We start from the raw sequence: 906097 nt of genomic DNA, 5'->3' as shown, positions 1-906097 counted from the left end.
CTGGCGCATGCCCAAGCGCGAATTGTGGCGTCTGCGCGGGCCGATCCTGACGCTGGCGGTAGGGTTGGTGTTGTTCACCGTGGTCGGCGCCGGCTACTTCATCCACTGGATATTGCCGACGATTCCGCTGCCGGTGGCCTTCGCCCTGGCGGCAGTTTTATCACCGACGGATGCCGTGGCGGTGTCGGCCATTTCCCAGAACCGTTTACCCAAGCCGCTGATGCACATGCTTCAGGGCGAGGCGTTGATGAATGACGCGTCGGGCCTGGTGACCTTCAAGTTCGCCCTGGCGGCGGCGTTAACCGGGGTATTTTCCCTGGCGGATGCCAGCCTGACCTTTGTCCTGGTCGCCGTGGGCGGCCTTGCGGTCGGCGTGGCGTTGAGCTGGCTGGTCGGCCGCCTGCGTGCCTGGATGATTGCGCGGGGCTGGGATGACCCCGCGACCCATGTGGTGTTCATGCTGTTGCTGCCCTTTGCTGCCTATGTGTTGGCCGAGCGCCTGGGCGCGTCGGGCATTTTGTCGGCGGTGGCGGCGGGCATGATGCAGAGCTGGCTCGACCTGTTGCCACGCCAGACCAGTACGCGATTGCTCAATCGCAGTGTCTGGTCGTTGCTGGAATTCGCCTTCAACGGCCTGATCTTCCTGCTGCTCGGCTTGCAATTGCCGGACATCATCAAGGCGGTGGTGAGTCATGAAACCACGCTGTGGCCCACCCTGTTGTACCGCTGCCTGGATGTGGTGGCGATCTTCCTGGTGCTGGTGGTGTTACGTTTTATCTGGGTGCAGAGCATCTGGCGGCTGTCGGGTTTGCTCCGCAGGCTACGTGGGAAAAGTGCGCTCACACTGGTGCCGACTGCCCGTTCCTGCTGGTTGTTGACCGTCGGCGGTGTCCGCGGAGCGGTGACCTTGGCCGGTGTCATGTCAGTGCCGCTGCTGTTGGCACCGGGGCAGGATTTTCCTGAGCGCGACCTGCTGATCTTCATTGCGGCCGGGGTGATCCTGCTGTCGCTGGTCGCCGCCTGTATTGCGCTGCCGCTGCTGTTGCGCGGCGTGGAAAAGAGCCCGGATGAAAAGCGTCATAACGAGGTGCGCGAGGCGTGGAAAAAGACCGCCGTGGCCGCGATTCATGCTCTGGAGGCTGAGGAACCTGCTGAAGCCGAAACCCCCGACGCCGCCCAGGCGGCATTGGCTACGGAACTGAAGGCGCGGCTGATGTCGGAATATCGCCATCAACTGGAGGTGTTCAACGATTCGGCTGAGGCCCAGGCACTGGCGCAGCAGATGGACCTGCTGGAACGCAGGCTGCGACTCAAGGCTCTGCGGGCGCAACGCCTGGAGTTGTACAGCTTGAGCCGTCATCACCAGATTGGTGACGACGTCTTGAGGGAAGTGCTGGCGGAGTTGGATATGAGTGAGGCGAACCTGGGTCACATGAAGTGACCCGTGGTGCTTATCGGCGACGCTGGATAAAGTCGCGAATCCGCTCGGCTGCTTCCACGCATTCGGCCAGCGGCGCAACCAGCGCCATGCGCACGCGGCCAGCACCCGGGTTGACGCCATCCACTGCCCGCGACAGGTAGGAACCCGGCACCACGGTCACGTGCTCTTGCACGAAGAGGTCACGGCAGAACTCGGCGTCGTCGCCATTTACATTCGGCCATAGATAAAAGCCGCCGTCCGGGCTTTGTACGTCCAGCACCGGCTTGAGGATCGCCAGCACCGCGTCGAACTTCTCGCGATATAGGTCACGGTTGGCTTGCACGTGGGCTTCGTCCTGCCAGGCGGCAATGCTGGCCAGCTGGGTTTGCACCGGCATCGCGCAGCCGTGGTAAGTGCGGTACAGCAGGAACGCCTTGAGGATATCGGCGTCGCCGGCCACGAACCCGGAACGCAGGCCCGGAAGATTGGAACGCTTGGACAGGCTGTGGAATACCACGCAACGCTTGAAGTCCTGGCGCCCCAGCTCGACGCAGGCACTGAGCAGGCCCGGCGGCGGAGTTTGTTCGTCGAAGTACAGCTCGCTGTAGCACTCGTCGGCGGCGATCACGAAGTCGTATTCGTCGGCCAGGACGATGAGTTTTTTCAGGGTGTCCACCGGGATCAGCGCGCCGGTCGGGTTGCCTGGCGAGCACAGGAACAGGATCTGGCAGCGTTTCCAGATATCCGGCGAAACCGCCTCGAAATCCGGGTTGAAGCCATTGGCATCCAGGCACGGCAGGTAGTGCGGCTTGGCGCCGGCGAGAAACGCAGCGCCTTCGTAGATTTGGTAGAACGGGTTCGGGCTGACCACCAGCGCATCATCGCCGCGGTTGACCACGGTCTGGGTAAAGGCGAACAGGGCTTCACGGGTGCCGTTGACTGGCAGGATGTTACGCGCCGGGTCCAACCAGCCTTTGGGCACGTTGAAGCGGCGTTCGCACCAGGCGCCGATGGCTTCGCGCAGTGCCGGGATACCGAGGGTGGTGGGGTACACCGCCATCTGGTCGAGATTGTTGCTCAATGCCTCGGCAACGAATGCTGGCGACGTGTGCTTGGGCTCGCCGATGGACAGTGCGATCGGGCGTTTGTCCGGGTTCGGCGTGACACTGCCGAGCAGAGCGCGCAATTTCTCGAAGGGGTAGGGCTGCAACTGGTTAAGGGCGTTGTTCATCGAAGATCTCGTTTAATTCAGTTGTAATGCGATGTGCCGGACAAAGCAGATCTAAAGGTGGGAGGGGGCTTGCTCCCGATAGCGGCCTGTCAGTTGATCTCTTTGTTGCTGACCCACCGCTATCGGGAGCAAGCCCCCTCCCACAATAAGCCGGGTGTTCAAATAGTCAGGCGCGTCAGCTCAACACCGGGTTCCTGGGTCACGCTCAATTGCTGGACGATGGCGTCCTGCAAGCGTCGGCACAGCTCCGGGTCGGACAGCGGCTGGTTGTCGGCATCGGTAATAAAGAACACGTCTTCCACCCGCTCGCCAAGGGTCGCAATCTTGGCGTTCTGCAATGACAGGTCGAATTCCAGGAAGATCCCGCCGATGCGTGCCAGCAGGCCTGGGCGGTCCGGTGCGCTGAGCTCCAGCACCGTTACCGGGCGCTGGGCATCGTTGGAAATGGTCACCTGGGGCGCAAAGGCAAAATGCTTGAGCTGGCGCGGCACCCGGCGCTGGATGATGGTCGGGTAATCGTCCGGGTTGCGCAGGGCTTCGGTCAGGCCCTCGCGGATCTTTTTCACCCGCGCCGGGTTGTCGCCAATCGAGTCGCCGTCGGTGTCGAGCACGATGTAGGTGTCGAGGGTGAACTGGCTGCTGGAGGTGATGACCCGGGCGTCATGGATGTTCAGGTTGAGCTGGTCCATGGCGGCCACGGTCACGGCAAAGAAATCGTGCTGGTCCGGCGCGTAGATGAAGATCTGCGTGCCGCCTTCGAATTCGCGCTGGGTGGTTTCCTTGATCAGCACCAAAGGGCCGCCATCGGCCGGTTGCTGCAGGATCGCGTCGCTGTGCCAGGCCACGTCGCCGGCGGTGTGACGCAGGAAATAATCGTCACCCAGTTGCGACCAGAGTTGCTCGACGTCGTCCGGGTCGTTGCCACCGCGTACGAGGATATCCAGGGCCGCGCTCTGGGTGCGGCGGATCTGTTCTTCGCGATCCACCGGGTTTTCCAGGCCGCGGCGCAGGGCGCGCTTGGTCTCGGTGTACAACTGGCGCAACAGGCTGGCACGCCAGGAGTTCCACAGCGTGGGGTTGGTGGCGTTGATGTCGGAGACCGTCAGCACATACAGGTAGTCGAGGCGGGTTTCATCGCCGACGACTCCCGCGAAATCGTGGATCACCTGCGGGTCGGACAAATCCTTGCGCTGGGCAGTAGTCGACATCACCAGGTGGTTTTGCACCAGCCAGACAATCAGGCGGCTGTCCCACAGGGGCAACTGGTGGCGCTGGCAGAAGGCTTCGGCGTCCACCGCGCCGATTTCCGAGTGGTCGCCATGCCGGCCCTTGCCGATGTCGTGATACAGGCCGGCCAGATAGATCAGCTCGGGCTTGGGCAGCTTGGCCATCAGCTTACTGGCCAACGGGAATTTCTCTGAGACCTGGGTGTACTGCAACTTACGTAGATGCTTGATCAGGTTCAGGGTGTGGGCGTCGACGGTATAGATGTGGAACAGATCATGTTGCATTTGCCCGACGATAAAGCCGAACTCCGGCAGATAGCGCCCGAGGATGCCGTAGCGGTTCATGCGCCGCAGGTTGCGGTGGATGCCGATGCGGCACTTGAACAGCTCGATGAACAGGCTGGTGTTGCGGATGTCGTTGCGAAATTCGTCGTCGATCAGGTGGCGGTTTTCCCGCAGCAGGCGAATGGTATCGGCACGCACGCCTTTGATATCCGGCTGCTGGGCCATCAGTACGAAGATTTCCAGCATGGCGAACGGGGTGCGGCGGAACACGTTGTCGTTGCGTGCCTCGATATAGCCATCGTGCAGCTGGAAGCGCGCATTGATCGGCTGCGGCGGCGCTTCGTCTTCGGGAGCCAGGATCACCTCTTCGAAGTGCTGGATGATCAGGTCACTGAGCTGGGCAATGCTCATGACCACCCGGTAATACTGCTGCATGAAGCTTTCGATGCTGGTCTTCGCGTCTTCGCCTTCAAACCCCAGCAGGGTGGCGATGGAGCGCTGGTGATCGAACAGCAGGCGGTCTTCGGAACGTCCGGCAAGCATGTGCAGGGCGTAGCGCACCTTCCACAGGAACTCCTGGGACGAGGCCAGCAGGGTGTTTTCGCTTTCCACCAGGAAGCCCTCGCCGGCCAGGGCGCGCAGGTTCAGCGTGCCATATTGGCGGCGCGCCACCCACAAAATCGTCTGGATATCCCGCAGCCCGCCCGGGGAGCCTTTGACGTTGGGTTCCAGGTTGTATTCGGTGTCGTTGTACTTGTGGTGCCGCGCCTTCTGTTCGGCGCGCTTGGCCAGGAAGAAATCCTTGCTCGGCCACATGTGTGCAGTGCTGGTGACTTCGAGCATGCGTTGGCGCAGGCGTTCGGGGCCGGCGATGGTGCGGCTTTCCATCAGGTTGGTGATCACCGTCAGGTCAGCGCGGGCTTCTTCGGCGCACTCGGCCACCGACCGCACGCTCTGGCCGACCTCCAGGCCGATGTCCCACAGCAACGTCAGAAAACGCTCGATAGAATCGCGAAAGATCTCATGGTCGGCGCTGTCCAGCAGGATCAACAGGTCGATGTCGGAGTAGGGGTGCAGTTCGCCACGACCGTAGCCGCCGACCGCCACCAGGGCGATATCGGCGTTTGCACTCCAGCTGAACTGTTCCCAGGCCTTTTGCAGGATGTTATCGACGAACCAGGCGCGGTCCTCGATCAGGCGACGGATGTCCCGACCGCTGCGAAAGCGCGCGTCGAGCACCTCGCGGGCTTGACGGATAGCCTTCTTGAAGGCGGCGATGGGGCTCGCCTTCAGTGCCAGCTCTGCCTGGAACTGGCCGCGGTCGAAGAGTTCGGGATCCACCTGGGGCATCGATCGGCTTTCCTTTCTATCTAATAGTCAGTCACAGCACAGCGTGGGAAAACCAACACAGCTTTTTACGCAGAGACGCGAGGGATTGTGTCGTCGGCGCGCAGGGTGAAGATCTCGTAGCCGGTCTCGGTGACCAGCAGGGTGTGTTCCCACTGGGCCGAGAGCTTGCGGTCCTTGGTGATGGCGGTCCAGCCGTCGCCCAGCACCTTGGTGTCGGCCTTGCCTTGGTTGATCATCGGCTCGATGGTGAAGGTCATGCCGGCCTTGAGTTCCATGCCGGTGCCGGCCTTGCCGTAATGCAGGATCTGCGGTTCTTCGTGGAACACCTTGCCGATGCCGTGGCCGCAGAATTCACGCACGACCGAGAAGCCGTTCTTTTCCGCGTGCTTCTGGATCACTTCGCCGATGTCACCCAGGCGGCAGCCAGGCTTGACGATCTCGATAGCCTTGTACATGCATTCCTGGGTGACCTGGGACAGGCGCTCGGCCCACACCGGCACGTTGCCGACGTGGAACATACGGCTGGTGTCGCCGTGGTAGCCATCCTTGATCACGGTGACGTCGATGTTCAGGGTGTCGCCATCCTTCAGCGGCTTGTCACCGGGAATCCCGTGGCAGACCACGTGGTTGATCGAGGTGCAGATCGACTTGGGGAAGCCTTTGTAGTTCAGTGGGGCAGGGATGGCTTTTTGCACGTTGACTATATAGTCGTGGCAGATTCGGTCCAGCGCTTCGGTGGTGACACCGGGCTTGACGTGTTCGGCAATCATTTCCAGCACGTCGGCAGCCAGTTTGCCGGCAACGCGCATGCCTGCGATGTCTTCGGCGGTTTTCAAGGTAACGGTCATACAGGCTCTCTCTAGCGCGACGCGCTGAAATCAATACGGTTCACGGGGGGCGCGACAAAGGGGTGAAGCATTCGCGCAAGTCCCAAAAAACGCAATTCTAACAGACGATGGTGTCAAATCATGAGCGTCTGGTGATCGCTTCTCTCTATTAAGGTAGCGCCAGGGTCGCTCTATCCAAGGGTTTGGCTAAAGGCGGCGGGGCAAATGTGATTGCGGGTTTCGTTTTTGTCGATGCTGTGGTATAAAATGCGCCGCTTTCCGGGGATACCCCGCGAAGCTTAAATCCACACACGTGTCGACACGATGACCTGGGTGCCGGAGGCCTTGATGCCGCTGGTTGGTCATTGGGATACGTGGAGGCCAAACCCGACTTATTAAGGAACTATCATGTCCCAAGTCAACATGCGCGATATGCTGAAGGCCGGTGTGCACTTCGGTCACCAGACCCGTTACTGGAACCCGAAAATGGGTAAGTACATTTTCGGCGCGCGTAACAAGATCCACATTATCAACCTTGAAAAAACCCTGCCAATGTTCAACGAAGCACTGACTTTCGTAGAGCGCCTGGCCCAGGGTAAAAACAAGATCCTGTTCGTCGGCACCAAGCGTTCCGCTGGCAAGATCGTTGCTGAAGAAGCAGCACGTTGCGGTTCGCCGTACGTCGATCACCGCTGGTTGGGCGGCATGCTGACCAACTTCAAAACCATCCGTGCTTCCATCAAGCGTCTGCGTGACCTTGAAGTGCAAGCCGAAGACGGTACTTTCGCCAAGCTGACCAAGAAAGAAGCGCTGATGCGCACTCGTGACCTGGAAAAGCTCGATCGTTCCCTGGGTGGTATCAAGGACATGGGCGGTCTGCCTGACGCACTGTTCGTTATCGACGTTGATCACGAGCGCATCGCGATCACCGAAGCCAACAAGCTGGGCATCCCGGTTATCGGCGTAGTCGATACAAACAGCAGCCCGGAAGGCGTTGACTACATCATCCCAGGCAACGATGACGCAATCCGCGCTATCCAGCTGTACATGGGTTCGATGGCTGACGCTGTAATCCGTGGCCGCAACCACGTTGCTGGTGGTACCGAGCAGTTCGTTGAAGAAGCTCCGGTAGCTGCCGCTGAGTAACTGACGCCCTGGCGTTGACTCAGTAAGCAAAAAGGGGGCTTGGCCCCCTTTTTGCCACCTCGAAAACCATTTGTCGGCAGCGCAGCTACATTCTTTGTAACGTGCAGCGGCCTACAACGGAGATTCGGGAAGAATTGATCGCCCGTTTGATCGGGTGGAATGGTTGAAAACCTATCCAAGAGGATTTTGAAATGGCAGAGATTACTGCAGCGTTGGTTAAAGAACTGCGTGAGCGTACCGGCGAAGGCATGATGGATTGCAAAAAGGCCTTGACCAAGGCCGGCGGCGACATCGAAAAAGCCATTGATGACATGCGTGCTTCCGGCGCCATCAAGGCTGCCAAGAAAGCAGGCAACGTCGCTGCTGAAGGCGCCATCGCCCTGAAGGAAGACGGTAAATCCGCCGTTCTGCTGGAAGTGAACTCGCAGACCGACTTCCTGGCCCTGCAGGATGACTTCAAGGCATTCGTTGCTGCCAGCGTTGAAAAAGCGTTCGCCGAGAAAATGACTGACGCCGCTCCGCTGATCGAAGCTCAAGAAGCTGATCGCCTGGTACTGGTCGGCAAGGTTGGCGAAAACGTCAACATCCGTCGCCTGGTTCGCGTTGAGGGTGATGTGGTTGGTGGTTACCTGCACGGCAACAAGATCGGTGTTGCAGTTGTTCTGAAAGGCGGCGACGTTGAGCTGGCTAAAGACATCGCAATGCACGTTGCTGCAAGCAACCCTGAGTTCCTGCTGCCTTCGGAAGTGTCTGCCGACGCAATCGAGCGTGAAAAAGCTGTGTTCCTGAGCCTCAACGCCGACAAGATCGCCGGCAAGCCAGAGAACATCGTTGAAAACATGATCAAAGGCCGTATCAGCAAGTTCCTGGCTGAAGCAAGCCTGGTTGAGCAGGCGTTCGTCAAGAACCCTGAAATCAAGGTTGGCGAACTGGCTAAGAAAGCCGGTGCTGAAATCGTTTCCTTCACTTACTTCAAAGTAGGCGAAGGCATCGAGAAGCCGGTCGACAACTTCGCTGAAGAAGTTGCTGCCCAGCTGGCTGCCGCCAAGCAATAAGACAGTTCCAGACTGTCGCCGAAAGAGGCTGCCCGCTCACGCGCGCAGCCTCTTTTCAAATGGGAAGGCCAATTTTATTTGGTTTCCTCTCGGAACTGGCTTACAAAGCCGTGTTCCGATGGCGCTGTGATAGCGTCCAGCTAGAGTGAACGCAAGCCGTAAACGGCTCGCCAAGAATTTTTTAAAAAAATACGCCGCAGGAGAGATTCGCAATGGCTCAGCAGGGCAGTGGTTATCAGGCTCGCTATAAACGCATTCTACTCAAGCTCAGCGGCGAGGCCCTGATGGGCTCGGAAGAGTTCGGGATCGACCCCAAGGTGCTTGACCGCATGGCGCTGGAAGTCGGCCAGCTGGTCGGTATCGGCGTGCAGGTCGGCCTGGTGATTGGTGGTGGCAACCTGTTCCGTGGTGCGGCACTGAGTGCGGCTGGCATGGATCGGGTCACCGGCGACCACATGGGCATGCTGGCCACTGTGATGAACGCCCTGGCCATGCGCGACGCCCTGGAGCGCGCCAACATTTCGGCCATCGTGATGTCGGCTATTTCCATGGTTGGCGTGACTGATCACTATGATCGACGCAAAGCCATGCGCCACCTGAATTCCAAGGAAGTGGTGATCTTTGCTGCCGGCACTGGTAACCCATTCTTTACCACCGACTCGGCTGCGTGCCTGCGCGCGATCGAAATCGATGCCGACGTGGTGCTCAAGGCGACCAAGGTAGACGGCGTATACACTGCAGACCCATTCAAAGACCCGCATGCCGAGAAGTTCGATCATCTGACCTACGATGAAGTGCTGGATCGCAAGCTGGGCGTGATGGACCTGACGGCTATCTGCCTGTGCCGCGACCACAAGATGCCGTTGCGCGTATTTAACATGAACAAGCCCGGCGCCCTGCTGAATATCGTACACGGCGGCGCAGAAGGGACTCTGATCGAGGAAGGCCAACAATGATCAATGAAATCAAGAAAGACGCCCAGGCGCGTATGCAAAAATCCCTGGAATCCCTGAGCCACGCATTTGGCCAGATCCGTACCGGCAAGGCGCACCCGAGCATCCTGGGCAGCGTGATGGTGCCTTACTACGGCGCTGACACTCCTCTGAGCAGCGTGGCCAACGTCACCGTCAAGGACTCGCGTACCCTGCAAGTCGTGGCCTTCGAGCGCAACATGCTTGCTGCTGTGGACAAAGCGATCCAGAGCGCCGGCCTGAACCTCAACCCGACCAACCTGGGCGAGTTGTTGCTGATCTCCATGCCTGCCCTGACCGAGGAAACCCGTAAAGGCTTCACCAAGCAGGCACGCAGTGCTGCTGAAGATGCGCGCGTTGCCGTGCGCAACATCCGCCGTGATGCATTGGGTGACCTGAAGAAGCTGGTCAAGGACAAGGAAATCAGCGAAGACGAAGAGCGTCGTGCCGTCGCTGATATCGACAAGCTGACCAAGGACGCCGAAGCGCAGATCACCAAGGCGACCGAAGAAAAAGAAAAGGACCTGATGGCCGTATAAGGGGTCAGGACGCCTTCATGGAAAAGACCAAGCAGACTGTGCCCTCCGTGGTGCCGCGCCATGTCGCGATCATCATGGATGGGAATAATCGCTGGGCGAAAAAACGCTTTATGCCGGGTGTTGCCGGGCATAAAGCGGGTGTTGACGCGGTAAGGGCAGTGATTGAGGTGTGCGCTGAGGCCAAGGTCGAAGTGTTGACCTTGTTCGCCTTCTCCAGTGAAAACTGGCAGCGGCCCGCCGATGAAGTCAGCGCCTTGATGGACCTGTTCTTCAAGGCGTTGCGTCGTGAGGCCAAGCGCCTCAATGACAACAACATCAGTCTGCGCATCATTGGTGATCGCTCGCGGTTCCACCCGGAACTGCAAGCCGCCATGCGCGAAGCCGAGGCTATTACCGCAGGCAGTAACCGCTTTGTGCTGCAGATCGCAGCCAACTACGGTGGTCAGTGGGATATCGCCCAGGCAGCGCAGCGGCTGGCCCGCGAAGTGCAGGCCGGTCACCTGCGACCGGACGACATCACGCCTGAACTGTTGCAAACCTGCCTGGTGACTGGCGACCTGCCGTTGCCGGACTTGTGCATTCGTACCGGTGGCGAGCATCGCATCAGCAATTTCCTGCTGTGGCAGTTGGCATACACCGAGTTGTACTTCTCCGACCTGTTCTGGCCGGACTTCAAACACGATGCCATGCGCAATGCGCTGGCTGATTTCGCTTCCCGTCAGCGTCGCTTCGGTAAAACGAGCGAGCAGATCGAAGCTGGAGCCCGGGTTTAAATGTTAAAACAACGAATCATCACGGCGCTGATCCTGCTGCCGATTGCCTTGTGCGGTTTTTTCCTGCTTGAAGGCTCAGGCTTTGCGCTGTTTATCGGCCTGGTCGTGACCCTGGGGGCCTGGGAGTGGGCGCGCCTGGCGGGTTTCAGCAACCAATTGCCGCGTGTGGCGTATGCGGCAGTGGTCGCAGTGCTGTTGTTCCTGATGTACATCCTGCCGGACATTGCGCCTTGGGTGCTGGGTGCGGCAGTGCTGTGGTGGGCGTTGGCGACATTCCTGGTGCTGACTTACCCGCGCACCAGTAGTCAATGGTCGAGCGTGGCCTGCAAGCTGGTGATTGGCCTGCTGATCCTGCTGCCGGCCTGGCAAGGGCTGGTGGAAATCAAGCGTTACCCCCTCGGTAACGAATTGATCCTGGCGGTGATGGTGCTGGTGTGGGGCGCAGATATTGGCGCTTACTTCTCCGGCCGTGCCTTCGGCAAGCGCAAGCTGGCCCCGGCCGTCAGCCCCGGCAAAAGCTGGGAAGGCGTATACGGAGGCTTGGCATTGACGCTGCTGATCACGCTGGTAGTCGGTGTGGTACGCGGCTGGTCGGTAAAGGAGATTTTCCTGGCCTTGCTGGGCGCGGCTATCGTCGTGTTCATCTCGGTGGTGGGCGACCTCACCGAAAGCATGTTCAAGCGCCAGGCCGGAATCAAGGACAGCAGTAACCTGCTGCCGGGGCATGGTGGTGTGCTGGATCGTATCGACAGCCTGACTGCCGCGCTGCCGATCTTCGCCGTGCTGCTGTGGATGATCGCTTCGTGAGCCGCCTGCAACAGGTCACCGTGCTGGGGGCGACCGGCTCGGTCGGGCTGAGTACCCTGGACGTCATTGCCCGTCATCCTGATCGCTATCAGGTTTTCGCCCTGACCGGCTTCACGCGCTTGAGCGAGTTGCTGGCCTTGTGTGTACGCCATGCGCCGCGCTTTGCCGTGGTACCAGAGGCGGCGGCAGCCCGTAGCTTGCAGGATGATCTGCGGGCTGCCGGGCTGGACACGCAGGTCCTGGTGGGTGAGGCGGGGCTGTGCCAGGTGTCAGCCGATGCGCAGGTGGATACCGTCGTGGCGGCGATTGTCGGTGCGGCGGGTTTACGCCCGACCCTCGCTGCAGTCGATGCCGGCAAGAAGATTCTGTTGGCCAATAAGGAAGCCCTGGTCATGTCCGGGGCGCTCTTCATGCAGGCGGTGCGCAAGAGCGGTGCGGTGCTGCTGCCACTCGACAGCGAGCACAACGCAATTTTCCAGTGCATGCCCGGGGATTTTGCCCGCGGCTTGAACCAGGTCGGCGTGCGCCGGATTCTATTGACGGCGTCTGGTGGTCCATTCCGGCAGACTCCGTTGGCCGAGCTGGAACATGTGTCTCCCGATCAGGCCTGCGCTCACCCGAACTGGTCCATGGGGCGCAAAATCTCCGTGGATTCGGCAAGCATGATGAACAAGGGCCTGGAGTTGATCGAGGCGTGCTGGTTGTTCGATGCGCGGCCTGACCAGGTCGAGGTGGTGATTCACCCGCAAAGCGTGATCCATTCCCTGGTCGATTACGTGGACGGTTCGGTGTTGGCGCAGCTGGGTAATCCGGATATGCGTACACCGATCGCCAACGCCTTGGCCTGGCCGCAGCGGATTGATTCCGGCGTAGCGCCATTGGATCTGTTTGCGGTGGCGCGCCTGGACTTCGAAGCGCCGGACGAGCAGCGCTTTCCCTGCCTGCGCCTGGCGCGGCAGGCGGCCGAGGCGGGCGGCACCGCGCCGGCGATGCTGAATGCGGCCAATGAAGTGGCCGTGGCGGCGTTTCTCGAACGGCGCATCCGCTTTCCGCAGATCGCGAGTATCATCGAGGACGTCCTGGGCCTTGAGCCTGTCGTGGCGGTGAATGACCTGGGGGCCGTGTTTGAGGCGGATACCAAGGCGCGAGCCCTGGCCGGACAATGGCTGGGCCGCAATACGCGTTAGGCTGTGGGTGGGTTCGAGCCTTCAGGCATTGAATTGAAATGCGGAGAAATTAGATGAGTGCGCTCTACATGATTGTCGGCACCCTGGTTGCTCTGGGTGTGCTGGTTACCTTCCACGAATTTGGCCACTTCTGGGTGGCGCGTCGTTGCGGCGTCAAGGTATTGCGCTTTTCCGTCGGTTTCGGCATGCCGTTGTTGCGCTGGCATGATCGCCGTGGCACCGAGTTTGTAATCGCCGCTATCCCGCTGGGTGGCTACGTCAAGATGCTCGATGAGCGTGAAGGCGAAGTGCCCGCCGATCAGTTGGACCAATCGTTCAATCGCAAGACCGTTCGTCAGCGTATCGCGATTGTTGCTGCGGGCCCGATTGCCAACTTCCTGTTGGCGATGGTGTTCTTCTGGGTGCTGGCCATGATGGGCAGCCAGCAGGTGCGTCCGGTCATCGGCGCGGTCGAGGCGGACAGCATCGCGGCCAAGGCCGGCCTCATCGCAGGGCAGGAAATTGTTTCCATTGATGGCGAGCCAACCACGGGTTGGGGCGCGGTCAATTTGCAGTTGGTGCGTCGCCTGGGTGAAAGCGGCACCGTCAATGTGGTGGTGCGTGACCAGGATTCCAGCGCCGAAACCCCGCGGGCATTGGCGCTGGATCATTGGCTCAAAGGGGCCGACGAGCCGGATCCGATCAAATCCCTGGGGATTCGCCCTTGGCGCCCGGCATTGCCGCCGGTGCTGGCTGAGCTCGATCCGAAAGGCCCGGCCCAGGCCGCGGGCCTGAAAACCGGTGATCGTCTGTTGGCCCTCGATGGCCAGGCGCTGGGTGACTGGCAGCAAGTGGTCGACCTGGTGCGTGTACGCCCTGATACCAGGATCGTGCTGAAAGTTGAGCGAGACGGTGCTCAAATCGATGTGCCTGTGACCTTGTCGGTTCGTGGCGAGGCCAAGGCGGCCGGGGGGTACCTGGGGGCCGGCGTCAAAGGTGTCGAGTGGCCGCCATCGATGGTTCGAGAGGTCAGCTTCGGGCCTTTGGCCGCGATTGGCGAGGGCGCGAAACGCACCTGGACCATGAGCGTGCTGACCCTCGAATCCCTCAAGAAAATGTTGTTCGGTGAGCTCTCGGTAAAAAACTTGAGTGGACCGATAACCATTGCTAAAGTGGCGGGCGCTTCTGCCCAGTCGGGTGTCGCGGATTTCCTGAATTTCCTGGCTTATCTGAGTATTAGCCTGGGGGTTCTGAATTTGCTGCCCATTCCAGTATTGGATGGGGGGCATCTGTTGTTTTATCTGGTCGAGTGGGTGCGTGGTCGCCCCTTGTCGGATCGGGTGCAGGGTTGGGGGATACAGATCGGTATCAGTTTGGTGGTCGGAGTGATGTTGTTAGCTCTGGTCAACGATCTGGGACGACTGTAACGCTTCGCTGAATTGCGAATCTGCCGCATTTTGCGGCAGTTTGTTTATTGCCAGTTGGAATAAGAAAGGACTTCATGAAACGTCTGCTGCTAACTGCGGTTCTCACCGTATTGATGATCGCCGAAGTTCACGCCGAGTCCTTCACTATCTCCGATATTCGTGTCAACGGCCTCCAGCGGGTATCCGCCGGTAGCGTCTTTGGTGCCTTGCCGTTGAACGTCGGGGAACAGGCGGATGATCGTCGCCTGGTGGAATCCACTCGTGCGCTGTTCAAAACCGGGTTCTTTCAAGATATCCAGCTGGGTCGCGAAGGCAACGTCCTGGTTATCACGGTCGTCGAGCGACCTTCCGTCGCCAGTATCGCGATCGAGGGTAACAAGGCCATCTCCACTGAAGACCTGATGAAGGGCCTCAAGCAATCCGGCCTGGCCGAGGGCGAGATCTTCCAGCGCGCTACCCTTGAAGGTGTGCGTAACGAGCTGCAACGCCAGTACGTTGCCCAGGGCCGCTACTCCGCGACCGTGGAAACCGAAGTGATCCCGCAGCCTCGTAACCGTGTGGGCCTGAAGGTCAACATCAACGAAGGCACCGTGGCGGCCATCCAGCACATCAACGTGGTGGGCAACACCAAGTTCGCTGATGACGACCTGGTCGACCTGTTCGAACTCAAGACCACCAACTGGCTGTCGTTCTTCAAAAACGATGACAAGTACGCCCGTGAAAAACTCTCCGGTGACCTGGAACGCCTGCGCTCCTACTACCTGGACCGTGGCTACATCAACATGGACATCGCTTCGACCCAGGTGTCCATCACCCCGGACAAAAAGCACGTCTATATCACCGTCAACGTCAACGAAGGCGAGAAGTACAAGGTTCGTGACGTCAAGCTCAGCGGCGATCTGAAAGTTCCTGAAGACCAGGTCAAGTCCCTGTTGCTGGTGCAGAAGGACCAGGTGTTCTCGCGCAAGCTGATGACCACTACTTCCGAACTGATCACCCGCCGCCTGGGTAACGAAGGCTATACCTTCGCCAACGTCAACGGTGTACCGACCCCGAATGATGAAGACCACACCGTGGACATCACCTTCGTTGTTGATCCGGGCAAGCGCGCCTACGTAAACCGCATCAACTTCCGTGGCAACACCAAGTCTGCGGACGAAGTGTTGCGTCGTGAAATGCGCCAGATGGAAGGTGGCTGGGCTTCGACCTACCTGATCGACCAGTCCAAGACCCGTCTTGAGCGCCTGGGCTTCTTCAAGGAAGTCAACGTCGAAACCCCGGCCGTACCGGGTGTGGATGACCAGGTTGACGTGAATTACGCCGTTGAAGAACAAGCCTCGGGTTCGATCACCGCCAGCGTCGGTTTCGCACAGAGTGCCGGCCTGATCCTCGGTGGCTCGATCACCCAGAACAACTTCCTCGGTACCGGTAACAAGGTGTCCATCGGCCTGACCCGCAGCGAATACCAGAGCCGCTATAACTTCGGTTATGTCGACCCCTACTGGACTGCTGACGGTGTGAGCCTGGGCTACAACGCCTTCTACCGCACCACCGACTACAAAGACCTCGACGTTGACGTTGCAAGCTATGCGATCGACAGCCTGGGTGTGGGCGCCAACATCGGTTACCCGATCAGCGAGACCTCGCGCCTGACCTTCGGTATCACTGCGCAACAGGATGAGATCAAGACCGGTGTGTACACCGTGGATGAGATCTTTGACTTCACCCGTCGTGAAGGCGACAAGTTCCTGAACTTCAAGGCGTCTGCCGGCTGGTCCGAGTCGACCCTGAACAAAGGTGTGCTGGCAACCCGTGGTCATTCCCAAAGCCTGACTGCAGAAGTCACCACGCCGGGCAGCGACCTGTCGTTCTTCAAGCTCGACTACCGCGGCCAGCTGTTCCAGCCGTTGAGCGATAACTACACCATGCGCCTGCACACTGAGCTGGGTTATGGCGACGGTTACGGTTCCACTGATGGCTTGCCGTTCTATGAAAACTACTATGCAGGTGGTTTCAACTCGGTGCGTGGCTTCAAGGACAGTACTTTGGGCCCGCGTGGTACGCCAAGCCGTGGTTTTGCTGACACCGGTAACGTCGGAACTCGACGTGACGACGACAACGACCCGCTGCCATTCGGTGGTAACGTGCTGATCCAGGGTGGTGCAGAGATCCTGTTCCCGCTGCCATTCGTCAAGGACCAGCGTTCGCTGCGCACCTCAGTCTTCTGGGACGTGGGTAACGTGTTCGACTCCAAGTGTGAACAAGTCACCAACCCGAACGGTTCGCGGTCCAACACCCAATGCAACGACGTGAGCCTCAGCAACCTGGCGAGCTCCGTGGGCGTGGGTGTGACCTGGGTGACTGCGCTGGGCCCGTTGAGCTTTGCGCTGGCCATGCCGATCAAGAAACCGGATAACGCTGAAACCCAGATTTTCCAATTCTCCCTCGGCCAGACGTTCTAAGCGTCTGACCTAAGATAACGACAACGGATTCTGTAGGAGTACATCGTGCGTAAGTTGACTCAATTGGTCCTGCTGGCCACTGTGCTGGTAACCACCCCGGCCTTCGCCGAAATGAAAATCGCCGTCCTGAACTATCAGATGGCCCTGTTGGAATCCGACGCGGCCAAGCGTTACGCCGTGGACGCCGAGAAGAAATTCGGTCCGCAACTGACCAAGCTCAAGACCCTGGAAAGCAGCGCCAAGGGCATCCAGGATCGCCTGGTAGCCGGTGGCGACAAGATGCAGCAAGGCGAGCGCGAGCGTCTGGAGCTTGAATTCAAGCAAAAGGCCCGTGACTACCAGTTCCAGTCCAAGGAACTGAACGAAGCCAAGGCCGTGGCTGACCGTGAGATGCTCAAGCAGCTCAAGCCCAAGCTCGACAGCGCCGTGGAAGAAGTCATCAAGAAGGGTGCCTTCGACCTGGTGTTCGAGCGCGGCGCCGTGATTGACGTCAAGCCTCAATACGACATCACCCGCCAGGTGATCGAGCGCATGAACCAGCTGAAGTAACCCATGACCGCGACTATCAGGCTCGGCGAGTTGGCCGAGTTCCTGGGGGCCACCTTGCGTGGCTCCCCGGAGAAAGAAATTACTGGGCTAGCCACCTTGCAGGAGGCTGGCCCAGCTCAGTTGAGCTTCCTCGCAAATCCCCAATACCGTAAGTACCTGGTCGATTGCCAGGCCGCAGCCGTGTTGCTGAAGGCCGCTGACGCCGAAGGGTTTATCGGGGATGCGCTGGTGGTGGCCGACCCGTACCTGTCGTACGCCAAGGCGTCACACCTGTTCGATCCAAAGCCTAAGGCGGCCGGTGGTATTCATCCTTCGGCCGTGATCGCCACGGATGCTCAGGTTGACCCTTCGGCCAGCATTGGTGCGTTTGCCGTGATCGAGAGTGGCGCGCGTATCGGTGCAGGCGTGACCGTGGGCGCCCACTGCTTTATCGGTGCGCGCTGTGAAATCGGCGCCGATGGCTGGCTGGCTCCCCGTGTGACTCTCTACCACGATGTGCGTATTGGTCAGCGTGTGGTCATTCAGTCGGGTGCGGTGATCGGCGGTGAAGGGTTCGGTTTTGCCAACTCCAAGGGTGTCTGGCACAAGATCGCCCAGGTCGGCGGCGTATTGATCGGCGACGATGTGGAGATCGGCGTGAACACCGCTGTTGATCGCGGGGCCCTGGCCGATACCGTGATCGGCAACGGCGTGAAGCTCGATAACCAGATCCAGATCGCCCACAACGTACAGATTGGCGATCACACCGCCATGGCTGCCTGCGTGGGCATCTCCGGCAGCACCAGGATCGGCAAGCATTGCATGCTCGCCGGTGGTGTCGGGCTGGTCGGGCATATCGACATTTGCGACAACGTCTTCATCACCGGCATGACCATGGTGACCCACTCGATTACCGAGCCTGGTGCCTATTCTTCCGGTACCGCCATGCAACCTGCGGCTGAATGGCGCAAGAGTGCGGCGCGGTTGAGGAAGATCGACGACATGGCACGACGCATCAAACAGCTGGAAAAGCGTGTTGGGGACGTGACCCCTGGCGGTAATGCTTCATCAGAAGGCTGATACCATTTCCATATCAAGTGTGCACAGCCGCTAGACTGCCCCCTTGATTTGCTAGCGGGGCGTGCGCTTAGTCCGCCCGCCCCCAATCTTTATTACAGGCTTCCCCCCGAAATGATGGACATCAACGAGATTCGCGAATACCTGCCTCACCGTTACCCGTTCCTGCTGGTGGATCGTGTAGTGGACCTCAACGTCGAGGAAAAGCGCATTCGTGCCTACAAGAATGTCAGCATCAACGAACCATTCTTCAACGGTCACTTTCCTGCGCATCCAATCATGCCGGGTGTGTTGATCATCGAGGCGATGGCCCAGGCTGCCGGTATCCTTGGTTTTAAAATGCTCGACCTCAAGCCTGCCGACGGCACGCTCTACTATTTCGTGGGTTCCGACAAACTGCGTTTTCGCAGCCCGGTCACCCCGGGTGACCAGTTGATCCTGGAAGCCAAGTTCATCAGCTGCAAGCGCCAGATCTGGAAGTTCGAATGCCAGGCCTCGGTCGATGGCAAGCCAGTGTGCTCTGCCGAGATCATCTGTGCGGAACGCAAACTATGAGTTTGATTGACCCTCGCGCAATCATCGATCCGTCGGCCGTACTGGCCGCCGACGTTGAGGTCGGCCCTTGGTCGATCGTCGGCGCAGGTGTGGAAATCGGCGAGGGGACTGTCATCGGGCCGCACGTGATCCTCAAGGGTCCGACCCGCATTGGCAAACACAATCGTATCTACCAGTTTTCCTCGGTAGGCGAAGACACCCCGGACATGAAGTACAAGGGTGAAGAAACACGCCTGGTAATCGGTGACCACAACATCATCCGTGAAGGCGTCACCATTCACCGCGGGACTGTGCAGGATCGTGCCGAAACCACCTTGGGTGATCACAACCTCGTCATGGCCTATGCGCATATCGGCCATGACAGCGTGATCGGCAACCATTGCATCCTAGTCAATAACACCGCGCTGGCAGGCCACGTGCACGTTGACGACTGGGCGATCCTGTCGGGATTCACCCTTGTGCATCAGTATTGCCATATCGGCGCCCACAGCTTCTCCGGCATGGGCACTGCTATCGGCAAGGATGTCCCGGCATTCGTTACGGTGTTCGGCAATCCTGCCGAAGCCCGTAGCATGAACTTCGAAGGCATGCGCCGCCGGGGTTTCAGCGAGGATGCGATCCACGCCCTGCGCCGCGCCTACAAGACCGTTTACCGCCAAGGGTTGACGGTTGAGCAGGCCCTGACCGAACTGACCGAGCCGGCTACGCTGTTCCCGGAAGTCGCGGTGTTCCGTGACTCGATCCAGGCGTCGACTCGCGGCATCACCCGCTGATCATGGCCAACCTGCGTATTGCGCTAGTGGCCGGCGAAGCTTCCGGCGATATCCTGGGTGCTGGCCTGATGCGTGCCCTCAAGGCCCAGCATCCCGCGGTGGAATTTATCGGGGTGGGTGGCCCCTTGATGCAGGCCGAAGGTCTTGCCTCCTATTTTCCCATGGAGCGTCTGTCGGTCATGGGCCTGGTGGAGGTATTGGGACGCCTGCGCGAGCTTCTCGCTCGTCGCAAACTGCTGGTCAAGACGCTCGTCGAAGAAAAGCCCGATGTGTTTATCGGTATCGATGCGCCGGATTTCACCCTCAATATTGAACTCAAGCTGCGTCAGGCTGGAATCAAGACCGTGCACTACGTCAGCCCGTCCGTATGGGCGTGGCGGCAGAAGCGCGTGTTGAAGATCCGCGAAGGCTGCGACCTGATGTTGACCCTGTTGCCATTCGAGGCGCAGTTCTACGAAGAGCAGGGCGTGCCGGTGCGGTTTGTCGGCCATACCTTGGCAGATGCCATCCCCCTGCACGCTGACCGTGCTGCGGCGCGTGCCGCATTGGGCTTGCCCGATGGCCCATTGGTGGCGTTGATGCCGGGCAGTCGTGGCGGTGAGGTCGGGCGCTTGGGTGCGCTGTTTTTTGACGCCGCCGAACGTCTGCAAGCGCAAAAACCGGGCGTTCGTTTTGTATTGCCATGCGCCAGCCCGCAACGTCGCGCGCAGATCGAAACCTTGCTGGAAGGCCGCGACCTGCCGCTGACCCTGCTCGACGGCCAGTCCCACCTGGCCCTGGCAGCCTGCGATGCCGTGCTGATCGCGTCGGGTACTGCCACCCTTGAGGCCTTGCTGTACAAGCGCCCCATGGTCGTAGCCTATCGCCTGGCGCCGCTGACCTTCTGGATCCTCAAGCGCATGGTCAAGAGCCCCTACATCTCTCTGCCCAACCTGCTGGCCCAGCGCCTGCTGGTGCCGGAGTTATTGCAGGACGATGCAACGCCCGAAGCGCTCGCGCAAACTCTACTACCCTTGATCGACGGCGGCGAAGAGCAGACCCGTGGTTTCGATGACATTCACCGTACCCTGCGTCGTGATGCCTCGAACCAGGCGGCCGACGCCGTGTTGACCTTGATCGGCCAAAAACAGGGAGCCTTATGATCACGCAAATGGGCCTGGATTTCAGCCTGGTTGCCCAAGCTCATGAGCTGGTGGCCGGCGTTGACGAAGTAGGGCGCGGTCCGTTGTGCGGTGCAGTGGTCACGGCAGCGGTGATCCTTGACCCGAACCGTCCGATCCTGGGCCTCAACGATTCGAAAAAACTCACCGAAGCCCGTCGTGAAAAACTCTTCGACGAGATCTGTGAGAAAGCCCTGAGCTGGCATATTGCCCGGGCAGAAGTAGAAGAAATCGACGAATTGAACATCCTGCACGCTACTATGCTGGCCATGCAGCGTGCGGTGGAAGGCCTGCATATCACCCCGAAATTGGCGATGATCGACGGCAACCGTTGCCCGAAACTGGCGATGCGCGCTGAAGCCGTGGTTCAGGGCGATGGCAAGGTTCCGGCCATTGCTGCGGCGTCGATCCTGGCCAAGGTCAGTCGTGACCGCGAAATGGCTGCGTTCGATTTGATCTACCCCGGCTATGGCATGGGTGGGCATAAGGGCTATCCGACGCCCGTTCATCTGGAAGCCCTGGCCCGCCTCGGCCCAACGCCTATTCATCGTCGTTCCTTTGCCCCGGTGCGCCAGGCTTATGAGGCGCGTGAGAGCCTGATCGAGGTTTAGCGGCAAGGCTGATGTTTTTACCAAGGCCCGGTACAATCCGGGCCTTGTTGTTTTCATGTATCAAGACAGGATCACTATGCCGGCTTCATTCGTTCACCTGCGCCTGCACACTGAATACTCCCTGGTCGACGGCCTGGTACGGATCAAGCCACTGGTCAAAACCCTGGTGGGCATGAACATGCCTGCGGTGGCGGTTACCGATCAGAACAACATGTGCTCCCTGGTCAAGTTCTACAAGAATGCCATGGGCGCCGGCATCAAGCCGATCTGCGGTGTCGACCTGTGGCTGTCCAACAAAGACCCGGATAACCCCCTTAGCCGCATCAGCCTGCTGGCGATGAACGGCGTGGGTTATCGCAACCTTACCGAGCTGATTTCCCGTGGTTTTATCGACGGCCAGCGCAACGGCTCGATCATCATCGAGCGCGAGTGGGTGGCCGAAGCCAGCGAAGGCGTGATCATGCTCTCGGCGGCCAAGGAAGGTGAAATCGGTATCGCGCTGCTGGGCGGTAATCCCCAGGAAGCCGAAGTGCTGGCTCGCGAATGGATGCAGGTTTTTCCGGACCGCTTCTACCTGGAAGTCCAACGTACCAACCGCCCCAATGATGAAGAGCATCTGCACGCCGCCGTGGCCCTGGCCGACAAGCTGGGCGCGCCGCTGGTGGCGACCAACGATGTGCGCTTTATCAAGAAAGAAGATTTCGAGGCCCACGAAACCCGCGTGTGCATCGGCGAAGGCCGGGCCCTGGATGACCCGCGCCGCTCGAAAAACTACAGCGAAGAGCAGTACCTCAAAAGCGCCGAAGAAATGGCGGAGTTGTTCAGCGATTTGCCCGAGGCCCTGGAAAACTCCGTCGAGATCGCCAAGCGCTGCAACATTGAAGTGAAGCTGGGCAAGCACTTCCTGCCCAACTTCCCGATTCCCGATGGCATGACCATCGATGAGTACTTTCGCAAGGTGTCGTTCGATGGCCTGGAGGAGCGCCTCAGCGTCCTGCTGCCCAAGGACACCACCGAAGACTATGAAGCCAAGCGCCAGGTATATGTCGACCGGTTGAATTTCGAGCTGGATATCATCATCCAGATGGGGTTCCCCGGTTACTTCCTGATCGTGATGGACTTTATCCAGTGGGCCAAGAACAACGGCGTGCCGGTCGGTCCGGGCCGGGGGTCAGGCGCTGGCTCGCTGGTGGCCTATGTGCAGAAGATTACCGACCTTGACCCGCTGGAATATGACCTGCTGTTCGAACGGTTCCTGAACCCGGAACGGGTATCCATGCCCGACTTCGACGTTGACTTCTGCATGGATGGCCGCGACCGGGTCATTGAGTACGTGGCCGAGAAATACGGCCGCAACGCGGTAAGCCAGATCATCACCTTCGGTTCCATGGCCGCCAAGGCGGTAATCCGTGACGTGGCACGGGTGCAAGGCAAGTCCTACGGTTTGGCGGATCGCCTGTCGAAGATGATCCCGTTCGAAGTCGGCATGACCCTGGAAAAAGCCTACGAGCAGGAAGAGATCCTGCGCGACTTCATCAAGGTCGACGAAGAAGCCGCGGAAATCTGGGAGATGGCGCGCAAGCTTGAAGGCGTAGTGCGTAACGTCGGTAAGCACGCCGGTGGCGTGGTGATCGCGCCGACCAAGCTGACCGACTTTTCGCCGATCTATTGCGATGAAGAAGGCGACGGCCTGGTGACCCAGTTCGACAAGGATGACGTGGAGGCGGCCGGCCTGGTGAAGTTCGACTTCCTTGGCCTGCGCACCTTGACCATCATCGACTGGGCGCTCAAGACCATCAACCGCGACCGTGCCAAGGTGGGCGAAGAACCGCTGGATATCGCGTTTATCCCGCTGGATGACAAACCGACCTACAGCCTGTTGCAAAAAGCCGAAACCACGGCGGTGTTCCAGCTTGAATCCCGGGGCATGAAGGAGCTGATCAAAAAGCTCAAGCCCGACTGCCTGGAAGACTTGATCGCACTGGTGGCCCTGTTCCGTCCGGGCCCGCTGCAATCAGGCATGGTGGATGACTTCATCAACCGTAAGCACGGCCGCGCCGAACTGGCGTACCCGCACTCCGACTACCAGTACGAGGGCCTCAAGCCCGTATTGGCGCCGACCTACGGCATTATTCTGTATCAGGAACAGGTGATGCAGATCGCCCAGGTGATGGCTGGCTATACCCTTGGTGGTGCAGACATGCTGCGTCGCGCCATGGGTAAGAAAAAGCCCGAGGAAATGGCCAAGCAGCGTGGCGGTTTCATTGAGGGCTGCGCAACTAACAATATCGACGCCGACCTGGCGGGTAACATCTTCGACCTGGTGGAGAAATTCGCCGGTTATGGCTTCAACAAATCCCACTCCGCCGCCTACGGCCTGGTGTCGTACCAGACCGCCTGGCTAAAAGCCCACTACCCGGCGCCGTTCATGGCGGCGGTACTCTCGGCGGATATGCATAACACCGACAAGGTCGTGACCTTGATCGAGGAAGTGCGCACCATGAAACTGCGCCTCGACGCGCCGGACGTGAACGCCTCGGAGTTCAAGTTCACGGTGAATGACGAAGGCCGCATCATCTATGGCCTCGGCGCGATCAAGGGCGTGGGCGAAGGCCCGGTGGAAGCCATCACCGAGGCGCGCCAGGACGGGCCGTTCAAGGACCTGTTCGATTTTTGCGCACGGGTTGACCTCAAGCGCATCAACAAACGTACTCTCGATGGCTTGATCCGCAGCGGCGCACTCGACCGGCTCGGCCCGTATTTCCATGATGAGCCCAAGGCTTACCAGGCCAATATCGACCGCAACCGCGCAGTGCTGCTCACCGCCATGGAAGAGGCAATCAAGGCCGCCGAACAGACCGCCCGCACCCATGACAGCGGCCACGCCGACCTGTTTGGCGGGCTTTTTGTCGAAGAAGATGCCGATGTCTACGCCAACCATCGCAAGGCCAAGGAACTCACGCTCAAGGAACGTCTCAAGGGGGAAAAAGACACCCTGGGCCTGTACCTGACCGGCCATCCGATTGACGAATACGAAGGCGAGATCCGGCGTTTTGCCCGCCAGCGCATCATCGACCTGAAACCGGCGCGCGATACCCAGACCGTCGCCGGCATGATTATCGCCCTGCGAGTGATGAAAAATAAGAAGGGCGACAAGATGGGCTTTATCACCCTGGACGACCGCTCGGGCCGTATCGAGGCGTCGCTGTTTGCCGATGCCTTCCACTCCGCCCAGTCGCTGCTGCAGACCGACGCCATGGTGGTGGTGGAAGGGGAGGTCAGCAACGACGACTTCTCCGGCGGCCTGCGCCTGCGTATCAAGCGGGTGATGAGCATGGAAGATGCCCGTACCAACCTCGCCGAGAGCCTGCGCCTGAAAGTCAAGACTGAAGCGCTCAAGGGCGATCAGCTACGCTGGTTGGGTGACCTGCTCAAACGCCACCGCGGCGCGTGCCCGGTGACCATGGAGTACACCGGCAGCGACGCCAAGGCCATGTTGCAGTTTGGCGAGACGTGGCGAATCGATCCCGCCGATGGCTTGATTCAAGCTTTGCGTGACCAGTTCGGGCGAGACAACGTCTTCCTCCAATACCGTTGACGGTCAGCACCCCTGACCTCGGCTGAACATTTAATCTCGACCTAAACGCGCCTCTCCCTTAAGGTAGGGCGCGAATAGACAACCGGCTGGCCAGGCACTCCTTGGCCGTCGACCCAAGACGGACGCTTATGAACCCGAATTTTCTTGATTTCGAACAGCCGATCGCTGACCTGCAAGCCAAGATCGAAGAGCTGCGCCTGGTCGGCAATGACAATTCGCTGAATATCGGCGATGAGATCGCTCGCCTGCAAGACAAGAGCAGCACGCTCACCGAAGATATTTTCGGCAAGCTGACCAGCTGGCAGATCGCGCGCCTGGCTCGCCACCCGCGCCGTCCGTACACCCTGGACTACATCGAGCACATCTTCACCGAGTTCGACGAGCTGCACGGCGATCGCCATTTTTCCGATGACGCAGCCATCGTGGGCGGTATTGCTCGCCTGGACGACCAGCCGGTGATGGTGATCGGTCACCAGAAAGGCCGTGAAGTGCGCGAGAAGGTGCGCCGTAACTTCGGCATGCCGCGTCCGGAAGGCTACCGCAAGGCGTGCCGCCTGATGGAAATGGCCGAGCGCTTCAAGATGCCGATCCTGACCTTCATCGACACCCCGGGCGCCTACCCAGGCATCGACGCCGAGGAGCGTAACCAGAGCGAGGCGATTGCCTGGAACCTGCGTGTCATGGCGCGCCTGAAAACCCCGATCATCGCCACCGTCATCGGTGAGGGTGGGTCCGGCGGTGCACTGGCCATCGGCGTCTGCGACCAGCTGAACATGCTGCAATACTCGACCTACGCGGTGATCTCACCGGAAGGTTGCGCCTCGATCCTGTGGAAAACCGCAGAGAAGGCACCGGATGCGGCTGAAGCCATGGGCATCACCGCCGATCGCCTCAAGGGCCTGGGGATTGTGGATAAAGTCATTGCCGAGCCACTGGGCGGCGCTCACCGCGACCCGGCTGCGGCCGCCGCGACCATCCGTGCTGAATTGGGCTCGCAATTGGCGATGCTCAAGAAGCTGGATAACGAAGCGCTGCTGGCCCGTCGTTACGAGCGCCTGATGAGCTACGGTCTCTAAAGTCGACGCCGTAACTCAATGTGGGAGGGGGCTTGCTCCCGATAGCGGTGGATCAGTCACCAGATGCAGTGACTGACACTCAGCAATCGGGAGCAAGCCCCCTCCCACATTTGCTTTGTGTATGCTCAGCCTACGTATTCCAGATTTGTGGCGGTGACATCTGATGAAACCGGCTCTACCCGCCAGGCTCCTGAGAACCCTGGCCCCCTGGCGCAATGCCCCCGCCTGGCACATCGCATTCTCCGGTGGCCTTGATTCCACCGTCCTGCTGCACCTTCTGGCCTCCCTGGCAAACACCGAAAGCCTGCCGCCCCTCAGCGCTGTGCATGTCCATCATGGCCTGCAAGCGGCCGCTGACGCCTGGCCCAGTCATTGCCAAGCGTTATGTGACAGCCTGGGCATACCTTTGCAGGTATTACGTGTACAGGTGCAACCTGGTGCCAGCCTGGAGCGGGCCGCGCGTAACGCACGTTACCAGGCGTTTACCAAGGTGATCGGGGCAGGGGAGGTGCTGCTCACCGCCCAGCATCGCGACGATCAGGCCGAAACGCTGCTGTTGCGCCTGTTGCGCGGCGCCGGAGTGCGTGGGTTGGCGGCAATGCCCGAGTGTCGCCCGTTGGCGACGGGGCATTTGGTGCGGCCACTGCTGGCAGTCTCCCGGGAGGCGCTGGAAGGCTACGCCCACGAACACCAATTGAAGTGGATTGAAGACCCTTCGAACGCCGATCCACGGTTCTCGCGCAATTACCTGCGCCATCAGGTCTTTCCAGCGCTGACGCAACGCTGGCCACAGGCAGTCTCGAGCCTGGCCCGCACTGCCGAGCACCTGAGTGAAGCCCAGGGCCTGCTCGATGAGCTGGCGCACATGGATCTGACCGTCGCCGATCAGCCTTCAGCGTTTCCCTGGTTGCCTTTGCCCTCCCTGGCCCTTGCTCCGTTGCGCAATCTTTCCGATGCGCGCCAGCGCAATGCCTTGCGTCATTGGTTGAATCCGCTGACTCGACTGCCCGACAGTGATCACTGGGCCAGCTGGTACGCCCTGCGCGATGCCAAGGTGGACGCACAGCCGTTATGGCGCCTGGCGGACGGTCAGCTTCATCGTTGCGGCGAACGCATTTGGTGGCTGCCTTCCATTTGGTCGGAATTTTCCGACGTGTCGGTGAGCTGGCCCGATCCGCGAAATCCACTAGAGTTACCCGGGAACGGCCAATTGATGTTTGCCGGCAAGGCTCCCGAGGGACCCTTGTCGATTCGTTATCGCCAGGGTGGCGAAATCGTCGAAGTGCCAGGTCGAGGCCGGCGTGATCTTAAGCGCCTGCTGAATGAAAGTGGTCTGCCGGGCTTTGTGCGTGGCAGATTGCCGCTGGTCTATCGGGGCGAGCAATTGCTGGCTGTGCCGACGCTTGCTGGGCTTTGGGCCAGCCCGCTGGATGACTGGCAATTACATTGGTTGCCACAGACCTGCGATCAAGGTTTGAGCTGATAGAGCCTTTCCGGTAGACTACGCTCCCTTCTTGATACAACTTCTGTGGATTCGACTGAATCGCAGCAGTTGCCGATTACCAAGCAGTCTTTGCTGGGCGATTCCAAAAAATGTGTAGCGATCAACGTACCGGTGTTCCATTGCTGGTCTGTCACAACGCGGCGGTTTTTTTGAAAGGTGCACTGTGATTAATGCAGGTGATCGGGGGCTTCGGCCTTCCTTCGCTTTCCCCGGCGGCTCGGACCGCTTTAACGCAGACTTCTAGGGTTTTTCATGACGCGCTACATATTCGTCACGGGCGGTGTTGTTTCTTCATTGGGGAAAGGCATTGCCTCCGCTTCATTGGCGGCCATCCTGGAGGCGCGGGGACTTAAGGTCACCATGCTCAAGCTGGACCCGTACATCAACGTTGACCCGGGCACCATGAGCCCGTTCCAGCACGGTGAGGTGTTCGTCACCCACGACGGCGCCGAGACCGACCTGGACCTGGGCCACTATGAGCGGTTCATCCGCACGACCATGACCCAGAACAACAACTTCACCACCGGCCGTGTCTACGAGCACGTGCTGCGCAAGGAGCGCCGTGGTGACTACCTGGGTGCAACCATCCAGGTGATCCCGCACATCACCGACGAAATCAAGCGCCGCATCATCAAGGGTGCAGGCGATGCCGACGTGGCGATGGTCGAGATCGGTGGCACCGTGGGTGACATCGAATCCCAACCGTTCCTTGAAGCCATCCGCCAGTTGCGCTTCGAAGTCGGCGCCAAGCGCGCGATGCTGATGCACCTGACACTGGTGCCCTACATCGCCACCGCCGGCGAAACCAAGACCAAGCCCACCCAGCACTCGGTCAAGGAACTGCGTTCCATCGGCCTGCAGCCTGACGTGCTGGTGTGCCGCTCCGATCACCCGATCGACATTTCCTCGCGCCGCAAGATCGCGCAATTCACCAACGTTGAAGAACGTGCGGTGATCGCCCTCGAAGACGCCGACACCATCTACAAGATCCCGGGCATCCTGCATTCCCAGGGCCTGGATGATTTCGTGGTCGAGCGTTTCGGCCTGCAGTGCAATGGCGCGGACCTGTCCGAGTGGGAAGCCGTGGTCGACGCCAAGCTCAACCCTGAGCATGAAGTCACCATCGCCATGGTCGGCAAGTACATGGAGCTGCTGGATGCGTACAAGTCGCTGATCGAAGCGATGAGCCACGCCGGTATCAGCAACCGTACCAAGGTCAACCTGCGCTACATCGATTCCGAAGACATCGAGAATCAGGGCACCGCGCTGCTTGAAGGCGTTGATGCGATCCTGGTTCCCGGCGGTTTCGGCCTGCGTGGCGTGGAAGGCAAGATCACCGCGGTGCAATACGCCCGTGAAAACAAGGTGCCGTACCTGGGCATCTGCCTGGGCATGCAAGTGGCCGTCATCGAGTTCGCCCGTAACGTGCTGGGCTGGAAAGACGCCAACTCCACCGAGTTCGATCACAGCAGCGGCCACCCGGTCGTGGGCCTGATCACCGAGTGGGAAGACGCCACCGGCGCGGTTGAAACCCGCACCGAAAGCTCCGACCTGGGCGGCACCATGCGCCTTGGCGCACAGGATTGCCTGCTGGAAGCAGGTTCCCTGGTGCACGACTGCTACGGCAAGGACGTGATCGTCGAGCGTCACCGTCACCGCTATGAAGTGAACAACAACCTGCTGCCGCAGATCAAAGAGGCTGGCCTGAAAATTTCCGGTCGCTCCGGTGATGGCAAGCTGGTTGAAGTGGTCGAGGCGCCGGATCATCCGTGGTTCGTGGCCTGCCAGTTCCACCCTGAGTTCACCTCGACGCCGCGCGACGGTCACCCGTTGTTCAGCGGTTTCGTCAAAGCAGCACTGACGCAACATCAGAAGAAGGCGTAAACCTGATGGCCCAGAAGATCATTCGCGTAGGCGACATCGAGATTGCCAACGACAAGCCCATGGTGCTGTTCGGCGGCATGAACGTGCTGGAAAGCCGCGACATGGCGATGCAGGTCTGTGAAGAGTACGTGCGGGTTACCCAGAAACTGGGTATCCCTTATGTGTTCAAGGCCAGCTTCGACAAGGCCAACCGTTCGTCCGTGACCTCCTATCGCGGCCCCGGCCTTGAAGAAGGCATGCGGATCTTCCAGGACATCAAGCAAGCCTTCGGCGTGCCGATCATCACCGACGTCCACGAGCCTGAACAGGCTGCGGTGGTCGCCGAGGTGTGCGACATCATCCAGTTGCCGGCCTTCCTGTCGCGCCAGACCGACCTTGTGGTCGCTATGGCCAAGACCGGCGCTGTGATCAATATCAAAAAAGCCCAGTTCCTCGCGCCCCAGGAAATGAAACATATCCTGAGCAAGTGCGTGGAAGCGGGTAACGACCAGTTGATCCTGTGCGAGCGTGGTTCGAGCTTCGGCTACAACAACCTCGTGGTGGACATGCTCGGTTTCGGCATCATGAAGCAGTTCGAATACCCGGTATTCTTCGACGTGACCCACGCGCTGCAAATGCCCGGTGGTCGCTCGGACTCAGCTGGCGGGCGGCGTGCCCAGGTCACCGACCTGGCCAAGGCGGGCATGAGCCAGTCCCTGGCCGGCCTGTTCCTTGAAGCCCACCCGGACCCGGACAACGCCAAATGCGACGGCCCATGCGCCCTGCGCCTGGACAAGCTGGAGCCATTCCTGGCCCAGCTCAAGCAGTTGGACGAGCTGGTCAAGAGTTTTCCGACGGTAGAGACCGCGTAACTGCCATTTCTCCGGTAGAATTTCCCACGCTTTAAGCTCAGGCCCACGGGCCTGGGCCTTGCCCTCTGCAAGCCTGCCCCGTTGTTCCGCCCTTGCGGTCGGTCAAAGATTTCCTTCAGCTGCGTCGTTTTCGTCAACTTTGGAGTGTTTACAACAATGGCAAAAATCGTCGACATCAAAGGTCGTGAAGTTCTCGACTCCCGTGGCAACCCCACCGTCGAAGCCGACGTGCTTCTCGATAACGGCATCATCGGCAGCGCCTGCGCACCGTCCGGTGCCTCCACCGGTTCGCGCGAAGCGCTGGAACTGCGTGATGGCGACAAGAGCCGTTACCTGGGCAAGGGTGTACTCAAGGCTGTAGCCAACATCAACGGTCCGATTCGTGACCTGTTGCTGGGCAAGGACCCGCTGGACCAGAAAGCCCTGGACCACGCGATGATCAAGCTCGATGGCACCGAAAACAAAGGCAGCCTGGGCGCCAATGCCATCCTCGCCGTGTCCCTGGCCGCTGCCAAGGCCGCAGCCCAGGACCAGGACCTGCCGTTGTACGCGCACATCGCCAACCTGAACGGTACCCCAGGCGTCTACTCGATGCCGGTGCCGATGATGAACATCATCAACGGTGGCGAGCACGCTGATAACAACGTCGACATCCAGGAGTTCATGGTGCAGCCGGTGGGCGCCAAGTCCTTCTCCGAAGGCCTGCGCATGGGCACCGAGATTTTCCATCACCTCAAGGCTGTACTGAAGGCCCGTGGCCTGAGCACCGCCGTGGGCGACGAAGGCGGTTTTGCACCGAACCTGGCCTCCAACGAAGACGCACTGAAAGTCATTTCCGAAGCGGTGGCCAACGCTGGCTACAAGCTGGGCACCGACGTGACCCTGGCCCTGGACTGCGCTGCCAGCGAGTTCTTTGAGGATGGCAAATACAACCTGTCCGGCGAAGGCCAGGTGTTCAACTCCGAAGGTTTCGCTGAATACCTCAAGGGCCTGACCCAGCGCTACCCGATCATCTCGATCGAGGACGGCCTGGACGAGTCCGATTGGGACGGCTGGAAAATCCTCACCGACAAGATCGGCGAGAAAATCCAACTGGTGGGCGACGACCTGTTCGTGACCAACACCAAGATCCTGAAAGAGGGCATCGACAAGAAGATCGCCAACTCGATCCTGATCAAGTTCAACCAGATCGGCACCTTGACCGAAACCCTGGAAGCCATCCAGATGGCCAAGGCCGCCGGTTACACCGCGGTGATCTCCCACCGCTCCGGCGAAACTGAAGACTCCACCATTGCCGACCTGGCCGTGGGCACTTCGGCAGGCCAGATCAAGACCGGCTCCCTGTGCCGTTCCGATCGCGTTTCCAAGTACAACCAATTGCTGCGCATCGAAGAGCAATTGGCAGGTAAAGCCAAGTACAACGGTCGCGGCGAGTTTCGCGGCTAAGCAGTAAATGGTAAAAAGTCGGCGGATTGCGTCAGAAATTTCACGAAAGTGTGAATTTCGGCGCTAATCTGCTGACTGACAAGCGCAAGCCTGGTTTTTCCAGGCTTTGTGCTATCAGTTGCTGCAAAAGGTTTGCATGACTGTTTTTTTTCACTGGATATCCGGATTTCGATGCGCAGTCCCAATTGGTTGTTCCTCGTCTTGCTCTTGTTGCTGGCTGGCCTGCAGTACCGCCTATGGGTCGGTAATGGCAGCTTTGCGCAGGTGGAAGAGCTGACCCAGCAAATTGCCGACCAGCGTGCCGAAAACGAACGCCTGCTGGAGCGCAACCGCGTCCTCGACGCCGAAGTGCTTGAGCTGAAGAAAGGTACCGAGACCGTTGAAGAGCGGGCTCGCCATGAGTTGGGCATGGTCAAGGAGGGCGAGACCCTCTACCAGTTGGCCCAATGAACCGTGATATACCGGCCTTCTGGGCCGTGATTCCTGCCGCGGGCGTTGGTGCCCGTATGGCTGCGGACCGTCCCAAGCAATACCTGCAATTGGGCGGGCGCACTATTCTCGAACACAGCCTTGGCTGTTTCCTCGACCATCCATCGCTCAAGGGCCTGGTAGTCAGCCTTGCTGTGGATGACCCTTATTGGCCGACCCTGGCGTGTGCCACGGACCCGCGTATCCAGCGTGCGGACGGTGGCTCGGAGCGCTCGGGCTCGGTGCTTAATGCGCTGCTGCACCTCAATGCCCTGGGCGCCAGCGATGACGACTGGGTACTGGTGCACGACGCTGCGCGTCCCAACCTGAGCCGTGATGACCTTGACAAGCTCTTGGCTGAACTGGCGGACGACCCGGTGGGCGGTCTGCTGGCGGTGCCGGCTCGCGACACGCTCAAGCGCGTCGACAAGCATGGCCGCGTGGTGGAAACCATCGACCGCAGCCTGATCTGGCAGGCTTATACGCCGCAGATGTTCCGCCTGGGGGCCTTGCACCGCGCCTTGGCCGACAGCCTGGTAGCAGACGCCGTGATCACCGACGAAGCATCGGCCATGGAATGGTCCGGCCAGGCGCCGCGGCTGGTCGAAGGACGTGCGGACAACATCAAGGTCACCCGCCCCGAAGACCTTGAATGGCTGCGTCAGCGCCGGGCTTATCAGGCCTCCTGACCCTCAGCCGTAGACTTGCTCCAACCCGGGCAGGGTTTTCAGCTCGCTCACCAATGCCTCAATGCTGTCGAATGGCTTCTCATCAATAGGCCAGCCGGCAACGTTGATGAAGTACCGACCCTCCTGGTTGTTGATCCTGAAACTGCGCAGGTCCCCACGTCGGGACCTATAGTCAATGTGGGTGGTCTCGGTGAGCATGAATTGGCCTGGCCGTGTCAGCAGTGTCTGGGCCGACTTCACCACTCGACTATGGGAAGGGCCGGGCTGTGGTTCCATTGAATGCTGCAAGACGGCAGGGTCGACGCGCAAGACCAGGTTGGCTTTGACCGTAGCTTCCCCTTTGTTGAGGCCCAGGCTGGCAGTGCGCCCCGGATCGACTTCGATGCCCAAGGGGTGGGCGCCCACTCTATCTTCTATCCGCAAGCCGATGCTGCTGGTGAGTTCGGCCACCCCAGGGATGTCCTTGAAGGTATTGGTATGGGTATCGCCCACCAGTGCGACCCATTTGCCTGGTTGGCGCTTGGAGGTCTGGATCCACTGGATCACCTCGGTGGCGTAATAATTCATCATTCGCTGGCGCAGGGTTCCCGCGCTGTCGCGCATATCGCGAAGTACGTAGCTCACGGTACAGTCGATCGGCTGGATCTTGATCCCGGCGTCGCGGGCTTTGGTCACGACATTTGTGAATGAGTAATAGTGGTTTCGGGGCAGTGGGTAGATCCCGTTCAGAAAGTTTGTCAGCTCCTCGGCCATGGGGGCGCTCTTGGACCGGTAAAATGCCTTCAGCATTGGAATATGCACATCTGTCAGCAGATGTTCGAAGTAAATGCGTTTGACACCCTGGCTGGCGAGTAGCTGCATGTTGTCGATCAGAAAGGCTTTGCTCGATTCGGCGCTGTGGCTTTCGCCGACCACTAGGCCGTCACTGGCACGTAGCAATTTCTCGATAATGCTCTGCTGTGATTCGTTCAAGCTCAAGCGGGGGAGTACCGGCTGCAGGGGCGAATAGGGCAGGTGGTTAAAGAAGATCGCTGAATCCTGGTTTAATTGGTTTCTTTTCTCAAAGAATAGTTGGCGAGCGTTGGTGATCGATTGTGCATCCATGCCGAAGGGCTCGAAGTCTTCCGAAAATGAGCTGGTGTCGGTAAGCATCTGCACGAGGATCTCGCGCACCGGCGCCGGCATCTGGTAGGTGCTGAACAAACTCGACTGCTCAGTGCCGCCGAACAGTTTGTAAACCCGTTGCCAGGCATTGCGAAATGCCCCACCTCCGGCCAGGCCGGCACGCCGCCATTGTCGGTCGGTGCTCTGGATAGCGTAGAGACCTGTGGATTGGAGTGTCTCCGGGGCTTCTGGGTTGTTCACGAAGAGTTCAAAAAAGCCCCAGGAATTTGGGGTTTTGTAGGTCAGGAAGGTCTCCCCCTGAATCTTGACGGTCTGCAAACCGCTGGGTGCTGTTGCAGCGACCAAGGGGCGGGTCTCAGTTTGGATCGACGCGGGGGGCTCAGTGATAACCCTGGCACTGATCTGACCCTCCTCTGCACGCGTGGCCGGGCCAAGCACAGGGCGCAACGCCTCAAGACTGCTCACGCCTTTTCTGATGCCATGGATAACCACCGGGAGGGCGTTCAAGGCGCCGAACACAATGCGCTCAACGGCGTGGGGTTTGTCTTTAATCACGTCATCGGCGCCGATAGCCATTCCAGTCAAGCCCGATGTCACGAAGCAAAACTCCGCCAGCAGCGCCGTGCCCATGGTCAGTGCCACCGGGATCGCCAGCAGACAAGCCTTTTCCAGCGCGTCAAGGGTGTCGGTCTTGAGTGTGTCCAAGGGCGAGACAATGGTTTTTGCCGCCAGCTTTGCAATGCGAGTGCGGATCTGCCGCGCGATATAGGCAAATGGATTGCTTCTGAGCGCCGGATACATCGGATTATTGATGTATTGCTCGGGGTCCCAGTAGCCGTTGTGCAACAAACTATTGAAAAAACCGGGAGGGCTGGAAGATTCCGGGTACATCGCCATGCCGATCAATGCTTCCTCGACACCGCTGTAGAGCAGGCCGGAGTCAATCGAGTCGGGTTCAAAGTGGTTGGTCAGGGCTTTGCGCTGGGTCGGGTCCCTGGCCAGTCTCACCAGCACATTGCGCATGTCCGTCGGGGTGTTGAAACCATGGATGGGCGAGGAGTTTCCCGGTATGTACAGCAGGGTGATCTGGCTCTGGTTGTCGGTAATCGTGAGGATGTCGGTGGCTTCGGATTGATGAATACGCAACATGCGCACGGACAGGTTTGCATCGGGCGGATAGGGCGCCTGGAAGTCTTCGAGGGTCAGGTTGCTGGCGTCCCTGTCGATGCCGATACCTGCCGCTCGGGCGGCCAATTGCCGTTCTGCTTGGGTAAGTGTGAATTCTTCGTACTGATGGAGGTAAGCCTTGGTGAATGCGATGCGCATCAGGGTGGTGTAATTGTCCCGATGTTCGCCCCAGAACAATGTCACGGCCTTGTCGTAAGTTTGTTCGAAGTTGCTTGAGTCAATGACCTTCCTGAGAACGGCAGGCGCCATCTCCAATTGGGTGGTCGGGTCGTAGACCTGAGGCTCGCTTTGCCGGTAGAGCGCCTCATACCGTCTGGGCGGGATCCAGCCGGACGTAATGAACTCTTCGTTGAACATCTGCGGAATGCGGTTATCCATCAGGCGCGGTAATTCATCAACGATATTGAAATACGGCGCGGTGGTGGAAAAGCCCGTAGTGTTGATCATGCCGCCAGGGGCGGGGGGCGCATTGCAGATCATGGCCTCGGTCAGGCTCATGGATTGGACGATCTGTGCGCTGTAGGCCGTGTTGGGGTTGTCGATGTTGTATTCAAGGGTGGTCAGGAGCGTGGTGTCCGGGTCCAATGGCTCCTGGCTGAACGGTTGCAGATGCTCGTAAAGCAATTGGGCGGCGATGGCGCTCGGCACCGGAAAGTCGGCCAGGACCTTACGGACAAAATGATTGATATGCTGGAGTTGTTCGGCGTTGGACGTCATGGGCTTGCCTGGTTTTGCAGTGGAAGCGGCTATTTACCGGTAGCCAGGCAATGCACGGGCGGTAGTTGTTTATGCTCGATAGACCGCGTTGTCACCCAGGCCTTCTTTGAGAAAGTCCACCAGTTTCCTGACCTTCGGCGACAAATGCCGCTGCTGCGGATACAGCGCCCACACCGCGGTATTTGGCGGTTGGTGGGCCTCCAGCAAAGACACCAACGTCCCGTGTTGCAAATGTTCCAGTACGTAGTAATCAGGCAACTGGCATAACCCCACGCCTTGCAAAGCCGCGTCGAGTACCGCTTGCCCGCTGTTGCAGCGCCAATTGCCCTGCACACGCTGGGAAAATTCCCGCCCGTCCTGGGCCAGTTGCCAGATATCCGAACTGCCAATCAGGCAATTATGTCGACTCAGTTCCGACAGGCTATGTGGCCGACCATAGCGTTCAAGGTAGGAAGGCGAGGCGCATAGGTACATGCGCCGCGGCGCCAGGCGGCTGGCAACCATGCGCGAGTCTTGCAGTCGCCCCAGGCGGATAGCCAGGTCGAGGCCTTCATGGACCAGGTCCAGCGCACGATTGGTCAGCTCGATATCCACGCGCAATTGCGGATAGAGCGCCATGAACCGCGTGACCAAGGGCACGATAAAGCGTTCGCCGTACGCCACGGCACAGGTCATGCGCAACATGCCCTTGGGCTCACTGGTGAGGTCGCCGACCGCGCGCAACGCTTCTTCGCGACCGTCCTGCAAGCGTTGGCAGTGCTGCAGGAAGGTCTGGCCGGCTTCGGTCAACGTCACCCTGCGTGTGCTGCGGTACAGCAGTCGGGTTTGCAGGCGTTCTTCCAGGCGCGCTACTTGCCGGCTGATGTGGGAGGACGATACCCCCAGCCGCTCCGCTGCTGCCGTGAACTGGCTGCATTCGGCCACCGCAACGAACTCATCGATGCCTTCCCAGCGGTTCTCCAGCATTGTCATTGTCCCCGTACAGCAATAATGTTTTGCTTTTGCCTGGATTATTAATCAGTGGGTGATGTTTTACACTCCCTCTCTCAGTTTTTAACCCGATGGAGAAACCCCGGATGATCAAGTCCCGTGCCGCCGTAGCCTTCGAAGCCAAAAAGCCCCTTGAGATTGTTGAAGTGGATGTCGCCATGCCCAAGGCCGGCGAAGTGCTGCTGCGGGTGGTGGCGTCCGGCGTGTGCCATACCGATGCCTATACGTTGTCGGGCGCAGACCCGGAAGGCATTTTCCCGTCGATCCTCGGCCATGAAGGCGGTGCAGTGGTGGAAGCCATCGGCGAAGGCGTGACCTCCGTCGCAGTCGGCGATCATGTGATCCCGCTGTACACCCCGGAATGCGGCAAGTGCAAATTCTGCCTGTCGGGCAAGACCAACCTGTGCCAGGCCATCCGTTCTACCCAAGGCAAAGGCCTGATGCCGGATGGCACCACGCGTTTCTCCTACAAAGGCCAGCCGATTTTCCACTACATGGGCACCTCGACCTTCTCTGAGTACACCGTGCTGCCGGAAATCTCCGTGGCCAAGATTTCTAAAGAAGCACCACTGGAAAAAGTCTGCCTGCTCGGTTGCGGCGTCACCACCGGCATCGGCGCGGTGCTCAACACCGCCAAGGTCAAGCCGGGCGATACCGTGGCTATCTTCGGTCTCGGCGGTATCGGCCTGTCGGCTGTGATTGGTGCGGTCAAGGCCAAGGCCGGGCGCATCATCGCCATCGATATCAACCCGGCCAAGTTCGAAATTGCCAAGCAGCTGGGCGCTACCGATTGCATCAACCCGAAAGACTACGACCGCCCGATCCAGGACGTGATTGTCGACCTGACCGACGGTGGCGTGGATTTTTCCTTCGAGTGCATTGGCAATGTGCAGCTGATGCGTGCGGCCCTCGAGTGCTGCCACAAGGGCTGGGGTGAATCGGTGATCATCGGTGTGGCCGGTGCTGGCCAGGAGATCGCCACGCGTCCGTTCCAGCTGGTCACCGGGCGCGTCTGGCGCGGTTCGGCGTTCGGTGGCGTGCGGGGGCGTACTGAATTGCCAAGCTATGTGGAAATGGCCCAGACCGGAGAAATTCCGCTGGATACCTTTATTACCCACACCATGGGCCTGGAAGACATCAACAAAGCGTTTGACCTGATGCACGAAGGCAAGAGCATTCGTACCGTCATCCACTTCTGAGGTCGGCCATGAATCTGGAAAACCTTTCATGCCAGAAGAGCTTCGGCGGCTGGCATAAACGCTACAAGCATCATTCCGATGTACTCGGTTGCGACATGACCTTCGCCGTCTACCTGCCGCCGCAAGCGGAGCAGGGCGGCAAGCTGCCGGTGTTGTACTGGCTGTCCGGCTTGACCTGCACAGATGAAAATTTCATGCAGAAGGCCGGCGCCCAGCGCATGGCTGCCGAGCTGGGCCTGATCATCGTCGCACCGGACACCAGCCCTCGTGGCCCGGGTGTACCGGACGATCCGGACAACGCCTGGGACTTCGGCCTCGGTGCCGGCTTCTATCTGAATGCCACCCAGGAACCCTGGGCCAAGCACTATCGGATGCATGATTATGTGGTGCAGGAATTGCCGGCACTGGTGGAGGCGCATTTCCCTGCGTCGGAAAAACGCGGCATCAGCGGTCATTCCATGGGTGGGCACGGTGCGCTGGTGTGTGCGCTGCGTAACCCAGGGCGATACCAATCGGTATCGGCGTTTTCGCCGATCACTAATCCGATGGACTGTCCGTGGGGCCAGAAAGCCTTTTCCCGTTACCTTGGCGAAGAGCGTTCGAAGTGGCGTGAATGGGACGCCTGTGTGTTGATCAGCGAAGCCTCGGAAAAGCTGGCACTGCTGGTGGACCAGGGCGATCGTGACGACTTCCTCGAGGTTCAGCTCAAGCCGCAGGCACTGATGCAAGCGGCCAAGGCGGCCAACCATCCGCTGGAATTGCGCCTGCAACCCGGCTACGACCACAGCTACTTCTTTATCGCCAGCTTCATCGAAGACCATTTGCGACATCATGGTCGCGCTTTGCTCGGTTAATGTGAGGCAAAAGTAGGTAGAATCACGCCCTGAATTAAATCGGGGCGTTTTTTTATGCGTATTGGCCACGGCTACGATGTGCACCGTTTCGCTGAAGGCGATTTCATCACCTTGGGCGGCGTGCGCATTGCTCACCATCATGGGTTGCTGGCCCATTCCGACGGCGACGTTGTCTTGCATGCCTTGAGCGATGCCTTGCTCGGCGCGGCGGCGTTGGGCGATATCGGCAAGCACTTTCCGGACACCGACCCCAGCTTCAAGGGCGCGGACAGCCGAGTATTGCTGCGCCATGTGGTCGGCTTGATCCACGCCAAGGGCTGGAAGGTCGGCAATGTGGATAACACCATCGTGGCCCAGGCACCGAAAATGGCCCCGCATATCGAGGCGATGCGCGCACTGATTGCCGCGGACCTGCAAATTGAATTGGATCAAGTCAACGTGAAAGCCACCACTACCGAAAAGCTCGGGTTTGCCGGTCGCGAAGAGGGCATCGCGGTGCACTCCGTCGCCTTGTTGCTGCGCGCATGAACGACCTGCAACTGCTGGGCCCACGGGCCTACGGCGAGGCCTTGGGCAGCGCGGTACTGAAGGCGACGGCTGAAGACTTCCAGGTGGATGAGGTGCTGGACATCCCGCTGACCGGCGAGGGCGAGCACCTGTGGCTGTGGGTGGAAAAACGCGGCTTGAATACCGAAGAGGCCGCACGGCGTATCGCCAAGGCTGCCGGCGTGCCGTTGCGCACCGTCAGCTATGCCGGTCTCAAGGATCGTCAGGCCCTGACCCGCCAGTGGTTCAGCGTACAGTTGCCCGGCAGGGCCGACCCGGACCTGAGCGGCGCGGAAAACGACACCCTCAAGATCCTCAAAACCACCCGACATAAGCGCAAGTTGCAGCGTGGCGCGCATTCGGCCAATGGCTTTACCTTGCGCCTGACCCAACTGGCCGGCGACACCGCCGCCATCGACGCACGTTTGCAGTTGATTGCCCAGCACGGCATACCCAATTATTTCGGTGCCCAGCGTTTCGGCCACAACGGCGGCAATGTGGTGGATGCCCGCGAATGGGCAGCGCGCAAGGCCCTGCCGGAGCAACGCAATGTGCGCTCGCGGCTGCTGTCCACTGCCCGTAGCTACTTGTTCAACAAAGTCTTGGCGGCGCGTGTCGCCGACGGCTCCTGGCAGCGCGCCCAGGTGGGTGACCTGCTGGCGTTTACCGACAGTCGCAGTTTTTTTCCGGCCGGGGAGGCTGAATGCAGCGACCCGCGCCTGGCGATCCTGGACCTGCATCCAACTGGTCCGCAATGGGGCGAAGGTGATTCGCCAGCGACAGGTCTTACACATGAACTGGAACAATCTGTCGCCGCCAGCGAAGCCGACCTGCGTGATTGGCTGGTGAATGCGGGCATGAGCCAGGAACGTCGCATTCTGCGACTGCCCATTGGCGGGTTGACGTGGCATTATCCCGGGCCTGACATTCTGCAATTGGAATTCGTCCTGCCGGCCGGATGCTTCGCCACTGTCTTGGTGCGCGAGCTTGTTGATCTGGTGCCGGTGGGGCAGACGGACAGCCCATGCGTATTCTGATATCAAACGATGACGGTGCCACCGCACCCGGTCTTGCCGCGCTCTATGCTGCGCTGCAAGATTATGCCGAGTGCGTGGTGGTTGCCCCCGACCAGGACAAGAGCGGCGCCAGCAGTTCGCTGACGCTCCACCGTCCGCTGCACCCGCAGGTCCTGGCCAATGGCTTTATCAGCGTGAACGGTACTCCCACCGACTGCGTGCACCTGGCGATCAACAGCTTGCTGGAGCATCAGCCGGACCTGGTGGTCTCGGGCATCAACCTGGGCGCCAACCTGGGCGATGACGTGCTGTATTCCGGCACCGTGGCGGCGGCCCTTGAGGGGCGCTTTCTCGGGCGCACCGCGTTCGCTTTTTCCTTTGCCTCGCGGCAGTTGGATAACCTGCCGACGGCGGCCTATTTCGCACGCAAGCTGGTGGAGGCCCATGGTTCCCTGGACCTGCCGCCGCGTACCGTGCTCAACGTCAATATCCCCAACTTGCCCCTCGACCATATCCGCGGTATCCAGTTGACGCGCCTGGGCCATCGCGCCCGTGCGAAGGCGCCCTTGAAGGTGGTCGATCCGCGGGGTAAGGAAGGCTATTGGATCGCCGCGGCCGGGGATGCCGAGGATGGGGGTGAGGGGACGGACTTTCATGCGGTGATGCAAGGTTATGTATCCATTACCCCGTTGCAGTTTGATCGCACCTTTAGTGATGCCTTCAGTGGTCTCGATGGCTGGCTGGAGGGACTGCGTTGATGGCTCGTGAACAAGACGACCTGCTGCGCCGTGGCATCGGCATGACTTCCCAGCGCACCCGGGAGCGATTGATCCAGCGTCTTTATGAAGAAGGCCTGTCCAACGCCCAGGTGCTGGAAGTCATCCGGCGTACGCCGCGGCATCTGTTTGTCGATGAGGCCTTGGCGCACCGCGCCTATGAAGATACGGCGTTGCCCATCGGCCACAACCAGACCATTTCCCAGCCCTACATGGTTGCGCGCATGAGCGAGCTGCTGCTGGCGGCGGGGCCGCTGGATAAGGTGTTGGAGATCGGTACCGGCTCCGGCTACCAGACGGCCGTGCTGTCGCAACTGGTGGAGCGGGTGTTTTCGGTGGAGCGCATCAAGGTGCTGCAGGACCGGGCCAAGGAACGTCTGGTCGAGCTGAACCTGCGCAACGTGGTGTTCCGGTGGGGCGACGGTTGGGAAGGCTGGCCGGCATTGGCGCCGTACAACGGTATCATCGTCACTGCAGTGGCTACAGATGTGCCGCAAGCCTTGCTGGATCAATTGGCACCCGGCGGGCGGCTGGTCATCCCAGTGGGCTCCGGCGAAGTGCAACAGTTGATGCTTATCATCCGTGAAGAAGAAGGTTTTTCCCGGCATGTGCTGGGTGCGGTGCGCTTCGTGCCGTTGCTCAATGGTCCGCTGGCCTGATCATTTATTCGCAAACAGTGAATTCTGTTGGCGGGTATGTGTCTTACGGCGGGGTCTATTGAATCAACATGCTTGGCGATCGGTATTAAACATGATGAATTTTTCGTTTCAGTCATGTGCCAGTAGAAGGCCAATGCCCAGTTATACTTGCGTCATATTTCAAGCCTGATACAGGCGTTAATGTTCAGCCACCACAAAGGGAGCGGCGGGTGAGTCTCACAGGTCCTGCGCAGCGAATGAGTAAAACAAGCTTTCAGCGACTGGTGCTTGGCCTTGTCTTGAGTTCCTTATTGGCGGCTTGTTCGAGCACGCCATCCGGCGGTGCGCGTGTCGTTGACCGCACCAACGCCGCACCGCAAAGACCGACGGTGACCACCGGCCAATACGTGGTGCGCAAAGGTGACACCCTGTTTTCGATTGCCTTCCGCTACGGCTGGGACTACAAGGCACTGGCCGCCCGTAACAACATTCCTGTGCCCTATACCATACACCCAGGGCAAACCATCCGTTTCGATGGTCGCAGCGGGTCGGCACCCACGGCAGTTGTGACAAAGTCCGGTTCCTCGCCATCGTCTTCGAGCAAAACCACCGTCATAACCCGGCCGGCCGGCAGCGCTGCGCCTACGGTTGCGAGCAAGTCGCCCCCCGCGCCGTTGCCCCCTGCAGGGCCTGCGCCGACGGGTTGGGGGTGGCCTTCAAACGGCGTGTTGATTGGAAAATTCTCTTCAAACGGTAGTTTGAATAAAGGCATTGATATCGCCGGGGATTTGGGACAGCCTGTTTTAGCTGCGTCTGATGGGACAGTTGTATACGCCGGGAGTGGTTTGCGGGGCTACGGCGAGCTGGTCATCATCAAACACAGTGATACCTACGTCAGTGCCTACGGTCATAACCGCAGGCTGTTGGTTCGGGAGGGGCAGCAGGTCAAGGTCGGACAGACAATTGCCGAAATGGGTTCAACGGGTACAGACCGGGTGAAACTGCACTTTGAGATTCGCCGCCAAGGGAAACCTGTAGATCCGCTGCAATTCCTGCCCCGTCGTTGATAGGTTGCACAGCCTGTTCCTAGCGTAGAAGGAACAGGCTCCAGCGTTGCCAAGGATAAAGGCGTCGCTTGAGCTTGAGGTCGAACTCACCAAAGGACTATAACAATGGCTCTCAGTAAAGAAGCGCCGGAGTTTGACATCGACGATGAGGTTCTCCTTGAAATGGAGAATTTCACCGATAAGGAATCGATGTCGAATGATGAAGGGTCTGCACCGCCTTCAGTTCGCACCAAATCCAGGAACTCCACTGCGTTAAAGCAACACAAGTACATTGATTACACGCGGGCGCTTGATGCTACCCAGCTGTACCTCAATGAAATCGGTTTTTCCCCTCTGCTGACCCCCGAAGAAGAAGTCCATTTTGCGCGCCTGTCGCAAAAGGGCGATCCGGCCGGGCGTAAACGCATGATTGAAAGCAACCTGCGTCTGGTGGTGAAAATCGCCCGCCGCTATGTCAATCGTGGGCTGTCGCTGCTGGACCTGATCGAGGAAGGCAACCTGGGCTTGATCCGGGCGGTGGAGAAGTTCGACCCTGAGCGGGGCTTCCGCTTTTCAACCTATGCCACCTGGTGGATTCGCCAGACCATCGAACGGGCGATCATGAATCAGACCCGCACGATCCGGTTGCCGATCCACGTGGTCAAGGAGCTCAACGTCTACCTGCGGGCAGCCCGTGAGCTGACGCAAAAACTCGATCATGAACCTTCACCCGAAGAGATCGCCAATCTGCTGGAAAAACCGGTAGGGGAGGTCAAGCGCATGCTGGGCCTCAATGAGCGCGTGTCTTCGGTTGATGTCTCGCTGGGGCCGGATTCGGATAAAACCCTGCTGGACACCCTGACAGATGATCGTCCGACAGATCCTTGCGAGCTGTTGCAGGACGATGATCTTTCCCAAAGTATTGATCAGTGGCTGTCGGAGCTCACGGACAAGCAGCGTGAGGTGGTGATTCGCCGCTTCGGCCTGCGCGGCCATGAGAGCAGCACCCTGGAGGATGTGGGCCTGGAGATTGGCCTGACCCGTGAGCGGGTGCGGCAGATCCAGGTGGAGGGCCTCAAGCGCTTGCGTGAGATCCTCGAGAAGAATGGCTTGTCGAGTGAGTCGTTGTTCCAATAACGATCCTGCTTGAACGCTTGAACGCTTGAACGCTTGAACGCTTGAATGTGGGAGGGGGCTTGCCCCCGATTGCAGTGGAACAGTCGCCAGATGCATCGACTGGGCTGCCGCAATCGGGAGCAAGCCCCCTCCCACATTTTTTTGTGCCTGGCAGTGGATGGGTGCTAACGCCAAATCCCAGGCATAAAAAAACCCCGCTTTTGAGGGCGGGGTTTTTTCGACTAAGTCAGTACAAGTTAGATAACTTGAACTTCTTCAGCTTGCATGCCTTTCTGACCGCGGGTAGCGATGAAAGAAACCTGTTGGCCTTCTTTCAGGCTTTTGAAGCCGTCGGATTGGATAGCTTTGAAGTGAACGAACAGGTCGTCACCGGATTGTGGAGTGATGAAGCCGAAGCCTTTTTCATCGTTGAACCACTTAACGGTACCAGTTTGGCGATTAGACATGGTGTATCTCCTTGGACAAAGTTAACTGCGACTCAGGAAAAGCCCTGGCCGAGACTGAGTGCAAAGAGCAGGAAAAATTCTTGGAGATGGTTGGATCGAAATTCAACATATCGTGTAGAGATTCTCAGTGACACAAGCAGCACAGTGGCGCCACCTTAACCCTTTTTCCGGAACGTGCCAATGGTATTTCCGAAGGTTTCTCTATTTTCGTGACTGGCGGTGGTATTTACCGTCACCCTTGGCAGCGATCCGGGTCCCGGCCCCGCTGGCTGCGGCATATAGACGGCAGTACATTCAGCAAGAAAACCCCTGCGGCCTTTGAACCCCAACGCCGGCCCCGGTAAGATGGCCCACAGTTTTTTCTACCTCGCTATTCAGGACACCGCCATGAGCATCAAATCGGACAAGTGGATTCGCCGCATGGCGCAGGAATACGGCATGATCGAGCCGTTCGTCGAGCGCCAGATTCGTGGCGAAGGCGACGAGCGGGTTATTTCGTACGGGGTTTCCAGCTATGGCTACGACGTGCGGTGCGCCGATGAATTCAAGGTGTTCACCAACATCAATTCGGCCATCGTCGACCCGAAGAACTTCGATGAAAAGAGCTTCGTCGACGTCAAGAGCGACGTGTGCATCATCCCGCCAAACTCCTTCGCCCTGGCGCGCACCGTGGAGTTCTTCCGTATTCCCCGTGACGTGTTGACCATTTGCCTGGGTAAAAGCACCTACGCGCGCTGCGGCATTATCGTCAACGTGACGCCGCTTGAGCCGGAATGGGAAGGCCATGTGACCTTGGAGTTCTCCAACACCACGACGTTGCCGGCGAAAATCTACGCCAACGAAGGTGTGGCGCAGATGCTGTTCCTGCAGTCCGATGAAGCTTGCGAAGTGTCCTACAAAGACCGCGCCGGCAAGTATCAGGGCCAGCGTGGCGTTACGCTTCCGCGCGCTTGATCGAAAGCTCCTACCGGTAAAGGGAATTAGTCTGCGCAAAGTGACTCTATCTAGGTGTACTGCCTCGGCGCGTGCAAAACGCGCCGGGCCACGCTTGAGGAGTACCTTATGAAGATCGATCCGCGAATCAGCGCAGAACTTGCCCGGCTTGAACCCAACCAGATTGGCGTTCTGGCCTGGTCCCTGATGGCCAATCCCGCCCATGCAGGCGGCATTCCGGGCCAGCCCGAACCCGATTATCCACAGCCTACCGAACCCGGTGAGCCGACCCTGCCAGACGAGCCACCACCGGCACCTGTCGCCTGATACCCGGATGGCCGGTCAGCACTTCACTGAATCGGCCAGACCGCCTGATCGCCGATCACAAAGATTTGGCGGTCATCGTCCTGCTCCACGGCATAACCGCCCGTAAATGCGCCAAACGCTGGCAGCAGGCTGACCCGTCGGCCGATCTGGAAGCACGGTAGGCGCAGACGCTGGCGCCCTTTGCCGCGCAGGTGGTACACGGGGTGCACATGCCCCGCCAGTACATAATGAGTGGGATGGTCGGTCGGTTCATGTTGCAGGGCGAAAGGGCCCATCAGCAGCGGCTCAGGCACCACCTCAATCCTCAAGTCCATAGGCGGGTCGCCCGCACGTTTATCGTGATTGCCGCGAATCAGGGTCATGATTAGGGTCGGATTGCGTTCACGCCAGGCTCGGATCGCGCTGAGGGTGCCGCTGGCGTGGGAGCCAGGTCCGTGGAGGAAGTCACCGAGAAAGATCAACTGTGTGCAAGGCAGGGCCGCTAACAGTTTGTCCAGACGTTCCAGATTGGCCGTGGTGGTGCCCTGGGGCACAGGTTGCCCGAGGCTGCGGTAGGCCGATGCCTTGCCAAAATGCGCATCGGCAACCAGCAGGCACTGACGGTCGGGCCAGTACACGGCCTTGTCCGCCAATAACCACAGCTCTTGGCCTTCCAATGTCAGTGCACGATGCATCAACCTGTTCCTTTGTCTGCGACTTTTTCCAGGTCCTTGACCATCCGTGCAATGCGCTCCGAGAGTTTTTCCGAACTCATGCTCTCGCGCATGCGTTCCACCAGCAGCGGGAAGGCCAGGGGCGTAGGCCGCTGGATCAGGTGCAGATCCAGCTTCAGCGCCGATAAATGGCTTAAGGTCTGCTCCAGCCGACGAATATCCAACTCATCGCGCAGCACTTCTTCCCCGGCCTGGGCCAGCAGCAGGTTCTGCGGGTCATATTGCTTGAACACTTCAAAGAACAGACCGCTGGACGCTTGCACCTGCCGCGTACTCTTCGGTGCGCCAGGATGACCGGCAAATACCAGCCCGGCGATCCGCGCAATCTCGCGAAAGCGGCGCAATGCCAGCTCGCCGGCATTGAGGCTGGCGGCCACGTCGTTGAGCAAGTGCTCGGGGCTCAGCAACGCTGCATTCAGCAACTTTGGCCAGTGCACCTCGGTAGCGCTCAATAGCTCCAGGCCATAATCATTCACGGCAATCGAAAAGGTCAGCGGCTGCTGTTGGCTGACGCGCCACGCCAGCAAGCTCGCCAGCCCCAAGTGCACCTGGCGCCCGGCGAAGGGATAGAGAAATAGATGCCAGCCCTCCCGCGATTGCAGCCTTTCAGCCAGCAAATTCTCGCGTGTGGGCAGGCCGGACCAGCGCAGCTGGGTTTGCAGCAACGGTTGTACCGCCTGCATCTCCGGGCCTTCGAAGTGCCCCTGCGCCGCGGCGTCAAAACGCTCGATCACCGCCTGGGCCAGCTCGTTTGAAAGCGGCATGCGCCCGCCATTCCAGCGGGGCACGGCGGCTTTTTTGGCGTTACTGCGGCGCACATAGGCGGTCATGTTTTCCACCCGTACCAACTCCAGCAAGCGCCCGGCGAACAAGAAGCCATCCCCAGGCTTGAGCCGGGCAATAAAGCCCTCTTCGACACTGCCCAGGTGCTTGCCACCGCCGCCTTTGCTCCAGAATTTCAGCTGGATACTGGCATCGCTGACGATGGTCCCCACGCTCATGCGATGGCGACGCGCCAGGCGTGCGTCGGGGACACGCCAAATACCCTGTTCGTCGGGCTCCACGCGCCGGTAATCCGGATAAGCCGTCAGCGACAGGCCGCCATGGCGTACAAAACCCAAGGCCCAGGTCCAGTCGGCCTCGCTGAGATCACGATAGGCCCAGGCGCCGCGCACTTCCGCCAGCAATGCATCCGGGGTAAATCCGCCGCCCAGGGCCATGCTGACCAGGTGTTGTACAAGCACATCCAGCGGCTTGTGCGGCGATTCCCGCGCTTCGATACGCCGTTGGGCAATCGCCTCCTGGGCCGCGGCGGCTTCCACCAGCTCCAGGCTGTGGGTCGGCACCAGCGTCACCCGTGATGGCCGCCCGGGCGCATGGCCGGAGCGCCCGGCGCGTTGCATCAGTCGCGCCACACCTTTGGCAGAGCCGATCTGCAATACCCGCTCCACTGGCAGGAAGTCTACCCCCAGGTCCAGGCTTGAGGTACACACCACCGCCTTGAGCTGGCCGTCTTTCAAGGCGCGCTCCACCCAGTCCCGGGTCTCCCGGGATAACGAGCCGTGGTGCAGGGCAATCAATCCCGCCCAGTCCGGGCGGGCGTCGAGTATCGCCTGATACCAGATCTCCGATTGCGCCCGGGTATTGGTAAACACCAGGCAACTGCTGCTGGCCTCCACCTCGGCGACCACCTGCGGCAACATCTTCAAGCCAATGTGCCCGGCCCAGGGAAAACGCTCGGTGACGGGCGGCAGTAAGGTGTCGACCCTCAATTCCTTGGCAGTTTGCCCCTGTAGATTGACCCCGCCACCCTGTGGCACCAGCACTTCCAACGCGTGGGCCTGATTACCCAAGGTCGCCGAAATGCCCCACACCATCAGCTCAGGATGCCAGTGCCGCAAGCGTGCCAGGGCCAGTTGCAACTGCACGCCGCGCTTATTGCCGATCAATTCGTGCCATTCGTCCACGATCACCATGCGCAGGTGCGCCAGGCTCGTTTCACTGTCGGCCCGTGCGAGCATCAGCGTCAGGCTTTCCGGGGTGGTGACCAGTGCCGTGGGTTGGCGGCGGGCCTGGCGCGCGCGTTCGCTGCTGCTGGTGTCGCCGGTACGCAGGCCCACGCTCCAGGGAATTTGCAGGGCGTCCAGCGGTGCCTGCAGTGCGCGTGCAGAGTCGGCGGCCAAGGCGCGCATCGGCGTGATCCACAGCACCGTCAGCGGCTCAGCGGGTGGCTTGCGCTTTCCCGTTGCGGGCGGGCGGGTGATGGCGAAACGGTTGAGGGCGGCAAACCACAAGGCATAGGTTTTACCTGCGCCGGTGCTGGCATGCAGCAGCCCCGACTGGCCAGCCTTGACCGCTGCCCATACGTGTTTCTGAAAGGCGAACGGTTTCCAACCTTTGGCGGCAAACCATTGTTTGGCGAAATCGGGGTTTTTTGCCATGCGGCAACGGACGCTCTGGAGGCTCTATTGCAGAGACCCTCCAGGCGTCACAAAGGTTTACTTCAAATTGCCACTTAGAAACTGCTGCAGGCGCTCGCTTTTCGGATTGCCCAGCACATCCTCGGGGGTGCCTTGCTCTTCCACCAGGCCCTTGTGCAGGAACAGCACTTGGCTTGAGACCTTGCGCGCAAAGCTCATCTCGTGGGTCACCATAATCATGGTGCGGCCTTCCTCGGCCAGGCCCTGGATCACCTTCAACACTTCACCCACCAGTTCCGGGTCGAGGGCCGAGGTGGGCTCATCGAACAGCATCACCTCCGGCTCCATGGCCAGTGCGCGAGCGATGGCTACCCGCTGTTGCTGACCACCGGACAGGAACGCCGGGTACTGATCGGCTACACGTGCCGGCAACCCGACCTTGTCCAGGTAGCGACGGGCACGGTCTTCGGCGTCTTTCTTGCTGCACCCCAGCACGCGGCGCGGGGCCATGGTGATGTTTTCCAGCACGCTCATATGGCTCCACAGGTTGAAGTGCTGGAATACCATCGCCAACCGTGTGCGCAGGCGTTGCAGCTCGGCATCGTCGGCCACGCGCATACCGTGGCGATCGCTGACCATGCGGATCGTTTGGCCGTCCAGGGTCATGGCGCCATCGTTGGGGGTTTCCAGGAAGTTGATACAGCGCAGGAAGGTACTCTTGCCCGAGCCACTGGCGCCGATCAGGCTGATCACATCACCGGTCCTGGCCTTGAGCGACACGCCTTTGAGCACTTCATTGTCGCCATAGCTTTTATGCAGGCCTTCAACGGTCAGTTTGTACATGGGGCGTGCATCCTCAAGGCGAAAGTAGATAGCCGCTGCGGTAGGCCTGCGTGCCGGCGACATGGCCGATCACCATTCCGGCAGTGGCCATGCGGCGTAGTGAGCGGGCGTAAAGCAGGCCCGCGTGCTGACAGTGCACGGGCGTCACACGGTCGGTAATGGGGTCGATGATGTCGGCGACCAGTTGCCCGGCCTCCAGGTAGTCACCCGGCAAGGCACTGAACACCAGCAAGCCGCCCACCGGGGAGGTGACTGGTTCCACAGCTGCCAATGGAGTCGCCGGGTAGGCCAGGGCGGGCAATGGCGCTACGTCGCCGCTGATGGCGCCGAAATGGATCAGGTAATCGATGATGGCCTGGCAGTCCGACGCAGCGAGGCCATGAGTGACATCGCCTTGGCCGCGCAACTCGACAGTCACTGACAAGCTGCCCATGGGGATCGGGAAGCGCTCGCCGAAGCGTTGCTGCAACTGCCACCACACCAGGGTGAAACACTCATCAAAGGATTGCCCGCCAGAGTCGGTGGCCAGCAAGCTGGCCTGCGAGCCGAGGTAGCGCGCCAAGGGTTCCACTCGCGGCCAGCCCTGGGGCGTGGTGTACAGGTGCGCTACGGCTTCGAAGTCGCAATGCAGGTCCAGCACCAAGTCGGCATCACAGGCCAGGCGTTGCAGCACCAGGCGTTGGGATTGCAGCTGGGTCTGGGGCGTCTGCGCGGCCAGGGCGTTGGACAAGGCTGTGCGGATCAATTGGATATTGTGTTGGGGATCATCGCCCAGGCGCTCTTCGATTTGGTCGCCGACCGCTTCGCTGAGGTCGACAAACAAACGATTGAAGTTCTGCCCGCTTTCCAGTTCGTAGCGGCCCAAGGGGATGTCCATCAACACTTGTTCGAGGCCCACGGGATTGGCGACAGGCACCAGCACGATTTCGCTGCGCAAGCGTCCGGCTGCCGCCAGCTCTGCCAGGCGCGCCTTGAGGTGCCAGGCCACCAGCATGCCCGGCAGTTCATCGGCATGCAGGGAGGACTGGATGTAGACCTTGCCCGCGGCCTGTTCCGGGCCGAAGTGAAAACTGTGCAATTGCCGCGCCGTGCCCGGCACCGGCGCGATCAGGTCATGTTGCTGATGTCGCATGCAGGTTCCTTAGTGGCTCGGCCCGAGGAAGGCCAGCCAGCGGCGCTCCGCCAGGCGAAACAGGCCGACCAGGGCAAAGGTCACCGCGAGGTAGATCAGCGCGGCGATGCCGAACGATTGAAAGGTCATGAAGGTGGCGGAGTTGGCGTCCCGTGCCACCTTGAGAATGTCCGGGATGGTCGCGGTAAACGCCACCGTGGTCGAGTGCAGCATCAGGATCACTTCATTGCTGTAATAGGGCAACGAGCGGCGCAGTGCCGAAGGCATGATCACGTAGGCGTACAGCTTCCAGCCGCTGAGGCCGTAGGCCTTGGCCGCCTCGACTTCGCCGTGGGCCATGCTGCGGATCGCCCCGGCGAAAATCTCCGTGGTGTAGGCGCAGGTGTTGAGGGCGAAGGCCAGAAGGGTGCAATTCATTGCATCGCGAAAGAACGCATCCAGCACCGGCTGAGCACGCACTGCCGCGATGCTGTAGATGCCGGTGTAGCAGATCAACAACTGGATATAGAGCGGCGTGCCGCGAAACAGGTAGGTGTAGAACTGCACCGGCCAACGCACCAGGCGCTTGCGCGAGACGCGGGCGATGGACAGCGGGATCGACACCAGGAAACCGATGACGAGGGCGGCGCTGAGCAACCACATCGTCATGGCCAGGCCGGTGATGTGCTGGCCGTCGCTGTAAAGGAAGGGGCGCCAGTATTCCTGCAACAGTTCGATCATCGCACTGCCTCCCGGGCGCCTGCGGAGTAGCGACGTTCAAGCCGGCGCAAGACAAAATTGGAGGCGCTGGTAATCAACAAGTAGATCAGGGCGGCGAGTACCAGGAAATAGAACAGTTGATAGGTGCTCTTGCCCGCGTCCTGGGCTGCTTTCACCAAGTCTGCCAGACCGATGATCGACACCAGCGCGGTGGCCTTGAGCATCACCATCCAGTTATTGCCGATGCCCGGCAGGGCAAAGCGCATCATCTGCGGGAAGGTCACGTAGCGAAACCGCTGACCGCGCTTGAGCCCGTAGGCAGTGGCGGCTTCCAGCTGGCCGCGGGGCACCGCGAGGATCGCGCCGCGGAACGTTTCGGTAAAATAGGCGCCGTAGATAAATCCCAGGGTAATCACCCCGGCGCTGAACGGATCAATCTCGATGTATTCCCATTCCATGAAGTCGGTAAAGCCGCTGAGCCAGGTTTGCAGGCTGTAGAAAATCAATAGCATCAGCACCAGGTCCGGCACCCCACGAATCAACGTAGTGTAGAGCTGGGCGGGAATGCGCAGGAAGGGCAGGCTGGATAGTTTGGCGCTGGCGCCGAGCAGGCCCAGCAAGACGCTCACGGCCAGGGACAGCACCGATAACTTGATGGTCATCCAGGTGCCTTGCAGCAACAGCGGGCCGAAACCCTTCAAGCTGAACGCGCCCAGCCCGAGGGTTTGCAACAGATCTTCGAACATAAATCAGGACCTATGGCGATAGAAAAGCGCCCCTACCGAGGAGGGGCGCCCCAGGCATTATTTGCCGCTGTACAGGTTCAGATCGCCAAAGTGTTTTTTCTGGATGGTGGCGTAGGTGCCATCATCGTGTAACGCTTTGATACCTTTATCCAAAAGGGCCTTCAGCTCAGTGTTACCTTTTTTGATACCGATGGCAGTTTTCGATGGCAGCAGCGGGTCGTCAATGGCTGCGCTGACTTCGTAGCCGGCACCTGCTGGCGACTTGAGGAAACCCAATTCAGCTTGCAGCATGTCCTGCACGGAAGCATCAAGGCGCCCGGAGGTCAGGTCGGCGTAAACCTGGTCCTGGTTGGCGTAGGCCTTGGTGGTCACACCGGCTTTATCCAGCACGGCCTTGGCGTAGGCTTCCTGGATGGTGCCTTGCTCATAGCCTACGGATTTGCCCTTGAGGGATTCAGGTGTCGAATACCCAGCGCCTTTCTTGAACACCAGCGAGGTGGGGCCGGAGAACAGTTCATTGGAGAAGTCGATCGCCTTCTCGCGCACTGGCGTCACGGTCATGGAGGAAATCACGCCGTCGAACTTGTTAGCTTTCAGACCCGGAATCATGCCGTCGAAGTCGCTTTCGACCCACTTGCACTTGACCTTCAACTCCGCACAGATCGCATTGCCCAGGTCGATATCGAAGCCCACCAGGCTGCCGTCGGCGGCTTTGGATTCGAACGGTGCGTAGGAGGGGTCGACACCAAAACGCAATTCCTTGTATTCCTTGGCGCTAGCAACACCAGCAGCCATGCACAGAGCCAGTGCAGAAAGGGTCAGCAATGCTTTTTTCATTAGGTAATCCCTGGAAACCAAGATAAGCGCTTTTGGCGCGTTTAGGACTGTTACTGAGCGGTGTCAGACGGATCACAAGTAGCAATTTCTGCACCATAGTTCCGGATGGGCTTTTTAAAAGGTGGGATAAGGCAAATCGGAGTGTAGGAGATGCCCGAAAATGAGCATCAGAAAATGGGTGCACTGTTTCAGGTCGTGTGGGGATTCCAATGTGGGGCTTGCTCCCGATAGCAGTGTGTCAGTCAATACATGCTTGGCTGACAGCCTGCATCGGGAGCAAGCCCCCTCCCACAGGGAATTTATGTCAAGTCAGTAGGTCTTGCAGAGTGGCGAGGTTGTCAGCCTCTTCCACAGTCTTATCCTGCCGCCAGCGCAACATCCGCGGAAACCGCACCGCGATCCCGCTCTTATGCCGCTTGGACAGGGCGATACCCTCAAAGCCCAGTTCAAACACCATGCTTGGCGTCACGCTGCTGACCGGGCCGAATTTTTCCACCGTGGTTTTGCGCACGATGGCGTCCACCCTGCGCATTTCCTCGTCGGTCAACCCGGAGTACGCCTTGGCGAACGGCACCAGGGTGCGCTCGCTGCCCGGCGGGCCATCCCACACCGCGAAGGTGTAGTCGCTGTACAGGCTGGCGCGCCGGCCATGGCCGCGCTGGGCGTAGATCAATACGGCGTCGACGCTGAAGGGGTCGACTTTCCACTTCCACCACAGGCCCATGTCCTTGGTGCGGCCCACGCCATAGAGGCCTTGGCGATCCTTGAGCATCATGCCTTCGACACCAAGGCTGCGGGAGGCTTCGCGCTGCTCGGCCAACGCTGCCCAGGTTGGCCCCTCGAGCAGCGGTGAGGGCAGCAATACGGGTTGGTTGCACTCAGCGATCACGCGTTCCAGCTGTGTACGACGCTCTGCCTGGATATGGTTGCGCCAGTCATCGCCCTGAAATTCCAGCAGGTCGTAGGCCAGTACCGCGACCGGCGCGTCCTCCAGAACTTTTTTGCTCAGGGTCTTGCGGCCAATCCTCTGTTGCAGCAACGCAAAGGGTTGCACCGAGTCTTTCCACACCACGATTTCGCCATCGATCACCGTGCCGTCGGGCAGGCCACTCACCAGGCTGTGCAGCTCGGGGAAACGCTCAGTCACCAACTCCTCACCGCGGGACCAGATCCAAAGGCGGCCCTCACGCCTGACCAGTTGCGCGCGAATGCCGTCAAACTTCCATTCCACCTGCCAGTCGGCGGGCGAACCCAGCAGCGTGTCGAATTGCGCCACCGGTTGGGCCAACCCATGGGCAAGAAAAAACGGATACGGCTGCCCACCTCGTTGCGCATGCTCATCGGACGATTCGGCAGCGATCAGCTTGAGATAGCCCGCAGCCGTCGGGCGATTCGACAAGTCGGTATAGCCCACCAACCGCTGGACCACGCGCTTGCTATCGAGGTTGGCCATGGCGGCGAGGGCGCGGGTGACCAGCAGTTTGGACACACCCACGCGAAAGCTGCCGGTGATCAGTTTGATACACACCATCAGGCTCGGCTGGTCTAACTGCGCCCAGAGTGCCGGCAGCCGTTCGGCCAGGTCCGTGGGCGAAAGCCCGCGCAGGGGCAGCAGTTTCTCTTCCAGCCACACCGCCAGGCCGTCCTCGGAGCTGTAGGTGGATTCGGGTAGGAGAAGGGAAATCGTCTCGGCCAAGTCACCCACCGACTGATAGCTCTCTTCGAACAGCCAGGGTTCGATGCCGGCCGCTTCGGTGGCCATGTCCCGTAGCAGGCGCGTGGGCACCAGTTGCCGCGGCCGCCCACCGGAGAGGAAGTACACCGCCCATGCAGCATCTGCTGGCGGCGCTTGCAGGAAGTAGGCTTGCAGCGCAGCGAGCTTGGCATTGCTGGAGGTGGTGGCGTCAAGGTTGGCGTACAACTCGGCGAAGGCTTTCATGCCGTAGCCTCTTCTTCGTCATCACCGTACTCGGTGCTGAAACCCTGGGCATCCAAGCCCTTTTCACGCAGGTGGCGCACCAGTACGCCGACCGAGCCATGGGTCACCATCACCCGTTCGGCACCGGTTTGTTCGATGGCCCACAACAGCCCGGGCCAATCGGCGTGGTCCGACAGCACAAAGCCACGGTCCACGCCACGCCGCCGACGGGTACCACGCAGACGCATCCAGCCACTGGCGAAGGCGTCGCTGTAGTCGCCGAAACGGCGCATCCAGGTGCTTCCGCCGGCGGAGGGCGGGGCGATGATCAGTGCTTGGCGCAACAACGGGTCGGTCTTCTTGAAATCGCCGGCATACAGCGTCTCGGGAATGTAGACACCGGCTTCGCGATAGACTCGGTTTAACGGTTCGACTGCGCCGTGGCTGAGGATCGGGCCGATGCTGGCGTCGAGACCATGGAGAATGCGCTGGGCCTTGCCGAAGGAATAACAGAACAACACGCTCGCCTTGCCGTTGGCGATATTGGCCCGCCACCAGTCGTTGATCCCCGCGAAAATCTGCGCCTGGGGCTGCCAGCGGTAGATCGGCAGGCCAAACGTAGATTCGGTGATAAAGGTATGGCAACGCACCGGTTCGAAGGGCGCGCAGGTGCCATCGGGTTCGACTTTGTAGTCGCCGGACGCCACCCAGACTTCGCCCTGGTATTCCAGGCGGACCTGGGCCGAACCGAGCACATGCCCGGCCGGATGAAAGCTCAAGGTCACGCCGTGATGCTCCAAACGTTCGCCGTAGGCCAGGGTTTGCAGGTTGATGTCCTGGCCCAGGCGCCAGCGCAGGATACCTTCGCCGGGCGCGGCGGCCAGATAATGCTGGTTGCCGGTGCGCGCATGGTCGCCGTGGGCGTGGGTGATCACGGCGCGCTCCACCGGGCGCCAGGGGTCGATATAGAAATCACCGGCAGGGCAATAGAGGCCTTCGGGGCGGGCGATGACAAGGTCCATGGAGTTGCCGTGGGCGATGGGCTTGTTAGTTATGAGGCGGGGCTGGGTGTAGAAGTTCTATCTGAATGCATGGGATCCAAATGTGGGAGGGGGCTTGCTCCCGATAGCGGTGTGACAGTCAACACATTCATTGACTGAACTACTGCTATCGGGAGCAAGCCCCCTCCCACATTTGGATTCGGTTTCTGCTGGGGAAAACCGGGTTACTTGCCCGGCGTCAGGGTCAGCCTTGTCTTGCCATACACCTTTTCAAAGTTCTGCGGCTGCATCGGGAAGCTCAGGTATTGAGCCTTGAGCGACGGGTCAATGCCGTTGGCATAGTTCGGGCTGGCCGGGTTGCCGGATTGGCCGATGCCACCCTGGCCCAGCATCGGTTCTGCCAGGCCGAAGTCGATGATCATGCGCAGCGCCGGCACTTGGGTGGTGTTGAAATCCTGGCCCCAGCTGTACGGTGCCGGGTTCAGGGTGTTGTGGTCGCCACCGCTGGCAAGGGGGCCGCGAATAACCTGGCCGCTAGTGTTTTTCCAGCTGGTGCTGTGCAGCTTGCCCCACTGCCAGGCCTTGTGATCGGCGCCCAGTTGGCTGTCGCCGGAGCCGATGGCGGCGGCGAGGGTGCGGGCCAGGATCGCGGGTTTGTCTTCTTTTTGCGGCGTGCGGGTGTCGTCCCAGAATGGGCTGTCTTCACGCCCCAGCAAATGATCGGCGATGGCCGAGTAGGACAGGCTGGCATTGCTGACGAAGGCGGTCCAGCTGGGGCTGTTCTGCGGGCCGAGCTTGTCGAGGAAGATCTGTTTGGCACTTTCCTGCAGGAACAGTTCGTAGATCGCTGCGTCAGCCGAAGCAGGCGCAAGACGGCCATCGAAGGCCAGCAGGCGGTCCAGTGCTTCGCGAGCCTTGGCGCGATCCGCCGCCGGGAGGGCGTCGATGGCCTGCTTGAGCGGCTGGGCCATGCCTGGCGCCTGGAACATGCCCTTGAGCTTGGCGGCGAAAGTCGTGGTCTGGTCGTATTGCATGGCGATCAGGCTGCGGCTGTCATGCTTGCCGGCATTGGCCAGTTGCGCCAGGCGCTCGCTACGTTCCGGTGCGTCCCAGGAGTTGGACAACTGCATGCCGTAGCCACGTGGCGCAGTACGCTGGTTGGCGGTGCCGATCCAGCCTTGGGCCGGGTCCTGGTCGTAGGGATGCAGCATCGCATCGGCGTAGCCGTCCCAGTCAAAGCGCGTATCCCAGCCCGGCGACGGCAACAGGCCTTCGCCTTCGCGGCGGTTGGGGAAGCGGCCGGTGACCTGCCAGCCGATATTGCTGGCGTCGGCGAAGATCATGTTCAACGCGATGGCGCGGATCTCACGGGTGGCATCCGACGCCTTGCCGGCGTTCTGCGCACGGGACAGGTCGAAGAACGCATCCAGGCTCTTGTCGTCCTTGAAATCGGCGGTTTGCAAGGCCAGGCCAAGCCCGCTGGTGAGCGCCTGGCTGCTGTTGAGCAGTACGCCGTGGCGTGTTTCGTACACCACTTCGCGAATCGAGCGCTGACCCTTGATGAAGAAGGTTTCGTTGCGCACCCCAGCCGGTAGCCATTTGCCGTTGTTCTCGTAGTACAACGCGCTGCCCTGGCGCTTGACCTTCTCCAGGAACAGGTCCTGGGTGTCGCCCTTGACCGCGCTCATGCTCCACGCAACCTTGCCGTTGAAGCCGGACAGCAGGGTCGGCAGGCCGGCGATCGAAGCCCCGACGGCCTGGTATTTCGGCGCACGAATCTGCACGTAGCTCCACGGTGACGGTGCTTGCGGCTGGGCGGCGATATCATTGGCCAACAGGCTCTTGCCGCTGCGGCTGCGTTGCGGGCCGATGGCCCAGTTGCTTGACGTGGTGACCGCCAGCGCGTTGAGGCTGTTCAATTGCTGGCTGACTGTGTCCAGCGCCGCGAGGCCGGTGATCTGACCCAGGTTCACGCCCTTGAGCTTGTCGGCTTCGGCCTGCGGGATCGCTTCGTCCGGCGCACTTGGAGTGAGCCAGGCGAGTTTGTCGATGCCGACTTTCTGCGCCAGCACCAGGGACGAAATTTCTTCCTGCAAGTTGCCCGACTGACTGAAACTCAGCAGACAGAACAGCAGCGCCGAATCTTCCGGCTTCCAGTACTCCGGTTTGTAGCCGCTCTGGGCCAGGTCCGCCGGCAGTTTGTCGCGATAGCGGAACAGGTAGGCATTGACGCCCCGGGCATACACCTCAAAGAAGCGCTTGAGGCGCGGCGACGAGGCGTTGTACAGCTCGCCGGCGCTTTTCTTGAGGTTGACCGCGCGCATGAAACGGTCGACATCCAACACTTGCGGCCCGGACATTTCCGCCAGGCGACCCTGGGCCAGCAGGCGCAGGGTGACCATCTGGGTGATGCGATCGCTGGCGTGGACGTAACCGAGGCTGAACAGTGCGTCATGGAAGGTGTTGCTTTCGATCAGCGGCATGCCCTGGGCATTGCGGCGCACCGACACATTTTGTGCCAGGCCTTTGATCGGCTGTACGCCTGCAACGGGGGGAAGGGTGTCCTGGGTGCTCTGGAGCTGGCAACCGGCCAGGCCCAAGGCACTGGCCACTGCCGCGGCAACGCCGAACCGGGGAATAAAGTGAAAGAGGGCTGGCGAGGCCATGGCAAAGCTCCTGCGGGGGTAGCGTCAGTAAAGGCGCTACGTTAGTGAGCGCGGCGATACGACGCAAGCAGGAGTTGTGTAATTGCGTGAGCGCTCAAGCTATGTGCAAATCAATGTGGGAGGGGGCTTGCTCCCACATTTTGGTCTTCAGTGTGGCTTATGCACCATGGCACTTTTTGAATTTCTTCGCGCTGCCGCACGGGCAAGGATCGTTGCGCCCCACATCCTTCAAGGCATTGCGCACGGGCTCCTGGTGAGCGTGGCCGCAGTTCGGGCCGTGGACATGGCCGTGGTCGTGATCATGGTGCTCATGATCGTGGTTGCAGTCAGGACCATGGACATGGGGTTGTTGAGTCATCGATGTTGCTCCGGAATAAAATCGCCGGGGATTATCTCGCCATTGTGCGCGACCTGCACGTCATTACCGATGAATAATCCGGTTTTCAGTTCGCCTTCCAGGCGATAATGCACGGGCTGGTCAGGGTTTTTCAGCATCTGTACCACGTCACGTACCTGCGGCCAGAGGTTGGTGCGTACCGAAATCCGGAAGAACTTATGACTGCGCGGCGGTACGGTCAGCCATTCGTTGGACTCGCCCTCGGTCAGCAGCAGGTTGCCCAGGCTGATCTTATAGACCAGGCCACGCACCGTCAGGTCGGCGTCGTCGCGGTTGTCCACGCGAAAGTACAGCTTGAACTTCTGCTCCAGCAGCTTGGCCCGCACCACTTCGACCTTGACCAGGGACACGTGGGGCGCAGGCGAATCGTCTTCGAACCAGGACGCGCAGCCGGTGAGGCCCAGGGTCAACGCCAGCATCAAGCTGTATATCCGAAGCATGGCGTTATCCCTTTCGAGTGATTAGAGGTAGCTGGAGCAACACTTCTTGAATTTCTGCCCACTGCCACACAAACATACATCATTACGTCCGATCGTCACGTCCACCGTCGGGTCGATGAAGTACCAGCGCCCATCATTCTGTACGAAAGATGATTGCTCACGGTGGCTGTGTTCGCCGCTGCTGTCATGCCAGCGTGCGGTAAATGTGACGAAGGCGTGTTCCGGCTGGCCGCCGAACACTTCTGAGCTTTCCACCTCAAGGCCCAGCCAGGTGCTCTGGGCACTCCAGGCGGCGATGGCGTCGCGGTCCAGCCCGGCCTGTTGCGCGGGCAGGGTAGTGGCTACCAGGTAATCGACCAGGCCCAGCACATAGGCGCTGTAGCGCGAGCGCATCAACGCGCTCGCGCAGGGTGCCGGGTGGCCGGCGTGATAGTGGCCGCAGCAGGCATCCAGCAGATTGCCGCTGCCGCACGGGCAAATGGATGTACTCATCGGGTTACCACCAATACTTTCCGAAGTTTTCCGGGTTGGCCCAGAAGCGGGCGTTGAGCCAGTCCGGCACCTGTTTATAGTCAAGCAGATCATAGGTAAACAGCGTCAGGACCTGCTCATCGCGCTGGAAGCGCTCGCCGGCTTGCAAGGCCAGGGAGAAAAAATCGGTTTCCTTCCAGTCGCAGGCGCCCAGATCGACCAGCACGGCAATGCGGCTGGCATTGAGGTTGCGAATGCCGCCGAGCAAGGTCAGGCCCTGCGCTTTTGACAGGTGCTCCAGGCAGTCGACCACCACCGCCAGGTCAAAACGCTGCGCCGCCAGTTCTGGCGGTAACGGCCCTGGGGCTGCCCGGAAAACCCGGGTGTCAGGATGGGCCTGCTCAAAGGCATCCAGCGCCGGGAATTGGCTGGCACCCACTAGCAGCAAGCGCTTTGGCCGTTGAAGATCAAGCAAGGCAGCCAAGGCTTGCTGGGGCGTACGGGAAGAAATTCCAGCGGTCATTGCAAATCCTCACATCAAGACCGTAGAGACTAGCGCGGCTGAGCGCGTGGGCCTAGCGCGGCGGTCGATACCTATCTGCCAGTAACCGTCTCATCGGAAGTTTTTTGATCCTTCACTGGCAAATCGCCTGTAGAAGTCGTTACTGTGCATCCAAAGAAAAATTTGAAAACACTCAGGAGCCCCATGATGCGTAAGGTTTTTTTGCTGGCCCTGTTGGTCAGCCCCGTTGCCCTGGCCCAGAGCGTCAGTGTCGAAACCAACTCGTTGATGCGCCTGCCCAGCAGCACCAGCGTGCTGCAACTGGAGCGCCTGGAGGTAGCGGACTACGGCACTTTGCTGATTCCGTCCACTATCAGCCAGGTCACGGTGGAGGAGCTGCACCTGGGGCGCGACGCACGCATCGCCATTGTCCCCGGCAATACTGCGCTGCAAATGCAAGTGCGCCAGGCGCAACTGGAGCACGGTAGCCAGATCACTTCACGCGGGGCCCCTGGCACCCATGAAAAACCAGCCAAGGCTGGCCGTGACCTGATCTTGCGGATCAACGACCTTAGCGCTGAAGAATTGTCTGTGGACGCCCGCGGCGGTGCCGGTGCCCAGGGGTATGCGGGGCTCGATGGTGCCAACGGCGAGGACCCGGGGTGTACGTGGGGTTCGGCTGGGCGCGGGGCCAACGGTGACAACGGCGGCGACGGCCTGCCGGGTGCTTCGGGGGCGAGTGTAAGGCTGGAGTTGCCGCAAGACTTTCCTGGCGACAAAATCAAGGTCTGGGTTGATGGTGGCGCCGGCGGTTTGGCAGGTATAGCGGGCAAACCCGGGAAGGGTGGGCAGTCGAAGGGGTGCCTGGTGTACCGTGCTGATGGCGGCGACAAGGGCCGGGCCGGGTTGGAAGGGCAGCCGGGGCCGGCTGGGCCTGCAGGGTCTGTGACCATTCAGCGGCTCTGAGTCGCCTGGTCTGACGCTATCGGGGCATGTATCTACATAACTTTGGTTATGCCGCTGAACCTGTGGGAGGGGGCTTGCTCCCGATGGCGGCCTGACAGCCGACCAGAATGTTGGATCAGACCGAGTACATATCCGTTATTTGGGCAACGGCCACTATTGGTTCCGCTCTTACAGCGGGTCACTTTTGAAAAGCGCAAAAGTAACCCAAACGCTCTTGCCCCACCACTCGGCACCTCGCCCAGGCTCGGTGTGCCCGTAATCCGACAGGGATTTGGGGGGCCGCCGCCACGCGCCATCCATGGCGCGGGGCGGCTAAACCGGCATCCCTCCCGGTTTACCCCCCAAATCCCTGTCGAATTCCGGCCAGCGTGGTTTGACGGGGCGCCTGAGATCAAAAGCAGATCAAGATCAAGATCAAGAGCGGCTCGCTGCGCATCGTGGTTACCGTTGACTGCTATAAAGTGGTGTAGGTGCCTAAGCCAGATAGGGATATAAGCGCGCCTCAGAACATCGGCCGAGCCGAAGCGATCGCCACCACTACCAACCCCACGATGAGATTAATCCCCACCAACCTGCGAATCTGCCCCAGCGCAGCCGCGCCCGCTGGCCAATCCTCGGCCGCCACCGCCTTGCGAAGCTCCGGGAACTTCAACGCCTGGATGCGGATAAACAGCGCCGTCATTACCAGATACAAACCCATCATCACCTGCACATAGCGCGGTGCAGTCTCAAAACCGTTGAAGCGCAGGTGCAAAAGGCCTATGCCGCTGATCGGCAAAACCAGCACCGTCACCCACACCCATACAAAAAAACGTTGAAACACATTCGCCCACAGCTTGAGCCGGGCAGGGCCCTCAAGGGCCGCCATGGCGGCGGGGCGCAGGATCATCCAGGCGAAAAACATACCGCCGACCCAGATCAGGGCAGCCAGTACATGCAGGGTGTAAGCGAAGCTAAACGCGGTCATTGTGGTACTCCGTTCTGCGCGGGATTAATTAGCGGGGTATGATAGCGGCCGATCCGAACCACTGAAAATTTATCCAGCGTTTTTTGCGCCCGACTATCCATGATCAGCACTGAACTCAAAACCACGATCCAGGGCGCCTATTCGCGTTTTCTCGAAGCCAAGAGCTTGAAACCGCGCTACGGCCAACGCCTGATGATCGCCGAAGTGGCGAAAGTCCTCGGGGATATCGACACCGACGACGAAGGTCGCCGCGAAGGCGAACCCGCGGTCGTGGCCGTCGAGGCCGGTACCGGTACCGGCAAGACCGTGGCCTACAGCCTTGCCGCGATCCCCACCGCCAAGGCCGCCGGCAAGCGCCTGGTGATCGCCACCGCCACCGTCGCCCTGCAAGAGCAGATTGTCTACAAAGACTTGCCTGACCTGATGCGTAACAGCGGCTTGAGCTTTACTTTTGCCCTGGCCAAGGGCCGTGGCCGCTACATGTGCCTGTCCAAGCTCGACGTCCTGCTGCAGGAAGGCCACGCGCAAACCGCCACCGCCTCATTGTTCGAAGAAGAAGGCTTCAAGATCGAGGTCGATGAGGCCAGCCAGAAGCTGTTTACCAGCATGATCGAGAAGCTGGCCGGGAATAAATGGGACGGCGACCGCGACAGCTGGCCCACCGCCCTGGAAGATGCCGACTGGGCGCGCCTGACCACCGACCACAGCCAGTGCACCAATCGCCATTGCCCCAACTTTGGCCAGTGCGCCTTCTACAAGGCCCGCGAAGGCATGGGCAAGGTTGACGTCATCGTCACCAACCACGACATGGTGCTGGCCGACCTGGCCTTGGGCGGCGGCGCCGTGTTGCCCGATCCGCGCGACACCCTCTACGTATTCGATGAAGGTCACCACTTGCCGGACAAGGCCATCGGCCACTTCGCCCATTACACACGCCTGCGTTCCACCGCCGACTGGCTGGAAACCACCGCCAAGAACCTTACCAAGTTGCTGGCCCAGCATCCGCTGCCCGGTGACCTGGGCAAGCTGATCGAGCAGGTGCCGGAACTGGCGCGCGAGATCAAGACCCAGCAGCAGTTCATGTTCAGCGCCTGCGAACAGGTCGCAGACTTCAAGCCCGGTGAAGACGTCGAGGGCCGTGAGCGCCCGCGCCACCGCTTTGTCGGTGGGATGATTCCCGAGCACATGCGCGAAATGGGCATCGAGTTGAAGAAGGGCTTTTCACGCCTGACCGACCTGTTCACCCGCCTGACCGACTTGCTCAAGGAAGGCATGGATGGCGAGGTTAATATCGGCATCGCCAGCAACCAGGCTGAAGAATGGTACCCGCTGTTCGGCAGCCTGCTGTCCCGCTCCCAGGGCAACTGGGAGCTGTGGACCGCTTTCACCGTCGAAGACCCGGAAGACAACCCGCCGATGGCCCGTTGGCTGACGCTGTCGGAAAGCGGTGCGCTGTTTGATATCGAGGTCAACGCCAGCCCGATCCTCGCCGCCGAAATGCTGCGCCGCAACCTGTGGAACGTGGCCTACGGCTGCCTGGTGACCTCGGCCACGCTGACCGCCCTGGGCACCTTCGACCGTTTCCGCATGCGCGCCGGCCTGCCGAAAAAGGCCGTAACCGCCGTGGTGCCCAGCCCCTTTCATCACGCCGACGCCGGTGTGCTGCGGGTTCCGGACCTCAAGGCCGATCCTCGGGATGCGGCGGCGCACACCGCGGCGATCATTCGCGACCTGCCATCGTTGGTCGAAGGCTCCCGCGGCACCCTGGTGCTGTTCTCGTCGCGCAAACAGATGCAGGACGTGTTCGATGGCCTTGATCGCGACTGGCGCAAGCAGGTGTTTATCCAGGGCAACCTGTCCAAGCAGGAAACCCTGAACAAGCACAAGGCGCGGGTCGATGGCGGTGATTCCAGCGTGCTGTTTGGCCTGGCGAGTTTTGCCGAAGGCGTGGACTTGCCCGGGGCCTACTGCGAACACGTGGTAATCGCCAAGATCCCGTTCTCGGTGCCTGATGACCCGGTCGAGGCCGCGTTGGCCGAATGGATCGAAGCCCGGGGCGGCAACCCGTTCATGGAAATCTCGGTGCCGGATGCTTCACTGAAGCTGGTGCAGGCCTGCGGGCGCTTGCTGCGTACCGAGGAAGACCGGGGCACCATCACCTTGCTCGACCGCCGCCTGGTCACCCAGCGCTATGGCAAGGCTATCCTCAATGCCTTGCCGCCGTTCAGGCGCGAAATTTCTTAAGCCACCGTGGGCGAATTCGCCCACTTCGTGGTCTATCTCATCACTATCATCAGGCCATTCATCGGCCGTCTGGGAGAACCTTGTTCGTATGATTCGCACGCTGCCCGCCCTGTTTGCCTTGCTGTTCGCTGCGCCATTGATGGCCGCACCAGCGGGGCAACAAACGCTGTTCAACTTTGTCCGGCCTGCCGATGTGGTCAAGGTGGCGACCCAGGACGCCAGCCTGCCGCAATACAACGCCGAACAAACGCCCGAAGGCGAGGTGCTGCGCCGCATCACCTTCAACCCGGCGGCCGAGCCGAGCCTGGTGCTCAGCCCGCAAACCGGCGTGTGGGACTGGTCGCAATCCAGCGCCATGAGCCTGCGTATCCAAAGCGCCATGAACTGGGCGCTGACTCTCTACATCAAGGTGCAGAGCGCCGACGGCAAGACCCTGGTCAGCCGCGTCGACCTGCCGGCCGGCCCAGCCCAGACCCTGCTGGTGCCGCTGCAAGCCAACTCGCCACTGAGCCAGGGCATGAAGGCCGGCCCGCCTATGCCTATCACCGTGGAGGGCCAGCGGGTGTTGCTGGCCGGTAGTGCCGGGGAAATCGACCGCAGCCAAGTGGTCTCGGTGACCCTGTCGATGATCAAGCCCAACGCCGCCCAAAGCATCCTGCTGGAGCGCTTCGGCGTGCAGGACAGCGAGCCGGTGTTGAAAGCCGCCTACAGCGAATTGGTCGACGCCTATGGGCAGTCCACACGCGCGCGCTGGCCGGAAAAGGTCAGCAGCGATGACCAGCTCAAGGCGTCGGCTACCAAGGAGCAGCAGCAGCTCAAGACCTGGCTGGCCGAGCGAGATAAATCCTCCCTGGACCCATACGGCGGCTGGAACAAAGGCCCGGCATTCGACGCCAGCGGCTTTTTTCGCACCGAGAAGCGCGATGGCCGCTGGTACCTGGTGACCCCGGACGGCCATCCGTTCTATTCCCTGGGCGTCAATACCGTGACGCCGGACAACAGCCAGACCTACGTGGCGGGGCGTGAATGGATGTTCGCGGCGCTGCCCAAGGCCGGCGAACCTTTCGACAAGTATTACGGCAGCGGCGACAACCGCACCGGCAACGGTGCCGGCGAAGGACGTGGCTTTGGCTCGGGCCGCTGGTACGATTTCTATGGCGCCAACCTGCAACGCACTTATGGCGGTGAAGGTCTGGACCAGAAGCGCTGGGTCACCCATACCCTCGACCGCCTGCAAGCCTGGGGTTTCAACACCGTAGGCAACTGGAGCGATGCGGACCTGGCCACGGCCGACCGCGTGCCGTACACCTTGCCGCTGTCGATTGTGGGTGACTACGCCAGCATCAGCACCGGCACCGACTGGTGGGGCGGCATGCCCGACCCGTTCGACCCACGCTTTGCCATGGCCACCGAACGCGCCGTGGCTATCGCCGCGCGCGATCACCGCGATGACCCGTGGTTGGTCGGCTTCTTTGCCGACAACGAACTGGCCTGGGCAGGCCCCGGTGACGATCCGAAGTCCCGCTACGCCCTGGCCTATGGCACCTTGCGCATGACCACCGATGTGCCGGCCAAACGCGCCTTCCTCAAGCAACTGCGCGACAAATACCGTAACGAAGAAGGCCTGTCCAAAGCTTGGGGCATTCATTTGGCGGGCTGGGAGCTGATGGAAGACCCTGGCTTCGAGCCACCGATGCCCAACCCGGAACACCCGGAAATCGAAGCCGACTTCAAGTATTTCCAGAAGACGTTTGCCGATGCCTACTTCAAGACCATCTCTGACTCGCTGAAGTGGCACGCGCCCAACCAACTCTTGCTGGGTGGCCGTTTTGCAGTGAGCACCCCGGAAGCGGTGGCGTCGTGCGCACAGTATTGCGACGTGTTGAGCTTCAACATGTACACCCTCAAACCCCAGGACGGTTATGACTTCGCCGCCCTGCGCGCATTGGACAAACCGGTACTGATCACCGAATTCAACTTTGGCTCTGCCGACCGTGGCCCGTTTTGGGGCGGCGTGACGCAACTGGCCCGCGAAGAAGACCGCGGCGCGGCGTACAGCGCCTTTCTCAAGCAGGCCATGGCCGAGCCGTCGATTGTCGGCGTGCATTGGTTCCAGTACCTCGACCAGCCGGTGACCGGGCGCCTGCTGGATGGTGAAAACGGCCACTTCGGCCTTGTCGGTATCACCGATGTGCCGTTCCAGGGTTTCGTCGACAGCGTACGTAAAAGTAATCTTGCGGCAGTCGACCAATTGGGCAAGGAGGCCGAGAAAGCCAAGGCGGCCGGTGCCGTGCGAGAGCACGAAGGTGGCCGATCAGCCCAAGCGGGCAAAGGCGCGGGGCAGGGCGCCGGTCAGGCCGGTGGGCACTCTGGAAATGGTCATTGATTCATCGTTGACGGGTTCACAAAACCGACAATGACTGGAACAATGTCGACCATTTCCTACAGTATTTTCAAGGCGGCTTAGGTGCAGATTCAGGGTCATTACGAGCTCCAGTTCGAAGCGGTACGCGAAGCCTTCGCCGCACTGTTCGATGACCCCCAGGAACGTGGTGCCGGGTTGTGCATCCAGATCGGCGGGCAAACCGTCGTCGACCTGTGGGCCGGTACTGCCGACAAGGACGGGGCCGAAGCCTGGCATAGCGACACTATCGTCAACCTGTTCTCCTGCACCAAGACCTTCACGGCCGTTACCGCCCTGCAACTGGTGGCCGAAGGCAAGCTCAAGCTCGATGCGCCTGTGGCCGATTACTGGCCGGCATTTGCCGCGGCGGGCAAAGAAGCGATTACCCTGCGCCAGTTGCTCTGTCACCAGGCCGGGCTGCCGGCCATCCGCGAAATGCTGCCTACCGAGGCCCTCTACGACTGGCAATTGATGGTCGATACCCTGGCGGCCGAGGCTCCCTGGTGGACACCGGGCGAGGGGCATGGCTATGAGGCGATTACCTATGGTTGGCTGGTCGGCGAATTGCTGCGCCGTGCCGATGGGCGCGGGCCGGGGGAGTCCATCGTGGCGCGGGTCGCACGGCCCTTGGGGCTGGATTTTCATGTGGGCCTTGCGGACGAAGAGTTTTATCGTGTTGCCCATGTAGCCCGCAGTAAAGGCAATATGGGCGATGAAGCGGCACAGCGGTTACTTCAAGTAATGATGCGCGAACCCGCAGCAATGACCACACGCGCATTTGCCAATCCACCGTCTATTCTGACCAGCACTAACAAGCCCGAATGGCGACGCATGCAGCAGCCCGCGGCTAATGGTCACGGTAATGCACGTAGCCTGGCCGGGTTTTATAGTGGGTTGTTGGACGGTAGTTTGCTGGAAAGCGACATGCTCGAACAATTGACTCGTGAACACAGTATCGGGCTGGACAAAACCTTATTGACCCAAACCCGCTTCGGCCTGGGTTGCATGTTGGATCAACCGCAGTTGCCCAATGCCACGTTCGGCCTGGGGCCACGCGCATTCGGGCATCCCGGGGCAGGCGGCTCAGTCGGGTTTGCCGACCCTGAACATGATGTCGCATTCGGTTTTGTGACTAATACCCTGGGGCCTTACGTACTTATGGACCCGCGTGCGCAGAAGTTGGTCGGAATATTGGCCGGTTGTCTATAAACCTCTTGCTGTTTCACAATTTTTTGTTACAAAGGCAAGTATAAGAAAGATGCTGAACGACACGTTGTAACTTAAATGTTCTTTAAGCGTCGGTTTAACGGGTCACGAGACCCCCTGGTTTTTTCTCATTTTGTGGATATCTCATGTTATCGAACAAGTCCTTGGCACTGGCGCTGTGCCTCACTATTACGGGTTGCGCACAAACTCCACAAAATGATGCCGAAGGTGGGCATTGGTGGTCATTCGGATCGGACAAGGCTGCGACCAAGGACGCAGTGACCCAAACCGACGCCAAGCCCGATGCCAAGCCTGCTGCAGGCGCCAAGCCTGTTGAGCCCGTCGCCGCTGCTGCTGCACCGGCTCCGGCCGCCAAGGCTGACACCGGTTACAGCTGGTGGCCGTTCTCCACCAAGAGTGCTGAAGAAAAGGCCGCTGATGCCAAGGCTGACCTGAAAGCCGACCTCAAGGCCGCCACCCCGACGTCGGACGCGGCACCTGTGGTCGCCAAGACCGACACCGAGCCCCACTGGTGGTGGCCGTTCGAAAGCAAGCCAAAGCCCTTGGCCAAGGTCGACGTGACCAACGTGCAGATGCCTGACCCGAAAATCACCCAGGCCTGGCTGGACGACTACGAGCCACGCCTGCGCGAGGCCATCAAGGGCAGCAACCTGCAACTGGAGCGTCGCGACAACGTGCTGGTGGTGATTGCCCCGGTCGACGGTTCCTACAACCCGAAGCGCCCGGCGATGTTGCTGCCGGTGACCCTGGGCCCGTTCACCCGTGTGGCCAAGGCCGTCGAAGCTGATCCAAAGACTGCCGTACTGGTCCTGGGCCACGTCGACGCCACCGGCAGCGCGCCGGCGAGCCAGGCGTTGAGCAAGGAACGTGCGCAGTCGATTGCGTCGATTTTCAGCCTCAGTGGTTTGAAGCAGGACCGCCTGATGCTGCGTGGCATGGGTGACCTTATGCCACGCGCCGCCAACGACAGCAATCAAGGCCGTGCGCTGAATCGCCGCATGGAAATCATGTTCACTCAGCGTACAACGATGTTGGCACTGCTGAGCAAGTACAACTCGGGCAAGACCCCGCCTGTTGCTGAAATGGTGGCCGTGCAGGACGTTCCAGCCCCGGCACCGGCGGCAAAAGCGCCAGCCAAAAAGGCCCCGGCCAAGAAAGCTGCCGCCAAGCCCGCGGCTAAAAAGGCTGCGGCCAAACCGGCAGCGAAGAAACCCGCTGCCGCCAAAGCCAAGGCTGCGGCACCCGCTTCGAACGACCAGGCGAAAAACTGAGCCGTTGAACCACAAGGATAAAGCCGCATGACCCAGGCACTGGCTGATATGCGCCGTGACTATACACGGGACGGTTTGAGCGAGGCCCAGGCCCCGGATGAACCGTTTGCATTGTTCCACCAATGGTTTGCCGACGCGGTGAAAACCGAGCAGCCGCCGGTGGAGGCCAATGCCATGACCCTGGCGACGGTCGACCAGGACGGTCGCCCGCATTGTCGCATCCTGTTGCTCAAGGGCCTGGATGCACAGGGCTTTACCTTCTTCACCAACTATCAAAGCGCCAAGGGTGAACAGCTCGCGGCGCGGCCGTTCGCGGCCATGACCTTCTTCTGGCCGACCCTGGAACGCCAGGTGCGCATTGAAGGGCGCGTGGTCAAGGTCACCCCAGAAGAGTCGGACGCTTATTACCAGGTGCGTCCTTTGGGCAGCCGCCTGGGGGCTTGGGCTTCCCCGCAGAGCAAGGTCATCCGTGACCGCGAAGAACTGCAGGAACTGCTCAAGGCCACTGAACAGCGTTTCAGCGATACCCAGCCCGACTGCCCTGAGCATTGGGGTGGGTACCGTTTGCTGCCCGAGCGCATCGAGTTCTGGCAAGGCCGCGCCAGCCGCCTGCATGACCGCCTCAACTATCGCCTGCAAGGGGCTCAATGGTCCCGCGAGCGCCTGGCGCCCTGAGCGTCGCCTTTCGTCATCCCGCCTGAATCAAAGCTATCGCGCTGGAGTCCCTGATCAAGAGACCTCGGCGCGTTCGGCTGCGCGGCTACACTGGTCAAACAGGTTATGGCATCGTTCGGCGCCATACCCGTGGTTACCGTTCGTCGAGTTTTCTGGTGCTGGCAGTCTGTACTCAGGCTGAATGAAAACAATTTTTTGCCTGGCTTGCCGTGACAGGCGCCAAGCCAGAGCGTTTAATGAATACCTGTCCTTTGGAGTTGATGCTATGCGTAAGTCCGTTTTACTAGTTGCCTGCTTTACCACCCTGTCGTTGCTCTTGGGTGGCTGCGCCTCGAGTCTGACCGGCGACTCGTACTCTCGCGATGAGGCGCGTCGTGTACAGACCGTGCGCATGGGCACCATCGAATCCCTGCGTCCGGTGAAAATCGAAGGTACCAAGACCCCAATCGGCGGCGCTGCAGGCGCAGTCATCGGCGGCGTTGGCGGCAGCGCCATCGGTGGCGGCCGTGGCAGCATCGTCACCGCGGTGATCGGCGCGGTCGCTGGTGGCCTGTTGGGCTCCGCCACCGAAGAAGGCCTGACCCGTACCCAGGGCGTGGAAATCACCGTTCGCGAAGACGACGGCAGCATGCGTGCCTACGTACAAGCCGTGCAGGAAAATGAAATCTTCCGCATCGGCGACCGCGTACGCATCATGACCGTTGACGGTACCAGCCGCGTTACCCGCTAAGCGCTAGCGAGCAGGCAAAGAAAAACCCCAGCCGGGTGACCGGTTGGGGTTTTTTTATGCTGTTTTCCCAGAGGGTCAGGCTTTCTTGCGACTCGCCATTGCCGTCACCGCGTACCCGATAAAGGCCGCCAGGATCGACCCGGTCAGAATGCCCATGCGGTCTTCACCGGCAAACTCACTGGCGCCCGGCACAAACGCCAGTGAGCCGACAAACAGACTCATGGTAAAGCCGATGCCGCACAGGATCGCCACGCCAAGCACCTGGCCCCAGTTGGCGCCGCTGGGCAGTGAGGCGATACCGGTCTTGATCGCCAGCCAGGTCAGGCCGAACACACCGACGGTCTTGCCGATCAACAGGCCGGCCGCGATGCCCATGGGCACGTGGTGGGTGAAGCTTTCCAGGCTGACGCCGGTTAAGGAAACCCCGGCATTGGCGAATGCGAAGAGCGGCAGGATGGCGTAGGCCACCCACGGGTGCAGGGCGTGTTCCAGGGTCAGCAGCGGTGAGGTTTCGGCATTTTTGGTACGCAGTGGAATGCAGAACGCCAGGGTCACGCCGGCCAGCGTGGCATGCACACCGCTCTTGAGTACGCACACCCACAGGATCAAGCCAACGATGAGGTACGGCCCAAGCTTGATCACGCCCAGACGGTTCATCGCAATCAAGGCAATCAAGCAAGCCCCCGCGCCCGCCAGGGACGCGCCGGACAAGTCGGCGGAGTAAAACAACGCAATGACGATGATGGCACCGAGGTCGTCAATGATTGCCAGGGTCATCAGGAACAGCTTCAGCGACACCGGTACGCGCTTGCCCAGCAGGGCCAGCACGCCCAGGGCGAACGCAATATCCGTGGCCATGGGGATCGCCCAGCCGGCGAGGGCGGCGGGGTTGTCCTTGTTCAGCGCCCAGTAGATCAGTGCCGGCACCACCATGCCGCCGATGGCTGCTGCGCCGGGCAGTACCACTTGGGAGGGCTTGGACAGATGGCCATCGAGGAGTTCGCGCTTGACCTCCAGGCCGATCAACAGGAAGAACAGGGCCATCAGGCCGTCGTTGATCCACAGCAGCGCCGGCTTGGCGATGCTCAGCGCTCCCACCTGTGTGACCACCGGGGTCTCGAGGAAGGCGTTGTACAGATGCGACAACGGCGAGTTGTTAATGATCAGCGCCAAGGCGGCAGCGGCGATCAACAACAGGCCACTGGCAGCTTCCAGCTGGAAAAAACGGGTGAAAGTGCTACGCAGAGGCAAGGGATGCTCTCCATTCCAGGTTCAATAGGTGGGTACCCTAACCCGTACTGTTAGTTGTTAAAACAAAAGTTATATTCTTATTTGTTATAAGAAACTGGCCGGGTTGTCGACGCGCCAAAGACTAGCAATTGTGTGTCCAATTGAGTCGTTACTGTATCTGTGTGGAGTGTAGGAAACATCCTAAGATCGAGACTGAAAACCTTTAGAGAACCCATCATGAGCGACCACCGTACCTGGGCCCGCGAAGCCATTCGCATCATTGAAGCGGACTTCCAGCGGAGCGCCGACACCCACCTGATTCCGTTGCCGCTGCCGGGGTTGCCAGGCATCGAGTTGTACTTCAAGGACGAGTCCAGCCACCCCACCGGCAGCCTGAAACATCGCCTGGCCCGTTCACTGTTCCTGTACGCACTGTGCAATGGCTGGCTCAAGCCGGGCGCCCCGGTGGTTGAAGCATCGAGTGGTTCCACGGCGATTTCCGAGGCCTACTTCGCCCGCCTGCTGGGCTTGCCGTTTATTGCGGTCATGCCTGCTTCCACGTCCCAGGAGAAAATCGCCCAGATCGCCTTTTATGGTGGCAAGAGTCATCTGGTCCAGGATCCGACGCAGATCTACGCGGAATCCGAGCGCCTGGCCAAGGAGGGTGGTGGTCATTTCATGGACCAGTTCACCTATGCCGAACGTGCTACCGACTGGCGGGCGAACAACAACATCGCCGAGTCGATCTTCCAGCAGATGCGCTTTGAACAGCACCCGGAGCCCAGCTGGTTGATTTCCAGCCCCGGCACCGGCGGTACCACCGCCACGCTGGGCCGTTATGTGCGTTATCGCCAGCATTGCACCCGCGTGCTGTGTGCCGATGCCGAACGTTCGGTGTTCTTCGACTTCTACCAGAGCGGCGACGCCAACCTGCGCCTGGAGTGTGGCTCACGGATCGAAGGGATTGGTCGCCCGCGGGTCGAGGCATCGTTTCTGCCGGCGGTGATTGATGCGATGATCAAGGTGCCAGACGCCTTGTCATTGGCGGCCATGCATTACCTGGCTGGGCGTTTGGGACGACGGGTCGGCGGTTCCAGCGGGACCAACCTGATCGGCGCCTTGATAGCCGCGCAACAGATGAAAGCGGCGGGGGAGTCGGGGTCGATCGTGGCGATCTTGTGTGATGGCGGCGAGCGCTATGCCACGACCTATTATGATCAGGAGTGGTTGGCGGGGCAGGGCTATGAGTTGGATGGGTTGGTTACGGCAGTGGCTGCGAGCGTAGAGCAGGGCGAGTCTCTACCGACCAGCATCCTGCGCGCCAATATCTGACCGGGCGCAAATCAAAATGTGGGAGGGGGCTTGCCCCCGATAGCCATAGGTATCTACACAACTGTGTAGCAGCCGACGGTAACCACGATGCGTAGCGAGCCGCTCTTGATCTTGCTCTTGATCTGGCTTTTGATCTTAGGCGCCCCGTTAAACCACGCTGGCCGGAATTCGACAGGTATTTGGGGGGTAAACCGGCAGGGATGCCGGTTTAGCCGCCCCGCGCCATCGATGGCGCGGGGCGGCGGCCCCCCAAATCCCTGTCGGATTACGGGCACACCGAGCCTAAGCGAGGTGCCGAGTGGTGGGGCAAGAGCCTTTTGGTTACTTTTGGGCTCTTTTCAAAAGTGACCCGCTGTAAAAGCGGAACCAATAGTGGCCGTAACCTAAATAACGGATATGTACTCAATCAAAGTCCAACATGCTGGTCGGCTGTGAGGCCGCCATCGGGGGCAAGCCCCCTCCCACATTTGACCGAGGTGTGTCACGTAGATATCTATGGATTATGAGGCCGTCAGGGGGAAGCAAGCCCCTCCCACCATCGTATTGCTGTGTGCTCAGGCCTTGATGCCGAGCATATCCCGCGCCAACGCCTCGGCAATCCGAATCCCGTCAACACCCGCCGACAGGATTCCGCCGGCATAACCCGCACCTTCCCCGGCCGGAAACAGGCCTTTTACGTTCAGGCTCTGCATCGACTCATCGCGGGTAATGCGCAACGGTGATGACGTGCGGGTCTCGATCCCCGTCAACACTGCATCGTGCAGCGAATAACCTTTGATCTGCTTCTCGAACGCCGGCAAGGCTTCGCGGATGGCCTCGATGGCGAAGTCCGGCAAGGCCAGGGCCAGGTCGCCCAGGGATACGCCGGGCTTGTAGGAAGGTTCCACACTGCCTAAGGCGGTGGACGGTTTGCCGGCGATAAAGTCGCCCACCAACTGCGCCGGTGCCTCGTAGTTGCTGCCGCCGAGGATGTAGGCGTGGGACTCCAGGCGTTCCTGCAACTCGATACCGGCCAACGGGCCACCCGGGTAATCCACTTCGGGCGTGATGCCGACCACAATGCCGGAGTTGGCGTTGCGCTCGTTGCGCGAGTACTGGCTCATGCCGTTGGTCACGACGCGATTGGGTTCCGAGGTCGCGGCCACCACAGTGCCGCCCGGGCACATGCAGAAGCTATAGACCGAACGGCCGTTCTTGGCGTGGTGCACCAGCTTGTAGTCGGCCGCGCCCAGTTTCGGGTGGCCGGCGTACTTGCCCAGGCGTGCGGCGTCGATCAGCGACTGCGGGTGTTCGATACGGAAACCCACCGAGAACGGCTTGGCCTCCATGTAAACGCCGCGGCCATGGAGCATGCGGAAGGTGTCGCGGGCGCTGTGGCCCAGGGCAAGAATCACATGCCTGGAGAGAATCTGCTCGCCGCCGTCGACGACCACACCGTTCAACTGCCCCTCTTCGATCAATACGTCGGTGACGCGTTGCTCGAAGCGCACTTCACCGCCGAGGGCGATGATCTGCTCGCGCATGTTTTCCACCACGCCGGTCAGGCGGAAGGTGCCGATATGGGGCTTGCTGACGTAGAGGATCTCTTCCGGCGCGCCGGCCTTGACGAACTCGTGCAGCACCTTGCGGCCGTGGAATTTCGGGTCCTTGATCTGGCTGTACAGCTTGCCGTCGGAGAAGGTGCCGGCGCCGCCTTCACCGAATTGCACGTTGGATTCGGGGTTAAGCACGCTTTTACGCCACAGGCCCCAGGTGTCCTTGGTGCGTTGGCGCACTTCCTTGCCGCGCTCGAGGATGATCGGCTTGAAGCCCATCTGTGCCAGCAGCAGCCCGGCGAAGATCCCGCAGGGCCCAAAACCGACCACGATCGGCCGCTCGACCAGGTCTGCCGGCGCCTGGCCCACCACCTTGTAGCTGACGTCGGGGGCCGGGTTGACGTTGCGGTCGTCGGCAAACTTGAGCAGCAGGGCGGCTTCGCCCTTCACGTTCAAGTCGATGGTGTAGATGAAGCACAGCTCCGACGATTTTTTACGTGCATCGTAGCTGCGTTTGAACAGGGTGAAATCGAGCAGGTCATCACTGGCGATGCCCAGGCGCTGCACGATGGCTGGCCGCAGGTCTTCTTCGGGATGGTCGATGGGCAGCTTGAGTTCGGTGATTCGTAACATGACAGGATCCGGTAGGCGGCGGGCGAGAAGGCCGGCTGTTTTGCAAACCGGCGATTATAAGCCCCAATGGCGACTTTCCGTCAGGTTAAAACAGCGCAGGGTCGAATCAGTCGTCCCGCGAGCCGCCAAAGGCTGCGCAACCACGCTGCACCTGGCCGTTAACCCGCAACTCGGCGCTCATGTGTTGCAGGCTGCCGCTCACACTGTCGACGCAGCGCTGGGGCGCCACCCACAGTTCGATGTGCTGGTTATTGGCTTCGGTCATCAGGTTGAAGCGGCCGTCGCCCAGCTGTTCTTCGACGTACGGCACTGCCAACGGCGGTTGGCCCTCGCGTTCCAGCACCATGCCCTTGGCCGTGACGTTCATCGCCCAGGCCGGTTTATGGCCGTTGGCGCGCAGGATCATGCGCTTGAAGTCCGGGTCGGTACAGGCGGAGGTCGAGCGTTCGACGCGGTACAGCTGTTGCAGCTCCACTTCGCCCTGGGTACCGGTGGCAACCCCGGAAAACTTGCCGCGCAGGTCGGCAAACAGTGCGCCTTGCTGGCCGGCCAGGGAGGCCGCTTCCTGCAGGATGCTGGTGCCGCCGGTATCCTTGACCACGTAGTTACGCTGGTCGCCGCACGGCTGGAACAACAGCTTGCCGTCCGCCGCGGTCAATTCACCCTGCATCCGGGTCAGCCCGACGGTAGACGGCTTGGCCGGCTCGCTTTCGAACAGCTGGCAAGCGGCGAACAGGGGAAGCAAGGCAAACAGGGCGAGGGTACGGGCGGCGCGCATATTGGGTCTCCAAACAAGTGCCGCCACGTTACGCAGGCTGGCGCCGCATCACAAGCCCGCTCGCCGGCTTCAGGTGTTTCTGACAGACATCAAATTCAGCCTACGATAAAGGTCTGACCGGTTTGTAGGCCCTCGACGCTTTTTGCGTAAGCCAGCGCCACATCGGCAGCTGGAGCTGGTTTGTAGCCACGGAAATACGGTGCATAGCTGCCCATGGCTTCCAGTAGAACGGTCGGGCTCACAGCATTGATACGCAGGCCGCGTGGCAATTCAATGGCCGCCGCTTTGACGAATGCGTCCAGTGCACCGTTGACCAACGCTGCCGAGGCGCCGGTGCGGATCGGATCACGGTTCAGGATGCCGCTGGTGAAGGTGAACGAAGCGCCGTCGTTGGCATACTCCCGACCGATCAGCAGTAGGTTGACCTGGCCCATCAGCTTGTCACGCAGGCCCAGTTCAAAGTCGCCTTCGCTCATCTCGCCCAAGGCTACGAAATTGACGTTGCCCGCTGCGCAGACCAGTGCGTCGAACTGGCCGGTTTGTTCAAACAATTTACGAATCGAAGCGCTGTCGCTGATGTCCACCTGGAAATCGCCGCTGGTGCGACCGATGCTGATCACGTCGTGACGCTGGCTCAGCTGCGCCTTCACTGCCGAACCGACTGTGCCGCTGGCACCAATCAATAGGATTTTCATCGTGCTGTTCCTCCAGAGATAGTGAAGGTTCAGTCTAGTGTGGCTTTTTCAGCGGATAAACGCGCTAATAGGCAACCTTTGGTTTTCAAATGGAAACAATCCATGAGCGAAATGGATGACCTGGCGGCCTTCGCGGTGCTGATCGAAGCTGGCAGCTTTACCCTGGCGGCCGAGCAACTGGGGTGCAGCAAAGGGCAGCTGTCCAAGCGCATCAGCCAGTTGGAAGCGCAGTTTGCCGTGGTGCTGTTGCACCGTACGACGCGCAAACTGAGCCTCACCGCTGCCGGCGCGGCGTTGCTGCCCCAGGCACAAGCGCTGGTGGTGCAGGTGGAGCGCGCGCGCCAGGCATTGGCGCGGCTCAAAGATGATTTGACCGGCCCTGTGCGCATGACCGTTCCGGTCTCGTTGGGTGAGACCTTCTTTGATGGCTTATTGCTGGAGTTCTCCAAGCAATACCCGCAGGTGCAGGTCGAACTGGAGCTTAACAACAGCTACCGCGACTTGGCCCGGGATGGTTTTGACTTGGGCGTACGCTCGGGCGCCATCGAACAGGCACGCCTGGTGGCCAAGCCTTTGCTGGCGTGGCGCGAGATGACCTGCGCCAGCCCGGCCTATCTGGAACAGCACGGCGAACCACTGACCCCGGCGGACCTGGCGACACACATCTGTTTGCTCAACAGTCACTACAGCGGCCGCGAGGAATGGTTGTATCACCAGCAACACGAATTGCTGCGGGTGCGGGTAAGCGGCACGTTTGCCTCCAACCATTACAACTTGCTGAAAAAAGCCGCCTTGGTGGGCGCCGGTATCGCACGTCTACCATCCTATGTGTTACCGACGGAACTGGCTGACGGCCGTTTACGCTGGCTGCTGCGCGACTATCAGACACGCAGCATGCCGATGTACCTGGTGCATCCTTACCAGGGTGGCCTGCCGCGGCGTACTCAGGTATTGGCCGATTACCTGGTGGATTGGTTCAGGCGCAGCGGCGAGGCGTTGGATCGGCTTTAACGCAAGCGACGGGCAATCCAGTGGTCGATGGACAGTCTGCCCGGCCCCTTGGCGAGCAACAGCAACAGCAGCGCAATCCAGGTGCCGTGGGTCGGATAGGCATCAGGGTAGACGAACAACTGGATGGTCAAGGTCATGCCGATCAGGGCCAGGGCTGAGAAGCGCGTGGCCAATCCCAGCAGGATCAGCACCGGGAAAAAATGCTCGGCAAAGGTTGCCAGATGCGCGGCAACTTCCGGCGGCAGCAACGGCACGTGGTACTCGCTGCGAAACAGCCACAACGCCGACGCAGCAAGTTTGGGCTCGCCCCATTGGAATGTGCCGCTGACCAAGTCGATGGCAAAACCTTCGACTTTGGTTTGCCCGGATTTCCAGAACACTGCCGCAATGGAGAAGCGCGCAATAAACGCGATCAGGCTGTAGGGGATGTTTTCGAACAGGGCGATGGCCCGTTTTACCAGGCAGGGAGCGGGCGCGTTCATGGCGATACCTTTCTTTCCAGATGCAAATGAGTGATGGCGTCGTGGCTGATCAGCAGCTTGAGACATTGGTGCAGGTCGAATTCGGCCGAGGCTTCAAGCGCATTGGCAACGGCCGCCTCCAGCCCGGCGCCTTGCTTGAGGCGGTTGATAAAGATGACCGAGCCACTGTCGATGGCAAATACTTTGACCGCCAACCCTTGGCGCAAGACCAGAGCGCCCTGGGCATGCCAGGGGTTCAACGTGGCGATAGCGTCCTCGGTCTGGTGCGCGGCCCATACCGCGACGATTGCGTAGGGGGAGTTCAGCGTGGCGAGCGATGGGTGCAGTTGCACACGCAGGTGTCCGAGTTGCTCTGCGCCTTGCAGTTGTTGAAGAACGCTGGGCTGGTCCAGCGCCTGGCGATCCGCCGCGTGATAGGCGCGAACCCGCAGGCGTTCCAATCGCGCTATATCTGCCAGGTAAGGCACGCTCGAAGCCGGCTCAAACCCTTGGATAAAGTCAGCCAAAGAGCTGCCGTATTCGCTGATCAACGGGGTAGTGGGCGGATAAGCCTGGACGTACAGGCCGGCCATGGCATGGAAAAACTCATCGCCTACCAATCGCCGCACCACCGGATAAGCGGCCGCCAGCCCATCGTTCAACGAGCTGTGAACGTTATTGCGATACACCGCGAAGCGGCTTGCCGGGTCGGCACCATTGCTGCTGAACACACCCTCGGGACAGACTGCGTCGGGCGCCAGCAAAGCCTGGGCAAATTCGTGTTGAATACTCATCTGGCCACCTGCGACAAATACCATTGGGCTTGCCGGGCCTCGGCCTGCAGCACGCTGAATGCCGGCACCTGATTATCCCGTTCGATCAAGGTGGCTACCGGGCCGGTCCGTGTCAGTACCTGTTCGTACAATTGCCACACAGCGTTATCGATAGGCGCGCCGTGGTCATCGATCAGCAGGCGGTCGCCCAGGCTGTCTGTGTCTTCGGCAAAGCCGGCCAGATGAATCTCCCCCACAGCGTGCAAGGGCAGGGCGTCGATGTAGGCCGATGGATCGCGCTGGTGGTTGATGCAGGATACGTAGACGTTGTTGACGTCGAGCAGCAGGCCGCAACCGGTACGGCGGATGACCTCGCTGATGAAGTCGGTTTCATCCAGGGTAGAGCGCTGGAACTGCAAGTAGGTCGAGGGATTCTCCAGCAGCATCGGCCGCTTGAGTGTGCTTTGTACCTGATCGACGTGGTCGCATACCCGGCTCAGGTTGCTGGCGTCGAAGGCCAGGGGCAGCAAGTCGTTGAGAAACACCGGGCCGTGGCTGGACCAGGCCAGGTGTTCGGAAAAAGACTGGGGTTGATAGCGTTCGATCAGCGTGACCAGGCGTGCCAGGTGCTCAAGGTCCAGTGGACCTTCGCCGCCGATGGACAGGCCCACGCCGTGCAGTGACAGTGGGTACTGTGCGCGGATCAAGCCCAGGTAGTGATGAAACGGGCCGCCGGCCACCATGTAGTTTTCGGCGTGCACTTCGAAAAAACCGATGTCGGGGCGGGTCTCAAGCACCTGGGTAAAGTGCTCGGCCTTCAGCCCCAGCCCGGCCCGCAAGGGCAGGCCAGGCGCCTGAGCCAGTGAGACCGTGTAGTCGGGTGTTGGCGTCATCATCAGTACTCAGGCTTGCGGGGGATCAGGACTTGGCGGTGAAGGCGGCTTCCTGGCCGAAGCCGGTCGGCGATGTGGTGCTTGGGGTCTTGGTGCAGGTGCCGGCGGGCACCAGTTTCCAGGCGTTGGCCTGGTCTTTAGTTTTGGAGGTGCCAGCGCAGGAAGTGCCAGCACCCGCGGCGCAGTCGTTCTTGCCGGCTTCAGCCACGCCGAAGCATTTCTGCATCTCGTCGGCCGCGTGGGCGGTGGTACTCAGGGCGGACAGGCTCAGGGCTGAGCCCAGGGCCAGGATGAGGGAGGCGGCGGACAGTTTGGTGGTCATGGGTATAACTCCAGCAGTGGGTTGAGTGAGCGGGCTTGATTGCCTGCTTGCACCACTAGAGAGAGGAGGGGGTGAGTTCGTTACAAAGAGTTCGAAAATAATTCGAGAATCTCTTGGTTCACACAAAAAATGTGGGAGGGGGCTTGCCCCCGATAGCGGTGGTTCAGTCACCAGATGCAGTGACTGTCAGCCTGCCATCGGGGGCAAGCCCCCTCCCACATTTAGATCCGGTTTACTCAGTTTCCGGGTCTTAGCCGCCGAGGTACGCCTCCCGCACCTTCGGGTCCGTCAGCAGTTGCTCGCCAGTCCCCTGCATGACCACCCGGCCGTTTTCCAGCACATAGGCACGGTCAGCAATTTTCAGCGCCTGGTTGGCGTTCTGCTCCACCAGGAACACCGTTACACCGTCCTTGCGCAGCTGTTCGATGATGTCGAAGATCTGCTGGATGATGATCGGTGCCAGGCCCAGGGATGGTTCGTCCAACAGAAGCAGCTTGGGCTTGCTCATCAGCGCCCGGCCGATGGCGAGCATTTGCTGCTCGCCGCCGGACATGGTGCCGCCGCGCTGGCTGAAGCGTTCCTTGAGGCGCGGGAACAGGTGCAGCACCTTGTCCATTTGCTCCTGGTAGTCGCCCTTGTCGGTGAAGAACCCACCCATGGCCAGGTTCTCTTCCACGGTCAGGCGCGAGAACACCCGACGACCCTCCGGTACCACGGCAATGCTCTTGCGCATGATCTCGGCGGAGTGCTTGCCCACCAGTTCCTCACCCATGTAGCGGATGCTGCCGCCGTGGGCCTGGGGCGAACCGCACAGGGTCATCAGCAGGGTCGATTTGCCGGCGCCGTTGGCGCCGATCAGGGTGACGATCTCACCCTGGCGTACTTCCACATTGACGTCGTGCAAGGCCTGGATCTTGCCGTAGAAAGTGGAAACGTTTTCGAATTGCAGCATTTTACGCTTCCCCCAAGTAGGCTTTGATCACTTCAGGATTGTCGCGGATCTGCTCCGGCGTCCCGTCGGCCAGTGGCGTACCCTGGTTGATCACGACGATGTGGTCGGAAATGCTCATGACCAGTTTCATGTCGTGTTCAATCAACAGCACCGTGGCGTCGTTCTCCTCACGCAGCACGCTGATCAGCGCCTTGAGGTCTTCGGTTTCCTTGGGGTTCAGGCCGGCGGCGGGTTCGTCGAGCATGAGGATCCGCGGGCGCGTCATCATGCAACGAGCGATTTCCAGGCGACGCTGCTGACCATAGGCCAGGGTGCCGGCCGGGCGGTTGGCAAATTCCGTCAGGTTGACCTTGTCCAGCCAGTACGCCGCGTACTCCATGGCCTCGCGCTCGCTCTTGCGGAACGCCGGGGTCTTGAACAGGCCTGCGAAGAAGTTGGTGTTCAAATGGCGGTGCTGGGCGATCAACAGGTTCTCGACCGCGGTCATGTCTTTGAACAGGCGCACGTTCTGGAAGGTACGCACCACGCCCTTGCGGGCGATTTCGTGGCCGGCCAGGCCTTGTATCGGCTGGCCGTCCAGCAGGATGCTGCCACCGCTTGGCTTGTAGAAGCCGGTAAGGCAGTTGAACACTGTGGTCTTGCCGGCGCCGTTGGGGCCGATCAGTGCTACAACCTGTTTCTCTTTCACGGTCAGGGCTACGCCGTTGACCGCCAGCAAGCCGCCGAAGCGCATGCTCAAGTTTTCGACTTTCAGGATCTCGCGGCTCATTTGCGCAGCTCCATGTGTGGACGTTGCATGGGCAGCAGGCCTTGAGGGCGCCAGATCATCATCAGCACCATCAAGGCGCCGAACATCAACATGCGGTATTCGCTGAACTCACGCATCATTTCCGGCAGCAGGATCATCACGATCGCCGCCAGGATCACGCCCAATTGCGAGCCCATGCCACCGAGCACCACGATGGCGAGAATGATCGCCGACTCGATGAAGGTGAACGACTCGGGGGTCACCAGGCCTTGGCGGGCGGCGAAGAAACTACCGGCAAAACCAGCGAACGCGGCACCCAGGGTGAACGCTGAGAGCTTGATGATGGTCGGGTTCAGGCCCAGGGCACGGCAGGCGATTTCATCTTCGCGCAACGCTTCCCAGGCGCGGCCGATGGGCATGCGCAGCAAGCGGTTGATCACGAACAGTGCCGCCAGCGCCAGCAACAGCGCCACCAGGTACAGGAACACCACTTTGCTTACCGGGTTGTAGGCAATCCCGAAGTATTCGTGGAAGGTCTGCATGCCTTCGGCTGCGGTACGGTCGAACGACAGCCCGAAGAACGTCGGTTTGGGGATGCTGCTGATGCCATTGGGGCCACCGGTGATGTCGGTGAGGTTACGCAGGAACAGACGGATGATTTCACCAAAGCCCAGGGTCACGATCGCCAGGTAGTCACCGCGCAGGCGCAGCACCGGGAAGCCCAGCAGGAAGCCGAACGTCGCCGCCGCCATACCGGCCAATGGCAGGCAGATCCAGAAGCTCCAGCCCAGGTAGTGTGAGAGCAGCGCGTAGGTATAGGCACCCACGGCGTAGAAACCCACATAACCAAGGTCAAGCAGGCCGGCCAGGCCCACCACGATGTTCAGGCCCAGGCCCAGCAACACGTAGATCAGGATCAGGGTGGCAATGTCGACCGCACCGCGGGAGCCGAAGAACGGCCAGATCAGCGCGGCGATAATCAGGCCGATGATGATGTAGCGCTGGGTACGCGGCAGGGTCAGGAATTGGCTGACCTTGGGCGACACCAACGGGCCACGATTGCCCTTGAACAAGGCACCGACCTGCTGGGTGAACAGCACGCGCAGGAACATCAGCACCGAGCACAGGGCGATGACTGCCAGGGTCACGGGACCGGTGCCATGCACTTCCAGGTTGATGCCGACAATGCTCAGCTTGAGGCCGAGTACCGGAAAGGCCACGGCCCATACCAGCAAGGCGCTGAAAAACGCCGATTTAAGATATCTGCTCATACTTTCTCAACCTCCGGACGGCCCAGGATGCCGGTCGGACGGAACAACAGCACCAGAACCAACAGGCCGAACGCCACGACGTCCTTGTACTGGTCACCGAAGATATCGGCGCCAAAGGCTTCGGCCACACCCAGCACCAGCCCGCCGAGCATCGCGCCCGGAATGCTGCCGATGCCGCCCAATACCGCTGCGGTAAAGGCCTTCAGGCCCACCAGGAAACCGGCGTTGGGGTTGATCACGCCGTATTGCATGCTCAGCAACACGGCCGCCACGGCCGCCAGTGCGGCACCAATGACGAAGGTCAAGGCGATGATGTTGTTGGTGTTGATGCCCAGCAGGTTGGCCATCTTGATGTCTTCGGCGCAGGCCCGGCAGGCGCGCCCCAGACGGGAGCGGGAGATGAACAGGGTCAGGCCCAGCATGGCCACCAGGGTGACGACGAAGACCAGGATCTGCATGTACGAAATCAGCACTTCTTGTGCGCCACCCGGGCCGAAGGAGATGCTCCCCGGGATCAGGTTGGGAATGGACTTGTCCTTGGAGTCCTGGGACAGCAATACGGTGTTCTGCAGGAAAATCGACATGCCGATGGCGGAAATCAGCGGGATCAAACGGTTGCTGCCCCGCAAGGGACGGTAGGCAACCCGCTCGATACTGTAGCCATAGGCACTGGTCACGATGATCGACGCCAGGAACGCAGCGGTCATCAACAGCGGCAGGGAGTGGATCCCCATCATGGCCAGCCCGGCGAGGGCGATGAAGGCCACGTAGGAACCAATCATGTACACCTCGCCATGGGCGAAGTTGATCATTCCAATGATGCCGTAAACCATTGTGTAGCCAATGGCTATCAAGGCATAGGTGCTGCCAATGGTCAGGCCATTAACCAGCTGTTGGAAAAAATGATAGATCTCAGGCATTACAGCGCTCCTAAAAACCCGATACGCATTTCACTGGTGGAGTCATTTCCGGCTGGGTGCCCTGTTCTGTGAGCAGGTTGCACAAAGCGTTTGCCAGCGAACCGCTGGTGACGGTTTTAAGATTTTCAGGTGAGCCAGCGCCCGGATCGCGGGTGACATGGCCCATAAACCTCGTAAAACAAAGCCCACTGCTTGCACAGTGGGCTTGTTGACCAGTAACGCCTGGCTTACTGAGGGGAAACTTCGGTTTTTGGTTTACCGAAGTGCCATTCGTAGACCACGAATTTGAAGTCTTTCAGGTCGCCCTTGGCGTCAAAGCTCAGATCGCCGGTAGGGGTCTTGAAGGTGCCCGCGTGGATGGCCTCGGCCACCTTGGCGGTGTCTTCGCTCTTGGCCGCCTTGATGCCGCCAGCGATGACTTCAATGGCCGAGTAGGCCGGGAACACGAACGGACCGGTTGGGTCCTGCTTGTTCTTGGCGAACTCTTCGACGATGGCTTTGTTGGCAGGGTCGGTGTCGAAGGACTTCGGCAGGGTCACCAGCAGGCCTTCTGAAGCGCCCTGGGCGATTTGCGAGATGGAGTCGTTGCCGACGCCTTCCGGGCCCATGAACTTGGCGTTCAGGCCTTTTTCCTTGGCTTGGCGCAGGATCAGGCCCAGCTCAGGGTGGTAGCCGCCGTAGTAGACGAAGTCGACGTTGGCTTGCTTGAGTTTCTGGATGATCGAGGAGAAGTCCTTGTCACCGGCGTTCAGGCCTTCGAAGACGGCAACCTTGGTGCCTTTCTCTTCGAGGGTTTTCTTCACGGCACTGGCGATGCCTTCACCGTATTGCTGTTTGTCGTGCAGCACGGCAACGATCTTCGGCTTCACGTGGTCGGCGATGTAGTTGCCGGCCGCTGGGCCTTGCGCGCTGTCGAGGCCGATGGTGCGGAAGATCAGCTTGTAGCCACGGGAGGTGATTTCCGGGCTGGTGGCGGCTGGGGTAATCATGATGACGCCTTCGTCTTCATAAATGTCCGACGCTGGCTGAGTGGAGCTGGAGCAGAGGTGACCGACTACGAACTTGACGCCGTCGTTGACCACTTTGTTGGCGACGGCCACGGCTTGTTTCGGATCGCAGGCGTCGTCGTATTCCTTGGCTTCAAGCATTTTGCCATCGACGCCGCCCTTGGCGTTGATGTCGGCGATTGCCTGCTTGGCACCCATGAATTGCATGTCACCGTATTGCGTCACCGGACCAGTCTTGGGACCGGCGATGCCGATCTTGATGGTGTCGGCTGCGAACGAATGGCCGGCAACCCCAGCCAGGACCATAGCGGCAAACAGTTTGGAAATCTGCTTAGTAGCCTTATTCATAGTGCTCCACTCTTACTGTTGTATTTTTTATAGTTCTAGCGGCCTTGTGAGCTGCAGAACCGGATCAGATATCGCGGATATCCCCCCGGCATTGCCCTGGCAACTGTACCGGTACAGTGTAGAGCGCCGGTTGATCGCTTGAAAAGCTGGCAGCTGGGGGCATACCACTGCTATGTCGCTTAAATGAAAGAAAAAGACAGAATTGCGGCGGGTTCTTATCAGCCTTCAAGGCATTCCTTGGCTTTCCTGGCACTTTCAATCGCTACCTCATTTGCTACTGGGTTTTTCTACCTGGGTTACGAGGCTATGATTGCGCCGATTTTTTATTCAGGTGAACTCCCATGACGCAAGAACCTAGCACCCTCTATGCCAAGCTGCTCGGTGAAACCGCCGAAATTTCCTGGAAGGAGCTCGAGCCGTTCTTTGCCAAGGGTGCCCTATTGTGGGTCGACGCCGGCCTGGATCTGATCGAAGCGGCCGAGGGAATGGCCGAGGACAACCGTGAGAAAGTCGCCGCCTGGCTGGCTGCAGGGAGCCTTGGCGAAGTGTCTGCAATGCGGGCGTTGGACTTGGTGGAGCGAGACCCGAGCCTGTGGGCGGTGGTGGTATCGCCTTGGATCCTGATCCAGGAAAGGGCAGCTTAAGAATTACCTGCACGAAAAAGGTGCGTCTTTTTATCCTCTGCAAGTGTGTAGCGGAGTAACCGCCCGGCCGGTGATGGCACCTTGCCGTAGAGAAAGGTCACAGCCGAGGGTGACGTAAACGTCACGGGAACAGTTGATACCGAGAGGAAATCGAGGATGAATTGTTTCCGGGTGTGCCAGGGCGCTGGAGTTCAGCGACTGGACTGTCCATTCGAACGCTCGATCTCAGCGAATTGGCCTGACGATTGAAGGCGGGCCGATGCGCGCCGGCGCAGGGTCGTTCGGCGGTGAGGTGTCCGTGGCGCCTTCCACGCTGAATGGGTAAAGCGGGTTGCGCAGCGCAATGCCTTGGATCACGCCGATGATCTCGTTGAAGGGCACCGCCGGGCTGAGCAGGTAGCCCTGGATATAGTCGCAGCCATGTTTGAGTAGCAGCTCGAATTGCTCCTGGGTTTCCACGCCTTCTGTGACCACCTGCAAGTGCAGGGTGTGGGCCATGCCGATAATCGCCTGGACGATTTCGCTGTCGGCTCTGGACCTTGGTGTGTCCTGGATAAACGAGCGGTCGATTTTCAAGGTGTTCAGCGGCAAGCGCTTGAGGTAGGCCAGGGATGAATAGCCAGTGCCGAAATCATCGATCGCCAGGGAGACGCCCAACGCACGGATTTGCCGCAACAGCGCCAGGGTGCTGCTGATATTGCCCATCAGTGCATTTTCGGTGACTTCCAGTTCCAGGCGGTTGGCAGCCACAGCAGCGAAGCGCAGGGCGGCTTCGATTTCATCGGCCAACTCGTCCCGGGCCAGGTTCAGCGCCGAGCAGTTCACCGCCATGGTCAGTTCGGTGTAGCCTCGGTCAGACAGCAGGCTCAGATCATGACAGGCCTGGCGCAGTACCCAGTGGTCGAGCTCCGCGATCAGCCCGTTATTCTCGGCGATGCCGATAAAGCGGTCCGGTGCCAGCAGCCCGTGCTGCGGATGCTGCCAGCGCACCAGGGCTTCCAGGCGCGTGACCTTGGCAAGCTTCATGTCGAAGATCGGTTGATAGAACAGCACCAACCCACTGCGTGCGCGCAGGGCAGCGCGCAGCTCTTCTTCCAGCTGCAGTTCGAGGAACGCGCGGGTTTTCAGGTTGGAGCTGAAGAAGTGCAGGCTGTTGCGCCCGGCATCCTTGGATTGATAAAGCGCCAGGTCGGCGGTTTTCAACAGTTCTTCGCAGGTCTGGCCGTCGTCGGGGAACAGGCTGATGCCGATGCTGGTGGTCATCACCATGCGTCGGCCGGCCAGTTCGATGGGTTCTTTCATTTTCTGCATGATGCGCAGGGCCATATGCCGTGCTTCGTCGCGGTGATGAATATTGATCAGGATGCAGAACTCATCGCCACCAAATCGTGCGACGACATCCTCATGGCTGCGTACCGAGCTTTTGATATACCCGGCCAATACGGTGAGCAACTGGTCGCCAGCATCGTGCCCAAGGCTGTCATTAATGCGCTTGAAGTGATCTATATCGAGGAAGATCACCGCCATCATCCCTTTGTTTCGCGTTTTTTCTACGACTTTTTCCGCGAAAATCTGATTGAACCCGCGGCGGTTGAGCAGATTGGTCAATGCATCGAAGTGGGCCACCTGTTGCAGCGAGGCGCGAGCCTGGTCCAGTTCGCTGAGCAGCGCGTTGACCCGGCGCAGGTCATGCTCCTTGTGTTGCAGTTTTTTATCCGCCAGGGCTGCGCTGATACTGCTGCCGATCACCAGCAAAGTAATCACCGCCACCGACAGGCCCAGTTGAATCGGGTTGTTATCTACCGGCAGCGACAGGTCCGCATCATTGAGTACCAGCATTTGCATGGCGGCCATGCCTGTGAAATGCATGCTCAGGATTCCGGCGCCCAGCACCAGGCTGGCGGCGTATTTGAGCAATTGATGAAAGACCCCGGCACCGTTACGCAGGTAACTGGACAGCAGCAACGCCGCCAGGCTGGCACCGATGGCAATCGCCACCGACGCCATGAACAGTCGCGATTCAACGTACACCTGGGCCTGGGAGCGCATGGCCGCCATGCCCACGTAGTGCATCAGTGCGATGCCCAGGCCCATCCACACTGAGGCCAGCAGGTATTGGTGGGGCCGCACGTGGGCATGACTGAGGGTTTGCATGGCCAATAGCGCAGCGATCAGGGCGATCAGCAGGGAAGCGAAGGTCGTGAGAAGTTCGTAGTGAATGGCGACAGGGGCCTGGAAGGCCAGCATGCTGATGAAGTGGGTCGACCAGATCCCGCCCGCCAGGCAACCCGCTCCCAGCCAGCACCAATGACGGCGGGCGGTGGGGTTTTCGACATGGCCGACGCGTTCGGCCATGTCTAGCGTACCGAAACCCGCTGCGCAGGCGACCAGGTAGGCGAGCAGCACCAGAAAGGGGTTATGACTGCAATTGAGTAATAAATGCCCGCTGTCTGGAAGGTCGGTAAAAAAATGCTGACCCAGCCATTCCATAGCTTATCCCATCTTGGAGCCACGTCACTGCCAGAGGCGATGACCTATGACGTCGAGTATAGAAGCCTCGTGGCATTTGCGATGAATAATGGCACTTTGATTTCAATGATTTTGGCATGCGACACATAACGTTTGGTGCTAAGCACTGATGGGCAATTCCAGTTCGAAGTGTTGCTCCTCAAGGGGGGCCAGGCCGAACGCGGCGCGCGCCGCATCGCAGTCGACATTTTGCACCCCCTGGCTCCAGGAAGAATCGAACTCGCGGCATACGCTGGAACGCTGTTCATAGATCGAGCAACTGGTTGCCTGCCCAACCTCACCTTCAAGGCTGCAACACCGCGCGGGCTTCTGGTCGGTACCGATCATCGCCACTCGGCTGGGGTTGATCTGCACCACCAGGTCATCGGGCACCGTACCCCCGGATGAGGCGCACTCGCCCCAAAAGAAAGACACACGAAAGTGTGAACAGCAGGCACCGCAATTCAGACACGGACTGGCTTCGGACATGGGCGTCATCGATAAGAAGGTAAGAGGAGGGTGCAACGGAAGGCTCGCCATTCTATCCGTGCCAAGGCCATTGGGAAGGGGGGCAAGCACTTATATTTTTGTGGGTGAAATCCCGCGTTATCGGGTGAAATCATGCCCTATCAGCTTTACGAATCATTACAGACAACCGCTGCCAGCCTGATTATGTTGCAGGTACCGGGCAGGATGCGTCGGGCATCGCAGCTCTCATAACAATAAAAGAGACGGACCCATGCAGAACTCGACCCAAGCGGCGAATGCCTGGCGCATTCTGTTCCTGCTGTTCCTCGCCAACCTGTTCAATTTCTTTGATCGCACCATCCCCGCGATCATCATCGAGCCCATTCGCATGGAATGGCACCTGAGCGACTTCCAGCTCGGGATCATCGGCACCGCCTTTACCATTGTCTACGCCATCGCCGGGCTGCCGCTCGGGCGCCTGGCCGATACTGGCTCACGCAGCAAATTGATGGGCTGGGGCCTGTTCGCCTGGAGCGGGCTGACGGCAGTCAACGGCTTGGTCGGCAGTTTCTGGAGCTTCCTGCTGGTGCGCATGGGCATTGGTATTGGCGAGGCCAGCTATGCGCCGGCTGCCAACTCGCTGATTGGCGACCTGTTTCCCGCCCACCGCCGTGCGCGAGCCATGGGCATTTTTATGCTCGGTCTGCCGTTGGGCCTGTTGCTGGCGTTCTTTACCATCGGCTGGATGGTCAAGGCTTTCGACAGCTGGCGTGCGCCGTTCTTTATCGCGGCGGTGCCGGGGCTGATCCTGGCGGTGTTCATGTTCTATATAAAAGAACCCAAGCGCGGCGCGGCGGAAACCGTGCAAGTCTCCCAGGAGCGCGTCGACCGCCCGATCCGTCGCGTGCTGGCAGTGCCGACCTTTCTCTGGCTGGTGCTCGCCGGGCTGTGCTTTAACTTTGCTACGTATGCGTGCAACTCGTTCCTGGTGCCGATGCTGCAACGGTATTTTCTGATGCCATTGCAGGATGCGGCTGTCGCGACGGGTGTGATTGTCGGTTTGACCGGCCTGGTGGGCTTGACCCTGGGCGGCTGGATTGCCGACAAGATTCATCAGCGGATCGCCAATGGCCGTCTGCTGTTTGCCGCGTGCAGCTTGATTATCTCCACGGTGACTACCGCCTGGGCCCTGCATGCCGGGCGTATCGAGATTGGCGTGTTTGTCTCGCTGTTCAGTGTGGGCTGGTTGTTTGCCTACAACTTCTACACCTGCGTTTATACGGCGATCCAGGATGTGGTCGAACCGCGCCTGCGCGCTACGGCAATGGCGCTGTTCTTTGCCGGTTTGTATTTGCTCGGCGGCGGGATGGGACCGATTGTGGTGGGCGGGCTGTCTGATCACTTTGCCCATTCGGCAATGTACGCGGCGGGAGCGGAGCAGATGACTGAGGCTTATAAAGCCGTGGGGTTGCATGACGCCATGTACCTGATTCCGGTGGCGCTGTTCTTGACCATGCTGTTTTTGTTCCAGGCGTCACGTAGTTTTGTGCGCGATGCCAAGCGCATGAAGGATGGGCTGAGTGGGGTTCAAGTGCCGGCTTCTGCGGTAACGGCATGAGACCGAGGTGACCCTATCGGGGGCAAGCCCCCTCCCACATTTGACCGAGTTGTCTGAACTCTACTCGGTCAGTGTGGGAGGGGGCTTGCCCGCGATGAGGCCCTCAAGACCAATAAAAAAGGCCCGCACTAAGCGGGCCTCCTAATTGGCAGCGAATGATCAGCCGGCCACCAACACCCGAATCGCTTCCAATCGCAGCGCCGCCTTATCGAGCATGGCCAAGCCTTGCTCGCGTTGATTGCGCAAGGCAACCAGCTCGCTGTCACGCACGGTGGGGTTGACCGCTTGCAGTGCGGTCAGGCGCGCCAGTTCTTCGTCGGTGTCCGCCGCCAGGCGGCGCTTGGCCTCGGCCACACGCTCGGCGTGGCGCGGGGCGATCTTCTCTTCACCGGCGTTGATGCGCGGTGTGAGCTGGTCGCGCTGGGCCTGTACGAACTTGTTGGCGCTGGCCCGTGGCACGCTTTCCAGTTGGTCGTTCAAGGTCACAAACGACACGCGACCCGACAGGTCGTTGCCATTGGCATCCAGCAGGCAGCGCAGGGCGGCCGGTGGCAGGTAGCGACCCAGTTGCAGCGAGCGCGGCGCTACCACTTCGCTGACGTAGAGCAGCTCCAGCAACACAGTGCCCGGCTTGAGCGCCTTGTTCTTGATCAATGCTACGGCGGTGTTGCCCATGGAGCCGGACAGTACCAGGTCCATGCCGCCTTGCACCATCGGGTGTTCCCAGGTGATGAACTGCATGTCTTCGCGCGACAGTGCCTGGTTGCGGTCGTAGGTGATGGTCACACCCTCGTCGTCACCCAGGGGGAAGCTGGCGTCGAGCATTTTTTCGCTGGGCTTCAAGATCAGCGCGTTTTCCGAATGGTCCTCGCTGTCGATGCCGAAGGCGTCGAACAGGGTTTCCATATAGATCGGCAGGGCGAACTGGTCGTCTTGCTCGAGGATGTCTTCGACCAGCGCATCGCCTTCACCGGCGCCGCCGGAGTTGAGTTCCAGCAAGCGGTCACGACCGGTGTGCAGCTCCTGCTCCAGGCGTTCGCGCTCGGCACGGGCTTCGTCGATCAGCGCTTGCCACTCGCCGTCGTCGGCAGCTTCCAGCAATGGCAGCAGGCGTGGGCCGAATTGATGCTGCAAGGCGTTGCCGGTCGGGCAGGTGTTGAGGAAGGCGTTCAGTGCTTCGTGATACCACTGGAACAGGCGCTGTTGCGGGCTGGTTTCCAGGTACGGTACGTGCAGCTCGATCACATGTTTCTGGCCGATCCGGTCCAGACGGCCGATGCGCTGTTCCAACAGGTCAGGGTGGGACGGCAGGTCGAAGAGCACCAGGTGATGGGAGAACTGGAAGTTGCGGCCTTCACTGCCGATTTCTGAACAGATCAGCACCTGGGCACCGAACTCTTCATCGGCGAAGTAGGCGGCGGCGCGGTCACGCTCCAGGATGTTCATGCCCTCGTGGAATACCGTGGCCGGGATGCCGGAGCGCACGCGCAGGGCGTCTTCCAGGTCCATGGCGGTTTCGGCGTGGGCGCAGATCACCAGGACCTTGGTGCGCTTGAGCATTTTCAGTTGGTCGATCAGCCACTCGACCCGTGGGTCGAAGCGCCACCAGCGGTTTTCTTCCTCGATGTCCGGTTGCGCCTGAAAGCTGACTTCCGGGTACAGCTCGGCGTGCTCGCCCAAAGGCAATTCGAGGTATTCATCCGGGTTCGGCAGCGGGTAGGCGTGCAGCTTGCGCTCGGGGAAGCCTTGCACGGCGGCACGGGTATTGCGGAACAGCACGCGGCCGGTGCCGTGGCGGTCGAGCAGTTCACGCACCAGGCGGGCGCTGGCTTCGCTGTCGCCATCGTTGACGGCGGTGAGCAGGGCTTCGCCTTCGTTACCCAGGAAACCCTGGATAGTCTTGTGCGCGGCTGGTGACAGGCGGCCCTTGTCCAGCAATTCCTGCACGGCCTCGGCCACCGGGCGATAGTTCTCGCTCTCGGCGCGGAAAGCTTGCAGGTCGTGGAAACGGTTTGGGTCGAGCAGGCGCAGCCGCGCAAAGTGGCTGTCCTGGCCGAGTTGTTCCGGGGTGGCGGTCAGCAGCAGGACACCGGGAATGACCTCGGCAAGCTGCTCGACCAGGCTGTATTCGGCACTGGCCTTGTCTTCATGCCACACCAGGTGGTGGGCTTCGTCGACTACCAGCAAGTCCCAGCCGGCCGCGAACAGCGCGTCCTGGGCCTTCTCGTCATCCACCAGCCACTCCAGCGCAACGAGTGCGAGCTGGGTGTCTTCGAACGGGTTGGTGGCATCGCTTTCGATAAAGCGCTCTTCATCGAACAGCGCGACCTGCAGGTTGAAGCGGCGGCGCATTTCCACCAGCCACTGGTGCTGCAGGTTTTCCGGGACCAGGATCAGCACGCGGTTGGCACGGCCCGAGAGCAGTTGGCGATGGATCACCAGGCCCGCTTCGATGGTCTTGCCCAGGCCCACTTCGTCAGCCAGCAAGACCCGAGGCGCGATACGGTCAGCGACTTCACGGGCGATGTGCAGTTGGTGCGCAATGGGTTGCGCGCGTACGCCACCCAGGCCCCACAATGACGATTGCAGTTGGCGGCTGGTGTGTTCCAGGGTGTGATAGCGCAGCGAGAACCAGGCCAGCGGGTCGATCTGCCCGGCGAACAGACGGTCGCTGGCCAGGCGGAACTGGATGAAGTTGGACAGTTGGGTTTCCGGCAGGGTGACCTGCTCGTTCTGCCCGTTGAGGCCGTGGTAGACCAGCAGGCCATCGACGTCGTCGACTTCCTGTACGGTCATTTTCCAGCCTTCGAAATGGGTGATGGTGTCACCCGGCGAAAACCTCACGCGAGTGAGGGGCGCATTCCGTAGCGCATACTGGCGGGTGTCGCCAGTGGCCGGATAGAGCACGGTCAACAAGCGCCCGTCCTGTGCCAGAACGGTGCCTAACCCCAGCTCTGCTTCGCTGTCACTAATCCAGCGTTGCCCCGGTTGATACTGCTGCGCCATGCTGCCTGACTCCCGCCGTGAAAAAGCCGACTATCTTAACGGAACAAGCCCCTGCGCCCAAGGACTCTGACAAAAACTACGCTGTTTGTGAGATGCGCCGGGAGTTGAATCGACGGGTGGCGGGCACTTGCGAGTGTCGACTGGGTCACAGCTTGGCACGCCGGTGCTCAAGTCGCCTTGCCACCCGCCGACAGCCTGTTGATCAGGAGAATAACTATCATGCTTCCACCCATGCTGCCCGTCAGTGTTGTGCCGGTCACGTCGCAACTCGATCCGGCACGCCAGAAGCCGGATATTCCGCCGGTGGTACCCGTTCAACCGGGCTCCAATGAGAGCACCATCGACCTGAAGAAGGGCGATGCCGAGCAATCGACCTTTTTGCTGCGCGAAGAGCAACGCCGCCAGCAGGAACAGCAGAAACGCCGGCGCGAAGCCGACGATGAGGCGCAGCAGCACTTGCCCATTCCCGGCGACCTGCTCAACGCTGACAACACCGTTCCCGTGGCGCCGCTGATCGAAGACGCGCCGCGCCAGGGCTTGTGGGTGGATATCGAGGTTTAGTCGCTCAGTTCACCCAGGGCCGTCATCAGCCGCTCGATGTCGTCATCGGTGTTGAGCGGGCTGACGGATATCCGTGCAATGCTTGCCAGTCCGCGTGCTTGCATATCCAGCGGCGTATAAGCGATGCCATTGGCGCCGATGTTGATGCGCTTCAATCCCAGGCGTCGCTTGAGTTCAAAGCTATCCCAGCCAGCCAGGTTGAAAGCGATCAAACCTGAATGCGTGGTGCCCAAGTCGTGCAGGGTAATCTGCGGTAGCTGACGCAGTGCTTCGCGGATACGTGTGCTGGTCTGCGAGACCCTCTCCCACACCCGCTCGATCCCCCATCGATTGATCTCTTGCAACGCATTGCCCAAGCCTGCCAGCAAGGCGAAGGACACTTCGCTGGTTTCGAAACGCCGGGCGTCGTTGCGCAAGTCGAAGCCCTCGGCAGTCCAGGGCGCTGAAAACACGTCGCGCTGGACGGGGTTCAGGTGCTGGAGAAAATCAGGCCGTATATAGAGCAATGCGGTACCGCGAGGCCCGCGCAGGTGTTTGCGACCAGCGGACTTGAGCACGTCGCACTGCAACGCTTGCACATCCACTGGCACCTGGCCGACGGCTTGGCCGGCGTCGATAAAGTAGGGGATGGCATGCCGTCGGGCTACCGCGCCGATGGCCTGGGCTGGGTTGATCAGGCCACTGTTGGCCGGTAGCCAGGTAAGGTCGATCAGCTTCACATGGGCGTCGAGCATTGCCTCAAGTGCCACCGGGCAGACCGCGCCGGCGGCGTCACAGGGGATCACCTCCACCTGTGCACCCGCTTGCACGGCCAGCGCCATGCTCGCCAGGTTGCCGCCCCATTCATGGCGGCCCACCAGGATGCGGTCGCCCGGCTGCCAAGGCCCCAACGCCTGGAACGCCATGCTCCAGGCCGTGGAGCCACTGCTGGTGAAGGCAATCGACGACGCCGGCGCATTGAGCAACTGTCCGGCGGCGCGGCGGGCTTTTTCCACCAGCACGGCGCCCCGTTCGCCAGCCTCCATCGGGCCGTCGCGGGCCTCACAATGCAACTGCTCGATGATGGCGTCCAGTGTCGCCTGGCTGGGCAAGGACGCTCCTGCGTGGTTGAAATGCACGATGCCCGACTGACAGCCGGGCGTGGTGTCGCGCAATTGCTGGATGTCCAGCGCGCTCACGGTTGCAGCTCGAAAATGGCATCCACCTCGACGGCGACGCCGGCAGGCAAACTGCAGACGCCTATGGCGGTGCGCACATGTCGGCCCTTATCGCCCAGGGCATTGACCAGCAGGTTCGAGGCGCCATTGGCGACCACGCTCTGGTGCTGGAATTCGGCAGTGCTGGCGATGAATACGCCCAGGCGCAGGGTACGCGTTACACGCGACAGGTCGTCCCCCAGCGCATCGCTCAATTGCCCCAGCAGGCCCAGCGCCGCCAGTTCCGCCGCGTGGGTGCCTTGTTCATCGCTGAGGGAATCGCCCAGGCGCCCGATGTAGGCCGGTTTACCATCGACCAGGGGAATTTGTCCGGAGATAAACAGTTGGTGTTGGCTGATGACATGGCTGATGACATGGCTGATGTAGTTGGCCGCCGGCTGGCTGGGCGTTGGCAGTATCAGGCCGAGGGCGTGTACGCGTTGGCGGATGGAATCGGTCATGGTGAAGCCTCCAGGTTCAGGAGGTTTGAGCATGTCGATTGACGCGATGGCCGACAAACGGATAGATCTCAATCGACGTATCGAAAAAACTCACGCGTTTGCGCAGGTTTGCTTGAGCCACTGGCTGAAACACTCGGCCGCTTGGCTGAGCGGGCCTTGGGGTGCGATCAGCCAATAGCCGATTTCACTGTGATAGGGCGGCCAGTCAAACGCCTGGACCAGGCTGCCTTCCTGGAGTCTGCGCTCGATCAGGCGATGGCGGCCCATGGCGATACCCTGGCCGGCCACGGTGGCTTCGACCACAATGTTGTAGTCATGCAGCATGACGCGGGGGTAGGGACTGAGGTCGACCCGGTAATGGGCAGACCAGTCCGTCCATTCGAAAGGGCGGTGCGAAGTTGCCATCAACAAGGCGCCATGGGGCATCTGCCTGGCCTTGAAACCCGGGCTGCACACCGGGGACAGGATTTCGGGCATCAGGCGTGTGGCTTGCACGTCGGGCCAGTCGCCCTTGCCGTAACGGATGGCGAGGTCAACCTCGGCCGTGGCGACGTTGGCCAGTTGGATCGCGGGCAGCAACTCTACCTGGATGTGCGGGTAGCGCTGCAGAAAGTCGGCCAGGCGCGGCGCCAGCCATAGTGTGGCGAACGACGCCAGCACGCCGATGCGCAGTACGCCGGCGCTGGGGGCCACCCGTTGGCTGCGAGTTGCCGCGCCGATGGCTTCCAGGGCCGGGCGGATTTGATCGTAGTAGTGTTGCCCGTCCAATGTCAGATCAATCGCACGGGTACGCCGGATAAACAGCGGCTTGCCCAAATGCTGTTCGAGCTTGTGCACCTGATGGCTCAGCGCGCTTTGGGTCACCGACAACTCGTCCGCCGCCTTGATAAAGCTCAAGTGCCGCGCCACGGCTTCGAAGGCGCGCAGGGCCAGCAGCGGTGGAAGGTCGTTGTGCAAGGCCACCTGGATGCGTCTCCTGGGTCGAGTGGAAGGTGCCGATTTTGGTCGATGCCCTGCATTTTGTCGCCCGCTGATTTGCCGTGGGGCGGGGCAGGCCGCATTATTGGGGTATTCCCGCCACGACGTAAGCCAAGCCATGAGTGATGACGATAAGCTGATTGACCTGAATGCCGAACGCGCCAAGCGTGTACACGACCTCAATGACAAACGCTTGAATGAAGTGCGCCAAGCCTTTGAACAAGCCATGCCCTTGGGAAAAACCAAGAAGAAGTCGAAAAACAAACCGAAAAAGCGTTGAAACAGCCTGCATCCATTGATGCAGGTCAGTTATTACCCTTCTTTACGCCCCGTTGCGGGCGACATTGATCCTGATCAATTTCCCACTGCGCCTTCTCCATTAACTTAGCCCTATCGCAACAGGGCAAGTGCAGGAGGCCGGTCATGTTTATCGATAATGTGGTTTTTGCCGGAGTGCTGACTGTAAGCCTCATGGTGCTGTTTTTTGTAGGGTTTGGATTTTTTATCTGGAAAGACGCGAACAAGCGTAAAAAACCTTAGGTTTTTCCGGATTACATGGGCACGCAAGGCATTTTGGGCGACTTCGGTCGCCCTTTTTTTTGCTCTGTTTTTGGATCGCCAGTGGGGCGCGGAGCGTCCGTGGCGGCATTCCCTCGCGGAGCGTGGGAACGATCATAAAAAAAGGTGCGACCCTCGCGGATCGCACCTTTTTTATGGCCGGCTGGCTATCAGTTGCCCAATGCCTTGGACGCCAGCCAGAACAACCCGGCCGAGAGGCCAACGGTCGCCGGCAGGGTCAATATCCAGGCCATCAGGATGGTCTTGACGGTGCCGCCTTGCAGGCCGCTCTTGTTGGCGACCATGGTGCCCGCGACGCCTGAAGACAGCACGTGGGTGGTGGACACCGGCAGGGCGAAGATATTGGCGAAGCCGATCATGGTGGCGGTGGTGATCTGGGCCGACATGCCCTGGGCATAGGTCATGCCCTGCTTGCCGATCTTCTCGCCGATGGTCAGTACCACGCGCTTCCAACCCACCATGGTGCCCAGGCCCAGGGCCAGTGCGACCGCGAGGATCACCCAGAATGGGGCGTACTCGGTAGTGGCGGTCAGGTCTTTGCGCAGCTTGTCGAGGTCGGACTTCTCACGGGAATCCAGGCCTGGCAGCTTGCCGACTTTCTTCGCGGTGTCGTCCAGGCAGAGCAGGTAGCGACGTACTTCAATGCGGTGGTCGGCAGTCAGCGAGTGGTAGTCCGAAACGCCTTTCAAGGTGCCCAGCAGCGCGTTGATCGTCGGTTCGGTCTGCTGCGGGTTGCAGCGGAACTTGCCCGGCAGGTCATCCTTCACGCTTTTGCCCAGGGCCAGGAACTCGCCCAGGGTTTCGTGGTTACGCTGGTAGAACTGGTTCAGGTGCAGGGTCGCGTCGCGGGTACGCTCGATCTGGTAGGTAGTGCTGCCCAGGTCAAGGACGAACTGCGCCGGCACGATACCGATCAGCACCAGCATGATCAGGCCGATACCTTTCTGGCCGTCGTTGGAGCCGTGTACGAAGCTGACAGCCATGGCCGAAATCACCAGGACCAGGCGGTTCCAGAACGGCGGGTGTTTCTTGTCGTCGAGCTTGCGGCGCTGGTCCGGAGTCTTGTGCATCTTCGACAGCGGGCGCCACCACTTCAGGCCGATCAGCACCAGGGCTGCGACCAGGAAGCCGGCCATCGGCGAGAACACCAGGGACGCGCCGATATCCACGGCTTTTTGCCAGTTCACGCCGTCAGCCAGGGGGATGTCGTTGATCAGGGCATTGGCCAGGCCGACACCGAGGATCGAGCCGATCAGGGTATGAGAGCTGGAGGCGGGGATACCGAAGTACCAAGTGCCCAGGTTCCAGGTGATCGCCGCAGCCAATAAAGAGAAGACCATCGCCAAGCCGTGGCCGGTATTCACATTGATCAGCAACTCCACCGGCAGCAAATGCACGATGGCGTAGGCGACTCCGACACCCCCGAGCAATACGCCGAGGAAATTGAACACCCCGGAGAAGAACACGGCCAGGTGTGGCGGCATGGCTTTGGTATAGATGACTGTGGCCACCGCGTTAGCGGTGTCATGAAAGCCATTGATGAACTCGAAGGCGAGGACAAAGGCCAGGGCGAGCAACAGGCTCACTAGAACCCAAGCATCCAGTCCGCTGAATAAATCGATCATGAAGGTTTTCTGACCCGGTCGTAAGGGGGCGCGATTATGCCAGAAAACATCGGTAATCGATGCATTAGCTGCTCATCGGTAACAATCTTCATTGAAAAAACCGCGCCAGGATGGACGCATCCCAGGGTTTTCGGGGCTTTGGCAAGTCTTTGATTTATAAAGCTCAGGCCGGAAAAGACCGGCGTTGGTCATGAAAATGTCATGCCTGAAACATTTGTATGAAATTTCGTTGGCGGCTGTAGGTTACTGACCGACGGACATTGCCCCATGGAGCCCTCTGCCAGTGGTGGACCGGCAGAGACAGCAGACCCTGGAAGCTCGAACGCAAGTGCTTATGGCTCTTCAGTCTTGAGTTCCTGTTCTATCTTTTGGATTTCCTGGGCAAAGGCTTGGTCGAGCAGGCTGGCTCGCTTGCGCCATGGCTTGCGTTCTGGCTCAGGTTGCGCGGCGTAGGTGGTGACTTCCCCGCCGTAGACGTCCTTGTAACGTTGCTCCTGGCGCTCAAGTTCCGCGCGCAGTTCATCTTTCGTCACAGTGTTACCTAATTGAGTTAAGTTTATTGATCGCACAGTGTCATGCCTGAAAGTCGTCCTCGGATGGTTTCAGGTTGAACAGTCGAACTGTTCAACTTGGAATGCAGACCTGAGGGCAGTTCTTTTAAGCGGGTATTGTGACCGTCGCTGCATACATGCCGCAGCGCCTGGCGAGCTCCAATTCCGATAGTGATACCGGGCTGACCTCTGCACAGGTTGCATTATAGCGGCGTATTTGAATAACACTATCACTACGAAGTTAAAAAGCGTCAACGCTGTGTGAGGGTTTTATTACATGCGGGTGCCAGTATGTGTGAACCCCGTCATGCTGATTTCTACGTTCATTCTAAATGGCAGGGTAAACGCCCACATTTTTCAGCTTTATCAGGCAAATCTGAAACGTTGGCCACAGGGTTCGCGCCAGTGCTGACCAAATTGCGATAATCGCATGATCGTCCGATAATCGCCCAATGTTGCCGGCGCTGTCTTGTGCATCTCGACCGGCAAGGCTTGTAATGGCGGCCAACCCTCCCGTGGTGAAAACAAGAGAAAGGACCCCTGAAATGAACGATCAATTGCGCAACTCCTTTGCATCAGTGGCGCCGCCGATCGTGGCATCACCGGCCAAGCGCATCCAGGCTTTCACGGGTGATCCAGATTTCATGACCTCCCTGGCCCGTGGCCTGGCCGTGGTGCAGGCGTTCCAGGAGCGCAAGCGGCACCTGACCATCGCCCAGATCAGCCATCGCACCGAAATCCCTCGGGCCGCCGTGCGTCGCTGCCTGCATACCTTGATCAAGCTTGGCTACGCCACCACGGATGGGCGCACTTACTCGTTACTGCCCAAGGTCCTGACCCTCGGTCATGCCTATCTGTCGTCCACACCGTTGGCCGTGTCGGCCCAACCCTATCTGGACCGCATGAGCGAGCAGCTGCATGAAGCCTGCAACATGGCCACTCTCGAAGGCGACGACATCCTCTATATCGCCCGCTCGGCCACTACCCAGCGGCTGATTTCGGTTGATTTGTCGGTGGGTGGGCGCTTGCCGGCGTATTGCACGTCCATGGGCCGCATCCTGTTGGCTGCCCTCGACGATGCTTCGTTGCAGGACTATCTCCAGCATGCCGACCTGCAAACCAAGACCAGCCGTACCTTGACCACGCCTGAGGCCCTGTTCGAATGCCTGCAGCAGGTGCGTCAGCAAGGCTGGTGCGTGGTCGATCAGGAACTGGAGCAAGGCCTGCGTTCTATTGCGGTACCTGTGTATGACGCATCTGGCCAGGTACTGGCCGCGCTCAATGTCAGCACCCATGCCGGGCGGGTCAGCCGCAGTGAGTTGGAACAGCGCTTTTTGCCGAGCATGCTCAGCGCCAGCCGCGAGTTGAGTGCGCAGTTGTTTGCCTAAGCTGTTCGGTGACCGCACAGATCCCGGTTGGCTCGATTGACGGTGTTTCCCCTGGCTTATTAATGTGCGGCAGCGCTCTGAGGAGCTGCCCAATATTAATGATGACCTGAGGTCGTCAGCCCGCCATCGGTGTGGAATAAAAATAATGAATCAGCCTTCTGTCGGTACCACTCTGGACGTGCAGTCCTTCATCAATACCCAGCCACTGTCACGCTATCAGTGGCGCGTGGTCATTCTATGTTTCCTGATTGTCTTTCTTGACGGCCTCGATACGGCGGCCATGGGCTTTATCGCACCGGCACTGTCCCAGGACTGGGGCATCGATCGCGCCAGCCTCGGCCCGGTGATGAGCGCCGCGTTGATCGGCATGGTGTTCGGCGCACTGGGTTCCGGCCCGCTGGCCGACCGCTTTGGCCGTAAAGTCGTGTTGGTGGGCGCGGTGGTGGTGTTTGGAGCGTTCAGCTTGGCGTCGGCCTACAGCAGTAATGTCGATCAGTTGCTGGTGCTGCGCTTTCTCACCGGGCTGGGTCTGGGCGCCGGCATGCCGAATGCCACTACCTTGCTCTCCGAATATACCCCCGAGCGTAATAAGTCGTTGCTGGTGACCAGCATGTTCTGCGGCTTCAACCTGGGCATGGCTGGCGGTGGGTTTATTTCGGCCAAACTGATTCCTGCGTTCGGCTGGCACAGCCTGTTGCTGATTGGCGGCATCCTGCCATTGATCCTGGCGCTGGTGCTGTTGGTGTGGTTGCCGGAATCGGCGCGTTACCTGGTGGTACGCAATCGCGGCACCGACAAGGTGCGCAAAACCCTTGCACCCATCGAGCCCGGTATCGTGGCCCAAGCCAGCGCTTTCAGCGTGCCGGAGCAAAAAACCGTCAAGGCCCGCAATGTGTTCGCGGTGATCTTCTCGGGCACCTACAGCGCCGGCACCTTGCTGTTGTGGCTCACTTACTTCATGGGCCTGGTGATTGTGTACCTGCTGACCAGTTGGCTGCCCACGTTGATGCGCGACAGCGGCGCCAGCATGGAACAGGCCGCGTTTATCGGCGCGTTGTTCCAGTTTGGCGGGGTGTTGAGTGCAGTGGGCGTGGGCTGGGCGATGGACCGGTTCAACCCTCACAAAGTGATCGGTACCTTCTATCTGTTGGCCGGAGTGTTTGCCTACGCGGTCGGGCAGAGCCTGGGCAATATCACGCTACTGGCGACCCTCGTGCTGATCGCCGGAATGTGTGTCAACGGTGCGCAATCGGCGATGCCGTCCCTGGCCGCACGGTTCTACCCAACCCAGGGGCGTGCCACCGGTGTGTCGTGGATGCTTGGCATTGGCCGCTTCGGCGCAATTCTGGGTGCATGGATGGGCGCCACCTTGCTGGGCCTGGGTTGGAATTTCGAGCAGGTGCTGACGGCACTGGTGATCCCGGCGGCGTTGGCCACGGCTGCGGTGGTGATCAAGGGCATGGTCAGCCATGCCGACGCCACCTAAGCCTGGCGGGGATCAAATGTGGGGGGCTTGCCCCTCCCACATTTGAAGGTTAGCTAGGTAACAATCTGTTCGTTTATCGAACACTGAGTCGATTATCGGATTGTTTGGCCCCTATCCCCGGCTTAACCTTCAAGCACTTCGGCGCCCCCTCAGCGCCTTTTTTGATCAACAGCGGGAGCCCAACCCCATGGCTGAAATCCTCACCCTGCGTGATGCGGTCAAGCGCTTCGTGAACGACGGCGATACCGTCGCCCTCGAAGGCTTTACCCACCTGATCCCCACGGCCGCAGGTCATGAAATCATTCGTCAGGGCAAGAAAGACCTGACACTGGTACGTATGACCCCTGACCTGATCTACGACCAGTTGATCGGTGCCGGCTGTGCGCGCAAGTTGATTTTTTCCTGGGGTGGCAACCCGGGTGTGGGCTCCCTGCATCGCCTGCGCGACGCGGTCGAGAAGCAATGGCCGCAGCCTCTGGAGATTGAAGAACACAGCCACGCCGACCTGGCCAATGCCTACGTCGCCGGGGCATCGGGCCTACCGTTCGCGGTGCTGCGTGCCTACGCCGGTTCTGACTTGCCCAAGGTCAACCCACTGATCAAGACCGTCACCTGCCCGTTTACTGGTGAAGTGCTGGCGGCGGTACCGTCGGTACGTCCGGACATCACCGTGATCCACGCACAGAAAGCCGATCGCAAGGGCAACGTGCTGCTCTGGGGCATTCTCGGCGTGCAGAAGGAAGCGGCCCTGGCGGCCAAGCGCTGCATCGTCACCGTCGAAGAAATCGTCGATGACCTGAATGCACCGATGAACAGCTGCGTGTTGCCGACCTGGGCGCTGACGGCGGTATGCCTCGTACCCGGAGGTGCACATCCCTCCTACGCCCACGGCTACAACGAGCGCGATAACCGTTTCTACCAGGCGTGGGACCCGATTGCCCGCGACCGTGAAACCTTTACTGCCTGGATCGACGAATACATCCACGGCACCGCCGATTTCAATGAATTCCGGGCCAAGCTGGCCACCGCGCAGGAGGCCAAGTAATGGCTTACTCCACCAATGAAATGATGACCGTCGCCGCTGCACGCCGCTTGCAGAACGGCTCGGTGTGCTTCGTCGGCATCGGTCTGCCGTCCAAGGCCGCCAACCTGGCGCGCCTGACTTCATCGCCCGACGTGGTGCTGATCTACGAGTCCGGCCCGATTGGGGCCAAGCCCAGCGTGCTGCCGCTGTCCATCGGCGATGGCGAGTTGGCGGAGACCGCCGACACCGTGGTGCCCACCGGTGAGATCTTTCGCTATTGGCTGCAGGGCGGGCGCATTGATGTGGGCTTTCTCGGCGCGGCCCAGGTTGATCGGTTCGGCAATATCAACACCACCGTGGTCGGTGACTATCACCAGCCCAAGGTGCGTTTGCCCGGTGCCGGTGGCGCGCCGGAGATCGCAGGTTCGGCCAAGAGCGTGCTGATCATCCTTAAGCAGTCGTCCCGTTCGTTTGTCGACAAGCTGGACTTCATCACCTCTGTCGGACACGGCGAAGGCGGCGACTCACGCAAGCGTCTTGGCCTGCCCGGCGCAGGACCCGTAGGCATCATTACCGACCTGTGCATCATGGAGCCGGAGGAGGGCAGCCATGAATTCGTGGTTACCGCGCTGCATCCCGGCGTGACCCGTGAACAGGTAGTGGCCGCCACCGGCTGGGCGATTCGCTTTGCCGATCAGGTCAGCGTCACTGCTGAGCCCACCGAGACAGAACTGACCGCCCTGCGTGATCTCGAAGCACGCACCGCCGCGGCCCACGGTCAAGCGCCGGGAGAAGCCTGATGCGCGACGTATTTATCTGCGATGCCATTCGCACACCTATCGGCCGTTTTGGTGGCGGCTTGTCGACTGTACGCGCCGATGACCTGGCGGCGCTGCCGATCAAGGCGCTGATCGAGCGCAACCCCTCGGTGGACTGGAACGCAGTGGACGAGGTGTTCCTCGGCTGCGCCAACCAGGCCGGCGAAGACAACCGCAACGTGGCGCGCATGGCACTGTTGCTGGCGGGGCTGCCGGAAAGCGTTCCGGGCGTGACCCTCAACCGTCTGTGCGCCTCGGGCATGGATGCCATCGGCACGGCCTTTCGCGCCATCGCCAGCGGCGAAATGGAGCTGGCGATTGCTGGTGGCGTCGAGTCGATGTCCCGTGCTCCATTCGTGATGGGCAAGGCTGATGCGGCGTTTTCGCGCAACATGAAGCTGGAGGACACCACCATCGGCTGGCGCTTTATCAACCCGCTGATGAAGGCCCAGTACGGTGTGGATGCCATGCCGCAGACCGCCGACAATGTCGCCGACGATTATCAGGTTTCCCGCGCCGACCAGGACGCTTTCGCCCTGCGCAGCCAGCAGCGCACCGTCGCCGCACAAGCCGCCGGCTTTTTCGCCGAGGAGATCGTGCCGGTGCGGGTCGCCCATAAAAAAGGTGAAACTGTGGTGGAGCACGATGAGCACCCACGGGACACCAGCCTGGAAGCCCTGGCCAAGCTCAAGCCAGTCAACGGTCCGGACAAGACCGTCACTGCCGGCAACGCTTCGGGCGTGAACGACGGCGCTGCGGCATTGATCCTCGCGTCTGCCGAAGCGGTAAAGAAACACGGTCTCACTGCCCGCGCCCGCGTACTGGGCATGGCCAGTGCCGGTGTCGCCCCGCGCGTGATGGGCATCGGCCCGGTGCCGGCGGTGCGCAAGCTGGTGGAACGCCTGGGGTTGGCGGTCACTGACTTTGACGTGATCGAACTCAACGAAGCCTTCGCCAGCCAAGGTCTGGCGGTGCTGCGCGAACTGGGGCTTGCCGACGATGCCCCCCAGGTCAACCCGAACGGTGGCGCGATCGCCCTCGGCCACCCCCTGGGCATGAGCGGTGCGCGACTGGTCCTGACGGCCCTGCACCAATTGGAAAAAACCGGCGGCAGCAAAGGCCTGGCGACCATGTGCGTGGGTGTCGGCCAAGGGCTGGCCCTGGCGATTGAACGCGTCCAATAAGAGAGGATTGCTCCATGAGTGACAAGCCCGGTTACCGGCGCCCGCACGCGGGTACCCAACCTGATTACCTGCACCCGGCCTACCAGTCGACGAACCTGCGTTCGCCGTCCCAGCCATTGGTGTTCCTGCCCCATTCCTTGTCGGAAATCACCGGCCCGACCATCGGCGCCGAGCGTATCAATGACAAGGACAACGACCTGACGGCCCAGCATGAAGGCGAGCCCCAAGGCGAGCGCATCATCATTCATGGCCGGGTACTCGATGAGAACGGTTTGCCGGTGCCGGGCATCCTTGTGGAGATCTGGCAGGCCAACGCCGCCGGTCGCTACAACCACAAGCGCGACCTGCACGACGCGCCGCTGGACCCGAACTTCACCGGTACCGGGCGTACTGTCACCGACGCCGATGGCTGGTACCAATTCCAGACCATCAAGCCCGGTGCCTACCCGTGGGGCAACCACCACAACGCCTGGCGCCCGGCGCATATCCACTTTTCGCTGTTCGGCCCCAGTGTGCTGACGCGGTTGGTGACGCAAATGTATTTCCCCGGTGACCCGTTGCTGGAATACGACCCAATCTACAACTGTGTACCGGATACCAGTGCCAAGGAGCGCTTGATCGCGCGATTCGACCTGGAAAAAACCGTTCCGTCCTACGCCCTCGGTTACCGCTGGGACATCGTCCTGCGCGGCCGCGACGCCACGCCGATGGAGAAATGAGATGACACTCTACGCAACCACGTCCCACACCGTCGGGCCGTATTACCACATCGGCCTGACCTGGCTGAATCGCGAAGACCTGACCGTCGCCGAGACCCTCGGCGAACGCGTGGCGATCAGCGGGCAAGTGCTGGACGGCAACGGCGATGTCGTCAACGACGCCATGCTGGAAGTCTGGCAGGCCAATGCCGCCGGCAAATACGACCACCCTGAGGATGAGCAGGACAAGGCGCTTGACCCCAACTTCGAAGGCTTCGGCCGGGTGCCGGTGGATGCCGAAGGGCGCTTTCGCTTTACCACCATCAAGCCAGGCAGCGTGCCGGGATTGAAAGGCACGACCCAGGCGCCGCATCTGGTGGTACTGGTGTTTGCCCGGGGGCTGGTAAAGCACTTGCTGACGCGGATTTATTTTGACGGCGAGGCGCTCAATGGCGATGACCCGCTGTTGGCATGTGTGCCAGCAGAGCGTCGCGGTACCTTGATTGCCAAGGCGGACGCGCAGGGTGTGCATCAGTGGAATGTGATTTTGCAGGGGACAGACAAGGAAACGGTGTTCTTCGATTACTGAGTTGGCTGTAGGGCCCCATCGGGGGCAAGCCCCCTCCCACATTTGACCGAGTTGTCTGAACTCTACTCGGTCAGTGTGGGAGGGGGCTTGCCCCCGATGAGGCCCTCACACTCACTACATACCCAAAAGTCTGCTTGCGGAACATGGTTGTTGCAAAGTATGTCTAGGCTATAACCGTTCCCACTGAGTGAAAAAACATGACAACAACAACCAGCCACTACACCGGAGAAGAACGCAGCAAACGGATTTTTGCGATTGTCGGTGCCTCATCCGGCAACCTTGTCGAATGGTTCGACTTCTACGTCTATGCCTTCTGCGCGATTTATTTCGCCCCGGCGTTTTTCCCCTCGGACGACCCCACGGTGCAACTGCTCAACACCGCCGGTGTGTTCGCCGCCGGGTTCCTGATGCGGCCCATTGGCGGCTGGCTGTTTGGCCGGGTGGCCGACAAGCACGGGCGCAAGAACTCGATGATGATCTCGGTGCTGATGATGTGCGCCGGTTCCCTGGTCATCGCCTTCCTGCCCACCTATAACGACATCGGTGCCTGGGCTCCTGCGTTGCTGTTGGTGGCGCGGCTGTTCCAGGGTTTGTCGGTGGGGGGCGAATACGGCACCACGGCGACTTACATGAGTGAAGTCGCGCTCAAGGGCCAGCGCGGTTTCTTTGCCTCGTTCCAATACGTGACCCTGATCGGCGGCCAGTTGCTGGCGGTATTGGTGGTGGTGATCCTGCAACAAATCCTCACCGAAGAAGAACTGCGCGCCTGGGGCTGGCGCATTCCGTTCGTGATCGGCGCTATTGCTGCGGTGATCTCCCTGCTGTTGCGGCGCACCCTGAAGGAAACCACCAGCAAGGAAATGCGCGAAGACAAGGACGCCGGCAGTATCGTCGCGCTGTTTCGCGATCACGGCAAAGCCTTCATCACCGTGCTTGGCTACACCGCCGGTGGCTCGCTGATTTTCTATACGTTCACCACCTACATGCAGAAGTACCTGGTGAACACCGTGGGTATGCACGCCAAGACGTCCAGCTACATCATGACCGGTGCGCTGTTCCTGTATATGTGCATGCAGCCACTGTTCGGCATGCTGGCCGACAAGATCGGCCGGCGTAATTCCATGCTCTGGTTCGCCGGCCTTGGCACCCTGTTCACCGTGCCGATCCTGCTGACCCTGAAAACCGTGACCAGCCCGTTCCTGGCCTTTGTGCTGATTACCTTGGCGTTGGCGATTGTCAGCTTCTACACCTCCATCAGCGGCCTGGTCAAAGCCGAGATGTTCCCGCCCCAGGTACGTGCCTTGGGTGTGGGCCTGGCCTATGCCGTGGCGAACGCGGTGTTTGGTGGTTCCGCGGAAGTGGTCGCGCTGAGCTTGAAATCCATCGGCATGGAAAACACCTTTTATTGGTACGTCACTGCGATGATGGCGGTGGCCTTCCTGTTCAGCTTGCGCTTGCCGAAACAGGCGGCTTACCTGCATCACGATCTATAAGGGACGAGTTATGACGCTGCGCACGAGCAATCAACTGTTCGACGCTTACTTCACCGCCGGCAGCATGGCCGAAGTGTTCTGCGACCAGGGACGCCTGCAGGGCATGCTGAATTTCGAGGCCGCGCTGGCCAGGGCTGAGGCCCGGGTCGGGTTGATTCCGCAGGCCGCCGTGGCGCCGATTGCCCAGGCCTGCCTGGCTTCGCTCTACGATGTGGACGCCCTCGGCGTGGCGATTGCCACGGCAGGCAACTCGGCGATCCCATTGATCAAGGCACTGGGCAAGTTGATCGCCAGTGAAGATCCCGGCGCCGAGCGCTACGTGCATCTGGGCGCGACCAGCCAGGACGTGATGGACACTGGCCTGGTGCTGCAGTTGCGCCAGGCACTGGGGTTGATCGAAGCGGACCTGGCGCGCCTGGGCGATATGCTGGCTGCCCAGGCCCAGCGTTACGCCGCCGTGCCATTGGCCGGGCGAACCTGGTTGCAGCACGCAACGCCGGTCACCCTGGGAATGAAAATCGCCGGTTGGCTGGGCGCCGTGACGCGCAGTCGCCAGCGCCTTGCCGAGTTGAAACCGCGCCTGTTGGTGCTGCAATTTGGCGGTGCGTCCGGCACCTTGGCTGCGCTCGGCGAAGACGCCATGCCTATCGCTGAAGCCTTGGCCGCTGAATTGCAGCTGGGCTTGCCCGAACAACCCTGGCATACCCAACGTGATCGCCTGGTGGAATTTGCCAGCGTGCTCGGCCTGATCGCCGGCAGCCTCGGCAAGCTGGGTCGCGATATCAGCCTGTTGATGCAAACGGAAGCGGCGGAGGTGTTTGAACCTGCGGCGCCGGGCAAGGGTGGGTCGTCGACCATGCCCCACAAGCGCAACCCGGTGGGCGCCGCGGTATTGATCAGCGCCGCCACCCGCGTACCGGGCCTGGTGGCAACGATGTACAGCGCCATGCCCCAGGAGCACGAACGCAGCCTGGGCCTGTGGCATGCCGAATGGGAAACCCTGCCCGAGATTTGCCGGTTGGTGTCCGGCGCCTTGCAACAGGCACTGCTGGTCTGCGAAGGGCTGGAGGTCGACCCCGAGCGCATGGCGCAGAACCTCGGCTTGACCCAAGGCCTGCTGCTAGCCGAAGCCGTCAGCATCGTGCTTGCCCAGCGCCTGGGCCGCGACACCGCCCACCATCTGCTGGAGCAGTGCTGCAAACGCGCCGTGACCGAGCGGCGCCACTTGCGTGAAGTATTGGCGGATGAACCGCAAGTGACCGCCGAGCTATCCGCGGCTGAACTGGATCGCTTGCTCGACCCGGCCCATTACCTGGGCCAGGCGCACACTTGGGTCACCCGTGCAGTGACCGAACACTTTGCCTTGACCGCCTGAGGAGACCGCTGTGGCTTTCGTACAACTCGCCGAGGGCGAACTGCATTACCAATTGGAGGGGCCGCCGGGCTCACCGGTGCTGGTGCTGTCCAACTCCCTGGGCACCGACTTGCATATGTGGGACATCCAGGTCCCGGCGTTCACCGAGCATTTTCGCGTGTTGCGCTACGACACCCGTGGCCATGGCAAATCACTGGTGACCGAAGGACCGTACAGCATCGAGCAACTGGGCCGAGATGTTATCGCCCTGCTGGATGCGCTGGGTATCCAGCGTGCGCATTTTTGTGGCCTGTCCATGGGCGGGTTGATCGGCCAATGGCTGGGCATTCACGCCGGCGAACGCCTGCAACGCCTGGTGGTATGCAATACCGCCGCCAAGATCGGCACGCCGGACACCTGGAACCCACGCATTGAAATGGTCCTGCGCGATGGCGCAGCCGCGATGGTCGCCTTGCGTGATGCCTCGATTGCGCGCTGGTTCACAGCGGATTTTGCTGCCGCCAATCCGCACCAGGCCAAGCAGATCACCGATATGCTCGCGGCTACTTCGCCCAAGGGGTATGCCGCTAACTGCGGTGCGGTGCGCGATGCAGATTTTCGTGAGCAATTGTCGTCGATCAAGGTGCCGACCCTGGTGATTGCCGGCACTGAAGACGCCGTGACGCCGCCCGCCGGCGGCCACTTTATCCAGAGCCATGTGCGCGGCGCCGAATACGCCGAGTTCTATGCGGCGCACCTGTCCAATGTGCAAGCCGGCGCTGCATTCAGCGACCGGGTGATTGAATTCCTGCTGGCCCGCTGAGGTGCTTTTTGTGGACGAGAAACAACGTTACGCCGACGGCCTGCAAGTGCGCCGCGAAGTACTGGGCGATTCCCATGTCGATCGCAGTCTCGATGCCCTGACCGAGTTCAACAGCGAGTTCCAGGAAATGATCACCCGCCACGCCTGGGGTGATATCTGGACGCGCCCCGGACTGCCTCGGCATACCCGCAGCCTGATCACTATTGCGATGCTGATCGGCATGAACCGCAGTGAAGAACTGAAATTGCACCTGCGCGCCGCTGCCAGCAATGGGGTGACCCGCGCCGAGATCAAGGAAGTGCTGATGCAGAGTGCGATTTACTGCGGGATTCCGGCGGCGAATGCAACCTTTCACCTGGCTGAGTCGGTGTGGGATGAATTGGGCGTTGAGTCCCGAGAAACCTGAATTGAAATAGGGTCAACCTGTGGGAGTCGCCACCACATCTTCGATGTGACGCTGTCGCGCAGCAAACCAGGGAGCTTGCTCCCGTGGCGGCCTGACAGCCGAGGATGTTGGTTTTCGTCCTGGGTACATATCCGTTGTTTAGGTAACGGCCACTATAGGTTCCGCTCTTACAGCGGCTCACTTTTGAAAAGCGCAAAAGTGAGCAAAACGCTCTTGCCGGTATGACTCACCCACATGGGTTACAAATCAGTTCACGCACATAGGTAACAGTTATTAACTAGCACGGTTGACTTCGAGAGGATCTGACCGTGCCCTGGAATGAGCTGAAACCAATGGATCTTAAAGTGATGTTCATAGCCTCTTATCTGGAGGGGAAACACACCTTTAGCAAACTGTGCAGCGACTATGAGATCAGTCGAAAGACTGGTTACAAATGGGTCGAGCGATACGAATCTGAGGGGCCAGGCGGGCTAGAGGAGCGCAGTCGTCGTCGACACAATCAGAGTTATGTAGTGCCTGTTGCCGTCAGGCAGGCAATCATTGAGCTTCGCTCTATCGGAGAAACGACTCCAGGGCCGAAGAAAATCCAGAATGACTTGCTCAAGCGTTTTCCGGATCAGGATCCACCGTCAAAAACGACCATCTACAACATCCTCAAAGCAGCTGACCTGATTACGCCCCAACGCATTCGGCGGCGTGTAGCGGTCTACCCCAAACCCTTGAGCAAGGCGGAAACGCCTAATCAGCTATTCAGCGCTGATTATAAGGGCCAGTTTCTGACAGGCGCGGGGGTTTGGTGCTATCCGCTGACGATCATGGATCACGCCAGCCGTTTCCTACTGGCCTGTCAGAGCATGCCCAGCACTAACTTCAAGGAAACTCAACAGACCTTTGAACGGGTTTTTCGCGAGTACGGTTTACCGGAACGCATCAGGACAGACAACGGCGTGCCATTTGCTAGTACGGGCCAGGCCGGCTTATCGCAGCTGTCGATCTGGTGGCTGCGGTTAGGGATTATTCCTGAGCGAATTGAACCCGGCAGACCAGATCAGAATGGGCGTCACGAACGCATGCACCGAACGCTGAAAAGCACCCTGCCACAACCGCCAGCGACTCCTTGGGAAGCTCAGCAGAAACACTTTAACCGCTTTATGCAGCACTACAATTATGAGCGAGGGCACGAGGCGCTTGATCAAAAAACGCCTGCTTCCTGCTATTCGCCCTCGACCCGGCCTTACCCAGAAAAGCTACCTGAAATGAGTTATCCAAGCCACGTAGAGTGTTACCTGACTGACAGCAATGGAATTATCAATCGATCAGGTCTGCGAATTTACATCGCTAATGTGCTTAAGCATCAGACCATTGGAATGGAGATGATTGGTGATGATATATGGGAGGTGATCTTCGGTCCGGTGATCCTAGGCCGGGTCTATGCTAGAGAGGCAAAGAACGGGTACGTTTCGATAAAAGTGTCACCTATGTAGAGATACTTTTTTGTAACCCATGTGGTTGTCCCGTACATGCCCCACCACTCGGCACCTCGCCCAGGCTCGGTGTGCCCGTAATCCGACATTGATTTGGGGGGCCGCCGCCACGCGCCCTCCATGGCGCGGGGCGGCTAAACCGGCATCCCTGCCGGTTTACCCCCCAAATCCCTGTCGAATTCCGGCCAGCATGGTTTAACGGGGCGCCTAAGATCAAAATCAAAAGCACAGCGAGGCGGCCTTAGAGCCGACCTGATCGTTGAAGCTTGCGCGTACCCCTGTGGGAGCGGGCTTGCCCGCGATGGTCGTTAACGATGGCGCAGGAAATCAGGATGAACGCGGCGCCCTCCAGTTTTTCGCGGGCAAGCCCGCTCCCACAGAAAAGCAGAAGCGCCGCCAACGTATCTACGATGCGTAGCGAGTCGCTTTTGATCTCGATCTCAAGCGCCCCGTTAAACCACGCTGGCCGAAAGCAGGCTTGAAGCCGTGGGTAACCCGGCAGGACGCCGGGTTAGCCGTCCTGGGCCAAGGATGGCCCATGACGGCGCCCCACGGTTTCAAGCCGGAGAGAGGGCACACCGAGCCTGGGCGAGGTGCCGAGTGGTGGGGCAAGATGCAGAGATCAGCGTGAATCGGCATCCCACACCCAATTCCATACGCCTGGCAAGTGCACGGGGTCGCTTACGACCTTCACCGTACGTGCCAGCGCCGCCTGTTGAAGCTGGGTAGTGTCGGTGTAGAAAGGCTCGACAGCGGTGTTCAAACCGTTGATTTGCGCGCTGTCCATGAGGATCTGCAAGTACTCCTGCATATGTCGCGCGGTGTAGCGGTTGATATCGTGGAAGGTCACCACCACGGGGATCACGCCGTCCACCGTCGGTAATTCGCCCAAGGCAATGCGTTCACGTACCAGTGACAACTGCCGGTACAAATTGGCCCGTCGGCGCGGACTGCCATTAAAACCCCAGATCTTGCCGTCGTTGGCGCTCAGGTCCGTCAGCAACACCTGCATGCCATGCCGCTGGTAGGCGGCGAAGGTGCGTTTGTCGTAGTTCCAGAAGGGCGGGCGTACCAGCACCGGAGGCGTGCCGGTGATGTTGGCGATATCGGCGGCACCTTCGGTCAGGGTGCGTTCCAGTTCGGCATCGTTCAGCCAGCGGTGGTTGGTGTGAAACGCCGTTGCCGTATGGAATGCCAGGATATGGCCGGCGGCGTATTCGCGCTCCATGGTCTTGCGCCCCCGGGAACTGCCGCCGGAGCGGGCTGCTTCGGTCTGCAGGAAGAACACCGCCTTGATGCCCGGCAGCACTGGGTTGTGCGCCAGGTCGGCAACCACTGAGCGGCTCGGGTTGTTGTAGCCCGAGGCGCTGGGGCCGTCATCGAAGGTCAGCAGGAAGCGGATCGGTGCCTGGGTTTGCAAGCGTTGCTGGCTTGCCGGCGTCAGGGCAACAGGTGCGCCGATGCAGCCGCTCAGGCTCAGGGCCATGGCCAACAATGCGCTTGCTGTGGCAAGGGATCTCATGAGGGGCGCAGGCTCGATAGGGGCCGCTGTCAAAGGGGATCAGCAGCGGCAGGCGCGCACCATACCTTAAGTCTGGCGCCGGTTTACAGCAGACTTATCGGGTAGCTGACGATCAACCGGTTTTCGTCGAACTCATTGTTGCTGTAGTCCCGGCGCATGCTCGAATTGCGCCAGCGCACATTGAAATTCTTCAGTGCGCCGCTCTGCACCGTATAGCCGACTTCACTTTCACGGCCCCATTCCTTGCCGTCGCTGATGGTGCCGGTGTGCACGTTGCTGCCGCTGATATAACGGTTCATCAGCGTCAAGCCGGGTATGCCGAGAGCGGCGAAGTTGTAGTCGTGGCGCACTTGCCAGGATTTTTCCTCGGCGTTGTCGTAACTCGAGTTATAGCTGTCATTGGCGAGGGTGCCGCCACTGGTGCCATTGACGCGCATCCAGGCGCTGTTGCCGGTGAGTGTTTGCAGGCCGACGTAGAAGGTGTTGCCGCCGTACCTGGCGGAGAACAGGCCGGACCAGGTTTTGTTGTCCAGGCTGCCTGCGCGGGCGCTGCCGTCGTCCTTGCCGTAGAAGAACCCGAGGTTGGCGCCGAGGGTCCAGTTGCCGACGGGCTGGCTGTGGATCAGGTTGATGAATTGCTGACTGTAGATGTCCTTGAGCTGGGCGTTCCATACGCCGACCTGGGTGCGCTTGTCGTTGAACGCATATTCGGCACCCTGGAAGTTGAAACGGTCGGAAGTAAATGCAGCTTTACCGAACATCGACATGTCGCTCATGCTGCCGTCATCACGCGGGCTGTTGGCGCGGAACTGGCCGCCATACAGGGTCAGGCCGTCGATTTCCTTCGAGGTGATCTGCCCACCGCGCAGGGTCTGCGGCAGGGAGCGGCCGTCATCCGAACGCAGGATCGGCAACACTGGCATCCATTCGCCTACCTTGAGTTCGGTCTTGGAAAACCGCGCCTTGAAGGCCACGCCCAGGCGTCCGAATTCGTCCGCCGGCCGGCCATCATGGTCCAGCGGCAGCAACTGGGTGCCGCCCGTGCCGCGTCCGCCATCGAGCTTGAGCGAGTACAAGCCGAGTACATCCACACCAAAACCCACGGTGCCCTGGGTGAAGCCCGACTTGGCGTCGAGGATGAAACTCTGCGTCCACTCCTGCGCACCGCCCTGGGCCTTGGTCGGGTTGGTGTAATTGCGGTTGAAGAAGAAATTACGCAGGTTGAGATTGGCGCTGGCGTCTTCGAGAAAACCGTGTTCTTCGGCGATAGCGGGAAGGGCAAGGCTGGCGACAGCGGTCGCCAGCAACAGCTGACGCGGTTGGAAAGTGCTCATGGTGTCGGACCTGTTGTTATTGGGGTTATGCAGGTGGCGGCCATGGTGCGCGGCGGTGTGGGGGCGATTCAATCGGGGCAGGGTAGGTTGTGGGCGATGATCGAACGCAAGTTGGCGGGGTAATAATCCAGGCATAAAAAAACCGCTTCCGGTGAGGGAAGCGGTTTTTTTACACCTGCACTATCAGAACAGCTTCAAGGGCGGTGCTTCTTCTTTCAATGGCTCGTTCTGCGCGGTCTGTTCGTTCCAGCCACCGCCGAGGGCCTTGTACAGGTTGACCTCGCTGGTCAGCTGCGCAAGGCGGTCGGTGATCAGCGATTGCTGGGCACTGAACAGCTGGCGCTGGGCGTCGAGGAAGGTCAGGTTGCTGTCGACACCAATGCGGTAGCGACGCTCGGCCAGGCGGTAGTAGTCCTGGTTAGCCTCGACGAAGCCACGTTGGGCGTCCAGTTGCTGCTTGTAGGTCGCCCGTGCGGCAAGGCCGTCGGAAACTTCCTGGAAGCCGGTCTGGATCGCCTTCTCGTAGTTGGCCACGTTGATCTCTTTCTGGATCTTCGAGTAGTCCAGGCTTGCGCGCAGGCTACCGGCATTGAAGATCGGGATGTTGATCTGCGGGGCGAACGCCCAGGTGCCCGAGCCGCCTTTGAACAGGCCGCCCAGGGTAGGGCTGGCGGTGCCGGCGCTGGCGGTCAGGCTGATGCTCGGGAAAAATGCAGCACGGGCCGCGCCGATATTGGCGTTGGCCGCCTTGAGGTTGTACTCGGCCTGCACAATGTCGGGACGACGTTGCAGCAGGTCCGATGGCAACCCGGCAGGCACTTCGCTGAGCAGGTTATCCGACAGCGGCTTGCTGGCGATATTCGCCGGCAGGCCGGTGCCCAGCAGCAGGGTCAGGTTGTTTTCGTCCTGAGCCACTTGGCGGGTATACCGGGCCAGTTGGACCCGGGCGTTTTCCACCGAGGTGCGTGCCTGGCTGAGGTCCAGCGCCGAGGCCACGCCGACTTCGTTGCTGCGCGAGGTGAGCTTGAAGCTCTGCTCGAAAGCACCGAGGGTGTCCTGGGTCAGCTTGAGCAGTTCCTTGTCGGCCTGCCAGGTCAGGTAGGCATTCGCCACGCTGGCCACCAGGCTGATCTGGGTGCTGCGCCGCGCCTCCTCAGTGGCGAAGTATTTTTGCAGCGCTTCTTCACTCAGGCTGCGTACGCGACCGAACAGGTCCAGCTCGTAGGAGCTGATCCCGAGGCCGGCAGAGTATTGGCTGCTGATGCCTGCTTCGCCGGTCTGCGACAGCTTGGCCGGGGTGCGCTGGCGGCTGCCGCTGCCGGTGGCCGACACGGCCGGGAACAGGTCGGCACGCTGGATCTGGTACTGCGCCGCATAAGCGTCGATGTTCAAGGCCGCGACACGCAGGTCACGGTTGTTCACCAACGCGGTCTGGATCAGCTGTTGCAGGGCAGGGTCATGGAAAAACTGCTTCCAGCCTTGCTCGGCAGCGGCCTGGCCCGGCGCCTGGGCCGACGAATACGCCGGCCCCTGCGGGAACTGCGCGGCCACCGGCGCATCGGGGCGCTGATAGTCGGGTATCAGCGAGCAGCCACTGAGCACGAATGCCGTGACGGCTAGGGAAAGTAGCGACTTGCTCATTGGCCAGCCTCTTTAGGAGTTTCAGTAATGACTTTCTTTTTGCGTTCGCCAGCCGAGGACACGGTTGCATAGAACAGTGGCACCCAGAAGATCGCCAGCACGGTGGCGGTGATCATACCGCCGATTACGCCGGTACCGATTGCATGTTGGCTCCCTGAGCCTGCGCCACTGGAAATCGCCAGCGGCAGTACGCCGAGCACGAACGCCATGGACGTCATGATGATCGGGCGCAGACGCATCCGCGAAGCTTCGATCGCCGCCTCGACGATGCCTTTGCCTTGCTCATGCAGCTCCTTGGCGAATTCCACGATCAGGATGGCGTTTTTCGCCGCCAGGCCCACCGTCACCAACAAGCCCACTTGGAAGAACACGTCGTTGGACAAGCCACGCATACTGGTAGCGATCAGCGCACCGATCACACCCAGTGGCACTACCAGAATCACCGCAATCGGGATCGACCAGCTTTCGTACAGTGCCGCCAGGCAAAGGAATACAACCAGCAGCGACAGTGCGTACAGCGCAGGTGCCTGGGAGCCGGACAGGCGTTCTTCATACGACAGGCCTGTCCAGGAGTAGCCGATGCCGGCCGGCAGTTCCTTGGCAATGCGTTCGACTTCCGCCATCGCGTCACCGGTACTGTAGCCCGGCGCCGGGGTACCGAGGATTTCCATCGCCGCTACACCGTTGTATCGCGAGAGCTTCGGCGAACCGAAGATCCACTTGCCCGACGAGATGGCCGACAACGGCACCATCTTCCCGGAGTCGCTGCGCACGTACCATTTGTCCAGGTCTTCCGGTGCCATACGGCTGGCAGCGTCACCTTGCACATACACCTTCTTCACACGACCACGGTCGATGAAGTCGTTGATGTAGCTGCCACCCAGGGCAATGGCCAGGGTCTGCTGGATATCGGCGAGGCTGATGCCCTGGGCGCTGGCTTTCTCGTCGTCGACGGTCAGCTCGTACTGTGGTTCATCGTTCACGCCGTTTGGACGTACGCCTGCCAGTACCTTGCTTTGCGCCGCCGCACCGAGGAACTGGTTACGTGCAGCCATCAGCTTGTCGTGGCCGACGCCACCCTGGTCTTGCAGGAACACGTCGAAACCAGTGGCGTTACCCAATTCAAGAACCGAAGGTGGCACGATGGCGAATACCATTGCGTCCTTGAAGGCTCCGAAGAAATAACCCTGGGCCCGCTTGGCGACTTCGAATACCGATTGGGTCGAGTCACGTTCATCCCACGGCTTGAGCATCACAAACGCGAGGCCCGAGCTCTGGCCACGGCCGGCGAAGTTGAAGCCGTTTACGGTAAACACCGAGTTCACAGACTTGCCTTCGCCTGGCTCGCCTTCCTTGTCATGCAGCAGGAAGGCCCGCATGTCATCGATGACTTTCTGCGTACGTTCAGCCGAAGAACCGACCGGTGTCTGCACCTGGGCAAAGATCACGCCCTGGTCTTCCTCAGGCAGGAACGCGCTCGGAATACGGGTGAACATCCAGATCATGCCGGCCAGGATCAGCACATACACCAGGAATGCCGGGATCTTGTGCTTGATCATGCCGCCCACGCCGCGCTCGTACTTGAGTACGCCGCTGTCGAAGGTGCGGTTGAACCAGCCGAAGAAGCCGCGCTTGGGTTGGCCGTGCTTTTCCGGATCGATCGGCTTGAGCATAGTGGCGCACAAGGCCGGGGTGAAGATCAGGGCAACCATGACCGACAACGCCATCGCCGAAACAATGGTGATGGAGAACTGGCGGTAGATCACCCCGGTGGAACCACCGAAGAACGCCATCGGCAGCAGTACCGCCGACAGTACCAAAGCAATGCCCACCAGGGCGCCCTGGATCTGGCCCATGGACTTGATCGTCGCTTCTTTGGGCGACAGATGTTCCTCGGCCATTACCCGTTCGACGTTTTCCACGACCACGATGGCATCGTCCACCAGCAAGCCGATGGCCAGGATCATGCCGAACATGGTCAAGGTGTTGATGGTGAAGCCGCACGCGGCCAGGATCCCGAAGGTACCCAGCAATACCACCGGTACGGTCATGGTGGTGATGATGGTGGCGCGGAAGTTCTGCAGGAACAGGAACATCACCAGGAACACCAGCACGATCGCTTCGACCAGGGTGTGAACCACACCGGAGATCGATTCGGTCACCACCGGGGTGGTGTCATACGGCACCACCGCCTTCATGCCCGGCGGGAAGAACGGTTCCAGGGACTTTACTGTTTCGCGGATGGCCTTGCCGGTGTCCAGTGCGTTGGCACCCGCCGCCAGCTTGATGGCCATACCCGAAGCCGGCTTGCCGTTGAACTGCGCACTGATGCTGTAGTTCTGGCCGCCCAGCTCGATACGCGCGACGTCACCCAGGCGAACCTGGGAGCCGTCGGTATTCACCTTCATCAGGATCTTGGCGAACTCTTCAGCGCTTTGCAGGCGCGTCTTGCCGATGATGGTAGCGTTCAGCTGGGTACCGGGCAGGGCAGGCAGGCCGCCCAGTTGGCCGGTGGCCACCTGCACGTTCTGCGCCTTGATGGCGTTGCTGACATCCACCGGGGTGAGCTGGTAGTTGTTCAGCTTGGCCGGGTCGAGCCAGATACGCATGGCGTACTGCGAACCGAAGACCTGGAAGTCACCCACGCCCGAGGTACGGGAAATCGGGTCCTGGATGTTGGACACGATGTAGTTGGACAAGTCGTCCTTGGTCATGCTGCCGTCTTCCGACACCAGACCGATCACCATCAGGAAGTTCTTCACCGACTTGGTCACGCGGATACCCTGTTGCTGCACTTCTTGCGGCAGCAGCGGGGTGGCCAGGTTCAGCTTGTTCTGCACCTGGACCTGGGCGATATCCGGGTTGGTACCCTGGTTGAACGTCGCGGTGATGGTCATGCTGCCGTCGGAGTTACTGTCCGAGGCGACATAACGCAGGTTGTCGATACCGTTGAGCTGTTGCTCGATGACCTGAACCACGGTGTCTTGCACGGTTTGTGCGGACGCGCCTGGGTAGGTCACCTGGATATCAATGGCCGTTGGCGCAATGGCCGGGTATTGGTTGATGGGCAACTTCAGGATCGACAGTGCCCCGACCAGCATGATCACCAGGGCAATTACCCAGGCAAAAATGGGACGGTCGATAAAAAATTTCGACATGGATTACTCCCCTTGACCAGCAGCGGCAGCAGGCGCTGCAGCAGTACCGGCGGGTTTGGCGTTGTCGGCGTCCTTGACCTTGACTTCGATACCCGGCTTGATGAATTGCAGGCCCTCGGTGATCACGCGGTCACCGGCGTCAAGGCCTTTTTCCACCAGCCAGTACGCACCGGCAGTGCGGTTGGCAACCAGCTCGCGTTGCTCGACCTTGTTGTCCTTGTTCACGATCAGCGCCGTCGGAATGCCCCTGAGGTCACGGGTCACGCCTTGTTGCGGAGCGAGAATGGCCTTGCTGTTCACACCCGCTTGCAGCTGGGCGTGCACGAACATGCCCGGCAGCAGCACATGGTCAGGGTTGGGGAACACGGCACGCAGGGTCACGGAACCGGTGGTCTGGTCGACCGACACTTCGGAGAATTCGAGCTTGCCGTCCTGGGCGTAAGGCGTGCCGTCTTCCAGGGTCAGCTTGACCTTGGCCGCGTTGTCGCCGGCTTTCTCCAGTTGGCCACTGGCAAGGTCGCGACGCAGCTTCAGCATTTCAGCCGAGGACTGCGTAACGTCGACGTAGATCGGGTCCAGTTGCTGGATCACGGCCATGGCATCGGCCTGACCATTGCTGACCAGTGCGCCTTCGGTGACCGAAGAACGGCCGATACGCCCGGAGATCGGTGCGAACACCTTGGTGTAGCGCACGTTGATCTGGGCGCTCTGCAGGTCGGCTTCGGCGGTCATGCGGTCGGCGACGGCGGTGTCGTATTCCTGGCGGCTGACGGCCTGTTCATCGACCAGTTGCTTGTAGCGGTCGGTGATCGACTTGGTCTGGGTCAGCTTGGCCTGGGCGCTCTTGAGTGTCGCCTCATAGACCGACGGGTCGATCTGGTACAACTGCTGGCCTTCCTTCACATCCGCGCCTTCCTTGAACAAGCGCTTGAGAATGATGCCGTTGACCTGAGGCCGGACTTCCGCGATGCGATAGGCCGTGGTGCGGCCTGGCAACTCGGTGGTCAGGGTAAAGGCTTGCGGTTGAATGGTGACCACGCCGACCTGAGGGGTTTGAGCGGGCGGTGCCGCTTCTTCCTTTTTACATCCGCTGAGCAGCGATGCCAGGGCGACGGCAGTGACCAGAGCGGTAACAGCTGGCTTAAGTTGCATGAAGATCCTCGGGTCAGGCGCGCAGGGTGCGCACAAGAAGTGTGGAAGGGTAAAAAACAGGCTGTGAGTAGATAAGTAGCTTGCTACGCAATATACTTACGTTCATGGTTGTTTGTAAACTCTTGACAGGCCGTGCGCAATGTTGACAAAGCAGCGCCCCAAGCCTCGATTCTAGTACGTTCGGCGCCCATGACGGCGTCGTCCCACAATTATTCAGATGATGGTCAAGCACCATCCACAGTGTCCCGATTGAGGTTTTACTGCCATGGTTCGTCGCACCAAAGAGGAAGCTCAGGAAACGCGCAGCCAGATTCTCCAAGCCGCTGAGCAAGCCTTCTATGAGCGTGGCGTGGCGCGCACCACCCTGGCGGACATCGCCGCGCTGGCGGGAGTGACGCGCGGTGCTATCTACTGGCATTTCAGCAATAAGTCCGACTTGCTTCAGGCATTGCTCGACACGCTGCACGAGCCCCTGGACGAATTGGCCCGCGCCAGTGAAAGCGAGGACGAAGTCGACCCGCTGGGCTGTATGCGCAAGTTGCTGATTCATCTCTATCATGAAGTGGCCCTGGACCCGAAAACCCGGCGCATCAACGAAATCCTGTTTCATAAGTGCGAGTTCACCGATGAAATGTGTGACATGCGCCGCCAACGCCAGACCCACACTCTTGAATGCAACCTGCGTATCGGCTTGACGTTGCGTAACGCGGTCCATCGCGGGCAACTTCCAGAAACGCTCGATACCACCCGCGGGGCCATATGCATCCATGCGTTTATCCACGGTCTGATCGGACAGTGGCTGTTGGTGCCTGACAGTTTTCAACTGCATCAAGACGCCGAGCGCTGGGCTGACATAGGGCTGGACATGCTGCGCCTGAGCCCCAGCCTGCGCAATTGAGACAAAATGCGTAATTGCGTCCAGTTGTGTCAATAGTAAAGACCAGAGACAGTCAATCGTCCCTTTGCCTGAATGGCGGGGTGACTTTATATACGGGCTGGCCTGCGGTTGATAGGTAGCCGGCTAAGTATTTTGTAGCGATATTGTTGCGGTTCTGTGAAGCAATGTTTCCAAGAGCCTACATACAGTCAAAATGTGGGAGGGGGCTTGCCCCCGATAGCGGTGTGTCAGTCAATGATGTGTTGACTGAGCCACCGCTATCGGGGGCAAGCCCCCTCCCACTTTGTTTTTTGTTTCAGTCAGTTAGATCGGCAGTGTCGGGTAATCGATATAACCCACCGGGCCTTTGCCATAGAAGGTTTCCGGGTGCGGCTCGTTCAACGCTGCATCCGCCTTCAAGCGCGCCGGCAGGTCTGGGTTGGCAATGAAGGGAATACCGAAGGCCACGGCATCGGCTTTACCTTCGGCCAGCCAGGCGTTGGCGCTGTCCTTGGTGAAGCGTTCGTTGGCGATGTACACGCCGCCGAAGGCCTTTTTCAGTTGTGGGCCGAGGCTGTCCGCGCCTTCTTTTTCACGGGAGCAGATGAAGGCGATGCCACGTTTACCCAGTTCGCTGGCGACGTAGGTGAAGGTTTCGGCCAGGTTGGCGTCGCCCATGTCATGGGCATCGGCACGCGGTGCCAGGTGCACGCCCACGCGGCCGGCGCCCCAGACTTCGATGGCGGCGTCGGTCACTTCCAGCAACAGGCGCGCACGGTTTTCCAGGGAGCCGCCGTATTGGTCGGTGCGCTGGTTGGTGCTGCTTTGCAGGAACTGGTCGAGCAGGTAGCCGTTGGCGCCGTGGATTTCCACGCCGTCAAAGCCTGCAGCCTTGGCGTTCTCGGCACCTACGCGGTAAGCGTCGACGATGTCGGCGATTTCAGCGGTTTCCAGGGCGCGTGGGGTCGGATAGTCGGCCAGTGGGCGAACCAGGCTGACATGACCTTTGGCCTGGACTGCGCTTGGGGCCACCGGGGTTTCGCCGTTCAGGTAGGACTCGTGGGAGATGCGACCCACATGCCACAGTTGCAGGAAGATCTTGCCGCCCGCGCCGTGCACGGCCTTGGTGATGTTGGCCCAGCCGCGCACCTGGTCGTTGGACCAGATGCCCGGGGTGTCCGGGTAGCCCACGCCCATGGGTGTCACGGAGGTGGCTTCGCTGAGGATCAGCCCAGCGGAGGCACGCTGCACGTAGTACTCGGCCATCAGCGCGTTGGGCACACGACCGGCGTCGGCGCGGCAGCGGGTCAGCGGCGCCATGATGATGCGGTTCGACAGTTCCAGGTCGCCCAGTGTGATCGGATCGAAAATAGTCGTCATGGGATAACACCCTTCTCTTTAAGTGGATTGATCAGTTGGTCGCAGGGGCCAGGTCGGCGTCGCCGCTCTGACGGAAAGTGATCAGGGTCACCAGCAGGGCCAGGATCGCCAGTGCTGCGGCGGCCAGCGGCACGCTGGTCAGGCCGAAACCATGGGCGATCACGCTGCCACCGACCCAGGCGCCAAGAGCGTTGCCGATATTGAAAGCGCCGATGTTCAAGGTGGACACCAGGTTCGGTGCTGCTTTGCCGAAGGTCACTACGTTGATTTGCAGCGCCGGTACGGCGGCAAACGAAGCGGTGGCCCACAGGAACAGGGTGATTTCGGTGGGGATCAGCGCGACGCTGGTCCAGGACAGGACAGTTGAGACCACCGCCATGCTGATGAACACGCCGATCAGGGTGGCCGCCAGGCGTTTGTCCGCCAGCTTGCCGCCGATAATGTTGCCCACGGTCAGGCCCAGGCCGATCAACAGCAGGGTCCAGGTCACGCCCTTGGGTGACACGCCGGTGACATCGCCAAGCAGCGGTGCGACGTAGGTAAAAAGGGTGAACATGGAGGCGGCGAACAACGCTGTCATGCTCAGCGACAACCAGATTCCGGCACCTTTGAGGGCTGCCAGTTCGGCGCGCATGTCGAGTTTTTCTTCGTCACGCTTTGCCGGCAAGAAGCGGATCAAGCCGATCAAGGCGATCACGCCAATCACGGTCACCGCCCAGAAGGTTGAGCGCCATCCAGCTTGCTGGCCCAGGGCGGTGCCCAGCGGTACGCCGAGCACGTTGGCCAGGGTCAGGCCGGTGAACATCAAGGCCACGGCCGAAGCGCGCTTGTTGGCTGGTACCAGGTTGGCCGCCACCACAGAACCAATCCCAAAGAAGGCACCGTGGCACAGCGCCGTGATGACGCGGGCAAACATCAGCACGTTGTAGTCACTGGCCAGGGCGCAGAGCAGGTTGCCGACAATGAAGATACCCATCAACGCTACCAGGGCGGCCTTGCGTGGCAACTTGGCGGTGGCCAGTGCCATGAACGGCGCACCGATGGCTACGCCCAGGGCGTAGCCAGTAACCAGCCAGCCGGCGCCGGGAATCGACACGCCCAAGTCCGCCGCCACATCGGGCAGCAGCCCCATGATGACGAATTCGGTGGTGCCGATGGCAAAGGCGCTGAGGGCCAGTATGAGTAGCGAGAGGGGCATCTACGTTTCCTTTATTACAGCGGTGCGCTCATATCGGCGCTGAGTTCGGTGGTGAGCGCCGCGAGAAAGGCCTGGATCACTGTCTCGTTGCGTTTGAAAAAGTGCCATTGCCCGGCCTTCTGGCTGCTGATCAACCCGGCCCGTTGCAAGGTGGCCAGGTGGGCCGACACGGTCGACTGGGACAGGCCGCAGCGCTGGTCGATCTGCCCGGCGCAGATGCCGTATTCGTGGTTGTGCAGTTGCTCGGGGAATTGCACCTTCGGGTCTTTCAGCCAGGTGAGGATGTCTCGTCGTACTGGGTGCGCCAGGGCTTTTATTATTTCGTCGAGGTCAATGGACATGGCAGGTGCTCGGTGTCGTAAAGCGTTATATCGCGATGAGGCGAACTTTAAATCGGTCTATCCCGATATACCAATATGAATTTGATCTGAGGTCAGACTGAATCGGTATATCGGGTTATAACGATACGTTGAAGGCAGTGGTAGACTGCGCGCCATGAATTATCTCGCACATCTGCACCTGGGCGGCCAACTTCCTGCGCAACTGCTGGGCAGCCTCTATGGCGACTTCGTCAAAGGTCGCTTGCAGGGCCAGTTCAGCCCGCAAATCGAAGCGGCGATCCAGCTGCATCGCTCCATTGACCGTTTTACCGATAGCCATGCGCTGGTGGGCGAGGCGTTGTCGCGTTTCAGCCTGACCCGCAGGCGCTATGCCGGGATCGTCCTCGATGTGTTTTTCGACCATTGCCTGGCGCGGGATTGGGCACTGTATGCCGACCAGCCCCTGGAGCGTTTTACCTCGCAGGTGTATCGCGTGCTGGCGACCGAACCCGCTTTGCCGGGGCGGCTGGCGCAGATTGCGCCCTACATGGCGGCGGATGATTGGCTGGGCTCGTATCGCGAGTTTGCGGTGATGGAGCAGGTGCTGCGTGGGATTTCGCGGCGGCTGACTGACCCAGACGCGTTGGGGTTTGCGATGCAGGAGTTGCGGGTGTTGTATGAACCACTGAGCAGAGACTTCAGTGAGTTCTACCCAGAGTTACAGGCATTCGCACAAACCCAGCAGGCTACACAGAATTAAATGTGGGAGGGGCTTGCTCCCTCCCACATTTAACCGTGCCCGCTTTAGGCCGCAAACGCAGGCCGAGTATTTACTGGCTCAACCTCCGGCACCGGCCCAAACAACGCTTTCTGCACCGCCTGCTGCGCCTGGAACGCCAATGCCGCACGCTCCTGTCCGGCGCAGGCAATCGGTTTGAGCACATGAATCTCCACATCGCCCTGGTCATTGGAGAACAAGCGCATCAAGTGCGAGAGCAAATCATCCTCGCCAATAAACGGTGCCAGCGGGTCGACCTGGCCGTCGCGCATATAACGGATCGCTACCGGTTGCAGCGACACATCCGCCTCAATCGCGCTGGCCAGTAAACGCCCGTGGAAGGTACGCAGGCTGCGCCCGTCGGTGGTGGTGCCTTCGGGAAACATCAGCAACGGGTGCTGTTGCTCCAGATGACGGGTCATCTGCTTGCGGATCAACTGGCTGTCGCCCGCGCCGCGGCGGATAAACAGGCTGCCAGCCTTGGCCGCCAACCAGCCTGCCACCGGCCAGGTGCGCACTTCGGCCTTGGACAGGAAAGACATCGGCGTGACCATGCCCAGCAGCGGGATATCCGTCCAGGACACGTGATTGCTCACCCACAGCATCGGTGTTTGCGGCACCTCACCGTGCACCGTCACGCGAAAGGGCAGGGCGTTGCTCAGGCGCGCCATAAAGAACCGCGACCAACGCTGGCGCCGCACCATCGAGTTGGCCACACCCAAGCGCTCGAACAGGCCAAACACACTGGCCATGCTCAAGCCCAGCGCCACCACCAGCAGCACCCGGGCGATGCGCCCGTACACACGCAGGCGGCTCATCACATGGCCGCCTTGAAGTGCCGCGCATAACGCGGGCACAACTCATCGCGCTTGAGCAGGATGAACACGTCGGCGACCTGGAAGTCTTCATCCCAGCACGGCTCGCCGCAGATCTTTGCGCCCAGGCGCATATAGGCCTTGAGCAGCGGTGGCATTTCCGCGATGACGTTGGAGGGCAGGTCCAGGGCCGGCAACGGTTTTTTCGGTTCGGCGCGCAGGTGTTCGTTGCATAGGTAACGCTCGCGCAGGCGCTGCATGATCGCGTGGGCCTGGATACCGCCGTCGTGCATCGGGATGCTCGCGCAGCCCATCAGGTAGCTGTAGCCACCCTGGTTGAGCACCTCGGCCAACTCGCCCCACAATACCGCGATGGTACCGCCGTTGCGGTAGGCCGGGTCGACGCAGGTGCGGCCGATTTCGAGGATCGGGCCCTGCAAGTGCAGCAGGCCATGCAGGCTGAATTCTTCTTCGCTGTAGAACCGGCCCAGGGTGCTCGCGGCCTGGTGGTCGAGCAGACGGGTGGTGGCGACGAGTCGACCGCTGTTCAAATCCCGCACGCCGATGTGGCTGCAGTGAACATCATAGTCATCCATGTCCAGGCCCAGTTCCGCGCCTTTCAGCTTGGCGTTGAACTCGCCGCTGAACACGTTGAACCGCAGGGCCTGGGCTTCCTGCAAAGCCTGTGCGCCCACCAGGCGTTCGGCTTGCAGACGGCGTTCATTGCCTTTGTCGCTGATGCGGGCGATCTGAGTCATAGCGAGTCTCCGAGTGCCGGCCAGGTTGTACGGCCAGTCGACTTTGTTGTCCAAAGTCAGGCTATGTAGCCTCGGTGTCATCTCCATGAAGTTACGGTGACGGTTGGATGACAGACCCCGTGTAGCAAATCTGTCATTGGCCTGCGCTAGGCTCGCGGGCTTGAATGCCCCCCCCTTGAGTTTGCGTCCATGGTCCGAGGCCTGTTGTGCGTTGCCCTACTGTTTGTCACCGTTACCGCCCGCGCCGAAACCTGGCCTGTAAAGGATTGGGCCATGGGCACACCCCTCAATGGCCCCGCTGTCGATGCACTGGACGCCTACGCTTTCCCGCCCCGTGACGACACCAGCCGCGAAGGCATTCGTACCGATGCGCTGCTGGTCATTCGTGACGGCGAAATCATCTACGAACGCTACGCCGCGCCCACCACCGCCAGCACGCCGCACCTGACCTGGTCGGTGAGCAAAAGCCTGATGGCCACCGTGCTCGGCGTGGCCTACGGTGAAAACCGCTTCAAGCTGAGCGACCCCGTTGCGCGTTTCTACTCGCCGATGAATCAGCATCCCAAGGTGACCATGGCCGACCTGCTGCACTGGGCCTCGGGCCTGGACTGGCAGGAAGACTATGAATACGCGCCGCTGAAATCCTCGGTGGTGGCGATGCTCTACACCCGAGGCCGTGGCGATATGGCCGAGTTTGCCGCCAGTACCGACGCTGCTGCTGCCCCGGGCCAGGCGTTTCGTTATTCCAGTGGCGACAGCAACATCTTGTCTGCGGCCCTCAAAGGCATGCTCGGCCACAAGGCGTATATGAGCTATCCGTGGGATGCGTTGTTCAAGCCGTTGGGCATTCGCAATGCGACATGGGAAACCGATGCCGATGAAACCTTCGTCGCTTCGTCCTATGCGTACCTCACTGCCCGGAATTTGGCGAGGGTTGGACTGCTGATGGCGCGGGAGGGGCGTTGGGGTGAGCAACAGTTGCTGCCTAAAGAATGGGTGGCCTTCAATCGCCAGCCGTTCGACAAATACAAAAGCGGCCAGGACGAAGCCGTCCCCGGCGGCCAGTGGTGGCTTAACACGGGCGCGTCCAGACCATGGCCCGATGCACCTGCCGACACCTACGCCGCATTGGGACACTGGGGCCAGGCGCTGTTTGTGCTGCCGGACGAACACTTGGTGATCGTACGTTACGGCGATGACCGCGACGGTAGCTACCGCCATAACGAACTGCTCAAGCGCGTACTGGCGGCGGTGCAGCCATGATTCGTCGTCGGCCGTTTACCAGTCTGTTTCTGCTGCTGTTGCTCGCCCTGTTGGGCTGGGTGTGGCATGAGCGCGTCAACCTGCAAGCCTTCCCCGACATCATCGCGGCGTACACCGCCAAGGAGTATTGCTCGTGCCGGTATGTGGAAAACAACCCGGCGCAGTATTGCCGTGGGTATGTGAAGCAGTACGTGCCGACCAGTGCGTTGATCGACACGCCTGAGCGCAGTGAAGTGACGGCGAGTGGGTTGGGGCGTACGCATACGGCAAGGTGGTTGGGGGAGCGGCAGGGGTGTCGCCTGAGCCCCTGACACACTGCATAAACTCCTGTAGGAGCGGGCAGTTACACATACAGGAACGGCACTTGGTTGCTGGTGTCGGACCTCGGCTGAGGCCCGTTTGAGCTACCTGAACTTCACAAGCATGGCGGCAACTACCCCCCAAGTGAATGACGTGAACATCAGCGTCATATTGACGATTAGACGTCGTTTCAGACGAGCTGGAAATGTTTCGATATCAGCAGGATTTACATCACCGGTAAGAATATAAGCCCTCGGCCACACAACCATCCCGGCGATTTTTGATATTTCCAAGAGTGACCAAATCAAGCCCCGTTTTCCCAGGCTATCTCCCCAGAGGTAAATATACCGACTGTTTTTCAAAGCCTCCTTTAATGCGTTCAGGTGACGGCGGCTCAGGTGCAAACTATGAGCAATACCGGCAACTGCGAGCAGACCTGGGGCCCCTAAAACAAAGATTGCAATCCAGGGAGGCCAACTGTCGATACTGGTCATGGTTGAGTCATTTCGTAAATTTTTTCTCCAATAGCTTCGCCAGTCATACTACCAACAGTCGTACCCATCCATGCGCCCGTCCCTACTATAGCTGCGATACATACAACACCTCCGATACCTCCAGTGGCTACGCCAATCGCAAGGCAGATCGGACCACTGGCAGAACTAGCCATCGCACCACCTGCAACGCCGAGGGCAGTAGAAAGCCCAAATTTTCCGCCTTCAGTAAACTTGACCTTCTCACAAGCTGGCCCAGATTCGCCGTTACATACCTGCTCAATAGCCATCAGCGAAGACACTCCGCTAATCCCAATCCCGATGTAACCGCCCGCCTTCATGTATTGGGTAGCACGACTCGTTGCTTCCACGTGAGCGGCATATCCCGGAATCTGCCCCGGCGCACCGGCCTTGTCCCAATGGTGCACCAAGCTGCGACTGGAAATGCCGAGCGCCGTTTTCAACTTGGGGTGATCGCCCAGGGTGGTTTGGCCACGCAGCCGAGTGGAATTCAACAGATGAGCATCCAGCTGGCTCATAAGACGCTGGCGATCCGTGAAGAACTGCGACGACTTAAGGTGGCCGTGCTGACGATAAGTTTGTTGGTGTAGACGCTCGATGGCCTGGAGGGTGTTGCGCAAGTTATTCAGGTGCGTTTCCATCACCACCGCGCTTACGCCGAGCCAGGTTGAGGTATGGCCTATGAAGCTGGCGATTTCGGCACCGTGTCGATACAGAAAGTCGGCCTCGTCCGGCGTAAGGGAATCCAGGGAGGCATCGACTTGTTGAGCGGCCTGCATCAACTGCGCTTCCTGATAAGTGCAGGAGGTGTTGTTCGGATCGCTGAGCACGACCATTGAGCCGGCTTTGAAGTGACCTGTATTGGGATTCAGCGTTTGAAACTTGCGCATTACAGCCGGGTCAAGAACTGGAAAAAGCGTGGCCTCCAAAGCCTCGCGCGTAGTGCTTTTGGGCACGATATAAAAACCTGGTTCCTGGCCCGATAGGCCGTTAAATGCAGACGGGACTGAATGGCTTGGCGGCGTGTAAGCGCTTTGAGAAGGCGCCGCCCAACTGGTAGCGGCTCGGACCGGTTCGGCTGCTTGCCTGTTGGCGCTCACAACCGAGCTACCTCTGCTGTGGTACTTGGCTGAAAACACCGAAGGCACCAATTCGGCTTTGCACGGACAGTCGCTGTAACTATCCAACGTACCGGCCATAAGCCGGCCGTGGCTGTTCATGAAGGAAATGCCACCGACGATCCTATAAGTTTGCCCATCCTTGCCACAGGTGACTCGGTCACCTTCGCACGCATGAAGAAGGCCATGGATGTTGATTCTTTTATCTCCGTCCAGCACTTCCCCGCCGCAGGTGGTCTTGTCACCCAGGCCAATGAAATAACCTACGCTCATTGTTTTTCCCTTTATCCATTAAGTTTTTTTGGCCGTACTTTCCTCCTCGTCTCGACAAGAAAACTAACGCGTGACGCATTTCAATCGAGGTAAACGAGCAAGGGAGAGTCAGTGGCAAGCCAAACTTTGGAGAGGGATTTACTTAGGGTAAAGTCGGACGTTTCCGGGTATTTAGTCGTATAAGTCTGATAGCTCAGCGACGCCCGGCGTAGTGCACTCAATGGCGCGGTGAGATCCAGCGGATGTATGAAGATCATAATGTGGGAGGGGGCTTGCTCCCGATTGCGGCGTGTCATTCACAACATCAGTGACTGAAGCAACGCGTTCGGGAGCAAGCCCCCTCCCACATTTTGATCTCCAGAGATTTTAAGAAAATGGTTGGCCTCAGGTTCCACAGGGTGGAACCACCTTTGGTTGTCCTCACGCCCACATCGCGGTTAGCTGGCGGTGTGTCGCCAACAAGAACGGGAACACCCGCCTGTGAGGAGAATCACCATGCGCCCACACCAGCACATCCTGGATTGGCTCAGCGACGTCGCCAGCGACTTGCACGCTGTGCGTCACGACATCCACGCCCATCCTGAGCTTGGCTTTGAAGAGAACCGCACCTCAGCGCTGGTCGCGCACTCCTTGCGGGAATGGGGGTATGAGGTGCATACCGGCATCGGCAAGACCGGTGTGGTCGGCGTGCTGCGTAACGGCAGCAGCTCGCGCACGCTGGGCATTCGTGCCGATATGGACGCCTTGCCCATCATCGAAAACACCGGCGCGGCCTACACCAGCCAGCACGCCGGTTGCATGCACGCCTGCGGGCATGACGGTCATACCACCATGTTGCTCGGCGCTGCCCGCTACCTGGCGGCGACGCGGCAATTCGACGGAACGCTGAATCTGATTTTCCAACCCGCCGAAGAAGGCCAGGGCGGTGCCGAGGCGATGCTGGCGGAGGGTTTGCTGGAGCGTTTTCCCTGTGATGGGTTGTTTGGCATGCACAATATGCCGGGCCTGCCGGCGGGGCATTTGGGATTAAGAGTTGGCCCGATGATGGCGTCCCAAGACTTGCTTACCGTTACCCTCGAAGGCGTCGGCGGCCATGGTTCCATGCCGCACCTCACAGTCGATCCACTGGTGGCTGCCGCCAGCATGGTCATGGCCCTGCAGACGGTAGTGGCGCGCAATATCGATACCCAGGAAGCCGCCGTGGTTACGGTCGGCGCCTTGCAGGCCGGCCAGGCAGCGAATGTGATTCCCCAGCAAGCGTTATTGCGCCTGAGCCTGCGCGCACTCAACCCCAAGGTGCGCGAGCAGATGCTCGAGCGGGTCAACGCGATCATCCAGACCCAGGCCGCCAGCTTCGGCTGCACGGTGCAGATCGAACACCGCCCGGCCTATCCGGTGCTGGTCAACCACGCCGAAGAAACCGAGTTTGCCCGCCAGGTCGGCGTGGCCTTGCTCGGCGCCGATGCCGTGGACGGCAACACCCGCACGCTGATGGGCAGCGAAGACTTCGCTTGGATGCTGCAACGCTGCCCCGGCAGCTACCTGTTTATCGGCAATGGCGTATCGCGGCCGATGGTGCATAACCCCGCCTATGACTTCAACGACGACATCCTGCTGACCGGCGCCGCCTATTGGGGCGCACTGGCCGAGAGCTGGCTCAAGCCTGCCTGACAACCGCACTTTTTCTGCCGCTGGACCCTTTCCCTTATCGGTTGAATGGAGTGTTCCTCATGCAGACTTCAAAACCTGGCGTCTCCCGCACCCGCCAAGTGGTGGCGGCCGTGATCGGCAACGCGTTGGAGTGGTACGACTTTATCGTCTATGGCTTTCTGGCCAGCATTATCGCCCGGCAATTCTTCCCCTCCGAGGATGAATACGCTTCGCTGCTGATGGCCTTGGCCACCTTTGGTGTGGGCTTTTTCATGCGCCCGGTGGGCGGCATCCTGTTGGGCATCTACTCCGACCGCAAAGGCCGCAAGGCGGCGATGCAGTTGATTATCCGGCTGATGACCGTGTCCATCGCAATGATCGCCTTTGCGCCAAACTATGCCGCCATCGGCATGGGCGCGCCGCTGCTGATCGTGGTGGCGCGCATGCTCCAGGGCTTTGCCACCGGCGGGGAATACGCCAGTGCCACCGCGTTCCTGGTGGAAAGTGCGCCGGCCCATCGCAAGGGCTTGTACGGCTCGTGGCAGTTGGTGGGGCAGTGCCTGGCGGTGTTTGGTGGGGCGGCGATGGTGGCGCTGGCGACGCACCTCTTTTCGCCTGAAACCCTCGACCTGTGGGGCTGGCGCCTGCCCTTCGTGCTGGGTTTGCTGATCGGCCCGGTGGGGTTGTGGATTCGTCGGCACATGGAAGACCCGGAAGAATTCATTGAGGCGCGCAGAAACGCCACCGGCCCGGCGCCGAGCCTGATGAATGTGTTGCGTGATCATCGTCGCAGCATCCTGGTGTCCATGGGCCTGGCCTGTGGGGCGACGGTGTCGTTCTATGTGGTGCTGGTGAACATGCCGACCTTCGCTCACAAGAACCTCGGCCTGCCGTTGGACCAGGTGCTGATGGTGCAGATGTTTGCGGTGGCGCTGATGACTGTGGTGATTCCGTTGTCCGGCCTGCTCTCGGATCGCCTGGGGCGGCGGCCGGTGCTGATGGCGTTCACGCTGGCCTTCTTCGTGATGGTCTACCCGCTGTATGTGTGGGTGGCTGCCGCGCCGTCCATCGAGCGCTTGCTGGTGATGCAGGTGATGCTGTGCACGGCCATTGGCGGGTTCTTCGGCCCGGCGCCGACGGCGTTGGCCGAGCAGTTTCCCATCGAGGTGCGCTCGACCGGCGTGTCAGTGGCCTATAACGTAGCGGTGATGGTGTTCGGTGGTTTCGCACCGCTGATCGTGACCTGGTTGAGCAAAGTGTTGGGCACACCGGTGGCACCGTCGTTCTATGTGTTGTTCGCTTGCGTGCTGACGCTGCTGGGCACTTACTGCATGCAGGAGGCACCGCGGGCGAAGAAACCGCTGGCGTTTTCAAGTGAGGTGAAGCCTTGAGTATTGTTGATTGGGATGCCACCGAACTGTCGCGGGCGATCCATGGGCGGCAGGTGTCGTGTGAAGAGGTGATGCAAGCGTACCTGGCACAGATCCAGCGTTTTAACCCCAGGGTGAATGCGCTGGTGTCGTTGCGCGACAGCGATGCCGTGCTGGCCGAGGCGAGAGCCTGTGATCGTGAGCTGGACCAGGGCCAGTCCCGCGGCTGGATGCATGGCATGCCCCAGGCGATCAAGGACCTGGCGGCGACCCAAGGCTTGCGCACCACCCTGGGCTCACCGTTGTTTGCCGAGCATGTGCCGAGTGAAGACGCCATCAGCGTGGCGCGGGTGCGGGCCAGTGGCGCGATCATCATCGGCAAGACCAACGTGCCGGAGTTCGGCCTGGGCTCCCATACCTACAACACGCTGTTCGGCACCACCGGCAATGCTTATGACCCGCGCCTGTCGGCCGGCGGCAGCAGCGGCGGGGCGGCGGTGGCCCTGGCGCTACGCATGCTGCCGGTGGCCGATGGCAGCGACATGATGGGCTCGCTGCGCAACCCGGCGGCGTTCAACAATGTGTTCGGCTTGCGCCCGTCCCAGGGGCGCGTGCCCCACGGGCCGATGCCGGAAGTGTTCGTGCAGCAGTTGGGCACCGAAGGCCCGATGGGCCGCAGCGTGACGGATGTGGCGCGGTTGTTGAGCATTCAGGCCGGTTACGACCCACGGGTGCCGTTGTCTTCCAAGGACGATCCCGCTGTGCTGGGCCAGCCGCTGCAGCGCGACTTCAAAGGCGCACGCCTGGGATGGCTGGGGGACTACAACGGTTATTTGCCGATGGAAGACGGCCTGATGAGCCTGTGCGAAACGGCCCTGGGTGACTTCGCCGAGCTTGGCTGCGAAGTAGAAAGCTGCCAGCCGGACTTTTCAATGGCGCGACTGTGGCGCTGCTGGCTGGTACACCGCCATTGGCTGGTGCACGGCAACCTCGGTGCGGCCTATGCCAACCCAAAAAAACGTGCACTGCTCAAGCCCGAAGCGCAATGGGAAGTGGAGGGCGGCCTCGGCTTGAGCGCCCAGCAGGTGTACCAGGCCTCGGTGGATCGTAGCGAGTGGTACAGAGCCCTGACCAAATTGTTCGAGCGTTACGATTTCCTGCTGCTGCCCACCGCCCAAGTGTTCCCTTTCGATGCACAACAAGCGTGGCCGTACCATGTGGCCGGGCGCGAAATGGATACCTATCACCGCTGGATGGAAGTGGTGATCGGCCCAACCCTGGCCGGCTTGCCGAGCATGAGCATCCCCGTGGGCTTCAACCCCCAAGGCCTGCCCATGGGCCTGCAAATCATCGGCCCGGCCCAGGCGGACCGCGCCGTGCTGCAATTGGCCTATGCCCATGAACAGCTGACCCAATGGGTACGACGCCGGCCGCCGGAATGTCTTGCAGCGACCGGCTGAGCCGCGACCGGGCCTGCATCTTGCTGTGAAAATGATCATCCACCGGCAACAGGGAGATCGAACATGGACACAGGCACCGTACGCTCGGTTGAGCGTGCACTGGCAATCGTCGAGTTGCTGGGTGAGCACCAGGCCCTGGGGCTGGAGGAACTGCACTACCTCACGCGCCTGCCCAAGGCCACGGTGTCGCGCATGTTGCTGACCTTGCAGGAACAGGGCTGGGTCTATCGCGGCCTGAGCGATCGGCGCTACCGCCTGCGTGCCCGGCGTTTGTTCGGCGATACCCAGCAACGCTTCAGGCGCCAGGTGGTGGAAAGCGCGGCGCCGTGGTTGGTGGAGTTGAGCGAGCGCACCGGCTTGGTGGTGGACTTGTCCTGCTTCGACGGCGAGCGCCTGGAAGTCATGGAGAGCGCGATTCCCAGTGTGTTGCGCAAGCTGTACCCGAACAACTGCCAGATCGTCGGCCAGTACGCCAGCCTGTTTCACTCGGCGATGGGAAAGGCCTGCCTGACGCAACTGCCCCGTGATGAAGTGCAACGCCTGGCGGGCCGCGACCGGGTGGCCGCCGATGAGCAATACCATGCGTGCGAGCACACCCAGCACCAGGGTTTCGGCCAGCGTACCGAGGGCTATTGGGAATACCCGGTGCGTCTGCCGTTCCTGATCCGGGCGGTAGCGTTGCCGGTGCGGGCCAATGGCCGGTTGGTGGGCAGCATGGCCTTGCATTGGCCGATGCATCAAGCGCCGGTGGAGCGGGTGTTGAACCTGCATATGGCCAGCCTTGAAGAAACGATCTGCGAAGTTCAACGGGCATTGGCCTGAACAGTCGCCGCCGGACCCATGTGGGAGGGGGCTTGCTCCCGATAGCAGGGTGTCAGCCACTGGATGAGTTGCTGATCCACCGCCATCGGGAGCAAGCCCCCCACATTGGATTTGCGCCGTTCGTGAGATTGCGCTTAATGTTCGCCCAGGTTTTTTGCCCCATGAGTCTTTATGTTCAATGTCAAACCCCTGGTCTTCGCCCTGCTGACCTGTGCCAGCGTGCCTGCCCACGCCGACTGGTACCTGGATAACGAATCCTCGCGCCTGTCTTTCGTCACCACCAAAAACACCGAGATTGCCGAGGTGCATCGCTTCCTGGTGTTGCATGGCAAGGTCGACGCCAAGGGCGCGGCGCAGTTGCAAGTGGAGATGGAGTCGATCAACAGTGGCATCCCACTGCGCGACGAGCGCATGCGCAAAGAGCTGTTCCAGATCAAGACCTTCCCCGAAGCGCAGATCAGCGCGCAGATCAATCTGCAGCCGATCAACGACCTGGCGCCCGGCGCGCAGTTGGAATTGCGCCTGCCGCTGAGCGTTACCCTGCACGGCAAGACCCAGACCTACAGCGCCGAATTGCTCGCCACGCGCCTGGATGAGCGGCGCTTCCAGGTGGTGACCCTGGAGCCGGTGGTGTTGCATGCCGAGGATTTCGACCTGGCGCCGGGCGTAGCGGCGTTGCGCAAGGCTGCCGGGCTTAAGTCGATCAGCCTGTCGGTGCCGGTGGGTGCGGTACTGATTTTCACGGCGCGCTGACATGAGCGGCGCAGTGTTCCCGTGGCGCAGCGCCAATCAGTTTGAATTGCTGATCGACGGGCCGAGTTTCTTCCCGCAGATGCTGGTGGGCATTGCTCGGGCCGAGCAGCAGGTTGACCTTGAGCTGTATCTGGTCGAAGCCGGGGCCTGTGCCGACGCCATGGTGCAGGCGCTGGTGCTGGCCGCCGAGCGCGGCGTGCAGGTGCGCTGCCTGTTTGATGATTACGGCAGCCTGGCGTTTACCCTCGGGCTGCGCAAGCGCTTGATCGATGCTGGCGTGGAGCTGCGCTTCTACAATCGCCTGAACTGGCGGCGCTGGATGCGCAACCTGTACCGCGATCACCGCAAGCTGTTGCTGATCGACCAGGGTGTCGCCGTGGTCGGCGGCACGGGCGTCACCGATGAGTTCTGGACGCCAGGGCAAGACAGCGCCGACTGGCATGAAGTGATGGTGCAGATCAGCGGCCCGCTGGTGCTGGACTGGCAGGCGCTGTTCGACCGTCAATGGCACGCCAACGCGGCGCGCCGTGAATGGAAACTGGCGACCCATTTCGGTTTGCCGCGCCTGCCCAAGGTGCCTGCGATGGGCCCCGGCCTGGGTCGTGTGGCCTATGCCGACGCCCGTCAACACCGGGATATCCTGCAATCGCTGATCCGCGCCTTGAACAGCAGCAAGGGGCGGATCTGGCTGGCGACGCCTTACTTCCTGCCGACCTGGAGCGTGCGTCGTGCCTTGCGCAAGGCGGCAGGGCGGGGCGTGGATGTGCGTTTGCTGCTCACCGGGCCACGTACCGATCACCCGTCAGTACGCTACGCCGGCCATCGTTATTACCCGCGTCTGCTGCGGGCAGGCGTGCAGATCTTTGAATACCAGCCGTGCTTTTTGCACCTGAAAATGGTGCTGGTGGATGATTGGGTGAGCATTGGTTCATGCAATTTCGATCACTGGAATTTGCGCTTCAACCTGGAAGCCAACCTCGAAGCGCTGGACCCGGGATTGACGGCGGCGGTGGTGGCCAGTTTCGAAACCGATTTTGCCCAGAGCCAGGCGGTGAGCCTGGAGGCATGGAAAGCGCGGCCGTTGTGGCGGCGGGTGAAGCAGAGGGTGTGGGGGTGGATTGATCGGTTGGTGGTCAACCTGCTCGACCGGCGCGGCTAACAAGAACAATGAGGTCAAGTGTGGGAGGGGGCTTGCTCCCGATGGCGGTGTTTCAGTTAACAGATTATTGACTGACCCACTGCTATCGGGAGCAAGCCCCCTCCCACATTTTTACTGCATTTGAGGTTTAGAGCAGTTCAAAGGTCTGTTGCTGCACATCCTGGGAATCCAGCCCGATCTGTACATTGAACTCACCCGGTTCCGCCGCGAACTTGAGCTGGGTGTTGTAGAACTTCAAGTCCTCCTCGGTGATGGTGAAGTGCAGCGTGCGTTCTTCGCCGGCCTTGAGCATGACCTTCTGGAAGTTCTTCAGCTCCTTGATCGGGCGAATCATCGAGCCGGCCACGTCCTGGATATACAACTGCACCACGGTTTCGCCATCGACCTTGCCGGTGTTCTTCACGGTGACGCTGGCGTCGAGCTTGCCGGTCTTGTTCAGGGTGGTGGACGACAGCGCCATGTCCGCCAGGCTGAACGTGGTATAGCTCAGGCCATAACCAAACGGAAACAGCGGGCCGGTGGTGTCATCGAAGTACTGCGAGGTGTAGTTGCCCGGCTTGCCTGGGGTGAATGGTCGGCCGATGGTCAGGTGGTTGTAGTAGGTGGGAATCTGCCCCACCGAACGTGGGAAGGTGATCGGCAGCTTGCCCGACGGGTTGTAGTCACCGAACAGCACGTCGGCGATGGCGTTGCCGCCTTCGGTGCCGGCGAACCAGGTTTCCAGGATCGCGTCGGCCTGCTGGCTCTCATCGAGGATCGACAGCGGACGGCCGTTCATCAGCACCAAAACCAACGGTTTGCCGGTAGCTTTCAGGGCCTTGATCAGGTCGCGCTGGCTTTGCGGGATATTCAGGTCGGTGCGGCTCGACGACTCGTGGGACATGCCACGGGACTCGCCCACCGCTGCGACGATAACGTCGGCGTTCTTCGCGGCCTTGACCGCTTCGTCAATCAGCACTTGGGCAGGGCGCGGGTCATCCACCACTTCCGGGGCATCAAAGTTGAGGAAGTTGAGGTAGTCGAGCACTGCCTTGTCGCCGGTGATATTGGCACCACGGGCATAGATCACTTTGCCTTTCTCGCCGATCAGCGCGTTCAGGCCGTCGAGCAGGGTCACCGATTGCGCAGGCCGGCCGGCAGCGGCCCAACTGCCCATCATGTCGATAGGGGCCTTGGCCAGCGGGCCGACCAGAGCGATGGTCGCGGATTTTTTCAGCGGCAGGGTTTCGTTGTGGTTTTTCAGCAACACCAGGCTACGGCGTGCGATATCCCGGGCCTCGGCGCGGTGCAGGCGGCTGTCGGCGTAGGTGTCGACCGGGTCATCCTCGGCCTTGCCGATGCGCAGGTACGGGTCCTTGAACAGGCCCATGTCGTACTTGGCGCCGAGCACTTCGCGCACGGCATTGTCGATGTCGCTCTGCTCGATCTCGCCGGACTTGAGCAGCCCGGGCAATTCCTTGCCGTACAGCGAGTCGTTCATGCTCATGTCGATGCCGGCCTTGATCGCCAGCTTGGCGGCTTCGCGCCCGTCCTTGGCCACGCCGTGCTTGATCAGCTCGAAGATCGCGCCGTGGTCGCTGACGGTCAGGCCCTTGAAGCCCCAGTCTCTGCGCAGCAGGTCGTTCATCAGCCAGGTGTTGGCGGTGGCGGGCACGCCGTTGATCGAGTTCAACGCCACCATCACGCCGCCGGAACCGGCCTTGATTGCCGCGTGGTAGGGCGGCAGGTAGTCCTGGTACATCTTGACCGGGCTCATGTCGACCACGTTGTAGTCGCGCCCGCCTTCTACCGCGCCATACAGGGCGAAGTGCTTGACGCTGGCCATCAGGCTGTCGGCATTCGCGGGGCTGGTGCCCTGGAACGCCTTGACCATGACTTCGGCAATGCGCGAGACCAGGTAGGTGTCTTCCCCGAACCCTTCGGAGGTGCGGCCCCAGCGCGGGTCGCGGGAGATATCGACCATTGGCGCAAAGGTGATGTCGAGGCTGTCGGCAGCGGCTTCCTGGGCGGCGATGCGCCCGGAGCGGCCGATGGCGTCCATGTCCCAGCTGGAAGCCAGGGCCAGGCTGATCGGGAAAATCGTGCGGTGGCCGTGGATCACGTCGTAGGCGAAGAACATCGGGATCTTCAAGCGGCTGCGCATGGCCGCGTCCTGCATCGGGCGGTTTTCCGGGCGGGTGATGGAGTTGAACGTGCCACCGATGCGGCCGGCGGCGATTTCCTGGCGGATCAGTTCCCGGGGCATTTCCGGGCCGATGCTGATCAGCCGCAATTGGCCGATCTTTTCATCCAGGGTCATTTGCTTGAGCAGGTCGCTGACGAAGGCGTCCTTGTCTTTAAGCGCAGCAGGCTTTGTTTCTGCCCATACGGGGTGGGTGGCCAGAGTGGCAACAAGGCCGAGCAAACACAGCTTCTTCATGAATATCCTTTTTCGGCTCACTGCACAGCGATAACGCTGGTCGGCCAAAATGTGGGGAGCGTCTATTGTTGTTCGGGTGTTGTTCAGATAAATGCAGCACACTCTGAACTCTTTTTCGCGCTGGGCATCTTTGTAGCTGATTGGCTCGATGCATGCCAGTGGTGGCGGATTATGCCCCAAGCGCGTCGTTTGTAGGGTTAGTCATCAAATTCCATCGAGATCGGCCAGGAGAAACATCATGCAAGCAGCACAAACTTACCGCTGGGGCTTCAAGGCTGCGGCGTTGTTACTGATCAGCACCGTGCTGAGCGGTTGCGGCATCAACAATATCCCGACCCTGGACGAACAGGCCAAGGCGGCCTGGGGTCAGGTGCAGAACCAGTACCAGCGCCGTGCCGACCTGATCCCCAACCTGGTGGAAGTGGTCAAGGGCTACGCCGCCCATGAGCAAGACACCCTGACCGCGGTGATTGAAGCGCGGGCCAAGGCCACTTCGATCCAGGTGGATGCCAGCACCCTCGACAACCCGGAAAAACTCAAGCAGTTCCAGCAAGCCCAGGATGGCCTGAGCGGTGCACTCAGCCGTTTGATGGTGGTGTCCGAGCGTTACCCGGACCTCAAGGCCAACCAGAACTTCCTGGCCCTGCAGTCCCAGCTTGAAGGCACCGAGAACCGGATCGCCGTGGCTCGTCGTGATTTCATCCAGGCCGTGCAAGCCTACAACACCGAAATCCGTACTTTCCCGGGCCGCCTGTGGCACACCGTGATGTACAGCGACCTGCCGATTCGCGCCACGTTTGAAGCCACCAGTGCCGACGCCGATAAAGCGCCGCAAGTGAAGTTCAAATAAGCCCGCGCTGAGGTGTCGATGCGTTTATTACGGATAGGCCTGGCGTTGTGGTTGTTGGCCTGCGTGGGCATGGCCCAGGCAGCGTTGACCTTCCCGGCGCTGAGCGGGCGTGTGGTGGACAGCGCGCAGATGATCGATCCGGCGGTGCGCGAGCAACTGACCCAGCAGTTGCAGGCGCTGGAGCAAACCTCGGGCGACCAGCTCGTGGTGGTCACCGTGCCTGACCTGCAGGGCGTGCCCATTGAAGACTACGGTTATCAACTGGGTCGCCAGTGGGGCATTGGCCAGAAGGGTAAGGACAACGGCGCGTTGCTGATCGTCTCCCGTGATGACCGCAAAGTGCGCATCGAAGTCGGTTACGGCCTGGAAGGTGTGCTGACGGATGCGCAATCCTGGGTGATCATCAATCAGGTGATCCTGCCCAAGTTCAAGACCGGCAACTTCAGCCAGGGCATCAGCGATGGCGTGGCCGCGATGCTGCAGGTGGTGGGCGGCGAACCCTTGGCAGTGCCGGCCCATGTGGCGGATGCGAATTTCGCCAAGGATAATCCAGGGTTCTCCATCGGTTTGTTTATCCTGCTGATCGGCGTGTTATGGCTGTGCAATCGCATGGGCCTGCCGGTGGGCGCCATCCTGCTGGCCATTCTCAGCAGCAGTGGCCGCGGCGGCGGTGGGGGAGGCGGTGGCGGCGGTTTCCGGGGCGGCGGCGGTGGCTTCGGCGGCGGCGGGGCTTCGGGGGGCTGGTAATGACAATAACGAGAAAAGAGCATCTACAACCATGGCATTACTGACTGAACACGAGCAACGCCAAGTCGCCGAAGCCATCGCCCGGGTCGAGAAAACCACCGACGCAGAGTTGGTGACCGTGCTGGCGGCGCGTGCCGATGACTACGCCTACATCCCGTTATTGTGGGCGAGCTTGATCGCGTTGGTGGTGCCGGGCGTGGTGCATTACCTGTCGGGCTACCTGACGATGTACACCCTCCTGTTGGCGCAATGGGCGACGTTCATTGTGTTGTGCCTGGTGTTCCGCTTGCCCAAGGTCACCACCCGGCTGATCCCGCGTTCGGTTCGCCATTGGCGCGCCTCGAACCTGGCGCGCCGGCAGTTCCTGGAGCAGAACCTGCACCACACCGTGGGCAGTACCGGTGTGCTGATTTTTGTCAGCGAGGCGGAGCGTTATGTGGAGATCCTGGTGGATGACGGGATTTCCCAGCGCCTGGATGACAGCAACTGGGATGCCATCGTCCAGGCGTTTACCCAGCAGGTGAAGCAGGGCCAGACCCTGGCCGGGTTTATCGCCTGTGTTGAGGCCTGTGGCGAGTTGCTCAAGGTGCATGTGCCGGTGACGCAGACGCGCAATGAGCTGCCTAATCGCCTGGTTGTACTTGAATAGCCCATCCAACTCAGTTCCAAATGTGGGAGGGGGCTTGCTCCCGATGGCAGTGCACCAGTCAATGAATCTGTTGGCTGACACACTGCAATCGGGGGCAAGCCCCCTCCCACATTTGGATCTACTGTGGCTGCTGGAACTGACCATTGGTCAAATAACTCCGTGCCGTTGAGGGTTATCCCCCCTAAAATGCCCGGCATTCTTTGCCCGAGGCGTTTTTGTTCATGTCCGTCACCGCTCAACCCGCCAACCCTGCGCCGGATCATCACGCCCAGTTCATCCAATTGCTGAGCGCAAGCCTTGCGCAAAACGCCTTTATCAAGCTGGTGCTGGCCAAGTACGTCGGTGAGGAAGCCGAGCTGCAACGGCTGATCATCAAGCCGGTCACCGTCAAAGACCAGCCGTGCCTGTCCTTCGTGTACCGCTACAAGACCCGCGACATCACCAAGAACTTCCCCGTGGCCGAGGGTGTGGCGGCGATTGCCGCACTGTTGCCGACGACATTCAAGAACGCGCACTTGCTCTCGCTGACTGACGAAGCCCAGCTGGAATACAGCAAGAAGAACAAAAGCTCGCTGTTCAAAAGCAAACCGCAACAATTGCGCGAAGCACCGTCGGCCGAGCATAACCGTGAAAAGAACCGCTTCCTCGACCTGAGCCGGCCGTTCCTCGCCGACCTCGGTGTGACCGACGCCAAGCAGGCGCTGATCCCATCGATGTCGCGTAAGTGGAAGCAGATCAACAAGTTCATTGAAGTGTTCAGCCATGCGCTGACGTCGTCGCCGTTGAAGCTTGATCAACCGGTGCGCGTTGCCGATTTCGGCTCGGGCAAGGGTTACCTGACCTTCGCCATCCATGACTATCTGCGCAATACCCTCAAGGCCGAGGGCGAGGTCACCGGCGTTGAATTGCGCGAAGACATGGTCACTCTGTGCAACGCCGCCGCCGCGCGGCTTGAGCACCCGGGGCTGGTGTTCAAATGCGGGGATGTGCGCAGCGTGGCGCCGAGTGAGCTGGACGTAATGATCGCCCTGCATGCCTGTGACATTGCCACTGATTATGCGATTCACACCGGCATCCGTTCCGGCGCGTCGATCATCATGTGCTCGCCCTGCTGCCACAAGCAGATTCGCCTGCAGATCCAGAGCCCGGCGCTGCTCAAGCCGATGCTGCAATATGGCCTGCACCTGGGCCAGCAGGCGGAGATGGTCACCGACAGCTTGCGCGCGTTGTTTCTGGAAGCCTGTGGCTATGAGACCAAGGTGTTTGAGTTCATCTCGCTGGAGCACACCAACAAGAACAAGATGATTCTTGCGGTCAAGCGTGCGCAGCCGGTGGACAACGCGCAGTTGCTGGTGAAAATCCAGGAGCTCAAGGCGTTCTACCACATCACGGAACACTGCCTGGAAACCCTGCTGCGCGGGGATGGCTACCTGGCCTGAAGTGAGCGCGGTGCCCTGTGGGAGCTGGCTTGCCTGCGATGACGATGGTGGCTGTGCCACCGCTATCGCAGGCAAGCCAGCTCCCACATTTGGAATGCGTGTGTGGTCAGAAGAACCGCGTCACGCTGATCTTCGCATCGCGGCCCTTGGTGTAGGCGCGGTCGCCGCTCAAGGCCGGGCGGAAGTTTTCGTTGAACAGGTTGTCCACGGTGAAGTTGACCTCGGTGCCTTTGAGGTACGCCTGCTGCGGGGCCCATTTGGCGAACAGGCCCTGGGTGTTGTAGCGCTTGTTGCCGTACTGGTCGAAGAACAAGTCACCCACACCGGAGCCCGGGCCACCGGAGTATTTATCACTGGGCAGGCGGTCGGTGGCACCGATGAACTGGCCCATCCAGCCCACCTGGGCATCCCAGGCGGGAATGTGGGTGCCCAAGACCAGCACCCATTTGGTCGGCGGGATATCCCGTGCTGCCACATCAGGGCCCCACGGGTTGGTGTAGGCGCCTTGGTGCTGGCCCTTGGCATAGGCGAACGACACCGAGCCAAACAGGTAGGTGGAGTTATAGATCGACTCCAGCTCGACGCCCTTGATGGTCATGCCACCGATATTGCGGTAGTTGGACATCGGCCCCGGTGGGCAAGCCGAGGAAATACTGCCGCCGTTGATGGCCTGGTTCTGGCAACCCACGCCGGTGGCCTTGAAGATTTCGTCTTCGACTTTGTTGTGGAACAGGGTGGTACGCAGTTGCAGGTTGTCGTCCTGGGCGATCAGGTTGTCGAAGCTGGTGATGTTGCCCAGGGTGATCGAGGTGATGCGTTCCGGGTCCAGGTCCACGCTGGTGGCGGTACGGCTGCCCAGGCCCTGGACTTCATATTGTTCGTCGATCACCGGCGCACGCCAGGTCTGGCTCCAGTTGGCGAACAGCCCGACGTTCGGCGTCACGGTCCAGAACAGCGCCAGGCGTGGCGACCAGCCTGTGTAGGTGCGGTCGCTGTAGTCGTGGCCAACGGCCGGGTCGGGGTTGTTGTAATAGGGCGCATCGTTGCCTTCGCCGCGGTTGCGCACATGGTCGTAGCGCAGGGACGGCGTGATCGTCACGTCGCCGATAGTCACCGCGTCCTGGATAAAGAAGCTGTTGGTGTCGACCTTGCCGTGGGGCATGAAGCCCGGCTGGAAGTGCCCGTAGTTGTAGCGCGCTGTGTTGTAGGTGGTGCCGGGCATCCACATTTCGGTTTCGCGGATGTGTTTGCGGATCTGCCCGCCGACCGTCACCGCATGCTGCAAGGGGCCGGTATCGAACAGGCTGACGTTACGGATATCGAGGTTCTTGTCGGTATAGGACGTGTCCATCTTGCGCCCGCCGGTGGCCAGCTGGAAAAACGCGGTGGCGTCACGCTCGTCGGTCTGCTCGGTGTCGGACTGGGAATACTTGATGGTCAAGTCCACCAGCGGGTTGTCCAGGGGCTGGTATTCGTACTTGCCCGACCAAGTGGTGTCGACCGTGTCACGGTGGGCCAGGAAACGCTTCAACGCACCTTCGTAGCCGTAGCGGTCGATGTTGAACTGGGTGGGCGGCGTCGGATAGCTCGCTGCGGAAAACGGCGTCCAGCGGTTGCTATGGGAGCGTGAGTACGACAGGCCGACACTGTGCTCATCGGTGAAATGCGCGTTGACCTTGAACAGCTTGCCGTCCACATCCTGGGCGCTGTTGGGCAGGCGCTGGGGGTTGATGGGGTACTGGTTGTTCTCGTTGGGCAACTTGGCGGCCACCTTCATATCGCCGCCGTCCCGTTGGGTCAGGTAGGCCAGCGCGTCGAAGCGACCATCGTCGGTACGACCATACACCGCACCGCTGTAGACCTGTTCATGGTCATTGCTGGAGTAGCCGTATTTGAGCATCGCGCCGCTGTTGCGGCCGTCCTTGAGCAGGTCCGGGGCGTCCTTGGTAATCATGTTGACCGTGCCGCCGAAGCCGCCATTGCCGGTGAACGGCGAGTTGGGGCCTTTTTCCACTTCGATGCGCTTGATCAGCTCAGGCTCGATAAATACTGTGCCTTGCTGGTAGCGCTCGAAGCCAGTCTTGGTGGCGCCGTCCACGGTCAGCGGTACGTCTTCGGCATCACCGAAACCACGGATGTTGATGGTCTGGCCGCCGGGTTTCAGCGAGCCGCCCTGGCTGACGCCGGGCAGGGTCTGCAACAGGCTCGGGATGTTATTGGACTGGTAGCGGTCGATATCGGCCTGGGTCAGGGTGGAGCGGTTGACCGTGCTGGAGTTCACTTCGTTGCCGGTGCCGATCACGCTCAACGTGTCCAGCTGGATCGCGCCGCTCTGGGTGGTCTTACCCTCATCCGGGCGCACGACATAGGTGCTGCCGACCTTGATCAGGGTGAAGTCGCCATTCTTGAGCAGGGAGCGAATTGCCGCTTCCGCTGTGTAGTGACCGTTGAGTGCCGGCGCTTGCAGGTTCTTGAGCAGGCTTTCATCGAACAGCAGCTGGATTTGCGCCTGTTGCGCCACCTGGCTCAGGGACGTGGCCAGCGGCTGGGCCGGCAGTTGCAGCTTGAACGACGCGGCCTGGGCGCTGAGGCTGAAGGCCAGGCAGGTAGCAATGAGCGTCGGTCGAAGAAACAGGTGCGAAGCGTGGCGAGGCGCGCGAAACATGAAATCCCCCGGTGCGGCTAAATAGCCAGAAAGGTGTGCGTATCAAACGCAGACAGGAGGGAGACGGGGCAGGCAAAAAAATCCACACATGCGAATGCAAGATATTCTCATGTGTGGATTGTGCAGGCTATTTGCTTGGCTCGATTCTCATAATGCCATCGGCCGACACTACGGTTTTCACCGGCAACAATGCGGGCAGGGCGTTGAGCAGGGCGTCCGGGTCATTCACGTCAAGGTTGCCCGACACCTTGAGTTGGGCGACGGCCTTATTGACCCGCATTGGTTGTTGGGGCCGATACAAACTCAATTCGTCGACCAGACCGGCGAGCTCGCGATTGCGAAACGACAAGTGCCCGCTGCGCCAATCGGCCACTTCTTCGGCGCTGAGGGTTTGCTGTTGCAAGGTGCCCTTGGCGTAGTCGTAAGCAGCGCGTTGCCGGGCGCCGAGCAGGGTGACCGGGCTTTTGCCATCCGGTTCGAACGCCACTTGGCCATGGGCAACACTGACCACCAGTTGCTGCTGGCCGCGACGCACATCAAAACGGGTGCCCACCACCCGTACGTTCGACTCGCCGGCCTGTACGTAGAGTGGGCGCTCCTTGTCGGCGGCCACTTCGATATACAGCTGGCCCTTGTCCAGGTGCAGGATGCGTTGGTGGGCGTTGAAGTCCACACGGATGCGGGTGTTGGCATTCACAAACAAGCTGCTGCCATCGGGCAGGTTTAACATGCGCATGCCCTTGGGCTGGGTGGCGATCTGGGTGTGATACAGCTCGCGGGGCGCGCCGAGAGGCGCCGCCAGCACGGCGCAGAGCAGGGCAGCGGCCACCGCCAGGGCAGGGCGCCAGAGGCTGGGCTTGCGCTGGGGCAATGGCACGGGTTTGTTCAGTTGCTGCAATTGGGCCAGGTCGGCCCACAGCTGTTCGAATTCGGCATAGGCGCGCGCGTGCGCAGGCACAGCCTGCCAAGTGGCAAAGGCTTTGCGGTCGGCGCGGCTCGCCTCGTTGCCGTTGCGTGCAAACCAGCTGGCGGCCTGGGCGTCGATGGAGTCGCTCGCTTCGATGTCCAGGGCGTCGATGTCGCTCAGGCGGTTCATTCTGGCTGCTCCGTGCCGAGGTCGGGTTGAAGGCGTCGCTTGCAATGCAGCAGGGCAAAGGCGATGTGCTTTTCTACCATGCTGGTCGAAATGCCCATACGCTCGGCGATCTGCGCCTGACTCAGGCCTTCGAAGCGGTGCAGCATAAGGGCTTCTCGCCGGCGGGGCGAGAGTTCGGCAAGGACTTCTTTCAACTGTACCAGGCGTTGCAGGCGCAGGGCGGCGGCCATGGGGTCGTGCTGCTCATCAGTGGCCGGCTCGGCATCCATTTCGGCGGGGTCAGAGTGGACGGTCTGCCGTACCTTCTGTTTGCGCCAGTGATCGCGCAGCAGGTTGCGCGCCATCTGGAACAAAAACGCCCGTGGCTGCTCGACCTTGGCCCGGTCGCGGTAGCCCAGCCATTGGGTAAAGACATCCTGGGTCATGTCCGCCGCGTCGCTGGCGTTGTCCGTGCGTTTACGCAGGAAATACAGAATATCTGCATAAAACCCACGACAGGCATCGGCCGACGACGGGTCGGGCTTGGGACGAGACATGGATATCCTTCTTGACGAAGCACGACGTGGAAAAGTCGCGAATGATATCGAGAATTATTGTCATTTGTCTCTATTTAAAGAGTTTGCTCGGCTAAATGTGGAAGAGGGCTTGCTCCCGATAGCAGAGTGTCAGCCACCACATTTATGGCTGATACACCGCTAACGGGGGCAAGCCCCCTCCCACATTTGCTTAGTGTCAGCGCAGCAATGTCTTCAACTGCTCGATCCCGGCTTCACCCAGCGGGAATACCGGCAGGCGTGGATTACCCACCTCCAACCCGGTCAAGCGCAAGCCGGCCTTGATCGTCGCCGGCAACCCACCCTTGAGAATAAATTGCAGCAGCGGCAACTGGCGGTAGAACAGCTCCCGCGCCTGGTTCAAGTCATTGGCCAGCACTGCCTGGTACAAATCCAGATTGAGTTGCGGGATCAGGTTCGGCGCTGCGGTGCACCAGCCTTTGGCACCGGCGGCGAAAGCCTCCAGGGCCAGCGGGTTGCAACCGTTGTAGAACGGCACGTCACTCTGCAGTTTCAGCTGGTGCATGCGCTGGATATCGCCGGTGCTCTCCTTGACCATGGTCACGTTGTCGACCTGCTTGAGGATGCGCAGGATCAGCTCCACCGACATGTCGGTGCCGCTGGTGGCCGGGTTGTTGTAGAGCATGATCGGTACGCCGATGCTGTCGCCAATCGCGGCGTAGTGGGCGAGGATTTCTGCTTCGCTGAGTTTCCAGTACGAGGCGGGCAGTACCATCACCACATCGGCGCCGTGGGCTTCGGCATAGCGTGCCCGGCGCACGGCCTTGGCGGTGGTCAGGTCGGACACGCTGACAATGGTCGGCACACGCTTGGCGACTTTCTTGATGCTGTAGACGCTGACTTCGTCCCACTCGGCATCGCTCAGGTAAGCGCCTTCGCCGGTGCTGCCCAAGGGCGCGATGGCGTGGACGCCGCTGTCGATCAAGCGGTCGATGGAGCGCCCGAGGGCGTCGAGGTCAATACGCTGGCCGTCGGCGCTGAACGGGGTGATGGTATAGCCGATGATGCCGTGAATAGTTGGGGTGGACATGGGGGAAACTCCGGTCAGAAAGGGGCAATCAGTTCAGGCAATCGGCATGCTTGCGCAGGTTCTGCCGGGCGTAATAGTTAAACGCGGCGCCGTGGCGCTTGGGCTTGGAGATCCAGTCATGGGCCTCGCGCCCCAACTCCGGCAGGATCGGCTTGATGGTGCCTGCGGCCATCGCCAGCAACTGCAACTTGGCCGCACGTTCGATCAACTGTGCGATGACGCAAGCCTCTTCGATGCTGGCGCCCGTGGACAACTGGCCGTGGTGCGAGAGCAAAATGGCGCGCTTGTCGCCCAGGGCCGTGGTGATGATTTCTCCTTCTTCATTGCCCACGGGCACGCCGGGCCAGGCTTGCAGGAAGGCGCAGTCTTCGTACAGTGGGCAGAGGTCCATGTGTGACACCTGCAGCGGCACTTCCAGCATCGACAGCGCGGCAATGTGCGTCGGGTGCGTATGGATGATGCAGTTTACATCCGGGCGGCCGCGGTACACCCAGGTATGAAAACGGTTGGCCGGGTTGGGAATGCCATGGCCTTCCAACACTTCAAGGTCTTCGTTGACCAGCAGCAGGTTGCTGGCGGTGATTTCGTCAAAACCCAGGCCCAGCTGCTGGGTGTAGTAGGTGCCAGGGGTGGGCCCGCGCGCGGTGATCTGCCCCGCCAGGCCGGAATCGTGACCGTGCTCGAACAGGATTCGGCAGGTCAGCGCCAGCTTTTGCCGGTCGGTCCACGTATTATCCGCCAGACTGTTTTGCATCTGGCTCAGGGCTTGCTTGACCAGTTGTTCTTTTGGGAGTGCTAATGTCTTGGCCATATCGGTGTCCTTTGGGTGGTTCAATGGACGTCGGATTTGCTGCTCGCCCGCTGCTCGCAAGGTCGTTGGGTAAATGCAAATGACACGAATGATGCTATATGACACTTTGTGTCATTGGCAAGCACGGCTCATCGCTTTCTGCAGGGATTACCGCAGCAAATGTCTATCCGTTTGAAATTATTGAGAAAAAAACTTGGCGTGACCCTGGAAGCCCTGGCTGAAAAATCCGGGATGACCAAGAGTTATCTGTCGAAAGTGGAGCGCGGGCTCAACACGCCCTCCATTGCCGCTGCGTTGAAATTGGCCAAGGCGTTGAACGTGAAGGTCGAAGAGCTGTTCAGCGAAGACAAGGTCAGCCTCGACAGCTACAGCCTGGTGCGCAGCCACGAACGGCCCGACACCTCGCCGGGTTATGCGGTGCTGGCCCATCAAGTCAGCGAGCGCAGCCTGCTGCCGTTCATCATCTACCCTCCGGCCCAGTTCACCGACAAGACCTTCAAGGAGCATTTGGGGGAGGAGTTTCTGTTCGTGCATGAAGGCCAGGTGGAAGTGGATTTCATGAACGAGCGGGTGATCCTGGAGCGTGGTGATGCCCTGCATTTCAATGCGCAGAAGCCCCACCGCCTTCGTTCGGTGGGAGAGGTGCAGGCGCAGTTGCTGGTGGTGGTGCACAGTTCGCAGGAGTAACGCTTGCCGCAACCTGAAATGCAGTCAGTGTGGGAGGGGGGCTTGCTCCCGATGGCGGTGGATCAGTCAGCTCATCTGTAGCTGACGCTCTGCCATCGGGAGCAAGCCCCCTCCCACATTTGATTTTCTTTGTTTACTGGATCAGCGTTCGACCGGGACTGAAAGCGCCGGGTTACCCAGCGGATGCGTACGCGCCGCGAAGAATTTCAGCGCCACCCCAGTGCCCTCGAACAACTCCGAATACCGCCGCTTCTGCTGACGAATAAACCCATCGCTGCGCCCCGAAACCGAGATCGCCAGGGTGCTGATGCTGGCTTGGCGAATTGCATCCACCAGGTGTTTATCCTGCGGTCCCAAGTCATGGCCGAAGATGCACAACGCGCCTTCATGGTTCAGCAATTGCTCATAACAGAACGACAGGTAATCCGAGCTGCGGATGCTCTTGAGCTTCTCTTCTACCTTGCCTTCACTGACGAACAGCGGCACATCGTCCAGGGTCTTGATCGTGTTGTTGATCGCAAAGCTGCTGAGCAAGGTGCTGTCGGTGGACGGCAGTTTGCGTGCCGTGCCATCGAGGTTGCGCACCAGGTGCAGGCCACCGTGCAGATAGAGGATGCGCGTGGTATCGGTATGGGTATTGCGCAGGTCGAAGCTTGAGTCGGCGCTGCGGAACAGGTCATCAATGCCCGGCGTGTGCAGGATCGCCCAGTAGTTGAGCAAGTCGTAGTTGCTGGTGAAGACGGTGGCATAGTTGGCCAATTCCGCGTTGATCGTCGTCAGCGTCGACGGTTGCACCAGGCGCCAGGGAATGTGCACAGCATGAATGGTGTTGATCAGCGCTTCCTTGATCGCGTAGTAACGGTTACGCGGCGCCGCCGAACTCACCGCCAGGGCCTTGTTGACCCGACTGGTGGTTTTCAAGGCGCCCAGGGCTTGTTCGAAGCTGCGGGTTTGCAGGGCATCGAATACGCTGAGTTCGGATTGGCTGAGGGGCTTTTCTTCAACGGTGCGGGCGTTTTCGAACAGCGAGTCGTAGGCGAAGTCTTCCCAAATCGTACGACTGGCGCCGTTGCCGATCAGAATCCCGCTGAAGTCGAGGGCCGCGCGCAGGGCGCTCCAGTCTTCAAGGTGGGCGTCAATATCCTGGAAATCCTTCATTGCGGCGGGTCTACTCGAAATCGGCTGGGTGGTGACTTTATCACGAGCCGACGTTGATCCTGATCAAGATGCGCCATGCGGTACAGGTTGATTCTGTAGGTATAAAGCCTCTGAGGATTGACCATGAGCAGCACATTCTTTATCCCCGCCGTCAACATCATGGGCAGCGACTGCCTCGACGAAGCCATGATCGCCATTCGCAATTATGGCTTTCGTAAAGCCTTGATCGTCACCGATGCCGGCCTGGTCAAAGCCGGCATGGCCAGCATGATCGCCGAGAAGCTGGCGATGCAGGATATCGATTCGGCGATCTATGACGGCGCCAGGCCCAACCCCACCGTGGATAATGTCGAGAAAGGCCTGGCACTGCTGCAACAGAGTGCCTGTGACTTCGTAGTGTCCCTGGGCGGCGGCTCGCCCCATGACTGCGCCAAGGGCATCGCGCTGTGCGCCACCAACGGCGGGCGTATCGGCGATTACGAGGGGGTCGACCAATCGAGCAAGCCGCAACTGCCGCTCGTAGCTATCAACACCACCGCCGGCACTGCCAGCGAGATGACACGGTTCTGCATCATCACCGACGAAACCCGCCACGTGAAAATGGCCATCGTTGATCGCAACGTCACGCCGCTGCTGTCGGTCAATGACCCGGCGCTGATGGTCGGCATGCCCAAGGGGCTCACCGCTGCCACTGGCATGGATGCGCTGACCCATGCCATCGAAGCCTATGTGTCCATCGCTGCTACGCCGATCACCGACGCCTGCTCCATCAAGGCCATCGAGCTGATCAGCGCCAACCTGCGTCTGGCGGTGCGCGATGGCAGTGACATGGCGGCACGGGAAAACATGGCCTACGCGCAGTTTCTCGCCGGCATGGCCTTCAATAACGCGTCCCTGGGTTTTGTGCATGCCATGGCTCACCAGTTGGGCGGTTTGTACGACTTGCCCCATGGCGTGTGCAACGCGGTGTTATTGCCCCATGTGCAGAGCTTCAATGCCAGTGTCAGTGCCAAACGCTTGAGCGACGTGGCCCGTGCCCTTGGCGCGGATATCAAGGGCATTACCGTGGAAGAGGGGGCCCAGGCGGCCATCGCAGCGATTCGCCACTTGTCCCAGGACGTGGATATTCCCGCTGGCCTGCGCGAGCTTGGCGCCAAATTGCAGGATATCCCGCTACTGGCTGCCAATGCGTTGAAGGATGCGTGCGGGCTGACCAACCCACGGCGAGCGGATCAGCGGCAGATCGAAGAGATTTTCCGTAGCGCGTTTTGATAGGGGGCAGCCTTTAGCCGCAAGCGTTAAGCTACACGCTGAATGCGTTTAACTTGAGCAAGCTTGCGGCTTGCCGCTGAGGTCCCCTGATGAGAGTTCTGTTATTCGGCGCCACCGGCATGGTCGGGCAGGGCGTACTGCGCGAATGCTTGCTGGCGGCTGATGTGCAGGAAGTCGTCGCCGTCGGCCGTACGCCCCTGACCCAGGAACACGGCAAGCTGCACCAGGTGTTGCACAGCGACATGCTGGATTTCCAACCCCTGGAAAACCTGTTGCAAGGCTTTGACGCGTGTTTCTTCTGCCTCGGCGTTTCCTCGGCGGGCATGAACGAAGCGCGTTACACCCACCTCACCTATGACCTGACTCTGGTCGCCGCCAGCACCCTGGCGCGGCTTAATCCGCAGATGACGTTTATCTATGTGTCCGGTGCCGGCACGGACAGTTCCGAGGCGGGCAAGTCGATGTGGGCGCGGGTCAAGGGCAAGACCGAGAATGCCTTGCTGCGATTGCCGTTCAAGGCGGTGTACCTGTTCCGTCCGGGGGTTATCCAGCCGTTGCATGGTGTGCGTTCGAAAACGCCGCTGTACCAGTCTTTCTACAGCGTGCTCGGGCCTGTGCTCTCGTTTGTGCGTCGGGTAAAACCGGCTTGGGTGGTAAGCACCGAGACCGTCGGCCGGGCGATGTTGCAAGCCGCCAGCCATGGCGCGCCGCAGCCGGTGGTGGAGCAGGCCGAGATCAATCGCCTGGCTGCGGAGCGCCATTGAGGTTGCACAAGCGCTCGATCTGATCAGCCGGCAGTTGCCAGCGCTCGGGCGGGTGCGGCGCTGAACTGAATCAATGCCACGCCGCCGATCAACAACACCGCCCCCAGCACCCGCGGCGTATTCAGTTGGCGTTCCACCAGGCCGAACAGACCAAAATGGTCGAGCAGCAACGACGCAAGAATCTGCCCGGCCATGGCCAACGCAATAAACCCCGATGCGCCCAGCTTGGGCAGCAGCATCAGCGCCAACGAAATAAAACACACGCCGAACGCACCGCCGGCCCACATCCACAAGGGTGCCTTACTGATAAAAGCCAGGCTCGGCAGCGGTAAACGCAGCGCCACCATCACCGGCAGCAGCACGATGATGCTTACCAGCAATGAAGCCAGGGTGGCCCACAACGGGTGCCCGAGCCCGCGCCCGAGGTTGGCGTTGATCGCACTTTGAAACGGCACCACCGCCCCTGCAATCACCGCCAGCGCTAACAAACCCAGCCAATGCAACGTAGTCATTTCAAATCTCCCAGAGGTTTTGCTGGACTCTAGGTTATTCGTCGCGCAAATTTAAATTCCAAATTCTTATGCCGAGCATGCAGCTGATGAATGATCTGCGCCGCATCGACCTGAACCTGCTGGTGATCCTCGATGCCTTGCTCAGCGAGCAACATGTCACCCGCGCTGCCGAGCGCCTGCACCTAAGTCAGCCGGCAGTCAGCCATGCGTTGGCGCGCTTGCGCGATATGCTCGGTGACCCGTTGCTGGTGCGCCAGGGCAGGACGCTGATCCCAACGGCCCGTGCCCTGGAGCTGGCGGCGCCATTAGCTGAAGCCCTGGCCCAGGTGCAGGCGTTATTGGCACCGAATCGGTTTGAGCCTGACTCGGCCAAGCGCCGGTTTCGTGTGGCGATGTCGGACTACAGCGCGGCGATTTTCCTGCCCAGCTTGGTCCGTGTCCTACGCCATGAAGCGCCTGGCATCGATCTGCAGATCATCCAGGCCAGCCGTGAAGGTATGGTCGATGGCGTGCTCAATGGCGATCTCGACCTGGCGGCTGGCGTATTCCCTGATATGCCCGCCGAACTGCGTACTACGCTTCTGTTCGAAGAGCATTACACCTGTTTGATCGACCGCCACAGCCTTGCCCCCAGCGGCGTGCTCGACCTGCCGACTTACCTGGCACGCCCCCATGTGCTGTTGGAGATGCGCGGCAGCGGCACACCGGAAATCGAACGGGCACTGAGCGCGATACGTGAACGGCGGCATGTGGCGATCAGCCTGCCGCATTGGGGCGTGGCACCGCAGTTGATCGAGGGCACGGACCTGATTTTGACGGTGTCGTCCCGCGGTTTACTGGATATCGATCATGCACGCCTGTTGACCGTGCCGCCGCCGTTTCATATTCCGTCCTTTGCCTTTGAGCTGGCCTGGCATGCGCGGCGGGGTGGGGATTCGGGGTTGCAGTGGTTGATTGGGCGGGTGCGGGGTGTATTGAGTGAATAGACGCGTATCACCAGGATTTAGGTGGTTGCCGACGAGTATGAAAAATCCTCATTACCTGAAGTCGCCCCTCCCGAATGCGATACGGAACGATGTAGGGCCATCGAGGTACAACCCACTCGCGTGTTCCAGGCACTCGGCCCTCTTTCCCCATCGCAGGGAACCGGGCCACATGTTCAAGGCCACTCAAAATTGCCTGGACAAACTCATGGGCAGCTTTGGGGTTTTCTTCGGCAATATAGGCTGCTTCATCGTCAAGATTCCTCAGGGCTGTCCGTAGCCACTCAATCTGCATTGGCGCGCCATTTAGCAGCGACAGCGTTTACCTCGGCAACCGTGGCGAATTCACCTGCATCCGCTTCCTTCAGTGCTTTTTGTATTTCTTCGATTTGCCAGGCTTCACGCGCCAAGTATTCACGTAACGCATCAACGGCGAGAAAGGATTTGCTGCGACCGGTAGCCTTGGCAAGATTGGTAAGTGTCTCGGCGACGTCTTCCGGTATACGCAGGGACATAACAGACATATGAACCTCAACGTAGTGATGTGTAATACAACATACTACATCGTTACTGCGTTAACGATTTGCCCCGTTCGTCAGGGGTATCCTGATCAGGAAATAATGATGCTTTCTGGACTCAACCACCTGACCCTGGCTGTGACCGATGTGCCGCGCAGCGTCAGTTTTTATCATGAGTTGTTGCACCTCCAACTCGACGCCACCTGGGACAACGGTGCCTACCTGTCATTACCCGGCCTGTGGGTTTGCCTGTCACTGGACCCGATACGCCCGAGCGTGCCGGCGGCGGACTATACCCACTATGCCTTCACCGTCGAGTCCGCGCATTTCGCCGCGCTGGTCGAGCGCCTGCGGGCGGCTGGCGTGCAGGAGTGGCGCGACAACCGCAGCGAAGGCGCGTCGTTTTATTTCCTCGATCCCGACGGCCATAAGCTGGAGGCCCATGTCGGCGACTTGGCCTCGCGCCTGCAAGCCTGTCGCGCCAAGCCTTATGCGGGAATGAAGTTTTACCCGCCGCGCTGAAACATGCAGAATCAATCACCTTCACACGTCTGTCAGAGCGCCTGCCTATGACCTCCTCCTTGCTGCTCGCCGTCCTTGCATCGGGTTTTATCTACGGTATTACCCCCGGGCCGGGTGTCTTGGCTGTGTTCGGCATCGGCGCTGCCCGTGGTCGACGTGCCGGGGCGGGTTTCCTGTGTGGGCATTTGCTCGGCGATGTGGTGTGGTGCAGCACGGCGCTGATTGCCATCGTCGGTGCGCGGGAAGTCGGCAGCGGCGCGTTCGATGTACTGGGGGTGCTCAGCGGTGTGTATCTGTTCTGGCTCGGCTGGCGGGCGATCCGCACCCAGCGCCGCAGCGGCGATGCGCCCCAGGGCGCGGCGCGGCATCCGTTCTGGCATGGCATTCTGTTCGGCCTGACCAACCCCAAGGCGTATCCGGTTGCCGTGGCGACCTTCACGGCGTTGCTGTCCAGCCGTGCCGAATTGCTGACCTGGTCGATGCTGCCGTCGCTGATTTTCCTGAGCTTTATCGGTGGCCTGTTGGCCTACGCGATCCTGATCGGCGTGGTCGGCGCCCAGCGGGTGCGTACGGTGTATCAGCGTCATGAAATCCTGATCACCCGGCTCTGTGGCGTGATGTTTATCGGCTTTGCCATCAATGCCTTGGCGCACGCGTTGCCGGGCTTGTTCGGCAATAAACCGGCCTGACGCATCCACGACCGTTCGTCGCACTGGCAGGTTTTTTCTAAACCTTTGCCGCGCAAAAAATTCGAACTCAGAGCGGGGCGTGTTTTCCCCGCACTTATTTTTGCCCTGGAGGAACCCATCATGAGCCGCATGGCTATCCGGTTACGCACCGCCAGTTTCGCGATGCTGCTGGGCCTCGGCGCCAGCAATGCTTTCGCCCAGTCGCCTGCCGAATTCATCGAGCAAGCTTCGGCCAAAGGGATGGCCGATATCGAAACCAGTCGCATGGCCCACGCCAAGACCTCATCCCAAGAGATCAAGGACTACACCATCGAGGTCATCAACGAACGTACCCTGGCCAACCAGCACTTGGCAGCCATCGCCAAGAAGCTCGACTTGCCGGTAGCACCTCGGGAAAAGATCGTTGATAAAGCCGAAACCCTGATGCCCGAACTCAAGGACGGCGATTCCTTTGACGCGGCCTACACCGCCCAACAGGTCAAGGAAAACGAGGACGCCATCGCCCTGTTCAAGAAAGAAGGTGCCGCGTCGGATGTGCCGGAAATAAAAGCACTCGTGGATGAAACGCTGCCCAAGCTCGAAGAGCGTCTGCAAAAAGCCCGAGCCCTGGCATCGACCTATGGCAAGGGGCATCAAGGTGATGGCTGAGGTTATTGCGTGAAATAAAAAAACGGCGATTGGATTACTCCAACCGCCGTTTTTTTCAGGCCTGGTTCAGGTCAGTCTTGGTCTGCGCTGCATCGTCGGCCGTGGCCCCGCAACTGCTGTTCAAACTCACCTTGTCGCTGCTGCCAATGCTGCGGTACTCCTTGCGCAGTCTTTCGAGTTCCTTGCGGTCCAGGCCATCCAGGCTGAGCACGGCATTCTGTGCGTCTTTGGACGCGCGCAAGAGTTCATCGATTTTGATATGCAGGATGTCGTTATCCCGGTTTTGCGTGTTCTGGATCAGGAACACCATCAGGAAGGTGATGATGGTAGTCGAGGTGTTGATGATCAGTTGCCAGGTGTCGTTGTAGTGAAAGTACGGCCCGCTCAGACTCCATAGGAGAATCAGCGCGACTGCCGCGTAGAAGGTCCTGGGGCTGCCTGCCCAACGTGACAGGGCTTGGGAGACTGCAGAGAATTTCATGACCGTTTTTCCTCAAAAAGGGTGATGAAAATACTGACCGCGGGCAGCCGCTGAAATTTCTTTTTACAACTTAGCATTTGAACAAAATTGTGCGTTTTTCTTCCAGATATTTAGGCAGGAACCTACGGCGACCCAAGGCGGCCAAGGCAAGACTGGGTTTTTATCTGGATATCGCCTCATGGATGCCAATCCCGCCTTTGACCTAGCCACGCTTTATCATCTGACCGAGGACCACTATTTTGCCGCCACCTGCCTGACGCATCGACGCTACTGCGCAGCCATCAATGCCTATTTTATCGACGAGCATGATTTCCCGTGGAATTTGCTGTTCATTCGCCTGGGCAGCGCCCCATTGGGTGAGGAAATGGCTGCGGCCCTTGAGCTGATCCGACGCACCCTGATCGAAGTACGCCTAGTGATTCATGAGCAAAAGGTCGAGGGCTTGCGCGAAGTGCTCACGGGGCTCGATTTTCACTCTGCTGAAAAGACCACGGCAATGGTCCTCCAATTGTCAGCGCTTATTCCATCAGAGGGTGAGGGCGATGTGCAGGTCCGCCTGACACGGGATTTGAATGAGTGGGCCGTTCCGCTTGGCAATGCGTACGCGATGCTACCCGAGGTGGTTGCGAATTATCAGGCCCGGCACCAGAGGGCCCTGGACGCTGATGAAAGCCTTTATCACTTCACCCTGTCCGCCGAAGGGCAGGTGAGCTGCTCGTTGACCTTGTCTCTATGCAACGGTGAGGCCCGGCTTAATGATGTCGGCACGCTTATTAACTTGCGTGGAAGAGGCTATGCCACGCGTTTGATTCGAGAGGCCCTGCATCATGCGTCGAGCCTGGGCGCCCAGCGTTGCTTTCTCGAGGCATCGGAGGGCGCCGTCCCGCTGTATCGCAAGTTGGGTTTCGAACGTTTATTCGACTATCGGGCTTTTGTTCGCGTGGCTTTACCAGGCCTATGATCAGAAAGCCATTTTGATTTGGCCGCGATCTTCGAGGGTCAATAGATACTGTTTGGCCTCAAGCCCTCCTGCAAACCCGGTCAGCCCGCCCGATGCACCCACTACGCGGTGGCACGGCGCGATGATCGAGATCGGATTGCGCCCGTTGGCGGCGCCTACTGCGCGCACGGCCTTCGGGTTGCCGATCTGCTGGGCGATCTGGCTGTAGCTGCGGGTTTCGCCGAACGGAATGGTCAATAGCGCCTGCCAGACTTGCTTTTGAAAGTCGGTGCCGATGAAGTCCAGTTCCAGCTCGAACCGGTTGCGCGTTCCATCAAAGTACTCCCTCAATTGACGCTCGGTTTCCAACAGCACCGGGTTGTCGTTGGCCTCGATCAATTCGCCCAGGCGCACGCGGTTGGCACGTTCCACTTCCCACAGGATGGCGCTGAGCCTGCCATTGCGCGTCACCAGGGTCAGTTCACCGACGGGGGAAGGCATGAGCTTGTATTGGTAAGTCATGAGCAGGCTCCTCGAAAGGGCGTTAATGGGGACAACGCTACTGTAGTGCCAGAAGCCGGCGAGGAAACTGCGTTTCTTGCGGTCAAATTCTTCGCCAGCCTAGAAGTTCCAGTAGACCCAATTGGAGTAGTACGGGTACCAATAGAGCCATGAGATCCAATAGAGCGCCACGAGCACTGATGCATGACCCATCGCCAACGAAATCACATTGAGCACGGTCATGGTCAGCGCGAAAAACGTCACGCGTCGGCTGGCATGGCGCGAGGCGAACCTTACGCCGTAAATCGATGCTGCAATCGATCCAAGTATCAGGAACCAGCCAAGGGGAAATGGCAGCCTTAAAAACGAGACCAGCAGCGGCACCACCACCACCCAGCCGACCACTTGACGCAGGATAGGTTTTTCAAGCATGCAGCGCTCCGGATCTCTGACTCGACGAGCTGACATCATCACGATGTGTATTTGTCACCACCGTAAGATTTTACTTAGGTAATTACCGGTCCTGCTGCAATACCTTGAGCGCTGCCGACGCCAGGAACCCCGAGCGGCTTTTTTCTTCCGGATGATTCAACACATATTCATCGATGCGATTCAACAGGTAACCCGGCAGCGTGATGTTGAGTTTTTGCGCCTTGCCCAGGTACTTGGTGACATCGATGTCCACCACTGCCCACGTGCAGCCAGCGTACTGTGGGTTGGCGGCATGCAGGGTGACTTTCTGGGCGCTGGGGATCGGCGCGCCATCCTCTGCCAGGATCTCGAAGTGCCCTTCGATGGCTTCGCGGGCCATGGCCATGGCGTCGTCCAGGTCATCGCCGGCGGAGTAGCAGCCTGGAATATCCGGGACCTCCACGCCCCACGCGTGGTCCTTGTCGCCGGTTGAAATTGCGATGGGGTAAAGCATGTGTGTTGCCCTCCAGGGACGGTTAACTCAACAGAGCCTGTCTCAAGATGCTCTTGGCGGTCTTATCCAGCAGGTCCTTTTTTGGATGAGGGATCGTTACCAACCCTGGCTTCGTCGGGTGCTTGAAATGGTGATGACTGCCCCTGATGCGTACAAGATACCAACCGTCTGCAACGATATGACCGATCAAATAGCGACTGTCCACATCACCTCCTTGTGGTGTGTGTTGGTGGTGACTATAACCACTGAAAGAAAATAATCAACACGCTACCTACCAGCGGTAGCTGTGCGGTTTTTCAGCAGGCGTTGAATGAAGTGTATGGGCGCGCAGCCAAGGCGCCGTGGAGAGGTATTGCAAGGATTTTCCGGGGTTAACGGGTAGGCAGTGATTGCTCAAGTACGCCAAGAAATGCATCCGCCAATACACTTCTTGCTGATGCCGGGGTCAGTACCAGCAACTGTGCACACGCATCCACTTCCTGCATTGGCCTATAGGTCACGCCCCTGTTCATCAGACTCTGCGTACAGTCCGGCACCAGCGCCACGCCCTGTCCGGCCGCCACCAGGGCGATGATCGAAGTGATCTGCCGCCCGGTCGGCCCAGGCCGCAACGGATGGCCGTGGTGGCGGTAAAGTTGCTCGATGGACTGGTTCAAGCCTGACCCATAGTCAGCCGGAAACAGAATCAGCGGGTAAGTGCTCAGTTGCGCCAGGCTGACCGTCGCCTGGCTCGCCAACGGGCTGTCGCTGGAGACCGCTGCCACCAGCCGTTCTTCACCCAGTGACAATACCTGGACATCAGTGCTTTTTGGCAACAGCCGGCTCAAGCCGATATCCAGGCGCCCATCTGCCACCTGGGCGCCCAGACCGCCGGAGGCGCACTCCACCAAGGTCAGTTGCACATCGGGAAAGCGCTGGGCGAAGGCCTGGATGGCGCGGCTGAACAGGTCTGACAGGGCGATTGAGCTGACGTAGCCCAATGTCAGCTGGCCCGCCGTGCCGGCAGCCAATTTACCGGCGATCACCTGCGCCAACTCCACCTGTTCCAACACGCTCCTGGCGTAGGGCAGAAACGCTCGTCCCTGGGCGGTGAGGGTGACCGTACGGCTGGTGCGATCAAACAGCTTGAACCCCAATTCGGTTTCCAGGGCGGAAATCTGCCGGGTCAGCGGCGGCTGGGCCAGATGCAGGCGAAGTGCTGCGCGGCCGAAGTGCAATTCTTCGGCGACCGTCAGAAAGTAACGCAGCTTGCGTAGGTCGAGCATCCTGGTCCTTGGGTATCAATCGGTCGGAATTCGGTATTGGTTTTAAGCCCTCTGGCCATTCTATAAAGACCGCACAAAATAAAACGAGAAGTTTCATGAAACCGCGCCTGCATTGTGCCCGTCTTGCCCTGTTCCTGTGTGGTTGCGCGGCGTTTCTCAATCTCTATGCCACCCAGAGCATCCTGCAAGTGTTCGCCGCGCAATTTCATATCAGCGCCAAGACTGCGGGATGGAGTATTACCGTGACCACACTGGCCGTGGCGATGACTGCGCCATTTGTCAGCCGCCTGACCCGGCACTTCGAACAGCGCACTGTGATCTCGACTGCGGCGTTGCTGCTGGCCGGGCCGGTGCTGATGACGGCTTATGCTGACAGCTTCGCGCAAGTACTGGTGTGGCGCTTTGTCGAGGGCATGTTGATCCCGTTTGTGTTTGCCTCCAGCGTGGCCTACATCGGCGATCGCTGGCGCGGCGGCACGGTGACCGAAGTCACCAGCCTTTACGTGGCGGGCACCGTGTTGGGAGGGCTTGGCGGGCGCTTCATCACTGGGGTGGTGACCGAATATGTGGGCTGGCGTGAAGCGTTTGAGTGGCTGGCGGTGCTGAGCTTGATGGTGGGTGGTTTTATTCAGTTCCTGCTGCCGGCCAACCGCCCGCGGGTGCAGCAAGTCCAGACGGCTTCGTCAGGCGTTTGGCGCAGGCCGTTGCTGGCCGCTTACGCCGTAGGCTTTTGCGTATTGTTCTCGCAAGTCGCTACTTTTACATACGTAGGTTTATACCTTGGCTTACCGCCATTCAACCTCGGGCCTGCCGCTTTGGGGGCGCTGTACATGGTGTTTCTATTGGCATTGATCGTGATCCCCATCGCTGGCCGCCTCAGCAAAGCCCGCCCGCATGTCGAATTGCTGAGCGTTGCCGCCATCTTGGGCGTCTGTGGTTCGGCCCTGACCCTGATGCCTTCCCTCTGGTGCATTGTGGTGGGCCTGGCACTCAGTTCTACCGGCGTGTTCCTCGCCCAAGCCACTGCCAATGCCTTCACCACCGCCACCGCCACCGCCACCGCTGGCGCCGACAAGGCAGGGGCGGTGGGGGTCTATCTCACCTGTTATTACCTGGGGGGTAGCTGCGGCGCTATCGTCCCGGCACTGATCTGGGAGCGTTGGGGTTGGGCCGGTTGTGTGGGGCTGATCATGGGTTTCCAGGTGCTGACCCTGTTGATCGCGTCGGCCGGCTGGAAGCCCCTAAAACCTGAGCTGATCCGTGTACCGTGACCCATAAAAAAACCGGCCACCAAGGGCCGGTTCTTATGCATTCGCGCCGGAACCATCCCGACGCAAGCGCAAAATCTGAGTGGAGCGGGTAGAGGGAATCGAACCCTCAACTAAAGCTTGGGAAGCTTTCGTTTTGCCACTAAACTATACCCGCTCAGAGCGGCTGACTTTGTACCAGAAGTCAGCCAGGATTTGAAGTTTTTCTTCGAAAAATGTGCGGGTTGCATGTGGCGAGGGCGCTCGCTCACGCTGGAGTGCGAAACGCTCCTAAAGACAGTGGATCTGCTTCGCACTCCAAGCCGCTCCCGTCAGCCTTCATTTCAGATGGCAAACGCCTGCTGGGCGTGACCCTGCTGATACCGCAACCTGCTCACCTGCCGCTCCGGTTTCAAGAAGCCCACCACCGCCTCACGGCTGTCCCGACACGCCGCTTTATGCTCCATATCCAGGAAATGCCCCGTCGCCTGGATGGTGCTGAAGCTGCTCTTGGCCACATGCTGGCCAAACAGCTTGGCATCTCCGGCGCTGGTGTATTCGTCCCATTCACCGTTCAGGAACAGCACCGGAATGTCGATCTGCCTCGCCGCCTTGAGGTAGCACAGCCGGTCGCTGTTGAGCACGTGGCTGATATGGAAGTGCATCTGCCCGTATTCGTGCTCGGCCAGGCTGCTGACGTGGCGGTAGTTGAAGCGTTTGAACAGCGACGGCAGGTGTTTGCCGAGGGTGCTGTTGACCAACTGGCCGACGCGGTCACGGTCGAGGTTGCCGAGATAGTCGACGCCGCGTTCGAGGTAGTCACGCATGGGGGCGTTGATCACTGGCGAGAATGAGCTGATCACGGCTTTCTCCACGCGGCGAGGCCGGTGCGCGAGGGCGACCAGAGTGGCAGCACCGCCCCAGGAGAAAGACAGCACGTGCTCGGCGGCGAAGTGGGCGAGCAGCTCCAAGAGAATCTGGCCTTCGACTTCCTTCGTCAGCATCTGCTCATGACGGTTATGGATTTTTGAGCGGCCAGCGTAGGGCTGGTCGTACAAAACCACATTGAATTGCGGGTACAGGCTTTTCACGGTTTGAGCGAAGGACGCCGTGGTCGCCATGGAGCCATTGACCAGGACGATGGTCTTTTCAGCTGCGTCCGCGCGATAGAACTCCGTATACACCCGATACTGCCCCTGTATATCCAGCACAGCGATTTCTGGCCTCATGTCGTAAGACTCCTGGCAAGCGGGTAGTGCGCGCAGATCACTCTGCACGAGCTTTGTGACAGGTAGGCATACGCCTGGAAAGGAGGGCCCATGTCCGTCCGATGACGGCTGGTGCACGGGTGTAGTCATGGCGGCTGTTTGCCGGAAAGGCCCGTCAATCAAGCGCGGGCGAGGCAAAGTCTTTCTTGGAGATTATGGAGGTTCATCAGCCTGAAACTGGCTCAGACCCTGATTCAAGCAGTCCACACGGCAGGTCGCAAGGCGACAGCGCTGTTTCTTGTCATCACCGGCCGAACGGTCGTCAGACTTGTCGGATCTCTTCGTCAGTCAATGGCCGATATTGGCCCGGCGCCAGCGCCGCATCCAGCACCAAAGGTCCCATTCGCTCACGATGCAGGCCGATCACCTTGTTATCAAAATACCCGAACATGCGCTTCACCTGATGGTAGCGCCCTTCGATGATGCTCAACCGCGCCGTTCTTGAGCTCAGTAGTTCAAGCTCGGCGGGTTGGGTGGTGAGGTCTTCGAAGGCGAAATAGACACCCTTGGCAAACATCGCCGCGTATTCCGGGCCGATGTCCTGCTCGGTTTGCACGTAGTAAACCTTGGGCAACTTGGTCTGTGGTTGCGTCAGGCGTCGTGACCACTGGCCGTCGTTAGTGATCAGCATCAGGCCGGTGGTATTGAAATCCAGGCGACCGGCGATATGCAGTTCGACCTTGTCCGGTTCATCCAGCAAGTCCAGGACCGTGGGGTGTTGTGGGTCCGAAGTGGCGCTGACGCAACCCTGGGGTTTGTGCAGCATGAAATAGCGCGCCGGTTTACCCGCCTGCAGTACGGCGTCATCAACGCAGACCAGGCTGAATTCACGCACGTCATGATGGGGGTCGCTGACCGCCACGCCATCGACGGTCACCCGGCGCTCCGCAAGCAGCAGGCGCACTTGCTGGCGATTGAACTGCGGCAGGTTGCTGAGGAAGCGGTCAACGCGCATTGCGCTGACGCAACCGGGCGTCCACCTGGGCACAGCGCGGGCACAAGCAGGCTTGATTGCGCACTTCATCAGGCAAGGCTTCAAGCACCGCCGGGTCGATGGTGACGCTGTAGCACCAGCAGGCTTGGTCGGCGGTACGCGGGTCGGCCAGTGTGCAGTCGTTGCGGGCACCGCAAGCGGGGCAGAGGGTTGGCGTGGTCATCGGTCGGTTCAGGCAGGCATCGGGCAGGGTTGCGCAAGTTCCTGCACGATACAGTGCTGCTCAGTCGCGTTCCATCTCCCTGTCCTGAAGACTGGTATTCAATTCGTCTGAAACAGATGTTTCTACTTGTGTCGTCAGCGCACCAGATTCTGTTTTTGATGTCAGATATTTCGTCATTCAGTGAAAGCTGAATGCCGCTTCCCAGCGTCGCTGGAGGGGCTCTTCCGCGGTCCAGGAGGCCGCCATGTATCGACGACTGCTACTTATCGCTTTGCTCGGCCTGACCCTTTGTGCCTGCGTGCCCTACTACGATGGAGGCTCTACTTACTACCGTTCGCAGGTCTACACCGCACCTGCGCCGGCCTATTACTACGGTGGCCCGCGTTACTCCCCATATGGGCGCAGTTACTACGCTCCAGCGCCTCGCTACTATGCGCCACCGCCTCGTTATTATTCCGCGCCGCGTTACTACCAGCCCGCGCCGCGTTATTACCCGAGGGCCGGTTACAGGCCCTATCAGAACCAGGGATGGGACAATCGCTGGGGCAACGGTGGGTATGGGCGGGGTTCCGATCACGGACGTGGCCGCGGCGGTCACCGTTAAATGTTTTGAAAAACAAGCGGCGCCTGATGCGCCGCTTTTTTTAACCGTTTGTCGGTACTGTCAGATTTAACAGCTATCTTTGGGTTTCTAGATGCATTTCACTACGTGAGGCTGTGTATGCCCCGGTAGAGAATTGGGTGAATGGAACCTGCTATGTTCAAACAACTGATGTGTCTTCTCTTATTGATGATCAGCGTCGCTGCCCAAGCCAGAGCGGAACAAGGTTGCCCTTATCCCTTGATGATCAAGCAAGTCGATGGCCATTTTGAAGTCGTGGATAAAAATGTGCTGTGGCAAAGCCAGAAAGTCGAGAGCCGTGATTTTATCGACCTGTTTATCGGCGCCGTATTTACCCCAAGTAAAGGCCAGGAACGGCAAAGCGGCTATATGGACAGGTGTGTCTATCGATCTGGAAAGGGGGATGTGGTCACCTTGAGGCCGAGCCCGCTTGGCATGCCGACCAGCATGTCCTTGACCGATACGTTGTACTGGCGGCTCGACACCGATCTATTCGGCCTACCGGTTTATCTGTGCGAAGAAAGGCAGCCGGACAACTGCGCATTCAAAGTAACCGGCAAAAAACCTTGACCTGTCAAAAGTCGGATAAATCCGCCAGAGGGTTCCTACCTTCCCACGCCTTGTTGAAGTGCGCTTGCACCACTGCTTCCGGAAGCGTGTTGATGTCCGGCCAGTGCCAATGGGGCGTCTGGTCTTTATCGATCAGGCGCGCCCGGACCCCTTCGGCGAATTCCGGATGACGGCAGCAGTTGAGACTGATGGTGTATTCCATCTGGAACACCTGGGCCAGGGACAGATGGCGAGCGCGCTGGATCTGCTCCCATACCAGATGCGCCGTCAAAGGGCAGCCTTCACTGAGGGTTTTGCCGGCGCGGCTCAATAGCGGGTCGCTGTGATCACGCAGCAGGCTCAAAGCACGCCAGGCACAGCGGACATCCCCCACATCCAGCCACTCGTCGATCTGCCCGCGGCGTGGCAGCCACTGCGCTTCGGGTTGCTGGCTCACCGCTTCCTGGGCCAGGGCCTTGAGCAAGCTGTTGAGCTGCATGACGGTCTGTTCCTGCCAGTTCAGTTGCAGCAGGCCATTGAGCAATTCGTCTTGCTGGTCATCGCGCAGGAAGCGGTCGGCCAGACCCAGGTCCAGCGCATCACGACCGTTGATATGGGCACCGGTGAGGCCCAGGAATAAACCGAGCTTGCCCGGCAGGCGAGACAGAAACCAGCTGGCCCCTACATCCGGATAGAGGCCGATGCTGATTTCGGGCATGGCCAAGCGGCTGCTTGGCGTGACGATGCGCACGGAAGCGCTTTGCAACAGGCCCATGCCGCCGCCGAGCACATAGCCGTGGCCCCAGCAAATCAGCGGCTTGGGGTAGGTGTGCAGGCGGTAATCGAGGCGATATTCGGCAGCAAAAAACTGCGCAGCCAGGGCCGGGACTTCGCCAGGTTGTTCACGGCATTCCTGGGCCAGGCTGCGCACCTCGCCACCGGCGCAAAAGGCTTTGGACCCATTGCCGCGCAACAGCACGCAGACGATTTGCGGGTCTTTGGCCCAGGCATCCAGGCGGTCGCCCAGCGCGAGGATCATCGGCAGGGACAGGGCGTTGAGGGTCTTTTCCGCGTCCAGGCTGGCGATGCCAATGCGGGCACCGCCACTGCCGGTCAATTCTTCGAAGTGCAGGTTCATCGTGACCTCAATCGAGAAGGTGAAGGATGAGTATGATCCCTTCGTGGGAAAGTGCCGGTGGTCTGTCAGATCAATTGACAAGCGGGGTCGGCTTTCCTAGGGTTCGCCTCATTCTTTTTTACAAGACAATTCAACTATGACCGATGGCGACCGTATCAAACTCGAACCCAGCTGGAAACACGCCTTGCGCGATGAGTTCGAGAAGCCCTACATGGCCCAGTTACGCGAGTTCCTGCGCCAGGAACATGCTGCCGGCAAAGAGATCTACCCACCTGGCCCGCTGATTTTCAACGCCCTTAACTCCACCCCCCTGGACAAGGTCAAGGTGGTGATCCTCGGTCAAGACCCCTACCACGGGCCCGGCCAAGCCCACGGCCTGTGCTTCTCGGTACAACCTGGCGTGCCGGCGCCGCCATCACTGGTCAATATCTATAAAGAACTCAAGCGCGACCTGAACATCGACATCCCCAATCACGGCTACCTGCAAAGCTGGGCCGACCAGGGCGTGTTGATGCTCAACACCACCATGACCGTGGAGCGCGCCAATGCCAACGCCCATGCGGGCAAGGGTTGGCAGTTCTTTACCGATCGGATTATTGAGGTGGTCAGTGAGCACCAGCCCCATCTGGTGTTCCTGCTGTGGGGCGCCCATGCCCAGAGCAAGCAGAAGCTGATCGACGCCACCAAGCATCTGGTGCTGACGTCGGTGCATCCGTCGCCGTTGTCCGCGTATCGCGGGTTTCTGGGATGTGGGCATTTCAGCCGGGCCAACAAGTTTCTTGAGCAAAGCGGTGAGACACCGATTGATTGGGTGTTGCCGCCTGTCTGATACGTGCGAGGCGTGCTATGCCGTCTCACATCTGCAATTCGATGATTCGAAAGAATTTTATCGTTCTGGCCAGGCTGAACAAAACTGCAGGGGACGCAGCACCTGTTAGTTCTGACAGTATCCGCTTGGGGGCAAATTGCCTTAACTACTCTCCGTGATCTTTGGATGGGGTCAGTACCCTTTAGGTGGTCAAGGGCCTCAACCTGATAGTCGTCTAGGAGAGTCGATATGTCTGAGTACGATCCGCTTAACCCACCTTCCAGTCGTGGCACAAAAGCAGGTGTGCTGGTCCTGGATGCACCTGTTGCACCTGATGCATTACCCCTTGAGGCAGATGACCGCGGTCATAAAATACCGGTATTTTTTCAAAGCACAGGGCTGAGGGTTGAAGTGCCTACGTTGTGGCCCGGCAGTAATGTGCTTGATCCTGGGGATGTCACTCTTGTCAAGTGGTTTTTTGGAGTCGAGATGTTTGATGAGAAGAGGCTGACGGCGCCTTATGACGCTAGCGACCTGCCTGACGTGGACGCTCTGGTACCTCCCCATCTCATGGACGTACCCGGCCTGCATAAATTGTACTACGAGGTGATATTAAGAGAGTCAAGTGGTAACCCAGGGGAGCTTTCGTTTTCGACAAATCTGGACAGTGACAAGGTCGGGCCAAATAACGGCTTGCGTGGTCCGCGTTTCCAGTTCCCGCAGGTCATCGAAGATGACGGCGTAACGGATGAATATCTGGATAATCCCGCCAACCTGGACAGAGTGACCGCTACCATTAATTTGATATGGCCGGACATACGTCTGGGGGATGTGGTGGAGGCTTCTTTAATACCACTGCCTTTTCTCAAGCCTTTGCGCAAACGTCCACGCCATTTGGACATCGTTGCCACCACCACCATTGTTCAAGCGCACAAGGATGGGGTTCGGCCCATCGAGGTGCATTTCCCGGGCGCTTTTCTTCGCGGTTTGCCCAATCGGGAGTTCAACGCTCAGTACTTTTTGAAAGACCGCTCGGGTCGTGAGTCGGGCCCATCACGTACCGCTCCCCTGTTAATTAATCTGACGCCTACGCCCACCGACCTGCGTCCTGTTGAAATTCCGCAGCTGAATGATGGGCGTATAGCCCTCAATGATGCCCGTGCTGAAGGCGGGGTATATATGAATATCCTCGAAGTATTCGGCTCAACAGAGGGGGATCGTCTCCTACCGTCATGGGATCTTATACCGCTCGACCCCATCGTTATTTCAGCTTTCCAGGTTTGGCCTATCAGGGTGCCGATTCCGTATTCGGTGTTGGCCAGCGGCGGTTACGAGTTCGTTTCCGGGACTGTGAGGGCAGAATACCGTTGGCAGAGAGGCATTGCCCCCTCCAGGCCATCGATCACCCGCTTTGCTGCTGTGGATCTGACGGTTGCCGGACCGGTGAGCCCTAATAACCCAGACCCTATCAACCTATTGCTGGACGTGGTGACAGTGAAGGGAGTAGATGGTGACAACCAATTGACTATCAACGACGAGGGTAAGCCGGTACGCGTGATTACCTCGTTGTATGACGCGCCCGATGTTGGTCAAACGTTGGAACTGATGGCAGGGAGCTTTCCCGGGCCCATCGCGACCTACACCGTACAAGCGGGAGATAGCGCGGGTCGGGAAATTGAGTGGTTCGTCGACTGGAACATCATCGAGCTTTTAGATACAGGTTGGGTTCCTTTCTTTTACTGGACCTTCAACGGGGTCAACCGGCAACGCGCGCCAGACACACCGGTAATGATCAATACGGTGCCTATCGTTGGGCTCAAACCCCTTGAGTATGTCGGAGTCAACTACGGACCTGGCCCGGACGCTGGGTTTATCAACTGCGCTCTGCGACCTTGGGTCAACGGCGCCGGCGTTAAAATACCCGGGGATCCAACGCTGTTGGACGGCGGTGATGAGGTGATTTTGCACTGGGCCAGTTATGCGCACCCTAATGGTTTCGCCGGCGCTGTCATTCCTGACACTATCAAGTCCTTCAGCCATACGCTGACGGCACAAGAAGCCCGTGAGGGATATGTCTTTCAGGTTCCGTTTGACCCATACATCTTGCTTCCGGGGCTGATCAAGCCACCAGAAGGGCAAACCAACCCTCGGCATGGCTCTGCGGTTGCGCGCTACCAGATCATCAAGCCGGCAGGTGCAGGCATGGGGTATTCCGAGCGTAGGTTGGTGTTTATCTCATTGATCCGGCTCAACTTACCGCCTTGCGTGTCGGACGATTAGGCGTAGTGGAGAAGGGTGCAATGTGCTTGTAGTGGAGGAGGTGCTCGTGGTTGCGAGCATCACAGTCGAGCCGCAAGGGGTACTGTCAAGTTTGACAGTTACGCGTTAAAGGGAAATGCCATTAAATGAATGAGACGCCAGCAGGTTTGCCAATTCAGACCTCTGCAGGGTCGGCATACGTTTAGAAAATGACACCCGGGTGTTTAGTCTTACCGTCGTTTTATGCCCGGACAGATACTTATTCTTTTGAGGAGTTTGAATCATGTCCAACACATCCAGTAAACCTGTTAGTCAAGACCCTGTAGGCCCCATGGAAGAGTGGGAAGAACCCGTTCTCGATCCCACATATTTACCTGCTCCGACGATCCCTGGTTTATTGCCGGCCATTGCTGGCGACAACCACCGGAATGTGGTGCCAAGGGCGCTTCAATTGAGCGGACTCAGTCTAAGGGTTGACCTGTGGGACCGTACCGGCTTTTTTAATGACTTCGATATACTCACCGTCTCTGTGAATGGCCGGCCGGTACATATTGAGACCTACGACGCAACTGTCACTTTACCTGATCCGGTAATTGTGGATTTGGGCCCCAAGTCGGCCTTGCAAACCAACGGTGTCAAAGACATTAGCGTTCATGTGCTCAACCTCAGCGACAATGACGTTAATTACAACATCAATCGGGTTTACGTAGATGCTCAGGACCCTAACTATGGCAGTCAACCTTCGAGGGTCATGATAGAAGATTACGGCACCGAACTGACCCCAGCCTTTCTCGTGGGTAAAGCGGGTTTGGAATTCACCATTCCCACGCCGGCAGACCGGCGTGGCGGTGATACTTATCGAGTACTTGTGGGAAGTAATATCGTTGCGATCGAGGATGACGTGCCGGTGACAGGCGACATTACTGGTCATATTCCAACTGCAACGATTCTTGAGCGGTCAGGTTCGATAGACGTGAGATATAACCTGGCTGATCGGTCTGGCAACACGACTACGTTGTCTATTCCAAACTACGTACAAGTGAGTCTGAACGAAGCGCCCGTGTTTGGTCCCGTCAGTGTGTTGGAAGCGCCATTGGTTGATAAAGCAGAGGCCCGTAACGGCGCAACGGTGCAGTTGGAAAGCTTGACCGGCCATTTGCAGAACGACACCCTGGTCGTGTTATGGGGGACTATTGAGATCTATCGTCAATCTATTGGCATGCCCGTTTTCCCAATTGACATCCCTGCACATTTTGCAGCTATTGCGGCAGGCGGGAATTTCTATACGGCGGATATCAAAGTCATGATTGAGCGCCAAGGCAGCCCCACTTACAACGCAGCTGTGGTGCAAGTGGATGTCGACCTGCGTGAGCCCGGTGGGCAAAACCCTGGTGAAGGCCCTGTAGACACAAACTTGGCACAGCCCGTTCTGCTCGGTGGGGGCCCCGACCCCAAACCCGATAACCGCCTCTCCGAGAAAGATCGCAACTTCGATGCCACCGTCACTTTCACCCTACCACCGGGGCTGGAAGTGGGTGATTTCATTGACTATGTCTATGGGGGGGATGTCGTTGGGACTTACCCGGTAACCGGGGCGGAAGCGGCCGATTTTCCGGTGCCTTTTACCGTGCCGTGGGCCACTATCGATGCCAAGGGCAATGGCACCATTGAAACCCACTGCGTTATTCGGGATGCCATCAACTATAAGCATTCTCCGAATCAAGATGTTGTCGTGGATATCTTCAACATCGGTAGCCTGACGCCTGTGACCTTTGAAAATGCCACGGTTATTACAGGCAACCCGAACTTCACCTATGCCATTAACTGTGCTCGGCAGCCTTGGCTAGGTGTGCCTGTCAAGATTCTGGATCCCGGGCTCCTCTTGGTTGGCGACAAAGTGATCATCGAGGCTGTCAGATACGCGTTCAACGCTCCTGGCGCGCCTATCGGTACGCCCATAGAGACCTCTGAATTCGAGCTCAACAGTGAGCATGTCAATCTTGGCTTGACCGTCCCGCTGGATTTGAAGGTCTGGCTTCAAGACGTCACAGGCAATAATGGCCGAGGCATCGTCGGTGTGCGTTGGAGGCTTCTGCGCCCCTCCACGGGAGACCGGGGCAGGTCCGACGAGGTGAGGGCAGCCTGGGATCTGGTTGGTTCGGGAGGCAACATTCCTGGCTATTGTGTTCCGGGTGCGTCGCGCGTCAAAGGTACGCTTTGATTGATTGCCGTGGCCCCACCCTCTCGCTTGAGAGGGTGGGTTTTTTTATTGAGTTTGTACCTTAAGGAAAGTCCTACGCTCTTTGGGAACTCACGTTATTAGTCTCTGCACCGTGGAAAACGGAAACCTCTTCGATACGGGTTCCGGGTTCGAACTGGTACTTAATTCTGAGGCTACACAACATGATTTCTCCTGCTTCCCAGCGTTTTCGTTATTCGCGTTTATCATCGATCATCAAGCTCGTAGCCGCCGCACCGTTATGCCTGTTGAGTCAACAGGCAATGTCGACAATTGTGGTGGACGGAACGGTGGGCAGCGGCAAATATGACGTCCGCCCGGGGGCCGCAGCCAGCGACTATCTGGCCCAAAAAGGTGCGACGCTTACTGTTCACAAGAACGCCAACGTTAAAGAAATACGTGCGACGAGCGGGTCGACCTTGACGTTGACAGGCGCCAACGTGAGTTCTGTCCATGGCTCCCAGGCGGCCATTGCGCTCAGCAATTCAAGCGCCACTATTTCCGACGCGCGCATTACCAGCCACACCAGTGGCGGCTTGAACGTGGCTCGCCAGGTGGGCACGCCCACGGGGTCCTACGCACAAGTCGACAATAGTGAAATCACTGGAGCGACCTATGGGGCCAACGTCACGTCCCATAGCCTTCTGGAGTTGAACAACTCTGTGCTGGTGGGCCAACGCCAGCAAGGGTTGTGAACTGGCCTAATGATCCCGGACACCTCTTAAGGGCGATATGATTCGCCCAATCAGGAGGTTCCATGCAAGAACGAAAGACCTATACCCGCGAGTTCAAGCAACGTGCTGCAAGCATGGTTCTTGATGATAACTGCTCAGTTCCCGACGTATGTGCATCGATGGAAGTTGGCCCTACGGCTCTGCGCCGCTGGGTTGATCAGGTTCGTAAAGAACGTCTGAAAGGGCAGCCAGTGGCCGGTACCAAGGCAATCAGCGAAGAACAGCGAGAGCTGCAGCAGCTGCGAGCCAAGATCAAGCGCCTGGAGACCGAGGCTGAAATCTTAAAAAAGGCTACGGCTCTCTTGATGTCGGATCCCGATCGTTTTTCCTGATCGAGGAGCTGAGAGAGTCGAGCTCATATCCGACCCGCCTGCTTTGTAGTGCGCTTGGTGTTTCCCGCAGCGCGTTTTATGAGTGGCTTAAGCGTCGCTCAGCGCCGAATACCAAGCGTGACGCGCTCAGAGCAAAAGTCGTGCAACTGCATGACGAAAGCCGGGGAAGTGCAGGCGCGCGGATGATCTCTCAGCACTTAAAGGCCCAGCAGATCAAAGTGGGACGGCATCTGGCCGGAAAACTCATGGCGGAGGCAAATCTGGCCAGCAGGCAGCGCCGCCGCCATCAATATCGCTCTAGAGGCGTCGAAGCATTTGTGGCCAAGAACCTGCTCGAGCGTAATTTCGAGCCAACCGCAATCAATCAGGTCTGGTGCGGCGACGTTACCAGCCTGATGGTTGGTAAACGCTGGTATCACTTGGCAGCGGTCATTGATTTGTTCGCCCGCCGAATCGTTGGCTGGGCGTTTTCTCTGATCAATGACGCCGACCTGGTTAGCAAGGCGCTGAGAATGGCGGTGGAGGTTCGAGGCAAACATGCAGGCTTGATGTTTCATTCGGATCAAGGCTGCCAATACACCAGCCAGCGCTTTCAGTCAGAGCTGCTGGAGCATGAGATAACGCAAAGCATGAGCCGCAGAGGGCAGTGCTGGGACAACGCACCAACAGAACGTTTCTTCGGGACGCTCAAATCAGAGTGGGTGCCCACCAAGGGCTACACGACAGTTGAAGAAGCGAGGCAGGATATGACCAGCTTCTTCATGCGGTATAACCGAATCAGGCTCCACAGCCACAACAACTACCTGTCGCCAATAGCCATGGAGCAGCAGGCGGCTTGATCACCGTAATCGGTGTCCGGAAAAACTTGACCAGAACATTGAGGCTCCTGGGAGGGGCCGCAATCGCCACTGACAGCGAAATTACCGGTGGTACCACGGGCGTTGTGATGTCCCTTGAAAGTGCAACTGCCCTTGAGTCGCCTCACCTGATACTCGACGGTTCGCGTGTGACGGGCCTCGATGGCCCCGCGATTAATGTGCTGGGGCCGATCACGGCTGAAATCGACGTGACCAATGGTTCGTCCCTGCAGGGTCAGAACGGTAACATGCTCGAGCTGACCCAGGGCGGCTCGGCCAACATGCGCGTGCGCTTCAGCGAGTTGGCTGGCAATATTCAGGTGGGTGCCGACAGCGCGTTGGATCTTAACCTGGACCACGCAATTCTGACGGGTGATGTCATCAACAACGGCGGCAGCGCCAGCGTCGGCCTGAATAATGGCTCGGTGCTCACCGGCCGCCTGGAAAACGTCGACACACTGGCGATCAACAGCGACGCCACCTGGGTCATGGTCGACGACCAGCATGTGGGCGATCTGCTCCTGGCCGGCGGTAACGTCAAGTTCGGCGACACCGGCACGTTCTACAAATTGGACGTGGACAACCTGTCGGGTAATGGCACGTTCGTCATGAGCGCGGATTTCGCTACCTTGACCGGCGACTTCCTGAATGTCACCGGCACGTCCTCGGGTGACCATCAGTTGTTGATCGCCAGCACCGGTGCAGACCCGTTGTCGGAAGATCGCTTGCATGTCGTGCACACCGAAGACGGCGGCGCCAAGTTCAGCCTGGTGGGTGAACGGGTGGACGTGGGTACATACTCCTACAGCCTGGTCGACGACAACGAAGGCAAGGATTGGTTGCTCGATCCGGGCAGCAAGGTGATCAGCCCGAGCACCAACTCCGTGCTGGCCCTGGCCAACGCGGCGCCGAGTGTGTTGTACGGTGAAATGACCAACCTGCGCACCCGCATGGGTGAGCTGCGCCACAGCGATGGTCAATCGACCGGGTTGTGGAGCCGCGCCTATGGCAACAAATTTGAAGTGAACAACAGCGATAAAGGCATGCAGTACAACCAGACCCAGCGTGGTTTCACCCTGGGTGCCGATGTGCCGTTGACCGGCGGTGATGGCCAATGGCTGGCGGGCTTCATGGCCGGTCACAGCACCTCGGACCTGGACCTGAGCCGCGGCAGCAAGGCCACCGTCGACAGCTACTACGTGGGTGGCTATGCAACCTGGCTGGATGCAGAGAGCGGCTTGTACTTTGACGGTGTTCTCAAGTTCAACCGCTTGCACAACGAGTCAGACGTTGCCATGAGCGACGGCAAGAAAGCCAAGGGCAACTACACGCAAAATGCGGTCACGGCTTCGGCTGAAGTGGGGCGTAATATCAAGCTGGATGACGGTTACTTCGTCGAGCCTTACGGCCAGTTGGCCACGGCGATCATCCAGCGCCAGAGCTATGAGCTGGACAACGGCCTGCAAGCCGAAGGCGCACGTACGGCCTCGGTGGTGGGTAAGCTGGGTGTGACCGCCGGGCGTGATATCCAGTTGGACAGCGGCAGCGTGTTGCAGCCGTACCTGCGTACGGCGGTGGCCCATGAGTTCAACCAGAGCAACAAGGTGTCCGTCAATGGCAACAGCTTCAACAACGACCTGTCGGGTTCGCGGGTTGAGATGGCGGCCGGTATCGCCATGGCGGTGTCGAAGAATTGGAAGGTGCATGCCGATGTGGAACGTAGCATGGGCAAGAGTATTGACCAGCCTTGGGGGGTGAATGTGGGGTTGCGTTACGACTTTTAAGGATGTGGACGTCTCACGTAGCTCAATAAAAAGCCCCGGATCGCAAGATCCGGGGCTTTTTATTGAGTTCGCACCGGGGGCGAGCTAAAACACCACCAAACACACGGAATCGTACCGTACCGTCTGGCAGGCGGGACGCACATATGTGCAGGGGGATTGGTTTTTCCTCGCGCGCTTCCTGTTCGGTAACGGTGTGGAAGTCGACCGGGACCAGCAGATCGGTGCAGAACAGCTCAATGAAATCACCTTCAAGCTGGCCTGCATAGGCGCGCAAGATGCAAATCAAGCCTGCGCTACCGTTGGCCCTCCAGTAATTGTTGGTACACGCCATCGGAGAACCCTACCGCCGGCGTGGTCAAACCGGCAATGTAAGGTGCTAGCTGCGAGACAGGAGGGAGGTTGCTCAGGGCGTGTTCCATGATCAGGACCTCGTAGTAGGACGCGGCACCGCGACGGGAGGGAGCATCAGGGATTGAACGCAGGGTGGAGGGCGGATGAATAGCTGTGAGAATGGACAGTGCCGACGAGTGGTATGGTGCACTGAGGCTGCCTGAATTGGTGCCCCCAAACTTGCGTCGAGCAGATATATTCGCGCTTTCCTACGAGTCGATGCGGCCGCGTAACTCTTCTGCCGGGCTGGCTGCAAGCACTGAAAATGCGAATAAGCGCTGATTAGTAGCGAATAAAGCGCAAACAGGTTCATCGGAGAGATAAACCTGTTTGCGTTACTTCTGGCTCAAGTTGCCCTGGGTCGTCAAAGTTGAACGATAAACACCGTATTGGCATTGTAGTTGCTGACTAACGCATATGACCCATCGGGGGCAATGGCGATGCTTGTTGGGTAGACGAACCCCGTCATGGTTCTGATGACTTCCTCTTTGTCGATGTCAATGATTGCCACTGAGTTGGAGGTGCGCATCGTTACATAAGCCAGCCGGCGTGTGGGATGAAAGGCTATACCGAATGCGCCGGTTAGGTTGGGTATGGTGTTGCTGATTAAGTTGGTGCGCGCGTCGACGATTTTCACGTTGGCCGCACTTTGGTCTGTCACATAGATTTTTTGCGCATAAGGGCTGTATGCCAGTCGCCAGGCATAACTGAAACCTGCAAGTGTCGACAGCTGAGTATTGGTAGCCGTGTCGATAATACCCATTGCACCCAACCCTGCGCAGTAAAGGCGTGTGCCCTGTGGCGCCAGCGCCAAGTCTACTGGGTAATAGGCGTAGCCTGTGTAAATTAGAGTGTCGTTCGATGTGTCAATAACCTGAAGTCGGGCTTGATAATAAGCACCATAGTAAAGGCGTGAACCGTCCAAGTTAAAAGCGAAGCCGCCATATCCATAAACGTGAATGCCCGTAATCTTGTTGCTGATTGTATTGTCGCTGGTATCGATTACTTGAATTTCGCTAGAGTGGTATCCACTGACATACAGTCGTGACCCATCCGGATGAAGCGCCAATCCATTTGTGTAAGTGTTAGCTGGCATAATAATCGTATCCGAAAGGCTGAACGTCGTCAGATCAATCACGGATACCGTGGCGCTATTGTAGTTGGCAACATAAGCCACGGTCCCCTCTGCATTAATGACGATGCGATCCGGGCCGCCGCCTACGTTGATGCTGTCTACAACACCCGGTTGCTTCCTGATTCTGTAACTTGCAGGCACCAACGGTTGCGCTGTCGCCCGCCCGCCGCCATCCAGCGATACATACGCCTTGAGGTCCAGCGGGCTGCCATCGGCGAGTCTTCTAAGGTAACTGGCTGGAATAGGCGTAAGGATGCGCTCGGCAGCAAACTCGGCGGGCGTCAGCGGGGTACCGTTGCGCAACACTTGATTCACTGTGCCCTCGGCGTCAATCCACACCGCTTGCGGGTTCTCAGGGTCGTAGCGCAAAAATGGCCAGGCATCAATCCGAACATCATGTGCCTTGGTGACGTCAATCACCCCACTATTGGCCTCGGCCTGGGGCACGCTCACCAAGTCCCAATACTGCGCCTCCAGCGCCTCGATCTCGAGCGTCAGTTCCCTGGACGGTTCACGCTTGTGGTCACGGATCACCTCGAAGAACACCCGGCAACTTTGCGCCAGGTTGGCGCCCACAAACACGTTGGGCACGGTGAAATCGACATAGTCTCCACCGGGCGCAGGTATGCCAGGCTTGATGCCGATATCCGGTGTGCCGAGTCCCGGTTTGCCGATGATGTGCACCTTTATGTCATCGCTTGGCAGCATCGGGCGATAACGTACGCGCACGGTCACCACGCCCGACTGCAGCACATGCGCAGGGTTCAGGCGGCTCAGGGTCGGCTTGATCTGCGTGCTTTCGAGCACTTCGGGGACGGGCAGGTCGAGGGCCGCGCCGACGCGGATCGTCAGGGCCTCGGAAAGCATGTCACGCTGCCCCGGTTTTACCACGGTGTAGTACAAACTTTGGGTGCCATTGAGGTTGGCGGTGACGTAGAGCCGAGCAACCACGAAGGGCAGGTCGACACCGAGCCAGTTTTCGTCGATCTCGAATTCCATCCGCGGGGCGCTACCGCCAGGGGCACTGCCTTCGGCGTACAGGTACACCGTGGCGCCCAAGGTGAAGGCGGGATGAGCCTTGACCGTGACATTCAGGTTGCCGCGGTTCTTGTCCGGGTCGAACACATGGTCCGGTGGCACTGCTTCGCGTGTGATGGGCGCTGGCAGGATGGCTCGCAGGGCTCCCACGTACAGGTTCAGCCGACGTGACGGTGGCCCGCCGTTGACGGTGTAGTGCAGCGAGAGCGCGCCGCCTTCCAACTGGGCGATTTCGCCATTGGGCCCGTTGGGCAGTTCTAGGACTATATCGTTCTGGCCGGCGCGGGCCGTGTGCTCGGCATAGTAGGACCGACCATTGGCGTAGGTGCCGTTGAGCACCAGCAAAACGCGAGCGTTGGCAGGGTAGCCGGTAAGGGCCCTGATGAACACCGTCACTGGGTCGGTGGCTGCGGGCAGGTTTCCACCTACGGCCTCGAGCACGATAGGTGGCGCCAGGCCGGCCTCGACGGGGGTACCGGCGATATCCACCGACCTGTCGAGGGAGTTGCGTGGTAATGCGTTGAGGCGAAGCCGTTGATAGGTCAATTGGACGCGCCCATCGATCAACGGCACGATATCGGTGTAGGGCCAGCGGATGCGCTGGGCGCGAGTGGTGGAGTCAATAGGGTGGTCGTAAAAGGTGGTAATCAACTGGCTGCCTTCAGTGCGCCCGGAGACTTTCAGGCGTAGTACGTCACCGAGTTCATAGCCCAGGCGGTTCACCTCAACCACAATGGTTGCATCGTTGCCGTCAAGGTCATCAGCATCGAGCAGATCGTTTTGGCCTGGCCGCTCGATGGATTCTGCGATGTAAGGGGCCGGCAAAAGCGGTTCTGCACCCGTGTTGCGTCGTACCTCGATGACTTGGGGTGGGGAAAATCCTCGGGAGTGGTTGCCGACCTCGTCCACCACTTCGTACTCGCACACGTGCACGCCGTCACCCACATCATCCCAAGTACCGGTGTTGACGTTGATGATGATCGGGGCTTCGCCCGCCGCCTCGAATTCAGTCACTGGGTGTTTGACAACGACTCCCCCGAGGCTCAGGCGAATTTCATCACGCACCTTGCGATGATTGACCCTGGGGAGGTTTGTGTTCACCGGGTAATAGCCGATGGATACGGGGATGGGGTTTATGGAGTTTTCCGGCGTGACGCCGAAGTCGATTACATCCTGAGGAAATACGGGCTTGGGCAGGTTCTCGTTTTGCGGGGTGCTGGCCACCGGGTTACGCCCACCTGGGAACTCGATATCGACCTTGATATTGAAGGGTTTGGTTTGGTCGCTGCTTCCACCGACGCGGGTCACAAAGGCCTGCAGTGTATTGCCGGCCTCACGGATAAAGCGTTCGCTGGCCACATGCAGGACAATTTGCAGGCCCTGGCGGGCCTCATCATCGGTGACGGTATGAAAGTCAACGCGAACACCATTTAACTTCAGCTCGATGAAGTCCCTGTCAACCTGCCCAAGATAAGGCAGCAGGATACAGGTCACGCCTTTGGCACTGACCTCCAGCGCCGCTCGGTTAAAGCCACCATCGAAGCCGACCACCGGATTGCTCAGGGTGGGCAGGTACAGGGGCAAGTCCGCGAAGGGAGTATTGCGAAAGGACTGTGGCGTCAAGATGGCGTCGTCGGGTTGGGCAATGGTGAAGCCTTCCGAGCGCAAAGAGGCGGGCTGAACGGAAATGGGTGAGCGATCGGGGTGCTGGGTATCCAGGTCGATAGTCATGAAGAAGGTCCTGTCAGAGCCGTTGAGGAGCGTGCCCGAACTGGTTGGGCTGAGCATCACTCGGTTGATTCAACGCTGTGACGAGGGCGAGAGATAGCTGTGAGAATTGACAGTGCCGACGAATGGTAGGGACCTGGGCGACCCTACTCAGAGCAAGATCAGGATTGCCGATTCCAATGCCTGAACAACGGCTCGGCCAGAAACAACACAAACAACAAGCGCATCACCTGCATCGCTGTCACCAACGGCACCGACAATTGCAGGGTCTCTGCCGTCAGGCTCATCTCGGCGATGCCACCGGGCATCATGCCCAGCGTCAGTGAGCGCAGGTCCAGGTGGGTCAGCGCACTCAACCCTACCGCTGCCAACGTGGCGAGCGCCATGGTCAAGGCCGTGCCAATCAAGGTGCGGCCCATGAACGCCGGTGCGCTGCGGAAGAACTGCCGATTGAAGTGGCAGCCCAAACCGCTGCCGATCAGCCATTGGCCGATCTGGCTGCCGCCGTCGGGCAGGCCAATGTGTAAATCCCAGGTCACGCTGGCGATGGCACTCACCAGCAATGGCCCGAATAACCAGGGATTGGGTTGGCGCAAACGCTGCCAGCCCCAGGCAACCAGCGCACCTACCGGAAACAGCATGGCCAGCCAGGCCCAGTCGACCGGTGCGGGATGAAACTGCGGTGCACCGCCGCCCAGCAAATACTTGAAGATCGCCGGCACACACAACACCACCACCAACACCCGCAAACTCTGCCCTGCTGCAACCCGGCTAAGCACTGCGCCATTGCGGGCGCCGAGGTTGACCATCTCGCCGGAGCCGCCCGGCATGCTGGAGAAAAACGCCGTGGCGCGATCTTCCCCACTGCGGCGCATCAACCACACACCCACTACGCTCGACAAACTCGTCACCAGCGCCCCGAAGAAGATCAGGCCGAAGTGGCTCATGACCTGCTCGATCACCACCGGCGTGAAGTGCAGGCCGATGCCGATGCCCACCACCCATTGCCCGCATTTGCGTCCGCCGGGAATCTCCGCCAATTGCCAGGGCGTGAGGCAGCGCACCAGGATGATCGCCAGCAACGAGCCGACCATATACGGCAACGGCCAGCCGACGAGGCTGGCCAGGTAACCGCCGGCCAGGCCGACCAGCGGTGTTCCCCACCAATGTTTGAAGGTGACCTCAGGCATCGGCTACGGCACGACGCTGCAAGGAGCGCTTGCGCCAGATACGCAGCAACGGCACGAGCAGCATGATGGCGGTCATTACCCACACACCGAAGGTGATCGGGCTTGACCACAGGATCTCCAGCGCGCCATTGGAAATCGACAGCGCACGACGCAGGTTCTGCTCCATCAGGCCACCGAGGATAAAGCCCAGCAGCAACGGCGACAGTGGGAAGTCCAGCTTGCGCAGGATGTAGCCGAAGATGCCGATGGCGATCATCAGGAACAGGTCGAAAGTGGTGGCATGTACGGCGTACACACCAATCGCAGTGATGATGGCGATCACTGGCACCAGCGCCCAGTTCGGCACGGCAAGGATGCGCGTGAAGATGCGAATCATCGGGATGTTGAGGACCACCAGCATGATGTTGGCGATAAACAACGAGGCGATCAGGCCCCAGACGATGTCCGGTTGCTGTTGGAACAGCAGCGGGCCAGGGGTGATGTTGTAGAGCGACAGCGCGCCGATCATCACGGCCGTGGTGCCTGAGCCAGGAACACCGAGGGTCAGCATCGGCACCATGGCGCCGCAGACCGAAGCGCCGATGGCGGTTTCCGGTGCTGCCAGGCCACGCATGTCGCCTTGGCCGAACTTGCCGCTGGCGCCGGCGATACGTTTCTCGGTCATGTAGGCCACGGCCGAGGCCATAGTCGCGCCAGCACCTGGCAAGACACCGATGATAAAGCCTGACACCCCGCAACGCAGGTTTACAGCCAACACCGACAAGGCTTCCTTGACGTTGAACATCATGCGCCCGGTGGCTTTCACCGCTTCCTGGCCACGGTGGGTTTTTTCCAGGAGCAGCAGGATCTCACTGATGGAGAACAGGCCCAGCACCAACACCACGAACTGGATGCCGTCGGTCAGGTGGATATTGTCGCCGGTAAAGCGATACACACCGCTGTTGGCATCGATGCCCACGCAGGCAAGGAACAGGCCGATCAACGCCGAGACGAAGGTTTTCAGCGGTTTGTCACCGGCCATGCCGCCCAGGCAGACAATCGCAAATACCATCAACACGAAATATTCCGCAGGCCCAAAGGCAATCGCCCATTTGGCCAGCAGCGGGGCGAACAGCACCATGCCGCAGGTGGCGATAAACGCACCGATGAACGAGCTCCAGGCAGACAGCGACAACGCCACGCCGGCCATGCCTTTACGGGCCATTGGGTAGCCGTCGAGGGTGGTCATCACGGTGGAAGCTTCGCCCGGGATGTTGAGCAGGATCGAGCTGATCCGGCCGCCGTATTCACAACCCAGGTATACGGCTGCCAGCAGGATCAGCGCTGATTCGGGCGGCAGGCCCAGGGCAAACGCGATGGGGATCAACAGTGCCACGCCGTTGATCGGGCCCAGCCCCGGCAGCAGGCCGACCACGGTGCCGATCAGGGTGCCGCACAGGGCGGTCACCAGGTTGTAGGGGCTCAGCGCGACGCCGAAACCCTGGCCCAAATAGCCAAAAGTATCCATATCAGTTCTCCAGAACGTCGAGCAGACCGAGGGGCAGTGGCACGTCCATGGTTTTATCGAACAGCAGATAAAGACCGATGCTCATCAAGGTGATGATGACCACGCTAGGCAACCAGCGGCCGCCGTACAGCCGCGCCATCGGAATGCCAATGAGCATGCTGCTGAGAATGAAACCCAGGGATTCGAAAGTGCCGGCAAACACCAGCAGCAAGGCCACGCAAATCCCGATCTTGACCAGGGTCGGGCGGTCCAGCGCCGGCTCATCGTCGGTGTGCTTGGTCGGTTGCGGACGAATCAGCATGTAGATCAGCGCCAGGCCCATCAGCCCGATCAGCAGCAGGGGGAACGCCCGAGGCCCTACCGGTTCGTAGGAAAAGGCCGCCTGATACGGCCAGGCCATGAGTGCCAGGCCGATACAGGCCAGTAACATCGCGGCAGCGAAAATGCGTTGAAAGAGCATGGAGAACTCCTGGGCCACGCCTTCGATGCACGAAGGCGTGGCCGTGCGAACAGGGGCGATTACTGGATCAGGCCGAACTCTTTGGCCAGCACTTTGTAGTCGGCCACCTGTTTCTTCACGTAGGTGTCCAGCTCCTGGCCAGTCATGGCGAACGGGAACAGCTCGCGCTGGTCACGCAGCTTGGCGAAGTCCTCGGAGGCCAGCAGTTTGTCGAACGCATCTTTCCACCAGGCATAGTCGGCATCGCTGACTTTTGGCCCAAGGTAGAAACCGCGCACCACCGGCCAGACGATGTCGTAGCCTTGCTCCTTGGCCGTCGGGATGTCTTTCATTTCCGGTTCGTCCAGGCGCTTTTCAGCGAACACGGCCAGCAAGCGCATATCGCCGCTCTGGATGTGTGGCATGGAGTCGGAGATGTCGGTACTGCCCACCTGGATATGGCCGCCCAGCAGCGCCGTGGCGATTTCGCCGCCACCTTCGAGCGCCACATAACGCAGGTCACGGGGGTTGATGCCGGCCGCCTTGGCGATCAGTGCTGTTTGCATCCAGTCCTGGCTGCCGACGGTACCGCCGGAACCAATCACGACCTTGCTCGGGTCCTTCTTCAACGCCTGGACCAGGTCGTCGAGGGTCTTGTAGGGCGAGTCGCTTTTCACCGCGATGGCGCCGTAGCTGGTGCCTACGGCAGCCAGCCAGCGCACGTTGGTTTCATCGAAACGGCCGAACTTGCCTTGGGCCAGGTTCAGCAGTGAACCGCTGGACCAGGCCACCAGGGTGCCGGCGTCCGCAGGGCGCTGGGCGACCACGGCGTTGTAGGCCACCGCGCCCACGCCGCCGGGCATGTAGGTCACACGCATTGGCTTGCTCAGCAGCTTTTCATTGACCAACGCGCTTTGCGCCAGCTTGCAGGTCAGGTCGAAACCACCGCCTGGGGAGGCCGGGGCGATGCATTCAGGACGCTTGGGTTCGTCGGCGGCCAGCAGTTGGCCGGCGAACAGCATGCAGCCGGCGGCGAGGGCAACTTTACGTAGTGAAGAGGTCATGGGATTTCTCCGTTATTGTTCTTATTTTGACGAAAACGCTTCGAGGCGTTTTTCGGGTGCTACGAATCAGGTAGCTCGGCAGGCATAGACCACCGTGGCTGGATGCTAAAGGGCGAAGCTTTCACTAACCTTTCAATTGTCTTTCAATGTTTTCGGGCTTCACAGGGCAGGTTGCGCCTGTAAACTCGCCGGCCAGCGGGTCGATAAAAAGCCGCGCCGATCACTCCTCATGAGGTAGAAGTCCATGCGTGTCCTCCTGGTTGAAGACCATTTGCAACTCGCCGAAAGTGTCGCCCAGGCGCTCAAGGGCATGGGTTTGACGGTCGACGTGCTGCACGATGGCGTGGCCGCGGACCTGGCCTTGGGCAGTGAGGAGTACGCGGCGGTAATCCTCGACGTGGGCCTGCCGCGCATGGATGGTTTCGAGGTACTGGCGCGCCTGCGGGCCCGTGGCAAAAACCTGCCGGTGCTGATGCTGACGGCGCGCAGCGATGTGAAAGATCGCGTGCACGGCCTGAACCTGGGCGCCGACGACTACCTCGCCAAGCCGTTTGAGCTGACGGAGCTGGAAGCACGGGTCAAGGCGCTGCTGCGACGCAGTGTGCTGGGCGGGGAGCGCCAGCAGGCGTGCGGGGTACTGGTGTATGACCTCGACACCCGGCGCTTCACGGTTGGGGGCGAGTTGATGACCTTGACCTCCCGCGAGCAAGCCGTGCTCGAAGCCCTTATCGCCCGGCCAGGCCGCGTAATGAGCAAGGAGCAGTTGGCCTCCCAGGTATTCGGCCTCGATGAGGAAGCCAGCCCCGACGCCATCGAAATCTACGTGCACCGCCTGCGCAAGAAGCTAGACGGCCAGCCTATCGCCATCGTGACGTTCCGCGGCCTTGGCTACTTGTTGGAAGCCCGCGATGCATAAGCCCAGCAGCCTGCGCTGGCGCCTGCTGTGCAACCTGGCGCTGCTGCTGGTGTTGTTGATGCTCGCCAGCGGCATGAGTGCCTACTGGAATGGCCGCGAAGCCGCCGACACCGCCTATGACCGCACCTTGCTGGCCTCGGCGCGCACCATTGCCGCCGGCTTGACCCAGGTCGACGGCACCCTTAGCGCGAATGTGCCATACGTGGCCTTGGACACCTTCGCCTACGACAGCGCAGGGCGTATTTATTACCAGGTCAATGACATCGACCAGAAGCTGATTTCCGGCTACGAAAATTTGCCCGGCCCGCCCCCCGGCACGCCGCGCACCGACGATTACCCGGCCCTGGCGCGCTTCTACGATGCCAAGTATCAAGGCCAACCTGTACGGGTGGTGAGCCTGCTCAAGGCCGTCTCCGAACCGAACATGAATGGCATGGCGGAAATCCGCGTCGCCGAAACCGACGAAGCACGGGTCGCCATGGCCCGCAGCTTGATGGCCGACACGCTGTTGCGCTTGGGCATGCTCGCCATCGGTGCACTGCTGCTGGTGTGGTTCGCCGTGAGCGCGGCATTGCGCCCGTTGGAACGCCTGCGCACCGCGGTGGAAGAGCGCCAGCCCGATGACCTGCGGCCGCTGCCGCTGGTGGAAGTCCAGGATGAATTCGGCCCGTTGGTGCGTTCCCTCAACCACTTTACCGAACGCCTGCGCGGGCAGTTCGAGCGCCAGGCGCAGTTTATCGCCGATGCAGCCCATGAGCTGCGCACGCCGCTGGCGGCACTCAAGGCCCGGCTGGAGTTGGGCCTGCGCGCCGAAGAACCGGCCAGCTGGCGCAGCACCCTGGAAAGTGCCGCCCAAGGCACCGACCGCCTGACGCACTTGGCTAACCAGTTGTTGTCCCTGGCCCGCGTTGAAAACGGTGCCCGGGCCATTGCCGAGGGCGGTGCGCAATTGCTCGACCTCAGCCAGCTGGCCCGCGAGCTGGGCATGGCCATGGCGCCACTGGCTCATGCGCGGGGAGTGGCCTTGGCACTGGAGGCGGACGAGCCCATATGGCTGCGCGGCGAACCGACGCTGTTGAACGAGTTGCTGAGCAACCTGGTGGATAACGCCCTGGCCCACACACCGCCTGGCGGCAATGTGATTCTGCGGGTGACGGCACCGGCGGTGCTGGAGGTCGAAGATGATGGCCCGGGCATCCCGCTGGATGAGCGGGATCGGGTATTCGAGCGTTTTTACCGACGCAGCCAGCAGGGCATGGGGTCTGGCTTGGGACTGGCGATTGTCGGGGAGATCTGCCGCGCACACCTGGCGCAGATCAGCCTGCATGATGGTGAGTTGGCTGGGCTGAAAGTGCGCGTGAGTTTTATTGCGGGTTGATCAGTAAAACATTGAGCGCGCTTCATCCAGTTCGGCGCGTGACTTTTCGCTGTAGAGATCAACCTGCAGCTTTTGCATCGCCGGCACGCTGGTAATGTCGACTTTCGCCAGCGGATGGTCAGTGTTGTGGTGGCAGTAGAGTACGGCGATCTGCACCAGATCGACATAGTCGAGCCTGGCAGAGTCGCGTTCCAGGTTCAGGTACTGCCCTGGCAGTTTTGCCAGCATTTCCGGAAAGTCCCAGCCGCCCAACAGTTTGTCGCCCAGTAACGGGTGAATGCTCTCGATGACGTGGTTGAGGCTGACCGGGTCCGAGAGCAGTTCGTAATGGTCTTCGGCGTAGGTGAGGATCGGCAGCACGCCGATCTGGTGCACCAAACCACCAAGGGCCGCCTGGTCCGCCTTGAGGTGGCTATGCCGGCGGCACAAGGCATAGCTGACGCCGGCTACTTCCAGGCTGCGACACCACACATCGCGCATTTTCTGTGCAACCACTTCGGAGCGGGCGTGAAAGATCTGCTCCATCACCAGGCCGATGGCCAAGTTGCTGCTGTAGTTGGTGCCGAGCCGCGTGATGGCGGTGTGCAGGTCGGTGACTTCCTGGCTGGCCCGCAACAGCGGGCTATTGACCACTTTGATCAGGCGCGCCGACAGAGCGGTGTCGCGACTGATCACCTTGCTCAAGTGGCTGATGCTGATCTCCGGGTCTTCGGCGGCCTGGCGAATCCTCAGGGCCACCTCCGGCAGTGTCGGCAGAACCAGGTCATCGTTGTCGATGGCCATCACCAAAGCCTGTTGGACTTTTTCCGCCAGCTTGTTCATTCATGCTCTCTAGGGTGCTGCAAAAAGGTACGGCGATTAACGCTGGATCTCGCGATCACGGTCCAGTTGGTAGGGCAGGTCGAGCAGGTGCAAGCCAGGGCCTTCCAAGGTGCCCAAGCGCACGTCGCCATTGTCGGCAGCTTCGGCTTGCAGCACGGCGAGAAGTTCAATCGACTGGTCCGCTTTTGCCGCGATGACGACTTCGCCGATCGCGCTGTTGTGGCTGGGTGAAAACAATGGCGTGCCTGGCTCGGGTAGATCGACCGTCTCCAGGCTCAGGCGATACAGGCGCCGCTTGAGTTTGCCCAGGTACTGCATGCGCGCGACGATTTCCTGGCCGGTGTAGCAGCCTTTCTTGAAGCTCACGCCACCCACGGCCTGCAGGTTGAGCATTTGTGGGATGAACAGCTCGCGAGTCTGCGGCATCACCTGGCCGATACCGGCACGGATCTGGCCGAGCAGCCAGGCATTCAAGTCAGCCTGTGGCAGCTGCGCGACCAGTTGGCTGCGCACGGCGTCGGCTTGCTCTGCGGGCACCCAGAGTTCGGCACGGTTAGGGGAGACACGTATGGCGATGAGCGAATCGGTGCGTACTACGCTGTCGGTCTCGGCCGGCAGTGCCAGGCCAAGGGCGGCCAGGGAAGCGTCTGCGTTTGCCAGGCCGAAGCGCGCCCAGGCGGCGCTTTCGTCGGTGAGTTTGGATTTGGAGAACACCGCGTATTTCTTCAGGTCCGCCAGCTGTGGTTCGAGCAGCTCGGTGGCCATGGCCATCAGCACGCCGTCGCCTTGCAACAGGATGCGAAAGCTGGACTGCATACGGCCTTTTTGCGTACAGCGCGCGCCCAGGCTGGCCTGGGTTTCACTCAGGTAATTGAGGTTGCAGGTCAGTTGTCCCTGCAGGAACTTGGCAGCATCGGAGCCGCGGACGGCAAGCACGCCTTCGTGGGTCAGTGAACAGAAAAACGCAGAGTCAGCCATGGGTCATCGCACATCAAAAAGTCATGGGTGCATCATAGAGGGGCGCCCGGCAAATGGATAGTTTCCGTATGGGCGACCAAAGCCGAGTGTCCCGGTCTCGCCGGGGCTGTATACTGGCGCTCTATTTGAGGAGGGCTCCATGGTCGAAGATGTAGAAATCAATCGTCTCTTCTGGCACAGCCGTCGTGGCATGCTTGAGCTGGATGTGTTGTTGGTGCCGTTCACCAAGGAAGTGTACGCGACGCTCGATAAAGTCGATCGCGATCTCTACGTCAGGCTGCTTGAATGCGAAGACCAGGATATGTTCGGCTGGTTCATGGAGCGCTCCGAATCTGAAGATCCGGAACTGCAGCGCATGGTTCGCAAGATTCTGGACCGTGTCCAGCCCAAGTAATCGCTTCGAATGCCGCTGGCAGGCCTCACGCCTGTTGCTGGCGGCGTATCTGCTTGCCCAGCTGATTGCGCTGGGCAGCTTGCTTGTGCTGAACCTGCCTTATTCAAGCCTTGGCATCCTGCTATGCCTGGCTCACTGCACCTGGGTGCTGCCGCGCCATATCCTGCTCACTCACCGTTCGTCGATTCGTGGCCTGCGCCGTGACGACGATGGCTGGCAGTTATGGAACGCCGCGTGCGGCTGGCACGCGGTGCAATTGCGTCCCGACAGCCTCGCGTTGCCTCTGATCGTTGTGTTGCGCTACCGGGTGCAGGGTGAGCGGCGAGTGCGTTCGATCTGTGTGCCGCAGGACGCACAGGCCGCCGATGTACACCGGCGCCTGCGGGTGCGCCTGAAGTTCAGCCGCCGTAGGTGGTTGGCACCAGGATAGTGTCGCGGGCTTCGGGCAGCATCTGCGGGTAGTCGAGGGTGTAATGCAGGCCCCGGCTTTCCTTGCGCTCCATGGCCGAGCGAATCATCAGCTCTGCCACTTGCGCCAGGTTGCGTAATTCGATCAGGTCACGGCTGACCTTGTAGTTGCTGTAGAACTCGTCAATTTCATCCAGCAGCAAGCGCACCCGGTGCTGGGCGCGTTGCAGGCGCTTGTTGGTGCGCACGATCCCCACGTAGTCCCACATGAAGCGCCGCAGCTCGTCCCAGTTGTGGGCGATGATCACGTCCTCGTCCGAATCGGTCACCTGGCTGGCATCCCAGCGGGGCAGGGCGGCCGGTACCGGGATGCGCGGCAGTTGTTCAAGGATGTCGGCTGCGGCTGAGCGTGCATACACAAAACATTCGAGCAGTGAATTGCTGGCCATGCGGTTGGCGCCGTGCAGGCCGGTGAAACTGGTTTCGCCGATGGCGTACAGGCCAGGCACATCGGTGCGGCCATGCTGGTCGACCATTACGCCGCCGCAGGTGTAGTGCGCAGCGGGTACCACCGGGATCGGGCCTTTGGTGATGTCGATATTGAAGGTCAGGCAACGTTCATAGACCGTCGGGAAGTGGGTCTTGATGAAGGCTTCGGGCTTGTGGCTGATGTCCAGGTATACGCAGTCGATACCCAGGCGCTTCATTTCATGGTCGATGGCGCGGGCAACAATATCGCGCGGTGCCAGCTCGGCGCGAGGGTCGAAGCGCTGCATGAAGCGTTCGCCATTGGGCAGCTTCAGGTGCGCGCCTTCGCCACGCAGGGCTTCGGTGATCAGGAAGCTCTTGGCCTGGGGGTGGTACAGGCAGGTGGGGTGGAACTGGTTGAACTCCAGGTTGGCCACCCGGCAGCCCGAACGCCAGGCCATGGCAATGCCATCGCCACAGGCGCCGTCGGGGTTGCTGGTATAGAGGTAGACCTTGGCCGCGCCGCCCGAGGCAAGAATAGTGAAACGTGCGCCGTAGGTATCGACTTCGCCACTGGCACGGTTGAGCACGTAGGCACCGAGGCAGCGTTCGCCCGTCAGGCCCAGGCGTTTTTCGGTGATCAGGTCGACGGCGACGCGTTGTTCAAGCAATTGGATATTGGGGCGTTGGCGGGCCTGCTCGAGCAGAGTCTTGAAAATGGCCGCGCCGGTGGCGTCGGCAGCATGAATGATTCGACGATGACTGTGGCCGCCTTCCCGGGTCAGGTGGAACTCAAAGCCACCGTCGTCGCTGCCGGCATGTTCATCGCGTGTGAACGGCACACCCTGGTCGATCAGCCATTGGATGGCTTCCCGGCTGTGCTCGACGGTGAAGCGCACCGCCTCTTCATGGCACAGGCCGCCGCCGGCATTGAGGGTATCCTCAACATGGGATTGCACCGTGTCGGTGTCATCCAGCACCGCGGCGACGCCGCCTTGGGCCCAGAATGTCGAGCCGTTGGCCAGGTCGCCTTTGCTCAAGACGGCGATACGCAGGTGGCTGGGCAGGGTCAGCGCAAGGCTCAAGCCGGCCGCGCCGCTGCCGATTACCAGGACATCGTGTTGGAACTGTTGGCTCATTGAATGGATTCCGCAAAAAGCGATCCGAAGGAGCGGCGCAAACAGGACGCCTGGATCGGCGAATCAAAGGGGCACACGGGCCACTAGTATATAGAGGGGGGGAGCGGCACAATAGCCACGCATTCGTGGCATTGTGAGATTATGCTGCGCAGCTTTGGGAAATGGCCGGTTGGCGAGGCGGGAACTTTTTGCATGGGTCCCGACTCAATAGCAGGTTGCCCGAAAGCTGGGAAAACGTTGAGTTTATTGGCCCGTCGGGAGCATTGGACGCGTCACGAAACCGGCGACAAGATTATTCGCGCAGCCGGCGCCGCCCGGGCTGCGTTTTTCGTGTGTGCCAAATCAGTGCATGCCGGAAACTTGCTTGAAGGGGGAGAACTTTTGCGAAAAGCCCGAGTCTATGTTTGCAAGCCTGATCGTTTAGTTATGCAAGCCTCCTTCGAGTACAACGAGGAGTGTTCATGCTAACCCAGGAAGAGGATCAGCAGCTGGTCGAGCGCGTACAACGCGGCGACAAGCGAGCATTTGATCTGCTAGTGCTGAAATACCAGCACAAAATTCTCGGGTTGATCGTGCGGTTTGTGCACGACACCCATGAAGCGCAGGACGTTGCACAGGAAGCCTTTATCAAGGCGTACCGTGCACTGGGAAATTTCCGCGGTGATAGTGCGTTTTATACGTGGCTCTACCGCATCGCCATTAATACGGCGAAGAACTATCTGGTGTCTCGCGGCCGCCGCCCACCAGACAGTGATGTCAGTTCAGAAGATGCAGAATTTTACGATGGTGATCACGGCCTCAAAGATCTCGAGTCGCCGGAGCGTGCATTGCTGCGCGACGAGATCGAAGGCACCGTCCATCGCACAATTCAGCAACTGCCAGAAGATTTGCGTACGGCGTTAACTTTACGTGAATTTGATGGTCTGAGTTACGAAGACATTGCGAGCGTCATGCAATGTCCGGTGGGGACTGTAAGGTCACGGATTTTCCGGGCCCGGGAAGCCATCGACAAAGCCTTGCAACCTTTGTTGCAGGAAAACTAAAGACAGCGGCGACAGCCAAGAGAGGAACCGCCATGAGTCGTGATGCCCTGCAGGAATCGCTGTCCGCAGTGATGGATAACGAAGCGGATGAACTGGAACTTCGTCGGGTGCTCAATGCATTTGATGATGCCGAAACCCGTGATACCTGGTCTCGTTACCAAGTCGCTCGGGCGGTGATGCACAAGGATCTTCTAATCCCTCGTCTGGATATTGCTGCGGCCGTTTCTGCTGCGCTTGCTGATGAAGCCGTTCCGGCAAAAGCTGCACGGGGTCCATGGCGTAGCCTGGGTCGCCTGGCAGTAGCTGCTTCGGTCACCGTCGCTGTGCTCGCTGGTGTTCGCCTGTACAACCAGGACGAGATTGCTGGCAACGAGTTGGCCCAACAGACTCAGCAACCGGTCATGGCCGGTCCGCAAGTCAAAGGTCCGGCTGTACTGGCAGGCTACAAGGAAAGCTCCGATACCACCGGCCCTATGGCTAATGGTGTGCTTCAAGGGCAATCCGGTTGGCAGGACCAGCGTCTTCCAGGCTACCTGCGTCAACATGCGCAGGAATCGGCTTCGAAAGGCACTGATAGCGCTCTGCCATACGCTCGCGCAGCAAGCCAGGAAAACCGTTGATCTGCTAAGGAGCCCTATGCGCGCCATACCGCTCCTTACGCTTTGGCTCAGTAGTTGGTTTGCACTATCCGCCCATGCCGATGAAGCCCAAGACTGGCTGACTCGACTTGGGCGTGCAGAGCAGCAGCAAAGCTTTGAAGGCACGTTTGTCTACGAACGTAATGGTAGTTTTTCTACCCATGACATCTGGCATCGCGTCCAAGATGGTCATGTACGTGAGCGCTTGTTGCAGCTCGATGGCGCTCCCCAGGAAGCCCTTAGGGTAGACGGTCGCACACAATGCGTCAGCGGTGCGCTGGTTTCCGGCCTGGCGAGTTCCTCTGATGCACCTTCGCGTGCACTCGAACCACAAAAACTCACTCAATTCTACGAATTGGCCGTTATCGGTAAATCTCGCGTGGCCGGTCGTAATGCGGTGATCGTGTCGATCAGCCCGCGTGATCAATATCGCTATGGTGTTGAATTACACCTGGATCGTGAAACCGCGCTGCCGCTCAAATCCTTGCTGCTCAATGATCAGGGGCAGTTGTTGGAGCGCTTTCAGTATACGCGCCTGGATACCCGCGCCGTTCCGTCCGACCAGGACTTGCAGCCTGGCCGCGAGTGCTCGCCTGTCGCTGTTTCCTCTCCTAAAGGCTCCGACATGCCTGCCACCCAGGTGTGGCATCTGGATTGGCTGCCGCCTGGCTTCCAACAGATCAGTGCTGTCACGCGCAAAGATACCCAAACCAAATCCACGGTCGATAGCGTGATGTATGGCGATGGGCTCGCGCGTTTCTCCGTGTTTCTGGAGTCAGCAAAAGGTGCGGATCTGAACGAAACCCGTGCCCAGCTTGGGCCAACCGTAGCCGTATCCCGACGTTTGAATACGGTGGAAGGTGAAATGATGGTAACGGTGGTAGGCGAAATCCCTATCGGCACTGCTGAGCGTATCGCCTTATCGGTGCGTAGTGGAAAGGCCGCTGCCAAGCCATGAAATTGTTAATCCTGCGTTCATGCTGATCTTTCAATCTGTGCCCATCTTTGGTTGGGTGCTGAGCGTATGAAATCTCTGGATCAGCATTTTCACTTGCAAAAACTCCCTATGTTTTTTATAGGTCAGGGTTTGATGGCCCTGGCCTTGTTTTGTTCGCGGGACAAAAGTGCCGGTCGCAGTCTTCGGCATTTATTGAACCCTGTCGCTTAACCCTGCTCGTCGTAACGGGAGCTGTATGTCGATACCACGTTTGAAGTCTTACCTATCCATAGTCGCCACAGTGCTGGTGCTGGGTCAGGCCTTGCCTGCGCAAGCAGTCGAACTGCCTGACTTCACCCAATTGGTGGAGCAGGCCTCGCCTGCGGTGGTGAACATCAGTACCACGCAAAAACTGCCGGATCGCAAAGTATCGAACCAGCAGATGCCGGATCTGGAAGGCTTGCCGCCCATGCTGCGCGAGTTCTTCGAGCGCGGCATGCCGCAACCACGCGCCCCTCGTGGCGGCGGTGGTCAGCGCGAAGCCCAGTCGCTGGGTTCCGGCTTCATCATCTCGCCCGACGGCTATATCCTCACCAACAATCACGTGATTGCCGATGCCGACGAGATTCTCGTACGCCTGGCTGATCGCAGTGAACTCAAGGCCAAGCTGATCGGTACCGACCCACGCTCCGACGTGGCGCTGCTGAAAATCGATGGCAAGGACTTGCCGGTCCTCAAGCTCGGTAAATCCCAGGACTTGAAAGCCGGCCAATGGGTGGTAGCCATCGGTTCACCGTTCGGCTTCGACCATACTGTGACCCAGGGCATTGTCAGTGCCATCGGTCGCAGCCTGCCGAATGAAAACTATGTACCGTTCATCCAGACCGACGTGCCGATCAACCCGGGCAATTCCGGTGGTCCGTTGTTCAACCTGGCTGGCGAAGTCGTGGGGATCAACTCGCAGATCTACACGCGCTCCGGTGGTTTCATGGGCGTTTCCTTCGCGATCCCGATCGACGTGGCCATGGACGTTTCCAACCAGTTGAAGAGCGGTGGCAAGGTCAGCCGAGGTTGGTTGGGTGTGGTCATCCAGGAAGTGAACAAGGATCTGGCTGAGTCCTTCGGCCTCGACAAGCCGGCCGGTGCGCTGGTTGCACAGATTCAGGACGATGGCCCTGCAGCCAAGGGGGGGCTGAAAGTCGGCGACGTGATCCTGAGCATGAACGGTCAGCCAATCATCATGTCGGCCGACCTGCCTCATCTGGTCGGCGCGCTCAAGGCTGGCGGCAAAGCCAAGCTGGAAGTGATCCGTGATGGCAAGCGCCAGAACGTTGAGCTGACCGTCGGCGCCATCCCGGAAGAAGGTGCGACCCTGGATGCCCTGGGCAATGCCAAGCCAGGTGCCGAGCGCAGCAGCAACCGCCTGGGTATTGCCGTGGTTGAGCTGACCGCCGAGCAGAAGAAAACCTTCGACCTGCAGAGCGGTGTCGTGATCAAGGAAGTCCAGGACGGCCCGGCCGCCTTGATCGGCCTGCAGCCTGGCGACGTCATCACCCATCTGAACAACCAGGCGATCGACTCCACCAAGGAATTCACCGACATCGCCAAGGCGTTGCCGAAGAATCGTTCGGTGTCGATGCGCGTCCTGCGTCAAGGTCGAGCCAGCTTCATCACCTTCAAGCTGGCGGAGTAATCTACTAGCCCAAAAAAAGCCCCGCTGTCGGTTAACGACAGCGGGGCTTTTTTTTTGGCTGATGGGTTTAGCTCATCATGCCTTTGACCAAGCGCTCCTGTTCGATCAGCTCACGCTGGCGGGCATCGATGCGCGAGGACAGTGGGAAATTATTGCCGGCGCGCCGCTTGGCAAAGTCCAACTGCTGGATGGCTTGCTGGAAATCACCCACCAGGGCGAAGTATTCGGCACGAGCCTGGTGCAGGCCGATGATGTTGCCGGACAAGCCGCGGGTCTCGGCGACCTGATACCACACGTCCGGATCGTCCGGCCGGGACTTGAGCAGCCCATCCAGCGCTTTCTCCGCATCAGCGGTGCGGTTCTGCTTGAGCAACAAGTCCACTCGCACCTGATTCAGCGGATAGTTGCTGGGGTACTGGGTGAGCATGCGGTCGGTACGTTGCTGTGCGTCCGGCATGCGGTTGCTGGTGATGTCCAGCTCGATCTGCGCCAGGTTGTAAGTGATGTCGTTGGGCGCCTTGGCCAGCAGCGGTGCCAGGCTCTCCCGTGCTTCCTTGAGTTGGGTGCCCTTGATCTGTGCGATGGCCAGCCCATATCGCGCCACATCGTTCTTGGGGTTCTCGTCCAACTGTGCCTGGAAGCGCTTGGCGGCAAGACCTGGCGTGTCTTCGTACTTCAATTGCACCCGTGCGCGAATCAACTGATAGCGCAGGCTGTCTTCCTTGCCGCCGGGTTTGGCCTGCTCGGCGCGGTTGCGGGTATCGGCGATCCGCGATTCAGTCACCGGGTGAGTCAGCAGGAATTCAGGTGGCTTGGCATCGAAGCGGTATTGGCGCATCAGGCGTTCGAACATGGTCGGCATGGAGCGTGGGTCGTAGCCGGCTTTCTCCAGGTTGAGGATGCCAATACGGTCGGCTTCTTGTTCGTTCTGCCGGGAGAATCGGCGTTGTTCCTGGATCGCTGCGGCTTGTGAGCCGGCAATCGCGGCGATACCTGCGTCGCCTGCACCCGCGGCGGCGGCGATGATACCGCCGAGCAGGGCGGCCATCATCGGCAGCTGCATGCGCGACTGCGCCTCCACGCCCCGGGCGAAGTGGCGCTGGGACAAGTGCGCCAGTTCGTGGGCCAGTACCGACGCGTATTCACCTTCGGTCTGGGCATTGAGGAACAAGCCGCCGTTGACCCCGACGATCCCGCCAGGTGCCGCAAAGGCATTGAGTTGCGGGCTGTTGATCAGGATGAATTCCAGGCGCCGGTCATTGACCTGGCTGGTCTCCACCAGCTTGTACACGCTGGTTTCGACGTAATCCTTGAGTTGCGGGTCATTGAGCTGCGAGACCTGGCCGCGCAGGTAGGCCAGCCAGGCGCGGCCCAGTTGGTATTCCTGTTGGGGCGAGACAATGGCAGAACTGGCGTCGCCGAGTGACGGCAGCTCGTCAGCGAAGGCCGGGGAGGCCAGCAGGCAGGCCAGCGTCAGCAGGGTAGGGCGCAAAAAAGTCATGCACAAAGCCTTTCGACAAAGAGCTTACTGTAGCCGGACACTGAGCTTGGGACCAGATATTCTAAGCAGCCCAAATGTTTGCCTGGAGTAACACCATGACCGACGCTGTAGCCTTTGACGCCGAACTCGATGCCTGCGGCCTCAATTGCCCGTTGCCCTTGCTCAAGGCCAAGCTGGAACTCAATCGTATGGCCAGCGGCGCCGTGCTCAAGGTGACCGCTACGGATGCAGGCTCACAGCGTGATTTCAGGACCTTCGCCAGGCTGGCGGGCCATACGCTGCTCCACGAAGAAGAGGCCGCCGGTGTGTACCATTATTGGTTGCGCAAGGCCTGATAGCCTTGCAGGCGCAAGATCAGGCCTTGTTCAGTGCCTGCGCCGCGGCCAGGACCGCATCCACATGTCCCGGTACCTTCACGCCCCGCCATTCCTGACGCAGCACGCCTTCGCTGTCGATCAGGAAGGTGCTGCGATCCACGCCCAGGTATTCCTTGCCGTACAGCTTCTTCAGCTTGATCACATCGAACAGCTGGCAAACCGCCTCGTCTTTATCGCTGATCAGCTCGAAGGGGAATTCCTGCTTGCCCTTGAAGTTTTCGTGGGACTTCACGCTGTCACGCGACACACCAAACACCTCGGTGTTGGCGGCCCTGAACGCTGCGTACTGGTCACGAAAACCCTGGCCTTCGGTGGTGCAGCCTGGGGTGCTGTCCTTCGGGTAGAAGTAGATCACCACTTGCTTGCCCTTGAGGGCCGCGAGGCTGAAAGTCTGGCCGCTGGTGGCCTGGGCTTCGAAATCGGCCACGGGTTTGTCGATGGCTACCGGCATGGGTGTTTCCTTACATTGGGTTCTGTGGGCGCCATGGCTCGATCAAGGCGTCGAGGTTCAGGGCATCGGCGAAGTCCAGAAACTGGTCGCGCAACCAGCTGATCTGCACGCCGGCCGGCAGGGTCACGGTGAACGTGGCGTTGAGCATGGTGCCGCCGGTCTGTGGCGCCTGGTAGGTATCGCAGGTCAGGTTTTCCAGCTCGACGTTGTGGTCGATGAAGAACTGGCACAACTCGTTGACAATGTCCGAGCGGTAGGCCGAGCTGACGTACGCCACATAAGGCAGGGCCTGCGGGCGATTTTCCAGGGCGGCGCTGCGCACCACATTGACGGTGAAGTCGTGTTTCTTGGCCAGGCCCGGCAGGCCGGTTTCCAGACGCGCCAAGGCGTCCCAGGAGCCGGAGATCTGCAATACCAGCGCACTGCACTCGCCGTGGCGGGTCAGGCGCGAGGTCACGACGGCGCAGCGGTTCTCATGGCTGGCGCGGCACAGGACGTTGGTCAGCTCCATGGGGTTGGCGCCGAGGGCACTGATAACAAGGAATTGTTCGCGAACTGTGGGGGTGGACATGCAGCCTTCCTAAAGCGATGAGCGGTCGATACCGTGTGGCCGTATCGATCAAAGGATGAAGGGTAGCGAAAACCGTCGCCAAGGGCTAGGAGGTGGCGTTTTCATTGTGTGATCGGTCGGCTTGCGGCAGTGCTTTGGCCCAATGATGGCATTGCCCGACGTTTAGTTGGTCCAGAACGCATCCTCACGCGGTACTTCGCTTGTACAAGCATCTTGGCGCCAGTACCATTACGGCTCTCTTTTTCCGGCAGGAGCGGTTGCATGATTGCGGGCAGTATGGTGGCACTGGTCACACCCATGGATGCACAAGGTCGTCTCGACTGGGATAGCCTGGGCAAACTGGTGGACTTCCACCTGCAAGAGGGCACCAACGCTATCGTGGCGGTCGGCACCACAGGTGAATCGGCCACCCTTGATGTGGAAGAGCACATCCAGGTGATCGAGTTCGTGGTCAAGCGCGTCGCGGGCCGTATCCACGTGATTGCGGGAACGGGCGCCAACTCCACGCGTGAAGCGATCGAGCTGACCCGCAACGCCAAGAAAGCCGGCGCCGACGCTTGCCTGCTGGTCACGCCGTATTACAACAAGCCGACCCAGGAAGGCCTGTACCAGCACTTCAAGACCATCGCCGAAGCGGTCGACATCCCGCAGATCCTCTATAACGTACCGGGTCGCACCGCGTGCGATATGAAGGCCGAGACCGTGATCCGCCTGTCCACCGTGCCGAACATCATCGGCATCAAGGAAGCCACCGGCGACCTGCAGCGTGCCAAGGACATCCTGGCCGGCGTGAGCAGCGACTTCCTGGTGTATTCCGGTGACGACGCCACCGCTGTCGAGCTGATCCTGCTGGGCGGCAAGGGCAACATTTCCGTGACCGCCAACGTGGCCCCGCGTGCCATGAGCGACATGTGCGCCGCCGCCATCGCCGGCGATGCCGCGACGGCCCGTGCGATCCACGAGAAGCTGATGCCGCTCAACAAGACACTGTTTATCGAATCCAATCCTATTCCCGTGAAATGGGCGCTGACTGAGATGGGCCTGATGCCGGACGGTATCCGTCTGCCGCTCACCCGGCTCAGCGAAGCCTGTCACGAACCGCTGCGACAGGCCCTGCGCCAGTCCGGCGTCCTGGTTTAATTGAGGAAGCACTACGCATGAAGCGATTGGCCGGACTTTCCGCACTTGCCTTGATTATCTCCAGCACCAGTGGCTGCGGTTGGGTATGGGGCCCGGAAGGCTACTTCCGTGACCGCGGCAGCGATTACCTGGAAGCGCAAGCAACCAAACCGATGCAACTGCCGCCTGACGTCAATGTCGCCAAGCGCCTTGACCCGTTGCTGCCGATTCCGCGCAACGTAGCCGACGACACCGTCAAGGGCGAGTACGTGGTACCGCGTCCACAGCCGATTACCGCAGTGGCGGATGCCAGCGACTACAGCCTGCAGAAAAGCGGCGACAACCGCTGGATCGTGGCCCAGCGCCCACCCGCCGAAGTCTGGCCGGTGGCGGTGCAGTTCTTCCAGGACAACGGTTTTCGCATCGACCAGCAACGCCCGCAGACCGGTGAGTTCACCACGGCGTGGCAGCAAGGTCGCGAGCTGTCCGCGAACATGGCCCAGCGCCTGTTGGCTGGCGGTGTAGCCGCCGACAGCGAAGCCCGTGTGCGGGTACGCATCGAGCCAGGCGTGCAGCGCAATACCAGTGAAGTCTATGTGGTCAGCGCCGAGCGTCCTGCCGGCAGCACTGCCAATGTTGATTTCACCCCGCGTTCGGTCAACACCGGCGTCGATGCCGCGCTGGTCGACGAGATGCTCGCCAGCATGAGCCGTATCTCCGAGAAGGGCGGTTCCGTTTCCCTGCTCGCCGCCCGTGACTACGACACGCCTAACCGCGTCAGCCTCACCGAAGACGGCAGCGGTAACGTGGTGCTGAACCTGGGTGAAGACCTCGACCGTGCCTGGGCCAGTGTTGGCCGTGCATTGGAGCAGGGCCCTTGGCGCGTTGAAGACATCAACCGCAGCCTGGGCCTGTACTACATCAACGTGGCTGAAAAGGCCGAGAAGAAAGACGACGAGCCAGGTTTCTTCGGCAAACTGTTCGGCAGCACGCCGACCAAGGAAGAGGTCGAAACCCGCGCCGAGCGTTACCAGGTTCGTTTGAGCAAGGTTGGCGAAAGCGTGCAAGTCACCGTCGAGAAGAACATCAACACCGTCGCGCCGGCTGAAACAGCGCGCAAAGTGTTGGGCGTGATTCAAGACAACCTGGGCTGATCCGGTGCGTTTTGCCGTTCTCGGCAGCGGTAGCCAAGGGAACGGTACGCTGGTCGCCCATGACGACACGTATGTGCTGGTCGATTGTGGTTTCTCCCTGCGGGAAACCGAGCGGCGCCTGCTGCGCCTGGGGGTTCACCCCGCGCAGCTGAGCGCAATTGTGGTGACCCACGAACATGCCGACCATGTGCATGGCGTGGGTTTGCTGTCTCGGCGCTACAATCTTCCGGTGTACTTGAGTCGTGGCACGCTGCGCGGGATGCGCAAACCCATTGAACCCGCAGGCTTCCTGGCTGGTGGCGAGCAACTGCAAGTCGGTGCCCTGAGCATCGATGTCATTGCGGTCGCTCACGATGCCCTGGAGCCGACGCAGTACGTATTCAGTGGCGGTCAGCGGCGTTTCGGCGTGCTGACCGACCTGGGTTCCTACTGCGCCAAGGTGCTGGACGGTTACCGGGACCTCGATGCCTTGATGATCGAATCCAATCACTGCCGAGACCTGCTGGCGCGCGGTCATTACCCCTACTTCCTCAAGCAGCGGGTGGGTGGCGAGCTGGGACATCTGAACAACCACCAGGCGGCGTACCTGGTGTATGAGTTGGGCTGGCAAGACCTGCAACACCTGGTCCTGGCCCATCTGAGCAGCAAGAACAACCTGCCGACGCTTGCCCGGCAATGCTTTGTCGACACCCTTGGGTGCGACCCGGACTGGCTGCAACTGGCCGATCAAGATTCAGGGCTCGACTGGCGACACATCGCCTAGCCCACCTTACTCAAAGCGGAGCCCATCATGGAAAAACGTGAAGAACTCTACCGCGGCAAAGCCAAGTCGGTGTACAAGACCGACGACGCCAACCGCCTGATCCTGCTGTTTCGCAACGACACCTCGGCGTTCGACGGCAAGCGCATCGAACAGCTTGATCGCAAAGGCATGGTGAACAACAAGTTCAACGCCTTCATCATGCAGAAACTCGAAGCGGCCGGCATCCCGACCCAATTCGACAAACTGCTGGGCGACAACGAGTGCCTGGTCAAGAAGCTCGACATGATCCCGGTGGAATGCGTCGTGCGTAACTACGCCGCCGGCAGCCTGGTCAAGCGCCTGGGTGTGGAAGAGGGCCTTAAGCTCAACCCCTACACCTTCGAACTGTTCCTGAAGGACGACGCCAAGGGCGACCCGTTCATCAACGAATCCCACGTCGTGGCCTTCGGCTGGGGTACCGCTGAACAACTGGCGCGCATGAAGGAGTTGTCCCTTAAGGTCAACGATGTGCTGACCAAGCTGTTCGACGACGCAGGCCTGTTGCTGGTGGATTTCAAGCTGGAATTCGGCGTGTTCCACGACGGCTCCATCGTCCTGGGCGACGAATTCAGCCCGGACGGTTGCCGCCTGTGGGACAAGGACACCAAGAAGAAGATGGACAAAGACCGCTTCCGCCAGGGCCTCGGTGATGTGATCGAAGCCTACGAAGAAGTCGCCAATCGTCTCGGCGTACCGCTGTAACCGACGCAAGCATCTGATAGCACGGAAAAAAATCACCTTTGGGGTTTGCTTCCGCGAAACACACTGTTATGATGCGCGCCGTTGGAGAGATGCCAGAGTGGCCGAATGGGACGGATTCGAAATCCGTTGTACCTTCACCGGTACCTAGGGTTCGAATCCCTATCTCTCCGCCATTACATAGAGAAAGCCCCGTAGCTGAATAAGCTGCGGGGCTTTTTCGTTTCCAGCCTTTATCTACGACTGCTTCAGTGATTTTTTCCAGTCCTGCCTAGCGCTGATCAAGGCGCTCAGACGCTTTGCGATAAGCCTGATCTCGTTCACGTTTATCAATAGCGACCACGAACACGGTAACTTCCTGATCTATCACTTGATAGACCAGCCTGTACCCGCTACTACGCAGTTTGATCTTGTAGCAGTCAGGCAGACCATGTAGGCGGTTAGCCTCAATACGTGGGTTGTTCAGGATTTCCATCAGCTTCTTCTTGAGTTGCTGACGGAGGGTGTCGCCGAGTTTCTGCCATTCCTTCAATGCACGCGCATCAAAATCAAGGCTATAGGTCATCCAAAGAAACCCTCACGCGTTGAGGCGACGCAAGGCGCTCACGTACGGTCGCCATCAAGGCTTCATCCTCTTCAGTCATGAGGACAGGCTTAAATGGCAACTGGCCGCGTTCGGCAACATATTGCAACGCCTGACGTATCAGTTCGGAAGGGGTGACACCGAGTTTCTCCAACTCAAGGTAGGCGCGAGCTTTCAGGTCGTCATCGATACGGATGTTGATAGATGCCAAGGGATAGCTCCTTGTGTAATGACGTTGGTCATTACATTGGGGCAATCGGGTTTCATTGGCAAGTCTGTCTGGACATACGGCAGTCGCTCTCATCTGTTGATCCTACTTCTTGGCCGTCGGCTTTGCCGGGCGCTTTTTATCGGTTTCCTTCACTGTTTCCCTTGGTCTTTTCTTCGCCTCTTGCTCGGTTACGTATTCACCTGTGACCGCATCGCGATATCTCGTTGGCATTTCAGAACCTTTGACAGTATGTCGCCACGGCGGCGAGCTTTTTGAGACTAACTCGCAGGCTTATGCACACAAGGTTCCCGGTGGGGATTCTGGTTACCAAGCTTTTCCGAAACAGGTGCTTACGTTGTGCCGGTTCGACAGTTTTCCAGCAGGGTTGCGTTGGCTGGGGCAGGGCGCTAACCTTTCGCCGTCGCCCTCATGGCGACCGGTTTTGACAGACTGATTTACAGGTGTACGACCTCCATGCGATTACAGGCTTTTCTGCTGTGACGTCGTTTTATGGCGGCTGTGCGTGGGGCATCTTCGGGTGCGCCGGGTCCTGTATACCGGTCTGTCAACCCGCGCATAGCTGCCACCTGATTCTGTTTGACAGCGGGATGTGGCAGCTCCCATTGCATGCAGGAGCTACACAATGAGCAATCTCGATTCTGATTCCGAATTTTCCCCTCGCAAAATATTCCATGTAGGTGCAGATGTCGGCACCGAAGAAGCCCTCACCAACGCCACCGAAATCCTCTCATCCGCCCTTCAAACCGCCTACCAATGCGCCGAAGATCCAGACAGCACGCAGTCGCCCGTGATCATGGCCCTGGCTCAATTGATCGAAAACGCGCAAATGCTGGTGGACGCCGTCCTCGAGCGTGATTTCCCCACGGCCAAATAAGTACCTGCTCCCTGAAACGAAAAAAGCCTGCTGAACTCAGCGCTCAGCAGGCTTTTTTGCGAAATGCAGTCTGGTCAGGCGGGCTGTGCCACCAGGTTATTACTGACCTTGCGCCCCAACACCAGCACCGTCACAAACCCACACCCCACCAGTACCGTGGCCAGGCTCAACAACACCGAGCTGCCCAGTTGGTCGACAATACGCCCGCCAAAGAACGAGCCCAAGGCAATGATCACCTGAAACAGCGCCACGAACAGTGGCATGCCGCGCTCTACATCCTTGGGCGCCACCACAAACATCCAGATACTGGCGCAGGCTGGGAAGGCGCCGAAGGCGAAACCCCAGAGTGCGATCAACATCGAGGCGCCGGAAAGGCCGGTGGCGAAGTAGGGGAACAGTGCGGTGCTGGTACCAATCATCAGAGCAACCAGCAGCAGGGTGTGACGTACACTGCGGTTAGCGGCGAAACCGGCAAAAACATTGCCCATTACCCCGGCTACGCCATAAAGCAGCAGCAACGAGCCAATCGTCGGGCCGTCAAAGCCGGAGCTGTTTTTGAAGAAGGGCGCGACATAGGTATACGCAGCAAAGTGCGCCAGGCCGATCAGCAATACAGCGATCAAGCCGACTCGCGCCTGTGGGTTGATAAACAACGCTGGCAAGTCACGAATCTCAATGGCCTTTTCCGGGGTCAGTCGTGGCAGCAGGAAAATCTGCGCCAACAGCACCGGAATACCCACCAGCGCAGTAACCAGGAAGGTCATGCGCCAGCCCATCAGGCCGCTGAGCCATGTACCCACCGGCACGCCCAAGACGGTGGCCAGGGTCACGCCCATCATGATGATCGACGTTGCTTTCGCAACCCCAACGCCCTTGGGCGCCAGCCGCCCGCTGAGGGCAATGGCTGTGGCCCAGAAGCCGCCGATACTGATGCCGAGCAATACGCGGCCGAACAGTAGCAGGCTGAAATCGGTGGCAAAGGCCACCACCGAGTTGGCGATGATCATCACCAGTGTCAGGCCGATCAGCAGGTAGCGACGGTCCATGGCACCAATGCTGACCGACAGAAACGGCGCGGCGAGGGCGGCCATGATGCCGGGCAATGTGACCATCAACCCGGCGTGACCGGCACTGATGCCCAGGTCGCTGGCGACGTCGTTGAGCACGCCCACCGGCAGGAATTCACTGGTCACCAGGGCGAAGGCACCCACGGCGACCGAAAGAATCGCCAGCCACTGCTGTTTGACGCTTTGTTGATTATGTTCGGGAAGCCCGCTAGGGGCCTGGCTCGCGCTTGGCATGGGATTGGGTTCCGGGAGGAATGTCGCCTGAAGCCAGGCGAGGAGGGAATTTGGAGCGATTATAGGAATCAGTGGCGGCAATCGTTCAGGCGCTCGTTTCGATAGTAATCATCAGTGCTATCGATGTGAGATTTTAAAGAGCCTTGAATCTGCCGCACAAACGAAAAAGCCCGTCGCTGAGTCAAATCCGGGCTTTTCTGGGTATGACGATGTTTAAGGCGCAGCGGTGGAGTCTTATTTTAGCTAGCCAACGCATTCAGTACATGGACTGGGTCATTATGGATAGCTTTCAACAATGCCTTTGCTGGTCCGGTAGGCTCACGACGACCCTGCTCCCAGTTCCGTAACGTGCCAAGTTGCACATCAATCAGCGCTGCGAATTTAGCCTGGGTTAGCCCTGTCGCCTTACGGATCTCTTTGACTCGCATAGAATCAACATGGAACTCACGAGAAGGTTCGCGTTCTCCGCGCAGGATCTCGTTCATCTCTTGAACGCTTTCCATCAGTTCATCAAAAAATCTGCTCATAGCTATCTCCAGTGCTCAATCGCAGCCTTCAGTGACTTGCGCTCTACGGCAGTCAAGTCCTGCTGTTCATTTTTGGGATAGATCATCAGTAAAACAATCTGTGATGCCGAGACGAAATGGTAATAGATCACCCGCGCCCCGCCTCGTTTGCCATGGCCTTTGGCTGCTACTCGTATCTTGCGAACTCCGCCCGTACCCTCAATCACATCGCCAGCAGAAGGGTTGACTACCAGCACGTTCTGAAGAGCCATGTAGGCATCCTCGTCGATCAATTCTTTAACGCGACGGGTGAAGACTGACGTCTCTATGAAAATCATCGCTAATGTACGCCATTGGCTTAGTTGGCTGCAATCCTAGCCGTGTGTGCTTCGACGTGCATTCAGTGAGTTGTAACTGCTTTTTGACACGCAGGATGTGGTCAATTATACGTCGGCCAACCGCCCCAAAAGACACTCAATAAACACCCCCTCCGCCCGGCTCATCTTCTGCTCGCGATTCCACAACAGGTGAATATCCACATCCGCAATCCCCTCATCCGGCGGCAACCGCCACAGCAGCCCGTTTTTCACATCGTCCGCCACCACATGAGTCGGTAAGCAACCCAAACCAAACCCGGCAATCACCAAACGCCGCACTTCTTCCAGGCTGGAGGATGACGCCACGATCCGCCCACCGAAGCCTTGCTGATCACGGAAAATCGTCAGCGGCGAGAGCATCCCGCCAATCTGGTCGCTGGTAAAACTCACGAAGTTTTCCGACTGCAAATCCCCCTCGGCCAGGTTTGTGCGCCCGAACAATGGGTGATGTTTTCCGCAAAAGAACGCGTAGCGCTGACGCAGAAACAGGTGCTGTTCCAGGCGCGGCTGAGGCCGACGATTGAGGCTCAACCCCAGGGTCGCGGTTTTTTCCAGCAAGGCGGCGACGATGTCGGAGCTGCGCATTACTTCGACTTCCAGATCGACCCGCGGATGTTCACGATGAAAGCCTGCGAGAAAGTCATCGAAGGTGTCGGAATTAATCCGGCTGATCATCAGCAAGCGCACCTTGCCGATCACTTCATCACCGGGCTTTTGCACGGCGTTGCTCATCTGCGACACCTGGCCGTACATCTCGCCGGCGATCGCGAAGATCTGTTCACCGGCCTCGGTGAGCACGAAGCGCGGGCCACGGCGCACGATGAGCTGGCAGTCGAGTTGCTCTTCCAGACGCTTGAGCGCCTGGCTGATGGCGGGTTGCGTCAGGTGCAGGCGCGCGGCGGCGCGGCTGATGCTCAGTTCCTGGCCGATCACGCGAAAGGTGCGCAGCAGGTTCCAGTCCAGGCGGTCGTTGAGCAGCGGATGAATATCGCGACGGGATTCGGGCATGGCATCGCTCGATAATAAGCAGGATTTATAATCAAGATAATAAATAGAAAATTGACTAATCATAGCCTGGAGCCGAAAAATCAGGCTTAACAAGCGCCACCAGAGCGCACCGGTTCGACCTTCTCCTGCCAAAAAAACAACCAAAGGAGCCAGCCCCATGAAGCCTTCCGCTTCGCCGCAGCCTCGCCGTGCCGCGGCCGCCGCTTTTATCGGCACGATGATCGAGTGGTATGACTTTTACATCTATGCCACCGCTGCGGCGCTGGTGTTCGGTCAGCTGTTTTTCCCCTCCGACGATAAGCTGTTCAGCACCATGGCTGCGTTCGGCACTTTCGCCGTAGGCTTTTTCGCCCGGCCATTGGGCGGCATCGTGTTCGGCCATATCGGTGACCGTATCGGCCGCAAGAAATCCCTGGTGATCACCCTGGTCATGATGGGCGTGGTCACGGTGTGCATTGGCCTGTTGCCGACCTACGCACAGATCGGTGCTGCCGCGCCGGTGCTGCTGATTCTGTTGCGAGTGGTGCAGGGTATTGCGGTCGGTGGCGAGTGGGGCGGGGCGGTGTTGATGGCCGGGGAACATGCGCCAAAGGGGCGGCGTAACTTCTTTGCGTCCTTCGCGCAGTTGGGTAGCCCGGCGGGTTTGATCCTTTCCCTGCTGGCGTTCAGTGCGGTGACCCGTTTGCCCGAAGACGACCTGCTCAGTTGGGGCTGGCGTCTGCCATTTCTGGCCAGCGCCTTGTTGTTGGTCGTTGGCCTGGCGATTCGCTTGGGTGTGAACGAGTCGCCGGAGTTCCTCGAAGACAAAGCCCTGGCGGAAAAAGCGCGGGCGATCAAGAAGGACCAGGCCCCCGTGCTGGAAGTGCTGAAGACTGCTTGGCGTCCACTGTTGTTGTGCATTGGCGCCAACACGTTGGGGATTGCCGGCGTGTATTTCACCAACACCTTTATGATTGCCTACAGCACTCAGCAACTGAACCTGCCGCGCTCGCTGATTCTGGAATGCCTGTTCTTTGTTGCCATTATCCAGTTCTGCGTTCAGCCACTGGCCGCCTGGGTGGCGGAGAAGGTTGGTGCTACGCGGTTTCTGTGCGCCATGTGTGTGCTGGCAATAGCCTCGCCGTACCCGATGTTCGTATTGGTCAGCAGCGGCCAGGCGCCTTTGATCATCTTCGGCATTGCCCTGGCGGTGGTGTGCATGGCGTCGTTCTACGCCGTCATCGCAGGTTTTGTCAGCGGCCTGTTTGAAACCCGCGTGCGCTACACCGCGATCTCCCTGGCTTATCAGGTATGCGGCGCATTGGCCGGTGGCCTGACACCGTTGATCGGCACCTGGCTGGCCCATCAGTACCAAGGTCAATGGTGGCCGATGGCAGTGTTTTACAGCGTGATCGCGGCGGTCTCGTTGGTGTGCGTGCTGGCCTTGTCCCGCCGCCATGCCACGGCCCACCGCCTGGAAATGGCACACAGTTGAGGAAGTCAGCAATGTTGAAGATTAATGGCGAGCGCCTGTGGGCCAGCCTGATGGCCATGGCCGAGATCGGCGCGACCGCACGCGGTGGCAGCTGCCGCCTGGCGTTGAGCGCCGAAGACAAGGCCGGTCGCGAGCTGTTCAGTCACTGGTGTAAAGCCGCTGGCCTGACGTTGAGCGTGGATGCCATCGGCAACCTGTTCGCCCGTCGCGCGGGTACCGACAATGACGCCGCTGCGGTGATGATCGGCAGCCATCTCGATACCCAGCCCGAAGGCGGGCGCTTCGATGGCGTGTACGGCGTATTGGCCGGCCTGGAGGTGATCCGCAGCCTCGACGACCACGGCATCCAGACGCGCAAGCCCCTGGAAATTGCGGTGTGGACCAACGAAGAAGGCGCGCGTTTCACCCCGGCGATGCTGGGCTCGGCGGTCTTCACTGGCGCCCTTGCGCTGGACAAGGCGCTGGCGACCACCGACGGTGATGGCGTCAGCGTGGCCGAGGCGTTGCGCACCACCGGCTATAACGGTGAGCGTGCATTGGGTGGGGCGGTGGACGCGTATTTCGAAGCGCATATCGAGCAAGGCCCGATCCTGGAAGACAACGCCAAAACCATCGGCGTGGTGACCGGCGGCCAGGCGATTCGTTGGCTCGATGTACGGGTCGAAGGCATGGCAGCCCATGCGGGCACCACGCCGATGGCGTTGCGCAAAGACGCGTTGTACGGCGCCGCAAAAATGATCCAGGCCCTGGAAAACCTCGCTGCTGATTTTGCCCCGCAAGGCCTGACCACCGTGGGTGAGCTGAACATTGTCAAGTCGTCGCGCAACACCATTCCTGGTGTGCTCGACTTCACTGTGGATCTGCGCCATCACCGCGACGCCGATATCGACGCCATGGAGCAGCAAGTGCGCGCGCGCCTGCAGGCGATAGCCGACAACCGTGGCCTGAGCGTGACCATCACACCGCACTGGATCAGCCTGGCCACGCCGTTCGATGCTGAGTGCGTGGCCTGTGTGCAAGCGTCGGTGGACGCTCTGGGCTACAGCCAGCAGAGCATTGTCAGTGGCGCCGGCCACGACGCCATTCACCTGGCGCGCTATTGCCCGACTGCGATGATCTTCATCCCCTGTGTCGGTGGCCTGAGCCACAACGAAGCCGAAGACGTCTTGCCTGAAGACGTGCGCCAGGGCACCGATGTATTGCTCAACGCCGTGTTGAAACGCGCCGGCCAGGTTCAGTAAGGAATATTCTTATGCGTACATTCTTTCACCCCGAACAACTGCTGCATCACCCACGCAGCTACTATTCTCGTGGCCAGATGCGCACGCCACAGGAGGTCCCCGAGCGTGCGCGCAACCTGCTGCTGGCTGCGCGAACGCTGGGCTTTGATATCCAGCAACCGGTCGACTACGGCATGGCGCCGCTGCTCGCCGTACACGGCGCGGCCTACCTGGATTTTCTCCAGGAGGCTCACCAGCGCTGGAAGGAAATCCCCGAAGACTGGGGCGATGAAGTCATGTCCAACATCTTTGTACGCGAGCCCAACGCCCTGCGCGGCATTCTTGCCCAGGCGGCACGTTACCTGGCCGATGGCAGTTGCCCGATCGGTGAGCTGACCTGGCGCTCGGCGTATTGGTCAGCCCAGAGCGCGGTTGCCGCTGCCCAGGCGATCCTCGATGGCGCACCTGCCGCCTACGCCTTGTGCCGCCCACCGGGTCATCACGCCCGCTTCGATGCGGCAGGTGGCTTCTGTTACATCAATAACGCGGCGGTGGCTGCGCAAGCGTTGCGCCAAGGCTTTCAGCGCGTCGCGGTGCTCGACACCGACATGCACCACGGCCAAGGCATCCAGGAGATTTTCTACCAGCGTGATGACGTGCTTTACGCATCGATCCATGGCGATCCGACTAACTTCTATCCAGGGGTGGCCGGCTTTGCCGAGGAAAAAGGCGATCGCGCAGGCTTAGGATTCAATCTCAACCTGCCCATGCCCCATGGTGCCAGCGAAGCGCTGTTTTTCGAAAAGCTGGAACTGGCCCTGGCAGCGGTGAAGGACTTTTCGGCGGATGTGCTGGTGTTGTCACTGGGTTTCGATATTTATGAGCTGGACCCGCAAAGCAAGGTCGCGGTGACGCGGGAAGGCTTTGCGCGGCTGGGACAGTGCATTCGAGGGCTGGGGCTGCCGTGCCTGATCGTGCAGGAGGGGGGTTATCACCTGGAGACGCTGGACAGTAATGCGCAGGCGTTTTTCAGTGCGCCAGCGGCTTGGGAGAAACTATCAGGCGATTAAGCGCTAAAAGCCTGCCGATCAGTTTTCAGCAGGCTTTTCATCTATCAATGAGCAGTCGTTCCCCTCACCCTGGAACAGCGCCGTGTAGTTTTGCCCGCCATAAAATACCCCCACTATCGACACCGTTTCGCAATCAGGCCTCACCCTGAACGCGATGATGGTGCTGCGACGATAGTGCGTGATGCGCAAGTCGGTAAGCAGGTCGTCACGGCGTGTGCCACGCAAGGGGAACAGGGCGAGGCTGTCACAGTAGCTGACGAGATTGTCGATAAACCGCGTCGCTACCAAGGGGGAGCCGGCATCGCAGATATAATCCTCAAGGGCATCGAGTTGCGTCAGGACTTCAGGCGAAAAAACCACCGAGTAGCTCACGCGTTCCCGATGCCTTTGCGCTGACGCCTGGCTGCCATATGTTCGCGAACCTGTTCTGCAGATAACCCGAGCTCAGGCTGTGCCTCAAGAGCGGTCGCTGCCGGGATGACTTCGTCCCTCAGCCAATCTTCCATGGCACGGTCACGTGCCAGCAGCACCCGCAATCCGTCGCGAATCACTTCGCTTTCGCTGGCATATTCACCGGCAGCCACCTTGGCTTTGACCAGGGCCGCCATTTCAAGGGGCAAAGTGATGCTCATTTGCTGGGTTGAGCGCATTGGGATGTCCGCCAGAAGTGAGTAGGATTCAATCCTACTTGACCATTGGCGCGATGCAAGAAGCAACTGATCAATGCCGATCTCCGGCGTCTCGTCGTCCATCCAGAAGGGGTAGGTTTGCATGGGGTGCCGCGTCTCCAGTTGTGTGGGTCAGGCCGCAAGTATTGACCCGTTTTGGCGATCGCGTGACCGTGGATGGCCGATAAGCTGCTGAAATGTATGACTTGATATCTGTAACAGGATTAGCTCGTTAAAGCCGCCCCGGCTTGCATGGCATCCCATCGGCTCCCATACGATAATACTCGCCACCCCGACCACTTTGGCCTGCCTTCCGTGATCATCAACTTCGACCTCAACGACCTCCAAGCCTTCCGCGCCGTGGTAGACAAGGGCAGTTTTCGTGGCGCCGCCGAGGCCATCCGTATCTCGCAGCCGGCCCTCAGCCGGCGTATCGAGAAGCTTGAATCCGCCCTCGATGTAAAGCTGTTCGAGCGCACCACGCGCCGTGTCAGCCTGACTATGGTCGGCCGTGCCTTCTTGCCCCAGGTGGAGCGCATGCTCGATGACCTCGACATCGCTCTGATGGGCATCAGTAATGTCGCGTCGACGCGCATGGGCAATGTCACCATCGCCTGTGTGCCATCCACCGCGTATTACTTCATGCCCCACGTCATCTCCGAATTCCACAAGCTGTATCCGAAGATTCGCCTGCGGGTGCTCGATGCCAGTGCTGGCGAAGTGAGCAATGCGGTGGCCAGTGGCGAAGCGGATTTTGGTGTGAGTTTCAGCGGCAGTCTGGCCGATGAAGTGGAGTTCGAGCTATTACTGCAGGAGCGTTATGTGCTCGCTTGTCGTCGTGACCATCCGCTGGCCGCACGTGAGAGCGTGACGTGGACCGAAGCCTACGAACACGACTACATCACCGTGGACAAAACCTCGGGCAACCGTTTCCTGCTCGACCAGGCCCTGCGTGGCGTGCGCGTGAAAAAGCCGAGTATCTGCGAGACTCACCACGTGACCACGATGATCGGGCTGGTGGAAGCGGGGTTGGGCGTGGCGATGGTGCCGTCGATTGCGATGCCGGCGTGCGAACACCCGATTCTAGTGAGTGTGCCCCTGGTAGAGCCGCAGGTGATGCGCAATGTAGGCTTGATCAAGCGCCGCGGGCGGACATTGCCGCCAGCGGCGTTGGAGTTGGAGCGCTTGGTGCGGGAGATGCCGTTTCGGTCAGCGTGAGACCGAGTCCAGGCCGGTGGATTGCACCACCGGTTGAGCTTGCGGCGAGGCCATGAACTGCAGCAGCGCCTTGGCCTCGTCGGGGTGTTCGGCGTTGACCGGAATGCCCGCCGCAAAGCGTGTCACCGACTGCACGTTTTCCGGGATCTTGCCGACAAACGTCACACCCTTGACCGGCAACAATTCAGCCACCTGTTGCAAGCCGACTTCGTAGTCACCCTTGGCCACCTGTTCGCCCACCGGTACGCGCTCGATCATGGTGCCCTTGGCCGGCATGCCGAGTTTCTTGAACAGCTCCTTCTCGACATACACACCGCTGGCACTGTCCGAATACGCCACGGATTTAGCCTTGCTCAGCACAGCCTTGAGTTCGGCATCGGTATTGATTGCAGGTTTCGCCGCGCCTTCTTTCACCACCAGCCCAATCCGCGAATCCGCCAGTTCCACGCGGGACGCGGGGTCGACCTTGCCCTGTTTGATCAGCTCGTCCAGTGCGTAGCCGACCATGATCACCACATCGGCATGTTCGCCACGAGCCAGGCGGTTGGGAATCGCTTCAGGCGCCTTGCCCATGGAGGGGCCGAGGATGGTGTCGAGGGTGTCACCGCTTTGCTTGGCGTATTGCGGGCCGAGCAACTTGTAGGCAGCGGTGAAGCCACCAGAGGTCATTACCTTGAGTTCTTCGGCCTGGGCCGCCAGCGCCAGGGTACCGAGGGCCAGTGCGGCCAGGGTATTGAAAAGCTTCATTGCACAGCCTCCTGCATGACTTGACCACGGGTATTGGCGCGGCGATACAACGCCAGGGTGGAGCACAGGGCGCACAGCGCGGCGAACATCATCCAGTAAGCCGGCGATGCCTTGTCTTCGGTGATGTGGATAAACCAGGTGGAGATCGCCGGCGTGAACCCACCGAAGATCGCCGTTGCCAGGCTATAGGCCAGGGAGAAGCCTGCCACGCGCACTTCCACTGGCATGATTTCGGTCAGCGCAGGGATCATGGCGCCGTTGTACATGCCGTACAGGAACGAGAACCACAACAGGGTTTCGAGCATGTGCACAAAGCTCGGTGCATTGACCACGTACGACAATGCCGGGTAGGCGGTGATCAAGGTCAGTGCGGTCATCGCCACCAGTACTGGCTTGCGGCCGAAGCGGTCGCTCAGGGTGCCCCCGATCGGTAGCCAGACAAAGTTCGACACAGCCACCAATAACGTCACCAGCAGGGCATCGGAGGTGCTCAGGTGCAGGACGGTCTTGCCGAAGGTCGGCGCGTACACCGTGATCAAGTAGAAAGCTGTAGTGGTCATGGCCACCATCAGCATGCCGCCAATCACCATCGTCCAGTTCGACGCCAGGGTCGCCAGCACTTCGCGCATGGTTGGGCGATGCTTGCGGTTGGCGAATTCCTCAGTTTCCTGCAGGTTGCGGCGCAGCACGAAGATGAACGGGATGATCACGCAGCCGAGGGCAAACGGAATGCGCCAGCCCCAATCGGCTACTACCGCCGGCTCCATCCACACGTTCAGGCCGTAGCCCAGAGCGGCGGCCACCACGATGGAGATCTGTTGGCTACCCGACTGCCAGCTGGTGTAGAAGCCTTTGCGGCCCGGCGTGGCCATTTCGGAAAGGTAAACCGACACACCGCCCAATTCCGCACCGGCGGAGAAGCCTTGCAGCAGGCGGCCTACCAGCACCAGCGCAGGGGCCCACAGGCCGATGGTTTGGTAACCCGGCACCAGCACGATCAGCAGGGTGCCGCTGGCCATGATCGCCAAGGTCACAATCAGGCCCTTGCGACGGCCCACGTCATCGATATAGGCACCCAGAATGATTGCACCCAGTGGTCGCATCAGGAAACCCGCGCCGAACACGGCAAAGGTCATCATTAATGACGCAAACTCATTAGCGGCCGGGAAGAACGCGGCAGCGATATAGGTGGCGTAGAAACCGAACAGGAAGAAGTCGAATTGTTCGAGGAAGTTGCCCGAAGTAACGCGCAATACCGCGCCCACTTTCGAACTGGCAGCGTCGGGCCGGGAAGGGCTAGTCATGGTTTTGTGTCTCCAGCGTTCTTTTTAAAGTGCTTGTTTCGCTTAAGACTTGGGATAGTGGCTGACACATTTAGAAATGATAAGTGACAAATTTGGATGGATTAATGTGTGTGGACTATCAATACGAAGGGCCGTCCGATTTGTCAGCGCTGTTCTATGCTTGAGCCTGTGTCCAATTTTTACGAGGAACTGGCTATGGGGAACGAACACAAGCAGCACAACGAGTCAGAGCGTGAACAACCTCGGCAGCGGCCAGAGGAAGAAAAACCGCAGACCTGGAAGCACCCCGATGATGGAACGGAGCTTTCAGAGCGTGATCGGGAGCGTCCGCTCAAACCCTGAACCCATTAACAACGCGGACAAAAAATGTGGGAGGGGGCTCGCTCCCGATGACGGTGTATCAGTCAATACATAGGCTGACTGATATACCGTCATCGGGAGCAAGCCCCCTCCCACATTTTTGGGTATGCGTACCTCAAAGCGGGAAACTATTTGACATATTTGATTTGTGATCACATATTGAGGCCATAAGAACCACAACACAGGTTTTGCCTCATGACTGATGGTCCGCTCCTCCTGCCCACTCTGCGCCAGGTGTCTCGCGATACCTTGCAAGATCAGGTTTACCGCCAGATCCGCGAAGCGCTGATGAGTGGCCGCTTCCAACCCGGCCAGAAACTCACCATCCGCGGTCTCGCCGAAGCCCTGGGTTCCAGCCCCATGCCGGTACGCGAAGCGCTGCAACGCCTGAGCGCCGAAAACGCCTTTGAAGTCACCGAAACCTCCCGTCTGCGGGTACGCCTGATGACGGTCGAACGCTTGCGTGAAATTCGTGATACGCGGGTGGCGCTTGAAGGTTTGCTGGCTGAAAAGGCCGTGCTGCTCCTGCAGAAACACGATCTGGAAGAAATCACCGACCTGTGCCGCCAGATGCAACATGCCGCCGATGAGGTCGACGTGTCCCGCTACCTGTGGACCAACTTCGCCTTTCACCGGCGCATTTATGCGGTGGCCCAGGCCGAATTGACCATGGCCGCAGTGGAGAATTTCTGGCTGCACATGGGCCCGTGTTTTGCCCTGGTCGCCCCGGATAAAGCGCACCTGCAACGCTCGATGGAGGCGCATACGCGCATCGTCGACGCCCTGGCCGCCCGCGATGGCGCCGGCGCACGGGCAGCGGTGACCGATGACATCATGCAGGCCGCCGATTCTCTGGCGCGCCTGCTCGTCAAGAACGACCGCGCGCGGTCGTCTGTTTCAGGAGGTAAACGTGCATGAGTGTCCTACAACGGCTGCAGCCTTATCCCGGGTTACGTGTGTTGATTTCCGGCGGGGCTGCCGGCATTGGTGAAGTATTGGCCGCGGCGTATCTGGAAGCCGGCGCCCAGGTGCATGTGTGTGATGTGAGTGAGCCGGCCCTGGCAGTGTTTCGCGATAAATACCCGGGCACTGTCGCTACCCGCGCCGATGTCAGCGATGCCGCGCAGATCGAGGCGGTGTTCAAGGTGCAACGCGAGCATTTTGGTGGTCTGGATGTGTTGGTCAACAATGCCGGTATCGCCGGGCCTACCGGCGGCATCGACGCGATCAGCGACGCCGAATGGCAAGCCACCATCAACATCAATCTCACTGCACAATACCGTTTTGCCCACCACGCGGTGCCGATGCTCAAGGAATCGTCCCACGGCCATTTGCTGCATATCGCCTCGGTGGCCGGGCGCCTTGGCTATGCATGGCGTACCCCTTATGCGGCGACCAAATGGGCCATTGTCGGCCTGATGAAATCCCTGGCCTCGGAGCTGGGCGAAAGCGACATCCGCGTCAACGCCTTGCTGCCCGGGATTGTCGAAGGCCCGCGCATGGACGGCGTGATCCGCGCCCGCGCTGAACAGGTTGGCGTGCCCGAGGCCGAAATGCGCCAGCAATACCTCAACAAAATCTCCCTCAAGCGCATGGTTACCGCCGAAGACGTGGCAGCCATGGCCTTGTTCCTCTGTTCGCCCGCCGCACGCAACGTGACCGGCCAGGCGATCAGTGTCGACGGTAACGTCGAGTACCTGTAGGCCAAGGAAGAACACATCGCGCTGTACCCAGGATTTTTTTCATAAGAATAAAAGTCGGAGAATCGTCATGTCCAAAAATCGTCCTGTCATCATCACTTGCGCCGTGACCGGTGCCATTCATACGCCGTCGATGTCACCGCACTTGCCCATTACCGCGCAGCAAATTGCCGACGCCGCCATCGGTGCCGCACAAGCCGGCGCAGCGATTGTCCACCTGCATGCCCGTGACCCGCTTGACGGTCGCCCCAGCCAGGACCCGGCGCTGTTTGCCGAATTCCTGCCACAGATCAAGGCGGCCAGCGACGTGGTGATCAACATCACCACCGGCGGCGCACCGACCATGGGCGTGGAAGAACGCCTGCAACCGGTGATGCAGTTCAAGCCGGAACTGGCCTCGTTGAATATGGGCTCGATGAACTTCGGCCTGTACGAAATGCTTAACCGCTTTACTGAATTCCAGCACGACTGGGAGCGGCCTTACCTGGAGGAGAGTGACGACCGGATCTTTCGCAACACCTTCCGCGACATTACCCACATCCTCAATGCCTGCGCCGAGAACCGCACCCGCTTTGAAATCGAGTGCTACGACATCGGCCATCTCTACACCGCCGCCCACTTCCTGGAGCGCGGCCTGCTCAAGCCGCCGCTGTTTATCCAGTCGGTGTTCGGCCTGCGCGGCGGCATCGGCGCGCACCCGGAAGACCTGGCGCATATGCGGCGTACCGCCGACCGCCTGTTTGGCGACGACTACGTGTGGTCGATCCTCGGTGCCGGGCGTGGGCAGATTCCGCTGGCGACCATGGGCCTGTCCATGGGCAGCAACGCGCGAGTGGGCCTGGAGGATTCATTGTGGGACGGCCCGGGCAAGTTGGCAGCGTCGAATGCCGACCAGGTACGGCGCATCCGCACGGTGATCGAAGCCCTTGGTCATCGGGTCGCCACCCCCGATGAGGCGCGGGAAATCCTCGGGCTCAAGGGGCGCGACCAGGTCAATTTTTAGCCTCGTGTTTATCAACACCAAAGGCCGCGTCAAGGCGTGGCCGGCATCCCGCACAACAACAATAAGGGGATAACACCATGCGTATCGAAGTGCTTGTGGACGTCAAGACCACCCTGGGCGAAGGCCCGGTGTGGGACGTCGAGCAACAACGCTTGTACTGGATCGACAGCGCCGACGGCCGCATTCTGCGCTGCACCGATGACGGTCGTGAACTGCGCGCCTGGGACGTTGGCCAGAAGATCGGCTCCATGGCGCTGCGCAGAGATGGCAGGGCGGCCATCGTCGCCCTGCAAAATGGCGTACACACCCTCGACTTGAGCAGCGGCGACCTCACGCTGGTCATCGACCCGGAACCCCATCTACCGAACAACCGCCTCAACGACGGCAAGGTCGATCGCCAGGGCCGTTTCATTTTCGGCTCCATGGACACCCTGGAGGATAACGCCAGCGCCAAGCTCTACCGCCTGGATGCCGACTTGAGCCTGCACACCCTGGACGAAGGCATCATCGTCTCCAACGGCCCGTGCTGGAGCCCATCCGGGGAAACCCTGTACTTCTGCGATACCTGGTCCGGCGAAATCTGGGCCTATGACTACGACTGCACCAGCGGCAGCGTGAGCAACCGTCGCACGTTCGCCAAGGTCGACACCAGCAGCGGTGGCGCCGCCGACGGGTGCACCGTGGATGCCGAGGGCTGCCTATGGCAGGCATTGGTCTATGCCGGGAAACTGGTGCGCTATACCCCCGATGGCCACGTCGACCGCATCATCCAGATGCCGGTGAAAAAGGTCACCAGCCTGACCTTCGGCGGGCCCAACCTCGACACCCTGTTTGTGACTTCAATGGCCAAGCCACCGCTGTCGCGCTTCCCGGGCGACGGCCAGCAGCGCGGTGCTTTATTCGCCATCAGCGGTCTGGGCGTGCAAGGAATAGCCGAGCGACGGTTCGCCAGCTAGCGCGTTTTTTTCAACAAGGCACATTCCTTTCGCAACCTGTATCAGTGCGCGCCCTCGCGCGCCTGGAGAGGCCCATGGCAAGTTTAAAGAAAGCGTCGCTGCGCAATATCCACCGGCATTCCTGGGTATCGCTGCTGGTCTGCTGGATGATCTGGATCCTCAACGCCTACGACCGCGAGATCGTCTTGCGCCTGGGGCCGACCATCTCCAAGCATTTCGATTTATCCGCCGATCAATGGGGCAGCGTGGCTACGGTGGTGATGCTCGCCCTGGCCCTGCTGGATATTCCCGGTTCGATGTGGAGCGACCGCTACGGCGGCGGCTGGAAGCGTGCGCGCTTCCAGGTGCCGCTGGTGCTGGGCTACACCGCTATCTCGTTCCTGTCCGGCTTCAAGGTATTGAGCGGTAACCTCGCCACCTTTGTCGCTTTGCGGGTTGGCGTCAACCTGGGTGCGGGTTGGGGCGAACCGGTGGGCGTGAGCAACACCGCCGAATGGTGGCCGGTGGAGCGTCGTGGCTTTGCCCTGGGCGCGCACCATACCGGCTACCCGATTGGCGCGATGCTCAGCGGCATCGTCGCCAGTTTTGTCATCACGATATTCGGCGAGGACAACTGGCGCTACGTGTTCTTCTTTGCCTTTGTGGTGGCCTTGCCGCTGATGATCTTCTGGGCGCGGTACTCCACCGCCGAGCGCATCACCGCGCTGTATGTCGATATCGCCGCCAAGGGCATGACCCCGCCGAGCAATGCCGCGGCCAGCACGGTCAAGGGCGAAGCCTGGCGCACCTTTGTCGCCACCTTGCGCAACCGCAATATCGCGCTGACGGCGGGCAATACCCTGCTCACCCAGGTGGTGTACATGGGCGTCAATATCGTGCTGCCGGCCTACCTCTACAACATTGTCGGGTTGTCGCTGGCGGAGTCGGCGGGGATGAGTGTGGTGTTCACCCTCACCGGCATTCTCGGGCAACTCGTGTGGCCGTCGCTGTCGGACATCATTGGCCGGCGCACCACGCTGATCATTTGCGGCCTGTGGATGGCGGCGAGTGTCGGTGCGTTCTATTTCGCCAATACCCTGGCCCTGATCATCGTCGTGCAATTGCTGTTCGGCCTGGTGGCCAATGCGGTATGGCCGATCTACTACGCCGTGGCCTGCGATTCGGCCGAGCCCTCGGCCACCTCCACCGCCAACGGCATCATCACCACCGCGATGTTTATCGGCGGCGGTCTGGCGCCCGTGTTGATGGGCAGCCTGATCGCCATGGGCGGGGGGTGGAGCACCTTGCACGGCTACACCGTGTGTTTCTTCGTGATGGCCGGTTGCGCCCTGGGCGGCGCGTTGCTGCAACTGTTTTCCCATCGTTCCCAGGCCATGGCCGTACAACTGGAACCCTAGAACAACATTGATGCGCCCCCCAGCCAGGCTGGCGGGTCGCCAAGAGGAAGTGCCCGATGAATACCACTACCCCGGCCCGCGAACCGCAGGCCCTGAACAAACTGATGTTCGCCAAGCTGATGCCGCTGCTGATCATCGCCTACATCCTGAGCTTCCTGGACCGCACCAACATCGCCCTGGCCAAGCATCATCTGGACGTCGATCTGGGGATTTCCGCCGCCGCGTACGGGTTGGGCGCCGGGCTGTTTTTCCTGACCTATGCACTGTCGGAAATCCCCAGCAACCTGATCATGCACAAAGTCGGAGCGCGCTTCTGGATCGCCCGCATCATGGTGACCTGGGGCCTGATTTCGGCGGCGATGGCGTTTGTGCAGGGCGAAACCTCGTTCTATGTCTTGCGCTTGTTGCTGGGCATCGCCGAAGCCGGGCTGTTTCCCGGGGTGATGCTGTACCTGACCTACTGGTTCAACCGTGAACAGCGGGCGCGAGCCACGGGTTATTTCCTGCTCGGCGTGTGTTTTGCCAACATCATCGGCGGCCCGGTGGGCGCGGCCTTGATGCGCATGGATGGCCTGCTCGGCTGGCACGGCTGGCAGTGGATGTTCCTGCTCGAAGGTTTGCCTGCCGTGGCGTTTGCCTGGGTGGTGTGGCGCAAGCTGCCGGATCGCCCGAGCAAGGCGCCGTGGTTGTCGGTCGAAGAAGCCCGCGGTATCGAACAGCGGATCGCCGTGGAAACCGAGGAAGGTGCCGGGGAGGGTGGTCATTCGTTGAAAAACTGGCTGACGCCGCAAATCCTCCTGGCGATCTTCGTGTACTTCTGCCATCAGATAACCATCTATACCGTGATCTTTTTCCTGCCGAGCATCATCAGCCGATACGGTGAACTGAGCACCATGAGCGTCGGCCTGCTGACTTCGTTGCCGTGGATAGCGGCGGCACTCGGTGCGGTACTGATCCCACGCTTTGCCACCACCCCCGGGCGTTGCCGTCGATTGCTGGTCACGGGGCTGCTGACCATGGCGCTGGGACTGGGCATTGCGTCGGTGTCGGGGCCGGTGTTCAGTCTGCTGGGCTTTTGCTTGTCGGCGGTGATGTTCTTCGTGGTGCAGTCGATCGTGTTCCTGTACCCGGCCTCGCGCCTCAAGGGCGTGGCGTTGGCGGGCGGGTTGGGCTTCGTCAACGCGTGTGGGTTGTTGGGCGGCTTTGTCGGGCCGTCGGTGATGGGCGCCATTGAGATGAGCACCGGTAATGCCATGAACGGCTTGAAAGTGATTGCCGTGGTGTTGGTGGTGGCCGCAGTGTCGGCATTACGCCTGCGCCAGGGCCAGGAGGCCCTTCACACCAGCAACGAGGTCGGAAACCCGGAAGCCAGCACCAGGTAAGCCACCACCGCCGCCAGGCATAAACCGACAAAAACGCGCAGCAAAGTCCTGGCGGTGGGGTTGACGATGAATTTGATGGCCCAGAGCAAAACCCCGCTGAGCAGGATGCTTAAGGCGAAAATGACCAGCACGGCGGTGTACCTGTGACCTTCAAGAGCTGATTTATAGTCCCAAAGCCTGCGGATGAACAGTGCGCACATAGACGCAGCCCCGCTGCCTTTCTAAACTGCGGCTTGTCTTGGGGAAAGGGGCAGGCGCCGATGAATCGCAATGAATTACGCAAGGCCGATATCAACCTGATGGTGGTCTTCGAAGCACTGATGCTCGAGCGCAATGTGACGCGGGTGGCCGAGAAGCTGTTTCTTGGCCAGCCGACTATCAGCTCGGCCCTCAACCGCCTGCGTACCTTGTTCAATGACCCACTGTTTATTCGCGTCGGCCATCGCATGGAGCCCACGGCCCGCGCCGAGGAAATTATCCAGCACCTGTCGCCGGCCCTCGATTCGCTGTCATCGGCCCTGAGCCTGACCCACGATTTTGACCCCTCCATCAGCACCATGACCTTTCGCATCGGCCTGTCCGATGACGTTGAGTTCGGCCTGCTGCCGCCGTTGCTGCGGGCCTTGCGCCAGGAAGCGCCCCAGGTGGTGTTCGTGGTGCAGCATGTGGATTACTGGCGTATTCCCGACCTGCTGGCTTCCGGCGATATCACCGTCGGCATCACCCAGACCCGCGGCCTGCCGGCGAATGCCAAGCGTAAGCTGTTGCGGCATATCCGCCCGTGCCTGCTGCGCGCCGATGCCTCGGACACGCCGCTGACCCTCGACGAATATTGCGCACGGCCCCATGTGCTGGTGTCCCACACTGCCAACGTGGCCGGGTTTGCCGATGAGTGGCTGGCGGAGGTGGGCCGCAAGCGCCATGTGGTGCTCTCGGTGCCGCAATACAGCTCGCTGCCGGCGTTGCTTGCCGGCACCGACATGATCGCCAGCCTGCCGGACTACACTGCCCAGGCCATGGCCGCCAGCGGAAACCTGTTCTGCGAGCCGTTTCCGTTCCAAACCCCGACCCTGGACTTGTCGATGGTCTGGCTCAGCCATGTCGACACTGACCCGGCGGAGCGCTGGATGCGCTCGCGGCTGGAGGCATTCATGAGCGACAAACTCCCAGCTCCGAGCTCAAAGCAACAGTAGAGACTGCTGGGCGCTTTCAACTTGCAGCTTGCAGCTGTTCCTCACACGCCCTCACCACTTGCTCACGAAACCAGGTGTTGGCGCTGTCCTGCCCATTGGTTTCGTTCCACTGCATATCCAGGGTGAACCCCGGCAGACCGTTGGGGGCTTCGCAAACACCGAACCCCGGCGCCGCTGCCAACAGTTGCTGTACGCGGCGGGGCAGGGTGACGATGAAATCCGTGCCGGTAATCATCTTCAACGCGGCGCTGTAGCTGTTGGCCCGTGCGATCACCTGGCGCTTGTGGGCCTGGCGCGCGAGCCAGCCGTCGATCATGTTGGTGTCGGAGGTCCAAGGCGTGGGGAATACATGCCGCCGCTCAACGAAGGACTGCAAGCTGAATGCCTGCTCCCTGGGCGCCGAGCGTTGGTCAAATACGCAGACCAGGTCGTCCTCCAGCAGCATCTGGGTCTTGAAGTCTTTATGGGCGCGGTGAAAGTGCGGGCCGAAGCAGATCACCAGGTCCAGGCGGCCTTCGCGCAGGTCGTCGGCGGGAATATCGGTTTCCAGCTTCTGCACATTGACGATCACCGGCAGGTCGGCGCGGTCGAAGTGCTTGAGCAGGCGCGGCAGGATCAGTTGTTCGAAATATTCCGGGGCGCACACATTGAAGGTCACCGCCTGTTGGGTCGGGTCGAAAGCCTGGCCACCGGCGTGACACAGGTTGATGCTTTCCAGAATCTTCTGCACATGCCCGTACATGGTGGTGGCCTTGTACGTAGGGCGCATGCCCGCCCGCGTGTTGATAAACAGCTCATCCTCAAAGCTGGTACGCAGCTTCTTCAGGCTATAGCTCACGGTGGACTGGCTGACGAACAGCGTCTCGGATACATCGGTAACGCTGCTCTGGTCGTAGACGGCGATGAACACCATCAGGTCCTGCATGTCGAGTTTTCTGAGCAAGTTACTGTTTAGCATCGGTTTCGTCCGTAAACCCTTTGTACCGAACTCAGTACAAGACTGGGCAAAATGTTAACGGAACGCTCGTACCAATAGAAAGCTCTGTAGGACCCTTCAATGTTATGTGTGGGACAAATAATGTTTGCAATACGACGTCAGCGGATATGTTGCGCGTAATGCTTCGGATCGAAGCGGATAACGATCAGCAGCATCACTACGATCACCGCCGTCAATGACCACCAGGCCCATTCAAAACTGCCCAGTTGGTCGCGAATCATGCCGGCGATCAGTGGCGACAGGCCGGCGATCAGGTAGCCGATGCCCTGCACAAACGCGGTAAGGCTACCGGCGCGTCGCGGGTTGTCGAGGTGGTCAAGAGACAGGATCAGGCTCATTGGAAACAGGCCGCCAATTCCCAGTCCGAGCAGGCATGGCCACAGCAGGCTCCAGTGCCCGGGGCTCAGGATAAGGCCGCAGAACCCCAGGATGATCAGCACCAGCAGCACCGCGACTACCGCGCGTTTATCCTGGCGGCGGTTGGCGATGGCCGGCGTGACCAGGCCCGAGATCACTTCCATGGCGGTCAAGAAGCCTAGCAGCAAGCCGGCATTCTGTTCACTCCAGCCCTGTTCAACGTAATACGGCGCCAGCCACGCCAACACACAGGTGTAGGACGCCGTGCCGAGGCCGAAAAAGATCGCCAGTAACCAGGCGCGGCGGTTGCCGAAAAAGGAGGCCTGCGCGCTTGAACCGGCTTGGGGTAAAGGCGGCAAGACTGCGCGCTGGGCATACCAGAACACCAGAGCCAGCAACGCCAGTGCTGCCCAGATTGCCAGGCCAATGCGCCAACTGCCGGTCTGCATTTGTACAAACGGTGAGAACGAGGCGGCCAGCGCGGCGCCACCCATGATCGCGGTGACATACAGGCCCATGAATAACGAGACATTCGCGCTGAACCGCGACTTGATCAGCGCCGGCATCAGCGCCTGGATCAGCGCAATGCCGACACCCGCTGCGATGGCGCTGACGATCAGCTCCAATGCCGAATCCAGGAACAACCGCGACAAGGTTGCCAGCCCAATCACCAGCAACGACAGCACAATGCTGCGATGTTCGCCCAGGCGCTTGGCCAGGCCCATGCCAAAGAACATTGCCAGGCCCATGGCCATGACCGGCAACATGGTCAGTAAGGCTGCGCTGCTGAAACTCAACGGCACATCCAAGCGGATCGACGACAATAATGGCCCCACGGCTGCCATCGACGGGCGCAGGTTAAGGGCGACCAGCACCACGCTGATCATCAGCCAGACGGCGGTGGTGGGTTTTGCCTGAACGTTTTCCATGGGCCTGCCTTGAGTGAACAAGGGCGAATCAGGCCATGGATGGGAGGAGCGGGGCAAATCAGAAAGTCGCTGGGGCTATTGAAAAAATGCAGGCGCCTGACGTTGCGCACTTCAGATGCGGGAGGCGGATCTGCAGCGTTAGATAGAGCGGATTACAGGCTTGGTCAACGCCCACCGCCCCTGGTCGATTTCAATCAGCGTCGGCCCTGGGCGAGCAGCAGCTGCATGCAATGCCGCACGCAGCGGTTCGACGCCATCGATGCTTTCTGCCGCGCAACCCATTGCCCTGGCGATGCCGATGAAATCCGGGGTGTAGATGTCCACGCCCACCGGCTCGATGGCGCGGTTGACCATGTACTTCTTGATCTCTTCATAACCTTGGTTATTCCACAACAGCACGATCATCGGTATGCGGGCTTCCACGGCGCTGGCCAGTTCCGGCAGGGTGAATTGCAGGCCGCCATCGCCGATCAGGCACACCACCGGTTGCCCGTCGCCGCGCCCCAGCCAGGCACCGATAGCGGCGGGCAGGGCATATCCCAGGGTGCCGTAGCCGGTGGATGAGTTGAACCAACGGCGTGGGTGGTCGAGGTTCAGGGTCAGGTTGCCGCTGTACACCGGTTGGGTAGAGTCGCCCACCAGTACGGCGCCGGGCAGTGCTTCCAGGATGGTGTGGAGTAACAGCGTTTGTGCGCGGGTGGCGGCATCCCAGGTGGGCGCCAGTTCGGCCCACAAACGGGCGACGCGTGCTGCGCCCCACTCGGCGTGGCGCGGTGGCAGTGGCTGGCGGTTCAGCTCGGTGAGCAAGGCCTCGGCGGCGATTGTCGCGTCGGCCACCAGCGCCACCTGGGGCGGGTAGTTGCGTACGGTCTGGTCCGGGTCGATATCGACCCGCAGCAGCGCGCCGGGAATCTCGAAACCGCCGGCGAAGGTCACGTCATAGTCGGTCTCCGCCAGTTCCGTGCCGATGGCCAGCACCACATCGGCCTCGGCGACCAAGGCGCGGGTGGCTGCCAGGCTTTGGGTCGAGCCGAGCAACAAAGGATGTGCGGCAGGCAGCAGGCCTTTGGCATTGATAGTCAGGGCTATGGGGGCGCCGAGGGTTTCGGCCAGGCGGGTCAGTTCTGGCGCTGCATCGATAGCACCGCCACCGGCCAGGATCAGCGGGCGCTTGGCGGCGGCGAGCAAGCGGCTCATCTGCCTGACCGCCGCCGGTGCCGTCCCGGCGCGGGCCACGTTGACCGGTGCACTGCCCATCAGGGCGTCGGCGTTCTCCACCAACACATCCAGCGGGATCTCGATATGCACCGGGCGCGGCCGACCGGCCTGGAACAGCGCAAACGCCCGCGCCAGCACACCGGGCAATTCTGCCGCCGACATCAGGGTATGGGAGAACGCCGCCACGCCTGCCACCAGCGCGCTCTGGCTGGGCAGCTCATGCAACTTGCCGCGCCCGCCACCCAACTGGCTGCGCGCCTGCACACTGGAAATCACCAGCATCGGGATCGAGTCGGCATAGGCCTGACCCATGGCCGTGGTGATGTTGGTCATGCCGGGGCCCGTGATGATGAAGCACACGCCGGGCTTGCCACTGGTGCGCGCATAACCGTCGGCCATGAAACCGGCGCCCTGTTCATGGCGCGGGGTGACGTGACGGATGCTGGAACGCGCCAGGCCACGGTACAGCTCCACGGTGTGCACGCCGGGAATGCCGAACACCTGGTCCACGCCGTAGTTTTCCAGGAGGTTGACCAATACTTCGCCGCAGGTCGCCATAGAGGTCGCTCTTGTGATGGATTCGAGACGCTATTGGAGCGGCTGGCCGGTAGCGGCAACAATCGATAAAAAGTCATACTAGCCATGTCCTCACGTCATGGCTGCGCCCCGATGAAACGTCTTCCGCCCTTGCCCGCGTTGCATACTTTCTGGGTCACGGCCCAGTGCTGCAACTTCACTCGTGCCGCCGAGCAGCTGCACATTACCCAGGGGGCGGTGAGCCGGCAGATCGCCGGGTTGGAACGCCAGTTGGGCTATGCCTTGTTCCTGCGCCAGGCGCGGGGCTTGAGCTTGACCGAGGAAGGCCGCGAGTGGGCGTTACGGGCGCAGCAGGTGTTCGGCTTGATCAACGAGGCGGTGGAGCAGATCGGCGGGCGCCGCGAGGTCCTGCAACTCAAGGCGCCCACCTGCGTCATACGCTGGCTGCTGCCGCGCGTGTTGCAATGGCAGAAGGAGCGCCCGGATGTGCCGGTGGAACTCACCACCACCGTGGCCTTTACCGTAGACTTTCGCCGCGAACGATTCGACGCGGCGGTGATCTACGCACCCATCGCCGAGCAGGCCGCCGAGGCACGGCATTTGTTCGACGAACAACTGACCCCGGTGTGCGCGCCGGCGTTGCTGGCAGGCTTGCACACGCCGGCTGATCTGCAGCAACAAGTGCTGTTGCATCCCACGCGGGACGAGCGGGATTGGGCGTTGTGGTTGAAGGCGGCGGGTACGCACTTGAGTCACCTGAACCAGGGGCCTCATTTCGAAACCCTGGACTTGGCGATGACGGTGGCGTCACAGGGAAATGGCGTGGCGATCGGTGATCGTGCGTTGATTGGCGAGGACTTGAAGGCCGGACGCCTGGCGATGCCGTTTGAGTTGCGGGTGCCGACGGGGATGGGCTATTACTTGGTGTATCCGCCGGGGAAAGTGCCTTCTGCCGGGTTGTTGGCCCTGATGGACTGGCTAGTGAGCCAGGCACAGCAGTCACAGCACTGAAGATTCAAATGTGGGAGGGGGCTTGCCCCCGATGGGCATGGGTATCTACACAACTCTGACATGCGACCGTCAGTAACCACGATGCGAAGCGAGCCGCTCTTGATCTTGCTCTGCTTTTGGTCTCAGGCCCCCCAAATCCCTGTCGGATTACGGGCACACCGAGCCTGGGCGAGGTGCCGAGTGGTGGGGCAAGAGCGCTGGTTACTTTCGCGCTTTTCGAAAGTGACCCGCCATAAGGGCGGAACCAATAGCGGTCGTCACCTAAACAATGGATATGTACTCGATCCAACCGAACATCCTGGTCGGCTGTGAGGCCGCCATCGGGGGCAAGCCCCCTCCCACAGGGGCCGGCGGCGTACCAGAAGTTGTGTAGATACCCATGCCCCGATAGCGGTGTGTCAGTCACAAATAATCTGCCTGATCCACTGCTATCGGGGGCAAGCCCCCTCCCACATTTTTTACCGCGTGGTGTCAGTAGCCAACGGTGAAGCGCTGACGCGAGTGTCTAGGTGTTTCAACCTCATCAATCATGGCGATGGCGTAGTCGGCAAAGCTGATCGAGCTGTTACCGTCACTGCTCACCAGCAGATCATCCTGGCCCAGACGGAACTTACCGGTGCGCTCGGTTCCATCGAACAGAGCAGAAGGCGACAGGAACGTCCAATCCAACTCTTTTTCCTGACGCAACGTTTCCAGGAATTCAGCCCCGGCACTGGCTTCGGCCTTGTACTCTGCCGGGAAGCCCGGGCTGTCGATCACCCGGCTGCCGTCCGGTAGCAGCAGCGAACCCGCACCGCCCACCACCAGCAAGCGCTTGACCCCGGCCTTTTTCACCGGGCCGATCACGGCGCTGGCGGGCAAGGTGGCAAAGTGTGCGGCGCTGATCACCACGTCGCTGCCGCTGATGGCGTGTTGCAGGGCGTCGGCGTCCAGGGCATCGACCTGCTTGACCGTGACGCCTGGGCGTACACCCAGCTTGTCGGTGTTGCGGGCGATGGCGGTGACGCTATGCCCACGGCGCAGCGCTTCTTCCAGCAGTTGGCTGCCGGCACGGCCGGTGGCCCCAATGATTGCGATCTTGCTCATGACGTTCTCCAACAGGGTTAAGGGTTTAAACCAATCACCACTTCATTTCGCCCTTGGCGACTTTGGCGCTCAGTTCCAGCGAGCTTTCGTCGGCGAGGGTGGGGTAACGCTGTTTCATGGCCGCGATCAAGGCGGCAGCATCCTTGGCCTCGGCGGTCTCGATGTCGAAGGCCTTGATGTAGTCAGCAGTGAATTTCACCGAAGCCAAGGAGGGCGTGCCCAGGTAATGGCCCGGAATCACCGTCTGCGGCTTCAGGTCTTCAATACGTTTGAGGGTTGCCAACCAGTCTTTATGGGATTGCGCGCCCTGGGTATCGGCCATCCACAGGTGGATGTTTTCTGCGACCACCACGCCACCGACCACGGCCTTGATCGACGGAATCCACACAAAGCTGCGATCCGGCTGCGGGCCGTCGAGGCCGATCACCTCAAGCTGTTGCCCTTCAAGGGTCAGGCTGTGGCCTTGCAGTGCCTGCGGCACGATGGTCTTGGCGGGTTTGTCGGCGCCCATTTTCGGGCCCCAGAATTCCAGCTTGCCGGCGACGGTGGCGTTGATATGGTCGACCACCGGTTGCGGCGCCAGCACCTTGGCGTCGGGGAATGCGCTGGTGAGCGTGTCGAGGCCGAAGTAGTAGTCCGGGTCGCCATGGCTGATGTAGATGGTGGTCAAGTGCTTGCCGCTGGCGCGGATCTTTTGCACCAGTTGCTCGGCTTGGCCCTTGCCGAATTGCGCATCCACCAGGATCGCGTCTTTGGCGCCGCTGACCAGCACCGAGCTGACCGGGAAGATCGCGGCTTCGCCGGGGTTGTAGACGTCGAGTTTCAGCTCTGCGGCGGCGGCGTGAGCGGCGAAGGCCAGGGCGGCAGTGGCCAGGGTCAAGCGTTTGAACATCGAGAACATCGGGCAGCTCCTGCCATGGATAAGGGATGTACAGAGCTTAGTTGCATAAAACATCACAAAAAATGCGATGCTGGAACATAGTTTGTTTCTGAAATCGGGCAAATCATGGATCGTCTTCAAGCAATGCGCGTGTTTGTCACCGTGGTGGACCTGGGCAGCCAGTCTGCCGCCGCCGATCATCTGGACCTGTCGCGCCCGGTAGTGTCGCGCTACCTGGCCGAACTGGAGGACTGGGTCGGCGCGCGGCTGCTGCACCGCACCACGCGCAAGCTCAGCCTCACCGCCGCCGGCAGTGAAACCCTGCCGCGCTGTCGGCAATTGCTGGAACTGTGTGGTGATATGCAGGCCGCCGTCAGCGAGCCCGATGACGCGCCCCGAGGCTTGCTGCGCCTGAGTGTGAGCACCTCGTTCGGCCAGGCGCAGTTGGGCGCGGCCATTGCCGAGTACGTCAAACGCTACCCGTTGGTGACGGTTGATCTGCAGATGCTCGACCGCACGGTGAACCTGGTGGATGAGCGCATTGACCTGGCGATCCGCACCAGCAATGACCTGGACCCGAACCTGATCGCCCGACGCTTGACCGTATGCCGCTCGGTGGTCTGCGCCACACCGGCCTATCTGCGCGAGCATCCAGCCCCGCAGAAAGTCGAAGACCTGGCCCGGCACAATTGCCTGACCCACTCTTATTTCGGCAAGAGCCTTTGGCATTTCGAAGAACAGGGCGAACACGTGTCGGTGCCGGTGCAGGGCAATATCACGGCCAACGAGGCCAGCACGTTATTGCGTATCACCCTGGCCGGGGCAGGGGTGGCGATGCTCCCCAGTTATCAGGCCGGTGACTTGATCCGCAGTGGTGAACTGGTGCGCTTGCTGCCAGAAGCTGAGCCGCGGCAGATGAACATCTACGCGGTGTATGCCTCGCGCAAGCACATGCCTTCAGCGCTGCGCAGCCTGCTGGATTTCCTGGTGCTGCGGTTTCCCGAGGCGCCCGCATGGGACATCGGGCTCTGAGACGCTATAAGCGCGCTGAATGGCAGCCAATCATGGCAACTTGCCCTAGCTGACCTATGCTTTAAACAGCACCCTGTAGATCGGGTCCGGAGGTCAGTGCCATGAGTATTAAAACCCGCAAATACCTGACGATTTTCTCCCTCTGCGCATTGGCGACGGCGCTGTATGGCACTGCCGCCTATCGCGTCGAGCAAACGCGCATGCAACCGGCGGCGTTCGCCATCAGCTGCCATCAGGGCCAATGCGTGCCGCGCACCGGCAGTTTCAGTGCACTCAGGTAAGCTGCTCGGCCTTTAACTGCTCGCGAAAGGCCTTGGGTGAAAACCCGACTCGGCGGCGAAACAGCCGCGAGAAGTTGGTCGGGTCGGAAAAACCCAGCACCTCGGACATCTCATTGATGGTCATGCTGGTGTAGGTCAACAAACGCTTGGCTTCCAGCAACTGGCGGTCATGCATGATCTGCAGCGCCGGTTGCCCGCCCAACTCCCGACACGTCCCATTCAAGTGTGAGACCGAGATGCCCAGCTTGTGGGCCAAGTCTTCAATCTTGGGGTGCTCGCGGTAATGCTGCTCGACCAGTTGGGTGAAGCGGCGAAAATACTCACGACCCCGCGGCGCCCGGGGATGGCGGCGCTGGATCGCCTGGCGGCTGACCCACACCAGCAGCACGCTCACCAAGGCATGCAGCATCATGTCCCGGGCCGGTTGATCATCGGCGTATTCGTCCTGCAAACGGGCAAAGAGGTTGTTCAAATAGTCGCTGTCCTTGCCCGCCGGGTAACTGCCAAGGGTTTGCAAACCATCGATGGTGTCGCCCAGTTGCGCCTGCAAGTGGCTGACCAGCGGCGCCGAGAGGGTCACGACGTAACCTTGCACCTCTTCGGAAAAACGAAAGCCATGCACACAGAGCGGCGGCAGCACTTGCAGGCTCGACTCGTTGAGGGTGGTGCGCTGGCCTTCGATTTCCAGTTGTGCCTGGCCTTTGTGCACATACAGCAACTGGCACAGGTCCGCGTGCCGGTGGGGCTGGATTTCCCACTGGTATTCCCGACTGCGCCGGGAAATGGTTTCGCAGTGCAACAAATCGGGCGTCGGCCACTGCTGGCTTTCCCCGTAAAGCTTGAAGACCGGAATCGCGGTTTTGGTCATGGTTTCAATCCGATACTCAGGATAGTGGTTCGGTAATCGCCCCGATTGGCGAAAAGTGCAGGCTTTGAGGCAGTTTTCACCTTCTTATGCTGCTCACTCAAGTGAAAAATGTCAGCCACAAGTCCACTGACAACTCTTTCACTCGATCCGTTCGAATGAAGGGTGAAGGCGATAAAAATAATGAAAACCCTGAAAACCCAAGTCGCCATTATCGGTGCCGGTCCGTCTGGATTGCTGCTCGGCCAACTGCTGCATAACGCTGGCATTCAAACCCTTGTCCTAGAGCGTCAGAGCGCCGAGTACGTGCAAGGTCGCATCCGTGCCGGCGTGTTGGAACAAGGCATGGTCGACCTGCTGCGCGAGGCAGGCGTCAGCCAACGCATGGACACCGAAGGGCTGGTACACGACGGCTTTGACATAGCGCTCAATGGCCGACTCATCCCTATCGACCTAAAGACCTTGACCTGCGGCCAGTCGGTGATGATCTACGGCCAGACCGAAGTCACCCGCGACCTGATGGCTGCTCGTGCAGCCGCCGGCGCCGCCACCCTGTACGAAGCGTCCAATGTGCAGCCCCATGACCTCAAGGGTGAGCAGCCCTGGCTGACGTTCGAGCATGAAGGCCAAGCCTGGCGCCTGGAGTGTGACTACATTGCCGGTTGCGATGGCTTCCATGGCGTTGCCCGCCAGTCGATTCCGGCCGATGCGTTGAAGGTGTTCGAACGGGTCTACCCCTTCGGTTGGCTGGGCGTGCTCGCCGACACGCCGCCGGTACACGCCGAGCTGGTGTACGCCAAACACGCACGAGGATTTGCCTTGTGCAGCATGCGCTCACCGACACGCAGCCGTTATTACCTGCAAGTGCCGCAGGACGAGGTCGTGGAGCAATGGTCGGATGCACGTTTCTGGAATGAGCTCAAAGCGCGGCTGCCCAGCGCATTGGCGGAGCAGTTGGTCACCGGCCCGTCGCTTGAAAAGAGCATCGCGCCGCTGCGCAGCTTCGTGGTGGAGCCCATGCAATACGGGCGCCTGTTCCTGCTCGGCGATGCCGCGCATATCGTCCCGCCCACCGGCGCCAAGGGCCTGAACCTGGCGGCCAGCGATGTGAGCACCTTGTTCCGGATCCTGCTCAAGGTGTATCGCGAAGGGCGCCTGGACTTGCTGGAAAAATACTCGGCAGTCTGCCTGCGCCGGGTGTGGAAAGCCGAGCGGTTTTCCTGGTGGATGACCTCGATGCTGCATCAGTTTCCCCAGGCGGACGCTTTCAGCCAGCGCATTGCCGAAAGCGAACTGGACTATTTCATCCACTCCGACGCCGGGCGCAAAACCATCGCAGAAAATTACGTCGGGCTTGCTTACGAGCCTATCGAATAGCCTGCTATCGTATCGAGCATTCCTGCGGGCGACCTTTTCCTGCGGGCCTTGCTCGAAGGTTCTGCCGTGACTCACCTCAATCAGCCCGCTCCAACCGTTCCCGCCGTGCGCAGTATCCTTGCTGCGTTGATGATGGCGATCTTCCTTGGTGCCCTGGACCAGACCATTGTCGCGGTGTCCATGCCAGCCATTTCCGCGCAGTTCCACGACGTCAACCTGTTGGCCTGGGTGATCTCCGGCTACATGGTGGCGATGACCGTCGCAGTGCCAATCTACGGCAAACTCGGCGACCTGTATGGGCGCCGGCCGATGATGCTGATCGGCATGGGCGTGTTCACCCTGGCGTCGCTGTTCTGCGGCATGGCGCAGAGCATGGAACAATTGGTGCTGGCGCGGATTCTCCAGGGCATCGGTGCCGGCGGGATGATCTCGGTCAGCCAGGCAATCATCGGCGACATCATCCCCCCACGCGAACGCGGCCGTTACCAGGGCTACTTCAGCAGCATGTACGCGGTAGCCAGTGTGGCCGGGCCGGTGCTGGGCGGCTATATGACCGAGTACCTGTCGTGGCGCTGGGTGTTTTTGATCAACCTGCCCCTGGGCGCAGGCGCGTGGTACGTGGCCCATCGCACCCTGGTGGGGCTGCCGGTGCCGCAGCGCAAGCCGATCATTGATTATCTCGGCACGGTGCTGATGATCATCGGCCTCACCGCCTTGTTGCTGGGTATCACTGAAATCGGCCAGGGCCATCATTGGCGTGACGCTCAAGTGCTGGGGTTGCTGGCCTGCGCGCTGCTGGCGTTGAGCGTATTTGTGTGGCACGAACGCCGCGCCCTTGAGCCATTGCTGCCCATGCATCTGTTCGCCAACCGCAGCGCGGTGTTGTGCTGGTGCACGATTTTTATCACCAGCTTCCAGGCGATTTCCCTGAGCGTGCTGACGCCCCTGCGTTACCAGACCGTGACCGGTTCCGGTGCCGACAGCGCGGCCCTGCACCTGCTGCCACTGGCGATGGGTTTGCCGATGGGGGCGTATTTCGCCGGGCGCATGACCTCGGTGACCGGCCGCTATAAACCCATGATCCTCAGTGGCGCATTGTTGAGCCCCTTGGCCATCCTCGGCATGGCCTACAGCGCACCCCAGGCGGTGGTGATCACCGCCGTATTCATGTTGCTGTGCGGGATCGCTGCGGGCATGCAGTTCCCCACCTCATTGGTAGGCACGCAGAATTCAGTGGAACAACGGGACATCGGCGTCGCCACCAGCACCACCAACCTGTTCCGCTCCCTGGGCGGGGCCGTCGGGGTGGCGTGCATGTCGGCGTTGCTGCTGGCGCTGTTGCACGATTCCAGTTTTGCCCACTTGGCCAGCGGCGCGCTGGTGGCCGAAGGCAGCTCCGGCAACGTCTTGCTCGACGGCCTTAAGGCCGCCCCAGGCCCAGCCCAGGATGCGTTGCGTGGGGAGTTGGCGGTGACGTTCCGGCATTTGCTGATGGTGAGTGCGGCGGTGTCGTTGTTCGGGTTGGCGGCGGCGATAGCGATGCCGAACCGGGTGCTGCGCGGTCGTGAAGACAAAGCCCGCTAGGTCCAAATGAATGTAGGAGATCAAAATGTGGGAGGAGCAAGCCCCCTCCCACATTTTTATTGCATTCCAAGCCAGGTCAGGGGCTGTAGTAACCCACCGCCACCATGAAGTGCCCGGTCTTGCGCACATAAGCGTGCTTGTTCTCGACCTTGCCGGTCACCGGGTTCTTCCAGCGGTACTTGTATTCCCCCTGGTCCTGCTCGGCCATCAGCTTGAGGATCGGCTCACCCACCGGCTTGCCGTCCGGGTCCTTGATCTTGCCGAAGTCGGTATTGACCAGGCGCAGGTTGGTGCCGTGGGCCACATAACGATGGGTATCCAGGTCGACCACAAATACATACAGGTCATCCTGCAGGAAACCGCCCTGCAAGGAGTTGATCGCCTTGAGTGTACCGGTTTCGTCCTTCACCAGCGCATTCACCGCCTTGTTGCGCAGCGCTCGCGCCTGTTCCGGCGTGGCCCGGGGCAGGTAATAGCCCACCGCGAGGATGCGTTCGCCCACCCGCTGATAAAACACGTGCTTGTGTTCGACCTTGCCGTCATTCCAGTTCTGCCAACGATAGTCAGCCTGTTGGATGCCCTGGCCTTCGGGCACCTTGAGCGTGTCCTTGAATGACTGACGCAAATCTGGCCCGAGTACCTCGGACACGTCGCGACCGATCAAGGCAGAGGAGGGGCCGCCACTGGCGAGCAACACGCCCTGGGTATCGACCACAAATACATAGCGGTCCTGGTCGATGAATTCGCCTTGACGGCTGAAGGCGGCAAAGGCCTTGTCGCCTTGCTGGTGGTAGTACGCCAAGGCTTTTTCCAGCAGGGCCTTGGCGGCCTGGGCGTCCGCTTCCTGAGCCGGGTCGGCATGCACCTGGCTGCAACACAACAGCAGCAGCCAGGTGAATCGAAGCAGTGTGTTCATTTACCCGTCCCTCGTTCTTGTTGATGTGCCAAGAGCGTAGACGGTTGCCGGGAAATCAGAAGGGTTTGGTCGGCAGGTATTTGCCGTCCAGGGTGATGACCGCACGGGAACCGCCGTCCGGGTCTTCGACTTTCTTGATATCCAGCTTGAAATTGATGGCGCTGATGATGCCGTCGCCAAACTGTTCATGCACCAAGGCTTTTAGGGTAGAGCCGTAGACCTGCAGCATTTCGTAGAAACGGTACATGGTCGGATCGGTCGGCACGCCGCCTGGGAAACTGCCGCGCAGGGGCACGCTTTGCAGCAGGCGGCTGGCGTCTTGGTCGAGGTCGAGTTTGTCGCACACAATGTCGGCGGCGTCCTTGGGCAACGGATGCTGGCCGAGCAGGGCGGCCGTGACGAAGGCCAGGCTCAGGCCGGTGCCGTCGGTGAGGTCCTGCCAGGACAGGTTCTTGCGCGCCTTGAGGTCGATAATGGTGTCGGCCAGGGCCAGGCGTGGGGTTTGGGCGAATTGGGATTGCAACATGGTGACGTCCTCTTGGTTTAAGTCAGGTTCAGGCGGCGTGGGCACAGGTGGCTGGATGGTCGAGCAGGGAGACGAAGCGCCCGGTGCGCCCGTCCAAAGCGTCAATGCCGCCGGTTTCGATGTCGTAGACCCAGCCATGCAGGTTCATCCGGCTTTGTTCCAGGGCCAGGGCGACGCTGGGGTGAGTCTTGAGATTAGCCAATTGGGCGACTACGTTTTCGCGCACCAATGCATCCAGGCGTGCAGCGTCCGAGACGTGCTGGCGTGAAGCGTTGATCACCTTGGCCGACTCGGCATGGCGCAACCAGTTGGCCACGGCCGGCAGGTGGTCCAGGCATGTACAGGTGGAAATCGCGGTCATTGCGCCGCAGTCCGAATGCCCGCAAATCACAATGTCGCTGACCCCGAGTACCGCCACGGCATATTCGACCGTGGCCGACACGCCGCCCGGCTCCGGCCCGTAGGACGGCACTATATTGCCGGCATTGCGGATGACGAACAGATCGCCGGGTTCCTGTTGGGTCAAAAGCTCCGGGACTACGCGGCTGTCAGAGCAGGACACAAACAAGGTGCCTGGGTTTTGCGTGGTCGCCAGGTGTTTGAACAGGTCGCTGCGCTGGGTAAAGGCTTCACCCTGGAATTTGCGAAAGCCGTCGATGAGATGCTGCATGGTGGTTCTCCTTGCGTCGCTGATGGGGCAAGGATGGAAGTTTTCAGCTATAGCGTCCAAGACCGGTTTATTATGCTTTCTATAAGTTATGCCTATAGTTGGAGTGTTGTCGATGCTGTTGCGCCATATCCGTTATTTGCTGGCCGTCGCCGAGCACCGTAATTTCACCCGCGCCGCCGAAGCGTTGCATGTGTCGCAGCCGACCTTGTCGCAGCAGATCAAGCAACTTGAAGAAAGCCTGGGTGCGCCGCTGCTTGACCGCTCCGGGCGCAGCATCAGCTTGACCGATGCAGGGCAGGCCTATGTGCGTTTTGCGCGGCTGGCGTTGCAGGACCTGCAGGCCGGCACCCGCGCCATTCACGATGTGCAAGACCTTAGCCGCGGGCATTTGCGCCTGGCGATGACGCCGACCTTTACCGCCTACCTGATCGGCCCGCTGCTGGCGCGGTTCAACCGGCTGTATCCGGGCATTACTTTGAGCATCGAAGAACTGACCCAGGACCGCATCGAAGCCGCCCTGGGCGAGGATCTGCTGGATATCGGCATCGGATTTACCGGCGAGCATGGGCCGGACATCGAGTGTGAGGCGGTGTTTGTCGAAGAACTGAGTGTGGTCGTGGGTGCCACTCATCCCCAACTGAACCGCCTGGACTGGCTCGAGCAGCCGCTGGTGCTACTCAATACGGGGTTCGCCACCCGCCGCTACATCGATGATTACTGCCGTCAGCAAGGGGTTAAACCGTGCATCGCCATGGAGGCCAACTCCATCAGTGCCATTATCGAGATCGTGCTCAGCACGCCGCTGGCAACCATCCTGCCGCGAGCACTGGCCCAGGCGCAGGCAGGCTTGCATGACGTGGCCGTCGACCCACCGCTGCCGCGGCGTACTGCCGCGCTTTTGAGCCGCAAAGGCGCCTACCGCAGCGCCGCGTGCAGGGCGTTCGTTGAGTTGATAATGGCGCCAAGTGGCGGGGCAAGCGCGATTGCCCTGGTGTAAGACAACCAAAATGTGGGAGGGGGCTTGCTCCCGATAGCGGTGTGTCAGTCAAAAATATTCTGACTGATCCACCGCAATCGGGAGCAAGCCCCCTCCCACACTTTGACCGCGGTGTACCGGTTGGGTCGCCATCAAGGCGCGGCCAGCCACTGGCTGACAATGCCCGCATACGCGCCAGTCGCCACACTCAGATGCAACCACTGATCCACATAACTCTTCCAGGCCACATCATCCCGAGGCAGCAGGAAGGCTTTTTCACTGTATTGCATTGGCTGCTCCGGGTTGACCGCACACAAACCAGGCTTGAGCTTCTGCTGGTAGCGCGCCTCGCTGGCGTCGGTGATCATCACGTCGGCCTTGCCTGCCAGCAATTGGTCAAAAATCGTCACATTGTCATGCAGGCGAATCTGCGTTTTGGCCAGGTGGGCGCGGGCAAACACTTCGTTAGTGCCGCCTGCCGGCTCGATCACTCGCACCTGGGGCTGATTGATCTGTTCGACTGTCTGGTAGCGCTGCACGTCGGCGCAGCGCACCAGCGGGATCTTGCCGTCGACTCCGAGGGACTGGCTGAAGAAGGCCTTTTTCTGGCGCTCCAGCGACACGGAAATACCGCCCACGGCGATGTCGCAACGTTGGGCAAGGAAGTCCGGCATCAGGGTTTTCCAGGTCGTAGGCACCCAGTTGACCTTGGCGTTGAGGCTCTTGGCCAGGGATTCGGCCATGGCAATGTCAATGCCTTCATAGCGGCCGTCGGTACGCAACGAGGTGTAGGGCTTGTAGTCGCCGGTGGTGCAGACGGTGAGGGTGCCGCGCTGAAGTACTTCATCCAGGCGCGAGGCGGCGGTGTCGGCCTGGGCGGTGCTTGCCAGGGTCGCCAGTACACAGAGGGCTAGAGGCACTTTCATGGGAGTCGAATCCTTGGAGGCCATGCGGGGGGGCGGCCATTATTTCCAGCAGAGCGCCAAGGTAGCAAGGGGCGGCGAATGTTTGGCCGCATTGCAACAAAACGTTATAGAACCTGGATCTAACTCGCGATCAACGCGTGCTAAGGTGCCGGGCATCTACCTCAATGTGATTTGCGCATGGACGGTTCTTCCCCTCATCCCGTGACATTGCCCGTGCCCGGCCGGGCCGATATTGAGGCGCTACCCTCCGAACTGGCCTTTTGGGCCTTGTTTCACTGCCGACACGCACGCCCACCCGATACCTTTTTCCTACGTTGATCTACCCCCATGGATGACGCGCTCCTGTGCGCATCTGCCTGACCCAAACGTATGAGAAGCCCCCATGAGTGTTTTTGCCAGCCTGCACGAAGCCCAGGCGTTCCTTGAACAGAACCCGGACATCGAGCTGTTCGAGCTGTTTATCCTCGACAACAACGGCGTACCACGCGGCAAGCTGCTGCACCGCGACGAGCTGCTGGCGGTGTACGAAACCGGCCGGCCACTGCCCAGCACCATCCTCGGCTTGACCATCAATGGCGACGACGTAGATGACTCCGGGCTGGTATGGGACGTGGGCGATATCGACTGTCGCGCCTACCCAGTCAGCGGCAGTCTGCAGCGCATGCCCTGGCGCTTGATCCCAACCGCTGCGGTGCAAGTCAGCATGCACCCCACCGAAGGCTTACCCGCCACCGTCGCCGACCCCCGGCACTTGCTGGCCAAGGTCATCGATGCGCTCAAGGCCGACGGTTATTACCCAGTGATGGCCGCGGAACTGGAGTTCTACCTGCTCGACCAGAAGCCCGACAGCAACGGTCGCCCGCAACCGGCGCGGGACTCGGACGGCAAGCGTCCACGTTCGACCCAGGTCTACGGCCTGCGCGAACTGGAGCAGATCGAGCCGTTTCTCGCCGACCTCTATAGCGCCTGCAAACTGCAAGGTATCCCGGCGCGCACGGCCATCTCCGAATACGCTCCGGGCCAGGTTGAAATCACCCTCGAGCATCGCACTGACGCATTGCAGGCGATGGACGAGGCGGTGCGCTACAAACGCCTGGTCAAGGGCGTGGCCCACAAGCACGGGATGACGGCGTGTTTCATGGCCAAGCCATTCGATGACCTGGCCGGCACCGGCATGCATATGCATGTCAGCCTGGCCGATGCCCAGGGCCATAACCTGTTCGCCAGCGAGGCGGCTGATGGCACGCCGCTGTTGCGCCAGGCGGTGGGCGGCATGCTCGACACCTTGCTTGATTCGTTGCTGATGTTCTGCCCTAACGCCAACTCTTATCGGCGCTTCCAGACCAACAGCTACGCGCCCCTGGCCGCCACCTGGGGCGTGGACAACCGCACCGTCAGCCTGCGCGTGCCCGGCGGCCCGGCCCATTCCCGGCATATCGAGCATCGCATTTGCGGGGCTGACGCCAATCCTTACCTGGCGGCCGCTGCGATTCTTGCCGGCATCCACCGCGGCATCCGCGAACAGCGCGACCCCGGTGCCCCGGTGGAAGGCAACGGCTACGCCCAGGCCAAGGAGTTGCTGCCTACCGATTGGCTGACCACCCTGCGCGCCCTTGAGGGGTCAAGTTGGGCACGGGATGCGTTCGGCAGTGAATTTCTCGGCGTCTATCTGGCGGTTAAACGCGAGGAATACCGCCAGTTCATGGGCGAGGTGGGTGAGCAGGATTGGCGTTGGTACCTGCACCAGGCGTGACCGATTCACGGTAGTGAGGCTTTCGACCTTTTTTTCACGTTGCGGTGGTTAAGCTGCGGATCAAGGTCGTTCACTACCGTTCTATCCACATGAGCCCGCGATGTCGCCACAACCTCCATCCTCCATTGAGATCGAATTCGCTGAGCGCTGTGGCCGTGAGCACGCCAGGGTCTGCGGTGACCCGCGCCCACCCCGGCTGCTGCAGCGCCTGGCGGCGTGGCGGGATACGCGGCTGGTACGCCATGCATTGAAGGTGGCCGGCGAGCCGGGGCTTATCCTTGACCTGGCGTGTGGTTCGGGGCGTTTCTGGCCGGTGTTGGCTGAGCACGTCAACCGGGTGATTCTGGCCTCGGACCACTCCCAGGCCATGCTCGATCATGCTCGTACCCATCATCCTGGGGCGCTACTCAAGCGCGTCAAGACATTCCAGGGCTCGGCGTTTTCCATTGGCCTATCGGCGAATGCGGTGGACTGTATTTTCTGCCTGGAATTGTTTCGTCATGTGCCCGGCAGCGATGGGCGATTAATGTTGTTACGCGAGTTTCACCGCGTCAGCCGCGATACGGTCATTGTCGCGGTGAGCGTAGGAACACCGGTGGAAGACGAGTTTCGTCAGGCAGGCTTCAAGATTCTGAATTATCAGGAGTTCCTCCCGGGCTCCAGGCTGTGGTGCGTCTACGTTCTGCGTAAGAGAGGATAACTTCCATTCGTCGGACTATTCTTCATCTCCTGTCGGAGTTTTCATGATGCTGTGTGCACAGCGGATGCTCGCAAGTCCCTTTAGCGATATATACTGCGCGCCATTCTTCAAGGGAGAGCCGTGTGGCCATCGATATTCACTGGATCTGCGACAACGATAGCCTCGGCCAGCATTGCGCCGAATGGCAGCAGTTGCCATTCGTCGCCCTCGACACCGAATTCATGCGGGTCGACACCTTTTATCCTATTGCCGGGCTGATCCAGATCGGTGATGGCATCCGCGCTTACCTGATCGATCCGCTGACCATCGATAATTGGCAACCCTTGGCCGCCTTGCTGGAAAACTCAGGCGTGATCAAGGTGGTGCACGCCTGCAGCGAAGACCTGGAAGTGCTGCTACGCCTGACCGGCAGCCTGCCGGTGCCGTTGTTCGACACCCAGTTGGCGGCGGCTTATCTCAATCTTGGTTTCTCCATGGGCTACTCACGCCTGGTACAAGCCGTGCTGGACATCGAGCTGCCCAAGGGCGAAACCCGCTCCGACTGGCTGCAGCGCCCATTGTCCGAGACGCAGGTCAGCTACGCCGCCGAAGACGCGGTGCACCTGGCCGAGGTGTATATCCGCCTGCGCCCGCAGCTATCGGATGACAAGTACGCCTGGGTACTGGAAGACGGTGCCGAACTGGTGGCCAACCTGCGTCGTGAGATCGACCCCTACGAGGTCTACCGCGATGCCAAGCTGGCATGGAAACTCTCCCGTGCCCAACTCGCCGTGCTGCGTGAGCTATGCGCCTGGCGCGAGCAGCAAGCCCGTGCCCGCGACCTGCCGCGCAACCGTATCATTCGCGAACACTCGTTGTGGCCGCTGGCCAAATCCCAGCCGGATAACCTGGCGGCGCTGGGCAAGATCGAAGACATGCACCCGCGCACCGTGCGCCAGGACGGCCAGTTCCTGCTGGACCTGATCAAGCGAGCCGGCAGCGTGCCGATGGACCAATGGCCTCCCGCCGTCGCCGAGCCTTTGCCGGTGGACGCAGCCACGCTGATCAAGCAACTGCGCGCCCTGGGCCAGACGTTCGCCGAACGCCTGGACATGGCGCCGGAACTGATGCTGCGCAAGAAAACCCTCGAAGCCCTGGTTAAAAGCGGCTACCCCGATGGGCCTTATCAATTGCCAGACTCGCTGCGTGGCTGGCGTCGCGAGCTGATGGGCCAAGCGCTGCTCGACAGCCTGGCCACTGCCGGAGAACAGCCTTGAAACGTATTTGCTCCATCTATCGCAGCAAGAAAAAAGACGGCATGTACCTCTATGTGCTCAAAAGCGACGCTTTGGAACGCGTGCCAGAACCCTTGATGGAAGCTTTCGGCAAGGCGCACCACGCCTTCGACATGGTGCTGACGCCGGAGCGCAAGCTGTCCCGCGAAGACATCACGGTGGTGCTGGAAAACCTCGACAAGCAGGGTTACCACCTGCAAATGCCGCCGGCCGAGGATGAGTACATCGAGCACTTGCCCGAAGAGCTGCTGCGCCGCAACGACCCGATGTGATCGATCAGTGCCCGCATCAGGGCACAGGCTTTAATGGAATCGTATTAGAGGACGGTGGCCGTAAGGATGCGGGCGGCCGTCTGCACTGTTTTTGAAAGGTTTGAACCATGCGTGTTCTGATTGCTGAACAGGATCACCCGCTCTACGCCCAATTGCTCAAGGAAGCGGCCCCAGACCTTGAAGTGCTGACCAGCGGCGATTCTGCCGAACTCTCGCGGCTGGCCGCCGATTGCCCGGTATGGCTGGGCCAGCCCGATCTGCTGGCGACCCTGTTGCGCCAGGGCCATCACCCGCAGTGGCTGCAATCGACCTGGGCCGGTATTACGCCGCTGCTGGCCGATGGCTTGCCCCGCGACTATCGCCTGACCCGTGCGGTGGGGATTTATGGCCAGGTCATGGCCGAGTTCGTCCTCACCTACATGCTGGGCCACGAGCGCGAAGTGCTGGCGCGCCTGGTCAGCCAGGTCGAGCGCAAGTGGGACAACCGCATGGGCCAGAGCCTGGCGGGGCGCAAGGTGCTGATTGTCGGCACCGGCGATATTGGCCAGAGCGTCGCCGATTTCCTCGTGCCGTTTGGCGTCACGCTGTATGGCATCGCCAGTACGGCGCGGGAACAGGCACCGTTTATCGAAGTGGCCGGGCTCGACCAGTTGGGCCGCTTGGTGGGAGAGGTCGATTACGTGATCAACCTGCTGCCCAATACGCCCGAAACCCATGACCTGTACGACTGCGCACTGTTCAAGCAATTCAAGTCCACTGCGCTGTTTATCAACGTCGGGCGCGGCGTGGCGGTGGTGGATGCCGATCTGGTTGAAGCCCTGAAAGAAGGGCACCTGGCCGGCGCGGTGATCGACGTGTGCCGTCAGGAGCCGCTGCCGCAGCGCCACCCGTTTTGGACAGCGTGGGGTCTGCTGTTGACCGGGCACAGCTCGGCACCGACCTCGCCGTCGATGATGGTGGCGTTGTTTGTGCAAAACGTGCGCGCCTACCAGGCCAAGCAAGTGCTGCGCGGGGAAGTGGACTTCGACCGGGGCTACTGATCCTTGGCCATGCATCAATCTAAAATGTGGGAGGGGGCTTGCTCCCGATAGCAGTATGTCTGTCAGCACATTTCTAACTGACCCACCGCTATCGGGAGCAAGCCCCCTCCCACATTGGAGTTGCACTAGGCTTACAGGCTGAAGTCGCCCTCAGACACCAGTTCAGTCAACGGCTTGCGCGGGCTCGGCGCTTCACGGCCCTGCAGATACTCCGGCAAGCTCGACTTGTCACCCAGCTTGCCCACGGCCACGGCCGCATGCAACGCGTACCCTTGTGGGATCTTCAGCTCCTTGCGGGTCAGCTCCTGATCGAAACCGGCCATGCCATGGGTATGCCAGCCGCTTAGGCTGGCTTGCAGCGCCAGATGGCCCCAGGCCGAGCCAGTGTCGAAGGTGTGCCATAGCGCCGGGGTTTCTTCGGTGGCACCTGGTGCCATGAAGTCGGTTTTCGAGGCGATGATCACCAGGGCCGACGCGTGCTGCGCCCAGTTGCGGTTGAATTCATTCAGCAGGCCCAGGAAACGCTCCCAGTCCGGGGTGTCCCGACGCGCATAGAGAAACCGCCACGGCTGCGAGTTGTAGGCCGACGGTGCCCAGCGTGCGGCTTCGAAGAAACTCAGCAGGGTCTCTTTCGGGATGCTTTCCCCGGTAAAGGCGCGGGGCGACCAGCGTTCAGTGAATTGGGTGTGGATCGGGTAATCGGCAACGCGTGTCATGGGCTGTTCCTGATCGTCAATTCGGTGCTCAAAACTACTGCGGGCTCAGTAGTCTGACAAGTGTTGCTACACCGTCAGTCGTAAGCGCTTGGCCCCAGCGGGCTTGGGCACTAGACTGGCGGCCTTTTCAGCTTCCGATACTGATGTAGAGCCATGGCCGCCAAAGTCGAACCTTTCTGGATACGCAAAACCCTTGAGCAGCTCGATCAGCAGGAGTGGGAGTCATTGTGCGATGGCTGTGGCCTGTGCTGCCTGCAAAAGCTTGAAGATGAAGACGACAACAGCGTCTATTACACGCGTATCGCCTGCAAGCTGCTCGACCTGAAAACCTGCCAGTGCACCGATTACCCCAACCGCCGCGCATCGGTGCCGGACTGTATCCAGCTCACCCCGGGCCAGGCCGACCAATTCAAATGGTTGCCCCCGACCTGTGGCTACCGCTTGGTCAGCGAGCGCAAGGATCTGCCGCTCTGGCACCATCTGGTCTGCGGCGACCGTGACGCGGTGCACCACGAACGCATTTCCCAGTCCGGGCGCATGCTCAGCGAAGGCAGCGTGCCCGAGGACGACTGGGAGGACTACCTGATCTTCCGCGCAGGCTGAACAAAGGAGTGTGTATGAAGGTGGCAGCCAAGTTAGCCGCGGGCCTGGTATTACTGGCGCTGAGCGGGCCGGGCTGGTGCGCGAAGAAAGTCGACCTGGACTATCACGTCAAGCTGCTGCCCCAAAGCGATCAGGCGCAGGTGCGCGTCAGCCTGTCTCAAGGCTCGGCGGTGCGTAGCCTGGACTTCGACTTGGGCCGCGAGGGCGACTACAGCGACTTCAAGGCCGACGGCCAATGGCAGGTCACGGGCAGCCGTGGCCTGTGGCAACCCAGCGCCGACAAAGCCAGCCTGACCTACAAAGTGCGCCTGAGCCATACGCGCAAGCCGGGCATCTATGACACACGGGTCACGCCGGGTTGGGCGTTACTGCGCGGTGAAGACCTGGTGCCGGCTGCGCGTCTCGATCAGCAAGATGGCATTGAGTTGGTCTCGCGCCTGGCGTTCGAGTTGCCCACGGGCTGGAAGAGTGTCGAAACCGCCTGGCCGCGCATTGGCAAGCATAAATTCCGTATCGATAACGTGTCCCGCCTGTTCGACCGGCCCACCGGCTGGATGCTCGCCGGTAACCTCGGCAGCCGCCGCCTGCGCCTGGGCGAAACCGAAATCACCGTGGCCTCGCCCAAAGGGCAGGGCATGCGCCGTATGGACGTGCTGACCTTGTTGACGTTCGTCTGGCCCCAGGTGGAAGCCGCATTCCCGCGCCATCCCGGCAAATTGTTGATCGTGGGCGCCAGTGACCCGATGCGCCGTGGCGCCTATTCATTGCGCGATTCGATCTACCTCAACAGCCGTGCCCCGTTGGTCAGCGAAACCGGCAGCAGCCCTTTGCTGCGCGAAGTGGTGCAGGCTATCGGACGCTTTAACGACCATGACAGCAGTGACTGGATCAGTGAAGGGTTGGGGGAGTATTACGCGGTTGAATTGATGAGGCGTGCCGGAGGCATCACCGATGAGCGTTATGCGGCGATCCAGGCGCGGCTGGCCAAAGAGAGCAAGGCGGTCACTACCCTGAGGGGCGAGCAGATCGGCAGCGCTGGTGTAGCGCGGGCAGTGCTGGTGTTGCAGGACCTCGACCGGGAGATTCGTGTCAAAACCCACAACAAGCGGTCCCTGGATGATCTGGCGCAGGCAGTGATGCGGGTGAACAGCATTGATACCAAGGAGTTTGTGCAACTGGCTGAAAGTGTAATCGGCGAGTCTTCGGTGGTTCTGGACAGCAAACTATTGCGCTGATTCCAAGCCCTGTGCAATTCAAAATGTCGGAGGGGGCAAGCCCCCTCCCACATTTGGATCTCCAGCATGTCCAATACTCAGGTCAGGCTTTGGGTTTTACTGCCTTCTCAGCCTCCACTTCGGCCTGGGTCTTCAAGTTCTTCAGCTCTTCCCCAGCCCGCTCGATCTTGGTGCGCACGCTGTTCATTTCCTGACGGCCATGTTCCAGCCTGTCCTTGAGCGAACAATGGCCGGTGAAACCACGGGCCAGGGCCATGCCGCCAATCGCCACCTGGATCAATCCAAAAATCCCACCCCGGCGCAGGCCTTTGCCGACCATCATCACGCCGCCTGCCACCGAACCGATGCGTTCCCAGCCATGCACATTCTGGGCGGGCTGAGCCCTCAAAGGCGTGGCGTCGATGATAGGTTGCAAGATTTTGCTGTCGCTCATGATCTGTCTCCAACAAGGGCAAGTGTTACCAGCTGACTGCGCGCGGCTGCCGGATGTTCCCGGAAAATCAGTACTTGGGGCCCGAGCGGGTGTTGTTGCCCTTGGCCAGGCGGTCGTAGAGCACCACGTTGACCGTGGCCGCCAGGTTCATGCAGCCGGTGGTGGGGATATAGATCACGTCTTCGCACCAGTCGCGGATCTCCTTGTCCAGGGAGCCGTCTTCGGGGCCGAAGATATACAGCGCGCGGTCGGGGTGGGTGTATTCAGGCAGCGGGCGGGCGCCTTCCACCAGTTCCACGGCGACTGGGATGCAGCCCAGGGGCAGGATCTTTTTCAGGTCGTCGATGCCGATCAGCGGAATGTCGTGGTGGACCTTCTTGGTGTCGGTGATGAAATCCCGGGCGCGCTCGTAACGCACGCCGGTGTAGAACACCGAGGCCACGCCGTAGCAGCCGGCGGCACGCATTACCGAGCCGACGTTTTCGGGGGATTTGGGGTTATACAGACCGATGCAGCTGTAGCGTTTATTGCCCACGGGGAAGGGTGCCTTGGAGAAAAACGGCGATTATACGGCCTGGGGGTATGCAGTGCTTGGGCGATCGTCATCGCGGGCAAGCCCGGCTCCCACAGGGGAATGCATTCCAAATGTGGGAGCTGGCTTGCCTGCGATGAGCATGGGTATCTACACAACCTCTGGTACGCCGTCGGACACTGTGGGAGGGGGCTTGCCCCCGATGGCGGCCTGACAGCCGACCAGGATGTTGGATCAGGCCGGGTACATATCCATTGCTGCGGTAACGGCGGCTATTGGTTCCGCTTTTACAGCGGGTCACTTTTGAAAAGAGCCCAAAAGTAACCAAAAGGCTCTTGCCCCACCACTCGGCACCTCGCTCAGGCTCGGTGTGCCCGTAATCCGCCATGGATTTGGGAGGCCGCCGCCACGCGCCCTCCATGGCGCGGGGCGGCTAAACCGGCATCCCTGCCGGTTTACCCCCCAAATCCCTGTCGAATTCCGGCCAGCGTGGTTTAACGGGGCGCCTGAGATCAAAAGCAGATCAAGAGCAAGATCAAGAGCGGCTCGCTTCGCATCGTAGTTACTGTTGGCGACTGCAAAGTTGTGTAGATACCTATGCTGCGATGAGGCCAGTACAGACAAGGACGATCTTCAGTCGTCTTTCTTCATCAACCCCGCCAACGCCGCAAACGGATTATGCGTCGCCTTGGCAATGCTCGGGCTGCTGGTGGAGCCTTCGCCGAAGTACTGCTGGTCGGTGTAGCGCGAATGTTCGTTGTCGTGGCAATACAGGCACAGCAACTCCCAGTTGGAGCCGTCCTGGGGATTGTCATCATGGTTGTGGTTACGGTGGTGTACGGTCAGCTCACTCAGGCGCTTGCCGGCGAATTCACGGGCGCAACGGCCGCAGACGTGGGGGTACATCTTCAAGGCTTTGTCGCGATAGCCCATTTCGCGGTCGCGCTGGGCATCGGCGAGGATGCGGTCCAGCTTGGCGGTGTGTGAGGGCGGGTTAGTCGAGCTCATCATGGCTCCTGGCTATTTGGTGGGTCACGGATAAGGTGGATTCTAGCCGCTTGCGCGGTAAATGACCGCTAGGATTGCTTCACTGACTGATAAGGAATGGAAATTCATGCGTCTGCATTCATGGACTATCGGGCTTGTGCTCTGTGCCCTTACCGCGCAAGTCCAGGCGTTTTCGACGCCACAACCGGGGCAGGTGATCGAGGTCGCCCTGGAACAATTGCATCCGACCCAGGCTGTGGTTGGTTTCGACCAGATCTACTACAGCCTGGGGCTGTTCGCCGACAAGCCCGCCAAGGCTTTCGATGAATACTGCGAAACCAATGGCCAGGGCGAGGCCGATCAGGTGCCCAAGAACGCCGAACTGCTGCGGCCCGCCAGCTTCACCTGCAAGCGTGCGGTGGGTACCTATCCCGATGAGATGAAAACCGTGGTGGTCGGTCCCGGCGGCCAACTGTACCTGACTGATGGTCATCACAGTTTCACCACCCTGTGGGAGACCCCCGGCGCCGGCCCGCGCTTGAAGATGTGGGTCAAGGTCACCGACGACTTCAGCCGCAGCCCGAACCTTGCCACCTTCTGGCAACGCATGGAGGCTGCGCGCAAGGTCTGGCTCAAGGACAACCAGGGCCAGACGCTGCTACCTGCGCAATTGCCAGCGCACCTGGGCTTCAAGAACCTGCAGGACGACACTTTCCGCAGCCTGGTGTATTTCACCCGCAAGGCCGCCTATGGCAAGCCAACCGACGGTGCGATTGCGCCGGAATTCCTCGAGTTCTACTGGGGCAACTGGCTGCGCACGCAAATTGATCTGGGCAGCTACAACCTGAATAAGAAAGGCGGATACAAGGACGCCATTGAGGCTGTGGCTCAACGCATGGTCAGCCTGGCGCCGGGGTCAAAGGTGGGCGACAGCGGTTTCACGGCCCGGCAATTGGGTGGTATGACCCAGCTGGATCACAGTGAGCTGGAAAAGACTTTCGATAAAAAACTGCCGTATGTAATCGATTACCGCAAAACCAGAGACTGAAGCAGTACCAAATGTGGGAGGGAGCAAGCCCCTCCACATTTGATCGATGGTGATTCAGCCCTTCAGCTTTTCTGCAATCCAGATGGTATGCCGCGTGCCCTTGTTGCCATGGGCAAACACCTGGACTTCCTCAGCCTTGAAGCCTGCCTTGCGCAGTTTGTCGCTGAACAGCTTATCGGCGCTCGCCGACCACACGGCCAGCACGCCCTTGGGCCGCAGGGCCTTGGCGCACGCGGCCAGGCCACCGGCGGAATACAACCAGCTATTGGCCTTTTGCGTCAGACCCTCGGGGCCGTTGTCGACGTCGAGCATGATTGCGTCGAAGCCCTGGGGCTCGGCCTGCAGCACTTTGGCCACGTCTTCCAGACGGATCACCGTGCGTGGATCCAGCAGCGGGCGCCCGGACTTTTCCCCCAGCGGCCCACGGTTCCACTCCACAACCCCGGGCACCAACTCCGCCACCACCACTTCGGCGCTCTTGCCCAAATGCTTGAGCGCTGCGGCCAAGGTAAAACCCATGCCCAAGCCGCCGATCAGCACCCGTGAACCCGGGCGGCCGGCCACCTTGCGGCAGGGGATCTCGGCCAGGGCGTCTTCGGAGCCGTGCATGCGCGTGTTCATCAGCTGGCCGCCGTCACCGCCCTGGATCTTGATGACAAAGTCCTCGCCGTATTCGAACAGGCACAAGGCACCGCCATTGTCGGGGATCGGAGTGGTGTCCAGCAGAACGAAACGTTTCATGGAAATCTCATTGGGAAGGGCATTCTTGCGCAGTTGGGAGTAGCCTTACGATATTCCGGTCAGGCCATGGAGCCATCGATGAAGTGCAGCATTCTAACGGTCATTGTATTGAGCGCGCTCATATCTGCTGTGGCGCAGGCTCAGGAGTTGCAAACCGTTCCGGTCGCGCCCGCTCCAACCCCAGGCGCGCCGGGCACGCCAACGCCGACCTTGTACCCGCAAGTCACGCCACCGGCCGTGCCCAAGACCAACGGCTCGCCGCCCCTGGTGCCCATCGTATTGCCCGCGCCGCCCAAGGACCAGACCGTCCCCGGCCTGCAGCAGAACGACAGCAAGCCCAAGCCCCCCGGCGGTTAAAACTGTTGAGATAACAGTTGCCCGTCGGCCATGCGCAGGCGCTTGGACAGGGCCACGGCAATGGCGCGGATGATCTTGGCCGCCACCCTGGGCGCTTCATTGAGCATTTTTTCCAGGGCATCCTTGCCCAGGTTCAACAGCACGCAATCACTGGCCGCGACGCAACTGGCCGAGCGCCGCTCGCCGTCGAGCACCGCCATTTCGCCAAACGCCCGGCCACTGCGCAGGGTGGCGATGGTCAGGCGCTGGCCGGTGTGGTTGGTTTTCTGCACGGCCACCTGGCCAGTGTGGAGGATGCACATGAAGGTGCCCGCATCGCCCTCGAGGAAAATCACCTCGCCCTGGGCAATGCTGCTGATATTGAAGTAGCCCGCGGCGATATGAAAATCTTCCGGCAGCAGCGGGTCAAACAGCCCGCAGTCCATCAGCATGTCGCGGATTTCGTCGTTGAGTAAGGTGGCTTGTGGCATGGCAGCAGTATTGGTCCGTCAATATGTAGGGCGGTCCCCTGTTCAGACAGGGCCGCCCCGGTAAGTTCCTAAATCAGCCCGAGCGCCTTGAACACAAACGCATATTCGAGCGCTACGTCACGTAATCCCTGGTAGCGACCGCTCATGCCGCCATGGCCGGCGCCCAGCTCGGTCTTGAGCAGCAGCAGGTTGTCGGAGGTGGCGGTGTCGCGCAGCTTGGCCACCCATTTGGCCGCTTCCCAGTACTGCACGCGGCTGTCGTTGTAGCCGGCGATCACCAGCGTGGCCGGGTAGGCCTGGGCGCTGACGTTTTCGTATGGCGCGTAGGCCTTGATGCGCGCATACACCTCGGGGTCCTCGGGGTTGCCCCATTCGTCGTACTCGGTGATGGTCAGCGGCAGTTCCGGGTCGAGCATGGTGTTGAGCACATCGACGAACGGCACTTCGGCAATCGCTGCCTGGAACAGTTCCGGACGCTGGTTGAGTACGGCGCCGATCAACAGGCCACCGGCACTGCCGCCGCTGATCGCCAGTTGCCTGGAGGTGGTTACGCCCTGGGCGATCAGGTGTTCGGCGCAGGCGATAAAGTCGCTGAAAGTGTTCTGCTTGTGTTCCTGCTTGCCGTTGCGATACCAGGCTTCGCCCAACTCACCGCCGCCACGCACATGGGCGATGGCAAACGCTACCCCGCGATCGAGCAAGCTCAGGCGCGCATGGGAGAACCACGGATCAAGGCTTTGGCCGTAGGCACCATAGCCATACAGGTACAGCGGCGTCGCTTGGCCGAGCTGGTCCCGCTTGACCACCAGGCTGATGGGCACCTGGGTGCCGTCAGCGGAGGTGGCCCATAGGCGTTGGCTGACGTAGTCGTCAGCATTAAACACGCCAAGTACCGGGGTTTCCTTGAGCACCACTTGGGCGCCTGTCGCCAGTTCGAGCTGACGTACCTGGGCCGGACGGTTCAAGGCCTCATAGCGCAAGCGGATCCTGTCGCTGTGAAATTCCAGGCTGTTTTGTACGTAGAGGCTGTAGGCCGCATCGGGCAACTCCACGCGATAGGCCGGTACGTCTTCGGGGTGCACCTCGATGACCGGCAGGCCACCGATGCGCAGGCTCAAGGTCATGGCGCTGGCGTTCAGGCTCACACCGTCGAGCATGACCTCGTCACTGTGAGGGATCAGGTTTTGCCATTGATCTTCGCTCGGCACGCCACCGGTATCGGCGGCGATGAACAGCGCGTAGTTGATCCCATCGCGGTTGCTGCGAATAAACCATGTCCATTCGCCATTGCGCTTGCCATGGTCGACATCGTATTCATGGTCTTCGACACGTGGTGCCAGGCAGGTAAAGCCCAGGTGCGGCTGGTTGGCGTCCAGCGCCCAGATTTCGCTGGTGGTCTTGCTGCCCAGGGCCAACAGCAGTTGGCGCTCGGAGCTGGAACGGTAGCAGTGCAGGAAGAAACGGCCGTCGGGCTCGTGGAACACTTCCTGCGCCGCCGTGCCATCCAGGCGATAGCGATACAGCTTGTGCGGGCGATGGGTGTCGTCCAGCTCGCCGAAGAACAGGGTCAGGCTGTCATTGGCCCAGGTCATGCTGCCGTCGCAGTTCTCGAACGCCAGTTCGCTGACTTTGCCTGTGGCCAATTCCTTCACGAACAGGGTGTAGATCTCTTCGCCGCTGGTGTCGAGGCTGTAGGCCAGGCGCTGGTGGTCGGGGCTGATGCTGAACGCGCCGAGGGAGAAAAAGCCGCCGTTGGCCAATACGTTCGGGTCCAGCAGCAGCTCTTCGCTGCTCTCATCCACCTGGTTGCTGTCGTCGGCCGGGCGGCGGCAGCGGTAATGGCGCGCATATTCGTCACCGGCGGTGGTGCGCGTGTAGTACAGGTACGGACCCCAAGGGGAGGGCAGGGACAGGTCGGTTTCAAGGATACGGCCCTTGATCTCTTCGAACAGGGTCTCGCGCAGCGCCTGCTGGTCGGCCAACTGGGTCTCCTGCCAGGCGTTTTCGGCCTTGAGGTAGTCGAGCACTTCTGGGGTGTCCCGCGCTTGCAGCCAGGCGTACGGGTCTGGGCCTGGGGCCTTGCGGGCAATCGGGGCGGTCGATGACGTCATGGATCACTCTCTGTCTGGCGGAAGGTGGCAGGCATTGCAGCCGCGACACGCAAAAGCCGTTATCATAGCCGCCTGTTTGCCAACCTTGCCATGGACACCATGACCGAGAACGACTATCTGACCGCTTGGGGCCTCTACGCCTTCGCCGCTTTGGGCTGCCTGTTGGTGTGGTGGCGCATGACCCGCTGGATGTGGCGCTGGCTGCGCGAGCCGTTGCAATTGCTGATGGCGGTGTTGTTGCTGAGCCCGACCATCGTCGACCCGGTCAAGACCCAGTTCGCGCCGGCCGTGGCGATTACCGCCCTGGACCTGGTGCTCAAGGTCGGCAACAACGCCTGGCGGGCGATTTCCGATCTGTTCATGTACACCATGATCGTGTTCGCCCTATACATCGTGTTTGTGCTGATCCGCTGGCCCATCGAGCGTGCGGCCAACGCCCGGCGTGAGCGCAAGGCCGCTACCGATGCTGCCCTGGCCGCCGAGCCGGAAGACGACGAACCGTTCCGTCGCCCGGCGCCGGTGAGTGGCATGCGGGTCGAACCGCGCCTTTAACGTTGTCCGCCCTGCAGCGAGAGCCCTGGCATGTGTGAATTATTGGGCATGAGTGCCAACGTCCCCACCGATATCGTGTTCAGCTTTACCGGGCTGATGCAGCGCGGTGGGCGTACCGGCCCGCACCGCGACGGTTGGGGTATCGCCTTCTACGAAGGGCGTGGCCTGCGGTTGTTCCAGGACCCGGCCGCCAGCAGTGAGTCGGAAGTCGCGTTGCTGGTGCAGCGTTACCCGATCAAGAGCGAAGTGGTGATCGGCCATATCCGCCAGGCCAATGTGGGCAAGGTGAGCCTGGCCAATACCCACCCGTTCGTGCGTGAGCTGTGGGGCCGCAACTGGTGTTTTGCCCACAACGGCCAACTGGCGGACTTCAACCCCCGCGCCACCTTCTACCGTCCGGTGGGCGATACCGACAGCGAAGCGGCCTTCTGCGACCTGCTCAACCGCGTGCGCGAAGCCTTCCCCGAGCCGGTAGACATCGAGCAAGTGCTACCGGACCTGATCGCCGCCTGCGCCGAATACCGCAGCAAGGGCGTGTTCAACTGCCTGCTCAGCGATGGCGACTGGCTGTTCTGCTACTGCTCGACCAAACTGGCGCAGATTACCCGGCGCGCGCCCTTTGGCCCGGCGCGCTTGAAAGATGTCGATGTGATCGTCGATTTTCAGGCCGAAACCACCCCCAATGACGTGGTAACGGTGATCGCCACCGAGCCCCTGACCGACAACGAAAACTGGACCCGCTACGAACCGGGCCAATGGAGCCTATGGCGACGCGGTGAATGCGTCAGCCAGGGCGTTACCGAGTAAGGATATCGACCATGTTGCTTAGCTATCTGCGGTTGGTGCTGTTTGCCATTGGCTTGTTGGTCGGCGTGCAGGTGCCGGGGTTTATCAGCGACTACGCCAAGCGCGTCGAGGCCCACCTGATCGAGGCCCAGACCGGCCTGCGCGGCTTTGAATCCACGGCGCAACAGTTCTTCAACGGGGACTTGCAGGCCTTGGTGGCCCATTACCGCGCCAGTGACGACCCGGTGTTCCAGAGCGACGCCAGCAGCCTGGGCGCGATGCTCGATCGCCAGCTTGAGTTGGACAAGCAATTCCAGGCCATGCAGGGCCCGTGGTACATCCGCGTGCTGCAAGTGGCGGTGGCCGCCGACCCGGATATCCGCCAGGAAACCTGGAATGGCTACAGCTACCAGATCTTGCTCACACCCGAAGCCATGGGCTGGGGCCTGGGCGGGGCGATGCTGTTGTCGTTCGGCATCGAATGCCTGTACCGCCTGATTGATTGGGTGGTGTTGGGCGGCAGGCGCTTGCGTCAGAGCCGACCCATCGAAGAGCGGGACCTCAAGGGCCTCTAACGCCCAACTCGGCCAAATGTGGGAGGGGGCTTGCTCCCGATGGCGGCAGGTCAGTCAACATCTTCATCGACTGACACTCTGCTATCGGGAGCAAGCCCCCTCCCACATTTGGATCCGGTTTAGTCAGTGGCTTAGCACCATCCGTTCTTCACCGACTTCCTCGGCGTAGCGGGCCACCACCTTCTGGCACAACCCCACAATCTCCTCCACCAACTCCACGCCCACGCGCCATGACACCACTACCTGCAAGTTCGGCAGGCGCTGGGCCATCGGCAGCATCACCAATTCGCCCCGCGCCAGTTCTTCGCTGACCAGTACCGGCGGCAGTGCGCCAATGCCGAAGCCATCGCGCAGCAACCGGGTAATCGCCGACACCGAGTTCACACAGTTCATCCGTGGCGCGGCCACGCCGTTGGCCTGCATCAGGCTGATTACGTCCTGGTGCGGGTGGGAGTTTTTCGAGTAGGTGATGATGCGCTCCTGGGCCAGTTCGGCCAGGGAGGCGTAGTCGCGGTGATAGATCGATTGGCTGGCGACGATCCAGGCCATGGGGTGACTGGCCAGTTCCAGGCTGCGTACTGTTTCCAGGCGCAGCAGGTCGGTTTGCAGGATCAGGTCGAGGAAACCTTTTTGTAGCTGATCGCTGAGGTTAAGCGCCGTATCGGCGACCAACTCGATTTCTACCAGGGGGAAATGATCCATCAACTCCGCGACCAGCGGGCTCAGCCAAGTGTGGATCACGGTGTCCATCGCACCGATGCGAATGCGCCCGACCTTGCTGCTGCTGGTTTCCAGAGACTGCTTCAAGCCCTGCATGGTCACCATCATCTGTTCGGCGTAATCGAGCACCTTCAACCCTTCCGGGGTCAGGCTCACGCCGCGAGAGTCACGCAGGAACAGCTTCACGCCCAACTCGCTTTCCAACACCGCGATGCGGCTGGAAATCGAGGCCTGGGTGGTGAATAGCTTCTCGGCGGTCAGGCGAAAACTCTTGAGCTTGGCCACCCAGACGAAGGTTTCGAGGAACTTCAAATTCATGGGATCAACTTTTTCTTATGCATGGATCGGTTTTTATTAGTTGGACGTCACACCGGGCAAACGCCAAAAATCGAGCTGTTCCACGATAAGCGTCGTAGGGGTGCCAGGACAAGTTGCCAGTTCTGTGTAATAAATCCCACACTACAAAAAAACAAAGCCTACAGGAGCGACCACCGTGAGCCGCCTGCTTTTGAACTGCGACATCGGCGAAAGCTTTGGTAACTGGACCATGGGTCTGGACGCCGAAGTCATGCCGTTCATCGACTGCGCCAACGTGGCCTGCGGCTTTCATGCCGGCGACCCGAGCATCATGCGCAAGACCGTCAGCCTGGCGTTCAAGCATGGCGTGCAAGTCGGCGCGCACCCGGCCTATCAAGACTTGCAGGGCTTTGGCCGGCGTTCCATGCACTACACGCCCCAGGAAATTCAGGATCTGTTGCACTACCAGATCGGCGCGCTGGACGGCATCTGCCGGGCCCAGGGCGGTCGCGTCAGCTATGTGAAGCCCCACGGCGCGATGTACAACGACATGATGGCGAACCCGGCGCAGTTGCGTGCGGTGATCCAGGCCGTGGCCGCCTACGGTGACCTGCCACTGATGCTGCTGGCCACCCGCGACAACAGCGCGGCCCAGGCGTTGGGCGACGAATATGGCGTGATCCTGTGGTTCGAAGCCTTCGCCGACCGCGCCTATGACAGCAACGGCCATCTGGTCTCCCGCCAGCTGCCCGGCGCTGTGCATCACGATCCCGGCACTATCTTGCAGCAGGCCCTGACCATTTCCCGTGGTGCTCCGCTGGTCGCCAGCGACGGCAGTGCGCTGGTGTTGCAGGCCAATACCTTGTGCGTGCATGGCGACAACGCCAGCTCGGTGGCTGCGGTGCAGCGAATCCGTGAAGCGTTGAAGACAGCATGAAGCCACGCATTGAAGTGGTGGCCATCGACTGCCTGATGGTGCGTCTGTTTGAGGTGATTGCCGAAGCCAATATGCCGTGGATGCTCGCCGCCACCCAGCGCCTGCGCGCTGGGTTCGGCCCGGCGTTGGTGGACCTGGTGCCGTCCTATACCACCTTGATGGTGCATTACGATCTCACGACGCTGACCCCGGCCCAGGCCCGGGAGCTGATCGACCAGGCCCTTACCGATCTGCAACCCCAGGCCCAGGGTAGCGGCCAGTGCCATGTGCTGCCGGTGTGGTACGACCTGAGTGTCGGTCCGGAACTGACCCTGCTGGCCCAGCGTAGCGGGTTGGCGGTGGATGAAGTGATCCGCCGCCACAGCGCCCACGAATACCAGGTGTTCGCCCTCGGCTTCGCCCCAGGTTTTGCCTTTATGGGGCTGGTGGACGAAACCCTCGCCACGCCGCGCCTCAACACCCCGCGCAAACGCGTGGCCGCTGGCAGCGTCGGCATTGCCGAACGGCAAACCGCCGCCTACCCGGTGGTGTCCCCGGGCGGCTGGAACCTGATCGGCCGCACTGCGGCCAAGCTGTTCGACCGCGACCGCGACGGCTACAGCCTGATGCAACCCGGCGACACGGTACGCTTCGAAGCGGTCGACCATGCCGAATTCATCCACCTGGGAGGCGATGACACGCCGTTGGAGGCGCAGGCATGAGCCGCTTGACCATCGAGGCCAGCACGCCGCTGTGCCTGTTGCAGGACGCCGGGCGTTTTGGCGTGCGCCACCTCGGCGTGACCCAGGGCGGCGCGCTGGATTGGGTATCCATGTCCTGGGCCAATTGGCTGCTGGACAACGCCCTGGATGCGCCGGTGGTGGAAGTCACCCTCGGCGGCTTTACCGTGCAGGCCGAGGACTATTGCCTGCTGGCCCTGGCCGGTGCGGACCTGGGCGCCTACATCGATGATCGCGCCATCAGCCCTGGGCGTAGTTTTATCCTGCAAAAGGGCCAGCGTTTGCGCTTTACCCAGCCGTTCAAGGGGGCGCGGGCTTACCTGGCGGCGCCGGGCGGCTTCGACGCGCCGCCCGTGCTCGGCAGTTGTGCCACGGTGGTACGCGAGGCATTGGGTGGGGTGGACGGTTTCGGCAAAGCCTTGGCTGAAGGCGCTCAGTTAACTTATTCCGGGACCGGGGGCGCGATGAAAGTGCTGGCCAACCCGGATTTGCCATCCGCTGCATCCCTGGACGTTATCATCGGTGCGCAGATTGGCCAGTTCAGTGGGCAGAGCCTGTTCGATGCGTTCAACACCGAATGGGCCCTCGACAGCCGCGCTGATCGCATGGGCATGCGCTTGCTCGGTACACCGCTGCAATACCAGGGGCCGTCGTTGATTTCCGAAGGTATCCCGCTGGGAGCGATCCAAGTGCCGCCGGATGGGCAGCCGATCGTGTTGCTCAATGATCGCCAGACCATTGGTGGCTATCCGCGCCTGGGAGCGTTGACGCCGTTGTCGCTGGCACGTTTGGCGCAGTGCCTGCCCGGTGCAACGTTGAAACTGGCGCCTATGGTGCAGCCTGGCGCCCACGCGCAGCATCTGAGGTTTCTGGCGCAATACGCCAACCCGTAATCGAGCTCATGGGTCAGCGAAGGCACTGCCCTGGCCGGACAGGGACGCCAGAATTGCCTGACTTGCCCTGAAGGCTTGAGGCTGTCGACCTCGAGGCGCAGCAATGGGAGCCTGTCGGTTCTTCTTGTTACGAGTTTGTATTATGCGATTCTTGATTCTGCGTGCTTACGATATTACCGACAACGCCAGGCCCGACGTGGTTTACCTGGATTTTTACGACGACACACTCGCGCAGCCCCTTGCCATGGCGGCTGCAGCGGTGGATATGAAGGGCGATGGCAGGCTTGATTGGAGGCTGGCTGACGACATCAACCATAACGGTGTCACTGACACGCTGGATGCAGCCATGGCGCTGGAGTTCGCCCAGCAATTCCTCGAGTTCAACTGGTTCAGCCAGGATGGCTCCGCCGATAAATACCTGATGGTGTTTGCCGTAGACTTCGATGCCAATGGCATACCAGACACCGTGCGCCTGCATTTTCACCAAGGCGAGGGGCAGCTCGATGATGAGTCACTGGCCTACACAGCGGCTTATTTTACCAACGAGGTGGGCACCGCCGATGGCGCCCATATCAGCCAGGACGTGAACAACGACGGTCGCGTCAATGGCGTCGATGCAGAGCTGGTGCGGCGGTTCGCCAGTAACTTCCTGTTGTTCGGCTGGCATGATGCGCACAGCCCCAGCCCATCGATACCCCCTTGCAAACCGGTGCTGGGGCACCCGCACAGGGCCTGCTGAGGCGGCTTATTTAGCCAGGAAACGCATGCCTTCCTCCAGGCCGCGCAAGGTCAGCGGATACATCTGATCCTCCACCAGCTCCCGCACGATTGCGGTCGATGCCGTATAACCCCAGGTGTCCTTGGGGTACGGGTTGATCCAGATCAGCTTCTTGTACTTGGCCATGAAGCGCTGCATCCACACATACCCAGGCTCCTCGTTCCAATGCTCGACGCTGCCGCCGGCCTGGGTGATCTCATAGGGCGCCATGGCTGCATCGCCGATGAAGATCACCTTGTAGTCGGCGCCGTACTTGTGCAGCAGGTCCTGGGTGGAGGTGCGCTCCGAGGTGCGGCGCTGGTTGTTCTTCCATACCGACTCGTACACGAAGTTGTGGAAGTAGAAGTACTCCAGGTGCTTGAACTCGGTCTTGCAGGCGGAGAACAGCTCTTCGCAGGTCTTCACATGGGCGTCCATCGAACCGCCGATATCGAACAGCAACAACAGCTTGATGGTGTTGCGACGCTCGGGGCGCATCTGGATATTCAGCAACCCGGCGTCGCGGGCGGTGTGGTCGATGGTGCCGTCGATATCCAGCTCTTCGGCCGCACCCTGGCGTGCGAACTTGCGCAGCCGGCGCAGGGCGATCTTGATGTTGCGCGTGCCCAGCTCCACCTGGTCGTCGAGGTTCTTGTACTCGCGCTGGTCCCAGACTTTCACCGCCTTGCCCTGGCGCTTGCCGGCGTCACCCACGCGAATGCCTTCCGGGTTGTAGCCACCGGAACCAAACGGGCTGGTGCCGCCGGTGCCGATCCACTTGTTGCCGCCGGCATGCCGTTCTTTCTGTTCTTCCAGGCGCTTCTTGAATTCCTCGATCAACTTGTCCAGGCCGCCGAGGGACTGGATCTGCGCGCGTTCTTCATCGCTCAGGGAGCGTTCGAACTCCTTGCGCAGCCAGTCCTCGGGAATCAGTGCCTGCAAGTGGTCATCGAGCTTTTCCAGGCCGTTGAAGTAAGCCCCGAAGGCGCGGTCGAACTTGTCGAAATGCCGCTCGTCCTTGACCAGGATCGTCCGGGCCAAGTAGTAGAACTCGTCCATGTCGGCGAAGGTCACGCGCTGTTTCAGCGCGTTGATCAGGTCGAGCAGCTCGCGTACCGACACCGGCACCTTGGCTGCGCGCATTTCATTGAACAGGTTGAGCAACATTATCGATTACCGCGACGGCTCATGAACGCCAGACGTTCCAGCAGCTGCACGTCTTGCTCGTTCTTCACCAGGGCACCGGCAAGCGGCGGGATGGCTTTGGTCGGGTCGCGTTCGCGCAGCACTGCTTCACCGATATTGTCGGCCATCAGCAGCTTGAGCCAGTCCACCAGTTCGGAGGTGGACGGTTTTTTCTTCAGGCCCGGCACCTTGCGTACATCGAAGAACACATCGAGGGCTTCGCTGACCAGCTCCTTCTTGATGTCCGGGTAGTGCACATCCACGATCTTCTGCAGAGTGGGGCGGTCAGGGAAGGCGATATAGTGGAAGAAGCAGCGGCGCAGGAAGGCGTCCGGCAGCTCTTTCTCGTTGTTGGAGGTAATGATGATGATCGGGCGCTTCTTGGCCTTGATGGTCTCGTCGATCTCGTAGACGTAGAATTCCATCTTGTCGAGTTCCTGCAACAGGTCGTTGGGGAACTCGATATCGGCCTTGTCGATTTCATCGATCAGCAGGATCACCCGCTCTTCGGACTCGAAGGCTTCCCAGAGCTTGCCCTTCTTCAAGTAGTTGCGCACGTCGTGGACCTTGTCCACACCCAGTTGCGAATCGCGCAGGCGGCTGACCGCGTCATACTCGTACAGGCCCTGATGGGCCTTGGTGGTTGACTTGATGTGCCAGGTGATCAGTCGGGCACCGAAGGATTCGGCCAGTTGCTCGGCGAGCATGGTCTTGCCGGTGCCCGGTTCGCCCTTGACCAGCAACGGCCGCTCCAGGGTGATGGCGGCGTTGACGGCCAGTTTCAGGTCATCGGTAGCCACATAGGCCTGGGTGCCTTCGAACTTCATCGGTCATTCCTCGAATTCATCAATGTCCGGACTATACCGCGCAGCCCTGGCGACTGTGAACGCAGACGGGTTATTCAGTCTCTGAATGGCCGGTCACTTCCCATTGACCCGTGCGGTACATGTGGGAGGGGCAAGCCCCTCCCCACATTTTTTAGTCCGCGCTGGGCTTGGGTTGTTCGTACCTTGCATTGAAAGCCTGGACGAAACCATTACGTAAAATCTGCAAAAACGCGGAGAACGCGCTGATATCTTGCTGATGGACGCTGCCACTGAGTTCTACCCGGGTAGCAAATTGGTTCTTGTTCTGGTTCTTCAGCACGGTCTCGCCGGTACCGACCACGGCTTCCCATATCGAGCGGAAAATACCTTTGTCTTTGTTTTCCACGTCCTGCTGCCAATTGAACACTTCCACATCTCGCAGCAACGGCTTGATATAACCGCTCAACTGGCCTTTTTCGGCCTGGGCCTCGACCACCACCGCGCCGCTACCGGCATTGAAGTCGAACTTGCCATAGGCCGCGGCGAAGTCATTCAGGCGCTTGAGCTGGATTTCCTTGGCGCGAAAGCGGAACTCGAAGTCTTCAAAGTTGCTCAGCGGGTCGAAGGTCGCGCTGGCTTCCAGCGGGGCTTGGCCCAGCAGCATGCCCTTGCCCTCGAAAGTGGCGTCGCGCTTGCCTTTGACGTCGACCACGTTGGTCAGGTTAAAGAAGCTGGCGTCGACCTGGGTGGCGTAGAGGTTCACTGCGGGCTTGGAGTTGAAGTTATGGAAGGCGATCTTGCCGTCCCGGATGCGTACTTCGTTAAGGGTGATCGGTAACAATTTGCCCAGTTGGGCACGCCAGTCGGTGCCCTTACCCGTCTGGGATGCCTGTTTATTGGCCCCACCATCGACGAAGTTCAGCTCAGGCTTGAGAAACTCCACCTCGGCCACCACCGCATGGTCATACCATAGCGAATGCCAGCTCACCGACAGATCAATCAGCGGCGCCTTGACGAACGGCACCGGCACCTTGCCGTCGACCTTGACGATCTGCAGGCCGTTGATCTTGTAGGCGCCACGCCACAGCGCCAGGTCCACGTCAGTGATCTGGCCGCGGTAATCGCCCATGTCGGCGAGCTTGTCATTCAGGTAGTTACGCACCAGGTACGGCAGGGCCAGGTCCAGGGCAACCAGCAGCACCAGCAGCGCGGCGATTGTCCATAACGGCCAACTGTAGCGACGTTTCATGGGGAGGTTCTCCTTGCTTGTAGGAGATTGACTGTTCTGATGAACGCAACGTTCCACCGTCTGGACGCGTTGAAGTACGAGGCATACCCTTGGGGCCTTCTTCAAAGTCGCCAATAGGACCCGTCATGAGCCGTATCTTTGCAGACAACGCGCACTCCATCGGTAATACGCCGCTGGTCCAGATCAACCGCATCGCACCGCGTGGCGTGACCATCCTGGCCAAGATCGAAGGGCGCAACCCCGGTTATTCGGTGAAGTGCCGCATTGGCGCGAGCATGATCTGGGACGCGGAAAGCAGCGGCAAGCTCAAGCCTGGCATGACCATTGTCGAGCCGACTTCCGGCAACACCGGTATCGGCCTGGCGTTTGTCGCTGCCGCCCGTGGCTACAAACTGCTACTGACCATGCCAGCGTCCATGAGCCTTGAGCGCCGTAAAGTGCTCAAGGCCCTCGGAGCCGAGCTGGTGCTGACCGAGCCGGCCAAAGGCATGAAAGGAGCCATCGACAAGGCCGGCGACATCGTCGCCAGCGATCCGACCACCTACTTCATGCCGGCCCAGTTCGATAACCCGGCAAACCCTGCGATCCACGAGAAAACCACCGGCCCGGAAATCTGGAACGACACCGACGGCGCCGTGGACGTGCTGGTGGCAGGGGTGGGGACCGGCGGCACCATCACCGGTGTGTCGCGCTATATCAAGAACACGGCGGGCAAGCCGATCCTGTCGGTGGCCGTCGAGCCGATGGTGTCGCCGGTGATCACCCAGGCGTTGGCGGGTGAAGAGATCAAGCCCAGCCCGCACAAGATCCAGGGCATCGGCGCCGGTTTTGTGCCAAAGAACCTCGACCTGTCGATGGTTGACCGCGTGGAACTGGCGACCGACGAAGAATCCAAGGCCATGGCCCTGCGCCTGATGCAGGAAGAGGGCATTTTGTGCGGCATCTCCTGCGGCGCCGCCATGGCCGTGGCGGTACGCCTGGCCGAGAAGCCGGAAATGCAGGGCAAGACCATTGTGGTGATCCTGCCGGACTCCGGTGAGCGCTACCTGTCGAGCATGTTGTTCAGCGACTTGTTTACCGACCAGGAAAACCAGGCCTGATCAACGGCTGCCGCTGATCGTTCCCACGTTCTGCGTGGGAATGCCGCCCAAGACGCTCTGCGTCGGCCCCTGATCGGCCACTCATCATCGAGGTTGATTCAGGTCAGCTCATTGGCCTGGGCCTTCTGCATAATGCTCCAAGTGTTTATCATGGCCAGCTATTACGTCTGGTTTCCCGTTGACGAAAGTTTGCTGGCCAGGCGCTTATTTCCAGGAGTTGCTGCATGACCTTTTCCTTGGCCACCAAACTGTCGGTGTTGCTGCTGTTTATTGGCAGCACGCTGTATGTCCACCTGCGCGGCAAGGCCCGTTTGCCGATGTTGCGCCAGTTCGTCAACCATTCGGCGCTGTTCGCCCCGTATAACGCCCTGATGTACCTGTTCTCCGCAGTGCCGTCCAAGCCCTACCTGGACCGCAGCAAGTTCCCCGAACTGGACGTGCTCAAGGACAACTGGGAAGTGATCCGCGAAGAGGCCATGCACCTGTTCGACGAGGGCTACATCCGCGCTGCCGAAAAGAACAACGACGCCGGCTTCGGTTCCTTCTTCAAGAAGGGCTGGAAGCGCTTCTACCTCAAGTGGTACGACAAACCCCTGCCATCGGCCGAGGCCCTGTGCCCGAAGACCGTGGCTCTGGTGAGCAGCATTCCCAACGTCAAGGGCGCGATGTTCGCGCTGTTGCCGGGCGGCAGTCACCTCAACCCGCACCGCGACCCGTTCGCTGGTTCCCTACGCTATCACCTCGGGTTGTCCACGCCGAACTCCGACGACTGCCGCATCTTCGTCGATGGCCAGGTCTACGCCTGGCGCGACGGTGAAGACGTGATGTTCGACGAAACCTACGTGCATTGGGTCAAGAACGAAACCGAGCAGACCCGCGTGATCCTGTTCTGCGACATCGAACGTCCGTTGAGCAACCGCCTGATGACCCGTATCAACCGCTGGGTCAGCAAGCAGCTGGGCCGTGCTACCGCTCCGCAGAACCTCGATGACGAACGCGTGGGTGGCATCAACCAGGCCTATGCCTGGAGCAAGACGTTCAGCGACAAGTTCAGTGGCCAGGTCAAACAGTGGAAGCGCAAGCATCCCAAGGCCTACCGCATTGCGCGGCCAGTGCTGGCAGTAGTGGTGCTGGTGCTGCTGTGGAAATGGTTGTTCGGCTGATTTGAAATGCGGTCAAAACTGTGGGAGGGGGCTTGCTCCCGATAGCGGTGTGTCAGGTTGAATATCTGTACCTGATCCACCGCCATCGGGGGCAAGCCCCCTCCCACATTTGATCTCCAGCGATCTTTAGCTGGCAATCAACTGACGCAGCACATAGTGCAAGATCCCGCCCGCCTTGAAGTATTCCACTTCATTCAAGGTATCAATCCGGCACAGCACCTCAACCTTCTCGCTGCTGCCATCTTCCCGGGTAATCACCAGCGTCAGGTTCATCCGCGGTTCGATCTCGGCATCGGTCAGCCCGAGGATGTCGATCTTCTCCTTACCGGTGAGCTTGAGCGTCTTGCGGTTCTGGTCCAGCTTGAACTGCAACGGCAATACACCCATGCCCACCAGGTTGGAGCGGTGGATGCGCTCGAAACTCTCGGCGATCACCGCCTTGACCCCCAGCAGGTTGGTACCCTTGGCCGCCCAGTCACGGCTGGAGCCGGTGCCGTATTCCTGGCCGGCAATCACCACCAGCGGCGTACCTGAGGCCTGGTACTTCATCGACGCATCATAGATCGCCATCTTCTCGCCGGTGGGGATATACAGCGTGTTGCCGCCTTCCTCACCGCCGAGCATTTCATTGCGGATACGGATATTGGCGAAGGTGCCGCGCATCATCACTTCATGGTTGCCCCGGCGTGAGCCGTAGGAGTTGAAGTCACGTGGCTCCACGCCTTGCTCGCGCAGGTAGCGACCGGCCGGGCTGTCGGTCTTGATATTGCCGGCAGGGGAGATGTGGTCGGTGGTCACCGAATCCCCCAGCAGGGCCAGCACATTGGCGCCCTTGACGTCCTTGATCACCGGCAGCGGGCCGGCAATGTCGTCGAAGAACGGCGGATGCTGGATGTAGGTGGAATCCTTCTGCCACACATAAGTTGCAGCCTGCGGCACTTCAATCGCCTGCCATTGCTCGTCACCGGCAAACACCTCCGCGTATTCCTTGTGGAACATGCTGGTACTGACCTGGGCCACTGCGTCGGCGATCTCCTGACTGCTGGGCCAGATATCCTTCAGGTACACCGGGTTTCCGTTCTGGTCGTTACCCAGTGGCTCGCTGCTGATGTCGATGCGCACGGTGCCGGCCAACGCATAGGCGACTACCAGGGGCGGCGAGGCCAGCCAGTTGGTTTTCACCAGCGGGTGTACGCGGCCTTCGAAGTTGCGGTTACCCGACAGCACCGAGGCCACGGCAAGGTCAGCCTTCTGAATGGCCTTTTCGATAGGCTCGGGCAATGGCCCGGAGTTACCGATACAGGTGGTGCAGCCGTAGCCCACCAAGTCGAAGCCGAGCTTGTCGAGGTACTGGGTGAGGCCCGCGGCTTTGTAATAATCGGTGACCACCTTGGAACCTGGGGCCAGCGAGGTCTTGACCCAAGGTTTGCGGGTCAGGCCTTTTTCCACGGCTTTTTTAGCCACCAGCCCGGCCGCCATCATTACGCTGGGGTTGGAGGTGTTGGTGCATGAGGTAATCGCAGCGATCACTACGGCACCGTTTTTCAGGCGATAGGTCTGGCCGTCGTACTCATAGTCCGTTTCGCCGATCAGGTCGGCATTGCCCACGGCCACACCGCCACCGCCTTCACTTTCCAGGCGGCCTTCTTCCTTGCTGGTGGGTTTGAATTGCAGGTCGAGGAAATCGCTGAACGCTTGGCCGACATTCGGCAGGGACACACGGTCCTGCGGGCGCTTGGGCCCTGCGAGGCTGGCTTCGACGCTGCCCATGTCCAGGGCCAGGGTGTCGGTGAACACCGGCTCCTGGCCGGCGTTGCGCCACAGGCCCTGAGCCTTGGTGTAGGCCTCCACCAGTTTGACCGTTTCTACCGGGCGGCCGGACAGGCGCAGGTAGTCCAGAGTCACTTCGTCGACCGGGAAAAAACCGCAGGTGGCGCCGTATTCCGGAGCCATGTTGGCGATGGTGGCGCGGTCGGCCAGGGGCAGGTCGGCCAGGCCGTCGCCATAGAACTCGACGAATTTACCCACCACGCCTTTCTTGCGCAGCATCTGCGTGACGGTCAGCACCAGGTCGGTGGCGGTGATGCCTTCCCTGAGCTTGCCGGTGAGCTTGAAGCCGATCACTTCCGGGATCAGCATCGATACCGGTTGGCCGAGCATCGCCGCTTCGGCTTCGATCCCGCCCACGCCCCAGCCGAGTACGCCGAGGCCGTTGATCATGGTGGTGTGGGAGTCGGTGCCGACCAGGGTGTCAGGGAAGGCGTAGGTACGGCCGTCTTCCTCCTTGGTCCACACAGTACGGCCCAGGTATTCGAGATTGACTTGGTGGCAGATGCCGGTGCCCGGCGGGACTACGCTGAAGTTGTCGAAGGCGCTCTGGCCCCAGCGCAGGAAGGCGTAGCGTTCGCCGTTGCGCTGCATTTCGATATCGACGTTTTGTTCGAAGGCGCTGGTAGTGCCGAACTTGTCGACCATCACCGAGTGGTCGATCACCAGGTCCACCGGCGACAGCGGGTTGATACGCTGCGGGTCGCCACCGGCCTTGGCCACGGCGGCGCGCATGGCAGCCAGGTCGACCACCGCGGGCACGCCGGTAAAGTCCTGCATCAGCACACGGGCGGGGCGGTACTGGATCTCGCGGTCAGACTGGCGCTCTTTAAGCCAGGCGGCGATGGCCTTGAGGTCGGTGCCGGTGACGGTCTTGGCATCTTCCCAGCGCAGCAGGTTTTCCAGCAGCACCTTGAGGGACATCGGCAGCTTATCCAGGTCACCCAGGCTCTTGGCGGCTTCGGGCAGGCTGAAGTAATGGTAAGTCTTGCTGTCTATTTCCAGGGTTTTAAGGGTTCTCAGGCTATCAAGGGATGACATTACATGACTCCTTATGGTCCGCACGGCTACGGACCTGACGGGACGAACAGAGCTATCACGTTAGCGCTGTTTTCAATAGCAAGCTAATAACTGGACTCTATCGCCGAGCCCAAGGTTCCGAACTCGGCTATCATGCGCGCGTTTTCATGACAGGCATTGCGATAGCGCAAGGTCAGTTGATTCACCAGGAGAGTTGATGAACACCCTTTTTATGCACTGCCGCCCGGGGTTTGAAGGCGAAGTCTGTTCCGAGATCGCGGAACACGCCGCGCGCCTGAACGTTTCCGGCTACGCCAAGGCCAAGACCGGCAGCGCCTGCGCCGAATTTGTCTGCACCGAGGAAGACGGCGCCCAGCGCCTGATGCACGGCCAGCGCTTTGCCGAGCTGATTTTCCCCAGGCAGTGGGCGCGCGGGGTGTTTATCGACCTGCCGGAAACCGACCGCATCAGCGTGATCCTTACCCACCTGCGCGATTTCCCGGTGTGCGGCAGCCTGTGGTTGGAGATGGTCGATACCAATGACGGCAAGGAACTCTCAAACTTCTGCAAGAAATTCGAAGTGCACCTGCGCAAAGCCCTGCTGGGCGCCGGGCGCCTGGTGGACGACCCGAGCAAGCCGCGTCTGCTGCTGACCTTCAAGAGCGGCCGCGAAGCGTTCATGGGCCTGGCCGAGTCGAACAACTCGGCGATGTGGCCCATGGGCATCCCGCGCCTCAAGTTTCCACGTGACGCGCCCAGCCGTTCGACCCTGAAACTGGAGGAGGCCTGGCATCACTTTATCCCCCGTGACCAATGGGACGAGCGCTTGCACGGCGACATGACCGGCGTTGATCTCGGCGCAGCACCGGGTGGCTGGACCTGGCAACTGGTCAACCGCGGCATGCTGGTGACCGCCATCGACAACGGCCCTATGGCCGAAAGCCTGATGGACACCGGCCTGGTGCAACACCTGATGGCCGACGGTTTCACCTTCGTGCCCAAGCAACCGGTGGACTGGATGGTGTGCGATATCGTTGAAAAGCCGGCGCGTAATGCGGCGCTGCTGGAAACCTGGATCGGCGAGGGGCATTGCCGTGAGGCGGTGGTCAACCTCAAGCTGCCGATGAAGCAGCGTTACGCCGAAGTAAAGCGCCTGTTGGAGCGCATCGAAGAGGGCTTCAAGGCGCGTGGCATACGGGTGGAAATCGGTTGCAAGCAGCTGTATCACGACCGGGAAGAAGTGACGTGCCACTTGCGCCGTTTGGTGGATGTGAAGAAATCCAAAAGCCGCTGAAATCAAATGTGGGAGCGGGCTTGCCCGCGATAGCGGTATAACAGTCGAAATCTATGTTGAATGTGCCCACGTCATCGCGGGCAAGCCCACTCCCACATAAGAGCGGGCCTGTTTCAGGAGTAAAGTATGAGTGTTGATTTACCCGTAGACGGCACCCTCGACGCCACCGGGCTCAACTGCCCGGAGCCGGTGATGATGCTGCACCAGCATATCCGCGACCTGCCGGCGGGCGGCTTGCTCAAGGTGATCGCCACCGACCCGTCGACCCGCCGTGATATCCCCAAGTTCTGTGTGTTTCTTGACCACGAACTGGTGGACCAGCAGGAGCAGGCCGGGACCTATCTGTACTGGATCCGCAAGAAGCTCGATTAACCCCTCGCCTTGTCTGCGTGAATGCGTCGGCGTGCACTGCGCGCCAGGCGCACCAGCAACATCCCCGCCGCACAGCTCAAGCCGACGATCAGCCCTTGCCACAAGCCGCTTGGGCCGCTGGGCTCGCCGAGCCAGTCGGTCAGCCCCAGGGCGTAACCCACCGGTAACCCTACGCCCCAGTAGGCGAACAAGGTCAGCACCATGGTCACCCGGGTGTCCTGGTAGCCGCGCAGTGCGCCGGCCGCGGTGACCTGGATCGAGTCGGAGAACTGGAACAGCGCCGAGAATACGATCAGCATTGATGCCAGGTGGATCACCACCGGGTCCGGCGTATAGATCGCTGCGATCTGCTCGCGAAACACCAGCATCAGGCTGCACGACAGGCACGCATAGGCCAGTGCGGTGCCCATGCCGACCCCGGCAGCGAAGCGCGCTTCGCGGGGTTCGCCACGGCCCAGGGCCTGGCCGACCCGCACGGTCACGGCCATGCTCAGGGAGTAGGGGATCATGAACACCAGGGAGCTGACGTTGAGCGCGATCTGATGGCCGGACACCACGGTAGCGCCCAGGCTGCCAAGCAACAGGGCAATCACCGCGAAGATGCTCGACTCGGCGAAGATCGCCACACCAATCGGCAGGCCGATGCTCAATATGCGCTTGATCACCGTCCATTGCGGCCAGTCGAAACGCTTGAACAATTCGCTGCTCTGGTAAACCGGGCCCCAGCGCGTCCAGCCGGCCAGGCCAAGCATCATCACCCACATCGCAATCGCCGTGGCCCAGCCGCAACCCACGCCGCCCATCGCCGGCACGCCGAAGTGGCCGTAGATGAAGATGTAGTTCAACGGAATATTCAACGCCAGGCCGCACAGGCCCATGACCATGCTTGGCCGTGTACGGCCCAGCCCGTCACTGAAACAGCGCAGCACGTAATACAGCGCAATCGCCGGCATGCCCGCAGCGATGCCATGCAGGTAACCCATGGACGGCTCGATCAGGTCAGGCTCGACCTTCATCGCATGCAGGATCGGCTCGGCGCATAGCAGCAACAGCGCGCCGCAGAGGCCGACCACCACGGCCAACCACAACGATTGGCGCACCAACGGCCCGATCTCGGTGAGTTTACCCGCGCCATAACGCTCGGCAACTTTCGGCGTGGTAGCCAGCAAAGTGCCGGTCATCAGCAGGTACACCGGGATCCAGATCGAATTGCCCAGGCCGACTGCCGCCAGGTCCTGGGGGCTGACACGCCCGGCCATCACTGCATCGACAAAGCTCATCGCGGTGGTTGCCAGTTGACCGATCATTATCGGCAAGGCCAGCGTCAGCAGGCCGCGCACTTCCCGGCTGATGCGCGCGGGGCGGGAGAGGGTAGCGGTGGCAGTGTTCACGTACAGGTGTCCAATCAAAAGGCAGTCGCAAGGACGGCGGATTCTACGCTTTGACGCAGCGGTCAGGAAAAAACCTGTGTTGTTGATTTGTAATGCAACCACGCAGGTACCCCCCTCCCACATTGGATCCTCACAAGCCTGTACACTGTTGATCCGCCAAAGGAGCCTGCCATGCTGATTGTTGCCGACGAAAATATCCCGCTGCTCGATGCATTCTTCGAAGGGTTTGGCGAGATTCGCCGCGTGCCCGGCCGGTCCATCGACCGCGCCACCGTCGCGCAGGCCGACGTGCTGCTGGTGCGCTCGGTGACCAACGTCAACCGTGCCTTGCTCGAAGGCAGCAACGTACGCTTCGTCGGCACCTGCACCATCGGCACCGACCACCTGGACCTCGATTACTTCAAGCAGGCGAGTATCCAGTGGTCCAGCGCGCCGGGCTGCAATGCCCGTGGCGTCGTGGACTACGTGCTCGGCAGCTTGCAGACCCTGGCCGAAATCGAAGGGGTTGAGCTTGGCCAGCGCACCTATGGCGTGGTCGGGGCCGGTGAAGTCGGCGGGCGGCTGGTCAAGGTGCTCAAGGGCCTGGGCTGGAACGTGCTGGTCTGCGATCCTCCGCGACAGATCGCCGAAGACGGTGACTACGTCAGCCTGCAGCAGATCATCGAGCAGTGCGACGTGATCAGCTTGCACACACCGCTGACCAAATCGGGCAATGGCTCCACCTGGCACTTGTTGGATCGCCAGCGCCTGGAGCAGCTCAAGCCCGGTACCTGGCTGATCAATGCCAGCCGTGGTGCGGTGGTGGACAACGCCGCCCTGCGTGAGGTGCTGCTGGCCCGTGACGACCTGCAAGCCGTGTTGGACGTGTGGGAAGGTGAGCCCGAGGTGGATGTCGACCTGGCTGACCTGTGCGTGCTGGCTACGCCGCATATCGCCGGCTACAGCCTTGACGGCAAGCAGCGCGGCACGGCGCAGATCTACCAGGCGTTCTGCGCGCACCTGGGCCAGGAGCCGAGTGTTCAGCTGAGTGATTTGTTGCCGGCACCGTGGCTGGCCGAAGTGCACCTGAACGCTGCAACTGATCCTGCCTGGGCACTGGCGACCCTGTGCCGCAGTGTGTACGACCCGCGCCGTGACGATGCGGATTTCCGCCGCAGCCTGGTCGGCACGGTGGAGGAACAGCGCAAGGCATTCGACCTGCTGCGCAAGCACTATCCGCTACGGCGAGAGATTGACGGCTTGAAGGTGCGGATCAATGGTGAGTCGACGGCGTTGTCCGCTATCGTCTCGGCCTTGGGCGCCGAAGCCCTGTAGACCCCCATAAAAAACCCGGCCACCTGGGCCGGGTCTCAAAGAGCGCGGGCGTATCAGCCTTGCTGGGCAGGTTTGACCAGACGCTGTTCCAGCTCACTGCACGCTTGCTGGATCATCTCTTCGGTAATCTGCACTTCGCGGCCCTTGGCATCGATGTACGAGCATGGCAGTTGCTGCGGCTGGCGGATCACTTCAATCTTGGCGTTGCTGCTATCTTGCAAGGTCATGGCCTGTCTCCTCATCAGGTTGTATACCTACTTTAAATCCCCCGCGTGAACGCGCTGTTACAACTCCCTACGCGATCATCGGTTCGAACACCCAGTCCACCAGAAACCGGTACATATTTCCAGATGAGTCTTAGACCGATAGTCTCTATGGGCTTGCGTCGGCGGGCATAATTAACCTGACTCATTGTTATTCACGCAAGTTCCCCCAATGTTGAGGTACAGACTCCTCATTGGTGATGTCCCATGCTCTCGACCCGTCAACGCCGTGCGATCCGCCTGGCCAGCCGCTTTATTGCGCCCTACCGCTGGCAGGCGCTGGGCGCCCTGTTGGCGCTCATCGTCACTGCCGGTATCACCCTGTCCATGGGGCAGGGCATACGCCTGCTGGTGGACCAGGGTTTCATGACCCAGTCACCGCACTTGCTCAACCAGTCCATCGGCCTGTTCATGGTGCTGGTGCTGGGCCTGGCCGTGGGCACCTTCACGCGGTTTTATTTGGTGTCCTGGATTGGCGAGCGGGTGGTGGCGGACATTCGCCGGCAGGTATTCAATCACCTGATCTACCTGCACCCCGGCTTCTACGAGAACAACCGCAGCTCGGAAATCCAGTCGCGGCTGACCACCGACACCACTTTGTTGCAATCGGTGATTGGCTCATCGCTGTCGCTGTTTCTGCGCAATGCCTTGATGGTCATCGGTGGCATCGTGTTGCTGTTCATCACTAACCCCAAACTCACCAGTATCGTGGTGGTGGCACTGCCCCTGGTGCTGGCACCGATCCTGATTTTCGGTCGCCGCGTGCGCAGCCTGTCGCGTCAGAGCCAGGACCGAATCGCCGATGTCGGTAGCTACGTCTCTGAAACCCTTGGCCAGATCAAGACAGTGCAGGCCTACAACCATCAGGTGCAGGACGAACAGCGTTTCGCCGTCACCGTGGAAGAGGCCTTCACTACCGCTCGTAAACGCATCTTGCAGCGCTCCTGGCTGATTACCCTGGTGATCATGTTGGTGCTTGGCGCTGTGGGCGTGATGCTGTGGGTAGGCGGCATGGACGTGATCAGCGGGCGCATTTCCGGCGGTGAGCTGGCCGCGTTTGTGTTCTACAGCCTGATCGTCGGTAGCGCCGTCGGCACCCTGAGCGAAGTGCTCGGCGAGTTGCAGCGTGCCGCCGGCGCGGCCGAGCGCATTGGTGAACTGTTGCAGTCGAGCAACGATATCCAGGCGCCGGCCAATGGCAGCGTACGTTTGCCGGAGCGGGTCAGTGGCCGCATGGAGCTGCAAGATCTGCGCTTTTCCTACTCCTCACGGCCGGACAGCTACGCCATCGATGGCTTGAACCTGACCATCAATCCCGGTGAAACCCTGGCGCTGGTAGGTCCCTCCGGCGCGGGCAAGTCGACAATTTTCGACCTGCTGCTGCGCTTCTACGATCCCCAGCAAGGTCGCATTCTGCTCGAAGGCCGCCCGCTGACCGAGCTGGACCCTCTGGACCTGCGTCGCCATTTCGCCCTGGTGTCCCAGAGCCCGGCGCTGTTTTTCGGCAGCGTCGAGGAAAACATCCGCTACGGCAACCCGTCCGCCACCATGGCCCAGGTCGAAGCCGCTGCGCGTATCGCCCATGCCCACGACTTCATCCTGCAAATGCCCGATGGCTACCAGACCCATCTTGGCGATGGCGGCATGGGCCTCTCCGGCGGCCAGCGCCAACGCCTTGCCATCGCACGCGCCTTGCTGGTAGATGCGCCGATCCTGTTGCTGGACGAGGCCACCAGCGCTCTCGATGCCCAGAGTGAGCACCTGATCCAGCAAGCGCTGCCGCAACTGATGCAGGGACGAACCACTTTAGTGATCGCTCACCGCCTGGCGACCGTCAAGAATGCCGATCGAATAGCGGTGATGGATCAAGGCAAGCTTGTGGCGGTGGGTACGCATAGGCAATTGATTGCGAGCAATCCGCTGTATGCGCGGTTGGCGGCGTTGCAGTTCAGTGAAGGGGGGGAGACGGAATGAAGCTGCGATACCCCTGCTCAATGAGGCATCATGTGATCTTTCGTTATTGATCTGGATGAGGACATGAGCCGTTATCAACCTCCGTTGACGCTGACTCCAAAAATGCTGGCCCTTGTGGCAGATATCAGTGAGCAGATTGGTCAGCTTTCAGTCGGTGACGATGGCCGCCAGACGCCTCAGTTAAGGCGCGGCAATCGAATTCGCACCATTCAGGCTTCACTGGCGATCGAAAACAACACGCTCAGCGTCGAGCAGGTGACGGCTGTTCTGGAAGGTAAGCGGGTGCTGGGCTTGCCCCGGGAAATTCAGGAAGTGCGTAATGCATTTGCTGCTTACGAGGCCATGCCGCAGTGGAATCCAGGTGATCGTGTCGACCTGCTCAAGGCTCACGAACTGCTCATGTTTGGATTGATCGACGATGTCGGTCGGTTTCGACAGACAGGTGTCGGCATCTATCGCGGCGAGCAACTTGTCCATATGGCGCCGCCTGCGAGCCGTGTAACTCACTTGGTGAACGATTTGCTGCAATGGCTGGCGGTTTCCGACTGGCATCCGTTGATAGCCAGTTGCGTCTTCCATTATGAGTTCGAATTCATTCATCCATTTGCTGACGGTAATGGGCGGATGGGGCGGCTCTGGCAAACCTTGATACTCAGCCAGTGGCGCTCGGTGCTGGCATACCTGCCGGTGGAAGCGGTGATTCGAGAGCAGCAAGAGGCTTACTACGCCGCACTGTCCGCAGCAGACCAGCAAGCGCAGGCAACGCCCTTTGTAGAGTTCATGCTACAGGCGTTGAACTTGGCGCTGGCCGAAGCTGGGCAAAGTGGGCTTCCAGCAGCACCATAAAAAATGCCCGCATTTATCAATGCGGGCATTTTCTCACAGCTTCAAACTTATCGCTTGAAGCTGCTCTTATCACTGATCGTCAAAATACCGCTCATGCCAATCCACCAGCGGCTGCGGCGAATTGAGCTTCTGCCCGTAGATTACCGAATAAGACAGCACGTTCTGCACATACTGGCGGGTTTCGTCGAAGGGGATGCTTTCCACCCAGACATCGAAACTCAGGTGGTCTGCGCCGCGCAGCCACTGGCGCACGCGGCCGGGGCCGGCATTGTAGGCGGCGGAGGCGAGCACGCGGTTGCCATTGAACTGGCTGTGCACTTGGCTCAGGTACGCGGCGCCGAGCTGGATGTTTTTATCCGGGTCCAGCACCTGGGCCGGGGAGGCCAGGGGGATGCTGAACTTGCGCGCCGTTTCCTTGGCGGTGCCGGGCATCAGTTGCATTAGGCCGCTGGCGCCGACGCCGGAGCGGGCGTCATCCATAAAAGCACTTTCCTGGCGCGTTATAGCGAATACCCAGCTCGAATGCAGGCCTCGTACCTTGGCTTCGCGCACCAGGGTGTCGCGGTGGGCCATCGGGAAGCGGATATCCAGGTCGTCCCAGTACTGCGCCTGGCTGATGGTGCGGATCGCCGGGAAGTACCACTTCATGTCGTAGGCCAGCTTGGCCTGGGCAACCATCTCGTCGCGGTTGAAGTGGCGGCTGACGTGATACCACTCGCGGCGGCCGTCGACGATCTGGCCGCGGGCATAGAATTCCAGGGCACGGCGTACACCTGGGGTATTGCGGACCTTGTTGATCAGCGCCTGGCTCATCACCAGCGGTTTATTGTTCAACTGGTAGGGGGATTTGGAGCGATCAGCGGCGAGAAAGCCGTAGAAGTCCCGCTCCTTGGCCACGTTCCTGTAGAGCACCAGCGCCTGCGGGTTTTGCGGCTCGGCCAGCTCCAGGCTGCGCGCCTGCCAGTAGCGCCAGCGGTTGCTTGTGGCCAGGTCTTGTGGAAGCTTGCGGGTCAACTGGTAGGCATCTTCCCAACGTGCCAGGCGCAACAGCAGGCGCAGGCGCCATTCGGACACGGTGTTGTCGCGCAGTTCCGGGTCGTACTTGGTCATCACTTCCAGCGCACGCGGGTCGAAGCGCTTGGCCAGGGTCAGGCCAATCTCGCGGGCAATCGACACTTTTTCGTCACGGGAGAAGTGCATGCTGCTGGCGTAACCGTCGAGCAGGGCCATGGCCTTGTCCGGATCCTGGCGCGCAAGGCGACGCAGGCCCAGGCCCACGGCGTCCGACATCGCTTCGGTGGCCGGCAGGAAGCGTGACGGGTCACTGAGCATGTCGGGCTTCTGCGCCACATCCACCATCAGCCGGCCTTGGGCGCCGAGGGTTGGCAGGGTTTTCACCAGGCTGTTGGCCAGCGCGTAGTTACGGGCTTCGGCGGCGAGTTTGGCGCGGTCCCAGATCTTCTGTTCGGTCAACTGGCCGGCAGCGGCCCATTGGCCGAACGTAGCGTCACAAGCGGTCGGCTGGGTTTTGCCGGTCATCCACAGTTTTTCGGCGGTCTTGTAGCCTTCGGCTTTGAGATTGTGGCTGAGCTGGTACTGGCCGTGCAGGCAGTCGAGTTCGACGAAATTGAGCTTGGCGTCGTAGTACTTTTCAAAGGTCTGCCAATCGCCACGCTCGGCCAGCCAGCGCAGCCAACGCAGTTTCATCCAGTTGGCCTGGGGCAGGTCGCCGTGTTTGGCGAGGAACTGTTCGATTTCCTCGTTGCTCGCGGTTTTCAGGCGTGCGGTCAGCTCGTCATACGCCAGGTACGGCGTGAGCGGGTAGTCGGCCAGGGCCTGGCTGTATTGCATGTAGGGGCCGCTGTCACCCTTGGCCAGGGCGCGTTTGGCTTGATCGTAATACTGACGTTGGGTAGTGAGGTCCACCGCCTGGGCGGATTGAACGGCAGTGGCGGTAAGAAGCAGGCAAGATAAAAAGTTGAAAAGGCGACTGCGCATGAGACGTCCGTGCAGAGAAATCACGACTAGCACCGGCACTGCCGACACTGATTGCCCCTAGCTTAGCCTTTTGCCAGCGGCCCGCGAAAGCTTTGCCGGCCGGTTGGTTGAAGATCGCCAGAAATGTCCTACAGAACGTGTCGATAGAGAAAATCCCGACCGCATCCCACCCTCAAGTCAGGTAGAATGCGCGCCCAGTTTTTGGAGAAGCGTATGACCCTGCTCAAATTCAGCGATGTGTCCCTTGCTTTCGGCGCCATGCCGTTGTTGGACAAGGTGTCCTGGCAGATCGCCCGTGGTGAGCGGGTGTGCATCATCGGCCGCAACGGCACCGGCAAGTCCAGCATGATGAAGCTGGTAAAAGGCGACCAGAAGCCCGATGACGGCTCTGTGTGGCGTGCCCCGGGCCTCAAGATCGGCGAATTGCCGCAAGAATTGCCGGTTGCCGACGGACGGACAGTGTTCGACGTGGTTGCCGAAGGCCTGGACGGCGTCGGCGAGTTGCTTGCGCAATACCATCACCTGGCGCAGAACTGCGTCACCGAGGAAGACCTGGACAAGCTGATGCACGTCCAGCAAGACCTCGAAGCCCGTGACGGCTGGCGCTTGCAGCAACTGGTGGACAGCACCCTGAGCCGCCTGCAACTGCCGGCCGACAAGACCCTCGCCGAATTGTCCGGCGGCTGGCGTCGCCGTGTGCTGCTGGCCCAGGCGCTGGTGTCCGAGCCGGACCTGCTGCTGCTCGACGAACCGACCAACCACCTGGACATCGGCGCCATCGCCTGGCTTGAAGAAGCCATCAAGGACTTCCAGGGCGCCGTGCTGTTTATCACGCACGACCGTGCATTCCTGCAGAGCCTGGCTACGCGCATCCTCGAGCTGGACCGTGGCGGCCTGATCGACTGGAACGGCGATTACGCCAGCTTCCTGGTGCACAAGGAAGCCGCCCTGGCTGCCGAAGAAACTGCCAACGCGCTGTTTGACAAAAAGCTGGCTCAGGAAGAAGTCTGGATCCGCCAGGGCATCAAGGCCCGTCGCACCCGTAACGAAGGCCGCGTACGTGCCTTGAAAGCCTTGCGCGTCGAGCGTAGCGAACGCCGCGAGCGTACCGGCAAAGCCAATATCCAGCTGGATACCGCCGACAAGTCGGGCAAACAAGTCATGGTGCTGGAGAACGTCAGCTTCCATCACCCGGACGGGCCGTTCCTGATCAAGGACTTTTCCATGGTCCTGCAGCGCGGCGACCGTATTGGTCTGCTTGGCGCCAACGGCACCGGCAAGACCACCCTGCTGAAGCTGATGCTCAGCGGTCTGCAACCGACCAGCGGCAAGGTGGAAGAGGGCACGCGCATCGACGTGGCCTACTTTGACCAGTTGCGCCATCAGTTGGACCTGGAAAAGACCGTGATCGACAACGTCGCCGAAGGCCGCGACTTTATCGACATCGACGGCCAGAGCCGCCATGTGCTCAGCTACCTGGGCGACTTCCTGTTCAGCCCGCAACGTGCGCGTACGCCGGTCAAGGCTCTGTCCGGTGGTGAGCGTGCGCGTTTGCTGCTGGCCAAGCTGTTCAGCAAGCCGGCCAACCTGCTGGTGCTCGACGAACCGACCAACGACCTCGATGTGGAAACCCTCGAGTTGCTCGAAGAAGTGCTGTTGACGTTCAACGGCACTGTGCTGATGGTCAGCCACGACCGGGAATTCCTCGACAACGTGGTCACCAGCACCCTGGTCTTTGAAGGTGAAGGCAAGGTGCGCGAATACGTCGGTGGTTACCAGGACTGGCTGCGCCAGGGCGGCTCGCCGCGCCTGCTGGGGGTAACCGAGAGCAAGTCCGGCAAGGCCGACCTGACCTCGGCGGTGGTGACTCCTGTGCAAGAGGCTGCACCGGCCCAGGAAGCTGCACCCGCGGCCAAGAAGAAACTCAGCTACAAGCTGCAGCGTGAGCTGGAAGCCTTGCCGGGTGAGATCGACGCCAAGGAACAGCAGATTGCCGCGGTAGAAGCGCAAATGGCTGACGCCGGTTTCTACCTGCGCCCGGCGGCAGAAACCGCTGCGGTCATCGCTTCCCTGGAGACGTTGAACCAGGAGCTGGAAGCGCTGGTTGAGCGTTGGGCCGAACTGGATGCCTGAGTGATTGCACCGCGATAAAAAAGCCCGGCACTCTTCTATGAGCGCCGGGCTTTTTAATATGAAATGCGATTCAACTGTGGGAGCTGGCTTGCCTGCGATAGCGGTGTAACAGCCACCTGATGCATCAACTGACAGGCTGCTATCGCAGGCAAGCCAGCTCCCACATTAGACCTTCATCGGTCTTACGAACTCTTTGCCAGTTTGACGGCCAGTACATCGCAAGGCGCGCCGTGCAATACATCATTAGCGGTGGAGCCCAGCAACAGTGCCAGGCCATGACGGCCGTGGCTGCCGACCACGATCAGGTCACAGGCCTTTTCCTTGGCCAAGTGGTGGATTTCCTGCCGCGGTTGGCCGTATGTCAGGTGGCAGTCTTCCTTTTTCAGGTGCGGGTATTTGAGAATCAAACGGTCCAGGCGCTCCTTGGCCTGGTCAAATTGTTGTTGCTGCAACTGGGAAAGGTCCATCGGTACGTCACCGCCAAAGGCCATGGCCATGGGCTCGACGATATGCACCAGCGACAGGATGGCGCCATTGGCTAATGCAGATTCCTGCGCGCGCTTGATCACCGGATCGCACTCTTCGGTCAGATCGACAGCGACCAGAATATGTTTGTAGGGCATGAGGCGTTCCTCCAAGGGACTGCAATAAGTTCAGTATGGCTGCTTTCAAGCGGATGGGGTTGCGTCAGGTCAAATCCGCTCATCTAGAAATTCGGGAGTACACATATGACGGTGTGGATAGTGGTGTCAATCCTTGCGGTGGTTTTAAGCCCCCTGGCCTGGCTGCGCCCGTCGCGTGGGCAGAGTGGGCGCATGGCCCTGCGCATGGAGGCACGCCGCATCGGCCTGGCCATGCAGCTCGCGCCCCAGGAGTGGCCGCACTGGCTCAAGCAGGAGCCGCCGAGCCCCTGTGCGCAATACTGTCGGCCACGTCGCGGCAGCACCCCGGCCCTCTGGAGTTACTGGCAGCTGGAGCCGGGGGTGTGGGTCAATCAATGGCGTGAAGTGTGTGTGGATGAAAAGTTGTTGCCGCATTTTGCAACGCTGCCGGCGAACGTTTACAAGGTCGAAGCCGACAAGCAGATGATTGCTTTGTACTGGGGCGAGAAGGGCGAAACGAGTGTCTTGAAGGATATTGATGCGTTGCTCAAGGCTTTGGCCTGAGTCCCTACAGAAAATCCTGAATGTCAGGCAATAAAAAGCCCGACATCATCACCGGGCTGGAGGTGGCCAGGCAGGCCGGTAAATCTGCAAGTTGCCGCTAGCCTAGCCGTATATCCCTTTCTGTACAGCCGTTTCCCACATCTTTCCTATTATTGATCCTGTGAATATTTAAATATTGACGGGTTGCCCCCCCTTGGTCCGGGTTCTGAAATGACTGGAAAGTCGCGTTTTTCCTAGCCTTTGGAGCGATTGACAATTGCTCGGAATTGGATGAAGGTGGCGTACCCAAATCAAACGGGCGTATGAATTGAGCGTTTGCCTGTCAGACGACTCGTACAGAATCCCGACTATCGCACTGGCGGGTGTGCCTGGCTGATTGGCGTGAGCATTGATGCAACTGTCAATGTCAAACCAGAAACCAGCGTCCAGTGTGTACTGTTCAGCTTCCATATCGTGGAGATCAGTTGATGATTTACGAAGGTAAAGCCATCACGGTTAAGGCTCTTGAAAGTGGCATCGTCGAACTCAAATTCGACCTCAAGGGTGAGTCCGTCAACAAGTTCAACCGTCTAACCCTGAACGAACTGCGTCAGGCCGTAGACACCATCAAAGCAGATGCTTCGGTCAAGGGCGTGATCGTTTCCAGCGGCAAGGACGTGTTTATCGTCGGCGCTGACATCACCGAATTCGTCGACAACTTCAAGCTGCCCGATGCCGAGCTGGTGGCTGGCAACCTCGAAGCCAACAAGATCTTCAGCGATTTCGAAGACCTCAACGTGCCGACCGTTGCCGCGATCAATGGCATCGCGCTGGGCGGGGGCCTTGAAATGTGCCTGGCGGCGGATTTCCGCGTCATGTCCGCCACCGCCAAGATCGGCCTGCCGGAAGTCAAGCTGGGCATCTACCCAGGCTTTGGCGGTACCGTGCGCCTGCCGCGCCTGATCGGTGCCGACAATGCTATCGAGTGGATCGCAGCCGGTAAGGAAATCAAGGCCGAAGACGCACTGAAAGTCGGTGCTGTCGACGCTGTAGTTGCCCCGGACAAACTGGCCGAAGCTGCGCTGAACCTGATCAAGGGCGCTATCAGCGGCGAATTTGACTACAAGGCCAAGCGTCAGCCAAAGCTGGAAAAACTCAAGCTCAACGCCATCGAACAAATGATGTCGTTCGAAACCGCCAAGGGTTTCGTGGCTGGCCAGGCTGGCCCGAACTACCCGGCGCCGGTTGAAGCGATCAAGACCATCCAGAAGGCTGCGAACTTCGGTCGCGACAAGGCCCTGGAAGTGGAAGCGGCCGGCTTCGTCAAACTGGCGAAGACCTCGGCGGCCCAGAGCCTGATCGGCCTGTTCCTGAACGATCAGGAGCTGAAGAAAAAGGCCAAGGCCTACGACGAAATCGCCAAGGACGTGAAGCAGGCCGCCGTACTCGGTGCCGGTATCATGGGTGGCGGCATCGCCTATCAGTCGGCGTCCAAAGGCACGCCGATCCTGATGAAAGACATCAATGAGCACGGTATCGAGCAGGGCCTGGCCGAAGCCGCCAAGCTGCTGGTTGGCCGTGTTGATAAAGGTCGCATGACCGCGGCGAAGATGGCCGAGGTGCTTAACGGCATTCGTCCTACGTTGTCCTACGGCGATTTCGGCCACGTCGACCTGGTGGTCGAAGCGGTTGTCGAGAACCCGAAGGTCAAGCAAGCGGTCTTGGCTGAGGTTGAAGCCCAGGTCAAGGACGACACCATCCTGGCGTCCAACACCTCGACCATTTCCATCTCGCTGCTGGCCAAGGCCCTCAAGCGCCCGGAAAACTTCGTCGGCATGCACTTCTTCAACCCGGTGCACATGATGCCCCTGGTGGAAGTGATCCGTGGCGAGAAGTCCAGCGAGGAGGCAATTGCCACCACCGTTGCCTACGCCAAGAAAATGGGCAAGAACCCGATCGTGGTCAATGACTGCCCGGGCTTCCTGGTCAACCGCGTACTGTTCCCGTACTTCGGCGGTTTCGCCAAGCTGGTCAGCGCCGGTGTGGACTTCGTGCGCATCGACAAGGTCATGGAAAAATTCGGCTGGCCCATGGGCCCGGCGTACCTGATGGACGTGGTCGGCATCGATACCGGCCACCACGGTCGCGACGTGATGGCTGAAGGCTTCCCGGACCGCATGAAAGACGACCGTCGCTCGGCGATCGATGCGCTGTACGAGGCCAAGCGCCTGGGCCAGAAGAACGGCAAGGGTTTCTACGCTTACGAGGCCGACAAGAAGGGCAAGCAGAAGAAAGTGGCCGACCCGTCGGTGCATGAAGTGCTGGCGCCGGTCATCTACGAACAGCGTGAGGTGTCCGACGAGGACATCATCAACTGGATGATGATCGCCCTGTGCCTGGAAACCGTGCGTTGCCTGGAAGACGGCATTGTCGAGACCGCCGCCGAAGCCGATATGGGCCTGGTGTACGGTATCGGTTTCCCTCCATTCCGTGGTGGTGCGCTGCGTTACATCGATTCGATCGGTGTGGCTGAGTTCGTTGCCCTGGCTGACAAATACGCTGCTTTGGGCCCGCTGTACCACCCGACCGCGAAGCTGCGTGAAATGGCCAAGAACGGCCAGAGCTTCTTCGGTTAAGTGCCCAGACGACTAGAGCGAGAATATTTATGAGCTTGAATCCAAGAGACGTCGTGATTGTCGACTTCGGTCGTACTCCGATGGGCCGCTCCAAGGGCGGCATGCACCGCAACACCCGTGCCGAAGACATGTCGGCACACCTGATCAGCAAGCTGCTGGAACGCAACGTCAAGGTTGATCCCAACGAAGTCGAAGACGTGATCTGGGGCTGCGTCAACCAGACCCTGGAGCAGGGCTGGAACATCGCGCGCATGGCTTCCTTGATGACCCAGATCCCGCACACCGCAGCTGGCCAGACTGTCAGCCGCCTGTGTGGCTCATCGATGAGTGCACTGCACACCGCTGCCCAGGCGATCATGACCGGCAACGGCGATGTATTCGTGGTCGGTGGCGTGGAACACATGGGCCACGTCAGCATGATGCACGGTGTCGATCCTAACCCGCACATGTCGCTGTACGCGGCGAAAGCCTCGGGCATGATGGGCCTGACCGCAGAAATGCTCGGCAAGATGCACGGCATCACCCGTGAAGCCCAGGACGCGTTCGGCGTGCGCTCCCACCAGCTCGCCCACAAGGCGACCGTGGAAGGCAAGTTCAAGGATGAAATCATCCCGATGAACGGCTACGACGAGAACGGCTTCCTGAAACTGTTCGATTACGACGAAACCATTCGTCCGGACACCACCCTGGAAAGCCTGGCGGCCCTCAAGCCGGCTTTCAACCCAAAGGGCGGCACCGTGACCGCCGGTACGTCGTCGCAAATCACCGACGGTGCCTCGTGCATGATCGTGATGTCGGCGCAGCGTGCCCAGGACCTGGGCATCCAGCCGCTGGCCGTGATCCGTTCGATGGCAGTGGCGGGTGTGGACCCGGCAATCATGGGCTATGGTCCAGTACCGGCCACACAAAAAGCCTTGAAGCGCGCAGGCCTGACCATCAACGACATCGACTTCTTCGAGCTCAACGAAGCTTTCGCCGCACAGGCCCTGCCAGTGCTGAAAGATTTGAAAGTGCTCGACAAGATGAACGAGAAGGTTAACCTGCACGGCGGTGCGATTGCCCTGGGCCACCCATTCGGTTGCTCCGGTGCACGTATCTCCGGCACTTTGCTTAATGTGATGAAGCAAAATGGCGGCAACCTTGGGGTTGCAACCATGTGCATTGGTCTCGGCCAAGGCATTTCCACCGTCTTCGAACGCGTCTAAGCGTTTCGTTGACGGAAGCCGGGGCCCAGTGCCCCGGTTTTTGTTTTTTGAAACTTTTTAATATTTTTTTTCAACAAATTTTGTAAGGGGGCCAGAGCATGAAAGTCGAACCAGGGCTCTACCAACATTATAAGGGGCCGCAGTACCGCGTTTTCAGCGTGGCACGCCACTCCGAAACCGAAGAAGAAGTGGTGTTCTACCAAGCACTGTATGGCGAATACGGCTTTTGGGTACGCCCCTTGAGCATGTTCCTTCAGACCGTCGAAGTTGACGGCGAGCACGTCCCGCGCTTTGCTTTGGTCCAGGCCGAACCCAGTCTTTTTAAAGGGCAATAACGGCAGGTCGCGCAGAATGCTGCGCTTGACCTCACCTTGTTGCCACTATATATAGCGTTGCCGCGTCAGGCGCCAACTGCCTTTCACTTCTCGAATTCAGGAACTTTCCGATCCATGGGCAAATCGCTGGTCATTGTGGAATCCCCGGCTAAGGCCAAGACCATCAACAAGTACTTGGGCAACGAGTACGTGGTGAAGTCGAGTATCGGCCATATCCGAGACCTGCCCACCAGCGGTTCGGCTAGCGCCAGCAAGGAGCCTGCCGCCAAGCGCGGCAAGGCGGCTGCGGGCGCAGGTCCGGTGCTCAGCCCTAAAGAGAAAGCGCGCAAGCAGCTGGTCTCGCGCATGGGGGTGGACCCGGACCATGGCTGGAAGGCCAAGTACGAAATCCTTCCGGGCAAGGAAAAGGTCATCGAAGAGCTGCGCCGGCTCGCCAAGGATGCTGACACCATCTATCTCGCGACGGACTTGGACCGCGAAGGGGAAGCCATTGCCTGGCACCTGCGCGAAGCCATCGGCGGTGATGACAGCCGCTATAAGCGTGTGGTGTTCAACGAAATCACCAAAAAAGCCATCCAGGAAGCCTTCTCCAAGCCGGGGGAGCTGGATATTGATCGCGTCAACGCCCAGCAGGCCCGTCGTTTCCTCGATCGCGTGGTGGGCTATATGGTCTCGCCACTGCTATGGGCGAAGATCGCCCGTGGCCTGTCCGCCGGCCGTGTGCAATCGGTCGCGGTGAAGCTGGTGGTGGAGCGTGAGCGTGAGATCCGTGCGTTCAACCCCGAAGAATACTGGGAAGTCCACGCCGATCTCGGCACCGCCAAGGGCGCCAACGTGCGCTTCGAAGTGGCCCGTGAGAAAGGCGAGGCCTTCAAGCCGCTGAACGAAGCCCAGGCCATGGCCGCGCTGGAAAAGCTCAAGGCTTCCAGCTACAGCATCGTCAAGCGTGAAGACAAACCGACCAGCAGCAAGCCGTCGGCGCCGTTCATCACCTCCACCCTGCAACAGGCCGCGAGCAACCGCCTGGGTTTCGGGGTGAAGAAAACCATGATGATGGCCCAGCGTCTGTACGAAGCCGGCTACATCACTTATATGCGTACCGACTCCACCAACCTGTCGCAAGACGCGGTGGCGATGGCGCGGACCTATATTGAAAGCGAATTCGGCAAGAAGTACCTGCCGGAGAAGCCCAACGTCTACAGCAGCAAAGAGGGCGCCCAGGAGGCTCACGAAGCGATTCGTCCTTCCGATGCCAACACCGAGCCCTCCAAGCTGAGCGGCATGGAGCGCGACGCTGAGCGCCTCTACGAGCTGATTTGGCGCCAGTTCCTGGCCTGCCAGATGCTGCCGGCGCAATACCTGTCTACCACTGTCAGTGTGGGCGCTGGCGACTTCGAGCTGCGTGCCAAGGGCCGTATCCTCAAGTTCGACGGCTACACCCGCGTCATGCCGCAAATCGCCAAGCCAGGCGATGACGACGTGCTGCCGGACATGGCCCAGGGCGATACGTTGAAGCTGATCAAGCTCGACCCGTCCCAGCACTTCACCAAGCCGCCAGCGCGCTATTCGGAAGCCAGCCTGGTGAAGGAGATGGAAAAACGCGGTATCGGTCGCCCGTCGACCTATGCGGCAATCATCTCCACCATCCAGGATCGTGGCTACGTCGCGCTGCACAACCGTCGTTTCTATTCGGAAAAGATGGGCGACATCGTTACCGAGCGCCTGTCCGAGAGCTTCTCCAACCTGATGGACTACGGCTTCACCGCCGGTATGGAAGAGAATCTCGATGACGTAGCCCAGGGCGAGCGCGACTGGAAAAACGTGCTCGACGAGTTCTACGGCGACTTCAAGAAAAAACTTGAAGTGGCTGAAAGCCCTGAGAGCGGCATGCGTGCCAACCAGCCGGTGATGACCGACATCCCGTGCCTGACCTGTGGCCGTCCGATGCAGATTCGTACTGCGTCAACCGGCGTGTTCCTCGGTTGCTCGGGTTACAGCCTGCCGCCGAAAGAGCGCTGCAAGGCGACCGTCAACCTGGTTCCGGGTGATGAGATCGCGGCCGATGACGAGGGCGAATCCGAGTCGCTGGTATTGCGTGGCAAGCACCGCTGCCCGATCTGCAGCACGGCGATGGACGCCTACCTGCTGGACGAAAAGCACAAGCTGCACATCTGCGGTAACAACCCGGACTGCAATGGCTACGAGATTGAAGAGGGCACTTACCGCATCAAGGGCTACGAAGGACCGAGCCTGGAATGCGACAAATGCGGCAGCGAGATGCAGCTCAAGACCGGCCGTTTCGGCAAGTTCTTCGGCTGCACCAACCCCACGTGCAAAAACACCCGCAAACTGCTGAAAAGCGGTGACGCGGCACCGCCGAAGATGGACCCGGTGAAGATGCCCGAGCTCAAGTGCGAGAAGGTCAACGACACGTACATCCTGCGTGACGGTGCTTCGGGCCTGTTCCTGGCGGCCAGCCAGTTCCCGAAAAACCGCGAGACCCGTGCACCGCTGGTGATGGAAATCGTGCCGCACAAGGACGAGATTGATCCCAAGTACCACTTCCTGTGTGAAGCGCCGAAGAAGGACCCGGATGGTCGTCCAGCCGTGATCCGCTACAGCCGCAAGACCAAGGAGCAGTACGTGCAGACCGAAGTGGACGGCAAGCCTACCGGCTGGAAAGCGTTCTACGACGGCGGCAAGTGGAAGGTCGAGGACAAGCGCCAGGGCGCTTGATCCATCGCATGTGCTGAAGTTCCAAATGTGGGAGGGGGCTTGCCCCCGATGACAGTGTATGAGTCGCCATGTGTATGACTGATGCACCGCTATCGGGGGCAAGCCCCCTCCCACATTTGCACTTGCAGTACGCCCGGCCGTTCCGTGACACTGTTCAGCCAGCATCACGCCTATTCGTTGTGGAGATTGCCGTCATGGCCAACGAACTCTATACCCGTACCAATCAGAAAATTTACTTCGCGGGTTTGTCCCTGGAGGCCCTTGGTCGGGCCGAGGAAGGGAAGGAGATGAACGCCATCGCGCTGGTCCAGGCGGGGCGCGAGGCGGCCTTGTTCCATCTGTATGGCGCTTTGCTGGGTTTGTGTCATGAAATCGCCGGGTTCTACCGCTTGCCCCAGGCCGGCTCGCCCAGAGCGGAAATGATCGTGAATCGTGAAGTGCTGGATTCCATGGTCATCCCTGAGTTAGCCGAGTTGGTGGAAATGGCCCAGAGCCCTGACAGTTGGGTGGCGCGGTTGCTCAAGGCGCATGCAGATATGTTTCAGCCGCCGCGTATTCCTCATGTGCCCAAAGGCGATGTCACCCAGCCGCTGATCGTCGCCGTGGCGTTGGAACAGGATGAGCCCAAGCCCCTGAGCCGCGAAGAGTTGGAAAGCTGGCGCCAGGAGCTGAAAAAGATGGCGCTGCGGTTTCGTGAGGGTTTGAACGAGTGCTGAAAGTGGGCACTTGCCCGGCACCATTCATCACGCGGTAAAGAAACCTGCCCAGTTACCCTGCGAGGCTGGGTGGATGACTGATATAATCCCGGCCTTTCGTGGAGAACAGACTTTTATGCCAACGTCCTTTCTGGAAATTGTTGAACTGCCTGATGGCCGAATCGAACTGCGCCGAGCTGAGGACGAAGGTTCTCTAGTCATTCTGGATTTCTCCGAAGATGCCAAAGTGTTCCTGCAAGGTCAGCATGTGGAAGTGGCCAAGGCCATGTTGAGCGTGGGCGTGCAGATGGCAGGTCGCCTGGCGGAAGGCGAGCCTGAGAAAGACGATGGCCCGCGGGTTCTTCACTGAGCCCCGATAACAAGCTCGCTCGCCACCACAAGCCCCCTCTATCCCAAGCGAATATTCAAGCTCTGTGCATCACCCGTGCGTGCGGCACTGATCAGCTGTTGCTTGGTGCTGGCATTCAGCGGATTCAGCCAACTCACTACCGTATGACTACGACCCAGGCGCAAGGCTTCGCAGGTCAGCTGTTGGGGGCTCTGCGTTCCGCGTGGTTGCAGCAACAGGATGCGCTCGCGGTTGAGGCCGGCCTCCCGCAGCCAAGCCTGTGTCAGGCTGGCGGGCGGGGCGATCAGCGTCAGCCAGCGTGCGTCCTTGTCTTCGCTCAATTCGCGCAAGATGGGAGCCAGCAGGTTCAGGCAGCTCCCAGCCGCACCGCGCAACGACAATTCACTGAACGCCTCAGGTTCGCCGCCCCAGGGGGCCTCGACCGTTTCGTTGAGGATGGGCGCAAGGGGTTGGGCCATGAAGGCCTCGAAGAGCGACAGTTGGGTGTGTTGTGGGGTGTGCACGAGCTGCATGATGCCTCCTTTAGCGGCGAATGACGCCGACACTCAAGCCTTCGATCACCAGGTCCTGGTCTTTCAGGTTGACTTCGATCGGGGCAAACTCAGGGTTCTCGGCCAGCAGCCAGACCTTGCTGCCTTCACGCTTGAAGCGCTTGACGGTGACTTCATCGCCGATACGGGCCACGACGATCTGGCCATTGCGGGCTTCGCGGGTGGTGTGGACGGCCAGCAGGTCGCCATCGAAAATGCCCACGTCCTTCATGCTCATGCCGTGCACGCGCAACAGGTAGTCGGCGCGAGGATGGAAGAAGGTCGGGTTGATATTGCAGGATTCCTCGACGTGCTGCTGCGCCAGGATCGGCGCACCGGCGGCGACGCGACCGATGATCGGCAATGTCGATTCGTCGGCCTTGGCTTCGAAGCCAGGGATTCGAATACCCCGCGAGGCACCCGGGGTCATCTCGATCGCGCCTTTGCGGGCGAGAGCCTTGAGGTGCTCCTCTGCGGCGTTCGGGGACTTGAATCCCAATTCCAGGGCAATCTCCGCACGGGTCGGCGGGTAACCATTGTCATCAAGGCAGCGCTTGATAAAAGCCAGAATCTCAGCTTGGCGTGGCGTCAGTTTTAGCATGTTGATCGCTCTGTCTTTTTATACAGTGACTGGGATTATATACAGTGGACTGCGCTTGGCAATCATCCTTTTCATCGGCTCCGCTGGACGGTCGTGCGTCATCCTTCCTACGGCCCAGAAATAGTGCTCCCTACAGAGCGAGAGGGATGTGGTTAAATAGCCATGCGCGTGATGACTATCCGGCCGGAAAACGAACCCGCAGGCTTGACAAGACATACTCTGAAACGTATGTTTCAAACAAGTGTTTGTCAGGCGGAGTAGCCATGGCCCAGTCGGAAACCGTTGAACGCATTCTCGATGCTGCCGAGCAGTTGTTCGCGGAAAAAGGATTTGCTGAAACCTCACTACGGCTGATCACTAGCAAGGCTGGGGTCAACCTTGCCGCGGTGAACTACCATTTCGGCTCAAAAAAGGCCCTGATCCAGGCAGTGTTTTCGCGCTTTCTGGGGCCATTCTGCGCCAGTCTTGACCGTGAGCTGGAGCGTCGTCAGGCCAAGGCCGATCACAAGCCGAGCCTGGAAGACCTGCTGGAAATCCTCGTTGAGCAAGCGTTGGTCGTGCAGCCACGCAGCGGCAACGACCTGTCAATCTTCATGCGTTTGCTGGGCCTGGCGTTCAGCCAGAGCCAGGGCCACCTGCGGCGTTACCTGGAAGACATGTACGGCAAGGTGTTCCGCCGCTATATGTTGCTGGTCAACGAAGCCGCCCCGCGTATTCCGCCTATCGAACTGTTCTGGCGCGTGCATTTCATGCTCGGCGCCGCGGCTTTCAGCATGTCCGGTATCAAGGCATTGCGAGCAATTGCCGAGACCGATTTCGGGGTGAACACCTCCATCGAGCAGGTGATGCGGCTGATGGTGCCATTCCTCGCTGCCGGCATGCGCGCCGAAACCGGCGTCACCGACCCGGCCATGGCCGCTGCCCAGTTGCGCCCACGCAGCAAGAGCGCACCGACCGCCGCCAAGGTTTGACTGCCCCCGGGTGTGCGTGGCCGCTTGCATCCGCTAAGCTAGCCGCCATGCCGATTTCAGCTATCTATTCGCAACCCGTCGTGCTTGCCGTGTCTGGTAAGGGCGACGGGTTGTGTGCGTTATTTAAGGAAGGTTTATGACTGCTGCCCTGCAAGGTTCTTTGATGGTCGACGTGGCCGGCACCTGGCTGACGGCCGAGGATCGCCATCTGTTGCGCCAACCGGAGGTGGGCGGCCTGATCATTTTTGCACGCAATATCGAGCACCCACGCCAGGTTCGCGAGTTGAGCGCGGCGATTCGTGCAGTGCGCCCGGACCTGCTGCTGGCGGTCGACCAGGAAGGTGGCCGCGTACAGCGCCTGCGCCAAGGCTTCGTGCGCTTGCCGGCCATGCGTGCGCTGGCCGATAACCCCAACGCTGAATACCTGGCAGAACAGTGCGGCTGGATCATGGCCACCGAAGTACTGGCTGTGGGTCTCGACTTGAGTTTCGCCCCGGTACTGGACCTCGACTACCAACGCAGCGCCGTGGTCGGCACTCGCTCCTTCGAAGGCGACCCCGAGCGTGCCGCCGTCCTCGCTGGCGCCTTTATCCGTGGCATGAACGGCGCCGGTATGGCCGCCACGGGCAAGCACTTCCCCGGGCACGGTTGGGCCGAGGCCGATTCTCACGTCGCCATTCCCAATGACGAGCGCAGCCTGGAACAAATTCGCGCCAATGACCTGGTGCCCTTCGCACGCTTGAGCAAGAAATTGGCCGCAGTGATGCCCGCGCACGTGATCTACCCGCAGGTGGACAGCCAGCCCGCCGGCTTCTCGCGCCGCTGGTTGCAGGACATCCTGCGCGGCGAGTTGCAGTTCGACGGGGTTATTTTCAGTGATGACCTGTCCATGGCGGGCGCCCATGTGGTCGGCGATGCGGCCAGTCGGATCGAGGCGGCGCTGACGGCGGGTTGTGATATGGGGCTGGTATGCAATGACCGCGCGGCTGCCGAGCTGGCACTCACCGCCGCGCAGCGGATGAAGGTCACGCCGTCGGCACGGATTGCGCGTATGCGTGGGCAGGCGGTTGCGTCAACTGATTACAAACAGGATCCGCGCTGGTTGACGGCTCTCACAGCGTTGCGGGACGCTCAGCTGATTGAGTAAACGGTGCCTGTGCTGTTAGAAGCTTGGTGTAAGAAGTATCTGAATGTAGCTGTAGCTATCTCTTACCGCTTAGTAGGAGTCGCCCTGCTTTAAATCTCGCTGCTGACCGCTATAGAGTTCTGTTCCATGAATGACCTGATTGCACGTATCGTCGAGTTGGATTGGCAGGAATACTTTGACCCTCGTTCGTTGGAGCGTGGGTTTGAGTATGCTGGCGAACATCGTCTTGAAATAAAAGAATTCGGACATGACAGGCTGATTGCACAGTGCAAGGGGTCTGGCCGTAATGTCTATACCCTGGCGATTACCCTGGAGGGTGCAGCATCCCGTTGGACGGGTATCAGGTGTGTGTGTTCCTGCCCGGTGGCGATCAATTGCAAGCACGCCGCTGCGACCTTGTTTACGTTGACCGTGCTGTATGACGAGCTGAACGCCCCGAAAAAGCAGGTGGCTGACCGTCTGAGCCCGCAGCTCGAAAACTGGCTTGAGAGTATCCCCAAGCCCACACCTGCCGATGATGTACAACACAAGAACACCGGTACCTGTTTGCTGTACCAACTCGCCCCCGATGCTTATTCAATGAGGTGGTCACTGGAGGTATATCGGGCACGCGTGACGAAGAAAGGTGACTACAGCGATATCAAGCCGCTGCACTCGATGGATGAAATATTGCGGCGTACTCCCGCTTATATGCATGAGCTGGATATAAGCCTTGGTCGCTTGCTCATGTTGAGCCGTCCTTACCTGAGCTACGGCAGCACTTTTCAGTTAGCGGGTGAGGCGGGCGCCGAAATACTCCAGCTGGCGTTGACAACCCAGCGTCTGTTCTTTGATTTGGATGCTGGGTTAGCGCTTAACCCGGGGCCTGTCCGTGCCGCTCGTTTCAATTGGGCCGTGATGCCTGACGGCAATTATTGTCCTGAATGGCTCAGCAATGGTCGTGAACTGGACGAAGTATTGCCTCTCAAGCCGCTCCATTATCTGGACTTGGACAACATGCAGTTGGGCGTGCTTGAGCCTGGGGTGGATGAGAACCTGGCGATACATTTATGTGGCCTGCCCGTGATTCCAGCTGATCAGGTGGCGATGTTCAGTCATCGGCTAAGTGTGGTGTCCCAAGCCATTCCTCCGCCACGTGAGCTGACCGAGCGCGTCGTGGATACGCTGGAACCACAAGGCTGCCTCACCTTGGGAAGCGACGAATCCTACGTCTACAGCCAGACCGACTATCGACGAATGCCCATCCTGGAACACCGCGCTGCCTTGGCTTTCCGTTACGACACCAGCCTGGTCAGCGGCAAGGGCACTGAAGACATCCTGTTTCTCAACGGCACCGAAACCCAGCGCATTCAACGCAAGCCGGCGGCTGAAAAAGCCCTGCGCAAGACGCTCACAAAAATCGGCTTCAAAACGGTCAATCGTAAAACCCGTGCGCTGCCTGCCAGTGCAGGAGAGATGTTCGATCTACCCAATGATGAAGCCTGGCTGGCGTTTGTTGAGAGCGGGCTGTCGGTTTTGCGTGAGGCAGGATGGGACGTCGTCATCCATCCGGGGTTTTATTACGATGTGGAGGCTGTAGACGGCTGGTACGCGGACATCGATGAGTCGCCCGGCCACGAGTGGTTTGACCTTGAGCTGGGCATTGAGGTCAACGGCGAGCGTCACAGCCTGCTGCCAATAGTACTTGACTTGATGCGTCGTCAACCCAAGCTGCTTGACGCCGCCTACATGGCCGAGCGTGATGATCAGGAGCGCGTATTGGTCAGTCTGGGCGCCCGCACTCAAACCAAAGTCGCGCTGCCCTACGGTCGTATCAAACCCCTGATGGCGACCCTCGGCGAACTCTACCTGCGTGCACCGGAAGGCGATGCACTGCGGCTGAGTGCGCCGGATGCGGCACGGCTCAGTAACCTGGATGCACTACCCTTGGTCTGGCAGGGGGGCGAGCGACTGCGTGATTTTGCCAAGCGCCTTAAAGACTCCATTCACGTTCATGTGCCGGCACCTCGGGGCCTGAACGCGGAACTACGCGGCTATCAGCTCGAAGGGCTGAACTGGATGCAAACCCTGCGCGAGCTGGAAGTCGGCGGGATCCTGGGCGACGACATGGGGCTTGGCAAAACCCTGCAGGCGCTCGCCCATCTACTCTGCGAAAAGCAGTCTGGCCGTTTACAGGCGCCTGCACTGGCGGTAATGCCCACCAGCTTGATCCCGAACTGGATGGACGAAGCTGCGCGTTTTACGCCACAGCTCAAAGTCCTGGCACTGCACGGTGCGCAGCGTCAGGCTGACTTCATGCGCTTGACCGATTACGACCTGGTACTCACCACCTATGCACTGTTGCCGCGGGACCTTGAAGTCCTGCAGCCTCAGCGCTGGAGCGTGCTGATCCTGGACGAAGCGCAAAACATCAAGAACCCCAACAGCAAAGCGGCCCAGGCTGCTCGTCAGTTGGAGGCCGGTCAGCGTTTATGCTTGAGCGGTACGCCTCTGGAAAACCATCTGGGCGAGTTGTGGTCGCTGTTTCATTTCTTGTTGCCGGGCTGGTTGGGCGATAGCAAGACCTTTAACCGCGATTACCGCACGCCCATCGAGAAGCACGGTAATGCCCAGCGGATGCAACATCTCACGGCGCGTATCAAACCGTTCTTGTTGCGAAGGAAAAAGGAGCAGGTCGCGACGGAATTACCGCCCAAGTCCGAAATCGTCCACTGGGTCGAGCTGAGCGACGCACAGCGGGATGTTTACGAAACGGTGCGCGTGGCAATGGATAAAAAGGTGCGCGACGAAATCAGTCGGCATGGCGTGGCCCGCAGCCAGATCATCATTCTTGAAGCCCTGCTCAAACTGCGCCAGGTGTGCTGTGACTTGCGGCTGGTCAAGTCTGCACCGGTGACTAAGGCTGCCAAGGCCGGCGCCGGCAAGTTGGGCAACTTGATGGAGATGCTGGAAGAGTTACTCAGCGAGGGGCGGCGGATTTTGTTGTTCTCGCAATTCACCTCGATGCTGGCGTTGATTGAAGAAGAGCTCAAGCAGCGTGGGCTTGAGTATTCGATCCTGACTGGAGACACCCTTGACCGACGTACTCCAGTGAAGAACTTCCAGGACGGCAAGACACCGTTGTTCTTGATCAGCCTGAAAGCGGGCGGTACGGGCTTGAACCTGACGGCGGCCGATACGGTGATTCATTACGACCCGTGGTGGAACCCGGCAGTGGAGAACCAGGCTACTGACCGAGCTTATCGTATAGGCCAGGAAAAGCCGGTGTTTGTGTACAAGATGATTGCGCGGGGCACGGTCGAGGAGAAGATTCAGGCGTTGCAGTTGGAGAAGGCCGCGTTGGCCGATGGGGTGCTGGAAGGTGGCGCCAGTGCGGGTTGGAAGCTGGAGCAGCGGGATATTGAGGCGCTGTTTGCACCTTTACCTGGCTGAAAATCGCGGCGCGCCCTTCGCGAGCAAGCCCGCTCCCACACTTGAATCTATTCACAAATCAAAATGTGGGAGGGGGCTTGCCCCCGATGGCGATGGAGCAGTCAGCGCTTTTCTTGCTTGTTGGGCAGTGGCGCAAACAACGCCTCAATCTCTTCATTACCCAACTGCCAATCCCCAGTCGTACGCCCATCCAGCACGCCCGCCGCCAGGTCGGATTTCTCCTTTTGCAGGTGCTGGATTTTCTCCTCCACCGTGCCCCGCGCAATCATCTTGTACACAAACACCGGCTTTTCCTGCCCGATACGGTACGCACGGTCAGTGGCCTGGTTTTCCGTGGCCGGGTTCCACCACGGGTCGTAATGAATCACGGTGTCGGCTTCGGTCAGGTTCAAGCCCACGCCACCGGCTTTCAAGCTGATCAGAAAGATCTGCAGCTTGCCGCTCTGGAAATCCTTTACCGGTGTGCGCCGGTCACGGGTCTGACCGGTCAGCAGTGCATAGGCAATCCCGCGTTTATTCAGCTCGATCTCGATCAGGCTCAGCATTGAGGTGAACTGGGAAAACAGCAGTATTCGCCGGCCCTCGGCAAACAGCTCGTCGAGCATTTCCATCAGGCTGTCGAGCTTACCCGAGCTGCTGCCACGCACCGCCAGGCTGGCATCGTTGACCAGGCGCAGGTCGCAGCACACCTGGCGCAGCTTGAGCAGGGCTTCAAGAATGATGATCTGGCTACGCGCCACGCCCTTGCGGGTGATCTCATCGCGGACCTTTTTATCCATGGCCAGCCGCATGGTTTCGTACACGTCGCGCTGGGCCTCGTTGAGGTCGACCCAGTGGATGATTTCGGTCTTGGGTGGCAATTCGGTCGCCACCTGTTCCTTGGTGCGGCGCAGCAGGAACGGTTTGATTCGACCGTTGAGGTGCTGCAAGCGCACGTCACTGGCGCGTTTTTCAATCGGCACGCGGTAATCACGGTTGAAGCTCTTCACGTCGCCCAGCCAACCCGGTAACAGGAAGTGGAACAGCGACCACAGTTCACCCAAGTGGTTTTCCAATGGCGTGCCGCTCAGGCACAGGCGCTGGCGGGCATTCAGCTCGCGTGCGGCCTGGGCGGCCTTGCTGGACGGGTTCTTGATGTACTGCGCTTCATCCAGGATCAATACATGCAAGGGCAGGGCGGCGAGCGTGTCGATGTCCTTGGGCAGCAGGGCATAGGTGGTCAGCAGCAGGTCGTAGTCGTGCAGGTTGGCGAAGTGTTTCTTGCGCCCTGCGCCGTACAGTGCCTGCACCCGCAGTTGCGGGGTGAAGTGCGCAGCTTCGTCGAGCCAGTTCGGAATCAGGCTGGTGGGCATCACGACCATGCAGGGCCGATCAAGGCGCCCGGCGATTTTCTCGGTGAGAATATGCGCCAGGGTTTGCAGGGTTTTGCCCAGGCCCATGTCGTCCGCGAGAATCCCACCCACTTCCAACTGGCGCAGTGACTGCATCCAGCTCAAGCCTTCCAGTTGATAGGGGCGCAAGGTTGCGTTCAGGCCCTCGGGCGCGACGCAGGTGAAGTCCTTGATGTCCCGCAGGCGTTGGGCGAAGTTGCGGATCTTCTCGCCGCCTTCCCATTGCAACGGCAGGTCTTCCAGCGGGTTGAGCCTGATCGCGTCGGCCTTGGCCAGGCGCAACGTCGTGGTGCCGGTTTCCTGCAGGTAGAACTCGCCGAGAGTCGCCAGCACCGGCTTCAAGCGCCCGTAGGGCAGCGCCACTTGCAGCGGGCCGTGGCCGTTGGGCAGCCCGGGAATATTCACCAGGATCAGTTCATCATCGCGGCGCCTTGCGAGTTTTTCCGGGTTGAGGATCTCGGTGTGGGAGCGCATCAGGTTCAACAGGATCGGCAGCAGGCTCAACCGCTCGCCATTGACGATGATGCCCAGCTCCAGGTCGAACCAGTCACGCTCGGGTGCTTCATCGACGCTGGCGTACCAGTCGTCCACCGGGCTCAGGTCGAAACCGAAGTCTTCATCAATTTGCAGCTCCCAGCCCTCGGCCCGCAGCGTTGGCGATGAGTTGAGCGTGAAGTTCAGCCAGGCGCTGTCGTTGACCATCTCGAACAGCTCGCCGGCACTTTCCGGCAGGGCCTTGCTCTGGCGCGTGGCGATCTTGAAGCCGAGCAGGCGCAGTTGCTCGCGATAGGATTGCTCCAGCTCGGGATGGCGCCTGATGCGCAGGCTCTGAGTTTCCTGGCGCACGATAATGTCGGCATTTTTTTGCCCGCTGACATAGTTGCCCAGGTAGTTGAATGACAGCGCCGCACGATGCTGGATATAGCGCTGCATCTTGCCGTTGCGCGGCTCGAACGCGCTGAACTCCACACTGGCCAGCCACAAGCGTGGCACCGGATGTACATCGTCCATCACCACCTGTGGCAACACCACGCGGTTATCCAGTACGGCCTGGAGCTTCTCCAACAGTTCGGCATCCTGGGCCGCCGCCGGGTAGGCCAGGGTTTCCTGGACCTTGAGCAGCACCGCTGCGATATGTTTGCAGTTGGTATGCACCGGGCACGTACAACGGCTGTCCACCAGGATCAGCATGCCCTTGGCCGACTCGCGCAGCGAGATGGTCTGGCGGTACACATTGCCACCCGAGCCTTCGCAGCTGGCGATGATGGTGCTGTCGCCGCACTCGACGATGCGTACGCGGTTTTCCAGGGCGTAGCGCCGCCCGCGCTCAAGGCTTTGCTCTTTAAAGCGATTGGCCCACGAAGGGGCCAGGGGTTTGGTCAGTGACGACGTCAGGGGCATGGCGCTGGATCAGTCCTGAAGGTCGGGCGGTGGAGCGCTGGGTGGCTTGGCGGTCAGCGAGGTGATCTTGATCAGCAGCGCCAGGTGACCGCCGTCCAGGTAGTTGAGCTGGTTGTTCTTGGTGCGCACGTCTTTCTGGCTCAGGTGTTCGCTGGTAATCACGCTGCCGTTATTGTCGAACTGGTTGATCCAGAAATCCGCGTCGATATCGGTAAAGCGCCCCAATTGCAGGCTCAACACACCTTCGATGGGGAACTGGCCGAATTGCTCCTGGCCGTCGGTGATCGCGACTTTGACCGGCTGCTCGCCCAGGTTCTGTTCCCAGGCCTTGTGGGCGAGCACCGTGTAGTTGGCATCGGCACGCAGCTTGTCGACGATATTGCCCAGGCGCGGCGGGCTCATCCGTTCGCCCAGGCGCGGTGCACCTTCATCCCAGTTTTCCGGTGCGGCGCGACTGTTGATCACCGGCTCGGCATTCTGGCGTACCAGGATCATTTCCACCTGGTACAGGCTGTCGGCAAATGCCGACGGCGCAAGTACCAGCAACAACAGGCTCAGAATGCGGAACAGGCGCATGGCGGCGTCCTTCAAGCGGATTTCGGAAGGAGGCGCTCAAACAGCGCCTCCAGGGTATTGAAGCGTTCTTCGGCACGTTCCATCGGCACCATGAACTTGAACAGCGTAGCCCCTTCGAACTTGTAGCGATTAGGCTGGCCCTGGATCAGCTTGATCAGCACCAATGGGTCTACCGGCGTCTGCGCTTCGAATTCGATGCGTCCGCCTTGCGGTCCGGCGTCGACCTTCTTGATACCCAACTGCTCGGCCTGCAACTTGAGCAGGGTCAGGCGCACCAGGTTCTTGGTCGGTTCCGGCAGCAGGCCGAAGCGGTCGATCATTTCCACTTGCAGGTCCTTGAGACCTTCTTCGTCAGTCGCCGAGGCAATGCGCTTGTACAGGATCAGCCGTGCATGCACATCCGGCAGGTAGTCTTCGGGAATCAACGCCGGCAGGCGCAGGTTGATCTCCGGGCCGCCGCCCAGGGGTTGGTCGAGGTTCGGTTGCTCGCCCTTGCGGATGGCTTTCACTGCGCGTTCGAGCATCTCCATATACAGGGTGAAGCCGACCGCCTGGATCTGGCCGCTCTGGCCGTCACCGAGCAGTTCGCCGGCGCCACGGATTTCCAGATCGTTGGTCGCCAGTACAAAGCCGGCACCCAAGTCCTGTGTATTGGCAATCGCTTCCAGGCGCTTTTCCGCGTCGCCGGTAATCTGCTGGCGCGGCGGCGTGAGCAGGTAGGCATACGCCTGGTGGTGACTGCGCCCGACGCGCCCGCGCAGCTGGTGCAGCTGGGCCAGGCCGAACTTGTCGGCGCGCTCGATGATGATGGTGTTGGCGCTCGGCACGTCGATGCCGGTCTCGATGATGGTCGAGGCGATCAGCACGTTGAAGCGCTTGTGATAGAAGTCGCTCATCACCTGTTCGAGTTCGCGCTCGCGCATCTGCCCGTGGCCGATGGCGATGCGTGCTTCGGGCACCAGCTCGGCGAGGTCGGCGGCACATTTCTCGATGGTCTTCACATCGTTGTGCAGGTAGTACACCTGGCCGCCACGCAGCAGTTCGCGCAGCAGTGCTTCCTTGACCGTGCTCTTGTTCTGTTCCATTACAAAGGTGCGCACCGACAGGCGACGCGCCGGCGGCGTAGCGATGATCGACAGGTCGCGCATGCCCGAAACCGCCATGTTCAGCGTGCGCGGAATCGGCGTGGCGGTCAGGGTAAGAATGTCGACTTCACTGCGCAGGGCCTTGAGCTGTTCTTTCTGGCGCACACCGAAGCGGTGTTCTTCGTCGATGATCACCAGGCCCAGGTTCTTGATCTTCACATCGTCCGACAGCAGCTTGTGGGTGCCGATGACGATATCGATCTTGCCTTCGGCCAGGTCGGCGATGGCGGCGTTCACCTCCTTGGCGGACTTGAAACGGCTCATCACCTCAACGGTCACCGGCCAGTCGGCAAAGCGGTCGCGGAAGCTGTTGTAATGTTGCTGGGCGAGCAGGGTGGTCGGCACCAGGATCGCCACTTGCTTGCCGCCGTGTACCGCAATGAAGGCTGCGCGCATCGCCACTTCGGTTTTGCCGAAGCCCACGTCGCCACATACCAGGCGGTCCATCGGCTTGGGCGCGAGCATGTCGGCGCGCACCGCTTCGATGGTGGTCTGCTGGTCCGGGGTTTCTTCGAAGGCGAAGCCGGCGCTGAAGGTGGCGTAGTCGGCTTTCGGGTCGGCGAAGGCATAGCCTTCGCGGGCCGCACGGCGGGCATAGATGTCGAGCAATTCGGCAGCTACGTCGCGCACCTGTTCGGCAGCCTTGCGCTTGGCTTTCTGCCAGGTCTCGGAGCCCAGGCGGTGCAACGGCGCCAGGGCATCGTCGCTGCCGGTATAGCGGGCGATCAGGTGCAGGCTGGCCACCGGCACGTAGAGCTTGGCGCCTTCGGCGTATTCCATGGTGAGGAATTCGGCGGCCTGGTTGTCGATCTCCAGGGTCTGCAAGCCCAGGTAGCGACCGACGCCGTGGTCGATATGCACCACCGGCGCGCCTTCGCGCAGTTCGGTGAGGTTCTTGATCACCGCATCATTGTTGGCGTCTGCGCGCTTCTCACGGCGACGGCGCTGCATCACACGCTGGCCGAACAGCGGGCTTTCGGCGATCAGGGCGAGGGCGGGGTCGTCCAGCAGCAGTCCTTCGTCCAACGGCGCGATGGTGATCGCCAGGCGTTCTTTACTGGCGACAAAGTCAGGCCAACTGTCGACGGTCTTCGGCCGCAGTTTCAGGCGTTCCAACAGCTCCAGCAGTACTTCGCGACGCCCGGCGGATTCGGCGGTAAACAGCACGCGGCCGGGAAAGTCACCGAGGAAGTTGGACAGGGCTTCCAGCGGTTGGGTGGCCTTGGCCTGGATCGCCAGGTCCGGCAGCATCCCCGCCGGGAAGCGCTCACGGCCACTGCCGGCGTCCACATCCTGCTGGCTGGCAACTACACGCGGCCAGTTTTTCAGGCGGGCGAAGCAGTCTTCCACCGGCAGGAACAGTTCGGCGGGCGGCAATAAAGGCCGGGACGGATCGACGCGGCGTTCCTCATAGCGGTTGCGCACATCGTTCCAGAAATTTTCCGCCGCCTGTTCGATGCCTGGCAGCGAGAACACTTGGGTGTCCTGGGGCAGGTAGTCGAAGAGGGTGGAGGTTTCGTCGAAAAACAGCGGCAGGTAGTACTCGATACCCGCCGGGGTAATCCCGCTGCTTAAGTCCTGGAAGATTGGGCAGCGACGGAAATCCACGTCAAAGCGCTCACGAAAGCGCGCCTTGAAGCGCGTCACCGCATCTTTTTGCAGCGGGAATTCCCGCGCCGGCAGCAGCTTGATCGAGTCGACCTTGTCGATGGAGCGCTGGTTTTCCGGATCGAAGGTGCGCAAGGTCTCGATTTCGTCATCGAACAGGTCGATGCGATACGGCAACTTGCTGCCCATCGGGAACAGGTCGATCAGGGCGCCGCGCACTGCGAACTCACCGTGCTCGTACACCGTGTCGACGCAGCGGTAGCCGCTGGCTTCCAGGCGCGTGCGCATCTGTTCTACGTCAAGCTTCTGGCCGATATCCAGCACCAGGCTGCTGCCCAGCAGGAACTTGGTCGGCGCCAGGCGATGCAGGGCGGTGGTGATCGGCACCACCAGCACGCCGTGGGCCAGTTCCGGCAGGCGGTACAGGCTGGCGATGCGCTGGGAGATGATGTCCTGGTGCGGCGAGAACAGGTCGTAGGGCAGGGTTTCCCAGTCGGGAAAATGCAGCACCGGCAAATCCGGGGCGAAGAAGCTCAGCTCCTGCTCCAGCCGTTCGGCACTTTGGCTGTCGGCGGTGAGCAGCAGGGTAAAGCGCTTGGCTGCGCTGGCAGCCTCGGCAATGGCCAGGCTCAGGGCGGCACCGGGCAGGTTGCCCCAGTGCTGTTTACCTGCCGCGGCAGGGAGAAGCGGTAGACGCAGAACGGGCACGGAAGGTTGAGCTCCAAGCGTTGCGACAAAGTCGGTAATTGTAACGGCCCGAGGTGCCGCCTGTCAGTTGCTGACTGTGCCTATTACGGTTTGTAGGAAATGTAGTGGCTAAGACAAACAATGCCGGGTTTTGACTCAATATGTAGTGCCAAAAAGCGCGAATGTTTAGGAGGGTTACGGACAAGTCGACCCGTCTGCTCAACTAGTGGCCTTCTGGAACCCGCGTATTTCCTGGGCTGTAGCGCGGTGGTAATTTTTTGCAAGGGCTTTTTGTTGCCCCTCGCGCATTGCTCATCGTGCAGCCGGGCGACATAATGTAGCCCCTTTTTTCAGCCCCTACATGTGGAAGGTTCCCGTGACTCAGAAGCCCGACCAGTGTCTTGGTGAATGGATCGACCGTGAAGCACTCGCAGAAGCGATGATTCCGCTTATCGGCCAGCTGTACCGCAATAACAATGTGGTGAGCTCGATCTATGGCCGCAGCCTGATCAACCAGTCTGTCATCGCGATTCTCAAGGCGCACCGCTTTGCGCGCCATCGCTCCGCCGACGACAGCGAACTCTCCGTCCACGAAACATTCCCACTGCTCAAGGCCATGAGCGAGCTCAAGCTCGGCGCGGCCTCGGTAGACTTGGGCAAGCTGGCCTACAAGTTCCGCAAGGAAGGCGCCGGCCGTAGCGCCGAGCAGTTCGTGCGTGAAGAAATGGCCGATGTGGTTGGCCAGCAAAACGCCGCCCCTCGCAAAGGTACCGACGTAGTGCTGTACGGCTTCGGGCGTATCGGCCGCCTGCTGGCGCGCATCCTGATCGAGAAAACCGGTGGCGGCGACGGCCTGCGCCTGCGTGCCATCGTGGTGCGCAAAGGCGCCGAGAATGACCTGACCAAACGCGCCAGCCTGCTGCGTCGCGATTCGGTACACGGTTCGTTCAACGGCACCATCACCATCGATGAAGAAAACAACACCATCACCGCCAACGGTAACCTGATCCAGGTGATCTACGCGAAGAACCCGACTGAGGTGGATTACACCCAGTACGGCATCCAGGACGCTCTGCTGGTGGACAACACCGGCGTATGGCGTGATGCCGAGGGCCTGGGCCAGCACCTGGCTTGCCCGGGTATCGACCGCGTTGTGCTGACCGCGCCTGGCAAAGGCAAGCTCAAGAACATCGTGCACGGTATCAACCACGCTGAAATCACCGCTGACGACAAGATAGTGTCCGCCGCTTCCTGCACCACCAACGCCATCGTGCCGGTGCTCAAAGCTGTGAATGACAAGTTCGGTATCGTTAACGGCCACGTTGAAACCGTTCACTCCTACACCAACGACCAGAACCTGATCGACAACTTCCACAAGGGCGATCGCCGTGGTCGCAGCGCCGCGTTGAACATGGTGATCACCGAGACCGGAGCTGCTACCGCTGCCGCCAAGGCCCTGCCTGAGCTGGCCGGCAAGCTGACCGGTAACGCGATCCGCGTGCCGACGCCGAACGTGTCGATGGCCATTCTCAACCTCAACCTTGAGAAAGCCGCCACCCGTGAAGAGATGAACGAGTACCTGCGCTACATGGCGCTGCACTCCGATCTGCACAAGCAAATCGACTTCGTCAATTCCCAGGAAGTGGTCTCCACCGACTTCGTCGGCTCGCGCCACGCCGGTGTGGTGGATGCCGAAGCGACCATCACCCAGGACAACCGCGTTGTGCTGTACGTGTGGTACGACAACGAGTTCGGCTACAGCTGCCAGGTGGTTCGCGTGATGGAAGACATGGCTGGGGTCAACCCGCCTGCGTTCCCGCGCTAAGCCTTTGGGCTGAATGAGAAAGCCCCGACTGGTTCGGGGCTTTTTTATGGCTGTGGATTTTGTGTTGCCTGGAGGGCCTCCACAGTGTGATTTGCGTACACATGACAATGTGGGAGGGGGCTTGCCCCCGATAGCGATGGCTCAGTCGACACATTAAACAGATAAGAGTTGTCGCATAATGCTCATTCCGAAATCGGCGCTGATTTGCGTCCTGTAGTATGGCAACACTGGCCTACGACGCGACCAAGGGTTAATGTTCGCGGCGCTCGGCCTTCTATAGACTGTGCCCCGGTTCACACACTTGAGCCAAATTGTCCTTCATGCCCGCTGGCCGCGGCATGATTTAGCCCGGCGTCCAACCGTACGCCTGGCCTGTTCTGAGGAGTACGCATGGCTGTCTACAACTACGACGTGGTGGTACTGGGTTCCGGCCCAGCTGGAGAAGGTGCGGCGATGAACGCTGCCAAAGCAGGGCGCAAGGTGGCGATGGTCGATAGCCGTCGCCAGGTCGGCGGCAACTGCACCCACCTGGGTACCATCCCGTCCAAGGCGTTGCGTCACTCGGTGCGCCAGATCATGCAATTCAATACCAACCCGATGTTCCGGGCCATTGGCGAGCCACGTTGGTTCTCGTTCCCGGATGTATTGAAGAGCGCCGAAAAAGTCATCTCCAAGCAAGTCGCCTCGCGCACCGGCTATTACGCCCGTAACCGCGTCGACCTGTTCTTCGGCACCGGCAGCTTCGCCGATGAGCAAACCGTCGAAGTGGTCTGCGCCAACGGTGTGGTCGAGAAGCTGGTGGCCAAGCACATCATCATTGCCACCGGCTCGCGCCCGTATCGTCCGGCGGACATCGATTTCCACCACCCGCGTATCTACGATAGCGACACCATCCTCAGCCTGGGCCACACCCCGCGCAAACTGATCATCTATGGCGCCGGCGTGATTGGCTGTGAGTACGCCTCGATCTTCAGCGGCCTGGGTGTGCTGGTGGAACTGGTGGACAACCGTGACCAGTTGCTCAGCTTCCTCGACTCGGAAATCTCCCAGGCGTTGAGCTACCACTTCAGCAACAACAACATCACCGTGCGTCACAACGAAGAGTACGAGCGGGTCGAAGGCCTGGACAACGGGGTGATCCTGCACCTCAAGTCCGGCAAGAAGATCAAGGCCGACGCCTTGCTGTGGTGCAACGGCCGTACCGGCAACACCGACAAGCTGGGCATGGAAAACATCGGGGTCAAGGTCAACAGCCGTGGCCAGATCGAAGTGGACGAGAACTATCGCACCTGTGTGACCAATATCTACGGTGCCGGTGACGTGATCGGCTGGCCCAGCCTGGCCAGCGCCGCCCATGACCAGGGCCGTTCGGCCGCCGGCAGCATCGTCGACAATGGCAGCTGGCGCTACGTGAACGATGTGCCGACCGGGATCTACACGATTCCCGAGATCAGCTCCATCGGCAAGAACGAGCACGAGCTGACCAAGGCCAAGGTGCCTTACGAAGTGGGCAAGGCGTTCTTCAAGAGCATGGCGCGTGCGCAGATCGCCGGTGAGCCGCAAGGCATGCTGAAGATCCTGTTCCACCGGGAAACCCTGGAAGTCCTCGGCGTGCATTGCTTCGGCTACCAGGCGTCGGAGATCGTGCACATCGGCCAGGCGATCATGAGCCAGCCGGGTGATCTCAACACCCTCAAGTATTTCGTCAACACCACCTTCAACTACCCGACGATGGCCGAAGCCTATCGGGTGGCCGCCTACGACGGCCTCAACCGGCTTTTTTGAGCGGCTCCGGCCGGTGGCCTGAGCCGGCCGGGGAGACCGATTTCAGTAATTCCCGAGGGTGGCAGTGGCCAAACCGGGAAAGTCTGTAATCAGGCTATCTACGCCGAAGTCGGCGAGCCTGCGCATCAGCGCGGGTTCGTTGACTGTCCACACGGACACGTGCAGGCCCTGGCGCTGGGCTTTTTCCAGCCGCTCAGGGGTGCACAGCGTCCAGTTCAACGCCAAGTATTCACAGCCATAGTTCTGCGCGACCTTCAACGGGTCGAGCCAGGCATATTCGGCGACCAGGCCGCGTGACAGGTCCGGGGTGAGTTCGACCGCCGCCTTGAGCACTTCCCGCGAGCTTGACGTCACGGTGACCTTGTCCATCAGGCCAAAACGCACGGCCATTTCACGGATTGCCAGCACGGTGGTCGCAGCACGGGTACGCGAGGCGCTTTTGACTTCCAGTTGCCAGTGATCGAAGTCGCACTTTTCGAACAGCTCCTCCAGCCGCGGGATCGGGCACGGGGTGACCCAGCCTGGGCCGCCTTTGCGCGCGTCCATTTTCACCAGGTCGGCTGCCGAGTACTCGACGACTTTGCCGCGCCGGTCGGCGGTGCGCTTGAGGGTCGGGTCGTGGATGACCATCAGCTCGCCGTCCATGGACAGGTGCAAATCCAGTTCGCAACGGCGCACGCCGTGCTTGAGGCACTCCTGAAAGCTGGTCAGGGTGTTTTCCGGTGCTTCGCCTTTGGCACCGCGGTGGCCGTAGATCAGGGTCACAGTTGCTCCTTTGCGCCAGGTGATCTGGCGGGGTCATACGAATTCAGGTGTCCTGGGCGTCACTTTGTTCTCGCGCCAGGCGCCGTTCCTGCGCCTGTTTCTGCAGGATGTAGCGCGCCAGCAACTGGCGTTGGGCATCGGTCATGGATTCGAATTCCGTGCCCACAGCAAAGCCGTCGCCCTTGGGATCGCAATGGGTCACCCGCGCGCGCAGCAACAGGCCGAGCGCCTGGGGCATCAGCACCAGCTTGACCGCCAGGTGAGTATCGGGTGCCAGCGGGGTAGGGTGCTGGAAGTCGATGCCGCCCTCGGAAAGAATCACCGGTTGCGGCGCGCCTACTTCATTCAGCAGGCCGCGGGCCATGACCTGGCTGAGCAGGTCCAGGCGTTTGTTCTGCACTTTGAGGAACGCTGCCAGGCTGCGGTCTTTCTCGCTGATCTGGCGCAGCAGGTGCTGGGCTTCGAATTCGCTCAGGTGCAGTTCGCTCAGCAGGTTGAACAGCGGCGAATCATCCAGCAACACTTCCTTGCTCGCCGCTTCGGGGCCAGACAATGTGCTGATTTGAAGTGCGATCATGTCGTCGATACGGTAGTATTCGCGGCGCTCTTCTTCATCTAATGTCGACATGGCGAACCCCAGGTTACGGTAATGGTCTGAGTGTAAAGCTGCTTACCAGACCCCGCCACCGGGACGTCTTCTTTTCCTCCGAACAAGCCCCGACATGTTCAGACCTCTCTTCGTATTTATTGGCACGCGTTATACCCGTGCAAAGCGTCGCAATCATTTTGTGTCGTTCATTTCCTTGACCTCGATGATCGGTCTCGCCCTGGGCGTGGTCGTGATGATCGTGGTGCTGTCGGTGATGAACGGCTTCGATCATGAGATGCGTACCCGCGTGCTGGGCATGGTGCCCCACGCGACCATCGAGGGCGACGCGCCCATCGATGACTGGCAAAGCCTGGCCGCCAAGGTCAAGCAGAACCCCAAGGTGGTGGCCGTTGCGCCGTTTACCCAGATGCAGGGGTTGCTGACCAACGACGGCAAGGTGCAGAAGATCCTGCTCAATGCCATCGACCCGGCCCAGGAGCGCAACGTCTCGATCATCGACCGGTTCATGTTGCAGGGTAAGCTCGACGACCTGGCGCCCGGCAGCTTTGGCATCGTCATCGGCGACAAGGCCGCGGCCAAGCTCGGCGTGGGCGTCGGTGACAAGCTGACCTTCGTCGCTCCGGAAGTCACCGTGACCCCGGCCGGCATGTTCCCGCGCATGAAGCGCTTTACCGTGGTTGGCACCTTCCATGTCGGCGCCGGCGAGATCGACGGTTACATCGGCGTGACCAACCTCACCGACCTGGCCCGCCTGCATCGCTGGCAGCCGGACCAGGTGCAGGGTCTGCGCCTGAAATTCAATGACCTGTTCGATGCGCCGCGCGGCGCCTGGGAAATCGCCCAGCACCTGGGCGAGTCGCAGTACTACGCCCGCGATTGGACCCGCACCCACGGCAACCTGTACCAGGCCATCCGCATGGAAAAAGCCATGATCGGCCTGCTGTTGCTGCTGATCGTGGCGGTTGCCGCCTTCAACATCATTTCCACGCTGGTGATGGTGGTGAACGACAAGAAGGGCGATATCGCCATCCTGCGCACCCTGGGCGCCACGCCGGGGCAGATCATGGCGATCTTCATGGTGCAGGGCACCGTGATCGGCGTGGTCGGCACCTTGATCGGCACGGCGGTGGGCATCCTCGCCGCGTTGAACGTCAGCGCCGCCATCGCCCTGCTTGAAAAAGTGATCGGCCACAAGTTTCTCAACGCTGACGTCTACTTCATCGATTACTTGCCGTCCCAGGTGCAAACCCAGGACGTGCTGATGGTGGGCGGCGCCGCGTTGGTCCTGAGCTTCCTTGCCACCCTGTATCCAGCCTGGCGCGCGGCACGTACCCAGCCAGCACAGGCATTACGTTATGAGTGAATCGGGCATGAGTGAAAAAGCAATCCTGAGCTGCCGCAACCTGGGCAAATCCTACGAGGAAGGCCCGGAATCTGTGGTGGTGCTGTCCAACCTGCAACTTGAACTGCACCCGGGCGAGCGCGTGGCAATCGTCGGCAGTTCAGGTTCCGGCAAAAGTACCTTGCTCAACCTGTTGGGCGGCCTCGATACGCCGTCCCAGGGCAGCGTATGGCTGGCCGGTGAAGAGCTGTCGGCGTTGAATGAAAAGGCCCGTGGGCAACTGCGCAACCGTTCGTTGGGCTTTGTGTACCAGTTCCACCACCTGTTGCCGGAATTCACCGCCCTGGAAAACGTGTGCATGCCGCTGTTGATCGGCAAGACCGCGATCCCCGAAGCGCGCCAGCGTGCCACAGCCTTGCTGGAGCGCGTCGGCCTCGGCCACCGCCTGGAGCACAAGCCGGCCGAACTGTCCGGCGGCGAGCGCCAGCGTGTGGCGATTGCCCGCGCCCTGGTGAACAACCCGGGCCTGGTGATGCTCGACGAGCCCACCGGCAACCTCGACTCCCACACCGCCCAGGGCATCAAGGACTTGATGCTGGAGCTGAGCACCCAGATGCGCACCGCGTTCCTGGTGGTGACCCATGACATGAGCATGGCCCGGCAGATGGACCGCGTGTTGCACTTGCAGGAAGGTCACCTGGTCGCCATCTGACCTGTTTCAAGCCTGGCGCCTGGCGTCGGGCTTTTTCATTTTTTCAGGCGGTGTACGCGAATGTTCAGACCGTTATCCATTTTCATCGGCACGCGCTATACCCGCGCCAAGCGCCGCAACCGTTTTGTCTCGTTTATCTCGATGACCTCGATGATCGGCCTCGCCCTGGGCGTATTGGCGATGATCGTGGTGCTCTCGGTGATGAACGGCTTCCAGCGCGAAATGAGCTCGCGCATCCTCGGCATGGTGCCCCACGCCACCATCGTCGGCGTAAAGCCGATTGATGACTGGCAACCGGTGGCCGCCGCGGCGATGAAGAATCCGCAAGTCACCGCCGCCGTACCCTTCACGCAGATGGACGGCATGTTCTCCTACAAGGGCGCCATGCAGCCGATCGAGATCAGCGGCGTCGACCCGGCCCAGGAAGGCAAGGTGTCGATCGTGACCCAGCACATTGTGCGCGGCAAGCTGGACGACCTGAAACCCGGTGAGTTCGGCGTGGTGGTCGGCGATATCACCGCACGCCGCTTCCGCCTGAATGTGGGCGACAAGCTGACCCTGATCGTGCCGGAACTCAGCAGCGCCCCAGGTGGCATCACACCGCGCATGCAACGGCTGAACGTGGTGGGCATCTTCAAGGTGGGCGCCGAGCTGGATGGCTCCATGGCGCTGATCCACATGGCCGACGCGGCAGAAATCCAGCATTGGCAGCCCAACCAGGTGCAAAGCGTGCGCCTGGCGGTAAAAGACCTGTACGCGGCACCCAAGGTCTCGGCGGATATCGCCACCAGCCTGGGCGCAGCCTACAAGCCCGATGACTGGACCCACACCCAGGGCAGCCTGTTCAGCGCGATGAAAATGGAAAAGACCATGATCGGCCTGCTGTTGCTGATGATCGTCGCCGTGGCCGCGTTCAATATCATCGCCACCTTGATCATGGTGGTGAACGACAAGGGCGCGGACATCGCGATCCTGCGCACCATCGGCGCCACGCCCCGGCAGATCATGGCGATCTTCATGGTGCAGGGCACGGTGATTGGTGTGGTCGGTACCCTGATTGGCGGGGTGCTGGGGGTGATCGCAGCGCTGAATGTCAGTGAGCTGGTGGGCTGGCTGGAGCGGGTCAGCGGGCAGCATATCTTCAGCTCGGACGTGTACTTCGTCAGCAACCTGCCTTCGGAGTTGCAAGGTGGGGACGTATTGCTGATTTGTTCGGCGGGGTTTGTATTGAGCTTTTTGGCGACGATTTACCCGGCGTATCGGGCGGCGAAGATTGAGCCGGCGCATGCGCTGAGGTACTCGTAAGGCCTCAGACCGCTATCGGGGGCAAGCCCCCTCCCACACTGGACCGCGTTTATTCAGGAACAATGAGGTCAAAATGTGGGAGGGGGCTTGCCCCCGATGGGGCCGGCCCAGCCTGCATCAATCTCCCTTGGGCAACTCGATCACAAACCTTGTCCATCCCGCCTGCGACTCACAATAAATCCTCCCCCCATGGGCCCGCACAATCGATTGGGTAATCGCCAACCCCAGCCCTGCATGCTCACTACTGCCTGCACGCCTTGACGGGTCGGCCCGGTAGAAACGGTCAAACAACCGCGGCAATAACTGCGCTGGAATGCCATCCCCGGTGTTCTCAACCGCAAGTGTCACGCCTTCGTCCATCCGCACCCGTATTTCACCGCCTGGTGGGGTAAACCGCAGCGCGTTATCCAGCAAGTTCGACAAGGCCCGGCGCAACATGCCGCGATCGCCCAGCGTATGGGCGGTGCCTTCGCGTACCAGGCTGACCTGTGCTTCATCTGCCAGTAACGCAAAGAACTCCAGCAACGCGTCGACTTCATCGGCCAGGGCCAAAGGTTCACGTGTCGGTACCAGCAAGCCGTGGTCGGCCTTGGCCAGGTACAGCATGTCGTTGACCAGTTGCGCCATCCATTGCAATTCCTCCAGATTGCTGTGCAGCGCTTCGCGGTAATCCTCCAATGGGCGCGGCTGGGTGAGGATCACCTGGGTCTGGGTCAGCAGATTGGAGAGCGGTGTGCGCAGTTCGTGGGCGATATCGGCGGAGAACGCCGACAGGCGCTGGAACGCGTCGTCCAGGCGCTCCAGCATGGCATTGAAGGCCTGGGCCAATTCCGCCAGCTCCACCGGCATTTGCGCCTGGGGCAGGCGTTGGGTCAGGGAATGGGCGGATACGCTGGCGGCCACCTCGCCCATGCGCCGCAACGGTCGCAACCCACTGCGCGCAGCCCAGGCGCCTAGCAGGGCAGTGGCCAGGGCCGAGAGGCCGACGGTCAGCCAGATCAAACGCTGCATACGCTCCAGAAAGTGCTGATGGTGGGTGATATCGAGGATCAGGCTCAGCTGTGGCGAGCCGGGTTGGCCGGGCGTCAACGGCGCGTTGTACACACGGTAGTCGGTGCCGGCATTTTGCAGGCTGTGCAGGCCGGGTGCTGCGGGCACGCTGAGGTACGGCGCACCGTCCACCCAGCGCTGGTCGGCCGCTGTGATGCGCAAGGTGAAGTCGGGCTGGTGATCAAGTTCTGCGCGTAATTGTGGGCCTCGCAGCGCAAAGGCTTCCCGCGAGTCGACACCCTGCAAGGCGCTGCGCAGGGCCACCAGCTTGCTGTCGAGCAGTTGCCGGTCCAGTTCGATAAAGTGTGCCTCGCTGGCGCGGTTGAACAGCACCCCGGCAATCAACGAGACCACCGCCGTGCAGGCGGCAAACAGCAGCGCCAGGCGGCTGGCCAGGGACAGGCGCTTGATCACGTGAACCGCTCCTCCAGCACATAACCCATGCCGCGCACGGTGTGGATCAGCTTGTTGGGGAAGTTGTCATCGACTTTAAGGCGCAGGCGACGGATCGCCACTTCGATGATGTTGGTGTCGCTGTCGAAGTTCATGTCCCAGACCTGGGAAGCGATCAGGGTCTTGGGCAGCACTTCGCCCTGGCGGCGTAGCAGCATTTCCAGCAGGGCAAATTCCTTGGCGGTGAGGTCAATGCGCTGGCCGTCGCGCTCGACCCGGCGGCGGATCAGGTCCAGGCTCAGGTCGGCCAGTTGCAGGGTGGTTTCCTGCGGTGTGCTGCTGCCACGGCGCAACAAGGTGCGCACCCGCGCCAGCAGTTCGGAAAAGGCGAAGGGCTTGACCAGGTAATCGTCGGCGCCCAGTTCCAGGCCATGCACACGGTCTTCCACGGCATCGCGGGCGGTGAGGAACAGCACCGGCATATCCAGGCCGGCACTGCGCACCGCCTGCAGGATCTGCCAGCCGTCGCGGCCCGGCAGCATCACATCGAGGATCAACAAGTCATAGTCACCGGTCAGCGCCAGGTGCTGGCCGGTCGTGCCGTCGGCCACCAGTTCGGTGGTAAAGCCAGCCTCGGCCAGGCCCTGACGCAGGTAGTGGCCGGTTTTGGGTTGGTCTTCGACGATCAGCAGTTTCATATCGGGCTCTTGGTAAAGGATGGCAGCCGGCCTTTATACCCTGGGCGCAAGGCGATGGGCGCAAGCTGACAAAGTTGTAATCTAGCAGTCAGCTGGCTGGCAGCGAGGCTATCTTAAAGTGCGCCCCAAGCGGGTCACCTATTTTTTGGAGAGTGAAAGATGGCGTTGCGCACACCCCTGTTATTGGCGAGTTGTTTGTTGGCGATGAGCTTCAATGCGCTGGCGGACGCTGCTCACACCTACGCGTTCGGCCAGCCGGCACCGGCGGATAAAGCCACGCGTACTGTGCAAGTCACGCTGCAGGACATTGCCTTCGAGCCCAAGGCCCTGGACGTAAAGGCCGGTGAAACCGTGCGGTTTGTACTGGTCAACAAAGGCCAGCTGCTTCACGAATTCAACCTGGGCGACGCGGCGATGCATGCCGCCCACCAGAAGGAGATGTTGCAGATGCAAGCCAGCGGCATGCTCACCGCCACCGGCATGGGCAAGATGGACCACAGCGCCATGGGCCACGGCGATATGGGTGGCATGAAGCACGACGATCCCAACAGCGTGTTGGTGGAGCCGGGCAAGACTGCCGAACTGACGTGGACCTTCACCAAAGCCACGGGCCTGGAGTTCGCCTGCAACCTGCCGGGGCATTATCAGGCGGGCATGGTCGGCAAACTGACCGTTGAGTGAGGCGTTTGTTAAGGGCGGGGGCAAAGGCTGGTAGACTGGCGCGGTTTATTTAGCCAGGTTTCCGCCATGCATCCCGCAGCCGAACATTCGCCGCTGGGCAAGTCCAGTGAATACATCTCTACCTATACGCCTTCGTTGCTGTTCCCGATCCCGCGTGCCGCCAAGTGGGCCGAACTGGGCCTGAGCGCCGAGACCCTGCCGTACAAGGGCGTGGATTTCTGGAATTGCTTCGAACTGTCCTGGTTGCTGCCGTCGGGCAAGCCGGTGGTGGCCATCGGTGAGTTCAGCATTCCGGCGGACTCGCCGAACATCATCGAGTCCAAGTCGTTCAAGCTGTACCTCAACTCGCTGAACCAGACTGCGTTTGCCGATACGCCAAGCCTTGAAGCTACCTTGCGCACCGACCTCAGCGCTGCTGCCGGCAAGCCGGTGACTGTGCGCATCCGCAGCCTGGCCGACATCGAGGCCGAAGGTGTGATGGCGTTGCCGGGTGCGTGCATTGACGGCCTGGATATCAATGTCAGCAGCTACGAGCACCCGCGCCCGGAGCTGCTGCGCTGTGATGACTCGCGTGTTGTTGAGGAGAGCGTGCACAGCCACTTGCTCAAATCCAACTGCCCGGTGACCAGCCAGCCCGATTGGGGCAGCGTGGTGGTGGAGTACCGTGGCGCGGCATTGGATCACGCCAGCCTGCTGGAATATATCGTGAGTTTTCGCCAGCACTCGGACTTTCATGAGCAGTGCGTGGAGCGGATCTTCCTGGACCTGCAGCGCTTGCTCAAGCCGCAGAAGTTGACTGTGTATGCGCGCTATGTGCGCCGGGGTGGGTTGGATATCAACCCGTACCGCAGCACTGAAAATACCCAGTTCCTGAACGTGCGCCTGGCGCGCCAGTAAGCCTGCATAAACAAGCAAATGTGGGAGGGGGCTTGCTCCCGATAGCGGAGTGTCAGTCACAGCATCTGTGTCTGAACTTCTGCTATCGGGAGCAAGCCCCCTCCCACATTTTGGTTCTTTATTTGGCTTAGGGGCGGGTTAGATCCCGATATTGCCCAAGGTGATCATGATGTTGCGCAATGTCCCGGAAATGACCGGGTGCTCAGCGTCGAACTCTATGGCCGCTTGATTCACATCGTCGGAAATACTGGGTGTCTGAGTCGCCGGTTCAAGTTCAAGTTGTAATTCAAACTTGGCAATCAAGGCGTTTAGCGCTTCACGTTTTTCGTCCGACAGCGGTGGCTCCTGTTCCAACTGCCCGCGCAGGATCTCGACCTGTTCTTCCAGTTTTTTGCGATCAGGCATGACGTTCTTTCCTTTTATCGATAGTCACTGGCATAGACCACGGCACGCCGCGAAAGGTCTACGGGCTGACCTGTAGATTAATCCACTGGGGCCAACCGTGCATGATCTTGATCAGGGCTTCTCGCCTTTGAGCCGGCGCAGGCTGATGTCTGCCAGGCAGCTGCCGAGCTCGCCGAGGTGGTCGATCACAGAGTGCACGCCCAGGCCATAGAGCGCCACCGTCGCCTTGCCGCGTTTGTATTCGCGTTGCTGCGCGGTCAGCGCCTGCCATTGCTCGGGTGACAGGCCGCAGAGCGAGCCACAGGAGGCCAGGCCGATGGTCCACAACCCGGCATTGAGGCCCGATTGCAGCAGGCGCGGCTCGCCACTGACTAGCACGCAACCTTCCAGGCGTTCGATGTTCAACTCCATCAAGGCTTGCCAGCAGGCGTGGGGCGCGGGCCAGCGGATGGAGGAGGGTGAGGCGGCCTTGACCCAGTCCGGCAGGCTGGTGGACAGGGGCGTGGTAACCGAGGGCGGCAGTTCATCCAGCCAGGCGCAGGGCACGCCTAGTTCTTTCAGGCTACGCAGGCTTTTTAAAGCACCGGGTGTGGCCACGGACCCGGGGCAGGGCGAATCGGTACGCGCCAGGGAACCAAAATCCACCAGGCAGCCACTCAGGCCAAATAACACGGCGGTCAAAGAGGGGGCTGTGGCGATGGCAATCTCGGCGTGTGGCATCTGAACGTCCCTGAAATAGCAGCAACACTATCGGGGCGGGATGACAAGGGCATGACACTGGCGGTAATTGTAGGAATTTTGTGCATTTTCAGTAAGACCGATCCTAGTAGCTGCCTAAACACGCACTTCCGTCATATACTGACGGCCTTATTCAGGGCATAGCGCCCATGACAGACCATTCAAGGAGCAAAAGCTATGCGCTGGAGCCATTACTTCGCTCAGCTGTCGGTGTGTGCCACCGTGCTGTTGGCACCTTTCGCCGTACAAGCCGCGTCGGAAGATGACCCATGGGAAAGCGTCAACCGCCCGATCTTCACCTTCAACGACACCGTTGATACTTACGCCCTCAAGCCAATCGCCCAGGGCTATCAGTTCGTGACCCCGCAATTTGTGCAGGACGGCGTTCACAACTTCTTCCGCAACATCGGCGATGTCGGCAACCTGGCCAACAACGTGCTGCAACTCAAGCCCTACAATGCTGGCGTCGACACGGCTCGCCTGCTGGTCAACACCACGTTTGGCGTGCTGGGCTTTATCGACGTCGGCACCAAAATGGGGCTGCATCGCAGCGATGAAGACTTCGGCCAGACCCTTGGCTACTGGGGCGTCGGCAGCGGTCCATACGTGATGATCCCGTTGCTCGGCCCAAGCACCTTGCGTGATGCGCCGTCCAAATACGTCGACAGCTACACCCAACCCTACCGCTACATGAACGACATCGGCTGGCGTAACAGCACCTTCGGCCTGAACGTCGTCGACGTGCGCGCCAGTTTGCTCGACAGCGAAAAGCTGATCAGCGGCGACAAGTACACCTTCATTCGTAACGCCTACCTGCAGAACCGTGAGTTCAAGGTCAAGGATGGCAAGGTCGTTGACGACTTCTAGGCCGTGACGTTTTGAAATGAAAAAGGCGACCTTTTGAAAGGTCGCCTTTTTTGTGCGCGCATTTCAGCGCATCTTCAAGATCCTGAGACCCAAGTGCTGTTCATCGCCCGCAGCCTTGGTCCACACGACTTCAGTGTCTGCCTCCAGGCCCTTGAGTGCTGCGTGCTCTGAATCGATGCGTACGGTCAGTGGGTCGCCCACGTTGAACTGGCGCGGCGCCTGCACCTGCATGCCGGAGCTGGAAAGGTCCAGGCATACACCTTCAATCTCCTGCCCGGCGTGGATCAGGGACACATTGGCGTCCACCCGCATGCGGATGAAATCGCGTTTTTCGGCGTAGTCGCGCTCGTGTTCGCTCACAGCATCCATCCTTACTTTACGTTGGGGTAGTGGCAGTTCTTATAACTCCCGGTGATTTGCGATGTAAAGACGCCCGGCGACCATCGGCATGAGCTTGAAACCCCTCACGGATGGGAGTACCGTCTGCGCCTTAGAAGGGCACCTCTGCTTTACCGTTGTGCATGGGCGAAATCCCAATGCTTTGTAGGACAGAGAGGCTAGAAAGCGAATCCAGTACGCGAGTCCGGCCATTGCCGAGCCGCCTACGCCAACCTAATTCTGGCGCCGTTTGCCCACATGCAAAAAACCAGTGCCACGCTGCTGATAATCGATGACGACGAAGTAGTGCGCGCGAGCCTCGCGGCCTATTTGGAAGACAGTGGCTTCAGCGTCCTGCAGGCCAGTAATGGCCAACAGGGTCTCCAGGTATTCGAGCGCGACAAGCCCGACCTTGTGATCTGCGACCTGCGCATGCCCCAGATGGGCGGCCTGGAGCTGATTCGCCAGGTGACCGAGCTTGCCCCGCAGACGCCGGTGATTGTCGTGTCCGGTGCCGGCGTCATGAACGATGCCGTGGAAGCCCTGCGCCTGGGCGCTGCCGATTACCTGATCAAGCCCCTGGAAGACCTGGCCGTGCTGGAGCACTCGGTGCGCCGCGCCCTGGACCGTGCCCGCCTGCTCCTGGAAAACCAGCGCTACCGCGAAAAGCTCGAGACCGCCAACCGCGAGCTCGAAGCCAGCCTGAATCTGCTCCAGGAAGACCAGAACGCCGGTCGCCAGGTACAGATGAACATGCTGCCGGTGAGCCCCTGGAGCATCGACGAGTTCAAGTTTGCCCACCAGATCATCCCGTCGTTGTACCTGTCGGGTGATTTTGTCGACTACTTCCGCGTCGATGAGCGACGCGTGGCGTTCTACCTGGCCGACGTTTCCGGCCATGGCGCCTCTTCTGCCTTTGTGACCGTGTTGTTGAAGTTCATGACCACACGGCTGTTGTTCGAGTCCAAGCGCAATGGCACCTTGCCGGAGTTCACCCCCTCCGAGGTGCTGGGCCACATCAACCGGGGCCTGATCAGCTGTAAGCTGGGCAAGCACGTGACGATGGTTGGCGGCGTGATCGATGAAGAGACCGGTCTTTTGACCTACAGCATTGGCGGCCACCTGCCGATGCCTGTTTTGTACACTCCTGACAGTGTGCGCTACCTGGAAGGGCGTGGCCTGCCCGTAGGCTTGTTCAATGAAGCCACCTACGAAGACCACATCCTGGAACTGCCGCCGACCTTCAGCCTGACGCTGATGTCCGACGGCATCCTGGACCTTTTGCCAGAGCCTACACTCAAAGAGAAAGAAGCCGCCTTGCCCCAAAAGGTCAAGTCGGCGGGCGGCAGCCTGGATGGCCTGCGGCAGGTTTTTGGATTGGCCACGCTAGGGGAGATGCCGGATGATATCGCCCTATTGGTGTTGAGCAGGAATCTTTGATGAGTACCGGAAGAATCCAATTCGCCGAGCAAGACGGGACCTTCGTCCTCAAGTTTGTCGGCGAAGTGCGCCTGACCTTGTGTTCGGCGCTGGATGCGACGATTGAGCGGATCTTCACAGCGCTGAACTTCTCGGCGATCGTGATCGATCTGACCGAAACCCGCAGCATCGACAGCACCACCCTGGGGCTGTTGGCCAAGCTGTCCATTCTGTCGCGACAGAAGGTCGGCCTGTTGCCGACGGTCGTCACCACCCACGAAGACATCACCCGTCTGTTGCAGTCCATGGGCTTCGACCAGGTGTTCAACATCGTTGACCGCCCAATCCCCTGCCCGGAATGCCTCACCGACCTGCCGTCGCAAGACCAGTCCGAAGAGATCGTACGGGTCAAGGTGCTGGAAGCGCACAAGATCCTCATGGGCCTCAACGAGTCCAACCGCGAAGCCTTCCACGACCTGGTCAACGCCCTGGAACGCCACTGATCCCCATTCAAATGTGATCCAAATGTGGGAGGGGGCTTGCTCCCGATTTCGGTATGTCAGTCATAAATGTGCTGACTGACCCACCGCCATCGGGAGCAACCCCCCTCCCACATTGGATTTGTGGCTGGCTTGAAATTGGCGCACACAAAAAAGGGCGGCACCCTCACAGGTGCCGCCCTTTTTGCTGCTATCTGCCCTTACAGCTTGGCCGACAACAACGCCTCCAGCTTCTCCTGATCGCGAGCAAACTGGCGAATGCCCTCTGCCAGCTTCTCAGTCGCCATCGCATCCTCGTTGGACTCCCAACGGAACTGCGCTTCAGTCATATGCACACGGGCCTCACCGGCATGGCCTGGCGCCAGCTTGCGCTCCAGCTTGCCTTCATCCGCCGCCAGCTTCTCCAGCAGGTCCGGGCTGATGGTCAGGCGATCACACCCGGCCAGCTTTTCAATCTGGCTCAGGTTACGGAAGCTCGCACCCATCACCACAGTCTTGTAGCCATTGGCCTTGTAGTAGTTGTAGATGCGCGTCACCGACTGCACGCCCGGGTCATCGGAACCGGTGTAGTCGTTGCCGTTGGCCTTCTTGTACCAGTCGTAGATACGGCCCACGAACGGCGAAATCAGGAACACACCGGCTTCAGCGCAGGCCACGGCCTGGGCGAAAGAGAACAGCAGCGTCAGGTTGGTCTGGATGCCTTCTTTTTCCAGCTTCTCCGCGGCGCGGATGCCTTCCCAGGTGGAGGCGATTTTGATCAGCACGCGATCGCGGCTAACCCCGGCTTTGTCGTACAGGTCGATCAGACGGTGCGCACGCTTGAGAATGGCCGCCTCGTCGAACGACAGGCGCGCATCCACCTCAGTGGAAATACGGCCCGGCACTACTTTAAGGATCTCCTGGCCGACCGCCACGGCAAAACGGTCACTGGCCAGGCCCACATCGCCGTTGCAGTCCTGTACACACTCATCCAGCAGCTTGGCATAGCCAGGGATCGACGAAGCCTTGAGCAGCAGGGACGGGTTGGTGGTCGCGTCTTGTGGCTTGAGCTTGGCGAGGGTAGAAAAATCGCCGGTATCGGCTACGACGGTGGTGAATTGCTTGAGTTGTTCCAGCTTGGAAGTCATGGGCGTGCTCTGTCCTGTGGGTCTGATGACATTACCCGAGCGCTGGCAGCCGCTCAAGGGCGCAAATGCGTTAGGTCGTTTGCGGGGGCAATAACCTGGAAACGGCCGTTTGAATTACCGGCAGTGGTGTTCAATAGGAGGGCAAAATCGCTGGCAGGTTCAACCCAACTGCCCGATAGCGCCTTCATCGCCACACGCCGCACCAAATGTGGGAGGGGGCTTGCCCCCGATTGCAGTATGTCAGTCAACCCATAACGAACTGACCCGCTGCAAGCTACCCAGTCACCGCCCTTCCAACAATTCCCCAGCCTGATCCAGCAACGCCAACGGATCCGCCGCCTTATGAATATCCACCGACAACAACTGCCTGAACCTGCGCGCCCCCGGGAAACCAGTGCCCAACCCCAACACATGCCGAGTAATATGGTGCATCGTCCCACCACTGGCCAAATGCTCAGCAATATAAGGCCGCAACTGCACCAACGCCTGCGCCCGACTAATCACCGGCGCCTCACTGCCAAACAACCGCTGATCCACCTCCGCCAACAGATACGGATTGTGATAAGCCTCCCGCCCCAGCATCACCCCATCGAACGTCTGCAAATGCTCCTGGCACTGCTCCAACGTCTTGATCCCACCGTTCAGATTAATCTCCAACGCCGGAAAGTCCCGCTTCAACTGCGCCGCCACGTCATAACGCAACGGCGGAATGTCCCGGTTCTCCTTGGGCGACAGCCCCTCCAGAATCGCAATCCGCGCATGCACGGTAAAACTGGTGCAACCGGCATCCTTCACTGTCCCGACGAAATCACACAGCTCGGCATAACTGTCCCGGCCATTGATGCCGATACGGTGCTTTACCGTCACCGGAATCGACACCGCATCGCGCATGGCCTTCACACAGTCCGCCACCAGGGCAGGGTGCGCCATGAGGATCGCGCCGATCATGTTGTTCTGCACCCGGTCGCTGGGGCAGCCGACGTTCAGGTTCACTTCGTCGTAGCCTGCGGCCTCGGCCATACGGGCACAGGCGGCCAGATCAGCCGGAACACTGCCGCCCAACTGGAGCGCCAGCGGGTGCTCGGCTTCGTTGTGGCGCAGGAAGCGCTCGTGATCGCCGTGGAGGATTGCGCCGGTGGTGACCATCTCGGTGTAGAGCAGGGCGTGTTTGGAGAGCAGGCGTAGGAAGAACCGGCAGTGACGGTCAGTCCAGTCCATCATGGGGGCGACGGAGAAGCGACGGGAGAGTGGGGCGGTTTGTAGGGACATGGGGGATCTGAGTCAGCGAGGCGAATGGGCGCAGTTTATCAGGAACGGATCTTGGGTGCCGGAGAGGCAAGTTTTGCGCGCATTACCACTTCGAACGAGGACGTTGCCGTGTGTGGAATACGCCAAGGATCTGCAGTCGATCGCCCCGCACTCTATACGGGATCAGATAGGACCAATTGGGAACTGCCCATTCGCGGGTATGTTTCACCCGACCTTCGCGTCCCATGGAAGGAAACTGAGCCAGCCTGTCGACGCTGGCGAAAATGGCATCCGAGAAGCCGTCGGCGGCTTTTGGATTTTCGAGAGCGATATAATTCGCTTCGTCTTCCAGATTTTTGAGTGCTTTTTCAAGCCACTCAACCCGCATTCCTGCTCCAGCGCCTAGCGCGCATGGCCGCCACTTGGTCATCAGTGGCGAATTTGCCTTCGTCGGCGTCTTTTACCGCCAGCTCGATCTGAGCAGTCAGCGTTTTTTCGTGCTCGATGTAGTCTCGAAGAACGTCCATCGCCAGGTAGCTTGCTGTTTGGCCGTTGGTTTTGGCCAGGTCGGCGAGAGAGTTGGACAGGTCTTCCGGCAGGTTTAGGGATATCCCAGTCATGGCGGCCTCGATGGTGGACGGTTGTGAGGCATCTTACACCGTGAAGCGTCGGGTTGAAGCAGCACGCCGTCGCGAGGTGTGTCTGGGAGTGAATCGTTTGCTTTTCCTCTGCCAACTCATAGCCGGGTGTCGTGGTCTGATCCCGGTATCCGCGGTATCCGTGACCCCGGTATCCGAGGCGGTTTTTCACTGCCTGCTCTCTTTATCTCCGCGCCTTCAAAAACCGCCCTTCGTAATCCGCCACCGGAAGACGGGTGGAATCGTACTTCCCAAATAATCTATAACGATTTATAGCGATTTTGTCGTACATCCAATCTCGCAGGGTCGCTGGGACGATGCGGGCAGCTGTTAGCCAACGCCACGGGGCATTCAGGCGTGCCAAGATTTCGAACATTGCCTCGGAACGCATGGACACCTTGTCATTCGAGATGAGAACAATGGTGTTGAATTTGTCCTGCGGTAGCCCCGCCCACTGTAATAGCGCTTGACCTTCCGGCGATTGAACCGCAGCAAGCTGAATTTGATGTGCATGGTCATAGTGGATAATGAACCGCGCCCAGCCGTTGCAGAGCTTGCAGGTGCCGTCGAAAAGTACTGCTGTTTCGCCTGGTTGAAGGAGCGGGGCAGGAGATCGGGGTTGGATGGTCATCGGGTCTGCCGTATCTGAAGATAAACCATTTTAGAGGCTTTCATTTACGATCGTTTTTATAACTTAACGATCTTTAAATTCTCGTTGCCTCTACGCCTGTTCAACAAATCTCTCGCTCAGGCTTGGCAGGATATGACATGGAACGTCACAAGGGCATCCCCCCTGTCGTTGGCGTTGCTCCACCCTGGAGCGCATACGACGTTGTTTTAAGCAACTTACAGCTCGCAGACGTAACGAAGTTGGTAATGGTGCTGACCGGGAGTTTAGATCCAGTCCTTGATACGCCTTTAGGGTATTTCCTACACACATTTCTCGGCTTGCCCCTCAGACCACCCCTAGCTAACCTCCTCAAGCCGCTGCAAAAAATTCTTCTATTGATCACGGTACATCGTCCGCCGATCCCAAGCTTCAAGCCGCAGCCCAGCGAGCAGTCCATCATCACTTGCCCCCATCCGACGACGCTGCGCCCGCCGAACGCCCAAGCAACAACCTATTCCTCGTCAACCCAACCATCGACCCCGAAACCCTCCTGGCCAACGCCGCCGAAAACCTGGCATCCGCCAACGAAATGGCCGCCACCTTGGCGTTCGATCTCGACGACTCCCAACGGGCCATAGCCTTGGGCATTCAGCAGTTAATCGAGTTGAGCTCTCTGCTTGTTGACCGAGCCCAGGAGCAAGTTGCGCCTGTAACCGCCTCAGGCAAAGCCTGATAACCAACCCAGCCGCCTTACCCAAGGCGGCAACCTGAACTCATGCTGTCCCCCAGCAAAGTTTCATAATTCCCTGCGCCGTTGAGGTCTACGATTGCCTGCAAGAGAGGACCCCAGCGCCTCCAGCCCACAGGGAACTGAAACCATGATCTCGAACCTCGTCAAAGTTGTGGTGATCACCGGCACGTTGATGTTGAGTGCTTGTTCATCTTCACCAGCCGTGAGCAGTGACCCGTGCTTTTCAGGCGGATGCCAAGCGTTTGGCGATCACAGCCCCAGCAAAGCCACCAAGATGAATTTTGGTGGCAGTGGGTTGGGGAGTAGTTATGGGGAGTATGGGGCGGGGTTGTTGCATGATGATTGATGGGTGGTGGGTCAGTCATTGAGGTGGTGACTGAGCTATTGCTATCGGGGGCAAGCCCCCTCCCACATTGGGTCTATGATCGGCGCAAAACTTGTGGCGTTAGTGGCCGCCTTTCATGCGCCGGGCTATCAAGTAAAGGCCCAGGCCGACCAGGGCTGTTGCGGCGCCGATGTAGCCGGTGCTGGTCCAGCCGAGGCCGGCCGTAATCGCCATGCCGCCAAACCACGGGCCCAGCGCATTTGCCAGGTTAAACGCCGCATGGTTCGATGCCGCCGCCAAGCTCGGCGCTTCGTGTGCGATGTCCATCAAGCGAATCTGCAACGGTGCCGCCAATGCGACCATGGTGCCAACCAACCCCATGCTCAGCAGCACGCCCCACAGCGACGAGGCGGCGAAGGGGAAGAACAGCAGCACGGCCATCGACCACACCAATATCAAGCCCACCGCCCGGAACTGCATGCGATCAAACAGCTTGCCACCGGCAATGTTGCCGATAATCCCGCCGACGCCAAAGGCGGCGAGGCCGAAGGGAATCCACTGGGGCGAGACTTTGGTCACTTCGAGCATGGTCGGCGCCAGGTAGCTGAATACGCAGAACATCCCGGCAAAGCCAATTGCGCCGATGGACAGGGCCATCCATACCTGGGGTTTGGTGAAGGCGCGCAGTTCCTTGCGCGGGTCGCTGCGTTGTTCGTCGTGGCGGTGGGGCACGAATTGCCAAACCAGGGCGATGGTGAGCAGGGCGATCACGCTGACCAGGGCGAACGCCGAGCGCCAGCCCAGGTGTTGGCCGAGGAAGGTAGCGATGGGGTTGCCGAGCAGCATGGCCAGGGTCAGGCCCATCATCACGCGGGCTACGGCGCCGGCGCGTTTGTCGGTGGGCACCATGCTGGAGGCAACCACGGCGGCGATGCCGAAGTAGGCGCCGTGGGGCAGGCCGCTGATAAAGCGGAAGGCCACCAGCGAGCCGAAGGTGGGGGTGAAGGCGGTGGCGAAGTTGCCCAGGGCGTACAGGCCCATCAGCAACAGCAGCATGTGTTTGCGCAGCAGCTTGGCGCCGAGGATGGCCAGCAGTGGGGCGCCGACCATCACGCCGAGGGCATAGGCGCTGATGGCGTGGCCGACCTGGGGTTCGCTTAACCCCAGGTTCTGGGCGATGTCGGGCATCAGGCCCATGATGGCGAATTCGCCGGTGCCGATCGCGAAGGCGCCTACGGCCATGGCCGCTTCCATTTTCGCGGCGCTGCGCGCGGGCAGTACGTGCCCGGGTGTTTGCTGGGTAGTCATGGGTAACTCTATGTGGAAGGTGTGCACGAAGGACAGCCGCCGATGCTACGCAGGCAACGGCGAAGGTGTCTAGAACCGCCATTTGCGCCAGAGTTCCAGGCCTGTGACCGCAGGTCGCGGCTGTCAGGCTTGACACCGGCGCATTAAAAGCCGCGATTTGGGCCTGTCAATTGGCCAAACGGCGCATAAACGCTGTTTAGCGTGATATTCTGCGCGCCGTCTTGGTCTAGGCTTTCCCTGGTGCGTACACCCGTATACGTCCCAGCGGTTGGCTGTTGCCCAGGTAGCTGAGCCAATAATGATAAGAAGTCAGCGCAGAAGGGACATAACAGTGAGGTCGCTCAACCGGCCTTGTGTGCCCACTCTGCAGTCCTCATGTGCATGTGCAGACCCCGCGCGACGTTGCCTGACGTAGCGTGATCGAGGGTCGCCCATGACGGGGGGCGGCAGGGCGGATGGCGTTTTATCATAGGTGCTACTGATGTTTAAAAAAGTAAACACTGCCCTGCTGGGGCTGGCTTTGTCGATGGGGATCACGTCCGCGCAAGCGGAAGAGGCAAAGAAAGTCGATGTGCTGCTGATCGGCGGCGGCATCATGAGTGCAACCCTGGGTGTCTGGCTCAATGAGCTGGAACCGGATTGGTCGATGGAAATGGTCGAGCGCCTCGATGGCGTGGCCGAAGAAAGCTCCAACGGCTGGAACAACGCCGGTACCGGTCACTCGGCCCTGGCTGAGCTGAACTATACCCCGGAAGACAAGAACGGCAACGTTGAGATCCCGAAAGCGGTCGAGATCAACGAAGCGTTCCAGATCTCCCGTCAGTTCTGGTCCTGGCAGGTCCAGCAGGGCGTGTTGAAGAACCCGCGTTCGTTCATCAACTCCACGCCGCACATGAGCTTTGTGTGGGGCGATGACAACATCAAGTTCCTGAAAAAACGCTACGAAGCCCTGCAAGCCAGCCCGCTGTTCGCCGGTATGCAGTACTCCGAAGACCCGGCGCAGATCGCCAAGTGGGTTCCGCTGATGATGGAAGGGCGTGATCCGAAGCAGAAGATCGCGGCCACCTGGAGCCCAATCGGCACCGACGTGAACTTCGGCGAGATCACCCGCCAGTTCGTCGCTCACCTGCAAACCACGCCGAAGTTCGATCTGAAACTGTCGAGCGAAGTGCAGGACATCACCCGCAACGACGACGGTTCGTGGCGTGTGAGCTACAAAAACCTGAAAGACGGCACCAAGACTGAAACCGACGCCAAGTTCGTGTTCATCGGCGCCGGCGGCGGTGCCCTGCACCTGCTGCAGAAGTCGGGCATTCCTGAAGCCAAGGAATACGCCGGTTTCCCTGTAGGCGGTTCGTTCCTGGTAACCGATAATCCAACTATCGCCGAGCAGCACCTGGCCAAGGCCTACGGTAAAGCCTCGGTCGGTTCGCCACCGATGTCGGTTCCGCACCTGGACACCCGCGTGCTGGATGGCAAGCGCGTGATCCTGTTTGGCCCATTCGCGACCTTCTCGACCAAGTTCCTGAAAGAAGGCTCGTACCTGGACCTGCTGACCAGCACCACCACCCACAACATCTGGCCCATGACCAAAGTCGGTATTCGTGAATACCCACTGGTCGAGTACCTTGCCGGCCAACTGATGCTGTCGGATGACGACCGCTTCAAGGCGCTGCAAGAGTACTTCCCGAACGCCAAGCAATCCGACTGGCGCCTGTGGCAAGCCGGCCAGCGCGTGCAGATCATCAAGCGTGATGAAGAGCAGGGCGGCGTGCTGAAACTCGGTACCGAAGTGGTCAGCTCTGCCGACAACTCCATTGCCGGCCTGTTGGGTGCATCGCCAGGCGCGTCCACCGCGGCTCCGATCATGCTGACCGTGCTGCAAAAGGTCTTCAAGGACAAGGTAGCCAGCCCGGCCTGGCAGGAAAAACTGCACCAGATCGTGCCAAGCTACGGTACCAAGCTGAACGACAGCCCTGAGGCTGTTGCCAAGGAATGGGCCTATACCGCCGGTGTGCTGCAACTGACCCCACCGCCAGCGATCCCGCAACTGGCTGCTCCACAGGCTACCGAGGCTGCCAAGCCTGCGGCTGAGCCGAGCAAGCCGGCGTCTGACCTGGCGCTGTAAGCGACATCTACAAAAAGCCCGCTGAACCGGTGACGGTCAGCGGGCTTTTTTGTGGGCGCAGTTCAGACCTTGAAGTGGCGGATTTGCTCATGCACATGCAGCGCCAGCGCATTGCTGGTATCGCACATCAGGTACAGATGCTGCGCGGGTAGAGGTGGCAGTTCTGACAGGTGGATCAGCCCTTCGCCCATACGGCTTTGTTCCATCAAGCCAACCGCCACGCCACTGCGTACACAGGCTTCGACCGCCGATGAGTTGGGGCTTTCCAGCAGTAGCCGGTGGTAGATCCCATGATCTTTCAACGACTGCAGCGCTGCGGCGCGATAGGGGCAGCCAGTGATGGGCACAGTGATGGGTAACGGCACGTTCGGCGGCGAGTTGAAGCCTTCGGTCGCTACCCACAGCGGCTGCACGGCCCCCAGGCGTTCACCTTGTGCGAGTGGGTGCGCGCTGACGGTGATCGCCAGGTCCAGTTGGTTGGCCATGAATAAGTCCAGTAACTCACCGCTGGTGCGCGCTTCGATCTCCAGTTCCAGCAGGGGGTTGTCAGCGATCAGTCGCGGTAAAAATTCCTGGATGAAGGCGGGCGCGTAGGTATCCGGCACCCCCAGGCGGATCTTGCCCTGCATGCGCTGGGGCATCAGCGAAATCAGCAGGCGGTCATGACTCTTGAGAAACTCGGTGGTTTCGCCCAGCAATTTCTGGCCGTACAGGGTCAACTCCACGCCTTGGTTACTGCGGCTGAACAGACGCTGACCGACCTGATCCTCCAGCTTCTGGATTTGCGTGGTGACGGTGGACGCGCTGCGGTGCACATGCTCGGCCGCCTCGTTAAAGCGCCTAAAGCGCGCTACGGCGTGAAAGGTGCGCAACAGCTCGATATTCAGTTGTTTAGTCATGATTCGGTTTTTTCGGATTTATTGTTCGTGTAATTCAAATATACGCAAGCATGTGCAGCCTTTAGCCTTTGAGTCAAATCACAGCGATGGGAGGCGATATGAAGCGATCTACCTCGGGGCTGCTGCTGTTGCAGGCGGTTTTCGTTTTGTCGTGGAGTTCAGGCTTTATCGGCGCCAAGCTCGGCACCCAGGGTGGTGGAGCGTTCAATCTGCTGTTCTGGCGTTTCCTGCTGGTCTCGCTGTGCCTGGCGCTGTTCCTGAACAGGCGGTTGCTGGAGGTGACCTGGCAGCAACTCCGCCATCACGCGGTTGTCGGGTTCCTGTCGCAGTTTCTCTATTTGAGCTGCGTCTACGTCGCCATCCAGAACGGCCTACCACCCGGGATCGCGGCGATTATTGCGGCGTTGCAGCCATTGATGACGGCGGCATTGTCGACGGGCATGGCGTCCGAGCGCAGTGGCGGCTGGCAATGGGTGGGGTTGGTGATCGGCTTTGTCGGTGTGTCGATTGTGATTGCCGGGCAGTACGGTGGTAGCGGGCAGGATGTCGGGCTGGTCATGTACCTGTTGCCCCTGGTATCGGCACTGGGACTGACACTGGCGACCTTGTACGAGCGTCGCTCGGTGCAGGCCCAGGACTGCGGGTTGGTGTTGCCTCTGTTTATCCAGTCGCTGTTGACCTTGATAGGTTTTACCGCGGCCGTGATCTACACCGACACCCTGAGTATTCCCCATGACACCAACGTACTGATCTCGATTGTCTGGTTGACTCTGTTCTCCACCTTCGTCGCCTATTTGAGCCTGTGGATGCTGCTGCGGGTGATGACCGCCACCCATGTGGCGACGCTGGTGTATCTGGAACCGCCGGTGACATTGGTGTGGGCGGCGTTGATGTTTGGCGACGTGATCCATGCATCGACCTACGCGGGCATAGCCGTGGTCGTGGCCGGGTTGGTGCTGGTGCGTCTGAAGCGACCGACTGTCGCCTGTACTTCCTGAGGCTGGCGGGTTCAGCAAGCTGACAGACACCACCTGTTAAAAAGTACCCATGCCTAAGCAGGAGCGCGGCTGAAACAAGGGGGGACTTTTACCAGTGCAGGTATTGGGCGTTCGCGCCCGAGGGTTTTGTATGTTGCTACGTTATGCAGCATTGGCCGCCATGGTGGTCGCCGCTTCCGGGTGTGTGCAAGAGCGTGTTGTGCATGAGCGCAGGCCGGTACAACACGAGTACGTTGATGTGGTGGCGCCGCAACCGCCGCCGGTGCAGGTGATCGAAGTCGAGCCGGCGGTGCGCGAAGGTTATATCTGGTCACGCGGTTACTGGCGTTGGGAAGGCGGGCGTTATGTAGCAGTGCACGGCCATTGGGAACCGGTGCGTCAGGGTTATCGTTACGTACACCCGCACTGGGTGCAGCGCAATGATGGCTACCATTGGCAGATCGGTGGCTGGGTCCGCTGACCCAACGCCATCTTCCATTGTAGGAGCGAGCTTGCTCGCGAAAAAACCACAGGCACCGCGTGCTCCCTGAGTGCTCGCGTAATCGTTGGCGTTTTTCGCGAGCAAGCTCGCTCCTACAAAAAAGCCGGCCTAGCCGATCCGTTTCATCCCCGCTGCCTTGGCCGCGTTCAGATCAAACGTTGCGGTGTACTCGCAACCGGCCGCGTGGCCACAGCGTTCGATCAGGCAGTCGGCAAAGTCCGCTTTGCTTGCGGTGAACTTGCGCAGGGCCTGCCAGATGATATCGGCGTGTTCGACGGTCAGTTCCCGTGTGTACAGCAAGGTTTCCAGCACCGTCACCACGTCGCTTTTGGTCGATTGGTAGCAGGACTGCAACACCCACACCAGCTCCGTAAGCGTCACCAGGCTGACAAAACCGGGTGAGGCGGCGGTGAGCGATTCGATCAGTTGGGACGCCTTGGCCGATTGCGCAGGATCATCCTGGGTCACATAACGCACCAGCACGTTGGTATCCAGGCCAATCATCCAGCGGTTGCTCCCTGGGCCGCGATGGCTCGGTTCATGTCCTCGATAGACACGGTGTGAGCGGGTTTGCGGATCAACCCCTTGAGGTCCTTGACGGTTTTGCTGGCGGCGATCATGGAAAACTTGCCGTCTTCCATCTCGACGAATTCCACCCGGTCGCCTGTTTCCAGGCCCAAGGCTGTCCTGACCTGGACAGGGATGGTGATTTGCCCTTTTGAAGTGAGTGTGGCGGTAGCCATAGTGAAGATCTCCATCGTGATATTCCTTACCTTAGGGTAAGGAATGACAGAGGACAATATCCGTTGGTCCATAGGTCGCTCGCAGGTGTGAGTCAGTCGGTAGTAAAACCCTAGTCCGAATGCTCGATCCTCACACCGTTGGCTACGCCCCAAACAGATACAAACTATGACCGACCGCCGCTACCTCACTGCACCACGCGATAACACGGCACATACGCCGCGCCGCCCGGCAGTTTCATGCGGTGCTGGGCCACGAATGCCTTCAATAGCTCATCCAGCGGTTTCATGATCGCCGGGTCGCCGTGGATCTCATACGGGCCGTTCTCTTCGATCAGGCGAATGCCCTTGTCCTTGACGTTACCCGCCACGATCCCCGAAAACGCCCGGCGCAGGTTGGCCGCCAGTTCGTGGGGGGGCAAGCTGTGGTTCAGCTGCAGGCTGGCCATGTTTTCGTGGGTGGGGTCGAACGGGCGCTGGAAGCCTTCGTCGATCTTCAGCAGCCAGTTGAAGTGAAACGCGTCGTTACGCTCGCGGCGGAATTGCTTCACGTCCTTGAGCCCGGTGGTCATCTGGCGAGCCACTTCGGCCGGGTCGTCGATGATGATCTGGTAGTGCTGCTGCGCCGCTTCGCCCAGGGTGGCGCCGACGAACGCATGCAATTGTTCCAGGTAGGGTGCGGCGTGTTTCGGCCCGGTGAGAACCACCGGAAACGGCAGGTCGCGATTGTCCGGGTGCATCAGGATGCCCAGCAGGTACAGGAACTCTTCGGCGGTGCCGGCGCCGCCCGGGAAGATGATGATGCCGTGGCCGACGCGTACGAAGGCTTCCAGGCGTTTCTCGATGTCCGGCAGGATCACCAGCTCATTGACGATGGGGTTCGGCGCTTCGGCGGCGATGATGCCCGGCTCGGTCAAGCCCAGGTAACGGCCATTGGTGATGCGTTGTTTGGCGTGGGAAATGGTCGCGCCCTTCATCGGGCCTTTCATCACGCCGGGGCCGCAGCCGGTGCACACGTCAAGGCTGCGCAGGCCCAGTTCGTGCCCGACTTTCTTGGTGTATTTGTATTCTTCGGTGTTGATCGAGTGCCCGCCCCAGCACACCACGATCTTAGGCTCCACACCCGGGCGCAGCGTGCGGGCGTTGCGCAGCAGGTGGAACACGTAGTCGGTGATGCCCTGGGAGTTGCTCAGGTCGATGCGCTGGCTGTCCAGCTCATTCTCGGTGTAGACGATGTCGCGCAGGGCGCTGAACAACATCTCTCGGGTGCTGGCGATCATTTCGCCATCGACGAAGGCATCGGCCGGGGCGTTGAGCAACTCCAGGCGCACGCCGCGGTCCTGCTGGTGAATACGCACTTCGAAGTCTTTGTAGGCGTCGAGGATGGTCTTGGCGTTATCGATGTGGGCGCCGGTGTTGAGAATGGCCAGGGCGCACTGGCGGAACAGGGTGTAGATGCTGCCGCTGCCGGCTTCACTCAGTTGCTGGACTTCACGTTGTGACAGGGTTTCGAGGCTGCCCTTGGGGCTGACGGAGGCGTTGATGACTTGACGTTGGGGCATTCTGATTCCTTGAAAGCATAGCCACCGCGCTCACTGAGTTGCGATGGCCTGAGAATGGTGGGCGCCGTTTACGGTCGCACGAGACGGTTATTTACCTCAGGCCAGAGGCCAAGCGCAAACACCGTCCAGCACCATCATGCCGCAGAACTTACTCAATCAGCTTCCAGTTTTTGTAGAAAACCCGACGCAGGGTAAAGACCAGGCCGGCAAAGCCCGCGATCACGGCGTTGAGCACCGAGGGCAGCGGGGTCGGCCGCACGATGTCGATGAACAGGCAGTAGCGTTTGGCGTCGTTCTTGTTGAAGGATGCGTGCATCAAGGTGTCATCGAAGATAAACAAAGGGTCGTCGTGCCAGTAGTGCTTGTGCTCGCCCACCTGGATATACACCCCCTCGTGATGCGGCGCCGGCGCCATGTTGTAGAGCACGCGGAACATCATGCGCAGGGGGCCGAAGTGGAAGGAGGTGGACCGGTTTTCGTTGAACACCGAGACACCGATTGTCTTCACGAAGGGCAATTTCTTGCGCAACTGCGGAATATCCAGGGTGGTCTCGATCGGGCGGCCGTACCACTGGAAAAACAACATGCCGCGTTTCTTCTCGGCCATGCGCTCGTCCAGGTAGCCGATGATTTCATCCTTGTGAGCCATGGCATCGTCGATCACGTGTTGCAGGTCTTCGCGCCAGGCGGGTGGCAGGTCGTGCATCGTGTAGACATGGCGGTTGCGGCTGCTCAGCAGGTCGAGCAGGGTGTTGAAGGGGGCGAGCACCCAGGTATTGCGGCCGTTGCCGATGAAGTATTTCTTGAGGGTGGCGCGGTCATAGAGGCCGTTGCGCAGGAAATCATAAATACCGCACAGCACCACCAGCAGCAGGAATACCAGGCAGGTACGCGGGAAACAGTCGATCAACAGCAGCACGCCGACTACCCAGGCCAGGGACACCAGCTTTTTGCCGACAGCACTTTTGCTCATGGAACACGGCTCCAATATTGAAACATAATGAAACAATATCGTCATGATAAGGGTTTATAGAGCCGCGAGGGGTTATTAAATAGGGCGAAATTGTGAAGCCCTTGCACAATTTGTAACCGTTGCCGCGCCCCCTCTGAGGGTTTGTGGATTGAATTTTGAGAACAGAAGATTTGCGACTATCGTGACGCTTCGGTTTTTTGGACGTCATAGACCGGTACGATTGAAGTTGAATGGCCACCATTGGCCTTCGGCACCTTGGAAGAGGCAGAAATTTTTATGATCATCAAACCGCGGGTTCGTGGCTTTATCTGTGTGACCGCCCACCCTGTTGGCTGTGAAGCGAACGTCAAAGAGCAGATCGACTACGTAACCAAGAATGGCGTAATCGAAGGCGGCCCCAAGAAGGTGTTGGTCCTCGGTGCCTCCACCGGTTACGGCCTGGCCGCGCGCATCAGCGCCGCGTTTGGCTGCGGCGCCGATACCCTGGGCGTGTTTTTTGAGAAAGAAGGCGAAGAAGGCAAGCTGAGCTCCGCCGGCTGGTACAACAGCGCGGCGTTCGAGAAGTTTGCCGTGGAAAAAGGCCTGTACGCCAAGAGCATCAACGGCGACGCGTTCTCGGACGAGATCAAGCGCCTGACCATCGACACCATCAAGAAAGACCTGGGCAAGATCGACCTGGTGGTCTACAGCCTGGCCGCGCCACGCCGTACCGACCCGCAAGGCGTGGTGCACAACTCCACCCTCAAGCCAATCGGCAAGGCCGTGACCCTGCGCGGTATCAACACCGACAAGGGCGTAGTGGTAGACACCACTCTTGAGCCTGCAACCCAGGAAGAAATCGACGGCACCGTGAAGGTCATGGGCGGCGAAGACTGGCAGCTGTGGATTGACGCCCTGCGTGACGCCGACGTACTGGCCGAAGGCGCCAAGACCACTGCGTTCACCTACCTCGGTGAGAAGCTGACCCAGGATATCTACTGGAACGGTTCCATCGGCGAAGCCAAGAAAGACCTGGACAAGAAAGTCCTGACCCTGCGCGAAAACCTTGCTGCGCTCAAGGGCGATGCCCGCGTCTCGGTGCTCAAGGCCGTGGTCACCCAGGCCAGCTCGGCGATCCCGATCATGCCGCTGTACCTGTCGCTGCTGTTCAAGGTGATGAAAGAGCAGGGCACCCACGAAGGCTGCATCGAGCAGGTCTACGGCCTGTTCAAGGACAGCCTGTACGGTAAAGAGCCTAAGCTCGACGCCGATGGCCGCCTGCGCGCCGACCTCGCTGAGCTGGAACCGAAGGTGCAGGACGCCGTGGCTGCGCTGTGGAACCAGGTTACCGACGACAACGTCAACGAGATCAGCGATTTTGCTGGGTACAAGGCTGAGTTCCTGCGCTTGTTCGGCTTTGAAGTCGATGGTGTGGATTACGATGCGGACGTGAACCCGACCGTCAAGATCAACGGCCTGATCCAAGCCTAAGGCCTAATGCAGACCTAAAATGTGGGAGGGGGCTTGCTCCCGATAGCGGTGTACCAGTCCATATCTTCAGTGACTGACACATTGCAATCGGGGGCAAGCCCCCTCCCACATTTGATTTGTGTTACGCATTCTTTTTGGGAACCGTCCTACCTACCATTGCGTTCCCACGACCGCCCTCAATCTGCCAGACTCCTTCGGCTATCAAGTCACGCTAACGGAGGATCTGATGACGATTCGTGCAGTAGTTTTTGATTTCGGCGGTGTCCTGTTCGACTGGAGCCCGCAGCACCTGTACCGCAAGCTGATTGCCGACGATGCAGAACGGCAGTGGTTCCTCGATAACATCTGCACCCAGGCCTGGAACACCGAGCAAGATGCTGGTCGTACCCTGGCTGAAGCCACCCGCATCCTGATTGACCAACACCCCGATCACCACACCTTGATCCAGGCTTATTACGAGCGCTGGCACGAGATGCTGCGCGGTGAGTTGCCCGAAGGCGTGGCGATGCTCGAGGCGTTGCACCAAGCCAATGTGCCGTTGTTCGGCCTCACCAACTGGTCGGCTGAAACTTTCCCTTATGCCCGGGCCAATTACCCGTTCCTGCAGCGTTTTCGCAACATCGTCGTGTCCGGCGAATTGAAGTTGATCAAGCCTGACCCGGCGATCTACCACGCCAGCCTTGAGCAGGTTCGTGCCCATCTGCCGGATATCCAGCCGAGTGAAGTGGTGTTTATCGACGATGTCGAAGGCAATATCGACGCGGCTGTCGCCTTGGGCTGGCAGGGTATCCACCATGTGTCGGCCGATCGTACCGCTGCGCGTTTGCGCGAGTTGGGCGTGGCCTTCTAGGGCGCCCATTTCTCCATGGCGAAGTCGACGAACGCCCGCAGCTTGGGCAGGCGATAGCGGTCCTGGCGATACAGCAGGTGCATGGGGCGGCTGGGTAGTTTATAGGTGGTTAGCAAGGCCACCAGCTTGCCGTTCTCCAGGTCCGGTTGCACCAGGGCATCGGCCAGCATGATGATGCCCATGCCGTTGATGGCCGCCTGGCGCAAGCCTTGCGAGCTGTTGATGGTCAATGAGCCGCCAACCGGGACTTCCACTTGGCCTTCATCCCCGGTCATGCGCCAGAGTTTATCGGTGTCGCGCCAGTTGTCATTCGCGGGGTAGGCGAACGCGAGGCAATCGTGCTGCTGCAGGTCATCTGGCGTCTGCGGCGTACCCCGTCGCGCCAGGTACGCAGGTGACGCGCACAGCGTGAGGGTGTAGGGCTGCATGGGCCTGGCGATCACGCTGGATGTTGCCAGTTCGCCCAGGCGGATCGCCACGTCGAAGCCGCTGTCTACGAGGTCCATCCGCTCATTGCTCAGCACCACGTACAGGTCGATAAGCGGGTAGCGCTGGGAAAACTCGCTTAGGGCCGGCACCAGGCGTTCGGTGCCGAACACGGGCGGCGCAGTGATACGCAGGCTGCCTTTGGGGGTGTCGCTGTGGATCTGTTCGGCCATTAGCTCGGAGTCGGCCACCAGCCCCAATACCTCCAGACAGCGCTGATAATACTGCGCGCCAAATTCCGTAAGGTTCTGTTTGCGCGTAGTGCGTTTGAGCAGGCTGACGCCCAGCCGTTGCTCCAGGGCACGCAAATGGTTGCCCACCATGGTGGTCGACATCCCGCATTCGTGGGCGGCGGCGGTCATGCTGCCAGTCTCGACGACTTTCACGTACACCGACATTGCCTGGAACAAGTCCATTATCAACCCCTGGTTTAAAGTCATTGCAGGAATTCAGAGTTTATCCAGCAAGGGTGGTTAACGATACTGAAACCATCCCAACGATGCACTGGAGCCACCCCCATGACCGCCGCCTGCCTGATGAGCACCTATCAACCCTTGGCCCTGAGCTTCAGTCGTGGCCTGGGCACGCGCTTGTGGGACCAGCAAGGCCGTGAATACCTGGATGCAGTTGCCGGCGTGGCAGTGACCAATGTCGGTCATTCCCATCCCAGGCTGGTAGCGGCCATCAGTGAACAGGCCGGCCTGCTGCTGCACACGTCCAACCTCTACAGCATCGACTGGCAACAGCGGCTTGCCCTGCGCCTGGCCCAACTGTCCGGGCTGGACCGTGCGTTTTTCAACAACTCCGGCGCCGAGGCCAACGAGACGGCGCTGAAGCTGGCGCGCTTGCATGGCTGGAAAAAAGGCATTGAACAGCCGCTGGTGGTGGTGATGGAGAACGCCTTTCACGGCCGCACGCTTGGCACCATGGCCGCCAGCGACGGGCCGTCGGTGCGCCTGGGGTTTCAGCGCCTGCCCGGAGACTTCATTAAGGTTGGCTTTGGCGATATGGCCGCCTTGGAGGCGGTTACCCGGCAATACGGCACGCGCATCGCGGCGGTGCTGCTCGAGCCGATCCAGGGTGAAAGTGGTGTGCTGGTGGCCCCACCGGGTTACCTCAAAGCCCTGCGCGACCACTGCACGCGCAACGGCTGGTTGATGATGCTCGACGAAATCCCACGGGAAAGCCTCGCTGCCCTGCCGAGGCCACGCATCGGCGTGCCCATCGGCGCCTGCCTGGCTCGGGCCGCCGTTGCCGAGCTGTTCACGCCAGGCAGCCATGGCAGCACCTTTGGCGGCAACCCACTGGCCTGTCGCGTGGGCTGTACCGTGCTGGAGATTATTGAACAGCAAGGTTTGCTACAGAACGCGGCACACCAGGGTGAATACCTGCTGGCGCGGTTGCACATGGAATTGGACGAGCACCCGCAGGTACGGGCGATTCGCGGCAAGGGCTTGATGATCGGGATCGAACTGGCCGGCCCTTACCGCGACCTGGCGCAACGTGCCGCCCAGGAGCATGGGTTGTTGATTAACGTCACGCGGGGCAAGATTATTCGCCTGTTGCCGCCGCTGACTTTGCAGCGCCAGGAAGTAGAAATGATTGTGCGGGCCATCACCCGCTTATTGGGTTGAAATACGATCAAAGTGTGGGAGGGGGCTTGCTCCCGATAGCAGTGGTTCAGCCACTGGAGATATCGACTGATACACCGCTATCGGGAGCAAGCCCCCTCCCACAGTGGTTCTGTGTAGGGTTCAGAGGGTGGGGCCATTCAGCCATTCCTGATTCATGGTCTGTGTATCCCCCAGATACTCCAGCAACCACGCCATGGCCGGCGAAAGCTTGCTCTGCGCCCAGGCGACACATGATGGGCTGGCCGGGAACGGTCGACTTAATTGCAGCGCCACCAACTCGCCCTTTTCGATCCACGGCAACACCTGATGGGCCGGGGCCATGCCCACACACAGGCCATCGCGCAGGCAATCGAGCGCCGAAGCCCAATTGGGCACCACCAGGCGGCGCTGGTTATCCAGGGTCCAGGTGTCGCGCTTGGGCAGGTTGCGCGAGGTGTCGGTCATGCACAGTGAGGCGAAGGGGCGCAGTTGGTCATCACTGAGCAAACCTTCCACCGTCGCCAACGGGTGCCGCGTACTGACCACGCACAACCAGTTCAACAGGCCCATGTCGCGGAAGCTAAAGTGGCTGGACACCGGTACCGCGCTGGTGGCGCCGATCACGATGTCGGTGCGCTCATCGGCCAGTGCATCCCACACGCCGTTGTACACTTCGTATTCGAGCAGCAGTTCCACTTCGGGAAATTGCCGATAGAAATCCAGCACCAGTTGGCGGCAACGCTGGGGTTTGACGATGGAGTCCACGGCCACCTTCAACTGGCCACTCCAGCCATTGGCCACCTGTTGGCACAAGCGCCGGGTGCCAAGCATTTTTTTCATCACGCCGCGGGCTTCGTCGATAAACAGGCGGCCGGCGGGCGTCAGCTCTACGTCGCGATGCCTGCGCACAAACAAAGGCACGGCCAGCCATTCCTCAAGCTGACGTACCGTGTAGCTGATGGCCGACGGCACGCGGTGCAGTTCCTGGGCAGCGGCGCTGAAGCTGCCGTGGCGGGCCACCGCATCGACCACATCCAGAGAATATTCAGACCACATGGCGATTGCCTTCAAAATTATTGATAAGAGCATCCAATTATTATCGCTTCACACACACATTGTCAGCTTCATAATAGGCGCCAGTCAGCAAATAGTTTGATGGCAGTATCTACAAGGCTTCGATGAAAAATTCTTTTGGTTTTACCTGGTACCTGGCGGGGCTGAGCATGCTTGGCTATCTCGCCATGGACATGTACTTGCCGGCGTTTGGCGCCATGGGCGAGCAGTTACAGATTGGCGCCGGCGCGGTGGGTGCCAGCTTGAGCATTTTTCTCGCCGGCTTTGCGGTGGGGCAGTTGGTGTGGGGGCCGTTGTCGGACCGCCTTGGGCGCAAGCCGATCCTGCTCACCGGCCTGAGCCTGTTTGTGCTCGGGTGCCTGGGTATGTTCTGGGTCGAGACCGCGCCGCAACTGCTGGCCCTGCGCTTTATCCAGGCGATTGGCGTATGTGCTGCCGCCGTAAGCTGGCAGGCCTTGGTGATCGATCGCTACCCGGCCGACAAGGCCCACCGCGTATTCGCCAGCATCATGCCGTTGATGTCGCTTTCACCCGCCCTGGCGCCCCTGTTAGGCGCCTTGGTGTTGAATCACTTTGGCTGGCAGGCGATCTTCGGCGTGTTGCTGGTGGTGTCGCTGTTGCTGCTGTTGCCGACGCTGTTCCTGCGCAGCCTGCCCAAGCGTCTTGAGCAGGAGGGTGCTCCCACGCGCCTCGGTTATGGGCAGTTGCTCACCTCTAAAGTGTTTACCGGCAACGTGATGATCTTCGCTGCCTGCTCAGCTAGCTTCTTCGCCTGGCTTACGGCCTCGCCGTTCATCCTGGGGGGCATGGGCTACAGCCCGAATGACATCGGCCTCAGCTATGTGTTGCCGACCCTGGCGTTTCTCGTTGGTGGCTATAGTTGTCGCAGCGCCCTGCAACACCTGTCGGGCAAAGCCCTGTTGCCGTGGCTGCTGGCTGCGTATTGCTTGAGCATGGTGGCGTTGTACCTGGTAGCCACCCTGAGCGTGCCGACCCTGACCACCTTGCTGATTCCGTTCTGTCTGATGGCGCTGTGCAACGGCGCCAGCTACCCGATTGTGGTGGCGAATGCGCTGATGCCGTTTGCAGAAAACTCCGGCAAGGCAGCGGCACTGCAAAACACCCTGCAACTGGGACTGTGCTTCCTGGCCAGCTTGTTGGTGTCGTCGATGATCGAGCAACCGCTGATGATTACGGTGATTGTGATGTTGGCGACGGCGCCGTTGGCGGTGTTGGGGTATTGGCTGGCGCGGCCGAAAGCAGATTGCTCCGAGCTGGCAACTGATCTGAAGTGACAATGTGGTCAAATGTGGGAGGGAGCAAGCCCCCTCCCACATTGGTCCTGAGTTTACTCAGTTAGAACGTCACTTCCATGTTCAGGGTGGGTGTTGAGGTGCGGGTTCCCCGCCCCCCGTCCACACCGAATTTGTTATGCCAGTATTCATAGCCCACCCCCAGGTACAGGTTCGGCTTGACGCTTTTCCCCGGCCGTACCGCCATCATCAGAGCCGTACGCATCAGCGCTTCTGGCGCGGTATCGCGGCCATGGTAGTCCTCGCCTTTCTCCCCGACATAATTGATAAACCCCTGGAACTTCGCCGCATGGTTGCCGACCTCGAAAGGGCGCATCCAGGTCAGGTTGAGCATGTAGCTGTCGTCGAACGTATGGTTTGACTCGCGCGCGCCGGGGATGCCGGTGTGGTTCCTTTCCTTGTAGTACATCAGGCTCAGGTCCAGTACGCCGACGGTGTTGAACTTCAAGGTCGGGCCGATCACCAGGGCGCGCTTTTTGGCTGACGCGAAGTTGTTGTTGCGGTTGGCGTCAAAACCCAGGGTCAGCGCGTAATCCTTGACCAGGCCAGTGCCCGGCGGCAGATCGAACACCCGCGAGGCATACAGTTGGTGCCGGTACACGGCGTACACCTCACTGCCGCCGTGGTCGGTGCCCTTGCGTGGGTCGCGGCTGTCGGACAGGAACACATCCAGGTTGAGGAAGTTACTGCCATAGCGGTAGCCGCTGGCGTGGGTAAAGCTGTAGATGCGCTTGCTGAAATCGTCGGGGTTGTTTGGGTTGGTGAAGTGCTGGCCGTAGCGAAAACCTACGCTGTTGTTCATCCATTCCACCGCGACAGCCTCGCCGCCGCCGAGAAGGGTCAATGCAACGGTGGCGCCCTGTAGTGCCTTTTTCATTATTGTTGGTCCTTTGGCGTTCTGGCTCATGACGGCCGGATTATTTTTGTAACGCCGCGGGAGGGTATCTTGTTCGATTGATTGTATACAACTCTATGGACATACAGTCTTAATATTGCATACAGTGAGCGCACAACAAAAACAGAGAACCTCTCACCATGACTATCCCGAAGGCGTCACCGCAGCGGCCCGAAGACGAGAATCTGGGCGTCGCCGCCAACATGGCTTACGGCCTGCAGCATGTGCTCACCATGTACGGCGGCATCGTCGCCGTACCGTTGATCGTCGGCCAGGCAGCCGGGCTGTCGCCTGCGGATATCGGCCTGTTGATCGCGGCATCGCTGTTTGCCGGTGGCCTGGCCACCTTGTTGCAAACCCTTGGCCTGCCGTTCTTCGGCTGTCAGTTGCCGCTGGTGCAGGGCGTGTCGTTCGCGGGCGTGGCCACCATGGTGGCGATTGTCGGCAGTGACGGTGCGGGAGGGATCCCGGCGATTCTTGGCGCAGTCATGGCCGCTTCGTTGATCGGCCTGTTGATCACCCCGGTGTTCTCGCGAATTACCAAGTTTTTCCCGCCGCTGGTGACCGGCATTGTGATCACCACCATCGGCCTGACCCTGATGCCCGTGGCGGCGCGTTGGGCCATGGGTGGCAATAGCCGCGCGGCGGATTTCGGCAGCATGTCGAATATCGGCCTGGCCGCATTGACCCTGGTGTTGGTGCTGTTGTTGAGCAAAATCGGCAGCGCAACCATCTCGCGCTTGTCGATCCTGCTGGCGATGGTGATTGGCACGGTGATCGCGGTGCTGCTCGGCATGGCTGACTTCTCCGGCGTGACCCAGGGGCCGATGTTCGGCTTCCCCACACCTTTCCATTTCGGCATGCCGACCTTTCATGTGGCAGCGATCATTTCCATGTGCATCGTGGTGATGGTGACCCTGGTGGAAACCTCGGCGGATATCCTGGCGGTGGGTGAAATCATCGACACCAAGGTGGATTCCAAGCGCCTGGGCAATGGCCTGCGTGCGGATATGTTGTCGAGTATGTTTGCACCGATCTTCGGTTCCTTCACCCAAAGCGCGTTCGCCCAGAACGTTGGCCTGGTGGCGGTGACTGGAGTGAAGAGCCGATTTGTGGTGGCTACCGGCGGGGTGTTCCTGGTGGTGCTTGGCCTGTTGCCGTTCATGGGCCGGGTGATCGCCGCAGTGCCAACCTCGGTGCTGGGCGGTGCAGGCATTGTGTTGTTTGGCACGGTGGCGGCCAGTGGTATTCGCACGCTGTCCAAGGTGGATTACCGCAACAACATGAACCTGATCATCGTGGCCACGTCCATTGGCTTCGGCATGATCCCAATTGCCGCGCCGAGCTTCTATGATCACTTTCCAAGCTGGTTCGCGACCATCTTCCATTCGGGCATCAGTTCGTCGGCGATCATGGCGATCCTGCTGAACCTGGCCTTCAACCACTTCACCGCCGGTAACTCGGACCAGCAGTCAGTGTTTGTGGCAGGGACTGAGCGCAGTTTGTGCTTCCGCGATGTGGCCGCGTTGCGTGACGGGGATTACTACAGGGGCGGGAAGTTGTTTGATGCAGAGGGCAAGGAGATTCCCCTGGTAGCGGATACCTCAAAGAAAACCGCAAAACCCGAAACCACAGAGGTCTAAAAATGTGGGAGGGGGCTTGCTCCCGATAGCAGTGTGTCAGCCACTGAAGATATTGACTGATACACCGTCATCGGGAGCAAGCCCCCTCCCACATTGGAATCTAGCCAGCCTTGCGGGCTGTGTGCGGGACTGAACACACCTCATCCAGAAACTTCACCACCGTCCCCATGCACGCCTGGCGTTCTTCCACATGGGGCATGTGGCTGGAGTCTTCAAACAATGCCCAGCGCACGTCTGCGATTTCATCCAGGAACGGCTTGACCACCAACGGCGTGGCCTCGTCATGTCGGCCGGAAATCACCAGGGTCGGCACCTTGATTGCCGCGAGGCGACCGTTCACGTTCCAGTCCTTCAAGCTACCGATTACGTGGAATTCGGTCGGACCGCTCATGGCGTGGTACACCGTCGGGTCTGCATCGACCTGGGCGAAGGTGCGCGCCACTTCTTCCGGCCAGGGTTTGACGCGGCACACGTGCTGATCATAGAAAACCCGCGAGGCGGCCAGGTATTCCGGATCTTGATAGGTGCCGGCCTGTTCGTGCTTGAGCAGGGTTTCATGCACGCCCTCAGGCAACAACTTGCGCAGGCGGTTGGCTTCGCTGACCCAGGTGCGCATGCAGGTCGGTGAGTTGGCGGGAATAAACGCGCGCAGGCCCTTGGGCTGCAGGATCGCGTGTTCGCTGCCCAGCATGCCGCCCCAGGATTGGCCGAGGATCGCGTAGTTATCGCTGATCTGCAGGTGGTCCAGCAGGTTATTCAACTCGTCGAGGAACAGGCTGATGGTCCAGAACGATGGGTCTTTATCCGGCAAGTGCGTGGAGCGGCCATTGCCCAACTGATCGTAGTGAATCACCGCGTGGCCGCTGGCGGCGACGTCCTTGAAGGCATCGACGTAATCGTGGGTGCAGCCCGGGCCGCCATGGATGATCACCAACGGCGTACGGCCTGTGGTCAGGTCGCCCGTGACGCGGTACCAGGTCTGATAGGCGCCAAAGGGCGCGTAGCCTTCGCGAACTTTTTCGATGAATTCCATTTCGTGCCCCGCTCTGAAAAAAGGATCAGGGCTACGATAGTCTGAACAAAAAGTTTAGGTAACTAGCAAAACAGCTAGGTTTTTCCGGTGGGTCAACCTTCCAGCAGACGGTAATGGGTGGCTCGCACCACCGCCTGTACGCGGTTCTTGGCCCCCAGTTTGTGCATGGCCGAGGCCAGGTGCAGGGTGACCACCGCCAGGGAACGACTCAATTGCGTGGCAATTTCGGCAGCGGTCAGGCCGTCGGCGGCCCATTTGAGGCATTCGCGTTCGCGCTTGGTCAGGTGGATATGCGGGTAGGCCCTTAGCTCCTTGCTGAACAACGGGTAGGCCGCTTCCTGCAAGGCATGGGTAATCAGGCTGAAATCGGCCAACGTATGTTGTGCGTCCTTCAATACCGTGCGCGCCTTGCCGGTGCGCAACCCGGTCAGCGACGCGAAGCCGCCCCGGGGCAGGTGAATAGGGACGCTGACGCCACAGGTCAACTCACGTTCGTGCAAGTAAGAGGATACGGGCGCGTGGCACGGGTCGATGATCTTCTGCAGCGCCGTCTCTGTCTTCTCCTCATAGGACCAGACAAATGGCGATACCGTGCTCAACGCCAGGTGCTGCACCGGGTCGATCTGGTAGAACCCTTCGCTGCACCACAAGGCATGCCAGTCCGGCGGTGTGTTGCGCAGCTGCAACACCGAGGGCGTGATGAGCGTGCCATTGAGGTCGATGGGCACCGGCGTGTAGTCATACACCAATGCATCGAAGCCCAGTTGTTGGGCCAGGATAAACGTATTGTCCATTTGTTCATCCAGGCTCCTGCCTGGCATGAGGCGATTATTGAAGGCGGTCAGCTTGGCCAGCATCCGTTCTGCTCCCGAATTCATTTGAATCTCGACTTGCGGCAAGTAGAATGCCACGCCCCGGCGAAGGACTGCCAGGCCAAACCTATAAGAAATACTAGGTTATGGACGCACGGCATCCTCGGTAGTGTTTACCTGATAAACGGCCGCTACCCGCCAGGCCGATACAACACAAGGAATGTATGCATGTGGCGTGAAATTGCCCCCGACCAGCAGTACAACGTGCAAGTCGACGGCCACAACCTCGTGGTCTACAGCTTCGGCGAAGGCGATGAGGTGCTGCTGTGTCTCAACGGCGGGCCGGGCCTGCCGTGTGACTATCTGCGCGACGCCCATGGCTGGCTCAAAGCGCATAACCTGCGAGTGGTTGCATTCGACCAGCTTGGCACGGGCGCATCAGCCAGACCGACCGATGCCGCCCTGTGGGAAATCCGCCGTTATGTCGAAGAAGTCGAGACCGTGCGCCAAGCCCTGGATCTGGGCCGCGTGCATTTGCTCGGGCACTCCTGGGGCGGTTGGCTGGGTATCGAATATGCCATCCATTACCCCGATGCCCTGAAAAGCCTGATCCTGGAAAACACCGTCGGCGACATCCCGCATTTGTCCCAGGAACTTGAACGCCTGCGCGGCGCCCTGGGCAGCGAAACCGTGGCCATGATGCAACGCCACGAAGCCATGGGCACCCTCGATCACCCGCAATACCAGGCTGCCATCACCTTGCTCAACTATCGTCACGTGTGCCGCCTCGACCAATGGCCGGAGCCGCTCAAGCGCTCCCTGGACGACTGGAACATGGGCCCCTACGAAACCATGCAAGGCCCCAACGAGTTCCTCTATATCGGCAACCTCAAGGACTGGAACCGCCTCGAGGAAATGGCCGGGTTCAAGATGCCGATCCTGATCACCACCGGCCAGCACGACGAACTCACTCCCGCCTGTGCCATGCGCATGAAGCTGGCGGCCCGACATGCCCAATTGCATGTATTCCCCAACAGCAGTCATATGCCGTTTTACGAGGAGCCCCAGGCGTACTTTCCGGTGCTGCTGGACTTTCTCGCTCGCCACCGAGGCTGAAGAATGAACCTGGCGCGTTACCGTTTTGTCCTGTCCCGGCCGCTGCAACTGCTGCCGGTGCTGTTTGGCATCAGCCTGATTACCTTTGTGCTGGTGCGCTCGATTCCTGGCGACCCGGCGCGGGCGCTGCTGGGCTCACGCAGCACGCCGGATGCCCTGCTGAAAATCCGCGCCCAGTTCGGCCTCGACCAGCCCTTGTGGCTGCAATATTTCTACTTCCTGAAAAACTTGCTCAAGGGCGATCTCGGCCAATCGCTGCTGTACAAGGTCGATGCCTTGAAACTGATTGTGACCCGCATCGAGCCGACGCTGGTGCTGGTGCTGGGCAGCGTGGTCTTGGCGTTGCTGATCGCGGTACCGTTGGCGACAGTGGCGGCACGCAACAAAGGCGGTTGGGCGGATAACCTGATCCGCGTCTTTACCACGGTCGGCCTGGGCATGCCGGCGTTCTGGCTGGGGCTGATGCTGATCCTGCTGCTCAGCGTGCAATGGGGTTTGTTCCCGGTGTCCGGCTACGGTCGCACCTGGCTGGACAAGGCGCACCATATGGTTTTGCCCTGCCTGACCATCGCCCTGGCGTTGGCGGCGGTGCTGGTGCGCAACCTGCGCGCGAGCATGCTGATGGAGTTGCAGGCCGATCCTGTTACCGCCGCCCGAGCGCGGGGCCTGTCGGAGGCTGCGGTGTTTCGTCGACATGTGCTGCCCAACTCCCTGGTGCCGGCGGTCAACCTGCTGGCGGTCAACATTGGCTGGCTGATCAGCGGCACGGTGGTCATCGAAAGTCTGTTCGCTATCCCGGGCATCGGCCAGTTGCTGGTGCGCGGCATCTTCACCCGTGACTACATGGTGGTGCAGGGCGTGGCGATGGTGCTGGCGTGTGCCACGGTGGTGGTCAATTTCATCGCCGACGTGGTGACGGTGGCCCTCGACCCGCGGGTGAAGATGCAATGAGCAGCCGCCCTCTGATTGCCCCATGGCGCTTGCGCCTGCGCTTTGGCTTTCGCAACGGGCGACTGACCGCCGCGTGGGGCCTATTGATCCTGTTCGCATGGCTGGCCCTGGCGCTGTTTGCGCCGTGGATCGCACCTTTTGATCCTATCGCGCAGAACACCGACATGAGTTTGCTGGCCCCCAGCCTTGCACATCCGTTTGGCACCGATAACTACGGCAGGGATATCCTTTCGAGGGTGATCTGGGGCGCACGCATCGATCTGCAACTGGCGGTTGTCGGGGTGATCTTCCCGTTCATCATTGGCACCTTCATCGGTGCGGTGTCCGGTTATGTCGGCGGGCGTTTCGACAGCATCTGCATGCGTGTGATCGATGTGGTCCTGGCGTTTCCGTTCCTGGTGCTGATGCTGGCGATCATGGCCATCCTCGGGCCGGGCTTGAAGAGTTTCTATATCGCCATGGCGTTGGTGGGCTGGGTGTCGTATGCACGGCTGATTCGCTCGCAGATCCTGGTGCTCAAGGAAAGCGAGTTTGCCTTGGCCGCCAAGAGCTGGGCTTTGGCCATGGGCGCATTCTGTTCCGGCATTTGCTGCCCAACGCGCTGTTTGGCTCCATCGTATTTTCCATGTCCGACGCAGTGTTGGTGCTGCTCAACGGTGCCGCCGTGAGTTACCTGGGCCTGGGCGTGCAACCGCCTACCGCCGAGTGGGGGACGATGGTGGCCGAGGGGCAAGCCTTTATCACCACCGCCTGGTGGATCTGTACGTTCCCGGGCCTGGCCATCGTGACCCTGGCCATGGGTTTCAGCCTGTTGGCTGATGGCGTCGCCCAAGTGTTGGGGGATCGCTCATGAGCCTGCTGCAAGTACGCGACCTCAGCGTGATCGCTAATAACGCCGGGCGCGATGTCACCCTGGTGGATCGTGTGTCCTTCGACCTGGCCGAAGGTGAAATCCTCGGCTTGGTGGGCGAGAGCGGGTCCGGCAAGACCATGGCCTGTCGTGCCCTGATACGCCTGCTGCCATCGCCTGACCTGCGCGTGCAAGGCACCGCCGTGAGCTTGGCCGGCCAGGACCTGTTGCAGCTCGACGATGCTGGCATGCGCGCCGTGCGAGGCGGACAACTGGGTATGATCTTCCAGAACCCCGGCAGCCACCTGGACCCGCTGATGCGCATCGGCGAGCAGATCGCCGAGGGCATCCGCCTGCATCAAGGCGCATCGAAAAAAGACGCACGCTTGCAGGCCATTGAGGTGCTGCGCCAGGTTGGGATCCCTGACCCGCAGGCGCGGGTCGACAACTACCCCCATGAGTTTTCCGGTGGCATGCGCCAGCGCGCGATGATTGCCGTGGCCCTGGGCTGCAACCCCAAAGTGCTGATCGCCGATGAGCCGACCACGGCCCTGGATGTCACGGTGCAGGCGCAAATCCTGCGCCTGTTGCTCGACCTGCGTGACCAGCGTGGCCTGTCGATCATCATGATCACCCATGACCTTGGCGTAGTGGCGCAGACTTGCGACTCCATCGCGGTGATGTACGCCGGGCGCCTGTGCGAGCATGGCAGCAAATACGAGCTGCTGGCGCACCCGCAACATCCGTATACCGCTGGCCTGATCGATTGCCAGCCGGCCCACAGCAGCGGCCATGCCTTGTTGCGCACTATCCCCGGCCAGCCGCCGTTGCTGGATGCATTGCCCGATGGTTGCCGCTTCAACCCGCGCTGCCCCCAGGCCGGTGCCTTGTGTGCCGAGGTGTTGCCCCAGGGCGCACGCGTGGCCTGTCACTATCCGTTGGGAGGGCGACCATGAGCCTGTTGCAGATCAAGGACCTGGAGGTGCGCTTTGCCGCGTCCGGCACTGGCCTGTTCGGCCTCAACAAGCAATGGGTGAGGGCGGTGAATGGCGTCTCGCTGAATCTGGCCGCCGGTGAAACCCTGGGTTTGGTGGGCGAATCCGGCAGTGGCAAGAGCACCCTGGGCCGGGCGATTCTGCACCTCAACCCGATCAGCGCCGGGCAGGTGCTGTTTGACGGTGTCGACATGGCCCATGGCAGCGCCATCGACATCGCCCGCCTGCGCCATGAAACCGCGATGATTTTCCAAGACCCCTACGCTGCGCTGAACCCACGCCAGAGCATCGGCGAGATCATTGCCGAGGTGCTACGCGTGCAGCGCAAGGTGGCGGTGGCGCAGATCCCGGCGCGGGTCAATGAGCTACTGGAACTGGTTGGCCTGCGCCCCGAGTTGGCCACGCGCAAACCTGGCTCACTCAGTGGCGGCCAGTGCCAGCGCGTCGGCATCGCCCGGGCGCTGGCGGTGGAGCCACGCCTGATCATCGCCGATGAGTGCGTAGCCGCGCTGGATGTGTCGATCCAGGGCCAGATCATCAACCTGCTGCTGGAACTGCAACAGCGCATGAACCTGGCGATCCTGTTTATCGCCCATGACCTGGCCATCGTACGGCGACTGTGTGACCGCGTGGCGGTGATGTACCTGGGCAAGATCGTCGAGGAAGGGCCGGTGGAGGCGGTGTTCACCGCACCGCGTCATCCGTATACAGCGGCATTGATCGAGGCGATTCCCGAGATCGATCCGCATCGGCCGTTGCCCGCGCAGCCGTTGCCCGGCGAGCCGCCGAGCCCGCTGGATTTGCCTGCAGGTTGCGCCTTTCATCCACGTTGCCGGCATGCCCGAGCGATGTGTTCGGTGGTGTTGCCGCCGACCCATTTCCTGCACGAGCATCGGTACAGTTGCGTGCTTGAAGAACCTTTGCTTTGACCCTCTGCCATTCATTAACAAGGAGTTGTGATATGCAATCGCGCCACTTGAAATTGCTCGCCGCCGCTACGCTCACCGCTTGGTCGCTCACCGCTGGCCTGGCCCAGGCCGCCGGCGTCCTCACCATCGGCTGTCGTGAAGACAGCACCACCTTTGACCCGATCAAAAGCGCGCAAAACCGCGACACCTGGGTGTTTGCCAATGTCTACGACACCCTGGTGCGCGTGGATAACCTGGGCACCAAGATGGAACCGGGCCTGGCCGAAAGCTGGGAGATTTCCAAGGACGGCCTGACCTACACCTTCAAACTGCGCGAGGCGAAGTTCTCCGATGGATCAAAGATCACCGCCGCCGATGCGGCGTTCAGCCTGCTGCGCATCCGCGACAACAAGGCGTCGTTGTGGAGCGACCCGTTCAGCCTGATCAACACCGCCAAGGCCAGCGATCCGAAGACCCTGGTGGTGACCCTGAAAACCCCTGCGGTGGCTTTCCTCTCGCAATTGGCGTCGCCGACGGTGTCGATCCTGTCGGAAAAAGCCATGACCACCCTGGGCGAAGACGCCTACTCGGAAAACCCGGTGACTTCCGGTGCGTTTACCGTGGAAGAGTGGCGCAAGGGCGACCGGGTCATCCTCAAGAAAAACCCGAATTTCTGGCAGGCCAGCAACGTCAGCCTCGACGGCGTGGAGTGGGTGTCGGTAACCGATGACAACACGCGCATGCGCATGGTGCAGAACAACGAACTCGACACGGCGATCTTCGTGCCGTTCTCGCGGGTTGAAGAGCTGAAGAAAGATAAAAATGTGGTGATCCACTCCGACCCGTCCACACGTGAAGATCACCTGTTGATCAACCACGAGCACGGCCTGCTGGCCAAGCCGCAAGTGCGCGAAGCCCTGGACATGGCCATCGACAAGCAATCGCTGGTGAAGACCGCCACATACGGTCAAGGCACTGTGGCCTATTCCTACATTCCAAAGGGCTCGCTGTATCACTACGCCAACAACCTGCAACGCCCGTATGACCCTGCTGCGGCCAAAAAGCTGCTGGAAGAGGCCGGCGCCAAGGACTTGAAGCTCAACTACGTGGTCAACGCCGGCAACGAGGCTGACGAGCAGATTGCGGTGATCATCAAGGACCAGCTGGCCAAGGTCGGCGTGACCGCCAACCTGCAAAAGGTCGACCCGACCCAAAGTTGGCAGATGCTGGTGGACGGTGAGTACGATATTTCGGTGATGTACTGGACCAACGACATCCTCGACCCGGACCAGAAGACCACCTTCGTCCTGGGCCACGACACCAACCAGAACTACATGACCCGCTACAAGAACGACAAGGTCAAGGCGTTGGTCGCGGCTGCACGGGTGGAGGCTGACCCGGCCAAGCGCGAGCAGATGTATGTGGAGTTGCAGAAGCTGGCGAAACAGGATGTGAACTGGATTGACCTGTACTACAGCCCGTATATCAACATCTCACGCAAGAATGTGAGCAACTTCCTGCAGAATCCGTTGGGCCGTTTCACCCTTGAAGAGGTCGTGAAAAACTGAGTTCCAGAGAACACCACAATACAAATGTGGGAGGGGGCTTGCTCCCGATAGCTGAGTGTCAGTCAATGCATTTATTGGCTGACCCACCGCTATCGGGAGCAAGCCCCCTCCCACATTTAATACTTATGTATGTCTATTATTGCGCGTCAAACGCCTGCCCATTGATGCCGGCACTGTCCGGCCCCATCAGGTACAGGTACACCGGCATGATCTCTTCCGGCGCCGGCCGTTCCATCGGGTTCTCCCCCGGATACGCCTGGGCCCGCATGCTGGTGCGTGTGCCGCCGGGGTTGATGCTGTTCGAGCGTACTGCCGCCACATCCTCAAGCTCATCGGCCAGGGTCTGCATCAGCCCTTCGGTGGCGAATTTCGACACACCATAGGCGCCCCAATAGGCGCGGCCCTTGCGCCCGACGCTGCTGGAAGTGAACACCACCGATGCATCCTGGGACAGCTTGAGCAACGGCAGCAAGGTGGCGGTCAGCATGAACATCGCGTTGACGTTCACATGCATCACCCGCATGAAATTCTCGCCGGACAACTGCTCGATGGGCGTGCGCGGGCCAATGATCGAGGCGTTGTGCAGCAGGCCGTCGAGGTGGCCGAATTCCTTTTCGATCATCGCCGCCAACTCATCGTACTGATGGGGCAGGGCGGTCTCCAGGTTGAACGGGATCACCACCGGTTGCGGGTGACCGGCGGCTTCGATCTCGTCATAGACCTGGGCCAGGTTGGCTTCGGTCTTGCCCAGCAACAGCACGGTAGCGCCATGGGCGGCATAGGTCTTGGCGGCTGCCGCGCCAATCCCGCGACCGGCGCCGGTGACCAGGATGACTCGGCCGTTGAGCAGTTCTGGAGGTGCGGAGTAATCAAACATAAATAGCCTCGACAGAGTTTAGCGGGTGATCAACACTTGGCTGGAAAACACTGAAAATCCCCTGTGGGAGGGGGCTTGCTCCCGATTGCGGTGGTTCAGCAATAAATGTGTTGAATGACACACTGCAATCGGGAGCAAGCCCCCTCCCACATTGGATCTACATGGATCAGTAAGATCGGCAAGCCATCAGCAACTGCACAGCGCGTTATCCAGCACTTTACGCAGCTCCAGCGGGTGGTCCACCACCACATCCGCACCCCAGTGACGTGGGTTGTCATCCGGGTGGATATAGCCGTAGGTCACCGCCGCCGTGCGGGTACCGGCGCCGCGACCAGACTCGATATCGCGCAGGTCATCACCTACGAACAACACACTGGCCGGGTCCAGGCCGAGCCTTTCGCACGCAAGGATCATCGGCTCGGGGTCCGGCTTGCTGTTTTTCACGTGGTCTGGGCAGATCAGCACAGCCGAGCGCTCGGCCAGACCCAGTCGCTGCATGATCGGTTCGGCAAAGCGCACGGGCTTGTTGGTGACCACGCCCCAGATCAGCTTGGCTTTCTCGATGTCTTCCAGCAGCTCAGCCATGCCGTCGAACAGTTTGCTGTGAACTGCACAGTCCTTGAGGTAGCGCTCGAGGAATTCCAGGCGCAGTGCTTCAAAGCCGGGTGATTCCGGGTCCATCGAGAAAGTCACCGCGACCATTGCCCGCGCACCGCCAGAAATCTCATCGCGGATATGCTGCGGGTTTATCGGTTCCAGGCCCCGGTCGGCGCGCATGGCCTGGCAGATGGCGATAAAGTCCGGCGCGGTATCCAGCAGGGTACCGTCCATGTCAAAGAGAACCGCTCGCAACTTCACAGGCTTACTCCTCGCGCAGGGTCTGGATCATGTAGTTGACGTCAACGTCGCTGGCCAGTTTGTAGTGCTTGGTCAGCGGGTTGTAGGTCAGGCCGATGATGTCCTTGACGGTCAGGCCAGCCTGGCGGCTCCACGCGCCCAGTTCGGAGGGACGGATGAATTTCTTGAAGTCATGGGTGCCGCGGGGCAGCAGCTTCATGATGTATTCGGCGCCGATGATCGCGAACAGGTAAGCCTTGGGGTTGCGGTTGATGGTGGAGAAAAACACCTGGCCGCCGGGCTTGACCATGCGGAAACACGCACGAATCACCGAGGACGGATCGGGTACGTGCTCCAGCATCTCCAGGCAGGTGACCACGTCGAACTGCTCGGGCATTTCCTCGGCCAAAGCTTCGGCGGTGATCTGGCGGTATTCCACGCTCACCCCGGATTCCAGCTGGTGCAACTGGGCCACGGCCAGGGGCGCTTCGCCCATGTCGATGCCCATCACCGTGGCGCCGCGCTGGGCCATGGCTTCGCTGAGGATGCCGCCGCCGCAACCGACGTCCAGCACTTTTTTGCCGGCCAGGTTGACGCGTTCGTCAATCCAGTTGACCCGCAACGGGTTGATGTCGTGCAGGGGCTTGAACTCGCTCTCGCGGTCCCACCAGCGGTGGGCCAGGGCTTCGAATTTGGCGATTTCGGCGTGGTCGACGTTGCTCATGGTCAATCCTCTAAATCTGATAAATCGGTGGGTCGGTGCTGAGCGCATGGGCTCAGTACCTTCGTTATTCGCTGTGCCCGCTGATGCGTTGGCCCCAGGCAATGGCCGTGGCGGTCAACTGTTGTTCATCCATGCGGGTCAGTTGCCGATCGACGAGCAATGGCTTGCCGGCGACCCAAAGGTGTTTCACGCAATCGCGCCCGGTGGCATATATAAGCTGTGAGACCGGATCGTAGATCGGTTGTTGCGCCAGCCCCGACAAATCAAAGGCGACCATGTCTGCTGCCTTGCCCAACTCCAGCGAGCCAATCTGGCTTTCCAGGCCCATGGCCCGCGCACCGTTGAGGGTCGCCATACGCAGGGCGCGGTGCGCATCCAGGGCGGTGGCCGAACCGGCGACGGCCTTGGCCAACATCGCGGCGGTGCGGGTTTCGCCCAGCAGGTCCAGGTCATTGTTGCTGGCGGCGCCGTCGGTGCCGATGGCCACATTGACCCCTGCCTGCCACAAGCGCTCCACCGGGCAAAAGCCGCTGGCCAGTTTCAGGTTCGATTCCGGGCAATGGATAACACTGGTGTTGCTTTCTACCAGTAAAGCCAGGTCATCCTCGCTGATTTGGGTCATATGAACGGCCTGGAAGCGCGGCCCCAGCAAACCGAGGCGACCCAGGCGCGCCAATGGCCGCTCGCCGGTCTGCTCCACGGCTTGCTGCACTTCGAAGGCGGTTTCATGCACATGCATATGGATCGTGGCGTCCAGCTCCTCGGCGACCACGCGGATTTTCTCCAAATTGGCATCGCTCACGGTGTAGGGCGCGTGAGGGCCAAAGGCGATCTTGATGCGCGGGTGATGCTTGAGGTCGCCGAACAGCTCGATAGCCTGGCGAAGCGCCTCGTCGGCGCTGCTGGCGCCGGGAATCGGGAAATCGAGGATCGGCATCGCGATCTGTGCACGCATGCCGCTGTTGTGCACGCAGTCGCTGGCGACCTTGGGGTAGAAGTACATGTCGCAAAAGCAGGTGATGCCGCCCTTGAGCTGCTCGGCGATGGCCAGGTTGGTACCGTCGCGCACGAAGGCTTCATCGACCCACTTGGCTTCAGCGGGCCAGATGTGTTTTTCCAGCCAGGTCATCAGCGGCAGGTCGTCGGCCAGGCCACGGAACAGGCTCATTGCTGCATGGCCGTGGGCGTTGATCAAGCCGGGGCTGAGCAGCATGCCGGGCAGCTCGCGCACTTCCTTGGCCGCAAGCTTCAACGCCGCCGCCCGCGGGCCGATAAAGGCAATGCACCCATCGCGGATGCCCAGGCCATGCTCCTTGAGCACCACGCCAGCAGGTTCGACGGGTACCAGCCAGGTCGGCAGCAGCAGCAAGTCGAGCGGGGCGGCAGAGGTGGTCATCGCAGGCTTCTTCCCAGGCAGCTATAAAAGAAGGGCGAAGTATACCCGAGCGTCCTGGCTGGCGGATCGCTATAATCCGCGGCTTTTGTTCATGAGTGCGGGGTAAGGGATGCGCGACCGACTGTTGGCTGCAGAGAACGTGAAGGCCATCGATTGGCGTGATGGCGCGCTGTATCTGCTCGATCAACGTGTTTTGCCGTCCCAGGAAAGCTGGGTAGCCTGCCGTACCGTAGAGGCAGTGGCCGATGCCATCCGCTCGATGCTGGTACGGGGCGCGCCGGCCATTGGCATCTGCGCCGCGTATGGTTTGGTGCTGGCTGCCCGTGAGCGCATCGCTCAAGGCGGTGACTGGCAGGCTGCCTGGGAAGAAGACTACGCATTGTTAGCCGATACCCGACCTACTGCGTCGAACCTGTTCTGGGCCTTGCAACGCATGCGCGACCGCCTGGACCGCCTCAAGAAGCACGCCGATCCGCTGGCGGTGCTGGAAGCCGAAGCCATTGCGATCCATGAAAGCGACCGGGAGGCCAATTTCGTTATGGCCCAGCTAGGCGTGGAGCGGATTCGCAAGCACCAGGGCAACGCCCAGGCGATCCTGACTCATGGCAATACCGGCGCTTTGGCCACGGGCGGCGTCGGCACGGCCCTCGGGGTCATTCGCGCAGCGTTCCTTGAAGGGTTGGTCGAGCAAGTCTATGTCAACGAGACCCGGCCCTGGCTGCAAGGCTCGCGGCTGACTGCCTGGGAACTGGCGGGCGACGGCATCCCGGTGACGGTGAATGCCGACTCGGCGGGGGCGCATATCCTCAAGACCAAGGGCGTGACCTGGGTAATTGTCGGCGCCGACTGCATTGCCGCCAATGGCGATGTGGTCAGCAAGATTGGCACTTATCAGCTGGCCGTCTGCGCCATGCACCACGGCGTGCGCTTCATGGTGGTGGCTCCGAGCTCGACCCTCGACCTGATGATGGCTACTGGCGATGACGTTGCGCTGGAGGCGCGTGATCCCGGCGAGTTGCTGGAGGTGATGGGGCAACGCTTGAAGGTAGATGCCATTAATCCGGTGTTTGATGTCACCCCGGCTGACCTGATTGACGTGATCGTGACTGAGAAGGGCGTGGTCGAGCGGCCGGATACTGCCAAATTGGCCAGGTTGATGTGCCGTAAGCGGCTGCATTGAGGGCTGTGGTGCCTGTGAAATAGCTATCGGGGGCAATCCCCCTTCCACACTTGGATTGTGAACACAGTCAAAATGTGGAAGGGGGCTTGCCCCCGATTGGCCCTTAAAGTCAACAAAGCCTCCGATCCAGCCTCAAAAAAAAGCACCACCCCATCTCTGAGCCCCTCTCGTCGCCCTCAAGCCTGTCATCCGTCAAATTACTAGTCTCCATGCGCATCAGGGGGATAGGTGCGTGGCGGCGATTGTGATAACATCCGGCGGTTTCCAGGGCCACCTCGAGGGGTTGCCCATAACGTGCAGATCCGTGTCATAACTCGTTGATTTGTCGTAAGTCGTTGTCAGGCACTGTGCCGGCAGCGGCGAGCTTCGTTCGTCCCATATGGATGCGACGAAGTTTCACCCGAAAAAGGAATCAGGCTTCTCATGGGCGAACTGGCCAAAGAAATCCTCCCGGTCAATATCGAAGACGAGCTGAAACAGTCCTACCTCGACTACGCGATGAGCGTAATTGTCGGTCGGGCACTGCCTGATGCGCGCGATGGCTTGAAGCCCGTGCACCGGCGTGTGCTGTTCGCGATGAGCGAGCTGGGTAACGACTGGAACAAGCCGTACAAGAAATCTGCCCGTGTTGTCGGTGACGTGATCGGTAAGTATCACCCTCACGGCGACACTGCGGTGTACGACACCATCGTTCGGATGGCCCAGCCGTTTTCCCTGCGCTACCTGCTGGTAGACGGCCAGGGCAACTTCGGTTCGGTGGACGGCGACAACGCCGCGGCCATGCGATACACCGAAGTGCGCATGACCAAGCTGGCGCACGAGCTGCTGGCCGACCTGCATAAAGAAACCGTGGACTGGGTGCCGAACTACGACGGCACCGAAATGATCCCGGCCGTCATGCCCACCCGCATCCCCAACCTGCTGGTCAACGGTTCCAGCGGTATTGCTGTGGGCATGGCCACCAACATCCCGCCGCACAACCTCGGTGAAGTCATCGACGGTTGCCTGGCCCTTATCGACAATCCGGAGCTGACCGTCGATGAGCTGATGCAATACATCCCGGGCCCGGACTTCCCGACCGCCGCGATCATCAACGGTCGCGCCGGCATCATCGAAGCCTACCGCACCGGTCGCGGGCGCATTTACATGCGTGCCCGCTCGATGATCGAAGACATCGACAAGGTCGGTGGCCGCCAACAGATCGTCATCACCGAACTCCCGTACCAGCTGAACAAGGCGCGCCTGATCGAGAAGATCGCCGAGCTGGTTAAAGAGAAGAAGCTCGAAGGCATCACCGAGCTGCGCGACGAGTCCGACAAGGACGGCATGCGCGTAGTGATCGAGCTGCGTCGTGGCGAAGTGCCTGAGGTGATCCTCAACAACCTCTACGCCCAGACCCAGCTGCAAAGCGTGTTTGGTATCAACGTGGTTGCACTGATCGACGGCCGCCCACGCATCCTGAACCTCAAGGACCTGCTGGAAGCCTTCGTACGTCACCGCCGCGAAGTGGTGACCCGTCGTACCGTGTTCGAACTGCGCAAGGCTCGCGAACGCGGGCACATCCTGGAAGGCCAGGCCGTTGCGCTGTCGAACATCGATCCGGTCATCGCCTTGATCAAGGCCTCGCCAACCCCGTCGGAAGCCAAGGAAGCGCTGATCAGCACGCCTTGGGAATCCAGCGCCGTGGTGGCCATGGTTGAACGTGCCGGCGCCGACTCGTGCCGTCCAGAGACCCTGGACCCACAGTACGGCCTGCGCGAAGGCAAGTACTTCCTGTCGCCGGAACAGGCCCAGGCCATCCTGGAACTGCGTCTGCACCGTCTCACGGGCCTTGAGCACGAGAAGCTGCTGGCCGAGTACCAGGAGATTCTCAACCAGATCGGCGAGCTGATCCGCATCCTCAGCAGCGCCGTGCGCCTGATGGAAGTAATCCGCGAAGAACTGGAAGTGATCCGCGCCGAATACGGCGACGTGCGCCGCACCGAAATCCTCGATGCACGCCTCGACCTGACCCTGGGTGACATGATCCCGGAAGAAGAGCGTGTGGTGACCATCTCCCACGGCGGCTATGCCAAGACTCAGCCGCTGGCTGCGTACCAGGCCCAGCGCCGTGGCGGTAAAGGCAAATCGGCTACCGGCGTCAAGGATGAGGACTACATCGCTCACCTGCTGGTCGCCAACAGCCACACTACGCTGCTGCTGTTCTCCAGCAAGGGCAAGGTGTACTGGCTGAAAACCTACGAGATCCCGGAAGCCTCCCGCGCCGCCCGTGGTCGCCCACTGGTCAACCTGCTGCCGCTGGACAGTGATGAATACATCACCACCATGCTGCCGGTCGAGGAGTACACCGAAGGTCACTTCATCTTCATGGCGACCGCCAAGGGCACCGTGAAGAAGACCCCGCTGGAATCCTTCAGCCGTCAACGCAGCGTGGGCCTGATCGCCCTGGAGCTGGACGAAGGCGACGTACTGATTTCCGCCGCCATTACCGATGGCGAGCGCGAAGTCATGCTGTTCTCCGACGGCGGCAAGGTCACCCGCTTCAAGGAGTCCGACGTGCGTGCCATGGGTCGTACCGCCCGCGGTGTGCGTGGTATGCGCCTGCCAGAAGGGCAGAAGCTGATTTCGATGCTGATCCCGGAAGAAGGCAGCCAGATCCTCACCGCTTCCGAGCGTGGTTATGGCAAGCGCACCGCCATCAGCGAGTTCCCGGAGTACAAGCGTGGCGGCCAAGGTGTGATCGCCATGGTCAGCAACGACCGCAACGGCCGTCTGGTCGGCGCGGTGCAGGTGCTCGATGGCGAAGAGATCATGCTGATTTCCGACCAGGGCACCCTGGTGCGTACCCGCGTGGCTGAAGTCTCGAGCCTGGGCCGTAACACCCAGGGCGTGACGCTGATCAAGCTGGCCAAAGATGAAAAACTGGTCGGTCTTGAGCGTGTGCAGGAGCCTTCGGAAGTTGAAGGTGAAGAGCTGGAAGGCGAGGAATTCGACGGCGAGGTAATCGCAGCCGGCGATGACAACGTCGACGAGCCAACCCTCGATGCTGCCGCAGACGAAGAAGAACCGCAGGAATAAGCGGACACACAGGGGGCGGATGAAGATTCGCCCCCTTGTTGTTTGTCCGGATGGAAATATCGACAGCGATGAAAATCCAACTGTGGGAGGGGGCTTGCTCCCGATTGCGGAGTGTCAGCGGCGCATCAGCTGACTGACCCACCGCTTTCGCGAGCAAGCCTGCTCCCACATTGGATCGGGTGTCGCCTGATATGTTTGCGTGACTACCACCAGATCAGAGTGAGATTGGATGTGAGCAAGAGAGCCTATAACTTCTGTGCCGGTCCCGCGGCGCTTCCTGAAGCAGTCCTGCAGCGTGCGCAGGGTGAACTCCTCGACTGGCATGGAAAAGGCCTCTCCGTGATGGAAATGAGCCATCGCAGCGATGAGTTCGTGTCCATCGCCACCAAGGCCGAGCAGGACTTGCGCGACTTGCTGGACATCCCATCCGACTACAAAGTGCTGTTCCTGCAAGGCGGTGCGAGCCAGCAGTTCGCCCAGTTGCCGCTGAACCTGCTGCCGGAAGACGGCACTGCCGACTATATCGACACCGGTATCTGGGGGCAGAAGGCCATTGAAGAGGCTTCGCGCTACGGTCACGTCAATGTGGCAGGCACCGCCAAGCCCTACGACTACTTCGCCATTCCAGGTCAGAACGAGTGGAAGCTGTCCAAGGATGCGGCCTACGTCCACTACGTAGCGAACGAAACCATTGGCGGCCTGGAATTCGACTGGGTGCCGGAAGTGGGTGACGTGCCGCTGGTGTGCGACATGTCTTCGGACATCCTTTCTCGCCCGATCGACGTATCCAAATACGGCATGATCTATGCCGGCGCACAGAAGAACATCGGCCCGAGTGGCATCCTGGTCAATATCATCCGTGAAGACCTGCTCGGTCGCGCGCGCTCGCTGTGCCCGACCATGCTCAATTACAAGGTCGCGGCCGATAACGGCTCGATGTACAACACCCCACCAGCGTTCGCCTGGTACCTGTCGGGCCTGGTGTTCGAATGGCTGAAAGAGCAGGGCGGTGTGGCTGCCATGGGCAAGCGCAACGAAGAGAAGAAGCGCACCCTGTACGACTTCATCGACGCCAGCGGCCTGTACAGCAACCCGATCAACCTCACTGACCGCTCGTGGATGAACGTGCCGTTCCGCCTGGCCGATGATCGCCTGGACAAGCCGTTCCTGGCCGGTGCCGACGCGCGCGGCCTACTGAACCTCAAGGGCCACCGTTCGGTCGGCGGTATGCGCGCCTCCATCTACAACGCTGTCGACATCCACGCGATCAACGCGTTGGTGGCCTACATGGCAGAGTTCGAAAAGGAACACGGCTAATGTCTGAGCAAGAACTCAAGGCCCTGCGTGTACGCATTGATAGCCTGGACGAGAAAGTCCTCGAGCTGATCAGTGAGCGTGCGCGCTGCGCCCAGGAAGTGGCACGGGTGAAAATGGCGTCCCTGGCGGAAGGTGAAGTGCCGGTGTTCTACCGGCCTGAGCGTGAAGCCCAGGTGCTCAAGCGCGTGATGGAGCGCAACAGGGGCCCGTTGGGCAACGAAGAGATGGCGCGGTTGTTCCGCGAAATCATGTCATCGTGCCTGGCGCTGGAGCAGCCGCTGAAAGTGGCTTACCTCGGCCCGGAAGGCACCTTCACCCAGGCCGCAGCCATGAAGCACTTCGGCCACGCGGTGATCAGCAAGCCGATGGCGGCCATCGACGAAGTGTTCCGCGAAGTGGCGGCCGGGGCGGTGAATTTTGGCGTGGTGCCGGTGGAAAACTCCACCGAAGGCGCGGTCAACCACACCCTGGACAGCTTCCTCGAGCACGATATGGTGATCTGCGGCGAAGTCGAGCTGCGTATCCACCATCACCTGCTGGTGGGTGAGAACACCAAGACCGACAGCATCAGCCGCATCTACTCCCACGCCCAGTCCCTGGCCCAGTGCCGCAAGTGGCTGGATGCGCATTACCCGAATGTGGAGCGTGTGGCGGTGTCCAGCAACGCCGAAGCGGCCAAGCGGGTCAAGGGTGAGTGGAATTCGGCGGCGATTGCCGGCGATATGGCTGCGGGCCTGTACGGCCTGACGCGCCTGGCCGAGAAGATCGAGGACCGCCCGGACAACTCCACGCGCTTCTTGATGATCGGCAGCCAGGAAGTGCCGCCGACCGGCGACGACAAAACCTCCATCATCGTCTCCATGAGCAACAAGCCCGGCGCGCTGCATGAGCTGTTGGTGCCATTCCACGATAACGGGATTGACCTGACGCGCATCGAAACGCGTCCTTCGCGCAGCGGTAAATGGACTTATGTGTTCTTTATCGACTTCATCGGCCATCACCGCGACCCACTGGTCAAGGGCGTGCTGGAGAAAATCAGTCAGGAAGCTGTAGCACTCAAGGTGCTGGGCTCGTACCCGAAAGCGGTTTTGTGAGGCTTTGACATGAGTGGCAACTTCCTCGCCCTGGCTCAGCCGGGCGTGCAACAACTCTCGCCTTATGTTCCAGGCAAGCCTGTGGACGAGTTGGCCCGTGAGTTGAATCTGGACCCCTCCAGAATCGTCAAGCTGGCGAGCAACGAAAACCCGCTGGGCCCGAGCCCTAAAGTGCTTGCGGCGATTCGGGAAGAGCTCGCCGAGCTGACCCGTTACCCCGATGGCAACGGCTTTGCGCTCAAATCCCTGCTGGCGGACAAGTGCCGGGTCGAGCTGAATCAGGTGACCTTGGGCAATGGCTCCAATGACATCCTTGAATTGGTCGGCCGTGCCTACCTGGCGCCGGGTTTGAATGCGGTGTTCAGCGAGCACGCGTTTGCGGTCTACCCGATTGTGACCCAGGCAGTGGGGGCTGATGCCCGCGTTATTCCTGCCAAGGACTGGGGCCACGACCTGCCGGCGATGTTGGCGGCCATCGACGCGCAAACCCGCGTGGTATTTATCGCCAACCCGAACAATCCGACCGGCACCTGGTTCGACGAGCAGGCATTGAACGAATTCCTGCAGGATGTGCCGGAGCACGTGCTGGTGGTGCTGGACGAAGCCTACATCGAGTACGCCGAAGGCAGCGACCTGCCGGACGGCCTCGACTTCCTGGCGACCTACCCGAACCTGCTGGTATCGCGCACGTTCTCCAAGGCTTATGGTCTGGCGTCGCTGCGGGTCGGCTACGGCTTGTCCACGGCGGTGGTTGCCGACGTGCTGAACCGTGTGCGCCAGCCGTTCAACGTCAACAGCCTAGCCCTGGCGGCTGCGTGTGCGGCGGTAAAGGATGCCGAGTACCTGGAAGAAGGACGTCGCATCAACGAAAGCGGCATGCTGCAGTTGCAGCAAGGCTTTCGCGAGTTGGGCCTGGGTTGGATTCCGTCCAAGGGCAACTTCATCTGCGTCGATCTCGGCCAGGTGGCTGCCCCGGTGTTCCAGGGCCTGTTGCGCGAAGGCGTGATCGTGCGTCCGGTGGCCAACTACGGCATGCCGAACCACCTGCGTATCACCATCGGTTTGCCGGCTGAGAACAGCCGCTTCCTTGAGGCGCTGGCCAAGGTTCTGGCCCGTGGTTGATGTCACTGCATTGCAACCTGCTGTGCCTATGATCGGTCGCCTGGTGGTGGTCGGCCTGGGGTTGATCGGTGGCTCCTTCGCCAAGGGCCTGCGCGAAAGCGGATTATGCGGCGAAGTGGTGGGCGTGGACCTGGACCCGCAGTCGCGCAAGCTGGCGGTGGAATTGGGCGTAGTGGACCGCTGTGAGGCGGACCTGGCAATTGCCTGCCAGGGCGCGGATGTGATCCAGCTCGCCGTGCCGATCCTGGCCATGGAGAAGCTGCTGGTGGTGTTGGCTGGCATGGATCTGGGGCAGGCAATCCTCACGGACGTCGGTAGCGCCAAAGGTAATGTGGTGCGTGCTGCGCAGCTGGCATTTGGCGAAATGCCGCCGCGCTTTGTGCCGGGCCATCCGATTGCCGGCTCCGAGCAGAGCGGGGTGGAAGCCTCCAATGCACAGTTGTTCCGTCGGCATAAGGTGATCCTCACGCCGCTTGCGCAAACCGATCCGGCGGCGCTGGCCGTCGTGGATCGTCTCTGGCGCGAGCTGGGGGCGGATGTGGAGCACATGCAGGTCGAGCGCCACGATGAAGTGCTGGCGGCGACCAGCCATTTGCCCCATTTGCTGGCTTTTGGCTTGGTGGATTCCCTGGCCAAGCGCAATGAAAACCTGGAGATTTTCCGCTATGCCGCCGGTGGCTTCCGCGATTTTACGCGGATTGCCGGCAGCGATCCGGTGATGTGGCACGACATCTTCCTCGCCAATCGCGAAGCGGTGTTGCGTACCCTGGACACCTTCCGCAGCGACCTCGACGCCCTGCGTGACGCGGTCGACGCGGGTGACGGCCATCAACTGTTGGGCGTGTTCACCCGTGCGCGGGTGGCGCGTGAACATTTCAGCAAGATCCTGGCACGCCGGGCTTATATGGAAACCGCAGTGAGTGCCGATGAGCTGACTTTCATCGCCAGCCCAGGAGGCCGCTTGAGCGGGCGTATTCGGGTGCCGGGTGATAAGTCGATCTCTCATCGGTCGATCATGCTCGGTTCGTTGGCCGAGGGCGTGACAGAAGTCGAAGGTTTCCTTGAGGGCGAAGACGCCCTGGCGACTTTGCAGGCATTTCGCGACATGGGCGTGGTGATTGAAGGGCCGCACCATGGGCGCGTGACTATCCATGGCGTTGGCCTGCATGGGTTGAAGGCTGCGCCGGGGCCGATCTACCTGGGTAATTCCGGTACGTCCATGCGTCTGCTGGCCGGTTTACTGGCGGGGCAGAGCTTCGATAGCGTGTTGACCGGCGATGCGTCGCTGTCCAAACGCCCAATGGATCGCGTGGCCAAGCCGCTGCGGGAAATGGGTGCAGTGATCGAGACTGGGCCGGAAGGCCGCCCACCACTGACCATACGTGGCGGTCAAGCGCTCAAAGGTCTGACTTACGCATTGCCGATGGCCAGTGCGCAGGTTAAGTCCTGCCTGTTGCTGGCTGGCCTGTATGCACGGGGTAAAACCGCGGTCACCGAGCCTGCGCCGACCCGCGACCATACCGAGCGCATGTTGCGTGGTTTTGGATGCTCGGTGGCGGTGGAGGGCTCAACGGCGTCGGTGGAACCGGGCCAAAAGTTGGCCGCGACTCATATTGAAGTGCCTGGGGATATTTCGTCTGCGGCGTTTTTCCTGGTGGCGGCGTCGATTGCCGAGGGCTCCGAGTTGCTGTTGGAGCATGTTGGTGTCAACCCGACCCGCACCGGGGTGATCGATATCCTGCGGCTGATGGGCGCAGATATCACCTTGGAAAATCCGCGTGAAGTGGGTGGCGAGCCGGTTGCTGACTTGCGTGTACGTGCTGCCAAGCTCAAAGGTATCGAGATTCCAGCGGCGCTGGTGCCGTTGGCAATCGATGAGTTTCCCGTGCTGTTTGTCGCCGCTGCCTGCGCCGAAGGTCGAACCGTACTACGCGGTGCCGAGGAGCTGCGCCTCAAGGAGTCCGACCGTATCCAGGTCATGGCCGATGGTCTGTTGGTCCTGGGTGTGAAGTGTGAAGCCACGGCCGATGGGATTATCATTGACGGTGGCCCGATGGGTGGGGGTGAAGTGCAGGCCCATGGTGATCACCGGGTGGCCATGGCGTTCAGCGTGGCTTCCCTGCGGGCCGAGGCGCCGATTCGTATCCGTGACTGCGCCAACGTTGCTACATCTTTTCCGAATTTTCTTACACTGTGTGCCCAAGTCGGCATCCGTGTTGCCCAAGAGGCTCAATTGTGAATATCAAAGCACCGGTGATTACCATCGACGGGCCAAGCGGCTCGGGCAAAGGCACCATCGCCGGCATCCTGGCCAAGCGCCTGGGCTGGTGCTTGCTCGATTCCGGCGCGCTGTACCGCCTGCTGGCGTTCGCGGCGCGCAACCATGGCGTCGACCTGACCAACGAAGAATCCCTCAAGCTGCTGGCGGCGCATCTGGATGTGCAGTTCGTCGGCGCGACGGAAGGTCATCCCCAGCGCATTATCCTCGAAGGCGATGATGTGACCGATGACCTGCGTAACGAGCAAGTCGGTTCCTGGGCGTCCCAGGTTGCCGCATTGCCGGCCGTGCGCGATGCCCTGCTGCAGCGCCAGCGCGCTTTTCAGGAGCCGCCGGGCCTGGTGGCCGATGGCCGCGACATGGGCACAGTGGTGTTTCCGGAGGCGCCGCTGAAGATTTTCCTGACCGCCAGCGCCGAGGAGCGAGCGCGCCGTCGCTACTTGCAGTTGAAGGGCAAAGTCGATGGTGTTAGTCTGTCGAGTCTGCTAGATGAGATCCGTGCACGCGATGAGCGTGATACCCAGCGCGCAGTAGCCCCGCTTAAGCCGGCGGCTGATGCCATACAGCTGGATTCCACGGAGTTGTCCATCGAGCAGGTGCTGGAACGCATCATGAGCGAGATCGCCATTCGCGATATCGCCGGGTGACCAAGAAGGCTGCAGGGGACCAGTCATAGTCCTGCGGTGCTTCTTCTAATTGAAACTGACCCATACCGTCTGGGGTGTGGAGATGGGCGTATTCTTCGCCCTTATCAACAGGAATTAAAATGAGCGAAAGCTTTGCGGAACTCTTTGAAGAAAGCCTAAAAACCCTGAACCTTCAGGCAGGCTCCATCATCACCGGTGTTATCGTTGATATCGATTACCAAGCTCGCTGGGTAACCGTTCACGCTGGTCTGAAGTCTGAAGCTCTGATCCCGCTGGAACAGTTCTACAACGATGCTGGTGATCTGACAATCAATGTCGGTGACGAAGTTCACGTTGCTCTGGACTCGGTTGAAGACGGTTTCGGTGAAACCAAGCTGTCCCGTGAAAAAGCCAAGCGCGCTGAATGCTGGATTGTTCTCGAAGCAGCCTTCGCAGCTGAAGAAGTGGTCAAGGGCGTTATCAACGGTAAGGTTAAGGGCGGCTTCACTGTCGACGTTAACGGCATCCGTGCGTTCCTGCCAGGTTCTTTGGTCGACGTTCGTCCAGTGCGCGACACCACGCACCTGGAAGGCAAGGAACTCGAATTCAAGGTCATCAAGCTCGATCAGAAGCGCAACAACGTTGTCGTTTCCCGTCGCAGCGTCCTGGAAGCAGAGAACTCCGCCGAGCGTGAAGCTCTGCTGGAATCCCTGCAGGAAGGCCAACAAGTCAAAGGTATCGTCAAGAACCTCACCGATTACGGCGCATTCGTCGATCTGGGTGGCGTCGATGGCCTGCTGCACATTACCGACATGGCTTGGAAGCGTATCAAGCATCCTTCCGAAATCGTCAATGTTGGCGACGAGATCGATGTCAAGGTTCTGAAGTACGATCGTGAGCGTAACCGCGTTTCCCTGGGCTTGAAGCAGCTGGGCGAAGATCCATGGGTTGCTATCAAGGCTCGTTACCCAGAAAGCACTCGCGTAACCGCGCGTGTTACCAACCTGACCGACTACGGCTGCTTCGCAGAGCTGGAAGAAGGCGTGGAAGGCCTGGTACACGTTTCCGAAATGGACTGGACCAACAAGAACATCCACCCTTCGAAAGTCGTACAAGTCGGCGACGAAGTGGAAGTTATGGTTCTGGACATCGACGAAGAGCGTCGTCGTATCTCCCTGGGCATCAAGCAGTGCAAATCTAACCCATGGGAAGATTTCTCTGGCCAGTTCAACAAGGGCGATAAAATCTCCGGCACCATCAAGTCGATCACCGATTTCGGTATCTTCATTGGTCTGGACGGCGGCATCGACGGCCTGGTTCACCTGTCCGACATCTCCTGGAACGAAGTTGGCGAAGAAGCTGTTCGTCGTTTCAAGAAGGGCGACGAGCTGGACACCGTTATCCTGTCGGTTGACCCAGAGCGTGAGCGTATCTCCCTGGGTATCAAGCAACTGGAAAGCGATCCGTTCTCCGAGTACGTTCAAGAGAACGACAAAGGCGCAATCGTTAAGGGCACTGTGAAAGAAGTTGACGCTAAAGGCGCCATCATCACTCTGGCCGACGATATCGAAGCGACTCTGAAAGCCTCCGAAATCAGCCGTGACCGCGTTGAAGACGCGCGCAACGTTCTGAAAGAAGGCCAGGAAGTAGAAGCCAAGATCATCAGCGTTGACCGCAAGAGCCGCGTAATCCAACTCTCCATCAAGTCGAAAGACGAAGTTGAAGAGAAAGAAGCCATCCAGAGCCTGAAAGCCGCTCCGGAAGCTGAAAAAGGCGAGACCACCATGGCCTCCCTGCTGCGCGAAGCAATGGCTAAGCAGAACTAAGTTCTGTAAAGCTGTAGAAAAAGGGCGACTTCGGTCGCCCTTTTTTGTGCCTGAAATTTGATGAATCAACAACATAGAACCAAGGCGTTCAGCTCAATGTCAGAACTGACTATAGTCTTCACGAAGGCTATTCGTATTGCTGACCTATAAGGGCTTGAATGAACAGGATTATTGTAATACTCGCGTTGATGGTGCTTGCAGGTTGTTCCTCCACCAGTGCCAAGACCTACGCCAAGCGCGGCGCCAGCGGTATCGAAATCGACTGCTCTGGCCTGGGGAATAAGTGGGAGAAGTGCGAGAGGCGTGCTGCCCGTGAGTGCAAGATGCAGGGCTACAAGGTTGTCACACGCTCCAGTGATGCCAAGGATGAAGAGGGTGACTACTTGTTCGGTTGGAACCCCGCAGGTGCCGTGACTCGGAAGATGTTGGTGATCTGCAAATGAGGGTGCCCGCGCTTGTAGCAGGTGTTTATTTTGCCCGCAGATTAGTTGACGCATGGGCTGTTCAAATTCATCAAGTCATGCTAAAACCTTCGAAGCGCTTTTCCTAGCTGCTTGAAAAAGAAGGGAAAAATATGACGAAGTCGGAGTTGATCGAACGAATTGTCACCCATCAAGGGCTGCTCTCATCCAAGGATGTGGAGCTGGCTATCAAGACCATGCTTGAGCAAATGTCCCAATGCCTGGCCACCGGAGATCGTATCGAGATCCGCGGCTTCGGCAGCTTCTCACTGCACTACCGTGCACCGCGCGTAGGCCGTAACCCAAAAACCGGCCAATCCGTCAGCCTCGACGGCAAATTCGTACCCCACTTCAAACCGGGCAAGGAATTGCGCGATCGGGTGAACGAAGAAGAGGAAGAAGGCGTCTGAGTGTTTTTGGGGAAGGAGAAGGTTATGCGTGGGGTTAAGCGCGTTATTGCGGTATTGATTGCAGTGCTGGCGGCTTTGGTGGTTTTGGCGTTTGTGCTGGAGAACCAACAGGGTGTTGCGCTGACGTTCCTGGGCTGGAGTACTGCGCAGATGCCGGTGGCGGTGTTTGTGGTGGTGGCTTTGATTGTGGGGATGTTGATTGGGCCGGTGTTGGGGGTGGTTGTGCGTAGGCGTCGGAATAAGGCGATTGTCTAGAGGTCTTGGGAATAGAGGATTGATAAACGGTTTATGACCGTCTGTCAGAAAATTCTTTGTATTGGATCTGTTTGAGTTTTTCCTGACTGCCCGCATGCTTGGCCTGGCTGGTTCAGACGGTTCAACTGGAGGGTCAGAATTTTCTTACATACATGTCAAGACTTGTAATATACCAAAGAGATGGCAGAATGGAATCTGTTCTCGATAACAGGCATTTTGTGCGCTCAAAATTTGGCAGAGAAGCTGGGTTTTGGCGGTCAACCAATTAGAATAAAAAATACGCAATTTTGCCTGCATAACGAGCCCGCAGTTTCTCTTTGAAGGCAGGTTTTTGTTGTGAGTAGTAGCTTCCGCGTTCCCCCATTAAGATCTTCCGACGAAATAGACTTAATAGCGCTATTAAGAAACGTCTTCCTTCAAAAAAAGCTCCTGTTCTTAGTGACCTTAGCTGTCACATTGATTGCAGTGTGCTATGCGTTTCTGGTAACGCCACAATACAAGATCAATGTGGTGTTGCGCCCCGCGGCCATCAACGAGTTGGATGCACTGAATCGCTCTGAGATTTACCAGTTGCCACCAGCGGATGCATTAATCAAGGTTGGCGAGGCACTCGAATCCTACGATACTCGCTTAGCTTTCTTCAAAGCCAATCAGAAGCTATTCGCAAGGTTCGTTCGCCCAGGAGAAACGCTGGAGCAGAGTTTTGAGGCATTCAACCGTAATTCCATTCAGTTAACGCTGCCGGACCCAAATAAAAAAGACGTTTTGAGTAATTATATTAAGCTTGAAATGACTTATCCTAAAGGTATTGACGGCGTTGCGATTCTGAATGGTTTAGTCGATCACGCTATTGGGACTGAACGTGAGCAGATCAGCGCGGATGTGAATGTAATCGTTCAAAATCGGTTAAGGGAAATCCAGGGGAAATTCGATTCAGCCCGTTCGAATTACAATGTTGAGAAAGAGGCCAAAATAGCCCGGTTTCGTGAAGCTGATTCATTGAAACGTGCCCAGTTGCAGGACGAGTTGAAAGCCTTGCGGGCTCAATTGAAAGCGTTACGCAGCGATCGTATCTTTCAACTGAATGAAGCTATCGGAATTGCCAAAGCCTTGGGTATTCAAAAACCGGCTACGCCTTCATCGTTAGGTGAATCTGATAAGGGGGGCGCTGGCAGTGTGATTCGTACCGAAGTAAATAATCAGCAAATCCCACTTTATTTTATGGGAGTTGAGGCGCTTAAAGCTGAGATCACCGCATTGGGGCAGCGTAGATCGGATGATTTCACCGATCCGCGCGTGGCCCAGATCGCAAAGGAGCTTCAGTTGCTAGAGACCAATCGCGAAATTGAAGTGCTGAACGCGCGGAAAAATGAGGATGTTTTTCTCGCTGGTGTCGAGTCATTACGTGCAGAGATGACTCGTTTGAGTAACTTGAGTACCGATATGTCGACCCTCAAGCTAGTCACTATCGATCAACAAGCCCTTGAGCCGTTAGCGCCCTCTAAGCCAAACCGTTTTTTGATAATGGCTCTTGGTTTGTTTGGCGGGGCTGTCTTAGCATTTTTTATTGCGCTTGCTAGGATTATGATAGTTACCGGCAGCGCCCCCAGGGCCGATGAAGATATAAGCTTAAGTAGTCGTGTGCGGGGCGATGTTATATCGACCAGTAGCGCTAAACCCAGCTTGTCCAAAATTAGTTGAGCATTATGGGATGATTGATGTTCAATGGGCTCCCCTTTTTATAGCGTCACTATATGGTGCGTCTTCGTTTTAAGGCTCGGGGAAGGGGCAGTTTTGAAAAGCGTTTCCGAGCTGAACGTTTCGATCTTGAATTTGTTGTTGGCGCAAAAATGGTAGGCCACGGGGAAACTTTTGTAGGAAATGACAGGTCGGGGGCTGTGCTGAGATCGCTTAGGATATATAGCTTGGTGACCGAGCCCGCTGCGGGTTGTGATAGCCGTAACGTAGTTACGGGTCAGATTGTCGCTCTCAAGCGCTCGGATCCTATATGTTGGCCTATTCCAGTTGCTATCCGGCGGGCGCTGATAGGTCCACTGGTAGCTGCGGTTTATCAGCTTTACGCCGTGGGCTCTAGGTACGAGCCCTCCAGTTGATCATCAATTGCAGCAAATTTATGGCGCTGCTGATTCTTCTGGAACAGGTTTTAAACCTAATTTCAACGTTGCAGTTCCCCTCACCTAACCTCGACCATTGAATTCTTGGCTCAATACCGAGAAACTGCGTCAGAGTTTTTGCATTCACCTGGCAGAATGGCGCGGTGGTGTAATTCCTATGCTAAAGGAAGTTTTAGAGAATGACGGTTATTAAACGCAAAGGCATTATTCTGGCAGGCGGTTCTGGTACGCGCTTGTACCCGTTGACATTGGGCGTGTCCAAGCAGATGCTGCCCATCTTTGACAAACCGATGATCTTTTATCCGCTATCCGTGCTCATGCTAGCCGGTATGCGCGAGATCCTGATCATCTCTACGCCAGAAGACCTGCCATGCTTCAAAAAATTGCTCGGCGATGGCAGCCAATACGGCATTGAACTCACCTACGCAGAACAGCCAAGCCCCGACGGATTAGCGCAAGCCTTCATCATAGGCGAAGAGTTTATTGCTGATGATCCTTGCTGCCTGATTTTGGGTGACAATATTTTTTATGGCCAGCACTTCTCGGACAACCTTAGCTCTGCGATGTCTCAAAACTCTGGCGCAACCGTATTCGGATATCATGTTTCGGATCCGGAGCGTTTTGGTGTGGTTGAATTTGACCACGACGGCCGTGCGCTTAGCATTGAAGAGAAGCCAGCAGTTCCGAAGTCAAATTACGCAGTTACAGGTTTGTACTTCTACGATAATCGTGTTGTAGATATTGCAAAAAACATTAAGCCTTCACCGCGTGGTGAGCTTGAAATTACGGATGTTAACAAGGCCTATTTGGACGACAAATCACTAACTGTAGAGATGCTAGGTCGAGGCTTTGCCTGGCTGGATACAGGCACCCACGAATCGTTACTTGAAGCGAGCCACTTTGTTCATACCATTGAACATCGTCAGGGACTCAAAGTCGCTTGCCTCGAAGAAATAGCATTCAACAACGGTTGGATCTCACCAAAGCAACTAAGCGAGCAAGCAGAGAAGCTCAAGAAAACAGGTTACGGACAATACCTGCAGAAACTTCTTAAAGAGGCTTCTGAAAAATGAAATTGATTCAAACATTCATTCCAGATGTTGTGATAATTGAACCTGCTGTTTACACGGATGCGCGTGGCTGGTTTATGGAAAGTTTTAATCAAGCGAAATTTCAGGTGGCACTGAAGGAGCTGGGGCTATCCGTCCCGAGTGCATTTATCCAAGATAATCATTCTTACTCCTCGAAAGGAGTATTACGTGGACTGCATTTTCAGCGTGCACCTCACGCCCAAGGAAAATTAGTCCGGGTTGTAAGAGGTTCTGTATTCGATGTTGCAGTCGATATCCGCCCCTCTTCTCCTACCTATCTCCAATGGGTCGGCGCGGAGCTAAGCGGCGATAACAACCGTATGATGTGGATTCCGGAGGGCTTTGCTCACGGCTTTGTTGCGTTGGAAGATCATACGCACTTTTTGTACAAAACTACTGGTTACTATAATAAGGAGTCCGAAGGTGCGCTCCATTGGAACGACCCTAAACTATCCATCAAGTGGCCTGGGTCTATTGATTATAATGTCAGCGATAAAGATGATGAGGCCCCCGGGGTCGAAAGCTTATCGGTAATTGTAGAATGAGCTTAATTAAACTTTTGGATATCAAGAAGTTAGGTGATCATCGCGGTCACCTCGTTGTTCTTGAGAATAACAAAAGTATTCCGTTCGCTATAAAGCGCGTCTATTACCTAACTGGCACGCAAGCGGGTGTACCTCGTGGGTTTCACGCTCACAAGGAGCTCACTCAAGCTGCCGTTTGTGTTTCAGGGCGTTGCCTCATGAAAATGGATGACGGAATAAACAAAGATGAAATTTGGTTGGACTCATCTGATAAAGCTATTGTCATTGATAAAATGATTTGGCACGAAATGCATGAGTTCAGCGCAGATTGTGTGCTTTTAGTGTTAGCCGATGATTATTATGATGAAGAAGACTATATTCGAAATTATGATGTGTTTTTGGAGTTGACAAAACATGCCTAAAATTCATCCACTTGCTGACGTAAAAAGCAAAAATATCGGAAAAGACACCCGGGTGTGGCAGTTTGCGGTGATTTTTGATGGAGCGGTCATTGGCGAAAATTGCAACGTTTGTGCACATACACTAATAGAAAACGGTGTCTCGGTGGGAAATAATGTAACGATTAAGTCGGGCGTATTTCTCTGGGAAGGGACAGTGATTGCTGATGACGTTTTCATCGGACCTAACGCCACATTTACTAACGATGCTATGCCCCGATCCAAAGTTTATCCGAAGAGTTTTTCTGGTATTACCATTAAACGAGGTGCCAGCATTGGTGCCAACGCGACGATCTTGCCGGGAGTAACTGTAGGCGAGGATGCGATGGTAGGCGCTGGCGCTGTAGTGGTTTCTGATATTCCAGAGGGTGCAGTCGTTGTGGGTAATCCAGCTAAAATTATTAGGTATTTAAAAAAATGATAAGTTTTCTAGATTTGAAATCAATCAATCAATTGTGTCGTCAGGAGCTGATCGACGCTTGCACCCGAGTCATAGATTCTGGATGGTATATAGGCGGTAAGGAACTGCAGCAGTTTGAACAGAGCTATGCTGACTATTGCGGGGCGAAGTATTGTATTGGTGTTGCTAACGGGCTTGACGCTCTGGTGCTGGTCATCCGAGCCTGGAAGGAACTTGGTTGCTTGAGTGAAGGTGATGAAGTTCTTGTTCCTTCAAATACCTATATCGCTAGCATTCTTGCTATATCAGAGAATGGACTGATACCTGTTTTAGTAGAACCGGATCCTACCACCTTTAATATGTGTCCCCTTAAAGCAGAAGCTGCTATTTCTAGCAGAACCAAATGTGTTCTGCCCGTACATTTATATGGTCGTCTTGCGGATATGCCTGCCATCTTGGATGTCGCTGAAAGATTTGGTCTACTCGTTCTAGAGGACTCAGCCCAATCCCACGGGGCTCACTTGAATGGAAGGAAAGCAGGTAATTGGGGAGATGCCTCCGGTTTCAGTTTCTACCCTGGAAAAAATCTTGGTGCGCTTGGAGATGCAGGCGCAGTCACTACAAATGATGAAGCGCTTGCGACGACGCTGAGGGCTTTACGTAATTACGGTTCTCACGAAAAATACAAAAATTTATACCGTGGGGTGAATAGCCGATTGGATGAAGTTCAGGCAGCTTGTTTGTCTGTAAAACTTAAATATCTGGACGAGCAAACGACTCATCGCCGCCAAATTGCTGATCTGTACACCCGATCCATTGAAAACCCAGCAATTTTTTTGCCTGCGTCGGAAAGTTTCGAAGTTTTGCAGAATACGAGTCACGTGTGGCATGTATATACTGTGCTTTGCGAGCAAAGAGAAGCGCTCCAAGAACACCTTGTTGAGTGTGGAATTCAAACTTTGATTCATTATCCGATTCCTCCTCATCATCAGAAAGCCTATACTGAGTTGGCGGGCTGCTCTTTCCCTATTTCTGAAAAAGTACATAATCAGATCTTGAGCTTACCAATCGGTCCAACTTTGTCGCTGAAGGACGCTGAAGTAGTGGTAAAAGCATGTAATAGCTTCATGGTTAAAAATTAAATGAACCTTGTTAAAACCAGCTTTTTTAATGGAATAGCTGTTGTTGTTAAAATGTTGACCCTTTTGGGAATTAACAAAATCTTGGCGCTGTATGTTGGGCCGTCAGGCTACGCTGCGCTGGGCCAATTACAGAATGCCCTTACGATGATCATAACGCTCTCCAGCGGTGCTGTTAATACGGGTGTTACTAAATATACCGCTGAATATGTCGACGAACCGAGTAAGCAACATGCAGTTTGGAAGACCTCAACAGCTTTGGCTGTGGTAGGCTCTCTTTCTGTCGGTATCATGGTTGCGGCATTTAGCAATAGATTGTCAGTGTATTTTTTCAAAAAGGATGAATATGCGAGTGTCTTTTTGTGGGTCGCTTTATCCCTGATATTCTTTACCTTTAATGCTTTGTTGATGGCCGTTATTAACGGAAAAAAAGATGTAAAAACATTAGTCGTCGCTAATATTTGCGGTAGTTTTTTATCACTAATAGTGACTGGTTTGCTTACTTGGTTTCTAGGGCTTTATGGCGCTTTAGTCTCTCTTGGGATATACCAGGCGCTGGCTTTCGTTACGACTGTTTTTTTATGTAGGCATGCAGAATGGTTTAGAGTTAAATATTTTTTTGGACGGTTTGATAAAGGTGTAGCTGTTAATCTAGCTAAGTACGCGGCAATGGCGTTGACCACTGCAGTTTGTCTTCCTATCGCTCAGATATTGATTCGAGACCATTTAACAAGTGAGTTTGGAGTAGAATACGCTGGTTATTGGGAGGCAATGTGGAGGCTAAGCAGTGCATATCTCTTGTTGGTAACTACTACTCTAGGTGTTTATTATCTTCCCCGCCTTTCTGAGCTTTTCGGCTACGCGGCTATTTTGAAAGAAGTCGTAGAAGGTTATAAAGTTGTGCTCCCTGTTGTCATCGCAGGCTGCGTGGCTGTATATTTTCTACGCGATTTTGTTATATATATATTGTTTAGCAATCAGTTTCTACCGATGAGAGATTTATTTGCGTTTCAGCTTATTGGTGATGTCATGAAAGTTGGAAGTTGGATACTTGCTTACGTCATGCTGGGTAAAGCGATGTATAAACTGTACATAGTTACAGAGATACTTTTTTCTATGTCATGGTATTTCCTCGTTTTGCTCTTCACTCGATGGCATGGTTTTGACGGAGTGGTTGAAGCTTATGCACTCAATTATTTTCTGTATTGGATTGTCATGGCTATTTGCGTAATGTGGGCGCTGAGCACCCACTCTAAAGGTAAGATCGCCACATCGATGAAGAGTTCTCAATGAAAATTTTAATTCCAATGCTTGCATTTTCAAGTGCTGGTGGGATGAGGGTGTTATCAAGGCTGTCAAGTGAGTTGATAGAAGGCGGCCACGAAGTTGATTTTTTAGGTCCGCACTTTATCAATAGTCCTTATTATCCGACGCTGGCTAAAGTGAGAGTGTTTTCGAATATTTTTCATCGTGTGCCGGTAGTGCGCGGGATTTTTAACCTCTTAGGAATGTTTTTGTTTATTCTAAAACATCGGAAAGAATATGATGTTTTTTTGGCAAACTATAATTTGACTGCATTCCCGGTGGCGTTCGGTGCTTTAGGTACGGGTAAAGGTTTTTATTATATTCAAGCCTATGAGCCCGACTTTTATGATAAGAAAAGTTTTATAGGGTTTTTTGGCTATATTATGGCTTCAGCTTCTTATTTCTTACCGCTTCGACGAATTGTTAATGGTGAAATATATAAAAGTTATAAGCTGCTAAAAGCAAAGTGTGTTGTTGAACCGGGCATTGATCTTGAGATTTTCAAATTTTCTCCTAGGCCGGTTCCTTCTGAACAAATAGTATTAGGCTGCATAGGTAGAGAGCTCGCATGGAAAGGAACATACGAGATTGTGGAGGCAGTAAAAATAGTTAGGGCAACCACAGGTAAGAACTTGATTTTAAAATTAGCGTTCGAGCTTCCAAAAAACGTAGCTTTGAAAAGCTATGACTTTATCGAGATGAGTGTGCCTCATGGAGATGAGAACCTGGCAGCATTTTATAGCGGTGTTGATTTGTTTATAGCCATAGGACTCCTTCAAGATAACGCCTTTCACTATCCGTGTTTAGAGTCGCTGGCGTCGGGGTGTATAGTTATTTCAAATTATGGGCCGGCCAGCAAAAGTAATTCGTTAATTGTTGAGCAGGTAACGGTTGAAAAAATAGTTTCTCAGATAATGCATTATCTTCAATTGGATCAGCACGCTTTGGCCACCATGCGGGCTCATGCAGAGCATGACGTGAAAGCATATGATTGGTCAGCGATAGCGAAAAAAATGCTCGATTCATTCGCTTTTTTACGTTAATTAAGTTTAAGAAAATAAATATGAATACTTCCGTTGCCGCAGTAATAGTGCTTTTTAAACCTGATCTGATCGTGCTTGATAGGTTGCTGCTCAGCATCTATGAGCAAGTGCAGCTTGTGTACATTATTGATAATACCCCCGGGTCAAGTATTGAGGATTACGCGGGCAGGTTTGATGATCGGAAATTGTTTTATAAATCCCTCCACGATAATTATGGTATCGCCCGTGCACATAATGTTGGTGCTCAGTTGGCTGAAAGTGAAGGCTATTCACACGTTTTGCTGCTCGACCAAGATAGTGAGTTATTACCTGGCACCGTTCAAACATTGTTAGCTGAAGAAAAGAAGCTGCTCGATAAGGGCGTTAAAGTTGGTGCAATAGGGCCCGTGTTCGTCGATGAAAAAACAGGCGATGCTGCCCCTATACTTAGGCCATCATTTTTTGGCACTAAGAAAATTGATATTGATTTAAGTTCTACGTTACCTGTGCTCAGTAACTATATTATCGCTTCAGGGTCATTGATCCGCGTTAGTGTTTTTAAGGTGGTCGGGTTGATGCAGGAAGATTTATTTATTGATTGGGTCGATATAGAATGGGGAGAGAGAGCTTCTTCAGTAGGTTATGGTTCATATTTGACTCCGTTTGTGACAATGCGCCACAGCATTGGTGACGAGTTTGTAACTTTGATGGGTAAGCGAATTACGCTACACAGCGACTTTAGGAATTACTTTATTGTCCGAAATGCCGCTTATCTTGCCATATGGAGTAAGGCACGTATTCAAACACGCCTCGAGTTTGCGCGAAAGGTTCCTTATTATATTATTTGTTATACCCTGTGTTCAAAGAGGAAATTTTACTCTGCGAAGTTGTTGTGCCAAGCTTTCTATGATGGCGTAGCGAGAAATATGTTTAAAGGCAGATTTTGATGTTGTACTTGTTGGTTTTTTTGACTGCTTTAATGTGTAGCTTTTTTTCTTTGGTTCGCAGCCAGGAAAATTTAATAGTGATTTCACGCGCTTTGTTTGCGCTTTTGTTTTTATTTTTGGTTCTCTTTGCGGGGCTGCGTGCGCCAGATGTGGCACCCGATTATTCAAATTACATTGACTGGTTATATCGAGTCGGCAGCTCATCCGAGTCCATTTTTGAAGAATTTAAGGATCCCGGGTTCTTACTTGCTTTCGGTTTTATACATTGGCTTGGTTTTCCGGATTATATATTTTTCTGTTTCGTTGCATTTATTTCCTTGTATGCTAAGTCAGCATTTTCAAAGATAGTCTTGCGTGGATTTTTCTCTTACTTGCTTTTTTTTATGATCTTGTCTCGATTCTACATCGTTCACGACATGGTTCAAGTTCGTGTTGGCGTCGCGATAGCGTTCGCTTCTTGCGGCATAATATTTTTTTATATAGGGCAGACAACCAAGGGTCTAGTTTTATATATTTTAGCGCTTAGTTTTCATCTTTCGGTCATAGTATTTGTCCCCTGTTTTGCTCTGGTAGTGTTGGGGTTTAGATACATTGGACGAGTCGGTATTGCTATTTTATTAGGTTCGGCTTTCGCGTTGAGCACTTTGATTTCTGGTTTTGCTGATCGTCTAGCTGGGTTTAGCCGTCTGGCACCTTATATTAATGGCGAATATCATACGAGTGCACTGTCTTTATTGTCCTTCTACTTTATTTCTCGCATGACGCTAATTTCGGCGATTTTGATTATGCTTTATCAACGACTTACAGATGTCGAGCGCTTTATTTTAAGTCTGTCTGCCGTCGGTTTGGTTTTGCAGATTTCTCTTTCGTGGAATGATTCATTTTCATTGAGGTCTGCCGAAATTTTCGGTTTTTTCGATATGGCGTGTTTTGTCATGCTGATGCGATTATTTGACTATAGAAGTAGAGTTTTCTATTGGTTAGCTCTTGTGGGGATGTCTGCCGTTTTCTATTTCTCATCGTTGAAAACGGTTGAAGATTATCATTGGATATTTTCTTGAATTTTACGAAGGTATATTGTGAGTCCTAATTTTCTTGTTCTTCTCGCTGCTTATAACGGCATGAAATGGATATCTGATCAGGTTCATTCCATACTCAATCAGAATGGGGTTTCGGTAACGCTGATCATCAGCATTGATAGCTCAAATGACGGAACGGAGGAGTGGGCTATTGCGTTGTCGGAGCGCAATCCGCGAGTCTTCATCCTTGAAACGGGCAAAAAATTTGGTGGCGCAGCCCCTAATTTTTTCCGGCTAATCAATGAAGCCTCGCTCAAGGGATTTGATTATTTTTCTTTTGCTGATCAAGATGATATTTGGTTGCCTAATAAGTTAATTGAGGCTGTTGAAGCTATGTCTTCCGCAGGTGCTGAGGGCTATTCAAGTAATGTCACCGCATTTTGGCCTGATGGCAAAGAAAAACTCATCGTCAAGTCGCAGCCACAAGTGCAATTTGACCATCTGTTCGAGGCCGCTGGGCCTGGTTGTACCTATGTCTTTTCAAAAGAATTGTTTCGTGATTTGCAGAAACATGTTTCTAATCAGTTTTGGGAAGTTCAAAGCGTTACCCTTCATGATTGGTACTGCTATGCGTTCAGTCGTACTCATGGGTACAAGTGGATCATAGATAGTCGCTCTCACATGCTTTATCGGCAGCATAGTAACAATCAGGTTGGAGTGAATACAGGCCTAAAAGCCTTTAAAGCTCGCCTATCGCAGGTTTTCAACGGTTGGTGGCTAAATCAAGCCGCTTTGATTTCCAAGTTAGTCGGTGTTGAAAATACTCCTTTCGTGCAACGTTGGATAAGCTTGCGCCGGGTCGCCCTCATTCGCCTAGCCTTCTCTGGTTATAAATGCCGTAGGCGCGTACGCGATAAGATCGTATTTACAGTGTTGTGCGTTATACTGGCAATTTTGAGACAAAAGAAATGACCAGAATAGTGGTTACCGGTGGTAGCGGATTTGTGGGAAAGCGCTTAATTGAAAAACTCGTAAGCGTTGCTGATTATCAGGTAGGCGCGATTGTCCGTCAGGTCCCCGCGCAACCTCTCAGCGCTGTGATTTATCATCTTGTGCCCGATTTTGCCACTATCGATACGCATCACAATGCGTTAGAAGGCGCTGAAGTCGTGATCCATCTAGCGTCACGTGTCCACGTCATGAACGACACTGAGCTTGATCCTCTGGGTGCTTTTCGATTGGTGAACGTCGGATATACACTGAAATTGGCGCGCAGTGCGGCGGCGGCTGGTGCTAAGCGGTTTATCTTCATAAGCTCGGTAAAGGTCAATGGAGAGGGCTCCGGGCCTGGGTGTCCATACCGTGAAAATGACGTTCCTGCCCCTGTTGACCCGTATGGTATCTCCAAGATGGAAGCCGAAGCAGGCTTGCGCCTGATCGCTGTCGAAACAGGCCTGGAAGTTGTAATTATTCGTCCAGTACTCGTGTATGGTCCTGGTGTGGCCGCCAATTTCGAAAGCATGATGAAATGGTTACGAAGAGGTATACCGTTGCCATTCGGTGCGATACATAATCAGCGCAGTCTGATCGCTTTGGATAATCTGGTCGATTTTATTATGACGTGCGTCAGTCATCCTGCGGCTCGCAACCAAACCTTTTTAGTGAGTGACGGCGAAGATGTTTCCACTACGCAACTACTACAAAAATTGGCAAATGTGTTAAACAGTCCAGCACGACTACTGTCTGTGCCTGAGTGGGTGCTGAAAGCTGGCGCTAAGTTTTTGGGTAAGAAAGCTCTTTCTCAACGGCTCTGTGGTTCTCTTCAAGTAGATATTACTAAAGCTCGCTGCATGTTGGAGTGGAACCCAGTGATCAGTGTAGATCAGGGATTACGCAAGACTGCAGAGCATTTTCTGAACGAGCGAAATAAATGAAGTATTGGTATGTTTTTCCTGTAGTTGCGCTGGCAGCTTTGCTTTTGACGTCGGTTTTAAGACGATACGCGTTGCGGCGCAGTATTATGGACGTCCCCAACGAACGAAGCTCCCACTCAGTTCCAACTCCTCGGGGTGGGGGAGTTGCGATTGTTATGACGTTTTTGGTTTCCTTAGTCTTGCTAGGATATCTCCAAGTACAACCTTATGTCTGGCTAACTGGGTTACTAGGCTCTGGCGGCTTAGTCGCAGTGATCGGTTTCATGGACGACCATGGGCATATTGCTGCACGCTGGCGCCTGTTGGGGCATTTTGTTGCGGCGCTATGGGCGCTATTTTGGCTCAATGGATTACCAACGTTCAGTATTCTAGGATTTTCTATTGATTTGGGTTGGATAGGTCATGCGCTTGCAGCATTTTATCTAGTATGGATGCTCAACCTTTACAACTTTATGGATGGTATAGACGGCCTAGCCAGTGTTGAGGCAATCAGTGCCTGCTTAGGGATGTGCGCCATTTACCTTTTTTTCGGTTTTGATAATTTGATTTGGGCTCCAGCAATACTTGCGATGGCAGTAGCCGGCTTTCTTTTTTGGAACTTTCCCCCGGCTAAAATATTCATGGGCGACGCAGGTAGCGGTTTCCTGGGGATTACGTTGGGTATCCTGTCGCTCCAAGCGGCATGGGCTGAGCCAGGCTTTATCTGGGCTTGGCTGATTATGCTCGGCATATTCATTTGCGATTCGACCTTTACCTTGGTTCGCAGATTGCTGCGAGGGGAGAAGGTATATGAGGCCCACCGAAGTCATGCTTACCAGTTTGCATCGCGTAATTTTGGTAGACATTTACCTGTTACAATGGCCGTGCTTTGTATAAACATTTTTTGGTTATTGCCGATTGCTTTTTTAGTCATGGAGTTTCGATTCACAGGTTTTGTTGGATTGGTTTTTGCCTACGCTCCGCTCATTTATTTGGCGGTTAGATTTAACGCGGGCGCAGTTGAGCATTCTAACGTAAAGTGAGTTGAAAGTTTTGGTCTTAATAGTGTGCCCAAGGCACGCGGTAAGCGTCTCTGTACGCTCAGAGGCAGATAATAAAGAACGGCGGGTAACTTATGGATAAAGTCAGATTATTTCTATTGGGCCTTTCGCGCCGACAAAAGCGTTTCATCCAGGTTGGGACGGACGTAGTGCTGGTCTGGCTGTCCTTGTGGATGGCTTTTCTTGTTCGCCTAGGCATTGACGAAATGATAAATCCCGTCAGCCGCCACCTCTGGCTGTTTCTCGTTGCCCCAGTGGTATCCGTCCCTCTGTTCATTCGCTTCGGCATGTATCGTGCGGTAATGCGTTATTTTGGTAATGACGCATTAATAGCAATCATCAAAGCCGTTAGCTTGTCAGCCCTTATCCTTGGTGTAGTTGTTTATTGGTACAGCAATCATCAAAACGTGGTTCCACGGTCGATCATTTTTAACTATTGGTGGCTTAGCCTAATCATGATTGGTGGGCTGCGCCTAGCGATGCGTCAGTATTTTCTGGGCGACTGGTTTGCCGCATCGCAACACGTGCCGTTCACCAATCGTGACAATGGTCTACCACGTGTTGCGATTTATGGGGCAGGTGCTGCGGGTAACCAATTAGTCGCTGCTTTGCGCATGGGTAGAGTGATGCGGCCGGTAGCGTTTATTGATGATGACACCAGTATCGCGGAGCGTGTCATTTCAGGCCTGCAGGTCTACAAACCCAAGCACATCCAACGCATGATCGATGCCACTGGCGCGCAGGAGATCCTACTTGCTATACCGTCTACCAATCGTGTTCGCCGGCGTGAAATCCTTGGTTTTCTCGAAGGCTTTCCACTACATGTTCGCAGTGTCCCGGGGTTTATGGACTTGGCCAGCGGTCGGGTTAAGGTGGATGACATTCAGGAAGTTGACATCGCTGACTTACTTGGACGTGATGCTGTACCTGCGCAGAACGAGTTGCTGGAACACTGTATTAATGGGCAAAGCGTACTGGTGACAGGGGCCGGTGGGTCGATCGGTTCAGAGCTCTGCCGGCAGATTCTTACCTTGCGCCCGACCATATTGCTGCTGCTTGATCACGGCGAGTTCAACCTATACAGCATCCTTTCGGAGCTGGAGCAACGTATCACTCGCGAGTCGCTGCCAGTGAAGTTGTTGCCGATTTTGGGATCTGTGCGCGATCATTCCAAATTGCTGGATGTGATGAGCACATGGCACGTAGACACTGTTTACCATGCTGCGGCTTACAAGCATGTCCCGATGGTTGAACACAATATCGCCGAAGGTGTGTTGAATAATGTAATCGGCACTCTTAATACAGCACAGGCAGCGTTGCAGGCTGGCGTATCGAACTTTGTGCTGATCTCCACTGACAAAGCGGTGCGCCCGACCAATGTAATGGGTAGTACGAAGCGCCTAGCAGAGCTGACCTTGCAAGCTCTCAGTCGTGAATTGACGCCGGTATTGTTCGGCGACGAGTTGAACATCTCAAGAAATAACAAGACCCGCTTTACCATGGTGCGTTTCGGCAATGTCTTGGGCTCTTCGGGCTCTGTAATTCCGCTTTTTCACAAGCAGATCAAGTCTGGCGGCCCGCTCACGGTGACCCACCCCAAAATTACTCGCTATTTTATGACGATTCCCGAAGCTGCACAGTTGGTGATTCAGGCTGGGTCGATGGGGTTGGGCGGTGATGTGTTCGTTTTGGACATGGGCGAGCCAGTTAAAATTGTCGAACTCGCAGAGAAAATGATTCATTTGTCTGGCTTGAGTATTCGCTCTGAGAAGAATCCTCATGGAGACATTTCAATTGAGTTCTCGGGGTTGCGCCCAGGCGAAAAGCTTTATGAGGAGTTGCTTATTGGTGACAACGTAGTCGCAACGCAACATCCTATGATCATGAGTGCTAACGAAGATCACTTGGTTTGGGATGCTCTTAAACTCAAACTGAAGGAGCTGCTGGTAGCGGTGGAGCAAGATGACTATCCACGCGTTCGCCAGATATTGCGCGAAACTGTAAGCGGCTACGCCCCAGACGGCGAAATCGTCGACTGGATCTACCAGCAAAGACGTCTGGAACCGTGAGGGTATTCGAACCACTCCGTTTTGATCATATTATTTAATGACTTAGCCGCTTCCGAGCGGCTTTGTTGTTTCGTAAGCGCTTCATGAACCTCACCTAGTTAAAAGTGGATGGCGCGTTTAACTGTAAGCGATCCATCACCTACACATTCAAAGCCTCAAGTTGAAATCTGATGCTGTGCTCCCGATCCTTTTCTGGAGCCAGCCTCTCGTGATGCGACCCGACGCCAAAGTCGAAAAAGCCTACCTCTACCCCAAGCCCGTGGATTTTCGAAAATCCATTGATGGCCTCGCCGCTCTGGTCGAGCTGGACATCAAAGTGGCGATGTTCGACCCTGTGCTTTTCGTCTTCCTCAACAAGCCACGCAACCGAGTGAAGATATTGTATTGGGAGCGCAACGGCTTCTGCCTCTGGCTCAAGCGCCTCGAATCCGAGCGTTTTAAAACTTCGCCCGATGCCAGCGACGAGGCGATCGTTCTGACGGTCCAGGAACTCAACTGGTTACTCGATGGTTTTGACCTTTGGCGCAACCGCCCTCATCAGGTTTTGACCCCGCGCTACGTAGCCTGACCCGGTATAATCCGGGCCATTATTTCCCTGCCCGACGACCTTCCTGATGATCCTGTTTTGCTCAATCAACTGCTGCTTGAGGCACTCAGTCGCCAGGAAGACGTGGCCCAGGCTTATCAAACCCACATCGTCGACCTGAAAGAACAGATCAAGTTGCTGCGCGATCGCTTGTTCGGGCGCAAGTCCGAACAGACTGTCGAGCCCAACACGCCGCAACTGGCGCTGTTCAACGAGCTCAAAAGCGAGCCGATGCCGCTCGTTGATGACCCTGACGAAGAAGCCGTTGCGCCGACGCCGCGCCGTGGCAAACGCAATCCGTTGTCGGCCGATCTGCCGCGTGTCGAAGTCAGCCACGAACTGCCCGAACACGAACTGACCTGTGCATGCGGTTGCCGCAAACACGCCATCGGCGAAGAGACCAGCGAGCAACTGGACATCGTGCCGATGCAGATTCGGGTGATCAAACACATCCGCAAGGTCTACGGCTGCCGGAGTTGTGAAACTGCACCGGTCACGGCTGATAAGCCTGCCCAACTGATCGAAAAGAGTATGGCCAGCCCAAGCGTGCTGGCGATGGTGCTGACTACCAAGTACGTCGATGGCTTGCCGTTGCATCGCTTTGAAACCGTGCTTAGCCGACATGGCGTCGAGATTGCGCGCCAGACTCTGGCTCGCTGGGTGATTCAGTGCAGCGAACACTTCCAGCCACTGCTGAATTTGATGCGCGACCGGTTGTTGGAAAGTCCGGTGATCCACTGCGATGAAACTCGCGTCCAGGTGTTGAAGGAGCCGGATCGCGATCCGACTAGTCAATCCTGGATGTGGGTGCAGGCCAGCGGCCCGGCCAATCGAAAAGTGGTGTTGTTCGACTACACCTCCGGCCGCGCGCAGGACGTGCCGTTGTGCTTGCTGGACAGTTACGCGGCTACGTGATGACCGATGATTACGCCGGCTATAACGCCTTGGCGTTGCAGCCTGGCGTGAAACGTCTAGCATGCATGGCCCATGTGCGACGCAAGTTCGTGGATGCGCAAAAAGTGCAGCCCAAGGGAAAAACCGGGAGGGCAGATATCGCGCTGACGATGATCAACAAGCTGTACGGCGTCGAACGCGAATGCAAAGACACCAGCGATGAACAACGGTTTATCGCTCGTCAGTAAAAGAGCTTGCCGATCCTGGGCCAACTGAAAAGCTGGCTGGACAAGACCCAACCGCAAGTCACGGCGCAAAGTGCACTGGACAAGGCGGTACATTATCTGGCGAACAACTGGAGCCGGCTGGAGCGTTACGTCGAAGCCGGTTTTTTACCCATCGACAACAACGCCGCTGAAAGAGCGATTAAGCCGTTTGTCATAGGGCGTAAGGCCTGGCTGTTCAGCGATACGCCCAAGGGCGCCACGGCCAGCGCCCGGATCTACAGCCTGGTCGAGACCGCCAAGCTCAACGGCTAGGAGCCCTATACGTGGCTGCGCCACGTACTGGAGCGGTTGCCGTATGCCTCGACGGTCGAAGACTACGAAGCTTTGCTGCTGTGGAACTGCAAGCCTGGATCCCACAGCTAAACGCGCCGCCCACTTTTGACTAGGTGGGGTTTATGGAGCGCTTACTCCAATTCGGCTAGCGCGGCCAGGCCATCAATGGACTTTCGGAAGTCCACGGGCTTGGGGTAGAGATAGACTTTTTCGACTTTTGCGTCGGGCACATGAGTTGGTGGTTCCAGAGGGAATCGGGAGCACAGCATCCGGGATCATCTGGCCGCTTCGAATGTGGGGTTCATGGAGCGGTTGCGATTGTTTTCTCCACGAAAGGTGTGTCCTCCGTGTTCAGGCTGGTCCTGAATCTACAAGGATCAACAAAAACTGCAAGCACAGGGAATGCGTCAGTTACCATTAACGGTACTCCGGTGGCAACAATACCTGTCGCCCAGCTTGGAACCGGGTTGGTGAAACTAGATATACAGCTGCAGACCATTGCCCCTGCGGACACCTACACCATCAACCCCGCTGACACCTGCGGCGACATGGGGTTTGCGTCGGCGGTGTTTGAGTTGCAAACGGTAGAGTCATGACGCAGGATCTAGCAAAATAGCCGATGTCGCAGACGGCAACCGATGATGGTTGCCGTCCACCCTAATTCGAGGCTCAGTCCGGAATGAGCGGGTGACTACGATCGCGGACATCCCTTAGTGTATTGTTTGGCTCCACTGGAAAACTCATAAATCATGCAAGTTACGATTTCGCCCGACTCCAGCTCAGTCTGCCAAATACTCACGCCTCCACCAGATTCAGCACGAATCATCCCGGAGGAGTAGGGTTGATTATCAAGCTTGAAGGTCCTGTATTGATTGTCTTCTAGAGACGAAACGTCTAAATCTAAGCCTGTCTCCTTACCATCCTTCGTTGTGAATGTGACCTTGGCCGCCCCTTTGTTTTTGCGTACGTGTGTTGCAAACAGAACGCTAACAGAACGTAGGGGTGCGTCGCTTTTCAGGTGCTGTGTGTCGAAGCGTAAAATTATTGGATCGGCTGTCGACAATTGCGCGCTGGGTGTAATTTTTGCTGGAATGACTGGTTGTTGCTCGGCCCCAATGAAATATCTGGATATTAAAAGCGAGCTAGTAACGTACGTTGAAAAGAGGAATAGGATGGCTAGCATTCCTGCGTTCAAATATCGGATTGCGACGTATTTTTTGTTTTGGTCGTTTCCTATTGAATATGCGAATAAAAGCGCCGGTATGAGTAGATACCTACCTTGGACCCCCTGGATTAGCGTAGCTGGGTGTTGTAATGCGTTCCACTGTATTAGGAGCGCTACAAAGGTTAATCCAATAGATGCAATGCCACACGCAATCAAAAGCGCTATGTAAATGCCTACGTTCTTTACCCTGGCTGTCAGAATGGATAGCGCGAGAATTATAATTATCAGGGTATATATAGTTTCGTATGTTGTTAATGAAAACTTGGTATCAAGCCAACCTAGAATACCCACAAAGGATTGCAAATAGAACGTTCGGAGCGTGTCATCCATAATCGTGTGGAATATTACTCGGGCGAGCGCTATAGGGTCCTTTATGTAATAGGCAGCTATTGTAGCCGCAGATGGCGCCCCCTGGAATGTAATGTTGGTAGTTAGCTTTATCGAAACTAACATCCAAGATATCACGAATACCAAACAAGCCAAGCTTGCCGCAAGAACTTTTCTATCTCGTGTATAGAAGTAAGATGCGAATATTAAAGCGAAAAGTGGCAATGCATGCGCTCGACTTGACGTTACTATTAATACGCAAAATATCAAAGTGTAGCTTAAATATTTCTTTGATCTCTGCCGGTCTATTGTTATTCGTGAAAAACATGAAATGGCAAGTATAAATATTGCTGTGGATATTCCATCTATTGTCGCTGTGGAAAATTGAAATAGGCTCATTGGCAGCACCAAAAGCGCTACAGCTATGATTGGTGGGCGATGAATTGAAAATGCCCATGCCAGCACTAATGCTGTGCTGACAAGCACGAAGAACCTTGCCATTCTATAAGATGTATCGACAGTGAACCCGAATGCCTCTCCAGCGGCTAACCCTATCGCCTGCGGCGTATAAATCAAGGGGAAGTAATATCCTGTTCCTGACGGAGCGTCGAATTCTTTATGTCCAGTCCATCGCAAATTGTTAGCCTCATCTATCTCCACTTGTGACATTTTGGTATCAGGTCTGGAAATAAATTTGCTGTAAGCTTGCAAGTAGGCACGCAGGCCTGAATCAATCATCCCCCCCGAGGAGCTACCCTCGGGTGTTTCAAGCATTAATTGGCCTTTGCCAAGCAGGTAAATTCTTTCCAGATGCGCTCCTTCGTCGGGCGACTGAAGAGGGGGTATTAGCATTGATAAAATAAAACACGTCATGAAGATTGCGGCGGTTAGCGGCGCCCATGGCACGTGCCGCTTCATCGTGGTTTGAGGTGAACCCGTCATGGTTATTGTATTCTCCATCATGATCTAAACGTCCTTAAGCTTTTACAGTAACTACAATGCCCACAATTATAAGCGCGACGCCAACCATATATTGTGGCTGAAAGCGCTCGCCGAAAACGAAATGGCTACCAATCGGGACTATTACAAATGCCAAAGCCATGAGGGGATATATCTTTCCAAGGTCCGCTCGCTGCAACACGTAGACCCATAGAATAGTTGTCAGTCCATATAGTGCGAACGCAGAGAAAAGAACTGTCAGAGTTTGCATGTCAAACCATGATCCCGACTTACTAAGAGATGATGAACTCATCTTGAATAAGATCTGGCCGGCGGCAATTCCAATTACACAGACTATAGCTAACAGATAAGTCACTTCAAGCTCCTTTTCTTGTGAAATGGTCGTTTAGGTATTGATGCAATATCATATCCGATAAATGCAAGCAATAACTGTACTCCGAGTATAAGAGGGAGCGATGAAATCATTACCTTACCTGCTGTAGCTGGCGTTCCTTGCTGTATGGATTCAATCCATCCAGAGATACCGTACGAAAGGCCAAACAATATCAATAGAAGGCCGATAGGTAGCTCAAGCGAAGCCAGCGACATGTCGCGTAAGTAATAGTTGTAGAAAATTCTCTTGCCAAAGTTTCTAACGTGTTTTACGAAGAACTCACCCACTATCTTTGAGATTTTGAGGTTTGATTCCTCGTCCTCGTATTTTGCTTCCATTGGCATATCTACGACTACTGCACGGACAGTGTTTAATCTGAATAGTATGTCAGTCTCGAAAAAGTACCGCTTACTGATTTTTTCAAATGGAAGATGTTTGGCTACGTCGGCATGTATAGCGGTATAGCCATTGGTTGGGTCGAATAAATCCCAGTAGCCAGACGACATTTTTGTCATGAAAGAAAGCACAGCATTGCCAAAGAGTCGAATTCTTGGCATCGCTCGGACGCTTTCCAAATCGAAAAATCGGTTACCCTTCGTATAGTCAGCGTGACCTGAGATGATTGGCTCAACGAAATATGGAATTAGACTAGGGTCCATTTGCCCATCACCGTCCACTTTGACGATGATATCAACGCCTTCTTCAATGGCAGCTCTGTAACCAGACATAACTGCGCCACCCACACCCTGGTTTACCTCATGGCGAATTATTCTGACGCGAGGATCATCACAGTGCGCCTCCACAAAGTCTCCTGATTGCTCAGGACATAGATCATCTACGACGTAGATTCTTTCTACCTCATTTCCTATCCCGGAAATCACTTCAAGTATGTGTTTCTTGACCCTGTAGCTAGGGATGACAACCGCAATGCGTTTATCGGCTTCCATTAAATAAGTCTCGCTTAGTTGGTAGAACGGGTGCTGGTTAGCAAGGTCGATGGAGAGCCCTTCGAATTCCGTTTGCTGGTCATAACCGCTCCATAAAATGCTCAATTTCGTAGGGTGAACACGTTGGGGCGGAGGGCAATGATCGCTTTTTTTTTACCAAAAGTCCCGTATCAGATACTTATGGCTATTGGGCCGAACGTGTGTGATGACGGTTAGGAGCTGCCTCGCTCGGTCGGGCGGTTTCATTGTGACTTTACGACTGCCTTCGTGAATCGCGGTTGCGCACTGTTTGGGCATCGTTGCAGTGAGTGTCAGGCGCATTTAGCGAACGGTACAAATTCCCGCTCGCATGAGGTGCTAGGAACCGTGAGTTAACACTCTGTTACTCACCCATTTTTGACACCCTCCACCCATCGCCTAACGTAGAAAAGCAGCTTCGGAAAGCTGCTTTTTCTCACACCGATGTCATGGAGCGTCACCAATGCAAAACTTCTATATCTCGTCTCTCGTCTTCGCCTTCCTCACCTCCCTCTCCGTCGCCACCATCGCTGCGCCTTCCATCGAGCCGGAAGCCCCCACCCCGATCGCCGCCCAAATGACCAAGGCCGGGCAGTCCTCCAAGGTCAACCTCAACGCCGCCAATGCCGAAACTCTGCGCCGCGACCTGTTGGGTATCGGCGCTTCCAAGGCGAAGGCAATCGTTGCGTATCGCGAAAGCAACGGTCCGTTCACGGCGGTGGATGAGTTACTGGAAGTAAAAGGCATCGGCAAAGCATTGCTAGAGAAGAATCGCGACAGATTGGTTATTAATTGAAGATGCGAAAATAGTCCTGAAGGCCGGTCATTGACCGGCCTTTCCTTTATCGGGCTTGCGTCTATTTCTTTTCAATCATGCATTGGCATGAAACGTGATTACATCCAACTCAACGGTTGTTCAACAATCTTGAGATAAACATGACGCTCAGCTTGTCTTTAGCCGACCAAATCGCCCTGGAACTACGCGCCGACATAATCGGCGGCCGGCTGTTGCCAGGCATGCCGCTGGTCGAGGTGGAGTTGGTCAAGGCCTACAACGCCTCGCGCAACACTATCCGTGAGGCGCTGCATCGTCTGGGCCAAGAGGGCCTTGCTCGCTACGTCCGCAATAAGGGCGTAATGGTTCGGCGCCTGGAGCGGGCAGAAGTACGTGACCTCTTCGTAGTCCGCCGCACCCTGGAATTGCAGGCCATAGCCCAAAGCGGCCCGCTGACGGACGCTCAATCAGGGCGTATGCAAAGCGCTATTGAGGCCACCACCCTGGCTCGTGAGCGTGAAGATTGGCGAGCAGTGGCCACCCACAGTCTGATGTTCCATCAACAGATTGTTGCGTTGATGGCCAGCCCGCTGTTCGATGAGTTTTTCGCCCAGGTGATTGCCCAGTTACGCCTGGTGTTCTGCGCAGCACCTGACGAGCAACGTTTCCAGTCGCCTTGGTTGGAGCGCGATCGAGAGATATACGGCTTATTAGCCGAGCACAACAGACCAGCAGCCAGCGAGGCAATGAGCCTTTACCTGGACGATTCCGAACACCTTTCCCTCGCCCTGTTTGATCACCCTTGATGGAGGAGTGCCCCATGTACAAAGACTATCCCGCCGCGTACCAGGTCAGCAAAGGTTCGGCATTGCAGGTGGATACGGCGTTCTATGAGCGTATTCGTGATCAGAAAACCCAGCGCACGTTGATCGAACAGTTCGAGGTACCGATCCGTACGGGCAGGGCATGGAAAGTACCGGCCGGGCACGTGTTCCGTGTGACCACACCAGTTGGACCGCAGGTAGGCGACTTCAACGTATGGAACGCCAATGACCCACGGGAGCGTTTGTGGGCTGCGCGCACGAGGCAATTGCAAGGCGCCCATGTCAGCACTCACGACCGTCTATGGTCGAACCTGCCCTTTCTAAGACCCTTGGTCACCATCACCGACGACAGCCTCGCCAACTACGGCATCGATGAGCACGGCGGCCGCCTGCACGATTTGCTTGGCACGCGTTGCGACCCTTATGTGAACCGTATGCTGACCGGTGAGGACTTCCATCACCACTGCCACTCGAACCTGACCCGTGCGGTATTGCCTCATGGCCTGACTGAGTTCGACGTGCATGACGTGCTGAATATTTTCCAGTGCACGGGCCTCAATCACGATGACATGTACTTTATGAAAGCCTGTCCGGCGCAGAAGGGCGATTACCTGGAGTTCTTTGCCGAGATTGATTTGCTGTGCGCGTTGTCGACCTGCCCGGGTGGGGATTTGTCGCTGCCGATGTGGGGGCCGGATGCGCAGGACCCGCTGACGGTGTGTCGTCCGTTGGGGGTGGAAATCTACAGATTGGAGGATGAGTTGCTGAGCGGCTGGAGCCAACCGGAACGTGCTGCCTACAAGGGGCAGCACGGGTTGCATATTGCCAAGGCGGATTGGGAGTAACTTAAGGTTCAGCGATCCTGCGCATCCTTGGCATCCGCCTGCGCATTACGCTCGGCCACGCGTTTGCGTTGTTCGTCGGTGAGTTCCACTTTGTTGGCGCTGTCACGCAGCATCATCAGCCCACCGACGATCGACCCGATCGCTACCACCATAATCAACCACGCATACCACGGCATAAGGGCTCTCCTTGAGGCAGATGACCGTCGAAGAATTCTCCTACGGTGATAACTGCTTTGAGTAACGGGCGTTCTGAGTAGTTCATTGTAGGCCCGTTCTGCCTCGCAGGCCCTATAGTCCTGTCAACATCGCATCCGCGGGGGCATCGGCGCGGTCTTGTGCGGTGAGTTGGAAGTGGACGAAGCCCACCAGCATGAAGCCCAGGAAGATCAACCCGATCAGCGTATTGAACCAGGCCATTGCCACCAGGCACACCACCGCCAGTACCAATGCGATACCCGGCACGATGGGGTAGCCCGGTGCGCGGAAGGTGCGTTCCAGCAGCGGCTCGGTCTTACGCAGCTTGAACAGGCTGAGCATGCTCATGATGTACATGACAATAGCGCCGAACACGGCCATGGTGATCATGGCGGCGGTCAGGGTCATGCCGCCCAGGTTGATCAGGCCATCGCTGTAGATGGCGGCGATGCCGACCACGCCGCCTGCGATGATGGCGCGGTGGGGTGTCCGAAAGCGCGACAGTTTGGCCAGGAAAGATGGCAGGTAGCCGGCGCGGGCGAGGGCAAAGAACTGCCGCGAGTAACCGAGGATGATCCCGTGGAAGCTCGCCACCAACCCGAACAGGCCAATCCAGACCAGCATGTGCAGCCAGCCGGAGCTTTCGCCGACTACGGTTTTCATCGCCTGGGGCAGTGGGTCGTTGATGTTCGACAAGGTGCGCCAGTCGCCCACGCCACCGGCGAAGAACATCACGCCCATGGCCAGGATCACCAGGGTCAGGATGCCGCTGATGTAGGCTTTTGGAATCGTGCGCTTGGGATCTTTGGCTTCTTCGGCCGCCATGGCCGCGCCTTCGATGGCGAGGAAGAACCAGATGGCGAAGGGGATAGCGGCAAACATCCCGGCAATTGCCGGCGCGCCGAAGGTGTCGGAACCGGCCCAGCCATTGAGGGCGAAATTGCTGAAGCTGAACGCCGGGGCGACCACGCCCATGAATACCAGCAGTTCGGCGACGGCGAGTACGCACACCACCAGCTCAAAGGTAGCGGCAAGTTTTACACCAAGGATATTCAGGCCCATGAACACAATATAGGCGCCAACGGCCGCGTGTTTCGGGTCCAGAGCCGGGAATTGCACGTTCAAATAGGCGCCAATGGCTAAGGCAATCGCCGGCGGAGCGAACACGAATTCGATCAGGGTCGCCAACCCGGCAATCAGGCCGCCTTTCTCACCAAAGGCACGACGACTGTAGGCAAACGGCCCACCGGCATGGGGAATGGCGGTAGTCAGCTCGGTGAAACTGAAGATAAAGCAGGTGTACATCGCGGCGACCATCAATGAGGTCACCAGGAAGCCCAAGGTGCCGGCCACGCCCCAGCCATAGCTCCAGCCGAAGTACTCACCGGAGATCACCAGCCCGACGGCGATACCCCATAAATGCAGGGTGCCCAAGGTGGGTTTGAGGTGTGTGGTCATGGTGGGGTGCTCCCTGAAGGGGTTGGAATGATTCAGGGTGTTGCAGTGGACATGCCACTTTCCAAAGTGCTGTCGTAAAGCGGTGCGAGTGTCGCTGGCGGGATGGTTTGGCGTTTGAAACTGTATGGCGATGCACCAGGTGAGGGCGGTGGTGGCTGGGCTGACGCCATCGGGAGCAAGCCCCCTCCCACATTTTGATCGCGTTGCCAACGCGTGCCTGCAGGTGTGCCTGGCCCAGTGTAAACCCAGCATAAAGCCATTCTTTACGCCATCTTTACGGCCCTCCCACCCCCTCGCTCTCGTTCCTTTACACCTCTCCTGCGGACAATGGCTCACACGCGGCACTCGGCCGTTAAACGGAGAAACTTCCATGAGCGTTCTGGACGGGGTGTCACTGCTATTGGCCGTGGCGCTGTTCATTTATCTGCTGGTTGCGCTGTTACGCGCGGATCGGAACTAGGAGCAGGGCTATGCACAGTTATGACTATTGGCTGATCATCGCCTTCTTTGCCGTGGTACTGGTGCCGGCACCGTTCCTGGGGCGGTTCTATTACAAGGTGATGGAAGGCCAGCGTACCTGGCTCAGCCCGGTACTGGGGCCGGTGGAAAACGCCTGTTATCGCCTGTCGGGTGTGGATGCACAGCAGGAACAAAGCTGGCAGAAGTACATGCTGGCCTTGCTCGCATTCAACCTCGCGGGCTTCTTGCTGTTGTTCTCGATCCTGTTGTTCCAAGGCTCCCTCCCGCTCAACCCGCAAAAACTGCCGGGCCAGGAATGGACCCTGGCGTTCAACACTGCCGTCAGTTTCATGACCAACACCAACTGGCAGAACTACAGCGGTGAGGCGTCCCTGAGCTACCTCAGCCAGATGGTCGGCCTGACGGTGCAGAACTTCGTCAGTGCGGCGACTGGTCTCGCAGTCCTGGTCGCCTTATGTCGTGGGATTGGTCGCAAATCTGCCCAGACGCTGGGCAATTTCTGGGTCGACATGACCCGCGCCACCCTCTACGGCCTGCTGCCGTTGTGCCTGGTGCTGGCGCTGTTCCTGGTGTGGCAGGGCGTGCCACAGACCTTCGCTCACTATGTTGACGCGATAACGATGCAGGGTGTGGATCAAGTGATTCCCCTGGGCCCGGCAGCCAGCCAGATTGCGATCAAGCAGTTGGGTACCAACGGCGGCGGCTTCTTCGGCGTGAACTCGGCGCATCCGTTCGAAGACCCTACGGCCTGGTCAAACTTGTTCGAAGTTGCCTCGATCATCCTGATCCCAGTGGCGTTGGTGTTCACCTTCGGCCATTACGTCAAGGACCTTCGTCAGAGCCGTGCCATCCTCGGTTGCATGCTGGCGCTGTTCCTGATCGGCGGCGCGACGTCGCTGTGGTCCGAATACCAGCCCAATCCAACCCTGAGCCACCCGGCCGTGGAGCAAACCGCGCCGCTGGAAGGCAAGGAAACACGCTTCGGCACCACCGGCACCGTGCTGTGGTCGGTGACCACCACCGCGGCGTCCAACGGTTCGGTCAACGGCATGCAGGACAGTCTCAGCCCCCTGAGTGGGATGGTGGCGCTGGTTAACATGATGGTCGGCGAAGTGATCTTCGGCGGCGTGGGTGCCGGCATGTACGGCATGTTGCTCAACGTGTTGATCGCCGTGTTCCTCGCCGGCCTGATGATTGGCCGCACCCCGGAATATCTGGGCAAGAAGCTCCAGGCCAAGGAAGTGCAATTGCTGGTGGTGACCCTGCTGGTGATGCCGGTCGGTGTGCTGGTGCTGAGTTCCATCGCCGCCAGCCTGCCAGGCCCGGCAGGGGCCATCAGTAACCCTGGCCCCCACGGGTTCAGCCAGTTGCTGTACGCCTACACCTCGGCCAGTGCCAACAACGGTTCGGCGTTTGCCGGCCTCGGCGCCAATACCGCGCTCCATAACCTGATGCTTGGCCTGGGCATGTTGATCGGCCGCTTTGGCTACATCCTCCCGGTACTGGCCCTGGCCGGCAGCCTGGCGATGAAGAAGGCAGCACCGATTGGCCAGAACAGCTTCCCCACCCATGGCCCGCTGTTCGTCACTTTGTTGACCGTGACCATTTTGCTGGTGGGCGGCCTGACTTTCCTGCCGACGCTGGCACTTGGGCCTATCGCTGAACACTTGAGCATGGCTGTTGCTAAATGAAGAGCCTAGGGGACATGAAAATGAATATGCCTGCAAAAAACGCGGCACCGGTCAAAACCCAGGAGCCTGCCAAAACCGCCATCTCGGCCCTCTGGCGCCCGGCACTGGTCCAGGCGTTCGTCAAGCTCGACCCACGCCAACTGCAACGCTCGCCGGTGATGCTGGTGGTCGAACTGACCGCCATCCTCACCACCGTATTGTGCTTTGTGCCCGATACCACCGTGCCGACCTTTGTTGCGGTGCAAATCGCGGTGTGGCTGTGGTTCACCGTGCTGTTCGCCAACTTCGCCGAAGCCCTGGCTGAAGGCCGTGGCAAGGCCCGCGCCGACAGCCTCAAGGCCGGCAGCGAAGGCTTGAGCGCTCGGCGCCAGGAGGCCGATGGCAGCTTCAAGGTGGTGCCGGCCACCAGCCTGCGCAAAGGCGATGTGGTGCGTGTCGCCGCCGGCGAAATGATCCCCGGTGACGGTGAGGTCGTCGAAGGTATCGCCGCGGTCAATGAAGCGGCGATCACCGGCGAATCCGCCCCGGTGATTCGCGAGTCCGGAGGCGACCGCTCGGCGGTTACCGGCAACACACGACTGGTCTCGGACTGGCTGCTGATTCGCATCACCGCCAACCCGGGTGAGTCCACACTGGATCGCATGATCGCGCTGGTAGAAGGTGCCAAACGCCAGAAAACCCCCAACGAAGTTGCGCTGGATATCCTGCTGATCGGCCTGACCCTGATCTTCCTGCTGGTGGTGGTGACCCTGCAGCCGTTCGCCCACTTCGCCAATGGCAGCTTGCCCCTGGTGTTCCTGGTCGCACTGCTGGTGACGCTGATTCCGACCACCATTGGTGGCTTGCTGTCGGCCATCGGCATTGCCGGCATGGACCGCCTGGTGCGTCTCAACGTGATCGCCAAGTCCGGTCGCGCCGTGGAAGCGGCGGGGGACGTGCACGTATTGCTGCTGGACAAGACCGGCACCATCACCTTCGGTAACCGCCGCTGCTCGGCGGTGGTCGCCGCGCCTGGCGTCAGTGGTCGGGAATTGGCAGAAGGCGCGCTGCTGGCGTCACTGGCCGATGATACGGCGGAGGGCAAATCCATCGTCGAATACCTGCGTGCCTTGCACCCGCAGGCCGAGCCGAGCCTGGATGAATTGACCGCTGTACCGTTCAGTGCTGAAACCCGTTTGTCTGGCGTTGACTACCAGGGCCGCGTATTCCGCAAAGGCGCGGTGGATTCGCTGCTGGCGTTTATCGGTCAGCAACGCAGCGAGCTTTTACCGCCACTGTCGCGGGAAATCGACAAGATCGCCCAAAGCGGCGGTACGCCTTTGCTGGTGTGTGCCGATGGCAAGTTGCTCGGTGCAATTCATCTCAAGGACGTGGTCAAGCCCGGCATCCGCGAGCGGTTTGCCGAGCTGCGCAAGCTGGGGATCCGCACCGTGATGGTTACCGGCGACAACCCGCTGACCGCCGCCGCAATCGCCGCTGAAGCCGGTGTGGACGACGTGCTGGCCGAAGCCACGCCGGAGAAGAAACTCGCGCGTATTCGTCATGAACAGAACGATGGCCGCCTGGTTGCCATGTGCGGCGACGGCGCCAACGACGCTCCGGCGCTGGCCCAGGCCGACGTCGGCATGGCTATGAACGATGGCACTCAGGCGGCGCGCGAAGCCGCCAACATGGTCGACCTCGACAGCGACCCGACCAAGCTGTTGGACGTGGTGCAGATCGGCAAGGAATTGCTGGTGACCCGTGGCGCGCTGACAACATTCTCCATCGCCAACGATGTGGCCAAGTACTTCGCGATCCTGCCGGCGCTGTTCGCCTCGATCTATCCGCAATTGGGCGTGCTCAACATCATGCACTTGCAGAGCCCGCAAAGCGCGATCCTGTCGGCCATCGTGTTCAACGCGCTGATTATCGTGGTGCTGATTCCCCTGGCCCTGCGCGGCGTGCGGGTGCAGGCGGCGAGTGCGGCGGCCTTGCTGCGACGCAACCTGCTGATCTACGGCCTGGGTGGGCTGTTGGTGCCGTTCGTGGGTATCAAGGCTATCGACATGCTGCTGACCGCGCTGCACCTGGTTTGAACTGGCCCCGTTGGTTTGCCGAATTATTGAGGATTTGACGATGACTAAGATGATCCGCCCGGCCCTGAGCCTGCTGGTGCTCATGAGCCTGATCACTGGTGTGGCCTACCCGCTGGTGGTCACTGGCGTGGCGCAAGTGGCCTCCCCCGACCAGGCCAATGGCAGCCTGGTGCGCGATGCCAGTGGCAAAGTGCGCGGCTCCAGCCTGATCGCCCAGGACTTTACCGGCGACAACTGGTTTCACCCACGCCCGTCAGCGGGGGCTTTTGCGACGGTGTCCAGCAGTGCCAGTAACCTGGGGCCAAGCAACCCGGCCTTGGCGACCCGCATATTCGAGGATGCCAGCAAGCAATCGGTGCCCGGCCAGGGGCCGGTGCCATTGGCTTCGCTGACTACCTCTGGCAGTGGTCTTGATCCACACTTGCCACCACAGGCGATTGCCTATCAACTGGCGCGGGTAGCGGCGGCGCGGAATGTGCCGGTGGCGACGTTGCAGCGGTTGTTGGATGAGCACATCGAAAGCCCGTTGGTAGGGCCGCCGGTGATAAACGTCCTGGCCCTGAACATGGCCCTGGAAAAACTCTGAACCACTGTGGGAGGGGGCTTGCTCCCGATAGCGGTGGTTCAGTCGAAATATCTGTCGCTGATACACCGCTATCGGAAGCAAGCCCCCTCCCACAGTTGATCTTCATTGACCTGAAAATACCTGCCTGAAGGAACCCGTATGAGCGACTCCGGCCGCGCCGACGCCCTGTTAGCCGATCTGCCCCGTAACGGCCGTGGCCGGCTCAAAGTCTTCCTCGGCGCCGCGCCCGGCGTGGGCAAGACCTACGCCATGCTCCAGGCGGCCCACACCCAGCTGCGCCAAGGCGTAAGCCTGATTGCCGGTGTGGTCGAAACCCACGGCCGCGCCGAGACCGAAGCCTTGCTCAGCGGCCTGCCGCAGCAACCGCTGTTACGCAGCGAGTACCGTGGCGTAATGCTTGAAGAAATGGACCTCGACGGCCTGCTCGCCGCCAAGCCCAAACTGGTGCTGGTGGACGAACTGGCCCACAGCAATGCCCCCGGCAGCCGTCATGAAAAGCGCTGGCAAGACATTCAGGAACTGCTCGCCGCCGGCATCAACGTGTTCACTACGGTCAACGTCCAGCACCTGGAAAGCCTCAATGACCAGGTGCGTGGCATCACCGGCGTGCAAGTACGTGAAACCCTGCCTGACTGGGTGCTGCAAGAGGCTGACGAACTGCTGCTGATCGACCTGCCATCCCGCGAGTTGCTGGAGCGCCTGCGTGACGGCAAGGTGTACGTACCGGAGCAGGCGCGCGCGGCCATCGATGCGTTTTTTACCCAGACCAACCTCATGGCCCTGCGCGAGCTGGCCATGCAAACCGCCGCCGCCCACGTCGATGACGACCTGGCCCAGGGCTACCGTCAACTTGGCCAGGCCGCGCCGGCAGTCCGCGGGCGTTTGCTGGTCGGTGTAGATGGCGATGCACAAGCCGAACGCCTGGTGCGTCATGCCAGCCGGGTGGCCCAGCGTCGGCATTTGCCCTGGAGTCTGGTGCATGTCGATAACGGCCGGGCGCGGGACGAGCAATCGCGCCTGCGCCTGCAGAACGCCCAGCAACTGGCGGAGCGGTTGGGCGGGGAAGTGGTATTGCTGCGTGCCGGGGAAGTGGCCAAGACGCTGATTCAGCATGCTGCCGAACGCCGCGCCAGCTTGTTGCTGGTGGGGCAGTCGCGCATGCGCTGGCGGCGGCGCTTGTTCGGTGGCGGTTTGGCGGCGCGCCTGTTGCGCAATGCCCGAGGCTTGGAAATCAACGTCCTCGACAGCGATGACATGCCTGCACCACCGCGCCTGCCGGATGTACGCGGGTTGGTGTGGTTCGATTACGCCTCGGCCGTGGTTGCCACGGTGGTCGCTACTGCCGTGGCCTGGGCCGTATCCAGCCTACTACCGCTGCCGAATATCTCACTGGTGTTTCTCGCTGCCGTGCTGCTGGTGGCGGTGCGCAGCAGCCTGGGGCCGTCCCTGGTGTGCGCGGCACTGTCGTTCATGACTTACGACTTTCTGTTTATCCCGCCAAACTTTTCCTTCGCCATCCAGCGCGAAGAGGATGTGCTGACCCTGTTGTTCTTCCTGCTGATGGCGGCCTTGACCGGTAACCTTGCGGCACGTCAGCGGCGCCAGTTGCAGGCGTTGCGCGATACTCAGGAGGAAACCAGCGAGCTGCTCGACCTGTCGCGCAAGCTCACCGCCGCCACCGATCGCCAGGCGGTGATCAGTGCCGCTGCCCATCATCTGCAAGGCTGGAGCGATCTCGACCTGTGCCTGGTCAATCGCGACGGCCAAGGCGGCTGGAAGGTCGAGACCGGCGGCCCGTTGACCCTCACCGAAGCCGAGCGCGCTGCCGCCGATTGGGCCTGGCAGCATGACCAGCCCGCGGGCATGGGCACCGGCACCTTGCCGTTTGGGCGTTGGTGGTGGTGGCCGCTGTCGGGTGAAGAGGGGCCGTTGGGCTTGCTCGGTGTCAGTGCCAAACCGGGCCTGGAGTTGAGCGGTCAGCGTCGGCGTTTGCTTACCGCATTGAGCCAGCCGCTGGCCCAGGCGCTGGCGCGGGCGCAGTTGGGGCAGGAGTTGGAATCGGCGCGCCTGCACGGGGAAACCGAACAACTGCGCAGCGCTTTGCTTGCTTCGGTGTCCCATGATTTGCGCACGCCGTTAACCTCCATGCGCGGCAGCATCGACAGCCTGCTGGCCCTCGGTGAGGCCATTCCCCTGGAGGATCGCCGCGAGTTGCTCGAGGGTACCCGTGACGAAGCCGAGCGTCTGGACCGTTATATCCAGAACCTGCTGGACATGACGCGCCTGGGCCACGGTGCGCTGAAGCTGGCGCGCGATTGGGTGTCGCCCGGCGATATTGTCGGCAGCGCCCTCGCACGCCTGCGCGCGGTGCTGGCACCCTTGCAGGTGCATACCGATGTGCCGCCGGAACTGCCGTTGTTGTATGTGCATGCAGCGTTGATCGAACAGGCATTGGTCAATGTGCTGGAGAACGCCGCACGTTTTTCGCCACCCCAAGGCCGCTTGCAGTTGAGCGCGGGCGTGGCCGACCACCAGCTGTTTTTTGCCGTTGCCGATGAGGGCCCGGGGATTCCCGAGGATGAGCGTACGAAGATCTTCGACATGTTCTACACCGCTGCCCGCGGCGACCGGGGCGGGCAGGGCACCGGCCTCGGCCTGGCGATCTGCCAGGGCATGGTCGGCGCGCATGGCGGGCATATCAGCGTGGCCGATGGCATTGAAGGGCGGGGTACCTGCATTACCCTGTTTCTGCCATTGCCGACACAGCCTGCCCTGGAATAAACCTTGTAGGAGCGAGCTTGCTCGCGAAGGTCGTTAACGATAATGATGGCGTCCTGAGTTTACGCGGTGCCTATGGGTTTTTCGCGAGCAAGCTCGCTCCTACAGAGGGGTGATTTTTTAACGGATTTTGACGGACACCATGAGCCAGACCGCGACGATTCTCGTCATTGATGACGAACCGCAGATCCGCAAATTCCTGCGTATCAGCCTGGCCTCCCAGGGCTATAAGGTGATCGAGGCCGGCACTGGCAGCGAAGGCCTGGCCCAGGCGGCCCTGGGCAAACCGGACTTGCTGGTGCTCGACCTGGGCTTGCCAGACATGGACGGCCAGCAAGTGCTGCGCGAGTTTCGCGAGTGGTCGACAGTGCCGGTGCTGGTGCTGTCGGTACGCGCCAGCGAAGGTCAGAAGGTCGAGGCCCTTGACGGTGGCGCCAATGACTATGTGACCAAGCCCTTCGGCATCCAGGAATTTCTCGCCCGTGTGCGTGCGTTGTTGCGCCAGGCGCCGGCGGGAGATGCCCAGGAAGCCGCCTTGAATTTTGGCCCGCTGACGGTGGACCTGGCCTATCGCCGCGTGCTGCTGGACGGTGCCGAAGTGGCGCTGACCCGCAAGGAATATGCGGTGCTCGCGCAACTGGCACGTCATCCTGGGCGAGTGATTACCCAACAGCAGTTGCTCAAGGACATCTGGGGGCCGACCCATACCGAGGACAGCCACTACCTGCGTATCGTGGTGGGGCACCTGCGCCAGAAACTCGCGGATGACCCGACCCAGCCACGGTTTATCGTGACTGAGGCGGGGGTGGGGTATCGACTGCTGGGTACTTGAGTTCACCGCTGCCTGAACAGGCCTCATCGGGGGCAAGTCGAATCGTCGCACCGCCCCTCCCACATTTCGATCTGTGAATACATTCAAAGTGTGGGAGGGGCTTGCCCCCGATGAGGCCATCAACAACACCCAGAATTTCAGGGCTGCTCACTCTCATACCGATCCAGCGTATCCCTGGCAATCTCCCGCCCCAGGGCGATCAGCTCCGGCGCCTTGTAGAACTCGAAAAATCGACACACCCGCTTCGGCACGTTGATCAGGATATCGGGCGGATACCCGGCGATCTTGTATTGCGCCAATGACGTCTGCATCACCTCGAAACTCTGGTTGATCAGGTCCAGCAGCGACGCAGGCCCGACGTTATCGATGATGAACGAACCCGTCGCCGACTTCGGTGCGCCGGCTTTCTCCGGCGCGGCGGCGGGTTGCTGGGATTCGGGTTCGGCTGACTCCAACCATGGGTTGATCTCCGCTGCCTGGGCCTGCAAGGCCTCCTGCTCGAGCTTCATCAACTGCTCGGCCTGCTTGCGGCGAAACGGCAGGTGCGAACCCAGCGATTGCGCCAGGCTGTTGAAGCGGCTCTTGAACGCTGGCGGACGTGGGATCACCGGTAGCTGGTAATGCTTCTGGTTGGTGGCATTGAGGTTGACCGCGATGATCAAGTCGCAGTGGCTCGACACCACCGGCACGATGGGCAACGGGTTGAGCAGGCCACCGTCCACCAGCATGCGGTTGCCTTGCATCACCGGGGTGAACAGGCTGGGGATCGCTGCCGATGCGCGCATGGCCTGGTGCAGGCAGCCCTCCTGGAACCAGATTTCCTGCTGGTTGGTAAGGTCGGTGGCAACGGCGGTGTAGGGGATGCGCAGTTCTTCGATATTGATCTCGCCGACGATTTTGCGGATTTGCCCGAATACCTTCTCACCGCGTATTGCGCCCAGGCGAAAGCTCACATCCACCAGGCGCAGCACGTCGAGGTAGTCCAGGCTTTCGATCCAGTTGCGGTACTCGTCGAGCTTGCCGGCGGCGTAGATTCCACCTACCACGGCGCCCATGGAACAGCCGGCGATACAGGCGATGTCATAGCCGCGTCGTTCGATTTCTTCGATCACCCCGATATGGGCGTAGCCCCTGGCTCCCCCGGAGCCCAGCACTAAGGCAACACGTTTTTTCATGACCAGATCCTTCGAAAACAGGTGCCCACAATGCACCCATCGGGGGGGCGCCTTCAATCTTCGGTTGGGCCTGCGATATTTTTCGAGGATAACCCTTGTGCTCGGGTATGCTCTGGCAATAGGTACTACCGATTTCAGGCTAGGGACAAGGCACTTTTTCCTGTGGGCAACGTCTACAGGCTACGAATGATTTTGCTTATTTTGAGGTGTCATCAATGAAAGCCTGGATGTGTGTGCCTGTGATCGTGCTGGCTTTGGCCGGTTGTGCCGGCAAAACTGCCTACCGCGACAGCTGCGGCTCGCAATTGGACGCCGCCTGGAAAGAACTCGACCTGGCCAAGGCTGAAGGTTTCGCCGGCACCGTCAGTTATTCCAAGGCCCTGTCGCTGTTGACCGGCGCCAAGACCCAGCAGCAATTCGAAGCGTTTGAAGGCTGCTCCAACAAAGCCGAAAAGGCGCGGTTCTATATTCGAGAGTCTCGCGCCGGGCGTTGACCTGTAGCGAGTAGGATTATTCATCGCAAAGTGAGGGCAGGATGTCAGCCTTGGTCAATCAGTTAGTCGCTCAGGTCATTGGCTTGGAAGTAGGGTTACTGAGCTGCCAGGCTCGCCTCGCCGCCGTCACCGACGATGAAGCCCTGCATGATTTGCGCACCACCGTGCGCCGCCTGCGCAGCCTGTTGCGTCCGTTGCGCGGCCTGCCAGGTGTCGAGCAACTCGAGTTGGCCGCCAAGACGGTGGGTCAACTGACCACGCCGCTACGCGACCGAGAGGTCCTGGCGGCGTATTTGCATCAGCACGGATATCACGACGCGGCTGATCGGCGCCTGCGCCTGCAACCTGAGACCTATCGCCAGGTGGCGCAGAGCCCGGAGCTGGCGCATCTGTTGCTGATTCTGGATGCCTTCCCCCGATTTATCCGCGCGGCCCAGCACCAGAAACTGCTCAAGGGCCTGCGCCCGCGCATCGAGAAGCGCCTGGCCAAGCAATGGCAGAAACTCGATGAAGCGCTGAAGGATCCCGAGCATGATCGCCATCGCCTGCGGTTGCTGATCAAGCGCGTGCGTTACGCCGCCGAGGCGTATCCCGAGTTGGACAAGTTGCCCGCCAACGCCATGTCGCGGTTGAAGAAGGCCCAGGGTGCACTGGGTGACTGGCATGACTGCTGGCAATGGCTGGCCCAGGCCGGGCACCAGCCGGACTTGCAACCCTGTGTAGCGGTGTGGCAGCGCACCATGCTCAAGGCGCAAGATCGCGCTGATCGTGTGCTGGACAAACTCAGCGCTGATTGTTTTTGAAGTGGTCCGGTTTTTGGCCGGAATAGGCGCTGTGCCTGCCGGATTCGATGGTTAAGATCCCTCCATCGATTTACTTGATGTGAGGTCGCCATGCGCTTTACTGATTTGCTCGATGCTGCCCGTAGCAACCCGCTGGATGTCACCATCCCGGCCGAATGGGCCCAGGGCCGTGCCACCTTTGGCGGCCTGGTCGCCGCCCTGCAATATGAGGCCTTGCGCGCCCAAGTGCCGGCGGATCGCCCCCTGCGCTCCCTGGCCATCACCTTTGTCGGCCCGGTAGCGCCGGATGTGCCCGCCAGTTATCAAGTCGAAGTGTTGCGCGAAGGCAAGGCCGTCAGCCAGTTGCTCGGCCGCGTGGTGCAGAACGGCGAAGTGGCGACCCTGGTCCAGGCTAGCTTTGGCGCGTCTCGAGCGTCGGAAATTGACGTGGCGAGCGAAGCGCCGCCGGTATTCAAACATTGGGATGAGTGTCAGGAGTTGCCCTACATTAAGGGCGTCACCCCCGAATTCATGCGCCATCTGGCGATGCGCTGGAGTGTCGGCGGCCTGCCGTTCACCGGTAACAAATCCCGCGACATGGGCGGTTGGGTGCGGTTGCGCGGGGATGTGAAAGAAGAGCCACTGACCGAGGCGCACATCCTCGCCCTGGTCGACGCCTGGCCGCCGGCCCTGCTGCCACACCTGAAAAAGCCTGCGCCAGGCAGCACCCTGACCTGGACCATCGAGTTCATCCAGCCGCTGCAAGACCTGACCACCCTCGATTGGTGCCAATACCACGTCAACATAGAACATGCCCGCGACGGCTACGGCCATGCGGCCGCTGCGCTGTGGAGCCCGACCGGCGAGTTGATCGCCCTCAGTCGCCAGACCGTGGTGGTATTCGCCTGAGCCTCAGTGCCGGTGGCGCTGCCGCCAGGCGCGCCACCAGCCACCGCTCAACACAAAGCGCGGGAAGGTCACGAACTGCTCGACCACCAGGCGTTGCACCGCATCTTTACGGTCGCTGAACGGCTCACTGGCCTGGGCTTCCAGGCTGTGGCCGTGACGCTGCAACGCCAGGCCCGCCACGATGCCGACCACACCGATAGCCAAGCTGGCCAAGCTCAGGCTGAACACCCCTGAAACGATCAGCAGGAAACCGACGATAAACAGCGGCACGGCAATCAGGTGCAACGCCAGGTTGGTCGGGTGCTGATGGTTTTGTGGGTAATGACGCCATTGCCAGGCGGGGAGATTGGGGTGACGTTTGCCCATGATGGTGAATCCTCTGTCCGTTGAAACAACTTGGAAGGAGTGTAGGCTGGGCTGGATAGTGGAGCGAATTAGCCTTTGCTATCGCCCTCATAGTTGCGGTCCCGTAAATAAACTCATCATTTTTATAGGTTATCGTCTGACCAGTTGACATCTCCTGGTTCAGGGCAATTTATATAGACTGACGGTCCAGATAGGGATAGCCATTTAGCCTTGAATTCAACAAGTGCATTTTTCGATTTTGCTGTGAAAAAGAAGTGCTCGCTCGCTTTCATTATTTCTATGGTGAAAATTTCCCTGAGAGGAAGGTTTGTTATTTTTAAGTCGGTGATGTTGGAACAAGACAATCCAATTCTGCATGTGTTGTATCCTTTGTCTTTCCATTTTTCCGGCAGCCGGTCAGGAAAATCTGGTATGTCAAAGCCGATACCAAAATCATTCTGATCATTTTCTATATTTAACGAGTGGATGTAGGCTTTTCCGATTTCAATAGGCTGACTGAACACTTTGTTGAAAAAGATAGAGCCATCAAGGTCATTCCAGTTTTTCATTTTTTATCCTTGAACAAATAATGGTCTTTTGCTCCTGGTACTTTACCAGTTCGAGGTGTATCAATAGGGCGCAAATTAAAGTGAGGTCCTTGGTCTCCTGCCCCGTTTTCACCCCCGAATTTATGCCCCGCCGAATGATCTTGGATTAATACTACAGAACCGTCTGCTCTCGTGTATTGATATACCCTGGTATTGATAGGTTTTCCTGAGCTGTTTAAAATGTTCCGGCCATTTATATCTGACATTTTTACTATGCCATATTGCTTGGAAAGCCCGGAGTTCGAATCTATTAGAACATCAGGCTGTTGGGATATTGGTATGTTGGCATCTCTTTTAGCTTCCCTAAATGCTCCTGTACGAGAGATATTCGGGACATTGGGTTCAGTGCGTTTCGCGCAGGTTTGGTTGTTCTTTCCTTGACCAGGGCAATTAGCGTTCAGCCCCAACGGATCCACCCACCCCGTGGGATTGGGCACATACCGGTATCCGTTGACTCCACCCGCCAACTTCACCGGATCCGGCGTCAGGTAGCGACCAATATCCGGATTGTAGTAGCGATGGCGGTTGTAGTGCAGTCCGCTTTCCTGATCGAAGTACTGCCCCTGAAAACGCAGTGGATTGTCGATCTTGCCTACGTCGAGCCGGGCGATCTGGCCGTAGGCTCGATAGTGGGCGGACCAGACGATTTCGCCTTCGGGCGTGGTGAGTTCCTGCGGCGTGCCAAGGTGGTCGAGCTGGTAGTGGTAGGGGGTTGTGGCTTGTGGTCCGAAGCCTTCCAGCAGTGCCAGTGGACGGAAGCTGCCGGGCTCGTAGATGTAGCTGCGATGACAGTCCCCATGGTGCTCGGCAATCAACTTGTCGCCTTGCCAGAAAAACTCAGTGGTCTTGCCCTCCACGGTCTTGCTGATGCGCCGCCCAAACGGGTCATAGCGGTAACTGGCGGTTTCGCCGTTCGGCTTTTTGATCTCGATCAGCCGATGCTGGCAGTCGTAGCGGTATTCAGTGACGAGTTGCTGGCCTTTGCCGCGCCGCTCGCGGATGAGGTTGCCGAAGGCGTCGTAGTCGTAGTGGCGGTCGCCCTGGATCACCAGGCGGTTCGCCGCGACGATGTCCGGCCCCGGACGGTCTTGCATGAGCAGGTTGCCCGCCGGGTTGTGGGCGAAGCGTTCCTGCACGTCTTGGGAATGGTCGGCGCGGGTCAGGCGGGCGAGGGGGTCGTAGTGGTAGCGGTGTTCGCCTTTGCGGGTGTCGAGCAGGCGGGTGAGGTTGCCGCTTTTGTCGTAGTCGTATTGGCGCTGGTAGCGGTGGTTTTGTTGTTGGGTGATGGCGTGGGCGTGCAGGCGGTGCTGGTCGTCGTAGTGGTAGTGGCTGAGCAGCTGGCCTTGTTGGCGTTGGTGTTCACGACCGGCACGGAAGAGGTGTGAGGTGAGCACTTCGCCGTTGAGCTCGACGGTGGCGAGGTGACCGCCTTTGTCGTGGTTGAAGGTGAGGCGGTTATTGTCCGGCAGGCGCAGGTTTTGTAGCTGGCCGCAGGCGTCGTAGCCGTAGCGCAAGGTGCCCCAGCCTTGGTGCTCGGCGACGAGGCGGTTTTGCTGGTCGTATTCGTAGGCCAGGGCCCAGTGGCCGTCTTCGACGCTGAGGAGGTTGCCTTGGCGGTCGTAGGCATAATCGACCACGCTGCCATCGGGCAGAGCTTTTCGGACAAGACGCCCGGCGTGGTCGCGCTCGTAGCGGGTAATGAGCTGACTGCCGTCGTCGCCGTATTCGGTCTTTTCCTGCAGGTTGCCGTTGAGGTCGTAGGCGTAGGCGGTGCGCTGGCCGTCGAAGCCGGTTTCCTGCTGGAGCAGGCCGTTGGGGTGATAGGTGAGCTGGTAGGTTTCGCCGACTTCGTTTTCGATTTCGGTGAGCAGTAAGCGAACGTTGTCGTAGCGATACTTGACCTGGGTGCCGTCGGCATTGATGCGGCGGCTGATCAGGTGCAGGCCGTCGGCGTATTCGTAGTGGGTGACGTGGCCGAGTTCATCGCGTTCGGCGATGATTTTGCCGTAGGGGTTGTAGCTGAATTCTCGTGTGGCGCCGCCTGGCAAGACGAGGCGAATCAACCTACCGACGCTGTCCCATTCATAAACGGTCTGCGCGCCGTGTTCATCCTCACAGCCAATCTGGCGCCCTAAATCGTCATAGCGATAGCGCTTGATCCCGCCATTGGGCAATTGCTCCTCAAGCAACTGCCCACGTTCGTTCCACACCAGCCGATGGCAACTGTGATCCGGGTACCAAACCCCAGTCAGTTGCCCGTATTTGTTGTAGCTGTAGTCAGTCGAATTACCATCCGGATCAGTTTTGCGGATGACATCGCCTTGCTCATTACGCTCGTATTTCCAGACCGCTTCACCACGCCTTACAACCCGTACGAAGCCGTTGTCATGTTCGTAGGAGGTCGGCTCATCATTCCCCGGAAACAACCCCACCAAGCGTCCGGCTTCGTCGTACTGATACGCCGTCACCGCGCCCAACGGATCCTGTTCGACGGTCAGCCGCCCCTCGGCATCGTAGGATTTAAAATGCTGCGCGCCGTCCGGATCGATGCGCTGTACCAAGCGCGCCCGATCATCGTGGACATAAACTTCCTGGCTACCATCAGCGTTAAGCACCGTGACACGGCCGTCATCCCCCCAGGCATAACGCGTGTCCATCTGCAAAAAACTCGCCCAATGCCGGACACAGCGTGCCGCCTTGCCGGCGCCTTCCCACGCCCAAAAGAAACTCGCCCCACCGGCCAACTGCCGCTCGACAATGACGTGCTGCTCGTCGTACCGATAACGTTCGCTTTCACCGACGGCATTGGTCGCGCAAACCAGTCGTCCGTCTTCGTCATAGTCGTAGGAAACAACGTTCTGCTCGGTCTCCCAGACGTAGGGCTCGCGCCCTGTGGCGCGATGCACCTGGTAGTCCACTGCGACGATGCGGTCCAGCTCATAGCGCAACAGCAGCGAGCGACCAGAACCGTTATCCAGCCGCTCAATCCGCCCGGAAGGATCACGGCAAATGCGCAGCCGGTTGTCATACGCATCGCTGATCGAGACCAGCACACCGTCGCGAAAGTGATAGAACCGCGACGCCTGGGCCAGTACTAACTCATCAGGAGCCGAGCCCAAGTAGATCGCCGCTTCCGCCAGGCTATTGGTGATCGCGGGTCGGGCAGATGTGGGCAAGGGCAGGGTGGTCGAGCGGTTCTCATGATCAGTCCACACCACCGAATCGCCCGACACACAAAGCCTGTGCGCCAGCGCATGACTCCAGCCAAACCCCAAACCGCAATCCACATCCACCGCACTGGTGCGATACAGCCGCGCCCACTCAAACGGCAAGATCCCGTCCAGCGCACCATCGGTAAGGGTAAGCAATTCCTCCCCGGTGACCATCGACACCGGGCAGCCGTTGGTGACCGTCTTGTCCGCTGGCGCCGCCGCATCTCCCTTCGGATTGGAAGCCACGGCAGGCGCATCATCCACATGCTCCTGCCGGACCAATACCGTCTGCCGAGTCTTGTTGCGAACCACCGGCACCGAGTTCGAAACCAGCGTGTCGCCGGCCTTCAACGGCACCACCGGCACGGCCTTGACCGGTGTCGCCGAACTGCTAAGCAACACAGGCTTGGCGGCCTCAACATGCGTGTCCAACCGCGGCCCCGCCACCTGCTTGGCCAGCAACTCCAACAGCGCCCGCACCCGCCCGGACTTGACGCCACTCAGCACCTGCGCACCCAGCCGCAGCTGTACGCCAATACCCCGCGTCGCCCAGATCAGCAGCAAATTGATCAACACTTCGCCGGTGATTTCACCCAGCAGCTCGTACATTTCGGGCGGCGGCAGCATCCGTATCCAGGCCACCACCGCTGCCACGTAGATAAACAACAGCGGCTCATCGCTGAGCACCAGCAATCCCTTGGCCAACGTGTCTTTGCCCAGCGCGAGCAGCGCATCCAGCTCGGCCTGGGAGAGGTACTTCAGCAACTTTTCGCTGTTGGATTTGAGGTTCGCGAGCAGGTCATACAGCTCGGTGATGTTGTCCCACAGGTTGTAGAGCGCCTTGCCGAGCCCGGTAGCAAAGGCCATGCCCTGCATACCACTGCGTTGATAGGCTGGCGCTTTGACAAAGTCGGCCCATTGAAGCTGGAAATGCTCGTCCCACTGTTTACGCAGATCAGCTTCCAACCCGGCAATCACTGACGTGTAGGAGGCATACAGCGCCTTGACGTGATCCTTGGAGACATTGGGGTAAAAGGTAATTTGGTATTGCTGGTCGCGGGTACAGTCGTTGACTTCGAGGATGCCGCTGGGGCCGATGGTCCGATGAAGCGGCGCGCCGACTGGGCTGCCATCTCGAGCCAGGGCTTGCAGTTCCACTTGGGTGTTGCCGATGGGTACAAACCGGGTACTTTCAAACAGATGCACCAGGGTCAACCCACCCTGGGCTTTACATTGAGCGACGGTACGGCTGGGTTTATCGGAAGAAGCCGGCGCGACCAGTGCGACTTCTTCCCCAACCTTGAACACCTGCTCCACGGCAAGTGCCGAACCACTCAACAGGCTCTCGGCCCATGCGTCGAACGTGTTTAGGCAGGTACGAAAATCCGCTAAAACGCGAGTGACATCCGGCGCCTTGGGATCCATGGGGGCCAGCACAAAGCCAGCGATCACCGGAATCAAGAGCCAGCCCCGTCAACCAGAGCTCTACCGAAAAAAACCATCTGCAATCCCTCGCACTGTTTGATCAGGCGAGGGACTTTGCAGGGGTTCTTAGGTAAAAGAAGTCGGCGTTATTCGCGGGGGTGGCGAGGAAGTTTCGCCTTAACTTCAGGTAAACCGAGACTTGGCGGTAGGAATCGGATTACAGGTGAAAAAGGCTTACAGCTTCAGTTGCCCAATCGCCTTGCTCAACTCCCCAGCCAATGTCGCCAGTTCGTTGCTGGTAGTCGCCGACGCCACGGTCTGCTGGACGGTGTTTTCGGTCACATCGCGAATGCTTACCACGGCGCGGTTCATCTCTTCGGCGACGTGGCTTTGCTGCTCGGCGGCCACGGCAATCTGGGTGTTGCTCTCGCGCATCTGTGCCACGGCACCGGTGATTTCAGCCAGTGCGGCGCCGGCTTCCAGGGCTTGTTGCACACAGTCGTCAGCCTTGAATGAGCTTTCCTGCATGAAGTCCACCGCATCGCGGGTGCCGGCCTGCAGCGCCGAGACCATGCGGGTGATTTCGTCGGTGGAGTTTTGCACGCGCTTGGCCAGGCTACGCACTTCGTCGGCGACCACCGCAAACCCTCGGCCCATGTCCCCGGCGCGGGCGGCTTCGATAGCGGCGTTGAGGGCGAGCAGGTTGGTCTGTTCGGCGATGCTGTGGATCACCCCGACCACGCCGTTGATTTTCTGGCTGTCTTCGGCGAGTTTCTGGATCATCTCGGCGGTTTGTTGCACGCCAGTGGACAGCCCGGCAATTGAACGCTGTACCCGGGTGACCACGTCCTGGCCGCTGCCGGCTAGGGTATCGGCGGTCTGGGACAAGTCGCGGGTGGCGCCAGCGTGCTGGGCGATATGGTGGACAGTGGCGGTCATCTCATTGATGGCGGTGGCGGCCTGGTCGGTTTCGCTCTGCTGGCCGAGCATGCCGTGCTGTACCTCGTTCATGCTGCTGGCCAAGCGGGCGGCGCCGTCATCCAGTTGCCGGGCGGTGCGTGCCACGGTATTGACCACGCGCTGGTAGCCGGCTTGCATGGCGTTGAACGCACTGGCCATCTGGCCGACTTCATCCTTGCAGGCCAACGGCACGCGAGCCGACAGGTCACCGGTTTTTTCAACGTGCAGCATTACGTCCTTGAGGGTGTTGAGTTGGCTGAGCAGGAAACGAATCAACAGCTGCGAGGCTCCGAGCATGGCCAGCATGAGGATGGCCACGGCGACGGCGTAGTTGGCGAAGCGTTCACTGAACACTTGGCTCAGGCTCGGCGCGTAAGCCAGCACGGCGACGTGTTGACCGTCGGCGCGGCTGATCACCTCGGCGCCTATCAGTGGGTTTTTGCCGAACAACGGCATGTGATTGAGCTCGACCCAACCGCTGGCAGTGCTCAAGTCTGACAGATCAAAGTCGGCCAATTGTGGGCTCTGCCCATGGGCATAGGTTAGCCAATGCTCGCCGGTGGGCAGGACTTTGTCGGCTGGCCACGCGCTGAGCAATCGCCCCTGGGCCTGGGCCGATGCCTGGGACGCATGGCTGCGCGCCTGTTGTTCAAGCTGCACGGCGTACAGCACCAACAGCAGAGTGGTAACGAAGGCGACCGCATTGACGGCCCAGAACTTGTACTTGAGCGAGATATTGCTAATCCAGGCACCCATGAAGGTTTTCTCTGATAGCGGAAACAGCATTGGCAAGGTGCCATTATTGTGCCGCTACTCAGGAGATGAGTTTTGACGTGGGTCAATGGGCCGCATCACTCCACGGCAGGCAAGCCGAAAAAGGCGCGGGCGCAAGCGGTGCTATGGGCTGCCAGGTCTTGCATGGTTTCGTTGCGGTGCAGGGCAACCTCGCGCAATACCTCAGGCAAGTACGCCGGTTCATTGCGGCCATTCTTTGGTTTGGGGCGCAGAGTGCGTGGTAGCAGGTACGGAGCGTCGCTTTCCAACATCAGACGGCCGCGGGGAATTTCCCTGACCAGTGGATGCAGGTGCGTCCCACGGCGCTCATCGCAGATCCAGCCGGTAATGCCAATATGCAGGTCGAGGTCTAGGTAACTGAACAGCGCCGCTTGTTCGCCGGTGAAGCAATGCACCACTGCGGCGGGCAGGTGGTCGCGGTAATCCTTGAGGATCTCCAGCAGGCGTTGGTTGGCGTCGCGTTCGTGGAGAAATACCGGCAGTTTCAGCTCGCTGGCCAGGGCCAGGTGTTCTTCTAGAACTTTTTCCTGCTGTGGGCGAGGGGAGAAATCCCGGTTGAAATCCAGCCCGCATTCACCCACCGCCCGCACCCGGCTTTCACCGAGCAAGCCACGCAGGCGTTGGGCGCTGTCGCCATTCCAATCGCTGGCGGAGTGAGGGTGGATACCGGCAGTACTGAACAGGCGTTGGCCGCTTTCATCGAGCTTTACACACAGCTCCAGCGCCTGTTCGCTGCCCTCGATGCTGGTGCCGGTCAGCACCAATTGCTGCACGTCGGCGGCGTAGGCGCGCTCGAGAACGGCCTGGTGCCTCTCGTCGAAACTGGGGTTGGTCAGGTTGACGCCAATATCAATGAGTTGCATGGTGCTATCTCCGCCTGCGGCCGGAAAGCATATCAGAGCTGTAGATTTATAAGAAAAACCAAGAACTACAACGCGTTATCGCTGTCTTTGAACGTCACAAGCGACATTGTGGTTGGGCTGTTGCCCGTCACTGTGCCGCCGTTGCGCGCCTTGCCAGCGCTTAAAGCGCTCTGTTTCTGACCTCCAGCACTTCGTTATTCGCGAAGACGCTGGCCAGTATTCTTTCCGGAGAGCGGATGATCCGACCCTCGGCGTTGCTTGTGTTGTGCCTGACGTTGCTGCTGCCCATGGCGGCGGTCGCGCGTCTGGACGGGCCGCTGGAAGTGACCAAGCCCGGCAAGGTGCGTGACCTGGCGCAAATTCGTTCCAGTCGCACCCTGCGGGTGTTGGTCAACCAGAGCCGCAACAGTTCCGGTGAAGTGCAGGGCCAGTCCATCGGTGTCGAATACCATCGATTGCGCGCCTTCGAGCAATACCTCAACGGCCATGCTCGCGATGGGCAAGAAATCAACCTCAAGATCATCCCCAAGGCCAAGGACCAATTACTCGGCGCGTTGGCCCGTGGCGAAGGCGACTTGGTGGCTCCCGGTGAGTTGCTGGATGTGAAGGCCGTACACAAGATCAGTGCCAGCGAGCCGATTGCCAGTGGCGTGCCGTTGTGGCTGGTCGGCGTCAAGGGAGAGCGACGGTTCACCCGCTTGGAGCAGTTGTCTGGTCGTACACTGACGCTGACCACTGGCAGTGCGGCGGCGGATGCCATCAGCCAGGTCAATCAGAAACTGGCCCTGCACAAGCGCCCGCCCGTGAAGGTGGAATGGGTCGATCCGAGCCTGGCGGTAGAGGATGTGCTGGAGATGGTCCAGGCCGGGATCTTTCACCTGACTATCGTTGAAAAGCCGATTGCCGAGCGCTGGTCGAAAATCCTGCCCAAGTTGCGCTTTGACAAGCAGGTCGTGATCAGCGAACCGGGCGACGAGTTCTGGTTCGTGCGCCAGGACGCGTCGATGCTGCGTGCCAGCATTGATCGGTTTCTCAAGACCTATCGAACGCCTTCCGACCAGGACGTGGCGTTCCAGCGTATCTATCGACGCCTCTATCAGGTGCGCAATCCGCTTGCGCGCGCCGACCGCCAACGCCTGGAAAAACTGCGCCCGGTCCTGCAAAAACATGCGCGTGAGCAAGGCATGGACTGGTTGAACCTGGCGGCACTGGCGTACAAGGAATCGTCCCTGGACCCGGGCGCCCGCAACAGTGGCGGCCCGACCGGCCTGATGCAGATCACACCTTCGGCGGCGCAGCGGGTAGGGGTGAACAATATCGAGAGTCTCGACAGCAACGTGCAGGCCGGGGCGCGTTACCTGGCGATGATCCGCCGCAAGTTTTTCTCCAGCCCCAAGCTCAACGAGCGCGAGCGCATGGCCTTTGTGCTGGCGGCGTACAATATGGGGCCGGAGCGCGTACAGGGCATGCGCACCGAGGCCAAGCGCCGCGGGCTCAACCCCAACCAGTGGTTCTTCCAGGTTGAACGCATTGCCATGGAGCAGGTTGGAATGGGCGGCGTCAGCTATGTTAATAGCGTCAATAAGTATTACTTGGCGTTCGATCGGGAGCGAGAGTCCCTTGAACCGCCAGCGCCGAAAATTGCCTCGCGCAAATAATCGAATTTATTGATATTGATTAGGCAATTTTTCGGCTTTTATCATTGCTTAAACTGATTAATATAGCGGCCAACCAAACCCCTACCTGGAAAAGGATTTATTACATGAGCCCTATGATTACCCGTCTTCTGTCCACCCGCGCCGGTTACGGCCTGACTATTCTGCGCATTTTCGTCGGCATCATTTTTGCCGCCCACGGTTCGCAAAAGCTGTTCGGCTGGTTTGGCGGCGGTGGCCTGGCCGGTACTGCACAGTGGATGGAAAGCATCGGTCTGGCGCCGGGCACCCTGATGGCGGTGTTGTCGGGCGGTACCGAGTTCTTCGCCGGGCTGGCGTTGATCATCGGCTTGCTTGCGCGTCCTGCGGCACTGGGCTTGACCTTCCTGACCCTGGTGGCGATCTTTTCTGTCCACATCCATAACGGTTTATTTATGGCTAACAACGGTTATGAGTTCGCACTGGCCCTGCTCGGCGGCTCGCTGGCTGTGTTGCTGGAAGGCGCCGGTAAGCTCTCGGTCGACCGCGCAATCGCTAACTGATCGCTTCACAAGCTACGGAAAAGGCCCGCATGTGCGGGCCTTTTCGTTGCGCAGGATTCTTGACACTGCCCCACCGGCTTCTCTAGGATGCTGCTCATGCGCCGATTTAAACAGCTAATTGCGGGGCGCCACTGGGACTCAATGCAGCCCGACAGAAGTATGATTCCTTATATAGGGAACACTTCGAAATACCGCTAAAGCGCTGGTTCGGTGTTGCCTCTCACCTGCCCGCAGACTTTTGAGGCAGAGACACGACACGATGAATGCACTACGCCCTCTCATACGCCTGGCTCCGATCACCGCAGCCCTGACTCAGCGCAACCCGAAAATACTCCTGGGTGGTAAACACCAGCCAACGCTGCTGCGTTACCTGGACGGCTGGCCACGTCGTAGCGGCCGGCCTTCGGCATTCCTGATTCAGTTTGTCGAAGACGGCGATTCCTTGGCTCGTTTTGCCAATAACAGCTTCGATCTGGCGGTCATCCAGGCGCCCAACGCCGGCGAAGCCGACGAGGTGATCCGTCAGTTGACGCGCATTGCCCGGCAAGGGCTGATCGCTCGTCGCTGAGCGCTCAGCAGGCGGCCGTCATCGCGGCTGTTTGCCGTCGCCGTTGGTATAGAAAAAGCACCCAGGCAGTCAGGCACAACAAGAGTGGCATCGGGGCGACCATCAGCCATTTCAATGTGTGTTCGAATCGATGCAGCGACGCATAGGCCTGGACCTTCAGCGTATGCAACTCAATGGGCAGGCGCAGGCGTTCCTTGTTGAGAGCCTGCAACTGGGTATTGGTGTCCACCGCCTGGGTGCCAAGACTTGTTGCTGGTGGATTCAGCCGTTGCCAGGCGTGTTCGGTGTGCTCAAGTCGTCGCTCCAACTCACCTGCGCTTTGCCGATAAGCCTGTGCGGCGGCTTCGCGCATAGGCTCCAGCCTGTGCAGGGGTTGCGTCATGACGCGGGCTCGAATGCGCCGGAGCGCTTCGGGAGCCGCCAGGTTATCCAATGTGTTCAATACAAACAGCGCGTTGTTGTTGGGGTGGGCATTGCTGACAGTGTTCGACAGCAAGTCGGTGTCGGCTACGACCACTACCTGGATGTGTTCCGACTTTTGCAAGCCGGGCGGCTGCCCCTTGAGGCCGTCAGGAAATGCCGAATAGGCGGGCCCTTCAAGGCGAGCGGCGATCACATGGCGCTGCCCCGACGTGGAGGCTTCCTCAACGAGGGCGTCGAACGCCGTCGACGATGCAAACCGCGCCGCGTCCAATAATGAGGACTGTGGTGAACTTTGTAGCAGCGGGGTGAAGACGGTATTGCTCTTTGCGGCACGGGAGAGTGCGCCGCTGCTCGACACGGTCACGGAGTTCAATTTCCAGGTGCTGACATCGTCTGCGGCCATTGCCTGACGTGGAAGTTGGAGCCTCGCCGGGTGCAATACCGTGGGCATCCCAGGGCCAGGCTTGGCCGACGAAGCATACAGCTTGTCCACCAGCAGCTTGTCTGCGGGCATCTGTATGCCCCAAGCGGTGAGCAGTGCATTCAACCGGACATTTGCCGAGCCGGCGTTGGCCCCGATCTCGCTCACAGGGTCGATAAAAACCATCAGTTTGGTGCCCCTCAATACAGATTGTTCAATCGCATACAGGGCCTTCTCCGGTAAGGCATACGGCTGTACCACCATCAATGTGCCTAGCGACGCCGGCACTTGAGTGAGGGTCGGTGCCAGCTCTACCAGATTGAAGTGCGTGCGCATTTGCTCCAATAAGTTTGCGGCAGGTGCAGCCAAGGGCAACCCCGACAACAGGCCGACAGTGGGACGTTCGGGGTACATTAACTTATAGATCAGATGGCTGATTTCATACTCGAGCAACGACTCAGTGTCGGGGTTGAACGTTTCAATGCGTTGTGCGCCTTGGCCGGCACGTGTGCCGATGAGGCCAATGAACCCGCGGGTGTCGTCGAGGCCAAACAAGCTGGCTTTATAGGCATCTTCAGAAAACGGGGCGGGGTTAATGATGTGCAGGCTGATCTTGTTATTGGCCGCTTTTTCGAACGCCTTGAGCAGGTCTTCCACACGCTGGCTATAACGTTTCAATGCATGGCTTTTTTGAGGGACCTTCGAATTGAAATAATATAAGTCCACCGGGCTTTCAAGTGTTGTGAGCAGTTGCCTTGTCGCTGGCGATAAAGTATGGATTTTTTGTTGTGAGAAGTCCCAGCGAATATCCGGTAACTTGGGTAGCCAGACCAAATTGAAGGCCAGGAAAAGCAACAATGTGATGATCAATGTCATGCCGGCACGCAGAGCGGAACGCATCAGTGGCTTTCCTTCTCAGCTGTGTTTGTAATTGAGTGTGATGGTTGTCGCAGAAAGAAAAGCAAGGATCATGCTTATAAAATACAGGCTGTCATGCAGTGTCAGCTTACCGCTGTCCATTGTGCTGAAGCGGAAAATAGGATCAAGGGATATCAAACTGTCGACGACCCAAAGCGGTGCCTGATGTTCAAGTGCGTCCAGTATTGAGGAAAGTCCACTGACGGTCAGCAGCATGCCCAGCGTCAGTAGGAGAATGGCAAGGCGTTGGTGTGCAAGTGCACACACGAAGCAGCCAACGGAAAGATAACTGCCTGCCAATAACCAACTGGCCAGAAATTGTGACGTTATCGCTATGTTATCGGCCATGCCCAAGTAGTTGACGGCGATCACCAATGGGAAATTCAGTAGCAAGGCAATGCCGCATACGACCCAGGCAGCCATGAACTTACCGATCACCCGTTCCACCGTGGTGACGGGTAAAGTGTTCATGGTGTTGGCAAAACTGGTGTCGCGTTCATCTGCCCACAGTTGTGTCGACAAAATGGGTATCAATAGTAGATAGAGCCACGGGTGCAACTCGAAGAAAGCCTGCAAGTCGCTACTGTTACGCTCCATCCAATGGTTGGCATGCAGCCCCAGTGCGGCACACAGCACCAGGAAAACCGCCACACTCAGGTAGGTACTGGGTGAAGAGGCATAGCTGGCGAGTTGGCGTTTGAATACGATGGGCAGCTGTCTCAAGATGAAGCCTCCTGGCTCAGATGATGAACGACATCGTCTAGTCGACCTGGCTCCAGATTCAGTGACGTTATGTTCCAGCCGCGGTGAGCGATGAGCGCGTTGATCGAGGGGAAAATAGAGTGTCCAGGCATGGCCAGGACGGTCACCGTACCCGGTGTATCCCGATCCTCTTCTATTCCCGCAACGCCAGGTATTACCGCCATGGCCAGCAGGTCGAGCGGCGAATCTGCGGCCAGGGTTACGGCCCGGAAATGCCGGGAGCTACGTTGCAATTCCGATAGCGATGCGTCAGCCATCAGCCTGCCATTGGCGATGACCAATGCTCGGGTGCAGATGTCTGCAAGCTCGCCATAATGGCGAGAGGCAATGATGACCGTCATGTCTTCGGTCAGCGACTGGATCAGCCCCCTGAACTTGAGTCGTTGAGCTGGACATAGTCCCTCCGTGGGCTCGTCGAGCAGAAGCACGCTGGGGGAGTGCAGGATGGCCTGGGCAATCGCAACTCTGCGCTTGACGCCAAGAGACAGTAGGTCGACGGGACAATTGAGCACCGGCAGCAGCTCCAGCCGCGCGGCTGCCATACCCACCTGGCTGCGTTTTTCCGCCCCCCTGAAGCCTCGAATGGCAGCAATGAAATTGAGCAGGTTCTTGACGGTCATCTGAGGGTGGCTCAGGCCACCCTGAGGTTGGTAGCCGATCGCCTTTCTTGCTTGAAGTGAGTGGGTCTGGGTATTGAAACCTTGGATATTTATTTGCCCGGAGGTCGGTTTGATCGCACCGGCGATCAAACTCAAGAGTGTTGTCTTGCCCGCGCCGCTCTCGCCAAATACGCCCACACATTCCTGAACCTGGGCGCTGAATGAGAAGTTGCTGATTATTTGTTTTCTGCCCAGGTATCTTGTCAGGTTGCTTATCTCGATCATCTGTTTACCGAATAAGTTTGGCAGGGCGTATGAGGGGGCGCCGGCGGTGTGTAAGTGAGCTTTAAAAAGGGTACGTTCAATGGCTGTGCTTGGGAACGCGATAGAGTATTAATAAGAAGAATCCTACGTTCGGCCCGTTCATGCACTGAAACAATTGTTTTCGTGATGAAGACTTATTAATGCTCGGATGTTTATCTGATGTTTATATAAAGTTTTCTTTTTTGTAATGAGGCCTGATGACCATGATGCTTCTACGTACCCTTGTTCTTGAACGTAATGATGAAGACAAGCCTGTTAACGGCGCGCTGCTGTGTGCGTTTGCTGTCGCCCAAACAGAATCAAACTTTCTTGTGTATAGCCTGGATGAAGAGGCCGAGCCTGGCCACTCCAGGGTCTATATTGCGGAGTTGCGTAAAAAGCTTGAACGCTATTTTCTGGGGGGGGTTGATTCGAAAGAAGACCTGCAGGCAGCGATGCAGGTCTTCAAACAGATCCTGATGCTGGCAGCTGCGACAGGCTCGAAGACCAGCCCGATTGCAGACGCCAAGGTTCCCTTTCATTTCATCGATCTGAAAGGCTGTCGGTTGCCGCCTGCCAGGCCAGAAGATCATCACTCGGTGATCATCAAGAAGGCACTGGTGATGAAGGTGATCACTTTGGGTATGTCGGCCCCGGCGTTGCCTGCGATCGAAAGCAATACGGTGATCGTGCCGTCGATTCGCTTTTCATCGCAAATGGTTGCCCCCCCTCGGAACCCGCGCTCACCGAAGGCCGCGTCGCAGTCTGTGGATGAAGAACCCATTGAAGCGTCGGCCCAAGAGGAATTGGCCCGGGCGGAATTGGCCCAGGAGGAGTTCGCTCTAGAAGAGCCGGCCCAGTCATTGGTGGCCATACCGGAGGTACAGGAAGAGATCAGCATATCGCCTGTCCCATTTGAACAAAACGACACTTCGTTCGAGGCGTACGAACCCGAGCCACCCCAACCGCCTGCTCAACTGGAACACACCTCTTTGCTCGAGATGGACAGCGCGTTGAGCAATCTGGCCAAGGTCGCTCAGGAGCTGACGCAAAAAAAATGTGCAGTCCTCGAGAAGGAAGCGATGCTCGAACAGTGGCAGGCACGTCTTCAGCAGCAGCAAAGCCAATTGGACGAAAAGAGCCGTGAGTTGGAGCTGCGCCATACACAGCTGCAGGACCAAGGGCTTGAGGTCAGCAAGAAGGCCGAAAAACTGGCGATGATGATGTTGCAGCTTTCGGGCATGCGCCAGCGGATGCAGGGTACGCTGCTTGAACTGGACCAGGTCCTGGAGGGGCAGGGGTGAACCAATGAGCCCGTCGGCCTGGATACTTTCCAGGGTTCATTTATCATCACGCCCAGCCAGCCGGCGCCAGGTCATGAGGTCCTGGCGTGTCGGCACCAGTGGACACTGTTTGGGGATGCAAGCGTTTGAGTACCAAGCTGATTACCAAAGAAGGTCATGAAGCGCTTAAAAAAGAGTTGGATTACCTATGGCGTGAAAAGCGTCCGGACACCACTCGCAAAGTGACGTGGGCGGCTTCCCTGGGAGATCGCAGCGAAAACGCGGATTACCAGTACAACAAGAAACTGCTGCGTGAGATCGATCGACGGGTGCGCTACCTGCGTAAACGCCTGGAAGATATGCGCGTAGTGGAGTACATGCCCGAGCAGGAGGGAAAGGTGTTTTTCGGCGCCTGGGTCGAAATCGAAAACGACCAGGGTGAGACCAAGCGCTTTCGCATCGTCGGTTATGACGAAATTTACGAGCGGATGGATTACATCTCCATTGATTCACCCATGGCGCGGGCCCTGTTGCGCAAGGAAGTCGACGACGAGGCAATCGTACAGACACCCGGCGGCGAGGTGTGTTGGTGGATCACCAAGATTGAGTACGTGAAACCAGCATGAAGGCCCGCGCTCCGGGCAGAGTACGAGCCCTCATGCCTCAACCTTCGCGCAATACCGTCAGCGGGCTGGCATTCAGGGCCCTGCGTGTCCCGAATACCCCGGCAGCGCCAATCAGCGCCGCCCCGATCACGGGGAGCAGTAACAACCACGGGTGGGGATGCCAGGCCAGGTCAAAGGCGTAGCGGTACAGCACCCAGGTCACCAGTTCCGTCCCCAGTGCTGCCAGCAGGCCGCTGACGGCGCCCAGCAGGCCGAATTCAATACGCCGGGCCTTGACCAGCAACTTACGCTCGGCACCCAGTGCTCGTAGCAGTGCGCCTTGGCGGATGCGTTCGTCCAGGGTGGCCTGCAGGCCGGAGAACAACACCGCCATGCCTGCCGCCAGCACAAACAGCAGCACGTATTCCACTGCCAGGGTCACTTGGGCCAGGATACTGCGTAACTGCTCCAGCAGGGCCTCTACCTGCAGGATGGTCACGGCCGGGAAAGCCCGTGACAGATCGACGATCTGTTGGTCATGGCCGGGCGCCAAGTAGAAGCTGGTCAGGTAGGTCGCGGGTAAATCCTTCAAGGTGCCCGGTTGGAAGATCATGAAGAAGTTAGGCTGGAAGTTATCCCAGTTGATGGTTCTCAGGCTGGTGACCCGTGCCTCGCGATTTTCCCCGCCGATGGTGAACAACAGATGGTCGTTGAGCTTGAGTTTCAGGCTCTCGGCTACCTTGGCTTCCACCGACACGCCTGGAATCTCATCGCTCGGTTGCGCCGACCACCAGGCGCCTGCCGTCAGGGCATTGCCCGGCGGTAAGTCGGCAGCCCAGGTCAGGCTCAGGTCGCGCTGGATGGCACGGTCGCCGCTGGAGTCCTTGCTGACGATCTCCTGCACAGGTTCGCCGTTGATGCTGATCAAGCGCCCTGGTACCACCGGATACAGTGGCGCCGCTTGCGCCTGTACGTCCAGCAGGCGGGCACCAAAGGCCTCCTTGTCGGCGGGCAGGATATTCAGTGCGAAGTAGTTGGGCGCATCCTTGGGCAGCTGGTTTTGCCAGGTGTCGAGCAGCTCGCCGCGCAACAGTGCGATCAACCCCATGGACAACAGGATCAGGCCAAACGCCAGGGACTGGCCTGCCGCCGCCAGCGGGTGACGCAGCAATTGGCCCAGGCCCAGGCGCCAAGGCAAGGAGGCGCGGGCCAACAACCGTCGCAGGCTTTTGAGCAGCAACAGCAGCAAGCCGCCCAGGATCAATGCAGCCACTACGCCGCCGCCCAGCAGGGCGAAGGTCAATACCAGGTCCAGGCTCAGGCGCCACATGATCAGGCCCAGCGCGAACAGTGCCGCGCCGTAAACCATCCAGGTGCTCGACGGGATCGGCAGCAGATCGCGACGCAATACCCGCAGCGGCGGTACGCGACCCAGTGCGGCCAAGGGGGGGAGGGCGAAGCCGGCGAGGGCGACCAGCCCGGTGCCGATCCCGGCGACGGCTGGCAGCAACCCACCTGGTGGCACGTCGGCTGGCAGCAGGTCATGGAGGAAATAGAACAGGCCGAATTGCGCCAGCCAGCCAAGCAGGGCGCCGACCAGGCTCGCCAGCAGGCCCAGTACGCTCAGCTGCAGGCTGAACAGCACCATGGCTTCACGTCGCGATAACCCCAGGCAGCGCAACAACGCACTGGCATCGAAACGTCGACTGGCGAAACGGTTGGCCGACAGCGCCACGGCCACACCGGCCAGCAGCACCGCCACCAGGCTGGCCATGTTCAGGTAGCGCTCGGCCTTGCCCAAGGCGCCGCCGATCTGCTGGTTGCCGTCACGGGAGTCCTGCAGGCGCTGGTTGGCAGCGAGGCCCGGCTTGACCAGGTCGCGATAGGTTTGCAGTGCGGCGCTGCCTTGTGGGGCGCGCCACAGTTCGCGGTAGCTCACGCGGCTGCCCGGCTGGACCACGCCGGTGGCGTCCAGGTCTGCCAGGTTGATCATCACCCTGGGCGTGAGGCTGTAGAAGTTGCCGGCACGGTCGGGTTCATAGGTCAGGATGCGTGCCAGGCGCAGGGTCTTCATGCCGACATCGATGCTGTCGCCGACCTTGAGGTCCAGCGCCGTCAACAGCCTTGCCTCCACCCAGGCTTCGCCAGGCTTGGGGCCGCCGCCAGGGCTTTCAGTGCCAAAGGGCTCGGCGCTGCTTTTCAGCTCCCCGCGCAATGGGTACTGCTCGTTGACCGCCTTGATGCTGGAGAGCTGGATGCCGTTGTCCGTGGCGATAACACTGGAGAACTCGACGATGCGGGCGTGATCCAGGCCCAATTCGGTCCCGGACCTGATTTGCTCGGGGCGGGCCGGCGAGCTGCCTTCGAGTACCAGGTCGGCGCCGAGAAACTCGGTGGCGCGCAGCAGCATGGCGCCGTTGAGACGAGCGCCGAAATAGCCGATGGCGGTGCTGGCAGCCACGGCCACCAGCAGGGCAAAGAACAACACGCGCAGTTCGCCTGCGCGGGCATCGCGCAGTAATTGGCGCATGGCAAGGCTGAACAGGCGCAACAGCGGCAAGCGTGCCATCAAGGCTCCAGGGGCGCGACCATCTGGCCGGCTTCAAGACGGATCAGGCGTCGGCAACGGTGGGCCAGGCGCTCGTCATGGGTGACGAGTACCAGGGTCGTGCCGCTCTCTTTATTGAGTTCGAACAGCAGGTCGCTGATGCGCTCGCCGGTATGGCTGTCGAGGTTGCCGGTGGGTTCGTCGGCAAACAGCACGTCCGGTTCGGCGGCAAACGCGCGGGCAATGGCGACCCGTTGCTGCTCGCCACCGGACAGTTGGCGTGGCGAGTGGGTCAGACGCTGGCCAAGGCCCACGCGCTCCAGCAGATGCCTGGCACGCTCGCGGGCGTCCTTGCGCCCGTCGAGTTCCAGCGGCAGCATCACGTTTTCCAGCGCGTTGAGGCTGTCGAGCAATTGGAAGGATTGGAATACGAACCCCACATGCTCGGCACGGATGCGCGCACGCTGGTCTTCGTCGAGGGTGCTCAGGGCTTGCCCGGCCAGGGTGACTTCGCCGCTGCTGGGCAGGTCGAGGCCGGCCAGCAGGCCCAGCAGGGTGGATTTACCGGAACCGGAGCTGCCGACGATAGCCAGGCTATCGCCCTTGTTCAGTTCCAGGCTCAGTTCGTGCAGGATAGTCAGTTCACCTTCCGCGCTGGGAACCACTTTGCTAAGGTTCCGCGCGGTGAGAATGCTTGCGCCCATGGAGAATCCGATGCGAATGTGGTTTTTGAGTGCTGGCCTGGCCTTGATGTGCATGGCCCAGAACGCAGCGGCGGGTACAGTCCTGATCGTTGGCGATAGTATCAGTGCCGGTTTCGGCCTGGATACCCGCAAAGGGTGGGTCGCACTGCTGGAGCAACGCCTCAAGAAGGAGGGTTTCGACGATAAGGTCGTCAATGCGTCCATCAGCGGCGACACCAGTGCAGGAGGCCTGGCGCGGCTGCCCGCGGCGCTTGCAGAGCATAAGCCCGACGTGGTGGTTATCGAGCTTGGGGGGAATGACGGCTTGCGTGGGCAACCGCCAGCGCAATTGAAACAAAATCTTGCGTCGATGATTGATCAGTCCAAGGCCGGCGGCGCCAAGGTGCTGCTGTTGGGCATGCAGTTACCACCCAATTACGGGCCGCGATACACCACCGCATTTGCCGAAGTCTATGGTGCGCTGGCCAAGGAAAAAAACATTCCACTGGTACCGTTTTTCCTCGAAGGCGTGGGTGGCCATCCGGAACTGATGCAGGCGGATCAACTGCACCCGGCAGTCGCCGCCCAGGACAAGCTACTGGAAAATGTCTGGCCGACGCTAAAACCGCTGCTATGACGCTTTTCTACCGGCAGGCTTTCGGCTAAGGTGGCGCCCCCCTGATCTGGAGCCCTCGATGTCGCGCCCTGCCTGGTCCCTGTTTAACTACCAACTGATCGAGCCGGACGAGCAGCTGGATTTGTTCGCCTGTCAGGAAGTGCGGGTGCATCTGGTGGCGCGTCAATTGGAGTTGGGCGGTTCGATCGATCGCACGCTGTGCGGCACTTTATTGCCGGCGCAACCACGCTGGTCCTCGGTGAATCGCTCGATTTTCCAGGACCAACGCCTGTGCCCCTTGTGCCGGGCGATCCTCGAATCGCAAAAGCGTGGTACGCCGCCGATCTGGCCGGAGCTGCGTTTCGAGCTATAAAAACAGCTTGAAGCTTGCTGCCGCGAAGCCGTATACAATCATTTTTTACCTACCCGTCGTCTTGCGAAGGATTTTCCGGATGTTGTCGCGCCTTTCCGTCGTCACCTGCTGCCTGTCTCTCGCTGCGCTCTGTGCGGCCGGTTCGGCGGCAGCCTTGCAGTTGCCTTTGCCGCCTCCAGGCGAGGACATTGTCGGCCAGGTCCAGGTGATCAAGGCCAAGTACGAAGACACCTTCGCCGACCTGGGCACCACCTATGACCTGGGCTATTCGGAAATGGTCGCGGCCAACCCGGGCGTCGATGCCTGGTTGCCGGGCGCGGGGACCGAGATTGTGCTGCCGACACGCTTTATCCTGCCGCCCGGGCCACGGGAAGGCATCGTGATCAACCTGGCGGAATACCGACTCTACTACTACCCAAAGGGCCAGGACGTCGTTTACACCTTCCCGCTGGGCATTGGCCGGGAAGGCTGGGGCTCGCCGATCGCCCATACCAGTATCATCGCCAAGACGCCAAACCCGACCTGGACGCCACCGGCCTCGATCAAGGCCGAGCACGCGGCCAATGGTGACCCGTTGCCCAACGTGGTGCCTGCCGGCCCGGATAACCCGCTGGGGCCGTTCAAGTTCACCCTCGGCACGCCGGGTTATCTGATCCACGGCTCCAACATGAAGTTTGGCATCGGCACGCGCACCAGTCACGGTTGCTTCCGCATGTTCAATAACAATGTATTGGAGATGGCCGGCATGGTGCCGGTGGGCACGTCGGTGCGCATCATCAACGATGCCTACAAGTTCGGCAGCAGTGGCGGCAAGGTCTACCTTGAGGCCCATACACCGTTGAACGATGACGGCACCCCTTCCGTGGTCGACAAGCACACGGCAGTCATCAACGCCTTGCTCAAGCGTGAGGACCTGGCCAATAACCTGCGGGTGAACTGGGACCAGGTGCGTGACGTGGTTGCGGCGGAGGATGGTTTGCCGACCGAGATTGGCGTGCCGGGCGCAGCATCGGTAGCCGCCAGCGCTCCGGTTGACCTTCAACAATAAGCCTGAGCGAACATCCCACATTTCGAGGCAATAAAAAAGCCGATCCAAACATGGATCGGCTTGATAACAATCCCGAAGGATTATTACTTGCGGCTTGCTTTTTCAAGCATGCGCAGGGCGCGCTCGTTAGCTTCGTCAGCAGTCTGTTGTGCTTTTTGGGCAGCAGCCAGAGCTTCATCAGCTTTACGGTAGGCTTCGTCTGCACGAGCCTGGGAGCGAGCTGCTGCGTCTTCCGTTGCAGTCAGACGAGCTTCGGTTTCTTTGGAGACGCTGCTGCAACCGGTAGCCAGAACTGCGGCCAGAGCCAGAGCAGAGAATTTCAGAACGTTGTTCATCGTGTTCCCCTTCAAGGACTTTCAATTAGATGGCTACTGTCTCAGGGTGAGATAATAGCCGGCGTACATACTACCCATTACTTGTAGTAAGTAAACTGACGTAGCGCAAGAAGCAAAAAAAATTCCTGCGCTGAATCTATTTTGGCCAATCTTTTGGAGGTCTGTATAAAAACTGTCCAATTTTTTCCTTCTCGACAGGCACTGAATCCAGGCTGAAAGGGCCGGCCCGCATGTGTGAAGCCTTGTAAATAGATGAAATTTTATATAACGAAGCGGGCACTTCCGTTCTGTGTGGCTTTACTGCGGCTGGCATCTTTTACCCATCTAGAGGTGACTTTAAGAGCGGCAGTTCGTCTCAAGGTTCAACTGCCGGCAATGTTCAGGCTATCGATCACCGGTTGATCGATGCCCTTTCTATAACCACCCAGGGCAGGGAATGATGAGTGCGCCTTGAGCAATTGCGGGTTTGGTGCCTACTATTCCCTACGTGCTGGTTGTGAGCGCTCACGGTTTTCTCGTTGTCGAAACCGGCACGGGGTGGCGTAGATGTTCCTTCGCCGGAAAAACATCGGTAAGGTAGGGGTCGCAATCTTAGACCCGCGAGGAGTAGTGATGAGCGAGGCGTTGTCCATCCACCATGACCAGGCTGGTCATCAGTTCGAGACCAATGTGGACGGTCATCGTGCCTATCTGACCTATATGGACCTCGGGAAGCAGACCCTGGATATCTATCGCACCTTCGTGCCCAACGCGCTGCGAGGGCGAGGCATTGCGGCCGCGTTGACCGAGGAAGCCCTGAGGTTTGCCGAAGAGGCCGGCTACACGGTGATCCCGTCGTGCTCCTATGTCGAACGCTATATGGAGCGTCACCAGCGCCATGCCGCGAAGCTGTAGCTGATCCGTTGCCAAAAAAACGCCGGGCTTAGCCCGGCGTTTTTGTGTATGCCTGATTCAGGAAAAGTGCGTGGTTCAGCTGCGTTTGCGCTTGGGCAGTACGTCCTTGAGTTTGGCGTGCATGCTGCGCAGGGTGGTTTCTGTTGCAGCCCAGTCGATGCAGGCATCGGTGATCGACACGCCGTATTGCAAGTCGGCCAGATCCTTTGGAATTGCCTGGCAACCCCAGTTCAAATGGCTCTCGACCATCAAGCCGATGATCGACTGGTTGCCTTCGAGGATCTGGTTGGCGACGTTTTCCATCACCAGCGGCTGCAACGCCGGATCTTTGTTGGAGTTGGCGTGGCTGCAGTCGACCATGATGTTCGGCTTGATCCTGGCCTTGTTCAACGCCTGCTCGCACAGGGCGACGCTGACCGAATCATAGTTGGGCTTGCCATTGCCGCCACGTAACACCACATGACCATAGGCATTACCTTTGGTGGTGACGATGGAGACGCCACCTTCCTGGTTGATACCCAGGAAGCGGTGAGGGCTGGAGACCGATTGCAGGGCATTGATCGCCACGGTCAGGCCGCCATCGGTGCCGTTCTTGAAGCCTACGGCCGAGGACAGCCCGGACGCCATTTCGCGGTGGGTCTGGGATTCGGTGGTGCGTGCGCCGATGGCCGACCAGCTGATCAGGTCCTGCAGGTACTGCGGGGAGATCGGGTCGAGGGCTTCGGTGGCAGTGGGCAGGCCCATTTCGGCCAGGTCCAGCAGCAATTTACGACCGATATGCAAACCGTCCTGGATCTTGAACGAGTCGTCCAGGTAGGGGTCGTTGATCAAGCCTTTCCAGCCGACGGTGGTACGCGGCTTTTCGAAGTAAACGCGCATCACCAGGTATAGGGTGTCGGACACTTCCGCCGCCAGCACCTTGAGGCGCTCGGCGTATTCGTGGGCGGCCTTGAGGTCGTGGATCGAGCAGGGCCCGATCACGACGAAAAGGCGGTGGTCGGTGCCGTCGAGAATGTCACGGATGACCTCGCGGCCCTTGGTCACGGTCTGCAGGGCAGCGTCGCTCAGGGGGATTTCGCGCTTGAGCTGATCAGGTGTGATCAGGGTCTCATTGGATTCGACGTTAAGGTCATTGATCGGTAAATCAGCCATCGTGTTACTCGCCAGGGTCACGGGTGCCGGCCGCCAGCCATCCCCGTGCGGCGGGCACAGCATGATTTGAATGCAGGGGGGAGGAACCTTAGCGCGTTACACGGGCCCGCGACAATGGGCAAAACCCGGTTTAATCCAGTGCTGGCTGCATAACCGTCTCATGGGAGAACTCGCTGGCGTGGCGCGACACCCAATCGCGGGCCATGGCTTCAAGTTGCTGTGGCGTGGGTTCGGCGTCTTCGTGCAGGCGGCAATGACGTTCGATCTGGCACACTTGCTCACCCATTCGCGCGCCGAACAAGGCGTGTTCATCGGCAAAGCAAATGCCGATGCGATAACCATCTTCGACTTTGCGGCACCAGGCCACGTAGCCTGGATAACGGGCGCTGGGCCCCAGGGAGGGGATATGCAGGTCAACTGCCGTGCCCGGGCGCCAGGCCCGCGGCCAATTGCAGGCGACGCCGCCGCGGCCGATAGTGTGCAGGCGTTGGCGGGGCAGGGCAGGAGAGGGACGTTGGATCAACTCGACAGCGACATCATCAGGGTGAGGTAAAAAACGACCCATGTACACGGACTCCGAGCGCCGTCCAATTGACGGCAGTGGCAGCAGTATAGTGAAGGAACTGGAATTGACCGACCTGGATATTGACCAGCAATTGCTGGGATTGCCAGGTATTTCGCTGTTAGTGTTCACCAGTGTTGGTTGTTCCAGTTGCCGCTGGGCACGCCAGCAGTTGCCGGGCTGGCGCCTGCCGGTGGACCGTGTGTGCTGGGTCGATGCCGGGCACAACGGCGGTGCGGTCGAACGCTACCAGATCTTTCATTTGCCGGCGTTGTTCCTGGTGTGCGAGGGTCAATTCCTTGGGCAATTACAGACACGTCTTACGGCATCCGACCTCGTCGAATGCGTAACCCAAGCGCTTACCCGCCTACCAGAGGATTTGCCATGACAGCAGTTGCATCCCCGTCGCCACGTATTGGCATCATCGGCACCGGTGCCATTGGTGGTTACTACGGATTGATGCTGGCGCGCGCCGGGTTCGATGTGCATTTCCTGTTGCGCAGCGAATATGCAGCGGTCAGTGAACATGGCCTGCACCTCAACAGCACGGTACACGGCCACCTGCATCTGCACCCGGTACAAGCCTATGCCCGCGCCGCCGACATGCCACCGTGCGACTGGTTGTTGGTCGGTACCAAATCCACCGGCAACGTTGACTTGGCCCCGACCATCGTCCAGGTCGCGGCACCGGATGCCAAGGTGGTGCTGCTGCAAAACGGCCTCGACGTGGAGGACAGCCTGCGTGAGCACCTGCCTTCGTCGCTGCACTTGCTGGGCGGCCTGTGCTACATCGGTGTACACCGCTCTGCACCCGGAGTGGTCGAGCATCAGGCGCTGGGCCGGGTCAACCTGGGTTATCACAGCGGTATGGCCGCCAATGATGAGGCGCAGCAAAAGGCAATTGTCGAAGCCGGTGCCGGGCTGTTCCACCACGCCGGGATCGAGTCGCAGGCCATGGCCAATGTGCATCAGGCGCGCTGGCATAAACTGGTGTGGAACGTGCCGTATAACGGCCTCTCGGTCTTGCTGGGCACGGGCACCACGGCCATGATGGCTGACGAGTCCAGCCGTGAATTGATCCAGGCGCTGATGGCCGAAGTGGTGCAGGGCGCCCGTGCCTGCGGCCATGAGATTCCCGCTAGCTACGCGGGGCAGATGTTCGCCATGACCGAGACCATGGACGATTATCTGCCCAGCATGTACCACGACTATATGCACAAGCGCCCGTTGGAGTTGGCGGCTATCTATGCTCGCCCCTTGGCCGCTGCCAGGGCGGCCGGTTGCGAACTGCCGCGTATGCAGGCGCTGTACCAGGCCTTGAGTTTTATGGATCGGCACAACCGCTGATTGGGGAGACACCATGGCAAAGGGATTGGGTGACAAGCTGGTGCTGGCGATTTCTTCGCGGGCGCTGTTCGACCTGAGCGACAGCCACAAGGTGTACCTGGCCGAAGGGGTGGAGGCTTATCGCAAGTACCAGATCGAGCACGAGGAAGAAACCCTTGAGCCGGGTGACGCCTTCCCCTTGGTCAAGAAACTGCTGAGCCTTAATGCCAGCCTGGGGCGTGCCCGGGTCGAGGTGGTGCTGGTGTCGCGCAACAGTGCCGATACCGGTCTGCGGGTGTTCAACTCGATCCAGCATTACGACCTGGATATTTCCCGCGCCGCCTTCGTAGGAGGGCGTAGTCCCTATCCGTACCTGGCCGCCTTTGGTTGTCATCTGTTTCTTTCGACCCATGCTGAAGATGTGCGCAGCGCCCTCGACGCCGGCTTCGCGGCGGCAACGATTCTGTCGGGCGGTGCACGTCGGGCATCGAGTGAAGAACTGCGCATCGCATTCGACGGCGATGCGGTGTTGTTTTCCGACGAGTCCGAACGCGTTTATCAGGCCGGTGGGTTGGTCGCTTTTCAGGCCAGTGAGCGCGAGTCGGCGCGCCAGCCTTTGCACGGTGGCCCGTTCAAGGGCTTCCTGGCAGCGCTTAACTTGTTGCAGCGTGAGTTTGCCGATGACGCTTGTCCGATCCGCACGGCGCTGGTCACCGCCCGTTCGGCACCGTCCCATGAACGGGTGATTCGTACGTTGCGCGAATGGGATATTCGCCTGGACGAGTCGCTGTTCCTCGGTGGCCTGGAAAAATCCGCGTTCCTGGAAGCCTTCGCCGCCGATGTATTTTTCGATGACCAGGCCGGACATTGTGAGAAAGCCAGGGAGGTGGTCGCCACCGGGCATGTGCCCCATGGCATCAGTAATGAGTTGAAAATCCAGACCGAGAGCTAGCTGCTAAGCTCATTCAATCGCCGCCATCCTGGCAGTCCAGGAGGTTCTATGATTCGTTCGATGCTGTACGCCACGGACCTGGGTCTGTATGCACCGTATGTAATGCAACATGCCCTGGCGCTGGCGCGGACGTTCAAGGCCGACCTCTACGTGATCCACGTGGTCGAGCCCATCGGGCTGTTCGCCGAATCGGTGCTACAGAGCTACCTTGATGAGAAGGCCCTGAGTGAATGGCAGAGCCAGGGGTTGAGCACGGTCATGGCGACGATTGAACAACGTGTGCTGGACAGCTTTCGCGAGGAGTTGGGGGAGGGCGAGCAGGACTTGCAATTGATTCGCTCGGTCAGGGTGATCCAGGGGGACCCCTGCGAGGTGATTCTCGACCAGATGCGAAAACTTTCCGTCGACTTGCTGATCGTAGGTAGTCACAGCCAGGCAACCAGGGTGACCGTGCCCCTTGGGCGCACCGCTGCACGGGTGTTGCAGCTGTCCCCGGTACCGGTCTATCTGGTGCCGTCGCTGCAACATCGGCGCAGCGAGGAGCGTTGATCGGTAGAGAAGGATAAAAAGTTCTAGATTTATCCGTCTAACCTTTAATATAGTTATATAGCGTCGCTGATACCCGTGGCGTCTATTTGCTTTGAGGGATTCATATGAAGCTTCAACAACTGCGCTACATCTGGGAAGTGGCGCACCACGACCTCAACGTTTCCGCTACCGCTCAAAGCCTCTACACCTCGCAACCCGGTATCAGCAAGCAGATCCGCCTGCTCGAAGACGAGCTGGGCGTCGAAGTGTTCGCACGCAGCGGCAAGCACCTGACCCGTGTCACCCCGGCTGGCGAGCGCATCATCACTACCGCCGGCGAAATCCTGCGTAAAGTCGAGAGCATCAAGCAGATTGCCCAGGAATTCTCCAACGAGAAGAAGGGCACCCTGTCGATCGCCACCACCCACACCCAGGCGCGCTATGCATTGCCGCCGGTAATCCGTGATTTCATCAAGCAATACCCTGATGTCGCCCTGCACATGCACCAGGGGTCGCCGATGCAGATCGCCGAGATGGCCGCCGACGGCACTGTCGATTTCGCCATCGCCACCGAAGCCCTGGAACTGTTCGGCGACCTGGTAATGATGCCGTGCTACCGCTGGAACCGCTGCGTGGTCGTGCCTCAAGGTCACCCTTTGGCGAAGCTGCCGAAGCTGACCCTGGAAGCCCTGGCTGAATACCCGATCGTGACCTATGTGTTCGGCTTTACCGGCCGTTCCAAGCTTGATGAAGCCTTCAGTCACCGTGGCCTTACGCCAAAGGTTGTGTTCACTGCCGCCGATGCCGACGTGATCAAGACCTATGTACGCCTGGGCCTGGGTGTGGGCATCGTCGCCAAGATGGCGGTCGACACCAACCTCGACAAAGACCTGGTGGTGCTGGATGCCAGCGAACTGTTCGAGTCCAGCGTGACCAAGATCGGTTTCCGCCGTGGCACCTTCCTGCGCGGATTCATGTGCGATTTCATCGAGAAATTCGCACCCCACCTGACCCGCGAAGTCATGGCCAAGGCGATCCAGTGCCACAACAAGCAAGAGTTGGAAGAGCTGTTTGACGGCGTCGAGCTGCCGGTTCACTGATCACGCTTGCCCCTGTAGGAGCGAGCTTGCTCGCGAAAATCGCCAACGATAATGCGGGGCGCCAGGGTTGACGTGGTGCCCATGCGTTCTTCGCGAGCAAGCTCGCTCCTACAGGCGTTATTTGGCCTCGGTAACCGTAAAAAGTTGCCGGGCGCCTGCCACCAGAATCTCTACCTCATCCCCTTCAAATTTGCCCAGCAGGCTTTTACCCAGGGGCGAGCGCGGGGTGATGACGGTCACCGGTTGCCCGACCACAGCGACTTTCAAGCCTGCGGCGTCCGGCGCCAGGAACAGCCATTGCTGGCGACCATCCTCGTCTTCCAGGCCCAGCAGTGTGCCAATCTCTATACCTCGCTGATCATCGAAAGCACGTAGCTGCAGGTTCTGGCACAGCGCCAGCGACTGCTTGATTTCCTCGACCCGCTTGGCCTGCCCGGCCGCCAGGTAAGACGCCTCCAGCCCCAGGGTGTCGTATTTGTTTTCGGCGATGTTTTCTTCGTGAGTCGCGGTTTCGTAGGCAGTCTGCGCGGCACGTTGGGCGATATCGAGGTCGACGGCGAGTTTTTCCAGGATCAGCTGGAGGACGGCGTGTTTATTCATGGTCTTCAATCGCAGAATTGCAGGACATTGGCCCGAGACTTTTCATTAGGGGCGTTCTGGTCCTGTTGCAGCCAGAACTGGCATTTGGGGTTGGACAGGTTGCGTGCATTGTTCCGGGCCTGGTCCAGGGCCTGCTGCTGCTCCTGCTTTTGCAGGTTCTGCTGGTATTGCTCGAACATGCGGTTCGGCGGCTCCGGCACAGCGGCGGCCGGCTTGCCCAGCTGCTCAACCGCCTGGGCCACGGGTGCCAGGCTTTGGGGGAACAGGTAGCGAGACGCCAGCCAAGTGGTCAGCGCAATGGCGATAAACCCCAGCCACAGGCCTGCTGCAATGGCGAGACAGAGCTTGAACAGCGAAAACGGACGGGCAGACATGATGGCCTCCTGGCGAGGGGTAACGGCGTGATGGCGATTGTCGCACAGCCGCTATGCAGAAAATCGCGAACAAGCCTTCTGCATCGGTGCATTTATGCGGACAATTGAGTCTTTGATCGATGGAGCCCGGAATGAAAGCCCGCTGGGATATTTTTTGCAGCGTCGTCGACAACTACGGCGACATCGGCGTGACCTGGCGCCTGGCCCGGCAGTTGGTAGTGGAACATGGCTGTGAAGTACGCTTGTGGGTCGATGACCTGCGGGCTTTCGAGCGCATGTGTCCGCAGATTGATGTGCAGGTGAGCCAGCAGTGGCAGGAAGGTGTCGAAGTGCGCCACTGGCCGGCGCAATGGCCAGGTGCGCAATCAGCCGATGTGGTGATTGCCGCGTTCGCCTGCCAGCTGCCGGCGGAGTACATGGAGCGCATGGCCGAGCGTGAGCAACCGCCATTGTGGATGAACCTGGATTATCTCAGCGCTGAAGACTGGGTAGTGGGCTGTCACCGTTTACCCTCGGTGAAGTTCAAGGGCGTGCAGAAGTACTTTTTCTTTCCCGGCTTTCGCCCGGGTACCGGTGGCCTGTTGCGTGAAGCCGGGTTATTGGAGCGGCGCCAGGCTTTTCAGCTAGATGACGTCGCGCAGCGACAATTCCTGCAAACCCTAGGGGTAGCTCCGGCGGTCGATGCACGACTGATGTCGCTGTTCGCTTATGAAAACCCCGGGCTGGCCGGCTGGCTGGATGTGCTGGCGGCAGACGGGCGCGCGACTCATTTGCTGGTGCCGGAAGGGCGCATCCTGGGGGATGTGCAACGCTGGCTGGGAGTGAGCAGCTTGTCGGCGGGTGACATCCAGGTGCGTGGCGCGCTGACGGTGCAGGTCATTGCCTTCGTACGGCAGGAGCAATACGACCGGTTGCTCTGGTGTTGCGCGTTCAACGCGGTGCGCGGCGAGGACTCCTTTGTGCGCGCTCAGTGGGCGGGGAGGCCGTTGCTATGGCATATCTATCGCCAGGACGAAGACATCCACCTCGACAAGCTCGATGCCTTTCTGGAACTTTACACCGTCGCACTGTCGCCGGCCGCCAAAGCGGCTGTCATCGCGCTTTGGCAAGCCTGGAACACCGACGGCGATATGGCGCAGGCATGGAAAATGCTCCTGGAACACTGGACCGAGGTGAACGAGCACGCTCAGAAGTGGTGTCTGGAACAAGGCTTGCAGGCCGATCTTGCGACGGCGCTGGTACAGTTTTATGAAAGTTGGATATGATACGCCACCTTGATTTTTGTAAATCCCATCCAAATTTCGGATATATGCAATGAAAACTGGTAAAGAACTGAAACCCGGTACAGTGATCCGTCTCGAAAACGACCCTTGGCTGGTTCAGAAAGCTGAGTTCACCAAGTCTGGTCGTAACAGCGCAATCATGAAGACCAAGCTGAAGAACCTGCTGACCGGTTACAAGACCGAGATCGTCTACAGCGCCGATGACAAACTGGACGACGTGATCCTCGACCGCAAGGAAGCGACCCTGTCCTTCATCAGCGGCGACACCTACACGTTCATGGACACCACTGACTACACCATGTACGAGCTGAACGCTGAAGATATCGAAGCCGTTCTGCCGTTCATCGAAGAAGGCATGGAAGACGTCTGCGAAGCTATTTTCTTCGAAGAGCGCCTGGTTTCCGTGGAGCTGCCGACCACTATCGTGCGTAAGGTTGCCTACACTGAAGGTTCCGCTCGCGGCGACACTTCGGGCAAGGTGATGAAGCCTGCCAAGCTGAGCAACGGTACCGAACTGCAAGTAGCCGATTTCATCGAAATCGACGACCTGATCGAGATCGACACCCGTGAAGGTGGTTCGTACAAAGGTCGCGCCAAGAAGTAATCCTGGCCCCACCGATACGAAAAAAAGCCCGACCTTGAGTCGGGCTTTTTTTTGGCCGCCGGTTTATCAGACCGTTACATGCAGGCGCACATCCACATTGCCACGAGTGGCGTTGGAATACGGGCAGACTTGGTGGGCGGCGTCGACCAGGCTCTGTGCGTCATCCTGGGCCAGGCCCGGCAGGCTGACGTGCAGGTCGATGTCCAGGCCAAAACCGCCGGGGATCTGGCCGATGCCCACATGAGCGGTGATCGAGGCATCGTCGGGGATCTTACGTTTTGTCTGGCTGGCAACAAATTTCAGCGCGCCGATAAAGCAGGCGGAGTAGCCGGCCGCGAACAGTTGCTCCGGGTTGGTGGCCTGACCACCGGCACCGCCCAATTCCTTGGGGGTAGAGAGTTTGACGTCGAGGATGTTGTCGCTGGAAACAGCGCGACCATCACGGCCGCCAGTGGCGGTGGCTACTGCGGTATAGAGCGTTTGCATGGGGCGTTCCTCTTGTGTGGTCGTGCTAAATGTTTGCGCGCTAATTAGTTGGTGAAGCCAATGTATAGCGCTAATGTTTAGCGCGCAATATAAATTTATAAATGTTTTCGAGGCTGGCGAGAAACAATGTGAGAGGAGGCAAGCCGGTTAAGCGAACGAAATGCTCAAAGCGGCGAAGATCAAATGTGGGAGGGGGCTTGCCCGCGAAGACGTCGGCTCAGCAAACATTGATGTGGGCTGACCCACCGCTATCGGGGGCAAGTCGAATCGTCGCACCGCCCCTCCCACTTTAGATCGCGCTCTGCAGGTTGCCGCGTAGCGCGATCAAGTCGGCCTGCAGCTTGCGCAATTGCGCAAGCTGCATCCCGCTCGCGCCCAGGATGCATTGGGGCACATCCTTGGCCTTGCCCTGCAAGACGCGGCCGGCGTCGGTCAGTTCCACAACCACCACCCGCTCATCTTCGCGGCTGCGGGTGCGGCTGAGCAGGCCTTCGGCTTCCAGGCGCTTGAGCAGCGGCGTCAGTGAGCCAGGATCCGTCAGCAGGCGGCTGCTGATTTCGCCGACAGTCAATCCGTCCTCTTCCCACAGCACCATCATGGCCAGGTATTGCGGGTAGGTCAGCCCGAGGGCTTGGAGCAGGGGCTTGTAGACCTTGGTCATCAACAGCGAAGTGGAGTGCAGGGCGAAGCACAGCTGGTTATCCAGTAGCAGCGATTCGCAGGGGGCTGGGTTTTTGCTCATGGTGGTGCCTCGAAAAAGCATGTCTGCACTTGAATCTAGCGGGCGAATCTTTAATGCGCCAGGTAATTCTGCCCGGATGGTCAGACTAGCCCGCTTTGCAACGCCAGATCCCAGGGCGGCACCGGGCTGAAACGGGATTTAAGGTATTCGAGCAATAACCGGCTACGTGCGTTGGGCTGCTGTTCGAGGCGCAGCGCGTAAATGCCGGCGGTTTCCGGGCTGGGCAAGCCGTTTTCACAAAACAGCGGCAACAGCTCGCCACGCACCAGGTATTCACTGGCCAGCCAGGTCGGCAGGTGTGCAATGCCCAGCCCGGCCAGTGCGCCCGAAAGCAGCGCCTCGGCGTTATTGGCGCTCATGCGGATGCGCCGGGGGCGATAGGTCGTGCGGCGCCCGTCCAGTTCAAAACGCCAGGCGAACATCGGCGCCAGGCCATCCCAATCGAGGCCGTCATGCTCGTTCAGTTCCCGAGGATGGGTGGGTGTGCCGCGGTGTTTCAGGTAGGCCGGGCTGGCGCAGGCAATGCGCACGATGCTCGCCAGAGGTGTAGCGATCCGGCGAGTGTCGACGATATGCCCGGCGCGCAGCACCAGGTCGACCTTGCCCAGGTGTGCGCCTTGCATATCGACAAAACTGTCGATCAAGTGCAGGTGCACATCCAGCCCTGGATACACGTTCAAGAAGTCCGCGATCACCGGCGCCAGGTGGCGGCGACCAAACGCTGCCGGTGCATCCAGCCGGATCAAGCCTTCCGGCGCATGGCTCAGAGACACCGCTTCGGCCCGCGCCAATTGCAATTCACTGACAATCCGCCGCGCGCGTTCGGCAAAGGCCAGGCCGGCAGGTGTAGGCACCACTGCGTGGGTGCTGCGCTGGAACAGGCGGCTACCCACTGAACTTTCCAGGCTGTCGATTCGACGGGCGACTGCGGAGGGCGTCAGTGGATGACGCCGTGCGGCAGCGGAAAAGCTACCGGTTTCCATCACATCGAGAAACAGGCTCAGTTGATCGGTCAGAGTATTAGGGTTCATAGACAAGCGCTTGTGCGGGATCGGCATAGCCATTGTGCGTTGCTGTGCGTTTCCGCGCCAGGGCCGACTGCGTAGCATGTCAGCCTTAGGATTGCGGAGTAGCGAGCGGTGTTGGATTTAGTGATGTACCTGATATTGGGTGCGGCTTTGGGCACCGTGGGTGGGCTGTTTGGCATTGGTGGCGGGCTGATAGCCATTCCGGTGCTCGGCGTGTTGTTCGGCCTGGACCAGCAAATAGCCCAGGGCACCGCGTTGGTCATGGTGGTACCCAATGTAATGCTCGCCCTGTGGCGTTATCACCAGCGTAATCGCATCGAGCTGCGCCACGCCTTGCCGCTTGGCGTGATGGGCTTTTGCTTTGCCTGGCTGGGATCGATCTGGGCGGTGGGGCTGGATGCCGGGGCAATGCGCATCGGCTTTATTGTTTTCCTGGTGGCGTTGTCGGCCTACAACCTGCTGCGCATGTTTACCCGCAACGCGCCGCCAACTGCGCAGATGCGATACTCCTGGCCCTGGCTGGGTGTGTTGGGTGCAGCGTCCGGGTCCATGGGCGGATTATTTGGGGTAGGGGGCGCGGTAGTCGCCACGCCAGTGCTCACCAGTGTGTTCGGCACCACTCAGGTGGTGGCCCAAGGTTTGTCGCTGGCCTTGGCACTGCCCAGCACCGGCGTGACTCTGGTCACCTACGCCTGGCACCACGAGGTGGACTGGATGATCGGCCTGCCGCTGGCGGTGGGGGGCCTGCTCAGTATCAGCTGGGGCGTGAAAGTGGCCCATGCATTGCCGGAGCGGCTGTTGCGCGGGCTGTTTTGTGGCTTCCTGGTGGTGTGTGCGGTGATGCTGACGTTTAAAGTTTGAAGCCTTCGACGATGTACTCGGCCAGGCATTCGGTGATCGGTGACGTCATCTGTGGATTGCGCAGCAAGCGCAGGTTCATTGACGGCAACGGTGGAAAGCCTTCGTCGCTGCCGAGCACCCGCAGGTCGTCGGTGACCAGGCTTTCCATGCTGACCATCGCCGCCAGGCCAGCACTGACTACCGCCTGGATCGCCGCTCCGTTGGAGCTGTGGTAGGCCAGGCGGTACTCGCGTCCAGCTGCGTCCAGTGCGGCTCGCGCCCAATGGGTGTACAGGCAGTCATCGCCGGAAATCGCCAGGGGCAGCGCGTCATGCTCATCCACGCAGAAGCAGGGTGATGCTGCCCAGACCATGCGTTCAGTGCGCAGTAACTCGCCAATATCATTGCCAGGCTCGCGGCTGATCACGGTCAGCGCCAGGTCTCGCCGCTGCATCAGTACGGAGGACGCCTCACAGTGCATCTCAATCTGAATCAGTGGGTAGGCTTTGGAAAACTGCTTCAGGATCCCCGGCAGGAAACGCATCACATAGTCATCTGGCGTACCGATGCGTACGAGCCCCACCATATGGGGCTCGCGCAGGGTGTTGAACACTTCGCTGTGCAGTTTCAGGATGCGCCGCGCATATCCCAGCAGCACCTGGCCTTCGGGCGTAAGCCGTACCTGCCTTCCATCGCGCTCGAACAGCTTGCGCTGCAGTACATCTTCCTCCAGGCGCTTCATCTGCATGCTCACCGCCGATTGGGTGCGATTGACCAGCTCGCCGGCGCGGGTAAAACCACCTTGGTCGGCGATGGCCACGAAGGTGCGTAGCACTTCTGTGTCGATGCTCGGGTAGCCAGCCAATTGATCAATCTCCGAGATGTATTGCATAAGAAACATTCGTTGGATTGATCATAGCGCCAGGTCCACACTTTCGTCATCCCCACTGGAGGGCGAGAAGATGAAAGGTCAAAGAGGTTTTGTGTTGTTGCAAAAAGGGCCGTTTGCCGGCCTGTTTCATACGGTCGCACGTTGGCAGCTGTTGCATCAGGAGCGCCAGATGCTGGCGACCTTGAGCGATGACGCGCTCAAGGACATTGGGCTCAACCGTGCCGACGTAGTGCAGGAAACCCATCGGCATTTCTGGGAAGACCCGCTGCGCAAATAAGCCAGGATGCAGTAGGGTAGAGGGCGAGTTTCCATGGAGAGCCCCATGCCCGCCGACCTGTCTTTTTCACTCAAGCAAGCTCGACGCATGGCGCTGGTCGCCCAGGGTTTTTCCGGGCGCCAGGCGCCTGGCCAGATAAAAGCCGCGCACCTCAATCGACTCATCGACCGTCTGGGTGTCGTGCAGATCGACTCGGTCAACGCGCTGGTGCGTTCCCATTACCTGCCATTGTTTTCCCGCCTGGGCCATTATTCCCCGTTGATCCTTGAGCAAGCGGCCTGGAGCCTGGGCAGGCGGCGTTCGCTGTTCGAGTATTGGGGGCATGAGGCCTCGCTGCTGCCCATGTCGCTCTACCCGCTGATGCGCTGGCGCATGGAGCGGGCCAGGCAGGGGCAGGGGATCTATGCGCAGATGGCGCGTTTCGGCCGTGAACAGCAGGCGACTATCCAGCGCGTGCTGAACACTGTCGAGCAGCAGGGGGCCCTGGGCGCGGGCAGTTTGTCGACCCGCGAGGAGCGCGCCGGGCCCTGGTGGGATTGGAGTGATGAAAAGCACGCGCTGGAATGGTTGTTCGCCGCCGGTTTGGTCACCGTCGCAGGGCGGCGGGGGTTTGAGCGACTGTATGATTTGCCGGAGCGTGTTATCCCCGGCGAGATTCTCCAAACCGTCATCACCGAGGCCGACGCTCAACGCGGCTTACTGCTGCATAGCGCAACGGCGTTGGGCGTCGCCACCGAGAAGGACCTGCGCGATTACTTCCGCCTCGACCCCGCCGACAGCCGCAAGCGCGTGGCCGAGTTGGTCGAGGATGGGCGGCTGCTGGCGTGCCAGGTGCAGGGCTGGAAACAACCGGCGTACTGCCTGCCGGTGCCGAAGGTGCCACGCAAAGTCGCGGCCAGCGCCTTGCTGTCACCGTTCGATTCGTTGATCTGGGAGCGCAGTCGTACGGAGCGTTTGTTTGATTTTCGCTATCGACTGGAGATCTACACCCCGCAAGACAAGCGGGTGTACGGTTACTACGTACTGCCGTTTTTGCATAATGAGCGGATCGCCGCCCGCGTTGACCTGCGGGCCGAGCGTGCCCATGGGCGCCTGGCGGTGCATGCGGTGCACGAGGAAGAGCCGGGCCTGGATGACGATGGCATGTCGGCGCTGGCCTTGAACCTGCGCCAGATGGCCAATTGGCTGGGGCTGGAGCAGGTGCAGCTCAATTGCCAGCGCCCCAGTGCCGCCCGGTTAAGGGCGGCACTAGTGTAGGAGCGAGCTGGCTCGCGAAAAACTCAAGGGCGCCTCGTTAATCCGACGTTTCGCGTCATCGTTAACGGCCTTCGCGAGCAAGCTTGCTCCTACCTTTTGACCTGCTTCAAGGTCTCGGCAATCAGGAACGCCAGCTCCAGCGACTGATCGGCGTTCATCCGCGGGTCGCAATGGGTGTGATAACGGTCCGACAGGCCATCTTCGGTGATCGGCCGTGCGCCGCCGATGCATTCGGTGACGTTCTGTCCGGTCATCTCGATATGAATCCCGCCGGCATAGCTGCCTTCGGCCTGGTGCACCTGGAAGAACTCTTTCACCTCGCCGAGAATCTGCGCAAAGTCGCGAGTCTTGTAGCCGCTGCTGGCCTTGATGGTGTTGCCATGCATCGGGTCGGAGCTCCACAGCACCTGCTTGCCCTCGCGCTGCACGGCGCGGATCAGGTTTGGCAAGTGGTCGCCGACCTTGCCTGCGCCCATGCGGGCGATCAGGTTGAGGCGGCCAGGGTCGTTGTCCGGGTTCAGGATGTCAATCAGGCGGATCAGGTCATCCGGGTTCATGCTCGGCCCGACCTTCACGCCGATCGGGTTGTTCACACCACGCAGGAACTCGACATGGGCGCCGTCCAGTTGGCGAGTGCGGTCGCCGATCCAGAGCATATGGGCCGAGCAATCGTAGTAGTCGTTGGTCAGGCTGTCGCGGCGCACGAAGGCTTGTTCAAAGTTGAGCAGCAATGCTTCGTGGGCAGTGAAGAAGCTGGTTTCGCGCAATTGTGGCGAGCTGTCCATGCCGCAGGCGCGCATGAAGGCCAGGGTCTCGTCGATGCGGTCGGCCAGTTGGCTGTACTTCTCGGCCAGGGCGGAGTTGGCGATAAAGTCCAGGTTCCACTTGTGCACCTGGTGCAGGTCGGCAAAACCGCCCTGGGCAAACGCGCGCAGCAGGTTGAGGGTGGCGGTGGACTGGTGGTAGGACTGCAACAGGCGGTCCGGGTCCGGCACGCGGCTTTTTTCGTCGAAACCGATGCCGTTGACGATGTCGCCGCGGTAGGCGGGCAGGGTGATACCGTCAATGGTTTCATCGTTGGCCGAGCGTGGCTTGGCGAATTGGCCGGCCATGCGTCCGACTTTCACCACCGGGCAGCCGGCGGCGAAGGTCATGACAATGGCCATCTGCAGCAGCACCTTGAAGGTGTCGCGGATTTTCGCGGCGGAAAACTCGGCAAAGCTTTCGGCGCAATCGCCGCCTTGCAGCAGGAATGCGCGCCCCTGGGTCACCTCGGCAAACTGACGCCGCAGCTCACGGGCCTCCCCGGCGAATACCAGCGGCGGATAGCTGGCCAGGCTCTGCTCCACTTGCAGCAAGTGCGCAGCGTCCGGGTACTGGGGTTGTTGCTGGATCGGCAAGGCACGCCAGCTGTCGGGGCTCCAGGGTTGGCTCATCGTGAACTCGTGTGGTGGGTGGATGTTCGGGCGCCAATGTTAGCAGCAATTAGTGCGTGACCTGCTGCGGCCGCTGGCCGACAATCGCGCCTTTGCCGTGCGGTAAACCCTTTAGGAGTAGTGATGACCGAGGAGCGTGTCGAGCGCGTGCTGGCCGAAGTCCATGATGATTTCGGCATGATCCGTGTGCTTGAAGTGGCCGATTACCGGTTTCTCGAATTTGGCGACGCCATCGAGCAAAGCTGCGTGTTCACTGCCGACCCGAGCTGGCTGGAGTACGACTACACCCGCGCCATGTTGATCGGTGCGTTGGGCCATGAGCAACCTGAGAGCGCGTTGTTCCTTGGCCTGGGGGCCGGCACGCTGACCCAGGCGTGCCTCAAGTTCCTGGCATTGGAAGATGTCGAGGCCATTGAGCTGCGTCCTGACGTACCGCGCCTGGCGATTGAATATCTGGGGCTGGACGACGACCCGCGCCTGTACATTCGCATCGGTGACGCGCTGCAGTTGCTCGACACCGCCGAGCCGGCCGACCTGATTTTCGTCGACCTGTATACCGATGTCGGTCCGGGTGTGGGCCACTTGGCCTGGACCTTCCTGGAAAACTGCCAGAAGAAACTCAACCCCGGCGGCTGGTTGGTGATCAACCAGTGGGCCACCGATGATGGCAAGCCGTTGGGCGCGGCGTTGCTGCGTGGGTTGTATCACCGGCACTATTGGGAGCTGCCCGTGAAGGAGGGCAATGTGATTCTGTTGGTGCCTTCGGAGTTGGATCAGGAGTTGAACCTGGAGGCGCTTTCGGCTCGTGCCGAAGCCTTGGCGCCGCGGTTGGGTTACTCGTTGCAGCCATTGATCAAGGTTATTCGGCCGGCAACCTAGTTGTCTGCTCTGGCGCCATCGGGGCATGGGTATCTACACAACTGCTTGCTCTTGCGCTGTTGCTGTTGCTCTGGTTTTTGATCTTGATCTCAGGCGCCCCGTCAAACACGCTGGCCGAACGCAGGCTTGAATCCGTGGGTAACCCGGCAGGACGCCGGGTTAGCCGCCCCGCGCCATGGATGGCGCGTGGCGGCGGCCCACGGATTCAAGCCTGCGTTCGGGCACACCGAGCCTAAGCGAGGTGCCGAGTGTTGGGGCGAAGGCCTTTTGGTTACTTTTGTGCCTTTACAAAAGTGACACGCCGTAAGGGCGTAACCCTAAGTGGCCGTTACCGCAGCAACGGATATGTACTCGGTCTGATCCAGCATCCTGGTTGGCTGTCAGGCCGCCATCGGGAGCAAGCCCCCTCCCACATTCGACCGCATTCCAAGTGTGGGAGGGGCGGTGCGGCGATTCGACTTGCCCCCGATGGCGTTGGTATTGCCAACTCAAATGCCCTTGAACACCCCCGGCCGCTTCTCCACCATTGCTCGCACACCTTCCCTGGCGTCTTCGCTGTTAAGCAGTTTATCCACCAGCGGCGGCAACGCGGCGGCGGCAATGGCTTCGCCCTCCAGGCGTGCCTGGCGGGCCGACATCAATGTCGCTTGCACGCCGAGCGGCGCCTGGCGGGCGATTCGGTTGGCCAGCTCGATGGCGCGGGGCAGCAGGTCTTCGCTGGCCATCACCTCCTGCACCAAACCCAGGCGCAAGGCTTCATGGGCGTCGAACTCGTCGCCAGTGAGCAGCCAGCGCATTGCATTGCCCCAGCCGGCGATCTGATGAAAGCGCAATGTCGCGCCGCCAAACGGAAAAATCCCACGTTGCACTTCCATCTGCGCAAAGCGGGTATTACTCGCGCACAGATTGATATCCGCAGCGAGCATCAACTCGATACCGATGGTCAGGCAGTAACCCTGGGCGGCGACGATCACTGGTTTACTGACCCTGGGGCCTGCAAAAACGCCCCACGGATCGCAACCTCCCAGCGGCGGTTGCCAGCCTCCTGCCATCACGCCGCTGACGTTGGCCAGATCCAGGCCGGCGGTGAAATGGTCGCCGTGGGCAAATACTACGGCGACCCGTGCTTCGTTATGTCGATCAAATTCGCCATAAGCCAGGCTCAGTTCATTGAGCAAGTCCAGGTCAAAGGCATTGCGCTTGGCGACTCGGTCCAAGCCTAAAAGCAGGACGTGGCCCTGCAGTTCACGGCTGACACGGCTGCTGCTGGCTTGATTCATCGGGTTTGCCCTCGGGCGGGGAAAGGTTTCAGACCAATGGAAGGTGAACCGTTTAAGCGTCATCACCAACAGGGCCGGGCTTTTGAAAAATAGACCCTGGCACCGATATCTGCAAAAACCGTGACGCAGCGCGGTTTATCGGTGCCTGGCGATAAAAAAAGCTCCCTTTTTCAGGTATTTCCGGTATAGTGCGCGCCGGCCTTTAACCGGGCCGCGTTTAGGTAGCGCAATTCCCCGAAGTCAGCTTCGGCTGCACGTCCGCACAGCGGACTCTTCCTTGACGAATCTTTTTCATTCATTCGTTTTCGCAAATCCCCGCCGACAAAGCAGCCAGGGCGACTCTTGAGTCTCAACACGGCATGCGCAGCTTTGGAGCATGGGTCTTTGCGGATGCACTTAGAGGCAGACCCATGACCCAGGAAACCGGCGGCTTCGCCGCTTTTAATCTTAACCCGAACATTCTTGCTGCCGTCATCGCGACTGGCTACGAAGAACCTTCGGCTATTCAGCAGCAATCGATCCCGATCATCATGGCCGGCCAAGACATGATTGGCCAGGCGCAAACCGGTACCGGTAAAACCGCCGCGTTCGCCCTGCCTATCCTGCACTGCATCGATCCTGCCAAGCGCGAGCCGCAAGCCCTGATCCTGGCGCCAACCCGTGAGTTGGCGCTGCAAGTAGCAACCGCTTTCGAAACCTACGCCAAGCAAATGCCGGGCGTTACCGTTGTGGCCGTTTACGGCGGCGCGCCTATGGGCCCACAACTGAAAGCCATCCGCAATGGCGCACAGATCGTTGTCGCCACCCCTGGTCGCCTGTGCGACCACCTGCGTCGTGACGAGAAAGTGCTGTCGACCGTGAACCACCTGGTTCTGGACGAAGCCGACGAAATGTTGAAGCTGGGCTTCATGGATGACCTGGAAGTCATCTTCAAGGCGCTGCCTCCAACCCGTCAGACCGTACTGTTCTCGGCCACCCTGCCGCAGTCGATCCGTGCCATTGCAGAGCGCCATCTGCGCGATCCGCAACACGTGAAGATCCAGACCAAGACCCAGACCGTTACCGCGATCGAACAGGCTCACCTGTTGGTTCACGCTGACCAGAAGACCTCGGCTGTATTGAGCCTGCTGGAAGTCGAAGACTTCGACGCCCTGATCATGTTCGTGCGCACCAAGCAAGCGACCCTGGACCTGGCCAGTGCCCTGGAAGCCAAAGGCTACAAGGCCGCTGCGCTGAACGGTGACATTGCCCAGAACCAGCGTGAGCGTGTGATCGACTCTCTCAAGGATGGCCGCCTGGACATCGTTGTGGCTACCGACGTTGCTGCCCGTGGCCTCGACGTTCCACGTATCACCCACGTGTTCAACGTTGACATGCCGTACGATCCAGAGTCCTACGTTCACCGTATCGGCCGTACCGGCCGTGCGGGTCGCGAAGGTCGTGCTCTGTTGCTGGTGACTCCACGTGAGCGCCGCATGCTGCAAGTGATCGAGCGTGTAACCGGTCAGAAAGTTGCCGAGGTCCGCCTGCCGGATGCCCAGGCCGTTCTCGATGCCCGCATCAAGAAACTGACCAACAGCCTGGCACCTCTGGTGGCTGACGCTGAATCGACCCACGGCGACCTGCTGGACCGCCTGACCGCCGATATCGGTTGCACCCCGCGTGCCCTGGCTGCAGCCCTGCTGCGCAAAGCCACCAACGGTCAAGCCCTGACCCTGGCCGCCATCGAGAAAGAGCGCCCACTGGTGCCGAACAGCGCGCCACGCGGTGATCGTCCAGAGCGTTCCGGCGACCGTCCGGACCGTGGTGATCGTGAGCGTCGTGCTCCGGTGCCATTGGCTGAAGGCCGTGCACGTTGCCGTACCGCGCTGGGTGCGCGTGATGGTATCGCTGCCAAAAACCTGCTGGGCGCTATCCTCAATGAGGGTGGCCTGGCGCGTGAAGCCATCGGTCGCATCCAGGTGCGTGACAGCTTCTCCCTGGTGGAGCTGCCGGAAGACGGCCTGGAAAAATTGCTGACCAAGTTGAAAGACACTCGCGTTGCCGGTAAGCAGCTCAAGCTGCGTCGCTACCGCGAAGATTGATCCGCCCTTTGGCTGATTGATCGCAAATAAAAAATCCCCGACTGGTTCGGGGATTTTTTTTGCCTTGAATTACCGGTCTCATTCAGCCGAAGCGATAGATGTCCATGCCTAATGCCCCCATCGTGAACCCCTGATGCGCCAAACCAAACTGCCCGCCTGCCGCCCGGGCAAAATACAGCGGCAATAAATGCTCATCGCTGGGATGGCTGCGTACGGCATGGGGCGCCTGGCGCCGATAGTCATGCAGGGCGGCTTCGTCATCGGCCGTAAGTTTGTCCACTACCCAATCGCGAAACTCTCGCGCCCACGGTGTGATCGTCTCCGGCCCGGCGCGCCAGTCCAGCTCACCGAGGTTATGGGTGATGCTGCCGGAACCGATCAACAGCACCCCTTGCTCGCGCAAGCTGCAAAGAGCGCGTCCGACCCGGGTTTGCAGGGCAGGGCCCATGCGGCTGGGCAACGAGACTTGCACCACCGGAATGTCGGCCGCTGGATACATCAGCGACAGGGGCACCCAGGTGCCGTGGTCGAAGGGGCGTTGGTTATCGATGCGTGCGTCCAGGCCGTCTGCTTGCAGCAGCTCGACAATGTCGCTCGCCAATCGTGGGTCACCCGGCGCAGGGTATTGCACGGCAAACAGTTCGCGAGGAAAGCCGCCAAAGTCATGCCAGGTTTCGGGCGCGGCGCCGCCACTGACCAGCAGTTCCTGGCTTTCCCAGTGCGCCGATACCACCACGATCGCCTGCGGTCGTGGCAGCTCGGCCGCCAGGCGCTGCAATGCAGGGCCGCTGGCACCGGGTTGCAGCGCCAGCATGGGTGAGCCGTGGGAGATGAACAGGCTGGGGAGCATAGGAAGCGTCCTGGAGGTTAATATCGAGCTATCTTTAATCAGAATGTTTATCTAGATCTAATATAAGTTTTAGTGTCTTTTGATCGATTTATCAGGAGGGTGCATGGACGCAAAATTTTGGCAGGAACGCTGGGCCACCAATCAGATCGGTTTTCATCAGGTGGAGGTTAATCCCTGCTTGCAGCAGCATTGGTCAACGTTGGCCTTGGCCGGGGGCTCGAAAGTCTTCGTGCCATTGTGCGGCAAAAGCCTGGACATGATGTGGCTGGCGGGGCGTGGGCATCGTGTGATGGGTGTGGAGGTGTCGGAGCAGGCGGTTGAGGCGTTTTTCAGCGAACAGGCACTCACGCCGCAGATCGATCAAAGAGGCGTGTTCAAGGTCTATCACAAGGGCCTGATCGAAGTGTGGTGTGGCGATTATTTTGCCCTTGACGCAGAGGCCGTGGCCGACTGCAAGGCGCTGTATGATCGCGCGGCACTGATTGCCTTGCCACAGCAGATGCGGCCGCAATACACCGAGCATCTCAACACCCTGCTGGCCCGTGGCTGTGAGGGCCTGCTGATCGCGGTCGACTACGACCAAGCACAAAGAGCTGGTCCGCCTTTTTCTGTCCCGGACGAGGAAGTGCGGTCGCTGCTGGGCTCGCACTGGAGTGTGGTCACGCTGCAAGAGCGGGACATACTGGGTGAGAGCCGCAAATTCATGGCGGACGGCGTCACCCGTCTTGAGGAGCGCGTTTATCGGCTGACCAAGAGGTAAATCGCGGCCACGAAAAAGGGGCGATCAATCGCCCCTTTTCGTATCACCGGGTTATCAGCCCCGACGACGCAGTGCGTCGATCCGCTCTTCCAGCGGCGGGTGGCTCATGAACAGGCGAGCCATGCCCTGCTTGATACCACCGTTGATGCCAAAGGCGGTCAGGCTGTCCGGCATGTGCACCGGTAGCCCCTGTTCGGAGCGCAAGTGTTGCAGCGCTGCGATCATCGCCCCGGTGCCGGCCAGGCGGGCACCAGCTTCGTCTGCGCGGAACTCGCGTTTGCGCGAGAACCACATGGTGATTGCGCTGGCCAGGAAGCCCAGTACCAGTTCAGCGAAGATAGTCGCCACGAAGTAGGCGATGCCACGGCCTTCTTCGTTCTTGAAAATTACCTTGTCGACAAAGTTGCCGATGATGCGCGCGAAGAACATCACGAAGGTGTTCACCACGCCTTGAACCAGTGCCAGTGTCACCATGTCGCCGTTGGCCACGTGGCCGATCTCGTGGGCCAGTACGGCTTTCACCTCGTCATACGAGAAGCGTTCGAGCATGCCCTGGCTGACGGCAACGAGCGCGTCGTTCTTGTTCCAGCCAGTGGCAAAGGCGTTGGCTTCATAGGCCGGGAAGATCCCGACCTCGGGCATCTTGATACCCGCTTCGCGGGATAGCTGCTCGACGGTCTGCAGCAACCATTGCTCATGCCGGGTGCGTGGCTGGGTGATGACCTGGGTGCTGGTACTCATCTTCGCCATCCATTTGGAGATGAACAGCGAAAACAGTGAGCCGGCGAAACCAAAGACCGCACAGAAGACCAGCAGCTGATTGAGGTTCAGGTCAACCCCGTTGGCCGCCATGAACCCGTTGAAGCCGAAAAGGCTCAGGGTGATGCTGGCAATCAGCACGACCGCCAGGTTAGTGGCCAAGAACAGCAGGATGCGCATCATGGTTGTAGGGTTCTCCTCATGCTTAATATGTCGCGTACTGCGGGGTATATAAGGTGCGGCATGGGGTGATTCAACCGAGCGACTATTTCAAACTGTGTCCTACAGCTTGAATGTAGAGGCTTGAAGGGATTTTCCGACCTGTATTGTCAGCCATGGCCGACACTAGTTTGCCTTGCCGCCCCGTGATTATAGGGGTTACGCCTTGGGCGGGGGGCAAGTGAAATACCACAACACGTAAGCGACAAAGAAGTGTTGCAGATAATCGCTGTACGACCCGAAGCGGGCCGCACAGCGTCAATTCCCTTACTGGCGATAGGACTTCAGGAAGTTGCCGATGCGACCAATCGCCATCTCCAGGTCATCCACTCGAGGCAACGTCACTACGCGGAAGTGATCCGGCCACGGCCAGTTGAACGCGGTGCCCTGGACCACCAGCAGCTTTTCCGACAGCAGCAGGTCGAGCACGAACTTTTCGTCGTTGAGGATCGGGCACACTTTCGGGTCGATCCGCGGAAACGCATACAACGCGCCCATGGGCTTTACGCAGCTGACGCCCGGGATTGCGTTGAGCAGCTCCCAGGTGCGATTGCGCTGCTCCAGCAGGCGCCCCTGGGGCAGGATCAGGTCGTTGATGCTCTGGTAGCCACCGAGGGCGGTCTGGATGGCGTGTTGGCTCGGTACGTTGGCGCACAGACGCATGTTGGCCAGCATGTCTATGCCTTCGATATAGCTCTGGGCGTTGTGCTTGGGGCCGGAGATGGCGATCCAGCCGGAGCGGAAACCCGCCACGCGGTAGGACTTGGACAGGCCATTGAAGGTCAGGCACAACAGGTCCGGGGCCAGGGACGCGGTGCATATATGTACGGCGTCATCGTAGAGGATCTTGTCGTAGATCTCGTCTGAGAACACCACCAGGTTGTGCTGGCGTGCGAGTTCGAGCATGCCCAGCAGCACTTCCCTGGAGTACACCGCGCCGGTTGGGTTGTTCGGGTTGATGATCACCAGGGCCTTGGTGTTCGGGGTGATCTTGGCCTTGATGTCGGCCAGGTCCGGAAACCAGTCGGCACCCTCGTCACACAGGTAGTGCACCGGGTGGCCGCCAGCCAGGGTCACGGCGGCGGTCCACAGTGGGTAATCCGGTGCCGGCACCAGGACTTCGTCGCCATTGTTGAGCAGCGCCTGCATCGACATCACGATCAGCTCGGACACGCCATTGCCCAGGTAGATGTCCTCGATACCGACACCTTCAACCTGCTTTTGCTGGTAGTACTGCATCACCGCCTTGCGCGCACTGAACAGGCCCTTGGAATCACTGTAGCCCTGGGCAGTCGGCAGGTTGCGAATCACATCCTGGAGGATTTCGTCCGGCGCTTCGAAACCAAACGGCGCCGGGTTGCCAATGTTCAGCTTGAGGATGCGATGACCTTCCTCTTCCAGGCGCTTGGCGTGCTTGAGCACCGGGCCGCGAATGTCGTAGCAGACGTTGGCGAGCTTGTTCGATTTGCTGACCTGCATGGCGATGTGATCCTGAAAATGAACGATCCAGACGGCGCGGGCACCACCCTGGGGTGAATCCTGCGCGGTTCGCACCCATAAATACGTTTGAATGCCGCAGGCGCGGGTGCCAGACTGGCGTTTTGAAGAGGCGCAATCATACGTGCCGCCTGATCCCTGGAAAAGACACAGATCAGGGTTTTTCAGTTGCCGAGGTGTACCAATGGAAAAGTTGCAGAAAACCGTTGATGAATGGAAAGCCATGCTTGATCCCGAACAGTACAACGTGTGCCGCCTCAAGGGCACCGAGCGACCGTTCAGTGGCAAGTACAACGCCACCAAGACCGATGGCGTTTACCACTGCATCTGTTGCAACGAGCCGCTGTTCGATTCCAGGGCCAAGTTTGACTCCGGCTGCGGCTGGCCCAGCTTCTACGAGCCGATTGCCGACAGCGCGATGATTGAGATCCGCGACGTCAGCCACGGCATGATCCGTACCGAGGTCACCTGCGCCAAGTGCGACGCGCACCTGGGGCATGTGTTCCCGGACGGCCCGCCGCCGACCGGGCTGCGCTATTGCATCAACTCGGTGTGCCTGGACCTGGTGCCGCGCCAGGCTTGAAGCTGTAAACAGGCCTACACGGATCACTGTAGGAGCGAACAAGCTCGCTCCTACAACTTCTTCCCCTGACTTGAGGCTCTGCCATGAGCGAATCCCTGCTGAGCATCCCTTGCACCACCATCAAGGGCGAGCAAAAGACCTTGGCCGATTTTGCCGGCAAGGCCATTCTGGTGGTCAACACCGCCAGCAAATGCGGCTTCACGCCACAATACAAGGGCCTGGAGCAGCTCTGGCAGCACTATAAGGATCAAGGCCTGGTGGTGCTCGGCTTTCCCTGCAATCAGTTTGGCAAGCAGGAACCGGGCAGCGAAGACGCGATATCCGAGTTCTGTGAGCTGAACTTCGGTGTCAGTTTTCCGCTGTTCAAGAAGATCGATGTCAATGGCAGCGATGCCCACCCTCTGTTCGTGCAGTTGAAAAAACAGGCCCCGGGGCTGCTGGGTTCCAAGAACATCAAGTGGAACTTCACCAAGTTTCTCATCGGCCGTGATGGCAAGCAGGTCAAGCGTTTTGCGCCAACGACCAAGCCCCATGACTTGACCCAGGCGATCGAAGCCCTGCTCAAGTGAGATGCAGTGCGGGGGCTGATCAGAGACTTGTGATCGTCGGTACCCATAGCTCCAGCAGAGCATGGAGTTCTTCGCGGCGAAACGGCTTGGCCAGGTAGTCGTTCATGCCCGCCGCCCGGCAGCGCTCGCGCTCTTCGGACAGGGCGTTGGCGGTCAAGGCGACGATGGGCAGGTCCGGCCAGCGCCCGCTGCGGCGAATCTGCCGGCTGGCCTCGTAGCCATCCATCACCGGCATGTTGCAGTCCATCAGCACCATGTCGAAGTGTTGGTCCTCAAGCATCGTCAGGGCTTCGCCCCCATGGGCGGCCACGATGACCTCACATCCCAACTTGCTGAGCATGCCCTTGGCCACCAGTTGATTGACCGGGTTGTCCTCCACCAACAGGATACGTGCCCGGTGAGCAAGCGGTGCGGATTCCATCTGGACCGGGTCGAGGATCAGTTCTACGTCGCTGCGCAGGTTGCGTTGCAGGATCTGGTAAAGCGCGTTGCGGCTCAATGGGCGTGCTTGTTGCTGCAGCGGTGCCAGGGCCGCTACCTCTTCGCCAGGCATGAAGTTGCCGTAGGCAGTGACCAGCAAAATCGGGGCGCGGATCCCTGGGCGCAAGCGAAACAGGCACTCCGGACAATCGGTGATCAACAGGTCGGGGGCCAGTGCGCTCAAGTCATCGTCCTGGGAATAACAGCGTGGCGTCAGCCCCCAGGAAGGCAGCAGGGTGGTGAGCAACTCCGTCAAGCCGCCGCCGGCGTGCGTGATGGCAATCACGTCACCTGTGAGTGGGGTGTAGCGGGTAGCAGGCAAATGCGTGGGCAGCGGAAGATCGGCGCAGAACTGGCTGCCAAAGCCCACCTCCGAGCTGATGCTCAAGCGTCCTTGCATGGCTTCGCACAGGTTACGGGTCAACGCCAGCCCCAACCCTGTGCCGCCAAATTGGCGAGTGATGCCGGCACCGGCCTGGGTGAACGGCTGGAAGATCTTCGCCTGGGCATCCTGGGCGATGCCGATGCCGGTGTCACACACTTCAATGTTGACCCGGCCCTCCACGGCACGCAGGCGTACATCGACGCGTCCGAAGCGGGTGAACTTCAGGGCATTGGACAGCAGGTTACTGACGATTTGCCGCACCCGGGTCGGGTCGCCGATGACCTGGGCGGGAAACTGTGGATCGATCAGGCAGGTCAGCTCCACGCTCGGCGCCGCGTTTTGGGACAGCAGGTTGGCGGTGTCTTCCACCAGCGAGCCCAGGTCGAACGGGATATGCTCCAGTTCCAGCTGGCCGGCATCGAATTTGGACAGGTCGAGGATATCGTTGAGTAATTCGACCAGTACTTTGCCTGAATCATGGGCGATGGACAGTTGCTGTCGTTGTTCGGCGTTCAGCGGGCTATCCAGTGACAACGCAATCATCCCCAGCAGTCCGTTGAGCGGTGTGCGGATTTCATGGCTCATATTGGCCAGGAAGGCCGCCCTTGCCTGGGCCATGGCCAGTGCAGTTGTCTTCGCCGCTTCCAGTTCATCGTTGGATCGGCTCAAGCGTTGGTTGCTGGCCTTGAGTTCAAGGGTGCGCGCAGAAACAATATTTTCCAGCTGGCCCAGGTATTCCGTCAGGCGGTCCTCGGCGTGGCGCCGTTGCTGGATTTCGGTCTCCATGTTTTCGAATTGCAGGTTGGCGACATTGACCAGCACACCGATCTCGTCATGCTCGTGCCCCGGTGGGCAATCCAGGCGCGCCTGTTTGCGTGTACTCAGCTCTCGGATGATGCGCACCAGCGGCTGGGTCAGCATCACGTAGAACAAGCCCAGCAGAATCCCGGTCAGCAGCAGGCTGCGGACAAATCCGTTAAGCAGGGTAATCTCGGCACGGTGCAGGAAACGGCTGCCGAAGGCGTAGGTGTCGACGTCAAGGCGCAGCACGCCAAGTGATTCGTCCGGCATATGGCCGAGGTACAGTCGGTCCTCGAATTGACGGTTGGCGCTGAACAAAAAATCACTGAGGGGCCGGTAGTTGCTTTCCTTGCGCGGACGATCGACGTCGGCCAGGACCACGCCATTATTGTCGATCAACTGCGCCCGAGTGATGGCAGGGGAGTGCAGCAGGCCCAGGGCCAGTTCCTGGGCGAGTTCGGCATCGATGTTGTAGGCGATGCGGGAGGCGGGGTTATGACTGATTTCGATCAGTGAGCGTATTTCACGGTTGATGGATGCGTCTTCACTGGCATAATCAATGCCGATTTGGATCAGGCTGAGCAAGGTTCCCAAGACGAAACCGACCAGCACAGTCAATCTGGCTTGTTTATAAGACAAGCGGTGGGCGAACTTGATATCCATCGAGTGTTGAACCACTTCACGTTTCCCTTCGCCCGGCAAGCATAGCTGAACATCCACAAGCTCTGGCTCGCCCGGCATGAATCGTTGTTTTGATGCAGCCTCATGCGGTGTGTCGCAGGGTTGCTAATACGCCATCTTTTACAAGAACTTGCCAGAGGAATAGTCATGGATTCTCGATTGAATGCCTTCCTTGAGCGGGCCGATGCGGTACTCGCGCGCCTGGAACCCTTGTTGCCCGCCCTGCGCGAGGCCATCGACTGGGACCAGTGCCTGGCCGCCCGTTGGCAGCGCGAAGGGCGCAGTGGCTTTCTGTTGCCGCTGCAAGTGAGCCTGGACATGCGCCTGTCGGACCTGATCGGCGTCGACAAGCAACGTGAACAACTGGCGCGTAATACCCAGCAGTTCCTCGATGGCTTGCCTGCCAATCATGCGCTGCTGTGGGGGTCGCGCGGCACCGGAAAATCCTCCATGGTCCGCGCCTTGCTCGCCCAGCATGCCAAGGCGGGCTTGCGTTTGATCGAAATCGAGCGCGACCACCTGGCCGACCTGCCACGGGTGGTCGAGCAACTGGTCAAACTACCACAGCGCTTCATTTTGTTTTGCGATGACCTGTCGTTCGAAGCCGGTGAAGGCGACTACCGTGTGCTCAAGAGCGTGTTGGACGGTTCCCTCGAACAGGCGCCGGAAAACGTGCTGCTGTACGCCACGTCCAACCGTCGCCACCTGGTGCCGGAAAACCAGAGCGACAATGACAATTGGAAACGCGTGGATGGCGAGCTGCACCCGAGTGAGGCGGTAGAAGACAAGATTGCCTTGTCGGACCGTTTTGGCTTGTGGCTATCGTTCTACCCCTTCACCCAGGAGCACTTCCTGGATGTGGTGGAACATTGGATCGGCGAGTTGGCCGGCAAGGCTGGCTTGCAGTGGCAGCGCGACGAACAACTCGATGTGCTGGCGGTGCGCTGGGCTACCGGCCGCGGCAACCGCAATGGCCGCTGTGCCTATCAGTTCGCCCGTTACTGGGTGGGTCTTAAATTGCTGGAGTGTCAACCATGATCGATTTACAACAGGCCGGTACCGGCCTTGATGGTTATGCCATGCTGTGCGCGCAGCTTGAGTCGTTGCTCGCCGATGAGCGGGACTTTATTGCCAACAGTGCGCAGTTTTCCGCGTTTCTGTTCAATCAGTTGGATGACTTGAATTGGGCAGGCTTCTACCTCAATCGCAATGACGAACTGGTGCTTGGGCCATTCCAGGGGCAGATCGCCTGTGTGCGGATTCCCTTCGGACGCGGGGTGTGTGGCGCGGCGGCGGCATCACGGCAAACCCAGCGCGTGGAGGATGTGCATGCTTTCCCGGGGCATATCGCCTGTGACAGCGCTTCCAACAGCGAATTGGTGGTGCCGTTGGTCAAGGACGGTCAACTGGTCGGCGTCCTCGATCTCGACAGCCCGTTGCTGGGCCGTTTTACACCTCAGGACCAAGTGGGGATTGAACAACTGGCAGCCATCTTCCTGCGGTTGACCGATTGCTGAGACAAGCGGGCTGATGCCGTCTTCTGTAGGCGCGAGAGTTTGCTCGCTCCTACAGCGTTCAGGCGCTTACAGACTATCCAGGTCATCCAGTTGAATTTGCAGGTTCCTCTCCAGTTCCAGCATGAGTTTTTCCAGGGCCTTGATACCGGTTTCGATCGCGGCCCAATGCTCATTGCGCGAGCAGGCTTGTTCCAGTGCTTCGCATTGCCCGGCCAGCGAAGTGGCTTGAACGATACGAGCAGCTCCCTTGATTTTGTGGGCCTGCTCAATGATGTCCGCCAGCGAGGCTTTACCGCTCAGCAGGTCCATGAGTGCCTGGCGGTCTTGACGGCTGCTGCTCAACAGCTCTTCCAGCAAGCGTCGACTCAGTTGCGGGTCGCCGCCGGTCAGGGCCTCCAGGCACCCCAGGTCCAGTCGTGTGCTTGCCGGTTGAGGGGCGATCTGCGCCAACTGCCGCTCCAGCACGGTCAGGCTGATGGGTTTGAACAGGCAGTCATCCATGCCGGCCTGCACGCACCGTAGCCTTTCCTCCGGCTGGGCATTGGCAGTAAAGCCCAGCACCACACAGGCAGGTAATTGTTCCCGTTGCTCGTATTCGCGGATTGAACGGCTCAGCTCATAGCCATTCATGATGGGCATGTTGCAGTCGGCGATCACCAGGTCGAAACGTTCCTGGCGCCAGGCCTGGAATCCGGCTGCGCCGTGCTCGGCGGCGGTGAATTGATGGCCCAGGTAGCCCAGTTGCTGGCACATCAGCAGGCGGTTCGCCGGATGGTCGTCGACCACCAGCACGTTCAGCACGGGTGTGCGGGCCGGCGTCTCAGGCGTGTGCTCTCCCAGCGCCTGGACCGGGCTCAGGCGCGGCATCCTGAGGTTGACGTGCACTTGGGTGCCTACCAGGGGCACGCTACTGAGGCTTAATTGACCGCCCATCATTTCGCACAGGCTGCGGCAGATGACCAATCCCAACCCCGCACCGCTCCTGGCCAGGTGCCCAGAGTTGTCGGCTTGGGCAAAGGGTTCGAACAGGCGCAACTGGTCTTCCCTGTTGATGCCGATGCCGGTGTCCTCCACGACGAGCTTCAACTCGATCTGCTCCGGCGCCTGGGTAGGCTGTATCTCTACTTTGATTTTCACCTGCCCGTGTTCGGTAAACTTGATCGCGTTGCTCACGAGGTTCGAGAGCACTTGCTTGAAGCGCAGGGGGTCTATCAGCACCTCGATGTCATTGAGGTCGGGCTTGAACTCCAGCAACAGGCTCAGGGTTTTCTGACGCGCAAGGCCGTCGAAGACGCGCACGACCGACTCGATCACCTCTCGCAGGTTGACGCGTTCCGGGGCCAGGCTGAGACGGCCGGACTCAATACGCGCGATATCGAGGATATCGCCGATCAATTCCAGCAGGTCCTTGGCCGAGTTGTATGCCACTTCAATCGCCGGGCGATCAAGGTGCCCTTGGTCGGCGCGCTTGAGTGTCAGTTCGAGCATGCCGATCACCGCATTCATTGGCGTGCGGATCTCGTGGCTCATGGTGGCAAGGAACGTACTTTTGGCGCGATTGGCCTCGTCGGCGCGTTCCTTGGCGGCGCGTAGCTCATCGAATAACTGGCGCCGGTCACTGATATCGATCCAGCCGCCGATGATGCCCTGGACCTCGCCGGTGGAGTCCCGGTAGGGCAGGATCCAGTGGTAGATGGTCAGTTTCTTCTGATGGATATGCAGGCTGCGGTCCAGGATCAGCGGGTTCCCCTCGGCCACCACGCGCTGATAGTCCGCATGGTATTGGGCCGCCTCCGACTCCAGGGCCATGCTCATCTGGGTCACGCTTTTGCCGATCACGTCTTCGCGCTTGACATCGAACACCTGCAGGTAGCTGTCGTTGCAGGTCTGCAGCAGGCCATTGCGGTCGCGCACGTAGATCGGGTGTGGCGTCTCATTGACCAGTGCGCGCATGAATTCGAACTGATCATTGAGTGCGCGCTCGGCCATTTTGCGGTGCTTGATCTGGCGGCGCATGTAGGCGTTCCAGGTCAAGGAGATCAACAGCAGAAGCCCGGTGCCGATGATGATCCGCGCTATCAGTTGGTGGTAGTTGCGCCAGTAGCTGTCGGATGCGGCGGTGTAGCCACGCCAGCGGCTGTTGATCACGCCCATTTCATCCGGGGCGATGCTGAGCAGCGCCTTGTCGAGGATTGAACTCAATTCCGTGGCTTGGCGCGATGTGGCCAGGGTGAATGTGGCGGGGACCGTGCCGATGCTGGCGCTGATTTGCAGCCTGTCCTGGAAAACCTGGGAAGACAGGAAGTAGTTGGCGATGACCAGAGTGTTCACGGCACCGTCCACTTGCCCCTGGGCGAGTAATTCCGACGCACGGAACGTATCGCTGGTTTCCACCAGGTGAATCTGCGGGAAGTCCGTGCTCAAGCTCGCGGCCAAGGGATTGCCTTGGGTTATCGCCAGGCGCTTGCCGGCCATTTGCTCCATATTCGAGGGGGCCCCTGGCTCTTTGCGTGTCAGCAATACGTAGGAATTTTCCAGGTAATTAGATGGACTCGCCCACGCCGAGGCGTCAATGCGCCGCGGTGGCAGTCTAAGAAGCCAACGACAGCGAGGGCAAGTCCATGAAAAAGAATACGACGCTTAAACAGTCCCTGTCTTCAACCGATCTGTCGACCTGTACGACAGTGGCAGTCGATCTAGCCAAGCAGGTATTTCAGGTCGTAGGCGAAGATGCTCTTGGCCAGGTGCTTTATGAAGAACGCATCAAGTCGCGTGAGTCCTTCCACGCATTCTTGCGCAAGCTACCGGCAAACATCGTTGTACTGATGGAAACCGGCCCCGGCGCTCAAGCATGGGCACGACAGCTGCAGGCGCAGGGTAATCTGGCGCGAGTTCTTCCCGCGCAGCTGGTGGCCGACCACCGCAGCGGCGCAAAAAATGATCGTAACGATGCGCTGGCCATTTTACGGGCGGGACGGGACACCAAAATCACAGCGGTGCCCATCAAAAGTGCTGCAGCACTGGCCATGCAGGCATTGCACCGTGCCCGGCAGGGTTATGTGCGTCGGCGTACAGCTACGAGTAACCAGATGCGCGGTCTATTGATGGAACACGGTGTTGCCTTGGCACAAGGCGATGTTGCTATCAGTCAAACCCTACCTCGCATACTGGAGGATGCCACCCAACCACTGCCAGACATATTGCGCGAACTCATCGACGAGTTGCTGGGCGAATGGCGCCAGTTAGGCGAGCGGATCAACGTATTGACCGGTCGCCTGGAGATCGCTGCGAACCAGGATCAAACCGCCAGACGGTTAATGACGGTACGCGGTGTCGGTCCGATCATCGCCACAGCGATGCTAGCCAAGCAGACCGAACCCGAACGTTTCGCCGATGCACGCCAGTTCGCCGCCTACTTTGGCATGGTGCCCGATCAGAACAGCAGTGGGCAGAAGGTTCGCCTGGGCAAGATGAGCAAACGAGGCGATGGTTACATACGCAGCCTGATGGTTCAGGGTGCTCACGCCGTATTGAGGCACCTACGTCCTGATTCTGAGCAGCCCGACGATCGTCGCTTGCAACGTTGGCTGAGTCGGCTAGGACGTAAGGAAGCGGCGGTACGACTGGCGAATCGCAACCTACGAATCATCTGGGTGCTGCTACAGAATGACCAGACTTATCACAGCCAACCAGCCTAAGGCCGGCCGGCTGCGACAAGTTACAGATCACCAGAGTTCTGCCACCGGGGCGTAAAGCGCTCCAGCCCCTGCTAGAAAACATTGACCCCAGGTCAGACCGTCGCGGATCGATGCCTGCGCCCTTACCGGCCTTCGAGGCCTGAACGTAATCGGCATACCGCGAGCTCAACCAATGTTGGCCAGAAGCCAAAGATGGGCTTCCTCGAATAGGCCTTATACATAGATGCAACCGGGTAGCAGTGTTGAAAAGCGGGTAGACAGTGGAGGCGAGTCCATACATAAGGGCGGCTGAAATTGAGCTGCGAGTCTCTTTCGTTGCTCGGGACGATAGCGCCGATCATATCGACTTTCTGGCTGGTGACTTGCTCGATCATTGCATTGACGTCACGTCCGCGCTCGATCGAGAAGCGCAGGCCGGTTCGCAGGCGTATCAGCTCCAGGAGGTCAGCGGTAATCCCGCGAAAATTGCCGTCCGCGTCAAAGAAGGTGAGTGGCGCGAAGGTTTCGTTCACGATTACCTTCACCACAGGATGCTCTTTGAGCCAGCGCTCTTCACGCTGGGTCAGTTGCAGTTTCTTATCGGTCAGCAGGATATCGCTGCCGGCGCTCCAGCGTTTGGCGATGCTATCCCGTTCGTTGACGGGCACGGCTGCCAGGACTGAGTCGACAATGCTCAGGAGGATCCGATTGTCTTGGCGCGTAGCAAAGCTGAAACCATAAGCTTCATGCTTGCCGAAGTTGGCCATGCGGATATTTTTGAGATAGCCCTTGTTGATCATGTAATGGGTGGAAATGGTGTCGCCGAGAAACACATCCGCCTGGTCGAACGCCACTGCATTCAAGGCATTCTGATAAGACGGATAGGCGCGGATGACCGCATTGGGGTACAGCTTTTCTACTTCGTTGAGGGGCAGGTAATGGTAGACAAGGCTCAAGCGGAGCCCTTCCAGGCCTTCGTTCAGACTTCTGGTTTCTCCCTCGCGGGTGACCAGTACAGGCTGGTCCACGGCGTAGGGTTCAGACAGGATGAGATTGGGGGTCGCGGCCTCAAAGCCGTTGGAGGAGCCCAACAAATCTATTTCCCCGGCCTCCAGGGCTCGAATGGCATCCTTGCGGGACGGGTAGCGCATGACCTTGATTGGCAAGGAGAGCGCCTTGGCCAGCAATCCGGCGTAATCAGCGGTGAGGCCTTCGTAATCATGACCGCTGGACGTGAGGTCGAAGGGCGGGTAGTCAGGTGCGGATGTACCCAGCACCAGTTCACGTTTGTTCTGCAGCCACTGGCGCTGAGCCTTGTCAAAATGAGTGTCTAGTTGAATGGCTCCGGCACGACTCAGGAGGGTGAAGTGTTCCGGGCTGGTTTGGTGCTCCGCAAGCACAGTGGTGCTGAAGCACAAACCGGCACTCAATATAATCAGATAGTCCTTTATACGGCTGGGCATCCGCTTTCTCACACTAGCGCGTTTCGTTTTGCCATCTCGATGAGTTCTACCAAGGATTTGGCCTTGAGTTTCTGCATTAACCTCTTTTTATAAGTACTGACAGTTTTATTGCTCAGAAACATACCCTTGGCTATTTCCTTGTTGGTACGGCCTTGTGCAAACAGTTGCAGCACCATCAGTTCGCGGTCGTTGACTGTTTTGAACAGTTCCAGCTCCTGAGCGTCCATACCTTCGGCGCCGGGACTATTCAGCGCCTGGCTGGGAAAGTAGTTATAGCCCGACAGCACTGCACGAATGGCGCTGAGCAACTCGCTCAGGTCCCCCTCCTTGCACACATACCCCTCGGCGCCCGAACGCATGCATCGCGTCGCAAAGAGCGTGGGGCACTGGGCCGTCAGCACCAGCGTCTTCATCGATGTGTTCATCGCGTTGAAGCGGCAGAGGACTTCAAGGCCATCAAGCTTGGGAATGCTGATGTCGAGAATCACCAGGTCTGGAAGGCATTCACGCACCATCTGTATGGCATCGCACCCGTTATCTGTTTCGCCAACGACTTTGTAACCCTCGTGTTCCAGCAACATTCGAATGGCGAGTCGTATAACCGGGTGGTCATCGATAATAAAGACAGAGTTCATAATCACATTCCATGCAGGTGCAAATAAAGCGGGCACATTAGCTCAGAAGGTGAGGTTGCAGCATGAAGCCTTAGGGCGGTAGAAGCAAAACAGGAAAGTTCCTACGCTAGAAAAGGCATGCACCTACAAGTTGCTAGGTGTGATGGAGGTGTATGTAAGTATTTTGGGCATGATTGCGTCATGTAATGGCGCCTTGGTATTTGCGACTAGCCTCACGTCGATTTTCTCTAGCGGAAATGTTTAATTTCCTACATTCGTTAAGTGAAAATCGAGGCAATCAACTGTTCAAGTTGATCTTTGTTCAATGGTTTTGATAAGTAACCAAGGAGTGGCAGATTTCGTTGCAAGGCTTGTTTCTTCAGATTAATCAGTTCCGCCGGGGGTAACCCGCTCAACAGAATCGCACTGGTTATAAAGCGCTGGCGGCTGGCGATTTCTACCAGTTCAAGCCCGGGCAAGTCAGGCAGGCATTGGTCACATAGCATCAGATCGAAGGGGTATTCGGACTGGCTCATCAAACGTATGGCCTGCTCGGCATTTTCCACGGGCGTCAGTTGGTCGAAACCGAAGCTTTTGAGCAGGCATTGGGTGGCCAGGAGCTGAAAGGGGTGATCCTCCACCAAAAGAATACGAAGAGGGTATCTGGGCATAGAGAACACACAGTGAGTCAAGCGTCGATGGGGGGAGGAATTGCTCGGCTGGTCCGTTAAGAGCGTGCGTGATTATTCTTCGGGTGTATGTACGAATTCGATCAGGCCGCTCTGTTCCCGTCGTAGGGCGATTCTCTTCAGGGAACAGGATGCGTGGTCGAGTTGTTACTGAGGGCTGGAGCGCCCGGTCATTTCCCGCGCCATCTCTGTGGCGTAGCTGTCGGTCATGCCGGCGATGAAATCGATCATCCGCAGGAACGAGGCATGTAATGGCCAGGCCGGGTCCGGCGCGCTATTGCCCAGTAAATCGAGAATGCGCCTGTTCTTGAACGATGGGGTGCGTCCGCCATGTTGTTCCAGGGCCGCACCGCAGAATGCGTTCAGCAGGATTTCCAGGGTAGTGTAGGCGCCGATTTCATGCAGCGTCTTGCGTTTATCCTGGAAGATTTTCTTGCGCGCCATGTCCTTGGCATCCAGTACGCAGCGTTTTGCCGGGCCGTGCATGTGCTCGACCAGGTCGCCAGGCAGTGTGCCAGCGAGCAGAGCGTCCTGCTGTTCGACAAACGCCCTTGCTGCCGCGTTGGTCAGGTGTTCGATGGCCTTGCCACGCAGGATCGCCAGTTTGCGGCGCCGCGAGTCAAGCGGGCCCAACTGCCGATAGGTTTGTGGCAGGTCATCGCCGACCAGGTCCAGCAGTAGCGACTCGACCTCGGCGTACTGCAGCAGCTCCATTTCCAGGCCGTCTTCCAGGTCAATCAGCGCGTAGCAGATGTCGTCGGCGGCCTCCATCAGGTAAACGAGGGGGTGACGGGCCCAGCGTTGCTCCTCCAGTTGGGGCAGGCCGAGCTTGTGGGCGATCTGTTCAAGAATCGGCAGCTCGCTCTGGTAACAGCCGAACTTGTGTTTCTTGTAACCCAGTGAGTCGGCGTGGCGGGCAGTCCAGGGGTATTTGAGATAAGTCCCCAAGGTGGCATAGGTCAGCCGCGTGCCGCCGTCGAACTGATGGTATTCAAGCTGGGTCAGCACCCGAAACCCCTGGGCATTGCCCTCGAAGTTGAGGAAGTCATTGCGTTCGGCGCTGGTCATGTCATCCAGCCAGCCGCGCCCGGCGGCCTGCTGGAACCAGTGGCGAATGGCGTCTTCGCCGGAGTGTCCGAACGGCGGGTTGCCGATGTCATGGGCCAGGCAGGCCGATTGCACCACCATGCCCAAGTCGCTCGGGTCGCACCAGTCGGGCAGGGCGCTGCGCAGGGTTTCGCCCACGCGCATGCCGAGGGAGCGCCCGACGCAACTGACTTCCAGCGAGTGAGTCAGGCGCGTGTGGATATGGTCGTTGCTCGATACCGGGTGCACTTGTGTCTTGCGCCCCAGGCGCCGGAATGCACCGGAAAAGATGATGCGATCATGGTCTTTGTGAAAGGGGCTGCGTCCCAGTTCTTCCGGGCTGTGCAGGGGTTTTCCAAGGCGTTCGCGGGTCAGCAGGGTGGGCCAATCCAAGGCGGGTACTCTCCGTACGGTGAATGACAGGTCCAGCTTCCCGGTTCGGCCTCGCTGGGGCAAGCGAATCCAACGGTCGGCAGTGTCGATATCAATTAACAGGCAGCGCAAAGAACCGCAATGACCAGGACATATCCGGTCATTACGGTCTTTGACTCACATAGGTCAGTTTTTGCGCGAAGCGCCTTGCATGGCCAGTTTGATCAGCGGGATCAACCCGGCACCTAGCCGTATCAGGCGCGTCACGCTGCTGATGCTGCCACCTTTGGCGCCCTTGCCGGTAAAGAAGCCCATCAGCGTCACCGCCGCTACGCCCCACAGTGGCGCGTGCTTGATGCCCAGGCTGTCCTGCCAGTTGTGGCGCATATTGCGCATTTTTTGCAGGGGCGCCATCAGTTGCTGGGACTCATGGCGGATTTCCTGGCGGTGCATTTCCATGCGCAGGCGGATCAGCGCCTTGCGCATTTCCCGGCGGGAGGTGTTTTGCGGGATCTCAGTCATGCTCATGGCAGCAGGCGCTCCCGGTCATTGGCCAGTTCTTCAAGAGTGGCGTGGAAGGGCGTGGACTCATCGAACACCGCCGCTTTCAAACGCACCCCGCAGAACGCGGCGGCCAGGCTGTAGAACACGCAGAGACAAATGATCCCGGTCAGTCGGTAGCCGGTGTCCCATACAAGGATCATTACCAGCGTCGATAGCCCCACCAGCAAGAGCAGGGCAAACACCAGCGCCAGCCCGGCAAACAGCAACAGGCTGACGGTGCGGGCCTTTTGCTCCTGCAATTCGATGCCGAACAATTCCACATGGCTGTGCAGCAAGCCCAGCACAGCAGCGCCCAGGCGTCGGGAGGTGGAACTGGTTCCTGAAGAGTGTGCGCTCGTTGATGAGCTGGATTCGCCGATAGACATGATATTTAGCGCCTTGTAGCCAACAAACCGATCAAAAAGCCCACGCCGGCAGCAATACCGACGGACTGCCATGGGTTGGCTTGTACGTAGTCTTCAGTGGCAGTGATCGCCGCCTGGCCGCGCTCACGCAGCGAATCTTCGGTCAACTGCAGGGTCTCGCGGGCCTTGAGGAGGCTCTCATGGATCTTGGTGCGCAGCTCATCGGCCTGGTCACCGGCCAGCACAGCGGTGTCGTCCAGCAACCTTTCGGTATCACTGACCAGGGTTTGAAAATCCGCCATCAGTATCTCTTGAGCAGTCTTTGCTGTTTTACCGGCCATGGTTGTCTCCGTGTGTGGCTGATCTGTACGTGTGGTTTCGAGTCGCGGGGTTCGCCGAAGGTTCAGTGCAATTGTGTGGTACAGCTTTTGCTTTGCCTTGGTGCGCAGGCTCTGGGGCCTGCGCTGAATCCGGGCGGTCGTGGCGCAAGCCTTGAAAAACCTTACCCTAAATCACTCAACCCCGCGGAAAAACCCTGTCGGCAACGGCCTGTGTGTTGATCGCTGCGCTAAAGCGGTTCACGCCCTCTTAACAAGGGCGGGGTCGCCGGTGCCAATTTAGTGCGCAAAACCCTGGCTTGAACCGCTTTGGTGCTTTTTGCCTTGATGCAGGCCTGCCAACCTCCATGGAAAATTTGCAAAGTGCGGTGGACACCCTTGTCCATAGCTCCAACACCCTGTTCATCCTGATTGGTGCGGTCATGGTATTGGCCATGCACGCCGGTTTTGCCTTCCTGGAAGTCGGCACGGTGCGTCAGAAGAACCAGGTCAATGCCTTGTCGAAAATTCTCAGCGACTTCGCGATCTCAACCCTGGCCTATTTCTTTATAGGCTATTGGATCTCCTATGGCGTGAACTTCATGCATCCAGCAGCCGTGATCAGTGCCGATCATGGCTACGGCCTGGTGAAGTTTTTCTTCCTGCTGACCTTCGCTGCGGCCATCCCGGCCATCATTTCCGGCGGCATTGCCGAGCGAGCAAAGTTTGCTCCGCAGCTGTGCGCCACCGCGCTGATCGTGGCGTTTGTCTACCCCTTTTTCGAAGGCATGGTGTGGAACGGCAACTTCGGCCTGCAAGCCTGGCTGCTCGTAACCTTTGGTGCTGGCTTCCATGACTTTGCCGGTTCCGTGGTGGTACACGCCATGGGCGGTTGGCTGGCGCTGGCAGCCGTGTTGCTGCTGGGCCCGCGCAACGGGCGTTATCGCGAAGGACGCCTGGTGGCGTTTGCGCCGTCGAGCATCCCCTTCCTGGCGCTGGGGTCGTGGATCCTGATCGTGGGTTGGTTTGGCTTTAACGTGATGAGTGCGCAAACCCTGGATGGGGTCAGTGGCCTGGTGGCGGTCAATTCGTTGATGGCCATGGTCGGCGGCACCGTTGCCGCGCTGGTGATTGGGCGTAACGATCCGGGCTTCCTGCACAACGGCCCATTGGCCGGGCTGGTGGCGATCTGCGCCGGTTCCGACCTGATGCACCCGGTGGGCGCGCTGGTCACGGGGGCCATTGCCGGAGGGTTGTTTGTGTGGTGTTTTATCGCTGCCCAGGATCGTTGGAAGATCGATGACGTGCTGGGTGTATGGCCCTTGCACGGCTTATGTGGGGTGTGGGGCGGTATCGCCTGCGGCGTATTCGGGCAGACCGCCCTGGGTGGGCTGGGCGGCGTGAGCCTGATCAGCCAGTTGATTGGCACCGGCCTTGGCGTGGTGGTGGCCTTTGGCGGCGGCTTGCTCGTATACGGCGCGATCAAGCGCATGCACGGCCTGCGCCTGAGCCAGGAAGAAGAGTATTACGGTGCCGACCTGTCGATCCACAAGATTGGCGCAGTCAGTCAGGATTGATTGGCGCCTCTTCGTCCGTGCGGGGCTGCGGATCGAATCCGTGCAACAGGCGATAGTGGTTGTGCCGCACCTCATCGACCCGCGCCTGTACCTGTTGGTCCGGCAGGCCCAGCAGGATCAGCGCGTGGGAGGCGAGCATCAGGCTTGATTCCAGCAGCTCAGGCACCACCTCACTGGCACCGGCGGCCTTGAGCTCAGCCAACTGGCTGTCATCGCGAGTGCGCACCAGGATCGGCACCTCAGGGTTGATCCGCCGCGCTTCCTTGAGCACCAGCAGGGCGACATCGCTGTTGTCTACGGCGATCACCACCAACCGCGCCCGCTCCAGGCCGACGGCACTGAGCAAGGCGCCACGGCGGCAGTCGCCGTAATGCACGCTGCTGTCCTCGGTGGCGGCTTCGTGTACGCGTGCGGGGTCGTCATCCAGGGCGATAAACGCCTGGTGTTCGCGGCGCAAAAATCGCGCGATGGATTGGCCCACCCGACCATACCCACAAATCACCACATGCCCGTGCAGTTGCGCATTGAGCGCGGTGATCTGCTCCAGTTGCACCTGCTGGTTGGGCTTGCGGTGCAGGCGCAGGGCAATGGCCGGCGCGGCGCGCAACAGCAATGGCGTCAACAGCATCGAACAGAACGTGGCGGCCAGCAGCAGCCCGTTGAATTGATCTGGAATCAGCCGGCTCTGTTGCATCTGCGCCATCAACGCAAAACAGAACTCGCCACCCTGGGCCAGGGCCAGGCCGCTGCGCCAGGCGGTCTCAGTGTCGCTGCCGCGCAGCTTGACCAGTGTGGCGACTACGCAACCTTTGACCAGCATCAGCGTGAGGGTCAGGCCGAGGATCAACAGGCTATGGCTGATGAACAACTGCAGGTCGATCAACATGCCGATGCTGACAAAAAACAGCCCCAGCAGAATGTCTCTGAACGGTCGGATATCCGCTTCGATCTGGTGACGATAATGACTTTCACCCAGCAACATGCCGGCCAGGAAAGCCCCAAGGGCAGGGGACAGGCCGAGCAGATGGGTGAGCCAGGCCGTGAGCAACACAATCACCAGCGCCAGCAATACAAACAACTCCGCCGAATGGGACGCCGCGACTTCACGAAACAACCGCGGCAGCAACCAGCGGCTGGCGAATAACAGGCCCACGAACAACACCACAGTCTTGCCCAGGGTCAGCGGCAGCGCCCAGTACCAGGCTTGGTCACTGCTGCCGGCAAACACTGGCACCAGCGTCAGCAGCAATACCGCCACCACGTCCTGGAACAGCAGCACGCCAATCGCATTCTGGCCATGGCTGCTGAAGATCTCACCGAGGCTGGTCAATTCCTTGCTGACGATGGCCGTGGACGACAACGCCAACCCTGCCCCCAGCAACAGCGCGATGCCCGGCGCCAGGCCAAAGCCCATCAGTAGGCCACCCAGCAGCGCCCCGCAGCCCAGCACCTGCAAACTGCCCAGGCCAAACACCACGCGGCGCAGCGCAAACATTTTCGACAGGGAAAACTCCAGCCCCAGGGAAAACAGCAGGAACACCACGCCCATCTCGGCCAGATCCGGCAGGTCCTCGTTGTCGTTCACCCAGTCCAAAGCAGTCGGACCCACCGCCAGGCCCACGCACAGGTAGCCCAGCACGGGCGGCAGTTGCAGCCGGCGAAACAGCGCAATCACCACCAGGGATGAGGCCAGAATGATCAGCAGGTTGGCAAACACAAGCATCTCCGTTGCAGGTGAGCGGGCAAAAAAGCCGCGAGAATCGCTGAATCAGTTATAGGCCATGGTGACCTGGGTCAGGTGTTTTGTCGGCAATGGGATTTCATGGGGCGAGCGGGTTTAGAATGATCACTTGTTTTTCTGACCGGGTTCTTTCGTCATGCCTCCTGAATGCCAGCTGTTCGGCACCCTGGGTTGCCACCTTTGTGAACTTGCGGAAGAGGTCCTCATGCCGTTGGTCGACCACGGTCTGATGGTTGAATTGATCGATATCACCGATCCAGAAGACCTGACCGAAGCCTACGGCCTAAGGATCCCGGTACTGCGGCGGATCGACACCGGGGCGGAACTGGATTGGCCATTCGACGCTGACCAAGTGGTCGCCTTCCTGCGCTGAAATTTATGCGATGGCGGGTTTCCCAATATTACGTTACTGTATATTCGTACAGCGATTGAATAGAGGGAACGCCCGTGGTGAATGTTGAACAACTGAAAAGCAGCGTCAATCGCATGTCTGCCGATGTCGTGCGTGACGCGGTAAAGGAGCTGCGCCTCGATGGCCTGGTCACGGAAGGCAAGACGCCGTTTAACAAAGTGCATTTCAACACCTGTTTTGCGGAAATCGAGGCACTGTTCCAGCGAGCCGGTTATCACAAGCAGCTGGATGTGGTGGGTTACCAGGGCTTGCTTTACGCGCTGTATGATCCAGGCCGTTGGGAAGCAGTGGACGTATTGCGCTGGCTCAAGGAGTTCACCGAGGCCGCGAGCGCGTCGCCGGTCCTGCGGGCGCAATTGGCCAAGGCCTGAGATAGGCCCTAGGCAATCGTGCGCCATGCGGGATAATGCCCGCCTGTTTCCCAGGCTTCGAGCATCTGCATGTCCACTTCCGGTTTTTCCCCTTCCCAGCACCAAGCCAGTACGTTGTACCTGCCACCTGGTCCTTGGGCGACGGTGCTCGATTGCCTGTGCGAGCACTTCCCGGCCATCGGCCGCGAGCAATGGCTGGACCGGATTGCGCGGGGCAGGGTACTGGATATCAATGGCAGCCCTATCAGGCTGGACCTGGCCTACAAGGAAGGCCTGTGCATCTATTATTTTCGCGAAGTGCCCAACGAGAAAGTGATCCCGGTACAGGAGAGCATCCTATACGCCGATGAACACCTGGTGGTGGCGGACAAACCGCATTTCCTGCCGGTTACGCCTGCTGGCGAGTACGTTGAGCAGACGCTGCTGCGTCGCCTGATCCGGCGCCTGGACAACCCCGCGCTGGTGCCCCTGCACCGTATCGACCGGCATACGGCGGGGCTGGTGCTGTTCTCGGCCAACCCGCAAAGCCGCTCGGCGTATCAGCAACTGTTTCCCACGCGGCGTATCGATAAATTCTACGAAGCCATCGCCCCAGCCTTGCCGAACCTCAGCTTTCCGTTGGTGCACAAAAGCCGGCTGGTGGATGGCGAGCCGTTCTTTCGTATGCAGGAAGGGCTGGGCGCCAGTAACACCGAAACGGCTGTGCAAGTGCGAGAGAAAAACGGCCACTTATGGCGCTACGGCCTGTTCCCGGTGACTGGCAAGAAGCACCAGCTGCGCGTGCACATGACCGCGCTCGGCGCGAGTATCTGCAATGACCCGTTCTACCCCGAGGTGATCAAGGATGCCGAGGATGACTACGCCAACCCCCTGAAACTGCTGGCCCAAGGCGTGCGCTTTATCGATCCGTTAAGCGGTGAAGAACGCAGTTTCCGCAGCCAGATCATCCTCGACTGGTAACCCCAGGAACAACAAGGCCCGCGCGAGGCGGGCCTTGTGTGCAAGCGTTGTGGCTTACAGGTCTTTAACGGTGCGAACCTGATCTTTGTTGATGCGGGTGCGCTTGCCGTCAAGCTGTTGGAATTCGTAGAAGCCCGAATCTTCGTCAAATTTCGGGGTGTCGACGGCCTGGATTTCGCGACCGTCATTCAGGGTGATCACTGTTGGCGAAGCGCAACCGGCGAGGGTGGCGAGGCCCAGTGCAAGCATGAGAGCGGCGATGGTCCGTTGAGTCATGAGTTTGTCTCCGAGAGAATACTTTTAAATTGCTGACCTTGTGACGTATGGGACGTCGGCAAAGTTCCTTGTGCAAGGCTCATTCTGACACGCCAGCCCGTGGGTGCAACAGCTCGGGCGTATTAAGGTTGGCAAGGCGCGGGTCATCGGCCGGGCATTGCAGGGCCACGCCACCCAGTTCCAGCAAGATCTTGCGCGGGCTGCGCTCACCCGCTTGCCAGGCCTGTTCCACTTGGTTTTTCAGGCTGGTCGGGATGATGCACAGCAAGGGTTCCCAGAACTCGCCCTGGCGCACCATCACCGGCAGCTGCCGATTGCGTTGGGCGATCTCACGCAAGTCGGCGAGCAGTCGCTCATCGATCTGCGGTACATCGCACGGCAGGATCAGCAGATGCTCATGGCGTGCCGCGAGCAGTCCGGCGCGGATACCGGCAAGGGGGCCGGGAAAGTCCGGGTTTTCATCGCTCACCAATTGATCGGCATAAGGCGCATAGCGTTCATGGTTGCGATTGCACGAGATGATCAGGTCATCGGTGAGCGGCCGGGCCAGCCGTTGCAGGTGGGCAATCAAGGGTTCGCCCAGCCATTGCAGCAGCCCTTTGTCCTGGCCGCCCATGCGTTGGCCGCGACCACCGGCCAACAGCAGGATCGAACAGGGCAGGGGTGAAGATTCAACAGACATGGTGGTTCCGCAGCGGCACGTAAATGGGGGCCTGTGATATAACATCGGGCTGTTCCTTCGACAACCGGACCGTGCCATGAAAGCCAAGGCCGATGCGCCCTTCGTACCCCTGAATATTGCTGTATTGACCGTCAGCGACACCCGCACCCTGGACACCGACACCTCCGGCCAGGTGTTCGTCGACCGCCTGACTGCCGCCGGCCACCACCTGGCCGAGCGCGTACTGCTCAAGGACGACCTCTACAAGATCCGCGCCCAGGTTGCCCACTGGATCGCCGAAGATGTTGTGCAAGTGGTGCTGATTACCGGCGGTACCGGTTTTACCGGCCGCGACAGCACCCCCGAAGCCGTGAGTTGCCTGCTCGACAAACAGGTCGACGGCTTTGGCGAGCTGTTCCGCCAGATATCCGTGGCCGATATCGGCACTTCCACCGTGCAATCCCGTGCGCTGGCCGGCCTGGCCAATGGCACCCTGGTGTGCTGCCTGCCGGGTTCCACCAACGCCGTGCGCACCGGTTGGGACGGCATCCTCGCCGAGCAACTGGATAGCCGTCACCGCCCGTGCAACTTCGTCCCGCATCTGAAACAGGCTGAACCCTGTGAATCCCGTGGGTAAGCCGGGCAAGGTCGGCGCACTGATGCCGGTGGAAGACGCCTTGCAGCGTCTGCTGGCCATGGCCGAAGCCGCACCGATTCGCGAGCAGCAAGCCCTGCCCCTGGCTGAGTGCGACGGCCGGGTCTTGGCCCAGGACCTGATCTCCACACTTGACCTGCCGCCCTGGCCCAACAGCGCCATGGACGGCTACGCCGTGCGCCTGGCGGATTGGACCGGCGAACCGCTGGTGGTGAGCCAACGCATTTTCGCCGGCAATGCGCCCGAGCCGTTGGCGCCCGGCACCTGCGCCCGCATCTTTACCGGCGCGCCGGTACCCCAGGGCGCGGACTGTGTGCAAATGCAGGAAAACGCCGTGGTGCATGCCGACCAGCGCGTCAGTTTTACCGAGCCGCTGCAAGTGGGCGACAACATCCGCCCCCAAGGCCAGGAAACCACGGTCGGTGAATGCGTGCTCAGCGCCGGTACCCGACTGGGGCCCATCGAGCTGGGCCTGGCCGCGTCCCTGGGGTGCGATTGTCTCGACGTGGTGCGCCGCGTGCGCGTGGCCGTACTGTCGACCGGCGATGAGCTGATCGAGCCGGGGTTGCCGCTGGGCCCGGGGCAGATCTACAACAGCAACCGCCGCGTCCTGTGCAGTTGGCTGACACGCATGGGCTGTGAAGTGATCGATGCCGGGATCCTGCCGGATGATCTGGAACAGACCCGCACGCGCCTGGCGGGCCTGGGCGGCGTCGACCTGATCCTGTCCACCGGCGGTGTGTCGGTAGGCGAAGCAGACTTCCTCGGTATTGCCCTGCGTGAAGACGGCGAGCTTGCACTGTGGAAGCTGGCGATCAAGCCAGGCAAGCCGCTGACCTTCGGGCATTTTCGTGGCGTGCCGGTGATCGGCCTGCCGGGCAATCCGGCCTCGACCCTGGTGACCTTTGCGCTGTTGGCGCGCCCCTATCTGCTACGCCGCCAAGGTGTGGCGCAGGTGCAGCCGCTGCGTTTCGAAGTACCGGCAGGGTTCGCCTGGCCCAAGCCGGGTAACCGTCGTGAATACCTGCGTGGGCGTATCGAGCAGGGCAAGGCGGTCATCTACCACAACCAGAGTTCCGGCGTGCTGCGCAGTGCGGCGTGGGCTGAAGGGTTTGTGGAGGTGATGGAAGGCACGACGCTGGATATCGGTGACCAAGTCAATTTCATCCCCCTGAACGAAGTCCTGAACTGACCACAGATCAAAAAATGTGGCCGGCTCCAAATGTGGGAGGGGGCTTGCTCCCGATAGCGGTCTATCAGTTGAAATAATGTGACTGACACACCGCAATCGGGAGCAAGCCCCCTCCCACACTTGGATTTGTATATGCCTGTGGCTCCTCAGTAATCGTCGCCACGCTCAGTGATATCCCGTTCCACCGGCCCCGCATCCGGGTCGTATCCAGCCGGGAACTTGCCCTTCAATGTCCACGCAAACGCAATGATCTCGGCAATCGTGCGGTACAGCTCTTCTGGAATGCTGTCCCCCAGTTCCATGCGCGCCAGCAGCTTCACCAGCTCGGCGTTTTCATAGATGGGTACTTCGTTTTCCCGGGCCAGCTTGAGGATGGCTTCGGCCAGGGCGTCATCGCCCTTGGCGGTCAGCGTGGGGGCCTGTTGGCCGTCGTACTTGAGGGCAATGGCCTGGCGGGGCGGGGCGGCGTTCTTCATGCGGTTTCATCCACCCAGCGTTGTTCCAGTCCGGTTTTGGGGCCGCGTGGCGGGGTGCCCAGGTGGCAATCCAGGTCGCCGACGTTGAGCCCCGAGGACACCAGGCGTTCGCGCAGGCTGCCCAAGTGGCTTTCGATCAGGCTGGCCGTGAACGGGCGGCTGGCCCACAACTGGCTGGACAGTTTGCCCTGGGTCAATTGCGCCTGGACTTGCAGCGGCCCCAGCGGCTCCATGTCGAAGGCCAGTTCGACGCGCCAGAGCATCTGTTTCGGGTCCTTCTTGTCCTTGCGCTCAGGTTGGTCCTTGTCCGACGCCGGCTCCTCGCGCTGAAACTTGACCTGCAACGGCACGATGTCTTGCAAGGTACGCATGGGAATTTCCAGCTGCCAGGTGGTTTGCAGGCGACCGTCGGCGGTAGTGCCGGTCTGTTCCAGGCTCGACAGCTGATGGCTCTGCAAGCGGGAGATCGCGCCGGCGGCCAGGCGCAGCAGGTTCTCCAGGTCGCCTTCACCTTCGAGTTTGGCCATGAGCCGCTCGGGCAGCGGGAAGCTTGCCGGTATCTGCCGGGCACCGACCTGGCCGAGGGTGTTCAACGGGCTGCGGACAAAATGTGGCAGCACCTGGGCCAGGGTATTGGCGGCGAGGATGGCATTCAGGTTGGTGCTGGCGGGCAGGGTGGGCAGCAGGTCCGCGACCAGGCGCAACAGCGCGCCTTTCATATCCAGCGGGGGGATTTGCGGGTTTTGCCCGGCGAGCAGCCTGGCTTCCAGGAAAGCACCGCTGTTCTGGATCACCTGCGCCAGCACCTTGGGGTTGCTGACTTGCGCCAGGTCGGGCAACGCCGCCAATAAACGCTCGGCAGCGGCTCGCAGGTCGGCGGAGGTGCTGTCGCCACGGGGCAGGTTTTGCAAGGCGGTGAACACGGCATCCAGCGAGCCTTGGCGACTTTGCTGGGTGGCAAGCTGTTGCGCCACGGCCAGTTGGTCCTTCAAGCCGCTCAATGGCACGAAGCTCAGGGTTTGCGCGTTCTGCACCACGGCGCTGAGCAAGCTGCCAACCCGTAGGGGTTGAGGACTTTCCAGCGTCAGGGTGGCACCGGCCAGGGCGTTATTGAGCACGCTCACCAGCGAGCGATAGATCGCCGGCTGCGCCGTGCCCTGAGGCAGCATCTGCGTGGTCAGCACTTTGGCTTGCAGCAACGTGCCCACCGGCATTTGCGAGGTATCGAGGCGGGTCAGGGCGGCGACATTGGCGCTCATGGCTTGCTGCAAGGTGATGGCCAGGTTGCCCGCAGGCGTCTGGCTCACCGCGACATTGCTGCCCAACGGCAAGGGCTGGGCGCTGCTGGCCTGGACCAGAGTCTGGCGACCGCCTTCTAGGGTCAACTTAAGCAACAACTGAAAGGCTTCGCTGCCTTGCTTCAGCGCTATGACCTCGGCGTTCACGGTTTTCCCTGGGCCGATCAAGCCGGACTGTGGCTCCAGCAGCCTGAGCAGCTCGCCAGCCGCAGGCAGGGGGGCAGGCTTGGGCGCTGGGGCTGGAGGCAGTGGAGGTAGGTTGATCTCGCCGGTCATCGTGCACGTCGTCTCTGGGGAAATTGCCCTCTTTAGAGTAGGGCATCGCATGTATAATGCCGCCCGTCTGCAATAGAGAGCGGTAAAACCTCACAACTATTTGATCCAGCTCTCTAAAATCGGTCGCCAAAGCCGTTATTGTGCATTTCTCTATAACGGCCGCTGCACCGCCGACTTGAACCGTAAAGGCCCGCGATCTCTTGACCAGCCCTCTTCTTGAAGCCGTAGCGCTTGCCTGTGAACGCGACCTGCGCCTGTTGTTCGAGCAACTCGAGCTGCGGCTGGCGGGGGGCGACATGGTGCAAATCAGTGGGCCTAATGGCAGCGGCAAGACCAGCCTGCTGCGCCTGCTGGCCGGTTTGATGCAGCCCACGGCAGGTGATATACGACTCAACGGCAAGCCCTTGCACGAACAACGTACCGAACTGGCGCGCAACCTGATCTGGATCGGCCACGCCGCCGGTATCAAGGACGTGCTCACCGCTGAAGAAAATCTCAGTTGGCTCAGCGCCCTGCATCACCCTGCTTCCCGCGACGCGATCTGGCAGGCCCTGGCCTCGGTGGGCCTCAAGGGTTTCGAAGACGTTCCCTGCCACACCCTCTCCGCCGGCCAGCAGCGCCGCGTGGCCCTGGCGCGTTTGTACCTGGCCGGTCCGCCGCTGTGGATTCTCGATGAACCCTTTACCGCCCTCGACAAACAGGGCGTGGCCCAACTCGAAGAGCACCTGGCCCAGCACTGCGAGAAAGGCGGCCTGGTGGTACTGACCACCCACCACACCCTGACGCGCCTGCCCGCGGGTTTTCGCGAGTTGGACCTCGGGCGGTGGTCGGCATGAGTGTGTTTGCCCTGTTGGTCGCGCGTGAAGCGCGGCTGCTGTGTCGTCGCCCGGCCGAGCTGGCCAACCCGTTGGTGTTCTTTGCGATTGTGATCGCGCTGTTCCCGCTGGCGGTCGGCCCGGAGACTAAACTGTTGCAAACCTTGTCCCCAGGACTGGTGTGGGTAGCGGCGCTTTTATCGGTCCTGCTCTCGCTGGACGGGCTGTTTCGCAGTGATTTCGAAGATGGTTCCCTGGAGCAGTGGGTCCTTTCGTCGCACCCCTTGCCACTTCTGGTACTGGCCAAGGTACTGGCACACTGGGCTTTTTCCGGCCTGGCGCTGGTGCTGCTCTCACCCTTGCTGGCGATGATGCTAGGGTTGCCCAGCGAGTGCCTGCCAGTGTTGCTTCTATCCTTGTTGCTTGGCACGCCGGCCCTGAGCCTGTTGGGAGCCGTAGGGGCAGCGCTGACCGTTGGCTTGAAGCGCGGTGGTCTGTTGCTGGCCCTGCTGATTCTGCCTTTGTACATCCCGGTATTGATCCTCGGCAGCGGCGCTTTGCAAGCCGCGCTGATGGGCATGCCGGCGACCGGTTACCTCTTATGGCTCGGTAGCCTGACTGCCCTGGCGGTAACCCTGACACCCTTTGCTATAGCTGCCGGCCTGAAAATCAGCGTCGGTGAATAATGAGGTCTGACCCGGCGTTGATGACGTTGAGTCAGTAAAGACCCTGAGCTTCTCGCCACGACGAAAAGCATCCGTGATGGAAACTGCAATGAACTGGACCTGGTTTCACAAGCTCGGCTCGCCCAAATGGTTTTATGGCATCAGTGGCAAGCTGCTGCCGTGGTTGAGCGTCGCCGCCGTGTTGCTGATCGGCATCGGCCTGGTCTGGGGCCTGGCCTTCGCGCCGCCCGACTACCAGCAAGGAAACAGCTTTCGCATCATCTATATCCATGTTCCTGCCGCGATGCTGGCCCAGTCCTGCTACGTGATGCTGGCGGTGTGCGGCATCGTCGGCCTGGTCTGGAAGATGAAGCTGGCCGACGTGGCCCTGCAATGCGCCGCGCCGATTGGCGCGTGGATGACCGCCGTGGCGCTGGTCACGGGTGCAATCTGGGGCAAGCCCACCTGGGGTTCATGGTGGGTGTGGGACGCACGCCTGACCTCGATGCTGATCCTGCTGTTCCTGTACTTCGGCCTGATTGCCCTGGGCAATGCCATCAGCAACCGCGACAGCGCCGCCAAGGCCTGCGCGGTGCTGGCAATTGTCGGCGTGATCAACATCCCGATCATCAAGTACTCGGTGGAGTGGTGGAACACCCTGCACCAGGGCGCCACCTTCACCCTCACCGAAAAACCGGCGATGCCCGTGGAAATGTGGGCGCCACTGCTGCTGATGGTGCTGGGGTTCTACTGCTTCTTCGGTGCCGTACTGTTGCTGCGCATGCGCCTTGAAGTGCTCAAGCGTGAAGCCCGCACCAGTTGGGTAAAAGCCGAAGTGCAAACCAGCCTGGGAGTGCGTGGATGAGTTTTGCTTCTTTCAGTGATTTTCTCGCCATGGGCCACCATGGCCTGTATGTCTGGACGGCCTATGGCATTTGCCTGGCGGTGCTGGCCCTCAACGTCGCCGCGCCGATCCTGGCCCGCAAGCGTTACCTGCAACAAGAGGCGCGACGTCTGCGCCGGGAGACCGAAAAGTGAATCCGCTGCGTAGAAAGCGTCTGTTGATCATCCTTGCCATCCTGGCCGGGGTGGGTATTGCCGTGGGCCTGGCGATGAGCGCCCTGCGGGAGAACATCAACCTGTTCTACACCCCGACCCAGATCGCCAATGGCGAAGCCCCGCTGGACACGCGCATCCGCGCCGGTGGCATGGTGGAGCAGGGCTCGTTGAAGCGTTCCGGCGATTCCCTGGACGTGACCTTCGTGGTCACCGATTTCAACAAGGCCGTGACCATCACTTACCGCGGCATCCTCCCCGACCTGTTCCGCGAAGGCCAGGGCATCGTCGCCCTGGGCAAGCTCAATGCCGATGGCGTGGTGGTGGCTGACGAAGTACTGGCCAAGCACGATGAAAAGTACATGCCGCCGGAGGTCACAAAGGCGTTGAAAGATAGCGGCCAATCCGCGCCTGGCGCGAATCCGCAGCCTGCCAAGGAGGGCTAACCGATGACGTCCGCACTGTTTATTCCGGAGCTGGGCCAGTTGGCGATGATCCTCGCCCTGTGCTTTGCCGTGGTCCAGGCCGTGGTGCCATTGCTCGGCGCCTGGCGCGGTGACCGCCTGTGGATGAGCCTGGCGCAGCCGGCCGCCTGGGGCCAGTTTGCCTTCCTGTTGTTCGCCTTCGGTTGCCTGACCTACGCCTTCATGACCGACGACTTTTCCGTCGCCTATGTCGCAAACAACTCCAACAGCGCCTTGCCCTGGTATTACAAGTTCAGCGCCGTGTGGGGCGCCCACGAAGGTTCGTTGCTGCTGTGGGCATTGATCCTCGGTGGCTGGACCTTCGCCGTATCGGTGTTTTCGCGCCAACTGCCGCAAGTCATGCTGGCACGGGTGCTGGCGGTGATGGGCATGATCAGCATTGGCTTTTTGCTGTTCCTGATCATGACCTCCAACCCGTTCAGCCGCATGCTGCCGCAGATCCCGGCGGACGGGCATGACCTCAACCCGCTGTTGCAGGACATCGGCCTGATTGTGCATCCGCCAATGCTCTACATGGGCTACGTCGGCTTCTCCGTGGCCTTTGCCTTCGCCATCGCCGCCTTGCTCGGCGGGCGCCTGGATGCGGCGTGGGCGCGTTGGTCGCGGCCATGGACCATCGTTGCCTGGGCCTTCCTCGGTATTGGTATCACCTTGGGCTCATGGTGGGCCTACTACGAACTCGGCTGGGGCGGTTGGTGGTTCTGGGATCCGGTGGAAAACGCCTCGTTCATGCCCTGGCTGGTGGGCACGGCGCTGATTCATTCCCTGGCGGTCACCGAAAAACGCGGCGTGTTCAAGAGCTGGACCGTGCTGCTCGCCATCGCTGCGTTTTCCCTCAGCCTGCTCGGCACCTTCCTGGTGCGTTCGGGCGTGCTGACCTCTGTGCATGCGTTCGCCTCCGACCCGGAGCGCGGCGTGTTCATCCTGATCTTCCTGCTGTTTGTGGTCGGCGGCTCGCTGACCCTGTTCGCCCTGCGCGCACCGGTGGTCAAGAGCCAGGTCGGCTTTAACCTGTGGTCGCGGGAAACCCTGCTGCTGGGCAATAACCTGGTGCTGGTGGTGGCCGCGTCGATGATCCTGCTCGGCACCCTGTACCCGCTGGTGCTGGATGCCCTCAGCGGCGCCAAGCTGTCCGTGGGCCCGCCGTACTTCAATGCCTTGTTCATCCCGCTGATGGGCTTGTTGATGGTGGTGATGGCGGTGGGCGTGCTGGTGCGCTGGAAAGACACTCCGGTGAAATGGCTGGTGGGCATGCTCGCTCCGGTGCTACTCGGCAGCGTTGCGCTGGCCGTGGTCGCCGGTATTGCCTACGGCGACTTCAACTGGGCAGTGCTCGCCACCTTCCTGCTCGCCGCCTGGGTATTACTGGCTGGTGTGCGTGACATCGTCGACAAGACCCGTCACAAAGGTTTGCTCAAAGGTCTGCCGACCCTGACCCGCAGCTACTGGGGCATGCAGATCGCCCACATCGGCATCGCGGTGTGCGCCCTCGGTGTGGTGCTGTCCAGCCAGAACAGCGCCGAGCGCGACCTGCGCCTGGCGCCGGGCGAATCCATGGACCTGGCCGGTTACCACTTCATCTTCGAAGGTGCCAAGCACTTCGAAGGGCCGAACTTCACCTCAGACAAAGGCACGGTGCGCGTGGTGCGCAATGGCAAGGAAATCACCGTGCTGCACCCGGAAAAACGCCTGTACACCGTGCAGAGCTCGATGATGACCGAAGCGGGCATCGACGCCGGTTTCACCCGTGACCTGTATGTGGCCCTCGGAGAACCTCTGGGCGACGGCGCCTGGGCCGTGCGGGTGCATGTCAAACCCTTCGTGCGCTGGATCTGGTTCGGCGGTCTGCTCACCGGTTTTGGCGGTTTGCTCGCAGCGCTGGACCGGCGTTATCGGGTCAAGGTCAAGAGCCGGGTGCGTGAAGCACTGGGTATGGGAGCTGCGGTATGAAGCGTTGGTTGATGGTGGTGCCACTGGCGTTGTTCCTGCTGGTGGCGGTGTTCCTGTATCGCGGTTTGTACCTGGACCCGGCCGAGCTGCCTTCGGCGATGATCGGCAAGCCGTTCCCGGCATTCAACCTGCCGACAGTGCAGGGCGACAAGATCCTGACCCAGGCCGACTTGCAGGGCAAGCCGGCGCTGGTCAATGTGTGGGCGACATGGTGCATTTCCTGCCGCGTCGAGCATCCGGTGCTGAACAAGCTGGCCGAGAAGGGCGTGGTGATCTACGGCATCAACTACAAGGACGACAATGCGGCGGCCCTTAAATGGCTGGCCGAGTTCCATAACCCCTACCAGCTGGATATCCGCGATGAAGACGGCAACCTCGGTTTGAACCTTGGCGTGTACGGCGCGCCGGAGACCTTCTTTATCGACGCCAAGGGCGTGATCCGCGACAAGTATGTCGGCGTGATCGACGAGGTAGTGTGGCGCGAGCAACTGGCCGCCAAGTACCAGGCCCTGGTCGATGAGGCCAAGCCATGAAGCGTCTGTTAGCCGCCGCTGTTTTGGCCTTGGGCCTGGCCGGTGTGGCCCACGCTGCCATCGACACCTACGAATTCGCCAACGACGCCGAGCGCGAGCGTTTCCGCGACCTGACCAAGGAACTGCGCTGCCCCAAGTGCCAGAACCAGGACATCGCCGACTCCAACGCACCCATCGCCACCGACCTGCGCAGAGAGATCTTCCGCATGCTGGGTGAGGGCAAGGACGACCAGCAGATCATCGATTTCATGGTCGACCGCTACGGTGATTTCGTGCGCTACAAACCGGCCCTCACCGGCAAGACCGCGCTGCTCTGGTTCGGCCCTGCCGGCCTGCTGCTGGCCGGCGTCGTGGTGATGGCGGTGATCGTGCGTCGTCGCCGCGCCGCGCCGACCGATGGTTCCGATGCGCTTTCCCCTGAAGAGCGCAAACGTCTCGACCAATTGCTGGACACCAAGACTGATGATTGATTTCTGGCTCGCAGCCGGCTTGCTGCTTCTGATTGCCCTGAGTTTTCTGCTCATCCCGGTACTGCGCGGCCGCCGTGCCCAGCGTGAGGAGGATCGCACCGCGCTGAACGTTGCGCTGTATCAGGAGCGCGTCGCCGAGCTGCAAGTGCAGCAGGACGAAGGTGTATTGAACGCCGCGCAACTGGACACCGGCCGCGCCGAAGCCGCCCGTGAGCTGCTGGCCGATACCGAAGGCGTGGAAAAGCCCCGTGAATCGCGCTTGGGTAAACCCTTGCCGTTTTTGGCGGCGTTTCTGGTGCCCGTCCTCGGCGTTGTGCTGTACCTGCATTATGGGGCGAGCGACAAGGTCGAACTGACCCGTGAGTTCTCCCAGCCGCCGGTATCCATGGCCGACATGACCCAGCGCCTGGAGCGTGCCGCGGCAGCCCAGCCGGACTCGGCCGAGGGCCTGTACTTCCTGGGCCGCGCCTACATGGCCCAGGACCGTTCCGCCGATGCCGCCAAAGTCTTCGAGCGTACCGTGGCATTGGCCGGGCGCCAGCCGGAATTGCTCGGCCAGTGGGCCCAGGCGCAATACTTCGCCGACAACAAACAGTGGTCGCCCAAGGTGCAGGCGCTGACCAACGAGGCGTTGAAGCTCGACCCCAAGGAAGTCACCAGCCTTGGCCTGTTGGGTATCGCCGCCTTTGAAGGCCAGCGTTACCAGGAGGCGATCGACTACTGGAACCGCCTGCTGGCGCAACTGCCGGCGCAAGACAATTCTCGTGTGGCGCTGCAAGGCGGTATCGATCGCGCTGCCGAGAAGCTCAAGGAAAGCGGCGGTACGGTCGCGCACAAGGCGGTCATGACAGTGCGTGTGGACCTGTCCGCCGAGGCGAAAGCCAAAACCTTGCCGACCGACAGCGTGTTCATCTTCGCCCGCGCCGTCTCCGGCCCACCGGCACCGTTGGCGGCCAAGCGCATCACCGTCGCCGAACTGCCCATCACCGTTGAACTGGGCGATGCCGATGCAATGATGCCGCAGTTGAAACTGTCCAACTTCCCCGAAGTCCAACTGGTTGCGCGCATATCCCGGGCAGGTGTTCCGACCACTGGCGAATGGATCGGCCGCAGCCAACCCCTGGCCAGCAGCACCACTGCGCCGCAGCAGCTGACCATCGACAGTCCGGATAAATAACTCGAGGAAACGCCCATGACCGCATTTGCACGCATCACCCTGCTTAGCCTGGTACTTGGCTTGAGCGCTTGTGCGGTCCACCGCCCACCGCCGTCCCCCACTGGCCCGACCATCCCGCCGTCGGGTCCGTCGACCCAGCCGACCATCCCGCCGTCGGGTCCGTCGACCCAGCCGAGCACCAAGCCGTCTGGCCCGGTGACCCCGCCGCCGAAGCCATTGCCAACCAAATCGCCCACCTTCGCTCCACCACCGGGCGCCGCCAGCCACTGGGACGGCAAGATGCAGGTGTACGTACTCGACGACCAGACCGACACCTTCTACCGCCAGCGCACCTACTATCGCTGGAGCAACGGCTGGAGCCGCTCCATCAGCCCCAACGGGCCCTGGGAAGAAACCAACGTACAAGGCGTGCCGCCGGGGTTGAGCAAGCAGTACGCACAATGACAAAAGGCGACTCTCGGGTCGCCTTTTTCATGGCCTTGAAATGCACTTTGGCAATCACCGCCGGGCAAATGTGGGAGGGGGCTTGCTCCCGATAGCGTAGGTCAGTCAATGATCAGCTGAATATTACACCGCCATCGGGAGCAAGCCCCCTCCCACAGTAGATCTGTGCGCCATAAAGCAGCTGGGCGGCGAAGTCGGGATTGGGTGGGGCCATCCTGAAAGCGCAGGGGATTACATCGTCGTGGGCTGAAAAAACGGTCTGCCAGCCCCGATTGCAGTGGTTCAGTCACTGATGGGGTGGGTCAAACAGGGCGAGCTGTGCGCAGGCGGTCGACCAGGGATGGAAACCTGGTTGGGGCACGGCCTCCTGCGTACAGCTCGCTCGGCATAATGGCGGCATTCCGGATGGTTGGCCGTAGGTAAAGTCCTTTATTGCGTAACGTATACGTGGTGCGCGTTGGGTCGCACTCGGGTAAGGTGGCCGCCGCCGGCCTGGCCGTTGCACGATTGCTGGATATACTTTCCTGTGACTAACGAAGAGGGTGTGTTGATGGCAGGCAGGTTGATCTATCTCATCGGGCCATCGGGTTCGGGCAAGGACAGCCTGCTGGATGCCGCGCGCCCGCGCTTGGTCGAACGCGGCTGCCGCCTGGTACGCCGAGTGATCACGCGCTCGGCGGAGGCAGTGGGCGAAGCGGCGCAAGGGGTGAGCCCGGAGCAGTTTGCGGCGATGGATGCCCAGGGCGCGTTTGCCTTGAGCTGGCAGGCCAATGGCTTGTCCTATGGAATTCCTCGTGAGATCGACGACTGGCTGGCAGCCGGCGACGATGTGCTGGTCAATGGTTCCCGCGCCCACCTGGCGCAAACCCGCGAGCGTTATCCGACGTTGCTGGTGCTGCTGCTGACGGTTGATCAGGCCGTATTGCGCCAGCGCTTGATCGCACGGGGGAGAGAGTCCCTGGAGGACATCGAAGAACGCCTGGCGCGCAATGCGCGGTTCACTGCCGAGCTGATCGCTGGTAATGGCGCGGGCTTGTTTATACTGGATAACTCCGGCCCATTGGAACATACCGTCGCCCGCCTGCTGTGCTGCCTGGATCACGGGCACTCAATATGAGGAGCTTGCGGTACTGGGTCGTGACCTCGGAGCTCGCCGTATTCAATGGTAATCGCCAAGTGCGGTAAAAAGTCAGTCGTGTTCGATTTTACTTTTGTTGGGCAATGAGGCGTGTGGGTGTTTACCCGTATTGCGTCATTCTGAAGATTTCAAGGTTATGTGTTGCAAGGTTTAAGGATTGTGCGCGTTACATGAGGTTTGTTAGTTGTGCGTAAATATATTTTGGTGGTGTCGTGAAGTCGGCCTGGCGTACATGATGTGACGTTTTAAGTTGAAATAGATGAGGTGTTGTCTGGTGTTTTTGGTTGTGGGAATTTAACGCCGCTTTGATCGCGTGCTCGTATATTTCCACAGCGGATTTCGCCCTCGGCAAACTACATTGATTTTATTTATTTCAACTTGGATAGGCGGGTTAAAAAATGCAGGTAAATGTTTCCAGTTTGGGGTCTCGAAGTGATGGCTTTTCCAGTGTTCCAAAACAATTCACGGCTCTGAACAGACCGGGTGAAACGAATAAATCTAATATGCACAGTGGCCGTCACAGTGCCTATATTCCAGTCTTTCGTAATACCCCTGCATACAATCGGTACTACAGCCCGTTGGAGAATGAGGACTATCGTGTAGGTAGGCAGCCCTTTAGAAGTATTAATAAGAGTGTTTTCAACGGCTTTCAATTGCGAAGTAGCGTCTTCAACAGGCTGGCGGAAAGTTTCAACGGATCCAGGCAGGTAATGAGTCGTTGTGGGGGCGGGATCACCCCCAATCCGTGTCCACCTCCGAGGCCGTGGCCTGAACCGTGTCCGGAACCACAGCCCAGACCTCATCCGTGCCCACCGCCAAGGCCTGAACCTTGTCCGCAGCCGCGCCCCGTTCCATGCCCAGCGCCGTGGCCGAGACCTGAGCGCTATCCACAGCCAAGGCCCGAGCCGCGTCCGGCGCCGTGGCCGAGGCCTGAGCGCTATCCACAGCCAAGGCCCGAGCCGCGTCCGGCGCCGTGGCCGAGGCCTGAGCCGTACCCACAGCCAAGGCCCGAGCCGCGTCCGGCGCCGCAACCGCGGCCTGAGCCGTATCCTGAGCCAAGGCCCGAGCCGCGTCCGGCACCGCAACCGCGGCCTGAGCCGTACCCACAGCCAAGGCCTGAGCCGCGTCCGGCGCCGCAACCGCGGCCTGAGCCGTATCCTGAGCCAAGGCCCGAGCCGCGTCCGGCGCCGCAACCGAGGCCTGAGCCGTATCCTGAGCCAAGGCCCGAGCCGCGTCCGGCACCGCAACCGCGGCCTGAGCCGTATCCTGAGCCAAGGCCCGAGCCGCGTCCGGTACCGCAACCGCGGCCTGAGCCGCATCCTGAGCCAAGGCCCGAGCCGCGTCCGGCACCGCAACCGCGGCCTGAGCCGCATCCTGAGCCAAGGCCCGAGCCGCGGCCGGCGCCGCATCCACAGCCAAGGCCCGAGCCGCGACCAGAGCCGCAACCCCGGCCAAGGCCCGAGCCGCGTCCAGAGCCGCATCCACAGCCAAGGCCCGAGCCGCGACCAGAGCCGCAACCCCGGCCAAGGCCCGAGCCGCGTCCAGAGTCGCAGCCCCAGCCAAGGCCGCAGCCACGGCCAGAGCCACAGCCCCAGCCAAGGCCAGCGCCAACGCCGTGCCCGGAACCGTGCCCGACACCTGAGCCCTGCCCGCAGCCGCAGCCGAGCCCAGCGCCGTGCCCGGAACCGTGCCCGACACCTGAGCCCTGCCCGCAGCCGCAACCGAGGCCAGCGCCGTGCCCGGAACCGTGCCCGACACCTGAGCCCTGCCCGCAGCCGCAACCGAGGCCAGCGCCGTGTCCGGAACCCTGCCCGATACCTGAGCCTTGTCCCGAACCCGAGCCAACGCAATGTTTACCGATGGACACCGTTTACGGCTTTAGTTCAAACACCGGAAATGTCCGTACGTCCTTGGTAGCCACCCATGACCTACCGCAATTCGAAGTTGACGACAGGCAAGGTAATGACACATTAGATTTTTCCGGGTTCAGGCATAACCAAGTCATTAACCTGGGGGCGGGTACTTACTCAAGTGTCGGCGGAAAATACAATAATGTTTACGTCAGCCCGGCGTCGGTTATCGAAAACGCTATCGGCGGTTCCGGCAATGACCGGATGATTGGCAACGAAGCCGATAACGTACTGGTTGGGGGCGAAGGCGCGGATACGCTGAGAGGCGCAGGGGGGCGCAATGTTTTCAAATACAATTCGGTAGCGGACTCTGCCTACGCAGCAGCTGATCTGCTCACTGACTTCAAGACCGGCTGGGACAAGATTGATTTATGTACCATGGCTAACGCTGCGGGGGTCAGTCTGAACTTAGTTCCCGACTTTACGGGCAAACCCGGTGATACGGTCATTAAATACAACATGTACAGCGGACGTTATTTTTTGGCGATCGACCTGTCGGGCAACGGCAGAAGTGACTTTCTTATAAAAAGTACGCGACCGATCAGCCCTGATGATGTCCTGGGCCTGGCTTGAATAGGACGCTCGCAGGATGAAAAGCGTGAGTTGACGCTTTGCGTCAACTTCATGCCTGTAAACGTTCGGTTCAGGCAATGCCACGGCCTATCTTGCTACGCCGATAAAATCACTGTCTCGTTACCTTGATGACAGGCTGGTTACTCGCTTGATACCGCGTACAAGCCTGTCAACCTGATGTGTGCTGCTGCTTTGGCGGCATCGTGCATGCGCTTCTATCGTTGACCTCGATCGAGTCCCCATGGCTTGGTCATGTCTTCTGCGTTGACTCCAACCCAAACCCAGTACTGTTCTGTCGCCCTGTTGCGCTACGGCAGGCGCTTGCACGCCTGTTTCATATAGGTCTGCATTTCCTGAATCAGAACCGTGCAAGCCTGGTGATTAGGTCTTTACGCCAGTTGTTCATATGCCCGGAGTCGGCCTTGTCAGAATGATCGGTTGTAGCAGTGTATTAATTTACGGTGTTGCGAAGGCGTGGATTTAATCAGTTCGAGGAGGTAGCTGTTTTCGTTCGGTTCTTACTCTGTATTCTCTTGATTAGTCGCAGTGGGGTGTAGGTAGGCAGCTTGGACTGGAGTGCCGACTCGAAGCAGCATTTTGGAGTGTTATCTGTTTGTGAGTAATGGGTTGCAATCGAATTTGATTGCTAGTGTATGAGATCTTGTTTTTTTAATGTAAATCAGTAGGTTGGAGTGGTTGTAGTGGCGTATGGGCTGCAAGTGTTGTTTCGGAACGTTGCGCCTTTGTCACCAAAGTATTTTGAGATTTTAGAGTGTGTCGGAGTGCATTAATTAGTGTCTGGCGGACAGCGTGTCTCTGTGCGAACTTAAGGAGGTGCCGATAAGTGCTGTTGCTCGTATGGAGTGGGAGTGCGATGTCTCGGGTTATTGCATGAGGACTTAGGTTGTATGAAATTATCAGGACCACCCGCTACTAATATCTCGCAAGAAAAGGAGTTTTCTGCTCGGGGGGGCATGAGTTCTGAGCAGTTGAGGCCGCCCTACACCCTTAATAATAAGAAAACGGTATTCACGACTGAGCAGGCAGGTAAACATATCACTCGCCGTGACTTCCGATTTCATGACCGTAATGGCGATCAGAAAATTGACCTGTCATTCCGGATTTCCAAGGGGTTCACATCGCAGCAGGCAGAACTGGCCAGGCAAGCATTGAAATCCTGGCAGGATGTCGCCAACGTGACGTTCACCGAAAATGCCAAGAATCTCGACGGTCACGTTGATATTGGTGATATGCCAGGAACCAATAACGGCGTGGCATCACTGCCTAACAAGTACTTGAGAAATACATTCGCTAACATCGGCACGGCAGATGCGGGCACACACCCTAAGCAGGGTGGTTATTTTCGCCAAGTACTGATTCATGAAACAGGTCATGCGATCGGGTTGGAGCATCCGGGTAAATACGATGGGTCTGGCACCTATGCAACGCACGCAGAATACGCCGGGGACACTCGAGCCCGCAGTGTGATGAGCTATTTCTCGGAAAGGAATCAGCCAGGTCATGATTTTAATTCGTTGCATCCCTCTGCACCGATGATGGATGACATTGCTGCGGCCCAGCGACTGTACGGAGCAAATACCAACACCCGTAATACCGATACGACCTATGGGTTCAACTCCAATACGAACCGTGACGCCCTGAGCTTGAAAACGGCCAATGACAATCCTGTCTTTTGTGTGTGGGACGGTGGCGGTAACGACACGCTGGATTTCTCCGGGTATTCGCAGAATCAGAAGATCAACCTCAATGCCGAGTCGTTTTCTGATGTGGGGGCATTGAAAGGCAATGTCTCCATTGCCAAGGGCGTTACCCTGGAGAACGCCGTGGGGGGCGCCGGGAACGACGCCTTGATAGGCAACCACGTTGCCAATCGCTTGACCGGTGGAGGCGGAGCCGACAGGTTGCAAGGCGGCGGGGGGGCAGACACGTTTGTATATGACCTTACCAGCGATTCCACCCCGGATAACCCTGACGTTATCCTGGACTTCGAGAGCGGCGTGGACCGCTTGGATGTCTCTGCGCTTTTGAAAACTGCGAATATCAAGGCGCTGTTATTCGGTGAGCGTCTAACCGGCCAACCTGGCCAAGCCGTGCTGAGCTACGACGAGGGCAGTGGAGAAGGTAGTTTGGCTTTGGACCTGACCGGAAATGGTAAAGCTGATGTATTGATAAAGAGTATTGGCCGGATGAATGCAGGTGATGTGTACCACGGCGTCAGCCCCTCGGTAGATCCTGAACCGGAAAAGCCGCAGCCGGATATGCGGCCTGAACCGGAAAAGCCAAAGCCAAAGCCAAAACCAAAACCTAATTCACGTCCAGACTCATGTAAGCCAAAGCCTGAGCCACGCCCAGTCTCGTGTGATCCGAAACCTATTTCATGTGCGCCGACGCCAGCCTCATGCTCGATAGGCACTACCAGCGCACTGGGGTCGCAAGCTAATACATTTTCCATGAGGCCGGCATATGGCTTCAAGGCCGATGCTGATCAGCGTCGAGGAACATTGGTGTCCGCGTCTGATCAAGGGGCTTTTACAGCGCGTGCATGGGGCGGGTCAGTTCACGGGTAACAGAGAGCGAAATATATCTAAATGAGGCGCCCTCTTTGGCAGGTGTTTGTTGTCCTGTACATTTTGAAATGTAGCGCTGGAATGTGTCGGTCACCATTGGCTATAGGCAGTTTATTATTCTTGTGCATTCGTTAGTTGGGTGAATGTAGGCAGTACTGTCGATTTATTTGAATCAGTCTTGATTTGGTTGCTGGCTGAAAGGCGTTCGCTCGCTCGATAGTTGGCGATTTAATAGTTCGTAAGTGTTGCGCTTGCGGAGCGTTGGGTTGTTGTTTTGTATAACTAACTAAGAAGGTGTGATGTATGGTTAATGTAAATCTACCTGGTTTGAACTCCTATGTACCTACAATGGATACGGCCCCTAAGCCATCACCCACGGCACCGTCGGGGGGGTATGGCGATAATGAGCCAGTGGGTACTTCCAACAACACCCATCAAGGAAATGATCAACTGCTTTCGAAAGGGTCCAGATTGCTGAGTCTTTCTGCGCACTCGGCAGGTGGGCTTTCCAGTCTGCAACGGCTATATGGATCGAATATGAATTCGAACACATCTGGTTTGCTGCAGCCTGGTGAAACAAAAATCAGCAATAGGCTTTTCCTGAATATGGGGGGCGTGGATGGCAACGTTCTGACTGCTAATTGCCTGTCTATGCCAAAGGGGGAGGAGACCAAGCCGAAAGGGGAGCAGCCCAAGCCGGCTAGTGAGCAGACCAGGCCAACCGGCGATCGGCCTCAGCCATTCTGTGAGGAGACAGTGCCAAAAAGCGATCAGTGCGAGCCAGCCGGTGGTAAGCCCAAACCTGTCGGCTTTGACGCCAAAACAAAAGGGGACAAGACCAAGCCAACCGGAGTGGACACCAGCCCAACGGGCGGTAAGCCCAAGGCCGCTGGTGAGGAGACCCGACCACAAGGGGACAAGACCAAGCCGACCGGAGTGGACACCAGCCCAACGGGCGGTAAGCCCAAGGCCGCTGGTGAGGAGACCCGACCACAAGGGGACAAGACCAAGCCAACCGGAGTGGACACCAGCCCAACGGGCGGTAAGCCCAAGGTCGCTGGTGAGGAGACCCGACCACAAGGGGACAAGACCAAGCCAACCGGAGTGGACACCAGCCCAACGGGTGCTAAGCCCAAGGTCGCTGGTGAGGAGACCCGACCACAAGGGGACAAAACCAAGCCAACCGGAGTGGACACCAGCCCAACGGGTGCTAAGCCCAAGGTCGCTGGTGAGGAGACCCGACCACAAGGGGACAAGACCAAGCCAACCGGAGTGGACACCAGCCCAACGGGTGCTAAGCCCAAGGTCGCTGGTGAGGAGACCCGACCACAAGGGGACAAGACCAAGCCAACCGGAGTGGACACCAGCCCAACGGGTGCTAAGCCCAAGGCCGCTGGTGAGGAGACCCGACCACAAGGGGACAAGACCAAGCCGACCGGAGTGGACACCAGCCCAACGGGCGGTAAGCCCAAGGTCGCTGGTGAGGAAACCCGACCACAAGGGGACAAGACCAAGCCGACCGGAGTGGACACCAGTCCAACGGGTGCTAAGCCCAAGGCCGCTGGTGAGGAAACCCGACCACAAGGGGACAAGACCAAGCCAACCGGAGTGGACACCAGCCCAACAGGCGGTAAGCCCAAGGTCGCTGGTGGAGAGACCAATCCCAAAGGTGATCCTGCTAAGCCGCAGGGCGATCAGCCCCGTCCCTCAGTGGGGTTCAGGCCCATAGGTCCGGATTTGCCGGTCGACAAAACCAATGCCAAGCCCAAAGGTCCGGATTTGTCTGCTGACACGACCTATGTCAAGCCAAAAGCTCCCGAAGCACCGGTTGACACTATCTATGGGTTTAACTCCAACACCGGCAGGCCGGAAACGACCCTGACATCTGCTACGGATAAACCACAGTTCAATATCTGGGATAAGGAAGGGGTCGATACCTTTGATTTTTCCGGCTTCAAGCAAGACCAGATCATCGACCTGCGCAGTGGTGCGCTTTCCAGTGTGGGCGGCTTGAGGGAGAACGTCAGGATCGGTACCTCGACTGTGATCGAAAACGCAGTGGGTGGTAGTGGCAACGACCGAATCATTGGCAACAGTGCCGATAACGTGCTGATTGGTGGTGCAGGCGCCGATAATCTGGTTGGGGGCGGTGGTTGGAACACGTTCAAGTTCAACGCTTTTGCCGACTCTACCCGCACGCAAGCCGATTTGCTGTTGGACTTCAACACGGGTCAGGACAAGATTGATCTGTCGCAAATGGCCATTGATGGCAAGGTTGCATTTAACTTCGTTGAGGAATACACCGGGAAGACCGGCGATACCATTATCAAGTTTAACCCGCAAACAGGGCGTTACTTGTTGGCGATAGACTTGGATGGTGACGGCAAGACGGACTTCCTGATCAAGAGCACCCGCATGATCAGCCCGGAAGATGTCATCGGGTTGAACATAAGGGATGCTGGTTATCTGTAACGCTGTAATGGCGAGCTAGCAACTATCGCCTTTGGAGTAAGACAGGGCAGGACTTTTTCATATGATCAAGTCCTGCTTTTTTGTGCCTGTGAATACGTGATTACGTGTGCCCAACATTTCCTGATCTTGGTCACACCGCTCTCAGGCGGTGGCCGCCACGACCCCACGGGACGCCCCCAGGAATCGCAGCAATGCGATCAATGGAAAGGCGCTGCCCACCAGCATCACGCCCAGCCAACCGCCATGTTCATACACACTGCTGGCAATCGCCGAGCCGAACGCGCCGCCAATGAAGATGCTGGTCATGTACAACGCGTTGAGACGGCTGCGGCTATTGGCGTCAAGGGCATAGATGGCACGCTGGCCAAGCACCATGTTCATCTGCACGCAGAAGTCCAGGACCACGCCGGTGACCGCAAGACCGATCACGCTGTACAGCGGGTGCACAAACGCCGGCAGGAAGCTCAATGCCCCGAACAGCATTGCCAGCAACGAGGCGCGATGGGTGTGGCCGGCATCGGCCAGGCGACCGGCGATGGGCGCGGCAATGGCGCCCAGTGCGCCGACCAGGGCGAACAACGCGATTTCGCTTTGGCTAAGGCCATGGTTACGCGCCAGTTCCAGCGGCGCGGCGGTCCAGAACAGGCTGAAGGCAGCAAACATGCAGCCCTGGTAGAACGCCCGTTGGCGCAGCAGCGGCTGCCCACGCAGCAAGGTAGCCAGGGAGCGCAGCAATTGGCCGTAGCTGGCGCGGTGATCGGGTTGGCGCTTGGGAATGGTCAGCAGCAGGACCACGCTGATAAGCGCCATCAACGCAGCGGCGGCCATGAACATCGCGCGCCAGCCGAAGTGGTCGGCGACGACGCTGGACACCGGTCGCGCCAGCAAAATGCCCAGCAGCAGGCCACCCATGATGCTGCCTACCACCCGACCGCGAGATTCGGCCGGGGCCAGGTGCGCGGCCAGCGGGATCAGGATTTGCACGGACACCGAGCTGAAACCGATCAGCAGCGACACCAGCAGGAACAGATTGGGTTGCTCGGTAAACGCAGCACCCAGCAGGCTGGCGATGGCCACCACCGTGGTGAAGATCATCAGCTTGCGGTTTTCCAACAAGTCGCCCAAAGGCACCAGGAAGAAGAGGCCGAGGGCGTAGCCGATTTGCGTCAGGGACACGATCAGGCTGGCCATTGCCGGTGTCAGGCCGATATCCGGGGCGATCAGTTCAATGATTGGTTGCGCGTAGTAGATGTTGGCAACGATGGCACCGCAGCAAAACGCAAACAGCATGACCATGCCCCGGGTCATGGTGCCTGTAGCGTGAGAGGTTGGGTTCATGGTGTTCTCATAAGGCGAAGGACGATGGGGTGAGAGAATAAAGACATGGGCCGGCAGTGAGTAGGCCGCTTGGCGTGATAACTGTCATGCCGCGAAATAATGACTCAATGCAAAACCCAATGTGGGAGGGGGCTTGCTCCCGATGGCGGTGTGTCAGTCAGCCTATGTCTTGGCTGACACACCGCCATCGGGAGCAAGCCCCCTCCCACATTTGTTACCGCATTTCTTCAGTTATTGACCACTGTAGATCTGGTCAAACACCCCGCCATCATTGAAGTGGGTCTTCTGCACCGTGCGCCAGTCGCCAAAGGTCTTCTCCACCGACAGGAAGTCCACCTTCGGGAAGCGGTCGGTGTACTTGGCCAACACCTTCGGGTCCCGTGGGCGCAGGTAATTGTTGGCCGCAATTTCCTGGCCTTCCGGCGACCACAGGTACTTCAGGTAGTCTTCCGCCGCGGTACGGGTGCCTTTCTTCTCGACCACTTTATCCACCACCGACACAGGCGGCTCGGCTTCGGCGGACACACTTGGGTAGACCACTTCGAACTGATCCCGTCCAAACTCACGGGCGATCATTTCTGCTTCGTTTTCGAAGGTCACCAGCACGTCGCCGATCTGGTTTGTCATGAACGTGGTGGTGGCGGCACGGCCACCGGTGTCCAGCACCGGCGCTTGTTTGAACAGCTTGCCGACGAAGGTCTTGGCTTTCTCTTCGTCGCCGCCGTTCTTGAGCACATAGCCCCAGGCCGACAGGTAGGTGTAGCGGCCGTTACCCGAGGTCTTCGGGTTGGGAACGATCACCTGCACGCCGTCCTTGAGCAAATCCGGCCAGTCTTTCAACGCCTTGGGGTTGTCCTTGCGCACGATGAACACGGTGGCGGAGGTGAAGGGTGCACTGTTGTTCGGCAGGCGCGTCACCCAGTTGTCCGGCACCAATTTGCCATTGTCGACCAGAGCATTGATGTCGGTGGCCATGTTCATGGTAATCACGTCAGCCGGCAGGCCGTCGATCACCGAGCGTGCCTGTTTGCTGGAACCGCCGAAGGACATCTGCAACGTCAGCTTGTCGTCAGGGTGCTCGGCTTCCCAATGCTTCTGGAAGGCAGCGTTGTAGTCCTTGTAGAAATCGCGCATCACGTCGTAGGAGACGTTGAGCAGGGTGGTCGCGGCCTGGGCGGAGCCCGCCAAGGCCAGGCTGGCGGCCAGAAGAGAGGCGCTGAGGATCTTTTTCACTGCTCATTCCTTGTTGTTGGAGAAGAGGGGAGGCAATTTGCCAGCGACTATAGCCGGGCCTGCATAGACCTATAAAGATTAAAACGACCTTTGGTTATTCCAGTTTATGAAAAAGGTTACTGCCACATCGCGAGCAAAAAGCCGCATTGGGCTCATGGCTGTTCTTCTTGCACGCCGGGCAGTCGGTTTGCAACTGTTCACCGCGCATGGCACTGGCCAGCTCTGCAGTAAAAATGCCCGTCGGCACCGCGATGATCGAATAACCGGTGATCATCACCAGCGACGAAATTACCTGGCCCAGCGGCGTCTTGGGCACGATATCGCCGAAGCCCACGGTGGTCAGGGTGACGATGGCCCAATAGATGCCCTTGGGAATACTGGTGAACCCATGTTCCGGGCCTTCGATCACGTACATCAGGGTGCCGAACACCGTCACCAGCGTGCACACGCTGACCAGGAACACCACGATCTTCTGCTTGCTGCCGCGCAGCGCCGCCATCAGGTAGTTGGCCTGCTTGAGGTACGGGCTGAGCTTGAGTACGCGGAAGATGCGCAGCATGCGAATGATGCGGATGATCAGCAGGTACTGCGCATCGCTGTAGTACAGGGCGAGGATGCCGGGGACGATGGCCAGCAAGTCCACCAGGCCGTAAAAGCTGAAGGCATAGCGCAGCGGCTTGGGCGAGCAATACAGGCGCAGGCCGTATTCGATGGCGAAGATCAGCGTGAAGCCCCACTCGATATAGGCCAGCACATCCGCGTAGTTCTGGTGGATTTCATCGATGCTGTCGAGCATCACGATCACCAGGCTGGCGAGGATGATCAGCAGCAGGATGCCGTCAAAGCGCCGCCCGGCGACGGTGTCGCTTTGGAAAACCATGATGTAGAGCCGCTGGCGCCAGTCGTTGTTACTGTCCATAAGTCCTGCCTGAAGCGAATATCGAGCAAGCCTAGGGGGATTCGAACGGACTGTCCATGTGGGGTTTGCGCAGCATTCGCTGGCCGGCGCGCACCAGCCAGCAGGCGAGGATAAACGGTGCGGTCAGCGCAGGCAGGTGCAGGGCGGCGAAACCTGGGGTGAGGATGATTGCCAGCAGGATGCCCAGCAGCGGCAACCACGGCTGGCGACATGACAAGCCCAGGACCAGGGCGACCAACGCTGGGTTATAGCTGTGCAGGCCGAGCAGGGCGCCAGTGGGGTCGTTCAGCCAAAGGCCGGCCAGCACGCCGAGGCTGGCACCGCTCAGTGCCCACAACGCGGCGCGGCGGTCGGCCAGCAGCAAGCCCGCGGCGATCAACACGCCTGCCATGGGTTGCTCCAACAGCATGATTTGTCCAAGACCGATAAATGGAGCGGCGAGAATAGAGAAGGTGCCGTGCTCGGTCAGCGCAAGGGCGCTTCCAGGTACGCACCCGAGCAGCAACCAGCCGAGGCCAACAAAGGGCGCGGTATAGGCGGGCAAGTCCTGGGGCTGGTTCGCGTGTGTCAACCATTGCCGGGTAAGGATCGCGCTCAAGCCCCCGCATGCCAGGATCAACGGTGGCACCAGCGCCGACCAGGCAAAGTGCTGGCTGATCAACAAGCCCAGCAGTACGCCGTTGTAGCTGTACAGTCCAGCCTGGCGCTCAGCCTTGGGATAGCCACGGCGCTGGGCCGTAAGCAACCCCGCGACCCCGCCCAGCAGCGCACCGCCGAGCAAGGCCGGGGCGCCGATCAGGATCGCCAGCAGGCACAGCAGGCCACACAGCGGGTGGCGTTGCAGGAAAATCTGGCTGAAGCCATTGAGCAGAGCTTCGGCCCAGTCAGGGCAGGTGTGGTTGTGCATTTTCGGTGAGTCAGTGGGACTTCAGTTGTGCCCATCGGGGGCAAGCCCCTCCCACAGGTTCAAATGCAGTCCAATGTGGGAGGGGGCTTGCCCCCGATGGGCCCTTACAGACGCTAAATCAATGTCTCGATGCGCAACGAATTGGTCGACCCCGGCTGCCCAAACGGCACCCCCGCGGTAATCACCAAGGTATCCCCGCGTTGCGCCATACCCTGAGCCTGGGCGATTTCCAACGCGGTGGAACACACCTCATCCACCTGGCGCAGACGGTCATTGACCACCGAGTGCACGCCCCACGCCACGCTCAAGCGCCGCGCCGTGGACAGGTTCGGCGTGAGGTTGAGGATCGGTGCCACCGGCCGTTCCCGTGCGGCGCGCAAGCTGGAACTGCCCGACTCGCTGTAGTTCACCAGCACCGCCACCGGCAGGATGCTGCTGATGCGCCGGATCGCACAGCTGATGGCGTCCGACACCGTGGCATCCGCCTTGGGCCGGCTGACGTCCAGTTGCGCCTGGCAGTCCGGGCCGTTTTCCACCTGGCGGATGATCTTGCTCATCATCTGCACGGCTTCCAGCGGATAATCGCCCGACGCGGTTTCCGCCGACAGCATCACCGCGTCCGCACCCTCGGCCACGGCGTTGGCGACATCGGTGACTTCGGCACGGGTCGGCGCCGGGGAGAAACGCATGGACTCAAGCATCTGCGTGGCCACCACCACCGGCTTGCCCAATTGACGACACGTGCTGATGATGTCTTTCTGGATCTGCGGCACGCTTTCGGCCGGTACTTCCACGCCCAGGTCGCCTCTGGCTACCATGATCGCATCGCTCAGCTCGGCAATTTCCTGCAGGCGCTGCACGGCCGAGGGCTTCTCGATCTTGGCCATCAGGAACGCCTTGTCGCCAATCAGCTCGCGGGCCTCGCGGATGTCTTCCGGGCGCTGTACAAACGACAGTGCCACCCAGTCCACGCCCAGTTCCAGGCCGAAGCTCAAGTCGCGGCGATCTTTGGCGGTGAGCGGGCTGAGTTCCAACAAAGCTTGTGGGACGTTTACGCCTTTGCGGTCGGACAGCTCGCCGCCATTGAGCACCGTGGTGTCGATGGCGTCGGCATGCTTGGTAATCACGCGCAGGCGCAGCTTGCCGTCATCGAGCAGCAAGTCCATGCCCGGTTCAAGGGCTGCGATGATTTCCGGATGGGGCAGGTTGACGCGGCGCTGGTCACCGGGCGTCGGGTCCAGGTCCAGGCGCAGGGCCTGGCCGCGAATCAACTGCACCTTGCCCTCGGCAAAACGCCCGACCCGCAGCTTTGGTCCTTGCAGGTCCATGAGGATGCCCAGTGGGTAGTTCAACTGGCGCTCTACCTGGCGAATCCACTGGTAGCGCTGGGCATGGTCGGCGTGTTCGCCGTGACTGAAGTTGAGACGGAAGATATTCACCCCGGCCTGCACCAGCTCAAGGATGTCATCGATACTGTCGGTGGCCGGGCCCAGGGTGGCGAGGATCTTGACCTTCTTATCAGGCGTCATGTTTGGCAGTCTCAAGGATCAGGATGGCACGGAAGTCGTTGACGTTGGTACGGGTCGGCTCGGTGACGATCAAGTCGCCCAGGGCGGCGAAATAGCCGTAGCCGTTGTTGTTGTCCAACTCGTCGCTGGCCGACAGGCCCAAGGCCTCTGCGCGGGCGTAGCTGCTGGGGGTCATGATGGCGCCCGCGTTGTCTTCCGAGCCGTCGATGCCATCGGTGTCGCCGGCCAGGGCGTACACGCCGGGCAGGCCCTTGAGGCTGTCGGTGAGGCTGAGCAGGAATTCCGCATTGCGCCCGCCTCGGCCATCGCCGCGCACGGTGACGGTGGTCTCGCCGCCGGACAGGATCACACAGGGCGCCGCCAATGGCTGGCCGTGCTGGACGATCTGCCGGGCGATACCGGCATGTACCTTGGCCACCTCCCGCGCTTCACCTTCCAGGTCGCCGAGGATCAGCGGGCTGAACCCTGCCTGGCGTACTTTCACGGCTACCGCTTCCAGGGATTGCTGGGGGCGGGCGATCAATTGGAAGTGGCTGCGGGCAAGTACCGGGTCGCCGGGCTTGACCGTTTCCGAGCCGGAGTTTTGCAGCCAGCTGCGCACCGAGGCGGGGGCGTCGATGCCGTAGCGCTTGAGAATCCCCAGGGCCTGCTGCGAGGTGCTGGGGTCGCCGACGGTAGGGCCGGAGGCGATCACCGTTGCCTGGTCGCCCGGCACATCGGAAATCGCGTAGGTGTATACGGTGGCTGGCCATGCCGCCTTGGCCAAGCGCCCGCCCTTGATCGCCGAGAGGTGTTTGCGCACGCAATTCATCTCGCCGATGGTGGCGCCGGATTTGAGCAGGGCTTTATTGATGGCTTGCTTGTCGGCCAGGCTGATGCCTTCGGCCGGCAGGGCCAGCAATGCGGAGCCACCGCCGGAAAGCAGGAAGATCACGCGGTCGTCTTCGCTCAGGTGGCTGATCAACTCCAGCACGCGCTGGGCCACGGCCAGGCCGGCAGCGTCGGGGACCGGGTGGGCCGCTTCGACCACCTCGATTTTCTGGCACGGCGCGCCGTGGCCGTAGCGGGTGACCACCAGGCCCGACACTTCGCCCTGCCAGCAATTTTCCACGACCAGGGCCATGGCGGCCGCGGCCTTGCCGGCGCCGATCACGATTACCCGGCCACTGCGGTCGGCGGGGAGGTAAGGTTCAAGGGCTTGCCGGGGATGGGCGGCGTCGATGGCTGTGGCAAACAGCTCGCGAAGCAGGTGTTGCGGATCGACCGACATAAGCGGGCTCCCGGATTCTTGTTATTAGCATTGGGACTTGGAACGCAATCAAAATGTGGGAGGGGGCTTGCTCCCGATAGCGGTGCATCAGTCGACATAGTGGTTGAATGACAGATTGCTATCGGGAGCAAGCCCCCTCCCACACTGGATTACATTCCAAGATGGGTTATTTATCGCGAATCGAGAAATTGGCCATATGCTCCAGACCCTTGATCAGCGCCGAGTGGTCCCAGTTACCGCCGCCAATGGCCGTGCAGGTGCTGAACACTTGCTGGGTGCCGGCGGTATTCGGCAGGTTGATCCCCAGTTCCTTGGCGCCGGCCAAGGCCAGGTTCAGGTCCTTCTGGTGCAGGTTGATGCGAAAGCCCGGGTCGAAAGTCCCCTTGATCATGCGTTCGCCATGCACTTCCAGGATCTTCGACGACGCAAAGCCGCCCATCAGCGCTTCCCGCACCTTGGCCGGGTCGGCGCCGTTCTTGGAGGCGAAAAGCAGCGCTTCGGCCACCGCCTGGATGTTCAGTGCAACGATGATCTGGTTGGCGACCTTGGCGGTCTGGCCATCGCCGTTACCGCCCACGAGGGTGATGTTCTTGCCCATGGCCTGGAACAGCGGCAATGCACGTTCGAAGGTCTGCGGTTCGCCACCGATCATGATGCTCAAGGTGCCGGCCTTGGCGCCGACTTCACCGCCGGACACCGGTGCGTCCAGATACTGCGCGCCGGTCTCGTTGATCTTCGCCGCGAACGCCTTGGTGGCGGTGGGGGAGATCGAACTCATGTCGATCACCACTTTGTTCGGCGACAGGCCGGCGACCACGCCGTCGGCGCGCAACAGCACGTCTTCGACCTGTGGGGTGTCCGGCACCATGACGATGATGAATTCGGCTTCTTGCGCGACTTGCTGCGGGTTGGCCAGGGCGATGGCGCCAGCGTCGATCAGCGCTTGCGGGGCCTTGCCGTGATGCTCGGAGAGAAACAGTTGGTGCCCTGCTTTCTGCAGGTTGGCGGCCATAGGCTGGCCCATGATGCCGGTGCCGATAAATCCGATTTTAGCCATGATCAAAATCCTCTTTTTTATTCGGTAGGCAGACTTGTTGAGGTCTGCCAGACACATCAGGTCCAATGTGGGAGGGGGTGTGTGTTAGAGCGCGTTATGGGTCTTGAGCCAGCCCAAACCCGCTTCGGTAGTGGTCAACGGCTTGTATTCACAGCCAACCCAACCCGTGTAGCCAATGCGGTCCAGATGCTCGAACAGGAAGCGATAGTTGATCTCCCCAGTCCCCGGCTCATTGCGCCCCGGGTTGTCCGCCAGCTGGATATGGTTGATCTGCCCCAGGTGCGCCGCCATGGTCCGTGCCAGGTCGCCTTCCATGATTTGCATGTGATAGATGTCGTATTGCAGGAACAGGTTGTCACTGCCCACCTGCTCGCGAATCGACAGGGCCTGGGCCGTGTTATTCAGGTAGAAGCCCGGGATGTCACGGGTGTTGATCATCTCCATCACCAGCTTGATGCCCGCTGCTTGCAGCTTGTCGGCGGCGTACTTGAGATTGGCGACAAAGGTCTTTTCCAGGGTTTCGTCGTCCACGCCCTGTGGACGGATACCCGCCAGGCAGTTGATCTGGGTGTTACCCAGTACCTGGGCGTAGGCGATAGCCAGCTTGACCCCGGCACGGAACTCCTCGACCCGGTCCGGGTGGCAGGCCAGGCCACGCTCGCCCTTGGCCCAGTCGCCGGCCGGCAAGTTGAACAGCACTTGGCTCAGGCCGTTGGCATCGAGCTGCGCCTTGATCTCGGCGGAGCTGAACTCATACGGGAACAGGTATTCCACACCTTCGAAGCCGGCGTCGGCGGCTGCCTTGAAGCGAGCAAGGAAGTCCTGTTCGGTGAACAGCATGGACAGGTTGGCGGCAAAGCGCGGCATAGGGTTCTCCTTAATCGAGCAGGGAAATGGCGGTCGGCGCATCGTTGCCGACCAGGGCCAGGTCTTCGAATTCATTGACGGCGTTGATTTCGGTGCCCATGGAAATATTGGTCACCCGTTCCAGAATAATCTCAACGATCACCGGCACCTTGAATTCTTCGATCATTTCCTGGGCGCGGCGCAGGGCCGGCTGGATCTGCCCTGGCTCGAACACGCGCAGGGCCTTGCAGCCCAAGCCCTCGGCGACGGCCACATGGTCGACGCCATAGCCGTTGAGCTCCGGGGCATTGAGGTTGTCGAACGACAGCTGCACGCAGTAATCCATTTCAAAGCCGCGCTGGGCCTGGCGGATCAGCCCCAGGTACGAGTTGTTCACCACCACATGGATGTACGGCAGCTTGAACTGTGCACCCACCGCCAGTTCTTCGATCATGAACTGGAAGTCATAGTCGCCCGACAGCGCCACCACCTTGCGGTTCGGGTCGGCCTTGACCACGCCCAGCGCCGCGGGAATGGTCCAGCCCAACGGGCCGGCCTGGCCGCAGTTGATCCAGTGGCGTGGCTTGTAGACATGCAGGAATTGCGCGCCGGCAATCTGCGACAGGCCGATGGTGCTGACGTAGCAGGTGTCTTTGCCGAACACCTGGTTCATCTCTTCGTACACCCGTTGCGGCTTGACCGGCACGTTGTCGAAGTGGGTCTTGCGGTGCAGGGTGGCTTTGCGCTGCTGGCAGTCATGCAACCAGGCGCTGCGGTCCTTGAGCTTGCCGGCGGCTTTCCATTCGCGGGCCACTTCGATAAACATCGTCAGTGCGCTGCCGGCATCGGAAACGATGCCCAGGTCCGGGGTGAACACGCGGCCAATCTGCGTCGGCTCGATGTCGACGTGGATGAATTTGCGCCCTTCGGTGTAGACCTCCACCGAACCGGTGTGGCGGTTGGCCCAGCGGTTGCCGATACCCAGCACCACGTCCGACTTGAGCATCGTCGCGTTGCCATAACGGTGGGAAGTTTGCAGGCCGACCATACCCACCATCAGCGGGTGATCGTCGGGGATGGTACCCCAGCCCATCAGGGTCGGGATCACCGGGATGCCAGTCAATTCAGCGAACTCCACCAACAACTCGCTGGCGTCGGCGTTGATTACGCCGCCACCGCTCACCAGCAGTGGGCGTTCAGCCTGGTCCAGCAGCGCCAGGGCTTTCTCGACCTGGATGCGCGTGGCCAACGGCTTGGCCAAAGGCAGGGGCTGGTAGGCGTCGATGTCGAATTCGATTTCGGCCATCTGCACATCGAAGGGCAGGTCGATCAGCACCGGGCCCGGTCGACCGGAGCGCATTTCATAGAAGGCCTTCTGGAAGGCGTACGGCACTTGGCCGGGCTCCAGCACAGTGGTCGCCCACTTGGTCACCGGCTTGACGATGCTGGTGATATCCACGGCCTGGAAGTCTTCCTTGTGCATCCGGGCGCGGGGGGCCTGGCCGGTGATGCACAGGATCGGGATCGAATCGGCAGAGGCGCTGTACAAGCCGGTGACCATGTCGGTGCCCGCCGGGCCTGATGTGCCGATGCACACGCCGATATTGCCGGCCTTGGTGCGGGTATAGCCCTCGGCCATGTGCGAGGCGCCTTCAACGTGGCGAGCAAGGACGTGATCGATGCCACCCACCTTCTGCAAGGCCGAATACAGCGGGTTGATCGCAGCGCCTGGGATACCGAAGGCGGTATCCACACCTTCACGGCGCATCACCAGGACGGCGGCTTCGATTGCTCTCATTTTGCTCATGATTTTGGTGCCTCTTGCGTTTTGTAATTGTATACAAGTGGTGTCGGTACGAAGTGTATTCACGGCGGGCTGCGCAGGTCAATGCATTTTATGAACGGGCCTATGCGTCTATCGGAATGGCTTTTTTCGACGTACGGAGACTTTGTTTGAAAATATTGTATACAAAAATAAACATCATTGTGTTCTATTTGTTTGATCGAGCATCTGATCAAACAGAACTCCACCGCTTTCCAATAACAAAAGAAGGACGGCACCATGAGCGCTTTAACCTTGAAACTCGCCACCCAATTGGCCGGCCAGGCCATCGCCGCGGGCCGCACGATTTCTGCAGCGCCGCTGACCATTGCAGTACTCGACAGCGGAGGGCACTTGATCACCTTGCAACGCGAAGACGGCGCTAGCCTGCTGCGCCCGCAAATCGCCATCGGCAAGGCCTGGGGGGCCATAGCCCTGGGTAAGGGTTCACGTTTGCTGGCGCTGGACGCGCAGCAGCGCCCGGCATTTATCGCGGCGTTGAACAGCCTGGGGCAGGGCAGCGTGGTGCCGGCGCCGGGTGGGGTGTTGATACGGGATCAGTCGGGATTGGTGTTGGGAGCGATTGGAATCACCGGGGATACGTCGGATATTGATGAGCAGTGTGCGATCACGGCGATTGAGGGATTGGGGTTAATGGCGGATGCGGGGGTGTCTGCCTGATCCTGTGTGACTGTTAGGGCCAATCGGGGGCAAGCCCCCTCCCACAATTTGACAGCGTTCACATCAAAAAATGTGGGAGGGGGCTTGCCCCCGATTGGTACAGACACTGCGGTCTATCAGTCCGGTTCACACCCCTTGAGCACCAACCGGATAATCGTCTGCGCCGCCGCCTCATAATCGGCTTCATCCAACTTGGCTTTGCCGGTCACGGCCGAGATCTGCCAGTCAAAGTCCGCATAGGTCTGGGTCGCCGCCCAGATGCTGAACATCAGGTGATTAGGGTCGATAGCCGCAATCAACCCACGATCCACCCAGTTCTGGATGCAATCGATATTGTGCTTGGCCTGGGCGTTGAGCTGTTCAACCTGCTCGGTGCTCAAGTGCGGGGCGCCGTGCATGATTTCGCTGGCAAACACCTTGGAGGCAAATGGCAGGTCACGGGAAATGCGGATTTTCGAGCGGATGTAGTTGCTCAGCACTTCCTTGGGCTCGCCGTCGGGGTTGAACGGCGTGGATGCGGCCAGGATCGGCTCGATAATGCTCTCGAGCACCTCGCGGTAGAGGTTGTCCTTGGACTTGAAGTAGTAATAGACGTTGGGCTTGGGTAGCCCGGCCTTGGCGGCGATGTCGCTGGTCTTGGTCGCGGCGAAGCCCTTGTCGGCAAACTCCTCGCTTGCCGCCCGCAGGATTTTTTCTTTGTTGCGCTCGCGAATGCTGCTCATAAACCAGAGGTTTCCTTGCCATGACAGGCGGTTGCGCATGGTAGCACCGGCCATCCGCGGGCCTCAACAATCTGCCCATAACGCCTTGCGCCGCGCTATGCTCGCCCGATCTCCCCCTTACGGATACTTGATTCATGGCAGGAAGCAGCTTGTTGGTGTTGATCGACGATATCGCCGCGGTACTCGATGACGTCGCCCTGATGACAAAAATGGCGGCGAAGAAGACCGCCGGTGTGCTGGGTGACGACCTGGCGCTCAATGCCCAGCAGGTCTCCGGGGTGCGCGCCGAGCGGGAAATCCCGGTGGTGTGGGCGGTGGCCAAGGGCTCGTTCATCAACAAGTTGATCCTGGTGCCTACCGCGCTGTTGATCAGCGCCTTCGCGCCCTGGGCGGTGACGCCATTGTTGATGCTCGGTGGTGCCTACCTGTGTTTCGAAGGCTTCGAGAAACTGGCGCATAAATTCCTGCACAGCAACGCCGAGGACCAGGCCGAGCACGCGCAATTGGTCGAAGCCGTGGCCGACCCGGCCACCGACCTGGTGGCCTTTGAAAAGGACAAGATCAAAGGCGCGATCCGCACCGACTTTATCCTCTCTGCAGAAATCATCGCCATCACCCTGGGCACCGTGGCCGACGCACCGTTGATGCAGCAGGTGGTAGTGTTGTCGGGCATCGCGATCGTCATGACCGTGGGTGTGTATGGGCTGGTGGCGGGTATCGTCAAGCTTGACGACCTGGGGCTGTGGTTGACCCAGAAGCCGGGCCAGGTGGCACGCCGTATCGGCGGTGCCATTTTGCGCGCCGCGCCGTACATGATGAAAAGCCTGTCGGTGATCGGTACGGCGGCTATGTTCATGGTTGGTGGCGGCATCCTCACCCATGGTGTGCCGGTGGTGCATCACTGGATTGACTCAGTTAGCCAGAGCACCGGGGCGCTGGCGTGGTTGATGCCGACGTTGCTGAATGCGGTGGCGGGGATTATTGCCGGGGCCGCTGTGTTGGCGGTGGTCAGTGTGGTTGGCAAAAGTTGGAAAGCAATCAGGGCTTAACCTTGCGGACACAAAAAAGGCCATTCAATCGAATGGCCTTTTTCATGGCGCTTGGCTTACTCGGCAATCTGCAACTTGCGCGATTCGGTATAGATATACCGCACCTTCTCATATTCAAACGGCGAGTTCATCTGCCCATAGCGGAAGCTGGTCTGATAGCGCTTATCTACCGCGCGCAGGGCCCAGATTTCCGGGTGGTTGGAGCTGACTTCTGACACGTTGAGGAAGTTGATCTGGGTCTCGGCGCTGTAGTCAACGATCAGGCCGGTGGTGTCGCGCAGGTTCGACGGGCCAAAGATCGGCAGGACCACGTAGGCGCCGCCGGGTACGCCGTAGAAGCCCAGGGTCTGGCCGAAGTCTTCACTCTGGCGCGGCAGGCCCATGGCGGTGGCCGGGTCCCATAGGCCGGCGACGCCTATGGTGGTGTTGACCAGCAAGCGCCCGGTGGTTTCCAGGGAGCGGTGGCCCTTGAGCTGCAGCAGGCTGTTCAACAGGTTGGGTACATCGCCCAGGTTGTTGAAGAAGTTGCTCACGCCGGTACGCAGGAAGCTTGGCGTGACATAGCGGTAGCCATTGACCACCGGCAGGAACACCCACTGGTCGAAGCGATAGTTGAAGTGGTACACGCGGCGGTTCCACGACTCCAGCGGGTCATACACGTTAAGGGCGGTCAGCGATGAGCGTTCGAACTCGCGCTGGTCCAGGCCGGGGTTGAACTTGAGCTTGGTCAGCGGCTCCTTGAAGCCGTCGGCACCGACCTTGACCGGTTCATGGGCCTTGCTGTTGTCGGCATTGGCCACGCCTGTGCACATCAGTGCGGCAAGCAGCAGAAGATATTTAGCCACGGAAGAACTCCAGCATGGCGTCGGCGTTGACGCGGTAATTGAGGTTGCCGCAGTGGCCGCCCAGCGGGTAGACGGTCAAGCGATTGCCGAAGGTTTTACGCAGGAAACCCAGGTCGCCAGGGCCGAGGATCACGTCGTCGGCGTTGTGCATCACGGCGATTTTCGGGCTGTCGCGCAGATAGTCCTCCAGCGCGTACAGGCTCACCTGGTCGACCAACTGCAGCAGGCTGCCGCCATCGGAACGGGCGCGCCACATCGGGATCACTTGTTCGGTGAGGTAGCAATCGAAGTCGCATTGCAGGGCACGCTTGAGGAACGGCGTGAGGCTGGTGCCTTCGGTAATCGGGTATTTAGGCGGGATGATCAGGCCGCGGCGGTTGATCAGGTCCGAGGTAAAGGCGATGTCGGCCGCCGAGAAGCGGAACGAGGTGCCGATCAACATGGCCATCTGTTCGTTGCTCAGGTGCTGTTTGGACTGTTGGAAGTCATACAGCAGCGCGTCGTTGAGGTCGATGTAGCCTTTTTGCTGGAAGTAGCGGGTCAGCTTGCTTAACACCAGTTCATAGAAGGTGGTGGTGTTGTTGATGCCCTTGACCTCGGTCTGTACCAGCTTGTCGAGGTTGGTGATCGAGGTGTAGAGATTGACCGGCGGGTTGAGCAGCAGCACTTTCTTGAAGTTGAAGGTGCGGCGTGTCTCGTCGAGCTTGCTGACGAACGCTGCATCCAGCGCGCCCAGGCTATAGCCGGTGAGGTAGAAGTCGGTGACCGGCAGCGAGGCGTTCTGCGCGCGCACGGCTTGCATCACGCGGTACATGTCTTCGGCGTCTTCCTGGGTGATACCCGGGGTGGCGAAGCGCGAGGCGGCGCTGATGAAGTCGAAGCTGGTGGGCGATGACAACTGCACCACATGGTAGCCGGCCTGGTAATACAGCTTCTTCAGGTATTCGTTGATGCTGCTGTCAAACCGCGCACCGGTGCCGGCGATCAGGAAGATCAGCGGTGCGGCGCGGTCCTGCTTGGCGATGCGGTAGGTGAGTTTCTTCACCGCCCAGAAGTTGTCGGGCAGGCTGAACTCGCGCTCGGGGCGCATATTCAGGGTGTAGTCGGATTGATTGATCTCGTCATCGGTCGGCAAGGTTGGCCGAAGACCGGGAGGCGTGGTGGCGATGGTCGCTTCGAACGGGTTGGTCAAAGGGTAGCCATAGCTGGCCTGGTCGATATCGACGGCCAGTGCTGACGCACTCAAAAATAGGCTGCCCAGCAAGGCAGCGCAGCGCAAGGAACGGAGCATGACTTAATCCCTAAGAGGAAACGTGCTGAATGAAGTTCGCAGGCTATGACCACCGCGTTGCCACCGAAGTGCCAGCCTGCGGCACGAAAAGTCGGAAAAAGCGTCGGAATCGGGGGTAATAGTTGGCAGACGATACACTTTGCCAGGCTATGTTGAACAGATATCTGCGCGAACACCTTGCTAACGGCCGCGGTGGGATTAAGCTGAGCGCCGTTTTTGCCTATCGGAGTGCCCCATGTCCCGCCGCTTGCCGTTGATTTTGCTGCTTATTGCCCTGCCGTTGTGGCTGGGCGCCAGTTATGCCGCACGTTACGGGTTTATGGAAGATGGGCAGTGGGTCGGCATCTGCGCTGATGAGGCCAGCCGCTGGGAGTGCCAGGTGCGTGCCAACCTGGGGTTGATGATTCACTTCAAGGTGCTGGGCTGGGCGGCGTTGATCACGTCGGTGCTGGCGTTTTTCGTGCCGGGGCGTGCGGGGTGGGCTTTGGCGGTGCTGGGGATGGTGTTCGGGTTGCCGGCGCTGGCGTTGTACAACACCACGTTTGCGGTGTTCGCGGTGATGATTGCGGGGTTGCGGTTGGTCAGGAAGCCTCGGGGCGCCTGATAGGGCCAATCGGGAGCAGGCCCCCTCCCACAATTGATTGGGTTCACATATTTCTATTTGTGAATACGGTCAAGTGTGGGAGGGGGCTTGCTCCCGATGCCAGTGTTAAGCCTTGCGCACCCGCAAGCAACGCCACAAAGCTGCAACCATCAGCACGCTGACCACTGCCCAACCCCAGGCCTGCTGATTCAATAGCCCTTCGCGGTACAACTGCGGCGCAACGCCGGTACCGATAATGAAGGCCAGCAACGCAATCTCCCGACGCGGCCCGGTTACCGGGCGCACCAGGTACACCAGGGCCGGCAGCACCAGCGCCGCGCTCGGGAAGCTGCGGTAACGCGGGTCAAACACCAGCGCCAGCATCATTACCGCCCCCGCAAACCCGGCAATCGCCACCAGCCAACCGGCGCGTTGCTCCAGCCAGTCGAACACTCGCGCGCGCCAGCCGTCACGGGCGCTGAGGGCCAGGGCGGCGTGGGCCAGCACCAGCAGGTTCAATACCACCAGCAAACCGGCCCATACCCACTCATCGTTGAAGCGTGCGGTGACACGGGTCAGTTCGGCCCAGGTGCCAATGGAGCAGGCTGCAACGGCGCCCAGCAAGGGCAGCATCAGCGCCGAGCGCGGGCTGCGCACACGGCCACCGAGCACCAGGGTGCCGAGCAGGATGAGCCCGCCGATGCCCAGCCACAGCGGCCAGTACGGCACATTGGTCACGGGGCCGGCGAGGATGGCTTTGTCCTGCCGGTCTGCATCGAACAGTCCCCAGTAACCGCCGACGGCACCTTCACTCGCACGTTTCCACGGTTGGTCAAAGGCTTCGATCAGGTTGTAGCGCCAGCCATTGGCTTCGGCCATGGCCACGAAGCCACGCATGAACTTGGCCTCATTGACCCGGCTTGGCACGGCGGTTTCGCGCTGGCGGCCTTCGCTGGGCCAGCCGGTCTCGCCGATCACGATGTCCTTGGGCGCGAACTTGTGGCCGAAGGTCTGGCGCACATCGCCCACGTGCTTGAGCGCCTGGTCGATTCCGGACGGGTCATCTTCCCAGTACGGCAGCAGGTGAATGGTGAGGAAATCCACCGCCGGGGCGATTTCCGGGTGTTGCAGCCAGAACTCCCAGACATCGGCATAGGTGACCGGCTGTTTGATCTGGCTTTTGACTGTTTGAATCAGCGCCACCAATTGCTTGGCGGTCACTTCCTTGCGCAACAGGGCTTCGTTGCCGACGATCACTGAGGTGACGATGTCAGGATTGGCGTTGGCAGCAGCGATCAGCTCGTTGATTTCTTTCTCGGTCGCCACTGGATCGCTGCTGACCCAGGCCCCGGCCATCACCTTCAACCCATGCTTGCGCGCCAGGTCCGGCAAGGACTCCAGGCCCGTCATTGAGTAGGTGCGAATGCATTCAAAGCGTGTGGCAAGCAGCGCCAGGTCGGCGTCCATACGCTCGGGGCGCAGCTTGAAAGGCTGGTCGAAGGGCGATTGGTCCTTGTCGAACGGCGTATAGGAGGCACATTGCATCTTGTGGCTGGCGCTGGCGACGTCCGGCAACACCACCGGCCGGCCGAGGCCGTACCAATAGCCGACAAGAGCAAGCAGGCCGAGGGTCAAAGCAAGGAAATAGGGCAGGGCAGGGAAGCGGGCAGTCGCGGGCATGGTCAGCTTATCTGGGGGAGCAAAGGCGCGCATCTTACCCGCAATTGACTCCTTTCAGTGGAGCTGCATGATTTTGACATGCAAAGTTCGGGCGGGATTCTGGCGTCAATTTGTAGGAAGTCTCCTGCTGGCTATGTGATGTCGTTTCTTGCTCAGCCGAGGTCGCTGGCAGAGCAGGTCCATGGACCCGGCAGGTTGATTATCGAAGGGTCAGAACTCCACTGATGTCTTGGGCAACCGGATCGATGCGCGTGAAGGAGGCGCGGTGCACCCTATAACAACAGTTTGACGTCGCTCGGCATCCGTCGGGCGCAGCACTTTCGGGGAAGTACTATGAAGATGCGACGACTCTTGGGCGCAGCTGCCACGTTGGTAGTTGCGATGGGCTCCACACTGGCCAGCGCCGACAGCAAGACCCTGAGCCTCGGCTACGTGGACGGTTGGTCCGACAGCGTGGCTACCACCCATGTGGCGGCAGAAGTTATCAGGGAAAAACTTGGCTACGACGTGAAGCTGCAAGCCGTCGCCACCGGGATCATGTGGCAGGGCGTCGCCACCGGCAAACTCGATGCCATGCTCTCCGCCTGGCTACCCGTGACCCACGGCGAATACTGGGCCAAGAACAAAGACAAGGTGGTCGACTACGGCCCCAACTTCAAGGATGCGAAGATCGGCCTGATCGTACCGGAGTACGTCAAGGCCAAATCCATTGAAGACCTCAAGACCGATACCACCTTCAAGAACAAGATCGTCGGCATCGACGCCGGTTCAGGCGTAATGCTCAAGACCGACGAAGCTATCAAGCAATATGGCCTGGACTACAAGCTGCAAGCCAGCTCGGGCGCGGCGATGATCGCCGAACTGACCCGTGCCGAAGACAAGCAGGACTCCATTGCCGTGACCGGTTGGGTGCCGCACTGGATGTTTGCCAAGTGGAAACTGCGTTTCCTGGACGACCCTAAAGGGATTTATGGTGCTGCTGAAACCGTCAACAGCATCGGCAGCAAGGGCCTGGAGAAAAAAGCACCGGAAGTGGCGGCTTTCCTGAAGAAATTCCAGTGGGCCTCCAAGGATGAGATTGGCGAAGTCATGCTCGCGATCCAGGAAGGCGCCAAGCCTGATGCGGCGGCCAAGGATTGGGTGGCCAAGCACCCTGAGCGCGTCGCTGAGTGGACCGCTAAATAACCCTCACTTTTGATGCAATACCCTGTGGGAGGGGGCTTGCTCCCGATTGCGATTGTTCAGTCAGAGCACTGTTGACTGACCCGCCGCCATCGGGAGCAAGCCCCCTCCCACATTGATTTCATCCTCCCTCAAATGTTTCTGTGTCCCCGCAAACTCTCGCTACACTCGATCTACTACTAAGGTCGTCTGGAACCCTTTCCACAGCCGCATACAGTGGATACGTTCCAATAATAAAAAAGCTGTGCTGCGAGGATAAAAACAATGAACGACAGCATTTACCTCTCGATTCAAAACAGCCCGCGTTTCAAGGAGCTGGTCAGGAAAAGGGAAAGGTTCGCCTGGATTCTCTCGGCGATCATGCTAGGGCTTTACTCCGGTTTCATCCTGTTGATCGCCTACGGGCCGCAAGTACTGGGGGCCAAGCTCAGCCCCGGTTCATCCATCACCTGGGGCATCCCTATCGGGGTCGGGCTGATTGTTTCGGCCTTCATCCTCACCGCTATCTATGTGCGACGCGCCAACGGCGAATTCGACGACCTGAACAATGCGATTCTCAAGGAGGCTGCGCAATGATCCGTCGTCTATTGGCTGTATTCGGCGCTTGCGTCTTTGCGCCCGCCGTTTGGGCGGCAGATGCGTTGACCGGTGAAGTGCATAAGCAACCGCTGAATATCGCAGCGATCCTGATGTTCGTGGCCTTTGTCGGCGCGACGTTGTGCATCACCTACTGGGCGTCCAAGCGCAACAAGTCGGCGGCCGACTACTATGCGGCAGGCGGCAAGATCACCGGCTTCCAGAACGGCCTGGCGATTGCCGGCGACTACATGTCGGCGGCGTCCTTTTTGGGTATTTCCGCGCTGGTATTTACCTCTGGCTACGACGGCCTGATCTACTCGATCGGCTTCCTGGTGGGCTGGCCGATCATTCTGTTCCTGATCGCCGAGCGCCTGCGTAACCTGGGCAAGTACACCTTTGCCGACGTGGCGTCCTATCGCCTCGGGCAAACCCAGATCCGCAGCCTCTCGGCCTGTGGTTCGTTGGTGGTGGTGGCGTTCTACCTGATCGCGCAGATGGTCGGCGCGGGCAAGCTGATCCAGCTGCTCTTCGGCCTGGACTACCATGTGGCGGTGATCCTGGTCGGCATCCTGATGTGCCTGTACGTGTTGTTCGGCGGCATGCTGGCGACCACCTGGGTGCAGATCATCAAGGCGGTGCTGTTGCTGTCCGGTGCCTCGTTCATGGCACTGATGGTAATGAAGCATGTCAACTTCGACTTCAACATGCTTTTCTCCGAGGCGATCAAGGTTCACCCTAAAGGTGAAGCGATCATGAGCCCGGGCGGCCTGGTGAAAGACCCGATCTCGGCATTCTCCCTGGGCCTGGCCCTGATGTTCGGTACTGCCGGCCTGCCGCACATCCTGATGCGTTTCTTTACTGTGAGCGACGCCAAGGAAGCGCGTAAGAGCGTGCTGTACGCTACGGGCTTCATCGGCTACTTCTATATCCTGACCTTTATCATCGGCTTCGGCGCTATCCTGCTGGTCAGCACCAATCCGGCGTTCAAGGATGCGGCAGGCGCCTTGCTCGGCGGTAACAACATGGCGGCGGTGCACCTGGCCAACGCGGTGGGTGGCAGCATCTTCCTGGGCTTTATCTCGGCCGTGGCCTTCGCCACCATCCTCGCGGTGGTCGCCGGCTTGACCCTGGCCGGTGCCTCGGCGGTATCCCATGACCTGTACGCCAGCGTGATCAAGAAGGGCAAGGCTAACGAGAAGGATGAGATTCGCGTGTCGAAGATCACCACCATCGCCCTGGCGGTGCTGGCTATCGGCCTGGGTATCCTGTTCGAAAGCCAGAACATTGCGTTCATGGTCGGCCTGGCGTTCTCGATTGCCGCCAGCTGTAACTTCCCGGTGCTGCTGCTTTCCATGTACTGGAAAAATCTCACCACCCGTGGCGCCATGATCGGCGGCTGGCTGGGCTTGATCAGTGCTGTGGGCCTGATGATCCTCGGCCCGACCATCTGGGTCTCGATCCTGCACCATGAAAAAGCCATCTTCCCGTACGAGTACCCGGCGCTGTTCTCGATGATCATTGCGTTCATCGGCATCTGGTTCTTCTCCATCACCGACAAGTCGGCGGCGGCAGAGAAAGAGCGTGCGCTGTACTTCCCGCAGTTTGTGCGTTCGCAGACTGGCCTGGGGGCGAGCGGGGCGGTTAATCACTAAGGTTATAGCTGGATAGAAAAATGCCCCGGTCGAAAGGCTGGGGTATTTTTTTGCCTGAAGATTTGTGTTGGGTGGGTTGGCCTCATCGGGAGCAAGTCGAATCGTCGCACCGCCCCTCCCACACTGGATTGGGTTCGCAGATTTCAACTTGTGAACACAGTCAAATGTGGGAGTCCCCACCACATCTTCGATGTGACGCTGTCGCGCAACAAACCAGGGAGCTTGCTCCCGTGGCGGCCTGACAGCCGAGGATGTTGGTTTTTGTCCTGGGTACATATCCGTTATTTGGGCAACGGCCACTTATGGTTCCGCGTTTACAGCGGCTCACTTTTGAACAAAAAGCGCAAAAGTAAGCAAAACGCTCTTATCCCACCACTCGGCACCTCGCCCAATCCATGGCGCGGGGCGGCTAAACCGGCATCCCTGCCGGTTTACCCCCCAAATCCCTGTCGAATTCCGGCCAGCGTGGTTTAACGGGGCGCCTAAGATCAAAAACACAGCGAGGCGGCCTTATAGCCGACCTGATCGTTGAATCGTGCGCGTACCCCTGTGGGAGCGGGCTTGCCCGCGATGGTCGTTAACGATGACGCGGGAAACCAGAAAGAACGTGGCGTTCTCAGGTTTTCGCGAGCAAGCTCGCTCCTACAGAAAAGCACAAGCGCCGCCAGCGTATCTGCGATGCGCAGCGAGTCGCTCTTGATCTTGCTTTTGATCTTAAGCGCCCCGTTAAACCACGCTGGCCGAACGCAGGCTTGAAGCCGTGGGCAACCCGGCAGGACGCCGGGTTAGCCGTCCTGGGCCAAGGATGGCCCATGACGGCGGCCCACGGATTCAAGCCGGAGAGAAGGCACACCGAGCCTGGGCGAGGTGCCGAGTGGTGGGGCAAGAGCGTTTTGCTTACTTTGCCGCTTTTGCAAAGTGAGCCGCCGTAATTAGATGGACTCGCCCACGCCGAGGCGTCAATGCGCCGCGGTGGCAGTCTAAGAAGCCAACGACAGCGAGGGCAAGTCCATGAAAAAGAATACGACGCTTAAACAGTCCCTGTCTTCAACCGATCTGTCGACCTGTACGACAGTGGCAGTCGATCTAGCCAAGCAGGTATTTCAGGTCGTAGGCGAAGATGCTCTTGGCCAGGTGCTTTATGAAGAACGCATCAAGTCGCGTGAGTCCTTCCACGCATTCTTGCGCAAGCTACCGGCAAACATCGTTGTACTGATGGAAACCGGCCCCGGCGCTCAAGCATGGGCACGACAGCTGCAGGCGCAGGGTAATCTGGCGCGAGTTCTTCCCGCGCAGCTGGTGGCCGACCACCGCAGCGGCGCAAAAAATGATCGTAACGATGCGCTGGCCATTTTACGGGCGGGACGGGACACCAAAATCACAGCGGTGCCCATCAAAAGTGCTGCAGCACTGGCCATGCAGGCATTGCACCGTGCCCGGCAGGGTTATGTGCGTCGGCGTACAGCTACGAGTAACCAGATGCGCGGTCTATTGATGGAACACGGTGTTGCCTTGGCACAAGGCGATGTTGCTATCAGTCAAACCCTACCTCGCATACTGGAGGATGCCACCCAACCACTGCCAGACATATTGCGCGAACTCATCGACGAGTTGCTGGGCGAATGGCGCCAGTTAGGCGAGCGGATCAACGTATTGACCGGTCGCCTGGAGATCGCTGCGAACCAGGATCAAACCGCCAGACGGTTAATGACGGTACGCGGTGTCGGTCCGATCATCGCCACAGCGATGCTAGCCAAGCAGACCGAACCCGAACGTTTCGCCGATGCACGCCAGTTCGCCGCCTACTTTGGCATGGTGCCCGATCAGAACAGCAGTGGGCAGAAGGTTCGCCTGGGCAAGATGAGCAAACGAGGCGATGGTTACATACGCAGCCTGATGGTTCAGGGTGCTCACGCCGTATTGAGGCACCTACGTCCTGATTCTGAGCAGCCCGACGATCGTCGCTTGCAACGTTGGCTGAGTCGGCTAGGACGTAAGGAAGCGGCGGTACGACTGGCGAATCGCAACCTACGAATCATCTGGGTGCTGCTACAGAATGACCAGACTTATCACAGCCAACCAGCCTAAGGCCGGCCGGCTGCGACAAGTTACAGATCACCAGAGTTCTGCCACCGGGGCGTAAAGCGCTCCAGCCCCTGCTAGAAAACATTGACCCCAGGTCAGACCGTCGCGGATCGATGCCTGCGCCCTTACCGGCCTTCGAGGCCTGAACGTAATCGGCATACCGCGAGCTCAACCAATGTTGGCCAGAAGCCAAAGATGGGCTTCCTCGAATAGGCCTTATACATAGATGCAACCGGGTAGCAGTGTTGAAAAGCGGGTAGACAGTGGAGGCGAGTCCATACATAAGGGCGGAACCTATAGTAGCCGTTACCTAAGCAACGGATATGTACTCGCCCCAACAATCCAACAACCCGGTCACATCGTCGACGTGGCGCCGTCGCGCAGCAACCTGGGCCGCCTCCGAAATATCCGGCGTTAAGACTAAATTTTAACTATTTAAAATCAGTAGCTCACTTGAAGTTTGATAAGAGGGGGCTTGCTCCCGATGGCGGCAGGTCAGGCAACACAAACAAAAACGGCCTCCACAAGGGAGGCCGTTTTCAGTGCAGCTAAGCGTTTGAATGCTTACTTGCGATCTTCCAGCTTGGTAATGTCACGCGACTCGTAGCCGGTGTACAACTGGCGCGGGCGGCCAATCTTGTACGGACTGGAGAGCATTTCCTTCCAGTGGGAGATCCAGCCCACGGTCCGCGCCAGGGCGAAGATCACGGTGAACATGCTGGTTGGAATGCCGATCGCCTTGAGGATGATCCCCGAGTAGAAGTCGACGTTCGGGTACAGCGAGCGTTCGATGAAGTACGGGTCGGTCAGGGCGATCTCTTCCAGGCGCATGGCCAGTTCGAGTTGCGGATCGTTCTTGATGCCCAGTTCCTTCAACACTTCGTCGCAGGTCTGCTTCATCACGGTGGCACGTGGGTCGCGGTTCTTGTAGACCCGGTGACCGAAGCCCATCAGCTTGAACGGATCGTTCTTGTCCTTGGCCTTGGCGATGAACTTGTCGATGTTCGACACATCGCCGATTTCATCGAGCATGGTCAATACGGCTTCGTTCGCACCGCCGTGGGCAGGGCCCCACAGTGCGGCGATGCCGGCGGCGATACAGGCGAACGGGTTGGCACCCGAAGAGCCGGCCAGGCGTACGGTGGAGGTGGAGGCGTTTTGCTCGTGGTCGGCATGGAGGATGAAGATCCGGTCCATGGCCTTGGCCAGCACAGGGCTGATCGGTTTGATCTCGCACGGGGTGTTGAACATCATGTGCAGGAAGTTTTCCGCGTACGTCAGGTCGTTGCGCGGGTACATCATAGGCTGGCCCATGGAGTACTTGTAGACCATGGCGGCCAGGGTCGGCATCTTGGCAACCAGGCGGATCGCGGAAATTTCGCGATGCTGCGGGTTATTGATGTCCAGGGAGTCGTGATAGAAGGCCGACAGGGCGCCGACCACACCGCACATGACGGCCATCGGGTGGGCGTCGCGACGAAAGCCATTGAAGAAGGTCTTCAACTGCTCGTGAACCATGGTGTGGTTCTTCACAGTGCTGACGAACTGGGCTTTCTGCTCGGCTGTTGGCAATTCACCATTTAGCAGCAGGTAGCAGGTTTCCAGGTAGTCCGATTGTTCAGCCAGTTGCTCGATCGGGTAACCGCGATGAAGCAGAATGCCATTGTCACCATCGATATAGGTGATCTTCGACTCGCAGGACGCGGTCGACATGAAACCTGGGTCGAAAGTAAAACGGCCCGTGGCCGTCAGGCCCCGTACGTCGATAACATCGGGACCAACGGTGCCGGTTAAAATGGGCAGCTCGACGGGGGCTGCGCCCTCGATGATCAACTGCGCTTTTTTGTCAGCCATGTGGCCTCCTATTTATGCTTCAAATCATCAGACAGACCCCCCACGCAGGGCCCGCACCACTATATTGATATAAATCCAGATGTCAATTTGCCTAAAGTCTTGCGCCAGAAGGCTTTAACCGTACTTTTTCGTCGAAAATGACTGCCATTTACGCCTTTTATCCCGTCAGCGCAATCAGCTATTAGGGTGAGGTGTGCGCGTTGTCATTAGTAACCTAACTGTCTATACTCGGCCACCGACCGCCAAGGGCTTTTGGGCTTGCTTTCATTGGGGGTCGCACTCCCTGGGTGGTGCTTACCTGACCAGTCGCACTCCCCAACAACTTTGCCCTGATTGTTAGGGGCTCTTCAGTGTGAAAAAAAGCCGTGAATAGCCAACGACCTGTAAACCTAGACCTAAGGACCATCAAACTCCCCATCACCGGCGTTACGTCGTTCCTGCACCGTGTTTCCGGCATCATCCTGTTCCTGGGCTTGGGCATCATGCTTTATGCATTGAGCAAATCCCTGGGTTCCGAGGAAGGATACGCCGAGGTGAAGGCATGCTTGACCAGCCCGCTGGCCAAGTTCGTAGCATGGGGCCTCTTGTCCTCTCTCCTTTATCACCTGGTAGCCGGTGTGCGCCACTTGATCATGGACATGGGCATCGGTGAGACGCTGGAAGGCGGCCGCCTGGGCTCGAAAATCATCATCGCCATTTCCGTGGTGCTGATCGTTCTGGCAGGAGTTTGGATATGGTAACCAGCGTTACGAATCTGTCGCGTTCGGGCCTCTATGACTGGATGGCACAGCGTGTGTCTGCGGTCGTTCTCGCGGCTTATTTCATTTTCCTGATCGGATACCTCGTCGCAAACCCGGGCATTGGCTATGAGCAATGGCATGGCCTGTTCTCCCATAATGCGATGCGAATCTTCAGTCTGCTGGCACTTGTAGCCCTGGGCGCTCACGCCTGGGTTGGCATGTGGACCATCGCGACTGACTACCTGACGCCGATGGCGCTGGGCAAGTCCGCGACTGCAGTACGTTTCCTCTTCCAGGCAGTATGCGGCGTCGCGATGTTCGCTTACTTCGTCTGGGGTGTGCAGATTCTTTGGGGTATCTGATTCATGGCTAACATTCCAACTATTTCATTCGACGCCATCATCATTGGTGGCGGCGGTGCTGGCATGCGCGCTGCGCTGCAGCTGGCCCAGGGTGGTCACAAGACTGCCGTGATCACCAAGGTGTTCCCGACGCGCTCCCACACCGTATCGGCCCAGGGTGGCATCACCTGCGCCATCGCGTCCGCCGACCCGAACGATGACTGGCGCTGGCACATGTACGATACCGTCAAGGGTTCCGACTACATCGGTGACCAGGACGCTATCGAATACATGTGTCAGGAAGGCCCGGCCGCGGTGTTCGAGCTGGACCACATGGGCCTGCCGTTCTCCCGTACCGAGCAAGGTCGTATCTACCAGCGCCCATTCGGCGGCCAGTCGAAAGACTACGGTAAAGGTGGCCAGGCTGCCCGTACCTGCGCCGCGTCCGACCGTACCGGTCACGCGCTGCTGCACACGCTTTACCAGGGCAACCTGAAAGCCGGCACCACGTTCCTGAACGAGTACTACGCGGTTGACCTGGTCAAGAACGCACAAGGCGAGTTCGTCGGTGTGATCGCAATCTGCATCGAAACCGGTGAAACCACCTACATCCGCGCCAAGGCTACCGTTCTGGCGACCGGCGGTGCAGGTCGTATCTACGCTTCGACCACCAATGCCCTGATCAACACCGGTGACGGCGTCGGCATGGCACTGCGTGCCGGTGTACCGGTACAAGACATCGAAATGTGGCAGTTCCACCCGACCGGCATCGCCGGCGCCGGTGTACTGGTGACCGAAGGTTGCCGTGGTGAAGGTGGCTACCTGATCAACAAGCATGGCGAGCGTTTCATGGAGCGTTATGCCCCGAACGCCAAAGACCTTGCTGGTCGTGACGTAGTAGCCCGTTCGATGGTTAAAGAGATCATCGCCGGTAACGGCTGTGGCCCGAATGGCGATCACGTACTGCTCAAACTCGACCATCTCGGTGAGGAAGTGCTGCACAGCCGCCTGCCAGGTATCTGCGAGCTGTCCAAGACCTTTGCCCACGTTGACCCTGTGGTTGCTCCGGTGCCGGTTGTTCCGACTTGCCACTACATGATGGGCGGCGTGCCGACCAACATTCATGGCCAGGCGATCACCCAGAACGCCGATGGCCAGGACGAGATCATTCATGGTCTGTTCGCGGTAGGCGAAGTGGCCTGCGTATCGGTTCACGGTGCCAACCGCCTGGGCGGCAACTCGCTGCTCGACCTGGTGGTATTCGGCCGCGCTGCCGGCCTGCACCTGGAAAAAGCGCTGACCGACGGCATCGAATACGATGACGCCACCGACGCCAACATCGAAGCTGCCCTGGCGCGCCTGAACGCTCTGAACGAGCGCACTGATGGCGAAGACGTGGCAACCCTGCGTCGCGAACTGCAAAACTGCATGCAGAACTACTTCGGTGTGTTCCGTACCGGCGAATACATGCAGAAGGGCATTGCCCAGCTGGCCGATCTGCGCAAGCGTATCGCCAACGTCAAGATCAACGATAAGAGCCAGGCGTTCAATACCGCTCGTATCGAAGCCCTTGAGCTGCAAAACCTGCTGGAAGTGGCTGAAGCGACGGCGATCGCCGCCGAGGTTCGTAAAGAATCCCGTGGTGCTCACGCCCGTGAAGACTTTGAAGATCGCGATGACGAAAACTGGTTGTGCCACACCCTGTACTTCCCGGGTGACAAGCGCGTGACCAAGCGTGCCGTGAACTTCTCGCCGAAGACGGTTCCGACGTTTGAACCGAAGATTCGGACTTACTAAGGGTGGCTGCCATGTTGAAAGTCAGTGTTTATCGCTACAACCCTGATCAGGACGCCGCGCCGTTCATGCAGGAATTCTCGGTCGATACCGGTGGTAAAGACCTGATGGTGCTGGACGTGCTGGCCCTGATCAAGGAGCAGGACGAGGGTTTCTCCTATCGTCGCTCTTGCCGTGAAGGTGTCTGCGGCTCCGACGGCATGAACATCAATGGCAAGAACGGTCTGGCGTGCATCACGCCGCTGTCCGCTGTTGTCAAAGGTAACAAGCTGATCGTTCGTCCTCTGCCAGGTTTGCCGGTTATCCGTGACCTGGTCGTCGATATGAGCATCTTCTACAAGCAATACGAGAAAGTTAAGCCGTTCCTGCAGAACGACACGCCGGCTCCGGCCATCGAGCGTCTGCAGTCCCCGGAAGAGCGTGAAAAGCTCGATGGCCTGTACGAGTGCATCCTGTGCGCTTGCTGCTCGACTTCGTGCCCATCCTTCTGGTGGAACCCGGACAAGTTCCTGGGCCCTGCTGCCCTGCTGCAAGCGTACCGCTTCCTGGCAGACAGCCGTGATACCAAGACGTCCGAGCGCCTGGCTTCGCTGGATGACCCGTTCAGCGTATTCCGCTGCCGCGGGATCATGAACTGCGTCAACGTATGTCCCAAGGGCCTGAACCCGACTAAGGCTATTGGTCACATCCGTAACATGCTGCTGCAGAGCGGTGTGTAACTGACGTTGTAGTAATAGCAGGACCGTTGTGCCCGTAAATGCTGCGGCGCAGGCTTCAACCGGCGCCGTAGTTTTAACTTGAGCAGCGACTTACAAAGCCGCGGCTCTTATTTTGAAGAAATGAGACAAGCAGGGGCATTCGGGTTGGTACCCGAACTATCAGCGTGATCCTAGGTGGCTTGTTTTGGTCGCTGCACTTGGCCTTTTGCAAGCAGACTCGGTGTTTTCGCCGGTGGTGTCCCCAAATCGAGGGTGACCAAGCATGCAAGAAAGCGTGATGCAGCGCATGTGGAACAGCGGCTATCTTTCAGGTGGTAACGCTGCCTATGTGGAAGAGCTTTATGAGCTCTACCTGCACGACCCTAACGCTGTGCCAGAAGAATGGCGCACCAAATTTCAGACGTTGTCTTCAGACGGCAACGCTGCCACCGATGTATCGCACGCAACAATTCGCGATCAGTTCGTGCTGCTGGCAAAGAACCAGCGCCGCGCCCAGCCGGTTTCCGCCGGCAGCGTGAGCAGCGAGCATGAGAAGAAGCAAGTTGAAGTACTGCGACTGATCCAGGCCTACCGTATGCGTGGCCACCAGGCAGCCCAGCTTGACCCGCTGGGGCTGTGGCAGCGTCCTGCACCTGCAGACCTGTCGATCAATCATTACGGCTTGACCAATGCCGATCTTGATACGACCTTCCGTGCCGGCGACCTGTTCATCGGCAAAGAGGAAGCGAGCCTACGCGAAATTCACGAAGCGTTGCAGCAGACATATTGCCGCACCATTGGCGCTGAATTTACGCACATCACCGATTCCGAGCAGCGCCACTGGTTCCAGCACCGCCTGGAAGGCGTGCGTGGCCGTCCGGTATTGTCCGCCGATGTGCGCAGCCACTTGCTGGAGCGCGTGACCGCAGCCGAAGGCCTGGAGAAATACCTGGGCACCAAATACCCAGGCACCAAGCGTTTCGGCCTGGAAGGCGGCGAGAGCCTGATTCCGATGCTCGACGAACTGATCCAGCGTTCCGGTTCCTACGGCACCAAGGAGGTCGTGATCGGCATGGCTCACCGTGGTCGCCTGAACGTGTTGGTCAACACCTTCGGCAAGAACCCGCGTGAGCTGTTCGACGAGTTCGAAGGCAAGAAGAAGGTCGAGCTGGGTTCCGGTGACGTTAAGTACCACCAGGGCTTCTCGTCCAACGTGATGACCACCGGCGGTGAAGTTCACCTGGCCATGGCGTTCAACCCATCCCACCTGGAAATCGTTTCGCCAGTGGTCGAGGGTTCGGTACGTGCTCGCCAGGATCGTCGTAACGACGCCACCGGTGAGAAGGTCCTGCCGATTTCCATCCACGGTGACGCGGCATTCGCCGGTCAGGGCGTGGTCCTGGAAACGTTCCAGATGTCGCAGACTCGCGGCTTCAAGACCGGTGGTACCGTTCACATCGTCATTAACAACCAGGTCGGCTTTACCATCAGCAACCCGCTGGATGCGCGCTCCACTGAGTACGCCACCGACGTTGCCAAGATGATCCAGGCGCCGATCCTGCACGTGAATGGGGATGACCCGGAAGCCGTGCTGTTCGTGACCCAGCTGGCTGTCGACTACCGCATGCAGTTCAAGCGTGATGTGGTGATCGACCTGGTTTGCTACCGCCGTCGCGGTCACAACGAAGCGGACGAGCCAAGCGGCACCCAGCCATTGATGTATCAGCAGATCACCAAGCAGCGCACCACTCGTGAGCTGTACGCCGAAAGCCTGACCAAGGCCGGCGTGGTAGATGATGAGCGTGTCCAGGCGAAAGTCGACGAATACCGCAACGCCCTGGACAATGGCCTGCATGTAGTAAAAAGCCTGGTCAAGGAGCCAAACAAAGAGCTGTTCGTTGACTGGCGTCCGTACCTGGGCCACACCTGGACTGCGCGTCACGATACGTCCTTCGACCTGAAGACCTTGCAGGAGCTGTCTGCCAAGCTGCTGGAAATTCCCGAAGGTTTCGTCGTTCAGCGCCAGGTGGCGAAGATCTACGAAGATCGTCAGAAGATGCAAGCCGGCGGCCTGCCGATCAACTGGGGTTACGCTGAAACCATGGCGTACGCGACCCTGGCGTTCGAAGGTCACCCGATCCGCATGACCGGCCAGGACATCGGCCGTGGTACGTTCTCGCACCGTCACGCGGTTCTGCACAACCAGAAAGACGCTTCCACCTACATTCCGTTGCAACACCTGTACGAAGGCCAGCCACGTTTCGACCTGTACGATTCGTTCCTGTCCGAAGAAGCCGTACTGGCGTTCGAATACGGCTACTCGACCACCACGCCGAACGCGTTGGTGATCTGGGAAGCCCAGTTCGGCGACTTCGCCAACGGTGCCCAGGTGGTGATCGACCAGTTCATCACCAGCGGCGAGCACAAGTGGGGCCGTCTGTGCGGTCTGACCATGCTGCTGCCACACGGTTATGAAGGTCAGGGCCCTGAGCACTCCTCGGCCCGTCTGGAGCGTTACCTGCAGCTGTGTGCCGAGCACAACATCCAGGTGTGCGTGCCGACCACCCCGGCGCAGATCTACCACTTGCTGCGTCGCCAGGTGATCCGCCCGCTGCGCAAGCCGCTGGTGGTACTCACGCCGAAATCGCTGTTGCGCCACAAACTGGCCGTCTCGACCCTGGAAGACCTGGCCGAAGGTTCGTTCCAGACCGTGATTCCAGAGATCGACACACTGGACGCCGCCAAGGTCACTCGCCTGATCCTGTGCAGCGGCAAGGTCTACTACGATCTGCTGGAAAAACGCCGTGCCGAAGGCCGCGAAGACATTGCTATCGTGCGTATCGAGCAGCTTTATCCGTTCCCGGAAGATGACCTCATGGAGATCATCGCGCCTTACACCAACCTCACGAACGTGGTGTGGTGTCAGGAGGAACCGATGAACCAGGGCGCCTGGTACAGCAGCCAGCATCATCTGCGTCGCAGCATCGGCAACCACAACAAGGCCCTGGGCCTGGAGTACGCCGGTCGTGATGCGTCTGCTGCACCTGCCTGTGGTTATGCGTCGATGCACGCCGAGCAGCAGGAAAAACTGCTGCAAGATGCTTTCACTGTTTAACGCCTTCGCGCTGACTGAAACCGAATTTTAAGGACCTACAGATAATGGCTATCGAAATCAAAGCCCCGTCATTCCCGGAATCGGTTGCCGATGGCACCGTTGCCACCTGGCACAAGAAACCAGGCGACGCCGTCAAGCGTGACGAGCTGATCGTTGACATCGAGACTGACAAAGTCGTACTCGAAGTGTTGGCTGAAGCTGACGGCGTGCTGGGCAAAATCGCTGATGGTGCCAATGAGGGCGACACCGTACTGTCCAACCAACTGCTGGGCTCGATCGAAGAGGGCGGCGCTGCCGCCGCGCCGGCCGCTGCTGCTCCGGCTGCTGCGCCGGCCGCTGCTGCTCCGGCTGCTGCGCCTGCCGCTTCGGCGCCTGCCGCCGCACCGGCTACCGGTGGCGAAGATCCAATCGCTGCACCGGCTGCACGTCAACTGGCTGATGAAAACGGCATCAACCTGGCTTCCATCAAGGGCACCGGCAAAGACGGCCGCGTGACCAAGGAAGATGTGGTTGCTGCCGTTGAAGCCAAGAAAAACGCCCCGGCTGCCGCACCTGCCAAGGCTGCTGCTCCGGCTGCCGCTGCTCCTGTGTTCGCTGCCGGCGACCGCACCGAGAAGCGTGTACCGATGACCCGTGTACGTGCCACCGTCGCCAAGCGTCTGGTTGAAGCCCAGTCGAACATGGCGATGCTGACCACTTTCAACGAAGTCGACATGACCGAAGTCATGGCCCTGCGTTCGAAGTACAAGGATCTGTTCGAGAAGTCTCACAACGGCGTGCGCCTGGGCTTCATGTCGTTCTTCGTCAAAGCGGCCACCGAAGCGCTGAAGCGCTTCCCGGCAGTCAACGCCTCCATCGACGGCAGCGACATCGTCTACCACGGCTATGCAGACATCGGCGTTGCCGTGTCCAGCGACCGTGGCCTGGTGGTTCCGGTACTGCGTAACGCCGAGCTGATGAGCCTGGCTGAAATCGAAGGCGGCATCGCCGGCTTCGGCAAGAAAGCCCGTGACGGCAAGCTGACCATCGACGAGATGACCGGTGGTACCTTCACCATCACCAACGGTGGTACCTTCGGTTCGATGATGTCGACGCCGATCGTCAACCCACCGCAAGCCGCGATCCTGGGCATGCACAACATTATCCAGCGTCCGATGGCCATCAATGGCCAGGTCGTGATCCGCCCAATGATGTACCTGGCACTGTCTTACGATCACCGCCTGATCGACGGTAAAGAAGCCGTGACGTTCCTGGTGACCATCAAGAACCTGCTGGAAGACCCGGCTCGCCTGCTCCTGGACATCTGATAGAAGCAGCCGCAAGTTGCGAGCTACAAGCTGTAGGAAAAAGCAGCTTGGCTTGCGGCTTGTGGCTAAAAGCTTGTCGCAAATAGAGGATCTATTTTCATGACACAGAAATTTGACGTTGTAGTGATTGGTGCAGGCCCTGGCGGCTATGTTGCCGCCATCAAGGCCGCGCAACTGGGCCTCTCGACTGCCTGCATCGAAAAATACACCGACAAGGAAGGTAAGCTGGCGCTGGGCGGTACCTGCCTGAACGTTGGCTGCATTCCTTCCAAGGCGCTGCTGGACAGCTCCTGGAAATTCCACGAAGCCCAAGACGGCCTGGCCATTCACGGTATCCAAGGGATCAGCCGTGAGACCCTGCGCATGGACGTTCCTGCCATGGTTGGTCGCAAAGCCAACATCGTCAAGGGCCTGACTTCCGGCGTTGCCACCTTGTTCAAGGCCAACGGCGTGACGTCCATCCAAGGCCACGGCAAGCTGCTGGCCGGCAAGAAAGTCGAAGTCACCAAGCCGGACGGTTCGGTTGAAGTCATCGAAGCCGAAAACGTGATCCTGGCCCCAGGCTCGCGCCCAATCGACATTCCACCGGCTCCGGTTGACCAAAACGTAATCGTTGATTCGACCGGCGCCCTGGAATTCCAAGCCGTGCCTGCGCGCCTGGGCGTGATCGGCGCCGGCGTGATCGGCCTGGAGCTGGGTTCGGTCTGGTCCCGCCTGGGTTCCAAGGTCACCGTGCTGGAAGCCCTGGACACGTTCCTGCTGGCTGCCGACACCGCCGTGTCCAAAGAAGCGCTGAAAACCCTGACCAAGCAAGGTCTGGACATCAAGCTCGGCGCTCGCGTGACTGGCTCCAAGGTCAACGGCGAAGAAGTCGTGGTGACCTACACCGACAAGGATGGCGAGCAGACCATCACCTTCGACAAGCTGATCGTGGCTGTTGGCCGCCGTCCGGTGACCAACGACCTGCTGGCTTCCGACAGCGGTGTAGAGATCGACGAACGTGGCTTCATCCATGTCGATGATCATTGCTCTACCGCTGTTCCAGGTGTTTACGCCATCGGTGACGTGGTTCGCGGCATGATGCTGGCGCACAAGGCTTCCGAAGAAGGCATCATGGTTGTCGAGCGCATCAAGGGCCACAAGACCCAGATGAACTACGACCTGATCCCATCGGTTATCTACACCCACCCGGAAATTGCATGGGTCGGCAAGAACGAACAGCAGTTGAAAAACGAAGGTGTTGAAGTTAACGTCGGCACCTTCCCGTTCGCTGCTTCTGGCCGTGCCATGGCAGCCAACGACACCGGTGGTTTTGTCAAGGTCATCGCTGATGCCAAGACTGACCGCGTATTGGGCGTTCACGTGATTGGCCCAAGCGCTGCAGAACTGGTTCAGCAGGGCGCGATCGGCATGGAATTCGGCACCAGTGCCGAGGACATCGGCATGATGGTCTTCTCCCATCCGACCCTGTCCGAAGCGCTGCATGAAGCCGCGTTGGCAGTGAATGGCGGCGCCATCCACATCGCCAACAAGAAGAAGCGCTAAGCGAGATAATAAGAAACCACGGCGGAGTTGCCCGTCGTGAGCCTTGCGCGCAAGACTCACCGCGGAATATCCGCTGGACGCAGCCTTGCGCAGCTTTACGGGCCTTGAGCCCAGCAAGTTGCGCAAGCAGCAGTCACAGGTGGCGCGGCACTCATAATGAGCGCAGCGCCGAATGCGCAGTACCTAACGAAGACGGTAAAAAGCATGAATCTTCACGAGTATCAGGGTAAGCAGCTGTTCGCTGAATACGGCCTGCCAGTTTCCAAGGGCTACGCAGTAGACACCCCGGAAGCAGCAGCAGAAGCTTGCGACAAAATCGGCGGCAGTGAGTGGGTGGTCAAAGCCCAGGTCCACGCCGGTGGTCGCGGTAAAGCGGGCGGCGTCAAGCTGGTTCGCAGCAAAGAAGACGCCAAGGCCTTCGCACAGCAGTGGCTGGGCAAGCGTCTGGTGACTTACCAGACTGATGCCAATGGCCAGCCAGTCACCAAGATCCTGGTTGAATCGTGCACTGATATCGCTAAAGAGCTGTACCTGGGCGCTGTCGTTGACCGTTCGAGCCGTCGCATCGTATTCATGGCTTCCACCGAAGGTGGCGTGGACATCGAGAAGATCGCTCACGAAACCCCAGAAAAAATTCTGAAGGCCACTATCGATCCACTGGTTGGCGCCCAGCCATTCCAGGGTCGTGAACTGGCGTTCCAACTGGGTCTGGAAGGAAAGCAAGTTGCCCAGTTCGCCAAGATCTTCGTAGGTCTGGCCAAACTGTTCCAGGATCACGATCTGGCCCTGCTGGAAGTGAACCCGCTGGTGATCAAGGCTGACGGCGATCTGCACTGCCTCGACGCCAAGATCAACATCGACGCCAACGCCATGTACCGTCAGCCTAAGCTGAAGACTTTCCACGATCCGTCCCAGGACGATCCGCGCGAAGCGCACGCTGCCAAGTTCGAACTGAACTACGTAGCCCTGGAAGGTAACATCGGTTGCATGGTCAACGGTGCTGGCCTGGCCATGGGTACCATGGACATCGTCAACCTGCATGGCGGCAAGCCAGCCAACTTCCTCGACGTAGGTGGTGGCGCTACCAAAGAACGAGTTACCGAAGCGTTCAAGATCATCCTGTCCGACTCCAACGTCGCTGCAGTACTGGTCAACATCTTCGGCGGCATCGTTCGTTGCGACATGATTGCCGAAGGCATCATCGGTGCAGTGAAAGAAGTCGGCGTCAAAATCCCGGTTGTTGTGCGCCTTGAAGGTAACAACGCTGAACTGGGCGCTAAAGTACTGGCAGAAAGCGGTTTGAACATCATCGCGGCTACCAGCCTGACCGACGCTGCTCAACAAGTTGTCAAAGCTGCGGAGGGCAAGTAATGAGCGTCCTGATCAATAAAGACACCAAAGTTATCTGCCAGGGTATTACCGGTTCGCAAGGTAGTTTCCACACCCAGCAAGCCATCGAGTACGGCACCCAGATGGTTGGCGGCGTAACACCGGGCAAAGGCGGCACCGAGCACCTGGGCCTGCCAGTGTTCAACACCGTGAAAGAAGCGGTAGAAGCCACTGGCGCCACCGCCAGCGTAATCTACGTTCCAGCTCCTTTCTGCAAGGACTCGATCCTGGAAGCGGCATTCGGCGGCATCAAGCTGATCGTGTGCATCACCGAAGGCATTCCTACCCTGGACATGCTGGACGCTAAAGTTAAGTGCGACGAGCTGGGCGTAGTCCTGATCGGCCCTAACTGCCCAGGTGTGATCACCCCAGGCGAATGCAAGATCGGCATCATGCCCGGTCACATTCACTTGCCAGGTAAAGTCGGTATCGTTTCCCGTTCCGGCACCCTGACCTACGAAGCTGTGAAGCAGACCACTGACGCCGGTTTCGGTCAGTCGACTTGCGTCGGCATCGGCGGTGACCCGATCCCAGGCTCGAACTTCATCGACATCCTGAAGCTGTTCCAGGAAGACCCGAAGACCGAAGCGATCGTGATGATCGGTGAGATCGGCGGTTCGGCTGAAGAAGAAGCGGCTGCCTACATCAAGGCACACGTGACCAAGCCGGTTGTTTCCTACATCGCTGGTGTGACTGCCCCTGCGGGCAAGCGCATGGGCCATGCTGGCGCAATCATCTCTGGCGGCAAAGGCACTGCAGACGAGAAATTCGCTGCTCTGCAAGACGCAGGTGTTAAAACCGTGCGTTCGCTGGCAGACATCGGCAAGGCCCTGGCCGAGCTGACTGGTTGGGCTGTCAAGTAAGCCTCGCGCTTAGCTGACGCTTCACCACACAAAGGCCACCTTCGGGTGGCCTTTGTGCATTCTGGAGGTTGGTGAAAATTAAATGTGGGAGGGGCGCACCGCCCCTCGCACATTTTTTGTTTGTATTGCCAAGTTAAGTATGAAAACGCGACATTTGAATGTCGCTTATCGGACAGAGCGCCCCGCAACAGTGCGTTTGTCAGCCTAATTCTGTACCCTAGCCGCCTCTTTATGCGTCCGCATCCCAAAAGGAAGCTGCGCGCTGGTTACGGTCAGCCCCCATCAGGGCCGGCAGCATTTCCCTCATCCATAGGGAAGCCCTCTCTAAATTCCGATTCAGTAGTGTGGTATTTCCTCAAATGAAAGTGTTGAAAAGCCAGGATATCCTGGCGTTGGGCTTTATGACCTTTGCCCTGTTCGTGGGCGCCGGCAACATCATCTTCCCGCCTATCGTTGGCTTGCAGTCCGGGCCCCATGTCTGGATGGCGGCGCTGGGCTTTTTGATCACTGCGGTCGGTTTGCCGGTGGTCACCGTGATTGCCCTGGCCAAGGTCGGTGGTGGCATGGATGCGCTGAGCAGCCCGATCGGCAAGATCGCCGGTGGCCTGCTGGCGGCAGCGGCGTACCTGGCGGTAGGGCCGCTGTTCGCGACCCCGCGTACGGCGACGGTATCCTTTGAAGTGGGGCTTGCGCCGTTGACCGGTGAAAGTCCGTTGGCGCTGTTTCTCTACAGCTCGCTGTATTTCCTGGTGGTGTTCTTCGTCTCGCTGTATCCAGGCCGGTTGCTGGACACCGTAGGTCGTTTCCTCGCACCGCTGAAGATCGTTGCCCTGGCCATCCTCGGTATCGCCGCGTTTGCCTTGCCGGCCGGTGAAGTAGGGGTTGCCACTACGGAATACGTCGCCGCGCCGTTCTCCCAAGGGTTTATCAATGGCTACCTGACCATGGATACCCTGGGCGCCCTGGTGTTCGGCATCGTGATCGTCAACGCGATCCGCTCCCGGGGTGTCGAGTCGCCCAAGCTGATCACCCGCTACGCGATCATTGCCGGGCTGATTGCCGGCGTGGGCCTGGCGCTGGTGTACGTCAGCCTGTTCCGCCTGGGCTCGGGCAGTCATGCCGTGGCAGCTGGCGCCAGCAACGGCGCAGCGGTACTGCACGCCTATGTGCAACATACGTTCGGCTCCCTGGGCAGCGGCTTCCTCGCCGTATTGATCTCCCTGGCGTGCCTGGTCACCGCCGTGGGCCTGACCTGCGCCTGCGCCGAGTACTTCAGCAAGATCCTGCCGCTGTCCTATAAGACCCTGGTGGTGATCCTGGCGTTGTTCTCGCTGTTCGTGTCCAACCTGGGCCTGACCAAGCTGATCGCCTTCTCGATTCCGGTACTCACCGCCATTTATCCACCGTGCATCGTGCTAGTGGCGCTGAGCTTCTGTAAGGATTTCTGGCAGGAGCAGGGGCGTATCGTCGGGCCGGTGATGCTGGTGTCATTTATCTTTGGCTGCATCGACGCACTCAAGGGGGCGGGCCTGGCGGATTGGATGCCGGCGCAACTGACACACTTACCGCTGAGCGAGCAAGGCCTGGCCTGGCTGGTGCCCTCGGTGATGACCCTGGTCGTGGCAGTGGTGGTTGACCGCCTGCTCGGCAAGCGTAGCGAAGCCATCGCATAACAGTTGTTTGAGGCTGTATTGAAATGCCCCGTATCAATCGATACGGGGCATTTTTTATGAGTATGAGGTTACATATTTCTAAAGTTGTAACCCGGTAAGAGTGAAAGAGGGCTTACCCCACCTCCCGCATTTGACCGCGTTCGCCACACCCTCTCATGTAATAGGACCTGCATGTCGTTCGTTGAAACCAATCAAGCTCACCTTCTCGCCGCCCTCTGGTTTGTTCTCTGCTGGGGCGGCTATACCCGTTACGCCACCTGGAAAGCCCGTGACACCGCGTGTCTGGCCAGCGTGCTGCATCTGTACCGCGAAGACTGGATGCGCCGCATGCTATTGCGCGATAACCGCATCGCCGACGCCAGCGTGATCGGCAACCTGGAACGCAATGCCTCGTTCTTTGCCTCCAGCACCTTGATCATCCTCGCCGGTATTCTCACTGTGCTCGGCGCTTCCGAACGGGCGGTGTCGTTGCTGGCGGACATTCCCATGGTGCAGCAGGCGTCCCGCGGGATGTCGGAGATCAAATTGCTTTGCCTGGCATTGGTATTTGTCTATGCGTTTTTTACCTTCAGCTGGTGTATGCGCCAGTACAACTTTGCGGCGGTGCTGGTGGGTTCGGCGCCGATGATCGGTGAGCGACAAGTCTCGGAACAGGAGCGCAAGGCGTTCGCGTCCCGGGCGGCACGGGTGATTTCCATGGCGGCCAACCAATTCAACCTTGGGCTGCGTTCATATTATTTCGGCATGACCATGCTGGCCTGGTTTGTCAGCCCTTGGCTGTTCATGTTGATGAGCAGCGGGGTGGTCCTGGTGCTCTATCACCGAGAGTTTCATTCCGCGGTGCTGCAAGTGATGGTCTATACCCCGACCGATATGTCTGCGCCGGAGTCGGTCAAAGAGGCCGCGCTCTGATCACGCCTATGCCCGGCGCAAAATAAGCAGACAAAAAAAACCCGCTATCTAAGCGGGCTTTTTTTTGCGGAATCAGACCAGCCTATTAAGGCTTGGCAGGCTCTGCTGGTGCGGCAGGTGCAGCTTCTTTTGCGGCAGCTTCGTTAGCTTCAGCCTGAGCTTTGGCAGCATCGGCGTTTTCTTTCGCAGCGTCGTTCACTTTATCCTGTGCTTTAGTCATGTCTTGCTGAGCTTGCTCTTTATGAGCAGCAGCGTCTTGGGCTTTGTCTTCGGATTTCTTGTCGCAGGCAGCCAGGCCGAGGGCAGCGGCCAGCATCATGGAAATAGCTAATGTCTTGCGCATGGGGTGTTTCTCCTTATTGAAGATATCTACTGGCCTTTCGAGCCTAATGGGCCAGCATTAGTTCCTTTTATCCCACAGATATATATACCTTTTCGCACAGAAACTTTTTTCGGCGTTTTTAGTCCGCCGGATTCACACTAATAAGAGTCTAAAACCAATGACCGAAAACCCCTTGTTAGAGCGTGCCGCTCGCTTTGTTTCGGCGCTGCGTCACTGCCAGGTGCTGGGTGTTGCCGTGCATGCTGCCAGTGAGGAGGGCATGACCCTCGTGCTGCCTTACGGCCCGCATATCGTCGGTGATCCCCTGACCGGGGTGATCCATGGTGGCGCGCTGACTTCTTTAATGGATACGGCCTGTGGCATGGCCACCCTGTGCGTATTAGCCGAATTCGAAGTGTGCCCGACGCTGGACCTGCGCATCGACTACATGCACCCGGCCCAGCCCCATAAACCGGTCTATGGCTTTGCCCAATGCTACCGGGTCACCACTGATGTGATCTTTACCCGGGGGGTGGCCTACCAGGACGACCCGCAACAGCCCATCGCCCACGTCGTGGGCACGTTCATGCGCATGGGCAAGCGTCTCAAAGGCACGCAGGGGCTAGGCAGCACGGTCAGGGGAGAGCAGGCATGACCCATCGGTTCAAGACCCGCCTGGAGCAGGCCCTCGCTCGCGGCAATTACGACGCACTTCTGGACTTGGTGCCCTATGCCAAGCTTATCGGTGTCGAATGCACTTGGTTGGGGGATGAGCTGTTGTTTCGCCTGCCGGCCAACAAAGACAATATTGGTAACCCGATATTGCCGGCGTTGCATGGCGGGGTGATCGCCGGCTTTATGGAGCTGTCGGCGGCGATGCATCTGCTGGTGTCTACCGGCGCTCCGAGCCTGCCGAAGATTATCGACTTCTCCCTGGATTACCTGCGCGCCGGCCAGTTTCGCGACACTTATGCCAAATGCCAGGTATGGCGCCAGGGCCGCCGTGTGGCGAATGTGGCGATCACCGCCTGGCAGAGCACCCCGGCCGAACCGATTGCCACCGCCCGTGCACATTTCAAGATTGAGGATCTGGCCCGCCCTTGAAATCCTGGTCTTAGCCCCCAACTTTGATGACAACCCGCCGCCAACCCTCAAGGGCGCGGCCATTGCCATCCAATTGGAGTTTGATGACCATGAGTGTGGAAACTCAAAAGGAAACCCTGGGCTTCCAGACCGAGGTGAAGCAGCTGCTGCACCTCATGATCCATTCGCTGTATTCCAACAAGGAAATCTTCCTTCGCGAATTGATCTCGAACGCCTCTGACGCTGTCGACAAATTACGTTTCGAAGCCCTGTCCAAGCCGGAGTTGCTGGAAGGTGGCGCGGAACTGAAAATTCGCGTGAGCTACGACAAAGACGCCAAGACCGTCACCCTCGAAGACAACGGTATCGGCATGAGCCGTGAAGAGGCGGTTACCCATCTGGGTACTATCGCCAAATCCGGCACTGCGGATTTCATGAAGAACCTCTCGGGAGACCAGAAAAAAGATTCGCATCTGATCGGCCAGTTCGGCGTGGGCTTCTACTCGGCCTTCATCGTTGCCGACAAGGTCGAAGTGTTCAGCCGCCGTGCCGGGCTCGACGCCAGCGAAGGCGTGCACTGGGCTTCCAAGGGTGAGGGTGAGTTCGAAATCGCCACCATTGATAAGGCAGACCGCGGTACCCGCATCGTGCTGCACCTGAAATCCGGCGAAGACGAATTCGCCGATGGCTGGCGCCTGCGCAACATCATCAAGAAATACTCCGACCATATCGCATTGCCGATCGAATTGCCCAAGGAGCAAACCGCTGCCGAAGGCGAAGAGAAGCCGGCCGAGGAATGGGAAACCGTTAACCGTGCCAGCGCCCTGTGGACCCGTCCGCGTACCGAAATCAAGGACGAGGAATACCAGGAGTTCTACAAGCACATTGGTCACGACTACGAAAACCCGCTGAGCTGGAGCCACAACAAGGTCGAAGGCAAGCTGGAATACAGCTCGTTGCTCTACGTGCCGGCTCGTGCTCCGTTCGACCTGTACCAGCGTGAAGCACCTAAAGGCTTGAAGCTGTATGTGCAGCGCGTGTTCGTGATGGACCAGGCCGAATCCTTCCTGCCGCTGTACCTGCGCTTTATCAAAGGTGTGGTCGACTCCAACGACTTGTCGTTGAACGTGTCGCGGGAAATCCTGCAGAAAGACCCGATCATCGATTCCATGAAGTCGGCGCTGACCAAGCGTGTGCTCGACATGCTGGAAAAACTGGCGAAGAACGAACCTGAGCAATACAAGAGCTTCTGGAAGAACTTCGGCCAAGTAATGAAGGAAGGCCCGGCGGAAGACTTCGCCAACAAGGAAAAAATCGCCGGCTTGCTGCGTTTTGCTTCGACTCAAGGCAGCGATGCAGAGCAGGTCGTGTCTCTGGCCGAGTACCTGGCCCGGGCCAAGGAAGGTCAGGACAAGATCTACTACCTGACCGGCGAGAAGTACGAAGCCGTCAAGGATAGCCCGCACCTGGAGGTCTTCCGCAAGAAAGGCATCGAAGTGCTGCTGCTGACCGACCGTATCGATGAGTGGCTGATGAGCTACCTCACCGAGTTCGACGGCAAATCCTTCGTCGACGTCGCCCGTGGTGACCTGGACCTGGGTAACCTGGACTCCGAGGAAGAGAAGAAAGAAGCCGAGGAAGTCGCCAAGTCCAAAGAAGGCCTGGTTGAGCGGATCAAGGCGTCCCTGGGGGATGCGGTCAGTGAAGTACGGGTTTCCCATCGCCTGACCGACTCCCCGGCGATCCTGGCCATCGGCGAGCAGGACCTGGGCATGCAGATGCGCCAGATCCTCGAGGCCAGCGGCCAGAAAGTGCCGGATTCGAAGCCGATCTTCGAATTCAACCCGGCTCACCCGCTGATCGAGAAACTTGATGGCGAGCAGAACGAAGAGCGTTTTGGCGATCTATCGCACATTCTCTTCGACCAAGCCGCCCTGGCAGCCGGCGACAGCCTGAAAGATCCAGCCGCCTATGTGCGCCGTCTGAACAAGCTGTTGGTTGAACTGTCGGTTTAATACCCGCGTAGAAAAACCCGCTTCGGCGGGTTTTTTCGTTTTACCGCACCTCAACTGGAGAAAATGATGAGCCAAGTCACTGTACGTTCCGTGGTCTATCAGATTGATGGTCAGTCTTATGAAAGCCGCCTGGCGTTCGATGCCAGTCACAAGGCCCCCCTGCCGGGGCTGTTGATGGCGCCGAACTGGATGGGGGTGAGTGTGGGCGCCGAGGAGATCGCCAAGCGTGTCGCCAGCAAAGGCTACGTGGTGCTGATTGCCGACCTCTACGGGCAAACCGTGCGTCCGAGCAATGGCGATGAAGCCGGCGCGGCGATGATGCCACTGAAAAATGACCGCCCGCTGCTGAACAAGCGCATGCAAGCGGCCTTTGAGCAGCTGCAAGGCCAGACCGATGCGGCCGTCGATACGTCGAAGCTGGCGACCTTCGGTTTTTGCTTCGGCGGTTGCTGCTCCCTGGAGTTGGCGCGTACTGGGGCGCCGCTCAAGGCGGCGATCTCGTTCCACGGCACCCTCGACACGCCAAATCCGGCGGATGCGAATAACATCAAGGGCTCGGTGCTGGTCTTGCACGGTGCTTCCGATCCGTTGGTGCCCAAAGAACAACTGCCGGCGTTCGAAGATGAAATGAACGCGGCGGGTGTGGATTGGCAGTTGCTGAGCTACGGTGGCGCGGTGCATTCCTTCACCGACCCTGAGGCCAATGTGCCGGGCAAGATGATGTACGACGCCAAGACCGCTGCACGGGCGTTCCAGTCGATGCATAACTTGTTGGATGAAGTGTTCAAGGGCTGATTGCTCAGCCCTATCGGGGCATGGGTATCTACACATTGTGTAGCTCCCCGGTAACCACGATGCGCAGCGAGCCGCTCTTGATCTTGCTCTTGATCTGGCTTTTGATCTTAGGCGCCCCGTTAAACCACGCTGGCCGGAATTCGACATGGATTTGGGGGGTAAACCGGCAGGGATGCCGGTTTAGCCGCCCCGCGCCATGGATGGCGCGTGGCGGCGGCCTCCCAAATCCATGGCGGATTACGGGCACACCGAGCCTGGGCGAGGTGCCGAGTGGTGGGGCAAGAGCGTTTGGTTACTTTGCGCTTTTCAAAGTGACCCGCTGTAAAAGCGGAACCAATAGTGGCCGTTGCCCAAATAACGGATATGTACTCGGTCTGATCCAACATTCTGGTCGGCTGTCAGGCCGCCATCGGGGGCAAGCCCCCTCCCACACTTGAACTGTGAATACAGTCAAAAATGTGGGGGGGCGGTGCGACGATTCGACTTGCTCCCGATGACTATCTAACAGGCAATTCAATTCTTTCTGACTCCCCCGGCACCGTCGGCCAATCCCCAGCCGCCCACCGCTGCCGTGCCTGCTCGATCATCGCCGGATCGCTCGCCACGAAATTCCAGTTGATCCGCCGCGGCCCATCCAGTGGCGCGCCGCCAAACACCATCACATGGCAATCTGTTTCGGCAAACAGTGTCATCTCTTGCCCTGACGGCAATACCACCAGGCTATGCACTGCCAGCGGCTCGCCGTCGAGCTGCGCATCACCTTCCAGCACATACACCGCGCGTTGCTCATGCTCATCGGGAACCAGCAAGGTGGTAGCCACCTGCATCTGCACCTCGGCATACAGTGTCGGCGAGAGCACCGGCACCGGAGACTTGAGACAGAAGCCATCACCGGCGATCAGGCGCACCTGCACACCGAGGTTATCGCTCACCGGCAAGCTCGCCGCAGGGTGATGGCTGTAGTGGCCAGGCCCGGTCTCGTGGTCCTTGGGTGAGGCCAGCCACACTTGCAGGCCATGCAGGCTGAAACCACTGGTCTTGAGCGCTTCGGGGGTACGCTCGACATGGGCAATTGCGCTACCCGCGGTCATCCAGCTGACATCACCGGCCTGCACCACCTGGTCCGAGCCGAGGCTATCCTTGTGCTGCAAGGCGCCTTCAAACAGGTAGGTGAGGGTGGACAGGCCGATATGCGGGTGCTGGCGGATATTCATGCCCGTGCCTGGTGCATAGCGGGTCGGCAGCATATGGTCGAAAAACACAAAGGGCCCGACGCTGCGGCATTCACGGGAGGGCAGCGGGCGCAGGATCGGCTGGCCTTCGACATCTTCGGCGCGGGGGCGGATCACGGTGAGGGTGGTCATGGAGCATCCCTGTTTGAGCGGGTTGGATGCGGCTGAGCATAACCCGCTCGATGGGAAGTTGGCGCTATGCGCTGAAGGCACCTTCCGATAATTTCGTCTCGATGCTGATTTCGGCGGTGGTCATCAGCTTGTGCACCGGGCACTTGTCTGCAACGCGATGCAACTCCTCGCGCTGCTCATCGCTCAATACACCCTTGAGGGTCAATTTGACGCTGAGTTTGTATTTGCCTTTTTGCTCTTCGGCGGCGTCGTGAGTTACTTCAACGGTCACGCCGGTGAGCGGGATATCTTTCTTCTGCGCGTAGAGCCTGACCGTCAAGGCTTTGCATGACGCCAGCGCAGCATCGAAATAATCGTGGGGGGAGGGCGCCGAGTCGTCGCCACCCAGGCTCTTGGGCAGGTCGGTAAACAGCTCGTGGTTGTTGATATTGACGCTGTGACGGAAGTTTTCAGCGTTCAGTGTATTGACGGTAACAGGCATGGCGAACCTCACAAGAGGGCAGGATGAAGGTCATGCAGTTATAGAGCATGCTGGCGCCCGAGTGTTCCCGTTTTTCCGTGCTGAACCGGGATGACTGGCGCAAGGTCTACCCGTATTAGCCTAATTGAGGTGTTACCGTGCTTCGGACCCGCCTGAGTCTTGCCTTGTTGCTCGTTGCCGCCAGCCTTGCCGCGCAGGCCCGCGACTATGCCTACAGTGACGCGCACCTGCACTACGTGGATTTTTTCCAGGAAACGGCAGGCATGGACAAACTGCTCAAGGCGATGGCCGAAAACCGCATCGAGCATGTGATGATTTCCGGTATCCCCGTGGCCAAGAAATGGCACGAAGATGAGCCCAAGCGCCCGCGCTACTACGCCGGTGATGACGCCGATGCCTATTGGTACAGTGCCACTGATGTGATTGTCGCGGCAGCGGTCAATAAGCTGGCCCCCGAGCAACGCCAACACTTTCATCCGTTCCTGGCCGGCTTCAATCCCAACGACAAGAACTCCGCTGCCCATATCCAGCGAATGCTCGACCTCAACCCCGGATTGTGGCAGGGCATCGGTGAAGTGTTCACCCGCCACGACGACCTCACCGCCCTGACTTCCGGTGATACGCCCCGCGCCAACAACGAAGCGATGACGCGTATCTATCATCTGGCCGCCGAAAACGACCTGCCGGTGATGCTGCATTCCAACATTACCTCCAAGCGCGAGCGTAATCCGCTGTATCTCGCGGAAGTCGAGGAGTCGTTGCGCAACCACCCACACACACGCTTTATCTGGGCCCATGCCGGCACGAGCAAGGAAATCCACCGGCATCAGGTGCAGATGGACTTTTTGCTGCCCACCTTGAACCGCATGCTCGAGGCGTACCCCAACCTGTATATCGACCTGTCCTGGAGCATGCTCACGCCTTATCTGCTGGATGAGGCGGGTCAGCCTCGGCCGGAGTGGGTAAAACTGGTGGAGCGCTTTCCAGAGCGCTTTATGCTGGGGTCTGATGTGGTCGGGCGTTTCAATAAGCTGGGCAAGGAAATGCGCCGCTTCGACCCGTTTCTCGATGCGTTGCCCGAGGACGTGGCCCGCAAGGTGGCGCGGGATAATTTCCTGGCGATACTGCCCAAGTCGCCTCGCAATGGCGTCACACCCTGATAGTGCGTTTGTTGCCTTGACCGGTGCGAAGCAGGCGCCTCGGTCTTTGCGTTCACCCATAAAAAAGCCCCGAACCAGTCGGGGCTTTTTCAGGTGACTTGGCCTGCGGGGCTTACTTGCCCTGCCAGCGTTTCAGTACCAGGGTGGCGTTGGTGCCACCGAAGCCGAAGCTGTTGCTCATCACAGTGTCGATCTTAGCGTTTTCTACGGTCTTGGTCAGGATCGGCATGTCGGCAACGACCGGGTCGATCTCTTCGATGTTGGCCGAGCCGGCCATGAAGTTGCCTTCCATCATCAGCAGGCAGTAGATCGCTTCGTGAACGCCGGCAGCGCCCAGGGAGTGACCGGACAGGCTCTTGGTGGAGCTGATGGCCGGCGCCTTGTCGCCGAATACCGCACGTACGCCTTCCATTTCCTTGGCGTCACCGACCGGAGTCGAGGTGCCGTGGGTATTCAGGTAGTCGATTGGGGTATCCACGGTGGCCATGGCCATCTGCATGCAGCGGATGGCACCTTCGCCGCTTGGTGCAACCATGTCGTAGCCGTCGGACGTTGCGCCGTAGCCAACGATTTCCGCATAGATCTTTGCGCCACGGGCCAGGGCGTGTTCCAGCTCCTCGACCACCACCATGCCGCCACCGCCGGCGATGACGAAACCGTCACGCTTGGCGTCGTAGGCACGGGAGGCTTTTTCCGGGGTTTCGTTGTACTGGGTGGACAGTGCGCCCATGGCGTCGAACAGGAACGACTGGCTCCAATGTTCTTCTTCACCGCCGCCAGCGAATACGATGTCCTGCTTGCCCAGCTGGATCTGCTCAACGGCAGTACCAATGCAGTGGGCACTGGTGGCGCACGCGGAGGAGATCGAGTAGTTCACGCCCTTGATCTGGAATGGCGTGGCCAGGCAGGCGGAAACGGTGCTGCCCATGGTCCGCGTGACACGGTAAGGGCCAACGCGTTTCACGCCTTTTTCGCGCAGGATGTCCAGCGCTTCCATCTGGTTGAGGGTCGATGCGCCGCCGGAGCCGGCGATCAGGCCGGTACGTACGTTCGACACCTGGTCTTCGCTCAGGCCGGAATCGGCGATCGCGTCTTTCATGGCCAGGTAGGCGTAGGCGGCAGCGTGGCCGACGAAGCGATAGATCTTGCGATCGATCAGCTCTTCGAGGGGCAGGTCGATGGAGCCGGAAACCTGGCTACGCAGACCCATTTCGGCATATTCCGGGTTGAAGCGGATGCCAGGGCGACTTGCACGCAGGTTAGCGGTGACGGTCTCTTTGTCATTGCCCAGGCAAGAAACGATGCCCAGACCAGTGATAACGACGCGGCGCATGCGGATAACCCTTAAAAGTTGTCAGTGGAAGTGAATACGCCGACCCGAAGGCCTTCGGCAGTATAGATCTCGCGTCCGTCGACAGTCACCGAACCGTCGGCGATGGCCAGGTTCAGCTTGCCCTTGAGGACGCGCTTGATTTGAATGTTGTAGGTGACTTTCTTGGCGCTCGGCAGGACCTGGCCAAAGAACTTCACTTCGCCCGAACCCAGGGCGCGGCCGCGGCCCGGCAGGCCTTGCCAGCCCAGGTAGAAGCCGACCAGTTGCCACATGGCATCGAGGCCCAGGCAGCCTGGCATCACAGGGTCGCCTTCGAAGTGACAGGCGAAGAACCAGAGGTCCGGGGTGATATCCAGCTCGGCGACCAATTCACCTTTGCCGTACTTGCCACCCTCTTCGCTGATATGGGTGATGCGATCCACCATCAGCATGTTCGGGGCGGGCAGTTGCGCGTTACCTGGGCCGAACAGCTCACCGCGACTGCAGCGCAGCAGGTCTTCCCGAGTAAAGGCGTTTTGTTTGGTCATGCGAGCTCCTCAATAATCCCATGCGGCAGGGTAGGGTAAATCTTCCCGAACCGAATGAAGCGTTCATGCCTCATAGCGGCAGCCTACACATAGACTATTGCGTTGTAGTGAAAGTCACAGCGGCAAGGTACTGAATGTACACTTGTTCACTGAAATTTTAAACCGGGCCTGTTTATCGGCCCGTTCGGGTGCCTAAGACTGCCGCACTTTCGTCTTTCACGCCAGTCAGAGTTGGCTGATGGCGCGGCGCTATTGCACCCAGCGCTGCAGGATTTCCTGCAAATCCGTGCGTTTGAACGGCTTGGCCAGGTAATCGTTCATTCCGGCTGCCAGGCACGCTTCGCGGTCACCCTGCAATGCGTTGGCCGTCAGGGCGATAATCGGCAGATCGGCGCAGCCGGGCAGTTGGCGAATCTGTCGAGTGGCTTCGTAGCCGTCGATCAACGGCAAGCGGCAATCCATCAGGATGGCGGTGAAAATCAGGCTCTCGGCGCTGCGGATCGCCTCGGCGCCATCGGTGGCCAGGCTGACTTCAAAACCCAGGCTGCGCAACATTGCTTCGACCACTGTGCGATTGACCGGGTTGTCTTCCACCAGCAACACGTGGCGTCCGTCACCGGCACTGGTTTTGCCAACGGCGTCTGGAGCAATGGCCTGCACCTGTTGCTGGTCGATAGCCAGCGGGATTTCCAGGGTAAACACCGAGCCCCGGCCTTCTTCGCTCCGGGCCCGCAAGGTGCCGCCCATGCGCTCGGCCAGGGTGCGCGCAATTGGCAGCCCCAGGCCGGTGCCGCCGTAACGTCTTGAAATGGAACTGTCGGCCTGCTGGAACGCATCGAACATCAGCTCCAGGCGTTCGGCAGAAATGCCAATTCCGCTGTCGCGCACCGTGCAGGTGAACCAGACCAGTTCGTGGTCCAGGGTTTGCCAATGGGGCTCGACGGTCACGCTGCCATGTTCGGTAAATTTCAACGCGTTGCCGATCAGGTTGACCAGTACCTGCCGGATACGTGTCGGGTCGCCCCGCACTTGCAGGGCTTCCATGCCCGCAGGAATCGGTAACTCCAGGGTCAGCCCGCGCTGCTGGGCGCTGTGCTGGAAGGCCTGGGCGCAGCTGTTGATCAGGTCCGCCAGGTTGAAGGAAATATGTTCCAGTTCCAGTGCGGCGCGCTCAATGCGTGAGAAGTCGAGGATGTCGTTGATCACCTTGAGCAAGTGCTCGGTGGACTCGGAAGCCAGCGCCGCGTACTCGGTCTGTTCTTCGGTCATCTCGGTGGTTTCCAGCAGTTGCAGCATACCCAGCACACCGTTCATGGGCGTGCGCAGTTCGTGGCTCATCATCGCCAGGAATTCCGATTTGGCGTTGTTCGCACGCTCGGCTTCCTCGCGGGTCTGGATCAACTGGGCGATGGCTTGTTGCTGTTCGCGACTGGCTTGGTTGAGGCCCTCGGCCAGGTTGTTGATATGCCGCGACAGGTCGCCCAGCTCCGAGTCATCGACAATCGGCAGTGGGGTCTTGTAGTCGCCCTGCTGGATCGCCTTGACCGCGTTGCCCATGGCGCTGATCGGCTGCGACAGGCTCGCCGCCAGGCGTCGCGCCAGCAGGAAAGTGAACAGCAGGGCGAACAGCGCCAGGATCCCGGCCTTGAACAGGATCTGTTGCTGGCGCTGGCTGAACGCGTCGTTGGACATGCCGACGATCACCCGGCCCAGGTAATCCGCGCGGGGTGCCATGGGGCCCTTGAGGTTGTCCTGGAAGAAGTCATTGCCCAGCTCGATATGTTGCAGGCGGATCGGCGCCTGGAACACTTTCACCGACAGAGAGCGGTCATGCTTCTCCGACGGTTGCTCGACATACACCAGGATGTTTTCGGCGCTGTCCTGAATCTCCAGGAAGCGTACGTGAGGCGTGGCCAAGGTCGCGCGCAGCAGGGATTCGAGCACATCGTTGTTGCCGGAAATCACCCCGTACTCGGTAGCGGGCGCCAGCTGGTTGGCGATCAGTTGACCGGTGTGATCCAGTTCCTGGCGCAAATCCTGGATACGCACGAAGGTAAAGAAACTGATCAACAGCAGGGTCAGCAATAACGCGGGGCCCAGGGTAATGAGCTGGGTGCGGGTGTTGATATCCCAACGACGACGCAAGGTCATGGGCGTTTTTCTCCTTCGGCCAAGCGGGCGGCGACGGCGGCTTCATCGACCTGTTCGATGCCCAGTGAGCGCGCGACTTGCGGGTTGCCCACGACTTTGAAGTGTTCCGGGTACAAGGTGTGCGGCCAATTGGCCGGCGCATGGTCCAGCAGGCGGTCCAGCACGGCGAGCCAGTCGGGCTGATCACTGTAGGTGCTGGCCAGGCTACCGGCCCTGACAAACCCGGCGTTGGGGCCCACCAGTGGCAGTTGTTGGGCGTAGCTGCTCAGCAACAGGTTTTTTGCAGTTTTGGGGTTGTACAGTTTTGGGTCGTCGAGGCCGAGCAGCACGTCGCTGTTCTTGAACAGGGTCTGCAGCGCACGGCTGTCATTGGTGTTATTCCATCGTTGCGGCACGATTTCCAGGCCCATGGGTTTGGCGAACTGCATCAGTTCGCGAAGCAGGAACTCGCTGTCGGCACCGTAAAGCACGCCGATGCGGTGGGCCTGGGGCAGGATGCTGGCGATCAGGTGCAACTGACGTTCCAGCGGCGGGTCACTCCACAGCAGGCTGATCTTCGCCGGATGCGTGTCGCCCAGGCGTTGTCGGGCCTGCAGGCGGCTGATGCGCAGCACCAGGGTCGGCGGGCCTTGAGCGTCCTGCAGACGCCAATCCAGGCCGGGCAAGTCGAGGAGGATCAAGCGGGTGCTGGCGGGCAAACGGCTCGGCGCTGGCAAGTCCTTGAGCGGGGTGAAGGTGATCTGGTCTTCGGGGCGCTGTTGCGCAAGGGCCTGGGTAAAGGCTTGTACGCCGGCACTGTCTTGGACTGCTGTCAGCAGGATGTCGGCGCTCCACGCCGGGGTCGCCAGCAGCAGGGCTGCCAGCAGCACGCCGCGGCACCAGCGCAGTGGAATCAAGAAGAGGGTCATCCGTGACTGATCGCCCATGTCAGAAGTCCAGCTCCGCGCTGAAGTAGAGGACGTGACGATGATCGTAGTTATTGTCGGCCCAGTTGGTGGGCTGGTTATCAAGGCGTTGTTGCAGCATGCCGGCCAGTTCCACATTGGTCTTGGCCACTGCAATGCGCTTGGCCACCCGCAGGTCGACCCGTTGGAAGCGATATTGGTTGAGTGCGTCGTCGCCATAGTAGAACACTGCGCTGGACCAACCCTGGCCCCATTCACGCAGCCATCCGGCCGAGCCGCTGTTGCGGGCGGTTTGCGCCTTGTCCAGCGGGTTGCTGGAGGAGGCGTCGACATAAGCATAGGTCAGGCGCAGGCGGTCGGCGTTGCTCACGCGCCAGTCCAGCTGTGATTCTGCCCCGGTAAACCGCGAGCTGTTGGCGTTGCTGGCGATGTATTGGTTGTTGCGCAGTGGCGAGCTGATCATGTCGGTGATTTCGTCATAGAACAGCTTCACATCGACATTCAGCCCCAGGTCGGCAAAGAAACCGTTGTAGCCCAGCTCTCGTGAGCGCATCAATTCTTTGTCGAGGTTGCCGGGGCCGCGCGTCACGACAAAATACTGCCCGGAGTCTTGCCCATAGGCCGGGGAGCTGAGATTGGTGACGCGGTAGCTCCAGTTGACGTTGTTCTCGAACATGTCCGGCGAGCGGACCGCCTCGGAGTAAACCGCCCGCAAGCCATGGCGTGGGTTGATCAGGTAATTGACCGCCACCCGCGGGGTCAGGGAATTGCCGCTCAGGTGGGTGTCTTCGTACATGGCGCCGCCCTGCAGCAGCCAGTGTTCGCTGGGCCGCCATTCCAGCTGGCCGAACAGGCGCCAGGTGGTGTCGTCGAGCGTTCCGTTGAAGTAGGTGTCCGAGTCGGCGCGGTCGTAGCGGTAATTAAGGCCGCTGACCAGGCGCAGGCTATCGGACAGGCTGAGGGTGTCCTGCAGTTCCAGGTCGTAGCGGCTTTCCCGGGTACTTTGGTCGATATCGCCGCAGACGGGGTCCTTGCCACCCTGGTGTTTCCACTGATCGAGCACCTGATTGGCCAGAGCCTGTTCGGCGGCGCTGCCGGGTGGGGCGGAGCCTTGGCTGTAGGTCTCCATGTTGCGAGCCAGCCGTTCGGCGTAGTTGGGGTTGAGCTGCCATAACTGGGTCAGCTGCGGGCTGAATGAGACCTTGGCGTCACAGGCTTTCCAGATTTGCCGGCGATCCCACTGCTGCGCCGATCCCTGGATGTACAGGCTGTGGTCGGGGTTGAAATCGAAGTTCCAGCGCAGTGAGCCTGCGTAGTCCTTGGCGGTAATGTCGGAATTGTTGCCACCTTCGGTAATGCCATCAAATACCGGCGTGTAGGTATAAGGGCGCTGGTTGGTGCCTTCCTTGACGTTCAGCTGCCAGTCGAGGCTCTGTTGCGCGTTCAGGGTCTGGCTTACCGCCAGGCTGAAACGGTTGAGGCGCCGTCCATCACGGCGGTCGGCGCCGACGGCGTTACTGTCAAAGCCATCGTCCTGTTGCCCGGACAGGGACAGGCGCAAATCGCCGGTCTCCCACCCCACACCCTGGCTGGCATAGAAGTCGTTGATCCCGCGTTCGCCACGGGTGACCTTCATGCGCGAACCGTGGCTGTTGGCCGGCGAGCGGGTGAGGATATTCACCACCGCCATCAGCGCGTTGGCGCCATAGCTGACGGTGTTGGGACCGCGAAATACCTCGATGCGCTCGATATCCTCCATGGCTACCGGGATATCGCTCCAGTCCACCGTGGCCAGGCCGGCGCGATACACCGAGCGACCGTCGATCAACACCTGCATGCGCCGTGCATCACTGGCGCTGGTGCCGTGGTAGTTCACCGACGCCTGGTTGCCAGTGGTGTAGCCGACCATCATCCCGGGCACCAGCCGCAGCAGTTCCGAAATGTCCCGGGCGCCGCTGGCCTTGATCAGCTCGCTGTCGATCACCGTCATGCTGCCGGGCACGGCGGCGGCCGATTGCTTGAGGCGCGTGGCGGTCAAGACCTGCGGCAGCGGTTGGCCGTCGAGAAACAGATCGTCAGCCAGTGCAGGCAGGCTGCACAACAGCATCAACATTAGAGATGAGCGAGGAGGAGGGCCCAGATACACGGCACGGCCTTGTTAATGACGGATAGCCGCCCATGTTAACTGAGGCGGGGCTATTTGCCAGTCGTCGGATTTGCAATTACCTAGCACAGGCGTGGCATTTTCCGACAGGCGTGCGAATTGATACGGGGGCTGGCCGCAAGCGGGGCGCCCCGTATAATGCCGCCATCGCCACTGGTATGGATTAACGGATTGCATATGACAGAACAGCGCCCTATCGCGGTCCTGGGAGGCGGAAGTTTTGGTACCGCCGTGGCTAACCTGCTGGCCGAGAACGGCCAGACGGTGCGTCAGTGGATGCGCGACCCCGAGCAGGCCGAAGCGATTCGCGTGCATCGTGAAAACCCCCGTTACCTTAAAGGCATCAAGATTCATCCGGCGGTCGAGCCGGTCACCGACCTGCTGGACACCCTCACGGCCTGCGACCTGTGCTTTGTCGCGCTGCCCTCCAGCGCCTTGCGCTCGGTGCTGGCCCCCCATGCCGAACGCCTGGCAGGCAAGCTGCTGGTCAGCCTGACCAAGGGTATCGAGGCCCATACCTTCAAGCTGATGAGTGAAATCCTCACAGAGATCGCACCTCAGGCGCGCATTGGCGTGCTATCCGGGCCGAACCTGGCGCGGGAAGTCGCCGAGCACGCCCTGACGGCCACGGTGGTCGCCAGCGAAGACGAAGCCTTGTGCGAGCGTGTGCAGGCGGTGTTGCATGGCCGTACTTTCCGGGTCTATGCCAGCGCCGACCGTTTTGGCGTCGAATTGGGCGGGGCACTGAAAAACGTCTACGCGATCATTGCCGGCATGGCCGTGGCCCTGGGCATGGGGGAAAACACCAAGAGTATGTTGATCACCCGCGCCCTGGCCGAGATGACTCGCTTTGCGGTGAACCAGGGCGCCAACCCGATGACGTTCCTCGGCCTGGCAGGCGTGGGCGACTTGATCGTCACCTGTTCATCGCCCAAGAGCCGTAACTATCAGGTCGGGTTTGCCCTGGGCCAGGGCCTGAGCCTGGAGGAGGCGGTGACGCGCCTGGGCGAAGTGGCCGAAGGGGTCAACACCCTCAAGGTACTCAAAGCCAAGGCCCAGGAGGTCGGCGTGTATATGCCGCTGGTCGCCGGCCTGCACGCGATCCTGTTCGAAGGGCGCACCTTGGACCAGGTCATCGAGCTGTTAATGCGGGCCGAGCCCAAGACCGATGTCGACTTTATTTCCACCAGTGGTTTCAACTGAGGAACGCATCATGAACGATCCGAAAGCCGCCCCCAAATACGAGTCGATTGCCTTGCGCGTCCTGTGGATGCTGGTATTCGCGCTGGTGTGGCAGGTGGCGCAATTGCTGCTCGGCGCACTGGTGGTGGTGCAGCTGGTTTACCGTGTGATCTACGGCGCACCTAACCTGGGCCTGATGAACTTTGGTGACAGCCTCAGCCAGTTCCTCGCGCAGATCGGTCGCTTCGGCAGCTTCCACACCGAGCAAAAGCCCTGGCCGTTCGCCGATTGGCCAGCCCCGCGTGCCCCGGAAGGCGAAGCCGCTCACAGTGTGCCGCCGGCTCCGCACCCCGTGCGTGATGAAGAGCCAAAGCTATGAAGTTGTGGATTCTGCGCCACGGTGAAGCCCAAGGGCATGCCCGGACCGACGCCGAACGCAACCTCACCGAGCATGGGCGCGCCGAAGTATTGCGCAGCGCTGCGCACCTGATTGGCCAGCCCCTCAGCGCCATCATCGCGAGCCCCTATGTGCGGGCGCAGCAGACGGCGCAATTGGTGCAGGAAGCGTTGGCGTTCAAGCCGGAGATCCGTACGGTGCCGTGGCTGACGCCCGATGGTAACCCGCAGCAGGTGCTGGAAAAACTCGACACCAACGACAACGTGCTGCTGGTCAGCCACCAACCCCTGGTGGGTAACCTGATCAGCTATCTGCTGCACGGGCATCAGCGCCAGCCGCAGCCGATGTACACGGCGAGCCTTGCAGAGCTTGAGGGCGATTTTCCGCTGGCCGGCTTGATGAGCCTGGTCGATGTGAAGAATCCGTAGATAGGTATTTACACAGCGTTGGTGCGACGCTGGACCTGTGGCCTGACGACGATCTAAATGTGGGAGGGGGCTTGCCCCCGATGGCGGTGTCAGCTCCAGATGAATTTGCTGACACTCCCTCATCGGGAGCAAGCCCCTCAAACTTCAATTAAGCTACTGATTTTAAATAGTTAAAATTTAGTCTTAACGCCGGATATTTTGGAGGCGGCCCAGATTGCTGCGCGACGGCGCCACGTCGTCGATGTGACCGGGTTGTTGGGTTGATGGGGCGAGTACATATCCGTTGCTTAGGTAACGGCCACTATAGGTTCCGCTCTTACAGCGGCTCACTTTTGAACAGCGTGCAAAAGTAAGCAAAACGCTCTTGCCCCACCACTCGGCACCTCGCCCAGGCTCGGTGTGCCCTCTCTCCGGCTTGAAACCGTGGGCCGCCGTCATGGGCCATCCTTGGCCCAGGACGGCTAACCCGGCGTCCTGCCGGGTTGCCCACGGCTTCAAGCCTGCGTTCGGCCAGCGTGGTTTAACGGGGCGCCTGAGATCAAGATCAAATGCGACTCGCTGCGCATCGCAGATACGCTGGCGGCGCTTCTGTTTTTTCTGCAGGAGCGAGCTTGCTCGCGAAAAACCTGAGAACGCCGCGTTCTTTCTGGTTTCCCGCGTCATCGTTAACGACCTTCGCGGGCAAGCCCGCTCCCACAGGGGGACGCGCACGCTTCAACGATCAGGTCGGCTATAAGGCCGCCTCGCTGTGCTTTTGATCTTAGGCGCCCCGTTAAACCACGCTGGCCGGAATTCGATGTTGATTTGGGGGGTAAACCGGCAGGGATGCCGGTTTAGCCGCCCCGCGCCATGGATGGCGCGTGGCGGCGGCCCCCCAAATCAATGTCGGATTACGGGCACACCGAGCCTGGGCGAGGTGCCGAGTGGTGGGGCAAGAGCCTTTTGGTTACTTTTGGGCTCTTCGGTACGTGTCAATGTATCTGTCGCCTTACTACTGTTTTAGCAACCCATTGCGGCCTTAGCATCCGGTCGCTCCGGGTTCAGATAAACAGCTTCTGCAAGCTGCCAGTTACGTGTGTCCCCGCTCCAGCGGCTGGGATTAGCCGCTTTAGCGGACTTGTACAGATCATTGCGGGCTAGCAGCAAAGCCGGCGCCTTACCCTCGTGGCGCTCGTTCGGCGTCACGTACTTCAAGGCGCTGTGGCGGTGTTCTTCGTTGTACCACTCAACAAATTTCTGCACCCAGAGCCTCGCTTGAGTCAGGTCGTCGAACGGCTGGTCTGGCCACAGCGGGCAATATTTGGCTGTGCGGAAAAGCGCTTCGGCGTATGCGTTATCGTTGCTAACCCGAGGGCGGCTGAAGGACGGTTCAACACCCAGCGAGATCATGCTTTCACGCAGCAGCGAGCCCTTCATCACATGCCCGTTGTCCGAGTGCAGAATCAACGGCCGACCCGCGGTATGCTCCCGTAAACATCCCTTTTCAAGTAGTGCACAAGCATGTTCTGAACATTCGGACTCATGTACTTCGTTGGTCACCAACTTGCGGCTGTAGATGTCCTTGACCATGTACCAGTAGTAAAAACGGCCCTTGATGGTGGTGGGTAACCAAGTGATATCCCAACACCACACCTGATTAGGGCCGTCGGCACGATGTGTGGTCAAAACTCTGCGCTTGGGCGCCTTCGCTCGACCACGGCGTGTGTTCTGATTCGCTTCTCTCATCACCCGATAAAACGTGGACTCCGATGCCAAATAAATGCCTTCGTCCGCTAGTTTTGGGACGATTTGATGCGGTGTCAGGCTCGCATAACCAGGTTGATTGGCGGCATCCAAAACAGCCTGACGCTCTAGAGCGCTAAGTTTGTTTGGCGGCGCTTCGCGCTGGACTGTCTGGCGTCTGTCTACTGCGCAGGTTCGCCAGCGCTGGACTGTCCGCAGACAAAGCCCAAGTTCATTACACGCCCGAAATCGGCGCGCCCCACTGGCTACTGCTTCGGCGATCAGCCCTAAAACCTGTATACGATCGGAGGCGCTGATCAGTCTTCCTCGTCCTTGCCCCAAATCGCATTGGCTTTTTTTCTGAGCTCCAGCAAAGCCACCGCCTCCTTGCGATTAGCGTCGGAGCGAAGCAGTTGCCGCTCAAGCTCCTTAATTGTTGTTTGCTCGACGGATTGCTTCTTAGAGGGCTGAGGATCAAGTGTGTCGTTGGCGTTCTGGCACGCTAGGCGCCATTGTTGAATCTGCTCAGGATAAATGCCTTTGATTCGGCAGTATTGAGAAAGCTCAACCTCGCTCAACGGTGCGGTTTCCATAACGGCATTAAACTTATCGGTACTGGACCACTGATCACTTGTCTTGTTATTGCCTGGAACGACCAAACCTTTATCTCTAGCCATTTGTCTCCAATCTCGTAGTGACTGTGGGGTGACGCCGATTGCAACGGCGAGTTCTGCCACCGCTCGATTAAGGGGCGGCATCATTTGCAGAACCGCCCAATCTTTGAAGTCATTGTCATAACATTTCGGCATTGCCAAACACCTTCGCCCCCTTGAATGATTGAGTCAAACATCAGAGGTGACAGATAGGCTGACACGGGGGGTCTTTTCAAAAGTGACCCGCTGTAAAAGCGGAACCAATAGTGGCCGTAACCTAAATAACGGATATGTACTCGGTCTGATCCAACATCCCGGTCGGCTGTCAGGCCGCCACGGGAGCAAGCTCCCTAGTTTGCTGCGCGACAGCGTCACATCGAAGATGTGGTGGGGACTCCCACATTGGATCCTCGCTGTCTTGAGCACTTCGTTCGCTTGACTGACCGGGGCCGCGCCAAAATCATGTAGCCACCTATGCCTCGATAGCGGCCTTATAGCCTATCGCTCCAGCAGGCCGTTGCCTTTGTATGTGCTATACAGTCAACCAAGCAAGTGCTTGGTTGACTGTTTGGCGGATCACAAAGGAGCGCGTCCCATGCCTGTCGCTTTTCGTTTGCCGTTACAGGTTTTCTTCGAGCGTGAAGCGCGGCACCCACGCAAGGTTTTCCTGGTACAGCCCCTCGATGGCGGCGAGGTGCAGACCCTGACCTGGGGCGATGTCGGCCACCAGGCCCGGTGCGCCGCCCATTGGCTGCGTGGCCGGGAGTTGCCCCAGGGCTCGCACATCGCCCTGATCTCAAAAAACTGTGCGCACTGGATCATTGCCGACCTGGCCATCTGGATGGCCGGGCATGTCTCGGTGCCGCTCTATCCCAACCTCACCGCCGACTCCGTTGCCCACGTGCTGACCCATTCCGAGGCGGCGTTGGCGTTGATCGGCAAGCTGGATGATTGGCCGGCAATGGCGCCGGGTATTCCAGCGGGTGTGCCAACCATCAGCCTGCCGCTGTGCCCGGCGGGGACGTTCGATTTCAGCTGGGCGGACCTGCAAGCCTGCTCACCGATCCAGGACAACCCAGAGCCCCTTGCCTCGACACTGGCCACCATTGTTTATACCTCCGGGACTACCGGGCTGCCCAAAGGCGTGATGCACACGTTCGGTGCCCTGGGCTTTGCCGCTACTCGCGGCACCGAGTTGTTTGGCCTGGGGGAAGCAGACCGGCTGCTGTCCTACCTGCCGCTGTGTCATGTGGCCGAACGCATGTTTGTGGAAATGGCCTCGATCTACACCGGGCAAACCGTGTTTTTTGCGCAAAGCCTGGAGACCTTCCTCACCGATTTGCGCAGGGCACGCCCGACGGCCTTGTTTGGCGTGCCTCGCATCTGGACCAGATTCCAACTGGGGGTCTACGCCAAGCTCCCGGAAAAGCGCCTCGAAACCCTGTTGCGCCTGCCATTCATCGGCAAGCGTGTCGGCCATAAAGTGCTGGCGGGCCTGGGGCTGGATGCGCTGCGCATCGCCCTGTCCGGCGCGGCACCGGTGCCCGAGGCGCTGTTGCGCTGGTATCAGCGCCTGGGCCTGGACGTGCTGGAGGTGTATGGCATGAGCGAAAACTGTGGCTATTCCCATGTGTGTACCCCGGGTGCACAGAAGCCAGGCTGGATCGGCCTGCCGTGCCCTGGCGTGGAAGTGCGCATCGATCCGGCGGGCGAGGTGCAGGTGCGCAGCGGCGCGACCATGCAGGGCTATTTCAAGGACCCGCAGAAAACCGCTGAAACGCTCACCGAGGACGGCTTCCTGCGTACCGGTGACAAGGGCGAGCAGGACGCTGACGGCCGCCTGCGCCTGACCGGGCGCCTCAAGGAGATCTTCAAGACCAGCAAAGGCAAATACGTCGCCCCGGCACCGATTGAAAATCGCCTGGCCGAACATGCGCGCATCGAACAAGTCTGTGTGGTCGGGGAGGGGCTCGGCGCGCCGATCGGGCTTTGTGTGTTGTCGGCGCCGCATGAGGACCATCGAACCCTTGGCGCCGGTCTTGAACGCTGGCTGGAACAGGTCAACGCTGTCCTGGATAAACATGAGCGCCTGCGCCAACTGGTGGTGGTGAAAGACAGTTGGGCGGTGGAAAACGGCTTCCTGACCCCGACCTTGAAGATCAAGCGCAACGTGATCGAGTCGACGTACGGGCCACAATTGCAGGCATGGAGCGCGCGTACCGAAACCGTTCTGTGGCAGGATTAGGCACGTAATAAAATCAACAAGGACAACCCCATGAGCCTGTGGCGCACCCAACCGAATATCGAACAACTCAATGCGATGCAGAAAAACACCATCGGCGAGTTGCTGGATATTCGTTTCGAAAGCTTCGACGACGACTCCCTCACCGCCAGCATGGTGGTCGATCACCGCACCCATCAGCCTTACGGGCTATTGCACGGCGGCGCCTCAGTGGTGCTGGCCGAGAGTGTCGGCTCCATGGCGGCCTACCTGTGCATCGACGCGAGCAAGTTCTATTGCGTGGGCCTGGAGGTCAATGCCAACCACCTGCGTGGCGTGCGTAGCGGGCGGGTGACGGCGGTGGCCAAGGCTATTCATATCGGGCGCACGACCCAGGTGTGGGACATCCGCCTGAGCAGCGACGACGGCAAGGCCAGCTGTATCTCGCGGCTGACCATGGCCGTGGTGCCGCTGGGCGAAAAACCACCGGCGCGATAGGCGTGGCGTGAGTGTCATCATTCCTGGCAGTTACAGTCATTGCCGCAGGGCGCCGGCATGGTGACAATCCACCTCTGTTTTCGTCGATGGAACCTGTATGCCGCAGCACGTGTTTTTTACCCACGCCAATGGCTTCCCATCGGCCACTTACGGCAAGCTGTTTGCCGCCCTGGCCCCGGAATATGCGGTGGCGCACCTGCCGCAGCACGGTCACGACCCCAGGTTCCCGGTGGACGATAACTGGCAGAATCTGGTGGATGAGTTGATCCACCATCTGCAACAGCAGCCAGAGCCGGTGTGGGGCGTGGGCCATTCCCTCGGGGGCGTGCTGCACTTGCACGCAGCCATGCGTTGCCCGCAGTTGTACCGGGGCGTGGTAATGCTGGATTCGCCGGTGCTGACCCGGGCGGACCGCTGGGTGATCCGTGCCGCCAAGCGTTTTGGCTTTATCGACCGCCTGACGCCGGCTGGGCGCACCCTCGGCCGCCGTGAAGAGTTCACCGACCTTGAAGCCGCACGCAGCTATTTTGCCGGCAAGACCCTGTTTCGTGGCTTCGATCCCGATTGTTTTGACGCGTACCTGCAACATGGCCTGCAGCAAGTGGGCGACCGCCTGCGCTTGCGTTTCGATCCGGCCACCGAAATCAGCATCTATCGCGGCGTACCCCACACCAGCCCGGGCCAGGTGCGCCAATTGAAGGTGCCGCTGGCGGTGGTGCGTGGGCGCCAGAGCCGTGTGGTGATGCGCCACCATGCCAGCGGCGTCGACCGCCTGCCCATGGGCGAAATGCTCACCATGCCGGGCGGCCATATGTTCCCCCTGGAACGCCCCCAGGACACCGCCACCTTGATCAAGAACCTGTTCGCCCGTTGGCAAGCCCGCGAGCGCAGTTGCGCATGAGCACACCTGTCGAAGAAGTTCGCCTGAGCCTGCCGCACATTGAGTTGGCGGCTCATCTGTTCGGCCCCGAGGATGGCCTGCCGGTGATCGCCCTGCATGGCTGGCTGGACAACGCCAACAGCTTTGCGCGCCTGGCGCCCAAGCTGCACGGCTTGCGTATTGTCGCGCTGGATCTGGCGGGGCACGGGCACTCGGACCATCGTCCGGCAGGGGCCGGTTATGCCTTGTGGGACTATGTCTATGACGTGCTGCAGGTCGCCGAGCAATTGGGCTGGCAACGTTTTGCATTACTTGGCCATTCCCTGGGTGCCATCGTCTCCCTGTTGTTGGCCGGGGCCTTGCCGGAGCGTGTGACGCACTTGGGTTTGATCGATGGCGTGATCCCTCCGACCGCCAGCGCCGAGAACGCGGCCGAACGCCTGGGCATGGCCTTGCAGGCGCAAATGAGCCTGCAAGACAAGCGCAAGCCTGTCTACGGCACGCTCGATCGAGCGGTGGAGGCGCGGATGAAGGGCGTGGTAGCGGTCAGTCGTGAAGCCGCGCAACTGCTGGCCCAGCGCGGCCTGATGCCAGTACCGGGCGGTTACACCTGGCGCAGCGACAGCCGCCTGACCTTGGCATCGCCGACGCGCCTGACCGATGAGCAGGCCATGGCTTTCGTAAGGCGCTTAGGTTGCCCTACGCAGTTGGTGGTCGCGGCTGACGGCATGCTGGCGAAACATGCTGAATTGCTTTCCCAGCTGCCCTTCACCGTCACCACGCTGCCAGGCGGCCATCATTTACACTTGAATGACGAGCCCGGCGCCGTTCTTGTTGCAGACTGTTTCAATCGGTTCTTCTCCGCGCCTTGACTTGGCGAGGTCAACTGCCGAGGCTGGGCGGATTGAAAGGGAGTCAACCATGTACACACTCAATACCGCTGTCACCCCCGTTGGCCAGGGCTCATTGATCCGATGAGCCTGGGTAAAGGATGTCTCCGTGCCCTTGGCCTTTGCTGTTTCAGCCCCCTGGTGTTCGCCGCTGACGTGCCGGGCAGCCAGGATCTACCTGCCGTGGCCCGCCAGGTTGACGCGCAGATCGTCGATTATCGTCCTGCCGAAGAAAAGGAACGCATCTACCCCATGGGCGCGATCCGCAAGATCAGCGGCCAGTTGCGCTCCGAGGGCCAGGCCACCGCGCGGGGCCAAGCCACTGCAATCACCTATGAACTGCCCGCCGAGCACAGTTCCAGCGCGGCCTTCACGGCAACGCGCGAAGCCTTGCAGGCCAACGGCGCGCAATTGCTGTTCTGGTGCCAGGCCCGCGATTGCGGCGAAAGCAGCCTGTGGGCCAATGAAGTGTTCGGCAACGCCAAGCTGGTGGGGGCCGATGGCCAGCAGGAATACCTGCTGCTGCGCCTGGCCGCCCCGCAGGACAATTCCCTGGTCGCGCTGTACGGCATCACCCGCGGTAACCGTCGCGCTTACCTGCATGTCGAGCAACTCGACGCCAGCGCGCCTTTGAGTAACCTGCTGCCGACCTCTGCCACGCTGTTGCGTGAACTGAAAAGCACCGGCGAGCTGGACTTCCCGGCGCTGGGTGCCGAACCTGACGCCACGTGGCTGACCTTGATTTCCCGCGGCCTGAACCTCGACGCCACCTTGCGCATCAGCCTGACCGGGCCCACCGCCGAAGCCTGGCGCCAGGGGCTGATTGATGCCGGCGTGCGCGCTGCCCGCCTGGAAACCGGCACCGGTGACGCTAAGGGATTGCACCTGCATCTGATACGCTGACCGTCATCAGGCGAACGGACCCGCGCCGTTCGCCTAAGCTCTCTTCCAATAGCCTTATTCTCGAGATACCCGATGCTCAATAACGATCGCCTGCTGGTGCAAATCCTGCTGCTGGTGCTGTTCGGTGCCAGCTTCTGGGTCATGGCGCCGTTCTGGTCGGCGCTGTTCTGGGGCGCGGTGCTGGCGTTTGCCAGTTGGCCGCTGATGCGTTTGCTCACGCGCTGGCTGGGTGGCCGGGAGTCCCTGGCTGCCGGCATCCTGACCCTGGGCTGGATGTTGCTGGTGGCAGTGCCGCTGGTATGGCTGGGGTTCAACCTCGCCGACCATGTGCGCGATGCAGTGGCGCTGATCAAGGATATCCAGGTCGACGGCTTGCCCGAGGCGCCGTCCTGGCTGGGTTCGATTCCGTTGGTTGGCGAGCGCCTGGCGGGAATGTGGGACAGTATCGATCAACAAGGCGCGGCGCTGATGGTCACCATCAAGCCGTACCTCGGCCAGGTCGGCAATTGGCTGCTGGCGCGCAGTGCGCAAATTGGCGGCGGCATTCTCGAGCTGACCCTGAGCCTGGTCTTCGTGTTCTTTTTCTACCGTGACGGTCCGCGCCTGGCGATGTTCGTGCACCGCTTGCTGGAGCGCCTGATCGGCGAGCGCGCCGGCTATTACATCGAACTGGTGGCCGGCACTGTGCAACGGGTGGTCAATGGTGTGATCGGTACCGCAGCGGCCCAGGCCCTGCTGGCCCTGATCGGCTTCCTGATCGCCGGCGTGCCGGGTGCGCTGGTGCTGGGTATCGTCACTTTCCTGCTCAGCCTGATCCCCATGGGCCCGCCGCTGGTGTGGATTCCGGCCACGGCTTGGCTGGCGTGGAAGGGCGACTACACCTATGCCGTGTTCCTGGGTGTATGGGGCACGTTCGTGATCAGTGGCGTGGATAACGTACTCAAGCCGTACCTGATCAGCCGTGGCGGCAACCTGCCGCTGGTGATTGTGCTGCTGGGCGTGTTTGGCGGCTTGATAGCGTTCGGCTTTATCGGCCTGTTTATCGGCCCGACCTTACTGGCGGTGGCCTACAGCCTGCTGACAGACTGGAGCGCCACTCAGGCGCAAGTCCGCCGCGAGGACAAACCCTGTAACTGAGGCGTTCAGGCGCGGGGCAGCCACATGACGGCGGTCAGCCCGCCACCAGGTGTCTCTTCCAGGCTCAAGCGGCCGCCCAAGCGCTCCGCCGCTTCCCTGGAAATCGTCATGCCCAGGCCGACGCCGCCGGAGTTGCGGTTGCGTGACCCTTCGAGTCGGTAAAACGGCTCGAACACCGCCTCACGCTTGTCGGCCGCAATGCCCGGGCCGTGGTCAATCACACGGATGACCAGCGCGTCGCGGCTGTCCGTCAGGACGATATGTGCCGTGCCGGCATAGCGCAGGGCATTGTCGATCAGGTTGTTAAGGCATGAGCGCAAGGCCATCGGCTGTACTTGCAACGGTGCACAGGTACCGGAAAATTGCACATCGCTGCCTTGGTCCTGGGCGTTTTCGCTGAGGGACTCCACCAGCGCCTGCACGTCGAGCCAGTGCCGTGTCTCGCTGGTGCGTTGTTCGTGCAGGTAGCTCAGGGTGGCATCGAGCATGCCGATCATGTCGTCCAGGTCCTGGCGCATCTGGCCTTGCAGCTGGGTGTCCTCGATCTGTTCCAGGCGCAGCTTGAGGCGCGACAGCGGGGTGCGCAGGTCGTGGGAGACCGCACCGAGCATGCGTGCACGCTGGCTGACTTGCTCGCGGATACGCTTTTGCATGAGATTGAAGGTCGACGCGGCCTGCCGTGCTTCGCGCGGGCCGGACTCCACCAGGGGCGGGCTGTCGAGGTCGATGCTCAACCGCTCGGCCGCTGCGCTCAGGCGCTGGATCGGCCGACTCAACAGCTTGGCACCGTACCAGGCGGCGATGATCAACGAGATAAATTGAAACGTCAGCGGTACCAACGGCCCACCAAACCAAGGGCGAGGTTCCTTGTGCAGTGGCTTGAGGGTGCCATCCGGTTGTTCGACGAACACCTCGGGAGGCGGGGGCGGTGGCCGGCCATAGTGGTGGAACCAGAAGATCGCCAGCACGTGGGCCAGCACAATGGCCACCAGCAATAGGCCGAACAATCGCCCGAACAGCGTATTGAGGGTGGCACGCATCAGCCGATATCCCGGGCATCGAACAGGTAGCCTTCGCCGCGCACGGTCTTGATCAGTTGTGGCGCCCTGGGATCATCTCCCAGTTTCTGGCGCAGGCGCGACACCAGCAAGTCGATGCTGCGATCAAAGGCTTCGATGGAGCGGCCGCGGGCGGCATCCAGCAATTGTTCGCGACTCAGCACACGGCGCGGGCGTTCGATGAAGACCCACAGCAAGCGAAACTCGGCGTTGGACAGCGGCACCACCAGGCCGTCATCGGCCACCAACTGGCGCAGCACACTGTTGAGGCGCCAATTGTCGAAGCGGATGTTGCTGCGTTGCTCGCTGCGGTCATCGCGCACCCGGCGCAGGATGGTCTGGATACGCGCGACCAGCTCCCGGGGCTCGAACGGTTTGGACATGTAGTCATCGGCGCCCAGTTCCAGGCCGATGATGCGGTCGGTGGGTTCGCAACGGGCGGTGAGCATCAGGATCGGGATATCCGACTCGGCGCGCAACCAGCGGCACAGCGACAGCCCGTCCTCGCCCGGCAGCATCAGGTCGAGCACCACCACATCGAAGGTCTCGGCTTGCATGGCTTGGCGCATGGCGGTGCCGTCGGTGACACCCGAGGCGAGGATATTGAAGCGCGCCAGGTAGTCGATCAGCAGTTCGCGGATCGGCACGTCGTCGTCGACAATCAGCGCACGGGTATTCCAGCGCTTGTCTTCGGCGATCACCGCGTCTTTTGGCTCTTCGGTTACGGGGGCGGAGGGGGTATGCATAGTGCGATCATCTGCCTGGGTTGTTGCGGTCAGCATAGGCGCCCGGTTCCAAGCCTGGAAGTACCGGGCGGGCGGTCACGTGCGCGAGGCTAGGCCCACGGCGTGTTGAGGGCGTGTCGAGTCTGTACCAGCTTTGAAACAATTGCCCGAAATGGCGTCTCCCGGGCGTTTGATCAGTATTTACCGATCATCGGATCCCGCAACCGCGCTGCTTGCGCTACAATCCGCGCCGATTTCGACTTGCCTGAGAGCCCATTCCAATGTCCGTCTGCCAGACTCCTATCATCGTCGCCCTGGATTACCCCACCCGTGACGCCGCACTGAAGCTGGCTGACCAGTTGGACCCCAAGCTTTGCCGGGTCAAGGTCGGCAAGGAACTGTTCACCAGTTGCGCGGCTGAAATTGTCGGCACCTTGCGCGACAAAGGCTTCGAAGTGTTCCTCGACCTGAAATTCCACGACATTCCCAACACCACGGCGATGGCGGTGAAAGCTGCGGCCGAGATGGGCGTGTGGATGGTCAATGTGCACTGCTCCGGTGGCCTGCGCATGATGAGTGCGTGCCGCGAAGTGCTGGAACAGCGCAGCGGCCCGAAACCGCTGTTGATCGGCGTAACCGTGCTGACCAGCATGGAGCGCGAGGACCTGGCCGACATCGGCCTGGATATCGAGCCCCAGGAGCAGGTCTTGCGGTTGGCGGCCCTGGCGCAGAAAGCCGGCCTGGACGGCCTGGTGTGCTCGGCCCTGGAAGCCCAGGCCCTGAAGAGCGCCCACCCGTCGTTGCAACTGGTGACGCCGGGTATTCGTCCGGCGGGCAGTGCCCAAGATGACCAGCGCCGTATCCTGACCCCGCGCCAGGCGTTGGATGCGGGCTCCGATTACCTGGTGATTGGCCGTCCGATCAGCCAGGCGGCGGATCCTGCCAAGGCGTTGGCTGCAGTGGTTGCCGAGATCGCCTGATACTCAAGTGAGCACTGTAAAAAATGTGGGAGGGGGCTTGCCCCCGATGACCATGGGTATCTACACAACTGTGTAGCAACCGACGGTAACCATGATGCGCAGCGAGTCGCTCTTGATGTCGATCTGCTTTTGATCTTGATCTTAGGCGCCCCGTCAAACCACGCTGGCCGGAATTCGACGGGGATTTGGGGGGTACCGGCAGGGATGCCGGTTTAGCCGCCCCGCGCCATGGATGACGCGTGGCGGCGGCCCCCCAAATCCCTGTCGGATTACGGGCACACCGAGCCTAGGCGAGGTGCCGATTGGTGGGGCAAGAGCCCTTTGGCTACTTTGGGGCTCTTTTCCAAAGTGACCCGCTGTAAAAGCGGAACCCTAAGTGGCCGTTGCCCAAATAACGGATATGTACTCGGTCTGATCCAACATTCTGGTCGGCTGTCAGGCCGCCATCGGGAGCAAGCCCCCTCCCACATTTGGATCGTAGAGTATCAGTTAGATAGCGGTCGGCTGTCAGGCTCCAGGGAGAGCAAGCTTACTTCCCAGGGGGGCAAATCCCCTCCCACATTTCGATCTGCAGTGTGTCAGCTGACTTTTAGAACCAACTTGCCAAAGTTCTCGCCGTTGAACAGCTTCATCAGCGTTTCCGGGAATGTCTCCAGCCCTTCGACAATATCTTCCTTGCTCTTGAGCTTACCCTGGGCCATCCAGCCGGCCATTTCCTGGCCGGCCGCCGCGAAGTTTGCCGCATGGTCCATCACTACGAAGCCTTCCATGCGCGCGCGATTGACCAGCAATGACAAATAGTTGGCCGGCCCTTTGACGGCTTCCTTGTTGTTGTACTGGCTGATGGCACCGCAAATCACTACGCGGGCTTTCAGCGCCAGGCGGCTGAGCACGGCGTCGAGAATGTCGCCGCCGACGTTATCGAAATACACGTCCACCCCTTTGGGGCATTCGCGCTTGAGAGCCGTGGGCACGTCTTCGCTTTTGTAGTCGATGGCGGCGTCAAAGCCCAGTTCATCCACCAGGAACTTGCACTTGTCGGTGCCACCGGCAATCCCCACCACGTGGCAACCTTTGATCTTGGCAATCTGCCCGGCGATGCTGCCCACGGCGCCCGCGGCGCCGGAGATCACCACGGTGTCGCCGGCTTTCGGCGCACCGGTCTCCAGCAACGCGAAGTACGCGGTCATGCCGGTCATGCCCAGGGCCGACAGGTAGCGGGGCAGGGGCGCAAGCTTGGGGTCAACCTTATAGAAGCCACGGGGTTCGCCGAGGAAATAATCCTGCACGCCGAGGGCGCCGTTTACGTAGTCACCCACGGCAAACTTCGGGTTGTTGGAGGCGATCACTTTGCCGACGCCCAGGGCACGCATCACTTCACCGATGCCGACCGGTGGGATGTAGGACTTGCCCTCATTCATCCAGCCACGCATCGCCGGGTCGAGGGACAGGTATTCATTGCGCACCAGCACCTGGCCATCGGCGGGCGTACCCACCGGCACTTCCTGATAGGTGAAGGTTTCCCGCGTGGCCGCGCCGACAGGGCGTTTGGCGAGAAGAAATTGGCGGTTGGTCTGGGCGGTCATGGCAAGGACTCTTTAGAAATGGAACCAAGAGTGATAGACCTTCAGTGGCTGGAGGGCAAGATATCCGTGGGAGACGAATGCCCGTCGATAGGCCTCACTGATAATCAGCCGGGTGACGTTATCACTGCGATCCATGCAGCGCCAACCGGCCTTCTGATAGTGCTGACGCGTTGCTCCCGGTGTTGGCTAGACTCGCTCCATCGCTACTCCTCCCATAGGACGCTTCCCATGAGCATGACGTTTTCCGGCCAGGTCGCCCTGGTGACCGGCGCCGCCGCTGGTATTGGCCGTGCCACCGCGCTGGCGTTCGCCGCCGAAGGCTTGAAGGTGGTGGTCGCCGACCTTGATGTGGCGGGCGGCGAGGGCACGGTCGCACTGATTCGAGAGGCCGGTGGCGAAGCGCTTTTTGTGCGTTGCGATGTCACGCTTGAAGCCGACGTGCAGCAACTGATGGCGCAGACCGTCGCCACCTACGGGAGGCTCGACTACGCTTTTAACAACGCTGGGATCGAGATCGAGAAGGGCAAGCTGGCCGATGGCAGCCTGGACGAGTTCGACGCCATCATGGGGGTTAACGTCAAGGGCGTGTGGTTGTGCATGAAGTATCAATTGCCGTTGCTGCTGGCCCAGGGCGGCGGGGCAATCGTCAACACGGCGTCAGTAGCGGGGTTGGGGGCGGCGCCGAAGATGAGCATCTATGCCGCGTCCAAGCATGCGGTGATCGGCCTGACCAAGTCGGCGGCCATTGAGTACGCGAAAAAGAAGATTCGCGTCAACGCGGTCTGCCCGGCAGTCATTGATACCGACATGTTTCGTCGTGCCTACGAGGCTGACCCGCGCAAGGCCGAATTTGCTGCGGCGATGCACCCGGTCGGCCGCATTGGCAAGGTCGAGGAAATCGCCAGCGCGGTATTGTACCTGTGCAGTGATGGTGCGGCGTTTACCACCGGCCAGGCGCTGGCGGTGGACGGTGGTGCCACGGCGATCTAGGACTTCATCTCATGGACTATTCGAAAAGTGAGTGGGCTGCTGTGAGGGGTTTCCAGAGCTGGCAAAGTGCCTTGTCCGAATATGTATCGGAAGGTAAATAATTCAATAAAATCAATACTTTAATAAATTTTGGCGACGGGCTTTAACCGGCTTCTGTGCTTAACTGTTTTAGGTTTACAGACAGTTGAAGTGAGTGGCTCATGGATTTAGGGATCGATCGACAAGCCCTGGTACCGGTGGTTCAGCAAATCGTCAGCGCAGTGGCGGAATGGATTCGCAAGAATGGGGTGAGCCCCGGAACACGCTTGCCGTCCATTCGGCAATTGGCCCTCGACAACCTGTTGAGCCAGTCCAGCGTGATGGAGGCATTCGAACGGTTGGTGTCCCAAGGCCTGCTGGCCTCGCGGCACGGTTCGGGGTTTGTGGTGGCGCAGCCGCCGGCTGCCGACGAAAATCACTGGTACGAAGGTGCAGAACAGGTCTGGGGCGCCTTTACCGATAGCCCGTTGGGCGAGCTGAAGCTGGGGTGCGGCTGGTTGCCCGATGCTTGGCGTGAAAGCGATGACATCAGCTATGCGATCCGCGAAGTCAGCCGTACCGACACCGCTGCCCTGTTCAACTACAGCACGCCTTTGGGCCTGCCGGCGCTGCGCGAGCAACTGCTCAAGCGCCTGACTCAGATCCATGTGCCCACCAGCCTGGACCGTATCCTCACCACCCATGGCGCCAGTCATGCCCAGGATCTGTTGATACGCACGCTGCTCAAGGCCGGTGATGAGGTGGTGGTCGAGACGCCGGGATACGGCAATCTCTATCGTCAATTGGCCTTTCAGGGTGTCAGGCTACTAGAGGTGCCACGCACCAGAGGCGGCCCGGATATCACAGCGTTGGAAGTGCTGCTGCAAACCCATCGCCCCAAGTGCCTGTTTATCAGCAGCCTGTACCACAACCCCACCGGCACCAGTCTGTGCCGCCGGGTCGCGGAGCGTTTGCTGGAGCTGGCCCGGGATCACGACTTTCTGATCATCGAGGAGGACGTCTACGGCGACCTGCAACATGCCAGCTGCACGCGCTTGTCGGCGTTGCCCCATGGCGACCGGGTAATCTATGTCTCGAGTTTTTCCAAGACCCTGAGCAGCGCCTTGCGCGTGGGCTACCTCTGTGCCAGTGCCACGACCATTACCCAATTGACCCATCTCAAGACCCTGACGGGAATCGGCACCTCGCGCTTTGCCGAAGCCATGGTGGCGACGTTGTTGAGCAACGGCACTTACCGCAAGTGGGTGCAGCGCCTGCGCAAGCGGTTGAACGCGCAGATGGCCGCGACGTTGCAAGTGTTGGAAGATGAGGAGTGGCAGGTATTTTCCGTGCCCGCTGGCGGTATGTTCCTGTGGGCGCGACCTGGCTTGGCGGACCCCTCACGCTTGCAGGCGTGCGCCCGACGCCTGGGGGTGTTGCTGTCGCCGGGAGGGTTGTTCAGCCCGACGGGTGAGCGCAGCGAGTGGCTGCGTATTAATGTGGCCTATGCGGCTGATCAGCGGGCATTGGCATTATTCCGTGCCATGGGCGCAACCAGATCGACCTCGACCATTCTGAAAACGACGAGCATGTAGCTTTTTGCCATTATTCCGGCGTCAGCCGCTTGTGCTCAGTACCCATGGGTTGCCAATCTCACTGCTTGTAAACCTGGCTTATGGCATCGGCCATCGCAAGAGGATTCAAGGCAATGATTTCGGGCGTGCAACGACGTTTCGCCAACCTTGGTATGGCAAAAAAACTGGGCTTGGGCTTCACCTTGGTACTCCTGCTCACGGCGCTGGTGGCGGCGATAGGTGTGTGGTCGCTGCAAACCGTCGGCCAGCGTTTTGACGGGCTCACGAGCATGTCTTCGCTCAACAGCGGCTTGCTCAAGGTGCGCTTGATCGAGCAGGACTACGCACTGCACGCCGACTCCAAGGCCGTTGACGACCTGCATGCCGGTGTCGAGGCGCTGGCGGCGCAGGCCGCCAGTCTCAAGGCCCGGTCTGCAGCCAACGAGCAGGTGATGAGTGACGTTGAGCAGGCCTTGGCGGCGTACCGCAAGGCGTTCGATGAGTTCGTCGAACTGAACCAGACCAAGGACCTGGCGCTGGAAATGGCCAGTTGGTCAGTGTCCAGCGTGGCGAACAACCTGGATGTGTTGCAAGCCGGCCTGGCGGACGACGGTGCCTATGCTCTCAAGGAAAGCCAAGGCAAGGAGGGTGCCGAATTTATCGAGCAGGCGGGGCAGGTCAGCCAGGTGTCGCGCTTGATGCTGCAAGCCATGGACGAGGCGCGGGTGCGCCTGGACCAGAGCCGCAAGGCTGACGCCGATGCCGCTGAGCAGGGCAAGATCGAGCAGGCCGACCAGGCGCTGGTTGAAGTCGAGAAGCTCAAGAGCAGCGTCAAGGACCCCGGCTACCAGACCGTCCTGAACGAAGTCTCCGGGCACATCGCGTCATTCAGTGAAAAACTCGGCGAGTACACCGGGCTGCTGGCCCAGGAGAAAGTCGTCTATACGCAACTGCACGACCGCGCCGAGCACGTGGTCAGTCGCGTCAACCAAGCGTATGCCGCCGAAGACCAGTCCATGCAGGCACAGTTGCAACACAGCGCGATGCTGATTATCGGCTCATCCGCCCTTGCGTTGCTGGTGGGCTTGATCGCTGCATGGGTGATAACCCGGTTGATCGTGGCGCCGCTGCGCAGCGTGATCGCCGTGGCCCAACAGATTGCCGCGGGTGACCTGAGTGGACGCATGGAGGTCAGCCGCCGTGATGAAATCGGCCAATTGATGCAGGCGATGCAGCAGATGGGCAGTGGTTTGAGCCAGATCGTGCGCGGGTTGCAGGCCGGTATCGAACAACTCGCCAGTTCCGCGCATTCGTTGTCCAGTGTCACCGAGCAGACCAACCTCGAGGTCAGCAGCCAGAAGGAAGAAACCGAGCAGGTCGCCACCGCGATGAATCAGATGACCGCCACCGTGCATGATGTGGCGCGCAACGCCGAGCAGGCCGCCCAAGCGGCGCAGACGGCGGATGACAAGGTCGACAGCGGCCAGCAGGTGGTGCGTATGAGTTTGCAGCGTATCGAATTACTGGCGGCGTCGAGCAGCAGCGCCAGCGCCAGCATCGAGGGCCTCAGTGCAGAGATCCAGAATATCGGCACTGTATTGAGCGTCATCAACAGCGTGGCCGAACAGACCAACCTGCTGGCCTTGAACGCCGCCATTGAAGCGGCGCGTGCCGGTGAACAGGGCCGTGGCTTTGCCGTGGTGGCCGATGAGGTGCGGGCACTGGCCAAGCGCACCCAGCAATCGACCGAGGAAATCGAGCGGCTGGTCAACACCTTGCGCAGTGCGGCGCAGGCGTCGGTGCAGCAGATCCAGCACAGTGGCGAACTGGTGAAGCAGGCGGTCGGTGATGCCCTGGAAACTGAAAGCGCCTTGGGTAGCATTGCCGCTGCCGTGTCACTGATCCAGCAGATGAACCAACAGATCGCGGCCGCCGCCGAGGAGCAAAGCTCGGTGGCCGAAGAGATCAACCGCAGCGTCACCTGTATTCGTGCCAGTGCCGACCACTCGGCGTTGAGCATGCAAGGCAACGCGGCATCAAGCCTCCAGCTGGCGCAGTTGGGGGTAGAGCTCAAGGGGATGGTGGGGCATTTCCGCCTTTGATCGCAGCGACGGCGCTGCGATCAATAGACAGGGTGATCAGGCGTGATTGGCGAGGAAGGTCAGTAGGGCTTCATTGACGAATTCCGGGTTCTCGCGGCTGGAAATATGCCCGGCCTCGGGGATCAGGATCAGGTCGCAGCCAATCAGGTCGGCCATTTCCCTGGACTCTTCGGGCGGCCGGGGTTTGTCCTGCTCGCCGCACATCACCAGGGTGGTGTCGGAATCCAGGCGTGGCAGTTGCGCCAGGATGTCTTCGCGACTAAAGATCAAGCGGCCCAGGGGTACGATGCTTTGCAGCAGTTGCTCCTTGGAATAGCTTTGCAGGGACTTGCGAAAATCCTGGTACAGCGCCGATTCGCGGTCTATGCCCGGGCGGAAGAAGATCGGTGCGATCACATCCAGCAACGGTTCAGGGATCACGCCAGCGTCTTCAATCATCTTGAACAGCGAGAAATAGTACTGGCGCGTCGCTTCGGGTTCGGCGCCGAGGTAGGTGTCCATCAGCACCACGCTGTTGATGCGCTCGGGAGCCTGCAATGCCAGGCGTGCGCCCCACATGCCACCGACCGACAGGCCCACCAGGTTGATCTGCTCGATGTCCAGATGGTCGAGCAGTGCCAGGGCCTGGCGAGCCAGGCCATCGAGGGACTCGGTTTGCGTCGGCAGCGTGCCCGACTCGCCATGGCCCCACAGCTCGGGGACGATCACCCGGTATTGCTGCGACAGCGCTTCAATCTGCGGCGCCCACATGTCGCTGGCCCACAGGTAGCTTGAACCTAACAGGACGACCGGGCCGGTGCCCTGGTCAAGATAGTGCAGCGGTTGTCCATCAATCACGGCAACAGGCATAACAGGCCTCTAACTTCACGGAGTGAGGGGCACTTTTTTACGCTAGTTGTGGGTGGGGGGATAGGTGCAAAGTGATGGCCTGTGGGGTGAGGGCGCTATCCAACTGATGCGCCGCGATCCAAATGTGGGAGGGAGCAAGCCCCCTCCCACATTTGGATCGTCTTACACCAGGTAAATCGCCCTTGCTCCATGTTATTACCTGGGCTGTCAGTCGTAGATAGCTTTCTTCTTCCACTCGGCATCGGCGTCGACGACCTTCAGCCCCTCGGTCAACTCGTTGACTTCGTCCTCGGCGGGCTGGCTGTTGGTCAGTACCGTGGAGTTGGCGCGCGCCAGTTGTGATTCCAGCAGCTGCAACTGCGCGCTGTAGAGCACCGGCTCCGGTTGTTTGCGCAAGTACTGCACACCACGCTCGAACGCCAGGCGCGCCTGGCCCGGTTGGCCTTGCTGCAGGGCATGCTGGCCGAGGTTGTTGAAGAACTCGATATGCAGCAGCACCAGGATATGACGGATTTCCTTGATCCAGTGCTTGGCCTCGTTGGTCGGCAGGAAGCCATCCTGGGCTGCACGGGTGACTTGGCCGTGCAAGGCTTCCAGCAAAAAGCGTACGTCCTTGGCCTTGGCTTCGGTCTGGATCGGTGCCGGTGGGTTCGCTACCGGAATGGATTCGCCCTGGGCGATCAGCGCATTCAGCTCGGCGATACGTGCCTTGAGTGGCGCGCTGGATTTGTTGAGGTTCAACAGGCGCTGGTTGACGTTCAGTTCCAGGCGGGCCAGCAACAGTTTGAGCGCCGGGGTCATCAGTTGGCCAGGAAAAGTCTCGGTGATTTCACCGCAGCGGCGCAGCCGATCGTTAAGCTCGATCTCGGTGCGCTTCTTTTCCAGCTTATTGTTTTCCACCACATGGTTCATGTAGCCAATGGCGATCAGTATTGCGATCCCGGCTATTACCAGCAGGGTGATCATGAGTGGTGTCACCGGTGTGACCTCTTTATAGGGTTTGCTGTTGAGTGTAGTGACTGGGTCAGCCGGCGGATAGGATTGATCGACCAATTACCAGGTACTTTCTTCTATATAGGTAGGCGTGTCCCGTATGGGTGCACATTGCCATCACTTGCCTGGGTGAACTATAACGTCTTGGTGGGCGCCAGAATATAGGCGCCAGGGCTCGGACGCCGACAAAGCCCGTGAAGGTCGGTAAACGACGGCGAAGTCATTGATTTAAATAAATTTATCCATGGGGGTTGACGACCTTTCAATCCATCCATAGAATGCGCGCCACTTACAGCGTAAAGCACACAGCGAAACGCGGTAGGGAGTGAATGTTGTACGTGTGTCCCCTTCGTCTAGTGGCCTAGGACACCGCCCTTTCACGGCGGTAACAGGGGTTCGAGTCCCCTAGGGGACGCCATATGCGGGAATAGCTCAGTTGGTAGAGCACGACCTTGCCAAGGTCGGGGTCGCGAGTTCGAGTCTCGTTTCCCGCTCCAATTTTTAAGCAGTGTTGCCCTCGGGCGGCATTGAGTGAAACCAGGACCAAGTCTTCGGATGAGGCCTCTGGGCACTGAAATACACACCATGTGTTTCAGTAGCGTGTCCCCTTCGTCTAGTGGCCTAGGACACCGCCCTTTCACGGCGGTAACAGGGGTTCGAGTCCCCTAGGGGACGCCATTTGCGGGAATAGCTCAGTTGGTAGAGCACGACCTTGCCAAGGTCGGGGTCGCGAGTTCGAGTCTCGTTTCCCGCTCCATATTTAACAAAAACGCCGATCAGTAATGATCGGCGTTTTTGTGTGTGCTGATTTTACCTCACCCGTGCACTGCCAGCACTCAAGTGGCCGCAGGCGCGTCTTGCCTTGGCATAAAAAACCGCGCAAACAGTTCGGACTGCGACTTTATATTCAACTTGCTATAGATGTTGCGGCGGTGGACTTTGATGGTTTCCGTCGACAGCGACAGCTTCCCGGCAATCTCCTTGTTGGAAAAACCGCTGAGCAGCAACTTGAGTACATCTTTTTCGCGAGTGGTTATCTGAGCCTCCAACTGGGCTATGGCTTCAGCCCATGGCGCTGGCTCGGCGATGTTCTTTTCCTGGTCGATTTCAAAGCACATGCGTTGGTGCATCATCGCCGTCACCCACGGCTTGATCATGTCGAGCATGGTAACTTGCGCCTGTGTGAACCGCATGTTGCTGCCAAACGACATGCACAAGGTTCTGTCGGCATCGAGGCGTACGTTGTATTGCGCCTCATCGACCGAGATGAATTGCGCGAAATACTGATGGTAGTACTCGGTCTCAAGAAAGTGTTCCGGCGCAATATCGAGCAGATGGAAGAAGCCGCTCTGCGGGTTTTCTCGATCAGCGATATAAAACGGGTCCAGTAGATAAAGACCTTTCACATAGCGATGAATAAAGGCGTCAACCTCTTCGCTGTCAGCTACCTCAGGCAGGCTGATCACGCGCACAGAGTGATCGCCGAAAACCAGTACAACCCAATTGTCTATCTGCACGTATTCATTCAATACACGAATCAATGAGCTCCAGAATTCTGGCCGATTGAGCTGCATGATCAGTTTCCCAACGGATCGATGCCAGGCCAGGCTGTGAAGGTCAAGCGACATGTTCTACCCCTTTAGGGTTAGGGATTGGCAGGCCAGGGCTAAGTACTTCTAGGTATTTACTATTCAACCATGCCCGGTATATTCACCCCGAACTAACGATAGCCATGAAGGCATGTCGGGTGGACAAGGATAGTCATATGAGTCGATCACACTTGCGAGCTATTTTTTTAGCCTCGCTGCTGGGAGCCGTAATCAGTACACCGGCAGGCGCCGCCCAATCTTCGTTGTATCTGTATAACTGGTTCGGGTTTCTCGAGCCGCAGACCCCGAGGGAATTCCAGCAGGAAACCGGCATCAAGTTGCACATGGACGCCTTCGACAGCGCAGAAATCATGCAGAGCAAGGTCATGGCCGGACGCACCGGGTATGACCTGGTGGTGGCCACCTCCAATGTGCTGCCCGGGCTGATCAAGGCCGGCGTGTTGCAGCCGCTGGATCGCTCGCAATTGAGCAATCTGCCGCACATCGATCCCGATATCCTCGCTCTGCTGGCGGTCAATGATCCCGGTAATCGCTATGCCATACCCTACGTATGGGGCACCACCGGCATTGGCTACGACGTGGATAAGGTCAAGGCGGCACTGGGTGAGGATGCCCCGGTGGACAGCTGGGACCTGATCTTCAAGGAAGAGAACATCAGCAAGCTCAAGGCGTGTGGCGTGGCCATGCTCGACTCGCCCAGCGAGATCATTTCGATTGCCTTGCACTACCTCGGGCTCCCGAGCAACAGCACCAACCCCGAGGATTATCAGAAGGCCCAGGCCCTGCTGTTGAAAATCCGCCCCTACGTTCTCTATTTCGACTCATCTCGCATCGACACCGACTTGGCCGACGGCAATATCTGCGCCGTCGTAGGCTGGGCCAACGGTGCCCTGGCGGCGCAGGCGATCAATGAAAAGTCCAACAGCGGACGCAAGATAGCCTACAGCCTGCCCCGGGAAGGGGCATTGGTCTGGTCTGAGAACTGGGTGCTGCTCAAAGATGCCCGGCACCCCAAGGCCGCCCTGGAATTTATCAATTACATGCTGCGGCCGCAGGTAATCGCCAAGACGTCCAACTACATGCTCTATCCCAACGCCAATAAAGATGCCACGCAGTTCGTCGAGCAGAAGTTGCGGGATAACCCGTGGATTTATCCCGATAAAAAGACCATGGCCACGTTGGTCCCGCTCGAACCCTTGCCGCTGAAGGCCGAGCGCATCCGCACCCGCGTGTGGACCAAGGTCAAGAGTGGTACGTGAGGGTAGAACTATTGGCCGGCTGACCACAGGGCGGTGGCCGGGGGAGGGAGACAGCATGCGCCAAGGTGTTGATCAGGGCTATCTGGAGTCAGACGACTATAAGGCATACAAAGAGATTGAAGAGCAGATCGGCCTTTGTACGCCCGAACAAGCCTGGGCCATGTATTACGTCTCGACGGGCATGGTGCGCGAGAACATTACCCTGGCAGTGATGGAGCACATCGGCAGGGGTAACCGTGCATTGCTGCTTGAGTTCCCTGACCTTGTGCGGGTCGAGGGGCGCGACTATGAGCCCGGAGCCCTCGCCTCCAACTGGCCCTTGTTGCGACGGTATCGTGGATAGCCTCATGTGCCGTCTTTCCTATCAAAAGCGCAGCTCGTCGTAGGGCATTCTTGTCAAACATGTAGGGATAGTCTGTACTTTTTGTGGGGGAGGTGCGTTTCTCTGTCGTGCTCTCTACTCTGGCCACCCATTCTCCTTGCTCACTTCAGAGAACTGCCCAGATGCTTCAACTCGATTTTTATTCAACACTGGTAGCCGCTTCGCTGGTGCTATTGCTGGGGCGATGGATGGTGGCGCGGATCGGCTTCTTGCGCACCTACAATATTCCCGAACCGGTCGCCGGTGGTTTGTTGGTCGCCCTGCTGCTCCTGGCATTGCGCGGCCTGGCTGATATCGAGGTACGCTTCGACCCCTCTTTGCAAACCCCCTTGATGTTGGCGTTTTTCGCCACTATCGGCCTTAACGCAGACTTCGCCAGCCTGAAGAAGGGCGGGCGCATAGTGGCCATATTCCTGCTGGTGGTAACCGCGCTGCTGGTGTTGCAAAACGCCATGGGTATCGCACTGGCCACGGCGCTTGGCCTGGATCCGCTGATGGGCTTGCTGGCCGGCTCGGTGACATTATCCGGCGGACATGGCACTGGCGCGGCCTGGGGCGCGGTGTTCAGTGAGCAATATGGCGTAGCTTCTGCATCTGAATTGGCAATTGCATCGGCGACGTTTGGCTTGGTACTCGGTGGCCTGATTGGCGGCCCCGTGGCGCGCTTGCTGATCAAGCGGGTCGAAGTGCCAGGTGTCGGGCAACCGCAGCCGCGCTTGCCAAAGGGCTTCGAACAGCCCAACCAGGAGCGTCTGATCACGGCGTTTTCGTTTATCGAGACCCTGGCGTTGGTGGCGATCAGCCTGAAGGCCGGCACCTTGCTCAACAGTGCCATCCAAGGCACTGCCTTCGAATTGCCGACCTTCGTCTGCGTATTGTTCGTCGGTGTAGTGCTGCGCAATGGGCTGTCGATCCTCGGCTGGCACCAGGTGTTCGAGCGCGAAGTGTCGGTACTGGGCAATGTCAGTTTGTCGTTGTTCCTGGCGATTGCGCTGATGTCTCTCAAACTCTGGGACCTGGCGGCGCTGGCCTTGCCGATTGTCATCCTTTTGGCTGCGCAGGCGCTGTTGATGGCGTTGTTTGCGATTTTCGTGACGTTTCGGGTAATGGGCCGTAATTACGACGCGGCGGTATTGGCGGCCGGTCATTGCGGGTTCGGGCTTGGCGCCACCCCCACTGCGATTGCCAATATGCAGGCCGTGACCCAGCGCTTCGGGCCGTCACAGATTGCGTTCCTGGTGGTGCCGATGGTCGGGGCATTCTTCATCGATATCACCAATGCTGTGGTGATCAAGCTGTACTTGGCACTGCCGTTCCTGGGGGCCGCGGGGTAAGTCGCTTCACCCCGTGGCCAGCGCTCTCATCGCCTGGGCCAAGCGCTGCGTGGCTTGCGCGATTTCATCCCGGTCCAGGGATGCAAAGCCCAGGCGCAGCGCATTTTCCGGACGGTCGTTGGGTGAAAACTGACGACCGCTGCGCACCACCAGCCCATGGTCCAGGGCGGTGGTTACCAAGCGATCCACGTCTATTCCTTCCTCGAAGCGTACCCAGAGCGCCAAGCCACCCTCAGGCTCGCGCACCTGTATGCGATCGCCGAATGCCTGGTCCAGGCAATCGCGCAGCACAGTTCGGCGCGCCAGGTATTCTTTCGAGACGCGGCGCAGATGCTTTTTCAACTCACCGTCATTGATCAAGTCCGCCAGCATGGCCTGCGCCACCCCATCGGCATCGCCCACCATCAATGCGGCATTGCGCTGTAAAACCTCAATCACCTGGGTGGGCGCCACGATGTAGCTGCAACGAAACGTTGAGCCCAGCACCTTGGATAACGAACCGATGTAGATCACATGGCGCTGGGCGCGGTCACTGGCCAGCGGCAGGTAAGGGCGGCCGCTGAAATGATATTCGTGATCGTAGTCTTCCTCGATCACGCAAAAGTCATGTTGCGCCGCCAGTGCCAGCAAGTGTTGCCGGCGTGCTGCATGCAAGCTCACGGTAGTGGGGAACTGGTGGTGGGGCGTGAGGTAGATCATGCGCACGTCATGCTCGCGGCATAAACGGTCTATCTGGTCGGTGCGGCAACCTTCATCATCGATGTCGACCGTGACCAGCTGTGCGCCGAGTTTTCGGAAAATCTCCCACGCCGGTGGGTAACTCAAACGCTCTACCAGCACCACGTCGCCGGGCTTGAGCAGCAGGCTTGCGCTCAGGTACAGCGACATCTGGGTGCCCTGGGTCAGGCAGATATTCTCGGCATTCACCGTCAACCCGCGATTATTTCGCAGCATGTCGGCCAGGGCGCAACGCAAATGGTAGCCGGTGCCCTCACTGCCGTAGCGCAAGGTGTTGGAGGCAAAACTGTTGCGCAATGCATGACGATAGTAGCGATGCAAAACGGCCTGGGGCAGCAAACGGTGATCGCTGGTGCCATTGTCGAAAAACAGCGCGCCATGTCGATGCTGGAGAGCGACCACTTGGGCGTTGTGGGTGAAATACGGCACCACCGGCTGCTCCAGCAGCGGCGGCGCGAAGGACGGTTGCGCAGCACTGGGCATGGGCTTGGGCGTCAATCGCGCATTGACGAAGGTGCCACGGCGCGGCTCGCTGATCAGCCAGCCTTTGGTCATGGCTTCTTCGTAGGCCAGGATCACGGTCTTGCGGTTGACGTTGAGCAACTGCGCCATTTCCCGTGTGCCCGGCAGCAAGGCTCCAGGCGCCAGGCGGCCTTCGAGGATCGCGCTGACCAGGCCCTCGGCAATCTTGCGGTAGGACGCCTGGTGGGTATCTTCGTCGAGCTTGAGCAAGGGGCGCCATTTGCGCATCTGGACCATCTGAATTATCCAAATCTGGAGGTTCTAATGGGCCTAGTCTAGCGCAACAATCAGATCTCACTCACCCGAGGTCCTTATGAACACACGCCATGTCATCGAACTCGCCCCCTCGGGGAAAACCTTTGAAGCCGGTGATGAACTGTTGCTTGATGCAATGCTCGCCAGCGGCTTGACCGTGCCGTTTTCGTGCCGGCGTGGCGCGTGCGGGTCGTGCAAGGTGGTAGTGGCCGACGGTGCGTACCGTGCAAAGCCACTGGACCCGGGAGTCCCGGCACCGTCCTATCCGCTGGCCGCCAATGAAATGCTGCTGTGCCAGAGCCATGCCTGCTCCGATATGCGTCTGGAAATTCCCGGCTGGTCGCTGGACACACCCGTGCTCGTGGTCGAGGCAACGGTGCTGGGCAAGCGCGCGCTCAGCCCCGATGTCATCGAGTTGGTCGTGATGCCGGACATGCCGCTGGCGGTGCGAGCGGGACAGTACGCCAAGTTCCGCCTGGTCGACGGTGACTCGCGTTGTTTCTCAATCGCCAACTTGCCGGCCGAAAGCAATGGGCGCCTGGAGTTCCAGATTCGTCGGGTGAGCGGCGGGCTGTTTTCCGAGACCTTCCTGGGCGCCCTTGAAGCCGGCGACCTGTTGCAACTGGAAGGGCCTTTTGGTGCCTGCACCTGGCAGGACGATGACAGTGCGCCGGTCGTGCTGTTCGCCACGGGCACGGGTTACGCAGGCATCAAGCCGATTCTGCTGACCGCCTTGAAACGCGATGTGGAGGTGACGTTGTACTGGGGCGGTGCGCAGCCGGCAGATTTTTATGACAGCCTGTTCTTGGCCAGGATGGTCATGGACCACCCACGTTTTCACTGGCATCCGGTACTGGCCTCAGAGGGCCGGGTGCAGGAAGTTGCGCTGAGTCATGGGCATCACTGGCAGGCGGCCCAGGTCTATGCCTGCGGTAACGGCGCGATGATCAGCCAGACACGTGCGGTTTGTCTTGAAGCGGGCTTGCCCAGCCACCGGTTTGTCGCGGAAGCCTTTGTGCCCAGTGGCCGTTCGAGTGCGGGAGCGCCCTCCAAGCCATTGGACCCGATCTGGGAAAAAGTCGGCCCACGTTACTCGCTGGACGGCATGCTCGCCGCACGCGAGCAGTCCATCCGCGCCCTGGCGGCGATCGCCAGCCAACTGAAGGTGGGTATGACCACCGGCGAAGCCCTCGATATGGCGGCCGAGCAACTGCACGCCATGGGCGCGTCCCATACCTGGCATCCAACCTACATCCGCTTTGGCGCCGACACGGTGCGCCCACCCCGTGAAGGCATTGACCGTCAACGCAGGCTGCGCGCCACGGACATCGCCGTGGTTGACCTGGGACCGGTCTGGGATGGCTACGAAGGCGACTACGGCGACACCTTTGTGTTCGGTGATTTGCCGTTGCACCTGGCCTGTACAAAAGCCCTGCATGAAGTATTTGATGAAACCCGTGAAGCCTGGCTGCGCGGGCTGACCGGGCGTGAACTCTATGACTTCGCCGAGCAGAGCGCCGAGTCCAAGGGCTGGAGGCTGGCGCGCAACCTCGCAGGGCACCGCCTTGCGGATTTTCCCCATGCGCTGTTCGAAAGCAAGGTGCTGGCGGAGCTGGAAATCCCACCGAGTGAGATGGCCTGGGTGCTGGAAATCCAGCTATGCCATCCCACGGAGCCGGTCGGTGGTTTTTTTGAGGATATGCTGATGCTGCAAGCCTGAAGAGCCCGCCATTGCGGCGGGCTCCCACTGCGCTCAGAGCTTGGGCAGTTGGCCAACCCGGCCCATCATTTCAGTGACAATCTGCAGGTCCAGCAAAAACTGTTCGACGGTCTTGAACTCACCGTCGGTGTGCCCGGTGTACTTCTCTTCAGGTCGCGCCAGGCCAAATTGCACGCCATTGGGCAGGTCATGCACAGAGGTCGCGCCGGCCGAAGTGCCGAACTTGTGCGCCATGCCGAGGTTTTCCGTGGCGACCGCCAGCAAGGCCTTGACCCATTCACCTTCAGGGTTACGGTACATCGGCGTATCCAGCGAGTAGGTGAAGTCCACCTTGACCTGGGTGCGTTTGTCCCAGGCGCTCAACTTATCGGCGATTTCGGCTTTGAGTTTTTCCGGCGATTTGCCCTTCGGCGCACGCAGGTTGACCGCCAGCTTGAAGGCTTTGTCATCCAGGCCGACAAAGGTCGGCGAGGCGGTCAGTGGCCCCATGAAGTCATCGGCGAAGCCCACGCCCAGTTTGCCGCCCAGGTAGTCCAGGCCCCAGTTGTCCGCCGCATAGTGGGCGGCGTCGGTGATGTGGTTGTGCTTGAGGGCAATCTTGCCGTCCAGGCTGTGGATCAACTCCAGCATGCGTGCCACCGGGTTGACCCCGGATTCAGGTTCGGAAGAGTGGGCAGACACGCCAGTGACGGTGAGCTTGACGTCCTTGCCGTCGACCTGGGCGGTCACCTTGAAATTGCCGCCATTTCGTTTCGCATAGTCAGCCCCGGCCTGTTGCAGGCTGGCGGCCAACTCAGCGGGTTTATCGCTGACCAGCGTGACAACCGAGGCCGAAGGAATCTGGTTGGTGGCCTTGCCGCCAGTCATCGCAATGATTTCTGCGCCTTGGCCTTCGCCCTTGCGCACCGGGAAGGTGGCCATGACAGTGCCCGAGCCTTTTTCGGCGATCACTACCGGGTAGCCGCCATCCAGCGCCAGGTTGTATTGCGGCACGGGATTGCGTTCGAAATAGTAAGGAATGGCGTCACCGGAGGTTTCCTCGGTGGTGTCCACCAGCAGCTTGAACGTGCGCGCCAGCGGCAACTTTTCTTCCTTGATCACCTTCATGGCGTACATCGCCACGACGATGCCGTTCTTGTCATCCTCGGTACCACGGCCATACATGCGGTCGCCGATCAGCGTGACCTTGAACGGGTCGAGCTTGGTGCCGTCTTGCAGTACCCAATTCTCCGGGGTCACCGGCACCACATCGGCGTGGGCATGTACACCGACGACTTCATCGCCGCTGCCTTCCAGGGATATTTCGTACACACGGTTATCGACGTTGCGGAAGTTCAGGTTGAAGGACTTGGCCAGGGCTTGGATCTTGTCGGCGATCTTGAGGAATTCCGGGTTTTTGTACTGTGGCAGGCCGTCTACGTTGAACGTCGGGATCTCCACCAGTTCGCGCAGGGTTTCCAGGGCCGCCTTGCCGTACTTCGCCCGGGTGTAGATGCCGAGCAGGCGGTTTATTTCGTTCTGCTGCTCGGCGCTCAGGGTCTTGTTGTCGAGAAAGGTGCTGATGGCCGGGCCGACGTCACTGCTCTTGCCCAGGTCGCCCTTGGCCAGGGTGCCGAGGAAACTGCGGAAATCGGTGACCGACGTGTCGCTGAAGCTCTTCAGGATCGCCGCGCTTTGTTCGGCGCTTATGTTGGCGAGCGCAGGGGTGGTGACAACTGAAAGGCTAGCAGCGAACAGGGTGGCAGCTACCAGTTTTTTGAGTGGGAAGTGCATGGTTGATGGCATTCCTTTGCAGGTAGTGAGTAGGAGGTTTCTGACGGATATGCCAGAAACATTTCCACACACTACCATTACTCAGGTGCCCAAGGTCAAGGCTGGCCAGGATGGGGCGCAGGGTATTCATCAGTCACGTTCAAGGCTCTAGCGTAGGGCCCTTCCCACAGTTGCGCATGCAATTGCCCTACGCGTTTGGCCATCGCTTCACTGCGCATCACCACCTCCAGGTTGCGCGAGTTATCCAGATAACCACCCAGCCAGTTGCTGGTGCCGATCCACGCCACTTGCCCGTCGATCTCCATGGTCTTGCTGTGGATCACCCGCGCGTAGGGGATAAAGCCTTGCTTGGCCTCGGGCAGCGTGACGATCTTGATCTCGACGTTGGGCAGCACCGCCAGGCTCTTGAGGTAGGGCAATTCCAGCTTGTCGGTGTTCCAGTTGGACACCATCAGTTTGATCGACACCCCGCGGGCGGCTGCGGCGCGCACGGCGTTGTCGATCACCGCGTAGTACGGCCGGGTCCGATCCGGGCCGTAGGACAGTGGCGCATAGTCGAGCAATTGCACGCGGACTTGTTTTTTTGCTTCGCCCAGCAGGCGTGGCAGTTCCAGCTGTGAGTCGCCTACGCCAGGCGGGTTGTAGCGTTGCGGGCTGGCCACCAGGTAATTGCCGACACGGGTAGGTTCCTGGCCGGTGGCCGGCAGCGGCACCGGTTGCTTATCGGCGAGGGCGGCCTGGGCCTGCCAGTCCTGATCGAAGATCGCCTGGACCTGGCCCACCACCGCCTCGTCCGTAATCCGCAGCCCGGTTTCGTGGATATGTTCCAGAGAGCGCCAGTCGAAATTCTGGCTGCCGATAAATGCCTGCTTGCCATCCACTACAAGGTATTTGGCGTGGATGATGCCGCCGCTCAGTTGCCCGTAGGGCAACACACGGAAGGTCAGGTTGGGAATCGCACGCAGGCGTTCCAGGGTGGCTGCTTCCGATAACTTGATGCCTTTTTCTTCCAGCAGGAAACGGATTTTCACACCGCGCTTGCCGGCAGCCTCAAGGTGCTCGATGACCTTGTCCATTACCGAGCCTGGATGATCGGCGGCGTAGAACTGGCCGATATCAATGCGGCTTTTCGCGCCGTCGAACAACTCGATCCATACCGCGCCGGTCTGGCGCAGATCGGCAGCGTCCAGGGTGGTGTCCACCGGCACGGTATGCACCAATTCAAACCCTGGAATGGAAAAGTCCGCCTGGGCCAGCGGACTGAGGAGCAAGCCGGCGAGGCTTGCAATACGCAACTTCATCGAAAGGGACATAAGCGTCTCATCGGACAAAAAGAAGGGGCGGGTGCATGATGCGCCCGCCCGGCGGGTCATGCCGTGCGGCTGTGAAGCGGGGTCGGCACGCGGTGTGGTGCTTCGGCCTGCTCGCGGGCGCCGCTGGCTGCGCGGATCAGCAGGATCTTCAACTGATCATTGATGCGTTCCAGGCTGTCCTGGAAGAAGTTGTGGAACACCACGCAGAACAGCGCGATGGCGATGCCCAGGCCGGTGGCGAACAAGGCCGTGCCGATACCACCGGATATCTGCCCTGGGTCGGAAACACCCGCCGTCGCCAATGCCTTGAAGGTATCGATGATGCCCAGAATGGTACCCAGCAAGCCGAGCAGCGGGGCGGCAGTGGTGATGGTTTCGATGATCCACAGGCTACGGGCCAAGGGCGCGCGGGTCTTCAGGTATTGGGTTTCGATTTCGTCGTCGAGGTCTTTGCGCGAGCCATTCGATGCCTTCTGCGCCAGCACCGGCAACACCATGTTCAGCGGCAGGCTGTGACGGCGGGTCAGGCTGTCCGGCAAGTCGCGTTCGCTGTGCACCTGGGGGCCCAGGGCGTCGGTGAGGGCACGGGCCTGGCGGCGCACATAGGCGAAGTAGATGCCACGTTCGATAGCGATGAAGATCGCGATGGCCATCGCCGCATACATCACATAGAAGGTGACGTCGTGGAGCAGGTTCATATCCATGATGGTGTTCCTCTTGGGTCAGTCTTAGAAATTCGCTTCCAGCGAAACCGTTACGGTGCGGTCCAGACCGACGATGTACGCCGGGTCGCCATCGCGGAAGCCGCTGTAGCTGGCCGCATTGGTCTTGGTGGTGTACACGCCGTCCAGGTACTTCTTGTCGAACAGGTTGTCGACGTTCAGGCGCAGGGTTGCGTCCTTGACCACCTTCTTGTCCACCGGCAGGTAGATACCGGCACCGAGGTTGAATACGGTGCGGCCGGAAATGGCTTCGTCGTTGGTCAGGTCGCCGTAGAGCTTGCTGGTGTACTTGCCGCCGAAGGTGCCGTAGAAGCGCCCGTCGTCATAACCGATGTTGGCCGCCAGCATGTTCTTGGGCACGTTGGCGAACTGCTTGCCGCTGGTGGGCAAGACGATGGCTTTGCCGGCGTTGTAGACGGTCATGTCGTCTTGCTGCTCGGCCTTGGTGTAGGTGTAGGAGGTGTAGTAGTTGAAGTGGTGAGGCAACTGGCCGCTCCATTCCAGCTCCAGCCCTTTGTTGGTGACCGCGCCGACGTTGATGTCGGCAGCGTCACCATTGATGTCTTTGGACGACACCTGGCGGTTCTTGAAGTCCATGTAGAAAAGGGTAGCGGCCAGGCTCATGTCGTCGCCGCTGTAGCGCCAGCCCAGTTCATGGTTCCAGCTGGTTTCCGGCTCGAGGTTGATAGAGTCGGCGCCCTTGTCGTAGAGCGCGTAGTTCTGAGGTACGCGCATGTTGCGCGAGAGGCTGTAGAACAGCTGGTCACGCTCGTCCAGCTGGTATTTGAGACCGACGTTGGGCAGCAGTTTGTTATAGGTCTGGTTACGTTTTTCCGGCTGCTCGGTGAGGCTGCCGTGGTTGGTGCCGTCACGCTCGACGTTCATGTACGCAAGGCCGGCGATGAAGGTCCAGTCCGGGTTGATGTACCAGGTGTCCTGGGCCCAGACTTTTTGCGCCGGGGTGACAGTGAAGCGGTCCCGTCCCTGGATCTGCTTGCCATTGGCATCGACAATGGCGCTGTTGGAGTCGGGCCAGGTGTCTACCGGCTTGCCGTTGCTCTTGAGCGGAATGAACGGCTGGGTCTGGCTCTGGCGTGCGCGCTCGTACCAGTAGCCGAACTGCAGGCTGTGGTCGCCCAGGTCCCAGGTCAGCTTGGTGGTGATGCCCGGACGCCAGGTCTGGGTGCGCGAAGGGCGGTAGTACACGCCGCTGTTCGGCGTGCCATCGGCGTTGTATTGCGCGGCGGTGGGCAGGTTGCCGAGGTCGAACACACCGCCCTGGTTCGAGCCGCGGTTGAGCGCATAGGCGGACGCGCCGACGCCGCTGCCGTTGCCCCAGTAGTAATACGGGATCACCGACAGGGCCAGGTTGTCGGCCAGTTTGAACTGGGTGTTGAGCACGGCGGTAAAGGTCTGGAACGGGTTCTGCGCCAGGGCGTAGTAGCTGTTGTACTTGCCGTTGCTGCCCTCGCTCGGCGTCGCCGGGTAGGGATCGTACTTGCGGCCGTTCTGCTGGAACTGCGCCTTGGTCAACTGGCTGTAACTGTTGTTGTCCTGCTCGTGGTACTTGAGGATCAGGTTGGCAGTGTTGCCGTTGCCGGCGTCGAAGAAGCTGTTCCACTCCACCTTGTCAGCGCGCACCGCGCCTGAGCCACGCCACATTTCCCCTTCGGTATGGGACACCGACAGCCAGTTGCTCAGGCCATTGATCTCGCCGGTATTGAGACGGGCGAAGGTCTTGCGCGTGGCGTTGCTGCCGACGACTTGCTTGACGAAGGCGCCGGTTTCCTTGGTCGGGCGAATGGTCACGATGCCGATGTTGCCGCCGCTGGAACCGATGTGCGGGCCGTCGGCTTCCGATGCGCCCTGGGTGACGAAGATCTGGTCGATATTCTCCGGGTCGCCCAGCAGGTTGGAGTACAGCGCATAGTTGCCGGAGTCGTTGATCGGCATGCCGTCCACCGACATGCCCACCTGGTCGGAGTTCATGCCGCGCATGGTGAAGCGAAAACCCGAGAGACCGGTGTTGTCTTCACTGGAGATGTTCAAGCCCGGGGTGTACTTGAGCTTGTCGATGGCGTTGCCCGTCGCGGCCTGTTTGTCCAGGGCTTCCTTGGTTACCGTGGAGCGGCCCTTGATGCTCTCCTCCGGGACCATATAGCCGCCGCCGGCGGTCGCCTTGCCTTGTACGCCAATGGTGCCGACGTCACTGTCGCTGGTCTCTGCCATGACCATTCCCTGGGTCATGCTGGTCGCGGCAACGAGTGCCAGATGAATACGGGTGAACTTCATCACTGTCGTCCTGGGTCGGGTGCTTATTGCACGCTGTAGTTGAAGGTGGCGGTGAAGCGTTGCTCGTTGCGCCCCCCGAAGGCTTGCTCGGGGAACGGCTTGACTTGCTTGATGCGACGCAAGCTGTTGGTGGCGGCCCGGTTGAGCAGCATGCTTGAGGCCGGGCTTTGTACGCCGGAGTCGAGAACGCGACCCTGGCGATCTACCAGCAACCACACCACCACCTCGCCACTCGGGCGTTCGAGGGACGCCTGGCGCCCGGTGGGGTACTGCTTGTAGGTGTCCAGCTCGTTGCGCAAGCCTTTGAGATAACCGCCTTCCAGGGCCTGGCCATCGACTTTCGGCGGGGCTGGCGGGGCTGGCGGCGCTACAGGCGCTGTCGGGGCTGCCACGGGCGCAACGGGTTTGGCTGCGGCCACCGGCGCAGGCGCTGGCGCGGCCTTGGCAACCACCGGCTTGGGCACCGGTTTTGGCTTGGGCTTGGGTTCGGGTTTGGGCAGTGGCTTGGGTGGCGGTGGCGGTGGCGCCGGCTCGGCCTCCTCATCTTCGATCACCGGCGGTGGCGGCTCTTGCTCCACCACCGGTTCCGGGACAACTTCCGGCTCCGGTTCGACCAAGGCCAACTCGACCGCCGACTCGTCATACACCGGCTCGACCTTCAAGGTCTGGGATTGGATACCCAGTGCAATCAGCACCAGGGCGATCACGGCCGGTACACTGCCCAGCAGCTGACGCGCACGAAACAGCACGTACATGATCAGGACTTACGCGTAGCGATGGAAACGGAAGTGAAGCCACCCAGGCGCAGGGTGTCCATCACTTCCACCAGGCGCGAAACCTCAACGCCTTTGTCGCTGTTGACGATGATCGTCGACTTGGTATCGGGCTTTTCGGCGGCCTTCAGCGCCGGCACCAAGGCAGCCACCGTCAGGTCCTTGCCGTCGAGTTGCAACTGGCCTCCCAGGCCCAGGGTGAGGATGAATTTGTTTTGCGGTTTGAGCTGCTGTGAACTGCTGGCACTGGGCAATTGCGTCTTCATGCCGAGCGCGGGAATCACGTTCAAGCTCACCAGTACGAAAAACACCAGCAGGAACATCATCACGTCGATCATCGGGATCAGCTCGATGTGCGCCTTGCGTTTCTTGGGTTCGTCCCAGGTTCTCATTCCGTTACCCCGTCAGTGAATTAGGGGCAAGACGCTAACAGGCAAAAATGACCGAACGGTTAACTTTAATTGACGGTTTAAAGGCTCTAGGACGCGTCTTTCAGAAAACTTACCGGTCACTTTTGCGACGTAATGAAACTGACATGCAGGGGGTACATCCTCGAGGAATTTATCTCGGGAGCCGCCCCGTATGCCCACTGAGTTGCCTCATTTGTCCACCCCGCGGCTACTATTGCGAGCCTTGGAAATGCACCAGGCCGAGGTGCTTTTTTCGCTCGCCAACGGGCCGAAAATTGCCGACAACACGGCCAATATTCCCTCGCCCTATACGCTGGAAACAGCGCAGGATTTTATTGCCGGTGCGGCGCAGAAATACCGCACAGGTGAGTTGCTGACCCTGGGGATGCATGTGCGTGACTCCGGCGAATTGATCGGCATGGTCAGCCTGCGGCTCAATGCTCGCCATCACTATGGGCACCTGGGTGGCTGGGTCGCGGCGCACTGCCGTAACCAGGGGTATGCCGCCGAAGCGGCGAGCGCGGTGATGGATTTCGGCTTCTCTGAACTGGGGTTGCAGCGCGTAGGCAGCCAATGTTTTGGCCGCAATAAGGAGTCGGCGCGGGTCATGGAGAAGATCGGCCTGCGTTATGAAGGCTGCATGCGCCAGGCGTTTCTGAAAAATGGTGTGTACGAGGACCTGCTCGGGTTTGCCATCGTGCGTGACGATTGGGAGCAACGGCTATGAGCGGTGTCGTAGACCACGACCGGCGTCGGGTACTCAGCGGGCTGGCGGTCGCTACGGCGTTTTCCATCCTCAGCCCGTTTGCGCGCAGTGCCGGGGTGGATTATCCGTTCACCCTCGGCGTGGCGTCTGGCGACCCGTTGCCGGATGGCTTTGTGATCTGGACGCGCTTGGCGCCGTTGTTCAACGCCGCAGACGGGTGTGGTGGCTTGAGTCGCGCGGTGCCGGTGCGTTGGCGGGTGGCCAGCGATGCGGCGATGACGCGCATTGTGAAACAGGGCGAGGTGCTGGCGACTGAGCGTTTCGCCCATTCGGTGCATGTGGAGGTGGCGGGGCTGGCGGCGGGCAGGCCGTACTGGTACCAATTTGAAGGGCTTGGTGCGCAAAGCCCGGTGGGCCAGTCGCGCACCGCACCGCCGCTGCATGCCATGGCCTCGGCCCGGCTGGGGTTTGTCTCCTGCTCGCACTGGGAGCGCGGGTATTTCAGCGCCTACCGGCACCTCGCCGCCGAGCAACCCGACCTGGTGTTTTTCCTCGGCGACTATATCTACGACAGTTCCTACGCGGCGGATTCCGGCAAGGTTTTTCGCTCCCATGGCAGCGGCAATGCGCAGACCCTGAGTGACTACCGCAACCGCTACGCGCTGTACAAGACCGATCCGGACCTGCAGGCCCTGCACGCTGCCGCACCCAGTGTGGCGACCTGGGACGACCACGAAGTGCAGAACGACTATGCCAACCGTTGGTCCCAGGACCCCAAGGTCGGCGTGACGCAATTTCTGCAGCAACGGGCGGCGGCTTACCAGGCGTATTACGAACACATGCCCCTGCGCGCCAGCAGCGTGCCGAAAGGCGCGGACATGCGCATCTACCGGCGCCTGGACTATGGCCGGCTCGCCCGTTTCCATGTGCTCGATGGTCGCCAATACCGCTCCGGGCAACCCTGTACCCAGGCCAATGGCAGTCGCCAAGGGCACATTGAGACCAGCCCATGCCGTGACTTGCGTGACCCTGCCCGCACGTTGCTTGGCTGGCAGCAAGAAGCCTGGCTGGACCAGGGGTTTGCCCAGTCGAAGGCGCAGTGGAACGTGATCGCCCAGGACCTGCTGGTGGCGCCGCTGATCCAGCGTGATCTCACTAACCACAAGCCGGGACGCTGGACCGATGGCTGGGATGGCTACATGGCCAATCGTTCACGCATGCTGGCATCCATCACGCGCCATCGGCTCAGCAACCCGGTGTTCTGGGGCGGCGACATACATTCGTTCTGGGCCACGGACCTGCATGCAAAAGCCGACAATCCGGACTCGGCGGTGGTCGCCACCGAGTTCGTCGGCTCGTCGGTGACGTCAGACGGGCCGCCCTATGACGCCTTCATGAAGATCATGCCGCTCAACCCCCATGTGAAGTTTTTCGACAGCCGCCAGCGCGGGTACGTGTCGGTGGAGTTGACGGCCCAGCGGATGCTGACGAAATTTCGCGCGATCAGTGACCCGCGTGACCCGGTGGCGACGGTGTCGACGTTGAAGTCTTTTGTGCTAGAGCCGGGGAGGGCGGGGGCGATTGCCGTGTAGCCTATTTCTCTGTGGCGCATCGGTCACTGTGGGTGGGGGCTTGCTCACGATAGCGGTGGGTCAGTCACTCATGCTGTGATTGAACCTCCGCCATCGGGAGCAAGCCCACTCCCACATTGATTTCGTAGCGCACCGACAGGGCGCCTTTTTTCTCCGACAATGCCAAAATCGTCACCTGGCCCAGTTCGCTCAACGTTTGCACATGGGTGCCACCGCAAGCGTATGACGGCAACTCGCCGAAGCCGACTTCCCGGATGCCTTCTTCCAGCCTCATATGCCGTGGGTAGTCGGCGGCGATCCATTGGTTGACCTGCAGTTGAAGCATTTGGGCATCCATGTCCTGTGCAGCTTCGCCACGGATAAACGTGATCTTGCCTTCACCCGGCCAATGGTGGGCCTTGATCGGCATCCAGCCCAGGCGTTCGCCGGCATTGCCAATCAAATGCCCCGCCGAATGCAGGCGGGTGTGCAGCGCGCGGCGCTGTGCATCGACCCGCGCAATGATCGGGCCGGGTTGCAACGGCTGATCAACGTAATGCACCACATGCTCGGCTTCCTGCATGACGCGCAGTACCTGGCTGTTGCCGAGCCAGCCAGTGTCGAACGGCTGGCCGCCGCCTTGGGGATGGAAGATCGTCGACTGCAGGATCACGGCAAATTGCTCTTCGTGCGCAGTGCAACTGAGCACTTCCAGCTCGGCTGTAAGGTGGTCGTGGGTAAAAAACAGGCGCTCGGTCATCATCTACATCCGCATCGGGGTTCTGCGGACAGTATAAATAGTGCGTGGATGGGTGATAATCTACTCAATTATCAATGGACCTGTGCGTCATGAGCATCAATCTTCCCTTGTCGCTGCTGGGCGAAATGGCAATTTTCGTCAGAGTCGTGGAAACCGGCAGCTTCTCCGAAGCGGCGCGGCAACTGAGCGTTTCACCCTCGGCTGTAAGCCGCAGCATCTCACGCCTGGAGCAGGCCCTGGCCACGCGCTTGCTGCAACGCACCACGCGCAAGCTGCGCCTGAGCGAGGGTGGCGAAGAGGTGTTCAAGCGTTGCCAGGAGATGGTCAACGCGGCCCGCTCGGTGATGGAAATCAGTGGCCAGTTCAACCATGAAGCCGAGGGCCTGGTGCGGGTCAGCGTGCCCAAGGCGGTGGGGCGCTTTGTGGTGCATCCGCATATGCCTGAATTTCTGCGGCGCTATCCCAAGGTGGATGTGCAATTGATTCTCGAGGATCGGCACGTGGACCTGATCGACGATAACGTCGACCTGAGCATTCGCATCACTGACAGCCCGCCGCCTGGCTTGGTCGGGCGCCAGTTATTGCCCATCGAACACTTGCTGTGCGCGACGCCGCAGTACCTGGCCGAGCATGGCACCCCGTGCCATCCCCACGATTTGCTCGAACACAGTTGCATCTACCTGGGGGAAACCCCGGGCGACTCGCGCTGGAAATTCCGCCAGGCCGGCAAGGCGGTGACGGTTGGCGTACGCGGGCGTTATGCGGCGAACCACACTGGGGTGCGGTTGGATGCGGTATTGCAGCATGTGGGGATTGGCAGCTTGCCGTATTTCACGGCGCGGCATGCGTTGGCGGCGGGCCAGTTGGTGCAAGTGTTGCCGGCGTGGGACTTTATTGCGTCTTACCATGGCCAGGCGTGGTTGCTGCACTCGCCGACGCGGTACTTGCCGCCGAAGTTGCGGGTATTTATTGATTATCTGGTGGAGTGCATGGCGAAAGAGCCAAAGCTAAATGTGGGAGGGGGCTTGCCCCGATAGCGGTCTGTCAGTCACCTTTGCATTGATTGACCCACTGCTATCGGGGGCAAGCCCCCTCCCACATTTGAATCTCAGTGTTTGAAAAGTCAGTGCTTGCTCTGGTCTTGGGGCATGGCCAGCAGTTGCTTTTCCTGGTTCCAGTCGAACGGTTCGTCGTTCTGTTCGGCTTCATAGCGACGCTCTTCCAGGGCCTGGTACAGGTCCAGTTCCTCGTCGGGCATGAAGTGCAGGCAGTCACCGCCAAAGAACCACAGCAGATCGCGGGGGACCAAATGGGCGATCTGCGGGTAGCGCAGGATGACCTGGCTCATCAGGTCCTGGCCCAGGTACTGGCTTTCGATCGGGTCGATTGGCAGCAGGGCGCGCAGTTCGTCAAAACGCTCCAGGAACAGCGAGTGGCTTTCCTCGGGCACCTGTTCGGCTTCGCCGACGGCAACCAGGATGCTGCGCAGGTGGTCGAGCAAGACGAGATGATCGGCAACGACGTTGGACACGAGATAAAGTCCTCTAAAGCAAAAACGGGCGCGAGAGTATATGCCTCTCGCGCCCGTATTTATATGACCGCTTGACTCAGCGGACTTTACCTTCGGCCTGGATCAGCTCTTCCTTGCTGAAATCATCCACGTCGATCACCTTGCGCCGCGCCGCTTCGGCGTCGCGCAGGGTTTGCGCTTCGGCCGGTTGCAGTACGCCGGCGTGCAGGGCTGCGTCGATGGCAGACTCACCGGCCGTCGGTTTGACTTGCCCGCTTTTAAGTGCGGCATGCAGTTTTTTCTGCAACGGATGGCTGGCGCCGAGCAGGTCGTAGGCATGCTGCAGCGCGCCCACGGGATCTTCTGCCGATTGCGGGCGATAACAGCCGGCCAGCAATTCTTCCAGGGTCGGGTCGCCCTTGGCGCGACCGATCACCGCGGCCACTTCGGCATCCAGCGCGTCGGACGGCCCGGTGTGACGACGCCCGAATGGGAACACGATCACCCGCAGCAGGCAGCCCAACACTTTGTTCGGGAAGTTGCTCAGTAGTTCATCCAGTGCGCGTTCCGATTCACCCAGGCTTTCTTCCATGGCCCAGGCAAACAGCGGTTCCAGGTGATCCGGCGAGTCCAGGTCGTGATAACGCTTGAGCGCCGCCGATGCCAGGTACATATGGCTGAGCACGTCGCCCAGGCGCGCCGACAAGCGTTCGCGGCGTTTGAGCTCACCGCCCAGCAGCATCATGCTCAGGTCGGCCAGCAGTGCAAACGCCGCCGCCTGGCGGTTCAGGGCGCGGAAGTAGCCCTGGCTCAAACGGTTGCCGGGGGCTTTCTCGAAATGCCCGAAGCCCAGGTTCAGCACCAGGGTGCTGGCCGCGTTGCTCACGGCAAAGCCGATGTGCTGCATCAGCAGGCCGTCGAACTCCTTCAACGCCTGGTCACGGTCTTCGCGACCGGCCAGGGCCATCTCCTTGAGGACGAACGGATGGCAGCGAATCGCGCCCTGGCCGAAGATCATCAGGTTGCGCGAAAGGATATTCGCGCCTTCCACCGTGATGAAGATCGGCGCCCCTTGCCAGCTACGTCCCAGATAGTTGTTCGGACCCATGATGATGCCCTTGCCGCCGTGCACGTCCATGGCGTGGGTGATGCACTCACGGCCGCGCTCGGTCAGGTGGTACTTGAGGATCGCCGACAACACCGAGGGCTTCTCGCCCAAATCCACGGCATTGGCGGTGAGCATGCGGGCGCTGTCCATCAGCCAGGCATTTCCGCCGATGCGCGCCAGGGCTTCCTGGATACCTTCGAAGGCCGACAGCGGTACGTTGAACTGCTCGCGCACCTGGGCGTATTGCCCGGTCACCAGGCTGGTGAACTTGGCCGCGCCGGTACCGACCGCAGGCAGGGAGATGGAGCGGCCCACCGACAGGCAGTTCATCAGCATCATCCAGCCCTTGCCGAGCATTTCCTGGCCACCGATCAGGTATTCCAGGGGGATGAACACGTCCTTGCCGGAGTTGGGGCCGTTCATGAACGCGGCACCAAGTGGCAGGTGACGACGACCGATTTCTACGCCGGGAGTATCGGTTGGTATCAGCGCAAGGCTGATGCCCAGGTCTTCTTCTTCGCCCAGCAGATGGTCCGGGTCATGGGCCTTGAAGGCCAGGCCGAGCAGGGTCGCGACCGGGCCGAGGGTGATGTAGCGCTTTTCCCAGTTCAGGCGCAGGCCGAGGGTTTCCTTGCCTTCCCATTCGCCTTTGCAGATCACCCCGGTGTCGGGCATGGCGCCCGCATCAGAGCCGGCCAGCGGGCCGGTGAGGGCGAAGCATGGAATGTCGTCGCCACGGGCCAGGCGCGGCAGGTAGTGGTTGCGTTGTTCCTCGGTGCCGTAGTGCAGCAGCAGTTCGGCCGGGCCGAGGGAGTTGGGCACCATCACGGTCGAGGCGAGGTCACCGCTGCGGGTCGCGAGCTTCATGGCGACCTGGGAGTGGGCATAGGCAGAGAAGCCTTTGCCACCGTACTCCTTGGGAATGATCAGGGCGAAAAAGCCGTGGGTCTTGATGTGTTCCCAGGCCTCCGGCGGCAGGTCCATGGCCTGGCCGATTTCCCAGTCGCTGACCATGGCACAGAGTTCTTCGGTAGGGCCGTCGATAAACGCCTGTTCTTCTTCGGTCAATTGCGCCTTGGGGTAAGCCAGCAATTTATCCCAGTCGGGGCGCCCGCTGAACAGTTCCCCGTCCCACCAGACGGTGCCGGCATCGATGGCATCGCGTTCGGTCTCGGACATCGGCGGCAAGACTTTCTGGAACCAGCTGAACAGCGGCTTGGTGAAGTATTGGCGGCGCAGGTCGGGCAACAGCAACGGCACGGCGACCACGGCGATGAGCACCCAGAAGATCAGCAGCAGCCAACCCGGTGCGTGGCTCCAGGCGCCCATCGCCAGCAGGTAGACGGCGACCACGCCCAGGGCGGGCAGGGGGGCGGTACGGCGGTGTGCCAGGTAGGCAATGCCGACCACCAGCACCAGTATCCACAACAACAGCATATGCAATCCTCCGTGAAACCAGGGGCGAAACCACCAGGGAGCTTAGTCGGCATCCGATCAAGCCGGGTGATCAGGGTGTTACAAGTTGTACTCGACTACCCATCCGCAGGCGCCGACATTTGGCCGAATCGTCGTTATCTCTTGTGGCAAGCCTGTCGTTAGACTCGAGGCTTCCTTTGGAGATCAAGCTTATGAACGCATACTTGAGTCCCAGCCGCTTCATCGATAGTGACCACCCTGCAGTGGTGGAGTTCGCCGAAAAACATCGCGGAACCCGTGCGGATTTAAGTGACCAGGCAGTCAGTCTCTACTACGCCGTGCGTGAGACGATTCGCTACAACCCCTACACCTTCAGCCGTGACCCCAGCACCTTGAACGCCAGCTTCGCCCTGGCTGCCGGCCAAAGCTACTGCGTGCCCAAGGCCACCTTGCTCGCTGCCTGCGCCCGCCACTGCGGTATCCCGGCCCGAATCGGCTTGGCGGATGTGCGCAATCACCTGTCCACCCCACGCCTGCTCGCCCTGCTCAAGAGCGACGTGTTCGCCATGCACGGTTATACCGAGCTTTACCTGAACGGCCGCTGGGTCAAGGCGACCCCTGCGTTCAACCAGCAACTGTGCGACCTGTTCGATGTGCCGCCGCTGGCGTTCGATGGCCGCCATGACAGCGTCTTTCACGCGTTCAATCGCCAGGGCCAGCGCTCAATGGAGTACGTGGTGGACCACGGGCAATTTCCTGACGTGCCTGAAGCATTTTTCTTCGCCCATATCCAAAAGTGTTACCCGCACCTGTTCGCCGACGATGCACCGACCTTGCTGGGCGACATGCAGAGCGATTCAAGCCGCGCCTGAACCGGCGTATGCTGCTGCCTTCATCCTGCCAAGTTCATCAACAAGAAGGCGCGGTCATGCTGAAAATCTGGGGTCGTAAAAATTCGTCCAACGTCAGGAAAGCACTGTGGTGCGCCGAGGAGCTCGGCCTGGACTATGAGGCGATTGATGCGGGCGGGGCTTTCGGTGTGGTCGACACCCCTCAGTACCGGGCCCTGAACCCAAATGGCCGGGTGCCGATGATCGAAGATGGCGACTTTGTGTTGTGGGAGTCCAACACCATCGTGCGTTATTTGTGCGCCAAGCACGCTTCTAACTGGTACCCAAGCGATCTGAAGGCCCGCGCCAACGCCGAAAAGTGGATGGACTGGACCACCTCTACGTTCGCCGAACCGTTCAAAACCGTGTTCTGGGGCGTGCTGCGCACCCCGGCGGAAAAACAGAACTGGGACAACATCCATGCCGGGCGCCAAGCCTGCATCGAGGTGCTCAAGACTGTCGACCAGGCCCTTGCCGAACAACCTTACCTGTCGGGCAATGAGATCGGCATGGGGGATATCCCCCTGGGCAGCTTTATCTACGCCTGGTTCGAGATGCCTATCGAACGCCCTGCAATGCCCCATCTAGAGACCTGGTACCAACGCCTTCAACAGCGACCGGCCTATCGCAAAGCGGTGATGACCGCGTTGACTTAATACACACTATTAATACGGGTGACTGTACTTGTGCGGCATGGGCACGCACCATGCTCGCACTGCACCGCGGTTGAACTACCGGCGGTGTGCCCTCATCTATTGTTTCTATTCCCTTCTTTGGTGCGTATCCAGATATGAGTTCCGCTCTGTCCATCCGGCAGCTAACCAAAACCTACGGCAACGGTTTCCAGGCCCTGAGTGGTATCGATCTGGATGTCGCCGAAGGTGATTTCTTCGCCTTGCTCGGCCCCAACGGTGCCGGCAAATCCACCACCATCGGCATTCTCTCGACCCTGGTCAACAAGACCAGCGGCACGGTGAATATCTTCGGGCATGACCTGGATAAATCCCCGGCGGCGCTCAAGCGTTCCATTGGCGTGGTGCCCCAGGAATTCAACTTCAACCAGTTCGAAAAGACCTTCGATATTGTCGTGACCCAGGCTGGCTACTACGGCATCCCGGCAAAAATCGCCAAGGAGCGCGCCGAGCAGTACCTGACCCAACTGGGCCTGTGGGACAAGCGCGATGTACCTTCACGTTCGCTGTCCGGTGGTATGAAGCGCCGCCTGATGATTGCCCGCGCCCTGGTGCATGAGCCGCGCCTGTTGATCCTCGACGAACCTACCGCGGGCGTGGACATTGAGCTGCGCCGTTCGATGTGGGCCTTCCTTACCGAGCTGAACGAGAAGGGCATCACCATCATCCTCACCACCCATTACCTGGAGGAGGCTGAGCAGCTGTGCCGCAACATCGGCATCATCGACCACGGCACCATTGTCGAGAACACCAGCATGCGCAACCTGCTGGGCCAGTTGCATGTGGAAACCTTCCTGCTCGACCTGAAGAACAACCTGACGGTGGCACCGCAACTGGTGGGTTACCCAAGCCGCCTGGTCGACAGCCACACCCTGGAAGTGCAGGTGGACAAAGCCATGGGCATCACCGCGCTGTTCACCCAGCTGGCGACCCAGAACATCGAAGTGTTGAGCCTGCGTAATAAAACCAATCGCCTTGAGGAGTTGTTCGTGTCCCTGGTGGAGAAAAATCTGGCGAAGGTGGCAGTATGAGTTCGGAACTGCAACCCAACCTCGTCGCGCTGCAAACCATTGTCTATCGCGAAGTGAAGCGCTTTACCCGGATTTGGCCGCAGACCCTGCTGCCGCCGGCAATCACCATGGTCCTGTACTTCGTGATCTTCGGTAACCTGATCGGCCGGCAGATCGGTGACATGGGTGGCTTCACCTACATGGAGTACATCGTACCGGGCCTGATTATGATGTCAGTGATCACCAACTCCTACGGCAACGTGGTCTCCAGTTTCTTCGGCAGCAAGTTCCAGCGCTCCATCGAGGAACTGATGGTTTCGCCGGTTTCGCCGCACACAATCCTGATCGGCTATACGCTCGGCGGTGTGCTGCGTGGTTTGATGGTTGGGGTGATCGTGACGCTGCTGTCGTTGTTCTTCACCCACCTGCAGGTGCATCACCTTGGCGTCACCATCCTGGTGGTGGTGCTCACGGCGACGATCTTCTCGCTGCTGGGGTTCATCAACGCCGTTTTCGCACGCAACTTCGATGATATCTCGATCATTCCGACCTTCGTGCTGACGCCGCTGACCTACCTGGGCGGGGTGTTCTACTCCATCACCTTGCTGCCGCCGTTCTGGCAGACCGTGTCCCTGGCCAACCCCGTGCTGCATATGGTCAACGCCTTCCGCTACGGCATTCTGGGCGTGTCGGACATCAAGATCAGCGTGGCGATCACCTTCATGATCGTGGCGACCGTGGTGCTGTATGTCGGCTGTGCGCGGTTGCTGGTGAGCGGGCGTGGGATGCGTACTTAAATAGCGATTCAACGCGGTAAAAAATGTGGGAGGGGGCTCGCTCCCGATAGCGGTCTGTCAGACCCCTTGTACTGACTGATCCACAGCTATCGGGAGCAAGCCCCCTCCCACATTTGGTTTGGTGTATGGCCTTCAGTTTTTCAGGGCCAGCTCTATCAGGGCATGCAGTTCTTCAACCGCCAAAGGCTGCGCCGAAAACAGAATACGGAACACCGTCGGCGCCGCGAGCAGGTTGATCAAGCGGTCCACACTCGGCGCCGTCTCTTGCGGATAACGATCGACGATCGCCTGCAATTGCCCGCCCAGAATGCTCACGCAATACCCCGGCGTTACGCTGCTTTGCACGTCGCGCATCATATTGCGCCCTACGTCCGTACTCATTTCATCCAGGTATTGCTCAGCCCAGGCCTGCAGGTCGCCGCGCAGGCTGCCGGTGTCTGCCGGCTCGCTGTCCGGGCGCAGGCGCGCCAGGGCCACATCGGCGAGCAACACGGAAAGGTCGCCCCAGCGCCGGTAGATGGTCGAGGGCGTAACGCCTGCGTGTGCCGCAATCATCGGCACAGTAATACTGGATCGCTCATGGGCTTCGAGCAATTCGCGCACTGCCGAATGAACGGATTCTTGTACCCGGGCACTACGGCCCCCCGGGCGGAGGCCTTCTTTAATCGCCATGCTTAAAACCTTAACACAAAGAATTTGCTTTAAGCGCCGGCGGGTAGCACACTCTACAAAAGCAAAATATTAGCTTTAGCGGAGCGTGCCCATGTCCAGCAACATTTCTCACCGGTCCAGCCTGGCGTTCCTGGTGATCACCGTGTTGACCTTCCTCGCCGCGTCCAGTGCGCCGACACCGTTGTATCAGGTGTACCAGGAAAACCTGCATTTTTCGGCCGCGATGCTCACGGCCATTTTCGGCGTTTATGCCGTGAGCCTGTTGGCGGCGTTGCTGACCGTGGGGTCGCTCTCGGATTACCTGGGGCGCAAGCCGGTGATCTTCGCCGCGCTGCTGCTGAATATCATGGCGATGCTGCTGTTTATCAACGCTGACAGCACCGCCTGCCTGCTTGCCGCTCGCGCATTGCAGGGCTTTGCGACCGGGACTGCCACAGCGGTGTTGAGCGCGACATTGCTCGATACCGACCGCGTGCGTGGCCCGATGCTCAACAGCCTCGCGCCGATGCTCGGCATGGCCTGTGGTGGCCTGGGCAGCGGCTTGCTGGTGGAGTACGCGCCGCGGCCGACCCAATTGGTCTATTTCACCCTGCTGGGCTTGATGGTGCTGCAGGCCGTGTACCTGTGGCGTCTGCCTGAAACCGTCAGCCGGATACCGGGGGCCTTGAAGTCCCTGGCGCCAACCCTGCACGTGCCGCCCCAAGCGCGCCGGGCCTTGTGGTTGGCGATGCCGCTGAATGTGGCGGTGTGGGCGCTGGGTGGGTTCGTGTCTTCCCTGGCGCCGTCGCTGGTGCGGGCTGCGACGGGGTCGAGCTCGCATTTGATCGGCGGTGGCCTGGTGGCGGTAGTGACCCTGAGTGGCGCGGTGATGATCTACAGCCTGCGCAACCGTGCGGCCGACAAGGTCATGCGCCTGTCGGCGGTGCTGCTGGCGGTGGGTGTAGGGCTGCTGCTGGTTGCCGTGCAGACCGCCAGCCTGTGGCTGTTCTTTGTCGCCAGTGTGATTGCCGGCTTTGGTTTCGGCGGCGGCTTCATGGGCAGTGTGCGCAGTATTGTCGGCTTGGCGTTGCCTCATGAGCGGGCCGGCCTGATGTCAGCGTTCTATGTATTGAGCTACCTGGCGTTCTGCGTGCCGGCGTTATTGGCGGGTAATCTGAGCCGCGTGTTTGGCCTTGTCGCTACCACGGATGGCTATGGTGTAATGCTTATCCTGCTGGCCCTCGGCGCACTCGCCGGGCTGCTGTTGCAGGATGCTTCAAGAGGCAGAGCCGCCGCATAAGATGTATATCTGCAAAATAGATAATAGTTAGAGATATTACCCGTTATATAGATATTCGAACAGGTTCTATCATGGCTTCAACCTCATGCGAGGAAGAGGATTAGCGCCATGACCTGCTCGACTATCAACAGCTACAAACCTTTAAGTCACCTGGCCCGTCCCCGGGAAGTGATTCGTCAGTTCACTCCGAACTGGTTCGCCGCCACCATGGGCACCGGGGTGCTGGCGCTGGCCTTGGCCCAACTGCCGGTCAGCCTGCCAGGCTTGCACGCTGTGGCAGAGGGTCTTTGGGTGTTCACCATCGGGCTGTTCATGCTGTTCAGCGTGTTGTATGCCGCCCGTTGGGTGATGTTTTTCCACGAGGCACGGCGGATTTTCGGGCACTCCACAGTCTCGATGTTCTTCGGCACCATCCCTATGGGCCTGGCGACCATTCTTAACGGTTTGCTGCTGTTCGGCCTGCCACGCTGGGGCGGTGATGTGATCCCGTTGGCTGAGGCCCTGTGGTGGTTGGACGTCGCCATGTCCCTGGCCTGTGGCGTGCTGATCCCGTTCATGATGTTCACTCGCCAGGAGCACAGCATCGACCAGATGACCGCGGTCTGGTTGTTGCCCGTAGTGGCTGCCGAAGTAGCGGCGGCCAGCGGTGGCTTACTGGCCCCGCACCTGGTCGACGCCCATGCTCAACTGGTGATGCTGGTGACCAGCTACGTGCTGTGGGCGTTCTCGCTGCCAGTGGCGTTCAGCATCCTGACCATCCTGATGTTGCGCATGGCCTTGCATAAATTGCCTCACGCCAATATGGCGGCGTCGAGCTGGCTGGCACTGGGCCCTATCGGTACAGGCGCCCTGGGCATGTTGCTGCTCGGTAGCGATGCGCCGGCGATCTTCGCTGCCAATGGCCTGGCGAGTGTCGGTGAAATGGCCCATGGCCTGGGCCTGATCGCAGGCGTCACCTTGTGGGGCTTTGGCCTGTGGTGGATGTTGATCGCGGTGCTGATCACCCTGCGTTACCTGCGCGCAGGTATCCCGTTCAACCTGGGTTGGTGGGGTTTTACCTTTCCGCTGGGGGTATATGCCCTGGCCACGTTGAAATTGGCGAACGTGCTGCAACTGGGGTTCTTCAGCGTATTGGGCAGTGTGCTGGTGGCGGCGCTGGCGCTGATGTGGATGATCGTGGCAAAGCGCACGGTGCAGGGCGCGTATAAAGGCGAGCTTTTTGTTTCGCCATGCATTGCAGGGTTAGGGAATAAGTAAGCGGGATTAGGTAAAGTCGTGGCCTGATCAATAACAGGCCACGCAGGAACACGGACGATGAGCCACCCCTCGCAATTCACCTTGCTGCGCACACGGCGTTTCTTGCCGTTTTTCATCACCCAGCTGCTGGGCGCGTTCAACGACAACATCTTCAAGCAATCGCTGATCCTGGCCATTCTCTATAAGCTCAGCATCGAGGGCGACCGCTCTATCTGGGTCAACCTGTGCGCTTTATTGTTTATCCTGCCGTTCTTCCTGTTCTCGGCATTGGCCGGGCAATTTGGCGAGAAATTCAACAAGGACGCCTTGATCCGTGCGATCAAGATCGGTGAGATCGTGATCATGGCCGTCGGCGCGACGGGCTTTTTGACCAATCATCTGGAGCTGATGCTGCTGGCACTGTTTGCCATGGGCACCCATTCGGCGCTGTTCGGGCCGGTGAAGTACTCGATCATGCCCCAGGCCCTGCACGACGATGAGTTGGTCGGCGGCAACGGCCTGGTGGAAATGGGCACGTTCCTGGCGATCCTGGCCGGCACCATTGGCGCCGGGATCATGATGTCCTCCACCCATTACGCCCCGGTAGTGGCGGTGGCGATAGTCGGCGTGGCGGTGTTGGGCTACCTGGCCAGCCGCAGCATTCCGCGCGCGGCGGCTTCCACGCCGCAACTGCGCCTGAACTGGAATATCTTCACCCAGTCCTGGGCGACGTTGCGCATGGGCCTGGGGCAGACGCCAGCGGTGTCGCGCTCGATCGTCGGCAACTCTTGGTTCTGGTTTGTCGGCGCGATCTACCTCACGCAGATCCCGGCCTACGCCAAGGAATGGTTGTACGGCGACGAAACCGTGGTGACCTTGATCCTCACCGTGTTCTCCGTGGGCATCGCCCTGGGTTCGATGCTCTGCGAAAAGCTCTCCGGGCGTAAGGTGGAGATCGGCCTGGTGCCGTTCGGCTCCTTCGGCCTGACGGTGTTCGGCCTGTTGCTGTGGTGGCACTCGGGGGGCTTCCCGCAGAACGTCCAGGCCAATGACTGGCTTGCGGTACTCAGTTACGGCCAGGCCTGGTGGGTGTTGTTCGATATCCTTGGGCTCGGCGTGTTCGGTGGTTTCTATATCGTGCCGCTGTATGCGCTGATCCAGTCGCGCACCGCCGAGAACGAGCGGGCGCGGGTGATCGCGGCCAACAATATCCTCAACGCGCTGTTCATGGTGGTTTCGGCCATCGTCTCGATCCTGCTGCTGAGCGTGGCCAAGCTGTCGATCCCCGAGCTGTTTCTGGTGGTGTCGTTGCTCAACATCGCGGTCAACACCTACATCTTCAAGATCGTCCCTGAGTTCACCATGCGCTTCATGATCTGGCTGCTCAGCCACTCCATGTATCGCGTGGAGCATCGCAACCTGGAGCAGATTCCAGATGAGGGTGCAGCTCTGCTGGTGTGCAACCACGTATCGTTTGTCGATGCGCTGTTGATTGGTGGCGCGGTGCGTCGGCCGATTCGCTTTGTCATGTACTACAGGATTTACCGCTTGCCGGTGCTCAACTTTATCTTCCGCACCGCCGGAGCGATTCCGATTGCCGGGCGGCATGAAGATATCCAGATCTATGAAAAGGCGTTTTCGCGGATTGCCCAGTACCTGCAGGATGGCGAGTTGGTGTGCATCTTCCCGGAAGGCAAGTTGACGGCCGATGGCGAGATGAATGAGTTTCGCGGTGGCGTGACGCGCATTCTGGAGGAGACGCCGGTGCCGGTGATCCCGATGGCATTGCAGGGGTTGTGGGGGAGTTTTTTCAGTCGCGATCCGCACAAGGGCTTTTTCCATCGGATCTGGTCGCGGGTGGTGTTGGTGGCGGGTGAGCCGCTTGCCGTGGAGGCGGCAACGCCGGTGCAGTTGCAGGCTGTGGTGGGTGGTTTGCGGGGGAGTGTCAGGTAGTTTGTCGTTGTTTGTCAGGGCCTCATCGCAGGCAAGCCAGCTCCCACATTTGACTGTATTCACAATTCAAAAGGTGGGAGCTGGCTAGCCTGCGATAGCGGTAGTGGCTTAAGTGGAAATCTTGAGCCCTATCAGCCCGCAAATAATCAACGCCACACTGGCCAACCGAAACAGCGCCATGGATTCGCCAAACAGGATAATCCCGGCGATCACGGTACCTACGGCACCTACGCCGGTCCAGATGGCATAGGCGGTGCCCAGCGGCAGCTCCTTCATGGCCAGCCCCAATAGCCCCAGGCTGACCGCCATGGCGGCAATTGTCAGGGCGGTGGGCAGTGGCTTGCTGAAACCGTCGGTGTACTTCAAGCCGACGGCCCAGCCGACTTCGAATAACCCGGCAAAAAACAGAATGATCCAGGACATGCTGACCTCGCTTCTACAAAGTGGGGTCGTCCCCAGGTAGGCGCTTGATAGCGTCGCGAGGTCGTCCCCGCGAAGCTTGGTAGAGTGCCGAAATCGGATCAGACGATCAAGTTACGGCGCGCTTTCCAGTGCGCGGCGGTCTTCCTTTTCGCTCATGCGGCGGAAGTAGGTCGACAGCAGTGCTCCGGAAATATTGTGCCAGACACTGAACAACGCACTGGGCACTGCCGCCAGCGGCGAAAAGTGCGCACTGGCCAGCGCGGCACCCAGCCCGGAGTTCTGCATGCCCACTTCCAGAGCCAATGACTTGCGTTGCGCCAAGGGCAACTTGAACAAGCGCCCGGTGAAATAGCCCAGCAGGTAGCCGAAGCTGTTGTGCAGCATCACCACCGCCATGATCAGCAGGCCCGATTCGGCGATCTTCTGTTGGCTTGCTGCAACCACCGCGGCAACGATGATCACGATGCTCACCACCGACACCAGCGGCAGCACGTCCACCGCATGGCGCACGTGCTCACCCAACAAGCGTTGCGCGACCACGCCAAGCACGATCGGCAACAGCACCACTTGCAGGATCGACCAGAACAGCTCCATGAACGACACCGGTAGCCAGGCCGAGGCCAGCAGCCAGATCAATGCCGGGGTGAGCAGCGGGGCGAGGAGGGTGGTGACAGCGGCAATGGCCACCGACAATGCCAGATCGCCCCGGGCCAGCCACGTCATGACGTTGGACGAGGTGCCGCTTGGGCAACAGCCCACCAGGATCACGCCGACGGCAATTTCCGGCGGCAGATGGAAAACCTGGCACAGCAACCACGCCACGCCTGGCATGATCACGAAATGCGCGACCACGCCCAAGGCCACGCGCCAGGGATGGCGAGCGACTTCGGCGAAGTCTTCGAGTTTCAAGGTCAACCCCATGCCGAACATCACTAGGCCCAGCAGGGGGACGATGGCGCCTTTGAGGCCGATGAACCAACCGGGTTCCAGGAAGGCCAGTACGGCAAATATCAACACCCAGTAGGCGAAGGTATTGCCGACGAAGCGGCTCAAGGCGGCGAGTGCACGCATGGGGGCATCCTTTTTGTTAGTTTTTTTAGTTGGCAATGCGATCAAATGTGGGAGGGGGCTTGCTCCCGATAGCGGAGGGTCAGCTACACATCTATTGGCTGACATACCGCCATCGGGAGCAAGCCCCCTCCCACATTTTGATCTTCACATGGCTTAGATGCCCTGTGGTGTCTCTTCACCGCCCAGTGCCTCAACCAGCGCCGGCAGGAACTCACCGAAAGTCAGCATCATCAAGGTAAAGCTGGCATCCAGTTGCCCCAGGGCTTCGTCGCCGCCGTCCTGTTCCGCCTGGTCTTGCAGCAGGTCTTCGAATTTCAGGCGCTTGACGGTCATCTTGTCGTCGAGCATGAAGGACAGTTTGTCCTGCCATGCCAGGGACAATTGAGTCACGACCTTGCCGGTGGTCAGGTGCAGCTGGATCTCTTCGCCGGTCAGGTCCTGGCGTTTGCAGCGCACGATACCGCCGTCTTCGTGGGTGTCGCGCAGTTCGCATTCGTCGAGGACAAAGAAGTCGTCGGCCGGTTTCTGGGTGGTGACCCAGTCGGTCATGATGGCAGTCGGTGCAGTTTTCACTGTCAGCGGACGTACCGGCAGGGTGCCGATCACTTCACGCAGGGTCGACAGCAAGTCTTCGGCGCGCTTGGGGCTGGCCGAGTTGACCAGGATCAGGCCCTGTTTCGGCGCGATGGCAGCAAAGGTCGACGAACGACGAATGAAGGCACGCGGCAGGAAGGCCTGGATGATCTCATCCTTGATCTGGTCGCGCTCCTTCTTGTAGACCTTGCGCATCTGTTCGGCTTCGATCTCTTCGACTTTCTCTTTAAGTGCGTCACGCACCACGCTGCCCGGCAGGATGCGTTCTTCCTTGCGCGCGGCGATCAGCAGGAAGTCGCCGCTGACGTGAACCAGGGGAGCATCTTCACCTTTACCGAAAGGTGCGACGAAACCATAAGTGGTCAACTCCTGGCTTGCACAAGGGCGCGCCAGCTTGGTGGCCATGGCCGCTTCCAACGCCTCGGCATCAACAGGCAGATCTTGGGTCAGGCGATAGATAAGCAGGTTCTTGAACCACATGGGGTGAGTCTCTCCTCTATACAAAGGGGGGCATTATTCTCTTGATCACGCCCCAGGCCAACCCTGCCTAAGCCATTGGAAGGGCTGAAAAAAAAGATTTAAGAAAGTGCTTGCCAGACTTAGGGTCGCTCCGTAGAATGCGCGCCACACCGAAACGAAGGGTGATTAGCTCAGCTGGGAGAGCATCTGCCTTACAAGCAGAGGGTCGGCGGTTCGATCCCGTCATCACCCACCATTCGCTTCATGTGTTACGCGCAGCGGTAGTTCAGTCGGTTAGAATACCGGCCTGTCACGCCGGGGGTCGCGGGTTCGAGTCCCGTCCGCTGCGCCATATTCGGTAACCTGGAACACTGAACGTCAGGTCGCCACAAGAAGCCCGCTCATTGAGCGGGCTTTTTTTCGTCTTCTGAATACACCGGAGCTCATCTCCAGCCACGGTTTTTCAAGTACACATCAGTTCACCGCTGGCACAGCCTTTTACCATTCCCTGCACATCAATTTTCGTATTGGTTCGTCTACCGCTGGGTTGTACTCCCGGAAAAATTTTGGAACAACTGCACAAATCACCCAGTCATTTTTCATGTGCGACACGCCCTGTGTCGTTGAATTGCGTCCTGGCAAGGGGCGATCTTTGATTCAGTGAGGGCATTAAAATGGCTAGGAAAACAGTGCAAGACCTTTTTATTCACGAGCTTTCCGATATCTACAGTGCTGAAAAGCAGATCACTCGTGCCTTACCTCGTATGGCCCGAGCGGCAACCAACCCGTTATTGGCAGAAGCATTCAATGCTCATCTTGAAGAAACCCAGGGCCAGATTGAACGGATAGATCGGCTCGTGGAACTGACCGGTTTAAAACTCAAAAGAATGAAATGCGTAGCAATGGAAGGGCTGGTCGAGGAGTCAAAAGAATTAATTGACGAGATCGAGAAAGGCGCTGTTCTGGATGCTGGCTTGATTGGGGCAGCGCAAAAGGTGGAACACTACGAGATCGCTGGCTATGGAACGCTCATTGCCATGGCAAAGCACTTGAACCTTCCTGATGCTGCGAAACTGCTCGCAGAAACTCTCGCTGAAGAAAAAGCGACCGATGAAAAACTATCCAAGATTGCAGAGCAGGGCGGTAATCAAGCTGCAACATTAGAGTCCAAATGACGCTAGGGGTGGTAGTCAGACGGCGCTGCAATGGCGCCGTTTGTTATTCACGTGAGTATTTACTGGCCGAATGGCAGTTCAATGATCGCCAGCGCTTCGGTTTACATTGGCCTTCCTGTTTCTAATACTGGTTTCTGTACATGACGTTTTTCCTACGGTAGTGAGCCGGACGTCACTCCGGCTATCAGCGCGATCTCGATACTCCCGGCATATCCATATTTATCCTGCGCCAGAAGGCTTCAGAGAAACTGTAAGCCGAGAAAGCAATCAGCCCCAAGGCCATCACCATCAAAATCAACCACCCTGCTGGTAGATTCTGAAGCGCGTCCAAGGCTTCCTTCATACCGGGTGGATCCATGGCTTGATAAGCGGAGCCACTGATTGCCAGCAGCAACGCAATCTCTATAAAAACAACCCCACGGGCTATCAGGCCGAAGCGCGACACTGGACGTACGTACCGCATGATGTCTTCGTCAGCCTCGAAATACTTCTCAAACGACGCCTTCCATCCCTTGATGATGTGAGCAATACCCACACCAAGCGGAATGAGAGCGATCAGGTAAACCAGCAAACTCGAGTATTCCCAAGACAAAAGATGCGCTAGCCAGTCTTTGGTCTGCCCTCCGGAATCGCCCGAGCTTCTAATGCCGCTAATGAGCAGGCCCAATGCGAAAAGCGCCAGAGCGCCGTTGACCATACCTCCTGCAAATAGACCCGTGCGAATCACCAGGCCTTTGAGCTCTTTGCCGTGATGATCGACATCACGCGTAGCTTGCAGGACGCGCCAAGCCGCAAATGCGAGCAGACCCGCCACCACAAGCCCAACTAAAAAATAGCCGAATGGTTGGCTTAGCAATGCTTCCAGGCTCTTGTGGCTGTCTTTCGGTTTTGTCGAGTCTCGTGCTGCGAGCAATGCGAAGATACCGATGATCAAATAAAGCGCTCCCCGGGCGGCGTAGCCTCCCCGAGCGAGTATTACCAGGCTATGTTGCGCGGACATTCGATGTATTCCCGAGATCTGATAAAGAGCAGACCCCTCCTGTTGGAGGGGGTTCTATTATCAAGTCGAAGACTGCTGTGATGTCGTGAACGAAAACAGCTTGCCGATGTTAACCACAAGTGGCCAAGCCGCGTGGCGAACACGCCCGCCAATCGGGTTCACTACCCAGGTGTTTAGGGCGCGACGACCATCGGCGGTTGGACAGTTCCAGAGCTTCTGTGGGGGATAAAGAAAATATTTCAAATAAATTGCATTTAAATCAAGACATTGCGGATTATTGGTGTATGATGCGCCCACACCGAAACGAAGGGTGATTAGCTCAGCTGGGAGAGCATCTGCCTTACAAGCAGAGGGTCGGCGGTTCGATCCCGTCATCACCCACCATTCGCTTCAAGTGTTACGCGCAGCGGTAGTTCAGTCGGTTAGAATACCGGCCTGTCACGCCGGGGGTCGCGGGTTCGAGTCCCGTCCGCTGCGCCATATTCGGCAACCTGGAGCACTGAACGCCAGGTCGCTACAGAAAGCCCGCTCATTGAGCGGGCTTTTTTTCGTCTGCGTTTTTTCTATTCGGCTTTTTTCCTGCGCGGCTGGCGTCTTGCCAAGTGTTCGAAGCAGAAAGATGCTGTGCCGAATACAGCGATTATGGTCAGTACGATCATGCCGAGGGTTGAGCTTTCCACGCTGACTTCCTACGCAATGATGGGGTATGCCATCACGGTAGAGACGGGGCGGAAGCTGCTCAATAGGCCCGACGCAATCCTTACGCCGCCGAGCCTGTTGTTACGCACTCTTTACGGCGCGTTGCGGCTGTGCCTGTAATCGCTGACTGCTTCATACACCGCCTTGCGCAACCGGTTGATGCCGCCAATAGGGCGGTGTGCTTCCACACCAAACCATGGGTTGAACGATTGGTTGTCGCAGGCCAGGTTCTGCGCGGGCGTGTCGAAGTCCTGGGCGGGGATCCTGACCTTCGCCACCGTCTCATATGGCGCGTCGCTCTCCTTCCATTCGATGCTGGTGTCTTCGATCGGCATGAACTTCTGCGGGTTCTGGCGCTGGATCTGCAGCACGAAACAGGCGGCTACACGGTCGGTGGACATTTGTTGTGTGAGGGCGCTGCGCAGGAAGTTCGGCAGGGCCTGATTCTGTTTGGGCAGCACATAGTCCGGGCAGCTTTGCGGGTCTTGCGCGACGCGGAACTTGGCGTTGGCCGCGCCGAACTTGTAGGGCGAAACTGAGAAGTAGGTGGTCTGCGTCGGGCTGGCGGGTGCGGGCGCCAGGGTGGCCAGGGCAATAAACAGGTGGCGCACTTGCCAACTGCGCGGGTCGAGCGTGGGGAAGAAAGCCAGGACCTTCTTGCCGTCCGCCTGCGCGCCGATGTTCTGCGCATATTCCGCTACATCGCTGACGAAGAAATTCGGATGACTGAACATCACGAAATCCTGCTCCGTGCGTGTTTGCTGGTCGGCCATCAGCTGTTTGCCGGGCACATCCAGCAGCTTGATCGCCATGCCGCGGGCGTCGCGGATGCTGTCGAACTGCGGGTAGGCGTTGCCGTTGGACAGGCGCATGGTCGCCTCCCAGGTCTTGCCCGGTTCGGCGAACACGCCCCGACGCAAGGCTGGGTCAAGATCGGCCAGCACACTGACTTCGGCTTTCACGCAGCCATGGGCCTTGGCGTGGGCATCGCGCAGGTAGCGGGTGCCTTCGCGATGCTGGTCGACGATGCGGACTGCGGTCTGGATGATGCCTTGGGTCATGGCCGCTTCACCCGGTGGGATCTGTTCATCCGCTGACACCGGGCCACTGTGCTGCCAGGCGAACCAGAGGGTCGCCAACAACCAGCCTATTAGGCCCAGGCCCAGCAGCCACAGCAGGGTTTTGCCGAGAAAAGCGCCAAGACGCAGCCACAAACGAGCGAGCATGGAACGGTCCTTGTTTTGCGATCGGATAATCATGGCAGTTGATGCTCCAGCGGGCCGCCCAGCACTTTGAGGTATTCGAGCAGCGACCAGCGCTCCTGCGGCAGCAAGCCACGGCCAATGACGCCATTGCCGCGTGCACCTGCACGGAATTCGTGGCCGCTGTTGTGGTTACCGGTGATCCGGGTATCGAACAGGAAGGCATTCTTGAAGGCGGCGCTTTCAAAGCCCAGGTGGCGAGGGTCGTAATTGAAGGTGCCCTTGTAGAAGGTAGTGCTGCGTTCGTCCTGGGGCGACAGTAGTTGGTAGATCGTCGGCACCGAGCCGTTGTGCAGGAACGGCGGGGTGGCCCATACGCCGGCCAGCGGCCGCGCTTTGTAGGCACGTAATTCGCGTACGCCGATTGGCAGGCCGAATCCGTCCAGTTGCGGGCGCTGCGCTGGGGTCACGCCGGCAGCGCGGTAGGCATGTTCTTCGACGAAGGCAGTCACGTAGGCCAGGCCCTGGGCCACGGACATGTTTTTCAGGTCCAGCGGCGCGGTGGGCGTGGGGTGCAATTGGACATCCAGCTGGGCCAGTTCGGCCGGGTCCCATTGCAGGGCACTGAGGTCGTAGCGCTGGTCGGCAATGTTGCTGGCGGTGCCGGGGTCGGTGCCGATGTAGTCCACAGGCAGCATTTTCAATTGCTGTACTGGGCGCCCATTTTCCTCGGTAACAGTCGGTACGTGGCAGCCAGCGCAGTTTTCGGCGAACAGTGCACGGCCCTGGGCGGCGAGGGGTTTGTCGATGGCGCCGAACAAGTCTTCCGGCCAGGTTGGCGGCTTGAGGCGTTGCAGGGTTTCCTCGATCAGGTGCAAGTCGCCCACCCGCACGCTCGACGGGTAGCGGGCATCGCCCTGGAGCGGTTGGCCGGCGCTGTCGAAGAATGCCAAGGTCGCACCGACGCCAAGGGCTTCACCGATATTGCGCGCCATGGGTTGCTGGGCCGAGCCGTTCCATTGCACCCAGTCGAAGGTCCAGATATCCCACAGTTGCGGGTAGTCCACTGGAGCGTTGGCGACGCGGTAATTGTCTGGGGAAATGGCGTCGCCAAAGCTGGCATTGGCGATGCGGCCAAAGGCGTCGGTGCGGCCAGGGCCTTCTTCAGTGGGATAAAGACCGCGGTGGGTGTCGTTCCAGGCGACCTTGAGGAACTGGTCCAGCGCTTGCTTGAAGTCCTTGCGCAGTTGGTCGTGCTGGGCATCGTACCGGTCACCCAAGACCCTGCGGGCAAAGCGCTCGAACTTCCAGGGGTTGTAGTAGGTAGCGGCAAGGCTGGCGACCAGGGCCTGGCCGAAACTGCCGCCGCGCAAGGTCGGGACGCTGGAGGGTAATACATGTTGCGCAGAGCCACCGTCGATGCGCAGGGCCTGGCCTTTGAAGTGCAGTTCGCCGGTGTGGCAGGCGGCGCAGGTGACGTCCAGGTACTGAACCTTGCTGCCGGCGTTCTGGTGTCGGGTGAAACCCACTGGCAGGTTGCCTGGGTTCTGCGTGGTGGGAACCTGCTTGGGGTCGACCAGGAAGCCAAAGCGCGCCAGATACTGCGGCGCGGCAAAGCGTTGCTCGGAGAACGGCAACTCCAGGGCCGTGAACCAGTCGTAGTGCAGGCCTTTTACCTGGGTGCCTTGGGGCGTGAAGTAATAGACCTGGCGGTCAGCGGCACTCCATTGATCCTGGTAGTGCACCTGCTGCACTGGCACGTAGTCCGGCAGCTTGGGGTTAATGGTGTAATAGAGCACCACGGCCAGGATTAGGCCGAGGGCGATGAGTATCAGGAGTAAAACACGGGAAAAAATGCGCAAGATAACTATCCTTGTCGAGTTGTCGCATCGTTATGCCACTACACCACAGGTGCGGCAAGTAGCCAGTAGTCTGGTTGCAGGCGGCCCCACGATCCGTCGCGGTGCTCCATAATGAATGAAAATGCTTTTAAACACGTGAACTTATCGGAAGTTTCCTGCTCACATGCCGGTAGCCATTGGTCGTGGCCGCCTGATAAGCTCGCGACTTTATTCAAATGCCCTTTTGGCGCATGAACAAGGAAATAGCATGAAACAGCATCGGTTGGCGGCGGCGGTGGCCCTGGTTAGCCTGGTACTTGCGGGTTGTGATTCGCAGACCAGCGTAGAGCTGAAAACCCCGGCGCAGAAAGCTTCCTATGGCATCGGCCTGAACATGGGCAAGAGCCTTGCCCAGGAAGGCATGGACGACCTGGACTCCAAGGCTGTGGCCCAGGGCATTGAAGATGCCGTCGGCAAGAAAGAACAGAAGCTCAAGGATGACGAATTGGTCGAGGCGTTTGCCGCACTGCAAAAGCGTGCTGAAGAACGCATGACCAAGATGAGCGAAGAGTCGGCAGCCGCCGGCAAGAAATTCCTCGAAGACAACGCCAAGAAAGACGGCGTCGTCACCACCGCTTCCGGCCTGCAGTACAAGATCGTCAAGAAGGCCGATGGCGCCCAGCCCAAGCCAACCGACGTAGTGACTGTGCACTACACCGGCAAGCTCACCAACGGCACCACCTTTGACAGCTCCGTGGATCGCGGTAGCCCGATTGACCTGCCGGTCAGCGGCGTGATCCCGGGTTGGGTCGAAGGCCTGCAACTGATGCACGTTGGCGAGAAGGTCGAGCTGTACATCCCGTCTGACCTGGCTTACGGCGCCCAGAGCCCGAGCCCGGCAATTCCAGCCAATTCCGTGCTGGTATTCGACCTGGAACTGCTGGCCATCAAGGACCCAGCCAAGGCAGACGCTGCTGAAGCACCTGCTGCACCAGCCGCCAAAAAGTAATCGGCGCCTGAACAGACAACGCCCCGTCTCGATGGGGCGTTGTTGTTTCTGCCGGTTCAGTTTTGTTGCCGCAGAGCTAAGTGTGGCGGGCAAGCTTGCCCTACAGTTAAATCCGATAGAACCCACGGCAGCGGAAACAGTCTGATATAAGACTCGAGCACGGGTAGCCGCACGCGCATGCCAAGTCAATGAAATCTTGGGTTTTTTTTATGTGCGCAAAAAACGCCCGATCTGACTGCAAGCCTTGTAGAGCGTGGCTTTCAGCCGATAAAACAGGCTCTGTTCACAAGGTTATCCACAATTTGTGTGGATAACCTTTTATATCGCCTGGAACTGGAGTGACCGATGAAACCACCCTTCAATTTCACCCGTTTCCTGCCTATGGCGGCTCGTCTGCTTGGTCGGGGGCGCTTACCGACCCTGCTGTTTGCCGTCGCCGCCAAAGGCTCAAGCCAAGGCAACCGGCTGGGCCAGCTCAAGGATGATCTCAAATTGCTCCAGGCCCTGTGCCTGGCTTACTGGCGCGGCGAATACCGGGCGATCAGTCCCAAGGCGCTGATCTCGGTGGTGGCGGGGCTGATGTACTTCCTCAGCCCGGTTGATGCGATCCCGGACTTTATCCCCATGTTCGGCATGCTCGACGACATTGCAGTGCTGGCATGGGTCATGAAGACCCTGAGCGGCGAACTGAGCGCCTTTCGGGCCTGGCGCGAGGCGCAGCGTCCGGAAAAACTGGCGGTGGTTGAGCGCCTGCCTGCAACGCCTGAACTGCTGGCCCAGGAAAACCCGCAAAAAAACTAATGATGCTGGGTATCCCCTACGACCTTTGTGGCTGTTAGGATTACACTTCTAAGGAAAGAACTTACTTAGTAAGTGTTTTTATCCTACGGGGCAGTCATGGATATCCAGATCATTTCACGCAATGGCGAACCCGAGTATGCGGTGTTGCCATGGGACCAGTACCAGGCGCTGCTAAAAGCTGCCGGTCAGCAGCAACCTACACTCGCTCCTTCACCTGTCGCCCCCATCGCCACCGATCAGGACCTGCGCCCGCTCGCAGACCTGCGCGGCCTGCGTGAAGCCAAGGGCCTGGCGATCGAGACCTTGTCACGCACGGTGGGGATCAGCCCTTCGTATCTTGGATTGATTGAAAGTGGTGAACGCCAGCCGGATGCCGCCATTCGCCGCAGCCTGGCTTGGGAATTGGGCGTTGCAGGTTGGAGGGATGAGTCTTGAGCCTACGTATCAGCCGTCAGCACTGGGATGGGTTACTCAATGAACTGGACCAGGCACGTCGCCAGCGCCATTTGCTGACGTACCGGGCGCTGCTGGAGCGCCTGCAGTTCCCGACCCCGGCCATGCAGACCCTAGCCGCCGCCCTGGAACATCTGGCGGCGCTGGATGCCAAGGCCGAGCAGCCGCTGCGCAGTTCACTGGTGATAAGCCAGGGCGCCAGCCGCCTGCCGCGCACCGGTTTCTTTGAGTGTGTGGAGCGGCTGGGGCGTTTCAGCGGGCCGTCTGATGGTGTGGCCGCTGCGTCCTGGCATGCTTCGGAAGTGGTGCGGGTATTCGAGTACGAGTACCCGGAATCCGCCGAGGCCTAAAGCGCCTGGGGGACTCTGTCCATGCTGTCGATCACATGGATGCTGTAGCCGGCCACGTCCTTGGCCTGGTGCTTGGCTTGTGAGGCCAACTCTGCCAACTGGCTGGCATCGAGCTGTGCGCAAGCCTGTGGGTACAGATGCACCACGCCAATGGACAGCGACAGCAGGGCGAACTCCTGGCGCACGCCTTGGCGGTTGAGTGCGACAAAGCAGCCAGCATCAACGTGCTCGGGGCGGTAAAAGCGTCGACATTGGGTGTGGAAATCATCCAGCAACTGGTTAAGCCGCTTGCGCCAGTCTTGCGGGCCCAGCACCAGCAGAAAATCATCGCCACCGATATGCCCGACAAAGTCGCGGCTGGGGTCAACCCGGTCGTTCAGGCATTGCGCCAGACATAGCAACACTTCATCTCCACGCCCGTAGCCGTAGATGTCATTGAACGGCTTGAAACTGTCGATATCCACATAGCAGATCACTGACTCGCGCTGTTGCTGTAACAGTCGCGTCAGGCACTGCTGGATCGGCACGTTGCCGGGTAGCAAGGTCAGTGGGTTGGCGTAGCGTGCCTGCTGGATTTTCAGTTCGGTGATCAACTTGAGCACATCGATGACCCGGCCCAAGCCCAGGTAATCGCCGTTCAAGGTGATGATGAAATCTTCTTCGATGCGCTGTCGCGCGCGACTGGTCAGCAAGCGACTGACCTGTTGCAAGGACTGGCTCAACTCCACCGCCAGGAAGTCACTGCTCATCAAGCGGCTGATGGGTTTGCGCGCGAATAGATCCGTTGCGAACGGCTTGAGCAGCGCGTCCGACAACGAATGCCGATGCACAATACCGACGGGGCGACCGCAGCCATCCAGCACCGCCAGCGAGTTAAGGTTGGCCTGACGACGGAACGATTCCAGTACTTGGGCCGTGGCAGTCTCCTGATCCACTGCTGGCTGTTCATTCATCAAGGCGCTCAGATCGCTGCCTTCGTCATTGAGAGTAATCGTGGCGTTATCTGACTTGGGCAACATCAGGCGCGCTTCCTGTGGCGGCTGTTCCTGAGGGCGGCAGAGCAGGTAACCCTGGATCAAGTCGACACCCATCTCGGTCAACACTGCCAGTTCCTCCGGTCGTTCGATCCCCTCGGCAATCACTTGGGCGCGGGACGTCCTGGCGATCTGCAGGATCGAGCCGACAAATTCGCGCTTGAGCGCGTCCTGGTGAATGCCGTCGATAAAGTGCCGATCGATCTTCACGTAGTCCGGACGTAGCTCCGACCACAATCGCAGGCTGGAATAACCGGCACCCAGGTCATCAAGGGCTATGGCAAAGCCCATGTCGCGGTAGTGATGCAGGGCGGTTTGCAGCAGGGCGAAATCATCGGTGGGCGTCTGCTCGGTGAGTTCGATCACCACTTGGCTGGGCGCAATACCGAAGTCGCGCAGCAGTTGCAGGGTGCGCCCCGGCTGATGCGCAGTCTCCATCAAGGATTCTGGTGAGATATTGAGAAACAGCTTGCCCGGCAGTTTCTGATCGCTGAAACGCCGGCACGCACTCTCCCGACACGCCATTTCCAACTCGCTCAGGCGCCCGGCCTGGCGGGCTACGCAGAATAGCGCGACGGGGGAGTGCAGGGGGCTGTTGGACGGGCCGCGGCTGAGGGCTTCGTAACCGAGAATGCGCCGCTGCGACAAGCAAATGATCGGTTGGAACAAGCTGTGCAGACTGCGTTGAGCCAGGATTGAGCCCAATGCATTCAGCTGTTCGGTCATGGTCATGGCGATCTCGATCGAAAAAAAAGGACCGCAGGCATTAAGCCTGCGGTCCTTTCATTTCACGACAGAATGATGTCTATATGATGACACTCCATGGAGCGCTCATATTAAATTGCCATCATTTACTGCTTGGCCACCTGCTTGGTGATTTTCAGGTAATCGAGCAGGATCCGACCGGTTTCGGCCAAGTAGGCGTCATCTTCCGGCTTGGTTTTATCGGCTTCGGCCGGCAGTGCGTCTTCATCTTCTTTCTTCAGCTCTTTGAGCGGATCTTCACCTTTGGCCTTGCGGCGGGTGTTTTCCAGCACCAGTTGCTGGTTCTCGATGCTGGAGTGCTGTGCACGGCGATCCGCTTCGTTGAGGCTGACGGTTTTCTCTTCCATCAGCTTCTTGGCCAGGGCCAGCTTGTCACGGATAAACACGAACTCGGCATCCTTGGCGGAGCGGGTGTCGTGGTCAGCCTTCAACTGCGCCAGGAACGGCTTGAACGGATCCGATGCCGGCTTGATCGCAGGGCGGATGGTGTCCCATGGCATGGCTTCAGGCAGGGCGCTTTCGCCGATTTCCTTGGTGTCGATGATCGATGGGAAATCGATATCCGGCAGCACGCCCTGGTGCTGGGTGCTCTGCCCGGAAACCCGGTAGAACTTGGCCAGCGTCAGCTTGAGTTCACCATGGTTCAGCGGCTGGATGGTCTGCACGGTACCTTTGCCGAAGGTCTGGCCGCCGATGATCATCGCACGGTGATAGTCCTGCATGGCGCCGGCGAAAATTTCCGAGGCCGAGGCCGAGAGACGGTTGACCAGCAACGCCATCGGCCCCTTGTAGAAGGCGCCCGGGTTCTCGTCTTCCAGCACGTCGACGCGGCCGTCAGCGTTGCGCACCAACACGGTCGGGCCCTTGTCGATAAACAGGCTGGTCAGCTCGGTGGCTTCCTGCAGGGAGCCGCCGCCGTTGTTGCGCAGGTCGATGACCACGCCGTCGACTTTGTCTTTCTGCAGTTCCGTGAGGATTTTCTTCACGTCGCGGGTGGTCGACTTGTAGTCCGGATCACCTGCACGGAAGGCCTTGAAGTCCAGGTAGAAGGCCGGGATTTCAATCACGCCCAGCTTGTAGTCCTTGCCATCCTGCTTGAGGTTGAGGACTTTCTTCTGCACGGCCTGGTCTTCGAGCTTCACCGCTTCGCGGGTTATGGACACGATCTTGCTGGTCTGGTCGTTCGGTGCATTGGTGTGCGGAATCACTTCGAGGCGCACCACGCTGCCTTTCGGCCCACGGATCAGCTTGACCACTTCGTCCAGGCGCCAGCCGACCACATCGACCATCTCTTTGTCAGCCTGGGCCACGCCGATGATCTTGTCCGCCGGGGCGACCTGTTTGGTCTTGTCCGCCGGACCTGCCGGCACCAGGCGTACGATCTTGACCTGGTCGTTGTCGCTTTGCAGGACTGCACCGATGCCTTCCAGGGACAGACTCATGTTGATATCGAAATTTTCCGCGTTATCTGGCGACAGATAATTGGTGTGCGGGTCGTAGGACATCGCAAAGGTGTTGATGTAGGCCTGGAAGATATCTTCGGCACGGGTCTGGTCCAGGCGCGCCAACTGATTCTTGTAGCGCTTGGTCAACAGCTCCTGAATGGCCTTGGGCTCTTTGCCGGCGATCTTCAGGCGCAGCACTTCGTCCTTGACGCGTTTGCGCCACAGGTCGTCGAGGGCCGCGGTGCTGGTCAGCCACGGAGCGTCCTTGCGATCCACCAGAAGGGTTTCCTTCTGGGTGAAGTCGAGCTTGTCGATGCCTTTGTCCAGCTCACCCAGGGCGAAGTCCAGACGGGCCTTGACGCGGTCCAGGTAACGCTTGTAGATGGTGAAACCGGGCTGCAGGTCGCCACTCTTGAGGAAGTCGTCGAATTGCGTCTTCCATTTGTCGAACTCAGCGATATCGCTGGCCAGGAAGTAGCTGCGCGACGGATCCAGCAGCTTGAGGTAGCTGTCGTAGATGATCACCGAGCGAGCGTCGTCCAGCGGCGGCTTGCTGTAGTGGTGGCGCTTGAGCAACTCGACGACGTTGAGGCTGGCAATCACCTCATCGCGATCAGGCTGAAGATTGTCCCAGCTGTTGGCTGCGAACGTATTGGTCGACATTGACGCGAAGCCGAGACCAATGAAAAAAGCTAAGGCGGTGCTGGGGAACAGATGCTTCATGCTGATTCGACGCGGGGGCAATTGATAACGCATATTAGGCCGTCTTTGAGGGAGCCGGTTCCATATGGTCCGGTCGCATAATGCAAAAAGCCCGGCACTACTGCTACGGGCTCAGTCCAGACTCACTATGGAGGCACAGTGAGAGCATTGCAAGGCGTTGAGGGGCATGTCGAGTGGTGTAAGAGCTTGGTCCTACATGCAATGTAGGGCGAGTTCGTGGTAGCGAGCTCTAAACGCGCTGAATATTCCACAGTTGTAACGGGACCCATGTGGGAGGGGGCTTGCTCCCGATGGCGGTGTATCAGATGAAATATTCTTCACTGATACACCGTCATCGGGAGCAAGCCCCCTCCCACATGGGGATTTCGGTTGGTTCAGGTCCAATGGTGGATCGGCCAGCCGGCCTTTTCAGCATGCTCGCGCAACACCGGGTCCGGGTTTACCACCTGCGGGTGATCCACCTTGAGCAGCAGTGGTAAATCATTGCGCGAATCCGAATAGAAATACGCGCCCTTCAGCGTTTCCCCTTCCTGCTCCAGCCATTCCAACAGGCGCGTGATCTTGCCTTCACGATAGGTCAGCACGCCTACTGTCTTGCCGCTGAACACGCCGTGGCCGACGTCCAGGTTAATCCCCAACACTTCGTCAATACCGATGCGCGCCGCAATTGGCGTGACCAAGTGAGTGCCCGATGCGGAAATCACCAGGATCCGGTCACCATTCGCACGGTGGCGGGCGATGGTCTTGGTGGCGTCGCTATAGATCAGCGGCTCAATCACGTCTTCGACCCAGGGCTCCACCAGATGCTCGATCTCTTCCGGGGTGCGGCCGATCATCGGCTCCAGGCTGAAGTCCATGAAGTCTTCCATGCGCAACTCGCCTCGGCTGTAGGCGTCCATCAATTCGTTGTTCCTGCGCATGAACGACTCAGGGTCTACCCAGCCCAGGCGGCCCATCTGTTCGCTCCACAGGGTGGCGCAGTCGCCGTGGATCAGGGTGTCGTCCAGATCAAAAATTACCAATGCCATCCGTCATGTTCTCTCTCAATAGGTCGCTGCCTGTCAGGCTACTTCACACAGGGCGCTGGGGTCGATGGAAAGTGCCAGGCGCTGGCCGTCCGGGTGCAGATCGTCGGCCGAGCGGTTGAGCACGTCCACCACCAGCTCTACACCGCGGGCTTCGATGCGGTAGCGGATCACGTTGCCCAACAGGCTGTGGCTACGCACCAGCGCATCCAGTTCGCCGTTGCGGCTCAGCTCGATGGCTTCCGGGCGAATGGCAATACGGCTGTTGATCGGGCGTTGCAGCAGTTGAGTGGCCTTGTCGGCGTCGAGCAGGTTGTAGTTGCCGATAAAACCGGCGGCAAATGCATCCACCGGCGCAGTGTAGAGCGTCTCGGCATCGCCGCTCTGCACGATCTGGCCCTGGTTCATCAGGAAGATGCGGTCAGACATGGTCAGGGCTTCTTCCTGGTCATGGGTCACGAAGATCGTGGTCAGCCCCAGCTCGCGCTGAATCTGGCGGATCTGTTCGCGCAAGTGCTTGCGAATCCGTGCATCCAACGCCGACAGTGGCTCATCCAGCAACAGCAGGCGCGGGCGGGTCACCAGGGAGCGGGCGAGGGCCACACGCTGGCATTGGCCGCCAGACATCTGGTGCGGGTAGCGACCGGCCAGGTCCTTGAGCTCCACCAGTTGCAGCACTTGCTGCACACGCTTGTGGCTGTCGTCGGCGTTGACCTTTTGCATGCGCAGGCCAAAGGCGACGTTCTGTTCCACGGTCATATTGGGGAACAGCGCGTAACTTTGGAACACCATGCCGATATGACGTTTCTGCGGGCTCAGGGGCACGATGTCCTGGCCATCCAATAGGATCTTACCGCTGTCCACCGAGGTCAGCCCGGCAATGCAGCGCAGCAGGGTGGACTTGCCGCAACCGGACGGGCCGAGCAGGGTGACGAACTCGCCCTTGGCGATTTCGCAGTTGATATCACTGAACACCGGGGTACCGGAGTAGCCTTTTTGCAGATGTTGGACGCTGACGAAGCTCATTGGCTTTTGTCCTTGTTCAAGATATTGGCGGCCCAGGTCAGCACCAGCACGAAGAAAAAATAGGAAATCACCACGGCGCTGGTGAAGTGGCCGCTGCTGTTGCGCATGTTGTTGAGGTACACCTGCAAGGTCTCGTAGCGGGTGCCGACAAGGATGTTGGCGAATACGAACTCGCCGAACAGGAACGAGAACGATAACAGCAGCGCCACCATCAGGCCCTTGCGCAGGTTGGGCAGCACCACCAGGATCGCGGCTTGCCAGGTGCTGGCGCCGAGCAGTTGCGAGGCGTCCATCAGGTCGCGCAGGTTAATGGCCTGCAGGTTATTGGTGATCGCGCGGTACATGAACGGCAGCGCCACGGTGAAGTAGCAGCCGATCAGGATCCATGGCGTGCCCACCATCGCTAATGGCCCGGAGCCATATAGTTGTAGCAGGCCCACCGACGACACCACCGGCGGCACCGCAAAGGGCAGCAGGATCAGGATGTTCATCAGCGCGTCGAGCCTGGGGAAGTGGTAATGCACCACGAACAGCAGCGGCAGGATCAGCACCACTGAGAGAATCAGCGCGCCCACGCACACTAGCAATGATTGCCCGAATGCCATCAGGAAGCGCGGGTCGCTCCACAGCTGTACATACCATTTCACCGTGAAACCGGCAGGCAGGATGGTGGCTGACCAACTGCTGGCAATGGAATACACAAAGGTGCCAATCAGCGGCAGCACCAGGATCAGGAACAACAGGTACACCACTACCCGATGGTAGAGGGTGGCCGGGCCGGCATCAGCGCGTGACATGGTAGCTCCTCTTGAGCAGCAGTTGATGGACCACGGTGACCACCGTCATCAGCGCTACCAGCACCACCGCCAGGGCGCTGGCCATGTTCGGGTCCAGCGACACATCGCCGGAGACCAGGCCGGCAATGCGGATCGGCAGCACGTTGAAGTTTCCTGTGGTCAGGGCATACACCGTGGCGTAGGCGCCCAGGGCATTGGCCAGCAGGATCACGAAGGTGCCCAGCAGTGCCGGCGTCAGCACCGGCAACCCGATATGCCGCCAGAACTGCCAGCCATTGGCGCCGAGCAGGGCAGCCGACTCACGCCAGTCTTCGCGCAATGCGTCAAAGGCTGGGTAGAGCAACAGCACACCGAGGGGAATCTGGAAGTAGGTATAGAGGATGATCAAGCCGGTTTTCGAGTACAGGTTGAAGTCCTGAATGATCCCGACCTGCTTGAGCATGATGGTGATGCTGCCGTTGAACCCCAGCAGGATGATGAACGCGAAGGCCAGGGGCACGCCTGCGAAGTTGCTGGTCATGTTGGCAAAGGCCGTGACGAAGTTGCGCAGCGGCGAATCCACCCGGCGCAGGGAGTAGCTGCCCAGGGTGGCGATGATGATGCCGAAGATGCTGGAGTAGAAACTGATCTCCAGGCTGAACTGGATCGCCTGCCGGTAGAACTTGGAACTGAAGATGCGCGTGAAGTTTTCCAGGCCCCAGCCGGACTCTTCGGTCTGCAGGCTGTTGATCAGCACCCACACCAGCGGCGCAATCTCGAACACGATAAAGAACAGTGCGAAGGGCACCAGGCAGAGCAGGGCCAGCCATTTGCCGCGGGTCATTGAATTCACTTCAGCAGCTCCCGGCATACAGGTTTGTCGTGGGGTACGCCGAGCAGTTCACACACCGTGCCGCACAAGTCTGTCTGTGTGGGCGCGGCATTGCTGTCCAGGCTGAATCCGTCGCCGAGTACAAACAGGGGGACCTCGCGCTCTTCTGGCAATAGGCCGTTGTGGGAGCGATCGTTGTTCATGCCGTGGTCAGCGGTAACCATCACCTGGTAGCCGGCGTCGAGCCAAGCTTGCAGATAGTCGGCCAGGATGATGTCGACCGAGCGCGCGCTGTTGCGGTATTGCGCGGAGTCGAGGCCGTGCTTATGGCCGGCGTCGTCGACGTTCATCGGGTGCACGAGCAGCAGGTTCGGCGCGTGCTTGAGCCGCAGGCTTTCGGCATCGGCGAACAGGTGGGAATCCGGGTAGTGGTCATGCCAGTAGAAATGCCCATGCTGGATCGCCAGCGCCTTGTCGTCGGTGTGGCGATCTCGGGCGGCGAGAAAAGGCGTGCGGTTATACAGCTCACTGACCCAATGGTAAGCCGCCGCTGCCGTGGTCAAGCCTGCATCGGTGGCGTAATGGAAGACGCTGCGCTGGTTGGACAGGCGCGAGACGTTGTTATGGACGATGCCGCTGTCAATCGGCGGCACGCCGGTGAGGATGCATTCATACAGCGGGCGGGACAGGGCGGGCAGTTCACATTCCAGTGTGTAGAGGGCTGCGCGTCCTGCGCCGACATAGGCCTGCAAGTGCCCCATGGCGTGCCTGGCGACCTCGAAGTTCAGGCCGTCGAGCACCACAAGGATGACATTGTGCTTCATGGGGGCTGGGGCTCCGCAACAGATTGGATTCGACTCGATTGTCCGCAAGAAACCGGACCAAATGTGGGAGGGGGCTTGCCCCCGATGACGGTGGAACAGCTAATAAATCTGTTGAATGACACACCGCTATCGGGGGCAAGCCCCCTCCCACATTGGATCTCCACTGGGTCTCCAATGTGGGATAACCCCTTACTTCATTTCTACGATGACCTGCTCGTTCCACAGCTGCGGCAGCTTCTTGGAGGTCGCTTCCCAGGCATCGGCATCCTTGATCGGTTGCGGATTGGCCTTGGTGTACTGCTCGCCCGGGATCAGGTTCTTGGCGATGTCGGCCGGCAGTTTCAGGTCGGTTTCAGCGCGGATAGGACGGGCATTGCCCTTCGCCAGATTGAGCTGGCCGGCATCGCTGAAGATGTATTCGCGGGTCAGCTTGGCGGCGTTCGGGTGCTTGGCGTATTTGTTGATGATGGTGGTGTAGCCGGATTTCACCGAGCCATCCGAAGGGATCAACACCACGTAGTCATCCGGGTTGGCCATCTTGGCCTTGTAGCTCAGGCCGTTGAAGTCCCAGACGATACCCACTTCGACTTCGCCTTTTTCCATGGTGGCGATGGTCGGGTTGGACAGCGAGAGGCGACCTTGCTGGGCGATCTTGGTGAAGAATTGCAGGCCCGGTGCGATGTTTTTCTCGTCGCCCTTGTTGGCGATGGCGGCGGCGAGTACCGCGTTGGACGCCTGGGCGGCGGTGCTCACGTCACCTACCGACACCTTGTACTTGCCGGTCTGCAGGTCAGCCCAACTGGTGGGAACCTCGGAGCCGTGCAGCAGCTTCTTGTTGACGATAAAGGCAATGGTGCCGGTGTAGGCCAGGGCCCAGTGACCGTCCTTGTCTTTGGCCCAGTCTGGCACCTGTGCCCAGGTAGAAGGCTTGTACGGCTGGGTGACTTCCTGCTTCACCGCGATGGGGCCAAAGGCCGCGCCAACGTCGCCGATATCGGCACTGGCGTTGTCTTTCTCGGCTTTGAACTTGGCGATTTCCTGGGCCGAACTCATGTCGGTGTCGATGTGCTTGAGGCCATAGGTGTTGGCCAGGTCTGCCCAGGTACCTTTCCAGTTGGCCCAGTCATCGGGCATGCCGACGCTGTTGATGGCGCCTTCCGCTTTCGCGGCGGCTTCGAGCGTTTTCAAATCGGTATCAGCGGCCATGGCGGCGGTGCACATGGCAATGGTCGAGCCTAACAGTGATGCCAGGAAAAGCTGTTTCATCCGAAGCTCCTTTGGGCGTTTTCAACGCGGCGTTTTATATGAACGTTAGCGGTGGTTTGGTCTAGGTCAGCAATACCTGAGCCAATCTAGGCCCGATGGATGACAGTTTCATGTCGATGTCGTTTTCAAAGCGCTGATGTCGCTCAGCGCAGAGTTAGCGTAGACCATGTCCAAGTGCCCGCAGGCCCTGGACTTGGCCGATGTATTGCAGGGTGTGGTAGGAAGGGCTACACCCGCTGTCATCTGTCGGTCATCTGTAATGCCTAGGCTGGCACGCAACAGCAAAAGCCCAAATAGAGCACGTTTTGTGCACCCGAACGGTGCTGGTCTAGTCCAGATAGGTAACGTTGATGCGTGATGAGGCAATCAAGGCGGTAACCTCCATTGGCCTGGCGCTGCAAGAGCAGATCGACCATGGCCTGTTGCCGCCAGCCAGCAAGTTGCCCGCCGAACGCAAGCTCAGCGAGTTGTTTGGTACCACTCGGATTACCGTGCGGGAAGCCTTGTTACAGCTGGAGGCTCAAGGGCAGATCTATCGCGAAGAGCGTCGCGGCTGGTTCGTCTCGCCGCCGCGACTGGCCTATAACCTGATGCAACGCAGCCACTTTCACGCGATGGTCAGCGACCAGGGGCGTGTGGCCTGCACTGAAGTGATTTCGGCCCGGCTGCAACCGGCGTCGGCGGCGGTGTGTGCATGGTTGCAATTGCCGGCGCTGTCCAGCGTGATCCAGATTTGCCGCAGCCGCAGGATCGACGGGCGTCTGGTGCTGTACGTGGAGCACTACCTGAACCCCCGGTATTTTCCAGGGATCCTGGCGTGTGATTTGAATCAGTCGATGACCGAGCTGTATGCGCGCAAGTACGACTTGCACTATGGACGGGTGCGCTTTGAAATCGTGCCGACTTCCCTGCCAGTGGAGGCCGCCGCCGCGTTGCGCGTGTCGGTGGGCAGCCCGGGCTTGCGCATCGCCCGGGTCAACTATGACCAACACCAGCGCCTGATCGATTGTGACCTGGAGTTCTGGCGCCATGATGCGATTCATGTGGAGGTGGATGTCATGGCGTCAGCGTCTTGATCACCTGATCCGCATTGGTTTCCAACTCGGTCACAGGGTCGGCACCGTCCACATTCAACACCAGCAGCGTGGAGCCGCCGGCAGTGACAGCCGCTTTCACCGTCTCACTTGGTTGACGGTGGTGCAGCACTATCACCACATCGTTGTCCTTCAAGTCGGTACTGAGTTTCTGCAGCGCCTCAGGCGTCCAGTCGGCATCGGGTCGCGCATCGGTGCTGACCAGTTCCAGGTTCAAGCTGCTGACCAAGTAGGCAAAGTGATCGCTCAAGCTGACCACGCTCAGGTTGTCAGCTTTTGCCAGTCGCGCCTCGCTGTCGGCGTTGAGCTTGAGCAGGCGTTGCTTGAGGGCGGCCAGGTTGGCGTCGATCTTCGGTTTGGCGCCCGGTGCCAGGCGGCTCAGGTCGGCGGCCATCACATCGGCCATGCGCCCCATATTGTTGCTCGATTGCCAGGGTTGACTGTTCAAACCATCGGCACCGCCGGGTTGCACGGCGATCCCTGGCAAGCCGCCGTCTACCGGGCGTGCGGCATCCACTTCCACGATACGGATATTGCTGCGACGCGCCACCGGGTACAGCGGGTCATCGGCCCACAGGGAACGCAGGCCGATGGCGGCGTCGGCGTCCTGTGCCAAGGTATTGAGTGCCGCAGCACCGCGGCCGGTGAAATAGGACACCTGCCGCGAGCCTGGCAGGTTGGCGGGGGCTGCACGTTCAAGCTGCACGTCGGTGCCTTTGAGCAGCACTTCGGCCAAGCCGTAGGTGATGGGCAGCGAGGCCAGGACCTTTACCGTTTTTACCGACTTGGCCTTGGTCAGCGCGGCATGGCCGAGGCCGTGGTTGGCCTTGAATTCCTTTGGATCGAAACCATCAACGGCGGCCAGCGCCGAAGTACTGATCAAGCAAGCGATGGCCAGGGCCATTGGGCGAAAGACAGGGCGCATTATCCAAGATTCCCTTTGAGGCTGGGCACGGTGCCGCGGGCAATGGCGGCGAAGGCAAAGGCGATACCGGCAACCAGGATGATTGCGGCGCCGGACGGGATCGGCAGGTCGAAGATGATCGGCAGCAGGATCCCGCACAGGGTGCTGACGGTGGCGATGACGACCGACACCCAGAAAAACCCCTTGAGCGACTGGCTCAACAGGCGGGCCGCGGCGGCCGGAATCACCAGCAGCGCACCGACCAGGATCGCGCCGATGACCTTGACCGCCGCCACGGTAATCAGTGTCACCAGGATCACGAACAGATAATCCAGGGTCTTCACCGCGACACCACGTACCGCCGCCAACTGCGGATTGAAACTGGCGAGCATGATGCGGTTGTACAGCGGCAACGCCAGGGCCATCACCAGCGAGCCGACGATTGCCAATACCAATAAGTCGTTGCCATTGACCGTCAGCACTGAGCCAAACAGCACGTTCTCCAGAATATGCACATTGATCTTGCCGGCCAGGATCAGCAGCAGGCTGGCGCCCAGTGCCAGGGACACCGAGAGGAACACGCCGATCAGGGTATCCGGCGCCAGGCCGGTACGGTTGCGCAGGTAGTTCAGCAGGATGCCGAACAGCAGGCAGTAGCCGAACAGGCTGCCATAGGGCCCAGTGTAGGGTTCGCCGAGCAGGATACCCACGGCCACGCCGGTCAGTGCGGCATGGCCGACCGCTTCGGAGAAAAACGCAAAGCGCTTGACCACCACCAGCGTACCCAAGCCGCCCAGTACCGGGCCGATCAGCAAACCGGCGAGCAGGGCGTTGACCACAAACCCGTAGGCCAGGGCTTCCGGCAGGTACCCGGAAGAGGCCCAGCCCTGAACCATCAAGCGAAAGGCTTCATAACTCATTGCGCCGGGCTCCGAGGGTGAGTGGAGAACAGGGTCAACAGGCGGTCCGGGGTCAGCGCCTCTTTAGGCGTGGCGTCGAACAGCACGCGGCGGTTCAGCCCGGTGACGCGGTCGGCCAGGCGGCCGACGGCTTCCAGGTCGTGCTCGATCCACAGCACGGTGATCCCGGCCAGGCGCCAGTCTTTTAGCAAGCGTTCGAAGACCTGGATGCCGGCTTCGTCGAGGGCCGACATCGGCTCATCCAGCACCAGCAATTGCGGCGCCGGGATCAGGCCCTGGGCCAGCAGGACGCGCTGGCGTTCGCCACCGGACAACGCGCCCATGCGGCGCTTGCGCTTGTCCTGCATGCCTACCCGTTCGAGCGCTTCGCCAATGGCGGCGGCGTAATGCCTGGACAGGCCAAGGAACGCCGGGCGGCGCTGGCACATGGCGGCCATGAAATCATCCACGGTCATCGGCAAACCACGGTCAAACTCCAGTGCCTGGGGCACATAACCGATGGTGCCGGGCGTGGTCGGCCACTCCAGGCTCAATCGGCCCTGGTGGGGCGTCTGCCCCAGCAGGGTCTTGATCAGCGAGCTTTTGCCGCCGCCGTTGGGACCTACCAGTGCGTGGATGCTGCCCGGCTGTACCTGGAAACTTACGCTGTCGAGGATCACGGTGCGCCCGAGGGTCAGCGATACCTGGTCGAAGTCCAGGGTCGGGCCGACGCTGACTACGTTCAGTTGCTCTGCCGCCGTCATGCCCCCGACTCCTGGATCGCACGGACCACGGTGTTGAGGTTGCCGGTCATTTCAACTTCGTACTTTTCAGCGCTGTATTCTCCATAGGAAATATGCGACAGCGGGTACAGCTTGACCCCGGATTCACGCTGAATGGTGTCAACGTAGGTGGACGGGAAATCCATCTCCGAGAAGATCACCTTCACATCCAGGGCGCGCAGTTCATCGATGGTTTTTTTCAGCTGGCTGGGGCTCGGCTCGATACCGTGGGCCGGCTCCACTACCGCAGTCACTTCCAGGCCAAACTCGCGCAGCAGGTAGTCATAGGCGGCATGCACCGTAGCTACACGCAGGTCCGGGTTGGGGGCGCTGGTCAGCTTGGCCAGGGCGTCGGCGCGCATCTGGCGCAGGCGCTTGCCGTAGGCGCGCGCATTCTGGGTGTAGGCCTTGGCGTTGTCCGGGTCGAGCTTGCCCAATTCGCGGGCGATGTTATTGACCTGGGCTATCGAGGCACTGATCGACAGGAAGGTGTGCGGGTTGACCACCTTGCCTGCGCCGCGTGCGGCATTGCCGGTGGCGGCCAGCAGCGGCACGTTGGCGTTGGCTTCGATCACCGGGATGTCCGGGCGCTCGCTGGTGGCGATCATGCGGTCGGCAAAGTCGTCATGGCCGACGCCGTTGAGCACGATCACATCCAGCGTGCCGATGCGCTTGATGTCTTCGGCGCGTGGTTCGTAGGCATGGGGGTTGAAGCCGGCCGGGATCAGCGGCACCACCTCGGCTTTGTCGCCGACGATATTGGCCACATAGCTGTAATAAGGGTGCAGGGTGATGCCGATACGCAGGCGCTTGGCCGCTTCGGCATTCGCCAGCGGGGAGAGCATCAGGCTGAGAAAGCTGACCAGCAACAGGCGCATCAGGGGCGATGAAATAGACATGGGCAATCGGTCTTCTCGTTCAGTGACGGTGCTGGCGAGTGACGCCGGCATCGAATTGCGCGACCACTTGCTGCCAGCCGGCCGCAATCAGCGCCTGGTCAGTGAGGTCGGAAGGGGCGGCGAGGTTGGCGCTGCGGTTGAGCCAGATATCCGGCTCGTTGCCCTGCACGCGCATCAGCAGCGAACCGCTGGTGGCGGGTGCCTGGCTCAAGCCGAGGTAGGCGGCTGGGACCAACAGCTGCCAGCGATGGTCGCCACGGCTGACCGAACTGGCATCCTGGGCAAAGGGCGCGAAGCCTTCCTCGGCCAGTTGCTCAGGTGTCGGCAGGGCATTTTGCTCCTGTTGCAACAGGTGGATTTCATCCAGCGTCACCCGCAGGTCGGCATAGATGCCTTGCTCGGCGGCGCTCAGGTCGCGGCGGGCGTCCAACTGGTGGCTCGGCACCGCCGTGACTGCCTGGCTTTCACCGTGTAATGCCACCACCGTGCCCGCCACTGCCAGGATGATCAGGCACAACAGCAGCACGTAGAGGGTTTCATGACCTGCACCGGCGGGGCGTACAACCTGTGTGGTAGTCATTGCGCCTGGATATCCGCTTGGTCGATTTCCACGACGTGGCCGGGGCCGGCATCAAACAGCACATAGAACTCGGCAGCAGGCTTCTTGAAGGTCAGGGTGGAATCCTCGCCGAGCTTGCCCGGCACCAGGATGGTTTCGTCGTAGCCGATCACATCCAGGGTTACACCAGGGGCGCCGCTGCCGTCGGAAAAGCCGCCCTTGCATTGGATCTGCTCGCCGGGGATTTCCTTGCATTCGCACATCGGGTTGTGGGCAAAGGCGGTGGTACTGAAAGCCGCGCACAGCAGCAGTGCGGCGCGGGTCAGGCGCTTGAACGTCATGGTTTGACTCCTTGCTTGTTCAGCCAGGCAATGGTGGCAGGCGAGGCCTGGCTCAGCGGGATGGAACCCTGGTGCATGCTGCCGTCCCAGCCTTCCATGGTTACCCACACCTGGGCGTCTACCGGTGTGCGTTCCGGCACCGGCAGGGCGGCGCCCATGCGGTACGGCGTACCGAAGAAGATCACCCCGGCGGCGCGCAGGCTGCGCGGCTTGCCGATGCGCAGGTAGGTGGCCTTGACCTGGTTGGTGCAGGTGTCACACAGGGCGGCATTGAATAATTTCATCGGTCCGGCAGGGTCTGGCCGTGGGCCTTCATTGCGCAGCTCGGCGAGGGTCAGGCTCCACGGGCCGACTTGCACCTGCCCAGCCACGCGCTCGCCGATACCGGTATCTCCGCGAAACAGCGCGGCATCGGCGAAGTACTTGGGCATGAACCCCAGTGGCACGAGCAACAGCAGGATGTTGATGTGGAAACGCCATTTCAGCCAGAAGGCGCGAAGGGGGGATGGCGGTACAGTCGCGACCTTGCTCATCGCTGGGCCTCCGGGGTTTCAGCCTGCATGGCCGGGATGGGCGCGGGTTGCCGCTGGGTCTTGGCTTCGCGCTTGAGGGCGTTGAGGGTGGCCAGGGCGGTGCGCTTGGTCCAGATCAGCAAGCCGCTCAGCACCATCATGCTCAGCACCAGGCCGAAGAATGCCCAGATCAACTTGATCCACAAGCCGCCAAAGTCACCAGTGTGCAGCGGGCGCATGGATTCGGTGACGAACTCCAGCGCGGTACGGTCGGACAGCAGGTTCGTGACGGCGATTTCACCGTCATAGGGGTTCAGTTGTGCGGTCTGGAACATTAGTGGGTACCAGCCCCGGCCGCCAATCTGCAAATGGCTGTAGGCGTTGAACGGCAGGACCAGAAAAGAGGCTTCCAGCCCGGGAATGCGTTGACTCGCAATCTCGATTGCGTCGTCCAGCGCAATCATCGGCGCGGGTACGCCAGGTGCAGAGGTTGGCACTTTCTCGCGGGCGATCACCGGCACGACCGGCTCGCTGGAGATGGAAATCTGGTTGTCACCCAGGATCGCCTGGATCAGGAACCAGGTGCCGGTGATGGAGATGACCGCGATAAACCAGATCGACCAGATACCGCTGAGGCGGTGGAAGTCACCCCAGAAAATGCGCGCACCGTGGCGAAAACGCAGGGTTGGCTTGAAGAAGCCTTTCCAGAAACGCTTGTACACCACCAGGCCGGTGACCAGCGAGGCCAGCAGCGGCAAGCCAAGCAAGGACACCAGGTACCAGCCCCAGCTGTAGCCGTTGGTGAACGGCACCAGCCACCAGCCGTGCAGAGCACGGGTGAATTGCTGGAAGTTGAACGACGGGCTGATGCCCTGGATCGCTCCGGTATAGGGGTTGGCGTAGACCTCCACGGAACGTCCATCCGGGTAGCTGAGGTCGACACTCAGGGCGAAGTGCGATTCATCCGGACGGCTGATGGATCGCACGATAGCCTGGGGTTCATCGCGCTTGATGGCGGCGATCACCTGGCCAAAGCTCAGCGGCTGGGCGTCATCCGACGGTTTGCTCGCACGGATATCCGGGTTGGCCAGCCAGACGATTTCCTGGCTGACCACCGCCAGGGTGCCGGTAACGCAGACGATCAGTACAAAGAACCAGATGGGCAATGCCAGCCAGCTATGCACGAGAAACCAGAGTTTGGAGCGTGACTTCTTCGACATGATTAATGAGGGTCTTGATCGGAGGGGGCAATGGAGGCCCGGAAAAGGCCGGTCGTAGCTTTTGCTGACGCGACGGGCTGTATCTAAGTTAAGACGGATGAGAATGAGAAATCCCTAATGCATATATGAAAGTAAATGTTTCAGGTTCACATTCAGGCGGTATGGAAACGTTGATCGAACACGAAACATGTTTCATGCGATCACCCCGTCGCCATTGATGGGGCAGGACGGCTGGCTAGGATGGGCGGACCCCGTCGAGCGAGCCCGCAAGAAAATGACTGCCAGAACCCTCTACGACAAACACATCGATTCCCATACGGTGTGCGCCCTGGATGACCAGGGCCATGTTTTGCTTTATATCGACCGCCAGGTGATCAACGAATACACCAGCCCCCAGGCGTTCAGCGGCTTGCGCGAGGCCGGGCGCACGGTGTGGCGCCCCGGCACGGCGCTGGCGGTGGTCGACCATGTGAACCCCACCACTCCCACGCGGGTCGCGACCATGCCGGATGCCGGCGCGGCGCGACAGGTGGCCTACCTTGCGGAAAACTGCCGGGATTTCGGCGTCGAACTGCTGGATGTCCTCGACAAGCGTCAAGGCATCGAACACGTGATCGCGCCGGAGCAGGGGTTTATCCTGCCCGGTATGGTGATTGCCGCCGGAGATAGCCACACCACCACCTACGGCGCCCTCGGCGCATTCGGCTTTGGCATCGGCACCTCGGAAATCGAGCATCTGCTGGCCTCCCAGACCCTGGTCTACAAACGCTTGAAAACCCTGCTAGTGAACGTCGATGGCGAGCTGGCGCCGGGCCTGACTTCCAAGGACGTGATCATGGCGCTGATCAGCCAGATCGGTGCATCCGGTGCCACCGGCTACGCCATCGAGTTCCGTGGCACCACCATCGATGCGCTGAGCATCGAAGCGCGCATGACCATCTGCAATATGGCCGTGGAGGCCGGCGCCCGTGGCGCGTTCATGGCGCCGGATGACAAGGTGTTCGCCTACCTCAAGGACAAGCCTCGCGCACCCCGGGGGGCGCTGTGGGAACAAGCCCTGCGTCAATGGCGCACGCTGCGCAGTGACGAGGGCGCGGTGTTTGACCGCGAAGTCCAACTGAATGCCGCCACCCTGGAACCCATGGTCACCTGGGGCACCAGCCCCGACCAGGCCGCGTCCATTGGCGCCCGTGTGCCCGACCCGCAGCACGTCAGCGATCTGATACTGCGCCAGGGCATGCGTCGCGCCCTCGATTACATGGGCCTGGAACCCGGCATGCCGCTGAGCGATATCGTCATCAGCCATGCGTTTATCGGTTCCTGCACCAACGCGCGCATCGAAGACCTGCGCGACGCCGCCCGCGTGGTGCGCGGCAAACAGGTGGCCGATCATGTACGCGCGATGATCGTACCGGGCTCCACGCAAGTCAGGGACCAGGCCGAAGCCGAAGGGCTGGCCGCGATCTTTATCGACGCTGGTTTCGAATGGCGTCAGTCGGGCTGCTCGATGTGCCTGGCGATGAACGACGACGTATTGGCCCCCGGCGACCGCTGTGCCTCCAGCACCAACCGCAATTTCGAAGGCCGCCAGGGTGCGGGGGCCCGCACTCACTTGATGAGCCCGGCGATGGTCGCCGCTGCCGCCATCACCGGCCGGCTCACCGATATCCGTGACCTTGGAGAGCGCCCATGAGCCTGCAACCCTTCACCCTGGTCACTGGCAAAGCCGCACCGATGCTGGCGGCCAATATCGATACCGATGTGATCATGCCCAAGCAGTTTCTCAAGGGCATCGATCGCAATGGCCTGGACCGTGGGCTGTTTTTTGACCTGCGTTTTTTGCCGTCCGGTGCGCCAAATTCCGAGTTCGTGCTCAATCAACCGGCCTGGCAAGGCGCGAGCTTTATGGTGGTGGGGCCGAACTTCGGCTGTGGCTCCAGCCGCGAGCATGCGGTGTGGGGCCTGAAGCAAATGGGCATTCGTGCTTTGATCGGCAGCAGCTTCGCCGGAATTTTCCAAGACAACTGCCAGCGTAACGGGCTGTTATTGATCACTCTGGAACAGAACGTGTTACACCGGCTTGCCCAAACCATCAGTCAAGCGGATCAGGCGCAGATCAGTATTGACCTTGAGGCCCAGCAGATTCGTCTGGCGGATGGCCAGTTGATCCCGTTCCAGATCGACACCTTGCGCAAGACGGCACTGTTACTCGGCCTGGATGCAATCGGCAGCACCTTGCAGCGCAGCGAGCAGATCAAGGCATTTGAGCGCCAGCACCTGGCGACGAAGCCCTGGCTCGATTGACACCGGGTGCTTCGTCGACTTAAGTGGGACCGACATGGGCGACGGGTTGTCCGAGGTGGCATTGATCTCCCGTGCGCAAAGCGAGCCCGATAGCTTGCGCTTGCCGCAGTTCAGCCTCTTGACCCTGATCCAGATGGCGGGCTTTGGCGTGGGCATGCTAGTGGTCAGGCCGTTCTGCGTTGGTGGTCATGACGATATGGCTGGGCTGCGCTGCTTACCGGAGGGTCAGATCGACAAACCCTTGAAGTGCTCCTGTAGAAACTCCACACAAGCCCTTAGTTTGCCGGAGTAGGCCAGGCGTGTCGGGTACACCGCCCATACGTTGGCGCTCTGGGTGTAGTCGTGCAGCACCTGCACCAGTTGGCCTTGCTCCAGCAGCGGTTTCACATCCCACATCGAGCGCAGCAGCAGGCCTCGCCCATCCAGTGCCCACTGCAACACGATCTCGCCATTGTTGGAGGACAGCGGCCCGCGAACGCGCACGCTGTGCGCTGTGCCATCGCGCTCCAGGTTCCAGATGCCGAAGGCATTATCGCGCTCCTTGATCACCAGGCAGTCATGATGCTCCAGGTCGCTCAATTGCCGCGGCGTGCCCCGACGTTGCAAGTAGGACGGTGCGGCGCACAGCACTCGACGATTGCTCACCAGGCGTCGGCCGATGTGCTGGCCGGGGATGTCATCGCCCACCCGAATCTCCAGGTCGAAGCCTTCGCTGACGATATCCACCACGCGGTCGAACAGGTCCAGGCGGATGTCCAGTCCTGGGTATCTTTCTGCCAGCAATGACAGGGCCGGGGCCACATGATTGCGACCGAAGCCGAAGCTGCTGCACAAGTGCAGGTGCCCACGGGGGCTGTCATGGGCGTCGGACAGTTCATCCGAGAGTTGCTGAAAGTCTTCGAGGATGCGCACGGCCCAACGCTGCACCCGTTCGCCGTCTTCGGTCAGGGCGATGCGTCGGCTGGTGCGGTGCAGCAGGCGCGTGGCCAGTGTGGTTTCGAGGATCTGGATACGCTTGCTGACATAGGCTGGGGACAAGCCCAGTTCGTCGGCGGCTGCGGCAAAGCCGGCTTTGCGGATGACGGTGAGGAATACCCGCAGGTCTTCGGGCAGGGGCACGGTGGCTTTTTTGTTCGTCATCGCAGGCAGGTGTGGGAGGGTGAGTCGCCAGGATAGCATCGGTTGGGGAGGCTGCTGTGCTCGGGTAGCGGCCACGGCGGGAGGCCACAGCTTATTTGGCTGCGCAAAGGAAGGGCAGGGCTTCACTCAGCAATAACTCCGGCGCCTCTTCTGCTATGTAGTGCCCGGCCGGCACCGCCTTGCCACGTACGTTGGTGGCGACTTTCTGCCATTCTCCGAGCGGGTCGAAACAGCGGCCGACGGTGCCGTCGGCGCCCCATATCACCAATAGAGGTAGATTCAGATGATGGCCGGCGTCGATGTCAGCCTGGTCATGTTCCAGGTCGATGCTCGCGGCGGCGCGATAGTCCTCGCAGATACCGGTGGCGGTGCCGGGCAATGTCAGGCAGCGCAGGTACTCGGCGAAGGCTTCGTCGGTGAATGGCTTGAGCCCGGCGCTGCGGCTGCCCATGACGCTGCGCAGGTACAACTCGGGGTTAGCTTCGATCAGGGCTTCCGGCAACGGCGCCGGGCGGATCAGGAAGAACCAGTGCCAGTAGGCGCGGGCGAAGGCTTCATCGGTCTGGGCGTACATCGCCAGGGTTGGCGCGATATCCAGCAGCACCATGCGCTTTACAACCTTGGGGTGGTCCAGGGCCAGGCGATGGGCGACGCGGGCGCCACGGTCGTGGGCCAGCACCGAGAACGTGTCGAAGCCCAGGGCCTGCATCAGTTCGACACCGTCCCTGGCCATTTGCCGTTTCGAATAATGGGTGTGATGTTCCTCGGCCGGTGGCTTGCTGCTGTCGCCATAACCGCGCAGGTCGGCAGCCACCACGCTGAAGTGTTCGGCCAATTGCTCGGCGACTTTATGCCAGATGACATGGGTTTGCGGGTGCCCGTGGAGCAGAAGCAGGCCGGGGCCTGTACCGCCTTTGCGGTAGCTGATGTCTACGCCGTTGACGTGGCACTGGTGTTTCTCGAAGCCGGCAAACATGGAGTGACTCCTTGTGATGATGACCTGCATCCTGGAATCACACGGCGGTTGGGGCAAGGGGAAAAGCGTGGGGAGGATGTTCATGAAGTGTGTAGAAGCCCGGCCCTTCAAACAAAGGAGATCCAATGTGGGAGGGGTTTTGCCCCCTCCCACCTTGAATGCACTACGGTTTGAACATCTCCATGGCACGCTGGCGGATTTGCTCCTCGGTCAGGTCTTCCTTGTGTGTAGCCAGGAACCACAGGTGCCCGAACGGATCTTTCACACTCGCGGAGCGGTCGCCATAGAACTGGTCCTGTGGCGCAGACACTTCGATGGCGCCGGCCTCAATGGCTTGTTTGAACTGTGCATCCACATCGTTGACATACAAGTGCAAACCGACACTGGGGTGTGTATCCGGGTTGCGCAGGGCCGTTTCATCGCACGGCGTGCCCAGCATGATCACCGCTTCGCCAATCCGCAGCTCGGCGTGGCCGACCCTGCCGTCGGGCATGTCCAGGCGCATGAACACTGTGGCGTCGAAGGCCTTCTGATAGAACTCGATCGCCTTTGCGGCCTCGTTGATCCCCAGATAGGGGGTAATGCCGTGATAACCGTCGGGAATAGGTTTAACGCTCATAACGTTCTCCTTTATTGTGGTTATGGAGTGACAACCTTTTCACTATAGGTCACGCCGCACCACCCCACTATTGATTGGGCCTACAGGTCGGAATCAAGGGTGGGTTCCAACAGCTGGGCACCGGGGCCGCGCTCACCCAACTGGTCGTCCTGGTTGCGCAACGGGCACGCCTCCATCGACAGGCATCCACAACCGATACAGCCATTAAGCTTGTCCCGCAGCAGCATCAGTTTGTTGATGCGCTCATCCAGGTCTTCACGCCATAACGCCGACATTCGCTCCCAGTCGCGAGCGTTCGGTGTGCGCCCATCGGGCAGCGCCTGCAATGCTTCGCCAATGGTCGCCAGTGGAATGCCCAAGCGCTGGGCGATCTTGATCAGCACCACCCGCCGCAGTACGTCCCGTGGATAACGCCGTTGGTTGCCGGCATTGCGATTGCTCTTGATCAACCCTTTGGATTCGTAGAAGTGCAGGGCAGTGACCGCCACGCCGCTGCGGGCCGCCAGCTGACCGACGCTGAGTTCCTTGTTGAGCATGAAAAACTCCCAGGCAGTGCTTGACCTCGACTTAGCTAGAGGTTTTACCCTGCATGACATCGAATCGCAAGATTCTGCCTACAAAGAAAGGGGCGTGTTCATGCAGGTATCAGAGAAAAATCGCAGCTTCGCTCAATTGATCGAGTTTCATATCGAGCCCCGTCAGCAATCCGCCCTGGTGGCAGCCTTGACCACCCAGAGCGAGCGCCTGGCCGAAAGCCATGGCGGCTTTTTGAGTGCCAGCGTACAAGTCAGCGATGATGGTCGGCGGGTGCTCAATTACCTGCAATGGCAATCCCGCGAGGCCGGTGAGGCGGCCTTCAAGTGCTTTGAGCAGGGCGATGCGGATTTCTGGACGCTGATCCGCGCTCACCAGGCCACGGCCGTGACCTTCGGTTCGTTCCAGGTGCTGCGCAGTTTTGAGCGCAGCCAGGATGACGCGTTGCACTGCAGGCTAAATGGATAGATGCAGCATTCGCTCGCCTTGCAGGTTTTCCCCTGGCCGACGCTTGTTCACCGCCAACTCGCCGATCTTGATCAGGCGCGTGCGCGTCACATTGCGGCTCAAGCCCAGCAGGTTGGCGGTGTGCACCTGGTTGTAATGGCTGAAGCGGTAAGCGGCGCGTAATAATGCGTCCTCGACCTTTTCGTGCAGGGCGCCGGCCTGCTCCTCGAAGAGCTTTTGAAACGCCCGTGCCAACAGGGCTTCGGCGCTGTTATCGAGGCCATGCCGGCTGTCGTCCTGGCGCTCGATGCGCAGGTTCGACAGGCGCAGGTCGTCGCGCTCGATCACGCCGTTGCGGCAGGTCAGCAGCGTGTGGTGAATCACATTTTCCAGCTCGCGAATATTGCCCGGCCAGCTGTAGCTACGGAGCTTGTGCTCGGCTTCGCGGCTGATGGTGACCAGGCCGTAACCCAGGCGCCGGCTATAGGTTTCGATAAAGTGCCGGGTCAACGGCAGGATATCGCCGGGGCGCTCGCGCAGTGGGCTGAGCTCCAGGCTAACCACGTCGAGGCGGTAGTAGAGGTCTTCGCGGAAGTGCCCGGCGTTGATGGCCTTTTCCAGTTGCACGTTGGTGGCGGCCAGGACCCGCACATCGATTGGAATACTTTTGCGCGAACCCAGGCGCACCACTTCACGCTCTTGCAACACCCGCAGTAACTTGACCTGGATAGCCATCGGCAAGTCGCCGATTTCATCGAGAAACAAAGTGCCGCCTTGCGCTTCTTCGAACCAGCCGGCCTTGGCGCAGAGGGCTCCGGTAAACGCGCCTTTCTCGTGGCCGAACAGCTCGGCCTCCACCAGGGATCCAGAGAAGGCTCCGCAGTTCACCGCCACGAACGGCCGTTTGCGCCGTGCGCTGAGGTTGTGGATATGCCGCGCCACCAGTTCCTTGCCGGTGCCGGTCTCGCCAATGATCAGTACGCTGGCTTCGCTCGGCGCCACTTGCCGGATATGCTCGAGCAACGCCTGGGATTTCGGGTCTTCGAAAACCTGGGCCGTGGCGCGGATCGAGGTCGCAAGGGCGGGCGAGGGCGGGAGGGTCAAAAGCTGCATGGGCACCTCTGTTTGAAATGGAGCGTCGGATCGGCATGGACTGGTTAGTGGAGTTAGATATAGAAGAATACGTTTATTCCGTAAACGTACGTATTTCTATATTTATAGGCCTTAAGTGAATAAGTAGAAGATGCTATCTGGTATGCCGTAACGGTTGATAGCGACTATCACGGACGGTGATTTTTCACCGCGGAGGGGCGGGAGTAGCCTGTGTTCATTGACTTGAAACCACCTTTGCAGGGCCTCCGCCATGAACCGTTTGCTCGCTGTTTCTTTTTTACTTGTCACCTCTGTCCTCGCAGGTTGTGCGTCCCAGCCGTCACCTGAGCTGCGGCCTTATACCGCGGGAGAAACCAGGCAATTGGCCTTGGAAGCCCTGGGTCGCCGTGGTTTGTCGTTTGACGACTATCAACGCCAGCGCGCCGCGTTGCTTGGCCAGCCACAGCAACCCTTCGGCTTTGATCACCAGGGTGAAATGAACGCCGAGCGCAGCGTCGTCCTGCATGGTCGTCCCAGTTGAGCCCGCTTCCTGCGGCAAAAAGCCCGAGGCTTCCCATAAGGAACCTCGGGCTTTTTGTTTGCCATGGGGCTACTTCAGCCTGTTAAGCTGAATTCCAGGAGCGTTCCTACGCACATTTAAATAAAGTGGTCCTTCTTTAATGGCACTCGATCGGTTAAACCTGACGACCTCTGTTCTGGTCGATGCCTCCTGAGACGCTGCTCTCGGGAATACGCTCTGCGAGTTTTTAACGTCATGAATAAACGTCCGTTGTATTTCGACTACGCCGCCACTACGCCGGTGGATGAGCGGGTTATCCAGGTGATGGTCGAGTGCCTGGGCTTCAATGCCAACTTCGGTAACCCTGCGTCCAGTTCCCATGCGTTTGGCCAGGCGGCTCGGCATGCGGTTGAACAGGCGCGTCGCCAGGTCGCCGAGTTGGTCGGCGCCCAGCCTGAGCAGATCGTCTGGACCTCCGGTGCTACAGAATCCAACAACCTGGCGCTCAAGGGCGTGGCCCAGGCCCGTGGTGTGGCGGGTGGGCATATCATCACCAGCCAGATTGAGCACAAGGCCACACTGGATACCGCGCGGCAATTGCAGGACGCCGGCGTGGCGGTGACTTACCTGGTGCCGGATGCCCACGGCTTGATCAGCGTCGACGCCGTCAGCGAAGCCCTGCGCGAGGACACCTTCCTGGTCTCGCTGATGCTGGTCAATAACGAGCTGGGCACCCTGAACGACATCCCGGCCATCGGCGCCCGCGTGCGTGAGCATGGCGCGTTGTTCCATGTGGATGCGGCGCAGGGGGCGGGCAAGGTGGCCATTGACCTGGCCCAGTGGCCGGTGGACTTGATGTCGTTCTCTGCGCACAAACTGTACGGTCCCAAGGGGATCGGTGCGTTGTACGTCGGGCCTCGGGCACAGCAGAGGGTATTGGCGCAGATTCATGGTGGAGGCCACGAAGGCGGATTGCGTTCCGGCACCCTGGCGACCCACCAGATTGCAGGCATGGGCACGGCATTTGCCTTGGCGGCGGCGTCCTTCGCTGATGAGAAGGCCAAGATTGTTGCGCTGCGCCAGAGCCTGCTGGATCAACTGGCGTCAGTCGCCGGCCTGCGTCTCAATGGCAGCCCCACCCAGCGTATTCCACATACCCTCAGCCTGACGTTCAGCGAAGGCGAATTCAATTCCGCCGCACTGAGCGCGGGCATTGCCTTTTCCGCGACTTCCGCGTGCAATTCGTCAAGCAATGCGCCGTCCCATGTGCTCCTGGCCTTGGGGCATGATGCTCGCAGCGCCGGACGCACTATCCGCTTGAGCCTGGGCCGGTTTACCACCGAACAGGATATCGACGAAGCGGCCCGGCTGATCAAGGCCGCACTGGCCAGCGCACCGGCGTTCTGGGCGGTCTGATTTATCATTTGCAGTACATAACAATTATTAGTGGTTAGCAGGAGACACAATGAGTACCCAGCCTTTGACCCATGGAACGGTTCCCCAGCGCCTGGCGCATACCCGTGAACTGATGCGTCGCGAGGGCATCCATGCCCTGCTGGTGCCATCGGCCGACCCGCACTTGTCCGAGTACTTGCCGGGTTACTGGCAAGGGCGCCAATGGTTGTCAGGGTTTCATGGTTCGGTGGGGACACTGATCGTCACGGCGGATTTTGCCGGGGTCTGGGCTGATAGCCGCTACTGGGAACAGGCGACCAAGGAACTCAAGGGCAGCGGCATCGAGCTGGTCAAACTGCAACCGGGCCAACCTGGGCCGCTGGAGTGGCTGGCCGAGCAAACCCCCGAAGGCGGCGTGGTGGCCGTGGATGGCGCGGTCATGGCCGTGGCCTCGGCGCGTACCCTGGGCAGCAAGCTGGTCGAGCGCGGTGCCCGCCTGCGTACCGATATCGACCTGCTGAACGAAGTCTGGCAAGACCGCCCGGCGCTGCCGAACCAGCCGATCTACCAGCATCTGCCGCCCCAAGCCACCGTCAGCCGTGGCGAGAAACTTGCCGCATTGCGCGCCAGTTTGAAAGACAAGGGCGCCGATTGGCATTTCATCGCGACGCTGGATGACATCGCCTGGTTATTCAACCTGCGCGGCGGTGATGTGTCGTTCAATCCGGTGTTCGTGTCCTTTGCGTTGATCAATCAACAGCAGGCCACCTTGTTTGTGGCGCTGGGCAAGGTCGATGCCGAACTGAGGGCCGTGCTTGAGCAGGATGGCGTGACCTTGCGCGACTACAGCGAAGTGGCCGATGCGCTGCGTGCCGTGCCGTCGGGTGCAAGCTTGCAGGTGGACCCCGCACGCGTGACGGCTGGCTTGCTGGAAAACCTCGACACTGGCGTCAAGCTGGTGGAAGGTCTGAACCCGACCACCCTTGCCAAATCGCGCAAGAGCCTGGCGGACGCGGAACATATCCGACAGGCCATGGAGCAGGATGGCGCGGCATTGTGCGAATTTTTCGCCTGGCTCGATAGCGCCCTGGGCCGCGAGCGCATTACCGAACTGACTATCGACGAACACCTGACCGCTGCGCGTACCCGTCGCCCCGGTTATGTGTCGCTTAGCTTCAACACCATTGCCGCGTTCAACGCCAATGGCGCGATGCCGCACTACCACGCCACCGAAGAAGAACACGCGCTGATCGAAGGGGATGGCTTGCTGTTGATCGACTCGGGTGGCCAATACCTGGGCGGAACCACCGACATCACCCGCATGGTGCCCATCGGTACGCCGAGTGAAGAGCAGAAACGCGATTGCACACGTGTGCTCAAGGGAGTGATTGCCCTGTCCCGTGCGCACTTCCCCAAAGGCATCCTGTCACCATTGCTGGACGCCATTGCTCGTGCGCCGATCTGGGCCGAAGGGGTGGACTACGGCCACGGCACAGGCCATGGCGTAGGTTATTTCCTCAATGTGCATGAGGGCCCGCAGGTCATTGCTTACCAGGCCGTTGCTGCGCCACAAACGGCGATGCAGCCGGGGATGATTACTTCGATTGAACCAGGTACTTATCGTCCCGGCCGTTGGGGCGTGCGTATTGAAAACCTGGTACTGAACCGTGAAGCGGGCAAGACCGAGTTTGGCGAATTCCTCAAGTTCGAAACCCTGACCTTGTGCCCGATTGATACCCGTTGCCTGGAGCCGTCGTTGCTGACGGCGGACGAGCGTGAGTGGTTCAACGCGTACCACGCCGAAGTGCGTGAGCGCTTGAGCCCGTTGCTCAGTGGTGCGGCGCTCGAGTGGCTGCAGGTGCGCACCGCGGCCATTTGATTTATTGCAGCCGGCCCGCGCCGGCTGCAAGCGAAATCTAGCTGAGAGCTTCGCGCACAAAGTCCAGACGGTCCTGGCCAAAGAACAGCTGGTTGTCGACAAAAAAGCTGGGGGCGCCGAACACGCCGCGTTTGACGGCTTGTTCGGTGTTGTCCTTGAGCGCGTTCTTGACGGTTTCGTCATTGGACAGGGCCAGTACTTGCCCTGGATCAAACCCATGTTCGCTGAGAACACTGGCCAGCACCTCGGGATCGCCCAGGTGACGGCCTTCTACCCAGAGCGCACGGAACAGGCAGTCGATAAAGTCGAGGAGGCGCTCAGCCTGGTGGATTTGCATGCCGGTGATTGCGCGCATCAGTATCAGGGTATTGATGGGGAAGTGCGGGTTAAACCTGAGCGGTACATTGTAGCGTTTGGCGTAACGCGCCAAGTCATCCAGCATGTAGCGCCCCTTGGCCGGCACCATGATCGGTGAGGCATTGCCAGTGGCCTTGAATACGCCGCCCAACAGCATCGGCTGATACACCAGATGTGCGCCCGTTTCGGCGCAGAGAGCCGGCAGCTGGGTGTAGGCCAGGTAAGTGGCAGGGCTGCCCAGATCGAAGAAAAACTCCAGGGTTTTACTCATGGTCGATACTCGCTGCTTATTGTTATAGGGGCGTGTTACCAGGGTTCGTTCCAGGGGCGCAGATCCAGTTCGAACGTCCACGCGTCCCGTGGCTGGCTATGCAGGTACCAGTAGTTTTCGGCAATGTGGTCTGGGTTGAGGATGCCGTCCTGGTCCTTGAGGGCATATTTTTGCGGGAAGTTATCGCGAATAAAGTCGGTATCGATGGCTCCGTCGACCACCACATGGGCGACGTGGATGCCCATCGGGCCTAATTCCCGCGCCATGCTTTGGGCGAGGGCGCGGATGCCGTGCTTTGCACCGGCGAACGCGGCGAACCCTGCGGCTCCGCGCAAGCCCGCAGTCGCGCCGGTAAACAGGAGGGTGCCGCGTTTACGGGTGACCATTCGCTTGGCAACTTCACGTGCATTCAAGAAACCGGAAAAACACGCCATTTCCCAGATTTTGAAATACTTGCGTGCGGTTTCTTCCAGAATGCTGCAAGGCACGTTGGCGCCGATGTTGAAGACAAACGCTTCAATAGGCCCCAATTCGGTTTCGATTTTCTCGACCAGTGCGATAACGTCTTCTTCTTTACGTGCGTCACAGGCAAAACCGTGGGCTTCACCGCCTGCCGATTGGATGCTGTCTACCAGGGGTTGCAGTCTGTCGGCGCTGCGACGGGTAACGCAGGCAATGTAGCCTTCGCGGGCAAAGCGCTTGGCGATGGCGCCACCGGTTGCGTCACCTGCACCGACTACCAATACGATTTTCTTGTTGTGCGTCATGGGAACTCCATTGGCTCGATGATCGAGCAGGAGTTTAGCCGCCGTGTCGCAAAAGGCATTTGGAATGTGGTGGGAATTTGAGACGAGCAGCCAAGAGAGGCTGCTCGGCAGCTATTTGCAGATGACGATCATACTGCGGCTGGTATAGCCAGCAGGATTGAGGCCGAACGGATAGTCCCCAGGCTCCTCGGAGTTGTCGCCGGACTTGGCAATCACCCGATAACCCTTGGCGCCGCATGAGTTGGCTGCACTGGTGTAGCACTGGTCCCAGGAGGAGGACAGGCCAGAACAGTTGATGTGCAACCCTTTTTTGCCCCGTTTCACTTCTGTTTTGGTGGTTGCAGCACAGCCAGCGATGCCCACAACCAGCAACAGTATCAAAATTCGTTTCATTCCCATCCTTAATAGCCGCTCTGCAGAAGAACAGAGCCGCTTACTCGCTCTCGAGCGTAGCGTTCATGCTGTCCGTGTCGAAATTCTCCATGAATGACATTCAGTTACGGCTTAAACATGGCCTAAATGAGCGGCAAATACCAGAGTTGGTGTTAAAGAGGGTCAGTCAGCGGGTACCAGCGGTTTTGATTCGTTGCGCATCGTCAAAGTGGCGCCCACGGAAGCCAGGATAATGCAGGTAATCGCCAGCCACTGGGCGAGGGATAGGTGCTCATTCAGGAAGAATAGGCCGGAGAGGGCGCCGAACGCCGGTTCGATACTCATCAGCGTACCGAATGTGCGTGCGGGGAGGCGAGTCAGTGCGACCATCTCCAACGTATAGGGCAAGGCGGTCGACAGAATCGCAACGCCAATGGCGATAGGGATCAGGGCGGGCGTCAGCAATGCGGCGCCGGCATGCACGATGCCGATCGGCGCTACGAACAGGGCTGCAATCATTACGCCGAGGGCGGCGGTCTGGACACCGTTGTCATTCCCCGCCTTTTGGCCAAACAGGATATAGAGCGCCCAGCATACGCCTGCGCCCAGCGCGTAAGCGGCCCCAACCCAGTCGATACCGCTGCTGGCCTCGCCCATCGGGATCAGCAGGAGCAGGCCGATGATTGCGAGCGCAATCCAGAGGAAGTCGACTGCTCGCCGCGACGCGTAGATAGCGACGGCGAGCGGGCCTGTAAATTCCAGTGCTACAGCTATTCCCAAGGGCACGGTGCGCAGGGACATATAGAAGAGGAAGTTCATACCACCCAGCGCCATCCCGTAGATGATCACTGTGCGCAGGGACTTTGCCGTCAGCTTGGCGCGCCATGGGCGTAATAAAAGCAGCATGATCACACTGGCGAAGATCAAGCGCAGAGTAGTAGTGCCTTGCGCGCCGACAATAGGGAACATGCTCTTGGCCAGTGAGGCACCGGATTGGATGGAGGCCATGGCGATCAACAGCAGGCCGACGGGAAACAGTGCGCAGGCCAAGCCGCGAGGAGGGGTGGTCATTGGAGGTGTTCTTCCGAAGTCATAGTCGATGAGCAGATGTCGCTATGATGCTTAACTGTTCAGTGATGAGCAATATATTGCTCAATTTGCCGTTTAAGTCTTTCTATATAGAAGGATTATGGCGTTTGCAGCTGTATTGATAGAAAACCTGAATTAAGCCTTGACGGCAAATTCTGGAAGCCTATAATTCGCCCCACTTCCGGCGCAGTCGAAACGGAAAACTCCTTGGTAAACAAAGAGTTATGAAGTTTTCGGCAGCAAGTAGCTTCAGTTCATCGAAGCCCAAAGGAAGTTGAAAAAGAGGTGTTGACAGCAGCGTGTAACGCTGTAGAATTCGCCTCCCGCTGATGAGAGATCAGAAGCGCAAGTGGTTGAAGTTGTTGAAGAAATCTTCGAAAGCTTCTGAAAATAATCACTTGACAGCAAATGAGGCTGCTGTAGAATGCGCGCCTCGGTTGAGACGAAAGCTCTTAACCAACCGCTCTTTAACAACTGAATCAAGCAATTCGTGTGGGTGCTTGTGGAGTCAGACTGATAGTCAGCAAGATTATCAGCATCACAAGTTACTCCGCGAGAAATCAAAGATGTAACCAACGATTGCTGAGCCAAGTTTAGGGTTTCTTAAAAACCCAAAGATGTTTGAACTGAAGAGTTTGATCATGGCTCAGATTGAACGCTGGCGGCAGGCCTAACACATGCAAGTCGAGCGGTAGAGAGAAGCTTGCTTCTCTTGAGAGCGGCGGACGGGTGAGTAATGCCTAGGAATCTGCCTGGTAGTGGGGGATAACGTTCGGAAACGGACGCTAATACCGCATACGTCCTACGGGAGAAAGCAGGGGACCTTCGGGCCTTGCGCTATCAGATGAGCCTAGGTCGGATTAGCTAGTTGGTGGGGTAATGGCTCACCAAGGCGACGATCCGTAACTGGTCTGAGAGGATGATCAGTCACACTGGAACTGAGACACGGTCCAGACTCCTACGGGAGGCAGCAGTGGGGAATATTGGACAATGGGCGAAAGCCTGATCCAGCCATGCCGCGTGTGTGAAGAAGGTCTTCGGATTGTAAAGCACTTTAAGTTGGGAGGAAGGGTTGTAGATTAATACTCTGCAATTTTGACGTTACCGACAGAATAAGCACCGGCTAACTCTGTGCCAGCAGCCGCGGTAATACAGAGGGTGCAAGCGTTAATCGGAATTACTGGGCGTAAAGCGCGCGTAGGTGGTTTGTTAAGTTGGATGTGAAATCCCCGGGCTCAACCTGGGAACTGCATTCAAAACTGACTGACTAGAGTATGGTAGAGGGTGGTGGAATTTCCTGTGTAGCGGTGAAATGCGTAGATATAGGAAGGAACACCAGTGGCGAAGGCGACCACCTGGACTGATACTGACACTGAGGTGCGAAAGCGTGGGGAGCAAACAGGATTAGATACCCTGGTAGTCCACGCCGTAAACGATGTCAACTAGCCGTTGGGAGCCTTGAGCTCTTAGTGGCGCAGCTAACGCATTAAGTTGACCGCCTGGGGAGTACGGCCGCAAGGTTAAAACTCAAATGAATTGACGGGGGCCCGCACAAGCGGTGGAGCATGTGGTTTAATTCGAAGCAACGCGAAGAACCTTACCAGGCCTTGACATCCAATGAACTTTCTAGAGATAGATTGGTGCCTTCGGGAACATTGAGACAGGTGCTGCATGGCTGTCGTCAGCTCGTGTCGTGAGATGTTGGGTTAAGTCCCGTAACGAGCGCAACCCTTGTCCTTAGTTACCAGCACGTAATGGTGGGCACTCTAAGGAGACTGCCGGTGACAAACCGGAGGAAGGTGGGGATGACGTCAAGTCATCATGGCCCTTACGGCCTGGGCTACACACGTGCTACAATGGTCGGTACAGAGGGTTGCCAAGCCGCGAGGTGGAGCTAATCCCAGAAAACCGATCGTAGTCCGGATCGCAGTCTGCAACTCGACTGCGTGAAGTCGGAATCGCTAGTAATCGCGAATCAGAATGTCGCGGTGAATACGTTCCCGGGCCTTGTACACACCGCCCGTCACACCATGGGAGTGGGTTGCACCAGAAGTAGCTAGTCTAACCTTCGGGGGGACGGTTACCACGGTGTGATTCATGACTGGGGTGAAGTCGTAACAAGGTAGCCGTAGGGGAACCTGCGGCTGGATCACCTCCTTAATCGACGACATCAGCTGCTCCATAAGTTCCCACACGAATTGCTTGATTCATTGAAGAAGACGATAGAAGCAGCTTTAAGCTCCAAGCTGATAGCTCTTAGCTAATCAGTTGCGCTCGAAATTGGGTCTGTAGCTCAGTTGGTTAGAGCGCACCCCTGATAAGGGTGAGGTCGGCAGTTCGAATCTGCCCAGACCCACCAATTTTGTTATGGGGCCATAGCTCAGCTGGGAGAGCGCCTGCCTTGCACGCAGGAGGTCAACGGTTCGATCCCGTTTGGCTCCACCATTAACTGCTTCTGCTGTTAGAGTTTAGAAATGAATATTCTGAAGTGAATATTGATTTCTAGTCTTTGATTAGATCGTTCTTTAAAAATTTGGGTATGTGATAGAAAGATAGACTGAACGTTACTTTCACTGGTAACGGATCAGGCTAAGGTAAAATTTGTGAGTTCTCTTAATTGAGAAATTCGAATTTTCGGCGAATGTCGTCTTCACAGTATAACCAGATTGCTTGGGGTTATATGGTCAAGTGAAGAAGCGCATACGGTGGATGCCTTGGCAGTCAGAGGCGATGAAAGACGTGGTAGCCTGCGAAAAGCTTCGGGGAGTCGGCAAACAGACTTTGATCCGGAGATGTCTGAATGGGGGAACCCAGCCATCATAAGATGGTTATCTTGTACTGAATACATAGGTGCAAGAGGCGAACCAGGGGAACTGAAACATCTAAGTACCCTGAGGAAAAGAAATCAACCGAGATTCCCTTAGTAGTGGCGAGCGAACGGGGACTAGCCCTTAAGTGGCTTTGAGATTAGCGGAACGCTCTGGAAAGTGCGGCCATAGTGGGTGATAGCCCTGTACGCGAAAATCTCTTAGTCATGAAATCGAGTAGGACGGAGCACGAGAAACTTTGTCTGAATATGGGGGGACCATCCTCCAAGGCTAAATACTACTGACTGACCGATAGTGAACTAGTACCGTGAGGGAAAGGCGAAAAGAACCCCGGAGAGGGGAGTGAAATAGATCCTGAAACCGTATGCGTACAAGCAGTGGGAGCCCACTTTGTTGGGTGACTGCGTACCTTTTGTATAATGGGTCAGCGACTTATTTTCAGTGGCGAGCTTAACCGAATAGGGGAGGCGTAGCGAAAGCGAGTCTTAATAGGGCGTCTAGTCGCTGGGAATAGACCCGAAACCGGGCGATCTATCCATGGGCAGGTTGAAGGTTGGGTAACACTAACTGGAGGACCGAACCGACTACCGTTGAAAAGTTAGCGGATGACCTGTGGATCGGAGTGAAAGGCTAATCAAGCTCGGAGATAGCTGGTTCTCCTCGAAAGCTATTTAGGTAGCGCCTCATGTATCACTGTAGGGGGTAGAGCACTGTTTCGGCTAGGGGGTCATCCCGACTTACCAAACCGATGCAAACTCCGAATACCTACAAGTGCCGAGCATGGGAGACACACGGCGGGTGCTAACGTCCGTCGTGAAAAGGGAAACAACCCAGACCGTCAGCTAAGGTCCCAAAGTTATGGTTAAGTGGGAAACGATGTGGGAAGGCTTAGACAGCTAGGAGGTTGGCTTAGAAGCAGCCACCCTTTAAAGAAAGCGTAATAGCTCACTAGTCGAGTCGGCCTGCGCGGAAGATGTAACGGGGCTCAAACCATACACCGAAGCTACGGGTATCACGTAAGTGATGCGGTAGAGGAGCGTTCTGTAAGCCTGTGAAGGTGAGTTGAGAAGCTTGCTGGAGGTATCAGAAGTGCGAATGCTGACATGAGTAACGACAATGGGTGTGAAAAACACCCACGCCGAAAGACCAAGGTTTCCTGCGCAACGTTAATCGACGCAGGGTTAGTCGGTCCCTAAGGCGAGGCTGAAAAGCGTAGTCGATGGAAAACAGGTTAATATTCCTGTACTTCTGGTTATTGCGATGGAGGGACGGAGAAGGCTAGGCCAGCTTGGCGTTGGTTGTCCAAGTTTAAGGTGGTAGGCTGGAATCTTAGGTAAATCCGGGATTCTAAGGCCGAGAGCTGATGACGAGTTATCTTTTAGATGACGAAGTGGTTGATGCCATGCTTCCAAGAAAAGCTTCTAAGCTTCAGGTAACCAGGAACCGTACCCCAAACCGACACAGGTGGTTGGGTAGAGAATACCAAGGCGCTTGAGAGAACTCGGGTGAAGGAACTAGGCAAAATGGCACCGTAACTTCGGGAGAAGGTGCGCCGGTGAGGGTGAAGGACTTGCTCCGTAAGCTCATGCCGGTCGAAGATACCAGGCCGCTGCGACTGTTTATTAAAAACACAGCACTCTGCAAACACGAAAGTGGACGTATAGGGTGTGACGCCTGCCCGGTGCCGGAAGGTTAATTGATGGGGTTAGCTAACGCGAAGCTCTTGATCGAAGCCCCGGTAAACGGCGGCCGTAACTATAACGGTCCTAAGGTAGCGAAATTCCTTGTCGGGTAAGTTCCGACCTGCACGAATGGCGTAACGATGGCGGCGCTGTCTCCACCCGAGACTCAGTGAAATTGAAATCGCTGTGAAGATGCAGTGTATCCGCGGCTAGACGGAAAGACCCCGTGAACCTTTACTATAGCTTTGCACTGGACTTTGAATTTGCTTGTGTAGGATAGGTGGGAGGCTTTGAAGCGTGGACGCCAGTCTGCGTGGAGCCAACCTTGAAATACCACCCTGGCAACTTTGAGGTTCTAACTCAGGTCCGTTATCCGGATCGAGGACAGTGTATGGTGGGTAGTTTGACTGGGGCGGTCTCCTCCTAAAGAGTAACGGAGGAGTACGAAGGTGCGCTCAGACCGGTCGGAAATCGGTCGTAGAGTATAAAGGCAAAAGCGCGCTTGACTGCGAGACAGACACGTCGAGCAGGTACGAAAGTAGGTCTTAGTGATCCGGTGGTTCTGTATGGAAGGGCCATCGCTCAACGGATAAAAGGTACTCCGGGGATAACAGGCTGATACCGCCCAAGAGTTCATATCGACGGCGGTGTTTGGCACCTCGATGTCGGCTCATCACATCCTGGGGCTGAAGCCGGTCCCAAGGGTATGGCTGTTCGCCATTTAAAGTGGTACGCGAGCTGGGTTTAGAACGTCGTGAGACAGTTCGGTCCCTATCTGCCGTGGACGTTTGAGATTTGAGAGGGGCTGCTCCTAGTACGAGAGGACCGGAGTGGACGAACCTCTGGTGTTCCGGTTGTCACGCCAGTGGCATTGCCGGGTAGCTATGTTCGGAATAGATAACCGCTGAAAGCATCTAAGCGGGAAACTAGCCTCAAGATGAGATCTCACTGGGACCTTGAGTCCCCTGAAGGGCCGTCGAAGACTACGACGTTGATAGGTTGGGTGTGTAAGCGCTGTGAGGCGTTGAGCTAACCAATACTAATTGCCCGTGAGGCTTGACCATATAACACCCAAGCAATTTGACTACTCTAACGAGCATCAGATTGCGGTGTGTGAAGACGAAATGAACCGAAAGTTCGACGCTCACAAAACACCGACAACTGTCACATACCCAATTTGCTGAAGCGAGGCCAGCTGGTCACGACTCAGTACCCGAATTTCTTGACGACCATAGAGCATTGGAACCACCTGATCCCATCCCGAACTCAGTAGTGAAACGATGCATCGCCGATGGTAGTGTGGGGTTTCCCCATGTGAGAGTAGGTCATCGTCAAGATTAAATTCCGAAACCCCAATTGCGAAAGCAGTTGGGGTTTTGTTTTGGGCGCTCGGAAATGCCCTCAGTTCCTGGTCCTCCCCCCCATTAAATAACCTGCCGTTGAGGGAAATCGATGCAAAGTGTTTCTGCATTTTTGGTATGGTGCAGCACATTTTCACAAGGATTGATCTTTATCCGCAGGAGGCGGCGTCGACCTTTTTCAACGAGATGCTGTAGAAATGCCTGAACCGATACCTATCAAAGATCACGAAAAAGAAAACCGCCTGGTCAACAAGCGCTTGCTCGCCTGTGCGCTGTTGGTGATCGGCATCACCTGTGCCCTGGTAGGGCGCATGTATTTCCTGCAGGTGGTGCAGTACGACTATCACTCCACGATTTCCGAAAACAACCGGGTCCACGTACTGCCCATCACCCCGACTCGCGGCTTGATCTATGACCGCAATGGCGTAGTGCTGGCCGACAACCGTCCGAGTTACAACCTGACTATCACCCGCGAGCGCACCACCGATCTCAAGGGCGAGCTGGACGCAATCGTCAATCTGCTGCACCTGCCTGCCGAAGACCGTGCGGTGTTCGATAAGGCGCTCAAGCAGGCTCGTCACCCGTTTGTTCCCGTCACCTTGTTCTATGAGTTGACCGAAGAACAAATCGCCGTGTTGGCCGTCAACGAGTTCCGTCTACCTGGCGTGGACGTCGAGCCACAATTCGTTCGTCATTACCCACTGGGCGCGCACTTTGCGCATTCCATTGGTTACGTCGGTCGCATTAACGAAAAAGAATCCAAGGCCCTCGATTCCGTGGAATACCGCGGTACCCAGTCCATCGGCAAGACCGGGATCGAGCGTTTCTACGAGTCCGAACTGCACGGCCACGTCGGGTATGAAGAGGTCGAGACTAATGCCCAGGGACGCGTATTGCGGGTGCTCAAGCACACTGACCCGATCCCTGGTAAAAACATCGTCCTTAGCCTCGACGTCAAGCTACAGGAAGCCGCCGAAGAGGCCTTGGGCGACCGTCGCGGTTCAGTGGTGGCCCTGGATCCGCAAACCGGTGAAGTACTGGCGATGGTCAGCAAGCCGAGTTTCGACCCTAACCTGTTCGTCACTGGCATCAGCTTCAAAGAATACGCTGCGCTGCACGATTCCATCGACCGCCCACTGTTCAACCGCGTACTGCGCGGGCTCTATGCGCCGGGTTCCACCATCAAGCCGGAAGTGGCCATCGCCGGCCTCGACAGTGGCGTTGTCACCCCGCAAACCCGGGTGTTCGATCCCGGTTACTACCAGCTGCCGGACTTCGATCACAAATACCGCAACTGGAATCACAGCGGCGACGGCTGGGTGGACATGGACGCGGCCATCATGCGTTCCAACGACACTTACTTCTACGACCTGGCCCACAAGCTGGGCATCGACCGTCTACATGACTATCTCGCCGAGTTCGGCCTCGGTCAGAAAGTATCCCTGGACATGTTCGAAGAGTCTGCGGGCCTGATGCCTTCCCAGGCCTGGAAACGTGCGACCCGTCGCCAGCCATGGTTCCCGGGTGAAACCGTGATCCTCGGTATCGGCCAGGGCTACATGCAGGTGACGCCGCTGCAATTGGCCCAGGCCACCGCATTGATCGCCAACAAAGGTGTTTGGAACCGGCCACATCTGGCCAAGACCATCAATGGCATACCCCCCGTGGACGAAAACCCGATGCCCAACGTGGTCCTCAAGGATCCGCGTGATTGGGAGCAGGTCAACCACGGCATGCAATTGGTGATGCACGATCCACGCGGTATTGCCCGGGCCGCAGCGCAAGGTGCCCAATATCGCATCGCCGGCAAGAGTGGTACCGCCCAGGTAGTGGCGATCAAGCAGGGTGAGCGCTACAACCGCAACAAGACGTTGGAGCGCCATCGCGATAACGCCTTGTTCGTCGGCTTCGCGCCGGCCGAACATCCGAAAATCGTGATTTCAGTCATGATCGAAAACGGTGAGGCCGGCGGCCGTGTGGCCGGGCCCGTGGTGCGACAGATCATGGACGCTTGGCTGCTCGACCAGGAAGGTCATCTCAAACCGCAATATGCGACACCCGCCAAGGCGCCAGGCGACCCACGCGTCTGACTCAGGCCTTCCATTCGTCCCAGCGCTCAACGCCGTCATAGGCAAGCCAGGGTACCTCATGGGACGTCCAGATATGCGAGGTGGGCCGGGTGCCTGGGTCATCATCCAGCGTCGCCACCCGCACAATCACGTGAGGCTGATGGCCACGTTCGGCGATCAGATGTGAGCCGCAGCGTGAGCAGAAATGCCGGCGTTTGCCCGGTGAAGATTCAAAGGACGACAGCAGCTCTTCACCCTGCGTCCAGCGAAAATGCTCGCGCATCACCCCGGCCGTGGCGACAAACGCGGCCGCGTGCGCCTTGCGACAGCTTGTGCAGTGGCAGTGACTGATGGGCATGTCCAGGCTGTCCACCTGGTAGCGCACGGCTTTGCACAAGCAACTTCCATTCAATGGGTCAGTCATAACCTATGGCCAGGTCGAGGATGGGGCCATCATCATCGCGCACAACTGAAGGTTGCGCATTGATCGATGTCGCCTACTGTTCAATGGAGGAGGTGACTCATGCACGTATTAGATCGCATCGAACGAAAAGTCCTGCTCAACGCATCACGCAAGCAGGTTTGGGAGGCACTGACGCAGGCCGAGCAATTTGGTGATTGGTTCGGTATCGCGCTCAAGGGCAAAACCTTTGTTGCCGGGGAAACCCTCGAAGCGCCGATTACCTATCCAGGCTACGAACATGTGGTGTGGAAGGTCAGGATCGAACGCATCCTGCCGCAAACGCTGTTTTCTTTCTGGTGGCACCCTTACGCGGTAGAAGCGGGCGTCGACTACGACGAGGAAACACCGACCCTGGTGGAGTTCACCATTGAGGATCGTGCGCCGGGCATCTTGTTGCGGGTTGTTGAATCCGGTTTTGACAACGTGCCCGAGGCCCGGCGCCAGAAAGCCTTCAAGATGAACTCCCGTGGCTGGGATGAGCAGATGGGCAACATCGAAAACTACCTGAGCGAAACCCCACCGAAGTGATGGGATACAAGGGGGAGTTCAGCCCCCCATGTTTTCACGCGTTTAGAAATCAATCGTCGCCGACAACTTCGCCACTCGCGGATCACCCTGGCTCAGGAACCCACCCTGGGCCGATTCCCAGTACTTCTGGTTGGCGACGTTCTCCACCGTTGCGCCCACCGTCACCTCGCGCTCATCCAGTGTGAAGGTATAGCGCGCACCGACGTCGAAGCGGTTCCAGGCCGGCAGGCTCAGGTTGTTGGCTGCATCGGCGTACTGGCCGCCGGTGCGTAGCATGCGGCCGCTGAGGGTCACGCCTTGCAGGCCGGGTACATCCCAATCCACGCCGGCGTTGAGCTGGAATGAAGGCACGCCAATGGCACGGTTACCGTCATTGGCGCCGTTGAGGGTGCCCTTGAGTTCGGTCTTCATCAGCGTCACCCCGCCCAGCAAACGCAGGCCGCTGACCGGTTCGCCGAAGACGTTCAGCTCGACGCCCTTGTTGATCTGCTCGCCTTCACGCACGTAGCGCGCCGTGGTGGCGTCGATGGCCTCGGCATAACCTGCGCCGGGCTGCTCGATACGATAGACGCCCAGTGTCGCGCCATAGGTGCCCATGTCCACCTTGACGCCAGCTTCGATCTGCTTGGAGCGCGCGGGCGCATAGGCTTGCCCGCCACCGATGACCGTCAGTTCGCCTGATTTGAGCGGCGACGTCGGGCCCTGTGCCAGGCCTTCGATGCGGTTGGCATACAGCGACACATGCTCCCATGGCTTGAACACGATGCCGTACACCGGCGTGGTGATCGATTCGTCATAGTTGGCGGTGCGGCTGCCGCTCATGTAGTTGTAACTCTGTACCACCATCTGTTGGCGGCGGGCACCCAGGGTCACCAGCAGGCGGTCATCGAAGAAGCCGAGAGTGTCGGACACTGCTGCGCTGCGCACGAAAGTCTTGCCGGTGATAGTCGGGTCGCTGAAGTCGGTACCTGGGGTATTGCGTGGGCTGTTCAAGGCCGGTGGTGCGCCGGTCACAGGGTGATAGATATTGGTCGGTGTCTTGGCGCTGGCAAACACATAGGCGTTGCGCTCCTCGGTCCAGATACCAGCCAGGCCGAAGTTGAGCCGATGACTGACGGCCCCAGTCTGGAACTTGCCGTTCAGGCCGCCCATCGCGCTGGTGTTGTTTTCTTCGCGGGCGATGGTCGAACCGCTGGCGTTGGCATTACCGAAGTTATCGCTCAAGGTCACCGACGAGTAGCGCCCCATCTCACGGCTGTGCTTGGCACCCGCTGCTGCATAGGCGGTCCAGTTCTCGTTCAGGTCGTACTCGGCGCGCAGCATCCCCAAGGTATCTTCAAGGTTGGTACTGCTCCAGCTCGGCGCATAGTTGGTATCTGCCGAGGGCGCATCCGGCACGTGGGTGATCTTGCCGAGGAATACCGAGTTGCGTCCGCCGTTGATACGTTGCTTCTGATACACAAAATCACCGGACAGGCGCAACGCATCGCCGCGGTAGTCGAGGCCGACCGCAAACAGCTTCGAACGCTGGTTTTCATCGTCAATGCCGGTATCGCCTTCGCGCTGGGACAGGTTGACCCGTGCGCCAAACTGGTTGTCTTCACCGAAACGCTGGCCGATATCCAAGTGCTCGCCAATCCGCCCATCGCTGCTGATGTCGGTGCTGAACCGCCGCAGCGGTACATCATCGGCGCGCTTGGGTTGCAGGTTGACACCGCCGCCAATCCCCGAGCCAGTGGGGGTGACGCCATTGATAAAGGCGTTGGGGCCCTTGAACACTTCTACGCGCTCCAGGGCGTCGGTGGAGATGATCTGGCGCGGCAGGATGCCATACAAGCCGTTATAGGAAATGTCGTCGCCATTCAACGGCAGGCCACGGATCATGAAAGTCTGTGACTGGTTCGCATACCCCGAGGCCTGACGCACGGAAGAGTCATTGAGCAACACGTCGCCGACGGTTTCCGCCTGCTGGTCGCGAATCAGTTTCTCGGTGTAGGAGGACATGCTGAAGGGCACGTCCATGATGTCCTGGTTGCCCAGTACACCCAATTGGCCACCGCGTGCCACCTGGCCACCTGCAAACTCGGGTGGCAATGCGGTGGGCGCGGGCGCTTCGGCATTGATGCTGGTTGCGCCTAGCTCCAATGCGTTATCCGCACCCGCTGGCGGTGCCGCCTGTGCAGCAAAACTCAGGGAACAGCAAAGGGCGAGCAGGGTAGGGCGAAACGGCACAGTGGGAGCGTTACAGATGGGCATGATCGATCCTGACGGCGAACCGTCAACGGTGTGAGGAAGTGGACAACGACTTTGCGCTTCCTCACTGCGCGAATACGACTCCAGCGCAGATGATAGTAATTACTATTAACGATCTGCAACAAATTTATGAGATGACCGTCTGGATGCGCGTTAACCTGCCGCGTTTGCACGGATGCCGAGTAGAATCACGCCCTTAACGCGATTCCTGAGGTGCGGTACGGTGGATTTACAGCAGGGTTTTGTTTTGACCCGGCATTGGCGCGACACCCCGGCGGGCACGGAGGTCAGTTTCTGGCTGGCCACCGACCATGGGCCTCGCTGCATTCGCCTGCCCGCGCAGACCTCGGTGGTGTTCATCCCCGAGGCGCACCGCAAGCCGCTCGATTGGCTGCTCAAGGGCGAGCGCGATCTTGAGCTGCGCCCGTTGCAACTGTGCGACTTCCACCATCGCCCGGTCTTGGGCCTTTATGCCCGCCAGCACCGCCAGTTGATGGACATCGAAAAGCGCCTGCGCACTGCCGGGGTCGATGTCTACGAAGGTGACGTACGCCCACCCGAGCGTTACATGATGGAGCGCTTTATCACTGCCCCCGTGTGGTTCGGCGGCACGCCCGACGCGAACGGCGCCTTGCTCGACGCGCAGATGAAGCCCGCTCCTGACTACCGTCCGCAATTGAAGCTGGTGTCCCTGGACATCGAGACCACCGCCCAGGGCGATCTGTATTCCATTGCCCTCGAGGGTTGCGGCGAACGCCAGGTATACATGCTCGGCCCGCCGAACAAACCCGACGCGGTGGACTTCAGGCTCGACTATTGCGACACCCGTGCCCAACTGCTCGAGCGCCTCAACCAATGGCTGGCCACTTTCGATCCCGACGCGATCATCGGTTGGAATGTGGTGCAGTTCGACCTGCGCGTGCTCCACGAACATGCCCAGCGCCTGAACGTGCCCCTGCTGCTCGGGCGTGGCGGTGAAGCCATGACCTGGCGCGAACACGGCAGTCGCAACCATTACTTCGCCGCGGCGGCGGGACGGCTGATCATCGACGGCATCGAAGCCTTGCGTTCGGCCACCTGGAGCTTCGAATCCTTCAGCCTGGAAAACGTCGCGCAAACCCTGCTCGGCGAAGGCAAGGACATCTCCACGCCCTACCAGCGCATGGACGAAATCAACCGCATGTTCGCCGAGGACAAGCCGGCCCTGGCGCGCTACAACCTCAAGGATTGCGAACTGGTCACGCGGATTTTCGCGAAGACCGAGCTGCTCAAGTTCCTGCTGGAGCGGGCCAGTGTCACCGGATTGCCTGCTGACCGCAGCGGCGGTTCGGTCGCCGCATTCACCCACTTGTACATGCCGTTGATGCACCGCCAGGGCTTCGTCGCGCCGAACCTGGGTGACAAACCGCCCCAAGCCAGCCCAGGCGGGTTTGTCATGGACTCCCGTCCGGGCCTCTACGAGTCGGTGCTGGTGCTGGACTATAAAAGTCTCTATCCGTCGATCATCCGCAGCTTCCTGATCGACCCTGTGGGCTTGATCGAAGGCCTCAAGTATCCCGACGACAGTGAGTCGGTGGAAGGTTTTCGCGGCGCGCGTTTTTCCCGCACCCGTCATTGTTTGCCGTCGATCGTCACCCGCGTTTCCGAGGGCCGCGAAGTGGCTAAGCGCGAACATAACGCGCCGCTGTCCCAAGCCCTGAAGATCATCATGAACGCTTTCTATGGCGTGCTCGGCTCCAGCGGCTGTCGGTTCTTCGACACGCGGCTGGCGTCCTCGATCACCCTGCGTGGGCACCAGATCATGCGCCAGACCCGCGAGCTGGTGGAGGCCCAAGGTTACGAGGTGATCTACGGAGACACCGACTCCACCTTCGTCTGGCTTGGCAGCGCCCACGCCCCGGAGGACGCCAATCGCATCGGCCTGGCGCTGGTGCAACACGTCAACGATTGGTGGCGTACGCACCTGAGCAAGGAGTACGGCTTGCAGAGCGCCCTGGAGTTGCAATACGAAACCCATTTCAGTCGCTTCCTGATGCCGACCATCCGTGGCGCGGAGGAGGGCAGCAAAAAGCGCTACGCCGGTTTGGTCGTGCGCGACGATGGCAGCGAAGAAATGGTGTACAAGGGCCTGGAAACCGTGCGCAGCGACTGGTCGCCCCTGGCCCGGCAATTCCAGCAGGAACTCTACCAGCGCATCTTCCATCGCCAGCCCCATCAGGATTACATTCGCGACTACGTTCGGCGTACGTTGAGCGGCGAATTCGATGAGCTGCTGATCTACCGCAAGCGTCTGCGCCGGCCTTTGCACGACTACGAGCGCAACGTCCCGCCCCATGTACGAGCCGCGCGCCTGGCCGACGAGTACAACGACCGCCTGGGGCGCCCGCGCCAGTACCAGCGCGGTGGCTGGATCAGCTATGTGATCAGCGTCAACGGCCCGGAGCCGCTGGAAGTGCGGCAAGCGCCCATCGACTACGACCACTACGTCACCCGACAATTGCAGCCGGTGGCCGATGCGATCCTGCCGTTCGTGAATGACGATTTCGGCACCTTGGTGGGCGGGCAGATGGGCTTGTTCTAAACTTGATTCGGTATGGCCGCTAGCCAGGCCTGGCTAGTGCAAATCAAAATGCTGCGATGAGGAGCAAAGGCCCATGTACACACTCTACGGCACCGACGAATCCGGTTCCTGCATGATCGAAATTGCCCTGCAGCGTTGCGCGGTGCCGTGGCATCGCGTGGACGCCAGTTCCTGGCAGGAGGGCGAGGGCAGCGACGCGCTCGCGCGCATCAATCCGCTGAAACAGATCCCCACCCTGGTCACTCCCGACGGCCAGGTGCTGACCGAAAGCGCCGCTATCCTGATCCACCTGGGCCTGGAATATCCCGAAGCCGAGCTGCTGGCCGGCAATCGCACGCAGATCCTGCGCGGCCTGCTGTACATCGCCGCCAATTGCTATTCGGCAATCGGCATCATCGACTACCCACAACGCTGGCTGGGCAACGCGGATGAGGCGCTGCAAGCACAATTGATTGCGGGTACTCGGCGCTATTTGCACCAGGCGTGGGTGGTGTTCGCCGAGCAGTTTGCCGACCAGCTGTTCACGCCCACCGGTGTGCCGAATGCACTGGGGATCATGGCGGCGGCAGTGTCACGTTGGGATGAGGCGCGTGAGGAGCTCGCAAGACTGGCGCCGGGCTTTGCGCAGACCCTGGAACGAGTGGACGCCGACCCTGTTGTTGCGCCCGTTTTTGCCCGGCATTGGCCGCAGTGGAAGGTCTCGTAACCAGAAGAAACAATGGCCCTGGTCAGCCCCCAACCCTTGCGTAGCGGGCGTCCTGACCTACGCTTCTCATGGTGGTGTAGGAATCATCCTTGAATTTGGCTGTCGCAGACATGAAACTCAAGAACCCTGCATGGAATTCAAAGGAGGTGCGCATGCTCATCCGGTCGCTGACCCTGGCTACCTTGATGGCTTTTACGGGGCCGTTGCTGGCCGCTGATGATATCGATCCGCTCAAGCAGGACCTGGGCAAGGCCCGGCCGCTGGTGGTGGTGGAGCTGGATTCCGGCAACGACACCTTGGCGACTATCAGGAAACAGCTGGACGAACCTGCCACCAAGCAGTCCTTTGAAGAGCGCAACATGGTGTTCTACACCGTGAAGTTCGGCAGCATCGGCGCCGAAGGTGAGAAGTTCGCCAAGGAAGCCAAGGACAACAAGAAACTTACGCCACCGGAAACCAACGCACTGATCCGCGCCCTAAAGCTGGGGGCCGGCAGCGGCACCAAGGTGATCCTGATCGGCAAGGACGGAGAGAAGAAACTCGAGAAGACCGTGCCACCGGACACCCTCGACCTCAAGGAGTTTTTCAGCGCTATCGACCAGATGCCGATGGCCGAGAAAGAAGCGGCTGCGCCGACCGCGCCAGCTGCGCCAGAACCTGCACCTGGCAAGAACGCTCCCAAAACGGGTAAGGCAGCCAAGCAGGCTGCTCCTCAACAGCTGGATGACTGAGTCCGCGCAGGAGCTGGCTTACCAGGTCCTGCGCAGGCAGTTGCAGCGGTGGTTCTACTTCACGCTTTCCATGGTTTGAACCACCCAGCCAACCCCCCCAATACCAGTGCGCCCGTCAAGGTACTCAGGCCCAGTTGCCAGCCGTCATTGTGCAACGGGTGCAATATGACGGCTGCAAAGCCCAATAACACTGCACTCAGCCCCCATTGCAGCGGCCAGCCCAGTTGCCCAAGCAATTGCTGGCGTTGCATCAGCAGCAGATTGGTGACGACAACCCCGCCCAACGCCGCCAGTGCAATACCCGGCAGACCAAAAAAGTACGGCAACAGCAGCAGGAGTATGGCGTTGATCACACTGCCCAGCAGTTCGCACCGCAACGGTAGACGCGTGTCGCCGCCGGCATAGGCGTAGCGGGCAAGCATGGCGTTCCAGGCGCCGAACACCAATGGCGTCGCGAACCAGGCCAGCAGCGCCGGCAGTGGGCCGTCGGCGCTTTGGGCGGGCATCAGCAGATGAATCAGCACGGGGCTGGCGCCGATCAGGCCGAGGGCGGCGGGCAGGCTGAGCAGGGTTGTTGCATCAAGGCCCCGGCGCAGCAGAGCCAGGCGCTGCTGGCCTTGTTCGCCGCTCATCATGCCCAGCAGTACCTGGTTGAGGCTCATCAGGGCGATCAAGGGCAGATTGATCAGTTTGCGTGCCAGGTTGACCCAAGTGACGGCGCCTTCCCCCAGGTAACTGGCGATCAATCGCTCGAGCAATGCCAGGCCCTGGCTGGCGACATTGCTGGCCAGCAATGGCCCGATGCGCCCCAGCAATTCGCGGCCCGCCAGGGCGTCGCCAGCGACCTGCCACGGCCGCCAGCCGAAGGACCAGACCGGCACCAGCAATGGCAGGCACATCAATACGCTGCCGGCAAAAAAACTCATGGCCAGTTCGGTGCTGTCGCTTGCGCTGCCACGGATGAACAGGTACAGCACGGGGGGCAGGTTGAACAGTAACGAGCCCAGCCCTGGCAGGACAAAACGTTGGCGTGCCTGCAACGGAATACTGAACAAGGCATGCATCACCAGGCCCGGTGCACAGGCGGCCAGCCAGCGCAAGTTGGCGGCGGCTTCGGCGTGGGCCGCAGCGTCCAGGCCGGGACCGATCAGGCGTACCCACAGCGGCGCGCCCAGCGCCAGCACGGCAAACAGGCCCAGGCCTACGCCCAGCAGGCGTGGAGACAGGCTGGCCAGCCAGGCTTGCTGGCGTTGTGGGTCGCGTTGTTGATAAAGGGGCAGGGCTGCCGCTGCCAGCAAGCCGGCGGCCAGGGTCATGCGCAGCGCTTCGGGCAAAAACACCGCCACCAGAAACCCGTCGCTGCGACTACCGGCGCCCCAAGCCGCCACCAGCAGCCATTCGCGGGCAAAACCGGCCACCAGCCCGGCGAGAGTCGCCAGGGTCAGCCAGAGGGTGCTGCCGAACATCAGTGGAACAGGGTGAACAGGCCCTTGCCACCCACCTTATAGTTCAGATCATGGCAACGTTCACCCATGATTTTGGCGCCTGTACCGCCAATGATTTTGTAGGGGGCCACGGCTTTGGCCACCACGGTGTTGGCGCTTATCACCGAACCATGGCCCAGATGGGTGCCGAAACCGATCAGCGCACGGCTGCCGATCCACACGTAGTCGTCGATGTAGATTGACCCGGAAATCGACCAGAACTCCGGGGCCTGCAAATCATGACTGCCAGCGATGATCAGCACGTGAGAGGCAATCGCCACGTGGTTGCCGATCACCAGCCCGGCGCGTGCGTCCACCTGGCAATGCCAGCCGATCACCGAGTCGTCACCCACCACCAGATTGTGGATGCCCAGCACTTCGGTGTTACGCCATAGGCTTGAGCCCTTGCCGATCTTCGCGCCTCCCAGGCGCAGCCAGGCAATACGTACATGGTGGCTGGGGATTTTGTTGATCAAGATGTTGTAGGCCATGTCCCAGGCGTTGCGCCAGCGATCCTTGATAGTTGCCCAGTTTTTGCCGTAGCGCGGCAGTAGCTGGCACGGCAGGTCCTGTTTCAGACGGTGGAACAGGCGGCGGGCCACCGGGTGCTCAAGGGTGGGTTCCAGGTCGATGGAGCTGATCCAGAAACGCTTGTTCTCGCCTTCGCCGTCTTCAAACACCACGTCGTTGGCCAGGCACCAATCCAGCGCTTCTTCCAGGTCGGGCAGGCTTACGCCGAGTTCACCGGCCAGCATAGGGAGGCGGTCGCGCAAATCGGTAGAGTGAATTATCCGGTGCTTCATGGTTGGTCATCCTTTGGCGCAATAACAGGAACAGCGCTGGTAACGGTGGGGCGCAAGCGCACCTGTTGCAGGCTCATGCCCATCAATAGCCAGAACAGTGCGATCAGTACAAAGGTGAAGCTGAAGTAGTGGTCGAAAAGCCCCGTCAGCAGCGCTGCCAACACGCCACAAATGCATCCCAGCCACAGGGCATTGTCGGCGGTGACCTTGCGCACCTGGCCCAAGGGACGGACTTCCCGCCACCACAGCACCGTGACGGTGATAAACAACAACATTCCTGGAATGCCGACCTTGTAGATGAAGTTCAGCCACAGGTTAGAGATCCCCAACAGGTTGCTGCCGGGTACGGGCGGGTCGATCTTGAAGCCGATCCCCAGGGGGAATTTCGACATGGCGTCGGGGAACCTGGCGTATTCGTCGAAGCGGATTTCGGTACTGGCGTTGGTGGTCGAGAAGATGGTCATCAAGCGGTCCTGCAGCGGCGGGTAGAACATCACCAGCGCGATGCCAAACGCCAACCCGATACCGATAATGCGCCCACTGTTAGGCACGCGCTTGTAGGTCAGCCAGATCAAGACCAGCGCCAGAGCCACGATGGCGCCACGGGAAATGCTCAGCAGCAGGCCGGCGCAACCGAGCACCGCCACCGCCAGGCCCAGCGCCCGACGCCAGCCGCTGCGGGTCCAGCCATAGAACAGCGCCAGGGGAATAAACAGCACCAGCACGCCGCCGGTCAGGTTGGGGTGCACCCAGGGCGAGGCCATGCGCGTGTAGTTGGCGGAGAAAATATCCTTCACCGCTTCCGGGTGGGCATACTTGAGGTCGGTGAGGATATCGATCATCGACATCGCGTTGCGTGTCTTCAGAAACATGAAAATCGACAGCAACAGCATCGCCAGGTTACCCAGCAGCAGGGCGACCACGACCTTGTCGCGGTCGGCGTCGGTGCGTAGCAGCAACGGCACGATAAACAGCAGCGACAGGTTCATCAGCCAGCGCATCCAGTTCACCGGTCCATTGCCTTCGGCATGGATGATGACCATGCCCCAGATAAACGGAATGGTGCTGAACAGCATCAGCCACATCAGCGCGCGCTCGGTCGGACGCCACAGTATCAAGCCACGGGTCTTGCCGATAAACGACTGCCAGAACACCCCGACCCAGGTCAGCCCCAGCACCGCTTCACTCACGGTGGTGCGGATTCCCAGTTCCAAAGTGGTGTAGGGAATGCTGGTGGCCAACACGGCGAAAATCAGCAAGCCCCACAGGGGGAAGCGGATCAGGGTCAAGGCCACGCCCATGCCGGCCACGACCAGCAGGACCTTTATCGGCGAAAGGGCCAACAGCAAGCCGCCGAAGACCAGGCCCAGGAGCAGACTAACGAATTTTCCTGGCAGCATTAGCGGTCCAATTCCTTGAGCAAAGTGTCCAGACGCGAGCGATAGGCGGGCTCGGCAAATTGCCGGGCCCAGTCGATTTGCGGTTGCGGGTCTACCGTTGCGTCTGGGGCGGCCAGTTGTCGCATGACGTCTTGCAGTTGCCCGGCATCGTGGGGGTCGAAGCGCGGAGCGCTGGGCGGCGCGACTTCGTCGAGGGCGGAGCCGCGTGCTACCGCCACCTGCGTGCCGACACTCAAGGCTTCCACCACCGGCAGGCCAAAGCCCTCGGCATAGGAAGGCTGCCATAGGCAGGCGGCATGCCGGTAAAGTGCTTGCAGTTGGCCGTCCGATAAATCGCTGCACCAATGCAGGCCCGGCAGTTCGCCAAGGTCTGCCGGTACATCGCTGGCATGGCCCACCAGCACCATGTCCGGTACATCAGGGTTCGCCGTACGACAGGCCTGCCATTGGCGCAGGAAAAACACCATGTTCTTGCGCGGTTCCCGGGTGCCCACCACCAACCAGTAACGCGCCGGCAGGCTTGCCGGCAGCGGCTCTGGCGCTGCATTCAATTCGGGTACCAGGTTGCTCAGCACCCGGAATTTCGCCCGGGCCCAAGGGAACACGCGGGCGGCTTCGTTGCAGGAAAACTGCGAAGGGCACCACACCCGGTCAGCCTGCCACACCGACCAGGCAATCGACGCGCCGTCAATCAAGCGATAGGCCAGGGCCTTGAGCCTGGAGCGATGAAAGTTACGGTGGGTCAGCTGAAACAGGTCATGCAGCACCAGCACATAGCGGGTGCCCGCGGGTTTGCGGCATAGCGGCAAGCCCATATTGGCGGTGGCGATGTAAAGGTCGATCTGCTGCGCGTGCAAGGCCTTGGGCAAAAACCTGCGCTCGAAACCCAGGCGCACTTGTGGGCGCTGCAGGCCGTCCAGCGGGCTGGCCCAGGCCGGGCAAATGGCGGTCTGGCGCTGCGGGTGGTCCAGGGGGGCTTCGCTGAACAGCAGCACCTCGGTATCGGCTCGCGCGCGCAGGGCGTGCTCCAGGGCCAGGACCTGGCGAGCGATGCCAGACGACGGCGCAACCGTGGCGGGGCGATAGTCCAGGGCTACGCGCATGGCTGCGGCTCCTTGGCGGTGAGCAAGGTGCGGTAGATGTGCTCCAGTTCGTTACCAGCCACCGCCCAATCGTGATAGTGACGTGCGTAGTCGCGTGCCGCATCGGCCAGTTGCCGAGCCAGAGACGGTTCATCCAGCAAGCGCACGACGGCGTCGGCCAAGGCCTCGGCGCTTTCGCCCGCCAGGTAATGGTCCTGTGGCTTTACTGCAAGGCCGGAGACGCCCTGGGCAGTGCTGACCAGCGGCAAGCCGGCGGCCATCGCCTCCAGCACCTTGAGCTTGGAGCCGCCGCCGTGGCGCAACGCGGCGACAAACCCGGCACAGCGGCGTTGCAAGGCGCACAGGTCGGGAACGAATCCCAGCCACTCGATACGCTCATCCGGCCAGCGGTTGCGCCAGTGTTCGGGCAAGCCGTAACCTGCCACCGCCAGGCGCGCATTCGGGCACTGCCGCCAGACCCTGGGGAAAATTTCCTCGAGCAGCCACTGCACGGCGTCCAGGTTCGGTGCGTATTCGTAGTTGCCGACAAACAACAGGCGCTGGCTTTGCGCGTCGGCATTGACCTCGGCGAAGGCGCGGCTGTCGACCCCATTGACCACCACGCTCACCGGCGTCGAGGACAACGGCCGCATGGCCTGGGCGTCCGCCTCGGTCACCGCGATCACATGGGCGGCGGCATCGAACGCCTTGCGCTCCCACTGTCGGCAGCGCCATTGGTCGTACTGCACGAACGGCGCGGCCCACTTGGGGAAGCGGTCGTAAGTGGCGCCGCCGAGGCTTGATTCCAGGTTGTGCTCGGTCAGCACAAACGCGCGCCGACGCTGCTGCAAGGTACGCATGAAGGGCTGCAGGCTGTAGCTGTGTTCCATCTGAATCACGTCCCAGTGTTCGTTCAACAGTTGTGCAAATTGCGCCTGCAACGGTGCGGACAGGCCGTTGACCGTGGTCAACAGCGGCCACGGCGCGAACACGCCAGCGAGCAGGGTCAGCGGGTGTTTCAGTGGCCGGCGCGGCACCACGATCAAGCGCTCGAGCAACGGCTCAAGGGCTGCGTGCGCCGCGTCATCGGCCGGCGTTTTCGATTGCGCCAGCAGCGTGATGCGGTGCCCGCGCTCACTCAAGGTGCGCAGCAAATGGTACTGCCGGGTCTTGCCGCCGCTGGTGGTCGGCCACGGCAGGTAGGGCACAATCCATAGGATTCTCATGTGTCGTTCTCCATGCCCGGCGCTACCACACCAGTATCTGCAAACTCGGCTTCACCACGGGGCGAATACCGTTGTCGTCACTCAGGGTCTGTCGGGCTCCGGTCAGCGGGTCCAGCAGTTCTGCGCGTTTAATCCCGGGCAGGCTGATGCTGCTGCCTTCGGCACTCCAGTACATCAGCAGGTGCTTGCCGTCAGGCCGAGTCCAGGCCACGCTGTAGAAGCTGTCCGGTATATCCTTGAGCTGCGGCGTGACGCCGGGTTGAAGAGTGGGGCCGGTGATCTCGAGGAAGCGGGCGAGGGCGGTGTACACCGGCTTCGGCTCGCCGTTGAGGTCCAGCAGGCCGTAATGCTGGTCTCGCGGCGAGGCACGCTCGTCGAGGTCGGAGAGGGCGAACAGGAAAATCTTCTGGTAGTCCTGGGACGCCATCAAGGCCAGGCGGCGCAAGGTGTAGTCGGCTTGCCCGTCGATACCGATCAGGTCCTGCATTTCCTTGGGGCCGGCATAGCTGGACCAGCCCCACTCAGTGGCCCACACCTGCTTGATCCCGGCGCCATGCAGCATTGCATTGAGTTGATCGCCGCGCAGCAGCACTTCGTTCTTGCCCGGCTCATCGGTTTCTGGGGTCATCGAATAGGGGTGATAGGCCGCGACCATGCCCAGGCTTTGCACCCCCAGCGCGCCGAGCGCTTCAAACATCAGGGTTTTGCCACGGGGAGGCATCTGGCTGTAGTACGCCATGCCACCCATGACCTGCAGTTTGCCGGGCGCGGCAATATTCAAGGCCTGGTGACTGGCCAATAACAATTGCCCGTACTCCTTGGCGTCGACTTTGGGGCGCCAGTTGTTCGGCAGGTTCTGTTCGTTCCACACTTGCCAGGCATCAATATTCGGGTAGCGTTTGGCCAGTAGCGCCAGACGCGCTGCGTAGATGCCGGCGTCCCGTGGCCGATACTGGTCCTGGAACGGCGCGCCCTTGGGGGCGGTGGTGATAAAGGGCGCCGAACCCACCAGGTAAAATACCGAGCGGATTTTTTCGGCAGTCAGGGTGCGCTCCAGTTCATCGAAAGTGCTGAGCTGATAACCCTCTTCCTTGGGCTCCAGGCGATCCCAGTGCAGGTCGACCCGCACCCATTGCAATCCCAGCTTCTTATATTGGTTGATCTGCTTGCGGTACTGCTCGGGCTTGAACCACAGAAAGTGCGCATTTATGCCGAGAAAATCCTTCCATGCCACGCTGCGCTCCGGGGCCAGATTCACCGGTTGTGCATCGACTTTTTCACTCGACAGCAGGGCGCCCCCGACGGCGATTGCCAACACCAGCGGCAGATAACGCCACATCGGGCGAACGGATGAAATCTTCATCGCAACGGCTCCTCACAAGCATCCCGAAAGAGTTCGGCAAAACGTTGGGCCGTGTTGGCCCACTGGCGTTGGCGACCGATTTCCCCAGCCTGGGCGGCCCATTGCCGGGCCTGTTGCGGGTCTAGGATCAAGCGGTTCAATGCGTTGCTCAAGGAATCGATATCGCCCTGCTGATAGGTGATGCCATTGCCGCCGGCCACTTCTTCGGCAAAGGCACGGGCGTTTGAGGTGATCACCCCGCGCCCGCAGGCATTGGCCCACGACAACGCGCCGCTGGTGCCACGCATCTGCCCCAGGAAGCTGAGTTTTTTCGATTCGCGGTAAGGCAATACCATCACGTGGTGCGCCTGGATCGTAGAAGGGATCTGGGTCGATGGCAGGTCCAGTTGCCAATCCACCACATCCTCCAGGTGCAGCGCGCTGATCTGTTGGCGCAGGCCATCAAGGTAGTTACCGGCCGGGTCAAAAGTCATTTCCGGGGCGGTGCCGCCGGCCAGGGTCAGGCGTATTTGGCCTCGGCACTGGGGGTGGGCGGCCAGTGACTGGGCCAGGGCCTGGAGCAGGTCCTCAATGCCCTTGCCGCGATAGATAAAGCCGAAATACAGCAGACGCAACGGCGCAAGCGGCGCCAATGCCTGGGGCGCAATGGGCAGGTTGCCGTGGGCGATAACCGCCACTTGCTCCGGACGCAGGCCCATGCGTTCGCGCAGGCAGTCGCCGCCCAGGCGGGTGAGGGTGATCAGGCGGCGCATGCCTTTGGCCAGGCGCCGTTCTTCGCGCAAGGTCAGCGGGTCGGCCAGCAGTGCCGCCGCCTGGGGCAGCGGGTGGGGCAGGCGTTCGAGCAGGGTCAAGGGGAAAAACAGCTTGGCCCTGCGCCAGATCAGACGCTCCGGATCATGCACCGTGGCGGTCAAAGGCAGGTGCGGTTGCGCCCGGCGCAGATAGTCCAGCGCCTGGAACTCACCGAAGCGCCCACCCCCCAGCTCGGCATGGACCAGGTCCACGCCGGTCCAGTCAAAGGCCTGCAGGCGCCGCAATTGTTCAGGCAGGTTCTGGCAGCCCGCGAGAGGGGTCACCACCTCAAGGCCCAGTTCGATCAACGCGCTACGCAAGTGTGCGGCGTAATCGGCGATCCCGGTCTGCTCCGGTGGCAGCGGTGCCAGCAGCGCGATACGCATCAGGCCGCACCGCGCCAGCTGTTGATTCGTGCCAGGACCTTGGCCGGCACTTCAAAGCGGCGGCGGTTGAGGATCATGCCGTCCACTTTGCCGAACGCGGTGGTCAGCAGCGACACAGCATTTTCGATGGTCGGCACTGTGCTGGTGCGAGCTTCGATCACCAGTACGATCTGGTCGGCGCGGCGCAGGATCAGGAAGGCCTGGGGGTTGGACGACAAGGCCGAGGCATCCAGCAACAGCACTTCACCCGGCGTGGGCGCGTTTGCCCCATTGACCGAGACGCGGTGGCCACGCTCCTCCAACAGACGCTTGAGCTGCTCGACGATAAACGTCACGCCCTCGCCATGCCGCGCCGAGGTCAGGCCCAGGGCAAAGCCTTCACTGGCGATGCGCTCCAGGGGCAGCAGGCTGTAGAGGCGATAGAGGCTGGCGGTGACGGCTGCCGGCGTTGCGTCCTGCACATCGGGGATGCTGCTCCACAGCGGCACATGAAACATCTCCTGCAACCGGGTGCCGTCGTGGATGCGTTGGTCCAGCAGGTACAGCACATAGATGGTCAACAAGCCCACGGCCACGCCGGCGGGAATGGCGAACAACAGAATCAGCAGGCTCTTGGGAAACACGCGTGACGGGTTGAGGGTGGCGTGTTCGATCAGGGCGATGTTGCTGATCTGGCTGTTGTCCAGTTCGTGGTCGATTCGCGCCTGTTCAAGATTGTCCGAGTACAAGGCGTAGCTTTTTTCGGCGGCGCGCAGTTGTTGGCTCAGCTTGTTGAGTTCCGGCTCATCGGTCATCGCCTTGTCACGCTGGTCGCGCAGCTCGGCGAGGGTCTTGTCGTAGTTCTCGATTTCGCCGGCCAGTTTGCGCTCTTGCAATTGGGCGTCGATCACTTGCTGCTTGATGTTGATCACCAGGCTGTTGGGCGCGGTGTTTTGCGAGCGCTCCAGGCGTGTGGCTTCCTGGGCGCTGAGGGCTTCCATGTCGCGGATGTTCTGCTCGATCTGATTGACCTGCGGCGTGCCCGGCAGGTAGGTGCGCAGCAGGCGTGCTCGCTCCACTTGCAGCGCATTGAGCTGGCGCTTGAGGTCCAGTTGGGTGGGGTTGAGGCTGGTTTCGCGCATCGTCACTACGTCCGCCGGCTGGCTCTTGATCTGCTGGCTGGCGTTGGCCAGGAGGCTGCGGATCCCCGAGATCTGGTTTTGCGCGCTGACCTTGGCGTCGGTGACGCGGTCGATCTGGCTGGTCAGGTTCTTGAGGCGCGCATCGACACTGATCGAATCGATCTGCTTCAGACGGCCTTGCAGTTGGTCCTTCAGGCTTTGGATATTTTCCGCCACCTTGGCGCGCTCGGTTTCATAGAAGGTATGCAGGCTTTTGCGCCCGAGGATCCGCGCACGTTCCTCAAGGTAGGCATTGACCCATTCCTCGACGATTTTTTGCGCCACCGCCGGGTCGTCCCAGGTGAAGGAAATCTCGATCACCGAAGAGCCCGGCTCGTGACCGGCTTTGAAGTTCTTCTCCAACGAGGTCGCCAGGCGTTCAAGCGGGCTTTGTTTCTCGGCAAGGCCTACGAACTGCAGCACGCTGCGCACGCCATTGATGACTTCGCCAACGCCTTTTTTGACGTAGAACTTGGTGACCTTCCAGAAGCCTTGTGGCGGTTCGGAGGTCATCGCCATATAGCGCTCGGCAACGATATGCACGATAGGCCGGCCGGTGAGCATTTTTTCTTCGTCGACAATCGGGTCGTGCTGGGTGCTCGGGGCAATCAGCGTCTGGCGGTTGGCGGCTTCGATCGGCAACGTGGTGTTGTCCCGCCCTGGCTTGACCAGCAAGCGCGCGTCGGACTCGTAGCGAGCCGGCAGCAGGAAGGCACCCAGCACCGCGACGACAATCGTGGTGATCACTGCCAGTTTGAATTCGCGGCGGTAGATGAAAAACAGCCGCAGCAGGTCGCGAAGAGAGCGGATTTCGATCACAGGATTACTCCATTGAAAATTGTTTAACGCTGAATGCGAAGATTGCAGTCAACTCAATCTGGTAACGATCAAGGAGTTGTGCCTGAGGGAAAGATATTTATAGGGCCATTAGTCGTGTTCCCGCTGTTTTTCACGCCGCTGTCATTGAGGTCATAATTCAAACCAATACCAATCCCCTTGTTGATCGGAAACAGCCGTGTGAAGTACATATCCACAGCCTCCACCGTCGCGCCGATGCCCGACTGCGGCACAAAGATCAAGTCGCCGCGCTGCAACGCCACCCGCGGGTGATTGGCGTTGGTCAACATGCTTTCCAGGCTGATGAAATACGTCCTGTACTTGCCATCCGGGCCGGTGCGCATCAAGGCCACGTTAGAGGCATCCGCCGAGGGCAATACACCACCGGAACTGAGCAGCGCCTGCTCGACGCTGACGTTGCCGGCCAGGTCGAAAAACGCCGGGTTGGGCACCGCACCGCCGATAAACACCTTGTTGCTCGGTGCGCTGGCGATGTTTACCGTCACCGCCGGTTCACGGTAGATACGCTTGTACTTCTCGGTGATTTCCTTGCCCAGGTCTTCGGGCGTGCGCAAGGCGGCCTTGACCCGGCCAATATTGGGTACCGAGATCACGCCGTCGGGGCGCACCACGAACACCGTCATGTCATCGGCTGCCGCCGGTTCCTGGGCATCGCGCACGATCCGCAGCGAGTCGCCGCTCTGGATCAGCACCTGCGGCGGCGGCAGGTCGGCCAGGGTCAGTGCCGCTTGATGGCCGGCCTTGAGCGTATCGTTGTCAGGAAGCGGCACCCGCGCGGGGGTCGAACAACCCGCCAGCCAGATTGAGGCGCTCAAGAGGCTGAACAGGGTAAGACGGGAACGTCGGTTGATAGTCTTCATGACGGCTCAAGTCCAGTAGGTGGAAAACATGCCCAGGCGCCGTTTAAGCGAGTTGGGCAAGTAGCGTTCAAGGTGGCCGAGGCGATAACCCAGCAATTTAAAGGCACTGCGCACCACCACTTCGGGCGCGCGGTGCAGCGCATTGGCCTCGCGCAATGCGCGCAGTTCGGCCAGTACATAACGTTTGCCTTCACCGCCGGCGTCGCCAAACGCCTGGCGAATCCACGGCTCGCGGCCGTAGAACACACCGATATCGAAGTAGCGGCGAAACTCTTCCAGCAAGCGGTAATCGTGGGAGTGATACACCTGCGCGCTGGCGGCGTAGCGCACCTGGTGGCCGGCCAGCAACATGCGTGCGGCGACGTAGGCGTCTTCGCTGCCGATCACATCCTGGGGGAAGCCGCCCACCGCCTGCAGCGCGCTGCGCCGGTACACCGAAAACGAGTCGGAGCTGAAGCAGGTCTTGATCCCGAGGTGTGTTGCATCGGCCAGGCTTTTGCTGCGGCTGGTCGCTGGGTAATTGAAGTGCCGCGACTGGGCTCCCAACACACCTGCACCGGGGTGCGGCAGTTGGCGGCCATAGGCCACGCCATTGAGCGGTTCCAGTTGCAGTTCGGCGATCAGGTTGGCGAAGGTCTCGGCGGTGGCGGGGATTGCGTCCTGGGTCATGACGATCAACGCGTCGCCACCCACCTGCTCGCTGGCCCAGCGCCGGGTGCCGCCGTGATTGAAATCACCGGCATCGATCACTTCCACGCGCGCGCCGAATTCGCGCAAGCGCGCCACGGTGTCATCGCTGGAGGCGCTGTCGACCACCAGCATCTCGTCCGGTTGCAAGGTCTGCATGCGCAGGGCAGGCAGCAAGCGGTCCAGATGGCTGGCCGCATTGCGGGTGGGGATGATCAGGGAGGTACGCATCAGGGTTTCACTTCAACCGGCGCACGGCCGTAGATGTCGTCATAGCGCACGATGTCGTCTTCACCCAGGTACTCACCGCTCTGTACCTCGATCATCACCAGGTCGATGATGCCGGGGTTGGTCAGGCGGTGTTTGTGCCCGGCAGGAATGTAGGTGGACTCGTTCATGTTGAGCAGGATTTCCCGCTCGCCATTGGTGATCATCGCTGCGCCGCTGACCACCACCCAATGCTCGCTGCGGTGATGGTGCATTTGCAGGGACAGCGAGCCTTTGGGCTTGACCACGATGCGCTTGATCTTGAACCGCGTGCTTTCTTCCAGCACCGTGTAGGTGCCCCAGGGGCGGGTGACGGTGCGATGCAGGCTGAACGCCGGGTGATTCTGGCGCTTGAGTTCGGCGACGATATACCGCACATCCTGGCTGCGGTGGGCGTCAGCGATCAGCAGTGCGTCCGGGGTGTCGACGATGATCAGGTCGCGCACGCCCACTGCACCGAGTACGCGCTTGGGCGAATCGATATAGCAGTTATGCACGTCGTGCAGGACCGCCTCGCCATTGATCTGGTTGCCATTGTCGTCACTGGGCGTGAGTTCGCGCAGGGCTTCCCAGGAGCCGATATCGCTCCAGCCAATGTTGCAGGGCACTACCGCGACCTGAGCGGATTTTTCCATCAGGGCCACGTCGATGGAGATATCCGGTGCGGTGCCAAAACCTTCCGGGCTCAGTTCGCGCTGGCGACTGCTGCTGTTTTGCAGGCTCTGGCTGTGCTCCAGTGCGGCCTTGGCTGCGTCCAGGACCTGCGGTGCGTGGCGGGTCAATTCGTCCAGCACAGTGCCAGCCTTGAAGCAGAACATTCCGGCATTCCACAGGTGCCTGCCGCCGTCCAGGTAGCCTTGGGCGGTGGCCTGGTCGGGTTTTTCGACAAAGCGCTGGACCTGGAACCCAACACCCAGCGGCGCCCCTTGTTCTATATAGCCAAAGCCGGTTTCCGCACGGTCAGGCTGGATACCAAAGGTCACCAAATAACCGGCCTCGGCCAGTGCGCGGGCTTTTTCCACTGCTTGGGCAAAAGCGCTTTCATCGAGGATCAGGTGGTCGGCGGGCATCACCAGCAGCTGCGCGTCAGCGCCGAAATGTTCCTGCACATGCAACGCGGCCACGGCGATGGCGGCGGCGGTGTTACGGCCAAAGGGCTCCAACAGCAAGTCGAGGGCCAGTCGCTGTGTGTTCACCGCGCGGTAGTCGTCAAGGGTGCGAAACAGCAGGTCGCGGTTGGTTACCGTCAGGATGCTGTCCACCCCCGGCAAGTGACTGGCGCGCAGGAAGGTCTTCTGCAACAGGCTCTGGTCGTCACGCATGCGCATGAAGGGCTTGGGCATGTTCTGCCGCGAAACCGGCCACAGCCGCGTGCCCGAACCACCGGAGATGATGCAGGGAATCAAGCCGTTAAGTGGGTTCATCAATAGACTTCCTTGGTGGAAAGAACGGCAGGAATCGTCATGAAAACGATGTACAGATCCAGCCACACCGACCATTTGGCGATGTATTCCAGGTCGTATTCGACCCGCTTCTGGATCTTGAACAGGGTGTCGGTTTCGCCGCGGTAGCCGTTAATCTGCGCCCAGCCGGTGATGCCCGGCTTGACCCGATGGCGCGAGCTGTATTCGCTGACCGCTTGCTCGAACGGAATCCCGGCGGCCTTGGTGGCCGTGGCATGGGGCCGTGGGCCGACCATCGACATATTGCCCAGCAGCACGTTGAACAGTTGTGGCAGCTCATCGATGCTGGTCTTGCGAATGATCCGGCCTACCCGGGTAATGCGCGGGTCCAGGCGCGTAGTCTGGTTCTCGGCGTTGAGGTCGGTCTGCTCGACATACATCGAGCGGAACTTGAACACGCGGATCAGGTTGTCGTTGTAGCCAAAGCGCTTCTGGCGAAACAGCACCGGACCCTTGGAATCGAGTTTGATCGCGATAGCGGTCACCAGCATCAGCGGTGACAGCAGCAGCAGGCCCACGCTGGCCAGAAGCAGGTCTTCGCAACGCTTGATAAAGGGCGACCAGCCGCGCAGTGGCAACTGCGACGTGTTGAACATCAGGATGCCGCCCACATCGGTGATGCGGTTATGGCCATAGCGCAAGGCGGCCATGTCCGGCACCAGCATGACGTTCACCGACATCTGCCGCAGGCGCTTGACCAAGCCATTGATGCGCTGTTCGGCGGCCCAGGGCAGGGTGATCATCACCTGATTGACCTGTTCGCCGCGGATCAGCTTTTCCAGGTCGCGGGTATTACCCAACAACGGCAGGCGGCTCAATTCCTTGGGGATGCGCTCGGTACGGTCGTCGATAAAACCGATCAGGCCGGAACGGATATCACTATTGCGCGACAGGTGTTCGGCCACGTGGACCGCCGTCTCGGTAAAACCCAGGATCACCGTGCGCTGCAAGAACTTGCCGTTCTTCATCAAATGGCGGTAGAGGCGCAGCATCAATATCCGCTCCACGCCGAACAGCACCAGGCTCATGGAAAACCACGCCACCAGGTTGCGCGGGCTCAACTGCGGGAACAGGAGCAGGATCTGGTACATGAACAAGAGGATGCAAAACGCCGAGACCCAGGCCACCAGCATCACGCGAAAACGCAGGCGGTTGCTGAACAGATCCTCGGAGTACACCCCAAGGGCCTGGAACAGGATGATGGTCAGGAGCGCAAAGAACACCAGCAGGCCGAGGTAGTGATTGCGCATGTGCTCGGCGACTGGGTCCGGGTAGAACAACAAGATGATCGCTGGCAAGACTGAAGTCAGGCCGTGGATCAGTTTTACGAAAACAACGAAAAACTCAACAAAACCGGGACGAGTCAAAAACAGGCTATCGACCGACGACTTAGCGCGCATAAATCAGATCCTCAATACACCACCAGAACGTTCCTGTTCGTTTGCTCATCCATAAGGCAGGTGTGCTTTACAAGTGGTGCAAATCGAACGACTGCTGTCGCTGGGTAATACGTAATGCCTGTTCGAGCGCAGGAATTTACGAAATGCTGGCTAAATAGTGGCTCTCTTGAGGTCGCGTGTCAATCATTTGGCTTATTAGGCCGGCGCCGTCAATGGGTTTCATAACATCGCTATGATATGACGGTTTGTTGACATTCTGCGCGAGGTGTCAGAAAAATCGAGAATCAATGATGGCTTTTTGGAGTGTAGGAACAAACCTGGGGATTTTCCCGGCGGTGAGGAAAAAGCTTTTGGGATGCGGGAGGGGATGGCGCGGCGTGGAGCCAGAGCCGGCTTGCCGGCCCTGGAGAAGGGATTTGTAACGCTTAGAAGTTGCCTTTGAGGCTCAGCGTCAGGTTGCGCGGCTCTCCGTAGAGATTGCCCCAACCGGCTGTGCCTACGGTCTGGTAGTAGTTTTTATCAAACAGGTTGTTGCCGTTGAGCGCCACGGTCCAGGTGTCGTCTACCTGATACGCCAGGCGCGCATTCCACAACGCATATCCGGCTTGTTCAAGCTTGATGGTTTGCAGCCGGTAGTTGCTGCTTTGGGCGTTAACCCCTGCACCGACTGTCCATTTCGACAGCGCACCGTCCAACTGATAGTCGCCCCACAACCTGAGCATATGCCGTGGCACGTAGGTGTTGGATACCGCGCCTTCGGCTGTGCTATCGATGTTCTTCAGGTTCTTGGTCTGCGTGTAGGTATAGCCGCCGAACACTTGCAGGCGTTCGAGCAATTCACCACTGAGCTCGGCCTCCACCCCTTGGGCGCGAACTTTGCCTGTGTCGGTGTAGCAGTAGCCGTCGGAGGAGCTGCCGCAACGGGTCTCGAAGTCGGTTTGGGCGGCATTCTTTTCGATTGCGCGGAACACTGCCAGGGAACTGTTCAAGCGCCCGTCAAACCACTCACCCTTGATGCCAAGCTCGTAGTTCTCGCCCATTTTTGGCTTGAGGGCCGAACCGCTGACCGTGGCGTAGGAGCTTTGTGGCTGGAAAATATCGGCGTAGCTGGCGTACACCGAGAGGTTGTCATTGAGGTCATAGATCAACGCGCCAAACGGCGTTACCACGCCGGTTTCCTTGGTGCGTGCGTCTTGATCGGCCCACTCGCCCCACGCCAGGTTCAGGGACTTGCGGCGGTTTTCGTACCAACTGACGCGACTACCGAGAATCAGCATCAGGGGCTCGGCCAGGCGCAGGCGCAAGGTGGCGTAGGCGCCGTATTGCGTGGCGGTCTCGTTGACCGTGCCGCCTCGGTACATGTTGGGCCAGAAGGTGTCGTCGGCAGGTTCCGGGAAGTGATGATCGGGGTTGAAAACACTTTGGCGCTGGGGCAGGTTGCGGATCGCGTAGACATCGTCCTGGGTACCGCGACTGCCGTTGGCGCCGAGGATCAATTCATGTTGCAGGCCAAACGCCTCGAATTGACCGTCGATATAGGCATCCAGGCCGTAGTCTTTGTGATCGTAGTCCAGCAGTGCGGCGTAGCTGGTGAGGGTGGGCGCCGGGTTGCCATAGTCCACGGTGCTTTCACTGGCGGCATATTTGATATCTTGCAGGTTGCGGCTATGCACGGCGCTGACTTTGAGCTTCCAGGCGTCATTGAAGTGATGGGTCACATCGGCGAACAGCGTGGTGCGCTGGCTTTGCCAGTCGTTCCAGGCCTGGCCCAGGCAGGTGGAGCGGCTCAGACCGAGGCTTTTGCCGTCGCGGTAGCGCGGCAGGCCGCTCCAGCACGGCGTGGCGTCGACATCCTCATGGCTGGCACCGAAGCCCAGGGTGGTGTCGGGTGTGACATCCATGTCCAGGGCGGCGTAAAACGCTTGGTCCTGGCGCTTGGCAAGGTCCATGTAGGAACCACGATTCTGTTGGCTGACCGCCGCGCGGCCACGCACCGTGCCGCTGTCGTTCAACGGGCCGCCGGTGTCGAGTTCGGCGTGGTAGTTATCCCAGGTGCCCGCCGACAGCCCGAGGCTGGTGGTGGGGGTGGCCTGGGGCCGCTTGCGCACGAAGTTCACCGCACCACTGGCGGTGCCGGCGCCCTTGAGCATGCCGGCGGCCCCCTTGAGCACTTCCACCCGGTCATAAATCGCCATGTTTGCGCTGAAACTGTCGGCCTGTATGTAATCCTTTCCGATGTCCAGCGGCACGCCATCGAACTGGTACTGGCCGAGCATCTTGAAGCCCCGGGAGTAGAAATATTTGCCGCCCATGGGCGATTCGTAGCTGGTGATGCCTGGCGTGCGCTCCAGCAATTGGTCGATGGTGGTGATGTTCTGGTCGTCCATCAGCTTGCGGGTCATCACGCTCACCGATTGCGGGGTGTGTCGCAGGCTGTGTTCACCCTTGCCGATGGTCACCGCACCGGTGGTGTAGGAGCCGCTGCCTTCGGTGGTGGCGCCCAGGCGATCGCCGGTGATGGTGGTGGCGCCCAGGTTCAGCGCCGAACCGTCCTGCTGCTGAGGCAACAACAACCAAGCGTTCTGGCCCTGGCTTTGAGCCTGCAACCCCTGGCCCTGAAGCAACCGGCTCAGGGCCGATTGTGGGTCCAGGGTGCCGTTCAGCCCCGGGCTGTTTTTGCCGGCCACGCTGCCCGCGTCATATGACAGGCTGATACCGGCCTGCCGCGCAAATTGATCAAGGGCGCCGGCCAGAGGGCCAGGGGCAATATTCCAGGCGCGGGCCGGGCGCTCGTTGCCGGGCCCTTGAGCACTTGCGGTATAGGGCAGGGCGCTGGCCGCCACGCTCGCGCCGAGGAGGAGGGCGTTGACGGCGTGTCTGAGAGGTGAACGTTTGGAGGGGAACGCTTGCATGACCGCGGGATGCTCCTGAGGGAAGTGAATAAAACCGGCCTGTTGATCGGCCTTTCCTTACAGGTCGAGCGGCAATGAGAATTCACCTCATTTATTTTCAGTCGGTTAAACCCGAGCGGAGACGGTCACCCAGTAACGGCTGCGGTAGGTCACAGCGACCGGCAACGATTGGGCCACCAGTTTCAGTACCTGGTCGGTGTCATCCAATTGGTAAGTGCCCGAGACCCGCAGCCCGGCCACCGCTTCGCCGCAACGCACCAGCCCATTGCGGTAACGGCCCAGTTCGGCGAGGAAATCATCCAGGCGCATGTTGTGGGCGCTGATCACGCCGTCACTCCAGGCCCATGGGTCGAGGCCATTGGAGGGGGATGGGTGGATGCCGCTACGGTTGAACAGCACCTGTTCGCCGGGCTTGATCACTTGGCGTGCAGTGATGTCATGGCTGTCGGAAAATACCGCCACCGTGCCCTGTTGCACGGCCAGCAGCGTGCCTGCTGGCTCTTCGCGCACCAGCAAGCGCGTGCCGAGGGCGCGCAGGTAACCGTCGCGGGTGTGCACCCAGAAGGGGCGCTGGTCGCCACCGGTATTGATCAGCACTTCTCCCTGACGCAGGTCCACCAGCCGCCGCTCGGCGTTTAACGCGGTATCGATGGCGCTTGCGCTGTTGAGCTGGACTTTGCTGCCATCGCCCAATGCCACCCAGCGCCGCTCGCCGGTGGCGGTACGGTAGTCGGCCAGCAGGGCGGGCAGCGGTGTGTAGTCGCGGCCCAGCCAGGCCAAGCCAGCGGCGCCGGCACACAGCCCCAGCACCTTCAAGCCTTCACGACGACTGATGCGTTGGCGCGCGCCATCCAGTGCATGGCGACTGACATGCGCCGGCAGTTGCTTGAAATCGTCATCCATGGCCGCCACCTGCTGCCAGGCCCGCTGATGTGCTGCGCTGCGCTGCAACCACTGCTCAAAGGCCGCGGTGCTGGCGTCGTCGGCGACGTTGAAACGCAGCTTGATCATCCACTGGATGGCCTGGTCCACCAGGCGCGGGTCAGAGTTCGGCATAGCGCAGCCGATAACAAGCGTGCAGTGCCTTGGACAGGTCACGTTCCACCGTGGCCCTGGATACGCCCAGGCGCAGGGCGATTTGCGGGCAGGTCAGGCCGTCCAGTTGCGCCAACAGGAACGCCTCGCGCACCCGCGGCTTGAGCTGGTCAAGCAAACGGTCGATGCGCTCCAGGCTGTCGAGGATCAGCAAGCGGGTTTCTTCGCTCGGCACCTCGACTTGGGGGAAGTGCGCCAGGCTTTCCAGGTAGGCGCGTTCCAGCTCGCGACGCCGGTATTGGTCGATCATCAAGCTGCGCGCAATGCTGCTTAAATAGGCCCGCGGCTGCTGCAAGGTCTGGTGCTTGCGTGCGTTGAGCAGGCGCACGAAGGTTTCCTGCGCCAGGTCTGCGGCGTGTTCACGGCAGCCGGTGCGCCGGCTCAACCAGCCGCGCAGCCAGGAATGGTGGGCCTGGTAAAGCTGGCCGATGGCGGCAGGGTCCAGAGGGTGATCGCTCGACATGGTCATCCCGGCGCAGCAAACTTAATTGATAATGTTTCGCATTCTAGACGTTGATCGTGGCATTCAGCAATCATCTGGTTTTCTGCGCAAGCAATGTATCCAGCACAATTTTTTGTGTGCGCTGTACACGCCGATTAATCTGGGCTTTTCCCGGCGGACGGTTCACCCATGATCAGCCTCGTCACTCTTGCGGTTTTTTCCGGCGCTGTTTTGCTGTTGCTGCTGTCACCGGGGCCAAATATGGCGTTTGTGATCAGCCATGGTGTGACCCATGGCTGGCGCGGAGGCTGTGCGTCGGCCCTGGGCATCGCTGTGGCAGACCTGTTGCTGACGGCGTTGACCGTCATGGGAGTGACGGCGTTGGTCGCCAGTTGGCCGCCAGCGTTTGACTTGATTCGTTACGCCGGTGTGATCTACCTGCTATGGCTGGTGTTCAAGACCTTGCAGCAGCGCCCCGGCGCGGACACTGCGCACGTCGACCGCGTGGCCCTGGGCCGGGTATTTCTACAGGCCATGCTCAACAGTTTGCTCAACCCCAAGGCGCTGTTGTTTTTCATGGTGTTCCTGCCGCAGTTTGTGCAACCGGAGGCTGGGCCCATCGCCGTTCAATTAATGGTGCTGGGTGGCGTGCTGACGCTGATTGCAGGCGTGTTTCACGCGCTGCTGGGGATGTTTGGCGGTGCGCTCAGTCGCTTCTTTGCCAAGCGTTCAAAAAGCGCCTGGCTGCAGAAGTGGGGTTTGGCGGCAGTGTTGATGGCGCTGGCCGTGCGCTTGGCGGTGATGTCACGTCCTGCCTGAAGACACGCACGAGGCCAAGCAAGTTTCTTTGTGGCGAGGGAGCTTGCTCCCGCAACTGCCTGGCAGCCTAAGCTTATCTAGCTGACACTCCACGATCCAACTGTGGGAGGGGGCTTGTCGGGTCGCCGCATCGCTGCGATGACGGCCTGTCAGCCGACGTCTCTCTACCTGATGCCCCGCGATCCAAATGTGGGAGGGGGCTTGCCCCCGATGGCGGCCTGACAGCCGACCAGAATGTTGGATCAGACCGAGTACATATCCGTTATTTGGGCAACGGCCACTTAGGGTTCCGCTTTTACAGCGGGTCACTTTTGAAAAGCGCAAAAGTAACCAAAACGCTCTTGCCCCACCACTCGGCACCTCGCTTAGGCTCGGTGTGCCCGTAATCCGCCATGGATTTGGGGGGCCGCCGCCACGCGCCCTCCATGGCGCGGGGCGGCTAAACCGGCATCCCTGCCGGTTTACCCCCCAAATCCCTGTCGAATTCCGGCCAGCGTGGTTTAACGGGGCGCCTGAGATCAAAAGCAGAGCAAGAGCAGAGCGGCTCGCTTCGCATCGTGGTTACTATCGGCTACGACCGGACAGCCGCGCCGAAAGAATCAAAAGAAGTTTCGTACAGCGGCCTAAGACTCACCTTACGTCTAAGCGCTGAAACCGGCTTTTTCCCACAACCCTTTAAGGTTGCTGCTAGGAACAGTCATCACTAGTCTTCCCCAGTCGCTGCCAATTCAGCGACCGGACGTGAGAAATCCGAACTACTCCAGTAGTCCATTACTCTCAGGAACTACACCATGATCAAAGACAGCCCCAATCTTCCTTCAGATTAAACCTGCTCTTCACCCTCCATCCCAACCTCGACACCGAAACCCTGCTGGTCAATGCCTCCCAGGATCTGGAATCCATCAATGCCATGGCGGCGCACCTGGCCTTTGAGGTTGATGGTTCGCAACGCAGTGTGGTGCTGGGGATCTGCCGGATGGTGGAGGGCGTTCAGTTGCTGGTTGATCGGGTCGTAGAGGGAGGCGGCGAGACGCGAGCGCAGTAACGGCGATGCCCGTCAGTTAAGGAGCAGCGCTGTACTGTGGTGAGGGAGCTTGCTCCCTCGCCACGGATGAACATTCAACCCAACCGCGCAGCCGCTCGGGCCACGATCTCCCCACGCACTCTGCGCGACTCTACCGTGCGCTTGTTGGCTTCCTCCAGCACATGCCTGGGCGCAGTCTCCGGGCGGCCTGAGTCAAACGGCGGGGCCGGCGCATATTCGATCTGCAATTGCACCAATTGCGCCGCCGCTTCGCTATACAACTCGGCCGCCAGGGTCAACGCAAAGTCGATTCCCGCCGTGATCCCTCCGCCCGTAAACAGGTTGCCGTCACGCACCACACGTTCCTGCACGGGGATGGCGCCGAGCGGCGCGAGCAGGTCGTGGTAAGCCCAGTGGGTGGTGGCCTTGCGACCGCGCAGCAAACCCGCCGCCCCCAATACCAGCGAGCCGGTGCATACCGAGGTTATGTAACGTGCGGTCTGCGCCTGTGTGTTCAGGAAGTCCAGGGTGGGCGGGTCTTCCATCAACGGGCCCACGCCTGCACCGCCGGGCACACACAACACATCCAGGGCCGGACAGTCGGCATAGGTCATGGTCGGCGTGAATATCAGGCCGGTACTTGAGGTGATCGGCGCCAGGTCTTTCCACACCAGGTGCAGCTTCACGTCGGGTAGTGAACCAAGCACGTCATAGGGGCCGGTAAGGTCCAGTTGCTGGATACCGGGGAATAACAGAAAACCGATGTGCAAAGTCATTAATCAAGCTCCGATAAAGGGGTGGACGACCTCACTGTAGAAGCCTAGGCTTTGGCGCATACGCCATTGAGCCCACTAATCACGCCAATCATGCCCAGAATCATTCATGTACTCGCCTTTGAGAATGTCCAGGTGCTCGATGTGACCGGACCCCTCCAGGTGTTCGCGTCCGCCAATGACCTGGCACGCCAGCGTGGCTTGCCGTTGCCCTACGCGGTGAGTGTGATCGCCGCCCAGGCTGACCCGGTAGTGACCTCTGCCGGCCTGGCGCTGCTGGCCGAACCGCTGCCCGCCAACGACTCGCCTTGCGACACCCTGGTGATCGCCGGTGGCTGGGGCGTATACGGCGCAGCCGAAGACCCGGCGCTGGTGCAATGGGTGCGGGAAAAAGCCCGGCACACGCGGCGCATGGCTTCGGTGTGCACCGGAGCTTTTCTGTTGGCCGCCAGTGGCTTGCTCGACGGCTGTCGGGTGGCCACGCACTGGACGCGCTGTGAAGAACTGGCGCGCAAGTTTCCCGCGCTGACGGTGGAGGCCAATCCGATTTTCATCCAGCAAGGCGCAGTGTGGACGTCGGCTGGTGTGACCGCCGGGATCGACCTGTGCCTGGCCCTGTTGGAAGAGGACCTGGGGCGCGCCTTTGCCCTGGAAGTAGCGCGTCACCTGGTGGTGTTCCTCAAGCGCCCCGGCGGGCAGGCGCAATTCAGCGTGACGCTGGCCCTGCAAAAGAGCGACAGCCGCTTTGCCGAATTGCACGCCTGGATCGCCGAGCACCTGACACTGGATCTGAACATCGCCACCCTGGCGGGGCAGGCCGGCATGAGTGAGCGTAGTTTTGTGCGTCACTACCGAGCTGAAACCGGCCAAACCCCGGCGCGCGCTGTTGAACTGATCCGTATCGAAAGCGCACGCCGACAGTTGGCAGACAGCACCACCTCAATCAAACGCATTGCCCTGCAATGCGGCTTTGGCTGTGAAGAGACATTGCGCCGCAGCTTCCTGCGCGCCCTGTCGGTGACGCCCCAGGCTTATCGGGAGCGTTTTTCAGCGCTGCAGTAATTCCAGCAAGGCATCCAGCGTGACCTTGGGCGCTTCCTGGAAAACATTATGGCCCACGCCAGGCAACACGTGCCTTCGATAAAAACCGCTGAAGCGCTCCACATCCTCATCTTCTTGAGAGGGCGGGCCCACGCCATCGTCGGCACCGCACAATGAAATGCTCGGCACCGAGATCGCCGGTTGCGGCACCAATGCCTGCTCGATGAATTCCAGCGCGGGGTCACCCGGTGCATACATGAATCGATGGCGATAGGAGTGAATCACCACCGCGACAAAATCCGGGTTATCAAACGATGGCGCGGTATTGCCGTACAGGCTTGGCCCTTCAAGCCAGGTCGGTGACCAGAGCCGCCATAACAACTCGCAAAGCTCACGGCGGTTAGCGGTTAGACCGTCGACCCCGCGCTGGGTATGAAAGTAATACTGGTACCACAAACGATGCTCAGTTTCCGCAGCCCGAGGCGCGATTGACTTGGCGATGTCCTGGATGTTGTAGCCATCGCCGGTCACCAGCCCGCGCACCCGTTGCGGCCACAGCGCCGCGACAATACACGCGGCGCGCCCACCCCAGTCAAACCCTGCGAGAGTAGCCTGGGGTATTGCCAGGGCATCCATAAAATCCAGCAGGTCCTTGGCCAGCGCCGCCTGTTGGCCGGAGCGCATCACTTGATCATTGATAAATCGCGTCGGGCCATAACCGCGCAGATACGGCACCAACACCCGATAACCACGCTCGGCCAGCGTTGGCGCGATCTCATCGTAGCCGCGTGGGTCGTAGGGGAAGCCATGCAGCAGGATCACCGGCTCACCTGCGACGGGGCCATGGGTCTCGTAAGCTACATCCAACACGGAGGTGCGCACATAGAGCAATGGGGCGGGGGCATTCAGGGTTGCCATACGGTCTTCTCCCCGCTGAGCTTGCGGTCCAGGAACGTCGCCGCACTGATCAACGCCAAATGGCTTAAGGCCTGGGGCGTATTGCCCAGGTGCCGGGCCTGGCTGTCGAACTCTTCGGCGTATAACCCCAGCGGGTTGGCGTAACGCAGCAACTGTTCAAATTCCAGATGGGCTTTTTCCACTTGGCCGGCGCGGGCCAGGCATTCGACGTACCAGAACGAGCAGGCGGCAAACGCGCCCTCGGTGCCTTGCAGCCCATCGATCTGGCTGTCGTCGTTGCGATAACGGTAGACCATGCCGTCGCGCACCAGGCTTTTCTGGATCGCTTCCAGTGTCGACAGCCAGCGCGGGTCGGTCGCCGCTACAAAGCGCACCAGCGGCATCAACAGCATCGAACCGTCCAGCGCAGTGCTGCCGATATGCTGCACAAAATGCCCGCGCTCCTCGTTCCAGAAGTTGCTCCAGATGTCGGCGTAGATCGCCTGACGCGTCTGATCCCAGCGGGCGAACGGTGCCGGCAGTGAACGTTTGGACGCCAGGCGTATGGCGCGATCCACGGCCACCCAACACATCAGGCGCGAATGCAGGAAGTGGTGCTGCTCGCCGCGCATTTCCCAGATGCCCACGTCCTTGCGGTTCCAGATCTCACACACTTGGTCGACCACTTCCACCGTGTGTTTCCAGCCTTCGTGGGAGATGGCTTCGCCGTACTTGTTGACCAGGTACACCGCGTCCATCAGTTCGCCATAGATATCCAGCTGGATCTGGTCAAACGCTTCATTGCCCACGCGCACCGGTTGGGCGCCGCCGTGGCCGCTCAGATGGTCAAGTGTGGTTTCCGGCAGTTCCTGGCGACCGTCGATGCCGTAGAGGATGTTGATCTTGGTCGGCTGCCCGCAGCAGTCGCTGACCCGGCCTTTGAGCCAACGCATATAGGCATTGGCCTCTTCGACAAAACCCAGGCGCATGAACGCGTAGACGGTGAACGAGGCGTCGCGCACCCAGGTGTAGCGGTAATCCCAATTGCGTTCGCCGCCGGGGGTTTCCGGCAGGCCGAAGGTAGCGGCGGCGATGATTGCGCCGTGCTTGCGCGACGTCAAAAGCTTCAACGCCAAGGCCGAGCGGTTGACCATTTCGCGCCAGCGCCCACGGTAATTGGACTGGGAGATCCAGCCGCGCCAGAACTTAAGGGTGCGCTCCAGGTATAGGTCGGTGCAGTCATTGACCACCCGAGGATCGTCCTGGCCGCCGAGCACGAATTCGGCGCCTTCGTCCTGGGCCAGGGTGAAACTGGTGACGGCTGCATGGTCTTCGAGGGTCAGCGGGTGGCTGCCTACCAGGCGCAGGCCGGGCTGGCCGTCGGCGCTGAACAGCACACCGCTATTGCTGGCTGTGGCGTGAGTCTTGGCACGCGCGTAGTCGTGGCGCACGGCGCAGCGCAGGTGCAGGGTGGCTTGGCCGCTGACCACCCGTACCCGGCGAATCAGCAAAGGCAGCTCGTCGACCTCTTCGCTGACCGCCAGCAGGTCGGTGACTTCTACCACCGCCGCGTCGCTGAGCCAGCGGGTTTGCAGCACGTTGGTGTCGGGCAGGTAGATCTGTTCGCGGCGGGCGTTGGGCAAGTCCGGGGTGAGCTGGAACGTGCCGGCATCGGGCGTGTCGAGCAGCGCGCAGAAGATCGATGGGCTGTCGAATTCGGGCCAACAGAAAAAGTCGATACTGCCCCGGTCGTTCACCAGCGCCGCGCTGCGCATATCGCCGATGATGCCGTGGGCATCGATGGCGCTTTGGGGTTCTGTCTTCAAATCAACCATTGCCACGGAACTCCGGATAAAGGCTCATGCCGCCATCAATGAACAGGGTGCTGCCGACGACATAATCAGACGCATCGCTGGCCAGCCAAACCACCGCATTGGCCACGTCCTCCACATCACCCACGCGGCCGTAAGGAATCAATTTGAGCAATTCTTTTTCTGCCGCACCTTCTGTGGCCGCACGGTTGATTGCCGTACGAATAGCGCCGGGCGCAATACCATTGATGCGGATACGTTGCTCGCTGACTTCCTGGGCGAGGGTGCGCATCAGCATCTCCACACCGCCCTTGGACGCCGCATAATTCACATGCCCGGCCCAGGGGATGAGTTGATGCACCGAGCTCATATGGATGATTTTACCGGCGGCGCGGGACACGCCTTCGCGAATACCCTGACGATTGAAAATACGCACGGCCGCACGGGCACAAAGGAATTGCCCGGTGAGGTTGACGCTGATCACGGTGTTCCAGTCCTCAAGGGTCATATCGACCAGATTGGCGTCTTTTTGCAAGCCGGAGTTGGCCACCAGGATATCCAGGTGGCCGAAGGCGTCGAGCGTCTGGGCGAACAGGCGTTCGACGTCTGCTTCCTTGGACACATCGCCACCGATGGCAAGCGCCTGGCCACCGGCGGCATTGATCTGCGCGGCGAGGGCCTCGGCCGGTGCCGCCTGGGAATTGTAGTTGAGCACCACCGCCGCACCCGCTGCGGCCAGGGCTTTGGCGGCACCGGCGCCAATGCCGGAGCTGGCGCCGGTGACCAGGGCCACTTGTTGCTGCAAGGAAATCTGCATCGCCCACCCACTGTGATTATGAGAGTCCTTTCAGCTGACTGACGACGAGCAGTGGAAGTTCACCGTTTGGCTCATATGCCCAGTCCATGGGCAACAACGGTATGCGCGCCGATACACACCCGTCGGCTGACCCTGGCAGCGCTGTCAAACCGGGACAGGTGCTGGAACAGGGGATCGGCCAGGTAGGCATCAATGGCCGAGTCCGGAGCATGAGGGCTGGGAGGAGGTCCTTCGCGGGCGGCCGCCGGCCGATGAATGATTTGCCCGTCGACCATGCCGATTTCGACCGCAGCCCTACCGGCCACCAGGTTCACAAACGTGTGCATGTCATAGAGCAGAATGCCGTTTTGAAGTGACCACATGTCCATGCTGCCGACATTGTGCAAGCCTACCGGTATGATGCGCTCGCATTCGGCCGGTGTGAGCCCGTTGCCGATCAGCACCGCCCGAGCCTTCTCATCGTCGCGGGCAACCAGCACCAGGTTTTCCAACTGTCGGACCAGGTTGCCCAACCCACTGGCCGGCTCCCGGAGCAGGCTGAGCCATCCCAGTAGACCGCTATGGGAGCGCTTCTTGAGGTGTTTGAGCTGAACGCCATAAATCTGGCCGTGCAGGTTATCCCGGATGAAAAAATCGACATCCACTTCAACGGCACTGTCTTTTGTATGGTGTTGCAGCAGTTCGAAATCGAGCACTTCAATATGGGCGCAGCGTTTGAGCCGGTTCAACAGGTAGGCCTTCTGTGCATCAGAGGTGGCCTTGCCGTGCCAATTGTCGCCGAACTTTATTTCTGCAAGTTTTTCGGCTGTCTCGATGGCGCCACTCGCCAGGTTGCGCGTTCCCAGGATCAGTCCGCCTCCAGAGAAATCGAACAGCCGGTCAACCACGGGGAGTTGCGCTTGAATCTGACAGACAAGTTCGTAGACCGGCGTGATGCCTTTCTGCGCGGCGTGGCGATGATCGAAGGGTGGGGTTCCAGGGTGCTGTGCCCCATGGACCGCGTGAATGATCATCAGCAGCAAGGGTTCGAGTTGATCGAATAATAATCCGGCCACGGGACCGTAGTCTGGCGGTAGTCGCCAATGCTGGGGAAATACAGTGAGTGCCGATACCCTGGCGTTCTGCAGCTGGTTTCGTCGAGCCGGGTCGGCGGCCACGATGGCAAGGCTCTGGATGGCCAGGGAGGCAGACGCAAGGGATGCCTGCTCCAGGGCTGAACCAAACCACACTCGTCGAAGGTGCATGCGCATGGCGTCCGAGGACGGCGTGATGCTGCAACGGCCGGTCTCATCAAGGGTTGCCCTGGCGATACCCAGTATGACCAGCGCCAGTAGCTCAGAAAGCCAAACGCATTGGCACGCCAGGCTAACAGCGTCATGCGAGGATGGGGCACCCTTGGCTTCGCATGGCATGGTCGAGAGTACGGTTTCAAACAGCTGCAGATCGAGCAGCCGCGCAATATCGGTCAGGGTGCCGTCGGGTAAAGGTTCCGTGTCGACGGTGGTGTGTATCTGGGTTTGCTGCAGATGCGCCTCGCGGGATTTCCACAGTGCGCTCGTGCCGGTGAGTGGCAGCTTGGGTGCCAGCAGCGCCTGCATCTGGCACAGCTGTTCGACCAATGTCTGCACGCCCGGGCATTCATCCATCAGGGAACTGACGAGTTTTCGATTGGATTGGCTCAAACAGAACTTGTGCGGGTAAGTGTTGATGTTGCAGGCAAGGCGTAAGGCGTGGTGGCAGCGGGTGTCGATAAAAGGCGTTTGCATAGGTGTAGCGCTCGGCCGGAAGGTGAATGTTATCGTATGGTGCTTAGAATAAAGGGAATGGAGAGGGCGCGATGGAATGTATATGCCGACAGGCACCGCACCCATGAACAAAATACTCATGGGTCTATCAGCGGTATTGTCACTGGCTCAAACGTCGGGGGCCTTGGCAGAAAACGCTAATGGCAAGACGCTTTACCTCCAAAGGTGCGCGGTGTGTCATGGGCCCGATATCAGAGCGACTGGGCCATTGGCCAAAAAAAGCAATCCGCCAACGCCTGACCTCACAACCACAGCTTTCAAGCAGCGGCTCAAGGATTATCCGGGTGTTATCGTATCGTCGATCATCCTTCGTCCCAATGGCGACCTGATCCCAAGGACGTTGCGGGAGAACGGTGTAAAGATAGCGCCGCATGCCTGGAGCATTAAGGATCTACGCGACCTGCATCAATATATGAGTGCGGTTATTTCAAAAAAATAAATGCTCTCGGGAACAGAAGTGGCGCAGGCGCTCAGCAGCAATTGCCCTGCTTAATAGGAAGCATTACTATTCACGCCCCGCCTACCCAGTGCATCCGCGATGACCCCTCAGCCGCCCCGCAGAACAGGCTTTTTCGAGCACTACGAAGAGTTGATCGGAACCTGGACGCGCCGCCTGAGAAACCGCCAGCAGGCCGAAGACCTGGCCCATGACACCTTTGTGCGTGTGCTTGAGTCCCGCGCCAGCGAGGTAGTACAACCGCGCGCCTACCTGCATCAAACCGCACGCAATATTGCGGTGGACGCCTGTCGCCGCGAAGACCGCCGCCAGGCGCTGACGCTGCCGGCCATGGATCAAAGCGCGCCCCACAGCGGCGACCCGGAGCATTACATGCATGCGATCCAGTTGGCCGACTCCATCGAGCGGGCCTTGACGGAGCTGCCGCTCAACTGTCGCAGGATTTTCATCTGGCAGAAGATCGAGGGCCTGACCCAGCAGGAAATCGCCGAGCGCCTGGGGCTGTCTAAAAACATGGTGGAAAAGTATATGATCCGCACCTTGCGGCATCTGCGTGATCGTCTGGATGCGATGGCGCCATGACCCGCTTTGAAACAGGATCCTGCTCGATGGATAACCGTGTCCGTGATGAGGCCGCGCAATGGTTTGTACGCCTGCAAGACGGCCCATTGAACGCCGAGGAGCGGCAACGTTTCGATGCCTGGCAGTCGCAGGCGCCTGAGCACCAGTACGAAATCGATGTGCTGCAAGGGCTGTGGGGCGCCGCCGATCTGCTGCCCCAGGCCCGCTTGCAGGCCTTGTGCGATACGCCGGGCGAGCCTCCCAAGCGCCGTGCGGTGTTGCGCTATGCCGTTGCCGCCAGTGTGGTCGCCATTGCAGTGGGCCTGGGTTTAGTCAGCGGGGTGGGCCAGTCAAAGCCTTACAGTGCAGAGTTCAGCACGCGATTGGGCGAGCATCGCCAGGTAGCCTTGCCCGATGGCTCGGTGATGGACCTCAACAGCCGCAGCGTGGCTGCGGTTCGCTATGAAAAGGGCCAGCGGAGCGTGGAACTCAAGCAGGGCGAGGCGATGTTCAGTGTCGAGCATGACGCCAGGCGTCCGTTCGTCGTGGTTGCCGGGTCAGGTCAGGTAACGGTTACCGGCACGCGTTTTGATGTGCGCCGCGACGAAGACCAGACCCGCGTGGCGGTCGAAGCCGGTACGGTCAAGGTGCAGGGGCGCATATCGGATCAGGCGGTGACGCTCACCGCTGGCCGTGGTACCCACGTTGATACCCAAGGCCAAGTGGCAGCAACCTATGCGGTGAACCCTGAAGAACTGACCGCGTGGCGTACCGGCAAACTGGTGTTCAACAACGCCACCTTGGGCGAAGTGGCCCGGGAAGTGTCGCGCTACCGTGAGCAGCCGTTGCGTGTCAGCACGGCAGCGGTGGGTAACCTGCGCCTGACCAGCGTATTCAAATCCAGTGACACCGACGCCTTGCTCAAAGCCTTGCCGCACATCCTGCCCGTGGCCTTGCGCACCTTGCCGGACGGTAGTCAGGAAATTATTTCACGCTGACATTCAGGTTTTTTTCGAGTTCTTCGTCTTCTCCTGCAACTGCAACTGGTTTGCATTAACAGCCGCACACTCTTGCGATCACAGGACTAGGTTCGACGTGAAAAAACTCGCCATCCACAATAATAAAATCTCTCGCTGGGTGCCCCTGGCCCTGGCCATTGCGGTCAGCACCGCGCTGCCTGCCGCGTATGCGGCCGATGGCATACATATCCGCGCCCAGTCACTGGGTGCCGCGCTTAGCCAACTGGGCCAGCAGACTTCGCTGCAAGTGTTCTTCAGCCCCGACATGGTGGCCGGCAAGCAAGCCCCGGCGGTGAATGGCGACCTCTCGCCCGAACAGGCCCTGCGCCAACTGCTGCAAGGCAGTGGGCTGGATTACCAGATCGACGCCGGTTCCGTGACCCTGCGCCCGGTGAGCAACGGCACCGGTGAAGCGGGTTCACCGCTGGAGCTGGGAGTCACCGATATCAAGGTGGTGGGCGATTGGCTCGGCGATGCCGATGCCGCCGTGGTGCAAAACCATCCGGGCGCACGTACCGTGGTGCGCCGCGAAGCCATGGTGGAGCAGGGCGCGATGAACGTCGGTGACGTACTGCGCCGCGTGCCTGGCGTGCAGGTGCAGGAAGCCAACGGCACCGGCGGCAGCGATATTTCCCTCAATGTCGGTGTACGCGGCTTGACCTCACCCCTGTCGCCGCGCTCCACCGTGCTGATCGACGGAGTACCGGCGGCCTTCGCCCCGTACGGCCAGCCGCAACTGTCGATGGCGCCGATTTCTGCCGGTAACCTGGAAAGCATCGACGTTGTCCGCGGGGCCGGCTCTGTACGTTATGGGCCACAGAACGTGGGGGGCGTGATCAACTTCGTGACCCGTGCAATTCCGGAGAAATTCTCCGGTGAGGTCGGCACTACCCTGCAGACCTCCGCCCATGGTGGCTGGAAGCATGTGGAGAACGCCTTTATTGGCGGCACGGCAGACAACGGCATCGGCGCTGCATTGCTGTATTCCGGAGTCAACGGCAACGGCTATCGCAACAGCAATAATTCCAACGATATCGACGACGTGATCTTCAAGACCCACTGGGCGCCGACCGATCAAGACGACTTCTCGCTGAACTTCCACTACTACGACGCCAGCGCCGACATGCCTGGCGGCCTGACCCAGCAACAGTTCGACGCCAACCCTTATCAGTCGGTGCGCGACTGGGACAACTTCAGCGGTCGCCGCAAGGATGTGTCCTTCAAGTACATCCGCCAGATCGACGATCGCACCCAGGCCGAAGTGCTGACCTACTACTCCGACAGCTTCCGTGGCAGCAACATCGCCAACCGTGATTTGAAAACCCTCAGTTCCTACCCGCGCACCTACTACACCTTTGGTATCGAGCCGCGGGTGTCCCATGTGTTTGACCTGGGCCCGAGCACCCAGGAAGTCAGCGTTGGCTACCGTTACCTCAAGGAAGGCATGCACGAGCAAGCCACCAGCCTGAACCTGGTCAATAACGTGCCGACGCCGGGCGGGCAGAGCGATGGCCATGTCTATCAGGACCGCACCGGTGGCACCGAAGCCAATGCCTTCTACATCGACAACAAAATCGATATTGGCAAGTGGACCATCACCCCGGGCATCCGCTTTGAAGATATCCGCACCGAATGGCATGACCGCCCCGTCGTGGCCCTGAACGGCAAGCGTACCGAGGAAAAACGCCGCGAGATCCACAACAACGAACCCTTGCCGGCCCTGAGCGTGATGTATCACGTCTCCGACGCCTGGAAACTGTTTGCCAATTACGAAACCTCCTTCGGCAGCCTGCAGTATTTCCAGCTGGGCCAGGGCGGCACCGGCAACCAGACCGCCAATGGCCTTAACCCGGAAAAAGCCAAGACCTACGAGATCGGAACGCGCTACAACGACAGCGTCTGGGGCGGCGAAGTGACACTGTTCTACATCGACTTCTCGGATGAGCTGCAATACGTCAGCAACGATGTAGGCTGGACTAACCTCGGCGCCACCAAGCACGCCGGTGTCGAAGCCTCGGCCCACTACGACCTTTCCAATCTCGACCCGCGCCTTGACGGGCTGACGGCTAACGCCGGCTTTACCTATACCAAGGCCACCTCCGAAGGTGATGTACCGTTCAAGGGCCGCGACCTGCCCCTGTACTCCCGTGAAGTGGCGACGCTGGGCCTGCGCTACGACGTCAACCACTGGACCCATAACCTCGATGTTTATGCGCAATCCAAGCAGCGTGCGCCAGGTACCGGCACCACCTACATTACCCAGGGCACCGACGATGGCCAATATGGCGACATCCCAGGTTATGTCTCCGTCAACCTGCGCAGCGGCTATGACTTTGGCGCGCAATTGTCGAACCTCAAGCTGGGCGTGGGCGTAAAGAACGTCTTCGACCAGCAGCATTACACGCGCTCCAGCGACAACAACGCCGGGATATACCTGGGTGAACCGCGTACGTTCTTCGTCCAGGCAAGTGTCGGGTTCTGATATTCAGTGGATAGAAATATCGCAACCCAAGGGTTGCGATTTTTTTTGCCTGCCCGGTTCGACGCGACGTTGCCCAGGCAGCAGCAAAGGCTATTACCTGCTCGATCTGTTTCCTACACTCGCACAGCATATATTGTTGCTGGCACAGGAACTGATTCCGACAAAAAGCCACACATGGGAAAGCTGATGGGCTTCGACACTACGTTGGAGCGACAAGCTGAAAATCGCGCCCACTGTAATGGAGAAACGCATGTCGGTACCGATGTTGGATCCATCCCCCGTCTCTACCTCATCAACCTCTGATCCTTCGCAGGCCAATGCCACTGCCAAGCCCGAGGTCAAGAACACTCGTGAAGCGCCTGCTGCGCCTTCTTTCAAAGGTCAGAGTTCCGCCAATGTAAATTTTCAATCCGGGGAAAATAAGGCCGGTCCAGTGTTCGGCAACCATCAGGCGGCCACCACCGGCGCAGATGTGTCAGGCCGCCACCATCACCATCACCATCACCATCATCACGCTCCTGCAATGCAGGATTTCCTGAGCCAGTTCAAGCAATGGATGAACCAATGGTTTTCCGGACATCGGCCGCCTCCGTATCCAGGCTGTGGCGGTCCACCACCAAGGCCGAACCCAGGTTGCAGCAATCCGCCGCCGAGGCCGAATCCCGGGGCGAGCAACCCGCCACCACGACCAGACCCTACCGGCGGAGAAAGGCCCTATCCGGTCGCGCCTGGCAGGCCAGATCCGCAATACTCGCTGAAGAACAATGAAGAGTTGGCAGCGCAATTGCGCGACAGTTTCCATGTTTTCAGGGACCCCAGGAATCCAGGGTATATCAGTGTTGACAGCATCCTTGCGATGGCGAGAAGAGGGTGGTCGCCTAACCCCGCCATGCGGGAGAACATTCGCTTGGCCAATGAGCTGCTGCGGCGTCCGGAACTGATGGCGGCGCTTGACCGACACACTTCTACCGGTGCATTGGATAATCTCATCGACTTTCAGAATGTGATCGCGGTCATCAAGGGCGAAAACTACTTCAAGTACAAGTCTGACAAGGAGTTGGCCGCTGAAATGCTCGAGCATTTTGACGAATTGAAGGGCTGGCCCTGGGGGCCAGACCTTAGAATCCGCGACCTGAAAAAGCTTGCCCGCCAACCTTTCACAGGCGACGCTGAAAAGGACCACCTTATCCAGTTGGCCCAGGCAGTGATCCAGCGAAGTAATCTGCTCAAGCTGATGGACGACCTTGCCAGTAAAGACGGGGACGGAAAGATCAATTGGAGAGCATTGGTCCTATTGTCCAAGTGACCAACCTACAGGCGCTGCACGGCGAATGCGGCGCCTGACTCAATTGTTCGAGGAACGGATTACACTCATTTGCCACATAGCTGATACCTACAGTAGTGATTCACCCGCCGCTTTTCAGATTCCGAGTGAGGGCAAACTCATGACTTCAACCTCGTTTAACTCCCCCCCATCCCAGCGCCTTGAACTCCTGCACAGCACCCAGGACGCGAAACTTGCGGTATCAGAGGAGGGCGCAGCAACGCGAGGCCTGCACACCCCTGCAAAGGAACATGCGGCCCAAGCCCTGCGCATGAAGGCTTTTGCCGGCCAGCGACAATTCCAGGCGCCCGTTTCGGATGACTTTTCCAGGGGCATGCTTGCGGACGGACAGCCCCCCGGAGAGGGTGCCGGATCGATAAAAAATGTCGGGCTGATTCACACCCTCGCGGGCTGGTGGCGCAGACGCAAGTTGGGTTGAGCATCGTTGGTTGCGGTTTTACATATTGTCATTGGTATTCGTTGTCCGTAAGGAACTGCCGGGTTCATCCAACCACACATGAGGTGCTGGTCCGAGTGGAATTCATTCGTTGATTTGGTCATCACCGAGCCGATCACCAAGCGGATATGCATCTCAAAGAGTTGGAGAAAACCCATGTCAATCGATGGTGTACTACCTCCCAGGCGGTCTCACGCCCCTGGTGGGCCAGTCCCGCACCCCATGGCGCCACCACCGGTCGACAACGCTGGAGCCTGGAGTGAAACGCCCTCCGTGCCTGAGTCTGCTGGGCCTCGCAAGCCCTTCCTGCTGCGCGGAACATTGTCTGTCCTGCGTCATCGGAACTTGCAGAACTTCCCCCCGCAGCGGGCGCAGTTTTCCCTGCCGGGCCCCAACTCCACGGACAAGCAGTTGGCGAGTGCCCTGGAGAAAGCCTTCGGGCTGCTGCACTCGTATCTGAATGACGGGCGCTTGACCTGGTTGTCATTGCAGCGGATTGCCGCTGAGCCCACCGGAAAAAACGAGGAGTTGGACGGCGCGATTCAGGTCGTCCGGGAAATTCTTGAGCGCCCGCGACTAAGCGATACGATCTTCAGTCGTGACGGTGATATCACGCGAGATAGTCTCAGGGCGGCGGCCCAGGCGTTGCAGGGCAACAGCTCCCCAAGCGTCTTCAGCCAGGATCCCTTTCATGCCCAGGGCAACGCTGAAGTGGTTGAGGCGCTGCAAGGGCAGTTCGAGCACTTGAGAGATAAAACCAAGGATCGGACTTTTCTTTTCGAACAGCACCAGTACGTCGACATCGCCAAGCTCAGGGAAGTTTTGCAGGATCCGTATGAGGTTGATCAACAGGGCAACCCGGTGCTGGACCCGTCCACCGGGATGCCCAGGTCCAAGTACAGCGAACTGTGCGTCTACACGATGAAGAACATTTTTGAGCGGCCGGGTCTGCTACCTGCGCTGAAGCATGCGAATACTCCACGCCTGTTTGGCCCGCCGCATGTAGAAGACCACCTGTGCAACAAAAACCTCGAACGTTGGCAGGAGCAGCACAAAGCTCGCAAAGCACGTTGAGCCGTGACCTACACCTTGAGGATTTTGCCGCTGATAGCGACTGCCGCCAGCAACACCGCAATCAGCACGAAAGCGGTACTCAAACTGCTGCCATGGGCGATAAAACCGATCATGGCGGGGCCGGCGAGAATACCGGCGTAACCCAGGGTGGTGATGGCCGGCACTGCAATATGTTCAGGCATGACCTTTTGTCTACCGACGGCGGTGTACAGCACCGGCACGATATTCGAACACCCGGCACCCACCAATGCGTACCCGAGCAACGCTGTTTCCCAAGCCGGCAATAATGTCGCCAGGAGCAAGCCGGCACACGCCAGCGCGCCACCGACCACGATCACTAGCGTGGCGCCCAGGCGTCGGACAATGGCATCACCGGTCAGGCGCCCAGCGGTCATGGTCAAGGCAAATGCCGCGTAGCCAAGACCGGCGTAGGCCTCATCCAGGCCACGCTCAGCACTCAGGAATACCGCACTCCAATCCAGCACGGCACCTTCAGCCAGGAACACGATAAAACACAGGCAGCCGATAAACAGCACCACTCCGTGGGGCACTGCAAATGCAGGACCTGAGCTTTCACTGCCATACGGCAACAGATGCGGTGCGGCCTTGAACAGCGCAACGGCCATGATAATGACCACCACCAGGGTCGCCTGCAGGGGCGACAGGCCCAGCCCCAGCAAACCGGAAACCCCCGCCGCGCCGACAATGCCACCCAGGCTGAAGAGGCCATGAAACCCTGACATCATGGTCTTGCCACTGGCGCGCTCAACGATGACGGCTTGCAGATTCACCGTGGAGTCCACGGTGCCCAGGCCCGCGCCAAACAGGAATAACCCGGCGATCAGTAAAGGGATCGAACTGACAGTGGCCAACATCGGCAGGGCCAGGCAAATCATCAGCGTCCCGGCGGTAAGCACGCGCCGGCAACCGTAGCGAGACGCCAGCGCGCCCGCCGCCGGCATTGCGATGATCGAACCCACCCCCAGGCACAACAGCAATAGACCAAGCGTGCCTTCGTTCAGGTTCGCGCGCGCCTTGGCATACGGCACCAAGGGCGCCCACGCGGCAATACCAAAACCGGCGATAAAAAAAGCGATACGGGTGGACATTTGTTCCAACCGCCCGGGAACCACGGGGGCAGGAGTGGGAATGGCAGCCATGAAGAATCCTTGGTTTTGCGTTCAGCGAACGATGTCCAGCGTGACATCCTTGCACATCAGGCCGTCTCGAGCGAGCAGGGTTCCCTTCGCGTGCGGGGTTAAAACGACGTTACTGGAGCAGGCGTGCGCCTTGCCAGCTAACGATACGATGCATCAGCTAGGGCTGTTCAAACGGTTACAAAGCATTGCCTTTGCCCCCCCGGCAGGTGGTGGCCAACCCTGTGTCGGTGGGTTCAACCTGCAGTGGGCCGCTCGGGACTCCGGCAATCGCGTCAGTGCCCGTGTATTTGAGCGAGGTGAAGGGCCTACCGCGTCTTCGGGCGCCAGCGCCTGCGCCGTGGCTTGTGCCGCGTGGCGAGCGGGTTGGGTGGAGGCTGGAGAGGTCGCCGTGGTGATGCCGGGTGGTACGGCTCCAGTGCATTTGCAGGCGGAGGCTGGGAACTTTGTTGAGTGTCAGTCTGTTTGGGGCCGCCCGACTGATAACCTGAACCTGTGAAAACCCCGGACGGCTTAATCCGGTGTCAGCTGTTTCCTGAATTGTTATCTGTTAAAACTGTAGTCAAAGTAAGAAATTTCTTGATATTAGCGAGCCTTGTTTTACAGCCTGTCGCATTTTTTAAAAGACACTTCCAATCTCGACGTACGAAACTTCTCTTTTATTTTTTAACATCCGAAACGTTGCCGAAATCGCTAAGCTTTAACGTGTTCAGGTGCTTTTTTCGCGAGCCATTGAGGGTTGGCGTGGAAGAGTATTTCAATCGAAAAAGTTGATGGCGGGTAACAAAGGATGGTTCACGCGTTTTCTTCCTCACGTTTTAAATTGTTGCTTCCAGGTATTAATACGGACTTCCAGGTTTTGTCCTTCAAAGGTCACGAAGCCCTCGACCAGCCGTACTTCATTCACATGCAATTGATCAGCGAAGACCCTTCCATTGACCTGGAAGCCTTGCTTCGTCAACCCGCCTATCTGGACTTCGGCGAGGGGGATACGGGCCTGCATGGGCAGGTCTACGCCATCGGCCGGGATGACCAGGGCGTACGGTTCACCCGTTATCACCTGACGCTGGCCCCCCGCCTTGCATGGCTTGCCCATCGCCGCGACCAGCGGGTTTTCCAGCTGCGCAACGTGCCGCAGATCATTGCGACGATCCTTGAGCACCACGGCATTCTCGCCGATACCTATACCTTCGAGCTCGGGCCGGTGGTGTATCCCCCGCGGACATTCTGCGTGCAGTACATGGAGTCCGACCTGCACTTCATCCAGCGACTGTGTGAAGAGGAGGGTATTCACTTCCATTTTCGCCACAGTACGGACAATCATCTGCTGGTGTTTGGCGATGACCAGACAGTATTTCGAAGGTTACCGGTGCAGCGTTATTGTTCATCGCCTGATCCGGCGCTCGAGACCCGCGTAGTCCAGCGTTTCGACCGGCGCCTGCAAACCCGCAGTCAACGCAGCGTACGCCGTGATTTCGACTTTGAGCATCCTTCGCTACACCTGCAAGCCCAGGCCGGAGCCACGGATCCTTTGGAAGACTATGGCTCCCCCGCTGGGTTCACCAGCCGTGAACGAGGTGCTCAACTGGCGCGCCGCGGCCTGGAGCGCCATCAGCGTGATCGTCATCGAGTATTGGGCAAGAGCGATCAACCGGCGTTATGCAGTGGTCACTTTCTCGAGTTGTGCGATCACCCCGATCCAGTCTGCAACGACTTGTGGCTACTGACTTCGGTACGTCATGAGGGCTACCAACCGCAGGTTTTGGAGGAGGCCGCATTTGGAGTCGACAGGTTTCAAGGCTATCGCAACCGCTTCACCGCGACACCTTGGAGCGCAGTGCATCGACCGCCGCTCAAGCACCCCAAGTCGACGATCAGTGGCAGCCAAACCGCGACGGTGACCGGGCCTGCGGGTGAGGATATCCATTGCGATGCCTATGGCCGTGTGAAGGTGCGCTTTCATTGGGATCGTCGGGACAAACCTGACGATACCAGCAGCTGTTGGCTGCGGGTAGCGTCCGGTTGGGCGGGGGATGGGTTTGGCGCCATGGTCATTCCACGGGTGGGCATGGAAGTGCTCGTGAGCTTCCTGGAGGGCGACCCCGACCAACCCCTGGTCAGCGGTTGCCTGCCCAACGCGCTACACCTGCCCGCCTACCCTTTGCCGCAGCACAAGACGCGCAGCGTTCTGCGTAGCCGCAGTTCTCCCCACGGAGCAGGGGCCAACGAGTTGCACCTTGAAGACAGGCGCGGCGAAGAACTGATCTACCTGCGCGCACAACGCGACCTGGAACAACAGGTGGGCCGTGACAGCCGCCTGGAAGTCGCCGGGCAGAGGCATGAAATCATCCGAGGGGTGAGCACGCTCCGGCTGGAAAGCGAGGAGCATCGCCACGTCGACGGTGATCGCAAGGTAACGCTCAAGGCGCATGACCACCTTGACGTGCAGGGCGATAGCCTGACCCGAGTGGGCCAGACCCTGGTGATCGAAGCCGGCCAGCAGATTCATCTCCAGGCCGGTGCCAGCCTGGTAATCGATGCGGGTGCGCAACTGAGCCTTAAGGCGGGCGGAGAGCACCTGGTGATTCAAGCCGGGAGTATTTTCAGCAGCCGCACCATCAGCCTTGGCGGCACACCTTCGGCATCCCATCCGGTGGGCTCTAAGCGGGTTGCCGCGCCGGTTTCCGCGGTGCAAGGCGTCATCATGGACTTGGCCAAGCAACTGGGCGCGGATTTTTGCCCCCTGTGCGAAGGCTGCCGAGAAGGCGGCTGCGATATCGTGGGGAGGGCGGCTTGATGGACAGCTTGCCCAATCGATGGATGGCTCAACAGCGGCAGAGAGGGTACGCGCTGTGCCTGATGCTGGAGGGCCATAACACCGCTCGCCAACCTCTGTTGGCAGGGCGCGGCCCATTGCACTATTGCGAACTCTACAGCGAGACCGATGCGGCGCAATTGGTGAGCTCAGGCCCGGTCATAGTGTTGCTGGAGCAGATGCAGGAACCTGCATTGGTCGAGCTGCTGCAACACCCCGAGTCGAATTGGGGGTGGATGGGTAGTTTGCCTGCTGCCGATTTTGACGATGTGACTCGACATTGGCGCGCGCGATTGCTGCTGGGGCCCAAGGGCCAGCAGGTGCTTTATCGCATTCACGACAACCGCACCCTGGGTCGTGCCTTGGCCCATTTATCGAAAGCGCATTGGCCGGACTACCTCGGGCCGCTCATCAGCGTTTGCTATTGGCACGAAGGCCGTTGGTGCCAGGCCGAGAACCCCGCACCAGGCGACTATCCGGTACCCGACCCGTCACCTTGGCTGGGTGCACCCAATCCCCAGGCCGAAGCCATCCTGCACGCCAATATCCTGCGCTACCTGTTGGCCGAGCACAGCGAAGACCTGGCTGCATTGGTTGAGTTTCAAGACCCGAGGATCTGGCTGGCCCAGGTACTGGAGCAGGCACGCACCTGGCAATGGCGCTCGCCGGAGCAGTTGGAGTTTTTGGTGGTGCGTCGGTTGGAAGAGGCGACCCGCAGCAGCGTTGTCCATTGGCAACCGTGGGTAGGCGAGGCGCCAGGGGCGCATTTTGAACGGGTGGTGGAGCAGTGGCGCAGGGAGGAAGGGAAGGGTGGATAGATGGACGAAAGTGGGGTTGCTTGTGGTCGGGGGCGTAGGGCTTTCGGGGTGTACGGGGAAGGGGGTAGAGCATTTTACGTTGGAGGTGGATTTGCCGCCGCAGTTCGAACTGAAGACGGCAGCTAATTATCGACCTGCAACGGGTGAAACCTGTGTCTTGCCGAGACGCCGAGGCAAGAGACCAGAGCGGAAGGTCTTTTTTACAGACTACAAACCTGTCGCGAGCAGGGTGAGTTATGAGTTACCGCTGACCGAAACGGTAGAAGGGTGTCCGTTGGTACTGCGTAGTTTGGAGTTTGATTTCTATGCGAAGTGGGGAAAGCGAAGTACGGATGTGGGTGGGGATATTGCCAATATCTCTATCAGAGATTATCTGGATATGCCCGGGATGCGGGAGTCAGATGCGCAGGATTTTTCGGGCCAGTGTCAATGGTTGTTTCGGACTGTAGGCCCTCTTCACGGGATCAGGAAAATTCTCCAGTGCCGTTCGGTTAATGCGGAGGGGAAGTTGCAAAAAACACGAGTAGGTGGATACGCGCAACGAGATGAACTCCCAGGAAAAACTCTGAGGATGGTGTTGACTTTGAGTAATGAGGAGAGACCCGCTTTTGACGATAACTGGGTAGCTGTTCCAGGAGGGTGGAAACGCTGTAAAGGTAAGGACTTCTCTGATCGGGATGCCTACTGCAACGGCAACACGACCGATTTTAAACCTATAAAAATGCCGGACGGTCGCATCTGCGATATTTATCCATCGTGTGAATGAAGGAGTGAGCCATGTGCATGGACGCAAGGAAGCGATCATTTTTCAGTGATAGCACGCTAGCTTGTTCATTACGAGGGCAGTGGGTGAGCTTTTGCTTAGTCGACGAAGTCGGAGTAGGAACGATGTATGGCGGTCTGCCGTATACCGTTCACGACAGTGCAGGACAGCAGTACAAAGGTAGATTGAACGGTGAGGGGGGCGCCAAGTTACAAGATATTTATAGCGGTCCCGTGGTTCTTGTTTTTGACGAACTTTATTCAGGAGCAGAACAGCCATATCGCCGATTAATGATGCGGCCGATGTATCCACTTCCTATCAGCGAGCTTCAAGTTCGGGCAGAGCAGACTAAATTTTCTACGTCCAGTGGGCGTCGTGTTGAAGCCAATCCTGCTCAACTACAAGCTGACCGGTTCTATCAAGTCGAAGTCAGAGATCTGGTTCGACATGTCGCCCACTTGCCTCCGATAACGCCTCGTACCCATCGTCCCAAACGTCATGCATTGAAAATGATGGCCGAGCTGGGATTCGGCCCGCCCGAGCCAACATTAGCGGGTATCGTGCTGTTTCCAAACAAGCACACCATTCTCGAGGTACGGCCATTGCGGGCCTTGCGCCCAATGCTATCTGTCGAAGACAACATCTGTGCCCTGAATGTGTTTCAGCTGGCATTGTTTGCTGCGTTGAGTTATTGCGACTTTGGGCAAGTCCCTCGAGAAAACCCCTTAAAGGAGGTCCGGTTTCCGTTGGATCCAAGCGTTGGAAATCTGTTCGCTGAACAGCTGTCGGTGTATCACGAAGCCTGGCGAATCGATCCGAAGCAAACGCAGCGTTTCTATCCGCTCTATGAAGAAGTCCCATACTCCCAGCGTTTCGAAATCCTGCCTTTCGATCCCGACTTATATCCCCAGAATCGCCCGGAACTAAAGGACGAGCAGGAACACCCTGCACGCCTGCATTTTTTCGATGACGAAAAATTTGGCACCGACACCCAGGCGTTCATCACTCACCACGACCAGGTCATCCTGATTTCCGTGCGAGGAACCGTCAGCGGTGCTGATGCGCTACGTGACGCGGACGCCCATCAAGTGGCTTTCGTCGACGGCGTTGGTAAAGTCCACGAGGGCTTCTACCAGGCTTACCGGGCTATGCGTGATTTCGTACTGCGATACCTTGACCAATTCCACATTGGCCAGCGTATTGTGATTTGCGGCCACAGCCTTGGCGGCGCTATTGCATTGCTGTTGGCCGAAGGGCTGCGCCGAACCCCGGATGCTAACTACGACGTTCTCCTCTACACCTACGGCGCCCCTCGCGCCGCCGACTCCGAGTTTATCGCCGGCGCCTCATCCCTGGTCCATCACCGCATCGTCAACCACAACGACCCCGTCCCCAGCGTTCCGGCGCGTTGGATGAACACCACCGCCAAACTCTGGATCCCCGGGGCCATCACATTATTCAGTGCCCCTGCACCCGGTGGCCTATTGTTCGCCGCCGGGCTGGTACGTGTGGGCGGCAACCCCTATCAACATCACGGTGAGCAACATCACTTCATGCCGATCACGCTCCCGGACGGCACCCATTCTTCAGTGCTATGGAAACCTGGCTGTGAGTCCATCCAGGAGGCGGGCTGTCATCGCGCATTGCAACTCCAGGGCGATATGCCCGACCGTGACAATCTGCTGCGGCAGCTTTTTCAGGCCGGCCAACACTTCATGACCACCAGCTACATCCCTGCAGCCTGGGCCACACTGCGACGCTGGCAGCAAGCCCTGGATCGTCAAGGCCCCCTGGTGACCTTGAGGGAGTTTGAGCTGCTCGACCGCGCTCTCGAAGACATGCGCGAGCAATTGAGAGCCAAACGGCGTGAACTTGCCCGCCAGCGTCCAGCCAATGATCGCAGCTATGAGCCTAGCGATGCCTTGAACGCCGAGATCGACCGCTTGCACACCAGCCGCGAGCGCCTGGCAACCCTGCGCTGGCGTCGCCTTGAAGCTCGCGACGTCTACGGCAGTCAAGCACAGTCTGCGCACCTGCAATCGAGCCTCAAACGTTGGTTCAGTCACCCTGAAAACCGCGAGTTTGCCCAATTTGCCAGCATTCCGCCGCCTGCACACCATGATCAGGCAAAGGCGCAAACGCTGGACATCGACTCTATCGTCTAGCCAGCCGGGTTATATAAAAACTCCACCTGCGCCGGCTGCCGTTTCATCAGCACCTTGCCGTTGCGGATCGAGTACAGCGGCAAGCCCTGGCTGCGAATGACCTCATAGTCACTGTCGGCGGACAGGATCAGCAGGTTGGCGGGGCGACCGGCGTGCAGCCCATATCGGTCACCCAGGGCCATGGCCTTGGCACTGTTGTCGGTCACCAGGTCAAGGGCACTTTGTAGGTTACGGTAGCCGAGCATATGGCAGATGTGCAGGCCGGCTTCCAGGACCCGCAAGATGTTGCCGTTGCCCAGGGGGTACCAGGGGTCAACGATGGAGTCCTGGCCGAAGCACACGTTCATGCCGGCCTCAAGCAGTTCGTTGACACGGGTGACACCCCGGCGTTTCGGGAAGCTGTCGAAGCGACCTTGCAGATGGATGCTTTCAGTGGGGCAGGAGACAAAGCTGATGCCTGAATGCCCCAGCAGACGGAACAGTTTGGCGCAGTAAGCGTTGTCGTAGGAACCCATGGCCGTGGTGTGACTGGCAGTGACCCGCGCGCCCATGTCGCGGCTGCGGGCTTCCTCGGCGAGGACTTCGAGGAAGCGTGAGTGCGGGTCGTCGGTTTCGTCACAGTGCACGTCCACCAGGCAGCCCGTGCGTTCGGCCAGGTCCATGAGGAATTTCACCGAACTGACCCCTTGGTCGCGGGTGTATTCGAAGTGGGGGATACCGCCGATCACGTCGGCGCCCAGGCGAACGGCTTCTTCCATTAGTTCGCGGCCATTGCGGAACGACTCGATGCCCTCCTGGGGGAAGGCGACAATTTGCAGGTCGATCAGGTGCGAGCTTTCTTCACGCACCTCCAGCAGGGCCTTGAGTGCAGTGAGGTCCGGGTCTGTGACGTCGACATGGGTGCGCACATGCTGGATGCCGTGGGCGGCGAGGGCCTGGATGGTTTTTTTGGCGCGGGTCTTGGTGTCTTCCAGGGTAATAGTGGCCTTGCGCTCACCCCAGCACTCGATGCCTTCAAACAGCGTGCCGCTCATATTCCAGCGCGGTTCCCCGGCGGTGAGGGTGGCGTCGAGGTGGATGTGGGGTTCTACGAAGGGCGGTATTACCAGGTTACCGGCGGCGTCCAGGTCGCCGCTCGTGAGTGTCGGGATTCCGGTTTGCGCAGTAATGCTGGCGATCCGGCCGTGTTCCAGGTGCAGATCATGCAGGCCTTCACGGTTGCGCAGGCGGGCATTGATGATGTGCATGGTCAAGTTCCTCTTGGCTAAAAACAATCAGGCAGACAGCCGCCGGATCCTCAGGGCGATACCGATGTCCCGGCGGTCATTGCACGTAGTATGGCGCTGAGCAGCATATAGGTCAGCGACGCGGCAACAATTCCCACCAGTGGAGCGACCCATGGCGAGTTGAACGCCAGCACGGTGCCCACCCCATACGCGACCAGACCGGGCCAGTTGAACGCCGGCAGGCGGGCTTGCGCCAGGCGTGGGTATTGGCCACGATAGCGATAGAAGAAGTCCGCCATGATTACCCCGCCAATCGGCGGGATCACCGTGCCCAGCAGGATCAGGTATGGCACCAGCATGTCATACATGCCGAGCAAGGCGAGCAGGGTGCCGATCACCGCACCGGCCAGTGTCACGGTCTTGCGGCGTCGGGTGCGCAGCAGATTGCAGCCGGCGACGGCAAAATTGTAGATGGTATTGTCTTGGGTACTCCAGATATTGAGCAGCAACATGGCCATCGCCGCCATGGCGAACCCCTGCAGCAGCAGGACTTCCACCACATCCGGTTGCTGATAGACGATGGCGCCATAAGCACCGATCAGCACCATTAGGCCATTGCCGATAAAAAAACCGATCAGGCTGGCCAGCACCGCGACCTTGGCCGAGCGTGAAAAGCGCGTCCAGTTGGTGGCTTGGGTTGCACCGCTGACAAAGGTGCCGAACACCAGGGTGATCGCCGTTGATAAGTCCAGTTCACCGGTTGGCACCACCGCCAGCAGGCCATCCAGGCCGCCGACTTTCACGGTCGCTACCCACATCGACAGAACCAGCAATATGCCCATGGCCGGCACGGCGATATAGGACAGGATTTCCAGCCCGCGATACCCCACGTAGGCCGTGGCGCAGAACAGCAAGCCAAACACCACCATCAACCCCAGCACGCTGCCCTGGCTCAATTCGAAATACTTGCCCAATACCACGGCCGCCGTGGCAGTACCCCAGGCATACCAGCCAATCTGAGTAAAACCCAGGATCAAGTCACTGAGCTTGCTGCCGACTTCGCCAAAGCAGAACCGCCCCATCAACACCGAGTTCAAGCCGCTCTTGAAGGCGATGTAACCCAGACCTGCGGCGTAGATACCCAGCAACAGGTTACCCAGGGCCACGACGCCGAGCATCTCGGTGAAACTGAACGCTACCCCAAGCTTGCCGCCGGCAAACATGGTCGCGGTAAAAAACGTGAAGCCCAGCAGCACCATGGCTGTGGATGCCAGGCCCTTGCGCGCATGCAAGGGGACTTCGCTGAGGGGGTAATCGTTGCCTGGTTCCTGCTGCGTCATGTGGGTTGCTCCCTGAATGAGTGACGCAGGCCTGTTGCAGCGTGCGTGCCAAGTCAGAGGCAGTAATGCGCCCAGGTTGTGCAGCGTATTTATAGTCAAACCAGGAGGTGTCGCAGAGAGGGTCATGCCAGAGTTGCCGGTCAAGCGCGAAAACGGTGCAGCAAGTGACACAAGTTGGATCTGTTAAATCGCCTGTAGAAATTTGCTCATGTACACCCGGCGCAAACCATTTTCCACGGCCCGATGGGTTTGTGCATACCCACGACGAGTGTATAGCGCGATGTTCTCGGTCATGGCCTCATTGGTGTACAGGTAGATGTGCGTGTAGCCAGAGTCGGCTGCTTGTTGCTCGGCGAAATCCATCAGCACGCGCCCCAGCCCCAGGCCTTGGGCATCCGGTGCCACGGCCAGGTTATCCAACAGCAGGCCAGTGTCGGTATCGAGCAGGATGATAAAGCCTTGGACCTGCCCCGCATGGTCCATCACATGTACGCCACCGGCCTCGATTCGCTGGCGATAGTCTTCCAGCATCGGCGCGGGTTTGCGGCCGATGCGCGAGATGTAAGGCGAGTAAGCAGCCTGGGCGATGGCCTCAATGGCAGCCACATCATCGACAGTGGCGGGGCGCATCATTGCAATGAACTCCTCTGAAAGATGCCACTGGCACTTCGAAAAAACCACCCGCAGGTGGTTTTCCGACACGTGATCGCCTACTCGCCGCGATAGATGCAACCGCTGGTGCAGGTTTCATGGATACGAATCGCACTGAGCTCGGGCAGCAAGGGCTTCAATTCATTCCAGATCCACTTGGCCAACACTTCGCTGGTGGGGTTTTCCAGGCCGGGAATGTCATTGAGGTAGTTGTGGTCGAGGCGTTCGTAGAGCGGCTTGAAAATCGCCTTGATCTCCGAAAAGTCGCGAATCCAGCCGGTATGGGGATCCAGGTCGCCGCTCAGGTGGATCGCGACCTTGAACGAATGCCCATGCAGGCGCCCGCATTTGTGGCCCTCCGGCACGTGGGGCAAGCGGTGGGCGGATTCGAATGTAAATTCCTTGAAGATTTCCACGGTATAACCTGTAGGGCAGGGTTTTAAAGGGCTCTGTGCGATTGTCAGATTTTGGTGTACTGATCAATGTACTGATTGGTCGTTGCTGGGCGTAATTGAGGTCATCCATTCAGCGATTGCCGACTGGCGCCAGGCGACCGAGTTGGGGCCTATTCTAACCTGTTTTGGGAATGTGCCTTCCCTGATCCGACGATAAACGGTATTCCGCCCCAGACCGGTCGTATGAAGCACTTCATCTAGGCGCAGGAAGCGATCGATGTTCTCTGCTCTGTTCATGGCTCTTTCCTTGCGCCCGCCGTGGGCCGCGCTGTCTTGATGATGTGGATTGCCAGGCCGAAGCTGATCAGCAGCCAGGCACATGTGCCGGCGAATGCGTAGAGCAGTGCCTCGGTGGTGCCGGTGTACAGCAGGTCGAGCCCGAGCCAGCCGAACCAGCCGATGGTTCCTACCAGGTACAGAAAAGCGCCCAGCAGTATCAGGGTGAGTTTCATAGCGAACATGGGGTGTGTCCTAGCCGCGCGGGGCGGCCGTGGTAGATGGCTATATGCCTCTATGGAAAAGGAAGCGAAGAACAACTACAAATAACGTTCAACTTCGTTCAGGCGTCAGGGAGGCGTGTGGCACATAATCTCGATATGCCCATTGCCCACGCTTATCGGGGGCACACGATATTTCTCAAGTTCGATTGGCGGCGCCCGAACGACGCCGCTCCGGTTTCAGCATGGATCATTGAACCAGCGTCAATTCATGGGCTCGGCGAGGTTGCTGCTGAGCTTTCCGGGCCATGGACGGACTATCCAGCCGCGCTTGGCGAGGCCATGGCTGCTGCTGAGCGTTGGGTCGACAGTCAATTGCGCTAACGCCGCTAACCGGCAGGCATGTAGGGGGATTGGGGTTAGGGCTTGATCGTGATGCCGGCGGCGTCGATGGCCTTGAAGCATGCGTTGCGCATTTGGATCTTGGCGTGGTGGGCATCCAGCCAGCTGTCGTCGATTGCGTCTTCCGGCGGTTCCGGCGAAGGGCCAACCGTTGGCAGGTCCAGCACCAGAGTTTCGCGAGAGCGTTTGAACCAGTACCAGGCCCGGGCAACACGCGGCACGCTGTAGCTATCGCCAAGGCGCTGCAGTTTGATGAAAGCCACTGGCATCTTGCCGTTGTCGTCGCTGAAGGCTTGTTCGAACTGTTCCCGCATTGTCTGCGTCATGGCCTGGGCCCTCGGTAGATGAAGACGTAGGCGAACCAGAGGGTGGCGATCATGGCGTCAGCTCCTTGACCCATTCTTTGAAGCCGGCCAGCACCGGCTGGACGTTCTTCTCGTCGGCCCACCCCGCAAAGCCGATGAACCCATCGCAGTTGAATGTCACTGCCTCCCTTGAGTCAAAGTAAAATGCTTTGCACCGGAGCTCGGCGTAACCGACTCCGATTGTTGAGCGCTGCCGGCAACGGAAAGTGTCTTTGAAGCATCCGCTTGCCTTCATCTGCTCATTGATCAGCGTGCGTAGGCGCTGCATGTTTTTGGGAGTGAGCACCGTGTAGTCGAGCTTCGCGCTCGCGAACAGAGCCCGAACCTCGTTGCGATCCAGGGACATGCCGGTTCCTTGCCGCTATAGCGGCTGACTTTGAAGGGGGAGGGGTTACAGGTTTTGCGGGTGGAGTACGGATGTACTCCTGTCAGGTTTTGGCGCTTCGCTTGCGGAACTCGTAAACCATGCTGCGCAGATCTACCAGCGACTCCTGCAGATCGCCGCGGGTTGAGTCGATATTCTCGAGCAGCTCTCCTTCGCCGTCGTCGCCGCCCTCATCGACGGCTAGAAGAGCCAGGCCATATGCCTGGAACTTCGCCAACACGTCATCGGCTGACTGAGCCATGTACTCGGCGTGCTCGATGGCGTAGTCCTTGTTGGATCGCTCACTGGAGGTAGGCGCTGCATCACAAAGCCCAAGCACCCAATCAATCCATTCCTTGCGCTGCCTGTACTGCGGTTGGTCGTCGTCAATCGCTTTGACCATGTAGTGCGGACTGCGGTTGATTGACCGTACCGCACTAACCAACTCGTCCCAGCGCTCATCCGCTGCGGTCAGCAGGGCTTGCAGGGCGTCACGCTCGGCGGTTACTCGGTCGAAGTCGGCGGCATAGACGTATTCGCCGGCCGCACCCTTGAATTGGTAACGCTTTACTTCGTGCACAGTACTTTCCTTGCCGGGCCATGCCCGGGCGGTGGAGTGGGGGAGTTACGCGGCGTGTGCTTGTCGTTGCTCGGTGCGCCATGGATCGTTGGCGCGTGCCAGTGCTGCCATCGGCGGTGGGCTGACGCTGTTGCCGCACATGTGCACCTGCTGGGTCTTGGTGAACGGCTTTCCGTCCGCACCGTGGGTGATGATGTAGTCGGCAGGGAAGCCCTGGGCCTTGTACAGCTCGGACGGCTTCAGCATCCGCAGGCAGATGTCGACGATCACGTAGGGCGTGCCCTTGACCATAACAGTGACCATGGCCAAGCGGTCCTTTGTGGTGATCGTCGGTGCCGGCGAGTCACAGGCGCTGATGTTCTCGGTTCCGTAGTAGCTGATCAGGAACGCCGCGACCCGCAGGGCCCCGGCTTCATGCTCAGGCGAGAGCGTGAGCGAATCCAGCGAACTCTTGCCACCGCCGCCGGCCGTAATCGTCGGTGCCGGATCATCCAGGCCCTGGCCAACACTGCCACCGAAAGCCCGCTCCATGAAGGCGCTGACCAACCCGTGGTGTTGGCCGCCAGCGCTGACGGTGTGCAGCGGGTCGTTTAGGTCCCGCGCATCGCAGTTGCCACGCAAGTGCACCAGGTTCGCCACCGCCAGTTGTTGCTGACTGCCGGTGTTGGTCACCGTGGTCATGGGTTCGTGCATGCCCTTGGCGTGCGTGGTGTTGAATCCGCCATTGGCCTGGATCATCACCGCCGTGCTGACGGACTGGCCGCCGCCGCTTGCAGTGACGGTGCCCACCGGGCCGCAGATGTCGTTGATCCCGTGGGAGCGGCGTTTATTTGCGCCGGCCCCCTCACCGTGCCCAGCCTGGACGATGCATGCCGAAGCCAGCGCTCGATGGTTCTGTGTCATCAGCGTGCCTACTGGTTGGTCCATGCCCACCGGCTTGCCGGAGTACTCAGGACCGCCGGCTCCAACCATCATTGGGCTGATCAGTGTCAGCTCGCCTCGGTTTGCGCACGTCACCGTGGGCAGAGGGTCGAGCGGGTCATTGATTCGGTCGCTACCCTGGTGCGTTGCCGGGGCAATCACAGGGCTCACCACCGAGAATGCGCCGCCCTTCGGGTAGGAGGTAACAGTGCGCAGCGGCTCGTCGGCAGACTGAACCGTCTCGCCCGACCAGTTGGCGATTGGCACAATGAACGGCGACGCGCTGTCGATGACGAACTTTTTCATGCCCTTGGCAACACGGCGCAGGGTGGCCGGAGCCAGGTCTTTCTTGCGGCCGAATATGCTTTTGCCCAGGTCGCTGAAGTCGATGCAGTCAGCGGCTGTTTTCCACTTCTGCTGGCCCTTGGTGGGGTTCTTGGCGTGAGTTGGCTCTGGCCATACGATCGGCTGACCGTCGCACCGGGCGATCATGAACAGGCGTTCCCTGCTGGTGGGCGCGCCGAAGTCGCATGCCCGAATTACCTTCCACTCAACGACATAGCCCATGGCTTCCAGCAAAGCCACGAAGCGGCGCCAGGTTCGTCCCCGCTGTTTCGGGTCCGGGATCAGGAACTGCTGGCCCACCGGCACAACCTCACCAGGTCCCGCAACGTCGCCGCTGAGTTTCACCACGCGGCCGGTGGCCTTGTCGCGCTTGGCGATCAGGCGACCCCACTGCAGGATCTGCTTCACGTTCTCCAAGCTGATGACCCGAGGGCGCTTCATGCCTGCCCACTTGAGCCCGATCCATGACAGGTTGCGGATCTCGCGCTTGCGCGGCTGGCCGCCGGCGGCCTGGGAGTGGTGCGTGCAGTCCGGCGACATGTGGAACCAGCCCACGGCCTTGCCGCCACACTCGGTGTCCGGGTCTCCCTCGAACACGTCGGTGGTGAAGTGCTGGGCGCCTGGGTGATTCACCGTGTGCATGCTGATTGCTTGCGGGCTGTGGTTCTTCGCCACGTTCACCGCGCGGCCCAGGCCCATTTCCAGGCCAGCCCCGGCGCCGCCCCCGCCACAGAAGAAGTCGACAACGATCTCATCGTCCTGAGGGTTGAAGCCGAGTCCGTATTGGGTTTTGAAATCGAAGGGGTGTTTCTTCTGTTGTGCGGACATAGGGGATCCTCGCCGGCTGGCGTGATTCGTAAATTGGGTTGATGATTTGCACTCAGCAAAAACCTGACGGTGACTGCGATGAGCACGAAAACCGATGTGGAAGCGATACGCCTGATAGGCGATGAGGTTGTCCGGCTGCTGAGCCTTCCTGATGAGGCGCTCGAAGCCGAGTTACGCCAAGGGCTTAAGTTGATCGCCGATCTTGCGCGGTGGCGGGAACTGGCCTATAGAACGGAGCCGACAAGGCAGATCAGGCGCGCCGAACTTTGAAGTGGAGCATCGCCTTGATGCTGTGGCAGTAATCCTGAAGCCGCTCATAGGCTTTGTATCTGGCCTGGCTGCGAGTGGCGGCCCAGACCCTGACCAGATCTTCGCGGGCTTCCCGGTCCCAGGCGAGATCGTCCCAGTCATGTTTGAACGGCAGGACCAGCCACTCTTTGAGCGGTAGCGTCTCGGCCATTTCGCCGTACTGCATTTCGTGCGTTGGGTGGTAGTTGCCGATGCGCTTCTTCGGGTCTTCATCCAGCACCACGCCGATGTAGTGGCCGCGATCTGCCAGGATGACGCCGGGCTTCCCGTAGGCAATGACGCGGCGGCCTATTTCGGCTGGCACCTGATAGTGCTGCCGGACGTACGCGCAGTTGTGGGTCATGGATTATCTCCGGTCAGGCGCCGTCCTCCGGTTACCGGATGCGACAAATGGGGCGGGCGAAGTTTGAGTAAATTCAGGTGGTCAAGCAGGCTTTTTTTTATGAGTACAATAGGTAAATGGAACATAGACGAGGAGATGCCCAGTGGCTGCAAAACCAATTGTTTTACCTAGTAAAACGTTTGATACAACAAGCGAAGCCAAAGAGTTTTTCTCTAAAATGCTCAAAAGGTATAAGGAAGGTGAGCGAGTTTTGCCAGAGGACGAAGGTCTTTTGTATGAGTTGTTTCAACGAAGCCCAGATATAATTCAAAAATCAGAATTCGAATTTGGCTATTTCTTGAAAAAAAAATCTAAAAACTGGCCAACTAGTTGTTTTCATGTGAGCTGGGTGGGAGACCATGGGGATACTGATTTTGGGATGAAGTCATGCATCGAGGCAAAGGCCCCTACGACGGAGCAGAGCTTCTACTCTGCTTGTCGATACTCCGTTGACGCGGGCTTGACGGCCAAGAAAAAAGCTATTTTTGAGAAGTCCGGAGGTCACTTTCCTTGCATAAAAACGGGGGTTGACACAACTTTCAAAACTTCAAATTATCGACATACCGAGCCAAGGTTCAAAGATATTGTTAATGGGTTCATAGAGTTGAACCAGCTTCAGGTTCATGAGTCTATGCTGACCCCAAGTGAGAATAGTCAATATGTCACGAGGTTTTTAGATCCAGCAATGGAGCAGGCTTTTATTCTCTATCATGAATCAGTAGCAAGACTTGAGATTTTTGCAAAGTAACTGTGGGTCTACAATCTCATCACCTGGATCGCGCCTTAGTTCGGCCAAGCTCTGATCGTGAAAATCTCGCGCCACGTTTTCGTTAATAACGATTTCGTGGCGCGGATAACTCAAGAAGGTGATCAACTCGCCGTCGGCCATCAAGTCCATCTTCATGATGGCGATCTGCAGAACTTCGCTGATTATCGGCACCTGGCCACGGAGGCGGATACGCTCCATTGCCTGCTCGATACCCGGCCTGACCTTGTGCCGCAATTCTTTCTCGGCGACCGCCAAGCGCTTCTGCGCAGCCTTGGCCGATCGTTCCTGAACAGTCTTGGCCATGTCCTACCTCTTCTATTCCGCTGGCCGGCAGTGCGAGCCAGGTTTGACGTTTGCGTTGCTGGATGCGGGCTATGCGGCGCATGAAGTGCTGCCACGTTGCGCTTTGGGGTAGTCGATGCCGTGGGCGGCGATGATCCGCTCGAAAGCCTTGTTGCCGATCGCCAGTTTGCCGCAGCACTGGCGCCGGGTGATTCCCAGCTCCAGGAAGGCGCGAATCCGCTCGGCGTACTTCGCGTCGCGGGCCTGAACCTGCTCGCTTCGGACTGCGCCATTGGCACCGCCCCGGGTCGGCTTTTCGAAGCTGATGCCGTACTCCTTCGCGAAGCTGTAGAGGGTGCGCCGGCTCAGGCCCAGGGCTACCGATGCTTCCGTCTGCGTGTGAGTGGCTCCCAGTTCCCGAATACGTTCGGCGAGCTCGTCGCGTTCCTGCTGGCGAATATCTTTCGAGTGCAGGGGCAGGGGAGCCGCTTCAACCCGCCGCCGAACAAAAGGCTTCGGCGCCGGCGGCATCTGATTGCTGTAGGTGATGGGCTTCGGTTTGTAGCCGATGGGCGCCGCTTCTTCGATCTGGCCGCCGCTGGCCAGGAACTGGGCGACCTGGGCCGCCAGTTCATCCGAGGCCGGGCGTAGTGCTTCGACCAGGCTGAGGTGGTTGCTGATCATGCTGCCGCCTTGGCCAGCGTCACCCCGGCCATGCTGAAGGTTGAACCCTGCGCTGCGACCATCGCGTCGAGCGCTTCCCAGTTGACCAAGAGTACGGTGATCGGCGCCTGACCATATGCCACGGCTTTCACCAGGGCCTCGAAGTCAGTCACGCTGGCCTGCAGCGCTACCTGCTCGACCACGTGGCTCGTTACTGGCTTTGTAGCCTGGGCGACGGGTGCCGCAGTCTGAACTGGCGTGGCGCGGACAGGCTCGGGTGTCGCCACTTTCTCCACGACCGGTTCTGGCTTGATGGCCGCCAAGCGCTTGGCTTCTTGCTCTTCGGCTATACGCTTCGCGTCGGCCTTTTCCTGCTCAGCCTTCTGGTGTTCGGAGATTCGGAATTTGATCAGCGTCACCAGGTCATCATTGGCTTTGGTCACCAGCTGCTGCACATCGCTGAACAGGAAGGAGTAATCAACGGCGAGCTCCGCCAGGCTGGTCAGGTTCAAGCGAATACCGTCCGCTGCCTGACTGGCGTCGATCTTCGCCCGGGCCAGCTCGGTATCTACTGCGTCCTGAAGGCTGGCGATGGTGCGCTTGTTCTTCATTGCGCCGGCGAAGTCCGAAACGACATGAGGCAGCGTGACTTTGCCAAGCGTCTTGTTGATTGCGGCGATGTGAGTCGCCAGGGCGAGCTCGGCTTTCTGCTTGATGTTGGTCTTCACCAACAGCTCTTGTGCCTTCACCAGTTTGTCGACTTTGAGGCGCGTCTCGCGGGCATGAGCACTGATGCGGTCCAGCGAGGAAAACAGCTCGTCGATGCTTTGGGTCTGCGACAGGGCCTGCTTCTTGGCAGTCGCAACAGCCTCCTCAACGTCGCCGCACCACTTGACCGCCTTTTTCGCGTCAGCGAAGTCCTGGTCCGTGGAAAGAGTGGTTTTCACCGAGTCAATGACCGCCAGGGCTGAATCTTCAAATACCTTCAGGTTGCTGGCGGTGACCATGCCGGTAAGCTCGATGCGCAGCGCTGGCAGCTCATCAGGTGCCTTGCCGACGACGATTGAAGGCGCGTCGGCCATCTCGAAGTTGGCCAGATCTGCCTCGAACTGTTTCCAGCCCTCGATCAACTGTGCCGCGCGCCCGGCGACGGGCCGGTACTCCATGTGCACGAAGTTCTCCGGCGTGCCGTCCGAGCAAACGAAGATGACCCGCTCGGCGCCACTGACCAAGAGTTGCTGCTCAAGCTGCCAGTAGTAGTGCGGCGCCAGGTCGCCAGCCTTCACCTGGGCCACGACCGACTCATTCCACAGCTTGTGCTCGAACAGGGTCTCGCCGAGCATCGTGGCGCCGTCCATCGAGGCGAGCAGGTTGCCTGAAGTCCCAACGACCGGATACAGCTCTTCGCCGATCATCACCTCAACCAGGGGGCGAGCCATCGCTTCGGTAGCGTGGCCTTTGTCGAAGATGTACTGCTGCGACTGCGTGACTTCTGGCGCAATGCCTGTCTTTTTCAGCGTCAGGAGGTCGGTGCGGGTCTGGTACTTCGAGGCGCCCATCATTGCCGGCGCTTCGGATGCGGTGAAGTGCTTGCCGCGCAGCGCATGCCACTCGGCGGAGCCTTGAGCTACGTTATGGATTTTCATGCGGACTCTCCGTCGATAGGTGTCATTCGATTGATTCGGTCGATTTGCGCTTCGCTGAGCGTGTATCGGGATTGAAGAAACGCGATCAGCGTCTCCGAGTTGGTCTTTCCTTGGTCAATGCCGGCCTGCCAGGTCGGAAGCATCGTTTCGAACTTTTCATCCGAATAGCTTGGATTTGCTTCAGTCTCTTTGGCCGCCGACGGCTTTGGCGTTACATCGCGCGGCGCTTCCTCGAAGGTCTTGCCTTCCATTTCGTCGGCGGTTGGCGCCGATCCGACTTCAGGGAATGCTTTGCGCAGGGCCTGGGCCTCGGCGCATTTGGCGAGCTGGGCAAATGCTCGACGCTTCCACATTGCGTTGGGCGCCGCGGTGTCCTTGCCCGATGTCGCGTAGTTCTCAAGCCAGCGTTCATTGGCCGTGTATTCGGCAACCAGGCCGTTGCTCATCTGCCGCTTGACGGTCACGCGGCACCATTCGGGATACGTGACTTCGACGCCGCTCAGCTTCGCCGTTACAGGAGGGCCATATTCAGGCTCGCTGATACCGGCGTACTGGCCGGTGCGCGCCGCCTGGATGCGGTACAGCCCGATGCCTGGCATCACCGTGTCCTGCATCTTTTTCGTCTTGGAGTTCCAGATCGGAACGATGTGCACAGGCTTCAACATCGGGTCCAGGTGCGCGGCCTGGCAGTAAGCCAACACCATCACGACTGAGTTCTTTTCGGCGCCGGGGTAGAGGCTGCTGCTCAGCACTTCAACAAGCGCGGCCTCCGACATCGCAGGCGTGTTGTCGTCCTGCTTCATTACTGCGGACATGAGGAATCCTTGCCGCGATGTTCGCAGCGATTGAAGGTGTTGGTTATTGAGTGATTCGATCAGCAAGGGCGCTGAGCAACATCAGGAAGGTGAAGAGGGCGAGGACCGGGAAAGAGCCGCGCCAGATCAGTAGGCGCCTGGTGCGCTGGCGGGTGGTCACGGCCGAACCCTCACCGCAATTCGACCGCCCTTCATGGTTGCCGCCAGGCGCTTCGGTAAGGTGGCCACGGCACGCTCACGCGGCTGGCCGATCACTTCATTGAAGGGAAGGCCGAAGCCCAGCATGATCAGCTTCGACTCAACTTCGTCGAGCTGCTCGTCGGCCAATGATTTAACCGGTGCGGTGGTCATGCAGCCTCCTTGCGGTGCCTGGTGATTTTCAGCAGGCGCTGGCAGTAGTGGGCGAACTCTTCGTTGGTGATGGCGTTGCCGGTGAGCATGTTGGTGATCATGTTCAGGACGACTCGCTGGGCGCCGGGCTCGCTGGCGGGATGCTCCAGGGCCTCGAGCGCTTCATCGATAAGGATGTGTGGGCTCATAGATCCGCATCCACGTCGTCCTCTGCCGCTTCCCGCTCTGCTGCTACGGCTTCAGCGGCGTAGGGCTTGAGCAGGTCCATGGCGATGCGCTCTGCGGCTTCGATGGGGCGGGGCTGGCCGATAAGGTCAGCTGCATGTCCGCGTGAATCTGCCTGGCCGCCGAGGATCGACGACAGGAACAGCCGGGCAAGTGAGTCGCGCTCGTCAAGGCCGTCGATCTGGCGCTGGTTCAGGTGGCCTTGCAGGTAAGTGCAGAACCGGTCGAACGTCATCACTTGGGGCTGGCCGTAGCGGCGCTTCCACTTGATGTCGACGCCGCACACCAGGCGCTCCGCCGAATGCTCAAGCCAGTCCGTGACCTCGTCGCTCTCGCTGACCTCTGGAGGCAACTGAGCGTCGTAACGCTCCTGGCATATCTTCAATGCTGCGTTCATGGTCGCCTCCAGGGTGGCGGGTCAGTCGTAATAGGCTTGGTCGGCCAGATACTCAGAGTGCTCATTCACAAGCCACTCTTCCATTGAGGCGATTTCGGATTCAGTCATGAAGCTGGTGTCGTCTTTCGACTCCCAGTTGATTTCGCAATGTCCGAAGTACTCATGGGGGTCTGCGGCTTGTGAGCTGAAATTTCCTTTTCGGGCCGAGTAATATGCGACGGTCAGGTTGATGGCAATGTCCTCGCCATCCTTGACCGTCCAGTATTCGTAAGTGCGGGCCATTGCGATCTCCGGTGCTTGAGGTTAAGCGAGGTTCGTTTCGCGAATCACGAATACAGTTTCTTTGCAGCGCGGCTTATTCCACTTGGAGTGGTCATCGCCATTCAGGCAGGATTCTTCCGCAAGGTCGTACGAAGCGACTTGGATGCGAGCCCCGTACTCCGCCACCAGAGCAGAGCGGATGACAGCCATAACATGGCTCTTGCCGCTTCCTGTCGGGCCTGAAACCTCGATCTCAATCATCTTGCTCATGACTCTCTCCATTCGTTGGTTCACCCGGTTAGCGGCGATAGGCTTCTTCAAGTTGGCGCTTGAGCGATTCAACTTCGTTCTCAAGCTGCTTTACGCGGGCACCGACAATTTCAGGCCCCATCAGGTCGCACAGTGGTTTCACCAGCGCCTCGTATGGGCTGAAGCTGATGTAATGATCGACCCAGTAGTCGTCGCTGACCTTCACCATGGAATCGCTGACCTTCTCGATCTTTCCGGCGATCAGGTTCTTGATCACGCCGGCAACTCGATTCCCGATATTCGAATCGGTGTCGGTCACAACGTGTGGCAAGTATTCGCAGTAGAGGTCCCCCATGATTCCGTCGATCACCGACTTGGCCTGGGTCTTGAGTTGATCCATTGCTTTCAGCAGCAGTTCTTCGCGCACTTCTTCGTTCGATTTGACGTCCATGGCTTGCTCCGTTTTGTGTTTGGTTCACCTGTATTCGTCAACACTCATTCCTCCCGCTGGTTGCCGATGGGCGCGGGGGAGGAGTGCTGACGTAATAGAGGCGTAAAAAAGCCCGAACATTGCCCGGGCTTTCGGTGCGACACATAGACCTCCCTACGTGACGCCGGGGTGGCGGTCTAGCGCCGGTTTTTATTTGTTCATTGCGGAAGTCCTCCGTTGTTCGCTCACTGGGAAGGCAGTGGCCACCTAAGGAAGGGGTGATGCAGGTGTCCAGCGTCTGCTGGGTTGGCTTCCACATCCTTCAACCAACTCATCGAATTGGCTGAGGTGATGCTTAAACGCTCTGCGCAATACCCCAGCAGCAAGCCAGGAACACGGCCACAAGGCCGATCACAAAGAGCCAAGCGGCCCAGGTAAGGTTTGGCATGGCGGCGTTCCTCGGTGAGGGTGGTTGTTTTCCCAATGCCCACCGCTCTGGATGGGCATCAGTGAAAAGGTCCGTCATGCTGCGAACAGCTCTTGCTGTCCTGGCTGCGGGGTGCAGCGCTGGATACCGGCACGAATGGCCGCCTCCAGCAGTTCGGCGTCTTGCTCAAGCTCGGGGAAGTCCCCGGCAAACTCGCTGACCGCGCTGCGCAGACCGTCGGCCTCACGCTGCAGACCTGGAATCACGATGCTGATCATGTTGCCAATCGTGCGCAGATCCAGGCTGCACTCCCGGCAAAGCCTGATGTAGTCGAGCATGTACTTCGGCATTTCAGTTCCTCCGTTGATTTCCAATGCCGCCTCATAGAAGCGGCATCAGTAAATCTGTGGCGCCGTGACCCGCTACTGGCGTCGGTCACCGGCTTGAATCGAATGTTCTTCCAGCCGCGGGCCTTTCGGCTTGTTCTCCCGCTGGATAACTGTTCTTGGCGCTTTACGCTGCACGCCCGGGTCAGTTGCCAACCCTCTGAACCGTTTAGGCCGGTTCATCGCTGCCTTTGAATCTGGGCCGGTGGTGATCCGGCAAGGGGTGAAACCAAAGAGCGGTAGGCTGTGAGGCCCTGTCGAGCCCTGTTGGGTGACTCGATGGAGCAAAGATAAGCTAATGCCTAATCACCTGTAAATAGGTAATGCCTAATTATTTAAAGAAATTTCTCCTGCTGGTTATTCCCCTTTTTGGTGGTGACATTCAGATCGGGGCTGATATAAGCTTTGCCTAACCTGTATGGATATACAGCATTTAACCGGGAGGGGATTTCATGGCGAAGAAGCAGGCGGTATCGGCAGCACGGCAGGAAATGAGCGGCATGGCGCGTCTGGGGCTGCGCGTCTCATCGATGATCAACCACCCCATCGCCCAAGAGCGGCGGGAGGTGACGATTCACCGCCTGGACACGGATGGAGATCGCGAGTGGGAAGAGGTGCTGAGCGTAATCGCCGAAACCGACGAGCTTGAGCTGACACTCAATGACGACGGCAGCGTGACGGTGAGGTGGGAGCAGCAGGAAGTCGAGGTAGCGGGGAGGGGAGAGGTCGAGTTTCAGCCAGAAGAAGAGGCGGCGCCTTTCTGATAGGCATGAAAAAGCCCGCTCGTTGCGGGCTCACTTAAGCATGGTTAGTCAGTCCGTAATCGGTGGGTACTTGCCGCTCACCGAGTCTCTGTAGACGATCTCGCTGAACAGCCTGGGGCCATCACGCATAGTGACCAGGGCTGCCTTGGCCTCTTCCTTGGTTTCATATGGGCCGGCACCTACAGCCAGGCCGATCATAGAAACTACTGGAAGCCCGGTACTGGTAATTGCCTCAATGGTTCGCTGCTGTTCTTCTTCGTCACGGCAGGCAGTTGATGCAACCCATCCATTTTTAAGGCGCGGGGCGGCTAGTGGCTCAACATCGGCGCAGCAGTGCTTGCACTTGACCGCAGCAGTCTTGATGCTCTCGGCACACATAGGGCAGGGGCGAGTATCTTTCTCTACCTGGGCGGCAGCAGGGGAGCCTTTACCACCAAGCAAAACCATGAGAAGGCCGGCGAGCGCAATCACTCCGCCAACAATGGTGTGGATCTGGCGGTCAGCCATGAGCCCTAGGTTGTTCACTCGGCCGCCGGCGCCGGTAGGCACTGACACATCCATGCTCAGCGCGAAGATCAGCCAGCACGCGCCGACGACCAGTGCGAATGTCCCAAATCCTTTCATTGGATCCCTCCCGTAATTGAGCCAGCACTCTACCATTCGTGGCGTACAGCCACCATCGGCCCTGCGGACGATCAATTGCTGCTAACGACGCGAATCGGTCGCACGTCCAAACTAATGCGCTCGTGCCCCAGTTATCACGTAGAGGACGTCAACGCCGGCTTTTGCGACATTGGCCAGGTAGTTTGCGTTCGGCACTCGAGCGCCTCTCTCATAGTTGCCCTGGGCATTGACCAATACGCCTCCGGCGGTCGCAAGTGCTTGCTGTGTGAGGCCCAGGCGAACCCTTTCTTCCTTGAGCCGATCAGTGATCTGTTTCATTGGGTATACCTCACAATTGGGCAGACACCTTATCACTTAATTCGCAGGCACCTTTTGAGGGGGCGAATACCAGGTCTTGCGCTGCGCTATATCCAGGAACAAAAAGCCCGTTCAGTGGCGGATAAACCGGAGTTACGAAATCTTGTGATAACCCAAATTACTGAACACTCATACGCGCTCCGAACTCAATAAACTGTGTCTTATTTGGTGGTGAGCATGAGCAACGACAGGAAGGAAAATGCGCTAGCCCTTTGGCGCTCCATGATGGAAGAAACCGAACTGTATATCGACTATGAGGAGCTTTACGAAATTCTCATCGAAATGGCAAACGGCTTGATGCGTGAAGGAGTTGTCACTGAGGCTGAGTGGCTTGATCTCGTTCGACAGGCCTCCAAGATTCTGGCTTAGTCAGTCCACGGGTCCAGATCGGGGAATGCAATAACAAAAAGCCCGCCAGTAGGGGAGAGGCCATGGCGGGCTTGGCCCTTGGCCAGATGGATAGACGCCTCACTGGCGATAGACCAGATCGGGAAGGGCGGATACAAGAAGCCCGGCGCTAGGCCGGGCTCGGGAAATCTAAATTAAACCTAAGGCCTCTCGATAACAAGCCTGGCCTGGAGTACGTCTAGTAGGTCGAATGATGTGATGTAGTTGACATCAAAATCCTTGCAAATATTTGGGATTTTAATTTTTTTGCTATTGTCGGGGGCTAAAACCTCATGAGTCACAATGGTTTTACCGGTCGTGGCTGCTTTCGCAATTAACCAAGGATCTGCACCACCTAAGAAACGTATCTTTTCAGGATCTGTAGGGAGTTTCATACTCATTACATGCTCAGCAATTCGCCCGAAAAACTCCTGAGTATCCTTATCGTCAATTGTATCGAACTGCGCTTGACGTATCTTTACCCAATCCGATAGCTCATCACCATAATCGGACAATTCCTTGTACACCATGGTTATGCTCGATAGTTGTCCTAGCTGAAAAGCCGTATCGAGCCAATCCCAAAAGCCAGGACAGAAATTCATTCGATAGTGAGCGTTTTTAGCTTGTATATAAGAGTTGGCATCTAGCAGGTAGCTCAAAATCCAAGTTCCTTCTTAGAATATTCAGAAATCTTGTGTGGCTTTATTCCCATCAGCCTAGAGGCATCCCTGAATAGCATACGGCCACTTAATGCCTCACTCGCCACGGCTTTGGCCAGAGTCTTACTGATTCGTCCAGTTTGTAGTCGCGAGTAGGGAGGAGCTCCATCTTTATTTCTGGCTTTGTGCGCTGCTATTTTGCTACCAATGAAATTACTGTAATCAGCTTGGCTGATGAACCCCAGCGTCAATGCGCGCCTAGCAATCACCCACTCACTGACATGGAATGTCCGTGTGATGAAAGGGAGGTTATCTTTCCAATCCTCGAAATGCTTCCAGGCAATACGAAACTCACGTTCTGGCGCCAGCAGTTCAGCGGCAACGGCATTGCAGAATATCTCTTCTCTATTGTGCGTCTGTGGCTCTGCGTCAGATACGCCAGACTTCCCAATCCAGATATGCGTAAGCTCGTGGATGAGAGTGAAGAGTCTGGCCTCGGGGCAGTCGGCAGTATTGACGAATAGTACAGGAGCTAGAGCGTCGCTCATCGCAAAACCACGAAACTCATCAACCGAAAGAGGCCTACTCATATTGTTGTTTACAATACTATTACGCATAACCAGAATTCCGATATTTTCTATGCTTTGAACCAGCTTAGTAAAATAATCATCGAACGTTCCACGTTTTGGCATTTCAGGTATTCCCAACTTCTCCCGCATGCTAACCACAACTGCGGGAACTCCATCGTTAATACTTAGGATGCCAACTACTTCGTTTTTCTCATATCCCTGGGAAGTTAACCAGCTACGGTACCAATCTTGTCGTTCCATCGCCCAACGGATTGTGTCTCTGAGAGCGAGACTATAGCTTGGCTCTCGACCGTTAACGGTTCTAAGGTCGGGTAGAGGTAGGTCTTCAACAGGCGGTTTTGCTAGATACAAATAGCCAAAAGGGATGTGGGTATGATGCGCGTAGTTCATGGCTTGGTTAAAAGAAGGCCGTTTCGCTCCGTCTTCCCAAGCAAGCACGTTGTCCTCAGCTGTCCCGATACTTTTCGCAAGCGTGCCCGCGCTGATTCTCGCCCTGGAACGGGCCCATCTCAGTATTTCTGGGTTGATTAGCGCTTCCATGTGCGAAACCTTTCGTTAGACATTACACAACACCTAGCATGGGCCTGACTCTACGCGACATAGACGGACTCTAAAAGCTATTCGTCACCTATGAGCCAGCCCGTTCATCGCGCACCTCGCGCGCCGCACCTGCTAAGGCCAGATCTCGTGATTCGCCCGCCCTCACCTCATCCGCACTCCATAGAAGTGGTTCAGCGCGATCAACTCAATCACAGCCACGAAAACGCAGAGAACCACGAAGCCCGGGCTGAACACCCGCTTGCGGCCTGATGAGCCCCAGCTCATCCCGGCCGAGTCGGAGTAGCCGGGGATCATCATGAGGAAAGCCAGGCAAGCAATGACCCCGAACTTGCTCCAGAAGCTCTGCTCTCGCCATGCAGTCATTTGCGATGTTCCGCAGCCCGAATTATCCGGCCGTCCTTCACCTCATCCGCATAACCCGCCAGTCGATCCTCATCAGCATGAAACACGGTGCACATCTTCAGCACGGCCTGGGCGTCTGCCTCATTCCCTGCCAAGCTCAGCCGCTCCGCAATCCTCATCAGCTCTACGGCTGACCACTTGAGGTCTGAGGCGATGCCTTGTAGGTCGCGCTTGAGATCTTGGTTTGGTTTGTCGAGGGTCATAATGCGTCCTTACAGATCTATGGCTCGAAGGCGCTCAATGGCGTCTCTGAGCTTTACGGACTGCTCCAGGGCTGCTTCGCCGAGATCGATAAGGCCTGCATTCATTAATTCCACTGCCTGACTGGCCAGCGTTTCGGCGATAGCTTCAAGGTTCGCCGAGTAAGCTTCAATCTCAGATTTTGCAGTCTGCGTCATAGCCATGTTCTCCGCATTTATCTGTGCGATTATTTACCTAGCGACTGACGCGCGTTATATGCGCCGTCTTTACCTCATCCGCATACCCATCCATCAGCTCCTCGACCTCCTGGAACCTCATAGCGATCGCTATCAGTTCGCGAGCGTCATCTTCCTGGCCGGCATCAGAAAGCTTTACAGCAGCCTGCTTCAGGTCGACGCCTGACCACTTGAGCAGGGCGGTAGCCTCTTTAAGGTCGCGGTGCAGTTGCTGGTTTGGCATGGTGAGGGGCATGCAGTCTCCTTGCTGTTTCTTCGATCCTACTCAGATTCGGTTCGCGTTATCAGTCCAGCACCAACCTCGTCTGCGAGGGCGGCGAGCCGATCCGCATCATCGTATAACTTCGCTACCAGCTTTAGGACGGCTGCAACATCGATATCTTGGCAGTCCTTAGTGATGTTGATTATGCCGCCCGCGGCTTGCTCGAGGCCCAGCCCAAGGTAATTGAGCTCGTTGCACAGCTGTTTGTTGGGCTTGGTGAGGGGCATGGGCTATACCAGATTGGCATTCCAGACGAGCAGCACACGCGCCTGGATGTACGTTTCATCAAGAAAGATGTCCTCGGCCTTGTGCTTCCGATTGTCCGACAGCATCTTGAATTTGTCCTTACCCTTCATTTGCAGACGCTTGATGTACTGAAAGCCTTGGTACGAGAAGAAGTAGATTCCATCGCCAACGAACTCTTTGATGCTGACATCGACCAGTAGCGGATCGCCATGCTTGATGGTTGGCGTCATGGACTGCCCCCAGCCGGTGATCATCTTCAGATGGAAGTGCTCTTTGAACTCGACGCCCATGGCTCGGAGCTGGGAGGGGCTGACGCGCACGTCCTGGAGCATCTCGGGGAAGTCATGAGCAATTTCGCCGCCGCCCAAGGCTCCGCGTACGTCATAGTGAGCAATCCATACTTCGTCGCCCACCTTTCCAGGCCTGTAGGCGTCATGCACCAAGCCGCCCAACTCCTCGCCCAGGGCGTCATCTTCCGCAATAGCTAGAAGCCTCATTAGCTTGTCTTCGCCGAGGCGCTTCCCAGCAAGCATTGCTCGGAACTTCTCGACGGCGGTCGAAGCAGGCTCTGGCTCAGCAACTAAAACGCCAGTTCTGGCGCCGTCTCCAATATTTTCATATGAAAAGCCAGGGCGCAGACCCCAGTGCTCTGGGCCAACGACATCGGAGAAATAGGCGATCACGTCCATCAGCTTCGACTTGTCGATCCTGCCGTTTTTCACCCAGCCCTGTATCGACGGAGGCTTCACGGAGAAGTCGTCTGCGAGGTCTTTTTTCGATACGCCCTTGGCGATCCGCGCAGCTTCAATGGCTGCGCCTAATTCTGGTCCGGTAAGCATTGCCTAATTAAGCCTATTGCGCTGACGGTTAGGCAATGGCTTGCCCGTGATAAGGTAATGCCTTATATTCGACACAAATCTCCAGGAGAGAACTCATGAAATCAGCAGAAGCGGCCAAAGAAGCATCTCGCTTGCTGGGTAGTCAGGTGGAAATGGCGCGCCTGCTGCAGGTCACTGCACCCACCGTTAATCAGTGGTGCTCCGGCGAGCGCGCAGTCCCAGCAAAGCGCGCAGTTCAAATCGAAGCATTGACCGGTGGCGTCGTAAACCGCGCCGACCTTTGCCCATCGTTTCCATGGGGGCAGATCGCTTCGGCATCTATTGAGGCTTCGCAGCAGTCCGCCGCCTGACATCCCCGTCCGCCGTTCCATTGAAGCCAGATTAGAAGAGAGCAGTCCCCATGCAAACGTCGAACTTGCGACACGAAACACGCGATGCGGTCTTGGTCGCCATTGCGCGCGACATGATCGCGAGAACGAGCATGAGCCAAGACGGCTTCGCTGAGCAGCTCAACCACCAGCTGTTTACGCGAGCGCCGGAGCGCTGCAAGGAAAAGGGTTTTCCGGATTTACAGGGCATGACCAAAACCGCAGACATGCAGGCCTACGGTCGCGCCTACAAGGCCTGGAGCAAGCGCGTAGAGCGCTGGCTCGATGACAGCGGCGACCGCATTGAGATCCCTTCGTGGATTGAAGAGTCATGGGTTGCAGCCCTGGATCAGCCCTGGCGTGACCGCGCATTGATTGAGCTGTCGAGTCGCTACGGTCTTTTGGCTGTTAAGCAGGTTGGCTCTGGTATCGACGACGCCTTGCAGGTGTTCGCCGGTATCTCAACGAGTTTTGGGCTCGTAGCTGGCCTGGGCGGAAAGGTTTTTGCCGATGGCGTGTTTGACCAGAAAGACCAAGTTTACGCCGAGTCATTTGAAACCTTCTGCCGGTCCCTTGCCGCTCATGCCGTCGCAATGGCAGATCGGGCCGCGCTTGTTGGTTCGAAGGCTCACTAAATCACAGGCACAAAAAAACCAGGTTCGTGGCCTGGCTCATTGCTACATCAGCGAGGCAATAATGAATACACAATCAACCCCCGTCAATACCTCCAACAATCTCGCGCCACGTTTTTCGCAATCTGAAAACGTGGCGCGGATTAAACCAGTGACACCTTTCGACTTCCACGGCTTTCCCGTCCGCGTAATTGACGACGGTCACGGGGAGCCATGGTTCATCGCCAAGGACATCGCCGAAGCCCTGGGCTACTCCAACACGTCGAAGGCGATCAATGTCCACTGCAAAGCGGTCAGCACCTGCCATACCGAAATGGGAGGTCAGGTCCGCGCAGTGCAAATCATCCCTGAACGCGATCTCTACCGGCTGGTGATGAAGTCCAAGCTTCCGGCTGCTGAGCAGTTCGAAGAGTGGGTGGTTGGCCAGGTCCTGCCGACCATTCGAAAGACCGGCTCTTACACCGGCCAGGAGACGAACAACTCCAAGGTCATTGGCGAACTCGCCATTCTGGAATGCTTCGATCGCCTGCTGAAGCCGGCGCCCTCCAGCAAAATGATGATGCTTGTGCAGATCGCCGCCAACAACGGCCTGGATGCCAAATTCCTCCCAGGCTATGCAGTGGACGCCGCCTCCGACGCTGCCGGCGGGTCTTCGATGCCGACCAAGGCAATCACCGCCCTGATCAAAGATCACGCCATCGCCAGCACTGCCCGCGCCTTCAACCTTGCACTTGAGGCCCACGGCTTCCTCAAGGTCCTCCAGCGCAAAAACTCCAAGCAGGAAATGGTGGACTTCTGGTCTGTGACCGAGAAGGGCATGGCCTACGGCAAGAACCTCACCAGCCCTCAATGCCCCCGCGAGACGCAGCCTCACTGGTACGTGGATCGCTTCCTTGATTTGGCCGCTAAGGTCGGGAAGGCCTGACATGCAATACACCGTCACGATTAATCAGGTGAAGGCGCTGGAGTGGGGGCTGAATTCTCAGCAGGCCCTGCTGTTTGCCTTCGTCTACGGCTGCCCGAGCTGGACCAAGCCAATCAAGACCGATGACGGGGTCTTCTTCGCGCTGAGCAAGGCAAAGATCACTGAGGAGCTGCCGCTGCTCACAGACAAGCCAGACACCGCTTACCGCATGCTGAAGGCCCTGGAAGAGGCCGGTTTGATTGAGCTTTCCAGCACTTCGAACATCACGCTTTTTCGCCTTACCGAGAAGGCCATCGAGTGGAACCAGAAGCTTGATGGGTCGGAAAAATATCCGACCCCACCAAAAAACAAAGGTCGGAAAAATATCCGATCTACCTCGGATAAATCTCCGAGCAAGGTCGGAAAAAAATCCGAGCAAGGGTCGGATAAATCTCCGACAAATCAGGATACCAATCATCAGGGTACCAATCAGGACACCAGTCAGGACTTGCAGGACGCCACCGGCAAGCCGGCTCAGTCCCGCGGCTTGGTGCTGGTGGTTGATCGCACCGATGCCCCACGGGTTGAGATCCCCGCCGATATGCCGGGCCCCAAAGACCAGACCTGCAAAACCTTCAAGGTCTGGGCGAACTACGCCATGGCTTACCGCAAGCGCTACAGCGCCTGGCCTGTGTGGAATGCCAAGGTCGGTGGCCAGCTCGGACAGTTGGTCGACCGCCTCGGCGCCGATGTAGCTCACCACGTCGCCGCCCACTTCCTGAAAACCAGCGACGCCGCTGTGCTGCGCAAGTGCCACAGCCTCAACGAGCTGCTGGCCAACGCCGAGAGCTACCACACCCAGTGGGTCACTGGGCAGCGCATCAACGGCACAACCGCCCGCCAGATGGAACGGACAGAAGCGAACCACTCCGCAGCGGAGCAGGCCGCTCAGATGGTTTTGGCCAAACGCCAAGCAGGTGACCGCAATGAATACCTTTGAAATGAATGACCAGCAGGTTGCCGGGCTGGCCGCCGCCATCTGCGCCACAGCCGAGGCCATGGGCCAGGAAATGAACCCAGGCACCGCCGCGATGATGGCCGAAGACCTTTGCGCCTACCCCGTGCCTGTCGTCAAAGCCGCGCTGAAGGCGTGTCGTTTCGAAGTGAAGGGCAAGCTGGCGATGGCTGACATCCTGCAGCGTGTCCAGACATCTGACGGCCGTCCTGGAAAGGATGAGGCGTGGGCCATCGCCATGACGACCAACGATGAATATGAAACCGTGGTGCTGACCGACGAAATCCAATTGGCCCTGGCTGCCGCGAAACCCATCCTGGATGGCGGCGACAAAATCGGAGCGCGCATGGCGTTTATCGACGCCTACCAGCGGTTCGTAGGCCAGGCCCGCGAGGACGCGAAGCCGGTCAACTGGCACGTTTCCGTGGGCTTTGACGCCAACCGTCGCATCCAGGCTGTGACTAAGGCAATGGAGCTCAAGCGCATCCCTCGCGGACATGCCCAGAAGTACCTGGCAGACCTGAGCGTCGAGCCGGTCACCGAGGATGGGCGGGCCATTGCTGGCTTGCTCACTGGCAGCGTTACCCAGCCAGAGCCAGCCCTTCGCAAGAAGCTGGAGCTGGTGAAGAAATCGATGCTGGAAATGCGCAAGGCCAGCGCCGAGCGGAAAACCGAATTACGGATTGAAGCAGCCAACGAGTTGACGGATCGACGGGCGCTGCTGATTGAGCAGGCCCGCGAACTGGAAGTGAAGAGGGCGGCGCAATGACGAAGCCAGCCAAACCCCGCCCAATGCCTGTGTACCTGGTGCTGCGCCGCCTGGTCGATCCAGCCACGGGCAAGGAGGTGGCCGCGTTCGTGCCGTCCTCCGACGCCGACCGGTCGATCCTGCGCGAGCGGGATTTCCGGATCAACACGAAGATTCGTGCCGAGCTCAAGCAGCCACGCAACCCACGGTTCAATGGTTTGGTCCACGGCCTGGGCCGGGTGCTGAGCCAGAACATCGACCGGTTCTCCGGCAAGCAGTCCCACGACGCGATCAAGGCCCTGCAACTGGAGTCGGGCGTGTACTGCGATGAGGAAGCGTTCGACATTCCGGGCCTGGGCCAGCTCACCCGCAAGACACCCCGAAGCCTCTCCTACGACTCGATGGGCGAAGAGGTATTCCAAGACTTCTGGCGACAGTGCTGCGCGTACCTGGTGCTGCACGACTGGCCGACGCTTACCGAAGAGCGCCTGACCGAAATGGCCGAGTTTGAAGCGTTCAAGGAGGCCGCATGAGTCATAACTTCAAGCCGGGCGACCTGGCGTTGATCGTTTCCTGTCCGCTGGTGCCAACCCTGATAGGGCGCTGCGTGCAGCTGGTTGAGTGCTTGGGGCCTGGCTGCGACTCGTTTTCCGCCCACGGTCCATGGTTTAACCGTGGAGATGCAAACGCCTGGGTGGTGGAGGCAGATGGCTTGGTGTCATTGACCATCGGCAAGACCCTTGTCGAGCACCCGCGTTGCTGCATTGCTGAGAAATACCTCATGCCTTTGCGTGGCAATTTTGAATTCGGGCAGCAGAAAGCCAAGGAGGCCGCATGAAGCGCACCCCGCTGCAACGCAAGACTCCGCTCACCTCCGGCGGACCGCGTCGCAAACGCTGCCCAGAGTGCCGGGTGATGTTCACGAAAACGCGCGAATCGCAGGTGGTGTGCGGCGAGATCGAGTGCGCGATCGCACACGGTAAGTCCGAAAAGGGGCGCGCGATCGCCGGGAAAGCCTTGGCCGAAGTAGGGCGCCGCGAGATAAAGGTCCAGAAGGAAAAACTGAAGAGTAGGGCTGATCACCTCAAAGACACGCAGCAGGCCTTCAACGCCTGGGTGCGCGCCCGTGACGCGGAACTGCCATGCGTCAGCTGCGGCCGACACCACAAGGGTAAGTATGACGCTGGCCATTACCGGACAGTGGGCAGCAATCCGGCCTTGCGCTTCGAGCCGATGAACTGCCACCGCCAGTGTTCGCCGTGCAACACCCGGCTTTCCGGGAACATCGTGAATTACCGCATTGAGTTGGTGAAGCGTATCGGCGCCGACGCAGTTGAGTGGCTGGAAGGTCCGCATGAGGCCAAGAAGTACACCGTGGATGAGTTGAAGGCGATGACCGCCGACTACCGGGCAAAGACCAGAGAACTCAAGAGGGCTGCAGCATGACCTATCGAGACGTTATTTCCGCAGTTATCCGTGCGTTGGCATCCGAGACGATCAACAGCGCCGGCGGCTGTGACTACACACCAAAGGTCCAGGCCAACAAGCTCAAGGGGGAGATCGTAGGCAAGGAAGCGGCATTCCTCACAGATTGCTGGGTGTTTGGTCGGCTGCACTCTTGCCTTGCGCCGAAACACTGGATGGCCTTGAACGCCTGCTACTCGACGCACATGGCCTCGAAGGTCGGAGCCATAGGCCGGATCGTTTCGCATGTTTCATCGCCGGCACCTCGCCTGTTCCTGACCAAGGCGGTTACGGCGTGGGCCTATCCGCAGTTGGGCGGGGCCGAGCGCGCGCCTGCTGGAAAGGTGAAGCTTGAGGTTGATGATTATGCCCCGGCCTGGAGGAAAGCGGCGGTGGCAAAAGCCCAGAAGGCGATCAATGCCAAGCTCAAGCAGCGCCAGGAAGCGCCGTGCGAAGGCGTCATCATCCTGCCAGCCCATAACTACGACATGAACACCTGGGACTTGGATGGTACTCCGGAGCGCACCCGGCGGGACTGGCGCCGCAAGATCTTCAAGGGCCTGGACAAGATGGTCAATGAGGCGCTTCTCGAGGCCGGTGAGATCCTGACGAAGGAGGGCGTCTTCTTCGATGACCAGGATGCAGCTTAGAGGGCCTTGACAGGGCCTGCCGGTTCGCCGATTATGTGCCCATCCTGTCGTACTTGCGCATGTAGGTGATGCAAGAGACAAACAAACCCGGCCACCGCGCCGGGTTTTTTATTGCCCAAAGAAACCCACCGAAAGGAATGCCGAATGATGAAGCGAATGTCCGCTTACCTGGGCTTGGCGCTTGCCGCCTGCCTGTCCTGTTTCTCCCTGTCGGCATTCGCCGAGCCTGTCGCCTACGCTTATCGCTCCGTGGTGATGCTGGCCGAACTGCCCGGCGTCGGCGTGAAGCGCCTGGAATTGACCCTGGCCATGTGGCGAACGGGTAGCCAGACCACTGATGAAAGTTTGGCTTCCAACCTGCGCGCGTCCAGCAACCACTTCGTGATGGCCTCGGCCAAGCCTTCGCCCGATGGCGTTGGCCTGACCCCCTGCTGAATACGCCTGGAAGCAATGGAAAAAGCCCGGACATATGCGCCGGGCTTTTTTGTACCTCCGAGGAAAGCCGCTACCAAGTGGATGCTTTCCCGGATGTATTTCCCCAAGCCCTCAGAGCCTCTGACTTGTCACGCTGATGAGGGACCTATTCAGGGCCTCGACATTGATCGGGGCCTTCTAGTTTTCGGCTCCACCACACCCATTGCTCCGAGCTGGGAGTGCTGTGTGAGCCGACTTATTACACAGGGCTGACTTCGGCCAATCTTTCCTGATGGAGTTTCGATGGATCCTACTGACCTCGGCCCAGGCACAGCTACCTGGCTGGGCGGTACGGGCCTCACCCTTGTGGGTGGCTTCCTGTGGCTGCGTAAATTCCTTTCGAAGGATGCCGCTGACCGGGCCATGGACAATGCGGACATCTTCACCCTTCGCCGGCTGAATGAGCTGCTGGACTCTGAAAGGGTGGCCCGTAAAGAGGCCGAGGCCCGTGCCGACCAGTTCGCCAAGGAGCGGAACGAACTCGCCGCGGCAGTAGGGCGGATGGAAGGCAAGATCGAAGGGCTGACCATTCAGGTGGCGCAGCTCACGGCAACGGTTACCACTCAAAGCGCCGAGATCGCCCGCCTGCGCACGAAGCTGGGAGATGACAAGTGATGGACAGATGCGCGATGGAATTCATCGCTCGACGCTGGTGGCGCCGGGCAGAGATTTGGGTGATTGCGGCATTCCTGCTGGCCGGTGGCATTGTCTTGGGTTACCAGGCCGGCGTCTGGTCTGCCAGTAGCGAGCAGACCAAACAGCTTGCAGAGGTGCGCGCTGCCTATGACGCCGCCCTGGGCAAGCGTGACCTGCGCCTGACCAACCTGGCCGAGAAGACCCAGGACGCCGCAGTGAAGGTGCAAGAGGCATCGCACTCGGCAGTCCAGGCCGCTGATACAGCCAGTAAGGCGGCCGAGAAGGTCAACGAAGCGGTAGAGCGTCAGTCGCCTTAATCCGCGCCACGTTTTCGAATGCGCCAAATCGTGGCGCGAGAATTGAGGTAGACATGGGTATCCAGAAGACGCTGATTCACTTCAACGACATCACGCTGACCTTGTCGGCGGATGATCTGAAGGCTGCGCTCATCGCCAAGTATGGTGCTGCCGCCACAGAGGTGCTGGGCGATGGTGCGATCCTTCAGAACGCCACCTATTCCACGTATTGCCCGGATGACGGCGTGAAGTTCACCTTTGCTCAGCCTCTGGAGGGGCACAACACGTGAGCAACGTCACCCGCCTGCGCCACGCGCTTCCGTTGGGGCAAGACATCAACGCTGCGGTAGTCGCTCTCGACAAGGCCATTGCTGATGCATTGGACGCCGCCAAGGAAGCCGGGCTGCCCCAGGGCTTGATCGTGAGCCTGCTCCACGGCCATGCCCACGCACAAACCCACCAGATGGTGTGCCCATGACTGCCGACATCCTCGATATCGCCGACCACCGCCCGCATCTGATGGTGGTGGCCAGTGATGGCGTCCACGTCCTTCCGCGGGAACTGATCCAGTCGGTGATTGAGGGCAAGAAGCCTTCAGCCATCCTGACCGAGCCAGTGGTTCGCCGGATCATTGAAGAGTGGCTGCAGAAGGTGACCGAATGACCGTCAAGGTATTGGAGTTCAAGCGGGAAGACTGGCGCGATGCCGCCAAGACCCTGCGCAAGATTGCCGATGACCTTGATGCCGGCGAGCATCCAGAATGCACTGTAGGCGCCTTGACGCTGATCGGCGCGAAGGGAGAGGTGACTGTGTTCGGCCTCGGCCCCAAGTGCGACGACCTGCAATGCTTGGGTGCGATGCGCCTGGATGAGCAGAAGCTGATTGATGTGCTGCTGGATATCGCAGAAGGGTAGGTGCGTCGCAGGTGAGTGCGGCACGGACAGGACCTAATGCTTTTTCAGCGCAGCTCTCTCTCCAATGCTTTCTGATAACAGACAAGGTCAGAAGACCGCATTCCCGTTTCGTATGCTGTTTGATAATGGTCTGCACTTAGTGTGCATGGGTCGCTAGTTCCGCCGCTCATCTCCCGCTCAAGAGCCTTTTGATAGCAGACCAGATCGCTAGCTCGCATCGTTGACTCATAACGATCTTGATATTTCTGAGCGGGTTCAGGGCAAGATCCATATGGCGTGGCAGCCATACATGCTGATGAGGTCACCACCGCTGTGCAGGCTAGAAGGCTTCGTAACGTTACGTTCATCCTTGATGCTCCTTGTGTATTTTTCATCATTACCGGCATAGCGCCATGATTTCAAGTTTAAGGTGACATATGGATAGGCCATACCCTCCATCGTCACTCCTTAAACTGTCGGATATTTCCGACTTCGGCATCCGCCTTGCTCCAGCTCCCGGGGTATGGGAATGGCTCCAAGCCGAGATCCTTGCCGACACCGGCAGCATTCACAACGAAGACCATGCTCACCTACTGGATGCAGATATCCGGATCATGTGGGCGTCGTCGAGCTTCGCCAAGCAGGGGCGCACGGTCCTGGGCCAGGCCGAACAGGTAGCCTTCCGAGCCGGTGGCTGGCAGAAAGCCCGGATGGAACAACAGATGCGTGATTGGTTCGGCGATGTGCCGGCGTTCATCATCACTCTTGCTGCCGACTACTGCGCCCGGTGCAGCGACACCGACTTCTGCGCCCTGGTAGAGCATGAGCTATACCACATCGCACACGCAAACGATAAGTACGGCCAGCCAGCCTTCAACAAGGAGGGGGCGCCGAAGCTGGAGATGCGTGGTCACGACGTCGAAGAGTTCGTCGGTGTTGTCCGCCGCTACGGTGCAAGCCCTGACGTTCAAGCGTTGGTGGATGCTGCAAACAAACCCGCCGAGGTGGGGAAACTGAATATATCGAGGGCTTGCGGAACCTGTCTGCTCAAGCTGGCCTGAATGTGAGACAGGCATGAGACGGAACCCAATCTATGGCAGCCCTGAAAAACGATGTGAAAGCCTTCATCGTTCAGGCTTTGGCGTGTTTCGACACTCCCACGTTGGTCTCGCAAAACGTTAAGCAAGAATTCGACATTGATGTGACCCGCCAGCAGGTGGAACAGCACGACCCAACAAAACGCGCCGGAGCCAATCTGGCAGCCAAGTGGCGGACCCTATTCGAAGACACTCGCAAGCGGTTCCGTGAAGAAACAGCAGAGATTCCTATAGCCAATCGAGCCCATCGCCTGCGAACGCTTGGTCGTATGGCTGAGAAGGCCGAGAGTTCGAAGAATATGGCGTTAACGGCCCAGCTGTTGGAGCAGGCCGCCAAGGAGACGGGAGACGTCTACGTCAATCGGCGCGTTGAACCTGATAAGTCGCTGGATGAAGAGATCAAACGGCTTGAGATCGAGAAGCGTAAGGCAGAGCTCAAGCTGATAGAGAAGGGCGGCGGCAACTCAAACGCCCAGTTGCTGGCTGATTTGATCGCGAGGCTGCCGTCATGATCGCGAACACTGGCAACCTGATGCTGGACCGCCAGCTGTCCCGCTGGTATCCGCTGAAGGATCACCCGGTGCAGCTTGCCTTGGTGGCAGCCGTATCGGAAGGCATTCGATTCCCTCTGGTGCCGGCTGGGCGACGCAGCGGCAAGACTGAGCGTTTCAAACGTTTCGTTGTGAAGCAGGCATCGGCCTACACCGGCATGTACTTCGCCGCGGCGCCGACGCACGCCCAGGCCAAGAAGATCTTCTGGGATGACCTCAAGGCTTTCACGCTCTGCTGCATGCACAGCCGCAGGCCTTCTGAGTCTGACCTGATCATCTACCTGGACAACGGCAGCGAGATTCACGTCATCGGCCTGGACAAGCCGCAGCGAATTGAGGGTATTCCCTGGACCGGCGGAGGCATCGACGAATTCGCGGACATCAAGCCGGATGCCTGGGAGGCAAACATTCTCCCGGCGCTGAACACCGTCAACCCGACCATGCCGGATTACCGGGCCTGGTGCTGGCTGCTTGGGGTGCCGGACGGCCTGAACCATTACTACGACCTGTGCATGCAGGCGGAGTCGGGCAATGACCCGAACTTCCGCGTGTTCCATTGGAAATCGGCCGAGATTCTTCCGGCTGACGTAATGGATGCAATGAAGCGGGCCATGTCGGCCAAGCAGTTCAAGCAGGAATTTGAAGCATCGTTCGAAACGGCGTCTGGCCGGATATACGAGGATTACAGCAAGGCGAACACCACGAATGCAGCCATTGAGCCGCATGAGCAGCTGATGTGGATGCACGACCAGAACTTCACGCCTCTGTCATCTGCGATCGGTGTCCGGCGCAACGACGGCAAAGACCTTTATCTGCTCGATGAAATCGTGCTGATCAGCGCCGTTTCGAAGCAGTCGGCTGCTGAGTTCGTGGACAAGTTCAAGGATCACAAAAACAAGCACGTCCTGATCTATGGTGACCCGGCGGGCAAGGCTGGCGAGAAGCACGGCCACGCTTCTGACTACACCGACATCGAGGGCGTGCTCAAGGCTAATGGCTGGACGTACACGCGCAAGGTCAAGCCGGCGCACCCGTCCATCAAGGACCGGCAGAACGCCGTCCGGGCGAAGATCCTGACCGCCTCAGGCGAAACCAGCCTGTTCATCAACCCTGTCACCGCTCCTTGGTGTCACAAGGGGCTGAGTACGGTCCAGCTTCAAATGGGTTCGACCTTCCAGGAAGACCAGAAAAACGACTACCAGCACATCACCACGGCGATCGGCTATTGCATCGACGTTGAGTGGCCGTGCATCAAACGCACAGGCGGAACACGCCGAATTGGAGGCTTGGCCTGATGCCAGTGCAATCGACAAACCCCGACTACGACGCGCACATCGCCGAGTGGGAGATGATGGACGACGCGCTCGAGGGCGAATGCGCCGTAAAGCGCAACGAGCGGAATCTGCCCAAGCCGAGCGGTATGGTTGAGGCTGAAAAGCTGGATGGCGCTGGCAACAAGTACCTCTACGAGAACTACACGAACCGGGCCCAGTACGAACACTGGGTGCGCGACTCGCTGCGGTCTATGATGGGACTGGTTTCCCGGTTGATCCCGGAGATCGAGCTGCCGTCTGGCTTGAAGGGGCTGGAGGACAACGCTACATCTGACGGCTTTGGGCTGAAGCAGTTGTTCTTCCGCATGGTGCGCCAGGCTATCTCGCACGGCCGGGTGCCGCTGGTGGTGAACGTAGACGATAGCGGCGAGCCGTATTTCTCCACGTACGCCACCCGCAACGCGATCAACTGGGACACTTCTGATCAAGGCGGCCGGCAGGATCTGGTTCTGTCGGTGTTCCGTGAGTTCCGCAAGAAGGGCGGCGATCGATATAGCCATGACTGCGACGCGGTGTTCCGTGAGTTCTACATGCTCGACAGGGTTTGCTACACCGCCGTGCGCAATGAGGCCGGCGAGTTGATCAACGACGAGCGGCCGCTGGGCACTACCGGGACGGATAACCGCCTGGTCAAAGGCTTGCCCTACCTGCCGGTGATTTACTGCGGATCGACAGACAACTCCCCGGAAGTCGACGAGGTGCCGCTGCTGACGATGGCGCGGGCCGCGTTGAAGTCCTATCAGATCAGCGCTGACTATTTCAGCTCTCTGCATCAGACCAGTCATCCGCAGCCTTGGGTTTCGGGTTTGGATGAGGCGGTAGAGTTGAGCGTTACCGGGCCGTCCGCTGCCTGGGATCTTGGTCCGAATGGCAAAGCTGATTATCTGGAGTTCAAGGGCACCGGCATTGAAGCTAACCGCAAAGCCATGGATGACCAGAAGAACGCCGCGCTTGAGGCCGGCGCCAAAGTCATGGACGTGGGCGGCACCGAGTCGGGCGAGGCGCGCAAAACACGCCAGAACGACCAGCACGCCACGCTGCACAGCATCGTTATCACGGTGGCCGAGGCGGTCGAGCAGGGCTTGCGGTACGCAGCCGAGTGGAAGGGCTACGACCCCAAGCAGGTCAAGTTCAAGGTGAATCCTGAGTTTGTGACCCCTGTAGTTGACGCCCAGGTTCTCGCCGAGCTTCTCAAGGGCGTGATGGCTGGCACGATCAGCGCCGACACCTACTGGCAGTACCTCACTACCGGCAAGCTGCCGGAGCGCCCATACGAAGACGAAGCCGAACTGATCAGCGATGAGCGCGAGTCGGCCGGCATCAACTTGGACAAAGACGATGCCATCGACAAATCTGGTGCAGGCGGACAGCCAACTGCTGGAGCAGACGACGCGCCACTCGGTAATGCTGGAGCGGCTTAAGGCCGGCGAGGTCAAGAAGTTCGAGAAGTACCTGCGCCAGATCGACACGCTGGCGCGGGAGCAGTTGACTCGCAAGGAGCTGACCACCTACAGCCGGGACCGGCTTGAGCAGTTCCTGGCCCGGGTGGACGGCAAGCTGCTGGAGATCTACAAGGCCTACGGCGACCTGGTGCAGGCCGATCTGGTCGATATCGCGCTGTACGAGTCGAGCTTTGAGGCCAAAAGCCTGAGCAATGCGCTGTCCATCGACGCGGTGGTTCCGACCAACACGGTGATCCGGGCGGCGGTGTTCTCCTATCCGCTGCAGGTGAAGGGCATCGACGGCGGGAAGCTGCTGAAGAGCTTTGTCAGCGGCTGGACGCGGACTGAGACGATGCGCGTCACGAACACCATCCGGCTTGGCTTCGGCCAGGGCCAGACCAACGCCCAAATCATCCAGGCGATTCGCGGTAGCGCGGCGCAGAACTTCACGGATGGCGTCTTGGCGGTGAGCAACCGCAACGCGGCCGCCGTGGTGCAGACGGCAATCCAGCATGTGGCCACCACGGCGCGAATGGAGACGCTGAAGGCCAATAGCGACGTGGTGTTGGGCTATCGCTGGGTGTCGACGCTCGACCGCAAGACCTCGCAGCAATGCAAGGGCCTCGATGGCATGCGCTTCGACCTGGGCAAAGGCCCGCTGCCGCCGGCGCACATCAACTGTCGGTCCACCACGGTGCCGACGACCAGGCTTTCGGAGATGTTCGCCAAGGACGCCACGCGCGCCTCGGTGGGCGATAACGGTGGGGCCCAGGTCGACGCCGGCCTGAATTATTACGAGTGGCTGGCAACGCAGCCGGCGAGCTTCCAGGATCATGCCCTCGGGCCGGTCCGGGGCAAGTTGTTCCGCGATGGCGGGCTGACGCCGGAGAAGTTTGCCAAGCTGCAGCTCGACAAGTCGTTCAAGCCGCTGACCCTGGCGCAGCTGAAGGAAGCCGAGCCTGACATGTTCACCCGAGCAGGCGTTACACTCGGCGCTCAACCAGGTTGAGATAGCACATGCAGATCATCGTTGAGGATGGGAAGGGCAGGCCAGACTCGAATAGCTTCGTGCCGCTGGAGAAGCTGACCTTCTACCGCGACTACTACGGGGTCCGGATACCTGAAGCAGAGGCTGACCAGGTCGAACTGCTGCTGCGCGCCGCAGCCGACATCAACGGTCGCCAGTGGAAAGGGCGCAAAGCCAATCCCGAACAGGCAATGGCCTGGCCTCGGCGTGACTGCAAGATCGAATACCAGACGCTATCCGAGACGTTCGTGCCCTTTGAGCTTGAGTGGGGGCAGGTACGGCTGGCGGTCGAGCTGTACGCCGCCGAGCAGGGCTTCCAGATCGAAGAACCGACGCATTGCACTGAGCCGAATGGCCGGCGCACGCGGCTCAACCGAGATACGCCCGGACTGCGCATGCGTCCGCCGCCATACGCGCCGAGCAGGACGCAGTTCGCCGATTACCTGGTGATGCGCGGGCTCTCGATAGTTCGATAAATCACAGAATTCACACCAAGCCGCCCAATGGGCGGTTTTTTATTGCCTGCAAAGCGGGCCGACCAAACCCAAGGGGTGCACCAAGTGGCAGACGAAAACCAGATTGATCTTGAAGACCCGGCAGTTCAGACCGCCATTGCTGCAGCTGTCGAGGCTGCGACCCTGGGCCTCAAGAACAAGAACACCGAGTTGCTTGGCTCGCTCCGGACCACCAAAACCGAGCTGGACGGCTTCAAGTCCCAGTTCGAAGGCCTGGACATCGCCGCAGTGAAAGGTCTGCTGACCAAGGTTGGCCAGGATGAAGAGACCAAGCTGATTGCCGAGGGCAAGCTGGACGAGGTCATTACCCGCCGTACCGAGCGCCTGCGCACCGACTACGACACCAAGCTGGCAGCCGAGAAGGCCCGTGCCGACAAGGCCGAGCAATTCGCTGCCAAGTACAGTGACAAGGTGCTAGCCGACTCCATCCGCGCCGCTGCCATCAAGGCCGGTGCGCTCCCAGAGGCCGCCGAGGACATCATCCTGCGCGCCCGGGGCACTTTCAAACTCAGTGAAGACGGTGAGGCGATTGCCACCGACCGTGACGGCGAGGTCGTTTACGGGAAGGACGGGAAAACCCCGCTGTCGCCGCTCGAATGGGCGGAGTCTCTGCGTGAAACAGCAACACACCTGTGGCCAAGGGCTCAGGGCGCCGGACAGGTCGGCGATCAAGGTGGCAAGGCCACGAAAAAGTGGGGCGAGTACACGGAAACCGAGCGCGCTGCGATCGCTCGTGACAATCCCGATCTCTTCAAGAAAATCCAGGCCACCAAAGGAACCTAATCCATGGCAACTACCCAACTAACCGACATCTTCGTCGGCGACTACTACGCCTCTCTGGCACCGGTTAACAGCCCGGAAAAGACTGCTGTATATGAGTCGGGCATTGTGACCCGCTCGCCTGTGCTGGATGCGATCGCCTCCGGCAGCCAGGGCACTGCCGAGATCAGCTACTGGCAGGATCTCAACGCCGATGAAGCGCCGAATATCAGCAACGACGACCCGAACGACCAAGGTGAAGTCGGCAAAGCCACCCAGGACAGCATGCGTGCCCGAGTCCTGTACCTCAACAAAGGTTACGGCGTGGCTGACCTGACGGCTGAACTGGCCAACAGTGAGCCTCAGCAGCAGATCCGCAACCGTTTCGGCACCTACTGGACCCGCCAGTGGCAGCGTTACACCCTGGGCGCGGCTCGCGGCATCATCGCCTCGAACATCGCGAACAACGGTGGTGACATGGTCATCGACGCCGGTGCGACCATCAGTGCGAATGCTTTCCAGGATGCAGCGTTCACCGCCGGCGATGCCGCTGACCAGTTCGGCGCGATCGGCGTGCACTCGGTGGTGATGAACCAGATGGTCAAGCAGGACCTCATCGAGTACCTGCGTGACTCCGACGGCAAGATCATCCTGGCAACCTACCTCGGCAAACCAGTCTTCATGGACGACGCCCTGGTGTACGGCGCAGGCAAGTACCTTTCCGTGTTCTTCGGCCAGGGCGCTTTCGGTTACGGCGAAGGCACGCCGAAGGTGCCGGTAGAGCTGGAACGCAAGCCTGGCGGCGGTAACGGTGGTGGTGCCGAAGTGCTGTGGGAGCGGAAGACCTACATCCTCCAGCCTGCAGGCTTCAGCTGGAAAGGCTCCGAGGCTCAGAACCTCAGCCCAACCGCGACTCAGTACGCAGCTGCTGCAAACTGGCAGCGCGTGTTCAGCCGCAAGCAAGTTCCCTTCGCTGCTGTCATCAGCGGTACCACCACGCCGTAATCCGGCCCACACAACCTGGCGTCTTTATCGGCGCCGGGGAGCTTTTGAGGTGACTCATGAAAGTGATCTACACGGACAAGCCGGGCAAAGAGCGCAGCGTGTGCTACCGCCTGCTGAGCGAATTCTTCGGTGTCATCGGCTCCGCTACCGAGGTGGTGGTCGATGGCGATGCCCCGGACATCTACGACGCCTACCAAGCGGCCGGCATCAAGGTGTCTGACGGCAAGGAGCCGGAGAGCAAAGAAACCGACCCTCTGAAAATGAAGGTCTCCGAGCTGAAAGAATGGCTGACCGAGAGGGGCATTGCCTTCGACCCGTCCGCTAAGAAAGAAGACCTGCAGGCCCTGGTGCCAGCGGAATAAGGACAAGCACATGACCGATTACATCACCGTCGCCGATGTTGACGCCCAGCTCGGTCCCGACTGGGCCGGCACCGGTGATCCGGTCCTTGCTGTGACCATGGCCAATGCCTGGCTCACGGCCAAGATTAAGCGGGTTGTTCCCGATCCGGTCCCGGCCGAGATCAAAACAGCCGGCGCCCAGGTTGCCGAAGAGGCAGCGGCTGGCAAGCTGTACACAGCAACGCAGAAGGAAGTGCAGAGCAAGACGGTATCGGCTCAGTCCGGTACGTCCGTGAGCAAGACCTACGTGGCGGGCTCTACCGATCAGTCGGCGGGCGTCAACTTCGCCCTGGCCTTGCTGGAGCCGTGGATCAAGCGCTCCGGCGTGATGATGCTGAAAAGGATCTGATCATGGGCATGCGCGAAGAGATCCAGGCCGAACTGGCTGAAGCGTTCGACGATCCTGACGGCTTGGCCGACGCGGTTAAGCCCGTGACGGGCGTGCGCAAGGTTGCGGGCGAGTATGACCCCGACTTGGGTGGCGAAACGCCGGAGACCACGGTGACGTACTCGGGGCGCGGCGTTCTGGGCAGCTACTTGTCCAAAGAAATTGACGGCTCCCTCATACAGACCAGCGACAAGAGGCTGCTGGTGCTGCAAAACGAGCTGTTCGTGTCGGAGGTCGGCGTTCCGACGGCAGTACCGGCAGCGCCGGCCATTGGCGATATCGTCAACGGTCTGCGGGTGATGAACGTATCCGCCGACCCTGCCGATGCAACGTGGACAGCGCAACTGAGGAAGTGATATGGCGAACAAGTACGCGAGCATGAACGGCAGCTTTGCCGAGAACATTCGCGCCTTCGCTGAGCGCGCCCAGGCTGGTATCGACGCAACCATCCGCGAGATTGTCATCGAGATCGGCAGCAGCGTTATCCGCATGTCACCGGTGGGCAATCCAGAAATCTGGGCTGCGAACGTCGTTCACCGGCAGGCGAACAAGCGGGCCGCCGATGACTACGACTTCAACGTCGCGGCCCGTAACACGATCATCAACCTAAACGAATCAAACTTCACCAAGGCCGGCAAGCTGCGGCGCGGCGTGAAATATGCCAAACCCCTGACCAAGACCGAGCGCGACCAGAACTTCAACGTGAACGGCTTGGTGGCAGGCAAGGACTACGTTGGCGGCCGGTTTCGGGGGAACTGGCAGTTTTCCATCGGCACGCCAGCGGAGGGCACGCTTGACCAGGTCGACCCGGCTGGTGGTGTGACGCTGGCCAAGCTGCGACTACAGGTCCAGGCACTTACGGCCGGCGAGACAGCCTACATTGTCAACAACCTCCCGTACGGCATCCCGCTTGAGTACGGACACTCGACTCAAGCACCCGGCGGCATGGTACGAATCACTCTGGCCCGCTTCCAGCAGATCGTCGATGAAGCCACAAGGAACAACCAGGTATGAGCCACGCCATCATTGCGTCCATTTACGAGACCAAGCTGATTGCCTGGAGCAAGGCCCGGGCTGAGCCGATCAAGGTTGTGTTCGAGAACGTCCAGTACGACCCGGCCGAGGGCGAGACCTATCTGCGTGCGTTCTTGCTCCCGGGCGATACAGCCAGCAGCACGCTTGCTGGCGACCACCGGGCTTTCATCGGCGTTTATCAGGTCAGCATTGTGGCCCCGGCCGGCACCGGTAAGGCCAGGACGAACCCACTTGTGGCTGAGCTGACCGCACTGTTTCCACTGTACGCGCGCGACACAAAGGAGGGCGTGACCGTCGTGACTATGTCTCCAGTTGATCCTGGCCCAAGCATGTCTGATCCACCGACATACACTGTTCCGGTGTCGTTTGAATATCGAGCCGACACCGCCTGATTCCGCCCATTGGGCAAACCAAGAACCCGCCATTGAGCGGGTTTTGTCATTTCTGAAAAGAGGAAACACCAATGGCCGTTTTTCTACCCAATGGCTCGACTGCCGCTATCGCCGCCTCGTATGACGCGCCGATCATTTTTACCGCGATCACCAACGCAACGGAAGCCGTTGTTTCGTCGGCCGGCCACGACCTAGAGGTCGGCGATTTTGTCGAGGTCACCTCTGGCTGGGCGCGCCTGAACAATCGGGTTGTTCGCATCAAGACCGTGACCGCTGACTCGTTCGTGCTTGAATCGATCAACACGGCCAATGCGGCGCGCTTCATCGCCGGCGCAGGCGGCGGTTCGGTGCGCAAGATTCTAACCTGGGTGCCTGTGAGCCAGGTCACGGAATCGAACAAGTCCGGCGGCGAGCAACAAAACGTCACGTACTCGTTTCTCGAGGAAGACGACGAGCACCAAATCCCGACGTCGAAATCCCCGCTTTCGTTCACGCTGACCATGGCGGATGATCCGGCGCTACCTCACAACGAGGTACTGCTGGAAGCTGACGACGACAAGAAGCCGCGCGCAGTGCGCATCAATCTCGCCTCGGGTGGAGTAATTGTCTATAACGCTTACGCCTCGTTCGACAACGTGCCGTCGCTGACCAAGAACAACATCATGGCGGTGACCGCCGTTTTCGCCGTGGTCGCTAAATTCATTCGCTACGCCGCGTAATTGGAGAACTCATGGCCAAGTTCAAATTGATCCAGAAGCCGACCTTCAAGGCACCGGTGATGATCCAGCGCGCCGGTTACAGCGCCGAGAAGGTGGAGTTCGAGTTCAAGTACCTGGACCGCACAGCGCTCGCCGAGCTGTACACCGGCTGGAACGAGCGGCACGACGAGCTGAGCAAGCAGGTAGGAGACATGGACCTAAAAGCATTCACAGCTGCTCAGATCGATCTGCAGGCGGACCAGCTGCTTGACGTCGCCGTTGGCTGGGATATCGAGGAAAAGTTTACGCCTGAAAATGTGCGAATCCTCGTCAACTCGATCAACTCAGCGCCGAAGGCCGTGCTGAATGCCTACGCCGAAGCTTTCAATGAGGCCCGCCTGGGAAACTCCTAAGCGCTGCACGCGCGCTCTATGAGCCAACGCTAGAGGGCACGGATGCCTTCGGCTTCACCACGGACGACTACGTCGCGGAGGTTGGCATCTGGCCGGACAACTGGGACGCCTTCAAAGTCTTCGAGGCCATGAGTACCCAGTGGCGCACAGGCGCGTGCGGCGCAACAGGCATGGACTACAGCGTTCTCTCCGGGGTGATTCGTATGTGCGGCGTGCCGATCAGCCAGCGACAAACCATTTTCAGCGACTTCCGACATATGGAGGCTGAAGCCCTGCAGGTGATGGCGGAACAGCGTGAGAGTGCGAGGGGCGCCTAATGCTCAGGAACCAAAGGCGCAAAACAACCAACATGACGCGGCATGGCCGCAGGAGAGCAGCATGAGCGCAAGCGAAGTGGTTGCGATAGAGCTGGAAAGGCTCAAGCGCGAGATTCAAGAACTAAAAGCTCGACTCAATGAAGAGTCGAGCCAGAGAGCTTTGGCTGATGAGAGCCTTTCGACCCGAGTTCACATGCTTTCAGCCCGAACCAATTAGCAGGCGTGGTCTTTAGCTGCTTCCTCCTTGGCTAGCTGCTCAATCTGAGCGATGGTCAGGCTGTGAATAGGTGATGTGGGCTTTACCCAGATTTGGGTATTGGTGCCTGTGGACTTTTTGACAAGCGTTACTAGCAGACGCCCGTCTTCAGAAATTCCTATAGTGGTGACGCTAAACGACATATTGACCTCCAGGTCATAAACGCGCCGATATTGGCGCTGTCCCAGTCCTTGGGCTTGCAGGCGTAGGACTGGGGAATCCTTGCGTGTGGCAGGAGGCTACTACCGCGCGGGGCCTGGTCGCCACTGGCATTCCATCCACACTGGATGCCTGGACAGGTAGGTCAGTTTTGCAAGATTTTCGACACAAATTTCGGTCTTAAAGCGGTTTTATTAGCAGGGCATCGTCTGCGTTCAGCCCTTTGATCAACGTTCGAACGCGCTTCGTCGGATTATTCGGCCTTTCGTTCGTTTTCATGTTGGTTCGTGTTCGAACGTGTGAATTCGTGTTGACGAGTGTGTCAACTGAACCTATAGTTCGCTTCGTCTGAGCAGCGGCCACTACCTTATACGGGCCGTTGTGCGACATACAAAGGGTCCCTGAGGGGGCCCTTAATACTTTCTAGGGACGGAAAATGAATCGCTTAGGCATTTTCGTTGACGCTGGGTATCTGTTCGCGCAAGGCTCACAGGCACTTACGGGCGATGTAGTTAGGCGCCAACTACTCTCGCTGAACGAGCAGGCGGTTATCACGCAGCTTATCGGCACCGCCGAGCACCTCTCAGGTGGGACGCCTCTTCTACGTATCTATTGGTACGATGCAATCGGCACTAGCGGCCCAACGCTTGAGCAGAAACGACTTGCGAGCAGCAACAACGTTAAAGTTCGCATGGGAACGCTCAACGGTAGCGGCCAACAAAAAGGCGTCGACTCTATGATCGTGATCGACATGATCGAGCTCGCTCGAAATCATGCGATTGCTGACGCAGTTTTGATTTCTGGTGATGAAGACGTTCGTGTAGGCGTGCAGTTTGCACAGAATTATGGTGTCAGAGTTCATTTGATTGGCATCGCAAATGAACACGACAAGAATCATCAGTCTCCCAGTCTGATTCAAGAGGCTGACACTCATACGGAGTGGACGCCAGATATAATCAACTCTTTCCTCAGCGTCCGTCAGGCGCAGGTTCGACCTCGTGTCATTCCAGCCGTTGATCCTGCAGCCAAGCCGGCAGTGAATGAAGCGGTTGTGAGTGAAGAGGAGGCGACGAAGATTCTTGAATCCTTGATTGACGCAATGGTTAGCGGCTTGGTGCCGAGCGACCTTTTGGCTCTGAAGGAACACTTGAAGCACAGCTCTTCTCTGCCGCGCGAGTTTGATGGAAAGATCCTTGGCGTGAGTCGAGACGCAATCAAGCGCGATCTGGAGCAGCCAGAGAAGAAGTTTGCGAGAAAGAAATTTATCGAGCTGGTGAAAAAGAAGTAATCCAGCCATTTAACAGAGCCCAGCCCCGCGCTGGGCTTTTTGCGTCTGGTCAATCCCGTCGACGCCGCCTAGTCTCCCACGAACCAGAAGAACCCCGCCCATGCGGGGCTTTCGTGTTGGCGTTTCACCAGTAAAGCCGTAGGTGATAGAGTCTCCCGTCTTTGAACAGGGACGCTCGCGATGTGAACATACTGGAACTAGTTCAGTCGTATCTGCTTGAGCCAAGCGATACGGCCAATCCTACCGATCGGGAGTGTTACCGCTTGACGGTCGAGGATAAGCGGCAAATCGAAGCCGCCATCGAAAGGCATGGTGCTCAGTCTCTCAGAAACGTCACCAAGGGCGGAGCGATGCTCTATCTTCGATTCCCCATGCGTTTTGCCGGTGCTGATGAAAAGTATCTGAGGTCGCTGTTTGCACCTGAAACTCTGGAGCATGGGCCGTGGGCCGGACCAGAGGAAATTGCTCTCAATGTGTCCGACACTGGGAAAATTGGTGCAGACGGCAAGCGCATTCAGTTGGTCGAGACGTTTAGCCCATTTGTCGAGCGGTATTACCGTCTTCCATATCGCAACATGCTACCTCCGTCGGGCGATATAGTCGGCTACCGCTTTTCTGCCATGCCTTGGAGAAACAATAGGCTTCATGTCCTCCGGCAGCATGGGCGCATTGAGTGTATTCCACCGGGAATGCTGCCCGTATTCATTGAAGAGGACTGGCAAGGAGGTTGGCACCCGATCACCAAGAGCCAGATCGAATTCAAGGACTGGCAGCAAATGTCCTCTGATATCGGCTCCATTCACGTGAGTGGTGGCGACTATCTGCGTTTTTTGCTCATGGCCAAGACCATTGGCTCGACGATATGCAGCTACCGGGAAAAGCTTGGCCTCCTTGAGGGGATGAGAATTATGTGCGGATCGGACGGTCACTTCTTTGATGACTTCATTGAGAAGGTCGGCGGCTTTCGCGATTTAGTTAGAATCATGGAGACGGAATGTGGGGAAGACGATGAAGATTAGATCTGTATTGTTGTGGCTTGTGGTTATGTTTGCGACGCTCATTGCTGGGTGCGGCGATAAGGGGCCGTGGGATGGGCCATATGGGGTTAAGCAGGGCATATCTCCGGATGATTTATCTAAGTTTGCGGAACTGAAAAAGCTTAACGATGGAAACTACACCGCTACTTCTGCGCCGACTCCGGCTGCCTACGTCAAGGGCTACCAGTATCTTTTCTCGAAGAAGACTGGCCTTTGCATAATCAGGGTTCACTCGGAGCTGAGTGAGCCAGAAGTAAGATCCCTGGCATCGGGTCTTGTGAAAAAATACGGTCAGCAGACTGTTATATCTCCGACAAGCAAGGAGGATATGGCTGAATGGTTTTGGTCAAAATCAACCAATAAGCTGCCGGATAATTTAGCCAGGGTCACTCTTTACGTGATCACTCCAAAGGCCGTGGAAGAGCTCTACGAATTTGAAAACTCAGACTCGTGCAGAAAAGAACTCGGATGGGCTCCTCTAGGCTAATCGAATCAAATTACACAGACCCGCTTCGGCGGGTTTTTTATTATCCGGAGAAAGCATGGCTACCAACTTCACTTCCTTGGGCATTGAGGTAAATTCCTCGCAGGCCGTTAACGCCGCCGGCGACTTGGATAAGTTGGTCGACTCGGCAGAAGGTGCGGAGAAGGCGATTGTCGATCTGGGAAAAGCCGGCGATGGCCTGGCCAACACCGGCAAGAAGATCACTCAAGCTGAAAGTGAGGTGACCCAGGGCGTCGACAAGTCCACTTCCGCGATAGACCGCAAATCCGGTGCAATCCGCAAAGCAGCCGACAGCGCTGTGGCTGAGATCAATGTTATCAGCCAGCTCGACAGGGCAATGACCGGCAACATTACCAGCATGGAGTCGCTGGTCCAGGCTGAAGGTCTGCTTGAGCGCGCCCGCAAGGGCGGGCTGGTCACCATTGAAGAGCAGGCGAAGTACCAAGAGCAGCTGGGCAAGGCTTTCGATAAGATCGAGAAGGCCGAAGCTAAGGAGCTAGCTCAAAAGCAGCGCCTCATTGAGGCAGAGAACCGACAAATTGAAGCCTTGAAGCGGACGGTCAATGGGATCGACCCAGTGACCGCTAAGCTGGCCAAGCTCGAGGCGCAGGAGAAGGCTGCGCACGAAGCGTTCCGGGTTGGCGCAATCAATACTGAACGCTATGCGGAATCCTTGGCAAAAATCGGTAAGGACCGTGCTGGACTGACCGAGACCAACGGTGCCTTTGATAAGCTCAAGCTGAACACCCGGCAAGCTCAAGAAAACGTCATGCAGTTGACGAATGCCTTGCAGTCAGGCGACTGGGGGAGCGGTGTCAGGGCTGTGACTCAGCTAGGGGTTGGTGCTGGCGCTTCAATTACCAGCATGGCAGCTCTCGCTGCGCCTATCGCACTTGCAGCCGCTGCAATCGGCACTCTCGCCTATGCCTATTATAAGGGCGATCAGGAACAGCAAGAATTCAACAAGTCGTTGATCCTCACCGGGAACGCCGCCGGAACTACTAGCGGACAACTAAGTGATATGTCCCGGCAGGTTGGCGCGACAGTAGGGACAACAGGCGACGCCGCAGCTGTTTTGGCGACGCTTGCAGGTAACGGCAAGATCGCAAGTGCAAGCTTCATCGAGATCGCAGAGGCGGCTATCTCTATGGAGAAAGCTACCGGCAAATCTATTGACGCAACCATTGCTGAGTTTGTAAAAATTGCCGAGGACCCCGTCGCCGCAGCTAAGTCGCTTAACGATCAATACCATTTTTTGACCGCGAGCGTGTACTCGCAAGTCATTGCCTTGAAAGAGCAGGGCAATGAGATTGGTGCGACAAAATTATTGACTGACACCTATGCCGAGACGGTGCAGACGCGCTCAAATAGCGTTCTTAACAATCTGACCCTTTGGGAAAAAGCTTGGCGAAAGATTAAAGAAACCACCAGCGAAGCAATTGACGCTGTTGGAAACTTTGACAGGGAGAAGGGGCTAGAAACTCAACTCAAGGAAGCGCGGGACAGGCTTGCTCTGCTAACTGCAAATGGTCGAGATGCAGCGAAAGAAGATCCTTTTCGCTACGAGGCTGTTACCGCCGAGATCAATTTTCTTCAACTTCAAATCGAGGGAGAGAAATCCAAGAATAAATACGTGTTCGACCGCAGAAAGATCGAAGACGACGCGGTGGATGCAACTGCTCGTGCTGACGCCAGGCACTTGGCCAACCTTTCGAATGAAGGAAAGCGCGCCCTCGAAATCAAAAAGATCAATGAGGACACTGCGAAGATTCGCGCGGCGAACCCCAATGATAAGAGGGTAGATCCGAAGTACGTCGCTGAGCAGATAAAGGACGTCAACGACAAGTACAAAGACCCCAAGGCCGCCAGCTCCCAAGTCGACCTGACCAGCTTCAACAGCGCCAAGAACAACCTTTCCGACATCGTCACAGACTATCTAAACGCCCAGAAGGAACTGGAGGCGCAGCAGAAGGCCGGCGTGGTATCGCTGTCGGACTATGCCAAGCAACGGTCGGCCCTGATCAACCAGGAAAAGGACGATGTCACCGCGGCGTACCAGGCTGAGATTGACACTCTGGAAGCGGCCAAGGCCAAGAAAGGCACAACGGCGGCTCAGAGCATCCAGCTTGACCAGAAGATTGCCGATGCGCGGCAGGGGATGGTCAAGGCTCAAAAGGACGCCGACAGCCAGCTGACGATCATCGCCACAAACGAGAAAGGTCGTCTTGAGCAACTGGCAGCCGCCTCGGAGGCCTACGTCAATCAGCTGGAACGTCAGCGCGCTGCACTGGAAGCTGCTGGCTCCCGCGCAGCAAACGGACTGGGCCTGGGAGACCGGCAAGCAGCACTGCAGGCGAGCCTCGACGCCACAACCGACAAGTTCAACGACGAGCGCGCCAAGCTACTGGATCGCCGCAAAACTGCGCCCGACAAGTACAGCCAGGAAGACTACATGCGGGACCTGGCCAGCCTGGAAGATGCGGAACGGAAGTACCGCGACACGGTGGTCGACAACTACGACAAGATGTCGGAGGCCCAGGGAGACTGGCGCAGTGGTGCTTCGTCGGCTTTTCAGAACTACTTGCAGTCTGCCAATGATGTAGCTGGCCAGACCAAGAGCCTGTTCACTAATGCCTTTTCCAGCATGGAGGACGCAGTCGCGAATTTTGCTGTCACCGGCAAACTTTCGTTTTCCGGCTTCACCAAGTCGATCCTGGCGGACATGGCGCGCATCGCTACTCGGCAAGCGGCGTCCAGCATTTTTTCCAGCCTGGCCGGCAGTGCCTTGGGGGCGTATTTCGGTGGTGGAGCTACACCCAGCTTTGGCTCAAGCATGGGCAGCGCCCTGGTCGAGGGAAGGGCGTCAGGCGGTCCTGTCGATCCGAACACCCTGTATGAGGTAAATGAAAAGGGCCCTGAGCTTTTCAGTCAGGGCGGCCGCTCGTACCTGATGACTGGTGCCGAGGGCGGTAGTGTCACTCCGCTGATGACGGGCGGCAGCTCCATCATGGCTGCAGCTGGCAGCGGAGGGGGTGGGGGAGGCGGCAACACCTACAACTTCCCCGTCTCGGTTTCCGTGCAAACCGCAGGTGGCGGAGGCAATGCAACGCAGGAGGACACCTCGCAGGCCGGAAGAAATATCCAGCAGGTCACCAAGACGGAAGCCGAGGCAGCCATCGCACGAGGTGTGCAGCCTGGCGGGGCTATCTGGCGAGCTATCAATGGGAGGTAAACGTGGCGATTGAGACATTCACCTGGGCCACCCAGAACGGAGAAGCACCCGATATTAGCTATCGGGTGCGCACCTCCCAGTTCGGGGACGGCTACAAGCAAGAGGTCGGGGATGGGATCAACAATAAAGTCGATGCCTATCCGATCACTCACACGGGCAACACTGCGACAGCGCTGGCCATGATGGCTTTCTTCGATCGCCACAAGGGCGCCAAGGCTTTCTTGTGGACCACTCCCCTGGGCCAGCTCGGCCTGTTCACCTGCAGGAACCCAACCCCTACGCCCATGGGCGGGGGCGTATTCAAAGTGACAGCGACGTTCGAGCGCGCTTTCCACCCGTAAAGGTCAATCCATGTCGCTGATCAATGCTATCCAGACTCTTGAGCCTGGCAACGAAGTCATGCTGTTCGAACTGGACGGCAGTGATTACGGCGCCGATGTTCTGCGCTTCCATGGGCACGCGATCCCGCATACACCTGCCGAACTGATCGCCGCCGGCGGCAACGCTGACCAGCTGCCGGCCAAGTCGATCTGGTGGAAGGGTGAAGAGTACGGCGCTTGGCCCATGCAGTACGAGGGCAGCGAGGCGAACGGCGACGGTACCGCAGTGCGCCCGAAGCTCTCGGTCGGCAACGTCAACGGGCGAATAACCGCGCTCTGCTTGGCCTTCGAGGATCTGCTCGAGTTCAAGCTGACCATTCGCAATACGCTGGCCGAGTTTCTCGACGCCGTGAACTTCGAAGGCGGCAACCCCACGGCCGATCCCACCCAGGAATCGATCGAGGTCTGGTATGTCGACCAGAAGACCAACGAAGATGGCGAAACGGTCAGTTGGGACTTGGCCAGTCCGGGCGATGTCGGCGGCGAAACCATTGGCCGGCAGATGACCACGCTATGCCACTGGTGCCTGACGGGGGGTTACAGAGGCCCCAACTGTGGATACACCGGACCCTACGTTACAAAGGATGGGGTTGTCACTGACGACCCTGAGCTCGATGAATGCGACGGAACTCTTGGCAAGGGCTGCGACCCGCGCTTTGGCGTAGGAAACCCCGCCTCATTCGGTGGATTTCCTGCTGTTTCCCTCATTGCCCGGAGCTGAAGAATGCGCAAACACATCATTGCGGCGATCCAGGCGCATGCAGAGCAGTGCTACCCCGCAGAGTCTTGCGGCCTGGTGCTGTCCGTGGGCCGGGCGCAGAAGTACTTCCCCTGCCGGAACATTGCCACCGAGCCGAACGAAGAGTTCCGGCTTGAGCCAGAGGACTACGCCGCGGCGGAAGACCAGGGCCAGGTGATCGGCATCGTCCACTCGCATCCTGACGCCACCAGCAGGCCTTCATCTCGCGACCAGGCCATGTGTGAGGCCACGGCTTTGCCCTGGCACATTCTGTCCTGGCCCGAAGGTGACCTGCGCACGATCACACCGACCAGCAACACGCCGCTGCTGAAGCGCCCATTTGTGCATGGCGCCTGGGACTGCTGGCAAGTCTGCGCTGATTGGTACCGGCGCGAGTGGGGCCTTGAGTTCGAGGCCTTCCAGCGCGCTGATGGCTGGTGGGAGAGTGCAGACAGCACCAGTCTTTACGAGGCGAATTACGCCGCTGCTGGCTTTGAACAGGTCGACAGACCCCGGCGCGGGGACATGATCGTGATGGAGGTAGGCCGCACGGCTCACCCAAACCATGCAGGCATCTATCTTGGCACTGACCCGGCGCTGCCAGGCGAAGAATCTGACGTGTTCGGTCCCGGGCCTTTCGTCCTGCACCACCTGTATGGCCGACCATCAGAGGTGATCGTCTACGGCGGCCCTTGGCTCCAGCGCACCCGCTTAATTCTTCGACATAAGGAGGCCAGATGAGCGCCATCGTTTATTCGCCGATGACCACTATCAAGCTGTCTGGATCGCTGGCCCAGAAGTTCGGCAGGATGCACCGGCGCCAGGTGGGCTCGGGCGATACCTGGGAGGTGTTCAGGGCGCTGAAGGCAACCATTGACGGGTTCGAAGCCGAGATCCGGCGCCTTGACCGGCTCGGCCTTCGCTTTGCCATCTTCCGCAACCGGAAGAACGCCGGGCAGGATCAGTTCGGCATGGGAGGCACAAAGGAGGTCAGGATTGTTCCAGTGGTAGAGGGTGCGAAGCGAGCAGGACTGTTGCAGACAGTACTCGGCGTCATCCTGATTGCCATGAGCACTATAACCAACGGCGCAACCCTGGCGCCGGGTATCGCCCTCACTGCCGGCGGCGTGATCCAGATGCTTAGCCCGCAGGCAGCAGGCCTCAAACAGAGCGCTTCGCCTGAAAACATGCCCAGCTACGCATTCGGCAGCGCAAAGAACACCACGGCCAGCGGAAACCCTGTCCCAATCTGCATCGGAGAGCGCCGGTGGGGCGGGGCGATTATCTCGGCATCGATCTACGCCGAAGACAAGACATAACCACGACGCATCGAGCAAGCCGCCTAAGAGGCGGTTTTTTATTGCCTGGAGGAAAGTATGGGCGCAGCACAGAAGCTGTATATTAACGGTGCCAAAGGTGGCGAGACCAAGCCAAAGGCACCCGTAGAGGCGCCCGACAGCCTGCGCTCCACCAACGTGGCCAAGATTCTGATCGCCGTTGGCGAGGGTGAATTCGACGGCACGCCAACTGCGCGCGACATCTTCCTCGACAACACTCCTATCCAGGATGCCAGCGGTAATTTCAACTTCACGAACGTCAAGTGGGAGTGGCGCCCAGGTTCTGTGGAGCAGACCTACATCCCGGGTATTCCATCTGTCGACAACGAAACCTCGCTGAACATCGAGCTGCGCAGCGGGGCACCATGGGTGCAGTCGATTACTAATCTTCAGCTCTCGGCAACTCGCATCCGCTTGGCCACGCCGCGCCTCGCGAGCCAGGACAGCGAAGGAAACATTAACGGCTACACGATTCAATACGCAGTGGATGTGGCTACCGACGGGGGTGCCTATCAGGAAGTTCTGGTAGGAGCTATGTCGGGTAAGACCACCACCCGCTACGAGCGCTCCTTGCGTATCGATCTGCCGCCAGCAACCAGCGGCTGGCTGATCCGGGTTCGCCGCATAACCCCAAACCAGAACACCGACAAGATCGCGGACAGCCTCTTCATCGCCGGCTACACCCAGGTGATCGACGCCAAGCTCCGCTACCCGAACACAGCGCTTCTGTTCGTCCAGTTCGACGCCGAGCAGTTCACCAACATCCCGGCCGTGACCGTGAAATGCAAGGCCCGCCGCTGGCAGGTGCCGAGCAACTACGATCCGGTGGCCCGCACGTACTCTGGCGCCTGGGACGGCACTATGAAGGAGGCATGGACCAATAACCCTGCCTGGATCACCTATGGCATCTGCACCCAGGACCGTTTCGGCCTGGGCCGCCGTATCAAGCCTTGGATGGTTGATAAGTGGGAGCTTTACCGAATCGCGCAGTATTGTGATCAGTTGGTATCGAACGGTGCCGACGGCGTTGAGCCACGCTTCCTGTGCGACATGAACCTGCAGGGCAAGGCCGAAGCCTGGTCCCTGCTGCGTGACATCGCTGGCATTTACCGCGGCATGACGTACTGGGCCCAGGGTCAGCTGGTCATGCAGGCTGATATGCCTCGTTCACAAGACATCGACTACGTCTTCACTCGCTCCAACGTCATCGACGGCAAAATTTCCTACGGCAGCGCTTCCGCGAAGACCCGCTTTACTCGCTGCCTGGTCAGCTATGACAACCCCCTGAATAACTACGACACTGACGTCACGGTCTATTCCGACTTGCCGCTCCAGCGCCGCCTGGGTGACAAACCGACTGAGATCAGTGCTATCGGCTGCACCCGGGCATCTGAAGCACAGCGCCGGGCAAAATGGTTGGTCCTGAGCAACAACCAGGACCGGACGATCAGCTTTAGGACCGGCATGGAAGGCCGTATCCCGCTGCCTGGCTTCATTATTCCGGTTGCCGATTCGCTGCTGGCGGGCCGGGAGATCGGCGGGCGCATTGCGGCAGCGGCGGGGAAGGTCATCACCTTAGACCGCGACACCATGGTGAAAGCCGATGACCGGCTGGTGATCAATCTCCCGGGCGGACGTGCAGAAGGGCGCACCGTGGAAAGCGTGAGCGGTCGCAATGTAACCGTGACCGTGGCCTACAGCGAAGCACCTGCTGCACAGCTCCAGTGGGCTATCGACGCTGACGACCTGGCAATCCCTCTATATAGAGTGATGAGGACAGCACGGACGCCAGAGGGTGATTACGACATCAGCGCTTTGCAGTACGAGCCAAGCAAGTTCGCCAGCATAGACACCGGCGCACGGCTGGAAGAACGGCCAATCAGCGTTATCCCGATTACTGTGGTGCCGCCGCCGGCCAGCGTCACGATCACGTCGAACGTATCGATCGACCAGGGTCTGGCCATCAGCACCATGAACATCTCGTGGACAGCTGTTGCTGGCGCCGTCGCCTATGACGTTGAGTGGCGCAAGGACAACGGCAACTGGATCAAGGTGCAGCGCACAGGCTCGACGAGCGTTGACGTTACCGGCATTTACTCTGGTGCCTACCTGGCTCGCGTGCGCGCGGTGAGTGCTTTTGATATCTCGTCCATCTGGAAAAACTCCAGCCTGACCAACCTGGAAGGGAAAACCGGTCTGCCGCCGGCGGTGTCGTTCCTGACCACCACCAGCGAGCTGTTCGGCATCGGCATCAAGTGGGGATTCCCTGCTGGCGCCGAGGACACCCAGCGCACCGAGCTTTGGTATGGCCCGGCGAATAACCTGCCTGCCGCGACGAAGCTGGCCGACCTGGCATATCCGCAGGCCGACTACCGCATGCAGTCCCTGCTGGCGGGTGCGACGCTGTTCTTCTGGGCGCGCCTGGTGGACCGTACCGGCAATATCGGTCCGTTCTATCCAGTGGTGAATGGGGTAATGGGGCAGGCCAGTTCGGATGCTGGGCCGATCCTCAAGCAGATCAAGGGGCAGATCGACGAGACCGCCCTGGGTCAGCATTTGAAGGACAGGATCGACCTCATCGACGGTAATGGCCCCGGATCGGTCAACGGCCGCATCGACGAAGCCAAGCAGGAACTGGAAAACCTTATCGATCAGGTAGTCGACGCGCTTGAGTACGACCCCACGAAGGCGTACGCGCTGAACGAAATAGTCCGGATGGGTCAGCACCTGTACCAAGCCAGGGGCCCGGTGCCGGCGAATAATCCTCCACCGAACGCGACCTACTGGACCGACATCGGAACAGTGGTGCAGACGGTCAACGCCCTCGCGACACAGGTTCAGCAGAACAGCGCGACCATTACGCAGCACGGCCAGGACATTACCGCCCAAGCTTCGCAGCTCAATGCGGTGAAGGTAACGGTCAACGACCCAGTCACGGGGGTGAACGCCACGGCCAGCGGGTTAAGCACCCTCAAGGCCACGGTTACCACGCTCGACGGGAAGGTCACCACCACGGCGCAGAAGGTCGACGGCATCTACTTGCAGGTCAATCCACCGCTTCAAGGTGATGACACTGCGCTGATCGGCTCGGACGAAAGCTATGTTGGTGTCTGGTCCGTTCAGTCTGCCCTGATCGAGGGTGACCTGGTTCAGGGGCAGCGAACCGACACCGTGGAAGTGAAGGTAGCCAACAATGCCGCTGCGGTTGTGTCCGAGCAAACGGCGCGTATCAACGCCGACGGGGCTCTTTCCACTCGGATCGACACCGTCACGGCGAAAACCGCAAGCAATGCCGCGGCAGTTCAGGGCGAAATCGTTGCAAGGACGAATGCCGACCAGGCGCTTGGCCAACGAATCGACACGGTTCAAACGACGGTTGGCGGGAATACTCTAGCGATCCAGACCAACGCCACGGCCATTCAAACGGTCGACGGTAAGGTCACGGCGAACTGGTCGGTGCGGATGCAGTACGAAACCGCCACCGGCCTCTACAAGTACGCTGGGATAGGCCTGGGTCTGGAGAATGGGCCAGGTGGATTACAGTCGCAGTTCATCATCGACGCTGACAGGTTCGCCATCGGGCAGGCTGGATCTGTGCCGTTCGCAGTCCAGGGCGGGCAGACCTTCATCAAGGCCGCATTCATCCAAGACGGTACGATCACGAACGCGAAGATAGGCGCTTACATCAGCTCTACCAATTACATCGCTGGTCAGCAAGGGTGGATCCTTAATAAGGACGGAACCTTCGAGATTAACGGCGTAGTGCCTGGGCAAGGTCGCTCGGTCATGACGAATCGATCTTTGCGATTCTGGGATGTTAATAACGTGAAACGAGTGCAAATCGGAGATCTCACAGAATGAGTTCCGGTCTAAGGATATGGTCATCGTCTGGTGTGCTGGAATTCGATACGGGCACCTCAACTTATAGGGTTGTTCTGTCCGTACTTGTTTCATATGCGGGCGAGGGTAGATCAACAAAAACGTTTTCAGTGCCTGGATGCAGCCCTAGCAATTCAGTATGCTTCATGCTGCCGATCAACAATAATAATGATGACAGCTTGGCAACTAATAGGCAGTTGGAGTGCGAGATGGGGAATGGAGTAGTTTCTGTAAGAAATTTTCTAGGCCAGAGGCCGAATGATTCTATTTCCCAGTCGACGATGCGCTTAATAGTTATGAGGTGGGCTTAATGAGTTATGGTCTAGAGGTGGTTAATGACGCTGGAGCCGTCTCGCTTGATTCCGAATATGCGAGGCTGTGCGTTTTTCACAAAGGCACGTATGCGGCGGGCGGTTCCATTGTGTTTGCTTCAGCTATTGATACGCAGGAGCCTCCACTTGTCTTCGTTCGGCCTCAAAGTAATGGATCACTCATTCAGCTTGGCGTTCTCCTAGTAGGAGCGCCCGGCGCCTGGACTGGGTGTAGCGTCACATCAGGTCAAGCTCACTCAGGCGATGTTTTTGTCGCGGCATTTTCATCTAAACCAACTGCCTCATATGGATTGAGATTGTGGGATGCGACTGGAAAGCAAATATTTGATTCTGGAACCCAAGCATCAGTATTCACCAGGGCTGTACAAAACTGGACTTATACGCATACAACCTATAGCGGCCAGGGAACGCCTACTAATTGGTACTCTGTTCCGATGAGTTATGAGCTTGGCGATTATTTGATGGTAAATAATGCCAGAATGCCAATGATGGGCGGGAATAATGAATCCCGCGGGGTTGGGCTTAGGTATGATTTTGCATCCTCGCTTTTGAGATTTAGCGTTACGACTGTATCAAATCCAATCTACTTTTTGCTTCCTGCGATATTTGGAAAAATAACCGCTTAAATTTAAGTTACAAGGAGCATCTAAATGGCAAGACAAGAAATTAACATAGGCACAGCACCAACGGGTGCTGGCGGTGATACCACCCGCAGTGGCGCGGTAAAAATTAACGCGATGACGCAGGAGCTCTATTCGCGAAACGCTCAGCTTGGCACGGCATCTAATGCCAACATAGGAGCCAGCCCTGGAAATGTTATGGCTGTTGGCTCATATGGACTTGGTCCTAGAGTAGTATCGGACTCCAGAATTTACGATTCCATGAACGTTTGGGAAACGGGATTTGGCGTGATTACTGAGACAACTCAGTTCAAGCCTTCGAATTTCGGTTACGGCACTTTGCTAAATATCGCGTTCCCCGGAACAGGCTATCTTGGAGCTCAACTTTGGATGAGCACTCTGGGCAGTGGTGTCATTGGGTTCAGATCCGGTGATTACAGCACCACCTCATTCAACACGATCTACCACACCGGCAATACCACTCGTGGTTCTGGAGGCGTGCTTTCTGCTGCCTCGCCAATCATGCGGATTGCCTGTGTCGCAACTAGTGAGCGTCGCGACCTCCAGGAAGAGACGTTTGCCCCGGCTGGTGATTGGGGGGTTGTTAACAGCGAGGCACGAGGCGTCACGGTACAACGCATGGGTGTGGGTGAGTACAAGATTGCTGGCAGTCTCGGTCTGGCTCTCGAGGGCTGGCGTACACATGATCCGAGCTCGCCCGACGGCGGTCGAATGCTGGGTATCACTGACAGTCACCAAGATGAAGACGGCACCGTCACGGTACGCCTTTTCAAGCAGCGCTGGACGCTCACGGACGACGGGGAGATGGTGCCAGGCCGTGGCGCCCCCATGGATGTCCCGCTGAATAGCTGGATTGATGTGAGGCTTGAAATGCCCAAGGCGGAAGCGCCACCGCCCATTGCCGCTACCGAAGATTAGCAGCCCGCCAATTGAGCGGGCTTTTTTACGCCTGGAGAAAGCCATGCCGACCACTGAAACCCGCGGGGTGCGCAACAATAACCCCGGCAACATTGATTACAACCCGGCCAACCAGTGGCAGGGCCAGCTCAAGCCCGACCCGGCTATCGAGAAACGCTTTGCACGGTTCGATACGCCTGAGAATGGTATCCGTGCCCTAGGCAAGCTGCTGCTGACTTATCAACGCAAGCACGGACTGAAAACTGTTAAGGCGATCATCAGTCGGTGGGCGCCGTCGGTCGAGAACGACACCGCGGCATACGTGCGCGCCGTCGAAGCGAACACCGGAACCCGGCCTGGCGCCGAGGTCGATCTGACCAGCCCCGCAGTAATGGCTGGCTTCGTCAAAGCGATCATCCATCACGAAAACGCAGGGTATGCCTACCCTGATGCGGTGTTGGCCGAAGGCGTGCGGCGGGCGCTGGCATGACGCCGGTACAGAAGCTGGCCGGCCTGGCGGTGCTGATCCTGCTGCTGATGGCCGGTGCCGCCGGCGTTACCTGGCAGGTTCAAGACTGGCGCATGGGCAAGAAGCTCGCCGAGCAGGACGGCCTGCACAAGGATGACCTGAACAGGATCAGCATGGCCGCCGCCGCCCAGGCCCGTGCCGAGCAGGACAAGCGCCTGGGCCTGGAGCAGCAGCTCGCCGGCCAGGACCAACAACACTCTAAGGAGTTATCCGATGCCCAACGCAACCAAGCTGTTCTGCGTGATCGCCTTGCTACTGCTGATGTCCGGCTGTCAGTCCTCCTTGCCGAGGATCCAGCCAGTAGCTGCAACGTGCCTGCCACCACCGGCGCCGTCGGCGTGGTTCATGCAGCCCGTCGAGCCCAACTTGACCCAGCGCATGCGCAGCGAATTATCGCCATCACCGACGAAGGGGACAACGCCATAATCGCCTTGCGTGCGTGCCAGGCGTATGTCAGGGCTGTGGCCCCCTGAGTGCAGCCAACTCAAGCAGAAGCCGCTGATTTTCTATGCGCAGGTGCTCGTTCTGATTTGAGATCATCTTTAGGCCCATGATCTCTTTGCCTCTTTCCGAGTATTCGACATTTGTGCGGCTAAGCTCGACCTCAACAGCTCGAAGCTTTTCTTCTGCTGCCATCTTGCCGGTAACCAGCAAGTCGTTCATCTGCACCAGGCCAGCGATATTCGCTCGAGCTCTGCGCAGCATGCGCTCGGTCTCCACCAGCTCATCCACGAGGATTGCGCATTGGTGCTGGTACATCTCAAGGGGAGTGGGGCAGCCGAGCCAATCATCGGTTTCCATGTCAACGTTCATAGCGTGAATCTCAAATACTGTATGTGCGTACAGTAATCGAGGTGTGGCAGGTTTGGGGAGTGGTGTTCGTCGGCAGAACGCCGGGGATGGACGATGTGATCCCTTATGAATTAATCGTGATGAGGTCCGCCCATTCCTGCATCATCCCTCGGCGCTGATCTAGATAGGTGGCGTGGTTATACACGTCACGGATGAAGCTACTATCGGCGTGCGCAAGCTGTCTCTCAATCCAGTCACGGTTGTACCCGCGTCCGTTCATCTCGGTGGAGAACAGGTGACGGAACCCGTGTGGTGACTGGATGCCGGTGAGTCCGCAGGAATCCATGACGTTGTTGGCGTAGTTGGTCCCGATCGGTGCGGTGGTGCTGTTGCGGTTGATGAACACGTACCGCTTGTCGCCGGTGATGGGGAGCATGCTCTCGAGTATGGCGATGGCCTGTGTCGATAGCGGGACTGTGTGATCCCTCCGCATCTTCATTTTCGCGGCAGGCGTGGTCCATATCGCGGCGTCCAGATCGATTTCCGACCATTCGGCGTGTCGGACCTCACCCGGACGAGAAGCGGTGTAGATCATCAGCATCAGCGCGGCTTTCAGCTGTTGGCCTGAGGCGCAGTCGCGGATCGCCACCATAATCCTGGGCATTTCGCTGAACGGAAGGAATGGGTGCGGCTTGTGCTGGCCCATCTTCTCGGTCACGGCGTGCATCTCGGCGGTGGGATTCGCCTCAATGACGCCAGTAGCGATGGCATAGCTGAACACCTGGCTCATGCGCTGACGGACCTTCACGGCAGTGGCTACCGATCCCCGCTTTTCCACCCGGCGAATCAGAGCAATAACATCGGCTCGCTTGATAGCGTCGATCTGCCGATCGCCAAGCGTAGGCAGAACGTCCAGCGCCATGGCATTGCTGATCACCCTGTAGGTGCCCGGCGAAATGCTCCCCTTCCTGAACGCCAGCCATTCGTCATAGACACGACGGAAGGTTTGCCCGCCTGCCGCGATCATCCCGGCTTTCTTTTCCCTTCTTGAATCTCGCGGATCTACTCCATTCGCGACGTCCTCTCGCGCCTCGTCTCTGCGTGCGCGCGCTTCCTTAAGGCCGGTCTCCGGGTAAGTCCCGATCGAGATGCGCACCTGCTTTCCAAGCCATGTAAATCGAAAATGCCAACTCTTTACGCCGCTTTGAGCCACGTAGAGTGAAAGGCCAAGTGAGTCGGGGAGGGTGTATCCCTTTTCCTTTGGCTTTGCCTGCTTGGCTGCTGTGTCCGTGAGTGCCACTAGTACATTGCTCCGCGCGTTCAATTTTCAATGTACTGGATAATGTACTAACTGTTTTGCATTGGGAAGGTATTGAGCGGTACGCGGTGATACGCCTAGCGCTGAGACTCGCGGGCGTTCATTGAGATGGTGATGCGAGGCGGTTTTTGGTGGGAGGCTACCGTGGAATTCTTGAAGATTTCCACAGTGTTTTCAGCTCGGTCAGGTGTCTGGCAGTCGGCGAGTTTAACAGTTTGATCAGCCCCTGCGCACACCGCTCCTACCGTTAGAGGGCAAGCAGTCGGTCGCCCAGCGCGCCGTTATCCGCCAAGGCCAAAAACTCATCCCCCAGTCGTCGGCTCTCGCTCATTGCGGTTTGCCAATACTTGTTGCGGCTTGGGTCATCGCCCATGAAGCGCTTGAAATCACTGCGGTCCGGCAGTTTGCCGTAGGGCAGGCGGGCCAGGTAGTCCCTGGAGGGTGCCAGCAGCAACACATCCTGCAAGCCTTGCGGGCTGCTGCGTCGCCATGGCAGGCCCTTGTCAAACCAGCCGGGGATGACCCGGTCAGTGAAGTGCGGGTAGAGCACAATGTCATCGCCGTGGTAGGGCAGGTCGAGGTGATAGTCGAGCAGGCCACCGTCGCGATAGGTGCCGGCACCGGCGCCGGGCAGGTCGCGCACGCCTTGCATGACCATGGGGATCGAGCCGGACGCAAGCAGCGCCTGGCGCAGGTTGCCCAACTCCAGGCTAAGGAAGCGCGACGGGAAATCCTTAAGGGGATGCACCGGCGGTGCCTGGCGCGGGTCATGGATGATCAGCCGTTCGAAATGCCGCGACAGCCGTGCGCGGCCCCGCAAGTTATCCGCGATCACCGAGGACAGGCCCAGCCCCAGCCGCCCACGGTGGTCGTCGGCGAGCAGGCCGTGGCTCTTGACCACCATGATGTTCAGGCGATAGTCGGGATTGTCCAGTATGCGTGCATCACGGCCAGCCAGCAGGTCATCGAGCATGCGTTGGCAACTCTGGCTGACGTCGGCCATGGTCACGCCTTTGGCGAAGCGCTGTTCGTTATACAGGCGGCCCAGGTCCAGCAAGCCTTGCACAGGGTCGGGCAGGCAGGCGCTGGCGAACCGCCAGGAACCGATGGACGCGCCGATCAATGCACGCTCGCGCGGCACGCGGGGTAGCCAGTCACCAAACAGCGCCAGGTCCAGGCCCTGGATGCCCAAGGCCTTGGGGCCGCCAGCCGCACCGGGGAGAATGCCGACGTCGGCAGGTGCAAGACCCCGCTCGCGAATGCGGGCGAAGGCGCGTTTGCCGGCCTTGAGGGTCAGGGCAGGGAACTTGATATGGATGGCTGTCATACCGGTCTCTGATTGGGCGAACGGGGCATTATAGAAAATATCGCAGACGGTGGGAGAAACGGCTTGCGCGCAATTGCCATGGTGGCAATTCAGTTTCAGTTAAGTTGCAACAGGTAGGGTGACCGGCGTAGGAAAACATCCTGTAACGGAGACTTATCATGACGCGCCTCACTGTTCTGGGCGCCGCCGCTATCATCATGGTTACGGCGACCCAGGCCGCAGCCGTGGACCCGGACAAGCCACTGATCGTCCCCGCCACTGTTACTATTGTCGCCTTTGACCAATTGGACGCCACAGCCCTGGCGCTGCACCCTGGCTCGACGCTGCTGGGCACCGACCTGGATGAGGAATACGGCAAGTACGTCTATGAAGTCGAACTGGAAGATCGCAACGGCATTGAATGGGACGTTGAACTGGACGCGCTCACCGGACAGGTTCTCAAGAATCATCAGGATACGTAATGAAGGTTAATTTACGCGTGGGCAGTCGAGTGGCGCTGGTGCTCATGGTTTTTTGCTCCAGCCTGGCGGCCCGCGACCTCAATCAGGACGAGGCCTTGGCGCTGCGCCAGCAGGGGGTGATCCTGCCGCTGGAGCAACTGTTGCAGCAGGCCATGGCGCGGTACCCCGACTCGCGGCTGCTGGAGGCCGAGCTGGAAAAGAAACACGGCCAATATGCCTACGAAGTGGAACTGGTGACCACCGAAGGCGTGGTGCGTGAGATCAAACTGGACGCCACCAACGGTGACTTGATCAAAGATGAGGAAGATTGATGCGCCTGCTTCTGGTGGAAGACAATGTGCCCCTGGCTGACGAGTTGCTGGCCGGTTTGCAGCGTCAAGGCTATGCAGTCGACTGGCTGGCCGATGGCCGCGACGCCGCGTATCAAGGTCGCAGCGAACCCTATGACCTGATCATCCTCGACCTGGGCCTGCCCGGTTTGCCCGGGCTTGATGTGCTTGCGCAATGGCGCGCCGCTAAGCTCGCCATCCCGGTATTGATCCTCACCGCCCGCGATTCCTGGGCCGAGCGTATCGAAGGGCTCAAGGCCGGCGCCGATGATTACCTGAGTAAACCCTTTCACCCCGAAGAGCTCTACCTGCGCATCCAGGCGCTGTTGCGACGCTCCCACGGCCACGCCAACCAGCCCACCCTGCAGGCCGCAGGCTTGCATCTGGATGAAGGGCGCCAGTGTGTGCTGCGCGATGGCGCCGAGATCCAGCTGACGGCGGCCGAGTTTCGCTTGCTGCGCTACTTCATGCTGCACCCCGAACAGATCCTGTCGAAAAGCCATCTGGCCGAGCATTTGTATGATGGCGAGACGGAGCGAGACTCCAATGTGCTGGAGGTGCACGTCAACCATCTGCGCCGCAAGTTGGGGCGCAGTGTGATAGAAACCCGGCGCGGCCAGGGCTACCGGTTTGGCGCCGCCCCGGCATGAAGTCGATCCAGCGGCGTTTGAGCCTGGGCCTGATCAGCGTGATGGTGGGCGTTGGCGTGGTGCTGGCACAAACCAGCCTGTGGCTGTTCGAGGCCGGTTTGCAGCGTTACCTGGAAGCGGGTTTGCGCAATGACAGTGAGAACCTGCTGGTGGCGCTGGTGCGTGGGCCAAACGGCGTACAGCTGGATGAGCAACGCCTGTCACCGGCCTATCAGCGACCGTTCTCCGGACATTATTTCCGGATCGACTTTGCCGATGTCCATTGGCGTTCCCGTTCACTCTGGGACCAGGAACTGCCCCGCCTGCCCGAGGCGGGGCTCAAGGGCAACCTGCAACTGGGGCCGGAAGGCCAGCAATTGCTGGTGTTGCGTTCGGACTACAAGCGCTTCGGCCTGCCGATTTCCATCAGCGTGGCCCAGGATTACACGCCCGTGCGGGAGAGTTTTCGCCTGATGCGCCAGATTGGCCTGGTGATGGGGCTGGCGGCGCTGCTGCTGGTGCTGGTCCTGCAGCGAGTCACCGTGCGCCGCGCCCTGCGCCCACTGGAGACGGCGCGTAACCAGATCGCCCAGCTGCAACAGGGCCAGCGCTCGCAACTCGACACTCAGGTGCCGTTGGAGCTGGAACCACTGGTGGCGCAGATCAACCATTTGCTGGCGCACACCGAAGACAGTCTCAAGCGTTCCCGCAATGCGCTCGGCAACCTGGGGCATGCGCTGAAAACCCCAATGGCGGTATTGCTGAGCGCGGCCTCCAGTGAGGCGCTCAAGGGTCATCCGCAGTTGAGCCAGCTATTGCGCGACCAACTGGAGCAAATCCAGCAACGCCTCAATCGCGAGCTCAACCGGGCACGGCTGGCTGGCGAAACCCTGCCGGGTGCTTTGTTTGATTGCGAAAAAGAACTGCCCGTCCTGCTGGCGACCTTGAACATGATCCATGGCGATCATCTTGACCTCAGCTATCACGTTTCGCCGGGCTTGCAATTGCCCTGGGACCGCGAGGACTTGCTGGAATTGCTTGGTAATTTGCTGGACAACGCCTGTAAGTGGGCGGATGCCGATATTCGGCTGAACGTCAGCGAAACCCAGCAAGGCTACCTGTTGGTGGTGGAGGACGACGGTCCCGGTATTCCCGAGGCCCAGCGTAACCAGGTCTTGGGCCGCGGCGCGCGACTGGACGAGCAAATTGACGGACATGGCCTGGGGTTGGGGATCGTGCGGGACATCGTCGAGGTATGGGGCGGGACGTTGCAGTTACAGGAGAGTGAGCTGGGTGGGCTTAAGGTACTGATCGAATTGCCCAAGCGGTAATGCCAATCTAAAAATGTGGGAGGGGGCTTGCCCCGATGACGGAGTATCAGTAAATACATCTGGGGCTGACCCAACGCCATCGTGGGTAAGCCCCCTCCCATAGTAGATATCCATTAGGCTTACACCCTGAACTGATCCATCAACCCCTGTTGTTGATTCGCCAGGCTGTTCAACGCCTGGCTGACCCGCGCCGATTCATTGGCCTGCTCCGATAATGACTCGGTCACATCGCGAATGGTCGCCACATTGTTGTTGATCTCCTCGGCCACCGCGCTTTGCTCTTCGGCGGCACTGGCGATCTGCAGGTTCATGTCGCTGATCACCGTGACCGCGTCGCCAATCTGGCGCAAGGCCGTTACCGCTTGGCCGACCTGTTCGACGCTGCCTTGGGCCTGGCGATAGCTGTTGCCCATGGAGCCGACCACGTCGGTGGTGCCGCTTTGCAGTTGCTCGATCACCAGGCGGGTTTCTTCCACCGATTCCTGGGTGCGCCGCGCCAGGTTGCGCACCTCGTCGGCGACCACGGCAAAGCCCCGACCGGCTTCACCGGCACGGGCGGCCTCGATGGCGGCGTTGAGCGCCAGCAGGTTGGTCTGTTCGGCGATGCCGCGAATCACTTCGAGCACCGAGCCGATTTTCTCGCTGTTGGCGGCCAGGCCTTCTACCTGGGTCATGGCGGTGCTCATGTCGGCGGCGAGGTCGCCAATGTTGGCGGTGGTGCGGTCGATCACGGTCAAGCCTTCGCGTGTGGCCTGGTCGGCATCGCGAGCGGCCTGGGCAGCTTGGGCGGCGCTGCGGGCAACGTCCTGGGCGGTGGCGCTCATTTCGTGGGAAGCGGTCGCCACCTGATCCACCTGGCGGTACTGCTGCTCCATGCCAGCACTGGTTTGCGTGGCAATCGCGGCGGACTGGTCGGCGGTGCCACGGGCGTCCTGCACCGAGCGTTTGACCTCGGCAATGATCGGTTGCAGCTTGTCGAGGAAGCGGTTGAACCAGCCGGCCAACTGGCCCAGTTCGTCCTGCTTGTCATAGGCCAGGCGCCGGGTCAGGTCACCTTCGCCGCTGGCGATATCTTCAAGCATGTGTGCCACGCCGAGGATCGGCCGGGTCACGCTGCGCGCCATCAGCCACACCAGTATCAGGCCTACCACAGCGGCCAGCAGACCCAGGCCGAGCTCCAGCAGGGTGCCTTTGGCATTGTCAGCGTCCAGCTGGGTTTTCAACGCCTCGGCGGGCGCCACCAGGACTTTTTCCGGTACATCCAGCAACACGCCCCACGGCTTGCCCCCAGGGATCGGCGCAAAGGGCGCCAGCACCTTGAGCTGATGACCGGCACGCAGGCTGTGGGTTTGAGTACTGCTGGCCAAGGCGCTGACCAACTGCGCGCCGCTGGCCGTATCAACCTGAGCCAGGCGCTGGCTGAGCTTACTGGCATCCGGGCTATAGCCGGCAAGCAAACCGGTCGGGCTGAGGATGCTGACCTGGGTCTGGCCGTCGTACAGCTTCTGGCTGGCCTGTTGGCTCACGGCCTGCAGGCTGTTGAGGTTGATGTCCACCGACAGTGAGGCGATGACTTTGCCATTGACCATCAGCGGGAACACGATGCTGGTCATCAGCACGTTCTGGCCGTCGATCACATAAAAGTAGGGTTCGATCACACACGGCTTGAGCGTGGTGCGCGGGCAGGTGAACCAGGCGTTGGCTTTTTCGCCGCTGGGGCTGACGGACGTGTCGGTCATGTCGCTTTCGGGCAGCGCCATCGAAGTGATCTTCCCCGGCGTCGGCTGCGACCAGTACAAGGCGAATCGGCCTTTGTCATTACTGCCCAGTTCCTGCTGATTGGCGAACAACTCGTCCTTGCCGTCCAGCGCATTGGCTTCGAACACCAGGGACAAACCCAACAGGTCGGGGTTGGCTTGCAGCGCGGCCTTGACCTGGCGGGTCAGGTCCTCACGGGTGTCGAAGGCATCGAGAAAGCGTTTCTCTGCCTGCTCGCGCAGAAACAGTACCTGGCGGGAAAAGCCGTGACCGTACTGGTAGGCATCCATGAACTGCTGGCGAATGCCCAGCGCCTGTACTTCACCTTGGGCTTCGATGCGCGCCTGGGCGGCTTCGTCCAGCATCTGCATGCTGGAGGCCTTGACCTGCTCCGAGCTCTGCGCCATGCGATACAGCGACAGACCCACCAGCAGGGTCACGATCCCCAGCAGGCACAGGCCCGCGAGCAGGGTGATTTTCCATTGAATGGAGAGCTGCCTGAGCGACATCGGGACATCCTTACCTGAAAGCACATGGAAACAGCTTATCGGCCGACACGCATGGTTCTTTATTCAAACGATCAATTTAAACTTCAAAAACGGCGCCGCTTTTTGACATGCGCGCCTGCCTGCTGCAAAGTGCGCGCCCTCTAATAAGACCTCTTTCAAGCCTGCACGCCGGCAGCTGTTCCCATGGGCCGTGCGCGGGCATGCCTGTCTTTTTTGTTTTTGCTTGAGGTAACCATGATTAACGCAGTCATCGCCGCGGTCGGCACCATGCTGGTACTCAGCCTGTCCCGCGTGCATGTGGTCATCGCCATTATTGTTGGCGCCCTGGTGGGCGGCTTGACGGGTGGCCTGGGGATCGACGCCACGCTCAAAGCCTTCAACGGCGGTTTAGGTGGCGGCGCAACCGTGGCTTTGTCCTACGCATTGCTTGGTGCTTTCGCGGTGGCAATTGCCAAGTCCGGCTTGGCCCACGCGCTGGCGGACAAAGCCTTGCTGCTGGTTGATCGCCAGGAAGCCAGCGGTGGCAGCCACGTCAAATGGTTGTTGATCGGCCTGTTGTGGGTGGTGGCGATTGCTTCGCAGAACATCCTGCCGATCCATATTGCGTTTATCCCGCTGCTGGTGCCGCCGCTGCTTTATGTGCTGACCAAGCTGCAACTGGACCGCCGCCTGATCGCCTGCGTGATGACGTTCGGCCTGATCACGCCGTACATGTTCCTGCCGGTGGGTTTCGGCAATATTTTCCTCAACCAGATCCTGCTGGCCAACGTAGCCAAGAGCGGGGTGGATATCAGCCAGGTCAACGTCACCCACGCCATGGGCCTGCCGGCACTGGGCATGGTGGTCGGCCTGCTGGTGGCAGTGTTTATCAGCTACCGCAAGAAGCGCGTGTATGACCTGGAAAAAATCGAGCGCGTCGAGCAAGTGGCGGTGCAGTACAACCCGCTGACCCTGCTGGTGGCCGGCCTGGCGATTGCCTCGGCGTTCATCATCCAGCTGTGGCTGGACTCGATGATCATCGGCGCCCTGGCCGGATTCCTGATCTTCTCGGTATCGGGCATCGTGCGCTGGCGCGACACCGATGACCTCTTCACTGAAGGCATGAAGATGATGGCGATGATCGGTTTCATCATGATCGCCTCGTCGGGCTTTGCCGAAGTGCTCAAAGCCACCGGTGACGTGCGCTCGCTGGTAGAAGCCTCTGCGGCGTTCATCGGCCATAGCCGTGGGGTAGGGGCGTTGCTGATGCTGCTGGTGGGGCTGCTGGTGACCATGGGCATCGGCTCGTCGTTTTCCACAGTGCCGATCCTTGCCGCGATTTTCGTGCCGTTGTGTGTGCAACTGGGCTTCAGCCCGTTGGCCATCGTGTGCATTGTCGGCACCGCCGGTGCGCTGGGCGATGCGGGCTCGCCTGCGTCGGATTCCACCCTCGGGCCCACCTCCGGCCTGAATGTCGATGGCCAGCACCACCATATCTGGGACACCGTGGTGCCGACCTTCCTGCACTACAACATTCCGCTGCTGGTGTTTGGGTGGCTGGCCGCGATGACGCTCTGATGAATTCCCTGTAGGAGCGAGCTCGCGAAAAACCCCAACGATAATGCGAACAACCTGAAACCCCGCAGAGTTCTCAGGTGCTTCGCGAGTAAGCTCGCGCCTACAGAAATCACTCTCCTGGCCGTTAACCTCTCAAGTCGCCACTAACAAGAGAGAAAAGCCATGCGTCTGAGTTTGAAGGCCAAAGTCCTGGCCCTTGCCGTAGTGCCTGTATTGTTGTTTGCCGTGGTCATCAGCCTGACCACCGTGTGGATTCTCCAGGGCCAGGCGCGCAACGAAGTGGATGAAACCCGCCAGCGCTTGCTCAACGACGCCAAGGCCACGCTGCAAGGTTATGTCGAAGTGGCCATGACCACCATCAAGCCGCTTTACGATGCGGCAGCCCCCGGCGACACCGCGGCGCGGGCGCAGGTGGTCAAGTTGCTCTCCAATACCAGCTACGGCAAGGACGGCTATTTCTTCGGCTACGACTCCGAGACCATCCGCCTGTTCAAGGGCAACAGCCCGGACGGCGTGGGCAAAAGCTTCAAGGACAACCGCGACCCCAACGGCGTCTACGTCAATCGCGACCTGGTTAAAGTCGGCAAGGACGGTACCCACTACCTGCAATACAGCTCGACCCAGCCCGGCCAGACCGAACTGGTGCCCAAGCTCGGCTATACCGAATACCTGCCCAAGTGGGACATGGTCATCGGTACTTCGGTGAACCTGGACGGTATCGAGGCCCAGGTGGCGGTGGTCGAAGCCAAGGTGGAGAAACGCATGGAAGGCGTGCTGCTGAGCATCCTCGGCGTCGCCGTTATATTGCTGTTGGTAATCGCCGCCGTGGGCATGCTGGTGGCCAATACCATCCTGCGTCCACTGAGCCTGATGAAGGCCAATCTCGACGACATCGCTGCTGGCGAAGGCGACCTGACCCGCCGCCTGGCGATTACCAGCCAGGATGAGCTGGGCGACCTGGCCGGTGCGTTCAATCGCTTTGTCGATAAAATCCATGGGTTGGTGCGCCAGATAACCGAAATGACCGCCCAGCTCACCGGACTGGTCAGCCAGGTATCCGACCAGGCCCAGCGTTCCGAGCAAGCCATGGAACGCCAGCGCCACGAGACCGACCAAGTGGCCACCGCGATCAACCAGATGTCGTCCGCTGCCCATGAAGTGGCGCGCAGTGCCCAAGGCGCCGCTGTCGCCGCGCAACAGACCGACGCCGAAGGCCAGGCCGCCAAACGTGTGGTGGACGGCAGCATCGCGCAGATCCATGCGCTGGTGAACGATATCCGCAGCAGTGGCGTGTCCCTGGACAGCCTGCAGCAGGATGTGTCGTCGATTGTCAGTGTGCTCAGCGTGATCCGCTCCATCGCCGAACAAACCAACTTGCTGGCGCTCAATGCTGCCATTGAAGCCGCACGGGCCGGGGAGGCCGGGCGCGGGTTTGCCGTGGTCGCCGATGAAGTACGCGCCCTGGCCAGCCGCACCCAGACCAGCACCCAGGAAATCCAGGGCATGATCGACCGCCTGCAAAAAGGCACCGAGGCAGCCGTGGACGCAATGCGCCGCTCCAGCGATGCCGGCGATGGCACCTCGGCCCAGGCCAACCAGGCCGGGGCGTCCCTGGACACCATGGCCCAGTTGATTGGCACCATCAATTCGATGAATGCACAGATCGCCAGTGCCGCCGAAGAGCAAACCGCCGTGGCCGAAGAGATCAACCGCAGCGTGCATCAGATTGCCGTGGCAGTGGACAGCGTGGCGGATGAAACCCAACTGGGTGCCCAGACCTCCCGCAGCTTGGCGGATCTGGGCCAGCGCCTGGGTAAGTTGGTTGGTCAGTTCAGGATCTGATCGTTCACAGGTCGCGCATCAGCAGGCCAAAACGCAGGTCCATCTCGGCCGGCAAGGGCACATACACGGTGTGCCCGTCCCCCGGTGCCACCTCAATGGCTTCATCCTTGGCGTTGCGCAAGGTGGCCAGGTCAAAGTGAAAGTTGCCGGCAGGCGTCATTAATTCCAAGTGATCGCCAACGGCAAAACGATTCTTCACCTTGACCTCTGCCAACTCGCCACGACGCTCGCCGGTCAACTCACCGACAAACTGCTGTCGCTCGGACACCGAGCTGCCGTTCTGGTAGTTCTGGTATTCATCATGCACATGGCGGCGCAGGAAACCTTCGGTGTAGCCGCGCTGGGCCAGGGACTCCAGATTGGTCATCAAGCTGCGATCAAAGGCGCGCCCGGCCGCCGCGTCATCGATGGCCTGGCGGTACACCTGGGTGGTGCGTGCGCAATAGAAGTGGGATTTGGTGCGGCCTTCGATCTTCAACGAGTGCACGCCCATCTGCGCCAGGCGCTCCACATGCTGCACGGCGCGCAAGTCCTTGGCGTTCATGATGTAGGTGCCATGTTCGTCTTCGAAGGCAGGCATTGATTCATCGGGGCGATTGGCTTCCTGCAGCAGGAATACCTGCTCGGTTGGCGTGCCGATCCCCAGCGTGGGCTGATATTGCTGGACGATATCGCCGGTCGCATTCTCCACCGCGGGCGTGGCCTGGTATTTCCAGCGGCAGGCGTTGGTGCAGGTGCCTTGGTTGGCGTCGCGCTTGTTCATGTAGCCCGACAGCAGGCAACGTCCGGAATAGGCCATGCACAAGGCGCCATGTACGAACACTTCCAGCTCCATGGCCGGTACGTGCTGGCGGATTTCATCGATCTCTTCCAGGGACAGCTCCCGCGACAGGATCACCCGGCAAATCCCTTGTTGCTGCCAGAACGCCACGCTGGCCCAGTTCACCGTATTGGCCTGCACCGACAGGTGAATCGGCATCTGCGCAAAGTGCTGGCGCACCAGCATGATCAGTCCCGGGTCGGACATGATCAGTGCATCCGGGCCCATGGCGATCACGGGCGCCAGGTCCTTGAGGAAGGTCTTGAGCTTGGCGTTGTGCGGCGCGATGTTCACCACCACGTAGAAGCGCTTGCCCTGGTCATGGGCTTCCCGGATACCCAGGGCCAGATTGGCATGGTCGAACTCGTTGTTGCGCACCCGCAGGCTGTAGCGCGGCTGGCCGGCATAGACCGCATCGGCGCCGTAGGCGAAGGCGTAGCGCATATTCTTCAGTGTGCCGGCAGGAGCGAGCAGTTCGGGGGCAATGATAGGTGGCATGGGTGTGGGTCGCAAAAAGCCGCGAGGGTAGTACAGGGGCGGGCGCGGTTCATTGATCCAAGTCTAAACAAGGCGGTCTATGCTTGTTCGATAAACAAGGGCACTCCCAGGTTTCGCCGCGGACTAAGCAACAGGGCCGACACCGGCCCTCTGCTTTTTTGACATGGATCGGACATGAATCAAACCAACCTGCAATTCAAGACCCTGTTGTTGCTGCTGGCCCTGGTAACCATCGCTTTTATCTGGATATTGCTGCCGTTCTACGGCGCGGTGTTCTGGGCAGTAATCCTCGGCATTATCTTTGCCCCCATGCAACGCCGCCTGCAACAACGGCTTGGCTGGAACCGCAACCTGACCTCCTTGACCACTTTGATGGTGTGCCTGGTGATCGCGATTCTGCCGGTGATCATTACCAGTGCGTTGCTGGTGCAAGAGGGGGCCACGCTGTACAAAAACGTTGAGAGTGGCAAGCTGGATGTGGCCGGTTATATCGAGCAATTCAAGCATTTCCTGCCGCCGTACTTCCAACACCTGCTCGACCGCTTCGGTATGGGCAACCTGGAAGGGCTGCGGGAAAAAGTGGTCAAGGGGGCGATGCAGGGCAGTCAGTTCTTTGCCTCCCAGGCGTTCAGCTTCGGCCAGGGCACGTTTGATTTCCTGGTGAGCTTTTTCATCATGTTGTACCTGCTGTTTTTCCTGCTACGCGACGGCCCGGAGCTGGTACGCAAGGTGCGCACGGCGGTGCCGCTGGCCGAACCGCAAAAGCGTCGCCTGCAGCTCAAGTTCAACCGGGTGGTGCGCGCCACGGTCAAGGGCAACGTGCTGGTGGCCGTGACCCAAGGCGCATTGGGTGGCTTTATATTCTGGTTTCTGGATATTCCCAGTGCATTGCTCTGGGCGGTATTGATGGCGTTTCTGTCCCTGCTGCCAGCGGTGGGCGCAGGGATTGTCTGGGGCCCGGTGGCGGTTTACTTCCTGCTCAGCGGCTCGATCTGGCAGGGCGTGGTGCTGGGGCTTTTCGGTGTATTCGTAATTGGCCTGGTGGACAACGTGCTGCGTCCGATCCTGGTGGGCAAGGACACCAAGATGCCGGACTACCTGATCCTGATCTCGACCTTGGGTGGCCTGTCGGTGTTCGGCCTCAACGGCTTCGTCATCGGGCCACTGGTGGCGGCGTTGTTCATGTCGTGCTGGGCGCTGTTCGTCGAAACCAAGCCACGGGTCAAATTGCCGTTGCCCTAGGCTTGAAGCCTGAAGTCGGCTACTCGTTGGCGCTGTGTCTCGGCGTCGGACAATGAAGTGAGCGGGCCGCTGATCGGCTCGCCATCGCGGACCACGTACCAACAGGCGAGCAAGCCCAGCTTACGTAAAGGGGCTGGGACGGCGCTGCCGATGACAGACATGATTTGAACAGTGGGCATAAATACCTCCAATCGTTATGGAGGTCACCTTACGGTGCGCTGGCACCGGGGAAAAATCACCTGGCTCGATAGTCGACATCGACGCCAGGCGTTAATCCACCACCTGGTCGAGCATGCTCACTACTTCGTGCTCACTGAGCAGCCCTTTGCGCACCAGGTTTTCGGCCAGCAATGCGAGGAACTTTGCACTGCGGTGGCCCTCGAGGTGCTTGAGTTCGGTCAAGGCACTGTAGACCTTGCTGGACGTGCAGAGACCGGCGGTGCGATGGGGATTTTGCGTGGGCATGGGCAATCGTCCTTAATTGTTATTGGGTGGACTGGGTCGATAGTGAGACTGTTTTATGACGCAACCATGACAGCGCACGCCTGCGCCGATCAAGAGGATATTGCGTCCTTATGATGTGGGATAGGCGCTTGGGCATTGTTCTCACAGCGACATTGGCAGGATAAATCCGGACTTTTCGGGCAAAAAAAGGCCCCGCTCAGGAGCGAGGCCCATTCAAGTCACTCAGTTCAAACCTACCAACCGCGGCCGTAGTAACCGTGCGGGTGGCCGTAGTAGCCCCGAGGCGGACCATAATAGCCGCGTGGAGGGCCGTAATAGACCGGGGCCGGGCGGTAATAAACCTGCTGTTGTACATACACCGGCGGCGGTGGCGCGTAATAGACCGGTGGCGCAGCGGCATACACCGGCTGCGGCTGGACGTACACCGGTTGTTGCACATAGACCTCACGAGGCTGGCTGGCAACTACGGAGCCAACTACCGCTGCGCCAACAAGTGCGCCCAACACTGCCGGGCCACCCCAACCACCACCGTGGGCGGAAGCTTGGCCGGCCATTGCGAGTGCACCGATCAGCAAGGCGATTCTGGGGATTTTACGAATCATGGTCATTCCTCGGTTAGCCCCTGCGCTTGTGGTCTGCAATCAATAGACTCAAGGATTGTCGCGGGGATACTTTTAAGACAACGTGTTTCAAAAAAACAGCACTTCCATTAGGTAAAGGTTGTGTAAGGTCTGTACCGATTTGCTTACTTCAAGGAGTTACCCATGCAGATGCACCCCAACAAGGACACCCAGCTGTGCATGTCACTGTCGGCGCGCCCCGGGAACTTTGGCCTGCGTTTTCATAACCACTTGTATGAACAACTGGGTTTGAATTTCTACTATAAGGCCTTCAGCAGCCAGGACCTGCCCGGCGCGATCGGTGGTATCCGCGCCTTGGGCGTGCGTGGTTGTGGAGTATCGATGCCGTTCAAGGAGGCCGCCATTGCCTTAGTGGACGAACTTGACGATTCAGTTCAAGCCATTGATTCGCTCAATACCATCGTCAACACCAATGGCCACCTCAAGGCCTATAACACTGACTACATTGCCATCGAGCAATTGTTGAAAAAGCACGCCGTGCCGACTGACTCCACGTTCGCCCTACGTGGTAGTGGTGGCATGGCCAAGGCAGTTGCCAGTGCCTTGCGTGATGGCGGTTATGCCCGCGGCGTGATCGTGGCGCGCAATGAGGCGGCGGGCCAGGCATTGGCGCGCAACCTCGGGTATGAATGGCAGGCGGACCTGGGCGACTTGCGCCCGCAGATGCTGATCAATGTGACGCCCATCGGCATGACAGGTGGGGCCGAGGCGGATGCGTTGGCGTTCGACGCCGAGGCGATCGATCAGGCGGAAACTGTCTTCGATGTAGTGGCGATTCCAGCCGAAACACCCCTGATCGTGCGTGGGCGCGCCAAGGGCAAGCGGGTGATTACCGGGCTGGAGGTGATTGCAATCCAGGCGCTGGAGCAGTTTGTGTTGTACACCGGTGTGCGCCCGACGCAGGAGCAATTTCAGGCGGCGGTGGCCTTCGCCCGCAATTGAAGGCCCAGCTAATGTGGGAGGGGGCTTGCCCCCGATGGCGGTGTATCAGCCCCAGACACACTAATTGAACGCCCTCATCGGCGCATAGGTATCTACACAATTTCTGGTATGGCGCTGTACCTGTGGGAGGGGGCTTGTTCTGGTCAAGTTTTTCCGGACACCGATTACGGTGATCAAGCCGCCTGCTGCTCCATGGCTATTGGCGACAGGTAGTTGTTGTGGCTGTGGAGCCTGATTCGGTTATACCGCATGAAGAAGCTGGTCATATCCTGCCTCGCTTCTTCAACTGTCGTGTAGCCCTTGGTGGGCACCCACTCTGATTTGAGCGTCCCGAAGAAACGTTCTGTTGGTGCGTTGTCCCAGCACTGCCCTCTGCGGCTCATGCTTTGCGTTATCTCATGCTCCAGCAGCTCTGACTGAAAGCGCTGGCTGGTGTATTGGCAGCCTTGATCCGAATGAAACATCAAGCCTGCATGTTTGCCTCGAACCTCCACCGCCATTCTCAGCGCCTTGCTAACCAGGTCGGCGTCATTGATCAGAGAAAACGCCCAGCCAACGATTCGGCGGGCGAACAAATCAATGACCGCTGCCAAGTGATACCAGCGTTTACCAACCATCAGGCTGGTAACGTCGCCGCACCAGACCTGATTGATTGCGGTTGGCTCGAAATTACGCTCGAGCAGGTTCTTGGCCACAAATGCTTCGACGCCTCTAGAGCGATATTGATGGCGGCGGCGCTGCCTGCTGGCCAGATTTGCCTCCGCCATGAGTTTTCCGGCCAGATGCCGTCCCACTTTGATCTGCTGGGCCTTTAAGTGCTGAGAGATCATCCGCGCGCCTGCACTTCCCCGGCTTTCGTCATGCAGTTGCACGACTTTTGCTCTGAGCGCGTCACGCTTGGTATTCGGCGCTGAGCGACGCTTAAGCCACTCATAAAACGCGCTGCGGGAAACACCAAGCGCACTACAAAGCAGGCGGGTCGGATATGAGCTCGACTCTCTCAGCTCCTCGATCAGGAAAAACGATCGGGATCCGACATCAAGAGAGCCGTAGCCTTTTTTAAGATTTCAGCCTCGGTCTCCAGGCGCTTGATCTTGGCTCGCAGCTGCTGCAGCTCTCGCTGTTCTTCGCTGATTGCCTTGGTACCGGCCACTGGCTGCCCTTTCAGACGTTCTTTACGAACCTGATCAACCCAGCGGCGCAGAGCCGTAGGGCCAACTTCCATCGATGCACATACGTCGGGAACTGAGCAGTTATCATCAAGAACCATGCTTGCAGCACGTTGCTTGAACTCGCGGGTATAGGTCTTTCGTTCTTGCATGGAACCTCCTGATTGGGCGAATCATATCGCCCTTAAGAGGTGTCCGGGATCATTAGGCCAGTTCAGCTTGCTCCCCGATGGCGGTCTCAGGGCCGACCAGGATGTTGGATCAGACCGAGTACATATCCATTGCTGCGGTAACGGCCACTTAGGGTTCCGCTCTTACAGCGGCTCACTTTTGGAAGGACCGGAATGCCGGCCCAGCCAAAAGTAAGCAAAAGGTCCTCGCCCCACCACTCGGCACCTCGCCCAGGCTCGGTGTGCCCGTAATCCGCCATGGATTTGGGGGGCCGCCGCCACGCGCCATCCATGGCGCGGGGCGGCTAAACCGGCATCCCTGCCGGTTTACCCCCCAAATCCCTGTCGAATTCCGGCCAGCGTGGTTTAACGGGGCGCCTAAGATCAACAGCAGATCAAGATCAAGAGCGGCTCGCTGCGCATCGTGGTTATTGACGGTCGCTACGTCAGAGTTGTGTAGATACCCATGCTCATCGCGAGCAAGTCGAATCGTCGCACCACCCCTCCCACATTTTTTACTGTGTCAGGCCTGTTCCAGCTGTGCCAGGCGTTCTTCCAATGCTGCAATCCGGGCTTCCAGTTCTTCGATACGTTCCAAGGAGACTGAGCTGCCAGGCCCACGCTCCACCGGAGCACCCCGCGCCGTGAGTATCGCCTCGATATCCGCCGGGTCTCCCAACGCATGGGTATATCGGTCTTCCCGCTGCCCCGCCTGACGCGGCACCAGCAACGCCAACCCCCGCGCTATCAGGCGTTCGAGTTGATGCACGACCTGCTCGGCATCCTCGAAATCATGCATGCGCCCGCTGCGGGTCAGCAGCTCATTGACTGTCTGCGGCCCGCGCAGGAACAACAGCCCGGTCAAGATCACCTGGGCCGGCACCAGTTCCAGGGCCTTGTCCACACGGTGTTCCCAGCGGTCGGCGCGGCTGCCCATCACCAGGCGGGTAAAGCCTTGGCCTTCCAGCGCACGCAGGCTCTGGCCGACCTGACCTTGGCTGAGGTTCATCACCGGTTCGCGGCTGGTCTTCTGGTTGCAGGCCAGCACCAGGGCGTTGAGGGTCAGTGGGTAGGTTTCCGGGTTGGTTGCCTGTTTTTCGATCAGGCAGCCCAGGACGCGGATTTCCGTGCTGTTCAGGCGCGGCTCAGGGGTGTCGGTGTCGTGCTCGGCGGTCATCGCGCTTTCCCTATGCAGTGAAGGTCACCAGCGTAATCCTCAAAAAATAAAAGACAAGCGCCGGGCATGGCTATAATCGCCGCTGGTTCCAACCCTGCCATTACCAGAGACAGCCATGACTATTTCCCTGTACGCCGCTTCTATCCCAGTCTTCAAGCAAATGCTCACCGCCCTGAGCGGTGTGTTGACCAAGGCCGAAGCCCACGCCACCGCCAGGAACATCGAGCCGAACGCCTTGCTGCAAGCCCGTCTGTTCCCTGACATGTTCCAACTGGTGCGCCAGGTGCAAATCGCCGTCGACTTTGCCAAAGGCGTTTCCGCCCGCCTGGCCGAGATCGAAGTACCCAAATATGAAGACAGCGAAGTCACCTTCGCCGACCTGCAAGCGCTGATCGCCAAGGTCCTGGCGTTCGTCGACACCATCAAACCCGAGCAGATCGATGGCAAGGAAGGTATCGAGATCGTCACCCGCCCTGGTACTCCAAAGGAGAAACGCTTCAGCGGCCAGTCCTACCTGTTGACCTACGGCCTGCCGCAGTTCTTCTTCCACGTCACCACCGCTTACGCCTTGCTGCGTCATAACGGTGTGGAAGTGGGCAAGCGCGATTACATGGGCGCTTTTTAAGCCGCCACAAAAAAGCCCGGGAGCGTTCATCCATGAACCGTCCCGGGCTTTTTCATGTCTGCTGTTTAAGCCGGCTGTTCTTCCTTGCCCAAACACGCCGCCGCAGTAAACAGCACATCGGTCGAGGAGTTAAGCGCAGTTTCCGCCGAATCCTGCAGCACACCGATGATGAAACCGACGGCCACTACCTGCATGGCGATTTCACTTGGAATGCCGAACAGGCTGCACGCCAGCGGGATGAGTAGCAGCGAACCACCCGCCACCCCAGACGCACCACATGCACACACCGCGGCAACCACGCTGAGCAGTACGGCGGTCGGCAGGTCCACGGCAATCCCGAGGGTGTGCACGGCCGCCAGGGTCAGTACGGTGATGGTGATCGCGGCACCGGCCATATTGATGGTGGCGCCGAGTGGGATTGATACCGAGTAGGTGTCTTCATGCAGGCCCAGGCGTTTGCTCAGCGCCAGGTTGACCGGAATGTTCGCCGCCGAACTGCGGGTAAAAAATGCGGTGATGCCGCTTTCACGCAGGCACATCAGCACCAGCGGGTAAGGGTTGCGGCGTAGCTTCCAGAACACGATGGCAGGGTTGATCACCAGCGCCACGAATAGCATGCAGCCGATCAGCACCACCAGCAGGTGGGCGTAGCCGAGCAGGGCGCCAAAGCCGGAAGTGGCCAGGGTCGAGGCCACCAGGCCAAAGATGCCCAGCGGGGCGAAGCGGATCACCACACGCACGATCAGGGTCACGCCGTTGGACAGGTCGTCCAATACCGTACGGGTGGTTTCGCCGGCATGGCGAATGGCGATGCCCATGCCGATGGCCCAGGCCAGGATGCCGATGAAGTTGGCGTTCATCAGCGCGCTGATCGGGTTATCCACCACGCTGAGCAGCAGGCTTTGCAACACTTCGCCAATGCCGCCGGGAGCGCTCACTGTGGCGTCATGGGTGGCGAGGACCAGGGAGGAGGGGAACAGGGTGCTGGCCACCACTGCAACCACGGCGGCGGCAAAGGTGCCGAGCAGATACAGAAACAGGATCGGGCGGATATGGGTTTCCTGGCCGTGTTTATGGTTGGCGATCGAGGCCATTACCAGCACAAACACCAGGATCGGCGCGACCGCCTTCAGTGCAGTGACAAACACCTTGCCGATAAAGCCGGTGGCGCGGGCAGCCTCGGGTAATAACAAGGCCAGCACGATCCCGGCGATCAGGCCGATGACGATTTGGGTGACCAGGCTGACGCGCATTAGACGTTGCAACAGGGAAGGGGCAGCAGTCATAAAGAGTTGTCTCTAGTTTTTTTAGTTGGGTACAGCATTGCAAGCAGAAAGTACTGTAGGAAGTAGGCGCGAAGTCTAACATGCTGTACGAAACGTCTTGTTCGCTGCGGCATTCCGTCACCCGCGCCCGTCGAGCTTGGCCAAACCCGGACATATCCTGTTAATATTCACCCCTCTCATCTTTCCTCTCCGTCAGCGGGCCCCCAGGGCTGTCGTTGATGTCGTCGTTTCTGGAGTTTCCATGTTGTTCCCTATCCTGCTGCTGTCGGCTGCCGGTTTTACCGTGCTGACCACAGAATTTGTCATCGTCGGCCTGTTGCCGTCGATTGCCCGGGACCTGAATGTCAGTGTGTCCCAGGCTGGGCTGCTGGTGACGCTGTTTGCATTTACCGTGGCGGCGTTCGGTCCCTTTCTGACCGCGTACTGCGCACGATTCCAGCGCAAGCGCTTGTTTATCAGCATCCTGATCATGTTCGCGGTGGCCAATACCGTGGCGGCATTGGCGCCCAATATCTGGATAATGTCCCTGGCCCGTTTGATTCCTGCCTTGGGGCTGCCGGTGTTCTGGGCCTTGGCCAGCGAAACGGCGGTAGATATCGTCGGCCCGGAGTTCGCCGGGCGTGCGATTGAAAAAATCGGCTTCGGCATCGTCTGCGCCACGGTGTTCGGCATTCCGGTGGGTACGCTGATTTCCGATATGTTCGGCTGGCGCAGTGCGTTCGCCGTGCTCGCGGTGATTGCCCTGGCCAAAGCGTTGCTGCTGTTTATCTACTTGCCGGTTACCCGGGCAAAGAACGAGCAGGTCACCTTGCGCTCACAATTCAAGATCCTGCGCAGCCCGGTGATGCAGGGGCATATCCTGTTATCGATCCTGGTGTTCAGCGGCATGTTCACCGCTTACACCTACCTGGCGGATATCCTTGAGCGCCTGGCCGGGTTCGACGGTACGCTGGTGGGTTGGTGCCTGATGGGCTTTGGCGCAGTCGGGCTGATCGGCAACTCTCTGGGCGGGCGCGCCGTGGATCGTCACCCGTTGATCGCATCCATGGTGTTCTGCGGGTTCATGATCGCGGGCATGGTGGCAGTGGTGCCGGCGATTCATTCGACTATAGGCCTGGCGGCAGCGATGGCGGTGTGGGGCGTAACCCAGGCGGCGATGTTCCTGGTCAGCCATGTGCGGTTGATGAAGGCCGCGCCCCATGCGCCGGCGTTTGCCGCATCGCTGAATATCGCCGGCGCCAACCTCGGCATCGGTCTGGGCGCGATGGTCGGTGGGCATGTCATCGATACCTTGGGCCTGGGCAGCCTGGGGTTTGCCGCTTCGGGCTTCATCCTGGTATCGATCCTGCTGGCGATGTGGCTGATGACGGCCAAGCAATCGGTCGCCCCCAGCGCCTGATGGATCAGGGCAGGGCGGTAAACAACTCCCTTCGGGCACCTTCGGTAATTGCCACGATGCCAGGGTGCTTGACCTTGCGCTCCACCGAAATTGCATAGAACGACTCGGTCACCGCATCGGTCTGACCGATCAGGGCCACGCCGTATTGGCGTACCACTTCGTCGGCGATCACGCTGGGGGCAATAAAGATCCCACTGCCGGATTGTCCGAACGCCTGCATCAGCGCACTGTCGTCGAACTCGCCGATGATGCGGGGCTGAACCTGCTGCTCGGCAAACCAGCGCTGCAAGCGGCTGCGCACCACCGTTTCCGCCCCCGGAATCAATAGCGGTGCGCCCTGTAAACACTGTGGGAAATCACCGCCATATTGGTCAGCCAACGCCTGGGTGGCGAAAAAACTGATACCGCATTCCCCCAGCTTCTGGCTGTAGCCCTTGATGTCCAGATGCGTGGGCATGGGGCTGTCGGAAATCACCAGGTCCAGGCGCTGGATCGCCAGGTCGGCCAATAAACGTTCGAGTTTATCTTCACGGCAGGTGATGCGGATCGGTTCGCTCAGTTCCATGGTCGGTGCGATCAACCGGTAGACAATGGACTTGGGTACCACATCCGCCACCCCGACCCGGAACGGAATCTGTTGTTCATCGGGCTGGGCTCGCAGCATCGCCTCCAGTTCATTGCCGGTCTGGAACATCTGCTCGGCGTAGGGCAGGGCCTGGCGCCCGGCTTCGGTCAGCTCAAGCTGGCGCCCTACACGCTGGAACAGCGCAATGCCGAAGGTGTGTTCCAGCAGGCTGATCTGCCCGCTGATGGTCTGGGGCGTAAGGTTCAACTGCTCACAGGCGCGCACGATGCTGCCGGTCTTGGCTACCACCCAGAAGTAATGCAGCTGTCGATAATTGAGCATGACGGTCTACACTTCGCAAAAATCGAAGTATACGCGAGAAAAATACGAATTTTCCTGAACTGTTTGCCTGCATAGAATGCCTCGCTATCGCGGGGCCACCATTAGGCCCTAATGGTTCTAACGAGGAATACATCATGAAACTCAATTCCCTGGGCGCGGCGTCGTTGCTTGCGCTTTCATTGGTAATGATCAGTGGCTGTGATCAGGTCGAGAAAAGCGCGCAACAGGTGTTGGGCAAAGCCACCGAATCGGCCAAGCAGGCCATCGACGACACCCAGAAGGCCGCCGAACAGGCATTGAGCGAAGCGACCCAGGGCTTGATCAGTCCTGAGAAGCAGGAAAAAGACGCCGAAAACAACGCTGAATCCCACACCCAAGAAACCTAATTTCCCAGCACCACCACGTCAGGACTGACCTATGGATTACCTTTTACAACTGGCCGCCAGCCCCACCGCCTGGGTGGCCCTGGCCACCTTGATCGTCATGGAAATCGTGCTGGGCATCGATAACCTGATCTTCATCTCGATCCTCACCAACAAATTGCCCGAGAAGCATCGGGCCAAGGCGCGACGCATCGGTATCAGCATGGCGTTGATCCTGCGCCTGGGCCTGTTGAGCACCATCGCCTTCATCGTGCAACTGACGGCGCCGGTATTCGAAGTGTTCGGCCAAGCGTTTTCGTGGAAAGACATGATCCTGATCGCCGGTGGCCTGTTCCTGGTCTGGAAGGCAACCACCGAGATCCATCACAGCATGGACCCGGAACCCGAAGAGAAGGCCACCGTCAGCAACGGTGTGACCATCGGCTTTGCCGCGGCCATAGGCCAGATCCTGATGCTCGACCTGGTGTTCTCCATCGACAGCATCATCACCGCCGTGGGGATGACCGAGCACTTGCCGATCATGATCATCGCCGTGGTGGTCTCGGTGATTGTGATGCTGGTGGCGGCCGAACCTTTGGCCAAGTTCATCAATAACAACCCGACGGTGGTGATGCTCGCCCTGGGCTTCCTGATCATGATCGGTATGACGCTGATCGCTGAAGGCTTCGGCGCCCATGTACCTAAAGGCTACGTGTATGCGGCCATGGCGTTCTCGGCGGCGATCGAATGCCTGAACATCGCCCGGCGTAACCGGCACGCACGATTGCTTGCTGCCCGGCAGTAACGCTTGACCTCAAAAGCCAGCCGCGTTCATTAGAGCGCGGTTGGCTTTTGGCTATCTGGTAGAATTCTCCTACACGATAGTAAGAGGTTTTCCATGAGCGATCAGATTCGACTTACGCAGTACAGCCATGGTGCGGGTTGCGGTTGCAAGATCTCGCCCCAGGTGTTGGAAGTGATTCTGGCCGGTAGCGGCGCACAAAACCTCGATCCCAACCTCTGGGTGGGCAACGCCTCACGCGATGATGCGGCGGTATACGCCATCGACGACGAGCGCGGCGTGGTATCCACCACCGATTTTTTCATGCCGATCGTCGACGACCCCTTCGACTTCGGCCGCATCGCCGCCACCAATGCCGTCAGCGACATCTACGCCATGGGCGGCGACCCCTTGATGGCCATCGCCATTCTCGGCTGGCCGGTCAATGTGCTGGCGCCGGAGATTGCCCGCGAAGTAATCCGTGGTGGTCGTGCTGTATGCGACGCTGCGGGCATTCCATTGGCGGGTGGGCATTCGATCGATGCGCCGGAACCGATCTTCGGCCTGGCCGTGACCGGCATCGTGCAAAAACGCCATATGAAGCGTAACGACACCGCCACTGCCGGCTGCCGCCTGTACCTGACCAAACCCTTGGGCATCGGCATCCTCACCACCGCCGAAAAGAAGGGCAAGTTGCGCGAGGCCGATATCGGCCTGGCCCGTGACTGGATGTGCACCCTCAACAAACCCGGCAGCCGCTTTGGCAAGTTGGCGGGTGTGATGGCCATGACCGATGTCACCGGTTTCGGCCTGCTTGGTCACTTGGTGGAAATGGCCGACGGCAGCGGCCTGACGGCCCGCATTGAATATGCAAAGGTCCCACGCTTGCCTGGGGTTGAGTACTACCTGGACCAAGGCTGCGTACCCGGTGGTACCTTGCGCAACTTCGACAGCTACGCCAGCAAGCTCGGCCGTGTGCAGGAGTTGCACAAGCGCGTGCTGTGCGACCCGCAGACCAGCGGTGGCCTGCTGATCGCTGTCACTCCAGAAGGCGACGCCGAGTTCCACGCGGTGGCCGCCGAGCTCGGCCTGGCCCTTGAGCCTATCGGCGAATTGTTTGAGCGACAGAGCAACGCGGTAGAGGTGGTTTGATGGCGGCTGACATCACCGATTACCGCGACATCTTCCTCAACGACCGGCCGATGATGGATACCCGCGCACCGGTCGAGTTCAACAAGGGTGCCTTCCCAGGGGTGCTTAACCTGCCGCTGATGAACGATGATGAGCGTCAGCGGGTCGGCACCTGTTACAAGCAGCAGGGCCAGCAAGCGGCGATTGTATTGGGGCATGAGCTGGTGTCCGGGGCGACTAAGGCCAAGCGCATCGAGCAGTGGGCGCACTTTGCCCAGGCTAATCCCGGCGGCTACCTGTACTGCTTCCGTGGCGGGCTGCGTTCGCAGATCGTGCAGCAATGGTTGAAAACCGAAGCAGGCATTGACTATCCCCGCGTGGGTGGTGGCTACAAGGCCATGCGTGCTTTTCTGCTGGAGACCCTGGAGCAGGCGACCAGCCAGTGTGATTTCGTGCTGCTTGGCGGCATGACCGGCACTGGCAAAACCGAAGTGCTTGGCCAACTGCGCAACGCCCTGGACCTGGAAGGCCATGCCAATCATCGTGGTTCCAGCTTCGGCAAGCGCGCCACGTCGCAACCGTCGAATATCGACTTTGAGAACCGCCTGGCGGTGGACTTGTTGAAGAAACGTGCACGCGGCATCGAGCAGTTTGTGGTCGAGGATGAGAGCCGCATGATCGGCAGTTGCGCCTTGCCCTTGCCGTTGCACAAGAGCATGCAGACATTTTCGATGGTGTGGCTGGAAGACAGCGTCGAGGGCCGCGTCGAGCGCATCCTGGGTGATTACGTGGTGAACCTTTGCGCCGAGTTCATCGAGATGTTTGGTGAAACCGGCCAGGCGTTATTCGCCGAGCGCCTGACCCAGAGCCTGGCCAATATCCACAAGCGTCTGGGCGGTGAGCGTTTCCAACGGTTACAGGCCGTCTTGCAGGACGCTCTGGCGGAGCAGGCGCGAACTGGCGCCGTGGATCTGCACCGGGTGTGGATTGAAGGATTGCTGCGCGAATACTACGACCCGATGTACGCGTTCCAGCGTGAAAAGAAAGGCGCACGGATCGAGTTCGTCGGCGAGCAGGCAGCAGTGGTGGAGTATTTGCGTGAGCGCAGCGTACGACGAGGTTGATAAGTGAATTTCAAGGGCCTCTTCGCGAGCAAGCCCGCTCCCACATGTTGATTGGTGAACACGGTCAAAATGTGGGAGGGGCGGTGCGACGATTCGACTTGCCCCCGATGGCGGCCTGACAGCCGACCAGAATGTTGGATCAGACCGAGTACATATCCGTTATTTGGGCAACGGCCACTATTGGTTCCGCTTTTACAGCGGGTCACTTTGAAAAGCGCAAAGTAACCAAACGCTCTTGCCCCACCACTCGGCACCTCGCCCAGGCTCGGTGTGCCCGTAATCCGACATTGATTTGGGGGGCCGCCGCCACGCGCCATCCATGGCGCGGGGCGGCTAAACCGGCATCCCTGCCGGTTTACCCCCCAAATCCCTGTCGAATTCCGGCCAGCGTGGTTTAACGGGGCGCCTAAGATCAAGATCAGAAGCAGATCAAGATCAAGATCAAAAGCGGCTCGCTTCGCATCGTGGTTACTGACGGTCGCTACGTCAGAGTTGTGTAGATACCCATGCCCCAACAGGGCCCTCAGCCTTAGCGCATCCCTAAAGAATCACCGCCCCAATCAACCCGCACAACACCCCCACCAGCATGGTCAACCCGGCCACCGTCACCAGCACCCGCGCATCGAAATCCTTGCGCAGCATCAACAGCGACGGCAGGCTCACGCTTGGCAGGGTCATCAGCAAGGCCACGGCCGGGCCGGTGCCCATGCCCAGGGTCATCATGGTTTGTACGATGGGAATCTCTGCCGCCGTAGGAATCACGAACAGTGTGCCGACAATCGCCAGCGGCACCAGCCATACCAGGCTGTCGGTCATCGCCCCGTCCACGTGGGGGAACAGCCACACCCGTGCCGCGCCGAGGATCAGCACCGCCAGGATGTACACCGGGATGGTGCTCCAGAACAACTGCCATAGGGTGCGCAGCCAGCGCACCAGGAACGGTTGCGATTCCACGGTACTGACTTCGGCGACGGCTTCCAGTGCCGCCTCCGGTACCTGCTCCGGGCGCGCAATACGTTGCGCCACCAGGGACACTCCCACCACCAGCACAACCCCCGCCACCAGCCGCAGCGCAGTGAAGTCCCAGCCCAATACGAAGCCCATGAACACCAGGGTGGCCGGGTTCAACACCGGGTTGGCAATCCAGAATGCCAGCGCCGCGCCGACCGACACTTGCTGGCGCCGCATGCCTGCCGCGACCGGAGCCGCGCAGCAACTGCACATCATCCCCGGCAGGGCGAACAGCCCGCCGCGCAGGGTCGAGCCCAGGCCGGCACGACCGAACAGGCGCAGCAGCCAATCGCGAGGGATCAGCACCTGCAGCAACGAACCGAGGATCACTGCCAGCACCGCGGCTTTCCAGATCGCCAGGAAATACACCTGGGCATAGGCCAGCGCCGCCGCCAGGGGCGAGCTTTGCTGGTCATTGAGAATCGAGGCACCGATGCTGTGGTTGTCGGCTGCTACAAACGCCTTGAGGTAGTAGGGCGACCATTTCACGTAGTAGAGGCCGATGCAGGCCACCAGGAGAAACAGCGCTGGTTTCCACCAGAACGACCAGCCCCGGCGGGGCTGGGTGGAAGCGAGGTTGGACATGGAGAGAATCCGCAGGTGAGTCAATAGCCGGGCATCATACGCCCCTGCGGCCCAAGCTTCAGATATCTGCACTGACCTGGGTCGGATCCGGACAGCTTTCCTCGCCGTTGTTCAACCCCTGCTTATAGTTGCGGCTGAGCAGCGAGGCCTTACCGTTGTGCCAGGTCAGTGTCAGGACGTAGAGCGAGTCATAGTCATTGCCGGACCAGTCTTCGGTGATGGTGTGCTTTTCGCCGACGGCTTCGCTGGCGACCTTGTTGATCAGTTCCGGCAGGTAGCCGTGGGACCAGGCGGTGTAGATCGTCGCGTTGTGATACTTGTCTTCAACCAGTTCGTCGGCGAGGGCGCTGGTGTCATTTGCCGAAAACTTGATATTCACCGGCAGGCCGAGCTTGATGGCGCTGGGGCTGATGGTCATCAGCGGACGAATGTAGCTGTAGGAATTATCCAGCTCGCCTTCCTCGACATTGCGCGTCGGGTTGGCCGCAAACACGTAGTTGGCCTTGCCGAATTTTTCCGGCAGCACCGTGGCCAGGTTCATGGCGCGGTTCAGGCCCTGGCAATTGAGCTGGCCCAGACCGCCGGCCGGTTTTTCGCCGTGGCGCAGGAATACCAGGGTTTGCACGCCGTCCACGGGTTGCGCACGGCTTTCACGGGCATCGAGGACGGTGACGATGGCCGCGCTGACCAGTAGCAGCGGTAACATCATGTATGAATAACGTTTGAGTCGTTGCACGAGGCGCAGAGGCTTGATCTTCATTATAGGTTCGAGTCTTCATGCGTCGGATTAAGGCGGACAAGCCCGGCCCCAGCGACGCTTCGAGCGTCCTGCGGTGTTCCCTGTCGATATAGCAAGGTGCCTCCATTCACCCTTCGGGCGCACTTAAGAGTGCATTCAGGCGCTTTGGTTCGCCACTCGGGATACTAACCGGGGAATGTTGCGCAACGATGACCCATGCACGACAACGGGGGGATGACTATCATGAGGCTTTTCCGTCCAGGGATTCTTCAATGAATGCACTTGCCGCTTTCCCGATCAACAGTAAATGGCCCGCCCAGCATCCGGAACGTTTGCAGCTGTATTCGTTACCCACGCCCAACGGCGTCAAGGTGTCGATCATGCTCGAAGAACTGGGCCTGCCCTATGAGACGCACAAGGTCAGTTTCGACACCCATGACCAGCTGTCCCCCGAGTTCCTGTCCCTGAACCCCAACAACAAGATCCCCGCGATCATTGACCCCAATGGCCCGGGTGGGCAGCCGCTGGCGTTGTTCGAGTCCGGCGCGATCCTGATCTACCTGGCGGAAAAAACCAGCCAGTTGCTCTCCGAAGACCCGGCCACCCGTTATGAAACCCTGCAATGGCTGATGTTCCAGATGGCCGGGATCGGCCCGATGTTTGGCCAGCTAGGCTTCTTCAACAAGTTCGCCGGCAAGGCTTATGAAGACAAGCGCCCGCGGGACCGTTACGCCGCCGAATCCCGGCGCTTGCTGCAAGTATTGGAAAAACGCCTGTTGGGCCGCACCTGGATCATGGGTGACGACTACAGCATCGCCGACATCGCCACCTTCCCCTGGATCCGCAACCTGATCGGCTTTTATGAGTCCGGCGACCTGGTGGGCATCGCTGATTTCCCTAACGTACTGCGCGCGTTGGACGGCTTCGTCGCACGTCCAGCGGTGATCCGTGGCCTGAACATTCCGAGCTGACGCATGCCGACTTTCGATTTCAAACAACTGGACGTCTTCAGCGAAGTGCCTCTCAAGGGCAACCCGCTGGCCGTGGTGCTCGGCGCCGACAGCCTTACCGACAAGCAAATGGCCGACTTCGCCAATTGGACCAACCTCAGCGAAACCACGTTTTTACTGACGCCTCGCGATCCGCGGGCCGATTACCGGGTAAGAATCTTCACCACCCTCAAGGAGCTGCCATTCGCCGGGCATCCCACGTTGGGCAGTTGCCACGCGTGGCTGCAAGCCGGCGGCGTGCCGCATGGGGATGAAATCATCCAGGAATGTGAAATCGGCTTGGTGCGTATCCGCCGCCAAGGTAACGAGCTGGCATTTATCGCGCCGCCGTTGTTGCGTGCCGGGCCATTGGATGCGCCGTTGCTGGAGCGTGTGCGCCTGGCCTTGGGCCTGGCGCCCGAGGCCATTGTGCGCAGCCAGTGGGTCGACAATGGTGCCGGTTGGCTGGCGGTGATGTTGGATGATCGTGATGCGGTGCTGGGCCTGCAGCCGGATTATTCACAATTGCAGGGGCTGGCCGTGGGGGTGATCGCCCCCTGTGACCCGGCACGTGACGCAATAGACGCACACTTTGAAGTGCGTGCCTTTGTCGCCGGCGACGGCGCCCCTGAAGACCCGGCCACTGGCAGCCTGAATGCCGGTGTGGCGCAATGGCTGCTGGCCGAGGGCCTGGCGCCCAACCGCTACGTGGTCAGCCAAGGCACGGCCATGGGGCGGGCGGGGCGTATTCACATCGAGCGCCAGGGTGATGAAGTCTGGGTAGGTGGCGCCGTGGCAGTGTGCATCGAAGGGCGACTACAGCTCTAGATCAATGAATTGTTACGTGCCTGGCAATACACTATTGGTCCCTTGGCATTTGTGTTGCCGGGACTTGGGGGCATAAGCTTTGGCCCCAAAGATTTCAGCCATTTTTTCAGGAAAGCCATGACCAGTCAGTTCCCCCAAGCCCGCCCACGCCGCCTGCGCCGTTCCCCGGAGCTGCGTGGCTTGTTCCAGGAAAGCGAATTCACCCTTAACGATTTGGTGTTGCCGATTTTCGTCGAAGAAGAAATCGACGACTTCGTGCCGATCACCAGCATGCCGGGTGTGCTGCGTATCCCTGAGAAGAAACTGGCCGGCGAGATCGAGCGTTACGCCCGTGCCGGCATCAAGTCGGTGATGACCTTCGGCGTGTCCCACCATCTGGACGCCAGCGGCAGCGACACCTGGAAAGAACAGGGCCTGGTTTCGCGGATGTCCTCGATCATCAAGGACGCGGTGCCGGAAATGATCGTGATGTCCGACACCTGCTTCTGCGAATACACCGACCATGGCCACTGCGGCGTGATGCACGGCGCTCATGTGGACAATGACGCGACCCTTGTCAACCTCGGCAAACAAGCCGTGGCCGCTGCCCGTGCCGGTGCTGATGTGATTGCCCCATCGGCCGCCATGGACGGCCAGGTCCAGGCCATCCGTCGCGCCCTGGATGAAGCCGGTTTCACTCATATCCCGATCATGGCCTACTCCACCAAATTCGCCTCGGCCCTCTACGGCCCATTCCGCGAAGCCGGTGGCAGCGCGCTCAAGGGGGACCGCAAGAGCTACCAGATGAACCCGATGAACCGCCGCGAAGCCGTGCGCGAATCGCTGCTCGACGAACAGGAAGGCGCCGACGCACTGATGGTCAAGCCAGCCGGCGCCTACCTCGACATCATCCGCGACATCCGCGAGGCTTCACGCCTGCCAGTGGCGGCGTATCAGGTGAGCGGTGAGTACGCGATGATAAAATTTGGCGCACAGGCCGGGGCGATTGATGAGGACCGGGTGGTGCGCGAGACCTTGGGGTCGATCAAGCGGGCGGGGGCGGATTTGATTTTTACTTACTTCGCTATGGACTTGGCGTTGGCGGGGATCTAACGGCGCCGTTTATCCCCTGTGGTGAGTGGGTTTGCTTTTCACAGGGGCGAGCTTGCGCAGATACACTTCGTTAGACGCTATCAAGCGATCAACGAAGTGGTGGTTTTTTGAAGTTCTGTATTAATCGATTCTTGAGCGAGCAGCAGCAGCTCGCTTAGTGTACTAATTGATTGTGCGGTAAGTTTTAAAGTGGGACAGTCCCATTCATAGTCTTTAATAACCTTTATTTGAAAATGCCCTTTTGCATCGAATGAAGGATACCAACCTACATCAATAAGAAAGCCGTCTGGATATTCAACCTGAAGCATGTCCTCCTTTAGGTTGTGGGCTTGGTGCTCAATCCCGGAATTCTGCAGTATCGATAGCTCATCGTAAGTGATTTTGCCTTTCAGGAAATCTAACGAGATCATTTAGTTAACCTCCGAAATTCTCTTTCTGAAATAGGGTGGCCGTGAATGGTTTTTGCACTCAATTCTATGCGTATCCAGCGACTGGATGCTCCTTCGCTGGCCCCAATGCTCTCAGAGTACTCCATCACTTTCCAAGGTTTTCCATTAGTAGTCGCTCTGCCATTTTTATAGGCTTCTCTTTCCAGATTTTCAATATTTATACTCGGTTTGTACTTTGCCGGGCCGGACTTTGTTGTTGCCAAAATATCTTTCCAAGGCATTTTCTTAGACGGGCTGTGCTTATAACCATGAGCGGTCCACTGAATTTCCTCAGGAGCAGGCAGCGTCGGCTGGCTGTCTTTGGTTTTTGCACTGGTTGTAGGATCTTCGACGCCTTCAGCGGGACCGCATTCACCAGGGCATCTACTCAGGCCAAGTGGATCAATCCAGCCAGTAGGATTGGGCACGTACTGGTACCCATTGATCCCACCGGCCAACTTCACCGGATCCGGCGTCAGGTAGCGACCAATATCCGGATTGTAGTAGCGATGGCGGTTGTAGTGCAGCCCGCTTTCCTGATCGAAATACTGCCCTTGGAAACGCAGTGGATTGTCGATCTTGCCTACGTCGAGTCGGGCGATCTGGCCGTAGGCGCGGTAGTGGGCGGACCAGACGATTTCGCCTTCGTGCGTGGTGAGTTCCTGCGGTGTGCCGAGGTGGTCGAGTTGGTAGTGGTAGGGCGTTGTGGCTTGTGGCCCGAAGCCTTCCAGTAGCGCCAGTGGACGAAAGCTGTTCGGTTCGTAGATGTAGCTGCGATGACAATCCGCATGGTGCTCGGCAATCAGCTTGTCGCCTTGCCAGAAAAACTCGGTGGTCTTGCCATCTACGGTCTTGCTGATGCGCCGCCCAAACGGGTCATAGCGGTAACTGGCGGTTTCGCCGTTGGGCTTCGTCACGCTGATCAGCCGGTGCTGGCAGTCGTAGCGATATTCAGTGACGAGCTGATGACCCTTGCCGCGTCGTTCGCGGATCAGGTTGCCGAAGGCGTCGTAGTCGTAGTGGCGGTCGCCCTGGATCACCAGGCGATTCGCCGCGACGATGTCCGGCCCTGGGCGGTCTTGCATGAGCAGGTTGCCGGCCGGGTTGTGGGCGAAGCGTTCCTGGACGTCCTGCGAATGGTCGGCGCGGGTCAGGCGGGCGAGGGGGTCGTAGTGGTAGCGGTGTTCGCCTTTGCGGGTGTCGAGCAGGCGGGTGAGGTTGCCGGATTTGTCGTAGTCGTATTGGCGCTGGTAGCGGTGGTTTTGGTGTTGGGTGATGGCGTGGGCGTGCAGGCGGTGCTGGTCGTCGTAGTGGTAGTGGCTGAGCAGCTGGCCTTGTTGGCGTTGGTGTTCACGACCGGCACGGAAGAGGTGTGAGGTGAGCACTTCGCCGTTGAGCTCGACGGTGGCGAGGTGACCGCCTTTGTCGTGGTTGAAGGTGAGGCGGTTATTGTCCGGCAGGCGCAGGTTTTGTAGCTGGCCGCAGGCGTCGTAGCCGTAGCGCAAGGTGCCCCAGCCTTGGTGCTCGGCGACGAGGCGGTTTTGCTGGTCGTATTCGTAGGCCAGGGCCCAGTGGCCGTCTTCGACGCTGAGGAGGTTGCCTTGGCGGTCGTAGGCATAATCGACCACGCTGCCATCGGGCAGAGCTTTTCGGACAAGACGCCCGGCGTGGTCGCGCTCGTAGCGGGTAATGAGCTGACTGCCGTCGTCGCCGTATTCGGTCTTTTCCTGCAGGTTGCCGTTGAGGTCGTAGGCGTAGGCGGTGCGCTGGCCGTCGAAGCCGGTTTCCTGCTGGAGCAGGCCGTTGGGGTGATAGGTGAGCTGGTAGGTTTCGCCGACTTCGTTTTCGATTTCGGTGAGCAGTAAGCGAACGTTGTCGTAGCGATACTTGACCTGGGTGCCGTCGGCGTTGAGGCGGCGGCTGATCAGGTGTAGGCCGCCTTCGTATTCGTAGCGGGTGACGTGGCCGAGTTCATCGCGCTCGGCGATGATTTTGCCGTAGGGGTTGTAGCTCAATTCCCGTCAAGCGCCGCCGGGCTGGGTCAGTTTCAGCAGACGTCCTACGGCGTCCCATTCGTAACGGGTCAGCGCCCCGTATTCATCCTCACGGGCAACCTGCCGCCCTAAATCGTCATAGCGATAACGCTTGATCCCGCCATTGGGCAATTGCTCCTCAAGCAACTGTCCACGCTCGTTCCACACCAGCCGATGACAACTGTGATCGGGGTACCAAACTCCGGTTAACTGTCCGCGTTTGTTGTAGCTATAGTCCGTGACCTGCCCGTCAGGATCAGTTCTGCGCGTAACATCGCCCTGGTCATTACGCTCATATTTCCAGACCGCCTCGCCACGCCTGACAACCCGTACGAAACCATTGTCATGCTCGTAGGACGTCGGCTCGTCATCTCCCGGAAACGACGCTACCAAGCGTCCGGCTTCGTCGTACTGATAGGCCGTCACCGCGCCCAGCGGATCTTGCTCGACGGTCAGTCGACCCTTGTCATCGTAGGATTTGAAATGCTGGGCGCCGTCCGGATCGATGCGCTGCACCAGGCGTGCACGCTGATCGTGGACATACACTTCCTGGCTACCATCAGCGTTATGCACGGTGACACGGCCGTCATCCGCCCAGGCATACCGCGTGTCCATCTGCGAAAAACTCGCCCAATGCCGGACGCAGCGTGCCGCCTTGCCGGAGCCTTCCCACGCCCAAAAGAAACTCGCCCCACCGGCCAACTGCCGCTCGACAATGACGTGCTGCTCGTCGTACCGATAACGCTCGCTTTCCCCTACGGCATTGGTCGCGCAAACCAGTCGTCCGTCTTCGTCATAGGCGTAGGAAACAACGTTCTGCTCGGTCTCCCAGACGTAGGGCTTACGGTCTTTTGCTCGATGAACCTGGTAGTCCACCGCGACGATGCGATCCAGCTCATAGCGCAGCAACAGCGAACGGCCACCACCGTTATCCAACCGCTCAATCCGCCCGGAACGATCACGCACAATGCGCAGGCGGTTGTCATACGCATCGCTGATCGCCGTCAGCACCCCGTCACGAAAGTGATAAAACCGTGACGCCTGGGCCAGCACCAGTTCATCGGGAACCGAGCCCAGGTAGATCGCCGCTTCGGCCAGGCTATTGGTGATCGCGGGTCGAGAGTCGGTGGGCAACGGAAACTGCGTACGGCGGTTTTCATGGTCCGTCCACACCACCGAGCCGTCCGACACAGCAAGCCGATGCGCCAGCGCATGACTCCAGCCAAACCCCAACCCACAATCCACTTCCACCGCACTGGTGCGATAAAGCCGCGTCCACTCAAACGGCAAGATCCCATCCAGCGTGCCATCGGTGAGGGTCAGCAACTCTTCCCCGGTGACCATCGACACCGGGCAGCCGTTAGTAACCGTCTTGTCCGCAGGTGCCGTCGCATCACCCTTCGGATTCGACGCCATGGCCGGCGCATCATCCACAGCCTCCTGCCGCACCAGCACCGTCTGCCGGGTCTTGCTGCGTACCGCCGGCACCGGATTCGCAACCAACTGCTCGCCAGCCTTCAACGGTACAGCCGGCACCACCTTGACCGGCGTCGCCGCACTGCTCAGCAACAACGGCTTAGCCGCCTCCACATGCGGCCCCAAACCCGGCCCCACAAGCTGCTTGGCCAGCATCTCCAACAACGCCCGCGCTCGCCCGGACCTGATAGGGCTGAGCACCTGAGCCCCCAACCGCGCCGCCACGCCCATCGCCCCCAAGACGCGAATCAGCAGCAACCCGATCAGTACCTCACCGGTGATTTCGCCCCACAGCTCACTCATGTCCGGCGGCGGCAACATGCGCATCCAGCTGACCATCGCCGCCACGTAGATAAACAACAGTGGCTCATCACTGAGCACCAGCAGGCCCTGGGCAATCGCGTCTGTACCCAGCGTCAACAGCTCATCCAATTGCGCTTGAGACAGGTATTGCAGCAGCTTCTCGCTGTTGGGCTTGAGATCGGCCAACAGGTCGTACAGCTGGGTAACGTTGTCCCACAGGCTGTAAAGCGCCTTGCCCATACCACTGAGAAACGCCGTTTCCAGCAACTGACGTCGGTCAAGCGGTGTCGCGTCCGTGTAGCCCTTCCACTGCGCCTGGAACCTGCTGTCCCACGTTTCACGCAGACGCACTTCCAGCCCGCCGATGACTGACTGATAAGACGCATACAGCGCCTTGACGTGATCGCGGGAAACGTTGGGGTAAAAACTGACCCGATATTGCTGGTTGCGATCACACTCGGTGATCTCGAGAATGCCGCTCGGGCCGATGGTCTTGTGGATGGGGTCGCCCAGTGCGCCGCCGTTTGGATCAACGCGTTGCAACATCACCGGCGTGTTGCCGACAGGTACGAACCGGGTGCTCTGGAACATATGCACCAGGGTCAACGTCCCGCTGGCCGGGCATGTGGCGACGGTGCTGCTGGGAAGCAGGGAACGGTTGATCGGTGCAACGAGCGCCACTTCATCCCCGACCTTGAACACCTGCTCCACATCCAGCGCCGAGAAGCTCCAGAAACTCTCGGCCCAGGCGTCAAACGTATTCAGGCAATCGCGAAAATCGCGCAGAACCCCCTCAGCGTTGGGCGTCTGCACATCCATCGGGGTCAGGGCCAGCCTGCCGATGGCCGGGTTCAAGCAACAGCCCCGACAACCGGGGCTCTAACGAAAAAAGCCATCTGCAATCCCTCGCACTGTTCAATCAGGCGAGGGACTTTGCAGCGGTTCCCCGGGGCAGGGGAGTAGAGCTTATCCGGCAGTTATGTGGGATGTTTCAGCTACGACCAGGCAGCCGGTTCTGCACACCGACGAACCCCGGTTAGACTTACCTGTCGATATCTGCACTGTCCGGCCCGTCGTTCATCAAGGAAGCCCCATGTATTCAAGCCGTCTGCTCCTCTGCCTCATGCCTTTGCTGGTGCTCGCCGGTTGTTCCACTTCACGCGGCCCGCAGCAGCCTGAGCGCAGTGAAGCCGAGGTGAAGGCGCAGATCGTGCGCCTGCTGCCGGCCAAGGTGGCGGACCGCAACGGTTGGGCCCAGGACATCTACACCGCCTTCGACACCCAAAAGATCTACCCCAGCACTGAAAACATCTGCGCCGTACTGGCGGTAACCGAGCAGGAATCCACCTTTCAGGTCGACCCACCAGTGCCCGGCATGGGCAAGATCGCCCAGGATGAAATCCTGCGCCGTGCCGGCAAGGTGCATGTGCCCGCATTCGTGGTACGCAGCGCATTGCAATTGCGTTCGCCCACCGGCAAGACCTACGCCGACCGCTTGAATGCCGCACGCACCGAGAAGGACCTGAGCGCGATCTTTGATGACTTCATCAGCATGGTGCCCCTGGGCAATACGCTGTTTGGCGGCTTCAACCCGGTGCACACCGCAGGCCCGATGCAGGTCAGTATCGACTTCGCACAAAAGCAGGCGCGGGGTTATCCCTACACGGTGGACGGCACGATTCGCCGCGAAGTCTTCACCCGTCGCGGTGGCATGTACTTCGGCATCGCCCATCTGCTCGGCTACCCGGTGAGCTACGATCAGCCGCTGTACCGCTTTGCCGATTTCAATGCCGGTTGGTACGCCAGCCGCAATGCGGCGTTCCAGGCGGCCGTCAGCCGCGTCACCGGCAAGGAGCTGGCGCTGGACGGGGATCTGATCCGCTATGGCTCCTTGCTGCCCGGTACCACCGAGCTGGCGGTGCGCTCACTGGGGGCAAAACTGGACATGCGTAATCCCAGCATCCGCAGCCAGCTGGAGCAGGGCGAGCAGTTGGATTTCGAAGACACCACTCTCTACAAACGCGTCTTTGCCCTGGCCGATCAGGCCGCGGGCAAGCCGCTGCCGCGGGCGATCCTGCCGGGCATTGTGCTCAAGAGCCCGAAGATCACCCGCAACCTGACCACGGCATGGTTCGCCAAGCGCGTGGATGAGCGCTATCAGCGCTGCATGAAACGCTGACGCAGCAACTCGCCACGCATGGCGGGGAATTTGCGCGGATGATGGTAATGGCGGCTGCGTGACGCTTGGCGTACATCTTAAGGCTCGTTCCAGGGAAGAGCCGCCATGACCACCCACACCGTTCCTCAAGGTTTTGTTCCATTACCTCGCAGCAGCCCATTGCTGGACCTGCTCGGCCCGGCGTATTGCCGGGGCGAAGGCTTGCAGCTGGAAATCGGCCTGCGCGCCGATAACCGTCACGCCAATGGGCGCGGTACGGTGCACGGCGGTGTGCTGGCAACCCTGGCGGATATTGGCATGGGTTACGCCATGGCGTTTTCCAGTGAGCCGCCGTTACCGTTGATTACCGCCAGCATGACCGTGGATTACCTGGGGGCCGTGCAGGTAGGGGAGTGGATGGTGGTGCGCTTGGACAGCCATAAGCGCGGGAGGCAGATGGCGTTTGCCACGCTGAGTTTGCAAGTGGATGAGCGGGTTGTGCTGCGGGCGAGTGCGGTGTTTGCGGTGCCACAGAGTGACAGGCAATGAGATCGAATGTGGGAGCTGGCTTGCCTGCGATAGCGGTGTGTCAGTTAGCAATGATTTGACTGATAGACCGCTATCGCAGGCAAGCCAGCTCCCACATTTTGACCGAGTTCATTCAGGGGTATCCATAAAAGAAAAGGCCTGGCTTTTCGTGGAGCCAGGCCTTTTCTGTATTGCTCCTACAGGTCAGATGCGTTCGAGGGCCAGGGCCACGCCTTGCCCGCCACCGATGCACAGCGTCGCCAGGCCTTTCTTGGCATCTCGCTTGATCATTTCATGCAGCAGGGTCACCAGCACGCGGCAACCTGAGGCTCCAATCGGGTGGCCGATGGCGATAGCACCGCCGTTGACGTTGACCTTGTCGGCGTCCCATGCCAGCTCTTTGCCCACCGCCAGGGATTGCGCAGCGAAGGCTTCGTTGGCTTCGATCAGGTCCAGGTCAGCCAACTGCCAGCCGGCTTTGTCCAGGCAGCGGCGGGTGGCCGACACCGGGCCGATGCCCATGATGGCCGGGTCAACGCCCGCATTGGCGTAGCTGGCGATCCGCGCCAATACCGGCAAGCCAAGGGCCCGAGCTTTATCGGCGCTCATCAGCAGCACAGCGGCGGCGCCATCGTTCAAGCTGGAAGCGTTGCCGGCGGTGACGCTGCCGTCTTTCTTGAACGCAGGCTTGAGCTTGGCCAGGGACTCGGCGGTGGTGCCGGCGCGGGGTTGTTCGTCCACCGCGAACGCCACCGGGTCGCCTTTGCGCTGGGGAATCAGGATAGGCGTGATCTCATCGGCAAAGCGCCCGGCTTCGATGGCGGCGGCGGCTTTTTGCTGGGAGGCGGCGGCGAAGGCGTCTTGGGCTTCACGGCTGATGCCGTACTTGTCCACCAGGTTCTCGGCGGTAATACCCATGTGGTAATCGTTGAACGCATCCCACAGGCCGTCGGTGATCATGCTGTCGATCATCTTTGCATGGCCCATGCGCAAACCGGTGCGCGCGGCGGGCAATACGTACGGGGCCAGGCTCATGTTTTCCATGCCGCCGGCTATGATCACCTCGGCGTCGCCGCAACGAATGGCTTGGGCGCCCAGGTGCAGGGCCTTGAGGCCCGAGCCGCAGACCTTGTTCAGGGTCAGGCTCGGCACGGCATGGGGCAGGCCGGCGAGGATCGAAGCCTGGCGCGCCGGGTTTTGGCCTGAACCTGCGGTGAGCACTTGGCCGAGGATCACTTCATCGACTTCGGCCGGGTCCAGGCCGGTCTGTTCCAGCAGGCGGCGGATCACCGCAGCGCCCAGTTCCGGGGCCGGGATGTTCGCCAGCGAACCTTGGAAGCTGCCCACGGCGGTGCGGGTGGCAGCAACAATCACGACGTCTTGCATGGAATCTGTCCTCACTGGAAGTGCATTTCTGGAACGTGGTCCGGGACGATCAGTTTACCGGCGGTCTTGCTCACAATCTCTTCAACGCTGACGCCAGGTGCGCGTTCCTTGAGGACAAAAGCGCCATTTTCGATTTCCAGGTACGCAAGGTCGGTCAGCACACGCTTGATGCAGTTCGCGCCGGTCAGAGGCAAGCTGCACTGGCTGAGCAATTTGGACTCACCGTCCTTGGATGCGTGGGTCATGATCACGATGATATTTTCCGCGCCAGCCACCAGGTCCATGGCGCCGCCCATGCCCTTGACCAGCTTGCCGGGGATCATCCACGAGGCGATGTTGCCTTGCACATCCACCTCAAATGCGCCGAGCACGGTGAGGTCGACATGCCCGCCGCGAATCATTGCGAAGGACTCGGCAGAGGAGAAGATCGATGCGCCGATGCGTGCAGTGACGGTTTGCTTGCCGGCGTTGATCATGTCGGCGTCGATAGTGTCTTCGGTAGGAAACGGGCCCATGCCGAGCAGGCCGTTTTCCGATTGCAGCATCACTTCCATGCCGTCGGGGATGTAGTTGGCCACCAGGGTCGGAATGCCGATGCCCAGGTTTACGTAATAGCCGTCCTGCATTTCGCGGGCGACGCGTTGAGCCATTTGTTCGCGGGTAAGCGCCATGGTGATTTCCTCTTATTGTTCTGGACGTGGATTATTTGCGGACGGTGCGCTGTTCGATGCGCTTCTCGAAGGTGCCGCAGATGATCCGGTCGACGTAGATGCCAGGGGTGTGGATCTGCGCCGGGTCCAGCTCGCCCGGTTCGACGATTTCCTCGACTTCGACCACGGTGATCTTGCCGGCGGTGGCGGCCAGCGGGTTGAAGTTCTGGGCGGTGTGGCGGTAGATGACGTTGCCGAAGTGGTCGGCCTTCCAGCCTTTGACGATGGCAAAATCGCCGGTGATGGATTCTTCCATCAAGTAGGGGCGGCCATTGAATTCGCGGGTTTCCTTGCCTTCGGCAACCGGGGTGCCGACGCCGGTGGCGGTGAAGAAGGCCGGGATACCGGCGCCGCCTGCGCGCATTTTTTCCGCCAGGGTACCTTGGGGAGTGAGCACCACTTCGATTTCGCCGCTGAGCAGCTGCTTTTCGAACAAGGCGTTTTCACCTACATAGGAGGCGATCACTTTGCTGATCTGCTTTTCTTCCAGCAGCACACCCAGGCCGAAGCCATCGACGCCGCAGTTGTTGGAAACCACTGTCAGGTCGCGGGTGCCTTTGCGTTTGATTTCGGCGATGAGGTTTTCCGGAATGCCACACAGGCCAAAACCGCCGGAGAGCACGGTCATGCCATCTTCCAGACCTGCCAGCGCTTCTTCATAGGACGCCACGCGTTTATCGAAACCTGCCATATGCACCTCTTTTATTGTTTGTGGTCCAGCCAGTGAACCGAGTGTTGCGCTGATGGATTGATTTGTTAAGTTGTTTTTTAAGGTTGATTGATTTAGAAAACAGCATAGTCGATCCTTCGTCCGGAGCAGCCCCATGACCGTTAAACAGATGCGTGCCTTTCTCGCCGTGGCCCAGAGCCTGAGCTTTGCCGCGGCCTGCGAGCGCCTGCACCTTTCTCAATCGGCTCTCAGCTTAACGATCAAGGGCCTGGAAGAAGGGTTGGGTGGACGCTTGTTCAGCCGTAACACACGCAATGTTGCGCTAACCCCTGAAGGTGAATCGCTGTTGCCCCTGGCACGTCGATTGATCGCTGACTGGGACAATGCCGAGGACGAACTGCGCCAGCGATTCACGCTGCAACGCGGGCGGGTAACGGTAGCGGCGATGCCATCGTTCGCCGGCAACTTGTTGCCGCCGATCCTGAAGATATTCCGCGCCCGTTACCCCCAGGTGAATGTGACGGTGCATGACCTGATCAATGAGCAAGTGCTGGAGATGGTGCGTGATCGCCAGGTCGAGCTGGGCGTGGCATTCGAGCCGTCCGAAGGTTCATCGTTGGCCTTCACGCCGCTGTACCTGGACCGCTTTATTGCCGTGGTGCCGGGAGATTCGCCCTTGGCGCAATGCGCTGAAATCGACTGGAAAACCCTGTTGGAGCATCCGTTCATTACCTTGCAGCGGCCATCTACAGTGCGGGTGATGCTGGAAGATCACTTGGGTGCTTTGCAAATGAAGCTGCCCGTGGCGCTGGAAAGCCATCAACTGGCAACGGTGGGCAAGATGGTTGCCAGTGGCTTGGGGGTCAGTGCTGTGCCTGCGTTATGTGCGCGGCAAATGGAGGAAGCGGGGGCACATTGCATTACCTTGAGCGGCCCGGTGATCGAGCGGCCGATAGGAGTATTGACCAAGCCCGGGCATGAACTATCGGCGGCGGCCCAAGTATTGTTTGATATCTTTTGCGATGAAGCGGGGAAGGGCAGGTTTCCAACTTTTTGAACAACTCACAAAAAAGTATGGGAGTTGGCAAGCCAACTCCCATACTTGATCGAGTGATGCTTATTAGTAGTAGCGATCGATCACTTTAACCTGCGAGTTATCCTTGAAAGATGCCCAGGCATTGTTAAGGGTATCGAACACCTGCTCGATAAAATTGCGGTCGGCCGCAGCTTTCTTGCCGACATAACCCTGGCCCCGGCGATACATCTTCAGGCGCGCCGCCAGCTCACGGTTATTGCGGTCGAACTCGGCCTCTTTGGTGTTGGGAGCCAGGCAGTCAATTTGCACTTCGCCCGATTTGCCAATCCACAGGATATGGTCGTCGAGTGTGTCTTTCTGCGCTGCGAACATCTCAGCCAATTCATCGATAGTTGGTTGGTTGTTCAGATTCATGTGTAAGCCCCTTGACCAGTTGGCGATCTATCAGTTGATTCGTTAAAACTCTTTAGTTGTCTCCGGTTCGGAAAACCGGGCGTCAGTGACGGTCTGCCGAATACGGGCAGGGTCTTGAGCCTGATGCATGTAGTCTTGCTGATGAACTGCTACGCAATGCTTTCATAACGAAGACAAGCAGCGTTTAGGCTCCTTGTACCTGTCCCTCTCGGGGCTGGTCAGCTTCATCAATCCGCCTTGTGGGCAGTGCACATCCGGAAAAACAGCTCGGCGGTCAGACGAGCCTGTTCAAAACGCGTGTTACCCACGCTCCCGATCCGGGAGACGTCTAGATCATGCAAGGACAAAAAGCTTACGTCAACGGTTATGTAGTGATTATTTTTGATCACTACATAAATCGTTGTGGGGGCGGGAGAATGCGGGAAAACGTGACTTGGGCGTCATTTTTTGGCGGTGTGGGTCTGGAGCCGGTCGACCAATAACGGCAGAAGCTGCTCGCAGGAGGCCTGGATTTTAACCTGCAGCAGCTCATCTCCTCGGGTCTTGCCCAGGTTGATCGCAATCACCGGCTTACCCCGTTCGACCATCGCCTTGCACAAGCGGAACGCCGAATAGGCCATCAGCGACGACCCCACCACCAGCAAACCGTCAGCATGGTCTACCGCACTCATCGCCTTGAGCGCCGTCGCCGGTGCGACGTTCTCGCCAAAGAACACCACGTCAGGTTTGAGACGTTCGCCATTGCAATGGGGGCAGCGGGGCACCTGGAAGCGCTGTTCGAACGCGGTGTCGAGCAAGCTGTCGCCATCCGGCGCTTGCACGGCATGCACCTGCGCCATGTGAGGGTTATCGACGTCCATCTGCCGCTGGATCGCATCGCGTGCGCTGCGCAGTTGGCAATCCAGGCACAGCACCCGATGCAGGCTGCCATGCAGCTCAATCACATCGTGGCTGCCGGCCTGGTCATGCAGGGTGTCGACGTTTTGCGTGATCAGCCCACTGATCAGCTCGCGCTGTTGCAGCGTCGCCAGCGCCCGGTGGGCCTTGTTTGGCTGGGCAATGCGCACCCGCGGCCAACCCAGCATCGCCCGCGCCCAGTAACGGCGCCGCGCCTCTGGGGTGGCGAGGAATTCCTGGTACATCATTGGGGCCTTGCCCCGGCGCACACCCTCACTGTCGCGGTAATCAGGGATGCCCGACGAGGTGCTGATCCCTGCACCGGTCAGCACCACAAAGTGTCGTCCGGCCATGGCCCTGTGCAGGGTGTCGAGGTGGTCTTCCTGATGTACCAAGGTGTCGAGCATGGGTTCCCCTATTCGCCGCGGATGTACTGCTCCAACTGCTGGATCAAGGCTGCTTGTTCGGCAATGGCTTCCTTGACCAGGTCGCCGATGGACAGCAGGCCAAGCAGTTTGCCGTCTTCGACCACCGGCAGGTGGCGCAGGTGACTGTCGGTCATGATGTTCATGCATTCTTCGACACTTTTATGGGTGTCCACCGTTATGACTGGCGAACTCATCACCTCATGGACCTTGGTGGTGACCGACGACAGGCCCTTGAGCATGATTTTGCGCGCGTAATCACGTTCACTGATGATGCCTACCACCACGTCATCCTTGACCACCGGCAAAGCCCCGACGTTTTTTTCCGACATCCGGACCAAGGCTTCAAAGACGGTGTGATCCCATTTGATCGTGTGGACGTCCTGGTTTTTTTGGTCCTTGGCTTTCAGCAATTGTGCGACGGTCTTCATGGCGGCCACTCCGGTGTTGTTGTAGGTAGTCCAGATCCCCTACAGAATCCTAGACGGCCCACGGCAGGGCAAGACCCAAAGCGGCGTTAAACCCGTCGAAAAACGTCATTTGCCGGATTTTTTCCGGTTTTACCCCGCCGTTGACGGTTTTTTCGCCCGCTTGGGGCTGGCTGCCGTCTTGCGTGGGGCGCTCTTGCGTTTTTTCTTCCAGGGTGTGGCGCCTCGGCCTGCGGGGCTGGCGGGGCCGGTGATGGTCATGCGCATGCCGTTGCAGCGCGCCACCTGCTTGCTCATCCACGCCGCTTGCTTGGCGACGAATTCCTCCAGGCTCATTTCGCCACTTTGCACCATGTCCAGCGCCTGCTCCCAGATGGCGGTGGTACCAGGGTCGGCAATGGCGCGGGGCACTGCGTCTATCAGGCTGAATGCCGCCGGGGTGGCCGACAGGGCCTTGCCGTTCTTCACCAGGTAACCACGGTCGAGCAGGCCCTGGATGATCCCGGCGCGGGTGGCTTCGGTGCCGATGCCGGTGGTGTCCTTGAGCTTTTGCTTGAGCAGTGGGTCTTCCACCAGCTTGGCGACGTTTTTCATCGCCTTGATCAGGTCGCCTTCGGTAAAGGGTTTGGGCGGTTGGGTCCACAGGTCCTTGAGATTGACTTTGGCTACGGCGTAGTCCTGGCCCTGCACCAGCGTCGGCAAGGCCTGTGGCGCGGGTGCTTCACGGCCTTTGGCGGGGGCCAGGGCTTCGGGCAATGCGCGTTTCCAGCCTGGCTCGATAATGACTTTGCCTACCGCGCGCAATGCCTGGCCCGCACAGTCGAAGTCCGCCTGGGTGCGGTCATATTCATGGTTGGGCAGGAACTGCGCCAGGTAGCGCGCACGTATCAGGGTATAGACCGCACGGTGCTTGCCGGTCAGTTGGCTTAAATCCTTACCCGCCCCAGTGGGGATGATGCCGTGGTGGGCGCTGACCTTGGCGTCGTTCCAGGCCCGCGAGCGGCGCTGGGGGTCGATATGCGGCATCAGCTCGTTGACTGCCGCATCCGCACGGCCCAGGGCCGCGAGAATCTTCGGTGCTTCACTGTGCTGGCTCAGCGGCAGGTAGCCGCAATCGCTGCGCGGGTAGGTGATGACCTTATGGGTTTCGTAGAGGGACTGGGCGATATCCAGGGTTTCCTGAGCGCCGAGGCCGAGCTTCTTCGAGCAGATTTCCTGCAGCGTGCCGAGGTCGAAGGGCAGGGGCGCCACTTCGCGCATGCGTTCGGTGCGCAGCTTCACCAGCCGCGCAGTGGCGGCGTTAAGCATGGCGCCGGCGGCGTCCCGCGCCAATTGCGGGTTAAGGCAGCGGCCCTGATCGTCGCAGGCATCGTCATGGGCGCGCCACTGGGCAGTGAAGGTCATGCGCTCGTGGCGCAGGTCGACATCGATGGCCCAATAAGCCACCGGCACGAAATCGGCGATGCTGCGGTCGCGGTCCACTACCAGGCGCAGGGTCGGGGTCTGCACCCGGCCTACCGGCAATACGCCCTGGTAACCGGATTGGCGCCCCAGCAAGGTAAACAGGCGGCTCATGTTCATGCCGATCAGCCAGTCGGCTCGGGAGCGGCCCAGCGCCGAATGATACAGGCTGAAGGTTTCGGCTCCGGGCTTGAGCGCAGCCAAGGCCTTGCGAATGGAGGCGTCGTCCAGTGCCGACAGCCACAAGCGCTGGATCGGCCCGCGATAGCGGCAATGCTCCACCAGTTCGCGGGCGATCATCTCGCCTTCGCGGTCGGCATCGGTAGCAATTACCAACTCCTGGGCTTCCCCCAGCAAGCGCTTGACGGCCTTGTATTGGCTGGCGGTCTTGGGCTTGACCAGCATCTTCCATTTTTCCGGCACGATCGGCAGGTCGGCCAGCACCCAGCGCTTGTACTTGGCGTCGTAGGCGTCAGGCGGAGCGGTTTCCAGCAGGTGGCCGATGCACCAGGTGACGGTGACCCCATTGCCCAGCCAGCAACCGTCGCTGCGGCGGCTGGCGCCGAGCACGGCCGCGATATCCTTGGCCTGGGAGGGTTTTTCACAGAGGTACAGCCGCATGGTCATCCCATCAGATTGGATTGATGCCTTGCAGGATGCTCAGTCAGGGGGATTTGAGCAACCATTATCTGTATGGATGTACAGCAATATGTGTGAGCAACAACAACCGAATGTGGGAGGGGCTTGCTCCCGATTGCGGTGTGTCAGCCATGAAGATATTGACTGAACCACTGCTATCGGGAGCAAGTCGAATCGTCGCACCGCCCCTCCTACAGGGGATCTCCAGTGTTCAAGCGAACTCAGTTATTGTCGATATCCACATGCCGGGTTTCTTTAAGGCAGAACAACCCGACAACCAGGCTCACCCCTGTCACCACCACCGGGTACCACAGGCCATAGAAGATATCGCCGGTGTACACCACCAGGGCAAACGACACCGTCGGCAGGAACCCGCCAAACCAGCCGTTGCCGATATGGTAGGGCAGGGACATCGAGGTGTAGCGGATGCGTGTTGGAAACAGCTCCACCATCAGCGCCGCCAATGGCCCGTAGCACATGGCCGCGATCAGGATCAGCACCACGATCAGCACCACCACCATGACCTTGTTGACCTGGGCCACATCGGCCGATGTCGGGTAGCCGGCCAGGGCCACGGCGCCACGCAGGGCCGCCTCATCAAAGCCGTCGATGCGCACATCGCCCACGCTCACTTGCACCGGGCTGCCCGCCGGGGCGGCAGCACTGCTGTAGGGCAGGCCCTGTTTGACCAGAAAGGTCTTGACCTTGTCGCACGGGCTGTCAAAACGAGCCTTGCCCACCGGGTCGAACTGGAAGGTGCAGGTGGCCGGGTCGGCCAATACAGTAATCGGGGCTTGACGGCTGGCCTGGTCCATCGCCGGGTTGGTGTAGTGCGCCAGGCCCTTGAAGATCGGGAAGTACAGCGCGGTCGCCAACAGCAGGCCAAGCATCAGCACCGGTTTGCGCCCGACTTTGTCTGACAGCCAGCCAAACAGGATAAAGAACGGCGCTCCAATCACCACGCTGATGATCAACAGCATATTGGCCAGGGCCGGGTCCATCTTCAGGAACTGGGTCAGAAAGAACAGCACGTAGAACTGCGCCGCGTAAAAGGTCACGGCCTGGCCGCCGTTAATGCTGAACAGCGCGATCAGCACCACCTTGAGGTTTTCCCATTTACCGAACGACTCGCGGATCGGCGCCTTGCTGGCCTTGCCTTGCTCTTTCATTTTCAAGAAGGCCGGCGACTCGTGCAGGCTCATGCGGATCCAGGTCGAGATGCCCAGCAGCACGATGGAAAACAGGAACGGAATGCGCCAGCCCCACACTTCGAACTGATCGCCCGTGAAATAACGGCAGGCCAGCACCACCAGCAACGACAGCAACAGGCCGAGGGTGGCGGTGGATTGAATCCAGCTGGTATGCAGCCCGCGCTTGCCCGGCGGTGCATGCTCGGCCACGTAGGTGGCCGCACCACCGTATTCGCCGCCCAGAGCCAGGCCTTGCAGCATGCGCAGCACGATCAGGATGATCGGCGCGGCGATACCGATGCTGGCGTAGGTGGGTAACAGCCCGACGCAGAAGGTCGCCACGCCCATCAGGATGATGGTGACGAGGAAGGTGTACTTGCGCCCGATCATGTCGCCCAGGCGGCCGAACACCAACGCACCGAACGGCCGCACCACAAAACCGGCGGCAAAGGCCATCAAGGCGAAGATAAACGCCGTGGTGTCGTTGACCCCGGCAAAGAACTGTTTGCTGATCACCGCCGCCAGGGCGCCATAGAGGAAAAAGTCATACCACTCGAACACCGTCCCCAGGGACGAGGCGAAAATGACCTTTCTTGATTCGTTGGCGGTGCTTGCTCTGGCCGCCGAGCCCAGGGGTTGAGCATGTTCTGACATCGGGTGTCCCTCACAGTGATTATTTATTGTTGTTCCACTGTCGGCGCCAGGTTTGACGCCGCTATTCAGATTGCATGAACCAGTTCTTTCTGCGCGACGAGGCTCCTTGTAGTCGGTGAAAGGATCAGCTGCGCGGCCTTCTCCGCGATCATCAGCGTGGGTGAGCAGGTATTGCCGGAGGTGATGCGCGGCATGATCGACGCATCGGCAACGCGCAGGCCGGGAATGCCATGCACACGCAGTTGGCTATCGACCACGGCGTTCTGGTCATTGCCCATGCGGCAGGTGCCAACCGGATGGAAGATGGTAGTACCGATACGGGCAGCGGCTTCGTGCAGTTGCTCTTCGGTTTGCAGCGCGTCGCCGGGCAGGTATTCCACCGGTTTGAACTGGCTCAGGGCCGGTGCGGCGACGATGCGTCGGGTCAGGCGGATGGCGTCGGCGGCCACGCGCAGGTCCTCGGGATGGCTGAGGTAATTGGGTTGTATCAGCGGCGCATCCGCCGGATTGGCCGAGCGAATATCCACGCGGCCGCGGCTTTGCGGGCGCAAGTCGCAGACCGATGCGGTAAACGCCGGGAAGCCATGCAACGGCTCGCCAAAGCGCTCCAGGGACAGCGGCTGCACGTGGTATTCAAGGTTGGCCGAGGTCTGCTCCGGACCGGAGCGAGCAAACGCGCCCAGTTGGCTCGGTGCCATCGACAGCGGGCCGCTGCGGTCATACAGGTAGCGCAGGCCCATGCCCATTTTGCCCCACAGCGTGCCGGCAATCTGGTTGAGGGTGCGGGCGTTTTCCAGCTTGTAGATCAGTCGCAATTGCAGGTGATCCTGCAGGTTGCCGCCGACCCCAGGCAGTTCATGCAGTACCTCAATGCCCAGCGGCTTGAGCACATGGGAAGGGCCGATGCCGGAGCGCTGCAGGATGCCCGGCGAGCCAACGGCACCAGCGCACAGCACGATTTCCTTGCGCGCTTTCCAGCTTAGCTGCTGGCCGTGTTGGCGCCCGACCACCTGGGAGGCGCGGCCGTTTTCCAGCAGCACCCGGTCAACTTCCACGTCAGTCAGCACGGTCAGGTTGGGCCGCTGGCGGACTGGCTTGAGAAATGCCTTGGCCGCATTCCAGCGCACACCGGCCTTTTGATTGACCTGGAAGTAGCCGCAACCTTCGTTATCGCCCTGGTTGAAGTCACTGGTATTAGCGATACCGCTCTGGGCTGCCGCTTCACGAAACGCATCGAGGATCGGCCACGACAGGCGCTGTTGTTCGACACGCCACTCGCCGCCATCGCTGTGGAATTCAGAACCGCCGGCAAAGTGGTTTTCGCTGTGCTTGAACAACGGCAGTACGTCTTTCCAGGCCCAACCCGGATTGCCTTCTGCCGCCCAGCCGTCGTAGTCCTGGGCCTGGCCGCGCATGTAGATCATGCCGTTGATCGACGAGCAGCCGCCCAGCACCTTGCCCCTCGGGTAACTCAAGGCGCGACCTTGCAGGCCGGCCTGGGCTTCGGTCTTGAAGCACCAGTCGGTACGCGGGTTACCAATGCAGAACAGGTAACCGACGGGAATGTGTATCCAGGGGTAATTGTCGCGGCCACCGGCTTCCAGTAGCAGGACGCGGTGGGCGGGGTTGGCGGACAGACGATTGGCCAGCAGGCAACCGGCGGGGCCGGCGCCGACCACGATGTAATCGTATTCAGCAGTTGCAATGGGCATCTGGGGTCTCGCTTGTTTTTCTTATTGCCCCCATCCTAGTTGTTAGTTTTCGTCTTAAAAATGTTAGTTTTTACCCAGCTGCTGTGCGTTTTTAAACAGCGTCGGCGGGGTTCAGGCAAGGGAGGCGACATGTTCGACTGGAATGACCTGCGGTTTTTTCTCGAGTTGCAGCGCAGTGGCCGCCTGCTCACCGCCGCGCAACGCTTGAAGACCACGCATGCCACCGTGGCCCGGCATATCGAGGCCATCGAAAAAAGCCTCGGCACTGCGTTGTTCGTGCAACATGCCCAGGGCTATGAGCTGACGCCTTCCGGCGAAGCGCTGCTCAAGCATGCCGAAGCCATGGAAAACCTGGCGCTGCTGGCCGAAGACGAACTTACCCACGCCGCTGCGCCCCTGGGCAAGATCCGCCTCGGTGTCGCCGAAGGCCTGGGCGTGATGTTCCTTGCGAGCCGCATGGGGGGATTGTTCGAACGCTACCCGGGCTTGGAAGTGGAGCTGGTCGCGGTGCCGCGCTTTGTCAGCATCCTCAACCGCGAAGCGGAGATCAGCATCCACCTGGAACGCCCCAGCGTCGATCAACTGGTGACGCGCAAACTCACCGACTACCGCCTCGCGCTATATGCCAGCCGCGCTTACCTTGCGCGCAACCCACCCATCGAAAAACGCGAAGACCTCGCGGCCCATGCCTGGATCGATTACGTGGATGATTTGCTGTTCAGCCAGGAACTGAAATTTCTCAGCAGCTTCTGCCGTAACCCCAAGGTGGTGTTCCACAGCACCAGCGTGATTGCCCAGCACCAGGCGGCGCGTTCGGGGTTGGGCATTGCCGTGCTGCCGTGCTTCATGGCGGCTGGCGACGCGGACTTGGTGCCGTTGCTGCCGGGAGAGAGCATCCAGCGCAGCTACTGGATCAGCTCGCGCCGGGAGCTGCACAAGTCGGTGCGGTTGCGGGTGTTGTGGGATTATGTGGTGGAGTTGTGTGCCCGGGAGCAGGGTTTGCTGCTCGGCGAATCCGACTGACGGAACGGGGAGCAAAATGTGGGAGGGGGCTTGCCCCCGATGGCGGTGTATCAGTCAATGCAGCTGTGACTGAACCACTGCTATCGGGGGCAAGCCCCCTCCCACATTTGGGTTGCGTAATTCCAGAGAGATCTTAGAGCTTCACGACTTGATGCACCTGCTCGGCACAGGCCCGAGCCTCTTCAATCATCTTGCCGAACGTGTCACTGGCTACTTCCGCATGGGTCAGCCAACGTTTTTTCTGGCTCAGGCGATAGTGATAGCGCAGCGAACCTTCCTCCAGCTTCCCATCCAGGTCGAGGTCGTACCATGGCGAGCGGACCTTGCAGCCGGGGACGGCTTTTTCCATTTTTCCGCCTGCCAGTGTATAGGTGTAGTCATAGGTTTCAGGGTTGCCCAGGTAGAGGTCAGCCTGCTGTCCGTGACTGCGATAGTTGATGTAGCCCTCCCAGCGGTCTTTCAACGACGGGTCGGTGTAGACGTAGTCATTAGCCAGTTTTTCCAGGACGCGCTGGTCGTTCATGCGGGCGTTGACGCTGTAACCGTCATGCACCACAAACCCGGTGGGTTCGCGGGTGATCTGGCAGTCGCTGATGTCATTGCCGAAGTTGGCGCAGATGTTCTGGTCGGTGGCGGTGGTGCCTTGTTGGCGGTCGGCGGTGCTCAATTGCATCAGCCACAGGCGGCTGAAGTTGACGGTGGCCTCGACTGCGCCATCGCCTTCCTTACCGAACTGCACATGTTTGTCCAGGCGCACCACAACCTCGGGGCGCTCCACTGGGATGTGTTCTTCGCGCACCTGGCCCTGGGCATCGTTGACCAGTACCCAGCGGTCCTGGATGTCGGGCATGGTCTGGCCGGGGGCGAAGACCGGGTTGGTCGGGTCGAGCCACCACACCTGGCCGTCCACTTCGGCACGCACGATGGCGTGGTTTGGCGCCTGCGGGCCTGGGATCAGCAAAGCGGCTGCCACATCCCCACGGCTTACCCACGCGGTTTCGGCCTTGATGCCACTGGCCTTGAGCATGGCGGTCAGCAGGGTTGCCAGGTCTTTGCAGTCGCCGTAACCGTGCTGCTCGATTTCCGCCAGGCTAAATGGCACGTAGCCACGCTCGGTGGCGCGCCAGTCACCCAGGTAGCGGTAGTGATCATTGATGTGCTGCATCAGCGCAGCCACTTGTTCGGCCGGCGCCAGGCTGCGTGCGGCGGTCACGGCGGTGGCGGCTTGCGCCGGCAGGCTGGCACCGAGGATCTGGTTGTAGCGCTGGGCTAAATCACCGAAGTAGGCTTGGCGCTCCACCGCGCTGCCCACTTCCAGGCGTGGGATTCGCAGCAATGCGGCGGCGGAAGATTCATTGATGTAGTTGACGTAGATCGGCGCTTTGAGCACCACATCCAGGGTCTTGCCGTTGCTCGAAGGAGTGACCTTGAAACCCTCGAACATTTCACTGCGCCACTGGATCGGCCGTTCGGCGGTGAAGCGCGCCTTGAAGCGATCGCGGCGGGCCGCGCCGGGGCCGAACTTGAGCACATAGTGGAACTGGGTCACCAGCGGCTTGGCTGGGTAGTGCTCGCGTACGGTGTAGCGGATCTGTGTGCCCACCCGCAGGTTGGGGAAGGCCAGGGAGGTTTGCTTGTCGCGGCTGAAGCCCTGGTCCGGGTTGGGCGCGGTGCGTGTGTCGATTTGCGTATCGGCCAGGGCCACCGGCTTGGCGCCGGGCTGTGTGGACTGCGCGCTGATCACTTTAAAGGTGTCACCTTCGGAGTAATCGAAGTCGATACGCGAGAGCATTTCGCGGCCGCTGGGTTTGAGGATGGTGTAGTGCTCGGTGGTGGTGCAGTCGGTGCTGGCGTCGCGGTTGAAGTGGCAGTGCAGCTCGGTGTCGCTGGCCAGCGGAGCTTCGGCCATGGGTTGCAGTGCAGCACAAACAGAATGGCTGACCAGCCCCAGGCTGATCGCAATCAAAGGGCGGTGAAACGAAAAACGGTACATGGGCGCCTCGGGTGACACATTGAAACAACTACCCTGCGGGTAGCGAGAAGGCGCCGGATGATAATGGGTCTCAACGACGAAAGCCAGGATTGTTCGACAATTTATCCGGCTGAAAGGCCCGTGCTAGAGCCTTTTGTTTGATTCAGGTCAAGGTTTTAGCAGTTCGAATTGCGCGCTGGCGAGGCGCTCGCCGTTGACCAACACGTGCACCCGGTGCGTGCCGGGATAGTGCTTGCGCGTGGTCAATTCGCGGATGTGCTGCTCGCGGTTGATACGCTGCCGTGCGCCTGCGCCCAGGGTAAAAGCTTTGAGCTTGAACACTTTGGACGCGCTATGGCCGGCGCTCTTTATGTAATCGATGGCGTAGTCCACCACCAGTTTTTGCGCTTGGGGAGCGGTGGATGTCAGGTTGAAAGACAGGTTGATCCGCTCGCCCAGGCGAATCGCCGCCGGGGTGATGCTCAATTGGTCAATGGTCACCTCGGCCTTGGCCCCGGCACCCATGATCGTCAGTGCGCGGGTGTTGCCTTGCTTGATCAGGCTGCGCAACGCATGGCGGGCGATCCAGGCAGTGTGCGGGTTATTCAGGTCCCAGCCTTCGATCAGGCTGAGCACCCAGCCTGGATGGTCCTTGGTGATGTCATTGAGGTGGTTGGCCACCGACTTGCGCACATAGAGGCTGCTGTCGGCCTTGAGGTTATCCAGGATCGACGCGCACAGCTCGGGATTGGCTTGCACGTTGGCCAGGCGAAACGACCATGGCAGGCGAGGGCGAGAGCCTTCGCTGGCCAGGCGGCGTACGTGTTCGTTGGCCTCCAGCGACCATTGCTGCATCACCGTCAACGTGCGCTCGAAGTCATGCAGCAAGAAGTGGCGAATGGCGAACTCGGAGGAGCCAAAGGTGGTGAAAAATTTCAACGCGGCCATGGAGCGCTTGAAATCACCCAGGCCATAGCTCGCCACGTAATGCGGCAAAAACAGACTGACAAAGCCGCTGTTGATGCGCGGCGCCAGGGCATAAAGGTGCTTGAGGGTTTGCGCGTAATCCAGAGGGATCACCGCGTGCAGGCTCTCGCTGACCCGCGCCATGCGTTGCATCACCGATAACTCGTCCAGCCCGGCTGTGGCGTGCGTGAGAAAGCCCCTGGCATCGAATGCCGGGTACACCGCGCTCATCTCGGTGGCGATGTGTTGCAGGCGTTCGACGTTGAAGAGTTCCTTGAGGGCCGGGGCGCTTTGGTCGGTCATCGGTGCTTCCATGGGGTTGAGTCAGAGAAACCAGCGGTATTCCCGCGCATGAATTTCCTGCTGAAAAGCCAGGTGATCCTGGCGTTTGTTTTCGCAATACACATCGACAAATTCCGCGCCCAGCTTATCGCGCACTATCGGTTGCTGCTGCATGGCGCGTACGGCGTCGAGCATTTCCACCGGGAAGTCGGTGCCGCTGCTGCGGTCCTCATTCAGCGGCGCTATGGGCTCACGCTTGGTTTCGAGTCCGTGTTCGAGCCCCACCAGGATCGCCGCCAGTACCAGGTACGGGTTGGCATCGGCGCTGGCCAGGCGGTGTTCGATGCGCAGGTTACGCGGGTCGGACTCGGGGATGCGCACGCAGGCGTCACGGTCTTCAAAGCCCCAACTGGCACGTGTCGCGGCGTTGACTGTGCCACCCAGGCGGCGGAAGGCGTTGTGGTTGGGCGAGAAGATCGGCATGCAGTGGGGCAGCAACTCCAGGCAACCGGCCACCGCATGGCGCAGCGCCTGCTGCTGATGAGCCGCGAGCAGGTTATTGCCCGCCGCGTCGTAGAGGCTGACATGCACATGCATGCCGCTGCCGGGAAATTGCAGGTAGGGTTTGGCCATGAAGCTGGCGCGGTAACCGTGCTTGAGCGCCACGCCACGGGTGCTGCGGCAGAACAGGGCGGCCCAATCAGCGGCGCGCAGGCCGTCGTCGCAGTGGCCGAAATTGATTTCGAACTGGCCAGGGCCGATTTCGGCGGTGATCACCGTGATGTCGATGCCCTGGGCCTTGGCGGTCTGCGCCATGTCGTCAAGCACTTCGCTGAAACGCGAGAGCCGTTCGATATGCAGATTGGGCTGGTCATCGGCATCATCGCTCAGCGGGTCACGGGCAAATTGCGGCAGGCCGTTTTCGAGCTTTTTATCGAACAGATAGAACTCCAGTTCAAACGCCACCACCGGGTGAATGCCCTTGTGCTGCAAGCGTTCCAATACCTTGGCCAGAACTTCGCGGGGTTCGAATTCAATCGGTGCCTCGGTGCCGTCCGAGGTGATGAGCATCTGCCCCAGCGGCTGCGCTTCCCAACTCACCGGCTTGAGCGTACCGGGCACCAGTCGCCGATTGGCGTCCGGGTCCCCGTCGTTGAAGCAGTAGTCGCCGATCTTGAACAACCCACCCTGGGCCCCCAGTAACACGGCATTCTGCGGCAACTTCAATGGGCTGCCGGCGGCGACTTTTTCAAGCATCTCCACCGGGTAGCGCTTGCCGTAGAAATGCCCGGGGATGTCCAGGGCGATCAGGTCGACATAGCGCACGTCGGGGTGGTTCTGGCGAAAGGTCCGTACTTCGGCCAGCAACGTGGAGGAATGGCTTTTCACGGGTGCAGCTCCTAGTTGTAGACCCACAGGACGCGGGCGGGCAGGTCGGTCAGGTTGGCGTAGCGACAGTGGGCGAAACTGGCCAGGTGGAAGCTGTCGCCGGGGCCGAGGGTGACCGGGTCGGCCTCACCGTCCACCCACAGGGTCAGTTCGCCCTCCAGCACAAAGCCGGCCTGTTCGGCGCGGTCGCTCATGCTTTGTTCACCGCTATTGGCACCGGGAGCCAGCAGGCTATCGAGCATCGAAAACGCGCCGTTCATGCTCGGCGACACCAGGATGTCGGTGATGCCATTGGCGTAATACACCGTGCGCCGCTCGTTGGGGCGGGTGACCCAGTCCACGGCCTTGGGTTTGGGCAGGCTGTAGAAATAGGTGGTGGGCACATCAAGTGCGTGGCTGATAGCGGTCAAGTCGGCCACGGTTGGGCGCGACAAGCCGCGTTCGACCTGGGACAGGAAACCCACCGACCGCTCGATTTTTTGCGCGAGTTGGGCCAGGGTGAGCTTCTTGTGCTTGCGCAGGTCGTGGATCAGCGCTGCGAGGGTGGCGAGTTCTTCTTGTGGGGTCATGAAATTTGTATTGGATAATTTCATGAAAAATTACAGGATTAATTTCACGGGGGCAATGGTGATGGAACTCGAGGCGCATTTAACCGCGCTGGAACAGGAACTTCAGACGTGTACGACGCGCTCGGATGCGCACCGGCTGGGGCAACTGCTGGCGGATGATTTTGTTGAGTTTGGTGCCAGTGGCGCTGTCTGGGGCAGCAAGGCCGAGGTGATTGCCGGGTTGCAGGATGAGGTGTTTTCCGAGCGACGTATGACTGAATTTGCGCTGAAAATGCTCAGCGCCAACGTGGCACTGGTGACCTATCGCGGTCATCGGCAAGGCGTGGGCGATTCATTGCGCAGTTCGGTATGGCGCGAAGAGCGAGGGCAGTGGCGGATGGTGTTTCACCAAGGCACACCTGCGCAGTGACTACTACCTTGTGGTAGGAGCTTGCTGCAAGGTAGGCAGGCTGAATGATTCTGCGTCGTTGCGGTCGGACACTGGGTACGCACCATTAATTGAAGGAGCACCCATGAAGTCTAAAACCCTAGCCGCCTGCCTGCTGGTCGCCGCCGGCCTGTCCACCGCCAGCTTTGTCGTGCAGGCCGGTGATACCCCTCAGGAAACCGTGCAACCTTCAAATATCAATGCCCGGGACCTGAAAGAAGGTGACCGCGCGCCGGATATGCTGATGCGCAAGGAGTCGGCGGTCAGCGATTGGAAAAAACGCGGTCTGAAGGCTCCGGGGGATGATAATCAGTGGGCGCGGGTAGGCGACAAGTTCGTGCTGCTCAAGACCACCAACGGCACGATCCTTGAGATCACCCCGGTGAAGAAATAATCCCGCATCACCACCACTTGCTGCTTTGCAGGTGTTCTGTTTATTGCCGCGTCGATGAAGGCAAATCATCGAGGGTGAGCTTGCCAACGTTGTTGCTCTGCAGCTCGTAACGCAGCTCATCCACCATCTTTTCCACTTCTTGTGGAGTCTGCAGGCGGTTAGTGCTGATGCCGGTGACCACCAGGTCGACCCGGCCGGTCTCGGCGTCGTAGACCTTGAGGGTCAATGACGCATCCCGGCACAGGGTGAATTCGCACGTCAGCGGTGACAGGCCTTCTTCGATGCAGTTGCGCAGTTGGGAGAGGGTAAACATGCGGGTTCCTTCAGGGCATAAATACGATCCCTAAAAGGTTATTGCCTGCTTACCCGCTCAATAAGGCGAATTCGCACTAGTTGAACTAGTGCATTTGCATGCTCAGGACTTGTTTTTAAGGCGCAGTTCCCCGGCAAAAAGCCCGCGTTCACGGGCCCAGACGATGGCTGCGCTGCGGCTGTGCACGCCTAGCTTCGAATACACCGTAGCCACGTGGTTGCGCACGGTATTGGGCGCCAGCTTCAGGCGCGAGGCGATTTCCTTGTCGGCCAGCCCCTCGCAGATCAGGCCCAGCACATCGCGCTCACGGGCGGTCAGGTCGGTGAAGGCCACGTTCGGCAGGTTGGGGCTGTTGACGCTTTTGGCGTTGGCCAGCTTCTCGATCAAGGTCTGGCTGAACCAGGAGGCGTCCTGCATCACTTCCTCGATAGCCGCCACCAGCTCGAGTTCGGAGCGTTTGCGTTCGGTGATGTTCATCATCACCAGAAGGTAGCTGGGCACATCCTGGATGATCACTGTGTCGGCGGACACCACGCAGTCGATCACCTCGTTGCCTTTCTTGCGCACCTTGAGGTCCTGGCCGTCGAGGTTGCCGGCTTTTTCCAGGGTGGCGAACAACTGTGCGCCAGCCTGGGGGCTGTCGATGAAGTTGATGTCTTCAATGGCCTTGCCGATCAGCTCCTCGCTGATGTAGCCGGTCATATTCATGAAGGCTTCGTTGATATCCACCACCTGGCGGTTGTCAGCGCTGCATACCAGGGTCGGTACCGGCGTCAGGCGGAAGGACTTGGCGAAGCGTTCTTCACTCTGGCGCAGGGCAATTTCCGCTTTGCGCCGGGGCTCAAGGTCGGTGAAGGAAAACAGCATGCAATCTTCCTCGTTCATATCCAACGGCTGGCCGGCGACGATCACCAGTTTGCTGCCGCCTTCGGGCAGTTTCAGCTCGGCCTGCATCTGCGGGATGGTCGCGCCTTCGCCCAGGCGCTGGATGGCCAGGTCCTTGCGCTCGGCCTGTTCCAGCACATCCAGTTCATACACGGACTTGCCGATGACCTGGTCGCGGTTGTAGCCGGTCATCTCCAGAAAACCCTGGTTGACCTTGATGTAGCGCAGGTCGCTGAGGCGGCAGATCACTGCGGGCGCCGGATTGGCGTTGAAGGTTTTCTCGAAGCGCTGCTCGGCGCTGGCCCATTCGGTGGCGTCGCTGAGGATCAACACCAGCAGCTCCGGCTCGCCCTTGGAGTCGGTCAGCACCAGGCTGCGTAAGCGATGTACCCAGCAACGGCTTTCATCGGCAGCAGGGGTGACTTCCACCACCACATCGCTGAATTCTTCACCGGTCGCGACGCGGCTTAAGGGGTAGCTGTCCAGTTGTAACGGATGATTGTTGCGATAGCGCAGGGCAAAACGCTTGGCGTACGCCTCGGTATTGGTGCCGAGCTCCTCTACTTCATTGACCCCATGCATGGCCAGTGCCGCTTCGTTGGCCCAGAGGATGGTCTGGTCGACCTCGGCCAGGATCACGCCGTCGGACAGCCCGGAAATGATCTGCTGCAATTGACGGCGGTTGGTTTCTTTGGCAAGGACATCCTGGGTCATGAGTGCTCCAAAATAGAAAACGCGCGAGTTTTTGTAGGGGCTGGGCGCATGGGAATACGACCACCCGGCATCAGGATAGTGCAGAGCAATTGACCGCTGAGCAGTACGAATGCACTGGTGGACGTGGTCCATATGCGCCTGAACCTGATCTTCTTTATCGGGCGTTTCTTCCTGACAAGCCACCGCATGCCCTTGGCATAAAAACGCCCACAACAAGGACGCCGACTGGCTGAGCGCGTAAAATGCTGGCATTTTACCCGTATCCCGCAAAGGTGCCCCTTGAGCGCAGGCAAAACCGTAGGACTGTTATTACTCACTTCTCTCATGGCGGCGTGCGGCACCTCGCCGCCACGCACGCCCAACGACATCTGCGGCATCTTCCGCGAAAAAGATGACTGGTACGACGCCGCCAAAGTCACGCAAAAGCGTTGGGGCGTGCCGATCCAGGTGCCGCTTGCCATCATGTATCAGGAGTCGGGCTTTCGCTACGACGCCAAGACCCCGCGTAAATACCTGCTGTGGATCATCCCCTGGGGCCGCGTGTCCACCGCTTCCGGCTACGCCCAGGCCAAGGATGAAGTGTGGAACGACTACCGCAAAAGCACCGGCCGCAGCGGTGCTGACCGCGAAGATTTTGACGACGCCATTGACTTTGTCGGCTGGTACATGGACAAGACCTACACCATCAATGGCGTCTACAAATACGACGCCTACGGCCAATACCTGAACTACCACGAAGGCTGGGGTGGCTACCGCCAGCGGACCTACGCCAGCAAAGCCTGGCTGCTACCGGTGGCGAGCAAGGTGCAGGCGCGTTCGCAGCTGTACGCACGGCAATATGCCGGGTGCAAGGATGAGTTGGGACGCGGGTTCTGGAGCCGGTTCTGGCATTGGTTGTAAAGGCCGACACAGCGACTTCTGGATGCAGGCAGATTAAATGTGGGAGGGGGCTTGCTCCCGATAGCAGCTTGTCAGCCAATGAAGTGGTGACTGATGCACCGCCATCGGGAGCAAGCCCCCTCCCACAGTAGATTGCGGTACGACACTGGATCTGTGGCGAGGCTGTTGGCAGCCTGACAGCCGACGGCTATCTGACTGATGCCCTGCGATCCAAATGTGGGAGGGGGCTTGCTCCCGATAGCAGCTTGTCAGCCAATGATGGGGTGGCTGATGCGCCGCATCGGGAGCAAGCCCCCTCCCACATTTAGTTTTGCATTAACGCGGCAGTATGCATTCCAGCGAACGGTCCACCATCACGCTGGCCATTTCCACCAGGTGCATGACCGAAATCACCAGGGTGCGGGAAGTGCCATCCAACTGCTCACCCGCTGTCTGCGCGGCAACGGCTGCGCAACGCAATACACTGCTGGCATGGGCCAGGGCGTCTTCGAAGCTGAGGTCGGGTGTGGTGGCGAAGAATTGCAGTTCTGGGGCGGGTGGTGCGGGGACGAGCTTTTCCATGGTTTGACTCCTAATCTAAATTAGAAGGCCACCACCATCGCTACCAAACGACTTTTAGGGTGGTGGCCGTACGCAGATTGGTAGACCGGTGATTAGGACCCGGTGCACCCGAAGGTGCCCTGCGCACGGCCACCATAACGCAGGGCCGAAAAAAGGCGCCTTGCAGAAGGGGGCGCTTAGCGCCTAATCATTCGCGGTCTACCAAACCCCGAGTCACTGAATTGGCAGTGACCGACGAAGACTAGCCACGCAATGTGAGCGGCGCAAGCGGTTGGGATTCTCTCGGAAACGTCCTTCAAGTTAAAGGGAAATGTCATTGTTCCGACTGTTCCTACACTTGCCAAACCCAGCCGATTCTGGGAAAACCCTAGCCTTTCATGCCTTCAATGAGACCCCCATGAGCAACGACGAACTGCAGATCACCGACATCCGCCCGGGCACTGGAAAAACCGTGGTCAAGGGCGCGCTGATCACCACCCAATACACCGGCACCCTGGAAGATGGCACCGTGTTCGATTCGTCGTGGAAGCGGGGCAAGCCGTTCCAGTGCGTGATTGGCACCGGTCGCGTGATCAAGGGCTGGGACCAGGGGTTGATGGGGATGCGGGTCGGCGGGGTACGTACATTGTATGTGCCAGCGCACCTGGCCTATGGCGAGCGTTCCATGGGCGCGCATATCAAGCCCAACAGTAATTTGCGTTTCGAGATTGAATTGCTGGAAGTGCTGACGCGGGATGATTGAAACGTTGATTTGCAAGGAGGCGGTATGGAGATGATTCAGGCGATACGCGAGAGCTGGGGATGGGTTGGTATTGACCCCATCGAAGTTGTAGGTCTCACGGCGTTTGGTAATTTGATGATCAAGGACGGGCAGGCGCGTTATTGGCGGTTATGTCCGGAGGCCCTCTCTTGCGAAATCATCGCCCAGACGCGTGAAGCACTGGATGACGTCTCCAAGGATCAGGCGTTTCTGCACGGCTGGTATTTGCAACCGATGGTGGAGCAGGCCGAGAAGGTGTTGGGCCGGTTGGCACCGGGCAAGGTCTATCATTTCGTGATTTCGCCGGTGTTGGGTGGTGAATATGACATGAGCAATGTGCGTTGTATTGATCACGTCGAGCAGATTCGGTTTTGCGGTGATTTGGCGCTGGAGATTAAGGAGTTGCCAGACGGCGCCAAAGTGCGGCTCAAAGTTGTTGATTAAGGAGTATGCATCGCTGAGCCCAAGTGGGCTTGTCTAGGAATGCAGTGTGTCAGGCGATGAATTAGTAGCTGAAACACCGTCATCGGGGGCAAGCTGAACTGGCCTAATGATCCCGGACACCTCTTAAGGGCGATATGATTCGCCCAATCAGGAGGTTCCATGCAAGAACGAAAGACCTATACCCGCGAGTTCAAGCAACGTGCTGCAAGCATGGTTCTTGATGATAACTGCTCAGTTCCCGACGTATGTGCATCGATGGAAGTTGGCCCTACGGCTCTGCGCCGCTGGGTTGATCAGGTTCGTAAAGAACGTCTGAAAGGGCAGCCAGTGGCCGGTACCAAGGCAATCAGCGAAGAACAGCGAGAGCTGCAGCAGCTGCGAGCCAAGATCAAGCGCCTGGAGACCGAGGCTGAAATCTTAAAAAAGGCTACGGCTCTCTTGATGTCGGATCCCGATCGTTTTTCCTGATCGAGGAGCTGAGAGAGTCGAGCTCATATCCGACCCGCCTGCTTTGTAGTGCGCTTGGTGTTTCCCGCAGCGCGTTTTATGAGTGGCTTAAGCGTCGCTCAGCGCCGAATACCAAGCGTGACGCGCTCAGAGCAAAAGTCGTGCAACTGCATGACGAAAGCCGGGGAAGTGCAGGCGCGCGGATGATCTCTCAGCACTTAAAGGCCCAGCAGATCAAAGTGGGACGGCATCTGGCCGGAAAACTCATGGCGGAGGCAAATCTGGCCAGCAGGCAGCGCCGCCGCCATCAATATCGCTCTAGAGGCGTCGAAGCATTTGTGGCCAAGAACCTGCTCGAGCGTAATTTCGAGCCAACCGCAATCAATCAGGTCTGGTGCGGCGACGTTACCAGCCTGATGGTTGGTAAACGCTGGTATCACTTGGCAGCGGTCATTGATTTGTTCGCCCGCCGAATCGTTGGCTGGGCGTTTTCTCTGATCAATGACGCCGACCTGGTTAGCAAGGCGCTGAGAATGGCGGTGGAGGTTCGAGGCAAACATGCAGGCTTGATGTTTCATTCGGATCAAGGCTGCCAATACACCAGCCAGCGCTTTCAGTCAGAGCTGCTGGAGCATGAGATAACGCAAAGCATGAGCCGCAGAGGGCAGTGCTGGGACAACGCACCAACAGAACGTTTCTTCGGGACGCTCAAATCAGAGTGGGTGCCCACCAAGGGCTACACGACAGTTGAAGAAGCGAGGCAGGATATGACCAGCTTCTTCATGCGGTATAACCGAATCAGGCTCCACAGCCACAACAACTACCTGTCGCCAATAGCCATGGAGCAGCAGGCGGCTTGATCACCGTAATCGGTGTCCGGAAAAACTTGACCAGAACAAGCCCCCTCCCACATTTGCTTGGCGGTGTGGTTGAGAAAGGGATTCCTGAACCCATCCTGAAGAATTTTCTTATTCTCCATGCGGGCACTTTCCTACGGTTTACTCTGCCAACATCGCGGCGTAAGCTTCGCGCGTTTTCATCAATAGCGGAGACCCTCAGTGGGTACTTGTTCGAGTGACAGTTGTCGGCCGGTCTCGGTAACCGGCGCATACTTGGCAAGATAACGCGCATGTTCCAGATGCCGTTATCTCGCCTGAAAAAGCGAGAAGCGGCATCCCGGCAGTGGCCCGTCCTGGCGCCTGCCTGAATCCCTCTCATCGACGCTGACCAGCACCTGGGTAACTTCGGGATGCTACGGACGCGCCTGCCTTTTTACGGTGGGCGGGCCAGGTTCGGCTGTGCCTGTGTGACGGGCGCGGTGCGGATGGGCAGTACCTGCACGACGGGTTTTCCTCGCGCAGGAGTAACACCATGAACCTCACGCTGCTCAAAGAGTTCTTCGCCGGCTTCCTGCGGACCCGGCATATCGCCCGGCATTTTCGCCGGCTGGCAATGCTCGAAACCGTGACCGACGCCAGCGTCAGCCGCGAAGTCCCGCCAAACCTGGCGCACACCCTGGTGGCTGCGGCCAACGGCAGTGCCGTGCAGTTGCTGGGTGTGCTGGGCAGTCATTCGGCGGGGCTCACTATCCAGGAGGCCGACGCCCTGCGTGTGCAATACGGCCTCAACGAAGTCGAGCATGAGCAGCCGCTGCCGTGGTGGGTGCACCTGTGGCACTGCTACAAGAACCCGTTCAACCTGCTGCTGACGTTACTGGCAGTGATCTCCTGGCTGACCGAGGACATGAAGGCTGCCACGGTGATTTTTTCCATGGTGGTGCTGTCGACCCTGTTGCGCTTTTGGCAGGAGGCCAAGTCGAACAAGGCGGCCGACGCCTTGAAGGCCATGGTGAGCAACACCGCCACCGTACTGCGCCGCGATGCCGCCAAGCGTATTGAACTGCCGATCAAGCAACTGGTGCCGGGCGACCTGATTGTGTTGTCGGCCGGTGACATGATTCCCGCAGACTGCCGCGTGCTCAGCGCCAAGGACCTGTTCGTCAGCCAGGCGGCGATGACCGGTGAATCCATGCCGGTGGAGAAGTTCGCCCATCAGCAGGATGCCCATACCCGCAACCCGTTGGAGCTGGAGAACATTCTGTTCATGGGCACCAACGTGGTGTCCGGCGCCGCCACCGCAGTGGTCCTGGCCACCGGCAACAGCACCTATTTCGGGGCGTTGGCCCAACGTGTCACGGCCACTGATCGCGCGACCACTTCGTTCCAGCACGGGGTCAACAAGGTCAGCTGGTTGCTGATCCGCTTTATGTTCGTAATGGCGCCGCTGGTGTTGTTCATCAACGGTTTCACCAAGGGCGATTGGACCGAGGCGCTGTTGTTTGCGCTGTCGATCGCCGTGGGCCTGACCCCCGAAATGCTGCCGATGATCGTCACCTCGACCTTGGCCAAGGGCGCGGTATTCCTGTCGCGCAAGAAGGTTATCGTCAAGCGCCTGGACGCGATCCAGAACTTCGGCGCCATGGACGTGCTGTGCACCGACAAGACCGGCACGCTGACCCAGGACAAGATATTCCTGGCGCGCCATGTGGACGTGTGGGGTGAGGAGTCCGAAGACGTACTGGAAATGGCCTACCTCAACAGCTACTACCAGACCGGCCTGAAAAACCTGCTGGACGTGGCGGTGCTCGAACACGTGGAAATCCATCGCGAGCTGAAAGTCGGCACCGCGTTCCATAAGGTCGATGAGATCCCCTTCGACTTCAACCGCCGCCGCATGTCGGTGGTGGTGGCCGAGCGAGACCAGCCGCACCTGCTGATCTGCAAGGGCGCGGTGGAGGAGATCTTGTCGGTGTGCACCAGCGTGCGCCACGGCGACGTCAATGAAGCCCTGAGCGAGGAACTGCTGGCGCGCATTCGCCAGGTGACCGCGGCCTTTAACGAGGAAGGGCTGCGTGTGGTGGCGGTGGCGGCGCAGCCGATGCCGGCCGGGCGTGACACCTACAGCCTGGCGGATGAAAACAACCTGACCCTGATCGGCTACGTGGCGTTTCTCGACCCGCCCAAGGAAAGCACCGCACCCGCCCTCAAGGCCCTGAAAGCCCATGGCGTGGCGGTGAAAGTGCTGACCGGCGACAACGAACTGGTCACGGCGAAGATCTGCCGCGAAGTGGGTCTTGCGCAACAAGGCTTGCTGATGGGCAACGATATCGAAGCCATGACCGATGCCGAACTGGCCCAGGCCGTGGAAACCACCAATGTGTTCGCCAGGCTCACCCCCAGCCACAAGGAGCGCATCGTGCGCCTGCTCAAGGCCAACGGGCATGTGGTGGGCTTTATGGGCGATGGCATCAACGACGCACCAGCATTGCGCACGGCCGATATCGGTATTTCGGTGGACAGCGCGGTGGACATCGCCAAGGAAGCGGCTGACATCATCCTGCTGGAAAAGAGCCTGATGATCCTGGAGGAGGGCGTGCTGGAAGGTCGGCGTACCTTCGCCAATATGCTCAAGTACATCAAGATGACCGCCAGCTCCAACTTCGGCAACGTGTTCTCGGTGCTGGTGGCCAGCGCGTTCATCCCGTTCCTGCCGATGCTGCCAATGCATTTGCTGGTGCAGAACCTGCTGTATGACATCTCCCAGATTGCGATTCCATTCGATAACGTCGATGACGAAATGCTCGCCACGCCGCAACGCTGGCAGCCAGGGGAGGTGGGGCGTTTCATGCTGTTTTTCGGGCCGATCAGCTCGATCTTCGACATCACCACGTTCGCACTCATGTGGTATGTGTTCGATGCCAACACCCCGGACCACCAGACCCTGTTCCAATCCGGCTGGTTCGTGGTGGGGCTGCTGACCCAGACCCTGATCGTGCACATGATCCGTACCCCGAAAATCCCGTTCCTGCAAAGCCGTGCGGCGCTGCCGTTGATGTTGATGACCGGCGTGATCATGGCCGTGGGGATCTTCCTGCCGATGGGGCCGCTGGCGCACTACTTCAAATTGCAGGCGCTGCCGTCGCTGTATTTCGTATTTCTGCCGGTGATTCTGCTGGCGTACATGGCGCTGACCCAGGCGGTGAAGGGCTTTTATATCCGCCGGTTTGGCTGGCAGTAATACGCTCCATGCAACACCGCAAAACCCTGTGGGAGGGGGCTTGCCCGCGAAGACGTCAGCCTAGCAAACATGATGTTGGCTGACCCACCTCCATCGGGGCAAGCCCTCTCCCACATGTCCAGCGGCGTGCCAAAAATTATGTAAATACTCACCGCCCTCGCAGGCAAGTCAGTTCCCAGCGGATCCATGGTGGTTCCAACGTGCTGCTGCATTCATGGAGATTTTCTTATGCAGGCAATCAACAATATCAACCTCAATTCCCTGATCGACACGGTGGTCAGCCTAACCGCGGCGTTTATTCTCGGTGGCCTGATCGGCTTCGAGCGCCAATACCGCCAGCGCACCGCCGGCTTGCGCACCAATGTACTTGTGGCGGTCGGCGCGGCGATTTTCGTCGATATGGCCAACCGCCTGGGCGGCGCGGAAGGCGCTGTACGGGTGGTTGCGTATGTGGTCTCGGGCATCGGCTTCCTGGGGGCCGGTGTGATCATGCGTGAAGAAGGCAATGTGCGCGGGCTCAACACCGCCGCGACCCTCTGGGCCTCGGCGGCGGTGGGGGCTTGCGCGGGTGCCGACCTGATCCTCGAGGCGTTGCTGGGCACGCTGTTTGTGCTGGCGGCCAATACCTTGCTGCGGCCGATCGTCAATAACATAAACCGCCAGCCGTTGGACGTGGTGTCGGCGGAGGTTACCAACATCCTCTATGTGATTGCGCGGCGCAGTCAGCAACAGGCAGTGATGGTGTTGCTGGAAGCCGAGTTGGCCCGCTGCAACTACCCGGCCAGCGATGTCGACGTGCGACCGTTCGGCAGCGAAGAAGTGGAAATCGAGGCCACCCTGGCGGCGACGTCAGTCGATGGCGACGAGCTGGATGCACTGGTGGCGCGCATCTCGACCTCGACCCTGGTGGTACAGGCGTTCTGGAGCCCGAGTACCACGGACTGAACGTTATGGATATGCCACGAGCGGCTAAACTTGATCGTGGAAAAATCCTACAAACAGTCCGGATTATCCCTTCAATCTAAATATTTATGCATTGCTAAGGTTGAGTACTTACAGCAGATGGGCTCATCAGGCCCGGCTGCTGTAAGTGTGGTGTTGCAATTGAATGGGCCAGGCATCGCTTGGTTATCTTTTTGAGTTTGCGCAGTGCCGTTGGTCGGAACTGTTATTTCTCACAGGTACCAAGGTCCGATGTGATGTGTAAGGGTATTTTGTCCGTATAGGGAAGTTTATGAGCAAAGCATTAATTGTGGATGATCATCCGTTTATCCGTGCAACGGTTAAGCATCTGCTGCAGTTGGAAGGGTTCGACGACATTTATCAGGCAGGTGACGGTGCAGATGCCATGCAATTGGCGAGGGAACAGCGCCCGGACTTGATCATCCTCGACCTGGCAATGCCAAAGCTGGGTGGGTTGGAAGTGATCCACCGCATCAAGACCCAGGGCCTGCCGTGCCGCATCTTGGTGCTCACCTCTTACCTTGCAGTGTTCTTTTCCACACGCTGTATGCGCGCCGGAGCCATGGGGTTTGTGGCCAAGACCGGCGAGTTGGATGAGTTACAAAAGGCCATCAAGGCGATCATGTCGGGCTACAGTTGCTTCCCAAGTTTGCCGACCAGTTCGGTACGCCGTGACGACCTGCAGGAAACGGAACGACAGATGATCGAGTGCTTGTCTGACCGTGAGTTGACCGTATTGCAAATGCTGGCCCTGGGGCTGGGCAACAAGGAAATTGCCGAGCAGATGCTGTTGAGTCACAAGACCATCAGCACTTACAAGACTCGACTCAAGGAGAAGTTGCGTATGTCCTCGGTAGTGCATTTATCCAAGTTTGCCCAGCGCAACCATCTGATCTGAAATGATCACCACCGCGTTTACGAGGTTCGCCACGATCCTTTGGATGAGCCTGTTACCCCTGATCGCGGTGGCCCTTGACGAGCCCCACGCTTTGCGCCTGCTGGGGCATTCTCATATCGAAACTCCCGAAGTGACGCTGGACGAGGCTGATTGGCGTTGGCTGCGCGAGCGGCGCACGCTGTTGATGGGGGTTTCCGCCCCCGATTACGCGCCGTTTGACCTGACCAATAACAACCACGAACTCGAAGGCATAACTGCCGATTTTGCCGCACTGATCGGCCAGGCCCTGCATATCTCCATCGAAGTCCGGCGCTACGACACCCGGGATGAAGTGATCGAAGCCCTCAAACAGGGGGCCGTGGATTTTCTCGGGTCTGCCAACGGCTACGAAGCGGCCGACCCGCAACTGCATTTGTCTCGCTCCTACGCCAATGATCAACCGACACTGGTCACCCGCACCGGTGAAAGCCAGGTGTTGAGTGACGACCTGGCGGGCAAGCGTGTGGCGATGCTGTATCACTACATGCAGCCCGACGCTGTACGCGCCTTTTACCCCGATGCCCAGTTGGAGCTGTTTGCGTCGACCTTCGAAGCCATCGGCGCCGTGGCATTTGGTCGTGCCGATGTGTATCTGGGCGACGCCATCAGCACCAATTACCTGATCAACCGTAACCACCTCAATAATGTGCGCATGGCCGATTTTTCGACCCTGGAAGTCAACCCGTTTGCCTTCGCCGTGGCTCGGGACAATACACGTCTATTGCCCATCCTCAACGCCGCGCTGGAGGCGATTCCTGCCAGTGAGCAGATGGAAATCCTGCGTCGTTGGAGTGGGGGCAACCTCGGTATCGTCGGCGTTGATCGGTTGCAACTGAGTGCCAGTGAGCAGCGCTGGGTGCAGAAGCATCCACGGGTCAAGGTCGCAGTGCTGAACAACTTCCTGCCGCTGTCATTCATCAATGATCAAGGGCAGTTCGAAGGGTTGAGTGCCGAGGTGTTGGCGCGTATCAGCTTGCGTACCGGCTTGAAGTTCGATGTGGTGCCGGGCACCTCGTTACCGCGCCAGATCAATATCGTCAATGCGGGCACGGCGGATATGCTGGCGGTCGTGACCCCCAGTGTCGTGCGCGCCGAGAAGGTGCGGTTTACCCGGCCCTACCTCACCAACCCCTTTGTGCTGGTGACACGTGGTGGGGACTACAGCCCGGCCACCCTGGAAGATATGCTCGGCAAACGCCTGGCGATGGTGACCGGTAACGGCTTGCACGATGAGATTACGCAGAATTTTCCCGGCATCGCGTTTGTGGACGTGGAAAACCCGGAGCAAGCCATGGCGTTGGTGGCCAAAGGCGACGCCGACGGTGCGGTGAACTCGCTGATCAGTGCGCGCTATCTGATTGCCCGGGATTATCGCGACCGTTTGCGTATTGCCAGTACCGTCGGCACCGAGCCGGCACGCGTGACATTCGGGGTCAATCGCAGTCAATTGGAGCTTTATTCGATCCTGGACAAGGCGCTGCTGAGCATCACGCCGCAAGAGATGGACGAGCTGATCGGGCATTGGCGCAATGAGATCATCATCGAGGACAGCTATTGGTTGCGCCATCGCAACGTCATTCTCCAGGGTTTCGGGCTGGCGGCACTCTTGCTGGTGATCACGCTGGGTTGGGTCATCTATCTGCGCAGCCTGATTCATAAACGCGTGCAGGCCGAGCGGGCGCTGAGCGACCAGATGCGGTTCATGAGCGTATTGATTGACGGCACCCCGCACCCGATTTATGTGCGCGACCGCCAAGGGCGGCTGATGGCCTGCAATAACGCTTATCTTGACGTTTTCGGCTACAAGCTCGAAGACGTGATCGGCAGGACCGTGGTGGAGACCGACACCAGCAATCTGCCCCAGGCCCAGTCGTTTCATGAGGATTATCTGCGCCTGATGGCCGGTGGCGAGCCGCAGATTCATGATCGGATACTCAAGGTGCCCAGTGGCGAGATCCTGACGATTTACCAGTGGATGTTGCCGTACCGCGATGGCGACGAGAAGGTGGTGGGCATGATTGCCGGCTGGGTGGATGTGAGCGAGCGGCAACGCCTGCTTCGCCAGTTGCAGGAAGCCAAGGACGATGCCGATGCGGCCAGCCGAGCCAAGACGACCTTTCTGGCCACCATGAGCCATGAGATCCGCACGCCAATGAATGCCGTGATCGGCATGATCGAGCTGGCCCTGAAAAATGCCGAGCAGGGGCGCGCCGACCGGGATGCGCTGGAGGTGGCGTCGGTGGCCTCGCGCGGCATGCTGGAATTGATCGGCGATATCCTTGATATCGCGCGAATCGAGGCTGGGCATTTGTCCCTGGCCCTTGAACCAGCCAACCTGCAAGAACTGCTGGCATCGGTGGCACGCGTGTTCGAAGGGTTGGCGCGCGCCAAGGGGCTGGCGCTGCAGGTTGAACTTGACCCATTGATTGATCGGGTGGTGCTGGTCGACCCGCTACGCTTCAAGCAGGTGGTGTCGAATCTGCTGAGCAATGCGATTAAATTCACGGCCAATGGCCAGGTAACACTTGGGGCCAAGGCGAGCCTGGAGGGGGAGCGATTACGCTTGCAGTTGTGGGTGCAGGACACCGGCATTGGTATCAGTGTCCAAGACCAGCAGCGATTGTTCAGCCTCTTTATCCAGGGCAGCAACAACGAGCAGTCGGCGCGCAGCGGTTCCGGGCTGGGGTTGGTGATCAGCCGCAACTTGTGCGAAATGATGGGTGGCCAACTGCACTTGAACAGTGTGCTGGGGCAGGGCACCCGGGTGGATGTGGCGTTGGCATTGGCCATGACCAACGTAGCGCCCGCGCAAGTTGCGCCAAGGGAAGACCTGGCCCCCCCGAACCGTGCGCTGAGCATTCTGGTGGTCGACGACTATCCGGCCAACCGTCTGTTGCTGGGCCGGCAATTGAGCTTCCTCGGGCACCGCATCATCACCGCCGAGGATGGTGTACAGGGGCTCGAACAGTGGCGCAGTGGTCAGTTCGATTGCGTCATTACCGATTGCAATATGCCCTACAAGAACGGCTATCAATTGGCACAGGATATCCGTGCACAAGAACGCGAGCGGGGATTGTCGCCTTGCCTGCTGTTGGGGTTCACCGCCAACGCACAACCGGAAGAAACCGAACGGTGTCGGCAAGCAGGCATGGATGGCTGTCTGTTCAAGCCTACCGGGCTTGACGATTTGCGATCAGCGTTGGCGTCGCGCGCGGCCGACCCTGCCCCGCTGCGCTTGGCGGCTTTTGACTTAAGTACCCTGATTGCGCTGACAGGGGATGACCGCCCCGCACTTATCGAGTTGCTGGCGCCGTTGCTCGAGAGCCTGAAGGCCGATCGTGCCTTGCTGTTCCCGCTGCAAAGCCAGGCAGACTTCGCCAAGCTGCACGACCTGGCCCATCGCGCCAAAGGCGGTGCGCGGATGGTCAAGGCTTACGGGTTGATCAGCTGTTGTGAGGCATTGGAGCAGGTGTGTGAACAGCAGGACCGTCAGTCATTGGGGTCGACGGTCGAGGACGTGGGTGAAGCGATTGATACCTTGCATCATGGCCTGAGCGTTTATTGCAATCAGCCTTGACTGCGGTTGATCACCATTCGGGGAATTTGGGAGAACTCCTACGTGAAGGGGGAATATGCCTGATTTTGTCGTCGGCATATGTCTGGAAAATGGGTCGCGCTCACTGCCGAGCACAGCCTGTCCAGGGGTTTGCCATGCCGAACAAAGCACTGACTATCCTGATTGCCGATGAGCAGCATCTGCAACGTTTATACATCGAGAAAATGCTCAACCAGTTGGGGTATTACCGGATTGTGCCGGTGCAAACGCTTGAAGAGGTGCAGATTCTGACCGCCATTCCGGCCGAGCCCTTCGACGTACTGATCATCAACGCGAGGCTGATGGCCCATGCCTGTGGGGCTCAGGCCCAAGTGCGCCATGTGCTGGTCTATGACCACCCGCAATCGAATGCACCCACGGGCGTAATGCCAGGGCTGCGGGTACGCCTGCCCGGGGTGCCGGATAACCTCAATCTCGAACACTTCATGGACATCATCGACCCACCCGAGGCCAGTCAAGGCCTGCGGGTATTGCCGTGGCTGCGGGAGTTGTCCCGTACGCCGGTGGCCGGGGCCTAGTCCCACATCGGCGCGATGCCCTTGGGGCGGGTCAAGCGATGGCCACGCTCCAGGGCGGCAATCTGCTGGCCCATCCTGTAGGAGCGAGCCCTAACTGATTGACATCAGGGCACGCCCCACATTTGCCCTGCGTCAATCTGCAGCCTTGTGGTGTTCGCGCAAGCGCTCTGCCGCACTGCGAAGCAGCTGCTCGGTAGCGTCCCACCCCAGGCAACCATCGGTCACCGATACGCCGTATTTCATCGACGCACTCAACGGCTGGCAACCCTCGAACAGGTGGCTTTCAAGCATCATGCCGATCAGCGATGTATCGCCCTGCAAGCGCTGCTCCAGTACCTCGTTGAATACTGCCGGTTGACGCAACGGGTCCTTGCCGCTGTTGGCATGGCTGCAATCGACCATGATCCGGGCTGCCACCTTGGACTTGGCCAGGTCATGCTTGATCTGGGCGACGCTTTGCGCCTCGTAGTTCGGCCCACGATGACCGCCGCGCAGCACCAAGTGGGTGTCGGGGTTGCCCGGGGTCTGGATGATCGCCGGATGGCCCTGGCTGTCGACGCCGAAGTGGCGATGGGGGTGTGAGGCAGAGCGCATCGCATCACAGGCAATCGCGACACCGCCGTCGGTGCCGTTCTTGAAACCCACGGGCATGCCCAGCCCGCTGGCCATCTCGCGGTGGATCTGCGACTCGGTGGTGCGTGCACCAATCGCGACCCAACTGAGCAGGTCATCGAAGTAGCCGGCGGCCATGGGTTGCAGCAGCTCGGTAGCGACCGGCAGGCCCAGGCGCAGCATTTCGCGCATCAGCTCCCGCGAGAGCCTCAGGCCGGCGGCCATGTCATCGCTGCCATCCAGGTGCGGATCGTAGGCCAGGCCTTTCCAACCGATGGTGGTGCGGGGTTTTTCGACGTAGGCACGGATTACCAGCAGCATCTGGTCGCTGACTTCAAGCGCGAGCTTCTTCAGGTTGCGTGCGTATTCCATGGCCGATTCCGGATCGTGGATCGAGCACGGGCCGACAATCACCAGTAAGCGTGAGTCTTCGCCATTGAGGATGGCGCGCGCAGCTTGGCGATGGGCGTGGATCTGTTCATTGAGGAACGGGCTGAGGGGCAACTGATGCTTGAGCTCCAGGGAGCTGGGCAGGCGCTGGGTCAGGGCTTCATTGGCGCTGTTCAGGGCAGAGACGGGCAAAGCGGCGACGGAGGAGTTCATATTCAAGGCTTCCTGGGCAAGCGGCGGGCGATTCCCGCACGCTTGGCCTACTGGGGTGTTCGACAATTGGCCGTATCGGCTGTACGTGTTGGCTTGCCACCAAGAGGTGACCGGTCGGAGGCGGCAGGCTGTCCCGAACGGAGCTGGCTAAATCGCCATGCAGTGCAAGTGTCGTAGCGGTAATAAGTGGCGTAGTTCATGGCGCGGTTCCTTTAAGTTCTTGATCAAACAAAATAAAAAGAGGCTGAAAAAACAAAACCCCCGGTCGGGGAGCCGACCGGGGGTTTAGATTTCTCTGGTAGGCGACCCCTTGAGTAGTGGGCGCCGATTTCAGGTATCAGGCGCGCCAGTGGCTAAACCAATACCCAAAATAAAAGCCAGCCAGTGCGCTCGAACCGTTCACGCGGGTAGCCGACACCGAGCGCAAGGCGCTGGCAGCAGGGCAAACCTGAGTGTGGGTGAGTTGCGACATGATTAGCTCTCCAAATGTTGGGGGGAGCTTACTAGAGGCGTACGGTTGGATTCAATCAGTAATTTCTATTGCGTGGGGGGACTTACGGCTATGGGTGTGTGCCGATATGCTGATGACACTTAAACAATGATTGCCAGGACGCGACCATGACTGCCTTGACCCTTGCTGCGGCGCAGACCCTTTCCATTGCGGGCGATGTTGCGGCCAATATCCAACGGCACCTGGTCATGATGCAGGCTGCGGCCGAGCACGGTGTGCAATGGCTGGTGTTTCCGGAACTGTCGCTGACTGGCTATGAACCATTCCTGGCGGCGGACCTGGCTATCGCCCTGGAGAGTGATGTATTGGCTCCGTTGCGTGAAATGGCGCGGGAGTTGCGTTTGACAGCTGTGGTGGGCATGCCGGTGCGGCTGGCCCCACAGTCGGGTGTACTGATTGGTGCGCTCGTGCTGGGAGCGGACGGTTCAATTGGCGTCTACACCAAGCAGCATCTGCATTCTGGAGAAGAGCTGGCATTTACGGCCGGGCAGGGTGGCGAGATCCTGGATTGGGAAGATGAGCGCATTGCGCTGGCGGTGTGCGCGGACTTTTCCCACGCCAGTCACCCACGCCTGGCGGCGGAATCGGGCGCCACGGTATATGCCGCCGGCGTGCTGATCAGCGAGGGTGGCTACGCGGCGGACAGCGCGCTGCTTCAAGGGTATGCGTCCGAGCATGGCATGCTGGTACTGATGGCTAATCATGGTGGCCCTTCGGGAGGCTGGACCAGTGCAGGCCGCAGCGCGGTCTGGACCGCAGATGGCAATTTGCTTGCCGCTGCGCCCGGTGTCGGCGACGCGTTGGTGATCGCCCGCCGCGAAGGCGGGTTGTGGACTGGCCAAGTGGTAGCCCTCTGAATGACGTTTCACTTGCGCCAGGCGACGGACCAGGATCTGCCCTTTGCCCGAAGCCTCACCTATGAAGCCATGAACCGCTACTACCTGCAGTACGGCTTGTTGTGGTCCAACGCCGGCTTTGATACTGCGTGGGCGGGTCGCGAGAACTGGCTGGTGTGCAACGATGATGGCGTAATGGGGTTTGTCAGTCTGAGTCGCGACGAAAAGGCGTTGTATATCCGCGAGCTGCACATGCTGGAGTGCTGCCGCAAGCAGGGGGCGGGCAGTTGGGTGCTGGAGCAGATGGCGCTCAAGACACATACCGAGGGCCTGGGCTTATTACGCTTGACCGTATTCAAGACCAACCCGGCAAGAAGGCTGTATCAGCGCCAGGGGTTGAGTATCGTGGGTGAAGAGGATTGCTTCTGGCGCATGGAGCGTGAGTGTCGGGCACTCACCTCGGACTAAAACAGTCACGCCGTAGGAATAAGCGCATACTGCTGTCAGTTAACGCCTTGCTGATCTTGGGTTCGAGCTTCGGGCTCATCCACGATAATCCCTTCTTTCATGCCCAACAGGACCGCCACCTTATGGGCTTCTCCACGCCGTCCCTTTTTTCGCCCAGCGAGCACTTGATAGGTGGTTGCCGGGTCCACGCCATGCTCCCGGGCAAACGCTTGAACTGACTTTCCTTGGTGTTCAAGCCAAGCCTTGGCTTGTGCAGCAGTGCGGATACCGGGCATAGTTCAAAACCGTTCAAGTTTGTTTAACGAAGTGATGGTGTGTCACCTCTTGGGGTGTGCCAATCTAGGATCATACATCCAAATGAGTGGAATCGGTTCGCGCTTAAGGCAAGAAAGAGAGCGGCTTGGCCTGTCGCAGAAAGTTTTTGGTGAAATAGGAGGCGTGGAAGCCAACGCACAAGGCAAATATGAAAATGGCGGTCGTGCACCCAAGGCCGACTATCTGTCTCGTGTCGCCGAAAGAGGTGTGGACCTCCTGTACGTGTTGACCGGCAGCCCAACGCCGATCCAACTGGATAACCTCAGCCAGGTCGAAGAAAAAGTATTGGGTAACTACCGCGCCATGTTCAAGGAAGACCAGGATGCAATCCGTCGCTTGACCAGCACATTGGCCGAGCATTCATCCGTATTGAACGGAAAATCCAAGCCCACCGCCCCGGATTCCTGACCTTTCACCCAGGAAACAGCGCTGTTTGCCCCCCGGCGAACAGCCGCAGCGCGTCAAAACTCTATATATATGCCACTTGCACCTAGGTCTGCGCCTTGGTTTTTTGCTAAGGTGTTCAGCAATCTATAAGACCATATCGCGAGGTGTCTGCTTGATTAGGGTGCTAGTAGTCGATGACCATGATCTCGTTCGTACAGGCATTACACGAATGCTGGCTGACATCGACGGCCTGCAAGTAGTCGGCCAGGCCGAGTCCGGGGAGGAATCCCTGATCAAGGCCCGAGAGTTGAAACCCGATGTGGTGTTGATGGACGTCAAGATGCCGGGCATCGGCGGCCTGGGCGCCACGACCAAATTATTGCGCAGCCATCCCGACATCAAGGTCGTGGTGGTGACGGTGTGCGAGGAAGACCCGTTTCCGACTCGCCTGCTGCAGGCCGGTGCAGCCGGTTATCTCACTAAAGGCGCGGGCCTGGCGGAGATGGTGCAAGCCATTCGCCTGGTGTTTGCCGGCCAACGCTATATCAGCCCGCAGATTGCCCAGCAATTGGCCATCAAGTCCTTCCAGCCCACCAGCGATTCGCCGTTCGATGCGCTGTCGGAGCGGGAAATCCAGATCGCCCTGATGATCGTCGGTTGCCAGAAGGTGCAGACGATCTCCGACAAGCTGTGCCTGTCGCCCAAGACCGTCAACACCTACCGCTATCGTATCTTCGAGAAGCTCGCCATCAGCAGTGATGTTGAATTGACCCTGCTCGCGGTGCGCCACGGCATGGTGGACGCCAGCGCCTGACATGACCACACCGTTTGATCCAAGTGCCTTTCTCTCAACCTGCAGTGGCCGCCCCGGCGTGTACCGCATGTTCGACAGCGAGGCGCGCCTGCTGTACGTGGGCAAAGCCAAGAACCTGAAGAACCGTCTGGCGAGCTACTTCCGCAAGACCGGCCTGGCGCCGAAAACCGCCGCTTTGGTGGCGCGCATCGCCCAGGTGGAAACCACCATCACCGCCAATGAAACCGAGGCGCTGCTGCTTGAGCAGACGCTGATCAAGGAATGGCGGCCGCCCTACAACATCCTGCTGCGCGACGATAAATCCTATCCCTATGTGTTTCTATCGGACGGCGATTTCCCACGCCTGAGCATTCACCGTGGGGCGAAGAAGCAGAAGGGCAAGTACTTCGGCCCCTATCCCAGCGCGGGCGCGATTCGTGAAAGCCTGAGCCTGCTGCAAAAAACCTTTTTTGTGCGCCAGTGCGAAGACAGCTTCTACAAGAACCGCACGCGACCGTGCCTGCAATACCAGATCAAGCGCTGCAAGGCGCCCTGCGTAGGCTTGGTGGAGCCGGCAGAGTACGCCGAGGATGTGCGCCACTCGGTGATGTTCCTCGAAGGGCGCAGCAATGCGCTCACCGATGAGCTGTCCGTGGCCATGGAGCAAGCCGCCAGCACCCTGGATTTCGAGAAGGCCGCGGAATTGCGCGACCAGATCTCTTTGCTGCGCCGGGTCCAGGACCAGCAAAGCATGGAAGGCGGCACCGGCGACGTCGATGTGATCGCCGCCTTCGTCAATCCGGGTGGTGCCTGCGTGCACCTGATCAGCGTGCGCGCTGGCCGGGTGCTGGGCAGCAAGAACTTCTTCCCGCAGACCGGTATCGACGAAGACGTTGCCGAGGTGATGGCCGCGTTCCTTGGCCAATACTACGTCAGCAGCCCCGAGCGCGACCTGCCGTCGGAACTGATCGTCAACGTGGTACATGAAGACTTCCCCACCTTGATCGAGGCCATCCACGAGCTGCGCGGCCGTGAGCTGGACATCAGCCATCGCGTACGCGGCACCCGCGCGCGCTGGCAGCAATTGGCGGTGACCAACGCCGAACAGGCCCTGGGCGCACGTCTGGCCAATCGACAGCATGTTGCCGCACGCTTCGAAGCCTTGGCCGAGGTCCTCAATCTGGACGAGCCGCCCCAGCGCCTGGAATGCTACGACATCAGCCACTCCAGCGGTGAGGCCACGGTGGCCTCTTGCGTGGTGTTCGGGCCGGAAGGGCCGATCAAGTCCGACTACCGGCGCTACAACATCGAAGGGGTTACCGCCGGGGACGACTACGCGGCCATGCACCAGGCGCTCACGCGGCGTTTCAGCAAATTAAAGGACGGGGAGGGCAAGCTGCCCGATATCCTGCTGGTAGACGGCGGCAAGGGCCAGTTATCCATGGCGCGAGACGTGCTCAACGAACTGGCCGTGCCCGACCTGATCCTGCTCGGCGTGGCCAAGGGCACCACGCGCAAGGCCGGTTTCGAGACGTTGTACTTGAATGATGCCGCCCATGAGTTCACTTTGAAGGGCGACTCACCCGCGCTGCACCTGATTCAACAGATCCGCGACGAAGCCCACCGTTTCGCCATTACCGGCCACCGGGCGCGGCGTGGCAAAACCCGGCGAACCTCAACCCTGGAAGGGGTTGCCGGGGTAGGTCCGACACGGCGTCGCGACTTGCTTAAACATTTTGGTGGCTTGCAGGAGCTGTCCCGTGCCAGCATTGACGAGATAGCCAAAGCACCCGGTATCAGTAAAAAGCTCGCTGAGCTGATTTATGCAAACCTGCACAGCGAATAGAATGCCTTCTCACCTCGTAGCCAGTTGTGCCGATGAATATCCCTAATCTGATTACCGTTCTACGCGTCCTGCTTATCCCGATTTTCATATTGTTGTTTTATTTGCCGTATGAATGGAGCTATGTAGCCTCAAGCTCCGTGTTCGCCTTCGCAGCCGCCACCGACTGGCTCGACGGCTACCTGGCCCGCCGCCTGGAACAGAGCACGCCCTTTGGCGCGTTCCTCGACCCGGTGGCCGACAAGCTCATGGTGGCGGTCGCCCTGGTGCTGCTGGTGCAGGAGCACGGCAACCTGTGGCTGACCCTGCCGGCTGCGGTGATCATCGGTCGCGAGATCGTCGTCTCGGCCCTGCGCGAATGGATGGCCGAAATCGGCGCCCGCGCTCACGTCGCCGTGTCGAACATGGGCAAATGGAAAACCGCCGCGCAGATGCTCGCGCTGGTCATCCTGCTGGCCAACCCATCGGACTTCTCGTTCTGGGTCCTTACGGGCTACGCCTTGCTGCTGATCGCCGCCGGCTTGACCCTGTGGTCCATGCTCCAATACCTGCGCGCCGCCTGGCCCCACCTACGCACCACCGTTGAAAAGAAATAAAACTTTTTTGAATCAAGGGCTTGACGGGTGCTGAGGATTCTATACAATGCGCATCACCAAGCGGGAATAGCTCAGTTGGTAGAGCACGACCTTGCCAAGGTCGGGGTCGCGAGTTCGAGTCTCGTTTCCCGCTCCAAGCATTAAAGAAAAAAGCCACTCTAACGAGTGGCTTTTTTTTGCCCGCGATTTGTGGAATAGACGCTTTGGCGTCTTTTTTGTTGTTGGAGCAAAACGCTCGTTCCGGCAGTAATGGGCATCTTACTGTCAGCGGCCTTCGCCGCGCTGGCGCTGTTCAATAACCTCACCGCCAGCACCTAAAATTTCAACTTCGACCAGCAATTACTGAGCCTGGACGCCACTTTCTCCGGCAGGGCCGTCATGTCGCGCGCGATGCCCGCACCGGATGTCGGGCTTACTTCGTGCAGGTCAGGCGCGAGTACGTCGGCGGCTCAAGCAGGATGCCCGGGGTCATGAATGTCGAGCAGTTGAATACGCGTCCCTTTGCTGTCGTGGCTTTAAACGTCAGTTCAGCACCACCCAGGAAGTCTTCCTTGCCTTTGGTCACTGGGCCCATGGTCAGCTCATCCGTTGAAGCGAGGCCGATCGCTTCGGCGGTGACTTTGTGCATTTGCAGAACATTGGGGGTGGTGGAACAGCCTGTTAGCAGGCTGGCCAGTACAAGCAGTAAGAGGGTGGTTGAGGTTCTGGACACGGGTGTGGCTCCTTGCGAGTGGGGGCAGCAGTGAGCAGGGAGTTTTGCTACATGCCGCCTGTTCGAATCTTCGAAGGGACAGGGATTTGCCCTACGGCTGCGGAGTCTAGGAACACGTAATTGCTCCCACAATCACTTGGCCGAAATCGAGACGGAACCCACGGCAGATATTTCTGGAGCTGTAGGAAATCAGCTACAGCAGGGTCTAGCGGCCGGTTGTTGCTTATCGGTCACGCGGCTGGACGCTGATTGAGCAAACTATGGAAACGGCCCATGTCTGATTGAAATGAGCGCGTTGTCGTGTTCAACCGACGGGGCTTTGCGGCATAGAAATTGGGCTAGGTGAGCGTCGTGTTTATACCCAGCGAGCCCGCATCGTTAACGGGGCAAAAAAACAAGGAGTTCCACCAGGAGCAAGGAATGGCCTTTGGGCAAGAGAAAGAAGTGTGTACGGAGCGACAATCAATGACCCTCCGGGCTGTCAGCGCGGAATGCTCCGGAGAGCGTCTGCGGGTGTTGTTGAGTGAGTGCAAGATCTCGCCAATGGATTTCGCACTGTTTTTGAAGATCAGCCCCCAGCGGCTGAACAACTGGTTTGCGCGGGGCATCCCACACTTGCAGCTTGATAGGATCGCACGACTGTTGAGCGTCAACGCCCACTGGCTGAAAACAGGGGGGCTGAGGTGAGGTTCCTGACGACAAGAGATGGAGCGCGCAGCAGAGAGGCCAAGGCAGGCGGGGGTAAAAGTCAGCTATGTGATTGGCTTACGGCGTGACGGCTCGCAACGGTAATCAACTTCTGGCGGCCATTGGCTTGACGTACACCGCGCTCGGCAGCCAGTAGACGCCCTGGTCCTTGACCAGAATGATGGAACATTGGTTGGCGATAGCCTCTGCCAGCACCGGTTTCAGATCGCTGCCTTTGAAGAGCAATGACATGGTGGTCTCCTTGTAACAGCGGGACTCCCCAACCGCAAGGGTGGGCGTCCCTTGGGATGACGGAAGGATGAAGGGATAACGCGGCCAATAGGCCGTTGGCGCACCGCGGTCTTGAAGGCGTTGACCGCCTGGGACGTTGCCGGTGACGCCAGCGAACATGGGCGCAGCGTGGTCGATTGCTTGGCGGCGGGTGTCCGTTAAACCGCATCAGTCACATGCCGGTTTTATGGCCGGTGGTCAGTACTCATCCAGCAGGAACACCGCCGTAAGGTCCGGTCCGCTTCGGTGAAGATACACAGGGCCAACCCGTCACTGATGGTCTAGGACGACAGCAGGTAACCGCCCAGTTCCAGAGCCGCGTTGTTGTAGCGCCGATGTTCTGCGCGCACATCGCCCCAATCGCCGCAGATGTGTCTGCGAACGTAGGGTAGCGGGTCGAGCAGATCCTATCGGATCAGGGCGTCGACACCGCGGGAGATGGTCAGGCCACCGAAGGGGAATCGGGGCTGGAGGATGACGAAGGCGAGCATGGGGATATGCAGATCCTCCACGGCGATGGGGCTTCGTACTTCAGCAAGGTAGAACGTTTCGGCGGCGAGGTCGCGGTCACAAACACGTGCGTAATGGCTTGGCTTGTCGGGTCGGCAGGTATGCTTCGGCTGGGTAGGAAAGTTCCATGAGGCAGGCTTGGCAACGTGTCCAACCCCGCAGGTACTTCATTGTTCGCTGCCCCATGGCGGTGTCACTTTTTATGGGTGAGGGTGTTCGCCTCGCTGGTTTCCTTGACCGCAAACATCAGGCAGCGCACCGCTTCACGATCCTGTTCCGACAAGCAACGGTAGTTGTGGACCAGGCGCTCTTCTTCTCGATTGAGCTGTCGGGGCCGAAGGGCTGTACCGATGGCGGTACGTAATGAGGGAAAAAATGAGGTATTTAGCATGATCCTATTTCTTTATGAGATGACTGGACGCGTGGGATTCTTGCCCTAAACAACTTAATAAATAACGTTTATTCTAGAAAATGGCTCGTCATTTTTCGTGACTGTTGGGTATTTCAGATGGGGCCGTCGGAAGTGTTTGGACAAGGTGTAGGAGCGATCTTTCAAGGGTGACTGAATAGAGCGGTGACGGTGCAGGGCGCCCTAGTGCGCAGCACTTCGTCGCGCTCGATGTCGCTGATCAGTTTGCCGTCGAGGTAGATCTGGTGCAGGTGCCCGCTGCCGTAATACAGGTGGTTGAGGGCGCGGCCATCCGGCAGGGTCAGGGTGCAGAGGTTGTCCAACGGGTCATAGTGGTAACCCAAGGTGCCTTGTGGCCCGGCCTCCTCAATCAGCCGGCCCAGCGGATCATAGCTGAAGCGCAGGATTTCGGGCTGCACCCCAGGCGTTTGCCCTGCTGGCTGGGCTGACGCGCGATGCTCAGCAGGCGATCGGCGTCATCGTAGTGGTAGTCGTGACGCGCCTCGGCGGTGATCTTGCTGAGCAGGCGTCCGGCCGCGTCGCGTTCGAAGTCGGTGCGACGCTGCGGGCGCTCTCCGCTGTCGTCGTGGCCGGTTTCGTCGACGCAGAGCAGATGGCCGCTGGCGTTGTAGGTGAACTGGCGCTGTAGCTGGTCGACGTGCAGTTCGCTGATCAGGTCTACCAATTGATGTACTGATCTTCAGCGTTGCGGTATTGGGTAGGCTGGCCAGGATGCTGTAATAAAGTTGAGTAATGTACACGAATCCTGGCCTACTGCTTAACTAAAATCTTTATCGTACCTTCTATATTTTTTGTTTTTGTTTAATTATTTCGCTCAAGTCTGATGCGGTGATATTAGTCTCAAGTGGAGGGTAGGCGATTTTTTCAAAAAAATCGTCGAGCTGGCTATTTAGTATTTCATCGCGCTCTGCGCTCTCAACCAAAACTTTATGCGCGGAGCTTATTTTTTTGAAAACTTCGTTTTTTATAAAGTAGTGAAGTAGATTTAGTGAGAGTTGCTCGATGTTGTCAGGGTTGCTTGCTCCTAATTTGGCGAGAGAAACTCTAATTCTTTCGAGGTCTTCAATAATTACAATGGCTTGGTTGTTTTCAATTTGCATTGTTAGCACCTGCTAAAAAATTTCGGTTTCGATTTTTTTAGATCCACATCACCATCGATAACATATTCGGTGGCCTGTGTCAGAGGGTTTGACACTTTAGTGACTTTCGATGTGTCCATGTCGAACTCTACGTAGTTTCGTGCATCTTTCTTCGCTATACCGTATTTTTCAGCGGCGTCTGCCGCGCTAAGTGGTTTGCCCTTGGCTTTCTCTGTGAAAACTTTATTCTGATCGTATGCTCTAATTATACCGTCATTTTGTATACTCTTAATTCCTTGGTTGTTTGTGTAATGGCGCAGTCGGACTGTGCTTAAGCCCAGCGGATCAAATCACCCCGTAGGTTTAACCGCATACTGATACAGGTTAGCCCCACCCAGCAATCCAATCGGATCCTGCGTGATAAAACGCCCCTCTCTCCCACTTGATTGTAATAGCGAACCGAGACCGAGTTTTTATAAGCAGGTATGCCCTGTCGGGTGCGGAGCTATATTTACGTTGGCATAAGAGGGGTTGTCATTTAAAGAATAAAATTTCTGGTTATGCTCCTAAATTCAAAATAATAGTCAGATATTATTTCAGAGGATAGGTCTGACTCGTAATTACTAATGTGGAAGTTATCATCGGGCATGAAGTGGGTGGATATAAGAAATAGGGTGTGCTCAAAGGTGGAGATAATTCCACTCAGTATTGTATTGTATTGAGTGGTTTTTCCAGTTGTATGATATATGGTGTTTAGTTTTTTGCAGTTTTCTAATAAGGTGTTTAGCTTTGTTTTGTTGAAGGTGCCCTCTTCATGCAGTTCAATAATAAAGGTGTCGGGGTTTTTAGAGGTTACTTCATCTAAAATGTATTTTTCTAGTTCTGTTGAGCTATCCACAAGATCTTCCTTTTATTGCATTTCCAGATTTATTGCCATTCAAATCGAAAACGGCTTTGTGAGATTTTTTTGAATCATAAACTTCTATTTCATTAAGGTGCAGGGTGTCGAGGTGGAAAAAGTCACCTTTCTTAATTCCATCAAGATTCACCTTTTTAGTGATTTCAAATACGGAGGCGCCTTTCACGCGCATAGTGGTTTTTCTCACGGAACCTTTGACGGTTTTCCAGAACTCACTATCAAATAAAATATCATTTCCTGCCAGCCCCGTCGGGTCAACCCACCCCGTCGGATTCACCGCATACTGATACAGGTTCTCCCCACCCAACAACCCAATCGGATCCTGCGTGGTAAAGCGGCCCACCCCCGGATCGTAATAGCGAAACGTATTGTAGTGAAGCCCGGTCTCTGCGTCGAAGTACTGCCCTTGAAAGCGCAGGTGCTGCTCGACGCTCTGCACCTCGAACCGCTCCACATCCCCCCAGGCCTTGTAGCGGGCCTGCCAGACCAGGTCTCCCTGGGCGCTCGTGACCTCCAGCGGTGTGCCGATCTGGTCGGTGTGGAAGTAGTAGAGGCTGGGTTTGCCGCCGTCTGTGCGATCCACCCGCGCCAGCGGTGCATAGCTGTCGGGTTCATAAATATACAGTTGCTGGCCGCCGCCGCAGGTCTCTTGCAGCAGGCGCAAGCCCTGCCAGAGGAACTGCGTGGTGGTGAGTGCACCTTCGATCTCCACCTGCTTGTGCGTGCGCCTGCCCAGGGAATCGTACTGGTACCGGGCCTCGTTCAGCAGTTCGCCATCATCGTAGCGCAGGGCATGTACCAAACGGTTCTCGCTGTCGTATTCAAACAGCTGGCGTTGAGTTGCGCTGCGTCGCTCGATCACATTGCCCCAGGCGTCGTAGCGGTAGTGGTACTGCTGCCAGTGCCGCAGGCGGTTGTCCTTGATATGCCCGAAACGGGTGCCGCGCTGGGGGTCGAGGCGGTTGCCGGCCGGGTCGGTCTCGAAGTGTTCGTTGTTCAGATGTTCCTTTGTACTGCGGCTGAGCAGGTCGCCAGTTTTCAGGTAGCGGTAGACGCTGGCACCGCGCTGACGATCGCTGCTGCTGGCCAGTTCCCCGGCCTTGTCGTAGTGATACCGGCGCTGCAGGTAACTGCCGGGATCGTCGAACAGGTCGTGGGTGTCGCGCTGCGGTTGCAGCAGCCGTGACAGGTGTTCGGCGCCCCGGCGCGACGCGAATTGCCACTGCTTACGTCCGCGCACGTCGTAACCAAAGCAACTGCTGAGGCGGCCTTGGCTGCGCAGCACTTCACGGTGCAGGTCGTCGCGCTCAATGTCGCTGATCAGCAGCCCATCAAGGTTGATCTGGTGCAGGTGCCCGCTGCCGTAATACAGGTGGTTGAGGGCGCGGCCATCGGGCAGGGTCAGGGTGCTGAGGTTATCCAGCGGGTCATAGTGGTAACCCAGGGTGCCTTGTGGCCCGGCCTCCTCGATCAGGCGGCCCAGCGGATCGTAGCTGAAGCGCAGGATTTCGGGCTGCACCCCCAGGCGTTTGCCCTGCAGGCTGGGCTGACGCGCGATGCTCAGCAGGCGATCGGCGTCATCGTAGTGGTAGTCGTGCCGCGCCTCGGCGGTGATCTTGCTGAGCAGGCGGCCGGCCGCGTCGCGTTCGAAGTCGGTGCGACGCTGCGGGCGCTCGCCGCTGTCGCCGTGGCCGGTTTCGTCTACAGCCAGCAGATGGCCGCTGGCGTTGTAGGTGAATTGGCGCTGCAATTGGTCGACGCGCATTTCGCTGATCAGTCGGTCGGCACTGTCGTAGTTAAACCGGTAGGTGGCGTTGTTTTCGTTGATCAGGGCCACCAGGCGCTGGGCCTTGTCGTATTCGTAGTGGGTGTGCTGGCCTTCGGCGTTGCGGCGTTGGGTAGGCAGGCCGCGGGCGTTGCGGTGCAGGCGAGTGACGTTGCCAGCGCCGTCAGTGTGGGCCATTACCTGGCCCAACGGGTTGTACTCGAAGCTTTCTACGCTGCCATCGGGGTGTTCGATACGCAGCACTTCGCCTTGGGCGGTGCACTGAAACTGGGTGGCTTGGCGCAGGGCATCGGTGACGGTGATCAGATGTTGGCGGTCGTCGTAGTCATAGGTGGTGACCTTGCCGGAGCAATCCTCATAGCGGGTGAGCTGGGCAAAGGCGTTCCAGCTCAAAGTCTTGTTTTTGTGCAGTGGGTCGGTAATGGTGTGGGGCAGGCCGTCGTCGCCATTGGCGTACCGCGTGACTTGGCCCACGGCATCGGTTTCGCAGATCAAGTTGGCGCTTGATGTTTATATTTTGTCTAAAAGGGCGGAAATTTCATTCGCGTTTTTGTCATAGGGTGGCTTCCAGAGATCTATATCGGTTTCGATTAATTTTTGAAACTCATCGTCACTTAATGTTTTTGAAAGGGTGTGGCTTATGATTTTTCTGATAAATGATAACTTATCGAGGACGCTCCGCTCTCTGAAGAATAAGAGCAATGCTAAGGCAGTAGCTTCTTTGCTTTCAAAGCCTGAACCTATCTTGTCTATAGTAGGTATTATTTCTTCAAGTTGAAGTAGTGCTTTTTTGAATTCTGATGAGTTGAATGCAGTTCCGGCGGTCATGTTCGTTAACATCCTTTTTTAAATGTTGTGGTATTTTTATCTAGCTTTATGCTGCCTTTTATTTTGTATTCCTCAACACCCAGATTGTTTTTTCTAAATTCGACTCTGCTCGAGTCGATGTCGAAATCGATATGGTTCCTTGCATGGTTTTGTTTGATTTTAAATTTTTCAGCTGCGTCGGCCATGCTTAATGGTTTTCCTTTGGCTTTTACAGCGAATACCGCGTTTTGGTCGCCTGCTTTAATTTCCATACTTTCCATTATTCCCTCTAAGCCTTTATTGCTTGTGTAATGACGCAAACGTATTGTTTTTAGGCCAAGAGGGTCGATGGATGTTAAGGGGTTTGCTGCATATTGATACAGATTATTCCCACCCAACAACCCAATCGGATCCTGCGTGGTAAAGCGGCCCACCGCCGAATCGTAATAGCGAAACGTGTTGTAGTGAAGCCCGGTCTCTACATCGAAGTATTGCCCCTGAAAGCGCAGGTGCTGCTCCATGCTCTGCACCTCGAACCGCTTCACTTCGCCCCAGGCCTTGTAGCGGGCCTGCCAGACCAGATCGCCCTGGGCGCTCGTGACCTCCAGCGGTGTGCCGATCTGGTCGGTGTGGAAGTAGTAGAGGCTGGGTTTGCCGCCCTCGGTACAGTCCACCCGCGCCAGCGGCGCATAGCTGTCGGGTTCATAGATATACAGCTGCTGGCGGCCGCCGCAGGTTTCTTGCAGCAAGCGCAAGCCTTGCCAGAGGAACTGCGTGGTGGTGAGTGCCCCTTCGATCTCCACCTGCTTGTGCGTGCGCCTGCCCAGGGAATCGTACTGATACCGGGCCTCGTTCAGCAGTTCGCCATCACCGTAGCGCAGGGCCTGCACCAAACGGTTCTCGCTGTCGTATTCAAACAGCTGGCGCTGGTGGGCGCTGCGCCGCTCGATCACATTACCCCAGGCGTCGTAGCGGTAGTGGTATTGCTGCCAGTGCCGCAGGCGGTTGTCCTTGATATGCCCGAAACGGGTGCCGCGCTGGGGGTCGAGACGGTTGCCGGCCGGGTCGGTCTCGAAGTGCTCGTTGTTCAGGTGCTCCTTGGTGCTGCGGCTGAGCAGGTCGCCGGTTTTCAGGTAGGCATAAACGGTGGCGCCGCGCTGGCGGTCGCTGCTGCTGGCCAGTTCCCCGGCCTTGTCGTAGTGATACTGGCGCTGCAGGTAACTGCCTGAATCGTCGAACAGACCCTTGGTGTCGAGTGTGGGGTTGAGCGCTGTCGACAGGAACTCCACCCCCCGGCGCGACGCGAATTGCCACTGCTTACGCCCGCGCACGTCGTAACCAAAGCAACTGCTGAGACGACCCTGGCTGCGCAGCACTTCACGGTGCAGGTCGTCGCGCTCGATGTCGCTGATCAGTTTGCCGTCGAGGTTTATCTGGTGCAGGTGCCCGCTGCCGTAATACAGGTGGTTGAGGGCGCGGCCATCCGGCAGGGTCAGGGTGCTGAGGTTGTCCAACGGGTCATAGTGGTAACCCAGGGTGCCTTGTGGCCCGGCCTCCTCGATCAGCCGGCCCAGCGGATCGTAGCTGAAGCGCAGGATTTCGGGTTGCACCCCCAGGCGTTTGCCCTGCAGGCTGGGCTGACGCGCGATGCTCAGCAGGCGATCGGCGTCATCGTAGTGGTAGTCGTGACGCGCCTCGGCGGTGATCTTGCTGAGCAGGCGGCCGGCCGCGTCGCGTTCGAAGTCGGTGCGACGCTGCGGGCGCTCGCCGCTGTCGTCGTGGCCGGTTTCGTCGACGCAGAGCAGATGGCCGCTGGTGTTGTAGGTGAATTGGCGCTGCAATTGGTCGACGCGCATTTCGCTGATCAGTCGGTCGGCGCTGTCGTAGTTAAACCGGTAGGTGGCGTTGTTTTCGTTGATCAGGGCCACCAGGCGCTGGGCCTTGTCGTATTCGTAATGTGTGCGCTGGCCTTCGGCGTTACGGCGTTGGGTAGGCAGGCCGCGGGCGTTGCGGTGCAGGCGAGTGACGTTGCCAGCGCCGTCAGTGTGGGCCATCACCTGGCCCAACGGGTTGTACTCGAAGCTTTCTACGCTGCCGTCGGGATGTTCGATACGCAGTACTTCGCCTTGGGCGGTGCACTGAAACTGGGTGGCTTGGCTCAGGGCATCGGTGACGGCGATCAGGTGTTGGCGGTCGTCGTAGCGATAGGTAGTGACCTTGCCGGAGCAATCCTGATAGCGGGTGAGCTGGGCAAAGGCGTTCCAACTCAGGGTCTTGGTTTTGTGCAGTGGGTCGGTAATGGTGTGGGGCAGGCCATCGTCGCCATTGGCGTACCGCGTGACCTGGCCCACGGCATCGGTTTCGCAGATCAAGTTGCCGGCACGGTCGTAGTCTGCTTGCCAGGTGCCGCCGTCCGGTGCGCGGACCCGCGTCACCAACGGGGTATTGAAGTGATAGCGGTACTCGGTGGTGCGGCCGAGGGGATCGGTTTCGGCGATCAGCCGCGAGTATTCATCGTACTGAAAGGCCAGGCGCTGTTCGCCCGGCAGCGTCAGGCCGACCAGGTTACCGCAGTCATCCAGATCGATCGTGTAGTGTTCGCCGCCGAAGTCCCGGCTGGCAATGACCCGGCTGTCATGGTTATAGGTGACCTGAGCTTCGCGCTGCAAAACATCGGTGATGCGCGTAGTGCGGGCCTCCAGGTCATAAGTGAAGTGATAGTGCTCGCCATCGCTGGTCCAATGCTCGACCACACGCGGCTGGCCGCCGAGGTGTTGCCAGCGGTACTGGCAGGCCAAGCCCAGCGCGTTGCGGTGGACGACCATCAGGCCGTCTTCGTAGACGAACTGGCGAACCATGTCGCCGTTGCGGTTGATAACCTGGTTGAGCTGCCCGTTGGCGTCGTAGCCATAACGCACGAGGGTTTCCACGGGCAGGTTGTCGACGACGCGCTTGACCTCGGTCAGGCGTCCCATCGGGTGCTCATAGTGCAAGTGCATGCGCCAACCGCCGCTGGCGGTTACGTCGGTGAGTTGGCCGATCTCGTTGTAGGTCAGCGCGATGTAGTGGCCCAGTGCGTTCTCGATGCGTAGCAGCGGGGCAGGGCTGCCGTCTTCGGTTACTTCACCGAAGTAGAAGAAGGTGTTGTCCAGGGTTTGCAGCAGGTAGTGGCCGCCCTGGCTGCGCACCAGGGTCAACCGTTCATGGGGGGAGTAGATGCGTTCGCCTGGCTCCAGCACGACAAAGGGGACGCTGCGGCCTTGGTTATCGCTGAGGTAGATGAATTCGCCGTTCTGGTGCAGGGACTGCTCCCATGGCAGCACCCAACCACGGCCCAGTGCGCTATCCACGTTCAAGTCGCTGGCATAAAAGCGTGACCAGTGGATGGGCATCAGCCCCGGCAGAATGAAGTCGGTCTCCTGCTCTTCGGGCAAGATCTTGCGACCGTTGGTGGCATCGACTGGATTGCCGAAGATGGCCCCCGCCGCTCGATCCAATGCGGGGCTGAGCACATAGTTCTCCAGCACGCTCCCGGCGATGTATCCAGCCACGTAGCGCTTGACGCATGGTTTTGCTGCTTTCATGGCAGCCAGCAGGCTTCGTGGTGACATGGCAGGCATTTTTGGTCGGACCAGTGACGCCAACACCATTAATACATCCACTGCAACTCGCAGCTCAGCGGGAACTTCATCGTTCACCGGCAGGTATCGTTCGCGTCCGCCGCCAATGAATACATTGGGCGAGCCGCCGTCGATGGTCGCTCCGCAGGTGGTCTTGTCACCTTTGCGCGCGGCGGGAAAGCTGTTGATGAAGACGTTGGAAGATCCTTCGGCAATCAACGGGTCGGTATGCTGGTCGCATGTCAGTTCACTGTATTTGGCGATGGCTGCACGCTTGCCATTGATAAACACGTTGCGCGAGGTCGTGGTGATGTGCCCGGCCACCGAGCTGAAGTGTTTACCAATCGATTCCCCCAGGGAAGGCATCATGGGGCCGAGCGCGCCAAGCAGGCCTATCAGCAAACAGGCACCCAGGCCACCCGTACCGATGGCGATAGCGGCGAACGCTACCATCGCCAACCCGATAGCGGCCCCAATCAAAAAACCGGTCAATGCACTGGTGTGAACAATTTCATCGTCCCAACGAGCAGCCTCAAACATGCCGGGCTACTCCTGCTCGGAAGTGGTGGTAGTAAGCCCGGGTTCGGGTACAAAGCTGTTCAACAGCGTGAGCCAATCTGTGTTTTGTTGTGCGCTGAACTCACCCGGGCGTGTTGTGGAGAACACCAGCACTCGTCCTGGCTGCACTTCGAACGCAGCCTGGCGCTGGAAAAAGGCCTGACGGTCATTGAAGTAATAGGCGTCAACCTGCAAGCCAGGGAGCGGATGGGCTTGGGACAGTACTGCCGCCGAGCGGCCCAGCACCGTGTAACCCTTGTACTTGGCGCTGATCAGTTTGATTTGCCGTTCGAAGTAGGTGTTCAGTTCTTCGCCGGGCAGCGTGTTGTCGCGAGAGAGGGTGATGCTTAGTGGAGCAGGGATGCTGCTCCCCAGGATAAACATGTTGACGCTGCGATCTTCAAAGCCCTGAGGCAAGTTGATACGACCTTCTGGTAGTGGGTAGTCCATGACAAAACAATCCTGCGCAAATCAAGATGGGGAGGGGTTAAGCACTGGCCAATGTGTCGAGTAAGGCATCGAATTCGGGAAGCCAATCGGACAGCGCCTCATGGCGGCATCCGAATACGCAGCTGATACAGAACCATTGCCGGTGGGTGTGCCCGTTTATGGGGAGCAAGACGCCGACACTGCGGCCGTGCTTTTCTTCGTTCTCGCGTGTGAAGCGGTAGTCGAGCACCAAGGCGCGGGCGCCTGCCAACGTGCGTTCGCTGCGTCTCAAGATGTGGAGTTGTTTACAGTGGTGTTGAAGCTCTGCACATTCGGTGTCCATGGCGCGCTCCAGGGTATGGTTGTCCGGGACCGGGAGCCGTTGCAGGTTGATCGAGACTGGGTGACCTTGTTTGTACAGTGTGATTTCAGCGCGAGTAGGGGCGAGATGCTCCGGAAACCTCAGTTGCAACCCCGCCAGAATGAGGTGGCAGTGCTCGGGCTGCAGCTCGCTTGTTATGTCTTGCGCTGATGCAGCGATCTCGGGCGCAGGAGGCTCATCTGCCTCAACCGTCGGAACATTGTGTTCGGCCAAACGCCTCTCGCTGAGCCGGTCGTACAGGTTGCGTTGTCTCATCATGGCGGCTTAGGAATCCTGATTGATGTGAACGGTTTTGCCTTGCACTGTGGTGCCTTGGCTACCTTCAATGAGAATTGCATCTGCTTTGAGCGCAATGCTTTCAGGGGTCATGACAATGCTGCTGTTCCCCACCTGCAAGATCACCGTTGTCTTGGCATACAGGTGAATGCCTTGCTGAGTTGTGGTAAGGGTAAAATCACCTTCCAGCACTGTAATCGCGGCATCTTTCTTGACCGTTTCGGTGTGGCTACCGCCTACGTTTGTGACACGGTTGTTGCCCACGCTGAGGCTTTCGTCATGCTCAACCTCGGTGTCCATATTTCGCTCGGCATGCACCGAAATGCGCTCACTGCCCTGCTTATCTTCAAACAACAGCGAGTTGGCGTTGGCCCCAGAGCCCTTGGTCGATCGAGTAAGAAAACCACTCTGTGTCTTGTTGGCCGGCAAGCTCCAGGGCGGTGTGTTCTTGCTGTTGTAAACGCTGCCGGTGATCAGTGGGCGGTCGGGCTGGCCGTCCAGGAACGACACCACCACTTCATCGCCAACCCTGGGGATGTGGATGCTGCCGAAGCCACCGCTGGCTGAGGTTTGCGAGACGCGAACCCAGCAGGAGCTCTCTTCTTTCTTGCGCTGGCTGTTGGCGCCGCGTGACTCTCGGTCCCAGTGGAAATGGACCTTCACCCGGCCCATGTCATCGGTAAAGATCTCTTCACCGGGCGGGCCGACCACGATGGCCGTTTGCGGGCCGTGGACGGTGGGGCGATGGGTCAGTGGTTGTGCACGGAAAGGGATCTTCTTGCGGATGCAGGTGAAGGTATTTTGATAGCCAGCCTCACTGCCGGTCAGGTAGTTGTTGCTACCCTGATGGTTCACGGTAAGCAACTGAAACTGCCGGTCTTCTATCGTGTCGCGGTCATGCTCATGGTGCTGGGTTAGTTCAAAGGTGAAGCCAGGGCACATTGCCCGGCAGTTGCTGGCGCCACTGAATATTTTTCCTTGCACTTCCAAGGCTTCGATGCGGTGGCGCACCAGACGCTCACCATCGGCGCTGCTTGCGTGGGTGTACTGCCCAGGGAAGTCATAGATCTCGTAAGCGGTAACATCGCCTTGCTGATTCAGGCTTTGCAGGTTTACCGGTAAAAGGTGATCCGGTTGTTTGTAGTCGAATGTCTGTACGGCAATCTTTCCAGACTGCAGCTGGCGATGGCCACTCCATCTGAAGATCGAGTCAGCGGTCTCGTTGATTGACGTGCTGTGATAACGGATGGTGGGCTGCTGCGGCAATGGCTTGAGCAGGTTGGAAGCGTCGGTAATGATCAGGGTGTGCTGGTCGGCACTGTGCTCAAAATAAAAGAACAGGCCTTCACTCTCAAACAAGCGCAGCACGAAGTTCAAATCAGACTCTCGGTACTGGGTAATGTAACTCCGTGACGGCAGATCACCCAGCAAGCGGAACTCGTATTGGGCAAGCGGTGCGTAGTCAGCAAAAACCGAACTGATGACTTGCTCAATGGACTGATTTTGGAAAATGCGCGAGTTAAAGCGTTTGCCGAGCATCCACAGCCAAGGGGTTAGTGTTGCCGAATAATGGATCAGGTTGCCCTGGCTGCCGGAATTGCCAAACTGGGTGATATAGCCATGCACGTGGCGGGCTCCGCCATCGGCAAGTTCGATCTCTAAGGAGGCAGGTTTGCCGATCAGTGTCTTGAGTTCAAGTGCTGGGTCTTGGGAGAGCATTGATAGGGTAAACTCGAACAGCAGTGAGAGACCCTCAGTGCCATTGAAATTTTCCAGCAGTAACTCTTGAAACTCCAAAGTGGGTGTTGTCAGTTTGATTAAACGGCGATTTTGGGGCGCAAATATTGATTCCAGGTCCATTTGTGCGAATCCTAGGTGTTTGGGCTGTGTGACGTTGGTGTTTCAAATGTAGGGGAGGGTGCCATGGCTTTTTACTTGAAAATCCATTGCACACTACGACCTATCCATGAGGCGTTTCTCAAAACGCGAATTTCTTCGAGATTGCAGAAGGTTAAGCTGATATTTGCTTTTTTTTGGTGCTGTTTTAGTTGCTTTAGCCCGGAAACAGTATTGCGCATATAGTAAAAAATGTACGTGCAACCAATGAGCGTTGACACTCCGAAAAATAGGAGGGTGAACTCAAATTTCTCCAGGTGCGGGAATATTATAGATATTAATCCTGTGCAGGCTCCGACAATCACGAAATGCTTGCGTGGAGATAAAACATTCTTAGGGTATGTTGTTTTGACTCGCGATTCACTGATTGTAAAAGGAGAGTTGAAATACTTTCGAGACCGAGCGTGGAAGTACTGAATGGCGTGCACTGCGGGGGAAATAAAACCAATCACGAAAGACGTCGTTAGAGAGGTGATTAAATATTCGTTGATGAGGGCGGATGTGATGACGTATGAGAATGCGGAAACAAAAAATAGTAGTAGGTGCAGCATAAACGACATGCATCTGGTGAAGCTTTCGGTGATGTAGGCGCAGTGAACGTATTTGACTAATAGTAATCCAATTAACGCTACACCTAGGAGGCGAAGTTCTGGAGGTGATAATATTAAAAGCATTGTCCCGAGGACGCAGTATGCGAATACGGCGCTATTGAGGTTGTGTAGGAAATATTGCTTGTCTGTGCGGATCATCGTGTCGTTCCTGTTAATGCATCACCTATTCGCTCGTTAGCGCTATACTCTCCCATATTCATGAGGGCGTGAATGATGATGCCTCCGGCTATAACGATAGCGATAGTGGCCATCGCAGATAGTCCCGCCAATCCAACAACCGAACTTAAAATTATAATTCCTACATTAGTGGACTGGCTATAAGCACTTTTATTCAGGAAGTCATTAAAGCCGTTTGATGAGGTTCCATCTATAATGGCTTGTGGTCCAACGGTTAGGAGAGCTCCAGCAGTAGTACCAGTGAGTATGCGGCCAATACCCCGGGCGCTGTAGGCACTGGGAGTGATTGGAACCCTCCTGCGGAGAGCCTCGGCAGCTTGATAAATTGGAAGTTTGATAGCATTTGATGCGGTTTTTCCACCGATTGTATAAAACTGAGCACGTGCATTGGCTGGCACCTCGAAATGCAGTTGCCCTTGAATTCGCACTAGCTTGATTCGTTGTTTAAAGGCTCGTTTGGCTGAAACGCTTCCTGGTTTTCCACGGGTATTCGCCCAATTAACCAACTGCCGTTTGAGTTCGGGTGACAGATCTAGCATGTCCACTAGTCGTCCAGCCTTAAAAGGCGCATGTATAAGACCTGCGAGTGCAGCTGTAGTGCTAGGTAAACTGGAGAGAGAGAAGAGCGCCGGTCCAATCACCGGAATCGACTGCGCTTTCTGATGTAGCTCTTTGACTTCACGCGCCGTGACATACCCTGCAACTTTTACCTTTGAAAGTAGATAACTCAGGTGCAACGCCATCTGTTCGTGCTCCTGAGCATCCAGTCCGTTATCCGGATCGCTAAGCGTTGCCACCATGAAGTGCGCCGCGCTCAGTTCGTCAGTCGCGTAAAAGCCACTAATCGACATGCTTGTAGGAAAATGGCGCTCTGCGATTACGCTCGGCCAAGGCAGTGTGCCATGCCCAAGTAACCCACTATGCGTGCCCTCACCCAGCGGGTCATTCACCGAGCAGGGATACAGTCTATTGCTCATCCATAAGTTCCTGTAAGCGCCATGACGCGAGTGATTCAGTCATCAGCATTCATGATGCTCATGCAGGTATTCACTCGCATTTAAAGTCGCAAAGGAGACATTCTTGGAAAACTCTTGTCAAGCCAGGGAATTGTAACGCGACGAACTATCTGTACTGATTTTTGTAAAAAATCTGCGCTATAAAACGGTACTGTTCGTTGTTGGACTTCGCCCTAATCCCGCGAACTAGAGCTGTAGACGTGTAAAGCTGCGTGCGAGGACGGAATGGGCCGATTGAAATGTTTTGTAAGTTGTTCTTCGACAAAAATTACAAATTTATTCTTTGTAGGAACGGTCCTTCAATTCAAGTCGAAAAGGGCTACTTGAAACTGTAATGGGTCTGATTGTTTGTACTGATTTCGGCAGTTACGGTGTGCGGCGTTTGATGTGAGGCTTTGTGGTGTGCGGGATGATTTGGTTCCGACTCATCTGTATAAAAAATGTGTGAGATTTTGAGCAACGGATGAAGAACGATTAAGGAGTTCGCCAGATGGCAAAGATGGAAAGTACCCAGCACAAGCTCGACCGTATTCGTGCGCCGCGTGTGCAAATCACTTATGACGTTGAAGTTGGAGAAGCCATTGAACAGAAGGAGTTGCCGTTCGTGGTCGGTGCGATGGGCGACTTCTCTGGTCACCCGCTGGAGCCACTGCCGCGCCTGAAGGATCGTAAGTTCGTCCTCATTGATCGCGATAACTTCAATGGCGTGCTCAAGGGCATCAAGCCACGGCTGAGTTATCGCGTCGATAACACCTTGGCCAAAAATGACACGCAACTGGGCGTTGAGCTCAACTTCAATGCCATGGATGACTTCGAGCCACAGAATGTGGTCAAGCAGGTGGAGCCACTGAGAAAACTCTTGGAGTTGCGCAGCAAGCTGGCGGACTTGCGCAACAAGATGGGTGGTAACGATCGGTTGGAAGAGATGCTGCAGGAGGTTATTCAAGACCCTGAAAAGCTTCGGGCACTCAGCCAAGAGTTTGGCCGTCAAGGCCAAGCGTCTTCCAGCACTCCTCAGGGAGTCGATCATGACCGCTAACTCTTCACTCAATCCACAGACCTCGACTGAACAGCTGGAAGCGGCTGCTCCACAGATCTCTCTGCTCGATAGCATCATTTCTGAAAGCCGTGTGGCCCGCTCTGAGACTGAGCGCACACGTACGCGTGACCTCATTGGTGAGCTGGTCGGGCAGGTGCTTGAGGGGGCGGTTACGCCGAGCAAGGACTTGATGGCGGTGCTCGATGCGCGTATCGCCGATATCGACGCGTTGTTGTCCGAGCAACTGAACGAGATCATGCACGCTGACGAGTTTCAGCAGTTAGAAGCGTCCTGGCGCGGTTTGAAATACCTGGTCGACAACACCGAAACCAGTACGACGCTGAAGATCAAGTTGCTCAATGCCTCGAAGAAGGACTTGGTACGCGACTTGAAAGCGGCTTCCGAGTTTGATCAGAGCGCGCTTTTCAAAAAGGTGTACGAGGAGGAGTACGGCACCTTTGGCGGCGCTCCTTTTGGCATGCTGATGGGGGATTACAAGTTCTCTCGCAGCCCGGAGGACATGTACCTGCTGGAGGAGATCTCCCATGTGGCCGCGGCTGCCCATGCGCCGTTCATTTCCGCGGCCTCGCCCGAGATGTTTGGTTGGGATTCGTTCACCGACATGGCAGGCCCTCGGGATCTGACCAAGATCTTCGATACGGTCGAATACACCAAGCTGAAATCCTTTCGCAACAGTGAAGATTCACGTTATGCCGCATTGGCGTTGCCGCATGTATTGGGGCGTCTGCCCTATGGGCCGGATACAGCGCCGGTGGAAGCATTCCTCTTCAAGGAAGATGTGGATGGCCGCGACCACAGTAAGTATCTATGGGTCAACGCGGCCTATGCACTGACGACTCAGGTTACCCAGGCCTTCTCGCGTTACGGCTGGTGCGTAGCCATTCGTGGGGTGGAGGGTGGTGGTTTGGTGGAGGGCTTGCCCAGCCATACCTTCATGACCGATGACGGCGAAGTGGCCCTTAAATGCCCCACGGAGATCGCCATCACTGATCGGCGTGAGAAGGAGTTGTCGGACCTGGGGTTCGTGCCATTGGTGCATCGTAAAGACACTGACCACGCGGCGTTTTTCGCTACGCAGTCGATGCAAAAGCAGAAGCAGTACAACACCGACGTCGCCAATGCCAACGCAAGGCTTTCGGCGCAGCTGCAGTACATCTTTGCCACCTCGCGGATCGCCCACTACATGAAGGCAATCATGCGCGACAAGGTGGGGAGTTTCGCCTCCCGCCAGGACGTGGAGTCGTACCTCAACAATTGGCTTTCCAGCTATGTGTTGTTGGATGACACCGCCAGTCAGGAGGCCAAAGCCAAGAACCCGTTGCGCGAAGCTCGGGTCGAGGTCTTTGAAGTGCCAGGCAAACCCGGTGTCTACAAGTCGGTGAGCTACCTGCGCCCCCATTACCAACTGGATGAGCTGACGGCGTCATTGCGCCTGGTCGCTGAGTTGCCGAAATCCACCCGTAGCTGATCCGTACCCGTGCCAGGATGGCCCTATGAACACGCCCGCCAGATTTTTGCCGACCTTGTTTGATCGGTTGAGTGACGAAGCTCCGCATCAGGCGGTGGAAGGTAGCGCGCAACGCCTCTATTCGCTGGCCGATTACACGGCCAGTTTAGTGCGCGATCTGGAAACCCTCGTGAATACTCGGCAACACATTGATACGCAGTTGTTGGGTGCGTTCCCTCAACTGCGCGGCTCATTGTTGGAGTACGGGTTGCCTGATTTTACGAGTAAGGGCCTGCTCAATCCCGAGGACCGCACGCAGATTCGGCTGCAACTCAAGCAGGCCATCGAGAGCGGTGATCGTCGCTTCCGCCACGTTCGTGTCCAGCTACTGGACTCGCTGCCGCAACAGCGGCAACTGACGTTCCGGGTGGATGCGCTGTTGCGCCTGCCTGAGACGACACGTCAGGTGTCGTTCGACGCTGTGTTGCAGGTCAACACTCAAGCCTACACCGTGCAGAATTTGAACTGATGCATAGCGATCTGTTGCCCTATTACGAAAAGGAACTGTCACACCTGCGCACGTTGGGGCAGGAGTTTGCGCGACAGTACCCGAAAATTGCTTCACGGTTGCTGATGGACGGCGACCAGTGTGAAGACCCCCATGCGGAACGCCTGATAGAAGCGTTCTCGTTTCTTGCGGCGCGAGTGCACAAGAAACTGGATGACGATTTCCCTGAAATCGTCGAAGCCTTTCTGGACGTGATGTATCCGCATTACCTGCGGCCAACCCCTTCGTTGTCGATTGTGGAGTTCTCTGCCGGTGACAGCAGTGCGGTAACGGATGGTTACTGCATCGAGCGTCATAGCGAATTGAAGTCGCAGGAAGTGGACGGCATTTCCTGTTCGTTTCGGACCTGTTACCCCGTGACGCTCTGGCCTATCAGGGTGGCCGATGTGGCGTTTATGGAGCTCGAGCGTTCGGCGTTCACCAGCCGTACGACGGAGCATCAGGCGTGTTTGCGAATCGGTCTGTGCACGACCACTGAGGTTTGCTTTGGTGATCTGGTGCTGCAGCCGTTGCGGTTTTTCATTGATGGCGAAAGCACGTTGACGCTTCATCTGTACGAGCTGCTGTTCAATAACGTGGCCAGGGCTGTGTTGGTGTTCACCGAAGCGGGTCAGCGCCGGGAAGTCGCATTGCCGCCGGGTGCAGTGAAGGCGGTCGGCTACTGCGCCGAAGAAGGCTTGATCGACTATTCCGAGCGTTCTTTCCTGGGTTACCGGCTGTTGCATGAATATTTCACTTTTCCCGACAAATTCATGTTCTTCGACCTTGAAGGTCTGGGGCGTGCGCTGGCCGGCAAAGCCGTGCAGGAGGTGGAGGTCAACCTGTACTTCGCTGAATACGATGTGCCCGAGCGGCTGACAAGGTTGGCGCAGAACCTCAATGCGAGTCACTTCAAGCTCAACTGCACGCCTGTGGTCAATTTGTTCCGCCACCAGGCTGAGCCGATCAAGCTGACGCATACCCAGCATGAGTACCCGGTGGTACCGGATGGTCGCCAACATCGCTTTGCTGAAGTCGTGTCGATTGACCGTGTCGTGCGGATCAAGGAAGTCGGTCGTCAGCAACAGGTCGAGCCGTGTCGACCGTTCTTCGAGCCGCGCGACTCGGTCTCCGACGACGGTAGCTATTGGATCGCCCGGCGCCGCTCGGTGGCCCATGGGCAGAAAACCGGTACCGATTTGGCGATTCGCCTGGTCGATCGAGAGTTGGAGTTGGTTGACAGCACCGAGGATACCCTCAGCTTGACGTTGACCTGCAGTAACCGCGACTTACCGAGGTTGTTGCCTTATGGCGGCACGGGCAGTGATTTTTTCCTGGAGGGCGACTCGGTGGTACAGCGAGTCCGCTGCCTGCGCAAACCCACACCCTCTGTTCGCTTGCCGCAGGGCAAAGGGTTGCTGTGGCGCCTGGTGTCGCACCTGTCGCTCAACCATTTGTCGTTGGCCCATGACGGGCGCGAGGTGTTGTTGGAGCTGCTCAGTCTTTACAACTACCGGGAAGCCTCTGCAGTGCGAAAGCAGATCAATGGCATTGTTTGGTTGCGCAGTGCGCCAACGGTGGCACTGGTCGGGCACCCTCGGCCTAGCGTTGTTCGTGGCGTGGGGCTGACGCTGGAGCTGGACGAAAGCCAGTACATCGGCGGTGGCGTGTTCCTGTTCGGCCAGGTGCTGGACCACTTCTTCGGGCTGTATTGCTCGCTCAACAGTTTTACCCAACTCACCCTGCAGTCTCGGCAACGAGAAAAGAGAATCGTGCAATGGCCACCAAGAACCGGCGCTCAAGCCCTGGTCTGATTGATCAGGCGCGGTCACAGCCGTACCGGTTTGAGTTCTTTCAACTGGTGCGTTTGCTGCGGCTGCACTACAGCAAGACGGGGCGCACTGATCCTGAAGCGCGTCCCCACGATGATCCGCTGCGGTTTCGGTCGTTGCTGTCGCTGAACTTTCCTGCCAGCGATGTCAGTGACCTGCGCTTTGAGCGGGCTGAGCGTATGTCGCTATCGGGCTTGCCCTTGTCCGAGGTGCAGGTCACGTTCATGGGGTTGGTGGGGCCTTCCGGCGTGCTACCCCGGCCCTATACCGAAATGCTGATGGCCCGCCACATGCAAAACCGCGATGACGCCGGGCACGCCTTTCTGGATCTGTTTTCCCACCGGATGACGGCGCTGTTTTATCAGGCCTGGCAGAAGTACAAGTTTCATATTGAGCATGAGCGCAAGGGGCGTTCGGACTTTGATCGTTACCTGCACATGTTGCTGGGGCTCGGCACGAGGGTGCAGCAACGGCAGATTGAGAAGGGCGGTTCGGCGCTGCCTCGGGATGTATTCAGCTACTTCTCCGGCCTGCTGGCGCAACAGCGGCGTACGCCGCAGAACCTGGAATTGATGCTGGCTTACTACTTCGCCGTGCCCTGTGTTGTGAAGAGCTTTGTCGGTCGCTGGCTGCCGCTTCCGTCCGCGCAACGCTGCCAATTGGGGCGACGTAATGCGGTGTTGGGACGCGGCTCGGTGGCTGGCCAGCGAGTCTGGGACTACCAATCGTGCCTTCGTATTGAGTTGGGGCCGCTCAGCCTGGATGACTATCGGCGCTTTCAGCCGGGCACCGACGACTATTGCAAGCTGCTGGAACTGGCTCGCTTCTACATCGGTGCATTCCTGGATGTTGAGATTGCCCCCATCTTGCGTGCCGACGCGGTACCCGAGGCGCGCTTGAGTCGAAACGGTGGGCTGGCACTGGGCTGGCTGGGTTGGTTGCAACGTCCTGCACGTGAAGCCAGCCCTGATCGTTGTGCGATTTTCCGTATTCCTTATGAGGGCACGCTGCTGTGAACCTGAAAACTCTGTTTGCCAAACTGAATGACCTCAGCCGCCGTGCGACCGAGGATGCTGCTGCATTGTGCTTGAACGAGCGCCACTACGACGTGGAGGTTGAACATGTGCTGCTGCAACTGCTGGCGATCGATGATTGCGACATGCGGCCTATCCTTCATCACTACGAGGTCGTGACAGAACGCCTGCAGGCTCAATTACGCACAGCCCTAACAGGTTTCAAGGTTGGCAACACTCGCACGCCAGCACTGTCGCCGCAGATTGCCCGGTGGATTGAACGGGCGTGGGTGATGGCGTCCATTGAGTACGGTCAAGAGCGCGTACGCAGCGGCCACCTGCTGCTTGCCTTGCTTGATGATCAGGAGCTTAGGCGCTGGGTGTTGGCTTCGGCAGCGGAGTTGGAGAAGGTTCATCCCGATGATTTGCGCAACCGACTTGTCCAGTTGGTAGAAGGTACAGCGGAGGCGATTGCCCTGGATCAATCGGCCTCGCCGGTGACGGCCGGATCGGGCAAAACGCCGGCTTTGGATCAGTACACGGTGAACCTGACCCAAAGTGCTCGGGAAGGGCGTATTGATTTGGTGTTGGGGCGAGATGTGGAAGTGCGCCAGATGATCGACATCCTGACCCGTCGCCGGCAGAACAACCCCATCCTCACGGGTGAGGCGGGTGTGGGAAAAACCGCCGTTGTGGAAGGGTTGGCCCTGCGCGTTGTCCAGGGCGAGGTGCCGACGGTGCTGCGCGAGGTTGCCATTCACACGCTCGATTTAGGGCTGTTGCAGGCGGGTGCCGGCGTGAAGGGCGAGTTCGAGCAACGGTTGAAAGCTGTGATAGAGGAAACCAAGCGCAGCCTGCATCCGATCATTCTATTTATCGATGAAGCCCATACCTTGATTGGCTCCGGCGGCCAGGCTGGACAGAACGATGCCGCGAATTTGCTCAAGCCCGCGTTGGCGAGGGGTGAGTTGCGCACAATCGCCGCGACTACCTGGGCGGAATACAAGAAGTACTTTGAGAAAGACGCGGCGTTGGCTCGTCGCTTCCAGGTGGTCAAAGTCGAAGAGCCGGACGAGGCGCAGGCGGTGGTCATGCTGCGGGGGCTTGTTGAAAAAATGCAGGCGCACCACGGCGTAGCGATACTGGATGAGGCACTGATACAGGCCGTGCGTCTATCGAGCCGTTATATCAGCGGTCGGCAGTTGCCAGACAAGGCCGTGAGCGTGCTGGATACGGCCTGCGCGCGCGTGGCGCTGGCTCAGTCCACCACGCCAGCGGCACTGGACGATTGTGTCATTCAAATTGAGCAGATCACCAGCGAGCGTGAATTGTTGGAGCAGGAGGCCCGCACCGGGACGCCACACCAGCGCCGGCTTGACGAACTGGAGCAGGCGTTGGCGGGCGTACAACAACACTTTGATGTGTTGTCGGGGCAGTGGCAGCGCGAACGGGCTCTGGTTGACGAAGTGAATCAACTGAGTGTGCAACTGCGCCAGGGAACCGAGACCAGTTTCGATGCCTTGATGCGCTTGAAGGGGCAGTTGGCTGAGGTCCAGCGTGACAACCCCTTGGTCCACGCTCAGGTGGATGGTGCTGCCGTCAGCGAGGTGATTGCCGGGTGGACCGGGGTTCCACTGGGCACGATGCTGCGCGATGAGATCGATACGGTGCAACAGCTCCCCCAGCTCCTCGCCGAGCGGGTGTTGGGGCAGGACCACGCGCTGGAAGCAATCAGCAAGCGTATCAAGGTGTCTCGGGCGCATATGGAAGACCCCGACAAACCGATCGGTGTTTTTCTATTGCTCGGGCCGAGCGGGGTGGGCAAGACCGAAACGGCATTGGCGCTGGCGGATACCTTGTATGGCGGCGAGCGCAACCTGATCACTATCAACATGTCCGAATACCAGGAAGCCCACAGCGTTGCCACACTCAAAGGCTCGCCGCCAGGGTACGTCGGCTATGGCGAAGGCGGCGTGTTGACCGAAGCAGTGCGGCGCAAACCATTCAGCGTGGTGCTGCTCGACGAGGTGGAGAAGGCTCACCCCGATGTGTTGGAGCTGTTTTTCCAGGTGTTCGACAAGGGGATGCTGGACGATGCCGAAGGGCGATCCATCAACTTCCGCAATACCCTGATTTTGCTTACCTCCAATGTCGGCACTGACCACATTCTGCGTACCTGTCATCAGTCCGACGCGCTACCCAGTCCTGAGCAGCTCATCGAAGAACTGCGGCCGGCATTACAGCAGGCTTTCAAACCCGCCTTCCTGGGGCGCTTGCAGGTGGTGCCGTTCTACCCGGTGCAGGACGCCATTCTTGAACGCATCGTCGGGCTCAAATTGGCGCGCATCCAGCAACGCTTCGAGCGTCACTACCACGTGCCTTTGCACATCACTGAGGCTGTGCCGACGACGCTGGCATCGCGTTGTACTGAGGTGGATAGCGGCGCCCGCAACATCGACAACATCTTGTCCGGCGCCTTGATGCCCGAACTGGCGAGCTGTGTGCTGGAGCGAATGGCCCAACATTTGTCCATTCAACGTGCGGAGGTCGACGTGGGTATGGATGGCGGGTTTGTGGTGAGCCTTAGTTAGTAGCTGCTGCGCAGGATGGCCTGCTGCACTCTTGAACATGGAAATTTTGAGGACATTTATGTACCGGATAGGAATCTTGGTGCTGCTTGCGCTCGGCCTGAGCGCATGCGGAGTGACTGATCGGGCGGGACGGAAAATGGGGGACTCGTGGGTAAACGACATGATGTTCAGTAGCCCTGATCGCCTGCGCATGACGATTGATGGCGGTAACCAACTGAATACGGTGACTGATGGAGAGCCGCTCTCCGTGGTCGTCCGGGTGTATCAATTGTCTCGCCTGGAGCCATTCGTGGCCGCGAGTGCTGATGCCTTATGGACGGTCCCGCAGCAAACAATGGGCGCCACCGTATTGGATACCCGTGAGCTGACAGTGTTGCCTGGCATTGGCCATGTCGAGGACTGGCCGTTGGGCGATGCCACCCGCTTTGTCGGGGTTGCAGCCTTTTTTCATGACACTTCTGAGCAACCGTGGAAAATCGCTTTCGCGGCGGATTCCTTGCGCAAGGACGGCCTGTGGTTTTCCCCGGACGGCGTACGTGTATTGCTTGAGGGCTCACGTGTGGTGGCTGCCAGTGGGGTCGATGTGCTCGACGGGGTGGCGCGCTGGAGTGATCCCGAATCGGATAACACCGAAGTGGCCCTTGAAGTCGATGAAACCCCTTCGCCGTCCTCGGCCGAGGTAGTGCTATGAGTCAGCACAATCGCGTGATGTGGTACGAGGGCATGTTCATGCTGCCTCAGCACTTCCAGTACCAGGACGCTTTTCACCAACATCAACAAGCTCAGGCAACCATGCGCGGCACCCCCTTCTTTTGGGGCGTGCAAGCCTTGGAGTTGGACAGTGATGCGCTGGCGGAAGGCCGATTACAACTGACGCGGCTCAAGCTGGTGTTCCCTGACGGCACCGCTTTCGATGCTCCTCAGCACGACCTCCTGCCACCCGCTCGAAACCTGAATGAGCTATTCAAGGAGGCGCACCTCAAGGTTTTCGTGGCCTTGAGGTTGTCGCAGCCTGCAGGAGCCAATTACCAGGATGACACGCAGGCTACCCACATCCCGAGACGTTTTTGCAAACGCTTCGACGCGCTTCCCGACCTGAATGAAGGTGATTTGGAGAGCGAGATCACCCGCCTGCGTTTAAACCCGGTGCTGCTTATCGAGGGCGATGACCTGGATGGGTACACAGCTTGTCCATTGCTGCGTTTGGTCCGGGATGCTACGGGTGGGTTTCGATGCGACGAGCAGTTCGTGCCACCCGCTTTGCATCTCGGTGCCCACCCCACACCCTTGGTGGTGGGCAAGCGTCTCCTTGCGGCACTACAGGGCAAAAGCCAGTTGCTGGGCGCGCGCCGACGCGAGCGTGGCGATCAGGTTGTCGAGTTTGGCAGCAGCGACGTGACCTTGTTCTGGTTGTTGAATACTGTGAACCGAGCCTATACGGAGTTGGCTCATCTGCTCCAGCACCCCGGCGTGCACCCGGAACAGTTGTATCGATGCTTGGCTGAGCTGACGGGCAGTTTGCTGACCTTTTCCTTGCGAGACGAGCTGACGGATATTCCGGCATACGACCATCAAGATCCAGCGCCAGCCTTACTGAAATTGGATGCTTTGATCCGTGATCTGCTGGACAACGTGGTGCCCAGCCAATGCATTGTCATCGACCTCGAACAGAACAAGCCTTCTTTCTATACAGGGCGTTTGCGCGACCCTCGTTTGGCGGACGCGGACTTCTATATTGCAGTGCAAGCCGATATGCCCGGCGCGAAGTTGCTGGAGCTGGTGCCGCGGGCCTTCAAGGTGGGCGCGCCTGATGAAATTGAAGTGGTGGTCAATGCTGCGATGCCCGGTGTCGTGCTCAATCCTGTTTCGAGGCTGCCCAGTGCCATTGCGCTGCGCCTGGATAACCACTACTTCGCAATCGAACCCCAGGGGAAGGTCTACGAAAGGATGATGGCTGCTCAGGCCATCTGTTTCTACGTTCCCAACGCCTTTAAAGATCTCAAGCTCGAACTGATGGCGGTGCCCAAATGACTTTTGCACAGACGTTGGGCGTGGTTTCCGCGCCCGGAGAAAAAACGTTGATGAAGGATCTCGTGCGCGATTTTCTATCCATGGCCCTGTTGATCCGTCGCGGAAGTCAGGTGCAAGACGTGACGCAGTTCGTGCGCAGCGTGGATGGGTTCTTTCAGGGCCTTGAACAGAGCGCGCGTGCCGCCGGCTACAGTGTCGAGCAGGTCAGGGACACGCAATACGCGCTTTGTGCCTTTCTCGACGAGAGCGTGTTGCGGGCAGGCGACAGTCCGCTGCGCTCACACTTCGAAGTACACACCTTGCAGTTCCAGTATTTCGGCGTGCATCTCGCAGGCGAAGGCCTGTTCGACAAGCTGACGCAGTTGCGCGTGGACGTGAAGGCAAACCGCGATGTCCTGGAGGTTTACCACTTGTGCCTGGCGCTTGGGTTTGAGGGCAAGTTCAGCCTGGAGCAGAAAGAGCAACTGGCGTACATCGCCAACAGCCTGGGCCAGGATTTGGCCAGGGGGCAACAGGTGCCGCAGGCACTGTCGCCGGATTGGGCGTTGCCTGACCAGGTCTCGCACTTGCTGCGCTATGAAGTCCCGATTTGGCTGTACATGGCGCTGTTGGCGGCAGGCTGCGGCATCGTGTTCTGGGTGTTGCGTTGGTTGCTTGAGCGTGACGTGGCCGTGCTTTCCGAACAACTCAGCCGCCTGTTCGGCGTTTAAGCCTCAGTCGACACTTCAGGTCAGGATGTAATGAAGACACTATTGCGCGTTATCAAAAATTTCTGGTTTCTCTGGTTGCTGGTGTGGCTGTCTGGAATAGCCTTGTGCACTGTGGTGCTGGTGTGGACGGCTGTGGAGCGGGAGGCCGTGTGGGTCGGCATGGCACTGTTCAGTGCCTGCTGCTTGCTGTGGGTGGTATTACGTCAGTACGCGCGAATTCGCACTGAACGCAACCTTGAACACCTGCTCAGTGTTGAGGTCGACCGCGAACAGCAGGGTGGCGAGTTTCGCGATCACCAAGTGTTGCGGGAACGGTTGCAGCACGCGGTGAAATTACTGAGGGCCGCGCCCGAGGCGGGCGGTGGTGGTGCGGCTGCGTTGTCCGATCTGCCCTGGTACTTGGTCATCGGTTTGTCGGCCTCTGGTAAAACCTCGTTGCTGACCCGAGCCGGCCTGTCGGCTCGGGTGGCCGAGGGATCGATGCCGGGGTTGCAGAGCGGTACCCAGCACTGTGACTGGTACTTCAGCCCCGAAGCCGTAATGATCGATACGGCAGGTCGCTACCTCAGTGATGAGCAGTCCGCTCATGAGTTCACTGGTTTTCTGAAGCTGCTCAGGCGGCAACGTCGGCGACCGGCGATCAATGGCTTGGTGCTGGTCGTAAGTCTGCCGGAAATTCTATCGGCCAGTCAGGAGGAGCGTGGAATTCTGTCCGCGCAGCTGGTGGCACGTATTCAGCAATACAGCGCCAGTCTTGGGGTGACCCCACCGGTTTATCTGATGCTCAGCAAGACGGATCTATTGCCCGGTTTCCACGCGGTGTTTGACGGGCTGGATGCTGGGGCACGGCAGCAGCCCTTGGGCATGACCTTCGATCCGGATGCATTGCGCAAGCAGGGCATGCGTCAGGTACTGGAATGCAAATTCAGTGCCTTGTTACAGCGGCTCAATCAGCATGTAGGGGCGCAGGTGTCGAAATCGGCCGAGGGGGCGATTGAGCGCCTGCAGTTTCCTCGCTATCTAGCGGATATGTCCGGGGTGCTGGCGGATTTCTTGGCGCCGTTTGACTGTACGGACTCCAGCCAGGCGCCCTTGCTCTTGCGCGGCCTGTATTTCACCAGTGCCTTGCAGGACGGCCAGGCGTTGCCGGCGATCCATGAAGATGAACTGAGCGAACGCTATGGGTTGGCCCCCTCTGGCGAAGTGATTGCCAACCGTGCCGGTGAAAAAAGTTACTTCATCACCGACGTGTTTCGCAAAATACTGTTTCCTGATCGGGAGCTGGGTCTTTACTACGCCCGTCAGGGCGTGAACCATGCATGGCGTCCCGTGCTCTTGACCGGCGCTTTGTTGGCAGGTGCTGGGGCGCTGGCTTGGGAAGCGAGTGCCTTTCATGCGACCCGACTGTGGCTGACCGAGCTGAGGGACGACCTCAATGCTCACCAGGCGTCAGGTGCTGACGCCGTGGCGACCTTGGAGATGCTGCGCGAGCAAGTGCAACGGCTGAATACGCAAAGCGAGCACGGTGTGCCGTGGGCTCGCGGCGCCGGACTGTATCCGGTCGATGCGTTACAGGTGCCGTTGCAGGCCGCTTACAGAGAACAATTGCGGCGGCAGGTCTTGGCCCCGATCAGCCGGCACCTGCAATTGCAGTTGCACGAGTTGAACGAGCTGGCTAAACATTTGACCCATGACCCCCACGAGGTTGTCGTGCCGAAAAAGGGCACGCGTGCAGCAGCCTCGGTTGTTGCAAGCAGCGTGGATGTCGAGCGACAAGCCGCGCTGTCACGGGCTGGGTTGGCCCTGTCTGAGGAGGTGGTGGGACGCCTCAATGAAACGCAAGCGACCACTTTAGTGGAGGCTTATAGTGCGTTGAAATTGTATTTAATCCTGACCTCACCTCAACAACATCCCGATACTGACTTCCTGTCTGTTGCACTGCCATCGGCATGGCGTCAAGTGATGGAACCTGCCGGGCCATGGTTGAGCGCCGCTTCAGTGAATGGCAACACGGCACTCTATGCCCAGATGGTGCGCCAGGATGACGCGCCGGTAATGCCACGCAATGACAGCCTGGTCAGTGCTGCGCGCCATAGCCTCAAGTCCTTGATGATCACCAGCTCTCTGGTGGAACGTGAGTACCTCCGGCTGCAGCTGGAGTCCGACCAGCAGTTCCCCGCATTGGCCCTGAACCAGATGGTCTCAGGCCCTGGCCGGCAGTTGCTCTTTTCCGCGCAAACCGTGCCTGCGCTGTATACCCGCCAGGGCTGGGAGCAGTTCATGCAACCGGCGTTGCTAAAATTGCTCGCAGGTTCCATGCAGCATGACAGCGACTGGGTGCTGGAAGGCCAGGACGTCGATCAACAGGTGCAAAAGGTCAACGTTATCCGGGACCTGATGGCGCTGTATAAGCGAGACTATGCGGCAGCCTGGACGAAGTTCCTGGCAGGAACAGGCCTGCGTCAGTTCAGTACCCTGGAACAGGCAATGCAGCACTTGGCCCCGTTGAGCGATGTTCAGAACTCGCCGCTCAAGCAGGTGCTGATGGCACTCCATCAAAATACCTCGTGGGACCGACCCCACGATGAGCCGCTTGCCGAGGCTGCTACTGCCGGTTTGGCGGCCATTTTGCCATTCACCGACGGTGCTTTGAGTAGCCAGTTTGACAGCGTCTCGCGTTTGTTTTCAGCCGAAAACCCGGATGGTGCGGATCGCACGGTCATGGACCGGTATCTGGCCGCGCTGCGCAAACTTAAAGTGCGTTTGAGCAATATTGAGCGTTCCCAGGATCTGGGTAAAAGCAGCAAGCAACTGATTATCGAAACCCTTGACGGCCAGCCAACGGAGGTCACCAACCTGCGAAACTACGTTGAAAGCAGTATCGAGACGTCGCAGGACAGCCTCTCCAGTTCACTGAAGCGCCTCTTCAATGACCCTATCATGTTCACCTGGGAAAGCCTGCGTGCCCCGGCCGGAGAGCAAGTTGCCAAGGCATGGTCGCAGCAGATCATAAAACCCTGGCAGCAAAACCTGGCGCATCGATATCCCATCAACCCCGCGGCGCAAAACGAGGCGTCGGTCAAGGATCTACAGCGTTTTGTTGATCCCGGTACGGGCTTGATGCCGGCTTTCCAGCGCAATGAGATCGGCAACTTGGCAGGCGGTGAAGGTTTGGGAATGAGCCGGGCCGGCAACGGCGCCCCACTGGTGAGTTCACGCATGCTGCAGGGCATAGAGAAGGCCAGCGCACTGGGTGAAGTGATCGCCAGCCTGTCCGATCCCGGCAATGGTTTTGAGGTGATGCTTGAACCGTCCCAACGCTTCACCGATATCATCCTGACGCTGGACGGTCAGGTGCAACACTACCGCAATGGCAAGCCGCAATGGAGCCGGTTCACTTGGCCGGGGAACCCACAGAGCCCTGGCGCGCGTTTGGATGTAGTCACTCTGACCGGAGAGCGCAAGACGGTATTTGATTACCCAGGACGCTGGGGCCTGTTGAAGATGAATGACAGCGCCAAGGTTTCCGAACTGGACCAGGTACGTCAGCGTTTTACCTGGCCGGTTCAAGGGGGGGAAGTCAGCCTTGTGCTGCGTAACTATGGCGGCGTACGCCTCACCGATCTTGGTGACGTGAAGTCCCTCGGTACTCTGGGCGGTGCAGCGCGGGCAGACGGCACATGATTGGTTGCTTTGGAAAGATCCCCGCCAGCGCGGATTTCGTCAGCCTGCATGGGGCATTGCCTGAAGTGGCTGAGTTCGATCTATGGTTGCAGCGCACCTTGGTTGATCTCGATCAGAGTGTGCAGTGGCAGTCGCGTTTTGACGAGCTGCCCCTGTGCTATTTCAGTTTTGTCAGTACGACCGGCGTCTGGTTGCTGGGCGGGGTGGTCAGCTCGCATGACAGCAGTGGCCGGCGTTACCCGTTTTTTATCTTTCAACTCGTCCGTCCCTCCGACAGCGGGCTCAATGCACATACGTTGAGTGAAGTCTTCGCCGCGCAGATCAAACCGCTATTGATCGACGCGTCGCAGGGGCTGGACACCGCTTCGGTGTTCCAACAGTTGAAAGCCTTGCGCCCGTGGGACCTCGCCGACGTGGCCTTGTATCGACGTGTACATGTGAAGTTTCTGGATGACTTCGAGCTACAAGATGTCGCCAATGCTTTGCAACCTTCTTACGTTAACTTGGATAGCGTGTCTTTGCCGGCACGATTGATGGGTTTGCGTGAGAGCGTCTGCAAAGCGCGACCGCCGGTTATGCATTTTCCACTCCCGGCCGCGCGTGGCTTGATGCGGCCGGTGGCCGATTTCTGGTGTGAATGGCTGAACGTCCAAAGCCATGAACAGGTTCCGGCCGTCAGTGTGCTGGTGGATGATTTTATGCACCCAGGCTTGCTCTGTTTCGCTTCGCGTCAAGTTGCTACGGCGTACCGCGTCCTGACGGGCGGAGTGTCCTGTCCTTCGTTGCTGCACGTTGAGCCTGGCATTTCACTCCCTGCCATGAGGGCGGAGCAGTCGTTGCGAGAGTTGGTGGCGTTTTGCTCGACGCGCCAGCAGGGGACGATCGCATGAACCGGCTCAAGTATTACTTTTTGAAGTATCAGCCCTATGTAGTCGGTGTCAGTTGCTTCCTGATGCTCTTCGTCATCTGGGGGCTTGGCGTGCGTCTAGGCTTCTCGTCGCTGGGCAGTTTGATGGTGGGCATTGGTGGTTTTCTGTTGTCTTCGTCGCTGTACGTGCTGCTGCTCCATCGCGGGGCAGCGCAGTATCAGGATTTGGAAGTGCTGCTGCGCGATGACGCCGATCAGGCGGTGCTGAACGCTAGCCCTGCCGACCGTGAAGAGATCAGTTTGTTGCGTGAGCGCCTGTTGCAGAGTATCGCCCGCTTGCGTGCCGGTACGCGTGGACGGCGCTCACGGGATGCACTGTATGCCTTGCCCTGGTATTTGGTGATTGGCCAGCCAGCCTCCGGCAAAAGCTCGATGTTGCTGCAGTCTGGCCTGCATTTTCCTTACGCTGAGCGTGAGGGGATGCGTACTGTGGGCTTGGGCGGGACGCGCAACTGCGATTGGTTCTTCAGCGCCGAAGCGGTGTTGCTCGACACCGCTGGCCGTTACATGGACACCCCGGAGGAGGCGGGCCGTTGGCGAGGATTTCTGACCTTGCTGCGCCAATACCGCCCTCGCCAGCCGCTGAATGGTTTGATCGTGACGGTAAGCCTGGAGGATTTGCTGAATGCTTCGGCGCTTCAGTGTGAACAACTGGCTAAGCGTTTGCGTGAGCGGGTGCAGGAAGCGCAGGCGCTGCTGGAGCTGACGTTGCCGATCTATCTGGTATTCACCAAGTGCGACCTATTGCCTGGATTTAGCGAGTTCTACCGGCAAAGGCATTCGTTGCACCAGGAAGGTGTATTGGGCACGACCTTTCCCCACGCTCACTTTGAGCAAGCGGACTGGGGAGCGCGTTTTGCCCAGGCCCTGGAGGTGTGGGCCAGTCACTGGCAACAGGTGGCTGGCGAGCAGCTGGTGCAGCAAGACATCCGCATCACGCGCGACGATCCAACGGTGTATCGCTTTCCTTTGGAACTGATGGCGTTCAAGCCAGTATTGCGGGCCTTTGTCGCCACACTGCTGCAAGCCAACCCGTATCAGAGTGCAACGCTTTTGCGCGGGTTCTATTTCACCAGTGCATTGGATGCGCAATGCGCGACGTTGGGGGAACACATCCGCCAAGTCAGCCAGCGATTTGCCCTGGATCCGCAATCGATCCCGACAAAGGGGGCAGCCCAGCCACAATCGCTGTTCATCCAAAGTCTCTTTCAGAAAGTCATTATCCCGGATCAACATCTGGTGGCGCTGTACAGCCGTAACCGGCGAGAGGATCGTCACCTGCGAGGTTGGCGTCTGGGCGGCGCGGCCTTGGCGCTGGCCGTTTGTGGGGCGTGGGGTATGGCTTTCTGGCAGAACAAAATGGCCATTGAGGGTCTTGTCGGCGACTTGGCGCTAACCGCTCAGCAAGACGCTGATTCACCTGGGGCGTATGCCGGTTGGCAGCGCCTGGACCGTTTGCGCGCGAGCGCCGCAGGCTACTACAGCCAACATCGACAAACCGGTGTGCCCTGGTCTCTGCGCCTGGGTCTTTATCAAGGTTGGGTGATCGAGCCAAAGGTGCGCGAGCATTATTTTGCCGAACTGGAGCGGGTGATGCTGACACCAACCGCAGACAACTTGACACGTTCGTTGTCACTGTTGCCGACGATCAAGGTGTATCAGCGCAACACCCAGGATAAGCACCCGGTGACCGGCGTCGACAGCGTTGAGCCTCGTGCTTTGCCCCAGGATAACCGGGCGGCTTCCATCGCCAAGTTCGGCAAGGCAACGCTGGAGACCTACCAAATGCTCGCCAAGTCGTGGCAAGGCGAGGCGGACCCACTGTTGCTCAAACAGACGATGCCTGACTACTGGTACCCGAGCATTGCTCGTCACATAAGAGCCAGCACGGGAGCTGCTCAGCCCGAAGCGGCTGATTACCTGTCTGCCGGACGGCAAATTGCTTTCTACAGCGAGCAGATCAATGAACCGGATGTGCCACGGATCATGGACAACGCATTCTTGGTGTCCAGTTCGCGCAATTACATCAACAGCTTGTTGGCGCAGTCGCTGCGTGCCATTGAGACCATCACACTGGAATCGGACACCTTGTTTGCGTTCGGTAGGGCGGACCTACAGAGCTTGAAGGAGGGGGGGCGTCTGCAATTGGGCCAGATCGCCGCCAAGCTGCTCAATACCCCCAACGTCGGCACGATCGTGATTGCCGGTCATGCCGACCAGATCGGTGACGCCGACAGCAACTTGCGGGTTTCTCGCCAGCGCGCCGAGACGATCAAGACTTATCTGGTCGGCAAAGGTGTGCCCCAGGAACTGGTCACGGCCGTCGGTGAGGGCAGTCGCAGACCTTTGGTGCGCTGTGACACAGCTTTGCCACGCAACGACCTGATCAGTTGCCTGGAACCAAACCGACGTGTGGAGATTGAAGTGCGCGCACAGCCGTGATGGCACCGGTGTGCGCAAAGAATACTGGTAGCCGAGTGGGGCTGCTTGCTCGGTGATACCAGTGAATGTCTCATTTGCTAGGGCAATGGGACGTACCGCAAAGGTGCTGTGTTCCGCTAATGGATGGACACCGCCTTATACCAACAAAGGAGTTTTACCCAATGGCATTTGATGCATACCTGAAAATCGACGGCATTCCTGGCGAAAGCACCGACGACAAACACGCTGAGTGGATTGAAGTGGTGGGCTATGAATACGGTGCTACGCAGGCCACTTCCGCCACTGCCAGTTCGGCCGGCGGCGCTTCTTCGGAGCGTGTGAACCTGAGTGATTTTTCGATCCGTAAGGTCGTCGACAAAGCCTCGGCCAAGTTGTTCGAAACCTGCTGTAAGGGCCAGCACATCAAAGAGGTGGTTCTGCACGTCAACCGTGCCGGTGGTGACAAGGTCACCTACCTGACCATCACCATGGAAGAAGTGGTGGTGTCCTCCGTCAAGTTCCTGGGGAATATGGAGGCGGGTAACGACGCTTCTGACGCCAGTGTGATCTGCCCAAGGAAGAGATCAAGTTTAACTATGCGCGGATCAAGACCGAATACGTGCAGCAGAAGCGCGGCGACGGTCAAGGTGGCGGCAAGGTCGTGGGTGGCTGGGACCGTACCAAGAACAAAACTCATGCCTAAGCAATGCTTCCTCTGCCTTCTCACAGGGTAGAGGCGACGCCCTGCCTCGTTGCTGAGGCGGGGCGTTTTGCGAAAAGGGAATGATCGGCGGTGAGCCGGATAGCCGGAGGTAACCATGTCTGAAAAGTTGCACGAACTTTCTATCGTCACCCTGACCCAACCCATTCAAGGGGGAAACGGTGAGGATTTGAGCTTTTCTGAGTTGTTCGACCAGATCAAGGAAGCACGGCGTGCCGATGCGCCCTATCTGAGCCAGGGAGAATGGCAAGCTGAACTGAAACACGCAGATTGGGAAAAAGTCGTTCGCCTGAGCGGTGAGGGACTGGCCCAGCAGAGCAAAGATTTGCGCCTAGTGGCTTGGCTGTGTGAAGGCTTGGCCCACCGCTATCAATTTGAGGGAGTCGCCTTTGGTTTGTCCGTGTGCGAAGCAATCCTTAAAGCATACTGGTCGGGACTATATCCCTCACTCGACGAGGGGATAGAGGCTAGGGCAGAACGCCTGGCATGGCTGAGCGCCAGCCTCACGGGCATTGTCGCCGACGTCCCCCTGACCCAGGATCCATCCTATGGCCTGACCCAGTATGACCAGTCACTTCAAGTCGATAACCAGGGACGACAGAGCCCCGAAGCGATGGAAGCATCACTGGCCGAGGGCAAGATCAATGGGGAGCTGTTCCAGCGTGCGGTAGCGTTGACGGCTGTTGACTACCTGCAAGCACGTCACAGTGAGGTGCAGGAATGCCTACGCGTATGCCGGCGCCTACAAGCAACGATTGACGAGTTGTTCGAGCAGGATGCACCGCGCCTCACTCGCCTGGACGAGACTCTGGTACGGGTCAGTCAGTTGACGGAACGCCTATTGGCAGAGCGGGGTGGGAACATAGTGAGAGCGCCAGCTCCGGTTCCAAAGCCGATAAAACCTGCTGCTGCAATCACACCTGTCCCGAGTCAACCTGTAGCCAACATATCGACAGTCGCAACTATGCGCACTGAACCGCAGTCTCGCGCCGAAGCACTTGACCAGCTTCGAGGCGTGGTGCAGTTTTTCAAGCAAACCGAGCCCCATAGTCCGGTACCCTTCCTGATTGAACGAGCAATAAAATGGGGTGATATGCCCTTGGAGAGTTGGCTGAATGATGTGATCAAGGACAGCAGTGTAGTGGATGGGATTCGTAATGTGCTGGGCACGGATGTGTAGGGTGGTCTGAACAACTTTTTTGCGCGACAAGCTCATAGGCAGCAACGGTGACGAGGTTGTTGGCTTCGGGAGAACGACTGGCGCCTTTGTGGCCGTGTCCAGCTAGTTAGCCGGGCGGTTTGTAGCATCTGTTCGGCAGTCTGCCCGACTAACTTGGGCCGAACGCCGACTGCCACTTGTCGAATGGGCGTTGTGACAGTGGCACACGCAGGATTTGTCGCGTTGCAGGCCCAGTGCGAACAGCTGGCGCAGCAACAGACACGGTTGCTGCGTGAGTTGGCCCAGATAGATGCGAGCTTGACGGAACTGCGCCAACACAGTCTGCGGGCGTTGTCTGGCTATTGATGAGGTCTGGCTGTAGCTAACACGCCAAGCATGGATTGACCTGCATGCCGCTTCTCAACAGCTTCACCTATTTTTTCCTTACCAAATCCAAACAGCGCCCCGCCGGCGACGCCCGTCAGCGCAACTGCTGGAACACCAACTGCGAGGAATGGGGAGAGGAAGGGCAGCATGACCGCCGACGCAACAAGGCCCGCACCCACAATGCCGCCTGCAACGACCGCCGCTTTCTTCGGCGCATACTTTGCCTCAATATCTTTAAGGCTCTTGCGTTGTCGCTGTACGAGCGAGGCGAGGCCGTGGCTGACTTCTTTGATCATGTCATTCGTATCAATGGGGCCTGCGGACGCCAGTTGGCTTGTGTATTTGTTGAGTTCCTCTCGCTGCCAGCGATGCTCGTTATTTGAGATGAGCTGGGCAAGTGTGGTTAAGGGGATATTTGCCAACCAGGATAGGCTGTCATCCTGGACTGCACGGAGTGTTTGCAGTGCTTGGTCAGAAATCACATTTTGTGAGCGGAGTTCTCTTGCATTTGCTTGGGCGATTTTTTCGAAATAGTGCCAGTGAACAGGTTGTGAAAGAAGTGGCTGCGCCCCTAGTTCGCCAGCGTTTTCAAATAGATGGTAGTGAGGTCGTAGTCGCTCCAGAACTCCATTGAGAAGCAGGGGGCCGATGGGCGTGCGTTTCATTTGATCTAGGAGCGTGGCGGATCGTACGCCCTCGAGCTCTTTCAGGTACTGGCTCGCCGCATCGCTGGCGCTGAGTTGTATGCCGGGCGTCCCACCTGGAGGTACAAACAAGCCTGATGGCATCAGCGCGTCAAGAAATGCGGTTTCTTGTTTGCTCGAATAGTCGAAGAGCTCTTCCAGTGATTGAATCTGTCCGTGGCAAATTGGGGCGATCAGGCGAATTGCCAGCCGTTCAAGGCCCAATTTGGTATGGGCATCGTTCTGTTCCAATGGCCCCTCAAAACTGGGGAAAACAAAGACGGCTGGCACCTGAAGGTCCGCATCCACCAATGGGCGTAACTGCAGTATATCGAAGAGCTGAATGGCAAGTTGCAAAGGCGCGGCGTTTAGGTGAAGGTCCGAGCTTAGTAACGGGTAGATAGGGTCAGGAATTAGTTGCGTATCGGCGTAAAGACCGGTTATACGGACTCCATTGAGCGCGGATGAACCAAATACCCGTTGACCACCTGTGACTAATCTCATTCCGCCGAAGTTTTTTGCTTGCTGGAACATATTTGTTGAATGGTTGTTATAAAACTCACCTAATTCCTCTGCCGCTTGGTTCACAGCGTTGGCGAGCACGTCTGGCTGATGTTTGAACCGCCACAGCATCCGCTCTTTGATCTCGTCCTTGTCTTGGACCAGATCGACCGCTCGGCCTGTCAGTGCAGAAAAAAGCGAACTGAAAAGGGCAAATAGTTTAACTTGGACGTCATTCATTGCAGGTGACGGCGCGGCAGTTTTCTCCTTTAGCGTTTGCTCTCTCTGAATCGAAAGTGCTGTACCAAAACTTTTTGCTATCAATAGCGTCTCTTTCGACATTCCTTTCGTATCTACCAATCCAATAGCCGTCAATGGGGCAGCTAACAGTTCATCTCCATGATGTTTTAGCGATGGAGGAAACCTCAGCTTGCCCTCTCTCATTGCCTTCCAGGCAGATAGGAGTCGTTGTGCCGTTGCAGAGTCGTAGTCGTCAGGGCTATTCATGATTCATCTCAATTGAAATACTGAGTTCTTTAAAATGGTAGTGATTATTGGGCGCTATGACATTTTTGGTGGCTTGATCTGCGAGGGTACGCAGGATCGTTCGTATGCGCTTTGCCACGCATTTATCTTGACGATAATGGTGGTTCGCTCGTCTGTATGCGAAGGTCAAGGTTGGATTCAACGGACTAGCCAAGTTCAATGACCTGCGCCTTGAACTTGGGAAATAGCGTCAATCCATGATTGACATAGGTTATCAGCTTGGCGGGATCGTTTTTTTGAGCTACGTCATTTGAGGTCGGAGCTGTTGCGCTCCATACACCGAACACGATGACTTCGGTGTCCGCAGGGAGTTTTTGCAGCCATTCTTTATCACGATGGCCGATACTGACATTGAAAGTGTGCTTGATATTGCGCTCATCGGTGCGGTTGCGTTCCGGCACCAGGTTCAAGTAGCTATTGACCTGCGTCGATCCAGTCCTAGGAAGACTTAGCCGCTCCACGGTTCCCATGATAGCGAAGGGGTGACATTGGTCGCCTCGACGGCGAACCATCCCCCATGCTTCCTCGTAACGGTCTGGTTCAAAGAAGAACTCACTCCAGCGAATTTTCTTGTCGCCAAGGCGAAGAATCAGGTTGGTGCGCAGTACCTCATCGGCCTCACAACGCTCACGCAGCTTGAGGATATCGGCGGTCGTTCGCAGATAACTGTCCAGCTTCTTGTCCGTGAGGTGATAGGCCGTTGGCCGACGTGATTGCGCGGTTCCAGTCGATGGCTGCACCGGCACCTCTACTCCCGATAGCGTCTTGCCGCCGAGTCGGTTGTGCAGTAGTAGGAGGCGCAATTCGGATTTGCCTGCATCCAAGGCATCAATGAAGTCGCGATCCGATTGGTCGGCCACAATCACTTTGAGTTGTCCTAGGGCATCGTACTTGCAACCAGGCTTATGGTCGGATGTGGTTGCGGCGGTTAGCCCGATATAGGCGGCCCGGTCAGAGGGTTCCTTGCCGGGGTTGTTGAGCATGCCTCTTGGAACGAAGCGAACGGGCACTAAGCACTGACCACCATCGCAGAAAAGCGGAGGGATAGTTTGCTTGTTGTCTTCCAAGGTTTGCAGGGATTCAAGTGTATGTGGGCGGCGCGCTGTATCTACTGCCGACAGCATTTTGATGCCTTTGCTCATGCATGAAACTCCTTAGGGGCGCGTAAGCAGAAGGTCACATCTTAGTCGCATCTGCACGCCGCCCGACACTGGATTCGCCGACATTGAGCCGAGGCTTCGAGGCGTGGTGCTGGGCGTATTGATCAGCACTGTGGCTGGCCGCGATCAACCTCGCAGGAGGTTGCAGTATGCACCTATCCAAACAACAATTCGGCCGATTCCCCGCGCCATACAATGCTCTATAACAAACTTCTGCTGCCCCCACTTATCAGGTGCGCCCGTCGGAAGTAACGGCGCAAATTGGACTGGAGGAGCTCGCGGACAGCTTTGCTGTCTGTGGCGACGATGGACCAGTTGGTCAGCCTGGCCGAGAACCGGGACCAGATGTTCATGCACTCTGCAGAAGAGATTGAGGCGTTTGCCAAGCTGATTGAGGAAGGGCATTCGATCAAGCACGTGACGGCATGTTTTGGCGTGCCACCGCTGGTGGTGACGTGGCGCATGAAGCTGACGCGGGTCTCGGCGTTGTCCTTTATGCTGCCGCCGCTGGCACGGTCAGTCGCAGATGCACTGGGCCATCAGCGGTTCACCTGGCCTGGATGAACCACCTCATGGCGTTACTTCTTGCAAAGGTACTCTTGTGTGACTGTGGTTTCCAAGCAGTTGAATTTGCCCATGGTTCGGCAAACCGATTTTTCTGTGCCGGAACGCTCAGCGCCCTTGTAACCCCAGAACTGGCAGCGCCCGGTTGCGGTAGTCAAACCCTGGGCTTCGTTACTTTGCCCGTTCTCGAACTGTCCCTGCTCATAGGACAACTGAACGATACCATCGGATTTGCTTCCGCCGGTGGCCTCCCATTGTTTCGATGTCGCGCAGCCTGCAAGAAGCAGCAGGGCGAGTGGAATGGCGGCAATGATTGGTTTCATGATTGAAGAGGTTCCTTGTGAGTCGACCTTGATAGAAGTAAGTCGGGCACGGAGGGACCTTAGCTTTGTAAGGCCGTTGTGGTGCACGAACTCACGTGGCCCCGACTCGAAGCGGGCATCCTAATCAGGGTGAGCCATCGACTTCAATTCAGTCGACGCAATCAGGACGCGTCCTGCTTTGTTGGTGGTATCAGCTGTAGGTAATATCCTTCATGGCCTTCACCGCCAGTGTGATCGTCAGATGGTGAGAGGTGCGCAAGCCTCATGAACAGAGCGTTGTGAGACATGATCGTGGGTGCCACGATCATGTCTGCACCCATTTCCCCGAAGAATGCCGACAAGAAACGTGATCTGAAAAATGAACCAGACCTGGCAGGGAGGCTAGTGGTTTTGGCATGACGGCGCACCGGTATCGATGAGGATTCAGACCTGGTTTACCTCGCAAACGAAACGCTCGCCTCTCGTTGTTCGATACACAGGCAGCACAACCCTCAAAGCAGGCTTGACCAAGGTGCTCGAACGGAGTGGAGCAAAACCTGGCCCTGTCCCACGGCTGCGCCTCAGCCGTGCGCGACTGGATGCAGCAGGGCGACTTCGCCGACAGTTGTTTTGCGGTGCAGGGCTTGGTGGCCAATCAGCCCATCGCCAGCAATGAGACCGAGGCCGGGCGTACCGCTAACCGGCGTGTGGATATCCAACTGGTGCCGCAGGTGGGTGAGCAGCGTGCGTTGGCGGGGGTGACTGGCAGATCGTCGTAATACACCATTACCTCGTTCTATTTCACCTGCGTGGTACTCCTTTTTGCCCAGCTCCCCCACATCGGGTTTCGGAGCCTCCACGGACAAAAAGGACATTTTCCATGCCCATCAACCCACCTGACGCCATTCCCGATAACCTCATCGCCAGAGCCGTCGGCGTGCAGTTCATGCATCACCCCACCTTGATCTCCGTCGTCGGCCAATGGCTGGACAGGGGCATCAAACAAGCCTATCCAACCCTGGACTTTAACCTCGTCACCACCAAGCTTGCCGTACCCAATGCACTAGGGGGGTGGGACTTACGGTTTTTGCTCAATGTGGCGCTCGATCACCTGGGGAATGGCACTTCGCTGGATTTCTCAACGCGAGACACTCGGGATCATTTCCTGACCAACAGCGCACCAACACCGCTGGCTCCCACAGGTTCAGATGCGCCTGCCGTAGATATGAGCGTGATTGAGCAAGTCATCCGCGAGTTGCCTAGCATTGTCCCGATTGCTTTTCAGCAGGCACTAATTGCGTATTGGGACCAAAGCGCAGACGACGGATCTACCCGTTGGCGCTGGCTCAGTGAGTTGCTGCGCGGCAACCTGATCAACACCGCCATCGCCCCATCATTCGCTAAGCCGGCCCGTGGCGTACTCCAACAGGTAACGGACTACCCGGATCGACTCGACCGTCTGGCGGCGTTGAAGGCGAAGGCTGTTCACGTCTATGTCATGGAAACGACGCTGACCCGGGCGGGAGCCTCGTTCACGCTGTTATCGCCCGACCTGTTGGTGGTCAACGCCTCGTTGGTCCTGCTGTGTTCTTTAGCGGGAGACGTCATGTCATTTGCTTCCCAGGATGAGTTTGATCGCTACTGGGCGTCGAAGATCGACGGCGCATTTGTTGCGGACCAGATCGCGTGGAAGCGTTACGAGCCCAATGGCAATGTGTTCGACGTCCAGGCGGCTGCGGTGCTTAATCAGCAGTTGCAGGACCTGGCGGATATCCCTTTACCCTCTCATCAGGGGCTTCATAAGCTGGAGCAGCAGTATGACGCCGTGAGCGATCCCACCCTTTTATTTGTTACTCCAACGCCTACCAAAGTGCCTATGGCCGCCCAACTGCCCGACTGGTTGAAAAGCGCCTCGGATACTCAACGCCTGGCCTATCGCACCCATCTATTGGAGCTCGCCGCTGCTAAAGCTCAGGCTCAAGGGCTGTCTTTCCTGGACGGGGTGAGTGATATCAGAACCTTCGCATCAAGCGCCCTGCATGCGCAGATGCTGATCGATCAACCGATAGCACCCGGCTACAACCCTGACGAACTGGAGCTGACATTCGCAGTGGCCACAGGCTATCCAGGCGGTGCGGGGATTATTCAGCGCAAAACACTGTCATTGACTGATCTCGCCTTGAGCAATCTGGTTGGTAAGCCCAAAGGTCCGATGACCATAGGGCACACCGGCGGTCAATTGATCCAGGACTGGACCACCCCCGATTACCTGACTGATCTGGTCCTGCGTGTGGACATCGGCAAAACCTACCCGGAATACCTCAAGCGCCTGCTGCTGTCCGATAGCGACGAAACCCTGCAGCGCCAACGGCTGTTCGGCGAGCAGTTGCGAGCGCAGCTACCGTTGCGGGCGTTGGAGCTGGCGATCCAGGGGCAACAGGGTTTCACGGTGCAGGGCTATCGGTATGTCGCTGCGCTGATGCAACTCAGTGACGCTGAACGTGTTGTCGAGGACCGCCACATTGTTATCCGTTCGCTGGCACTGCTGCGCAAACCGGGTGCCCAGTCGGACAAGGTCGACAATATGTTCGTGATCGAAGCGCAGGACCTCCAGCCTGGCCCGGTTATTCTTTATCGTCCGCTTTATCCGCAGTTGTTGACTCAGTACGCTAACCGCGAGGCCTTGTTGGCGGCGATGGCCCTGCCTGGCGCACTGCAGGACAGCGTATTGATGTGGCTTAGCGAACCTGCGCGAGCGGTGTATGCCAACGGTGGCTTCAATGAGCCGCATATTATCCGGTTTGGCATGGGGTCTGAGTTCGACCGTCTGGAGACACCCGTTCCTGCAACGTTGGCTGCCGATGAGGGCAGTGAGGAGTTGCTGCAACATCTGCGCAATGGCCGCTTACTGCCGTACCTGTTTGGCGAACATGCACGGGCACTGGTTGACTTGGCGGATCGCGAGTCGGTGTCCAATGCTGAGAGCCGTTGGGCACTGCTCCTGGAAGGCGGCGGGCTGTTGCTCAACACCTTGCTACTGCCCCTGCTGCAAGGCTCTGCCATGTCGATCGCGTGGTTGCTGCTGCTGACCCAAAGCTTGAACCAGGACATTCCTGCACTGCAGAGCAGCGATCCCGTTACGCGAGAGTTGGCATGGGTCGACCTGTTGAGTAGCCTCAGCTTGGCACTGTTGCATGTCACCCGGGGCACGCCGCCCAGTAAACCCTTGATCGCCGCCGGGCCCGGCGATGCGGCATTGGTGTTGACCCCGGTGCGCCGTCCCGCCGGGAGCCTACCCAGCGGGGCCAGGCTGGCGGCGAGCAGCGTAGCGTTGCCTGACGTACCGATTGCAGAGGGCCGAACGGTCTTCGATTTTGCCTTTTCCAACGCCTTGAACCACCTCAGTACCAGCCAGCGTGCTTATGTCGAGGGTTTCAAAGTGCCTCGTCCCGACCACCTGCCGATGCCGATCATGACCGGGCCGCTCCAAGGTCTTTACCGCCTTGATGATGGTTTGCATGCGCTGATTGGCCATGACTTGTATCGTGTAGGCCAGGCGTCGAGTCGTGTGTTTATCGTTGACGCGCTGGACTCATCACGCACCGGGCCGTGGTTGAAAAGCGATGGCGGCGGTCGCTGGACCTTGGATCTTGCGCCAAAGCTGCGCGGTGGTGCGCCGGGTGATCAGATCAAGGCACAACAAGAGAAAAATCGTAAAGCGAAGAGGCAAATGAAAGCCGAACACGTCCGGCTCGACCTGGAAACAGCACGTGAGGCGGATGTGATGACCAGCCGCTTCGAGGGCGTGAAAGCACAAAGGAATCTGTACCTCTCAGCCAGGAAAAAACTCAGAAACTGGTGGACGCTGCTCGACCAAAATACCGATGAGCGCAAAGTCGCCTTCCTGAAAAAACAACACGAAGACGAACAAGCCCACTGTCAGACACTGCTGCAAACGTTCAGTCGGGCCTTGGAGGCATTCGTCGCACAGGCCGGCCGTTTGATCGAAACACGCCGGGTGCTGATCAAAGCGATCAAACCCACAACGGCGGCGCTGGAAACCAGCGACTTCGAGAAAGCCCGTTCCAACGAGTATGGCGCCATCAGCGCTACGCAATTGCTTATCCATAATCTGCATTTGGCGCTGGCCATGGACAGCAGCTTTTCACCAAAGGGTGAGTCGGCGGGGGAGATCGCCCAACGTATCGACGCGAATGCGCCGGCCCGAACGCCTGAGGCCTATCAGGATCTGATCTCCCGCCTGGTGGAGATGAACCAGAGGGAGCAGCAACTGCTTGAGGACACCTACGCCCTGGAGGCCACCCTGAATGAGCAGGCGCAGGACTCCAGCCGGGGCTTGGGTGAGAGTCGGGCGTTCATCCAGTCGCTGCCCACCCAGGAAATGGCCGACCCGTTCAACGTGGCGCTGAACAATCTCAACTTGCTTAGAACCTTGAGCATCGACAACCTCGCGCTGACCGACGCCCCTGCGGTTCAGCATTTTTACCAATTGCTCAACGAGCAGAACCTGCGATTGGCGACGTCCTCCCACATTGCACTGAGGACCTATGCGCATTTTTCGGCCAGCGAGCGCAAGGCGGTGCTGGCGACCTTGATCAACCAGTATGCGCGCTTGGCGAGTGCCTCTGACGCGCTGCATGAGGTTGATCCGGCGCTGAGCCGTCCGGTCTATCAGGCGCGCTTCCTGGAGCGGCTGAACCAGGCGCGTCAGAGTGCCGAGTCCGAGCTGGCGGCGCTGGTGCGAGAGGAGGAGGGCATCGCCGTGCCAACCCACACGCCTTCACTTCGAGCGTCCAGGCGTTCCAGCCACCGGGCCTTTAAAACCCAGCGACGCGGTACGTTGATCGGCGATGCCCGAGCGACGCAATCGGCTGAGCAGGTGGTGATCATGGAGATTCTCGACCCGTTCAATCAACAAGCGGTTGCCAGTTTTGTCGAGCATCCCAGCGAGGGGGTGTGGAAGGAGTTGGTGGTCGCCAGCCCAGGAAGGCCGACGTCTGTGCCGCCCCAACGCTCATTGGCAAATTTGAAGCGTGCCGCCGATCAACTGACCGCGCAAAAACAGGACATCCGGCGCTCGATCCATTTCCAGATGAAAAAACTGCGGGATCCGACACGCCGCGAACACGTCGACCCAAGGGATTGGGAGGTCATGCTCACGCAACAAGCCAATAAGCTCAACGCTATCATCCAGGAAATTGAAGCGGCCCACGCGGACAAGCCCGGTGTGGCGGCGTTGCTCGGCGAGTACAGTAGCGAGGTTGCCAGCCTACTCGAAGAGGGGCGCGATTACCGCAGCACAGGCTACAAGGCGCAACGCCCTTCCCAGGAAAACATTGACTACCTGTGGACCCACCGCAAGGTCGATATCAATTTGGTGCATCGGCGCCAACCCACTGCCAGCGGTGACTACGTCGCTGAATTTTCAGTTCGGGAAAAGCACCAGCCGCACGTGCTCTGGTATGCGCACTTTCACTATGCCGACACCGAGGTGGCGGACGATGCCTACCGCGTCGCCCACCTCAAATTGGCCCACCAGCGCTTCCTGCTGCAGAAGGATCTGGTGCGAGACGCCGGCGCCAACGACAGCGCGGTGTTGAAGGTGATCTATGCTGATGTGACGCCGCCGTTGGATCACAAGCTGTTTCTTGGGTTACTGGCGAGCGTGCGGTAGTAGTGCCTGCCTGGCCCCCGCCGCGGGCAGGGCGGACGCCGGGGGCCTAGCCAGCCGCCGTGAAGCGGTACGAGGCAATCAGCTTTTGGCGGCTATCGGCGTGGCATTAACTCTGCCCGCAAACGTCTGGCAGCGCACCGCTTCACGAGCCTGTCCCGACAAGCAATGGTAGTAACGCACCAACTGCTCCTTATGATTGAACTGGCCGGGGCACAGGGATGTACTGCGCTGAAAGCCGGAGTTACAACGGCAGTTGTCGAAACCATAATAGGCTCCCCCAGTGACTGACAGCCCCGGCTGACACCGCAGAAAATCTTTCCCATTCATCCCCTCCCGCAAAGCTCTCATCCGTTCGCGCAAAGGCCTCGACAGGCCTGCACCTCGATAATCTCCCTTCACTCAACCCTGCCGCTGCAACCGAGCACCGCGTACCATGAACCTGCGCACCTTCATCCGTCGCTACTGCCTGAACTCCAGGCTCGCCACGTATGCACTGACCCGTCTGCACAAATCGCTCTCTTTGCTGGTCGCCTATCTGGCCCGGCAGGGCTTCGATTCCAACACCTGGCCGACCCGTCGTGACGAAGGCGCTTACGAGCGTCGCCTCAACAGCCTGTGCCCGGAGTTGGCCGCCACCGTGTTCAGCCACGCGCGCGACGGCATTATCCTCGTCGACCCGTTCGGCCGGGTTATCGCGGTGAACGAGGCGTTCACCCGGCTCACCGGCTACGGGCAGGACGAAGTGCTGGGGCGGGAGTTGAATTCCCATCGCCTGGTGCGTCGGCTCGCGACGTTTTATACGCCAATGAAGAATGCGCTGGATTTCCACGGGCATTGGGCCGGTGAGATTCAAAGCAGCCATAAGAACGGCCGGGAGATGACTTCCCGCATCAACATCAGTGCGGTGCATGACCGTCACGGCAATGTCCAGCACTATGTAGCGTTGTTCAGCGATGTAACGCAGATGAAGCAGCGCCTCCAATTGCTGGAGCGTGATGCCCGGTATGACGCGCTCACGCAATTGCCCAATCGGCTGCTGTTGGCCGAGCGGATGCGCCAGGCGCTGGGCAAGGCGCGTCTGCATCAGCAGAAAGTGGCCATCGCGTTTATTGACCTCGATGGGTTCAAGGCGCTTAACGACAGTTATGGGCATGATTGGGGCGATCGGGTCCTGGAGATTGTCGCGGCACGGATCAATGCGACGTTGCGTGAAGGCGATACGCTGGCGCGGCTGGGGGGCGATGAGTTTGTGGCGGGGCTGGTAGGTTTACAGGCCGTGGAAGACAGCGAGCCATTGCTCAAGCGGATGCTGCAGGCGGCCAATGCCCCGATTGTGATTGGCGCGCAGACGGTTGAGATTGCGGCGAGTATCGGGGTGGCGTTTTATCCTGAGCATGGGGTGGAGATCGATGGGCTGATCAGCAAGGCGGATCAGGCCATGTACCTGTCGAAAAAGGCCGGCGGTAACCGTTTGGCGTTTTGTCCGACGCGGTTCATTTCGCTCAATAGCGAAGCCTGACGGTGGTGCCGAGGGTGCGTTCGCTGCCGGTCATGACGCCGTAGTCACCGGCGCCGAGCAGTGAATACACGGCGGTGATGTAGTGGCGATCGAAGAGGTTGCGCACCCAGCCTTCCACCTCCCAGGCACGGTCCTGGCTGCGCAGGCCCAGGCGCAGATGGGTGAGGCCATAACTGGGTTGATAGCTGCCTTCGCCGCCTTCGAGGGTGCCGTAGTAGCCGGACCTGAAGCTGTAATCGATGCCGCTGTAGGCTTCCAGCCCATGCGCCAGCGGGTGGCTGTGGTCGAGGCCGCTGCTGAGGTTCCATTGCGGCGCGTTGTAGAGGCGATCACCACTGAGGTCGCAGGTCCATTGGCCCGAGGCGGGTGGGCATGGTGCGTTGGGGAAGCTGCGGTAGCGCGCATCGCTCCAGGCCAGGCCCAGGCGCCAGGTGAGTTGGGGCTGCAGTTGCCAGGCGGAATCCAGTTCGATGCCGCGCAGGCGGACTTTGCCGACGTTGATCAGGTTGTCGCGCAGCGGGGGGGCGAACAGCGATGTCGGCGGGCTATAGGTCAGCGCTTGGTAGTTATCCACGTCGGTCTGGTAGACGGCGAGGTCGAGCATCGCGCGCTCGTCCCAGAAGCGCGTTTTAATGCCCAGTTCCAGGGAGGTGGCACGCTCCGGCTCGAAAGTGGGCGCGGTGAACGGGCCAACCACATCGAAATTGATGCCGCCGGCCTTGTAGCCCCGCGACCCGCTGATATAGCCCATCACGGCATCGTTGAAGCGGTAGCTGGCACTGAGCAAACTTGAGACGTTGTGCTCTTCAATCGCATCTTCACGGTAATAACCACCGCCCAGGGCGATGCCGCGCAGCAATTGGCCGCCCGCCTGGAAAACCGCGGGCAAGCCATTTAGCGGGGCGAGATTGCTGACGTCGCGGGAGACCCAGCCGTCTTTGCGATCCTGGCTGTAGCGCAGGCCGCCGGTGAGTTCCAGCGCGTCAATCGGGCGCCAGGAAAGCTGTCCGAAAATGGCCCGACTGTCGCCCCTTTGCTCGCCGTCGTAACGTTGTTGGGCGCCTTCGAGCAGCAAGGCCGGCACCTGCTTGGGATCGGTGAAGTTGATGCCGTAGAGTTTTTTCAGCGGCTCCAGTTGATCGCCGACGAACCAGGGCGCGGCGTCCTTGCCGAATTCGACGTCGATCTTACGGTCGAGCTGCTGACGCAAATAATAGAGCCCGGCGACATAGTCGATGGACGAGCCGACGGTGCCGGACAGGCGCCATTCCTGGCTGAACTGGCGGTGACCCAGCTCGGTTTCGGACTCGGCCACCGACAGCGCAGTGCTGTCGCCGTCGCGAGCGGCGCGGTAGTCCCAGTCGCGGTAGGCGGTGATGCTGGTCAAGCGCAGCGCCGCGTCGAGGTCCCAGTTCAACTCCAGTGAGACACCGTTCTGCAAGGTATGCGGACGCCCCGGCGCGTCGATGCGGGTCTCGCGCTTGTAAGGGGCGGGTTCTGCCAGCGGATAGCCGAGGAACTTGGCGCGCTGGCGAGTCTGGGCGCTGTAGTGATTGACCAGCAGCACGTTGCCGGCCTCGTTTTGCTCGGCATGGTCGGCGATCAGGCGCGCGCTGAAGTCCGGGTTCGGCGTCCATAATAATTGCCCACGCAGGCCCTGGCTGTCGGCGTCGCCGAGGCGGGTGCCATCTTGCAGATTGTCCACTGAACCATCGACCGAACTGTTGAAGACGTTCAGGCGCCCGGCCAGTACGTCGTCCTGCAGGGGGCCGGAAATCGCCCCGCGATATTCCCGCAAACCGTGCTCGCCGTAGCGTGCTTCGAAGTTGGCTTCGGGTTGAAAGGTCGGCTGGCGGGTGATGATGTTCAACGCCCCGGCCGTGGTGTTCTTGCCGAACAGGGTGCCCTGTGGCCCGCGCAGAATTTCGAGGCGCTCGATGTCCATCAATTCAGTGAAGGCCATGCCCTGGCGCGCCTGGTAAACGCCATCGACGTAGGTGCCAACGCTGCCTTCCAGGCCATCGTTGTAGGCGGTGGCGCCGAAGCCGCGCAAGCCGAACCCGGCGAAACGTGCATCGTGACCGGACACCACCAGGCCGGGCACTCGTTGTTGGATGTCCTGAAGCCGATGCAGGCCGGCCTCGTCCAGTTGCTCGCCGTAAAGCACGCTCATTGGAATCGGCACGTCTTGTGGGGCTTCCTCGCGGCGTCGGGCGGTGACGGTCGTGTCGTCGAGCGTGAGGGTGCTGGGCGCCTGTTGTCCGGCATTCACCGACGCCCAGGGCCAAGCCGCAAGGCAAAGCAAGAGCAGCCGATAACCCGAGCCCGGCATGCTAGAACTCCCGAGCCATTGCGCGGCGCACTGTATCCGTGCAGGCCAGCATCTTGACCCAAGCCAGCAATTCTCGGCTGTCGACGGGCTTGAGCAGTACTGCATCGAATACCAGATTGTCTGGATAATCCTGCGGCCTACGTGGCGGGACCGCGGAATACAGCATCACCGGCAAGTGGCCCCAGCGCTCGCGCACCTGCCGCAACAGTTCCCAGCCGTCCATGCCGGGCATCATCTGGTCGCTGATCAGCAGGTCGACCGATTGTCCGGCCAGGCAGGCCAAGGCGTCTTCGCCATTCGCCGCCATGCTCACGTCAAAACCGTAGCCGGCCAGCAGGTCATAAAGCCATTCGCTGTTCTGCTCGACGTCATCGACCAGCAGAACGTGCTTGCCCTGGCCATCAAGCGGCGTGGCGTTGTTGTCGACGAGGCCGAGTTCCAGGTCATGTTCCTCAGCGCATCTGAGTTGCAGGCGAAAACTGAAGTGGCTGCCGCCTTGCTCGGTGGCCTGGGGTTCGAGCCGGCTGTCCATGCGCTCCAGCAGTTGGGTGACGATCGACAAGCCCAGCCCGCTGCCGTCGTAGCGCTGCGCATTGCGGCCGCGGCGGAAGGGTTGCAGCAGTTGTTCGAACTCTTGCGGATCAACGCCGATGCCGGTGTCGATCACGCTGAAGCGCAATTCCACGCCATCGGCGGTTGCCCCCGGGTAACCGCTCACTTCGAAACGGATCTGGCCGTTGTGGGTGAATTTTGCCGCGTTAGCCAGCAGGTTCATGAGAATTTGCCGAAGACGTTTGAAGTCGGCCTCGACCAGAGGCGGCAAGTCATCGGCCAGCACCGCTTCGAAGCTGTTGCCCTGACGTGCCGCGAGAAAGCCGGCTTCGTCGGCGATCTCCTTGAGGAAACCGTACAAATACCCCGGCGCGAGGGCCAGTTGCATTTGTTCCAGCTCGCCACGGGAGAATTCGAGCATCTCATCGATCAGCTCCAGCTGCTGGCGGGCATTGCGTTCGATCGTGGCTGGGTAATCGCGGTTTGGCCCGCCGTGCAACAGGCGCGCGTAGTCGATAATGCGTACCAGCGGCGAGCGCAGGTCGTGGCTGATCCGCGCCATTAGCGCACTGCGAGCCGCCAGGGAGTCGCGCAACTGCGCGGTGCGCAGTGCCACGGTGCTTTCCAGACGTTCGTGCTCGGCCTGGCGCTGTTGTTCGAGACCGGACAGCGCGTGCTTTTCGCGGTCGCGGCTGCGGACCACTTCCATGATCAGGGTGCACACCAGTAACGCGACGCCTGCCAACGTAGACGATAAGCTGTATTTGCTTTGCGCAGACTGCCAGGGCAGTTGTTCCTGAGGGAAGAAAATCCGCATCAGCAATTGGCCCAGCAAGAGCGCTGGCACCAGCCAGGCCATCCAGCTGTAGCTCAGGCGCCGGCGCCAGGCCATGAATAATGTCGCGAGCAGCACTGCGTAGAAGCTCATCAGCGATACCTGGACCAGCTGCGCACCCTGGACGGCATCGACTTTCAGCCACCAGAGTCGGCCGAGGATACAGCCCGACAGCGGCACCCAATAGCTCCAGCCAATGATGCGGGGCAGGCGGGACACCTGCAGCAACACGCGCATGTAGGCCAGAAACAGAACGAACGAGACCGCGCTGGCGCAGGTCAGCAACTCTCGTGTCCAGCCCAGTGCGGTGGGCCAATAGACCAGGTAGCCGTTGAGGATGCAGGTGAGCAGGATGTAGCTCAGCACCGCCCCTGCGTTCACGGTCAGCAAGGGGGAGCGCAGGATCCAGCCGACGATCAGGCCGAAAGGCACGACCAGCAGGACAATGCCGAGGGTGAGTCCATCGCTCAGGTAGGTCTGTTGCTGACTGCGCAGCAGCGCCGGTTCGGACCACAGTTGCGGTTCCAGCAGCATTTGGAAATTGCTCGCCACTCGCACGAACACCGTGACGCTTTCCCGCGCCGCCAGTGAGATCGGGAACGCCGGCTGGCGCGCAGGTGGCTGGGGCCATTCGGCCAGGGGATGAGCGTTTCCTGCATGCGCATCACTCCAACGTCCGCCGGTGGACTGATAGACGCGGATGTCCTCCAGGCGCGGCGCCCCAACCACCAGCAGGCGCGAACAGGCCGCATCGCTTGAATTGGTGAGCTGCATTTTTAACCAGAACGCGGAGCGGCTATAGCCTTGGGGCGGCCAGTCTGGGGTCGGGGTGTTGAAACGCGCTGCGGGCAATCCAGCCACTTCGTCCAGGCTCAGGCTGGCCTGGGTATCCTCGAAAATTTGCAGCGTAGGCATCAGGTCCAGCTGCTCGGCCTGGCAACTTTGCACAGGGGCGGCGCGTAGCGGGCCTGCGGATAACAACGCCAACGTCAGCAGCAGGAGCTGTAGAAACCGCATCAGGTGCGTCCGGCCAGCTCTGCATCTTCAATGCCCAGGGTTTGCCGACGAAACTGACTGGGCGTCATGCCGATTCTCTGGCGCAAGGCGGTGGCGAAGTTGCAGGCATTGCGAAAGCCCACCAGCTCGGCGACGTCTTGCACGCTCATGGCGCTTTCGCCGAGCAGTTCCTGGCCGCGACGCAGCCGGGCATCGCGTATATAGGCGAACACGGTCAGCCCCAGGTGCTCACGGAAGATCGCGGTGAGACGTTTTTCATGGGTGCCGACTTTTTGGGCCAGCCAGGGCAGGGAGGGTATATCGTCCAGCTGGTTTTCAATCAATCGCATCGCCGCCCTCAGCACGATTTCATCACCTTGTGGTTGCGGATCGACCGGGCCGTCCTGAATGGCCGGCGGCGCTCGCCAAGTCAATTGCAGGTGAATCTTGATGCGTGCCAGTACTTCTTCGGGGGCGTAGGACTTGGGAATGTAGTCGACCGCGCCGACCGCCAGCCCCTCGAGGCGCTCCAGTGGCGTATTGGCCGACGACAGAAACAGGATCGGGGTATGCCGGGTGGCCGGTGCCTCGCGTAATAGCCTGCACAGGCTGAAGCCATCCATCTGGGGCATGTGAACATCCAGAACGATCAGATCCGGGCGCAGGCTCAGTGCCCGTTGATAGCCCTGATGGGCGTCGCTGGCCAGCGAAAGGCGCCAAGGCTGGGTCTTTAGCAGAACGAGTGTGGCACGGATATCTTCAGGAACATCGTCGATCAGCAGAATATGCGGCAATGAGTCGGACGCCGCCGTCGCTGCCCGCCTTTCGTATTGTCCATTGTCCATTCGCCAGGTTCTCTTATGGTGTTTCGCCAGGTCATTGCCGCGACATTGCCAGCGAGCCCCCCCGGAGACTCGCAGCAGGTATTCACTCAAGAGTTGTCTACCTGCCGGATTGCCTTTGACAGTTTGCAAGATAAGGCACGTTACGGACGGCGACAAATCGATATAGCAATAGCGGCAGATGAAGCGAGAACTGAAGCTATCAAATTTTTACTCGGCGATAAATGGTCGGCCCCGTTCGAGATGGGTGCGGTTGCAAGTATCTACCATAGACGCTGGGGTTTGAATCTTAAGCTCCCGGCTTCAGTGGTTCTCTGCAGCGGCAGGTGGGGGTTGGTTCGTTGGGGGGTATCCAAACCTGGGGTGCGAACGCGCATCAGGGTTCGAGGTGCGGCCTCATAAGGTCCTCGAACCACTCGATGAATGCGCCGAGCCGGCGGGTTCTCTGGCGCCGATGCGGATACAGCAAGGACACCGGCATGGCTGCGGCACGAAACGCGGGCATGACCTCGACCAGTTCTCCACTGTCCAGCAGGTGTTTCACATCGAAGCGGGGGATCTGGATCAAGCCAAGCCCGGCGCGGCAGCAGGCGATGTAGCTCTCGGCGTTATTGACGACGACCCGACTGGCTAGGTTGCGCGTCTGCTCCTGCCCGTCGGCCTGAACGTGCTCCCAGGGCAGCTCCCGTCCCGTGGTGGGTGAAGCGTAGCCAACCGCCCAGTGCCCGCGGGCCAGGTCCTCCGGCTGCTGCGGCATGCCGTGTTCATGCAGGTAGGCTTTGCTGGCGCAGTTGATCAAGGCGATAGCCCCCAACGGTCGCACTGCCAGGCTGCTGTCCTGCAGGGGCCCAACGCGTATCGCGCAGTCAACGCCTTCCTGCACCAGGTCGATGGCGCGATCGGTAGAGCCGAGCGCCAACTGCAGCCGAGGATAGCGACGCAGCAGGCCCGGCAATGCCGGCGCGATGAGACGGCGCGCAATGCGGCTGGGCGCATCGATCCTGAGCAGCCCAGCCACTTGCCGCTGACTGCTCTGGAATAGTTGCTCGACGTCCTCGGCGTCCGCCAGCAATGGACGCAAGCGCTCGAGCAGTTGGGTGCCGTCAGCTGTCAGGTGAACTTGGCGCGTCGTGCGGTTCAGCAGGCGGGCGCCGATTTTTTCCTCCAGTTGCTGGATCGCGGCGGAAACGGTGGCGCGAGGCAATTGCAGCGCATGGGCAGCTTTGATGAAACTGCCCATTTCGGCTACCCGCACGAAGACGCGGTACTGATCGAGTGTGTCCATATCTGCCTTTCAACCTTGGAAGCGGTGCCAACCCCGGACGCGGAATCGGCACCCGTGGGACTGGCGGATAATCACCCCGCGAACCCTCCTTGATCCACAAAGATTTGCTCCGCCTCGATTTTCCGCGCCCGTTGATGGGCTTCAATCCGGGTGCCTTCTTGCTCAACCCGTCAATTGAACCGCCAAATGCTTACTTGGTGGTGTAGCCACCGTTGATGAGAATTGTCTGGCCGGTGACCCACCAACCGTCGCTCACCAGATGGCGAATGAAGGGCACCACATCCTCGATGGCGGTCAGGCCAGTCTTGCTGGACGACGAGAGCGCGGCAGCCGTCTTGTGGTACGCCACGGCATCGGCGCCCTCGGCCGGGTAGAAGAACGGCGTGTCCATCGGGCCGGGGCCAACCGCAGTCACCGAGATGCCGCGCGCACCCAGCTCCTTGGATGCTGCGCGAGTGTAGTGCTCAACCGGTGCCTTGGTGCCCGCATAGGCCGCGTAGAAAGGCGTGAACGCGCCCAGCAGCGAGGTGACCACGGTGCAGATCTTGCCATTGTCGTTCAGGTGCTTGCCGGCTTCCTTGAGGAAGAAAAAGGCGGTCTTGGAGTTGACTGCCGTCATCTCGTCGTATTCGGCCTCTGTGATCTCGGCCATGGGTTTCTTAAGCACCTTGCCGACGGTGTTGATGGCGATGTCCGGCTTGCCTACGGCGCTGATGGCGTCGGCAAACAGCTTCTCGACGGCACCCGCTGTGGTCAGGTCAGCCTGCAACGCCACGGCTTGCGCACCACTGCCCTGTATGGCCGCGACGGTCGCATCGGCATCGGCCTTGGAGGAAGCGCTGTTGTAATGGATGGCGATGGCCTTGGCGCCTTGCGCGGCCAGGTCGCGAGCGATCAGGCCGCCAAGGTTCTTGGCTCCGCCGGCGATCAGTACTACTTTGCCCTTGATGGAGTGGTCTGCCATGGGAAATCTCCTGCACGAGTGTAAGGAGCTTCAGCATAGGCGCCTGCATGCGCTGGATAAATCAGGCTTGGCTGGATGGATTATCCATAAAACCTGTCTAATCCTGGGCCTTGTCTGGATTACTTGATTGACGTCAACCGCAGGCGTCGGCCCTGCTCTGTATCCTGTGCTCAAACCCACTCTGCAGGCTTGAACCTGAATGTTGGCGTGGTGGTGTTGCTTGTGCATCCCCCCGGGATGACCGCAAAGGTGTTGGCCAAGATCGCCGACGAAGCACGATGGGCTTGACGGTTGCCTCGCCGTAGGTCAGCCGTGTCCAGCTCAAATGAGAGCGAGTATCCCATGCTCTATCCGCTGTTTCTGACGTTGCATCTGTTTGCCGCGCTGATTTTCATTGGCACGGTGTTCTTCGAAGTCCTGTTCCTGGAAAGTATTCGTAAACAGCTGCCGGTCAAGGTCATGCTGTTGGTCGAACAGGGTATCGGTCGACGCGCGCGCACCCTGGTTCCATGGGTTTTGCTGGTGTTGTTTGGGGCCGGGGCGGGGATGGTCTGGTTGCGCTATTTGCCGACCCTTGCCACACCACTGGCCTCATCGTTCGGTACATTGTTGATGTTGAAGATCGCAGTCGCCGTCAGCGTGCTGCTGCACTTCCTGGCCGCCATGTATCTGTTCAGAAGTGACCGGATGTCTGCTCGATACCTGCATTTCATCCATGCCAGCCTGTTCTGCCACATGATCGTCATCGTGCTGCTGGCCAAAGGGATGTTTTACCTGACCTGGTGACCAGGTTTGCCCGGCGGTCATGCACCACCAGCATTTGCTTGCGCTTGATACAAATCAAGACGCATTGAACGCCAGGCCCTGACACTGGTAGTGCGCAGCCAGTCTCGGAGACCCGTCATGCTCAACCCATCTCACAACCGCGGCGAGCTGAACGTTCGGTACGATCAAGGCGTGCTCGATCCCGACTGCCCTGTTGGCACTGAAAAGTTCCATGAAGGGATCGGTTCCCTGGATTTGCTTCGCGCTTTACGTGCCAGCCGCCAGAAATGCCGTCCGCTGTCGCTGAACGTGCAACTGCCGTCCAACCCTAGGCCTGCCTTGTGTTCCCCGGGCGATGTTTCATGCGAGCACAGGGGCGGTGAAAACTACCTTCGGCGTCTGCAGCACGAGATTGACCTCGTCAGTTGTCACCTGGGCACGGGGCAGCGGGTCGAGCAGTTTCATCTGGGTGGCGGTATACCCGCAATCGCCCAGCTCAGAAGGCTGATGAGTCATCTTCGTGGCCGATTCAACCTTTTGGGGCATGAGTGCGGTGAGTACAGTATTGACGTTGACCTGCACCACACCGACTGGTCGACCATGGGCGTGCTGCGCGACCTTGGATTCAACCATGTCAGCATTGGCGTTCCGGACATCGGTGCCGACAGTGATATGTCGGTGGACTGCTACCAGAACCCGGCCCCCATCCATTCGCTTATCGATGCCGCGCGTACCTTTGGTTATCGTTCCATCAATGTGGATCTGGGGTATGGCCGTGCCTGGCAGACGCCGGAAAGCTTCGCATTGAAATTGGCCACTCTTATCGAACTGGAGCCGGACCGGCTGCTGGTATTTGACTACTCACGGCCACCCCATCGCTATCGGGCGATGGCCGGGGACAACATCAGAGCGCTGTGCAGCCTGGATGATAAAAGCGCGATGCGCCAAAGCTGTTTTGACCAGTTGCTCGGCGGCGGGTATCACTACATCGGCCTGGGTCAATTCGTCCGGCCCGACGATGATTTGGCGATAGCGCAGGAGCGCGGCCGGTTACGTCGCACCAGTGAAGGTTTTACCCGCCACGGGTATTGCGATCAAATCGGGTTCGGTTTGGGCGCCATCAGTCAGATTGACGAACTGTACGCGCAAAATACCGACCAATTGCAACGGTATCAGCAATGCCTGGACATCGACCAATTGCCGACGAGTCGTGGCTGGCGGTGCGAGCCACGCAGCCAGATCAGGCTCATGGTCATGGAGCGCCTGGCGTGCGATTTGGAGCTGGATATCCAGGCCATCGAGACGCGTTGCGGACTGATCTTTCGCCAGTACTTTTACGCCGCCTGGCCTGTGCTGGAGCAATTGGCCGGTGACGGGTTGATTGAGCTGTCTGAGCGTTTCATCAGTATCCTTCCGGCCGGTCGGCCGCACGTAGATGCCATCTGCAACCTGTTTGAAAAGGACTCGGGCGGCGCGGGACGTGAACCCTATAGCGAGTGGATTGATCATGACACCTTCATTTGATTTCAATCGCGCCCTGGTCGAAAAATATGACCAACCGGGGCCGCGCTATACCTCCTACCCAACCGCACCGCAATTTCATCAGGCGTTCGCCGTCGATGACTATCATCGTGCCGTCACCGATAGCAACCTGGCGCCTGTGCCCAAGCCCCTGTCGGTGTACATTCACATTCCGTTCTGCAAGAGCCTTTGTTACTACTGTGCCTGCAACAAAATCATTACGCAGAAAACCCACCGTGCCGTCGAATACCTGACCTACCTCAAGCGCGAAATCGAGATGCAAGCTGCCTTGTTCGACCGTACGCGCAAGCTGACGCAACTGCACCTGGGCGGGGGCACGCCGACCTATTTGACCCGCGAGCAGCTGGCCGACCTGATGGGCTGTCTACACCAGGCATTCGACATGGACGACAGCGATGACCATGAGTTTTCCATCGAGGTCGATCCGCGCACCATCAGCACCGAACAGATCCAGTCGCTGCGCCAGCTGGGCTTCAATCGTCTGAGTTTTGGTGTGCAGGACTTTGACCCCGACGTGCAGGCGGCAGTCAATCGCCAGCAAAGTGAAGCGCAGATTTATGCCCTGGTCGCAGCGGCGCGTGAGGCGCAATTCAAGTCGGTCAGCGTCGACCTGATTTACGGCCTGCCGCTGCAAACGGTGAAGAGTTTCGATGTCACCCTCGGCAAAATCATCGCGTTGCGTCCGGATCGAATTGCCGCCTACAGCTACGCCCATTTGCCGGAGCTGGTGCGCGCGCAACGACTGATTCGCCCAGCGGACATGCCGCCACCGGAACGCAAGCTGGAGTTGCTTGAACTGACCATCCGGCGCCTGACCGAGGCCGGTTATGTCTATATCGGCATGGATCATTTCGCCTTGCCCGACGATGAGCTGGCGCTGGCCCGGGCCAATGGCACGTTGCAGCGCAATTTCCAGGGCTACTCCACCCATGCCGACTGCGATTTGATCGGCCTGGGCGTGTCAGCGATCGGTAAGGTCGGCGACAGCTACAGCCAGAGTGTCAAGGAGCTCTCGCAGTACTATGCCCGTATTGATCAAGGCTTGCTGCCGGTGCATCGGGGTTACCGTTTGAGCGCCGATGACCTGCTGCGCCGTGACGTGATCAGTGAGCTGATGTGCCATGGCCGGGTCGACTTCGGTAAATTCGAAGTGGGTCACGGCATCTGCTTTACCGAGTATTTTGCCGACGCGCTGGGGCAACTGGACGAGCATGTGCGGGACGGGCTCCTGAAGATTCATCACGGCCAATTGCGCCTGTTGCCCCAAGGGCATTTGATGATGCGCAGCGTCGCAATGGCGTTTGACGCCTACCTGGGTGACGCACAGAAGGGCCGGTTTTCCCGCACCGTTTAAGGCGTTGGAAACACCTGCAAAGAAAACCGATCGCCTTCAAGTCAGTAGGCTTGCACCTCTCACTTGGATGGAGAAAAGCGCGCCGGGTATTGCAGTGGTTGTTCGGCGAACAGATTGACCACGGTGCCGATCACCGTCAGGGTCGCAATTCCGGGCGGGCACTTAAGCCCCAGGGTCGGCAGTTGGTGCAGCGGGCCACGCACGACATGCTGGTCGGGCCGTGTGCCGTTGCTTATCAGTGCCGCCGGTGTGTCGGCGGGCATTCCGGCCTCGATCAAGCGCTGCGCGATAACCCCAAGATTCGCCAACCCCATGTAGAAGACCAGGGTTTGACTGCAGTCGGCCAGGCTGCTCCAGGGCAACGACAACGCGCCATTGTGTTGCAGGTGCCCGGTGATGAAACGGCAGGAGTTGACCAGGTCCCGGTGGGTCAGTGGGATCCCCGCATAGGCGCTGCAGCCGGAAGCGGCGGTAATGCCCGGGACCACCTGGCAGTCGATACCGCGTTGCAGCAAGTACTGAAGTTCCTCGGCACCGCGCCCGAATATGAAGGGGTCGCCACCCTTGAGCCGAACCACCCGTTGGCCTTGGTCGGCAAGGTCAGCGAGCCGTTGGTTGATCTGTTCCTGGGGCAAGCTGTGGCAGCCGCTGGCCTTGCCGACGTAATGCCGCACGCAGGTCGGTGGGATCAATGCCAGCAGTTCGTCGCTGATGAGGCGGTCATAGACCACGGCGTCGGCCTGCATCAGCAGGCTCCAGGCGCGCAGGGTCAGCAGCCGGGGGTCGCCGGGGCCGGCACCGACCAGGGCGACTTCCCCCGGTCTGAACGCGCACTCAAGTGCGGCCGGTATAACAATGGATGCAGGCATAAGGCTTCCTTGGTGCTTCATATCAGGAGGTTTACCGCACGGACGCTTCAGTCTGTGGTGCAAGGGATCAGCGGTGACGGCTGCACGCCGATCTCTTCATCGCTTAGATGACAGCCGGGGTCCTGGCCCCAGAGGTCGCCCTCGGCCCAGGCGCGGGTGCGGGTATTGCCGTTGCAGATGGGCAACCAGCGGCATTGCGCGCAACGGCCGCCCACAGCACGGGGGTGCTCACGCAATCTCGACAGCAGCGCATCGGGCTGATCCAGCCAGAGCGTGCGAAAGGGCGTGTGCCGGACATTCCCCACCGAGTGCTGCCACCAATAGGTGTCCGGGTGCACTTCGCCGGTATTGTCGATATTGGCAATACCGCTGCCCGAGGCATTGCCGCCCCAGGCGCGAAGCATGTTTTCCAGGTGCGGGTAGTGCGCAGGCAAGCGGCTCGCGGCCCATTGCAGCAAGAGAATGGCATCGGCATCGTTGTTGCCACTGACAAAATCGGTGCCGTGGCCTTGTTGAATGTCTTCCCAGGCGCGTTCGAAGATCGAGGTCATGGCGTCGCGGCTCATCTGCCGCTGCGCATCAAGCTGGCGACTGCGTTTGCCGCGGCCGCTGTAGTTGAGGTGCGACAGGTAAAACTTCTGTACGTCGTACTCGCGCATCAGTGCCAGCAGTTGGGGCAACTGCGTGTGGTTCTCCTGGGTCAGCGTCGTACGCAGGCCCACGCGAATGCCTCGTTCTCGACAGAGCCGGATCGCGTGCATGGAACGAGCGAAGCTGCCTTTCAGTTGCCGGAAGGCATCATGGGTGGCTTCCAGGCCATCGATGCTGATGCCCACATAGTCAAACTGCGCGGCGCTGATCCGCGCGATGTTCTGCTCATCGATCAACGTGCCGTTGGTGGACAGCGCCACAAAGAAACCCTTGGCGCGGGCATAGGCGCTGAGCACAAACAGATCCTCGCGCATCAGCGGTTCACCGCCGGAAAATATCAGTACTTTTACGCCGGCATCGTGCAGGTCATCGATCACAGTCAGGGCGGCGGGCGTATCCAGTTCGTCGCGAAAGACACTGTCGGCCGAGGTGGCGTAACAGTGTTTACACGTCAGGTTGCAACGCCGCAGCAGGTTCCAGATCACCACCGGTGGCCGGTTGCTGCCCGGTGGGCTGGTTCTGGGGGCGGGCGCCTGGCCGCTCAGGGCGCGCAGGTATTGGCTGATCCTCAACATGTAAATCTCCTTGATTCAGCTGCGTTCAGCGTGGCGCTTGCGGTAGCCGCACACCGGTTTTCTTCAGGATGCGGCTGCTCACCAGCATCTCGTCGGCGACACAGGCGTCACCCAGCAATTGGCGCAGGTACTCGCGATAGTGGTTGATCTCGTCGCTGCTGCGGCCATGGACCATGGCGAACAGGTTGTAGCGCCAGGCGGTTTGGCGCGGGCGTCGGTAGCAGTGGCTGACGAACGGCTGCGCGCCGATCAATGCGCCAAGGCGCGGCATGTCGGTGTCGCGCACGTCCCAGACGGTCATGCCGTTGTGGCGATAGCCCAGGCGATAGTGGTTGGGGACAGCCGCGATCCGCCGGATCGCGCCCTCGGCTTGCAGGCGCTTGAGCAAATCCAGGGTTGCCTCGACGCTCAGGTGCAACTGTTCGGCGAGCCAGGCCCATGGGTCGTTCACCAAGGGCAGGCCGGCCTGGGTCAGCTCGATCAGATGCCGGGCCAGGGCGTCCTCAGACCGGGAAATACACACCGACATGATAGGTCTCCTCTTTAGGCAGGTTAAGCAGTGGCAGGCCTGTCAGGGTTTCGATGTGGTGCAGGGTTTGGGCGATCGCCTGTTCTGTCGAGCAGGCGAGCACGAACCACATGTTCCAGGCGTGTTCGCGTCGATAGTTGTGCGCCACTTCGGGCAGGGCGTGCAGTTGTTCGGCTACCTGTTCGAAGCGTTCTTCTGGCACCGCCAACGCCGCGAGGGTGAACGCGCCGCCCAGCCGCTCGATGTCGAACAGTGGGCCGAAGCGCGTGAGTATTCCGTCAGCGAGCATTTGGCGCAGACGCTCGAGCAGTTGCGCGCTGCTGCTGTCCAGTTCGGCGGCCAGCGCCTGCCAAGGGTGGCGTACCAGCGGTAGACCCCGTTGCAAGCGGTTGATCAATCGGCGGTCGAGGTCATCCATGGCATGGGGCTCCCATTGGCGAGGCTGCAAAGCGTGCGCCGCACTGTTTGAAGGCGTGGGTGCTGAACAGCAATTGATGGGGCAGGTCGCTCAGCAGGTGTTCGTCCAGCAATTGCTGAATCTGGGTTTCGACCTGTTCACGTTGACGTCCATGAACCATGCAGAACAGGTTGTATCGCCACTGCGGCAAACGCCGCGGCCGTTGATAGCAGAGAGTGATGCCCTGCGCTCGCCCCAGGCGCTGGCCGACCTCGTCGATCAGCGCGTCCGGAACATCCAGTACCAACATTGCGTTGGCGGTAAAGCCCAGGGCGCGGTGGTTGAGCACCAGGCCGATTCGGCGGAACAAGCCCTGCTCATGCCACAGATGCATCTGCCCCAGCACCTGGTCTTCGTTGGCGTTTATTCGCTCGGCGAGGCATTGGTAGGGACGCGATACCAGCGGCAGGCCAGCTTCAAGGTGCCTACGCAGCGCCAGCGTTTGTCTGGGGGTCAAGTCGGTATTCATGGCGTTTCTCCCAGGGAAAAACCGAGGTCGATGCGGTAGGCGGTCAACATCGGCAGGTCCAGTGGCGTGAGGCCGGTGTCTTTTTCAAGTTCATTGAGTACGCGTTCGATGTGTGGGCGATCAGGGCCGGTCACCACAAACCACAGGTTGTAGAAATGCTCCCGTGCATAGTTGTGATTGACCTCGGGATACTGGCTGACGCGCTCAGCGACCTGATGCAGGCGTGTGGCGGGCACGGCGAACGCGGCGAGGGTGCTGGCTCCGGCACGGCAGTGGTCGAACACCGCGCCGACCCGTGAGAGGGTGCCGGCCTGATCCATGGCGTGCAGGCAAGTCAGCACGTGCGCCTCGTCGCAACCGAGGGCGGCGGCCATGGCCTTATACGGTTCCGCGCACAGCGGCATTTCGTGCTGGAAGCGATCCATCAACTGGCGACTCAGCAGATCCAAGTCCATTTCAATAGCCCATTTTTTGTGCGCGGCTGCTGAAGAAGATGCCGCTTGGCGCGCTGGCCGGCAGGGTGGCCAGCCGTTTGAGGGTGTACGGGTCCCAGACTTGGACCTGATCGCCGTCGCGGGCCGACAGCCACAACTGGTCGCCACGGGCGGTGAACTCCATGTGCAGCACGGCCGGGCCCGGTCGCAGGTCGGCGATTACGCGATGGGTTTCGGTGTCGATCACCTGAACCCGATCATTATCCGGGTAGGCAAAATTGACCCACAGCTGCCGGCCATCTGGCCGCGAGGTGACGAACACCGGCTGCCCAGCCACCGCAATGGTTGCGGTCTGCTGCCAACTGCGCGAATCCATCACCAGCACCTGATGGCGGCCGACGGCGGGCACAAAGGCCTGGTTGTCGGCGACGGCCCAGCCTTCCAGGTGCGGCATTTTGTAGACCGGGAGTTTTTCCTGGCCGCGACCGTAGTCGCCGAGTATTCGCTTTACGCCTCGTTCCGGATGCCAGAGATCGAGTTGGGCCATGCCGTCTTCGCCGAACAGCCCGGCCATGTAATAGCGCCCATCCGCAGTTATCAGTGCGTCGTAGGGTTGCTGTCCGATGTCTTTGAAGCGGCGGATCACTGGCGAGTTGCCCTGGCTGAAATCGGCGCTCCAGATTTCGCCGGTATCGAACAGACTGAACACAAAGCGTTGTCCGGGGGCGTCCACCAGGCCCACTACACGAGAACGTTTGCCATCGGCCAGCGCCGTGGCGGGGATGTCCGCTACCTGTTGCAGGGTGCCGGCATCGAACACCTTGACTCCGCCGGGGACGTAGTTGGACACCGCGATCAACCTGCCGTCCTGACTGATGGCGCCGCCGATGCTGTTGCCGCCCTGGATGACCCTGTGGTCGATGCGCTGGGTCAGCAGGTCGATTTTGCTCAAGCCCCCGTCGCGACCGAACACATAGGCATAACGCTGGTCAGGGGAGAACACCACCGAGGCATGGGACAGATCGCCAAGGCCTGTGAGGCGGGCCAGCGCGGTGTGTTTCTGGCTTTCGATGATCTGGATGCTACCGGTGCCGCGTTCCACCACGACCCCCAGGTCGCCCGTGCCCCGCAAAGGAGTTTGAGCGCAGGCGGATAACAGGAGGCCGGTCGCCGCTGACAGCAGGATTGAACGGATCATGGTGCGGGGTATCCCTGGAGAAGAAGATCGACCAGCCAACGGATGTCGTCGGCACTGAGCAGCGCGCCCCAGCCCGGCATGGCGGTGCCGGGGCGCCCTTGGGTGACGGTGGCGATCAGGCTGGCCCGCGACTTGCCGGCCAATGCTGCGCGGGTCAGCTCGGGGCCCAGCCCACCGGTCATGTACAGCCCGTGGCAGGCACCGCAGTCCTGGGCCAGCAAATGTTCGAGCTGCGCCTGGCGCTTGGCGTCCGGCGCCGCAATCGAGCTTGCACAAATGAGCAGGAGGGCCGCCATAATCGCAGCGTGTCGATAGGTGTTCATGACGCCCTCCCGGTGGTTATTTGAGCGTCAGTACCCAGGTCGCAAGGGTCTTCGCTTCTTCTTCGGTGACCGGGTTGGCCGGCATCGGTATCGGCCCCCAATTGCCTTGCGTGCCATTTTTGATATGGCTCGCCAGGGTGTCCACGGCGCCGGCCGTACCGGCGCTCCTGGCCGCGACATCCTTGAGCGCCGGGCCGACCATCTTGGTGTCGATGGCGTGGCAGGCGGCGCAAGGCTTACTCTTGAACAGCTCCAGTGCGTCTTGCGCCATGGCAGGCTGCACAATCAGCCAGGCAGCCAGGGCAAACAATGAAAGCAGCGTATTTTTCATGGCGATTCCTTGCATTGATGGAGCTCAATAGATGTCGTGCTGGGTGTTGTAGACGTTGAATTTGCCGGTGGGCGTAATCAGCCGCTTGTCTTTGATCACCGCTTTGAGCTTCAGGGTTTTGTCGTCGATCACCACCAGTGCCGACTCGTCTGCCTGCCCGCTCCAGACGGAGAACCAGACCTCGTCCCCGGCCTTGTTGTATTCCGGCTGCACGACCCGCATAGCGCCTTGCTTGATGCCGGCGTACTCGGCGATGGGCAGTACGGTGTAACCGGCGTCGAGCTTGTCGAGGTTGAATACCGCTACCGATTGGCTGAGCTTGGCGTCTGGGTTGAATGTGGTGTCGACGTACAGGTGGCGTGAGCTGGGGTGGGTTTTGATGAACAACGAACCGCTGCCCTGGCCTTTGAGCGAGGCGACCTGTTTCCAGGCGTATTGCGGGTGTTTGACCGGGTCGGTGCCGATCAGCGAGATACCGTCATCGCCCAGGTGGCTGGTGGCCCAGACCGGACCGTAGACCGGGTGCTCGAAGTTGGCGCCGCGACCCGGGTGAGGGATTTTGCCGACGTCCACCAATGCCGTCAGTTTGCGCTCCTTGGAATCGATGACGGCGACCTTGTTGGAGTTGTTGGCGGCAGTCATGAAATAGCGATGGGTGCTGTCCCAACCACCGTCATGCAGGAACGGCGCGGCATCGATATAGGTGATGGTGAGGTTCTTGATGTCCTGGTAATTGACCAGCATCACCTTGCCGGTTTCCTTGACGTTGACGATGAACTCTGGCCATTCGTGGGAGGCGATGATCGCCGCGACTCGGGGTTCGGGGTGGTATTCCTGCGTGTCGACGGTCATGCCGCGGGTCGAGACGATTTGCTTGGGCTCCAGGGTTTCGCCATCCATGATGGTGAACTGCGGCGGCCAGTAAGAGCCGGCGATGGTGTATGTGTCTTCGTAGCCCTTGAACTTGGAGGTCTCGACCGAGCGCGCTTCAATACCCACTTTGACTTCGGCAACCTTGGTCGGCTCCGCCGGCCATAGGTCGATCATGTCGATCCGGGCGTCTCGACCAATCACCAGCAGATAGCGACCGGAGGCGGAAATTCGCGAGATGTGTACCGCATAACCGGTCTCGATCAGCTTGACGATTTTCTTGCTGTCGCCATCGACGAGAGCGATCTTGCCGTCATCACGCAAGGTCACCGAAAACAGGTTCGGCAGGTTGAGCGTGCTCAGTTGTTTCTTCGGACGGTCTTCAGGCTTGACCAACACTTTCCAGGTCTTGCGCGTCTCGGCCATGCCCCATTCCGGCGGTGTCGGCGGTGTATGTTGAATGAACTTCGCCATCGCGGTGATCTGTTCCTTGGTCAGAGCGTTGGACGTTCCCCAATTCGGCATGCCCGCCGGTGACCCGTAGGTGATCAACGCTTCCAGGTAGGGTTGCCCGCGGGACTGGGTGATGTCGGGTGTTAAGGGTTTACCTGTGGCCCCTTTGCGCAGGACGCCGTGGCAACCAGCGCAGCGCTGGAAATAAATCTCCTTGGATGAGTCGAACTCGTCTTGGCTCAGGTCAGGCGCCCCGGCGGTTTTCACCATGGGCGGGGTGGCCGCCGCCGTGGCGGGTTCGTCAGCGCCGGCGACCTGGCTTATCGCCAAATAGAGTGTGGCGACGGCCAGGGCAAACGTTTTTCTATTGCTGATCAGCATTCCATTTCTCCTCAGGCAAGACCTTTGCGATGTGCTGAAACGCCAGCAGAACGCAGGTTCTTAGTGCGTTGCAAGGCTATGCCCGAGCAGGCCAATGCTTGCTTGACGGCGATCAAGTTTGCCGGCCGTGTCACTTGCCAGGTTGTCGCAGGCGCCCGTAGCGTGTGCCTTGAATCCGCTTTTGGAACAGGTAGCCCATGGACCGTATTCCGTCGTGCGAACAGGTCGAACCTTTCTACCAACCGCTGAACAATGAGCAGGTACTGTTCGAGCAGGCCTGGCGTCACGGCATGCCGGTGCTGATCAAAGGCCCGACCGGATGCGGCAAGACCCGCTTCGTCCAGCACATGGCTCATCGCTTGAAACTGCCGCTCTACACCGTGGCGTGTCACGACGACCTGAGTGCCGCAGACCTGATCGGTCGCCATTTGATCGGCGCCAAAGGCACCTGGTGGCAAGACGGACCGCTGACTCGTGCGGTCCGGGAAGGAGGCATCTGCTACCTCGACGAAGTGGTCGAGGCACGCCAGGACACCGTGGTGGTGCTGCATCCACTGGCCGATGATCGTCGGGAACTGTTCCTGGAACGCACCGGCGAAGTGTTGAAGGCGCCGTCGTCCTTCATGCTCGTGGTGTCTTACAACCCCGGTTATCAGAACCTGCTCAAGGGCATGAAGCCCAGCACCCGCCAACGGTTCATGGCGATGCGCTTCGGCTATCCGCCAGTAGCCGACGAAGAGCGCATTGTCGCCCGGGAAGCCCAGGTGGACAGCGCGCTGGCGGCACAAGTGGTCAAGCTGGGGCAGGCCTTGCGCCGGCTCGATCAGCATGACCTGGAAGAAGTCGCCTCGACGCGACTGCTGATTTTCACTGCGCGCATGATCCGCTCCGGCCTGAGCCCGCGAGAGGCGTGCATGGCGTGCCTGGCCGAGCCGCTGAGCGATGATCCGCTAACGGTCGCTGCGCTGATGGACGTGGTTGATGTGCACTTCGGCTGAGCCCAGCGAGCTGTGCCGTGGCCACTTGCCGGGCGATCTGGCGATGTGGTTTTTCATTCTGGCCGAGTTGTCTGTGTTCGCAATCTTGATTCTGGCGTTTGCGGTGACCCAGGCTCTCAGGCCACAGATGTTCAGTGACAGCCGACAGTTGCTTGCCACGTCTACCGGTTTGGCGATGACATTGAGCCTGATCACTGCAGGGTTGTTCGCTGCACTGGCGCAGGAGCGCATCCGGCGCTCACGGCCCCGCCACGGCGCGGTTTTCCTGTTGCTCGCGTTGCTCGCCGCGAGTGTCTACGTAGTGTTGAAAGTCACCGAATACCGGCACTTGCTGGCCTCGGGGCTGGGCATGGAGCACAACACATTTTTCACGCTCTACTGGATCCTCACCGGATTTCACTTTCTCCATGTATTGCTCGGCATGTTCATCCTCGGATGGCTGGCCGAGCGTTGCCGTCGAGGCCTATACGACGCCGCAAACCACAACGGCTTTGAATGTGGCGTGCTGTATTGGCACATGGTCGATCTGGTCTGGGTGGTGCTGTTCCCGCTGGTCTACGTGCTCAATTGACGGGAGGATATATGTCCGCGTCCAGGTTACTGCTCCTCTGCTGGGCTGGGTTGGCCACGTTAAGCCTGTGTACGGTGGCGCTGGCACAGCTCGGCGCCTCGGGGTGGTTGTCGACGGCAATCATGCTGGTGGCGGTCGGCAAGGCCTGGTTGATCACGGACGGCTTCATGGAACTGCGCCACGCCCCGCGCCTGTGGCGTCGGTTGATGCTGAGCTGGGCGCTGGTGTTGGCGGCCGTTGTCGGGCTGACGCTCGTGTTGTTCCGTTGAAGGAGCCCATTGATGTGCATGGGTATCCGCACTCGGTAAAAGTGTGGGAGGAGGCTTGCCCCCGATGAGCGTAGGTATCTACACAACCAGCCGATCCGACCGTAACCACGATGCGAAGCGAGCCGCCTTTGATCTTGATCTGCTTTTGATCTTGATCTTAGGCGCCCCGTTAAACCACGCTGGCCGGAATTCGACAGGGATTTGGGGGGTAAACCGGCAGGGATGCCGGTTTAGCCGCCCCGCGCCATGGATGGCGCGTGGCGGCGGCCCCCCAAATCCCTGTCGGATTACGGGCACACCGAGCCTGGGCGAGGTGCCGAGTGGTGGGGCATGTACGGGACAACCACATGGGTTACAAAAAAGTATCTCTACATAGGTGACACTTTTATCGAAACGTACCCGTTCTTTGCCTCTCTAGCATAGACCCGGCCTAGGATCACCGGACCGAAGATCACCTCCCATATATCATCACCAATCATCTCCATTCCAATGGTCTGATGCTTAAGCACATTAGCGATGTAAATTCGCAGACCTGATCGATTGATAATTCCATTGCTGTCAGTCAGGTAACACTCTACGTGGCTTGGATAACTCATTTCAGGTAGCTTTTCTGGGTAAGGCCGGGTCGAGGGCGAATAGCAGGAAGCAGGCGTTTTTTGATCAAGCGCCTCGTGCCCTCGCTCATAATTGTAGTGCTGCATAAAGCGGTTAAAGTGTTTCTGCTGAGCTTCCCAAGGAGTCGCTGGCGGTTGTGGCAGGGTGCTTTTCAGCGTTCGGTGCATGCGTTCGTGACGCCCATTCTGATCTGGTCTGCCGGGTTCAATTCGCTCAGGAATAATCCCTAACCGCAGCCACCAGATCGACAGCTGCGATAAGCCGGCCTGGCCCGTACTAGCAAATGGCACGCCGTTGTCTGTCCTGATGCGTTCCGTAAACCGTACTCGCGAAAAACCCGTTCAAAGGTCTGTTGAGTTTCCTTGAAGTTAGTGCTGGGCATGCTCTGACAGGCCAGTAGGAAACGGCTGGCGTGATCCATGATCGTCAGCGGATAGCACCAAACCCCCGCGCCTGTCAGAAACTGGCCCTTATAATCAGCGCTGAATAGCTGATTAGGCGTTTCCGCCTTGCTCAAGGGTTTGGGGTAGACCGCTACACGCCGCCGAATGCGTTGGGGCGTAATCAGGTCAGCTGCTTTGAGGATGTTGTAGATGGTCGTTTTTGACGGTGGATCCTGATCCGGAAAACGCTTGAGCAAGTCATTCTGGATTTTCTTCGGCCCTGGAGTCGTTTCTCCGATAGAGCGAAGCTCAATGATTGCCTGCCTGACGGCAACAGGCACTACATAACTCTGATTGTGTCGACGACGACTGCGCTCCTCTAGCCCGCCTGGCCCCTCAGATTCGTATCGCTCGACCCATTTGTAACCAGTCTTTCGACTGATCTCATAGTCGCTGCACAGTTTGCTAAAGGTGTGTTTCCCCTCCAGATAAGAGGCTATGAACATCACTTTAAGATCCATTGGTTTCAGCTCATTCCAGGGCACGGTCAGATCCTCTCGAAGTCAACCGTGCTAGTTAATAACTGTTACCTATGTGCGTGAACTGATTTGTAACCCATGTGGGTGAGTCATACCGGCAAGAGCGTTTTGCTTACTTTTGCGCTTTTCAAAAGTGAGCCGCCGTAAGGGCGGAACCAATAGCGGCCGTTACCCAAAAACGGATATGTACTCGATCAAACTACAACATCCCGATCGGCTGCCAGGCCGCCATCGGGGGCAAGCCCCCTCCCACAGGGGCCTGCGGCGCACCTAAAGTTGTGTAGATCCCCATGCATTGCCATGGATCGTCGTTAATACCCGACCAAAACCATCTGGCTTTCTTGATCGCCATCAAGCAGGTTTCAAACCCTCGCTTCCTATCATGGACGGGCCAAGCAACGAGGAAGCGACCATGTCAGAGACCTTCACAAAAGGCATGGCCAGGAATATCTATTTCGGAGGAAGCATCTTCTTCTTCCTGATATTCCTGGCCTTGACCTACCACACGGAACAAACCTTTCCCAAGCGCAGCAATGAAGCGCAATTAACTCAATCAGTGATACGCGGCAAAACAGTCTGGGAGCAGAACAACTGCATCGGCTGCCACACATTGCTGGGAGAGGGTGCCTACTTTGCGCCTGAGCTGGGCAACGTGTTCCAGCGCCGGGGCGGGGAGGACGGCTTCAAACCCTTCCTGCAGGCCTGGATGAAAATGCAGCCGCTGGGCGTACCGGGTCGACGAGCGATGCCCCAGTTCAAGTTG

The 906097-nt window shown here is 59.4% G+C and carries 852 protein-coding genes, 13 tRNA genes, 3 rRNA genes and 13 pseudogenes (2 of these 881 cut by a window edge); 486 read left to right on the top strand and 395 right to left on the bottom strand.

What is annotated here, in order from left to right; all coding sequences use genetic code 11:
• Window positions 1-1441 carry the 3' portion of a Na+/H+ antiporter gene (locus NMB39_RS22440; protein ID WP_057021911.1) on the top strand. Its footprint begins 203 nt before the window's first position, so the window shows 1441 of its 1644 coding nt (coding positions 204-1644); its start codon lies off the left edge, out of view; its stop codon occupies window positions 1439-1441.
• A gap of 10 nt (window positions 1442-1451) precedes the next feature.
• Here NMB39_RS22440 and dapC read toward each other — a convergent pair whose 3' ends face one another.
• From dapC to map, 3 genes are all read right to left on the bottom strand, one after another.
• Window positions 1452-2651: a succinyldiaminopimelate transaminase gene (gene dapC, locus NMB39_RS22435; RefSeq protein WP_057021912.1), complete on the bottom strand. Its 1200-nt coding sequence runs from the start codon at window positions 2649-2651 to the stop codon at window positions 1452-1454.
• Between the two features lie 158 nt (window positions 2652-2809).
• A complete protein-coding gene (locus NMB39_RS22430; RefSeq protein ID WP_046071284.1) occupies window positions 2810-5512 on the bottom strand; it encodes a [protein-PII] uridylyltransferase in 2703 nt (900 codons plus the stop codon).
• 65 nt (window positions 5513-5577) lie between these two features.
• Window positions 5578-6360 carry a type I methionyl aminopeptidase gene (map, locus tag NMB39_RS22425; RefSeq protein WP_057021913.1) on the bottom strand — a complete coding sequence of 261 codons (783 nt, stop codon included), beginning with the start codon at window positions 6358-6360 and terminating at the stop codon, window positions 5578-5580.
• A gap of 387 nt (window positions 6361-6747) precedes the next feature.
• Between map and rpsB the strand changes: the two genes are divergently transcribed.
• The 23 genes from rpsB (at window position 6748) to ispD (ending at window position 32905) form a co-directional block, all read left to right on the top strand.
• Window positions 6748-7485 carry a 30S ribosomal protein S2 gene (gene rpsB, locus NMB39_RS22420; protein WP_003219330.1) on the top strand — a complete coding sequence of 246 codons (738 nt, stop codon included), beginning with the start codon at window positions 6748-6750 and terminating at the stop codon, window positions 7483-7485.
• Between the two features lie 191 nt (window positions 7486-7676).
• Entirely contained in the window at window positions 7677-8540 is an 864-nt protein-coding gene (tsf, locus tag NMB39_RS22415; protein WP_003189160.1) for a translation elongation factor Ts, read from the top strand.
• Between the two features lie 212 nt (window positions 8541-8752).
• The gene (pyrH, locus tag NMB39_RS22410; RefSeq protein WP_003189161.1) at window positions 8753-9496 is read left to right on the top strand and encodes a UMP kinase; all 744 of its coding nucleotides are present in this window, start codon (window positions 8753-8755) and stop codon (window positions 9494-9496) included.
• Window positions 9493-10050 carry a ribosome recycling factor gene (gene frr / locus NMB39_RS22405; protein WP_043049618.1) on the top strand — a complete coding sequence of 186 codons (558 nt, stop codon included), beginning with the start codon at window positions 9493-9495 and terminating at the stop codon, window positions 10048-10050. The genes pyrH and frr overlap by 4 nt, the downstream gene beginning before the upstream one ends.
• 17 nt (window positions 10051-10067) lie before the next feature.
• On the top strand, window positions 10068-10823 hold the full coding sequence (gene uppS, locus NMB39_RS22400) for a polyprenyl diphosphate synthase (RefSeq protein ID WP_005785713.1): 756 nt from the start codon (window positions 10068-10070) through the stop codon (window positions 10821-10823).
• Window positions 10824-11630: a phosphatidate cytidylyltransferase gene (locus tag NMB39_RS22395; RefSeq protein WP_057021914.1), complete on the top strand. Its 807-nt coding sequence runs from the start codon at window positions 10824-10826 to the stop codon at window positions 11628-11630. It abuts the gene before it with no gap.
• Complete coding sequence (ispC, locus tag NMB39_RS22390) at window positions 11627-12817, top strand: 1-deoxy-D-xylulose-5-phosphate reductoisomerase (RefSeq protein ID WP_056847434.1); 1191 nt, start codon at window positions 11627-11629, stop codon at window positions 12815-12817. The genes NMB39_RS22395 and ispC overlap by 4 nt, the downstream gene beginning before the upstream one ends.
• A 53-nt stretch (window positions 12818-12870) precedes the next feature.
• A complete protein-coding gene (rseP, locus tag NMB39_RS22385) occupies window positions 12871-14223 on the top strand; it encodes a sigma E protease regulator RseP (RefSeq protein WP_057021916.1) in 1353 nt (450 codons plus the stop codon).
• A gap of 74 nt (window positions 14224-14297) precedes the next feature.
• On the top strand, window positions 14298-16685 hold the full coding sequence (gene bamA, locus NMB39_RS22380) for an outer membrane protein assembly factor BamA (RefSeq protein ID WP_124411680.1): 2388 nt from the start codon (window positions 14298-14300) through the stop codon (window positions 16683-16685).
• A gap of 45 nt (window positions 16686-16730) precedes the next feature.
• The gene (locus tag NMB39_RS22375) at window positions 16731-17234 is read left to right on the top strand and encodes an OmpH/Skp family outer membrane protein (RefSeq protein ID WP_003189173.1); all 504 of its coding nucleotides are present in this window, start codon (window positions 16731-16733) and stop codon (window positions 17232-17234) included.
• A 3-nt stretch (window positions 17235-17237) separates the two neighbouring features.
• Window positions 17238-18293, top strand: a complete 1056-nt coding sequence (lpxD, locus tag NMB39_RS22370; protein ID WP_494340048.1) for a UDP-3-O-(3-hydroxymyristoyl)glucosamine N-acyltransferase — start codon at window positions 17238-17240, stop codon at window positions 18291-18293.
• A 111-nt stretch (window positions 18294-18404) separates the two neighbouring features.
• Window positions 18405-18845: a 3-hydroxyacyl-ACP dehydratase FabZ gene (gene fabZ, locus NMB39_RS22365; RefSeq protein ID WP_034118457.1), complete on the top strand. Its 441-nt coding sequence runs from the start codon at window positions 18405-18407 to the stop codon at window positions 18843-18845.
• On the top strand, window positions 18842-19618 hold the full coding sequence (gene lpxA / locus NMB39_RS22360) for an acyl-ACP--UDP-N-acetylglucosamine O-acyltransferase (protein WP_043049624.1): 777 nt from the start codon (window positions 18842-18844) through the stop codon (window positions 19616-19618). The genes fabZ and lpxA overlap by 4 nt, the downstream gene beginning before the upstream one ends.
• A gap of 2 nt (window positions 19619-19620) precedes the next feature.
• Window positions 19621-20760: a lipid-A-disaccharide synthase gene (lpxB, locus tag NMB39_RS22355; RefSeq protein ID WP_494340049.1), complete on the top strand. Its 1140-nt coding sequence runs from the start codon at window positions 19621-19623 to the stop codon at window positions 20758-20760.
• Window positions 20757-21389 (top strand): ribonuclease HII, encoded by a 633-nt coding sequence (gene rnhB / locus NMB39_RS22350; protein WP_046071292.1) that lies wholly within the window; start codon window positions 20757-20759, stop codon window positions 21387-21389. Before lpxB ends, rnhB begins: the two co-directional genes overlap by 4 nt.
• A gap of 76 nt (window positions 21390-21465) precedes the next feature.
• Complete coding sequence (dnaE, locus tag NMB39_RS22345; RefSeq protein ID WP_057021919.1) at window positions 21466-24987, top strand: DNA polymerase III subunit alpha; 3522 nt, start codon at window positions 21466-21468, stop codon at window positions 24985-24987.
• 128 nt (window positions 24988-25115) lie between these two features.
• Window positions 25116-26063 (top strand): acetyl-CoA carboxylase carboxyltransferase subunit alpha, encoded by a 948-nt coding sequence (locus NMB39_RS22340; RefSeq protein WP_003189182.1) that lies wholly within the window; start codon window positions 25116-25118, stop codon window positions 26061-26063.
• Window positions 26064-26226: 163 nt separating this feature from the next.
• Window positions 26227-27546 carry a tRNA lysidine(34) synthetase TilS gene (gene tilS / locus NMB39_RS22335; RefSeq protein ID WP_057021920.1) on the top strand — a complete coding sequence of 440 codons (1320 nt, stop codon included), beginning with the start codon at window positions 26227-26229 and terminating at the stop codon, window positions 27544-27546.
• Between the two features lie 273 nt (window positions 27547-27819).
• Complete coding sequence (gene pyrG, locus NMB39_RS22330) at window positions 27820-29451, top strand: CTP synthase (RefSeq protein ID WP_046071295.1); 1632 nt, start codon at window positions 27820-27822, stop codon at window positions 29449-29451.
• A 5-nt stretch (window positions 29452-29456) separates the two neighbouring features.
• A complete protein-coding gene (gene kdsA / locus NMB39_RS22325) occupies window positions 29457-30302 on the top strand; it encodes a 3-deoxy-8-phosphooctulonate synthase (RefSeq protein WP_003189190.1) in 846 nt (281 codons plus the stop codon).
• 156 nt (window positions 30303-30458) lie between these two features.
• Window positions 30459-31748: a phosphopyruvate hydratase gene (gene eno / locus NMB39_RS22320; protein ID WP_032877366.1), complete on the top strand. Its 1290-nt coding sequence runs from the start codon at window positions 30459-30461 to the stop codon at window positions 31746-31748.
• Window positions 31749-31919: 171 nt separating this feature from the next.
• Window positions 31920-32198, top strand: coding sequence for a cell division protein FtsB (gene ftsB, locus NMB39_RS22315; protein ID WP_003189195.1), 279 nt, complete (start codon window positions 31920-31922; stop codon window positions 32196-32198).
• Window positions 32195-32905 (top strand): 2-C-methyl-D-erythritol 4-phosphate cytidylyltransferase, encoded by a 711-nt coding sequence (gene ispD / locus NMB39_RS22310; RefSeq protein ID WP_057021921.1) that lies wholly within the window; start codon window positions 32195-32197, stop codon window positions 32903-32905. Before ftsB ends, ispD begins: the two co-directional genes overlap by 4 nt.
• 3 nt (window positions 32906-32908) lie before the next feature.
• Here the strand turns inward: ispD and NMB39_RS22305 are convergent, their stop codons facing one another.
• Both NMB39_RS22305 and NMB39_RS22300 read right to left on the bottom strand, forming a co-directional pair.
• Window positions 32909-35935 carry a membrane-targeted effector domain-containing toxin gene (locus NMB39_RS22305; RefSeq protein WP_494340050.1) on the bottom strand — a complete coding sequence of 1009 codons (3027 nt, stop codon included), beginning with the start codon at window positions 35933-35935 and terminating at the stop codon, window positions 32909-32911.
• 69 nt (window positions 35936-36004) lie between these two features.
• Complete coding sequence (locus tag NMB39_RS22300; protein WP_057021923.1) at window positions 36005-36901, bottom strand: LysR substrate-binding domain-containing protein; 897 nt, start codon at window positions 36899-36901, stop codon at window positions 36005-36007.
• A gap of 110 nt (window positions 36902-37011) precedes the next feature.
• On the opposite strand from NMB39_RS22300, the gene NMB39_RS22295 reads away from it, so the two are divergent.
• From NMB39_RS22295 to rpoS, 8 genes are all read left to right on the top strand, one after another.
• Window positions 37012-38124 (top strand): S-(hydroxymethyl)glutathione dehydrogenase/class III alcohol dehydrogenase, encoded by a 1113-nt coding sequence (locus NMB39_RS22295; protein ID WP_043049632.1) that lies wholly within the window; start codon window positions 37012-37014, stop codon window positions 38122-38124.
• Window positions 38125-38132: 8 nt separating this feature from the next.
• Window positions 38133-38978 carry an S-formylglutathione hydrolase gene (gene fghA / locus NMB39_RS22290; RefSeq protein WP_057021924.1) on the top strand — a complete coding sequence of 282 codons (846 nt, stop codon included), beginning with the start codon at window positions 38133-38135 and terminating at the stop codon, window positions 38976-38978.
• Between the two features lie 54 nt (window positions 38979-39032).
• The gene (gene ispF / locus NMB39_RS22285; RefSeq protein ID WP_057021925.1) at window positions 39033-39506 is read left to right on the top strand and encodes a 2-C-methyl-D-erythritol 2,4-cyclodiphosphate synthase; all 474 of its coding nucleotides are present in this window, start codon (window positions 39033-39035) and stop codon (window positions 39504-39506) included.
• The gene (truD, locus tag NMB39_RS22280; protein WP_057021926.1) at window positions 39503-40561 is read left to right on the top strand and encodes a tRNA pseudouridine(13) synthase TruD; all 1059 of its coding nucleotides are present in this window, start codon (window positions 39503-39505) and stop codon (window positions 40559-40561) included. Before ispF ends, truD begins: the two co-directional genes overlap by 4 nt.
• Window positions 40549-41298, top strand: a complete 750-nt coding sequence (gene surE / locus NMB39_RS22275) for a 5'/3'-nucleotidase SurE (protein WP_046071303.1) — start codon at window positions 40549-40551, stop codon at window positions 41296-41298. Before truD ends, surE begins: the two co-directional genes overlap by 13 nt.
• Before the next feature lie 41 nt (window positions 41299-41339).
• Window positions 41340-41975 (top strand): protein-L-isoaspartate(D-aspartate) O-methyltransferase, encoded by a 636-nt coding sequence (locus NMB39_RS22270; RefSeq protein WP_010176736.1) that lies wholly within the window; start codon window positions 41340-41342, stop codon window positions 41973-41975.
• Between the two features lie 209 nt (window positions 41976-42184).
• Window positions 42185-43021: a peptidoglycan DD-metalloendopeptidase family protein gene (locus NMB39_RS22265; RefSeq protein ID WP_057012041.1), complete on the top strand. Its 837-nt coding sequence runs from the start codon at window positions 42185-42187 to the stop codon at window positions 43019-43021.
• A 105-nt stretch (window positions 43022-43126) separates the two neighbouring features.
• On the top strand, window positions 43127-44137 hold the full coding sequence (rpoS, locus tag NMB39_RS22260) for an RNA polymerase sigma factor RpoS (protein ID WP_057021927.1): 1011 nt from the start codon (window positions 43127-43129) through the stop codon (window positions 44135-44137).
• 236 nt (window positions 44138-44373) lie between these two features.
• On the opposite strand, the gene NMB39_RS22255 is transcribed toward rpoS, so the two are convergent.
• Window positions 44374-44583 (bottom strand): cold-shock protein, encoded by a 210-nt coding sequence (locus NMB39_RS22255; RefSeq protein WP_002554837.1) that lies wholly within the window; start codon window positions 44581-44583, stop codon window positions 44374-44376.
• 387 nt (window positions 44584-44970) lie between these two features.
• Between NMB39_RS22255 and dcd the strand changes: the two genes are divergently transcribed.
• Window positions 44971-45537 (top strand): dCTP deaminase, encoded by a 567-nt coding sequence (gene dcd, locus NMB39_RS22250; protein ID WP_057022234.1) that lies wholly within the window; start codon window positions 44971-44973, stop codon window positions 45535-45537.
• Window positions 45538-45645: 108 nt separating this feature from the next.
• Entirely contained in the window at window positions 45646-45843 is a 198-nt protein-coding gene (locus NMB39_RS22245) for a hypothetical protein (protein WP_005785769.1), read from the top strand.
• A gap of 23 nt (window positions 45844-45866) precedes the next feature.
• Here the strand turns inward: NMB39_RS22245 and pdeM are convergent, their stop codons facing one another.
• The 14 genes from pdeM to NMB39_RS22175 all read right to left on the bottom strand — a co-directional run bounded on the left by pdeM (window position 45867) and on the right by NMB39_RS22175 (window position 60649).
• Complete coding sequence (pdeM, locus tag NMB39_RS22240; RefSeq protein ID WP_057021928.1) at window positions 45867-46517, bottom strand: ligase-associated DNA damage response endonuclease PdeM; 651 nt, start codon at window positions 46515-46517, stop codon at window positions 45867-45869.
• The gene (locus NMB39_RS22235) at window positions 46517-48997 is read right to left on the bottom strand and encodes a ligase-associated DNA damage response DEXH box helicase (RefSeq protein WP_494340051.1); all 2481 of its coding nucleotides are present in this window, start codon (window positions 48995-48997) and stop codon (window positions 46517-46519) included. The genes pdeM and NMB39_RS22235 overlap by 1 nt, the downstream gene beginning before the upstream one ends.
• 57 nt (window positions 48998-49054) lie before the next feature.
• Entirely contained in the window at window positions 49055-49819 is a 765-nt protein-coding gene (locus tag NMB39_RS22230) for an ABC transporter ATP-binding protein (protein ID WP_046071308.1), read from the bottom strand.
• Between the two features lie 13 nt (window positions 49820-49832).
• Window positions 49833-50951, bottom strand: coding sequence for a succinylglutamate desuccinylase/aspartoacylase family protein (locus tag NMB39_RS22225; RefSeq protein WP_494340052.1), 1119 nt, complete (start codon window positions 50949-50951; stop codon window positions 49833-49835).
• Between the two features lie 9 nt (window positions 50952-50960).
• Window positions 50961-51671, bottom strand: coding sequence for an ABC transporter permease (locus NMB39_RS22220; protein ID WP_057021931.1), 711 nt, complete (start codon window positions 51669-51671; stop codon window positions 50961-50963).
• Window positions 51668-52396 carry an ABC transporter permease gene (locus NMB39_RS22215; protein WP_057021932.1) on the bottom strand — a complete coding sequence of 243 codons (729 nt, stop codon included), beginning with the start codon at window positions 52394-52396 and terminating at the stop codon, window positions 51668-51670. Before NMB39_RS22215 ends, NMB39_RS22220 begins: the two co-directional genes overlap by 4 nt.
• Before the next feature lie 57 nt (window positions 52397-52453).
• Complete coding sequence (locus NMB39_RS22210) at window positions 52454-53233, bottom strand: transporter substrate-binding domain-containing protein (protein WP_046071312.1); 780 nt, start codon at window positions 53231-53233, stop codon at window positions 52454-52456.
• A 304-nt stretch (window positions 53234-53537) separates the two neighbouring features.
• Complete coding sequence (locus NMB39_RS22205) at window positions 53538-55172, bottom strand: ATP-dependent DNA ligase (protein WP_494340053.1); 1635 nt, start codon at window positions 55170-55172, stop codon at window positions 53538-53540.
• The gene (locus NMB39_RS22200; RefSeq protein WP_057021934.1) at window positions 55169-56173 is read right to left on the bottom strand and encodes a ligase-associated DNA damage response exonuclease; all 1005 of its coding nucleotides are present in this window, start codon (window positions 56171-56173) and stop codon (window positions 55169-55171) included. The genes NMB39_RS22205 and NMB39_RS22200 overlap by 4 nt, the downstream gene beginning before the upstream one ends.
• A 203-nt stretch (window positions 56174-56376) precedes the next feature.
• The gene (locus NMB39_RS22195) at window positions 56377-58818 is read right to left on the bottom strand and encodes a penicillin acylase family protein (protein WP_494340054.1); all 2442 of its coding nucleotides are present in this window, start codon (window positions 58816-58818) and stop codon (window positions 56377-56379) included.
• A gap of 157 nt (window positions 58819-58975) precedes the next feature.
• Window positions 58976-59176, bottom strand: coding sequence for an SEC-C metal-binding domain-containing protein (locus NMB39_RS22190; RefSeq protein ID WP_046071316.1), 201 nt, complete (start codon window positions 59174-59176; stop codon window positions 58976-58978).
• Window positions 59173-59655: an LEA/WHy family protein gene (locus NMB39_RS22185; protein ID WP_494340055.1), complete on the bottom strand. Its 483-nt coding sequence runs from the start codon at window positions 59653-59655 to the stop codon at window positions 59173-59175. Before NMB39_RS22185 ends, NMB39_RS22190 begins: the two co-directional genes overlap by 4 nt.
• Before the next feature lie 21 nt (window positions 59656-59676).
• Window positions 59677-60147 (bottom strand): YchJ family protein, encoded by a 471-nt coding sequence (locus NMB39_RS22180; RefSeq protein ID WP_046071318.1) that lies wholly within the window; start codon window positions 60145-60147, stop codon window positions 59677-59679.
• A 4-nt stretch (window positions 60148-60151) separates the two neighbouring features.
• The gene (locus tag NMB39_RS22175; protein WP_306957289.1) at window positions 60152-60649 is read right to left on the bottom strand and encodes a DUF6231 family protein; all 498 of its coding nucleotides are present in this window, start codon (window positions 60647-60649) and stop codon (window positions 60152-60154) included.
• Window positions 60650-60835: 186 nt separating this feature from the next.
• Between NMB39_RS22175 and NMB39_RS22170 the strand changes: the two genes are divergently transcribed.
• A complete protein-coding gene (locus tag NMB39_RS22170) occupies window positions 60836-61594 on the top strand; it encodes a hypothetical protein (RefSeq protein ID WP_057021938.1) in 759 nt (252 codons plus the stop codon).
• A gap of 502 nt (window positions 61595-62096) precedes the next feature.
• On the opposite strand, the gene NMB39_RS22165 is transcribed toward NMB39_RS22170, so the two are convergent.
• Window positions 62097-62561, bottom strand: a complete 465-nt coding sequence (locus NMB39_RS22165; RefSeq protein ID WP_043051578.1) for a CopD family protein — start codon at window positions 62559-62561, stop codon at window positions 62097-62099.
• 99 nt (window positions 62562-62660) lie between these two features.
• Here NMB39_RS22165 and dinG point away from each other — a divergent pair, with 99 nt between their 5' ends.
• The 6 genes from dinG to NMB39_RS22135 all read left to right on the top strand — a co-directional run bounded on the left by dinG (window position 62661) and on the right by NMB39_RS22135 (window position 71112).
• Window positions 62661-64805 (top strand): ATP-dependent DNA helicase DinG, encoded by a 2145-nt coding sequence (gene dinG / locus NMB39_RS22160; RefSeq protein ID WP_043051579.1) that lies wholly within the window; start codon window positions 62661-62663, stop codon window positions 64803-64805.
• A gap of 88 nt (window positions 64806-64893) precedes the next feature.
• Entirely contained in the window at window positions 64894-67191 is a 2298-nt protein-coding gene (locus NMB39_RS22155) for a beta-galactosidase (protein WP_494340056.1), read from the top strand.
• 81 nt (window positions 67192-67272) lie between these two features.
• Window positions 67273-68418 (top strand): serine hydrolase domain-containing protein, encoded by a 1146-nt coding sequence (locus NMB39_RS22150; protein WP_057021941.1) that lies wholly within the window; start codon window positions 67273-67275, stop codon window positions 68416-68418.
• Between the two features lie 143 nt (window positions 68419-68561).
• A complete protein-coding gene (locus NMB39_RS22145; RefSeq protein WP_124356076.1) occupies window positions 68562-69707 on the top strand; it encodes an OmpA family protein in 1146 nt (381 codons plus the stop codon).
• 27 nt (window positions 69708-69734) lie between these two features.
• Window positions 69735-70382, top strand: coding sequence for a pyridoxamine 5'-phosphate oxidase (gene pdxH / locus NMB39_RS22140; protein ID WP_464005768.1), 648 nt, complete (start codon window positions 69735-69737; stop codon window positions 70380-70382).
• A gap of 265 nt (window positions 70383-70647) precedes the next feature.
• The gene (locus NMB39_RS22135) at window positions 70648-71112 is read left to right on the top strand and encodes an outer membrane lipoprotein (protein WP_003189251.1); all 465 of its coding nucleotides are present in this window, start codon (window positions 70648-70650) and stop codon (window positions 71110-71112) included.
• A 75-nt stretch (window positions 71113-71187) separates the two neighbouring features.
• On the opposite strand, the gene nhaA is transcribed toward NMB39_RS22135, so the two are convergent.
• Entirely contained in the window at window positions 71188-72363 is a 1176-nt protein-coding gene (gene nhaA / locus NMB39_RS22130) for a Na+/H+ antiporter NhaA (protein ID WP_057021944.1), read from the bottom strand.
• A 213-nt stretch (window positions 72364-72576) separates the two neighbouring features.
• On the opposite strand from nhaA, the gene NMB39_RS22125 reads away from it, so the two are divergent.
• Window positions 72577-73674 (top strand): PLP-dependent cysteine synthase family protein, encoded by a 1098-nt coding sequence (locus NMB39_RS22125; RefSeq protein ID WP_494340569.1) that lies wholly within the window; start codon window positions 72577-72579, stop codon window positions 73672-73674.
• 554 nt (window positions 73675-74228) lie between these two features.
• On the opposite strand, the gene NMB39_RS22120 is transcribed toward NMB39_RS22125, so the two are convergent.
• From NMB39_RS22120 to NMB39_RS22110, 3 genes are all read right to left on the bottom strand, one after another.
• Complete coding sequence (locus tag NMB39_RS22120; RefSeq protein WP_057021946.1) at window positions 74229-75842, bottom strand: NAD(P)/FAD-dependent oxidoreductase; 1614 nt, start codon at window positions 75840-75842, stop codon at window positions 74229-74231.
• Between the two features lie 106 nt (window positions 75843-75948).
• Window positions 75949-76620 carry a COG3650 family protein gene (locus NMB39_RS22115; RefSeq protein ID WP_057021947.1) on the bottom strand — a complete coding sequence of 224 codons (672 nt, stop codon included), beginning with the start codon at window positions 76618-76620 and terminating at the stop codon, window positions 75949-75951.
• Between the two features lie 95 nt (window positions 76621-76715).
• Window positions 76716-77315 (bottom strand): short chain dehydrogenase, encoded by a 600-nt coding sequence (locus NMB39_RS22110; RefSeq protein WP_494340057.1) that lies wholly within the window; start codon window positions 77313-77315, stop codon window positions 76716-76718.
• 102 nt (window positions 77316-77417) lie between these two features.
• Here NMB39_RS22110 and NMB39_RS22105 point away from each other — a divergent pair, with 102 nt between their 5' ends.
• Window positions 77418-78326 carry a LysR family transcriptional regulator gene (locus NMB39_RS22105; RefSeq protein ID WP_494340058.1) on the top strand — a complete coding sequence of 303 codons (909 nt, stop codon included), beginning with the start codon at window positions 77418-77420 and terminating at the stop codon, window positions 78324-78326.
• Here NMB39_RS22105 and NMB39_RS22100 read toward each other — a convergent pair.
• The 9 genes from NMB39_RS22100 to NMB39_RS22060 all read right to left on the bottom strand — a co-directional run bounded on the left by NMB39_RS22100 (window position 78323) and on the right by NMB39_RS22060 (window position 86021).
• Window positions 78323-78808 carry a DoxX family protein gene (locus tag NMB39_RS22100; RefSeq protein ID WP_367236047.1) on the bottom strand — a complete coding sequence of 162 codons (486 nt, stop codon included), beginning with the start codon at window positions 78806-78808 and terminating at the stop codon, window positions 78323-78325. The two genes, NMB39_RS22105 and NMB39_RS22100, sit on opposite strands and share 4 nt — an antisense overlap.
• The gene (locus NMB39_RS22095) at window positions 78805-79581 is read right to left on the bottom strand and encodes an HvfC/BufC N-terminal domain-containing protein (RefSeq protein ID WP_046071332.1); all 777 of its coding nucleotides are present in this window, start codon (window positions 79579-79581) and stop codon (window positions 78805-78807) included. The genes NMB39_RS22100 and NMB39_RS22095 overlap by 4 nt, the downstream gene beginning before the upstream one ends.
• Complete coding sequence (gene bufB / locus NMB39_RS22090) at window positions 79578-80456, bottom strand: MNIO family bufferin maturase (RefSeq protein ID WP_494340059.1); 879 nt, start codon at window positions 80454-80456, stop codon at window positions 79578-79580. The genes NMB39_RS22095 and bufB overlap by 4 nt, the downstream gene beginning before the upstream one ends.
• 22 nt (window positions 80457-80478) lie before the next feature.
• Window positions 80479-80775 carry a BufA1 family periplasmic bufferin-type metallophore gene (locus NMB39_RS22085; RefSeq protein WP_306957300.1) on the bottom strand — a complete coding sequence of 99 codons (297 nt, stop codon included), beginning with the start codon at window positions 80773-80775 and terminating at the stop codon, window positions 80479-80481.
• A gap of 250 nt (window positions 80776-81025) precedes the next feature.
• Entirely contained in the window at window positions 81026-81727 is a 702-nt protein-coding gene (locus NMB39_RS22080) for an ABC transporter ATP-binding protein (RefSeq protein WP_046071335.1), read from the bottom strand.
• A gap of 1 nt (window position 81728) precedes the next feature.
• On the bottom strand, window positions 81729-82496 hold the full coding sequence (livG, locus tag NMB39_RS22075) for a high-affinity branched-chain amino acid ABC transporter ATP-binding protein LivG (protein ID WP_046071336.1): 768 nt from the start codon (window positions 82494-82496) through the stop codon (window positions 81729-81731).
• Window positions 82493-83746: a high-affinity branched-chain amino acid ABC transporter permease LivM gene (locus tag NMB39_RS22070; protein WP_046071337.1), complete on the bottom strand. Its 1254-nt coding sequence runs from the start codon at window positions 83744-83746 to the stop codon at window positions 82493-82495. The genes livG and NMB39_RS22070 overlap by 4 nt, the downstream gene beginning before the upstream one ends.
• Window positions 83743-84666 carry a high-affinity branched-chain amino acid ABC transporter permease LivH gene (livH, locus tag NMB39_RS22065; protein WP_003193535.1) on the bottom strand — a complete coding sequence of 308 codons (924 nt, stop codon included), beginning with the start codon at window positions 84664-84666 and terminating at the stop codon, window positions 83743-83745. The genes NMB39_RS22070 and livH overlap by 4 nt, the downstream gene beginning before the upstream one ends.
• A 227-nt stretch (window positions 84667-84893) precedes the next feature.
• Window positions 84894-86021 carry a branched-chain amino acid ABC transporter substrate-binding protein gene (locus NMB39_RS22060; protein WP_046071338.1) on the bottom strand — a complete coding sequence of 376 codons (1128 nt, stop codon included), beginning with the start codon at window positions 86019-86021 and terminating at the stop codon, window positions 84894-84896.
• 341 nt (window positions 86022-86362) lie between these two features.
• Between NMB39_RS22060 and NMB39_RS22055 the strand changes: the two genes are divergently transcribed.
• Window positions 86363-86665 (top strand): DUF2288 domain-containing protein, encoded by a 303-nt coding sequence (locus NMB39_RS22055; protein ID WP_057021954.1) that lies wholly within the window; start codon window positions 86363-86365, stop codon window positions 86663-86665.
• A 225-nt stretch (window positions 86666-86890) separates the two neighbouring features.
• Here the strand turns inward: NMB39_RS22055 and NMB39_RS22050 are convergent, their stop codons facing one another.
• Complete coding sequence (locus NMB39_RS22050; RefSeq protein ID WP_494340060.1) at window positions 86891-89155, bottom strand: putative bifunctional diguanylate cyclase/phosphodiesterase; 2265 nt, start codon at window positions 89153-89155, stop codon at window positions 86891-86893.
• A 138-nt stretch (window positions 89156-89293) separates the two neighbouring features.
• Entirely contained in the window at window positions 89294-89662 is a 369-nt protein-coding gene (locus NMB39_RS22045; protein WP_056847410.1) for a YkgJ family cysteine cluster protein, read from the bottom strand.
• Window positions 89663-89912: 250 nt separating this feature from the next.
• Between NMB39_RS22045 and NMB39_RS22040 the strand changes: the two genes are divergently transcribed.
• Window positions 89913-91259: a spinster family MFS transporter gene (locus NMB39_RS22040; RefSeq protein ID WP_057021956.1), complete on the top strand. Its 1347-nt coding sequence runs from the start codon at window positions 89913-89915 to the stop codon at window positions 91257-91259.
• 159 nt (window positions 91260-91418) lie between these two features.
• On the opposite strand, the gene rapA is transcribed toward NMB39_RS22040, so the two are convergent.
• Window positions 91419-94265 carry an RNA polymerase-associated protein RapA gene (gene rapA / locus NMB39_RS22035; RefSeq protein ID WP_057012008.1) on the bottom strand — a complete coding sequence of 949 codons (2847 nt, stop codon included), beginning with the start codon at window positions 94263-94265 and terminating at the stop codon, window positions 91419-91421.
• A 219-nt stretch (window positions 94266-94484) separates the two neighbouring features.
• Here rapA and NMB39_RS22030 point away from each other — a divergent pair, with 219 nt between their 5' ends.
• On the top strand, window positions 94485-94826 hold the full coding sequence (locus NMB39_RS22030) for a hypothetical protein (RefSeq protein WP_057012007.1): 342 nt from the start codon (window positions 94485-94487) through the stop codon (window positions 94824-94826).
• On the opposite strand, the gene NMB39_RS22025 is transcribed toward NMB39_RS22030, so the two are convergent.
• The 3 genes from NMB39_RS22025 to NMB39_RS22015 all read right to left on the bottom strand — a co-directional run bounded on the left by NMB39_RS22025 (window position 94823) and on the right by NMB39_RS22015 (window position 97446).
• The gene (locus tag NMB39_RS22025) at window positions 94823-96004 is read right to left on the bottom strand and encodes an aminotransferase class V-fold PLP-dependent enzyme (RefSeq protein ID WP_494340061.1); all 1182 of its coding nucleotides are present in this window, start codon (window positions 96002-96004) and stop codon (window positions 94823-94825) included. The genes NMB39_RS22030 and NMB39_RS22025 overlap by 4 nt on opposite strands.
• Entirely contained in the window at window positions 96001-96483 is a 483-nt protein-coding gene (locus NMB39_RS22020; protein WP_494340062.1) for a RidA family protein, read from the bottom strand. The genes NMB39_RS22025 and NMB39_RS22020 overlap by 4 nt, the downstream gene beginning before the upstream one ends.
• A gap of 90 nt (window positions 96484-96573) precedes the next feature.
• Complete coding sequence (locus tag NMB39_RS22015; RefSeq protein ID WP_046071346.1) at window positions 96574-97446, bottom strand: LysR substrate-binding domain-containing protein; 873 nt, start codon at window positions 97444-97446, stop codon at window positions 96574-96576.
• Window positions 97447-97579: 133 nt separating this feature from the next.
• On the opposite strand from NMB39_RS22015, the gene NMB39_RS22010 reads away from it, so the two are divergent.
• A complete protein-coding gene (locus NMB39_RS22010; RefSeq protein ID WP_164484814.1) occupies window positions 97580-97741 on the top strand; it encodes a hypothetical protein in 162 nt (53 codons plus the stop codon).
• A gap of 143 nt (window positions 97742-97884) precedes the next feature.
• Window positions 97885-98001: a cytochrome c oxidase subunit CcoM gene (gene ccoM / locus NMB39_RS22005; protein ID WP_017530457.1), complete on the top strand. Its 117-nt coding sequence runs from the start codon at window positions 97885-97887 to the stop codon at window positions 97999-98001.
• Window positions 98002-98189: 188 nt separating this feature from the next.
• Here ccoM and NMB39_RS22000 read toward each other — a convergent pair whose 3' ends face one another.
• Window positions 98190-99665 (bottom strand): inorganic phosphate transporter, encoded by a 1476-nt coding sequence (locus tag NMB39_RS22000; protein WP_046071347.1) that lies wholly within the window; start codon window positions 99663-99665, stop codon window positions 98190-98192.
• A gap of 332 nt (window positions 99666-99997) precedes the next feature.
• A complete protein-coding gene (locus tag NMB39_RS21995) occupies window positions 99998-100198 on the bottom strand; it encodes a hypothetical protein (RefSeq protein WP_003189295.1) in 201 nt (66 codons plus the stop codon).
• Window positions 100199-100761: 563 nt separating this feature from the next.
• On the opposite strand from NMB39_RS21995, the gene pcaR reads away from it, so the two are divergent.
• From pcaR to NMB39_RS21935, 12 genes are all read left to right on the top strand, one after another.
• Complete coding sequence (gene pcaR / locus NMB39_RS21990) at window positions 100762-101604, top strand: pca regulon transcriptional regulator PcaR (RefSeq protein WP_306957307.1); 843 nt, start codon at window positions 100762-100764, stop codon at window positions 101602-101604.
• Between the two features lie 145 nt (window positions 101605-101749).
• Window positions 101750-103090 (top strand): 4-hydroxybenzoate transporter PcaK, encoded by a 1341-nt coding sequence (gene pcaK, locus NMB39_RS21985; protein WP_494340063.1) that lies wholly within the window; start codon window positions 101750-101752, stop codon window positions 103088-103090.
• A 187-nt stretch (window positions 103091-103277) separates the two neighbouring features.
• Window positions 103278-104135 carry a CoA transferase subunit A gene (locus NMB39_RS21980; RefSeq protein WP_046071349.1) on the top strand — a complete coding sequence of 286 codons (858 nt, stop codon included), beginning with the start codon at window positions 103278-103280 and terminating at the stop codon, window positions 104133-104135.
• A complete protein-coding gene (locus NMB39_RS21975) occupies window positions 104135-104914 on the top strand; it encodes a CoA-transferase subunit beta (protein WP_057021962.1) in 780 nt (259 codons plus the stop codon). The genes NMB39_RS21980 and NMB39_RS21975 overlap by 1 nt, the downstream gene beginning before the upstream one ends.
• Window positions 104911-106116: a 3-oxoadipyl-CoA thiolase gene (gene pcaF, locus NMB39_RS21970; RefSeq protein ID WP_172833444.1), complete on the top strand. Its 1206-nt coding sequence runs from the start codon at window positions 104911-104913 to the stop codon at window positions 106114-106116. The genes NMB39_RS21975 and pcaF overlap by 4 nt, the downstream gene beginning before the upstream one ends.
• 14 nt (window positions 106117-106130) lie before the next feature.
• Window positions 106131-106835, top strand: a complete 705-nt coding sequence (gene pcaH / locus NMB39_RS21965; protein WP_494340064.1) for a protocatechuate 3,4-dioxygenase subunit beta — start codon at window positions 106131-106133, stop codon at window positions 106833-106835.
• Between the two features lies 1 nt (window position 106836).
• On the top strand, window positions 106837-107403 hold the full coding sequence (gene pcaG / locus NMB39_RS21960; protein ID WP_057021965.1) for a protocatechuate 3,4-dioxygenase subunit alpha: 567 nt from the start codon (window positions 106837-106839) through the stop codon (window positions 107401-107403).
• Between the two features lie 197 nt (window positions 107404-107600).
• Complete coding sequence (locus NMB39_RS21955; RefSeq protein ID WP_046071353.1) at window positions 107601-108896, top strand: MFS family transporter; 1296 nt, start codon at window positions 107601-107603, stop codon at window positions 108894-108896.
• A gap of 10 nt (window positions 108897-108906) precedes the next feature.
• A complete protein-coding gene (locus NMB39_RS21950; protein WP_494340065.1) occupies window positions 108907-110271 on the top strand; it encodes a 3-carboxy-cis,cis-muconate cycloisomerase in 1365 nt (454 codons plus the stop codon).
• Window positions 110272-110281: 10 nt separating this feature from the next.
• Window positions 110282-111073: a 3-oxoadipate enol-lactonase gene (pcaD, locus tag NMB39_RS21945; RefSeq protein ID WP_367236902.1), complete on the top strand. Its 792-nt coding sequence runs from the start codon at window positions 110282-110284 to the stop codon at window positions 111071-111073.
• Between the two features lie 10 nt (window positions 111074-111083).
• Window positions 111084-111479, top strand: a complete 396-nt coding sequence (gene pcaC / locus NMB39_RS21940; protein WP_057022235.1) for a 4-carboxymuconolactone decarboxylase — start codon at window positions 111084-111086, stop codon at window positions 111477-111479.
• A 308-nt stretch (window positions 111480-111787) separates the two neighbouring features.
• Window positions 111788-112963, top strand: a complete 1176-nt coding sequence (locus tag NMB39_RS21935; protein ID WP_494339235.1) for an integrase core domain-containing protein — start codon at window positions 111788-111790, stop codon at window positions 112961-112963.
• Window positions 112964-113585: 622 nt separating this feature from the next.
• Here the strand turns inward: NMB39_RS21935 and NMB39_RS21930 are convergent.
• From NMB39_RS21930 to NMB39_RS21910, 5 genes are all read right to left on the bottom strand, one after another.
• The gene (locus NMB39_RS21930) at window positions 113586-114485 is read right to left on the bottom strand and encodes a polysaccharide deacetylase family protein (RefSeq protein ID WP_494340066.1); all 900 of its coding nucleotides are present in this window, start codon (window positions 114483-114485) and stop codon (window positions 113586-113588) included.
• Between the two features lie 83 nt (window positions 114486-114568).
• On the bottom strand, window positions 114569-115819 hold the full coding sequence (locus NMB39_RS21925) for an OprD family porin (RefSeq protein ID WP_306957321.1): 1251 nt from the start codon (window positions 115817-115819) through the stop codon (window positions 114569-114571).
• Window positions 115820-116002: 183 nt separating this feature from the next.
• Entirely contained in the window at window positions 116003-117460 is a 1458-nt protein-coding gene (adeC, locus tag NMB39_RS21920) for an AdeC/AdeK/OprM family multidrug efflux complex outer membrane factor (RefSeq protein WP_057021970.1), read from the bottom strand.
• Complete coding sequence (locus NMB39_RS21915) at window positions 117457-120618, bottom strand: efflux RND transporter permease subunit (protein WP_057021971.1); 3162 nt, start codon at window positions 120616-120618, stop codon at window positions 117457-117459. The genes adeC and NMB39_RS21915 overlap by 4 nt, the downstream gene beginning before the upstream one ends.
• A 3-nt stretch (window positions 120619-120621) precedes the next feature.
• Window positions 120622-121770, bottom strand: coding sequence for an efflux RND transporter periplasmic adaptor subunit (locus NMB39_RS21910; RefSeq protein ID WP_043050009.1), 1149 nt, complete (start codon window positions 121768-121770; stop codon window positions 120622-120624).
• Between the two features lie 265 nt (window positions 121771-122035).
• Here NMB39_RS21910 and NMB39_RS21905 point away from each other — a divergent pair, with 265 nt between their 5' ends.
• Window positions 122036-122668, top strand: a complete 633-nt coding sequence (locus NMB39_RS21905) for a TetR family transcriptional regulator (RefSeq protein ID WP_043050010.1) — start codon at window positions 122036-122038, stop codon at window positions 122666-122668.
• Window positions 122669-122971: 303 nt separating this feature from the next.
• Here the strand turns inward: NMB39_RS21905 and NMB39_RS21900 are convergent, their stop codons facing one another.
• The 3 genes from NMB39_RS21900 to NMB39_RS21890 are packed head-to-tail and all read right to left on the bottom strand — an operon-like array spanning window position 122972 to window position 125566.
• Complete coding sequence (locus NMB39_RS21900; protein WP_057021972.1) at window positions 122972-124027, bottom strand: alkene reductase; 1056 nt, start codon at window positions 124025-124027, stop codon at window positions 122972-122974.
• A 31-nt stretch (window positions 124028-124058) separates the two neighbouring features.
• Window positions 124059-125225, bottom strand: a complete 1167-nt coding sequence (locus NMB39_RS21895) for an MFS transporter (protein ID WP_057021973.1) — start codon at window positions 125223-125225, stop codon at window positions 124059-124061.
• A gap of 14 nt (window positions 125226-125239) precedes the next feature.
• Window positions 125240-125566 carry an ArsR/SmtB family transcription factor gene (locus tag NMB39_RS21890; RefSeq protein WP_306957328.1) on the bottom strand — a complete coding sequence of 109 codons (327 nt, stop codon included), beginning with the start codon at window positions 125564-125566 and terminating at the stop codon, window positions 125240-125242.
• Window positions 125567-125720: 154 nt separating this feature from the next.
• Between NMB39_RS21890 and NMB39_RS21885 the strand changes: the two genes are divergently transcribed.
• Window positions 125721-126305: an acyl carrier protein phosphodiesterase gene (locus NMB39_RS21885; protein ID WP_306957329.1), complete on the top strand. Its 585-nt coding sequence runs from the start codon at window positions 125721-125723 to the stop codon at window positions 126303-126305.
• A gap of 44 nt (window positions 126306-126349) precedes the next feature.
• Here NMB39_RS21885 and NMB39_RS21880 read toward each other — a convergent pair whose 3' ends face one another.
• Both NMB39_RS21880 and olsB read right to left on the bottom strand, forming a co-directional pair.
• Window positions 126350-127141, bottom strand: a complete 792-nt coding sequence (locus NMB39_RS21880) for a lysophospholipid acyltransferase family protein (RefSeq protein ID WP_494340067.1) — start codon at window positions 127139-127141, stop codon at window positions 126350-126352.
• Window positions 127141-127896, bottom strand: coding sequence for an L-ornithine N(alpha)-acyltransferase (gene olsB / locus NMB39_RS21875; RefSeq protein ID WP_003189352.1), 756 nt, complete (start codon window positions 127894-127896; stop codon window positions 127141-127143). Before olsB ends, NMB39_RS21880 begins: the two co-directional genes overlap by 1 nt.
• A 189-nt stretch (window positions 127897-128085) precedes the next feature.
• Here olsB and NMB39_RS21870 point away from each other — a divergent pair, with 189 nt between their 5' ends.
• Together NMB39_RS21870 and NMB39_RS21865 are read left to right on the top strand one after the other, a co-directional pair.
• On the top strand, window positions 128086-129159 hold the full coding sequence (locus NMB39_RS21870) for a serine hydrolase domain-containing protein (RefSeq protein ID WP_494340068.1): 1074 nt from the start codon (window positions 128086-128088) through the stop codon (window positions 129157-129159).
• Window positions 129156-129470: an amidase gene (locus NMB39_RS21865; protein ID WP_306957332.1), complete on the top strand. Its 315-nt coding sequence runs from the start codon at window positions 129156-129158 to the stop codon at window positions 129468-129470. Before NMB39_RS21870 ends, NMB39_RS21865 begins: the two co-directional genes overlap by 4 nt.
• 93 nt (window positions 129471-129563) lie before the next feature.
• Here the strand turns inward: NMB39_RS21865 and NMB39_RS21860 are convergent, their stop codons facing one another.
• Together NMB39_RS21860 and NMB39_RS21855 are read right to left on the bottom strand one after the other, a co-directional pair.
• Window positions 129564-129953: a hypothetical protein gene (locus tag NMB39_RS21860; RefSeq protein WP_306957333.1), complete on the bottom strand. Its 390-nt coding sequence runs from the start codon at window positions 129951-129953 to the stop codon at window positions 129564-129566.
• Window positions 129950-131362: a PAAR domain-containing protein gene (locus tag NMB39_RS21855; RefSeq protein WP_494340069.1), complete on the bottom strand. Its 1413-nt coding sequence runs from the start codon at window positions 131360-131362 to the stop codon at window positions 129950-129952. The genes NMB39_RS21860 and NMB39_RS21855 overlap by 4 nt, the downstream gene beginning before the upstream one ends.
• Before the next feature lie 495 nt (window positions 131363-131857).
• On the opposite strand from NMB39_RS21855, the gene NMB39_RS21850 reads away from it, so the two are divergent.
• The 6 genes from NMB39_RS21850 (at window position 131858) to NMB39_RS21825 (ending at window position 138576) form a co-directional block, all read left to right on the top strand.
• Window positions 131858-133033 (top strand): M20 aminoacylase family protein, encoded by a 1176-nt coding sequence (locus tag NMB39_RS21850; protein ID WP_124411709.1) that lies wholly within the window; start codon window positions 131858-131860, stop codon window positions 133031-133033.
• A gap of 59 nt (window positions 133034-133092) precedes the next feature.
• Window positions 133093-134403, top strand: coding sequence for a citrate-proton symporter (locus NMB39_RS21845; protein ID WP_494340070.1), 1311 nt, complete (start codon window positions 133093-133095; stop codon window positions 134401-134403).
• Complete coding sequence (locus tag NMB39_RS21840; RefSeq protein WP_494340071.1) at window positions 134400-135842, top strand: amidase; 1443 nt, start codon at window positions 134400-134402, stop codon at window positions 135840-135842. Before NMB39_RS21845 ends, NMB39_RS21840 begins: the two co-directional genes overlap by 4 nt.
• Window positions 135843-135905: 63 nt before the next feature.
• Window positions 135906-136664 carry a helix-turn-helix domain-containing protein gene (locus tag NMB39_RS21835; protein ID WP_057021985.1) on the top strand — a complete coding sequence of 253 codons (759 nt, stop codon included), beginning with the start codon at window positions 135906-135908 and terminating at the stop codon, window positions 136662-136664.
• 171 nt (window positions 136665-136835) lie between these two features.
• Window positions 136836-137417, top strand: a complete 582-nt coding sequence (locus NMB39_RS21830; protein ID WP_057021986.1) for a YceI family protein — start codon at window positions 136836-136838, stop codon at window positions 137415-137417.
• Window position 137418: 1 nt separating this feature from the next.
• Window positions 137419-138576 carry a phospholipase D-like domain-containing protein gene (locus tag NMB39_RS21825; protein WP_494340072.1) on the top strand — a complete coding sequence of 386 codons (1158 nt, stop codon included), beginning with the start codon at window positions 137419-137421 and terminating at the stop codon, window positions 138574-138576.
• 127 nt (window positions 138577-138703) lie between these two features.
• Here the strand turns inward: NMB39_RS21825 and bglX are convergent, their stop codons facing one another.
• Window positions 138704-140995: a beta-glucosidase BglX gene (bglX, locus tag NMB39_RS21820; RefSeq protein WP_494340073.1), complete on the bottom strand. Its 2292-nt coding sequence runs from the start codon at window positions 140993-140995 to the stop codon at window positions 138704-138706.
• A gap of 238 nt (window positions 140996-141233) precedes the next feature.
• On the opposite strand from bglX, the gene NMB39_RS21815 reads away from it, so the two are divergent.
• The 4 genes from NMB39_RS21815 to NMB39_RS21800 all read left to right on the top strand — a co-directional run bounded on the left by NMB39_RS21815 (window position 141234) and on the right by NMB39_RS21800 (window position 144680).
• Entirely contained in the window at window positions 141234-141845 is a 612-nt protein-coding gene (locus NMB39_RS21815) for a LemA family protein (RefSeq protein WP_046071378.1), read from the top strand.
• Window positions 141846-141863: 18 nt separating this feature from the next.
• The gene (locus NMB39_RS21810; protein WP_494340074.1) at window positions 141864-142592 is read left to right on the top strand and encodes a TPM domain-containing protein; all 729 of its coding nucleotides are present in this window, start codon (window positions 141864-141866) and stop codon (window positions 142590-142592) included.
• 31 nt (window positions 142593-142623) lie between these two features.
• On the top strand, window positions 142624-143241 hold the full coding sequence (locus NMB39_RS21805; protein ID WP_043046333.1) for a TPM domain-containing protein: 618 nt from the start codon (window positions 142624-142626) through the stop codon (window positions 143239-143241).
• A 221-nt stretch (window positions 143242-143462) separates the two neighbouring features.
• Window positions 143463-144680 carry a class I SAM-dependent methyltransferase gene (locus tag NMB39_RS21800; protein WP_494340075.1) on the top strand — a complete coding sequence of 406 codons (1218 nt, stop codon included), beginning with the start codon at window positions 143463-143465 and terminating at the stop codon, window positions 144678-144680.
• A 106-nt stretch (window positions 144681-144786) separates the two neighbouring features.
• On the opposite strand, the gene NMB39_RS21795 is transcribed toward NMB39_RS21800, so the two are convergent.
• The 5 genes from NMB39_RS21795 to NMB39_RS21775 form a co-directional block, all read right to left on the bottom strand.
• A complete protein-coding gene (locus tag NMB39_RS21795) occupies window positions 144787-147345 on the bottom strand; it encodes a TonB-dependent receptor (RefSeq protein WP_494340076.1) in 2559 nt (852 codons plus the stop codon).
• A gap of 127 nt (window positions 147346-147472) precedes the next feature.
• Window positions 147473-148441 (bottom strand): FecR family protein, encoded by a 969-nt coding sequence (locus NMB39_RS21790; protein ID WP_494340077.1) that lies wholly within the window; start codon window positions 148439-148441, stop codon window positions 147473-147475.
• The gene (locus NMB39_RS21785) at window positions 148438-148977 is read right to left on the bottom strand and encodes an RNA polymerase sigma factor (RefSeq protein WP_494340078.1); all 540 of its coding nucleotides are present in this window, start codon (window positions 148975-148977) and stop codon (window positions 148438-148440) included. The genes NMB39_RS21790 and NMB39_RS21785 overlap by 4 nt, the downstream gene beginning before the upstream one ends.
• A 196-nt stretch (window positions 148978-149173) precedes the next feature.
• On the bottom strand, window positions 149174-150046 hold the full coding sequence (locus tag NMB39_RS21780; protein ID WP_494340079.1) for a dihydrodipicolinate synthase family protein: 873 nt from the start codon (window positions 150044-150046) through the stop codon (window positions 149174-149176).
• Between the two features lie 28 nt (window positions 150047-150074).
• On the bottom strand, window positions 150075-150857 hold the full coding sequence (locus tag NMB39_RS21775) for an aldolase (protein WP_057021996.1): 783 nt from the start codon (window positions 150855-150857) through the stop codon (window positions 150075-150077).
• A gap of 159 nt (window positions 150858-151016) precedes the next feature.
• On the opposite strand from NMB39_RS21775, the gene NMB39_RS21770 reads away from it, so the two are divergent.
• Window positions 151017-151544 (top strand): helix-turn-helix domain-containing protein, encoded by a 528-nt coding sequence (locus tag NMB39_RS21770; RefSeq protein ID WP_494340080.1) that lies wholly within the window; start codon window positions 151017-151019, stop codon window positions 151542-151544.
• Window positions 151545-151685: 141 nt separating this feature from the next.
• On the opposite strand, the gene NMB39_RS21765 is transcribed toward NMB39_RS21770, so the two are convergent.
• Window positions 151686-152702, bottom strand: coding sequence for a DUF4917 family protein (locus NMB39_RS21765; protein WP_057021998.1), 1017 nt, complete (start codon window positions 152700-152702; stop codon window positions 151686-151688).
• Between the two features lie 123 nt (window positions 152703-152825).
• Here NMB39_RS21765 and yiaY point away from each other — a divergent pair, with 123 nt between their 5' ends.
• A complete protein-coding gene (gene yiaY, locus NMB39_RS21760) occupies window positions 152826-153974 on the top strand; it encodes an L-threonine dehydrogenase (protein WP_494340081.1) in 1149 nt (382 codons plus the stop codon).
• A gap of 89 nt (window positions 153975-154063) precedes the next feature.
• The gene (locus NMB39_RS21755; protein WP_367235915.1) at window positions 154064-154738 is read left to right on the top strand and encodes an NAD(P)H-binding protein; all 675 of its coding nucleotides are present in this window, start codon (window positions 154064-154066) and stop codon (window positions 154736-154738) included.
• A 23-nt stretch (window positions 154739-154761) separates the two neighbouring features.
• Here the strand turns inward: NMB39_RS21755 and NMB39_RS21750 are convergent, their stop codons facing one another.
• Window positions 154762-155250 carry a DMT family transporter gene (locus NMB39_RS21750; RefSeq protein ID WP_494340082.1) on the bottom strand — a complete coding sequence of 163 codons (489 nt, stop codon included), beginning with the start codon at window positions 155248-155250 and terminating at the stop codon, window positions 154762-154764.
• 77 nt (window positions 155251-155327) lie between these two features.
• On the opposite strand from NMB39_RS21750, the gene NMB39_RS21745 reads away from it, so the two are divergent.
• On the top strand, window positions 155328-156236 hold the full coding sequence (locus tag NMB39_RS21745; RefSeq protein WP_414896207.1) for a LysR substrate-binding domain-containing protein: 909 nt from the start codon (window positions 155328-155330) through the stop codon (window positions 156234-156236).
• 7 nt (window positions 156237-156243) lie between these two features.
• Here the strand turns inward: NMB39_RS21745 and NMB39_RS21740 are convergent, their stop codons facing one another.
• Together NMB39_RS21740 and NMB39_RS21735 are read right to left on the bottom strand one after the other, a co-directional pair.
• Window positions 156244-156528: a type II toxin-antitoxin system RelE/ParE family toxin gene (locus NMB39_RS21740; RefSeq protein WP_082636613.1), complete on the bottom strand. Its 285-nt coding sequence runs from the start codon at window positions 156526-156528 to the stop codon at window positions 156244-156246.
• Window positions 156518-156757: a CopG family ribbon-helix-helix protein gene (locus NMB39_RS21735; RefSeq protein WP_057022003.1), complete on the bottom strand. Its 240-nt coding sequence runs from the start codon at window positions 156755-156757 to the stop codon at window positions 156518-156520. The genes NMB39_RS21740 and NMB39_RS21735 overlap by 11 nt, the downstream gene beginning before the upstream one ends.
• Window positions 156758-156856: 99 nt before the next feature.
• On the opposite strand from NMB39_RS21735, the gene fos reads away from it, so the two are divergent.
• From fos to NMB39_RS21720, 3 genes are all read left to right on the top strand, one after another.
• Window positions 156857-157273 (top strand): fosfomycin resistance glutathione transferase, encoded by a 417-nt coding sequence (gene fos, locus NMB39_RS21730; protein WP_494340083.1) that lies wholly within the window; start codon window positions 156857-156859, stop codon window positions 157271-157273.
• Between the two features lie 47 nt (window positions 157274-157320).
• Window positions 157321-157962 carry a LysE family translocator gene (locus NMB39_RS21725; RefSeq protein WP_057022005.1) on the top strand — a complete coding sequence of 214 codons (642 nt, stop codon included), beginning with the start codon at window positions 157321-157323 and terminating at the stop codon, window positions 157960-157962.
• Between the two features lie 120 nt (window positions 157963-158082).
• On the top strand, window positions 158083-158610 hold the full coding sequence (locus NMB39_RS21720; RefSeq protein ID WP_005785958.1) for a DUF4142 domain-containing protein: 528 nt from the start codon (window positions 158083-158085) through the stop codon (window positions 158608-158610).
• 55 nt (window positions 158611-158665) lie between these two features.
• On the opposite strand, the gene NMB39_RS21715 is transcribed toward NMB39_RS21720, so the two are convergent.
• Window positions 158666-159091 carry a low affinity iron permease family protein gene (locus tag NMB39_RS21715; protein ID WP_124399707.1) on the bottom strand — a complete coding sequence of 142 codons (426 nt, stop codon included), beginning with the start codon at window positions 159089-159091 and terminating at the stop codon, window positions 158666-158668.
• Between the two features lie 178 nt (window positions 159092-159269).
• Between NMB39_RS21715 and NMB39_RS21710 the strand changes: the two genes are divergently transcribed.
• Window positions 159270-160052 (top strand): GNAT family N-acetyltransferase, encoded by a 783-nt coding sequence (locus NMB39_RS21710; protein ID WP_494340084.1) that lies wholly within the window; start codon window positions 159270-159272, stop codon window positions 160050-160052.
• On the opposite strand, the gene NMB39_RS21705 is transcribed toward NMB39_RS21710, so the two are convergent.
• The 5 genes from NMB39_RS21705 to NMB39_RS21685 all read right to left on the bottom strand — a co-directional run bounded on the left by NMB39_RS21705 (window position 160053) and on the right by NMB39_RS21685 (window position 162722).
• Window positions 160053-160553: a methylated-DNA--[protein]-cysteine S-methyltransferase gene (locus NMB39_RS21705; protein ID WP_056847381.1), complete on the bottom strand. Its 501-nt coding sequence runs from the start codon at window positions 160551-160553 to the stop codon at window positions 160053-160055.
• Between the two features lie 99 nt (window positions 160554-160652).
• Entirely contained in the window at window positions 160653-160964 is a 312-nt protein-coding gene (locus NMB39_RS21700) for a hypothetical protein (protein ID WP_306957347.1), read from the bottom strand.
• An 82-nt stretch (window positions 160965-161046) separates the two neighbouring features.
• Window positions 161047-161457, bottom strand: coding sequence for a type II toxin-antitoxin system HicB family antitoxin (locus tag NMB39_RS21695; protein WP_057022010.1), 411 nt, complete (start codon window positions 161455-161457; stop codon window positions 161047-161049).
• Window positions 161458-161479: 22 nt separating this feature from the next.
• Window positions 161480-161662: a type II toxin-antitoxin system HicA family toxin gene (locus NMB39_RS21690; RefSeq protein ID WP_082636614.1), complete on the bottom strand. Its 183-nt coding sequence runs from the start codon at window positions 161660-161662 to the stop codon at window positions 161480-161482.
• A gap of 166 nt (window positions 161663-161828) precedes the next feature.
• Window positions 161829-162722: a LysR family transcriptional regulator gene (locus tag NMB39_RS21685; RefSeq protein ID WP_494340085.1), complete on the bottom strand. Its 894-nt coding sequence runs from the start codon at window positions 162720-162722 to the stop codon at window positions 161829-161831.
• A 95-nt stretch (window positions 162723-162817) separates the two neighbouring features.
• On the opposite strand from NMB39_RS21685, the gene NMB39_RS21680 reads away from it, so the two are divergent.
• On the top strand, window positions 162818-163993 hold the full coding sequence (locus NMB39_RS21680) for an MFS transporter (protein WP_057022013.1): 1176 nt from the start codon (window positions 162818-162820) through the stop codon (window positions 163991-163993).
• 80 nt (window positions 163994-164073) lie between these two features.
• On the opposite strand, the gene NMB39_RS21675 is transcribed toward NMB39_RS21680, so the two are convergent.
• From NMB39_RS21675 to NMB39_RS21660, 4 genes are all read right to left on the bottom strand, one after another.
• Window positions 164074-164147 (bottom strand) — tRNA-Gly (locus NMB39_RS21675).
• Between the two features lie 166 nt (window positions 164148-164313).
• Entirely contained in the window at window positions 164314-165198 is an 885-nt protein-coding gene (locus tag NMB39_RS21670) for an alpha/beta fold hydrolase (RefSeq protein ID WP_057022014.1), read from the bottom strand.
• A 301-nt stretch (window positions 165199-165499) separates the two neighbouring features.
• The gene (locus NMB39_RS21665) at window positions 165500-166192 is read right to left on the bottom strand and encodes a 16S rRNA pseudouridine(516) synthase (RefSeq protein ID WP_057022015.1); all 693 of its coding nucleotides are present in this window, start codon (window positions 166190-166192) and stop codon (window positions 165500-165502) included.
• The gene (locus tag NMB39_RS21660) at window positions 166182-166394 is read right to left on the bottom strand and encodes a cysteine-rich CWC family protein (RefSeq protein ID WP_057022016.1); all 213 of its coding nucleotides are present in this window, start codon (window positions 166392-166394) and stop codon (window positions 166182-166184) included. The genes NMB39_RS21665 and NMB39_RS21660 overlap by 11 nt, the downstream gene beginning before the upstream one ends.
• Window positions 166395-166638: 244 nt before the next feature.
• Here NMB39_RS21660 and NMB39_RS21655 point away from each other — a divergent pair, with 244 nt between their 5' ends.
• On the top strand, window positions 166639-166998 hold the full coding sequence (locus tag NMB39_RS21655; RefSeq protein WP_082636615.1) for a hypothetical protein: 360 nt from the start codon (window positions 166639-166641) through the stop codon (window positions 166996-166998).
• 153 nt (window positions 166999-167151) lie between these two features.
• Window positions 167152-167586: a DUF3757 domain-containing protein gene (locus NMB39_RS21650; RefSeq protein ID WP_057022017.1), complete on the top strand. Its 435-nt coding sequence runs from the start codon at window positions 167152-167154 to the stop codon at window positions 167584-167586.
• Between the two features lie 4 nt (window positions 167587-167590).
• Here the strand turns inward: NMB39_RS21650 and dspII are convergent, their stop codons facing one another.
• Window positions 167591-168703, bottom strand: a complete 1113-nt coding sequence (gene dspII, locus NMB39_RS21645) for an enoyl-CoA hydratase/isomerase DspII (RefSeq protein ID WP_057022018.1) — start codon at window positions 168701-168703, stop codon at window positions 167591-167593.
• 136 nt (window positions 168704-168839) lie between these two features.
• Here dspII and ung point away from each other — a divergent pair, with 136 nt between their 5' ends.
• The 7 genes from ung to NMB39_RS21610 all read left to right on the top strand — a co-directional run bounded on the left by ung (window position 168840) and on the right by NMB39_RS21610 (window position 177716).
• Complete coding sequence (gene ung / locus NMB39_RS21640) at window positions 168840-169532, top strand: uracil-DNA glycosylase (RefSeq protein ID WP_005785971.1); 693 nt, start codon at window positions 168840-168842, stop codon at window positions 169530-169532.
• 228 nt (window positions 169533-169760) lie between these two features.
• The gene (locus tag NMB39_RS21635) at window positions 169761-171791 is read left to right on the top strand and encodes a hypothetical protein (RefSeq protein WP_057022019.1); all 2031 of its coding nucleotides are present in this window, start codon (window positions 169761-169763) and stop codon (window positions 171789-171791) included.
• Between the two features lie 262 nt (window positions 171792-172053).
• Window positions 172054-173991 carry a hypothetical protein gene (locus NMB39_RS21630; protein WP_494340086.1) on the top strand — a complete coding sequence of 646 codons (1938 nt, stop codon included), beginning with the start codon at window positions 172054-172056 and terminating at the stop codon, window positions 173989-173991.
• A gap of 182 nt (window positions 173992-174173) precedes the next feature.
• Window positions 174174-174704: a hypothetical protein gene (locus tag NMB39_RS21625; RefSeq protein ID WP_494340087.1), complete on the top strand. Its 531-nt coding sequence runs from the start codon at window positions 174174-174176 to the stop codon at window positions 174702-174704.
• Between the two features lie 62 nt (window positions 174705-174766).
• Complete coding sequence (locus tag NMB39_RS21620) at window positions 174767-175075, top strand: transposase (protein WP_198730987.1); 309 nt, start codon at window positions 174767-174769, stop codon at window positions 175073-175075.
• Window positions 175072-175914 (top strand): IS3 family transposase, encoded by an 843-nt coding sequence (locus NMB39_RS21615; protein ID WP_494340580.1) that lies wholly within the window; start codon window positions 175072-175074, stop codon window positions 175912-175914. Before NMB39_RS21620 ends, NMB39_RS21615 begins: the two co-directional genes overlap by 4 nt.
• A gap of 107 nt (window positions 175915-176021) precedes the next feature.
• A complete protein-coding gene (locus tag NMB39_RS21610) occupies window positions 176022-177716 on the top strand; it encodes an autotransporter outer membrane beta-barrel domain-containing protein (RefSeq protein WP_494340088.1) in 1695 nt (564 codons plus the stop codon).
• A gap of 22 nt (window positions 177717-177738) precedes the next feature.
• On the opposite strand, the gene NMB39_RS21605 is transcribed toward NMB39_RS21610, so the two are convergent.
• From NMB39_RS21605 to NMB39_RS21580, 6 genes are all read right to left on the bottom strand, one after another.
• Window positions 177739-177990 carry a hypothetical protein gene (locus NMB39_RS21605; RefSeq protein ID WP_124356080.1) on the bottom strand — a complete coding sequence of 84 codons (252 nt, stop codon included), beginning with the start codon at window positions 177988-177990 and terminating at the stop codon, window positions 177739-177741.
• A gap of 480 nt (window positions 177991-178470) precedes the next feature.
• On the bottom strand, window positions 178471-182010 hold the full coding sequence (locus NMB39_RS21600; RefSeq protein ID WP_306957358.1) for a YncE family protein: 3540 nt from the start codon (window positions 182008-182010) through the stop codon (window positions 178471-178473).
• A gap of 158 nt (window positions 182011-182168) precedes the next feature.
• Window positions 182169-183197, bottom strand: a complete 1029-nt coding sequence (locus NMB39_RS21595) for an AbrB family transcriptional regulator (RefSeq protein ID WP_057022023.1) — start codon at window positions 183195-183197, stop codon at window positions 182169-182171.
• A complete protein-coding gene (locus NMB39_RS21590; RefSeq protein WP_057022024.1) occupies window positions 183190-184704 on the bottom strand; it encodes a tripartite tricarboxylate transporter permease in 1515 nt (504 codons plus the stop codon). Before NMB39_RS21590 ends, NMB39_RS21595 begins: the two co-directional genes overlap by 8 nt.
• Before the next feature lies 1 nt (window position 184705).
• Complete coding sequence (locus NMB39_RS21585) at window positions 184706-185164, bottom strand: tripartite tricarboxylate transporter TctB family protein (protein WP_057011947.1); 459 nt, start codon at window positions 185162-185164, stop codon at window positions 184706-184708.
• A 59-nt stretch (window positions 185165-185223) separates the two neighbouring features.
• On the bottom strand, window positions 185224-186207 hold the full coding sequence (locus NMB39_RS21580) for a Bug family tripartite tricarboxylate transporter substrate binding protein (RefSeq protein WP_057022025.1): 984 nt from the start codon (window positions 186205-186207) through the stop codon (window positions 185224-185226).
• Between the two features lie 244 nt (window positions 186208-186451).
• Here NMB39_RS21580 and NMB39_RS21575 point away from each other — a divergent pair, with 244 nt between their 5' ends.
• Together NMB39_RS21575 and NMB39_RS21570 are read left to right on the top strand one after the other, a co-directional pair.
• Window positions 186452-187123: a response regulator gene (locus tag NMB39_RS21575; protein WP_046071411.1), complete on the top strand. Its 672-nt coding sequence runs from the start codon at window positions 186452-186454 to the stop codon at window positions 187121-187123.
• Window positions 187116-188501 carry a sensor histidine kinase gene (locus NMB39_RS21570; RefSeq protein ID WP_057022026.1) on the top strand — a complete coding sequence of 462 codons (1386 nt, stop codon included), beginning with the start codon at window positions 187116-187118 and terminating at the stop codon, window positions 188499-188501. The genes NMB39_RS21575 and NMB39_RS21570 overlap by 8 nt, the downstream gene beginning before the upstream one ends.
• On the opposite strand, the gene NMB39_RS21565 is transcribed toward NMB39_RS21570, so the two are convergent.
• Together NMB39_RS21565 and ygfZ are read right to left on the bottom strand one after the other, a co-directional pair.
• A complete protein-coding gene (locus NMB39_RS21565) occupies window positions 188502-189323 on the bottom strand; it encodes an HDOD domain-containing protein (RefSeq protein ID WP_057011943.1) in 822 nt (273 codons plus the stop codon).
• Window positions 189324-189359: 36 nt separating this feature from the next.
• Window positions 189360-190301, bottom strand: a complete 942-nt coding sequence (gene ygfZ / locus NMB39_RS21560; RefSeq protein ID WP_057022027.1) for a CAF17-like 4Fe-4S cluster assembly/insertion protein YgfZ — start codon at window positions 190299-190301, stop codon at window positions 189360-189362.
• Window positions 190302-190440: 139 nt separating this feature from the next.
• Between ygfZ and NMB39_RS21555 the strand changes: the two genes are divergently transcribed.
• Together NMB39_RS21555 and NMB39_RS21550 are read left to right on the top strand one after the other, a co-directional pair.
• Window positions 190441-190695 (top strand): FAD assembly factor SdhE, encoded by a 255-nt coding sequence (locus tag NMB39_RS21555; protein ID WP_043046387.1) that lies wholly within the window; start codon window positions 190441-190443, stop codon window positions 190693-190695.
• A complete protein-coding gene (locus NMB39_RS21550) occupies window positions 190679-191125 on the top strand; it encodes a protein YgfX (RefSeq protein ID WP_057022028.1) in 447 nt (148 codons plus the stop codon). The genes NMB39_RS21555 and NMB39_RS21550 overlap by 17 nt, the downstream gene beginning before the upstream one ends.
• Here NMB39_RS21550 and nadB read toward each other — a convergent pair.
• Entirely contained in the window at window positions 191094-192710 is a 1617-nt protein-coding gene (gene nadB / locus NMB39_RS21545; protein WP_494340089.1) for an L-aspartate oxidase, read from the bottom strand. The two genes, NMB39_RS21550 and nadB, sit on opposite strands and share 32 nt — an antisense overlap.
• Before the next feature lie 461 nt (window positions 192711-193171).
• Here nadB and rpoE point away from each other — a divergent pair, with 461 nt between their 5' ends.
• From rpoE to NMB39_RS21525, 4 genes are all read left to right on the top strand, one after another.
• Complete coding sequence (gene rpoE, locus NMB39_RS21540) at window positions 193172-193753, top strand: RNA polymerase sigma factor RpoE/AlgU (RefSeq protein WP_003172477.1); 582 nt, start codon at window positions 193172-193174, stop codon at window positions 193751-193753.
• A gap of 32 nt (window positions 193754-193785) precedes the next feature.
• Window positions 193786-194373 (top strand): sigma-E factor negative regulatory protein, encoded by a 588-nt coding sequence (locus NMB39_RS21535; protein ID WP_046071417.1) that lies wholly within the window; start codon window positions 193786-193788, stop codon window positions 194371-194373.
• A gap of 16 nt (window positions 194374-194389) precedes the next feature.
• Window positions 194390-195349 (top strand): MucB/RseB C-terminal domain-containing protein, encoded by a 960-nt coding sequence (locus NMB39_RS21530; protein ID WP_306957361.1) that lies wholly within the window; start codon window positions 194390-194392, stop codon window positions 195347-195349.
• Between the two features lie 235 nt (window positions 195350-195584).
• Entirely contained in the window at window positions 195585-197021 is a 1437-nt protein-coding gene (locus NMB39_RS21525) for a DegQ family serine endoprotease (RefSeq protein WP_494340090.1), read from the top strand.
• Between the two features lie 67 nt (window positions 197022-197088).
• Here the strand turns inward: NMB39_RS21525 and NMB39_RS21520 are convergent, their stop codons facing one another.
• Window positions 197089-198522 (bottom strand): M48 family metalloprotease, encoded by a 1434-nt coding sequence (locus tag NMB39_RS21520; RefSeq protein ID WP_046071419.1) that lies wholly within the window; start codon window positions 198520-198522, stop codon window positions 197089-197091.
• A 95-nt stretch (window positions 198523-198617) separates the two neighbouring features.
• Between NMB39_RS21520 and NMB39_RS21515 the strand changes: the two genes are divergently transcribed.
• Complete coding sequence (locus NMB39_RS21515) at window positions 198618-198857, top strand: sulfurtransferase TusA family protein (protein WP_057011937.1); 240 nt, start codon at window positions 198618-198620, stop codon at window positions 198855-198857.
• 19 nt (window positions 198858-198876) lie between these two features.
• On the opposite strand, the gene NMB39_RS21510 is transcribed toward NMB39_RS21515, so the two are convergent.
• Window positions 198877-199350, bottom strand: a complete 474-nt coding sequence (locus NMB39_RS21510) for a peroxiredoxin (protein ID WP_494340091.1) — start codon at window positions 199348-199350, stop codon at window positions 198877-198879.
• A gap of 10 nt (window positions 199351-199360) precedes the next feature.
• Window positions 199361-199921: a glycine cleavage system transcriptional repressor gene (locus tag NMB39_RS21505; protein WP_003189463.1), complete on the bottom strand. Its 561-nt coding sequence runs from the start codon at window positions 199919-199921 to the stop codon at window positions 199361-199363.
• Window positions 199922-200182: 261 nt separating this feature from the next.
• Here NMB39_RS21505 and dapA point away from each other — a divergent pair, with 261 nt between their 5' ends.
• The 5 genes from dapA to NMB39_RS21480 all read left to right on the top strand — a co-directional run bounded on the left by dapA (window position 200183) and on the right by NMB39_RS21480 (window position 203871).
• A complete protein-coding gene (gene dapA, locus NMB39_RS21500; RefSeq protein ID WP_046071422.1) occupies window positions 200183-201061 on the top strand; it encodes a 4-hydroxy-tetrahydrodipicolinate synthase in 879 nt (292 codons plus the stop codon).
• Window positions 201062-201078: 17 nt separating this feature from the next.
• Window positions 201079-202194, top strand: coding sequence for an NlpB/DapX family lipoprotein (gene bamC / locus NMB39_RS21495; protein WP_057022030.1), 1116 nt, complete (start codon window positions 201079-201081; stop codon window positions 202192-202194).
• 4 nt (window positions 202195-202198) lie between these two features.
• The gene (locus NMB39_RS21490) at window positions 202199-202957 is read left to right on the top strand and encodes an MBL fold metallo-hydrolase (RefSeq protein WP_056847351.1); all 759 of its coding nucleotides are present in this window, start codon (window positions 202199-202201) and stop codon (window positions 202955-202957) included.
• A 27-nt stretch (window positions 202958-202984) separates the two neighbouring features.
• Window positions 202985-203698: a phosphoribosylaminoimidazolesuccinocarboxamide synthase gene (purC, locus tag NMB39_RS21485; protein ID WP_005786030.1), complete on the top strand. Its 714-nt coding sequence runs from the start codon at window positions 202985-202987 to the stop codon at window positions 203696-203698.
• Between the two features lie 83 nt (window positions 203699-203781).
• Window positions 203782-203871: transfer RNA gene (locus tag NMB39_RS21480), tRNA-Ser, on the top strand.
• Between the two features lie 95 nt (window positions 203872-203966).
• On the opposite strand, the gene NMB39_RS21475 is transcribed toward NMB39_RS21480, so the two are convergent.
• Entirely contained in the window at window positions 203967-204260 is a 294-nt protein-coding gene (locus tag NMB39_RS21475) for a type II toxin-antitoxin system RelE family toxin (protein WP_057022032.1), read from the bottom strand.
• Complete coding sequence (locus NMB39_RS21470; protein ID WP_014717442.1) at window positions 204250-204489, bottom strand: type II toxin-antitoxin system RelB/DinJ family antitoxin; 240 nt, start codon at window positions 204487-204489, stop codon at window positions 204250-204252. Before NMB39_RS21470 ends, NMB39_RS21475 begins: the two co-directional genes overlap by 11 nt.
• 643 nt (window positions 204490-205132) lie before the next feature.
• Between NMB39_RS21470 and NMB39_RS21465 the strand changes: the two genes are divergently transcribed.
• Window positions 205133-205384: a DUF6124 family protein gene (locus tag NMB39_RS21465; protein WP_005786036.1), complete on the top strand. Its 252-nt coding sequence runs from the start codon at window positions 205133-205135 to the stop codon at window positions 205382-205384.
• A 74-nt stretch (window positions 205385-205458) separates the two neighbouring features.
• On the opposite strand, the gene NMB39_RS21460 is transcribed toward NMB39_RS21465, so the two are convergent.
• From NMB39_RS21460 to NMB39_RS21445, 4 genes are all read right to left on the bottom strand, one after another.
• Window positions 205459-206685: an MFS transporter gene (locus NMB39_RS21460; RefSeq protein ID WP_057022034.1), complete on the bottom strand. Its 1227-nt coding sequence runs from the start codon at window positions 206683-206685 to the stop codon at window positions 205459-205461.
• Between the two features lie 239 nt (window positions 206686-206924).
• Window positions 206925-207212, bottom strand: coding sequence for a NadS family protein (nadS, locus tag NMB39_RS21455; RefSeq protein ID WP_003189536.1), 288 nt, complete (start codon window positions 207210-207212; stop codon window positions 206925-206927).
• A 2-nt stretch (window positions 207213-207214) separates the two neighbouring features.
• On the bottom strand, window positions 207215-207529 hold the full coding sequence (locus NMB39_RS21450) for a type II toxin-antitoxin system RelE/ParE family toxin (RefSeq protein WP_046071432.1): 315 nt from the start codon (window positions 207527-207529) through the stop codon (window positions 207215-207217).
• Between the two features lie 105 nt (window positions 207530-207634).
• Window positions 207635-208576, bottom strand: a complete 942-nt coding sequence (locus tag NMB39_RS21445; RefSeq protein ID WP_494340092.1) for a LysR family transcriptional regulator — start codon at window positions 208574-208576, stop codon at window positions 207635-207637.
• A gap of 157 nt (window positions 208577-208733) precedes the next feature.
• Between NMB39_RS21445 and NMB39_RS21440 the strand changes: the two genes are divergently transcribed.
• From NMB39_RS21440 to NMB39_RS21430, 3 genes are read left to right on the top strand one after another with little or no spacing between them, the layout of a single operon-like run.
• Entirely contained in the window at window positions 208734-210050 is a 1317-nt protein-coding gene (locus tag NMB39_RS21440; RefSeq protein ID WP_494340093.1) for an MFS transporter, read from the top strand.
• Between the two features lie 11 nt (window positions 210051-210061).
• Window positions 210062-211291 (top strand): Zn-dependent hydrolase, encoded by a 1230-nt coding sequence (locus NMB39_RS21435; RefSeq protein WP_494340094.1) that lies wholly within the window; start codon window positions 210062-210064, stop codon window positions 211289-211291.
• A gap of 11 nt (window positions 211292-211302) precedes the next feature.
• The gene (locus NMB39_RS21430) at window positions 211303-212340 is read left to right on the top strand and encodes a histone deacetylase family protein (protein ID WP_494340095.1); all 1038 of its coding nucleotides are present in this window, start codon (window positions 211303-211305) and stop codon (window positions 212338-212340) included.
• 18 nt (window positions 212341-212358) lie between these two features.
• Here the strand turns inward: NMB39_RS21430 and NMB39_RS21425 are convergent, their stop codons facing one another.
• The gene (locus NMB39_RS21425) at window positions 212359-212712 is read right to left on the bottom strand and encodes a type II toxin-antitoxin system RelE/ParE family toxin (protein WP_057022041.1); all 354 of its coding nucleotides are present in this window, start codon (window positions 212710-212712) and stop codon (window positions 212359-212361) included.
• The gene (locus NMB39_RS21420; RefSeq protein WP_078820595.1) at window positions 212709-213113 is read right to left on the bottom strand and encodes a ribbon-helix-helix domain-containing protein; all 405 of its coding nucleotides are present in this window, start codon (window positions 213111-213113) and stop codon (window positions 212709-212711) included. The genes NMB39_RS21425 and NMB39_RS21420 overlap by 4 nt, the downstream gene beginning before the upstream one ends.
• 210 nt (window positions 213114-213323) lie before the next feature.
• On the opposite strand from NMB39_RS21420, the gene NMB39_RS21415 reads away from it, so the two are divergent.
• Window positions 213324-214226, top strand: coding sequence for a LysR family transcriptional regulator (locus NMB39_RS21415; RefSeq protein WP_043046437.1), 903 nt, complete (start codon window positions 213324-213326; stop codon window positions 214224-214226).
• Here NMB39_RS21415 and NMB39_RS21410 read toward each other — a convergent pair.
• Both NMB39_RS21410 and NMB39_RS21405 read right to left on the bottom strand, forming a co-directional pair.
• Window positions 214218-214973, bottom strand: a complete 756-nt coding sequence (locus NMB39_RS21410; protein WP_057022042.1) for a substrate-binding domain-containing protein — start codon at window positions 214971-214973, stop codon at window positions 214218-214220. The genes NMB39_RS21415 and NMB39_RS21410 overlap by 9 nt on opposite strands.
• Window positions 214970-216277: an MFS transporter gene (locus NMB39_RS21405; protein ID WP_043046441.1), complete on the bottom strand. Its 1308-nt coding sequence runs from the start codon at window positions 216275-216277 to the stop codon at window positions 214970-214972. Before NMB39_RS21405 ends, NMB39_RS21410 begins: the two co-directional genes overlap by 4 nt.
• Before the next feature lie 555 nt (window positions 216278-216832).
• On the opposite strand from NMB39_RS21405, the gene NMB39_RS21400 reads away from it, so the two are divergent.
• From NMB39_RS21400 to NMB39_RS21375, 6 genes are all read left to right on the top strand, one after another.
• Window positions 216833-217555 carry a GntR family transcriptional regulator gene (locus NMB39_RS21400; RefSeq protein WP_306957370.1) on the top strand — a complete coding sequence of 241 codons (723 nt, stop codon included), beginning with the start codon at window positions 216833-216835 and terminating at the stop codon, window positions 217553-217555.
• Entirely contained in the window at window positions 217552-218340 is a 789-nt protein-coding gene (locus NMB39_RS21395) for an SDR family oxidoreductase (protein WP_306957371.1), read from the top strand. Before NMB39_RS21400 ends, NMB39_RS21395 begins: the two co-directional genes overlap by 4 nt.
• A gap of 67 nt (window positions 218341-218407) precedes the next feature.
• On the top strand, window positions 218408-219340 hold the full coding sequence (gene kce, locus NMB39_RS21390; RefSeq protein WP_494340096.1) for a 3,5-dioxohexanoate:acetyl-CoA acetone transferase: 933 nt from the start codon (window positions 218408-218410) through the stop codon (window positions 219338-219340).
• 77 nt (window positions 219341-219417) lie between these two features.
• Window positions 219418-220296 (top strand): SMP-30/gluconolactonase/LRE family protein, encoded by an 879-nt coding sequence (locus tag NMB39_RS21385; protein ID WP_494340097.1) that lies wholly within the window; start codon window positions 219418-219420, stop codon window positions 220294-220296.
• Between the two features lie 74 nt (window positions 220297-220370).
• A complete protein-coding gene (locus NMB39_RS21380; RefSeq protein ID WP_494340098.1) occupies window positions 220371-221693 on the top strand; it encodes an MFS transporter in 1323 nt (440 codons plus the stop codon).
• A gap of 56 nt (window positions 221694-221749) precedes the next feature.
• Entirely contained in the window at window positions 221750-223075 is a 1326-nt protein-coding gene (locus tag NMB39_RS21375) for an MFS transporter (protein WP_057022048.1), read from the top strand.
• On the opposite strand, the gene NMB39_RS21370 is transcribed toward NMB39_RS21375, so the two are convergent.
• Complete coding sequence (locus NMB39_RS21370; protein ID WP_164484815.1) at window positions 223030-223206, bottom strand: hypothetical protein; 177 nt, start codon at window positions 223204-223206, stop codon at window positions 223030-223032. The genes NMB39_RS21375 and NMB39_RS21370 overlap by 46 nt on opposite strands.
• Before the next feature lie 129 nt (window positions 223207-223335).
• On the opposite strand from NMB39_RS21370, the gene NMB39_RS21365 reads away from it, so the two are divergent.
• The gene (locus NMB39_RS21365) at window positions 223336-224268 is read left to right on the top strand and encodes a LysR substrate-binding domain-containing protein (RefSeq protein ID WP_306957374.1); all 933 of its coding nucleotides are present in this window, start codon (window positions 223336-223338) and stop codon (window positions 224266-224268) included.
• 16 nt (window positions 224269-224284) lie between these two features.
• Here the strand turns inward: NMB39_RS21365 and NMB39_RS21360 are convergent, their stop codons facing one another.
• The 3 genes from NMB39_RS21360 to NMB39_RS21350 all read right to left on the bottom strand — a co-directional run bounded on the left by NMB39_RS21360 (window position 224285) and on the right by NMB39_RS21350 (window position 228327).
• Window positions 224285-225226, bottom strand: coding sequence for a LysR family transcriptional regulator (locus tag NMB39_RS21360; RefSeq protein ID WP_306957375.1), 942 nt, complete (start codon window positions 225224-225226; stop codon window positions 224285-224287).
• Window positions 225227-225363: 137 nt separating this feature from the next.
• The gene (locus tag NMB39_RS21355; RefSeq protein ID WP_367235878.1) at window positions 225364-226551 is read right to left on the bottom strand and encodes a cyanate transporter; all 1188 of its coding nucleotides are present in this window, start codon (window positions 226549-226551) and stop codon (window positions 225364-225366) included.
• Window positions 226552-226689: 138 nt separating this feature from the next.
• Entirely contained in the window at window positions 226690-228327 is a 1638-nt protein-coding gene (locus tag NMB39_RS21350; protein ID WP_494340099.1) for a 5-guanidino-2-oxopentanoate decarboxylase, read from the bottom strand.
• Window positions 228328-228438: 111 nt separating this feature from the next.
• On the opposite strand from NMB39_RS21350, the gene NMB39_RS21345 reads away from it, so the two are divergent.
• Window positions 228439-229317: a LysR substrate-binding domain-containing protein gene (locus NMB39_RS21345; RefSeq protein ID WP_494340100.1), complete on the top strand. Its 879-nt coding sequence runs from the start codon at window positions 228439-228441 to the stop codon at window positions 229315-229317.
• A gap of 471 nt (window positions 229318-229788) precedes the next feature.
• Here the strand turns inward: NMB39_RS21345 and NMB39_RS21340 are convergent, their stop codons facing one another.
• On the bottom strand, window positions 229789-230403 hold the full coding sequence (locus tag NMB39_RS21340) for an NAD(P)-dependent oxidoreductase (RefSeq protein WP_043046459.1): 615 nt from the start codon (window positions 230401-230403) through the stop codon (window positions 229789-229791).
• A gap of 34 nt (window positions 230404-230437) precedes the next feature.
• Complete coding sequence (locus NMB39_RS21335) at window positions 230438-231304, bottom strand: MBL fold metallo-hydrolase (protein ID WP_494340101.1); 867 nt, start codon at window positions 231302-231304, stop codon at window positions 230438-230440.
• A gap of 105 nt (window positions 231305-231409) precedes the next feature.
• Between NMB39_RS21335 and NMB39_RS21330 the strand changes: the two genes are divergently transcribed.
• Together NMB39_RS21330 and NMB39_RS21325 are read left to right on the top strand one after the other, a co-directional pair.
• A complete protein-coding gene (locus NMB39_RS21330; protein ID WP_057022054.1) occupies window positions 231410-232315 on the top strand; it encodes a LysR family transcriptional regulator in 906 nt (301 codons plus the stop codon).
• 101 nt (window positions 232316-232416) lie between these two features.
• On the top strand, window positions 232417-232596 hold the full coding sequence (locus NMB39_RS21325) for a hypothetical protein (RefSeq protein WP_046071450.1): 180 nt from the start codon (window positions 232417-232419) through the stop codon (window positions 232594-232596).
• On the opposite strand, the gene NMB39_RS21320 is transcribed toward NMB39_RS21325, so the two are convergent.
• The gene (locus NMB39_RS21320; RefSeq protein ID WP_057022055.1) at window positions 232589-233464 is read right to left on the bottom strand and encodes a helix-turn-helix domain-containing protein; all 876 of its coding nucleotides are present in this window, start codon (window positions 233462-233464) and stop codon (window positions 232589-232591) included. The two genes, NMB39_RS21325 and NMB39_RS21320, sit on opposite strands and share 8 nt — an antisense overlap.
• Window positions 233465-233653: 189 nt before the next feature.
• Between NMB39_RS21320 and pobA the strand changes: the two genes are divergently transcribed.
• Entirely contained in the window at window positions 233654-234838 is a 1185-nt protein-coding gene (gene pobA / locus NMB39_RS21315; RefSeq protein ID WP_370881252.1) for a 4-hydroxybenzoate 3-monooxygenase, read from the top strand.
• Between the two features lie 66 nt (window positions 234839-234904).
• A complete protein-coding gene (locus NMB39_RS21310) occupies window positions 234905-236422 on the top strand; it encodes an MDR family MFS transporter (RefSeq protein ID WP_494340102.1) in 1518 nt (505 codons plus the stop codon).
• Window positions 236423-236498: 76 nt separating this feature from the next.
• Here NMB39_RS21310 and NMB39_RS21305 read toward each other — a convergent pair whose 3' ends face one another.
• Genes NMB39_RS21305 through NMB39_RS21295 form a run of 3 tightly spaced genes read right to left on the bottom strand, consistent with a single transcriptional unit; the run spans window position 236499 to window position 238534 of the window.
• Entirely contained in the window at window positions 236499-237338 is an 840-nt protein-coding gene (locus NMB39_RS21305; protein WP_464006188.1) for a cache domain-containing protein, read from the bottom strand.
• A 55-nt stretch (window positions 237339-237393) separates the two neighbouring features.
• A complete protein-coding gene (gene cynS / locus NMB39_RS21300; protein WP_057022058.1) occupies window positions 237394-237864 on the bottom strand; it encodes a cyanase in 471 nt (156 codons plus the stop codon).
• A 28-nt stretch (window positions 237865-237892) separates the two neighbouring features.
• On the bottom strand, window positions 237893-238534 hold the full coding sequence (locus NMB39_RS21295; RefSeq protein ID WP_306957381.1) for a carbonic anhydrase: 642 nt from the start codon (window positions 238532-238534) through the stop codon (window positions 237893-237895).
• Window positions 238535-238646: 112 nt separating this feature from the next.
• On the opposite strand from NMB39_RS21295, the gene cynR reads away from it, so the two are divergent.
• The gene (gene cynR, locus NMB39_RS21290) at window positions 238647-239531 is read left to right on the top strand and encodes a transcriptional regulator CynR (RefSeq protein ID WP_306957382.1); all 885 of its coding nucleotides are present in this window, start codon (window positions 238647-238649) and stop codon (window positions 239529-239531) included.
• A 131-nt stretch (window positions 239532-239662) separates the two neighbouring features.
• Here the strand turns inward: cynR and NMB39_RS21285 are convergent, their stop codons facing one another.
• Complete coding sequence (locus tag NMB39_RS21285; protein WP_057022061.1) at window positions 239663-240436, bottom strand: transporter substrate-binding domain-containing protein; 774 nt, start codon at window positions 240434-240436, stop codon at window positions 239663-239665.
• A 382-nt stretch (window positions 240437-240818) separates the two neighbouring features.
• Between NMB39_RS21285 and NMB39_RS21280 the strand changes: the two genes are divergently transcribed.
• The 5 genes from NMB39_RS21280 (at window position 240819) to NMB39_RS21260 (ending at window position 245475) form a co-directional block, all read left to right on the top strand.
• Complete coding sequence (locus NMB39_RS21280) at window positions 240819-242189, top strand: glutamine synthetase family protein (RefSeq protein ID WP_494340103.1); 1371 nt, start codon at window positions 240819-240821, stop codon at window positions 242187-242189.
• 100 nt (window positions 242190-242289) lie between these two features.
• The gene (locus NMB39_RS21275; RefSeq protein WP_057022063.1) at window positions 242290-242889 is read left to right on the top strand and encodes a class I SAM-dependent methyltransferase; all 600 of its coding nucleotides are present in this window, start codon (window positions 242290-242292) and stop codon (window positions 242887-242889) included.
• A 122-nt stretch (window positions 242890-243011) separates the two neighbouring features.
• The gene (gene rnd / locus NMB39_RS21270; protein WP_056847325.1) at window positions 243012-244145 is read left to right on the top strand and encodes a ribonuclease D; all 1134 of its coding nucleotides are present in this window, start codon (window positions 243012-243014) and stop codon (window positions 244143-244145) included.
• Entirely contained in the window at window positions 244142-244435 is a 294-nt protein-coding gene (locus NMB39_RS21265) for a YcgL domain-containing protein (protein WP_014717482.1), read from the top strand. Before rnd ends, NMB39_RS21265 begins: the two co-directional genes overlap by 4 nt.
• Before the next feature lie 107 nt (window positions 244436-244542).
• Window positions 244543-245475: a D-2-hydroxyacid dehydrogenase gene (locus tag NMB39_RS21260; RefSeq protein ID WP_306957384.1), complete on the top strand. Its 933-nt coding sequence runs from the start codon at window positions 244543-244545 to the stop codon at window positions 245473-245475.
• Window positions 245476-245606: 131 nt separating this feature from the next.
• Here the strand turns inward: NMB39_RS21260 and NMB39_RS21255 are convergent, their stop codons facing one another.
• Window positions 245607-246191 carry a nitroreductase family protein gene (locus tag NMB39_RS21255; RefSeq protein ID WP_056847323.1) on the bottom strand — a complete coding sequence of 195 codons (585 nt, stop codon included), beginning with the start codon at window positions 246189-246191 and terminating at the stop codon, window positions 245607-245609.
• Between the two features lie 153 nt (window positions 246192-246344).
• Here NMB39_RS21255 and NMB39_RS21250 point away from each other — a divergent pair, with 153 nt between their 5' ends.
• On the top strand, window positions 246345-246794 hold the full coding sequence (locus NMB39_RS21250; protein WP_057022064.1) for a YcgN family cysteine cluster protein: 450 nt from the start codon (window positions 246345-246347) through the stop codon (window positions 246792-246794).
• A 14-nt stretch (window positions 246795-246808) separates the two neighbouring features.
• A complete protein-coding gene (locus NMB39_RS21245; protein ID WP_494340104.1) occupies window positions 246809-248029 on the top strand; it encodes a hypothetical protein in 1221 nt (406 codons plus the stop codon).
• Between the two features lie 82 nt (window positions 248030-248111).
• Here the strand turns inward: NMB39_RS21245 and NMB39_RS21240 are convergent, their stop codons facing one another.
• From NMB39_RS21240 to NMB39_RS21230, 3 genes are all read right to left on the bottom strand, one after another.
• Window positions 248112-248462, bottom strand: coding sequence for a YgaP family membrane protein (locus NMB39_RS21240; protein WP_306957387.1), 351 nt, complete (start codon window positions 248460-248462; stop codon window positions 248112-248114).
• A gap of 67 nt (window positions 248463-248529) precedes the next feature.
• Entirely contained in the window at window positions 248530-248997 is a 468-nt protein-coding gene (locus NMB39_RS21235; RefSeq protein ID WP_010212123.1) for an RNA methyltransferase, read from the bottom strand.
• A 630-nt stretch (window positions 248998-249627) separates the two neighbouring features.
• A complete protein-coding gene (locus tag NMB39_RS21230) occupies window positions 249628-250002 on the bottom strand; it encodes a YajD family HNH nuclease (protein WP_005786102.1) in 375 nt (124 codons plus the stop codon).
• A gap of 106 nt (window positions 250003-250108) precedes the next feature.
• On the opposite strand from NMB39_RS21230, the gene NMB39_RS21225 reads away from it, so the two are divergent.
• Window positions 250109-251029 carry a ParB/Srx family N-terminal domain-containing protein gene (locus tag NMB39_RS21225; RefSeq protein WP_494340105.1) on the top strand — a complete coding sequence of 307 codons (921 nt, stop codon included), beginning with the start codon at window positions 250109-250111 and terminating at the stop codon, window positions 251027-251029.
• A 54-nt stretch (window positions 251030-251083) separates the two neighbouring features.
• On the opposite strand, the gene NMB39_RS21220 is transcribed toward NMB39_RS21225, so the two are convergent.
• Window positions 251084-251770, bottom strand: a complete 687-nt coding sequence (locus tag NMB39_RS21220) for a spermidine synthase (RefSeq protein WP_057022068.1) — start codon at window positions 251768-251770, stop codon at window positions 251084-251086.
• Between the two features lie 78 nt (window positions 251771-251848).
• Between NMB39_RS21220 and NMB39_RS21215 the strand changes: the two genes are divergently transcribed.
• Complete coding sequence (locus tag NMB39_RS21215; RefSeq protein WP_057022069.1) at window positions 251849-252127, top strand: hypothetical protein; 279 nt, start codon at window positions 251849-251851, stop codon at window positions 252125-252127.
• Here NMB39_RS21215 and NMB39_RS21210 read toward each other — a convergent pair.
• Window positions 252124-252597 (bottom strand): Crp/Fnr family transcriptional regulator, encoded by a 474-nt coding sequence (locus NMB39_RS21210; RefSeq protein WP_057022070.1) that lies wholly within the window; start codon window positions 252595-252597, stop codon window positions 252124-252126. The two genes, NMB39_RS21215 and NMB39_RS21210, sit on opposite strands and share 4 nt — an antisense overlap.
• Before the next feature lie 68 nt (window positions 252598-252665).
• A complete protein-coding gene (locus NMB39_RS21205; RefSeq protein ID WP_494340106.1) occupies window positions 252666-254708 on the bottom strand; it encodes a S9 family peptidase in 2043 nt (680 codons plus the stop codon).
• Window positions 254709-254732: 24 nt separating this feature from the next.
• Here NMB39_RS21205 and NMB39_RS21200 point away from each other — a divergent pair, with 24 nt between their 5' ends.
• The 3 genes from NMB39_RS21200 to NMB39_RS21190 are packed head-to-tail and all read left to right on the top strand — an operon-like array spanning window position 254733 to window position 256621.
• Window positions 254733-255260, top strand: coding sequence for a hypothetical protein (locus NMB39_RS21200; RefSeq protein ID WP_046071472.1), 528 nt, complete (start codon window positions 254733-254735; stop codon window positions 255258-255260).
• A 30-nt stretch (window positions 255261-255290) separates the two neighbouring features.
• Entirely contained in the window at window positions 255291-256067 is a 777-nt protein-coding gene (locus tag NMB39_RS21195; RefSeq protein WP_003189615.1) for a class II glutamine amidotransferase, read from the top strand.
• Between the two features lie 11 nt (window positions 256068-256078).
• Complete coding sequence (locus tag NMB39_RS21190) at window positions 256079-256621, top strand: DUF2937 family protein (RefSeq protein WP_057022073.1); 543 nt, start codon at window positions 256079-256081, stop codon at window positions 256619-256621.
• 123 nt (window positions 256622-256744) lie between these two features.
• Here NMB39_RS21190 and NMB39_RS21185 read toward each other — a convergent pair whose 3' ends face one another.
• Entirely contained in the window at window positions 256745-257659 is a 915-nt protein-coding gene (locus NMB39_RS21185) for a LysR family transcriptional regulator (RefSeq protein WP_057022074.1), read from the bottom strand.
• A gap of 175 nt (window positions 257660-257834) precedes the next feature.
• On the opposite strand from NMB39_RS21185, the gene NMB39_RS21180 reads away from it, so the two are divergent.
• The 4 genes from NMB39_RS21180 (at window position 257835) to NMB39_RS21165 (ending at window position 260926) form a co-directional block, all read left to right on the top strand.
• On the top strand, window positions 257835-258575 hold the full coding sequence (locus NMB39_RS21180) for a 5-oxoprolinase subunit PxpA (RefSeq protein ID WP_057013314.1): 741 nt from the start codon (window positions 257835-257837) through the stop codon (window positions 258573-258575).
• Window positions 258572-259276: a 5-oxoprolinase subunit PxpB gene (gene pxpB, locus NMB39_RS21175; protein ID WP_057022075.1), complete on the top strand. Its 705-nt coding sequence runs from the start codon at window positions 258572-258574 to the stop codon at window positions 259274-259276. Before NMB39_RS21180 ends, pxpB begins: the two co-directional genes overlap by 4 nt.
• Complete coding sequence (locus NMB39_RS21170) at window positions 259273-260187, top strand: 5-oxoprolinase subunit C family protein (protein ID WP_494340107.1); 915 nt, start codon at window positions 259273-259275, stop codon at window positions 260185-260187. Before pxpB ends, NMB39_RS21170 begins: the two co-directional genes overlap by 4 nt.
• A 142-nt stretch (window positions 260188-260329) precedes the next feature.
• Window positions 260330-260926: a hypothetical protein gene (locus NMB39_RS21165; protein WP_367235866.1), complete on the top strand. Its 597-nt coding sequence runs from the start codon at window positions 260330-260332 to the stop codon at window positions 260924-260926.
• Window positions 260927-260932: 6 nt separating this feature from the next.
• On the opposite strand, the gene NMB39_RS21160 is transcribed toward NMB39_RS21165, so the two are convergent.
• The 3 genes from NMB39_RS21160 to NMB39_RS21150 all read right to left on the bottom strand — a co-directional run bounded on the left by NMB39_RS21160 (window position 260933) and on the right by NMB39_RS21150 (window position 264184).
• A complete protein-coding gene (locus NMB39_RS21160; RefSeq protein WP_057022078.1) occupies window positions 260933-262111 on the bottom strand; it encodes a vWA domain-containing protein in 1179 nt (392 codons plus the stop codon).
• Window positions 262111-262956, bottom strand: a complete 846-nt coding sequence (locus tag NMB39_RS21155; protein WP_057013318.1) for an AAA family ATPase — start codon at window positions 262954-262956, stop codon at window positions 262111-262113. Before NMB39_RS21155 ends, NMB39_RS21160 begins: the two co-directional genes overlap by 1 nt.
• Window positions 262957-263107: 151 nt before the next feature.
• Window positions 263108-264184 (bottom strand): DUF748 domain-containing protein, encoded by a 1077-nt coding sequence (locus NMB39_RS21150; protein WP_057022079.1) that lies wholly within the window; start codon window positions 264182-264184, stop codon window positions 263108-263110.
• A 125-nt stretch (window positions 264185-264309) separates the two neighbouring features.
• Between NMB39_RS21150 and cysK the strand changes: the two genes are divergently transcribed.
• On the top strand, window positions 264310-265284 hold the full coding sequence (gene cysK, locus NMB39_RS21145; RefSeq protein WP_057022080.1) for a cysteine synthase A: 975 nt from the start codon (window positions 264310-264312) through the stop codon (window positions 265282-265284).
• A 224-nt stretch (window positions 265285-265508) separates the two neighbouring features.
• Window positions 265509-266447, top strand: a complete 939-nt coding sequence (locus tag NMB39_RS21140) for an aspartyl/asparaginyl beta-hydroxylase domain-containing protein (RefSeq protein ID WP_043046517.1) — start codon at window positions 265509-265511, stop codon at window positions 266445-266447.
• Between the two features lie 126 nt (window positions 266448-266573).
• Here NMB39_RS21140 and acnA read toward each other — a convergent pair whose 3' ends face one another.
• Complete coding sequence (gene acnA / locus NMB39_RS21135; protein ID WP_057022082.1) at window positions 266574-269315, bottom strand: aconitate hydratase AcnA; 2742 nt, start codon at window positions 269313-269315, stop codon at window positions 266574-266576.
• 196 nt (window positions 269316-269511) lie between these two features.
• On the opposite strand from acnA, the gene rlmM reads away from it, so the two are divergent.
• On the top strand, window positions 269512-270588 hold the full coding sequence (rlmM, locus tag NMB39_RS21130) for a 23S rRNA (cytidine(2498)-2'-O)-methyltransferase RlmM (protein ID WP_046071485.1): 1077 nt from the start codon (window positions 269512-269514) through the stop codon (window positions 270586-270588).
• Window positions 270589-270714: 126 nt separating this feature from the next.
• Window positions 270715-270960, top strand: coding sequence for a sulfurtransferase TusA (gene tusA, locus NMB39_RS21125; protein ID WP_046071486.1), 246 nt, complete (start codon window positions 270715-270717; stop codon window positions 270958-270960).
• Here the strand turns inward: tusA and NMB39_RS21120 are convergent.
• Window positions 270957-272351: an MATE family efflux transporter gene (locus tag NMB39_RS21120; RefSeq protein ID WP_367235862.1), complete on the bottom strand. Its 1395-nt coding sequence runs from the start codon at window positions 272349-272351 to the stop codon at window positions 270957-270959. The genes tusA and NMB39_RS21120 overlap by 4 nt on opposite strands.
• 171 nt (window positions 272352-272522) lie before the next feature.
• Here NMB39_RS21120 and pdxB point away from each other — a divergent pair, with 171 nt between their 5' ends.
• Window positions 272523-273665, top strand: a complete 1143-nt coding sequence (pdxB, locus tag NMB39_RS21115) for a 4-phosphoerythronate dehydrogenase PdxB (RefSeq protein ID WP_494340108.1) — start codon at window positions 272523-272525, stop codon at window positions 273663-273665.
• 53 nt (window positions 273666-273718) lie between these two features.
• On the opposite strand, the gene NMB39_RS21110 is transcribed toward pdxB, so the two are convergent.
• Window positions 273719-273892, bottom strand: a complete 174-nt coding sequence (locus NMB39_RS21110; protein ID WP_043047507.1) for a PA1571 family protein — start codon at window positions 273890-273892, stop codon at window positions 273719-273721.
• Between the two features lie 243 nt (window positions 273893-274135).
• Between NMB39_RS21110 and NMB39_RS21105 the strand changes: the two genes are divergently transcribed.
• Both NMB39_RS21105 and NMB39_RS21100 read left to right on the top strand, forming a co-directional pair.
• On the top strand, window positions 274136-275902 hold the full coding sequence (locus NMB39_RS21105; protein WP_494340109.1) for an ABC transporter transmembrane domain-containing protein: 1767 nt from the start codon (window positions 274136-274138) through the stop codon (window positions 275900-275902).
• A 63-nt stretch (window positions 275903-275965) separates the two neighbouring features.
• Window positions 275966-276727: pseudogene (locus tag NMB39_RS21100) on the top strand (Fic family protein); the annotation flags it as partial.
• Between the two features lie 90 nt (window positions 276728-276817).
• Here the strand turns inward: NMB39_RS21100 and NMB39_RS21095 are convergent.
• Window positions 276818-278746 (bottom strand): transglycosylase SLT domain-containing protein, encoded by a 1929-nt coding sequence (locus tag NMB39_RS21095; RefSeq protein WP_494340110.1) that lies wholly within the window; start codon window positions 278744-278746, stop codon window positions 276818-276820.
• 213 nt (window positions 278747-278959) lie between these two features.
• Between NMB39_RS21095 and NMB39_RS21090 the strand changes: the two genes are divergently transcribed.
• Complete coding sequence (locus tag NMB39_RS21090) at window positions 278960-280879, top strand: ATP-binding cassette domain-containing protein (protein WP_005786146.1); 1920 nt, start codon at window positions 278960-278962, stop codon at window positions 280877-280879.
• Between the two features lie 182 nt (window positions 280880-281061).
• Here the strand turns inward: NMB39_RS21090 and NMB39_RS21085 are convergent, their stop codons facing one another.
• Complete coding sequence (locus NMB39_RS21085; RefSeq protein ID WP_005786147.1) at window positions 281062-281502, bottom strand: universal stress protein; 441 nt, start codon at window positions 281500-281502, stop codon at window positions 281062-281064.
• Between the two features lie 105 nt (window positions 281503-281607).
• Between NMB39_RS21085 and NMB39_RS21080 the strand changes: the two genes are divergently transcribed.
• The 7 genes from NMB39_RS21080 to NMB39_RS21050 all read left to right on the top strand — a co-directional run bounded on the left by NMB39_RS21080 (window position 281608) and on the right by NMB39_RS21050 (window position 290001).
• Entirely contained in the window at window positions 281608-282045 is a 438-nt protein-coding gene (locus NMB39_RS21080) for a hypothetical protein (protein WP_057022089.1), read from the top strand.
• Between the two features lie 467 nt (window positions 282046-282512).
• A complete protein-coding gene (gene fadB / locus NMB39_RS21075; protein WP_494340111.1) occupies window positions 282513-284660 on the top strand; it encodes a fatty acid oxidation complex subunit alpha FadB in 2148 nt (715 codons plus the stop codon).
• Between the two features lie 29 nt (window positions 284661-284689).
• Window positions 284690-285865 (top strand): acetyl-CoA C-acyltransferase FadA, encoded by a 1176-nt coding sequence (fadA, locus tag NMB39_RS21070; RefSeq protein WP_043047500.1) that lies wholly within the window; start codon window positions 284690-284692, stop codon window positions 285863-285865.
• A 98-nt stretch (window positions 285866-285963) separates the two neighbouring features.
• Window positions 285964-286200, top strand: coding sequence for a DUF1653 domain-containing protein (locus NMB39_RS21065; protein WP_494340112.1), 237 nt, complete (start codon window positions 285964-285966; stop codon window positions 286198-286200).
• A 114-nt stretch (window positions 286201-286314) separates the two neighbouring features.
• Window positions 286315-288936 carry a type I DNA topoisomerase gene (topA, locus tag NMB39_RS21060; protein WP_494340113.1) on the top strand — a complete coding sequence of 874 codons (2622 nt, stop codon included), beginning with the start codon at window positions 286315-286317 and terminating at the stop codon, window positions 288934-288936.
• Between the two features lie 194 nt (window positions 288937-289130).
• A complete protein-coding gene (locus NMB39_RS21055) occupies window positions 289131-289652 on the top strand; it encodes a DUF6586 family protein (RefSeq protein WP_494340114.1) in 522 nt (173 codons plus the stop codon).
• Window positions 289653-289767: 115 nt separating this feature from the next.
• Window positions 289768-290001, top strand: a complete 234-nt coding sequence (locus NMB39_RS21050; RefSeq protein ID WP_005786160.1) for a hypothetical protein — start codon at window positions 289768-289770, stop codon at window positions 289999-290001.
• Window positions 290002-290039: 38 nt separating this feature from the next.
• On the opposite strand, the gene sulA is transcribed toward NMB39_RS21050, so the two are convergent.
• Together sulA and lexA are read right to left on the bottom strand one after the other, a co-directional pair.
• Complete coding sequence (gene sulA, locus NMB39_RS21045) at window positions 290040-290513, bottom strand: SOS-induced cell division inhibitor SulA (RefSeq protein ID WP_494340115.1); 474 nt, start codon at window positions 290511-290513, stop codon at window positions 290040-290042.
• Window positions 290514-290523: 10 nt separating this feature from the next.
• A complete protein-coding gene (gene lexA / locus NMB39_RS21040) occupies window positions 290524-291132 on the bottom strand; it encodes a transcriptional repressor LexA (RefSeq protein WP_003172575.1) in 609 nt (202 codons plus the stop codon).
• A gap of 263 nt (window positions 291133-291395) precedes the next feature.
• Between lexA and NMB39_RS21035 the strand changes: the two genes are divergently transcribed.
• The 3 genes from NMB39_RS21035 (at window position 291396) to NMB39_RS21025 (ending at window position 296682) form a co-directional block, all read left to right on the top strand.
• Window positions 291396-292103, top strand: coding sequence for a TetR/AcrR family transcriptional regulator (locus NMB39_RS21035; protein WP_367235857.1), 708 nt, complete (start codon window positions 291396-291398; stop codon window positions 292101-292103).
• Between the two features lie 136 nt (window positions 292104-292239).
• Window positions 292240-293250 (top strand): beta-N-acetylhexosaminidase, encoded by a 1011-nt coding sequence (gene nagZ, locus NMB39_RS21030; RefSeq protein ID WP_367235856.1) that lies wholly within the window; start codon window positions 292240-292242, stop codon window positions 293248-293250.
• 126 nt (window positions 293251-293376) lie between these two features.
• On the top strand, window positions 293377-296682 hold the full coding sequence (locus NMB39_RS21025) for a DEAD/DEAH box helicase (protein WP_494340116.1): 3306 nt from the start codon (window positions 293377-293379) through the stop codon (window positions 296680-296682).
• A 101-nt stretch (window positions 296683-296783) separates the two neighbouring features.
• On the opposite strand, the gene NMB39_RS21020 is transcribed toward NMB39_RS21025, so the two are convergent.
• The 3 genes from NMB39_RS21020 to mfd are packed head-to-tail and all read right to left on the bottom strand — an operon-like array spanning window position 296784 to window position 303511.
• Window positions 296784-299474 (bottom strand): DEAD/DEAH box helicase, encoded by a 2691-nt coding sequence (locus NMB39_RS21020; protein WP_057022096.1) that lies wholly within the window; start codon window positions 299472-299474, stop codon window positions 296784-296786.
• Between the two features lie 9 nt (window positions 299475-299483).
• Window positions 299484-300050: a CsiV family protein gene (locus NMB39_RS21015; protein ID WP_057022097.1), complete on the bottom strand. Its 567-nt coding sequence runs from the start codon at window positions 300048-300050 to the stop codon at window positions 299484-299486.
• An 11-nt stretch (window positions 300051-300061) separates the two neighbouring features.
• Window positions 300062-303511, bottom strand: a complete 3450-nt coding sequence (mfd, locus tag NMB39_RS21010) for a transcription-repair coupling factor (protein WP_057022098.1) — start codon at window positions 303509-303511, stop codon at window positions 300062-300064.
• 340 nt (window positions 303512-303851) lie between these two features.
• Between mfd and NMB39_RS21005 the strand changes: the two genes are divergently transcribed.
• Window positions 303852-305315 carry a glyceraldehyde-3-phosphate dehydrogenase gene (locus tag NMB39_RS21005; RefSeq protein WP_043047491.1) on the top strand — a complete coding sequence of 488 codons (1464 nt, stop codon included), beginning with the start codon at window positions 303852-303854 and terminating at the stop codon, window positions 305313-305315.
• Between the two features lie 390 nt (window positions 305316-305705).
• A complete protein-coding gene (gene sthA, locus NMB39_RS21000; protein WP_056847305.1) occupies window positions 305706-307100 on the top strand; it encodes a Si-specific NAD(P)(+) transhydrogenase in 1395 nt (464 codons plus the stop codon).
• A 42-nt stretch (window positions 307101-307142) separates the two neighbouring features.
• Here the strand turns inward: sthA and NMB39_RS20995 are convergent, their stop codons facing one another.
• Both NMB39_RS20995 and NMB39_RS20990 read right to left on the bottom strand, forming a co-directional pair.
• A complete protein-coding gene (locus tag NMB39_RS20995; RefSeq protein WP_046071503.1) occupies window positions 307143-307865 on the bottom strand; it encodes a glycerophosphodiester phosphodiesterase in 723 nt (240 codons plus the stop codon).
• A gap of 43 nt (window positions 307866-307908) precedes the next feature.
• Window positions 307909-308493, bottom strand: a complete 585-nt coding sequence (locus NMB39_RS20990) for a PilZ domain-containing protein (RefSeq protein WP_057022099.1) — start codon at window positions 308491-308493, stop codon at window positions 307909-307911.
• Between the two features lie 94 nt (window positions 308494-308587).
• Between NMB39_RS20990 and NMB39_RS20985 the strand changes: the two genes are divergently transcribed.
• The 3 genes from NMB39_RS20985 to NMB39_RS20975 are packed head-to-tail and all read left to right on the top strand — an operon-like array spanning window position 308588 to window position 311834.
• Window positions 308588-309838 (top strand): lipoprotein-releasing ABC transporter permease subunit, encoded by a 1251-nt coding sequence (locus NMB39_RS20985; protein ID WP_494340117.1) that lies wholly within the window; start codon window positions 308588-308590, stop codon window positions 309836-309838.
• 7 nt (window positions 309839-309845) lie between these two features.
• Window positions 309846-310529 carry a lipoprotein-releasing ABC transporter ATP-binding protein LolD gene (gene lolD / locus NMB39_RS20980; protein ID WP_019818240.1) on the top strand — a complete coding sequence of 228 codons (684 nt, stop codon included), beginning with the start codon at window positions 309846-309848 and terminating at the stop codon, window positions 310527-310529.
• A 60-nt stretch (window positions 310530-310589) separates the two neighbouring features.
• Window positions 310590-311834 carry a lipoprotein-releasing ABC transporter permease subunit gene (locus tag NMB39_RS20975; protein ID WP_464006205.1) on the top strand — a complete coding sequence of 415 codons (1245 nt, stop codon included), beginning with the start codon at window positions 310590-310592 and terminating at the stop codon, window positions 311832-311834.
• A gap of 117 nt (window positions 311835-311951) precedes the next feature.
• Here NMB39_RS20975 and NMB39_RS20970 read toward each other — a convergent pair whose 3' ends face one another.
• Together NMB39_RS20970 and NMB39_RS20965 are read right to left on the bottom strand one after the other, a co-directional pair.
• Complete coding sequence (locus tag NMB39_RS20970) at window positions 311952-313298, bottom strand: heavy metal sensor histidine kinase (RefSeq protein ID WP_494340118.1); 1347 nt, start codon at window positions 313296-313298, stop codon at window positions 311952-311954.
• Window positions 313295-313975 carry a heavy metal response regulator transcription factor gene (locus NMB39_RS20965; protein WP_057022102.1) on the bottom strand — a complete coding sequence of 227 codons (681 nt, stop codon included), beginning with the start codon at window positions 313973-313975 and terminating at the stop codon, window positions 313295-313297. Before NMB39_RS20965 ends, NMB39_RS20970 begins: the two co-directional genes overlap by 4 nt.
• A 159-nt stretch (window positions 313976-314134) precedes the next feature.
• Between NMB39_RS20965 and copI the strand changes: the two genes are divergently transcribed.
• Together copI and queF are read left to right on the top strand one after the other, a co-directional pair.
• On the top strand, window positions 314135-314656 hold the full coding sequence (copI, locus tag NMB39_RS20960; protein ID WP_494340119.1) for a copper-resistant cuproprotein CopI: 522 nt from the start codon (window positions 314135-314137) through the stop codon (window positions 314654-314656).
• 66 nt (window positions 314657-314722) lie between these two features.
• Entirely contained in the window at window positions 314723-315553 is an 831-nt protein-coding gene (gene queF / locus NMB39_RS20955; RefSeq protein ID WP_057022104.1) for an NADPH-dependent 7-cyano-7-deazaguanine reductase QueF, read from the top strand.
• A gap of 138 nt (window positions 315554-315691) precedes the next feature.
• Here queF and NMB39_RS20950 read toward each other — a convergent pair whose 3' ends face one another.
• Both NMB39_RS20950 and pcrP read right to left on the bottom strand, forming a co-directional pair.
• Window positions 315692-315958, bottom strand: coding sequence for a DUF4404 family protein (locus tag NMB39_RS20950; protein ID WP_306957414.1), 267 nt, complete (start codon window positions 315956-315958; stop codon window positions 315692-315694).
• A gap of 111 nt (window positions 315959-316069) precedes the next feature.
• A complete protein-coding gene (pcrP, locus tag NMB39_RS20945; RefSeq protein WP_057022105.1) occupies window positions 316070-316678 on the bottom strand; it encodes an HAD superfamily inactivated hydrolase PcrP in 609 nt (202 codons plus the stop codon).
• 195 nt (window positions 316679-316873) lie between these two features.
• On the opposite strand from pcrP, the gene NMB39_RS20940 reads away from it, so the two are divergent.
• On the top strand, window positions 316874-317563 hold the full coding sequence (locus NMB39_RS20940; RefSeq protein WP_043047479.1) for an MlaA family lipoprotein: 690 nt from the start codon (window positions 316874-316876) through the stop codon (window positions 317561-317563).
• A 63-nt stretch (window positions 317564-317626) separates the two neighbouring features.
• Here NMB39_RS20940 and NMB39_RS20935 read toward each other — a convergent pair whose 3' ends face one another.
• Window positions 317627-317923, bottom strand: coding sequence for a PilZ domain-containing protein (locus NMB39_RS20935; protein WP_057022106.1), 297 nt, complete (start codon window positions 317921-317923; stop codon window positions 317627-317629).
• Window positions 317924-318199: 276 nt separating this feature from the next.
• On the opposite strand from NMB39_RS20935, the gene rssB reads away from it, so the two are divergent.
• Together rssB and rssC are read left to right on the top strand one after the other, a co-directional pair.
• Entirely contained in the window at window positions 318200-319381 is a 1182-nt protein-coding gene (rssB, locus tag NMB39_RS20930; RefSeq protein WP_005786210.1) for a two-component system response regulator RssB, read from the top strand.
• A complete protein-coding gene (gene rssC / locus NMB39_RS20925; RefSeq protein ID WP_010212025.1) occupies window positions 319381-319863 on the top strand; it encodes an anti-sigma factor antagonist RssC in 483 nt (160 codons plus the stop codon). The genes rssB and rssC overlap by 1 nt, the downstream gene beginning before the upstream one ends.
• Window positions 319864-320060: 197 nt before the next feature.
• Here the strand turns inward: rssC and tal are convergent, their stop codons facing one another.
• From tal to NMB39_RS20900, 5 genes are all read right to left on the bottom strand, one after another.
• Entirely contained in the window at window positions 320061-320987 is a 927-nt protein-coding gene (tal, locus tag NMB39_RS20920) for a transaldolase (RefSeq protein ID WP_494340120.1), read from the bottom strand.
• 282 nt (window positions 320988-321269) lie between these two features.
• Window positions 321270-322256, bottom strand: coding sequence for a tRNA dihydrouridine(20/20a) synthase DusA (gene dusA / locus NMB39_RS20915; RefSeq protein ID WP_367235850.1), 987 nt, complete (start codon window positions 322254-322256; stop codon window positions 321270-321272).
• An 82-nt stretch (window positions 322257-322338) separates the two neighbouring features.
• On the bottom strand, window positions 322339-322623 hold the full coding sequence (locus tag NMB39_RS20910; RefSeq protein ID WP_367235849.1) for a type II toxin-antitoxin system RelE/ParE family toxin: 285 nt from the start codon (window positions 322621-322623) through the stop codon (window positions 322339-322341).
• Complete coding sequence (locus tag NMB39_RS20905) at window positions 322613-322855, bottom strand: CopG family ribbon-helix-helix protein (protein WP_057013353.1); 243 nt, start codon at window positions 322853-322855, stop codon at window positions 322613-322615. The genes NMB39_RS20910 and NMB39_RS20905 overlap by 11 nt, the downstream gene beginning before the upstream one ends.
• 202 nt (window positions 322856-323057) lie before the next feature.
• On the bottom strand, window positions 323058-323504 hold the full coding sequence (locus NMB39_RS20900; RefSeq protein WP_494340121.1) for a thiol-disulfide oxidoreductase DCC family protein: 447 nt from the start codon (window positions 323502-323504) through the stop codon (window positions 323058-323060).
• A gap of 373 nt (window positions 323505-323877) precedes the next feature.
• Between NMB39_RS20900 and NMB39_RS20895 the strand changes: the two genes are divergently transcribed.
• Window positions 323878-324216 (top strand): DUF6124 family protein, encoded by a 339-nt coding sequence (locus tag NMB39_RS20895; protein WP_494340571.1) that lies wholly within the window; start codon window positions 323878-323880, stop codon window positions 324214-324216.
• Window positions 324217-324361: 145 nt separating this feature from the next.
• Window positions 324362-324580: a hypothetical protein gene (locus NMB39_RS20890; protein ID WP_494340122.1), complete on the top strand. Its 219-nt coding sequence runs from the start codon at window positions 324362-324364 to the stop codon at window positions 324578-324580.
• 99 nt (window positions 324581-324679) lie between these two features.
• On the opposite strand, the gene NMB39_RS20885 is transcribed toward NMB39_RS20890, so the two are convergent.
• A complete protein-coding gene (locus NMB39_RS20885) occupies window positions 324680-325867 on the bottom strand; it encodes an MFS transporter (RefSeq protein ID WP_043047472.1) in 1188 nt (395 codons plus the stop codon).
• Between the two features lie 481 nt (window positions 325868-326348).
• On the opposite strand from NMB39_RS20885, the gene mqo reads away from it, so the two are divergent.
• Entirely contained in the window at window positions 326349-327995 is a 1647-nt protein-coding gene (gene mqo, locus NMB39_RS20880) for a malate dehydrogenase (quinone) (protein ID WP_057013357.1), read from the top strand.
• 62 nt (window positions 327996-328057) lie between these two features.
• Here mqo and NMB39_RS20875 read toward each other — a convergent pair whose 3' ends face one another.
• Complete coding sequence (locus NMB39_RS20875; protein ID WP_494340123.1) at window positions 328058-328894, bottom strand: LysR family transcriptional regulator; 837 nt, start codon at window positions 328892-328894, stop codon at window positions 328058-328060.
• Between the two features lie 98 nt (window positions 328895-328992).
• Here NMB39_RS20875 and NMB39_RS20870 point away from each other — a divergent pair, with 98 nt between their 5' ends.
• Window positions 328993-329892, top strand: coding sequence for a DMT family transporter (locus tag NMB39_RS20870; RefSeq protein WP_494340124.1), 900 nt, complete (start codon window positions 328993-328995; stop codon window positions 329890-329892).
• A 130-nt stretch (window positions 329893-330022) separates the two neighbouring features.
• Window positions 330023-330352: a YXWGXW repeat-containing protein gene (locus tag NMB39_RS20865; protein ID WP_005786252.1), complete on the top strand. Its 330-nt coding sequence runs from the start codon at window positions 330023-330025 to the stop codon at window positions 330350-330352.
• A 129-nt stretch (window positions 330353-330481) separates the two neighbouring features.
• On the opposite strand, the gene NMB39_RS20860 is transcribed toward NMB39_RS20865, so the two are convergent.
• The 4 genes from NMB39_RS20860 to NMB39_RS20845 all read right to left on the bottom strand — a co-directional run bounded on the left by NMB39_RS20860 (window position 330482) and on the right by NMB39_RS20845 (window position 333648).
• Window positions 330482-330877, bottom strand: coding sequence for a type II toxin-antitoxin system VapC family toxin (locus NMB39_RS20860; RefSeq protein ID WP_043047469.1), 396 nt, complete (start codon window positions 330875-330877; stop codon window positions 330482-330484).
• Window positions 330874-331131, bottom strand: a complete 258-nt coding sequence (locus NMB39_RS20855; protein ID WP_005786256.1) for an AbrB/MazE/SpoVT family DNA-binding domain-containing protein — start codon at window positions 331129-331131, stop codon at window positions 330874-330876. Before NMB39_RS20855 ends, NMB39_RS20860 begins: the two co-directional genes overlap by 4 nt.
• 170 nt (window positions 331132-331301) lie before the next feature.
• Window positions 331302-332675 (bottom strand): nucleotide 5'-monophosphate nucleosidase PpnN, encoded by a 1374-nt coding sequence (gene ppnN, locus NMB39_RS20850; RefSeq protein WP_056846390.1) that lies wholly within the window; start codon window positions 332673-332675, stop codon window positions 331302-331304.
• Between the two features lie 148 nt (window positions 332676-332823).
• Window positions 332824-333648, bottom strand: a complete 825-nt coding sequence (locus tag NMB39_RS20845; RefSeq protein ID WP_494340125.1) for an aspartyl/asparaginyl beta-hydroxylase domain-containing protein — start codon at window positions 333646-333648, stop codon at window positions 332824-332826.
• Window positions 333649-333924: 276 nt separating this feature from the next.
• Here NMB39_RS20845 and fabV point away from each other — a divergent pair, with 276 nt between their 5' ends.
• Window positions 333925-335118: an enoyl-ACP reductase FabV gene (gene fabV / locus NMB39_RS20840; RefSeq protein WP_032881058.1), complete on the top strand. Its 1194-nt coding sequence runs from the start codon at window positions 333925-333927 to the stop codon at window positions 335116-335118.
• A gap of 226 nt (window positions 335119-335344) precedes the next feature.
• On the top strand, window positions 335345-335968 hold the full coding sequence (locus NMB39_RS20835; RefSeq protein ID WP_057022118.1) for an HAD family hydrolase: 624 nt from the start codon (window positions 335345-335347) through the stop codon (window positions 335966-335968).
• Here NMB39_RS20835 and NMB39_RS20830 read toward each other — a convergent pair.
• Window positions 335965-336870, bottom strand: coding sequence for a LysR family transcriptional regulator (locus NMB39_RS20830; protein WP_057022119.1), 906 nt, complete (start codon window positions 336868-336870; stop codon window positions 335965-335967). The two genes, NMB39_RS20835 and NMB39_RS20830, sit on opposite strands and share 4 nt — an antisense overlap.
• 102 nt (window positions 336871-336972) lie before the next feature.
• Between NMB39_RS20830 and NMB39_RS20825 the strand changes: the two genes are divergently transcribed.
• On the top strand, window positions 336973-338088 hold the full coding sequence (locus tag NMB39_RS20825; RefSeq protein ID WP_494343363.1) for an aspartate aminotransferase family protein: 1116 nt from the start codon (window positions 336973-336975) through the stop codon (window positions 338086-338088).
• 120 nt (window positions 338089-338208) lie between these two features.
• Here the strand turns inward: NMB39_RS20825 and punR are convergent, their stop codons facing one another.
• On the bottom strand, window positions 338209-339123 hold the full coding sequence (gene punR / locus NMB39_RS20820; protein WP_494340126.1) for a DNA-binding transcriptional activator PunR: 915 nt from the start codon (window positions 339121-339123) through the stop codon (window positions 338209-338211).
• Window positions 339124-339245: 122 nt separating this feature from the next.
• Here punR and punC point away from each other — a divergent pair, with 122 nt between their 5' ends.
• Window positions 339246-340436, top strand: a complete 1191-nt coding sequence (gene punC, locus NMB39_RS20815; protein WP_057022122.1) for a purine nucleoside transporter PunC — start codon at window positions 339246-339248, stop codon at window positions 340434-340436.
• Window positions 340437-340497: 61 nt separating this feature from the next.
• Here punC and NMB39_RS20810 read toward each other — a convergent pair whose 3' ends face one another.
• Window positions 340498-341331, bottom strand: coding sequence for a nucleoside-binding protein (locus NMB39_RS20810; RefSeq protein ID WP_494340127.1), 834 nt, complete (start codon window positions 341329-341331; stop codon window positions 340498-340500).
• A 158-nt stretch (window positions 341332-341489) separates the two neighbouring features.
• On the opposite strand from NMB39_RS20810, the gene NMB39_RS20805 reads away from it, so the two are divergent.
• Window positions 341490-342992, top strand: coding sequence for a nucleobase:cation symporter-2 family protein (locus tag NMB39_RS20805; protein WP_046071529.1), 1503 nt, complete (start codon window positions 341490-341492; stop codon window positions 342990-342992).
• Between the two features lie 100 nt (window positions 342993-343092).
• On the opposite strand, the gene NMB39_RS20800 is transcribed toward NMB39_RS20805, so the two are convergent.
• Entirely contained in the window at window positions 343093-344025 is a 933-nt protein-coding gene (locus NMB39_RS20800) for a proline iminopeptidase-family hydrolase (protein ID WP_057022124.1), read from the bottom strand.
• A 92-nt stretch (window positions 344026-344117) separates the two neighbouring features.
• Window positions 344118-344882 carry a LuxR family transcriptional regulator gene (locus NMB39_RS20795; RefSeq protein WP_057022125.1) on the bottom strand — a complete coding sequence of 255 codons (765 nt, stop codon included), beginning with the start codon at window positions 344880-344882 and terminating at the stop codon, window positions 344118-344120.
• Between the two features lie 183 nt (window positions 344883-345065).
• On the opposite strand from NMB39_RS20795, the gene NMB39_RS20790 reads away from it, so the two are divergent.
• From NMB39_RS20790 to NMB39_RS20765, 6 genes and pseudogenes are all read left to right on the top strand, one after another.
• A complete protein-coding gene (locus NMB39_RS20790; protein WP_046071532.1) occupies window positions 345066-345953 on the top strand; it encodes a proline iminopeptidase-family hydrolase in 888 nt (295 codons plus the stop codon).
• A 3-nt stretch (window positions 345954-345956) separates the two neighbouring features.
• A complete protein-coding gene (locus NMB39_RS20785; RefSeq protein ID WP_043047456.1) occupies window positions 345957-346904 on the top strand; it encodes an ABC transporter permease in 948 nt (315 codons plus the stop codon).
• Window positions 346901-347757: pseudogene (locus tag NMB39_RS20780) on the top strand (ABC transporter permease). The gene NMB39_RS20785 and the pseudogene NMB39_RS20780 overlap by 4 nt, the downstream one beginning before the upstream one ends.
• The gene (locus NMB39_RS20775; protein ID WP_494340128.1) at window positions 347754-348710 is read left to right on the top strand and encodes an ABC transporter ATP-binding protein; all 957 of its coding nucleotides are present in this window, start codon (window positions 347754-347756) and stop codon (window positions 348708-348710) included. Before NMB39_RS20780 ends, NMB39_RS20775 begins: the two are co-directional and overlap by 4 nt.
• Window positions 348707-349678 carry an ABC transporter ATP-binding protein gene (locus NMB39_RS20770; RefSeq protein ID WP_494340129.1) on the top strand — a complete coding sequence of 324 codons (972 nt, stop codon included), beginning with the start codon at window positions 348707-348709 and terminating at the stop codon, window positions 349676-349678. The genes NMB39_RS20775 and NMB39_RS20770 overlap by 4 nt, the downstream gene beginning before the upstream one ends.
• A 32-nt stretch (window positions 349679-349710) precedes the next feature.
• Entirely contained in the window at window positions 349711-351225 is a 1515-nt protein-coding gene (locus NMB39_RS20765) for an ABC transporter substrate-binding protein (RefSeq protein ID WP_057022129.1), read from the top strand.
• Window positions 351226-351361: 136 nt separating this feature from the next.
• On the opposite strand, the gene NMB39_RS20760 is transcribed toward NMB39_RS20765, so the two are convergent.
• The 4 genes from NMB39_RS20760 to NMB39_RS20745 all read right to left on the bottom strand — a co-directional run bounded on the left by NMB39_RS20760 (window position 351362) and on the right by NMB39_RS20745 (window position 355059).
• Complete coding sequence (locus tag NMB39_RS20760; RefSeq protein ID WP_046071538.1) at window positions 351362-352102, bottom strand: YciK family oxidoreductase; 741 nt, start codon at window positions 352100-352102, stop codon at window positions 351362-351364.
• Window positions 352103-352288: 186 nt separating this feature from the next.
• Window positions 352289-352960 carry an N-acetylmuramic acid 6-phosphate phosphatase MupP gene (mupP, locus tag NMB39_RS20755; RefSeq protein ID WP_124411801.1) on the bottom strand — a complete coding sequence of 224 codons (672 nt, stop codon included), beginning with the start codon at window positions 352958-352960 and terminating at the stop codon, window positions 352289-352291.
• Window positions 352961-352964: 4 nt separating this feature from the next.
• Entirely contained in the window at window positions 352965-353663 is a 699-nt protein-coding gene (gene ubiG / locus NMB39_RS20750) for a bifunctional 2-polyprenyl-6-hydroxyphenol methylase/3-demethylubiquinol 3-O-methyltransferase UbiG (protein ID WP_003172645.1), read from the bottom strand.
• A 64-nt stretch (window positions 353664-353727) separates the two neighbouring features.
• Window positions 353728-355059, bottom strand: a complete 1332-nt coding sequence (locus tag NMB39_RS20745) for a TRZ/ATZ family hydrolase (RefSeq protein WP_494340130.1) — start codon at window positions 355057-355059, stop codon at window positions 353728-353730.
• A gap of 109 nt (window positions 355060-355168) precedes the next feature.
• On the opposite strand from NMB39_RS20745, the gene mtnA reads away from it, so the two are divergent.
• The 28 genes and pseudogenes from mtnA (at window position 355169) to NMB39_RS20605 (ending at window position 386425) form a co-directional block, all read left to right on the top strand.
• On the top strand, window positions 355169-356239 hold the full coding sequence (mtnA, locus tag NMB39_RS20740; protein ID WP_464006246.1) for an S-methyl-5-thioribose-1-phosphate isomerase: 1071 nt from the start codon (window positions 355169-355171) through the stop codon (window positions 356237-356239).
• 423 nt (window positions 356240-356662) lie between these two features.
• The gene (gene gyrA / locus NMB39_RS20735; RefSeq protein ID WP_057022133.1) at window positions 356663-359317 is read left to right on the top strand and encodes a DNA gyrase subunit A; all 2655 of its coding nucleotides are present in this window, start codon (window positions 356663-356665) and stop codon (window positions 359315-359317) included.
• A gap of 231 nt (window positions 359318-359548) precedes the next feature.
• A complete protein-coding gene (gene serC / locus NMB39_RS20730; RefSeq protein WP_043047446.1) occupies window positions 359549-360634 on the top strand; it encodes a 3-phosphoserine/phosphohydroxythreonine transaminase in 1086 nt (361 codons plus the stop codon).
• Window positions 360634-361728 carry a prephenate dehydratase gene (gene pheA / locus NMB39_RS20725; protein ID WP_043047445.1) on the top strand — a complete coding sequence of 365 codons (1095 nt, stop codon included), beginning with the start codon at window positions 360634-360636 and terminating at the stop codon, window positions 361726-361728. The genes serC and pheA overlap by 1 nt, the downstream gene beginning before the upstream one ends.
• Window positions 361729-361737: 9 nt before the next feature.
• Window positions 361738-362850, top strand: coding sequence for a histidinol-phosphate transaminase (gene hisC / locus NMB39_RS20720; protein WP_057022134.1), 1113 nt, complete (start codon window positions 361738-361740; stop codon window positions 362848-362850).
• 28 nt (window positions 362851-362878) lie between these two features.
• Entirely contained in the window at window positions 362879-365089 is a 2211-nt protein-coding gene (locus NMB39_RS20715) for a bifunctional prephenate dehydrogenase/3-phosphoshikimate 1-carboxyvinyltransferase (RefSeq protein WP_494340573.1), read from the top strand.
• Entirely contained in the window at window positions 365086-365775 is a 690-nt protein-coding gene (gene cmk, locus NMB39_RS20710; protein ID WP_012722932.1) for a (d)CMP kinase, read from the top strand. The genes NMB39_RS20715 and cmk overlap by 4 nt, the downstream gene beginning before the upstream one ends.
• Window positions 365776-365894: 119 nt before the next feature.
• The gene (gene rpsA / locus NMB39_RS20705) at window positions 365895-367580 is read left to right on the top strand and encodes a 30S ribosomal protein S1 (protein ID WP_043047443.1); all 1686 of its coding nucleotides are present in this window, start codon (window positions 365895-365897) and stop codon (window positions 367578-367580) included.
• Between the two features lie 158 nt (window positions 367581-367738).
• Window positions 367739-368023: a lipoprotein gene (locus tag NMB39_RS20700; protein ID WP_046071546.1), complete on the top strand. Its 285-nt coding sequence runs from the start codon at window positions 367739-367741 to the stop codon at window positions 368021-368023.
• Between the two features lie 131 nt (window positions 368024-368154).
• A complete protein-coding gene (gene ihfB / locus NMB39_RS20695; protein WP_003189779.1) occupies window positions 368155-368451 on the top strand; it encodes an integration host factor subunit beta in 297 nt (98 codons plus the stop codon).
• A gap of 24 nt (window positions 368452-368475) precedes the next feature.
• Complete coding sequence (locus NMB39_RS20690; protein WP_494340131.1) at window positions 368476-368706, top strand: lipopolysaccharide assembly protein LapA domain-containing protein; 231 nt, start codon at window positions 368476-368478, stop codon at window positions 368704-368706.
• Window positions 368707-369042: 336 nt separating this feature from the next.
• A complete protein-coding gene (locus tag NMB39_RS20685; protein WP_494340132.1) occupies window positions 369043-370407 on the top strand; it encodes a Wzz/FepE/Etk N-terminal domain-containing protein in 1365 nt (454 codons plus the stop codon).
• A 613-nt stretch (window positions 370408-371020) separates the two neighbouring features.
• Entirely contained in the window at window positions 371021-371914 is an 894-nt protein-coding gene (gene rfbA, locus NMB39_RS20680) for a glucose-1-phosphate thymidylyltransferase RfbA (RefSeq protein ID WP_494340133.1), read from the top strand.
• Entirely contained in the window at window positions 371911-372477 is a 567-nt protein-coding gene (rfbC, locus tag NMB39_RS20675; RefSeq protein WP_494340134.1) for a dTDP-4-dehydrorhamnose 3,5-epimerase, read from the top strand. The genes rfbA and rfbC overlap by 4 nt, the downstream gene beginning before the upstream one ends.
• The gene (locus NMB39_RS20670; RefSeq protein ID WP_305492751.1) at window positions 372474-372878 is read left to right on the top strand and encodes a sugar 3,4-ketoisomerase; all 405 of its coding nucleotides are present in this window, start codon (window positions 372474-372476) and stop codon (window positions 372876-372878) included. Before rfbC ends, NMB39_RS20670 begins: the two co-directional genes overlap by 4 nt.
• Window positions 372871-373335, top strand: a complete 465-nt coding sequence (locus tag NMB39_RS20665; protein WP_494340135.1) for an acyltransferase — start codon at window positions 372871-372873, stop codon at window positions 373333-373335. Before NMB39_RS20670 ends, NMB39_RS20665 begins: the two co-directional genes overlap by 8 nt.
• Window positions 373332-374456: a DegT/DnrJ/EryC1/StrS family aminotransferase gene (locus NMB39_RS20660; RefSeq protein ID WP_494340136.1), complete on the top strand. Its 1125-nt coding sequence runs from the start codon at window positions 373332-373334 to the stop codon at window positions 374454-374456. Before NMB39_RS20665 ends, NMB39_RS20660 begins: the two co-directional genes overlap by 4 nt.
• Window positions 374457-375746 (top strand): O-antigen translocase, encoded by a 1290-nt coding sequence (locus NMB39_RS20655; protein ID WP_494340137.1) that lies wholly within the window; start codon window positions 374457-374459, stop codon window positions 375744-375746. It abuts the gene before it with no gap.
• A complete protein-coding gene (locus tag NMB39_RS20650; protein WP_494340138.1) occupies window positions 375743-376801 on the top strand; it encodes a glycosyltransferase family protein in 1059 nt (352 codons plus the stop codon). Before NMB39_RS20655 ends, NMB39_RS20650 begins: the two co-directional genes overlap by 4 nt.
• A gap of 20 nt (window positions 376802-376821) precedes the next feature.
• Window positions 376822-377727 (top strand): glycosyltransferase family 2 protein, encoded by a 906-nt coding sequence (locus NMB39_RS20645; RefSeq protein ID WP_494340139.1) that lies wholly within the window; start codon window positions 376822-376824, stop codon window positions 377725-377727.
• Window positions 377727-378788 carry an EpsG family protein gene (locus NMB39_RS20640; protein WP_494340140.1) on the top strand — a complete coding sequence of 354 codons (1062 nt, stop codon included), beginning with the start codon at window positions 377727-377729 and terminating at the stop codon, window positions 378786-378788. The genes NMB39_RS20645 and NMB39_RS20640 overlap by 1 nt, the downstream gene beginning before the upstream one ends.
• Before the next feature lie 18 nt (window positions 378789-378806).
• Window positions 378807-379718 carry a glycosyltransferase gene (locus NMB39_RS20635; protein ID WP_494340141.1) on the top strand — a complete coding sequence of 304 codons (912 nt, stop codon included), beginning with the start codon at window positions 378807-378809 and terminating at the stop codon, window positions 379716-379718.
• Window positions 379715-380680 carry a UDP-glucose 4-epimerase family protein gene (locus NMB39_RS20630; protein ID WP_494340142.1) on the top strand — a complete coding sequence of 322 codons (966 nt, stop codon included), beginning with the start codon at window positions 379715-379717 and terminating at the stop codon, window positions 380678-380680. Before NMB39_RS20635 ends, NMB39_RS20630 begins: the two co-directional genes overlap by 4 nt.
• The gene (locus tag NMB39_RS20625) at window positions 380677-381702 is read left to right on the top strand and encodes an MraY family glycosyltransferase (protein WP_494340143.1); all 1026 of its coding nucleotides are present in this window, start codon (window positions 380677-380679) and stop codon (window positions 381700-381702) included. The genes NMB39_RS20630 and NMB39_RS20625 overlap by 4 nt, the downstream gene beginning before the upstream one ends.
• A 92-nt stretch (window positions 381703-381794) precedes the next feature.
• The gene (locus NMB39_RS20620) at window positions 381795-383789 is read left to right on the top strand and encodes a polysaccharide biosynthesis protein (protein ID WP_494340144.1); all 1995 of its coding nucleotides are present in this window, start codon (window positions 381795-381797) and stop codon (window positions 383787-383789) included.
• 211 nt (window positions 383790-384000) lie between these two features.
• Entirely contained in the window at window positions 384001-384357 is a 357-nt protein-coding gene (gene tnpB, locus NMB39_RS20615) for an IS66 family insertion sequence element accessory protein TnpB (protein WP_494340574.1), read from the top strand.
• A gap of 18 nt (window positions 384358-384375) precedes the next feature.
• Window positions 384376-385919 (top strand): annotated as a pseudogene (tnpC, locus tag NMB39_RS20610) (IS66 family transposase).
• A gap of 380 nt (window positions 385920-386299) precedes the next feature.
• A complete protein-coding gene (locus tag NMB39_RS20605) occupies window positions 386300-386425 on the top strand; it encodes a hypothetical protein (RefSeq protein ID WP_494340145.1) in 126 nt (41 codons plus the stop codon).
• A gap of 95 nt (window positions 386426-386520) precedes the next feature.
• Here the strand turns inward: NMB39_RS20605 and NMB39_RS20600 are convergent, their stop codons facing one another.
• Genes NMB39_RS20600 through NMB39_RS20590 form a run of 3 tightly spaced genes read right to left on the bottom strand, consistent with a single transcriptional unit; the run spans window position 386521 to window position 389661 of the window.
• On the bottom strand, window positions 386521-388344 hold the full coding sequence (locus NMB39_RS20600; RefSeq protein WP_494340146.1) for a DUF2142 domain-containing protein: 1824 nt from the start codon (window positions 388342-388344) through the stop codon (window positions 386521-386523).
• Window positions 388345-388357: 13 nt separating this feature from the next.
• Window positions 388358-388696: an EamA family transporter gene (locus tag NMB39_RS20595; RefSeq protein WP_217880576.1), complete on the bottom strand. Its 339-nt coding sequence runs from the start codon at window positions 388694-388696 to the stop codon at window positions 388358-388360.
• A complete protein-coding gene (locus tag NMB39_RS20590) occupies window positions 388693-389661 on the bottom strand; it encodes a glycosyltransferase family 2 protein (protein ID WP_494340147.1) in 969 nt (322 codons plus the stop codon). Before NMB39_RS20590 ends, NMB39_RS20595 begins: the two co-directional genes overlap by 4 nt.
• 481 nt (window positions 389662-390142) lie before the next feature.
• Between NMB39_RS20590 and NMB39_RS20585 the strand changes: the two genes are divergently transcribed.
• The 3 genes from NMB39_RS20585 (at window position 390143) to NMB39_RS20575 (ending at window position 392123) form a co-directional block, all read left to right on the top strand.
• Window positions 390143-390475 (top strand): ComEA family DNA-binding protein, encoded by a 333-nt coding sequence (locus tag NMB39_RS20585; protein ID WP_494340148.1) that lies wholly within the window; start codon window positions 390143-390145, stop codon window positions 390473-390475.
• 140 nt (window positions 390476-390615) lie between these two features.
• Window positions 390616-391260, top strand: a complete 645-nt coding sequence (locus NMB39_RS20580; protein ID WP_494340149.1) for a GntR family transcriptional regulator — start codon at window positions 390616-390618, stop codon at window positions 391258-391260.
• A 14-nt stretch (window positions 391261-391274) separates the two neighbouring features.
• Window positions 391275-392123: an urea carboxylase-associated family protein gene (locus tag NMB39_RS20575; RefSeq protein ID WP_494340150.1), complete on the top strand. Its 849-nt coding sequence runs from the start codon at window positions 391275-391277 to the stop codon at window positions 392121-392123.
• 8 nt (window positions 392124-392131) lie between these two features.
• Here the strand turns inward: NMB39_RS20575 and NMB39_RS20570 are convergent, their stop codons facing one another.
• Together NMB39_RS20570 and eat are read right to left on the bottom strand one after the other, a co-directional pair.
• Window positions 392132-392299: a DUF2897 family protein gene (locus NMB39_RS20570; protein WP_003172675.1), complete on the bottom strand. Its 168-nt coding sequence runs from the start codon at window positions 392297-392299 to the stop codon at window positions 392132-392134.
• Window positions 392300-392411: 112 nt separating this feature from the next.
• Window positions 392412-393776, bottom strand: coding sequence for an ethanolamine permease (gene eat / locus NMB39_RS20565; RefSeq protein ID WP_494340151.1), 1365 nt, complete (start codon window positions 393774-393776; stop codon window positions 392412-392414).
• Between the two features lie 370 nt (window positions 393777-394146).
• Here eat and kdpF point away from each other — a divergent pair, with 370 nt between their 5' ends.
• From kdpF to NMB39_RS20535, 6 genes are all read left to right on the top strand, one after another.
• Window positions 394147-394236: a K(+)-transporting ATPase subunit F gene (kdpF, locus tag NMB39_RS20560; RefSeq protein WP_003218754.1), complete on the top strand. Its 90-nt coding sequence runs from the start codon at window positions 394147-394149 to the stop codon at window positions 394234-394236.
• 10 nt (window positions 394237-394246) lie between these two features.
• Window positions 394247-395947 carry a potassium-transporting ATPase subunit KdpA gene (gene kdpA, locus NMB39_RS20555; protein WP_494340152.1) on the top strand — a complete coding sequence of 567 codons (1701 nt, stop codon included), beginning with the start codon at window positions 394247-394249 and terminating at the stop codon, window positions 395945-395947.
• A gap of 20 nt (window positions 395948-395967) precedes the next feature.
• A complete protein-coding gene (gene kdpB, locus NMB39_RS20550; RefSeq protein ID WP_367236634.1) occupies window positions 395968-398025 on the top strand; it encodes a potassium-transporting ATPase subunit KdpB in 2058 nt (685 codons plus the stop codon).
• A 40-nt stretch (window positions 398026-398065) separates the two neighbouring features.
• Window positions 398066-398611, top strand: coding sequence for a potassium-transporting ATPase subunit KdpC (kdpC, locus tag NMB39_RS20545; RefSeq protein WP_494340153.1), 546 nt, complete (start codon window positions 398066-398068; stop codon window positions 398609-398611).
• Between the two features lie 138 nt (window positions 398612-398749).
• Window positions 398750-401392 (top strand): DUF4118 domain-containing protein, encoded by a 2643-nt coding sequence (locus NMB39_RS20540; protein WP_494340154.1) that lies wholly within the window; start codon window positions 398750-398752, stop codon window positions 401390-401392.
• A 139-nt stretch (window positions 401393-401531) separates the two neighbouring features.
• Window positions 401532-402221, top strand: a complete 690-nt coding sequence (locus tag NMB39_RS20535; RefSeq protein ID WP_306957459.1) for a response regulator — start codon at window positions 401532-401534, stop codon at window positions 402219-402221.
• A 137-nt stretch (window positions 402222-402358) separates the two neighbouring features.
• On the opposite strand, the gene NMB39_RS20530 is transcribed toward NMB39_RS20535, so the two are convergent.
• Entirely contained in the window at window positions 402359-403396 is a 1038-nt protein-coding gene (locus NMB39_RS20530) for a patatin-like phospholipase family protein (RefSeq protein ID WP_057022161.1), read from the bottom strand.
• A 215-nt stretch (window positions 403397-403611) separates the two neighbouring features.
• Between NMB39_RS20530 and NMB39_RS20525 the strand changes: the two genes are divergently transcribed.
• From NMB39_RS20525 to NMB39_RS20515, 3 genes are all read left to right on the top strand, one after another.
• Window positions 403612-403890, top strand: a complete 279-nt coding sequence (locus NMB39_RS20525; protein WP_012722962.1) for a hypothetical protein — start codon at window positions 403612-403614, stop codon at window positions 403888-403890.
• A 41-nt stretch (window positions 403891-403931) separates the two neighbouring features.
• Window positions 403932-404693 (top strand): CHAD domain-containing protein, encoded by a 762-nt coding sequence (locus NMB39_RS20520; protein ID WP_464006253.1) that lies wholly within the window; start codon window positions 403932-403934, stop codon window positions 404691-404693.
• A gap of 90 nt (window positions 404694-404783) precedes the next feature.
• Window positions 404784-405581, top strand: a complete 798-nt coding sequence (locus NMB39_RS20515) for an acyl-CoA thioesterase (RefSeq protein WP_494340155.1) — start codon at window positions 404784-404786, stop codon at window positions 405579-405581.
• A 3-nt stretch (window positions 405582-405584) separates the two neighbouring features.
• On the opposite strand, the gene NMB39_RS20510 is transcribed toward NMB39_RS20515, so the two are convergent.
• From NMB39_RS20510 to NMB39_RS20490, 5 genes are all read right to left on the bottom strand, one after another.
• Window positions 405585-405947, bottom strand: coding sequence for a DUF962 domain-containing protein (locus tag NMB39_RS20510; RefSeq protein ID WP_367236631.1), 363 nt, complete (start codon window positions 405945-405947; stop codon window positions 405585-405587).
• 122 nt (window positions 405948-406069) lie between these two features.
• Entirely contained in the window at window positions 406070-406495 is a 426-nt protein-coding gene (locus NMB39_RS20505; protein ID WP_057022164.1) for an Imm50 family immunity protein, read from the bottom strand.
• Entirely contained in the window at window positions 406492-411207 is a 4716-nt protein-coding gene (locus NMB39_RS20500) for an RHS repeat-associated core domain-containing protein (protein WP_494340156.1), read from the bottom strand. Before NMB39_RS20500 ends, NMB39_RS20505 begins: the two co-directional genes overlap by 4 nt.
• 198 nt (window positions 411208-411405) lie before the next feature.
• Window positions 411406-412887, bottom strand: a complete 1482-nt coding sequence (locus tag NMB39_RS20495; RefSeq protein ID WP_057022241.1) for a methyl-accepting chemotaxis protein — start codon at window positions 412885-412887, stop codon at window positions 411406-411408.
• A 95-nt stretch (window positions 412888-412982) separates the two neighbouring features.
• Complete coding sequence (locus NMB39_RS20490; protein WP_306957465.1) at window positions 412983-413789, bottom strand: TatD family hydrolase; 807 nt, start codon at window positions 413787-413789, stop codon at window positions 412983-412985.
• 236 nt (window positions 413790-414025) lie between these two features.
• Between NMB39_RS20490 and NMB39_RS20485 the strand changes: the two genes are divergently transcribed.
• From NMB39_RS20485 to NMB39_RS20475, 3 genes are all read left to right on the top strand, one after another.
• Window positions 414026-415447, top strand: coding sequence for an MltF family protein (locus NMB39_RS20485; protein ID WP_057022167.1), 1422 nt, complete (start codon window positions 414026-414028; stop codon window positions 415445-415447).
• 104 nt (window positions 415448-415551) lie between these two features.
• Window positions 415552-415986 carry a DoxX family protein gene (locus tag NMB39_RS20480; protein WP_057022168.1) on the top strand — a complete coding sequence of 145 codons (435 nt, stop codon included), beginning with the start codon at window positions 415552-415554 and terminating at the stop codon, window positions 415984-415986.
• 259 nt (window positions 415987-416245) lie between these two features.
• The gene (locus NMB39_RS20475; RefSeq protein ID WP_057022169.1) at window positions 416246-416554 is read left to right on the top strand and encodes a hypothetical protein; all 309 of its coding nucleotides are present in this window, start codon (window positions 416246-416248) and stop codon (window positions 416552-416554) included.
• 4 nt (window positions 416555-416558) lie between these two features.
• Here NMB39_RS20475 and NMB39_RS20470 read toward each other — a convergent pair whose 3' ends face one another.
• The 3 genes from NMB39_RS20470 to NMB39_RS20460 are packed head-to-tail and all read right to left on the bottom strand — an operon-like array spanning window position 416559 to window position 419962.
• Window positions 416559-418298 (bottom strand): Gldg family protein, encoded by a 1740-nt coding sequence (locus NMB39_RS20470; protein ID WP_367236627.1) that lies wholly within the window; start codon window positions 418296-418298, stop codon window positions 416559-416561.
• Between the two features lie 15 nt (window positions 418299-418313).
• A complete protein-coding gene (locus tag NMB39_RS20465; protein ID WP_057022171.1) occupies window positions 418314-419039 on the bottom strand; it encodes an ABC-2 transporter permease in 726 nt (241 codons plus the stop codon).
• On the bottom strand, window positions 419036-419962 hold the full coding sequence (locus tag NMB39_RS20460; RefSeq protein WP_057022172.1) for an ABC transporter ATP-binding protein: 927 nt from the start codon (window positions 419960-419962) through the stop codon (window positions 419036-419038). Before NMB39_RS20460 ends, NMB39_RS20465 begins: the two co-directional genes overlap by 4 nt.
• A 242-nt stretch (window positions 419963-420204) precedes the next feature.
• Here NMB39_RS20460 and NMB39_RS20455 point away from each other — a divergent pair, with 242 nt between their 5' ends.
• Window positions 420205-421284, top strand: coding sequence for a hypothetical protein (locus NMB39_RS20455; protein WP_306958617.1), 1080 nt, complete (start codon window positions 420205-420207; stop codon window positions 421282-421284).
• A 125-nt stretch (window positions 421285-421409) separates the two neighbouring features.
• On the top strand, window positions 421410-421889 hold the full coding sequence (greB, locus tag NMB39_RS20450) for a transcription elongation factor GreB (RefSeq protein WP_043050793.1): 480 nt from the start codon (window positions 421410-421412) through the stop codon (window positions 421887-421889).
• A 37-nt stretch (window positions 421890-421926) separates the two neighbouring features.
• Here greB and NMB39_RS20445 read toward each other — a convergent pair whose 3' ends face one another.
• Window positions 421927-424437 carry an ABC transporter permease gene (locus tag NMB39_RS20445; protein WP_367236626.1) on the bottom strand — a complete coding sequence of 837 codons (2511 nt, stop codon included), beginning with the start codon at window positions 424435-424437 and terminating at the stop codon, window positions 421927-421929.
• On the bottom strand, window positions 424437-425120 hold the full coding sequence (locus tag NMB39_RS20440; RefSeq protein ID WP_057022174.1) for an ABC transporter ATP-binding protein: 684 nt from the start codon (window positions 425118-425120) through the stop codon (window positions 424437-424439). Before NMB39_RS20440 ends, NMB39_RS20445 begins: the two co-directional genes overlap by 1 nt.
• 10 nt (window positions 425121-425130) lie before the next feature.
• Between NMB39_RS20440 and NMB39_RS20435 the strand changes: the two genes are divergently transcribed.
• From NMB39_RS20435 to NMB39_RS20425, 3 genes are all read left to right on the top strand, one after another.
• Window positions 425131-425736, top strand: coding sequence for an arylesterase (locus NMB39_RS20435; RefSeq protein ID WP_046071581.1), 606 nt, complete (start codon window positions 425131-425133; stop codon window positions 425734-425736).
• Window positions 425737-425794: 58 nt separating this feature from the next.
• Window positions 425795-426088: a hypothetical protein gene (locus NMB39_RS20430; RefSeq protein ID WP_003189866.1), complete on the top strand. Its 294-nt coding sequence runs from the start codon at window positions 425795-425797 to the stop codon at window positions 426086-426088.
• A 79-nt stretch (window positions 426089-426167) separates the two neighbouring features.
• Window positions 426168-427136 carry a L,D-transpeptidase family protein gene (locus tag NMB39_RS20425; protein WP_057022175.1) on the top strand — a complete coding sequence of 323 codons (969 nt, stop codon included), beginning with the start codon at window positions 426168-426170 and terminating at the stop codon, window positions 427134-427136.
• Window positions 427137-427219: 83 nt separating this feature from the next.
• Here NMB39_RS20425 and oprI read toward each other — a convergent pair whose 3' ends face one another.
• Window positions 427220-427471: an outer membrane lipoprotei OprI gene (gene oprI, locus NMB39_RS20420; RefSeq protein WP_003172710.1), complete on the bottom strand. Its 252-nt coding sequence runs from the start codon at window positions 427469-427471 to the stop codon at window positions 427220-427222.
• A gap of 612 nt (window positions 427472-428083) precedes the next feature.
• On the opposite strand from oprI, the gene NMB39_RS20415 reads away from it, so the two are divergent.
• Window positions 428084-428365, top strand: a complete 282-nt coding sequence (locus NMB39_RS20415) for a GNAT family N-acetyltransferase (protein ID WP_057022176.1) — start codon at window positions 428084-428086, stop codon at window positions 428363-428365.
• Window positions 428366-428440: 75 nt separating this feature from the next.
• Here NMB39_RS20415 and NMB39_RS20410 read toward each other — a convergent pair whose 3' ends face one another.
• Together NMB39_RS20410 and NMB39_RS20405 are read right to left on the bottom strand one after the other, a co-directional pair.
• Window positions 428441-429517 carry a 3-deoxy-7-phosphoheptulonate synthase gene (locus NMB39_RS20410; protein ID WP_046071584.1) on the bottom strand — a complete coding sequence of 359 codons (1077 nt, stop codon included), beginning with the start codon at window positions 429515-429517 and terminating at the stop codon, window positions 428441-428443.
• Window positions 429518-429647: 130 nt separating this feature from the next.
• The gene (locus NMB39_RS20405) at window positions 429648-430082 is read right to left on the bottom strand and encodes a PilZ domain-containing protein (protein WP_057022177.1); all 435 of its coding nucleotides are present in this window, start codon (window positions 430080-430082) and stop codon (window positions 429648-429650) included.
• Here NMB39_RS20405 and NMB39_RS20400 point away from each other — a divergent pair.
• The 5 genes from NMB39_RS20400 (at window position 430081) to cysB (ending at window position 433985) form a co-directional block, all read left to right on the top strand.
• The gene (locus tag NMB39_RS20400) at window positions 430081-430467 is read left to right on the top strand and encodes a YbbN family protein (protein ID WP_057022178.1); all 387 of its coding nucleotides are present in this window, start codon (window positions 430081-430083) and stop codon (window positions 430465-430467) included. The two genes, NMB39_RS20405 and NMB39_RS20400, sit on opposite strands and share 2 nt — an antisense overlap.
• Window positions 430464-431426, top strand: a complete 963-nt coding sequence (locus NMB39_RS20395) for a putative 2-dehydropantoate 2-reductase (RefSeq protein WP_494340157.1) — start codon at window positions 430464-430466, stop codon at window positions 431424-431426. The genes NMB39_RS20400 and NMB39_RS20395 overlap by 4 nt, the downstream gene beginning before the upstream one ends.
• A 13-nt stretch (window positions 431427-431439) precedes the next feature.
• Window positions 431440-432357 carry a 5'-nucleotidase gene (locus NMB39_RS20390; RefSeq protein WP_057022180.1) on the top strand — a complete coding sequence of 306 codons (918 nt, stop codon included), beginning with the start codon at window positions 431440-431442 and terminating at the stop codon, window positions 432355-432357.
• Window positions 432358-432405: 48 nt separating this feature from the next.
• Entirely contained in the window at window positions 432406-432906 is a 501-nt protein-coding gene (locus tag NMB39_RS20385) for a universal stress protein (RefSeq protein WP_464006720.1), read from the top strand.
• Window positions 432907-433010: 104 nt separating this feature from the next.
• Window positions 433011-433985: an HTH-type transcriptional regulator CysB gene (gene cysB / locus NMB39_RS20380; protein WP_003189876.1), complete on the top strand. Its 975-nt coding sequence runs from the start codon at window positions 433011-433013 to the stop codon at window positions 433983-433985.
• A 117-nt stretch (window positions 433986-434102) separates the two neighbouring features.
• Here the strand turns inward: cysB and NMB39_RS20375 are convergent, their stop codons facing one another.
• Both NMB39_RS20375 and NMB39_RS20370 read right to left on the bottom strand, forming a co-directional pair.
• Complete coding sequence (locus NMB39_RS20375) at window positions 434103-434585, bottom strand: GreA/GreB family elongation factor (RefSeq protein WP_043050803.1); 483 nt, start codon at window positions 434583-434585, stop codon at window positions 434103-434105.
• 5 nt (window positions 434586-434590) lie between these two features.
• Complete coding sequence (locus NMB39_RS20370; RefSeq protein WP_046071591.1) at window positions 434591-434959, bottom strand: hypothetical protein; 369 nt, start codon at window positions 434957-434959, stop codon at window positions 434591-434593.
• 131 nt (window positions 434960-435090) lie between these two features.
• On the opposite strand from NMB39_RS20370, the gene earP reads away from it, so the two are divergent.
• Window positions 435091-436224: an elongation factor P maturation arginine rhamnosyltransferase EarP gene (gene earP, locus NMB39_RS20365; protein WP_367236622.1), complete on the top strand. Its 1134-nt coding sequence runs from the start codon at window positions 435091-435093 to the stop codon at window positions 436222-436224.
• A gap of 49 nt (window positions 436225-436273) precedes the next feature.
• The gene (locus tag NMB39_RS20360) at window positions 436274-436846 is read left to right on the top strand and encodes an elongation factor P (protein ID WP_003172723.1); all 573 of its coding nucleotides are present in this window, start codon (window positions 436274-436276) and stop codon (window positions 436844-436846) included.
• A gap of 66 nt (window positions 436847-436912) precedes the next feature.
• On the opposite strand, the gene NMB39_RS20355 is transcribed toward NMB39_RS20360, so the two are convergent.
• The 3 genes from NMB39_RS20355 to NMB39_RS20345 all read right to left on the bottom strand — a co-directional run bounded on the left by NMB39_RS20355 (window position 436913) and on the right by NMB39_RS20345 (window position 439105).
• Window positions 436913-437332 (bottom strand): organic hydroperoxide resistance protein, encoded by a 420-nt coding sequence (locus tag NMB39_RS20355; protein ID WP_034126737.1) that lies wholly within the window; start codon window positions 437330-437332, stop codon window positions 436913-436915.
• A 289-nt stretch (window positions 437333-437621) separates the two neighbouring features.
• Window positions 437622-438074, bottom strand: coding sequence for a MarR family winged helix-turn-helix transcriptional regulator (locus NMB39_RS20350; RefSeq protein ID WP_046071594.1), 453 nt, complete (start codon window positions 438072-438074; stop codon window positions 437622-437624).
• Window positions 438075-438154: 80 nt separating this feature from the next.
• Entirely contained in the window at window positions 438155-439105 is a 951-nt protein-coding gene (locus tag NMB39_RS20345; RefSeq protein ID WP_367236621.1) for a LysR family transcriptional regulator, read from the bottom strand.
• Window positions 439106-439213: 108 nt separating this feature from the next.
• Between NMB39_RS20345 and NMB39_RS20340 the strand changes: the two genes are divergently transcribed.
• Window positions 439214-439963: a sulfite exporter TauE/SafE family protein gene (locus tag NMB39_RS20340; RefSeq protein ID WP_464006722.1), complete on the top strand. Its 750-nt coding sequence runs from the start codon at window positions 439214-439216 to the stop codon at window positions 439961-439963.
• Here NMB39_RS20340 and NMB39_RS20335 read toward each other — a convergent pair.
• Window positions 439953-440834, bottom strand: a complete 882-nt coding sequence (locus tag NMB39_RS20335; protein ID WP_056846758.1) for a LysR family transcriptional regulator — start codon at window positions 440832-440834, stop codon at window positions 439953-439955. The genes NMB39_RS20340 and NMB39_RS20335 overlap by 11 nt on opposite strands.
• 70 nt (window positions 440835-440904) lie before the next feature.
• On the opposite strand from NMB39_RS20335, the gene NMB39_RS20330 reads away from it, so the two are divergent.
• Together NMB39_RS20330 and NMB39_RS20325 are read left to right on the top strand one after the other, a co-directional pair.
• Complete coding sequence (locus tag NMB39_RS20330) at window positions 440905-441111, top strand: DUF1127 domain-containing protein (RefSeq protein ID WP_057022186.1); 207 nt, start codon at window positions 440905-440907, stop codon at window positions 441109-441111.
• Between the two features lie 45 nt (window positions 441112-441156).
• Entirely contained in the window at window positions 441157-442368 is a 1212-nt protein-coding gene (locus NMB39_RS20325; RefSeq protein ID WP_306957475.1) for a winged helix-turn-helix domain-containing protein, read from the top strand.
• Window positions 442369-442457: 89 nt separating this feature from the next.
• On the opposite strand, the gene NMB39_RS20320 is transcribed toward NMB39_RS20325, so the two are convergent.
• Window positions 442458-443804, bottom strand: a complete 1347-nt coding sequence (locus NMB39_RS20320) for a class II 3-deoxy-7-phosphoheptulonate synthase (RefSeq protein ID WP_057022188.1) — start codon at window positions 443802-443804, stop codon at window positions 442458-442460.
• Between the two features lie 123 nt (window positions 443805-443927).
• Between NMB39_RS20320 and NMB39_RS20315 the strand changes: the two genes are divergently transcribed.
• Window positions 443928-444683 (top strand): spermidine synthase, encoded by a 756-nt coding sequence (locus NMB39_RS20315; protein WP_057022189.1) that lies wholly within the window; start codon window positions 443928-443930, stop codon window positions 444681-444683.
• Window positions 444684-445171: 488 nt separating this feature from the next.
• Here the strand turns inward: NMB39_RS20315 and NMB39_RS20310 are convergent, their stop codons facing one another.
• Window positions 445172-445963, bottom strand: coding sequence for a crotonase/enoyl-CoA hydratase family protein (locus tag NMB39_RS20310; RefSeq protein ID WP_494340158.1), 792 nt, complete (start codon window positions 445961-445963; stop codon window positions 445172-445174).
• Between the two features lie 410 nt (window positions 445964-446373).
• On the opposite strand from NMB39_RS20310, the gene NMB39_RS20305 reads away from it, so the two are divergent.
• Window positions 446374-448047, top strand: coding sequence for a DEAD/DEAH box helicase (locus tag NMB39_RS20305; RefSeq protein ID WP_024074233.1), 1674 nt, complete (start codon window positions 446374-446376; stop codon window positions 448045-448047).
• Window positions 448048-448129: 82 nt separating this feature from the next.
• Here NMB39_RS20305 and NMB39_RS20300 read toward each other — a convergent pair whose 3' ends face one another.
• The gene (locus tag NMB39_RS20300) at window positions 448130-448897 is read right to left on the bottom strand and encodes a DODA-type extradiol aromatic ring-opening family dioxygenase (RefSeq protein WP_306957477.1); all 768 of its coding nucleotides are present in this window, start codon (window positions 448895-448897) and stop codon (window positions 448130-448132) included.
• 103 nt (window positions 448898-449000) lie between these two features.
• On the opposite strand from NMB39_RS20300, the gene NMB39_RS20295 reads away from it, so the two are divergent.
• On the top strand, window positions 449001-449657 hold the full coding sequence (locus tag NMB39_RS20295; protein WP_367236619.1) for a thiopurine S-methyltransferase: 657 nt from the start codon (window positions 449001-449003) through the stop codon (window positions 449655-449657).
• A gap of 54 nt (window positions 449658-449711) precedes the next feature.
• Here NMB39_RS20295 and htpX read toward each other — a convergent pair whose 3' ends face one another.
• Both htpX and NMB39_RS20285 read right to left on the bottom strand, forming a co-directional pair.
• Window positions 449712-450599, bottom strand: a complete 888-nt coding sequence (gene htpX / locus NMB39_RS20290; RefSeq protein WP_043050458.1) for a protease HtpX — start codon at window positions 450597-450599, stop codon at window positions 449712-449714.
• A 303-nt stretch (window positions 450600-450902) separates the two neighbouring features.
• The gene (locus tag NMB39_RS20285; protein ID WP_044273990.1) at window positions 450903-452114 is read right to left on the bottom strand and encodes a pyridoxal phosphate-dependent aminotransferase; all 1212 of its coding nucleotides are present in this window, start codon (window positions 452112-452114) and stop codon (window positions 450903-450905) included.
• 202 nt (window positions 452115-452316) lie between these two features.
• Between NMB39_RS20285 and msrB the strand changes: the two genes are divergently transcribed.
• Window positions 452317-452715: a peptide-methionine (R)-S-oxide reductase MsrB gene (gene msrB, locus NMB39_RS20280; protein WP_043050456.1), complete on the top strand. Its 399-nt coding sequence runs from the start codon at window positions 452317-452319 to the stop codon at window positions 452713-452715.
• An 83-nt stretch (window positions 452716-452798) separates the two neighbouring features.
• Complete coding sequence (locus tag NMB39_RS20275; protein ID WP_494340159.1) at window positions 452799-453284, top strand: glutathione peroxidase; 486 nt, start codon at window positions 452799-452801, stop codon at window positions 453282-453284.
• A 19-nt stretch (window positions 453285-453303) separates the two neighbouring features.
• On the opposite strand, the gene NMB39_RS20270 is transcribed toward NMB39_RS20275, so the two are convergent.
• A complete protein-coding gene (locus tag NMB39_RS20270; RefSeq protein WP_057022244.1) occupies window positions 453304-455613 on the bottom strand; it encodes a hybrid sensor histidine kinase/response regulator in 2310 nt (769 codons plus the stop codon).
• A gap of 165 nt (window positions 455614-455778) precedes the next feature.
• Between NMB39_RS20270 and NMB39_RS20265 the strand changes: the two genes are divergently transcribed.
• Window positions 455779-456669 (top strand): ATP-binding protein, encoded by an 891-nt coding sequence (locus NMB39_RS20265; RefSeq protein WP_494340160.1) that lies wholly within the window; start codon window positions 455779-455781, stop codon window positions 456667-456669.
• Window positions 456666-457148, top strand: coding sequence for a GAF domain-containing protein (locus tag NMB39_RS20260; protein WP_046071607.1), 483 nt, complete (start codon window positions 456666-456668; stop codon window positions 457146-457148). The genes NMB39_RS20265 and NMB39_RS20260 overlap by 4 nt, the downstream gene beginning before the upstream one ends.
• Window positions 457149-457214: 66 nt before the next feature.
• Here NMB39_RS20260 and NMB39_RS20255 read toward each other — a convergent pair.
• Window positions 457215-459689, bottom strand: a pseudogene (locus NMB39_RS20255) (ATP-binding protein); the annotation flags it as partial.
• Window positions 459690-459814: 125 nt separating this feature from the next.
• On the opposite strand from NMB39_RS20255, the gene NMB39_RS20250 reads away from it, so the two are divergent.
• Complete coding sequence (locus tag NMB39_RS20250; protein WP_124356368.1) at window positions 459815-460846, top strand: IS110 family RNA-guided transposase; 1032 nt, start codon at window positions 459815-459817, stop codon at window positions 460844-460846.
• Window positions 460847-461121: 275 nt separating this feature from the next.
• Here the strand turns inward: NMB39_RS20250 and NMB39_RS20245 are convergent.
• The 7 genes and pseudogenes from NMB39_RS20245 to NMB39_RS20215 all read right to left on the bottom strand — a co-directional run.
• Window positions 461122-462288 (bottom strand): annotated as a pseudogene (locus NMB39_RS20245) (transporter substrate-binding domain-containing protein); the annotation flags it as partial.
• An 8-nt stretch (window positions 462289-462296) separates the two neighbouring features.
• Window positions 462297-462923 (bottom strand): response regulator transcription factor, encoded by a 627-nt coding sequence (locus NMB39_RS20240; protein ID WP_057022195.1) that lies wholly within the window; start codon window positions 462921-462923, stop codon window positions 462297-462299.
• A gap of 257 nt (window positions 462924-463180) precedes the next feature.
• Window positions 463181-463573 carry a response regulator gene (locus tag NMB39_RS20235; protein WP_057022245.1) on the bottom strand — a complete coding sequence of 131 codons (393 nt, stop codon included), beginning with the start codon at window positions 463571-463573 and terminating at the stop codon, window positions 463181-463183.
• A 165-nt stretch (window positions 463574-463738) separates the two neighbouring features.
• A complete protein-coding gene (locus tag NMB39_RS20230) occupies window positions 463739-465070 on the bottom strand; it encodes a deoxyguanosinetriphosphate triphosphohydrolase (protein WP_046071610.1) in 1332 nt (443 codons plus the stop codon).
• A 165-nt stretch (window positions 465071-465235) separates the two neighbouring features.
• A complete protein-coding gene (locus NMB39_RS20225) occupies window positions 465236-465577 on the bottom strand; it encodes a hypothetical protein (protein ID WP_057022196.1) in 342 nt (113 codons plus the stop codon).
• On the bottom strand, window positions 465574-465978 hold the full coding sequence (locus NMB39_RS20220; RefSeq protein ID WP_043050447.1) for a phage holin family protein: 405 nt from the start codon (window positions 465976-465978) through the stop codon (window positions 465574-465576). Before NMB39_RS20220 ends, NMB39_RS20225 begins: the two co-directional genes overlap by 4 nt.
• Before the next feature lie 5 nt (window positions 465979-465983).
• Complete coding sequence (locus NMB39_RS20215; protein WP_005786475.1) at window positions 465984-466298, bottom strand: ElaB/YgaM/YqjD family protein; 315 nt, start codon at window positions 466296-466298, stop codon at window positions 465984-465986.
• Window positions 466299-466642: 344 nt separating this feature from the next.
• Between NMB39_RS20215 and NMB39_RS20210 the strand changes: the two genes are divergently transcribed.
• On the top strand, window positions 466643-467851 hold the full coding sequence (locus tag NMB39_RS20210) for an ammonium transporter (RefSeq protein ID WP_124356090.1): 1209 nt from the start codon (window positions 466643-466645) through the stop codon (window positions 467849-467851).
• Here the strand turns inward: NMB39_RS20210 and NMB39_RS20205 are convergent.
• Window positions 467838-469574, bottom strand: coding sequence for a cation:proton antiporter (locus NMB39_RS20205; protein WP_057022198.1), 1737 nt, complete (start codon window positions 469572-469574; stop codon window positions 467838-467840). The genes NMB39_RS20210 and NMB39_RS20205 overlap by 14 nt on opposite strands.
• 154 nt (window positions 469575-469728) lie before the next feature.
• On the opposite strand from NMB39_RS20205, the gene NMB39_RS20200 reads away from it, so the two are divergent.
• The 3 genes from NMB39_RS20200 to NMB39_RS20190 all read left to right on the top strand — a co-directional run bounded on the left by NMB39_RS20200 (window position 469729) and on the right by NMB39_RS20190 (window position 471335).
• Entirely contained in the window at window positions 469729-469965 is a 237-nt protein-coding gene (locus tag NMB39_RS20200; protein WP_494340161.1) for a glutaredoxin family protein, read from the top strand.
• A 74-nt stretch (window positions 469966-470039) separates the two neighbouring features.
• Window positions 470040-470375 (top strand): hypothetical protein, encoded by a 336-nt coding sequence (locus tag NMB39_RS20195; protein WP_057014562.1) that lies wholly within the window; start codon window positions 470040-470042, stop codon window positions 470373-470375.
• Window positions 470376-470444: 69 nt separating this feature from the next.
• Window positions 470445-471335, top strand: a complete 891-nt coding sequence (locus NMB39_RS20190) for a pseudouridine synthase (RefSeq protein ID WP_057022200.1) — start codon at window positions 470445-470447, stop codon at window positions 471333-471335.
• A gap of 54 nt (window positions 471336-471389) precedes the next feature.
• Here NMB39_RS20190 and NMB39_RS20185 read toward each other — a convergent pair whose 3' ends face one another.
• Both NMB39_RS20185 and mobA read right to left on the bottom strand, forming a co-directional pair.
• Complete coding sequence (locus tag NMB39_RS20185) at window positions 471390-471611, bottom strand: YgdI/YgdR family lipoprotein (protein ID WP_005786486.1); 222 nt, start codon at window positions 471609-471611, stop codon at window positions 471390-471392.
• A 79-nt stretch (window positions 471612-471690) separates the two neighbouring features.
• Window positions 471691-472293 carry a molybdenum cofactor guanylyltransferase MobA gene (gene mobA, locus NMB39_RS20180; protein ID WP_494340162.1) on the bottom strand — a complete coding sequence of 201 codons (603 nt, stop codon included), beginning with the start codon at window positions 472291-472293 and terminating at the stop codon, window positions 471691-471693.
• A 76-nt stretch (window positions 472294-472369) separates the two neighbouring features.
• Here mobA and moaB point away from each other — a divergent pair, with 76 nt between their 5' ends.
• A complete protein-coding gene (moaB, locus tag NMB39_RS20175; RefSeq protein WP_043050439.1) occupies window positions 472370-472909 on the top strand; it encodes a molybdenum cofactor biosynthesis protein B in 540 nt (179 codons plus the stop codon).
• Window positions 472893-474119 (top strand): molybdopterin molybdotransferase MoeA, encoded by a 1227-nt coding sequence (locus tag NMB39_RS20170; protein ID WP_494340163.1) that lies wholly within the window; start codon window positions 472893-472895, stop codon window positions 474117-474119. Before moaB ends, NMB39_RS20170 begins: the two co-directional genes overlap by 17 nt.
• A 146-nt stretch (window positions 474120-474265) precedes the next feature.
• Here NMB39_RS20170 and NMB39_RS20165 read toward each other — a convergent pair whose 3' ends face one another.
• Window positions 474266-474595: an EscU/YscU/HrcU family type III secretion system export apparatus switch protein gene (locus NMB39_RS20165; protein ID WP_057022203.1), complete on the bottom strand. Its 330-nt coding sequence runs from the start codon at window positions 474593-474595 to the stop codon at window positions 474266-474268.
• Window positions 474592-476169, bottom strand: a complete 1578-nt coding sequence (gene fliK, locus NMB39_RS20160; RefSeq protein WP_494340164.1) for a flagellar hook-length control protein FliK — start codon at window positions 476167-476169, stop codon at window positions 474592-474594. Before fliK ends, NMB39_RS20165 begins: the two co-directional genes overlap by 4 nt.
• A gap of 200 nt (window positions 476170-476369) precedes the next feature.
• Here fliK and ccmA point away from each other — a divergent pair, with 200 nt between their 5' ends.
• The 16 genes and pseudogenes from ccmA (at window position 476370) to NMB39_RS20080 (ending at window position 492445) form a co-directional block, all read left to right on the top strand.
• The gene (gene ccmA, locus NMB39_RS20155) at window positions 476370-477005 is read left to right on the top strand and encodes a cytochrome c biogenesis heme-transporting ATPase CcmA (RefSeq protein ID WP_367236613.1); all 636 of its coding nucleotides are present in this window, start codon (window positions 476370-476372) and stop codon (window positions 477003-477005) included.
• Window positions 477002-477670 carry a heme exporter protein CcmB gene (ccmB, locus tag NMB39_RS20150; protein ID WP_057014556.1) on the top strand — a complete coding sequence of 223 codons (669 nt, stop codon included), beginning with the start codon at window positions 477002-477004 and terminating at the stop codon, window positions 477668-477670. The genes ccmA and ccmB overlap by 4 nt, the downstream gene beginning before the upstream one ends.
• A gap of 88 nt (window positions 477671-477758) precedes the next feature.
• On the top strand, window positions 477759-478514 hold the full coding sequence (locus NMB39_RS20145; protein ID WP_046071622.1) for a heme ABC transporter permease: 756 nt from the start codon (window positions 477759-477761) through the stop codon (window positions 478512-478514).
• A complete protein-coding gene (gene ccmD, locus NMB39_RS20140) occupies window positions 478511-478687 on the top strand; it encodes a heme exporter protein CcmD (RefSeq protein ID WP_003172771.1) in 177 nt (58 codons plus the stop codon). Before NMB39_RS20145 ends, ccmD begins: the two co-directional genes overlap by 4 nt.
• Complete coding sequence (ccmE, locus tag NMB39_RS20135; protein WP_043050431.1) at window positions 478684-479151, top strand: cytochrome c maturation protein CcmE; 468 nt, start codon at window positions 478684-478686, stop codon at window positions 479149-479151. The genes ccmD and ccmE overlap by 4 nt, the downstream gene beginning before the upstream one ends.
• A gap of 3 nt (window positions 479152-479154) precedes the next feature.
• Entirely contained in the window at window positions 479155-481140 is a 1986-nt protein-coding gene (locus tag NMB39_RS20130; protein WP_464006731.1) for a heme lyase CcmF/NrfE family subunit, read from the top strand.
• Window positions 481137-481673 carry a DsbE family thiol:disulfide interchange protein gene (locus NMB39_RS20125; RefSeq protein ID WP_057022208.1) on the top strand — a complete coding sequence of 179 codons (537 nt, stop codon included), beginning with the start codon at window positions 481137-481139 and terminating at the stop codon, window positions 481671-481673. The genes NMB39_RS20130 and NMB39_RS20125 overlap by 4 nt, the downstream gene beginning before the upstream one ends.
• The gene (locus NMB39_RS20120) at window positions 481670-482143 is read left to right on the top strand and encodes a cytochrome c-type biogenesis protein (protein ID WP_043050428.1); all 474 of its coding nucleotides are present in this window, start codon (window positions 481670-481672) and stop codon (window positions 482141-482143) included. Before NMB39_RS20125 ends, NMB39_RS20120 begins: the two co-directional genes overlap by 4 nt.
• The gene (ccmI, locus tag NMB39_RS20115) at window positions 482136-483320 is read left to right on the top strand and encodes a c-type cytochrome biogenesis protein CcmI (protein WP_494340165.1); all 1185 of its coding nucleotides are present in this window, start codon (window positions 482136-482138) and stop codon (window positions 483318-483320) included. Before NMB39_RS20120 ends, ccmI begins: the two co-directional genes overlap by 8 nt.
• Window positions 483321-483335: 15 nt before the next feature.
• Entirely contained in the window at window positions 483336-483764 is a 429-nt protein-coding gene (locus NMB39_RS20110) for a hypothetical protein (protein WP_494340166.1), read from the top strand.
• 447 nt (window positions 483765-484211) lie between these two features.
• Window positions 484212-484295, top strand: a pseudogene (locus NMB39_RS20105) (hypothetical protein); the annotation flags it as partial.
• A 19-nt stretch (window positions 484296-484314) separates the two neighbouring features.
• On the top strand, window positions 484315-484881 hold the full coding sequence (gene phnN, locus NMB39_RS20100; protein WP_494340575.1) for a phosphonate metabolism protein/1,5-bisphosphokinase (PRPP-forming) PhnN: 567 nt from the start codon (window positions 484315-484317) through the stop codon (window positions 484879-484881).
• Window positions 484882-485622: 741 nt separating this feature from the next.
• Window positions 485623-486819: a hypothetical protein gene (locus NMB39_RS20095; RefSeq protein WP_494340167.1), complete on the top strand. Its 1197-nt coding sequence runs from the start codon at window positions 485623-485625 to the stop codon at window positions 486817-486819.
• The gene (locus NMB39_RS20090; protein WP_057022212.1) at window positions 486762-487385 is read left to right on the top strand and encodes a M10 family metallopeptidase C-terminal domain-containing protein; all 624 of its coding nucleotides are present in this window, start codon (window positions 486762-486764) and stop codon (window positions 487383-487385) included. The genes NMB39_RS20095 and NMB39_RS20090 overlap by 58 nt, the downstream gene beginning before the upstream one ends.
• A gap of 908 nt (window positions 487386-488293) precedes the next feature.
• The gene (locus NMB39_RS20085; RefSeq protein ID WP_494343362.1) at window positions 488294-489973 is read left to right on the top strand and encodes a M10 family metallopeptidase C-terminal domain-containing protein; all 1680 of its coding nucleotides are present in this window, start codon (window positions 488294-488296) and stop codon (window positions 489971-489973) included.
• Between the two features lie 537 nt (window positions 489974-490510).
• Window positions 490511-492445 (top strand): M10 family metallopeptidase C-terminal domain-containing protein, encoded by a 1935-nt coding sequence (locus NMB39_RS20080; RefSeq protein ID WP_494340168.1) that lies wholly within the window; start codon window positions 490511-490513, stop codon window positions 492443-492445.
• Window positions 492446-492586: 141 nt separating this feature from the next.
• On the opposite strand, the gene NMB39_RS20075 is transcribed toward NMB39_RS20080, so the two are convergent.
• From NMB39_RS20075 to gcl, 9 genes are all read right to left on the bottom strand, one after another.
• Complete coding sequence (locus NMB39_RS20075) at window positions 492587-493783, bottom strand: MFS transporter (RefSeq protein WP_057022214.1); 1197 nt, start codon at window positions 493781-493783, stop codon at window positions 492587-492589.
• A 231-nt stretch (window positions 493784-494014) separates the two neighbouring features.
• The gene (locus NMB39_RS20070; protein ID WP_057022215.1) at window positions 494015-495016 is read right to left on the bottom strand and encodes a sulfate ABC transporter substrate-binding protein; all 1002 of its coding nucleotides are present in this window, start codon (window positions 495014-495016) and stop codon (window positions 494015-494017) included.
• Window positions 495017-495110: 94 nt separating this feature from the next.
• Window positions 495111-495935 carry an ion transporter gene (locus NMB39_RS20065; protein ID WP_046069102.1) on the bottom strand — a complete coding sequence of 275 codons (825 nt, stop codon included), beginning with the start codon at window positions 495933-495935 and terminating at the stop codon, window positions 495111-495113.
• A 31-nt stretch (window positions 495936-495966) separates the two neighbouring features.
• Window positions 495967-496842, bottom strand: coding sequence for an urea transporter (locus tag NMB39_RS20060; protein WP_367236606.1), 876 nt, complete (start codon window positions 496840-496842; stop codon window positions 495967-495969).
• 113 nt (window positions 496843-496955) lie between these two features.
• Window positions 496956-498371: a pyruvate kinase gene (pyk, locus tag NMB39_RS20055; RefSeq protein ID WP_494340169.1), complete on the bottom strand. Its 1416-nt coding sequence runs from the start codon at window positions 498369-498371 to the stop codon at window positions 496956-496958.
• Window positions 498361-499641: a glycerate kinase type-2 family protein gene (locus NMB39_RS20050; protein ID WP_494340170.1), complete on the bottom strand. Its 1281-nt coding sequence runs from the start codon at window positions 499639-499641 to the stop codon at window positions 498361-498363. The genes pyk and NMB39_RS20050 overlap by 11 nt, the downstream gene beginning before the upstream one ends.
• 166 nt (window positions 499642-499807) lie before the next feature.
• Window positions 499808-500698: a 2-hydroxy-3-oxopropionate reductase gene (locus NMB39_RS20045; protein ID WP_494340171.1), complete on the bottom strand. Its 891-nt coding sequence runs from the start codon at window positions 500696-500698 to the stop codon at window positions 499808-499810.
• A gap of 84 nt (window positions 500699-500782) precedes the next feature.
• Window positions 500783-501565, bottom strand: a complete 783-nt coding sequence (gene hyi, locus NMB39_RS20040) for a hydroxypyruvate isomerase (RefSeq protein ID WP_057022219.1) — start codon at window positions 501563-501565, stop codon at window positions 500783-500785.
• 10 nt (window positions 501566-501575) lie between these two features.
• The gene (gene gcl, locus NMB39_RS20035; RefSeq protein ID WP_494340172.1) at window positions 501576-503351 is read right to left on the bottom strand and encodes a glyoxylate carboligase; all 1776 of its coding nucleotides are present in this window, start codon (window positions 503349-503351) and stop codon (window positions 501576-501578) included.
• A 255-nt stretch (window positions 503352-503606) separates the two neighbouring features.
• On the opposite strand from gcl, the gene NMB39_RS20030 reads away from it, so the two are divergent.
• Complete coding sequence (locus NMB39_RS20030) at window positions 503607-504047, top strand: GlcG/HbpS family heme-binding protein (RefSeq protein ID WP_057022220.1); 441 nt, start codon at window positions 503607-503609, stop codon at window positions 504045-504047.
• A gap of 116 nt (window positions 504048-504163) precedes the next feature.
• On the opposite strand, the gene NMB39_RS20025 is transcribed toward NMB39_RS20030, so the two are convergent.
• On the bottom strand, window positions 504164-504769 hold the full coding sequence (locus NMB39_RS20025) for a TetR/AcrR family transcriptional regulator (RefSeq protein WP_057014127.1): 606 nt from the start codon (window positions 504767-504769) through the stop codon (window positions 504164-504166).
• A 134-nt stretch (window positions 504770-504903) separates the two neighbouring features.
• On the opposite strand from NMB39_RS20025, the gene NMB39_RS20020 reads away from it, so the two are divergent.
• Entirely contained in the window at window positions 504904-505818 is a 915-nt protein-coding gene (locus tag NMB39_RS20020) for a DUF808 domain-containing protein (protein WP_494340173.1), read from the top strand.
• Between the two features lie 56 nt (window positions 505819-505874).
• Here the strand turns inward: NMB39_RS20020 and NMB39_RS20015 are convergent, their stop codons facing one another.
• Window positions 505875-506630, bottom strand: a complete 756-nt coding sequence (locus NMB39_RS20015) for an MlaA family lipoprotein (protein ID WP_411741021.1) — start codon at window positions 506628-506630, stop codon at window positions 505875-505877.
• 25 nt (window positions 506631-506655) lie between these two features.
• Window positions 506656-507954, bottom strand: a complete 1299-nt coding sequence (locus NMB39_RS20010; RefSeq protein ID WP_494340174.1) for a serine/threonine protein kinase — start codon at window positions 507952-507954, stop codon at window positions 506656-506658.
• 235 nt (window positions 507955-508189) lie between these two features.
• On the opposite strand from NMB39_RS20010, the gene NMB39_RS20005 reads away from it, so the two are divergent.
• A complete protein-coding gene (locus tag NMB39_RS20005) occupies window positions 508190-508558 on the top strand; it encodes a hypothetical protein (RefSeq protein WP_494340175.1) in 369 nt (122 codons plus the stop codon).
• A gap of 105 nt (window positions 508559-508663) precedes the next feature.
• On the opposite strand, the gene NMB39_RS20000 is transcribed toward NMB39_RS20005, so the two are convergent.
• On the bottom strand, window positions 508664-510217 hold the full coding sequence (locus NMB39_RS20000) for a glycoside hydrolase family 17 protein (RefSeq protein ID WP_494340176.1): 1554 nt from the start codon (window positions 510215-510217) through the stop codon (window positions 508664-508666).
• A gap of 333 nt (window positions 510218-510550) precedes the next feature.
• Between NMB39_RS20000 and NMB39_RS19995 the strand changes: the two genes are divergently transcribed.
• The 4 genes from NMB39_RS19995 (at window position 510551) to NMB39_RS19980 (ending at window position 515718) form a co-directional block, all read left to right on the top strand.
• Complete coding sequence (locus tag NMB39_RS19995) at window positions 510551-511402, top strand: glycine betaine ABC transporter substrate-binding protein (RefSeq protein WP_046069092.1); 852 nt, start codon at window positions 510551-510553, stop codon at window positions 511400-511402.
• A gap of 261 nt (window positions 511403-511663) precedes the next feature.
• Window positions 511664-511975 (top strand): DUF485 domain-containing protein, encoded by a 312-nt coding sequence (locus NMB39_RS19990; RefSeq protein WP_057022224.1) that lies wholly within the window; start codon window positions 511664-511666, stop codon window positions 511973-511975.
• The gene (locus NMB39_RS19985) at window positions 511972-513630 is read left to right on the top strand and encodes a cation acetate symporter (protein WP_046069090.1); all 1659 of its coding nucleotides are present in this window, start codon (window positions 511972-511974) and stop codon (window positions 513628-513630) included. Before NMB39_RS19990 ends, NMB39_RS19985 begins: the two co-directional genes overlap by 4 nt.
• Window positions 513631-514686: 1056 nt before the next feature.
• Window positions 514687-515718, top strand: coding sequence for an IS110 family RNA-guided transposase (locus NMB39_RS19980; RefSeq protein WP_124356368.1), 1032 nt, complete (start codon window positions 514687-514689; stop codon window positions 515716-515718).
• Between the two features lie 561 nt (window positions 515719-516279).
• On the opposite strand, the gene gltA is transcribed toward NMB39_RS19980, so the two are convergent.
• Window positions 516280-517569 carry a citrate synthase gene (gltA, locus tag NMB39_RS19975; protein WP_012723087.1) on the bottom strand — a complete coding sequence of 430 codons (1290 nt, stop codon included), beginning with the start codon at window positions 517567-517569 and terminating at the stop codon, window positions 516280-516282.
• A gap of 365 nt (window positions 517570-517934) precedes the next feature.
• Between gltA and sdhC the strand changes: the two genes are divergently transcribed.
• The 11 genes from sdhC to NMB39_RS19920 all read left to right on the top strand — a co-directional run bounded on the left by sdhC (window position 517935) and on the right by NMB39_RS19920 (window position 531946).
• Entirely contained in the window at window positions 517935-518309 is a 375-nt protein-coding gene (sdhC, locus tag NMB39_RS19970; protein WP_003190005.1) for a succinate dehydrogenase, cytochrome b556 subunit, read from the top strand.
• On the top strand, window positions 518303-518671 hold the full coding sequence (sdhD, locus tag NMB39_RS19965; RefSeq protein ID WP_003172805.1) for a succinate dehydrogenase, hydrophobic membrane anchor protein: 369 nt from the start codon (window positions 518303-518305) through the stop codon (window positions 518669-518671). The genes sdhC and sdhD overlap by 7 nt, the downstream gene beginning before the upstream one ends.
• A gap of 3 nt (window positions 518672-518674) precedes the next feature.
• Complete coding sequence (gene sdhA, locus NMB39_RS19960) at window positions 518675-520447, top strand: succinate dehydrogenase flavoprotein subunit (protein WP_003190007.1); 1773 nt, start codon at window positions 518675-518677, stop codon at window positions 520445-520447.
• Window positions 520448-520458: 11 nt separating this feature from the next.
• The gene (locus NMB39_RS19955; protein ID WP_034118919.1) at window positions 520459-521163 is read left to right on the top strand and encodes a succinate dehydrogenase iron-sulfur subunit; all 705 of its coding nucleotides are present in this window, start codon (window positions 520459-520461) and stop codon (window positions 521161-521163) included.
• A gap of 262 nt (window positions 521164-521425) precedes the next feature.
• Window positions 521426-524257 (top strand): 2-oxoglutarate dehydrogenase E1 component, encoded by a 2832-nt coding sequence (locus tag NMB39_RS19950; protein ID WP_043051005.1) that lies wholly within the window; start codon window positions 521426-521428, stop codon window positions 524255-524257.
• Window positions 524258-524301: 44 nt separating this feature from the next.
• Window positions 524302-525564 (top strand): 2-oxoglutarate dehydrogenase complex dihydrolipoyllysine-residue succinyltransferase, encoded by a 1263-nt coding sequence (gene odhB / locus NMB39_RS19945; RefSeq protein ID WP_494340177.1) that lies wholly within the window; start codon window positions 524302-524304, stop codon window positions 525562-525564.
• Between the two features lie 99 nt (window positions 525565-525663).
• The gene (gene lpdA / locus NMB39_RS19940; protein ID WP_043051007.1) at window positions 525664-527109 is read left to right on the top strand and encodes a dihydrolipoyl dehydrogenase; all 1446 of its coding nucleotides are present in this window, start codon (window positions 525664-525666) and stop codon (window positions 527107-527109) included.
• Between the two features lie 204 nt (window positions 527110-527313).
• Window positions 527314-528480: an ADP-forming succinate--CoA ligase subunit beta gene (gene sucC / locus NMB39_RS19935; protein ID WP_003190011.1), complete on the top strand. Its 1167-nt coding sequence runs from the start codon at window positions 527314-527316 to the stop codon at window positions 528478-528480.
• Window positions 528480-529361: a succinate--CoA ligase subunit alpha gene (gene sucD, locus NMB39_RS19930; RefSeq protein ID WP_003190013.1), complete on the top strand. Its 882-nt coding sequence runs from the start codon at window positions 528480-528482 to the stop codon at window positions 529359-529361. The genes sucC and sucD overlap by 1 nt, the downstream gene beginning before the upstream one ends.
• A 359-nt stretch (window positions 529362-529720) precedes the next feature.
• Window positions 529721-531034 carry a branched-chain amino acid transport system II carrier protein gene (gene brnQ, locus NMB39_RS19925; RefSeq protein ID WP_494340178.1) on the top strand — a complete coding sequence of 438 codons (1314 nt, stop codon included), beginning with the start codon at window positions 529721-529723 and terminating at the stop codon, window positions 531032-531034.
• Window positions 531035-531205: 171 nt separating this feature from the next.
• Window positions 531206-531946 carry a DUF599 domain-containing protein gene (locus tag NMB39_RS19920; RefSeq protein WP_057022231.1) on the top strand — a complete coding sequence of 247 codons (741 nt, stop codon included), beginning with the start codon at window positions 531206-531208 and terminating at the stop codon, window positions 531944-531946.
• Between the two features lie 85 nt (window positions 531947-532031).
• Here the strand turns inward: NMB39_RS19920 and NMB39_RS19915 are convergent, their stop codons facing one another.
• Entirely contained in the window at window positions 532032-532289 is a 258-nt protein-coding gene (locus NMB39_RS19915; RefSeq protein WP_057025734.1) for a hypothetical protein, read from the bottom strand.
• 157 nt (window positions 532290-532446) lie between these two features.
• Here NMB39_RS19915 and NMB39_RS19910 point away from each other — a divergent pair, with 157 nt between their 5' ends.
• The 4 genes from NMB39_RS19910 (at window position 532447) to NMB39_RS19895 (ending at window position 536161) form a co-directional block, all read left to right on the top strand.
• On the top strand, window positions 532447-532923 hold the full coding sequence (locus NMB39_RS19910; protein ID WP_057014096.1) for a PaaI family thioesterase: 477 nt from the start codon (window positions 532447-532449) through the stop codon (window positions 532921-532923).
• Entirely contained in the window at window positions 532920-533372 is a 453-nt protein-coding gene (locus tag NMB39_RS19905) for a PaaI family thioesterase (RefSeq protein ID WP_057025733.1), read from the top strand. The genes NMB39_RS19910 and NMB39_RS19905 overlap by 4 nt, the downstream gene beginning before the upstream one ends.
• An 89-nt stretch (window positions 533373-533461) precedes the next feature.
• Window positions 533462-535366, top strand: coding sequence for a molecular chaperone HtpG (gene htpG / locus NMB39_RS19900; RefSeq protein ID WP_367236897.1), 1905 nt, complete (start codon window positions 533462-533464; stop codon window positions 535364-535366).
• Between the two features lie 66 nt (window positions 535367-535432).
• Window positions 535433-536161 (top strand): dienelactone hydrolase family protein, encoded by a 729-nt coding sequence (locus tag NMB39_RS19895; protein ID WP_306957503.1) that lies wholly within the window; start codon window positions 535433-535435, stop codon window positions 536159-536161.
• Between the two features lie 497 nt (window positions 536162-536658).
• Here the strand turns inward: NMB39_RS19895 and NMB39_RS19890 are convergent, their stop codons facing one another.
• Both NMB39_RS19890 and NMB39_RS19885 read right to left on the bottom strand, forming a co-directional pair.
• Entirely contained in the window at window positions 536659-537525 is an 867-nt protein-coding gene (locus NMB39_RS19890; RefSeq protein ID WP_494340179.1) for a pirin family protein, read from the bottom strand.
• Window positions 537526-537589: 64 nt separating this feature from the next.
• On the bottom strand, window positions 537590-538006 hold the full coding sequence (locus NMB39_RS19885; protein WP_043051254.1) for an OsmC family protein: 417 nt from the start codon (window positions 538004-538006) through the stop codon (window positions 537590-537592).
• Between the two features lie 137 nt (window positions 538007-538143).
• Here NMB39_RS19885 and NMB39_RS19880 point away from each other — a divergent pair, with 137 nt between their 5' ends.
• The gene (locus tag NMB39_RS19880; protein ID WP_057025730.1) at window positions 538144-539166 is read left to right on the top strand and encodes an amidohydrolase family protein; all 1023 of its coding nucleotides are present in this window, start codon (window positions 538144-538146) and stop codon (window positions 539164-539166) included.
• A 112-nt stretch (window positions 539167-539278) separates the two neighbouring features.
• On the opposite strand, the gene fabB is transcribed toward NMB39_RS19880, so the two are convergent.
• From fabB to NMB39_RS19855, 5 genes are all read right to left on the bottom strand, one after another.
• Window positions 539279-540499: a beta-ketoacyl-ACP synthase I gene (fabB, locus tag NMB39_RS19875; RefSeq protein WP_057025729.1), complete on the bottom strand. Its 1221-nt coding sequence runs from the start codon at window positions 540497-540499 to the stop codon at window positions 539279-539281.
• Between the two features lie 11 nt (window positions 540500-540510).
• Window positions 540511-541026 carry a 3-hydroxyacyl-[acyl-carrier-protein] dehydratase FabA gene (fabA, locus tag NMB39_RS19870; protein ID WP_003190035.1) on the bottom strand — a complete coding sequence of 172 codons (516 nt, stop codon included), beginning with the start codon at window positions 541024-541026 and terminating at the stop codon, window positions 540511-540513.
• 249 nt (window positions 541027-541275) lie between these two features.
• Window positions 541276-543177 carry an ATP-binding protein gene (locus tag NMB39_RS19865; RefSeq protein WP_306957505.1) on the bottom strand — a complete coding sequence of 634 codons (1902 nt, stop codon included), beginning with the start codon at window positions 543175-543177 and terminating at the stop codon, window positions 541276-541278.
• Window positions 543174-544103: an ABC transporter substrate-binding protein gene (locus NMB39_RS19860; protein ID WP_057025727.1), complete on the bottom strand. Its 930-nt coding sequence runs from the start codon at window positions 544101-544103 to the stop codon at window positions 543174-543176. Before NMB39_RS19860 ends, NMB39_RS19865 begins: the two co-directional genes overlap by 4 nt.
• Window position 544104: 1 nt before the next feature.
• Complete coding sequence (locus NMB39_RS19855; RefSeq protein ID WP_331717121.1) at window positions 544105-546228, bottom strand: TonB-dependent receptor plug domain-containing protein; 2124 nt, start codon at window positions 546226-546228, stop codon at window positions 544105-544107.
• Window positions 546229-546423: 195 nt separating this feature from the next.
• Between NMB39_RS19855 and NMB39_RS19850 the strand changes: the two genes are divergently transcribed.
• Genes NMB39_RS19850 through sixA form a run of 3 tightly spaced genes read left to right on the top strand, consistent with a single transcriptional unit; the run spans window position 546424 to window position 548253 of the window.
• On the top strand, window positions 546424-547449 hold the full coding sequence (locus tag NMB39_RS19850; protein ID WP_046069076.1) for an NAD(P)H-dependent glycerol-3-phosphate dehydrogenase: 1026 nt from the start codon (window positions 546424-546426) through the stop codon (window positions 547447-547449).
• Window positions 547450-547456: 7 nt separating this feature from the next.
• Entirely contained in the window at window positions 547457-547807 is a 351-nt protein-coding gene (locus NMB39_RS19845; RefSeq protein WP_172833443.1) for a DUF4389 domain-containing protein, read from the top strand.
• Window positions 547804-548253, top strand: a complete 450-nt coding sequence (gene sixA / locus NMB39_RS19840; protein ID WP_494340180.1) for a phosphohistidine phosphatase SixA — start codon at window positions 547804-547806, stop codon at window positions 548251-548253. The genes NMB39_RS19845 and sixA overlap by 4 nt, the downstream gene beginning before the upstream one ends.
• Before the next feature lie 999 nt (window positions 548254-549252).
• Here sixA and NMB39_RS19835 read toward each other — a convergent pair.
• A protein-coding gene (locus NMB39_RS19835) for an IS3 family transposase (RefSeq protein ID WP_494339157.1) occupies window positions 549253-550784 on the bottom strand; the annotation gives its coding sequence in 2 pieces (ribosomal slippage) (window positions 549253-550343 and window positions 550343-550784; 1533 coding nt in all).
• 439 nt (window positions 550785-551223) lie between these two features.
• Between NMB39_RS19835 and NMB39_RS19830 the strand changes: the two genes are divergently transcribed.
• From NMB39_RS19830 to NMB39_RS19805, 6 genes are all read left to right on the top strand, one after another.
• Entirely contained in the window at window positions 551224-552873 is a 1650-nt protein-coding gene (locus tag NMB39_RS19830) for an AMP-binding protein (RefSeq protein ID WP_306957508.1), read from the top strand.
• A 30-nt stretch (window positions 552874-552903) separates the two neighbouring features.
• Window positions 552904-553347 (top strand): hotdog fold thioesterase, encoded by a 444-nt coding sequence (locus NMB39_RS19825; protein WP_494340181.1) that lies wholly within the window; start codon window positions 552904-552906, stop codon window positions 553345-553347.
• Window positions 553348-553444: 97 nt separating this feature from the next.
• Complete coding sequence (locus tag NMB39_RS19820) at window positions 553445-554248, top strand: alpha/beta fold hydrolase (RefSeq protein WP_046069073.1); 804 nt, start codon at window positions 553445-553447, stop codon at window positions 554246-554248.
• Window positions 554245-555099 (top strand): alpha/beta hydrolase, encoded by an 855-nt coding sequence (locus NMB39_RS19815; protein WP_494340182.1) that lies wholly within the window; start codon window positions 554245-554247, stop codon window positions 555097-555099. Before NMB39_RS19820 ends, NMB39_RS19815 begins: the two co-directional genes overlap by 4 nt.
• Window positions 555100-555201: 102 nt before the next feature.
• Complete coding sequence (locus tag NMB39_RS19810; protein WP_494340183.1) at window positions 555202-556020, top strand: DUF4892 domain-containing protein; 819 nt, start codon at window positions 555202-555204, stop codon at window positions 556018-556020.
• 72 nt (window positions 556021-556092) lie between these two features.
• Window positions 556093-557157, top strand: coding sequence for an AI-2E family transporter (locus NMB39_RS19805; RefSeq protein WP_057014078.1), 1065 nt, complete (start codon window positions 556093-556095; stop codon window positions 557155-557157).
• A 5-nt stretch (window positions 557158-557162) separates the two neighbouring features.
• On the opposite strand, the gene NMB39_RS19800 is transcribed toward NMB39_RS19805, so the two are convergent.
• Both NMB39_RS19800 and NMB39_RS19795 read right to left on the bottom strand, forming a co-directional pair.
• Entirely contained in the window at window positions 557163-558197 is a 1035-nt protein-coding gene (locus tag NMB39_RS19800; protein ID WP_306957512.1) for a sensor histidine kinase, read from the bottom strand.
• The gene (locus NMB39_RS19795) at window positions 558197-558961 is read right to left on the bottom strand and encodes a response regulator (protein ID WP_494340184.1); all 765 of its coding nucleotides are present in this window, start codon (window positions 558959-558961) and stop codon (window positions 558197-558199) included. Before NMB39_RS19795 ends, NMB39_RS19800 begins: the two co-directional genes overlap by 1 nt.
• Before the next feature lie 260 nt (window positions 558962-559221).
• Here NMB39_RS19795 and pyrF point away from each other — a divergent pair, with 260 nt between their 5' ends.
• Entirely contained in the window at window positions 559222-559920 is a 699-nt protein-coding gene (gene pyrF / locus NMB39_RS19790) for an orotidine-5'-phosphate decarboxylase (protein WP_494340185.1), read from the top strand.
• A gap of 578 nt (window positions 559921-560498) precedes the next feature.
• On the opposite strand, the gene NMB39_RS19785 is transcribed toward pyrF, so the two are convergent.
• Window positions 560499-561506 carry an NADP-dependent oxidoreductase gene (locus NMB39_RS19785; protein WP_057023539.1) on the bottom strand — a complete coding sequence of 336 codons (1008 nt, stop codon included), beginning with the start codon at window positions 561504-561506 and terminating at the stop codon, window positions 560499-560501.
• A 228-nt stretch (window positions 561507-561734) separates the two neighbouring features.
• Between NMB39_RS19785 and NMB39_RS19780 the strand changes: the two genes are divergently transcribed.
• The 4 genes and pseudogenes from NMB39_RS19780 (at window position 561735) to NMB39_RS19765 (ending at window position 566190) form a co-directional block, all read left to right on the top strand.
• A complete protein-coding gene (locus NMB39_RS19780; RefSeq protein ID WP_057023540.1) occupies window positions 561735-562496 on the top strand; it encodes an SDR family oxidoreductase in 762 nt (253 codons plus the stop codon).
• A 200-nt stretch (window positions 562497-562696) separates the two neighbouring features.
• The gene (locus NMB39_RS19775; protein ID WP_057023541.1) at window positions 562697-564109 is read left to right on the top strand and encodes an aminotransferase-like domain-containing protein; all 1413 of its coding nucleotides are present in this window, start codon (window positions 562697-562699) and stop codon (window positions 564107-564109) included.
• Between the two features lie 80 nt (window positions 564110-564189).
• A pseudogene (locus NMB39_RS19770) lies at window positions 564190-565281 on the top strand (HAMP domain-containing protein); the annotation flags it as partial.
• Entirely contained in the window at window positions 565273-566190 is a 918-nt protein-coding gene (locus tag NMB39_RS19765; RefSeq protein WP_414896212.1) for a methyl-accepting chemotaxis protein, read from the top strand. The pseudogene NMB39_RS19770 and the gene NMB39_RS19765, both read left to right, overlap by 9 nt.
• A gap of 36 nt (window positions 566191-566226) precedes the next feature.
• Here the strand turns inward: NMB39_RS19765 and NMB39_RS19760 are convergent, their stop codons facing one another.
• A complete protein-coding gene (locus NMB39_RS19760; RefSeq protein WP_057023543.1) occupies window positions 566227-567039 on the bottom strand; it encodes an alpha/beta fold hydrolase in 813 nt (270 codons plus the stop codon).
• 207 nt (window positions 567040-567246) lie between these two features.
• Window positions 567247-568017, bottom strand: a complete 771-nt coding sequence (locus NMB39_RS19755) for a hypothetical protein (RefSeq protein ID WP_057014071.1) — start codon at window positions 568015-568017, stop codon at window positions 567247-567249.
• Between the two features lie 357 nt (window positions 568018-568374).
• On the opposite strand from NMB39_RS19755, the gene NMB39_RS19750 reads away from it, so the two are divergent.
• From NMB39_RS19750 to NMB39_RS19735, 4 genes are all read left to right on the top strand, one after another.
• Window positions 568375-568450, top strand: a tRNA-Glu gene (locus NMB39_RS19750).
• A 3-nt stretch (window positions 568451-568453) separates the two neighbouring features.
• Window positions 568454-568529: transfer RNA gene (locus NMB39_RS19745), tRNA-Gly, on the top strand.
• Between the two features lie 105 nt (window positions 568530-568634).
• Window positions 568635-568710: transfer RNA gene (locus NMB39_RS19740), tRNA-Glu, on the top strand.
• 3 nt (window positions 568711-568713) lie between these two features.
• Window positions 568714-568789 (top strand) — tRNA-Gly (locus NMB39_RS19735).
• 79 nt (window positions 568790-568868) lie between these two features.
• Here NMB39_RS19735 and NMB39_RS19730 read toward each other — a convergent pair.
• Window positions 568869-569660 (bottom strand): helix-turn-helix transcriptional regulator, encoded by a 792-nt coding sequence (locus NMB39_RS19730; RefSeq protein WP_057023544.1) that lies wholly within the window; start codon window positions 569658-569660, stop codon window positions 568869-568871.
• A gap of 137 nt (window positions 569661-569797) precedes the next feature.
• Here NMB39_RS19730 and NMB39_RS19725 point away from each other — a divergent pair, with 137 nt between their 5' ends.
• The 3 genes from NMB39_RS19725 (at window position 569798) to gltS (ending at window position 572617) form a co-directional block, all read left to right on the top strand.
• A complete protein-coding gene (locus NMB39_RS19725) occupies window positions 569798-570901 on the top strand; it encodes a polyamine ABC transporter substrate-binding protein (RefSeq protein ID WP_464006419.1) in 1104 nt (367 codons plus the stop codon).
• Window positions 570902-570956: 55 nt separating this feature from the next.
• On the top strand, window positions 570957-571244 hold the full coding sequence (locus tag NMB39_RS19720; RefSeq protein ID WP_056846288.1) for a hypothetical protein: 288 nt from the start codon (window positions 570957-570959) through the stop codon (window positions 571242-571244).
• Between the two features lie 161 nt (window positions 571245-571405).
• Window positions 571406-572617, top strand: coding sequence for a sodium/glutamate symporter (gene gltS, locus NMB39_RS19715; RefSeq protein ID WP_057023546.1), 1212 nt, complete (start codon window positions 571406-571408; stop codon window positions 572615-572617).
• Between the two features lie 6 nt (window positions 572618-572623).
• Here gltS and pdxR read toward each other — a convergent pair whose 3' ends face one another.
• Window positions 572624-574114, bottom strand: coding sequence for a MocR-like pyridoxine biosynthesis transcription factor PdxR (gene pdxR, locus NMB39_RS19710; RefSeq protein WP_057023547.1), 1491 nt, complete (start codon window positions 574112-574114; stop codon window positions 572624-572626).
• A gap of 76 nt (window positions 574115-574190) precedes the next feature.
• Here pdxR and NMB39_RS19705 point away from each other — a divergent pair, with 76 nt between their 5' ends.
• Window positions 574191-575852 carry a M24 family metallopeptidase gene (locus tag NMB39_RS19705; protein ID WP_494340186.1) on the top strand — a complete coding sequence of 554 codons (1662 nt, stop codon included), beginning with the start codon at window positions 574191-574193 and terminating at the stop codon, window positions 575850-575852.
• 33 nt (window positions 575853-575885) lie between these two features.
• Here the strand turns inward: NMB39_RS19705 and NMB39_RS19700 are convergent, their stop codons facing one another.
• From NMB39_RS19700 to NMB39_RS19675, 6 genes are all read right to left on the bottom strand, one after another.
• A complete protein-coding gene (locus NMB39_RS19700; RefSeq protein ID WP_494340187.1) occupies window positions 575886-577625 on the bottom strand; it encodes a dipeptidase in 1740 nt (579 codons plus the stop codon).
• Window positions 577626-577720: 95 nt separating this feature from the next.
• The gene (locus tag NMB39_RS19695; protein ID WP_046069055.1) at window positions 577721-578938 is read right to left on the bottom strand and encodes a phospholipase D-like domain-containing protein; all 1218 of its coding nucleotides are present in this window, start codon (window positions 578936-578938) and stop codon (window positions 577721-577723) included.
• Between the two features lie 56 nt (window positions 578939-578994).
• The gene (locus tag NMB39_RS19690; protein WP_057014064.1) at window positions 578995-579642 is read right to left on the bottom strand and encodes a MotA/TolQ/ExbB proton channel family protein; all 648 of its coding nucleotides are present in this window, start codon (window positions 579640-579642) and stop codon (window positions 578995-578997) included.
• Window positions 579643-579666: 24 nt separating this feature from the next.
• Window positions 579667-581952 (bottom strand): TonB-dependent receptor, encoded by a 2286-nt coding sequence (locus NMB39_RS19685; RefSeq protein ID WP_494340188.1) that lies wholly within the window; start codon window positions 581950-581952, stop codon window positions 579667-579669.
• Between the two features lie 23 nt (window positions 581953-581975).
• Entirely contained in the window at window positions 581976-582707 is a 732-nt protein-coding gene (locus tag NMB39_RS19680; protein ID WP_494340189.1) for an energy transducer TonB family protein, read from the bottom strand.
• A gap of 2 nt (window positions 582708-582709) precedes the next feature.
• Window positions 582710-583117 carry an ExbD/TolR family protein gene (locus NMB39_RS19675; RefSeq protein WP_057023552.1) on the bottom strand — a complete coding sequence of 136 codons (408 nt, stop codon included), beginning with the start codon at window positions 583115-583117 and terminating at the stop codon, window positions 582710-582712.
• A gap of 190 nt (window positions 583118-583307) precedes the next feature.
• On the opposite strand from NMB39_RS19675, the gene NMB39_RS19670 reads away from it, so the two are divergent.
• Together NMB39_RS19670 and NMB39_RS19665 are read left to right on the top strand one after the other, a co-directional pair.
• The gene (locus NMB39_RS19670; RefSeq protein ID WP_494340190.1) at window positions 583308-583862 is read left to right on the top strand and encodes a GNAT family N-acetyltransferase; all 555 of its coding nucleotides are present in this window, start codon (window positions 583308-583310) and stop codon (window positions 583860-583862) included.
• Window positions 583859-585433, top strand: a complete 1575-nt coding sequence (locus NMB39_RS19665) for an alkaline phosphatase D family protein (protein WP_494340191.1) — start codon at window positions 583859-583861, stop codon at window positions 585431-585433. Before NMB39_RS19670 ends, NMB39_RS19665 begins: the two co-directional genes overlap by 4 nt.
• A 64-nt stretch (window positions 585434-585497) precedes the next feature.
• Here NMB39_RS19665 and NMB39_RS19660 read toward each other — a convergent pair whose 3' ends face one another.
• A complete protein-coding gene (locus NMB39_RS19660) occupies window positions 585498-586172 on the bottom strand; it encodes an alanyl-tRNA editing protein (protein ID WP_494340192.1) in 675 nt (224 codons plus the stop codon).
• A gap of 89 nt (window positions 586173-586261) precedes the next feature.
• Here NMB39_RS19660 and NMB39_RS19655 point away from each other — a divergent pair, with 89 nt between their 5' ends.
• Window positions 586262-587209, top strand: a complete 948-nt coding sequence (locus NMB39_RS19655; RefSeq protein WP_046069048.1) for a LysR family transcriptional regulator — start codon at window positions 586262-586264, stop codon at window positions 587207-587209.
• A gap of 86 nt (window positions 587210-587295) precedes the next feature.
• Here the strand turns inward: NMB39_RS19655 and NMB39_RS19650 are convergent, their stop codons facing one another.
• Together NMB39_RS19650 and NMB39_RS19645 are read right to left on the bottom strand one after the other, a co-directional pair.
• Window positions 587296-587703, bottom strand: a complete 408-nt coding sequence (locus tag NMB39_RS19650) for a PA2817 family protein (protein WP_003190109.1) — start codon at window positions 587701-587703, stop codon at window positions 587296-587298.
• A 76-nt stretch (window positions 587704-587779) separates the two neighbouring features.
• The gene (locus NMB39_RS19645) at window positions 587780-590227 is read right to left on the bottom strand and encodes an acyl-CoA dehydrogenase (protein WP_494340193.1); all 2448 of its coding nucleotides are present in this window, start codon (window positions 590225-590227) and stop codon (window positions 587780-587782) included.
• A 191-nt stretch (window positions 590228-590418) separates the two neighbouring features.
• Here NMB39_RS19645 and NMB39_RS19640 point away from each other — a divergent pair, with 191 nt between their 5' ends.
• The 4 genes from NMB39_RS19640 (at window position 590419) to NMB39_RS19625 (ending at window position 593595) form a co-directional block, all read left to right on the top strand.
• Window positions 590419-591078 carry a transglutaminase-like domain-containing protein gene (locus NMB39_RS19640; RefSeq protein ID WP_057023556.1) on the top strand — a complete coding sequence of 220 codons (660 nt, stop codon included), beginning with the start codon at window positions 590419-590421 and terminating at the stop codon, window positions 591076-591078.
• A gap of 56 nt (window positions 591079-591134) precedes the next feature.
• Complete coding sequence (locus NMB39_RS19635) at window positions 591135-591752, top strand: glutathione S-transferase family protein (protein ID WP_494340194.1); 618 nt, start codon at window positions 591135-591137, stop codon at window positions 591750-591752.
• A 134-nt stretch (window positions 591753-591886) separates the two neighbouring features.
• Window positions 591887-592819, top strand: a complete 933-nt coding sequence (locus NMB39_RS19630; RefSeq protein ID WP_057023557.1) for an ABC transporter ATP-binding protein — start codon at window positions 591887-591889, stop codon at window positions 592817-592819.
• The gene (locus tag NMB39_RS19625) at window positions 592816-593595 is read left to right on the top strand and encodes an ABC transporter permease (protein WP_034106501.1); all 780 of its coding nucleotides are present in this window, start codon (window positions 592816-592818) and stop codon (window positions 593593-593595) included. Before NMB39_RS19630 ends, NMB39_RS19625 begins: the two co-directional genes overlap by 4 nt.
• A gap of 132 nt (window positions 593596-593727) precedes the next feature.
• Here NMB39_RS19625 and NMB39_RS19620 read toward each other — a convergent pair whose 3' ends face one another.
• Window positions 593728-594267 (bottom strand): TetR/AcrR family transcriptional regulator, encoded by a 540-nt coding sequence (locus tag NMB39_RS19620; protein ID WP_057023558.1) that lies wholly within the window; start codon window positions 594265-594267, stop codon window positions 593728-593730.
• A gap of 91 nt (window positions 594268-594358) precedes the next feature.
• Here NMB39_RS19620 and NMB39_RS19615 point away from each other — a divergent pair, with 91 nt between their 5' ends.
• From NMB39_RS19615 to NMB39_RS19605, 3 genes are all read left to right on the top strand, one after another.
• Window positions 594359-595546: an MFS transporter gene (locus tag NMB39_RS19615; RefSeq protein WP_198720301.1), complete on the top strand. Its 1188-nt coding sequence runs from the start codon at window positions 594359-594361 to the stop codon at window positions 595544-595546.
• Between the two features lie 108 nt (window positions 595547-595654).
• Entirely contained in the window at window positions 595655-596803 is a 1149-nt protein-coding gene (locus NMB39_RS19610) for a TDT family transporter (RefSeq protein WP_046069041.1), read from the top strand.
• 57 nt (window positions 596804-596860) lie between these two features.
• Window positions 596861-598735, top strand: a complete 1875-nt coding sequence (locus NMB39_RS19605) for an MFS transporter (RefSeq protein WP_057023560.1) — start codon at window positions 596861-596863, stop codon at window positions 598733-598735.
• A gap of 108 nt (window positions 598736-598843) precedes the next feature.
• Here the strand turns inward: NMB39_RS19605 and sugE are convergent, their stop codons facing one another.
• The 3 genes from sugE to rdgC all read right to left on the bottom strand — a co-directional run bounded on the left by sugE (window position 598844) and on the right by rdgC (window position 601303).
• The gene (sugE, locus tag NMB39_RS19600) at window positions 598844-599158 is read right to left on the bottom strand and encodes a quaternary ammonium compound efflux SMR transporter SugE (RefSeq protein WP_010211634.1); all 315 of its coding nucleotides are present in this window, start codon (window positions 599156-599158) and stop codon (window positions 598844-598846) included.
• 111 nt (window positions 599159-599269) lie between these two features.
• Window positions 599270-600229 (bottom strand): bile acid:sodium symporter family protein, encoded by a 960-nt coding sequence (locus NMB39_RS19595; RefSeq protein WP_057023561.1) that lies wholly within the window; start codon window positions 600227-600229, stop codon window positions 599270-599272.
• Window positions 600230-600382: 153 nt separating this feature from the next.
• Window positions 600383-601303: a recombination-associated protein RdgC gene (rdgC, locus tag NMB39_RS19590; RefSeq protein WP_003172886.1), complete on the bottom strand. Its 921-nt coding sequence runs from the start codon at window positions 601301-601303 to the stop codon at window positions 600383-600385.
• A 159-nt stretch (window positions 601304-601462) separates the two neighbouring features.
• Here rdgC and NMB39_RS19585 point away from each other — a divergent pair.
• From NMB39_RS19585 to NMB39_RS19575, 3 genes are all read left to right on the top strand, one after another.
• A tRNA-Val gene (locus tag NMB39_RS19585) sits at window positions 601463-601538 on the top strand.
• Between the two features lie 19 nt (window positions 601539-601557).
• Window positions 601558-601634 (top strand) — tRNA-Asp (locus NMB39_RS19580).
• A gap of 322 nt (window positions 601635-601956) precedes the next feature.
• Window positions 601957-602457 (top strand): YciE/YciF ferroxidase family protein, encoded by a 501-nt coding sequence (locus NMB39_RS19575; protein ID WP_057023748.1) that lies wholly within the window; start codon window positions 601957-601959, stop codon window positions 602455-602457.
• 184 nt (window positions 602458-602641) lie between these two features.
• On the opposite strand, the gene NMB39_RS19570 is transcribed toward NMB39_RS19575, so the two are convergent.
• Entirely contained in the window at window positions 602642-603457 is an 816-nt protein-coding gene (locus NMB39_RS19570; protein WP_057023749.1) for a DUF1206 domain-containing protein, read from the bottom strand.
• Between the two features lie 308 nt (window positions 603458-603765).
• Between NMB39_RS19570 and NMB39_RS19565 the strand changes: the two genes are divergently transcribed.
• Window positions 603766-603841, top strand: a tRNA-Val gene (locus tag NMB39_RS19565).
• 19 nt (window positions 603842-603860) lie between these two features.
• Window positions 603861-603937, top strand: a tRNA-Asp gene (locus tag NMB39_RS19560).
• A gap of 311 nt (window positions 603938-604248) precedes the next feature.
• On the opposite strand, the gene NMB39_RS19555 is transcribed toward NMB39_RS19560, so the two are convergent.
• Both NMB39_RS19555 and NMB39_RS19550 read right to left on the bottom strand, forming a co-directional pair.
• Window positions 604249-605382 carry a catalase family protein gene (locus NMB39_RS19555; protein WP_494340195.1) on the bottom strand — a complete coding sequence of 378 codons (1134 nt, stop codon included), beginning with the start codon at window positions 605380-605382 and terminating at the stop codon, window positions 604249-604251.
• 29 nt (window positions 605383-605411) lie between these two features.
• Window positions 605412-607220 carry a c-type cytochrome gene (locus NMB39_RS19550; protein ID WP_057023750.1) on the bottom strand — a complete coding sequence of 603 codons (1809 nt, stop codon included), beginning with the start codon at window positions 607218-607220 and terminating at the stop codon, window positions 605412-605414.
• 247 nt (window positions 607221-607467) lie between these two features.
• Between NMB39_RS19550 and bamJ the strand changes: the two genes are divergently transcribed.
• From bamJ to NMB39_RS19530, 4 genes are all read left to right on the top strand, one after another.
• The gene (bamJ, locus tag NMB39_RS19545; RefSeq protein WP_043050311.1) at window positions 607468-608208 is read left to right on the top strand and encodes a BamJ family beta-barrel-assembly machinery protein; all 741 of its coding nucleotides are present in this window, start codon (window positions 607468-607470) and stop codon (window positions 608206-608208) included.
• 345 nt (window positions 608209-608553) lie between these two features.
• Window positions 608554-609009 (top strand): YkvA family protein, encoded by a 456-nt coding sequence (locus tag NMB39_RS19540; RefSeq protein WP_057023751.1) that lies wholly within the window; start codon window positions 608554-608556, stop codon window positions 609007-609009.
• 96 nt (window positions 609010-609105) lie between these two features.
• Window positions 609106-609444 carry a helix-turn-helix domain-containing protein gene (locus tag NMB39_RS19535; RefSeq protein ID WP_057023752.1) on the top strand — a complete coding sequence of 113 codons (339 nt, stop codon included), beginning with the start codon at window positions 609106-609108 and terminating at the stop codon, window positions 609442-609444.
• On the top strand, window positions 609441-609812 hold the full coding sequence (locus NMB39_RS19530) for a hypothetical protein (protein WP_005786715.1): 372 nt from the start codon (window positions 609441-609443) through the stop codon (window positions 609810-609812). The genes NMB39_RS19535 and NMB39_RS19530 overlap by 4 nt, the downstream gene beginning before the upstream one ends.
• On the opposite strand, the gene NMB39_RS19525 is transcribed toward NMB39_RS19530, so the two are convergent.
• The 8 genes from NMB39_RS19525 to NMB39_RS19490 all read right to left on the bottom strand — a co-directional run bounded on the left by NMB39_RS19525 (window position 609809) and on the right by NMB39_RS19490 (window position 619528).
• A complete protein-coding gene (locus NMB39_RS19525) occupies window positions 609809-611578 on the bottom strand; it encodes a bifunctional diguanylate cyclase/phosphodiesterase (protein WP_494340196.1) in 1770 nt (589 codons plus the stop codon). The genes NMB39_RS19530 and NMB39_RS19525 overlap by 4 nt on opposite strands.
• Window positions 611579-611697: 119 nt before the next feature.
• Window positions 611698-613779, bottom strand: a complete 2082-nt coding sequence (locus NMB39_RS19520; protein WP_231989048.1) for a carboxy terminal-processing peptidase — start codon at window positions 613777-613779, stop codon at window positions 611698-611700.
• 374 nt (window positions 613780-614153) lie between these two features.
• On the bottom strand, window positions 614154-614807 hold the full coding sequence (locus tag NMB39_RS19515) for an HAD family hydrolase (protein WP_494340197.1): 654 nt from the start codon (window positions 614805-614807) through the stop codon (window positions 614154-614156).
• A 33-nt stretch (window positions 614808-614840) separates the two neighbouring features.
• Window positions 614841-615830, bottom strand: coding sequence for an ABC transporter ATP-binding protein (locus tag NMB39_RS19510; protein WP_494340198.1), 990 nt, complete (start codon window positions 615828-615830; stop codon window positions 614841-614843).
• The gene (locus NMB39_RS19505) at window positions 615827-616627 is read right to left on the bottom strand and encodes an ABC transporter permease (protein ID WP_046069029.1); all 801 of its coding nucleotides are present in this window, start codon (window positions 616625-616627) and stop codon (window positions 615827-615829) included. Before NMB39_RS19505 ends, NMB39_RS19510 begins: the two co-directional genes overlap by 4 nt.
• The gene (locus NMB39_RS19500) at window positions 616614-617450 is read right to left on the bottom strand and encodes an ABC transporter permease (protein WP_494340577.1); all 837 of its coding nucleotides are present in this window, start codon (window positions 617448-617450) and stop codon (window positions 616614-616616) included. The genes NMB39_RS19505 and NMB39_RS19500 overlap by 14 nt, the downstream gene beginning before the upstream one ends.
• 5 nt (window positions 617451-617455) lie before the next feature.
• On the bottom strand, window positions 617456-618262 hold the full coding sequence (locus tag NMB39_RS19495) for an alkaline phosphatase family protein (protein ID WP_057023759.1): 807 nt from the start codon (window positions 618260-618262) through the stop codon (window positions 617456-617458).
• Window positions 618263-618451: 189 nt separating this feature from the next.
• Window positions 618452-619528, bottom strand: coding sequence for an ABC transporter substrate-binding protein (locus tag NMB39_RS19490; RefSeq protein ID WP_043050320.1), 1077 nt, complete (start codon window positions 619526-619528; stop codon window positions 618452-618454).
• A 350-nt stretch (window positions 619529-619878) separates the two neighbouring features.
• Here NMB39_RS19490 and NMB39_RS19485 point away from each other — a divergent pair, with 350 nt between their 5' ends.
• On the top strand, window positions 619879-620604 hold the full coding sequence (locus tag NMB39_RS19485) for a UTRA domain-containing protein (protein ID WP_494340199.1): 726 nt from the start codon (window positions 619879-619881) through the stop codon (window positions 620602-620604).
• Here the strand turns inward: NMB39_RS19485 and NMB39_RS19480 are convergent.
• The 8 genes from NMB39_RS19480 to NMB39_RS19445 are packed head-to-tail and all read right to left on the bottom strand — an operon-like array spanning window position 620585 to window position 626738.
• On the bottom strand, window positions 620585-621547 hold the full coding sequence (locus NMB39_RS19480) for a metal ABC transporter solute-binding protein, Zn/Mn family (protein WP_494340200.1): 963 nt from the start codon (window positions 621545-621547) through the stop codon (window positions 620585-620587). The genes NMB39_RS19485 and NMB39_RS19480 overlap by 20 nt on opposite strands.
• The gene (locus NMB39_RS19475) at window positions 621547-622446 is read right to left on the bottom strand and encodes a metal ABC transporter permease (RefSeq protein ID WP_056846313.1); all 900 of its coding nucleotides are present in this window, start codon (window positions 622444-622446) and stop codon (window positions 621547-621549) included. The genes NMB39_RS19480 and NMB39_RS19475 overlap by 1 nt, the downstream gene beginning before the upstream one ends.
• Window positions 622443-623189, bottom strand: a complete 747-nt coding sequence (locus tag NMB39_RS19470) for a metal ABC transporter ATP-binding protein (RefSeq protein WP_057023761.1) — start codon at window positions 623187-623189, stop codon at window positions 622443-622445. The genes NMB39_RS19475 and NMB39_RS19470 overlap by 4 nt, the downstream gene beginning before the upstream one ends.
• Window positions 623186-624106, bottom strand: a complete 921-nt coding sequence (locus NMB39_RS19465; RefSeq protein WP_494340201.1) for a metal ABC transporter substrate-binding protein — start codon at window positions 624104-624106, stop codon at window positions 623186-623188. The genes NMB39_RS19470 and NMB39_RS19465 overlap by 4 nt, the downstream gene beginning before the upstream one ends.
• A gap of 19 nt (window positions 624107-624125) precedes the next feature.
• The gene (locus NMB39_RS19460) at window positions 624126-624686 is read right to left on the bottom strand and encodes a DUF6162 family protein (RefSeq protein WP_494340202.1); all 561 of its coding nucleotides are present in this window, start codon (window positions 624684-624686) and stop codon (window positions 624126-624128) included.
• Entirely contained in the window at window positions 624683-625006 is a 324-nt protein-coding gene (locus tag NMB39_RS19455; RefSeq protein WP_043050326.1) for a hypothetical protein, read from the bottom strand. Before NMB39_RS19455 ends, NMB39_RS19460 begins: the two co-directional genes overlap by 4 nt.
• Complete coding sequence (locus NMB39_RS19450; RefSeq protein ID WP_057023763.1) at window positions 625003-625539, bottom strand: PA2404 family protein; 537 nt, start codon at window positions 625537-625539, stop codon at window positions 625003-625005. Before NMB39_RS19450 ends, NMB39_RS19455 begins: the two co-directional genes overlap by 4 nt.
• Window positions 625536-626738, bottom strand: a complete 1203-nt coding sequence (locus tag NMB39_RS19445; RefSeq protein ID WP_057023764.1) for a PepSY-associated TM helix domain-containing protein — start codon at window positions 626736-626738, stop codon at window positions 625536-625538. The genes NMB39_RS19450 and NMB39_RS19445 overlap by 4 nt, the downstream gene beginning before the upstream one ends.
• A gap of 274 nt (window positions 626739-627012) precedes the next feature.
• Here NMB39_RS19445 and leuC point away from each other — a divergent pair, with 274 nt between their 5' ends.
• Both leuC and leuD read left to right on the top strand, forming a co-directional pair.
• A complete protein-coding gene (gene leuC, locus NMB39_RS19440) occupies window positions 627013-628431 on the top strand; it encodes a 3-isopropylmalate dehydratase large subunit (RefSeq protein ID WP_494340203.1) in 1419 nt (472 codons plus the stop codon).
• Complete coding sequence (gene leuD / locus NMB39_RS19435; protein ID WP_057023765.1) at window positions 628428-629042, top strand: 3-isopropylmalate dehydratase small subunit; 615 nt, start codon at window positions 628428-628430, stop codon at window positions 629040-629042. The genes leuC and leuD overlap by 4 nt, the downstream gene beginning before the upstream one ends.
• Before the next feature lie 225 nt (window positions 629043-629267).
• Here leuD and NMB39_RS19430 read toward each other — a convergent pair whose 3' ends face one another.
• The 4 genes from NMB39_RS19430 to soxR all read right to left on the bottom strand — a co-directional run bounded on the left by NMB39_RS19430 (window position 629268) and on the right by soxR (window position 632313).
• Window positions 629268-630182 carry a LysR substrate-binding domain-containing protein gene (locus NMB39_RS19430; protein WP_138233635.1) on the bottom strand — a complete coding sequence of 305 codons (915 nt, stop codon included), beginning with the start codon at window positions 630180-630182 and terminating at the stop codon, window positions 629268-629270.
• Between the two features lie 91 nt (window positions 630183-630273).
• Complete coding sequence (locus NMB39_RS19425; RefSeq protein WP_494340204.1) at window positions 630274-631158, bottom strand: alpha/beta fold hydrolase; 885 nt, start codon at window positions 631156-631158, stop codon at window positions 630274-630276.
• A gap of 163 nt (window positions 631159-631321) precedes the next feature.
• Window positions 631322-631777 carry a VOC family protein gene (locus NMB39_RS19420; protein ID WP_198720870.1) on the bottom strand — a complete coding sequence of 152 codons (456 nt, stop codon included), beginning with the start codon at window positions 631775-631777 and terminating at the stop codon, window positions 631322-631324.
• 80 nt (window positions 631778-631857) lie between these two features.
• Entirely contained in the window at window positions 631858-632313 is a 456-nt protein-coding gene (gene soxR / locus NMB39_RS19415) for a redox-sensitive transcriptional activator SoxR (RefSeq protein ID WP_057023769.1), read from the bottom strand.
• 100 nt (window positions 632314-632413) lie between these two features.
• Between soxR and NMB39_RS19410 the strand changes: the two genes are divergently transcribed.
• Window positions 632414-632779, top strand: a complete 366-nt coding sequence (locus tag NMB39_RS19410) for an antibiotic biosynthesis monooxygenase (protein WP_057023787.1) — start codon at window positions 632414-632416, stop codon at window positions 632777-632779.
• Here NMB39_RS19410 and NMB39_RS19405 read toward each other — a convergent pair.
• The gene (locus NMB39_RS19405) at window positions 632768-633871 is read right to left on the bottom strand and encodes a sigma-54 interaction domain-containing protein (RefSeq protein WP_057023770.1); all 1104 of its coding nucleotides are present in this window, start codon (window positions 633869-633871) and stop codon (window positions 632768-632770) included. The two genes, NMB39_RS19410 and NMB39_RS19405, sit on opposite strands and share 12 nt — an antisense overlap.
• Before the next feature lie 250 nt (window positions 633872-634121).
• On the opposite strand from NMB39_RS19405, the gene NMB39_RS19400 reads away from it, so the two are divergent.
• From NMB39_RS19400 to NMB39_RS19390, 3 genes are all read left to right on the top strand, one after another.
• Window positions 634122-634391, top strand: coding sequence for a hypothetical protein (locus tag NMB39_RS19400; protein WP_494340205.1), 270 nt, complete (start codon window positions 634122-634124; stop codon window positions 634389-634391).
• Between the two features lie 234 nt (window positions 634392-634625).
• Window positions 634626-635786, top strand: coding sequence for a cysteine desulfurase family protein (locus NMB39_RS19395; RefSeq protein WP_494340206.1), 1161 nt, complete (start codon window positions 634626-634628; stop codon window positions 635784-635786).
• A 49-nt stretch (window positions 635787-635835) separates the two neighbouring features.
• Window positions 635836-637644 (top strand): aminopeptidase P family protein, encoded by a 1809-nt coding sequence (locus tag NMB39_RS19390; protein WP_494340207.1) that lies wholly within the window; start codon window positions 635836-635838, stop codon window positions 637642-637644.
• A gap of 37 nt (window positions 637645-637681) precedes the next feature.
• Here NMB39_RS19390 and NMB39_RS19385 read toward each other — a convergent pair whose 3' ends face one another.
• From NMB39_RS19385 to rhtA, 4 genes are all read right to left on the bottom strand, one after another.
• The gene (locus NMB39_RS19385; RefSeq protein WP_494340208.1) at window positions 637682-638272 is read right to left on the bottom strand and encodes a 2-hydroxychromene-2-carboxylate isomerase; all 591 of its coding nucleotides are present in this window, start codon (window positions 638270-638272) and stop codon (window positions 637682-637684) included.
• 35 nt (window positions 638273-638307) lie between these two features.
• Window positions 638308-639039: an SDR family oxidoreductase gene (locus NMB39_RS19380; protein ID WP_494340209.1), complete on the bottom strand. Its 732-nt coding sequence runs from the start codon at window positions 639037-639039 to the stop codon at window positions 638308-638310.
• Between the two features lie 111 nt (window positions 639040-639150).
• Window positions 639151-639432 (bottom strand): hypothetical protein, encoded by a 282-nt coding sequence (locus NMB39_RS19375; RefSeq protein ID WP_003190182.1) that lies wholly within the window; start codon window positions 639430-639432, stop codon window positions 639151-639153.
• Between the two features lie 162 nt (window positions 639433-639594).
• The gene (rhtA, locus tag NMB39_RS19370) at window positions 639595-640482 is read right to left on the bottom strand and encodes a threonine/homoserine exporter RhtA (RefSeq protein ID WP_057023776.1); all 888 of its coding nucleotides are present in this window, start codon (window positions 640480-640482) and stop codon (window positions 639595-639597) included.
• Between the two features lie 641 nt (window positions 640483-641123).
• Here rhtA and NMB39_RS19365 point away from each other — a divergent pair.
• The 6 genes from NMB39_RS19365 (at window position 641124) to mrdA (ending at window position 648461) form a co-directional block, all read left to right on the top strand.
• Window positions 641124-642660, top strand: a 16S ribosomal RNA gene (locus NMB39_RS19365).
• Between the two features lie 122 nt (window positions 642661-642782).
• Window positions 642783-642859, top strand: a tRNA-Ile gene (locus NMB39_RS19360).
• Window positions 642860-642869: 10 nt separating this feature from the next.
• Window positions 642870-642945: transfer RNA gene (locus NMB39_RS19355), tRNA-Ala, on the top strand.
• Between the two features lie 237 nt (window positions 642946-643182).
• A 23S ribosomal RNA gene (locus NMB39_RS19350) occupies window positions 643183-646074 on the top strand.
• A gap of 157 nt (window positions 646075-646231) precedes the next feature.
• Window positions 646232-646347: ribosomal RNA gene (rrf, locus tag NMB39_RS19345) — 5S ribosomal RNA — on the top strand.
• The 16S, 23S and 5S rRNA genes sit together here with 2 tRNA genes alongside, the layout of an rRNA operon.
• Window positions 646348-646568: 221 nt before the next feature.
• Entirely contained in the window at window positions 646569-648461 is a 1893-nt protein-coding gene (gene mrdA / locus NMB39_RS19340) for a penicillin-binding protein 2 (RefSeq protein WP_198719884.1), read from the top strand.
• Window position 648462: 1 nt separating this feature from the next.
• Here mrdA and NMB39_RS19335 read toward each other — a convergent pair whose 3' ends face one another.
• Window positions 648463-648864, bottom strand: coding sequence for a GFA family protein (locus tag NMB39_RS19335; protein ID WP_494340210.1), 402 nt, complete (start codon window positions 648862-648864; stop codon window positions 648463-648465).
• Between the two features lie 99 nt (window positions 648865-648963).
• On the opposite strand from NMB39_RS19335, the gene NMB39_RS19330 reads away from it, so the two are divergent.
• Window positions 648964-649431, top strand: a complete 468-nt coding sequence (locus tag NMB39_RS19330) for an SRPBCC family protein (RefSeq protein WP_306957545.1) — start codon at window positions 648964-648966, stop codon at window positions 649429-649431.
• Window positions 649432-649473: 42 nt separating this feature from the next.
• Here the strand turns inward: NMB39_RS19330 and NMB39_RS19325 are convergent, their stop codons facing one another.
• Window positions 649474-651687: a TonB-dependent receptor gene (locus NMB39_RS19325; protein WP_057024251.1), complete on the bottom strand. Its 2214-nt coding sequence runs from the start codon at window positions 651685-651687 to the stop codon at window positions 649474-649476.
• Between the two features lie 220 nt (window positions 651688-651907).
• Between NMB39_RS19325 and NMB39_RS19320 the strand changes: the two genes are divergently transcribed.
• The 3 genes from NMB39_RS19320 to NMB39_RS19310 all read left to right on the top strand — a co-directional run bounded on the left by NMB39_RS19320 (window position 651908) and on the right by NMB39_RS19310 (window position 655702).
• Window positions 651908-654265 (top strand): DNA polymerase II, encoded by a 2358-nt coding sequence (locus NMB39_RS19320; RefSeq protein WP_494340211.1) that lies wholly within the window; start codon window positions 651908-651910, stop codon window positions 654263-654265.
• A gap of 73 nt (window positions 654266-654338) precedes the next feature.
• Entirely contained in the window at window positions 654339-654971 is a 633-nt protein-coding gene (locus NMB39_RS19315) for a glutathione S-transferase N-terminal domain-containing protein (protein ID WP_046069002.1), read from the top strand.
• Between the two features lie 152 nt (window positions 654972-655123).
• Window positions 655124-655702 (top strand): DUF4174 domain-containing protein, encoded by a 579-nt coding sequence (locus NMB39_RS19310; RefSeq protein WP_046069001.1) that lies wholly within the window; start codon window positions 655124-655126, stop codon window positions 655700-655702.
• 59 nt (window positions 655703-655761) lie between these two features.
• On the opposite strand, the gene NMB39_RS19305 is transcribed toward NMB39_RS19310, so the two are convergent.
• From NMB39_RS19305 to NMB39_RS19235, 15 genes are all read right to left on the bottom strand, one after another.
• Window positions 655762-657168: a lipid II flippase MurJ gene (locus NMB39_RS19305; protein WP_494340212.1), complete on the bottom strand. Its 1407-nt coding sequence runs from the start codon at window positions 657166-657168 to the stop codon at window positions 655762-655764.
• Window positions 657168-657989, bottom strand: coding sequence for an acyltransferase (locus tag NMB39_RS19300; RefSeq protein ID WP_494340213.1), 822 nt, complete (start codon window positions 657987-657989; stop codon window positions 657168-657170). Before NMB39_RS19300 ends, NMB39_RS19305 begins: the two co-directional genes overlap by 1 nt.
• Entirely contained in the window at window positions 657986-659389 is a 1404-nt protein-coding gene (locus NMB39_RS19295) for an O-antigen ligase family protein (protein ID WP_494340214.1), read from the bottom strand. Before NMB39_RS19295 ends, NMB39_RS19300 begins: the two co-directional genes overlap by 4 nt.
• Window positions 659389-660492, bottom strand: coding sequence for a glycosyltransferase family 4 protein (locus NMB39_RS19290; protein WP_494340215.1), 1104 nt, complete (start codon window positions 660490-660492; stop codon window positions 659389-659391). The genes NMB39_RS19295 and NMB39_RS19290 overlap by 1 nt, the downstream gene beginning before the upstream one ends.
• Window positions 660483-661697 carry a glycosyltransferase family 4 protein gene (locus NMB39_RS19285; RefSeq protein ID WP_057024245.1) on the bottom strand — a complete coding sequence of 405 codons (1215 nt, stop codon included), beginning with the start codon at window positions 661695-661697 and terminating at the stop codon, window positions 660483-660485. The genes NMB39_RS19290 and NMB39_RS19285 overlap by 10 nt, the downstream gene beginning before the upstream one ends.
• Before the next feature lie 22 nt (window positions 661698-661719).
• Entirely contained in the window at window positions 661720-663060 is a 1341-nt protein-coding gene (locus NMB39_RS19280) for a glycoside hydrolase 5 family protein (RefSeq protein ID WP_494340216.1), read from the bottom strand.
• The gene (locus NMB39_RS19275) at window positions 663057-664238 is read right to left on the bottom strand and encodes a glycosyltransferase (RefSeq protein ID WP_494340217.1); all 1182 of its coding nucleotides are present in this window, start codon (window positions 664236-664238) and stop codon (window positions 663057-663059) included. The genes NMB39_RS19280 and NMB39_RS19275 overlap by 4 nt, the downstream gene beginning before the upstream one ends.
• Window positions 664238-666217, bottom strand: a complete 1980-nt coding sequence (locus NMB39_RS19270; RefSeq protein ID WP_494340218.1) for a GumC family protein — start codon at window positions 666215-666217, stop codon at window positions 664238-664240. Before NMB39_RS19270 ends, NMB39_RS19275 begins: the two co-directional genes overlap by 1 nt.
• Window positions 666218-666285: 68 nt before the next feature.
• Window positions 666286-667116, bottom strand: a complete 831-nt coding sequence (locus tag NMB39_RS19265) for a polysaccharide biosynthesis/export family protein (protein ID WP_494340219.1) — start codon at window positions 667114-667116, stop codon at window positions 666286-666288.
• Between the two features lie 6 nt (window positions 667117-667122).
• Window positions 667123-668034, bottom strand: coding sequence for a glycosyltransferase family 2 protein (locus NMB39_RS19260; RefSeq protein WP_057024240.1), 912 nt, complete (start codon window positions 668032-668034; stop codon window positions 667123-667125).
• Window positions 668034-669494 carry a mannose-1-phosphate guanylyltransferase/mannose-6-phosphate isomerase gene (locus NMB39_RS19255; RefSeq protein ID WP_057024239.1) on the bottom strand — a complete coding sequence of 487 codons (1461 nt, stop codon included), beginning with the start codon at window positions 669492-669494 and terminating at the stop codon, window positions 668034-668036. Before NMB39_RS19255 ends, NMB39_RS19260 begins: the two co-directional genes overlap by 1 nt.
• Complete coding sequence (locus NMB39_RS19250) at window positions 669494-670933, bottom strand: undecaprenyl-phosphate glucose phosphotransferase (protein WP_057024238.1); 1440 nt, start codon at window positions 670931-670933, stop codon at window positions 669494-669496. The genes NMB39_RS19255 and NMB39_RS19250 overlap by 1 nt, the downstream gene beginning before the upstream one ends.
• Before the next feature lie 425 nt (window positions 670934-671358).
• Window positions 671359-673845, bottom strand: coding sequence for a TonB-dependent siderophore receptor (locus NMB39_RS19245; protein WP_494340220.1), 2487 nt, complete (start codon window positions 673843-673845; stop codon window positions 671359-671361).
• Between the two features lie 105 nt (window positions 673846-673950).
• Complete coding sequence (locus NMB39_RS19240; protein ID WP_057024236.1) at window positions 673951-674901, bottom strand: FecR domain-containing protein; 951 nt, start codon at window positions 674899-674901, stop codon at window positions 673951-673953.
• A complete protein-coding gene (locus NMB39_RS19235) occupies window positions 674888-675403 on the bottom strand; it encodes a sigma-70 family RNA polymerase sigma factor (protein WP_046072525.1) in 516 nt (171 codons plus the stop codon). Before NMB39_RS19235 ends, NMB39_RS19240 begins: the two co-directional genes overlap by 14 nt.
• A gap of 168 nt (window positions 675404-675571) precedes the next feature.
• Here NMB39_RS19235 and NMB39_RS19230 point away from each other — a divergent pair, with 168 nt between their 5' ends.
• On the top strand, window positions 675572-676201 hold the full coding sequence (locus NMB39_RS19230; RefSeq protein WP_494340221.1) for a LysE family translocator: 630 nt from the start codon (window positions 675572-675574) through the stop codon (window positions 676199-676201).
• A 748-nt stretch (window positions 676202-676949) separates the two neighbouring features.
• Window positions 676950-677246: a DUF6124 family protein gene (locus NMB39_RS19225; RefSeq protein ID WP_494343370.1), complete on the top strand. Its 297-nt coding sequence runs from the start codon at window positions 676950-676952 to the stop codon at window positions 677244-677246.
• A gap of 74 nt (window positions 677247-677320) precedes the next feature.
• On the opposite strand, the gene inhA is transcribed toward NMB39_RS19225, so the two are convergent.
• A complete protein-coding gene (gene inhA / locus NMB39_RS19220; protein WP_057024234.1) occupies window positions 677321-678001 on the bottom strand; it encodes an isonitrile hydratase in 681 nt (226 codons plus the stop codon).
• Window positions 678002-678091: 90 nt separating this feature from the next.
• Between inhA and NMB39_RS19215 the strand changes: the two genes are divergently transcribed.
• Complete coding sequence (locus NMB39_RS19215) at window positions 678092-679060, top strand: GlxA family transcriptional regulator (protein WP_494340222.1); 969 nt, start codon at window positions 678092-678094, stop codon at window positions 679058-679060.
• Here the strand turns inward: NMB39_RS19215 and NMB39_RS19210 are convergent.
• The 4 genes from NMB39_RS19210 to NMB39_RS19195 form a co-directional block, all read right to left on the bottom strand.
• Window positions 679046-679957 carry an alpha/beta fold hydrolase gene (locus tag NMB39_RS19210; RefSeq protein ID WP_057024232.1) on the bottom strand — a complete coding sequence of 304 codons (912 nt, stop codon included), beginning with the start codon at window positions 679955-679957 and terminating at the stop codon, window positions 679046-679048. The genes NMB39_RS19215 and NMB39_RS19210 overlap by 15 nt on opposite strands.
• Window positions 679945-681771, bottom strand: coding sequence for a glycoside hydrolase family 15 protein (locus NMB39_RS19205; RefSeq protein WP_057024231.1), 1827 nt, complete (start codon window positions 681769-681771; stop codon window positions 679945-679947). The genes NMB39_RS19210 and NMB39_RS19205 overlap by 13 nt, the downstream gene beginning before the upstream one ends.
• The gene (locus NMB39_RS19200; protein WP_057024230.1) at window positions 681764-682564 is read right to left on the bottom strand and encodes a glucose 1-dehydrogenase; all 801 of its coding nucleotides are present in this window, start codon (window positions 682562-682564) and stop codon (window positions 681764-681766) included. The genes NMB39_RS19205 and NMB39_RS19200 overlap by 8 nt, the downstream gene beginning before the upstream one ends.
• Window positions 682565-682635: 71 nt before the next feature.
• Entirely contained in the window at window positions 682636-684450 is a 1815-nt protein-coding gene (locus tag NMB39_RS19195; RefSeq protein ID WP_494340223.1) for a hypothetical protein, read from the bottom strand.
• Between NMB39_RS19195 and NMB39_RS19190 the strand changes: the two genes are divergently transcribed.
• The 6 genes from NMB39_RS19190 to NMB39_RS19165 all read left to right on the top strand — a co-directional run bounded on the left by NMB39_RS19190 (window position 684434) and on the right by NMB39_RS19165 (window position 691743).
• Window positions 684434-684808 (top strand): c-type cytochrome, encoded by a 375-nt coding sequence (locus NMB39_RS19190; RefSeq protein ID WP_057024263.1) that lies wholly within the window; start codon window positions 684434-684436, stop codon window positions 684806-684808. The genes NMB39_RS19195 and NMB39_RS19190 overlap by 17 nt on opposite strands.
• 99 nt (window positions 684809-684907) lie before the next feature.
• Window positions 684908-685408 carry a sigma-70 family RNA polymerase sigma factor gene (locus tag NMB39_RS19185; protein WP_494340224.1) on the top strand — a complete coding sequence of 167 codons (501 nt, stop codon included), beginning with the start codon at window positions 684908-684910 and terminating at the stop codon, window positions 685406-685408.
• Window positions 685409-685434: 26 nt separating this feature from the next.
• Complete coding sequence (locus tag NMB39_RS19180; protein WP_198720971.1) at window positions 685435-686385, top strand: FecR family protein; 951 nt, start codon at window positions 685435-685437, stop codon at window positions 686383-686385.
• 97 nt (window positions 686386-686482) lie between these two features.
• A complete protein-coding gene (locus NMB39_RS19175) occupies window positions 686483-688888 on the top strand; it encodes a TonB-dependent siderophore receptor (RefSeq protein WP_494340225.1) in 2406 nt (801 codons plus the stop codon).
• Between the two features lie 250 nt (window positions 688889-689138).
• Window positions 689139-690194: a type III secretion effector protein gene (locus NMB39_RS19170; protein WP_494340226.1), complete on the top strand. Its 1056-nt coding sequence runs from the start codon at window positions 689139-689141 to the stop codon at window positions 690192-690194.
• Between the two features lie 697 nt (window positions 690195-690891).
• A complete protein-coding gene (locus NMB39_RS19165) occupies window positions 690892-691743 on the top strand; it encodes a type III secretion protein (protein ID WP_464006696.1) in 852 nt (283 codons plus the stop codon).
• 8 nt (window positions 691744-691751) lie between these two features.
• On the opposite strand, the gene NMB39_RS19160 is transcribed toward NMB39_RS19165, so the two are convergent.
• Window positions 691752-692903 (bottom strand): MFS transporter, encoded by a 1152-nt coding sequence (locus tag NMB39_RS19160; RefSeq protein WP_494340227.1) that lies wholly within the window; start codon window positions 692901-692903, stop codon window positions 691752-691754.
• Between the two features lie 106 nt (window positions 692904-693009).
• Here NMB39_RS19160 and NMB39_RS19155 point away from each other — a divergent pair.
• The 5 genes and pseudogenes from NMB39_RS19155 to NMB39_RS19135 all read left to right on the top strand — a co-directional run.
• A pseudogene (locus NMB39_RS19155) lies at window positions 693010-693391 on the top strand (diaminopimelate epimerase); the annotation flags it as partial.
• A 299-nt stretch (window positions 693392-693690) separates the two neighbouring features.
• The gene (gene tssI / locus NMB39_RS19150) at window positions 693691-695697 is read left to right on the top strand and encodes a type VI secretion system tip protein TssI/VgrG (protein WP_494340228.1); all 2007 of its coding nucleotides are present in this window, start codon (window positions 693691-693693) and stop codon (window positions 695695-695697) included.
• Window positions 695697-696533, top strand: a complete 837-nt coding sequence (locus NMB39_RS19145) for a DUF4123 domain-containing protein (protein ID WP_494340229.1) — start codon at window positions 695697-695699, stop codon at window positions 696531-696533. The genes tssI and NMB39_RS19145 overlap by 1 nt, the downstream gene beginning before the upstream one ends.
• A complete protein-coding gene (locus NMB39_RS19140; RefSeq protein ID WP_494340230.1) occupies window positions 696526-697299 on the top strand; it encodes a hypothetical protein in 774 nt (257 codons plus the stop codon). Before NMB39_RS19145 ends, NMB39_RS19140 begins: the two co-directional genes overlap by 8 nt.
• A gap of 11 nt (window positions 697300-697310) precedes the next feature.
• Window positions 697311-699461 carry a lipase family protein gene (locus tag NMB39_RS19135; protein WP_494340231.1) on the top strand — a complete coding sequence of 717 codons (2151 nt, stop codon included), beginning with the start codon at window positions 697311-697313 and terminating at the stop codon, window positions 699459-699461.
• On the opposite strand, the gene codA is transcribed toward NMB39_RS19135, so the two are convergent.
• From codA to NMB39_RS19105, 6 genes are all read right to left on the bottom strand, one after another.
• Window positions 699458-700708: a cytosine deaminase gene (gene codA / locus NMB39_RS19130; RefSeq protein WP_057024219.1), complete on the bottom strand. Its 1251-nt coding sequence runs from the start codon at window positions 700706-700708 to the stop codon at window positions 699458-699460. The two genes, NMB39_RS19135 and codA, sit on opposite strands and share 4 nt — an antisense overlap.
• A gap of 50 nt (window positions 700709-700758) precedes the next feature.
• Window positions 700759-702027, bottom strand: a complete 1269-nt coding sequence (gene codB, locus NMB39_RS19125; protein WP_057024218.1) for a cytosine permease — start codon at window positions 702025-702027, stop codon at window positions 700759-700761.
• 183 nt (window positions 702028-702210) lie between these two features.
• Window positions 702211-702660, bottom strand: a complete 450-nt coding sequence (locus NMB39_RS19120) for a GNAT family N-acetyltransferase (protein ID WP_057024217.1) — start codon at window positions 702658-702660, stop codon at window positions 702211-702213.
• A 77-nt stretch (window positions 702661-702737) separates the two neighbouring features.
• A complete protein-coding gene (gene queD / locus NMB39_RS19115) occupies window positions 702738-703094 on the bottom strand; it encodes a 6-carboxytetrahydropterin synthase QueD (RefSeq protein WP_003190259.1) in 357 nt (118 codons plus the stop codon).
• A gap of 63 nt (window positions 703095-703157) precedes the next feature.
• Entirely contained in the window at window positions 703158-703370 is a 213-nt protein-coding gene (locus NMB39_RS19110) for a helix-turn-helix transcriptional regulator (RefSeq protein WP_044483140.1), read from the bottom strand.
• Window positions 703367-703594, bottom strand: a complete 228-nt coding sequence (locus NMB39_RS19105; protein ID WP_494340232.1) for a hypothetical protein — start codon at window positions 703592-703594, stop codon at window positions 703367-703369. Before NMB39_RS19105 ends, NMB39_RS19110 begins: the two co-directional genes overlap by 4 nt.
• A 117-nt stretch (window positions 703595-703711) precedes the next feature.
• Here NMB39_RS19105 and NMB39_RS19100 point away from each other — a divergent pair, with 117 nt between their 5' ends.
• Window positions 703712-703954 carry a hypothetical protein gene (locus NMB39_RS19100; RefSeq protein ID WP_494340233.1) on the top strand — a complete coding sequence of 81 codons (243 nt, stop codon included), beginning with the start codon at window positions 703712-703714 and terminating at the stop codon, window positions 703952-703954.
• A 35-nt stretch (window positions 703955-703989) separates the two neighbouring features.
• Here NMB39_RS19100 and NMB39_RS19095 read toward each other — a convergent pair whose 3' ends face one another.
• From NMB39_RS19095 to NMB39_RS19080, 4 genes are all read right to left on the bottom strand, one after another.
• Complete coding sequence (locus NMB39_RS19095; RefSeq protein ID WP_494340234.1) at window positions 703990-704298, bottom strand: phiTE_015 family protein; 309 nt, start codon at window positions 704296-704298, stop codon at window positions 703990-703992.
• 49 nt (window positions 704299-704347) lie between these two features.
• A complete protein-coding gene (locus NMB39_RS19090) occupies window positions 704348-704683 on the bottom strand; it encodes a hypothetical protein (RefSeq protein ID WP_494340235.1) in 336 nt (111 codons plus the stop codon).
• 82 nt (window positions 704684-704765) lie between these two features.
• On the bottom strand, window positions 704766-705281 hold the full coding sequence (locus tag NMB39_RS19085) for a hypothetical protein (RefSeq protein WP_494340236.1): 516 nt from the start codon (window positions 705279-705281) through the stop codon (window positions 704766-704768).
• 45 nt (window positions 705282-705326) lie between these two features.
• On the bottom strand, window positions 705327-707375 hold the full coding sequence (locus tag NMB39_RS19080) for a DNA cytosine methyltransferase (protein WP_494340237.1): 2049 nt from the start codon (window positions 707373-707375) through the stop codon (window positions 705327-705329).
• Between the two features lie 78 nt (window positions 707376-707453).
• Here NMB39_RS19080 and NMB39_RS19075 point away from each other — a divergent pair, with 78 nt between their 5' ends.
• Window positions 707454-707645, top strand: coding sequence for a hypothetical protein (locus NMB39_RS19075; RefSeq protein ID WP_494340238.1), 192 nt, complete (start codon window positions 707454-707456; stop codon window positions 707643-707645).
• On the opposite strand, the gene NMB39_RS19070 is transcribed toward NMB39_RS19075, so the two are convergent.
• Window positions 707626-708027, bottom strand: a complete 402-nt coding sequence (locus NMB39_RS19070) for a hypothetical protein (protein WP_494340239.1) — start codon at window positions 708025-708027, stop codon at window positions 707626-707628. The genes NMB39_RS19075 and NMB39_RS19070 overlap by 20 nt on opposite strands.
• Before the next feature lie 142 nt (window positions 708028-708169).
• Between NMB39_RS19070 and NMB39_RS19065 the strand changes: the two genes are divergently transcribed.
• On the top strand, window positions 708170-708814 hold the full coding sequence (locus NMB39_RS19065) for a DUF3223 domain-containing protein (protein ID WP_494340240.1): 645 nt from the start codon (window positions 708170-708172) through the stop codon (window positions 708812-708814).
• On the opposite strand, the gene NMB39_RS19060 is transcribed toward NMB39_RS19065, so the two are convergent.
• The 11 genes from NMB39_RS19060 to NMB39_RS19010 all read right to left on the bottom strand — a co-directional run bounded on the left by NMB39_RS19060 (window position 708782) and on the right by NMB39_RS19010 (window position 714931).
• Window positions 708782-709138, bottom strand: coding sequence for a hypothetical protein (locus NMB39_RS19060; RefSeq protein WP_494340241.1), 357 nt, complete (start codon window positions 709136-709138; stop codon window positions 708782-708784). The genes NMB39_RS19065 and NMB39_RS19060 overlap by 33 nt on opposite strands.
• A gap of 69 nt (window positions 709139-709207) precedes the next feature.
• On the bottom strand, window positions 709208-709801 hold the full coding sequence (locus NMB39_RS19055) for a hypothetical protein (RefSeq protein ID WP_494340242.1): 594 nt from the start codon (window positions 709799-709801) through the stop codon (window positions 709208-709210).
• Window positions 709798-711426 carry a YqaJ viral recombinase family protein gene (locus tag NMB39_RS19050; RefSeq protein ID WP_494340243.1) on the bottom strand — a complete coding sequence of 543 codons (1629 nt, stop codon included), beginning with the start codon at window positions 711424-711426 and terminating at the stop codon, window positions 709798-709800. The genes NMB39_RS19055 and NMB39_RS19050 overlap by 4 nt, the downstream gene beginning before the upstream one ends.
• Window positions 711423-712229 carry a phage recombination protein Bet gene (gene bet / locus NMB39_RS19045; RefSeq protein WP_448201534.1) on the bottom strand — a complete coding sequence of 269 codons (807 nt, stop codon included), beginning with the start codon at window positions 712227-712229 and terminating at the stop codon, window positions 711423-711425. The genes NMB39_RS19050 and bet overlap by 4 nt, the downstream gene beginning before the upstream one ends.
• A 168-nt stretch (window positions 712230-712397) precedes the next feature.
• Window positions 712398-712592: a hypothetical protein gene (locus tag NMB39_RS19040; RefSeq protein WP_494340244.1), complete on the bottom strand. Its 195-nt coding sequence runs from the start codon at window positions 712590-712592 to the stop codon at window positions 712398-712400.
• Entirely contained in the window at window positions 712589-712780 is a 192-nt protein-coding gene (locus NMB39_RS19035) for a hypothetical protein (RefSeq protein ID WP_060773043.1), read from the bottom strand. Before NMB39_RS19035 ends, NMB39_RS19040 begins: the two co-directional genes overlap by 4 nt.
• Window positions 712777-713214, bottom strand: coding sequence for a hypothetical protein (locus NMB39_RS19030; protein ID WP_494340245.1), 438 nt, complete (start codon window positions 713212-713214; stop codon window positions 712777-712779). Before NMB39_RS19030 ends, NMB39_RS19035 begins: the two co-directional genes overlap by 4 nt.
• A gap of 21 nt (window positions 713215-713235) precedes the next feature.
• On the bottom strand, window positions 713236-713496 hold the full coding sequence (locus NMB39_RS19025) for a hypothetical protein (RefSeq protein WP_494340246.1): 261 nt from the start codon (window positions 713494-713496) through the stop codon (window positions 713236-713238).
• 21 nt (window positions 713497-713517) lie between these two features.
• Entirely contained in the window at window positions 713518-713745 is a 228-nt protein-coding gene (locus NMB39_RS19020; RefSeq protein ID WP_494340247.1) for a hypothetical protein, read from the bottom strand.
• Between the two features lie 28 nt (window positions 713746-713773).
• Window positions 713774-714175, bottom strand: a complete 402-nt coding sequence (locus tag NMB39_RS19015) for a hypothetical protein (RefSeq protein WP_494340248.1) — start codon at window positions 714173-714175, stop codon at window positions 713774-713776.
• Window positions 714176-714676: 501 nt separating this feature from the next.
• A complete protein-coding gene (locus NMB39_RS19010; RefSeq protein WP_494340249.1) occupies window positions 714677-714931 on the bottom strand; it encodes a hypothetical protein in 255 nt (84 codons plus the stop codon).
• A 488-nt stretch (window positions 714932-715419) separates the two neighbouring features.
• Between NMB39_RS19010 and NMB39_RS19005 the strand changes: the two genes are divergently transcribed.
• Window positions 715420-715731, top strand: coding sequence for a DUF1654 domain-containing protein (locus NMB39_RS19005; protein ID WP_057024369.1), 312 nt, complete (start codon window positions 715420-715422; stop codon window positions 715729-715731).
• 48 nt (window positions 715732-715779) lie between these two features.
• On the opposite strand, the gene NMB39_RS19000 is transcribed toward NMB39_RS19005, so the two are convergent.
• Together NMB39_RS19000 and NMB39_RS18995 are read right to left on the bottom strand one after the other, a co-directional pair.
• Entirely contained in the window at window positions 715780-716355 is a 576-nt protein-coding gene (locus NMB39_RS19000) for a hypothetical protein (protein ID WP_494340250.1), read from the bottom strand.
• A gap of 111 nt (window positions 716356-716466) precedes the next feature.
• Entirely contained in the window at window positions 716467-716673 is a 207-nt protein-coding gene (locus NMB39_RS18995) for a helix-turn-helix domain-containing protein (protein ID WP_057024370.1), read from the bottom strand.
• Between the two features lie 216 nt (window positions 716674-716889).
• On the opposite strand from NMB39_RS18995, the gene NMB39_RS18990 reads away from it, so the two are divergent.
• Window positions 716890-717081 carry a hypothetical protein gene (locus NMB39_RS18990; RefSeq protein WP_057024371.1) on the top strand — a complete coding sequence of 64 codons (192 nt, stop codon included), beginning with the start codon at window positions 716890-716892 and terminating at the stop codon, window positions 717079-717081.
• Between the two features lie 179 nt (window positions 717082-717260).
• Here NMB39_RS18990 and NMB39_RS18985 read toward each other — a convergent pair whose 3' ends face one another.
• The 8 genes from NMB39_RS18985 to NMB39_RS18950 form a co-directional block, all read right to left on the bottom strand.
• Window positions 717261-717758, bottom strand: coding sequence for a DUF4411 family protein (locus NMB39_RS18985; protein ID WP_046382958.1), 498 nt, complete (start codon window positions 717756-717758; stop codon window positions 717261-717263).
• The gene (locus NMB39_RS18980; protein WP_494340251.1) at window positions 717755-718888 is read right to left on the bottom strand and encodes an ImmA/IrrE family metallo-endopeptidase; all 1134 of its coding nucleotides are present in this window, start codon (window positions 718886-718888) and stop codon (window positions 717755-717757) included. Before NMB39_RS18980 ends, NMB39_RS18985 begins: the two co-directional genes overlap by 4 nt.
• A 162-nt stretch (window positions 718889-719050) precedes the next feature.
• Window positions 719051-719272 carry a hypothetical protein gene (locus NMB39_RS18975; RefSeq protein WP_106111227.1) on the bottom strand — a complete coding sequence of 74 codons (222 nt, stop codon included), beginning with the start codon at window positions 719270-719272 and terminating at the stop codon, window positions 719051-719053.
• Window positions 719269-719514 carry a hypothetical protein gene (locus NMB39_RS18970; protein WP_106111228.1) on the bottom strand — a complete coding sequence of 82 codons (246 nt, stop codon included), beginning with the start codon at window positions 719512-719514 and terminating at the stop codon, window positions 719269-719271. The genes NMB39_RS18975 and NMB39_RS18970 overlap by 4 nt, the downstream gene beginning before the upstream one ends.
• A gap of 9 nt (window positions 719515-719523) precedes the next feature.
• On the bottom strand, window positions 719524-719709 hold the full coding sequence (locus tag NMB39_RS18965; protein ID WP_124356191.1) for a hypothetical protein: 186 nt from the start codon (window positions 719707-719709) through the stop codon (window positions 719524-719526).
• Window positions 719710-719746: 37 nt separating this feature from the next.
• Entirely contained in the window at window positions 719747-719983 is a 237-nt protein-coding gene (locus NMB39_RS18960) for a hypothetical protein (protein WP_057024376.1), read from the bottom strand.
• A gap of 26 nt (window positions 719984-720009) precedes the next feature.
• A complete protein-coding gene (locus NMB39_RS18955; RefSeq protein ID WP_017736483.1) occupies window positions 720010-720237 on the bottom strand; it encodes a hypothetical protein in 228 nt (75 codons plus the stop codon).
• Between the two features lie 3 nt (window positions 720238-720240).
• Complete coding sequence (locus NMB39_RS18950; protein ID WP_057024377.1) at window positions 720241-721095, bottom strand: S24 family peptidase; 855 nt, start codon at window positions 721093-721095, stop codon at window positions 720241-720243.
• Between the two features lie 95 nt (window positions 721096-721190).
• On the opposite strand from NMB39_RS18950, the gene NMB39_RS18945 reads away from it, so the two are divergent.
• The 33 genes from NMB39_RS18945 to NMB39_RS18785 all read left to right on the top strand — a co-directional run bounded on the left by NMB39_RS18945 (window position 721191) and on the right by NMB39_RS18785 (window position 740766).
• Window positions 721191-721445 (top strand): transcriptional regulator, encoded by a 255-nt coding sequence (locus NMB39_RS18945; RefSeq protein WP_057024378.1) that lies wholly within the window; start codon window positions 721191-721193, stop codon window positions 721443-721445.
• Window positions 721446-721495: 50 nt separating this feature from the next.
• A complete protein-coding gene (locus NMB39_RS18940; protein ID WP_057024379.1) occupies window positions 721496-722098 on the top strand; it encodes a DUF8585 domain-containing protein in 603 nt (200 codons plus the stop codon).
• A 61-nt stretch (window positions 722099-722159) separates the two neighbouring features.
• On the top strand, window positions 722160-723020 hold the full coding sequence (locus tag NMB39_RS18935) for a BRO-N domain-containing protein (RefSeq protein WP_057024380.1): 861 nt from the start codon (window positions 722160-722162) through the stop codon (window positions 723018-723020).
• A gap of 1 nt (window position 723021) precedes the next feature.
• Window positions 723022-723999 (top strand): SIR2 family protein, encoded by a 978-nt coding sequence (locus NMB39_RS18930; RefSeq protein ID WP_057024381.1) that lies wholly within the window; start codon window positions 723022-723024, stop codon window positions 723997-723999.
• Window positions 723986-724783 (top strand): hypothetical protein, encoded by a 798-nt coding sequence (locus tag NMB39_RS18925; RefSeq protein WP_106111230.1) that lies wholly within the window; start codon window positions 723986-723988, stop codon window positions 724781-724783. Before NMB39_RS18930 ends, NMB39_RS18925 begins: the two co-directional genes overlap by 14 nt.
• Window positions 724780-725295 (top strand): hypothetical protein, encoded by a 516-nt coding sequence (locus NMB39_RS18920; RefSeq protein WP_106111231.1) that lies wholly within the window; start codon window positions 724780-724782, stop codon window positions 725293-725295. Before NMB39_RS18925 ends, NMB39_RS18920 begins: the two co-directional genes overlap by 4 nt.
• Window positions 725292-725600 carry a hypothetical protein gene (locus NMB39_RS18915; protein ID WP_106111232.1) on the top strand — a complete coding sequence of 103 codons (309 nt, stop codon included), beginning with the start codon at window positions 725292-725294 and terminating at the stop codon, window positions 725598-725600. Before NMB39_RS18920 ends, NMB39_RS18915 begins: the two co-directional genes overlap by 4 nt.
• Window positions 725597-726208: a recombination protein NinG gene (locus NMB39_RS18910; protein WP_106111233.1), complete on the top strand. Its 612-nt coding sequence runs from the start codon at window positions 725597-725599 to the stop codon at window positions 726206-726208. The genes NMB39_RS18915 and NMB39_RS18910 overlap by 4 nt, the downstream gene beginning before the upstream one ends.
• Window positions 726205-726876, top strand: coding sequence for a hypothetical protein (locus NMB39_RS18905; protein ID WP_106111234.1), 672 nt, complete (start codon window positions 726205-726207; stop codon window positions 726874-726876). The genes NMB39_RS18910 and NMB39_RS18905 overlap by 4 nt, the downstream gene beginning before the upstream one ends.
• A gap of 147 nt (window positions 726877-727023) precedes the next feature.
• On the top strand, window positions 727024-727311 hold the full coding sequence (locus tag NMB39_RS18900; protein ID WP_146135656.1) for a hypothetical protein: 288 nt from the start codon (window positions 727024-727026) through the stop codon (window positions 727309-727311).
• A gap of 282 nt (window positions 727312-727593) precedes the next feature.
• Complete coding sequence (locus NMB39_RS18895) at window positions 727594-727965, top strand: DUF3450 domain-containing protein (protein WP_034120583.1); 372 nt, start codon at window positions 727594-727596, stop codon at window positions 727963-727965.
• Window positions 727965-728303 (top strand): hypothetical protein, encoded by a 339-nt coding sequence (locus NMB39_RS18890; protein WP_106111236.1) that lies wholly within the window; start codon window positions 727965-727967, stop codon window positions 728301-728303. The genes NMB39_RS18895 and NMB39_RS18890 overlap by 1 nt, the downstream gene beginning before the upstream one ends.
• A 53-nt stretch (window positions 728304-728356) precedes the next feature.
• Complete coding sequence (locus NMB39_RS18885; protein ID WP_106111237.1) at window positions 728357-728572, top strand: hypothetical protein; 216 nt, start codon at window positions 728357-728359, stop codon at window positions 728570-728572.
• A complete protein-coding gene (locus NMB39_RS18880; RefSeq protein WP_106111238.1) occupies window positions 728569-728760 on the top strand; it encodes a hypothetical protein in 192 nt (63 codons plus the stop codon). Before NMB39_RS18885 ends, NMB39_RS18880 begins: the two co-directional genes overlap by 4 nt.
• Window positions 728757-728945, top strand: coding sequence for a hypothetical protein (locus NMB39_RS18875; protein WP_106111239.1), 189 nt, complete (start codon window positions 728757-728759; stop codon window positions 728943-728945). The genes NMB39_RS18880 and NMB39_RS18875 overlap by 4 nt, the downstream gene beginning before the upstream one ends.
• Window positions 728942-729196 (top strand): hypothetical protein, encoded by a 255-nt coding sequence (locus NMB39_RS18870; RefSeq protein ID WP_494340252.1) that lies wholly within the window; start codon window positions 728942-728944, stop codon window positions 729194-729196. The genes NMB39_RS18875 and NMB39_RS18870 overlap by 4 nt, the downstream gene beginning before the upstream one ends.
• Before the next feature lie 416 nt (window positions 729197-729612).
• The gene (locus NMB39_RS18865; RefSeq protein WP_494340253.1) at window positions 729613-730236 is read left to right on the top strand and encodes a putative metallopeptidase; all 624 of its coding nucleotides are present in this window, start codon (window positions 729613-729615) and stop codon (window positions 730234-730236) included.
• 32 nt (window positions 730237-730268) lie between these two features.
• On the top strand, window positions 730269-730784 hold the full coding sequence (locus NMB39_RS18860; RefSeq protein ID WP_234454902.1) for a DUF2280 domain-containing protein: 516 nt from the start codon (window positions 730269-730271) through the stop codon (window positions 730782-730784).
• On the top strand, window positions 730781-732118 hold the full coding sequence (locus NMB39_RS18855) for a terminase large subunit (RefSeq protein ID WP_138725816.1): 1338 nt from the start codon (window positions 730781-730783) through the stop codon (window positions 732116-732118). Before NMB39_RS18860 ends, NMB39_RS18855 begins: the two co-directional genes overlap by 4 nt.
• On the top strand, window positions 732118-733578 hold the full coding sequence (locus NMB39_RS18850) for a DUF4055 domain-containing protein (RefSeq protein ID WP_106118533.1): 1461 nt from the start codon (window positions 732118-732120) through the stop codon (window positions 733576-733578). Before NMB39_RS18855 ends, NMB39_RS18850 begins: the two co-directional genes overlap by 1 nt.
• On the top strand, window positions 733496-734608 hold the full coding sequence (locus NMB39_RS18845) for a minor capsid protein (RefSeq protein ID WP_374956644.1): 1113 nt from the start codon (window positions 733496-733498) through the stop codon (window positions 734606-734608). The genes NMB39_RS18850 and NMB39_RS18845 overlap by 83 nt, the downstream gene beginning before the upstream one ends.
• Window positions 734609-734616: 8 nt before the next feature.
• Complete coding sequence (locus NMB39_RS18840; protein WP_106111244.1) at window positions 734617-735102, top strand: DnaT-like ssDNA-binding protein; 486 nt, start codon at window positions 734617-734619, stop codon at window positions 735100-735102.
• An 84-nt stretch (window positions 735103-735186) separates the two neighbouring features.
• Complete coding sequence (locus NMB39_RS18835) at window positions 735187-735924, top strand: hypothetical protein (protein ID WP_057024426.1); 738 nt, start codon at window positions 735187-735189, stop codon at window positions 735922-735924.
• Window positions 735925-735927: 3 nt separating this feature from the next.
• Window positions 735928-736905 carry a major capsid protein gene (locus NMB39_RS18830; RefSeq protein ID WP_494340254.1) on the top strand — a complete coding sequence of 326 codons (978 nt, stop codon included), beginning with the start codon at window positions 735928-735930 and terminating at the stop codon, window positions 736903-736905.
• Between the two features lie 56 nt (window positions 736906-736961).
• Window positions 736962-737267: a HeH/LEM domain-containing protein gene (locus tag NMB39_RS18825; protein ID WP_106111246.1), complete on the top strand. Its 306-nt coding sequence runs from the start codon at window positions 736962-736964 to the stop codon at window positions 737265-737267.
• Window positions 737268-737277: 10 nt separating this feature from the next.
• On the top strand, window positions 737278-737655 hold the full coding sequence (locus NMB39_RS18820) for a hypothetical protein (RefSeq protein ID WP_057024400.1): 378 nt from the start codon (window positions 737278-737280) through the stop codon (window positions 737653-737655).
• A 2-nt stretch (window positions 737656-737657) separates the two neighbouring features.
• Entirely contained in the window at window positions 737658-738050 is a 393-nt protein-coding gene (locus NMB39_RS18815; protein ID WP_106111247.1) for a hypothetical protein, read from the top strand.
• A gap of 1 nt (window position 738051) precedes the next feature.
• Window positions 738052-738708, top strand: coding sequence for a hypothetical protein (locus NMB39_RS18810; protein ID WP_494340255.1), 657 nt, complete (start codon window positions 738052-738054; stop codon window positions 738706-738708).
• On the top strand, window positions 738705-739121 hold the full coding sequence (locus tag NMB39_RS18805) for a phage tail terminator-like protein (RefSeq protein WP_494340256.1): 417 nt from the start codon (window positions 738705-738707) through the stop codon (window positions 739119-739121). The genes NMB39_RS18810 and NMB39_RS18805 overlap by 4 nt, the downstream gene beginning before the upstream one ends.
• Before the next feature lie 71 nt (window positions 739122-739192).
• Window positions 739193-739840, top strand: a complete 648-nt coding sequence (locus tag NMB39_RS18800; RefSeq protein WP_073842680.1) for a phage tail protein — start codon at window positions 739193-739195, stop codon at window positions 739838-739840.
• Window positions 739841-739851: 11 nt separating this feature from the next.
• A complete protein-coding gene (locus tag NMB39_RS18795) occupies window positions 739852-740232 on the top strand; it encodes a phage tail assembly chaperone (protein WP_494340257.1) in 381 nt (126 codons plus the stop codon).
• Window positions 740233-740318: 86 nt separating this feature from the next.
• A complete protein-coding gene (locus NMB39_RS18790) occupies window positions 740319-740549 on the top strand; it encodes a DUF1799 domain-containing protein (RefSeq protein WP_494340579.1) in 231 nt (76 codons plus the stop codon).
• Window positions 740550-740610: 61 nt separating this feature from the next.
• Window positions 740611-740766, top strand: a complete 156-nt coding sequence (locus NMB39_RS18785; protein WP_494340258.1) for a hypothetical protein — start codon at window positions 740611-740613, stop codon at window positions 740764-740766.
• Here the strand turns inward: NMB39_RS18785 and NMB39_RS18780 are convergent.
• Window positions 740763-740948 carry a hypothetical protein gene (locus NMB39_RS18780; protein WP_491798199.1) on the bottom strand — a complete coding sequence of 62 codons (186 nt, stop codon included), beginning with the start codon at window positions 740946-740948 and terminating at the stop codon, window positions 740763-740765. The two genes, NMB39_RS18785 and NMB39_RS18780, sit on opposite strands and share 4 nt — an antisense overlap.
• A 452-nt stretch (window positions 740949-741400) precedes the next feature.
• Between NMB39_RS18780 and NMB39_RS18775 the strand changes: the two genes are divergently transcribed.
• The 13 genes from NMB39_RS18775 (at window position 741401) to NMB39_RS18715 (ending at window position 756233) form a co-directional block, all read left to right on the top strand.
• Window positions 741401-742252: an NYN domain-containing protein gene (locus tag NMB39_RS18775; protein WP_494340259.1), complete on the top strand. Its 852-nt coding sequence runs from the start codon at window positions 741401-741403 to the stop codon at window positions 742250-742252.
• Window positions 742253-742434: 182 nt separating this feature from the next.
• Window positions 742435-743271, top strand: a complete 837-nt coding sequence (locus NMB39_RS18770; protein ID WP_494340260.1) for a hypothetical protein — start codon at window positions 742435-742437, stop codon at window positions 743269-743271.
• Entirely contained in the window at window positions 743261-743776 is a 516-nt protein-coding gene (locus NMB39_RS18765; RefSeq protein ID WP_494340261.1) for a hypothetical protein, read from the top strand. The genes NMB39_RS18770 and NMB39_RS18765 overlap by 11 nt, the downstream gene beginning before the upstream one ends.
• 55 nt (window positions 743777-743831) lie before the next feature.
• Window positions 743832-747026, top strand: a complete 3195-nt coding sequence (locus NMB39_RS18760) for a phage tail tape measure protein (RefSeq protein ID WP_494340262.1) — start codon at window positions 743832-743834, stop codon at window positions 747024-747026.
• 2 nt (window positions 747027-747028) lie between these two features.
• Window positions 747029-747367: a phage tail protein gene (locus NMB39_RS18755; protein WP_494340263.1), complete on the top strand. Its 339-nt coding sequence runs from the start codon at window positions 747029-747031 to the stop codon at window positions 747365-747367.
• A gap of 10 nt (window positions 747368-747377) precedes the next feature.
• A complete protein-coding gene (locus NMB39_RS18750) occupies window positions 747378-748127 on the top strand; it encodes a phage minor tail protein L (RefSeq protein WP_494340264.1) in 750 nt (249 codons plus the stop codon).
• 3 nt (window positions 748128-748130) lie between these two features.
• Complete coding sequence (locus NMB39_RS18745; RefSeq protein ID WP_367236936.1) at window positions 748131-748886, top strand: C40 family peptidase; 756 nt, start codon at window positions 748131-748133, stop codon at window positions 748884-748886.
• The gene (locus NMB39_RS18740; RefSeq protein ID WP_494340265.1) at window positions 748883-749464 is read left to right on the top strand and encodes a tail assembly protein; all 582 of its coding nucleotides are present in this window, start codon (window positions 748883-748885) and stop codon (window positions 749462-749464) included. Before NMB39_RS18745 ends, NMB39_RS18740 begins: the two co-directional genes overlap by 4 nt.
• A gap of 57 nt (window positions 749465-749521) precedes the next feature.
• Complete coding sequence (locus NMB39_RS18735) at window positions 749522-753343, top strand: TipJ family phage tail tip protein (protein ID WP_494340266.1); 3822 nt, start codon at window positions 749522-749524, stop codon at window positions 753341-753343.
• Between the two features lie 328 nt (window positions 753344-753671).
• Window positions 753672-754319 carry a hypothetical protein gene (locus tag NMB39_RS18730; RefSeq protein ID WP_494340267.1) on the top strand — a complete coding sequence of 216 codons (648 nt, stop codon included), beginning with the start codon at window positions 753672-753674 and terminating at the stop codon, window positions 754317-754319.
• A 24-nt stretch (window positions 754320-754343) separates the two neighbouring features.
• Window positions 754344-755252: a phage tail fiber protein gene (locus NMB39_RS18725; protein WP_494340268.1), complete on the top strand. Its 909-nt coding sequence runs from the start codon at window positions 754344-754346 to the stop codon at window positions 755250-755252.
• A gap of 43 nt (window positions 755253-755295) precedes the next feature.
• Window positions 755296-755721 carry a structural protein gene (locus NMB39_RS18720; RefSeq protein WP_494340269.1) on the top strand — a complete coding sequence of 142 codons (426 nt, stop codon included), beginning with the start codon at window positions 755296-755298 and terminating at the stop codon, window positions 755719-755721.
• A complete protein-coding gene (locus NMB39_RS18715; RefSeq protein WP_494340270.1) occupies window positions 755718-756233 on the top strand; it encodes a lysis system i-spanin subunit Rz in 516 nt (171 codons plus the stop codon). The genes NMB39_RS18720 and NMB39_RS18715 overlap by 4 nt, the downstream gene beginning before the upstream one ends.
• On the opposite strand, the gene NMB39_RS18710 is transcribed toward NMB39_RS18715, so the two are convergent.
• The 3 genes from NMB39_RS18710 to NMB39_RS18700 form a co-directional block, all read right to left on the bottom strand.
• Window positions 756214-756561: a hypothetical protein gene (locus NMB39_RS18710; RefSeq protein WP_494340271.1), complete on the bottom strand. Its 348-nt coding sequence runs from the start codon at window positions 756559-756561 to the stop codon at window positions 756214-756216. The genes NMB39_RS18715 and NMB39_RS18710 overlap by 20 nt on opposite strands.
• 115 nt (window positions 756562-756676) lie before the next feature.
• Complete coding sequence (locus NMB39_RS18705) at window positions 756677-757852, bottom strand: tyrosine-type recombinase/integrase (protein WP_494340272.1); 1176 nt, start codon at window positions 757850-757852, stop codon at window positions 756677-756679.
• A 265-nt stretch (window positions 757853-758117) separates the two neighbouring features.
• On the bottom strand, window positions 758118-759197 hold the full coding sequence (locus NMB39_RS18700; protein ID WP_494340273.1) for a patatin-like phospholipase domain-containing protein: 1080 nt from the start codon (window positions 759195-759197) through the stop codon (window positions 758118-758120).
• 158 nt (window positions 759198-759355) lie between these two features.
• On the opposite strand from NMB39_RS18700, the gene NMB39_RS18695 reads away from it, so the two are divergent.
• The 4 genes from NMB39_RS18695 to NMB39_RS18680 are packed head-to-tail and all read left to right on the top strand — an operon-like array spanning window position 759356 to window position 761947.
• Window positions 759356-759658, top strand: coding sequence for a PepSY domain-containing protein (locus tag NMB39_RS18695; protein WP_057024215.1), 303 nt, complete (start codon window positions 759356-759358; stop codon window positions 759656-759658).
• Window positions 759658-759969 (top strand): PepSY domain-containing protein, encoded by a 312-nt coding sequence (locus NMB39_RS18690; RefSeq protein WP_198720960.1) that lies wholly within the window; start codon window positions 759658-759660, stop codon window positions 759967-759969. Before NMB39_RS18695 ends, NMB39_RS18690 begins: the two co-directional genes overlap by 1 nt.
• The gene (locus tag NMB39_RS18685; protein WP_057024213.1) at window positions 759969-760637 is read left to right on the top strand and encodes a response regulator transcription factor; all 669 of its coding nucleotides are present in this window, start codon (window positions 759969-759971) and stop codon (window positions 760635-760637) included. Before NMB39_RS18690 ends, NMB39_RS18685 begins: the two co-directional genes overlap by 1 nt.
• Window positions 760634-761947 carry a sensor histidine kinase gene (locus NMB39_RS18680; protein WP_057024212.1) on the top strand — a complete coding sequence of 438 codons (1314 nt, stop codon included), beginning with the start codon at window positions 760634-760636 and terminating at the stop codon, window positions 761945-761947. Before NMB39_RS18685 ends, NMB39_RS18680 begins: the two co-directional genes overlap by 4 nt.
• A gap of 119 nt (window positions 761948-762066) precedes the next feature.
• On the opposite strand, the gene NMB39_RS18675 is transcribed toward NMB39_RS18680, so the two are convergent.
• Window positions 762067-764214: a methyl-accepting chemotaxis protein gene (locus NMB39_RS18675; RefSeq protein ID WP_057024211.1), complete on the bottom strand. Its 2148-nt coding sequence runs from the start codon at window positions 764212-764214 to the stop codon at window positions 762067-762069.
• 237 nt (window positions 764215-764451) lie between these two features.
• Between NMB39_RS18675 and NMB39_RS18670 the strand changes: the two genes are divergently transcribed.
• Window positions 764452-765771, top strand: a complete 1320-nt coding sequence (locus tag NMB39_RS18670; RefSeq protein WP_164484847.1) for a Na+/H+ antiporter family protein — start codon at window positions 764452-764454, stop codon at window positions 765769-765771.
• A gap of 162 nt (window positions 765772-765933) precedes the next feature.
• Window positions 765934-767613, top strand: a complete 1680-nt coding sequence (gene ctpM / locus NMB39_RS18665) for a methyl-accepting chemotaxis protein CtpM (RefSeq protein ID WP_198720957.1) — start codon at window positions 765934-765936, stop codon at window positions 767611-767613.
• A gap of 4 nt (window positions 767614-767617) precedes the next feature.
• On the opposite strand, the gene trhP is transcribed toward ctpM, so the two are convergent.
• Window positions 767618-768931, bottom strand: a complete 1314-nt coding sequence (gene trhP / locus NMB39_RS18660; protein WP_494340274.1) for a prephenate-dependent tRNA uridine(34) hydroxylase TrhP — start codon at window positions 768929-768931, stop codon at window positions 767618-767620.
• A 174-nt stretch (window positions 768932-769105) separates the two neighbouring features.
• Between trhP and NMB39_RS18655 the strand changes: the two genes are divergently transcribed.
• Window positions 769106-770173, top strand: a complete 1068-nt coding sequence (locus NMB39_RS18655) for an AI-2E family transporter (RefSeq protein WP_057014493.1) — start codon at window positions 769106-769108, stop codon at window positions 770171-770173.
• On the opposite strand, the gene NMB39_RS18650 is transcribed toward NMB39_RS18655, so the two are convergent.
• From NMB39_RS18650 to NMB39_RS18640, 3 genes are all read right to left on the bottom strand, one after another.
• Complete coding sequence (locus NMB39_RS18650; RefSeq protein ID WP_057024207.1) at window positions 770170-770352, bottom strand: hypothetical protein; 183 nt, start codon at window positions 770350-770352, stop codon at window positions 770170-770172. The two genes, NMB39_RS18655 and NMB39_RS18650, sit on opposite strands and share 4 nt — an antisense overlap.
• Before the next feature lie 91 nt (window positions 770353-770443).
• Window positions 770444-770638, bottom strand: coding sequence for a hypothetical protein (locus tag NMB39_RS18645; protein WP_046071958.1), 195 nt, complete (start codon window positions 770636-770638; stop codon window positions 770444-770446).
• A gap of 233 nt (window positions 770639-770871) precedes the next feature.
• A complete protein-coding gene (locus NMB39_RS18640; RefSeq protein WP_046071959.1) occupies window positions 770872-771246 on the bottom strand; it encodes a hypothetical protein in 375 nt (124 codons plus the stop codon).
• Window positions 771247-771402: 156 nt separating this feature from the next.
• On the opposite strand from NMB39_RS18640, the gene NMB39_RS18635 reads away from it, so the two are divergent.
• Complete coding sequence (locus tag NMB39_RS18635; protein WP_057024205.1) at window positions 771403-772221, top strand: shikimate 5-dehydrogenase; 819 nt, start codon at window positions 771403-771405, stop codon at window positions 772219-772221.
• Window positions 772222-772394: 173 nt separating this feature from the next.
• Here NMB39_RS18635 and NMB39_RS18630 read toward each other — a convergent pair whose 3' ends face one another.
• The 3 genes from NMB39_RS18630 to NMB39_RS18620 form a co-directional block, all read right to left on the bottom strand.
• Complete coding sequence (locus NMB39_RS18630; RefSeq protein WP_494340570.1) at window positions 772395-773225, bottom strand: IS3 family transposase; 831 nt, start codon at window positions 773223-773225, stop codon at window positions 772395-772397.
• An 8-nt stretch (window positions 773226-773233) separates the two neighbouring features.
• Entirely contained in the window at window positions 773234-773542 is a 309-nt protein-coding gene (locus NMB39_RS18625; protein WP_198730987.1) for a transposase, read from the bottom strand.
• Window positions 773543-774083: 541 nt separating this feature from the next.
• Window positions 774084-774737: a YceH family protein gene (locus NMB39_RS18620; RefSeq protein WP_494340275.1), complete on the bottom strand. Its 654-nt coding sequence runs from the start codon at window positions 774735-774737 to the stop codon at window positions 774084-774086.
• A 115-nt stretch (window positions 774738-774852) separates the two neighbouring features.
• Between NMB39_RS18620 and NMB39_RS18615 the strand changes: the two genes are divergently transcribed.
• Window positions 774853-775362 (top strand): DUF1993 domain-containing protein, encoded by a 510-nt coding sequence (locus NMB39_RS18615; RefSeq protein ID WP_046071961.1) that lies wholly within the window; start codon window positions 774853-774855, stop codon window positions 775360-775362.
• Window positions 775363-775427: 65 nt separating this feature from the next.
• On the opposite strand, the gene sstT is transcribed toward NMB39_RS18615, so the two are convergent.
• Complete coding sequence (gene sstT / locus NMB39_RS18610) at window positions 775428-776648, bottom strand: serine/threonine transporter SstT (protein ID WP_043051751.1); 1221 nt, start codon at window positions 776646-776648, stop codon at window positions 775428-775430.
• A 241-nt stretch (window positions 776649-776889) separates the two neighbouring features.
• Between sstT and NMB39_RS18605 the strand changes: the two genes are divergently transcribed.
• A complete protein-coding gene (locus NMB39_RS18605) occupies window positions 776890-778047 on the top strand; it encodes an MFS transporter (protein ID WP_057024202.1) in 1158 nt (385 codons plus the stop codon).
• Window positions 778048-778051: 4 nt separating this feature from the next.
• On the opposite strand, the gene nhaR is transcribed toward NMB39_RS18605, so the two are convergent.
• Window positions 778052-778954: a transcriptional activator NhaR gene (gene nhaR, locus NMB39_RS18600; RefSeq protein WP_046071964.1), complete on the bottom strand. Its 903-nt coding sequence runs from the start codon at window positions 778952-778954 to the stop codon at window positions 778052-778054.
• Window positions 778955-779088: 134 nt separating this feature from the next.
• On the opposite strand from nhaR, the gene NMB39_RS18595 reads away from it, so the two are divergent.
• The 4 genes from NMB39_RS18595 (at window position 779089) to mnmH (ending at window position 782352) form a co-directional block, all read left to right on the top strand.
• On the top strand, window positions 779089-779340 hold the full coding sequence (locus NMB39_RS18595; protein ID WP_057024201.1) for a hypothetical protein: 252 nt from the start codon (window positions 779089-779091) through the stop codon (window positions 779338-779340).
• A gap of 31 nt (window positions 779341-779371) precedes the next feature.
• Window positions 779372-780121, top strand: a complete 750-nt coding sequence (locus tag NMB39_RS18590) for a TerC family protein (protein WP_034119028.1) — start codon at window positions 779372-779374, stop codon at window positions 780119-780121.
• A 93-nt stretch (window positions 780122-780214) separates the two neighbouring features.
• Entirely contained in the window at window positions 780215-781249 is a 1035-nt protein-coding gene (gene selD / locus NMB39_RS18585) for a selenide, water dikinase SelD (RefSeq protein WP_494340276.1), read from the top strand.
• Window positions 781249-782352, top strand: a complete 1104-nt coding sequence (gene mnmH / locus NMB39_RS18580) for a tRNA 2-selenouridine(34) synthase MnmH (RefSeq protein ID WP_494340277.1) — start codon at window positions 781249-781251, stop codon at window positions 782350-782352. The genes selD and mnmH overlap by 1 nt, the downstream gene beginning before the upstream one ends.
• A 540-nt stretch (window positions 782353-782892) precedes the next feature.
• Here the strand turns inward: mnmH and NMB39_RS18575 are convergent.
• Complete coding sequence (locus tag NMB39_RS18575) at window positions 782893-783948, bottom strand: permease (protein WP_494340278.1); 1056 nt, start codon at window positions 783946-783948, stop codon at window positions 782893-782895.
• A gap of 58 nt (window positions 783949-784006) precedes the next feature.
• Window positions 784007-784708, bottom strand: a complete 702-nt coding sequence (locus tag NMB39_RS18570; protein ID WP_046071969.1) for a hypothetical protein — start codon at window positions 784706-784708, stop codon at window positions 784007-784009.
• Window positions 784709-784959: 251 nt separating this feature from the next.
• Here NMB39_RS18570 and NMB39_RS18565 point away from each other — a divergent pair, with 251 nt between their 5' ends.
• The 3 genes from NMB39_RS18565 (at window position 784960) to hemB (ending at window position 787596) form a co-directional block, all read left to right on the top strand.
• On the top strand, window positions 784960-785658 hold the full coding sequence (locus NMB39_RS18565; RefSeq protein ID WP_306957572.1) for a glutathione S-transferase N-terminal domain-containing protein: 699 nt from the start codon (window positions 784960-784962) through the stop codon (window positions 785656-785658).
• A gap of 3 nt (window positions 785659-785661) precedes the next feature.
• A complete protein-coding gene (locus NMB39_RS18560) occupies window positions 785662-786504 on the top strand; it encodes a PhzF family phenazine biosynthesis protein (RefSeq protein ID WP_494340279.1) in 843 nt (280 codons plus the stop codon).
• A gap of 117 nt (window positions 786505-786621) precedes the next feature.
• Window positions 786622-787596 (top strand): porphobilinogen synthase, encoded by a 975-nt coding sequence (hemB, locus tag NMB39_RS18555; RefSeq protein ID WP_057024194.1) that lies wholly within the window; start codon window positions 786622-786624, stop codon window positions 787594-787596.
• An 80-nt stretch (window positions 787597-787676) separates the two neighbouring features.
• Here the strand turns inward: hemB and NMB39_RS18550 are convergent, their stop codons facing one another.
• Together NMB39_RS18550 and NMB39_RS18545 are read right to left on the bottom strand one after the other, a co-directional pair.
• Window positions 787677-788006, bottom strand: coding sequence for a hypothetical protein (locus tag NMB39_RS18550; RefSeq protein WP_494340280.1), 330 nt, complete (start codon window positions 788004-788006; stop codon window positions 787677-787679).
• Window positions 788003-792655: pseudogene (locus NMB39_RS18545) on the bottom strand (RHS repeat-associated core domain-containing protein). Before NMB39_RS18545 ends, NMB39_RS18550 begins: the two are co-directional and overlap by 4 nt.
• A gap of 274 nt (window positions 792656-792929) precedes the next feature.
• Between NMB39_RS18545 and NMB39_RS18540 the strand changes: the two are divergent.
• Together NMB39_RS18540 and NMB39_RS18535 are read left to right on the top strand one after the other, a co-directional pair.
• Window positions 792930-794015, top strand: a complete 1086-nt coding sequence (locus NMB39_RS18540) for a DUF1615 domain-containing protein (protein WP_057012202.1) — start codon at window positions 792930-792932, stop codon at window positions 794013-794015.
• A 105-nt stretch (window positions 794016-794120) separates the two neighbouring features.
• Window positions 794121-794543: a PaaI family thioesterase gene (locus NMB39_RS18535; protein WP_057012203.1), complete on the top strand. Its 423-nt coding sequence runs from the start codon at window positions 794121-794123 to the stop codon at window positions 794541-794543.
• Between the two features lie 183 nt (window positions 794544-794726).
• Here NMB39_RS18535 and NMB39_RS18530 read toward each other — a convergent pair whose 3' ends face one another.
• Genes NMB39_RS18530 through NMB39_RS18520 form a run of 3 tightly spaced genes read right to left on the bottom strand, consistent with a single transcriptional unit; the run spans window position 794727 to window position 797309 of the window.
• Complete coding sequence (locus tag NMB39_RS18530) at window positions 794727-795908, bottom strand: acetyl-CoA C-acetyltransferase (RefSeq protein ID WP_494340281.1); 1182 nt, start codon at window positions 795906-795908, stop codon at window positions 794727-794729.
• A gap of 11 nt (window positions 795909-795919) precedes the next feature.
• Window positions 795920-796579 (bottom strand): CoA transferase subunit B, encoded by a 660-nt coding sequence (locus NMB39_RS18525; RefSeq protein ID WP_003190327.1) that lies wholly within the window; start codon window positions 796577-796579, stop codon window positions 795920-795922.
• Window positions 796580-796610: 31 nt separating this feature from the next.
• Window positions 796611-797309: a CoA transferase subunit A gene (locus tag NMB39_RS18520; protein WP_010211319.1), complete on the bottom strand. Its 699-nt coding sequence runs from the start codon at window positions 797307-797309 to the stop codon at window positions 796611-796613.
• A 133-nt stretch (window positions 797310-797442) separates the two neighbouring features.
• Here NMB39_RS18520 and NMB39_RS18515 point away from each other — a divergent pair, with 133 nt between their 5' ends.
• Window positions 797443-798345, top strand: coding sequence for a LysR family transcriptional regulator (locus tag NMB39_RS18515; protein ID WP_056846096.1), 903 nt, complete (start codon window positions 797443-797445; stop codon window positions 798343-798345).
• 63 nt (window positions 798346-798408) lie between these two features.
• Here NMB39_RS18515 and NMB39_RS18510 read toward each other — a convergent pair whose 3' ends face one another.
• From NMB39_RS18510 to NMB39_RS18485, 6 genes are all read right to left on the bottom strand, one after another.
• A complete protein-coding gene (locus tag NMB39_RS18510; protein WP_046071979.1) occupies window positions 798409-798738 on the bottom strand; it encodes a hypothetical protein in 330 nt (109 codons plus the stop codon).
• Between the two features lie 440 nt (window positions 798739-799178).
• Complete coding sequence (locus NMB39_RS18505; protein ID WP_494340282.1) at window positions 799179-800042, bottom strand: NAD-dependent protein deacetylase; 864 nt, start codon at window positions 800040-800042, stop codon at window positions 799179-799181.
• 8 nt (window positions 800043-800050) lie between these two features.
• A complete protein-coding gene (locus tag NMB39_RS18500; RefSeq protein ID WP_003190337.1) occupies window positions 800051-800491 on the bottom strand; it encodes a CBS domain-containing protein in 441 nt (146 codons plus the stop codon).
• A gap of 129 nt (window positions 800492-800620) precedes the next feature.
• Window positions 800621-802570, bottom strand: coding sequence for a DNA topoisomerase III (locus tag NMB39_RS18495; protein WP_494340283.1), 1950 nt, complete (start codon window positions 802568-802570; stop codon window positions 800621-800623).
• 239 nt (window positions 802571-802809) lie between these two features.
• Window positions 802810-804432, bottom strand: a complete 1623-nt coding sequence (locus tag NMB39_RS18490; RefSeq protein ID WP_057024188.1) for an MFS transporter — start codon at window positions 804430-804432, stop codon at window positions 802810-802812.
• 65 nt (window positions 804433-804497) lie between these two features.
• Complete coding sequence (locus NMB39_RS18485; RefSeq protein WP_494340284.1) at window positions 804498-806144, bottom strand: GMC family oxidoreductase; 1647 nt, start codon at window positions 806142-806144, stop codon at window positions 804498-804500.
• Between the two features lie 129 nt (window positions 806145-806273).
• Here NMB39_RS18485 and NMB39_RS18480 point away from each other — a divergent pair, with 129 nt between their 5' ends.
• Window positions 806274-807167, top strand: coding sequence for a LysR family transcriptional regulator (locus NMB39_RS18480; protein WP_124356097.1), 894 nt, complete (start codon window positions 806274-806276; stop codon window positions 807165-807167).
• Window positions 807168-807300: 133 nt separating this feature from the next.
• Here the strand turns inward: NMB39_RS18480 and NMB39_RS18475 are convergent, their stop codons facing one another.
• From NMB39_RS18475 to NMB39_RS18460, 4 genes are all read right to left on the bottom strand, one after another.
• Window positions 807301-809160 carry a DUF3857 domain-containing transglutaminase family protein gene (locus NMB39_RS18475; protein WP_494340285.1) on the bottom strand — a complete coding sequence of 620 codons (1860 nt, stop codon included), beginning with the start codon at window positions 809158-809160 and terminating at the stop codon, window positions 807301-807303.
• A gap of 147 nt (window positions 809161-809307) precedes the next feature.
• Window positions 809308-810408: a DNA alkylation repair protein gene (locus NMB39_RS18470; protein WP_198720940.1), complete on the bottom strand. Its 1101-nt coding sequence runs from the start codon at window positions 810406-810408 to the stop codon at window positions 809308-809310.
• A 21-nt stretch (window positions 810409-810429) separates the two neighbouring features.
• A complete protein-coding gene (locus NMB39_RS18465) occupies window positions 810430-811776 on the bottom strand; it encodes a glutamine synthetase family protein (protein WP_494340286.1) in 1347 nt (448 codons plus the stop codon).
• 11 nt (window positions 811777-811787) lie between these two features.
• Window positions 811788-812345 (bottom strand): helix-turn-helix domain-containing protein, encoded by a 558-nt coding sequence (locus tag NMB39_RS18460; protein WP_046071987.1) that lies wholly within the window; start codon window positions 812343-812345, stop codon window positions 811788-811790.
• On the opposite strand from NMB39_RS18460, the gene NMB39_RS18455 reads away from it, so the two are divergent.
• Complete coding sequence (locus NMB39_RS18455) at window positions 812344-812754, top strand: nuclear transport factor 2 family protein (RefSeq protein ID WP_494340287.1); 411 nt, start codon at window positions 812344-812346, stop codon at window positions 812752-812754. The genes NMB39_RS18460 and NMB39_RS18455 overlap by 2 nt on opposite strands.
• Before the next feature lie 103 nt (window positions 812755-812857).
• Complete coding sequence (locus tag NMB39_RS18450) at window positions 812858-813166, top strand: RcnB family protein (RefSeq protein WP_046071989.1); 309 nt, start codon at window positions 812858-812860, stop codon at window positions 813164-813166.
• 40 nt (window positions 813167-813206) lie between these two features.
• On the opposite strand, the gene NMB39_RS18445 is transcribed toward NMB39_RS18450, so the two are convergent.
• A complete protein-coding gene (locus tag NMB39_RS18445) occupies window positions 813207-813479 on the bottom strand; it encodes a DUF1652 domain-containing protein (RefSeq protein WP_043050215.1) in 273 nt (90 codons plus the stop codon).
• Between the two features lie 102 nt (window positions 813480-813581).
• Window positions 813582-815078 (bottom strand): PAS domain S-box protein, encoded by a 1497-nt coding sequence (locus tag NMB39_RS18440; RefSeq protein WP_057024181.1) that lies wholly within the window; start codon window positions 815076-815078, stop codon window positions 813582-813584.
• A gap of 279 nt (window positions 815079-815357) precedes the next feature.
• Here NMB39_RS18440 and NMB39_RS18435 point away from each other — a divergent pair, with 279 nt between their 5' ends.
• Window positions 815358-815978: a transglycosylase SLT domain-containing protein gene (locus NMB39_RS18435; protein WP_494340288.1), complete on the top strand. Its 621-nt coding sequence runs from the start codon at window positions 815358-815360 to the stop codon at window positions 815976-815978.
• 315 nt (window positions 815979-816293) lie between these two features.
• On the opposite strand, the gene NMB39_RS18430 is transcribed toward NMB39_RS18435, so the two are convergent.
• The gene (locus NMB39_RS18430) at window positions 816294-816539 is read right to left on the bottom strand and encodes a DUF6124 family protein (RefSeq protein ID WP_057024179.1); all 246 of its coding nucleotides are present in this window, start codon (window positions 816537-816539) and stop codon (window positions 816294-816296) included.
• Between the two features lie 397 nt (window positions 816540-816936).
• Here NMB39_RS18430 and NMB39_RS18425 point away from each other — a divergent pair, with 397 nt between their 5' ends.
• From NMB39_RS18425 to NMB39_RS18385, 9 genes are all read left to right on the top strand, one after another.
• The gene (locus NMB39_RS18425) at window positions 816937-817281 is read left to right on the top strand and encodes an FKBP-type peptidyl-prolyl cis-trans isomerase (RefSeq protein ID WP_057024178.1); all 345 of its coding nucleotides are present in this window, start codon (window positions 816937-816939) and stop codon (window positions 817279-817281) included.
• Window positions 817282-817305: 24 nt separating this feature from the next.
• On the top strand, window positions 817306-817743 hold the full coding sequence (locus tag NMB39_RS18420) for a T6SS immunity protein Tdi1 domain-containing protein (RefSeq protein WP_057024177.1): 438 nt from the start codon (window positions 817306-817308) through the stop codon (window positions 817741-817743).
• A gap of 159 nt (window positions 817744-817902) precedes the next feature.
• Window positions 817903-818211 (top strand): transposase, encoded by a 309-nt coding sequence (locus NMB39_RS18415; RefSeq protein WP_198730987.1) that lies wholly within the window; start codon window positions 817903-817905, stop codon window positions 818209-818211.
• Window positions 818208-819050: an IS3 family transposase gene (locus NMB39_RS18410; protein ID WP_494340580.1), complete on the top strand. Its 843-nt coding sequence runs from the start codon at window positions 818208-818210 to the stop codon at window positions 819048-819050. The genes NMB39_RS18415 and NMB39_RS18410 overlap by 4 nt, the downstream gene beginning before the upstream one ends.
• Before the next feature lie 511 nt (window positions 819051-819561).
• The gene (mgtA, locus tag NMB39_RS18405) at window positions 819562-822267 is read left to right on the top strand and encodes a magnesium-translocating P-type ATPase (protein WP_198720945.1); all 2706 of its coding nucleotides are present in this window, start codon (window positions 819562-819564) and stop codon (window positions 822265-822267) included.
• Window positions 822268-822495: 228 nt separating this feature from the next.
• Window positions 822496-823212, top strand: a complete 717-nt coding sequence (locus tag NMB39_RS18400; protein WP_057012224.1) for an MgtC/SapB family protein — start codon at window positions 822496-822498, stop codon at window positions 823210-823212.
• 289 nt (window positions 823213-823501) lie between these two features.
• Window positions 823502-824128, top strand: coding sequence for a response regulator transcription factor (locus tag NMB39_RS18395; RefSeq protein WP_043050228.1), 627 nt, complete (start codon window positions 823502-823504; stop codon window positions 824126-824128).
• Between the two features lies 1 nt (window position 824129).
• Window positions 824130-827744: a transporter substrate-binding domain-containing protein gene (locus NMB39_RS18390; RefSeq protein ID WP_494340289.1), complete on the top strand. Its 3615-nt coding sequence runs from the start codon at window positions 824130-824132 to the stop codon at window positions 827742-827744.
• A gap of 134 nt (window positions 827745-827878) precedes the next feature.
• The gene (locus NMB39_RS18385; RefSeq protein ID WP_494340290.1) at window positions 827879-828301 is read left to right on the top strand and encodes a chemotaxis protein CheY; all 423 of its coding nucleotides are present in this window, start codon (window positions 827879-827881) and stop codon (window positions 828299-828301) included.
• A 132-nt stretch (window positions 828302-828433) separates the two neighbouring features.
• Here the strand turns inward: NMB39_RS18385 and NMB39_RS18380 are convergent, their stop codons facing one another.
• On the bottom strand, window positions 828434-829516 hold the full coding sequence (locus NMB39_RS18380) for a 3-deoxy-7-phosphoheptulonate synthase (RefSeq protein WP_057024174.1): 1083 nt from the start codon (window positions 829514-829516) through the stop codon (window positions 828434-828436).
• A gap of 618 nt (window positions 829517-830134) precedes the next feature.
• On the opposite strand from NMB39_RS18380, the gene NMB39_RS18375 reads away from it, so the two are divergent.
• Together NMB39_RS18375 and NMB39_RS18370 are read left to right on the top strand one after the other, a co-directional pair.
• Window positions 830135-830884, top strand: coding sequence for a carbon-nitrogen hydrolase family protein (locus tag NMB39_RS18375; protein WP_494340291.1), 750 nt, complete (start codon window positions 830135-830137; stop codon window positions 830882-830884).
• On the top strand, window positions 830885-831331 hold the full coding sequence (locus tag NMB39_RS18370; RefSeq protein ID WP_198720949.1) for a GNAT family N-acetyltransferase: 447 nt from the start codon (window positions 830885-830887) through the stop codon (window positions 831329-831331).
• Window positions 831332-831366: 35 nt separating this feature from the next.
• Here NMB39_RS18370 and NMB39_RS18365 read toward each other — a convergent pair whose 3' ends face one another.
• Window positions 831367-831606, bottom strand: coding sequence for a DNA-binding protein (locus tag NMB39_RS18365; RefSeq protein ID WP_046072005.1), 240 nt, complete (start codon window positions 831604-831606; stop codon window positions 831367-831369).
• A gap of 82 nt (window positions 831607-831688) precedes the next feature.
• On the opposite strand from NMB39_RS18365, the gene NMB39_RS18360 reads away from it, so the two are divergent.
• From NMB39_RS18360 to NMB39_RS18340, 5 genes are all read left to right on the top strand, one after another.
• Complete coding sequence (locus NMB39_RS18360) at window positions 831689-832054, top strand: helix-turn-helix domain-containing protein (protein WP_046072006.1); 366 nt, start codon at window positions 831689-831691, stop codon at window positions 832052-832054.
• A 151-nt stretch (window positions 832055-832205) separates the two neighbouring features.
• Window positions 832206-832847 (top strand): response regulator transcription factor GacA, encoded by a 642-nt coding sequence (gene gacA / locus NMB39_RS18355; RefSeq protein ID WP_003190387.1) that lies wholly within the window; start codon window positions 832206-832208, stop codon window positions 832845-832847.
• A gap of 1 nt (window position 832848) precedes the next feature.
• Entirely contained in the window at window positions 832849-834672 is a 1824-nt protein-coding gene (gene uvrC, locus NMB39_RS18350) for an excinuclease ABC subunit UvrC (RefSeq protein WP_043050236.1), read from the top strand.
• Window positions 834673-834704: 32 nt separating this feature from the next.
• Window positions 834705-835265 (top strand): CDP-diacylglycerol--glycerol-3-phosphate 3-phosphatidyltransferase, encoded by a 561-nt coding sequence (pgsA, locus tag NMB39_RS18345; RefSeq protein WP_034119069.1) that lies wholly within the window; start codon window positions 834705-834707, stop codon window positions 835263-835265.
• A gap of 60 nt (window positions 835266-835325) precedes the next feature.
• Window positions 835326-835401 (top strand) — tRNA-Gly (locus NMB39_RS18340).
• A 276-nt stretch (window positions 835402-835677) separates the two neighbouring features.
• Here the strand turns inward: NMB39_RS18340 and NMB39_RS18335 are convergent.
• Window positions 835678-835977 (bottom strand): hypothetical protein, encoded by a 300-nt coding sequence (locus NMB39_RS18335; protein WP_198720951.1) that lies wholly within the window; start codon window positions 835975-835977, stop codon window positions 835678-835680.
• Window positions 835978-836397: 420 nt separating this feature from the next.
• Between NMB39_RS18335 and NMB39_RS18330 the strand changes: the two genes are divergently transcribed.
• Window positions 836398-836664, top strand: a complete 267-nt coding sequence (locus NMB39_RS18330; protein ID WP_494340292.1) for a hypothetical protein — start codon at window positions 836398-836400, stop codon at window positions 836662-836664.
• Window positions 836665-836769: 105 nt separating this feature from the next.
• Here the strand turns inward: NMB39_RS18330 and NMB39_RS18325 are convergent, their stop codons facing one another.
• From NMB39_RS18325 to NMB39_RS18265, 13 genes and pseudogenes are all read right to left on the bottom strand, one after another.
• A complete protein-coding gene (locus tag NMB39_RS18325; protein WP_411741036.1) occupies window positions 836770-836916 on the bottom strand; it encodes a hypothetical protein in 147 nt (48 codons plus the stop codon).
• 742 nt (window positions 836917-837658) lie between these two features.
• On the bottom strand, window positions 837659-837856 hold the full coding sequence (locus NMB39_RS18320) for a hypothetical protein (RefSeq protein ID WP_046072009.1): 198 nt from the start codon (window positions 837854-837856) through the stop codon (window positions 837659-837661).
• 188 nt (window positions 837857-838044) lie between these two features.
• A pseudogene (locus NMB39_RS18315) lies at window positions 838045-838550 on the bottom strand (RHS repeat domain-containing protein); the annotation flags it as partial.
• A 127-nt stretch (window positions 838551-838677) separates the two neighbouring features.
• A complete protein-coding gene (locus tag NMB39_RS18310) occupies window positions 838678-838995 on the bottom strand; it encodes a transposase family protein (RefSeq protein WP_494340293.1) in 318 nt (105 codons plus the stop codon).
• Between the two features lie 2 nt (window positions 838996-838997).
• Window positions 838998-839240 carry an HYD1 signature containing ADP-ribosyltransferase family protein gene (locus NMB39_RS18305; RefSeq protein ID WP_494343369.1) on the bottom strand — a complete coding sequence of 81 codons (243 nt, stop codon included), beginning with the start codon at window positions 839238-839240 and terminating at the stop codon, window positions 838998-839000.
• An 87-nt stretch (window positions 839241-839327) separates the two neighbouring features.
• Window positions 839328-839405, bottom strand: a pseudogene (locus tag NMB39_RS18300) (type IV secretion protein Rhs); the annotation flags it as partial.
• 459 nt (window positions 839406-839864) lie between these two features.
• On the bottom strand, window positions 839865-842174 hold the full coding sequence (locus NMB39_RS18295) for an RHS repeat-associated core domain-containing protein (protein ID WP_494343361.1): 2310 nt from the start codon (window positions 842172-842174) through the stop codon (window positions 839865-839867).
• Between the two features lie 15 nt (window positions 842175-842189).
• Window positions 842190-842507, bottom strand: coding sequence for a hypothetical protein (locus tag NMB39_RS18290; RefSeq protein WP_494340294.1), 318 nt, complete (start codon window positions 842505-842507; stop codon window positions 842190-842192).
• Between the two features lie 5 nt (window positions 842508-842512).
• Window positions 842513-846646: an RHS repeat-associated core domain-containing protein gene (locus tag NMB39_RS18285; protein WP_494340295.1), complete on the bottom strand. Its 4134-nt coding sequence runs from the start codon at window positions 846644-846646 to the stop codon at window positions 842513-842515.
• Window positions 846647-846652: 6 nt separating this feature from the next.
• Window positions 846653-847114 carry a DcrB-related protein gene (locus tag NMB39_RS18280; RefSeq protein ID WP_339495160.1) on the bottom strand — a complete coding sequence of 154 codons (462 nt, stop codon included), beginning with the start codon at window positions 847112-847114 and terminating at the stop codon, window positions 846653-846655.
• Window positions 847115-847151: 37 nt separating this feature from the next.
• A complete protein-coding gene (locus NMB39_RS18275) occupies window positions 847152-847733 on the bottom strand; it encodes a DcrB-related protein (protein ID WP_339495158.1) in 582 nt (193 codons plus the stop codon).
• A gap of 6 nt (window positions 847734-847739) precedes the next feature.
• Window positions 847740-849611 carry a type VI secretion system Vgr family protein gene (locus NMB39_RS18270; RefSeq protein ID WP_494340296.1) on the bottom strand — a complete coding sequence of 624 codons (1872 nt, stop codon included), beginning with the start codon at window positions 849609-849611 and terminating at the stop codon, window positions 847740-847742.
• Window positions 849612-850392: 781 nt separating this feature from the next.
• Window positions 850393-851412, bottom strand: a complete 1020-nt coding sequence (locus NMB39_RS18265; RefSeq protein WP_494340297.1) for a hypothetical protein — start codon at window positions 851410-851412, stop codon at window positions 850393-850395.
• A 529-nt stretch (window positions 851413-851941) separates the two neighbouring features.
• Between NMB39_RS18265 and tssB the strand changes: the two genes are divergently transcribed.
• From tssB to NMB39_RS18190, 15 genes and pseudogenes are all read left to right on the top strand, one after another.
• Window positions 851942-852490 carry a type VI secretion system contractile sheath small subunit gene (gene tssB / locus NMB39_RS18260; RefSeq protein WP_494340298.1) on the top strand — a complete coding sequence of 183 codons (549 nt, stop codon included), beginning with the start codon at window positions 851942-851944 and terminating at the stop codon, window positions 852488-852490.
• Window positions 852480-853979 carry a type VI secretion system contractile sheath large subunit gene (gene tssC, locus NMB39_RS18255; RefSeq protein WP_046072019.1) on the top strand — a complete coding sequence of 500 codons (1500 nt, stop codon included), beginning with the start codon at window positions 852480-852482 and terminating at the stop codon, window positions 853977-853979. The genes tssB and tssC overlap by 11 nt, the downstream gene beginning before the upstream one ends.
• A 25-nt stretch (window positions 853980-854004) precedes the next feature.
• Window positions 854005-854487 carry a type VI secretion system baseplate subunit TssE gene (gene tssE / locus NMB39_RS18250; protein WP_046072020.1) on the top strand — a complete coding sequence of 161 codons (483 nt, stop codon included), beginning with the start codon at window positions 854005-854007 and terminating at the stop codon, window positions 854485-854487.
• The gene (gene tssF / locus NMB39_RS18245; RefSeq protein ID WP_494340299.1) at window positions 854487-856319 is read left to right on the top strand and encodes a type VI secretion system baseplate subunit TssF; all 1833 of its coding nucleotides are present in this window, start codon (window positions 854487-854489) and stop codon (window positions 856317-856319) included. The genes tssE and tssF overlap by 1 nt, the downstream gene beginning before the upstream one ends.
• Window positions 856283-857353, top strand: a complete 1071-nt coding sequence (tssG, locus tag NMB39_RS18240) for a type VI secretion system baseplate subunit TssG (protein WP_494340300.1) — start codon at window positions 856283-856285, stop codon at window positions 857351-857353. The genes tssF and tssG overlap by 37 nt, the downstream gene beginning before the upstream one ends.
• On the top strand, window positions 857350-859941 hold the full coding sequence (gene tssH, locus NMB39_RS18235; RefSeq protein WP_494340301.1) for a type VI secretion system ATPase TssH: 2592 nt from the start codon (window positions 857350-857352) through the stop codon (window positions 859939-859941). The genes tssG and tssH overlap by 4 nt, the downstream gene beginning before the upstream one ends.
• Before the next feature lie 37 nt (window positions 859942-859978).
• Window positions 859979-860632, top strand: coding sequence for a type VI secretion system lipoprotein TssJ (tssJ, locus tag NMB39_RS18230; protein ID WP_494343368.1), 654 nt, complete (start codon window positions 859979-859981; stop codon window positions 860630-860632).
• On the top strand, window positions 860629-861972 hold the full coding sequence (gene tssK, locus NMB39_RS18225; protein WP_494340302.1) for a type VI secretion system baseplate subunit TssK: 1344 nt from the start codon (window positions 860629-860631) through the stop codon (window positions 861970-861972). Before tssJ ends, tssK begins: the two co-directional genes overlap by 4 nt.
• On the top strand, window positions 861969-862682 hold the full coding sequence (locus NMB39_RS18220; protein ID WP_046072025.1) for a DotU family type IV/VI secretion system protein: 714 nt from the start codon (window positions 861969-861971) through the stop codon (window positions 862680-862682). Before tssK ends, NMB39_RS18220 begins: the two co-directional genes overlap by 4 nt.
• Window positions 862683-862712: 30 nt before the next feature.
• Window positions 862713-866366: a type VI secretion protein IcmF/TssM N-terminal domain-containing protein gene (locus NMB39_RS18215; protein WP_494340303.1), complete on the top strand. Its 3654-nt coding sequence runs from the start codon at window positions 862713-862715 to the stop codon at window positions 866364-866366.
• The gene (tagF, locus tag NMB39_RS18210) at window positions 866363-867256 is read left to right on the top strand and encodes a type VI secretion system-associated protein TagF (RefSeq protein WP_046072027.1); all 894 of its coding nucleotides are present in this window, start codon (window positions 866363-866365) and stop codon (window positions 867254-867256) included. Before NMB39_RS18215 ends, tagF begins: the two co-directional genes overlap by 4 nt.
• Window positions 867253-869736 (top strand): type VI secretion system membrane subunit TssM, encoded by a 2484-nt coding sequence (tssM, locus tag NMB39_RS18205; RefSeq protein WP_494340304.1) that lies wholly within the window; start codon window positions 867253-867255, stop codon window positions 869734-869736. Before tagF ends, tssM begins: the two co-directional genes overlap by 4 nt.
• Before the next feature lie 161 nt (window positions 869737-869897).
• Window positions 869898-870418 (top strand): annotated as a pseudogene (locus NMB39_RS18200) (Hcp family type VI secretion system effector).
• Between the two features lie 115 nt (window positions 870419-870533).
• Window positions 870534-871616: a type VI secretion system protein TssA gene (gene tssA / locus NMB39_RS18195; RefSeq protein ID WP_494340305.1), complete on the top strand. Its 1083-nt coding sequence runs from the start codon at window positions 870534-870536 to the stop codon at window positions 871614-871616.
• Window positions 871617-871814: 198 nt separating this feature from the next.
• Window positions 871815-871961, top strand: a complete 147-nt coding sequence (locus tag NMB39_RS18190) for a hypothetical protein (RefSeq protein ID WP_158528916.1) — start codon at window positions 871815-871817, stop codon at window positions 871959-871961.
• Here NMB39_RS18190 and NMB39_RS18185 read toward each other — a convergent pair.
• Window positions 871955-873673: a hypothetical protein gene (locus NMB39_RS18185; protein WP_494340306.1), complete on the bottom strand. Its 1719-nt coding sequence runs from the start codon at window positions 873671-873673 to the stop codon at window positions 871955-871957. The genes NMB39_RS18190 and NMB39_RS18185 overlap by 7 nt on opposite strands.
• 185 nt (window positions 873674-873858) lie before the next feature.
• Window positions 873859-874854, bottom strand: a complete 996-nt coding sequence (locus tag NMB39_RS18180) for a hypothetical protein (RefSeq protein ID WP_494340307.1) — start codon at window positions 874852-874854, stop codon at window positions 873859-873861.
• Window positions 874855-875178: 324 nt separating this feature from the next.
• Here NMB39_RS18180 and NMB39_RS18175 point away from each other — a divergent pair, with 324 nt between their 5' ends.
• A complete protein-coding gene (locus tag NMB39_RS18175) occupies window positions 875179-875436 on the top strand; it encodes a hypothetical protein (protein WP_046072033.1) in 258 nt (85 codons plus the stop codon).
• Window positions 875437-875450: 14 nt separating this feature from the next.
• Here the strand turns inward: NMB39_RS18175 and yecR are convergent, their stop codons facing one another.
• A complete protein-coding gene (gene yecR, locus NMB39_RS18170) occupies window positions 875451-875759 on the bottom strand; it encodes a YecR family lipoprotein (protein WP_046072034.1) in 309 nt (102 codons plus the stop codon).
• A 524-nt stretch (window positions 875760-876283) separates the two neighbouring features.
• Here yecR and NMB39_RS18165 point away from each other — a divergent pair.
• The 3 genes from NMB39_RS18165 (at window position 876284) to NMB39_RS18155 (ending at window position 882952) form a co-directional block, all read left to right on the top strand.
• Window positions 876284-876517, top strand: coding sequence for an OmpA family protein (locus tag NMB39_RS18165; RefSeq protein WP_494340308.1), 234 nt, complete (start codon window positions 876284-876286; stop codon window positions 876515-876517).
• A 101-nt stretch (window positions 876518-876618) separates the two neighbouring features.
• Window positions 876619-881433 (top strand): hypothetical protein, encoded by a 4815-nt coding sequence (locus NMB39_RS18160; protein ID WP_494340309.1) that lies wholly within the window; start codon window positions 876619-876621, stop codon window positions 881431-881433.
• 433 nt (window positions 881434-881866) lie between these two features.
• Entirely contained in the window at window positions 881867-882952 is a 1086-nt protein-coding gene (locus NMB39_RS18155; protein WP_198720138.1) for a sensor domain-containing diguanylate cyclase, read from the top strand.
• On the opposite strand, the gene NMB39_RS18150 is transcribed toward NMB39_RS18155, so the two are convergent.
• The 5 genes from NMB39_RS18150 to NMB39_RS18130 all read right to left on the bottom strand — a co-directional run bounded on the left by NMB39_RS18150 (window position 882936) and on the right by NMB39_RS18130 (window position 890758).
• On the bottom strand, window positions 882936-885284 hold the full coding sequence (locus tag NMB39_RS18150) for a TonB-dependent receptor (RefSeq protein WP_198720137.1): 2349 nt from the start codon (window positions 885282-885284) through the stop codon (window positions 882936-882938). The genes NMB39_RS18155 and NMB39_RS18150 overlap by 17 nt on opposite strands.
• Before the next feature lies 1 nt (window position 885285).
• Window positions 885286-887688, bottom strand: coding sequence for a hybrid sensor histidine kinase/response regulator (locus NMB39_RS18145; protein WP_494340310.1), 2403 nt, complete (start codon window positions 887686-887688; stop codon window positions 885286-885288).
• On the bottom strand, window positions 887688-888512 hold the full coding sequence (locus NMB39_RS18140; RefSeq protein ID WP_124377410.1) for a response regulator transcription factor: 825 nt from the start codon (window positions 888510-888512) through the stop codon (window positions 887688-887690). The genes NMB39_RS18145 and NMB39_RS18140 overlap by 1 nt, the downstream gene beginning before the upstream one ends.
• Window positions 888513-888885: 373 nt before the next feature.
• Window positions 888886-889794 carry a LysR family transcriptional regulator gene (locus NMB39_RS18135; RefSeq protein WP_494340311.1) on the bottom strand — a complete coding sequence of 303 codons (909 nt, stop codon included), beginning with the start codon at window positions 889792-889794 and terminating at the stop codon, window positions 888886-888888.
• 190 nt (window positions 889795-889984) lie between these two features.
• Window positions 889985-890758: an SDR family oxidoreductase gene (locus NMB39_RS18130; protein WP_217882140.1), complete on the bottom strand. Its 774-nt coding sequence runs from the start codon at window positions 890756-890758 to the stop codon at window positions 889985-889987.
• Window positions 890759-891100: 342 nt separating this feature from the next.
• Between NMB39_RS18130 and NMB39_RS18125 the strand changes: the two genes are divergently transcribed.
• From NMB39_RS18125 to hemN, 3 genes are all read left to right on the top strand, one after another.
• Window positions 891101-891544, top strand: a complete 444-nt coding sequence (locus NMB39_RS18125; RefSeq protein WP_057024130.1) for a CopD family copper resistance protein — start codon at window positions 891101-891103, stop codon at window positions 891542-891544.
• 117 nt (window positions 891545-891661) lie between these two features.
• Complete coding sequence (locus NMB39_RS18120; RefSeq protein WP_217882142.1) at window positions 891662-893047, top strand: oxygen-independent coproporphyrinogen III oxidase; 1386 nt, start codon at window positions 891662-891664, stop codon at window positions 893045-893047.
• Window positions 893031-894419 (top strand): oxygen-independent coproporphyrinogen III oxidase, encoded by a 1389-nt coding sequence (gene hemN, locus NMB39_RS18115; protein ID WP_494340312.1) that lies wholly within the window; start codon window positions 893031-893033, stop codon window positions 894417-894419. The genes NMB39_RS18120 and hemN overlap by 17 nt, the downstream gene beginning before the upstream one ends.
• A gap of 59 nt (window positions 894420-894478) precedes the next feature.
• Here the strand turns inward: hemN and cobA are convergent, their stop codons facing one another.
• The 10 genes from cobA to NMB39_RS18065 are packed head-to-tail and all read right to left on the bottom strand — an operon-like array spanning window position 894479 to window position 901959.
• Complete coding sequence (gene cobA / locus NMB39_RS18110; protein WP_198720130.1) at window positions 894479-895288, bottom strand: uroporphyrinogen-III C-methyltransferase; 810 nt, start codon at window positions 895286-895288, stop codon at window positions 894479-894481.
• A gap of 47 nt (window positions 895289-895335) precedes the next feature.
• Window positions 895336-896514, bottom strand: a complete 1179-nt coding sequence (gene nirJ / locus NMB39_RS18105; protein WP_217882144.1) for a heme d1 biosynthesis radical SAM protein NirJ — start codon at window positions 896512-896514, stop codon at window positions 895336-895338.
• 25 nt (window positions 896515-896539) lie between these two features.
• Window positions 896540-897043, bottom strand: coding sequence for a siroheme decarboxylase subunit beta (gene ahbB, locus NMB39_RS18100; protein WP_198720129.1), 504 nt, complete (start codon window positions 897041-897043; stop codon window positions 896540-896542).
• Entirely contained in the window at window positions 897018-897461 is a 444-nt protein-coding gene (locus NMB39_RS18095) for an Lrp/AsnC family transcriptional regulator (protein ID WP_494340313.1), read from the bottom strand. The genes ahbB (NMB39_RS18100) and NMB39_RS18095 overlap by 26 nt, the downstream gene beginning before the upstream one ends.
• Window positions 897454-897969 carry a siroheme decarboxylase subunit beta gene (ahbB, locus tag NMB39_RS18090; protein ID WP_057024123.1) on the bottom strand — a complete coding sequence of 172 codons (516 nt, stop codon included), beginning with the start codon at window positions 897967-897969 and terminating at the stop codon, window positions 897454-897456. The genes NMB39_RS18095 and ahbB (NMB39_RS18090) overlap by 8 nt, the downstream gene beginning before the upstream one ends.
• The gene (locus NMB39_RS18085; protein WP_494340314.1) at window positions 897966-898424 is read right to left on the bottom strand and encodes an Lrp/AsnC family transcriptional regulator; all 459 of its coding nucleotides are present in this window, start codon (window positions 898422-898424) and stop codon (window positions 897966-897968) included. The genes ahbB (NMB39_RS18090) and NMB39_RS18085 overlap by 4 nt, the downstream gene beginning before the upstream one ends.
• Window position 898425: 1 nt before the next feature.
• The gene (locus NMB39_RS18080) at window positions 898426-899601 is read right to left on the bottom strand and encodes a cytochrome D1 domain-containing protein (RefSeq protein ID WP_217882148.1); all 1176 of its coding nucleotides are present in this window, start codon (window positions 899599-899601) and stop codon (window positions 898426-898428) included.
• Complete coding sequence (locus NMB39_RS18075) at window positions 899598-899924, bottom strand: c-type cytochrome (protein ID WP_198720124.1); 327 nt, start codon at window positions 899922-899924, stop codon at window positions 899598-899600. Before NMB39_RS18075 ends, NMB39_RS18080 begins: the two co-directional genes overlap by 4 nt.
• A gap of 16 nt (window positions 899925-899940) precedes the next feature.
• Complete coding sequence (locus NMB39_RS18070) at window positions 899941-900255, bottom strand: c-type cytochrome (RefSeq protein WP_057024120.1); 315 nt, start codon at window positions 900253-900255, stop codon at window positions 899941-899943.
• A gap of 24 nt (window positions 900256-900279) precedes the next feature.
• Entirely contained in the window at window positions 900280-901959 is a 1680-nt protein-coding gene (locus NMB39_RS18065) for a cytochrome D1 domain-containing protein (protein WP_198720123.1), read from the bottom strand.
• A 197-nt stretch (window positions 901960-902156) separates the two neighbouring features.
• Between NMB39_RS18065 and NMB39_RS18060 the strand changes: the two genes are divergently transcribed.
• From NMB39_RS18060 to NMB39_RS18050, 3 genes are read left to right on the top strand one after another with little or no spacing between them, the layout of a single operon-like run.
• The gene (locus tag NMB39_RS18060; RefSeq protein ID WP_043050648.1) at window positions 902157-902957 is read left to right on the top strand and encodes a CbbQ/NirQ/NorQ/GpvN family protein; all 801 of its coding nucleotides are present in this window, start codon (window positions 902157-902159) and stop codon (window positions 902955-902957) included.
• Complete coding sequence (locus NMB39_RS18055; protein WP_198720122.1) at window positions 902941-903528, top strand: cytochrome c oxidase subunit 3; 588 nt, start codon at window positions 902941-902943, stop codon at window positions 903526-903528. Before NMB39_RS18060 ends, NMB39_RS18055 begins: the two co-directional genes overlap by 17 nt.
• Before the next feature lie 11 nt (window positions 903529-903539).
• On the top strand, window positions 903540-903797 hold the full coding sequence (locus NMB39_RS18050) for a cytochrome C oxidase subunit IV family protein (RefSeq protein ID WP_494340315.1): 258 nt from the start codon (window positions 903540-903542) through the stop codon (window positions 903795-903797).
• Window positions 903798-904165: 368 nt separating this feature from the next.
• Here the strand turns inward: NMB39_RS18050 and NMB39_RS18045 are convergent.
• A pseudogene (locus tag NMB39_RS18045) lies at window positions 904166-905340 on the bottom strand (integrase core domain-containing protein).
• Window positions 905341-905746: 406 nt separating this feature from the next.
• On the opposite strand from NMB39_RS18045, the gene NMB39_RS18040 reads away from it, so the two are divergent.
• Window positions 905747-906097 carry the 5' portion of a c-type cytochrome gene (locus NMB39_RS18040; protein WP_043051390.1) on the top strand. The gene runs 90 nt beyond the window's last position, so the window shows 351 of its 441 coding nt (coding positions 1-351); the start codon lies at window positions 905747-905749; its stop codon lies off the right edge, out of view.

The organism is Pseudomonas sp. FBCC-B545 (assembly GCF_059134095.1).
This window is presented reverse-complemented; position numbering and strand designations above follow the sequence as displayed.

Coding starts and splice junctions, on each gene's coding strand:
- dapC (WP_057021912.1), bottom strand. CDS start 2,651: ATGAACAACGCCCTTAACCAGTTGCAGCCCTACCCCTTCGAGAAATTG.
- NMB39_RS22430 (WP_046071284.1), bottom strand. CDS start 5,512: ATGCCCCAGGTGGATCCCGAACTCTTCGACCGCGGCCAGTTCCAGGCA.
- map (WP_057021913.1), bottom strand. CDS start 6,360: ATGACCGTTACCTTGAAAACCGCCGAAGACATCGCAGGCATGCGCGTT.
- rpsB (WP_003219330.1), top strand. CDS start 6,748: ATGTCCCAAGTCAACATGCGCGATATGCTGAAGGCCGGTGTGCACTTC.
- tsf (WP_003189160.1), top strand. CDS start 7,677: ATGGCAGAGATTACTGCAGCGTTGGTTAAAGAACTGCGTGAGCGTACC.
- pyrH (WP_003189161.1), top strand. CDS start 8,753: ATGGCTCAGCAGGGCAGTGGTTATCAGGCTCGCTATAAACGCATTCTA.
- frr (WP_043049618.1), top strand. CDS start 9,493: ATGATCAATGAAATCAAGAAAGACGCCCAGGCGCGTATGCAAAAATCC.
- uppS (WP_005785713.1), top strand. CDS start 10,068: ATGGAAAAGACCAAGCAGACTGTGCCCTCCGTGGTGCCGCGCCATGTC.
- NMB39_RS22395 (WP_057021914.1), top strand. CDS start 10,824: ATGTTAAAACAACGAATCATCACGGCGCTGATCCTGCTGCCGATTGCC.
- rseP (WP_057021916.1), top strand. CDS start 12,871: ATGAGTGCGCTCTACATGATTGTCGGCACCCTGGTTGCTCTGGGTGTG.
- bamA (WP_124411680.1), top strand. CDS start 14,298: ATGAAACGTCTGCTGCTAACTGCGGTTCTCACCGTATTGATGATCGCC.
- lpxD (WP_494340048.1), top strand. CDS start 17,238: ATGACCGCGACTATCAGGCTCGGCGAGTTGGCCGAGTTCCTGGGGGCC.
- fabZ (WP_034118457.1), top strand. CDS start 18,405: ATGATGGACATCAACGAGATTCGCGAATACCTGCCTCACCGTTACCCG.
- lpxA (WP_043049624.1), top strand. CDS start 18,842: ATGAGTTTGATTGACCCTCGCGCAATCATCGATCCGTCGGCCGTACTG.
- lpxB (WP_494340049.1), top strand. CDS start 19,621: ATGGCCAACCTGCGTATTGCGCTAGTGGCCGGCGAAGCTTCCGGCGAT.
- rnhB (WP_046071292.1), top strand. CDS start 20,757: ATGATCACGCAAATGGGCCTGGATTTCAGCCTGGTTGCCCAAGCTCAT.
- dnaE (WP_057021919.1), top strand. CDS start 21,466: ATGCCGGCTTCATTCGTTCACCTGCGCCTGCACACTGAATACTCCCTG.
- NMB39_RS22340 (WP_003189182.1), top strand. CDS start 25,116: ATGAACCCGAATTTTCTTGATTTCGAACAGCCGATCGCTGACCTGCAA.
- tilS (WP_057021920.1), top strand. CDS start 26,227: ATGAAACCGGCTCTACCCGCCAGGCTCCTGAGAACCCTGGCCCCCTGG.
- pyrG (WP_046071295.1), top strand. CDS start 27,820: ATGACGCGCTACATATTCGTCACGGGCGGTGTTGTTTCTTCATTGGGG.
- kdsA (WP_003189190.1), top strand. CDS start 29,457: ATGGCCCAGAAGATCATTCGCGTAGGCGACATCGAGATTGCCAACGAC.
- eno (WP_032877366.1), top strand. CDS start 30,459: ATGGCAAAAATCGTCGACATCAAAGGTCGTGAAGTTCTCGACTCCCGT.
- ftsB (WP_003189195.1), top strand. CDS start 31,920: ATGCGCAGTCCCAATTGGTTGTTCCTCGTCTTGCTCTTGTTGCTGGCT.
- ispD (WP_057021921.1), top strand. CDS start 32,195: ATGAACCGTGATATACCGGCCTTCTGGGCCGTGATTCCTGCCGCGGGC.
- NMB39_RS22305 (WP_494340050.1), bottom strand. CDS start 35,935: ATGACGTCCAACGCCGAACAACTCCAGCATATCAATCATTTTGTCCGT.
- NMB39_RS22300 (WP_057021923.1), bottom strand. CDS start 36,901: ATGCTGGAGAACCGCTGGGAAGGCATCGATGAGTTCGTTGCGGTGGCC.
- NMB39_RS22295 (WP_043049632.1), top strand. CDS start 37,012: ATGATCAAGTCCCGTGCCGCCGTAGCCTTCGAAGCCAAAAAGCCCCTT.
- fghA (WP_057021924.1), top strand. CDS start 38,133: ATGAATCTGGAAAACCTTTCATGCCAGAAGAGCTTCGGCGGCTGGCAT.
- ispF (WP_057021925.1), top strand. CDS start 39,033: ATGCGTATTGGCCACGGCTACGATGTGCACCGTTTCGCTGAAGGCGAT.
- truD (WP_057021926.1), top strand. CDS start 39,503: ATGAACGACCTGCAACTGCTGGGCCCACGGGCCTACGGCGAGGCCTTG.
- surE (WP_046071303.1), top strand. CDS start 40,549: ATGCGTATTCTGATATCAAACGATGACGGTGCCACCGCACCCGGTCTT.
- NMB39_RS22270 (WP_010176736.1), top strand. CDS start 41,340: ATGACTTCCCAGCGCACCCGGGAGCGATTGATCCAGCGTCTTTATGAA.
- rpoS (WP_057021927.1), top strand. CDS start 43,127: ATGGCTCTCAGTAAAGAAGCGCCGGAGTTTGACATCGACGATGAGGTT.
- NMB39_RS22255 (WP_002554837.1), bottom strand. CDS start 44,583: ATGTCTAATCGCCAAACTGGTACCGTTAAGTGGTTCAACGATGAAAAA.
- dcd (WP_057022234.1), top strand. CDS start 44,971: ATGAGCATCAAATCGGACAAGTGGATTCGCCGCATGGCGCAGGAATAC.
- NMB39_RS22245 (WP_005785769.1), top strand. CDS start 45,646: ATGAAGATCGATCCGCGAATCAGCGCAGAACTTGCCCGGCTTGAACCC.
- pdeM (WP_057021928.1), bottom strand. CDS start 46,517: ATGCATCGTGCACTGACATTGGAAGGCCAAGAGCTGTGGTTATTGGCG.
- NMB39_RS22235 (WP_494340051.1), bottom strand. CDS start 48,997: ATGGCAAAAAACCCCGATTTCGCCAAACAATGGTTTGCCGCCAAAGGT.
- NMB39_RS22230 (WP_046071308.1), bottom strand. CDS start 49,819: ATGTACAAACTGACCGTTGAAGGCCTGCATAAAAGCTATGGCGACAAT.
- NMB39_RS22225 (WP_494340052.1), bottom strand. CDS start 50,951: ATGCGACATCAGCAACATGACCTGATCGCGCCGGTGCCGGGCACGGCG.
- NMB39_RS22220 (WP_057021931.1), bottom strand. CDS start 51,671: ATGATCGAACTGTTGCAGGAATACTGGCGCCCCTTCCTTTACAGCGAC.
- NMB39_RS22215 (WP_057021932.1), bottom strand. CDS start 52,396: ATGTTCGAAGATCTGTTGCAAACCCTCGGGCTGGGCGCGTTCAGCTTG.
- NMB39_RS22210 (WP_046071312.1), bottom strand. CDS start 53,233: ATGAAAAAAGCATTGCTGACCCTTTCTGCACTGGCTCTGTGCATGGCT.
- NMB39_RS22205 (WP_494340053.1), bottom strand. CDS start 55,172: ATGAAAGCCTTCGCCGAGTTGTACGCCAACCTTGACGCCACCACCTCC.
- NMB39_RS22200 (WP_057021934.1), bottom strand. CDS start 56,173: ATGGACCTTGTCATCGCCCGCCCCGAAGGCCTCTATTGCCCTGCCGGT.
- NMB39_RS22195 (WP_494340054.1), bottom strand. CDS start 58,818: ATGGCCTCGCCAGCCCTCTTTCACTTTATTCCCCGGTTCGGCGTTGCC.
- NMB39_RS22190 (WP_046071316.1), bottom strand. CDS start 59,176: ATGACTCAACAACCCCATGTCCATGGTCCTGACTGCAACCACGATCAT.
- NMB39_RS22185 (WP_494340055.1), bottom strand. CDS start 59,655: ATGCTTCGGATATACAGCTTGATGCTGGCGTTGACCCTGGGCCTCACC.
- NMB39_RS22180 (WP_046071318.1), bottom strand. CDS start 60,147: ATGAGTACATCCATTTGCCCGTGCGGCAGCGGCAATCTGCTGGATGCC.
- NMB39_RS22175 (WP_306957289.1), bottom strand. CDS start 60,649: ATGACCGCTGGAATTTCTTCCCGTACGCCCCAGCAAGCCTTGGCTGCC.
- NMB39_RS22170 (WP_057021938.1), top strand. CDS start 60,836: ATGCGTAAGGTTTTTTTGCTGGCCCTGTTGGTCAGCCCCGTTGCCCTG.
- NMB39_RS22165 (WP_043051578.1), bottom strand. CDS start 62,561: ATGACCGCGTTTAGCTTCGCTTACACCCTGCATGTACTGGCTGCCCTG.
- dinG (WP_043051579.1), top strand. CDS start 62,661: ATGATCAGCACTGAACTCAAAACCACGATCCAGGGCGCCTATTCGCGT.
- NMB39_RS22155 (WP_494340056.1), top strand. CDS start 64,894: ATGATTCGCACGCTGCCCGCCCTGTTTGCCTTGCTGTTCGCTGCGCCA.
- NMB39_RS22145 (WP_124356076.1), top strand. CDS start 68,562: ATGTTATCGAACAAGTCCTTGGCACTGGCGCTGTGCCTCACTATTACG.
- pdxH (WP_464005768.1), top strand. CDS start 69,735: ATGACCCAGGCACTGGCTGATATGCGCCGTGACTATACACGGGACGGT.
- NMB39_RS22135 (WP_003189251.1), top strand. CDS start 70,648: ATGCGTAAGTCCGTTTTACTAGTTGCCTGCTTTACCACCCTGTCGTTG.
- NMB39_RS22120 (WP_057021946.1), bottom strand. CDS start 75,842: ATGTTACGAATCACCGAACTCAAGCTGCCCATCGACCATCCCGAAGAA.
- NMB39_RS22115 (WP_057021947.1), bottom strand. CDS start 76,620: ATGCGCGCCGCCCGTACCCTCGCCCTGTTTGCCTTGCTTCCCCTGTTC.
- NMB39_RS22110 (WP_494340057.1), bottom strand. CDS start 77,315: ATGAAAATCCTATTGATTGGTGCCAGCGGCACAGTCGGTTCGGCAGTG.
- NMB39_RS22105 (WP_494340058.1), top strand. CDS start 77,418: ATGAGCGAAATGGATGACCTGGCGGCCTTCGCGGTGCTGATCGAAGCT.
- NMB39_RS22100 (WP_367236047.1), bottom strand. CDS start 78,808: ATGAACGCGCCCGCTCCCTGCCTGGTAAAACGGGCCATCGCCCTGTTC.
- NMB39_RS22095 (WP_046071332.1), bottom strand. CDS start 79,581: ATGAGTATTCAACACGAATTTGCCCAGGCTTTGCTGGCGCCCGACGCA.
- bufB (WP_494340059.1), bottom strand. CDS start 80,456: ATGATGACGCCAACACCCGACTACACGGTCTCACTGGCTCAGGCGCCT.
- NMB39_RS22085 (WP_306957300.1), bottom strand. CDS start 80,775: ATGACCACCAAACTGTCCGCCGCCTCCCTCATCCTGGCCCTGGGCTCA.
- NMB39_RS22080 (WP_046071335.1), bottom strand. CDS start 81,727: ATGCTGCAATTCGAAAACGTTTCCACTTTCTACGGCAAGATCCAGGCC.
- livG (WP_046071336.1), bottom strand. CDS start 82,496: ATGAGCCGCGAGATCCTGAAAGTCGAAAACTTGAGCATGCGCTTCGGC.
- NMB39_RS22070 (WP_046071337.1), bottom strand. CDS start 83,746: ATGAGCAGATATCTTAAATCGGCGTTTTTCAGCGCCTTGCTGGTATGG.
- livH (WP_003193535.1), bottom strand. CDS start 84,666: ATGCCTGAGATCTATCATTTTTTCCAACAGCTGGTTAATGGCCTGACC.
- NMB39_RS22060 (WP_046071338.1), bottom strand. CDS start 86,021: ATGAATAAGGCTACTAAGCAGATTTCCAAACTGTTTGCCGCTATGGTC.
- NMB39_RS22055 (WP_057021954.1), top strand. CDS start 86,363: ATGACGCAAGAACCTAGCACCCTCTATGCCAAGCTGCTCGGTGAAACC.
- NMB39_RS22050 (WP_494340060.1), bottom strand. CDS start 89,155: ATGGAATGGCTGGGTCAGCATTTTTTTACCGACCTTCCAGACAGCGGG.
- NMB39_RS22045 (WP_056847410.1), bottom strand. CDS start 89,662: ATGTCCGAAGCCAGTCCGTGTCTGAATTGCGGTGCCTGCTGTTCACAC.
- NMB39_RS22040 (WP_057021956.1), top strand. CDS start 89,913: ATGCAGAACTCGACCCAAGCGGCGAATGCCTGGCGCATTCTGTTCCTG.
- rapA (WP_057012008.1), bottom strand. CDS start 94,265: ATGGCGCAGCAGTATCAACCGGGGCAACGCTGGATTAGTGACAGCGAA.
- NMB39_RS22030 (WP_057012007.1), top strand. CDS start 94,485: ATGCTTCCACCCATGCTGCCCGTCAGTGTTGTGCCGGTCACGTCGCAA.
- NMB39_RS22020 (WP_494340062.1), bottom strand. CDS start 96,483: ATGACCGATTCCATCCGCCAACGCGTACACGCCCTCGGCCTGATACTG.
- NMB39_RS22010 (WP_164484814.1), top strand. CDS start 97,580: ATGAGTGATGACGATAAGCTGATTGACCTGAATGCCGAACGCGCCAAG.
- ccoM (WP_017530457.1), top strand. CDS start 97,885: ATGTTTATCGATAATGTGGTTTTTGCCGGAGTGCTGACTGTAAGCCTC.
- NMB39_RS22000 (WP_046071347.1), bottom strand. CDS start 99,665: ATGATCGATTTATTCAGCGGACTGGATGCTTGGGTTCTAGTGAGCCTG.
- pcaR (WP_306957307.1), top strand. CDS start 100,762: ATGAACGATCAATTGCGCAACTCCTTTGCATCAGTGGCGCCGCCGATC.
- pcaK (WP_494340063.1), top strand. CDS start 101,750: ATGAATCAGCCTTCTGTCGGTACCACTCTGGACGTGCAGTCCTTCATC.
- NMB39_RS21980 (WP_046071349.1), top strand. CDS start 103,278: ATGGCTGAAATCCTCACCCTGCGTGATGCGGTCAAGCGCTTCGTGAAC.
- NMB39_RS21975 (WP_057021962.1), top strand. CDS start 104,135: ATGGCTTACTCCACCAATGAAATGATGACCGTCGCCGCTGCACGCCGC.
- pcaH (WP_494340064.1), top strand. CDS start 106,131: ATGAGTGACAAGCCCGGTTACCGGCGCCCGCACGCGGGTACCCAACCT.
- pcaG (WP_057021965.1), top strand. CDS start 106,837: ATGACACTCTACGCAACCACGTCCCACACCGTCGGGCCGTATTACCAC.
- NMB39_RS21955 (WP_046071353.1), top strand. CDS start 107,601: ATGACAACAACAACCAGCCACTACACCGGAGAAGAACGCAGCAAACGG.
- NMB39_RS21950 (WP_494340065.1), top strand. CDS start 108,907: ATGACGCTGCGCACGAGCAATCAACTGTTCGACGCTTACTTCACCGCC.
- NMB39_RS21930 (WP_494340066.1), bottom strand. CDS start 114,485: ATGAGATCCCTTGCCACAGCAAGCGCATTGTTGGCCATGGCCCTGAGC.
- NMB39_RS21925 (WP_306957321.1), bottom strand. CDS start 115,819: ATGAGCACTTTCCAACCGCGTCAGCTGTTGCTGGCGACCGCTGTCGCC.
- adeC (WP_057021970.1), bottom strand. CDS start 117,460: ATGAGCAAGTCGCTACTTTCCCTAGCCGTCACGGCATTCGTGCTCAGT.
- NMB39_RS21915 (WP_057021971.1), bottom strand. CDS start 120,618: ATGTCGAAATTTTTTATCGACCGTCCCATTTTTGCCTGGGTAATTGCC.
- NMB39_RS21910 (WP_043050009.1), bottom strand. CDS start 121,770: ATGCAACTTAAGCCAGCTGTTACCGCTCTGGTCACTGCCGTCGCCCTG.
- NMB39_RS21905 (WP_043050010.1), top strand. CDS start 122,036: ATGGTTCGTCGCACCAAAGAGGAAGCTCAGGAAACGCGCAGCCAGATT.
- NMB39_RS21900 (WP_057021972.1), bottom strand. CDS start 124,027: ATGACGACTATTTTCGATCCGATCACACTGGGCGACCTGGAACTGTCG.
- NMB39_RS21895 (WP_057021973.1), bottom strand. CDS start 125,225: ATGCCCCTCTCGCTACTCATACTGGCCCTCAGCGCCTTTGCCATCGGC.
- NMB39_RS21890 (WP_306957328.1), bottom strand. CDS start 125,566: ATGTCCATTGACCTCGACGAAATAATAAAAGCCCTGGCGCACCCAGTA.
- NMB39_RS21885 (WP_306957329.1), top strand. CDS start 125,721: ATGAATTATCTCGCACATCTGCACCTGGGCGGCCAACTTCCTGCGCAA.
- NMB39_RS21880 (WP_494340067.1), bottom strand. CDS start 127,141: ATGAGCCGCCTGCGTGTGTACGGGCGCATCGCCCGGGTGCTGCTGGTG.
- olsB (WP_003189352.1), bottom strand. CDS start 127,896: ATGACTCAGATCGCCCGCATCAGCGACAAAGGCAATGAACGCCGTCTG.
- NMB39_RS21870 (WP_494340068.1), top strand. CDS start 128,086: ATGGTCCGAGGCCTGTTGTGCGTTGCCCTACTGTTTGTCACCGTTACC.
- NMB39_RS21865 (WP_306957332.1), top strand. CDS start 129,156: ATGATTCGTCGTCGGCCGTTTACCAGTCTGTTTCTGCTGCTGTTGCTC.
- NMB39_RS21860 (WP_306957333.1), bottom strand. CDS start 129,953: ATGACCAGTATCGACAGTTGGCCTCCCTGGATTGCAATCTTTGTTTTA.
- NMB39_RS21855 (WP_494340069.1), bottom strand. CDS start 131,362: ATGAGCGTAGGTTATTTCATTGGCCTGGGTGACAAGACCACCTGCGGC.
- NMB39_RS21850 (WP_124411709.1), top strand. CDS start 131,858: ATGCGCCCACACCAGCACATCCTGGATTGGCTCAGCGACGTCGCCAGC.
- NMB39_RS21845 (WP_494340070.1), top strand. CDS start 133,093: ATGCAGACTTCAAAACCTGGCGTCTCCCGCACCCGCCAAGTGGTGGCG.
- NMB39_RS21835 (WP_057021985.1), top strand. CDS start 135,906: ATGGACACAGGCACCGTACGCTCGGTTGAGCGTGCACTGGCAATCGTC.
- NMB39_RS21830 (WP_057021986.1), top strand. CDS start 136,836: ATGTTCAATGTCAAACCCCTGGTCTTCGCCCTGCTGACCTGTGCCAGC.
- NMB39_RS21825 (WP_494340072.1), top strand. CDS start 137,419: ATGAGCGGCGCAGTGTTCCCGTGGCGCAGCGCCAATCAGTTTGAATTG.
- bglX (WP_494340073.1), bottom strand. CDS start 140,995: ATGAAGAAGCTGTGTTTGCTCGGCCTTGTTGCCACTCTGGCCACCCAC.
- NMB39_RS21815 (WP_046071378.1), top strand. CDS start 141,234: ATGCAAGCAGCACAAACTTACCGCTGGGGCTTCAAGGCTGCGGCGTTG.
- NMB39_RS21810 (WP_494340074.1), top strand. CDS start 141,864: ATGCGTTTATTACGGATAGGCCTGGCGTTGTGGTTGTTGGCCTGCGTG.
- NMB39_RS21805 (WP_043046333.1), top strand. CDS start 142,624: ATGGCATTACTGACTGAACACGAGCAACGCCAAGTCGCCGAAGCCATC.
- NMB39_RS21800 (WP_494340075.1), top strand. CDS start 143,463: ATGTCCGTCACCGCTCAACCCGCCAACCCTGCGCCGGATCATCACGCC.
- NMB39_RS21795 (WP_494340076.1), bottom strand. CDS start 147,345: ATGTTTCGCGCGCCTCGCCACGCTTCGCACCTGTTTCTTCGACCGACG.
- NMB39_RS21790 (WP_494340077.1), bottom strand. CDS start 148,441: ATGAACCGCCTGAGCGACATCGACGCCCTGGACATCGAAGCGAGCGAC.
- NMB39_RS21785 (WP_494340078.1), bottom strand. CDS start 148,977: ATGTCTCGTCCCAAGCCCGACCCGTCGTCGGCCGATGCCTGTCGTGGG.
- NMB39_RS21780 (WP_494340079.1), bottom strand. CDS start 150,046: ATGTCCACCCCAACTATTCACGGCATCATCGGCTATACCATCACCCCG.
- NMB39_RS21775 (WP_057021996.1), bottom strand. CDS start 150,857: ATGGCCAAGACATTAGCACTCCCAAAAGAACAACTGGTCAAGCAAGCC.
- NMB39_RS21770 (WP_494340080.1), top strand. CDS start 151,017: ATGTCTATCCGTTTGAAATTATTGAGAAAAAAACTTGGCGTGACCCTG.
- NMB39_RS21765 (WP_057021998.1), bottom strand. CDS start 152,702: ATGAAGGATTTCCAGGATATTGACGCCCACCTTGAAGACTGGAGCGCC.
- yiaY (WP_494340081.1), top strand. CDS start 152,826: ATGAGCAGCACATTCTTTATCCCCGCCGTCAACATCATGGGCAGCGAC.
- NMB39_RS21755 (WP_367235915.1), top strand. CDS start 154,064: ATGAGAGTTCTGTTATTCGGCGCCACCGGCATGGTCGGGCAGGGCGTA.
- NMB39_RS21750 (WP_494340082.1), bottom strand. CDS start 155,250: ATGACTACGTTGCATTGGCTGGGTTTGTTAGCGCTGGCGGTGATTGCA.
- NMB39_RS21745 (WP_414896207.1), top strand. CDS start 155,328: ATGCAGCTGATGAATGATCTGCGCCGCATCGACCTGAACCTGCTGGTG.
- NMB39_RS21740 (WP_082636613.1), bottom strand. CDS start 156,528: ATGCAGATTGAGTGGCTACGGACAGCCCTGAGGAATCTTGACGATGAA.
- NMB39_RS21735 (WP_057022003.1), bottom strand. CDS start 156,757: ATGTCTGTTATGTCCCTGCGTATACCGGAAGACGTCGCCGAGACACTT.
- fos (WP_494340083.1), top strand. CDS start 156,857: ATGCTTTCTGGACTCAACCACCTGACCCTGGCTGTGACCGATGTGCCG.
- NMB39_RS21725 (WP_057022005.1), top strand. CDS start 157,321: ATGACCTCCTCCTTGCTGCTCGCCGTCCTTGCATCGGGTTTTATCTAC.
- NMB39_RS21720 (WP_005785958.1), top strand. CDS start 158,083: ATGAGCCGCATGGCTATCCGGTTACGCACCGCCAGTTTCGCGATGCTG.
- NMB39_RS21715 (WP_124399707.1), bottom strand. CDS start 159,091: ATGAAATTCTCTGCAGTCTCCCAAGCCCTGTCACGTTGGGCAGGCAGC.
- NMB39_RS21710 (WP_494340084.1), top strand. CDS start 159,270: ATGGATGCCAATCCCGCCTTTGACCTAGCCACGCTTTATCATCTGACC.
- NMB39_RS21705 (WP_056847381.1), bottom strand. CDS start 160,553: ATGACTTACCAATACAAGCTCATGCCTTCCCCCGTCGGTGAACTGACC.
- NMB39_RS21700 (WP_306957347.1), bottom strand. CDS start 160,964: ATGCTTGAAAAACCTATCCTGCGTCAAGTGGTCGGCTGGGTGGTGGTG.
- NMB39_RS21695 (WP_057022010.1), bottom strand. CDS start 161,457: ATGCTTTACCCCATCGCAATTTCAACCGGCGACAAGGACCACGCGTGG.
- NMB39_RS21685 (WP_494340085.1), bottom strand. CDS start 162,722: ATGCTCGACCTACGCAAGCTGCGTTACTTTCTGACGGTCGCCGAAGAA.
- NMB39_RS21680 (WP_057022013.1), top strand. CDS start 162,818: ATGAAACCGCGCCTGCATTGTGCCCGTCTTGCCCTGTTCCTGTGTGGT.
- NMB39_RS21670 (WP_057022014.1), bottom strand. CDS start 165,198: ATGAGGCCAGAAATCGCTGTGCTGGATATACAGGGGCAGTATCGGGTG.
- NMB39_RS21665 (WP_057022015.1), bottom strand. CDS start 166,192: ATGCGCGTTGACCGCTTCCTCAGCAACCTGCCGCAGTTCAATCGCCAG.
- NMB39_RS21660 (WP_057022016.1), bottom strand. CDS start 166,394: ATGACCACGCCAACCCTCTGCCCCGCTTGCGGTGCCCGCAACGACTGC.
- NMB39_RS21655 (WP_082636615.1), top strand. CDS start 166,639: ATGTATCGACGACTGCTACTTATCGCTTTGCTCGGCCTGACCCTTTGT.
- NMB39_RS21650 (WP_057022017.1), top strand. CDS start 167,152: ATGTTCAAACAACTGATGTGTCTTCTCTTATTGATGATCAGCGTCGCT.
- dspII (WP_057022018.1), bottom strand. CDS start 168,703: ATGAACCTGCACTTCGAAGAATTGACCGGCAGTGGCGGTGCCCGCATT.
- ung (WP_005785971.1), top strand. CDS start 168,840: ATGACCGATGGCGACCGTATCAAACTCGAACCCAGCTGGAAACACGCC.
- NMB39_RS21635 (WP_057022019.1), top strand. CDS start 169,761: ATGTCTGAGTACGATCCGCTTAACCCACCTTCCAGTCGTGGCACAAAA.
- NMB39_RS21630 (WP_494340086.1), top strand. CDS start 172,054: ATGTCCAACACATCCAGTAAACCTGTTAGTCAAGACCCTGTAGGCCCC.
- NMB39_RS21625 (WP_494340087.1), top strand. CDS start 174,174: ATGATTTCTCCTGCTTCCCAGCGTTTTCGTTATTCGCGTTTATCATCG.
- NMB39_RS21620 (WP_198730987.1), top strand. CDS start 174,767: ATGCAAGAACGAAAGACCTATACCCGCGAGTTCAAGCAACGTGCTGCA.
- NMB39_RS21610 (WP_494340088.1), top strand. CDS start 176,022: ATGTCCCTTGAAAGTGCAACTGCCCTTGAGTCGCCTCACCTGATACTC.
- NMB39_RS21600 (WP_306957358.1), bottom strand. CDS start 182,010: ATGACTATCGACCTGGATACCCAGCACCCCGATCGCTCACCCATTTCC.
- NMB39_RS21595 (WP_057022023.1), bottom strand. CDS start 183,197: ATGCCTGAGGTCACCTTCAAACATTGGTGGGGAACACCGCTGGTCGGC.
- NMB39_RS21590 (WP_057022024.1), bottom strand. CDS start 184,704: ATGGATACTTTTGGCTATTTGGGCCAGGGTTTCGGCGTCGCGCTGAGC.
- NMB39_RS21585 (WP_057011947.1), bottom strand. CDS start 185,164: ATGCTCTTTCAACGCATTTTCGCTGCCGCGATGTTACTGGCCTGTATC.
- NMB39_RS21580 (WP_057022025.1), bottom strand. CDS start 186,207: ATGACCTCTTCACTACGTAAAGTTGCCCTCGCCGCCGGCTGCATGCTG.
- NMB39_RS21575 (WP_046071411.1), top strand. CDS start 186,452: ATGCGTGTCCTCCTGGTTGAAGACCATTTGCAACTCGCCGAAAGTGTC.
- NMB39_RS21570 (WP_057022026.1), top strand. CDS start 187,116: ATGCATAAGCCCAGCAGCCTGCGCTGGCGCCTGCTGTGCAACCTGGCG.
- NMB39_RS21565 (WP_057011943.1), bottom strand. CDS start 189,323: ATGAACAAGCTGGCGGAAAAAGTCCAACAGGCTTTGGTGATGGCCATC.
- ygfZ (WP_057022027.1), bottom strand. CDS start 190,301: ATGGCTGACTCTGCGTTTTTCTGTTCACTGACCCACGAAGGCGTGCTT.
- NMB39_RS21555 (WP_043046387.1), top strand. CDS start 190,441: ATGGTCGAAGATGTAGAAATCAATCGTCTCTTCTGGCACAGCCGTCGT.
- nadB (WP_494340089.1), bottom strand. CDS start 192,710: ATGAGCCAACAGTTCCAACACGATGTCCTGGTAATCGGCAGCGGCGCG.
- rpoE (WP_003172477.1), top strand. CDS start 193,172: ATGCTAACCCAGGAAGAGGATCAGCAGCTGGTCGAGCGCGTACAACGC.
- NMB39_RS21535 (WP_046071417.1), top strand. CDS start 193,786: ATGAGTCGTGATGCCCTGCAGGAATCGCTGTCCGCAGTGATGGATAAC.
- NMB39_RS21530 (WP_306957361.1), top strand. CDS start 194,390: ATGCGCGCCATACCGCTCCTTACGCTTTGGCTCAGTAGTTGGTTTGCA.
- NMB39_RS21525 (WP_494340090.1), top strand. CDS start 195,585: ATGTCGATACCACGTTTGAAGTCTTACCTATCCATAGTCGCCACAGTG.
- NMB39_RS21520 (WP_046071419.1), bottom strand. CDS start 198,522: ATGACTTTTTTGCGCCCTACCCTGCTGACGCTGGCCTGCCTGCTGGCC.
- NMB39_RS21515 (WP_057011937.1), top strand. CDS start 198,618: ATGACCGACGCTGTAGCCTTTGACGCCGAACTCGATGCCTGCGGCCTC.
- NMB39_RS21510 (WP_494340091.1), bottom strand. CDS start 199,350: ATGCCGGTAGCCATCGACAAACCCGTGGCCGATTTCGAAGCCCAGGCC.
- NMB39_RS21505 (WP_003189463.1), bottom strand. CDS start 199,921: ATGTCCACCCCCACAGTTCGCGAACAATTCCTTGTTATCAGTGCCCTC.
- dapA (WP_046071422.1), top strand. CDS start 200,183: ATGATTGCGGGCAGTATGGTGGCACTGGTCACACCCATGGATGCACAA.
- bamC (WP_057022030.1), top strand. CDS start 201,079: ATGAAGCGATTGGCCGGACTTTCCGCACTTGCCTTGATTATCTCCAGC.
- purC (WP_005786030.1), top strand. CDS start 202,985: ATGGAAAAACGTGAAGAACTCTACCGCGGCAAAGCCAAGTCGGTGTAC.
- NMB39_RS21475 (WP_057022032.1), bottom strand. CDS start 204,260: ATGACCTATAGCCTTGATTTTGATGCGCGTGCATTGAAGGAATGGCAG.
- NMB39_RS21465 (WP_005786036.1), top strand. CDS start 205,133: ATGAGCAATCTCGATTCTGATTCCGAATTTTCCCCTCGCAAAATATTC.
- NMB39_RS21460 (WP_057022034.1), bottom strand. CDS start 206,685: ATGCCAAGCGCGAGCCAGGCCCCTAGCGGGCTTCCCGAACATAATCAA.
- nadS (WP_003189536.1), bottom strand. CDS start 207,212: ATGAGCAGATTTTTTGATGAACTGATGGAAAGCGTTCAAGAGATGAAC.
- NMB39_RS21450 (WP_046071432.1), bottom strand. CDS start 207,529: ATGATTTTCATAGAGACGTCAGTCTTCACCCGTCGCGTTAAAGAATTG.
- NMB39_RS21445 (WP_494340092.1), bottom strand. CDS start 208,576: ATGCCCGAATCCCGTCGCGATATTCATCCGCTGCTCAACGACCGCCTG.
- NMB39_RS21440 (WP_494340093.1), top strand. CDS start 208,734: ATGAAGCCTTCCGCTTCGCCGCAGCCTCGCCGTGCCGCGGCCGCCGCT.
- NMB39_RS21435 (WP_494340094.1), top strand. CDS start 210,062: ATGTTGAAGATTAATGGCGAGCGCCTGTGGGCCAGCCTGATGGCCATG.
- NMB39_RS21430 (WP_494340095.1), top strand. CDS start 211,303: ATGCGTACATTCTTTCACCCCGAACAACTGCTGCATCACCCACGCAGC.
- NMB39_RS21420 (WP_078820595.1), bottom strand. CDS start 213,113: ATGCAAACCTACCCCTTCTGGATGGACGACGAGACGCCGGAGATCGGC.
- NMB39_RS21410 (WP_057022042.1), bottom strand. CDS start 214,973: ATGAAGCTTTTCAATACCCTGGCCGCACTGGCCCTCGGTACCCTGGCG.
- NMB39_RS21405 (WP_043046441.1), bottom strand. CDS start 216,277: ATGACTAGCCCTTCCCGGCCCGACGCTGCCAGTTCGAAAGTGGGCGCG.
- NMB39_RS21400 (WP_306957370.1), top strand. CDS start 216,833: ATGACTGATGGTCCGCTCCTCCTGCCCACTCTGCGCCAGGTGTCTCGC.
- NMB39_RS21395 (WP_306957371.1), top strand. CDS start 217,552: ATGAGTGTCCTACAACGGCTGCAGCCTTATCCCGGGTTACGTGTGTTG.
- kce (WP_494340096.1), top strand. CDS start 218,408: ATGTCCAAAAATCGTCCTGTCATCATCACTTGCGCCGTGACCGGTGCC.
- NMB39_RS21385 (WP_494340097.1), top strand. CDS start 219,418: ATGCGTATCGAAGTGCTTGTGGACGTCAAGACCACCCTGGGCGAAGGC.
- NMB39_RS21380 (WP_494340098.1), top strand. CDS start 220,371: ATGGCAAGTTTAAAGAAAGCGTCGCTGCGCAATATCCACCGGCATTCC.
- NMB39_RS21375 (WP_057022048.1), top strand. CDS start 221,750: ATGAATACCACTACCCCGGCCCGCGAACCGCAGGCCCTGAACAAACTG.
- NMB39_RS21365 (WP_306957374.1), top strand. CDS start 223,336: ATGAATCGCAATGAATTACGCAAGGCCGATATCAACCTGATGGTGGTC.
- NMB39_RS21360 (WP_306957375.1), bottom strand. CDS start 225,226: ATGCTAAACAGTAACTTGCTCAGAAAACTCGACATGCAGGACCTGATG.
- NMB39_RS21355 (WP_367235878.1), bottom strand. CDS start 226,551: ATGGAAAACGTTCAGGCAAAACCCACCACCGCCGTCTGGCTGATGATC.
- NMB39_RS21350 (WP_494340099.1), bottom strand. CDS start 228,327: ATGGCGACCTGCGGCGAAGTATTGGTCAACCTCCTGGAAAACTACGGC.
- NMB39_RS21345 (WP_494340100.1), top strand. CDS start 228,439: ATGAAACGTCTTCCGCCCTTGCCCGCGTTGCATACTTTCTGGGTCACG.
- NMB39_RS21340 (WP_043046459.1), bottom strand. CDS start 230,403: ATGAGCAAGATCGCAATCATTGGGGCCACCGGCCGTGCCGGCAGCCAA.
- NMB39_RS21335 (WP_494340101.1), bottom strand. CDS start 231,304: ATGTTCTCGATGTTCAAACGCTTGACCCTGGCCACTGCCGCCCTGGCC.
- NMB39_RS21330 (WP_057022054.1), top strand. CDS start 231,410: ATGGATCGTCTTCAAGCAATGCGCGTGTTTGTCACCGTGGTGGACCTG.
- NMB39_RS21325 (WP_046071450.1), top strand. CDS start 232,417: ATGAGTATTAAAACCCGCAAATACCTGACGATTTTCTCCCTCTGCGCA.
- NMB39_RS21320 (WP_057022055.1), bottom strand. CDS start 233,464: ATGACCAAAACCGCGATTCCGGTCTTCAAGCTTTACGGGGAAAGCCAG.
- NMB39_RS21305 (WP_464006188.1), bottom strand. CDS start 237,338: ATGAACACACTGCTTCGATTCACCTGGCTGCTGCTGTTGTGTTGCAGC.
- cynS (WP_057022058.1), bottom strand. CDS start 237,864: ATGTTGCAATCCCAATTCGCCCAAACCCCACGCCTGGCCCTGGCCGAC.
- NMB39_RS21295 (WP_306957381.1), bottom strand. CDS start 238,534: ATGCAGCATCTCATCGACGGCTTTCGCAAATTCCAGGGTGAAGCCTTT.
- cynR (WP_306957382.1), top strand. CDS start 238,647: ATGCTGTTGCGCCATATCCGTTATTTGCTGGCCGTCGCCGAGCACCGT.
- NMB39_RS21285 (WP_057022061.1), bottom strand. CDS start 240,436: ATGAAAGTGCCTCTAGCCCTCTGTGTACTGGCGACCCTGGCAAGCACC.
- NMB39_RS21280 (WP_494340103.1), top strand. CDS start 240,819: ATGAGTGTTTTTGCCAGCCTGCACGAAGCCCAGGCGTTCCTTGAACAG.
- NMB39_RS21275 (WP_057022063.1), top strand. CDS start 242,290: ATGTCGCCACAACCTCCATCCTCCATTGAGATCGAATTCGCTGAGCGC.
- NMB39_RS21260 (WP_306957384.1), top strand. CDS start 244,543: ATGCGTGTTCTGATTGCTGAACAGGATCACCCGCTCTACGCCCAATTG.
- NMB39_RS21255 (WP_056847323.1), bottom strand. CDS start 246,191: ATGACACGCGTTGCCGATTACCCGATCCACACCCAATTCACTGAACGC.
- NMB39_RS21250 (WP_057022064.1), top strand. CDS start 246,345: ATGGCCGCCAAAGTCGAACCTTTCTGGATACGCAAAACCCTTGAGCAG.
- NMB39_RS21245 (WP_494340104.1), top strand. CDS start 246,809: ATGAAGGTGGCAGCCAAGTTAGCCGCGGGCCTGGTATTACTGGCGCTG.
- NMB39_RS21240 (WP_306957387.1), bottom strand. CDS start 248,462: ATGAGCGACAGCAAAATCTTGCAACCTATCATCGACGCCACGCCTTTG.
- NMB39_RS21230 (WP_005786102.1), bottom strand. CDS start 250,002: ATGAGCTCGACTAACCCGCCCTCACACACCGCCAAGCTGGACCGCATC.
- NMB39_RS21225 (WP_494340105.1), top strand. CDS start 250,109: ATGCGTCTGCATTCATGGACTATCGGGCTTGTGCTCTGTGCCCTTACC.
- NMB39_RS21220 (WP_057022068.1), bottom strand. CDS start 251,770: ATGAAACGTTTCGTTCTGCTGGACACCACTCCGATCCCCGACAATGGC.
- NMB39_RS21215 (WP_057022069.1), top strand. CDS start 251,849: ATGAAGTGCAGCATTCTAACGGTCATTGTATTGAGCGCGCTCATATCT.
- NMB39_RS21210 (WP_057022070.1), bottom strand. CDS start 252,597: ATGCCACAAGCCACCTTACTCAACGACGAAATCCGCGACATGCTGATG.
- NMB39_RS21205 (WP_494340106.1), bottom strand. CDS start 254,708: ATGACGTCATCGACCGCCCCGATTGCCCGCAAGGCCCCAGGCCCAGAC.
- NMB39_RS21195 (WP_003189615.1), top strand. CDS start 255,291: ATGTGTGAATTATTGGGCATGAGTGCCAACGTCCCCACCGATATCGTG.
- NMB39_RS21190 (WP_057022073.1), top strand. CDS start 256,079: ATGTTGCTTAGCTATCTGCGGTTGGTGCTGTTTGCCATTGGCTTGTTG.
- NMB39_RS21185 (WP_057022074.1), bottom strand. CDS start 257,659: ATGAATTTGAAGTTCCTCGAAACCTTCGTCTGGGTGGCCAAGCTCAAG.
- pxpB (WP_057022075.1), top strand. CDS start 258,572: ATGAAGCCACGCATTGAAGTGGTGGCCATCGACTGCCTGATGGTGCGT.
- NMB39_RS21170 (WP_494340107.1), top strand. CDS start 259,273: ATGAGCCGCTTGACCATCGAGGCCAGCACGCCGCTGTGCCTGTTGCAG.
- NMB39_RS21165 (WP_367235866.1), top strand. CDS start 260,330: ATGCGATTCTTGATTCTGCGTGCTTACGATATTACCGACAACGCCAGG.
- NMB39_RS21160 (WP_057022078.1), bottom strand. CDS start 262,111: ATGTTGCTCAACCTGTTCAATGAAATGCGCGCAGCCAAGGTGCCGGTG.
- NMB39_RS21155 (WP_057013318.1), bottom strand. CDS start 262,956: ATGAAGTTCGAAGGCACCCAGGCCTATGTGGCTACCGATGACCTGAAA.
- NMB39_RS21150 (WP_057022079.1), bottom strand. CDS start 264,184: ATGAAACGTCGCTACAGTTGGCCGTTATGGACAATCGCCGCGCTGCTG.
- cysK (WP_057022080.1), top strand. CDS start 264,310: ATGAGCCGTATCTTTGCAGACAACGCGCACTCCATCGGTAATACGCCG.
- NMB39_RS21140 (WP_043046517.1), top strand. CDS start 265,509: ATGACCTTTTCCTTGGCCACCAAACTGTCGGTGTTGCTGCTGTTTATT.
- acnA (WP_057022082.1), bottom strand. CDS start 269,315: ATGTCATCCCTTGATAGCCTGAGAACCCTTAAAACCCTGGAAATAGAC.
- rlmM (WP_046071485.1), top strand. CDS start 269,512: ATGAACACCCTTTTTATGCACTGCCGCCCGGGGTTTGAAGGCGAAGTC.
- tusA (WP_046071486.1), top strand. CDS start 270,715: ATGAGTGTTGATTTACCCGTAGACGGCACCCTCGACGCCACCGGGCTC.
- pdxB (WP_494340108.1), top strand. CDS start 272,523: ATGCTGATTGTTGCCGACGAAAATATCCCGCTGCTCGATGCATTCTTC.
- NMB39_RS21110 (WP_043047507.1), bottom strand. CDS start 273,892: ATGACCTTGCAAGATAGCAGCAACGCCAAGATTGAAGTGATCCGCCAG.
- NMB39_RS21105 (WP_494340109.1), top strand. CDS start 274,136: ATGCTCTCGACCCGTCAACGCCGTGCGATCCGCCTGGCCAGCCGCTTT.
- NMB39_RS21095 (WP_494340110.1), bottom strand. CDS start 278,746: ATGCGCAGTCGCCTTTTCAACTTTTTATCTTGCCTGCTTCTTACCGCC.
- NMB39_RS21090 (WP_005786146.1), top strand. CDS start 278,960: ATGACCCTGCTCAAATTCAGCGATGTGTCCCTTGCTTTCGGCGCCATG.
- NMB39_RS21085 (WP_005786147.1), bottom strand. CDS start 281,502: ATGCCCTACAAACATATTCTGGTCGCTGTCGATCTGACCGAAGAGTGC.
- NMB39_RS21080 (WP_057022089.1), top strand. CDS start 281,608: ATGACGGTGTGGATAGTGGTGTCAATCCTTGCGGTGGTTTTAAGCCCC.
- fadB (WP_494340111.1), top strand. CDS start 282,513: ATGATTTACGAAGGTAAAGCCATCACGGTTAAGGCTCTTGAAAGTGGC.
- fadA (WP_043047500.1), top strand. CDS start 284,690: ATGAGCTTGAATCCAAGAGACGTCGTGATTGTCGACTTCGGTCGTACT.
- NMB39_RS21065 (WP_494340112.1), top strand. CDS start 285,964: ATGAAAGTCGAACCAGGGCTCTACCAACATTATAAGGGGCCGCAGTAC.
- topA (WP_494340113.1), top strand. CDS start 286,315: ATGGGCAAATCGCTGGTCATTGTGGAATCCCCGGCTAAGGCCAAGACC.
- NMB39_RS21055 (WP_494340114.1), top strand. CDS start 289,131: ATGGCCAACGAACTCTATACCCGTACCAATCAGAAAATTTACTTCGCG.
- NMB39_RS21050 (WP_005786160.1), top strand. CDS start 289,768: ATGCCAACGTCCTTTCTGGAAATTGTTGAACTGCCTGATGGCCGAATC.
- sulA (WP_494340115.1), bottom strand. CDS start 290,513: ATGCAGCTCGTGCACACCCCACAACACACCCAACTGTCGCTCTTCGAG.
- lexA (WP_003172575.1), bottom strand. CDS start 291,132: ATGCTAAAACTGACGCCACGCCAAGCTGAGATTCTGGCTTTTATCAAG.
- NMB39_RS21035 (WP_367235857.1), top strand. CDS start 291,396: ATGGCCCAGTCGGAAACCGTTGAACGCATTCTCGATGCTGCCGAGCAG.
- nagZ (WP_367235856.1), top strand. CDS start 292,240: ATGACTGCTGCCCTGCAAGGTTCTTTGATGGTCGACGTGGCCGGCACC.
- NMB39_RS21025 (WP_494340116.1), top strand. CDS start 293,377: ATGAATGACCTGATTGCACGTATCGTCGAGTTGGATTGGCAGGAATAC.
- NMB39_RS21020 (WP_057022096.1), bottom strand. CDS start 299,474: ATGCCCCTGACGTCGTCACTGACCAAACCCCTGGCCCCTTCGTGGGCC.
- NMB39_RS21015 (WP_057022097.1), bottom strand. CDS start 300,050: ATGCGCCTGTTCCGCATTCTGAGCCTGTTGTTGCTGGTACTTGCGCCG.
- NMB39_RS21005 (WP_043047491.1), top strand. CDS start 303,852: ATGTGGAAGGTTCCCGTGACTCAGAAGCCCGACCAGTGTCTTGGTGAA.
- sthA (WP_056847305.1), top strand. CDS start 305,706: ATGGCTGTCTACAACTACGACGTGGTGGTACTGGGTTCCGGCCCAGCT.
- NMB39_RS20990 (WP_057022099.1), bottom strand. CDS start 308,493: ATGTCGACATTAGATGAAGAAGAGCGCCGCGAATACTACCGTATCGAC.
- NMB39_RS20985 (WP_494340117.1), top strand. CDS start 308,588: ATGTTCAGACCTCTCTTCGTATTTATTGGCACGCGTTATACCCGTGCA.
- lolD (WP_019818240.1), top strand. CDS start 309,846: ATGAGTGAAAAAGCAATCCTGAGCTGCCGCAACCTGGGCAAATCCTAC.
- NMB39_RS20975 (WP_464006205.1), top strand. CDS start 310,590: ATGTTCAGACCGTTATCCATTTTCATCGGCACGCGCTATACCCGCGCC.
- NMB39_RS20965 (WP_057022102.1), bottom strand. CDS start 313,975: ATGAAACTGCTGATCGTCGAAGACCAACCCAAAACCGGCCACTACCTG.
- copI (WP_494340119.1), top strand. CDS start 314,135: ATGGCGTTGCGCACACCCCTGTTATTGGCGAGTTGTTTGTTGGCGATG.
- queF (WP_057022104.1), top strand. CDS start 314,723: ATGCATCCCGCAGCCGAACATTCGCCGCTGGGCAAGTCCAGTGAATAC.
- NMB39_RS20950 (WP_306957414.1), bottom strand. CDS start 315,958: ATGCCTGATCGCAAAAAACTGGAAGAACAGGTCGAGATCCTGCGCGGG.
- pcrP (WP_057022105.1), bottom strand. CDS start 316,678: ATGCCACACGCCGAGATTGCCATCGCCACAGCCCCCTCTTTGACCGCC.
- NMB39_RS20940 (WP_043047479.1), top strand. CDS start 316,874: ATGCGCTGGAGCCATTACTTCGCTCAGCTGTCGGTGTGTGCCACCGTG.
- rssB (WP_005786210.1), top strand. CDS start 318,200: ATGCAAAAAACCAGTGCCACGCTGCTGATAATCGATGACGACGAAGTA.
- rssC (WP_010212025.1), top strand. CDS start 319,381: ATGAGTACCGGAAGAATCCAATTCGCCGAGCAAGACGGGACCTTCGTC.
- tal (WP_494340120.1), bottom strand. CDS start 320,987: ATGACTTCCAAGCTGGAACAACTCAAGCAATTCACCACCGTCGTAGCC.
- dusA (WP_367235850.1), bottom strand. CDS start 322,256: ATGTCCCTACAAACCGCCCCACTCTCCCGTCGCTTCTCCGTCGCCCCC.
- NMB39_RS20910 (WP_367235849.1), bottom strand. CDS start 322,623: ATGCGGGTTGAGTGGCTTGAAAAAGCACTCAAAAATCTGGAAGACGAA.
- NMB39_RS20905 (WP_057013353.1), bottom strand. CDS start 322,855: ATGACTGGGATATCCCTAAACCTGCCGGAAGACCTGTCCAACTCTCTC.
- NMB39_RS20900 (WP_494340121.1), bottom strand. CDS start 323,504: ATGACCATCCAACCCCGATCTCCTGCCCCGCTCCTTCAACCAGGCGAA.
- NMB39_RS20890 (WP_494340122.1), top strand. CDS start 324,362: ATGATCTCGAACCTCGTCAAAGTTGTGGTGATCACCGGCACGTTGATG.
- NMB39_RS20885 (WP_043047472.1), bottom strand. CDS start 325,867: ATGACTACCCAGCAAACACCCGGGCACGTACTGCCCGCGCGCAGCGCC.
- mqo (WP_057013357.1), top strand. CDS start 326,349: ATGTTTAAAAAAGTAAACACTGCCCTGCTGGGGCTGGCTTTGTCGATG.
- NMB39_RS20875 (WP_494340123.1), bottom strand. CDS start 328,894: ATGACTAAACAACTGAATATCGAGCTGTTGCGCACCTTTCACGCCGTA.
- NMB39_RS20870 (WP_494340124.1), top strand. CDS start 328,993: ATGAAGCGATCTACCTCGGGGCTGCTGCTGTTGCAGGCGGTTTTCGTT.
- NMB39_RS20865 (WP_005786252.1), top strand. CDS start 330,023: ATGTTGCTACGTTATGCAGCATTGGCCGCCATGGTGGTCGCCGCTTCC.
- NMB39_RS20860 (WP_043047469.1), bottom strand. CDS start 330,877: ATGATTGGCCTGGATACCAACGTGCTGGTGCGTTATGTGACCCAGGAT.
- NMB39_RS20855 (WP_005786256.1), bottom strand. CDS start 331,131: ATGGAGATCTTCACTATGGCTACCGCCACACTCACTTCAAAAGGGCAA.
- ppnN (WP_056846390.1), bottom strand. CDS start 332,675: ATGCCCCAACGTCAAGTCATCAACGCCTCCGTCAGCCCCAAGGGCAGC.
- NMB39_RS20845 (WP_494340125.1), bottom strand. CDS start 333,648: ATGAGCAAAAGTGCTGTCGGCAAAAAGCTGGTGTCCCTGGCCTGGGTA.
- fabV (WP_032881058.1), top strand. CDS start 333,925: ATGATCATCAAACCGCGGGTTCGTGGCTTTATCTGTGTGACCGCCCAC.
- NMB39_RS20835 (WP_057022118.1), top strand. CDS start 335,345: ATGACGATTCGTGCAGTAGTTTTTGATTTCGGCGGTGTCCTGTTCGAC.
- NMB39_RS20830 (WP_057022119.1), bottom strand. CDS start 336,870: ATGGACTTGTTCCAGGCAATGTCGGTGTACGTGAAAGTCGTCGAGACT.
- NMB39_RS20825 (WP_494343363.1), top strand. CDS start 336,973: ATGACCGCCGCCTGCCTGATGAGCACCTATCAACCCTTGGCCCTGAGC.
- punR (WP_494340126.1), bottom strand. CDS start 339,123: ATGTGGTCTGAATATTCTCTGGATGTGGTCGATGCGGTGGCCCGCCAC.
- punC (WP_057022122.1), top strand. CDS start 339,246: ATGAAAAATTCTTTTGGTTTTACCTGGTACCTGGCGGGGCTGAGCATG.
- NMB39_RS20810 (WP_494340127.1), bottom strand. CDS start 341,331: ATGAAAAAGGCACTACAGGGCGCCACCGTTGCATTGACCCTTCTCGGC.
- NMB39_RS20805 (WP_046071529.1), top strand. CDS start 341,490: ATGACTATCCCGAAGGCGTCACCGCAGCGGCCCGAAGACGAGAATCTG.
- NMB39_RS20800 (WP_057022124.1), bottom strand. CDS start 344,025: ATGGAATTCATCGAAAAAGTTCGCGAAGGCTACGCGCCCTTTGGCGCC.
- NMB39_RS20795 (WP_057022125.1), bottom strand. CDS start 344,882: ATGCTGGCCAAGCTGACCGCCTTCAATAATCGCCTCATGCCAGGCAGG.
- NMB39_RS20790 (WP_046071532.1), top strand. CDS start 345,066: ATGTGGCGTGAAATTGCCCCCGACCAGCAGTACAACGTGCAAGTCGAC.
- NMB39_RS20785 (WP_043047456.1), top strand. CDS start 345,957: ATGAACCTGGCGCGTTACCGTTTTGTCCTGTCCCGGCCGCTGCAACTG.
- NMB39_RS20775 (WP_494340128.1), top strand. CDS start 347,754: ATGAGCCTGCTGCAAGTACGCGACCTCAGCGTGATCGCTAATAACGCC.
- NMB39_RS20770 (WP_494340129.1), top strand. CDS start 348,707: ATGAGCCTGTTGCAGATCAAGGACCTGGAGGTGCGCTTTGCCGCGTCC.
- NMB39_RS20765 (WP_057022129.1), top strand. CDS start 349,711: ATGCAATCGCGCCACTTGAAATTGCTCGCCGCCGCTACGCTCACCGCT.
- NMB39_RS20760 (WP_046071538.1), bottom strand. CDS start 352,102: ATGTTTGATTACTCCGCACCTCCAGAACTGCTCAACGGCCGAGTCATC.
- ubiG (WP_003172645.1), bottom strand. CDS start 353,663: ATGAGCAACGTCGACCACGCCGAAATCGCCAAATTCGAAGCCCTGGCC.
- NMB39_RS20745 (WP_494340130.1), bottom strand. CDS start 355,059: ATGACCACCTCTGCCGCCCCGCTCGACTTGCTGCTGCTGCCGACCTGG.
- mtnA (WP_464006246.1), top strand. CDS start 355,169: ATGCGCGACCGACTGTTGGCTGCAGAGAACGTGAAGGCCATCGATTGG.
- gyrA (WP_057022133.1), top strand. CDS start 356,663: ATGGGCGAACTGGCCAAAGAAATCCTCCCGGTCAATATCGAAGACGAG.
- pheA (WP_043047445.1), top strand. CDS start 360,634: ATGTCTGAGCAAGAACTCAAGGCCCTGCGTGTACGCATTGATAGCCTG.
- hisC (WP_057022134.1), top strand. CDS start 361,738: ATGAGTGGCAACTTCCTCGCCCTGGCTCAGCCGGGCGTGCAACAACTC.
- NMB39_RS20715 (WP_494340573.1), top strand. CDS start 362,879: ATGATCGGTCGCCTGGTGGTGGTCGGCCTGGGGTTGATCGGTGGCTCC.
- rpsA (WP_043047443.1), top strand. CDS start 365,895: ATGAGCGAAAGCTTTGCGGAACTCTTTGAAGAAAGCCTAAAAACCCTG.
- NMB39_RS20700 (WP_046071546.1), top strand. CDS start 367,739: ATGAACAGGATTATTGTAATACTCGCGTTGATGGTGCTTGCAGGTTGT.
- ihfB (WP_003189779.1), top strand. CDS start 368,155: ATGACGAAGTCGGAGTTGATCGAACGAATTGTCACCCATCAAGGGCTG.
- NMB39_RS20690 (WP_494340131.1), top strand. CDS start 368,476: ATGCGTGGGGTTAAGCGCGTTATTGCGGTATTGATTGCAGTGCTGGCG.
- rfbA (WP_494340133.1), top strand. CDS start 371,021: ATGACGGTTATTAAACGCAAAGGCATTATTCTGGCAGGCGGTTCTGGT.
- rfbC (WP_494340134.1), top strand. CDS start 371,911: ATGAAATTGATTCAAACATTCATTCCAGATGTTGTGATAATTGAACCT.
- NMB39_RS20670 (WP_305492751.1), top strand. CDS start 372,474: ATGAGCTTAATTAAACTTTTGGATATCAAGAAGTTAGGTGATCATCGC.
- NMB39_RS20665 (WP_494340135.1), top strand. CDS start 372,871: ATGCCTAAAATTCATCCACTTGCTGACGTAAAAAGCAAAAATATCGGA.
- NMB39_RS20660 (WP_494340136.1), top strand. CDS start 373,332: ATGATAAGTTTTCTAGATTTGAAATCAATCAATCAATTGTGTCGTCAG.
- NMB39_RS20655 (WP_494340137.1), top strand. CDS start 374,457: ATGAACCTTGTTAAAACCAGCTTTTTTAATGGAATAGCTGTTGTTGTT.
- NMB39_RS20650 (WP_494340138.1), top strand. CDS start 375,743: ATGAAAATTTTAATTCCAATGCTTGCATTTTCAAGTGCTGGTGGGATG.
- NMB39_RS20645 (WP_494340139.1), top strand. CDS start 376,822: ATGAATACTTCCGTTGCCGCAGTAATAGTGCTTTTTAAACCTGATCTG.
- NMB39_RS20640 (WP_494340140.1), top strand. CDS start 377,727: ATGTTGTACTTGTTGGTTTTTTTGACTGCTTTAATGTGTAGCTTTTTT.
- NMB39_RS20630 (WP_494340142.1), top strand. CDS start 379,715: ATGACCAGAATAGTGGTTACCGGTGGTAGCGGATTTGTGGGAAAGCGC.
- NMB39_RS20625 (WP_494340143.1), top strand. CDS start 380,677: ATGAAGTATTGGTATGTTTTTCCTGTAGTTGCGCTGGCAGCTTTGCTT.
- NMB39_RS20620 (WP_494340144.1), top strand. CDS start 381,795: ATGGATAAAGTCAGATTATTTCTATTGGGCCTTTCGCGCCGACAAAAG.
- tnpB (WP_494340574.1), top strand. CDS start 384,001: ATGCGACCCGACGCCAAAGTCGAAAAAGCCTACCTCTACCCCAAGCCC.
- NMB39_RS20600 (WP_494340146.1), bottom strand. CDS start 388,344: ATGATGGAGAATACAATAACCATGACGGGTTCACCTCAAACCACGATG.
- NMB39_RS20590 (WP_494340147.1), bottom strand. CDS start 389,661: ATGGAAGCCGATAAACGCATTGCGGTTGTCATCCCTAGCTACAGGGTC.
- NMB39_RS20585 (WP_494340148.1), top strand. CDS start 390,143: ATGCAAAACTTCTATATCTCGTCTCTCGTCTTCGCCTTCCTCACCTCC.
- NMB39_RS20580 (WP_494340149.1), top strand. CDS start 390,616: ATGACGCTCAGCTTGTCTTTAGCCGACCAAATCGCCCTGGAACTACGC.
- NMB39_RS20575 (WP_494340150.1), top strand. CDS start 391,275: ATGTACAAAGACTATCCCGCCGCGTACCAGGTCAGCAAAGGTTCGGCA.
- NMB39_RS20570 (WP_003172675.1), bottom strand. CDS start 392,299: ATGCCGTGGTATGCGTGGTTGATTATGGTGGTAGCGATCGGGTCGATC.
- eat (WP_494340151.1), bottom strand. CDS start 393,776: ATGACCACACACCTCAAACCCACCTTGGGCACCCTGCATTTATGGGGT.
- kdpF (WP_003218754.1), top strand. CDS start 394,147: ATGAGCGTTCTGGACGGGGTGTCACTGCTATTGGCCGTGGCGCTGTTC.
- kdpA (WP_494340152.1), top strand. CDS start 394,247: ATGCACAGTTATGACTATTGGCTGATCATCGCCTTCTTTGCCGTGGTA.
- kdpB (WP_367236634.1), top strand. CDS start 395,968: ATGAATATGCCTGCAAAAAACGCGGCACCGGTCAAAACCCAGGAGCCT.
- kdpC (WP_494340153.1), top strand. CDS start 398,066: ATGACTAAGATGATCCGCCCGGCCCTGAGCCTGCTGGTGCTCATGAGC.
- NMB39_RS20540 (WP_494340154.1), top strand. CDS start 398,750: ATGAGCGACTCCGGCCGCGCCGACGCCCTGTTAGCCGATCTGCCCCGT.
- NMB39_RS20535 (WP_306957459.1), top strand. CDS start 401,532: ATGAGCCAGACCGCGACGATTCTCGTCATTGATGACGAACCGCAGATC.
- NMB39_RS20530 (WP_057022161.1), bottom strand. CDS start 403,396: ATGAAAAAACGTGTTGCCTTAGTGCTGGGCTCCGGGGGAGCCAGGGGC.
- NMB39_RS20525 (WP_012722962.1), top strand. CDS start 403,612: ATGAAAGCCTGGATGTGTGTGCCTGTGATCGTGCTGGCTTTGGCCGGT.
- NMB39_RS20520 (WP_464006253.1), top strand. CDS start 403,932: ATGTCAGCCTTGGTCAATCAGTTAGTCGCTCAGGTCATTGGCTTGGAA.
- NMB39_RS20515 (WP_494340155.1), top strand. CDS start 404,784: ATGCGCTTTACTGATTTGCTCGATGCTGCCCGTAGCAACCCGCTGGAT.
- NMB39_RS20510 (WP_367236631.1), bottom strand. CDS start 405,947: ATGGGCAAACGTCACCCCAATCTCCCCGCCTGGCAATGGCGTCATTAC.
- NMB39_RS20505 (WP_057022164.1), bottom strand. CDS start 406,495: ATGAAAAACTGGAATGACCTTGATGGCTCTATCTTTTTCAACAAAGTG.
- NMB39_RS20495 (WP_057022241.1), bottom strand. CDS start 412,887: ATGGGTGCCTGGATTAGCAATATCTCGCTCAAGTACAAGTTCTGGGCC.
- NMB39_RS20490 (WP_306957465.1), bottom strand. CDS start 413,789: ATGCAACTCATTGATATTGGCGTCAACCTGACCAACCCCAGTTTCGAC.
- NMB39_RS20485 (WP_057022167.1), top strand. CDS start 414,026: ATGATCCGACCCTCGGCGTTGCTTGTGTTGTGCCTGACGTTGCTGCTG.
- NMB39_RS20480 (WP_057022168.1), top strand. CDS start 415,552: ATGAGCCCTATGATTACCCGTCTTCTGTCCACCCGCGCCGGTTACGGC.
- NMB39_RS20475 (WP_057022169.1), top strand. CDS start 416,246: ATGAATGCACTACGCCCTCTCATACGCCTGGCTCCGATCACCGCAGCC.
- NMB39_RS20470 (WP_367236627.1), bottom strand. CDS start 418,298: ATGCGTTCCGCTCTGCGTGCCGGCATGACATTGATCATCACATTGTTG.
- NMB39_RS20460 (WP_057022172.1), bottom strand. CDS start 419,962: ATGATCGAGATAAGCAACCTGACAAGATACCTGGGCAGAAAACAAATA.
- NMB39_RS20455 (WP_306958617.1), top strand. CDS start 420,205: ATGATGCTTCTACGTACCCTTGTTCTTGAACGTAATGATGAAGACAAG.
- NMB39_RS20445 (WP_367236626.1), bottom strand. CDS start 424,437: ATGGCACGCTTGCCGCTGTTGCGCCTGTTCAGCCTTGCCATGCGCCAA.
- NMB39_RS20440 (WP_057022174.1), bottom strand. CDS start 425,120: ATGGGCGCAAGCATTCTCACCGCGCGGAACCTTAGCAAAGTGGTTCCC.
- NMB39_RS20435 (WP_046071581.1), top strand. CDS start 425,131: ATGCGAATGTGGTTTTTGAGTGCTGGCCTGGCCTTGATGTGCATGGCC.
- NMB39_RS20430 (WP_003189866.1), top strand. CDS start 425,795: ATGTCGCGCCCTGCCTGGTCCCTGTTTAACTACCAACTGATCGAGCCG.
- NMB39_RS20425 (WP_057022175.1), top strand. CDS start 426,168: ATGTTGTCGCGCCTTTCCGTCGTCACCTGCTGCCTGTCTCTCGCTGCG.
- oprI (WP_003172710.1), bottom strand. CDS start 427,471: ATGAACAACGTTCTGAAATTCTCTGCTCTGGCTCTGGCCGCAGTTCTG.
- NMB39_RS20415 (WP_057022176.1), top strand. CDS start 428,084: ATGAGCGAGGCGTTGTCCATCCACCATGACCAGGCTGGTCATCAGTTC.
- NMB39_RS20410 (WP_046071584.1), bottom strand. CDS start 429,517: ATGGCTGATTTACCGATCAATGACCTTAACGTCGAATCCAATGAGACC.
- NMB39_RS20400 (WP_057022178.1), top strand. CDS start 430,081: ATGTACACGGACTCCGAGCGCCGTCCAATTGACGGCAGTGGCAGCAGT.
- NMB39_RS20405 (WP_057022177.1), bottom strand. CDS start 430,082: ATGGGTCGTTTTTTACCTCACCCTGATGATGTCGCTGTCGAGTTGATC.
- NMB39_RS20395 (WP_494340157.1), top strand. CDS start 430,464: ATGACAGCAGTTGCATCCCCGTCGCCACGTATTGGCATCATCGGCACC.
- NMB39_RS20390 (WP_057022180.1), top strand. CDS start 431,440: ATGGCAAAGGGATTGGGTGACAAGCTGGTGCTGGCGATTTCTTCGCGG.
- NMB39_RS20385 (WP_464006720.1), top strand. CDS start 432,406: ATGATTCGTTCGATGCTGTACGCCACGGACCTGGGTCTGTATGCACCG.
- cysB (WP_003189876.1), top strand. CDS start 433,011: ATGAAGCTTCAACAACTGCGCTACATCTGGGAAGTGGCGCACCACGAC.
- NMB39_RS20375 (WP_043050803.1), bottom strand. CDS start 434,585: ATGAATAAACACGCCGTCCTCCAGCTGATCCTGGAAAAACTCGCCGTC.
- NMB39_RS20370 (WP_046071591.1), bottom strand. CDS start 434,959: ATGTCTGCCCGTCCGTTTTCGCTGTTCAAGCTCTGTCTCGCCATTGCA.
- earP (WP_367236622.1), top strand. CDS start 435,091: ATGAAAGCCCGCTGGGATATTTTTTGCAGCGTCGTCGACAACTACGGC.
- NMB39_RS20360 (WP_003172723.1), top strand. CDS start 436,274: ATGAAAACTGGTAAAGAACTGAAACCCGGTACAGTGATCCGTCTCGAA.
- NMB39_RS20355 (WP_034126737.1), bottom strand. CDS start 437,332: ATGCAAACGCTCTATACCGCAGTAGCCACCGCCACTGGCGGCCGTGAT.
- NMB39_RS20350 (WP_046071594.1), bottom strand. CDS start 438,074: ATGAGCAAAAACCCAGCCCCCTGCGAATCGCTGCTACTGGATAACCAG.
- NMB39_RS20345 (WP_367236621.1), bottom strand. CDS start 439,105: ATGAACCCTAATACTCTGACCGATCAACTGAGCCTGTTTCTCGATGTG.
- NMB39_RS20335 (WP_056846758.1), bottom strand. CDS start 440,834: ATGCAATACATCTCGGAGATTGATCAATTGGCTGGCTACCCGAGCATC.
- NMB39_RS20330 (WP_057022186.1), top strand. CDS start 440,905: ATGAAAGGTCAAAGAGGTTTTGTGTTGTTGCAAAAAGGGCCGTTTGCC.
- NMB39_RS20325 (WP_306957475.1), top strand. CDS start 441,157: ATGCCCGCCGACCTGTCTTTTTCACTCAAGCAAGCTCGACGCATGGCG.
- NMB39_RS20320 (WP_057022188.1), bottom strand. CDS start 443,804: ATGAGCCAACCCTGGAGCCCCGACAGCTGGCGTGCCTTGCCGATCCAG.
- NMB39_RS20315 (WP_057022189.1), top strand. CDS start 443,928: ATGACCGAGGAGCGTGTCGAGCGCGTGCTGGCCGAAGTCCATGATGAT.
- NMB39_RS20310 (WP_494340158.1), bottom strand. CDS start 445,963: ATGAATCAAGCCAGCAGCAGCCGTGTCAGCCGTGAACTGCAGGGCCAC.
- NMB39_RS20305 (WP_024074233.1), top strand. CDS start 446,374: ATGACCCAGGAAACCGGCGGCTTCGCCGCTTTTAATCTTAACCCGAAC.
- NMB39_RS20300 (WP_306957477.1), bottom strand. CDS start 448,897: ATGCTCCCCAGCCTGTTCATCTCCCACGGCTCACCCATGCTGGCGCTG.
- NMB39_RS20295 (WP_367236619.1), top strand. CDS start 449,001: ATGGACGCAAAATTTTGGCAGGAACGCTGGGCCACCAATCAGATCGGT.
- htpX (WP_043050458.1), bottom strand. CDS start 450,599: ATGATGCGCATCCTGCTGTTCTTGGCCACTAACCTGGCGGTCGTGCTG.
- NMB39_RS20285 (WP_044273990.1), bottom strand. CDS start 452,114: ATGCAGGTCAGCAAATCGAACAAGCTCGCCAACGTCTGCTACGACATT.
- msrB (WP_043050456.1), top strand. CDS start 452,317: ATGGAAAAGTTGCAGAAAACCGTTGATGAATGGAAAGCCATGCTTGAT.
- NMB39_RS20275 (WP_494340159.1), top strand. CDS start 452,799: ATGAGCGAATCCCTGCTGAGCATCCCTTGCACCACCATCAAGGGCGAG.
- NMB39_RS20270 (WP_057022244.1), bottom strand. CDS start 455,613: ATGGATATCAAGTTCGCCCACCGCTTGTCTTATAAACAAGCCAGATTG.
- NMB39_RS20265 (WP_494340160.1), top strand. CDS start 455,779: ATGGATTCTCGATTGAATGCCTTCCTTGAGCGGGCCGATGCGGTACTC.
- NMB39_RS20260 (WP_046071607.1), top strand. CDS start 456,666: ATGATCGATTTACAACAGGCCGGTACCGGCCTTGATGGTTATGCCATG.
- NMB39_RS20240 (WP_057022195.1), bottom strand. CDS start 462,923: ATGAACTCTGTCTTTATTATCGATGACCACCCGGTTATACGACTCGCC.
- NMB39_RS20235 (WP_057022245.1), bottom strand. CDS start 463,573: ATGCCCAGATACCCTCTTCGTATTCTTTTGGTGGAGGATCACCCCTTT.
- NMB39_RS20225 (WP_057022196.1), bottom strand. CDS start 465,577: ATGAGCATGACTGAGATCCCGCAAAACACCTCCCGCCGGGAAATGCGC.
- NMB39_RS20220 (WP_043050447.1), bottom strand. CDS start 465,978: ATGTCTATCGGCGAATCCAGCTCATCAACGAGCGCACACTCTTCAGGA.
- NMB39_RS20215 (WP_005786475.1), bottom strand. CDS start 466,298: ATGGCCGGTAAAACAGCAAAGACTGCTCAAGAGATACTGATGGCGGAT.
- NMB39_RS20210 (WP_124356090.1), top strand. CDS start 466,643: ATGGAAAATTTGCAAAGTGCGGTGGACACCCTTGTCCATAGCTCCAAC.
- NMB39_RS20205 (WP_057022198.1), bottom strand. CDS start 469,574: ATGCTTGTGTTTGCCAACCTGCTGATCATTCTGGCCTCATCCCTGGTG.
- NMB39_RS20200 (WP_494340161.1), top strand. CDS start 469,729: ATGCCTCCTGAATGCCAGCTGTTCGGCACCCTGGGTTGCCACCTTTGT.
- NMB39_RS20190 (WP_057022200.1), top strand. CDS start 470,445: ATGTCCACTTCCGGTTTTTCCCCTTCCCAGCACCAAGCCAGTACGTTG.
- NMB39_RS20185 (WP_005786486.1), bottom strand. CDS start 471,611: ATGACTCAACGGACCATCGCCGCTCTCATGCTTGCACTGGGCCTCGCC.
- mobA (WP_494340162.1), bottom strand. CDS start 472,293: ATGTCTGTTGAATCTTCACCCCTGCCCTGTTCGATCCTGCTGTTGGCC.
- moaB (WP_043050439.1), top strand. CDS start 472,370: ATGAAAGCCAAGGCCGATGCGCCCTTCGTACCCCTGAATATTGCTGTA.
- NMB39_RS20165 (WP_057022203.1), bottom strand. CDS start 474,595: ATGAAGAACGCCGCCCCGCCCCGCCAGGCCATTGCCCTCAAGTACGAC.
- fliK (WP_494340164.1), bottom strand. CDS start 476,169: ATGACCGGCGAGATCAACCTACCTCCACTGCCTCCAGCCCCAGCGCCC.
- ccmB (WP_057014556.1), top strand. CDS start 477,002: ATGAGTGTGTTTGCCCTGTTGGTCGCGCGTGAAGCGCGGCTGCTGTGT.
- NMB39_RS20145 (WP_046071622.1), top strand. CDS start 477,759: ATGAACTGGACCTGGTTTCACAAGCTCGGCTCGCCCAAATGGTTTTAT.
- ccmD (WP_003172771.1), top strand. CDS start 478,511: ATGAGTTTTGCTTCTTTCAGTGATTTTCTCGCCATGGGCCACCATGGC.
- NMB39_RS20130 (WP_464006731.1), top strand. CDS start 479,155: ATGACGTCCGCACTGTTTATTCCGGAGCTGGGCCAGTTGGCGATGATC.
- NMB39_RS20125 (WP_057022208.1), top strand. CDS start 481,137: ATGAAGCGTTGGTTGATGGTGGTGCCACTGGCGTTGTTCCTGCTGGTG.
- NMB39_RS20120 (WP_043050428.1), top strand. CDS start 481,670: ATGAAGCGTCTGTTAGCCGCCGCTGTTTTGGCCTTGGGCCTGGCCGGT.
- ccmI (WP_494340165.1), top strand. CDS start 482,136: ATGATTGATTTCTGGCTCGCAGCCGGCTTGCTGCTTCTGATTGCCCTG.
- NMB39_RS20110 (WP_494340166.1), top strand. CDS start 483,336: ATGACCGCATTTGCACGCATCACCCTGCTTAGCCTGGTACTTGGCTTG.
- phnN (WP_494340575.1), top strand. CDS start 484,315: ATGGCAGGCAGGTTGATCTATCTCATCGGGCCATCGGGTTCGGGCAAG.
- NMB39_RS20090 (WP_057022212.1), top strand. CDS start 486,762: ATGGACACCGTTTACGGCTTTAGTTCAAACACCGGAAATGTCCGTACG.
- NMB39_RS20085 (WP_494343362.1), top strand. CDS start 488,294: ATGAAATTATCAGGACCACCCGCTACTAATATCTCGCAAGAAAAGGAG.
- NMB39_RS20080 (WP_494340168.1), top strand. CDS start 490,511: ATGAATTCGAACACATCTGGTTTGCTGCAGCCTGGTGAAACAAAAATC.
- NMB39_RS20075 (WP_057022214.1), bottom strand. CDS start 493,783: ATGAACCCAACCTCTCACGCTACAGGCACCATGACCCGGGGCATGGTC.
- NMB39_RS20065 (WP_046069102.1), bottom strand. CDS start 495,935: ATGGACAGTAACAACGACTGGCGCCAGCGGCTCTACATCATGGTTTTC.
- NMB39_RS20060 (WP_367236606.1), bottom strand. CDS start 496,842: ATGCACAACCACACCTGCCCTGACTGGGCCGAAGCTCTGCTCAATGGC.
- pyk (WP_494340169.1), bottom strand. CDS start 498,371: ATGACGCCTGATAAGAAGGTCAAGATCCTCGCCACCCTGGGCCCGGCC.
- NMB39_RS20050 (WP_494340170.1), bottom strand. CDS start 499,641: ATGTCGGTCGATCCGCAACACCTGCTTCGCGAGCTGTTTGCCACAGCC.
- NMB39_RS20045 (WP_494340171.1), bottom strand. CDS start 500,698: ATGGCTAAAATCGGATTTATCGGCACCGGCATCATGGGCCAGCCTATG.
- hyi (WP_057022219.1), bottom strand. CDS start 501,565: ATGCCGCGCTTTGCCGCCAACCTGTCCATGCTGTTCACCGAACAGGAC.
- gcl (WP_494340172.1), bottom strand. CDS start 503,351: ATGAGCAAAATGAGAGCAATCGAAGCCGCCGTCCTGGTGATGCGCCGT.
- NMB39_RS20030 (WP_057022220.1), top strand. CDS start 503,607: ATGAGCGCTTTAACCTTGAAACTCGCCACCCAATTGGCCGGCCAGGCC.
- NMB39_RS20025 (WP_057014127.1), bottom strand. CDS start 504,769: ATGAGCAGCATTCGCGAGCGCAACAAAGAAAAAATCCTGCGGGCGGCA.
- NMB39_RS20020 (WP_494340173.1), top strand. CDS start 504,904: ATGGCAGGAAGCAGCTTGTTGGTGTTGATCGACGATATCGCCGCGGTA.
- NMB39_RS20015 (WP_411741021.1), bottom strand. CDS start 506,630: ATGTGCACAGGCGTGGCCAATGCCGACAACAGCAAGGCCCATGAACCG.
- NMB39_RS20010 (WP_494340174.1), bottom strand. CDS start 507,954: ATGCTCCGTTCCTTGCGCTGCGCTGCCTTGCTGGGCAGCCTATTTTTG.
- NMB39_RS20005 (WP_494340175.1), top strand. CDS start 508,190: ATGTCCCGCCGCTTGCCGTTGATTTTGCTGCTTATTGCCCTGCCGTTG.
- NMB39_RS20000 (WP_494340176.1), bottom strand. CDS start 510,217: ATGCCCGCGACTGCCCGCTTCCCTGCCCTGCCCTATTTCCTTGCTTTG.
- NMB39_RS19995 (WP_046069092.1), top strand. CDS start 510,551: ATGAAGATGCGACGACTCTTGGGCGCAGCTGCCACGTTGGTAGTTGCG.
- NMB39_RS19990 (WP_057022224.1), top strand. CDS start 511,664: ATGAACGACAGCATTTACCTCTCGATTCAAAACAGCCCGCGTTTCAAG.
- NMB39_RS19985 (WP_046069090.1), top strand. CDS start 511,972: ATGATCCGTCGTCTATTGGCTGTATTCGGCGCTTGCGTCTTTGCGCCC.
- gltA (WP_012723087.1), bottom strand. CDS start 517,569: ATGGCTGACAAAAAAGCGCAGTTGATCATCGAGGGCGCAGCCCCCGTC.
- sdhD (WP_003172805.1), top strand. CDS start 518,303: ATGGTAACCAGCGTTACGAATCTGTCGCGTTCGGGCCTCTATGACTGG.
- sdhA (WP_003190007.1), top strand. CDS start 518,675: ATGGCTAACATTCCAACTATTTCATTCGACGCCATCATCATTGGTGGC.
- NMB39_RS19955 (WP_034118919.1), top strand. CDS start 520,459: ATGTTGAAAGTCAGTGTTTATCGCTACAACCCTGATCAGGACGCCGCG.
- NMB39_RS19950 (WP_043051005.1), top strand. CDS start 521,426: ATGCAAGAAAGCGTGATGCAGCGCATGTGGAACAGCGGCTATCTTTCA.
- odhB (WP_494340177.1), top strand. CDS start 524,302: ATGGCTATCGAAATCAAAGCCCCGTCATTCCCGGAATCGGTTGCCGAT.
- lpdA (WP_043051007.1), top strand. CDS start 525,664: ATGACACAGAAATTTGACGTTGTAGTGATTGGTGCAGGCCCTGGCGGC.
- sucC (WP_003190011.1), top strand. CDS start 527,314: ATGAATCTTCACGAGTATCAGGGTAAGCAGCTGTTCGCTGAATACGGC.
- sucD (WP_003190013.1), top strand. CDS start 528,480: ATGAGCGTCCTGATCAATAAAGACACCAAAGTTATCTGCCAGGGTATT.
- brnQ (WP_494340178.1), top strand. CDS start 529,721: ATGAAAGTGTTGAAAAGCCAGGATATCCTGGCGTTGGGCTTTATGACC.
- NMB39_RS19920 (WP_057022231.1), top strand. CDS start 531,206: ATGTCGTTCGTTGAAACCAATCAAGCTCACCTTCTCGCCGCCCTCTGG.
- NMB39_RS19915 (WP_057025734.1), bottom strand. CDS start 532,289: ATGCGCAAGACATTAGCTATTTCCATGATGCTGGCCGCTGCCCTCGGC.
- NMB39_RS19910 (WP_057014096.1), top strand. CDS start 532,447: ATGACCGAAAACCCCTTGTTAGAGCGTGCCGCTCGCTTTGTTTCGGCG.
- NMB39_RS19905 (WP_057025733.1), top strand. CDS start 532,920: ATGACCCATCGGTTCAAGACCCGCCTGGAGCAGGCCCTCGCTCGCGGC.
- htpG (WP_367236897.1), top strand. CDS start 533,462: ATGAGTGTGGAAACTCAAAAGGAAACCCTGGGCTTCCAGACCGAGGTG.
- NMB39_RS19895 (WP_306957503.1), top strand. CDS start 535,433: ATGAGCCAAGTCACTGTACGTTCCGTGGTCTATCAGATTGATGGTCAG.
- NMB39_RS19890 (WP_494340179.1), bottom strand. CDS start 537,525: ATGACCACCCTCACCGTGATCCGCCCCCGCGCCGAAGATGTCGAAGGC.
- NMB39_RS19885 (WP_043051254.1), bottom strand. CDS start 538,006: ATGCCTGTTACCGTCAATACACTGAACGCTGAAAACTTCCGTCACAGC.
- fabB (WP_057025729.1), bottom strand. CDS start 540,499: ATGCGCCGCGTCGTTATCACTGGTCTGGGCATCGTTTCTTGCCTGGGC.
- fabA (WP_003190035.1), bottom strand. CDS start 541,026: ATGACCAAACAAAACGCCTTTACTCGGGAAGACCTGCTGCGCTGCAGT.
- NMB39_RS19865 (WP_306957505.1), bottom strand. CDS start 543,177: ATGACCTTGCGTCGTCGTTGGGATATCAACACCCGCACCCAGCTCATT.
- NMB39_RS19860 (WP_057025727.1), bottom strand. CDS start 544,103: ATGGGCGATCAGTCACGGATGACCCTCTTCTTGATTCCACTGCGCTGG.
- NMB39_RS19850 (WP_046069076.1), top strand. CDS start 546,424: ATGACAGAACAGCGCCCTATCGCGGTCCTGGGAGGCGGAAGTTTTGGT.
- sixA (WP_494340180.1), top strand. CDS start 547,804: ATGAAGTTGTGGATTCTGCGCCACGGTGAAGCCCAAGGGCATGCCCGG.
- NMB39_RS19830 (WP_306957508.1), top strand. CDS start 551,224: ATGCCTGTCGCTTTTCGTTTGCCGTTACAGGTTTTCTTCGAGCGTGAA.
- NMB39_RS19825 (WP_494340181.1), top strand. CDS start 552,904: ATGAGCCTGTGGCGCACCCAACCGAATATCGAACAACTCAATGCGATG.
- NMB39_RS19820 (WP_046069073.1), top strand. CDS start 553,445: ATGCCGCAGCACGTGTTTTTTACCCACGCCAATGGCTTCCCATCGGCC.
- NMB39_RS19815 (WP_494340182.1), top strand. CDS start 554,245: ATGAGCACACCTGTCGAAGAAGTTCGCCTGAGCCTGCCGCACATTGAG.
- NMB39_RS19810 (WP_494340183.1), top strand. CDS start 555,202: ATGAGCCTGGGTAAAGGATGTCTCCGTGCCCTTGGCCTTTGCTGTTTC.
- NMB39_RS19805 (WP_057014078.1), top strand. CDS start 556,093: ATGCTCAATAACGATCGCCTGCTGGTGCAAATCCTGCTGCTGGTGCTG.
- NMB39_RS19800 (WP_306957512.1), bottom strand. CDS start 558,197: ATGCGTGCCACCCTCAATACGCTGTTCGGGCGATTGTTCGGCCTATTG.
- NMB39_RS19795 (WP_494340184.1), bottom strand. CDS start 558,961: ATGCATACCCCCTCCGCCCCCGTAACCGAAGAGCCAAAAGACGCGGTG.
- pyrF (WP_494340185.1), top strand. CDS start 559,222: ATGTCCGTCTGCCAGACTCCTATCATCGTCGCCCTGGATTACCCCACC.
- NMB39_RS19785 (WP_057023539.1), bottom strand. CDS start 561,506: ATGACCGCCCAGACCAACCGCCAATTTCTTCTCGCCAAACGCCCTGTC.
- NMB39_RS19780 (WP_057023540.1), top strand. CDS start 561,735: ATGAGCATGACGTTTTCCGGCCAGGTCGCCCTGGTGACCGGCGCCGCC.
- NMB39_RS19775 (WP_057023541.1), top strand. CDS start 562,697: ATGGATTTAGGGATCGATCGACAAGCCCTGGTACCGGTGGTTCAGCAA.
- NMB39_RS19765 (WP_414896212.1), top strand. CDS start 565,273: ATGGAGGTCAGCCGCCGTGATGAAATCGGCCAATTGATGCAGGCGATG.
- NMB39_RS19760 (WP_057023543.1), bottom strand. CDS start 567,039: ATGCCTGTTGCCGTGATTGATGGACAACCGCTGCACTATCTTGACCAG.
- NMB39_RS19730 (WP_057023544.1), bottom strand. CDS start 569,660: ATGTCGCTTGACCTTCACAGCCTGGCCTGGCATCGATCCGTTGGGAAA.
- NMB39_RS19725 (WP_464006419.1), top strand. CDS start 569,798: ATGAGTCGATCACACTTGCGAGCTATTTTTTTAGCCTCGCTGCTGGGA.
- NMB39_RS19720 (WP_056846288.1), top strand. CDS start 570,957: ATGCGCCAAGGTGTTGATCAGGGCTATCTGGAGTCAGACGACTATAAG.
- gltS (WP_057023546.1), top strand. CDS start 571,406: ATGCTTCAACTCGATTTTTATTCAACACTGGTAGCCGCTTCGCTGGTG.
- pdxR (WP_057023547.1), bottom strand. CDS start 574,114: ATGGTCCAGATGCGCAAATGGCGCCCCTTGCTCAAGCTCGACGAAGAT.
- NMB39_RS19705 (WP_494340186.1), top strand. CDS start 574,191: ATGAACACACGCCATGTCATCGAACTCGCCCCCTCGGGGAAAACCTTT.
- NMB39_RS19700 (WP_494340187.1), bottom strand. CDS start 577,625: ATGCACTTCCCACTCAAAAAACTGGTAGCTGCCACCCTGTTCGCTGCT.
- NMB39_RS19695 (WP_046069055.1), bottom strand. CDS start 578,938: ATGTCCCTTTCGATGAAGTTGCGTATTGCAAGCCTCGCCGGCTTGCTC.
- NMB39_RS19690 (WP_057014064.1), bottom strand. CDS start 579,642: ATGGATATGAACCTGCTCCACGACGTCACCTTCTATGTGATGTATGCG.
- NMB39_RS19685 (WP_494340188.1), bottom strand. CDS start 581,952: ATGAAGTTCACCCGTATTCATCTGGCACTCGTTGCCGCGACCAGCATG.
- NMB39_RS19680 (WP_494340189.1), bottom strand. CDS start 582,707: ATGTACGTGCTGTTTCGTGCGCGTCAGCTGCTGGGCAGTGTACCGGCC.
- NMB39_RS19675 (WP_057023552.1), bottom strand. CDS start 583,117: ATGAGAACCTGGGACGAACCCAAGAAACGCAAGGCGCACATCGAGCTG.
- NMB39_RS19670 (WP_494340190.1), top strand. CDS start 583,308: ATGCCCACTGAGTTGCCTCATTTGTCCACCCCGCGGCTACTATTGCGA.
- NMB39_RS19665 (WP_494340191.1), top strand. CDS start 583,859: ATGAGCGGTGTCGTAGACCACGACCGGCGTCGGGTACTCAGCGGGCTG.
- NMB39_RS19660 (WP_494340192.1), bottom strand. CDS start 586,172: ATGACCGAGCGCCTGTTTTTTACCCACGACCACCTTACAGCCGAGCTG.
- NMB39_RS19655 (WP_046069048.1), top strand. CDS start 586,262: ATGAGCATCAATCTTCCCTTGTCGCTGCTGGGCGAAATGGCAATTTTC.
- NMB39_RS19645 (WP_494340193.1), bottom strand. CDS start 590,227: ATGCTGTTGTTGTGGATACTGGTGCTGGTGGTCGGCATTGCCTACCTG.
- NMB39_RS19640 (WP_057023556.1), top strand. CDS start 590,419: ATGAACGCATACTTGAGTCCCAGCCGCTTCATCGATAGTGACCACCCT.
- NMB39_RS19635 (WP_494340194.1), top strand. CDS start 591,135: ATGCTGAAAATCTGGGGTCGTAAAAATTCGTCCAACGTCAGGAAAGCA.
- NMB39_RS19630 (WP_057023557.1), top strand. CDS start 591,887: ATGAGTTCCGCTCTGTCCATCCGGCAGCTAACCAAAACCTACGGCAAC.
- NMB39_RS19625 (WP_034106501.1), top strand. CDS start 592,816: ATGAGTTCGGAACTGCAACCCAACCTCGTCGCGCTGCAAACCATTGTC.
- NMB39_RS19620 (WP_057023558.1), bottom strand. CDS start 594,267: ATGGCGATTAAAGAAGGCCTCCGCCCGGGGGGCCGTAGTGCCCGGGTA.
- NMB39_RS19615 (WP_198720301.1), top strand. CDS start 594,359: ATGTCCAGCAACATTTCTCACCGGTCCAGCCTGGCGTTCCTGGTGATC.
- NMB39_RS19610 (WP_046069041.1), top strand. CDS start 595,655: ATGACCTGCTCGACTATCAACAGCTACAAACCTTTAAGTCACCTGGCC.
- NMB39_RS19605 (WP_057023560.1), top strand. CDS start 596,861: ATGAGCCACCCCTCGCAATTCACCTTGCTGCGCACACGGCGTTTCTTG.
- sugE (WP_010211634.1), bottom strand. CDS start 599,158: ATGTCCTGGATCATTCTGTTTTTTGCCGGGTTATTCGAAGTCGGCTGG.
- NMB39_RS19595 (WP_057023561.1), bottom strand. CDS start 600,229: ATGCGTGCACTCGCCGCCTTGAGCCGCTTCGTCGGCAATACCTTCGCC.
- rdgC (WP_003172886.1), bottom strand. CDS start 601,303: ATGTGGTTCAAGAACCTGCTTATCTATCGCCTGACCCAAGATCTGCCT.
- NMB39_RS19575 (WP_057023748.1), top strand. CDS start 601,957: ATGGCTAGGAAAACAGTGCAAGACCTTTTTATTCACGAGCTTTCCGAT.
- NMB39_RS19570 (WP_057023749.1), bottom strand. CDS start 603,457: ATGTCCGCGCAACATAGCCTGGTAATACTCGCTCGGGGAGGCTACGCC.
- NMB39_RS19555 (WP_494340195.1), bottom strand. CDS start 605,382: ATGCTCGCTCGTTTGTGGCTGCGTCTTGGCGCTTTTCTCGGCAAAACC.
- bamJ (WP_043050311.1), top strand. CDS start 607,468: ATGAAACAGCATCGGTTGGCGGCGGCGGTGGCCCTGGTTAGCCTGGTA.
- NMB39_RS19540 (WP_057023751.1), top strand. CDS start 608,554: ATGAAACCACCCTTCAATTTCACCCGTTTCCTGCCTATGGCGGCTCGT.
- NMB39_RS19535 (WP_057023752.1), top strand. CDS start 609,106: ATGGATATCCAGATCATTTCACGCAATGGCGAACCCGAGTATGCGGTG.
- NMB39_RS19525 (WP_494340196.1), bottom strand. CDS start 611,578: ATGACCATGACCGAACAGCTGAATGCATTGGGCTCAATCCTGGCTCAA.
- NMB39_RS19520 (WP_231989048.1), bottom strand. CDS start 613,779: ATGAAGCATCTGTTCCCCAGCACCGCCTTAGCTTTTTTCATTGGTCTC.
- NMB39_RS19515 (WP_494340197.1), bottom strand. CDS start 614,807: ATGGCATTGGTAATTTTTGATCTGGACGACACCCTGATCCACGGCGAC.
- NMB39_RS19510 (WP_494340198.1), bottom strand. CDS start 615,830: ATGAGCTTCGTCAGCGTCCAACATCTGCAAAAAGGCTACTCCGGTACC.
- NMB39_RS19505 (WP_046069029.1), bottom strand. CDS start 616,627: ATGTCACGCGCTGATGCCGGCCCGGCCACCCTCTACCATCGGGTAGTG.
- NMB39_RS19500 (WP_494340577.1), bottom strand. CDS start 617,450: ATGACCCGCGGCAAATGGCTGGCCCTGCTCTGCCTGGTGCCCTTCGCA.
- NMB39_RS19495 (WP_057023759.1), bottom strand. CDS start 618,262: ATGAAGCACAATGTCATCCTTGTGGTGCTCGACGGCCTGAACTTCGAG.
- NMB39_RS19490 (WP_043050320.1), bottom strand. CDS start 619,528: ATGAAACAGCTTTTCCTGGCATCACTGTTAGGCTCGACCATTGCCATG.
- NMB39_RS19485 (WP_494340199.1), top strand. CDS start 619,879: ATGCGTGATGAGGCAATCAAGGCGGTAACCTCCATTGGCCTGGCGCTG.
- NMB39_RS19480 (WP_494340200.1), bottom strand. CDS start 621,547: ATGCGCCCTGTCTTTCGCCCAATGGCCCTGGCCATCGCTTGCTTGATC.
- NMB39_RS19475 (WP_056846313.1), bottom strand. CDS start 622,446: ATGAGTTATGAAGCCTTTCGCTTGATGGTTCAGGGCTGGGCCTCTTCC.
- NMB39_RS19470 (WP_057023761.1), bottom strand. CDS start 623,189: ATGACGGCGGCAGAGCAACTGAACGTAGTCAGCGTCGGCCCGACCCTG.
- NMB39_RS19465 (WP_494340201.1), bottom strand. CDS start 624,106: ATGTCTATTTCATCGCCCCTGATGCGCCTGTTGCTGGTCAGCTTTCTC.
- NMB39_RS19460 (WP_494340202.1), bottom strand. CDS start 624,686: ATGACTACCACACAGGTTGTACGCCCCGCCGGTGCAGGTCATGAAACC.
- NMB39_RS19455 (WP_043050326.1), bottom strand. CDS start 625,006: ATGACGTTCAAGCGCCTGACCCGCGCCGCACTGCTGCTGTGCGCGGCT.
- NMB39_RS19450 (WP_057023763.1), bottom strand. CDS start 625,539: ATGAGCAAGGTCGCGACTGTACCGCCATCCCCCCTTCGCGCCTTCTGG.
- NMB39_RS19445 (WP_057023764.1), bottom strand. CDS start 626,738: ATGTCGAAGAAGTCACGCTCCAAACTCTGGTTTCTCGTGCATAGCTGG.
- leuC (WP_494340203.1), top strand. CDS start 627,013: ATGACTGCCAGAACCCTCTACGACAAACACATCGATTCCCATACGGTG.
- leuD (WP_057023765.1), top strand. CDS start 628,428: ATGAGCCTGCAACCCTTCACCCTGGTCACTGGCAAAGCCGCACCGATG.
- NMB39_RS19430 (WP_138233635.1), bottom strand. CDS start 630,182: ATGACGAACAAAAAAGCCACCGTGCCCCTGCCCGAAGACCTGCGGGTA.
- NMB39_RS19425 (WP_494340204.1), bottom strand. CDS start 631,158: ATGTTTGCCGGCTTCGAGAAACACCAGTGCCACGTCAACGGCGTAGAC.
- NMB39_RS19420 (WP_198720870.1), bottom strand. CDS start 631,777: ATGAGCGTTAAACCTATTCCCGACGGTTATCACGGCATTACCCCCTAT.
- soxR (WP_057023769.1), bottom strand. CDS start 632,313: ATGCTCAACAAGGAACTCAGCGTCGGTCAGCTGGCGGCCCGCAGCGGC.
- NMB39_RS19410 (WP_057023787.1), top strand. CDS start 632,414: ATGCAGGTATCAGAGAAAAATCGCAGCTTCGCTCAATTGATCGAGTTT.
- NMB39_RS19405 (WP_057023770.1), bottom strand. CDS start 633,871: ATGCAGCTTTTGACCCTCCCGCCCTCGCCCGCCCTTGCGACCTCGATC.
- NMB39_RS19400 (WP_494340205.1), top strand. CDS start 634,122: ATGAACCGTTTGCTCGCTGTTTCTTTTTTACTTGTCACCTCTGTCCTC.
- NMB39_RS19395 (WP_494340206.1), top strand. CDS start 634,626: ATGAATAAACGTCCGTTGTATTTCGACTACGCCGCCACTACGCCGGTG.
- NMB39_RS19390 (WP_494340207.1), top strand. CDS start 635,836: ATGAGTACCCAGCCTTTGACCCATGGAACGGTTCCCCAGCGCCTGGCG.
- NMB39_RS19385 (WP_494340208.1), bottom strand. CDS start 638,272: ATGAGTAAAACCCTGGAGTTTTTCTTCGATCTGGGCAGCCCTGCCACT.
- NMB39_RS19380 (WP_494340209.1), bottom strand. CDS start 639,039: ATGACGCACAACAAGAAAATCGTATTGGTAGTCGGTGCAGGTGACGCA.
- NMB39_RS19375 (WP_003190182.1), bottom strand. CDS start 639,432: ATGAAACGAATTTTGATACTGTTGCTGGTTGTGGGCATCGCTGGCTGT.
- rhtA (WP_057023776.1), bottom strand. CDS start 640,482: ATGACCACCCCTCCTCGCGGCTTGGCCTGCGCACTGTTTCCCGTCGGC.
- mrdA (WP_198719884.1), top strand. CDS start 646,569: ATGCCTGAACCGATACCTATCAAAGATCACGAAAAAGAAAACCGCCTG.
- NMB39_RS19335 (WP_494340210.1), bottom strand. CDS start 648,864: ATGACTGACCCATTGAATGGAAGTTGCTTGTGCAAAGCCGTGCGCTAC.
- NMB39_RS19330 (WP_306957545.1), top strand. CDS start 648,964: ATGCACGTATTAGATCGCATCGAACGAAAAGTCCTGCTCAACGCATCA.
- NMB39_RS19325 (WP_057024251.1), bottom strand. CDS start 651,687: ATGCCCATCTGTAACGCTCCCACTGTGCCGTTTCGCCCTACCCTGCTC.
- NMB39_RS19315 (WP_046069002.1), top strand. CDS start 654,339: ATGTACACACTCTACGGCACCGACGAATCCGGTTCCTGCATGATCGAA.
- NMB39_RS19310 (WP_046069001.1), top strand. CDS start 655,124: ATGCTCATCCGGTCGCTGACCCTGGCTACCTTGATGGCTTTTACGGGG.
- NMB39_RS19305 (WP_494340212.1), bottom strand. CDS start 657,168: ATGTTCGGCAGCACCCTCTGGCTGACCCTGGCGACTCTCGCCGGGCTG.
- NMB39_RS19300 (WP_494340213.1), bottom strand. CDS start 657,989: ATGAAGCACCGGATAATTCACTCTACCGATTTGCGCGACCGCCTCCCT.
- NMB39_RS19295 (WP_494340214.1), bottom strand. CDS start 659,389: ATGCTGCCAGGAAAATTCGTTAGTCTGCTCCTGGGCCTGGTCTTCGGC.
- NMB39_RS19290 (WP_494340215.1), bottom strand. CDS start 660,492: ATGCGCGTAGCCCTGGACTATCGCCCCGCCACGGTTGCGCCGTCGTCT.
- NMB39_RS19285 (WP_057024245.1), bottom strand. CDS start 661,697: ATGAGAATCCTATGGATTGTGCCCTACCTGCCGTGGCCGACCACCAGC.
- NMB39_RS19280 (WP_494340216.1), bottom strand. CDS start 663,060: ATGAAGATTTCATCCGTTCGCCCGATGTGGCGTTATCTGCCGCTGGTG.
- NMB39_RS19275 (WP_494340217.1), bottom strand. CDS start 664,238: ATGCGTATCGCGCTGCTGGCACCGCTGCCACCGGAGCAGACCGGGATC.
- NMB39_RS19265 (WP_494340219.1), bottom strand. CDS start 667,116: ATGAAGACTATCAACCGACGTTCCCGTCTTACCCTGTTCAGCCTCTTG.
- NMB39_RS19260 (WP_057024240.1), bottom strand. CDS start 668,034: ATGCGTACCTCCCTGATCATCCCCACCCGCAATGCGGCCAGCCATCTG.
- NMB39_RS19255 (WP_057024239.1), bottom strand. CDS start 669,494: ATGAACCCACTTAACGGCTTGATTCCCTGCATCATCTCCGGTGGTTCG.
- NMB39_RS19250 (WP_057024238.1), bottom strand. CDS start 670,933: ATGCGCGCTAAGTCGTCGGTCGATAGCCTGTTTTTGACTCGTCCCGGT.
- NMB39_RS19245 (WP_494340220.1), bottom strand. CDS start 673,845: ATGCAAGCGTTCCCCTCCAAACGTTCACCTCTCAGACACGCCGTCAAC.
- NMB39_RS19240 (WP_057024236.1), bottom strand. CDS start 674,901: ATGCCGAACTCTGACCCGCGCCTGGTGGACCAGGCCATCCAGTGGATG.
- NMB39_RS19235 (WP_046072525.1), bottom strand. CDS start 675,403: ATGTCGAGCGATCACCCTCTGGACCCTGCCGCCATCGGCCAGCTTTAC.
- NMB39_RS19230 (WP_494340221.1), top strand. CDS start 675,572: ATGATCAGCCTCGTCACTCTTGCGGTTTTTTCCGGCGCTGTTTTGCTG.
- inhA (WP_057024234.1), bottom strand. CDS start 678,001: ATGACTTTGCACATCGGTTTTCTGTTATTCCCCGGTATCCAGCAACTG.
- NMB39_RS19215 (WP_494340222.1), top strand. CDS start 678,092: ATGCCCAGAATCATTCATGTACTCGCCTTTGAGAATGTCCAGGTGCTC.
- NMB39_RS19210 (WP_057024232.1), bottom strand. CDS start 679,957: ATGGCAACCCTGAATGCCCCCGCCCCATTGCTCTATGTGCGCACCTCC.
- NMB39_RS19205 (WP_057024231.1), bottom strand. CDS start 681,771: ATGGTTGATTTGAAGACAGAACCCCAAAGCGCCATCGATGCCCACGGC.
- NMB39_RS19200 (WP_057024230.1), bottom strand. CDS start 682,564: ATGCAGATTTCCTTGCAGCAACAAGTGGCCCTGGTCACCGGCGCCAGC.
- NMB39_RS19190 (WP_057024263.1), top strand. CDS start 684,434: ATGAACAAAATACTCATGGGTCTATCAGCGGTATTGTCACTGGCTCAA.
- NMB39_RS19195 (WP_494340223.1), bottom strand. CDS start 684,450: ATGAGTATTTTGTTCATGGGTGCGGTGCCTGTCGGCATATACATTCCA.
- NMB39_RS19185 (WP_494340224.1), top strand. CDS start 684,908: ATGACCCCTCAGCCGCCCCGCAGAACAGGCTTTTTCGAGCACTACGAA.
- NMB39_RS19180 (WP_198720971.1), top strand. CDS start 685,435: ATGGATAACCGTGTCCGTGATGAGGCCGCGCAATGGTTTGTACGCCTG.
- NMB39_RS19170 (WP_494340226.1), top strand. CDS start 689,139: ATGTCGGTACCGATGTTGGATCCATCCCCCGTCTCTACCTCATCAACC.
- NMB39_RS19165 (WP_464006696.1), top strand. CDS start 690,892: ATGGCGCCACCACCGGTCGACAACGCTGGAGCCTGGAGTGAAACGCCC.
- NMB39_RS19160 (WP_494340227.1), bottom strand. CDS start 692,903: ATGGCTGCCATTCCCACTCCTGCCCCCGTGGTTCCCGGGCGGTTGGAA.
- tssI (WP_494340228.1), top strand. CDS start 693,691: ATGGTTCACGCGTTTTCTTCCTCACGTTTTAAATTGTTGCTTCCAGGT.
- NMB39_RS19145 (WP_494340229.1), top strand. CDS start 695,697: ATGGACAGCTTGCCCAATCGATGGATGGCTCAACAGCGGCAGAGAGGG.
- NMB39_RS19135 (WP_494340231.1), top strand. CDS start 697,311: ATGTGCATGGACGCAAGGAAGCGATCATTTTTCAGTGATAGCACGCTA.
- codA (WP_057024219.1), bottom strand. CDS start 700,708: ATGCACATCATCAATGCCCGCCTGCGCAACCGTGAAGGCCTGCATGAT.
- codB (WP_057024218.1), bottom strand. CDS start 702,027: ATGACGCAGCAGGAACCAGGCAACGATTACCCCCTCAGCGAAGTCCCC.
- NMB39_RS19120 (WP_057024217.1), bottom strand. CDS start 702,660: ATGATGCGCCCCGCCACTGTCGATGATGTGGCTGCCATTGAGGCCATC.
- NMB39_RS19110 (WP_044483140.1), bottom strand. CDS start 703,370: ATGAACAGAGCAGAGAACATCGATCGCTTCCTGCGCCTAGATGAAGTG.
- NMB39_RS19105 (WP_494340232.1), bottom strand. CDS start 703,594: ATGTTCGCTATGAAACTCACCCTGATACTGCTGGGCGCTTTTCTGTAC.
- NMB39_RS19095 (WP_494340234.1), bottom strand. CDS start 704,298: ATGACGCAGACAATGCGGGAACAGTTCGAACAAGCCTTCAGCGACGAC.
- NMB39_RS19090 (WP_494340235.1), bottom strand. CDS start 704,683: ATGTCCCTGGATCGCAACGAGGTTCGGGCTCTGTTCGCGAGCGCGAAG.
- NMB39_RS19080 (WP_494340237.1), bottom strand. CDS start 707,375: ATGTCCGCACAACAGAAGAAACACCCCTTCGATTTCAAAACCCAATAC.
- NMB39_RS19075 (WP_494340238.1), top strand. CDS start 707,454: ATGAGCACGAAAACCGATGTGGAAGCGATACGCCTGATAGGCGATGAG.
- NMB39_RS19070 (WP_494340239.1), bottom strand. CDS start 708,027: ATGACCCACAACTGCGCGTACGTCCGGCAGCACTATCAGGTGCCAGCC.
- NMB39_RS19060 (WP_494340241.1), bottom strand. CDS start 709,138: ATGGCCAAGACTGTTCAGGAACGATCGGCCAAGGCTGCGCAGAAGCGC.
- NMB39_RS19055 (WP_494340242.1), bottom strand. CDS start 709,801: ATGATCAGCAACCACCTCAGCCTGGTCGAAGCACTACGCCCGGCCTCG.
- NMB39_RS19050 (WP_494340243.1), bottom strand. CDS start 711,426: ATGAAAATCCATAACGTAGCTCAAGGCTCCGCCGAGTGGCATGCGCTG.
- bet (WP_448201534.1), bottom strand. CDS start 712,229: ATGAAGCAGGACGACAACACGCCTGCGATGTCGGAGGCCGCGCTTGTT.
- NMB39_RS19040 (WP_494340244.1), bottom strand. CDS start 712,592: ATGACCACCGCACCGGTTAAATCATTGGCCGACGAGCAGCTCGACGAA.
- NMB39_RS19035 (WP_060773043.1), bottom strand. CDS start 712,780: ATGAGCCCACACATCCTTATCGATGAAGCGCTCGAGGCCCTGGAGCAT.
- NMB39_RS19030 (WP_494340245.1), bottom strand. CDS start 713,214: ATGAACGCAGCATTGAAGATATGCCAGGAGCGTTACGACGCTCAGTTG.
- NMB39_RS19025 (WP_494340246.1), bottom strand. CDS start 713,496: ATGGCCCGCACTTACGAATACTGGACGGTCAAGGATGGCGAGGACATT.
- NMB39_RS19020 (WP_494340247.1), bottom strand. CDS start 713,745: ATGAGCAAGATGATTGAGATCGAGGTTTCAGGCCCGACAGGAAGCGGC.
- NMB39_RS19015 (WP_494340248.1), bottom strand. CDS start 714,175: ATGGACGTCAAATCGAACGAAGAAGTGCGCGAAGAACTGCTGCTGAAA.
- NMB39_RS19010 (WP_494340249.1), bottom strand. CDS start 714,931: ATGCCGAAGTACATGCTCGACTACATCAGGCTTTGCCGGGAGTGCAGC.
- NMB39_RS19005 (WP_057024369.1), top strand. CDS start 715,420: ATGGCGAAGAAGCAGGCGGTATCGGCAGCACGGCAGGAAATGAGCGGC.
- NMB39_RS19000 (WP_494340250.1), bottom strand. CDS start 716,355: ATGAAAGGATTTGGGACATTCGCACTGGTCGTCGGCGCGTGCTGGCTG.
- NMB39_RS18995 (WP_057024370.1), bottom strand. CDS start 716,673: ATGAAACAGATCACTGATCGGCTCAAGGAAGAAAGGGTTCGCCTGGGC.
- NMB39_RS18990 (WP_057024371.1), top strand. CDS start 716,890: ATGAGCAACGACAGGAAGGAAAATGCGCTAGCCCTTTGGCGCTCCATG.
- NMB39_RS18980 (WP_494340251.1), bottom strand. CDS start 718,888: ATGGAAGCGCTAATCAACCCAGAAATACTGAGATGGGCCCGTTCCAGG.
- NMB39_RS18975 (WP_106111227.1), bottom strand. CDS start 719,272: ATGACTGCATGGCGAGAGCAGAGCTTCTGGAGCAAGTTCGGGGTCATT.
- NMB39_RS18970 (WP_106111228.1), bottom strand. CDS start 719,514: ATGACCCTCGACAAACCAAACCAAGATCTCAAGCGCGACCTACAAGGC.
- NMB39_RS18965 (WP_124356191.1), bottom strand. CDS start 719,709: ATGACGCAGACTGCAAAATCTGAGATTGAAGCTTACTCGGCGAACCTT.
- NMB39_RS18960 (WP_057024376.1), bottom strand. CDS start 719,983: ATGCCCCTCACCATGCCAAACCAGCAACTGCACCGCGACCTTAAAGAG.
- NMB39_RS18955 (WP_017736483.1), bottom strand. CDS start 720,237: ATGCCCCTCACCAAGCCCAACAAACAGCTGTGCAACGAGCTCAATTAC.
- NMB39_RS18950 (WP_057024377.1), bottom strand. CDS start 721,095: ATGCTTACCGGACCAGAATTAGGCGCAGCCATTGAAGCTGCGCGGATC.
- NMB39_RS18945 (WP_057024378.1), top strand. CDS start 721,191: ATGAAATCAGCAGAAGCGGCCAAAGAAGCATCTCGCTTGCTGGGTAGT.
- NMB39_RS18940 (WP_057024379.1), top strand. CDS start 721,496: ATGCAAACGTCGAACTTGCGACACGAAACACGCGATGCGGTCTTGGTC.
- NMB39_RS18935 (WP_057024380.1), top strand. CDS start 722,160: ATGAATACACAATCAACCCCCGTCAATACCTCCAACAATCTCGCGCCA.
- NMB39_RS18930 (WP_057024381.1), top strand. CDS start 723,022: ATGCAATACACCGTCACGATTAATCAGGTGAAGGCGCTGGAGTGGGGG.
- NMB39_RS18925 (WP_106111230.1), top strand. CDS start 723,986: ATGAATACCTTTGAAATGAATGACCAGCAGGTTGCCGGGCTGGCCGCC.
- NMB39_RS18920 (WP_106111231.1), top strand. CDS start 724,780: ATGACGAAGCCAGCCAAACCCCGCCCAATGCCTGTGTACCTGGTGCTG.
- NMB39_RS18915 (WP_106111232.1), top strand. CDS start 725,292: ATGAGTCATAACTTCAAGCCGGGCGACCTGGCGTTGATCGTTTCCTGT.
- NMB39_RS18910 (WP_106111233.1), top strand. CDS start 725,597: ATGAAGCGCACCCCGCTGCAACGCAAGACTCCGCTCACCTCCGGCGGA.
- NMB39_RS18905 (WP_106111234.1), top strand. CDS start 726,205: ATGACCTATCGAGACGTTATTTCCGCAGTTATCCGTGCGTTGGCATCC.
- NMB39_RS18900 (WP_146135656.1), top strand. CDS start 727,024: ATGAAGCGAATGTCCGCTTACCTGGGCTTGGCGCTTGCCGCCTGCCTG.
- NMB39_RS18895 (WP_034120583.1), top strand. CDS start 727,594: ATGGATCCTACTGACCTCGGCCCAGGCACAGCTACCTGGCTGGGCGGT.
- NMB39_RS18890 (WP_106111236.1), top strand. CDS start 727,965: ATGGACAGATGCGCGATGGAATTCATCGCTCGACGCTGGTGGCGCCGG.
- NMB39_RS18885 (WP_106111237.1), top strand. CDS start 728,357: ATGGGTATCCAGAAGACGCTGATTCACTTCAACGACATCACGCTGACC.
- NMB39_RS18875 (WP_106111239.1), top strand. CDS start 728,757: ATGACTGCCGACATCCTCGATATCGCCGACCACCGCCCGCATCTGATG.
- NMB39_RS18870 (WP_494340252.1), top strand. CDS start 728,942: ATGACCGTCAAGGTATTGGAGTTCAAGCGGGAAGACTGGCGCGATGCC.
- NMB39_RS18865 (WP_494340253.1), top strand. CDS start 729,613: ATGGATAGGCCATACCCTCCATCGTCACTCCTTAAACTGTCGGATATT.
- NMB39_RS18860 (WP_234454902.1), top strand. CDS start 730,269: ATGGCAGCCCTGAAAAACGATGTGAAAGCCTTCATCGTTCAGGCTTTG.
- NMB39_RS18855 (WP_138725816.1), top strand. CDS start 730,781: ATGATCGCGAACACTGGCAACCTGATGCTGGACCGCCAGCTGTCCCGC.
- NMB39_RS18850 (WP_106118533.1), top strand. CDS start 732,118: ATGCCAGTGCAATCGACAAACCCCGACTACGACGCGCACATCGCCGAG.
- NMB39_RS18845 (WP_374956644.1), top strand. CDS start 733,496: ATGCCATCGACAAATCTGGTGCAGGCGGACAGCCAACTGCTGGAGCAG.
- NMB39_RS18840 (WP_106111244.1), top strand. CDS start 734,617: ATGCAGATCATCGTTGAGGATGGGAAGGGCAGGCCAGACTCGAATAGC.
- NMB39_RS18830 (WP_494340254.1), top strand. CDS start 735,928: ATGGCAACTACCCAACTAACCGACATCTTCGTCGGCGACTACTACGCC.
- NMB39_RS18825 (WP_106111246.1), top strand. CDS start 736,962: ATGAAAGTGATCTACACGGACAAGCCGGGCAAAGAGCGCAGCGTGTGC.
- NMB39_RS18820 (WP_057024400.1), top strand. CDS start 737,278: ATGACCGATTACATCACCGTCGCCGATGTTGACGCCCAGCTCGGTCCC.
- NMB39_RS18815 (WP_106111247.1), top strand. CDS start 737,658: ATGGGCATGCGCGAAGAGATCCAGGCCGAACTGGCTGAAGCGTTCGAC.
- NMB39_RS18810 (WP_494340255.1), top strand. CDS start 738,052: ATGGCGAACAAGTACGCGAGCATGAACGGCAGCTTTGCCGAGAACATT.
- NMB39_RS18805 (WP_494340256.1), top strand. CDS start 738,705: ATGAGCCACGCCATCATTGCGTCCATTTACGAGACCAAGCTGATTGCC.
- NMB39_RS18800 (WP_073842680.1), top strand. CDS start 739,193: ATGGCCGTTTTTCTACCCAATGGCTCGACTGCCGCTATCGCCGCCTCG.
- NMB39_RS18795 (WP_494340257.1), top strand. CDS start 739,852: ATGGCCAAGTTCAAATTGATCCAGAAGCCGACCTTCAAGGCACCGGTG.
- NMB39_RS18785 (WP_494340258.1), top strand. CDS start 740,611: ATGAGCGCAAGCGAAGTGGTTGCGATAGAGCTGGAAAGGCTCAAGCGC.
- NMB39_RS18780 (WP_491798199.1), bottom strand. CDS start 740,948: ATGTCGTTTAGCGTCACCACTATAGGAATTTCTGAAGACGGGCGTCTG.
- NMB39_RS18775 (WP_494340259.1), top strand. CDS start 741,401: ATGAATCGCTTAGGCATTTTCGTTGACGCTGGGTATCTGTTCGCGCAA.
- NMB39_RS18765 (WP_494340261.1), top strand. CDS start 743,261: ATGAAGATTAGATCTGTATTGTTGTGGCTTGTGGTTATGTTTGCGACG.
- NMB39_RS18760 (WP_494340262.1), top strand. CDS start 743,832: ATGGCTACCAACTTCACTTCCTTGGGCATTGAGGTAAATTCCTCGCAG.
- NMB39_RS18750 (WP_494340264.1), top strand. CDS start 747,378: ATGTCGCTGATCAATGCTATCCAGACTCTTGAGCCTGGCAACGAAGTC.
- NMB39_RS18745 (WP_367236936.1), top strand. CDS start 748,131: ATGCGCAAACACATCATTGCGGCGATCCAGGCGCATGCAGAGCAGTGC.
- NMB39_RS18740 (WP_494340265.1), top strand. CDS start 748,883: ATGAGCGCCATCGTTTATTCGCCGATGACCACTATCAAGCTGTCTGGA.
- NMB39_RS18735 (WP_494340266.1), top strand. CDS start 749,522: ATGGGCGCAGCACAGAAGCTGTATATTAACGGTGCCAAAGGTGGCGAG.
- NMB39_RS18730 (WP_494340267.1), top strand. CDS start 753,672: ATGAGTTATGGTCTAGAGGTGGTTAATGACGCTGGAGCCGTCTCGCTT.
- NMB39_RS18725 (WP_494340268.1), top strand. CDS start 754,344: ATGGCAAGACAAGAAATTAACATAGGCACAGCACCAACGGGTGCTGGC.
- NMB39_RS18720 (WP_494340269.1), top strand. CDS start 755,296: ATGCCGACCACTGAAACCCGCGGGGTGCGCAACAATAACCCCGGCAAC.
- NMB39_RS18715 (WP_494340270.1), top strand. CDS start 755,718: ATGACGCCGGTACAGAAGCTGGCCGGCCTGGCGGTGCTGATCCTGCTG.
- NMB39_RS18710 (WP_494340271.1), bottom strand. CDS start 756,561: ATGGAAACCGATGATTGGCTCGGCTGCCCCACTCCCCTTGAGATGTAC.
- NMB39_RS18700 (WP_494340273.1), bottom strand. CDS start 759,197: ATGACAGCCATCCATATCAAGTTCCCTGCCCTGACCCTCAAGGCCGGC.
- NMB39_RS18695 (WP_057024215.1), top strand. CDS start 759,356: ATGACGCGCCTCACTGTTCTGGGCGCCGCCGCTATCATCATGGTTACG.
- NMB39_RS18690 (WP_198720960.1), top strand. CDS start 759,658: ATGAAGGTTAATTTACGCGTGGGCAGTCGAGTGGCGCTGGTGCTCATG.
- NMB39_RS18685 (WP_057024213.1), top strand. CDS start 759,969: ATGCGCCTGCTTCTGGTGGAAGACAATGTGCCCCTGGCTGACGAGTTG.
- NMB39_RS18680 (WP_057024212.1), top strand. CDS start 760,634: ATGAAGTCGATCCAGCGGCGTTTGAGCCTGGGCCTGATCAGCGTGATG.
- NMB39_RS18675 (WP_057024211.1), bottom strand. CDS start 764,214: ATGTCGCTCAGGCAGCTCTCCATTCAATGGAAAATCACCCTGCTCGCG.
- ctpM (WP_198720957.1), top strand. CDS start 765,934: ATGCGTCTGAGTTTGAAGGCCAAAGTCCTGGCCCTTGCCGTAGTGCCT.
- trhP (WP_494340274.1), bottom strand. CDS start 768,931: ATGCCACCTATCATTGCCCCCGAACTGCTCGCTCCTGCCGGCACACTG.
- NMB39_RS18655 (WP_057014493.1), top strand. CDS start 769,106: ATGAATCAAACCAACCTGCAATTCAAGACCCTGTTGTTGCTGCTGGCC.
- NMB39_RS18650 (WP_057024207.1), bottom strand. CDS start 770,352: ATGCCCACTGTTCAAATCATGTCTGTCATCGGCAGCGCCGTCCCAGCC.
- NMB39_RS18645 (WP_046071958.1), bottom strand. CDS start 770,638: ATGCCCACGCAAAATCCCCATCGCACCGCCGGTCTCTGCACGTCCAGC.
- NMB39_RS18640 (WP_046071959.1), bottom strand. CDS start 771,246: ATGACCATGATTCGTAAAATCCCCAGAATCGCCTTGCTGATCGGTGCA.
- NMB39_RS18635 (WP_057024205.1), top strand. CDS start 771,403: ATGCAGATGCACCCCAACAAGGACACCCAGCTGTGCATGTCACTGTCG.
- NMB39_RS18625 (WP_198730987.1), bottom strand. CDS start 773,542: ATGCAAGAACGAAAGACCTATACCCGCGAGTTCAAGCAACGTGCTGCA.
- NMB39_RS18620 (WP_494340275.1), bottom strand. CDS start 774,737: ATGACCGCCGAGCACGACACCGACACCCCTGAGCCGCGCCTGAACAGC.
- NMB39_RS18615 (WP_046071961.1), top strand. CDS start 774,853: ATGACTATTTCCCTGTACGCCGCTTCTATCCCAGTCTTCAAGCAAATG.
- sstT (WP_043051751.1), bottom strand. CDS start 776,648: ATGACTGCTGCCCCTTCCCTGTTGCAACGTCTAATGCGCGTCAGCCTG.
- NMB39_RS18605 (WP_057024202.1), top strand. CDS start 776,890: ATGTTGTTCCCTATCCTGCTGCTGTCGGCTGCCGGTTTTACCGTGCTG.
- nhaR (WP_046071964.1), bottom strand. CDS start 778,954: ATGCTCAATTATCGACAGCTGCATTACTTCTGGGTGGTAGCCAAGACC.
- NMB39_RS18595 (WP_057024201.1), top strand. CDS start 779,089: ATGAAACTCAATTCCCTGGGCGCGGCGTCGTTGCTTGCGCTTTCATTG.
- NMB39_RS18590 (WP_034119028.1), top strand. CDS start 779,372: ATGGATTACCTTTTACAACTGGCCGCCAGCCCCACCGCCTGGGTGGCC.
- selD (WP_494340276.1), top strand. CDS start 780,215: ATGAGCGATCAGATTCGACTTACGCAGTACAGCCATGGTGCGGGTTGC.
- mnmH (WP_494340277.1), top strand. CDS start 781,249: ATGGCGGCTGACATCACCGATTACCGCGACATCTTCCTCAACGACCGG.
- NMB39_RS18575 (WP_494340278.1), bottom strand. CDS start 783,948: ATGTCCAACCTCGCTTCCACCCAGCCCCGCCGGGGCTGGTCGTTCTGG.
- NMB39_RS18570 (WP_046071969.1), bottom strand. CDS start 784,708: ATGAAGATCAAGCCTCTGCGCCTCGTGCAACGACTCAAACGTTATTCA.
- NMB39_RS18565 (WP_306957572.1), top strand. CDS start 784,960: ATGAATGCACTTGCCGCTTTCCCGATCAACAGTAAATGGCCCGCCCAG.
- NMB39_RS18560 (WP_494340279.1), top strand. CDS start 785,662: ATGCCGACTTTCGATTTCAAACAACTGGACGTCTTCAGCGAAGTGCCT.
- hemB (WP_057024194.1), top strand. CDS start 786,622: ATGACCAGTCAGTTCCCCCAAGCCCGCCCACGCCGCCTGCGCCGTTCC.
- NMB39_RS18550 (WP_494340280.1), bottom strand. CDS start 788,006: ATGATCTCGTTAGATTTCCTGAAAGGCAAAATCACTTACGATGAGCTA.
- NMB39_RS18540 (WP_057012202.1), top strand. CDS start 792,930: ATGTATTCAAGCCGTCTGCTCCTCTGCCTCATGCCTTTGCTGGTGCTC.
- NMB39_RS18535 (WP_057012203.1), top strand. CDS start 794,121: ATGACCACCCACACCGTTCCTCAAGGTTTTGTTCCATTACCTCGCAGC.
- NMB39_RS18530 (WP_494340281.1), bottom strand. CDS start 795,908: ATGCAAGACGTCGTGATTGTTGCTGCCACCCGCACCGCCGTGGGCAGC.
- NMB39_RS18525 (WP_003190327.1), bottom strand. CDS start 796,579: ATGGCGCTTACCCGCGAACAAATGGCTCAACGCGTCGCCCGCGAAATG.
- NMB39_RS18520 (WP_010211319.1), bottom strand. CDS start 797,309: ATGGCAGGTTTCGATAAACGCGTGGCGTCCTATGAAGAAGCGCTGGCA.
- NMB39_RS18515 (WP_056846096.1), top strand. CDS start 797,443: ATGACCGTTAAACAGATGCGTGCCTTTCTCGCCGTGGCCCAGAGCCTG.
- NMB39_RS18510 (WP_046071979.1), bottom strand. CDS start 798,738: ATGAATCTGAACAACCAACCAACTATCGATGAATTGGCTGAGATGTTC.
- NMB39_RS18505 (WP_494340282.1), bottom strand. CDS start 800,042: ATGCTCGACACCTTGGTACATCAGGAAGACCACCTCGACACCCTGCAC.
- NMB39_RS18500 (WP_003190337.1), bottom strand. CDS start 800,491: ATGAAGACCGTCGCACAATTGCTGAAAGCCAAGGACCAAAAAAACCAG.
- NMB39_RS18495 (WP_494340283.1), bottom strand. CDS start 802,570: ATGCGGCTGTACCTCTGTGAAAAACCCTCCCAGGCCAAGGATATCGCG.
- NMB39_RS18490 (WP_057024188.1), bottom strand. CDS start 804,432: ATGTCAGAACATGCTCAACCCCTGGGCTCGGCGGCCAGAGCAAGCACC.
- NMB39_RS18485 (WP_494340284.1), bottom strand. CDS start 806,144: ATGCCCATTGCAACTGCTGAATACGATTACATCGTGGTCGGCGCCGGC.
- NMB39_RS18480 (WP_124356097.1), top strand. CDS start 806,274: ATGTTCGACTGGAATGACCTGCGGTTTTTTCTCGAGTTGCAGCGCAGT.
- NMB39_RS18475 (WP_494340285.1), bottom strand. CDS start 809,160: ATGTACCGTTTTTCGTTTCACCGCCCTTTGATTGCGATCAGCCTGGGG.
- NMB39_RS18470 (WP_198720940.1), bottom strand. CDS start 810,408: ATGACCGACCAAAGCGCCCCGGCCCTCAAGGAACTCTTCAACGTCGAA.
- NMB39_RS18455 (WP_494340287.1), top strand. CDS start 812,344: ATGAAATTTGTATTGGATAATTTCATGAAAAATTACAGGATTAATTTC.
- NMB39_RS18460 (WP_046071987.1), bottom strand. CDS start 812,345: ATGACCCCACAAGAAGAACTCGCCACCCTCGCAGCGCTGATCCACGAC.
- NMB39_RS18450 (WP_046071989.1), top strand. CDS start 812,858: ATGAAGTCTAAAACCCTAGCCGCCTGCCTGCTGGTCGCCGCCGGCCTG.
- NMB39_RS18445 (WP_043050215.1), bottom strand. CDS start 813,479: ATGTTTACCCTCTCCCAACTGCGCAACTGCATCGAAGAAGGCCTGTCA.
- NMB39_RS18440 (WP_057024181.1), bottom strand. CDS start 815,078: ATGACCCAGGATGTCCTTGCCAAAGAAACCAACCGCCGTCAATTGCAG.
- NMB39_RS18430 (WP_057024179.1), bottom strand. CDS start 816,539: ATGGAAAAGCTCGTCCCCGCACCACCCGCCCCAGAACTGCAATTCTTC.
- NMB39_RS18425 (WP_057024178.1), top strand. CDS start 816,937: ATGAGCAACGACGAACTGCAGATCACCGACATCCGCCCGGGCACTGGA.
- NMB39_RS18420 (WP_057024177.1), top strand. CDS start 817,306: ATGGAGATGATTCAGGCGATACGCGAGAGCTGGGGATGGGTTGGTATT.
- NMB39_RS18415 (WP_198730987.1), top strand. CDS start 817,903: ATGCAAGAACGAAAGACCTATACCCGCGAGTTCAAGCAACGTGCTGCA.
- mgtA (WP_198720945.1), top strand. CDS start 819,562: ATGAACCTCACGCTGCTCAAAGAGTTCTTCGCCGGCTTCCTGCGGACC.
- NMB39_RS18400 (WP_057012224.1), top strand. CDS start 822,496: ATGCAGGCAATCAACAATATCAACCTCAATTCCCTGATCGACACGGTG.
- NMB39_RS18395 (WP_043050228.1), top strand. CDS start 823,502: ATGAGCAAAGCATTAATTGTGGATGATCATCCGTTTATCCGTGCAACG.
- NMB39_RS18390 (WP_494340289.1), top strand. CDS start 824,130: ATGATCACCACCGCGTTTACGAGGTTCGCCACGATCCTTTGGATGAGC.
- NMB39_RS18385 (WP_494340290.1), top strand. CDS start 827,879: ATGCCGAACAAAGCACTGACTATCCTGATTGCCGATGAGCAGCATCTG.
- NMB39_RS18380 (WP_057024174.1), bottom strand. CDS start 829,516: ATGAACTCCTCCGTCGCCGCTTTGCCCGTCTCTGCCCTGAACAGCGCC.
- NMB39_RS18375 (WP_494340291.1), top strand. CDS start 830,135: ATGACTGCCTTGACCCTTGCTGCGGCGCAGACCCTTTCCATTGCGGGC.
- NMB39_RS18370 (WP_198720949.1), top strand. CDS start 830,885: ATGACGTTTCACTTGCGCCAGGCGACGGACCAGGATCTGCCCTTTGCC.
- NMB39_RS18365 (WP_046072005.1), bottom strand. CDS start 831,606: ATGCCCGGTATCCGCACTGCTGCACAAGCCAAGGCTTGGCTTGAACAC.
- NMB39_RS18360 (WP_046072006.1), top strand. CDS start 831,689: ATGAGTGGAATCGGTTCGCGCTTAAGGCAAGAAAGAGAGCGGCTTGGC.
- uvrC (WP_043050236.1), top strand. CDS start 832,849: ATGACCACACCGTTTGATCCAAGTGCCTTTCTCTCAACCTGCAGTGGC.
- pgsA (WP_034119069.1), top strand. CDS start 834,705: ATGAATATCCCTAATCTGATTACCGTTCTACGCGTCCTGCTTATCCCG.
- NMB39_RS18330 (WP_494340292.1), top strand. CDS start 836,398: ATGGCCTTTGGGCAAGAGAAAGAAGTGTGTACGGAGCGACAATCAATG.
- NMB39_RS18325 (WP_411741036.1), bottom strand. CDS start 836,916: ATGTCATTGCTCTTCAAAGGCAGCGATCTGAAACCGGTGCTGGCAGAG.
- NMB39_RS18320 (WP_046072009.1), bottom strand. CDS start 837,856: ATGCTAAATACCTCATTTTTTCCCTCATTACGTACCGCCATCGGTACA.
- NMB39_RS18310 (WP_494340293.1), bottom strand. CDS start 838,995: ATGCAAATTGAAAACAACCAAGCCATTGTAATTATTGAAGACCTCGAA.
- NMB39_RS18290 (WP_494340294.1), bottom strand. CDS start 842,507: ATGACCGCCGGAACTGCATTCAACTCATCAGAATTCAAAAAAGCACTA.
- NMB39_RS18285 (WP_494340295.1), bottom strand. CDS start 846,646: ATGTTTGAGGCTGCTCGTTGGGACGATGAAATTGTTCACACCAGTGCA.
- NMB39_RS18280 (WP_339495160.1), bottom strand. CDS start 847,114: ATGGACTACCCACTACCAGAAGGTCGTATCAACTTGCCTCAGGGCTTT.
- NMB39_RS18275 (WP_339495158.1), bottom strand. CDS start 847,733: ATGATGAGACAACGCAACCTGTACGACCGGCTCAGCGAGAGGCGTTTG.
- NMB39_RS18270 (WP_494340296.1), bottom strand. CDS start 849,611: ATGGACCTGGAATCAATATTTGCGCCCCAAAATCGCCGTTTAATCAAA.
- NMB39_RS18265 (WP_494340297.1), bottom strand. CDS start 851,412: ATGAGCAATAGACTGTATCCCTGCTCGGTGAATGACCCGCTGGGTGAG.
- tssB (WP_494340298.1), top strand. CDS start 851,942: ATGGCAAAGATGGAAAGTACCCAGCACAAGCTCGACCGTATTCGTGCG.
- tssC (WP_046072019.1), top strand. CDS start 852,480: ATGACCGCTAACTCTTCACTCAATCCACAGACCTCGACTGAACAGCTG.
- tssE (WP_046072020.1), top strand. CDS start 854,005: ATGAACACGCCCGCCAGATTTTTGCCGACCTTGTTTGATCGGTTGAGT.
- tssF (WP_494340299.1), top strand. CDS start 854,487: ATGCATAGCGATCTGTTGCCCTATTACGAAAAGGAACTGTCACACCTG.
- tssG (WP_494340300.1), top strand. CDS start 856,283: ATGGCCACCAAGAACCGGCGCTCAAGCCCTGGTCTGATTGATCAGGCG.
- tssJ (WP_494343368.1), top strand. CDS start 859,979: ATGGAAATTTTGAGGACATTTATGTACCGGATAGGAATCTTGGTGCTG.
- tssK (WP_494340302.1), top strand. CDS start 860,629: ATGAGTCAGCACAATCGCGTGATGTGGTACGAGGGCATGTTCATGCTG.
- NMB39_RS18220 (WP_046072025.1), top strand. CDS start 861,969: ATGACTTTTGCACAGACGTTGGGCGTGGTTTCCGCGCCCGGAGAAAAA.
- NMB39_RS18215 (WP_494340303.1), top strand. CDS start 862,713: ATGAAGACACTATTGCGCGTTATCAAAAATTTCTGGTTTCTCTGGTTG.
- tagF (WP_046072027.1), top strand. CDS start 866,363: ATGATTGGTTGCTTTGGAAAGATCCCCGCCAGCGCGGATTTCGTCAGC.
- tssM (WP_494340304.1), top strand. CDS start 867,253: ATGAACCGGCTCAAGTATTACTTTTTGAAGTATCAGCCCTATGTAGTC.
- tssA (WP_494340305.1), top strand. CDS start 870,534: ATGTCTGAAAAGTTGCACGAACTTTCTATCGTCACCCTGACCCAACCC.
- NMB39_RS18185 (WP_494340306.1), bottom strand. CDS start 873,673: ATGAATAGCCCTGACGACTACGACTCTGCAACGGCACAACGACTCCTA.
- NMB39_RS18180 (WP_494340307.1), bottom strand. CDS start 874,854: ATGAGCAAAGGCATCAAAATGCTGTCGGCAGTAGATACAGCGCGCCGC.
- NMB39_RS18175 (WP_046072033.1), top strand. CDS start 875,179: ATGGACCAGTTGGTCAGCCTGGCCGAGAACCGGGACCAGATGTTCATG.
- yecR (WP_046072034.1), bottom strand. CDS start 875,759: ATGAAACCAATCATTGCCGCCATTCCACTCGCCCTGCTGCTTCTTGCA.
- NMB39_RS18160 (WP_494340309.1), top strand. CDS start 876,619: ATGCCCATCAACCCACCTGACGCCATTCCCGATAACCTCATCGCCAGA.
- NMB39_RS18155 (WP_198720138.1), top strand. CDS start 881,867: ATGAACCTGCGCACCTTCATCCGTCGCTACTGCCTGAACTCCAGGCTC.
- NMB39_RS18150 (WP_198720137.1), bottom strand. CDS start 885,284: ATGCCGGGCTCGGGTTATCGGCTGCTCTTGCTTTGCCTTGCGGCTTGG.
- NMB39_RS18145 (WP_494340310.1), bottom strand. CDS start 887,688: ATGCGGTTTCTACAGCTCCTGCTGCTGACGTTGGCGTTGTTATCCGCA.
- NMB39_RS18140 (WP_124377410.1), bottom strand. CDS start 888,512: ATGGACAATGGACAATACGAAAGGCGGGCAGCGACGGCGGCGTCCGAC.
- NMB39_RS18135 (WP_494340311.1), bottom strand. CDS start 889,794: ATGGACACACTCGATCAGTACCGCGTCTTCGTGCGGGTAGCCGAAATG.
- NMB39_RS18130 (WP_217882140.1), bottom strand. CDS start 890,758: ATGGCAGACCACTCCATCAAGGGCAAAGTAGTACTGATCGCCGGCGGA.
- NMB39_RS18125 (WP_057024130.1), top strand. CDS start 891,101: ATGCTCTATCCGCTGTTTCTGACGTTGCATCTGTTTGCCGCGCTGATT.
- NMB39_RS18120 (WP_217882142.1), top strand. CDS start 891,662: ATGCTCAACCCATCTCACAACCGCGGCGAGCTGAACGTTCGGTACGAT.
- hemN (WP_494340312.1), top strand. CDS start 893,031: ATGACACCTTCATTTGATTTCAATCGCGCCCTGGTCGAAAAATATGAC.
- cobA (WP_198720130.1), bottom strand. CDS start 895,288: ATGCCTGCATCCATTGTTATACCGGCCGCACTTGAGTGCGCGTTCAGA.
- nirJ (WP_217882144.1), bottom strand. CDS start 896,514: ATGTTGAGGATCAGCCAATACCTGCGCGCCCTGAGCGGCCAGGCGCCC.
- ahbB (WP_198720129.1), bottom strand. CDS start 897,043: ATGTCGGTGTGTATTTCCCGGTCTGAGGACGCCCTGGCCCGGCATCTG.
- NMB39_RS18095 (WP_494340313.1), bottom strand. CDS start 897,461: ATGGATGACCTCGACCGCCGATTGATCAACCGCTTGCAACGGGGTCTA.
- ahbB (WP_057024123.1), bottom strand. CDS start 897,969: ATGAATACCGACTTGACCCCCAGACAAACGCTGGCGCTGCGTAGGCAC.
- NMB39_RS18085 (WP_494340314.1), bottom strand. CDS start 898,424: ATGGACTTGGATCTGCTGAGTCGCCAGTTGATGGATCGCTTCCAGCAC.
- NMB39_RS18080 (WP_217882148.1), bottom strand. CDS start 899,601: ATGATCCGTTCAATCCTGCTGTCAGCGGCGACCGGCCTCCTGTTATCC.
- NMB39_RS18075 (WP_198720124.1), bottom strand. CDS start 899,924: ATGAACACCTATCGACACGCTGCGATTATGGCGGCCCTCCTGCTCATT.
- NMB39_RS18070 (WP_057024120.1), bottom strand. CDS start 900,255: ATGAAAAATACGCTGCTTTCATTGTTTGCCCTGGCTGCCTGGCTGATT.
- NMB39_RS18065 (WP_198720123.1), bottom strand. CDS start 901,959: ATGCTGATCAGCAATAGAAAAACGTTTGCCCTGGCCGTCGCCACACTC.
- NMB39_RS18060 (WP_043050648.1), top strand. CDS start 902,157: ATGGACCGTATTCCGTCGTGCGAACAGGTCGAACCTTTCTACCAACCG.
- NMB39_RS18055 (WP_198720122.1), top strand. CDS start 902,941: ATGTGCACTTCGGCTGAGCCCAGCGAGCTGTGCCGTGGCCACTTGCCG.
- NMB39_RS18050 (WP_494340315.1), top strand. CDS start 903,540: ATGTCCGCGTCCAGGTTACTGCTCCTCTGCTGGGCTGGGTTGGCCACG.